The sequence below is a fragment of the Streptomyces sp. NBC_00440 genome, assembly GCF_036014215.1.
Lineage (GTDB): Bacteria > Actinomycetota > Actinomycetes > Streptomycetales > Streptomycetaceae > Streptomyces.
This window is the reverse complement of sequence record NZ_CP107921.1, coordinates 2,122,372-3,020,000: the sequence shown is the minus strand read 5'-3', so window position 1 is coordinate 3,020,000 and position 897,629 is coordinate 2,122,372. Positions and strand designations below refer to the sequence as shown.

769 protein-coding genes, 18 tRNA genes, 2 rRNA genes, 1 other RNA gene, 13 pseudogenes and 1 riboswitch (1 of these 804 running past the window's edge) are annotated in these 897,629 nt (G+C 69.3%); of the genes and pseudogenes, 481 read left to right on the top strand and 322 right to left on the bottom strand.

From position 1 onward, the window contains the following. Positions 1–1,123, top strand: a 23S ribosomal RNA gene (locus OHB13_RS13495); it begins 2,001 nt to the left of the window's first position. A 78-nt stretch (positions 1,124–1,201) separates the two neighbouring features. Then, positions 1,202–1,318: ribosomal RNA gene (gene rrf, locus OHB13_RS13490) — 5S ribosomal RNA — on the top strand. 394 nt (positions 1,319–1,712) lie between these two features. On the opposite strand, the gene OHB13_RS13485 is transcribed toward rrf, so the two are convergent. Continuing rightward, complete coding sequence (locus tag OHB13_RS13485; protein WP_328377254.1) at positions 1,713–2,960, bottom strand: hypothetical protein; 1,248 nt, start codon at positions 2,958–2,960, stop codon at positions 1,713–1,715. Positions 2,961–3,117: 157 nt separating this feature from the next. On the opposite strand from OHB13_RS13485, the gene mtnA reads away from it, so the two are divergent. The 7 genes from mtnA (at position 3,118) to OHB13_RS13450 (ending at position 11,830) form a co-directional block, all read left to right on the top strand. After that, positions 3,118–4,236 (top strand): S-methyl-5-thioribose-1-phosphate isomerase, encoded by a 1,119-nt coding sequence (gene mtnA, locus OHB13_RS13480; protein ID WP_328377253.1) that lies wholly within the window; start codon positions 3,118–3,120, stop codon positions 4,234–4,236. A 15-nt stretch (positions 4,237–4,251) separates the two neighbouring features. Next, positions 4,252–4,929, top strand: a complete 678-nt coding sequence (gene mtrA, locus OHB13_RS13475) for a two-component system response regulator MtrA (protein WP_005486885.1) — start codon at positions 4,252–4,254, stop codon at positions 4,927–4,929. Between the two features lies 1 nt (position 4,930). Beyond that, positions 4,931–6,952 (top strand): MtrAB system histidine kinase MtrB, encoded by a 2,022-nt coding sequence (gene mtrB / locus OHB13_RS13470; RefSeq protein ID WP_328377252.1) that lies wholly within the window; start codon positions 4,931–4,933, stop codon positions 6,950–6,952. A gap of 85 nt (positions 6,953–7,037) precedes the next feature. After that, complete coding sequence (locus OHB13_RS13465) at positions 7,038–8,849, top strand: LpqB family beta-propeller domain-containing protein (protein WP_328380284.1); 1,812 nt, start codon at positions 7,038–7,040, stop codon at positions 8,847–8,849. A 251-nt stretch (positions 8,850–9,100) separates the two neighbouring features. Further along, positions 9,101–9,823 (top strand): ComF family protein, encoded by a 723-nt coding sequence (locus OHB13_RS13460; protein WP_328377251.1) that lies wholly within the window; start codon positions 9,101–9,103, stop codon positions 9,821–9,823. 349 nt (positions 9,824–10,172) lie between these two features. After that, entirely contained in the window at positions 10,173–10,862 is a 690-nt protein-coding gene (hpf, locus tag OHB13_RS13455; RefSeq protein ID WP_266856429.1) for a ribosome hibernation-promoting factor, HPF/YfiA family, read from the top strand. Positions 10,863–11,083: 221 nt separating this feature from the next. Continuing rightward, positions 11,084–11,830 carry a response regulator transcription factor gene (locus tag OHB13_RS13450; protein ID WP_328377250.1) on the top strand — a complete coding sequence of 249 codons (747 nt, stop codon included), beginning with the start codon at positions 11,084–11,086 and terminating at the stop codon, positions 11,828–11,830. 59 nt (positions 11,831–11,889) lie between these two features. Here OHB13_RS13450 and OHB13_RS13445 read toward each other — a convergent pair whose 3' ends face one another. Further along, positions 11,890–13,074 (bottom strand): winged helix-turn-helix domain-containing protein, encoded by a 1,185-nt coding sequence (locus tag OHB13_RS13445; RefSeq protein WP_328377249.1) that lies wholly within the window; start codon positions 13,072–13,074, stop codon positions 11,890–11,892. Positions 13,075–13,246: 172 nt separating this feature from the next. Continuing rightward, positions 13,247–13,822: a GNAT family N-acetyltransferase gene (locus tag OHB13_RS13440; protein WP_328377248.1), complete on the bottom strand. Its 576-nt coding sequence runs from the start codon at positions 13,820–13,822 to the stop codon at positions 13,247–13,249. Positions 13,823–14,102: 280 nt separating this feature from the next. Here OHB13_RS13440 and secA point away from each other — a divergent pair, with 280 nt between their 5' ends. Beyond that, complete coding sequence (gene secA / locus OHB13_RS13435) at positions 14,103–16,916, top strand: preprotein translocase subunit SecA (RefSeq protein WP_266856438.1); 2,814 nt, start codon at positions 14,103–14,105, stop codon at positions 16,914–16,916. Positions 16,917–17,006: 90 nt separating this feature from the next. On the opposite strand, the gene OHB13_RS13430 is transcribed toward secA, so the two are convergent. After that, positions 17,007–17,405 carry an Rv3235 family protein gene (locus OHB13_RS13430; RefSeq protein ID WP_328377247.1) on the bottom strand — a complete coding sequence of 133 codons (399 nt, stop codon included), beginning with the start codon at positions 17,403–17,405 and terminating at the stop codon, positions 17,007–17,009. Positions 17,406–17,754: 349 nt separating this feature from the next. Between OHB13_RS13430 and OHB13_RS13425 the strand changes: the two genes are divergently transcribed. The 4 genes from OHB13_RS13425 (at position 17,755) to OHB13_RS13410 (ending at position 24,860) form a co-directional block, all read left to right on the top strand. Then, the gene (locus OHB13_RS13425; RefSeq protein ID WP_328377246.1) at positions 17,755–18,261 is read left to right on the top strand and encodes a DUF6912 family protein; all 507 of its coding nucleotides are present in this window, start codon (positions 17,755–17,757) and stop codon (positions 18,259–18,261) included. Positions 18,262–18,419: 158 nt separating this feature from the next. After that, the gene (locus tag OHB13_RS13420; protein WP_328380283.1) at positions 18,420–19,112 is read left to right on the top strand and encodes an HAD family hydrolase; all 693 of its coding nucleotides are present in this window, start codon (positions 18,420–18,422) and stop codon (positions 19,110–19,112) included. 344 nt (positions 19,113–19,456) lie between these two features. Further along, the gene (locus tag OHB13_RS13415; protein WP_328377245.1) at positions 19,457–24,439 is read left to right on the top strand and encodes an NAD-glutamate dehydrogenase; all 4,983 of its coding nucleotides are present in this window, start codon (positions 19,457–19,459) and stop codon (positions 24,437–24,439) included. 265 nt (positions 24,440–24,704) lie between these two features. Then, positions 24,705–24,860, top strand: a complete 156-nt coding sequence (locus OHB13_RS13410) for a hypothetical protein (RefSeq protein WP_328377244.1) — start codon at positions 24,705–24,707, stop codon at positions 24,858–24,860. A gap of 75 nt (positions 24,861–24,935) precedes the next feature. On the opposite strand, the gene OHB13_RS13405 is transcribed toward OHB13_RS13410, so the two are convergent. Next, positions 24,936–25,751: an ABC transporter ATP-binding protein gene (locus tag OHB13_RS13405; RefSeq protein ID WP_328380282.1), complete on the bottom strand. Its 816-nt coding sequence runs from the start codon at positions 25,749–25,751 to the stop codon at positions 24,936–24,938. A 52-nt stretch (positions 25,752–25,803) separates the two neighbouring features. After that, on the bottom strand, positions 25,804–26,697 hold the full coding sequence (locus OHB13_RS13400) for an ABC transporter permease (protein ID WP_266861032.1): 894 nt from the start codon (positions 26,695–26,697) through the stop codon (positions 25,804–25,806). 220 nt (positions 26,698–26,917) lie between these two features. On the opposite strand from OHB13_RS13400, the gene OHB13_RS13395 reads away from it, so the two are divergent. Further along, on the top strand, positions 26,918–27,541 hold the full coding sequence (locus OHB13_RS13395) for a TetR/AcrR family transcriptional regulator (protein WP_328377243.1): 624 nt from the start codon (positions 26,918–26,920) through the stop codon (positions 27,539–27,541). A gap of 146 nt (positions 27,542–27,687) precedes the next feature. Next, positions 27,688–29,688 (top strand): glycosyltransferase family 2 protein, encoded by a 2,001-nt coding sequence (locus tag OHB13_RS13390; RefSeq protein ID WP_328377242.1) that lies wholly within the window; start codon positions 27,688–27,690, stop codon positions 29,686–29,688. A gap of 110 nt (positions 29,689–29,798) precedes the next feature. Here the strand turns inward: OHB13_RS13390 and OHB13_RS13385 are convergent, their stop codons facing one another. The 5 genes from OHB13_RS13385 to OHB13_RS13365 all read right to left on the bottom strand — a co-directional run bounded on the left by OHB13_RS13385 (position 29,799) and on the right by OHB13_RS13365 (position 38,203). After that, positions 29,799–30,596 carry a class I SAM-dependent methyltransferase gene (locus OHB13_RS13385; RefSeq protein WP_328377241.1) on the bottom strand — a complete coding sequence of 266 codons (798 nt, stop codon included), beginning with the start codon at positions 30,594–30,596 and terminating at the stop codon, positions 29,799–29,801. 316 nt (positions 30,597–30,912) lie between these two features. Continuing rightward, positions 30,913–31,716 (bottom strand): carbohydrate ABC transporter permease, encoded by an 804-nt coding sequence (locus OHB13_RS13380; RefSeq protein ID WP_405755901.1) that lies wholly within the window; start codon positions 31,714–31,716, stop codon positions 30,913–30,915. 119 nt (positions 31,717–31,835) lie between these two features. Further along, positions 31,836–33,185: a carbohydrate ABC transporter permease gene (locus tag OHB13_RS13375; RefSeq protein WP_328377239.1), complete on the bottom strand. Its 1,350-nt coding sequence runs from the start codon at positions 33,183–33,185 to the stop codon at positions 31,836–31,838. Positions 33,186–33,192: 7 nt separating this feature from the next. Further along, the gene (locus tag OHB13_RS13370; protein WP_266856459.1) at positions 33,193–34,569 is read right to left on the bottom strand and encodes an ABC transporter substrate-binding protein; all 1,377 of its coding nucleotides are present in this window, start codon (positions 34,567–34,569) and stop codon (positions 33,193–33,195) included. A 154-nt stretch (positions 34,570–34,723) separates the two neighbouring features. Continuing rightward, positions 34,724–38,203, bottom strand: a complete 3,480-nt coding sequence (locus OHB13_RS13365; protein ID WP_328377238.1) for an FtsK/SpoIIIE domain-containing protein — start codon at positions 38,201–38,203, stop codon at positions 34,724–34,726. A 527-nt stretch (positions 38,204–38,730) separates the two neighbouring features. Between OHB13_RS13365 and OHB13_RS13360 the strand changes: the two genes are divergently transcribed. The 4 genes from OHB13_RS13360 (at position 38,731) to OHB13_RS13345 (ending at position 44,418) form a co-directional block, all read left to right on the top strand. Beyond that, a complete protein-coding gene (locus OHB13_RS13360; protein ID WP_328377237.1) occupies positions 38,731–40,452 on the top strand; it encodes a serine/threonine-protein kinase in 1,722 nt (573 codons plus the stop codon). Between the two features lie 266 nt (positions 40,453–40,718). Beyond that, positions 40,719–41,999 carry a serine/threonine-protein kinase gene (locus OHB13_RS13355; RefSeq protein WP_266856464.1) on the top strand — a complete coding sequence of 427 codons (1,281 nt, stop codon included), beginning with the start codon at positions 40,719–40,721 and terminating at the stop codon, positions 41,997–41,999. Between the two features lie 99 nt (positions 42,000–42,098). Beyond that, positions 42,099–43,205, top strand: coding sequence for a peptide chain release factor 2 (gene prfB / locus OHB13_RS13350; protein ID WP_266856466.1), 1,107 nt, complete (start codon positions 42,099–42,101; stop codon positions 43,203–43,205). Positions 43,206–43,509: 304 nt separating this feature from the next. Further along, a complete protein-coding gene (locus OHB13_RS13345) occupies positions 43,510–44,418 on the top strand; it encodes a hypothetical protein (RefSeq protein ID WP_328377236.1) in 909 nt (302 codons plus the stop codon). Positions 44,419–44,532: 114 nt separating this feature from the next. Here the strand turns inward: OHB13_RS13345 and OHB13_RS13340 are convergent, their stop codons facing one another. Beyond that, positions 44,533–44,727: a hypothetical protein gene (locus OHB13_RS13340; protein ID WP_266856470.1), complete on the bottom strand. Its 195-nt coding sequence runs from the start codon at positions 44,725–44,727 to the stop codon at positions 44,533–44,535. A 246-nt stretch (positions 44,728–44,973) separates the two neighbouring features. Between OHB13_RS13340 and ftsE the strand changes: the two genes are divergently transcribed. From ftsE to OHB13_RS13295, 9 genes are all read left to right on the top strand, one after another. Beyond that, on the top strand, positions 44,974–45,663 hold the full coding sequence (gene ftsE / locus OHB13_RS13335) for a cell division ATP-binding protein FtsE (RefSeq protein WP_164266073.1): 690 nt from the start codon (positions 44,974–44,976) through the stop codon (positions 45,661–45,663). Positions 45,664–45,672: 9 nt separating this feature from the next. Then, positions 45,673–46,593 (top strand): permease-like cell division protein FtsX, encoded by a 921-nt coding sequence (ftsX, locus tag OHB13_RS13330; protein WP_266856473.1) that lies wholly within the window; start codon positions 45,673–45,675, stop codon positions 46,591–46,593. A 68-nt stretch (positions 46,594–46,661) separates the two neighbouring features. After that, positions 46,662–47,831, top strand: coding sequence for a S41 family peptidase (locus tag OHB13_RS13325; RefSeq protein ID WP_328377235.1), 1,170 nt, complete (start codon positions 46,662–46,664; stop codon positions 47,829–47,831). 18 nt (positions 47,832–47,849) lie between these two features. Continuing rightward, a complete protein-coding gene (smpB, locus tag OHB13_RS13320; RefSeq protein ID WP_266856477.1) occupies positions 47,850–48,329 on the top strand; it encodes an SsrA-binding protein SmpB in 480 nt (159 codons plus the stop codon). 117 nt (positions 48,330–48,446) lie between these two features. Then, positions 48,447–48,835: a transfer-messenger RNA gene (ssrA, locus tag OHB13_RS13315) on the top strand. Between the two features lie 645 nt (positions 48,836–49,480). Continuing rightward, positions 49,481–50,122, top strand: a complete 642-nt coding sequence (locus tag OHB13_RS13310; protein WP_328377234.1) for a hypothetical protein — start codon at positions 49,481–49,483, stop codon at positions 50,120–50,122. A 32-nt stretch (positions 50,123–50,154) separates the two neighbouring features. Further along, positions 50,155–51,150: a hypothetical protein gene (locus tag OHB13_RS13305; RefSeq protein ID WP_328377233.1), complete on the top strand. Its 996-nt coding sequence runs from the start codon at positions 50,155–50,157 to the stop codon at positions 51,148–51,150. A 645-nt stretch (positions 51,151–51,795) separates the two neighbouring features. After that, on the top strand, positions 51,796–52,113 hold the full coding sequence (locus OHB13_RS13300; RefSeq protein ID WP_328377232.1) for a hypothetical protein: 318 nt from the start codon (positions 51,796–51,798) through the stop codon (positions 52,111–52,113). 22 nt (positions 52,114–52,135) lie between these two features. Continuing rightward, the gene (locus tag OHB13_RS13295; RefSeq protein ID WP_328377231.1) at positions 52,136–54,250 is read left to right on the top strand and encodes a hypothetical protein; all 2,115 of its coding nucleotides are present in this window, start codon (positions 52,136–52,138) and stop codon (positions 54,248–54,250) included. Positions 54,251–54,283: 33 nt separating this feature from the next. Here OHB13_RS13295 and OHB13_RS13290 read toward each other — a convergent pair whose 3' ends face one another. The 4 genes from OHB13_RS13290 to OHB13_RS13275 all read right to left on the bottom strand — a co-directional run bounded on the left by OHB13_RS13290 (position 54,284) and on the right by OHB13_RS13275 (position 56,207). After that, the gene (locus OHB13_RS13290) at positions 54,284–54,571 is read right to left on the bottom strand and encodes a hypothetical protein (protein WP_328377230.1); all 288 of its coding nucleotides are present in this window, start codon (positions 54,569–54,571) and stop codon (positions 54,284–54,286) included. A gap of 691 nt (positions 54,572–55,262) precedes the next feature. After that, a complete protein-coding gene (locus tag OHB13_RS13285; protein WP_328377229.1) occupies positions 55,263–55,685 on the bottom strand; it encodes a hypothetical protein in 423 nt (140 codons plus the stop codon). A gap of 151 nt (positions 55,686–55,836) precedes the next feature. Beyond that, positions 55,837–55,983 (bottom strand): hypothetical protein, encoded by a 147-nt coding sequence (locus OHB13_RS13280; RefSeq protein ID WP_328377228.1) that lies wholly within the window; start codon positions 55,981–55,983, stop codon positions 55,837–55,839. Beyond that, positions 55,980–56,207, bottom strand: a complete 228-nt coding sequence (locus OHB13_RS13275; protein WP_266856485.1) for a hypothetical protein — start codon at positions 56,205–56,207, stop codon at positions 55,980–55,982. The genes OHB13_RS13280 and OHB13_RS13275 overlap by 4 nt, the downstream gene beginning before the upstream one ends. Positions 56,208–56,320: 113 nt before the next feature. Between OHB13_RS13275 and OHB13_RS13270 the strand changes: the two genes are divergently transcribed. From OHB13_RS13270 to OHB13_RS13245, 7 genes and pseudogenes are all read left to right on the top strand, one after another. Continuing rightward, positions 56,321–57,145 (top strand): helix-turn-helix domain-containing protein, encoded by an 825-nt coding sequence (locus tag OHB13_RS13270; protein WP_328377227.1) that lies wholly within the window; start codon positions 56,321–56,323, stop codon positions 57,143–57,145. Continuing rightward, complete coding sequence (locus OHB13_RS13265; RefSeq protein WP_328377226.1) at positions 57,145–57,348, top strand: DUF397 domain-containing protein; 204 nt, start codon at positions 57,145–57,147, stop codon at positions 57,346–57,348. Before OHB13_RS13270 ends, OHB13_RS13265 begins: the two co-directional genes overlap by 1 nt. Before the next feature lie 331 nt (positions 57,349–57,679). Then, positions 57,680–58,576 (top strand): helix-turn-helix domain-containing protein, encoded by an 897-nt coding sequence (locus OHB13_RS13260; RefSeq protein ID WP_328377225.1) that lies wholly within the window; start codon positions 57,680–57,682, stop codon positions 58,574–58,576. A 56-nt stretch (positions 58,577–58,632) separates the two neighbouring features. After that, positions 58,633–59,235, top strand: coding sequence for a Uma2 family endonuclease (locus OHB13_RS13255; protein WP_328377224.1), 603 nt, complete (start codon positions 58,633–58,635; stop codon positions 59,233–59,235). 68 nt (positions 59,236–59,303) lie between these two features. Next, a pseudogene (locus OHB13_RS38765) lies at positions 59,304–59,554 on the top strand (IS982 family transposase); the annotation flags it as partial. A gap of 22 nt (positions 59,555–59,576) precedes the next feature. Beyond that, positions 59,577–60,071 carry a DinB family protein gene (locus tag OHB13_RS13250; RefSeq protein ID WP_405755897.1) on the top strand — a complete coding sequence of 165 codons (495 nt, stop codon included), beginning with the start codon at positions 59,577–59,579 and terminating at the stop codon, positions 60,069–60,071. 179 nt (positions 60,072–60,250) lie between these two features. Then, the gene (locus tag OHB13_RS13245) at positions 60,251–61,276 is read left to right on the top strand and encodes a phosphotransferase family protein (RefSeq protein ID WP_328377222.1); all 1,026 of its coding nucleotides are present in this window, start codon (positions 60,251–60,253) and stop codon (positions 61,274–61,276) included. A gap of 66 nt (positions 61,277–61,342) precedes the next feature. Here OHB13_RS13245 and OHB13_RS13240 read toward each other — a convergent pair whose 3' ends face one another. Next, entirely contained in the window at positions 61,343–62,476 is a 1,134-nt protein-coding gene (locus tag OHB13_RS13240; RefSeq protein ID WP_328377221.1) for an FAD-dependent oxidoreductase, read from the bottom strand. A 250-nt stretch (positions 62,477–62,726) separates the two neighbouring features. Next, on the bottom strand, positions 62,727–64,091 hold the full coding sequence (locus OHB13_RS13235) for an MFS transporter (RefSeq protein ID WP_328377220.1): 1,365 nt from the start codon (positions 64,089–64,091) through the stop codon (positions 62,727–62,729). A gap of 84 nt (positions 64,092–64,175) precedes the next feature. Between OHB13_RS13235 and OHB13_RS13230 the strand changes: the two genes are divergently transcribed. From OHB13_RS13230 to OHB13_RS13185, 10 genes are all read left to right on the top strand, one after another. Continuing rightward, entirely contained in the window at positions 64,176–65,168 is a 993-nt protein-coding gene (locus OHB13_RS13230; protein ID WP_328377219.1) for a LysR family transcriptional regulator, read from the top strand. Positions 65,169–65,571: 403 nt separating this feature from the next. Next, positions 65,572–66,234, top strand: a complete 663-nt coding sequence (locus OHB13_RS13225) for a hypothetical protein (RefSeq protein ID WP_328377218.1) — start codon at positions 65,572–65,574, stop codon at positions 66,232–66,234. A 159-nt stretch (positions 66,235–66,393) separates the two neighbouring features. After that, positions 66,394–68,586, top strand: coding sequence for a bifunctional polysaccharide deacetylase/glycosyltransferase family 2 protein (locus tag OHB13_RS13220; protein WP_328377217.1), 2,193 nt, complete (start codon positions 66,394–66,396; stop codon positions 68,584–68,586). Next, complete coding sequence (locus OHB13_RS13215) at positions 68,583–69,848, top strand: acyltransferase family protein (protein WP_328377216.1); 1,266 nt, start codon at positions 68,583–68,585, stop codon at positions 69,846–69,848. Before OHB13_RS13220 ends, OHB13_RS13215 begins: the two co-directional genes overlap by 4 nt. A 166-nt stretch (positions 69,849–70,014) precedes the next feature. Next, positions 70,015–71,172, top strand: coding sequence for a uroporphyrinogen-III synthase (locus tag OHB13_RS13210; RefSeq protein ID WP_328377215.1), 1,158 nt, complete (start codon positions 70,015–70,017; stop codon positions 71,170–71,172). Between the two features lie 90 nt (positions 71,173–71,262). Beyond that, entirely contained in the window at positions 71,263–71,802 is a 540-nt protein-coding gene (locus OHB13_RS13205) for a GNAT family N-acetyltransferase (RefSeq protein WP_328377214.1), read from the top strand. Positions 71,803–71,900: 98 nt separating this feature from the next. Then, entirely contained in the window at positions 71,901–72,482 is a 582-nt protein-coding gene (locus OHB13_RS13200) for a CGNR zinc finger domain-containing protein (RefSeq protein WP_328377213.1), read from the top strand. A gap of 108 nt (positions 72,483–72,590) precedes the next feature. Further along, entirely contained in the window at positions 72,591–75,029 is a 2,439-nt protein-coding gene (locus OHB13_RS13195) for a HelD family protein (protein WP_328377212.1), read from the top strand. Between the two features lie 504 nt (positions 75,030–75,533). Continuing rightward, on the top strand, positions 75,534–76,967 hold the full coding sequence (locus OHB13_RS13190) for an NAD-dependent malic enzyme (RefSeq protein ID WP_266856509.1): 1,434 nt from the start codon (positions 75,534–75,536) through the stop codon (positions 76,965–76,967). 301 nt (positions 76,968–77,268) lie between these two features. Next, a complete protein-coding gene (locus tag OHB13_RS13185; protein ID WP_003968811.1) occupies positions 77,269–77,550 on the top strand; it encodes an HU family DNA-binding protein in 282 nt (93 codons plus the stop codon). 118 nt (positions 77,551–77,668) lie between these two features. On the opposite strand, the gene OHB13_RS13180 is transcribed toward OHB13_RS13185, so the two are convergent. Together OHB13_RS13180 and OHB13_RS13175 are read right to left on the bottom strand one after the other, a co-directional pair. Further along, positions 77,669–78,328 carry an HAD family hydrolase gene (locus OHB13_RS13180; protein WP_266856511.1) on the bottom strand — a complete coding sequence of 220 codons (660 nt, stop codon included), beginning with the start codon at positions 78,326–78,328 and terminating at the stop codon, positions 77,669–77,671. After that, positions 78,325–79,083, bottom strand: coding sequence for a GntR family transcriptional regulator (locus OHB13_RS13175; RefSeq protein WP_266856513.1), 759 nt, complete (start codon positions 79,081–79,083; stop codon positions 78,325–78,327). The genes OHB13_RS13180 and OHB13_RS13175 overlap by 4 nt, the downstream gene beginning before the upstream one ends. A 278-nt stretch (positions 79,084–79,361) precedes the next feature. Here OHB13_RS13175 and OHB13_RS13170 point away from each other — a divergent pair, with 278 nt between their 5' ends. Genes OHB13_RS13170 through OHB13_RS13155 form a run of 4 tightly spaced genes read left to right on the top strand, consistent with a single transcriptional unit; the run spans position 79,362 to position 83,264 of the window. Then, positions 79,362–80,504: an ABC transporter substrate-binding protein gene (locus OHB13_RS13170; RefSeq protein WP_401609149.1), complete on the top strand. Its 1,143-nt coding sequence runs from the start codon at positions 79,362–79,364 to the stop codon at positions 80,502–80,504. 2 nt (positions 80,505–80,506) lie between these two features. Continuing rightward, positions 80,507–81,403, top strand: coding sequence for an ABC transporter permease (locus OHB13_RS13165; protein WP_266856515.1), 897 nt, complete (start codon positions 80,507–80,509; stop codon positions 81,401–81,403). Continuing rightward, a complete protein-coding gene (locus OHB13_RS13160) occupies positions 81,391–82,218 on the top strand; it encodes an ABC transporter permease (RefSeq protein ID WP_401609152.1) in 828 nt (275 codons plus the stop codon). Before OHB13_RS13165 ends, OHB13_RS13160 begins: the two co-directional genes overlap by 13 nt. Continuing rightward, complete coding sequence (locus OHB13_RS13155) at positions 82,215–83,264, top strand: ABC transporter ATP-binding protein (RefSeq protein ID WP_328377211.1); 1,050 nt, start codon at positions 82,215–82,217, stop codon at positions 83,262–83,264. The genes OHB13_RS13160 and OHB13_RS13155 overlap by 4 nt, the downstream gene beginning before the upstream one ends. 114 nt (positions 83,265–83,378) lie before the next feature. Here OHB13_RS13155 and murA read toward each other — a convergent pair whose 3' ends face one another. Next, positions 83,379–84,725: a UDP-N-acetylglucosamine 1-carboxyvinyltransferase gene (murA, locus tag OHB13_RS13150; protein ID WP_164266016.1), complete on the bottom strand. Its 1,347-nt coding sequence runs from the start codon at positions 84,723–84,725 to the stop codon at positions 83,379–83,381. Positions 84,726–85,007: 282 nt separating this feature from the next. Here murA and OHB13_RS13145 point away from each other — a divergent pair, with 282 nt between their 5' ends. The 8 genes from OHB13_RS13145 (at position 85,008) to OHB13_RS13110 (ending at position 96,494) form a co-directional block, all read left to right on the top strand. Next, entirely contained in the window at positions 85,008–85,676 is a 669-nt protein-coding gene (locus tag OHB13_RS13145) for a YqgE/AlgH family protein (RefSeq protein ID WP_401609157.1), read from the top strand. Between the two features lie 30 nt (positions 85,677–85,706). Continuing rightward, entirely contained in the window at positions 85,707–86,000 is a 294-nt protein-coding gene (locus OHB13_RS13140; RefSeq protein WP_164266014.1) for a DUF3039 domain-containing protein, read from the top strand. A gap of 162 nt (positions 86,001–86,162) precedes the next feature. Continuing rightward, positions 86,163–87,911, top strand: coding sequence for a beta-N-acetylhexosaminidase (locus OHB13_RS13135; RefSeq protein ID WP_328377209.1), 1,749 nt, complete (start codon positions 86,163–86,165; stop codon positions 87,909–87,911). A 288-nt stretch (positions 87,912–88,199) separates the two neighbouring features. Then, on the top strand, positions 88,200–89,096 hold the full coding sequence (locus OHB13_RS13130) for an FAD binding domain-containing protein (RefSeq protein ID WP_328377208.1): 897 nt from the start codon (positions 88,200–88,202) through the stop codon (positions 89,094–89,096). Then, a complete protein-coding gene (locus OHB13_RS13125) occupies positions 89,093–90,883 on the top strand; it encodes a (2Fe-2S)-binding protein (protein WP_328377207.1) in 1,791 nt (596 codons plus the stop codon). The genes OHB13_RS13130 and OHB13_RS13125 overlap by 4 nt, the downstream gene beginning before the upstream one ends. Further along, positions 90,880–93,195: a xanthine dehydrogenase family protein molybdopterin-binding subunit gene (locus OHB13_RS13120; RefSeq protein WP_328377206.1), complete on the top strand. Its 2,316-nt coding sequence runs from the start codon at positions 90,880–90,882 to the stop codon at positions 93,193–93,195. Before OHB13_RS13125 ends, OHB13_RS13120 begins: the two co-directional genes overlap by 4 nt. Before the next feature lie 309 nt (positions 93,196–93,504). After that, positions 93,505–95,706 (top strand): terpene synthase family protein, encoded by a 2,202-nt coding sequence (locus tag OHB13_RS13115; protein ID WP_328377205.1) that lies wholly within the window; start codon positions 93,505–93,507, stop codon positions 95,704–95,706. 203 nt (positions 95,707–95,909) lie between these two features. After that, positions 95,910–96,494, top strand: a complete 585-nt coding sequence (locus OHB13_RS13110; RefSeq protein ID WP_266856536.1) for a DUF1269 domain-containing protein — start codon at positions 95,910–95,912, stop codon at positions 96,492–96,494. Positions 96,495–96,657: 163 nt separating this feature from the next. Here the strand turns inward: OHB13_RS13110 and OHB13_RS13105 are convergent. Next, a tRNA-Cys gene (locus OHB13_RS13105) sits at positions 96,658–96,729 on the bottom strand. A 201-nt stretch (positions 96,730–96,930) separates the two neighbouring features. Here OHB13_RS13105 and OHB13_RS13100 point away from each other — a divergent pair. The 4 genes from OHB13_RS13100 to OHB13_RS13085 all read left to right on the top strand — a co-directional run bounded on the left by OHB13_RS13100 (position 96,931) and on the right by OHB13_RS13085 (position 100,920). Further along, entirely contained in the window at positions 96,931–98,382 is a 1,452-nt protein-coding gene (locus OHB13_RS13100) for an MFS transporter (RefSeq protein WP_328377204.1), read from the top strand. Positions 98,383–98,421: 39 nt separating this feature from the next. Further along, on the top strand, positions 98,422–98,622 hold the full coding sequence (locus OHB13_RS13095) for a ribbon-helix-helix protein, CopG family (protein ID WP_328377203.1): 201 nt from the start codon (positions 98,422–98,424) through the stop codon (positions 98,620–98,622). Beyond that, entirely contained in the window at positions 98,619–98,999 is a 381-nt protein-coding gene (locus OHB13_RS13090) for a type II toxin-antitoxin system death-on-curing family toxin (RefSeq protein WP_328377202.1), read from the top strand. The genes OHB13_RS13095 and OHB13_RS13090 overlap by 4 nt, the downstream gene beginning before the upstream one ends. Before the next feature lie 139 nt (positions 99,000–99,138). Next, entirely contained in the window at positions 99,139–100,920 is a 1,782-nt protein-coding gene (locus OHB13_RS13085) for a DEAD/DEAH box helicase (RefSeq protein ID WP_266856543.1), read from the top strand. Positions 100,921–100,968: 48 nt separating this feature from the next. On the opposite strand, the gene OHB13_RS13080 is transcribed toward OHB13_RS13085, so the two are convergent. The 5 genes from OHB13_RS13080 to OHB13_RS13060 all read right to left on the bottom strand — a co-directional run bounded on the left by OHB13_RS13080 (position 100,969) and on the right by OHB13_RS13060 (position 104,421). Continuing rightward, positions 100,969–101,730 (bottom strand): contact-dependent growth inhibition system immunity protein, encoded by a 762-nt coding sequence (locus tag OHB13_RS13080; RefSeq protein ID WP_328377201.1) that lies wholly within the window; start codon positions 101,728–101,730, stop codon positions 100,969–100,971. A 43-nt stretch (positions 101,731–101,773) separates the two neighbouring features. Continuing rightward, positions 101,774–102,937, bottom strand: coding sequence for an RNase A-like domain-containing protein (locus OHB13_RS13075; protein ID WP_328377200.1), 1,164 nt, complete (start codon positions 102,935–102,937; stop codon positions 101,774–101,776). Beyond that, a complete protein-coding gene (locus tag OHB13_RS13070) occupies positions 102,937–103,260 on the bottom strand; it encodes a hypothetical protein (RefSeq protein ID WP_328377199.1) in 324 nt (107 codons plus the stop codon). The genes OHB13_RS13075 and OHB13_RS13070 overlap by 1 nt, the downstream gene beginning before the upstream one ends. A gap of 155 nt (positions 103,261–103,415) precedes the next feature. After that, positions 103,416–103,544 (bottom strand): DUF397 domain-containing protein, encoded by a 129-nt coding sequence (locus OHB13_RS13065; protein WP_328380281.1) that lies wholly within the window; start codon positions 103,542–103,544, stop codon positions 103,416–103,418. After that, positions 103,507–104,421 (bottom strand): helix-turn-helix domain-containing protein, encoded by a 915-nt coding sequence (locus tag OHB13_RS13060; protein WP_328377198.1) that lies wholly within the window; start codon positions 104,419–104,421, stop codon positions 103,507–103,509. The genes OHB13_RS13065 and OHB13_RS13060 overlap by 38 nt, the downstream gene beginning before the upstream one ends. Positions 104,422–104,598: 177 nt before the next feature. Between OHB13_RS13060 and OHB13_RS13055 the strand changes: the two genes are divergently transcribed. The 3 genes from OHB13_RS13055 (at position 104,599) to OHB13_RS13045 (ending at position 106,999) form a co-directional block, all read left to right on the top strand. After that, positions 104,599–105,108 (top strand): ATP-binding protein, encoded by a 510-nt coding sequence (locus OHB13_RS13055; RefSeq protein WP_443062997.1) that lies wholly within the window; start codon positions 104,599–104,601, stop codon positions 105,106–105,108. 302 nt (positions 105,109–105,410) lie between these two features. Continuing rightward, positions 105,411–106,052: an IclR family transcriptional regulator gene (locus OHB13_RS13050; RefSeq protein ID WP_266856555.1), complete on the top strand. Its 642-nt coding sequence runs from the start codon at positions 105,411–105,413 to the stop codon at positions 106,050–106,052. Between the two features lie 158 nt (positions 106,053–106,210). Continuing rightward, on the top strand, positions 106,211–106,999 hold the full coding sequence (locus OHB13_RS13045) for a S16 family serine protease (protein ID WP_266856557.1): 789 nt from the start codon (positions 106,211–106,213) through the stop codon (positions 106,997–106,999). A gap of 82 nt (positions 107,000–107,081) precedes the next feature. Here the strand turns inward: OHB13_RS13045 and OHB13_RS13040 are convergent. Beyond that, a pseudogene (locus OHB13_RS13040) lies at positions 107,082–107,249 on the bottom strand (glycine betaine ABC transporter substrate-binding protein); the annotation flags it as partial. A gap of 68 nt (positions 107,250–107,317) precedes the next feature. Then, positions 107,318–107,800 carry an Lrp/AsnC family transcriptional regulator gene (locus OHB13_RS13035; protein WP_266856559.1) on the bottom strand — a complete coding sequence of 161 codons (483 nt, stop codon included), beginning with the start codon at positions 107,798–107,800 and terminating at the stop codon, positions 107,318–107,320. 214 nt (positions 107,801–108,014) lie between these two features. Here OHB13_RS13035 and hppD point away from each other — a divergent pair, with 214 nt between their 5' ends. Continuing rightward, entirely contained in the window at positions 108,015–109,160 is a 1,146-nt protein-coding gene (gene hppD / locus OHB13_RS13030; protein WP_328377197.1) for a 4-hydroxyphenylpyruvate dioxygenase, read from the top strand. 83 nt (positions 109,161–109,243) lie between these two features. Here hppD and OHB13_RS13025 read toward each other — a convergent pair whose 3' ends face one another. From OHB13_RS13025 to OHB13_RS13015, 3 genes are all read right to left on the bottom strand, one after another. Beyond that, complete coding sequence (locus tag OHB13_RS13025) at positions 109,244–110,233, bottom strand: SRPBCC family protein (protein WP_328377196.1); 990 nt, start codon at positions 110,231–110,233, stop codon at positions 109,244–109,246. Positions 110,234–110,238: 5 nt separating this feature from the next. Then, the gene (locus tag OHB13_RS13020) at positions 110,239–110,853 is read right to left on the bottom strand and encodes a hypothetical protein (RefSeq protein ID WP_328377195.1); all 615 of its coding nucleotides are present in this window, start codon (positions 110,851–110,853) and stop codon (positions 110,239–110,241) included. A gap of 158 nt (positions 110,854–111,011) precedes the next feature. Next, positions 111,012–111,467 carry an Asp23/Gls24 family envelope stress response protein gene (locus tag OHB13_RS13015; protein WP_266856566.1) on the bottom strand — a complete coding sequence of 152 codons (456 nt, stop codon included), beginning with the start codon at positions 111,465–111,467 and terminating at the stop codon, positions 111,012–111,014. A 241-nt stretch (positions 111,468–111,708) separates the two neighbouring features. Here OHB13_RS13015 and OHB13_RS13010 point away from each other — a divergent pair, with 241 nt between their 5' ends. The 9 genes and pseudogenes from OHB13_RS13010 (at position 111,709) to OHB13_RS12970 (ending at position 116,883) form a co-directional block, all read left to right on the top strand. Then, entirely contained in the window at positions 111,709–112,032 is a 324-nt protein-coding gene (locus OHB13_RS13010) for a gas vesicle protein GvpO (RefSeq protein WP_328377194.1), read from the top strand. Positions 112,033–112,078: 46 nt separating this feature from the next. Further along, complete coding sequence (gene gvpJ / locus OHB13_RS13005; protein WP_328377193.1) at positions 112,079–112,531, top strand: gas vesicle protein GvpJ; 453 nt, start codon at positions 112,079–112,081, stop codon at positions 112,529–112,531. A gap of 3 nt (positions 112,532–112,534) precedes the next feature. Beyond that, positions 112,535–113,275 (top strand): GvpL/GvpF family gas vesicle protein, encoded by a 741-nt coding sequence (locus tag OHB13_RS13000; protein WP_266856570.1) that lies wholly within the window; start codon positions 112,535–112,537, stop codon positions 113,273–113,275. Position 113,276: 1 nt separating this feature from the next. After that, a pseudogene (locus tag OHB13_RS12995) lies at positions 113,277–113,483 on the top strand (gas vesicle protein GvpG); the annotation flags it as partial. Positions 113,484–113,698: 215 nt separating this feature from the next. Beyond that, positions 113,699–114,055: a gas vesicle protein gene (locus OHB13_RS12990; RefSeq protein ID WP_266856572.1), complete on the top strand. Its 357-nt coding sequence runs from the start codon at positions 113,699–113,701 to the stop codon at positions 114,053–114,055. Then, the gene (locus OHB13_RS12985; protein WP_328377192.1) at positions 114,052–114,936 is read left to right on the top strand and encodes a GvpL/GvpF family gas vesicle protein; all 885 of its coding nucleotides are present in this window, start codon (positions 114,052–114,054) and stop codon (positions 114,934–114,936) included. Before OHB13_RS12990 ends, OHB13_RS12985 begins: the two co-directional genes overlap by 4 nt. Beyond that, positions 114,920–115,150, top strand: a complete 231-nt coding sequence (locus OHB13_RS12980) for a gas vesicle protein (protein ID WP_266856576.1) — start codon at positions 114,920–114,922, stop codon at positions 115,148–115,150. Before OHB13_RS12985 ends, OHB13_RS12980 begins: the two co-directional genes overlap by 17 nt. Next, positions 115,147–115,431, top strand: a complete 285-nt coding sequence (locus tag OHB13_RS12975; protein WP_266856578.1) for a gas vesicle protein K — start codon at positions 115,147–115,149, stop codon at positions 115,429–115,431. Before OHB13_RS12980 ends, OHB13_RS12975 begins: the two co-directional genes overlap by 4 nt. Positions 115,432–115,515: 84 nt before the next feature. Beyond that, the gene (locus OHB13_RS12970) at positions 115,516–116,883 is read left to right on the top strand and encodes an FAD-binding oxidoreductase (RefSeq protein WP_266856580.1); all 1,368 of its coding nucleotides are present in this window, start codon (positions 115,516–115,518) and stop codon (positions 116,881–116,883) included. Positions 116,884–116,926: 43 nt separating this feature from the next. On the opposite strand, the gene OHB13_RS12965 is transcribed toward OHB13_RS12970, so the two are convergent. Then, positions 116,927–117,403: an SsgA family sporulation/cell division regulator gene (locus OHB13_RS12965; RefSeq protein WP_266856582.1), complete on the bottom strand. Its 477-nt coding sequence runs from the start codon at positions 117,401–117,403 to the stop codon at positions 116,927–116,929. A gap of 210 nt (positions 117,404–117,613) precedes the next feature. Here OHB13_RS12965 and OHB13_RS12960 point away from each other — a divergent pair, with 210 nt between their 5' ends. Together OHB13_RS12960 and OHB13_RS12955 are read left to right on the top strand one after the other, a co-directional pair. After that, the gene (locus OHB13_RS12960; protein WP_328377191.1) at positions 117,614–119,143 is read left to right on the top strand and encodes an RDD family protein; all 1,530 of its coding nucleotides are present in this window, start codon (positions 117,614–117,616) and stop codon (positions 119,141–119,143) included. A gap of 64 nt (positions 119,144–119,207) precedes the next feature. After that, the gene (locus OHB13_RS12955; RefSeq protein WP_328377190.1) at positions 119,208–119,879 is read left to right on the top strand and encodes an RDD family protein; all 672 of its coding nucleotides are present in this window, start codon (positions 119,208–119,210) and stop codon (positions 119,877–119,879) included. 23 nt (positions 119,880–119,902) lie between these two features. Here OHB13_RS12955 and OHB13_RS12950 read toward each other — a convergent pair whose 3' ends face one another. After that, complete coding sequence (locus OHB13_RS12950) at positions 119,903–120,232, bottom strand: hypothetical protein (protein WP_266856588.1); 330 nt, start codon at positions 120,230–120,232, stop codon at positions 119,903–119,905. Positions 120,233–120,658: 426 nt separating this feature from the next. Here OHB13_RS12950 and OHB13_RS12945 point away from each other — a divergent pair, with 426 nt between their 5' ends. Together OHB13_RS12945 and OHB13_RS12940 are read left to right on the top strand one after the other, a co-directional pair. Beyond that, the gene (locus OHB13_RS12945) at positions 120,659–123,073 is read left to right on the top strand and encodes an immune inhibitor A domain-containing protein (RefSeq protein WP_328377189.1); all 2,415 of its coding nucleotides are present in this window, start codon (positions 120,659–120,661) and stop codon (positions 123,071–123,073) included. Positions 123,074–123,196: 123 nt separating this feature from the next. Next, positions 123,197–123,502, top strand: a complete 306-nt coding sequence (locus OHB13_RS12940; RefSeq protein WP_266856592.1) for a hypothetical protein — start codon at positions 123,197–123,199, stop codon at positions 123,500–123,502. Between the two features lie 46 nt (positions 123,503–123,548). Here the strand turns inward: OHB13_RS12940 and OHB13_RS12935 are convergent, their stop codons facing one another. Then, the gene (locus OHB13_RS12935; RefSeq protein ID WP_266856594.1) at positions 123,549–124,133 is read right to left on the bottom strand and encodes an isochorismatase family protein; all 585 of its coding nucleotides are present in this window, start codon (positions 124,131–124,133) and stop codon (positions 123,549–123,551) included. A 209-nt stretch (positions 124,134–124,342) separates the two neighbouring features. Continuing rightward, positions 124,343–125,671, bottom strand: coding sequence for a nicotinate phosphoribosyltransferase (locus OHB13_RS12930; protein WP_266856595.1), 1,329 nt, complete (start codon positions 125,669–125,671; stop codon positions 124,343–124,345). A 165-nt stretch (positions 125,672–125,836) separates the two neighbouring features. Between OHB13_RS12930 and clpS the strand changes: the two genes are divergently transcribed. The 7 genes from clpS to OHB13_RS12900 all read left to right on the top strand — a co-directional run bounded on the left by clpS (position 125,837) and on the right by OHB13_RS12900 (position 130,732). Continuing rightward, positions 125,837–126,151: an ATP-dependent Clp protease adapter ClpS gene (clpS, locus tag OHB13_RS12925; protein ID WP_266856596.1), complete on the top strand. Its 315-nt coding sequence runs from the start codon at positions 125,837–125,839 to the stop codon at positions 126,149–126,151. Beyond that, positions 126,151–126,828, top strand: a complete 678-nt coding sequence (locus OHB13_RS12920; protein WP_328377188.1) for a DUF2017 domain-containing protein — start codon at positions 126,151–126,153, stop codon at positions 126,826–126,828. The genes clpS and OHB13_RS12920 overlap by 1 nt, the downstream gene beginning before the upstream one ends. 332 nt (positions 126,829–127,160) lie before the next feature. Continuing rightward, positions 127,161–128,597 carry an amino acid permease gene (locus tag OHB13_RS12915; protein ID WP_266856599.1) on the top strand — a complete coding sequence of 479 codons (1,437 nt, stop codon included), beginning with the start codon at positions 127,161–127,163 and terminating at the stop codon, positions 128,595–128,597. A 123-nt stretch (positions 128,598–128,720) separates the two neighbouring features. Continuing rightward, the gene (locus OHB13_RS12910) at positions 128,721–129,137 is read left to right on the top strand and encodes a M67 family metallopeptidase (protein ID WP_328377187.1); all 417 of its coding nucleotides are present in this window, start codon (positions 128,721–128,723) and stop codon (positions 129,135–129,137) included. 94 nt (positions 129,138–129,231) lie between these two features. Then, positions 129,232–129,396, top strand: a complete 165-nt coding sequence (locus OHB13_RS38760) for a hypothetical protein (RefSeq protein WP_328326990.1) — start codon at positions 129,232–129,234, stop codon at positions 129,394–129,396. Positions 129,397–129,494: 98 nt separating this feature from the next. Then, positions 129,495–129,773, top strand: a complete 279-nt coding sequence (locus tag OHB13_RS12905; RefSeq protein WP_266856602.1) for a MoaD/ThiS family protein — start codon at positions 129,495–129,497, stop codon at positions 129,771–129,773. 8 nt (positions 129,774–129,781) lie between these two features. Next, entirely contained in the window at positions 129,782–130,732 is a 951-nt protein-coding gene (locus OHB13_RS12900; RefSeq protein WP_328377186.1) for a PLP-dependent cysteine synthase family protein, read from the top strand. 116 nt (positions 130,733–130,848) lie between these two features. Here the strand turns inward: OHB13_RS12900 and OHB13_RS12895 are convergent, their stop codons facing one another. Further along, entirely contained in the window at positions 130,849–131,346 is a 498-nt protein-coding gene (locus tag OHB13_RS12895) for a type II toxin-antitoxin system PemK/MazF family toxin (protein WP_328377185.1), read from the bottom strand. A 221-nt stretch (positions 131,347–131,567) separates the two neighbouring features. Between OHB13_RS12895 and OHB13_RS12890 the strand changes: the two genes are divergently transcribed. Continuing rightward, positions 131,568–132,320: an MBL fold metallo-hydrolase gene (locus OHB13_RS12890; RefSeq protein ID WP_328377184.1), complete on the top strand. Its 753-nt coding sequence runs from the start codon at positions 131,568–131,570 to the stop codon at positions 132,318–132,320. 86 nt (positions 132,321–132,406) lie between these two features. Here OHB13_RS12890 and OHB13_RS12885 read toward each other — a convergent pair whose 3' ends face one another. After that, complete coding sequence (locus OHB13_RS12885; protein ID WP_266856609.1) at positions 132,407–133,669, bottom strand: PTS transporter subunit EIIC; 1,263 nt, start codon at positions 133,667–133,669, stop codon at positions 132,407–132,409. A 187-nt stretch (positions 133,670–133,856) separates the two neighbouring features. Between OHB13_RS12885 and OHB13_RS12880 the strand changes: the two are divergent. The 3 genes and pseudogenes from OHB13_RS12880 to rdgB all read left to right on the top strand — a co-directional run. After that, positions 133,857–134,132: pseudogene (locus OHB13_RS12880) on the top strand (glucose PTS transporter subunit EIIB); the annotation flags it as partial. 269 nt (positions 134,133–134,401) lie between these two features. Next, positions 134,402–135,127, top strand: coding sequence for a ribonuclease PH (rph, locus tag OHB13_RS12875; protein WP_266856610.1), 726 nt, complete (start codon positions 134,402–134,404; stop codon positions 135,125–135,127). A 92-nt stretch (positions 135,128–135,219) separates the two neighbouring features. After that, positions 135,220–135,822, top strand: coding sequence for an RdgB/HAM1 family non-canonical purine NTP pyrophosphatase (rdgB, locus tag OHB13_RS12870; protein ID WP_266856611.1), 603 nt, complete (start codon positions 135,220–135,222; stop codon positions 135,820–135,822). 68 nt (positions 135,823–135,890) lie between these two features. On the opposite strand, the gene OHB13_RS12865 is transcribed toward rdgB, so the two are convergent. From OHB13_RS12865 to bcp, 4 genes are all read right to left on the bottom strand, one after another. After that, positions 135,891–135,976: transfer RNA gene (locus OHB13_RS12865), tRNA-Leu, on the bottom strand. A 59-nt stretch (positions 135,977–136,035) separates the two neighbouring features. Next, positions 136,036–137,040 (bottom strand): HNH endonuclease signature motif containing protein, encoded by a 1,005-nt coding sequence (locus tag OHB13_RS12860; protein WP_328377183.1) that lies wholly within the window; start codon positions 137,038–137,040, stop codon positions 136,036–136,038. Positions 137,041–137,195: 155 nt separating this feature from the next. Further along, on the bottom strand, positions 137,196–138,692 hold the full coding sequence (gene proP, locus OHB13_RS12855; RefSeq protein WP_266856615.1) for a glycine betaine/L-proline transporter ProP: 1,497 nt from the start codon (positions 138,690–138,692) through the stop codon (positions 137,196–137,198). Between the two features lie 159 nt (positions 138,693–138,851). Continuing rightward, positions 138,852–139,319, bottom strand: a complete 468-nt coding sequence (gene bcp / locus OHB13_RS12850) for a thioredoxin-dependent thiol peroxidase (protein ID WP_266856617.1) — start codon at positions 139,317–139,319, stop codon at positions 138,852–138,854. A 138-nt stretch (positions 139,320–139,457) separates the two neighbouring features. Here bcp and OHB13_RS12845 point away from each other — a divergent pair, with 138 nt between their 5' ends. The 3 genes from OHB13_RS12845 (at position 139,458) to OHB13_RS12835 (ending at position 140,675) form a co-directional block, all read left to right on the top strand. Beyond that, complete coding sequence (locus OHB13_RS12845) at positions 139,458–139,787, top strand: DUF3618 domain-containing protein (RefSeq protein ID WP_266856619.1); 330 nt, start codon at positions 139,458–139,460, stop codon at positions 139,785–139,787. Positions 139,788–139,876: 89 nt separating this feature from the next. After that, a complete protein-coding gene (locus OHB13_RS12840) occupies positions 139,877–140,212 on the top strand; it encodes a GroES family chaperonin (protein WP_266856621.1) in 336 nt (111 codons plus the stop codon). A 45-nt stretch (positions 140,213–140,257) separates the two neighbouring features. Further along, a riboswitch (guanidine-III (ykkC-III) riboswitch) is annotated at positions 140,258–140,325 on the top strand. 29 nt (positions 140,326–140,354) lie between these two features. Further along, entirely contained in the window at positions 140,355–140,675 is a 321-nt protein-coding gene (locus tag OHB13_RS12835) for a DMT family transporter (protein WP_266856623.1), read from the top strand. A gap of 87 nt (positions 140,676–140,762) precedes the next feature. On the opposite strand, the gene OHB13_RS12830 is transcribed toward OHB13_RS12835, so the two are convergent. Together OHB13_RS12830 and OHB13_RS12825 are read right to left on the bottom strand one after the other, a co-directional pair. Next, a complete protein-coding gene (locus tag OHB13_RS12830; protein ID WP_328377182.1) occupies positions 140,763–141,971 on the bottom strand; it encodes a GDSL-type esterase/lipase family protein in 1,209 nt (402 codons plus the stop codon). Between the two features lie 139 nt (positions 141,972–142,110). Beyond that, on the bottom strand, positions 142,111–144,321 hold the full coding sequence (locus OHB13_RS12825; protein WP_328377181.1) for a transglycosylase domain-containing protein: 2,211 nt from the start codon (positions 144,319–144,321) through the stop codon (positions 142,111–142,113). 273 nt (positions 144,322–144,594) lie between these two features. On the opposite strand from OHB13_RS12825, the gene OHB13_RS12820 reads away from it, so the two are divergent. Next, positions 144,595–145,395, top strand: a complete 801-nt coding sequence (locus tag OHB13_RS12820) for an ABC transporter permease (RefSeq protein WP_266856627.1) — start codon at positions 144,595–144,597, stop codon at positions 145,393–145,395. Next, the gene (locus tag OHB13_RS12815) at positions 145,388–146,191 is read left to right on the top strand and encodes an ABC transporter permease (RefSeq protein ID WP_266856629.1); all 804 of its coding nucleotides are present in this window, start codon (positions 145,388–145,390) and stop codon (positions 146,189–146,191) included. Before OHB13_RS12820 ends, OHB13_RS12815 begins: the two co-directional genes overlap by 8 nt. 144 nt (positions 146,192–146,335) lie before the next feature. On the opposite strand, the gene OHB13_RS12810 is transcribed toward OHB13_RS12815, so the two are convergent. Both OHB13_RS12810 and OHB13_RS12805 read right to left on the bottom strand, forming a co-directional pair. Then, a complete protein-coding gene (locus OHB13_RS12810; RefSeq protein ID WP_328377180.1) occupies positions 146,336–147,937 on the bottom strand; it encodes a hypothetical protein in 1,602 nt (533 codons plus the stop codon). Positions 147,938–148,169: 232 nt separating this feature from the next. Further along, positions 148,170–148,910: a class I SAM-dependent DNA methyltransferase gene (locus OHB13_RS12805; RefSeq protein ID WP_328377179.1), complete on the bottom strand. Its 741-nt coding sequence runs from the start codon at positions 148,908–148,910 to the stop codon at positions 148,170–148,172. Between the two features lie 237 nt (positions 148,911–149,147). On the opposite strand from OHB13_RS12805, the gene OHB13_RS12800 reads away from it, so the two are divergent. Further along, a complete protein-coding gene (locus tag OHB13_RS12800; RefSeq protein ID WP_328377178.1) occupies positions 149,148–149,909 on the top strand; it encodes a hypothetical protein in 762 nt (253 codons plus the stop codon). A 149-nt stretch (positions 149,910–150,058) separates the two neighbouring features. Beyond that, a complete protein-coding gene (locus OHB13_RS12795) occupies positions 150,059–151,024 on the top strand; it encodes an ABC transporter ATP-binding protein (RefSeq protein WP_266856637.1) in 966 nt (321 codons plus the stop codon). 80 nt (positions 151,025–151,104) lie between these two features. Here OHB13_RS12795 and OHB13_RS12790 read toward each other — a convergent pair whose 3' ends face one another. After that, positions 151,105–152,322, bottom strand: a complete 1,218-nt coding sequence (locus tag OHB13_RS12790; protein ID WP_328377176.1) for an SGNH/GDSL hydrolase family protein — start codon at positions 152,320–152,322, stop codon at positions 151,105–151,107. Between the two features lie 124 nt (positions 152,323–152,446). Here OHB13_RS12790 and OHB13_RS12785 point away from each other — a divergent pair, with 124 nt between their 5' ends. After that, complete coding sequence (locus OHB13_RS12785) at positions 152,447–153,787, top strand: DUF445 domain-containing protein (protein WP_328377175.1); 1,341 nt, start codon at positions 152,447–152,449, stop codon at positions 153,785–153,787. Between the two features lie 28 nt (positions 153,788–153,815). Here the strand turns inward: OHB13_RS12785 and OHB13_RS12780 are convergent, their stop codons facing one another. Further along, positions 153,816–154,115: a hypothetical protein gene (locus OHB13_RS12780; protein ID WP_266856642.1), complete on the bottom strand. Its 300-nt coding sequence runs from the start codon at positions 154,113–154,115 to the stop codon at positions 153,816–153,818. A 311-nt stretch (positions 154,116–154,426) separates the two neighbouring features. Here OHB13_RS12780 and OHB13_RS12775 point away from each other — a divergent pair, with 311 nt between their 5' ends. Continuing rightward, complete coding sequence (locus OHB13_RS12775; RefSeq protein WP_328377174.1) at positions 154,427–155,131, top strand: DUF4232 domain-containing protein; 705 nt, start codon at positions 154,427–154,429, stop codon at positions 155,129–155,131. Between the two features lie 68 nt (positions 155,132–155,199). On the opposite strand, the gene OHB13_RS12770 is transcribed toward OHB13_RS12775, so the two are convergent. Both OHB13_RS12770 and OHB13_RS12765 read right to left on the bottom strand, forming a co-directional pair. Continuing rightward, complete coding sequence (locus tag OHB13_RS12770) at positions 155,200–155,667, bottom strand: nuclear transport factor 2 family protein (protein WP_328377173.1); 468 nt, start codon at positions 155,665–155,667, stop codon at positions 155,200–155,202. A gap of 230 nt (positions 155,668–155,897) precedes the next feature. Further along, complete coding sequence (locus tag OHB13_RS12765) at positions 155,898–156,524, bottom strand: GNAT family N-acetyltransferase (protein ID WP_328377172.1); 627 nt, start codon at positions 156,522–156,524, stop codon at positions 155,898–155,900. Positions 156,525–157,067: 543 nt separating this feature from the next. Here OHB13_RS12765 and OHB13_RS12760 point away from each other — a divergent pair. Continuing rightward, complete coding sequence (locus OHB13_RS12760) at positions 157,068–158,351, top strand: lanthionine synthetase LanC family protein (protein WP_328377171.1); 1,284 nt, start codon at positions 157,068–157,070, stop codon at positions 158,349–158,351. A 45-nt stretch (positions 158,352–158,396) separates the two neighbouring features. Here the strand turns inward: OHB13_RS12760 and OHB13_RS12755 are convergent, their stop codons facing one another. Together OHB13_RS12755 and OHB13_RS12750 are read right to left on the bottom strand one after the other, a co-directional pair. Next, positions 158,397–158,594 (bottom strand): DUF397 domain-containing protein, encoded by a 198-nt coding sequence (locus OHB13_RS12755; protein ID WP_328377170.1) that lies wholly within the window; start codon positions 158,592–158,594, stop codon positions 158,397–158,399. After that, positions 158,594–159,439, bottom strand: a complete 846-nt coding sequence (locus OHB13_RS12750; RefSeq protein WP_328377169.1) for a helix-turn-helix domain-containing protein — start codon at positions 159,437–159,439, stop codon at positions 158,594–158,596. The genes OHB13_RS12755 and OHB13_RS12750 overlap by 1 nt, the downstream gene beginning before the upstream one ends. A gap of 202 nt (positions 159,440–159,641) precedes the next feature. Between OHB13_RS12750 and OHB13_RS12745 the strand changes: the two genes are divergently transcribed. Both OHB13_RS12745 and OHB13_RS12740 read left to right on the top strand, forming a co-directional pair. Continuing rightward, positions 159,642–160,304: an ATP-binding protein gene (locus OHB13_RS12745; RefSeq protein WP_328377168.1), complete on the top strand. Its 663-nt coding sequence runs from the start codon at positions 159,642–159,644 to the stop codon at positions 160,302–160,304. A gap of 109 nt (positions 160,305–160,413) precedes the next feature. Beyond that, positions 160,414–161,421, top strand: a complete 1,008-nt coding sequence (locus tag OHB13_RS12740; RefSeq protein WP_328377167.1) for a YDG/SRA domain-containing protein — start codon at positions 160,414–160,416, stop codon at positions 161,419–161,421. A 1-nt stretch (position 161,422) separates the two neighbouring features. Here OHB13_RS12740 and OHB13_RS12735 read toward each other — a convergent pair whose 3' ends face one another. Further along, positions 161,423–164,554 carry a DUF3427 domain-containing protein gene (locus OHB13_RS12735; protein ID WP_328377166.1) on the bottom strand — a complete coding sequence of 1,044 codons (3,132 nt, stop codon included), beginning with the start codon at positions 164,552–164,554 and terminating at the stop codon, positions 161,423–161,425. 554 nt (positions 164,555–165,108) lie between these two features. Here OHB13_RS12735 and OHB13_RS12730 point away from each other — a divergent pair. Next, positions 165,109–166,710, top strand: coding sequence for an APC family permease (locus tag OHB13_RS12730; protein ID WP_328377165.1), 1,602 nt, complete (start codon positions 165,109–165,111; stop codon positions 166,708–166,710). A gap of 138 nt (positions 166,711–166,848) precedes the next feature. After that, positions 166,849–167,151 carry a YrhK family protein gene (locus OHB13_RS12725; RefSeq protein ID WP_328377164.1) on the top strand — a complete coding sequence of 101 codons (303 nt, stop codon included), beginning with the start codon at positions 166,849–166,851 and terminating at the stop codon, positions 167,149–167,151. Between the two features lie 150 nt (positions 167,152–167,301). Here the strand turns inward: OHB13_RS12725 and OHB13_RS12720 are convergent, their stop codons facing one another. After that, positions 167,302–168,297, bottom strand: coding sequence for an SEC-C domain-containing protein (locus tag OHB13_RS12720; protein ID WP_266856669.1), 996 nt, complete (start codon positions 168,295–168,297; stop codon positions 167,302–167,304). A 77-nt stretch (positions 168,298–168,374) separates the two neighbouring features. Between OHB13_RS12720 and OHB13_RS12715 the strand changes: the two genes are divergently transcribed. Genes OHB13_RS12715 through OHB13_RS38755 form a run of 4 tightly spaced genes read left to right on the top strand, consistent with a single transcriptional unit; the run spans position 168,375 to position 171,146 of the window. After that, entirely contained in the window at positions 168,375–169,184 is an 810-nt protein-coding gene (locus OHB13_RS12715; protein ID WP_328380280.1) for a class E sortase, read from the top strand. 56 nt (positions 169,185–169,240) lie between these two features. Beyond that, positions 169,241–169,489, top strand: a complete 249-nt coding sequence (locus tag OHB13_RS12710) for a DUF3311 domain-containing protein (RefSeq protein ID WP_328377163.1) — start codon at positions 169,241–169,243, stop codon at positions 169,487–169,489. Next, positions 169,486–171,036, top strand: a complete 1,551-nt coding sequence (locus OHB13_RS12705; protein WP_328377162.1) for a sodium:solute symporter family protein — start codon at positions 169,486–169,488, stop codon at positions 171,034–171,036. Before OHB13_RS12710 ends, OHB13_RS12705 begins: the two co-directional genes overlap by 4 nt. After that, a complete protein-coding gene (locus OHB13_RS38755) occupies positions 171,033–171,146 on the top strand; it encodes a pentapeptide repeat-containing protein (RefSeq protein WP_443062996.1) in 114 nt (37 codons plus the stop codon). The genes OHB13_RS12705 and OHB13_RS38755 overlap by 4 nt, the downstream gene beginning before the upstream one ends. Here OHB13_RS38755 and OHB13_RS12700 read toward each other — a convergent pair. Further along, positions 171,115–172,569: an MFS transporter gene (locus OHB13_RS12700; RefSeq protein WP_328377161.1), complete on the bottom strand. Its 1,455-nt coding sequence runs from the start codon at positions 172,567–172,569 to the stop codon at positions 171,115–171,117. The genes OHB13_RS38755 and OHB13_RS12700 overlap by 32 nt on opposite strands. Before the next feature lie 91 nt (positions 172,570–172,660). On the opposite strand from OHB13_RS12700, the gene OHB13_RS12695 reads away from it, so the two are divergent. The 4 genes from OHB13_RS12695 to OHB13_RS12680 all read left to right on the top strand — a co-directional run bounded on the left by OHB13_RS12695 (position 172,661) and on the right by OHB13_RS12680 (position 175,545). Then, positions 172,661–173,191 (top strand): winged helix-turn-helix transcriptional regulator, encoded by a 531-nt coding sequence (locus OHB13_RS12695; RefSeq protein WP_266856674.1) that lies wholly within the window; start codon positions 172,661–172,663, stop codon positions 173,189–173,191. Between the two features lie 98 nt (positions 173,192–173,289). Then, entirely contained in the window at positions 173,290–173,604 is a 315-nt protein-coding gene (locus OHB13_RS12690; protein ID WP_266856676.1) for a DUF6412 domain-containing protein, read from the top strand. Positions 173,605–173,707: 103 nt separating this feature from the next. Further along, the gene (locus OHB13_RS12685) at positions 173,708–174,472 is read left to right on the top strand and encodes a YidC/Oxa1 family membrane protein insertase (protein ID WP_266856678.1); all 765 of its coding nucleotides are present in this window, start codon (positions 173,708–173,710) and stop codon (positions 174,470–174,472) included. Between the two features lie 215 nt (positions 174,473–174,687). After that, positions 174,688–175,545: a fumarylacetoacetate hydrolase family protein gene (locus OHB13_RS12680; RefSeq protein WP_266856680.1), complete on the top strand. Its 858-nt coding sequence runs from the start codon at positions 174,688–174,690 to the stop codon at positions 175,543–175,545. A gap of 182 nt (positions 175,546–175,727) precedes the next feature. Here the strand turns inward: OHB13_RS12680 and OHB13_RS12675 are convergent, their stop codons facing one another. Next, positions 175,728–177,188 (bottom strand): DHA2 family efflux MFS transporter permease subunit, encoded by a 1,461-nt coding sequence (locus OHB13_RS12675; RefSeq protein ID WP_328377160.1) that lies wholly within the window; start codon positions 177,186–177,188, stop codon positions 175,728–175,730. A gap of 11 nt (positions 177,189–177,199) precedes the next feature. After that, the gene (locus OHB13_RS12670; protein WP_328377159.1) at positions 177,200–177,904 is read right to left on the bottom strand and encodes an NADPH-dependent FMN reductase; all 705 of its coding nucleotides are present in this window, start codon (positions 177,902–177,904) and stop codon (positions 177,200–177,202) included. A gap of 127 nt (positions 177,905–178,031) precedes the next feature. Between OHB13_RS12670 and OHB13_RS12665 the strand changes: the two genes are divergently transcribed. After that, complete coding sequence (locus tag OHB13_RS12665) at positions 178,032–178,709, top strand: TetR/AcrR family transcriptional regulator (protein WP_328377158.1); 678 nt, start codon at positions 178,032–178,034, stop codon at positions 178,707–178,709. A 140-nt stretch (positions 178,710–178,849) separates the two neighbouring features. Here the strand turns inward: OHB13_RS12665 and OHB13_RS12660 are convergent, their stop codons facing one another. Beyond that, positions 178,850–179,935, bottom strand: coding sequence for a Gfo/Idh/MocA family protein (locus tag OHB13_RS12660; RefSeq protein ID WP_328377157.1), 1,086 nt, complete (start codon positions 179,933–179,935; stop codon positions 178,850–178,852). A gap of 68 nt (positions 179,936–180,003) precedes the next feature. On the opposite strand from OHB13_RS12660, the gene OHB13_RS12655 reads away from it, so the two are divergent. The 10 genes from OHB13_RS12655 to OHB13_RS12610 all read left to right on the top strand — a co-directional run bounded on the left by OHB13_RS12655 (position 180,004) and on the right by OHB13_RS12610 (position 190,925). Further along, complete coding sequence (locus OHB13_RS12655; protein WP_328377156.1) at positions 180,004–181,203, top strand: ROK family transcriptional regulator; 1,200 nt, start codon at positions 180,004–180,006, stop codon at positions 181,201–181,203. Between the two features lie 130 nt (positions 181,204–181,333). Next, a complete protein-coding gene (locus OHB13_RS12650; protein ID WP_328377155.1) occupies positions 181,334–182,344 on the top strand; it encodes a hypothetical protein in 1,011 nt (336 codons plus the stop codon). Positions 182,345–182,452: 108 nt separating this feature from the next. Continuing rightward, positions 182,453–183,214, top strand: a complete 762-nt coding sequence (locus OHB13_RS12645; protein WP_328377154.1) for a GntR family transcriptional regulator — start codon at positions 182,453–182,455, stop codon at positions 183,212–183,214. A 143-nt stretch (positions 183,215–183,357) separates the two neighbouring features. Beyond that, on the top strand, positions 183,358–184,479 hold the full coding sequence (locus OHB13_RS12640; RefSeq protein ID WP_328377153.1) for a TIGR03364 family FAD-dependent oxidoreductase: 1,122 nt from the start codon (positions 183,358–183,360) through the stop codon (positions 184,477–184,479). 11 nt (positions 184,480–184,490) lie between these two features. Next, entirely contained in the window at positions 184,491–185,180 is a 690-nt protein-coding gene (locus tag OHB13_RS12635; RefSeq protein WP_328377152.1) for a phosphonatase-like hydrolase, read from the top strand. Next, on the top strand, positions 185,177–186,451 hold the full coding sequence (locus tag OHB13_RS12630; RefSeq protein WP_328377151.1) for an ABC transporter ATP-binding protein: 1,275 nt from the start codon (positions 185,177–185,179) through the stop codon (positions 186,449–186,451). The genes OHB13_RS12635 and OHB13_RS12630 overlap by 4 nt, the downstream gene beginning before the upstream one ends. Further along, the gene (locus OHB13_RS12625) at positions 186,444–187,319 is read left to right on the top strand and encodes a 2-aminoethylphosphonate ABC transporter permease subunit (protein WP_328377150.1); all 876 of its coding nucleotides are present in this window, start codon (positions 186,444–186,446) and stop codon (positions 187,317–187,319) included. The genes OHB13_RS12630 and OHB13_RS12625 overlap by 8 nt, the downstream gene beginning before the upstream one ends. Continuing rightward, entirely contained in the window at positions 187,306–188,103 is a 798-nt protein-coding gene (locus OHB13_RS12620; RefSeq protein ID WP_328377149.1) for an ABC transporter permease, read from the top strand. The genes OHB13_RS12625 and OHB13_RS12620 overlap by 14 nt, the downstream gene beginning before the upstream one ends. A gap of 81 nt (positions 188,104–188,184) precedes the next feature. Beyond that, entirely contained in the window at positions 188,185–189,246 is a 1,062-nt protein-coding gene (locus OHB13_RS12615; RefSeq protein WP_328377148.1) for a 2-aminoethylphosphonate ABC transporter substrate-binding protein, read from the top strand. A 185-nt stretch (positions 189,247–189,431) separates the two neighbouring features. Continuing rightward, entirely contained in the window at positions 189,432–190,925 is a 1,494-nt protein-coding gene (locus OHB13_RS12610) for an alkaline phosphatase family protein (RefSeq protein WP_266856705.1), read from the top strand. An 89-nt stretch (positions 190,926–191,014) separates the two neighbouring features. Here the strand turns inward: OHB13_RS12610 and OHB13_RS12605 are convergent, their stop codons facing one another. Beyond that, positions 191,015–191,794, bottom strand: a complete 780-nt coding sequence (locus OHB13_RS12605; RefSeq protein WP_328377147.1) for an HAD-IIA family hydrolase — start codon at positions 191,792–191,794, stop codon at positions 191,015–191,017. Positions 191,795–192,011: 217 nt separating this feature from the next. On the opposite strand from OHB13_RS12605, the gene OHB13_RS12600 reads away from it, so the two are divergent. Both OHB13_RS12600 and OHB13_RS12595 read left to right on the top strand, forming a co-directional pair. Continuing rightward, a complete protein-coding gene (locus tag OHB13_RS12600; RefSeq protein ID WP_266856727.1) occupies positions 192,012–192,554 on the top strand; it encodes a hypothetical protein in 543 nt (180 codons plus the stop codon). A 1-nt stretch (position 192,555) separates the two neighbouring features. Next, a complete protein-coding gene (locus OHB13_RS12595; RefSeq protein ID WP_328377146.1) occupies positions 192,556–193,224 on the top strand; it encodes a class F sortase in 669 nt (222 codons plus the stop codon). A 368-nt stretch (positions 193,225–193,592) separates the two neighbouring features. On the opposite strand, the gene OHB13_RS12590 is transcribed toward OHB13_RS12595, so the two are convergent. Beyond that, positions 193,593–193,666 (bottom strand) — tRNA-Lys (locus OHB13_RS12590). 176 nt (positions 193,667–193,842) lie between these two features. Between OHB13_RS12590 and OHB13_RS12585 the strand changes: the two genes are divergently transcribed. The 4 genes and pseudogenes from OHB13_RS12585 to OHB13_RS12570 all read left to right on the top strand — a co-directional run bounded on the left by OHB13_RS12585 (position 193,843) and on the right by OHB13_RS12570 (position 199,317). Beyond that, positions 193,843–195,411, top strand: coding sequence for a peptidoglycan-binding protein (locus OHB13_RS12585; RefSeq protein ID WP_328377145.1), 1,569 nt, complete (start codon positions 193,843–193,845; stop codon positions 195,409–195,411). A gap of 44 nt (positions 195,412–195,455) precedes the next feature. Then, a pseudogene (locus OHB13_RS12580) lies at positions 195,456–196,748 on the top strand (SPFH domain-containing protein); the annotation flags it as partial. Between the two features lie 231 nt (positions 196,749–196,979). Further along, positions 196,980–197,579, top strand: coding sequence for a lytic polysaccharide monooxygenase auxiliary activity family 9 protein (locus OHB13_RS12575; protein WP_266856733.1), 600 nt, complete (start codon positions 196,980–196,982; stop codon positions 197,577–197,579). Between the two features lie 79 nt (positions 197,580–197,658). After that, positions 197,659–199,317 carry an AMP-binding protein gene (locus OHB13_RS12570; protein WP_328377144.1) on the top strand — a complete coding sequence of 553 codons (1,659 nt, stop codon included), beginning with the start codon at positions 197,659–197,661 and terminating at the stop codon, positions 199,315–199,317. A gap of 104 nt (positions 199,318–199,421) precedes the next feature. Here OHB13_RS12570 and OHB13_RS12565 read toward each other — a convergent pair whose 3' ends face one another. The 7 genes from OHB13_RS12565 to ehuB form a co-directional block, all read right to left on the bottom strand. After that, a complete protein-coding gene (locus OHB13_RS12565) occupies positions 199,422–200,966 on the bottom strand; it encodes an MFS transporter (RefSeq protein WP_328377143.1) in 1,545 nt (514 codons plus the stop codon). Between the two features lie 246 nt (positions 200,967–201,212). After that, positions 201,213–201,286: transfer RNA gene (locus tag OHB13_RS12560), tRNA-Lys, on the bottom strand. 73 nt (positions 201,287–201,359) lie between these two features. Continuing rightward, complete coding sequence (locus OHB13_RS12555; RefSeq protein WP_266856739.1) at positions 201,360–202,118, bottom strand: IclR family transcriptional regulator; 759 nt, start codon at positions 202,116–202,118, stop codon at positions 201,360–201,362. A gap of 164 nt (positions 202,119–202,282) precedes the next feature. Further along, entirely contained in the window at positions 202,283–203,050 is a 768-nt protein-coding gene (gene ehuA / locus OHB13_RS12550) for an ectoine/hydroxyectoine ABC transporter ATP-binding protein EhuA (RefSeq protein ID WP_266861043.1), read from the bottom strand. 115 nt (positions 203,051–203,165) lie between these two features. Continuing rightward, on the bottom strand, positions 203,166–203,819 hold the full coding sequence (ehuD, locus tag OHB13_RS12545; protein WP_266856741.1) for an ectoine/hydroxyectoine ABC transporter permease subunit EhuD: 654 nt from the start codon (positions 203,817–203,819) through the stop codon (positions 203,166–203,168). Then, positions 203,816–204,487, bottom strand: coding sequence for an ectoine/hydroxyectoine ABC transporter permease subunit EhuC (gene ehuC / locus OHB13_RS12540; RefSeq protein WP_164264788.1), 672 nt, complete (start codon positions 204,485–204,487; stop codon positions 203,816–203,818). The genes ehuD and ehuC overlap by 4 nt, the downstream gene beginning before the upstream one ends. Further along, positions 204,484–205,314 (bottom strand): ectoine/hydroxyectoine ABC transporter substrate-binding protein EhuB, encoded by an 831-nt coding sequence (ehuB, locus tag OHB13_RS12535; protein WP_266861045.1) that lies wholly within the window; start codon positions 205,312–205,314, stop codon positions 204,484–204,486. Before ehuB ends, ehuC begins: the two co-directional genes overlap by 4 nt. Positions 205,315–205,514: 200 nt before the next feature. On the opposite strand from ehuB, the gene OHB13_RS12530 reads away from it, so the two are divergent. After that, entirely contained in the window at positions 205,515–206,015 is a 501-nt protein-coding gene (locus OHB13_RS12530) for a DUF3830 family protein (RefSeq protein ID WP_328377142.1), read from the top strand. A gap of 20 nt (positions 206,016–206,035) precedes the next feature. Here the strand turns inward: OHB13_RS12530 and OHB13_RS12525 are convergent, their stop codons facing one another. Next, on the bottom strand, positions 206,036–207,433 hold the full coding sequence (locus OHB13_RS12525) for an amidase (protein WP_328377141.1): 1,398 nt from the start codon (positions 207,431–207,433) through the stop codon (positions 206,036–206,038). After that, positions 207,426–208,397 carry a D-2-hydroxyacid dehydrogenase gene (locus tag OHB13_RS12520; protein ID WP_328377140.1) on the bottom strand — a complete coding sequence of 324 codons (972 nt, stop codon included), beginning with the start codon at positions 208,395–208,397 and terminating at the stop codon, positions 207,426–207,428. Before OHB13_RS12520 ends, OHB13_RS12525 begins: the two co-directional genes overlap by 8 nt. A gap of 151 nt (positions 208,398–208,548) precedes the next feature. Between OHB13_RS12520 and OHB13_RS12515 the strand changes: the two genes are divergently transcribed. The 3 genes from OHB13_RS12515 (at position 208,549) to OHB13_RS12505 (ending at position 211,336) form a co-directional block, all read left to right on the top strand. Further along, positions 208,549–209,385: a decarboxylase gene (locus OHB13_RS12515; protein ID WP_266856749.1), complete on the top strand. Its 837-nt coding sequence runs from the start codon at positions 208,549–208,551 to the stop codon at positions 209,383–209,385. Next, a complete protein-coding gene (locus OHB13_RS12510; RefSeq protein ID WP_328377139.1) occupies positions 209,382–210,107 on the top strand; it encodes a maleate cis-trans isomerase family protein in 726 nt (241 codons plus the stop codon). The genes OHB13_RS12515 and OHB13_RS12510 overlap by 4 nt, the downstream gene beginning before the upstream one ends. Positions 210,108–210,268: 161 nt before the next feature. Next, positions 210,269–211,336: an LLM class flavin-dependent oxidoreductase gene (locus tag OHB13_RS12505; RefSeq protein ID WP_328377138.1), complete on the top strand. Its 1,068-nt coding sequence runs from the start codon at positions 210,269–210,271 to the stop codon at positions 211,334–211,336. A gap of 95 nt (positions 211,337–211,431) precedes the next feature. Here the strand turns inward: OHB13_RS12505 and OHB13_RS12500 are convergent, their stop codons facing one another. Then, positions 211,432–213,213, bottom strand: coding sequence for a putative bifunctional diguanylate cyclase/phosphodiesterase (locus OHB13_RS12500; RefSeq protein WP_328377137.1), 1,782 nt, complete (start codon positions 213,211–213,213; stop codon positions 211,432–211,434). Between the two features lie 405 nt (positions 213,214–213,618). Between OHB13_RS12500 and OHB13_RS12495 the strand changes: the two genes are divergently transcribed. Next, positions 213,619–214,842, top strand: coding sequence for a M6 family metalloprotease domain-containing protein (locus tag OHB13_RS12495; protein ID WP_443062995.1), 1,224 nt, complete (start codon positions 213,619–213,621; stop codon positions 214,840–214,842). A 109-nt stretch (positions 214,843–214,951) separates the two neighbouring features. Here OHB13_RS12495 and OHB13_RS12490 read toward each other — a convergent pair. The 7 genes and pseudogenes from OHB13_RS12490 to OHB13_RS12460 all read right to left on the bottom strand — a co-directional run bounded on the left by OHB13_RS12490 (position 214,952) and on the right by OHB13_RS12460 (position 221,806). Further along, positions 214,952–215,025: transfer RNA gene (locus OHB13_RS12490), tRNA-Lys, on the bottom strand. Continuing rightward, a complete protein-coding gene (locus tag OHB13_RS12485; RefSeq protein ID WP_266861047.1) occupies positions 215,016–215,603 on the bottom strand; it encodes a bifunctional DNA primase/polymerase in 588 nt (195 codons plus the stop codon). The genes OHB13_RS12490 and OHB13_RS12485 overlap by 10 nt, the downstream gene beginning before the upstream one ends. Positions 215,604–216,068: 465 nt before the next feature. Next, positions 216,069–216,407, bottom strand: coding sequence for a hypothetical protein (locus OHB13_RS12480; protein ID WP_328377135.1), 339 nt, complete (start codon positions 216,405–216,407; stop codon positions 216,069–216,071). Positions 216,408–216,632: 225 nt separating this feature from the next. Then, on the bottom strand, positions 216,633–217,964 hold the full coding sequence (locus OHB13_RS12475) for an AAA family ATPase (protein WP_328377134.1): 1,332 nt from the start codon (positions 217,962–217,964) through the stop codon (positions 216,633–216,635). Further along, positions 217,961–219,646 carry a hypothetical protein gene (locus tag OHB13_RS12470; RefSeq protein ID WP_405751394.1) on the bottom strand — a complete coding sequence of 562 codons (1,686 nt, stop codon included), beginning with the start codon at positions 219,644–219,646 and terminating at the stop codon, positions 217,961–217,963. Before OHB13_RS12470 ends, OHB13_RS12475 begins: the two co-directional genes overlap by 4 nt. 161 nt (positions 219,647–219,807) lie before the next feature. Further along, positions 219,808–220,998 (bottom strand): annotated as a pseudogene (locus OHB13_RS12465) (hypothetical protein); the annotation flags it as partial. Next, positions 220,907–221,806: a phosphatase PAP2 family protein gene (locus OHB13_RS12460; RefSeq protein WP_401599739.1), complete on the bottom strand. Its 900-nt coding sequence runs from the start codon at positions 221,804–221,806 to the stop codon at positions 220,907–220,909. The pseudogene OHB13_RS12465 and the gene OHB13_RS12460, both read right to left, overlap by 92 nt. 196 nt (positions 221,807–222,002) lie before the next feature. Here OHB13_RS12460 and OHB13_RS12455 point away from each other — a divergent pair, with 196 nt between their 5' ends. Beyond that, entirely contained in the window at positions 222,003–222,599 is a 597-nt protein-coding gene (locus OHB13_RS12455; protein WP_328377132.1) for a histidine phosphatase family protein, read from the top strand. 169 nt (positions 222,600–222,768) lie between these two features. Here OHB13_RS12455 and OHB13_RS12450 read toward each other — a convergent pair whose 3' ends face one another. After that, positions 222,769–224,118: a hypothetical protein gene (locus OHB13_RS12450; RefSeq protein WP_328377131.1), complete on the bottom strand. Its 1,350-nt coding sequence runs from the start codon at positions 224,116–224,118 to the stop codon at positions 222,769–222,771. Positions 224,119–224,353: 235 nt separating this feature from the next. Here OHB13_RS12450 and OHB13_RS12445 point away from each other — a divergent pair, with 235 nt between their 5' ends. Both OHB13_RS12445 and OHB13_RS12440 read left to right on the top strand, forming a co-directional pair. Further along, a complete protein-coding gene (locus tag OHB13_RS12445) occupies positions 224,354–224,770 on the top strand; it encodes a hypothetical protein (RefSeq protein WP_266861049.1) in 417 nt (138 codons plus the stop codon). Between the two features lie 54 nt (positions 224,771–224,824). Continuing rightward, positions 224,825–225,688, top strand: a complete 864-nt coding sequence (locus OHB13_RS12440; RefSeq protein ID WP_328377130.1) for a spermidine synthase — start codon at positions 224,825–224,827, stop codon at positions 225,686–225,688. 41 nt (positions 225,689–225,729) lie between these two features. On the opposite strand, the gene OHB13_RS12435 is transcribed toward OHB13_RS12440, so the two are convergent. Continuing rightward, the gene (locus OHB13_RS12435; RefSeq protein ID WP_328377129.1) at positions 225,730–226,299 is read right to left on the bottom strand and encodes a hypothetical protein; all 570 of its coding nucleotides are present in this window, start codon (positions 226,297–226,299) and stop codon (positions 225,730–225,732) included. Between the two features lie 87 nt (positions 226,300–226,386). Here OHB13_RS12435 and OHB13_RS12430 point away from each other — a divergent pair, with 87 nt between their 5' ends. The 8 genes from OHB13_RS12430 to OHB13_RS12395 all read left to right on the top strand — a co-directional run bounded on the left by OHB13_RS12430 (position 226,387) and on the right by OHB13_RS12395 (position 237,122). Next, the gene (locus tag OHB13_RS12430; RefSeq protein ID WP_266856773.1) at positions 226,387–227,076 is read left to right on the top strand and encodes a response regulator transcription factor; all 690 of its coding nucleotides are present in this window, start codon (positions 226,387–226,389) and stop codon (positions 227,074–227,076) included. Then, positions 227,073–228,467 (top strand): HAMP domain-containing sensor histidine kinase, encoded by a 1,395-nt coding sequence (locus OHB13_RS12425; RefSeq protein ID WP_328377128.1) that lies wholly within the window; start codon positions 227,073–227,075, stop codon positions 228,465–228,467. Before OHB13_RS12430 ends, OHB13_RS12425 begins: the two co-directional genes overlap by 4 nt. 211 nt (positions 228,468–228,678) lie before the next feature. After that, positions 228,679–230,187: a glycoside hydrolase family 18 protein gene (locus tag OHB13_RS12420; protein ID WP_266856777.1), complete on the top strand. Its 1,509-nt coding sequence runs from the start codon at positions 228,679–228,681 to the stop codon at positions 230,185–230,187. Positions 230,188–230,780: 593 nt separating this feature from the next. Then, a complete protein-coding gene (locus OHB13_RS12415; protein WP_266856779.1) occupies positions 230,781–232,106 on the top strand; it encodes an ABC transporter substrate-binding protein in 1,326 nt (441 codons plus the stop codon). Between the two features lie 188 nt (positions 232,107–232,294). Continuing rightward, positions 232,295–233,287 (top strand): carbohydrate ABC transporter permease, encoded by a 993-nt coding sequence (locus OHB13_RS12410; protein ID WP_266856781.1) that lies wholly within the window; start codon positions 232,295–232,297, stop codon positions 233,285–233,287. A gap of 15 nt (positions 233,288–233,302) precedes the next feature. Continuing rightward, positions 233,303–234,217, top strand: coding sequence for a carbohydrate ABC transporter permease (locus OHB13_RS12405; protein ID WP_328377127.1), 915 nt, complete (start codon positions 233,303–233,305; stop codon positions 234,215–234,217). Positions 234,218–234,345: 128 nt separating this feature from the next. Next, a complete protein-coding gene (locus tag OHB13_RS12400; protein WP_328377126.1) occupies positions 234,346–235,803 on the top strand; it encodes a GH1 family beta-glucosidase in 1,458 nt (485 codons plus the stop codon). Positions 235,804–236,072: 269 nt separating this feature from the next. After that, entirely contained in the window at positions 236,073–237,122 is a 1,050-nt protein-coding gene (locus OHB13_RS12395; RefSeq protein WP_328377125.1) for a LacI family DNA-binding transcriptional regulator, read from the top strand. A 181-nt stretch (positions 237,123–237,303) separates the two neighbouring features. Here OHB13_RS12395 and OHB13_RS12390 read toward each other — a convergent pair. The 3 genes from OHB13_RS12390 to OHB13_RS12380 all read right to left on the bottom strand — a co-directional run bounded on the left by OHB13_RS12390 (position 237,304) and on the right by OHB13_RS12380 (position 239,402). Beyond that, a tRNA-His gene (locus tag OHB13_RS12390) sits at positions 237,304–237,376 on the bottom strand. Between the two features lie 113 nt (positions 237,377–237,489). Beyond that, positions 237,490–238,092 carry an oligoribonuclease gene (gene orn, locus OHB13_RS12385; RefSeq protein ID WP_266856788.1) on the bottom strand — a complete coding sequence of 201 codons (603 nt, stop codon included), beginning with the start codon at positions 238,090–238,092 and terminating at the stop codon, positions 237,490–237,492. A 95-nt stretch (positions 238,093–238,187) separates the two neighbouring features. Continuing rightward, the gene (locus tag OHB13_RS12380) at positions 238,188–239,402 is read right to left on the bottom strand and encodes a GlxA family transcriptional regulator (RefSeq protein ID WP_266856789.1); all 1,215 of its coding nucleotides are present in this window, start codon (positions 239,400–239,402) and stop codon (positions 238,188–238,190) included. Positions 239,403–240,256: 854 nt separating this feature from the next. Here OHB13_RS12380 and OHB13_RS12375 point away from each other — a divergent pair. Beyond that, positions 240,257–240,778, top strand: coding sequence for a universal stress protein (locus tag OHB13_RS12375; RefSeq protein ID WP_266856791.1), 522 nt, complete (start codon positions 240,257–240,259; stop codon positions 240,776–240,778). Positions 240,779–240,910: 132 nt separating this feature from the next. Here the strand turns inward: OHB13_RS12375 and glmS are convergent, their stop codons facing one another. Next, the gene (gene glmS, locus OHB13_RS12370; RefSeq protein WP_328377124.1) at positions 240,911–242,728 is read right to left on the bottom strand and encodes a glutamine--fructose-6-phosphate transaminase (isomerizing); all 1,818 of its coding nucleotides are present in this window, start codon (positions 242,726–242,728) and stop codon (positions 240,911–240,913) included. Positions 242,729–242,743: 15 nt separating this feature from the next. Further along, positions 242,744–243,022 carry a hypothetical protein gene (locus tag OHB13_RS12365; RefSeq protein WP_266856795.1) on the bottom strand — a complete coding sequence of 93 codons (279 nt, stop codon included), beginning with the start codon at positions 243,020–243,022 and terminating at the stop codon, positions 242,744–242,746. Between the two features lie 217 nt (positions 243,023–243,239). Here OHB13_RS12365 and OHB13_RS12360 point away from each other — a divergent pair, with 217 nt between their 5' ends. Continuing rightward, positions 243,240–244,874, top strand: a complete 1,635-nt coding sequence (locus OHB13_RS12360) for a beta-N-acetylhexosaminidase (protein WP_328377123.1) — start codon at positions 243,240–243,242, stop codon at positions 244,872–244,874. Positions 244,875–244,987: 113 nt separating this feature from the next. Here OHB13_RS12360 and OHB13_RS12355 read toward each other — a convergent pair whose 3' ends face one another. The 14 genes from OHB13_RS12355 to OHB13_RS12290 form a co-directional block, all read right to left on the bottom strand. Continuing rightward, positions 244,988–246,820 (bottom strand): IucA/IucC family protein, encoded by a 1,833-nt coding sequence (locus OHB13_RS12355; protein ID WP_328377122.1) that lies wholly within the window; start codon positions 246,818–246,820, stop codon positions 244,988–244,990. Then, positions 246,817–247,341 carry a GNAT family N-acetyltransferase gene (locus OHB13_RS12350; protein ID WP_328377121.1) on the bottom strand — a complete coding sequence of 175 codons (525 nt, stop codon included), beginning with the start codon at positions 247,339–247,341 and terminating at the stop codon, positions 246,817–246,819. Before OHB13_RS12350 ends, OHB13_RS12355 begins: the two co-directional genes overlap by 4 nt. Next, positions 247,338–248,618, bottom strand: a complete 1,281-nt coding sequence (locus tag OHB13_RS12345; protein ID WP_266856801.1) for a lysine N(6)-hydroxylase/L-ornithine N(5)-oxygenase family protein — start codon at positions 248,616–248,618, stop codon at positions 247,338–247,340. The genes OHB13_RS12350 and OHB13_RS12345 overlap by 4 nt, the downstream gene beginning before the upstream one ends. Beyond that, the gene (locus tag OHB13_RS12340) at positions 248,602–250,041 is read right to left on the bottom strand and encodes a pyridoxal phosphate-dependent decarboxylase family protein (protein ID WP_328377120.1); all 1,440 of its coding nucleotides are present in this window, start codon (positions 250,039–250,041) and stop codon (positions 248,602–248,604) included. Before OHB13_RS12340 ends, OHB13_RS12345 begins: the two co-directional genes overlap by 17 nt. 136 nt (positions 250,042–250,177) lie before the next feature. Continuing rightward, positions 250,178–251,026 carry a siderophore-interacting protein gene (locus OHB13_RS12335; protein ID WP_328377119.1) on the bottom strand — a complete coding sequence of 283 codons (849 nt, stop codon included), beginning with the start codon at positions 251,024–251,026 and terminating at the stop codon, positions 250,178–250,180. A gap of 3 nt (positions 251,027–251,029) precedes the next feature. Next, the gene (locus tag OHB13_RS12330) at positions 251,030–252,058 is read right to left on the bottom strand and encodes an ABC transporter substrate-binding protein (RefSeq protein WP_328377118.1); all 1,029 of its coding nucleotides are present in this window, start codon (positions 252,056–252,058) and stop codon (positions 251,030–251,032) included. Between the two features lie 174 nt (positions 252,059–252,232). Continuing rightward, entirely contained in the window at positions 252,233–252,931 is a 699-nt protein-coding gene (locus OHB13_RS12325) for a response regulator transcription factor (RefSeq protein ID WP_328377117.1), read from the bottom strand. A gap of 49 nt (positions 252,932–252,980) precedes the next feature. Beyond that, positions 252,981–254,180 carry a sensor histidine kinase gene (locus OHB13_RS12320; RefSeq protein WP_328377116.1) on the bottom strand — a complete coding sequence of 400 codons (1,200 nt, stop codon included), beginning with the start codon at positions 254,178–254,180 and terminating at the stop codon, positions 252,981–252,983. 37 nt (positions 254,181–254,217) lie between these two features. Beyond that, entirely contained in the window at positions 254,218–254,769 is a 552-nt protein-coding gene (locus OHB13_RS12315) for a hypothetical protein (RefSeq protein ID WP_328377115.1), read from the bottom strand. A gap of 174 nt (positions 254,770–254,943) precedes the next feature. Then, on the bottom strand, positions 254,944–255,675 hold the full coding sequence (locus OHB13_RS12310) for an amino acid ABC transporter ATP-binding protein (RefSeq protein WP_266856815.1): 732 nt from the start codon (positions 255,673–255,675) through the stop codon (positions 254,944–254,946). Next, positions 255,675–257,171 carry an ABC transporter substrate-binding protein/permease gene (locus OHB13_RS12305; RefSeq protein ID WP_328377114.1) on the bottom strand — a complete coding sequence of 499 codons (1,497 nt, stop codon included), beginning with the start codon at positions 257,169–257,171 and terminating at the stop codon, positions 255,675–255,677. Before OHB13_RS12305 ends, OHB13_RS12310 begins: the two co-directional genes overlap by 1 nt. Positions 257,172–257,307: 136 nt before the next feature. Beyond that, positions 257,308–258,054, bottom strand: a complete 747-nt coding sequence (locus OHB13_RS12300) for an IclR family transcriptional regulator (protein WP_328377113.1) — start codon at positions 258,052–258,054, stop codon at positions 257,308–257,310. A 346-nt stretch (positions 258,055–258,400) separates the two neighbouring features. After that, positions 258,401–258,871, bottom strand: a complete 471-nt coding sequence (gene aac(6') / locus OHB13_RS12295; protein WP_266856820.1) for an aminoglycoside 6'-N-acetyltransferase — start codon at positions 258,869–258,871, stop codon at positions 258,401–258,403. Between the two features lie 8 nt (positions 258,872–258,879). Then, positions 258,880–259,215: an MFS transporter gene (locus tag OHB13_RS12290; protein WP_328377112.1), complete on the bottom strand. Its 336-nt coding sequence runs from the start codon at positions 259,213–259,215 to the stop codon at positions 258,880–258,882. A 113-nt stretch (positions 259,216–259,328) separates the two neighbouring features. On the opposite strand from OHB13_RS12290, the gene OHB13_RS12285 reads away from it, so the two are divergent. The 7 genes from OHB13_RS12285 (at position 259,329) to OHB13_RS12255 (ending at position 267,693) form a co-directional block, all read left to right on the top strand. After that, on the top strand, positions 259,329–259,550 hold the full coding sequence (locus OHB13_RS12285) for a hypothetical protein (RefSeq protein WP_266856824.1): 222 nt from the start codon (positions 259,329–259,331) through the stop codon (positions 259,548–259,550). A 324-nt stretch (positions 259,551–259,874) separates the two neighbouring features. Continuing rightward, positions 259,875–261,173, top strand: a complete 1,299-nt coding sequence (locus OHB13_RS12280) for an MFS transporter (protein ID WP_328380279.1) — start codon at positions 259,875–259,877, stop codon at positions 261,171–261,173. Positions 261,174–261,301: 128 nt separating this feature from the next. After that, positions 261,302–262,318 (top strand): LacI family DNA-binding transcriptional regulator, encoded by a 1,017-nt coding sequence (locus OHB13_RS12275; protein ID WP_328377111.1) that lies wholly within the window; start codon positions 261,302–261,304, stop codon positions 262,316–262,318. 338 nt (positions 262,319–262,656) lie between these two features. Beyond that, positions 262,657–263,853, top strand: a complete 1,197-nt coding sequence (locus OHB13_RS12270; RefSeq protein WP_328377110.1) for a hypothetical protein — start codon at positions 262,657–262,659, stop codon at positions 263,851–263,853. 70 nt (positions 263,854–263,923) lie between these two features. Then, entirely contained in the window at positions 263,924–265,648 is a 1,725-nt protein-coding gene (locus OHB13_RS12265) for a class I adenylate-forming enzyme family protein (RefSeq protein WP_328377109.1), read from the top strand. Positions 265,649–265,651: 3 nt separating this feature from the next. Continuing rightward, entirely contained in the window at positions 265,652–266,818 is a 1,167-nt protein-coding gene (locus OHB13_RS12260) for a CaiB/BaiF CoA transferase family protein (RefSeq protein ID WP_328377108.1), read from the top strand. Next, positions 266,815–267,693 (top strand): enoyl-CoA hydratase/isomerase family protein, encoded by an 879-nt coding sequence (locus OHB13_RS12255; RefSeq protein WP_328377107.1) that lies wholly within the window; start codon positions 266,815–266,817, stop codon positions 267,691–267,693. Before OHB13_RS12260 ends, OHB13_RS12255 begins: the two co-directional genes overlap by 4 nt. A gap of 93 nt (positions 267,694–267,786) precedes the next feature. Here the strand turns inward: OHB13_RS12255 and OHB13_RS12250 are convergent, their stop codons facing one another. Genes OHB13_RS12250 through OHB13_RS12235 form a run of 4 tightly spaced genes read right to left on the bottom strand, consistent with a single transcriptional unit; the run spans position 267,787 to position 273,597 of the window. Beyond that, a complete protein-coding gene (locus OHB13_RS12250; protein ID WP_266856837.1) occupies positions 267,787–268,944 on the bottom strand; it encodes an acyl-CoA dehydrogenase family protein in 1,158 nt (385 codons plus the stop codon). Between the two features lie 2 nt (positions 268,945–268,946). Next, complete coding sequence (locus OHB13_RS12245) at positions 268,947–269,888, bottom strand: hydroxymethylglutaryl-CoA lyase (RefSeq protein ID WP_266856839.1); 942 nt, start codon at positions 269,886–269,888, stop codon at positions 268,947–268,949. Then, a complete protein-coding gene (locus OHB13_RS12240; RefSeq protein ID WP_328377106.1) occupies positions 269,885–271,963 on the bottom strand; it encodes an acetyl/propionyl/methylcrotonyl-CoA carboxylase subunit alpha in 2,079 nt (692 codons plus the stop codon). Before OHB13_RS12240 ends, OHB13_RS12245 begins: the two co-directional genes overlap by 4 nt. Positions 271,964–271,974: 11 nt before the next feature. Continuing rightward, positions 271,975–273,597, bottom strand: a complete 1,623-nt coding sequence (locus OHB13_RS12235) for a carboxyl transferase domain-containing protein (RefSeq protein ID WP_266856842.1) — start codon at positions 273,595–273,597, stop codon at positions 271,975–271,977. A 165-nt stretch (positions 273,598–273,762) separates the two neighbouring features. Between OHB13_RS12235 and OHB13_RS12230 the strand changes: the two genes are divergently transcribed. The 3 genes from OHB13_RS12230 (at position 273,763) to OHB13_RS12220 (ending at position 277,570) form a co-directional block, all read left to right on the top strand. Next, complete coding sequence (locus OHB13_RS12230; RefSeq protein WP_328377105.1) at positions 273,763–274,413, top strand: SACE_7040 family transcriptional regulator; 651 nt, start codon at positions 273,763–273,765, stop codon at positions 274,411–274,413. Positions 274,414–274,472: 59 nt separating this feature from the next. After that, complete coding sequence (locus OHB13_RS12225) at positions 274,473–275,252, top strand: phosphatase (protein ID WP_328377104.1); 780 nt, start codon at positions 274,473–274,475, stop codon at positions 275,250–275,252. A 314-nt stretch (positions 275,253–275,566) separates the two neighbouring features. Beyond that, positions 275,567–277,570, top strand: a complete 2,004-nt coding sequence (locus OHB13_RS12220) for a NucA/NucB deoxyribonuclease domain-containing protein (RefSeq protein WP_328377103.1) — start codon at positions 275,567–275,569, stop codon at positions 277,568–277,570. Positions 277,571–277,680: 110 nt separating this feature from the next. Here OHB13_RS12220 and OHB13_RS12215 read toward each other — a convergent pair whose 3' ends face one another. Both OHB13_RS12215 and OHB13_RS12210 read right to left on the bottom strand, forming a co-directional pair. Continuing rightward, positions 277,681–278,553, bottom strand: a complete 873-nt coding sequence (locus OHB13_RS12215; protein WP_266856850.1) for an acyl-CoA thioesterase — start codon at positions 278,551–278,553, stop codon at positions 277,681–277,683. A 40-nt stretch (positions 278,554–278,593) separates the two neighbouring features. Next, positions 278,594–279,751 carry an acyl-CoA dehydrogenase family protein gene (locus OHB13_RS12210; protein ID WP_328377102.1) on the bottom strand — a complete coding sequence of 386 codons (1,158 nt, stop codon included), beginning with the start codon at positions 279,749–279,751 and terminating at the stop codon, positions 278,594–278,596. A gap of 631 nt (positions 279,752–280,382) precedes the next feature. On the opposite strand from OHB13_RS12210, the gene OHB13_RS12205 reads away from it, so the two are divergent. Together OHB13_RS12205 and OHB13_RS12200 are read left to right on the top strand one after the other, a co-directional pair. Further along, the gene (locus OHB13_RS12205; protein ID WP_328377101.1) at positions 280,383–282,527 is read left to right on the top strand and encodes an ATP-binding protein; all 2,145 of its coding nucleotides are present in this window, start codon (positions 280,383–280,385) and stop codon (positions 282,525–282,527) included. 221 nt (positions 282,528–282,748) lie between these two features. Continuing rightward, on the top strand, positions 282,749–283,831 hold the full coding sequence (locus OHB13_RS12200) for a hypothetical protein (RefSeq protein ID WP_328377100.1): 1,083 nt from the start codon (positions 282,749–282,751) through the stop codon (positions 283,829–283,831). A 252-nt stretch (positions 283,832–284,083) separates the two neighbouring features. On the opposite strand, the gene OHB13_RS12195 is transcribed toward OHB13_RS12200, so the two are convergent. Then, positions 284,084–285,586 carry a PucR family transcriptional regulator gene (locus tag OHB13_RS12195; RefSeq protein ID WP_328377099.1) on the bottom strand — a complete coding sequence of 501 codons (1,503 nt, stop codon included), beginning with the start codon at positions 285,584–285,586 and terminating at the stop codon, positions 284,084–284,086. Positions 285,587–285,731: 145 nt separating this feature from the next. Here OHB13_RS12195 and OHB13_RS12190 point away from each other — a divergent pair, with 145 nt between their 5' ends. The 3 genes from OHB13_RS12190 to OHB13_RS12180 all read left to right on the top strand — a co-directional run bounded on the left by OHB13_RS12190 (position 285,732) and on the right by OHB13_RS12180 (position 289,950). Further along, positions 285,732–287,237 carry a sodium:solute symporter gene (locus OHB13_RS12190; protein ID WP_328377098.1) on the top strand — a complete coding sequence of 502 codons (1,506 nt, stop codon included), beginning with the start codon at positions 285,732–285,734 and terminating at the stop codon, positions 287,235–287,237. A 71-nt stretch (positions 287,238–287,308) separates the two neighbouring features. Further along, complete coding sequence (speB, locus tag OHB13_RS12185; protein WP_328377097.1) at positions 287,309–288,277, top strand: agmatinase; 969 nt, start codon at positions 287,309–287,311, stop codon at positions 288,275–288,277. Continuing rightward, complete coding sequence (locus OHB13_RS12180; RefSeq protein ID WP_328377096.1) at positions 288,274–289,950, top strand: thiamine pyrophosphate-binding protein; 1,677 nt, start codon at positions 288,274–288,276, stop codon at positions 289,948–289,950. The genes speB and OHB13_RS12180 overlap by 4 nt, the downstream gene beginning before the upstream one ends. Before the next feature lie 75 nt (positions 289,951–290,025). Here OHB13_RS12180 and xdhC read toward each other — a convergent pair whose 3' ends face one another. Genes xdhC through OHB13_RS12165 form a run of 3 tightly spaced genes read right to left on the bottom strand, consistent with a single transcriptional unit; the run spans position 290,026 to position 294,843 of the window. After that, complete coding sequence (xdhC, locus tag OHB13_RS12175; protein ID WP_328380278.1) at positions 290,026–290,853, bottom strand: xanthine dehydrogenase accessory protein XdhC; 828 nt, start codon at positions 290,851–290,853, stop codon at positions 290,026–290,028. A 1-nt stretch (position 290,854) separates the two neighbouring features. Beyond that, positions 290,855–293,350 (bottom strand): xanthine dehydrogenase molybdopterin binding subunit, encoded by a 2,496-nt coding sequence (gene xdhB, locus OHB13_RS12170; RefSeq protein ID WP_328377095.1) that lies wholly within the window; start codon positions 293,348–293,350, stop codon positions 290,855–290,857. Continuing rightward, a complete protein-coding gene (locus tag OHB13_RS12165) occupies positions 293,347–294,843 on the bottom strand; it encodes a xanthine dehydrogenase small subunit (protein ID WP_328377094.1) in 1,497 nt (498 codons plus the stop codon). The genes xdhB and OHB13_RS12165 overlap by 4 nt, the downstream gene beginning before the upstream one ends. A gap of 636 nt (positions 294,844–295,479) precedes the next feature. Here OHB13_RS12165 and OHB13_RS12160 point away from each other — a divergent pair. The 5 genes from OHB13_RS12160 to OHB13_RS12140 all read left to right on the top strand — a co-directional run bounded on the left by OHB13_RS12160 (position 295,480) and on the right by OHB13_RS12140 (position 304,212). After that, the gene (locus tag OHB13_RS12160) at positions 295,480–296,589 is read left to right on the top strand and encodes a trypsin-like serine peptidase (protein ID WP_328377093.1); all 1,110 of its coding nucleotides are present in this window, start codon (positions 295,480–295,482) and stop codon (positions 296,587–296,589) included. Between the two features lie 316 nt (positions 296,590–296,905). Next, on the top strand, positions 296,906–300,625 hold the full coding sequence (locus OHB13_RS12155; RefSeq protein WP_328380277.1) for an ABC transporter ATP-binding protein: 3,720 nt from the start codon (positions 296,906–296,908) through the stop codon (positions 300,623–300,625). 230 nt (positions 300,626–300,855) lie between these two features. Next, the gene (locus OHB13_RS12150) at positions 300,856–301,995 is read left to right on the top strand and encodes a hypothetical protein (RefSeq protein ID WP_328380276.1); all 1,140 of its coding nucleotides are present in this window, start codon (positions 300,856–300,858) and stop codon (positions 301,993–301,995) included. Between the two features lie 202 nt (positions 301,996–302,197). Beyond that, positions 302,198–302,680 carry a hypothetical protein gene (locus OHB13_RS12145; protein ID WP_323183826.1) on the top strand — a complete coding sequence of 161 codons (483 nt, stop codon included), beginning with the start codon at positions 302,198–302,200 and terminating at the stop codon, positions 302,678–302,680. A gap of 98 nt (positions 302,681–302,778) precedes the next feature. Continuing rightward, positions 302,779–304,212 (top strand): S28 family serine protease, encoded by a 1,434-nt coding sequence (locus OHB13_RS12140; RefSeq protein ID WP_328377092.1) that lies wholly within the window; start codon positions 302,779–302,781, stop codon positions 304,210–304,212. A 166-nt stretch (positions 304,213–304,378) separates the two neighbouring features. Here OHB13_RS12140 and OHB13_RS12135 read toward each other — a convergent pair whose 3' ends face one another. The 3 genes from OHB13_RS12135 to OHB13_RS12125 form a co-directional block, all read right to left on the bottom strand. After that, the gene (locus OHB13_RS12135) at positions 304,379–306,229 is read right to left on the bottom strand and encodes a glycoside hydrolase family 3 protein (RefSeq protein WP_328377091.1); all 1,851 of its coding nucleotides are present in this window, start codon (positions 306,227–306,229) and stop codon (positions 304,379–304,381) included. A 322-nt stretch (positions 306,230–306,551) separates the two neighbouring features. After that, on the bottom strand, positions 306,552–307,346 hold the full coding sequence (locus tag OHB13_RS12130; RefSeq protein WP_328377090.1) for a sugar phosphate isomerase/epimerase family protein: 795 nt from the start codon (positions 307,344–307,346) through the stop codon (positions 306,552–306,554). A gap of 150 nt (positions 307,347–307,496) precedes the next feature. Beyond that, complete coding sequence (locus OHB13_RS12125; protein WP_266856874.1) at positions 307,497–308,558, bottom strand: LacI family DNA-binding transcriptional regulator; 1,062 nt, start codon at positions 308,556–308,558, stop codon at positions 307,497–307,499. Between the two features lie 185 nt (positions 308,559–308,743). On the opposite strand from OHB13_RS12125, the gene OHB13_RS12120 reads away from it, so the two are divergent. The 6 genes and pseudogenes from OHB13_RS12120 to OHB13_RS12095 all read left to right on the top strand — a co-directional run bounded on the left by OHB13_RS12120 (position 308,744) and on the right by OHB13_RS12095 (position 315,782). Further along, on the top strand, positions 308,744–309,895 hold the full coding sequence (locus tag OHB13_RS12120) for a Gfo/Idh/MocA family protein (RefSeq protein WP_266856875.1): 1,152 nt from the start codon (positions 308,744–308,746) through the stop codon (positions 309,893–309,895). Further along, the gene (locus tag OHB13_RS12115; protein ID WP_405751277.1) at positions 309,892–311,085 is read left to right on the top strand and encodes a dihydrodipicolinate synthase family protein; all 1,194 of its coding nucleotides are present in this window, start codon (positions 309,892–309,894) and stop codon (positions 311,083–311,085) included. Before OHB13_RS12120 ends, OHB13_RS12115 begins: the two co-directional genes overlap by 4 nt. A 32-nt stretch (positions 311,086–311,117) precedes the next feature. Then, on the top strand, positions 311,118–311,915 hold the full coding sequence (locus OHB13_RS12110; protein WP_266861061.1) for a sugar phosphate isomerase/epimerase family protein: 798 nt from the start codon (positions 311,118–311,120) through the stop codon (positions 311,913–311,915). Between the two features lie 358 nt (positions 311,916–312,273). After that, complete coding sequence (locus OHB13_RS12105; RefSeq protein WP_266856877.1) at positions 312,274–313,683, top strand: family 2B encapsulin nanocompartment shell protein; 1,410 nt, start codon at positions 312,274–312,276, stop codon at positions 313,681–313,683. Positions 313,684–313,793: 110 nt separating this feature from the next. After that, positions 313,794–314,888: pseudogene (locus OHB13_RS12100) on the top strand (family 2 encapsulin nanocompartment cargo protein terpene cyclase); the annotation flags it as partial. A 15-nt stretch (positions 314,889–314,903) separates the two neighbouring features. Then, positions 314,904–315,782 carry a geranyl diphosphate 2-C-methyltransferase gene (locus OHB13_RS12095; protein ID WP_328377089.1) on the top strand — a complete coding sequence of 293 codons (879 nt, stop codon included), beginning with the start codon at positions 314,904–314,906 and terminating at the stop codon, positions 315,780–315,782. A 250-nt stretch (positions 315,783–316,032) separates the two neighbouring features. Here the strand turns inward: OHB13_RS12095 and rbsD are convergent, their stop codons facing one another. The 5 genes from rbsD to OHB13_RS12070 all read right to left on the bottom strand — a co-directional run bounded on the left by rbsD (position 316,033) and on the right by OHB13_RS12070 (position 322,061). Continuing rightward, complete coding sequence (rbsD, locus tag OHB13_RS12090) at positions 316,033–316,422, bottom strand: D-ribose pyranase (RefSeq protein ID WP_328377088.1); 390 nt, start codon at positions 316,420–316,422, stop codon at positions 316,033–316,035. After that, positions 316,419–317,324 carry a ribokinase gene (locus OHB13_RS12085; protein ID WP_328377087.1) on the bottom strand — a complete coding sequence of 302 codons (906 nt, stop codon included), beginning with the start codon at positions 317,322–317,324 and terminating at the stop codon, positions 316,419–316,421. The genes rbsD and OHB13_RS12085 overlap by 4 nt, the downstream gene beginning before the upstream one ends. A 75-nt stretch (positions 317,325–317,399) precedes the next feature. After that, positions 317,400–319,376, bottom strand: a complete 1,977-nt coding sequence (locus OHB13_RS12080; RefSeq protein WP_328377086.1) for an ABC transporter permease/substrate-binding protein — start codon at positions 319,374–319,376, stop codon at positions 317,400–317,402. After that, a complete protein-coding gene (locus tag OHB13_RS12075; protein ID WP_328377085.1) occupies positions 319,366–320,916 on the bottom strand; it encodes a sugar ABC transporter ATP-binding protein in 1,551 nt (516 codons plus the stop codon). Before OHB13_RS12075 ends, OHB13_RS12080 begins: the two co-directional genes overlap by 11 nt. After that, positions 320,913–322,061 carry a LacI family DNA-binding transcriptional regulator gene (locus tag OHB13_RS12070; protein WP_328377084.1) on the bottom strand — a complete coding sequence of 383 codons (1,149 nt, stop codon included), beginning with the start codon at positions 322,059–322,061 and terminating at the stop codon, positions 320,913–320,915. The genes OHB13_RS12075 and OHB13_RS12070 overlap by 4 nt, the downstream gene beginning before the upstream one ends. 291 nt (positions 322,062–322,352) lie before the next feature. On the opposite strand from OHB13_RS12070, the gene OHB13_RS12065 reads away from it, so the two are divergent. The 3 genes from OHB13_RS12065 to OHB13_RS12055 all read left to right on the top strand — a co-directional run bounded on the left by OHB13_RS12065 (position 322,353) and on the right by OHB13_RS12055 (position 325,829). After that, positions 322,353–323,900, top strand: coding sequence for a recombinase family protein (locus OHB13_RS12065; protein WP_328377083.1), 1,548 nt, complete (start codon positions 322,353–322,355; stop codon positions 323,898–323,900). A 219-nt stretch (positions 323,901–324,119) separates the two neighbouring features. After that, a complete protein-coding gene (locus OHB13_RS12060) occupies positions 324,120–325,043 on the top strand; it encodes a hypothetical protein (protein ID WP_328377082.1) in 924 nt (307 codons plus the stop codon). A gap of 33 nt (positions 325,044–325,076) precedes the next feature. Continuing rightward, entirely contained in the window at positions 325,077–325,829 is a 753-nt protein-coding gene (locus tag OHB13_RS12055) for a hypothetical protein (protein ID WP_328377081.1), read from the top strand. 61 nt (positions 325,830–325,890) lie between these two features. On the opposite strand, the gene OHB13_RS12050 is transcribed toward OHB13_RS12055, so the two are convergent. The 5 genes from OHB13_RS12050 to OHB13_RS12030 all read right to left on the bottom strand — a co-directional run bounded on the left by OHB13_RS12050 (position 325,891) and on the right by OHB13_RS12030 (position 329,970). Then, positions 325,891–326,724, bottom strand: a complete 834-nt coding sequence (locus OHB13_RS12050; RefSeq protein WP_328377080.1) for a hypothetical protein — start codon at positions 326,722–326,724, stop codon at positions 325,891–325,893. Then, the gene (locus OHB13_RS12045; protein WP_328377079.1) at positions 326,708–327,604 is read right to left on the bottom strand and encodes an aldo/keto reductase; all 897 of its coding nucleotides are present in this window, start codon (positions 327,602–327,604) and stop codon (positions 326,708–326,710) included. Before OHB13_RS12045 ends, OHB13_RS12050 begins: the two co-directional genes overlap by 17 nt. After that, positions 327,601–328,785 carry a JmjC domain-containing protein gene (locus OHB13_RS12040; protein ID WP_328377078.1) on the bottom strand — a complete coding sequence of 395 codons (1,185 nt, stop codon included), beginning with the start codon at positions 328,783–328,785 and terminating at the stop codon, positions 327,601–327,603. The genes OHB13_RS12045 and OHB13_RS12040 overlap by 4 nt, the downstream gene beginning before the upstream one ends. 15 nt (positions 328,786–328,800) lie before the next feature. After that, complete coding sequence (locus tag OHB13_RS12035; protein WP_328377077.1) at positions 328,801–328,938, bottom strand: hypothetical protein; 138 nt, start codon at positions 328,936–328,938, stop codon at positions 328,801–328,803. Positions 328,939–329,547: 609 nt separating this feature from the next. Next, positions 329,548–329,970, bottom strand: coding sequence for an ATP-binding protein (locus tag OHB13_RS12030; protein WP_328377076.1), 423 nt, complete (start codon positions 329,968–329,970; stop codon positions 329,548–329,550). 234 nt (positions 329,971–330,204) lie between these two features. Here OHB13_RS12030 and OHB13_RS12025 point away from each other — a divergent pair, with 234 nt between their 5' ends. The 25 genes from OHB13_RS12025 to OHB13_RS11905 all read left to right on the top strand — a co-directional run bounded on the left by OHB13_RS12025 (position 330,205) and on the right by OHB13_RS11905 (position 344,841). After that, positions 330,205–331,068, top strand: coding sequence for a helix-turn-helix domain-containing protein (locus tag OHB13_RS12025; RefSeq protein ID WP_328377075.1), 864 nt, complete (start codon positions 330,205–330,207; stop codon positions 331,066–331,068). A gap of 2 nt (positions 331,069–331,070) precedes the next feature. Continuing rightward, the gene (locus tag OHB13_RS12020; RefSeq protein WP_328377074.1) at positions 331,071–331,292 is read left to right on the top strand and encodes a DUF397 domain-containing protein; all 222 of its coding nucleotides are present in this window, start codon (positions 331,071–331,073) and stop codon (positions 331,290–331,292) included. A gap of 75 nt (positions 331,293–331,367) precedes the next feature. Further along, complete coding sequence (locus OHB13_RS12015; protein ID WP_328377073.1) at positions 331,368–331,724, top strand: histone-like nucleoid-structuring protein Lsr2; 357 nt, start codon at positions 331,368–331,370, stop codon at positions 331,722–331,724. A 1,545-nt stretch (positions 331,725–333,269) separates the two neighbouring features. Further along, positions 333,270–333,662: a hypothetical protein gene (locus tag OHB13_RS12010; protein ID WP_328377072.1), complete on the top strand. Its 393-nt coding sequence runs from the start codon at positions 333,270–333,272 to the stop codon at positions 333,660–333,662. Between the two features lie 53 nt (positions 333,663–333,715). Continuing rightward, positions 333,716–333,916 carry a hypothetical protein gene (locus OHB13_RS12005; protein WP_328377071.1) on the top strand — a complete coding sequence of 67 codons (201 nt, stop codon included), beginning with the start codon at positions 333,716–333,718 and terminating at the stop codon, positions 333,914–333,916. A gap of 719 nt (positions 333,917–334,635) precedes the next feature. Continuing rightward, positions 334,636–334,926, top strand: a complete 291-nt coding sequence (locus OHB13_RS12000; RefSeq protein ID WP_328377070.1) for a hypothetical protein — start codon at positions 334,636–334,638, stop codon at positions 334,924–334,926. Between the two features lie 282 nt (positions 334,927–335,208). Continuing rightward, the gene (locus tag OHB13_RS11995) at positions 335,209–335,445 is read left to right on the top strand and encodes a hypothetical protein (RefSeq protein ID WP_328377069.1); all 237 of its coding nucleotides are present in this window, start codon (positions 335,209–335,211) and stop codon (positions 335,443–335,445) included. Positions 335,446–335,462: 17 nt separating this feature from the next. Then, a complete protein-coding gene (locus tag OHB13_RS11990; protein ID WP_328377068.1) occupies positions 335,463–335,687 on the top strand; it encodes a hypothetical protein in 225 nt (74 codons plus the stop codon). A 9-nt stretch (positions 335,688–335,696) separates the two neighbouring features. Beyond that, a complete protein-coding gene (locus OHB13_RS11985) occupies positions 335,697–336,071 on the top strand; it encodes a hypothetical protein (protein ID WP_328377067.1) in 375 nt (124 codons plus the stop codon). Continuing rightward, a complete protein-coding gene (locus OHB13_RS11980) occupies positions 336,068–336,301 on the top strand; it encodes a hypothetical protein (RefSeq protein WP_328377066.1) in 234 nt (77 codons plus the stop codon). Before OHB13_RS11985 ends, OHB13_RS11980 begins: the two co-directional genes overlap by 4 nt. Positions 336,302–336,515: 214 nt before the next feature. Then, positions 336,516–336,968, top strand: a complete 453-nt coding sequence (locus tag OHB13_RS11975) for a hypothetical protein (RefSeq protein WP_328377065.1) — start codon at positions 336,516–336,518, stop codon at positions 336,966–336,968. A gap of 90 nt (positions 336,969–337,058) precedes the next feature. Further along, entirely contained in the window at positions 337,059–337,409 is a 351-nt protein-coding gene (locus OHB13_RS11970; protein WP_328377064.1) for a hypothetical protein, read from the top strand. A 77-nt stretch (positions 337,410–337,486) separates the two neighbouring features. Further along, positions 337,487–337,759: a hypothetical protein gene (locus OHB13_RS11965; RefSeq protein ID WP_328377063.1), complete on the top strand. Its 273-nt coding sequence runs from the start codon at positions 337,487–337,489 to the stop codon at positions 337,757–337,759. 2 nt (positions 337,760–337,761) lie between these two features. Next, a complete protein-coding gene (locus OHB13_RS11960) occupies positions 337,762–338,256 on the top strand; it encodes a hypothetical protein (RefSeq protein ID WP_328377062.1) in 495 nt (164 codons plus the stop codon). Then, the gene (locus OHB13_RS11955; protein ID WP_328377061.1) at positions 338,253–338,477 is read left to right on the top strand and encodes a hypothetical protein; all 225 of its coding nucleotides are present in this window, start codon (positions 338,253–338,255) and stop codon (positions 338,475–338,477) included. Before OHB13_RS11960 ends, OHB13_RS11955 begins: the two co-directional genes overlap by 4 nt. Continuing rightward, positions 338,474–338,857 carry a hypothetical protein gene (locus OHB13_RS11950; RefSeq protein ID WP_328377060.1) on the top strand — a complete coding sequence of 128 codons (384 nt, stop codon included), beginning with the start codon at positions 338,474–338,476 and terminating at the stop codon, positions 338,855–338,857. Before OHB13_RS11955 ends, OHB13_RS11950 begins: the two co-directional genes overlap by 4 nt. Positions 338,858–339,147: 290 nt before the next feature. Beyond that, complete coding sequence (locus OHB13_RS11945; protein ID WP_328377059.1) at positions 339,148–339,654, top strand: Lsr2 family DNA-binding protein; 507 nt, start codon at positions 339,148–339,150, stop codon at positions 339,652–339,654. After that, positions 339,651–339,989 (top strand): hypothetical protein, encoded by a 339-nt coding sequence (locus tag OHB13_RS11940; protein WP_328377058.1) that lies wholly within the window; start codon positions 339,651–339,653, stop codon positions 339,987–339,989. The genes OHB13_RS11945 and OHB13_RS11940 overlap by 4 nt, the downstream gene beginning before the upstream one ends. Continuing rightward, complete coding sequence (locus tag OHB13_RS11935) at positions 339,986–340,225, top strand: hypothetical protein (RefSeq protein WP_328377057.1); 240 nt, start codon at positions 339,986–339,988, stop codon at positions 340,223–340,225. The genes OHB13_RS11940 and OHB13_RS11935 overlap by 4 nt, the downstream gene beginning before the upstream one ends. 48 nt (positions 340,226–340,273) lie before the next feature. Next, on the top strand, positions 340,274–340,555 hold the full coding sequence (locus OHB13_RS11930) for a hypothetical protein (protein WP_328377056.1): 282 nt from the start codon (positions 340,274–340,276) through the stop codon (positions 340,553–340,555). A gap of 118 nt (positions 340,556–340,673) precedes the next feature. Continuing rightward, the gene (locus OHB13_RS11925) at positions 340,674–340,862 is read left to right on the top strand and encodes a hypothetical protein (RefSeq protein ID WP_328377055.1); all 189 of its coding nucleotides are present in this window, start codon (positions 340,674–340,676) and stop codon (positions 340,860–340,862) included. Positions 340,863–340,884: 22 nt separating this feature from the next. Beyond that, complete coding sequence (locus OHB13_RS11920; protein WP_328377054.1) at positions 340,885–342,201, top strand: DUF3987 domain-containing protein; 1,317 nt, start codon at positions 340,885–340,887, stop codon at positions 342,199–342,201. A gap of 251 nt (positions 342,202–342,452) precedes the next feature. Next, positions 342,453–344,027, top strand: coding sequence for a DUF6884 domain-containing protein (locus tag OHB13_RS11915; protein ID WP_328377053.1), 1,575 nt, complete (start codon positions 342,453–342,455; stop codon positions 344,025–344,027). Positions 344,028–344,353: 326 nt separating this feature from the next. Next, positions 344,354–344,518, top strand: coding sequence for a hypothetical protein (locus tag OHB13_RS11910; protein ID WP_328377052.1), 165 nt, complete (start codon positions 344,354–344,356; stop codon positions 344,516–344,518). A gap of 50 nt (positions 344,519–344,568) precedes the next feature. After that, the gene (locus tag OHB13_RS11905; RefSeq protein WP_328377051.1) at positions 344,569–344,841 is read left to right on the top strand and encodes a hypothetical protein; all 273 of its coding nucleotides are present in this window, start codon (positions 344,569–344,571) and stop codon (positions 344,839–344,841) included. A gap of 68 nt (positions 344,842–344,909) precedes the next feature. Here OHB13_RS11905 and OHB13_RS11900 read toward each other — a convergent pair whose 3' ends face one another. The 25 genes from OHB13_RS11900 to OHB13_RS38745 form a co-directional block, all read right to left on the bottom strand. Continuing rightward, positions 344,910–345,131: a hypothetical protein gene (locus OHB13_RS11900; protein ID WP_328377050.1), complete on the bottom strand. Its 222-nt coding sequence runs from the start codon at positions 345,129–345,131 to the stop codon at positions 344,910–344,912. Positions 345,132–345,141: 10 nt separating this feature from the next. After that, positions 345,142–345,957 carry a peptidoglycan-binding protein gene (locus tag OHB13_RS38750; protein WP_443062944.1) on the bottom strand — a complete coding sequence of 272 codons (816 nt, stop codon included), beginning with the start codon at positions 345,955–345,957 and terminating at the stop codon, positions 345,142–345,144. A gap of 364 nt (positions 345,958–346,321) precedes the next feature. Continuing rightward, entirely contained in the window at positions 346,322–347,875 is a 1,554-nt protein-coding gene (locus tag OHB13_RS11885) for a GDSL-type esterase/lipase family protein (protein WP_328377049.1), read from the bottom strand. 9 nt (positions 347,876–347,884) lie between these two features. Beyond that, a complete protein-coding gene (locus OHB13_RS11880) occupies positions 347,885–348,973 on the bottom strand; it encodes a hypothetical protein (protein WP_328377048.1) in 1,089 nt (362 codons plus the stop codon). Between the two features lie 3 nt (positions 348,974–348,976). Further along, complete coding sequence (locus tag OHB13_RS11875) at positions 348,977–350,209, bottom strand: siphovirus ReqiPepy6 Gp37-like family protein (RefSeq protein ID WP_328377047.1); 1,233 nt, start codon at positions 350,207–350,209, stop codon at positions 348,977–348,979. 12 nt (positions 350,210–350,221) lie between these two features. After that, positions 350,222–351,208: a phage tail domain-containing protein gene (locus tag OHB13_RS11870; RefSeq protein ID WP_328377046.1), complete on the bottom strand. Its 987-nt coding sequence runs from the start codon at positions 351,206–351,208 to the stop codon at positions 350,222–350,224. A 30-nt stretch (positions 351,209–351,238) separates the two neighbouring features. Then, a complete protein-coding gene (locus tag OHB13_RS11865) occupies positions 351,239–356,959 on the bottom strand; it encodes a transglycosylase SLT domain-containing protein (RefSeq protein WP_328377045.1) in 5,721 nt (1,906 codons plus the stop codon). Positions 356,960–356,968: 9 nt separating this feature from the next. Next, positions 356,969–357,331 (bottom strand): hypothetical protein, encoded by a 363-nt coding sequence (locus tag OHB13_RS11860; protein WP_328377044.1) that lies wholly within the window; start codon positions 357,329–357,331, stop codon positions 356,969–356,971. A gap of 50 nt (positions 357,332–357,381) precedes the next feature. Beyond that, positions 357,382–357,714 (bottom strand): hypothetical protein, encoded by a 333-nt coding sequence (locus OHB13_RS11855; RefSeq protein ID WP_328377043.1) that lies wholly within the window; start codon positions 357,712–357,714, stop codon positions 357,382–357,384. A 117-nt stretch (positions 357,715–357,831) separates the two neighbouring features. Next, positions 357,832–358,419, bottom strand: coding sequence for a phage tail tube protein (locus OHB13_RS11850; protein WP_328377042.1), 588 nt, complete (start codon positions 358,417–358,419; stop codon positions 357,832–357,834). Between the two features lie 67 nt (positions 358,420–358,486). After that, on the bottom strand, positions 358,487–358,780 hold the full coding sequence (locus OHB13_RS11845; protein ID WP_328377041.1) for a hypothetical protein: 294 nt from the start codon (positions 358,778–358,780) through the stop codon (positions 358,487–358,489). A 92-nt stretch (positions 358,781–358,872) separates the two neighbouring features. Then, positions 358,873–359,262 (bottom strand): hypothetical protein, encoded by a 390-nt coding sequence (locus OHB13_RS11840; RefSeq protein WP_328377040.1) that lies wholly within the window; start codon positions 359,260–359,262, stop codon positions 358,873–358,875. Further along, positions 359,262–359,591, bottom strand: a complete 330-nt coding sequence (locus OHB13_RS11835) for a hypothetical protein (protein ID WP_328377039.1) — start codon at positions 359,589–359,591, stop codon at positions 359,262–359,264. The genes OHB13_RS11840 and OHB13_RS11835 overlap by 1 nt, the downstream gene beginning before the upstream one ends. Next, complete coding sequence (locus tag OHB13_RS11830; RefSeq protein WP_328377038.1) at positions 359,578–359,964, bottom strand: hypothetical protein; 387 nt, start codon at positions 359,962–359,964, stop codon at positions 359,578–359,580. The genes OHB13_RS11835 and OHB13_RS11830 overlap by 14 nt, the downstream gene beginning before the upstream one ends. Positions 359,965–359,990: 26 nt before the next feature. Then, the gene (locus tag OHB13_RS11825) at positions 359,991–361,082 is read right to left on the bottom strand and encodes a hypothetical protein (protein ID WP_328377037.1); all 1,092 of its coding nucleotides are present in this window, start codon (positions 361,080–361,082) and stop codon (positions 359,991–359,993) included. A 69-nt stretch (positions 361,083–361,151) separates the two neighbouring features. Beyond that, positions 361,152–361,676, bottom strand: a complete 525-nt coding sequence (locus OHB13_RS11820; protein WP_328377036.1) for a hypothetical protein — start codon at positions 361,674–361,676, stop codon at positions 361,152–361,154. Positions 361,677–361,716: 40 nt separating this feature from the next. Continuing rightward, positions 361,717–363,153: a phage portal protein gene (locus tag OHB13_RS11815; RefSeq protein ID WP_328377035.1), complete on the bottom strand. Its 1,437-nt coding sequence runs from the start codon at positions 363,151–363,153 to the stop codon at positions 361,717–361,719. 14 nt (positions 363,154–363,167) lie between these two features. Further along, positions 363,168–364,181, bottom strand: coding sequence for a terminase TerL endonuclease subunit (locus OHB13_RS11810; protein WP_328377034.1), 1,014 nt, complete (start codon positions 364,179–364,181; stop codon positions 363,168–363,170). A 37-nt stretch (positions 364,182–364,218) separates the two neighbouring features. After that, entirely contained in the window at positions 364,219–364,782 is a 564-nt protein-coding gene (locus tag OHB13_RS11805) for a hypothetical protein (protein ID WP_328377033.1), read from the bottom strand. Positions 364,783–364,798: 16 nt separating this feature from the next. Further along, positions 364,799–365,221 (bottom strand): phage terminase small subunit, encoded by a 423-nt coding sequence (locus tag OHB13_RS11800; protein ID WP_328377032.1) that lies wholly within the window; start codon positions 365,219–365,221, stop codon positions 364,799–364,801. Continuing rightward, positions 365,218–365,391, bottom strand: coding sequence for a hypothetical protein (locus OHB13_RS11795; RefSeq protein WP_328377031.1), 174 nt, complete (start codon positions 365,389–365,391; stop codon positions 365,218–365,220). Before OHB13_RS11795 ends, OHB13_RS11800 begins: the two co-directional genes overlap by 4 nt. Before the next feature lie 76 nt (positions 365,392–365,467). Beyond that, positions 365,468–365,540: transfer RNA gene (locus OHB13_RS11790), tRNA-Lys, on the bottom strand. Between the two features lie 88 nt (positions 365,541–365,628). After that, a tRNA-Gly gene (locus tag OHB13_RS11785) sits at positions 365,629–365,701 on the bottom strand. 55 nt (positions 365,702–365,756) lie between these two features. Further along, positions 365,757–365,832, bottom strand: a tRNA-Trp gene (locus tag OHB13_RS11780). Between the two features lie 37 nt (positions 365,833–365,869). Beyond that, a complete protein-coding gene (locus OHB13_RS38745; RefSeq protein WP_443062943.1) occupies positions 365,870–366,190 on the bottom strand; it encodes an HNH endonuclease in 321 nt (106 codons plus the stop codon). A gap of 490 nt (positions 366,191–366,680) precedes the next feature. On the opposite strand from OHB13_RS38745, the gene OHB13_RS11775 reads away from it, so the two are divergent. The 23 genes from OHB13_RS11775 to OHB13_RS11675 all read left to right on the top strand — a co-directional run bounded on the left by OHB13_RS11775 (position 366,681) and on the right by OHB13_RS11675 (position 384,318). After that, a complete protein-coding gene (locus OHB13_RS11775) occupies positions 366,681–367,190 on the top strand; it encodes a hypothetical protein (protein ID WP_328377030.1) in 510 nt (169 codons plus the stop codon). A gap of 549 nt (positions 367,191–367,739) precedes the next feature. After that, the gene (locus tag OHB13_RS11770; RefSeq protein ID WP_328377029.1) at positions 367,740–368,531 is read left to right on the top strand and encodes a PD-(D/E)XK nuclease family protein; all 792 of its coding nucleotides are present in this window, start codon (positions 367,740–367,742) and stop codon (positions 368,529–368,531) included. 43 nt (positions 368,532–368,574) lie between these two features. Then, the gene (locus OHB13_RS11765; protein WP_328377028.1) at positions 368,575–369,399 is read left to right on the top strand and encodes an AAA family ATPase; all 825 of its coding nucleotides are present in this window, start codon (positions 368,575–368,577) and stop codon (positions 369,397–369,399) included. An 89-nt stretch (positions 369,400–369,488) separates the two neighbouring features. Then, positions 369,489–369,836: a hypothetical protein gene (locus OHB13_RS11760; protein ID WP_328377027.1), complete on the top strand. Its 348-nt coding sequence runs from the start codon at positions 369,489–369,491 to the stop codon at positions 369,834–369,836. Continuing rightward, complete coding sequence (locus OHB13_RS11755; protein WP_328377026.1) at positions 369,772–370,263, top strand: endonuclease VII domain-containing protein; 492 nt, start codon at positions 369,772–369,774, stop codon at positions 370,261–370,263. The genes OHB13_RS11760 and OHB13_RS11755 overlap by 65 nt, the downstream gene beginning before the upstream one ends. After that, complete coding sequence (locus OHB13_RS11750; protein ID WP_328377025.1) at positions 370,256–370,393, top strand: hypothetical protein; 138 nt, start codon at positions 370,256–370,258, stop codon at positions 370,391–370,393. Before OHB13_RS11755 ends, OHB13_RS11750 begins: the two co-directional genes overlap by 8 nt. Further along, positions 370,365–370,766, top strand: a complete 402-nt coding sequence (locus OHB13_RS38740) for a CHC2 zinc finger domain-containing protein (RefSeq protein WP_443062942.1) — start codon at positions 370,365–370,367, stop codon at positions 370,764–370,766. The genes OHB13_RS11750 and OHB13_RS38740 overlap by 29 nt, the downstream gene beginning before the upstream one ends. Beyond that, complete coding sequence (locus OHB13_RS11745) at positions 370,690–371,292, top strand: toprim domain-containing protein (RefSeq protein WP_443062994.1); 603 nt, start codon at positions 370,690–370,692, stop codon at positions 371,290–371,292. Before OHB13_RS38740 ends, OHB13_RS11745 begins: the two co-directional genes overlap by 77 nt. Then, a complete protein-coding gene (locus OHB13_RS11740; RefSeq protein WP_328377023.1) occupies positions 371,289–371,489 on the top strand; it encodes a hypothetical protein in 201 nt (66 codons plus the stop codon). The genes OHB13_RS11745 and OHB13_RS11740 overlap by 4 nt, the downstream gene beginning before the upstream one ends. Then, a complete protein-coding gene (locus OHB13_RS11735; protein ID WP_328377022.1) occupies positions 371,486–371,947 on the top strand; it encodes a DUF3310 domain-containing protein in 462 nt (153 codons plus the stop codon). The genes OHB13_RS11740 and OHB13_RS11735 overlap by 4 nt, the downstream gene beginning before the upstream one ends. Continuing rightward, positions 371,944–372,216 (top strand): hypothetical protein, encoded by a 273-nt coding sequence (locus OHB13_RS11730; protein WP_328377021.1) that lies wholly within the window; start codon positions 371,944–371,946, stop codon positions 372,214–372,216. The genes OHB13_RS11735 and OHB13_RS11730 overlap by 4 nt, the downstream gene beginning before the upstream one ends. After that, on the top strand, positions 372,213–373,022 hold the full coding sequence (locus OHB13_RS11725) for a metallophosphoesterase (protein WP_328377020.1): 810 nt from the start codon (positions 372,213–372,215) through the stop codon (positions 373,020–373,022). The genes OHB13_RS11730 and OHB13_RS11725 overlap by 4 nt, the downstream gene beginning before the upstream one ends. Then, a complete protein-coding gene (locus OHB13_RS11720) occupies positions 373,019–373,573 on the top strand; it encodes a hypothetical protein (protein WP_328377019.1) in 555 nt (184 codons plus the stop codon). The genes OHB13_RS11725 and OHB13_RS11720 overlap by 4 nt, the downstream gene beginning before the upstream one ends. A 36-nt stretch (positions 373,574–373,609) precedes the next feature. After that, positions 373,610–375,634 (top strand): ribonucleoside-triphosphate reductase, adenosylcobalamin-dependent, encoded by a 2,025-nt coding sequence (gene nrdJ / locus OHB13_RS11715; protein ID WP_328377018.1) that lies wholly within the window; start codon positions 373,610–373,612, stop codon positions 375,632–375,634. Positions 375,635–375,807: 173 nt separating this feature from the next. Beyond that, positions 375,808–376,254: a hypothetical protein gene (locus OHB13_RS11710; protein ID WP_328377017.1), complete on the top strand. Its 447-nt coding sequence runs from the start codon at positions 375,808–375,810 to the stop codon at positions 376,252–376,254. 77 nt (positions 376,255–376,331) lie between these two features. Continuing rightward, positions 376,332–377,018: an FAD-dependent thymidylate synthase gene (gene thyX / locus OHB13_RS11705; protein WP_328377016.1), complete on the top strand. Its 687-nt coding sequence runs from the start codon at positions 376,332–376,334 to the stop codon at positions 377,016–377,018. 285 nt (positions 377,019–377,303) lie between these two features. Then, positions 377,304–377,495, top strand: coding sequence for a hypothetical protein (locus OHB13_RS11700; RefSeq protein WP_328377015.1), 192 nt, complete (start codon positions 377,304–377,306; stop codon positions 377,493–377,495). An 8-nt stretch (positions 377,496–377,503) separates the two neighbouring features. Continuing rightward, complete coding sequence (locus OHB13_RS11695) at positions 377,504–379,330, top strand: DNA polymerase (RefSeq protein ID WP_328377014.1); 1,827 nt, start codon at positions 377,504–377,506, stop codon at positions 379,328–379,330. A 216-nt stretch (positions 379,331–379,546) separates the two neighbouring features. After that, positions 379,547–379,708: a hypothetical protein gene (locus OHB13_RS11690; protein WP_328377013.1), complete on the top strand. Its 162-nt coding sequence runs from the start codon at positions 379,547–379,549 to the stop codon at positions 379,706–379,708. Further along, on the top strand, positions 379,705–379,965 hold the full coding sequence (locus OHB13_RS11685) for a hypothetical protein (RefSeq protein ID WP_328377012.1): 261 nt from the start codon (positions 379,705–379,707) through the stop codon (positions 379,963–379,965). The genes OHB13_RS11690 and OHB13_RS11685 overlap by 4 nt, the downstream gene beginning before the upstream one ends. 26 nt (positions 379,966–379,991) lie before the next feature. Beyond that, complete coding sequence (locus OHB13_RS38735; RefSeq protein ID WP_443062941.1) at positions 379,992–380,408, top strand: deoxycytidylate deaminase; 417 nt, start codon at positions 379,992–379,994, stop codon at positions 380,406–380,408. Positions 380,409–380,633: 225 nt separating this feature from the next. Beyond that, positions 380,634–382,886 carry an SF1B family DNA helicase RecD2 gene (gene recD2, locus OHB13_RS11680; protein ID WP_328377011.1) on the top strand — a complete coding sequence of 751 codons (2,253 nt, stop codon included), beginning with the start codon at positions 380,634–380,636 and terminating at the stop codon, positions 382,884–382,886. Between the two features lie 133 nt (positions 382,887–383,019). Continuing rightward, positions 383,020–384,318: a citrate synthase gene (locus tag OHB13_RS11675; RefSeq protein WP_266856891.1), complete on the top strand. Its 1,299-nt coding sequence runs from the start codon at positions 383,020–383,022 to the stop codon at positions 384,316–384,318. A 630-nt stretch (positions 384,319–384,948) separates the two neighbouring features. On the opposite strand, the gene OHB13_RS11670 is transcribed toward OHB13_RS11675, so the two are convergent. The 3 genes from OHB13_RS11670 to OHB13_RS11660 form a co-directional block, all read right to left on the bottom strand. After that, entirely contained in the window at positions 384,949–385,290 is a 342-nt protein-coding gene (locus OHB13_RS11670; protein WP_328377010.1) for a heavy-metal-associated domain-containing protein, read from the bottom strand. A 136-nt stretch (positions 385,291–385,426) separates the two neighbouring features. Next, complete coding sequence (locus OHB13_RS11665; protein ID WP_266856895.1) at positions 385,427–385,618, bottom strand: helix-turn-helix transcriptional regulator; 192 nt, start codon at positions 385,616–385,618, stop codon at positions 385,427–385,429. A gap of 258 nt (positions 385,619–385,876) precedes the next feature. Beyond that, on the bottom strand, positions 385,877–386,767 hold the full coding sequence (locus OHB13_RS11660; RefSeq protein WP_328377009.1) for a sugar phosphate isomerase/epimerase family protein: 891 nt from the start codon (positions 386,765–386,767) through the stop codon (positions 385,877–385,879). 168 nt (positions 386,768–386,935) lie between these two features. Between OHB13_RS11660 and iolC the strand changes: the two genes are divergently transcribed. From iolC to OHB13_RS11620, 8 genes are all read left to right on the top strand, one after another. Continuing rightward, positions 386,936–387,910 carry a 5-dehydro-2-deoxygluconokinase gene (iolC, locus tag OHB13_RS11655; protein ID WP_443062940.1) on the top strand — a complete coding sequence of 325 codons (975 nt, stop codon included), beginning with the start codon at positions 386,936–386,938 and terminating at the stop codon, positions 387,908–387,910. Beyond that, positions 387,907–388,818 (top strand): Cgl0159 family (beta/alpha)8-fold protein, encoded by a 912-nt coding sequence (locus OHB13_RS11650; RefSeq protein ID WP_328377008.1) that lies wholly within the window; start codon positions 387,907–387,909, stop codon positions 388,816–388,818. Before iolC ends, OHB13_RS11650 begins: the two co-directional genes overlap by 4 nt. After that, positions 388,815–389,738: a 5-deoxy-glucuronate isomerase gene (iolB, locus tag OHB13_RS11645; RefSeq protein ID WP_328377007.1), complete on the top strand. Its 924-nt coding sequence runs from the start codon at positions 388,815–388,817 to the stop codon at positions 389,736–389,738. Before OHB13_RS11650 ends, iolB begins: the two co-directional genes overlap by 4 nt. Further along, complete coding sequence (gene iolD, locus OHB13_RS11640; RefSeq protein WP_328377006.1) at positions 389,735–391,657, top strand: 3D-(3,5/4)-trihydroxycyclohexane-1,2-dione acylhydrolase (decyclizing); 1,923 nt, start codon at positions 389,735–389,737, stop codon at positions 391,655–391,657. The genes iolB and iolD overlap by 4 nt, the downstream gene beginning before the upstream one ends. Positions 391,658–391,676: 19 nt before the next feature. Beyond that, positions 391,677–393,176, top strand: coding sequence for a CoA-acylating methylmalonate-semialdehyde dehydrogenase (locus OHB13_RS11635; protein ID WP_266856905.1), 1,500 nt, complete (start codon positions 391,677–391,679; stop codon positions 393,174–393,176). Between the two features lie 174 nt (positions 393,177–393,350). Continuing rightward, a complete protein-coding gene (locus tag OHB13_RS11630; RefSeq protein WP_443062939.1) occupies positions 393,351–394,601 on the top strand; it encodes an EfeM/EfeO family lipoprotein in 1,251 nt (416 codons plus the stop codon). A 163-nt stretch (positions 394,602–394,764) separates the two neighbouring features. After that, positions 394,765–396,057: an iron uptake transporter deferrochelatase/peroxidase subunit gene (gene efeB, locus OHB13_RS11625; protein WP_328377005.1), complete on the top strand. Its 1,293-nt coding sequence runs from the start codon at positions 394,765–394,767 to the stop codon at positions 396,055–396,057. Between the two features lie 221 nt (positions 396,058–396,278). Further along, a complete protein-coding gene (locus OHB13_RS11620; protein WP_328377004.1) occupies positions 396,279–398,168 on the top strand; it encodes a phospholipase C in 1,890 nt (629 codons plus the stop codon). Between the two features lie 62 nt (positions 398,169–398,230). Here OHB13_RS11620 and OHB13_RS11615 read toward each other — a convergent pair whose 3' ends face one another. After that, entirely contained in the window at positions 398,231–399,130 is a 900-nt protein-coding gene (locus tag OHB13_RS11615; RefSeq protein ID WP_266856910.1) for a hypothetical protein, read from the bottom strand. Between the two features lie 145 nt (positions 399,131–399,275). On the opposite strand from OHB13_RS11615, the gene OHB13_RS11610 reads away from it, so the two are divergent. The 4 genes from OHB13_RS11610 (at position 399,276) to OHB13_RS11595 (ending at position 405,135) form a co-directional block, all read left to right on the top strand. After that, the gene (locus OHB13_RS11610; RefSeq protein ID WP_328377003.1) at positions 399,276–400,145 is read left to right on the top strand and encodes an aminoglycoside phosphotransferase family protein; all 870 of its coding nucleotides are present in this window, start codon (positions 399,276–399,278) and stop codon (positions 400,143–400,145) included. Between the two features lie 157 nt (positions 400,146–400,302). After that, a complete protein-coding gene (locus OHB13_RS11605) occupies positions 400,303–402,918 on the top strand; it encodes an alpha/beta fold hydrolase (protein WP_328377002.1) in 2,616 nt (871 codons plus the stop codon). Continuing rightward, positions 402,915–403,817 carry an ABC transporter permease gene (locus tag OHB13_RS11600; RefSeq protein ID WP_328377001.1) on the top strand — a complete coding sequence of 301 codons (903 nt, stop codon included), beginning with the start codon at positions 402,915–402,917 and terminating at the stop codon, positions 403,815–403,817. The genes OHB13_RS11605 and OHB13_RS11600 overlap by 4 nt, the downstream gene beginning before the upstream one ends. 253 nt (positions 403,818–404,070) lie before the next feature. Then, positions 404,071–405,135 (top strand): DMT family transporter, encoded by a 1,065-nt coding sequence (locus OHB13_RS11595; protein ID WP_328377000.1) that lies wholly within the window; start codon positions 404,071–404,073, stop codon positions 405,133–405,135. A 27-nt stretch (positions 405,136–405,162) separates the two neighbouring features. Here the strand turns inward: OHB13_RS11595 and OHB13_RS11590 are convergent, their stop codons facing one another. Beyond that, on the bottom strand, positions 405,163–406,545 hold the full coding sequence (locus OHB13_RS11590; protein WP_266856919.1) for an STM4012 family radical SAM protein: 1,383 nt from the start codon (positions 406,543–406,545) through the stop codon (positions 405,163–405,165). 247 nt (positions 406,546–406,792) lie between these two features. Between OHB13_RS11590 and OHB13_RS11585 the strand changes: the two genes are divergently transcribed. Then, positions 406,793–407,935 carry a DUF1152 domain-containing protein gene (locus tag OHB13_RS11585; protein ID WP_328376999.1) on the top strand — a complete coding sequence of 381 codons (1,143 nt, stop codon included), beginning with the start codon at positions 406,793–406,795 and terminating at the stop codon, positions 407,933–407,935. Positions 407,936–408,033: 98 nt separating this feature from the next. On the opposite strand, the gene OHB13_RS11580 is transcribed toward OHB13_RS11585, so the two are convergent. Both OHB13_RS11580 and OHB13_RS11575 read right to left on the bottom strand, forming a co-directional pair. After that, positions 408,034–408,489 (bottom strand): tellurite resistance TerB family protein, encoded by a 456-nt coding sequence (locus OHB13_RS11580; RefSeq protein WP_266856923.1) that lies wholly within the window; start codon positions 408,487–408,489, stop codon positions 408,034–408,036. Between the two features lie 91 nt (positions 408,490–408,580). Beyond that, positions 408,581–409,225, bottom strand: a complete 645-nt coding sequence (locus tag OHB13_RS11575; RefSeq protein WP_401599862.1) for an HAD family hydrolase — start codon at positions 409,223–409,225, stop codon at positions 408,581–408,583. Between the two features lie 91 nt (positions 409,226–409,316). Between OHB13_RS11575 and OHB13_RS11570 the strand changes: the two genes are divergently transcribed. The 4 genes from OHB13_RS11570 to OHB13_RS11555 all read left to right on the top strand — a co-directional run bounded on the left by OHB13_RS11570 (position 409,317) and on the right by OHB13_RS11555 (position 415,598). Next, positions 409,317–410,219 (top strand): Lrp/AsnC family transcriptional regulator, encoded by a 903-nt coding sequence (locus tag OHB13_RS11570; protein ID WP_328376998.1) that lies wholly within the window; start codon positions 409,317–409,319, stop codon positions 410,217–410,219. Between the two features lie 399 nt (positions 410,220–410,618). Further along, a complete protein-coding gene (locus OHB13_RS11565) occupies positions 410,619–412,277 on the top strand; it encodes an amidohydrolase (protein ID WP_328376997.1) in 1,659 nt (552 codons plus the stop codon). Positions 412,278–412,421: 144 nt separating this feature from the next. Further along, the gene (locus OHB13_RS11560) at positions 412,422–413,891 is read left to right on the top strand and encodes a purine-cytosine permease family protein (RefSeq protein ID WP_266856928.1); all 1,470 of its coding nucleotides are present in this window, start codon (positions 412,422–412,424) and stop codon (positions 413,889–413,891) included. Positions 413,892–414,146: 255 nt separating this feature from the next. Further along, positions 414,147–415,598: an MFS transporter gene (locus OHB13_RS11555; RefSeq protein WP_328380271.1), complete on the top strand. Its 1,452-nt coding sequence runs from the start codon at positions 414,147–414,149 to the stop codon at positions 415,596–415,598. 27 nt (positions 415,599–415,625) lie between these two features. Here OHB13_RS11555 and lgt read toward each other — a convergent pair whose 3' ends face one another. Further along, positions 415,626–416,600, bottom strand: a complete 975-nt coding sequence (gene lgt / locus OHB13_RS11550; protein ID WP_328376996.1) for a prolipoprotein diacylglyceryl transferase — start codon at positions 416,598–416,600, stop codon at positions 415,626–415,628. A 240-nt stretch (positions 416,601–416,840) separates the two neighbouring features. Here lgt and OHB13_RS11545 point away from each other — a divergent pair, with 240 nt between their 5' ends. Further along, a complete protein-coding gene (locus OHB13_RS11545; protein WP_266856932.1) occupies positions 416,841–417,329 on the top strand; it encodes a MarR family winged helix-turn-helix transcriptional regulator in 489 nt (162 codons plus the stop codon). Between the two features lie 22 nt (positions 417,330–417,351). On the opposite strand, the gene OHB13_RS11540 is transcribed toward OHB13_RS11545, so the two are convergent. The 6 genes from OHB13_RS11540 to OHB13_RS11515 all read right to left on the bottom strand — a co-directional run bounded on the left by OHB13_RS11540 (position 417,352) and on the right by OHB13_RS11515 (position 424,914). Beyond that, positions 417,352–417,639, bottom strand: coding sequence for a hypothetical protein (locus OHB13_RS11540; protein WP_328376995.1), 288 nt, complete (start codon positions 417,637–417,639; stop codon positions 417,352–417,354). A gap of 811 nt (positions 417,640–418,450) precedes the next feature. Beyond that, positions 418,451–418,591: a hypothetical protein gene (locus OHB13_RS11535; RefSeq protein WP_328376994.1), complete on the bottom strand. Its 141-nt coding sequence runs from the start codon at positions 418,589–418,591 to the stop codon at positions 418,451–418,453. A 1,026-nt stretch (positions 418,592–419,617) separates the two neighbouring features. Then, positions 419,618–420,367: a PaeR7I family type II restriction endonuclease gene (locus OHB13_RS11530; protein ID WP_328376993.1), complete on the bottom strand. Its 750-nt coding sequence runs from the start codon at positions 420,365–420,367 to the stop codon at positions 419,618–419,620. Between the two features lie 13 nt (positions 420,368–420,380). Beyond that, positions 420,381–422,048, bottom strand: coding sequence for an Eco57I restriction-modification methylase domain-containing protein (locus OHB13_RS11525; RefSeq protein WP_328376992.1), 1,668 nt, complete (start codon positions 422,046–422,048; stop codon positions 420,381–420,383). A gap of 2,010 nt (positions 422,049–424,058) precedes the next feature. Next, positions 424,059–424,391, bottom strand: coding sequence for a hypothetical protein (locus tag OHB13_RS11520; RefSeq protein ID WP_405944608.1), 333 nt, complete (start codon positions 424,389–424,391; stop codon positions 424,059–424,061). Positions 424,392–424,779: 388 nt separating this feature from the next. Next, positions 424,780–424,914: a hypothetical protein gene (locus tag OHB13_RS11515; protein WP_328376991.1), complete on the bottom strand. Its 135-nt coding sequence runs from the start codon at positions 424,912–424,914 to the stop codon at positions 424,780–424,782. A 280-nt stretch (positions 424,915–425,194) separates the two neighbouring features. Here OHB13_RS11515 and OHB13_RS11510 point away from each other — a divergent pair, with 280 nt between their 5' ends. From OHB13_RS11510 to OHB13_RS11495, 4 genes are read left to right on the top strand one after another with little or no spacing between them, the layout of a single operon-like run. After that, positions 425,195–425,671, top strand: a complete 477-nt coding sequence (locus OHB13_RS11510) for a helix-turn-helix domain-containing protein (protein ID WP_328376990.1) — start codon at positions 425,195–425,197, stop codon at positions 425,669–425,671. Next, positions 425,634–426,002: a hypothetical protein gene (locus OHB13_RS11505; RefSeq protein WP_328376989.1), complete on the top strand. Its 369-nt coding sequence runs from the start codon at positions 425,634–425,636 to the stop codon at positions 426,000–426,002. The genes OHB13_RS11510 and OHB13_RS11505 overlap by 38 nt, the downstream gene beginning before the upstream one ends. Then, positions 426,002–426,232, top strand: a complete 231-nt coding sequence (locus OHB13_RS11500; RefSeq protein WP_328376988.1) for a hypothetical protein — start codon at positions 426,002–426,004, stop codon at positions 426,230–426,232. The genes OHB13_RS11505 and OHB13_RS11500 overlap by 1 nt, the downstream gene beginning before the upstream one ends. A 12-nt stretch (positions 426,233–426,244) precedes the next feature. After that, positions 426,245–426,826 (top strand): HD domain-containing protein, encoded by a 582-nt coding sequence (locus OHB13_RS11495; RefSeq protein WP_328376987.1) that lies wholly within the window; start codon positions 426,245–426,247, stop codon positions 426,824–426,826. Positions 426,827–427,355: 529 nt separating this feature from the next. Here the strand turns inward: OHB13_RS11495 and OHB13_RS11490 are convergent. Next, positions 427,356–427,428 (bottom strand) — tRNA-Arg (locus OHB13_RS11490). 337 nt (positions 427,429–427,765) lie between these two features. On the opposite strand from OHB13_RS11490, the gene OHB13_RS11485 reads away from it, so the two are divergent. The 5 genes from OHB13_RS11485 (at position 427,766) to OHB13_RS11465 (ending at position 434,771) form a co-directional block, all read left to right on the top strand. Further along, the gene (locus tag OHB13_RS11485; protein WP_328380270.1) at positions 427,766–429,367 is read left to right on the top strand and encodes a dynamin family protein; all 1,602 of its coding nucleotides are present in this window, start codon (positions 427,766–427,768) and stop codon (positions 429,365–429,367) included. A gap of 506 nt (positions 429,368–429,873) precedes the next feature. Next, the gene (locus OHB13_RS11480; protein WP_328376986.1) at positions 429,874–431,625 is read left to right on the top strand and encodes a GTPase; all 1,752 of its coding nucleotides are present in this window, start codon (positions 429,874–429,876) and stop codon (positions 431,623–431,625) included. A 162-nt stretch (positions 431,626–431,787) separates the two neighbouring features. After that, positions 431,788–432,189: a single-stranded DNA-binding protein gene (locus OHB13_RS11475; RefSeq protein WP_266856937.1), complete on the top strand. Its 402-nt coding sequence runs from the start codon at positions 431,788–431,790 to the stop codon at positions 432,187–432,189. Positions 432,190–432,571: 382 nt separating this feature from the next. After that, positions 432,572–433,876, top strand: a complete 1,305-nt coding sequence (locus OHB13_RS11470) for a Cys-Gln thioester bond-forming surface protein (RefSeq protein WP_266856938.1) — start codon at positions 432,572–432,574, stop codon at positions 433,874–433,876. 316 nt (positions 433,877–434,192) lie between these two features. Beyond that, positions 434,193–434,771 carry a Type-2Aa cytolytic delta-endotoxin gene (locus OHB13_RS11465; protein ID WP_328376985.1) on the top strand — a complete coding sequence of 193 codons (579 nt, stop codon included), beginning with the start codon at positions 434,193–434,195 and terminating at the stop codon, positions 434,769–434,771. Positions 434,772–435,039: 268 nt separating this feature from the next. On the opposite strand, the gene OHB13_RS11460 is transcribed toward OHB13_RS11465, so the two are convergent. After that, positions 435,040–435,573, bottom strand: coding sequence for a MarR family winged helix-turn-helix transcriptional regulator (locus tag OHB13_RS11460; RefSeq protein WP_328376984.1), 534 nt, complete (start codon positions 435,571–435,573; stop codon positions 435,040–435,042). A gap of 52 nt (positions 435,574–435,625) precedes the next feature. On the opposite strand from OHB13_RS11460, the gene OHB13_RS11455 reads away from it, so the two are divergent. The 4 genes from OHB13_RS11455 to OHB13_RS11440 all read left to right on the top strand — a co-directional run bounded on the left by OHB13_RS11455 (position 435,626) and on the right by OHB13_RS11440 (position 439,250). Continuing rightward, complete coding sequence (locus OHB13_RS11455) at positions 435,626–436,258, top strand: TIGR03086 family metal-binding protein (protein WP_328376983.1); 633 nt, start codon at positions 435,626–435,628, stop codon at positions 436,256–436,258. 177 nt (positions 436,259–436,435) lie between these two features. Next, entirely contained in the window at positions 436,436–438,100 is a 1,665-nt protein-coding gene (gene ettA / locus OHB13_RS11450; RefSeq protein ID WP_328376982.1) for an energy-dependent translational throttle protein EttA, read from the top strand. A 2-nt stretch (positions 438,101–438,102) separates the two neighbouring features. Further along, positions 438,103–438,525 (top strand): acyl-CoA thioesterase, encoded by a 423-nt coding sequence (locus OHB13_RS11445; protein WP_266856946.1) that lies wholly within the window; start codon positions 438,103–438,105, stop codon positions 438,523–438,525. Continuing rightward, positions 438,522–439,250: a hypothetical protein gene (locus OHB13_RS11440; RefSeq protein WP_328376981.1), complete on the top strand. Its 729-nt coding sequence runs from the start codon at positions 438,522–438,524 to the stop codon at positions 439,248–439,250. Before OHB13_RS11445 ends, OHB13_RS11440 begins: the two co-directional genes overlap by 4 nt. 63 nt (positions 439,251–439,313) lie before the next feature. Here the strand turns inward: OHB13_RS11440 and OHB13_RS11435 are convergent, their stop codons facing one another. Then, the gene (locus OHB13_RS11435) at positions 439,314–439,718 is read right to left on the bottom strand and encodes a globin (protein ID WP_328376980.1); all 405 of its coding nucleotides are present in this window, start codon (positions 439,716–439,718) and stop codon (positions 439,314–439,316) included. Between the two features lie 497 nt (positions 439,719–440,215). Here OHB13_RS11435 and OHB13_RS11430 point away from each other — a divergent pair, with 497 nt between their 5' ends. Together OHB13_RS11430 and OHB13_RS11425 are read left to right on the top strand one after the other, a co-directional pair. Next, positions 440,216–441,661 (top strand): hypothetical protein, encoded by a 1,446-nt coding sequence (locus OHB13_RS11430; protein WP_443062993.1) that lies wholly within the window; start codon positions 440,216–440,218, stop codon positions 441,659–441,661. 120 nt (positions 441,662–441,781) lie between these two features. Further along, complete coding sequence (locus OHB13_RS11425; protein WP_328376979.1) at positions 441,782–442,768, top strand: methyltransferase domain-containing protein; 987 nt, start codon at positions 441,782–441,784, stop codon at positions 442,766–442,768. Here the strand turns inward: OHB13_RS11425 and OHB13_RS11420 are convergent. The 14 genes from OHB13_RS11420 to OHB13_RS11355 form a co-directional block, all read right to left on the bottom strand. Next, positions 442,746–444,053 (bottom strand): FHA domain-containing protein, encoded by a 1,308-nt coding sequence (locus tag OHB13_RS11420; RefSeq protein WP_328376978.1) that lies wholly within the window; start codon positions 444,051–444,053, stop codon positions 442,746–442,748. The two genes, OHB13_RS11425 and OHB13_RS11420, sit on opposite strands and share 23 nt — an antisense overlap. Before the next feature lie 76 nt (positions 444,054–444,129). Continuing rightward, entirely contained in the window at positions 444,130–445,503 is a 1,374-nt protein-coding gene (locus OHB13_RS11415; RefSeq protein WP_266856954.1) for a vWA domain-containing protein, read from the bottom strand. Positions 445,504–445,578: 75 nt separating this feature from the next. Then, positions 445,579–446,946, bottom strand: coding sequence for a PP2C family serine/threonine-protein phosphatase (locus tag OHB13_RS11410; protein ID WP_328376977.1), 1,368 nt, complete (start codon positions 446,944–446,946; stop codon positions 445,579–445,581). Positions 446,947–446,950: 4 nt separating this feature from the next. Continuing rightward, complete coding sequence (locus tag OHB13_RS11405; RefSeq protein WP_328376976.1) at positions 446,951–449,656, bottom strand: serine/threonine-protein kinase; 2,706 nt, start codon at positions 449,654–449,656, stop codon at positions 446,951–446,953. A gap of 10 nt (positions 449,657–449,666) precedes the next feature. Further along, positions 449,667–451,004: a hypothetical protein gene (locus tag OHB13_RS11400; protein ID WP_328376975.1), complete on the bottom strand. Its 1,338-nt coding sequence runs from the start codon at positions 451,002–451,004 to the stop codon at positions 449,667–449,669. A gap of 207 nt (positions 451,005–451,211) precedes the next feature. Then, on the bottom strand, positions 451,212–452,183 hold the full coding sequence (locus OHB13_RS11395; RefSeq protein ID WP_328380268.1) for a glutamate ABC transporter substrate-binding protein: 972 nt from the start codon (positions 452,181–452,183) through the stop codon (positions 451,212–451,214). A 152-nt stretch (positions 452,184–452,335) separates the two neighbouring features. Further along, positions 452,336–453,760: a hypothetical protein gene (locus OHB13_RS11390; RefSeq protein WP_328376974.1), complete on the bottom strand. Its 1,425-nt coding sequence runs from the start codon at positions 453,758–453,760 to the stop codon at positions 452,336–452,338. Between the two features lie 514 nt (positions 453,761–454,274). Then, on the bottom strand, positions 454,275–455,402 hold the full coding sequence (locus OHB13_RS11385) for an N-acetylglucosamine kinase (protein WP_328376973.1): 1,128 nt from the start codon (positions 455,400–455,402) through the stop codon (positions 454,275–454,277). Beyond that, positions 455,393–456,658 (bottom strand): 6-phospho-beta-glucosidase, encoded by a 1,266-nt coding sequence (locus tag OHB13_RS11380; RefSeq protein WP_328376972.1) that lies wholly within the window; start codon positions 456,656–456,658, stop codon positions 455,393–455,395. Before OHB13_RS11380 ends, OHB13_RS11385 begins: the two co-directional genes overlap by 10 nt. A 5-nt stretch (positions 456,659–456,663) precedes the next feature. Beyond that, positions 456,664–457,575 carry a carbohydrate ABC transporter permease gene (locus OHB13_RS11375; RefSeq protein ID WP_328376971.1) on the bottom strand — a complete coding sequence of 304 codons (912 nt, stop codon included), beginning with the start codon at positions 457,573–457,575 and terminating at the stop codon, positions 456,664–456,666. Positions 457,576–457,580: 5 nt separating this feature from the next. Then, the gene (locus OHB13_RS11370) at positions 457,581–458,522 is read right to left on the bottom strand and encodes a carbohydrate ABC transporter permease (protein WP_266856970.1); all 942 of its coding nucleotides are present in this window, start codon (positions 458,520–458,522) and stop codon (positions 457,581–457,583) included. A 7-nt stretch (positions 458,523–458,529) separates the two neighbouring features. Next, positions 458,530–459,864: an ABC transporter substrate-binding protein gene (locus OHB13_RS11365; RefSeq protein ID WP_328376970.1), complete on the bottom strand. Its 1,335-nt coding sequence runs from the start codon at positions 459,862–459,864 to the stop codon at positions 458,530–458,532. 123 nt (positions 459,865–459,987) lie between these two features. Beyond that, the gene (locus OHB13_RS11360; protein ID WP_266856974.1) at positions 459,988–461,196 is read right to left on the bottom strand and encodes an ROK family transcriptional regulator; all 1,209 of its coding nucleotides are present in this window, start codon (positions 461,194–461,196) and stop codon (positions 459,988–459,990) included. A 311-nt stretch (positions 461,197–461,507) separates the two neighbouring features. Next, positions 461,508–462,572 (bottom strand): mechanosensitive ion channel family protein, encoded by a 1,065-nt coding sequence (locus OHB13_RS11355; protein ID WP_328376969.1) that lies wholly within the window; start codon positions 462,570–462,572, stop codon positions 461,508–461,510. A 327-nt stretch (positions 462,573–462,899) separates the two neighbouring features. On the opposite strand from OHB13_RS11355, the gene OHB13_RS11350 reads away from it, so the two are divergent. Then, positions 462,900–463,436 (top strand): HNH endonuclease, encoded by a 537-nt coding sequence (locus OHB13_RS11350; RefSeq protein WP_266856976.1) that lies wholly within the window; start codon positions 462,900–462,902, stop codon positions 463,434–463,436. A 58-nt stretch (positions 463,437–463,494) separates the two neighbouring features. Here OHB13_RS11350 and OHB13_RS11345 read toward each other — a convergent pair whose 3' ends face one another. From OHB13_RS11345 to OHB13_RS11325, 5 genes are read right to left on the bottom strand one after another with little or no spacing between them, the layout of a single operon-like run. Beyond that, the gene (locus tag OHB13_RS11345; RefSeq protein ID WP_328376968.1) at positions 463,495–464,118 is read right to left on the bottom strand and encodes a hypothetical protein; all 624 of its coding nucleotides are present in this window, start codon (positions 464,116–464,118) and stop codon (positions 463,495–463,497) included. Next, complete coding sequence (locus OHB13_RS11340; protein ID WP_328376967.1) at positions 464,115–465,473, bottom strand: hypothetical protein; 1,359 nt, start codon at positions 465,471–465,473, stop codon at positions 464,115–464,117. Before OHB13_RS11340 ends, OHB13_RS11345 begins: the two co-directional genes overlap by 4 nt. Before the next feature lie 14 nt (positions 465,474–465,487). Next, a complete protein-coding gene (locus OHB13_RS11335) occupies positions 465,488–466,333 on the bottom strand; it encodes an ABC transporter ATP-binding protein (RefSeq protein ID WP_328376966.1) in 846 nt (281 codons plus the stop codon). After that, positions 466,330–467,259 carry a zf-HC2 domain-containing protein gene (locus OHB13_RS11330; protein WP_328376965.1) on the bottom strand — a complete coding sequence of 310 codons (930 nt, stop codon included), beginning with the start codon at positions 467,257–467,259 and terminating at the stop codon, positions 466,330–466,332. Before OHB13_RS11330 ends, OHB13_RS11335 begins: the two co-directional genes overlap by 4 nt. Then, entirely contained in the window at positions 467,256–467,867 is a 612-nt protein-coding gene (locus OHB13_RS11325; protein WP_328376964.1) for an RNA polymerase sigma factor, read from the bottom strand. The genes OHB13_RS11330 and OHB13_RS11325 overlap by 4 nt, the downstream gene beginning before the upstream one ends. A gap of 387 nt (positions 467,868–468,254) precedes the next feature. Here OHB13_RS11325 and OHB13_RS11320 point away from each other — a divergent pair, with 387 nt between their 5' ends. The 5 genes from OHB13_RS11320 to alc all read left to right on the top strand — a co-directional run bounded on the left by OHB13_RS11320 (position 468,255) and on the right by alc (position 473,120). After that, complete coding sequence (locus OHB13_RS11320; RefSeq protein ID WP_164265240.1) at positions 468,255–468,494, top strand: hypothetical protein; 240 nt, start codon at positions 468,255–468,257, stop codon at positions 468,492–468,494. Between the two features lie 24 nt (positions 468,495–468,518). After that, positions 468,519–470,564, top strand: a complete 2,046-nt coding sequence (gene malQ, locus OHB13_RS11315) for a 4-alpha-glucanotransferase (RefSeq protein ID WP_328376963.1) — start codon at positions 468,519–468,521, stop codon at positions 470,562–470,564. Between the two features lie 20 nt (positions 470,565–470,584). Next, entirely contained in the window at positions 470,585–470,815 is a 231-nt protein-coding gene (locus OHB13_RS11310; protein ID WP_266856982.1) for a hypothetical protein, read from the top strand. Positions 470,816–470,993: 178 nt separating this feature from the next. Continuing rightward, complete coding sequence (locus OHB13_RS11305) at positions 470,994–471,911, top strand: LysR family transcriptional regulator (protein WP_328376962.1); 918 nt, start codon at positions 470,994–470,996, stop codon at positions 471,909–471,911. A 78-nt stretch (positions 471,912–471,989) separates the two neighbouring features. Next, positions 471,990–473,120, top strand: coding sequence for an allantoicase (gene alc, locus OHB13_RS11300; RefSeq protein ID WP_266856986.1), 1,131 nt, complete (start codon positions 471,990–471,992; stop codon positions 473,118–473,120). Between the two features lie 198 nt (positions 473,121–473,318). On the opposite strand, the gene pepN (OHB13_RS11295) is transcribed toward alc, so the two are convergent. The 3 genes from pepN (OHB13_RS11295) to OHB13_RS11285 form a co-directional block, all read right to left on the bottom strand. Further along, on the bottom strand, positions 473,319–475,895 hold the full coding sequence (pepN, locus tag OHB13_RS11295; protein WP_328376961.1) for an aminopeptidase N: 2,577 nt from the start codon (positions 475,893–475,895) through the stop codon (positions 473,319–473,321). Between the two features lie 204 nt (positions 475,896–476,099). Beyond that, the gene (locus OHB13_RS11290; protein ID WP_266856990.1) at positions 476,100–477,128 is read right to left on the bottom strand and encodes an aspartate-semialdehyde dehydrogenase; all 1,029 of its coding nucleotides are present in this window, start codon (positions 477,126–477,128) and stop codon (positions 476,100–476,102) included. A 212-nt stretch (positions 477,129–477,340) separates the two neighbouring features. Continuing rightward, a complete protein-coding gene (locus tag OHB13_RS11285; protein ID WP_328376960.1) occupies positions 477,341–480,667 on the bottom strand; it encodes a S8 family serine peptidase in 3,327 nt (1,108 codons plus the stop codon). 402 nt (positions 480,668–481,069) lie between these two features. Between OHB13_RS11285 and OHB13_RS11280 the strand changes: the two genes are divergently transcribed. Further along, positions 481,070–482,815 carry a TIGR03767 family metallophosphoesterase gene (locus OHB13_RS11280; RefSeq protein WP_328376959.1) on the top strand — a complete coding sequence of 582 codons (1,746 nt, stop codon included), beginning with the start codon at positions 481,070–481,072 and terminating at the stop codon, positions 482,813–482,815. Positions 482,816–482,859: 44 nt separating this feature from the next. Here the strand turns inward: OHB13_RS11280 and OHB13_RS11275 are convergent, their stop codons facing one another. Continuing rightward, positions 482,860–484,017, bottom strand: coding sequence for a hypothetical protein (locus tag OHB13_RS11275; RefSeq protein WP_328376958.1), 1,158 nt, complete (start codon positions 484,015–484,017; stop codon positions 482,860–482,862). Between the two features lie 182 nt (positions 484,018–484,199). Next, positions 484,200–486,791, bottom strand: a complete 2,592-nt coding sequence (pepN, locus tag OHB13_RS11270; protein WP_328376957.1) for an aminopeptidase N — start codon at positions 486,789–486,791, stop codon at positions 484,200–484,202. A gap of 153 nt (positions 486,792–486,944) precedes the next feature. Between pepN (OHB13_RS11270) and OHB13_RS11265 the strand changes: the two genes are divergently transcribed. Next, complete coding sequence (locus OHB13_RS11265) at positions 486,945–487,583, top strand: mycothiol-dependent nitroreductase Rv2466c family protein (RefSeq protein WP_266856999.1); 639 nt, start codon at positions 486,945–486,947, stop codon at positions 487,581–487,583. Positions 487,584–487,777: 194 nt separating this feature from the next. Here OHB13_RS11265 and OHB13_RS11260 read toward each other — a convergent pair whose 3' ends face one another. Both OHB13_RS11260 and OHB13_RS11255 read right to left on the bottom strand, forming a co-directional pair. Beyond that, positions 487,778–488,419: a superoxide dismutase gene (locus OHB13_RS11260; protein WP_266857001.1), complete on the bottom strand. Its 642-nt coding sequence runs from the start codon at positions 488,417–488,419 to the stop codon at positions 487,778–487,780. A gap of 204 nt (positions 488,420–488,623) precedes the next feature. Further along, a complete protein-coding gene (locus OHB13_RS11255; RefSeq protein ID WP_328376956.1) occupies positions 488,624–490,018 on the bottom strand; it encodes an amino acid permease in 1,395 nt (464 codons plus the stop codon). Positions 490,019–490,313: 295 nt separating this feature from the next. Here OHB13_RS11255 and OHB13_RS11250 point away from each other — a divergent pair, with 295 nt between their 5' ends. Then, complete coding sequence (locus OHB13_RS11250) at positions 490,314–490,898, top strand: biotin transporter BioY (RefSeq protein WP_328376955.1); 585 nt, start codon at positions 490,314–490,316, stop codon at positions 490,896–490,898. Between the two features lie 90 nt (positions 490,899–490,988). Here OHB13_RS11250 and OHB13_RS11245 read toward each other — a convergent pair whose 3' ends face one another. Continuing rightward, on the bottom strand, positions 490,989–492,422 hold the full coding sequence (locus OHB13_RS11245) for an amino acid permease (protein ID WP_328376954.1): 1,434 nt from the start codon (positions 492,420–492,422) through the stop codon (positions 490,989–490,991). 86 nt (positions 492,423–492,508) lie between these two features. On the opposite strand from OHB13_RS11245, the gene OHB13_RS11240 reads away from it, so the two are divergent. Together OHB13_RS11240 and OHB13_RS11235 are read left to right on the top strand one after the other, a co-directional pair. After that, positions 492,509–492,997, top strand: coding sequence for a ribose-5-phosphate isomerase (locus tag OHB13_RS11240; RefSeq protein ID WP_328376953.1), 489 nt, complete (start codon positions 492,509–492,511; stop codon positions 492,995–492,997). Between the two features lie 7 nt (positions 492,998–493,004). Further along, the gene (locus tag OHB13_RS11235; RefSeq protein ID WP_328376952.1) at positions 493,005–493,814 is read left to right on the top strand and encodes an Fpg/Nei family DNA glycosylase; all 810 of its coding nucleotides are present in this window, start codon (positions 493,005–493,007) and stop codon (positions 493,812–493,814) included. Positions 493,815–493,830: 16 nt separating this feature from the next. Here the strand turns inward: OHB13_RS11235 and OHB13_RS11230 are convergent, their stop codons facing one another. After that, a complete protein-coding gene (locus tag OHB13_RS11230) occupies positions 493,831–495,060 on the bottom strand; it encodes a GNAT family N-acetyltransferase (protein WP_328376951.1) in 1,230 nt (409 codons plus the stop codon). Between the two features lie 104 nt (positions 495,061–495,164). On the opposite strand from OHB13_RS11230, the gene OHB13_RS11225 reads away from it, so the two are divergent. Beyond that, entirely contained in the window at positions 495,165–496,328 is a 1,164-nt protein-coding gene (locus OHB13_RS11225) for a PP2C family protein-serine/threonine phosphatase (protein WP_328376950.1), read from the top strand. Between the two features lie 201 nt (positions 496,329–496,529). Here OHB13_RS11225 and OHB13_RS11220 read toward each other — a convergent pair whose 3' ends face one another. Continuing rightward, positions 496,530–497,717 (bottom strand): acyltransferase family protein, encoded by a 1,188-nt coding sequence (locus OHB13_RS11220; RefSeq protein WP_328376949.1) that lies wholly within the window; start codon positions 497,715–497,717, stop codon positions 496,530–496,532. Between the two features lie 498 nt (positions 497,718–498,215). Here OHB13_RS11220 and OHB13_RS11215 point away from each other — a divergent pair, with 498 nt between their 5' ends. Beyond that, positions 498,216–498,410, top strand: a complete 195-nt coding sequence (locus OHB13_RS11215) for a hypothetical protein (RefSeq protein WP_164261160.1) — start codon at positions 498,216–498,218, stop codon at positions 498,408–498,410. A gap of 175 nt (positions 498,411–498,585) precedes the next feature. On the opposite strand, the gene OHB13_RS11210 is transcribed toward OHB13_RS11215, so the two are convergent. Continuing rightward, positions 498,586–498,659, bottom strand: a tRNA-Gly gene (locus tag OHB13_RS11210). A gap of 163 nt (positions 498,660–498,822) precedes the next feature. Between OHB13_RS11210 and OHB13_RS11205 the strand changes: the two genes are divergently transcribed. The 5 genes from OHB13_RS11205 to clpX all read left to right on the top strand — a co-directional run bounded on the left by OHB13_RS11205 (position 498,823) and on the right by clpX (position 503,504). Continuing rightward, positions 498,823–498,899 (top strand) — tRNA-Pro (locus OHB13_RS11205). Positions 498,900–499,015: 116 nt separating this feature from the next. After that, complete coding sequence (tig, locus tag OHB13_RS11200; RefSeq protein ID WP_328376948.1) at positions 499,016–500,419, top strand: trigger factor; 1,404 nt, start codon at positions 499,016–499,018, stop codon at positions 500,417–500,419. Between the two features lie 282 nt (positions 500,420–500,701). Continuing rightward, complete coding sequence (locus tag OHB13_RS11195) at positions 500,702–501,319, top strand: ATP-dependent Clp protease proteolytic subunit (protein WP_323183829.1); 618 nt, start codon at positions 500,702–500,704, stop codon at positions 501,317–501,319. Positions 501,320–501,371: 52 nt separating this feature from the next. Continuing rightward, positions 501,372–502,055, top strand: coding sequence for an ATP-dependent Clp protease proteolytic subunit (locus OHB13_RS11190; protein WP_164261167.1), 684 nt, complete (start codon positions 501,372–501,374; stop codon positions 502,053–502,055). A 156-nt stretch (positions 502,056–502,211) separates the two neighbouring features. Next, the gene (clpX, locus tag OHB13_RS11185) at positions 502,212–503,504 is read left to right on the top strand and encodes an ATP-dependent Clp protease ATP-binding subunit ClpX (protein WP_266857025.1); all 1,293 of its coding nucleotides are present in this window, start codon (positions 502,212–502,214) and stop codon (positions 503,502–503,504) included. 120 nt (positions 503,505–503,624) lie between these two features. Here the strand turns inward: clpX and OHB13_RS11180 are convergent, their stop codons facing one another. Continuing rightward, positions 503,625–504,662: a hypothetical protein gene (locus tag OHB13_RS11180; RefSeq protein WP_266857027.1), complete on the bottom strand. Its 1,038-nt coding sequence runs from the start codon at positions 504,660–504,662 to the stop codon at positions 503,625–503,627. Positions 504,663–504,800: 138 nt separating this feature from the next. On the opposite strand from OHB13_RS11180, the gene OHB13_RS11175 reads away from it, so the two are divergent. Then, the gene (locus OHB13_RS11175; protein WP_328376947.1) at positions 504,801–507,422 is read left to right on the top strand and encodes a valine--tRNA ligase; all 2,622 of its coding nucleotides are present in this window, start codon (positions 504,801–504,803) and stop codon (positions 507,420–507,422) included. A 66-nt stretch (positions 507,423–507,488) separates the two neighbouring features. Here the strand turns inward: OHB13_RS11175 and OHB13_RS11170 are convergent, their stop codons facing one another. After that, entirely contained in the window at positions 507,489–508,502 is a 1,014-nt protein-coding gene (locus tag OHB13_RS11170; protein WP_328376946.1) for a rod shape-determining protein, read from the bottom strand. Positions 508,503–508,623: 121 nt separating this feature from the next. On the opposite strand from OHB13_RS11170, the gene folC reads away from it, so the two are divergent. The 22 genes from folC to OHB13_RS11060 all read left to right on the top strand — a co-directional run bounded on the left by folC (position 508,624) and on the right by OHB13_RS11060 (position 539,734). Next, complete coding sequence (folC, locus tag OHB13_RS11165; RefSeq protein WP_328376945.1) at positions 508,624–510,153, top strand: bifunctional tetrahydrofolate synthase/dihydrofolate synthase; 1,530 nt, start codon at positions 508,624–508,626, stop codon at positions 510,151–510,153. A gap of 3 nt (positions 510,154–510,156) precedes the next feature. Continuing rightward, positions 510,157–510,507, top strand: a complete 351-nt coding sequence (locus OHB13_RS11160) for a DUF4233 domain-containing protein (protein ID WP_266857034.1) — start codon at positions 510,157–510,159, stop codon at positions 510,505–510,507. A 79-nt stretch (positions 510,508–510,586) separates the two neighbouring features. After that, the gene (ndk, locus tag OHB13_RS11155) at positions 510,587–511,000 is read left to right on the top strand and encodes a nucleoside-diphosphate kinase (RefSeq protein ID WP_328326533.1); all 414 of its coding nucleotides are present in this window, start codon (positions 510,587–510,589) and stop codon (positions 510,998–511,000) included. A 287-nt stretch (positions 511,001–511,287) separates the two neighbouring features. Continuing rightward, on the top strand, positions 511,288–512,307 hold the full coding sequence (locus tag OHB13_RS11150; protein WP_164261203.1) for a rod shape-determining protein: 1,020 nt from the start codon (positions 511,288–511,290) through the stop codon (positions 512,305–512,307). Positions 512,308–512,521: 214 nt separating this feature from the next. Then, positions 512,522–513,472, top strand: a complete 951-nt coding sequence (gene mreC, locus OHB13_RS11145) for a rod shape-determining protein MreC (protein ID WP_328376944.1) — start codon at positions 512,522–512,524, stop codon at positions 513,470–513,472. A gap of 12 nt (positions 513,473–513,484) precedes the next feature. Then, positions 513,485–514,159: a rod shape-determining protein MreD gene (gene mreD / locus OHB13_RS11140; protein ID WP_266857040.1), complete on the top strand. Its 675-nt coding sequence runs from the start codon at positions 513,485–513,487 to the stop codon at positions 514,157–514,159. A 61-nt stretch (positions 514,160–514,220) separates the two neighbouring features. Continuing rightward, on the top strand, positions 514,221–516,401 hold the full coding sequence (gene mrdA / locus OHB13_RS11135; RefSeq protein ID WP_328376943.1) for a penicillin-binding protein 2: 2,181 nt from the start codon (positions 514,221–514,223) through the stop codon (positions 516,399–516,401). A gap of 3 nt (positions 516,402–516,404) precedes the next feature. Beyond that, positions 516,405–517,595 (top strand): rod shape-determining protein RodA, encoded by a 1,191-nt coding sequence (gene rodA, locus OHB13_RS11130; RefSeq protein ID WP_266857044.1) that lies wholly within the window; start codon positions 516,405–516,407, stop codon positions 517,593–517,595. Between the two features lie 88 nt (positions 517,596–517,683). Next, on the top strand, positions 517,684–519,621 hold the full coding sequence (locus OHB13_RS11125; RefSeq protein WP_266857046.1) for a TIGR03960 family B12-binding radical SAM protein: 1,938 nt from the start codon (positions 517,684–517,686) through the stop codon (positions 519,619–519,621). Between the two features lie 320 nt (positions 519,622–519,941). Then, positions 519,942–520,775 carry a TIGR03936 family radical SAM-associated protein gene (locus tag OHB13_RS11120; RefSeq protein ID WP_328376942.1) on the top strand — a complete coding sequence of 278 codons (834 nt, stop codon included), beginning with the start codon at positions 519,942–519,944 and terminating at the stop codon, positions 520,773–520,775. 282 nt (positions 520,776–521,057) lie between these two features. Beyond that, the gene (locus OHB13_RS11115; RefSeq protein ID WP_328376941.1) at positions 521,058–525,329 is read left to right on the top strand and encodes an Rne/Rng family ribonuclease; all 4,272 of its coding nucleotides are present in this window, start codon (positions 521,058–521,060) and stop codon (positions 525,327–525,329) included. A gap of 281 nt (positions 525,330–525,610) precedes the next feature. Next, positions 525,611–525,931 (top strand): 50S ribosomal protein L21, encoded by a 321-nt coding sequence (gene rplU, locus OHB13_RS11110; RefSeq protein ID WP_164265538.1) that lies wholly within the window; start codon positions 525,611–525,613, stop codon positions 525,929–525,931. Positions 525,932–525,942: 11 nt separating this feature from the next. Further along, on the top strand, positions 525,943–526,197 hold the full coding sequence (gene rpmA / locus OHB13_RS11105; protein WP_164265539.1) for a 50S ribosomal protein L27: 255 nt from the start codon (positions 525,943–525,945) through the stop codon (positions 526,195–526,197). A gap of 123 nt (positions 526,198–526,320) precedes the next feature. Further along, positions 526,321–527,760 carry a GTPase ObgE gene (gene obgE / locus OHB13_RS11100; protein WP_266857053.1) on the top strand — a complete coding sequence of 480 codons (1,440 nt, stop codon included), beginning with the start codon at positions 526,321–526,323 and terminating at the stop codon, positions 527,758–527,760. 270 nt (positions 527,761–528,030) lie between these two features. Beyond that, positions 528,031–530,076 carry a glycosyltransferase family 4 protein gene (locus tag OHB13_RS11095; protein ID WP_328376940.1) on the top strand — a complete coding sequence of 682 codons (2,046 nt, stop codon included), beginning with the start codon at positions 528,031–528,033 and terminating at the stop codon, positions 530,074–530,076. A gap of 184 nt (positions 530,077–530,260) precedes the next feature. Beyond that, positions 530,261–531,766 carry a bifunctional cytidylyltransferase/SDR family oxidoreductase gene (locus OHB13_RS11090; protein WP_266857057.1) on the top strand — a complete coding sequence of 502 codons (1,506 nt, stop codon included), beginning with the start codon at positions 530,261–530,263 and terminating at the stop codon, positions 531,764–531,766. A 202-nt stretch (positions 531,767–531,968) separates the two neighbouring features. Further along, positions 531,969–534,071 carry a hypothetical protein gene (locus tag OHB13_RS11085; protein WP_328376939.1) on the top strand — a complete coding sequence of 701 codons (2,103 nt, stop codon included), beginning with the start codon at positions 531,969–531,971 and terminating at the stop codon, positions 534,069–534,071. Positions 534,072–534,235: 164 nt separating this feature from the next. Further along, positions 534,236–535,303 (top strand): glucose-1-phosphate thymidylyltransferase, encoded by a 1,068-nt coding sequence (locus OHB13_RS11080; protein WP_328376938.1) that lies wholly within the window; start codon positions 534,236–534,238, stop codon positions 535,301–535,303. After that, complete coding sequence (rfbB, locus tag OHB13_RS11075) at positions 535,300–536,289, top strand: dTDP-glucose 4,6-dehydratase (RefSeq protein WP_328376937.1); 990 nt, start codon at positions 535,300–535,302, stop codon at positions 536,287–536,289. Before OHB13_RS11080 ends, rfbB begins: the two co-directional genes overlap by 4 nt. Before the next feature lie 125 nt (positions 536,290–536,414). Further along, complete coding sequence (locus OHB13_RS11070; protein WP_328376936.1) at positions 536,415–537,821, top strand: FG-GAP-like repeat-containing protein; 1,407 nt, start codon at positions 536,415–536,417, stop codon at positions 537,819–537,821. 52 nt (positions 537,822–537,873) lie between these two features. Then, positions 537,874–538,758, top strand: coding sequence for a dTDP-4-dehydrorhamnose reductase (gene rfbD / locus OHB13_RS11065; protein ID WP_328376935.1), 885 nt, complete (start codon positions 537,874–537,876; stop codon positions 538,756–538,758). A 181-nt stretch (positions 538,759–538,939) separates the two neighbouring features. Further along, complete coding sequence (locus tag OHB13_RS11060; RefSeq protein WP_266857063.1) at positions 538,940–539,734, top strand: class I SAM-dependent methyltransferase; 795 nt, start codon at positions 538,940–538,942, stop codon at positions 539,732–539,734. A 61-nt stretch (positions 539,735–539,795) separates the two neighbouring features. On the opposite strand, the gene rfbC is transcribed toward OHB13_RS11060, so the two are convergent. Further along, positions 539,796–540,389 (bottom strand): dTDP-4-dehydrorhamnose 3,5-epimerase, encoded by a 594-nt coding sequence (gene rfbC, locus OHB13_RS11055; protein WP_266857065.1) that lies wholly within the window; start codon positions 540,387–540,389, stop codon positions 539,796–539,798. Between the two features lie 376 nt (positions 540,390–540,765). On the opposite strand from rfbC, the gene OHB13_RS11050 reads away from it, so the two are divergent. The 6 genes from OHB13_RS11050 (at position 540,766) to OHB13_RS11025 (ending at position 547,115) form a co-directional block, all read left to right on the top strand. Continuing rightward, positions 540,766–541,977: a glycosyltransferase family 2 protein gene (locus OHB13_RS11050; protein ID WP_328376934.1), complete on the top strand. Its 1,212-nt coding sequence runs from the start codon at positions 540,766–540,768 to the stop codon at positions 541,975–541,977. A gap of 15 nt (positions 541,978–541,992) precedes the next feature. Next, positions 541,993–543,120 carry a glutamate 5-kinase gene (gene proB / locus OHB13_RS11045; protein WP_328376933.1) on the top strand — a complete coding sequence of 376 codons (1,128 nt, stop codon included), beginning with the start codon at positions 541,993–541,995 and terminating at the stop codon, positions 543,118–543,120. Between the two features lie 155 nt (positions 543,121–543,275). Further along, the gene (locus OHB13_RS11040; RefSeq protein ID WP_328376932.1) at positions 543,276–543,764 is read left to right on the top strand and encodes a hypothetical protein; all 489 of its coding nucleotides are present in this window, start codon (positions 543,276–543,278) and stop codon (positions 543,762–543,764) included. 131 nt (positions 543,765–543,895) lie between these two features. Further along, positions 543,896–545,179, top strand: coding sequence for a glutamate-5-semialdehyde dehydrogenase (locus OHB13_RS11035; protein ID WP_266857073.1), 1,284 nt, complete (start codon positions 543,896–543,898; stop codon positions 545,177–545,179). Between the two features lie 65 nt (positions 545,180–545,244). After that, the gene (locus OHB13_RS11030; RefSeq protein WP_266857075.1) at positions 545,245–545,895 is read left to right on the top strand and encodes an SCO2584 family spore wall biosynthesis protein; all 651 of its coding nucleotides are present in this window, start codon (positions 545,245–545,247) and stop codon (positions 545,893–545,895) included. A gap of 134 nt (positions 545,896–546,029) precedes the next feature. Beyond that, a complete protein-coding gene (locus OHB13_RS11025; protein WP_266857077.1) occupies positions 546,030–547,115 on the top strand; it encodes an SCO2583 family membrane protein in 1,086 nt (361 codons plus the stop codon). A 66-nt stretch (positions 547,116–547,181) separates the two neighbouring features. Here OHB13_RS11025 and OHB13_RS11020 read toward each other — a convergent pair whose 3' ends face one another. Then, complete coding sequence (locus OHB13_RS11020) at positions 547,182–548,318, bottom strand: M48 family metallopeptidase (RefSeq protein WP_266857079.1); 1,137 nt, start codon at positions 548,316–548,318, stop codon at positions 547,182–547,184. Positions 548,319–548,433: 115 nt separating this feature from the next. On the opposite strand from OHB13_RS11020, the gene OHB13_RS11015 reads away from it, so the two are divergent. From OHB13_RS11015 to OHB13_RS10945, 15 genes are all read left to right on the top strand, one after another. Next, positions 548,434–548,577 (top strand): hypothetical protein, encoded by a 144-nt coding sequence (locus tag OHB13_RS11015; protein WP_266857081.1) that lies wholly within the window; start codon positions 548,434–548,436, stop codon positions 548,575–548,577. Between the two features lie 81 nt (positions 548,578–548,658). Beyond that, entirely contained in the window at positions 548,659–548,820 is a 162-nt protein-coding gene (locus OHB13_RS11010) for a hypothetical protein (protein ID WP_266857083.1), read from the top strand. A 46-nt stretch (positions 548,821–548,866) separates the two neighbouring features. Then, the gene (gene nadD / locus OHB13_RS11005) at positions 548,867–549,463 is read left to right on the top strand and encodes a nicotinate-nucleotide adenylyltransferase (protein WP_266857085.1); all 597 of its coding nucleotides are present in this window, start codon (positions 548,867–548,869) and stop codon (positions 549,461–549,463) included. Positions 549,464–549,481: 18 nt separating this feature from the next. Next, the gene (locus tag OHB13_RS11000) at positions 549,482–551,242 is read left to right on the top strand and encodes a LytR C-terminal domain-containing protein (RefSeq protein ID WP_328376931.1); all 1,761 of its coding nucleotides are present in this window, start codon (positions 549,482–549,484) and stop codon (positions 551,240–551,242) included. A 113-nt stretch (positions 551,243–551,355) separates the two neighbouring features. Further along, complete coding sequence (gene rsfS / locus OHB13_RS10995) at positions 551,356–551,817, top strand: ribosome silencing factor (RefSeq protein ID WP_266857087.1); 462 nt, start codon at positions 551,356–551,358, stop codon at positions 551,815–551,817. Beyond that, on the top strand, positions 551,814–552,467 hold the full coding sequence (locus tag OHB13_RS10990) for a histidine phosphatase family protein (RefSeq protein ID WP_266861078.1): 654 nt from the start codon (positions 551,814–551,816) through the stop codon (positions 552,465–552,467). Before rsfS ends, OHB13_RS10990 begins: the two co-directional genes overlap by 4 nt. Before the next feature lie 111 nt (positions 552,468–552,578). After that, a tRNA-Ala gene (locus OHB13_RS10985) sits at positions 552,579–552,651 on the top strand. Positions 552,652–552,831: 180 nt separating this feature from the next. Beyond that, positions 552,832–552,984 carry a hypothetical protein gene (locus OHB13_RS10980; RefSeq protein ID WP_328376930.1) on the top strand — a complete coding sequence of 51 codons (153 nt, stop codon included), beginning with the start codon at positions 552,832–552,834 and terminating at the stop codon, positions 552,982–552,984. A 3-nt stretch (positions 552,985–552,987) separates the two neighbouring features. Then, positions 552,988–553,221, top strand: coding sequence for a hypothetical protein (locus tag OHB13_RS10975; protein ID WP_018103228.1), 234 nt, complete (start codon positions 552,988–552,990; stop codon positions 553,219–553,221). Positions 553,222–553,306: 85 nt separating this feature from the next. Then, positions 553,307–553,379: transfer RNA gene (locus OHB13_RS10970), tRNA-Ala, on the top strand. Positions 553,380–553,717: 338 nt separating this feature from the next. After that, positions 553,718–556,633: a leucine--tRNA ligase gene (gene leuS, locus OHB13_RS10965; protein WP_328376929.1), complete on the top strand. Its 2,916-nt coding sequence runs from the start codon at positions 553,718–553,720 to the stop codon at positions 556,631–556,633. A 257-nt stretch (positions 556,634–556,890) separates the two neighbouring features. Beyond that, a complete protein-coding gene (locus OHB13_RS10960; protein ID WP_328376928.1) occupies positions 556,891–557,658 on the top strand; it encodes a hypothetical protein in 768 nt (255 codons plus the stop codon). A gap of 195 nt (positions 557,659–557,853) precedes the next feature. Then, positions 557,854–558,699, top strand: coding sequence for a DegV family protein (locus OHB13_RS10955; protein ID WP_266857096.1), 846 nt, complete (start codon positions 557,854–557,856; stop codon positions 558,697–558,699). Between the two features lie 575 nt (positions 558,700–559,274). Further along, entirely contained in the window at positions 559,275–560,114 is an 840-nt protein-coding gene (locus tag OHB13_RS10950; RefSeq protein ID WP_443062938.1) for a helix-hairpin-helix domain-containing protein, read from the top strand. Then, positions 560,111–562,603, top strand: coding sequence for a ComEC/Rec2 family competence protein (locus OHB13_RS10945; RefSeq protein WP_328376926.1), 2,493 nt, complete (start codon positions 560,111–560,113; stop codon positions 562,601–562,603). Before OHB13_RS10950 ends, OHB13_RS10945 begins: the two co-directional genes overlap by 4 nt. A 138-nt stretch (positions 562,604–562,741) precedes the next feature. On the opposite strand, the gene OHB13_RS10940 is transcribed toward OHB13_RS10945, so the two are convergent. Further along, a complete protein-coding gene (locus OHB13_RS10940) occupies positions 562,742–563,194 on the bottom strand; it encodes a pyridoxamine 5'-phosphate oxidase family protein (protein WP_328376925.1) in 453 nt (150 codons plus the stop codon). Positions 563,195–563,365: 171 nt separating this feature from the next. On the opposite strand from OHB13_RS10940, the gene OHB13_RS10935 reads away from it, so the two are divergent. Both OHB13_RS10935 and OHB13_RS10930 read left to right on the top strand, forming a co-directional pair. Further along, entirely contained in the window at positions 563,366–564,277 is a 912-nt protein-coding gene (locus OHB13_RS10935; RefSeq protein ID WP_328376924.1) for an arylamine N-acetyltransferase family protein, read from the top strand. 167 nt (positions 564,278–564,444) lie between these two features. After that, a complete protein-coding gene (locus OHB13_RS10930; RefSeq protein WP_328376923.1) occupies positions 564,445–565,338 on the top strand; it encodes a YceI family protein in 894 nt (297 codons plus the stop codon). 26 nt (positions 565,339–565,364) lie between these two features. Here OHB13_RS10930 and OHB13_RS10925 read toward each other — a convergent pair whose 3' ends face one another. Continuing rightward, entirely contained in the window at positions 565,365–565,610 is a 246-nt protein-coding gene (locus OHB13_RS10925) for a hypothetical protein (RefSeq protein WP_328376922.1), read from the bottom strand. A gap of 59 nt (positions 565,611–565,669) precedes the next feature. On the opposite strand from OHB13_RS10925, the gene holA reads away from it, so the two are divergent. Next, the gene (holA, locus tag OHB13_RS10920; RefSeq protein WP_266857111.1) at positions 565,670–566,665 is read left to right on the top strand and encodes a DNA polymerase III subunit delta; all 996 of its coding nucleotides are present in this window, start codon (positions 565,670–565,672) and stop codon (positions 566,663–566,665) included. Positions 566,666–566,997: 332 nt separating this feature from the next. On the opposite strand, the gene rpsT is transcribed toward holA, so the two are convergent. Next, complete coding sequence (gene rpsT / locus OHB13_RS10915) at positions 566,998–567,264, bottom strand: 30S ribosomal protein S20 (protein ID WP_266857113.1); 267 nt, start codon at positions 567,262–567,264, stop codon at positions 566,998–567,000. A gap of 241 nt (positions 567,265–567,505) precedes the next feature. Here rpsT and lepA point away from each other — a divergent pair, with 241 nt between their 5' ends. From lepA to hemW, 4 genes are all read left to right on the top strand, one after another. Beyond that, on the top strand, positions 567,506–569,374 hold the full coding sequence (gene lepA / locus OHB13_RS10910) for a translation elongation factor 4 (RefSeq protein WP_266857115.1): 1,869 nt from the start codon (positions 567,506–567,508) through the stop codon (positions 569,372–569,374). Positions 569,375–569,623: 249 nt separating this feature from the next. Then, positions 569,624–571,513 carry an AMP-dependent synthetase/ligase gene (locus OHB13_RS10905; RefSeq protein WP_328376921.1) on the top strand — a complete coding sequence of 630 codons (1,890 nt, stop codon included), beginning with the start codon at positions 569,624–569,626 and terminating at the stop codon, positions 571,511–571,513. A gap of 267 nt (positions 571,514–571,780) precedes the next feature. Next, a complete protein-coding gene (locus OHB13_RS10900) occupies positions 571,781–573,706 on the top strand; it encodes a SpoIIE family protein phosphatase (protein ID WP_405912242.1) in 1,926 nt (641 codons plus the stop codon). Between the two features lie 56 nt (positions 573,707–573,762). Beyond that, entirely contained in the window at positions 573,763–574,965 is a 1,203-nt protein-coding gene (gene hemW, locus OHB13_RS10895; protein ID WP_328380266.1) for a radical SAM family heme chaperone HemW, read from the top strand. A 292-nt stretch (positions 574,966–575,257) separates the two neighbouring features. Here hemW and OHB13_RS10890 read toward each other — a convergent pair whose 3' ends face one another. Together OHB13_RS10890 and OHB13_RS10885 are read right to left on the bottom strand one after the other, a co-directional pair. Further along, entirely contained in the window at positions 575,258–576,088 is an 831-nt protein-coding gene (locus OHB13_RS10890; RefSeq protein WP_266857119.1) for a DUF3097 domain-containing protein, read from the bottom strand. 10 nt (positions 576,089–576,098) lie between these two features. Continuing rightward, on the bottom strand, positions 576,099–576,884 hold the full coding sequence (locus OHB13_RS10885) for an MBL fold metallo-hydrolase (protein ID WP_328376920.1): 786 nt from the start codon (positions 576,882–576,884) through the stop codon (positions 576,099–576,101). A 157-nt stretch (positions 576,885–577,041) separates the two neighbouring features. Between OHB13_RS10885 and hrcA the strand changes: the two genes are divergently transcribed. The 10 genes from hrcA (at position 577,042) to OHB13_RS10835 (ending at position 588,920) form a co-directional block, all read left to right on the top strand. Further along, positions 577,042–578,052, top strand: a complete 1,011-nt coding sequence (gene hrcA, locus OHB13_RS10880; RefSeq protein ID WP_164267318.1) for a heat-inducible transcriptional repressor HrcA — start codon at positions 577,042–577,044, stop codon at positions 578,050–578,052. Beyond that, entirely contained in the window at positions 578,053–579,189 is a 1,137-nt protein-coding gene (gene dnaJ, locus OHB13_RS10875) for a molecular chaperone DnaJ (RefSeq protein ID WP_266857124.1), read from the top strand. A gap of 170 nt (positions 579,190–579,359) precedes the next feature. Continuing rightward, positions 579,360–580,433: a nitronate monooxygenase gene (locus OHB13_RS10870; protein WP_266857126.1), complete on the top strand. Its 1,074-nt coding sequence runs from the start codon at positions 579,360–579,362 to the stop codon at positions 580,431–580,433. Beyond that, the gene (locus tag OHB13_RS10865; protein ID WP_328376919.1) at positions 580,430–581,191 is read left to right on the top strand and encodes a 16S rRNA (uracil(1498)-N(3))-methyltransferase; all 762 of its coding nucleotides are present in this window, start codon (positions 580,430–580,432) and stop codon (positions 581,189–581,191) included. Before OHB13_RS10870 ends, OHB13_RS10865 begins: the two co-directional genes overlap by 4 nt. A gap of 165 nt (positions 581,192–581,356) precedes the next feature. Further along, positions 581,357–581,908, top strand: a complete 552-nt coding sequence (locus OHB13_RS10860) for a hypothetical protein (protein ID WP_328376918.1) — start codon at positions 581,357–581,359, stop codon at positions 581,906–581,908. 152 nt (positions 581,909–582,060) lie between these two features. Then, positions 582,061–583,011, top strand: a complete 951-nt coding sequence (locus OHB13_RS10855) for an ATP-binding protein (protein ID WP_328376917.1) — start codon at positions 582,061–582,063, stop codon at positions 583,009–583,011. Between the two features lie 50 nt (positions 583,012–583,061). Further along, on the top strand, positions 583,062–586,226 hold the full coding sequence (locus OHB13_RS10850; RefSeq protein ID WP_405755869.1) for a S41 family peptidase: 3,165 nt from the start codon (positions 583,062–583,064) through the stop codon (positions 586,224–586,226). A gap of 327 nt (positions 586,227–586,553) precedes the next feature. Beyond that, on the top strand, positions 586,554–586,913 hold the full coding sequence (locus OHB13_RS10845) for a histidine triad nucleotide-binding protein (protein ID WP_266857135.1): 360 nt from the start codon (positions 586,554–586,556) through the stop codon (positions 586,911–586,913). 5 nt (positions 586,914–586,918) lie between these two features. Further along, positions 586,919–587,836, top strand: coding sequence for a ribonuclease Z (locus tag OHB13_RS10840; RefSeq protein ID WP_328376915.1), 918 nt, complete (start codon positions 586,919–586,921; stop codon positions 587,834–587,836). A gap of 70 nt (positions 587,837–587,906) precedes the next feature. Beyond that, positions 587,907–588,920 (top strand): adenosine deaminase, encoded by a 1,014-nt coding sequence (locus OHB13_RS10835; protein WP_328376914.1) that lies wholly within the window; start codon positions 587,907–587,909, stop codon positions 588,918–588,920. Here OHB13_RS10835 and OHB13_RS10830 read toward each other — a convergent pair. Then, positions 588,866–590,227 (bottom strand): MFS transporter, encoded by a 1,362-nt coding sequence (locus tag OHB13_RS10830; protein WP_266857141.1) that lies wholly within the window; start codon positions 590,225–590,227, stop codon positions 588,866–588,868. The two genes, OHB13_RS10835 and OHB13_RS10830, sit on opposite strands and share 55 nt — an antisense overlap. Positions 590,228–590,417: 190 nt before the next feature. Beyond that, the gene (locus OHB13_RS10825; protein ID WP_266857143.1) at positions 590,418–591,209 is read right to left on the bottom strand and encodes an IclR family transcriptional regulator; all 792 of its coding nucleotides are present in this window, start codon (positions 591,207–591,209) and stop codon (positions 590,418–590,420) included. Between the two features lie 241 nt (positions 591,210–591,450). Between OHB13_RS10825 and OHB13_RS10820 the strand changes: the two genes are divergently transcribed. From OHB13_RS10820 to OHB13_RS10790, 7 genes are all read left to right on the top strand, one after another. Further along, positions 591,451–592,347: a 5-dehydro-4-deoxyglucarate dehydratase gene (locus OHB13_RS10820; RefSeq protein WP_266857145.1), complete on the top strand. Its 897-nt coding sequence runs from the start codon at positions 591,451–591,453 to the stop codon at positions 592,345–592,347. Continuing rightward, entirely contained in the window at positions 592,344–593,654 is a 1,311-nt protein-coding gene (locus OHB13_RS10815) for a glucarate dehydratase family protein (RefSeq protein ID WP_266857147.1), read from the top strand. Before OHB13_RS10820 ends, OHB13_RS10815 begins: the two co-directional genes overlap by 4 nt. Positions 593,655–593,843: 189 nt before the next feature. Then, positions 593,844–594,929 (top strand): carbohydrate kinase family protein, encoded by a 1,086-nt coding sequence (locus OHB13_RS10810; RefSeq protein WP_266861084.1) that lies wholly within the window; start codon positions 593,844–593,846, stop codon positions 594,927–594,929. 105 nt (positions 594,930–595,034) lie between these two features. Continuing rightward, positions 595,035–596,102: a PhoH family protein gene (locus tag OHB13_RS10805; protein WP_266857149.1), complete on the top strand. Its 1,068-nt coding sequence runs from the start codon at positions 595,035–595,037 to the stop codon at positions 596,100–596,102. Between the two features lie 28 nt (positions 596,103–596,130). Further along, complete coding sequence (gene ybeY, locus OHB13_RS10800; protein WP_266857151.1) at positions 596,131–596,628, top strand: rRNA maturation RNase YbeY; 498 nt, start codon at positions 596,131–596,133, stop codon at positions 596,626–596,628. Beyond that, positions 596,625–597,917 carry a hemolysin family protein gene (locus OHB13_RS10795; RefSeq protein WP_266857153.1) on the top strand — a complete coding sequence of 431 codons (1,293 nt, stop codon included), beginning with the start codon at positions 596,625–596,627 and terminating at the stop codon, positions 597,915–597,917. Before ybeY ends, OHB13_RS10795 begins: the two co-directional genes overlap by 4 nt. Then, positions 597,914–598,267 (top strand): MmcQ/YjbR family DNA-binding protein, encoded by a 354-nt coding sequence (locus tag OHB13_RS10790; protein WP_266857155.1) that lies wholly within the window; start codon positions 597,914–597,916, stop codon positions 598,265–598,267. Before OHB13_RS10795 ends, OHB13_RS10790 begins: the two co-directional genes overlap by 4 nt. A gap of 13 nt (positions 598,268–598,280) precedes the next feature. Here the strand turns inward: OHB13_RS10790 and OHB13_RS10785 are convergent, their stop codons facing one another. After that, positions 598,281–599,711 (bottom strand): MFS transporter, encoded by a 1,431-nt coding sequence (locus tag OHB13_RS10785; protein WP_328376913.1) that lies wholly within the window; start codon positions 599,709–599,711, stop codon positions 598,281–598,283. A gap of 175 nt (positions 599,712–599,886) precedes the next feature. Between OHB13_RS10785 and OHB13_RS10780 the strand changes: the two genes are divergently transcribed. Both OHB13_RS10780 and OHB13_RS10775 read left to right on the top strand, forming a co-directional pair. Next, on the top strand, positions 599,887–600,708 hold the full coding sequence (locus OHB13_RS10780; protein WP_266861086.1) for a helix-turn-helix transcriptional regulator: 822 nt from the start codon (positions 599,887–599,889) through the stop codon (positions 600,706–600,708). Positions 600,709–600,735: 27 nt separating this feature from the next. Continuing rightward, on the top strand, positions 600,736–601,149 hold the full coding sequence (locus OHB13_RS10775; protein WP_328376912.1) for a cytidine deaminase: 414 nt from the start codon (positions 600,736–600,738) through the stop codon (positions 601,147–601,149). Between the two features lie 112 nt (positions 601,150–601,261). Here OHB13_RS10775 and OHB13_RS10770 read toward each other — a convergent pair whose 3' ends face one another. Together OHB13_RS10770 and OHB13_RS10765 are read right to left on the bottom strand one after the other, a co-directional pair. After that, complete coding sequence (locus tag OHB13_RS10770; RefSeq protein ID WP_266857161.1) at positions 601,262–601,600, bottom strand: P-II family nitrogen regulator; 339 nt, start codon at positions 601,598–601,600, stop codon at positions 601,262–601,264. Further along, complete coding sequence (locus OHB13_RS10765; RefSeq protein ID WP_406068495.1) at positions 601,597–602,928, bottom strand: ammonium transporter; 1,332 nt, start codon at positions 602,926–602,928, stop codon at positions 601,597–601,599. The genes OHB13_RS10770 and OHB13_RS10765 overlap by 4 nt, the downstream gene beginning before the upstream one ends. A gap of 158 nt (positions 602,929–603,086) precedes the next feature. On the opposite strand from OHB13_RS10765, the gene era reads away from it, so the two are divergent. Continuing rightward, positions 603,087–604,037 (top strand): GTPase Era, encoded by a 951-nt coding sequence (gene era, locus OHB13_RS10760; RefSeq protein WP_401599987.1) that lies wholly within the window; start codon positions 603,087–603,089, stop codon positions 604,035–604,037. Between the two features lie 61 nt (positions 604,038–604,098). On the opposite strand, the gene OHB13_RS10755 is transcribed toward era, so the two are convergent. Together OHB13_RS10755 and OHB13_RS10750 are read right to left on the bottom strand one after the other, a co-directional pair. Next, complete coding sequence (locus OHB13_RS10755) at positions 604,099–604,365, bottom strand: protealysin inhibitor emfourin (RefSeq protein ID WP_266857166.1); 267 nt, start codon at positions 604,363–604,365, stop codon at positions 604,099–604,101. A gap of 59 nt (positions 604,366–604,424) precedes the next feature. Further along, positions 604,425–605,522 carry a M4 family metallopeptidase gene (locus OHB13_RS10750; RefSeq protein ID WP_328376911.1) on the bottom strand — a complete coding sequence of 366 codons (1,098 nt, stop codon included), beginning with the start codon at positions 605,520–605,522 and terminating at the stop codon, positions 604,425–604,427. Between the two features lie 313 nt (positions 605,523–605,835). Between OHB13_RS10750 and leuA the strand changes: the two genes are divergently transcribed. Both leuA and OHB13_RS10740 read left to right on the top strand, forming a co-directional pair. Further along, positions 605,836–607,593: a 2-isopropylmalate synthase gene (gene leuA, locus OHB13_RS10745; protein WP_328376910.1), complete on the top strand. Its 1,758-nt coding sequence runs from the start codon at positions 605,836–605,838 to the stop codon at positions 607,591–607,593. Positions 607,594–607,918: 325 nt separating this feature from the next. Beyond that, entirely contained in the window at positions 607,919–608,614 is a 696-nt protein-coding gene (locus tag OHB13_RS10740) for a TerB family tellurite resistance protein (RefSeq protein ID WP_266857171.1), read from the top strand. Positions 608,615–608,657: 43 nt separating this feature from the next. Here the strand turns inward: OHB13_RS10740 and OHB13_RS10735 are convergent, their stop codons facing one another. Continuing rightward, a complete protein-coding gene (locus OHB13_RS10735; protein WP_328376909.1) occupies positions 608,658–609,521 on the bottom strand; it encodes an NmrA family NAD(P)-binding protein in 864 nt (287 codons plus the stop codon). Further along, positions 609,521–609,964 carry a nuclear transport factor 2 family protein gene (locus OHB13_RS10730; protein ID WP_328376908.1) on the bottom strand — a complete coding sequence of 148 codons (444 nt, stop codon included), beginning with the start codon at positions 609,962–609,964 and terminating at the stop codon, positions 609,521–609,523. The genes OHB13_RS10735 and OHB13_RS10730 overlap by 1 nt, the downstream gene beginning before the upstream one ends. An 87-nt stretch (positions 609,965–610,051) precedes the next feature. Here OHB13_RS10730 and OHB13_RS10725 point away from each other — a divergent pair, with 87 nt between their 5' ends. The 9 genes from OHB13_RS10725 (at position 610,052) to OHB13_RS10685 (ending at position 617,129) form a co-directional block, all read left to right on the top strand. Next, positions 610,052–610,645 (top strand): TetR/AcrR family transcriptional regulator, encoded by a 594-nt coding sequence (locus OHB13_RS10725; RefSeq protein WP_328376907.1) that lies wholly within the window; start codon positions 610,052–610,054, stop codon positions 610,643–610,645. 169 nt (positions 610,646–610,814) lie between these two features. Then, on the top strand, positions 610,815–611,117 hold the full coding sequence (locus OHB13_RS10720; RefSeq protein ID WP_328376906.1) for an urease subunit gamma: 303 nt from the start codon (positions 610,815–610,817) through the stop codon (positions 611,115–611,117). After that, positions 611,114–611,509 carry an urease subunit beta gene (gene ureB / locus OHB13_RS10715; RefSeq protein WP_328376905.1) on the top strand — a complete coding sequence of 132 codons (396 nt, stop codon included), beginning with the start codon at positions 611,114–611,116 and terminating at the stop codon, positions 611,507–611,509. The genes OHB13_RS10720 and ureB overlap by 4 nt, the downstream gene beginning before the upstream one ends. Position 611,510: 1 nt before the next feature. Further along, positions 611,511–613,214 (top strand): urease subunit alpha, encoded by a 1,704-nt coding sequence (locus tag OHB13_RS10710; protein ID WP_266857183.1) that lies wholly within the window; start codon positions 611,511–611,513, stop codon positions 613,212–613,214. Continuing rightward, a complete protein-coding gene (locus OHB13_RS10705) occupies positions 613,214–613,894 on the top strand; it encodes an urease accessory protein UreF (RefSeq protein WP_328376904.1) in 681 nt (226 codons plus the stop codon). Before OHB13_RS10710 ends, OHB13_RS10705 begins: the two co-directional genes overlap by 1 nt. Positions 613,895–613,979: 85 nt before the next feature. Continuing rightward, positions 613,980–614,672 carry an urease accessory protein UreG gene (gene ureG / locus OHB13_RS10700; RefSeq protein ID WP_266861090.1) on the top strand — a complete coding sequence of 231 codons (693 nt, stop codon included), beginning with the start codon at positions 613,980–613,982 and terminating at the stop codon, positions 614,670–614,672. A gap of 113 nt (positions 614,673–614,785) precedes the next feature. Beyond that, positions 614,786–615,451 carry an urease accessory protein UreD gene (locus OHB13_RS10695; protein WP_266861091.1) on the top strand — a complete coding sequence of 222 codons (666 nt, stop codon included), beginning with the start codon at positions 614,786–614,788 and terminating at the stop codon, positions 615,449–615,451. Positions 615,452–615,542: 91 nt separating this feature from the next. Beyond that, the gene (gene recO / locus OHB13_RS10690) at positions 615,543–616,289 is read left to right on the top strand and encodes a DNA repair protein RecO (protein ID WP_266857187.1); all 747 of its coding nucleotides are present in this window, start codon (positions 615,543–615,545) and stop codon (positions 616,287–616,289) included. A gap of 18 nt (positions 616,290–616,307) precedes the next feature. Beyond that, complete coding sequence (locus OHB13_RS10685) at positions 616,308–617,129, top strand: isoprenyl transferase (protein ID WP_328376903.1); 822 nt, start codon at positions 616,308–616,310, stop codon at positions 617,127–617,129. Between the two features lie 105 nt (positions 617,130–617,234). On the opposite strand, the gene OHB13_RS10680 is transcribed toward OHB13_RS10685, so the two are convergent. The 4 genes from OHB13_RS10680 to OHB13_RS10665 all read right to left on the bottom strand — a co-directional run bounded on the left by OHB13_RS10680 (position 617,235) and on the right by OHB13_RS10665 (position 620,460). Then, entirely contained in the window at positions 617,235–617,654 is a 420-nt protein-coding gene (locus tag OHB13_RS10680) for a Fur family transcriptional regulator (protein ID WP_266857190.1), read from the bottom strand. A gap of 57 nt (positions 617,655–617,711) precedes the next feature. Next, positions 617,712–618,605 (bottom strand): metal ABC transporter permease, encoded by an 894-nt coding sequence (locus OHB13_RS10675; RefSeq protein ID WP_405751043.1) that lies wholly within the window; start codon positions 618,603–618,605, stop codon positions 617,712–617,714. 2 nt (positions 618,606–618,607) lie between these two features. Continuing rightward, the gene (locus tag OHB13_RS10670; RefSeq protein WP_328380263.1) at positions 618,608–619,405 is read right to left on the bottom strand and encodes a metal ABC transporter ATP-binding protein; all 798 of its coding nucleotides are present in this window, start codon (positions 619,403–619,405) and stop codon (positions 618,608–618,610) included. Positions 619,406–619,494: 89 nt separating this feature from the next. After that, entirely contained in the window at positions 619,495–620,460 is a 966-nt protein-coding gene (locus OHB13_RS10665; RefSeq protein ID WP_328376902.1) for a metal ABC transporter substrate-binding protein, read from the bottom strand. Positions 620,461–620,694: 234 nt separating this feature from the next. Here OHB13_RS10665 and OHB13_RS10660 point away from each other — a divergent pair, with 234 nt between their 5' ends. The 3 genes from OHB13_RS10660 (at position 620,695) to OHB13_RS10650 (ending at position 623,578) form a co-directional block, all read left to right on the top strand. Further along, entirely contained in the window at positions 620,695–622,077 is a 1,383-nt protein-coding gene (locus tag OHB13_RS10660) for a glycine--tRNA ligase (RefSeq protein ID WP_266857194.1), read from the top strand. A gap of 259 nt (positions 622,078–622,336) precedes the next feature. Further along, on the top strand, positions 622,337–623,152 hold the full coding sequence (locus OHB13_RS10655) for a DUF899 domain-containing protein (RefSeq protein WP_328376901.1): 816 nt from the start codon (positions 622,337–622,339) through the stop codon (positions 623,150–623,152). A gap of 99 nt (positions 623,153–623,251) precedes the next feature. Next, positions 623,252–623,578 carry a DUF3040 domain-containing protein gene (locus tag OHB13_RS10650; RefSeq protein ID WP_328376900.1) on the top strand — a complete coding sequence of 109 codons (327 nt, stop codon included), beginning with the start codon at positions 623,252–623,254 and terminating at the stop codon, positions 623,576–623,578. A 39-nt stretch (positions 623,579–623,617) separates the two neighbouring features. On the opposite strand, the gene OHB13_RS10645 is transcribed toward OHB13_RS10650, so the two are convergent. The 4 genes from OHB13_RS10645 to OHB13_RS10630 all read right to left on the bottom strand — a co-directional run bounded on the left by OHB13_RS10645 (position 623,618) and on the right by OHB13_RS10630 (position 627,764). Beyond that, on the bottom strand, positions 623,618–624,133 hold the full coding sequence (locus tag OHB13_RS10645; protein ID WP_328376899.1) for a GNAT family N-acetyltransferase: 516 nt from the start codon (positions 624,131–624,133) through the stop codon (positions 623,618–623,620). A 14-nt stretch (positions 624,134–624,147) separates the two neighbouring features. Beyond that, complete coding sequence (locus tag OHB13_RS10640) at positions 624,148–624,954, bottom strand: alpha/beta hydrolase family protein (RefSeq protein WP_328376898.1); 807 nt, start codon at positions 624,952–624,954, stop codon at positions 624,148–624,150. 145 nt (positions 624,955–625,099) lie between these two features. After that, positions 625,100–626,644 (bottom strand): FMN-binding glutamate synthase family protein, encoded by a 1,545-nt coding sequence (locus OHB13_RS10635; RefSeq protein WP_328376897.1) that lies wholly within the window; start codon positions 626,642–626,644, stop codon positions 625,100–625,102. 265 nt (positions 626,645–626,909) lie between these two features. Continuing rightward, the gene (locus OHB13_RS10630; RefSeq protein ID WP_328376896.1) at positions 626,910–627,764 is read right to left on the bottom strand and encodes an AraC family transcriptional regulator; all 855 of its coding nucleotides are present in this window, start codon (positions 627,762–627,764) and stop codon (positions 626,910–626,912) included. 112 nt (positions 627,765–627,876) lie between these two features. Between OHB13_RS10630 and OHB13_RS10625 the strand changes: the two genes are divergently transcribed. Further along, positions 627,877–628,671 (top strand): alpha/beta fold hydrolase, encoded by a 795-nt coding sequence (locus OHB13_RS10625; protein WP_328376895.1) that lies wholly within the window; start codon positions 627,877–627,879, stop codon positions 628,669–628,671. 11 nt (positions 628,672–628,682) lie between these two features. On the opposite strand, the gene sigJ is transcribed toward OHB13_RS10625, so the two are convergent. Next, positions 628,683–629,621 carry an RNA polymerase sigma factor SigJ gene (sigJ, locus tag OHB13_RS10620; protein WP_328376894.1) on the bottom strand — a complete coding sequence of 313 codons (939 nt, stop codon included), beginning with the start codon at positions 629,619–629,621 and terminating at the stop codon, positions 628,683–628,685. A 108-nt stretch (positions 629,622–629,729) separates the two neighbouring features. Here sigJ and OHB13_RS10615 point away from each other — a divergent pair, with 108 nt between their 5' ends. Beyond that, positions 629,730–630,092: a hypothetical protein gene (locus OHB13_RS10615; protein ID WP_266857207.1), complete on the top strand. Its 363-nt coding sequence runs from the start codon at positions 629,730–629,732 to the stop codon at positions 630,090–630,092. Positions 630,093–630,153: 61 nt separating this feature from the next. On the opposite strand, the gene OHB13_RS10610 is transcribed toward OHB13_RS10615, so the two are convergent. From OHB13_RS10610 to OHB13_RS10595, 4 genes are all read right to left on the bottom strand, one after another. Further along, positions 630,154–631,467, bottom strand: a complete 1,314-nt coding sequence (locus tag OHB13_RS10610) for an MFS transporter (RefSeq protein WP_266857209.1) — start codon at positions 631,465–631,467, stop codon at positions 630,154–630,156. Positions 631,468–631,582: 115 nt separating this feature from the next. Continuing rightward, positions 631,583–632,164 (bottom strand): ArsR/SmtB family transcription factor, encoded by a 582-nt coding sequence (locus tag OHB13_RS10605; protein ID WP_266857211.1) that lies wholly within the window; start codon positions 632,162–632,164, stop codon positions 631,583–631,585. Between the two features lie 92 nt (positions 632,165–632,256). Continuing rightward, a complete protein-coding gene (locus OHB13_RS10600; protein ID WP_328376893.1) occupies positions 632,257–633,744 on the bottom strand; it encodes a long-chain-fatty-acid--CoA ligase in 1,488 nt (495 codons plus the stop codon). Beyond that, a complete protein-coding gene (locus OHB13_RS10595) occupies positions 633,741–634,805 on the bottom strand; it encodes a TauD/TfdA family dioxygenase (RefSeq protein WP_328376892.1) in 1,065 nt (354 codons plus the stop codon). Before OHB13_RS10595 ends, OHB13_RS10600 begins: the two co-directional genes overlap by 4 nt. 153 nt (positions 634,806–634,958) lie before the next feature. Here OHB13_RS10595 and OHB13_RS10590 point away from each other — a divergent pair, with 153 nt between their 5' ends. From OHB13_RS10590 to OHB13_RS10560, 7 genes are all read left to right on the top strand, one after another. Continuing rightward, on the top strand, positions 634,959–635,966 hold the full coding sequence (locus tag OHB13_RS10590; protein WP_328376891.1) for an AraC family transcriptional regulator ligand-binding domain-containing protein: 1,008 nt from the start codon (positions 634,959–634,961) through the stop codon (positions 635,964–635,966). A gap of 100 nt (positions 635,967–636,066) precedes the next feature. Next, positions 636,067–637,125 (top strand): 3-keto-5-aminohexanoate cleavage protein, encoded by a 1,059-nt coding sequence (locus tag OHB13_RS10585; RefSeq protein ID WP_266857219.1) that lies wholly within the window; start codon positions 636,067–636,069, stop codon positions 637,123–637,125. A gap of 180 nt (positions 637,126–637,305) precedes the next feature. Next, positions 637,306–638,277 (top strand): quinone oxidoreductase family protein, encoded by a 972-nt coding sequence (locus OHB13_RS10580; RefSeq protein WP_328376890.1) that lies wholly within the window; start codon positions 637,306–637,308, stop codon positions 638,275–638,277. A gap of 15 nt (positions 638,278–638,292) precedes the next feature. Next, complete coding sequence (locus OHB13_RS10575; protein WP_266857222.1) at positions 638,293–639,165, top strand: TauD/TfdA dioxygenase family protein; 873 nt, start codon at positions 638,293–638,295, stop codon at positions 639,163–639,165. An 84-nt stretch (positions 639,166–639,249) separates the two neighbouring features. Next, a complete protein-coding gene (locus tag OHB13_RS10570; RefSeq protein ID WP_328376889.1) occupies positions 639,250–640,599 on the top strand; it encodes an MFS transporter in 1,350 nt (449 codons plus the stop codon). Further along, on the top strand, positions 640,596–641,171 hold the full coding sequence (locus OHB13_RS10565; RefSeq protein ID WP_328376888.1) for an RBBP9/YdeN family alpha/beta hydrolase: 576 nt from the start codon (positions 640,596–640,598) through the stop codon (positions 641,169–641,171). The genes OHB13_RS10570 and OHB13_RS10565 overlap by 4 nt, the downstream gene beginning before the upstream one ends. Further along, positions 641,168–643,150, top strand: a complete 1,983-nt coding sequence (locus OHB13_RS10560; RefSeq protein WP_328376887.1) for an acetoacetate--CoA ligase — start codon at positions 641,168–641,170, stop codon at positions 643,148–643,150. The genes OHB13_RS10565 and OHB13_RS10560 overlap by 4 nt, the downstream gene beginning before the upstream one ends. Before the next feature lie 18 nt (positions 643,151–643,168). Here OHB13_RS10560 and OHB13_RS10555 read toward each other — a convergent pair whose 3' ends face one another. From OHB13_RS10555 to OHB13_RS10540, 4 genes are all read right to left on the bottom strand, one after another. After that, positions 643,169–643,762, bottom strand: coding sequence for a TetR/AcrR family transcriptional regulator (locus OHB13_RS10555; RefSeq protein ID WP_266857228.1), 594 nt, complete (start codon positions 643,760–643,762; stop codon positions 643,169–643,171). A gap of 107 nt (positions 643,763–643,869) precedes the next feature. Next, entirely contained in the window at positions 643,870–644,889 is a 1,020-nt protein-coding gene (locus OHB13_RS10550; protein WP_328376886.1) for an aldo/keto reductase, read from the bottom strand. 188 nt (positions 644,890–645,077) lie between these two features. Beyond that, complete coding sequence (locus OHB13_RS10545) at positions 645,078–645,533, bottom strand: Lrp/AsnC family transcriptional regulator (RefSeq protein WP_266857232.1); 456 nt, start codon at positions 645,531–645,533, stop codon at positions 645,078–645,080. A 10-nt stretch (positions 645,534–645,543) separates the two neighbouring features. After that, the gene (locus OHB13_RS10540; protein ID WP_266861098.1) at positions 645,544–647,022 is read right to left on the bottom strand and encodes an amino acid permease; all 1,479 of its coding nucleotides are present in this window, start codon (positions 647,020–647,022) and stop codon (positions 645,544–645,546) included. Positions 647,023–647,352: 330 nt separating this feature from the next. Here OHB13_RS10540 and OHB13_RS10535 point away from each other — a divergent pair, with 330 nt between their 5' ends. Further along, entirely contained in the window at positions 647,353–647,550 is a 198-nt protein-coding gene (locus OHB13_RS10535; RefSeq protein WP_328376885.1) for a DUF6243 family protein, read from the top strand. Positions 647,551–647,674: 124 nt separating this feature from the next. Here the strand turns inward: OHB13_RS10535 and OHB13_RS10530 are convergent, their stop codons facing one another. Next, positions 647,675–649,153, bottom strand: coding sequence for an MFS transporter (locus OHB13_RS10530; protein ID WP_443062937.1), 1,479 nt, complete (start codon positions 649,151–649,153; stop codon positions 647,675–647,677). 101 nt (positions 649,154–649,254) lie between these two features. Here OHB13_RS10530 and OHB13_RS10525 point away from each other — a divergent pair, with 101 nt between their 5' ends. Further along, positions 649,255–650,109 (top strand): helix-turn-helix transcriptional regulator, encoded by an 855-nt coding sequence (locus OHB13_RS10525; protein WP_328376884.1) that lies wholly within the window; start codon positions 649,255–649,257, stop codon positions 650,107–650,109. A 34-nt stretch (positions 650,110–650,143) separates the two neighbouring features. Here the strand turns inward: OHB13_RS10525 and OHB13_RS10520 are convergent, their stop codons facing one another. Further along, on the bottom strand, positions 650,144–651,598 hold the full coding sequence (locus tag OHB13_RS10520) for an MFS transporter (protein WP_328376883.1): 1,455 nt from the start codon (positions 651,596–651,598) through the stop codon (positions 650,144–650,146). A gap of 106 nt (positions 651,599–651,704) precedes the next feature. Between OHB13_RS10520 and dusB the strand changes: the two genes are divergently transcribed. Together dusB and ppdK are read left to right on the top strand one after the other, a co-directional pair. Then, a complete protein-coding gene (dusB, locus tag OHB13_RS10515) occupies positions 651,705–652,832 on the top strand; it encodes a tRNA dihydrouridine synthase DusB (RefSeq protein WP_266857240.1) in 1,128 nt (375 codons plus the stop codon). A 574-nt stretch (positions 652,833–653,406) separates the two neighbouring features. Next, complete coding sequence (gene ppdK / locus OHB13_RS10510) at positions 653,407–656,151, top strand: pyruvate, phosphate dikinase (protein ID WP_266857242.1); 2,745 nt, start codon at positions 653,407–653,409, stop codon at positions 656,149–656,151. 136 nt (positions 656,152–656,287) lie between these two features. Here ppdK and OHB13_RS10505 read toward each other — a convergent pair whose 3' ends face one another. The 6 genes from OHB13_RS10505 to OHB13_RS10480 form a co-directional block, all read right to left on the bottom strand. Continuing rightward, positions 656,288–656,521, bottom strand: a complete 234-nt coding sequence (locus tag OHB13_RS10505; RefSeq protein WP_328376882.1) for a hypothetical protein — start codon at positions 656,519–656,521, stop codon at positions 656,288–656,290. Between the two features lie 244 nt (positions 656,522–656,765). After that, the gene (locus tag OHB13_RS10500; protein ID WP_266857246.1) at positions 656,766–657,503 is read right to left on the bottom strand and encodes a GntR family transcriptional regulator; all 738 of its coding nucleotides are present in this window, start codon (positions 657,501–657,503) and stop codon (positions 656,766–656,768) included. A gap of 127 nt (positions 657,504–657,630) precedes the next feature. Then, positions 657,631–658,548 (bottom strand): alpha/beta fold hydrolase, encoded by a 918-nt coding sequence (locus OHB13_RS10495; RefSeq protein ID WP_266857248.1) that lies wholly within the window; start codon positions 658,546–658,548, stop codon positions 657,631–657,633. Between the two features lie 192 nt (positions 658,549–658,740). Beyond that, complete coding sequence (locus OHB13_RS10490) at positions 658,741–659,604, bottom strand: carbohydrate ABC transporter permease (RefSeq protein ID WP_266857249.1); 864 nt, start codon at positions 659,602–659,604, stop codon at positions 658,741–658,743. A 1-nt stretch (position 659,605) separates the two neighbouring features. Further along, a complete protein-coding gene (locus tag OHB13_RS10485) occupies positions 659,606–660,541 on the bottom strand; it encodes a carbohydrate ABC transporter permease (RefSeq protein WP_266857251.1) in 936 nt (311 codons plus the stop codon). Then, on the bottom strand, positions 660,507–661,778 hold the full coding sequence (locus tag OHB13_RS10480) for an ABC transporter substrate-binding protein (protein ID WP_266857253.1): 1,272 nt from the start codon (positions 661,776–661,778) through the stop codon (positions 660,507–660,509). Before OHB13_RS10480 ends, OHB13_RS10485 begins: the two co-directional genes overlap by 35 nt. A gap of 233 nt (positions 661,779–662,011) precedes the next feature. Here OHB13_RS10480 and OHB13_RS10475 point away from each other — a divergent pair, with 233 nt between their 5' ends. Beyond that, on the top strand, positions 662,012–662,416 hold the full coding sequence (locus OHB13_RS10475) for a VOC family protein (RefSeq protein ID WP_266857255.1): 405 nt from the start codon (positions 662,012–662,014) through the stop codon (positions 662,414–662,416). Positions 662,417–662,485: 69 nt separating this feature from the next. Here OHB13_RS10475 and OHB13_RS10470 read toward each other — a convergent pair whose 3' ends face one another. Together OHB13_RS10470 and OHB13_RS10465 are read right to left on the bottom strand one after the other, a co-directional pair. Beyond that, positions 662,486–663,442 carry an oxidoreductase gene (locus OHB13_RS10470; protein WP_328376881.1) on the bottom strand — a complete coding sequence of 319 codons (957 nt, stop codon included), beginning with the start codon at positions 663,440–663,442 and terminating at the stop codon, positions 662,486–662,488. A 121-nt stretch (positions 663,443–663,563) separates the two neighbouring features. After that, positions 663,564–664,382: an aminotransferase class IV gene (locus OHB13_RS10465; protein ID WP_328376880.1), complete on the bottom strand. Its 819-nt coding sequence runs from the start codon at positions 664,380–664,382 to the stop codon at positions 663,564–663,566. 180 nt (positions 664,383–664,562) lie between these two features. Between OHB13_RS10465 and OHB13_RS10460 the strand changes: the two genes are divergently transcribed. Then, the gene (locus OHB13_RS10460; RefSeq protein ID WP_266857261.1) at positions 664,563–665,162 is read left to right on the top strand and encodes an NADPH-dependent FMN reductase; all 600 of its coding nucleotides are present in this window, start codon (positions 664,563–664,565) and stop codon (positions 665,160–665,162) included. 57 nt (positions 665,163–665,219) lie between these two features. On the opposite strand, the gene OHB13_RS10455 is transcribed toward OHB13_RS10460, so the two are convergent. After that, the gene (locus OHB13_RS10455) at positions 665,220–665,909 is read right to left on the bottom strand and encodes a SanA/YdcF family protein (RefSeq protein WP_328380261.1); all 690 of its coding nucleotides are present in this window, start codon (positions 665,907–665,909) and stop codon (positions 665,220–665,222) included. A gap of 214 nt (positions 665,910–666,123) precedes the next feature. After that, the gene (locus OHB13_RS10450) at positions 666,124–666,711 is read right to left on the bottom strand and encodes a dihydrofolate reductase family protein (protein WP_266857262.1); all 588 of its coding nucleotides are present in this window, start codon (positions 666,709–666,711) and stop codon (positions 666,124–666,126) included. Positions 666,712–666,827: 116 nt separating this feature from the next. Between OHB13_RS10450 and OHB13_RS10445 the strand changes: the two genes are divergently transcribed. The 4 genes from OHB13_RS10445 (at position 666,828) to OHB13_RS10430 (ending at position 672,916) form a co-directional block, all read left to right on the top strand. Then, the gene (locus tag OHB13_RS10445) at positions 666,828–668,147 is read left to right on the top strand and encodes a deoxyguanosinetriphosphate triphosphohydrolase (RefSeq protein ID WP_328376879.1); all 1,320 of its coding nucleotides are present in this window, start codon (positions 666,828–666,830) and stop codon (positions 668,145–668,147) included. 155 nt (positions 668,148–668,302) lie between these two features. Next, the gene (locus OHB13_RS10440) at positions 668,303–669,565 is read left to right on the top strand and encodes an NAD(P)/FAD-dependent oxidoreductase (RefSeq protein ID WP_266857266.1); all 1,263 of its coding nucleotides are present in this window, start codon (positions 668,303–668,305) and stop codon (positions 669,563–669,565) included. A 46-nt stretch (positions 669,566–669,611) separates the two neighbouring features. Then, positions 669,612–671,516 carry a DNA primase gene (gene dnaG, locus OHB13_RS10435; RefSeq protein WP_328376878.1) on the top strand — a complete coding sequence of 635 codons (1,905 nt, stop codon included), beginning with the start codon at positions 669,612–669,614 and terminating at the stop codon, positions 671,514–671,516. Between the two features lie 179 nt (positions 671,517–671,695). Beyond that, positions 671,696–672,916 carry an RNA polymerase sigma factor gene (locus OHB13_RS10430; RefSeq protein ID WP_405750975.1) on the top strand — a complete coding sequence of 407 codons (1,221 nt, stop codon included), beginning with the start codon at positions 671,696–671,698 and terminating at the stop codon, positions 672,914–672,916. A 142-nt stretch (positions 672,917–673,058) separates the two neighbouring features. Here OHB13_RS10430 and OHB13_RS10425 read toward each other — a convergent pair whose 3' ends face one another. The 4 genes from OHB13_RS10425 to OHB13_RS10410 form a co-directional block, all read right to left on the bottom strand. Then, complete coding sequence (locus tag OHB13_RS10425; protein ID WP_328376877.1) at positions 673,059–675,056, bottom strand: ABC transporter ATP-binding protein; 1,998 nt, start codon at positions 675,054–675,056, stop codon at positions 673,059–673,061. Next, complete coding sequence (locus OHB13_RS10420; protein ID WP_328376876.1) at positions 675,056–676,789, bottom strand: ABC transporter ATP-binding protein; 1,734 nt, start codon at positions 676,787–676,789, stop codon at positions 675,056–675,058. Before OHB13_RS10420 ends, OHB13_RS10425 begins: the two co-directional genes overlap by 1 nt. A 170-nt stretch (positions 676,790–676,959) precedes the next feature. Continuing rightward, entirely contained in the window at positions 676,960–678,441 is a 1,482-nt protein-coding gene (locus OHB13_RS10415) for an FGGY family carbohydrate kinase (RefSeq protein WP_328376875.1), read from the bottom strand. 29 nt (positions 678,442–678,470) lie between these two features. Further along, positions 678,471–678,770, bottom strand: coding sequence for a YtxH domain-containing protein (locus OHB13_RS10410; protein ID WP_328376874.1), 300 nt, complete (start codon positions 678,768–678,770; stop codon positions 678,471–678,473). Positions 678,771–678,937: 167 nt separating this feature from the next. Here OHB13_RS10410 and OHB13_RS10405 point away from each other — a divergent pair. From OHB13_RS10405 to OHB13_RS10375, 7 genes and pseudogenes are all read left to right on the top strand, one after another. Beyond that, positions 678,938–679,010, top strand: a tRNA-Asn gene (locus OHB13_RS10405). 5 nt (positions 679,011–679,015) lie between these two features. Further along, positions 679,016–679,088, top strand: a tRNA-Asn gene (locus OHB13_RS10400). 190 nt (positions 679,089–679,278) lie between these two features. Next, positions 679,279–679,352, top strand: a tRNA-Ile gene (locus OHB13_RS10395). Positions 679,353–679,753: 401 nt separating this feature from the next. After that, positions 679,754–679,927: pseudogene (locus tag OHB13_RS10390) on the top strand (IS5 family transposase); the annotation flags it as partial. Between the two features lie 31 nt (positions 679,928–679,958). After that, positions 679,959–680,342: a major capsid protein gene (locus OHB13_RS10385; protein WP_328376873.1), complete on the top strand. Its 384-nt coding sequence runs from the start codon at positions 679,959–679,961 to the stop codon at positions 680,340–680,342. Then, complete coding sequence (locus OHB13_RS10380; RefSeq protein WP_328376872.1) at positions 680,342–680,626, top strand: hypothetical protein; 285 nt, start codon at positions 680,342–680,344, stop codon at positions 680,624–680,626. Before OHB13_RS10385 ends, OHB13_RS10380 begins: the two co-directional genes overlap by 1 nt. A 72-nt stretch (positions 680,627–680,698) precedes the next feature. Beyond that, positions 680,699–681,028 carry a hypothetical protein gene (locus tag OHB13_RS10375; protein WP_328376871.1) on the top strand — a complete coding sequence of 110 codons (330 nt, stop codon included), beginning with the start codon at positions 680,699–680,701 and terminating at the stop codon, positions 681,026–681,028. Positions 681,029–681,916: 888 nt separating this feature from the next. Here OHB13_RS10375 and OHB13_RS10370 read toward each other — a convergent pair. Next, entirely contained in the window at positions 681,917–682,564 is a 648-nt protein-coding gene (locus OHB13_RS10370; RefSeq protein ID WP_328376870.1) for a hypothetical protein, read from the bottom strand. A 194-nt stretch (positions 682,565–682,758) separates the two neighbouring features. Here OHB13_RS10370 and OHB13_RS10365 point away from each other — a divergent pair, with 194 nt between their 5' ends. After that, a complete protein-coding gene (locus OHB13_RS10365; RefSeq protein WP_328380496.1) occupies positions 682,759–683,361 on the top strand; it encodes a hypothetical protein in 603 nt (200 codons plus the stop codon). Between the two features lie 56 nt (positions 683,362–683,417). Here the strand turns inward: OHB13_RS10365 and OHB13_RS10360 are convergent. Both OHB13_RS10360 and OHB13_RS10355 read right to left on the bottom strand, forming a co-directional pair. Next, positions 683,418–683,714 (bottom strand): annotated as a pseudogene (locus OHB13_RS10360) (HIT domain-containing protein); the annotation flags it as partial. A 239-nt stretch (positions 683,715–683,953) separates the two neighbouring features. Further along, positions 683,954–684,307 carry a GNAT family N-acetyltransferase gene (locus OHB13_RS10355; RefSeq protein WP_328376869.1) on the bottom strand — a complete coding sequence of 118 codons (354 nt, stop codon included), beginning with the start codon at positions 684,305–684,307 and terminating at the stop codon, positions 683,954–683,956. 258 nt (positions 684,308–684,565) lie between these two features. On the opposite strand from OHB13_RS10355, the gene OHB13_RS10350 reads away from it, so the two are divergent. Beyond that, the gene (locus tag OHB13_RS10350) at positions 684,566–685,279 is read left to right on the top strand and encodes a DUF4145 domain-containing protein (protein ID WP_328376868.1); all 714 of its coding nucleotides are present in this window, start codon (positions 684,566–684,568) and stop codon (positions 685,277–685,279) included. Positions 685,280–686,071: 792 nt separating this feature from the next. On the opposite strand, the gene OHB13_RS10345 is transcribed toward OHB13_RS10350, so the two are convergent. After that, the gene (locus tag OHB13_RS10345; protein ID WP_328376867.1) at positions 686,072–686,611 is read right to left on the bottom strand and encodes a VUT family protein; all 540 of its coding nucleotides are present in this window, start codon (positions 686,609–686,611) and stop codon (positions 686,072–686,074) included. Positions 686,612–687,174: 563 nt separating this feature from the next. Between OHB13_RS10345 and dpdE the strand changes: the two genes are divergently transcribed. Genes dpdE through dpdD form a run of 8 tightly spaced genes read left to right on the top strand, consistent with a single transcriptional unit; the run spans position 687,175 to position 704,799 of the window. Then, complete coding sequence (gene dpdE / locus OHB13_RS10340) at positions 687,175–690,453, top strand: protein DpdE (protein WP_328376866.1); 3,279 nt, start codon at positions 687,175–687,177, stop codon at positions 690,451–690,453. Beyond that, positions 690,443–693,043, top strand: a complete 2,601-nt coding sequence (dpdF, locus tag OHB13_RS10335; RefSeq protein WP_328376865.1) for a protein DpdF — start codon at positions 690,443–690,445, stop codon at positions 693,041–693,043. Before dpdE ends, dpdF begins: the two co-directional genes overlap by 11 nt. Next, complete coding sequence (dpdG, locus tag OHB13_RS10330; RefSeq protein ID WP_328376864.1) at positions 693,043–693,975, top strand: protein DpdG; 933 nt, start codon at positions 693,043–693,045, stop codon at positions 693,973–693,975. The genes dpdF and dpdG overlap by 1 nt, the downstream gene beginning before the upstream one ends. Continuing rightward, the gene (gene dpdH, locus OHB13_RS10325) at positions 693,968–697,069 is read left to right on the top strand and encodes a protein DpdH (protein WP_328376863.1); all 3,102 of its coding nucleotides are present in this window, start codon (positions 693,968–693,970) and stop codon (positions 697,067–697,069) included. The genes dpdG and dpdH overlap by 8 nt, the downstream gene beginning before the upstream one ends. After that, positions 697,066–697,752, top strand: coding sequence for a hypothetical protein (locus tag OHB13_RS10320; RefSeq protein ID WP_328376862.1), 687 nt, complete (start codon positions 697,066–697,068; stop codon positions 697,750–697,752). Before dpdH ends, OHB13_RS10320 begins: the two co-directional genes overlap by 4 nt. Beyond that, positions 697,749–702,251: a protein DpdJ gene (gene dpdJ, locus OHB13_RS10315; RefSeq protein ID WP_328376861.1), complete on the top strand. Its 4,503-nt coding sequence runs from the start codon at positions 697,749–697,751 to the stop codon at positions 702,249–702,251. Before OHB13_RS10320 ends, dpdJ begins: the two co-directional genes overlap by 4 nt. Next, positions 702,248–702,766 (top strand): phospholipase D-like domain-containing protein DpdK, encoded by a 519-nt coding sequence (gene dpdK / locus OHB13_RS10310; protein ID WP_328376860.1) that lies wholly within the window; start codon positions 702,248–702,250, stop codon positions 702,764–702,766. Before dpdJ ends, dpdK begins: the two co-directional genes overlap by 4 nt. Continuing rightward, on the top strand, positions 702,763–704,799 hold the full coding sequence (gene dpdD, locus OHB13_RS10305) for a protein DpdD (RefSeq protein ID WP_328376859.1): 2,037 nt from the start codon (positions 702,763–702,765) through the stop codon (positions 704,797–704,799). Before dpdK ends, dpdD begins: the two co-directional genes overlap by 4 nt. A gap of 61 nt (positions 704,800–704,860) precedes the next feature. On the opposite strand, the gene dbpB (OHB13_RS10300) is transcribed toward dpdD, so the two are convergent. The 4 genes from dbpB (OHB13_RS10300) to OHB13_RS10285 are packed head-to-tail and all read right to left on the bottom strand — an operon-like array spanning position 704,861 to position 709,181. Then, positions 704,861–705,955: a DGQHR domain-containing protein DpdB gene (gene dbpB / locus OHB13_RS10300; protein WP_328376858.1), complete on the bottom strand. Its 1,095-nt coding sequence runs from the start codon at positions 705,953–705,955 to the stop codon at positions 704,861–704,863. A 48-nt stretch (positions 705,956–706,003) separates the two neighbouring features. Continuing rightward, positions 706,004–707,248 carry a tRNA-guanine transglycosylase DpdA gene (gene dpdA / locus OHB13_RS10295; protein WP_328376857.1) on the bottom strand — a complete coding sequence of 415 codons (1,245 nt, stop codon included), beginning with the start codon at positions 707,246–707,248 and terminating at the stop codon, positions 706,004–706,006. Further along, the gene (gene dbpB, locus OHB13_RS10290) at positions 707,245–708,387 is read right to left on the bottom strand and encodes a DGQHR domain-containing protein DpdB (RefSeq protein ID WP_328376856.1); all 1,143 of its coding nucleotides are present in this window, start codon (positions 708,385–708,387) and stop codon (positions 707,245–707,247) included. The genes dpdA and dbpB (OHB13_RS10290) overlap by 4 nt, the downstream gene beginning before the upstream one ends. Next, positions 708,384–709,181 carry a hypothetical protein gene (locus OHB13_RS10285; RefSeq protein WP_328376855.1) on the bottom strand — a complete coding sequence of 266 codons (798 nt, stop codon included), beginning with the start codon at positions 709,179–709,181 and terminating at the stop codon, positions 708,384–708,386. Before OHB13_RS10285 ends, dbpB (OHB13_RS10290) begins: the two co-directional genes overlap by 4 nt. 202 nt (positions 709,182–709,383) lie before the next feature. On the opposite strand from OHB13_RS10285, the gene queC (OHB13_RS10280) reads away from it, so the two are divergent. The 4 genes from queC (OHB13_RS10280) to OHB13_RS10265 are packed head-to-tail and all read left to right on the top strand — an operon-like array spanning position 709,384 to position 711,855. Then, positions 709,384–710,091: a 7-cyano-7-deazaguanine synthase QueC gene (queC, locus tag OHB13_RS10280; protein WP_124282445.1), complete on the top strand. Its 708-nt coding sequence runs from the start codon at positions 709,384–709,386 to the stop codon at positions 710,089–710,091. A gap of 2 nt (positions 710,092–710,093) precedes the next feature. Next, positions 710,094–710,729 (top strand): 7-carboxy-7-deazaguanine synthase, encoded by a 636-nt coding sequence (gene queE / locus OHB13_RS10275; RefSeq protein ID WP_328376854.1) that lies wholly within the window; start codon positions 710,094–710,096, stop codon positions 710,727–710,729. Then, complete coding sequence (gene queD, locus OHB13_RS10270; protein ID WP_328376853.1) at positions 710,729–711,085, top strand: 6-carboxytetrahydropterin synthase QueD; 357 nt, start codon at positions 710,729–710,731, stop codon at positions 711,083–711,085. Before queE ends, queD begins: the two co-directional genes overlap by 1 nt. 2 nt (positions 711,086–711,087) lie before the next feature. Further along, on the top strand, positions 711,088–711,855 hold the full coding sequence (locus OHB13_RS10265; RefSeq protein WP_328376852.1) for a GTP cyclohydrolase I FolE2: 768 nt from the start codon (positions 711,088–711,090) through the stop codon (positions 711,853–711,855). A 478-nt stretch (positions 711,856–712,333) separates the two neighbouring features. On the opposite strand, the gene OHB13_RS10255 is transcribed toward OHB13_RS10265, so the two are convergent. From OHB13_RS10255 to OHB13_RS10240, 4 genes and pseudogenes are all read right to left on the bottom strand, one after another. Next, the gene (locus OHB13_RS10255; protein WP_328376850.1) at positions 712,334–712,546 is read right to left on the bottom strand and encodes a hypothetical protein; all 213 of its coding nucleotides are present in this window, start codon (positions 712,544–712,546) and stop codon (positions 712,334–712,336) included. A 792-nt stretch (positions 712,547–713,338) separates the two neighbouring features. Then, positions 713,339–714,449: pseudogene (locus OHB13_RS10250) on the bottom strand (IS630 family transposase). A 101-nt stretch (positions 714,450–714,550) separates the two neighbouring features. Continuing rightward, a complete protein-coding gene (locus OHB13_RS10245; protein WP_328376849.1) occupies positions 714,551–715,672 on the bottom strand; it encodes an IS630 family transposase in 1,122 nt (373 codons plus the stop codon). A gap of 34 nt (positions 715,673–715,706) precedes the next feature. Next, positions 715,707–715,970 (bottom strand): hypothetical protein, encoded by a 264-nt coding sequence (locus tag OHB13_RS10240; RefSeq protein WP_328376848.1) that lies wholly within the window; start codon positions 715,968–715,970, stop codon positions 715,707–715,709. Between the two features lie 913 nt (positions 715,971–716,883). Between OHB13_RS10240 and OHB13_RS10235 the strand changes: the two genes are divergently transcribed. The 3 genes and pseudogenes from OHB13_RS10235 (at position 716,884) to OHB13_RS10225 (ending at position 718,893) form a co-directional block, all read left to right on the top strand. Next, the gene (locus OHB13_RS10235; RefSeq protein WP_328376847.1) at positions 716,884–717,390 is read left to right on the top strand and encodes a GNAT family N-acetyltransferase; all 507 of its coding nucleotides are present in this window, start codon (positions 716,884–716,886) and stop codon (positions 717,388–717,390) included. A 517-nt stretch (positions 717,391–717,907) separates the two neighbouring features. Next, positions 717,908–718,255: pseudogene (locus OHB13_RS10230) on the top strand (RNHCP domain-containing protein); the annotation flags it as partial. A gap of 116 nt (positions 718,256–718,371) precedes the next feature. Next, positions 718,372–718,893 carry an FBP domain-containing protein gene (locus OHB13_RS10225; RefSeq protein ID WP_328376846.1) on the top strand — a complete coding sequence of 174 codons (522 nt, stop codon included), beginning with the start codon at positions 718,372–718,374 and terminating at the stop codon, positions 718,891–718,893. Positions 718,894–719,415: 522 nt separating this feature from the next. On the opposite strand, the gene OHB13_RS10220 is transcribed toward OHB13_RS10225, so the two are convergent. The 7 genes from OHB13_RS10220 to OHB13_RS10190 form a co-directional block, all read right to left on the bottom strand. After that, positions 719,416–719,616: a hypothetical protein gene (locus OHB13_RS10220; protein WP_328376845.1), complete on the bottom strand. Its 201-nt coding sequence runs from the start codon at positions 719,614–719,616 to the stop codon at positions 719,416–719,418. Continuing rightward, positions 719,616–720,374: an SRPBCC domain-containing protein gene (locus OHB13_RS10215; RefSeq protein ID WP_328376844.1), complete on the bottom strand. Its 759-nt coding sequence runs from the start codon at positions 720,372–720,374 to the stop codon at positions 719,616–719,618. Before OHB13_RS10215 ends, OHB13_RS10220 begins: the two co-directional genes overlap by 1 nt. Before the next feature lie 27 nt (positions 720,375–720,401). After that, positions 720,402–721,649 (bottom strand): cytochrome P450, encoded by a 1,248-nt coding sequence (locus OHB13_RS10210; RefSeq protein ID WP_328376843.1) that lies wholly within the window; start codon positions 721,647–721,649, stop codon positions 720,402–720,404. A gap of 10 nt (positions 721,650–721,659) precedes the next feature. Beyond that, positions 721,660–721,875, bottom strand: coding sequence for an MbtH family protein (locus OHB13_RS10205; RefSeq protein WP_328376842.1), 216 nt, complete (start codon positions 721,873–721,875; stop codon positions 721,660–721,662). Positions 721,876–721,878: 3 nt separating this feature from the next. Further along, positions 721,879–745,848, bottom strand: coding sequence for a non-ribosomal peptide synthase/polyketide synthase (locus tag OHB13_RS10200; RefSeq protein WP_328376841.1), 23,970 nt, complete (start codon positions 745,846–745,848; stop codon positions 721,879–721,881). Positions 745,849–745,953: 105 nt separating this feature from the next. Continuing rightward, positions 745,954–748,251, bottom strand: a complete 2,298-nt coding sequence (locus OHB13_RS10195; RefSeq protein ID WP_328376840.1) for an ABC transporter ATP-binding protein/permease — start codon at positions 748,249–748,251, stop codon at positions 745,954–745,956. 191 nt (positions 748,252–748,442) lie between these two features. Then, positions 748,443–748,766 carry a DUF5132 domain-containing protein gene (locus OHB13_RS10190; RefSeq protein ID WP_328376839.1) on the bottom strand — a complete coding sequence of 108 codons (324 nt, stop codon included), beginning with the start codon at positions 748,764–748,766 and terminating at the stop codon, positions 748,443–748,445. A gap of 525 nt (positions 748,767–749,291) precedes the next feature. Here OHB13_RS10190 and OHB13_RS10185 point away from each other — a divergent pair. From OHB13_RS10185 to OHB13_RS10170, 4 genes are read left to right on the top strand one after another with little or no spacing between them, the layout of a single operon-like run. Continuing rightward, on the top strand, positions 749,292–750,875 hold the full coding sequence (locus OHB13_RS10185) for an ABC transporter substrate-binding protein (RefSeq protein WP_328376838.1): 1,584 nt from the start codon (positions 749,292–749,294) through the stop codon (positions 750,873–750,875). A 29-nt stretch (positions 750,876–750,904) separates the two neighbouring features. After that, positions 750,905–751,873, top strand: a complete 969-nt coding sequence (locus tag OHB13_RS10180) for an ABC transporter permease (protein ID WP_328376837.1) — start codon at positions 750,905–750,907, stop codon at positions 751,871–751,873. Between the two features lie 2 nt (positions 751,874–751,875). Beyond that, a complete protein-coding gene (locus OHB13_RS10175) occupies positions 751,876–753,744 on the top strand; it encodes a dipeptide/oligopeptide/nickel ABC transporter permease/ATP-binding protein (protein ID WP_328376836.1) in 1,869 nt (622 codons plus the stop codon). Further along, positions 753,741–754,574 carry an ABC transporter ATP-binding protein gene (locus OHB13_RS10170; RefSeq protein ID WP_328376835.1) on the top strand — a complete coding sequence of 278 codons (834 nt, stop codon included), beginning with the start codon at positions 753,741–753,743 and terminating at the stop codon, positions 754,572–754,574. Before OHB13_RS10175 ends, OHB13_RS10170 begins: the two co-directional genes overlap by 4 nt. Positions 754,575–754,680: 106 nt before the next feature. Here the strand turns inward: OHB13_RS10170 and OHB13_RS10165 are convergent, their stop codons facing one another. Further along, positions 754,681–755,745: an alpha/beta fold hydrolase gene (locus OHB13_RS10165; protein ID WP_328376834.1), complete on the bottom strand. Its 1,065-nt coding sequence runs from the start codon at positions 755,743–755,745 to the stop codon at positions 754,681–754,683. 329 nt (positions 755,746–756,074) lie between these two features. Here OHB13_RS10165 and OHB13_RS10160 point away from each other — a divergent pair, with 329 nt between their 5' ends. Both OHB13_RS10160 and OHB13_RS10155 read left to right on the top strand, forming a co-directional pair. Further along, positions 756,075–757,109 (top strand): 3-oxoacyl-ACP synthase III family protein, encoded by a 1,035-nt coding sequence (locus OHB13_RS10160; protein WP_328376833.1) that lies wholly within the window; start codon positions 756,075–756,077, stop codon positions 757,107–757,109. Between the two features lie 228 nt (positions 757,110–757,337). Then, a complete protein-coding gene (locus tag OHB13_RS10155) occupies positions 757,338–758,678 on the top strand; it encodes a glutamine synthetase family protein (protein ID WP_328376832.1) in 1,341 nt (446 codons plus the stop codon). 149 nt (positions 758,679–758,827) lie between these two features. On the opposite strand, the gene OHB13_RS10150 is transcribed toward OHB13_RS10155, so the two are convergent. The 5 genes and pseudogenes from OHB13_RS10150 to OHB13_RS10130 all read right to left on the bottom strand — a co-directional run bounded on the left by OHB13_RS10150 (position 758,828) and on the right by OHB13_RS10130 (position 764,051). Beyond that, positions 758,828–759,475: a GNAT family N-acetyltransferase gene (locus tag OHB13_RS10150; protein ID WP_328376831.1), complete on the bottom strand. Its 648-nt coding sequence runs from the start codon at positions 759,473–759,475 to the stop codon at positions 758,828–758,830. After that, the gene (locus tag OHB13_RS10145; RefSeq protein WP_328380259.1) at positions 759,472–760,641 is read right to left on the bottom strand and encodes a type III PLP-dependent enzyme; all 1,170 of its coding nucleotides are present in this window, start codon (positions 760,639–760,641) and stop codon (positions 759,472–759,474) included. The genes OHB13_RS10150 and OHB13_RS10145 overlap by 4 nt, the downstream gene beginning before the upstream one ends. A 1,349-nt stretch (positions 760,642–761,990) precedes the next feature. Then, the gene (locus OHB13_RS10140) at positions 761,991–762,728 is read right to left on the bottom strand and encodes a maleylpyruvate isomerase family mycothiol-dependent enzyme (protein WP_328376830.1); all 738 of its coding nucleotides are present in this window, start codon (positions 762,726–762,728) and stop codon (positions 761,991–761,993) included. After that, positions 762,725–762,862: pseudogene (locus OHB13_RS10135) on the bottom strand (IS256 family transposase); the annotation flags it as partial. The gene OHB13_RS10140 and the pseudogene OHB13_RS10135, both read right to left, overlap by 4 nt. A gap of 346 nt (positions 762,863–763,208) precedes the next feature. Next, positions 763,209–764,051: a helix-turn-helix transcriptional regulator gene (locus OHB13_RS10130; RefSeq protein ID WP_328376828.1), complete on the bottom strand. Its 843-nt coding sequence runs from the start codon at positions 764,049–764,051 to the stop codon at positions 763,209–763,211. A 173-nt stretch (positions 764,052–764,224) separates the two neighbouring features. On the opposite strand from OHB13_RS10130, the gene OHB13_RS10125 reads away from it, so the two are divergent. The 5 genes from OHB13_RS10125 to OHB13_RS10105 all read left to right on the top strand — a co-directional run bounded on the left by OHB13_RS10125 (position 764,225) and on the right by OHB13_RS10105 (position 770,665). Then, positions 764,225–765,127, top strand: a complete 903-nt coding sequence (locus OHB13_RS10125) for an oxidoreductase (protein WP_328376827.1) — start codon at positions 764,225–764,227, stop codon at positions 765,125–765,127. A gap of 75 nt (positions 765,128–765,202) precedes the next feature. Beyond that, on the top strand, positions 765,203–765,892 hold the full coding sequence (locus tag OHB13_RS10120; RefSeq protein WP_328376826.1) for a hypothetical protein: 690 nt from the start codon (positions 765,203–765,205) through the stop codon (positions 765,890–765,892). Between the two features lie 334 nt (positions 765,893–766,226). After that, the gene (locus tag OHB13_RS10115) at positions 766,227–767,615 is read left to right on the top strand and encodes a lipase family protein (protein WP_328376825.1); all 1,389 of its coding nucleotides are present in this window, start codon (positions 766,227–766,229) and stop codon (positions 767,613–767,615) included. Positions 767,616–767,879: 264 nt separating this feature from the next. Next, the gene (locus OHB13_RS10110; RefSeq protein ID WP_328376824.1) at positions 767,880–769,994 is read left to right on the top strand and encodes an alkaline phosphatase family protein; all 2,115 of its coding nucleotides are present in this window, start codon (positions 767,880–767,882) and stop codon (positions 769,992–769,994) included. Positions 769,995–770,338: 344 nt separating this feature from the next. Then, positions 770,339–770,665 (top strand): plasmid stabilization protein, encoded by a 327-nt coding sequence (locus OHB13_RS10105; protein WP_266857290.1) that lies wholly within the window; start codon positions 770,339–770,341, stop codon positions 770,663–770,665. A 90-nt stretch (positions 770,666–770,755) separates the two neighbouring features. On the opposite strand, the gene OHB13_RS10100 is transcribed toward OHB13_RS10105, so the two are convergent. Further along, entirely contained in the window at positions 770,756–770,884 is a 129-nt protein-coding gene (locus tag OHB13_RS10100; protein WP_266857292.1) for an LPFR motif small protein, read from the bottom strand. Between the two features lie 499 nt (positions 770,885–771,383). On the opposite strand from OHB13_RS10100, the gene OHB13_RS10095 reads away from it, so the two are divergent. The 10 genes from OHB13_RS10095 (at position 771,384) to OHB13_RS10050 (ending at position 776,881) form a co-directional block, all read left to right on the top strand. Then, the gene (locus OHB13_RS10095; protein WP_266857293.1) at positions 771,384–771,677 is read left to right on the top strand and encodes a gas vesicle protein GvpO; all 294 of its coding nucleotides are present in this window, start codon (positions 771,384–771,386) and stop codon (positions 771,675–771,677) included. Positions 771,678–771,740: 63 nt separating this feature from the next. Then, positions 771,741–772,190, top strand: a complete 450-nt coding sequence (locus OHB13_RS10090; RefSeq protein ID WP_328376823.1) for a gas vesicle structural protein GvpA — start codon at positions 771,741–771,743, stop codon at positions 772,188–772,190. Positions 772,191–772,193: 3 nt separating this feature from the next. Beyond that, the gene (locus tag OHB13_RS10085; RefSeq protein ID WP_328376822.1) at positions 772,194–772,907 is read left to right on the top strand and encodes a GvpL/GvpF family gas vesicle protein; all 714 of its coding nucleotides are present in this window, start codon (positions 772,194–772,196) and stop codon (positions 772,905–772,907) included. Between the two features lie 37 nt (positions 772,908–772,944). Continuing rightward, positions 772,945–773,202 carry a gas vesicle protein GvpG gene (locus OHB13_RS10080; RefSeq protein ID WP_266857299.1) on the top strand — a complete coding sequence of 86 codons (258 nt, stop codon included), beginning with the start codon at positions 772,945–772,947 and terminating at the stop codon, positions 773,200–773,202. Between the two features lie 27 nt (positions 773,203–773,229). Further along, the gene (locus OHB13_RS10075) at positions 773,230–773,799 is read left to right on the top strand and encodes a hypothetical protein (protein WP_328376821.1); all 570 of its coding nucleotides are present in this window, start codon (positions 773,230–773,232) and stop codon (positions 773,797–773,799) included. After that, positions 773,792–774,970 carry an SRPBCC family protein gene (locus tag OHB13_RS10070; protein ID WP_328376820.1) on the top strand — a complete coding sequence of 393 codons (1,179 nt, stop codon included), beginning with the start codon at positions 773,792–773,794 and terminating at the stop codon, positions 774,968–774,970. The genes OHB13_RS10075 and OHB13_RS10070 overlap by 8 nt, the downstream gene beginning before the upstream one ends. A 27-nt stretch (positions 774,971–774,997) precedes the next feature. Next, on the top strand, positions 774,998–775,441 hold the full coding sequence (locus OHB13_RS10065; RefSeq protein ID WP_328376819.1) for a gas vesicle protein: 444 nt from the start codon (positions 774,998–775,000) through the stop codon (positions 775,439–775,441). Further along, entirely contained in the window at positions 775,438–776,241 is an 804-nt protein-coding gene (locus OHB13_RS10060; RefSeq protein WP_328376818.1) for a GvpL/GvpF family gas vesicle protein, read from the top strand. Before OHB13_RS10065 ends, OHB13_RS10060 begins: the two co-directional genes overlap by 4 nt. Then, on the top strand, positions 776,238–776,447 hold the full coding sequence (locus OHB13_RS10055) for a gas vesicle protein (RefSeq protein ID WP_266857307.1): 210 nt from the start codon (positions 776,238–776,240) through the stop codon (positions 776,445–776,447). The genes OHB13_RS10060 and OHB13_RS10055 overlap by 4 nt, the downstream gene beginning before the upstream one ends. 8 nt (positions 776,448–776,455) lie before the next feature. Next, complete coding sequence (locus tag OHB13_RS10050) at positions 776,456–776,881, top strand: gas vesicle protein K (RefSeq protein ID WP_266857309.1); 426 nt, start codon at positions 776,456–776,458, stop codon at positions 776,879–776,881. Positions 776,882–777,011: 130 nt separating this feature from the next. Here OHB13_RS10050 and OHB13_RS10045 read toward each other — a convergent pair whose 3' ends face one another. Further along, a complete protein-coding gene (locus OHB13_RS10045) occupies positions 777,012–777,374 on the bottom strand; it encodes a DUF6479 family protein (RefSeq protein WP_266857311.1) in 363 nt (120 codons plus the stop codon). A gap of 213 nt (positions 777,375–777,587) precedes the next feature. Between OHB13_RS10045 and OHB13_RS10040 the strand changes: the two genes are divergently transcribed. Further along, positions 777,588–778,301 (top strand): DUF6333 family protein, encoded by a 714-nt coding sequence (locus OHB13_RS10040; RefSeq protein ID WP_328376817.1) that lies wholly within the window; start codon positions 777,588–777,590, stop codon positions 778,299–778,301. Positions 778,302–778,464: 163 nt separating this feature from the next. Next, complete coding sequence (locus OHB13_RS10035; RefSeq protein WP_328376816.1) at positions 778,465–780,897, top strand: hypothetical protein; 2,433 nt, start codon at positions 778,465–778,467, stop codon at positions 780,895–780,897. A gap of 75 nt (positions 780,898–780,972) precedes the next feature. Here OHB13_RS10035 and OHB13_RS10030 read toward each other — a convergent pair whose 3' ends face one another. The 4 genes from OHB13_RS10030 to OHB13_RS10015 form a co-directional block, all read right to left on the bottom strand. Beyond that, positions 780,973–782,127, bottom strand: a complete 1,155-nt coding sequence (locus OHB13_RS10030) for a permease (RefSeq protein WP_266857317.1) — start codon at positions 782,125–782,127, stop codon at positions 780,973–780,975. A gap of 289 nt (positions 782,128–782,416) precedes the next feature. Continuing rightward, positions 782,417–785,002 (bottom strand): MFS transporter, encoded by a 2,586-nt coding sequence (locus OHB13_RS10025; protein ID WP_328376815.1) that lies wholly within the window; start codon positions 785,000–785,002, stop codon positions 782,417–782,419. Continuing rightward, a complete protein-coding gene (locus OHB13_RS10020) occupies positions 784,999–785,550 on the bottom strand; it encodes a MarR family winged helix-turn-helix transcriptional regulator (RefSeq protein WP_328376814.1) in 552 nt (183 codons plus the stop codon). Before OHB13_RS10020 ends, OHB13_RS10025 begins: the two co-directional genes overlap by 4 nt. 191 nt (positions 785,551–785,741) lie before the next feature. Further along, on the bottom strand, positions 785,742–789,260 hold the full coding sequence (locus tag OHB13_RS10015; protein ID WP_328376813.1) for a glycoside hydrolase family 2 protein: 3,519 nt from the start codon (positions 789,258–789,260) through the stop codon (positions 785,742–785,744). A gap of 194 nt (positions 789,261–789,454) precedes the next feature. Between OHB13_RS10015 and OHB13_RS10010 the strand changes: the two genes are divergently transcribed. The 3 genes from OHB13_RS10010 to OHB13_RS10000 all read left to right on the top strand — a co-directional run bounded on the left by OHB13_RS10010 (position 789,455) and on the right by OHB13_RS10000 (position 791,387). Continuing rightward, entirely contained in the window at positions 789,455–790,114 is a 660-nt protein-coding gene (locus tag OHB13_RS10010; protein ID WP_328376812.1) for an HAD family hydrolase, read from the top strand. Between the two features lie 135 nt (positions 790,115–790,249). Continuing rightward, positions 790,250–790,882, top strand: a complete 633-nt coding sequence (locus OHB13_RS10005) for a TetR/AcrR family transcriptional regulator (protein ID WP_328376811.1) — start codon at positions 790,250–790,252, stop codon at positions 790,880–790,882. Between the two features lie 76 nt (positions 790,883–790,958). Continuing rightward, a complete protein-coding gene (locus tag OHB13_RS10000; RefSeq protein WP_328376810.1) occupies positions 790,959–791,387 on the top strand; it encodes a hypothetical protein in 429 nt (142 codons plus the stop codon). Between the two features lie 79 nt (positions 791,388–791,466). On the opposite strand, the gene OHB13_RS09995 is transcribed toward OHB13_RS10000, so the two are convergent. Then, positions 791,467–792,288 (bottom strand): class I SAM-dependent methyltransferase, encoded by an 822-nt coding sequence (locus OHB13_RS09995; RefSeq protein WP_328376809.1) that lies wholly within the window; start codon positions 792,286–792,288, stop codon positions 791,467–791,469. Positions 792,289–792,367: 79 nt separating this feature from the next. Beyond that, positions 792,368–795,190 carry an AAA family ATPase gene (locus OHB13_RS09990; RefSeq protein WP_328376808.1) on the bottom strand — a complete coding sequence of 941 codons (2,823 nt, stop codon included), beginning with the start codon at positions 795,188–795,190 and terminating at the stop codon, positions 792,368–792,370. Between the two features lie 207 nt (positions 795,191–795,397). On the opposite strand from OHB13_RS09990, the gene OHB13_RS09985 reads away from it, so the two are divergent. Together OHB13_RS09985 and OHB13_RS09980 are read left to right on the top strand one after the other, a co-directional pair. Beyond that, the gene (locus OHB13_RS09985) at positions 795,398–796,216 is read left to right on the top strand and encodes a papain-like cysteine protease family protein (protein ID WP_328376807.1); all 819 of its coding nucleotides are present in this window, start codon (positions 795,398–795,400) and stop codon (positions 796,214–796,216) included. 8 nt (positions 796,217–796,224) lie between these two features. Next, positions 796,225–797,115: a hypothetical protein gene (locus OHB13_RS09980; protein WP_328376806.1), complete on the top strand. Its 891-nt coding sequence runs from the start codon at positions 796,225–796,227 to the stop codon at positions 797,113–797,115. 66 nt (positions 797,116–797,181) lie between these two features. Here OHB13_RS09980 and OHB13_RS09975 read toward each other — a convergent pair whose 3' ends face one another. Together OHB13_RS09975 and OHB13_RS09970 are read right to left on the bottom strand one after the other, a co-directional pair. Then, entirely contained in the window at positions 797,182–798,054 is an 873-nt protein-coding gene (locus OHB13_RS09975) for a class I SAM-dependent methyltransferase (RefSeq protein ID WP_266857338.1), read from the bottom strand. 175 nt (positions 798,055–798,229) lie between these two features. Continuing rightward, the gene (locus OHB13_RS09970) at positions 798,230–798,835 is read right to left on the bottom strand and encodes a helix-turn-helix domain-containing protein (protein ID WP_266857340.1); all 606 of its coding nucleotides are present in this window, start codon (positions 798,833–798,835) and stop codon (positions 798,230–798,232) included. 160 nt (positions 798,836–798,995) lie between these two features. Here OHB13_RS09970 and OHB13_RS09965 point away from each other — a divergent pair, with 160 nt between their 5' ends. Continuing rightward, entirely contained in the window at positions 798,996–799,391 is a 396-nt protein-coding gene (locus OHB13_RS09965) for a TOBE domain-containing protein (RefSeq protein ID WP_266857342.1), read from the top strand. A gap of 17 nt (positions 799,392–799,408) precedes the next feature. Next, positions 799,409–799,537 carry a hypothetical protein gene (locus tag OHB13_RS09960; protein WP_266857344.1) on the top strand — a complete coding sequence of 43 codons (129 nt, stop codon included), beginning with the start codon at positions 799,409–799,411 and terminating at the stop codon, positions 799,535–799,537. A 50-nt stretch (positions 799,538–799,587) separates the two neighbouring features. Here OHB13_RS09960 and OHB13_RS09955 read toward each other — a convergent pair whose 3' ends face one another. Further along, on the bottom strand, positions 799,588–801,147 hold the full coding sequence (locus tag OHB13_RS09955; RefSeq protein ID WP_328376805.1) for a PucR family transcriptional regulator: 1,560 nt from the start codon (positions 801,145–801,147) through the stop codon (positions 799,588–799,590). A gap of 362 nt (positions 801,148–801,509) precedes the next feature. On the opposite strand from OHB13_RS09955, the gene OHB13_RS09950 reads away from it, so the two are divergent. From OHB13_RS09950 to OHB13_RS09940, 3 genes are all read left to right on the top strand, one after another. After that, a complete protein-coding gene (locus OHB13_RS09950; protein ID WP_328376804.1) occupies positions 801,510–802,334 on the top strand; it encodes an FAD binding domain-containing protein in 825 nt (274 codons plus the stop codon). After that, the gene (locus OHB13_RS09945) at positions 802,331–805,336 is read left to right on the top strand and encodes a molybdopterin-dependent oxidoreductase (RefSeq protein ID WP_328376803.1); all 3,006 of its coding nucleotides are present in this window, start codon (positions 802,331–802,333) and stop codon (positions 805,334–805,336) included. The genes OHB13_RS09950 and OHB13_RS09945 overlap by 4 nt, the downstream gene beginning before the upstream one ends. Positions 805,337–805,509: 173 nt before the next feature. Next, positions 805,510–806,004: a molybdopterin-dependent oxidoreductase gene (locus OHB13_RS09940; RefSeq protein WP_328376802.1), complete on the top strand. Its 495-nt coding sequence runs from the start codon at positions 805,510–805,512 to the stop codon at positions 806,002–806,004. A gap of 120 nt (positions 806,005–806,124) precedes the next feature. Here OHB13_RS09940 and OHB13_RS09935 read toward each other — a convergent pair whose 3' ends face one another. After that, complete coding sequence (locus tag OHB13_RS09935) at positions 806,125–806,544, bottom strand: TOBE domain-containing protein (protein WP_328376801.1); 420 nt, start codon at positions 806,542–806,544, stop codon at positions 806,125–806,127. A 191-nt stretch (positions 806,545–806,735) separates the two neighbouring features. On the opposite strand from OHB13_RS09935, the gene OHB13_RS09930 reads away from it, so the two are divergent. The 3 genes from OHB13_RS09930 (at position 806,736) to OHB13_RS09920 (ending at position 810,307) form a co-directional block, all read left to right on the top strand. After that, a complete protein-coding gene (locus tag OHB13_RS09930; protein ID WP_266857355.1) occupies positions 806,736–807,131 on the top strand; it encodes a TOBE domain-containing protein in 396 nt (131 codons plus the stop codon). 173 nt (positions 807,132–807,304) lie between these two features. Then, complete coding sequence (gene modA / locus OHB13_RS09925; protein ID WP_266857357.1) at positions 807,305–808,108, top strand: molybdate ABC transporter substrate-binding protein; 804 nt, start codon at positions 807,305–807,307, stop codon at positions 808,106–808,108. A 195-nt stretch (positions 808,109–808,303) separates the two neighbouring features. Further along, positions 808,304–810,307 carry an ABC transporter permease gene (locus OHB13_RS09920; RefSeq protein ID WP_328376800.1) on the top strand — a complete coding sequence of 668 codons (2,004 nt, stop codon included), beginning with the start codon at positions 808,304–808,306 and terminating at the stop codon, positions 810,305–810,307. Here the strand turns inward: OHB13_RS09920 and OHB13_RS09915 are convergent. Continuing rightward, positions 810,304–811,257, bottom strand: a complete 954-nt coding sequence (locus OHB13_RS09915) for an IS481 family transposase (RefSeq protein WP_328374625.1) — start codon at positions 811,255–811,257, stop codon at positions 810,304–810,306. The two genes, OHB13_RS09920 and OHB13_RS09915, sit on opposite strands and share 4 nt — an antisense overlap. Positions 811,258–811,765: 508 nt before the next feature. Between OHB13_RS09915 and OHB13_RS09910 the strand changes: the two genes are divergently transcribed. The 4 genes from OHB13_RS09910 (at position 811,766) to OHB13_RS09895 (ending at position 815,652) form a co-directional block, all read left to right on the top strand. Beyond that, on the top strand, positions 811,766–812,152 hold the full coding sequence (locus OHB13_RS09910) for a hypothetical protein (RefSeq protein WP_328376799.1): 387 nt from the start codon (positions 811,766–811,768) through the stop codon (positions 812,150–812,152). Between the two features lie 55 nt (positions 812,153–812,207). Further along, positions 812,208–812,852: a TetR/AcrR family transcriptional regulator gene (locus OHB13_RS09905; RefSeq protein WP_328376798.1), complete on the top strand. Its 645-nt coding sequence runs from the start codon at positions 812,208–812,210 to the stop codon at positions 812,850–812,852. A gap of 158 nt (positions 812,853–813,010) precedes the next feature. Continuing rightward, entirely contained in the window at positions 813,011–814,294 is a 1,284-nt protein-coding gene (locus OHB13_RS09900) for a hypothetical protein (protein ID WP_328376797.1), read from the top strand. A gap of 89 nt (positions 814,295–814,383) precedes the next feature. Then, positions 814,384–815,652: an MFS transporter gene (locus tag OHB13_RS09895; protein ID WP_328376796.1), complete on the top strand. Its 1,269-nt coding sequence runs from the start codon at positions 814,384–814,386 to the stop codon at positions 815,650–815,652. 33 nt (positions 815,653–815,685) lie between these two features. On the opposite strand, the gene OHB13_RS09890 is transcribed toward OHB13_RS09895, so the two are convergent. The 4 genes from OHB13_RS09890 to OHB13_RS09875 all read right to left on the bottom strand — a co-directional run bounded on the left by OHB13_RS09890 (position 815,686) and on the right by OHB13_RS09875 (position 819,491). After that, positions 815,686–817,092 (bottom strand): sensor histidine kinase, encoded by a 1,407-nt coding sequence (locus OHB13_RS09890; protein ID WP_328376795.1) that lies wholly within the window; start codon positions 817,090–817,092, stop codon positions 815,686–815,688. 78 nt (positions 817,093–817,170) lie between these two features. Next, positions 817,171–818,208, bottom strand: coding sequence for a rod shape-determining protein (locus tag OHB13_RS09885; RefSeq protein WP_328376794.1), 1,038 nt, complete (start codon positions 818,206–818,208; stop codon positions 817,171–817,173). Positions 818,209–818,359: 151 nt separating this feature from the next. Beyond that, on the bottom strand, positions 818,360–818,935 hold the full coding sequence (locus OHB13_RS09880) for a hypothetical protein (protein ID WP_328376793.1): 576 nt from the start codon (positions 818,933–818,935) through the stop codon (positions 818,360–818,362). Between the two features lie 124 nt (positions 818,936–819,059). Next, positions 819,060–819,491: a MarR family winged helix-turn-helix transcriptional regulator gene (locus OHB13_RS09875; protein ID WP_266857373.1), complete on the bottom strand. Its 432-nt coding sequence runs from the start codon at positions 819,489–819,491 to the stop codon at positions 819,060–819,062. Between the two features lie 108 nt (positions 819,492–819,599). On the opposite strand from OHB13_RS09875, the gene OHB13_RS09870 reads away from it, so the two are divergent. From OHB13_RS09870 to OHB13_RS09855, 4 genes are all read left to right on the top strand, one after another. Beyond that, positions 819,600–820,619, top strand: coding sequence for an NADP-dependent oxidoreductase (locus OHB13_RS09870; protein WP_266857375.1), 1,020 nt, complete (start codon positions 819,600–819,602; stop codon positions 820,617–820,619). Between the two features lie 64 nt (positions 820,620–820,683). Next, entirely contained in the window at positions 820,684–821,112 is a 429-nt protein-coding gene (locus OHB13_RS09865) for an organic hydroperoxide resistance protein (RefSeq protein ID WP_266857377.1), read from the top strand. A gap of 282 nt (positions 821,113–821,394) precedes the next feature. Further along, positions 821,395–822,165, top strand: a complete 771-nt coding sequence (locus OHB13_RS09860) for an IclR family transcriptional regulator (RefSeq protein WP_328376792.1) — start codon at positions 821,395–821,397, stop codon at positions 822,163–822,165. Next, positions 822,162–823,010 (top strand): SMP-30/gluconolactonase/LRE family protein, encoded by an 849-nt coding sequence (locus OHB13_RS09855; RefSeq protein ID WP_328376791.1) that lies wholly within the window; start codon positions 822,162–822,164, stop codon positions 823,008–823,010. Before OHB13_RS09860 ends, OHB13_RS09855 begins: the two co-directional genes overlap by 4 nt. A gap of 16 nt (positions 823,011–823,026) precedes the next feature. Here the strand turns inward: OHB13_RS09855 and mmsB are convergent, their stop codons facing one another. The 6 genes from mmsB to OHB13_RS09825 all read right to left on the bottom strand — a co-directional run bounded on the left by mmsB (position 823,027) and on the right by OHB13_RS09825 (position 830,347). Beyond that, positions 823,027–824,262 (bottom strand): multiple monosaccharide ABC transporter permease, encoded by a 1,236-nt coding sequence (gene mmsB / locus OHB13_RS09850; protein ID WP_328376790.1) that lies wholly within the window; start codon positions 824,260–824,262, stop codon positions 823,027–823,029. A 5-nt stretch (positions 824,263–824,267) separates the two neighbouring features. After that, positions 824,268–825,788, bottom strand: coding sequence for a multiple monosaccharide ABC transporter ATP-binding protein (gene mmsA / locus OHB13_RS09845; RefSeq protein ID WP_443062992.1), 1,521 nt, complete (start codon positions 825,786–825,788; stop codon positions 824,268–824,270). A gap of 86 nt (positions 825,789–825,874) precedes the next feature. Next, on the bottom strand, positions 825,875–826,990 hold the full coding sequence (gene chvE, locus OHB13_RS09840) for a multiple monosaccharide ABC transporter substrate-binding protein (RefSeq protein ID WP_405750850.1): 1,116 nt from the start codon (positions 826,988–826,990) through the stop codon (positions 825,875–825,877). Then, complete coding sequence (locus OHB13_RS09835; RefSeq protein WP_266857382.1) at positions 826,990–828,036, bottom strand: hypothetical protein; 1,047 nt, start codon at positions 828,034–828,036, stop codon at positions 826,990–826,992. Before OHB13_RS09835 ends, chvE begins: the two co-directional genes overlap by 1 nt. Before the next feature lie 137 nt (positions 828,037–828,173). Continuing rightward, positions 828,174–829,193 (bottom strand): zinc-dependent alcohol dehydrogenase, encoded by a 1,020-nt coding sequence (locus OHB13_RS09830; protein WP_328376788.1) that lies wholly within the window; start codon positions 829,191–829,193, stop codon positions 828,174–828,176. Beyond that, the gene (locus OHB13_RS09825) at positions 829,190–830,347 is read right to left on the bottom strand and encodes a mandelate racemase/muconate lactonizing enzyme family protein (protein WP_266857385.1); all 1,158 of its coding nucleotides are present in this window, start codon (positions 830,345–830,347) and stop codon (positions 829,190–829,192) included. The genes OHB13_RS09830 and OHB13_RS09825 overlap by 4 nt, the downstream gene beginning before the upstream one ends. A gap of 177 nt (positions 830,348–830,524) precedes the next feature. Between OHB13_RS09825 and OHB13_RS09820 the strand changes: the two genes are divergently transcribed. Then, positions 830,525–831,418, top strand: a complete 894-nt coding sequence (locus tag OHB13_RS09820; RefSeq protein ID WP_328376787.1) for an EI24 domain-containing protein — start codon at positions 830,525–830,527, stop codon at positions 831,416–831,418. A gap of 24 nt (positions 831,419–831,442) precedes the next feature. Here OHB13_RS09820 and OHB13_RS09815 read toward each other — a convergent pair whose 3' ends face one another. Next, positions 831,443–832,018 carry a TetR/AcrR family transcriptional regulator gene (locus OHB13_RS09815; RefSeq protein ID WP_266857389.1) on the bottom strand — a complete coding sequence of 192 codons (576 nt, stop codon included), beginning with the start codon at positions 832,016–832,018 and terminating at the stop codon, positions 831,443–831,445. Between the two features lie 228 nt (positions 832,019–832,246). Here OHB13_RS09815 and OHB13_RS09810 point away from each other — a divergent pair, with 228 nt between their 5' ends. Next, on the top strand, positions 832,247–834,700 hold the full coding sequence (locus OHB13_RS09810; RefSeq protein WP_328376786.1) for a glycoside hydrolase family 3 protein: 2,454 nt from the start codon (positions 832,247–832,249) through the stop codon (positions 834,698–834,700). A gap of 45 nt (positions 834,701–834,745) precedes the next feature. On the opposite strand, the gene OHB13_RS09805 is transcribed toward OHB13_RS09810, so the two are convergent. Both OHB13_RS09805 and OHB13_RS09800 read right to left on the bottom strand, forming a co-directional pair. Further along, on the bottom strand, positions 834,746–835,720 hold the full coding sequence (locus OHB13_RS09805; protein ID WP_328376785.1) for an aldose epimerase family protein: 975 nt from the start codon (positions 835,718–835,720) through the stop codon (positions 834,746–834,748). 9 nt (positions 835,721–835,729) lie between these two features. Further along, positions 835,730–836,629, bottom strand: coding sequence for an SGNH/GDSL hydrolase family protein (locus OHB13_RS09800; protein WP_328376784.1), 900 nt, complete (start codon positions 836,627–836,629; stop codon positions 835,730–835,732). 288 nt (positions 836,630–836,917) lie between these two features. Between OHB13_RS09800 and OHB13_RS09795 the strand changes: the two genes are divergently transcribed. Together OHB13_RS09795 and OHB13_RS09790 are read left to right on the top strand one after the other, a co-directional pair. Further along, positions 836,918–837,412, top strand: coding sequence for a DUF3145 domain-containing protein (locus OHB13_RS09795; protein ID WP_164260465.1), 495 nt, complete (start codon positions 836,918–836,920; stop codon positions 837,410–837,412). A 45-nt stretch (positions 837,413–837,457) separates the two neighbouring features. Then, positions 837,458–838,333 carry an NAD(P)-dependent oxidoreductase gene (locus OHB13_RS09790; RefSeq protein ID WP_328376783.1) on the top strand — a complete coding sequence of 292 codons (876 nt, stop codon included), beginning with the start codon at positions 837,458–837,460 and terminating at the stop codon, positions 838,331–838,333. A gap of 103 nt (positions 838,334–838,436) precedes the next feature. On the opposite strand, the gene fabF is transcribed toward OHB13_RS09790, so the two are convergent. The 5 genes from fabF to OHB13_RS09765 all read right to left on the bottom strand — a co-directional run bounded on the left by fabF (position 838,437) and on the right by OHB13_RS09765 (position 843,352). Continuing rightward, positions 838,437–839,699 (bottom strand): beta-ketoacyl-ACP synthase II, encoded by a 1,263-nt coding sequence (fabF, locus tag OHB13_RS09785; RefSeq protein ID WP_328376782.1) that lies wholly within the window; start codon positions 839,697–839,699, stop codon positions 838,437–838,439. A gap of 75 nt (positions 839,700–839,774) precedes the next feature. After that, positions 839,775–840,023: an acyl carrier protein gene (locus OHB13_RS09780; protein ID WP_266857402.1), complete on the bottom strand. Its 249-nt coding sequence runs from the start codon at positions 840,021–840,023 to the stop codon at positions 839,775–839,777. A gap of 81 nt (positions 840,024–840,104) precedes the next feature. Then, complete coding sequence (locus OHB13_RS09775) at positions 840,105–841,109, bottom strand: ketoacyl-ACP synthase III (protein WP_266857404.1); 1,005 nt, start codon at positions 841,107–841,109, stop codon at positions 840,105–840,107. A 15-nt stretch (positions 841,110–841,124) separates the two neighbouring features. After that, the gene (locus OHB13_RS09770) at positions 841,125–842,063 is read right to left on the bottom strand and encodes an ACP S-malonyltransferase (RefSeq protein WP_266857406.1); all 939 of its coding nucleotides are present in this window, start codon (positions 842,061–842,063) and stop codon (positions 841,125–841,127) included. Positions 842,064–842,152: 89 nt separating this feature from the next. Further along, positions 842,153–843,352, bottom strand: a complete 1,200-nt coding sequence (locus tag OHB13_RS09765) for a PucR family transcriptional regulator (RefSeq protein ID WP_266857408.1) — start codon at positions 843,350–843,352, stop codon at positions 842,153–842,155. Between the two features lie 62 nt (positions 843,353–843,414). Here OHB13_RS09765 and OHB13_RS09760 point away from each other — a divergent pair, with 62 nt between their 5' ends. Next, positions 843,415–844,071 carry a pirin family protein gene (locus OHB13_RS09760; protein WP_328380257.1) on the top strand — a complete coding sequence of 219 codons (657 nt, stop codon included), beginning with the start codon at positions 843,415–843,417 and terminating at the stop codon, positions 844,069–844,071. A gap of 73 nt (positions 844,072–844,144) precedes the next feature. Here the strand turns inward: OHB13_RS09760 and OHB13_RS09755 are convergent. Next, positions 844,145–844,552 (bottom strand): annotated as a pseudogene (locus OHB13_RS09755) (GNAT family N-acetyltransferase); the annotation flags it as partial. A 562-nt stretch (positions 844,553–845,114) separates the two neighbouring features. Between OHB13_RS09755 and OHB13_RS09750 the strand changes: the two are divergent. The 5 genes from OHB13_RS09750 to queC (OHB13_RS09725) all read left to right on the top strand — a co-directional run bounded on the left by OHB13_RS09750 (position 845,115) and on the right by queC (OHB13_RS09725) (position 849,619). Beyond that, positions 845,115–845,786, top strand: a complete 672-nt coding sequence (locus OHB13_RS09750) for an HAD family hydrolase (RefSeq protein ID WP_266857414.1) — start codon at positions 845,115–845,117, stop codon at positions 845,784–845,786. 55 nt (positions 845,787–845,841) lie between these two features. Next, complete coding sequence (locus tag OHB13_RS09745; protein WP_406348735.1) at positions 845,842–846,057, top strand: ATP-binding protein; 216 nt, start codon at positions 845,842–845,844, stop codon at positions 846,055–846,057. A 758-nt stretch (positions 846,058–846,815) separates the two neighbouring features. Further along, positions 846,816–847,709, top strand: a complete 894-nt coding sequence (locus OHB13_RS09735) for a class I SAM-dependent methyltransferase (protein ID WP_328376781.1) — start codon at positions 846,816–846,818, stop codon at positions 847,707–847,709. Continuing rightward, positions 847,706–848,815 carry a glycosyltransferase family 4 protein gene (locus tag OHB13_RS09730; RefSeq protein ID WP_266857418.1) on the top strand — a complete coding sequence of 370 codons (1,110 nt, stop codon included), beginning with the start codon at positions 847,706–847,708 and terminating at the stop codon, positions 848,813–848,815. The genes OHB13_RS09735 and OHB13_RS09730 overlap by 4 nt, the downstream gene beginning before the upstream one ends. Before the next feature lie 81 nt (positions 848,816–848,896). Beyond that, complete coding sequence (gene queC / locus OHB13_RS09725) at positions 848,897–849,619, top strand: 7-cyano-7-deazaguanine synthase QueC (RefSeq protein ID WP_328376780.1); 723 nt, start codon at positions 848,897–848,899, stop codon at positions 849,617–849,619. A 20-nt stretch (positions 849,620–849,639) separates the two neighbouring features. Here the strand turns inward: queC (OHB13_RS09725) and OHB13_RS09720 are convergent, their stop codons facing one another. Beyond that, on the bottom strand, positions 849,640–850,461 hold the full coding sequence (locus tag OHB13_RS09720) for a serine hydrolase domain-containing protein (protein ID WP_328376779.1): 822 nt from the start codon (positions 850,459–850,461) through the stop codon (positions 849,640–849,642). A gap of 15 nt (positions 850,462–850,476) precedes the next feature. Beyond that, positions 850,477–850,944 carry a GNAT family N-acetyltransferase gene (locus tag OHB13_RS09715; RefSeq protein ID WP_266857424.1) on the bottom strand — a complete coding sequence of 156 codons (468 nt, stop codon included), beginning with the start codon at positions 850,942–850,944 and terminating at the stop codon, positions 850,477–850,479. A 114-nt stretch (positions 850,945–851,058) separates the two neighbouring features. Between OHB13_RS09715 and OHB13_RS09710 the strand changes: the two genes are divergently transcribed. Both OHB13_RS09710 and OHB13_RS09705 read left to right on the top strand, forming a co-directional pair. After that, the gene (locus OHB13_RS09710) at positions 851,059–851,520 is read left to right on the top strand and encodes a MerR family transcriptional regulator (protein ID WP_328376778.1); all 462 of its coding nucleotides are present in this window, start codon (positions 851,059–851,061) and stop codon (positions 851,518–851,520) included. Between the two features lie 5 nt (positions 851,521–851,525). Continuing rightward, the gene (locus tag OHB13_RS09705; protein WP_328376777.1) at positions 851,526–852,545 is read left to right on the top strand and encodes an aldo/keto reductase; all 1,020 of its coding nucleotides are present in this window, start codon (positions 851,526–851,528) and stop codon (positions 852,543–852,545) included. A gap of 88 nt (positions 852,546–852,633) precedes the next feature. On the opposite strand, the gene OHB13_RS09700 is transcribed toward OHB13_RS09705, so the two are convergent. The 3 genes from OHB13_RS09700 to OHB13_RS09690 form a co-directional block, all read right to left on the bottom strand. Next, complete coding sequence (locus OHB13_RS09700; protein ID WP_328376776.1) at positions 852,634–853,491, bottom strand: DUF4429 domain-containing protein; 858 nt, start codon at positions 853,489–853,491, stop codon at positions 852,634–852,636. A 129-nt stretch (positions 853,492–853,620) separates the two neighbouring features. Further along, the gene (locus OHB13_RS09695; protein WP_266857431.1) at positions 853,621–854,808 is read right to left on the bottom strand and encodes an alpha/beta hydrolase; all 1,188 of its coding nucleotides are present in this window, start codon (positions 854,806–854,808) and stop codon (positions 853,621–853,623) included. Positions 854,809–854,893: 85 nt separating this feature from the next. After that, the gene (locus OHB13_RS09690) at positions 854,894–855,568 is read right to left on the bottom strand and encodes a TetR/AcrR family transcriptional regulator (protein WP_328380256.1); all 675 of its coding nucleotides are present in this window, start codon (positions 855,566–855,568) and stop codon (positions 854,894–854,896) included. Between the two features lie 210 nt (positions 855,569–855,778). On the opposite strand from OHB13_RS09690, the gene OHB13_RS09685 reads away from it, so the two are divergent. Both OHB13_RS09685 and OHB13_RS09680 read left to right on the top strand, forming a co-directional pair. Continuing rightward, the gene (locus OHB13_RS09685) at positions 855,779–857,377 is read left to right on the top strand and encodes an MFS transporter (RefSeq protein WP_266857432.1); all 1,599 of its coding nucleotides are present in this window, start codon (positions 855,779–855,781) and stop codon (positions 857,375–857,377) included. 180 nt (positions 857,378–857,557) lie between these two features. Beyond that, positions 857,558–858,028, top strand: a complete 471-nt coding sequence (locus OHB13_RS09680) for a peptidase inhibitor family I36 protein (RefSeq protein ID WP_328376775.1) — start codon at positions 857,558–857,560, stop codon at positions 858,026–858,028. A gap of 82 nt (positions 858,029–858,110) precedes the next feature. Here OHB13_RS09680 and aceE read toward each other — a convergent pair whose 3' ends face one another. Continuing rightward, a complete protein-coding gene (gene aceE, locus OHB13_RS09675; RefSeq protein ID WP_328376774.1) occupies positions 858,111–860,858 on the bottom strand; it encodes a pyruvate dehydrogenase (acetyl-transferring), homodimeric type in 2,748 nt (915 codons plus the stop codon). Between the two features lie 440 nt (positions 860,859–861,298). Here aceE and OHB13_RS09670 point away from each other — a divergent pair, with 440 nt between their 5' ends. The 6 genes from OHB13_RS09670 (at position 861,299) to OHB13_RS09645 (ending at position 865,953) form a co-directional block, all read left to right on the top strand. Further along, complete coding sequence (locus OHB13_RS09670; protein ID WP_164260513.1) at positions 861,299–861,739, top strand: DUF3052 domain-containing protein; 441 nt, start codon at positions 861,299–861,301, stop codon at positions 861,737–861,739. Positions 861,740–861,914: 175 nt separating this feature from the next. Further along, positions 861,915–862,373, top strand: a complete 459-nt coding sequence (locus tag OHB13_RS09665) for a peroxiredoxin (RefSeq protein WP_266857437.1) — start codon at positions 861,915–861,917, stop codon at positions 862,371–862,373. 124 nt (positions 862,374–862,497) lie between these two features. After that, a complete protein-coding gene (locus OHB13_RS09660) occupies positions 862,498–863,073 on the top strand; it encodes a TerD family protein (protein ID WP_266857439.1) in 576 nt (191 codons plus the stop codon). Between the two features lie 107 nt (positions 863,074–863,180). Next, positions 863,181–863,756, top strand: a complete 576-nt coding sequence (locus tag OHB13_RS09655) for a TerD family protein (protein ID WP_266857441.1) — start codon at positions 863,181–863,183, stop codon at positions 863,754–863,756. A 150-nt stretch (positions 863,757–863,906) separates the two neighbouring features. Then, on the top strand, positions 863,907–865,049 hold the full coding sequence (locus tag OHB13_RS09650; RefSeq protein ID WP_266857443.1) for a DUF475 domain-containing protein: 1,143 nt from the start codon (positions 863,907–863,909) through the stop codon (positions 865,047–865,049). A gap of 166 nt (positions 865,050–865,215) precedes the next feature. Further along, positions 865,216–865,953, top strand: a complete 738-nt coding sequence (locus OHB13_RS09645; protein ID WP_266857445.1) for a TerD family protein — start codon at positions 865,216–865,218, stop codon at positions 865,951–865,953. Between the two features lie 50 nt (positions 865,954–866,003). On the opposite strand, the gene OHB13_RS09640 is transcribed toward OHB13_RS09645, so the two are convergent. Continuing rightward, positions 866,004–866,909: a TerD family protein gene (locus tag OHB13_RS09640; protein ID WP_328376773.1), complete on the bottom strand. Its 906-nt coding sequence runs from the start codon at positions 866,907–866,909 to the stop codon at positions 866,004–866,006. A gap of 193 nt (positions 866,910–867,102) precedes the next feature. On the opposite strand from OHB13_RS09640, the gene OHB13_RS09635 reads away from it, so the two are divergent. Genes OHB13_RS09635 through OHB13_RS09625 form a run of 3 tightly spaced genes read left to right on the top strand, consistent with a single transcriptional unit; the run spans position 867,103 to position 871,723 of the window. Continuing rightward, a complete protein-coding gene (locus OHB13_RS09635) occupies positions 867,103–868,287 on the top strand; it encodes an HpcH/HpaI aldolase/citrate lyase family protein (RefSeq protein WP_328376772.1) in 1,185 nt (394 codons plus the stop codon). Next, the gene (locus tag OHB13_RS09630) at positions 868,287–870,905 is read left to right on the top strand and encodes a phosphoribosyltransferase (protein WP_328376771.1); all 2,619 of its coding nucleotides are present in this window, start codon (positions 868,287–868,289) and stop codon (positions 870,903–870,905) included. Before OHB13_RS09635 ends, OHB13_RS09630 begins: the two co-directional genes overlap by 1 nt. After that, positions 870,902–871,723, top strand: a complete 822-nt coding sequence (locus OHB13_RS09625; RefSeq protein ID WP_328376770.1) for an HAD family hydrolase — start codon at positions 870,902–870,904, stop codon at positions 871,721–871,723. The genes OHB13_RS09630 and OHB13_RS09625 overlap by 4 nt, the downstream gene beginning before the upstream one ends. A gap of 81 nt (positions 871,724–871,804) precedes the next feature. Here the strand turns inward: OHB13_RS09625 and OHB13_RS09620 are convergent, their stop codons facing one another. The 5 genes from OHB13_RS09620 to OHB13_RS09600 form a co-directional block, all read right to left on the bottom strand. Continuing rightward, the gene (locus OHB13_RS09620; protein WP_266857455.1) at positions 871,805–872,026 is read right to left on the bottom strand and encodes an FmdB family zinc ribbon protein; all 222 of its coding nucleotides are present in this window, start codon (positions 872,024–872,026) and stop codon (positions 871,805–871,807) included. Between the two features lie 41 nt (positions 872,027–872,067). After that, positions 872,068–873,087, bottom strand: coding sequence for a sugar kinase (locus OHB13_RS09615; RefSeq protein WP_328376769.1), 1,020 nt, complete (start codon positions 873,085–873,087; stop codon positions 872,068–872,070). Further along, positions 873,084–873,752 carry a bifunctional 4-hydroxy-2-oxoglutarate aldolase/2-dehydro-3-deoxy-phosphogluconate aldolase gene (locus OHB13_RS09610; protein ID WP_328376768.1) on the bottom strand — a complete coding sequence of 223 codons (669 nt, stop codon included), beginning with the start codon at positions 873,750–873,752 and terminating at the stop codon, positions 873,084–873,086. Before OHB13_RS09610 ends, OHB13_RS09615 begins: the two co-directional genes overlap by 4 nt. A 168-nt stretch (positions 873,753–873,920) precedes the next feature. After that, positions 873,921–875,276 carry a hypothetical protein gene (locus OHB13_RS09605; RefSeq protein ID WP_266857460.1) on the bottom strand — a complete coding sequence of 452 codons (1,356 nt, stop codon included), beginning with the start codon at positions 875,274–875,276 and terminating at the stop codon, positions 873,921–873,923. A 71-nt stretch (positions 875,277–875,347) separates the two neighbouring features. Next, positions 875,348–876,121, bottom strand: coding sequence for a DUF4097 family beta strand repeat-containing protein (locus tag OHB13_RS09600; protein WP_266857462.1), 774 nt, complete (start codon positions 876,119–876,121; stop codon positions 875,348–875,350). A 217-nt stretch (positions 876,122–876,338) separates the two neighbouring features. Here OHB13_RS09600 and OHB13_RS09595 point away from each other — a divergent pair. Further along, a tRNA-Val gene (locus OHB13_RS09595) sits at positions 876,339–876,413 on the top strand. A gap of 149 nt (positions 876,414–876,562) precedes the next feature. On the opposite strand, the gene OHB13_RS09590 is transcribed toward OHB13_RS09595, so the two are convergent. Next, on the bottom strand, positions 876,563–877,186 hold the full coding sequence (locus OHB13_RS09590) for a hypothetical protein (RefSeq protein ID WP_328376767.1): 624 nt from the start codon (positions 877,184–877,186) through the stop codon (positions 876,563–876,565). Between the two features lie 72 nt (positions 877,187–877,258). After that, positions 877,259–877,816 carry a flavoprotein gene (locus tag OHB13_RS09585; RefSeq protein WP_328376766.1) on the bottom strand — a complete coding sequence of 186 codons (558 nt, stop codon included), beginning with the start codon at positions 877,814–877,816 and terminating at the stop codon, positions 877,259–877,261. Positions 877,817–877,933: 117 nt separating this feature from the next. Between OHB13_RS09585 and OHB13_RS09580 the strand changes: the two genes are divergently transcribed. Both OHB13_RS09580 and OHB13_RS09575 read left to right on the top strand, forming a co-directional pair. Next, entirely contained in the window at positions 877,934–879,100 is a 1,167-nt protein-coding gene (locus OHB13_RS09580) for a helix-turn-helix domain-containing protein (protein WP_328376765.1), read from the top strand. Positions 879,101–879,818: 718 nt separating this feature from the next. Then, complete coding sequence (locus OHB13_RS09575; RefSeq protein WP_328376764.1) at positions 879,819–880,091, top strand: DUF3303 family protein; 273 nt, start codon at positions 879,819–879,821, stop codon at positions 880,089–880,091. Positions 880,092–880,280: 189 nt separating this feature from the next. Here the strand turns inward: OHB13_RS09575 and OHB13_RS09570 are convergent, their stop codons facing one another. Together OHB13_RS09570 and OHB13_RS09565 are read right to left on the bottom strand one after the other, a co-directional pair. Continuing rightward, positions 880,281–881,399: a HoxN/HupN/NixA family nickel/cobalt transporter gene (locus OHB13_RS09570; RefSeq protein WP_405755842.1), complete on the bottom strand. Its 1,119-nt coding sequence runs from the start codon at positions 881,397–881,399 to the stop codon at positions 880,281–880,283. A gap of 178 nt (positions 881,400–881,577) precedes the next feature. Beyond that, positions 881,578–882,612, bottom strand: a complete 1,035-nt coding sequence (locus tag OHB13_RS09565) for a PP2C family protein-serine/threonine phosphatase (RefSeq protein ID WP_266861108.1) — start codon at positions 882,610–882,612, stop codon at positions 881,578–881,580. A 476-nt stretch (positions 882,613–883,088) separates the two neighbouring features. On the opposite strand from OHB13_RS09565, the gene OHB13_RS09560 reads away from it, so the two are divergent. The 3 genes from OHB13_RS09560 (at position 883,089) to OHB13_RS09550 (ending at position 887,354) form a co-directional block, all read left to right on the top strand. Then, positions 883,089–884,999 (top strand): NAD-binding protein, encoded by a 1,911-nt coding sequence (locus OHB13_RS09560; protein ID WP_266857478.1) that lies wholly within the window; start codon positions 883,089–883,091, stop codon positions 884,997–884,999. Between the two features lie 412 nt (positions 885,000–885,411). Further along, positions 885,412–886,965: a DUF1254 domain-containing protein gene (locus tag OHB13_RS09555; RefSeq protein WP_328376762.1), complete on the top strand. Its 1,554-nt coding sequence runs from the start codon at positions 885,412–885,414 to the stop codon at positions 886,963–886,965. 137 nt (positions 886,966–887,102) lie between these two features. Then, positions 887,103–887,354 carry a DUF2277 domain-containing protein gene (locus OHB13_RS09550; protein ID WP_266857480.1) on the top strand — a complete coding sequence of 84 codons (252 nt, stop codon included), beginning with the start codon at positions 887,103–887,105 and terminating at the stop codon, positions 887,352–887,354. A 19-nt stretch (positions 887,355–887,373) separates the two neighbouring features. Here the strand turns inward: OHB13_RS09550 and OHB13_RS09545 are convergent, their stop codons facing one another. Next, positions 887,374–888,003 (bottom strand): DedA family protein, encoded by a 630-nt coding sequence (locus OHB13_RS09545; RefSeq protein WP_266857482.1) that lies wholly within the window; start codon positions 888,001–888,003, stop codon positions 887,374–887,376. 246 nt (positions 888,004–888,249) lie between these two features. On the opposite strand from OHB13_RS09545, the gene OHB13_RS09540 reads away from it, so the two are divergent. Then, entirely contained in the window at positions 888,250–888,870 is a 621-nt protein-coding gene (locus OHB13_RS09540; RefSeq protein ID WP_328376761.1) for a superoxide dismutase family protein, read from the top strand. A 37-nt stretch (positions 888,871–888,907) separates the two neighbouring features. Here the strand turns inward: OHB13_RS09540 and OHB13_RS09535 are convergent, their stop codons facing one another. Both OHB13_RS09535 and OHB13_RS09530 read right to left on the bottom strand, forming a co-directional pair. Continuing rightward, positions 888,908–889,378, bottom strand: a complete 471-nt coding sequence (locus OHB13_RS09535) for a DoxX family protein (RefSeq protein WP_266857485.1) — start codon at positions 889,376–889,378, stop codon at positions 888,908–888,910. 262 nt (positions 889,379–889,640) lie between these two features. Continuing rightward, positions 889,641–890,282 carry an HNH endonuclease family protein gene (locus OHB13_RS09530; RefSeq protein ID WP_328380255.1) on the bottom strand — a complete coding sequence of 214 codons (642 nt, stop codon included), beginning with the start codon at positions 890,280–890,282 and terminating at the stop codon, positions 889,641–889,643. A 773-nt stretch (positions 890,283–891,055) separates the two neighbouring features. Between OHB13_RS09530 and OHB13_RS09525 the strand changes: the two genes are divergently transcribed. Beyond that, positions 891,056–891,637: a TMEM165/GDT1 family protein gene (locus OHB13_RS09525; protein ID WP_266857486.1), complete on the top strand. Its 582-nt coding sequence runs from the start codon at positions 891,056–891,058 to the stop codon at positions 891,635–891,637. Between the two features lie 294 nt (positions 891,638–891,931). On the opposite strand, the gene OHB13_RS09520 is transcribed toward OHB13_RS09525, so the two are convergent. Then, positions 891,932–892,606, bottom strand: a complete 675-nt coding sequence (locus tag OHB13_RS09520) for an HAD-IA family hydrolase (RefSeq protein WP_401600182.1) — start codon at positions 892,604–892,606, stop codon at positions 891,932–891,934. Positions 892,607–892,914: 308 nt separating this feature from the next. Here OHB13_RS09520 and OHB13_RS09515 point away from each other — a divergent pair, with 308 nt between their 5' ends. Further along, positions 892,915–894,276 (top strand): MFS transporter, encoded by a 1,362-nt coding sequence (locus OHB13_RS09515; RefSeq protein WP_266857488.1) that lies wholly within the window; start codon positions 892,915–892,917, stop codon positions 894,274–894,276. Between the two features lie 419 nt (positions 894,277–894,695). Further along, positions 894,696–896,735: an MDR family MFS transporter gene (locus tag OHB13_RS09510; protein WP_328376760.1), complete on the top strand. Its 2,040-nt coding sequence runs from the start codon at positions 894,696–894,698 to the stop codon at positions 896,733–896,735. A gap of 19 nt (positions 896,736–896,754) precedes the next feature. Here OHB13_RS09510 and OHB13_RS09505 read toward each other — a convergent pair whose 3' ends face one another. Then, a complete protein-coding gene (locus OHB13_RS09505) occupies positions 896,755–897,240 on the bottom strand; it encodes a GNAT family N-acetyltransferase (RefSeq protein ID WP_328376759.1) in 486 nt (161 codons plus the stop codon). 111 nt (positions 897,241–897,351) lie between these two features. On the opposite strand from OHB13_RS09505, the gene OHB13_RS09500 reads away from it, so the two are divergent. After that, positions 897,352–897,624, top strand: a complete 273-nt coding sequence (locus OHB13_RS09500) for a hypothetical protein (RefSeq protein WP_328376758.1) — start codon at positions 897,352–897,354, stop codon at positions 897,622–897,624. Positions 897,625–897,629 lie beyond the last annotated feature (5 nt).

Sequence of the window (897,629 nt, the reverse complement as noted above, 5' to 3'; positions counted from 1 at the left end):
CACAGGTCCGTGCGAAGCCGTAAGGCGATGTATACGGACTGACGCCTGCCCGGTGCTGGAACGTTAAGGGGACCGGTTAGTGACCTTTCGGGGTTGCGAAGCTGAGAACTTAAGCGCCAGTAAACGGCGGTGGTAACTATAACCATCCTAAGGTAGCGAAATTCCTTGTCGGGTAAGTTCCGACCTGCACGAATGGCGTAACGACTTCTCGACTGTCTCAACCATAGGCCCGGTGAAATTGCACTACGAGTAAAGATGCTCGTTTCGCGCAGAAGGACGGAAAGACCCCGGGACCTTTACTACAGTTTGATATTGGTGTTCGGTTCGGCTTGTGTAGGATAGGTGGGAGACTTTGAAGCGGCCACGCCAGTGGTTGTGGAGTCGTCGTTGAAATACCACTCTGGTCGTGCTGGATGTCTAACCTCGGTCCGTGATCCGGATCAGGGACAGTGTCTGATGGGTAGTTTAACTGGGGCGGTTGCCTCCTAAAGAGTAACGGAGGCGCCCAAAGGTTCCCTCAGCCTGGTTGGCAATCAGGTGTTGAGTGTAAGTGCACAAGGGAGCTTGACTGTGAGACCGACGGGTCGAGCAGGGACGAAAGTCGGGACTAGTGATCCGGCAGTGGCTTGTGGAAGCGCTGTCGCTCAACGGATAAAAGGTACCCCGGGGATAACAGGCTGATCTTCCCCAAGAGTCCATATCGACGGGATGGTTTGGCACCTCGATGTCGGCTCGTCGCATCCTGGGGCTGGAGTCGGTCCCAAGGGTTGGGCTGTTCGCCCATTAAAGCGGTACGCGAGCTGGGTTTAGAACGTCGTGAGACAGTTCGGTCCCTATCCTCTGCGCGCGTAGGAATATTGAGAAGGGCTGTCCCTAGTACGAGAGGACCGGGACGGACGAACCTCTGGTGTGCCAGTTGTCCTGCCAAGGGCATGGCTGGTTGGCTACGTTCGGAAAGGATAACCGCTGAAAGCATCTAAGCGGGAAGCCTGCTTCGAGATGAGTATTCCCACCCCCTTTGAGGGGTTAAGGCTCCCAGTAGACGACTGGGTTGATAGGCCAGATGTGGAAGCCCGGTAACGGGTGGAGCTGACTGGTACTAATAGGCCGAGGGCTTGTCCTCAGTTGCTCGCGTCCACTGTGTTAGTTCTGAAATAACGAACGACCGTGTTGTATCCGGTGTTGGTTAATTTCATAGTGTTTCGGTGGTCATTGCGTTAGGGAAACGCCCGGTTACATTCCGAACCCGGAAGCTAAGCCTTTCAGCGCCGATGGTACTGCAGGGGGGACCCTGTGGGAGAGTAGGACGCCGCCGAACAATTTTTAGCCTCAACCCCGAGCTGTAATGGCTCGGGGTTGAGGCATTTTTGCGTCCACGTGCAGTTCACTCCCAGACAGCCGGTACCTTGCCGCTGGCCTTCCCCCTTTCTGGAGTCGGTCTGCTGAGCTCTTCTGCCATGCGGTCGGGCTTAACTCCTTCCTGGGCCCTGTGCGCCGGCCTGGAACTCTCGTACCTCGGACCTCGTACACAGCGTCCAAGGTGCCCGAGCGTGCCGCCCCGTCCGGCTCGCTGAGGTGCAGGTGTGCCTGGTCGTCGGCGATGCGGCCGCCGTATGGAACGTCTCGTCGAGGCTCGACGACGAGAGCCCCAGCGCGCCCTCTGGGGGCTTGCTGGGGCTCTTCGAAGAGGAGTGCCGGTACCGCGGGGCGGGTCAGCTCCCGGAGGTTTCGTAGCCGGGTACGCCCGCGGATCGTGCGAGGTCGATGTCGAGTGCCTCGCGGCGGATGCGCTGGTCGACGTAGAGGAGCACCGTCACGCCGGCGGTGAAGGGGTAGGTGAGCGCCGCGGTGAGCATCGCGCCGATGCCGCTGATGATCAGGTACGGCCAGCCGAACTCCGGAGTCCTGCTGGAGACAAGGTCGCTGACGCTCTTGCCGTCGGCCATCGTGGCGGCCGCGTTGAACGGCAGATCGATGAGTCCCGAGACGAGGGCGGTCAGCAGCAGAGTCAGCAGGGTGATCCCGAAGATGCGCCACCAGACGCCCTTCACCAGCTTCGCCGAGCGGCGCAGCGCCGCCGCGATGCCCTGTCGCTCCAGCATCAGCGCGGGTCCGGCCAGGCTGAAGCAGATCCACAGCCAGACGACCACGACGACCGCGGCGAGCCCGCCGAGGGCGGCGAGTCCGGCACCCTCGGAGCCACCGACCAGGAGGCCGGGAAGAAGACCGACCGTCATCACCGCGGCGTAGGCGACGGGCAGCAGCAGGCTCAGCCCCACCAACCGGGAGAGCTGGGGCCTGGCCTCGCGCCAGGCGTCGGCGAGCGTCACCGGGCGGCCCAGCACGGAGCGGCTGACGACCATGGTCAGCACCGCGGTGGTGAAGATCGTCCCGATCAGCGTGATCGCGTACAGCGGTCCCAGGCCGATCAGGGTCGTCCGCAGCGAATCCACGCTCTGGTGCAGCTGCTCGGTGGGGCCGGCCCCGCTGTCGATCTGGGTGGGCTCGGGGAGCAGGTAGTGCTGGACGAGGATCGAGCAGAGCTGGACGGCGGCTGCCACGCCGATCGTGAGGCCGAGTGCCGTGCGCCAGTGGGCGCGCATCGTCGACACCGCGCCGTCGAGGATCTCTCCCACGCCGAGCGGCCTGAGCGGGATGATGCCCGGCTTGGCCACGACCGGCTGCTGATATCCCCAGCCGTCCTGCGGCGGTCCGCCCCAGCCGGTGTTCTGCCGGCCGCCGCCGTTACCGGACTGCGCGCGCGGGCCCCGGCGGGACGTCTGCTGCGGTGGTACGGGAGGCGGGCTCGGCGGGGTCCACTGCGCGGCAGGCGGCTGATTGCTGGACCACTTCGGAGCGGATTCTCCCTGGCCGGTCGGCTCGGCGGGGCGGGGGACGCCCGGCTCCTGTCCGTCGGAGGGGGCGGATCCGGGCGAGGCCCAGCCCGGAGAGTCGTTCATTGTCGCTCCTTCATCATGCCTGTCCGCCGCATGCCCGTCCGTGCGTCGAGGCAGCAGGTCGGCAGCCATCGTGTCATGCGGGGGTGTGGCAGCGGAGCCGCTGCTGTATCTCCTTTGCACCTTCAATTGTCGGTGCCACACGGGGCAGACTGTGCGGATGGCTGATCAGGACGAGCAAACCCCGCTGGGCGCGGGGCCGCCCATGCTTCCTTCGCTTCTCTGGGACGAGCCGCCCGAGGGGCCGGAGGGGCCGGTCGTCGTGCTGCTCGACCAGACTCGATTGCCCGGTGAAGAGGTCGAGCTGGTGTGCACGGATGTTCCCGCGCTGGTCCGGGCGATCCGGACACTCGCTGTCCGGGGGGCGCCGCTGCTCGGGGTCGCCGGGGGGTACGGGGTCGCGCTCGCTGCCGTACGGGGATACGACGTGGAGGAGGCAGCGGCGCTCCTCGCGGGTGCGCGGCCCACCGCGGTGAACCTCGGGTACGGGGTGCACCGGGTGGCCGAGGTGTACCGGGCAGCTGTCCGGGGCGGTGCGGACACCGGTGCGGCAGCGGCGGCGGCGCTCGCCGAAGCCAGGGCGCTGCACCAGGAGGACGTCGAGGCCAGCCGGCAGATGGCGGTCCGGGGCCTGGAGCTCCTCGATGAGCTGCTGCCGGGCGGCGGGCACCGGATTCTGACACACTGCAACACCGGGGCGCTGGTCTCGGCCGGTGAGGGCACCGCCTTCGCCGTGGCGCTGGCGGCGCACCGCGCGGGCAGTCTGCGGCGGCTGTGGGTGGACGAGACGCGGCCACTGCTGCAGGGGGCACGTCTGACGGCGTACGAGGCGGCCCGCAACGGGATGGCGTACACCCTGCTCACCGACAACGCGGCTGGTTCGCTCTTCGCGGCGGGCGAGGTGGATGCCGTGCTGATCGGTGCCGACCGGATCGCCGCTGACGGCTCCGTGGCCAACAAGGTGGGCAGCTATCCGCTGGCCGTGCTGGCCAAGTACCACCATGTGCCGTTCGTGGTCGTCGCTCCGACGACCACGGTCGATCTGTCCACGCCGGACGGTGCGTCCATCGAGGTGGAGCAGCGTGGGGGCGGGGAGGTCACCGAGTGCGGCGGGGTGCCGGTGGCGCCGTTGGGGACGCAGGCGTACAACCCCGCGTTCGATGTCACACCCCCCGAGCTCGTGACGGCCGTCGTCACGGAATCGGGGATCGCATCCCCTGTCACCAGGGACGCACTCACCGCATTGTGTGACAGGTCACGCCAGGTAACGATTAGCTAATGGGATGATGTCGGTATGAAGGGACGCGTCCTTGTCGTCGATGACGACACCGCACTGGCCGAGATGCTCGGCATTGTGCTGCGTGGTGAAGGTTTTGAGCCGTCATTTGTAGCGGACGGCGACAAGGCACTGGCTGCATTCCGTGAGGCCAAGCCGGACCTGGTGCTGCTCGATCTCATGCTGCCCGGACGGGACGGCATCGAGGTCTGCAGGCTGATCAGGGCCGAGTCAGGTGTGCCGATCGTGATGCTCACGGCGAAGAGCGACACAGTCGATGTGGTGGTGGGGCTCGAATCCGGGGCCGACGACTACATCGTCAAGCCGTTCAAGCCCAAGGAACTCGTCGCCCGTATCAGGGCGAGGCTGAGGAGGTCGGAGGAGCCCGCGCCGGAACAGCTGGCGATCGGTGATCTGGTCATCGATGTGGCCGGTCACTCCGTGAAGCGGGAGGGGCAGTCGATCGCGCTGACCCCGCTGGAGTTCGATCTGCTGGTCGCGCTGGCCCGTAAGCCCTGGCAGGTGTTCACCCGCGAGGTGCTGCTGGAGCAGGTGTGGGGGTACCGCCATGCTGCGGACACCCGGCTGGTCAACGTGCACGTACAGCGGTTGCGCTCGAAGGTCGAGAAGGACCCCGAGCGGCCGGAGATCGTGGTGACCGTCCGCGGTGTCGGATACAAGGCCGGACCGAGCTGACATGGCCCGCAGCAGCGCCGCTCCGGCGCCCGGGGAGCCGGGAGCACGGCCGGAGCGGGCTGCCGGAGCCGCGGTGAACGCGCCCCGGCTCACCGCACCGCCCGCGTCGTCAGGTCCGTCCGGCGGCCGGGCGGCCGTGCTGCGCAGGTTCGGCGACCGTTTTCTGCGGGGTGGCCGGCTGCTCCAGGACGGAGCGCCCGGTGGTCATGTGCTGCGGCTCTTCGCGCGCTGGGTGCGCCGTCCGCTGCTTCCCGCTGTGCGCCTCTGGCGGCGGAACATCCAGCTCAGGGTGGTCGCGGGCACACTGCTGATGTCGCTGGGCGTGGTCCTGGTGCTCGGATTCGTCGTCATCGGCCAGGTGCGCAACGGTCTGCTGGACGCCAAGGGGAAGGCCGCGGTCAGTCAGGCCGCGGGTGGTTTCACGGTCGCCAAGGACAAGGCCAACGCGTCGACGGTGTCCGACAGTGACTCCGCCGACACCGGGGCGGCCAGCAACTCCCGCCAGTGGCGTACCGACCTCGTGGCCCAGCTCGCCAGCGGCGGTCAGGGTGCGTACAACGTGGTCACCCTCGCCCCGGCCTCCGAGGAGACGGGCGCGGGCAACGGCGGGGAGCGTACGTCCGGCCAGGTGAGCCCCGACAGCGTCTCCGAGAAGCTGCGCATGAGCGTCGACCAGGGCACCGCGCCGTACAAGACGTACACGGACATCAAGTACGTCGACGGGCGGGCGCCGGAGCCCGGTCTGGTCGTGGGGCAGCGTCTTGAGGACATCGACCACAAGCCGTACCAGCTCTACTACCTCTTCCCGCTCTCGCAGGAGGAGAAGACCCTCAGCCTGGTGAAGCGCACCCTGGCCACCGCCGGGCTGTTCGTGGTGGTGCTGCTCGGGGCGATCGCCTGGTTCCTGGTGCGTCAGGTGGTCACGCCCGTGCGGATGGCCGCCGGGATCGCCGAACGGCTCTCTGCCGGGCGTCTCCAGGAGCGGATGAAGGTCACGGGCGAGGACGATATCGCCCGGCTCGGCGAAGCCTTCAACAAGATGGCGCAGAGCCTTCAGTTGAAGATCCAGCAGCTGGAGGAGCTGTCCCGGATGCAGCGCCGCTTCGTCTCCGATGTGTCGCACGAGCTGCGCACCCCGTTGACGACCGTACGGATGGCCGCCGACGTCATCCATGACGCGCGCAGCGACTTCGACCCGGTGACCGCTCGCTCGGCAGAGCTGCTCGGCGATCAGCTCGACCGTTTCGAGTCGCTGCTCGCGGATCTGCTGGAGATCAGCCGGTTCGACGCGGGCGCCGCTGCGCTGGAGGCGGAGCCGATCGATCTGCGGGAGACCGTGCGCCGGGTGATATCGGGTGCCGAGCCGCTCGCGGAGCGCAAGGGCAGCCGGATCCGCGTCGTCGGTGACGAGCAGCCCGTGGTCGCCGAGGTGGACGCGCGGCGGATCGAGCGCGTGCTGCGCAACCTCGTCGTCAATGCCGTGGAGCACGGCGAGGGCAACGATGTGGTGGTCCGCTTCGGTGTCGCGGGGGGCGCCGTCGCGATCGTCGTGCGCGACTACGGTGTGGGGCTGAAGCCGGGCGAGGCGACCCGGGTCTTCAGCCGTTTCTGGCGGGCCGACCCGGCGCGGGCCCGTACGACCGGCGGTACCGGGCTCGGTCTGTCCATCGCCGTCGAGGACGCGCGGCTGCACGGTGGCTGGCTCCAGGCGTGGGGCGAGCCGGGTGGGGGTTCACAGTTCCGGCTGACCCTGCCGCGTACTGCGGACGAACCGCTGCGCGGCTCCCCGATACCGCTGGAGCCCGACGACTCGCGCCGCGCCCGCGCCACGCAGGCCGAGGCGGGGCGGCTGGTCGCGGTGCCGGCCCAGTCCGGTGCGGACCGTTCGCCGCTGCCGCCGCTGCCCCGTGCGATACCGGCCGACCCGACGGCACTGCCGGGCAGCGGTGCCCGGGTGGTGCCGAGGGCCGGTGACTCTGCAACGCAAGCTTCGGACCGGGAGGACACCGCCCGTGGGCGATGATCGTGGGGGCAGCCGCGGCGTACGGGGACTTCGGGCGTACGCCTGGCTCGGCTGCGGTGGCGTGCTGCTGGCGGGCTGTGCGTCGATGCCGAACAGCGGGGACATCGAAGCCGTCGATCCTTCGCAGCGCAGCGACTCACAGGTCAAGGTGTATGCGGTGCCGCCGCGCGAGGGGGCCGCGCCGGCCGAGATCGTGGACGGTTTCCTGGAGGCGATGACCAGCGATGATCTGCAGTTCGCCACGGCCAGGAAGTATCTGACGAAGGAAGCGTCGCACAAGTGGGATCCGGGCGCGCGGACCACGGTGCTCGCCGACGGGCCCACGCGCCGGGCGAATCCGGCCAACGACCGGGACGCTCCGCAGGTCTCCTCCACCTTCGAACTGAGCGGCACGGAAGTCGCCGTGGTCGACAAGCAGCACGCGTACCAGCCCGACAAGGGCACGTACCGCAACTCCATCCATCTGGTGCATCAGAACGGCGGGTGGCGTATCGACGATCTGCCCGCCGGTCTGCTGCTCAGCCTCTCCGACTTCCAGCGCAACTATCACTCCGTCAACAAGTACTACTTCGCATCGGTGCCGTCCGGGACGTCCGGGGGGTCGGGAGCGTCCGGTTCGCCCGGCGGCTCGTCCGGCCGGAACTGGCTTGTCGCCGACCCGGTCTATCTCCGCCAGGGCATCGACCCCGAGACGAGGATGGATCCACTGACGCAGACGGTCGCCTCTCTGCTGGACGGGCCGACCAACTGGCTGCGTCCTGTGGCGAATTCGCGTTTCCCGGCCGGAACGGCGCTCAAGAAGGGTGTCCGGGCCCTGACGCTCGACGACCGTAACGGCCTCAAAGTGCCGCTCAACGAGAAGGCGTCGGGCGTCGGGCAGGGGCAGTGCCGGCAGATGGCGGCTCAACTGCTCTTCACGCTGCGCGATGTGACGTCCATGCGGGTCGAGCAGGTGGAGCTGGAGCGTACGGACGGCTCGCAGCTGTGTGTGCTCAGCGCGGACCAGTCGCAGGAGTACGCGCCCGACCACACATCGGGCAGTCCGGCCGGCGAGTACTTCGTGGATGCCAAGGGCCGGCTCGTACGGATGCAGGCCATCGGCGGTGACAGCTCGGGGAAGGCGGATCCCGAGCCTGTCGAGGGTCCGCTCGGCACGGGCGCCAAGCCGCTGAGCACGGTTGCGGTGGCGCGCGACGAACGCCGCGCGGCGGGTGTGTCGAAGGACAGCAGCACGCTGTCCACTTCGTCGATCGTCTCCGGCGACGAAACGGCCGAGCAGCTGTACACCAGCCATGCGAAGCAGGAGAAGAACCGTCTGTCGGCCCCGAGTTGGGACGGATGCGGAGATCTCTGGGTGGCTGACCGGAACCCGGCGAATCCGCAGCTGCTGCGGTTCCCCGGCGGTTCGGGCGAGCCGCAGTCCGTCCCGGTACTGGGGCTGGACGGCGCGCATATCGCCGGGCTGCGGATGTCGTCCGACGGGGTACGGATCGCGCTGCTGCTGACGAAGGACGGGCATACGACGCTGAAGGTGGGCCGGGTGGTCCGGCAGGGCAGCGCCGACAGCCCGACGGTCTCGGTCGTGGACGAACTGCGCCCGGCCGCACCGCAGATGGCGGATGTGACGGCGGTGTCCTGGGCGGGGCGCAGCCGGCTCGTGGTGGTCGGCAAGGAGGCCGGCGGGGTGCAGCAGGTGCGCTATATGCAGGCGGACGGTTCGGTCTCCGGCGTGAACCCGCTGCCGGGCGCCAACCGGATCACCGCCGTCGCCGCTTCGGACGACGACAGGCTGCCGCTGATGGCGCTCTCGGACGAGGACGGAATTGTGCGTCTTCCCCCGCGTGCGAATTGGAAAACCGTGGTGGAGGAAGGGAAGTCGCCGGTCTATCCCGGATAGGCGGCTGTCCGGGACGGACCGGCTATCCGGAGGCGGCTTCCGGATAGCCGGATAGCTTCCGGAAGGCTTCGGAAGGGCTTCGGGTGGCTTCGGCATTGTTGCTGGACCGCTGCCGGATGATCGCCGGATGGCGCTGGACAGTTGTATCCGGATGGCCGCTGGACAGTTGTATGCGGCAGGTGTCCGTGGCCGTCCGCCCCGGTTATCCACAGGGGTGGCCGGAAGCTCCGTTGCTTGGCAGAGTAGAGGCCATGAGGGGGTGGTGGCAGGAAATCTCCGAAGTGGTGCTGCCGAGCGCATGCGGAGGCTGCGGAAGATCTCGTACGGCGCTCTGCGCGGAATGCGCCGAGGCTCTCTGCGGCGGTCCGGTGCGCAGGGCCAGACCGGATCCCGAGCCGCCGGGGCTGCCGGCGGTGTGGGGTGCCGCGGCGTACGAGGACGCGGTGCGGGCGGTGCTGCTCGCGCACAAGGAGCGGGGCGCGCTGGGGCTGGCCGGGGCGCTCGGCCGTGCGCTCGCCACGGCGGTGCGGGCCGCGGCAGGGCGGAGCGCGGGTGAGGGGACGCTGCTGCTCGTCCCGGTGCCCTCGTCGCGCGGTGCGGTGCGGGCCCGGGGGCATGACGCGGGCCGCCGGATCGCCTGTGCCGCCTCGGCCGAGCTGCGCAGGAGCGGTACACCGGCGCGGATGCTGGGGGCGCTCAGACAGCGGCGTGCGGTGGCCGACCAGGCGGGTCTGGATGCCCCGCAGAGGCTGGCGAATCTCTCGGGTGCACTCGAAGTGGTGCCTGGGGGCGTAGGGCTGCTGGACGGGGGCAGGGTGGTGTTGGTGGACGATCTCATGACGACCGGTGCATCACTCGTGGAGGCCGCGCGTGCTGTACGGGCAGTGCCCGGCCGGGAATTCGCCGGGGCCATGGAACCGGTGGCCGCGGTCGTCGCCGCACCCCCGTTGTCTTTCGAAATAAACCGGAACTGATAGCTAACTTGCATCGTTGCAGGTAGCGAGGGAGAAAAACCACCTGAACGGGGGTACGCGTGAGTAGCAGGTGCCGATACCCGTCCCAGCGAGCTATGTTCGGTTGTGAGGAATGGCGAAAGCTGTGGCTCACTTGAATACACGGACGTGCATGGCACTTTCCGGTTTCTGCTGGTTCCGTGGAAACCCGGATGCTTGCGAGGCCGGAGGTTGGTGTGGGTGGGGATCTTCCCGACGGGGGAGGAGGAGGTGAAAGTCACCAAGTCCGAGACTCCGGTGCTCACCGGGGTCTGGTGCAAGAGGGAGCTGCTCCGCCGCTGAGCGGAGCGATCCGGGAACGGAGTTCTGCGTGGACATCGTCGTCAAGGGCCGCAAGACCGAGGTACCCGAGCGGTTCCGCAAGCACGTCGCCGAGAAGCTGAAGATTGAGAAGATCCAGAAGCTGGACGCCAAGGTGATCAGCCTTGACGTCGAGGTGTCCAAGGAGCCCAATCCGAGGCAGGCCGACCGTTCGGACCGTGTGGAAATCACGCTGCACTCCCGAGGCCCGGTGATCCGGGCGGAGGCAGCGGCAGGCGACCCGTACGCAGCGCTGGATCTGGCCACAGGCAAGTTGGAGGCGCGGCTGCGGAAGCAGAACGAGAAGCGCCACAACAGGAGGGGTGCGGGCCGCATTTCGGCGGCCGAAGTCGTCGACGCGGTGCCGGACACGGCGCCGATCAACGGCAACGGTGAGTTCACCGCCGACCTGGCGACCCAGACCATTCCGACCACCAGGATGGGTTCGCTCGAAGTCCAGGGCGAAGGACCGCTGGTGGTACGCGAGAAGACGCATATCGCAGCAGCGATGTCGCTCGACCAGGCGCTCTACGAGATGGAGCTGGTGGGGCACGACTTCTACCTGTTCGTCGACGCGGAGACAAAGGAGCCCAGTGTCGTCTACCGGCGGCACGCCTACGACTACGGTGTCATCCACCTGACGACCGACCCGCTCGCCGACATGGAGGCGGCCGGCGCCGGCGGTGCGCTCGGCGGATGACTCCATTACCCGTCGCGGTGCCCCTGGACGTGTATATGCGCGCCGGGGGCTCCGCCGTGCGGTAGGGATCGGTGCGGGGGATCGGGGCTGGGGACCACCGTTCCGTCGTTCCGGCATGAAATCATGGGCGCACGCGCCAACCGGGCTTCTGTGAGCTGCGGTTGGTGTCGTAGGTGAACGTCGTACATGAACTTCGGGCCCATGCTTCAGGGGGAGGAACGATGGCGGACCGCTTCGGTCCCGCACACGACCGGGACGAGGACCCCATGGACCATGGTGCGGCGGACCATGGTGGGGCTTCGTGCAAGGAGCCGATCCGGGTCCTGGTGGTGGACGACCACGCGCTCTTCCGGCGCGGTCTGGAGATCGTTCTCGCGGCTGAGGAGGACATCCAGGTCGTGGGCGAGGCGGGTGACGGCGCTGAAGCGGTGGACAAGGCCGCCGATCTGCTGCCCGACATCGTGCTGATGGACGTACGGATGCCCAAGCGCGGTGGCATCGAGGCCTGTACCTCCATCAAGGAGGTGGCACCCAGCGCGAAGATCATCATGTTGACGATCAGCGATGAGGAGGCCGACCTCTACGAGGCGATCAAGGCCGGGGCCACCGGCTATCTCCTGAAGGAGATCTCGACCGACGAAGTGGCGACGGCTATCCGGGCGGTGGCCGACGGGCAGTCCCAGATCAGCCCCTCCATGGCGTCGAAGCTGCTCACCGAGTTCAAGTCGATGATCCAGCGCACCGACGAGCGCAGGCTCGTACCGGCGCCGCGGCTCACCGAGCGTGAGCTGGAGGTGCTGAAGCTGGTGGCCACCGGGATGAACAACCGGGACATCGCCAAGGAGTTGTTCATCTCCGAGAACACCGTGAAGAACCACGTCCGCAACATCCTGGAGAAACTGCAGCTGCACTCCAGGATGGAAGCCGTGGTCTACGCGATGCGCGAGAAGATCCTCGAAATCCGCTGAGGCACCCGCTGAAGGCACCCGCTGAGCGCATCCGCTGGGGGAGTGGATGGCCGGGGTCGCTACCGGGCCGCGTCCAGTGTCCCGGTCAGGGCCGTTGCCAGCGGGGCCCGCAGCTCCGGTTCGTTGATGCGCTCCACCCGCACGTCCGTGCACCCCACCCAGCCCGCGGCTTCGGCCAGCGCCTCGGCCATCGGCCGCACCGTCTTCCGGTCGGCCAGGGAGATCTGCCTGGCCACCAGGGTGGTGCCCTCCCGCGCGGGGTCGACCCGCCCCACCAGCTTCCCGCCGGCCAGCAGCGGCATGGAGAAGTAGCCGTGGATCCGCTTGGGCTTCGGCACGTACGCCTCCAGCCGGTGGGTGAAGCCGAAGATCCGCTCCGTACGGGAGCGTTCCCAGACCAGTGAGTCGAACGGCGAGAGCAGCGTCGTACGGTGGCGGCCGCGCAGCGGGGACGACAGCGCCTCCGGATCCGCCCAGGCCGGTTTGGACCAGCCCTCGACCTTGACCGGGACCAGGCCCGAGTCCGCGACGACCGCGTCGAACTGCTCGGCCTTGAGGCGGTGGTAGTCCGCGATGTCCGTACGGGTCCCCACCCCCAGGGACTTACCCGCGAGCGCGACCAGCCGCCGGACACACTCCAGGTCGTCCAGCTCGTCATGGAGCAGCGGGCCGGGGATCGCGCGCTCGGCCAGGTCGTACACCCGCTTCCAGCCGCGCCGCTCGGTGCACACCACCTCTCCGTACATCAGGGCCCGCTCGACCGCGACCTTCGACGCCGACCAGTCCCACCACTCGCCGCCGTTCTTCGCGCCGCCCAGTTCGGTGGCCGTCAACGGCCCCTCCGCGCGCAGCTGCTTGATCACGGTCTCGTAGGCCGACTCGGGCAGCTCGTGATTCCAGTGCGGGCGGTCGCGGTAGGCGCGGCGGCGGAAGGCGAAGTGAGGCCACTCCTCGATGGGCAGGATGCAGGCCGCGTGCGACCAGTACTCGAAGGAGCGGCCCCCCGACCAGTACGCGTCCTCGACGGTCCTGCGCCCGACGGCGCCCAGCCTGGCGTAAGGGATGAGCTCGTGCGAGCGCGCCAGGACCGAGATGGTGTCCAGCTGCACCGCGCCGAGATGGCGCAGCACCCCGCGGACCCCGCCCCGCCGGTCGGGCGCGTCCAGGAATCCCTGGGCTCGCAGCGCTGTCCGGCGGGCTTCGTCGGCGGAGAGTTCGACGGCTGGGGGCGGCACAGGAGTCATGCCCCGAACGATAGGGGGCAGCACTGACAGTCGGGGGCGGGCCGGTGGATCCGGATCAGGAGCGGTGGACCTGGTCAGGACCGGCGGATCCGGATCAGTGGAGCAGGCGGATCGCGGTGCGGGGGCCCGGGCGTGCAGGGGGCGGATGCGGTCCGCGTGCAGGCGGCGCGGTTCACGGCCCTGCCGGAAGGTACACGTGTTCCGTGGGCAGCCCCAGGTCGGAGGGGAGTATCGCGCCCAGCCAGGCGTCTCGGCGGGTGCCCTTGTTGAGGAGGTCCGCGCGCAGCACCCCCTCGACGCGGAACCCGGCCTTCTCCGCCACCGCCCGCGACCCCGTGTTGCCGACCTCGGCCCGCCACTCCAGCCGCTCCGCGCCCAGCTTGGTCAGCGACCAGTGCGTGAGTACGGTCACGGCCTCGGCCATGTATCCGTTGCCCCGGTGCTCCTTCGCCATCCAGAAGCCGATCTCCCAGGTGCCTGCCTGTCCGCGCTGGAACACGGAGATCGCACCGATCAGCCGGACGTCCGCGCGGGTCAGTACGGCGAAGGCCAGACTGGTGCCCGCCCGCCAGCCGTCCGGGACCATCCGTACGGTGAAACTCTCCGCGTCCTCGCGCCGGTAGGGGGACGGGACGATCGTCCAGCGCTGGATGTCGGGGTCCTGACAGGCCTGGAACACGGCCTCGGTGTCAGCGGCGGTGAAGGGGCGCAGCAGCAGCCGCTCCGATGTCAGTGTTATAGGGTCCATCGGCTGATTCTGCTGCCCGTGCGGAGCAGGTGCCATGGCTTTTTCGGGGTTCTCCCGGCACCTTCCGTACGCCCCGACCGTTGTCCTGAGCGGCAGGCCTCCCGGCGCGGCGGGGTCCTCGCTTACGATGGCCGTTGCTCTACCCCGGTTTGCCGCGTGAAAGTAAGCCGGGCTCCCTGGTCGGTCTGTTTCTCCGGCCCGGGTCCGGGGGTAGCACCCCGGGAGGTTCAGACCATGAACTCGACCGCGCCAGGCCCGACCGGCAAGGAGACCAACCCCCGTGTCCGTCTTCAACAAGCTCATGCGTGCAGGCGAAGGAAAGATCCTGCGCAAGCTGCACCGCATTGCGGACCAGGTCAACTCCATCGAAGAGGATTTCATCAACCTCTCCGACGCCGAGCTGCGGGCCCTCACCGACGAGTACAAGGCGCGGTTCGCCGACGGCGAAAGCCTCGACGACCTGCTGCCCGAGGCCTTCGCGACGGTCCGTGAGGCCGCCAAGCGCGTCCTCGGCCAGCGCCACTACGACGTACAGCTGCTGGGCGGTGCTGCCCTGCACCTCGGCTATGTGGCCGAGATGAAGACCGGCGAGGGCAAGACCCTGGTCGGCACGCTCCCCGCCTATCTGAACGCGCTGTCCGGCAAGGGCGTCCACCTGATCACGGTGAACGACTACCTGGCCGAGCGCGACTCGGAGATGATGGGCCGGGTCCACAAGTTCCTGGGGCTCGAAGTCGGCTGCATCATCGCCAACATGACCCCGGCGCAGCGCCGTGAGCAGTACGCCTGCGACATCACGTACGGCACGAACAACGAGTTCGGCTTCGACTACCTCCGCGACAACATGGCGTGGGCCCAGGACGAGCTCGTCCAGCGCGGCCACAACTACGCCATCGTCGACGAGGTCGACTCGATCCTGGTCGACGAGGCGCGTACGCCGCTGATCATCTCCGGCCCGGCCGACCAGGCCACCAAGTGGTACGGCGACTTCGCGAAGCTCGTCACGCGGCTGACCAAGGGCGAGGCGGGCAACCAGCTCAAGGGCATCGAGGAGACCGGCGACTACGAGGTCGACGAGAAGAAGCGCACGGTCGCCATCCATGAGCCCGGTGTCGCCAAGGTCGAGGACTGGCTCGGCATCGAGAACCTCTACGAGTCGGTGAACACCCCGCTCGTCGGTTACCTCAACAACGCGATCAAGGCCAAGGAGCTCTTCAAGAACGACAAGGACTACGTCGTCATCGACGGCGAAGTCATGATCGTCGACGAGCACACCGGCCGTATCCTCGCCGGCCGACGCTACAACGAGGGCATGCACCAGGCCATCGAGGCGAAGGAAGGGGTGGACATCAAGGACGAGAACCAGACGCTCGCCACGATCACCCTGCAGAACTTCTTCCGTCTGTACGGCAAGCTCTCCGGCATGACCGGTACGGCCATGACCGAGGCCGCCGAGTTCCACCAGATCTACAAGCTCGGTGTCGTGCCGATCCCGACGAACCGGCCGATGGTCCGCATGGACCAGTCCGACCTGATCTACCGCACCGAGGTCGCCAAGTTCGACGCGGTCGTCGAGGACATCGCGGAGAAGCACGAGAAGGGCCAGCCGATCCTGGTCGGCACCACCTCGGTCGAGAAGTCCGAGTACCTCTCGCAGCAGCTCTCCAAGCGCGGCGTGCAGCACGAGGTGCTCAACGCGAAGCAGCACGACCGGGAGGCGCCGATCATCGCGCAGGCCGGCCGCAAGGGCGCCGTCACCGTCGCGACGAACATGGCCGGACGAGGTACCGACATCAAGCTCGGCGGCAATCCGGACGACCTCGCCGAGGCGGAGCTGCGCCAGCGCGGCCTGGACCCCGACGAGAACGTCGAGGAGTGGGCCGCGGCCCTGCCCGCCGCACTGGAGAAGGCCGAGCACGCGGTCAAGGCCGAGCACGACGAGGTCAAGGACCTCGGCGGGCTGTACGTGCTGGGCACCGAGCGCCACGAGTCGCGCCGTATCGACAACCAGCTGCGCGGCCGTTCCGGACGACAGGGCGACCCGGGCGAGTCCCGGTTCTACCTCTCGCTCGGTGACGACCTGATGCGGCTGTTCAAGGCCCAGATGGTCGAGCGCGTCATGGCGATGGCCAATGTGCCCGACGACGTGCCCATCGAGAACAAGATGGTGACGCGGGCCATCGCTTCGGCGCAGTCGCAGGTCGAGCAGCAGAACTTCGAGACGCGTAAGAACGTCCTGAAGTACGACGAGGTGCTGAACCGCCAGCGTGAGGTCATTTACGGCGAGCGCCGCCGGGTCCTGGAGGGCGAGGACCTGCACGAGCAGGTGCAGCACTTCATGGACGACACCATCGACGCGTACATCCAGGCGGAGACGGTCGAAGGGTTCGCCGAGGAGTGGGACCTGGACCGCCTGTGGAACGCGTTCAAGCAGCTCTACCCGGTGAAGGTCACGGTCGAGGAGCTGGAGGACGCGGCGGGCGACCGGGCCGGCATCACCGCCGAGTTCATCGGTGAGTCGATCAAGGACGACATTCACGAGCAGTACGCGGGCCGCGAGGAGCAGCTCGGCTCCGAGATCATGCGTGAGCTGGAGCGCCGCGTGGTCCTGTCGGTGCTGGACCGCAAGTGGCGTGAGCACCTCTACGAGATGGACTATCTCCAGGAGGGCATCGGCCTCCGTGCCATGGCGCAGAAGGACCCGCTGGTCGAGTACCAGCGCGAGGGCTTCGACATGTTCAACGCCATGATGGAGGGCATCAAGGAGGAGTCCGTCGGCTATCTGTTCAACCTGGAGGTCCAGGTCGAGCAGCAGGTCGAGGAGGTTCCGGTCCAGGACGCGGCGGAGAAGCCCTCCCTGGAGAAGGACGCGGTGCCCGCGGGTGCGCGTCCGGAGATCCGGGCCAAGGGCCTGGAGGCCCCGCAGCGGCCCGACAGGCTGCATTTCTCGGCCCCGACCGTGGACGGTGAGGGCGGTGTCGTCGAGGGCGACTTCGAGAACGAGGACGGCCCGTCCCGCTCCGAGGCGGACGGGATGACGCGCGCCGAGCGCCGCAAGGCACAGAAGGGCGGCGGCCGGCGCCGCAAGAAGTAGCGGCGGCAGCGGCGCGAGCCGCATGTCGTAGGGGCCGGGCCGGACACCGCAGAAACTGCGGTGTCCGGCCCGGCCCCTTCCGTCTTCGGGTCATACGCCGACGCGTTCGCCGCCCAGCTCCACCGCTGCGCACCGCCAGCGCAGATCGGCGCCCTGTTCGAGCCGGAACGCCATCGCCTGTACGTGCTCGCCCGAGCCGATCCTGGCGAACGCCTCGATCACGCCGGGCGCCGGGACGAACTCGCCGCAGTGGCGTACGACGGGCCGCACCCCGGGCCCCCGCAGCGGTGTGCCGGGTGCCAGCAGCACGAGCTGGTCGTAGGCCTCGCCGATGGTGTGTCCGAGCATCCAGTGGACGGGCCGCTGCCCGCTGAGCACGGCGAGGAGCCGCTCGGCGAACCAGTAGTGCGGCTTGAGCCGACGGCGCTGGATCGGGGTGGTGCCTGGCCTGTGCTGGTCGTGCCGGCCCGCCGGCCTGGTCCGCTGCATGAAGTGAGTGCCCCCGCTCTGCCGGGCCCGGTTTCGATACCGGGCGGTAGCTTCTGCTGAGCCTCTTGTACGGGGGGCGGCGAAGCTGTGGCAAGGGAGCGGGCGGTGTGCGGACGGTGCTGTTCGGGATCACCTATCCGGGTGACGGGGCCGGTGCCACGGGCGGATGCGGCGTGCTCCCGGACGTCGCCGGGTGGACGCCGTACCGGGCTGCTCCCGGCGCCACGAAGGGGGACCCGGTACGTATCCTGGGACCCTCTTCATCAGGCATCACCGGGCTCTGCCGGGCCGCCTTCCGGTCCTCCGGACGGAGCCCGGGGCGCCCATCCGACGACGAAAGCGGCCGGCCATGCGTGTGTACGTCCCACTGACCCTCCCCGGTCTCGCAGCGGCGCACGCGGCGGGCGAACTGGGCCCAGGACCGCTGACCGCCTACGCCGTGACGCCCGGCCTGCGGGAGTGGTACGTCTCCGACGACATCGAAGAGCTGGAGTACGCGGCGCTCAACCGGGCCGCATCGGCCTCGCTGCGGCTGCTGGCCGGGGCCCCGGGCATCGCCCGCCGCCGGGTGGTCGTCGCTGTCGACGTGCCGGACCAGGACGCGGTGGCCGACCCGGACCGCGGTCTCGACGCGAGTTCGCTCGGTGAGGTGCGGATCGCTTCCGCCGTGCCGCTGTCGAAGGCCGCAGCCGTCCACGCCGACGCGGACGACGCCGAGCCGGACGTCGCGGCCGCGGCTGCCGCACTGGGCGCCGCCGACCACGGTGACGACGACGCACAGTTCACGGTGGACGGCGCCGAGGACCACGAACTGCTCTGGTTCGGTGTGCAGGAGATCCCGCATCTGATCGCCTGATCCCCTGCCCGGTCACGGTCTGCGGGGTCCGTTGTCAGACCCCCCGCGTACCGTTGTCGAAGTGGGGAAAGCGGGGCACGGGCGGTGCCCCGCATGGTCCGGGAGAGGTTCGAACGGGGGGGCTGGACATGAGCGGGCTGGACATGAGCGGGCTGGACATGAGCGCGGACGTGGACACCGGGTCGGGTGCCGCACCGGCGGGGACGCACATCGTCTGGGACTGGAACGGGACGCTGTTCCACGACATCGACGCGGTGATCGGGGCGACGAACGCCTCGTTCGGCGAGGTCGGTATGGCGCCGATCACGCTGGAGCGCTACCGGGACCTGTACTGCGTGCCCGTTCCGCGGTTCTACGAGCGGCTGATGGGCCGGCTGCCGACGGACGCCGAGTGGGCCGTCATGGACGAGGCCTTCCACCGGCACTACTGGGCGCTGGCCGAAGGGGCGGGGCTCGCTCCGGGGGCGGAGCAGCTGCTCAGGGACTGGCAGGCGTCCGGGCTCACCCAGTCGCTCTGTTCGCTGGCGCCGCACGACCAACTGATACCGATCGTGCGGACGCACGGGATCGAGCGGCGCTTCCTGCGCGTGGACGGCAGGACCGGCCCGTCGAACCGGGGGAAGGCGGAGCACATGGTGCGGCACCTGGCCGGGCTCGGCGGTGTCGTTCCCGAGCGCGTCGTGGTGATCGGTGACGCGGTCGACGACGCGGTGGCGGCCGCGCACGCCGGGGCACGGGCCGTGCTGTACACGGGCGGATCGCACAGCCGGGCCAGCCTGGAGACCGCCGGGGTGCCGGTGGTGGACTCGCTGGCGGAGGCGGTCAGTACCGCACGCGACTGGGCACTCTGACCGGTTCCCGCACCTGGCCGAAGTGTCGAAGTGCGGGATGCCGACTTGTACAGATGCGGCCGGTGACGTCCACCGGTCCGGGGGCGATAGCCTAGGTCCCGTGATCAGCGCGATATCTCGCGGGGGCATTGACGCCTCTGCCCTGCGCCCGGAGCACTACGGTGTCCGGGTCATCGCTGGCACCCCTCACCCGGACCGGCCTTCGAAAATGGCCAATAACGTCGCGGGTATCTCTCAATGCGGCATAACGTCGACTTCGACCGGATACCTCGCGTCGTGGTCGTGGCGTTGCACCGCTTCTTTCACCTACGTCACGCAACGGCGCGCGACAGGAGCCAGAGGACATGCAGACCAAGCTGGACGAACCCAAGGCAGAACTGCTCGCACGCGCGGCCCAGGTGGCTGAGAACAGCCCGACCGGGGGGCAACTTCCGGGTGGGTCCACGAGCGGGGGGAGTCCGGACCGGGACACTGTCCTTGCGTACCTTGAGCGCTACTACCTGCATACCGCTCCGGAGGACATCGAGAACCGCGACCCCGAGGACGCGTTCGGAGCGGCGCTCTCGCACTACCGGCTGGCCGAGAAGCGCCCGCAGGGCACCGCGAACGTCCGGGTGCACACCCCGAGCGTCGAGGAGAACGGCTGGACCTGCAGCCACACGGTCGTCGAGGTCGTCACCGACGACATGCCGTTCCTGGTCGACTCGGTCACCAACGAGCTGACCCGCCAGGGCCGCGGCATCCACGTCGTGATCCACCCGCAGCTCCTGGTACGCCGTGACGTGACCGGCAAGCTCATCGAGGTGCTCGGCAAGGACGAGACCGGCGAGGGCCTCCACGACGCCCTGGTCGAGTCCTGGATCCATGTGGAGATCGACCGCGAGACCGAGCGCGCCGATCTGAAGCAGATCAGCACGGACCTCCTGCGGGTCCTCTCCGACGTACGGGAAACCGTCGAGGACTGGGACAAGATGCGTGACGCCGCCGTCCGCATCGCCGAGGAGCTGCCCACCGAGCCGACCGCGGCCGATCTGCCGGTACGCGAGGTCGAGGAGTCCCGCGAGCTGCTGCGCTGGCTCGCCGCCGACCACTTCACCTTCCTCGGCTACCGCGAGTATCAGCTGACGGACGAGGACTCACTGACCGCGGTGCCCGGCACCGGGCTCGGTATCCTCCGCTCCGACCCGCACCACAGCGTCGACGAGGAACACCCGGTCTCGCCGTCGTTCGGCAGGCTGCCCGCCGACGCCCGCGCCAAGGCCCGTGAGCACAAGATCCTCGTGCTCACCAAGGCCAACAGCCGCTCGACGGTGCACCGCCCCAGCTACCTCGACTACGTCGGCGTGAAGAAGTTCGACGCCGAGGGCAACGTCATCGGCGAGCGGCGCTTCCTCGGGCTGTTCTCCTCCGCCGCGTACACCGAGTCCGTACGCCGGGTCCCCGTCATCCGCCGCAAGGTCGCCGAGGTCCTCGAAGGCGCGGGCTTCACGCCCAACAGCCACGACGGCCGCGACCTGATGCAGATCCTGGAGACGTACCCGCGCGACGAGCTGTTCCAGACGCCCGTCGACCAGCTGCGCTCCATCGTCACCAGCGTGCTCTACCTCCAGGAGCGGCGCAGGCTCCGGCTCTACCTGCGCCAGGACGAGTACGGGCGCTACTACTCGGCGCTCATCTACCTGCCGCGCGACCGGTACACGACCGGGGTGCGGCTGCGCCTCATCGACATCCTCAAGGAGGAACTCGGCGGCACCAGCGTCGACTTCACCGCACGCAACACCGAGTCCATCCTCTCCCGGCTGCACTTCGTCGTGCGGGTCCCCGCGGGCACCGAGCTGACCGAGCTCACCGACGCCGACGCGGACCGGATCGAGGCCAGGCTCGTCGAGGCCGCCCGTTCCTGGGCCGACGGGTTCAGCGAGGCCCTGACCGCCGAGTGCGGTGAGGAGCGCGCCGCCGAACTGCTGCGCCGCTACGGCCAGTCCTTCCCCGAGGGCTACAAGGCGGACCACTCGCCGCGTGCCGCCGTCGCCGACCTCGGCCACCTCGAACACCTCCAGCCGGGCGAGAAGGACTTCGCGCTCTCGCTGTACGAGCCGGTGGGCGCGGCTCCCGGCGAGCGCCGCTTCAAGATCTACCGGATCGGCTCGCAGGTCTCCCTCTCCGCGGTGCTCCCGGTGCTCCAGAAGCTGGGTGTGGAAGTCACCGACGAGCGCCCGTACGAGCTGCGCTGCGCCGACCGTACACATGCCTGGATCTACGACTTCGGGCTGCGGATCCCGCAGATCGAGGGCGTGGGCGGCGACCACCTCGCCGACGACGCGAGGGAGCGCGTCCAGGACGCGTTCGCCGCTTCCTGGACGGGCGAGGCGGAGAACGACGGTTTCAACGCCCTGGTGCTCGGCGCCGGGCTGACCTGGCGGCAGGCGATGGTGCTGCGCGCGTACGCCAAGTACCTGCGCCAGGCCGGATCGACCTTCAGCCAGGACTACATGGAGGACACCCTCCGCAACAACGTCCACACCACCCGGCTGCTCGTCTCGCTCTTCGAGGCCCGGATGTCGCCGGGCCGCCAGCGGGCCGGCACCGAGCTGACCGACGGGCTGCTCGAAGAGCTCGACGGTGCGCTCGACCAGGTGGCGAGCCTGGACGAGGACCGCATCCTGCGCTCCTTCCTCACCGTCATCAAGGCGACGCTCAGGACCAACTTCTTCCAGAGCGCCGACGAGAGCGGCGACCGCAAGGGCCGGGGCACCGAGCAGGGCACGTACCACCCGTACGTCTCCATGAAGTTCGACCCGCAGGCCATCCCCGACCTGCCCGCGCCGCGCCCGGCGTACGAGATCTGGGTGTACTCGCCGCGCGTCGAGGGCGTGCACCTGCGGTTCGGGAAGGTCGCCCGAGGCGGGCTGCGCTGGTCCGACCGGCGTGAGGACTTCCGTACGGAGGTGCTCGGCCTGGTCAAGGCGCAGATGGTCAAGAACACGGTGATCGTGCCGGTCGGCGCCAAGGGCGGCTTCGTCGCCAAGCAGCTGCCCGACCCGTCCGTGGACCGGGACGCCTGGATGGCCGAGGGCATCGCGGCGTACAAGACCTTCATCTCCGCGCTGCTCGACATCACCGACAACCTGGTGGCAGGCGAGGTCGTGCCGCCCACCGGTGTCGTACGCCACGACGAGGACGACACCTACCTCGTCGTCGCCGCCGACAAGGGCACCGCGACCTTCTCCGACATCGCCAACGCGGTCGCCGAGTCGTACGACTTCTGGCTCGGGGACGCCTTCGCGTCCGGCGGCTCCGCCGGCTACGACCACAAGGGCATGGGCATCACGGCCCGCGGCGCCTGGGAGTCCGTCGAACGGCACTTCCGGGAGCTCGGCCACGACACCCAGACCGAGGACTTCACCACGGTCGGCGTCGGCGACATGTCCGGCGACGTCTTCGGCAACGGCATGCTGCTCTCCGAGCACATCCGCCTGGTCGCCGCCTTCGACCACCGGCACATCTTCATCGACCCGACCCCGGACGCGGCGACGTCCTACGCCGAGCGGCGCAGGCTGTTCGAGATGCCGCGCTCCTCGTGGGCCGAGTACAACACCGCCCTGCTCTCGCCCGGCGGCGGCATCCACCCGCGCAGCGCCAAGTCGATCCCGCTCAACGCACATGTCCGTGAGGCGCTCGGCATCGAGTCGGGCGTGGCCAAGATGACCCCGGCCGACCTGATGAGGGCGATCCTCAAGGCCCCGGTCGACCTGGTGTGGAACGGCGGCATCGGGACGTACGTGAAGTCCTCCGCCGAGTCCAACGCGGACGTCGGCGACAAGGCCAACGACGCCATCCGGGTCAACGGCGAGGACCTGCGCGCCAAGGTCGTCGGCGAGGGCGGCAACCTGGGTCTGACCCAGCTCGGTCGTATCGAGTACGCCAGGTCGGGCGGCGACGGCACGGGCGGCAAGATCAACACCGACGCGATCGACAACAGCGCGGGCGTGGACACCTCCGACCACGAGGTGAACATCAAGATCCTGCTCAACGGGATGGTCACCGAGGGCGATCTGACCGTCAAGCAGCGCAACAAGATCCTCGCGTCGATGACCGACGAGGTCGGCGCCCTGGTCCTGCGCAACAACTACGCGCAGAACACCGCACTCGCCAACGCCGAGTCCCAGGCGCCGTCGCTCCTCCACGCCCACCAGCGCTTCATGCGCAGGCTGGTCCGCGACGGACATCTGAACCGGGCGCTGGAGTTCCTGCCGACCGACCGCCAGGTCCGTGAACTGCTCAACGCGGGCAAGGGGCTGAGCCAGCCCGAGCTGGCCGTGCTCCTCGCGTACACCAAGATCACCGCCGCTCAGGAGCTGATCACCACCGATCTGCCGGACGACCCGTACCTGCAGAAGCTGGTGCACGCGTACTTCCCCAAGCCGCTGCGTGAGCGCTACCCCGAAGCGATCGCGGGGCACGCCCTGCGTCGCGAGATCATCACGACGGTCCTGGTCAACGACACGGTGAACACCGGTGGTTCGACCTTCCTGCACCGGCTCCGGGAGGAGACGGGCGCCTCGATCGAGGAGATCGTACGGGCGCAGGCCGCGGCCCGTGAGATCTTCGGCCTGGCCGAGGTGTGGGACGCCGTCGAGGAGCTGGACAACAAGGTCGCGGCCGATGTCCAGACCCGTATCAGGCTGCACTCGCGCCGGCTCGTGGAGCGTGGTGCGCGCTGGCTGCTCGGCAACCGTCCGCAGCCGCTCGACCTGAGCGAGACCATCACCTTCTTCACCGAGGGTGTGTCGAAGGTCTGGGGCGAGCTGCCGAACCTGCTCAAGGGCGACGACCTGGAGTGGTACCGGGGCATCCTGGACGAGCTGACCGCCGCGGGCGTGCCGGAGGAACTGGCCGGCCGGGTGGCCGGGTTCTCGGGGGCCTTCCCCGCGCTGGACATCGTGGCGATCGCCGACCGTACGCACAAGGACCCGATGGCCGTCGCCGAGGTGTACTACGACCTCGGCGACCGGCTGGCGATCTCCCAGCTGATGGACCGGATCATCGAGCTGCCGCGGGCCGACCGCTGGCAGTCCATGGCCCGCGCCTCCATCCGTGCGGACCTGTACGCGGCGCACGCCGGGCTCACCCTCGACGTGCTCTCGGCGGGGAACGGCGCATCGAAGCCGGAGGAGCGCTTCGAGGCCTGGGAGGAGAAGAACGCGTCGATCCTGGGCCGTGCGCGCACCACGCTCGACGAGATCCAGTCCTCGGACGCCTTCGACCTGGCGAACCTGTCGGTCGCGATGCGGACGATGCGCTCGCTCCTGCGGACGCACGTCTGAGGCGCTGAGGCGCCTGAGGCGTCGGAGCATGATGCGGGGGCCCGCCGCGTGCGTGCCCGCGTGGCTCTCGGCGGGCACGCCGTGTGCGTGCCCGCCCGCGTAACCCAGGGGGCACGCGCCGTGCGTGTGCCCCCGTCGCGGCCCTGGCCCCGGCCCGTCTGTTGTCAGTACAGGCGGGCCGGGGCCGCTGCGTCTCCCCGTAGCGGTAGCGGATCGCGATGGCGATTGCGGCGCCGGGCCGTGGTCTGCTGCCGGGGAGCTGCTGATGCTGCCGGGGCCCGCGCCCGTGCTGTACCGGCTGATCACCGGGAACGGTCTGCCCGCGGGCTGCCGGCCGGGTGCGGCCGCGATGCCGGCGGGCGGGGAACGACCGGACCGGGTGCTGCTCCGGCTCCGGAGCAGCACCCGGCGGGGCGGCTGAGTACGACGGGCATGGGTGGGCCGACCCGGCGGGGCGGCCGAGCGCAATGGGCTGGGGCCCGGGTGCCCGCAGGTGTTACTTCTTGGAGGTGAACTCCTCGTAGGCGGCGACGACTTCCTCCGCAGGGCCGTCCATCCTCATCGTCCCCGACTCCAGCCAGATGGCTCGCTCGCAGGTCTCCAGGATCGACTTGTTGCTGTGGCTGACCAGGAAGACGGTGCCCGCCGATTCGCGCAGTTCGGCGATCCGGTCCTGGCTGCGGCGCTGGAACTTCGCGTCGCCGGTGGAGAGCGCCTCGTCGATCATCAGCACGTCGTGGCTCTTGGCCGCGGCGATGGAGAAGCGCAGCCGTGCGCCCATGCCCGAGGAGTACGTCCGCATCGGCAGCGAGATGAAGTCGCCCTTCTCGTTGATGCCGGAGAAGTCCACGATCTCCTCGTAGCGGTCGCGGACCTCTTCGCGGGTCATCCCCATGGCCAGACCGCCGAGGATCACATTGCGCTCGCCGGTCAGATCGCTCATCAGGGCGGCGTTGACGCCGAGCAGCGACGGCTGGCCCTGGGTGTAGACCCGGCCCGACGCGGCGGGCAGCAGCCCGGCGACGGCCTTCAGCAGGGTCGACTTGCCGGACCCGTTGGAGCCGATCAGGCCGATGGCCTCGCCCTTGTGCGCGACGAAGGTCACCCCCCGGACGGCGTGCACCTCGCGGGTGCCGGGCCGGGGTTTGCGGGAGACGATCCGGTTGAGGGCGGAGGTCGCGCTGCCCTTGCCGGATCCGGTGCCCTGGATCTTGTAGACGATGTGGAGGTCGTCGGCGATGACGGTGGGGGCACCGAGGACCACCGGTGCCGGGGCCTGGGCCTGGGCCTGGGGCACGGTGAAGGGCGTCATGGTCGGCGTCAAGGTGTCCGTCGGGGTCGGGTTCAGGGTGTTCACCGGGTTCTCAGCCACGTCCGTACTGCTCCTCTGCCTTCCAGAAGTAGATGAAGCCGCCCACGCCTGCCACGACCGCCCAGCCGATGGCCAGCGCCCAGACGTGCGGCGGGAGCTGGTTGGCGTGGTAGCTGTCGATGAGCGCGTAACGCATCAGGCCGATGTAGACCGCGGCCGGGTTGGACTGGAGCCCCAGCAGGACGAGGTGCGGCAGGTTGTCGTGCGCCAGCACCTTCTTGATGCTCCACATCACACCCGAGACGTACATCCAGGTGCGCAGGATGAACGGCATCAGCTGTGAGACGTCCGGGGTCTTGGCCGCGAGCCTGGCCATGACCATCGAGATCCCGGTGTTGAACAGCGCCTGGAGGGCCAGTGCGGGGATCGCGAGCAGCCAGCTGATCTTCGGGTACTCGCCGAAGCAGACCAGGATGACGACCAGCGCGCCCATCGAGAACAGCAGCTGCTGGAGCTGCTGGACGGCGTACGCGATCGGGAGCGAGGCCCGCGGGAAGTGCAGGGCCCGCACCAGGCCCAGGCTGCCGCTGATGGCGCGGGTGCCCGTCTGGATCGAGTTGCTGGTGAACGTCCAGATGAAGACGCCGGTCACCAGGAACGGGATGAAGTCGGGGACGCCGTGGCTGGTGCCGAGCAGGACGCCGAAGATGAAGTAGTAGACGGCCGCGTTCAGCAGCGGCGTCATGATCTGCCAGACCTGCCCCAGCTTCGCCTGGCTGTACTGCGCGGTCAGCCGGGCGGTGGCGAAGGCGGTGATGAAGTGCCGGCGCCCCCAGGTCCTGCGGATGTACGTGAACAGCGGGGGGCGGGCACCGCTGATGGTCAGGCCGTGCTCGGCGGCCAGCGCGGCCAGATCCTGCGGGGGCTGCGGGGAGACCCTCGGAATCGCCGCCTCCGTGGCGGGCGCGTTCCGGGCTGTCGTGGGGATCACAGCATTCGCTTTCGACGGAGTTCGACGGGATTCACGGGATTCACAGGGAAGGGCGGCTATGAGCGCGCCCCCGACATACGTCGCAACGGATCCGTATCGTCGTAACGCCGAGGTTAGGACGGATCGACGTCGAAACGCAACCGTCTCGTCGCGACGAATAGGTAAACTTCTCCCCATGGCATCCCCTGATCCCCGTACGACTGAGCCCCGTACGCCCCGCCGGGCCCCCGCCGGGGCCGCCGTGCTCCGCGAGGACGTGACGGAGGCGATCCGTGCCGCCGTCTTCGCGGAGCTGGCGTCCGTCGGGTACGCGCGGATGTCCATCGAGGCCATCGCCCGCCGGGCCGGCGTCGGCAAGACCGCGGTCTACCGCCGCTGGAAGTCGAAGCTGTATCTGGTCCTCGACCTGGTCACCGCGTTCGCGGCGCAGGGCCTGCCCGCACCCGCGACCGGCTCGCTGTACGGCGATGTGCGCGCCCTGCTCGCCGTGGCGTCGACGGCGCTGCGGCACCCGGTCGCTTCCCAGGTCATCCCCGATCTGCTGGTCGAGGCCGCACGCCAGCCGGAGATCGCGGACGCGATCAAGGCGGCGCTGCTCGACAACCAGAAGGGTGTCGCCGCCGCGGTGGTCCGCGACGCGGTGGCCCGTGGCGAGCTCCCTGCCGACGCCGACCCCGCGCGGGCGCTCGAACTGATCGTGGGGCCGCTCTACTGGCGGCTCGCGGTGGTCAGGGACGACCTGCCCAAGGGCTATCTGGACGGACTCGCGGCGGCCGCGGTGGCGGCGCTCAAGGCGTGAGGGCGGCCGCTGAGCAACGGTGAAACGAGGCGGATCGGCCCTGTACACGACAGGGCCACCCGGCGGGCCGGATGTTCCCGGCGATAGTACTGTGCACCCGCAACGAGAGATCGCCGGCGCAGAGCAGTGGGAAACGAGTGCACAGCATGACGGTCAAAGTCAGCGTGATCATTCCGGTCTACAACCCGGGGCCCTACATCGAGGACTGCATCGCATCGCTGCTGAGACAGTCGCTGCCTGACGACGCATACGAAGCGATCTTCGTGGACGACGGTTCCACGGACGGCACCGGCGAGCGGCTGGACCGGCTCGCCGAGGCACACCCGCTGGTACACGTCGTCCACCAGGAGAACTCCGGCTGGTCGGGCAAGCCGCGCAACGTCGGGATCGACGCCGCACAGGGCGAGTTCGTGATGTTCGTCGACAACGACGACTGGCTGGGCGACGAAGCGCTGGAGCGGATGTACGACTACGGCGTCAAGCACGGCGCCGACGTCGTCGTGGGCAAGATGGCCGGCAAGGGGCGGCCCGTGCCGCGCGAACTCTTCCGCGTCAACCGGCCACGCGCCACGGTCAGGAACGCCCCGCTGATCGACAGCCTCACCCCGCACAAGATGTTCCGCAGGTCCTTCCTGGACGAGACGGGGCTGCGCTTCCTCGAAGGGCGCCGCCGCCTGGAGGACCACGTCTTCGTCACGGAGGCGTATCTGCGGGCGAAGAGCGTCGCCGTGGTCAGCGACTACGTCTGCTATTACCACGTCAAGCGGGACGACGCATCGAACGCGGGCTTCCGGCGCATCGAGCCGGTGGGCTACTTCCACAACCTCGGCGAGGCGCTCGACGTCGTGGAGAAGTACACCGAACCGGGGCCGCTGCGCGACAAGTTGCACCGCCGCTGGTTCCGCAACGAGATGATCGAGCGGATGCGCGGCGCCCGGCTGCTGGCCACGCCCGACGACGGCTACCGGCAGGACATGTTCCAGGAGATGCACAAGCTCGCCGTGGAGCGGTTCGGCCCGGGGGTCGGCGCGTCCCTGCTGCCCACCCAGCAGCTCGTCGGCGCGCTCATCAGGGCCGACCGCTACCAGGACGTCGAGCACTTCGCCCGCTGGGAGAGCGGCATCGCCGCGCACGCCGAACTCACCGGGCTCGCCTGGGAGGACGGCACGCTGAAGCTGGCGTTCACCGCAGGACTCAAGGCGGGGGACGAGCCGGTCCACTACGTCAGGGAGGGCGGCGACGAGCTGATCGGCCTGCCCGAGGGGCTGGACAGCCCCGAGGCGCTCGCACAGCTCGGGGTGAAGCCCCTGGCGGCCGCCGACCGGGCCAAGGCCGAACTGGTGGTACGGGAGCGGTCGAGCGCCGCCGAGTTCTACCAGCCCGTCGAGTTCACCAGGGAGCGGGTGGACGGCCCGCGGGCCGGCGAGTTCCGGCTGGTGCTGCGGGGGACGGCGGCGGTCACCCCCGGCACGGCGGCCGGCGGCGCACCGCTGGGCGCCGGTGTCTGGGACGTCCTGGTCCGTGTCCACCAGAGCGGCTGGAACAAGAACGTCAGGCTCGGCTCGGTACGGACCGAGGCGGTCACGGCCGGGCGGGAGCCGGCCGTGGTGGGCGAGCCCGCCCAGGTCGTCGTGCCGTACTGGACGGCGCACGGCAACCTCTCGCTCGACGTCGGCGCGACGACCGGCAGCCTCCGCAGGGAGTACCGGAAGCTCGGCGTGCGGGAGGTCCGGGTGATGGACGAACCGCTGCTCCTCGAAACGCTGCTGCCGCTGCACACCGAGGCCGCCGACGCAGTACCCGCCGAGCTCCACCTCACGGACCGGAAGGGCTCGGGCGACACCGTACGGGTGGCGGCGACGCTGACCACGTCCAAGGGGCGCGCGGGAACGGTTCTGTGCGCCGAGCGGCCGGCCGGGGAACTGCCCGCAGGTACCTGGGAGATGGCGGTCAGCGTCGGCGGCGAGGACGCGGAGCGCACGCCGTTGCCGCTGGTGCTCGTCGCTTCCGGGGCCTCCGGCGCGCTGACGGTCCGGCGCCCGCGCGAGAGCCTGGCGCACCGGCGGGCCCGGCTGATGCGGACGCTCCGGCGCAGTGCGCTGGGGCGCGTGGTGCGCAAGGTGCGGCGGAGGGCTGCGACGCGCTAGCGACGTGGTGTCGGGCGCGAAGCGCACGAAGGGGCGCGGAGGTCATCCTCCGCGCCCCTTCGTACGGTGCGGCCGCCGCGGCTCGTACGGTGTGGCCGCCGCGGTGCGGTTCAGTAGCCGCGCAGGGCCGCCAGCTCCTGGCGTACCGTCCGCAGGCCGGCGGTCCGGCCCCGCCTGCGGGCCAGTGCCGGCCAGATCCGGGAGCCGAGCAGGGCCTCGGGCTCGACGGCCTCCACCCGTTCGAGCAGCGCCTCCGGGACCTTCTGCGGGTCCGGCGTCAGCCACTCCTGGATGATCCCGTCGTACCCGTCCTTGAGGGTGGTGTTCGAGCGGTCCATGCCGAACACCAGGAAGACACCGGTCGGCTGGGTGTCGACCTGGACGGTGATCAGATCCGGCCGGTGCTTGGCCACCACCGGGATGAACTTGTAGACGTCCCCGGTCCAGGGGCCGGACGGCGCGACCCGGTCGCGGACGGCCTCCGCGTTGTTGCGCGGCAGCATGTCGTCCAGGACCACCACGCTCGACCAGCCGGTGAACCGCTCGGTGTTGATGAAGTCGCGCAGCGCGTACTCGAAGAGATGCATCCCGTCGATGAACGCCAGGTCGACCTGGTTGGCGCCGGTGTACGCGCCGAGCAGCGGACGGCCCTTGCGCATGTTGCGCAGCGGATTGCGACAGCTCATCAGATGACCCATCGGGTGCCGGCCGGCGAAGAAGGTGTCGCTGGTGGCCGTGATCAGCTGGAGGTCGCAGTGCAGCCGCGTCCGGATCTTCGGGGCCGGGTCGACCGCGATGCTGGGGACGCGGGAGAGGGCGAGGCTCCGCCCGTCGTTGGTCCCGATCTCCAGATAGGTGCGCGGCTTCAGCACCGCGTGCAGCCGCTGCAGGAATTCGTGCCTGTGCATGGGGGCTCTCTCACGTGGGGGGGGGATGGCACATCGTGATCAAAAGGCCATGTCGGGCTTAACGAAGGCGCCATGACGCGGTTGCGCCGGAGCACATCCCGGCCGCCCGAACCACCCTTTCGGGCACACGCCGGCCCCCGGGCCGGTACGTAACGCCGCCCCGCCCCGCCCCGGTACGCAGCAGACGGGCGGGGCCGCCCCCGTACATCCGGGAACGGGCCCGCCCGTCTGCTGCCTGACTCCGCTGCTGCCCGGCTGCTCTGCTTACCCGGCTGCTCTGCTTACCCGACTGGCAACGTCCCACCTCGACGGTGGCCTACTTCACCGCGCCCGCCATGACGCCGCTGACGAACTGCCGCTGGAACGCGAAGAACACCGCCAGCGGGATCACCATCGAGATGAAGGCGCCGGGTGCCAGCACGTCGATGTTGTTGCCGAACTGCCTGACCTGCTCCTGGAGCGCGACCGTGATCGGCGGGTGCTTGGAGTCCGCGAAGATCAGGGCGACCAGCATGTCGTTCCACACCCAGAGGAACTGGAAGATCCCCAGCGAGGCGATGGCCGGACCGCCGAGCGGCAGCACGACCCGGGTGAACAGCCGGAGCTCCCCGGCCCCGTCCAGCCGCGCGGCCTCCAGGAGTTCCCTCGGGATCTCCGCGAAGAAGTTGCGCAGCAGGAAGACCGCGAACGGCAGCCCGAACGCCACATGGAAGAGGACCACCCCCGCCGTGGTCTCGAAGAGCCCGATCTCGCCGAAGAGTTTCGAGACCGGGATCAGGGCCACCTGGACCGGCACGACCAGCAGGCCGACCACGACCAGGAACCACCAGTCGCGGCCGGGGAAGTCCATCCACGCGAAGGCGTACGCGGCCAGCGAGCCGATGACCACCACCAGGAGGGTCGCCGGGACGGTGATCATGACCGTGCTGAGCAGGGAGTCGGTGATGACCTTGTTGTCGAGGATCTTGGAGTAGTTGTCGAAGGTCAGCTGCGAGGGCGCGGTGAAGACCTTCCACCAGCCGGACGCCGCGATGTCGGACGAGCCGCGCAGCGAGGAGAGCAGCAGCCCGATCGTCGGCATCAGCCAGAACAGGCCGACCAGGACGAGGAAGACCCGCATCACGCTGCCGCCCGCGCGGGCCGCGATCCGGGAGGCCAGCGGCTCCTTCGGCTTCGCCGCCGGGACCGCGGGCAGCCGGTCGTCGGGGGCCCGTGGCGCGGGCACCTGGGCTTCGGTGGTCATCGGCGCCCCTCCTTCCGCATCCTGCGGATGTTGACGAGCATGATCGGGACGACCAGGAGCAGCAGCAGTACGGCGATGGCGCTGCCGGTGCCCAGATCCGCGTCCGTACCGAACGACGAGCGGTAGAGCTGGAGCGCCAGGACGTTCGCGTCGTCCTGCGAGGAGCCGGGCGCCACGATGAAGACCAGGTCGAAGATCTTCAGGACGTTGATCATCAGCGTGACCAGCACCACCGCGAGGACCGGAGCGAGCAGCGGGATGGTGATCCGGCGGAAGACCTGCCACTCACTGGCCCCGTCCACCCGGGCCTGTTCGAGGAGTTCACGCGGGAGTCCGGCCAGGCCCGCCGCGATGAGGACCATGGCGAAGCCGGCCCACATCCAGACGTAACTGCCGATGATCGACGGGGTGACCAGGGTCGGACCCAGCCAGTTGACGCCGTTGTACGGCTCGCGGAAGTTCGAGTCGGGGAGCCGGAGCAGCGCCCCGTCCGCCTTCGCGGGCAGCGTGAACGTACCGTCGGACGCCGCCTTGGCGCTCGCCACCACCGTGCCGCCCTTGACCGCCTCGACCGTGACGCCCTTGAGCCCCAGCTCCTTGGGGTCGATGACGTTCGGTTTGCCGCCGCCGCCCAGGGTGAAGTCCAGCCAGGCCGTGCCGGTCACCGAACCGGCCGCGGCCTTCGGGGTTCTGGCGGGCTTCGCCGACGACGGCATCTTCGTGGGCAGTACGCCGACGAGCGGCAGCCGGACCGGGGTGCCCGCGTGCACCGGCTGCCTGGTGAGGAACGAGCCACCGCCGCCGGACTTGAGCGGGGCCACCGGCAGCGGGTGCGCCCCCGGGTACCCCGCCGACTCGGCGAACGTGTCGTGCACGCCCACCCAGACGGCGTTGGCCACCCCGCGCCCCGGATCCTGCTCGTACACCAGCCGGAAGATGATGCCGGCCGCGAGCATCGAGATGGCCATCGGCATGAAGACGACCAGCTTGAACGCCGTTCCCCAGCGCACCCGTTCGGTGAGTACGGCGAAGATCAGACCGAGCACGGTGGCGACGGTCGGGGCGACCACGACCCAGATCGCGGTGTTCTTGATCGCGGTGCGGATCGCGTCGTCGGTGAAGAGGGTCTTGTAGTTGTCGATACCGATGAAGCTGGAGCCTGCCTGGTCGAAGAAGGACCGGTAGACCGAGTACCCGATCGGGTAGACCACGAGCGCGCCGAGCAGCACCAGGGCGGGCAGCAGGAAGGCGGCCGCCAGGACTTTACGTGTGCCTGTCACGCTCTTGTGCGGCTTTCCGGCGGGGGGCGCCCCGTTGAGGACGTCCCCCGCGACAGCGGAGGTCATCGCGGCGTCAGTTCTTGTACGCCTTGGCCGCGTCGGACTCCAGCTTCTGCTGGGTCCCCGCGATGTCCTTCGGGTTCTTCAGGAAGTCCTGGAGGTCCTTCCACTCGCCCTTGCCCGGTGTGCCGCCGAAGGACTGCGGTGCCTGGTCCGACATGTCGAAGCGGATGTCGTCGCCCGCCGCGACCAGTGCCTTGGCGATGGTGCGCTGCACGTCATTGGGGTAGGCCGACAGGTCCAGGCCCTTGTTGGGCGAGACGAAGCCGCCCGACCCCGCGGCGATCTTCGCCGCGTCCGTGGAGGCCAGCCAGGTCAGCAGCGCCTGCGCGCCCTTGGAGTCCTTGAGGATCACCGCGGCGTCGCCGCCGGTCACCACCGGCGCCTTGGCGCCCACCGCGGGGAACGGGAAGACCTTCGCGTCGGTGCCCACCTTCGCCTTGGTCTGCGCGATGTTGGTCTGCGCGAAGTCACCCTCGAAGACCATCGCGCCCTTGGGCTGGTCACCACCGGTGAAGGTCTGGGTGACCGACGTCGGGAACTCGGTCTGGAGCGCACCGTCCGCACCGCCCGAGATGAGCGACGGCTTGCCGAAGAGCTGCGCGAGCGTGGTCAGTGCGGCCTTGACCGACGGATCCGTCCACTTGATCTTGTGCTGGGCCAGCTGGTCGTACTTGTCCGGGCCCGCCTGGGAGAGATAGACGTTCTCGAACCAGTCGGTCAGGGTCCAGCCGTCCGCGCCGCCGACCGAGACCGGGGTGACACCCGAAGCCGACACGGTCTCCGCGGTCTTGAGGAACGCCGGCCAGGTCTTGGGTACGGTCGCCCCCGCGTTCTGCATCGCCTTGGTGTTGTACCAGACCAGGGACTTGTTGGCGGCCTTGAAGTACACGCCGTACTGCTTGCCGCCGACCGTGCCGAGGTCCTTCCAGACCTGCGAGTAGTTCTTGTCCAACTGCGCCTGCGCGGCCGGGCCAACCGGCTTGGCCCACTTCTTGGCCACCGCCTGGGTGATCGCGCCCACCTGCGGCATCATCGCCACGTCCGGCGGGGCGCCGCCGGCGATCTTCGTACCGAGGAAATTGACGATCGGGTCCTGCGCGGGCACGAAGGTGACCGACGCTCCGGTCCGCTTCTCGAACTCCTTCAGCACCTTGACGAAGTTCGCCTGCTCGGGGCCGGTCCAGACCGCGGCCACTTCGAGCTTCGTACCGCTCAGCTTGGGAAGCTCGACCCCGGACGCACTGCTCTTCCCCGCGGGCTTGCCGCTCCCGCTGTCCTTCTTGTTGTCGCTACCGCTGCCGCATCCCGCGGCCAGGACCAGCGAGCCCGCGGCCACCACCGCCAGAACGGTCCTGCGTGAACGTAGAGCTGTGCCTGTTGTGCGCATTTGCCCCGACCTCTCCCATGCGCGTGCGGTCGGCGCGCCCATGACATCGGCGACGCCGTTGTCCCGTGAGCACAGTCCTACGCCGGGTGACTCCAGCGCCGCAATACCGGGCCTTGGTCCAACTATTCGATTGTGATGGGCCTGTGACGTTACGTCAGGCATTCAGGGAGGGTATGGACATCGCGTCGACGGACCTGGCGGCCCGTTCCAGGGCGCTGGCCAGCAGGGCCAAGTCCGTTGGCCCGTTGCCGAGTTCGCGGACGGGGCGGCGGTCGGGCGGGTCGCCCATCCGCTCCCACTCCAGGGGTACGACGGTGGGGCGCAGCGTCGCCGTACGCGGAATGCGGCCGGTCACCCTGCCGCCCTGGAACGGTGTCACCCCGCCGTCGGGGCGGCCCAGCCTGCCCCGGCCCGGTGCCGGGGCGTCCGGCGCCGGGGAGGCCGGCGGGGCGTCGAGCACCACCCGCAGCCTGCTGACCCTGGCCAGCTCGGTGTCGGCCGTACGGTCCGGCCGGGCCGAAGCGGCTATCAGATGGACGCCGAGCCGCTCACCGTCCCTGGCCACCGCATCCAGCGCCCGGACGACCGAGCCCGCGGTGGGGCGTCCGGGGCTGCCGAGCGCCGGTGCGACCAGTGCGTCGAAGTCGTCGACGATCACCACCAGCCGGGGGAGCGGGGTGGGTCCCGGCATCGGGTCCGTACGCGCTCCGGCCGGGCGCAGCCGCAGGGTGCCGCTGGTCGGCGACTCGATGTCGCCGCTCTGCTCGGCCTGCCCCGGCTGCCGCCGGCCGACCAGCCGCTCCGCCACCTCTCGGGTCCGGTGCCACTCGGCGAAGCTCCCGGCGCCCAGCAGCTCGGCCCGGCGCTTCAGCTCGCCGCCGAGCGCCTGCGCGAACTCCCGCATCCGGACCGGGTCGGACGCCATCAGATAGGTCGAGGTGTGCGGCAGCTCCGTGCAGGCCCGCAGGCCCTCGCCGCGCTCACCGCCCGCGCCGTCGACGAGGATCAGCCCGAGCCGGTCCGGCCGGGCGGCCGCCGCCAGCGAGGCCGCCGCTGCGCGCAGCAGCTCCGTACGGCCGCTGCCCGCCGGGCCCTCGACCAGCAGATGCGGACCCTCGGTCGCCAGGTCCATGGTGACCGGGCCGCGGGGGCCCGCGCCGAGCACGGCGGTCGTCTCGGCCGCCGCCGCCCAGCGGGCCATCAGCGAAGCGGGGGTGGCACGGGCGAGCCCCAGCTCGTCGAGCAGCCGGGACGACGCGGGCAGCGCCGCGGCCTGCCGGGCGGGGGTGCCGGCCGCCGACACGTCGGCCCGCAGTGGTGCGAGCGCCCGGCCGAACCGCTCGGCCCAGGCCGACGACACCGCGTCGACCACGGCGAACGTGCCGCGGCTCGCGGACTGCCCGCCGGCCGCCGGATGGATCCCGCGCGCGGTGCGCAGCAGCCGCAGCGAGGTGGCCACATCGCCGCTCAGCAGGGCGGCGGCGCCGCACTCACGGAAGGCGAGCGAGGCTGCGCAGGCCGCCTCGTAGGTCGTTTCGAGCGGAGAGGCGGGGGAGGCCGCCGCCGTCTCGGCGAGACAGAGGACATGGACGCCGCAGGCGGAACCTGCCGACGCCAGCCGTGCGGTGGTCTCGCGCAGGGCGGCCGAGCCGGGGTCGCCGTCCACGATCAGCAGGGTGCAGGGGCCGTCGTACCGCCCGGCCGCCGCCGAGACCGCCGCCGGATCGGCCGAGGCCCAGCCGGTGCCGAGCGGACTGTCGTCCAGCCGGCGCACCAGCTCGGCGGTGCGGGCGGCCGCCTGGTCCCTGTCGTACGCCAGCAGGAGCCGGCAGTCCTGGCCGTGGGCGGGCCGCACATGTGGCAGCCAGCCGAGCCAGCCCCAGTCGGATCTGCGGGCCTCCAGCGGGCGGGCCCGGTCCGTGCTGACCAGCACGATCTCCAGATCGGTGGGCGGATGCAGCGCGGCGAGCTGGGCGACCGCCGAACGGGCCAGCCCGGCCAGCCGCTCACGGGGACCCGCGAGCCCGAGCGAACCGGCCTCGCGCAGCGAGACCGTCACCGGCACCGCGGGCACCACGCCGACCCCGCCGGGCCCGGTCCGGTCGGCGGTGCCGAGCCGGATGACGAGCGCCTCCCGGTGGTCGGGGGTGCGCTCCCAGAGCCGGGGCCCCGGTCCCAGCGCGGTGAGCAGCAGCGCGGCCGGGTCGGGCCAGGTGTCCGCGCCGGGGATTCCGGCGGCCGGGTCCGGTGGCGGGTCGGACGGATCGGCGGACCGCTCCGCCGGACTGTCGCGTAGGGCGTCGGGCCGGCTGCCCGCGAGCCGCCTCGCCCAGGCCCCTATACCGCCGCGTCTGCGGGCGCTGTCGTCCGTGTCGGAGGCGGCATCGGTGCTGTAGCGAGCGCCGTTGCCCCGTGTGCCGGTGTCATCCGCGGCGCCGCCGCTGCCGTCGGCGGGTGCGGCGCCGCGGGTGCGGCCGCTACCGAAGCCGTCCGGTGTCCGCTCGTGGGTCTCCGCACCCCGGTCTGACCGGAGTTTGGTGCCGCGCGGGGGAGTGCCCTGGCGGCCCCGGGAGGTGAACCCGGGGTCCTGGGCGTAGGCCGCCGCCGCCTCGTCGTACAGATTGCTGTAGGGGTCGTGCGGCTGCTGCGCCCCGACCGCGCTGACGCGCCGCGAGCTCGGTCCGCCGCTCGGTCCGCCGCCCGGTCCGGCGTCAGGGGAGCCGCCCTGCTCGGGTATCCGGGCCTCGGCGGGGACGGCTGGGGCCTGGCGCGCTCCGGGAACGGCGCCGGCCGGGCGGGCGCCGGTGGCCCCGGTGGCCTGAGCGGGCACGGAGGCGTAGCGGGGCTCGCCCGCCCCGTGACCGGATCCACCGGAGCCCGGACCCGCCGCGGCACCCGCCTGCGTACCACCGGGGACGCCGGAACCGGTGCTGGAACGGGAAGCGGCGCCGGACCCGGAACCCTGAGCGCCGTCCGGGCCCGTGTCCTCGCGGGCGACCCGCAGATGGCCCTCGCCGTCCGGGACAGCCGCAAGCACTCCGCCGGTCGCCGTGGTGATCCGCAGCGCCGACTCGCCGACCCGGAGCAGGGAACCCGGTGTCATACGGACCGGGGCGTCGCCGACCCCCGAACCGTCCAGCGTCGTGCCGTTCGTCGAGCCGAGATCGGCGACGGTCACCCGGCCGTCCTGCTCCACCGTCACCGTGCAGTGCATCCGTGAGACGTCCGGGTCGTCCAGTGGGACGTCCGCGTCGGCGGAGCGGCCGACACGGATCCGGCCGCCGTGCAGCAGATGGACACCGCCCGCGTCCGGCCCGGCGACCACATGGAGCTGGGTGGCCGATCCGTCGCCCCGGTCGTCCTCCTCGGCGGGGACCTGGAGCGAGAGCACCGCTCCGTCCACCAGCGGGGGCTCACCCAGCGCGGAGCGTTGCAGGTCGAGGCGGTGCCCGCCCGCGTACAGCACCACGCTCCCGGACCCTGTGCCCTCCGGACCGGCGGCCGCCGTGGCGAGGCCGGACGCGACCGTGGCCAGCGCGGCCCCGGCGGGGGCGGTGACGAGCACGTCGCAGGTGCGCGCCTCGGACGCGGAGCGGCCGCTGCGCGGCGCGAGGACGGTCAGCCGGATCTGCATAGCCGTCAGCGGTCCCTTCTGCGGAGGGTGCCTGGCAGGAGCCGCCCTGTGATCTCCCCCACCCGGCAGGTCGGCACGGCTTCACAGGACTCCCGACCCCATAACTCCGTGCTGGAGGCATCCTCGCATCTGCCACTGACAACACGCCCGGGGGTCACCGCTAAGTGATCTTGAATGGTCGGCTCTGGACGTAAAAGTGCCTGGTTGGGATCGCACCTGACCTGCCAGGAGGTGCCGCCGGGCGTCCCGGGGCAACCAAGGGGACAGTCTTCGCGTCTTCCTTTCGAACACGGCTGGAACACAGCTGGAACACGACTGGCGCCTGGCCGGAACACGGCCGGCGGCCGGCTGGAACCGGCTCCGGAATCCGATCCCGGACACCGGCCGTCACATCGGCCGCACACAGGGAAAGCCGCTCCGGAAGATCGTCGGCCAGTGCCCCCGCGGGCGGCACTAGAGTGGGGCGGACATCCGGGCGGGGGGCCGGTGGACCAGGCAAGGGACGACGATCACAGGGAGCGCATGACGTGCGGCCCGTAGGCAGCAAGTACCTGCTCGAGGAGCCGCTGGGACGCGGCGCCACGGGCACCGTCTGGCGTGCCAGCGTGGGGGCACCCCCTGGCGCGGAGCCCGTCGGAGCCCCTCGGGGGCGGGAGACCGCGGGCGCCGAGGCGGCCGTCGCCGGTCAGCCCGGCGAGACCGTGGCGATCAAGGTCCTCAAGGAGGAGCTCGCCGAAGACCCGGACGTGGTGATGCGGTTCCTGCGGGAGCGCTCCGTCCTGCTGCGGCTGACCCACCCCAACATCGTGCGGACCCGGGACCTCGTCGTCGAGGGCGATCTTCTCGCGCTCGTCATGGACCTGATCGACGGCCCGGACCTGCACCACTACCTCCGGGACAACGGCCCGTTCAGCCCGGTCGCCGCCGCGCTGCTCACCGCCCAGATCGCCGACGCACTCGCCGCCAGCCATGCGGACGGCGTCGTCCACCGCGACCTGAAGCCGGCGAACGTACTGGTCAAGCACGACGCCGACGGCCAGATGCACCCGATGCTCACCGACTTCGGCATCGCCCGCCTCGCGGACTCGCCGGGCCTGACCCGTACCCACGAGTTCGTCGGCACGCCCGCCTATGTCGCACCGGAGTCCGCCGAGGGCCGCCCGCAGACCTCCGCGGTCGACATCTACGGCGCGGGCATCCTGCTGTACGAACTGGTCACCGGGCGGCCCCCGTTCGCGGGCGGCACGGCCCTGGAAGTCCTCCAGCGGCACCTCAGCGAGGACCCGCGCAGGCCCACCACCGTCCCCGAAGCGCTCTGGACGGTCATAGAGCGTTGCCTCAGCAAGGACCCGGGCCGCCGCCCCAGCGCCGAGAACCTGGCCCGCGGGCTGCGGACCGCAGCCGAGGGGATCGGCGTGCACGCCACGCCCGCGCAGGTCGCAGCCGCTCTCGGGGTGGCCGCGCTGCTGGCACCGGACCCCGAGCCCGCCGAGGTCCCCGGGACGCCCGGAGCCGCCGACCCCACCCAGGTCCTGCCGAACAACGCGGGGGCCTACGACCCCGCGGCGCGCACCAGCGTGCTGCCGAGCACGGGCGCTCCGGGTCCGGACGGCCGCCCCGGCCCCGGCGCCGCGGACCCGACCGCCGTGCTGCCGCCCGTGCCCGGCCGGGCACCGGACCAGCCCGAGCAGCCGCACCCCTGGCAGAACCAGCTCAGCGCGGCCCGCGACCGCAACGAGCAGACCCAGGTGCAGTATCTGGCCCCGGAGCAGGACCCCCTGCGCCACCGGCCGCAGCGGCCCCAGCAGCAGCGGCAGTACCCGCCGCAGCAGTACCCGCAGCAGCAGTACCCGCAGCAGCAGCCGCAGCAGTACGCGCCGCAGCAGCAGCCCCAACAGCCCCAGCAGTACGCCCCGCAGCGCCAGCCCCAGCAGCGCCCGCAGCAGCAGTACGCGCCCCCGCAGCAACCCCAGGCGCCCGCCCCGCGCGAGCCCCGGGAGCCGAGGCGGCGCAGCGCCAACCCGGTGAAGATCCCCGGCCTCGGCTGCCTCAAGGGCTGCCTCGTCATGGTCGTGATCCTCTTCGTGGGTTCCTGGCTGATCTGGGAGCTGACCCCGCTGCAGGAGTGGATCGGTACCTCCAAGAGCTTCATCTCGGAGATCTCCGACGGCTTCAACTCGGTCAAGGACTTCGTGCAGGGCCTGGGCGGATCCAGCGGGTCGGGCGGATCCGGCGGAACCGGAAACTGACGGCCCGCGCGGGCCGGCCGGGGCGGACAGCGCGCCATGCCCCGGCCCCCGTCCCGAGTTCCAGTCCCAGCCCCGGTAGCCGGTCTGTATACATGTCGACTTCTGCGCAATGAATTACCCCCGCAGAAGTGAGGGTTCCTGCCATCCGGGGCACTGAACACCCCGATGCCCGCGTATTTTGGGAGCCGGGGACCGCCCGGAACCCGGCGCCTGTCCAGGGACGCACCCCCGGGCACGGCACAGCGCCAGCCGCTGAGGGAGCAGTCTTGGCACGGAAGATCGGCAGCCGGTACACCGCGCACCAGATCCTGGGTCGCGGGAGCGCCGGCACGGTGTGGCTGGGCGAGGGGCCCTCGGGGCCCGTCGCCGTCAAGCTGCTGCGTGAGGACCTCGCGGCCGACCAGGAGCTCGTCGGCCGCTTCGTACAGGAGCGCACCGCGCTGCTCGGCCTCGACCACCCGCATGTCGTCTCCGTACGCGACCTCGTCGTGGACGGCAACGACCTCGCCCTTGTGATGGACCTGGTCCGCGGCACCGATCTGCGCACCCGGCTCGACCGCGAGCGCCGCCTCAGCCCCGAGGCCGCCGTCGCCATCGTCGCGGACATCGCGGACGGACTCGCCGCCGCGCACTCCGCGGGCGTCGTGCACCGCGACGTCAAGCCCGAGAACATCCTGCTGGACATGCAGGGCCCGCTCGGCCCGGGCGGCTCCCACCCGGCGCTGCTCACGGACTTCGGCGTCGCCAAGCTCATCGACGCCCCGCGCCGGGCGCTGCCCGCGGGCCCGGCCGGACCGGGCCGCCCGCAGGCGTCGAAGATCATCGGTACGCCCGACTACCTCGCCCCCGAGATCATCGAGGGCCTGCCGCCGCGCGCGTCCGTCGACATCTACGCCCTGGCGACGGTCCTCTACGAGCTCCTCGCGGGCTTCACGCCCTTCGGCGGCGGACACCCCGGCGCGGTCCTGCGCCGCCATGTCACCGAGACCGTCGTGCCGCTCCCCGGCATCCCCGACGACCTCTGGCAGCTGCTGGTCCAGTGCCTGGCGAAGGCCCCCGCGTCCCGGCTGCGTGCGTCGGAGCTCGGCGAGCGGCTGCGCGAACAGCTCCCGCACCTCGCGGGCATCCCCCCGCTCGACGTGGACGAGCCCGACGAGTCGGAGCCGGGGGAGCAGCCGTACGAGGAGACCTCGTACGAACCGGCCACGCCCACCGAGACCCGCCGCCGCGGCGCGGTCCCGCTCGTCCCCGGCTCCTCCGCCGACTCCAACCGCGACACCCATACGAGCATGCGCGTCCCGGCCCCCGACGAGCTGGCGGGCGGCCCGCTGGGCACGGCCCGCGCCCCCCGCTCCCCGAGCAGGCCGGGCTCAGCACGCCACCGCTCCACGGCCGAGGCGGTGCGCAGACGCCGTATCAAACTGGGCGCAGCCGCGCTGGTCGTCGCCGCCGCGGTGGGCGTCGGCGGCTGGCTGGCCACGTCGTCGGGCGACGGCGGCGGACCGGCCCCGCAGGACAGCCACCAGTCGGCGCCGTCCGGACCGTAAGGGCCTGCCCGGCCCGCCCGGCACCGCACCGGGCCCCGTCCCCCGGTCCGATCGGAAGGGCCGGGGACTGCCCCCGCTCCAAGCCGTTACGCTGGTGGCGTGGCAGTCGTCGATGTATCCGAAGAGCTGAAGTCCCTCTCCTCGACCATGGGGTCGATCGAGGCCGTCCTGGACCTCGACAAGCTGAGGGCCGATATCGCCGTGCTTGAGGACCAGGCCGCGGCGCCGTCCCTGTGGGACGACCCGGAAGAGGCCCAGAAGATCACCAGCAAGCTGTCGCACCTGCAGGCCGAGGTGCGCAAGACGGCGACGCTGCGCGGGCGGATCGACGACCTGGGGGTGCTCTTCGAGCTCGCCGAGGCCGAGGACGACGCCGACACCCTCGCCGAGGCCGAGTCGGAGCTGCTCGCCGTGCGCAAGGCGCTCGAAGAGATGGAGGTCCGTACCCTCCTCTCCGGCGAGTACGACGCCCGTGAGGCGCTCGTCAACATCCGCGCGGAGGCCGGCGGCGTCGACGCCGCGGACTTCGCCGAACAGCTCCAGCGCATGTACCTCCGCTGGTCCGAGCGGCACGGCTACGGCACCGAGGTCTACGAGACGTCGTACGCGGAGGAGGCCGGCATCAAGTCGACCACCTTCGTCGTGAAGGTGCCGTACGCGTACGGCACGCTCTCCGTCGAGCAGGGCACCCACCGGCTGGTCCGGATCTCGCCCTTCGACAACCAGGGGCGCCGCCAGACCTCCTTCGCGGGTGTCGAGGTGCTCCCGGTGGTGGAGAAGACCGACCACATCGAGATCGACGAGACCGAGCTGCGCGTGGACGTCTACCGTGCATCGGGCCCCGGCGGCCAGGGCGTCAACACCACGGACTCGGCGGTCCGGCTGACACACATCCCCACCGGCATCGTCGTCTCCTGCCAGAACGAGCGCTCGCAGATCCAGAACAAGGCCAGCGCGATGAACGTCCTCCAGGCGAAGCTCCTTGAGCGCCGCCGCCAGGAGGAGCAGGCGCTGATGGACTCGCTCAAGGGCGACGGCGGCAACTCCTGGGGAAACCAGATGCGTTCGTACGTCCTGCACCCGTACCAGATGGTCAAGGACCTGCGTACGGAGTACGAGGTCGGAAACCCGCAGGCGGTGCTCGACGGCGAGATCGACGGCTTCCTGGAAGCCGGAATTCGCTGGCGCAAGCAGCAGGAGAAGTAGACCGCCTTTCCGGCGCCGTCGAACCAGCGCTTTATCGACATAGTCAGTAGAGGAACTACCGTCCTGGAGACGGCAGTTCCTCTACTGCGTCACAGTCGTATTCCCGTACGCCGGGCAAGTCATTGCATTTCAGGCATCGCGCCCGCAACGGCCTTGACGCGGTTCTTAAAAGTGGGAAAAGTGACACGCGGCATGCGTAATTCTGGGGCGCGTGTGATCGGGGGGACGGAAACACATGATCCCTACGGCCTGCCTGCCCCGTGCGCTGCACCATTGACAATGAGCTACTGGGGGTAGCAGCCAGATGACCAAGAAGACGCGGATTCGCGTAGCGCGCATAGCTGCGGGCGCAGTGATCGCCGCAGGCGCCTCGCTGACCGCCGCGGGCGCGGCACAGGCCGCAGATATTCATGTCCCGCTTCTCGGCACCGACATCTCGATCACGTCGGGCGACGACGGCGGCGCGGACGGTGGCAGCACCGACGGCGGAACCAACCCGATCGGTGGCGTCGACGGCGGTTCGTCGGACCAGGGTCAGGACGGCGGTTCGTCGGACCAGGGTCAGGACGGCGGTTCGTCCGACCAGGGTCAGGACGGCGGTTCGTCCGACCAGGGCCAGACCGGTGGTTCGTCGGACCAGGGTCAGGACGGCGGTTCGTCCGACCAGGGTCAGACGGGCGGTTCGTCGGACCAGGGCCAGGACGGCGGTTCGTCCGACCAGGGCCAGACCGGTGGTTCGAGTGACCAGGGCCAGGACGGCGGTTCGTCCGACCAGGGCCAGACCGGTGGTTCGAGTGACCAGGGCCAGACCGGTGGATCGTCCGACCAGGGCCAGGACGGCGGTTCGACCACGAGCGGTTCCACCAGCGGCTCGACGAGCGGTTCGACGAGCGGCTCCACCGGCGGTTCGACCACCAGCGGTTCGACCACCGGTGGTTCGGGCGACAACGGGGGCACCTCCGGTTCCACCGGCGGCTCCCACTCGTCCACCACGGGCGGTTCGTCCACGACCGGCGGTTCTTCCAGCACCGGCACCCAGCCCGACAACCTCGGCTCCCAGCCGGTCGAGCAGGGCAAGCCCAAGCAGGAGCTCGCCGAGACCGGTGCGGGTGACACCACGTTCCTGATCATCGGTGCCGCGACGATGATCGCCGGTGGCATCGGCTTCCGTATGCTGCCGCGTCTCGCCGGCCGCGGCGGGAACCTCGCCTGAGGGTGAGGGTTCAGCACGTACGAGGAAGGGCCCCGGGTTCCAGTCGGAACCCGGGGCCCTTCCCCATGTCATGTGAGCGGACGGCGCCGTTCAGATCTCGTTCAGATGTCTCGTTCAGATGGTCTGGTGTGCCAGCAGGGCCAGCGCGGCCACCAGCACTATCAGCGCGCTCACCAGAACCAGCGGGCTCAGCCCGCCGAAGGAACCCTCCTCCTGCTGAAGGCGCTCTCTGCTGGCCCGGCAGACCCGGCAGCGGCCCTCACTGACAGGGGACGCGCAATTGGCGCACACCAATCGGTCGTAGGTCATGCGCACTCCTCCCATGCGGCGGAGCCGTTCCACGCGCTGTCACTCCCGACAACGCCCGGCGAACCGCAACTGTTCCCCTTACCACTGTGCCAGCTCCCGCGCGTTTCGGCGCGCCCCGCCGGATTCCACCCGGTCCGTACCCGGGCTCAACGCGGACATACCACGCATCGACGGATGCTGCATGCGGGCGCACTGCGGCTTCGCGTAATGTCACGCTCACCTATTCCCGGCCGACGTGGTGCACTCGTGATCCGATTCGACAACGTCTCCAAGACCTACCCCAAGCAGAACCGCCCCGCCCTGCGGGATGTCTCCCTTGAGATCGAGAAGGGGGAGTTCGTCTTCCTGGTGGGTTCCTCCGGTTCGGGCAAGTCGACCTTTCTGCGGCTCGTCCTGCGTGAGGAGCGCACCAGCCACGGCATGGTGCACGTCCTCGGCAAGGACCTCGCGCGCCTGTCGAACTGGAAGGTGCCGCAGATGCGCCGCCAGCTCGGCACGGTCTTCCAGGACTTCCGCCTGCTGCCCAACAAGACCGTCGCGGAGAACGTCGCGTTCGCGCAGGAGGTCATCGGCAAGCCGCGCGGTGAGATCCGCAAGGCCGTGCCCCAGGTCCTCGACCTGGTCGGCCTCGGCGGCAAGGAGGACCGGATGCCCGGTGAGCTCTCCGGTGGTGAGCAGCAGCGCGTCGCCATCGCGCGGGCCTTCGTCAACCGCCCCATGCTGCTGATCGCGGACGAGCCGACCGGCAACCTCGACCCGCAGACCTCCGTCGGCATCATGAAGCTGCTGGACCGGATCAACAGGACCGGAACCACTGTGGTGATGGCCACCCACGACCAGCAGATCGTCGACCAGATGCGCAAGCGCGTCATTGAACTTGAGAAGGGCCGTCTCGTACGCGACCAGTCGCGCGGCGTCTACGGCTACCAGCACTGAAAGGACGCCATGCGCGCCCAGTTCGTCCTGTCGGAGATCGGCGTGGGTCTCCGCCGCAATCTCACGATGACCTTCGCGGTCATCGTCTCCGTCGCCTTGTCCCTCGCCCTGTTCGGTGGCTCGCTGCTCATGCGCGACCAGGTGAACACGATGAAGGGCTACTGGTACGACAAGGTCAACGTCTCGATCTTCCTCTGCTCCAAGGGTGATGTGGATTCCACCCCGAAGTGCGCCAAGGGTCCGGTGACCGAGGAGCAGAAGAAGTCGATCGAGACCGATCTGAACAAGATGACCGACCTTGTCCAGAAGGTGAGTTACGAGAGCACAGACGAGGCGTACAAGCACTACCAGCAGGAGTTCAAGGGCGCCCCGATGACGGGCTCCATCACGCCGGACCAGCTCCAGTCCTCGTTCCGCGTCAAGCTCAAGGACCCCACCAAGTACAAGGTGATCGCCACCGCGTTCGCCGGCCGGGACGGTGTCATGACCGTCCAGGACCAGCGCGGCATCCTGGAGAACCTCTTCGCGCTCCTCAACGGGATGAACGTCGCCGCGCTCTGTGTGATGGCCCTGATGCTGGTGATCGCGCTGATGCTGATCGTGAACACCGTGCGTGTATCGGCGTTCAGCCGCAGACGCGAGACCGGGATCATGCGCCTGGTGGGCGCGTCCAGCTTCTACATCCAGATGCCGTTCATCATGGAGGCGGCGTTCGCCGGTCTGCTGGGCGGACTTGTGGCCTGCGGGATGCTGCTCGTCGGCCGCTACTTCCTGATCGACCACGGACTCGCCCTGCACGAGAAGCTGAACCTGATCGACTTCATCGGCTGGGACGCCGTCCTGTCGAAACTGCCGCTGGTACTGGCGATTGGGCTGCTGATGCCCGCGCTTGCCGCTCTCTTCGCATTGCGCAAGTACCTGAAGGTGTGAGACACGCCCCGGGCGCCGTGGGGTGAACGCCCCCTACGGCGCACGGGCGTCGGTCTACAGTGGTCGCCATGTCAGGCCCGGAATTCGTTTCGCCGCCCCGCAGCCTTCGCCGCGGGGCGGCTCTGACTTTGGTCTTTGTGAGCGTTCTCGCCACGGCGGCGGCCACCAACTCCCTGCCGGGAGACGAGCGGACGCCCCGTCCGGCGCGAACACGCAGCGCCGCGTCCACCGTCGACCGCGCCGAACTCGTCAGGGCGACATCGGACGCGGTCGCCGACGGCAAGTCCGGTACGAAGGCGGCCGAGGACGTCGTCGGCCGCAGCGGTGACCGCTGGGGCGCCGTCTACGACCGGACCGACTACGAGCAGTTCGAGGACGCGCTCGACGGCGAGTACACCGGCGTCGGGCTGTGGGCCAGGCGCGTCCGCGACGGCCGGATCGAAGTGGCCCGGGTCCAGCCGGGCGGCCCGGCGGCGCGGGCCGGTCTCCGGGCCGGCGACCTGCTCCGTACGATCGACGGCCGCCAGGTCGGCACCCGGCCGGTGACCGACGTCGTCTCGCAGCTGCGCGGCGGCGACACCGCGTCCGTCCCGGGTACCCCGGTGGTCGTCGGCGTACGGCGCGGTGGCGACACCGTGACGAGGACCCTGCGCAGAGCCAGGCTCACCACCGACCCGGTCACCGTGACGCGGCTGCCCGGCCGGGCGACGCTGATCAAGGTCACCGCCTTCACCAAGGGCTCGGGCGCCCGGGTGGACAAGGCCGTCCGGGCCGCTCCCGCGGGCGGCGGCATCCTGCTGGACCTCCGGGGCAACAGCGGCGGCCTGGTCACCGAGGCCACCACGGCGGCCTCCGCGTTGCTGGACGGCGGCCTGGTCGCCACGTACGACGTGCACGGCGCGCAGCGCGCCCTCTACGCGCGCCGGGGCGGCGACACGGACCGCCCGCTGGTCGTCCTGATCGACGGCGGCACGATGAGCGCGGCGGAGCTGCTCACGGGGGCCCTCCAGGACCGTGGCCGGGCGGTCACCGTCGGTTCCCGCACCTTCGGCAAGGGCTCGGTGCAGATGCCGAGCGCGCTGCCGGGCGGATCCGTGGCGGAGCTCACCGTCGGCCACTACCGCACGCCAGGGGGCCACAGCGTCGACGGGCGGGGCATCACACCGGACGTGACGGCGGGTGATCGGGCCGAGTCGAGAGCCGAGACAGTATTGAGTGGCCTCGGGGGAGGGGCTTAGTGCGAAAATGGACGCACTATGGCTAAGGAAACCGGGCGAAAAATGATCGCCCAGCACAAAAAGGCACGGCACGACTACCTCATCCTCGACACGTACGAGTGCGGGCTTGTCCTGACCGGGACCGAGGTGAAGTCGCTGAGGATGGGCCGGGCGTCCCTGGTCGACGGCTTCGTCCAGATCGACAACCACGAGGCGTGGCTGCACAACGTCCACGTACCCGAGTACACCCAGGGCACCTGGACCAACCACAGCGCGCGCCGGAAGCGCAAGCTGCTGATGCACCGCATGGAGATCGACAAGCTGGAGTCGAAGGCACAGGAGTCGGGCCACACGATCGTGCCCCTGGCGCTCTACTTCAAGGACGGCCGGGCCAAGGTCGAGATCGCGCTGGCGAAGGGCAAGAAGGAGTACGACAAGCGCCAGACCCTGCGCGAGAAGCAGGACCGCCGCGAGACGGACCGGGCGGTCTCGGCGGTCCGCAGGAAGCAGCGCGCCTGACGGGACGGGCCGGCGTGACGGGCGACCTGCGGGGAATACAGTGGCACCGTCGTGCGTTGGTCACGTACGATGGCACTGCACCCCACGGGGCGCGGTACCACCTTGAAAAAACAACATGGGGATGATCGGTTTCGACAGCGGCTGTTGAAGCAGGTGAAGCGAGCCGAGGAAGCGGCAATGATCTCGTAAACCATATGTCGCAAAAAATAATCGCCAATTCTAAGCGCGATTCCCAGTCCTTCGCCCTCGCTGCCTAATAAGCAGTGACTGAAGGACCCTAAATGGGTGTCAGCCCGGGGAAGTTCCCGACCCGGATCCTGGCATAAGCTAGGGAACTAAACCACCGGTCCCGGTCACGGGGATCGGTGGGAAATCAAACAGTGACTGGGCCTGTCGGAGACTTGTTCGCGAGATCTCCGGGGCCGAGAAAATCGCAGCGAACTGCGCTCGGAGAAGCCCTGGTTCTGCACCGTTGGACGCGGGTTCGATTCCCGCCATCTCCACCACCCCATGTGTGGCTCATGCCCTGCCGGAATTTTCCGGTGGGGCATGAGCCTTTTTTGTGGTCGGGCGCGACCAGTAAATATCATCCCCGGGCGGCAGACCCGCATCACGTTCGCAATTTCGGCCCCCAGGGCGCGGCGCCTTTCCGATCACGTGAGGGCAGGCTGGGGCGAACTTGGGTTGCGGAAGATCTCAAGAAGCTTTTTCGTAATTCTCGTCCGTGAGGTCGATCTCAACACCGGCTCCATCAACAAGAATGCTGTGCGTGGAGATCCCCGCCGACTCTTCTCTGTCAGGTCGTCCACATATGTCGTAATCACCTTCTGGCCATGTGAAAGACCATCCCGCTACTTGAATCTCGAACATTCGCTCGTCGCCAGGTCGGTCGCATGGTCGCGTCAGCGCCTGGCCTACGCCCCCCACTGCTGCGCTTTGGCGGAGATCGATTGGTCCTGAGCTGCAGCAGCAAATCGGAATTACCGGAAGCAATGGCCACGATCCGGTTCCCGAAGTGAACAGGCCGGTTGCGATTGGCTGGCCCGGTAGCGAATCGAGCCCAACTCGCCTCTAGAGTGGGAGCTGTTGGTAACGGAGATATCGCCGCAGAGTGATGTGGCGGTGCAGGGCAACGAGGAGCGGGGGCGGGCGTGACGCGAGGCAAGGTGCGCACCGGTGCGTTTGCGACGGCAGGAATTTTCCTGCTTGTTGGCTGTAGCGGAAACGGCGGAAGCGACAACTCGAACAAGATCAAGGGCGCGGAGGCGGCTCCTCACTCCGCGTCCCCGAGCGCTTCGGCGTCGCCTGGGGTGCAGCGGCCGAAGATCACGCTGCCGAGCTCGACGAAGAATGTCTTCGAGGGGCAGCACACGGGCGATCCGAAGAAGGACGCGGTTCTGGCGGACAACGCACGGATGGTGAACTCTGAAGACGACGCTATCTCCCGCGGTAAGACGGATACTCCCGCTCTGGATTTCTACAGCACAGGCGCAGCTATTGGGTCTGCGCAGGTATATATCAAGGGATGGGTGGCAGATGGCGCCACCTGGATCGGGACTACCCGCTACTTCGACCGCAAGGTGAGCTTTCGTAGTGACGGAGCAGCGGTGGTCATCTACTGCTCGGACGAAAGCAAGGCGTTCATCAAGGACAAGACTGGGAAGGTCGACCGTTCACCCGCGACGAGTGACGCGTATGTCTTGTACAATACCCGGCTTACCAAGTCGGGTCAGGGCGTATGGCGCACCGTAGACGTGGACTCGAAGAGGGGGGCGGCAGAATGCCAGCCGTAGGGGGCACGCTGAGGAAGCTCTTCCTCGTATCGGTGGCCGCAGTGGTGACTCTTGCGCCGAGTGTCGCGTATGCCGCGAGGGGCAAATACGGTAACCAGGTTTCCGCAGGGCGCGCGGATGTTTCTAACGGGAAGGCTTCCGCGACCGCCGGCGGCGATCTCTTCCAGTTCGATCACAGCAAGAACCCCAGAAAGGGTGGTGCCGGGCCGCTGACGCCGATCGGTAATTGGTCGCCACCGGCGTGCTGGTATGCGCCGAAATGGACGGCGGAGAGTGCCGCGCAGACGCGCTTGGGGGGCAGCGTCGACTTCAGCCCGAATCACGACGCGCTGACTGCGAAGGCGAACAGAGAGAAGTACCTCGACGGGAAGTACGGGAACTTCAACGTTAAGAAGCAGGGCAAGGGCTACTGGTGGGGCGCGTACAAGTCCGACCGCCTCGACGACGCTTCCGCTTCCGACTGCACCAAGTCTCCCTTCTGGGTGGACACAGGCCACCAGCCGCCCGCCGACGTTCCCGAGGTGGTCAGCCCGGAGATTCTGGCGCAGTTGGCCTACGGAGAGGTCCGTATCCCGCAAGGCAAGGCCAGCATGGCGCCGGCTGACGGCAATCAGGTCGTGAATCTGCCCACCTGGGTGTGGCTGAAGAACGCGGACTTCCATCCGGTGTCCGTTACAGCCCGCGTCGACGTGCTGAACATCCAGGCCACCACTACGGCCACGCCGGTGAGCATGCACATCGACGCGGGCACCGCAGACGCCCAGGTATACCCGGCCAGCGGTGACTGCCCGATTCACAACGGCAAGATCGGCACGGAACGGACCCCGGGCGACAAGGGTGATCCCCCCTGCGGAGTGGAGTATCTGCGCTCGACGGCGAGCTCCGGGTCGTACCAGTTCAAGGCCACCGTCACGTGGAAGATCAGCTGGATAGGCACGGGCCATCCCAAGCCCACCGAGTTGCCGGCCGGTAGTTACGGAACCCCGCAAGACGTCACCGTCAAGGAAATCCAGAGCATCGTCCGCTGACGGAAAACACTCTGAAGGGGGAGGTTACCCGTGGGGTCGCGAGTGGTGACCAGGTTCTCCCCGAGAGGGAGGGGCGGCGACAGAGTGGCCCCGGGGCAGTGCCCGATGGCCTTGCCCCGCCAGGACGTGCGCCTCTGGCAACGGAGGGGGGCTGAAGTTCCAGCGACACGCCCAAGTACCCTCGCCCCATCTCGCGAAGGTCATCGGCCTACCCGGCCTCCCCTGCTGGCCAGAGTAATTGTGGCTGATCGTCCACCAGGAACGCCCGCGCCCCGGTGCCCAGTTGCGCTTTAACCGATATCGATCGAGGGGCAGCGGCTGACCTTCACGAACAACGCTGAGGACGGGCCTGCTTGCCGACCTGGAACTGCGCCAGGGAAGGCGGCGCGCACCGAGGCCGGAATCCAATGAGCCTGCAACACCGACCTACGCAACCTCCCCTGCATGACACAGCCCAGGACCAGATCTGACCGGGGAGCCTCCAGATCGCACTGAACCTTGTTTGGATGCGGTCCTGGGCCTGCCTCAACCCCCGGTAAATCTGCACCACTCAGACACGGAGCCCCGCCCGCGAACTGCCGAGGACTTATGAACGATCGAGGCTAAGGTGCAGAGAAGGAACGTCCAAGCGGGGAGGGGAACGACATGACCGATGCAAATCCGAAAGTGGACAATCCATACCGGGCCCGACTGGTCTCTCTGAAGCGGGAGTTGCTTCTTGAGGTCGACGATCTCAAGAAGCTTCTGAAGAAGCCGGCAGGGGACGTCGGTGGCAAGCACGCACCCTCCTGGGTTGGTAAGAACGCTCGGAAGTGGCATACGGACATCGAAGGTCACCGCACACATCTGCAGAAGCTCGTCAGTGATCTCGTACCGGCGGTGCAAGCCGAGATCGATCGGTCTCCTGAGAAGGTGAGCCCGGCGGAAGCCAAGATGATGCGAATGGATCTGCAGGACTACTGAGAATGGGCGGAGGGGGATCGCAGTGGGCGGGCCCGATGAAGGCGGAAACAGCGGGGACTTCTCAGGGATCAACCCGGAGAGGCTGAAGGAGACAATCAGCGCACTTGAGAGGGACCAGAAGACGCTGCATTCCAGGGCGTCGTACTACAAGCAGCAGTTCGAGCGATACGGTATCCCGACAGCCAGTCCGAACGGGCTGATGAAGATCGCTGGTTGGGCCGACGGCGAACTGCCCATGCTGCGCAGGCGCCATCACTTGGCGCTGAACATGGAAGTGGGCTTCCCTGGCTTCAAGGGAATGACCCAGATCAATGAGAACGACGTGAGCAAGTCCGCCGTGACAAAGGCGAGAAAAGATGGCAAAGCTCTCGGCGAGGAGTTCAAGAAGGCTCTGAAGGACGGAGACGTGGCCTCCGAAGACCTCTTCCATGCCCTCGACGCTCACTCGAACGACGCCGACTACCTAGCGTCTTTCTACAAGGCGCTGGGCCCCGGCCAGGTGGCCTGGTTGGCCAACAAACTCGCCGACGATCATCCGTACGACAACCGATACGCCGATCACCCGGATCAGCGCGGCTTCGACCGCGGCGTCTTGGCCGCGACGCTGGGCAGCTTCACTCAGGTCGCAACCGAAGGCATGACATCGAAGCAGAAGCAGAACTACTGGAACCAGTGGTTCGACAAGTTCGCCCTCGATCCGGACCACCAGGGTTTCCGCCCTGACCGGTTGATACCCCTCCTTGAAGGTGGCACTCCCGACAAGGACTTTCTGGTAGCACTGGGCGACAGGGTCTTCAACGAGAAGTCCCGGACGCATGAGAACCAGTTCATGAACGGATCTGACCAAGGTCCATGGAACAACGACCATTTCTCGCAGCTCTTCACCGCCCTATTGAAGAATCCGGCAGCAGCGGGAGAGTGGATGGAACACAATCCCAAGGTTGTGGACGACGGGATCTACCCGGGCGGGATAGCGCACAGCAATCCAGTGCGGGAGAAGGCATTCTTCAAGGTCCTGCAGGCCGGCACCATCGGGCTCGGAAAGGCGGCCCCTGCGCTTGCCGAGAAAAATACGGCAATGCTCGTCATAAATAACTTCCATCACCAGAAAGACGACAACCTCAAGGGGCTTCACGCACTTCCAGGTGCTCAGGTGCTGTACTCCGAGCTCATGGCGAATAATTGGGACGCCATGGAGGGTGCCATCACGTCTCCAGCTCAGGATGGATACTGGGATTCGGATAAGTGGGACTACAAGGCGTTCAGTAAGAGCCAGAACCCTGACACGCCCGGAATCGAGGTATCGCCCGACATCTGGCAGGCCTTTATGCAGGAGTCGATCCGTGAGCCACATGCGGCGGGGGCGATGAGTGCACTGTTTGATTCGAACCAGAAGAAGTATACGCACCTGACAACGCTCACGAAGACGTCGGACGATGAGGCCAAGTCCTTCAACGCCTTCAAGCAAGGACTGATGGGCAACTTCTATGCCACCGCCTACGACGCTACGGACAAGGCGCTCGGCGATGACGCGCAGGCGTGGGCTGACGGCGTCAATGGCTTCAGGAGCGCACTGATCGATGGTGCGCTTACCGTTGGTGGGGGTGCGGCGGGCGGTGCAGGTCTGGCTGGCTCCGCGGCTGCAGCAACTGGCATCGGACAGGGCCTCGCGACAGGCCTGTTGACCGACTGGGTGAAATTCGAAATCGCAGTGAAGCCGAGTGATGCTCCGAAGGATCTGCTCGGCGCCATCAAGGCTTTGAAGGAGAACAAACCGAAGAACAGCTGGCAGAGTGCATTTAGTAGCAAGGTAGAGGTCATGGCCGAAGAGGACTTCGATCCACATAAGATTCCAGAATTCGGACCGGTGAGCTACCGCGAACCCCATGAGAAACGAAACATCTACCCTGTAAATCCACGGCACATCTACACTGGAAATCCTTGGGGGGACCCGAAGTACATAACGTCACCGAAGAATGATTTCGTCAAGGCAATCAAGGACAACGGCGGCGAAGTCGACGTCAGCAAGATGACGCCTCAGCAGCGGGAGTCGTACAGCCGCTGGCTCGCGGACCCCGCGGTCGTAGCCAAGTTCGGGCACGACAAGGTCTGGTTGCAGGTGCTGGGCCAGAGGTAGGGACTGCTGAGTTCGGTCTGTGCGGAGGGGCCCTCAGCCCTGGTAGTCCCTCTGCACGACCTGCCAAGCGACGAAGCCGTCAGCGTGTGACGGGCGGACCTGAAAATAGAAATTGTCACCGCCGGTAAAGCCGAACGAATTCGGCCTGCGATCGCAAGCAATGTCGCTGTCCCCGTTTGCCCCGGTGCTCTCCGCCTTGAAGTGCATCACGGCCGTACCCGCCCCGGCGCAGACGATCTCCAGGACGTACCGCTCGCCCCACCGCAGCTTTGTTGCCTTACGGCGTGTCACGCCGTCCTTCGCCAGCGCACCGCCATGCATTGCGGCCTTCCCCTTTGGAAGCGCAGCCTCGGCCTGCTTGCGGAGTTGTGTAGCGCTCAGGGTCGTCGACGGTGACGGAGTACTGGACACGGGAGGTGAGGAAGCTCCGCTCTTCGGCTCAGTACCACTGGACGTGCAGGCGGCAGTTGTCAGGGCCAGGATGACGGTGGCCCCGAGAGCAGGCGCGGTTATCCGAAGCTTCCGGTTCAGCATGCTGTGCATCACTGCGGTAACTTTCCTCGTGGACGTCGACGTCGGGCGATGGTGCAGATCGCTGGAGCGACCAGAGTGATGGTGGCATGGGGGCGCTTCTCCTGCAGGTCGCGTCGGCGACCCGACCCCACGTCATCCCAGTACCCGTCCGAGATTGTTTCACGCCCTGGCAGCGGCCGTTACGGTCCGCGACAACGCATCCAGTCTTCCTTTTGGCCCGGTACTCTCCTGCCGATCGACCACCGGCAGCCTTGCCCCCCGTTGGACATTGAGGTCATATTGACGAGGATTTTCGGGTTCGGGATGTGAACGCAGCCCAGGCTGTCCTACGAGCACGAACTAGCCTACAAGTCGGCCATATCCAGGCCCTGAAACGCTGCGCGAGGCGATGGGGAACCAGTTCGGTCTCAGCCTGTACGAGAATCCCTGGGAGGCCAAAGCCCCGTGCTCGCGAGGCGGGAGCCCGTTCCGGGCGCCATCATGCGGCCGGTCGGTAGCCCGTCAGCATTTCCAGGAGCTGGTCCATTTCCGGGCGCCAGATGCGGTGCACGTTCATCTTCGTGGGCTTGGGCTGACCCGGCAGCTGGAGGCGGAACGAGCTCCACAGTCCGCCGCGCCTGATGTTGCTGACCGCGCTCATCGCCTCGGCCGGCTGGAGGGCGTGGACGATCCCTTGTGGGCGGTTGTTGAGGCGGCTGGCCTTGTGTACCAGCACGGCCTGGTCGGTCACGGTGACGAAGTAGTACGTGAGGAACGCCTGGCCGATGATGCTCAGGAAGCTCATCAGTACCGGGTTTGGCCCTGCGATGGCCTGGATGGAGACGCGCGGGCGGTCGCTCGGGTTGGCCTGAGCGATGGCCGCGTTTATCTGCTCTTGGACGGTCGCCTTACGCATGGCCATGAGGTCCTCCCTCTGTGGTGATGAACGATGCAGAGTAGCGGGGGAGATCGCGGATCTTCCGGGCCGGGTGGCAGGGGTACGCCTTTCTGCGAACCCCCTTGCTCGTCTTTATGGTTGGCTGCGCTGAATGGCCGTGTTGTCCATCGTCGGGCTATCGGGGGCGGAAGCGGCTCTGCTTGTTCGCCTCACGGACCCTGGCGAGCAGTTCCTCGCGGCGGCGCTGCACGGCGGATTCCTCCTTCTTCTCCTTCTCTTCCTTCCGTAACTCCTCTTCCTGTTGCTCGGGCACGCTGGTCATGTGGCACGCCGCCGCAGGACTTCCGCCAGACGCCGGGCCACATCGGGGTTGCACCGTCCGAGTTCCACGAGAGGTGGCAGATAGTCGCTGGCGAGCGAGACCGGGTCGAGCCCCAGCGATGGCAGGAGGACGTCCGCCGCCGTCAGCGCTTCGCGCAGTTCGTCCCGGGCCGACTCCGCGTCGCGTAGCTGTGCAACTGCCTTGCTGTGATGCGCCGTTCCCATGACCGTCGTGCCTTTCCCTCTGCCTGTACCTTTCACTCAAAGCATCGGTGTGTAGAGCTTCGGTCACCAGGGGTAGCGGTTTTCGGAGCGCTGGAACGAAAACGGGAGCGACTGTGCCTGCGCCGAAGGAACTCGACCCGTCCGCATCACTCGCCGCGTTGTACGGCACAAAGCTGCGCAAGCTCCGTACGCGTGCCGGTTGGACGCAGCGGGAACTCGGCGACAGGATTCCCATCGCGCACAGCCGGATCGCGCAGTTCGAGCTGGGTAACGAAACCCCGCCGGAGGACGTCAACAGGAAGCTGGACGCGTTGCTGGGCGCGGACGGCGATCTCGTGGACTTGTGGATTCACGCCAGACGAACTCCTTTCCCGGACTGGGTTCAGACGTTTGTGACCTACGAGGCCAAGGCGATCAAGATGCTCAAGTACATGGCGCATGCTGTGCCGGGCCTGCTTCAGACCGAGGCGTACGCGCGTGCCCTGTTGCGTATCAGTCGGCCGCGTGACACTGATGCCCAGATCGAGGGGCTGGTCGCTGCTCGAACGGAACGGCAGGCCATCCTCGGGGGCGGTGCTCCCCCTCTGCTGTGGTGCATTCTGGATGAGTCGGTGATCCGCCGTCCCGTGGGTGGTCGACCGGGCATGCGTAAGCAGTTGGCCCACCTGCTCCACATGGCCAGGACGCCGCACGTGGTGCTTCAGGTGCTTCCCTTCAGCCAGGGAGAACACCCGGTCATGGGTGGGTCATTGACCCTGTTGAGTTTTGACCGCGGCCCGGATGTGGCCTACACCGAGAGTTCGCACTCCGGGGAACTGCTGGAGGCTCCGGAGGAGGTGGCCGAATATGCCTTGGCCTACGATCTGCTGCAGGCCAAGGCGCTGCCCCCGGATGAGTCCCTGGTCGTCATCCGTTCAGTGATGGAGGAGTACAGCTGATGCGCGCTGCACGAATCGACCTGGCCGACGCCCGGTGGCGCAAGAGCACGTACAGCAACGGCCAGGGCGGCGATTGCCTGGAGGTCGCCGATGGCATATCGGGTGTTGTCCCCGTCCGGGACAGCAAGAACCCCACCGGCCGTTCGTTGGTCTTTCCGGGGGCTGCCTGGACCGCGTTCATAGACGGCGTACGTCGGGATTGAGTAGCAGGTTGCGACTAGCCAAGTCCGTTGCTGTAAGCCCGCGTTCACGCAGGTCGGCGCCGGGGCCCGGGATTCCGCGTCCCGGTCGGGCGCGCTCCTCTTTAAAGCAACCGGAGAGAACCAACTACCCAACCCAACCGCCCAACTGCCCCCGTCACACGTACGGGTGATGGCGCAGTCGGTTGTCGGATCGGTGCGGTACGGTCGGCCGCAGCAGTGGCATTTCGTACGCACCACCGCGTACTCACCACCACAACCGAAAACAGACGGCCCCCGACAGGACGGCAATCCTGGCCGAGGGCCTGACCACCCAGGAAGAAAGAGCTTCCCGATGGCTGATCCGCAGTTTAGCGCTGGCATGTCCGCGCTCCCCGAGGGCGTTCCGCGTGCCGGAGTCCTCCACGTACGTCACCGTCACACCGACCGGTTCACGGTGATCGGCAACCACCTCGCCCAGCATCCGCGTCTCTCCGCGACCGCGATGGGTCTTGCCCTGCACATCCTGTCGCTCCCCGATGGCGCCTCCGTCACCGCCAAGGCGCTGACCTTGCGCTTCCCGGAGGGCGAGACGACCATCCGTAGAGCGCTCAACGAGCTTGAGGCTGCTGGTTACTTGGAGCGCCGACGGGTCCCGTTGGGTGGTGGGCGGGTGGCTACTCGTACCTTCGCCTATGACAAGCCGGGGTGCGCATCTGAGCCGGACCCGCACCCGGCTCAGGACCTTGCCCCGTCGGTCGTCGCGCGGGCCGGTCGTCCGCTGCCCCCCACCGGTTCGGTGCGGCGTCCCGTGGCCCCCGTACAGCCCCGGCCGCCGTCGCCCTCCCCGCCGTCACTTCCGCCGCCGCCCGCGACCGGCCCCGCCGCCGATCTTCTGGCCCGGCTTCGGGTTGCCGACCCCAGGCTCCTTCTCTCCGCCCGTGACATCCAGCGCCTCGCCCCGGCCGTTGAGGACTGGTTCGCCCGCGATGCCGCGCCCGCCCAGGTCACGCGCACTCTTACCGCGAACCTGCCACGCGAGCCCGAGCCCATCCGGCACCCGGCCCGATTCCTGGAACACCGCCTCGCCACGCTTCTCCCACCACCGCTTCCGGCCGGCCCCGCGCGGCACACCCTCGCCCCGCTCCACACCTGCGACGGCTGCGAACGCGCACACCGCACCCATGACCCGGCCGAGCTGTGCGCCGACTGCCGTCCGGCAGCCCGTGCGACAACTCGTGCCGCGGCCTGACGGCTGCCCTAAAGCGAGGAATACCGCATGAGCTCCGCATGCAAGGAGGAGACACCTTGGCAGGTCAGGTCCACCCCTCCATCCCCGTTCGCCGGGGGCATCTGCGTGAGGCCGCCGAGAGCATCGAGCAGGCCACAGGCATGCGAGTCGAGATCATCGGGGGGACTCTCGTGATGCCCCCGAGCCCCAGCGGCAAGCGCGCGGGGATCGTCATCGATCTTCGGGACGCGATCAGGCCCGGTCTGGCCGCCGTGAATGAAGCGTTCGAGAATGTGTCTGTTCCGATGAATGTGTCTGTTCCAATGGCCGATGACCCCGACGACTACGCGACGCCGGATCTGACCATCGGCCCGCGCGCGTTCAAGGACGCCGACGAGTGGCTGCTGGACGCGGACGCTGTCGAGCTGGCGGTGGAGGTCGTCTCCCCGAGTGAACGGCTCAAGGGCATCAACGAGAAGACCGCGTGGTACGCCGCCGCAGGTGTCGCGCGGTTGCTGCAGATCGATCCGCGTACGGGGACGTGGTCGCTGTTCACCCGGCCCCGTGCGGACACGTACCAGGGGGTCGTCCATGGTCTGTACGGCGAGCCGGTACCGCTGCCCGCAGAGCTCGGCGGAGATCTCGGTACCGGTGGGCTCTCCCGGTACGGCCCCCGCTAGATGATCGATTCCAATGGTTGGCTGCGCGTGAGACGCGGGAGCCCACAGCCAGGTTTGTGACGCCAGACATGGACTCCCTCGCGACCGCGCTCTACGCCACGGCTGACGACTTGCTGAAGGGGTCGCCGCAGCTCGCCCCGTGGCGGCCGGTGGTCGGCATAGCGTCGCAGCTCAGCGATGCCGAATTGGTGCCGCTGCCGATGATGCAGGCAATGCTCGGCTACACCTTCGAAGCTCGGTGGCGCGGCATGCCCGAGCGTATCTGCGACACCTGTTCCCGTACCTGCCGAAGCAGCCCGGCTACAAGAAGAGGCTGCAGCTACGGTTCCGCCATGACAACTATGAAGCCCCGCACCGATCTTCGGCCCCCCGGCCTGAACGTCGACGAGAAGACCACCCTGCTGACCTTCCTGGACTACCTGCGCGAGTCCGTGCTCGTGAAGGCGGCCGGTGTCCCGGAGCCGGCGGTCCGCACGGCCGGCGTCCCTTCCGGGACCAGCCTGCTCCAACTGCTCAAGCACCTGACGGCCGTTGAGCTCAACTGGTTCGTCTGGGCCTACGCCGGCGCCGACCGCGAGCAATGGGAGGACGAGGGTACGGTGTCCGCCGACGACACCGCATCCGACGTGGCAGACGCCTATCGCGAGGCGGTCGCCCGGGCCAACGAGGTCGCCCTCGCCTGCACCGACTTGGACCGCCCCGGTGCCCGCTCGCTGCGCGAGACTGCGCCGCCGTCGATGCGCTGGGTGCTGGTCCACATGATCGAGGAGACCGCCCGGCACGCCGGTCACGCGGACATCCTGCGCGAGCAGATCGACGGTTCGGTCGGGCGGTGATGCGGGTGCGGTAAATCAGGTGCGATCGCACCGGCCAATCGGTCATCCGAGCCCTGACCGCCTATGACCACCAAACCCCTTGGAATCGATCATCCAGAGACCGGTTCCAAGAACACGCGGGCGAGCCGGGCACGCTGTCAGAGTGGGTCTGTGCGGGCGAAGAGAGGGGTACGCAGGTCGTGGACGTAACACGCAAGGTGGTCACGCGTGATCACCTGGAAGGGGCCGCGCGCGCGGCTCTGGGGGACGGACGCCGCCTCGCCGGCGTGGCACGGCTCCGCGGTGGCAGCAAGAAGGGCGTGTACCGCCTCACCTTCGACGACGACTTCACTGCGATCGTCTATATCTGGGACGACGCCGAGAACTTCTGGCCCACCACGGATCCCGGTGACGCCGACGGCCACACTGCCGACGACCATACGGACCCGTTTTCGCACGCCTCCGGCATCGATCTGTTCCAGGCTGCCAACAGGCGTCTCGACGCCCTCGGGATCCGCACGCCCAGGATTCTTCTGGCGGATCGGAGCAGGAGCCACTATCCGGCGGACATCGCGGTCGTCGAGGACGTTCCAGGTGAGAACCTTGAGGCGCTCCTACGCCGCGAACCGCAGCGTATGGAGGCGACCTTGGCGGCGCTCGCCGAGACGCTCGGCGTGATGCGGCGGCACACAGGGCCGGGGTTCGGCAAGGTCGCCCTGATCGACGGCGGCGGCGTTTCCCGGGGCCGGTCGTGTGAGCAGGGCGTCCTCGACCGCGCGCTCGACGACCTCGCCGAGGCCGCCTCGCGCGACAGCCGGATCGGACGCGTCCGCCGGCGCCTGGAGGAAGAGGTTCGCGGGCTGGCCGCCGCCGTGCGTCCACGCTCGGAGTACGGGCTCATCCATGGCGAACTCGGACCTGACCACGTGCTCGTGGACCGGCTCGGGCAGCCCGTCCTCATCGACATCGAGGGCCTGATGTTCTTCGACGTCGAATGGGAGCACGCGTTCCTGCGCATCCGATTCCGGGAGCACTACCGATGGTTCGACAGCCGGGGTCTCGATGAACAGCGGCTTGCCTTCTACACATTGGCGATGCGACTGTCACTCGTCGCCGGACCTCTGCGGCTCCTGGACGGAGACTTCCCCGACCGCGACGCGATGATGGGTATCGCCGAGCACAATCTTCAGCAGGCGCTTGCCTTCCTGCCCTCGGGTGACTGCTGAACTTTGCTGTCTGGATGCCTTGTTGCCTGCGAGTCGAGTCCGGGGACGTACGACGGCGGAGTCTGCTCAGTGGTCCTGCTGGTGTTCGGGGTCCAGAGCGAGAAGGCTTTCAGCGACGCCGTCGCCGAACATTTCCTCAAGGTGCAGGGACGTCTCCTCGTCGGCCTGGCTCATGCGGGTGAACATGGCCTGCTCGTATTCGGCGAGGCCGGCCTCTACGTCGTCCGGGTTGGCCGCGAGTGCCTTGGCGAGTTCGGCGCCGTCGTACATGGCCCTGTTGGCCCCTTCGCCGTCGGGAGCCAGCAGGTGGGCTGCGTCGCCGACCAGAGTCACTCCGGGCGTCCGGTCCCACTGGTGCCTGTCGGGCAGGGCGTAGTGCGGGCGCAGGACCGGCGGGGTGTCCGTGTCGGTGATCAGTGCGGTGAGCTGGGGCGCCCAGCCGTCGAACTCCGCCGCGACGCGGGTGGCGGCCGCGGCCGGATCGGCGAAGTCGATGCCGTCGAACCACTCCAGCGGCCTGGTCAGCTCCACATAGGCGTGCAGGGTGTCGCCGCGTTCGCGGTGGGCGTGGATCACCTTCCCCGGGGCGGGGGCGAACATCGCGCCACCGCCGACCGCCTCCGCGACGGCCGGGTGCCGCCTGTCGGCGTCGTACAGGTAGGTCTCGACGAACGACGTGCCGGCGTACTCGGGCATCGACTCCGACAGCAGCGGGCGGACCCGCGACCAGGCGCCGTCCGCGCCGACCAGCAGACTCGTGGTGACGGTGCTCCCGTCGGCGAAGGTCACCTCGTGGCGGCCGCCGCCGAGGTTCCCCGCGCCGGTGACCTTGCGGCCCCACCGGACGGTGCCTTCCGGGAGCGCGTCGAGCAGCATCCGCCGCAGGTCCGCGCGCTGGGCTTCCGGTCGGCCGCCCGTGCCGTCGTCGGCCTTCTCGAACAGGACGGCGCCGTCCTGGCCCAGAGCACGTATCGCCTGGCGGCCCTCCAGGACGATGGCGCGGAACTCCTCCATCAGACCGGCCGCTTCGAGGGCGAGCTGCCCGTTGTAGTCGTGGATGTCGAGCATCCCGCCCTGCGCCCGTGCCTCCGGCGAGGCCTCTGCCTCGTAGACCTCGACCGGGATGTCGTGGGTGTGCAGGACGCGGGCCAGCGTGAGGCCGCCAAGTCCGGCGCCGATGATCGTGACGGGGGTGCGCATGGTGGCTCCTTCGGATCGGGCCGCCCGGTGACCTCCGGCCGGCTGTCTCTGGAACAGTGCCGGACCCCACCGACACGCTTCCGACATCCGGCCGACAGCCCTCGATGCCGCCTGACAGATGGCCGACAGGCCTCGACCTCGACAGGCCTCGACCTCGACAGGCCTCGACCTCGACAGGCCTCGACAGGCCCGGCATGTTCCGACAGCGCAGGTCAGTGCCGGTTCCCGGCGCCCGGGTCGCCTTCTTCAGCTACTCGCCCCCGGATTCCGCGGTCCGGGTCCCGCCCCGGTGCGTGGCCGCGCACAGCAGCAGGGCGATGGCTGCCGCCGATGTGGGGACCGTGTAGCCGGTGGTGGGGCTCAGGTGTTCCACTACCCAGCCCGCCGTTGCCGAGCCCGTTGCTATGCCGCCCAGCAGTGCCGTGACGGTCAGGGTCATTCCTTCGTTCAACTGGCCCTGCGGGGTGCTGCGTTGCACCACCGCCATACCGGTGACCATCGTCGGTGCGGTGGCCGCGCCCGCCAGGAGCAGGGCGGCCGACAGGGCGAGCAGCGAGCCGGTCGCCGATGCCGCGATGAGCGGGCCCGTCATCAGTACGGTCATGGCGGCCAGGCAGCCGAGCAGACGCCGCCGTACGTTGCGTGCCGGGCGCGCCGATCCGTACAGCAGGCCCGCGATGCATGAGCCGGCTGCCTGGAGTGCGAGGACCGCGCCCGCCGCCGAACGGTGGCCCTGCGCGTCGGCGAAGGCGATCGTGGTCACCTCCATCGCGCCGAAGACCGCGCCGGTCGCGAGGAAGACCGCGATCAGGGACGGGAATCCGGGGGCGCGGAGCGGTGAGCGCGTCGCGGTCGTACGGGGTGCCGGGGGCGGTTCCGTGGCGCGTTGGGCGGCGAAGATCAGTACGCCGGTGACCAGGAGTACCGCTCCCACCAGGGTGCCCGCCTCCGGGAAGAGCGACGAGCAGAGGAACGCCGCCACCATGGGGCCGAGCATGAAGCAGAGCTCGTCCACCGCCTGTTCGAAGGAGTTGGCGGTGTGCAGGGTGTCCGGGTCGCCGCGGTGCAGATGCGACCAGCGGGCCCGGGACATCCCGCCGGTGTTGGGGGTGGTGGCGGTGGCCGCGTAGGCGGCGAACAGCGTCCAGTCGGGGGCCTCGTACCGTACGCAGAGCAGCAGGGCCAGCGAGCCGAGCGCCGCGAGCAGCGTGGCGGGTACGGCGATCCTGGCCTGGCCGTAACGGTCGACCAGACGCGCCGTCCACGGGCCGACGACCGCTGTGGCGGCGAGACCGGTGGCGGTGACGGACCCGGCGAGCCCGTACGAGCCGCGCGACCCGGCGATCATGATCACGGCGCTGACGCTGAACATCCCCATGGGGAGCCGGGCGAGCAGATTGCCCGCAGTGAAGGCGCGGGCGTCGGGGGTGGCCAGCAGTCGGCGGTACGGGGCGAGGGCTCCGCCGCCCGCGGTACGGGGGGTGGGGGGAGGCTCCGTGGTGGGGCTGGTGCTGGTGGTGCTGGTGGTGCTGGTGGTGCTCGTGGTGCTCTTGGTGGGGTTGGTGGGGTTGGGGTTGGCCGTTCGGGGTTCTGTGCGGGTGTGTTCCGGCTCCATGCGTGTCAGGTTCTCGGGCTCGCCCTGATGTGGTCCAACACCTGTTCGGGGCCGATTGACGCAGTTCCGTTGTAAGTTCGGCGGATGCCTCAGCGCCTCCCGGATATCGACCCCCGTCTGCTGCGTGCCTTTGTCGCCGTCGCGGAGGATCTGCATTTCACCCGCGCTGCCGCCCGTCTCTATGTGGCGCAGCAGGCGCTGAGCCGGGATGTGCGGCGGGTGGAGCGGGAGTTGGGGGCCGAGCTGTTCGTACGGACCACCCGGCAGGTCTCGCTCACGGCTGACGGTGTGCGGCTGCTGCCGTACGCCCGGCGGGTGCTCGCCGCGTACGACGAGCTGGCGGCGGCCTGGACGCATGACGAGCGCCCCCTGCTGGTGGATGTGGGATCCCCGGTCAGCACGGCCTCGCGGTTGCTGGCGCGGGCCCGGGAGATCGCGCCCGATGTCGAGTTCGTGGCGCGGTTCCACAGTGGTCTGACGGGGGGAGCGGCGGAGATCGTGGCGGGCCGCCTCGATGTCTCGGCCGGCCGGATCGCCGGGCTCGCTCCGGAGGTGCTCGATCTGCTCGGCCATCGACCGGTCCGGTTCGAACGGATGGCCGTCCTGCTGCCCGAAGAGCACCGTCTCGCCGGCCTCGACGAGGTTCCGCTGGACGCGCTGGCAGGGGAGACGCTCTATGCCGCGGCGGGAAATCCAGCCACCGCGGAGTGGACCGATCTGGCGGCACGGCTGTTCGCCGGGCGGGGGATCGCGCTGGCGGAGTCCTTCCCGGAGATCGACGGGGAGGAGGAGTTTGCGCGTGTGATTCGCAAACGCCGCTGGTCGGTGCTGGCGAGCACGGTGTTCATCGGGGTCCCCGGCATGGTGCTGCGTCCTCTGGTCGAGCCCGTACCGCTGTCACCGATCTCGCTCGTATGGCGAAAATTCTTGCGACACCCGGGACTCAGTGCACTTCATCAGGCGATCGACGAGGGTGTGGCCTCTCATGGCTGGCTGGACATGCCTGCTGGGGCCTGGCTCCCTGCCGTGGACATGGCGATGTGCGGGCAGATCAGGGGTCGATATGAGCAACTGTGAACAAGCGTCCTGAAGTGGCTTGAAGCTGCGCTAGATTCGCCCACCGGACGAGCAGCGTAGGGGGCGCTCGGGCCTGGGTGGGGACTCGGCCCGGCGGTATCCGTCCGGTCAATGACGCGCAGTGAATCGACCTTGGGGGGATGTGTGGACAGCGGTGGAAAAATGGCGAGAAGGCGCCCGTTTCGGGCGGATGCATGAACCGCATGATGTGACGGTTCAACTCGATGGGCTGGGGCGGGAGTTGCCCGGACCCGGACCCGGACCTGGACCCGGCGCCGGTCCCGGACCCGGCGCCGGTGACCGCAGCTCGGGCTCCGGGCCCGGCGCCGACCTCGTCCCCGTCCCCGTTCCTGGTCCGCCGACCCGCGTCGGTCAGGGGCGTGAGGTGCGCGAGGTGCGCCAGATGCCTGGGACGGGCGGAGTGCCTGAAGCGGGCGAGGTGCGTGCGGTGCCGGACGGTGGGGACGTGCCCTCGGTCACCGACAGTCCCGTCTTCGTGGACGCCAGTGGCCGCCGGGGCCGTAAGTACCGCCGTATCGGCTGGTTTCTCGCCTTCGCCTGCGCCTCCTACGCGGTGCTGCTGGTGTTCGCCGTCGTCGGCGGGGATTCCGCCGCCCCCTGGCTGCTGATCCCCGGGCCCTCCGCCGGGAAGAAGGCGGACACCGTCAGGATCCCGGCCGGATCTGTGGCGTCCCCGGCGCCGGGGCAGGGCGGTCCGGGTGTGACGCCCGCACCCGTACCGGTGGACGTGGCGTCCACCGGGGCGCCAAAACCGGTCACCGTCGTCGCCCACGGGGTACGGGTCACGCCCACGCCCCCCGGTGCCCGAAGCGCCCCGCCCAGCAAGGCCGCCAAGTCAGGAAAGTCGGGTAAGTCAGGCAAGTCCGGCAAACCTGCGCCGCCCGTCCGGGGCCCCGGGGGCGGCTCCACGGGGCCGGCGCCCGTGGTGTCCGGTCCGCCGTCCGGTGGCGGCCACACGTCGTCGCCGTCCGCACCGGCCCCTTCGGGCAGCGCGACCGCGCCGACCGGATCCGAGCAGTCCGCATCCCCAGAGAGCGCACCGTAAGCAATGAGAACAGCCCGAGGACCGAGGGCCGTACAAGCCAAGAGGCCCACCCGGCCGACGAAGCCAGCCCCCGTCTCCGCCCCCGCCTCCGTCTCCACCCCCGCTCCCGCTTCCGTCTCCACCCCCGCCAAGCGGACCGTCCGCCGGCGCAGGCCGCCCATGCGGTACCTCCTGCCGCTGCTCCTGCTCGTCGCGCTCTTCGGCATGCTCGTGATGCGCGGCTACGTCCACAGCGAGATCGTCGCCGACCACCGGGTCCGGCCACCGGCGCCGACCGGCGACGTCCCCGACCACATCCTCAACGGCGGCCCGGTCATCGACGCCCGGGGCAAGGGCGAGCCCACCAGCCTGCGCATCCCCGACCACCGGATCGTCCTGACCTTCGACGACGGGCCCGACCCGGAGTGGACCCCGAAGGTCCTCGACGAGCTGAAGAAGTACCACGCGCACGCCGTCTTCTTCGTCACCGGCACCATGGCCTCCCGCTACCCCGCCCTGGTCAGGCGCATGGTCGACGAGGGCCACGAGGTCGGCGTGCACACCTTCAACCACCCCGACCTCTCGTACCAGTCGAAGAGCCGTATCGACCGGGAGCTCTCACAGACCCAGCTGGCCCTCGCCGGCGCCGCCGGTATCCGGTCCTCGCTCTTCCGGCCGCCCTACTCGTCGTTCGCCGACGCGCTGGACGACAAGAACTGGCCGGTCGTGAAGTACATCGGCAGCCGCGGCTACATCACCGTGCTCGACTCCATCGACAGCGAGGACTGGCAGCGTCCCGGCGTCCCCACCATCCTGCGCAACGCCACCCCCGAGGGCGGCCGGGGCGCGATCGTCCTCATGCACGACTCGGGCGGCAACAGGGCCCAGACCGTCGCCGCGCTCGGCCGCTATCTGCCCGAACTCCAGCGCAAGGGCTACCAGTTCGCCAGCCTCACCGACGCGCTGGGCGCGCCATCCGCGCAGACCCCGGTGAGCGGGGCCGAACTGTGGCGCGGCAAGGCGTTCGTCTTCGCGGTCGGGCTCTCCGACGATGTCTCCGGCGTACTGATCGGCTGCCTCGCCGTCGTGGGTGTGCTGGTGTTCGCCCGCTTCGGACTGATGCTGGTGCTCTCGTTCGTCCACGCCCGCAAGGTCCGCGCACCGGACTTCCGCTGGGGGCCACCGGTCACCGAACCCGTATCGGTGCTGGTCCCCGCGTACAACGAACGTGCCTGCATCGTCAGTACGGTCCGCTCGCTCGCCGAGAGCGACCACCCCGTCGAGGTCGTCGTCATCGACGACGGCTCGTCGGACGGTACGGCGGACCTCGTGGAAGCGCTGCGGCTGCCCGGCGTCCGGGTCGTGCGCCAGCGCAACGCGGGCAAGGCCACAGCCCTCAACAACGGCATCGCGCACGCCCGGCACGACCTCGTCGTGATGATGGACGGCGACACCGTCTTCGAAGCGGCCACCGTGCGCGAACTGGTGCAGCCGTTCGGTGACCCGGCGGTCGGCGCGGTCGCCGGGAACGCCAAGGTCGGCAACAGGGACAGCCTCATCGGCGCCTGGCAGCACATCGAGTACGTGATGGGCTTCAACCTGGACCGCCGGATGTACGACGTCCTGGGCTGTATGCCCACCATCCCCGGAGCCGTCGGCGCCTTCCGCCGCACCGCCCTGGACCGCGTCGGCGGGTTGAGCGAGGACACCCTCGCCGAGGACACCGACATCACCATGGCCCTGCACCGCGACGGCTGGCGCGTGGTCTACGCGGAGAACGCCCGCGCCTGGACCGAGGCCCCCGAGAGCGTCCAGCAGCTCTGGTCGCAGCGCTACCGCTGGTCGTACGGCACCATGCAGGCGATCTGGAAGCACCGCCGCGCCCTGGTCGGGCGCGGGCCTTCCGGGCGGTTCGGCCGGGTCGGCCTGCCGCTGGTCGCGCTCTTCATGGTGCTGGCACCGCTGCTGGCCCCGCTCATCGACGTCTTCCTGCTGTACGGGCTGATCTTCGGCCCGACGGAGAAGACGGTGCTCGCGTGGCTCGCCGTGCTCTCCGTCCAGGCCGTGTGCGCCGCGTACGCGTTCCGGCTCGACCGCGAACGGATGCGCCATCTCGTCTCGCTGCCGCTCCAGCAGATCCTGTACCGGCAGTTGATGTACGTGGTGCTGCTCCAGTCATGGATCACTGCTCTCACCGGCGGCCGGCTGCGGTGGCAGAAGCTGCGCCGTACGGGAGTGGTCGCGGCGAGCACCAGCAGTGACAGCCGCCCGAGTGACAGCCGCTCCAGCGAGAACCACCCAAGTGAGCACCGTCCCAGCGAGAACCACCCCAGCGGGAACCACCCGAGCGAGAACCCGAGGCCTGTCGTATGAGCGCCACCACACCGGCGTCCGTCCCCGCTGCTGCCGGCCCCGGTCCCGTCCCCGCTGCTGCCGGTCCCGTACAGGCCTTTCAGCCGGCCGGTCGGGCCCCTGGATCCGCACCCGGCTCCGGCTCCGGTCCTCACCCCGGCCTTCCCTCCTCGGGCCGCGACCGCTACCTCGATCTGCTCCGGACCACCGCCCTGGTCCGTGTCGTCTTCTACCACCTGTTCGGCTGGGCCTGGCTGTCGATCGTCTTCCCCTCCATGGGCGTCATGTTCGCCCTCGCGGGCTCCCTGATGGCACGCTCACTGAGCCGCCCCGCCCTGGGAGTGATCCGCGGCCGGGTCCGCCGGCTGCTGCCGCCGATGTGGGCGTTCGGCGCGCTGATGGTCGGGATGATGGCGTACGCCGGGTGGCGGCCCTCCGTCACCAAGGTGCTGCTCTACCTCGTGCCGGTCGGAGCCCCGCCCTACCCCGACTCGCTCGGCTCCGCGTCCGGCTGGCTGGACCTGGACTGGCCCGACCAGGCGGTGGGTCCGCTCTGGTATCTGCGGGCCTACCTCTGGTTCGTGCTGCTGTCGCCGCTGCTGCTGAGGGCCTTTCGCAGGCTGCCCTGGCCGACGCTGCTCGCGCCGCTCGCGCTGACCGCGGTCGTCGGCACCGGACTGGTGACCGTGCCCGGTGAACCGGGCCTCGCCCTCACCGACTTCGCTGTCTACGGCTCCTGCTGGATCCTGGGCTTCGCCCACCAGGACGGGCTGCTCAAGAAGGTGCCGCGCTACTTCCTGGTGTCCTGCGCCGTCCCCGTCATGGCGTTCGGCCTCTGGTGGGCGCACGGCCACCTCGGGCCCGACGGCTGGGACCTCAACGACATCCCGCTCGCCCAGGCCACCTGGTCGTTCGGGGCCTGCGCGCTGCTCCTCGCGTACGCGCCGTCCTGGCGCCAACTGCCGCCCCGGCTGGCCCGGTTCGACAAGGTGATCACGCTCACCAACAACCGTGCGGTGACCATCTACCTCTGGCACAACGCGCTCATCATGGCCACCGTGCCGGTCGTCGACCAGCTGTACAACGTGCCGTTCATCGAGGGCCGGTTCGACTCCGCGCTGACCGCTACGTACAACGTGTGGATGTTCCTCGCGGTGTGGCCGCTGATCGGGCTGACCGTGCTGGCCGTCGGCTGGATCGAGGACCTGGCGGCCGGCCGCGGCCCGCGGCTCTGGCCGGACGGCGCGCGGCGCGCACGCGCTCGGGAGCAGCCGGCCGGCTGAACTGCCCCCCTGCCCCCCTGCCCCCCCTGCCCCCCCCTGCCCCCCCTGCCCGCCTGCCTGTCTGGTCTGGCCCCACGCCTCGGGCTGCTGCGTCGCTTGTTCCGACGTGGCCCCGGCGGTATACCGTCGCCGGGCCCGTCACGCGCTCCTGGGAGGCCCACGCACCATGCACGACACCGCACCGCCCGAGCAGGGCCCACTCGCCGGGTTCACCGTCGGCGTCACCGCCGCCCGGCGCGCGGAGGAGTTCATCGCGCTGCTCCAGCGGCGTGGTGCCCTGGTCCTGCACGCGCCCGCCCTGCGCATCGTGCCGCTCGCCGACGACAGTGAACTCCGCTCCGCCACGGACGAGTTGATCGGCGTCGCGCCGGACATCGTGATCGCGACCACCGCGGTCGGCTTCCGTGGCTGGGTCGAGGCCGCTGACGGCTGGGGCCTCGGCGAGGCGCTGGCCGGGCGGCTGCGCGGAGCGGAGATCCTCGCGCGCGGGCCCAAGGTCAAGGGCGCGATCCGGGCAGCCGGACTGCGCGAGGACTGGTCGCCCGCCTCCGAGTCGATGGCCGAAGTGCTCGACCGGCTGCTCGCGCAGGGTGTCGCGGGCCGCCGGATCGCGGTGCAGCTGCACGGCGACCCGCTGACCGGCTTTGTGGAGGCGCTGCGGGGTGCGGGCGCGGAGGTGGTCGGCGTACCGGTGTACCGGTGGATGCCGCCCGAGGACATCGCCCCGCTCGACCGGCTGCTCGACGCGACGCTCGCCGGGGCGGTCGACGCCCTGACCTTCACCAGTGCGCCCGCAGCCACCTCGCTGCTGGCCCGCGCGGAGGCACGCGGGCTGCGGGCCGACCTGCTCGCCGCGCTCGGCCACGACGTGCCGGCGGTCTGCGTCGGTCCGGTCACGGCGCTGCCCCTCCAGGCGCAGGGCATCGACACGCTCCAGCCGGAACGCTTCCGGCTCGGGCCGCTGGTCCAGGTCCTCTGCGAGGAACTTCCCGCCCGGGCGGCCAAGTTGTCCGTCGCGGGCCACCGGATCGAGGTCCGGGGCCAGGCGGTCCTGGTGGACGGTGCGCTGCACCCCGTACCCCCGGAGGGGATGGCGCTGCTGCGCGCGCTCGCGAGCGACCCCGGCTCGGTGGTGTCCCGCGCGGACCTGCTGGCGGCGCTCCCGGGCGCGGACCGCGACGAGCATGCCGTGGAGGCGGCGATGGGCCCGCTGCGGACGGCACTGGGACCGGCGGATCCGATCCGGACCGTGGCCGAGCGCGGCTACCGCCTGGCCATCGACCCGGCGGCGGACATGACGTACGGCGATGGCGACGGCGGCTGAGGGGCGGCAGGGCGTGGTCCGGGGCCACGGGGTGCCCCCCGGGGCCGACCCGGCGGCCGTGCGGAGGGCCCTCGGCGTTACCGTGCCGGAATGATGACCGAAGGAATCCGGCTGCGCCCGGTCGAGCTCTCCGATGCCGAAGCCCTCGCCACCGTCCTCAACCGCAACCGTGAGCACATGCGCCCCTGGGACCCGGCCAGGCCCGAGTCCTTCTACACCGCCGACGGACAGCTGGAGCGCCTCCGGGTCTCGCTGGCCGACCGCGACGCCGGGCGGGCGATGCCGTGGGTGCTGGAGGAGACCGGCACCGGGAACATCGTGGGGAGCATCACCCTCAACAGCATCATCATGGGACCGCTCTGCAGCGGGGTCGTCGGCTACTGGGTCGACGCCGGCTGGACCGGCCGGGGCGTGGCGTCCGGCGCGGTCGAGGAGGTCTGCCGGATCGCCCGCGACGAGCTCGGGCTGCACCGCGTCGAGGCCGGGACGGTGCTCGACAACGTTGCCTCGCAACGGGTGCTCGTCAAGTGCGGCTTCGAGACCTACGGGGTGGTGCCCCGCTATCTGCACATCAACGGCGAGTGGCGCGACCACCGGCTCTTCCAGCGCATCCTGCACGACCGGAACTGAAGCCGGTCCCCGGCCAGGCGTATCCGATCAGGAGTACGCGTCAAGCGCGCCGGCGGCGGGGGTTACGGGGCGGCACGTCGCCGGGCACTGTAAGAGGTATGGGTTCGCACGCGTACGAGCTGCGGTTCGACTCCGGGCGCATCTGCCTGGACCTGGTGGCGACAGGGACGGATTCCGTTGAACAACTCGACTGCGGGCGGCGGCTCGCCGCCTGGCTGACCGGCGCCGGGCTCGTCCCGGCCGGCACCCCGCTCCCGGCACTCGGTGCCGACTGGCTGCACGCCTTCACCGAACTCCGTTCGTACCTGACCGAGTTGATAAGGGCCGAGGTCGCGGGCCGCCCGGCGGAACGGGCACTGGGCGAGGTCAACGCCCGGGCGGCAGGCCCGCCTCCGGGACTGCGGGCGGTACGCGATGAGGGCGGCCGGCTCGTCAGGGAGCTGGCGGCCGCCCCCGAGCGCGACGCCCTGCTCGCCGTCGTCGCCCGCGACGCCGTCGAACTGCTCACCGACCCCGGGGCCCGCGCGCTGCTGCGCCAGTGCGCGGGCGACAACTGCCGGCGGCTGTATCTCGACACCTCCCGTGGGCACCGCCGCCGCTGGTGCTCCAGCGAGGTCTGCGGCAACCGCGAGCGGGTCGCCAGGCACCGCCGCAGAGCGGCCGTCGCGGCCCGCACCTGAGGGAAAGCCACAGCACGCCCCGGGAACGCCGACGGAACGGCGCCTGACATACGCTCCCCGTTCGCATAAGGTTGACGGTCGCCCAATGCATGCAAGAAGGGGGCCTCAGTGGCCGCGCAGGACGCCGCTGTCGACTCGGTCAGAGACCGCGAGATCGCGACCGAGCAGGAGCACCTCGATCAGGTGTACCGACGCCTTGAGGAGAAGATCCACGAGGCTGAATTCCTCATGAACGACGCCGCCCAGCGCGGCCAGGTCGGCACGCCCGGCGCACTCGCCGAGCGGGACGCCCAGGTCTTCCGGGCCGGAATCCACCTCAACCGCCTCAACAACGAGTTCGAGGACTTCCTCTTCGGACGTATCGACCTGCTCCAGGGCAAGGACGGCAAGAAGGGCCCGGACGGCGCGTACACTGCCGTCGAGCCGGCCGACGACGCCGTACGCCCCGACGACACCGCCGATGTCGCCGAGACCCTGCACATCGGCCGGATCGGGGTCCTGGACTCCGACTACTCGCCGCTTGTCATCGACTGGCGGGCGCCGGCTGCGGCACCCTTCTACCGCTCGACCCCGGTCGACCCCGGCCGGGTCGTACGCCGCCGGGTCATCCGCTCCAAGGGCCGCAAGGTTCTCGGGGTCGAGGACGACCTGATGCGTCCCGAGCTGACCGCGGCGCTGGACGGCGCCCCGCTGGCCGTCGTCGGGGACGGCGCGCTGATGGCCGCGCTCGGGCAGGCCCGCAGTCACACCATGCGCGACATCGTCTCGTCCATCCAGGCCGAGCAGGACCTCGTGATCCGGGCACCGGCCGCATCCGTCACCGAGGTCGCGGGCGGCCCCGGCACCGGCAAGACAGCTGTGGCGCTGCACCGTGCCGCGTACCTGCTCTACCAGGACCGCCGCAAGTACGCGGGCGGCATCCTGATCGTCTCGCCGACGCCGCTGCTCGTGGCGTACACCGAGGGCGTGCTGCCCTCGCTCGGCGAGGAGGGCCAGGTCGCGATCCGCGCGGTCGGCTCGCTGGTGGACGGCGCGGAGGCGACGGCGTACGACGATCCGGCCGTCGCCCGCATCAAGGGCTCGTCGCGGATGCTCCAGGTGCTGCGCAAGGCGGCGCGCGGGGCGCTGGAGAACCCGGCACAGCGTCCGGGACGGCAGCGGACCCGGGGCGGTTCCGGCGGCCAGGGGGGAGACGGGCAGCTGTCCTTCGGCGACGCGGAAGGGCCGGAGGAGCCGGGCCGGACCCCGGACCGGAAGGACACGGAGACGGCATCGGCTCCCGTCACTCCGGACCGGCTGCGGGTGGTCGCCTTCGGCGGCCGGCTCGAACTCGAATCCGACGAGCTCCAGCGCATCCGCCACAACGTCCTCGGCGGCACCGCGCCCGTCAACCTGCTGCGCCCGCGCGCCCGGCGGCTGCTGCTCGACGCGCTGTGGGCCAAGTCGGGCGGCCGGGCCAGGGGTGCGTCCTCGTACCAGGGTGACCCGGAACTGGCCGCCGAGTTGCGTTCGTCCTTCGACGACGACGTGTCGAACGAGGACAGCTTCACCGACTTCCTGGACGCCTGGTGGCCCGAGCTGACCCCGCGCGGGGTGCTCTCCGCGATGGCCGACGAGCGCAGGCTCGGCCGCTGGGCCCGCCGGGTGCTCAACCAGGGCGAGGTGCGCAAGCTGGCGCGGTCGCTCCGGCGCGAGACGCTGTCGGTGCACGACGTGGCGCTCCTGGACGAGCTCCAGGCGCTGCTGGGCGCCCCGCACCGGCCCAGGAAGAAGCGCGAGTACGACCCGCTGGACCAGCTCACCGGTCTGGAGGAGCTGATGCCGCACCGCGAGGAGACCCAGTGGGAACGGGCCGAGCGGCTGGCCCAGGAGCGCACCGAGTACGCCCATGTCATCGTCGACGAGGCGCAGGACCTGACGCCCATGCAGTGGCGGATGGTCGGCCGCCGCGGCCGCCAGGCGACATGGACGGTCGTGGGCGACGCGGCCCAGTCGTCGTGGTCGGCCCCGGACGAGGCGGCCGAGGCTCGCGACGAGGCGCTCGGCGCCCGCCCGCGCCGCCGTTTCACCCTGACCGTCAACTACCGGAACCCGGCGGAGATCGCCCAGCTGGCGGCGAAGGTTCTCGCACTGGCCATGCCGGGCATGGAGTCGCCGTCAGCGGTCCGCTCCACCGGGGTCGAGCCGCGCTTCGCGGTCGTGCCGGACGGGGACCTGGCGGGCACGGTGCGGGAGGAGGCACGGCTGCTGCTGGACCGGGTCGACGGCACGGTCGGTGTGGTGGTCGCCATGAACCGGCGTGACCAGGCCAGGAAGTGGCTGGCCGGCCTCGGGGACCGGGTGGTGGCGCTGGGCAGCCTGGAGGCGAAGGGGCTTGAGTACGACGCGACGGTCGTGGTGTCGCCCGCGGAGATCGCGGACGAGTCACCGGCCGGGTTGCGGGTGCTGTACGTGGCGCTGACCCGTGCCACCCAGCAGCTCACCGTGGTCTCGGCGGCGGGCGACGCGCCCGACGCCGACGGCGTACCGGATCTGCTGCGGGACTGATTTCCCCGCCCTTGCCTGCTGCTTCCTTGCTCCTTCCCTGCTCCGTGCGGGGCCCTGCGACAGGTCAGGAGTCAATGTGTCGCAGGGGAATCACTTTCCCGGGTGGTTTGTTAACCTGGTCGTGACACCGGCTCGATCCAAGCCCCCGGGCCCAACCTTCGTCGCTTCGAGCGACCACTTGCCGCGAGGCGAGCATGGCGGGCCGGTGTCACTCAGTTGAAGAAGGTCCGTACCGCCCCCGGGTGGTGCGGACCTTTTCTGTTGGGTGATCCGTACGGTCCGGAGATATGACGCGCCGTGACCACCTGATGTGACGCTTCGTGATCACCCCGGATGCATCTTTCCGCGAACGAGGGTCCTCCGGGGCTTCCCCGACCAGGTGCTTTCTCGTATGGTGGAAAACACTTTCCGAATCGGAGGTCCCATTACCAGCTACTGGCTGGTAGGTGCGACCATCGGATGCGTTTTACTGAACAGCCAGGGAAAAAGCAAAGGAAGTCGGCCATGGCAACGGCGCCCAGCGTCTCGTACTCGATCACGGCGCGTCTGGAGGTTCCCGCGAGCGGGACCGCGGTCAGCCAGCTCACCACGGCCGTCGAGTCCTCCGGTGGCTCGGTCACCGGTCTCGACGTCACCGCTTCCGGCCACGAGAAGCTGCGGATCGACGTCACCATCGCCGCCTCCTCCACCGACCACGCCGACCAGATCGTGCAGCAGCTCAAGGGCATCGAGGGGGTCGAGCTCGGGAAGGTCTCCGACCGTACCTTCCTGATGCACCTCGGCGGCAAGATCGAGATGGCGTCCAAGCACCCCATCCGCAACCGTGACGACCTGTCGATGATCTACACCCCGGGTGTGGCCCGCGTCTGCATGGCGATCGCGGACAACCCCGAGGACGCCCGCCGGCTCACCATCAAGCGCAACTCCGTTGCAGTGGTGACGGACGGGTCCGCGGTGCTGGGGCTCGGCAACATCGGCCCGATGGCCGCGCTGCCGGTCATGGAGGGCAAGGCGGCCCTCTTCAAGCGCTTCGCCGGGATCGACGCCTGGCCGATCTGCCTCGACACCCAGGACTCCGACGCGATCGTGGAGATCGTCAAAGCCATCGCGCCCGGCTTCGCCGGCATCAACCTGGAGGACATCTCGGCGCCCCGCTGCTTCGAGATCGAGGCCCGGCTGCGCGAGGCCCTGGACATCCCGGTCTTCCACGACGACCAGCACGGCACCGCCATCGTCGTGCTCGCCGCGCTGACCAACGCGCTGCGCGTGGTGGACAAGGAGTTCAGTGAGGTCCGGGTGGTCATGTCCGGCGCCGGAGCGGCCGGTACGGCCATTCTGAAGCTGCTCCTGGCCGCGGGCGTCAAGCACGCCGTCGTCGCCGACATCCACGGTGTGGTGCACGCCGGCCGCACGGACCTGGTCGACGCCAAGCCCGAGTCGCCGCTGCGCTGGATCGCCGACAACACCAACCCCGAAGGCGTGACGGGCACGTTGAAGGAGGCCGTGGTCGGCGCCGACATCTTCATCGGCGTCTCGGCCCCGGACGTGCTGGACGGCGACGACGTCGCGGCCATGGCGGACGGCGCGATCGTGTTCGCGCTCGCGAACCCCGACCCCGAGGTCGACCCGGCGATCGCCCGTCAGACGGCGGCAGTTGTGGCCACCGGCCGGTCGGACTTCCCGAACCAGATCAACAACGTGCTGGTCTTCCCGGGTGTCTTCCGCGGTCTGCTGGACGCCCAGTCCCGTACGGTCAACACCGAGATGATGCTGGCCGCCGCGGGCGCGCTCGCGGACGTCGTCGGCGCGGACGAGCTGAACGCGAACTACATCATCCCCTCCGTCTTCAACGACAAGGTCGCCGGGGCTGTCGCGGACGCGGTCAGGTCGGCCGCGAAGTCGGCCGCTGTGACTGTGTCGGGGCCCACGTCCGCCTGACGCTCGGCGCGTCGCGGGACTCGCGGCCCCAAACGCCCCTCTAGGGTGGCGGGAAATGAGCCCCTGGGCGCCCACAGCCGGGTTTCACGGAGTCGACGGAGCGTCACCATCCCGGAACAGTGACGCGTTCGTGTGACTCCGGTGAGTGCCGGATTGGCTTTCCCGCCGTTGGTGGGGGCAGGATGCATATTCGGGCGCGAGGGTCTGACGTCAGACCCGGGTCCGGGGACTGTCCTAGGGCCCTGGCAGCATCGGCTTCGATCTCACGCCTTACAGGCAAGAAGAACACGGGAGTAACAACATGAACCGCAGTGAGCTGGTGGCCGCCCTGGCCGATCGTGCCGAGGTGACTCGTAAGGACGCCGACGCCGTTCTGGCCGCTCTCGCCGAGACGGTCGGCGAGATCGTCGCCAAGGGCGACGAGAAGGTCACCATCCCCGGCTTCCTGACCTTCGAGCGCACCCACCGTGCCGCTCGCACCGCGCGTAACCCGCAGACCGGCGACCCGATCAACATCCCCGCCGGCTACAGCGTGAAGGTCTCCGCGGGCTCGAAGCTCAAGGAAGCCGCCAAGGGCAAGTAGTCCCCAAGCGCAGAGCACAGAACGGAGGGCGGCCACCCGGCAGGGTGGGCCGCCCTCCGGCATGTCCGGACCGCGCCGGCAGCCTGTCCGCAGCTCTGTCGGCCGCGTCGGCAGCCTCTCAGCAGCTCTGGCCGCCGTCCTCGCGGAACGCCAGCAGGTCCACGGCCGTCAGGGACGCGACGAGGGTGGTGCGCGGCCCCTCGGCGATGCCCGGGACCGTGGGGACCGCCAGCAGGCGGCACCCGGCGGCCAGCGCCGCCGCTGCCCCCGTCGGGGTGTCCTCCACGGCCAGACACCGGGCCGGATCCGCGCCCAGCGCTGCCGCCGCCGTCAGATACGGGTCCGGATGGGGCTTTCCGCGCGCCGATTCGCCCGAGGCCACGGACGTCGCGAACCGGTGCGCGCCCAGCGCTTCCAGCACCATGTCCGCCACATGCCGCTCCGAAGCGGTGACCAGGGCCACCGCGATGCCCAGCGCCGCCGCCTGGTCGAGCAGCCGCAGCGCGCCCGGCTGGACGGTGACACCGGAGGCCACACCGGCCGTGAAGTCCCGGTCGAGGCGGGCGGCGGCGTCGGCCACGGTCAGCCCGATGCCGTGCTCGTGGACCGCGCGTTCCGCGGCGTCGGCCACCGCGGCGCCCGCATAAGCGGCCAGGACCCCGGGCCCGGCGGGCACACCCTGCGCGCTGAGCAGCCGGGCGACGGTCTGCAACCAGGCGTGCTCGGTGTCGACCAGGGTGCCGTCCATGTCGCACAGCAGCGCCGCGGGGAGCGTCATGAGGGCTCGCTTTTCTGTTCCGGTGCGGTACGGGCCAGGGGGTTGGCCTGTGTGGAGTTGCGTACGGTGAAGACGACCGAGCCGGGGCGATAGCGGTCGTCCGAGGTCTCGACGGGCCGCCCGTCGGCGGTGAGCGTGGTGCGCCGCACCCGCAGCAGCGGGCTGCCGCGGCGTACCCGCAGTTCACGGGCGTCGACGGTGCCCGCAGCGACGGCGTCCAGATGGTGCTCGCCGTGCGCGAAGACCAGCCCGGTGTCGTCGAGCAGCCGCTGGGTGACGGACTCGCAGTCGGCGGGCAGGGCTTCGACGGCGTCGGCAGTCCAGCCCGCGTAGACCGTCCGCTCCAGCAGGACCGGGGCGCCGTCCAGGGTGCGCAGCCGCAGCACCCGCAGCACGCCGTCGCCCGGTGCCAGTTGGAGCAGCGCGGCCTCCTCGGCGCTCGCACCGCCGCGTACGGAGTCCAGGACGAGCCCGCCGGGGAGGTGCCCGCCGGCCCGCGCCCACTGCGCGAAACTGCGCAGTTCGCTGAAACTCTGACTGGGTGTGGTGCTCAGCACAGTGTGGCGCGTGCCCTGCCGGGAGCCGAGCAGCCCTTCGGCGAGCAGCGTCGACAGGGCCTGCCGTACGGTGCCGCGCGAAACGCCGTGCACCGCGGCCAGTTCGGTCTCCGACGGCAGCGCGGAACCGACCGGAAACCGGCCTTCCGCGAGGTCACGGCGGAGAGTGTCGGCGATCTCCTGATGCCGTCGGGTCACGTCACTCCTCCTGGTGGGCCCGGGGTTCCGGGGCGGCGGCTGATCATGTCATCTGTACACACCGTCAGGCATTCCACGGAGGTTCGAGGTATGTGTCTCACCGATCCGAGCCATCTTAAACCAAAACTTATATAACGCTTCTGACCTGCACTTTTTGGGGTCGTTCGGGCTTGTTCGACGGCCTTCTTGCTGTTAGCTTGCCCAGGCTTACTGACTGATGGCTTGTCCAGACAAGTGGCTGGCCTAGAACCACAGGCCTTGAATCGCAGGAGTACAACGTGAACCCATCCCGACCGGCCCGCATCGCATCCCTCGCGGCAGCCGTGCTCGCGACCGCGACGGTGGTCAGCGGCTGTGGGGCCGCCCCCACCGCCGACGCCGCCGACAGCAAGGCGGCGAAGGCGGAATCGGCAGCGGACCTCGGCGGGATGGCGGCCCTCGCCAAGGCGGCCAAGAAGGAAGGCACGCTGAACGTCTACGCGCTCGCCCCCGACTGGGCGAACTACGGCGAGATGATCTCGGCCTTCGAGAAGAAGTACGGCATCAAGGTCAACAACGAGAACCCCGGCGGCAGCAGCCAGCAGGCCCTCAACGCGGCGGCCAAGCGCAAGGGCCAGGACCGGGCCGTCGACGCGCTGGACCTCGGCACCGCGTACATGCAGCAGGCCAAGGCGCAGAAGCTGCTCGCCCCGTACAAGGTCACCGGCTGGAACGGCATACCCGCCGCCCAGAAGCAGGCCGACGGCTCGTATCTGAACAACTACGGCGGTTACATCTCGATCGGCTGCGATGCCAAGGCCGTCACGCACTGCCCGAAGACGTTCAAGGACCTGCTGAAGCCCGAGTACAAGGACAAGGTCGCCCTCAACGGCAACCCGGGCGAGTCCAGTTCGGCGCTGGCCGCGGTCTTCGCCGCCTCGCTGGCCAACGGCGGCTCCCTCGACGACGTACAGCCCGGCCTCGACTTCTTCAAGGAGCTGAAGAAGAAGGGCAACTACGTCCCCGCCGAGTCGACCCTCGCCACCATCCAGAAGGGCGAGACGCCCATCTCGATCGACTGGGACTACCTCAACCTCGGGTACGCCGCGAAGCTGAAGGCCAAGGGCGTCGACTGGAAGGTCACGGCCCCGGCCGATGGCGAGTACTCCAACTACTACAACCAGGGCGTCAACAAGTACGCCCCGCACCCGGCGGCCGCCCGGCTGTGGATGGAGTTCCTCTACAGCACCGAGGGCCAGAACATCTGGCTGCGCGGCTTCTCCCGGCCCGCCCTGCTCGACGTGATGGAGAAGAACGGCACCGCCGACAAGGCCGCCAAGGCGCTTCCGCACGTGGAGGGCACCGCGAAGACCGCGAGCCCCGCCCAGGAGGCCAAGGCCAAGGAGGCCATCGTGCAGGGCTGGGCCAAGGCGGTCAGCTGACGATGGCCGACCAAGCCGTTGACGCGGCCGTCGTCGCCGAAGCGAAACCGGCCGTACGCCGCCGGGGCCGCCACCGCTGGCCCGTCGTCCTCCCGTACTTCGTCTTCCTCGCCCTCTGCTTCGGGCTGCCCGCGGGGACCATGGCGTACAACGCCTTCATGGTCACCGACCCGAGCGGCGCCGCCCGGTTCGGCACCGACAACGTCAGCAACTCGCTCTCGGGTGCGTACGCGACAGGGCTCACCGGAAGCGTCGAACTCTCCGTCGTCAGCGCCCTGCTGGCCACCCTCTTCGGTGCGCTGATCGCTCAGGCCGTCGCCTCGTCGGGACGCCCCGCGCTCCGCAAGGCGGTGGTCGCGGCCTCCGGGGTCTTCGCCAACTTCAGCGGAGCGCCGCTCGCCTTCGCCTTCATCGCCACCCTCGGCACCACCGGCACGCTCACCAAGCTGCTGTCGCTGCACTCCACCGGTTTCAGCCTCTACAGCTTCACCGGTCTGGTGCTCGCCTACCTCTACTTCATGATCCCGCTGATGGTGGTGACCGTACTGCCCGCGCTCGACGGGCTGCGCACCCAGTGGCAGGAGGCCGCCGCGTCCTGCGGAGCCACCCGACGGCAGTTCTGGCTGCACATCGGCATCCCGGTGCTCACGCCCTCGCTGCTCGGCGGCGCGGTCCTGATGTTCGGCACCGCCTTCGCCTCGCAGGCCACCGCGGCGGTGATGACGGGGAGTTCGGTGCCGCTGATCACCCTCCAGATCTCCAACGCCCTCAACGGCAACGTGCTGGCCGGCCAGGAGAACCTGGCGCTCGCCATGAGCCTCAACATGGTCGTGATCGCGCTGCTCGTGATGGCCGTACAGATCCCGCTGCAGCGACGGAGTGCCCGATGGCTCGGATGACGACAGCAGGCACGGCCGGGCGTACCCGCGTCCCGGTGCTCGTGCTGGCCGCGCTCTACTTCCTGGTGCCGGTCCTGGCCTCGCTCTGGTTCACGGTCGACAACGCCGACGGGATCAGCTTCGACCCGTACACCAAGGGCCTGGGCTCCGACGGGATGACCAGCAGTCTGCTGCTCTCGCTGGGGCTCGGACTCGCCACCGTCGTCCTCGGACTCGCCCTGATGGTGCCGACGACGGTCGCGGTCGCCCTGTACTTCCCCGGGCTCCGGCGCACGGTCGAGATCCTCTCCATGATGCCGCTGGTGGTGCCCCCGATCGCCCTGGTCGCGGGCGTCAGCACCGTCCTGTCCTGGCAGCAGGACCTCGCCACGACCCCGCTCTACGGGACCTTCCAGGCCCTGCAGAACAAGGACTTCCCGCTGATCCTCGTCCTGGTCTACACGGTGATGTCGCTGCCGTTCCTGTACCGCTCGCTGGACGCGGGACTGCGCGCCGTCGACCTCCGTACGCTCGTCGAGGCGTCCCGGAGCCTGGGCGCCTCGCGCACCCAGACCCTGCTGCGGGTCGTCGTACCGAACCTGCGCTCCGCGGTGATCGGCGGGGCCGTGCTCAGCCTGGCCATGGTGCTCGGCGAGTACACCGTCGCCTCCGTGCTCGGCTTCGCACCGTTCGCCGTGTGGATGGTGCAGGTCGGCGACAGTGAGGCCCAACTCTCCGTAGCCGCCGCGATGTTGAGTCTTCTGATCAGCTGGGGGCTGCTGCTCCTGCTCACCACCCTGGCCGGCGGCCGCAACCGAAGGAAGGCCACACGATGAGTGTTCCCGTACAACTCAGGAACCTGCGGAGGGACTTCGGTCCCACGGTGGCACTCGCCGGTCTCGACCTGGACATCGGCCCCGGCGAACTGGTGGCCCTGCTCGGGCCCTCCGGCTGCGGGAAGACCACCGCGCTGCGCATCATCGCGGGCTTCGAGTCCGCGGACAGCGGCGAGCTGCTGATGGACGGGCGCGACGTCACCTCCGTCCCCGCCCACCGGCGCGACATCGGCATGGTGTTCCAGTCGTACAGCCTCTTCCCGAACATGACCGCCGCCGAGAACGTGGCGTACGGGCTGCGGGTGCGCGGGAAGGCCGCCGCCGAGCGGCGTACGCGCTCCGCCGAACTCCTCGAACTGGTCGGCCTCCCCGGCCGCGGGGACCACTACCCGCACCAGCTCTCCGGCGGCCAGCAGCAGCGCGTGGCACTGGCCCGCGCGCTCGCCGTCCAGCCGAAGGTGCTGCTCCTCGACGAGCCGCTGTCCGCGCTGGACGCCAAGGTGCGGCTCACGCTGCGCGAGGAGATCCGCCGCATCCAGCTGGAGCTGGCGATCACCACGGTCTTCGTCACGCACGACCAGGAGGAGGCGCTGTCCATGGCGGACCGCGTCGCCGTGATGAAGGACGGCAGGCTTGAGCAGTGCGCGGCCCCGTCCGAGCTGTACGAACGCCCGGCGACGCCGTTCGTGGCCGAGTTCGTGGGCACGATGAACCGGCTGCCCGGCACGGTGCGGGACGGGGGAGTGGTGGAGCTCTTCGGCCGCCGGCTCCCCATCCACGGGGCCGCGCCGGCCACCGGCCAGGAGGTCGACGTCCTGCTGCGGCCGGAAGGGCTCGCGGTCGGCGCGGCGGACGCGGACGGGGGGACCGGGGCGACCGTACGGGTGGCGACCTTCCTGGGGCCCACCACTCGGCTGCACCTCACCACGGATGGTGGGGTCGCGCTCAAGGCCGATCTGCCGAGCTGGGAGGCGGGGAAGCTGACGGTGGGGGCCCGGTGCACGCTTTTGCCGCACGAGAATCCGGTGCTTGTGGCTGAGCGGTGACGGGTGGAGCGGCGCCGAAGGGTGCGGGTGTATCGCGCAGCCTTCGGCGCGCTCGTCCTCAAGCTCCCCCGGCTACCGCTGGGAGGTGCCCCCAGGACGGGCTTGTTTTGCCCGTCAGACCAGTGCCGCGCCCGGCAGTTCCACCTTTGCGCCCAGTTCGATCAGCTTGTCGAGGAAGTTCTCGTAGCCGCGGTTGATCAGGTCGATGCCGTGCACCCGTGACGTGCCCTGGGCCGCCAGTGCGGCGATCAGGTACGAGAAGCCGCCGCGCAGGTCGGGGATGACCAGGTCGGCGCCCTGCAGCTTGGTGGGGCCGCTGACGACCGCCGAGTGCAGGAAGTTGCGCTGGCCGAAGCGGCAGTCCGAACCGCCCAGGCACTCGCGGTAGAGCTGGATGTGCGCGCCCATCTGGTTCAGCGCGGACGTGAAGCCGAGCCGGGACTCGTACACCGTCTCGTGGACGATGGAGAGGCCGCTCGCCTGGGTCAGCGCCACCACCAGCGGCTGCTGCCAGTCGGTCTGGAAACCGGGGTGGACGTCGGTCTCCAGCGCGATGGCGTTGAGCGGGCCGCCCGGGTGCCAGAAGCGGATGCCCTCGTCGTCGATCTCGAAGGCGCCGCCGACCCGGCGGAACGTGTTGAGGAACGTCATCATCGAGCGCTGCTGGGCGCCGCGTACATAGATGTTGCCCTCGGTCGCCAGCGCGGCCGACGCCCAGGACGCGGCCTCCAGACGGTCCGGCAGCGCCCGGTGGTTGTAGCCGCCGAGCTGGTCGACACCGGTGATCCGGATCGTCCGGTCGGTGTCCATCGAGATGATCGCGCCCATCTTCTGCAGCACGCAGATGAGGTCCTCGATCTCCGGCTCCACGGCGGCGTTCGACAGCTCGGTGACGCCCTCGGCGAGCACCGCCGTCAGCAGCACCTGCTCGGTCGAGCCGACCGACGGGTAGGGCAGCCGGATCTTGCAGCCGCGCAGCCGCTGCGGGGCCTCCAGGTACTGGCCGTCCGCCCGCTTCTCGATCGTCGCGCCGAACTGGCGCAGCACCTCGAAGTGGAAGTCGATCGGCCGGCCGCCGATGTCGCAGCCGCCGAGACCGGGGATGAACGCGTGACCCAGCCGGTGCAGCAGCGGGCCGCAGAAGAGGATCGGGATGCGGGAGGAGCCCGCGTGGGCGTCGATGTCCGCGACGTTGGCGCTCTCGACGTGCGACGGGTCGAGGATCAGCTCGCCCGGTTCCTCACCGGGGCGGACGGTCACACCGTGCAGCTGGAGCAGCCCGCGCACGACGCGTACGTCCCGGATGTCGGGCACATTGCGCAGTCTGCTCGGACCGCTGCCGAGCAGCGCGGCGACCATCGCCTTGGGCACGAGGTTCTTCGCGCCGCGAACGCGGATCTCGCCCTCAAGCGGGTTACCGCCGTGGACGAGCAGGACATCGTCGGTGCCAGTGCCGGTCATGAATCTCGCGTTCCGGTGGAGGAGGGGTGGACAGAGGGGCAGTCTCACAGAGTAAGGGGCGAAGACCCCCCTTCCATAAGGCAACGGGGGGCTGTCGTGCGTCATGACTTCGCTACAACACGTTCCGTACGGAATCGGTCACGGCGTGCCGCCGCGCGTCACTCCGTACGGAGGCGCCCCGGCTGCCCGCGTGGCCGAGCTTCTTCCGCGCTGAGCTGCGGCCGGGTAAGTGTTCCCGGCCCCGGGCCCCACGGAGCGCGATTGTGCGGGATCATGTGTGCCATGACGGAGGTGTCCTCGCTCACAGGGCGGCTGCTCGTGGCCACTCCCGCCCTGGCGGACCCGAATTTCGACCGTGCCGTGGTGCTCGTCCTCGACCATGACGGGGAGGGCTCGCTCGGGGTGGTCCTGAACCGCCCGACCCCGGTCGGTGTCGGTGACATCCTGGCGGGCTGGGAGCAGCTCACCGGGGAGCCCGGCGTCGTCTTCCAGGGCGGCCCGGTCTCGCTGGACTCGGCGCTGGGCATCGCGGTGATCCCGGGCGGCGCGAGGAGCGGGGGCGGTGCGTTCGAGTTTCCGGGCATCGACGAGCCCACCCCCCGGCGCAGGCCGTGGGGCGACGCGGCCACGGGGCTGCGGCGCCGCGCCGACCGGGACGACCCCATCGGCTGGCGGCGGGTGTACGGCGCGATCGGCCTGGTCGATCTGGAGACCCCGCCCGAACTGCTCGCGGCGGCGCTCGGCTCGCTGCGGATCTTCGCCGGATACGCGGGCTGGGGCCCGGGACAGCTGGCCGCGGAGGTGACGGAGGGGGCCTGGTACGTGGTGGATTCGGAGCCCGGCGACGTGTCGTCACCCGACCCGGACGGGCTGTGGCGGTCGGTGCTGAGGCGCCAGCGGAGCGGACTGGCGATGATCGCCACCTATCCGGAGGACCCTTCGCTGAACTGAAGGCGGAATGAGTCAGTACCCTTGGCCCCCATGAGCACTCTTGAGCCCGAGCGCGGGGCAGGTACGGGGACCCTCGTAGAGCCGACACCCCAGGTGTCGAACGGCGACGGCGACCACGAGCGCTTCGCCCACTATGTCCAGAAGGACAAGATCATGGCGAGCGCGCTGGAAGGCACGCCTGTTGTCGCACTCTGCGGCAAGGTCTGGGTGCCGGGCCGCGACCCGAAGAAGTATCCGGTCTGCCCCATGTGCAAGGAGATCTACGAGTCCATGGGCGCCGGCGGCGACAAGGACAAGGGCGGCAAGGACGGCGGCAAGAAGTAGCGCCCCGTTCCACCCGTCCCGCTCCACCCCGGCCCGCTCCTCCGCAGGCGCACGGACCGGCCGCGGCCTCCTCCGGGAGGCCGGCCGGCGGTGCGCCTGTACGTCTGTGCTGCCCGGTGAATTGGTCTATGCCACTTGCCGTGGGTCCGGCAGGATGGGCGCATGGATCTGATTCCCGCGCCCCTCGGCGCACAGGAGACGCAGGACGGCGGCGCGTTCACCCTGGACGCCGGCACGGTCATCGATGCCGGACCCGGCACCGAGGGGGTCGCCCGGTGGCTGCGGCAGGTGCTCGGCGACGCGACCGGACTGCCCCTGGGCGCCGGTCCCGTGAGCGGTCCACATTCTGATTCGAGTTCTGATTCGGGTCCGAGTTCTGATTCCGGTTCGGGTTCCGGTTCCGGTTCTGATTCCGGTTCCGCGGAGGGAGCGGGCTCCGCCGGCGGGACCGTCCGGCTGCGGATCGCCCCCGTACCCGGCGCAGGCCCCGAGGCGTACACGCTGTCCGTCGGCAGCGACGGCGTCCGTCTGGACGGCGGCAGCGCGGCAGGTGTCTTCTGGGGAGCGCAGACACTCCGTCAGCTGCTCGGTCCCGGCGCCTTCCGGCGGGCGCCGCTGCGGCCCGGCGCCCCGTGGCGGATCCCCGCCTGCGCCATCGAGGACAGCCCCCGGTTCGCCTGGCGCGGCATGATGCTCGACGTGGCACGGCACTTCATGCCCAAGGACGGTGTCCTGCGCTATCTCGACCTCCTCGCCGCCCACAAGCTGAACGTCTTCCACTTCCACCTCACGGACGACCAGGGCTGGCGCATCGAGATCAAGCGCTACCCGCGGCTGACCGAGGTCGGCGCCTGGCGCTCCCGTACGAAGTGGGGCCACCGCGCGTCACCGCTCTGGGACGAGAAGCCGCACGGCGGTTACTACACCCAGGACGACATCCGCGAGATCGTCGCGTACGCCGCCGAGCGGCACATCACCGTCGTCCCCGAGATCGACGTCCCGGGCCACTCGCAGGCCGCCATCGCCGCCTATCCGGAGCTCGGCAACACCGACGTCATCGACACGGCCGCCCTCACCGTCTGGGACACCTGGGGCGTCAACCCCAATGTGCTCGCCCCGGCGGAGAGTTCGCTGCGCTTCTACGAAGGCGTACTGGAGGAGGTCCTCGCCCTCTTCCCCTCCACCTTCATCCACCTCGGCGGCGACGAGTGCCCCAAGGAGCAGTGGAAGGAGTCGGCGGCCGCCCAGGCGAAGATCGAGGAGCTGGGCCTCGGCGACGAGGACGAGCTCCAGTCGTGGTTCATCCTGCACTTCGACCGCTGGCTCGCCGACCGCGGCCGCCGTCTCATCGGCTGGGACGAGATCCTGGAGGGCGGTCTCGCACCCGGTGCGGCCGTCTCGTCCTGGCGCGGTTACGCGGGCGGGATCGCCGCGGCCGAGGCGGGGCACGACGTTGTCATGTGCCCCGAGCAGCAGGTGTATCTGAACTTCCGGGAGGACGGCGGCGAGGACGAGCCGATGCCCATCGGGTACGTCCGCACCCTGGAGGACGTCTACCGCTTCGAGCCCGTACCGCCCCAGCTGAGCCCCGAGGCCGCCGCACACGTCCTCGGCACCCAGGCCAACGTCTGGACCGAGGTGACGGAGAACCAGAGCCGGGTGGACTACCAGGTGTTCCCGAGGCTCGCGGCCTTCGCGGAGGTCGCCTGGTCGGAGCTGCCGGAACCGGCGGCCCGCGACTTCGCGGACTTCGGCCGGCGGATGGCCGCGCACTACGCCCGACTTGACGCGCTCGGTGTCCAGTACCGCCCGCCGGGCGGCCCGTTGCCCTCGCAGCGGCGGCCCGCCCCCGAGGGGATGACGTCCGCGGCTCTCGGACGCCCGATCGAGGGGGCGCCCCCAAACGTGTGAGCGTGCGGGCAAGGTGTGTACGGGGTTCTCGCCTCTCCGCCACCATGTACCGCCGGGCCGAACAACTCAGGCAACAAGTGCAGAAGAGCGGTAATCGGCACTTCGCGGCAATCATGTGTGAATGCGGACGTTCAGTCTGGGAAGGGATGGATCTGCCCTTCGCGGACCCTCCCGTCGGGCAGTCCGGAAGATGTGCCAGAGTTGCCACGTCCGGGCTATGAGCACGTACCGTACGGCGCAACAGGCGGGACAGCCGGGACACCGGGACACCGGGAAGGGGCAGCTGGGTTGACCACGCACGCACCGCAGGCGGCGCAGTCCGTGACGCTGCCGACGTCGCTCGACGAGGCTGTGGCGGCACTGACGGCCATGCCTGCCGCCGTCCCCGTCGCGGGTGGCACCGATCTGATGGCGGCCGTGAACTCGGGGCTGCTGCGGCCCACGGGACTTGTCGGACTCGGCAGGATCAGCGAGATCCGCGGCTGGCACTACCAGGACGGCCACGCACTGCTCGGCGCCGGCCTCACGCACGCCCGGATGGGACGGCCCGACTTCGCCGCGCTCATCCCCGCGCTGGCCGCCGCCGCGCGCGCCGCGGGGCCGCCGCAGATCCGTAACGCGGGCACGCTCGGCGGCAACATCGTCACCGCGGCACCGACCGGCGACGCGCTGCCCGTGCTGGCCGCGCTGGAGGCCACGCTCGTCATCGCGGGGCCGGGCGGCTCACGCCGCGAGACCCCGGTCTCGCATCTGCTCGCGGGCCGGGACATGCTCCAGCCCGCCGAACTCGTGGGCTTCGTACGGGTACCGCTGCTGCACGCGCCCCAGGTCTTCCTCAAGGCCACCGGGCGTACCGGCCCCGGCCGCGCCACCGCTTCGGTCGCGGTGGTCCTCGACCCGGCCAGGCGCGGCGTGCGCTGCGCGGTGGGAGCCGTCGCCCCGATGCCGCTGCGGCCGATGGAGGCCGAGCAGTGGATCGCCTCGCTCATCGACTGGGACGGAGAACGCGGGCTGGCGCAGGAGGCGCTCACCGCCTTCGGCGAGTACGTCGCCGCCGCCTGCATCCCCGACGCGGCACCGCCCCCCGAAGGGGGAGAGGCGCAGCCGCTGCCCCCGGCCGTACTGCACTTGCGGCGGACCGTAGCCGCACTGGCCCGGCGAGCACTGGGGAGGGCACTGTCGTGACCACCAACGACGACCGGGGCGGCTGGCAGCCGGTCCCGCAGGGCGGCGAGTACGACGCCGAGGCCACGGCGTTCGTACAGCTCCCGGAGGGCATGGACCCGTCCGGCGCCCCGCTGGCCGCGCCCGGCCACGGGTACGTGCCGCCGATGATCCTGCCGCTGACCCCGGCAGCGGGCACGGACCCGGCCGCCACCGGACAGTGGACGGTGCCGCAGGCGGACCCGTCTCATCACCAGCCGTATCAGACGCACCAGTCCGACCAGCCCTACCCGTCGGACCAGTCCCACCAGCCCTATCCGTCCGACCAGTCCCAGCCCTACCCTTCCGGCCAGTCCCACCAGACCTATCCGTCCCCGCACGCGCCGGAGACGCCGTACTGGCCGGAGCCCGCGCAGGATCCGCACTCCGGTCCGGGGTACCCGCAGGCGCCGATGGCCACCGGCCAGTGGACGTTCGGGGACGCGCAGGACTCACCCGTCCCCGAACAGCCGCACCAGCAGCATCAGCACGGCGGGGACCTCACCGGACAGTGGACGATCCCGGTCGCTGAGGGAGACGTCCCCGAGGAGTCCGGTGAGTACGCCGCCTCCTCGCTGGCACGCCCGGCCACGCTGCCCGGTGGTGCGCGCGCGCCGTGGGCCGTACCGGCGGAGCCCGAACCGGACCACGGGATTCCGGCCGATGGCGCCCCCGTACCGCAGGACGAGCACGAGACGGGCGCCGAGCCGCCCGCCGGGGACGGACACGGAACGGCGGCCGACGAGGCGGACGTTCCGGCGGCCGGTTACGGAACCGGCCCCGATCCGGACCCCGACCCGGATCCCGATCCCGACCATGCCGGATCTGCCGTACCCGGCGGTGAGCGTGACGCGCACGACCCGCGGGAGCCGCACGACACCGCCCAGACCCCGCGTCCCGTACCGGACGCGCATGGCGTTCCGGCCCCCCGCGCGGCCGAGTTCGACGCGGCGTCCGGGGCGGCAGGCACGGAGACCGCTCATCCCGCAGCCGGTCCCGCCGGCACGCACCCCGATGCGGCGCACTCCGACCCGGTGCACCCCGAGCCCGCCCCCTCCGGTGCCGGGCACCCCGGCACCGGCGCGGAAGACCCCGGTGCCGAAGACCCCCGCGCGGAGCTCCCCGGTGCGGAAGTCCCCGGTGCACAGCCCGCGTCCGACGACGCGGCCCCCGCCGTCGCCTGGAGCGAGCACACACCCGCCTCGTACGTCCTGCGGGTGAACGGCACCGACCGCCCCGTCACCGACGCCTGGATCGGCGAGTCGCTGCTCTACGTACTGCGCGAGCGCCTCGGTCTCGCGGGCGCCAAGGACGGCTGCTCGCAGGGCGAGTGCGGCGCCTGCAACGTTCAGGTGGACGGCCGGCTCGTCGCCTCCTGCCTGGTCCCCGCTGCCACCGCGGCCGGCTCCGAGGTACGTACGGTCGAGGGCCTCGCCGTCAACGGCGAACCCTCCGACGTGCAGCGCGCGCTCGCCGAGTGCGGAGCCGTCCAGTGCGGTTTCTGCATCCCGGGCATGGCCATGACGGTCCATGACCTCCTGGAGGGCAACCACGCCCCCACCGAACTCGAAACCAGACAGGCCCTGTGCGGCAACCTCTGCCGCTGCTCCGGCTACCGGGGTGTGCTGGACGCGGTCAGCGAGGTGGTCGCCGGTCGCGCGGAGGCGGGCGCCGCGTCCGAAGAGGCCCGTATCCCGCACCAGGCAGCACCCGGCTCCGGCAGCATGCAGCCGGACAACCCGCAGCAGCATGACGGAGGCATGGCGTGAGCAGCGACGCGGCCACCGCGGCCACCGCGAAGTCCCCTGAGGCGGACGGCCCGGAGGAGGAGCCGCCCGCGCACGGGCTCGGCGCGTCCCTCCCGCCGGCCGACACCCGCGCGAAGACCGAGGGCACCTTCCCCTACGCGTCCGACCTGTGGGCCGAGGGCCTCCTCTGGGCCGCCGTGCTGCGCTCCGCGCACCCGCACGCGCGGATCCTCTCCATCGACACCTCGGAAGCGTCCGCGATGCCCGGCGTCCGCGCGGTGGTCACGCACGCCGACATCCCCGGCGACGCCGCACACGGCCGCGCGGTCGCCGACCGTCCGGTCTTCGCGTCCGAACTGGTCCGCCACCACGGCGAGGCCATCGCCGCGGTCGCCGCCGACCACCCGGACACCGCCCGGCTCGCCGTGGCCGCCATCGCGGTCGAGTACGAGGTGCTGGAGCCGGTCACCGACCCGGAGAAGGCCTTCGAGGCCGAACCGCTGCACCCCGACGGCAATCTGATCCGCCACATCCCGCTGCGGTTCGGCGACCCGGACATCACCGGCGAGGTCATCGTCGAGGGCCTCTACCGGATCGGCCGCCAGGACCCGGCACCCATCGGCGCCGAGGCCGGGCTCGCCGTGCCCCGGCCCGACGGCGGTGTCGAGATCTACACCGCGTCCACCGACCCGCACACCGACCGCGACCTGGCCGCCGCCTGCTTCGGCCTGGAGCCCGACCGGGTCAAGGTCGTGGTGACCGGAGTGCCCGGTGCCACCGGCGACCGCGAGGACACCAGCTTCCAGCTCCCGCTTGGCCTGCTCGCGCTGAAGACCGGCTGCCCGGTCAAGCTGGCCGCGACCCGCGAGGAGTCCTTCCTCGGCCACGCCCACCGCCACCCGACCCTGCTGCGCTACCGCCACCACGCGGACGCCGAAGGGCGTCTGGTGAAGGTCGAGGCGCAGATCCTGCTGGACGCGGGCGCGTACGCCGACGCCTCGTCCGAATCGCTGGCGGCGGCCGTCTCGTTCGCCTGCGGCCCCTATGTCGTCCCGCACGCCTTCATCGAGGGCTGGGCGGTCCGTACGAACAACCCGCCGTCCGGCCATGTCCGCGGCGAGGGCGCGCTCCAGGTCTGCGCCGCGTACGAGGGCCAGATGGACAAGCTCGCGGCCAGGCTCTCCATGGATCCGGCCGAACTGCGGCTGCGCAACGTCCTGGCCACCGGCGATCTGCTGCCCACCGGACAGTCCATCACCTGCCCGGCGCCGGTCGCCGAACTCCTGCGCTCCGTCAAGGACTTCCCGCTGCCCGCGCTGCCCAAGGACACCCCCGAGGGCGACTGGCTGCTGCCCGGCGGGCCGGAGGGCGCGGGCGAGCCGGGCGCGGTGCGCCGCGGGGTCGGCTACGCGCTGGGCATGGTCCACATGCTCGGCGCCGAGGGCGCCGACGAGGTCTCCACGGCCACGGTCAAGGTCCACGACGGGGTCGCCACGGTCATCTGCGCCGCCGTCGAGACCGGCCAGGGCTTCTCCACGCTGGCCCGGCAGATCGTGCAGGACACCCTCGGTATCGAGGAGGTCCATGTCGCATCGGTCGACACCGACCAGCCCCCGGCCGGTCCCGCCACGCACGGCAGGCACACCTGGGTGTCCGGCGGAGCCGTGGAGCGGGCGGCGAAGATGGTCCGCACCCAGCTCCTCCAGCCGCTGGCCCACCAGTTCGGGATGTCCACCGAGCTGCTCCAGATCGCCGACGGCAAGATCACGTCGTACGACGGGGTGCTCTCCACGACGGTCACCGAGGCCATGGACGGCAAGGAGCTCTGGGCGACGGCCCAGTGCCGTCCGCATCCGACCGAGCCGCTCGACGAGTCGGGGCAGGGCGATGCCTTCGTCGGGCTCGCCTTCTGCGCGATCCGCGCGGTGGTGGACGTCGACATCGAACTGGGCTCGGTCCGGGTCGTGGAGATGGCCGTCGCCCAGGACGTCGGCCGGGTCCTCAACCCGCGGCTGCTGACCTCCCGTATCGAGGCGGGCGTCACCCAGGGCGTCGGCGCGGCCCTCACCGAGAACCTCCGTACGACGCGGGGCGTGGTCCGCCACCCGGACCTGACCGGTTACGCGCTCCCCACGTCCCTGGACACGCCGGACATCCGCATCGTGAAGCTCATCGAGGAGCGCGACGTGGTGGCCCCGTTCGGCGCGAAGGCGGCGAGCGCGGTGCCGGTGGTCACTTCGCCGGCCGCGGTGGCGGCGGCGGTACGGGCGGCGACCGGCCGGCCGGTGAGCCGGCTCCCGATCAGGCCGCAGGCCGCGGTGGTCACTGGCTGAGCAGGACCAAGCCCTCTAAGGCGGTTGAGGGCGGGCGGCTTCGCAGGTGGTTGCGGGCGGGCGGTTTCGCAGGTGGTTGCGGGCGGGCGGCTTCGCAGGTAGTTACGGAGGGGCGGCTTCGTCAGCAGTTGCGGACGGGCAGCTGTTCAGGCAGTTGAGCTGCCCTCCGCAGCACATCTGCCCCCGTCCCGCTCCCGGTTCGCGCCCGCGTCACACATATGGGCATAGTGGCATCTCCCGGAGGATGCCGTTCCCGTGCAGGGGTAGTGCTGCTCTGATCAGCGACCTCATGGGAAAGGCCGAACGTCAGTGTCAAAGCCTTTTGAATTGCCGGAGTTCTACCTGCCGCATCCGGCCAGGCTGAATCCCCATCTCGAAGAGGCCAGAGCCCACACCAAACAGTGGGCCAGGGACATGGGCATGCTGGAGGGATCGGGGGTCTGGGACGAGCACGACCTCGACTCCCACGACTACGCCCTCCTCTGCGCCTACACCCACCCGGACTGCGGCGGACCCGAACTGTCGCTCGTGACCGACTGGTATGTGTGGGTGTTCTTCTTCGACGACCACTTCCTGGAGTTGTTCAAGCGGTCGCAGGATCGGCAGGGCGGCAAGGCGTATCTGGACCGGCTGCCCGCCTTCATGCCGATGGATCTGGCCGACGGGTTCCCCGAGCCGCAGAACCAGGTGGAAGCGGGCCTGGCCGACCTCTGGGCGCGCACCGTCCCAGGGATGTCCATGGAGTGGCGGGAACGTTTCGCCGTGAGCACCGAGAATCTGCTCAACGAATCCCTCTGGGAACTCTCCAACATCAACGCGGGACGCGTCTCCAACCCCGTCGAGTACATCGAGATGCGGCGCAAGGTCGGCGGAGCGCCCTGGTCGGCCGGGCTCATCGAGTACGCGACGGGTGCGGAGGTGCCCGCGGTCATCGCGGGATCGCGTCCGCTGCGCGTACTGAAGGACACGTTCTCCGACGGGGTGCATCTGCGCAACGACCTCTTCTCGTACGAGCGGGAGATCCAGGAGGAGGGCGAACTCAGCAACGGCGTCCTGGTCCTTGAGACCTTCCTCGGCTGCACCACCCAGGAGGCGGCGGAGGCGGTCAACGATCTGCTCACCGCGCGGCTCCATCAGTTCGAGAACACCTTCTTCACCGAACTCGGCCCGCTATTCGCGGAGTTCGGTGTGGATCCGAAGGGCGTGGCCGACACGCTCACCTATGTGAAGGGGCTCCAGGACTGGCAGTCCGGCGGCCATGAGTGGCACCTGCGCTCCAGCCGCTATATGAACGACGGCGGTGTGGTGGCGGAATCGGCACCGGGACTTCCGCTCGCGCCGCGGGGGCTCGGTACGTCCGCCGCGGACATCAAGCAGCTCATGGGGAGGACGGGCGCGGCCCGGCTGCGCAACCATTTGCACGTGCCGCACCAGCACGTCGGACCGTCCCGGCTCCCGGACTTCGACATGCCGTTCGAGCTCTCGCTCTCGCCGCATCTGGAGACCGCACGGCGCCATCTCGTCGCGTGGGCGTACCGGATGCGGATGCTCGACGACATCTGGGACGAGCGGCTGCTCACCGGGTACGACTTCCCGGTCTGCGCGGCGGGCATCGACCCGGACGCCACCGCGGACGAACTGGACCTTTCCTCGGGCTGGTTGGCCTGGGGGACGTACGCCGACGACTACTTCCCCATGGTGTACGGGCGGACCCGCGACCTCGCGGGCGCGAAGGCGCAGAACGAGCGGTTCTCGCTCTTCATGCCGCTGGAGGGGGAGGCGCCCCCGCCGTTGAACGCCATGGAGCGTGCGCTGGCCGATCTGTGGGCGCGCACGGCGGCCCCGATGGACGGCGCCGCGCGCCGCACTTTCCGTACGGCGGTCGAGAACATGACGGCCAGCTGGCTCTGGGAACTCGCCAACCAGGCGCAGCACCGCATCCCGGAACCGGTCGACTACATCGAGATGCGCCGGATGACCTTCGGCTCCGATCTGACGATGGCGCTGGCCAGGCTCGGCCACGGGCACCGGATCCCGGACGAGGTCTTCCGCAGCGGTCCGGTGAAGTCCCTGGAGAGTTCGGCCGCGGACTACGCGTGCCTGATGAACGACGTCTTCTCGTACCAGAAGGAGATCGAGTTCGAGGGGGAGGTGCACAACGCCGTCCTGGTCGTCCAGGCCTTCTTCAACATCGACTACCCGACCGCGCTGGCCATGGTCGATGACCTGATGGTGTCGCGTATGCGGCAGTTCCGGCATGTGGCCGAGCACGAGATCCCGGTCGTCTGCGAGGACTTCGGGCTCGACGACGCGACCCGCGAGGCGCTGGGGGCCTATGTACGGGAGCTGGAGGACTGGATGGCGGCCATCCTGAACTGGCACCGCAAGACCCGCAGGTACGCGGAGGCCGACCTGCTCGCGGGCGGACCGGGCTCCCGCTTTCTGCCGCGTGCCCGGTCGGGGTTCGGTATGGCGGCGCTGGGGCTGGCGGAGCTGGTCAACCGGGGGTGAGGGGGCTGGGCCCCGGGGCGGCTCGGCGTCCGGGGCGGGTGTCCGGAGGGGGTGGGTCCCGGTGGGTGCCCGCAGGGGGGGCTACCGGTGGCTACCCCTCCGGGCCTGCCCGGTACTTCCCCGGACGCCACTGCCATATGTCGCCTTTGCGGCATATTTCCTATAGTGGGCTGAGTCCTGCACCCCGATGAGGAGTCAGCCGCATGAGCAATCTGTTTGTCATCGCCTACGACGACGTGGCCACCGCCAACCAGGTCCGCGACAAGGTCGTGACGCTGAGCCGTCAGCACCTCATCGACCTGGAGGACGTGGTCGTGGTCGAGCGCCGCGAGGCCGACGGCAAGATCAAGCTGCACCAGGCCGTCAACCTCACCGCGGCAGGAGCGACCGGGGGTGCGCTCTGGGGCGGGGTCATCGGGCTGCTGTTCCTTGCGCCACTGCTCGGCGCGGCCGTCGGAGCCGCGGCGGGCGCGGCAGGCGGAGCGGCCAGGGACGTCGGGGTGAACGACGACTTCATGCGCGAGGTCAGCTCGAACCTCCGCCCGGGGGCCGCGGCGCTCTTCGCCCTGGCCAAGTCGGAGGCGGTCGACAAGGTCGTGGCCGAGCTGGCGCCGTTCGGCGGCCAGTTGGTCCAGACGTCGCTCTCGTCGGAGGACGAGGAACACTTGAAGGCGATGGTCCAGGCGGCCAGGGCCGGCGAAAAGGAGCAGCCGACGACGAGGCCGGAGGCATCCGGGGCACGGCCCGGGGGCACGGAGCAGCAGCCGACGACGAGGCCGGACTCCTGAGGGGGCTTACGTTGGGGGCGCCCCCCGGGCCCCGACCGGGAGCAGCAGGGCGGAGGGCTTCCGCGTAGGGGGTGACCCCGGTGCCCCCGGCCCGGAGAACGGGGGGGCGACCCCTGTGCCCCCGGCCCGAACGACGGGGGCACGGGGGCGTCCTCGTACACAGAGGCCGTGGCGGGAATCGAACCCACGTAACTCGCTTTGCAGGCGAGCCCCTAAACCACTCGGGCACACGGCCAAGCCACCGGAACCGCTCCGTTCGTGCGTTCGGAACCGATCCAGTACGCCGACCGTAGGTCCCCCGCGCCCCCGCCTCAAGACCGCGGGCCGTCCCGCAACGTGACTGCCACACCCCGTTCATGGTCGTACGACCAACGGACCAGTCCGGCCCGTCCCTCCGACAGGGTTCATCCGGCCGTTCGCCCCTTACTGTGGTCTCATGACCGCCCTGGAATCCCGCGACGCCGAGGTCGCATCCCCCGACCTGCCCGACGGCACTTCCGCCCCCGTGACCGGCGGGATTCTCGGCAGCGCGCACCGGGCGCTCAGTATCGGCATCGTCACCGTCGTCCTGCTCATCGCCTTCGAGGCGACCGCCGTCGGCACCGCGATGCCCGTCGCCGCGCGGGAGCTGCACGGCGTCGCGCTCTACGCCTTCGCGTTCTCCGCGTACTTCACCACCTCGCTCTTCGCGATGGTCCTCTCCGGCCAGTGGGCCGACCGGAACGGGCCGTTGCGGCCCCTGGCCACCGGGATCGCCGCCTTCGCGGCCGGACTGCTGCTCTCCGGTACCGCGTCCTCGATGTGGATCTTCGTGGCCGGGCGCGCGGTGCAGGGGCTCGGCGGCGGGCTCGTCATCGTCGCGCTGTACGTCGTCGTCAGCCGCGCCTACTCCGAGCGGCTGCGGCCCTCGATCATGGCCGCCTTCGCCGCGAGCTGGGTGATCCCCTCCGTCGTCGGACCCCTCGCGGCCGGCACGGTCACCGAACACCTCGGCTGGCGCTGGGTCTTCATCGCCATCCCGGTCCTGGTGGTGCCGCCGCTCGCCCTCGCGCTGCCCGCGATCCGCCGGACGGCCGCGGGCCCGGCCGACCCCTCCGTACCGCCGCCCGGCTTCGACCGGCGGCGCATCCGCCTCGCGCTCGGGATCTCGGTGGGGGCCGGTCTGCTCCAGTACGCGGGCGAGGACCTGCGGTGGCTTTCGCTGATCCCCGCGGTGGCGGGCGCGGCGCTGCTGGTCCCCGCGGTGCTCGGACTGCTGCCGCGCGGCACCTGCCGGGCTGCGCGCGGGCTGCCTTCCGTGGTGCTGCTGCGCGGGATCGCCGCGGGGTCGTTCATCGCGGCCGAGAGTTTCGTACCGCTGATGCTGGTCACCCAGCGGGGGCTCTCGCCGACGCTGGCAGGACTCTCGCTGGCGGCCGGCGGCGGCACCTGGGCGCTCGGCTCGTTCGTACAGTCACGGCCGCGCATGGAGCCGTACCGGCAGCGGCTGATCGTCATCGGGATGATCCTCGTGGCGGCGGCCATCCTGACCGCGCCGAGTGTCCTGATCCACTCCGTCCCGGCCTGGACGGTCGCGGTGGCGTGGGCGTTCGGCTGCTACGGCATGGGCACGGTCATCGCGTCGACGAGCGTGATGATGCTGAAGCTGTCGGCCCCGGAGGAGGCGGGCGCGAACTCTGCCGCCCTGCAGATGTCCGACGGTCTCTCGAACGTCCTGATGCTGGCGGCGGGCGGCGCGGCCTTCGCGGCGCTGGGCGGGGGAGCGGTCGGCGCCCTGCACGACGGGGCCTCCGCCCCGCACCCGGCGGCGTTCGCGGCGGTGTTCCTGCCGATGGCGGCGGTGGCGCTGGCGGGGGCTTGGGTGGCGACGCGGCTGCGGGCCGACTGAGTGGTACCGGATTGACCCCACCGTTGGTACCGTTTTGGTATGGCTACCAACCTGCGTCTCCGCGACGATCAGACCGAAGCGCTCAAGAAGCGTGCCGAGCAGGAGGGCGTCAGCATGCACGCCCTCCTGCTCCGGGCTGTGGACGACTACCTGGCCAGGACCGCCCATGAGGCCATCGTGCGCGAAACGGCCAAAGAGCAGGTCGCCAAGTGGTCCGAGCTGTTGGAGCGGCTCAAGTGAGTCACGTATACCTGTCGACCGAAGACGGCCTGGCCATCGCGGCCCACGCCGTCGATGACCAGGACGTCGTCCTGCGGGATGCCGGGCTTCTGGATTCGGCCGTGCACCGCCCTTCGGCGTCGATGTTCGGTCAGGAGGCGTACCCCGACCTGTTCGACAAGGCGGGTTCGCTGCTCCAGTCGCTGGCCATCAACCACCCCTTCATCGACGGGAACAAGCGCACGGCCTGGGTCTCCTGTGCCGTCTTCCTGGCCATGAACGGCGTGCAGCTACGGCCCGACATCGACGCGGCCGAGCGACTCGTGGTCGCGGTGGCCGCCGGGCGTACGGAAGAAGTCAAGGAGATCTCCCGGGAGCTGCGCGCCCTGGCGGAGTGAGCCCGGTTCCGTAGGAGCGTGAGCCGGGTCTCATCGTGCACGGGCGGCGCCGTTCGCGCCGGGGCCCAACCCGGCCACAGGTAGGGTGGCCCGGTTGTCGTACCGCCGCCCCGTGCACCTCTGAGAACCGACGGAGACCGTGACTACTACCGCCTCCCACCACCTCTCACCCGCCTTCCCCGGCCGCGCCCCCTGGGGCACCGCGAGCAAGCTGCGTGCCTGGCAGGAAGGCGCCCTGGAGCGCTACCTCCATGAGCAGCCCCGTGACTTCCTCGCGGTCGCGACCCCCGGCGCCGGGAAGACCACCTTCGCGCTGACCCTCGCGTCCTGGCTGCTGCACCACCACGTCGTGCAGCAGATCACTGTCGTCGCGCCGACGGAGCATCTGAAGAAGCAGTGGGCGGAGGCCGCGGCCCGGATAGGGATCAAGCTCGACCCGGACTACAGCGCGGGCCCCCTGAGCAAGGACTACGACGGCGTCGCCGTCACCTACGCCGGTGTCGGCGTGCGCCCGATGCTGCACCGCAACCGCTGCGAGCAGCGCAAGACCCTCGTGATCCTGGACGAGATCCACCACGCGGGCGACAGCAAGTCCTGGGGCGAGGCGTGCCAGGAGGCGTTCGACCCGGCGACCCGGCGGCTCGCGCTGACCGGTACGCCGTTCCGCTCGGACACCAACCCGATCCCCTTCGTCACGTACGAGGAGGGCAACGACGGTATCCGGCGCTCCTCCGCCGACTACACGTACGGCTACGGCAATGCGCTTGCCGACGGCGTCGTCCGCCCCGTGATCTTCCTCAGCTACAGCGGCAACATGCGCTGGCGCACCAAGGCCGGCGACGAGATCGCCGCCCGGCTCGGCGAACCGATGACCAAGGACGCGATCGGCCAGGCCTGGCGCACCGCGCTCGCGCCGACCGGTGAGTGGATCCCGAACGTGCTGCGCGCCGCCGACCAGCGGCTCACCGAGGTCCGCAAGGGCATCCCGGACGCCGGCGGTCTGGTCATCGCCTCCGACCAGGACACCGCCCGCGAGTACGCCAAGATCCTCCGGAAGATCACCGGTGACCGGCCCGCCGTCGTGCTCTCCGACGAGAAGGCTGCGTCGAAGAAGATCGACCAGTTCGCCGCCGACGAGTCCCGGTGGATGGTCGCGGTCCGGATGGTGTCGGAGGGCGTCGACGTACCGCGCCTCGCCGTCGGCGTGTACGCCACCACCATCTCGACACCGCTCTTCTTCGCCCAGGCCGTGGGCCGTTTCGTACGCTCCCGCAGGCGCGGCGAGACCGCGTCCGTCTTCGTGCCGACGATCCCGATGCTCCTCGACTTCGCGAACGAGATGGAGGTCGAACGGGACCACGTACTCGACAAGCCCAAGAAGGGCAGTGACGAGGAGAACCCGTTCGCGGAGGAGGACAAGCTCCTCGCCGACGCGGAGAAGCTGGAGGACGAGGAGACCGAGGAGCAACTGCCCTTCGAGGCACTCGAATCCGACGCGGTCTTCGACCGGGTGCTGTACGACGGCGCCGAATTCGGGATGCAGGCCCACCCGGGCAGCGAGGAGGAGCAGGACTACCTCGGCATCCCCGGCCTGCTGGAACCGGACCAGGTCCAGCTGCTCCTCCAGAAGCGGCAGACCCGGCAGATCGCACACAGCCGCCAGAAGCCGGCCGAGGAGGCCGACCTGCTGGAGAAGGCCGCCGAAGCGCGCCCGGTCGTCACGCACAAGCAACTGCTCGAACTGCGCAAGCAGCTCAACACGATGGTCTCGGCCTACACCCACCAGAGCGGCAAACCGCACGGCGTGATCCACACGGAGCTGCGCCGCACCTGCGGGGGCCCACCGAGCGCGGAGGCGACCGCAGGCCAGCTGAAGGAGCGCATCGCGAAGGTCCAGGAGTGGGCGACGCGGATGCGGTGAGGGCCGGGCGCGCCGAGACTCCGCTCTTGTGCGCCCCGCATCCGTCGCCTATTGGTGGATGGCTGCGCGTTTGTCGTGTGGTGGGTATGCCGGGTTCAGGCCTACTGGGGGTTGGTAATTCACTTCCTTCAGATGGTTGTTGAGCCTCTCGGCCATGTGTTCCATCCACTGTGTGTAGGTCTGGCCCTCAGGTGGCATGAGGTCGCAACCGAGGGCCTCAACTGCCGCTTCCACGGTGTCCTCGTCGGGGCAGATGGTGAGCAGCTCGGCGATCTCATGGGCGGCCGCCGCAGTCTCATGATCGCCTTCGCTGCTTCCTGCATTGGCGTATTCGTCGAGTACAACATCGTATGGATCCTCGATATCCCGGTGAAAGGATCCGCCAAGGAGGCTGGAGAGGTTCGGCAGACGCTGTCGCCACTCCCAGTTCGTTTCGGGGACTGCGGGCTCTGCTACTTCGCCGCCTTCGGTGAAGGCTGCCAGGTGCGGAAGCATGGCGATGAGGCACTCTTCGCGGGTGCGGCCGGGCGGGGTGATCATGGGTGGCATGGAAGCCAGATTGGATGCCACATCGGCCTCGTCGAGGCCGTACTTGAGTACGTCCAGGATCTCGCGGGATACCCGGAATGCTCGGCCGGGGTAGTACGTGGCCATCCGTAGATAGCTTCGCATCGCCTTTGACGGGGCTTCATCGGTATCTGTGTAGGCGTTTTCGTATCTCACGGACGAGTACGCAAAAAGAATGAGCCGCAGTTCTGGCAGCCACTCTGCCCACGGTGCGTCATCATCGAAAATATCGGGTTGAGTCATTGAGCTTTCCCATCAGTTGCCGCTGCTCTGCATGGATGCCCGGTCAGGGTATGGGGAAGGTGGTGAGGATGTAATATCCACCGGGCGCACTCGGATCGGCCTTCAGGACGACACGTGCGCTGCGAACCTCTCTGGACCCCTTGCCATCCTGCCAGTCCTTGCGGGACAGTGACCGGCCGGTTACCTCGCCAGTGTCCTCGACATCGAAATGCTCCGGTTTTGTTATCTTATCCTTCTTCAGCCAATTGCTGATTTCTTGTTTGTTGGAATCGATAGCCCGCTGAGCGAACCTTTGTGCATCGGCGGTGTTTTTGTACGTCGAAACACTCTTGATCTTCTTCTTTTCCTCTCCGAATCGATCTCGCATTTGCTTTTCGCTGCGACCTACATGCTTGGTGACCCCATGGCCCCCGTACCCTTCGTCCTCAAGTGGGTCGGCTTCCCGGGGCTGGGGTGGCTTTGGCCCCTTGCGGCTGGCGCGATTCCAGGCGTTGTAGTCACCCTCGGACATCGCCGTGATGAAGTCGTCGAAGCCCTTGTAGGTCAGAGCGCCGCCGCCCGTGATGGCTGCGCCGCTGACGACATTCACCGGGACACCGGCAAGAGCGCCTACGCCGGTGGCATCGAGGGCTGCGCCACCGAACTCCCCGCCAACGCCAACAGACATCAACCAGATGCCGGTTGCAGTTTCGAAGACGCCGGTGAGGGAATCAGGGCTGAAGGCCACCTGCATGACGTTGGCGACTTCGGTGCCGGTGTCTTCGAGAGGGTCGACCACCCACTTCTTCCACCAGGAGCGCTTCTTCGGCTTCGGTTCCGGCTTGGCGCGCGTGGTGATTCCGTTGAAGGCGTCAACCGGGGAAATTCCGTCGCCGAAGCCGTGGGGGCCTTTTGCTTCGTCGAACATGCGCAGGCGCAGCTTGATCTCTGCGGACATGATGTGCAGCTCCGCGCCGAGTGAGCCGGGCAAGCCCGCGAAAGTCGAGACCGGTGCGGTCGGTAGGAGTACCCCGCTGCCGGCAGAGGTCTCTTGTACGCGCTGCAGATTCGGGTTGTGAGTAGCCTGTTGTCCGGGGTCGAGCGCTTCCTGCGCGTCGGTCAGAATCGAGCCGATGCTGCGGTGCAGCGAACCCGCACCGGCACTCGCCTTCTCCAGATCCGCCGCGAGCTTCGCTACTTTTCCCTCATCGAACCCTCTGAATCCCATCAGTGGCCGCTCTTGTGCTTTGCGGCGTGATTGGCGCGCTCGTCGAGATTTCGTGCTTCGCTGTCCCAGCGCCGGGCGTCTGCGACGAGGTCACTCGCCATGGTGTGGAGCGTGCGACTGTGAGCTTGCAGCTTCGCAGTGGTGGATTCCGCGTAGGGTCCTTTCCATATCGTTATTCGGTCCTTTCCGCTGCCTGCAGCCTGCTTCACCTCGTTGTCGAGATAGCTGCCAAGGCCATGTGCGGCGGTACGCGCACGCCGTGCTGCTGAACGGAGTGTCTCGGCGCGCTTCTTCAACTCGGCTGCCGTTTCTGATTCCCCCATGCCGTCTCCCTGCGTATCAGCGGGTCCGTATCGCGTGCGATCTTGAAGGCTCAATCTCGGGACATTGCCCCTTGAACAAGTCGTGCGCGGCAGAGACTTTTTGCTGTCTCTGCCGCGCACGGGTGTTGCGTTGGCTGGTGCGGCGGGCCGGGTCGCTAGCGGTGGTTGTTCGTCTTCAGGCCGGTTATGAATGCGGTCCAGGAGGTGGTGGGGAATGCCATGGCGGGGCCGTCCGGGTTCTTGCTGTCACGGACGGGGACGACGCCGGGGAATCCGTCCGCCACTTCCACGCAGTTGCCGCCCTCCTGATTGCTGTAGCTGCTCCTGCGCCAGGCGGCGACGGTCAGATCGAGACGGGACACTCGCTTCACGGTGGTTGCCCTCCATGACGGATCGGATCATGTCCAGTGACATGAGCGGGGGCAGCGCCACTGCCCGCAGTTGATCGTAGGTCAACGCGAAACGCCTGGCTTCTTCCGGTTCCTCGATCAGCTGGCCGTAATGCGCGCCTTCTGTGTACGCGGCTTCGGCGCCGTCCGGCAGACCGAGAACGGTGAGGGAGCCGCCCATCACGTCATGCTCGCCCTGGCTGAACGGCAGTACCTGCACGGTGATATGAGGTTCTGCGGCCGCCTCCAGCAAGCGGTTCAACTGCGCCCGCATGACAGCCGGGCCACCGACAGGACGCCGTAGGACCGCCTCGTCAAGAATCGCCCACAGCTCGGGGGCATCGGGCGCAGCCAGGCGCTCCTGCCGCTCCATTCGGGCCGCGAGCCGTTCCTCCAGGTGTTCCTCGTTCTTGAGAGAGCGGCCGACGCTCAGAAGTGCTCGGGCGTATTCCCGGGTCTGCAACAGGCCCGGCACCGCGTGCGATGCGTACTCGCGGATCGAAGCCGCACGTGCCGCGTGCCCCATGAATGCCCGCGACCAGTTGGGAAACGCCTCCCGGTACACGTACGGCCACAAGTCGATCAGCAAGTTGTCCGCCACCAGGGCGGTGTCCAGTGCTTGTGTCAGTTCCCATGCGGGTTTCGCACCGGACGCGCGCTCGATCTGGGTGATGCGGGTGCTGACCACGTGCGTCATATCGCCCAGTTCGACTTGAGTCAGTCCCGCCGCCGTACGGAGCTTGCGTACCCGTGAGCCGAAGAGTGCGGCCATCGACGTCTGGGGGTCAATTGGTCTGGCCAAGACGGGACTTCCGTTCTTTACGACCTGGAAGGTAAGGCTTCGTCACCTTTCGAGCGTAGGGCCAACGGCCGATTCTTGAGTACGGAACGTCACGACTCCCGCACTCTGCGGGACGTGCAGGGAATCGACCGTCTGGAGAGCCGCACCATGCTGAAAGCAGTGACCGTGCCGGAGGAGGGCCCGAAGAGGGGGACGGAAGGGGCCGCGCAGTCGCACGGACCGGATTCGGCTGCCCCGGATCCTGAACTGCGGGTGCTCTCCATGCAGTTCACGTCGTCGCCCCGAGGTGCCCGGCTTGCCCGGCGGGCCGCCGTGAGGCGTCTGGGCGAGTGGGGGTTCCCGCCGATGTCGGATGCGTCGTGCACCGTCGCCCTGCTGGTCGCGGAGCTTGCCGCGAACGCCGTACAGCACGGCCGGGTGCCCGGCCGCGACTTCCATCTGCTCGTCGCTTTTGACGGGCGGGCGAGCCGGTTCCGTATCGAGGTTTCGGACGCATGCGCGGATCGGTCGCCGGTCCACCCTGTCGCCCCTGCGGCTGAGGAGGAATCGGGCCGCGGTCTGCTCCTTGTCGATGTCCTCGCCGTCCGCTGGGGCTGGGTGCCTCGCGTACCCGTCGGGAAGACCGTGTGGGCGGACGTGGTGGCGGCCGGGAGTTGAAGGTAAAAGGTCGGCATAAAGAGATTGAAGGTAAAGGAAGGTGATCCGGTCGCGAACTGCGACCCTTTCGTCATAAACGGGGCAAACCGTGCACCGACTGCCCGGATTCTGGACTTACCCTTCCGCTGAGCGGACCAGCTCGCTACTGTCCCGGCAACGCATACGCCCCGTGGCAGAGCCGCCGCGGAGCGCAGCCGGTGCCCTGGCCTGCCGGCGGCCGCTGCGCGCGCGTCGCCGAACGGGAACCGGCGTCGTGACGTTCGTGGGGAGCCGCCGCGACTACCACGTAAGGAGTGGGCGTCGTGACCGCCGAGACTTCTCAGACGCTCGACAGGGGACTCCGCGTCCTCAAACTGCTTGCAGACACCGACCACGGCCTGACCGTCACCGAATTGTCCAACAAACTCGGGGTCAACCGGACCGTGGTCTACCGACTGCTCGCCACATTGGAACAGCACACCCTGGTCCGCCGCGACCTGGGGGGCCGTGCCCGGGTCGGGCTCGGTGTGCTGCGCCTGGGCCGCCAGGTGCACCCCCTCGTCAGGGAAGCGGCGCTGCCCGCGCTCCGCTCGCTCGCCGAGGACATCGGCGCGACGGCGCACCTCACCCTGGTCGACGGTTCGGACGCGCTCGCCGTCGCGGTGGTCGAACCGACGTGGACGGATTACCACGTGGCGTACCGGGCGGGCTTCCGCCACCCGCTGGACCGGGGCGCGGCCGGGCGCGCGATCCTCGCGTCCCGGCAGGGGCTGCCCGACGGGCCCGGCTACACGCTCACCCACGGCGAACTGGAGGCGGGCGCGAGTGGCGCCGCCGCGCCGCTGGTCGGAGTGACCGGGGTGGAGGGGAGCGTGGGTGTGGTGATGCTCGCCGACTCCATACCGGAGCGGGTGGGACCGCGCGTGGTCGACGCGGCACGGGAGGTCGCAGAAGCGCTGCGGTGACGTGGGCGGCGCGGGAGGTCGCGGAAGCGCTGCGGTGGCGTGGGCGGCGCGGGAGGTCGCGGAAGCGCTGCGGTGGCGTGGGCGGCGCGGTGCAGCTGTGGGCGGTGCGGTGAGGTGGCAGGGCGGGTCCGGTTTGCCGCGCCCGATAGATTGGCTCCGTGCTCCTCCGTAACCCGCGCTCCCGTGTCCTCGCCGTCTGTGCCGTTCTGGTGCTTGCCCTCCTCGGTACGGCCGCCTTCGCGCCGCTGCCGTTCTCGGTGGCGCAGCCGGGGCTGACCGCCAATGTGCTGGGTGACAACAAGGGGCAGCCCGTGATCAGCATCACAGGCGCGGCCGTACGGAAGACGTCCGGCCAGTTGCGGATGGTGACCATCGAGGCGACCGGGCCGTCCACCGACGTGGATCTGGGGCAGGCGATCGACGGCTGGTTCCGTACCGACCGGGCGGTCATGCCGCGCGACGCCGTCTACCCGGGCGGCGGCAGCGACGCCCAGATCGAGAAGCACAACCTCGCCGAGATGAAGGGCTCGCAGGACGACGCGACCGAGGCCGCGCTGAACTACCTCGGCGACAGCTCCGACAAGGTCAAGGTGACCCTGCACCTCGCGGACGTCGGCGGCCCCAGCGCCGGGCTGCTCTTCTCGCTCGGCATCGTCGACAAGCTGGACGGCGACGGTGCGGGCGCCGACCTCACCGGCGGCCGGACCATCGCCGGTACGGGGACGATCGACGCCTCGGGGAAGGTCGGCGCGGTCGGGGGAGTGGCGCTGAAGACGCAGTCCGCCGCCCGGGACGGGGCCAGCGTCTTCCTCGTACCGAAGGCCGAGTGCTCCGACGCCAAGTCCGGGCTTCCGCACGGGCTGCGACTGATCCCGGTCACCACGCTCAAGGGCACGGTGGCGGTCCTGCAGACGCTGAAGAAGGGCGGCTCGGTCCCCAGCTGCTGACCGGCCCGGGTTCTGATGCGTCCCGGCCCCGGACCCCGGCCCCGGACCCCGGCCCCGGCCCGGCCCGGACCCCGGCCCCGCTTCACCCGTTCTTGATGAAGCCCTCCTTGATCAGCCACTCCTTCGCCACCTCGTGCGGGTCCTGACCCGCCACGTCCACCTTCGCGTTCAGCTGCTGCGCGATCTGCGTCGTCAGCCTCTTCGCGATCGGGGTACGGCGGTTGAGCACGTCCGCCATGGCCAGGTGCTTGGTGCTCCCCAGCCGGCCCGCGTCCGCCAGTAACTGCTGGTAGCGGTTGCCGAGGTAATCCCGGAAATTCATCCCTCGGGGCCCTTTCCTCGGCTCGCCTGCTCCACCAAGGGGATGATCCGCAGAGGAACGGGGTTTTCCATGACGATCGCCGTGGAGGCGCGCACGATGCCATCGAAACCCACCACCAGGTCGATCACCCGTTGGAGATCCGCGTTCGACCGGGCCACCAGACGGCACAGCATGTCGCCGTGGCCGGTCGTGGTGTGCAGTTCGAGCACCTCGGGCACGCCGTTCAAGTGCGCTCGTACATCGGCCCCTTGGCCCTGTTTGATCTCCAGCGTCGCGAAGGCGGTCACCGGGTAGCCGAGGGCGGCCGGGTCGACATCGGGGCCGAATCCCCGGATTACTCCATGCGACTGGAGCCGGTCGAGCCGGGCCTGTACGGTCCCGCGCGCCACGCCGAGCCGCCGTGACGCCTCCAGCACCCCGATCCGGGGCTCACGGGCCAGCAGCACGATCAGCCGGCCGTCCAGTGCGTCGATACCCACGCTTCACTCCCGCCGCTCACGGATGTCACCGCTCGGATGCCACCGCTCTGACCCCACCGTTCCGGGCTCATCCTGCTGTGGTCGTCCTTCTGTGGTCATTTTTCTGTGGTCACCCTGTACAGATGGACTGCCCATCCTGGTCCCGTACTGCGCAGATTGCCCAGTGAAACCGCAAACTATTGCGCACCTTGCGATACGGCGGGACGCTTCCCCCATGACTGAGACCACCCAGCACACCCCGGACACCGCGCGTGAGGCCGACCCCTTCCCGGTGAAGGGAATGGACGCGGTCGTCTTCGCCGTCGGCAACGCCAAGCAGGCCGCGCACTACTACGCGACCGCCTTCGGCATGAAGCTCGTCGCCTACTCCGGACCGGAGAACGGCAGCCGCGAGACCGCCAGTTACGTCCTGACGAACGGCTCCGCCCGCTTCGTGTTCACCTCCGTCATCAAGCCCGCGACCGACCACGGCCGCTTCCTCGCCGGCCATGTCGCCGAACACGGCGACGGCGTCGTGGACCTCGCCATCGAGGTGCCGGACGTCCGCGCCGCGTACGCCTACGCGACCACGCACGGCGCCACCGGCCTCCAGGAGCCGTACGAGGTCAAGGACGACCACGGAACGGTGGTCCTGGCGGCCATCGCCACGTACGGCACCACCCGCCACACCCTGGTCGAGCGCACCGGGTACGACGGCCCGTACCTGCCCGGGTACGCCGCCGCCGACCCGATCGTCGAGCCGCCTGCCCGGCGCACGTTCCAGGCCATCGACCACTGCGTCGGCAACGTCGAACTCGGCAAGATGAACGAGTGGGTCGCCTTCTACAACAAGGTCATGGGCTTCACCAACATGAAGGAGTTCGTGGGCGACGACATCGCCACCGAGTACTCCGCCCTGATGTCGAAGGTCGTCGCCGACGGCACGCTGAAGGTGAAGTTCCCGATCAACGAGCCCGCGGTCGCGAAGAAGAAGTCGCAGATCGACGAGTACCTGGAGTTCTACGGCGGCGCGGGCGTCCAGCACATCGCGCTCGCGACGAACGACATCGTCGGCTCGGTCCGCGCCATGCGGGCGGCGGGCGTGCAGTTCCTGGACACGCCCGACTCGTACTACGACACGCTGGGGGAGTGGGCGGGCGAGACCCGCGTCCCCGTCGAGACCCTCCGCCAGGAGAAGATCCTCGTCGACCGCGACGAGGACGGCTATCTGCTGCAGATCTTCACGAAGCCGGTCCAGGACCGGCCGACGGTCTTCTTCGAGATGATCGAGCGGCACGGATCGATGGGCTTCGGCAAGGGGAACTTCAAGGCGCTGTTCGAGGCGATCGAGCGGGAGCAGGAGCGGCGCGGGAACCTGTAGGCGTCGTGTAGGGGTGCGGGCGCGGAAATCTGAAGGGCGGTGGGCGGGAACAGCGGCGCTGTTCCCGCCCACCGCCGGCCGCGTCAACGATCGTCTTCGTCTTCGTCCTCGTCCTCTTCTTCCTCGGCGTCTTCGTATCCCTCTTCTTCGCCCTCCTCGCCGTCTTCGTCCTCGTACTCCTCGTCGCCCTCCTCCTCGTCCTCTTCCTCGTCTTCTTCTTCGTCCGTGCCGTCGCCCTGGTCCTCGTCGTCCTCCAGGCCTTCTTCGTGGCTGCGGACGACCTCCCCTTCGCGGATCTCACCGCGCCAGCCTTCTACTTCATCGTCGTCCCCGGTGAGGGTCACGTACCGCTGGAAGTGCTTGAGGTCCAGCCGCAGCCGGCGTCCCTGGGCGCGCCAGATGTTGCCCGTCTTCTCGAAGAAGCCGGAGGGCGTGTACTCGACGACAGCGACGATGCGGGTCAGGCGCGGAGCCAGTTCATGGAAGGTGATGGAACCGCGGGTCGTCCCCCTGGCACCCTCGGATGTCCAGACGATGCGCTCGTCGGGCACCTGCTCCTGCACGGTGGCCTTCCAGCTCCGGTTGGAGAAGGCGACTTTGAGCTTCCAGTCGCTCTCGATTTCGTCCGACTGCTTCACGCTGGTGACGCCCTTGGTGAATGAGCTGAATTCCTCGATCTCGGTCCATCGGTCATAGACGGTGCGCAGTGGCTTTCCGACGTCGATCATCTCGATGATGTTCGTTGCCTTCTGACTCCCGGCCTTGCTGCCGCCGTCACCGCCCCCGAAGGCGTTCTTGACCGAGTCCACCGCCTTGTCCTTCACGGATCCGGCCTTCTCGCCCACGAATGCCTTGACGGGGTTCTCGCCGCCCATGACGCGTTTCCCGACGTCGAGGAGGCCGCCGCCATCGCCATCGGAATCCCCCAGGCCCTCGGCCAGATCCGAGATCTTGCCCGAGGCGGAATCCACCAACCGCTGCCCCTGGGCGCCGATATAGGCGGACAGCTCGTCCTTGACCTTGTCGAGGGCGGACATTCCCTTGTCCGCAGATGTGTCCTCCTGCTTGGCCATGAGAGCTACCTCCTCCGGCTGTTACGGCTCGAAGCCTTCTTGGCGGCAGCCTTCTTCGGCGCTGTCTTCTTGGCAGCTGATTTCTTGGCCGCTGTCTTCTTCGGTGCTGCCTTTTTGGCAGGCTTCTTCTTGGCAGGGGACGCGGTCTTCTTGGCCGCAGGACGCTTCGCGGGACGACGACGCGGTGGCTCTTCCTCCTCGCCCTCGTCCACCTCGTCGTCCTCCTCCTCAGGCTCGTCCTCGTCCTCGTCCTCTTCCGCTGCGTATTCCTCTTCCTCTTCTCCGTCCTCGTCCTCTTCGCCCGGGGGTTCCAGCAGGGCACTTGTCCGCTGCTGGAGGGCGTCGGCGACGGATTCGAGGCGCCGGTTCGCCTGCGCCGACAGGGCGGTACGTCCGGCCGTCAGCACCTCACCCCGTACCTGCTCGATCAAGGGAGCGACCTGAGGGTTCTCCGCCAGTTTGCGGGCGGCCATGCTGATCATGTCCCGTGGACTGAGCGGCAGTTGCTGGCCGACCACCAGGGAAGCGAGGCCGATGGCCAGCTTCCCCTTCTTCGTCCGGCCGAGGACATAGCCCGCTGCCACAGCGGCTGCGAGGGAAACCTTCGTGCTGTCTTCCATGAGTGCCCCTATCGATCAGAGCTGGATCACCTGGGCTCCCGGGCATGGCACCGTGGCGTGGAGGCGGAGCGAGGTGCAGAGAGGCGCCCACCGGGTGGGCCTGCCTCGCCGCCTCTCTCCGCACCCCCGTCGGCTGCCTGGAGACGGGAGGTCTTCCTCTACCGGACCCGCCCGCTCGGCTCGCTGTCCTCGTCCTCGTCGTCGTCCGGTCCTGCCAGGTGCACGTCGGACACCTTGATGTTGATCTCGACGACTTCGAGGCCCGTCATCGTCTCGACCGCGTCCGTCACCCGGTTACGGATCTCCTTCGCGGCGTCCGCGATGGGCTCGCCGTACTCCACGATGACGTCCACGTCGATGGCGGCCTGGGTCTCGCCGACCTCGACCTTGATGCCCCTGCTGGGGGTGGGGGTCTTCGAGACCCTGTCGCGGACCGACCCGATGGCCCGGGAGGCGCTGCCGCCCACGGCGTACACACCGTCGGTCTCGCGGACCGCGATACCCGCGATGGTCGCGACGACCGTGTCCGCGATGGTGGTCGTACCCCGGGTGCCACCGCTGTCGCCGCCCAGAGTGGTCGAGTGGGTGCTGCCTGTGGTGTCGTTACTGGCCATGGGAAATCCTCCAGCGTGAAGAGAGCCGGGCGTCTGGGAGGGCGACGGAATGCGCCCGGCCCAAGCCGGCCCACATCGCCGTGCGCGCCTCTCCTTCCAATGTCCTCTGGCCTTCGGTAAGCCGCCATTCGTGTAGATCCTGATTGAGCGTGCCGAAGACTGGTAAAAGGCGCAGAACCGCTTCCAGCCTTTCGGTCCACCCCGCATGCGGGGTGCCGGAGCGGTCCACAGAATGACGGACATGGCAGAACAGCGTGCCCGTAAATCCGGGACCTCCCGATCCGCATCCTCCGCCGCGGACAGAAAGCACGTGAAGGGCGCGGAGGAGGCGGCCGAACGCGCATGCCTGAGTCTGAAGAAGCTGATCAGTCACAGGACCGAGGGCGTCTCCGCCGTATCGCGGACCGATGACGGCTGGCACGTGGACGTGGATGTGCTGGAACTCCCCCGCATTCCCGATACGACCAGCCTGCTGGCCACCTACGAAGTGGACCTCGACGAACAGGGCTCACTTCTGGAGTACCGCAGGGTCCGGCGCTACCGCCGTGGCCAGGCGGACGAATGAGCCCCGACGCCCGAGACCAGCGCCAATCCGGAAAGAGGGTTCTCCCTTGAGCACATACAGCGAGGAGGTTGTCCGCGTTCCCCGCGCCGGCAGCCTCTACGACGTCCTGGAACTCATCCTCGACCGCGGCATGGTCATCGACATCTTCATCCGGGTGTCGCTGGTCGGCATCGAGATCCTGAAGATCGACGCGCGCATAGTCGTGGCCAGCGTCGACACCTACCTGCGGTTCGCCGAAGCCTGCAACCGGCTCGATCTGGAAAACGATTCGACGAGCAGGACCGTGCCCGAGCTCTTCGGCGGCGGTATGGCCAAGAGCGCCGGGAAGGCCGGTGCGAAGAAGGCCGCGCACTCCGTGGGCGACAAGGTCAGGAAGGCCGTCGGAGCCGGCGGCGACGACGATGACGACGAGCGGGAGGAAGCCCGCCCGCGCCGGAGCAAGTCGTCGCATTCCCGGAGCAGTGGCGGACGTACCCGCCGTCATGAGGAGGAGAGCTGACCGATGGCCGCATCAGGCATCTATGTGTACGGCATCGTGGGCGGCTCCCGCCAACTCCCCGTCGGTGCCAGGGGCGTCGGTGAACCGCCCGCCGATATCCGGCTCCTGCCGGCAGGCGACCTGGCCGTCGTGATCAGCGCGGCACCACCGGGGCTCAGGGCGCGGCGCCGCGACCTCATGGCGCACCAGGGTCTGCTGCTGACGCTGGCCGAAGCGGGGCCGGTGCTGCCGATGCGCTTCGGGGTGGTCGCACCGGACGAGGCCACGGTGCTGGGCGATGTCGCCGCGCGCCGCAGCGAGCACGCCGCGGTCCTGGAACGGCTCGACGGCCATGCCGAGATGAACGTCAAGGTCATGCCTGTGCAGGACGACCTGGAAGGACTGATCCGGGAGGACCCCGTGGTCCGCAGGATCCGTGAGGAGACCCGCCGCAGGCCCGGTTACGAGGCCAACATCCGGCTGGGAGAGGCGGTGGCGGCCGGTCTCCGGCGCAGAGCCGCGGTGGCCGCGGCCCGGCTGCCGGTCGAGTTCGCGGAGATCGCCGGTGAAATGCGGCCGGGCCCTGACGTCGAGGGCTGTGTGCTGAACGCTTCGTTCCTCGTCCCACGGGGCAGCGAAGCACTCTTCCGCGACGTCGCCGAGCAATGGGCCGCGCACCACCGGGACCGGCTGGAACTGCGGCTGACCGGACCGCTGCCCTGCTACAGCTTCGTAGCCCCGGAATCCGCCCCGGCCAGGGTCTGACGTGGGGCTGATCTCCGGCGTCCTGCTCCTTCCGCTGGCACCGGTACGCGGCGTGATCTGGATCTCCGACCGGCTCATCGACGCGGCGGAGCAGGAACTCCACGACCCCGGGGTGATCCGGGCCCGGCTCGCCGAGCTGAACCGTTCCCTGGACGACGGTGAGATCGGCCTGGCGCAGTTCGAACGCGAGGAGGAGCGGTTGCTCGACCTGCTCGACCGGAGACCGCCGAAACCGGAACCTCTCCGCGGTACGCACGGAACCCGCGGTACGCACGGAACCCGCGCTGCGCAGCACGGTACGCACGGAACCCGCGCTGCGCAGCACGGTACGCACGGAGCCAGCGGTACGCAGGGGGCCCGCAGTACGCACAGGCAGGCCACCGAACAGCCGCCGCGGACGGCATCGAGACCTGGGAGCACCCCGTGACAGAAGTGGACAGCTGGGACTCCGCGCCCACGACGCACGCCCCCAGTACGGCCAACCTGGCCGAGATCCTGGAGCGTGTCCTGGACAAGGGCATCGTCATCGCGGGCGACATCAAGATCGACCTGCTCGACATCGAACTCCTGACCATCCGGCTGCGCCTGTTCATCTCGTCCGTGGAGACGGCGAAGAAGGCCGGCATCGACTGGTGGGAGACCGACCCCGCCCTCTCCTCCCGCGCCGCGCACGACGCCCTGGCCGAGGAGAACAAGCAACTGCGTGAACGCCTCGAAGTGCTGGAGGGCGACGACGACGGGCAGCAGTCCGGGCGGCCGAGGGAGGTGCGCCGCCGATGACGGTGACTCCGCAGTACCAGCCCGGCCCGGCCGACCGCACCGGCGCCCCGGCCACGTACGTCTTCGCTGTCTGCGGGCCGGACCGCCCCGCGCGGATGGACCCCGCCCACGGACATCCCGGGGGCGGGCCGCTGCGCTTCCTGGCCGTGGGCCCGCTGCGGGCCGTGGTCCAGGACGTACCGGCGGAAGCCTTCTCGGAAGCCGCCCTGCGCGAGCGGCTCACCGATCCCGCCGAACTCGAACGCTGCGCGCGGACCCACCACGACGTCGTCACCGCCGCCGCCACCGGAGGTCCCACGGTGCCGCTTCCCCTGGCGACGCTCTATCTCGGGGACGAACGCGCCGCCGCCGCACTCGGCGCCGAGCAGGAACGCTTCCGGGCGGCGCTCGACCGCATCGCGGGGCGGGCCGAATGGGCCGTCAAGGTCTATCTGACCCAGCCCGGGACCGGGAACGGGAACGGGAACGGGGCGCCCGGCAACGGGGCGGCACCGTCCGAGACGCTCCCGCCGGACGCGCCGTCCGGGACGGGACAGGGCGCGGGCCGTGCGTATCTGAACCGGCTGCGTGGCGCCCGGCAGCAGCGGGAGCAGTGTCAGGAGCGGGCACTGGCCGCAGCCGAGCAGGTGGACAGCGCCGTACGCGAACTGGCCGCGGGCTCGGTCAGGCGCCGTCCGCACGGCCCCGAGGCCACGGGCCAGGGCCGCACACAGGTCATGAACGCGGCCTATCTGATCGCCGAGGAGAGAGGCGGCCAGCTGGCGAGGACGGTCGGGCGGCTCCGCTCCACCCCGGGTTTCGACGGCATCGAGATCGAGGTCTCGGGGCCGTGGGCCCCCTACTCGTTCACGGACGGAGGCGTTCATGCAGGACACCCGTAATCCCGTCCCCTGGCAGGGCCCGGAGGCCGTGGCCCCCATCGGGGTCCCTCTGGTCGATCTCCTCGACCGAGTGCTCGGCACCGGCGTCGTCATCAGCGGAGACCTGGTGATCGCCATCGCGGACGTCCCGCTGGTCAGGCTCTCCCTGCACGCGCTGCTGGCATCCGTCAGTGAACGGGTTCCCGCGCCGTGGGCCGACAGCGGGCCGCTGTGACCGACACCCGCGTGGACATCGACCCGCACAGCGCGGGCCGCGATCTGGCGTCGCTCGTCCTCACCGTGGTCGAACTGCTCAGACAGCTCATGGAGCGGCAGGCGATCCGCCGGTTCGACAGCGGAGAGCTCACCGAGGAGCAGGAAGAACGGGTGGGGACCACACTGATGCTCCTCGACGAGCGGATGACGGAACTCTGCGCACAACACGGTCTGCGCCGCGAGGACCTCAACCTGGACCTCGGCCCGCTCGGCACCCTGCTCTCCCACGAGTCCCGTTGACCGGTCACCCCCGGCGCGGCCCTCTCCGCACCCGCTGAGGTCCGCCCCTTCCCAGCAGCCGTCCGCCGGTGCCAGGGTGGGATCATGAATGATCTGCTCGAACGCCTGCGCACCGGACTCCCGGCAGAAGCCCTGATCAGCGACCCGGACGTGATGGCCTCGTACGCCAGGGACACCGCCGGTTTCTGCGACGCCGGGGCCCCCGCCGCCGTCGTCCTGCCGCGCACCACCGAGCAGGTCCAGCACGTCATGCGCACGGCGACAGCCCTCCGTACGCCCGTCGTCCCGCAGGGCGCTCGCACCGGCCTCTCCGGCGCGGCCAACGCCGTCGACGGCTGCATCGTGCTGTCCCTCACCAAGATGGACCGGATCCTGGAGATCAGCCCCGTCGACCGGATCGCCGTCGTCGAACCGGGCGTCGTCAACGCCGTGCTCTCCCGGGCCGCCGCCGACCAGGGCCTGTACTACCCGCCGGACCCCTCCAGCTGGGAGACCTGCACCATCGGCGGGAACATCGGCACGGCCGCGGGCGGCCTGTGCTGTGTGAAGTACGGGGTGACCGCCGAGTACGTACTCGGCCTGGAGGTCGTCCTCGCCGACGGGCGGCTCCTGACCACCGGACGCCGCACCGCCAAGGGCGTCGCCGGATACGACCTGACCCGGCTCTTCGTCGGCTCCGAAGGCAGCCTCGGGGTGGTCGTGAAAGCCGTTCTCGCACTGAAGCCCGCCCCGCCGCGCCAGCTCGCCCTGGCCGCCGAGTTCTCATCGGCCGCTGCCGCCTGCGACGCGATCTGCGCGATCATGGAGCGCGGTCACACACCCTCACTCCTCGAACTCATGGACCGTACAACGATCCGCGCGGTCAACTCGATGGCGCAGATGGGCCTCCCGGAAACCACGGAGGCCCTGCTGCTCGCCGCGTTCGACACCGCGGACCCCGCGGCCGACCTGGCCGCCGTCGGCGAGCTCTGTGCAGCTGCCGGTGCCACCGAGATCGTGCCCGCCGAGGACGAGGCCGAGTCCGAACTGCTCCTCCAGGCCCGCAGGCTGTCCCTCACCGCGCTGGAGACCGTCAAGCCCGCGACGATGATCGACGATGTGTGCGTACCGCGTTCGAAGCTCGGCGCCATGCTCGAAGGCACCGCGGTCATCGCCGAGAAGCACGACCTCACCATCGGCGTCTGCGCCCACGCCGGCGACGGCAACACGCACCCCGTCGTCTGCTTCGACCACGCCGACCCCGATGAGTCGCGGCGGGCGCGTGAGTCTTTCGACGAGATCATGGCGCTCGGCCTTGAGCTGGGCGGCACGATCACCGGCGAACACGGCGTGGGCGTACTGAAGAAGGAGTGGCTGGCGCGCGAACTGGGGCCGGTGGGCGTCGAGATGCAGCGCGGAGTCAAGCAGGCTTTCGACCCGTTGGGCCTGCTCAACCCGGGCAAACTCTTCTGAGATCCTCCCGCCCCGGTACGCCCTGTGGGCGCCGTCGTCGCGGTCACCGGCCGTCGTCGTCGGACTCGTCCCCGGGCCACGGGTCGCGCATCCACAGATCGTCCGCGGGCAGCGGGGTGAGCAGCGCGGCCAGGCCGTCGTCGATGCCCAGATGCGTGCTCTCCGAGCCGGGCGGCACGGCCCGCAGGGTCCGCTCCAGCCAGGCGGAGACCTGAGCGGTCGGCGCCTCCAGGAGGGCGTTCCCGTCGGGCGAGGAGAGCGCGATACAGACGACGCTCTTCGAGTTCACCTTGGTGGGCCAGATCCGTACGTCGCCGTGGCCGCAGGGCCTGAACACCCCCTCGACCATCAGTTCACGGGCGAACGACCAGTTCACGGGGGTGTCCGAGCAGATGTGGAAGCTGACGTGCACGGCATAGGGGTCGGCCGTGCTGTAGGAAAGCCTGGCAGGGACAGGGATGCTGCGCTCGGGCGACAGCACCAGCTTGAGCTCCAGTTCACGTTCCACCACGGTGTTCATGGCGAGCGGTTCCTCTCCTTGTACGTACGCCCAACGGCGGGCCGTACAGGGTGAGAGCACCCTGCCCGGCATTCATTACGCGGGTTTCGAGGATGATTTGGCGATGACCGGAAAGTGGTCGATGCGACAGGACCGGTCCGTGGGCCCACGGCGGTCTGATAGATGTGGAGCCTTGAATTGCGGCTCTCAAGGAGATACGGGACCACGGTGATGAGCGCCCCAACCCCGGCAACCGGCGACGGCAGCCCCACGCCTGGCTACTACCCAGATCCATCGATTCCCGGATATGTGCGGTATTGGAACGGTGCTTCGTGGGTACCGGGCACGAGCCGCCCGGCCCCCGCCGACGGCAGCCAGGCCCTGCCGGTACCTCCGGGCGGTGCGGCAGCCTCGCCCGCCGCACCGCTGCCCGCCGTGCGCAGACCGGCCGAGGCGTCCGATGTGCCGCAGGCCGAGGAGACCGGGCCGGTCTTCTTCGACGAGGAGCCGGAGTACGACACCCGGCAGGAACCCGCCTCCGTCTGGCAGGCCGACACCTCCCGTCAGGGCGGCTTCGGCGGCGAGCGCGACCGCCGGGTCTCCTGGGGCGGCCCGGACCCCCGTACGCCGGCCGAGGCCCCGGCCCGGCCCGCCGACGCCGCGCAGCCCGAGCCCGGCCCGCCGGTCCCCGAGCCGCGCCGCGCCGAGCTGCCCGCAGGGCAGGAGGCCTCCCGGCCCGCCCTCCCTGCCGGGCGCCGGACCCCGCCGCAGGACGGCACGGTCACCCTGCGCGCACTGCGCCCCGGAAACGGCACGGGAAGTGGTCCCGGCGCCGATGCGGGCACTGGTGCGGGTGGCAGCGCGGGCGGCGACGCGGCCCGTACGAGCAGGACGGACGGCACCATGTCCATCCGCGCCGTTCGCCCGCAGCCGCAGCAGTCCGCACCGCCGCAACAGCCGGTGCAGCCTCAGCAGTTGCAGCAGCCCGTACCGCCGCAACAGCCGGTTCAGCCCCAGCAGCCCCAGCCGCAGTTCCAGCCCCCGCCACACGTCCCGCACCAGGACCAGCCCGTACCGTCGCAACAGCCGGTTCAGCCCCAGCAGCCCCACCCGCACCAGCCGTACCCGGCGGAAGCGGGTAGTCCGCAGGCGCCTTCCTGGCCGCAGCAGGTGCAGCAGCTCGCCCGGTCCGGCGAAGGGGCCGACCAGGAGCGGCTGCCGCCGTGGAAGCCTCCGGTCGAGGACCCGTTCCAGGCTGCCGCCCGCGCCCAGGCATCCGCCCGTCCGGCGGCCATCGGCAAGCGGTTCGCCGCCCGGCTGATCGACACCGTCGTGCTGGGCGCGGTGGCCGGCGCGGTCGCCGCGCCGTTCCTGACGAAGGCCGTCGACCACATCAACAGCAAGATCGACGAGGCCAAGCTCTCCGGGACCACCGTCACGGTCTGGCTGCTCGACGGGACCACGGCCGGCTGTCTGGCCGCCGCCATCGGGGCGTTCCTGGTCCTGGGGCTGCTGTACGAGGCCCTGCCGACCGCCAAGTGGGGCCGCACCCTCGGCAAGAAGCTCTGCCGGGTCCAGGTCCGCGACATGGAGTCCTACGAGCCGCCGTCCTTCCGCGGTGCGGCTGTCCGCTGGCTGCTGTACGGGGTCCTCGGGATGCTGGTCGTGGGCGTCGTCAACGTCCTCTGGTGTCTCTTCGACCGGCCCTGGCGGCAGTGTCTGCACGACAAGGCCGCACGGACGTTCGTGGCAGCGGGCTGACAGGGCCTCACTCGTACGGTCCTGACCGGATGCGGGGCCCCGCCGGGCGCGGTCGACTCGGGCCATGAGCACCGATCAGCCGCCGCCCGGACAGCCCCCCGAGGACGATCCCTTCCTCAAGAAGCCGCAGGGCGGCGGCAGCCCGTACGACAGCGCGCCGCCCCCGCCGCCACCCCCGCCCCCGGGTGGCGGCGATCCGTACGGTGGCAGCACACCACCCCCGCCGTACGATCCGAACGCCTATGGCAGCGGCAGCGCGTACGGCGGTGACCAGCCGCTCGCCGGGATGCCGCCCCTCGCGCCCAGCGGGAAGCGGGTGCTGGCCCGCATCATCGACATCCTGATCGTCGCCGTGGTCGTCTGGCTGGTCTCACTGATCTTCGGCGGGCTGAGATACAACACGGACCACATGAACTACGGCCGGTCGCTCGGGCAGAGCGTGATCGCGGCGATCCTCTACATCGGCTACGACACGCTCATGACGGTCAAGCGCAACGGGCAGACCGTGGGCAAGGGGCTGTTCCGGCTGCGGGCCGCCAATCTGAACGACGGCACCACGCCGACCACGCAGGCGGCTCTCGTCCGGGCGGCCGTGCTGTGGCTGCCCGCGGTGTTCTGCTGCGCCTGTGTGTGGACCGCGATCTGCGGCGGCTGGAGCTTCTTCGACAGGCCGTACAAGCAGGGGCTGCACGACAAGGCGGCGAAGACCGTGGTGGTGGTCGTCACGACCCCGTAGACCGGTGGTGGCCGCGAGACCGCTCAGCCGCGCAGTGAGTGGCCGCCGACCCGTTCGGCAGTGGCGGCCGGGGTGTGCGGAGCGGATGCCCGCAGGTCCGGTGGGGTGGCCGTGGCGTCGGTGGCGGCGGTACGGGCCGCACCGGATTCCTCGGCTCCGGTCAGGCCGGCCCGGCGGGCCGATTTCGGCATGGGGACGGTCACCGCGACCAGGAGACCGAGGACCAGCGCCGCCACGACGATGACCGCGACTCCGACACCCGATGAGGTGCGCGAGAGCAGCAGCATCGCGAGGGTCGAGAAGACGACGGTGGCCGAACCATACGAGAGCTGTGCGGCAGTCGGACGCGTCATGGCGATATCCGTCCTAGGGACAGCGGTGGGTGGCCGACTCGGCGGAGCATGCCGGTACATACGTCGAGCGGCACGTACGTCGAGCGCGACTCTAATCCGACGGATGCCCGAGCGGAACCATTAGTAAGCGTCGCCTAACCCACAGTGCCGGTGCATGGGGGGCGCACGGAGTCACGCCCGCAACCCGTCGGCCGGGCCGACGCGCCCGCTGACCCTCCGTGAGGTCCTCCGGAGGGCATCCGTCGGACATCCGGCTCGACCGGGCGGACGCCGGGCGGCTGCTGTGCGGACGCTGTGAGCCGTCCGCATACCGGAAACGGTGCTCTGCATAATGCAATTGGTGTGTTCAAGTCAAGATCTGTCTTTTCTGCCGCACCTCCGGTCGAATGTCGTCACTTGCGACGCGTTCGGGGAGGACAGCACCAAGTGAATATCAAGAGACGGGCAACGACCCGGGTGGCCGCAGTGCTCGTGGCCATCGCCGCGACCACCGCCACCGCTTCGGCGTACGCCACCGCCCAGGCCGACACCAAGGCCCCTGCGGGCAGCGCGACTTCGAAGAAGATCGACCGCCGTGACCCGGCGACGCAGCTCAAGGGCCAGAAACACAATCTGGACGGCCCGTTCAGCAAGCAGCAGAACAAGGAACGCCAGTCGGCGCTGCAACAGGTCATATCCGGCCACAAGAAGGTGCAGTCGCACGGCGGTTCCAAGGTGGTGCGCCTCGACGACAAGAAGTACGTCGAGCTCGGCCGCGAGAAGACCGACAAGATATTCACGATCCTGGTGCAGTTCGGCGACACGGTCGACAACACCACCATGTACGACCCGGACGGCCCCGACGGGCCGAAGCCGCCCGTGAAGAAGTACGGCGGCACGCCCGGTCCGGCGCACAACAAGATCGCTCAGCCGGACCGCAAGAAGGACAACAGCACCGCCTGGCAGGCGGACTACAACCGCCAGCACTTCCAGGACCTCTACTTCGGTACCGGCAAGGGCAAGGACTCGCTCAAGTCGTACTACGAGAAGACCTCGTCCGGCCGCTACTCCGTCGACGGCGAGGTCGCCGACTGGGTCACCGTCCCCTACAACGAGGCCCGTTACGGCTCCAACTACTGCGGCTCCAGTATCTGTGCCAACGCCGGTGACCTGGTCCGCGACGGCGTCACCGCATGGGCCCAGGCCCAGAAGGCGGCCGGGAAGACCGACGCCGAGATCAAGGCGACCCTGGCCAGTTACGACCAGTGGGACCGCTACGACTACGACGGCGACGGCAACTTCAACGAGCCCGACGGCTACATCGACCACTTCCAGATCGTGCACGCCGGCGAGGACGAGTCCGCCGGCGGCGGCGCCGAGGGCGCCGACGCGCTCTGGGCGCACCGCTCCTACGTGTACGGCACGGACACCGGCAAGACGGGCCCGGCCGACAACAAGTCCGGTGGCACGCCGATCGGCGACACCGGCATCTGGGTCGGCGACTACACCATGCAGCCCGAGAACGGCGGCCTCGGTGTCTTCGCCCACGAGTACGCCCACGACCTGGGGCTGCCGGACGAGTACGACACCACCAACACCGCTGAGAACGGCGTGGGTTTCTGGTCGCTGATGTCGGCGGGCTCCTGGCTGAGTACCGGTGACAACGCCATCGGCAACAAGCCGGGGGACATGTCCGCGTGGGACAAGCTCCAACTGGGCTGGCTGGACTACGACACGGCCAAGGCCGCGAAGAAGTCGACCCACAAGCTCGGCGTCTCGGAGTACAACACCAAGAACAAGCAGGCGCTGGTCGTCTCACTGCCGGACAAGCCCGTCACCACGACGATCGCCAAGCCGGCCGAGGGCAGCAAGCAGTGGTGGAGCGGGATGGGTGACAACCTCTCCAACACCCTGACCCGCACGGTCGACCTGACCGGCAAGTCCAAGGCCTCGCTGGACCTTTCGGGCTGGTGGGACATCGAGAAGGACTACGACTTCCTCTACGCCGAGGTCTCGACGGACGGCGGCGCCAACTGGACCGCCATCGACGGCAAGGCCGACGGCGCGCAGATCCCGCGCGACGGCGGCGACAAGCCCGCGCTGACCGGGTCGTCCACCGCGTACAAGACCCTCTCGTACCCGCTGGACGCCTACGCGGGCAAGAAGATCGACCTCCGCTTCCGTTACTCGTCCGACGGCGGTGTCTCGGGCAAGGGCTTCGCGGCCGACAAGATCTCGGTGAACGCCGACGGCGCCCCGCTCTTCACGGACAACGCCGAGACGGACGACGCGGGTTGGACCGCGAAGGGCTTCTCGCGCATCGGTGAGTCCTTCACCAAGAATTACCCGCAGTACTACATCGCGGAGAACCGCCAGTACGTGTCGTACGACCAGACGTTGAAGACGGGCCCGTACAACTTCGGCTTCTCGAAGACCCGTCCGGACTGGGTGGAGTACTACCCGTACCAGCGCGGCCTGATGATCTGGCAGTGGGACACCTCGCAGCCGGACAACAACGTCAGCGCGCACCCGGGCCAGGGTCTGATCCTGCCGGTCGACTCGCACGCCAAGCCGTTGAAGTGGGCGGACGGCACGGTCATGCGGAACAAGATCCAGCCCTTCGACGCGCCGTTCAGCTGGTACCCGACGGCCGGGTTCACGCTGCACAGCGCGGATGTCGCCCAGCGGGTCCAGCCGCAGCTCGGCCGGCCGGTTTTCGATGATCACCAGGGTACGTACTGGTACAAGGACAATGAGACCGGAAGCGTCAAGGTAACTGACACCAACACCCGGATCTCGATCCTCAAGCAGCCCCTGGATGGCTCGACGATCACGGTCCAGGTCGGCGCCTCGCACCGCTGAGTCACATCACCGCAGGTCAGAGCGTGATCGGCCGTCGCCCTCTAGCGGGCGGCGGCCGATCGTGTTTAGGTGCCTCTTGCACGGCTCTTATTGACACAACGTCTCACGGGGGAGATGAACGGTATGCCTGGTGGCGGATTCAGCAGACTTCCGAACGGCAGCGTGGTGGTGGCTCTCACCCTGCCGAGCCCGGACCGGATGACCCATGTCCGGATCCTCGTCCACGCCGCGAACCGGCCGCGCGCCCTGACCCGGGTGCGGAATCTGGGGATGCGGGCGGTGTATCTGCGCGGTAACACGCAGCCACCGACGCCGGACGAGATCACGGCCGTCCTGCACCATCCGGACGGACTGCTGTGGCGCGCGGCGCCGCAGGAGGAGGCGGAGCTCTGGCATCCGATCAGAGCGCTGCTCGGCGAAGGCGTCTGACGCGGGGGATGCAGGCGGTGCGGGGGACGCAGGCGGTGCGGGGGCCTTACGCCCCCGGCTTGCCGGTCAGCTCGACGCCGGCCGCCCGCATCTCCTCCAGCGCCCGGTCCGTCGTCGCCTCGGCCACCCCGGCCGTCAGGTCCAGCAGCACATGCGTCCCGAACCCGGCACGCACCGCGTCGAGCGCCGTCGCCCGTACGCAGTGGTCCGTGGCGATGCCGACCACATCGACCGCTTCGACCTCGCGGGCCCGCAGCCAGTCGGCCAGCGGTACGCCGTTCTCGTCGGCGCCCTCGAAACCGCTGTACGCCGCCGCGTAAGCACCCTTGTCGAAGACGGCACTGATCGCACCGGATGCCACGGCAGGTGCGAAGTTCGGGTGGAACCCCACCCCCTCCGTACCGGCGACGCAGTGCGGCGGCCAGGAGTGGACGAAGTCCGGGTTCCGGGAGAAGTGGTTGCCCGGGTTCACATGGTGGTCACGGGTGGCCACCACGTGCCGGTAGCAGGCGGTGGACTGGCCGATCAGGTCGGTGACGGCGGCGGCGACATCGGCGCCCCCTGCGACGGCGAGGCTTCCGCCTTCGCAGAAGTCGTTCTGCACATCGACGACGATCAGGGCGCGGTGCATGGCGGGATCCTTGTCCTGGGGGGAGAAGGGGTGGCGGAAGGGCGGCGTGCGCCGGTGCGCGAGGGCGTGCCGGCAGCCGTTGCATTCCCGCTCACCTGTGGTTCATGCGTACGGGGCGGGTTCGTGCGTACGAGGCGCGTCCGTGCGTACGGGCCGGGTCCGCGCGTACGGGACGGCCCGTACCGGCCTGCTCACATGTGCCCGGCGGCTCACATGTACTCGGTGGGGATGACCGGCTCGCCCCGGGAGAGCTGGAAGGCCGACATGGGCAGAGTGGCACGGACGGCGAGATGGCGCTCGCGCACCGTGTCCAGCGATTCACGCTCGACGACCTCGCCGCCCTTGATCAGCTTCACCAGCAGCTCCCGGCCCCGGAGCTCCGGCGGCACCTGGCCGGTGCCGATCACCTCGGCCTCGGCGATCCCGTCGGCGTCGGTCCTGCGCGCCGCCCACTTGCGGCCGCCGCGCGAGGTCTTGGCGCCCATCGACTTCTTCGCCACCGGCTGGAGCGGGGCCTGCGGGTCGGCGGACGTGGCGCGGGCCACCAGCTTGTAGACCATGGAGCAGGTGGGGTGCCCGCTGCCGGTGACGAGCTGGGTGCCGACCCCGTACGCGTCGACGGGCGCCGCCGCCAGCGAGGCGATGGCGTACTCGTCCAGGTCGGACGTGACCACGATCTTGGTCTGGGTGGCGCCCATGGCGTCCAGCTGCTGGCGGACCTTGTGCGCGACGAGGAGCAGGTCCCCGGAGTCGATGCGGACCGCGCCCAGCTCGGGCCCGGCCACCTCCACGGCGGTACGGACCGCCTCCGCCACGTCGTAGGTGTCGACCAGCAGGGTGGTGCCCCCGCCCAGCGAGGCGACCTGGGCGGTGAACGCCTGCCGCTCGTCGTCGTGGAGCAGGGTGAAGGCGTGGGCGCTGGTGCCGACGGTGGGGATGCCGTACCGGAATCCGGCCGCCAGGTCCGACGTGGTGGCGAAACCGCCGACGTACGCGGCGCGGGCCGACGCGACGGCCGCCAGCTCGTGGGTGCGCCGGGCGCCCATCTCGATCAGCGGCCGGCCGCCGGCCGCCGCGTTCATCCGGGAGGCCGCCGCGGCGATGGCCGAGTCGTGGTTGAGGATCGAAAGGATCACGGTCTCCAGGAGCACGCACTCCGCGAAGGAGCCCTCGACCCGCAGGACGGGGGAGCCCGGGAAGTACACCTCGCCCTCCGGATAGCCCCAGATGTCGCCGCTGAAGCGGTAGGAGGCGAGCCATTCGGCGGTGGGCCCGTCGACGATCTTCTGCTCGCGCAGGAACCGGAGCTGGTCCTCGTCGAAGCGGAAGTTCTCGACGGCGTCGAGGACGCGCCCGGTGCCCGCCACGACGCCGTACCGGCGCCCCTCGGGCAGCCGCCGGGTGAAGACCTCGAAGACCGACCTGCGGTCGGCGGTGCCCGCCTTCAGGGCGGCCTGGAGCATGGTGAGCTCGTACTGGTCCGTGAAGAGCGCTGTCGACGGCACATGTACCGGCAGGCCAAGGTCCGCAACGTTCACAACGGTCAACCTCGCACTTTCGTCCGGGCCGGTCCGGCTCCGCCGGCCGGGTCTCCCGGGGCTGTCCCCCGTTCGATGGGGCGTGCGAATGATGCTACCCCCTATTTCGTCAGAGTGACGAGATCTATGGGCCGGTGTGTGCGCCGCCACTCCGCGGGTGGCAGCATGGGTGGCGTGAGTGTCGCCCCTGTAGAGATCGAACGTCCCGAATCGGCCGAGGAGACCTTCGCGGTCCCCGAGCCCGACGTGCCGTGGGTGACGCTCGTCCACAACGACCCGGTCAATCTGATGAGCTATGTCGCCTATGTCTTCCAGAGCTACTTCGGCTACTCGAAGGCGAAGGCGCACAAGCTGATGCTCGATGTGCACCAGAAGGGGCGGGCCGTGGTCTCCAGCGGCAGCCGCGAGGAAATGGAACGCGACGTGCAGGCGATGCATGGTTACGGCCTGTGGGCCACCCTCACCCAGGACCGCAACTGATGGCCGGACAGTTCGAGGCGGTCCCTGGCGGTGGCGCCACCGTCGCACTCGACGAGGTCGAGATGTCCATCCTGCGCTCGCTCGCCGTACAGCTCCTGGAGCTGGTCGGTCCCGGTGAGGAGCCGGTCGACGGCGAGGATCCGCTGGCCTCGCTGTTCTCCGAGGGGCCGAGCAAGCCGCCGGACGACCCGGCACTGGCCCGCCTCTTCCCCGACGCGTACGGGGACGAGGAGCCCGACTTCTCGTCGGAGTTCCGCCGTTTCACCGAGAACGACCTGCGCGCCCGCAAGCGCGAGGACGCGCTGGCGCTCGTACGGACCCTCGATCAAGTGGGTGCGGCGGGCGGGGCGGGCGCCGACGGTGCCCACGACGAGCCCGGCGCACCCGGTGAGTCCCGCGGGGGCACGCGCAGGGGCCGCCGCAAGCGCGCCCTTCCCGAGGGCGCCGTGCAGCTCACGCTCTCGGCCGACGACTCGCGCCACTGGCTGGGTGCGCTCAACGACCTCCGGCTGACCATCGGCACGCGCCTCGATGTTTCTGATGAGGGCGGGCCCGATGACGACGCTGTCGGCGGGCTGTACCGGCTCCCGGACGACGACCCCCGCAAGCCGATGGTGATGGCCTACCTCTGGCTCGGCGCCCTCCAGGAAACCCTCGTCGAGACCCTGATGCCGTAAGGCGCCTTCGCCGGGCTCCGACCGGATCACCGTCCGCTCAAAGGACGCTCAAATCCGGATAACGATGACGTCACCGTGGCGGGCTATTTTGCTCCGCCCGGTGTTTTTCGTCCGGTTCTTCCAGTGGCGTGAGTCACATTTGGCCGGGATGATCTCTGATGCCGCCGTGATAAATCTTCACGACCGCCCGGGAACACCACCCCCGTTCCCGGGGCCGCCAGTCAGGCCGACCGCCGACAGCACTCCACCATCCGCGGGTTCTGCCCTCCAGGATCGTCACAGTCGATCCGAGCCTCGTCAGGCCGGATCGGCATGGAGAAAGGCGCAACACCATGACCTCAGTGCAGGTCGACAAGGAATACGACGGCAGTGAGGCCGAGGACTCCGAATCGGGCGAGGGATACAAGCGAGGCCTGGGAGCCCGCCAGATCCAGATGATCGCGATCGGCGGCGCCATCGGCACCGGTCTCTTCCTCGGCGCGGGCAAGGCCATCTCGAAGGCCGGACCGAGCCTCATACTCGCCTACGCCATCGCGGGCCTGGTCATCTTCTTCATCATGCGGGCCCTGGGCGAGCTGCTCATGTACCGCCCGGTCTCCGGCTCCTTCTCCGAATACGCGCGAGAATTCATCGGCCCCTTCGCCGGCTATGTCACCGGCTGGACGTACTGGCTCTTCTGGGTCGTCACCGGAATTACCGAAGTCACCGCAGCAGCCACCTATATGACCTACTGGTGGAACATCCCGCAATGGCTCTCCGCGCTGATCTTCACGATCATCCTCTACGGCGTGAACCTGATCTCCGTGAAGCTCTTCGGTGAGCTGGAGTTCTGGTTCTCGACGGTGAAGGTCACCGCGATCATCGGCATGATCCTGATCTGCGCCGGAATCCTCACCCTCGGCTTCTCCGACGCCGGCGACACCGCGAGCGTCACCCACCTCTGGGACCAGGGCGGCTTCTTCCCCAAGGGGATCACCGGCACCCTGATGACCCTGCAGATCGTGATGTTCGCCTTCCTCGCCGTGGAACTGGTCGGCGTCACCGCGGGGGAGTCCAAGAACCCCAGGAAGGTCCTGCCCAAGGCGATCAACACCGTGCCCTGGCGCATCGCGGTCTTCTACATCGGCGCGCTGATCATGATCCTCTCGGTCGTCCCGTGGACCGAGTTCCACCCCGGCATCAGCCCCTTCGTCGCCGCCTTCCAGAAGATGGGCCTGGGCGTCGGCGCGGGCATCGTCAACTTCGTCGTGCTGACCGCGGCCCTTTCCTCCTGCAACTCCGGCATGTACTCCACCGGCCGGATGCTGCGCGACCTGGCTCTCAACGGCCAGGGCCCGAAGGCGTTCACCTCCCTGACGAAGAACGGCACCCCGCTGCTGGGTACCACGGTCTCCGCCGCACTGATGCTCGTCGGTGTCTGGATCAACTACCAGTGGCCGGGCCAGGCGTTCAACTACGTCGTCTCCTTCGCCACCATCTCCGGTATGTGGGCCTGGATCGTGATCCTCATCTGCCAGATCCGCTACCGCGCCAAGTCGGACCGCGGCGAGCTCCCGGAGTCCACCTTCCGGGCCCCCGGCGCCCCCTGGACCAGCTGGTTCTCGCTCGCCTTCATAGCCCTGGTCATCGTGATGATGGGCATCGACAAGGACACCCGCGTCTCGCTGTACGCGGCCCCCTTCTGGGCCGCGCTCCTCGGCGTCACGTACCTGGTGCTGAGGGCCCGTAACCCGGAAGGTGCGGCCTTCGCCAAGCGGAACAAGAGCTGAGCAAGGCTCCGCCAAGCGCTGATCCGGGAGCGATCCCCGCGGATTCCCGGTGCATTCTCAGCATGTGGGCCGGCCCGTACCGCACTCCGGTACGGACCGGCCCCTCTGCTTATCCTGAACGGCATGCTGACCCTTACCCAGGCCCTGTACGACCAGATCGTGGCGCACGCCCGCGCCGACCACCCCGACGAGGCGTGCGGCATGGTCGCGGGCCCGGAGGGCTCCGGCCGCCCCGAGCGGTTCATCCCGATGCTCAACGCCGCGCGCTCGCCCACGTTCTACGAGTTCGACTCGGCGGACCTGCTGAAGCTCTACCGGGACCTGGACGACCGCGACGAGGAACCGGTGATCGTCTACCACTCGCACACCGCGACCGAGGCGTACCCGTCGCGTACGGACATCACCTATGCGAACGAGCCCGGCGCGCACTACGTCCTCGTCTCCACCGCCGACACCGACGAGGCTGGACCCTTCCAGTTCCGCTCGTACCGCATCGCCGACGGCGTGGTCACCGAGGAGGAAGTGACCGTCGTTCCGTAGCCGGCCCACCCGGCTGTCCGGCAGTCGGACACATTGATCCCGGATACCGAGACTGCCCCTCGGTTCGCGGGGTGGGAATCGATACGATGAGCCCATGGTTTCCCATGACGTGAGCGAAAAGACGCCGGGCGCGACGCCCGTCACGCTGCGCTCCGCGTCCACGCTCTTGCTGGGAGCCTTTGGATGTGGAGCCGCCCGGCTGCACGTCGACCTGTGCCGCCTCGACAGCGCAATCTGTCCGCGCCGCGCTGCCGTCTGAGCCGCGGCCCCGCGTAAGCACCCCGCACCACCACCGGCATTACCGGCACCACGCGCGCTGCCGCGCCCTCCGCCTCACCATCCGACAGGAGCCCAGCCATGGCCATCGAGGTCCGCATCCCGACCATCCTCCGCACCTACACCGACGGCGCCAAGGCCGTCGAAGGCAGCGGTGACACCCTCGCCGCCCTGCTCGCCGACCTCGAAACCCGGCACAACGGCATCCGCGAGCGCATCGTCGACGGCGAGCAGCTCCGCCGCTTCGTCAACGTCTACCTCAACGACGAGGACGTCCGCTTCCTCGACGGCATCTCCACCAAGCTGGCCGACGGCGACAGCGTCACGATCCTTCCGGCCGTGGCCGGCGGCATGGTCTGAGCCCCCTGATGCGATACGACTCCCCGCTCGCGGCGGTGGGCAACACCCCGCTCGTACGGCTCCCGCGCCTGTCCCCGTCGGACGACGTCCGGATCTGGGCCAAGCTGGAGGACCGCAACCCGACCGGATCGATCAAGGACCGCCCCGCGCTCCACATGGTCGAACAGGCCGAGAAGGACGGCCGGTTGACCCCCGGCTGCACCATCCTGGAGCCCACGTCCGGCAACACCGGCATCTCGCTCGCCATGGCGGCCAGGCTCAAGGGCTACCGCATCGTCTGCGTCATGCCGGAGAACACCTCGCAGGAACGCCGTGACCTGCTCACCATGTGGGGCGCGGAGATCATCTCCTCACCGGCGGCCGGCGGATCCAACACGGCGGTACGCGTCGCCAAGGAGCTCGCAGGCGAGCACCCCGACTGGGTGATGCTCTACCAGTACGGAAACCCGGACAACGCGGGCGCGCACTACGCGACCACCGGCCCGGAGATCCTCGCCGACCTGCCGTCCATCACCCACTTCGTGGCAGGCCTCGGCACCACCGGCACCCTCATGGGCGTCGGCCGCTATCTGCGCGAGAACGTCCAGGACATCAGCATCGTCGCCGCCGAACCGCGCTACGACGACCTGGTCTACGGCCTGCGGAACCTGGACGAGGGCTTCGTCCCCGAGCTGTACGACGCGACAGTGCTCACCACCCGCTTCTCGGTGGGCAGCGCGGACGCGGTGACCCGCACCCGTGAACTGCTCCAGCAGGAGGGCATCTTCGCGGGCGTCTCGACCGGCGCGGCGCTCCACGCGGCGATCGGCGTCGGGAAGAAGGCCGTCAAGGCGGGAACCCCGGCGGACATCGTCTTCGTCGTGGCGGACGGCGGCTGGAAGTACCTGTCGACCGGCGTCTACACCGCCCCCACGACGGAAGCGGCCATCGAAACGCTCCAGGGCCAGCTCTGGGCGTAGCAACAGACCGGCTCCGGGCGTAGCACCAGGGCCGGCTCCCGGCGCAGGAGACACGAGGGCGGCGGCCCGGACCGGGAAGGTCCGGGCCGCCGCCCGCCGCTCACTGTCCACCACGCCTACCTCGCCAGATGCCGCACCCGGTCCCACACCGCCGGGTCCACATCGCCCGCCCACCGGCGGAACTCCCGCACCCGGACATCCCGCAGCTCGTCCGTCTCCAGAAAGCTCTGCCGGTCCCGCGCGTCGCCCACAGCCCCCGCCGGCAGCGCGATCACCCCGGGCCGCTCCTCATGGTGCTTACTGGTGATCTTGGCGACGACAGCCGCGTCACCCCGTACCGAGAGCACCAGACACGGCCGGTCCTTGCCGCCCGGCCCGTCCTCGTACGGCACCAGCGCCCACCAGATCTCGCCCGCCCGCGGCACCCGCCCGGGCCGCCCGGCCCGCTTCCGCGGCCGCCCCGCCGGCGCCCGCGGCTCCCGGCCCCCGGCCCGCCCCGGCGGACGCTGCCGCCCCCGCTGCCGGCGCCCGCCGCGCGCCCGCCCGTCGACGACCGAGGCGACCAGGGCAATCAGCACCACAGCTATCAGCGCCAGCAACCACGTCGTATCCATACCCAGGACCGTACCGGTGCGGCCCCGAGCCCCCTGCGCCCCGCCGCAGCAGGCCCGCAGAGCCGCCCCGCCCACCCGAACCGGTGACAGCACAGGTGAGTTCCCCCACAACGGCGTCCTGTGAAGGAGCGGCCACCGCTCCCGCGCCTTAGGCTCGACGGACCGCTTCGGCGTCCTGCCGGGCGTGCGGGGCCCGGCCCGTCCACGGAGGTTCCCACTCCATGAAGCTCACCGTCGTCGGCTGCTCGGGGTCGTTCCCATCCGCGGAATCGGCCTGTTCGAGCTACCTCGTAGAGGCCGACGGCTTCCGGCTGCTCCTCGACATGGGCAATGGCGCCCTCGGCGAGCTGCAGCACTACTGCGGCCTCTACGACCTCGACGCCGTCTTCCTCAGCCATCTCCACTCGGACCACTGCATCGACATGTGCGCGTACTTCGTCGCGCGCTACTACCGGCACGACGGCGGGCGCTGCCCCGCGATCCCGGTGTACGCGCCCGAGGGCGCGGCGGAACGCCTGACCACGGCGTACGCGGACACACCGTCCTCCTCGTCGATGGGCGAGGTCTTCGACTTCCGCACCCTGAAATCCGCCTCGTTCGACATCGGCCCGTTCTCGGTGCGCACCGAGAAGGTCTGCCACCCGGTCGAGTCCTATGCCATCCGGCTCGAACACGGCGGCGGCTCCCTCACCTACTCCGGGGACACGGGCGTCTGCGACCCGCTGCACGAACTGGCCGTGGGCGCCGACCTGTTCCTCTGCGAGGCGTCCTTCACGCACGGCAAGGAGGACGTCGCCGACGTCCACCTCGACGGCCGCGAGGCCGGCGCACACGCGGCACGCGCCGGGGTGGGCCGCATGGTGCTGACCCACATCCCGCCGTGGACGGACGCCAAACGCAATCTGGCGGACGCGCAGGCGGTGTACGACGGGCCGGTGGAGCTGGCCAGGCCCGGTGCGGTGTACGAGATCTGACCCGCGGCGGGCACCCGGAGCGGGGCCCGGAAGGGGAGCTGGGCCCAGAACCGGGGCTTTTCCGGGGCTCGCGGGCGTCCCGCGGGTCACGCCTTGGTGACGTCGTCGACGTCCTCTTCCGGCTCGCGCCCCGGCGTCATCACATTGAACTTGGTGATCACGAACCGGAAGACCACGTAGTACACCACCGCGAAGCACAGGCCGATCGGGATGATCAGCCAGGGCTTCGTATCGAGGTGCCAGTTGATGACGTAGTCGATCAGTCCGGCCGAGAAGCTGAACCCCGCATGGACCCCCAGGGCCCAGGTGATGCCCATCGACGCACCGGTCAGCAGCGCGTGCAGCCCGTACAGCAGCGGCGCGGCGAACATGAACGAGAACTCCAGCGGCTCGGTCACCCCGGTCACGAACGACGTCAGCGCGACCGAGATCATCAGGCCCATGACCTGCTTGCGCCGCTCCGGGCGCGCGCAGTGCGCGATGGCCAGGGCCGCCGCGGGCAGACCGAACATCATGATCGGGAAGAAGCCCGACATGAACTGCCCGGCGGACGGGTCGCCCGCGAAGAAGCGGGTCAGGTCGCCCTGCACCCCGGTGCCGTCGGGCTTGGTGTAACTGCCCGCCTGGAACCAGAAGAACGTGTTCAGGAACTGGTGCATACCGATCGGGATGAGCAGCCGGTTCGCCACACCGAAGATCGCCGCACCCCAGGCGCCCAGATCGATCAGATGCTTGGCGAACCAGGTCAGCGCGTCACCGACCGGCTGCCAGAGCAGCCCGAACACCACACCCAGCACGGCACAGATGAAGGCCATCAGGATCGGTACGAGGCGCCGGCCGTTGAAGAAGCCCAGCCAGTCGACCAGCCGGGTGCGGTGGAACCGCTGCCAGACGATCGCGGTCAGCAGCCCGATGAGGATGCCGCCGAGGACCCCCGGATTCTGTGGCATCCCGGCCGGAAGCGCCTTCGTCACCGTTCCGCCGATCGGGAACGCGCCCAGGACACCGTGGTAGACGAGGAAACCGGCGACCGCGGCCAGCGCCGTCGAGCCGTCCGACTTCTTCGCGAAGCCGATCGCGACACCGATACAGAAAAGGAGCGGCAGACCGAACGCACCGTCAAGGATCGCATTGCCGCCCGCGAGGAAGACCTTGGCCGTCTTGTCCCAGAAGGCGCCGTGCAGATACGCGGTGAAGAGGTTGCCGAGGCTGACGAGCAGACCAGCCGCGGGCAGCACCGCGACGGGCAGCTGCAGACTGCGGCCGACCTTCTGCAGGCCCTGGAAAAGGCCGTTCCACCACTTCTTCGCCGGTGGTGTCTGTGGCACGGCCGCGCTGCTGGTGCTCATTCGGCGTCCTCCTGGCGTCGGCCCTGCTGGTGGTCGCCGTATATGGCTGCGGACCAGCTACGGCGCGATCAGATGCTGTGCCCCGGGCGCTGCACCAGTGATCGCCATCTTCCGAGGCGGCGCGGTGGCACGCCCGTATAAGGGGGCCAATCGTGCGTTACCTTGACGAAACGGACCGGAGCGCCGGGCCGCCAGGAACACTGCCGCCAAGAACACTCAGGAGTCAGGCATGGCCACTAAGGCTGAGAAGATCGTCGCGGGGCTCGGCGGCCTCGACAACATCGAAGAGATCGAAGGCTGCATCACCCGGCTGCGCACCGAGGTGAAGGACGCCTCCCTCGTGGACGAAGCCGCGCTCAAGGCCGCAGGCGCCCACGGCGTGGTCAAGATGGGCACCGCGATCCAGGTCGTCATCGGCACGGACGCCGACCCCATCGCGGCGGACATCGAGGACATGATGTGAACGGCTGAGACGCCGACGCCCGGGGCCGGCAACGGGCCCCGCCTTCAACATCCGGCCCCGGGCAATCCTCCCCACCACCCGTCCCGGGTCTCCTCCCCGCCACCGGCCCTGGGCCCCCTCCCCGCCACCGGTCCCGGCCCCTCGCCCCATCACCGGCCCCCGCCCCACCACCGGCCCCGGGCTCTCTCCCTGCCACCGGCCCCCGGGCCTCCCCCCCCACCGGTCCCGGGCGGGCGTCCCTCCCCACCGTGGCCGATAGGCTCGGCCCCATGTCTCGTATCGACGGCCGCACCCCCGAAGAACTCCGCCCGGTCACCATTGAGCGCGCCTGGAGCAAACACGCCGAGGGCTCCGTCCTCATCTCCTTCGGCGACACCAAAGTCTTCTGCACCGCCTCCTTCACCGAAGGCGTACCGCGCTGGCGCAAGGGCAGCGGGGAGGGCTGGGTCACCGCCGAGTACTCGATGCTCCCCCGCTCCACCAACACCCGGGGCGACCGGGAGTCCGTCCGCGGCAAGATCGGCGGCCGTACGCACGAGATCTCCCGCCTCATCGGCCGCTCGCTGCGCGCGGTCATCGACTACAAGGCGCTCGGCGAGAACACGATCGTGCTCGACTGCGACGTCCTCCAGGCCGACGGTGGCACCCGCACCGCCGCCATCACCGGCGCATACGTCGCCCTGGCCGACGCGGTCACCTGGGCCCAGTCCAAGAAGCTCATCAGGTCCGGTCGCAAGCCCCTCACCGACACGGTCTCCGCGATCAGCGTCGGCATCGTCGACGGAACGCCGCTCCTCGACCTCCGCTACGAGGAGGACGTGCGCGCCGAGACCGACATGAACGTCGTCTGCACCGGCGACGGCCGTTTCGTCGAGGTCCAGGGGACGGCCGAGGCCGAGCCCTTCGACCGCAAGGAGCTCAACGCGCTGCTCGACCTGGCCACCGGCGGCTGCGCCGACCTCACCGCGCTCCAGACCGAGGCGCTCGGCAAGTAGCGGCACGCGCCCCGGCACGGCGCCACCGGCGCGACGAGGGGACGGACGGGGCGGGCGGTCCGCCGCCCTGTCCGCCCCCTGATACTGGACGTATGACCCGTCTGATCCTCGCCACCCGCAACGCCGGGAAAATCACCGAACTCGAAGCGATCCTCGCCGACGCGGGCCTGCCCCACGAACTGGTCGGCACGGACGCGTACCCCGAAGTCCCGGACGTCAAGGAAACGGGTGTCACCTTCGCGGAGAACGCCCTGCTGAAGGCCCACGCCATGGCACAGGCCACCGGCCTGCCCGCGGTGGCCGACGACTCGGGCCTCTGCGTGGACGTACTGAACGGCGCCCCCGGCATCTTCTCGGCCCGCTGGGCAGGCACCCACGGCGACGACGAGGCCAATCTCCGCCTGCTGCTGGCCCAGCTCTCGGACATCGACGACCCGCACCGGGGCGCCCACTTCGCCTGCGCGGCAGCCCTGGCCCTCCCCGACGGCACGGAACGAGTGGTGGAGGGCCGCCTCCTCGGCACCCTCCGCACCACCCCGGCCGGCAGCGGCGGCTTCGGCTACGACCCGATCCTCCAGCCGTCGGGCGACACCCGCACCTGCGCGGAACTCACGGCATCGGAGAAGAACGCGATCAGCCACCGTGGCCAGGCGTTCCGCGCACTGGTTCCTGCGGTGCGGGAGCTGCTGGGCTGAGCCAGTGAACAGCTGAGCCGGGAACACTGGAGGGGCATCCCGCGGTGCGGAATGCCCCTCCAGCCATGTGCGGCCTGTGGGATTCGAACCCACCTAGTCCAAACGGACAAACCGGACCTAAACCGATCGCGTCAACCAACTGCGCCAAGGCCGCAGGATGTCGCTCATGGTACTCGGCCGACAGTCGCACGGGGTATGCCGAACCCTCCGCGACTACGAGCTCGACGGCTGCTTCCGGCGATTCCGGCACCAGGTGTCAGTCAGTGCATGACAGTTCGGGCACAGATACCGGAGATTCTCCCGGCGGTTGTCGAGCCAGTCGCCATTGATGTGGTCGATGTGGAGCGTGATCGGGCGGCCCAGCCATGCGCCGGGGTTGCCGCAGGATGTGCACCGGTAGGCGACACCCACCTCTTGGAGCGCGCGGTGGAGCCTGGACCGGTTCGCGCGCGACGACCCCTGGGGCAGGACGACGAGGGTCTGCGGCGCGCTCGACCGCGGTTCCGCCGCACGCACCGACCCCCAGGTGCGGCGCTTGAAGTGGCCGGTGTCGAGCGTGAGTTGCAGCACTCTGCGACGAACGCGGCGATGGTTGGTGTCGTTCACCTCAAGGCCGAGCGCGCGCATGACGTCGGCGTAACTGGTGGCGTCCGGCACCGCAGCCCGCAGTGCGCCCTCGCTGATCGCCACTCGCGCGTTGCGGAAATGGGAGGTGTCGATGCCGTGCTTCCTGAGCATCGCCCCCAGCGCTGTGCGCGACTTGCTGTCGCCTTCGGCAAGCCCGAGCAGCCGCGCTGCCCCGCGCACGCTGTCGGCCGATGCGGCGGCCTTCCGCAGTTCCGCGACAGTGAAGGCCAGTCGGGGTTCGTTCGGGCGATTGAGGCCGGGAAGGTGACTGACGTCGATGCCGGCCGCGGCGATGCGCCGCCGGATGTGCGACAGCGTGCCGGTCGCGGGCGGAGCGCCGAGCTTCGTCACGACTTCGCGGAGCGTCGAGGACGTGCTGACCGCAGCGGCTATCGCCTCGTCCGTGTACTTGCGAAAGGGGCTGTGATGTTCGAAGTGACTGGTGTCGATACCGAGGTCGGCGGCTCTCTTCCTGAGGACGCGGTGCCGTCCGCCGCTCTTGCGGAGGCCGAGACTGCGCATCACATCGGTCCAGTTCCTGGACTCGGCCACAGCCCGGGTGAGTGTCTCCCGCTCGTACGGGTCGGTCATGGTGGCTCCCTCCGTCCCCGGTCACGCGTTCGTGACCTCGTACGGAGTAACGAACCGCTCGCCGGCCCGTCACGTGCGGGAAGTGGAGCGGCCCGTACCGGCTGGGGGCCGGTACGGGCCGTCGGGGGGAGCCGGGGTGTGGCTCCGGGGGTGGGTCAGAAGCGGGGTTCCGGGGCCTGGGACTCGACCATCTCCGCCGCCTCCTCCTTCGTCTCCACCGAGGGAGGAGAGCCCTCCAGGGGCTGCTGGGCGGTTTCCTTCATGCAGAGCACCGCGATCACGCCCACCAGCGCGGCCCCCATCGCGTAGAACGCCGGCATCAGGTTCGTGCCGGCCAGGGTGATCAGTGCGGTGATCACGAACGGGGTCGTCCCGCCGAAGAGGGATGTCGAGAGGTTGTAGCCCACCGACAGCGACCCGTACCTGACCTGCGTCGGGAAGAGCGCCGGGAGCGCCGCCGACATCGTGCCCAGCATGCACACCAGCGAGAGGCCCAGCATCGCCATGCCGATGGTGATCGCCGGGATGGAGCCCTGGCGGATCAGCAGGAAGGCCGGGAGCGACAGGACCAGGAAGCCGAGCATGCCCGCCATCAGGAGCGGTTTCCGGCCGAAGCGGTCGTTCAGCCTGCCCACCTGGTTGATGACCAGCATCAGGACGACCATGACGCCCAGCAGGATCAGCAGGCCGTGTGTGTCGCCGTAGCCGAGCTCGTCCGAGAGGTAGGTCGGCATGTACGACAGCAGCATGTAGTCCGTGATGTTGTACGCGCCGACCAGGCAGATGCAGAGGACGAGGGCGCGCCAGTGGTCCGTGAAGATCGCCTTGAGGTCGCCCTTGGCGGTGGTCTCGACGGCGTCGGCCGCCTCCCCGGCGCCCACGTTCTCGCCGGTCAGCCGCTGGAAGGCGGGTGTCTCGTCCAGCCTGAGCCGCAGGTAGAGACCGACCAGGCCGAGGGGGCCCGCGACCAGGAACGGTACGCGCCAGCCCCAGCTGTCCATCCCGCCGGAGCCGACGAGCGTGGTCATCAGGGTGACCAGGCCGGCCGCGCCCACGTATCCCGCGAGCGTGCCGAACTCCAGGAAGCTGCCGAAGTACCCCCGGCGCTTGTCCGGCGCGTACTCCGCGATGAAGGTCGAGGCGCCGCCGTACTCACCGCCGGTGGAGAAGCCCTGCACCAGACGGAAGAAGATCAGCAGAACCGGTGACCAGAAGCCGACCGCCGAGTACGAGGGAAGCACCCCGATCGCAAAGGTCCCGATCGCCATCATGATCATGGTCATGGCGAGGACCTTCTTGCGGCCGATCTTGTCGCCCATCGGGCCGAAGACCATGCCGCCGACCGGCCGGATCAGGAACGCGACCGCGAAGGTGGCGAACGACGCGAGCAGCTGGACCGTGCTGCTTCCCCCGGGGAAGAAGACCCGGCCGATCGTGGCCGCGAGGTAGCTGTAGATGCCGAAGTCGAACCACTCCATGGCATTACCCAGGCTGGCCGCCTTCACCGCCCGCTTGATCGCTGCCTCATCCGTCACCGTGATGTCGGTGCGGCGCAGCCGCGGGTTCCTCCGGCGGTCGATGACGCGGAAGAGATCGCGGTGGCGTTTGACCGCCTCGGGGTCGGCGGCGGGCTGGTGGCCGGTGTCCGCCATGGTTGTCGTCCTCTCTGTGGGCATACAAAAACACGCAGGAGGCTCTTCTGCACAGCGATGGCGATCGCAAACCAGGGCTCCGTAGAAATGGGACCTTGGTCACGTATTTTCAGTGGATACCGGCCACTTCGGCAACTTCTCGGACCTGTTCGAGGCGTCTCAGAGGCCGAGATCCTTGATGATTTTGGCTACGTGGCCGGTCGCCTTGACGTTATAGAAAGCGTGTTCGACCTTCCCGTTCTCGTCGATGACGAGCGTCGACCTGATGACCCCGGTCACCGTTTTGCCGTAGAGCTTCTTCTCTCCGAACGCGCCGTACGCGGCGAGGGTCTCCTTGGACGGGTCGCCGACCAGCGTGACCTTGAGGGACTCCTTCTCGCGGAATTTCGCGAGTTTCTCCGGCTTGTCCGGCGAGACGCCGATGACGTCGTATCCGGCGCCGGCCAGGAAGTCCAGATTATCCGTGAAGTCGCAGGCCTGCTTGGTGCATCCAGGGGTGAGTGCCGCCGGGTAGAAGTACACGATGACTTTGCGGCCTCGGTGTGCGGCGAGTGAGATCTCGTTGCCGTCCGCGTCGGGCAGGGCGAAGTCGGGGGCGGTGTCGCCGGGCTGCAGTCGCTCGCTCATCAGGCTCTCCTCGGGAGGGTCGGTGACCGTGAGGTACGGATGGGGCAGAGCGTAATAGGGGTGCCGCGGGGTGCGTTCCCGCTGGAGCTGACAGACTGTCGAGCAACGACTACCGGACACGACCACGGAGGCAGCGCAGTGTCGGATGCCACGGATGCCAGGACCCCGGCGCAGATCGAGGCGGACATCGAGACCCGGCGCGCGGATCTCGCGGACACGCTGGACGAGATCGGCGTGCGGCTGCACCCCAGCACGATCGTGGGAGACGCCAGGGCCAAGGTCACATCGGCCGTCGACCAGACCGCGGGGCGCGCGTTCGTCGCGCTGAACCGGGCGGCGAACGGCGTGCGGGCGCAGTTCGTGACGGAGGACGGCGCACCTCGGCTGGAGCGCGTGATTCCGGTGGCGCTGCTCACGGTGGGCGTGGTGGGTCTCTGCGTAACGGCGAAGCGGCGGCGGAGCTGCTGACCCGCCCCGTCCGGCCCGGTGGCCGGCCGGTGGCCCGGGTGCGGACCCTTCGGTGAACACCGCGCCCCGGGCCAGGTAGGTTCGAGCCTGTGAGCGAGAACACCCACGACGACAAGCTGCCCATCCGGATGCTGCACGACCGCGTGCTGGTCAAGTCCGACAGCCCGGAGGGCGAGCGCCGCTCCGGCGGCGGCATCCTGATCCCGGCCACCGCCGCCGTCGGCAAGCGGCTGGCCTGGGCCGAGGTGGTGGCGGTCGGGCAGAACGTCCGGACCGTGGTGCCGGGGGACCGGGTGCTGTACGACCCGGAGGACCGGGCCGAGGTGGAGGTGCGGGGTGTGGCGTACGTCCTGATGCGGGAGCGCGATCTGCACGCGGTGGCTTCGGAGCGGGTGTCCGAGGACTCCACCGGTCTGTATCTGTAGCTCAGCCTGCTGCTCCTGCTGGCTGCTGCCCGCTGGGCACGGTTTTGCTATCGTGGGACGGACCCCGACGAGACGCGCCGTACCGGGCAGATCGACTGTAAAGACGACGCACCCTGCTGATCCGTCTCGCGGAGGTGCCGTCATGGCCTGGATTCTGCTCGTCGTCGCCGGTCTGCTCGAAGTGGCCTGGTCGATCGGGATGAAGTACACCGAAGGTTTTACGAGGCTGTGGCCCAGCCTCTTCACCGGCGCGGGCATTGTCGCGTCCATGCTGCTGCTGTCGCAGGCGGCCAAAACCCTGCCGATCGGTACGGCGTACGGCGTCTGGGTGGGGATCGGCGCGGCCGGTGCGGCGGTGCTCGGCATGGTCGTCCTGGGGGAGCCGGCCACCGCCGCCCGGATCTTCTTCGTCTGCCTGCTGCTGGTCGCGGTCGTCGGCCTGAAGGCGACGTCCGGGCATTAGGCCGTGCATGACGTCCGGGCATGAGGCCGTGCATGAGGTGCGGTCGCGGGCGCCGGACCTGGTTGCGCAGGGCCGGCGCCCGGTGCCTCAAGTGCGGCGGGCCGTGAACGGTCCGCCCGTGCCGAAGGCCAGCGCGGCGAAGCGTTCGCCGATGCGACGGTGGGTCTCGGCGTCCGGGTGGAGCTGGTCGGGCAGCGGCAGTTCGGCGGAGTCCGCCTCGCCGTAGAGCTGGTTGCCGTCGAGGTAGTGCAGGTTGGGGTCGTCGGCCGCCCGCTGCTCCACGATGCGGGAGAGTTCCGCACGGATGATGGTGAGCGTCAGCTTCCCGGCGGCGCGCTCGGCCGGGTCACCGATGGCCCGGAACTCCACCGTCCCCCCGCTGAAGTCCGGGGCGCAGGGGCCCGGGGTGTCCTCATGGATGGGGCAGTGGATCGGCGAGACGACCAGCAACGGTGTGGTGGGGTGTCCCTCGCGGATCGTGTCGAGGAAGCCGTGCACGGCCGGGGCGAAGGCGCGCAGCCGCATCAGGTCGGCGTTGACGATGTTGATGCCGATCTTGACGCTGATCAGGTCCGCCGGGGTGTCCCGCAAGGCGCGGGCCGTGAACGGGTCGAGCAGGGCGCTGCCGCCGAGCCCGATGTTGATGAGCTCCGCGTCGCCGAGCGAGGCGGCCAGCGCCGGCCATGTCGTGGTGGAACTCTCGGCGTTGGAGCCATGGCTGATCGAACTGCCGTGGTGCAGCCACACCTTGCGGCCGCTGTCCGGCACGGGCTCGACGGGGGCGTCGGTGCGCAGCGCGACCAGTTCGGTGACCTCGTTGTACGGCAGCCAGATCTCGATGTCCTTGAGCCCGGCGGCCAGACCGGTGAACCGGACGGTGCCGACCGGGCCGGGCCGGGTCTCCGCGGAACCGGTGGCCAAGTCCACCAGCTGTACGTTGCCGCCCGTCCCGCTCGCCCGGTCGGTCAGGCGGCCGTCGACGAGCAGGTCGTACAGCCCGTCGGGGCGGGGCGGGGCGCCCTGGTAGGCCATCTTGGTGCGGAGCGTGTCCAGTTCGACGGTGGTGGCCCGGGTGCGGATGGCCAGTCGCACGCCGGACGGCTGGGCCTCCGCCATGGCCAGCTGCCCGTCGGAGCACTGAGCGCGGGCCCGGGCGGGCAGTCGGTGCGGCAGGAGGCCGTGCTCGGTGCGTTCCAGGTCGAGGGCGCCCTTCAACAGGTCCGCGGTGATGGGCGTGCTGATCGGGGCGGCGTCGCTGTGCCGGTCGTTGGGCGCGTCGGGGTGCGGGGAGTTCATGATCCCAGCCTGTCAACCGGATTACTGATCCGCACACCCTTTTCAGTGCGCCCTTTTCCGCACACCCTTTTCCGCGCGCCTTTTCAGCCGTCGGTCTGAGCTGCCCGCCGACGGTTCAGCCATCCGTGGTGCCGGTTGTTCAGCCACCGGTGGTGCCGCCCCCTGTGTCGCCGCCGGTGTCCGTGCCTTCGTCCGTCAGCCCGCCGATCACGCCGGGGCTCTCGCTGCTGGGGGTCTCCGACGGCTCCGGGGCCGTCGGAGAGGGCTCGGTGCTCGGCGGTGCGGACGACGGTCCGGTCGGTGCCTCGCTCGGCGATGAGGGCGAAGCCGATGCCGAGGGGGATGCGGAGCTCTTGGCCGGGGTGGGCAGCGGTTCCTGGCGCGCACCCGACTGGAGGTCGAGGTGGAAGGGGGTGCGCGGGGTGCCCGCGAGTGCGGCCCCCGTGTACTGGCCCCAGATCTGCGCGGGTGCGCCGCCGCCGTTGATGCGGGGCAGGCCGAGTGCCCCGTACAGCGGCTTCTGCACCCCGGTGTTCGGGTCCTGGCCCATCACGGAGATGACGGTCGACAGGTCCGGGGTGTATCCGGCGAACCAGGCGGCCTTGTCGTTCTCCGCGGTGCCGGTCTTGCCCGCCGCGGGCCGCCCGGCGGACTTGGCCGCGGTGCCGGTGCCGCTCGCGACGACGCTCTTCAGGATCGATGTGGTGGTGTCCGCGGCCTGGCGGCTGACGCCCTGGACGGTGGTCTTCTTCGGCAGCGCGAGCTTCTCGCCGTTCTTGGTGACCTTCTCGATGAGGGTGTACGTCCCGTGCTTGCCGTGGCCCGCGAGTGTCGCGTACGCCTCGCTCATGTCCAGCACGCTGGCGGTGGCGGGGCCGAGTGCGATGGAGGGGTACGGGTTGAGGTCGGGGGTGTTCTTCGGGATGCCGAGGTCGATCGCGGTCTGCTCGACCTTGGACGGGCCGACGTCCTCGGCCATCTGCGCGTACACCGCGTTGACGGACTTGTCGGTGGCGGTGGAGACGGTGATGCGGCCGTACGACACGTCGTCCTCGTTGCCCGGCGCGTAGCCGGTCGATCCGTTCGGGCCCTGCACCGTGCGGTGGTTGGTGCCGTCGTAGATGGTGCTCGGGGTGATCCTGCGCCCGTCCTGGGTGGTCGAGCGGTTCTCCACGGCCGAGGCGAAAACGTACGGCTTGAAGGTGGAACCGACCTGGTAGTCCCGGCGGGTGGCGTTGTTGACGTACTGCTTCGTGTAGTCGACGCCGCCGTACATCGCGACGACCTTGCCCGTGTCGGGTTCCACCGATGCGCCGCCGACGCGGACGTTGCGGTCGGCGCTGCGGCTCTTGCTGAGCTTGCTGTTCACCTGGTCGTTCACCGCGCTGGTGAGCGCGTGCTGCTTGCTGCGCTGGAGGGTGGTGGTGATGCGGTAGCCGCCGGTGGCGAGCGTGTCCTCGTCGATGATCTTGTTGCTGGTGAGGTCGTCCTTGACGGCCTGGACGAGGTACCCGCGCTGTCCGGAGAGGCCGGACGAGGGCCTGACCTTTCCGGGCACCGGGAACTTCTCCTTGGCGCGAGCCCCGGGGCTGAGCCACTTCTTCTTGACCATGCCGTCGAGTACGTAGTTCCAGCGGGCCTCGGCCCGGCCCTTGTTCCCGGGGTGCACCACGACGTCGTACGCGCTGGGGGCATTGAGCAGGGACGCGAGGTAGGCGCCCTGGGCGATGTCGATGTCCTGGATGTTCTTGCCGTAGTACGCCTGGGCGGCGGCCTGGATGCCGTAGGCGTTGCGCCCGAAGTAACTGGTGTTGAGATAGCCCGCGAGGATGTCGTTCTTGCTCTCCTCGCGGTCGAGCTTGATCGAGATGAAGAACTCCTTGACCTTGCGGCTGATGGTCTGTTCCTGGCCGAGGTAGTAGTTCTTGACGTACTGCTGGGTGATGGTCGAGCCGCCCTGGGTGCCCTTGCCGGTCACGGTGTTCCAGGCGGCGCGGACCATCGCCTCGGGGTCGATGGCGCTCTCGGAGTAGAAGTTGCGGTCCTCGGCGGAGAGCGCGGCGTGCTGGACGCCGATGGGGATCTGGGAGAGCTGCACGCTCTCGCGGTTGACCTGGCCGTCGCGGGCCAGTTCGGTGCCGTCGGAGTAGAGATAGACGTTGCTCTGCGCGGTGGCTGCGGTGTTGGCGGTGGGGATGTCGACGAGGTTGTAGCCGGCGATGAGCCCCCCGATGATCAGTACGAGGATCACCAGGACGGTGCCCAGGACCATCCGCCAGGTGGGGATCAGCCGCCGCCAGCCCTTGCGTTGGGGGCGCTTGCGCTTCTTGGCCGCTTGCTCGTCGCTCACTGTCTCTCCAGCGTCCGGCACAAAGGTGTCGTCAGGGGCGTCATGGGGGCGTCATGGGGGATGTCGCGAAAGGGGTCGTAAACGGTGCTGTATGGGGTGAATCGTGTTGTACGCCCATAAAACACTGTTGGGGCGCCCGGTTCGAACTGGACGGATTATTCGGTCGCGGCGTGTGCTCCCCCTGGACTATGCTCGTGCGCTTTGGTGCTTGCACGGGGGGAGCGGCCCGGGGCGGGCCGGACAGGGCGGAACAAACCGGGGGAGGAGGCTCGTATGCGGCTGTACGCGGTCGTGGCCGCAGGGGGGTTCCGGCGCTTCGCCACCTACCGGGTGGCCACGGCGGCGGGGGTGTTCACCAACACCGTCTTCGGCTTCATCATGGCGTACACATACATCGCGCTCTGGGACGAACGCCCGCACCTGGGCGGCTACGACCAGCCGCAGGCCCTCACCTATGTGTGGCTCGGCCAGGCGATGCTGACGACGATGGCGTTCATGGGCGGCGGCCTGGAGGACGAGCTCATCGAGCGTATCCGCACGGGCGACATCGCGATCGACCTCTACCGCCCCGCCGACCTGCAACTCTGGTGGATGGCAAGCGACTTGGGGCGGGCCGGGTTCCAGCTCATCGGGCGCGGGGTGGCGCCCATGGCGCTGGGGGCGCTCGCGTTCCACCTCGCGCTGCCGGCCGACCCTTTCGTGTGGCTCGCGTTCCTGGTCGCGCTCCTCTTCGGGGTGATTGTCAGCTTCGCGATCCGCTATCTCGTGGCGCTCTCCGCGTTCTGGCTGATGGACGGGGCGGGCGTCGCCCAGATCGCGGGGATCGCCGGGATGTTCTTCTCCGGGATGCTGCTGCCGCTGAACCTCTTCCCCGGGGTGCTGGGCGAGGTGGCCCGGCTGCTGCCCTGGTCGGTGCTGCTCCAGGTGCCGGCCGACATCATCCTGGGCCGGCGGACCGGCTGGGACCTGGTGTCGGCGTACGCCTTCCAGCTCGGCTGGGCCGTGGTGCTGCTCGGCGCCGGGCGGCTGCTCCAGTCCGCCGCGACGCGGAGGGTGGTGGTGCAGGGTGGCTGAGGGGCTGCGCGCGTACTGGCTGATCGCCGGGATGTGGATCCGCTCGACGATGGCGTACCGGGCGTCGTTCGTGATGACGGCTCTCGGCAACTTCGCGGCGACCGGGCTCGACTTCGCCGCGATCCTGCTGATGTTCTCGCACGTCAACCGGCTCGGCGGCTACTCGCTGGGCGAGATCGCCTTTCTGTACGGGACCGCTTCGAGCGCGTTCGGCTTCTCCGACCTGGTGATGGGCTCGATGGACCGGCTGGGCCGCCGGGTGCGCGACGGGACGCTGGACACCCTCCTGGTGCGCCCCGTCCCGGTGATCGCCCAGATCGCCGCGGACCGCTTCGCCCTGCGCAGGCTGGGCCGGATCACCCAGGGGCTGCTGGTTCTCGGGTACGCCCTGGCGGTCGTCGACGTCCACTGGACGCCGCTGAAGGTCCTGATGGTGCCAGTGATGGTGATCAGCGGCGCGGTGGTCTTCTCCGCGGTGTTCGTGACGGGGGCGGCGTTCCAGTTCTGGGCGCAGGACGCGTCGGAGGTGCAGAACTCCTTCACCTACGGAGGGGCGACGCTGCTTCAGTACCCGCCGACGGTCTTCGCGAAGGACCTGCTGCGCGGGGTGACCTTCGTCATCCCGCTGGCCTTCGTCAACTGGCTGCCCGCGCTGTATGTGCTGGGGCGGCCGTACCCGCTGGACCTGCCGGAGTGGCTGGCGTTCCTGCCGCCGCTGGTGGCGGGGGTGTGCTGTGCGGCGGCAGGAGTGGCGTGGCGGGCGGGGCTCAGGTCGTACCGGAGTACGGGGAGTTAGAACTTCTCGGAGCTTGCCGGTCATCAACGCGTCGTCGTGATCCTGTTGTTGGCCCCGTCCGGAATCGCGTACCACAACGGCGAGCCCTGGAACGGAGAGCAACAGCTTGATTCCCGGCAAGCCCTCGCATGCCCTCGCAAGCCGTCAGCTCGACGCGAGCTGGTTGGCGATCTCCTTCTGCCACTTCTCGGCATCGGCGGAGTCGTTCAGGGACTGCGTCCACTGCTCCGTCGTCATGTGCAGGTTTGCGGGGCCTGCCTTCAGCGCGACGAGCAGTTCCCGGGCCGAGGCACGATACTCCGGCGAGGTCTGCCGACCGGCGGAGGTCTCGGGGCCCGCGGCGAGACCGTAGAGGGTGCGCGCCATGGCATCGCGCTTGCTGTGCTCGGCCTTCTTCCAGAACTTCAGCGCTTCCTTGAGCGCGTCCTGGCGGGAGGCGGGCTCGGAGGCGGCCGGGCCACCCTCTTCCGTGGGCGGGGCCCAGCGGTCGGGGTGACGGGCGCCCTCGTAGCGCTTCTTGCCGGCGCGCCCGGCCTTGTACGCGGTGACCGAGAGCAGCAGCCCTGCCGCTGTTGCGGCCAGGCCCCAGCCGGCCGGGTTGGTCGCCAGCGCCCCCGTGGCAGCCGCTGCGATCGTCACCGCGCCGCCTGCCGACCTCGCGCCGTCTCCGACCGCGCCGACGCCCTGCTTCCAGAGCTTGTTGCGCTGCTTCGCCAGGGCGTAGTCCCGGGTGGTGTTGAGGACGTTGGTGTCCTCCGCGTTCTTGAGGTCCCCGGCGGCCTTCTCGATGGTCGAGAAGGCGCCACTGGCACGGTCCAGGGCGGCGCCCAGCCGGTCCGAGAGGCCGTCCTCGTCGCCGTCGTGGGCGCGCTCCAACGCGACATAGGCCTGCGCGAGCGCCCAGTGGCTCTCCACCTCCGCCTCGCGGAGCCGGTTGAGCTCGGGGTCGTCCACCTTCGGGGGCACCTCGATCTTCTTGACGGCCCGGTACTTGCGTGTCGTCAGCCCGAACCGACGCGTCGCACGGACGCTCTTGACGCCCGCGACGGCGCCGATCACCCCGCCACCGGCCTCAGCGACACCCGCTGCCGTCACGACGGCCTCCGCGGCCAGGGAGTTCTTGGCGACGCCGATGACGTCGGAGCTGTAAGTAGCCAGGTTCTGGATCGCGTCGAGCGTCTTGGAGCGGAACTTCTTGTGTGGGGCGTGGGAGGAGGCGCCCGCCGGGTTCTCCTTGGATTCCTTGTGCGCCTTGCGTGCGTCGATGACGTTGTTGACCGCCGTGACGCCGTCGGTGACGCCCATCTCGGCGCCGGCCGCGGCCGAGGACGCGCCGACCTGCTCCGACAGATGCGTGTCGGCGGCCTGGGACGCGTGCAGGTTCATCTCCGCGTTGGCCGGGACCAGACCGCGCAGGACGAAGGTGTCGAGGACGTCGAGGTGCTTGTTGGCCCGCTCCAGCGCACTGGCGATCCGCTCCCGGATGTTCAGCCCGGTACGGGACGTCTTCGCCTGCGGCTTGCCCGTCGTCCCGTCACCGGAGGCCTTCGCCGCGTTGTCCTCCGCGAGACGCTGGACAACGGCGGACGCGGCCCTGTTGCCGGCGAGCGCCTGTATCGACCCCATCATCGGTCCGACGCCGTGGAGGTGGGGCGCCCCCGCCAGGTTCTCCGGGCCGCGTGAGACAGGCCGGGGCCGTCGAACGGCCGACTGCCGGGTGCGGTAGTCGAAAGCAGTGTTACCCACCGGTATCCTTCCGTGCTCGTGCTGTCGCCGGGTGCGTGGCAAGACGTGGCAAGACGGGGCCTCCGGCGGGTCCTTGCTTTCTTCACAGTATTGACTGCCTGCCGACTCCCGCGGAAGGGTTTCTCGTCTCACATCGGTTCTATACGCCGGTTCGTGGCCGTCGGACCGCCGATCAGGCCGTGTGGCGCTGGTGCTGGTGCCGGCACGTCGGTGGTGGCAGCGTCATCCGCCCTCAGGCCGGCTTGCGCCACACGGAGATGTGCTTCGTGGAGTCCTGGGTGAACGGCGCCCCGTCCCAGTCCGTGACGCGACGATCCAGTTCGAGCCCGGCGATCCGTGCCATCAGGTCGAGCTCGGCCGGCCACGCGTACCGGTGCCGGGAGTTGCCGCGACGGTAGCGGCCGTCGTCGCCGTCCCGGGTGAAGTGGTGTGAGACGAGCATCTGTTGGACCAGGTCGAAGGTGTCGAAGCCGAGATGCCGCTCAGAGACGTCGAACGGCACCGCGACCTGGCCGGGCGGCAGGAACCGCAGCGGTGGTACGCCCAGCTCGATGACGAACCGGCCGCCGGGCGCCAGATGACGTGCGGCGTTACGGAAGCACTCGACCTGCTCGTCCTGCGTGAGCAGGTTCGTGATGGTGTTGTAGACGAGATAGACCAGAGTGAACTCGCCGGGGACGACGGTGGTAGCCATGTCCCCGATCGTTACGGGGAGGGTGTTCCCGTCGATCTTGCGCCGGAGCACCGCTGCCATGTGCTCGGACAGTTCGATGCCCACTACCGGCACGCCGCGTTCCCGGAGCGGGACGCCCACTCGTCCGGTCCCGATGGCGAACTCCAGGGCCCGGCCATCTCCGGCGAGTTCGGCGAGGAAGGCGAGAGCCGGTCCGAGAACGGCGGCCGAAGACGTCTCGTTCTCCTGGGCGTCGTAGCGGTCGGCGGTCGCGCGGGTCCACAGTTCGCTGCTCGTCACGGGCGGCCACTTTGCCGGGTGCTGAGGGCGCTGTCGACGTATTTACCCCCATGCATTTACCTTCGCGTATTTACCTTCCACCGGCTCCGGCCACACAGTTCAGGGCGGGCCGGTCGGGACGTTCCGGGGGCACTCTCTGGAGCACCACACCCTGACGTGGGGTCAGGCGCGCCTCAGGGTAAGGCGGGGGGCTTCCCCCATGGTGGCCCGGCGGGACGCGACGGCAGGCTGGGAAACATGCAGACCACAGTGAAGCGCCCCTCGACCGTCCGCCGCGGGGCCGCCGGGCTCGCCTTCGCCGCCGCCCTCGCGGCCATGGCCACCGGTGCGGCGAGCGCCCCCGCCGTCGCTGCCGACGCGCCTCCCGCCCCCGCGTACGACTTCAGCGACTGCCCGGACATCCCGGCGGGTGTCGAAGCGGCCGACTGGAAGTGCGAAGTCCTCACCGCCACCGGCTCGTTGACCCTCGGTAGTCGCAGCATTCCGGAGCTGGCTCCGATGACCATCACCCATGCCGAGGGCCCGCTGCCCGACGGGAGTGACGGGCAGGTCTGGGGTGCCCTGCGCAGCGCCCCGTCCGCTGTCCCCGGCGGGCTTTCCGGCCACGCCTCCAGCCGTAACCCGCTGCTCTCGCTGTCCCTCCGACCGGAGTACGGCGGCCGGTCCGACTTCTACTCCGTCGGGAACAGCCTGGGCCTGTTCACCCTGCGCTTCCGCGTCCTCAGCCCCCTGCTGGCGCACAGCTGCGTCATCGGCGCCGACAACCCCGTCGAACTGCACCTGAAGCGAGCAGGTGACTCCCAGTGGGTCTCGAAGAACCCTCCGGTCATCACGTTCGACGCGTACGACGACGCCTTCACCGTCCCTGCCGCCGACGGCTGCGGGCCGCTGGGCAGGCTCGTCAACGACCGGCTGGGCCTCTCGGCGGCGTCCGGGAACGCGATCACCTTGTCCGCGCAGTACACCTTCAAGACGTACGACCAGCTTCCGCCGCGCTGACGCCACCCGTTCCCGGCCGGGCGGCGCCCGGCGATATCCGCTCGCTGCGCGAGGGCGGCCGTTGGTACGCTCGCCGACTCATGGAATGGAAGTGAACGCAATGCGGTGCCGAAGCCACCTGACCTCCGGACCAGGGGAGTCGGCCTGCCATGGATGATGACTTCATCGAACTCGAAGCCCTGGAAAAGGTCTTCGACGTACGCCGCAAGTCCGGCTTCCTGCGCAGGGAGAAACACCAGGTCCGCGCCGTCGACGGCATCAGCTTCCGGGTACCCCGGGGCGAGATGGTCGGCTACATCGGTCCGAACGGCGCGGGCAAGTCCACCACCATCAAGATGCTCACCGGCATCCTCACCCCCAGCGCCGGACGCATCCGCGTCGCCGGCCTCGACCCCTCCCGCGAGCGGACGAAGCTCGCGCAGCGCATCGGCGTGGTCTTCGGCCAGCGCACCACCCTCTGGTGGGACCTGCCGCTGCGCGACTCGTACCGGCTGGCCCACCGGATGTACCGCATCCCCGACGACCGGTTCCGCGAGAACATGGACCGCTGTGTCGAACTGCTCGACCTCGCGGAGCTGCTGGAGGTCCCGGTACGACAGCTCTCGCTCGGCCAGCGGATGCGCGGCGACATCGCGGCGGCCCTGCTGCACGATCCGGAGGTCCTCTATCTGGACGAGCCGACGATCGGCCTCGATGTCATATCCAAGGCCAAGGTCCGCGGCTTCCTGCGGGACCTGAACGCCGAGCTCGGCACCACCGTCCTGCTCACCACGCACGACCTGACCGACATCGAGCAGCTCTGCAAGCGGGTGATGGTGATCGACCACGGCCGGCTGATGTACGACGGTGCGCTGGCGGGGCTGCACGAGGTGGGCGAGAGCGAGCGGACCCTGGTGGTGGATCTGGAGCAGGAGCTGCCGCCGATCGACATTCCGTCGGCCCGCACTGTCCGGGTGGAGGGGCCCCGGCAGTGGCTGGCGTTCCCGGCGTCGGCCTCGGCCGCCCCGCTCGTCGCGGCCGTCGCCGCCGCGTACCCGCTGGTCGACCTCGCGGTACGGGAGCCGGACATCGAGGCCGTCATCGCGAAGATGTACGCGGACCGGGACTTCCGGTAGCCGCCCGCCGGAAGGAGGCGCCCGCGGTGGGTGCTTTCGGTGGGGCGCTTCCGGAGAGTGCTCCGGCAGGGGGCAGACCCTCAGGCGCTGGCAGGCGCCGACGTGGTCAGGGTGTTCAGGTCCACGGTCATCGCCATCCTGCGGTACCCGGCGTCGCTCGGGTGCAGGTGGTCGCCGGAGTCGTAGCCGGGCCGGAGCCTGCTCGGGGCGTACGGGTCGCGCAGGGCCCTGTCGAAGTCGACCACCGAGTCGTAGACACCGCCCGCCCTGATGGTCGCGTTGACCTGCTGGCGTACGGCCTCCAGCCGCGGAGTCACCCCGAGGTGGCCGCCGAACGGCATCAGCGTCGCTCCGACCACGTGCAGCCCCCGCGCCCGCGCTTCCTGGGCCAGCTTGCGCAGCCCGTCGGTGATCTGCCGTGCGGTCACGTTGTGCGGCAGCCGCAGGACGTCGTTGATGCCGAGTTCGAAGACGACCGACTTCACACCGGAGCGCCCGAGCACATCACGGTCGAAGCGGTCGAGGCCGCTCTGCCCCTTGCCGGCGAGCAGGACGCGGTTGCCGCTGATGCCCTCGTTCAGTACCCCGTAGTGGCCGGCGAGCCGGGTGGCGAGTACGTCCGTCCAGCGCTGGTTGGTGTCCGCGGTGGAGGTGATGCCGTCGGTGATCGAGTCGCCGAAGACCACGACCGAGCCGCGGGCCTCGTGGGTGAGGACGTCCACGGCGGTGAGGTAGCGCCAGTAGGGCGTCTCGACGGTGTGGCCGCCGAGGCTGGCGTACGAGATCTGCCGGGCGTGCGGGTGGTACGTGACCGGGCCGCTCGGCGCCGGGGTGGTGAAGGAGACCGTCACATTGCCGTTGCTCGGGATCTGGATGCGGGCCGCGTCGCTGATGGTCTGCCCGCCGGCCGGGATCGTGACGTAGTGGCGCCCGTCGAACGTCACCGCCTGGATCGAGCCGTCGGCCGAGACGGATGCCTCGGTGATCTTCAGCGGCTGGGTGCCGAAGAGGTTGGAGAGGGTGATCCGGGTCAGCGAGCCGCCGATGCTGGTGTGCACGACGTTACGGATGGTGCTCCCGGGGAGGCCGTTCGGTGTACCGGGCTCGGGCCCGACGGGCGCCGCGGACCAGGTGCCCGTCCAGTTGCCGGACGCGGGCACCCCCGACGAGACCCGCGACGGGGTTCCGGCGGAGACCGTGGTGGCCGGGGATTTCACCATGGCGAAGATGCCAACGGAAACGAGCGTCACCACTGCCGCAAGCGTGGCGAGCAGGGCGTAACCACGGCTCCTGGTCATGAGCGGTCGGTCTCCTCGGGAACTCGGCGTGCGTCCCAGGAGTAGCTGAGGCAGGGACAATACGCACGGGGCGGTACAGGTGCAGGAACGGAAACGGGCGGAACGGGCGGAGCAGGCGGAGCTGATGGAACGTACTGGCAGGGAAACGGAAGTCGGAGCCGGACCTGGGACGGAAGGCGTCACAGGCACCGCGCCACTGGGCTCCGTTGCCTACAGCGCGGCCGATGAGGAGAAGCGCCGTGGGGTCCGCCGTATGAAGACGACGGCCACCGGACTTCTCCTTCTGGTCGCTCTCATTTTCGTACTCGCCACTTGGGCTTCGCACACCGGGGCAGGGTCGTGGGCCGGGTATGTCGCCGCGGCGGCTGAGGCGGGCATGGTGGGTGCGCTGGCCGACTGGTTCGCCGTGACGGCACTGTTCCGCCGGCCACTTGGCCTCCCCATCCCTCATACCGCAATCATCCCCAACAAGAAAGACCAGCTTGGGGAGTCACTTGGTTCCTTCGTTGGGGAAAATTTTCTGTCGGAATCTGTCGTACGGGCAAGATTGCGGGCCGTCGGCATCGGCGGACGGCTCGGATCCTGGCTCGCTGAACCGGAACACGCCGACCGGGTGACGGCGGAGCTGTCGACGGCGCTGCGCGGCGCGCTGACCGTGCTGCGCGACTCGGACGTCCAGGCGGTGGTCGGTGAGGCGATCACCCGCCGTGCGGAGGCCGCCGAGGTCGCACCCGGTCTCGGGAAGATGCTGGAGAAGGTCGTCGCAGACGGGGGCCACCGGCGGGTCGTCGACCTGGTCTGCATGCGGGCCCACGACTGGCTCACCGTCCACTCCGATTCGGTGATGGACGCGGTGCAGGGCGGGGCGCCGGGGTGGACGCCGCGGTTCGTCGACAAGAAGATCGGCGACCGCGTCTACAAGGAGCTGCTGCGCTTCATCACCGAGATGCGCGACATGCCCGAGCATCCGGCGCGTGGCGCCCTCGACCGCTTCCTGGCGGACTTCGCGTCCGACCTCCAGTCCGACACCGACACCCGGGCGCGGGTGGAGCGCCTCAAGTCGGAGCTGGTGGGCCGCTCGGAGGTGCAGGACGTCATCGCCTCGGCGTGGGCCTCGGTACGCACCATGATCATCTCGGCGGCGGAGGACGAGCAGAGCGAACTGCGGCTGCGGGCCCGCGCCTCGCTGCTGTCTCTGGGCGCCCGGCTGGCGACCGACGCCCGCCTCCAGCAGAAGCTGGAGGGGTGGCTGGAGGACGCGGCGGTGTACGTGGTGACGACGTACCGCGGCGAGATCACGTCCCTGATCTCGGACACGGTGGCGGGCTGGGACGGCGAGCAGACGTCCCGCAAGATCGAGGCACACATCGGCCGTGACCTGCAGTTCATCAGGATCAACGGCACGGTCGTCGGTGCGCTGGCCGGCCTGGCGATCTACGCGGTGTCGCACGCCCTGGGGGCGTAGCCCATCGGCCTGCCCCAGACGCCAGACGCTAGGCGCGGCGGGCGACCACCGTCGAGGCCACGGCGACAGCACCGGCCACCGAGAACACGGCGGGCCAGGCGCCGATCTTCTTCGCGAGCGGGTGGGACCCGCCGAACGCGGCGAGGTAGACACCGGTGAGGGCGGCGGCCTTGGCCGTACCGGCCTCCTGCTGCCACTGCCGGGCGGCGACCGCACCGGCGGCGGCGAGCGCCACGCCCCCGAGGGGACGCTTCCTGGTCCAGCGGGCCACGGCGAAACCGCCGACGAGACCGGTGGCTGCTACGGCTGCTGCGGGAATCTTTGCCATGAGGACGAGGCTAATGGCGCGGATTCGGAGGCCGGTGGCGGGGTGGGGATCGGGGGTCGAGAGCCGAGAGCCGAGGGGAGGAGGGAGGGGGGAGGGGGCGGGCACGGTCGGCGTACGTGTGGGTGCAGAAAGGGGGCGAGGGCAGGCGGCCGGTCGAGCTGCGGCGGTGGGTGGATGGCTGTTACAGCTTCCGGACAATTTCCGTCCCGGGCTCCGTGAACTCCCCCTGGAGGGCACACATCTCACTTCCCGTAAGGCGCACTGGACACGGGGAGCGCCGGACGGAGATCCGGCGCCGGAGAAGAGGAACCATGACCGCCAAGCTCACTCGCGCAGTCCGTTGCACCGCCGCCGTGCTGGCGGTCATCGCGGTCGGCGCGGGCGCCACCGCGTGCGACTCGTCATCCGGGTCGACCTCTTCCAAGGCCGGCGGGTGGTCCGGCCTCCAGGGTGGGTCGCAGGAGAAGGCGCAGGCGGCCGGGGACAGCATGAAGAACGTGAAGAAGATGGCCGAGAAGGGCTCACGCACCGACGCGGTGAACCTCGCCTCCACCGCCTCCACCACGGGCGCGGAGAGCAAGCGCTGCCACACCGGCGAACTGACCTTCAATTGGGGCGGCCCGCACGGAGGAGCCCCGGACATGCAGGCCGACTACCAGCAGATGGCCACGGTCCGGCTCGCCAACAGCGGCAACCGCACCTGCACCCTGCACGGCTTCCCCGGTGTCCGCCTGATCAGCACGACCGGCGAGACCTGGGACCTGCCCCGCTCCTCGGACAAGTCCAGCACCATGACCCTGAGCCCCGGCGACGACACCTCCATGGTCTCCATGAACATCCTGCCGCTCCCCAACGCCATGAAGGGCCCCAAGCCGTTCAAGGTGAGCCAGGTCCTGATCACGCCGCCCGACGAGACCACCCACGTCACCCTCAAGTGGCCCTACGGCGGTGCCGTCCTGGACCAGTCCGGAGCCACTCGCCCCGGCACCTTCGTCAACCCGATCGGCATCGGCTGAACGCACGGCGCCATCACGCCACCGCGGCGGGGCGAGGCCTCAAGCTGTGCACTGACAGGCGGGCAGGGTCAGTTGGCCCGCGCCGCCGCCCACCCGCATGTCTCCGCGATGGCCGCCGTGTCCCAGTAGAACGGCCGGACCTCGCTGATCCGACCGCCCCGTACCGCGACCGTCTGAAGGATCGGAAAGGCGATCTCCCGGCCGGTGGCGCGGGAGCGCGCCTCGATGCGGTGGAGCACCACGAGGGTCTCGCCGGTGGCGAGGATCTCCTGCCCGGCCATCCGGAAGGACTCCCAAGTCCGGCTCATCGCACGGAAGAAGCGGGCCATGCCGTCGTGTCCGTGCCAGGTCCCGCCGTACGGAAGCCCGGCCGCCTGATGCAGTACGACATCGGGGGCGAAGAACGGCGCCAGGATGTCGAAGCCGACCGCGTCCGGGCCGCCGGCGGCGAGATAGCGGGCCTCGGCCGCGTACATGCTCTGGAGCACGGCCAGCGGTTCACGTGCGGCTGCTGTCGCTGATGGGGTCTCTGTCATGCACCCGAGCCTGGCGGCGGCGGGCGCGCGGTGCTGGCGGCCATCGGACGTCACGTCGGCCGGATGGCGATCATCCAGTTGCCGGGGCCGCACCGGCCTCGTTGCTGCTGAACTCGAAGCGATCGAGGCGGGGGCGCTGCCGCAGGGGGTGGAGCGCCGGCTGGCGCGGTTGTGGCCGGACCGGTAGGAGCTACCGGGGAGTTTCCCGGGTGGTTTCTGCCGGTCCGGAGTTACCGGGGCGCGTCCCGGGCCGGCGCGGCGACGGCACTGTACGTACGCCCACCCGCGACGAAGTCACCGAGCGGACACATGCCGAAACCGTCCACGTGGACGCGCCACGACGCCTGGTTCTCGGCCTCGATGAAGGCGACCACGGCATCGGCCCGGCCCCCGGCAGCCTCGACCGCCAGCTCGAACAGCCCCCTGGCCACGCCGCGCCCCCGGAAGGCGGCGTCGACCACGACCGGCCCGTACATCAGCCAGCGCGACGCGCTCAGCGGCTGACCCTGCCAGCGCAGGGAGTCCTGGGCGTCGAGCAGCGCGCGTACGGGCGGCGGCGGGCTGGACAGCCGCTCGGCCGAGGACAGAGCAAGAAGCCCCACTACGCGGCCGGCGCGACCGCGAGCATCCGGGCCACCCGTGCTGTCCTGGCCGTCCGCGCCACCTTGTTCACCTGCGTCATCAGCGACGAGGAGACTTCCGTCCCGGACCATCGCACGCAGGGCGGCAGCGTCAAAGTTGCCCTGCACGAATCCCTGCTCGGAGCGTTGCTGCTCGGTGAGGGCATCGCGACGGTTGGCGGCGAAGAGCTCCGCCATGGCGGGCACATCGGCCTCAGTGGCATACCGGTACTGCATGGTGCCGATGCTCCCACGGCCGGAACCGCGACGAGAAAGAGGCGGCGACGTTTCACTGACGCGTCGGCCCGCCCCAGCACACTCAGCCGTTCGGTTGTTCCGGCGGCTCCGGCTGAGGCGCGGTCTGCGGATACGGGACGAACATGCTCAGGCGATAGGTGGTCGGCGGCTCCGCACGACCGGGACCGGGACCGGGATCGGGGTCGGAGTTGGGACCGGGACCGGGACCGGGATCGGGACCGGGGTCGGGACCAGAGTTGGGACCCGGGTTGGGACCGCGCAGCGTGTCCACGCGCAGCATCGACGCATCAGTCAGCCCGAGCTCACTCCGGATCCGCGGCACCGAACTCTGCCATTCCGCCGCGTCCTGGGTCTCGAAAACGACTTCCCACCGCCCCGCTCCGGCACCCCGCAACGGGCCGCCCCGCTGCTGATTCCTCCGCTTACGCTGCTGTCCTGGCACGGGGCCAGCATGTCCTCCGGCCCGCCCGGCAGGCAAGAAAGCTCATTGTCGGCCCGGTACGGCCGTGGGACGCTGGGCCGATGATCACAGAGCCCACCGAGCGAGATCTGCCGGCTGCCGCCGAGGCCCTGGGCAGGGGAGGTCTGGACTGGCTCGTCGGCTCGGCGCGGGACACCGGAAACGGCCTGGCCTGGACGGAGACCACGACCGACGAGGAACTGGACCCCACCCTCTACAGCGGGACTGCCGGGATCGTGCTGGCGCTGCTCGAAGGCCGGGAGCACTTCGGCGACGACCGGTACGGCGATGCCGCAGCGCGGGGCGCACTGACCCTCGCGGCCGCCGCGGAGGAGTGGGACGTCAGCTCCCTGTACACGGGCCTGACCGGAATGGCCGTAGCCCTGCGCGCGGTGCACGGACTGCTGGGGGACACGGCCGCAGGCGCGGCCGCGGACCGGGCGATGGAGCGGGTGCGGTCCCGGTTCGACGGAACGCGCTGGGACGACAGATGGTTCGACCTGCTGATCGGCAACGCGGGCATCGCTCTGGGCGCACTGGCCGTGGGAGAAGACGAGTTGGCCGTACGCGCGGTGACGCCCTACCTCCGTACCGCGGAACGGACAGCGGGCGGCGTGCAGTGGGAGTCGCTGTCCGGGGCACCGGCCCGATTCCACCATCTCTCGCACGGCACACTGGGCATCGCGTACGCACTGGCCGCCGTGGGCCGGCAGGCCGGACGCCCCGACCTGACCGAACTGGCAGTGGCCGGCGCCTCGGACGTGGCCGCCCGCAACGAGGCGGGCCCGGCGGGCTTCCTGGTCCCGCACTCCGACCCGCAGCACGTCCCGGACCGCATCGAGCGCTACAGCTACGGCTGGTGCCACGGCCCGACGGGCGACGCCCAGGCGTTCCGGCTGCTGGCGGCGGCCCTCCAGGACCCGTCCTGGTCGGCACTGGCGGACGGGTGCTGGCACACGGTCACCCACTCCGGCCTCCCACAGCGGCTGCGCCCCGGCTTCTGGGACAACAACGGCCGGTGCTGCGGGACGGCAGGGGTACTGGCGCTGGCGTGCGACCGGTACGTCGAACACGGCGATGGCCTGGACTTCGCGAACATCCTCGTCACGGACCTCGCCTCCCGGTCGATCGAGGACGCGGCGGGAGTGTGCTGGTCGAACCTCGAACACCGAGCCACCCCGAGCGAACTCACACCCCACACAGGCTGGGGCATGGGCAACGCCGGCATCGTCCGCGAACTGCTCCGCTATGCCCGGCTGGGCACGGGACGGGATGCTGCGTACGCGGTCGACTGGCCTGATCACCCGGGGGCGGGTGCTGACTTGGGCGGGTTCAAGCTGTCGTGAGGGGGAGTGCTCGTACTGCTCCGTCCGGTCGTGACCCGAGGGGCTTCAGCCGAATTGACCTGCTCGCACAGCTCCTATGAACCCTGCCCAGGCGGGTCCACTCACAGTAAGCCGGGCGGCGTTCGGCTGCTTCGAATCGCGCACCAGCGTTCCGTCACATGCCGGTGCGCACTCGACGCACTCTGTGCCGCTACCCCCGCTGAAGGTGGATTTGAACCAGCGAGGTTCCGGCCCCTTGGTCATTAACTCTCCTTGGCCACGCTTCGGATGAGGTCGGCGGAGGCGTCGATGTCGAGTGCCTGCGCACGGAGGTACTGGAAGGCCAATCTATAGCGTTCGATTTCTTTCGGCTTCTCCATGAACAGGCCGCCCCCGATGATGTCCACGTACACGACATCCAGGTGAGCTGTCTGGCCGCCAAGGATGGTGAAGCTACCTACGGCGGCAGCGTGTGCTCCGGTGCTGAACGGCAGGATCTGGACAGTGACGTCGGGGCAATCGGACACCGTCAACAGGTGCAGGAGCTGATCCCGCATAGTGTTGCGACCGCCAACCCTGCGACGGATGGCTGCTTCGTCGATGACCGCCCAAATATGGGGCGGCTGCTCACGTTTGAGAAGTTCCTGCCTCTTCATCCGGATATCGACCATGTGTTGCACCTCCTTCTCGGTGCAACGCATTTCGGAGGCGCGGTGGACGGCTTCGGCGTAGGCCCGAGTTTGGAGAAGCCCCGGTACGTACATGCAGGCGAAGTGATCCTCGCTGAGCACCTCATCTTCCAGCGTGAGCATGAGATTCATGGACTCGGGGATGGGGTCGGCCAGCGAGCGCCACCATCCCTGGATCTTGGCGCCCTTGGCCAGCTCGACGAGGGCCTCACGTTCTCCGTCGCTGACGTCGTATTGGCGGCAGAGCGCGTCCACGGTGGGCCATTTGACCGAGCCCTCCTTGGTCTCATATCGGCTCAGCGTCGCCTTGGAGATCCCCACTCCCGCGCCCGCCTCTTCGAGGGTGAGGCCCTTACGTTCCCGGAGGCGTCGGAGATCCGAGCCCAGTTGACGCCTACGTGTGGTGGGACCAACGGCCATGTTTCCAGCCCTTCATGTCGAACTCCCGCTGAGACTGCCGCTGTGTAGCTAAGGCGGCAAGGCGGCGTACGCCGGGGGCGCATGGCGCCGCCCAATGCTTCACGAAGCAACTGTATGAGAGTTCCATTTCGAGAGTTCCACTGCCACTCTAAGTGAGGGAACCATTGCGTGAAGCTAACAAGCCTTCAGTATCTAGGGGTTGATGTACATGAACGACTGTCGCTGTGAGGTTCAGCGCAAGAGTTGGGAGCTGGCCTTCCTGGCCGAACCGGAGGAGGTGGCCGGTCTCCGTAACGTGATGCGGTTGCACCTGTGCCAGTGGGGCCTCCAGGGTCAGATTGAGGCAGCTCAGCTGTGTGTCAGTGAGCTGACAGCCAACGTCATCAGGCATGTCGGACCCGGCACGCCGGTCACGCTCGCCGTATCGATGAACGGCACGTACCTGCGTATTGAGGTTCACGACCCTGACACCCGCGCTTTGCCCACATTGATTTCTGCAAGTGAGGACTCCGAGGCTGGCAGAGGCATGACGCTCGTCGATGCGATGGCGGACCGTTGGGGCGTCCAACTGCGCGCGGATCGAAAGGTCACTTGGTGCGAGCTGGCAACGGGGCTCACTGCGCCGAACGGCCACAGCGGAGGCGCTGGGGTGGCGAGGGCCGAAGCGATGCTCGCTCTGTACGGAGCGACGAGGCTGCCTCGCTCGATGCCCTCGACGGTGCTGAGCGTGGCGGTGGCGGAGGTGACCGCGATCGAGGTAATCGCTGACTTCCTCCACTGGCTTCGGGCTCATGGGTGCGACCCAGACGAGGTATTGGATCGTGCGCAGAGGCGCTTTGAGGCTGAGCTGCGAGAGGCGGTATAGGTCGACCGGTGGCAGGACTCATCGAAGCGGACGGACGGTTTGGTGCGGATGGGGGGCCCTCAGGAGTTTCGCGTCTGACAGACGCGAACAGGTCATCAAACGCTCGAAATTGGCCAAGATTCGACCAGGCGGCCGTTCGGTCGACCTGTTTCGCCAATATGTTCGGATGTCGTCCTCGAACGGTTCACCTAAGAAGATCTACTTTGGCCCTCCTCCTGGTGTTGTGGAGGGGCAGACGTTCGCTTCGCACAACGAGTTGTATGCCAAGAACGTGCATCGCCAGCGGGGCGCGGGGATCTCGGGGACGGCCGCTGAGGGTGTGGACTCCATCGTCGCCAGCGGAGGCTACGCCGCTGACGAGGATCATGGCGACATCATCATCTACACCGCCCGAGGCGGAGATCGCGACAAGTCGGGCCACATCACCAAAGACCAGGAGCTGACTGGGTCCAACGCGGGGCTGGTCCTGAACTTCAGAGAAGGGCTACCCATTCGGTTTGTCCGAGGCTTGGGCATAGTAAGTGGCAAGGCGCGCAAGGGGTATGAGTACGCAGGCCTCTATCACGTGGACGACTACTGGGGTGTTCGTACAGCTCGGGGTCATCTGATGTGGCAGTACAGGTTGGTCAAGGATGACATCGAAGATCCCTTGCAGGCTGCTACCGGAGTATGCGCGGATCCTGACACCGACGATTCGACTGAGCTTGAGCGCTCGGTTGCGAAGTACATCAGCACGCAGCGCAGGGTGCGCAACACGAAGCATGTGCGCGCCATAAAAGCGCTTTATGGGAATGCATGCCAGATGTGCAGGACGACCCTCGCCGTCGGGTTGGATGGTGCTACGTACAGCGAGGGCGCGCATATACACGCCTTGGGGGCACCTCACCTTGGGCCGGATGAGCCGGATAACATCCTGAGTCTGTGCCCAAATTGCCACGTCCTCTTTGACAACGGGGCTCGGCTGATCACCGATCGTTTCGAGATTGTCGATGGTCTGACGCAACAGATAATCGGCGATCTCTATGTGAAGCACGATGTGCACAAGGTGAAGCGGAAGTATCTTCGGGCTCATCGGCGTCGCTGGGCCGACCGGAGTGGTGATCTGGGCGATCTGTAGGTCAGCCTGCCGTGAGTGCTGAGTACGACCAGACATCAGCGGGAAGGTCGCGGTCGAGGTTCCACGTGATCGCCATCGGTTTGTTGCCTTGGTGTTTGAGGTATTGGGCCGAGCCCAACAACATCCAAGGGTGTGCTTTGCCGATGTCGGTGTCCTTGTACCGGCGGAGGAACAGAAGGACATGGCTTCCTTCGGCGACGTGGTTCCTGTAGCGGCGTCCAGTGGGGGAGTCTTCCCGGGTGCTGTTCTGTGACTCCCAGTGGAATTGCGACGGGTTGACCGCAAAGTCCTTGTACCGGACCGTCGGAGAGAAGTCTTTCTCGTCCTTTTCTAGAGTGATCAGTAGTGCGTCAGACTGGAGTTCCTCGCTCCATGTGACGCCCTGAGCGAATACTCCAGGCATCTGACCACCGAACTTGGCGATATTCATAGCAGCCAGGATCTCGGAACGGTTGTACCAGCTGTGTACCCGCAGAGGTAGGTGGCTCTGCGGAGCAGGGAGTCGGGTGGCGACGTGATCTGCCTGGTCCAGCCCGTGCGCCAGGATTTGCCTGAGCTCTCGGCGCAGATAGGGCTGGCCGCGCAAGGAGTCGAGTCCTTCGCTGTAGGTCGTAAAGCCGCCAGCTTTGTCCCACAGCGTAAAGAACAACATGCGGGCGAAGGCTTGATTCTCTGAATTAAGGTCCTTGTAGTTGGGGACGTCGTCACTGAGGAGCTGAGAGTACGCGCGTACGCGGTCGGGGTCGTCGACGTGGAGGAAAGCGTGTGCGCGCCTCAGGAGCTCTGACTCTCCATCTGGGGCGGTACCTTCAAGGAGCCTCGCGTGCCGGAGGATTCGAGTCCATGAGTTCTTTCCCTTGTAGAGCTCCCTGATATCGCGGCGACTCTCGCGGAGATAATCAACCAAGTCGTACTGGGCGTATTCGCGCACCTCTTTGGCGAGAGCGCTGATATCGAGCTTCAATTGCTTGCGGATATTGTTGAGAATCAGGTCTTTTGCCTGCGGCTCCAGGATGATTTGGCAGCCTGATGGAAGTTGCGGAAAGTCGTGCTCGATGTGCTCGACGAGTCGACTCCTCGTAAAGTTGGTCAGGGCCCTGAACTGGTCCTCGAAGCGGAACTCTGCCCGATGTTGGCCGATGAAGTCCAGGACCGTTAGTACCGGCTTCGACGCAGTACGTCGAAGCCCGCGACCCAACTGTTGAAGGAAAACAGTTGCACTACCTGTTGGCCTCAGCAGTAGAAGGGTGTCGACATCTGGTACATCAAGGCCTTCGTTGAAGAGGTCAACCGAGAAGATGACTTGGATGTTTCCAGCTTTGAGAGCGCCAAGAGCTGTTTCTCTCTGTTCGCTCGATGAATCACTATCGAGTGCCACGGCGGCAAAGTTGGCCCTACGGAAGAAGTCGGCCATGAAGTGGGCGTGCGCCTTGGACACACAGAACCCCAAGGCGCGCATGGTGCCCGGGTTGGCAAGCTTTTCGTGAATGGCTTTGACGACGAGCCGTGCGCGAGCGTGGTTGCCTGTGTAGACATTGCTCAGCGCGCCCTGGTCGTAGGATCCGCCCTTCCACGTGACGCTGGTGAGGTCGATTCCATCGGGAACTCCGAAGTAGTGGAAAGGCGACAGGAGGTCATTTTCCAACGCTTCCCACAGCCGTAGTTCTGCCGCGATGCGGCCGTCGAAGAACTCGTCCTGAACATTCTTGCCGTCCATGCGTTCTGGAGTTGCGGTAAGTCCCAACAGCTCCCTCGGCTGGAAGTGTTCGATGATACGTCGGTAAGTGTTGGACGTGGCGTGATGGAACTCGTCGATCACCACTACGTCGAAGTGATGGGCTTCCAACTCGTCTAGGCGAGCGGGGGTGAGGGACTGGACACTGGCGAAGACGTGCTTCCATTCCCTTGGCTGCTGACCCTGATAGAGGAGCTCGCCGAACGATGGATCGTCAAGCGCCTCTCGGTAGGTGCGCAGGGACTGCTTGAGGATCTCCTTGCGGTGCGCGACAAAGAGTAGACGCAGGTTTTTCTCTTCCGCCTGATGGAGGAGGTGTTTGTAGTCCAACGCCGCCATGACGGTCTTACCTGTGCCCGTGGCAGCGACGAGCAGGTTTTTATGACGGTCGTGAACCTCGCGCTCCACACGGAGCCGCTCCAGCATGTCCTTCTGGTGGGCGAACGGGTGCATCTCAAGTCCGGACAGGCTGATCTTGAGATCGTCTCCGCTCCGTTGCCCGCCTGCCTGAGCTAGGGCTTCATCGAGCCGCTGCCAGTCGGTCTCGGGCTTGTACAACTCGAACGCGCTGTCATTCCAGTAGGAGTCGAAGGTGCCCTCGAACTTGTCCAGTACGGGACGCGTGGCGACGGCAGACAGTCGGACATTCCACTCCAGCCCGTCGAGTAGCGCAGCTCGGGACAGATTGGAGCTGCCTACGTAGGCGGTGTCGAATCCCGTGTCGCGATGGAAGAGCCACGCCTTGGCATGAAGGCGAGTGGACCTGGTCTCGTAGTTGATCTTTACTTCTGCGCCGAAGTCCCGGACCAACCTGTCGAGCGCGTGGCGATCCGTGGCGCCCATGTAGGTGGTGGTCACGACGCGGAGGGGGACTCCACGATCCCTCGCCGATCTGAGCGAGTCTTCTAGAACCCGCAGGCCGTACCACTTGACGAAGGCGCACAGCAGATCGACTCGGTCAGCTGTGGCGAGCTCAGCGCGTAGTTCCGTACCCAGGCTCGGATCTTCAGGGGCGTTGGTGAGGAGAGCGGTCTCGGAGAGCGGCGTGAGCGGCCTGATGGCGTAAACACCCTTGCTCTCCTGCTTTGCCAGCGCCATTAGTTGGCGGGGACCCTCTGCGATGACTTCCGCTTCGGTATCGGAGTCGGTGGGAAGCGACTGCATGATGCGGTTGGCAGCGATAATTCGGTCCTTGTGCGGCAACCCGCGGAGGGCCCGCTGCACGGCTTCACCTACATATTGAGCCAACACATGTGGGGAAGACGCGTCGCTCACGTCGGAGGTGATCGCAGCCCAACCGTCAGTAGCGAGTTGGTCGACTTCGTCTTGGAGCCGATCGGTGACCAGCCGTTCGTACACACCGGCTACTGGCTGTGCGCGGTCCCCCGTGTTGGTCACGTACGTTCCCTTCGTGAGCGTGGCACGTCGTGCCCTCAGTCTTAACACTCACTACTGACAACGCCGCGATCTTCGGCGAGGAAGCTGCGGTCCTGGCACCCCGTCTGTGCTCTGATGCCCGACACGGCTGATGTGACGACGGGGTAGTCCCTCGCTCCGGCCTCGGATCGTGATCTTGCTGGTTGTCAGGGTCGGTGCGGGGACAGTACGGCCATGTTGATCATCGTGAGTTGTGCGGACTGACCAGGAGGCGGTGGTCGCAGGTCACAGCATGGTTGCGTGCGCGATCGGCCGGGCTTGCGCGCCGCTTTCTGGGTAGGCGCGCGGCACAGAACACCGATCTCTCTCGGTGAGTGGCGTGCGGAGCTGATGCAGGGCCTCCCGTCGCGTTGCCCCCCGGAGGGCAGTCCCCGGCCCGGCCAAGTGGCTTGTGCGGAAGAAGTCTTGGACCGACGGCCTGGCTGAGCCGGGGCGCAGGGACAAGGGGATGTCGTATGGCCGATATATCCAACTCTCCGAGTGGATCCTCGGAGAAACCAAGGCTACGGCGAGACATGGGCCGGATCAGTCTGTTGTTCGCCGGCGTGGGGTCGATCATCGGCTCGGGCTGGCTCTTCGGTGCGCTCAATGCGGCCAAGCTGGCTGGGCCGGCCTCGATCTTCTCCTGGGCGATCGCCGCCGTGATGATCCTGCTCATCGGGCTGTGTTTCGCCGAGCTGGGGACCATGTTTCCGGTATCCGGTGGAGTGGTGCGTTTTCCGCATATCTCCTTCGGGTCGTTCGCCAGTTACACCACGGGATGGATCAACTGGATCGCCGCGGCGACCGTAGCTCCCATTGAGGTGGAAGGTGCCCTTCAATACGCCACTAAATGGGCAGATTTCACCCAGTTCCATCCGGATAGTGGGGCGCACACCCTGACGTCACTCGGTTATGTGGTCGCGGTCATCGCGATGGCGTTCTTCGTGGCGTTGAACTACTTCGGTATCCGCTGGTTCGCGCGGGTCAACAACGCGCTGGTGTGGTGGAAGCTGGCAGTCATCATCCTGGTGGTCGTCGCCTTCGCCGTCACAGCGTTCCATGGCCGGAACTTCACCGCTGCGGAGTACGGCGGGTTCGCACCGGGCGGGATGAAGGGCATTTTCACGGCCATCTCGACCGCCGGCATCACCTTCTCCTTCCTCGGTTTCCGCCAAGGCGTCGAGCTGGCGGGTGAGACGGACAACCCCAAGCGCAACGTCCCGTTCGCGGTCATCGGTTCGGTGCTGGTCACCGGAGTGATCTACATCCTGCTGGAGATCGCCTTCATCGCCTCGGTCCCGGGGCACGATCTGAAGGCCTCCGGCGGCTGGCTCAGCCTGACGTTCGCCAACGACTTCGGCCCGCTGGCGGCGATCTCCAGTGCCATTGGGCTTGGCTGGCTGGCGTACATCCTGTACGTCGACGCGGTGCTCTCTCCCGCGGACACCGGACTGGTCTACACGACGGTCACGGCTCGTATCTCGTATGCCATGGGACGGAACGGGAACGCGCCGGAGGCGCTGACGAAGACGACCTCGCGGGGAGCGCCGATGATCAGTCTGATCGTCACGTTCGTGCTGGGGCTGATCGTCTTCCTGCCCTTCCCGAGCTGGCAGCAGCTGGTCGGATTCATTACTTCTGCGACGGTGCTGTCCTTCGGTTCCGGTCCGCTCGTGCTGGCTGCGATGCGGCGCCAGATTCCGGACTGGGACCGGCCGTTCCGGGTGCCCGGCGGTGATGTGATTCCGTTCCTCGGGCTGTACTCGGCGAACCTGATCGTCTACTGGGCAGGCTGGAACACCAACTGGAAGCTGTTCGCGACCATCGGCATCGGCTTCGTTCTCCTGGCCATCTTCGAGGTCACCGACAAGGGCCGAGCCCCGAAGCTGGACTGGCGGGCGGGTCTGCCGTGGCTGGCGCCGTGGCTGGTGGGCCTGGCCATCGTCAGCTGGATGGGCGATTACGACGGGGGCCAGGGGTACATCGGGCTCGGCTGGGGCTTCCTGGTCAACCTCGTTCTCGCCGCGGTCGTCTATCTGCTGGCGCTGAGGTTCAGGCTTCCGGCGGCACGGGTGGAGCGTCATATCGAGGAGGCCCGTGCCGAGGCCAGGGTCGAAGAAGAGGAACTGGGCTGACGGAGTAGCGGGCGTCCGTCCTGCGGTGGTGAGCGGCGCCGGCCCCGGCGTCGCTCGCACCACCCCGCCCGGCGGCGAACCTGTCGCTCGCCCGGGGGAGGCCCGCGGAGGCGGGGGCGCTCCGCGTAGCGTGGCTGTATGAGTACAGGCACGACCCCCGGCACGCTGACGCTGCACATCGGGCACGAGGAAGTGGCCATCCGGCGGCGCTACGAGGTTGCCAGCATCCTCAATGACATCCTTGTCGCCGTGTGGTTCATCGTCGGCAGCGTGATGTTCTTCTCCGACGACTGGACCGTGACGGGGACGTGGTGTTTCCTCATCGGCAGCATCGAACTGCTGATCCGCCCGGTCATCCGCCTCTTTCGGCACCTGCACATCCAGCGTGTCCGTTCCTCCTCCGAGAACGGGGAGGTCACTGACTCCGCGCAGGATTTTTAGCTGGATTATCAGCGCTGGATTACGAGGGCTGGACCATGAGGGCCGTGACCCCAGGGGCTGTCCGGCGGATCCGGTCGGAGGACAGCCCCTGGGGTCACGGCCCGCCGCGTCGACCCACCCGTAGCGCTATGAGGAACGTCCAGCGGCGCCCTAGGCCCCGTGGCACTCCCGGTAGGCGCTCCCCGACCCGCACCAGCACCCCGCGTTGCGGGCCGGTGGCCACGGTACGGCCCGGCCGCGGGCTGCCAGTGTGGTGGCGTACAGGGGGAGCAGTTCCGTCTCCGACGGGGACGCCGACTCCGAGGCCGCGAAGGCCTCGTACGACGGGATGCTTCCCGTCACGATGCCCAGGTTGGTCGTGCCCGCCGCGGACAGTTCCCGCAGTGCCGCTTCGATTTCGATCAGGTGCGTCGCGTGGGAGGGGTACTCCGACTCCAGGGCCGGGTACGCCGCCAGGAGTTCGGCGAGTTCCTGGGCCTGCCAGTGCAGGACCGCCACCGGGAACGGGCGGGACAGCGCTGCCCGGTAGGTGCCCAACTCCGACTGGAGACGGGCGATTTCCGCGCGCAGGACCGCCGGGTCGTTCGAGCCGAGGGCCCACAGGCGGTTCGGGTCGTGGAGTTCGTCCAGGCTGATGTCGCCGGTGTGCAGGGAGTCCGCCAGGGCGTCCCAGGCATCGTGCTCGTTGCCCAGGGCCCTGCTCACGCGGTGCCGGCCCGTGAGAAGAGCCTGGGCGGCGTACGGGACCTCTTCCGCCGGGTCGACCAGCAGGGTCAGGGCTTTGGTGAAGGTGGCGTGGGCGGCGTCCGGTTCGTCGTGGGCCTCCAGGGTCTCCGCGACGATCGCCCACGGAGCCGGGTCCTGCGGCGTGGAGGCGCGGATGCCGTCGATCATGGCGCGGGCTTCCGCCTCGTGCCCGTACTCCCACAGGTTGGCCGCCTGCAGGGCCTTGATCAGGGCGAGGTTCTCGGCCGGGCCTGTCAGCAGCCGGTCGTAGAGCGTCGTGGCGCGGGCGCGGTCGCCGGCCAGTTCCAGGTGGGCCGCGGCCTGGAGCAGCAGCGGCTCCTGGTCCTCCGGGTACTGCTCTGCGGTGCGCAGCAGCCGCTCGGCTTCGGCGTGGTGATCAGCGGGAGTGTCGGGGCGCATGCTGCACACCGTACTGCCGTACGGGACTCTGGAGACTTCTGGATCCAGCGCTTATGGTGCCGCCCGTGCAGCAGCCGATGCGGGACGCGATTCCGGTAGTGGTGCGGCGGGCGGCCTCACGGCGCCGTACCGTCCTCGCGCGCGGGCTGTGGACCGGCGCCGAAGTGACCGTGACACTGGGGTTGATCGTGCTGCTGTTCGTCGTGCAGCAGCTGTGGTGGACCAACCGCGAGGCCCGGCAGGGCGCCACCCGTCAGGTGCAGGCGCTGGAGCGGCAGTGGGACAGCGGCTCGGGGCGCGGAAGTGGTGCGGGCGACGGGGATGTGACTCCTGCCACTCCGTCGCCCCGTCCGGACGGCAGTCCCGCGGCGGGTTCCGGTGGCCGGTCGCGGCCCACGTCGGGAGGCGGCCAACGCGCGGCCCGTGCGCCCGTCTACGACAAGGCGTACGCGGTGATCCGGATCCCGCGCATCGGGATCACCGCGCCGATCGCCCAGGGGGTCAGCAAGCAGAACATTCTCAACAAGGGATATGTGGGGCATTACGTGCAGACCGCCGGGCCCGGCCAGGCGGGGAACTTCGCGCTCGCCGGACACCGCAACACCCATGGCGAACCCTTCCGTTACATCAACCGGCTGCGGCACGGCGACACCGTCACCATCGAGACCGGCAGCGCCGTGTACACGTACGTCGTCGACAAGGGGATCCCGCAGACCTCCGCGCGCGACAGCGGGGTGATCGCCGCCGTGCCGCGCAGCACCGTCAGGCCGCAGTACGGCTACAGCGCGCCCGGCTACTACCTGACCCTGACCACCTGCACCCCCGAGTACACCTCACGCTACCGGCTCGCCATCTGGGCCACCCTGCGGTCCATGCGGCCTCGCTGAGCACACCGGAGCCGGGACACCGCCCCCCAATTGCCGGTGGCGCTAAGGTCATTTACGTGCTCAGACGTCGTCCTCAGTTGTTGTGGCTGCTTGTGCCCTTTGTGCTGTTCCTGGGGGCGGTGCCGTTGGTCAATCGCGTGCGGCCCGTTCTCCTCGTACTGCCCTTTCTCTTCCTCTGGATGATCGCGGCGACGCTCCTCACGCCGCTCGCCGTCTGGCTCACCCACCGCGCGGACCGGCGTGCGGACCGGGGCGCGGACGGGAGCGCGGACCGGGGCGCGGACCAGCGGGGTGGTCGTCGGTGAACGCGGCCATCGCCACGTCGATCTTCGCGGTGTTCATGGTCGCGACCGTCGTCCTCGGACTGGTCGCCGTCCGCGGCGGCCGGACCGGCGGGCTCGCCGAGTGGTCCGTCGGCGGGCGCAGCCTCGGCCCGGTCTTCATCTGGGTCCTGATGGCCGGCGAGGGTTACACCAGCTTCAGCTATCTCGGCGCGGCCGGCTGGGGCTACAACTTCGGGGCCCCGGTCCTCTACGTGGTCGCGTACATGTCCTGCGGATACGCCCTCGGCTACGTCGTCGGGCCGACGCTCTGGGCGTACGCCGGACGGCACGGCCTCGTCTCGATCACCGACATGATCGCGCACCGCTACGGCAGGCCCTGGCTCGGCGCGGCCGTCGCCGTCCTCGCGACCGTCTTCCTGCTGCCGTACATCCAGCTCCAGATCACCGGCATGGGTGTCGTCGTCTCGACCATCTCGTACGGGGCCATCAGCCTCAACTGGGCCTATTTCGTGGCCTTCGCCGTCACCACCGGCTTCGTCGTGATCAGCGGACTTCGGGGGAGCGCCTGGGTCTCCGTCCTCAAGGACGCGCTCGTCATCGGCACCCTCGCCTTCCTCGCGCTCTATGTGCCGTTGCACTACTTCGACGGGTACGGCGACTTCCTGCACCGCGTCGTCACCGAGAAGAGCGACTGGCTGACCTTCCCCGGCCACGGCGGCTCCGGGCCGGGCGGCAGCGGTCTCGGGCAGGCCTGGTACGTGACGACCTCACTGCTCAACTCGCTGACCGTGGTGATCTTCCCGACCACCGTCGCCGGATACCTCGGGGCGCGCAGCGCCGACGTACTGCGCAAGAACGCGGTCTGGCTGCCCGCGTACAACATCCTGCTCTTCGTCCCGATGTTCCTCGGCCTGGCCGCCCTGTTCGTGGTGCCGCACCTGACCGGCGCCGACTCCAATCTGGCGCTCTTCAAGCTGGTGGTGGACTCGCTGCCCGCCTGGGCCGTCGGCGTCATCGGGGTCGCGGCGGCGCTCTCCTCGATCGTGCCGATGGCCATCTTCATGCTGGTGATCGGCACGATGTGGGGACGCAGCGTGCTCTCGCTCGTACCGCGCTGGCAGGAGCGGCAGAAGGGCGCGTCGCAGTGCGTGGTGGTCGTCGCGGGCACGCTGGCGCTGGTGCTGACGTACGCCGCGCCCAACACGCTGGTACGCCTGTCCCTCATCTCGTACGAGGGGATGGCGCAGCTCCTGCCGATGCTGCTGCTCGGTCTGGTGTGGCGCCGGCTGACGTTGCTCGGCGCGGGCAGCGGACTGGTGGTCGGGGTGGGGGTGGTCTGTGCCTTCGTGTTCAGCGACCACGATCCGGTGTGGGGTGTGAACGCGGGGATCGTCGCGCTCGGCGCCAACCTCGTGGTCGCGCTGGCCGTGACCTACGCGGGGCCGCGGGACCGTGACCCGCGGCCGGACGGGGAACTGCTCGCCCGCGACCCGATCGGGGCCGCGGGCGGTGGCGGTGGCGGTGGCGATGACGGTGGCGGCGCGGGCGGAGCTGATGTCCTCGCCTGAAGCGGCCATGCGGCTTCGCGCGGGCGGGGCGCCTCAGCGGTGCGTGTCTCAGCGGCGCGTGTCTCAGCGGCGCGTGTCTCAGCGGCGCGGGCGGAGCAGCAGCATGCTGAGCACGCCCAGCGCCGTCAGACCTGCCGAGACCAGCAGCGGGGCGTTGCTGCCCGCCGGGGCCACCGCGATGACCAGCGCCACCCCGATCGACGAACCGATGTAGCGCGCCGTGTTGTTGGCGCCCGAGCCCATCGCCGCGCGCTCGGGCGGGACGGACCCGACGGCGACGCGCGGCAGGGCGGCGTTCAGCAGCCCGCTGCCCACCCCGGCGATGAACAGCCCCGGCAGCAGCCGTACCAGCGAGCCGGCACCCACCGCGCCGAGCATCGTCAGCACACCCACCGCGTGCAGGGCGAAGCCGATGGCCAGCTGATGCCGGGCCTGCACCCGGTCCGCGAGACGCCGGGCCTGGAGCGCGACCAGGAAACCTGTGCCCGACCAGAGCACGAAGAGCCAGGCACCGGTCAGCGGGGAGATGCCGAGCGCCTGCTGGAGCAGTGCGGGCAGAAAGCTGAACAGCCCGATCACCGCGAGCCCCGTGAACAGCGCCCCCGCCGTCGACGCCAGGAACTCCGGGCGGCGCAGCAGCCGCAGATCGATCAGCGGTGTCGCGGTGCGCCGCTCCACGGCGACGAACACCGCCGCGAGCACGACCGCCGCGAGCAGCAGCAGGCCGACAGGGGCGCGCAGCCAGCCGTCCCTGCCGAGCGTCAGCGCGCTGACCAGCGAAGTGAAGGCGAGGCCGAGTGCGGCGGCGCCGGCCAGATCGGGGCGGCCGCCGCGCGGGGCCCGCGACTCGGTGAGCGTGCGGGCGGCGACGACCGCGCCGGCCAGGGTGGCCGCCGCGAGCACGCCGTACGTCAGCCGCCAGCCGTACGGAGCGAGCAGGCCCGCAAGCAGCGGGCCCACCGCGATACCGGCGCTGACGAACGCGCCCCACACACCGGTGGCCCGGATCCGGGCGGAACCGGCGGGGAAGGCATGGACCAGCAGGCCGAGACTGCTCGCCAGGACCGCCGCGGTCGCCGCGCCCTGGGCGGCGCGGGCGAGCGTGAAGGTGAGCGTGGTCGGGGCCATGGCGCCCAGCGCGATCGTGAGGGCCAGTCCGAACGTGCCGATCAGGAAGAGCCTGCGCCTGCCGTAGTCGTCGGCGAGGCTGCCCGCCACCAGCAGCAGCGCGGCCAGGCCGAGCGGGGTGCCGTTGATCAGCCAGGCCTGGGCGCCGACCGGGGTGGAGAAGGAGGCGGTCAGGCCGGGGATCGTGAGCATGGGGGCCGTGTAGTTCATCAGCGCCACAGCGGTGACGGCGCTGGTGACGGCGAGCGTCGCACCCGAGCCTGCCGCTCTCCCGGCGGCCGGTGCGGTCTGCGCCGTGGGTGCGGTCTGCGTCGCCGGTGCCGCTGCCGGCCGTGCTGTCTGTGTTGCGTCTGCTGTCTGTGCCGACCGTGCTGCCGGTGTTGTCCGTGCCGCTTGCTGAGCCATGATTCCCGCCAGGTGATGTCATAGGTTCAGTGAATGAACTCACGCTATCACGGTCGGTTCATTCACTGAACCTGTGGAGTAGGGTGGGCGTATGGCACTGGGTAAGGACTACGCGGCACAGCAGTGCTCCATCGCACGGGCGCTGGAGGTCATCGGCGAGCGCTGGACACTCCTCGTCGTGCGCGACGCCTTCTACGGCGTGCGCCGGTACAACGACTTCCTCGCCCACCTCGGGATGCCGCGGGCCGTCCTGGCCGCCCGCCTCCAGGCGCTCATCGAGGCCGGTGTCCTGGAGAAGCGCCGCTACCAGGAGTCCCCGCCGCGCGACGAGTACGTACTGACCGAGGACGGTGTCGCCCTCTGGCCCGTCCTGCGCTCCCTGGGGGTGTGGGGGCGCGACCACGTCCCGGGCACGCTCCCCATGCGCACCTTTCACCACGCCGCCTGCGGTACCGAGCTCGGCGCGTACGGCGAATGCCCGGCCTGCGCCCTGGCCGTACCGCCGGGCGATGTGGAGATGCGCCCGGCCGCGGGGCTTGATCCGGAGCCGGGCAACCCGGTCGGTCGTGCGCTCCTTGAGCCCCGGAGGCTGCTGGAGCCGATCGAAGCGAGTCGTGTATAACGGCTGGAGATACGTTTTCAGCATCAGCAAGCATTCAGAGTGCAGTGATCAGCGCATTCAGCCGCTGCGCGGACCGGAACAGGAAGGGGGTGGGAGACATGGCCGCTCGGCTCATGCGTCTGTCCCGCCCCGCCATGGCGCTGTTCTTCTTCCTCCTCGCCGAAGCACTGCTCGCCGAGAGCGGCACGCTCACCTCCGCCGTCGCACTGGCCGCCACCGCCGCGGTCGGTTCCGCGGTCGCCGCCTTCGCGCTCATCGCCTCGCGCACCGCGCCCGCCGTGCCGCGCACCCGGATCCGTACGGCCATCCGCGACCGTGAACGGCGTACGGCCTTCCTGCCGCAACGCGATCCCGACGCCTCGGGCAGGCCCAGGCCCCGAGCACCCGGCCGTCCCGTCCCGACGGCCGCGTAGGACACCCCTCCGCCCCACGTACCACCCCAGTTTCCGCTGCGGTCCGTCACGCCGACATGTCTTCCTGTCCGGCCCGCGACGAGACCCCTCGGAGGGTTTTCCCGTGTTCTCTTCCGTCTTCGCAGCGTTCGCCAGCCTGGTCACGCACCTCGCCGACCTGCTCCAGCCGCTCTTCCACGGGTCGGCGACCGCCGCCGCGATCATTCTGTTCACCGTCTGCGTACGGCTCGCCGTGCACCCCCTCTCGCGGGCCACGGCCCGGGGCCAGAAAGCCCGCACCAAACTCGCCCCGCGCGTGGCCGAACTGCGCAAGAAGCACGCCAAGGACCCGCAGAAGATGCAGAAGGCCATCATGGAGCTGCATGCCGAGGAGAAGATCTCCCCGCTCAGCGGCTGCCTGCCGAGCCTTCTCCAGATGCCCGCCTTCTTCGTGACGTACCACCTGTTCTCCAGTCCGCAGATCGGCGGCTCGTCCAACTCCCTGCTCGGTCACACCCTCATGGGCAGCCCCCTCGGCGGCCGGCTGCGGGACGCGATCGGGCACGGCGGGCTCCTCGGCGAACAAGGCGTCATCTACCTGGTGCTCTTCGCGATCGTCACCGCCGTGGCCACCTTCAACTACGGCCGTACCAAGCGGATGATGGCCGCCTCTCCGACCCCCGCCGCCGAGGGGCCCGGAGCCGGTGTGATGGGCGCGATGAGCAAGGTGATGCCGCTGATGTCGTTCATGACGCTGCTCACGGTGTCCTACGTGCCGCTCGCGGCCGCGCTGTACGTCGTCACCAGCACCACCTGGACCGCCGTCGAGCGCGCCTTCCTCTACCGGGACACGATGCCCGCCGCGGCAGCCGTCGCCAGCCCGATGTAGCGGTCCCGCCGATCCCCGTGCAGGGGGCCGTCCGACCGGGCGGCCCGGCCTCCGCACCGGCCTGAGCTGCGGCTCGGCCGGGCGCCATCGCGGAGCCCGGCGGTCCACCTTGTGAACGGGGTCTTGCGGCCTGGACCTCGAACTTGGAGGATCAGCCAATCCCCCGATGGCCGCAACCCATCGGCCGGACCGGTCCAATCGTTGGGAGACTGACCATGAAGCTGCTGCGTGTCGGAACGGCCGGGGCCGAGCGCCCCGCACTGCTCGACGCCGACGGAACCCTCCGTGACCTCTCCGCGCTGGTTACGGACATCGACGGAGGGCTGCTCGCCGACCAGGCGGCGCTCGACCGGATAAGGGCCGCCGCCGCGGCCCGTGTGCTGCCCGCCATCGAAGGCGACGCGCCGCGGATCGGGCCGCCGGTCGGCCGGATCGGCAAGGTCGTCTGTATCGGGCTGAACTACCACGACCATGCGACGGAGACGGGTGCGGCCATCCCCGCCGAACCGATCGTCTTCATGAAGGCGCCGGACACCGTGGTCGGCCCCGACGACACCGTGCTCGTACCGCGCGGCAGCGAGAAGACCGACTGGGAGGTCGAGCTGGCCGTCGTCATCGGGCGTACGGCCCGTTACCTCGGGTCGGCGGAGGAGGCGCTCGGCCATGTCGCCGGGTACACGATCGCGCACGACGTATCGGAGCGGGCCTTCCAGATCGAGCGCGGCGGCCAGTGGGACAAGGGCAAGAACTGCGAGACGTTCAATCCGCTCGGCCCGTGGCTGGTGACCGCCGACGAGGTGGCCGACCCGCAGGCGCTCCCGCTGAAGCTGTGGGTGAACGGCGAGCTGAAGCAGGACGGCACGACCGCCGACCAGATCTTCCCGGTCGGTGAAGTGGTGCGGTACCTGAGCCACTTCATGACGCTGTACCCGGGCGATGTCATCAACACCGGTACGCCTGCCGGGGTGGCGATGGGGCAGCCCGAACCCAAGCCCTATCTGCGGGCCGGGGACGTCGTGGAGCTGGAGATCGAAGGGCTCGGACGGCAGCGGCAGCCGCTCAAGGACGCGTAGCGGCAGGTCCGGCCGCCTGCGGGCCGTCTGCGGGGGCTCGGGCCTGTTACTGGATGGCTGCGGGCGGTCCGGTCTGCTGCTCCGGACCGGCTGCGGGCCGGTGGGCGGCCACCGGCCCGCGGGCCGCCCCCGCTGGGCGTCGGGCCCCCGGTTGCACGCCCCCGGTCGTCACCCCGCCCGGCTCAGGCCGGGGTCCTCCGGTCCGGGACCGGCCGGCGGAGCGGTTCCGCCGGACCCTCCGCGGGGGCGCGGCGGCCCTTCGGCAGCAGCAGTGCCGGTACGGCTGCCAGGGCCAGCAGCCCGACCGCCCACCAGTAGGTGAACTGGAAGGCGTCCGCCCGTCCCGCGCCGCCCGGCGGACCGGACGGGCGGGACGCCAGCAGGACCGAGACCAGCGCCGTACCGGCCGATGTGCCGACCTGCGAGACGATGTTCAGCACCGTGCTCCCCGACGGCACGTCGTCGGGGGCCAGCCCGCGGGTCGCCACCGTGTTGACGGGCATCATCACCATGCCGACGCCCGACCCCATCACCAGCATCGCCGCGCACAGCCGCCAGTACGGCGTGTCAGGACCGACCTGCACGGCGAAGAGCGACAGGCCGAGAGCGGCCACCGCGGTGCCGGAGACCACGATCAGCCGCGGGGACACGCGGTCGGTCCGCCGGGTCGCGATCTGCATCGAGATACCGACGGCGACCGCGAGCGGGATGCCGAGCAGCCCGGCCCGGGTGGCGCTCAGGCCGCGCGCCGTCTGGTAGTACATCGGCGTGAGCAGCATCGAGCCGAAGTAACCGCAGGGGAACAGGAGCATTGTGGCGATCCCCGCGGCGAACGTACGGTCGCGGAACAGCCGCAGCTTCAGCAGCGGATACCGGGCGGTCAGCCCGCGTACCACGAACCCCGCGGTCAGCAGCAGCCCCGCGACGGCCGGCAGCAGCGCCCCCGGTGAGGTGAGGCCGGCGTGCGCGCCGCCGGTGGAGAGGCCGTAGATCAGCAGGGCGAGACCCGGCGAGAGCATCAGCAGTCCGGGTACGTCCAGCGGCTGCGACGGCTGCGGCTCGTCGCGGCGCAGCAGCCGCGCCGCGAGCACCAGGGCCACCGCGCCGATCGGCAGGTTGACCAGGAAGATCCAGTGCCAGGACGCGGCGTCGATCAGCCAGCCGCCGAGTACCGGACCGCTCACCGGCCCGATCAGTACGGGGATGCCGAGCAGCGCCATCGGGCGGCCCATCCGTTCGCGGTCGGCGGCGCGGACGACCATCGCCATACCGACCGGCATCAGCAGACCGCCGCCGAGCCCCTGGACCACCCGGAAGAGCACCAGCGTTTCGATGTTCCAGGAGAGCGCGGCCAGCCCGGAGCCGAAGGCGAAGAGGGCGATGGCGGTGAGATAGGTGCGTTTGGCGCCGAAGCGGCGCATGGCCCAGGCCGCGAGCGGGATGACGGCGGTGAGCGCCAGCGTGTAGCCGGTCGACACCCACTGGACGGTGCTGACCGGGGCCCCGAACGCGACGGCGAGCGGGTGCAGGGCGACGTTGACGATGGTCACGTCCAGCACGGCCATGACCGAGCCGACGATGACGACGGTGAGGATGCCGGTCAGTCCGGGAGCCGCTCCGGCGCGGAGGTCTGCGGTAGGCATGGCAGGCCCGGTCAGCTGCCGTACGGGTGGTCGGCGCGGGCGGTGCGCAGCGCGCGGCCCCACCAGACCAGCTGGTCGACCATGCCCTTGGCGGCGCCCGCGCAGACCGCCTCGTCGAGCGGCTTGCCGTCCGCGCCGAGCCCGGACCACGGCCCGTGCAGGCTGACGGAGTCCCGCACGGTCATCGCGTGCAGCTCGGCGAAGACCTGCCGCAATTGCTCGACCGCGCGCAGCCCGCCGCCGAGCCCGCCGTACGAGACGAAGCCGACCGGCTTGGCCTGCCACTGGCTGTAGTGCCAGTCGATGAGGTTCTTGAGCGAGGCCGGGAAGCTGTGGTTGTACTCGGGCGTGACGACGACGAACGCGTCCGCCCCGGCCAGCCTCGGGCTGACGTCGCCCAGCGCCGCCCGGGTCTCCGCAGAGGTGGCGGGCAGGCCGTCCCAGCCGGGCATGTGCACCGGGAGTTCCAGCTCCGCGACGTCGACGACGTCCAGCTCGATGTCCGTACGGTCGCTGACGGCGCCGGTGAACCAGTCGGTGACCGTCGGCCCCAGACGGCCGCCCCGGACGCTCCCGACGATGACGGCGACCCGGAGGGCGGAGTCCCGGCGGACGCCGCCACCGGCGGGAGCGGACCCGGGAGCAGTCCCGGCGGCGGCCCCGGCGGCGGCCCCGGTCCGGGAAGCGTTCGCAGTCTCTATGTCGGTCTCGGGCATGGGAGTCCCCCTGGGCGTCGTGTGATGGGGCCGCGTTCTGCGGCCACATCCAGTAAGCTACAACGCGCGTTGTGGAAATTGCAACGCACGTTGTAGATATGGTGATGCCCATGATGAAGGAGCGCCGATGACCAGCACGGGTACCGGAGGGAAGGCGGTGGCCGCGCCGCGCCGCGCCAGGACGAACAAGGCGGCGTCGATCTCGCACGCCGCCTGCGAGGTGTTCGGGCGGGACGGTTACTCGCGCGCGAGCATCGACACGATCGCCGCCGAGGCCGGCGCCTCCACTCGTACCCTGTACAACCACTTCCCCGGCGGGAAGGAAGAGCTCTTCCGTACGGTGGTGCAGTGGAGTTCGGGCCAGGTGCGGGATGCTCAACTGGCCCTGCTGAAAAGGTATCTGGACGTGGACCGGCTGCCGCGCGCGGCGGATCTGGAGCGGGACCTGCTGGCTCTCGCCCGTGCCTGGGTCGGCCTGATGGCGGAGTTCCGCAACCACTTCTCGCTGGTGCGGCACATCTACGCGGAGGCCGGACACGTCCCGGCCGAGGTCCTGGACGCCTGGCAGGAGGCCGGGCCGCGTGCGGTGGTGCGGCAGTTTGCCGTCGCGATGGCCGCGCTGGACGCGGCGGAGCTGGTCGATGTGCGCGGCGACCCCGCACAGGCCGCCGCGCACTTCATGACGCTGACGTCGACCGACATCGTGCACCGGTCGTACTGGGGCATCAGCCCGCTGCCCCCGGAGGAGACCGACCGGATCACGGCAGTCGGGGTGCAGGTCTTCCTGCGGGCGTACGGCCGCTGATCCGGTCCGGGCCGTACGAGTGCGTCCCGGCCGGAGAGTGCGTCCGGGCCGGGGCGCATCCTGTCCAGCGAGCGCGAACAGCCGTTCCGGAAACGGGCGTTGGCCATTGCCCCCCGTACGGCCGGGTGGTCAGGCGGCGCTCACAGCTCCACCGTGACGCCGTCGCGCGCGGAGGTCCGCGCGGCCTCGATGACGTCCAGCGTCGCCGCCGCCTCGGCCGCCGTGACCGGCGGCAGGCCGCCGTCGCGCAGGGCCTTCGCGACACCCGCGTAGTACGCCGGGTAGTCGCCGGGCAGGGTCGGTACGGGCGAACCGCCGCCCGTCAGCGGGGACTCGCCCGCACCGATGCGGCCCCACAGCGACTCGGGCTCCACGCCCCAGTGCGCCGTGGTCGCGGGGCGCGCGCCCTCGCGCAGCGCCGCCTCCTGGGGGTCGAGCCCGTGCTTCACATAGCCGGCTGCCGAGCCGAGCACCCGGAAGCGCGGGCCGAGCTGGGCGGTGGTGGCGGAGGCGTACAGATGGGAACGGACGCCGTTCGCATGGGTGAGGGCGATGAAGGTGTCGTCGTCGGCGCGTGCGCCGGGGCGGCGGACGTCCGACTCCGCGTACACCCGGACCGCCGGGCCGAAGAGGGCCAGCGCCTGGTCGACGATGTGACTGCCCAGGTCGTAGAGGAGCCCGCCGATATCCGACGGGTCGCCGGACTCGCGCCAGCCGCCCTTGAGCTGCGGGCGCCACCGCTCGAAGCGGGACTCGAAACGCTGGACCTCGCCCAGCCGGCCGTCGGCGATCAGCTCCCGCAGGGTCAGGAAGTCGTTGTCCCAGCGGCGGTTCTGGAAGACGGAGAGCAGCAGGCCGCGTTCATCGGCGAGCGCGGCCAGCTCGCGGGCCTCGGCGGCCGAGCCCGCGAGCGGCTTGTCCACGACGACCGGCAGCCCGGCCTGGATCGCGGCGGTCGCGAGCGGTACATGCGTCCGGTTCGGGGACGCGATCACGACCAGATCCAGCTCGTCCGCGTACGGCCAGAGCTCGTCCGGGGAGCCGGCGAACCGGACGCCGGGGAACTCGGCGCGCGCCTGCTCCCTGCGCTCCTCGTTCGAGGTGACGACGGTGTCGAGAACCAGGCCGTCGGTGGCCGAGATCAGCGGTGCGTGGAAGACGGAACCCGCGAGGCCGTAGCCGACGAGTCCGACGCGGAGCGGGTCCGCAGTCGTGCGAGCGGTCATGCGAGCAGTCATGCCAACCACTTAAGCAACGGTGTTGCCAAAGTGCAAGTGTGCCGCACAATGGGGGCGTGAACAGGAGCGAAACCGCCGGGTCCGGCGCCAATTTGCCCGCGCTGCGCAGCCACAACGCGGCGCTCGTGCTCGAACTGCTGCGTACGGCGGGGGAGGCCGGCATCAGCCGCCTCGAACTCGCCGAACGGACCGGCCTCACCCCGCAGGCCGTCAGCAAGATCACCGCGCGGCTGCGGGCGGACGGTTTCGCGGCGGAAGCGGGCCACCGGGCCTCCACGGGAGGCAAGCCGCGCACGGTGCTGCGGCTGGTGCCGGGCGCCGCGTACGCGGTCGGGCTGCATCTGGACCGGGACCGGGTGAGCGCGGTGCTGGTGGACCTGGCGGGGGCGGTCGTCGCCGACCGGAGCACGGAGCTGGACTTCGGGGCGGGCGCCGACGCGGTGGCCGGGGCCGCGGCCGATGCGGTGTCCCGGGTGGTGGCCGATGGAGTGTCCCGGGTGCGGGCGGGCGAGGTGCCACGAGTGGCGGCGGGCACGGGCGGGACGGATGCCGTCGGCGGCCGGCCCGCGGTCCTGGGCGTCGGGGTCGCCGCCCCCGGTCCCCTCGACCACGACACCGGGGTGCTGCGCCGGGTCACCGGATTCCCGCAGTGGAACGGCTATCCGCTGCGCGACGCGCTCGCGGAACGCCTCGGCCTGCCTGTCGTCCTCGACAAGGACACCAACGCGGCCGCCCTCGGCCTGGCGCTGCGTGGACCGGGCGACTCGTTCGCCTATCTGCATCTCGGGACCGGGCTCGGCGCCGGTCTGGTGCTCGGGGGCGCGCTCTACCGGGGGCCGCGTACCGGCGCCGGGGAGTTCGGGCACCAGACCGTGCAGCTCGACGGCCCGCTGTGCGGCTGCGGCGGCCGGGGCTGCGTCGAGGCGCTCTGCCTGGCCGCCGTCGCCGGGGGCGACCACGCGGCCGCCGCGCGCTTCCTCGGTGTCGGCGCGGCCAATCTCGTACGGCTGCTCGACGTCGACCGGGTGCTGCTCGGTGGCCGTACGGTGGACGCCGCCCCGGATGTCTTCGTACGGGGCGTGGGCGCCGTACTCGCCGAGCGGGCCCGGCACGCGGGCGGCGCGGAGGCGGTCCCGGTGGCGGCGGCGGGTGGTGGGCGACGGCTCGTCGCCGAGGGGGCGGCACAGCTGGCGCTCGCCCCGGTGTTCGGGCACTTCGGGCGGGCGGCGGTGCCGTTCAACGCCCGTAGGACTTGATGGCAATGGGCTGATCAGGTGGGAAGGTCCGGGGCATTCGGCGGTACGTGGTCGTGGCGGGCCCGGCGGGGCGGCGTAGTGCGGTTCGGTGTACGGAGCCCGGACCTACGCGATCAGCAAAGGCGTCCCCATGCGACTGCGCAGTGCCCTCCCCACCGGAGCGGCCCCGGCCGCCGCCACCTCTGCTCTGGCCGCCCTGCTGCTGCTTGCGGCCGCGCCACCGGCCATCGCGCAGGACGTCACCGCGCGGAACGCCGCTGTCCGGGACGGAAGCGACTCCGCGCCCCTCTGTGCCGACCGGGACGGCTCCGCCTTCCCGGTCGAGGCCAGGATCCACGGCGGTCCGACCTCGTACGTGCCCGGCGGCGCGTACGACACCTGGTCGCTCGAACTGACCAACACCTCCGACGGCGCCTGCCAGGACATCCACCCGGTCGTTGTCCTCGTCGACCGGGGCAGGGAACTGAAGGACAGCCAGATCCAGTTGGAGTTCAACGACCCCGCCGCGCACCGCTGGCGGCCCGTGCCCTTCACGACCACCGACGAGGACGAGCACATCGGCCCGTTCGGGGACGGGACCGATGGGACCGATGGGACCGATGGGACCGATGGGACCGATAGGGCGGGCAAGGCGGGCAAGGCCGACGGGGCTGCCGGGACCGACAAGACTGCCGGGGTCGGCGGGTTCGACATTCCGGCGGGGCGGACCGTCTCCGTCCCGGTCCGGCTCGCGTTCGCCGATGGCACCACCCCGGACGACGTCACCGCCAACGCCGCGGTCGTCCGGCGGCACGGCGACGACGGTGACTGGGTCGGAGAATCCGACGACTACCGCTTCGCCATCAACGGCGCCCCGCCCGCCGACCCCACCAGGACGGACGTCCCCGGCGAGCGCGTACCCGGGGAACGCATTCCCGGCCGGGAACACAACGGGGACATCGGCGGCCGGATCGGTGTGGGGCCCGAGGTCGGCCCCCGTATCGGCGCCCACCGTTTCGCCGGTGAGCTCGCCAGGACCGGTTCGCACCGGCTGCGCACGCTGGGCACCATCGCCTGCACCAGCGTCCTGCTCGGCGCGGCTCTGGTCGTGGGATCACGGCGCCCGAGAATCCAGCGCCGCCGGCAGCAGCACATCCAGTAGCGGCAGATCCAGCAGCAGCGCAGCCCGTCGCGGTGCAGCCCGTCGGAGTACAACAGCGGCACCACCGCCGTGGCATGCCCGTTCACCCGGGTCTGGGACCATCGCCCCGTGGACTACCCGCACAGCCAGGCACCTGGCGCACCGATCCGCTCCGGCATCCCGGAGCACGGCCGCATCCCCAAGTACTACGCGGTCAAGGCTCATGTCTCGCTGCTCATGGAGGAGTTGGGCGAGGGCGAGGCGTTGCCCACCGAGCGCGATCTGGCCGTACGGTACGAGGTGTCCCGCGAGACCGTACGGCAGGCGCTGCGCGAACTGGTCCTGGAGGGGCGGCTGCGGCGGCAGGGGCGGGGGACCGTCGTCGCGGGCCCCAAGCTCGAACAGCCGCTGTCGCTGGCGAGTTACACCGAGGGAGTGCGCCGCCAGGGCCGCACCCCCGGGCGCCATCTCATCTCGCTGGACCGTTTCCCCTGCCCTGAAGCGCTCGCCGCCGAGACCGGGCTCGGCCGGGGCGAGCCGGTCTGGCATCTGGAGCGGGTGCTGCTCGCGGACGACGAACGGGTCGGCCTGGAGAGCACCTATGTCGCGGTGGCCCGAGTCCCCTCCCTGGACAGCGAGTTCGACCCCGACTCCTCCTTCTACGGCTTCCTCCGCGACCGGCAGGGCATCGCCTTCGGTGACGCCGACGAGCGGATCGAGACGGTCCTGGCCACCCCGCGCGAGGCGCTGCTCATCGGAACGCCGCCCGCGCTGCCGATGCTGCTGATCCACCGGGTCTCCCGTGACACGGAGGGGCTGCCCCTGGAGCGTGTACGGACGCTCTACCGGGGTGACCGGTTCAGCTTCACCACCCACCTCGCGCCGGGCTGATCCGGGACGCCCGCACCGCGCCCGTACCCGGGCCACTCCGGTAACAGAAACGTAACGGGTCTAGTCCAGACTTGTGGGGCTGTTCACCGTGCCGTTGCCCTGGGGTCGGTACCGGGACACCCGCTCCCAGCAGCGTTGCCGTCGTGAGAGTCATCGTCGTAGGAGCCGGCGTGGTGGGAACCATGCACGCCTGGCACGCAGTGGAACGCGGCCACGAGGTCGTACAGATCGAGCGCGAGACCGAGGCGCGGGGCGCCTCGCTCCGTAACTTCGGGCAGGTGTGGGTCAGCGGGCGGGCAGGCGGGGAGGAGCTGGCGACCGCGCTGCGCGCCCGGGAGCTCTGGGAGGAGATCGGGACGCGGGTGCCGGGCATCGGCTTCCGCGCCACCGGGTCGCTCACCCCCGTACGGAACTCCCTGGAACGGGACGTCGCGGAGGCCGCGTCGAAGCGGGACGACGCGGCGGCGCGCGGGTACCGGCTGCTGACCGCGCAGGAGGCGCGCGAGATCAACCCGGCCCTCCGGGGTGAGTTCGAGGCGGCCCTGTGGTGCGGGCAGGACGCGGCCGTGGAGCCGCGCACCGCCCAACTGGAGCTGAAGAAGGCCCTGCTGGCATCCGGGAGATACACCTACATCGGCGGGCGTGAGGTCCGTGCCGTCGTCGGCCCCGGCTCGGTGCGCGACGACCACGGTGATGTGCACACCGGCGACGTCGTCGTCCTCTGCACCGGGGCCTGGCTCGGCGGCCTGGTGCGCGAACTCGCCCCCGAGCTGCCGGTCCGGCGGGTCCGCCTCCAGATGATGCAGACCGAACCGCTCGGCGAGCGCCTCACCACGTCCGTGGCCGACGCCGACTCCTTCCGCTACTACCCGGCGTACGCCTCTGGGGCCCTCGACGCGCTCAACGCGCAGCAGGCCCAGGACCCGGTGGCCGCCGCACACCGGATGCAGCTGCTGATGGTGCAGCGTGCGGACGGCGGGCTGACCATCGGCGATACCCATGAGTACGAGCACCCCTTCGCCTTCGATGTGCGCGAAGAGCCGTACGAGCACGTCGCCCGCGTCGCCGAGTCCTTCCTCGGGCGCCCGCTGCCGAAGATCCGCCACCGCTGGGCCGGGGTGTACGCGCAGTGCACCGACACCGCCCGCGTCATCCACCGCGAGCAGGTGCGCGACGGCGTGTGGCTGGTCACCGGGCCCGGCGGACGCGGCATGACCTGTTCCCCGGCGATAGCCGAAAAGACCGCGAACGACCTCGGATGGTGAGTGAGTTGACCGTGAACAAGCCGATCAATCTGGTGGTGCTCGACATGGCGGGCACCACCGTCGCCGACGGGGGTCTCGTCGAGCGGGCCTTCGCCGCCGCGGCCCGGCGGATGGGCGCCGAACCGGACTCGATGCTCGACCATGTCCGCGCCACCATGGGCGAGTCCAAGATCTCCGTCTTCCGGCACCTCTTCGGCGATGAGGAGAAGGCCCGGCAGGCCAACACCGCCTTCGAGGAGGCGTACGGCGAGCAGGTCGGCGCCGGACACATCGCTCCCGTCCCCGGCGCACGCGAAGCCATCGAGCGGATGCAGGGCGAGGGCCGGACCGTGGTCCTGAGCACCGGTTTCGCCCGGGCCACCCAGGACGCGATCCTCGCCGCGCTCGGCTGGCAGGACCTGGTCGAGCTGACGCTCTGCCCGGCCGACGCGGGCGGTCGCGGACGGCCCTACCCGGACATGGTGCTCGCGGCGTTCCTGCGGACCGGGGCTGTGGACGGGGTGGAGCAGCTCGCGGTCGCGGGCGACACCTCGTACGACATGCTCAGCGGCGTACGGTCCGGGGCCCGTGTGGTGGCCGGTGTCCTCACCGGCGCCCACGACCGCGGTCAGCTGGAGCAGCACGGCGCCACCCATGTCCTGGGCTCGGTCGCCGAACTGCCCGATCTGCTGGCACGGTTGGCCCCGCCGGTGCAGATATGACCAGCAGCACCAGCACCACCAGCGGCATCCGCTTCGACGGGGTCTCGGTCGCGTACGGCGCCAAGGGCAGGAGCGGCGGGACCACCGTTCTGGACTCGCTGGATCTGACCGTCGAGCCCGGTGAGGTGATGGCCCTGCTCGGCCCCTCGGGATCGGGCAAGACCACCGCCCTGCGCGCCGTCGCCGGCTTCGTCCAGCCCGTCGCCGGGCGGGTCCTCATCGGTGGCCGCGACGTGACACAACTGCCCCCGCACCGGCGGGGCGTCGGCATGGTCGTCCAGCAGTACGCGCTCTTCCCGCACATGCGCGTCGAGGACAACGTCGCCTTCGGCCTGCGGGCGCAGAAGGTGTCCAGGGGCGAGATCCCGGAGCGCGTCGCCGAAGCGCTCGGGATGACGGGCATGGCCTCCTACGCCAAGCGCTACCCGCGCGAACTCTCCGGCGGCCAGCAGCAGCGCGTCGCCATCGCGCGGGCCCTGGCCATCCGGCCCGGGGTACTGCTTCTCGATGAGCCGCTCTCCGCACTCGACGCCCAGCTGAGGTCCGGGATGCTGGCCGAACTGGCCCGGCTGCACCGTGAGTTGCCCGAGGTGTCGATCCTCTACGTCACACACGACCAGGTCGAGGCGCTCACCCTGGCTGACCGTATCGCTGTGATGGACCGTGCCCGGCTCCAGGACTGCGGGACCCCGCAGGAGCTGTACCGCCGCCCCCGCAGCGAGTTCACCGCCTCCTTCGTCGGCAACGCCAATCTCCTGCCGGTCACGGTACGGAGCGCGCCAGCGGGCGCCGACGGCGGCGCCGTGGTCTCCTTCGCCGGTACGGAGCTGACGGTGACCGGTACGGACGGCGCCGCCGCAGGCGCCACGGCCACCCTGTGCGTACGCCCGCATCTGGTCGGGCTCGGCGAAGGCCCGAACGCCCTGCGCGGCAGGATCGCCGAGGTCCAGTGGCGCGGCTCCACCCACCGGCTGCTCGTCGACCTGGACGGTCACCGGGTCAAGGCCGATGTGCGCGAACTGCGCGAGACCCCGGCGCTGGGCGACGCGGCGACGCTGCACTTCGCCGCCGAGGACGCGGTGCTGCTCACAGCAGGCGTGACAGCGGGGGAGACACCGGACGGGACACCGGGCGGGTCACCGGGCGGGTCACCGGTCGGGACGGCAGCGGTTACCGCCACACCGGACCCGACGACACCCGGCGGTATCGCCGACAGGGCCGCAGGGGCATCAACACCGGCGAACGCGGGCGCGGGAGCGTCCGATGGCTAGCGCCACAGCGGTCGCGGCGACCGCCCGGACCGCCCCCGCCGCGCCCCGTTCACTGCCCCGCTGGATCTGGGCGCTGCCGCCCGTCACCGTGCTGGCGCTGGTCTTCCTCTACCCGCTGGCGCTCGTCGTCCAGCAGTCCTTCACCCCCGACACGGGCGGCGTGTCCGTCGCCCCGTACACCGAGGTCTTCGCATCCGACGCCTTCCGCCAGGCGCTGACGACGACCGTCTGGCTGGCCGTCGGCTCCACCGTCGGCTGTCTCGTCCTCGGCTTCGCGCTCGCCGTGGTGATCGCTTTCGTCCCCTTCCCCGGTGGGAAGGCGGTCGCCCGGTTCATCGACGTCTTCCTCTCCTTCCCGTCCTTCCTGATCACGCTCGCGCTGCTCTTCGTCTACGGCTCGGTCGGCATGGCCAACGGCGCCTGGACGGACATGACCGGCGCGCACCAGGGGCCGTTCCAGTTCCTCACCACGCCGTGGGGCGTACTCCTCGCGGAGATCACCTACTTCACGCCGTTCGTGATGAGGCCACTGCTCGCGGCCTTCTCCCAGCTCGACACCGCGCAGCTGGAGGTGGCCTCGTCGCTGGGCGCCGGCCCGGCCCGGATCGTGCGGCGGATCATCCTGCCCGAGGCGCTGCCCGCGCTCGCCGCCGGCGGCAGCCTGGTGCTGGTGATGTGCCTCAACGAGTTCGGCATCGTGCTCTTCACCGGAGCCAAGGGCGTGACGACCCTGCCGATGCTCGTGTACAGCAAGGCGATCCTCGAATCCGACTACCCGGCCGCGTGCGTGGTCGCCGTCGTCAACGTGGCGATCTCCGTCGGGCTCTACTCCCTCTACCGGATGGTGGCGCGCCGTGCTGGTGCATAGCCGTACGGGCAAGTGGACCACCTGGGTCCTCTTCTTCGCCCTCTTCCTGCCCCTGTTCGCCCTGCCGCTCCTGGTGATCCTGCTGGCCTCGTTCGCCACCAACTGGTCGGGGGCCCTCCCGTCGGGCGCGACCGTGAGCCATTACGCGGCCGCCACCAGCGGGGACTCCCTTCACGCCCTGACCACCAGCCTGGTCACCGCCGTGTGCGCGAGCGTGCTCGCGCTGACCATCGGGACCTGGGCGGCGCTCGCCGGGGCCGCACTGAAGAGGCGCGGACGGCGTTTCATGGACGCCCTGTTCATGCTGCCGGTCGCGGTGCCCTCGGTGGTCGTGGGCCTCGCCGTGCTGGTGGCGTTCAGCAAGCCGCCGGTCCTGCTCAACGGCACCTCCACGATCGTGATCCTGGCGCACACCATTCTTGTCACGGCGTTCGCCCACCAGTCGGTCTCGGCTGCCATCCTGCGTCTCGACCCGGTGTACGAGCAGGCCGCGGCCTCGCTGGGGGCCCGTCCCTCGTACGTGCTGTGGCGGGTCAGACTGCCGCTGCTGCTGCCGTCCCTGACAGCGGCGGCCGGGCTCTGCTTCGCCCTGTCCATGGGGGAGTTGAGCGCCACGATGATGCTCTACCCGCCCGACTGGACTCCGCTTCCCGTCCAGATCTTCGCGACCACCGACCGGGGCTCGCTCTTCACGGGCGCGGCGGTCGCCGTGGTCCTCATGGCGGCCACGCTGCTGGTCCTGTCCGGGGTCTCCCGCATCCGGACCAGGGCGTCCTACCGCTGAACCTGCCCCGCCGGCACCCGACTTCACCTGACTCCAGCACCCAGCACTCAGACCCCAGAACCCCAGGAGACACGAAACGTTATGCGCCACTCCATCAAGCCGCTCGCCGCCGTAGCCGGGGCCCTGGTCCTCGCGGGTTCCCTCTCCGCCTGCGGTGGTTCCTCTTCGGCGTCCGACGCCAAGGTCGTCACCGTCTACAGTGCCGACGGCCTCAAGGGCGAGAACAACGACGGCTGGTACGACCGGGTCTTCAAGGACTTCCAGAAGCAGACGGGCATCAAGGTCAATTACGTGGAGGGCGGTTCGGGCGAGGTCGTGCAGCGGGCGGTCCGCGAGAAGTCCAACACCCAGGCCGACGTCCTCGTCACCCTCCCGCCGTTCATCCAGCAGGCCGACGCCAAGGGGCTGCTCCAGAAGTACGCGCCCAAGGGCTCGGGCCAGGTCGCCCCGGCCGACAAGGGGACCGACGGGACCTGGACCTCGGTCGTCAACAACTACTTCGGCTTCGTCTACAACAAGAAGGAGCTCAAGACCGCCCCCACCACCTGGGACGAACTGCTCAGCGGTAAGTACAAGAACAAGCTCCAGTACTCCACACCGGGTGTCGCGGGCGACGGCACCGCCGTACTCATCAAGGCGATGCACGACTTCGGCTCCAAGAAGGCGGCCATGACGTTCCTGGGCAAGCTCCAGGCGAACAACGTCGGCCCGTCCGCCTCGACCGGCAAGCTCGCGCCCAAGGTGGACAAGGGCGAGATCCTGGCCGCCAACGGCGATGTCCAGATGAGCTACGCGCAGTCGAAGACCATGCCGAACCTGGGCATCTGGTTCCCGGCGAAGTCGGGCGGCGGCAGCCCGACCACCTTCGCGCTGCCGTACGCGGCCGGTCTGGTCAGCAAGGCGCCGCACTCGGCGAACGGCAAGAAGCTGCTGGACTTCATGCTCGCCGAGCAGGCCCAGAAGGAGGTCAGCGAGATCGGCGGCGGTTTCTCGTCCCGCCAGGAGGTCAAGGCCACCGACGCCAACGCGACCGCGCTGAGTGCACTGATGAAGGGCGTCGACGTCTTCGCACCCGACTGGAACGACATCTCCAAGAACCTCACGTCGTACGTCGGGGACTGGCAGTCCGCCACCCACAGCTGATCACTGTGGCCACTGAACAACCGCCCGGGAACCGGGTGTTGGTGAGAACTTCACCGCACGCGTCTGGCCGTCAGCGATCTATTGCGAAAAGATAACGGGTCTAGTCCTTTGCTCAACGCCCCTGTCCTGACAGGGCCGTTGGGCTGCCCGCACCCTCAGCACCCCACCCCTCACCGGAGGATCACGTGTCTTCGCAGCTGTCGCGCCGCTCCCTCCTCATCGGCGCCGCCTCCCTCGCCGTCGCGGCGGGCCCCCTCGCCCAGGTCGCCCGCGCCGCGGACAGAAAGCCCAAGGTCCTGGTGATCGGCCTGGACGGCACCCTGCTCAGCAAGATCGAAGTGGCCGACGCACCGCACCTCAAGGCGCTGCGGGCCGCAGGTCTGACCGCGGCATCCCCGCTGTACGCCGCGCCCTTCGCCCCCACGCTCTCCGGGCCCGGCTGGTCGACGATCATCACCGGCGTCTGGCCCGACAAGCACAAGGTGATGGACAACACCTTCGCCGGCCAGAACTTCGCTCAGTACCCGGACTTCCTGACCCGCGTCGAGAACGCCCGGCCGGCCCTCGGCACCTACGCCATCGCGTCCTGGAACCCGATCACCACCACGGTCTTCTCCTCGAAGGTGGACACCCGCGTCAACACCCCGAGCGCCGAGTACGACACCGGGACCACCTCGCGGCTGGTGAGCCAACTCGCCACCGGCAACTCCGACGCGCACTTCGTCCAGCTCGACGGCGTGGACGAGGCGGGCCACGAACACGGCGCCGCCAGCCAGGAGTACCTCGACGCGATCCACGCCGTGGACACCTCGGTCGGGCAGTTCGTCGCCGCGATCGAGGCCCGTAAGACGTACGCGTCGGAGAACTGGCTGATCATGGTCACCGCGGACCACGGCCACACCGACCCCGGCGGCCACGGCGGCTCCAGCTGGCAGGAGCGCCAGACCTTCCTGATAGCGCGGGGCGCCGGGATCGGCGCGGGTTCGACGCGGTACGACATCCGGATGCCGGATGTCGCCGCCTCCGCCCTCGCCCACCTCGGTATCGCCATCGACCCCGCCTGGGGCCTCGACGGCAGGCCGCTCCAGCAGCCGGGAGACGACGCCTTCGACGCGCTCCGCCCCCGGCTGACCGGACCGGTCGACGAGAGCGGCATCGGGGCTGGCGTCATCGGCTTCACCCACACCCCGCCGCCCGGCTGGTCGGTCGACAACTCCGCGATGGGCACCGGCGGGGTCACCGAGTGGCGCGGCTGGTCCTTCACCACCGACGAGTTCTGGACGAAGGCCGAACCGGACCAGCAGCGCGAGTCCAACGTCCGGGCGCGCGGCGTCTTCGCGGTCGCCGACGGGGACGAATGGTCGGACAAGTCCTTCACGGGGACCTTCGACTCGACCCTGATCAGCCCGGCCTACCGGGTGCGGGGCGGGCACCCGGCGACCCTCACGTACACGACGTACTACCGCCAGGAGGCCCCGCAGCGCGGCGAGGTGCTGGTCAGCTACGACGGCGCGGCCCCGGTGAGCGTGCGGACGTACACCGCGGACACCTCGTCCCGCGTCGAGAACCTCACGCTCCAGGTCCCGGCCGGGGCCACCAGCGCGCAGGTGCGGTTCCGCTACACCGGGGGCAACAACTGGTTCTGGACGGTCGACGGGGTCGGGGTCACCGCAGGGTGACGAGCCGGGGCGCCGGTCTCACTGAAGCGGTGAGACCGGCGCCCCCGGGTTGGCCGTCCGATCGGATACGGATACGGGGCGGTGTCCGGTCAGATGAGGTCGACCAGGTCGGCGATGGAGTCCACGACCGTGGTCGGCCGGTACGGGTAGCGGCCGATGTCGTCCTTGCCGGTCAGCCCGGTGAGTACCAGGAAGGTCTCCATCCCGGCCTCAAGTCCTGCCAGCACGTCGGTGTCCATCCGGTCACCGATCATGGCGGAGCTCTCCGAGTGGGCGCCGATCGCGTTGAGTCCGGTGCGCATCATCAGCGGGTTGGGCTTACCGACGAAATACGGGTCCTTGCCGGTCGCCTTGGTGATGAGGGCGGCCACGGAACCCGTCGCGGGCAGGGCGCCCTCCGGCGAGGGGCCGGTGTTGTCGGGGTTGGTGGCGATGAAGCGCGCACCGTTGTTGATCAGGCGGATCGCCCTCGTCAGCGCCTCGAACGAGTAGGTCCGGGTTTCCCCCAGGATCACGAAGTCGGGGTCCGCGTCGGTGAGGATGTACCCGGCGTCGTGCAGGGCGGTGGTCAGCCCGGCCTCGCCGATGACGTACGCGGTGCCGCCCGGGTGCTGGTTGTCCAGGAACTTCGCGGTCGCGAGGGCGGAGGTCCAGATGTTCTCCACCGGCACTTCCAGGCCGATCCGCTGCAGCCGCGCGTGCAGGTCACGCGGGGTGTAGATCGAGTTGTTGGTGAGCACGAGGAACGGCTTGCCGGTGTCCCGCAGCTTCTTGATGAAGGCATCGGCTCCCGGCACGGGGACGCCCTCGTGCATCAGTACGCCATCCATGTCCGTGAGCCACGATTCGATGGGCTTGCGCTCTGTCATGCGGGCTGGCTCCTGGCGGCTCGGCGGGATGGTCACCGGAGATCCGAAAGGTACGGGGGCTCCGAGCGGCCATCCTATTCACGCCGGTCCGGTGGCCGGAACGGGGGCGAACCGCTTCGGCGACATCGGCTGCGGGCGCCCCGATCGGACGTATGTGCGGCATTCCGGGATGCGCGATGGCTTCCCAGGCAGCAACCTTCGTAACAGGAGGTTCACTATGCGTCTGATACCCATCACTCTCTGTGCCGCAACGGCGGCCGCGGCTGCCCTGTTCCCCGCAGCCGCGATCGCGGCTCCGGCCGAAGGGTCCTCGGGGACGGTCACGGTCAGTCCGTCCGTCATCGCCCCCGGTGAGGAGGTGGACCTCAGAGTGAGCTGCAGGAGCGGCAAGCCGTTCGGCAGGTCCGACGCCTTCGACTCGCAGGCCCAGTTCTCGCCCGCCGCCGACCGGGGCTCCATGTACGCCGCCGCGCGAATCCGCGCCGACGCGGAGTCCAAGGACTACACGGTCCAGGTCAAGTGCGGGCGCACCGTTGTGACCGGCACGATCACCGTCGTCCGGGAGGGCGGCGACCATCACCGTCCCATGCCGCTGCGCACCCCGATCGCTCCCGTCCACGCGGGTGGCGGGGCCACCGCCACGGTCGCGGCCCAGGAAGCGGCTCCGGGCACCGGGCACACCGTCGTCGGCCTGGTGCTCGCAGGGATCGCCGCCGTGGCAGTGGCCGGGCGCAGCGTCCGGCGCCGGCGCAGCAGCTGACATGTCGTCCGAAGGCTCGTCATCGGGAAGCGGCCGGCTGCTGACCGGGGTCGCCTGGGCCGTACTGCTGCTCGGGCTGTGGCTGTGGGGCCGCCAGATCACCGAAGGCCCCGAGGGGAGTTCGGGGCCGAAGACCGGCGATGTGGCCGCGGTGGGCCGCCCGCTCGGCGTCTCGCTGCCACCGGCCCATGACCCGCTCGCGGGAGAACGGCCGCGGCGGGTGCAGATCCCCTCGGTCGGGATCAACGCCCCGATCGTGCCGCGGGGGCTCGACGCACACGGTGCGGTCGACCCGCCGCCGTTCGGGGCTCCGGGCGAGGTCGGCTGGTTCGGTGCCGGCACCCGTCCCGGCGCCGTGGGGGCCGCGCTGCTGGTCGGCCATGTCGATACGAACACCAGGAAAGCGGTCTTCTACGGCCTGAGTGCGGTCCGTCCTGGCGAGAAGGTGCGGGTGACGGGCTCTGACGGCTCGGTCAGCGAGTTCACCATCGACGATGTCCAGGTCTTCCAGCGCAGCCACTTCAACGCGAAGAAGGTGTACGGGGAGCGGGTGCACGGCCGTGCGGAGCTGAGGCTGATCACCTGCGGCGGCTCGTTCGACCGTACGACGCGGGCATACAGCGCGAATGTGGTGGTCTCGGCCTACCTCACGGGTGTGCCGAAGAAGTGAGCGGCCGGAGAAGGAGGGGCTGGGGTGAGCGGCCGGGTGGGTGGCGGGCTATTTTGGCCAGGATTCGCCCGGTCTGTTCGGTATCTGCCCGGTCTCTGTGACCTGTTTGATCTACTCGGCCGAATTTGTTTCGCTCGATCCACTGAGATCCACCGTGGGGCACACCAGAGGGGCGTCCGACCGGGCGCCCCTCTGGTGTGCCGTGTGCGCCGGGCCGACGCGGGGTACGTGGGTGTGCCCCGATCGGGCCTCAACTCCCTTGTGGTGCAGGTGAGATGAAGTGGACCGGAGCCCCCGCGTCCGGGTGGCTGGGGGAGGGGAGAACGACCGAAGCCCCCCACCGTGAGGTGGGGGGCTTCGGTATCGCGTGCGCCGCCAGGGACTCGAACCCCGGACCCGCTGATTAAGAGTCAGCTGCTCTAACCAACTGAGCTAGCGGCGCCTGCTGACCTGGAGAACTTTACCGGACCGGCGGAGGTGCTCCGGACCTCACGACAGGTCATATGTTCCTTTTCTCCCCATTCAATCCGTCAAAATGCGATTCGTCCGCATAGTTGAGAAGCTGACGACCGTGCAGATGCGTCATTGCGGAACTTCACCAACGCGGAGGGGACACGTATGACGGTTCCGGTCTTCGAGGAGTACGAACCTGCGAGCGACTGCGGCTGTGCGGGGTGCGTCGAGTGGCGCCGCTCGGCCTTCCACGCCCTCTCGCTGAGAGAGGGCGGCCACCCGGCGGCCCACGGCGCGCGGCGCGCGCTCGTCCTGGCGACCGCCGCCGGAGTGGTACTCGGCGGGGGGACGGCGGCGGCTGCCTCCCCCGGCCCGGGCGGCCAGGGCCAGGAGCCGGCCGCGGCGCCCGCCGAGCCCACGAAGCTGCCCGCCACCACCAGGTCGGCGATCATCAGCCGCGCCGCGAAGTGGGTGGCGGCCAAGGTCCCGTACCGCATGGACAAGAACTGGAAGGACGGGTACCGGCAGGACTGCTCCGGCTTCGTCTCGATGGCCTGGGGGCTGAGCGGGAGCGAATGGACGGGAAACCTGGCCCAGTACGGGGTGCGGATAGACAAGAACAATCTCCGGCCCGGCGACATCCTGCTGTTCCACAACCCGGCGAACCCCAACAAGGGCTCGCACGTCACCATCTTCGGTGGCTGGACCAACTCCGCCCACACCTCCTACCTGGCGTACGAGCAGACGCGGCCGCACACCCGCGCGCAGTCGACCCCGTATGCCTACTGGTCCCACTCCAGCCGCTATGTGCCCTACCGCTACAAGGGGCTCAAGGCCGGCAGCGGCGGTTCCCGGCCGGCCGTCGCCCACCCCGGGGCGAAGTCCTTCGGGAAGGGCGCGAAGAACGGCAACGTCACCCGGCTCGGCCGGATGCTCGTCGCGCGCGGTGGCGGCCGTTTCTACCTGCAGGGCCCCGGCCCGAGGTGGGGTGGGGCCGACCGCCGGGCCACCCAGGCGTTCCAGCGAGCCCAGGGGTGGACCGGCTCCGACGCGGACGGGATGCCCGGCCCCGTCACCTGGAACCTGCTGGTGAAGGGCGGCGGCAAGAACATCCCGCCCGCCGGCAGGAAGACCTCACCCACCGGCAAGGACACCCGGCCCGCAGGGAAGGGCCGTACCGCAGGGAAGGGCCGTACCGAGGGCAAGGGCACCACCGGCAGCAGTAGTGCGGGGAGTCCCATCAGCATCAGCAAGCCCACGCACATCAGCAAGCCCACGCACACCAGCAAACCTGTCCCCACCATCAAGCCCGTCCCCACCACCAAGCTCACCAGCACCAACAAGCCCACCAGCACCGGTAATCCGCCCACCGCGAGCAGCCCCGGCAGCCCTGTCGGCACCAGCACCCCCACCGGTCCGGCCACCCCTGCCGGTCCGGCCACCCCCACCCCCGCCCGTACCAAAACCCCCGCCCGTACCAGCAGCGCGGCGAGCGACAAGGCCTTTCCCGGTGCCTCGTTCTTCAAGCCGGGGCAGTCCGGTCCCCACGTGGAGCAGCTCGGCAAGCAGCTGGTGAAGAAGGGCTTCGGCAAGTACTACAAGGCCGGTCCCGGGCCCCGGTGGTCCGAAGCGGACCGGCGCAATGTTCAGGCGTTCCAGCGGGCCCAGGGATGGACCGGCGCGGCGGCCAACGGATATCCCGGCCCCGAGACATGGAGGCGACTCTTCGCATGACCGAGACGACAGCAGCAGCCGGTGGACACGCCGGGCTCGGCGGGCAGGCCGAACCTGTGGGGCCAACGGACTGGCCCACAGGGCCGATTGAGCGGGTCGATCCCCTGGAGCAGGCCGGGCAGGCCGGGCAGGCCGGGCAGGCCGAGTGGGCCGAACAGATCGAGTCCGCCGAACCGGTCGAGCCGAGGCGGTTCGAGGAGCCGGCCGGGGGTCGGCCGGCGATGCGCAGGGCCTCGGTCATCATGAACGAGTCCACGACGGAGATCCCCGTTCACCTGCTGTTCCGTGACGATGCCCCCGGGTCCGTGGCGACGGCCGTACGGACAGTCGGGCGGCCCGCGGGTCGTCCGGGGGTTCCCACCGGACCGAAGCGGCAGCCGGCCCGGACGGACGCCCGCGTCCAGGGCTCCGTCCGGCCCGCACCGTCCGTCGACCCCCGGCTTGCCGAGCGCCCCGGGGCCTCGCTGCCCGGGGCCCTCGCGCTGCTCGGCGGCGCCGTCGCGCTCGTCGGTTTCGCGGTGGTGCTGTGGAGGGCCGGGGCGGTTCCGGCCCCGTTGGCCGCACTGCTGCGGCTGGACACGGTGCCGTACGACGGGATCGGGCCCGAGGCGGGTGCGGTGCTCGCCGTGCTCGGTGCGCTGGCGCTCCTCGCGTTCGGCGGGCTCGGGCGCGGGCGGGTCGGCCACGCGTGGGTCCTCTCACTCTTCGGCGACTACCGGGGGAGCGTGCGGCGGACCGGGCTGGTGTGGATGAGCCCGCTGGTGCTGCGCCGCCGGGTCGACGTACGGCTGCGTCACTGGCGCAGCGAGCCGCTGCCCGTCGTCGACGCCGACGGCACGGCCCTGAGCGTCGTCGTCCTGGTGGTGTGGCGGATCAAGGACACGGCCAGGGCCGCGTACGCGGTGGGGGACCACGAGGCGTATCTGTGCGAGCAGGTGGAGGCGGCGATGGCCCGGGTGCTCTCGCAGCTGCCGGCCGACGCCTTCCACGAGGACGGTCCGACGCTGCGCGACAGCGAGGCGGTCGGTGACGCGCTGACCCGGATGGTGAGGGCGGAGACGTTCCCGGTCGGCATCGAGGTGTTCTCGGCGCAGCCGACCCGGATCGAGTACGCCCCGGAGGTCGCGGGCGCGATGCAGCGGAGCCGGGTCGCCGCGATCGACGCCCGGCACCGGGACACCGTGCTGACCTCGGTGGTGGACGCGGTGGACGACACGGTGACCCGGCTGACCGCGCGCGGACTCGTCGAGCTGGACGGCTATGAGCGCAACGCGCTCGTCAGGGATCTGACGGTCGCCTTCTACTCGGGGCGCAGCGGCATTCCCTATCCCTCCTGAGCCCTCTCCAGGGGCCGACCCGCAGTCCTTGCGCTTCCCCACACTCCTTGTCCGCCCCCGCGCTTCCCCGCACTCCCCGTCATCCCCCCCCCGCGCTTCTCCTGCCCGTCCCTCGGAATTGGTGCAGACCTGTGTTTGATATGGACACGGCGAACTGGTGTCCATACCCTGAGCCTTGGTCTAGACCGCAGCTCGGCACATCGAACTCCCCCACGTTCCGAGGAGTGCAGTATGCGCAAGAAACTGGGTGCGGCCGTGGTCGGCCTTGCCGTGGCGGGCGTCTCCCTGCTCGCCACTGGCAGCGCCAGCAGCCACGGGTACACCGACCAGCCCATCAGCCGTCAGAAGCTGTGTGCCAACGGCACCGTCACCAACTGCGGTGCCATCCAGTACGAACCGCAGAGCGTCGAGGCGCCCAAGGGCTTCCCCGGCGCCGGGCCCGCCGACGGCAAGATCTGCTCCGGTGCGCACGACGACTTCGCCCAGCTCGACGGGGCGAAGGCGCCGGACGGCGGCGCCTGGCCCACCACCAAGCTGACGGGTGGCCAGGCGTACACGTTCCGCTGGCAGTTCACCGCCCGGCACGCCACGACCGACTTCGAGTACTTCATCACCAAGAACGGCTGGGACGACACCAAGCCGCTCACCAGGGCCGACCTCGAACCGCAGCCGTTCATGACGGTCCCGTACGGCGGTCAGCAGCCGCCCGGAACCGTCTCGCAGCAGGGCACCATCCCCACCCAGAAGACCGGCCACCACATGATCCTCTCCGTGTGGAACATCGCCGACACGGGCAACGCGTTCTATGCCTGCTCGGACGTCAGCTTCTGACGGGCGGTGCGCTTCCGGCCGTTCAAATCCCTGACGGATGCGTTCAGTTCTGACGGGTAGTCAGTTATCCTGCGGCGCCATGAGGAGCGCAGACACCTTCGCGGAGCTCGTACAGCGTCAATGGGGCGACCAGCGGCCCGGCCTGAAATCCGGTCAGCTGATCCTGAGCCACCATCAAGTCGCCTCGGGCGCTGCCGCACGGGCCGCGCTACTCGTGGATCTGCTCCCGGCCGGAGCCGAGCCCCACATCGGGGTGCTGCTCCACAACACCCCGGAATTCCCGCTCTGGCTGAGCGCGGCGGCCCTCGCGGGGGCCGCCGTCGCCGGGATCAACCCGACGCGGCGCGGGGCCGAACTGGCCCGCGACATCGTGCACACCGACTGCCGGGTACTGATCACCTCGCGGGAGCTGCTGCCGCTGCTCGACGGCCTGGAACTGCCGGGCGTACGCATGCTGGTCACCGACTCCGACGCCTATCGCGAGCTGCTCGCCCCGTACGCGGACGCCGTCCCCGGCGAAGCGGTCGTGGCGCCGGTGTCCCCGTCCGCACGGATGCTCCTCTACTTCACCTCGGGCTCCACGGGCGCCCCCAAGGCCGCGATCTGCACCCAGGGACGGCTGGCGGCGGCCGGACAGTCCCTGGTCACGCACTTCGGGACCGGCGGGGACGACGTCCACTACATCTGTATGCCGCTGTTCCACGGCAACGCGGTGATCGCCAACTGGGCCCCCGCCGTGGCGGCGGGCGCCGCCGTCGCGCTGCGCCCCCGCTTCTCGGCCTCCCGCTTCCTGGATGACGTACGGGCCCACGGCGCCACGTACTTCACCTATGTCGGCCGGGCCGTGCAGTACCTGCTGGCCACACCCGAGCGCCCCGATGACCGTGCGCACCCGCTGCGGACCGGCTTCGGCACGGAGGCGGGGGCGGTGGACGCGGCGCGTTTCGCCGAACGGTTCGGCGTGCGGCTGATCGAGGGGTACGGATCGTCCGAGGGCGGCGCGGCCGTCCAGCACACCGCAGGCACACCCCCGGGCGCGATCGGCCGGGCTGCGCCGGGTGACGACCTGGCGGTGGTCGACCCGGACACCCTCGACGAGCGGCCCCGTGCCGTCTTCGACGAGCGCGGCCGCCTCACCAACGGCACTGAAGCGATAGGTGAGTTGGTCAACCGGGGGCCCAACCCGTTCGAGGGGTACTGGCGCAACGAGACCGCCGACGCGGACCGCAGACGCAGTGGCTGGTACTGGACCGGTGACCTCTTCTACCGCGACGCCGATGGCTTCCTCTACTTCGCGGGCCGTACGGACGACCGGCTGCGCGTCGACAGCGAGAACCTGGCCGCCGCCATGATCGAGAACATCCTCGCCCGCTGGAAGGACGCGGTGGCGGTCGCGGTGTACGCGGTACCCGACCCGGTGGCCGGCGACCAGGTGATGGCGGCGCTCGCCCTGCGCGAGGGCGCCGCCTTCGATCCGGTGGCCTTCGCGGACTTCCTGCGCGAACAGCCCGACCTGGGAACGAAGATGGCGCCCGCCTACGTACGCATCGTCCCCGCGATGCCGGTCACGGCGACGAACAAGGTGCACCGGGTGGGGCTGCGCCGTGAGGGCTTCCGCTGCGGGGATCCGGTGTGGCGGGCGGTGGACGGAGGCTACGGGCAGCTGACTGCGGAGGACGTGGAACGGCTGGTGGCGGAGTACGGGGCGCGGGGGCGCGCCGAGCTGCTGACCCGATAGCGGTTCCGGCCCCGCCGCGCCAGGGGACGGGCGGGGCACTGCGCCTCCTCCGTCCCGCCCACCCCGCCGGCCTGCCACCCTCATTCGCCCCGGCCCCGCCCGGACTACGCCGCCAGCTCCGCCGGAGCGCCGGCCGCCTCATGCCTCACCGCGTTCTTCCGCCCCCGCAGCAGCACCACGGCCAGGACCGCCCCCGCCAGCAGCAGCACCGCGCCGCCCGCCGCCGCGAAGTGCATCCCGTGCACGAACGCCTCCTGCGCCAGATGCACCATGCCCGGGTCGCCCACGGCCCGTGCGCCGCCCAGCGTCTCCCGTGCCTGGTGGGGCGCCGACGCCGGAATGTCGGCGCGGTAGACCGCCGTGCCGATCGAGCCGAGTACCGCCATTCCCATCGCCCCGCCGAACTCCTGCCCGGTCTCCAGGAGCGACGCTGCGGAACCCGCCTTCTCCGCGGGGGCCGACCCGAGTGCCAGGTCGGCGACCAGCGCCATCACGGTCACGATGCCGGAGCTGCTGACGGCGGCACCGGCCAGCAGCAGCCAGAGCGAGTGCGTACCGGTGAGGTTCAGTACGACGAACCCGGCCGCCGCGATGACGAACCCGGCGGCGACCACCGATGACCGCTGCACCCGCTGGGCGACGGCGGTGGCGGTCGGCGCGGCGATCCCCACCGAGACCGACGGGGCCAGGGACCAGAGCGCGGCCTCCATCGTGCTCATCCCGAGCACCGACTGGAGGTACTGCGTGGTGAAGTACGAGGACCCCATCATCGCGAACGCGGCCAGCGCGTTGAGCGTGATCCCGGCGCCGAACTCGCGTTTCCGGAACAGCGCGCGGCTGATCATCGTGGAGCGGCCCGAGCGCTGCCGCTGTACGAAGACCGCGCCCACGGCCAGTCCCGCCAGGACGCACAGCAGCATCGGGACGCTGAAGCCGTGCGCGGCCATCTCCTTGATGCCGTAGATCACCGGAAGCACGGACCCCATCGACAGCGGCACGCTCAGCAGATCGAACCTGCCGGGCTCCGGGTCCTTGAACTCCGGCACCAGGACGGGGACCAGGACCAGCAGCAGCACCATCGCGGGCACATTGATCAAGAAGACCGAGCCCCACCAGAAGTGCTCCAGCATGATGCCGCTCATCACGGAACCGAGGGCGATCCCGCCGGCCATGGCGCCCGACCAGATACCGACCGCCTTCGTGCGCTGCTTCGTGTCGGTGAACATGTTGCGGATCAGCGCCATGGTGGAGGGCATCAGCGTCGCCCCGCCGACCCCGAGCACGGCCCGTGCGGCGATGAGCATCTCGGCGCTCTGCGCGTACGCGGCCCCGACGGATGCCACACCGAAGGCCGCGGCCCCGAACAGCAGCAGCTTCCGGCGGCCGATCCGGTCGCCCAGCGAGCCCATCGTGATGAGCAGCCCGGCCAGGGCGAAGGCGTAGATGTCGAAGATCCAGAGCTGCTGGGTGCTGCTCGGGTCGAGCTCCCGGGTGATGGACGGGATGGCGAAGAACAGGACGGACACGTCCATCGAAACCAGCAGAAGTGGCAGGAGCAGGACAACGAAGGCGGTCCACTCCTTGCGGCCGGCGCGTGCTGTTGTCGGGTTTGGGTTCGTCGAACTCGTGTCGTTCGTCGGCTGACTCATGACGGCGACTGTACGAGCGTCATAGACGCTTGTCTAGTACGCGTGTGTAATACGACTGTATGGATCTCGGGATGTGCGGAACTGGGCTTGCGGGGAACTGGGCTTGCGCGGATCTGGGCATGTGCGGATCTGGACATGTGTGGGTCTGGACATGTGTGGGTCTGGACATGTGTGGGTCCGGGGTTCGAGTCCCTGGCCCCGAACACGAAGAAGCCCCCCGCTTTCGCGAGGGGCTTCTTCCGTCTGTGCGCCGCCAGGGACTCGAACCCCGGACCCGCTGATTAAGAGTCAGCTGCTCTAACCAACTGAGCTAGCGGCGCCTGCTGACTCGGAAATAGTAGCTGGTCCGGCGGGGTGCTCCAAACCAGGTCGGGATCGCCCCCGGAACCGGCCTCAGATGGTGAGCGAGAGCACTACGGGGGCGGCCTGCCGGTTCAGCGAGTCCGCCGCCGCGCGCAGCCGGTGGGCGTGCTCGATCGGCAGCGAAAGGGCCAGGCATCCGACAGTGGAGCCCGCCGTGAGCGGCACCGCGGCGCAGACCGTGCCCACCGCGTACTCCTGGATGTCCAGCACCGGGACCGTGGCCGGCTGAGCGTCCAGCTTGGAGAAGAGGACCCGCTCGTTGGTGATCGTCTTCGAGGTGAGCCGGGCGATCTTGTGGCGCGAGATGTGGTCCCGGCGGGCGTTCTGGTCGAGCTGGTTCAGCAGGCACTTGCCGGCCGCGCTGGCGTGCGCCGACGAGCGGAAGTCCACCCACTCCTGGACCGCGGGCGTCAGTGGCCCGTCGGCGACCTGGGTGATCTTCATTTCGCCGTCGATGTACCGGCTGATGTAGACGGCGGCACCGACCGAGTCCCGCAGCTGGTCCAGAGTGTTCTGGAGCTTGGCCTGAAGTGCTGCCTCGCGGGTGGTGCCGGAGCCGAGAAGGACGAGTGAGTCGCCGGTGATGTAGGCGCCGTCGCTGACCTGCTCGACGTACCCCTCGCGGCGCAGCATCAGCAGCAGGGAGGAGAGGTGGAAGGTGGGCAGGCCGGTCTCACGCGCGATGTCGGAATCGGTCACGCCCCCGCCGTACCTGGAGACGGTCTCCAGTACGCGGAGCGCGTACTGCACCGAATGGAACGGCGCGGTCGGCTCGGGCTTCAGCGCCACGGTTCCCCCTACAGGTTGTGACCGCTTGCTCGCGTACCACGATAGCCGCCAAGGGGCCGTTGTGGGGGGCCTGTTGATGACTTGCTGGCGCGCCCCGTGCCGTCAAGCTGGGGCGCGCCACCATGGCATATGCCAGAGTCCTGGTTCCGTCCGGGAGTCTCAGGTCAGAGCACTGCGCTGAGGAACTCGCGCGTACGTTCGTGCTCCGGGTCGCTGAAGATTTTTTCCGGAGAACCGGACTCGATCACCTTGCCGGAGTCGAACATCAGCACGTCGTCGGAGATGTCCCTGGCGAAGTTCATCTCGTGGGTGACGCACAACATGGTGATGTCGGTCGTACGGGCGATGTCGCGCAGCACGTCGAGCACCCCGGCCACCAGCTCCGGGTCGAGCGCCGATGTGACCTCGTCGAGCAGCAGCACCTGTGGACGCATCGCCAGTGCGCGGGCGATGGCGACGCGCTGCTGCTGGCCGCCGGAGAGCTGGTTCGGCTTGGCGTCCGCGCGGTCGCCGAGTCCGACCAGGTCGAGCAGGCCCTTGGCCCGTTCGGATGCCTCGTCCTTGGACATGCCGAGGACCCGGACCGGGGCCTCGGTGATGTTGCGCAGCACCGACATGTTCGGGAACAGGTTGAACTGCTGGAACACCATGCCGATGTTCTTGCGCACCTCCCGTATCTGCTTCTCGCCCTTCGACGGGAAGAGCTGATCACCGTTGACGGTGATCACCCCCTCGTCCGGCTTGAGCAAGGTCATCAGAAGTCTGAGAATCGTCGTCTTCCCGGAACCGGAAGGTCCGATCAGGGTGACGTGCTTGCCCGGCTGGACCGAGAAGCAGAGGTTGTCGAGGACGGTGTTCTCGCCGAACCGCTTCGTGACGTTGTCGAAGCGGATCAGCTCGTTCGCGGTGACCGGCTTCGTCGGGGTCTTGATGACCTCGGCCGCCGTGGTGGCCGAGGTGGTCCCGGCCTTCTCGGTGGTCTCGGTGGTCTCTGCGGTGCCGGTGGTCTCGGCGTTGTCGGCGTTGTCGGGGGTGTTGGCGTTCGCGTCAGCGGACAAGGCGGCGCTCCAGGGCTCGTACAAGAAGAGATGCCGGGTAGGCGATGACGATGAAGGCGACGCCGACGACGGTGAGCGCCTCGTTGTACTGGAAGGTCATGCCGCCCTGCAGGCGGGCCTGACCCAGCAGGTCCAGCACGCTGATCGCGACGACCAGAGGGGTGTCCTTCAGCATCGCGATGACGTAGTTGCCGAGCGCGGGAAGCACCCGGCGGATCGCCTGCGGCAGTATCACCGCGGTCCAGGTGCGGCTGCGGGGCAGGGAGAGCGCGGTGGCCGCCTCCCACTGCCCGACCGGCACCGCGTCGATGCCGGCCCGGTAGACCTGGGCGGTGTACGTCGAGTAGTGCACGCCGATCGCGACCGTGCCGGTGGTCAGCGCGGAGAACTGGATGCCCCACTCGGGAAGCACGAAGAAGAGGAAGAACAGCTGCACCAGCAGGGGGGTGTTGCGGATGAACTCGGTGATGAAGTTCACCGGCCACCGTACGAAGCGTGTCTTCACGCGGTAGCAGAGCGCCCAGACCAGACCCAGCGCGAAGGAGAGCACCGAGCCGAGCACCAGAATCCGGAGGGTGGTGAGCAGCCCGTCCCAGAAACGTGGCATGAAGTCCGCGACGGCGGACCAGTCCCAGCTGTTCATCGGGCACCTCCGGTGGCCGTGAGGCCGAGATTGGCCCGGGTCTTGCGCTCAAGTGCCCGCATCCCACGGGTGAGTACGAACGCGATGACGAAGTAGATGACCAGGACCACGGAGTAGATCTTGGAGCTCTCCTGGGTGGCGAGCCGCACCAGGTAGGCGGCGAACGACACGTCCCCGACACCCAGCAGCGAGACCAGCGCCGTGCCCTTGAGCAGCTCGATCAGCAGGTTCGAGAACGGCGGCATCATCTCGGGTATCGCCTGCGGCAGCAGGATCAGCCGCATCCGCTGCCACGGGGTGAAGTTGAGCGCGACACCCGCCTCGCGCTGAGCGGGCGCGACCGCGTTCAGCCCGCCGCGGACGATCTCGGCGCCGTATGCCCCGTACGAGAGGCCCAGGGCCAGCACCGCGGCCCACATCGGCACCAGCGCCCAGCCGAACAGGTTCGGCAGCACGAAGAAGATCCAGAACATCAGCACGAGCGAGGAGGTGCCGCGGAAGATCTCGGTGTAGAAGCCGGCCAGGAAGCGCACCACGCGGGAGCGGTGGGACCGCGCCATGCCGATGCCGAAGGCCACCACGACGGCCAGAGCGGCGCTGTATATGGTGAGTTGGATGGTGATCCAGATGCCCGGAAGCACCCAGTGCTGCCACAGTCCGGACGTCATGATGCGCACAGCTCCTTGGCCGTCAGCGTGGTCATCTCGTCCTTGGTGAAGCCGAACGGCCGCAGCACCCGGAAGAGTTCGCCGCTCTTCTTCATCTTGTGGATCTCGACGTTGAAGGCGTCACGGAGTGAGGTGTCGGTGCGGCGGAAGGTGAACCCGCCGCCGTCGATCTTCTTCTTGCCGTCGATCGTGGTCGCGAAGGCCTTGGTGGACTCGGCCTTGTGACTCTTCTTCACCACCTCGCGGACGGTCAGCGCGGTACCGGCGAAGACATCGACCCGGCCGGACTCGACGGCGTTCAGACCTGCCACCTGGTCCTGGAGAATGACGATGTCCTTCTCCTTGTAACCGGCTGCGACGGCGTAGGCGATCTCGGCGTACGCGGTGCCGGTGGCGAACTTCGCCTTGGCCTTCACGCAGTCCTGGTAGGTGTGGAGGTTCTTCGGGTTGCCCTTGCGGACGATGAAGGCATCCAGCATCTGGTACTCGGGATCGGCGAAGATCACCTGCTGGCAGCGGTCCTTGTTGATGTACATACCGGCCGAAACGCAGTCGAACTGCTGCGAGTTGAGCCCGGGTATGAGAGAGGCGAAGTCCGTTGCCACTGGTTGAACATGGCCGACACCGAGCCGTTTGAAGATGATCTTCGCGAGTTCCACGGCCTCGCCGGTGAAGTCCCCCTGCTCATTGATGTACCCGTACGGCACCTCACCCGCGATGCCGAGCCTGACCGTGCCCTGCGACTTGAGCCTGGCGAGGGTGTCTCCGGTCGGTACCCGGGCGCAGCCGGCTGCCCCGAGCGCCCCCGCGGCGCCCAGACCCGCCATGCCGAGCAGCAGTGAACGGCGGCGTATGGTCTCGATGGGGCGAATGAGGCGTCTTGTGGTGCTTCCTGAGTCGTTCCCTGGTGGTGAAGCCATGGGCGCGCGGCTACCCGCCCCAAGCCGAGGTATGCCGGTCAATTTCAGCCCCTCGTACGGAGAGGCGGCCTTGACCGCGTGGGGGCCCAGGGGGAAACCATGGGGGGATGAGCGATCGATTCGTGGAACTGTCCCTCGACAAGCGCGGTGTGAGCTGCACGGCGAAGCTCCTCGACGACAAGGCGCCGGTGACCTGTGCGGCGGTGTGGGACGCGCTCCCGCTGGGCGGGGACGTCTATCACGCGAAGTACGCGCGCAACGAGATCTACACCCTGGTCCCCGGCTTCGCGCCGCAGGAGCCACCACTGGAGAACCCGACGGTCACCCCCATTCCGGGGGATCTGTGCTACTTCACCTTCTCCGAGACGGTGTTGGGGACGGATTCGTACGGATACGAGACGGCGGCCGACCACCGCGGGCGTACCACGGTGGTCGACCTGGCCCTGTTCTACGAGCGGAACAATCTGCTCATCAACGGGGACACCGGCTGGGTGCCGGGGATCGTGTGGGGCACGGTGGTGGACGGGCTCGACCGGATGGCGGACGCGTGCCAGGACCTCTGGCGGTCCGGCGCGACGGGCGAAACGCTCAACTTCCGCCGGGCGTAGGTCCCTTCCGGGGGCGTGCGTTACGGAGCGGCCACCCCTGCGGCCACCCCCGCCTCGTACAGCGTGTGAGCGGCCCGCAGTACCACCGCGTCCGCGTGGCGTGCGCCCACCAGCTGCACCCCGACCGGCAGTCCCGCCGCGTCCGTCCCGCAGGGCACCGTGGCCGCGGGCTGCTGGGTCAGGTTGAACGGGTACGTGAACGGGGTCCACCCCGTCCAGCGCCGGTGCCCCGAGTCCCGGGGGGCCTCAAGCCCCGCCTCGAAGGCGGTGATCGGCAGGGTCGGGGTGACCAGCAGGTCGTACTGCTGGTGGAAGAGGCCCATGCGCCGGCCCAGCTCCATCCGTACGTCCACGGCCGCCAGATAGTCCAGCGCCGAGTACCGCTCGCCCTCCGCGACGACCTCCCGCAGACCCGGGTCCAGCAGCTCGCGCTGCTCGCGGTTCAGATGCTCCGCCACCCGGGCAGCCCCGCTGAACCACAGGGTGTGGAAGGCGGCGACCGGATCGGTGAGGTCGGGATCGGTCTCCTCGACGTACGCCCCCAGCTCGGCGAGGCGGCTCACGGCGTGCCGGACCGCCGACGCCACCGCGGGGTCGACCGCGACCTGGCCGCCGAAGGCCGGCGAGTACGCGATCCGCAGCCCCTTCACCCCGCCGTCGAGAGCGGCGCGCAGGCTGCCGTCGGGCGGGGCCAGCTGCGACCAGTCGCGCGGGTCGGGGCCGCTGATCACATCCATCATCAGTGCCGCGTCCGCCGCGTCCCGGGTCATCGGCCCGACATGCGCGAGCGTCCCGAAGGCGCTCGCCGGATAGAGGGGGACCCGTCCGTACGTCGGCTTCAGACCGAAGATCCCGCAGAACGACGCCGGGATGCGGACCGAGCCCCCGCCGTCCGTCCCCAGACCCATCGGCCCTGCCCCGAGCGCCACCGCCGCCGCCGTCCCGCCGCTCGATCCGCCCGATGTGCGGGTGGTGTCGTACGGATTGCGGGTCACCCCGTGCTGCGGCGAGTCGGTGACGCCCTTCCAGCCGAACTCGGGCGTCGTCGTCTTGCCGACGAAGACCGCGCCGTGCTCCCGCAGCCGGGCCACCGACGGCGCGTCCTCGTCCCAGCTCCCGTCCGGCCGTACGGTCCTCGACCCGCGCAGCGTCGGCTCCCCGCGCAGCAGCAGGATGTCCTTGACCGTGACCGGCACACCGTCCAGCAGCCCCTGCGGCTCTCCCGCGCGCCAGCGCGCCGCCGACGCCGCGGCCTGTTCCAGGGCGGCGGCCGAGTCGATCCGGACGAAGGCGTTCACTTCGGGCTGGACCACCTCGGCCCTCTGCAGCACGGCGCGGGCCACGTCGACCGGGGTGAAGCTGCTCTTCCGGTAACCGGCCAGGAGTTGTCGGGCGGTGAGGTCGCAGAGCTCAGTCATGGCTGTGGACGTACCCACGTTTCTTATCGACCACGTTCGGCAGGGGCTCCCCGTTCGCCCACTTGTCGTACAGATCGAGGAACTGCTCGCCGAGGTCGTCGCGCCAGCCCACGGTGTCGCCGCTCATGTGCGGCGAGATCACCAGGTCGGGGACGTCCCAGAGCGGGCTGCCGGAGGGCAGCGGCTCCTCCGCGAAGACATCGAGCGCCGCGCCGGCCAGCCAGCGCTTCCCGAGCGCCTCGGCCAGGTCGTCCTCGACGACGAGCGCTCCGCGCCCCACGTTGATGAAGTGCGCGGACGGCTGCATGGTGCCGAAGGCGTGCGCGTCGAACATGCCGCGGGTGGCGTCGGTGAGCGGCGCGGCGCAGACCACCCAGTCGGCGCGGGGCAGCAGCAGATCGAGCTCGTCCTGGCCGTGCACCTGACCGCGCGCGGTCCGTCCGACCAGCGCCACCCGCACCCCGAGCGCCTTCAGCGTGGTGGTGATCGCCCGGCCGATGGGCCCCGACCCGACCACCACCGCCCGCGTCCCGGCGACGCGACGGGTCTCACGGTGCTGCCAGCGCCGCCGGCGCTGGAGCTCCAGCGTGCCGGGGAGGTCCTTGGCGAAGGCGAGGACGAGGCCCGCGACATACTCCGCGATCGGCTGGTCGAAGATCCCGCGGGCATTGGTGACCACGGTGTCCGAAGCGGCCAGTTCGGGGGAGATGAGGTGGTCCACCCCGGCGCTCGCGGTATGCACCCAGCGGGGGCGCGGACCCTCGCCCGGCCACGCTCTGCGGACCGCGTCGGAGAGGAAGTCCCAGACCAGCAATACGTCCGCGTAGGGGAGTTGGTCGCCGAGGGTGTGGGCGTCGGCGTGCACGATGTTCGCCCGGCCGGCAAGTTTCCCGAGGCGCGGAGGGGGGTCGGCGTCCAGCACGAGAAGGGTCGGTTCAGCGCTCTGTGCAGCGGGTTCGGGCATCTGCGCGGTCCTTCGACAGGAGGCGGTCGGGTTTCGTCGGAGTAAGCACATTGCAACGTCTGACATGTACGGATTGACCGGGCTCGCACCGTGACCCTACCGTCGACAGCAGAAGCACAGCGGCCTCACCCACATCACTTGGGGGGCAGTAATGGACATCTCCTTCCTCGGCGGACCACAGCCACAACGCGGTGTGGGTGTCGTCGCCCCTTTTGACTTCGCTCTCGACAGGGAGCTGTGGCGGTGGGTGCCGGACGACGTCTCGCTCCACCTGACGCGTACCCCCTTCGTACCGGTCGAAGTCTCCCTGGATCTCGCCCGGCTGGTCAGTGAACACGAGACGCTCCGCGAGGCGGTCCGTGCACTGGGCGCGGTCGCCCCGCAGGTCGTGGCGTACGCCTGCACCAGCGGCAGCTTCGTCGGCGGAGTAGCCGGAGAACGGGCCATGTGCACCGCGATGACGGCGGCGAGCGATCTGCCGTCGATCACCACGTCGGGCGCTCTCCTGGAGGCTTTCCGGGAGCTCGGGGTCCGGCGGATCGCGCTGGTCACGCCCTACACTGAATCTGTGACGTCCTCCCTGGAGGAATACCTCGGCGAAGCGGGGACAGTCGTCACCGGGCGGGCCTTTCTCGGTCTCACCAGACACATCTGGAAGGTCCCGTACCGCGATGTGGTGGACATGGCTCGACAGGCGGTGATCGGTTCGGCGGACGCACTCTTCATCAGCTGTACCAACCTTCCGACGTACGACGTGATCCCGCAGCTCGAAGCGGAGCTGCGGATGCCGGTGCTTTCGGCGAACCAGGTCACGATGTGGGCGGCGCTGCGCTGTATCGGTGCCCACGCCGTCGGTCCGTACCAGCGGCTGCTGATCGAGTCCGCGCCCACGCCCGTACCCGAGCCGGCACCGGCACCCCTGTCCGCGCCGGAGCCCGCCAGCGCAGTGGCAGAAGATCCGCCCGAAGAGCAGGGAGGCTGGACATGACAGCGGTCGGGTTCCTTTACCCGGGGCATTCCGCGGAGGACGACTACGAGCGCATCGAGCAGCTCCTGGCGTCCGACGTGAGACTGTCCGTCGTCCACACCGACATCGGCGAGGACGCGCACCGGGTGGACGCGCTCATCGAGATGGGCGCGGCGGACCGGCTCGCGGCAGGCGTCGAGGAGCTGCGGCTCGCCGGGGCCGAGGCAGTGGTGTGGGCATGTACGAGTGGCAGCTTCGTCTACGGCTGGGACGGGGCGCAGAAACAGGTCAGGGACCTGGCACGGGCGGCCGGAATGCCCGCGTCCAGTACGTCCTTCGCCTTCGCGCACGCGATCCAGTACCTCGGTGTGAAGAAGGTCGCCATCGCCGCGACGTACCCGGAGGACGTCGCGGCCTACTTCGCCGCCTTCCTGAAGGGTGCGGGTGTGGAGGTCACGGCGACCCGCGGCAGCGGCATCATCACCGCGGCCGAGGTCGGCACCTGGGGCCGGGACGAGGTCATCGAACTGGCGCTGTCCGGGGACCATCCCTCCGCGGAGGTGCTGCTGCTGCCCGACACCGCGCTGCACACGGCGGCGTATGTGCAGGAGCTGGAGCAGGTCCTGGGCAAGCCGGTGCTCACCGCGAACCAGGTGTCCGTGTGGGAGGGGCTGCGGCTGGCCGACCGGAAGGTCCCCGGGGAGCGGCTCGGGAAGCTCTTCGCCCGGACGGACCGGACGTGAACCGGTAGACATGACTCCGGTGGACATGACTCCGGCGGACGTGAACCGGGCGGGTGGGGCCCCGGCGGTCATGGCCCGCCCGGTAGCGGTGCGGGAATAACCGGAGACCGTCCCCTGTTGCTGCGGCTGTACCTGGCCGACAACCAGAAAGGCCCAGCGCGGTGGACCCGATTCAAGGCAAGGCGGCCGGAACCGCTCCCGTACCCCTGTCCGTACTGGACCTGGTGACCGTGGGGGAGGGGCGCACCGCCACCCAGGCCATCCGTACCGGAGTGGAGATCGCGCAGCTCGCCGAGCGGCGCGGTTTCCACCGGTACTGGGTGGCCGAGCACCACTCCATGCCCGGGGTCGCCTCCTCGTCGCCCGCCGTACTGCTCGCGCACCTCGCCGCCCACACCGACCGCATCCGGCTCGGCTCCGGCGGTGTGATGCTGCCCAACCACGCGCCCCTGGTCATCGCCGAGCAGTTCGGCACGCTGGAGGCGATGGCTCCGGGCCGGGTCGACCTGGGCCTAGGCAGGGCCCCCGGCACCGACGGGGCCACGGCGGCCGCGCTCCGCCGCTCGGACCGGCTGCACGAGGGCGCCGACGAATTCCCGCAGCAGCTGGCCGAGTTGATCCGGTTCCTGGACGACAGCTTCCCGGACGGCCACCGGTACGCCCGGATCCACGCCGTGCCGGGACCGGTCCAGGGCCCGGCGGGCCGGCCGCCGGTGTGGCTGCTCGGCTCGTCCGGCTTCAGCGCGCGGCTCGCGGGCACGCTCGGGCTGCCGTTCGCCTTCGCGCACCACTTCTCGGCGCAGAACACCATCCCGGCCCTCGACCTCTACCGCGAGTCCTTCCGGCCGTCGGCGGTGCTGGACAGCCCGTACGCCCTGATCGGTGTCGCCGCCCTCGCGGCCGACGACGCGAAGGAGGCCCACCGGCAGATCCTCACCGGCGCACTGTCGATGCTCCGGCTGCGCACCGGGCGGCCGGGGCTCGTGCCGACGCCCGAAGAGGCCGCGGCATACGAATTCAGCCCGGCGGAGCGGGAGTTCGTGGACGGCTGGCTCGGCAACATCATCACCGGGACCGCCGACGAGGTCCGCTCCGGTCTCGACGATCTCCAGAAGCGCACGGGCGCCGACGAGCTGATGATCACGGCCAACGCGCACGGCGGCGAGGCGCGGCTGCGCTCGTACGAGCTGATCGCCGACGCTTACGGGCTGCCCGGGCTGCCCGGGTAGAGCGGCCCAGCGCGGGAGAGGGCGGGTGGCGGCCGGGCCGGTCACCACCCGCCCTCTGTTGCCGGGCAGTTGTGGGCAGTTGCCGGTGGCGGCCGTCAGCCTCGCCGCGCGGACGCACCCGCCACCAGGGCGCCGATTTCCTCCGGGGCCACCGCCCGTGAGTACAGATAGCCCTGCCCGGTGTCGCAGCCGATCCTGCGCAGCCGCGTCGCCTGCCCCGCGGTCTCCACGCACTCCGCCGTGACCGTGAGCCCCAGCCGGTGCGCGAGCTGGACCAGCGCCTCGACGATCATCTCGTCGGCCGGGTTCGGGTGCGCTCCCGCGTCGTAGCGGAATCCGCGTACGAACGACCCGTCCAGCTTCAGTACGGACACCGGCAGCCGGCTCAGATACGCGAGGTTCGAGTAGCCGGTGCCGAAGTCGTCGATCGCGATCTGCACGCCCATGTCGCTGAGGTCCTGGAGCGCCTGGAGGGGGCGTCCCGCGGAACCCATCACCGCCGACTCGGTCAGTTCCAGCTGGAGCAGGTCGGGCGCGAGACCGGTCTCGGCGAGAATCCCGGCGACGTCGGCCACCAGATCCGAGTCCCACACCTGCCGTACGGCGATGTTGACGCTCACGAACAGCGGTGGTCGGGTGGGGTGTTCGAGCTGCCAGGCCCTCGCCTGCCGGCAGGCGGTGCGCAGCACCCACGCGCCGAGCTGGACGATCGAGCCGTCCTCCTCGGCCAGCCCGATGAACCGGTTCGGCGTCAGCCGGCCGAACTGCGGGTGGTCCCAGCGCACCAGCGCCTCCACCCCTTTGAGCTCCCCGTCCGCCAGATCCACCAGCGGCTGGTACTCCAGCACGAATTCACCGTCGTCCACTGCGGGCCGCAGGGTGGACGAGAGCGCCTGCCGGGTCATCCGGTGGGCGTTGCGCTCCGGGTCGAAGAGCGTCCAGCGTCCCTTGCCGTCCGCCTTCGCCCAGTACAGCGTGGTGTCGGCGTCCTGCATCAGGCCGGTGGCGGTGGTGCCGTCGGTGAGCCGCTCCACCACTCCGATCGACGCGGACACCGAGAGCCGCTGGCCGCCGAGGTCGAACGGCTCCTGGAGCGCGGCCAGTACGGACGCCGCCAGATCGGTGAGCTGGTCCGTACCGGTGGAGTCCTCGACGAGGAGGGCGAATTCGTCGCCGCCGAGTCTGGCGACCAGATGGCCGGTGCCGCCTCCGTAGCCGGACTGGTCGGCGCAGTGGGTCAGCCGGGCGGCGACGACACCGAGCAGCCGGTCGCCGAAGCGGTGGCCGAGTGTGTCGTTGACGGCCTTGAAGCCGTCGAGGTCCAGGTAGCAGAGCCCGATCCGGCCGGTGCCCGGCTGGTCGCACGCCGATGGGTCGAGCGCCGCGGACAGCCGCTCGAAGAACAGGGTGCGGTTGGGCAGCCGGGTCACCGGGTCGTGCATCTGGAGGTGGCGCAGCCTGGCCCGCAGTTCACGCCGGTCGCTGACGTCGGCGACCGAGAGCAGCACCTGGGAGCTGTCGGGGAAGGGGGCGACACTGACCTCCGCCCAGAGCGAGTGGCCGTCGGCGTGCTTGAGGCGGCGGGTGCAGCGGAAACTGGAGCGGCGGCCCCGGAGGACCTCGCGGTACGCGTACCAGGTGCGGGTGTCCGCCGCGAGGTCCACGAGGCAGGCCGCGGCCTGCCTGGCCAGCGCGGCGGGCTCGGTGCCGAGCAGTCCGCCGAGCGCGGCATTGGCGGAGACGACCAGTCCCTCGCGGTCGACGACGGCCATACCGAGCCGTGCGGTGTTGAAGGCGGCGCGGTAGTCGTGCAGCTCGGCTGCGGTACGGCCGACGGTCTGACGCTCCGTGACCGGTGGCCGGACGGATCCCGGCACCGGAGACGGTCCTTCAGGGGTTCCGTTCACGGCTGGCTCCCGCGGTGCAGTCGTCTCGAACAGGTGGGGTCGGGGTTCGTCGGCCGGGCGGTGGAGGACCGCCGGATGCGCGCGTCCACATGGGAAAGTGTGCCGATCATAGAGGTTGAAGCAAGGACCGTTCCAGCCTCGTTGGCGCACGGTGATCCTTCCCGCGCCCAAGGGTGATCGTTTCTGCGCGGCTGTGGTCCGGGGTCTTTCTGACGTGATCGGTTGTGACTTTCCGTAAAGGTCCGGGGTGTCGGGTCGATCACTCGCCTGGGGCAACTGGACAGGACATAAACATATAAACCGCCCAGGGTGGTGGGGTGTCCCGCATCCCGAACCCGGAGGTTCCACGTGCAGCGTCCGCAGGCACCCGGGCGAGTGGACCGGCGCCGTCTGCGGCAGACCGCCGCCATCCTGGTCTCGTTCATGGCGTTCACCGCGACGTCCCTGGTCGCGGGGCCTGCGGTCGCCACCGTGGGCGGCGAGGGGCCGTGCGCGCTGCCGCGCACCGACGTCCACCACTCGGTCGGGCTCGACAGCTGGAACTCCGCCTACCCCCGGCCGGTCGGGGCACTCGACGCGGTCATGATCTTCCTGTCCTTCCCGGGGGCCCCGCCCGACACCACCCCGCAGGAGCTGACGGCCGACTACTTCCCCTCGACCACCACCTTCTTCCGGCAGGCCTCGTACGGGAAGTTCACGCTGCGGCCGCATCCGCTGCGGCGGTGGACCATGATGCCGAAGCCGGCCTCCGCGTACGCGATACGGCGTGACTGGAGTGCGGACGAGCGCGACGAGTATCTGCGGGACGCGGTGGCCGCGGCCGATCCGACGGTGGACTTCAGCAAGTACGACCTCGTCTATCTGATCGCCGACCCGGATGCGCCGGGTGTCGACTCGGACGCCACGAAGGTGGTCAATCTGGATACCCCGCTGCACGCCGACGGTACGGAGATCCGGCGTTTCGTCACCGGCTTCGAGCGGCATCCGCCGGACCGCGATGTGCTGGCCCATGAGACCGGGCACGTCTTCGACCTGCCGGATCTCTACCACCGCCCGTCGGACGACAAGGGCGACTGGGACACGTATGTGGGCGACTGGGACGTCATGGGCAGCCAGTTCGGGCTCGCCCCCGACTTCTTCGGCTGGCAGAAGTGGAAGCTGGGCTGGCTGGACCGGCGGCAGATCGGCTGTGTGCGCGGCACCCGGGCCCAGATGTTCACGCTGGAGCCACTGGAGGAGGTCGCGGCGCCCGGCAGCGACACGGCCGGGACCCGGCTCATCGTCCTGCGGACCGGGCTGGAGAGCGCCCTCGCCATCGAGGCGCGCACGGCGGCCGGCAATGACGCTTCGACCTGCTCGGAGGGCGTCCTCATCTACCGGGTGAGGGCGGAGCAGGCCTCCGGCGACGGCCCGTTCCGGGTGGTCGACACCCATCCGCACAGCTCGGGCTGCTGGGGGCAGTCGGTCTACCCGCCGCTGGCCGACGCGCCGCTCGGGGTCGGGGAGACGTTCACGGTTCCCGGCAACGGGACGAAGGTGGAGGTGACGGACCGTACGCCGTCGGGAGCCTGGACCGTCGAGATCACGCCGGTGGTGTGAGGTGCCCCGTGGTGTGAGGCGCCCGTGGTGTGAGGCGCGTTGTGAGGTGCTGGGGGGGGGGGGCACAACGAAGAAGCCCCCCGCTTCCGCGAGGGGCTTCTTCCGTCTGTGCGCCGCCAGGGACTCGAACCCCGGACCCGCTGATTAAGAGTCAGCTGCTCTAACCAACTGAGCTAGCGGCGCCTGCTGACGTCGTAGACCTTAGCACCCTGATCGGCGCGGGGAAAAATCGATAAGCCGTCCGTTCTCGTGGCCGGGGCCGCCGCCGCACGCGCCGCGCGGACACAGGCCCAGAGCATGACCTCGGGCCCCGGCAGCCAGGGATGGCGGGTGTCGGGAGCCACCAGCCAGCGCGGGCCCGATCGGGGAACGGAGGAGGTCAGAGACGGTACGGTCACCGCGTCACCGGTGCCGTGGCAGAGCATCGGCGGCACCGCGTCGCCCCACTCCTCCCAGTGCAGCAGGGATGGCAGCCGCTGGGCCGTGCCGGGGGCGGCGAAGAGCAGCATCCGGCCCCGGTGACCGGCGACCGGGCCCGATCCTGGGCCCTCCGACCACAGGGTGTCCAGCATCCGGCGGCCGAAGATCGCGGGCACGTTGACCACGTCGAAGACCGAGCCGCAGTCCAGCACGGTGGGGGCGGTGGGCCGGGACTCCCAGAGCGAGAGCGCACTGCGCGGGTACGGGGCGGCGGACGCGAGCCATCCCGCGCCGGCCGGGGTGACCGCTGTGGCGTGCTGCCCGTCCTGCTCGTCGAGGATCCGGCTGAGCCCGGCGGAGGAACGGCCGCCCGGGACGTGGACGGTGGCTGAGCTCTGGATGCCGGGGCTGCTGATGCCTGAGCCGCTGATGCCTGAGCCCCGGGTGCCGGAGTTGCTGATCCCCGGGCCTCGGGTACCTGAGCTGCTGATCCCCGAGCTGCTGATGCCGGAGCCCTGGATGCCCGAGCTCCGGAGATCGGAGCCGCTGCCGGAGAGGATTCCTGCGCTGTCGTCGTCTCGCTGCCATGCGCCCATGCCGACCAGGTCTACCCGGAGTGAGGGGGCCACTCCGCTGAGTTGGCCGAAACCGGGACAGGCAGGGGCGGGGAGGCGTATCTTTCCCACCGGTCTTGCCGACGGGCCCCGCCCAACGGCATATGCCCGAAGGGCTGGACGGGCTGGACGGGCTGGACGGGCTGGGCGGGCTGGGCGGTCCGCGTAGGGCGGCAGGAGTTCGCCCGCCCGTCAGGTCGGCAAGCCGCGCAGCAGGTCCCGGCCGAACTCGACCATCTTCTTGGCGTAGTCCTCGGTCCACTGCGCGCGCTCGGCGATGTCCGCCACCGTCAGCCGGTCGAAGCGGCGAGGGTCGGCGAGCTGCGCGGCGGCGACCGCCTGGTACTCGACCGCCCGGTCGGTCGCCGCGCGGAAGGCCAGCGTCAGCTCGGTGGCACGGGCGAGCAGCACCGCAGGGTCGTCGATCGACTCCAGGTCGAAGAAGTGCTCGGGGTCGGTGGTGGCAGCGGAAGGCTCGAAGAGCAGCGGCGCAGGCCGCAGCTTCCGCTCGCGCTGTTCGGGCTCCGCCATGTGTGCCTCCTGCTGTGCCGTGCTGTGTGTGCCGTGCTGCCTGTGTCTTGCGGTGCTGCGTCCCCCCGGAGGTCCGGCGGAGCCGGTCTCCGGGGGGTGTGCGGTGCTCGGGCCTCCGCCGTGGGATTCCGGCCACCGTCCATTGTCCCGCCCCGCGCAAGAGGACGTCCCGGGCAGCAGCAGGCACCCGTCACAGTGGCCGGTATCGCGGTCGTCGGCACCGCGTCACCGTGGCCGGTACGGCACCCGGTGTTCCGCGAGATGCGCCAGGACCGCATGGTTCGCCTCCCAGCCGTCCGGGAACTTCACTGTCACTCCCAGCTGCACCGGCTCGGTCGACGGGTGCTCGTCGAGCAGCCCGGCCACCCCCTCCCGGCACACCACGATGCAGGCGTGCCGGTGCCGCGACGCCAGGACGCAGAGCCTGCCCGTCTCCAGATGGAACGCTGTCGCGTCCGGGCGGCCGGACAGCGGATGCAGCACCACCGTGACGTCGAACTCCCGCCCCTGGAGGCGGTTGGCCGTGTCGACCGCGACGCCCGTCACCCCGAGCTCCGTGAGCGCCGACCGGACCGCGGCGGCCTGATCGCGGTGGGCCGTGCCGACCGCGATGCGGTCCGCCGTCAGCGGCACCGGATCCGGCGACTGCTCACTCACCGCCGCGCCACCGCGGTCCAGCAGCCGCCGGACCACCAGGGCCACCGCCCGTACCGCCTCCGGGTCCGTACGCGGTGTGTGCCGGGCGGGCAGTTCCAGCAGGGCCCAGCCCGTCTCCGCCGCCTCGTCCAGCACCCGGTCGGGGCCCGAACCGTCCGACGCCACCCCGAAGGTCAGCCGCCGGTCACCGTGGTCCGTACCGCTGCGGAACGGTGTGTACGGGTAGAACGCGTCCGAGACCAGCGGCGCCGCCGACGCCGGCAGCCGCCAGGAGACCGGCAGCCGGTGCTGCGGCAGCTCCGGATTGTGCGCGAGCAGGGTCGAGACCGCGCTGGACGACGGGTCGTACGCCAGCCCCGCCCACTGCTCGGCGCCGACCACGCTGAACGGGTCGAGCTGGCCGGGATCGCCCACGAACAACGCCCGTTCGAACAGCCCGGCCACGGCCAGCAGAGCGTCCGAGCGCATCTGGTACGCCTCGTCCACGATCGCGTGCCGCCAGGGCTCGACGCCCTTCACATGCGCCCACTTCGCCGCCGTCGAGATCACCACGTCGAGCCCGGCGAGATCCGCGACCTTGGCGGACTTGCGAACGTTCGGCAGGTCGTCCAGCGCCTTGTCGTACGGGTCGGGGTCGCTGCTGTGCAGCCGGCCGACCGGCAGCTCGGGGTCCTTCCCGGCAAGGCGGGTGACCAGGTCGTCCACCTGGGCGTTGGTCTGCGCGACCACCATCAGCGGTCGTCCGGCGGCGGCCAGCTCACGGGCCGCGCGCACTACGAGCGTCGATTTGCCCGCGCCCGGCGGGGAGTCGACCACCACTCCGCGGGCGGTGCCGTGCAGCGTGTCATCGAGGATGGCCCGCGTCGCGCGGGCGGCCTCCGCGCCGGGATCGAAGGTCACAGCAGGTCCTCGGGGGTGACGGGGTCGGGGCTCGTCCCGGAGCCGGGAGCAGCGGATGCGGAGGATGCGGCAGTTCCGTCGGACATGGCAGTTCTGTCGGACATGGTGGACGAGCCGTCCGACGGGCCGGTGATGCCCGGCGGGCCGCCGTGTGTCCAGGGGGTGTCCTCCTGCGCGGGCAGCTCGGGTCCGCCCCGCGAGCTGTGCTCGAACAGCGTCCAGCACAGCCGGTCGCCCTTCTCCGGCACGGTCCCCGGGGCCGGATCCTTGGCGCGGCCCATGCCGTTGGTCAGCCGCAGCACCAGTGAGCCGTCCGTCTCGTACCGTACGAACTCGGCCGTCTGCGCCTTCGGCGGGTCGCCCGGGAGCGCGCGGTGGACCTTGGCCCGCTCCTCGATGTGCGGTGTGTCATCGGTCCGCAGCGTCACCAGGGGGCGAGGGCTCGGGCGCTTCGACTCGCTCCACGCCATCACCACATCCGTCACCTCACCGGTGAACGCCTCGCCCGCGAGCCGCCGCCCCGCCATCACCAGCGGGTCGTCCAGGGCCTCCTGTGCCTCCAGCTGTGTCTGCGCGGTCTCGCGGGTGGCGAGCTTCTGCGCCGCCGTCACCGCGTCGTCCCGGCGCGGCTGCGGCGGCTCGCCCGCCCGCACCCGGTCCCGGTGGCCGGTGAACGACCAGCGGTCCCGGGTCCACCGCTCGCTCGCCCTGGCCCCTTCGGGCAGCTCGCGCAGCAGCCCGATTCCGTGCCACACCGCGTCCCAGGTGGGCCGCAGCTGTCCGGCCAGCAGCCTGCGGATCTCCCGCTCGGCGGCCGTCAGCTCACCGAGCCGGTCGTCGGCCGCCGGACCGTCCTCGGCGGCGGCCAGCGCCGAACGCGCCGCGTCGTACCGCTCCACCGCCGGGGCCAGCAGCCTGTTGTCGAAGGCCGGATCGGTGGCGGGCCCGGCGGGCGGGCAGAGCAGCTGCCCGTCCCGGTCGCGTCCCAGCTCGGCCCGGAGAGCGGTCTCGGCGCCGGACGTCCCGTCGGCCGGGTCGATCCAGGCGAGCAGCGCGCCGAGGTGCTGGTCCTCCAGATTGCTCTGGCCGGTGGCCCAGTGACGGTTCAGCAGATCGGTCGCGGCGAGCAGTAGCGAGGACCCCGGGACCCGGGCGCGCTCACCGTAGTGCGTCAGCCAGCGGCCGAGCAGCGGGACGCGGGGCGGCGCCGGGTAGGGCGTCTCCGGATCCTCATCGGCCGTACGCCGGAAGCGCATCGACCGCCCGAGGAGCCGGACGAAGTCGATGCCCGCCCGGCCCGGCACGATCAGCTGCGGGGCGTCCGCGCACAGCTCGGTCTCGACCTTGACCTTCTTCTTGGTCTCCGGGTCGGTCTCGGAGCGCTCGGCGGCCTCGACGTCGTCGGCGTACCCGTCGATGTACGGCAGCACGGCCTCGGCCAGTTCGGACAGGAACGCGAATCGCAGATCCCGGTCGCGCGGCTGGGCGACGACCAGCAGCCTCGGCGCGGCGGGGTCCGTCCCGACGAGCGCCCCGAGCGGGGCGCCGGCCTCGCCAGCGGTGGTGAGGGGGACGAACACGAGCGGGCGGGCGGAGAGGTGGCGGTGCCGGACGGTCGCGGTGGGCTCCGCACGTCCTGACCGCACGGCTTCCAGCCGGGCGAGCGTGCTGATCAGCGACATACCGGCGAGCCTTCCTGCTGGAGACTCGATGGCCGGAGACCTGATTGCTGGAGCCCCGACTCCCGTGGATCCGACTCCCGCGGATCCGACTGCTGGACATCCGACTCCCGGAGCGCCGACTGACGGCCAGCCGACTCCCGGCCGGCCGGCTGCGGTGCCTCGGCCAGCGCCTCCGCCCGCAGCGCCGCGGCCCTGCGCAGCGCGGCCACCGTCGGATCCGACGGATCGCCCTCCTCGCCGTGCGCCGCGGCCAGCACCGCGTCGACCGTCGTCAGCCCGCCCAGCTCGCCGCGGACCCCCCGGCCCAGCGCCTCCACCGCGCCCGCGCCACGGGCCCGGTCGCGGCAGTGGAAGGCCAGCTCGCACGCGGCCAGGCACTCCGGTGCATACGCCGCGCGGACCGATTCGACCGCCGCCGTGAGCTCGGCGGGCGGCAGACCGGGGTCGAAGGTGGTGCCTTCGGGCAGGGCCGCCGCGATGTCCTCGATACGGGTCAGCCGGGTCAGCTGACGCCGGGTCACCGAGAGCTGCTTGCGTACGTCGACGGCCGAGGCCGTCGGCAGGTTGGAGAAGTCCTTCGGGCAGACCAGCAGGATCCGGTCGTGCACCGAAGCGCCGGCCGCGCCGCCCGCGCCGCCTGGGCTTTCTGTGCTGTCTGTGCCGCCCGCGCTGTTGATATGGGCCGCGATCCGCTCCAGTGCCAGCACGTACACCGCGGACTGGCGGGCGGCCGCCCCCACCTTCGCCGCGTCCGCCGACGCGTCGATCATCGGGAACGACTTGATCTCGATCACCGTCCAGCGCCCGGCCGGATCCACCACCACCGCGTCCGGCTCCAGATACGCGGGCGAGCCCGCCACCTCCAGCGCCAGCATCGGGTGGTCGAACAGGGCCCACCCGCCGGCCTCCGTGGCCTCACGCAGGGCCAGTGCCGTGCGGGCCGCGCGGCCTTCGGGGCCCGCCGCCGTGAGATCGGGGACCGTCACGTCCACCGGCTCGGCCGTGCCCATGTGCTCCGCGAGGAGCCGCATCAGTTCGGCGCCGCCGTCGGCCTTGACCCTCGCCTCGAAGGCGTTGCCCCGCATGAAGGCGAACTGGGACTGGCCGAAGGCCGAGGGGGAGCCGAGGGCCTGTGCGAGAACCGTCTTGTTCACCCCGGCGCCGTCGAGGAGCGCGCGCCGCTCGCAGCCCGGGTTGGCCGCGAGGGCAGCCAGCGCGCGGGCGTCCAGCGGCTGCGGCGCGACGGACGGGCCCCGCAGCTCAGCGAGCCGCTGTCTGAGTGCCGTCGTCGGCTGTGTCGCCTGCTGACGCGGAAGAGGCGGAGGAGGTCCGCTGCCCGGGGAATCGCTCACCCGGGGAAGTCTTGCACCCGGCACCGACAATCGGGGACGGACTGTCGGCCGTACGGGAGGAGAACCGGGCCCGTACCCGGTCGGCCAGCCGCACCGCGGGCCGGGCGAGCAGCAGCCCCACACCCATCACCGCGACCCCCGCGATCGCGTCGAGCAGATAGTGGTTGGCCGTGCCCAGCACCACGAAAGTGATGGTCAACGGGTAGAGCACCCCGAGTATTCGGGCCAGCGGCGTACGGCCGTGGCGCCACAGCATCACCCCGCACCACAGCGCCCACCCCACATGCAGGCTCGGCATCGCGGCGAACTGATTGGTCATCCCGCCGAGTCCCCGCGGTGCGCTCGCGTCGTCGCCCCACCAGCCGTACGAGCTGTACTGCGCCATCGTGTCGACAAAACCCTCGGCATGGGCGAGCAGCCGCGGCGGACAGGTGGGGGTCAGCGTGAAGCCGATCAGACCGAGCAGGGTGGAGACCATCAGCCAGGTGCGCGCCAGGCGGTACTGGGCGGGACGGCGGCGGAAGAGCCATATCAGGATGCCCGGGGTCACCAGGTAGTGCAGCGACGCATAGGCGAAGTCGGCGGGTATCCCTATGGCAGGGGTGTGCGTGAACAGCCTGTTCAACGGGTGTTCGATGTTGATGTGCAGGAACTTCTCGGCGCGCAGCAGCGAAAGGCCGTGGTGGACCGCGTCCTCGGTGCTGCCGCGTGCCAGCAGCCGCCCCGACGAGTACGCGGTGTAGACGACAGCGATCACAAGGAGCTCTGTCCACCAGCGGGGCCGGTCACGGTTCGCGGTGTACGGCATCCGAATGCTCTCCATCGTCTGTTCAAACGGGGCCTGTCACCCGGCGTACCACCATAGGGCGTATCGAATGACAAGTTCATTGCGGCCCCTCTGTGCGGGGCACGGTAGGAGGGACGCCGGAGGCGTCCGCCGGGTTGCTCCCGGAACCCGTGCGCGATGATGGGAGAAGCATCACCGCACGGGAAGAGAGAGCGTCATGGCACCCCGAATGCTGCTGGTCCGGCATGGGCAGACCGCGTGGTCGCTGTCCGGGAAACACACCGGCAGGACGGACATCCCACTGCTCGACGAGGGACGCGAGGGGGCCGAACTGCTCGGTGAGCGGCTGCACCGGGCGCCGTGGGACGCGGTGCCGGACGCCAGGGTGTTCACCAGCAGACTGCTACGGGCGAGCGAGACGTGCGCACTTGCCGGGTTCGCCGACCGCGCCGAGGAGTGGGACGCGCTCCTGGAGTGGAACTACGGGGCGTACGAAGGACTCACCCCGGCCGAGATCCAGGCGGTCAGGCCCGGCTGGTTCATCTGGCGCGACGGCGTTCCCGACGGTGAGTCCGTGGCCGATGTCACGGCACGCGCCGACGCGGCGATCGACCGGATCCGTACGGGCGGCCGCGACGTCCTGGTCTTTGCGCACGGCCATATCCTGCGGGCGCTCGCCGCACGCTGGCTCGGCTACGACCTGACCTTCGGCGCCCGCATCCGGCTGGCCCCGGCGTCGCTCTCGGTGCTGGGCTGGGCGTACGACGCCCCCGCGGTCGAGCGGTGGAACGACACCGGGCACCTGGAGCCGTAACAACCCGGCCCGGGGCCGGAACACGTCGGTCCGGGACCCCGGTCAGCCCGGGACACCCATCAGCCGGTCACCGGCCACTCCCGGACAGGCCACTCCGGGACAGAACCACTCCGGGCCGGAACCACTCCGGGCCGGAACCATTCCGACCGGGCGTCCGGGCCGACTCCGTTCAGACCAGCCGCGGGGTCGACGCGTGCCGCTCCAGGAAGGCCGGCACCCCGGCTGCCCGGCGCTCCGGGAGCAGCCTGCGGGCCGTGCCCGCGAGCATCGCCTGGATACGGGAAGACTGGACCTGGTCGAGCAGGTCGAGCACCTGGTGCCCGGCCGCCGCCGCCCGGTCGGGAGCGCCCGCCCTGACCAGGTCGTCGGCGAGCTGCGCACGGTAGAGCGCCAGATTGCGGGCGAAGTGCGGGTCCTGGAGCTCCGCCGCGCGCTCGGCATGCTGGGCCGCGCGAGGCCAGTCGCTCAGCGCGGACCAGCACTGCGCCTCCAGCATCTCCAGCTCCGCCTCGACGAAGAAGCTCATCCACTCCGGGTCGGCGTCCGACGTGCCCTGCCCGAAGAGGGACTTGGCCCGTACCAGCGTCTCCGAACAGGCCGTACGGTCGCCAAGCCCCGCCCAGCCGCCCGCCTCCCGCAGGGTCAGCAGCGACAGCAGCCGGGGCGACGACAGCTGCTTCGCCGCGCGCTCACCGGCCTGCGCGGCCCGCACGGCCTCGCGCGGGCGCCCCGCGTCCCGCGCGAGGAACGCGGTGTTGCAGAAGGCATGGGCCTCCAGCGCGGGATCGCCGGACACCCGTGCGGTCGCCAGGGCCTCCGCGTAGTGGGACCGTGCGTCGTCGAAGCGGCCCGAATCGTGCGCCAGCCAACCCACGGAGATGGCCAGTTCACCGGCGCCCGCGTGCAGCCGGTCGGCCGCGGACCGGCGGGCGGTTCCCGCGTCGAGCAGGGCGTACGCGGCCTCCAGCGGCTGCGCCGCCCGCTGGTAGAGACCGGCCGCGCCATGCCGGTCGTCGAGCAGCCGGATCTGCCGTACGGCTGCTTCGACGGCGTTGACCTCCGCCTCGCCGACACGGCGCCGGGACGGTACGGGGGCCGGGCCGAAGCCCAGTGAGACGGCGGCCAGAGCGGCGGAACCGCCGGCCATGAATGCGCGACGCAGCACGTCGCTCTCCTCGTTGTTCTGGCTGGTGTGGGGCTGGGGACGGGACTCGGACTGGAACTGTCCAGGCGGCTCGGCGCCGGGACACATGCCCCGGCCGCGTACCGCCCCCCGGTCGGAGAACCCCAGGTCCTTCAGGGTCGAACCGGGGAACATATGCAGGAACACCCGCTCGTACGCATAGTTGGGACAGCGGATCTCGCCGGCCTCGACGCGCCCGATGTACCTCGCGTCACAGGCGACTTGCTCGCCGATCTCGCGCGCGGCCCGGCGGATCGCCGCCGCGAACTCACCGGGTGAGCGCTGTCCACGCAACTGCCGGAAAGCCGGGTTGCGTACCTCCCGTGACATCGCCATGGCCGAGCCCTCTCTGGCGGATGGTGCTGCCGGTCCGGACCGCTCCGGCGCGCAAAACGTACCGTCTGTGATGAGACGCACACGCCCGGTATAGCTACAAAACGGATATCTCACCCGCGATTTGCCATGAACTGCCATCCTTTACGGCGGTGCTGCGCCGTAGCCCTTGACGTCCGCAGGCGTTGAACCTTGCGGAGAACGAGGAGGGGTTGCCTTGTTGGAGACCGGTATCGAGATGAGCGGTTCGAGAACGACCGCCCGGCACACACCCAGTCAGGAGTTCAGCGCACCACCCGACGGTGTGGCCGAACCGTGCGATCTGGTAACGGTCCCTGCGAGGCAGGGGCTTGAGGCGGTGGACATCCTGCGCAGGGGAGCGGACTCGGCCGACGTCGGCCCCGTCCTGCACGACGGAGCCTGCGACACCCTCGGCTTCCTGGTGCCGCCCGGCACGGCCGACGGCTGGGACCTGCCGGGCAGCGCGTGTACGCAGACCAACGGACGCGGGCTGCGGATCCCCGAGGAGCCACCGGTCCGGGGCACCGGCTGGCTACTGCCGCCCGAGACGGCGCCGGTCACCGATCCTTCGGTGCTCAGGGCGGCGCTCGGCGAGGCGGCACGTCTGATCGAGGCAGCGGACAACCGCCGGTGAGCAGCCCGTACCGCTGAACGCCGCCGCGGTACGGGAGGACGCGATACTGGGGGAGTGGCGAAGAACAAGCGGCAGGGCCGTTCCGCACCGGAGTCCGTCGTCGAGCAGGTGGACGGCGGGATCGCCGAACTCAGGCCCGACCGCGACCGTCCGCGCGCCTGGACCCTGCTGATCGACGGCGCCCCGCAGTCCCATGTGGACCTCGACGACCCCGCGTACCTCGACTTCGAGTACCAGCGCAGGCTCGGTCATGTCATCGACCTCGCGGGCCCGCCCAGACAGCCGCTGCACGTCGTGCATCTGGGCGGCGGGGCGTTCACCCTGGCCCGTTACGTCGCGGCGACCCGCCCCCGCTCCACGCAGCAGATCGCCGAGGTCGACGGCCCGCTGGTGCAGCTGGTGCGCAGGGTGCTGCCGCTGGACCCCGGCGCCCGGATCCGCGTCCGCTCCACCGACGCCCGCGCCGCACTCGCGAAGATCCCCGACGGCTGGGCCGACCTGATCGTCGCCGACGTCTTCAGCGGTGCGCGCACCCCCGCCCATCTCACCAGTGCGGAATTCCTCACCGAAGTCCGCAGAGCGCTGAAGCCGGAGGGCTGGTACGCGGCGAACCTCACGGACGGCCCGCCGCTGACCTATCTGCGCGGCCAGATCGCGACCGCGGCCGAGACCTTCCCCGAACTGGCCCTGGCGGCCGAGCCGGCGGTACTGCGCGGCCGGAGGTTCGGGAACGCGGTACTGGTGGGTTCGGCGCTTCCGCTGCCCATCGCCGAACTGACCCGCAGGGTGGCGGGGGACGGGCACGCGGGGCGGCTGGAGCACGGCCGGGGCCTCACGGACTTCACGGGCGGGGCGAGGCCGGTACGGGACGCGGATGCGCAGCCGTCACCTCCGCCGCCGCCCGCGGTCTTCGGATAGCCGGCCGCGGGCTCGGGGCGCGGCCACCGCACCGCGCTCCCTCAGCTGTCGTCCACCTCGACCGTCGGCTTGTGTCCGTTCCAGGTGCAGAACACCGACACCGACCGCTGCCCCTTCGTGAACGTCACCCGGATCCACTCCGGCTGCTTCCAGACCCGCATCTGCCAGCCGTCCGCAGGCGCCGCCGACACCAGCTCCGCCGAGGTGGCCCCCAGATCGAAGACGACCCGGCCGCCGGATGACGTATAGCTCCGTACGTCACCGGATGAACCGGATGAAACTGAAGAACCTGACGAACCTGATGAAGGCCGCGAAGCAGGTGCCGACGCCGACGGCGAGGGGGACGGCGAGGACGGCGGGGAAGCACTCCCGGACGCGTGTGCGGGGGAGGGGGAGCCCGGTGACTGCCCCGCCCCCGGGGACCCGGGATCCGGCTCCTCGGGCCGCTGGGTGGCCGACGAGAGCAGCTCCGGACTCCCCGCTGCCGGAAGCGCCCGGGGCAGGTCATAGGCCGTGCCCGCCATCACCGAATGCACCCCCCACCAGGTCAGCGTCGTCGCCGCACCGGTGGCGAGCGACCATGCCAGGGCCTGTGTCAGTCGCCGGATCATCGCGCCATACTGCCCCACCGGCCCCAGCGATGTCGCGACACGGTGAGACGCATACCCGGCTCCCCCGAATGGCGTACGGTGCCGCCCATGGCAAGTGTGCTCGTGGTCGAGGACGACCAGTTCGTACGCTCCGCCCTCATCCGGCACCTCACCGAGGCCTCCCACACCGTACGGAGCGTCGGCACGGCCCTGGAGGCGCTGCGTGAGGTGGCCCATTTCGGCTTTGACCTGGTCATTCTCGATCTTGGTCTGCCCGATCTCGACGGGGCGGAAGCGCTGAAGATGCTGCGCGGCATCACCGACGTACCGGTGATCATCGCCACCGCACGGGACGACGAGGCGGAGATCGTACGGCTGCTGAACGACGGCGCCGACGACTACCTCACCAAGCCCTTCTCCGTGGAGCATCTGTCGGCCCGGATGGCGGCCGTACTGCGACGCGCCCGCAGCAGCTCCGGCGCCGAACCGCCGCCGCGGCTCATCCGCGTCGGCGGGCTCTGCGTCGATCCGCTGCGCAGGCAGGCGGAACTGGACGGGGTACGGCTCGATCTGACCCGGCGGGAGTTCGACCTGCTGACCTTCCTCGCCGGACGGCCCGGTGTGGTCGTACCGCGCAAGGAGCTGCTCGCCGAGGTGTGGCAGCAGTCGTACGGCGACGACCAGACCATCGACGTGCACCTCTCCTGGCTGCGCAGGAAACTCGGCGAGACCGCCGCGAGCCCGCGCTATCTGCACACGCTCCGGGGTGTCGGGGTGAAGCTGGAGCCGCCCCTATGAGGTGGGCGCTGGTCAAAGTGGCGCTGGCCGCCACCGCCATGGTCGTGGTGGCCTTCGCCATTCCGCTCGGTCTGGTCATCAAGGAGATGGCCAGCGACCGGGCGTTCGCCGGCGCCGAGCGGAACGCGTCGGCCCTCGCGCCCACCCTCTCCATCACCACCGACCGCCTCGCGCTGGAGAAGGCGGTCGCCTCCACCCCGGCGGGCGCCGCAGGACGCGTCGCCATCCATGTGCCCGCGTCGGGCGAACCGGGCAGCCGGCCCACCGAGACCGGCCACCGGCGGGCAGCACCGAAGGACATCGAGGCGGCCCGCCGCCAGGCCATGATCACCGCGGTGCCCGGCGGCTCCGCGCTCCTCCAGCCGACCGCGCTGCCCACCGGAAGGATCGCGGTCGTCGAGGTGTACGTACCGCAGGGCGAGGTCTCCAACGGCGTCGGCACCGCCTGGCTGGTCCTCGCGGGCGTGGGCATCGCGCTGGTCGTCGGCTCGGTCGCGGTCGCCGACCGGCTGGGCGTACGGATGGTGCGCCCCGCGCAGCGGCTCGCGCGGGCGGCGCACGACCTGGGCGAGGGCAGGCTGTCCGTACGGGTCGTCGAGGAAGGACCGACCGAACTGCGCTCGGCCGCCGTGGCGTTCAACTCGATGGCCGACCAGGTCGTCCAACTCCTCGACAACGAACGCGAACTGGCCGCCGACCTCTCGCACCGGCTGCGCACCCCGCTCACGGTCCTGCGGCTCAACGCGGCCTCGCTGGGCGACGGTCCGGCCGCCGAGCAGACCCGCGCGGCCGTCGAGAAGCTGGAGCGGGAGGTCGACACGATCATCCGCACGGCCCGCGAACAGCGCCCGCGACCCCAGGGGCTGCAACCGGCGGCCGCGGGCTGCGACGCCTCCGAGGTGATCCGCGAACGGATGGCCTTCTGGTCGGCGCTGGCGGAGGACGAGGGCCGTACGGTACGGCTGGCGGGTGTGGGCCGAGCGGCACGCATCCCGGTCATACGCTCCGAACTGGCCGCCGCACTCGACGCGTTGCTCGGCAACGTCTTCCGCCACACGCCCGAGGGCACCCCCTTCTCGGTGGACGTGCACCACGCGGAGGACGCCGTCATCGTGCTCGTGTCGGACGCGGGTGAGGGCATCGCCGACCCGGCGGCCGCCCTGACGCGCGGCAACAGCGGCGGGCGGACCGGCTCCACGGGGCTCGGCCTCGACATCGTGCGCCGGGTCGCCGAGTCGACCGGCGGCGATGTGCGGATCGGGCGCTCGGTCCTCGGCGGCACCGAGGTCCGGCTGTGGATCGCCCTCGACGGTGGCCGTGCGCTGCCTGCCCGCGGCCACCGCGTACGGGGCCGCAGGCGCGGGACGCTCCGGGGGCCGGTACCGGGCTGATCCGGGACATCGGCACGCGGCACCCTCCCCGGCAAGCCGCAAGCAAGCCGCAAGCAAGCCCCAACAAGCCCCGGTATTAACCGCTCCCTTTGTCTTCCTTAAGCCCACCCTAAGATCCTCGGCTTCCCTCCTGAACTGCCCAATTGTCCGGTTCGGACTCGCTAGCGTGCTGCCACACCCCCCACTTCCGTAACGCAGAGGCAGGCACGCCATGAGTACGACGACCCACCGGCGCAAGGTGAGCGGCAAGACCAAGGCGATGGGCGCGGTGGTCGCCGCAGCCGTCGCAGGGGGCGGCGCGTTCGCACTGACCGGCACGGCGCACGCCGCCGACGTGGGCGCCGCCTACACCAAGACCAGTGACTGGCAGGGCGGTTACACCGGCCAGTACGTCGTCAGCAACGACGCCGGGAAGGCGCTGACCGACTGGAAGCTGGAGTTCGACCTGCCCGCGGGCACCAAGCTCAGCTCGCTGTGGAACGCCGAGTCCACGGTCGACGGGCAGCACGTCACGGTGCGGCCTTCGAAGTGGGACAAGACGGGGATCGCCGCGGGCAAGTCCCTCACCATCGGCTTCGTCACGTCGTCGGGCGCCACCGCGGGCGACCCCACCGGCTGTGTCATCGACGGCGCCAAGTGCTCGGTCGACACCGGTGGTGCGCCCGCGCCGAGCGGCCGGCCCACCAAGCCGTCCCAGCCGTCCGATCCGTCGAAGGCACCGCAGCCGTCGGGCAAGCCCACCGCAACCGCGTCACCGACCGGGAGCGCACCGTCGAAGCCCGCGCCCACGCCCACCAAGACGACCGGCGCCGGAACAGGCACCTCGTCCGGTGCGGGCTTCGCCCCGTACGTCGACACCTCGCTCTACCCCGCGTACGACCTGCTGGACACCGCGACCAAGACCGGCGTGAAGGAGTTCAACCTGGCCTTCATCACCTCCGGCGGCAGCTGCGCCCCGCTCTGGGGAGGTGCCACGGGCCTCGGAGACGACAAGGTGGCCTCGCAGATCAGCGGGTTGCGGGCCAAGGGCGGTGACGTCCGGGTGTCCTTCGGCGGGGCCTCCGGTACCGAGCTGGGCGCGGCCTGTACGTCGGCCGACGCACTGGCTGCCGCGTACGGCAAGGTCATCGACACCTACAAGCTCACCAAGGTCGACTTCGACATCGAGGGCGGTGCGCTGCCGGACACCGCGGCCAACACCCGTCGCGCGCAGGCCATCGCGCAGCTCCAGAAGTCCCACCCGGGGCTCGACGTCTCGTTCACGCTGCCGGTGATGCCCGAGGGGCTGACCCAGCCCGGCGTGGACCTCGTCGCCAACGCGAAGAAGAACGGCGTCGACATCTCCGCGGTCAACATCATGGCGATGGACTACGGGGCTTCGTACAGCGGTGACATGGGCGACTACGCCACCCAGGCGGCGACCGCCACACAGGCCCAGATCAAGGGTGTGCTCGGGCTCTCGGACGCCGCTGCCTGGAAGGCCGTCGCGGTCACTCCGATGATCGGCGTCAACGACGTCAACACCGAGAAGTTCACGGTGGACGACGCGAAGAAGCTGGCCGAGTTCGCCAAGGCGAAGGGGCTGGGGCGGCTCTCGATGTGGTCCGCCGCACGGGACAAGGAGTGCGCCGGCGGCGCGAAGAACTCGGCCGACCCGACGTGTTCGTCGATCGTCCAGGACGATCTGGCGTTCACCAAGGCGTTCGCCGCGAACAGCTGACGCCGCCTCCTGACGGACGCCCCGGCCGGTTCACCCCCCACCCGGCCGGGGCGTTTGCTGTGTCCGGATACGGAGAACGGCCCGCTGCCCGCCCCGCCTCCGTAACTCAGCGCATCTCGGGCGGAGTTCGGTAAAAAAACGCGCAGCCCGTCCAGAAACGGGTTCCCCTGCCAAGCCTCGTTCACTTTCTGTGTACGCCCGCGATCCCGGTTCCGGCACGGCCCCTGTCGGCCCGCGGCCGGGTTCTCTGCGTTCATCACCCCTCCGGCCTGCGGTGATTGAACCCGTCTCGACGGTGGGCCGAAGCTCTCCGGGCCGTGGCAAGAGCCGTGCGGGACACGTTCGCGTGACGTGCGGGACACGCTCGGGCAACGGAACCGTCTTCAACTCTTGACACCCGCCCCTCCGAGGCAGCAACCTTCCGGCATCAGCGCGCATGGGAGCGCTCCCATCTCGCTCCCGCACCGCACAGGTTTTCTCCGTACGGACAGAACGGCCCGTGTCTCCCCCCTCGCACTTCCCGGCACCCGTACTCACCAGCGCGTATGCCGCGCAGTAAGAACGCCAGTCCCCCTGGACCAAGGAGTAGTGGAATGCGCATCACCCGCACCGCCGGCGGTCGCCGCCGCAGAGCCGCGGTCATCGCCACCACGGGCCTGACGGCCACCGCCCTGTTGCTGGCCGGCTGTAGCAGCGACTCGTCGGACTCGGGCAAGTCCGACGCCAACGGGCCGATCACACTGACCGTTTCGGACTACGGGCAATTCGGCTACAAGGAGGCAGGGCTCTTCGCGCAGTATCACAAGCTGCACCCGAACATCACGGTCAAGGAAGACACCACCGCCGATGAGAAGGTCTACTACCCCAAGCTGCTCCAGGAGCTGAACTCCGGCAGTGGCCTCTCCGATGTTCAGGGCATCGAGGTCGGCCGGATCAAGGAAGTGGTCGACACCAAGGCGAACAATTTCGCCGACCTCAGCAAGGTGATCAACGTCGACGACTGGGTGTCCTGGAAGGAGAAGCAGGCCACCACGTCGGGCGGACAGGTGATCGGCGCGGGTACCGACATCGGCCCGATGTCGCTCTGCTACAACACCGACCTCTTCAAGAAGGCCGGCCTGCCGACCGACCGGGACAAGGTCGCCCAGAAGGTCGCCGGCGGATGGAGCGACTACCTCGCGCTGGGTGAGGAGTACAAGAAGCACGCGCCTGCGGGCACCTACTTCATGGACTCGGCGAGTGCCATGTTCAACGCGGTGGTGAGCTCCAACACGCAGCAGTACTACGACTCCAGCGGCCAGCCGGTCTACAAGACCAGCTCCAGCGTCAAGGACGGCTGGAAGCTGGCGTCCCAGGCGGCCTCCGAGGGACTCTCGCACGGTCTCGCGCAGTTCGACCCGCCCACCTGGCCGCCGGCGCTGCGCAAGAACAGCGTCGCCACCGTCGTCTGTCCCGCATGGATGGCCGGTCAGATCTCGACCAACGCGGGCCCGGCCAACAAGGACCACTGGGACATCACCACAGCCCCCGGCTCGTCCTCGGCCAACTGGGGCGGCTCGTTCCTGGGCGTTCCCAAGAACGGTAAGCACGTGGCCGAGGCCAGCGCACTGGTCAAGTGGCTGACCTCGCCGGCGCAGCAGGCCGCCGTCTTCAAGGCAATCGGCGCCTTCCCGTCCAACAAGAAGGCGTACACCCTTCCCGAAGTGAAGAACGCCAAGCTTCCCTACTTCAACAACGCTCCGGTCGGCAAGATCTACGCACAGGAGGCCAGCACCATCCCGGCTGCCGTGCTCGGCCCGAAGGACGCCGACATCAAGGACGCGTTCTCCACGCAGATCACCAACATGGAGCAGCGTCACACCAGTTCCGCGAAGGCCTGGAACGACGCGATCAACAACATCGACAAGACGGTCGGCTGATCAGCACCGGTGCGGGCGGCCACCGGGCCGCCGGCGCCGGGTACCGACGCGGGCGGCGCCCTGCCGATCAGGCCGGACGCCGCCCGGACGGTACGCACATGGACCAGCGCTCCGACACCGCCACACCGGGCCGGACGGGTCCGCTCATCGCGCCGGGTCGGCGCATCCCAGGGAAAGGACTCCCGCCTGTGGCAACCTCGACCCCCACCCGGGATACTTACGCCCCGCCTCCCCGCGGTTCCACGCAGACGTCGGCCCGCCGGCAGAAGTGGCGGAGCCGGCTGTGGCGGTTCGACGACAAAGCATCCCCGTACGCCTACATCGCCCCCTTCTTCCTGGTCTTCGGCGCCTTCGGTCTCTATCCGCTGATCTACACCGGCTGGATCGCCATGCACCGGGTGGAGATGACCGGCCTCGACCAGATGCAGTGGGTCGGCTGGGACAACTTCTCCAAGATCCTCCAGGACTCCGAGTTCTGGACGGCGGTCAGCAACACCTTCCTGATCGGAGTGATGTCGACGGTCCCGCAGCTGCTGGTGGCGCTGGGCCTCGCGCATCTGCTGAACTACAAGCTGCGGGCCAGTACCTTCTGGCGGACGATCATCCTCACCCCGTACGCCACATCGGTGGCCTCCGCAGCCCTGGTCTTCGCCCTGGTCTTCCGGGCCGACGGCGGCCTGCTGAACTGGGTGCTGCACTTCATCGGCCTCGGCCACACCAACTGGGTCAACGGGCACTGGACCTCCAAGATCGCGATCTCGGTGATCGTGATCTGGCGCTGGACCGGGTACAACACCCTGATCTACCTGGCCGCGATGCAGGCGGTGCCCACCGATCTGTACGAGGCCGCATCGATCGACGGTGCTTCGCGCTGGCAGCAGTTCCGCAAGGTGACCATCCCCTCGCTGCGGCCCACGATCCTCTTCACGATCGTCATCTCCACCATCGGCTCCATGCAGCTGTTCGGTGAGCCGCTGCTGCTGGAAGGCGGCAGGCTCGGAGCGATCGGCGGCAACGAGAACCAGTACGAGACGCTCAGCATTTATCTCTACAACTACGGCTGGAATCTGGGGCATCTCGGACCGGCCGCCGCGGTGGCCTGGGCGATGCTCGTCCTGCTGCTGCTCATCGCCGCGATCAACTGGCTCATCAGCCGCTTCGTACGCACATCCGCGGCCTGACCGGGAGCGATATCCATGACCATGACCAGCCCCGCCCACGCGCCCGGTCGCACCACCCCGCCGGCCGCCGCCCCTTCCGCGCCCCGCCGCCGTTTCAGGCCCGGCGCGGGCCAGCAGCTGAAGGGCGGCCCCTTCTCCTACGCCGCGCTGATCGTCGTCGGCATCGGCTCGATCCTGCCGCTGTACTGGACCCTGGTGGCGGCCTCCCACACCCAGGACGAAGTACTCAACACCACACCGCCGTTCCTGCCCGGCGGGCGGCTCCTCCACAACCTCGACTCGGCCTGGAACCAGGCCCACCTGGGCAAGGCGATCGTCAACTCCGTCATCGTCTCCGGCTGCATCACCGCGGCGACGCTCTTCTTCTGCACACTGGCCGGGTACGCCTTCGCCAAGATGCGGTTCCGGGGCCGCGGCGGGCTGATGACCGCGGTCATCGCCACCCTGACCATCCCCCCGCAGCTCAGCGTCGTGCCGCTCTTCATGATGATGTCCAAGATCGGCTGGGGCGGGAACCTGGAGTCGGTGATCTTCCCGACCCTGGTGAGCGCGTTCGGTGTCTTCTTCATGCGGCAGTACCTGCTGGAGGCGCTGCCGTACGAACTCATCGAGGCGGCCAAGCTCGACGGCGCCAACAACCTCCGCATCGTGCGCAGCGTGGTCCTCCCGGCGGCCCGCCCCGCGATGATGGTGCTGGGGATGCTCACCTTCGTCCAGGCGTGGAACGACTTCTTCTGGCCCTACCTCGCCCTGAACCAGCAGAACCCCACCCTGCAGGTGGCGCTCGGCCAGCTGAGCGCCTCGTACACGCCCGACCAGAGCATCGTGATGGCGGGCGCGCTGATCAGCACGCTGCCCCTGCTCGTGGTGTTCGTGATCTTCGGCAAGAAGATCGTCGGAGGCATCATGTCCGGCGCCGTCAAGGGGTGACGCCCGCGTCCCCCGCCCACCCCGGTGCGTCCCGTACGGCCCGTGCCCGACCGCAGGCCGTACGGGACACCTGAACCCCTTCTCCTCCCCAACTGCCCCTCTCCGCCCACCCCTGGGAGCGCTCCCGCATGACCGCCGTACGATCCGAGACCACCACCCGTGAGCAGGCACCCGAGACGACGGACTTCCCCGTGGGCTTCGTCTGGGGCGCGGCCACCGCCGCCTACCAGGTGGAGGGTGCCGCCGCCACCGACGGCCGCACCGCGTCCATCTGGGACACCTTCAGCCACACCCCGGGCAAGATCCGCAACGGTGACACCGGCGACATCGCCGCCGACCACTACCACCGCTACCGCGACGACGTGGCGCTGATGAAGGAGCTGGGCCTCAAGGCGTACCGCTTCTCCGTCTCCTGGTCGCGGGTGCAGCCCACCGGCCGTGGCCCGGCCGTGGAACGCGGCCTCGACTTCTACCGCAGACTCGCCGACGAACTGCTCGAAGCGGGCATCACGCCGGTCGCCACGCTCTACCACTGGGACCTGCCACAGGAGTTGGAGGACGCGGGCGGCTGGCCCCACCGGGCGACCGCCGACCGCTTCACCGACTACGCGGCGATCATGGCCGGCGCCCTCGGCGACCGCGTCGGCATGTGGACCACGCTCAACGAGCCGTGGTGCTCCGCCTTCCTCGGATACGGCTCAGGGGTGCACGCCCCGGGCCGCACCGAACCGGCCGCGACCCTGCGGGCGGCCCACCATCTCAACCTCGCCCATGGCCGGGCGACCGAGGTGCTGCGCGGTCAACTCCCCGCCACCGCACAGATCTCGGTCACCCTCAATCTCCACCAGGTCCGCCCGCTGACCGGCAGCGCGGCCGACGCGGACGCCGCGCGCCGGATCGACGCGGTCGGCAACCGGATCTTCACCGGCCCGATCCTGGACGGCGGCTACCCCGAGGACCTGCTCGCCGACACCGCGCACCTGGTGGACTGGCAGGCGCTGGTACGGGACGGCGACCAGGCCACCATCGAGGCCCCCATCGACGTGCTGGGCGTCAACTACTACACGCCGACGCTGGTTTCGGCACCGGCGACCGGCACCGGGGACACCCGCGACGACGGCCACGGCAGCAGCGACCACTCGCCCTGGACCGGCTCCGAGCACGTCGCCTTCCACCTCGCCGAAGGCAAGAAGCGCACCGCGATGAACTGGGCGATCGACCCCGATGGGCTGTACAGCCTGCTGACGGACGTCAGCCGGGACCACCCGGGACTGCCGCTGATGGTCACCGAGAACGGTGCGGCCTTCGACGACTACGTATCGCCCGAGGGCCGGGTCGCCGACCCCGAGCGGATCGACTATCTGCGCGGCCATCTCGACGCCGTACGGCGGGCGGTGGCCGACGGCGTCGATGTGCGCGGCTACTTCCTCTGGTCCCTGATGGACAACTTCGAGTGGGGTTACGGGTACTCCAAGCGGTTCGGCGCGGTCTACGTCGACTACGCGTCCCAGCGCCGGATCCCGAAGGCGAGCGCCCACTGGTACGCCGACGTGATCCGCCGCCACGCGCTGCCGCCGGTGGACTGACCCCCGCAGCCCCGGCCCGTCGGACGGCCGGGGCCCGGCCCCTGGGCCCGGTCCGGTCCTCCGTTATGCCCTCCCGTATATCCGTATGCCCTCATGTCCTCCTGCCTTCCGTTTTCCGGCGGTCGTGCCCGCCCCGTAGAGTGGGAGCGCTCCCATCAGTGGCGCTCGCGTACGGGACGGGCCCACCCCCGAGCGTGTCGAGGAGCCGGTGACCGGACTTGGTCCGGTTATCCGACATGTGAGAAATTGACCGCGAACGGGAGGCAGCCATGGCGGCAGCGCGAGTACGGAGCGGCGGGCGGCCCACGCTCGAAGAGGTCGCGGCACGGGCCGGGGTCGGACGCGGCACCGCCTCCCGGGTCATCAATGGCTCTCCCCGGGTCAGCAGCCGCACCCGCGAAGCCGTCGAAGCCGCGGTCGCCGAGCTGGGGTACGTGCCCAACCGGGCGGCCCGCGCGCTTGCCGGGAACCGTACGGACGCCATCGCCCTTGTCGTCCCGGAGCCGGAGACCCGCTTCTTCGCCGAGCCGTACTTCTCGGACATCGTCCGGGGCGTCGGCGCCGCTCTCGCCGACACCGAGATGCAACTGCTGCTCACGCTGGTCGGCAGCGACCGTGAACGCGACCGGCTCGCCCAGTATCTGGCGGCGCACCGGGTGGACGGGGTACTGCTCGTCTCCGTACACGCCGACGACCCGCTGCCCGACCTGCTCCAGCAGCTCGACATCCCGGCCGTGGTGAGCGGTCGGCGCTCCGGCCACGAGACGCTTCCCTCGGTCGACTCGGACAACTACCAGGGTGCGCGCGGCGCCGTCGGACACCTGGTCGCGCGGGGGCGGCGCAGGATCGCGACGATCACCGGGCCGTTCGACATATACGCCGCGCAGTGCCGCCTCGACGGCTACCGCAAGGCCGTCGCCGCGGCGGGCACCGACGGCGACGAAGCGCTCGTCGCGCAGGGCGACTTCTCCGAGGAGAGCGGCCGCCGGGCGATGGAGCTGCTGCTCGACCGCCGCCCCGACCTGGACGCGGTCTTCGCCGCGTCCGACGTGATGGCGGCCGGCGCCCGCCAGGTGCTGCGTGAGCGCGGTCTGCGGGTGCCCGACGACGTGGCCCTGGTCGGCTTCGACGACTCGGTGATCGCCCGTCATATGGACCCGCCGCTGACGAGCGTGCGACAGCCGATCGAGGAGATGGGCCGCGCCATGGCCCGGCTGCTGCTCTCGGAGATCGAGGTGCACCGGTCGCCGGGGACGGCCGCCGCGGAGCAGACCCAACTGGTGCTCCCGACGGACCTGGTGCCACGGCTCAGCTCGTAGCGGGGTTTACCTTCACCTCGCGGTCGCAGTCGCGGTCACCGCACAGCCCCCGTGCTCAGAATGCTCAGAATGAAGATCCCGCCGTGTCCGGCCACGGTCCGGCCTGCCACGGTTCAGCCGGATTCAGGAACGAAAGGAGCCCCTGATCAGCGTTTCCGCAGATCAGGGGCTTCCTGGAGAGGGTGAGTAACGGGACTCGAACCCGCGACATCCTGGACCACAACCAGGTGCTCTACCGTCTGAGCTATACCCACCACGACCTTGTCGTTTCCGACCGGCCGAGAAAAAGTGTACAGGGTCCGGGAGGGTGCTCGCTCCCGCCTTTCGGGCGGGTCTCCGGCAGTCCTCCCGGATCGCCCCCAGCGGTCTAATCCGCAGGCAGGACGTACTTGGCCGCGATCTTCTTCGCGGTGTCCGAGTCCGGACCGGGCTGCGGTACGAAGACGGCCTCCCGGTAGTAGCGCAGCTCCGCGATCGACTCACGGATGTCCGCCAGCGCCCGGTGGTTGCCGTTCTTCTCCGGGCTGTTGAAGTAGGCGCGCGGATACCAGCGGCGGGACAGCTCCTTGATCGACGAGACGTCCACGATCCGGTAGTGGAGGTAGCCCTCAAGGTCCTTCATGTCGCGCAGCAGGAAGCCCCGGTCGGTGCCGACCGAATTCCCGCAGAGCGGTGCCTTGCCCGGCTCCTTCACGTGCTCGCGTACGTACGCCAGCACCTGTTCCTCGGCGTCGGCCAGCGTGGTGCCGCCGTCCAGTTCGTCGAGCAGGCCGGATGAGGTGTGCATCTTCCGCACCACGTCGGGCATGGTCTCCAGTGCCTCGGCGGGCGGGCGGATCACGATGTCCACGCCTTCGCCGAGCACGTTCAGCTCCGAGTCGGTGACCAGTGCGGCCACCTCAATGAGTGCGTCGTCCGTCAACGAGAGCCCGGTCATCTCGCAGTCGATCCACACCATGCGATCGTTCATACGCCCTACCTTAGACCGGTCGGCGGGACCGGTCGGCGCTCGCGCCTGACGGAGCCGGGGGGCCGGGCCCTGAGACCCGGCCCCCGCAGGCATTCCTACGTCGCGCTCCGCTGCCCGGGGACCGTCGGGCGGCCCGGGGCGTACGTGTCCGAGCCCGGCTTTCCCGGTTCGGACAGGGCGGGGGAGCCCTGCGGCGGTGCCGGGGGCTGGGTGCCGCCCGGTGCCGGGGTGCGGCGGGACTGCGGGACGCCGTCCGCCGCCGGGGCGGCCGGTACGGGCTCGGCCCCCTGCGGCCTGCGGGCCCGGTACGCCGTCCGGTACGCGGCAGGCGACGAGCCCAGCTGGCGCCGGAAGTGGCCGCGCAGCGCGACCGGCGAACGGAAGCCGCAGCGGCCCGCGACCTCGTCCACCGAGTAGTCCGATGTCTCCAGGAGGCGCTGCGCCTGGAGCACCCGCTGCGTGATCAGCCACTGGAGCGGCGCGCTGCCGGTCAGTGAGCGGAACCGGCGGTCGAACGTCCGGCGGCTCATGTACGCGCGGGCCGCCAGGGTCTCCACGTCGAACTGCTCATGGAGGTGCTCCAGCGCCCAGGCGACGACCTCCGCGAGGGGATCGGAGCCGATTTCCTCCGGTAAAGACCTGTCGAGGTAGCGCTCCTGGCCGCCGCTTCTGCGCGGGGGGACCACCAGCCGCCTGGCCAGCGCTCCCGCCGCGTCCGCGCCGTGGTCCGTCCGCACGATGTGCAGGCACAGATCGATTCCCGCGGCGGTCCCGGCCGACGTCAGGACATCGCCGTCGTCGACGAAGAGCTCACGCGGGTCCACATGGACCGACGGATAGCGCTTCGCGAGCGTCGGCGCGTACATCCAGTGTGTGGTCGCGGGCCTGCCGTCCAGCAGTCCTGCGGCGGCCAGCACGAAGGCGCCGGTGCACAGCCCGACGATGCGTGCGCCCTCCTCATGGGCCCGGCGCAGCGCGTCCAGCGCCTCGGGCGGCGGCGGCGAGGTGATCGACCGCCACGCCGGGACGACGACGGTGCCGGCCCTGCTGATGGCCTCCAGGCCGTACGGCGCCGTGAGTTCCAGCCCGCCCGTGGTGCGCAGCGGGCCTTCCTCGCCTGCGCTCACCAGCAGCCGGTAGCGGGGCACTCCGGCGTCCTGCCGGTCGATGCCGAAGACGGAGAGCGGAATCGAGCTCTCGAATATGGGCCCGCCGCTGAAGAGCAGTACCGAGACGATCTCCTTGCGGCGGCGCCCGGAGAGCTTTCTTGCGGTCTCCGCCACGGTGGTGGAGTCCTGGCCCTGACTCATGGTGCTAAGCCCCCCTCGGTGCTCACGGCTCCCTGATCCTGTCGGGACTGTCGCTCCTGCAAACTGCTTTTAATCGTCACAGCCCCTCGGTCCAGCACGAGATCCCCCCGCCCTCTTACCCAAGATCGAATCTACTGTGTCCCGTGCTGCCGGCGTGACAAGTTCGACTGACGGCGTTATGTCGACATGGCAACTTGGCGCGAAGCATTCGATCAGGAAGCGTTTCACTCAGGAAGCCCCCAGGGAAGTGGGCAGCCCACGCATGGCCCGTCCCAGTAGGGTGCGTGAGCCGCTGTTGGTCCTTTCTTCCCTGGTGGCACGGGGGTTGACGTATCGTTCCGCCAAGGTCGGGGTAGGTCACATAAGTTGGCTGAAAACGATCGGGCGCGCGGGTGGGATTCAGTCAGTGGACCGGCGTGCGCTTCTCAGACTGCCACCGCATCCTGTGCGCTCCCGGTACGCCGGGCCCGCGCGGCGGGCGAACGGCGGACGGGCGGCGGCCGTACGCCCCCCCCGCCTGCGTGACGGGTGGCGGGCGGGTGACGGGCCGGTGTCCGGGAGGTGTGCCGACCGCGCGGAGGAGTTGCGGACGGAATGCGTCCGGCGGTCGGTTCCCGATGCAGGGGCCCGGGCGGGAAGCTGTAGATACCACCAGGCATTGCCATTTACCGGCCTGCTCGGGCATGCTCCGTGGAACGCCGGACTGGATCGGCGGGCAGTGGGCAGGAGAGGAGTGTCGCCGTACTCTGGAGGGTATGGGCTTGGGAAGATGATTCCCGGACACAGCTCCGCCGGACACGCTCCACCGTCAACTGCCGTTCCCTCCCAAGAGGAACTTCTTCGCCGAGACACCGATGGCCGGTTACGAATTTTCCGAACCCGCGGACCGCAGGCAGATCGCCGATCCATCGGCCGAACTCCATGCGGCGGATCAACCACGTCACGCATGTGATCCCGCTTTCAGACACGGGGTGGTCGTCGGCTTCGACGGCTCGACCTCCAGTGAGCGGGCGCTCGCCTATGCCATCGGCATGGCCGTACGACTGGGCTCAGGCCTGATCATCGTCCATGTCGCCAACCGGCTGCCGACCACGGTCTGGGCGGGCTGCGAGCCCCCTGTCTTCGTGGACGTGCCGGACCACAGGACCGAAGTGCTCGGCCTCGAACTGGCCTGCGCTGACTATCTCGCCGACGTGCCCTGGATCCTCGTGGAGCGCGGCGGCGACATCTGCTACGAGCTGGAGGAGGTCGGACGGGAGTACTCGGCGAACGCGATCGTCGTCGGCTCGACGCACGGCATCGTCGGGCGGATCTTCGGCTCGGTGGCCGGGCGCCTCGCACGGCGCGCCCAGCGGCCCGTCATCGTCATCCCGTAACCCGGCCCGTCATCCCGTAACCCTCGCCCGGCTGCCCGCCCGGTCATCGGGGCCACATCGGCGCCGAGCAACACCGGCTGCCCCCGGGGCGCTTGCCACCGGGAGCAGCCGGGACGGCCGTGGTGCGGGCGGCTACTCGACCGTGACGGACTTCGCCAGGTTGCGCGGCTTGTCGATGTCCCGGCCCAGGGACAACGCCGTGTGGTAGGCGAGCAGTTGCAGCGGGATGCCCATCAGGATCGGGTCCAGCTCGTCCTCGTTCTTGGGTACCACGATCGTGTGGTCGGCCTTCGGCTGCTCCTGGTGCGCGACCGCGAGGATGCGCCCGTCGCGCGCCTTGATCTCCTCCAGCGCCGCCCGGTTCTTCTCCAGCAGATCGTCGTCGGGCACGATCGCGACCGTCGGCATCGCGGGCTCGATCAGCGCGAGCGGCCCGTGCTTCAGTTCCGACGCCGGATACGCCTCGGCGTGGATGTACGAGACCTCCTTGAGCTTCAGGGAGGCCTCCCGTGCCACCGGATAGCCGCGCACCCGCCCGATGAACATCATCGACCTGGCGTCCGCGTACTCGACGGCCAGCTTCTCGATCTCGGCCTCCCGGTCCAGGATCTCGGCGATCTGGCCGGGCAGCTTCCGCAGCCCCGCGATGATCCGCTTGCCGTCGGAGACCGACAGGTCGCGGATCCGGCCCAGATGGAGCGCGAGCAGCGCGAACGAGACCACCGTGTTGGTGAAGCACTTGGTCGAGACGACGCAGACCTCCGGGCCCGCGTGCACATAGACCCCGCCGTCGGTCTCGCGCGCGATGGCCGAGCCGACGACGTTCACCACGCCCAGCACCCGCGCGCCCTTGCGCTTGAGTTCCTGCACGGCTGCCAGCACGTCGTACGTCTCACCGGACTGCGACACGGCGACATACAGGGTGTCGGGGTCCACCACCGGATTGCGGTAGCGGAACTCCGACGCGGGCTCGGCGTCCGCGGGGATGCGGGCCAGCTCCTCGATCAGCTGGGCACCCATCTGGCCCGCGTGGTACGAGGTGCCGCAGCCCAGGATCTTCACCCGGCGCACGCCCCGCGCGTCCCGGGCGTCCAGGTTCAGGCCGCCCAGGTGCACGGTGGAGAAGCGGTCGTCGATCCGGCCGCGCAGCACCCGGTCCACCGCCTCGGCCTGCTCGGAGATCTCCTTGTGCATATACGTGTCGTGGCCGCCCATGTCGTACGACTCGGCCTCCCACTCCACGGTGGTCGGCGTCGACGAGGTGGTGGAGCCCTCGGTCGTGTACGTACGGAAGTCGTCGGCCTTGAGGGTGGCCATCTCGCCGTCGTCCAGCGTGACGACCTGGCGGGTGTGCGAGACGAGGGCCGCCACGTCGGACGCGACGAACATCTCCTTCTCGCCGATGCCCAGGACGACGGGCGAACCGTTGCGGGCGACGACGATGCGGTCCGGGAAGTCCGCGTGCATGACGGCGACACCGTACGTGCCCTCGATCAGCCGCAGGGCCTCGCGGACCTTCTCCTCCAGCGTCGCGGCCGGCGAGCGGGCGATGAGGTGGGTGAGGACCTCGGTGTCGGTCTCGGAGAGGAACTCCACACCGTCGGCGTTGAGCCGGGTGCGCAGGTCGGACGCGTTGTCGATGATGCCGTTGTGGACGACGGCGACCTTGTTCCCCGCGTCCAGGTGCGGGTGGGCGTTCAGGTCGCTGGGGGCGCCGTGGGTGGCCCAGCGGGTGTGGGCGATACCGGTGGTGCCCGCGAACCGCTTGGGTACCCGGGCCTCCAGCTCGCGGACGCGGCCCTTCGCCTTGACCATCTTCAGCGCGGCGGACTTGGGCGAGGAGATGACGATGCCCGAGGAGTCGTACCCCCGGTACTCCAGCCGCTGCAGCCCTTCCAGCAGCAGCGGGGCCACGTCACGCCTGCCGATGTACCCGACGATTCCGCACATATCGCTCCTTGGTTCCTAGCCGTAGATCATGCGGCGCAGCTGCCGCAGGGAGAGCTCGGGCGGTGCCACTGCACGATGAGGCAGCTCGTCCGAGATCTGTTGAAAAATATCCGGGTTTGTCTGTCCGCGGGCCTGTAGCTCGCGGTGGCGCCTGCGGACGAACTCCTCCGTCGTCTCGTCGAAGTAGGCCAGCACATCGAGGACCACCCGGGCTGCTTCGCCGCGCTGGAGGGCAGAGCTGCGCACCAGGTGGTCGATGAGGTCGTCGTACGACGGGCGGGATGATGCGGCCATCCGTTGATATTGGAGTGATGCGAGGTCGTACGCAATATTTCTGCCCGTTTTCGGGCAGATGGGGGCGACTGGGCTGCTTCGGATTCCGTCGTTCCGGTCGCGAGGGAGATCCGGAGTGGTCTATACCCTTGACCCTTCCGGGGGGCCCGCGATACCCATGGGGCACGTTCGGCTGCCCAGCACCACAGTTGCGAGCCCCTCCGGAGGGAATCCGCTTGTGAGACTGCACAGAACACTCGAATCCAGGTCCCTGCCCCGGCTTCTCGGTACGTTCCTCCTCGTCGCGGCCGCCGGATTCGCCGGCACCGGCGCGGCCCCGGCCGCCACCCCCGCCGCGTCCGCCGCCCCCACCGTCCGCCCACTCGGCGCGATCATCCCCGCGCCCTCCTCCGTCCACGCCGGCGGAGCCCCGTACGCGATCACCGGCAGGACGCACATCCGGGCGGACTCCGCAGCCGCGCGCCAGGTCGGCTCGTATCTGGCGGGGCTGCTCAGGCCCTCCACCGGATACCCGCTGCCGGTCACCGGCGGCTCGCACGGCGGCCGGGGCGCCATCACGCTGACGCTCAGCCCCCGTGAACACGGCCTCGGCGACGAGGGATACCGGCTGGTCAGTTCCGCGGACGGGGTCACGATCACAGCGGAGAAGGCCGCCGGACTCTTCCACGGCGTCCAGACGCTGCGCCAGCAGCTGCCCGCCGCTGTCGAGGCACACCGGCGGCAGCCCGGCCCGTGGCAGGTCGCGGGCGGCACCGTCACCGATGTGCCCCGGTACGCCTACCGGGGCGCCATGCTCGATGTCTCGCGGCACTTCTTCACCGTCCAGCAGGTCGAGCGGTACATCGATGAGCTGGCGCTCTACAAGATCAACAAACTGCATCTGCATCTGAGCGACGACCAGGGCTGGCGCATCGCCATCTCCTCCTGGCCGAAACTGGCCACGTACGGCGGCTCGACCGAGGTCGGCGGCGGCAAGGGCGGCTACTACACCCAGGCGGACTACCGGGAGATCGTGCGCTACGCGGCCTCGCGCCACCAGGAGGTCATCCCCGAGATCGATCTGCCCTCGCACACCAACGCGGCCCTGGCCTCCTACCCCGAGCTGAACTGCGACGGCGTCGCGCCCCCGCTCTACACGGGCACCGACGTCGGCTTCAGTTCGCTGTGCGTGCCCAAGCCGGTGACGTACGACTTCGTGGACGATGTGGTGCGCGAGCTGGCCGCGCTCACCCCCGGCCAGTATCTGCACATCGGCGGCGACGAGGCGCACTCCACGAGCCAGGCCGACTACGACGCCTTCATGGACAAGGCGAAGGCCATCGTCGGCAAGCACGGCAAGAAGGTCGAGGGCTGGCACCAGATCACCGCGGCCGCCCCGGTGAAGGGCGAGGTCGCCCAGTACTGGGGGTACGACGGCACCGGTGCCGCCGAGCGGGCGCAGGTCGTGGACGCGGCGAAGAAGGGCACGAAGCTGGTCATCTCACCGGCCGACCGCGCGTACCTCGACATGAAGTACACGGCGGACACCAAGCTCGGCCTGTCCTGGGCCGGTCTGGTCGAGGTGCAGCGTTCGTACGACTGGAATCCGGCGACCTATCTGGCGGGCGCGCCGGCCGGTTCGGTCATCGGGGTCGAGGCGCCGCTCTGGTCGGAGACGCTGACCACCAGCGAGGACATCGACTACATGGCGTTCCCGAGGCTCCCCGGGATCGCCGAGCTGGGCTGGTCGCCGCAGTCCACCCATGACTGGGGCGCGTACCGGACCCGGCTCGCCGCGCAGGCACCCCGGTGGGACGCGCTGGGCATCGACTACTACCGGTCGCCCCAGGTGGACTGGCCCGCGCAGCAGTAGCGGCACGAAGTGCGCCCGGCGTACGGAGAGGACGGTCTCCGCACGCCGGGCTGTTCTCTGCACGCCGGGCGGTTCTCTCCACGACCGCCGTGGACCAGGACGACCGCCGTGGATCAGGCGATCGGGTTCTTCAGGGTCCCGGAGAGCTGGAGCGCACCCGCCGGGTCCTGAAGGTCCACCATCTGCTGGTTGTTGCGCAGCTGGAGCCGGTTGAGGCAGGACAGTGCGAACTCCGGCGCGAACAGGTCGTACTGGCGGAACTTGTCGGCCAGTTGGGGCACCGAGCTCTGGTAGTCCCGTACGCAGGTGCCGACGGTCTGCCAGAACTCGTCCTCGCCGAGCACGCCATCGGTCGCCAGCGTCGCGCCGAGGAAGCGGAAGAAGCAGTCGAAGACATCGGTGAACAGCGACAGGAGTTTCATGTCGTCCGGTACGTCGGCGCGGACGCGCTCGACGTCCGGCGGCAGCACCGCGTCGGGGTCCATCACCGCGATCTCCTCGGCGATGTCCTTGTAGACCGCCCGCCGCACCACGCCGTCCTCGATGACCAGGATCACGTTCTCGCCGTGCGGCATGTAGACGAGGTCGTAGGCGTAGAAGCTGTGCAGCAGCGGGGTGAAGTACGCGTCGAGGTAGCGGCGCAGCCAGACGGCCGGTTCGAGACCCGACTCGGCGATGAGCGCACCCGCGAACGAGGCGCCGTCCCGGTCGGTGTGCAGCAGCGACGCCATGGTGGCGAGGCGCTCGCCCGGTTCGAGGGAGGGCACCGGGCTCTCCCGCCAGAGCGCGGCCAGCATCTTGCGGTACGGCGAGCCCTTCACGGTCGCCTGCTCGTACTGCCGGTGGTGGTAGCCGATCGAGGCGCGCTCACGGATGATCGTCAGGCCGGTGGCCTTCAGCAGTGGGTCGCTCTCGATGAGCTGCCCGAGCCAGTCGTTGATCGCGGGCGTGGCCTCCATGTACGCGGCGGAGAGCCCCCGCATGAAGCCCATGTTGAGCACCGACAGCGCTGTTTTGACGTAGTGCTTCGCCGGGTCGCTGGTGTTGAAGAAGGTACGGATGGACTGCTGCGCGAGGTACGAGTCGTCGCCGTGCCCCAGTAGCACGAGCCGCTGCTTGGCCACCTCGGCGGCGAAGGTGACGGAGAGTTTGTTCCGCCACTGCCAGGGGTGCACAGGGATCAGGAAGTACGCGTCGAGATCCAGGCCGAGCCCGGTCATGGTCGCGGCGAACCGCTCCAGGGTCTCCGCGCCCAGTTCGGCCCGGATCAGTGACTCGTAGTCGAGTCCTGCGCCCGCGCTGAAGGTGGCGTGGTCGCGCCGGGCGGCCAGCCAGATCAGCCGGACCGGGCTCGCCGCCTCCGGCGCGTAGCTGAGGTACTCGTCCGAACCGAATCCCAGGCGGCCGTTGTTGGCGACGAAACAGGGGTGGCCCTCGGTCATCCCGGTCTCGATGTCCTGGAAGCCGGACGCGGCCAGCTGGGCGGCGGAGACGGGGTGTTCGGCCTGCCGGGCCAGTTTGTACGCCGTGCTGGACAGCGTGGAGGAGATCTCCTCCAGATAGACCGGCAGGATCGCGTCGCTCAGCCCCAGCACCTCCCGCAGCTCGATGAAGAACTCCAGTGCGTCCAGCGGGAGTTCTTCGGTGCCGCGGTGGCGGGTGATGGAATCGGCCGGGATGTGCCAGTGGTCGAGGGCGAGGATCCGGGCTCGGAACCGGTACTCGGTCCCGCCGTCGTCACTGCGTACGGAGAACTCGCCGTGTGCGGAGGACTCACTGGGTACGGAGGACGGGGTTTCCCCTGTTCCGGCGGGACCGAGAGGGGCGGGCCCGTCGCCGAACGGCTGAGGGGACAGCAGCCGCTCGTGCGAGAACTCCGCCAGCGCCTTGCGGATCAACTGCCGCTCGGCCTCGGCCCAGAGTACGGGGGTCAGATGGCTGCTCATCGGCGGGCTCCCTCGAACGCGGCGCGGGTGCAGACGCTCAGCAGCGCGGTCTTCTCGGGCTTCGCCAGTTCGCGCACCGCCTCGAAGCCGACGGCCTTGTTGAGCGCGTGGACCGCCGTGTTGCGTATGTCGGGCTCCACCACGACCCGGCGCGTCGCCGGGTCCGCGAACAGCTCGGTCATCACAGCCGTGATCACCGCCCGGGTGAAGCCGTGCACGGGGTTGTCGGTGGGCGCGACCAGGAAGTGCATGCCGACATCGCCGGGTTCGGGTTCGTAGAGGCCCTTGAGCTCGACGTGGGCGGGGTCGTACCGCTCCATCAGGAACGCAGGTGTGGAGCCGTGCAGTCCTATGAAGGCGTCGTGGTGCTCCGCCGCCGCTATCGCCATGTACTCGCGCTCGACTTCGGTGAGGTTCAAGTCCTGCATCATCCAGTAGACGGACTTGGGGTGGGTGACCCAGCCGTGCACCAGCTCGGCGTCGGTACGGAGGTCCAGCGGGCGGATGGTGAAGCGGTTCATGCGGTGAACTCCTGGAAAGCGATGGTCTTTTCGACCGGGTAGTACTCCTGGCCGCCGAGCAGCTCGCGGATGATGCACGAGTTGCGGTACGCGGCCATCCCGAGGTCGGGTGCGACGAAGCCGTGGGTGTGCAGTTCGGCGTTCTGTACGTAGATCGTCCGGTCCGGGTCGATGCTGTAGTTGCGGTGGACGTCGAAACGACCCTGCTCGTCCCAGTTGATCCGGTCGTGCACCGGGGCGAGGAATTCGGGCACCCGGTACTTGTAGCCGGTGGCCAGGACGAGCCCCTGGGTGGCGAGGGTGAAGTCCTTCTCCTGTTCCTGCTGGCGCAGCCCCAGCGTGTAGGTGCCGTGGTCGTAACCAGCCGTCTCCAGCGAGGTGTTGGTCATCAGCCGGGTCGCCACCGGGCCGCGCCGGTTCTTCGCGTACAGCAGGTCGAAGATGGCGTCGATCAGCTCGGAGTTGATCCCCTTGTAGAGGTTCTTCTGCGACACGTTGAGCCGGTCGCGGGTCCGGGACGGCAGCCCGTGGAAGTAGTCCACGTACTCGGGCGACGTCATCTCCAGCGTGAGTTTCGTGTACTCCAGCGGGAAGAAGCGGGGAGAGCGGGTCACCCAGTTCAGCGCGTACCCGTGCTGGTCGATGTCCTGGAGCAGGTCGTAGTAGATCTCGGCGGCGCTCTGCCCGCTGCCGACGACGGTGACCGACTCCTTGGCCTGGAGGGTCTCCTTCGCCTCCAGGTAGCGGGAGTTGTGGATCAGGTCGCCGCCGAGGTCACGGCAGGGTTCCGGGAGGTACGCGGGGGTTCCGGTGCCGAGGACGAGTCTGCGTCCCCGGTACACGGCGCCGCCCGCGGTGCGCACTGCGTAGACCGCGTCCCGCTCCTCGTACGTCACCTCGGTCACCGACTCGCCGAAGCGGATCGCGGGTATCTTCGCGGCGGCCCACCGGCAGTAGTCGTTGAACTCCTCGCGCAGCGGATAGAAGCTCTCGCGGATGTAGAAGGAGTACAGCCGCCCGGATTCCTTCAGGTAGTTGAGGAAGGAGTACGGCGATGTGGGGTCGGCCAGGGTGACCAGGTCGGACATGAAGGGCGTCTGGAGCGTGGAGCCCTCCAGGAACATCCCGCTGTGCCAGTCGAAGTCCGGCTTGGACTCCAGGAAGAGGCCGTTCAGTTCGTCGACCGGGTCGGCCAGGCAGGCGAGCCCCAGATTGAACGGTCCGAGCCCGACCGCGATGAAGTCGTAAGGCGCGTGGGGCTCAAGAGGCGTGGACAAGGGTTTCTCCCAGGTACTGGCCGGCGTGCTCGGCGAGGAGTTCGAGGACGGCCGCGATGTCGGCGAGGGTGGTCTGCGGGTTGAGCAGGGTGAATTTCAGATAGGCGCGGCCGCTGACCGTCGTACCGGCGACGACGGCGTCGCCCGACGCGAACAGGGCTTTGCGCGCATACCGGTTGGCCCGGTCGATCAGCGCGGGGCTGATGACATCGCCGGGGATGTAGCGGAAGACGAGGGTGGAGAGCTGAGGTTCGACGGCCACATCGAAGCGCGGGTCGGCGGCGAGGAGCTTCCACCCCTCTTCGGCGAGGTCGACCACCTCGTCGAAGAGCCCGCCCACGGCGTCGGCGCCCATCACGCGCAGCGTCATCCACAGCTTGAGGGCGTCGAAGCGCCGGGTGGTCTGGAGGGACTTGTCGACCTGGTTCGGGATGCGGGACTCGGCGGCGGAGCGCGGGTTGAGGTAGTCCGCGTGGTACGTGGCGTGCCGCAGGGTGACCCCGTCCCGTACCACCAGCGCGCTCGAACTCACCGGCTGGAAGAAGGACTTGTGGTAGTCGACGGTGACCGAGTCGGCGTGCTCGATGCCTTCGAGACGGGCGCGCCTGCGGGAGACGAGCAGCCCGCAGCCGTACGCGGCGTCGACGTGCATCCAGGTGCCGTACCGGGCGCAGAGCTCGGCGATCTCGGGCAGCGGGTCGATGGAGCCGAAGTCGGTGGTCCCGGCGGTGGCGACGACGGCCATCGGGACGGCGCCGTCGGCGCGGCAGCGCTCCAGCTCACGGGCGAGCGCCAGGGTCTGCATGCGCTTGTCCTGGTCGCAGGGGATGGAGACGACCGCTTCGGGGCCGAGACCGAGCAGTTTCGCGGACTTCTGGACGCTGAAGTGGCTGCATTCGGAGGCGAACACTCGCAGCAGGGAGGCATCGGTGGTCTTCGCCTCCTCGCGGGCCAAAAGCAGCGCCTGGAGGTTGGACTGCGATCCGCCGCTGGTGAAGACGCCGTCGGCGCCCGGACCGTAGCCGATCCGGCCGGCCGTCCAGTCGATGAGGCGCTGCTCGATCAGGGTGCCGCCCGCGCTCTGGTCCCAGGTGTCCAGCGAGGAGTTGACGGCGGAGAGCACGGCCTCGGCGACCACCGCGGGGATGACGACCGGGCAGTTCAGATGGGCCAGATAGCGGGGGTGGTGGAAGTAGACGGCGTCCCGCAGGTAGACGGTGCCGAGTTCGTCCAGGGCGGCTTCCGCGGTGCCCAGCGGCTTGTCCAGGTCGACGGAGTCCAGGACGGGGGCGAGTTCCTGGTGCGAGATTCCGGTGAACGGCTTTTTGGTGGAGGCGAGTTGGGCCGCCACCCGCTCGACTGCTGCGGTGGCAGTGAGGCGGTACTGCTCCGCTGTCGTGTCGTTGAGCAGGTGTGAGCGCATGAACGGTCCTCCGGGGAAGGGAGAAGGGGGGCGAGGGCACTGCGACGTCGTAGCCGGGTAGCCTTAGTTAGGTAAGCCTAACCTAACTAATCCGGGCGTCGCAATGAGGCCTCACCCCCCCTGGGGGATGTACCGGTCAGGCGGCGCGCGCCGCGGTCTCCCTCAGCTGTTCCTCGCTGAGCCCACGGCGCCAGTAGCCGACGAACGTGACCTGTCTGCGGTCGACTTGGCGCTCCCGTACGAGATGGCGGCGCAGCTCCTTGACGCAACCGGACTCGCCCGCGATCCAGGCGTACGGGTGCGCGCCGGGCAGCTCGGCCGCGCGTACGGCGTCGATGGCGGCCGGGGCGCCCTCGTCCCGCACGAGCCAGGTGACCCGCGCGTTCGCCTCGGTCCGCAGCGGCTGCCGGTCGGCGGCGTGCTGGACCTCAAGCCAGACCTGGGCCCTGGTGCCGGCCGGCAGCCACTCCAGGATGGCCGAGGCGGCGGGCAGCGCGGTCTCGTCCGCCCAGATCAGCACCGAGTCGGTGCCGGTGGGCGGCTGGAAGCGGACGGCCGTGTTGTGCTCGACGGCGGGCCCCAGGACGCGGACCCGCTGTCCTGGCGTGGCCTGCCGGGCCCACCGGGAGGCGGGGCCGCTCGCCGCGTCCGCGGCCGAGGCCGCCGCGCCGTGCAGCGCGAAGTCGATGTCGACCTCGTCGGGGTCGCGGCGCTGCTCGCGCACGGTGTACGAGCGCAGCACGGCCCGTACGTCGTCGGGCAGCGCCCGCCACTCGGCGAACCAGTTCTCGCCGGCGGGCAGTCGGGGCTCCTGCTGCCCCGGGTGGGGCAGGAAGAGGGAGAGGCTCTGGTCACGGCCCCCGGCGGCGAAGTCCCTGAGGTCCTCGCCGCCGAACGTGATGCGGACCATCGACGGGCCGAGCCGCCGGGTCCGTACGACATGCAGGCCGAAGAAACGGAAGGGGGCGATGGCGGCCGTCGTCATGGGTCAGCTGACCTTCTTCGCGGTCTCTATCGCCTTGGCCAGCGCCTCCAGGGCCGGGGCGCACTTGTCGTAGGAGAAGATCGGGTCCGTCGTGGAGCGCGGGATGACCTGTCCGGCCTTGACCGCGGGCAGCTCGCCCCAGGTCGGCTTGGACTTCAGCGCGGACGGCTGGATGGCGGAGCTCCGGTTGTCCATCATGATGATGTCGGCCGGGTACTTGTCGGCGTTCTCCCAGCTCAGGCTCTCGAACCAGCCGTCCTTGTCGACCTTGTCCGGTACGACGATGTTGACGCCGAGCTCCTTGAAGTACCGCAGGTCGGCGGAGGGTTCGGGGGTCGAGATGTAGAGCAGATCGGCGCTGGCCGAGCCGATGAGCACCTTGATCTTCGGGTTGGCCTTCGCGGCGGAGCGCAGCCGGGCCGCGGCCTTCTCGAAGCGGGCCTTGGCGTCGGTGACCTTCTTGGCCTTCAGGTCGGCGCCCAGGGACTCGGCCAGTTCGGCGTGGCGCTGGAGCGCGGCGGGCATCGAGGTGCGGGCGACCATCAGGGCGACGCTCGGGGCCAGCTTGAGGATCTTGGACTTCGACTCGTCGGGGACGTACCAGAGGGCGCCCTTGTCGTACATGCCGGTGATCAGCAGCTGGGGGCTGAGTGCCGCGTACTTCTCGACGTTGAACTCGCCCCAGACGTTGCCGAGTATCTCGACCTTGCTGATGTCGAGATCGCCGGCCTGCACATCGGCTTTGCCGTCCTTGGTCCTGGTCGGCCCGAAGACCCCGGTGACCTCGACGCCGTAGTCGTGCAGCGCCGCGGCGGTCCCGGTGAAGGCGACGATCTTCGTGGGGGTTGCGTCGGCCTTGGCGGTGATGCCACGGTCGTCCTTGAAGGACCAGGGGCCGGAGTCCGATTTCGCAGAGCCCGAGCTCTTGGAGTCGCTGCCGCCGCAGGCAGTGAGGGCGGCACCGATACCGATGACGCCGCCCGCGGCGAGGATGCCGCGACGGGAGATGTGAGAGGCGCGGGCGTTGGGCATGGCTGGACTCTGCTTTCCGTACGTGCCGGGACGGCCACTGGGCAATTCCTGGTCAGGTTAGCCTAACCTGACCTCTTGTCCAGGGGGTGGGGGACCGTCGCCGGGTACGGGGGAACCGCTGCGGGTTCCCAGCGTTGTGTCGCTACGGGCTCCGGCTTACGGGTTCCTTCTGGCCTACGGGGTCCTGTCGGCCAGTCCGTACCGCCAGGCCCAGGCGATCAGCGCACCGCGGTCGTCCAGGGCCAGCTTGGCCAGCACATGGTTGAGGTGCGTCTTGACCGTCGCCTGGCTGACGACCATCTCCTTGGCCACCTGCCGGTTGTTGAGCCCCTGCGCCACCAGTCGCACGACGTCGATCTCCCGCCGGGTGAGGCCCTCGGCCTCGGCCGGAACCCCGGGTGAGGCCGCGACCACGGGGGCGGGTCCGGGCGCCGGAGCGGTGGAGTCCGGTTCGCTGACGACCAGTTCGACCAGGCGGCGCTGGACCGCGGGGTCCAGAACGGTGTGCCCAGCCGCCACATCGCGGACCGCGGCGAGCACCGCCTCACCGGTGGCGTCCTTGGTCAGATAGCCGGACGCGCCCGCCCGCAGAGCCGGCATCACCGCGTCGTCGTCCGCGTACGTGGTCAGGATGAGCACCCGGACCCCGATGTCCGCGGTGACGACCCGGGCCGTCACCTCGGCGCCGGTCAGCCCCGGCATCCGCAGGTCGACGAGGGCCACATCGGGCCGCGACTCCGTGGCCAGCCGAACGGCCTCGTGCCCGTCGCCCGCCTCGCCGACCACCTCCATGTCGTCGGCCGATGACAGCAGCAGCACGACCCCGTCCCGTACCACTGCCTGATCGTCCGCCACCAGTACCCGAATCGTCACGCGTCCGCCTCCCCGCCCGTGTGCGGCGCCCGGACGCCGGCTGATGTGTTCACGACCCCATCTTCCCAGCCGGGCCCGCGCCACCCCCGGCCCCCGCGACCGGTACGCGCATCTCGATCCGCCAGCCCGCCCCGCCGGGGACCGGCCCGGCGGACAGCGTCCCGCCGACGGCCTCGATCCGCTCGGCCATGCTCCGCAGACCGGTGCCGCTCCCCTTCACGCCCGAGGGTCCGCGGCCGGCCGGCAGCCCGTGGTCGCGGACGTCGACCAGCAACTCCCGCTCCGACCACGCCACATCCACCTCGATGACGCTCCCGGTCGCATACCGCGCCGCGTTCGTCAGGGCCTCCTGCACCGCCCGGTACACCGCGTGGCCCGCCTCGGGGCCGAGCGGGCAGGGCCTGCCGGTGACCCGCAGGCGCGCATCGCCGGGGAAACCGCCGACCAGACCCTTGAGGTCGTCCACGCCCCGCAGCGGCGCGTGCCGCAGCGCACCGACCGCGGCGCGCGCCTCCTGGACGCCGTCCCGCGCGAGGTCCGCCGCGCGGTCGATGGGGCCGGTCAGCGACGCGGGCGCGCCCTCCCGGCCGGCGATCGCCCGTACCGCCTGCAACTGCACGGACAGACCGGCCAGGCTGTGCGCCAGGACGTCGTGCATCTCCCTGGCGATACGGCTGCGTTCCTCGACGGCCGCCGCCTCCTGCAGGGCCTGCCGGGACGCCTCGACCTCGGCCAGCAGCGCCACGGCCCGGTCCCGCTCCGCCTGGAGCGCGGTGTGCTCCACGGAGCGGTCGGCGAGGAGCCAGGCGCCCACCGCGGCCAGCAGTCCGGCCAGACTGCCGGTGACCACCATGATCGCGATCCCGAACGCGGCCGACATCACCGCGACGGCGGTCGTCCGCACGGGCCCCGCGGGCAGGCGCAGCGGGAGGACGGAGACGCCCGCGAGCACCGGGAAGGAGCCGAGTCCGGTCGGCACCAGGAGCGAGATCGCGAGGCCGGAACCCATGGCGATCGTCGCGCCCAGGGCGCCCAGGACGGACGGCAGGGTCCGCCGGCCGAGCAGCATCCCCAGCGCCGCGAGGACTCCGAGCGCACCGATGACGATCCTGAGGGGCGTCCCGTGGGCCTGGAGCACGGTGACCGTCATACAGGCCACCATGGCCGTCGCGCCCCGGAAAGTGCCCCGGTCCAGCGCTTTCCAGCCCGGTGCTTCCCAGACCGGCGTGCTCCACCAGCGCCCGTTCATCTCCGCACTCCGTTCTCCGCCGGCTGCTCCGCCCCGGTCAGACGTAGGTGCCGGGGCGCGGCGCCGGGGCGGCGGACACCGACGGGGTGCGCTTGGCGCGCGCGGTGAGGAGCCCCCCGCGGACGACGATCGTACCCAGCCGGACGACGACCTCACCGAATGCCATCAGGACGAGAGCCACCACCCACGCCTGGCCGCTGGTGATGTCATGGGCGACGGAGAAGTGCGCGAGATGGGCCTCGCCGGAGGGGTGGCTGGACCAGATGGCGAAACCCAGCCGGAAGCCCATGCAGATCACCCAGAGCGCCGCGGCGCTCACGGTGGCCTTGATGCGTACGTGCCCTTCCGCGTAGCGGACGCGGGTCAGCAGGCCGGAGACGAGGCCGAAGACGATTCCCACACCCGCGAACACCGCGATCAGTGGCAGGTCGTTCCCCGCGGTGGGGAAGGCGTCCAGGTAGTTGAAGCCCGTCCAGGCGATGATGCCCAGCGGCAGGAGGATGGTGCGGGCGGTGAGCCGTTCCTCCCGCAGCTGGCGGAGGACGATGAGGAGAAGCGCGATGTCGATGATCCAGTCGGTGAGCGTCATGGCTTCGACTATTCGCTCCGGCGCCCCGGATTCCTTCAACCCACGGGTGGAAGGGGGGTGGAACGGGGGTGGAACCCGGGTGCAGCCGGGCCTCCACCCGGGGCAGGACCCCAGGGGGGAGGGGCCCGGGTGGAGGCCGGGACGGAGGTCCGGAACGGAGGTCCGGGTGGAGACTTACAGCACCTTCGCCAGGAAGGTCCGGACCCGTTCGTTGTCGTTCCCCTCGGCGAAGAACTCCTCGGGCGGCAGATCAGCGGCGATCCGGCCGCCGTCGATGAAGACGACCCGGTCGGCCACCTTGCGGGCGAAGCCCATCTCGTGCGTCACCACGACCATGGTCATGCCCTCCTTGGCCAGGCCGGTCATGACTTCCAGGACGTCCTGGACCACCTCCGGGTCCAGTGCGGACGTCGGCTCGTCGAACAGCATCAGCTCGGGGTCCATGGCCACGGCCCGTGCGATGGCGACCCGCTGCTTCTGCCCGCCGGACAGCCGGTTCGGGTAGATGTCGGCCCGCCCGAGCATCCCCACCCGGTCCAGCAGGGCGCGCCCCCTGGCCTCCGCGTCCTGGCGGGTCCGGCCCAGCACGTTCATCTGCGGCAGGACCACATTGCGCAGCGCCGTCATGTGCGGGAACAGGTTGAACTGCTGGAAGACCATGCCCATACGGGCCCGCAGCTGGTCCAGGTTCGACTCGGTGGCGCTGAGCTCGTCACCCGAGAACACGACGCGCCCCGAGGTCGGCGTCTCCAGCAGGTTGAGGCAGCGCAGGAACGTCGACTTGCCGCCGCCACTGGGGCCGATGACGGCCACGACCTGCCCCGGCTCGATGGTGAAGTCGATGCCGCGCAGCACCTCGTGATCGCCGAACGCCTTGGTGATGCCCTGGGTTTCGAGGAGTGCCATCAGACGTACACCGCCATCTTCTTCTCTATTGCATGGGTCGCGAAGCCGATGATGTTGGTGAGGATGTAGTAGAGAAGGCCGATGAAGAGATAGACGGTCAGGGCGTCGAACGTCCTGGATATGACCACCTGGCCCACCAGGAACAGCTCGCTGATCGTGACGAACGAGACCAGCGTGGAGTTCTTCGTCAGCGACACGAACTCGTTCCCCAGCGGCGGAAGCATCCGCAGGAACGCCTGCGGGACGACGACATGGCGCATGGCCGACGCGTGGGACATACCGCAGGACCTGGCGGCCTCGATCTGGCCCCGGTCCACCGACTGCACGGCCCCGCGGAAGATCTCCGTGACGTACGAGCCGCTGTACAGGCCGAGCGAGAGCACACCCGCGACCATGGGCGGCAGTTGCAGCCCGAGCTGGGGGAGACCGAAGTAGATCAGGAACAGCTGGACGACGAACGGCGTGCCGCGGATCACGGAGACATAGGCGTTGCCCAGCCAGCGCACCGGCGCGATGCGGCTCAGCTTGGCGAACCCGCCCGTCATGCCGAACAGGAGACTCAGGCACAGCGACATGAGGATCACTTCGATGCTCACCACCAGGCCGTGCCAGATCTGGCCCCAGGAGTCGATGATCGTCTGCGGATTGATGAGTGCGTGCTTCTTCGCCTTGGCCGCGCTGCCGGAGCCGAACCACTTGTGGGTCAGCTTGCCGTAGGAGCCGTCGCTCTTCATGGACTTCAGCGCGCTGTTGAACGCGGTGGTCACCGCCGCGTCCGTCTTCGGGAAGGCATAGCCGTAGTCCTCGCCCGTCAGACGTTTGCCGACCTGCTTGAGGCCGCCCTGCTGGGCGATGAAGTACTGGCCTGCCGGGGCTCCGGTGACGACTGCCGCGGCCTGGCCCAGCTTCACGGACGAGAACATCTGCTGGTTGGTCTGCACCGTGACCACCTTGGCCCGGGGCTGGTTCTCCTTGACCCACTCGACGGACTTGGTGCCGACCTGCACCGCGACCCGCTTGCCCGCCAGATCGTCCAGGGAGTGGATCGTGTTGTCCTTGTCGGCGGTGAACATCGCGAGCCCGCCGGGGTAGTACACGTCCGAGAAGTCGATGACCTTGGACCGCTCCTTGTTGATGTAGATCCCCGAGGCGCCCATGTCGATCTGATGGGCCTGCAACGCCGGGACGATGTTCCCGAACGGCATCTGCGTGAAGGTGACCTTCTTGATGCCCGCGCGCTTGGCGAGTGCCCTGACCAGCTCGATGTCGAAGCCGACCCGGACGCCCTTGGCGTCGGTGAACTCGAAGGGCGGGAACGTCGCGTCGGTGCCCACGCGCAGCGTGGCCTTGCCCGAGCGCAGCTGCTGGAGCTTCTGAGCCCCCTTGTCCGCCTGCGGCGCTGCGGCGGCGGGCGAGGCTCCCGCCAGCAGAAGGAAGGACGAGAGGAGGCCGGCCAGAACGGCTGCGGCCCTTCGTCCCACGGGTGCTCTTACCATGTTCCACTCCATTCGGACCTTGGGTGATGCACGAGTTCAGGTGACGGGGCCGCGGTGCGTAACACCGGGCGCCCGGCGCACCCCCTCGTCACCGGCGGCTCCTCGTCACCGGCGGCCCGTGGGCTGTCCCGGGCCGTCATGGCAGCGGCTCGTCGAGACGGCCGATGTCCTGTGCCGCGGCATGGGTGAGGGTGAGCAGCGCCTGGTGATTGCGGCGGCCCCGGAACTCCGGGGCCATGGTGCTGACGGTTCCGGTGAGTTGCCCCTGCCGGTTGAGGACGGGGACGCTGACCCCCCACACGCCCTCGTCGACAGCTCCGGTGCTCATGGCGTACCCCCGGTCGCGGATGCGGGGGAGGTCGGCGGTGAGCGCCTCGGCCTCACGGGGGCCGATCCGGTGCGCAGCACAGACCTCGGCCACGCGGGCGGCCGGAAGATGGGCGAGGATCGCCTGGGCGCTCGCCCCGAAGGTCAGCGGCTGGCTCAGCCCCGGCGAGAAGCTGCACTTGATCACCCGCGACCCCTCGGCGGCCTCGACGCACAGGACGTGCTGACCGCTGGGGATCAGAAAGGCCGCCAGCTCCTCGGTGTCGGACGCGAGCCGGTCCAGACGGCGCTTCACGCCCCCGCCGCTGAGCATCTCGCGCCGGTAGTTCACCGCCATCTGCACCGCGAGCGACCCCGCGCAGTACCGGCCACGCGTCCGCGTCTGGCTGACCAGACCCAGCTGAGTCAGATCGCCCAGGTGGCGATAGACGGCGCTGACCGGAATGCCGGTGCGGCGGGAGAGGTCCTGAGCGGTCACAGAAGTCTGCTCGGCGAGCACGGCCAGGATGGCACCGGTTCTGTGGGCGGGACCCGGAGCGGTCTTTCCGGTAATCACTCGGCAGACCTTAGGGAACAAATCCAGCCACGACGAGACCGTTGTCTCACCCACTGGGAACTTGCCTATCAACCAGTGGGAGATGTGCGATGTGACGGAGTTGTCGACCGCTCGTGTGAATTGTCCCTCACTGTACGGATATTCCCGGGTGTGAGGCAGCTGGGGGTGCGGTCGATCAGCTGGAGAGGTGGCCGGTCAGGCGCTGGAACGTGGTGTTCCGGGGCAGCCTCGACAGCACTTTTCCGGCCATCCGGTCCGTCCGAGTGGTCACGGCCGTCACTGTTGGCCACGGAGGCCACGGAGGTTATGGAGGTCACGAGGGCAGGGGCCGACCGGCCCGTCCCCGTCAGGTCAGCTCGTCGGCCAGCAGATCCATCAGCAGCCCGTCCTGCCGGACTCCCGCCCGGTCGAGCCCGTACTGCCGCATGATCCCCACCGGCTTGAACCCGACCTTGCCGTAACTGCGGATCGCCGCCGTGTTGGCCGCTGCTGGGTCGATGGTCAGCCGGTGGTGGCCGCGCTCCCGCACCAGCCACCGGGCCAGCGCGCGTACGGCATCGGTCCCGAGCCCCTCCCCGTGCCTGCGTGCCGTCAGGAAGATGTCGATGCCCGCACGGCGGAACTCCGGGTGGGTCTCCTCCGCGAACTGGACGGCGCCGATGACCTCGCCGTCGAGGAGTACGGCGAGCATCCCCTCGTAACCGGCCGGGGGCGCCCACCACTTGGCGACTTCCGGCTCCCGCACGATCCGGTCCAGCTCCGCGCCCTCACCGTCCGCCACGGGCCGCAGTACGACCCGGTCTCCGTGAATCTCCATGCCCCGCATTATCGAGCGCGCACGTCAGGTGGCGCGCCGTCCCGGCTGTCGTCCTGGTCGTCGGGGGAGTCCCGTTCGTCGGAGGAACCCCGTACGAGCAGGGCGGCGACAACCGCAGCCGTGAGGAATCCTGCGGCGCCGACCGACACCGCGGTGTGCAGACCGCGCAGGAAGTCTCCCGCGACCAGCGTGCCGAAGACCGCGACGCCGATGGCGCTGCCGATCTGGCGCGCGGCGTTGAAGGCGGCGGCCGCGGCCCCGCCGCGGCCGGCGGGGACGGCCTCCATCACCGCCGCGGTGGAGGCCGGCATGGTGAACGCGGTGCCGAATCCCGCGGCGGACATCGGGGCGATCACTCGCCGTCGAGGAGACACGGAGCGGAGACGGCTCCACGGACGTCACCACCTATCTGCTCACGCCCCGGGGCCGACAGGAACTCGGCACCTTCGGCGTCGACGTGGATGCCCTGCCACGCCGGCGTGTCACGGTCCGCTACTGCGTCGACTGGTCCGAACAGCGCCACCACCTCGCCGGAGCGCTCGGCGCCGCGATCACTGACCGGATGTTCGCCCTGGAGTGGCTCCGCCACGGAAAGTACCGCCGCGTCATTCGTCTCACGGACACGGGCCGGGAGGAGCTGCGGACGGTGTTCGGCGTACGGGGTGACCTGATCGTGTGACGGGCTGCGCCAACAGCCCTCGGGGCAGGGCCTGTTGACCCTGGTCTGATGATCCTGGCCTGCTGACCGGGGCGACACCACTGCTTGACGCCGTATCGCCTGGCCCTTAACTTGACTGGTAAAACGTCATACCAGGCCGTTGAGACGGCACGCCGTTAAACACCATGCGTGAAATGACCATGCCGTTAAAACGTCATACCAGATCGCTCACCGGCTCGGTTTCGAGTGGCAGCAGGTGTGCACCTGTGCGAGCCGGCCGCCTGTCCGGCTGTGACTGTGACTGTCGAAGGAGACCCAGTGGAGACAGGAGACCCAGTGGAGACAATGGGGCCCGGCAAGGCCAAGATCGTCGTAGCCGCCGCTGCCGGAAACTTCGTGGAATGGTACGACTTTGCCATCTACGGGTACTTCTCTCCCGTTCTCGCCAAGGTGTTCTTCCCCGACTCGGACGGGCTGAACGGCTTGCTCGCGACGCTGGCCATCTTCGGTGCGGCGTTCGTGCTGCGCCCGGTCGGCGCGGTCATCTTCGGGCACCTCGGCGACAGGAGGGGGCGGCGATGGGTGTTGTCCTTCGTCATCCTCACCATGGCCGGTGCGACGACACTGATCGGACTGCTGCCGTCCTACGCCTCGGCCGGAGTCCTCGCGCCGGTCGCCCTCACCGTGCTGCGTCTCGTCCAGGGACTCTCGGCCGGCGGTGAGTTCGGCGGAGCCGCGTCGCTGCTCTTCGAGCACGCGCCCTCCCGCAAGCGCGGTGTCTTCGGATCCGCCCAGGCCGCGAGCATCGCCGTCGCGCTCGCTGTGTCGGCGGGCCTCGGTACCGCCCTCACGGCGTGGATGAGCGATGCGTTCCTCCACTCGCAGGGGTGGCGCATACCGTTCCTCCTCGGTCTTCCTCTCGGTGTCGGCGGCTGGTACATCCGCAGGAACATCGACGAGACGCCCTCCTTCACGGCCATGCAGGAGCAGGGGCAGGTCGCTGACAGCCCGGTGAAGGAGGTCTTCCGTGGCCACTGGCGCATGATCATCGCGGGAACGGGGGCGATCGTGTCATGGACGGCCGGGGGATACGTCACGCTTCAGTTCCTCCCGGCCTTCTTCGAAGGCGTTCTCGACAGGAAACTGTCCGAGGGACTCACCGCCTCACTCTGCGGGCTGACCGCGTACGCCGGATTCATCGTCCTCGGCGGGTGGCTCTCCGACCGGGTGGCGCGGTGGAAGGTGATGATGGGCGGCGCGATCGGTCTGGCCGTGGTCGCCGTCCCCTGCTACCAACTCCTCATCCACGGGGGAGCCTTCAGCATCGGAGTCGCGGTCATTCTCTTCGCCGGCTTCCTCGGGCTCACCGCGGGGCCGACGCCCGCGATGCTGTCCGAGCTCGCCCCCGACAACGTGCGCAACTCGTATCTCTCGATCGTCTACTCCGTCGCCAACGCCGCGTTCGGTGGGTTCGCGCCGTACATCGTCACCGCCCTCGTCTCGTCGAGCGGCAATCTGCTCTCGCCGGCGTTCTATCTGATCGGCCTGGAGGCGCTGGCGGTCGCCGGGCTCGTCGGAATCTCCGTGCACATGCGCCATCGCGCGCTTCTCCCCGACGCGAGGCCGGCCGGCGCCCGGGTGTGAGACGGCCGGTCGGCGATGGCGGGCGCTGAAGGCCGGTCCCTGGTGGCCGGTCCCTGAACGCCGGTCCCGGAAGGTCAGGGCTTGGATCAAGCTAGTGTGTGTGTCAGCCCCGGGGAGGAACACACGCAATGGCCACTCTCGTCGACGTAGCGAAGCGGGCCGGCGTATCGGTCGGCGTCGTGTCCCGACTGCTGAACGGTGACGAGACCCTCCGCGTACGGGACGAGACCAAGCGGCGGGTCAGGGAAGCGGCCGCCGAACTGGAATACACGCCGAACTACGCCGCCAGGGCGCTGCGCAAGGCCAAGGTCGGTGTGATCGGCCTGGCAGTGCACGACGCGAGCAACCCCGTCTACAGCGAGATCATCGCGGGCGCCCAGGCCGAGGCGACGAAGGCCGGTTACGCCCTCATGCTGTCGGACGTGGACGCTCTCGCCACGGACGACGTGATGTTCAAGCGTGTGGTCTCCAGCGGTGCGATCGACGGGCTGCTCCTGCAGCGGGCCGGTACCGCTTCCGACGCACTGGTGTCGAAGATCGCGTCCGGCCAGGTGCCGACCGTACTGCTCAACGACCGCACCCGAGGGGCCATCGGCAGCGTGGCCGTCGATGACTACGCGGCGGCGCACCTGGCGGTCTCGCATCTGATCGGCCTGGGCCACCGGCGGATCGGCCTGCTGCAGGTCGACGGCCCCCAGAGCCGTGCGCTCCGCAGGCGCAAGGGCTGGGCCGACGCTCTCGCCGCCGCCGGGCTCGACGCACCGCGCTCCCGCGTCTTCCCCGGCGGCCACACCGCCGAACACGGTTACCGCGGTATGACCGAGCTGCTCTCCGCGCGAAACCGGCCGACCGCTGTGTTCGTCGCCAACGTTCTCTCCGCGGTCGGCGCTCTCAGCGCCGCCCATGACATGGGCGTCTCCGTACCGGACGGCATCTCACTTGTCGGCCTCCATGACGTCTTCGTCGCGAATTTCCTCCAGCCTCGGCTCACTGTTGTCCGGCTGCCGCTGTTCGAGCTCGGCGCCAGAGCGGTCACACTTCTCCTCAAGCAGCTGGAGAACGAACCGGCCCGGCACGAGAGCATCGAGGACCCCGCGCCCGTCATGGTGATCCGGGAATCCAGCGCTCCGCCTGCGGCGGACTGACCCCAACACCCGCCCTCTGAGCGGGAGTTCGCCTCCCGGTTCGCCCCGCGATCCGCCTGTGGATTCGCCCGCGGGCCAGCGCGCGGCGCCGTGTGTTCCTGACCGGCGCCCTCCTCGTGCGTGGCGCCCCTGTCGAGCCCTGACCGGTGCCCCTTCGTGCCCGGAATCCGGCGGCCCTGGTCTGTGTCCCGTACGGGTTCGGCGTCTGCCCTTTGCTCGCGCCGGCGGAAAAAGCTACATTGGTAATGCGTTTTACCAACCACGTTTTACCAACCATCGGCCGCAGTGCGCAGCCGACCCGGCGGATGGCACCTGACGAGCCGGACGAGGAGCTCTTGATGCGAAGCACGACCCGGCTTCGAGGCATGACCTGGGACCACCCACGCGGCATTGACGCCCTCCGGGCCGGCAGCGATGAGTTCGAACGGCTGACGGGGGTCGCGATCGACTGGACCGCGCGCCCGCTCCGCGAGTTCGAGGACACGTCGGTGGTCGAGCTGGCCGCGAGATACGACCTGGTGGCACTCGACCACCCCTTCATCGGCGACGCGGTGGCCGCCGGTGCCCTGATGCCTCTCGATACGGTCCTGCTCCCCGCCGAGCTGGCCGAACGGGCCGATGACTCCGCCGGTCCGAGCAACTCCAGCTACCACTGGAAGGGCCGTCAGTGGGGCGGTGCGGTGGATGCCGCCTGCATGGTCAGCGCCCATCGCGCAGGGGCGGTCGACCCGGCGGGGATACCCGGCCGATGGGACGCCGTGGCCGCGTTCGCACGGCGCTGCGGACGGGAGTCCGTGCTGCTGGCGGCGAATCCGACCCATCTGTGGGGCACGGTCCTGTCGCTGTGCGAGGCCGTCTCCAACACCGCGGTCGGCCCGCGTGACGGCTGGCGCCGGAGTGGTGACGGTCGCCCGGACTGGTGGGGTGACGGCGGTATCGAACCCGCGGTGCTGGACGAAGCCGTCGACAGGGCGCTCCGTCTGCTGCCGCTGTGTGCCCCCGAGTCGCTGCGGAGCGATCCGATCACCGTGCTCGAACGCCTGGCCAGGTCCGGCGATCCGGCCATGTACACACCGTTGGTGTTCGGCTACATCACCTACGCCCGGCCCGGTGCGCGCGGTGAGCTCGTGGCGTTCAGTGACGCACCGCGCGTGGGTGATGACCCTGTCGGCACTCTGACGGGCGGGGTGGGTCTCGCCGTCTCGGCACATGCGGACTCCGGCCGGGAGGCCGCCGCCTTCGTACGTTTCGTGACGTCGGCGAAGGTGCAGGGCGGACTCTCGCGCGACGCCGGAGGGCAGGCGGGCCGCCGGTCGGTCTGGACGGACGAGGACGTCAACGCCCAGGTCACGCACTTCTACCGCGACACCCTCGCCACCATGGACCGCTCCTTCCTGCGCCCCCGGTCGCCCGGATACCCCTCCTATCAGCGGGCAGCGGCGGACGCGCTGCACCGTGGCGTCCTGAACGGTGTGGGGCGACGCGAGATCGTGGCCGAACTCGGAAAGCTGTGGCGCGTGCATGTCCAGGCCTGAATTCGACCTTACGGATCCTGCTGCCCCTGCTGCCCCTGCTGCCCCTTCGGACCACACGGACCCGACTGATGTGACGTTCCATCAATCGTCCACAGTTGCAGAGCAGTTCGCGCTGGCCGAGTCCGCCTACGGCGACCGTCCGGCCCTGCGGTCGGCCCCGACCGGGCCGGGCCGGCCGTGCGACTGGCTGACGTTCTCGGAGGTCGCCGAACTCGCGGGGGCTGCCATTGCTCACCTGGTCGAGCACGGTGCCGCCTTCGGCGACCGGGTCGTGCTCGCCCTGCCGAACAGCATGGTGCTCCGGATCCTCGACCGGGCCGTGCTCGGGTCCGGGCTCGTCCGGGTCGCGCTCTCCCCGCGCCTGCACGCACGGGAGATCGCCGACATCGCGCTCGACTGCGGTGCCCGTGCGGTGTGTTGCTCCCCCGGGGCGGCGGAGGAGATCGGTGCGGCTCTCACCGCTGTGGAGTCCGCCGCGGTCGTGATCGGCTGCGCGGACGGAACGCCGCATCCCGGCCTGCCGCCCGCGACGCTCACTCCGGCCTCGTTGGCGGCCTCGCCCCCGTCGCCTCCCGTAACCCCGCGGCCCACAGCCTCACGTGCCGGCGCACCCTGGCCTGCGCCGGCCCCCTCCGACATCGCGATGCTGATGTACAGCTCGGGGACCACGGGCCGGCCCAAGGGCGCCGTCGTGACACACCGGACCTGGGTGGCGCAGACCCGCCGGGCGCTTCGTGCGCTGCCGTTGGCCGGACCTGGCGACGTCGTCCTGGCGGTCGCCCCGATGAGTCACTTCGGCGGATCGATCGGCCTCGACTGCGCTGTGAACGGGGCGGCCACGGTGACGATGTCCCGGTTCGAACCCCGTGCGGTCCTTGAGGCCGTCGAGAGGTACGGAGTGACGGTCCTGCCACTCGCGCCGATCATGCTCGAACGGCTGGCACATGCCGCCGTCGGAGTGGCCGGCCCGCTGCGCGGCGTCCGGGTCGTTCCGTACGGCGGCTCGCCCATCAGCGCCGAATCGCTCGCGCTGGCCGAGAAGCTCTTTCCCGGTGCTCTCACCCAGTTCTACGGGCTGGCCGAAGCGCTGGCGCCGCTCACGGTGCTGTCGCCGGCCGACCACGCCACGGGGGTCCCCGGGCGGCTGGCTTCCGCGGGCCGGGTCTCCACCGGAGTCGAACTGCGCCTCGTAGACGGAGAGATCGTGGTCCGGAGCGACACGGTGATGACCGGTTACTGGAACAGGCCGGAGCTGACCGCCGCGGTGCTCTCCGACGGCTGGTTCAGGACCGGCGATCTGGCGCACCTGGACCCGGACGGCTATGTGCACCTCAACGGCCGCTCCAGCGACATGATCGTGACCGGGGGGTTCAACGTCCACCCCGCCGAGGTCGAGCGAGTGATCGCCGGGGTCCCCGGGATCCGTGACGTCGCGGTGGTGGGGATGCCCCACCCGGTGTGGGGCGAGGGCGTCACCGCTGCGGTGGTACTCGACGGCGACCGATGGGGCGCCGCTGACGACGTAGCCGACCGGGACGTGATCCTCGCGGGCATCAACCGCGCCTGCAGATCGGCCATCGCGGGCTACAAGAAGCCCGTAGCGGTGCACCGGATCCCGGAAATTCCCCGCAACGCCGCCGGAAAGACCGACCGCAAGGCGTTGCGACACCTGCTGTCCGGCCTGTCCGGCCTGTCCGGCCTGTCCGGCCTGTCCGGCCTGTCCGGCCTGTCCGGCCCGTACGACCCAACCGACCCGTACGGCACGCCCGCCCCGCCCGACCGAGAGGAACACTGAGACATGCAAGCGCTTGACGCCATCCGCGTTCTCGATTTCACACAGATGATGCTCGGCCCCTTCGCCACCCAGCTCCTGGCCGACCTCGGCGCCGACGTCATCAAGGTCGAGCGGCCGGAAGGGGAATGGGAGCGGGACCTCGCCATGATGGGCGAGTACGTCGACGGGGAGTCGGCGGCGTTCCTCGCGATGAACCGCAACAAGCGTTCCGTGGCCCTCGACCTCAAGGATCCCCGGGCCAAGGACGCGTTGCTGAAGCTCGCCGCGACCTGCGACGTGGTCGTCGAGAACTTCCGCCCCGGTGTGATGGACCGGCTCGGCCTCGGTTACGCGGACTTCAAGGCAGTCAGGGACGACATCATCTACTGCTCGGGCTCCGGCTGGGGCCAGGACACCAGCTTCGCCAGGGAGGGCAGGCCCGGCCAGGACCTGCTCATCCAGTCGATGTCGGGCCTTGCCGCATCGACGGGACGCGACATCGATCCGCCGACCCCGGCCGGTACGGCCATCGTCGATCACGCCACCGCGCTCACCCTCGCCAACGGCATCATGGCCGCCATCATCGCCCGCAGCACCCACGGCATCGGCCAGCGGGTGGAAGTGGATCTGTACTCGACGGCCATCGCGATGCAGTGCCAGGAGATCTCGGCATTCGTGAACCAGGGCGCCGAGTACCGGCGGTCGGGCTCCGGCATCGGACAGTCGTGGTTGTCCGCCCCGTTCGGAATCTACGAGACCAGCGACGGCTGGATGGCGATCGCGATGGCACCCCTGGAGACGGTCGCCTCGGCCGTCGGGGTCGCCGGCATCGCCGACTTCGACGCCTGGACCGAGCGCGACGGGGCCAAGAACGCACTTGAGGCGATCATCCGGACGAACACCGCTCAGCACTGGCTCGACGTGCTGCTCCCGGCCGGGGTCTGGGCGGCAAGGGTGCGCAGTACCAAGGAAGCCGTGGACGAACTGCGGGAACAGGGGTCGGATCTGCTGGTGACCGTCGACGGTCCGGCCGGCACCCCGATCGAGCTCGTCGGCTGCCCGGTCTCGCTCAGTGGTACGCCGTGGCGGCAGCGCCTCGCGCCGCCACGGATCGGTGAGCACACCGCCGCTGTCTTCGGTGAGGTGCTCGACGACGTGAGCCTGGCGAACCTGGTCGGTGACGCCCGATGAGTGCTCAGCAGGAGCCACCCACGGTGACGGCAGGGCCGGTTGGGTATCCCCACCCGAATCTCGCAGTCCAGGATCACGCAGTCCAGGACCACACAGTCGCCGGCGCGGGCGCCGTGCGCGTGCTGCGGATCGACCGGGAGGACAAGCTGGGTGCGCTGTCGGGTGGGCTCGTCGTGGCGCTCGGCGAGCAGGTCGCCCGGATCCGGCAGGACCCGGGGATCCGTTCCGTTGTCCTCACCGGCACCGGCCGCGGGTTCATCGCGGGCGCTGACGTGGGCGAGTACTTCGAGGTGAGCACCGAAGCCTTCATGGCGTACCAGCGGACATCGCGCGAGGTGTTCGACGCCCTCGAAGGACTGCCGCAGCCGACCGTCGCCGCCGTGAACGGTTACGCCTTCGGCGGTGGGTTCGAGGTGGCGCTCTGCTGCGACTTCATCATGGCATCGGAGCGGGCCCGATTCGCCCTGCCGGAGGTCACGCTGGGCCTGATACCGGGAGGCGGCGGCACCCAGCGGCTGGCGCGAGCGGCCGGGACACGTCTCACCAAGGAACTCGTGATGACCGGTCGCCGTATGCGCCCGGACGAGGCCTTCCGGCACGGCCTGCTGACCGGGATCACCGAGCCGGGAGCCTTGCAGTCACGCGCCGTCGAGTTCGCCGCTTCCCTCGCGGTCAGGGCCCCTCTCGCGGTCCGCGAAGCCAAGCGGATCATCGACGGCGGGGTGGCGCAGGAGCTGAGCGCGGCCCTCTCGGCCGAACAGTCCGCTCTGGGACGGCTCTTCGACTCCGCCGACGGACAGGAGGGAATCCGCGCGTTCCTTGAGAAGCGCGCGCCTTCCTTCACCGGCCTCTCCTCCACCGGCCTCGCCCCATGAGGACGGCTGCGTCACCACGGTCGGCCGGGCGGGCCGTACGGACTCTTCAGCACCGTACGGCCCCCCGGCACACACAAGACCCCAGGGCGGACCTCACCCCGTAGGCAGCCCCAACTCCCGTGCGATCAGCATCCGCTGGACCTCGCTCGTGCCCTCGCCGATCTCCAGGATCTTGGAGTCGCGCCACATCCTGGCCACCGGGTACTCGTTCATGAAGCCGTACCCGCCGTGGATCTGTGTCGCCTCGCGGGCGTTGTCCACCGCCACCGTCGAGGAGTACAGCTTCGCCAGCGCCGCCTCCTTCTTGAACGGGTCGCCGCTCACCAGCCGTGACGCCGCGTCCCGCCACGAGACACGCGCCGTGTGGGCCTTCATCTCCATGTCCGCGATCTTGAACTGGATGGCCTGGTTGTCGCCGATCGGGCGGCCGAACGCGTGGCGCTGCTTCGCGTACGCCAGGGACTCGTCCACACAGCCCTGCGCCAGGCCCGTCGCCAGGGCGGAGATCGCCACCCGGCCCTCGTCGAGGATGCGCAGGAACTGGGCGTAACCGCGGCCCTCTTCGCCGAGCAGGTTCGCCGCGGGGACCCGGACGTCCGAGAACGACAGCTCGCGGGTGTCCGACGCGTTCCAGCCGACCTTCGAGTACGGCGCCGCCACCGTGAAGCCGGGGGTACCCGAGGGGACGATGATCGCGGAGATGTGCGGGCGGCCGTCCGGCTTGCGGCCGGTGACCGCGGTGACCGTGACCAGGCCCGTGATGTCCGTACCGGAGTTGGTGATGAAGCACTTGGAGCCGTTGATCACCCAGTCGTCACCGTCGCGCACCGCAGTGGTGCGGGTGCCGCCCGCGTCCGAGCCGCACTCCGGCTCTGTCAGGCCGAACGCGCCCAGGATCTCGCCCGAGCACATCCGGGGCAGCCACTCACGCTTCTGCTCCTCCGTGCCGAAGCGGAAGACCGGCATCGCGCCCAGCGAGACGCCCGCCTCCAGGGTGATCGCCACCGACGAGTCGACGCGGGCCAGCTCCTCCAGGGCGATGCCCAGGGCGAAGTAGTCGCCGCCCATCCCGCCGTACTCCTCCGGGAACGGCAGCCCGAACAGGCCCATCCGGCCCATCTCGCGGATGATCTCGTACGGGAACTCATGGCGCTCGTAGAAGTCGCCGATCTTCGGGGCGACCACATCGTGTGCGAACGCCTCGACCGTGCGGCGGAGTTCTTCGAGTTCGGTGCTCAGACGGTGGTCCATCGTTACTGCTCCTGGTGGGAGAGGGCGCGTACGGTGCGGGACGGGCTGGGTCGGCCCAGTTGTCCGGCCATCCACACACTGGTGTCGGTGAGGCGGCCGAGGTCGACGCCGGTCTCGATGCCGAGTCCTTCGAGCATCCAGACGAGGTCTTCGGTGGCGAGATTGCCGGTGGCGGACTTCGCGTACGGGCAGCCGCCGAGCCCGCCCGCCGACGCGTCCACCGTGGTCACGCCGTGCTGGAGTGCGGCCAGGGTGTTGGAGAGCGCCTGGCCGTACGTGTCGTGGAAGTGGACGCCGAGCGAATCGGTGCCGACGCCGGCTTCGTTGAGGCCGGTGAGCAGGGCCTGTACGTGGCCGGGCGTCGCCGTCCCGATGGTGTCGCCGAGGCTCAGCTCGTCGCAGCCGAGGTCCAGCAGGCGCCGGGCGACCCCGACCACCCGGTCGACCGGGACCGGCCCCTCCCACGGGTCGCCGAAGCACATCGAGAGATAGCCGCGCACGTGCAGTCCCGCCGCGCGGGCCTTCGCGACGACCGGCGTGAACATGGCGAGCGACTCGTCCACGGTGCGGTTCAGATTGGCCTTGGCGAACGACTCCGTCACGCTGCCGAAGACCGCGATCCGGCGGGCCCCGAGCTCCAGTGCGCGGTCGAGGCCGCGGCTGTTCGGCACCAGGACCGGCAGGTCCACGCCCCGTAGATCCGCGAGCTGCGGGAACAGCTGCTCGGCGTCGGCCAGTTGGGGCACCCACTCGGGGCGCACGAAGCTGGTCGCCTCGATGGTCGTCAGCCCCGCGTCGGCCAGGCGGTGGATGAACTCCGCCTTCACCTCGGTCGGTACGACCGTCTTCTCGTTCTGCAGCCCGTCGCGGGCGCCGACCTCGTGGATACGGACCCGGGCCGGAAGCCCCTCCGCCGGTACGGACATGGGCAGGCCGTTGGTCATGACTCCTCCTGCGGGATTCCGGCCGGGTCGCCGATCGGGATGCTGCCCGGGAGGACGTCGGCCGGGATTCCGGCCGGGATGTCGTCCGGGACGTCGGCGGGGGTCCCGTTCGGGACGTCTGCCGGGGTGCCGGCCGGGACATCCAGGGCGTCGGCCGGGGTGACGACCGCCAGCACCTGGTCCATCGCGACCGTCGTGCCGGGGGCGACGTCCAGTTCGGTGACGGTGCCCGCGTGCGGGGCGGTGATCACGTGCTCCATCTTCATCGCCTCGACCACCAACAGGCCCTGACCGGCGACCACTTGGTCCCCGGTGGCGACCTTGACCACGGTGACCGTGCCCGGCATCGGCGCGGTGAGCGAACCGGCGCCGCCGCGGCCCGCCGCCGCGTCCAGCGTGGTCTGTACGGGGTCGTGGTCCTGGACGTGCCAGGCGTCGCCGTCCCGGCCGAGCCAGTCCCCGGCGTGGTGGAAGGTGTGCACGGTCCCGTCGACCGTGACCGTCACCGTGTCCGGTGTGACCCGGCCCGCGCCCCCGGTCAGTACTGCCTCGTGCCCGGTGATCTGAAGCCACCGGGTCACCGGCAGGGCGGGGCCGCCCAGCCGCCAGCCGCTCGGCGCCGAGAACGGGTCGGTCCAGCCGCCGGCGTCCGGTTCCGGAGCCGCCCCGGCCGCCCGTACCGCGGCCGCCGCCGTGTACACCTCGGGCGGCACCGTGTCCGGCACCAGGCCGTCCGCCTCCCGCTCCACCAGACCGGTGTCCAGCTCGCCCGCGACCACCGCCGGATGGGCCAGCAGTCGCCGCAGGAAGCCCGCGTTGGTCGGGACGCCCAGGGTGACCGTGCCGGCCAGCGCCGCCCGCAGCTTGCGCAGCGCCGTCGCGCGGTCCGGGCCGTACGCGATGACCTTCGACAGCATCGGGTCGTAGCGACTGCCGACCTCCACGCCCTCGCTGAGGCCCGAGTCGGTCCGTACGCCGTGCCCCTGCGGTTCGCGCAGCGCCAGCACCGTGCCGCCCGACGGCAGGAAGCCGCGCGACGGGTCCTCCGCGCAGACCCGCGCCTCGATGGCGTGCCCGGTGAGCACGATGTCCTTCTGCTCGTACGGCAGTCGCTCTCCCGCGGCGACCCGCAGCTGCCACTCCACCAGGTCGAGGCCGGTGATCAGCTCGGTCACCGGGTGCTCCACCTGGAGGCGGGTGTTCATCTCCATGAAGTAGTACGAGGACGGGTCGCCGCCCGGGACGATGAACTCCACCGTGCCCGCGCCCGTGTATCCGCAGCTGCGCGCGGCCTGGACCGCGGCCTCACCCATCGCGGCCCGCGTCGCCTCGTCCAGCAGGACCGACGGCGCCTCCTCGATGATCTTCTGGTGGCGGCGCTGGAGGGAGCACTCGCGTTCACCCAGGTGCACCACGTTCCCGTGGGCGTCCGCGAGGACCTGGATCTCGATGTGGCGCGGGCGGTCGATCCACCGCTCCACCAGCAGGGTGTCGTCGCCGAACGAGGACCGCGCCTCGCGCCGGGCCGATGCGATCTCGTCGGCCAGCAGCGCTTCGTCGCGGACCAGGTGCATCCCCTTGCCGCCGCCGCCCGCCGACGGCTTCAGCAGGACGGGCATCCCGATCTCCCGTGCGGACGCGGCCAGTTCGGCGTCGGTGAGCCCGCTGCCCGACGATCCGGGCACCACCGGGACGCCCGCGGCCCGCACCGTCGCCTTGGCGCGGATCTTGTCGCCCATCAGGGCGATCGCCGATGCGGGCGGCCCGATGAAGACCAGGCCCGCGTCGGCGCACGCCTGCGCGAACTCCGCGTTCTCGGCGAGGAACCCGTACCCGGGATGGACCGCCTGCGCGCCGGAGCGCGCCGCCGCGTCCAGCAGCCGTTCCACCGACAGATAGCTCTCGGCGGCGGGCGCGGGACCGAGCCGGACCGCGGTGTCGGCCTCCCGTACGTGCCGGGCGTCCGCGTCCGCGTCGCTGTAGACGGCGACCGAGCGGATGCCCAGCTCCCGCAGCGTACGGATGACGCGCACGGCGATCTCGCCCCGGTTGGCGATCAGAACGCTGTCGAACATTTCCACCCTCATCACATCCGGAAGACGCCGTAGCCGGGCGTTGCCCGGTCCTTCTGGGCCAGCGGGGCATTGGCGCAGGCGGTCAGCGCGAGGCCGACGACCTGGCGGGTCTCCAGCGGGTCGATCACGCCGTCGTCCCAGAGCCTGGCCGTCGCGTAGTAGGCGTTGCCCTGCTCCTCGTACTGCGCGCGGACCGGGGCCTTGAACGCCTCTTCGTCCTCGGCGCTCCAGTCGTCGCCCAGCTGGTCGCGCTTGACCGTGGCCAGCACGGAGGCGGCCTGCTCGCCGCCCATCACGGAGATCTTGGCGTTCGGCCACATCCACAGGAAGCGCGGCGAGTAGGCCCGGCCGCACATCGAGTAGTTCCCCGCGCCGTACGAGCCGCCGACGACCACGGTCAGCTTCGGCACCCGGGTGCAGGCCACCGCCGTCACCATCTTGGCGCCGTGCTTGGCGATCCCTCCCGCCTCGTAGTCCCGGCCGACCATGAAGCCGGAGATGTTCTGGAGGAAGAGCAGCGGAATGCCGCGCTGGTCGCACAGTTCGATGAAGTGCGCGCCCTTCTGGGCGGATTCGGAGAAGAGAATGCCGTTGTTGGCGACGATGCCGACCGGATGGCCGTGGATCCGGGCGAAGCCGGTGATCAGCGTCGTCCCGAACTCCGCCTTGAACTCGGCGAACCGCGAGCCGTCCGTGATGCGCGCGATCACCTCCCGTACGTCATAGGGCGTACGGGAGTCGACCGGCACCGCGCCGTACAGCCCGGCCGGGTCCACCTTCGGCTCCGCCACGGGCTCCACGGACCAGGGGAGCGGGGTGCGCTCCGGCAGCGTGGAGACGATGGTCCGGACGATACGCAGGGCGTGTGCGTCGTCCTCCGCGAGATGGTCGGTGACCCCGGAGGTCCGCGCGTGCACCTCGCCGCCGCCCAGCTCCTCGGCCGTGACGACCTCGCCGGTCGCGGCCTTCACCAGCGGCGGGCCGCCCAGGAAGATCGTGCCCTGGTTGCGGACGATCACCGCTTCGTCGCTCATCGCCGGGACGTACGCACCGCCCGCCGTGCAGGAGCCGAGCACGGCGGCGATCTGCGGGATGCCCAGGCCCGACATCCGGGCCTGGTTGTAGAAGATCCGGCCGAAGTGCTCGCGGTCCGGGAAGACCTCGTCCTGCATCGGCAGGAAGGCACCGCCCGAGTCGACCAGGTACACGCAGGGCAGCCGGTTCTCCAGGGCCACCTCCTGGGCGCGCAGATGCTTCTTCACGGTCATCGGGTAGTACGTGCCGCCCTTGACCGTGGCGTCATTGGCGACCACGACCACCTCGCGCCCGCTGACCCGGCCGATCCCGGCGATGACCCCGGCGGCGGGCGCCGACCCGCCGTACATGCCGTCGGCGGCCAGCGGCGCCAGCTCCAGGAACGGCGAGCCCGGGTCCAGGAGGGTGTCGACGCGGTCGCGCGGCAGCAGCTTCCCGCGCGCCACATGGCGGGCCCGCGACTTCTCGCCGCCGCCGAGACGCGCGGCTGCCAGCCGGGTCCGCAGCTCGGTGACGAGCGCTCCGTGCGCCGCCTCGTTGGCCCGCCAGGCCTCCGAAGCGGGATCGGCCGCGCTCGTCAGAACTGGTGCCTGCTGCATCGGTCGGGCCCCCTCTGCTCTGTGTGCTTTTCTGCTCTGCGCTGATGGCTTCTGGTCTGCGCCGATTGCTTCCGATCACCATCCCTACCCGGTCGGGGCGGTTAGTGATCGTTAACACCTGCGGCCAGGTTAACGCTCGCTAACCCCGCTGTCTAGAATGGAGCCATGAGCACCAGGACGGACGCCCCGACGCGGCGCGAGCAGATCCTCAAGGAGGCGGCACGCCTCTTCGCCGAGCGTGGCTTCCACGGCGTCGGCGTCGACGAGATAGGCGCAGCGGTGGGCATCAGCGGTCCCGGCCTCTACCGCCACTTCGCGGGCAAGGACGCGATGCTCGCGGAACTGCTCGTCGGGATCAGTGAGCGGCTGCTCGACGGCGGCCGGACGCGGGCGGAGCGGGCCGTGGGCGGCCCGGCGGCGGTACTCGCCTCACTGATCGACGGGCACATCGACTTCGCGCTCGACGACCGCCCGCTGATCACCGTCCACGACCGGGAGCTGGACCGGCTGCGCGACAGCGACCGCAAGGCGGTCCGCAGGCTCCAGCGGCAGTACGTCGAGCTGTGGGTCACCGTCGTACGCGAGCTGTACCCGCACACCCCGGAGCAGGAGGCCCGCGCGGCCGTGCACGCCGTCTTCGGCCTGCTGAACTCCACCCCGCACCTGGGCACCGGCGGCCTGCCCGGCCGGGCCGCCACCGGCGCGCTGCTGCGCCGCCTCGCGCACGGCGCCTTCGAGGCACTGGACGGGGCACCGGCACCGGCACCGGCATCAGTGCCGGAGCGGATGCCGGGCGGGGCGCCGGCGGCGGGCTGAGCCCCGTCTCCGCCGATACCGGACTGACGGGGACAGGGCCTGGCGTCCACAATGGGCTCATGCCGATACCCAGCCGTGCCGAACTCGTCGACCACCTCGTCCGCACCCGGATCGCCGGGAACGTCGCCACGCCCCGCGACAACAACCTCTCCCACTACCGCAAGCTCTCCAACGGCGACCGGCACTTCTGGCTGGGGCTCGAACTCGGTGACCGCTGGGCGGACGAGCAGGACGTACTCGCCGTGATGGCGGAGCGCTGCGGCGTCAACGACGACCCCGGGCACCGGCACGGCCAGGACACCATCGACCCGGAGCTGACGGTCGACGCCCTGGACCGGATGGCCGCCCGGCTGCGGAAGGCCGCCGAAGGCAGGGAGAGCGTGCTCTTCGCCACCGGCCACCCCGGCGGCCTGCTGGACGTGCACCGGGCCACCGCGGACGCGCTGCGTACGGCGGGCTGCGAGATCGTACGGATTCCGGGAGGGCTCACCGCCGACGAGGGCATGGTCTTCCAGTTCGCCGACGTCGCCGTGCTGGAGCGCGGGGCGACCCTCTGGCACACCCACTCGCCCGAGCCGATGCGGGCCGTCCTCGACGGCCTGGAGCGCGCGGGCAGGCCCCTGCCCGACCTGGTCGTCGCCGACCACGGCTGGGCGGGCTGCGCGGGCCAGCGGGGCCTCGACTCGATCGGATACGCGGACTGCAACGACCCCGCACTCTTCCTGGGCGAGGCCGAGGGCACGCTCCAGGTCACGGTCCCACTGGACGACCACGTCACGGACCCGCGCTTCTACGACCCGATGACGGCGTACCTGCTGGACGCGGCGGGGCTGGGCTGACGGCCGCCGGAAGATTCGCCAGGACTTCAGCAGCGCCATGCCCCGTTCCCTGCATTCAGCGAATCTCTGTCGTGGCCGAAGTCCATCCCGGAAGGATCGGCCTATTTCCGTAGCGTCGTTTCTCGGTGGTTGCGCTGTACTGGCTGGCACGGCGGGCGATACGCGCGCCGACGGCGGCGGGGGGCAGCGTGTTGGCGAGACGTCTCTTCATGGTCATGGCCATGATGGTCGCGTTGACAGGCGGCGCCACCGCCGCTCATGCGGCGCCCGGCTCCTGGCATTGGCGCCCGACGGCAACGCCGAAAAGCCATGTTGTGGCCGGCGAGATGCGCTCGGACAAGGAATCCGTACCCGGCGGATACAGCAAGGCTGATGCCGACAAGGCCGAGACCATGGAGGCGGGAGAGGGCGTCACCGCCGACTGCCAGGTGTACTGGCCTGCGCCCTACGAGGTCTGCGGGGCCATCAAGGACAAGTACAACGAGCTCGGTGGCCCGAACAGCTTCCTGCTGCTGCCCAAGTCCAACGAGCTGACCAACCCTGACGGGTACGGCAAACGCACCGAATTCGTCAACGGTCCGATCTACTGGTCGCCGCAGGGCGGGGCGCATCCGGTGGTCAACCATTTCTTCGCCGCGTGGGCCCGCAACGGCTACGAGGCAGGTGCTCTGGGCTACCCCACCAGCGACGAGCTGGTGAATGCCGACAACGTCGGGCGGCGCCAGCAGTTCGAGCACGGTGACATCTACTGGAAGCTCAACGAGGCCTACGCCGTGCACGGCGCGATCCTGGACAAGTGGAATGAGGCCGGCCGGGACGGTGGCTACCTCGGCTACCCGATCGGAGACGAGTTCACCACACCCGACGGCATCGGGCGGGCCAGCCGCTTCGAACACGGAATGATCTACTGGACCGAAGCCTATGGTGCGCACCCGGTCAGCGGCGGTCTGCTGACCAAGTGGGAGATGTCCGGGTTCGAGGCCGGACCGTACGGCTATCCGACCGCTGACCAACAGCCGCGAGGGTCATCCTTCGACCAGGAGTTCCAGTTCGGCACCATGGGGTTCCCCACCGACCCTGTGTCGGCGGCCGATCCCGATGACGGGGACGCTGAACCAACTGTGGGCGAAGCGCGGCCGGTGACCTGGTTCGACTTCGCGGCCGACGCCCGCACGGGCAACCAGACCCCGGTCAAACAGGGCCCCATCGGCGACCTGCAGCCGTGCCAGGAGGGCGTTTCCTGCATCGAGGGCGGGGAGCCGGGCCCGCCGGGCACGGACCCGGAGGACCCTGTCATCGACGGTCCCGATACCCAGGGGTCGTTCATTCCGGGCTGGTGCACCACAGAGGCGTGGGACGGACGGTGGCGGGCGAGCCGCAAGAACGCCTGCGCCATCTGGGACAACCTTGCCCTGAAGGTCCACAACTCCAAGGGCGCCGAGATCGGCAGCATGCCCTTCCTCGTGAAAACAGGCATCTTGAGCTCCCACAAATCCGGTGAGATCCAGCAAGAGGTCCGCATCACGTTCGGCCCCTTGGTCGGCGATGTGGGTACGCCGACCTGGCGCTACGAGCCGGACTACAACGGCCACGACAGCGATGCCTACAGCGTGGAGGGGCCCAAGAGCGGGTCCGTGATCAAACCCAACTCCACCAAGTCGATCGTCATCAAGTGGAAAGAACAGGCCATGGCGGACAACGCCATCGCATTTCCGGGCCTGAATTTCACGTACAGCTTCGGCAACCTCGGAGACGTGACTCCCAGCAACGACGGCGTGATCCGCAACAACATGTTCCGGTGCGACTCGACCATGAAAACCTCCAGCGGCAAGTACCGGCAGGGCTGTGTAGATGCCGGCAGGCCCCCGGAGTTCGAGTTGACCTCCGTCGATCCCGAACAGACCTGGCACGTCGAGGAAGCCATCAAGTCAGGTCTTCCGGGTGCGGCGGGGAGCCCGCTGCACAGGCTGGCCGACAAGAAGATGCGGGACATCAACCGACAGACCTCGTGCCCCAAGGCCGGCAAGGTACGTGATGGCCGGACGCTGGCAGGCAGGTCGTGCGACGAGTATCCATTCGCCTCGACCAAGGAGGGCGCGGCCTCGACGAAGAACGGCCGCACCATCAACGAGAACTGCCATGTCCCGGACCTGACACCCGCTACGGGACCGAACGGGTACAGCGTCTGCATGATCGACGCGAAACAGAACTCCCACAGCGGCAGTCTGCTCGGGTCCTTCTACGGCACTGAGCGGGTCATCGACGGGGACGAGTTCACCGTCACGACGTCCGGTGGCTCAGCGCCGCCCAAGCCCTGATCGACAGGTTGCACGTTGAATGCGAGGCCGTTCCACCCTGGAGAGGCAACGCTGAAAAATGGACGCCATGATCTGCGGGGTGCTGCTCACCGTGGCTGCCCGCCCCCCCGTCACCGGGGAACCCGGATCACGCCCTCCTGGATCACCGTGACCGCCAACTGCCCGTCCTGTGTGTAGATCCGGGCCTGGCCGAGGCCGCGTCCGCCGGACGAGGACGGGGACTCCTGGTCGTACAGCAGCCACTCGTCGGCCCGGAAGGGGCGGTGGAACCACATCGCGTGGTCCAGGCTGGCGCCGACCACGTCGCCGACCGCCCAGCCGCCGCGCCCGTGTGCGAGCAGCACCGAGTCGAGCAGTGTCATGTCGGAGACGTACGTCGCGAGGCAGACGTGCAGCAGCGGGTCGTCCGCCAGCTTGCCGTTCGTACGGAACCAGACCTGCGAGCGCGGCTCGCGCGGGGTGCCGACGCTGCCGAACGGCGGGGCGTCCACGTACCGCAGATCGACCGCCGCACGCGCCTCGATCAGCCGGTCCACGACCCCCGGCTCCAGGAAGTGGTCCGCGTACCGGGGCAACATCTCGGCCGCCGTCGGCAGCGTCTCCGGGTCCGGGGCCGGCGGCATGGCGGTCTGGTGGTCGAGCCCTTCCTCGTACGTCTGGAACGACGCCGAGAGATGGAAGATCGGCTGCCCGTGCTGGACCGCGACGACCCGGCGCGTGGTGAAGGAGCGGCCGTCGCGGATGCGGTCGACCGTGTACACGATCGGCGCGCCCGGGTCGCCGGGGCGCAGGAAGTACGCGTGCAGCGAGTGGGCCGTCCGGTCGGCGGGCACGGTGCGCCCGGCGGCGACCAGGGCCTGTGCGGCGACCTGGCCGCCGAAGACGCGCGGCACGACGGCGGAGCGGCTCAGACCGCGGAAGATGTCCTGCTCGATCCGCTCCAGGTCGAGCAGATCGAGCAGGGACTCAAGTGCCTGGTTCATGAGGCCATTTCTACAAGATGTTTCTGCGGTGTATCTCTGCCTACAGACCCATGCTCTTGGCGATGATCATCTTCATGACCTCGCTGGTGCCGCCGTAGATCCGGTTGACCCGGTTGTCCGCGTACAGGCGGGCGATCGGGTACTCGTTCATGTAGCCGTAACCGCCGTGCAGCTGGAGGCACTTGTCGATCACGCGGTGCGCGACCTCGGTGGTGAAGAGCTTCGCGGACGCGGACTCGGCCGCCGTCAGCTCGCCCAGGTCGTGGGCCTCCAGCGCGCGGTCGCAGACCGCCTCGGACGCGTCCACCTCGGCCTTGCAGGCGGCCAGCTCGAACTTGGTGTTCTGGAAGGACGCGACGGTCTTGCCGAAGACCGTGCGGTCCTGGACGTATGCCTGCGCGAACCGGACGGCGGCGGCAGCCTGCGCGTACGCGCCCACCGCGATGCCGAGGCGCTCCTGCGGGAGGTTCTGCCCGAGGTAGGAGAAGCCCTTGTGCTCCTCGCCGAGCAGGTCGCCGGCCGGCACCTTCACGTCGGTGAAGGAGAGCTCGGCGGTGTCGGAGGTCTTCAGCCCGAGCTTGTCGAGCTTGCGGCCGACCGCGTACCCCTCGGACTTCGTGTCGACGACGAGCAGCGATATGCCGTGCCGGCGGTCCTCGGGGGTCGGAGCGGCGGTGCGCGCGCAGACGATCACGCGGTCGGCGTGCACACCGCCGGTGATGAAGGTCTTGGCGCCGTTGAGCACGTAGTGCGTGCCGTCGTCCGACAGCTTGGCGGTGGTCTTCATGCCGGCCAGGTCGGAACCGGTGCCCGGCTCGGTCATGGCGATGGCGAACATCGAGGCGCCGCTGACGAAGTCGGGGAGCCAGCGCTTCTTCTGCTCATCGGTGGCGTACGCCTTCAGGTACGGCAGGCAGAGCGCTACATGCACCGAGGAACCGCCGAAGGAGACACCGGCGCGGGCGCACTCCTCCGAGATGATGGCCTGGAACTTGAAGGACTCCTCGCCGGCGCCGCCGAACTCCTCGGGCACCTCGATGCCGAAGATCCCCAGCTCACCGAGCTTGTGGTAGAACTCGCGCGGCACCTGGCCCGCCGCCAGCCACTCGTCGTACACGGGCACGACCTCGGCCTCGATGAAGGCCCGGATGGTGTCCCGGAACGCCTCGTGGTCCTCGTTGTAAACGGTACGGCGCACGGAAGGCTCCTCTGCGGTTCTGGCGTGCCCCCGGGGTCCGATCGGCCCGGCCGGCCACTCCTGCTAAGCGCTTGCTCAGTCGAAGTTACCGGGAGGTCACCGCGACTGTCCAGGGTGAGCCTGCGCACGCTTGAGCACGTGACGGTGCGGGCCGGGGAGGGCAGCGGTGAGCAGATCCACCCGGGGCCGGTTCCGTGCCGGTGGTGAGGGACGGTCCGACGGGGCTTGCGCCCAGAACCCGGCCACGGTGAGGGGCACGGGCCTTTGCCCTCGTGTGCGGGCCGACACCTCGCCACGGCCTGTCCGACGGAGCCCTCCCGGAGCGCCGGCTGCCGCGGTTGCCTGTCCGAACAGGCAGATCAAGGGATCGACCGGGCAGAGTCGGGTGCCCGGGTATCGTCCCCGAAGCCCTTGCGGCGCGGTCGACCCCCGCGAAAGGATGCGGCTCACGCAGCACCAGCACTCGCTGCTACAGAACCAGCCGGAAAGAGCGCAGCGTAGTAATGATCCGCGAAGTGGACGAGAGCCTCAGAATCGCACTCGACGGCGACTCGCCGGCGACATCCGGCCTCCGGGTGCCGCCCGTCTGCGCTCCCGCTCCGGGCCGGGCAGCCCGGCGTCCGGACGCGCGATGACAGCCCCGCAAGGCGGCGAGTCGGCCGACACCGGCACCGCGTCCGATGCCGAGGACGGCGCCGCCGTGCACGGCGCTTCCGACCACAATCCCGCCCGTCCTCTGCGCGACCGGCTCGCCGCCCAGCGTGAGCGGGTCGCCGCCCTGGTCCGGGAGCGGTCCGCCGATGACCCCACGGCCGACGACCCGCTGCGCGGGCTGTATCTGTCAAAGGACGCCGTACAGCACCTTCTGGAGAAGTCCGGCCCCGAACGGGAGGATCCCGCGCAGCGCGTCGTCGTCGCCGGGCGCGCGCCGCTCGGTCCCGCCGACCGGCTCGCCGGCCTGGCCGCGCGGATGGGGCTGACCGATCTGGAAACCACGACCCTGCTCCTTGCCCTCGCCCCGGATCTCGACCGCGATTTCGAGCAGCTGTACGGCTACCTCAACAACGACGTCAGCCGTCGGCGGGCGACCGTCGGGCTGGTGCTCGACGTGTGCGGCCTGCCCGCCCTGGACGCCACAGCCCGCGACCTCTTCCATCCGACCGCGCCGCTCTCCTGGTTCGGTCTGTTGCGGGTCGAGGAACCGGACGCTCCCTTCCTCGGCCGCACGCTGCGCGTACCCGACCGGCTGGCCGCCCACCTGATCGGCAACGACACCCCCGACGCCGCGCTGGAGGGGCATGTCCGCGCCTTGCGGGCCTCTCCCGCCGGAGCGGGCGATCCGCTGACGGACAAGTTGGCCAAGCCCCTCGCCCAACCCGACCCTCCTGTGATCTACCTGCGCGAGCGTCGGGAAGGCGACGGTCTGGCCTGCGCGGCCGCGGCCCTCACCGCCGCGGGCCGACCCGCGCTGCACCTCACCACCGCGGCGGAGACACGCTCACGGGAGACCGGCGAGCAACGCGACAGCGGCGACGAACGGTCCGGCGGTACGCACGCCCACAGTCCGCTGCCGCAACTGCTGCTTGAGGCCCGGCTGCGCGGCTGCGCGATCGTGGTGTACCCGCTGCCGGAGCAGCCGGCCGACCTGATCCGCTCGCTCGACACAGGCGACGTGCCGATGATCCTCATCGGAGCGGCGCCGTACGACCCTCAGTGGTGCGATCCCGACCCGCTCGTCCTGGACGCACCCGGTTCGACGTCGGACAGGGTGGGGCTCTGGGCCGCCGCCCTCGGAGTGGAGTCGGCGCAGGACCTGGGCTTCGATCTGGCCGGGACGGTCGCCACCTACCGACTGGACGGCGACCGGATTCGCCGGGCCGCCCACTCGGCGCTGGATCTCGCCGCTCTGGACGACACCGATGTGACGGCCGAGCACCTGCGACTGGCCGCCCGACAGCAGTCCGCGTCGGGGCTGGAACGGCACGCCCGCCGGATCATGCCGGCCGTCGGCTGGCATGACCTGGTCCTGCCGAAGGCTCCGCTGGAACATCTGCACGAGTTGGCCCAGCGCGCCCGGCACCGCGAACGGGTGCTCGGGGACTGGCAGCTGAGCGCCGGGGGAGGCCGGGGCCGGGGCGTCCTCGCGATGTTCGCCGGGGAGTCCGGTACCGGGAAGACGCTCTCCGCGGAAGTGATCGCCGCCGACCTCGGCCTGGACCTCTACGTCGTGCAGCTGTCGTCCGTGGTGGACAAATACGTCGGTGAAACGGAGAAGAACCTGGAGCGGATCTTCAGCGAGGCCGACCGCACCGACGCCGTGCTCCTCTTCGACGAGGCCGACGCCGTGTTCGGGAAGCGCTCCGACGTGAAGGACGCCCACGACCGGTACGCCAACCTCGAAAGCGCCTACCTGCTGCAACGCCTGGAGTCGTTCAGCGGCATCGCCGTGCTCACCACCAACCTGCGCGCCAACATCGACGACGCCTTCACCCGCAGGCTGGATCTGGTGGTCGACTTCCCCTTCCCCGATGAGGACCAGCGGCTGGCCCTGTGGCGGCACAGCCTGGCCCACGTTCCGTGCGCGGACGACATCGACCCGGCACTGTGCGCCCGGGACTTCGAGTTGGCCGGTGGCTCGATCCGCAGCGCCGTGGTGACCGCCGCCTACGCCGCGGCCACCCGCGGCGGTTCTGTCACCTCGGACGACCTGCTGGCCGGTGCGCAGAGGGAATACCGCAAGGCCGGACGCCTGGTCGTGGGCGACACCGGCTGGTGAGCGGACGGGCCCGTCGGGCCGCTTGTGCAGCCGGCCGGTATCGGCCGGCTCGTCGGTCAACTTCGCTTCACCGTAAGCCCGTAGGCCCGCCGATCCCGGTGCGCCGGGGCGTAACCAGCGAGCCCTGGAAAGGAATCCTGACGCCGCTGTACGGCTCTCAAGTGAGCGAAGTACGCTGCCAGGACTGATCGTTCGAAATCCCCCATCGCAGAGGCCACTCCATGCACTCTCATGTAGGCCCGGCAGGGGATGCCGACTGGACCAAGGCCAAAGGGCCAGTACGGCGTCCCTCGCAGGCGTTCTCTCCCCCCACCCATGCCAATGACGCGGCACAGGCCGCCGCGAGCCTGGCGCACCCCACCGCCGCGTCGATGGGCGTCCTCCAGCGCAGTGTCGGCAACGCCGGTCTCACCGCTGCTCTGAGCAGGGGGCGAGGCGGCACCACCGGCACGACGGGTGGCAACGCCCCGACGGTGCAGCGGGCCGGTAGCAGCCGGAGGAGCAGTCGCTACTCCGATGAGTACGATGAGTACTACGGTGAGTCACCCTTGTACGACCGCACGGAATCGAGCTACATCGACCGTGATTACCTGGGGCGCCAGCCCACCCGGAGGCACCCCTCCCAGAACAGTGTGATGAACAATCGCTCGGCGGCCCGTCACATGCGGGACGCCGGCGTACACCCCGGCGGCCCGGTGTCCCACCTGCACCTCGCGGCCGCCTACAGCCACGGTGACCCGGTGTACGGCACACCTCAGCGGTCATCGAACCTGGCCCCCGGCACCGATGGCACGAACCTCTCGCATCGCCGCTACGAGTACGCCAACTCGGGGCACCAGATGCCCATGGTGGATGTCCGTGGAAGCGTCCCGCGATACCAGAGTTCGCGGGTCCCGCAGTATGCCTCCCCGGTCGATATGCACGGAATTCCGATCACGCAGGCCGGTATGAGCCGACGGGTCGGCCGAAGCAGCATCTACCGCGACCTGGAATATTCCATGAGGTCGCCCCATGAGCCCCTGGGCAGCGAACCGTTCTCAACCAGGCTCGATCCCTTCGACACCCGAACGGCCGCAGAGCGCGAACGGCGGGGAGATCTCCCGCACACCAACGAAATCCGCAGGCAGGCGCAGTACGCCGCGGCGCGTCAGGTGGTGTCGGGGCTGGACGCCGGTGTGGTTCCGGAGTACGACGACTGGGAGCAGGATCGTTTGAGGCGGGCGAGTTCGCGCAGTTCGCGCAGCCCTTCCCTGAGTCCGGCCCGCCGACCGCGGTACCGGCGCCGGGACAGTGACGACTGGTAGAGCCCGTCACACCCCGGCCGGTCCGCTCGCGGCCCTACGACTGCGCGCGGACCGGCCCGAACCGCCGCCTTCCCCCCGGCGCCAGGGTGACAGCTGATCCCGCACCGCTGGTTGCTCGATGCGGCCGCCACCTTCGACGTTGCCGTACGACGACCTGCGCCGGCCGTTCACCGAGGCGGAGTCCGGAATAGCCTGGTCGGTCATGCTGTCCCAGCGGCACAGGGACGCGGCGGGAATCGCCTGCGGTTCGGTTCACCCCTGCCGCAGCGCGAACCACAGCTCCGTCCGTACGTCCATGTCGTCCAGGTCGGAGCCGAGCAGTGTCGCGCAGCGGCCGATGCGCTGGCGGACCGTGTTGCGGTGGATGGCCAGGGCCACCGCCGTACGGTCCCAACTGCCGTGCAGTGCGAGCCAGGTGCGCAGCGTCTCCAGCAGTGCGGGCGGTGGCGGGTCGCCGAGCGGGGCGAGGAGAGTGCGAGCGTGGGCCGCTGCCTCCGTCGGGTCGAGGAGGGCGGCGAGGCCCGTCGTGCCGTGCCGGGACAGCGGGGTGCGGGTCGCCTTCGCGTGGCGCAGGGCCCGGCCGGCCTGGGCGTCGGCCGCCGGGAGGTCCCGTAGCGCGGCCGGGGCGCTCAGCCCGAGCGTCCAGCCGGGGTGGCGGGCGACCTCGCGGTCGGCGGGCAGCAGGATGCGCACGGTGTCGGCCGACGTGTCCACCAGCGGGCTGCCGAGTGCGGGCGGGGCCCCCGTGCCATGGGCGTGCACCACCGTCCAGGGGCCCTCGCCCAGCAGTGGCGACACGTCGGCGGGTGCGGCGCCGAGCAGCAGCCGGACCAGCGCGGACGAGCGCGCCGCCTCATCGGCGCCCTGCCGGGGGGCGGTGAGCAGCGAGAGCAGGACGACTGCGACCCCGGCGATGGTGTGGTCGCCCGGTTCGCGTGAGGTGGTGGCCACGCCGAGCACCAGTCCCTCACCGCCCGCCACCGCGTACGCCGCGAGGTGCGCGGAGCCCGCCGTGTCGGTGGCGGACGTGGGGGCGGGGCGCGGGCCGGCCGGACCGGCCCCGGGCGCCGGGGAAGGGGGCGGCTGCGCCCCCGGCGTGCCCGCCCCTGGCGCACCTGCCCCCGGCCGTACGACCCGGGCGAGTGCCGCCAGTGCCTCGCGCGCCCCGGGCTCCGGCTCGCGTCCCGCCGCCTGGAGCGCCGTACCGTCCGGGGCGAGCAGTACCGCCCGGCCGCCGAGCCGGGTGGCCAGCTGGCGCAGTACCGCCGGTACCGGGTCCGGGCGGGCCGCCGCCGCTGCCAGGCCCTGCTGGGCCTGGGACACCCGGCGCAGCTCGTGGTGGCGGGCCTCCGCCATCAGGCCCCACACCGCGCGGGCCACCGCCGTGAAGGGGGTCCTGGTCGGCACCTCCACCAGTGGCAGGCCATGGCGGTCGCACGCGGCGCCCAGCGCATCCGGCACCGTGTCGTACACCGGCGCGAGCCCGAAGCCGAGCGCCGCTCCGCCCGCCGCGACGATGCGGGCCGCGTACCGGTCCGGGTCGTCGGCGAGCTGCACCCCGGCGGTCAGCAGCAGCTCACCGCCGAGCAGATACGGATACGGGTCGGCCATCTCACTGGTGTGCACCCAGTGCACCGCAGCACCGCCGCCTTCCCCGGCCGGAGGGCCCGCGACCTGGCGCAGTCCGAGGTCCCGCCGGGCGAGCAGGGCCGACAGCTGGACGGGGGCGGTGGGGGGAGCGGCGAGGTCCGGCATGGACGTTCCATCCATCGGTGGAGAGGTTCAGTGGATGGAACGTACACTTCAACGTCGCTTTCAGGCCACCTAGGGTCAACGTTCGAAAGCAGTCCGGCGCAGGTGGCAGAGGTGTTACGGCCCCCCGCGATGAGAGGGAGCGCGCATGGCAGTCGACTACGCGGTGATCGTGGCCTACCTGGCCGGAATGCTCGCCATGGGCTGGTGGGGCATGCGCCGCGCCAAGTCCAAGTCCGAGTTCCTGGTGGCGGGCCGCAGGCTCGGACCCGCCATGTACTCCGGCACCATGGCCGCGATCGTGCTCGGTGGCGCCTCCACCATCGGCGGTGTGGGCCTCGGGTACCAGTACGGCCTCTCCGGCGCCTGGATGGTCTTCACCATCGGCCTGGGGCTCCTCGCGCTCAGCATCTTCTTCTCCGGGCGCATCGCCCGGCTGAAGGTCTACACCGTCTCCGAGATGCTCGACCTGCGCTACGGCGGCCGGGCCGGGATCATCTCCGGCGTCGTCATGTGGGCGTACACGCTGATGCTCGCGGTCACCTCGACCATCGCCTACGCCACGATCTTCGACGTCCTCTTCGACATGAACCGGACCGTGGCGATCATCCTCGGCGGTGCGATCGTTGTCGCGTACTCGACGCTCGGCGGCATGTGGTCGATCACCCTCACCGACATGGTGCAGTTCGTCGTCAAGACGATCGGCGTGCTCCTCCTGCTGCTGCCGATCGCGATCGTCAAGGCCGGCGGCTTCTCGGAGATGAAGGCCAAGCTGCCCACCTCGTACTTCGACCCGCTGGGCATCGGCGCCGAGACGATCTTCACGTATGTCCTGATCTACACCTTCGGCATGCTGATCGGGCAGGACATCTGGCAGCGGGTCTTCACCGCGCGCAGCGACAAGGTCGCCCGGCTCGGCGGCACGGTCGCCGGTACGTACTGCCTGGTGTACGCGGTCGCCGGCGCCGTCATCGGGACGGCCGCCAAGGTCATGTACCCGAAGCTGCCGAGCTCCGACGCGGCCTTCGCGACCATCGTGAAGGACGAACTGCCCATCGGCGTAAGGGGACTGGTGCTCGCCGCCGCGCTGGCCGCGGTGATGTCCACCTCGTCCGGTGCCCTGATCGCCTGCGCCACCGTCGCCAACAACGACATCTGGTCGCGGCTGCGCGGGATACGGGGCGGCGGGGGCAAGAAGGGCGAGGACCACGACGAGGTACGCGGCAACAGGGCCTTCATCCTCGCCATGGGTGTCCTGGTCATCTGTATCGCCATCGCGCTGAACAACGTCGTCGAGGCGCTCACCGTCGCGTACAACCTGCTGGTCGGCGGGTTGCTGGTGCCGATTCTCGGCGGTCTGCTGTGGAAGCGCGGCACCGTGCAGGGAGCGCTGGCGTCCGTCACGGTGGGCGGGCTCGTCGTCCTCGGCCTGATGGTGAAGTACGGAGCCCTCGCCAACGAGCCGATCTACTACGGGCTGCTCAGCTCCCTGGTCGTGTACGTCGTCGTCTCACTGGCCACCAGGCCGACGGACGCGGCGGTACTCGCGGCCTGGCGGGAGCGGCTGGCCGGGCGGGACGGATCCGGCGCGTCCGGCGCTGAAGAAGCCAACGGGCCCGGCTCCGCCTCCGATTCCGTACCGGCCCACAGCTAAAGTTCCCACGGGCCCAAAAAGCACCGAACACGCGTCAAAAGCGCAGAAATAAAGAGAAGAAGGGCACACCCATGAGCAGCACCGAACAGCCGCGCGGCCCCGTCGATTCGTCCCGCGTCCCCCGGTACGCCGGCCCCGCGACCTTCGCCAGGCTGCCCCGGCTCGACGAGGTCGGCACCGCCGATGTGGCCGTTGTCGGTGTGCCCTTCGACTCCGGCGTCTCCTACCGGCCCGGCGCCCGCTTCGGCGGCAACGCCATCCGCGAGGCGTCCCGGCTGCTGCGCCCGTACAACCCGGCGCAGGACGCGTCGCCGTTCGCGCTGGCGCAGGTCGCCGACGCGGGCGACATCGCGGCCAACCCGTTCAACATCAACGAGGCCGTCGACACCATCGAGGCCGCCGCCGACGACCTGCTCTCCACCGGCGCCCGGCTGATGACGCTCGGCGGCGACCACACGATCGCGCTGCCGCTGCTGCGCTCGGTCGCCAAGCAGCACGGCCCGGTCGCGCTGCTCCACTTCGACGCACACCTGGACACCTGGGACACCTACTTCGGCGCCGAGTACACCCACGGCACGCCGTTCCGCCGGGCCGTCGAGGAGGGCATCCTCGACACCTCCGCGCTCTCGCACGTCGGCACGCGCGGCCCGCTCTACGGCAAGAAGGACCTGGACGACGACGCGAAGATGGGCTTCGGCATCGTCTCGTCGGCCGATGTCATGCGGCGCGGGGTGGACGAGATCACCGACCAGCTGCGCCAGCGCATCGGCAGCCGGCCGCTGTACATCTCCATCGACATCGACGTACTGGACCCGGCACACGCGCCCGGCACCGGCACCCCCGAGGCCGGCGGGCTGACCTCCCGCGAACTCCTGGAGATCGTCCGCGGGCTCTCCTCCTGCCACCTGGTCTCCGCCGACCTGGTCGAGGTCGCCCCGGCGTACGACCACGCCGAGATCACCTCCGTCGCCGCCTCCCACACGGCGTACGAACTCACCACGATCATGTCGCGCCAGATTGCCGAGGCCCGAGCCAAGTGACGCACGACCACCACCACGAGACCCCACGGCTCACCGCGGAGCAGACCGCCGCCGCGCTCAACCCTCCGGCGGGGCGCAACGGCGGCGACCTGGTCGTCGAGACCCTCCAAGGGCTGGGCGCCACCACGGTCTTCGGCCTCCCCGGCCAGCACGCGCTCGGCATGTTCGACGCGCTGCGCCGCTCGGCGCTCTCGTACGTGGGGCTGCGCGTCGAGAACAACGCGGGCTTCGCAGCCGACGCGTACGGCCGGATCACCGGCGAGGTCGCCCCGCTGCTGCTCTCCACCGGCCCCGGCGCACTGACCTCGCTCGCCGCGCTCCAGGAGGCGGCGGCGGCCAGCGCGCCCGTGCTCGCGATCTCCAGCCAGGTCCCGACGGCCGGGCTCGGCGGCGGACGCCATGGGTACCTGCATGAACTCCGCGACCAGAAGGCGTCGTTCCGCGACATCGTGAAGTCCGTGCACACCGTGCGCACCGCGTCCCAGATCCCCTCCGCCATCGCGGCGGCCTGGGAGTCCGCGCTGACCGCCCCGCACGGCCCCGTCTGGGTGGAGATCCCGCAGGACGTGCTGCTCGCGGAGACGACCCTCCCGCCCGTCACCGCGATGGACGCGACCCCGCGCGAGCTGGAGCCGCGCCCCGAACTGACCGCGGTGGCAGCGCACCTGCTCTCGCACGCCGAGCGCCCGGTGATCATCGCGGGCGGCGGTGTCGTACGGTCCGACGCGGCCGGAAAGCTGCTCGCGCTCGCCGAACGCCTCGACGCCCCGGTCGTCTGCACGGTCGGCGGCAAGGGCGCGTTCCCGTGGGAGCACCCGCTCTCGCTCCAGTCCTGGATGGAGGACCGGCACACCACGGACTTCCTGGAGGCGGCGGACGTCCTGCTGGTCGTCGGCTCCGGGCTCGGCGAACTCTCCTCGAACTACCACACGTTCAAGCCACGCGGCCGGGTCGTCCAGATCGAGGCCGACCTCGGCAAGCTGGAGTCCAACCACCCGGCGCTCGGCATCCACGCGGACGCCCGGATCGCGCTGTCCGCCCTGCTCGATACGGTGGAGGAGCGCACCGACCCGGGCGCTGCCGACGCCGTACGCACCGTCCTCGCCAAGGTCGCGGAGCGGATCGCGGGCCAGGACCTGGACGGGGAACAGCAGATCCTGGCCTCGGTCAGGGCCGCGCTGCCCGCCACGTCGCCCAGCTTCTGGGACATGACGATCCTCGCCTACTGGGCCTGGTCCGCCTGGCCCGGCGCCCTGCACTCCGCCCAGGGCGCGGGCGGCCTCGGCTACGGCTTCCCGGCCGCGCTGGGGGCAGCGGTCGCCGACCCCACCACACCGGTCCTCGCGGTGTCGGGCGACGGCGGCGCGATGTACTCGATCGCGGAGCTGGCCACGGCCCGCCAGTACGGTCTGCCGGTCACCTGGCTGATCGTGGACGACGGCGGCTACGGCATCCTGCGCGAGTACATGGAGGACGCCTTCGGCGAGGCCACCGCCACGGAACTCACCCGCCCGGACTTCGTGGCCCTGGCGGAGTCCTTCGGGGTCCCGGCACTGCGTACGACTCCGGAGACCCTGACCGAGGATCTGGCCAAGGCGTTCGCGGAGCCGGGCCCTTCGGTGGTCGTGCTGCCGGCGGTGCTGAAGATGTTCGCGCCCACGCATCTGGGTTGAGGCGCGGCCGTGGGGACACGGCACAGGGCCTTTCGTTCGGGTCAGGCCGGGCCGGCCTGACCCGAACGGCCGGCCTCACCCTCGTACGAGCGATGAGGCCTCCTGGGCTTCGAAGGTGCGCAGCACATCGGCCGCGATGCTCACGGCAATGGTCGCGGGTTCCTTGCCGGTGATGTCGGCCAGCCCGATCGGGGTCTTGATCCGGTTGATGGCGGCCTCGTCATGACCGCCCTCGGTGGCAAGGCGTTTGCGGAACCGTGCCCACTTGGCCGCCGACCCGATCAACCCGATGGAACCGAGATGGGGCGTGCGCAGGGCGGCGTCGCACAGCGCGGCGTCCTCGGCGTGGTCATGGGTCATGATCAGGACCTGGGTGCCGGGTGGCAATGTCTCCAGCACCTCCTCGGGCAGCAGCGGTGTGTGATGGACGTGCACGTCCGCCACCGCGTCCGCGAGCACGCCGAGCCGCTGCTCGGTGAGGATGTCGGAACGGGTGTCGATCAGATGGAGGTCGAGATCCTGACGCGCCAGGATGCGCACCAGTTCCAGCCCTACGTGCCCGACCCCGAAGACCGCCACCGCCCGTACCACCGGCAGCGGTTCGAGCAGCACCGAGACCGTGCCGCCGCAGCACTGCACGCCATGCCGGTTGGTCACCTTGTCGTTCAGGGCGAAATCAATCAGCTCCGGCTCCGGCTTGGACGTGGTGATCATTTCCCGGGCCCGGTCGATGGTGACGGCCTCGACGTTGCCGCCACCGATCGAGCCCCACGCCTCGGTCCGACCCACGACGAGTTTCGCACCGGCGTCGCGCGGCGCATGGCCGCGCACGGTCGCGACGGTCGCCAGCACGCCGGGCTCCCTGCGTGTTCGCAACCGTGCGACCGCGGCGACCCATGTCATGTCAGGCACCGCTCAAGGCTTCTGCGTCGGTTCGGACCTTGCCGTTCGCGGTCTGCCTGTTCGCGGCTTGCCCGTTGGCGGCCGGGCCGTTGGTGGTCTGCCCGTTCGCGGCCCGCCCGTTGGTGGTGAACCCGTTGGGCGCGTGGCCGTTCTGCCGGCCGGTGTCGCTCTGCCGAGCCGCCTGGATCGCCCAGTACATCGCCTCCGGCGTCGCGGGCGAGGCCAGCTCGACGCTGGTCCCGCCCGGCCCGAACGCGGCAGCGGCCTGCCGCAGCGCCTCCCGTACCGAGAACGCCAGCATCAGCGGAGGCTCACCCACCGCCTTGGACCCGAACACCGCGCCCTCTTCGGTGGCGTTCTCCATCAGCGTGATGTTGAACTCCTCGGGCATCTCCGAGAAACTCGGCAGCTTGTAGGTGCTCGCGGCCTGGGTCAGCAGTCGGCCCCGGTTCGGCCCGTCGCCGGTGTCCCAGCGCAGGTCCTCAAGCGTCAGCCAGCCCGCGCCCTGTACGAACCCGCCCTCGACCTGACCGATGTCGATCATCGGGGACAGGCTGTCGCCGACATCGTGCACGATGTCCACCCGCCGGATGCGGTACGCGCCGGTGAAGCCGTCGACCTCCACCTCCGTCGCGGCGGCGCCGTGGGCGAAGTACTTGAACGGCGATCCCCTGAAGCTCTTCGCGTCCCAGTGCAGTCCCTCGGTCCGGTAGAAACCGGACGCCGACAACTGGACCCGCTGGAAGTACGCGGTGTGCACCAGGTCGTCCCAGGCCAGCTCCTGGTCGTTGCCGAGCGCCCGCGCGACGCCCTCGACGATGCGTACGTCCGAGGCGTTCGCACCCAGCCGGGAGGCCGCCACCTGAAGGAGCCGCTCGCGCAACTGCTCACAGGCGTTCTTGACCGCCCCGCCGTTCAGGTCCGCCCCGGAACTGGCGGCGGTGGCAGAGGTGTTGGGCACCTTGTCGGTACGCGTCGGGGCCAGCCGGACCTTGTGCAGCGGGATCCCGAGCGTGGTCGCGGCCACCTGCAGCATCTTGGTGTGCAGGCCCTGGCCCATCTCGGTGCCGCCGTGGTTGATCAGGACCGAACCGTCCTTGTAGATCAGCACCAGCGCGCCGCCCTGGTTGAAGGCGGTGAGGTTGAACGAGATGCCGAACTTGATGCCGGTGATCGCGAGAGCCCGCTTGGTGTGCGGGTGCGCGGCGTTGAACGCGGCGATCTCGCGCTTGCGGTCGGCGATACCGGCGTTCTCCTGAACCTGCTGCCAGATGGCGGAGATCCGCTCGGCCTGCGTGACCGGCTGCCCGTACGGCGTCGTCTGGCCCTGCCCCGGCCGGTAGAAGTTGCGCTCCCGCAACTCCATGGGATCGAGGTCGAGCAGTGGTGCGCAGCGGCCCAGGATGTCCTCGATCACCAGCATGCCCTGCGGTCCGCCGAAGCCGCGGAACGCGGTGTTGGAGACCGTGTTGGTCTTGGCGATACGCCCGGCGACGCGCGCGTTGGGAATCCAGTAGGTGTTGTCGATGTGGCAGAGCGCACGGGCCAGCACCGGCTCGGACAGGTCCAGGCTCCAGCCGCCGTCCGCGGTCAGCGTCGCGTCCAGGGCCTGGATGCGGCCGTCCGCGTCGAAGCCGATCCGCCACTCGGCATGGAACCCGTGCCGCTTGCCCGACATGGTCAGGTCCTGAGTCCGGTTGAGCCGGAACCGGACCGGCCGGCCGGTCAGCTTGGCGCCGAGCGCGGCGACGGCCGCGAACCCGTGCGGCTGCATCTCCTTGCCACCGAAGCCGCCGCCCATCCGCAGGCACTGGACCGTCACCTCGTGGCTGGGCAGACCGAGCACGTGCGCGACGATCTCCTGGGTCTCCGAAGGGTGCTGGGTGCTGCTCTGGATGAACACCTGCCCGTTCTCGTCGACCTGCGCCAGCGCCGCATGCGTTTCCAGATAGAAGTGCTCCTGGCCGGCGAACTCGAACTCGCCGCTGAACACGTGCGCGGACTCGGCGAAGCCCGCGTCGGTGTCTCCTGCCACCATCACCGGCTTGGCACCGTGATAGCTGCCGGCCGCGATCGCGTCCTGCAACGTGATCAGGGAGGGCTGTTCGTCGATTTCCACCTCGACGGCGGCCGCTCCGATCCGGGCCGCCTCCAGGGTCTCGGCGAGCACCCAGGCGACCGCGTGGCCGTGGAACATGACCTCGTCGGGGAACAGCGGCTCGTCGTGCTTCATGCCGGCGTCGTTGACGCCGGGTACGTCAGCACCGGTCAGGACGTGCACCACACCGGGCACGGTCAGCGCGGGCCCGGTGCGCAGCGCGGTGATCAGGCCGCGGGCCTTCATGACCTGGACCGGGTACGCGTGCAGGACGTCCTTGGTGCGCTGGACCAGGTCGTCGGTGTAGAGAGCGGTACCGGTGACGTGCAGGAAGGCGCTCTCGTGCGGCATCGAAACGCCGACGACCGGCTTCTCGGGGATCTCGGACAAATGGCTCATGACGGCACCGCCTCAGTGGTTTGCGCGTACAGCTTCAGCAGGCTCTGGCCGAGCATCGCGGAGCGGTAGTCGGCGCTGGCGCGGTGATCGTTCATCGGTGTTCCCTCGGCCCGCAGTACGGGGGCCGCGGCCTCGACGGTCTCCGCCGTCCACGGCTTGCCCTCCAGGGCCGCCTCGGTGGCCAGGGAGCGGATCGGGGTGGCGGCCACGCCGCCCAGACCGATGCGTGCCGTACGGACGACCCCTCCCCGGATGTCCAGCGCGAAGGCGACGGCCACGCTGGAGATGTCGTCGAAACGCCGCTTGGCGATCTTGTGGAAGGCCACGACCGGCGACAGGGGCAGCGGGACGCGCACCGCGCGGATCAGCTCGCCGGGACGGCGCACGCTCTGCCGGTAGCCGGTGAAGTAGTCCGCCAGCGGGACCTCGCGCTCACCGTCGGCGTCGGCCAGCACCACCGACGCGTCCAGCGCGAGCAGCACGGGCGGGCTGTCACCGATGGGCGAGCCGGTACCCAGATTGCCGCCGAGGGTCGCCCCGTTGCGGATGAGCCGGGACGCGAATTGCGGAAACAGCTCTGCCAGCAGCGGGACGCTGCCATCGAGGCGGCGTTCGATCTCGGTGAGCGTCAGTGCCGCCCCGATTTCGATGTGGTCGGATGCGACCCGCAGCTCCCGCATCTCGGACAGCCGGTCGACGGCGACCACGCAATCCGCCCGGCGGGAACGGATGTTCACCTCGACGCCGAAGTCCGTGGAGCCGGCGACCACCACCGCGTCGGGCCGCTCGCGCAGCAGTTGCAGTGTCTCGGCCAGCGTGCTCTTGCGCAGGAACGAGCTGCCGTCCCGGGTGTATTCGGTGGCAACCGGTGCGGGCGGCGACTGCTCGCGACGCTGCGCCAGCGGGTCCTCGTCGGCAGGCGTACCGACGGCGAACGCGGCATCGCGGATCGGGCGGTAACCGGTGCAACGGCACAGGTTCCCGCTCAGCGCGTGCAGATCGAATCCGTTCGGACCGTGCTCGGCGTCGGTGTCGGCATCGACGTCCGTGTCGGTGCCGCCCGCCGAGCCGGCCGGTTCCGCGTGCGCGCAGCGGTTGGGGCGGTAGTACTCGGCTGCCATGCTGCAGATGAACCCCGGTGTGCAGTAACCGCACTGGGAGCCGCCGCGGACCGCCATCTCCTCCTGAACCGGGTGCAGTTCGGGTGGTGTTCCGGGTTTGCCGGGGGTGGCGAGACCTTCGGAGGTGATGACCTCCTGGCCGTCCAGTGCCGCGGCCGGGACCAGGCAGGCGTTGACCGCCACCCAGTCGGTGGGCTTGTTCACGCCGGGCCGGGCCACCAGGACCGAACAGGCGCCGCACTCGCCCTCCGCGCAGCCCTCCTTGGTGCCGGTGAGGCCACGCTCGCGCAGGAAGTCCAGCACCGTGGTGTGGGGTGCGGTCGGTGCGAGCGCTGCTTCCTTCCCGTTCACCGTGATGCGCGCCCCTATCATGACGGGCCTTCAATTCGCTGCGGGGCAGGATTTCGCTGCAGGGCAGGTCGATTCATCATGTTCGCCAATTTCGGGCAGCTTTCTATGCTCGGACGCGCCACGTCAGGGGCGGGCGCACATCGGCACGCGTCAGCGCTGTGCCGGGAATGGTGAGGGGGAAATCAAAGAAACGTGCCACGGAAGGCGGCACATCAGAACGGCGTGCTCAGCAGCCGTGTGCGACCTGACCCGGGGCCCAGACCGTGAGGCGGGCGAGGCGAGCGACATCAGAGCAGGTGTACATCTGCTGGTCGCCTCCTTCAGTGATTACAGGTCTACTTCATCGAAAAGTAGTGGTTGAAGCCACCGAGGTCAAGAGAAGTTGATCTTGCTTTTTGGTGGACCGACCAGATTTTACGGGATGTGGAGACCCTCGGGGAGGCCGTCTGCTCGTGCAGGACCAGCGGGCGCCGGCCGGCGCGTGAGTATCCTGGCGGGTCCCGAACTGCTCGCGGCGCCCGCGCAGCAGCTTCGCGAGATGCTCGGCCACCATCCCGCCGTCCGGCAAGACGCGCCGACGCGCCGACCCGCCGTGCTGACACCGCCTGCACGCTTCTCTGACCGCTTCCTGACATCGCGTGACTACTGTCCCGGCGCATGCACATTCCATCTCATCGCCCCTGCGGTCAGCAGGGCAGCACCCGCAGGACCCTCCGCCGCGCGATCGGGGCCACCGTCACGGTGTCGGCGGCCGTCGTCGCACTGGTCACGCCGGCCGCGGCCGCCAACGCCGTACCGCACAACCCCTCGTCCAGCAGCGGCGGCGCGGCAGGACCGGACACCACCACCACCCACGCCGGCGCCACGACCGCACAGGAGCGCAACCGGACAGACGCCTACTGGACCCCTGAGCGGCTGAAGCTGGCGAGCGCTGTCGTCCCCGAGATCACCCCCGTACCCAAGGACGACGACACGCCGGACGACCCGCGGCCGCTTCCCGCGAACACGCCGGACTCCGGGTCCGTGTGGACTCACGGCGGGGCGGTGGTGAAGAACGTCGGCCGCCTGTTCTTCACCTTCTCCGACGGCTACGACGGCAGTTGCACCGCGACGGTCGTCACGAGCGCCAACCGCAGTACCGTCGTCACGGCATCACACTGTCTGAGAGGCGTCGGTTCGCCTTCCGGCGACGACACCTGGAACCACAACTTCTACTTCGTTCCCGGCTATCGCAACGGAACGAAACCGCTCGGTGGCTTCAGCATCAGGACCATGGCCACCTCTTCCCGCTGGAACGCCGACCCGGACACCACGCAATCGTCGGACATCGCTGCCGCCGGTTACGACACGGGACTCCTCGTGGCGAACCCGGCTGCCGGGGGACAACCGATCGCGGACATCACCGGAAGCCAGCACATCGGGTTCGGTCAGCCCGTCGAGGGCGAGTTCATCCATACCTTCGGATACCCGAGCAACGGACTCAACGATCCCAAGGACAAGTACGTCGGCTCCCGCATGATCCACTGCGCGGGCACGAGCCACCCCGGTCCCAAGGTGCCCCTGTTGTGGGGTGAGACCTGCGACATGTCGGCCGGATCGAGCGGTGGACCTCACCTGGCCCACTTCGACACCCGCACCGGCACCGGCACCGTCGTGGGCATCACCACCACCAGCGAGGAACTCGCGGGCGGGCCGACCCCCACGCTCTACGCCACGCGCTTCGGTGACAGCGCCCACCGCCTCTACGACTGGGCGCAGTCGCGCTAGCACCGTCCGTCTGGATCAGGCCGCGAGCCCGGCAGGATCCAAACGAAAGACCTAGGTCCGCAGACCTGTCCCCGTACGTCCTTCGGACGGACCCGTACCCCGGAATGTTGCAGCGGGATGAAATCCCCAGGTCGCCGCGTTGGATCCTTCCGGTGGTATGAGACAACGGGAGGCACCAGTGGCGGACGCCGCGCAACAGGACGCCGCGCAACAGGACAGCGCGCAACAGGACAGTGCGCAGCAGGGCGGCGCGCAGCAGGACAAGGCCCAGGTCGCCGCGGCCGGGGGAGCGCGGCGGCAGGGCTGGGCTCGGCGGATCGTCGGGTACGCCTGGCGGTACCGGCGCAATGTGCTGCTGGCCCTCGGGTCGTCGCTCGCCGGGATGGCCGTCATGGCGCTCGTCCCGCTGGTCACCAAGGTGATCATCGATGACGTCATCGGCAACGGCACCCGGTCCCTCGCCGTCTGGACGGGGCTGCTGATCGGCGCCGCCGTCGTCGTCTACGTCCTCACCTACGTCAGGCGCTACTACGGCGGACGCCTCGCGCTCGACGTCCAGCACGACCTCCGTACCGAGATGTACGGAACGATCATGAAGCTGGACGGGCGCCGGCAGGACGAGCTGTCCACCGGGCAGGTCATCGGCCGCGCCACCAGCGACCTCCAGCTCATCCAGGGTCTGCTCTTCATGCTGCCGATGACCCTCGGCAACGTGCTGCTGTTCGTGATCTCGCTGGTCATCATGGCCTGGCTCTCCCCGCTGCTCACGCTGATCGCCGTGGCCGTGGCGCCCGCCCTGTGGATCATCGCCAAACGCAGCAGGACCCGGCTCTTCCCCGCCACCTGGTACGCCCAGGGGCAGGCCGCCGCCGTCGCCGGCGTCGTCGACGGAGCCGTCACCGGGGTCCGCGTGGTGAAGGGGTTCGGCCAGGAGGACCAGGAGACCGGCAAGATCCGCACGGTCAGCCGCAGGCTCTTCGCCGGGCGGCTGCGCACCATCAAGCTGAACTCCCGCTACACCCCGGCCCTCCAGGCCGTCCCCGCCCTCGGGCAGGTCGCGATGCTGGCGCTCGGCGGCTGGCTGGCCACCCGCGGCGAGATCACCCTCGGGACGTTCGTCGCCTTCTCCTCCTACCTGGCGCAGCTCGTCGGCCCGGTCCGGATGCTCGCCATGGTGCTCACCGTCGGCCAGCAGGCCCGCGCGGGTGTCGAGCGCGTCCTTGAGCTGATCGACACCGAGCCGTCCATCGAGGACGGTACGAAGACGCTCCCGGCGGACGCCGAGGCCACCGTCGAGTTCGACGGCGTCTCCTTCGGGTACACCGACGACCGGCCCGTGCTCGACGGCTTCTCCCTGACCATCGCGCCGGGCGAGACCGTCGCCGTCGTCGGCTCGTCCGGCAGCGGCAAGTCCACCGTCTCGCTGCTCCTGCCGCGCTTCTACGACGTCTCGCAGGGCGCGGTCCTCATCGGCGGCCACGACGTACGCGAACTGACCCTGGAGTCGCTGCGGTCCGCCATCGGCCTCGTGCCCGAGGACAGCTTCCTGTTCTCCGACACCGTCCGCGCCAACATCGCCTACGGCTTCCCCGACGCCACCGACGAGCAGATCCGCACTGCCGCGCGCGCCGCCCAGGCCGACCGCTTCATCGCCGAGCTGCCCGCCGGATACGACACCACCGTCGGCGAGCACGGCCTCACCCTCTCCGGCGGCCAGCGCCAGCGCGTCGCGCTCGCCCGCGCCATCCTCACCGACCCCAGGCTGCTCCTCCTGGACGACGCCACATCCGCCGTGGACGCCCGCGTCGAGCACGAGATCCACGAGGCGCTGCGCGGGGTGATGGCGGGCCGGACCACCCTGCTCATCGCGCACCGCCGCTCCACCCTCAACCTCGCCGACCGGATCGCGGTCATCGATGGGGGCCGGCTCGCCGACGTCGGCACGCACGCGGAGCTGGAGGAGCGCTCGGCGCTCTACCGGCGGCTGCTCACCGACCCGGACGAGCTGGGCGGTGTCTCGCCCGGCCACACCGGGCCCGTGGCGGACGAGCCGGAGGACACCTCCGTACGCGCGGAGCTGGACGCCGAGTTCGACGTCGAGCGGGGCATCACCCCGCCGCTCTGGGTACGCAACGAGACCCCCGGCACCGGCACGGACGCCGCCCCCGCCCCCGGCGGGATGCCCGCGACGCCCGAACTCCTCGCCCAGGTAGCCGCGTTGCCGCCCGCCACGGACACCCCGGACGTGGACGAGGCGCACGCCGTCGCCGCCGAGACCTCGTACGGGCTGCGCCGGCTGCTGCGCGGCTTCGGGCCCGTCCTGCTCATCAGCCTGTTCCTGGTCGCGGTCGACGCGGGCATGGGGCTGCTGCTGCCCGTACTGATCCGGCACGGCATCGACCAGGGCGTCACCAAGCTCGCCACCGGCGCGGTGTGGACGGCGGCCGGGCTCGGCCTGGTCACCGTGGCCGTCCAGTGGCTGGCGCAGACCGGGGAGACCCGGATGACCGGACGCACCGGCGAGCGGGTCCTCTACACGCTGCGCCTCAAGATCTTCGCGCAGCTCCAGCGGCTCGGCCTCGACTACTACGAGCGTGAGCTGACCGGCCGGATCATGACCCGGATGACCACGGACGTGGACGCGCTCTCCACCTTCCTGCAGACCGGTCTGGTCACCGCGTTCGTCTCGGTCGTCACCTTCTTCGGCATCCTCGTGGTGCTGTTCGTGATCGATGTCCAGCTGGCCCTTGTCGTCTTCGTGACGCTGCCGTTCCTGGCCGTCGCCACGTACGTCTTCCGCAAGAAGAGCGTCCAGGCGTACGAGCTGGCGCGCGAGCGGATCTCCGTCGTCAACGCCGACCTCCAGGAGTCCGTCTCCGGGCTGCGGATCGTGCAGGCGTTCCGCCGCGAGTCCACCGGCGCGGGCCGCTTCGCCGGCCGCAGCGACCACTACCGGCAGGCGCGGGTGCGCGGCCAGTGGCTGATCTCCGTCTACTTCCCGTTCGTGCAGCTGCTGTCGTCGGTGGCCGCGGCCGCCGTGCTGATCGTCGGTTCGCACCGGATCGAGGCCGGCACCCTCACCACGGGCGCCCTGGTCGCGTACCTCCTGTACATCGACTTGTTCTTCGCCCCCGTGCAGCAGCTGTCCCAGGTCTTCGACGGCTACCAGCAGGCCACCGTCTCGCTCAAGCGCATCCAGGAGCTGCTCACCGAGCCCACGTCGACCGAGGCGAGCACGGTGCCGCTGGATGTCACCGCGCTGCGCGGCGACATCGCCTTCGAGGGCGTCTCGTTCGCGTACGGGGCGGCCGACGGGACCGATGGAGCCGATGTGGCCGAGGCGGCGCTGAGCGGCATCGATCTGCGGATCCCGGCCGGGCAGACGGTCGCCTTCGTCGGGGAGACAGGCGCGGGCAAGTCCACGCTGGTCAAGCTGGTCGCACGGTTCTACGACCCGACAGCCGGCCGGGTCACCGCCGACGGCACCGATCTGCGGGACATGGACATGACGGCCTACCGCCACCGGCTCGGGGTCGTCCCGCAGGAGGCGTACCTCTTCGCGGGTACGGTCCGCGACGCCATCGCGTACGGGCGGGCGGACGCGACCGACGCCGAGGTCGAGGCGGCGGCGCGGGCGGTCGGCGCACACCACATGATCGCGACCCTGGAGGGCGGCTACCTCCACGAGGTGGCCGAGCGCGGCCGCAACCTCTCGGCGGGTCAGCGCCAGCTGATCGCGCTGGCCCGCGCCGAACTGGTCGACCCGGACATCCTGCTGCTCGACGAGGCGACGGCCGCGCTCGACCTGGCGTCCGAGGCCCAGGTCAACCAGGCCACGGACCGGATCGCCGGCCGGCGGACCACGCTGGTGGTCGCCCACCGGCTGACCACCGCGGCACGGGCGGACCGGGTGGTGGTGATGGACCACGGCCGGGTGGTCGAGGACGGCACGCACGAGGAGCTGCTGGCCCTGGACGGCAGCTACGCACGGCTGTGGCGGACCTTCGTCGGGGAGCCCGCGGAGGTGGTGGCGTAGGGCATTTCGTCTGGATCAGGCCGGCCCCTCCCCTTCCTCGGAGAGGGGAGGGGCCGGGGCCCTCGTGAAGGTGCTGTGAGTGCGGGATGAGAGCGTTACCGGGGCCGCACGTCCGCCGCCGGGACAACTTTTCCTCCCGTTCGGCCCTCTTCCATACCGGGATGTGCAGCCCCGACAGCGCACACACCGGAAGCGGGAGCTGAGATACGGTGCCGACGATCAGCCAGCGGATGCACTTGGTGCTGCTCACCGCCTGGACGGTGCTGTGGTTCGCCGTGGTGGAGCCGCACGGCGGCTTCTCCTGGCACTATCTGCGCGCCGGCGGCGAGCTGCTCTACCAGGGTTCCGGCTCCGGCGGTCTCAACCTCTACGCCCACCATCCCGAGCTCCAGATGGGCCCGGTCAGCTTCCTCGTCGCCGGACTGTTCAACCCGTTCCCGGAAGCCACCGGCCAGTTCCTCGCCGCCGCGCTGATGTCCCTGCTCGGCCTGGTCATCGTCGTTCTGGCCGGGCGCAGCGCCGCACACCATCTGCTGGGCACCGGCACCAACCACCAGCGGCTGCGCCAGCGGGTACTGATCGCCGGGCTCGCCTTCATCCCGATGTGGATCGAGGTCGCGGTCCGCTTCGGGCACCTGGACGACGTACTCGCGCTGTTCTTCACCGCGCTCGCGGTCCGGGCCGTCACCCGGGGCACCCCGGCCGCCACCGGCGCGTTCCTCGCCCTGGCGATGGACTCCAAACCCACCGCGCTGGCCTTCCTCCCGCTGCTGCTGGCCCTTCCCCGGCGGCACTGGCTGCGGGCCGCCCTGTGGTGCGCGGGCCTGGTGGCGGTCGCCTGGCTGCCGTTCTTCGTCGGCGACCCGCAGTCCTTCGCCGCGGCCAAGTTCGCCATCCCCAACCATCCCGCGTCGGCCCTGCGCTGGCTCGGGGTCGGCGATCCGGAGACGCCCGGCTGGGACCGCCCCGCGCAGGCAGCCCTCGGCCTGGTGCTCGGCACGGTGGCGGTCTGGCGGGGCCGCTGGCCCGCGGTGGTCCTGCTCGGTGCCAACGCCCGGATCGTGCTCGACCCGAGCGTCTACACGTACTACACGGCGTCGGTGCTGCTCGGCACGCTGCTGTGGGACGTCATCGGGCAGCGCCGGCTGGTGCCGTGGTGGAGCTGGCTGGCGCTGCTGACGCTGTACGGCAGTGTCTTCGTCGTTCCGGACGACGCCCTGCGCGGTCTGCTGCGGCTGGCGTTCGTAGCGGTGTCCACGGCGTATGTGCTGCTGTGGCCGGTCCGCGAGCGGGGCGGCCGGGGCGGGGTCCGGGGCCGTCGCAGGCCACGCGCCCGTGCGGGGGTTCCGCTGGCGGAACCGGGCCGGTGACGGTTTCGCGGCGACGGTTCGGCGGTTCGTGACGGTTCCGCCGGTGCACGGGGGGTCCGGTCTGCCGGCGCACGGGCAGGTGGCAGGGCGGATGGCATGGGTTGCACCGAACCTGTCATCATCTGTCCGCTTCTGCGGCGCAACCAGCGGACTGTCCCTTGCGTCCGTACACACATACGCTCGCGCGGCCGAAGGGGAAGAAGTGTTCGAGTTGTGGCGAAAGCCGGAGAGCGGGCCGGAGCACGGGGTGGGGCCCGCACCGGTGCGTCCGCCGGTGCGCGAGTCCGTGCGGGCACCCGCCCGCGGCCCGGGAGCCGGCCGCTGGGCCGCGGGCCTGACGGCGGCGGCCGCGGTGGCGCTCGCCCTGGTGGTGCCGGGCGCTCACCCGGCGAGCGCCGCGTCCGGGTGCCCCGGCCACGAGGTCAGGTCCGTGGGCTTCGCCACCGGTCGGCTCCAGGTCTTCCGGAGCGGCCAGTACGTCTGCGCCGTCACCCTCGCCAAGAAGCCGGGCGCCAGGAGGCAGATGTCGGTCCAGCTCCAGGTGCGCGGCGGTCTGCCGGTCTCCGACAGCGGGCGGTTCACCCGTCTGGCGGGGCCGGTGAGGGTCCGTGCGGCGAACCGCTGCGTCCGGGCTGTGGGCGCGGTCTCCGGCAAGAAGGGGGCGTCGGGCTGGTTCCTGTGCTGAGCGGGTGATCGCTCCCGATGGTCAACTGGGTCTGGCGTGCCTGGTGTTACCCCGGCTAGGTTCGCGGCTACTCGTTGTGATCCCCAGGGGAGGGCTGAATGCGCAAGTCGCTCAGATGGCTGCTCGCGTTCGTGGTGCTCATAGGCACCTTGAGTGCGGCGGGGGCATCAGCCGGTGCGGCCACCGCCGCGGGACCGGACACCACGGACATCAAGGCCCGGATCCTCGCGATTCCCGGCATGAGCCTCATCGATGAGAAGCCCTACCCGGGCTACCGCTTCTTCGTTCTCCAGTACACCCAGCCCATCGACCACCGGCACCCGTCGGACGGCACCTTCAACCAGCGCTTCACGCTGCTGCACAAGGACACCAGCCGGCCGACCGTGTTCTACACCGGCGGGTACAACGTCTCCACCACGCCCAGCCGCACCGAGCCGACCCGGATCGTCGACGGCAACCAGGTGTCACTGGAGTACCGCTACTTCACGCCGTCCAGGCCGCAGCCCGCCGACTGGTCCAAGCTGGACATCTGGCAGGCCGCCAGCGACCAGCACCGGCTGTTCACGGCGCTCAAGAAGATCTACACCCGGAACTGGCTGACCACCGGTGGTTCCAAGGGCGGCATGACAGCCACCTACTACGAGCGCTACTACCCGAAGGACATGGACGGGGTCGTGGCGTACGTCGCGCCCGACGATGTCGTCAACAACGAGGACTCGGCGTACGACCGGTTCCTCAGCACCGTCGGCACCAAGGAGTGCCGCGACCGGCTGGAGGGCGTCCAGCGCGAGGCGCTCATCCGGCGCGGGCCGCTGGAGAAGACGTACGCCCAGTACGCCAAGGACAACGGCTACACCTTCAGCACCGTCGGGTCACTCGACAAGGCGTACGAGGCCGTGGTGCTCGACTACATCTGGGGCTTCTGGCAGTACAGCCTGCTCTCCGACTGCGACACCGTCCCCGCCGACGCCCCGCACGCCACCGACCAGGAGATCTGGGACTCCGTCGACACGATCTCCGGGTTCTCCTTCTACACCGACCAGGGACTCGACGCGTACACGCCGTACTACTACCAGGCGGGTACCCAGCTCGGCTCGCCGGACATCAAGCAGCCCTGGCTCGGCAAGCTGAGCCGCTACGGCTACCAGCCGCCGCGGCACTTCGTACCCAGCTCCATCCCGATGCGCTTCCAGCCCGGTGTGATGGCCGACGTGGACAACTGGGTGAAGCACCACGCCGACCACATGCTGTACGTGTACGGGCAGAACGACCCCTGGGGCGCCGAGCGCTTCAGCGTCGGGAAGCACCCGCACGACAGCTACGTCTTCACCGCGCCCGGGATGAACCACGGCGCGAACGTCGACGGCCTCGCCCCCGCCGAGAGGGCGAAGGCAACCGCGCGCATCCTGGCCTGGGCCGGGGTGGCCCCGGCAGCGGTGCAGGCCGACCCGCTGCGGGCCAAGCCGCTCGCCCCGTACGACGCGACACTCGACCGCAAGAGCATGGAGCGCGAACCGTCCCTGCGTCCGTGACCCCGGTCCCCGCCCCGGCCCCGGAGGGTAATTGGCCCTTCAGGGAAGAGGATTGAGCTGTGCCCGCCGCGAAGTCCCGCGGCGGGCACAGCCTTTGCCGGTGAGCCCAGTCGTTGCCGGTGGGCCAGTCCTTCCGATGGGCCCAGTCTTTCCGGTGGGCGGCGGATCAGTACGTCAGGCCGTGCCCCACCGGATACAGCACCTTCGTGGGATCGTCCGCGCGCTGGACAGGGACCGGCAGCACACCGCGCGGCGAGACCCGGCCGGCGATCACCCGTGCCGCCGCCCGGAGTTCGACGTCCGTCCAGCTGTAGGTGGCGAGCGCGGCCCGGACTCCGGAGAGCTGCGCGATGTCGTACGGATTGCGGATCGCGATCTGCACCACCGGGACCTTGGTGGCGACCAGCGCCGCCACCAGCTTGGACTGCGCGTCGCCCACGGCCACGTCGTAGGTCCCGACGATCACGGCGCTCTTGCCCGCCGCCGCGGCCACCGCGTCGGCGATCAGGGCGGCGGTGGGTGCGCTGCCGGTCGGGAGCACCGTGGTGGTGAAGCCGAGACCGGTCAGCTCCTTGCCGAGCACGGTTGTCGGCGGGCCCGTCGTCCCCGAGGGCGACGCCGGGTCCGGGCCGACGATCAGCAGGCTCCGGGCGCTGCGCCGGGAGAGCGGCAGCAGCCGGTCCTGGTTCACCAGGAGGGTGGTGGTCCGCTCGGCGATCCGGTCGGCCGTCGCGAGATGGGAGGGGATGCCGACCGTCTTGTCGATCCGGACCTCGGCCACGTACGGGCTGCTGAAGAGCGCGCGCCGGTCCTTGAGCCGCAGGATCCGCAGGATCGATTCGTCCAGCCGCTCCTCGGTGAGCTCCCCGCTCTTCACGGCGTTGAGCACCGCGTGCCAGGCGGTGTCGAGGTCCGGCGGGTTCAGCAGCTGGTCGACACCGGCCTTGAGCGCGAGGACCGGCACCCGGTCGTCGCCGTACTTGTCCCGTACGCCCTGCATACCCAGCGAGTCGGTGACGACGACGCCGTCGTACCCCAGCTCCTGGCGGAGGATGCCGGTGAGGATCGGCTGCGACAGGGTGGCCGGATCGTTGCTCGGGTCCAGTGCGGGGAACTGGATGTGCGCCGTCATGATCGCGTCGATCCCGGCGGCGACGGCGGCCTTGAAGGGCGGGGCGTCGATGCTCTCCCACTGTGCGCGGGTGTGGGTGATGACCGGGATCCCGGTGTGGCTGTCGACCGCCGTGTCGCCGTGGCCGGGGAAGTGCTTGGCGGTGGCGGCGACCTGCGAGCTCTGGTACCCCTGCACCTCTGCGGCGACCAGCCGGGCCACGGCGGCCGGTTCGGAGCCGAAGGAGCGGACGCCGATGACCGGGTTGGCGGGGTTGACGTTGACGTCGGCGTCCGTCGAGTAGTCCTGCCGGATGCCGATCGCCCGCAGCTCGGCCCCGGAGATCCGGCCGACCGTACGGACGTCATCGCGCGAGCGCCCGGCGCCGAGCGCCATCGCGCCCGGGAAGAGAGCGGCCGGGTAGCCCACCCGGCAGACGATGCCGTGCTCCTGGTCGGTGGCGATCAGCAGCGGTACGGGGGTGCGCTGGGCGAGACCGGCGCGCTGGATGCCGTTGGAGAGGGCGGCGATCTGGTGCGGGTCGCGGGTGTTGTGCGCCCAGCTGAAGTAGATGATGCCGCCGACGTGGTACTTCGCGATCAGCTCGGCGGCGGTGCGGACGCCGATCTCTTTCAGGTTGGCGTCGATGTCGGCCTGGTCGGGCGCGGTGGCGGAGTGTCCGTACACCCGCATCACGAAGAGCTGGCCGACCTTCTCCTCGATGCTCATGCGGCCGATGAGCTGCTTGAGCTGCCGGTCGTGACCGCTGGGGCCAGGACCGGGGCGGTGGGGATCGGGGCGGCGGGGATCGGCGTGTGCTGTGGCGCCGGTGGCGCCCGTGGCTGCTGCGGCGACCGCGACGGCGGTGGCGGTGAGCAGAGAGCGTCTGGAGGTGCGGTACTGCACTGGTGCCCCTTCCGGCCATGCTGCGCAAGGAAACTGAAGGAAACTTCCAAGCAGCACCGATATCCGGAAAGTAACTGTCAGGTCAAGGGTGCGGGCCGGATCGGGGCGGCATTGGCCCGTTTGGCAGCAAGCCGGCCCGGCCCGGCCCGGCCCGGACGCGGACCGTCCGCCACGGCGGGTGGCGGACGGTCCGGGCCCCGGCCGGTTCGTGGTGCTGGTGGCCGTCGTGGCCGTCGTGGCCGTCGTGGCCGTCGTGACCGTCGTGGCCGTCGTGACCGCCGTGCCCGTCGGCCAGGTCACCTGGTGCCACGGCAGGGGACAGTCAGGCCGCGGTCCCGCCCGCCAGCCGTTCCAGATGCTCCCGACCCGCCGTCAGCAGGCCTGGCAGCTCGGCCGCCTGCGGATACCAGCGCTTCTCGTACTCCCAGCAGAGCCACCCCTGGCCCGGGGCGAGCAACTCCACGCACTCGGCGAGCGGCAGCACCCCGGCGCCGAGCGGCAGCGGGGTGGTGTCCTCGGCCGACGCGATGTCCTTGACCTGTGCGTAGCCGAGGTGCGGCGCGAGGACGGCATGGCTGGCCGCCGGGGACTCGCCGCCCAGCCAGGTGTGCATCACGTCCCAGAGCGCACCGACGTTCCGGTGGCCGACCGGTCCGAGCACCCGGGCGGCGTCGGCACCCGTGCGGTGCGAGTCATGGGTTTCGAGGAGGATCCGTACGCCCTTGTCCGCCGCGACTTCGGCGGCCGCTCCCAGCCTGCGGGCGGCGGCGGCGTCGGCCTCGGCCGGATCCTGGCCGCCACCACCGGGGAAGACGCGGACGAACGGGGCGCCGAGGTCGGCGGCGAGGAAGACCAGCTCGGCGAGGTCGCCCTCGATCTCCTTGTCGTCGCCGGGCGCGGCCACCCGTACGTATCCGGCCACCCCGAGGATCTCGACGCCGCCGCCGGCGAACTCCTCGACCGCCGCGGCCCGTTCCCGCAGTCCGGTGCCGGGGTGCAGCGCCTCCTCGGCGTGGGCGCGCAGTTCGACCCCCTGGTAGCCGCTGTCCGCTGCGAGCCGCACCACGTCCGGGACGGTCATTCCTGGCACTCCGAGGGTGGAGAACGCGAATTTCAACGCACTGTTCCTTCCTGAAGGCTGAGAGGTGCTGGTGCTGATGCCAGCACATCATTGGTACACGTGACGTGTTCCCGGTAGCCCGCCTCGCGGGCAGGTCCGCTCACCGCCCCGGCCGGCGCACGGCCGGACCCGTCACCGCATGCCCCGTCACCGTCCGGGCGGAGCCGTCGACGCCCGGGTGACCAGTTCGCCGCGTACCACCGCGACCCCACCCTTCGGCACCGCCTCGCGGCCCATCGCCAGCCGTCCGGCCCGCGCCCCCGCCTCGTACAGCGGCAGTCGCACCGTCGTCAGCGCCGGTACGGCGTCCACCGAGAACGGCAGATCGTCGAAACCGGCCACCGAGACGTCCTGAGGAATCCGCAGCCCCTTCTCCCGCAGCGCCGCGCACGCCCCCAGTGCCACCGTGTCGTTCGCCGCCACGATCGCGGTCAACCCCGGCTCTCTGCCCAGCAGTTCGAGGGTGGCGTGGTAGCCGGAGCGGCGGTCGTAGGGGCCGTGGACCGTGAGCGCCGCCCGGCCGTCGGGCAGGCCGGCCGCCGCCATGGCCAGCCGGTGGCCCGCCAGGCGGTCGCGGGTCGTCGTCCGTTCTGCGGGGCCGGCCACGTAACCGATCCGCCGGTGCCCCAGGGTCAGCAGATGCTCGGTGAGCCGCTGTCCGCCGCCCCGGTTGTCGAAGGGCAGCGCGGTCACCGTGGACTCGCTGCCGGGGATCGACGGGCGCCCGCAGAGCACCACACGCGTTCCCGCGCCGGTGAGTTTCGCGAGCTTCGCGGAGACCGCCGCGGTGTGCTCCGGGTCCTCGATGGCGCCGCCGGTCAGCACGACCGCGGCGGCGCGCTGGCGCTGGAGGAGCGTGAGGTAGGTGAGTTCGCGCTCCGGGGAGCCGCCGGTGTTGCAGACGACCGCCAGCTTCTCGCCGCCCGCGCGCCCGCTGCCCTCCTGGCCGCTGATCTCCGACTGGGCGGCGCCCGCCATGATGCCGAAGAACGGGTCGGCGATGTCGTTGACGAGGATGCCGACCAGGTCGGACGTGGCGGCGGCGAGTGAGCTCGCCGGGCCGTTCAGTACGTAGTCCAGCTCGTTCACGGCCGCCAGCACGCGCTCCCGGGTGGCCGCCGCCACCGGGTAGTTGCCGTTGAGCACCCGGGACACCGTCGCCGGGGACACCCGTGCGCGGGCCGCGACATCCGAGAGGGTCGCCGTCATCTCTGCCTCCGTGTCACTCGCCCGCGTCTCCTGTCATGTGGTCGCGGCCCGTGCGCCTGTCCGCGCCTCTTGCCCGCGCCCCTTGTGCGTGCCGCTTGCCCGTGCCTCTTGTCGGGGCCGGTGTGCGCAGGTTAGCTTCTTACCGCGTAGAAAGCGCTTGCTATGACCGTGTGGAGGGACCTTTCGTGACACGTAAGACAGTGCGGATCGCCATGAACGGCGTGACCGGCCGGATGGGCTACCGCCAGCACCTGGTGCGCTCCCTCCTCGCGATCCGCGAGGAAGGCGGCCTGGACCTCGGCGACGGCACGGTGCTCTGGCCCGAGATCGTCCTGATCGGCCGGCGTGAGCACGCCCTCCGGGCGATGGCCGAGAAGCACGGGCTCGACCACTGGTCCACCGACCTCGACGCCGTCCTGGCCGACCCGGCCGTCGACATCTACTTCGACGCCCAGGTCACCTCCGCCCGTGAAGAGGCACTGCGGAAGGCCATCGCCGCCGGGAAGCACATCTACACGGAGAAGCCGACCGCCACCGGCCTCGACGGCGCGCTGGAGCTGGCGCGGCTGGCCGGGGCCGCCGGGATCAAGCACGGCGTGGTCCAGGACAAGCTGTTCCTGCCGGGCCTGCTGAAGCTCAAGCGGCTCATCGACGGCGGCTTCTTCGGCAAGATCCTCTCCGTCCGGGGCGAGTTCGGCTACTGGGTCTTCGAGGGCGACTGGCAGGAGGCGCAGCGCCCCTCGTGGAACTACCGGGCGGAGGACGGCGGCGGCATCGTCGTGGACATGTTCCCGCACTGGGAGTACGTCCTGCACGAGCTGTTCGGCCGCGTCACCTCCGTACAGGCGCTCGCCACCACGCACATCCCGCAGCGCTGGGACGAGCGGTCCGAGCCGTACGAGGCGACCGCCGACGACTCCGCGTACGGCATCTTCCAGCTGGAGAGCGGTGCGGTCGCCCAGATCAACTCCTCCTGGGCGGTGCGGGTCAACCGCGACGAGCTGGTCGAGTTCCAGGTCGACGGCACGGAGGGCTCGGCCGTGGCGGGACTGCGCAACTGCCGTGTACAGCACCGCAGTTCCACTCCGAAGCCGGTCTGGAACCCGGATCTGCCCGCCACTCACGCGTTCCGCGACCAGTGGCAGGAGGTCCCGGACAACGGCGACTTCGGCAACGGCTTCAAGGTCCAGTGGGAACTCTTCCTGCGCCACATCGCACTCGACGAGCCCTACCACTGGGACCTGCTGGCCGGTGCGCGCGGTGTGCAGCTCGCCGAGCTGGGGCTGAAGTCCTCCGCCGAGGGCCGCCGTCTCGACGTTCCGGAGATCACGCTGTGACCATCCTGCTTCCGGGCACGGGCACGGGCACGGGCGCGGGCGCGGGCGGGGACGCCGGCGGTACGTACGCCTACACGCCCCGCACCGAACCCGCCGCGTTCACCGTGGGCGGCGCGCCGCTCGCCTCCCGTACCGTCTTCTCCGCCGCCCACGTCGTCGCCGACCCGTGCGCCGATGTCTCGCCCGACGGTCCGCCCGCCGTCGACTGGGACGCCACCCTCGCCTTCCGCCGCCACCTCTGGTCCCACGGACTCGGCGTCGCGGAGGCCATGGACACCGCGCAGCGCGGCATGGGCCTGGACTGGCCGGTCGCGGCGGAGCTGATCCGCCGGTCGGCGGCCGAGGCCAGGTCGGCGGGCGGTGCCATCGCCTGCGGCGTCGGCACCGACCAGCTCCCGCCCGGCGAAGTGACGCTGAAGCAGGTCGCCGAGGCGTACGAGGAACAGCTCAGCGTTGTCGAGGAGACCGGCGCGCAGGCGATCCTGATGGCCTCGCGCGGGCTCGCTGCCGCCGCGAAGAGCCCCGACGACTACCTGGAGATCTACGGGCAGTTGCTGCGCCAGTGTGCCGAACCGGTCATCCTGCACTGGCTCGGCCCGATGTTCGACCCGGCGCTCGACGGCTACTGGGGTTCACCGGACCTGGATGCGGCGACCGACACGTTCCTGGAGGTCATCGCGGCCCACCCGGACAAGGTGGACGGCATCAAGGTGTCGCTGCTCGACGCCCGACGCGAGGTGGAGCTGCGCCGCAGGCTCCCCGACGGGGTCCGCTGCTACACCGGGGACGACTTCAACTACCCCGAGCTGATCGCGGGCGACGAGCGCGGCTTCAGCCATGCCCTGCTCGGCATCTTCGACCCGCTCGGCCCGCTGGCCGCCGAGGCGGTCCGCGTCCTGGACACCGGGGACAGCCAGGGTTTCCGCGACATCCTGGACCCCACGGTCGAGCTGTCGCGACACCTCTTCCAGACCCCGACCCGCTTCTACAAGACGGGCGTGGTCCTCCTCGCCTGGCTGGCCGGACATCAGTCGCACTTCACGATGGTGGGCGGCCTCCAGTCGGCGCGCTCACTGCCGCACCTGGCGCGGGCGTACGAACTGGCCGACCGCCTCGGCCTCTTCCCCGACCCGGCGCTCGCGGAGAGCCGGATGAAGTCCTTGCTCAGTGTGTACGGAGTCGCCCAGTGACCGCGGACCTCGCCCGCTTCAGCATCAACCAGATGACCGTGAAGCAGCTCAGCCTGCCCGAACTCGTCACCGCCTGCACCGACTTGGGCGTTCCGGGGATCGGGCTCTGGCGCGAACCGGTCCAGCAGTACGGAGTGGAGGCGGCAGCCGCACTCGTACGGGATGCCGGCCTGAGCGTCACGACGCTCTGCCGGGGCGGGTTCCTCACCGCGACCGATCCGGCCGGGCGGGCGGCGGCGCTGGCGGACAACCGTACGGCGGTCGACGAGGCGGCGGCGCTGGGCACGGACACCCTGGTGCTGGTCTCGGGCGGCCTGCCGGCGGGCTCGAAGGATCTGCACGGGGCACGCGAGCGGATCGCGGACGCGCTGGCCGAACTGGGCCCGTACGCGGCCGAGCGTGGTGTGCGTCTCGCGATCGAGCCGCTGCACCCGATGTTCGCCGCGGACCGCTGCGTGGTCTCGACCCTGACCCAGGCCCTGGACCTGGCAGAACGCTTCCCGGCCGACCAGGTGGGCGTCGCCGTGGACACCTACCACATCTGGTGGGACGACCAGGCGCCGGCGCAGGTGGCCCGTGCGGGCGCCGGCGGCCGCATCTGCACGTTCCAGCTGGCGGACTGGACCACCCCGTTGCCGGCGGGCGTCCTGAACGGCCGCGGCCAGATCGGCGACGGGTCGGTCGACATGCGGGAGTGGCGGGAGCGGGTGGACGCGGCCGGGTACACGGGACCGGTCGAAGTGGAGCTGTTCAACGAGGAGCTGTGGGCGCGGGACGGCGTGGAACTGCTGCGGGAGACCGCTGAGCGGTTCGTGCGGTACGCGCTGTAGCCGACCGCGGACCGGCGCCGCAGCAGGCCAGAAATACAGCGAGGGGGCACAGCAAGAAGGGCGACCAGCCGGCTGGTCGCCCTTCTTGCTGTGCCCCCTCGCTGTGACCCCCTTCCGCTGTGCCCCTCCCTCACATTGCTCGTACTGTCCGAATTTCGTCGGTCACCCGATAAACCTGATGCGGAGCGAGATCGCTGCATCGAAGTAACTCGGCTGTCTCTCCGGGCGGGTTGGGCGAAGAGGCCGTTACCGTTCTCGTGGATCTGGACGGATTACCTGCGATTCGCCCCCTTCGTTCCTCTTCCAGCGTTCGGCGCGCGTGCGCCGAACGACGCCGTCGCAAAGGAGAGCTCGCCTGATGACCGTTGAGACCGGCCCGGAAGCACAGCTGGAGCCATCCCCGCAGTCCAGTCTGAGCACGGCGGCTGCCCGCAACCTCGCCACCACGACCAAGTCCGCCCCGCAGATGCAGGAGATCACCTCGCGGTGGCTGCTGCGGATGCTCCCCTGGGTGGAGACCAAGGGCGGCACCTACCGGGTGAACCGTCGTCTGACCTACACCGTCGGTGACGGACTCATCGAGTTCGTCCAGGACGGTGCCGGAGTCCGGGTGATCCCCCGCGAGCTGGGCGAACTGGCCCTGCTGCGCGGCTTCGACGATGTCGGCGTGCTGACCGCGATCGCCGACCGGTGCGTCCAGCGCGACTTCCGCGCGGGCGAGGTGCTGGCCGAGCGGGGGAACCTCGCCGAGCAGATCCACCTGGTCGCCCATGGCCGGATCAAGCAGACCTCCGCGGGCAAGTACGGCGACGAGGTCTCCGTGGCCCTGCTCGCCGACGGCGACCGGTTCGGGGAGAACGCCCTTCTGGACACCGACGCGAGGTGGGACTACACGGCCACTGCCGAGACCTCCGGCACCCTCCTCACCCTGTCCCGCGCGGACTTCGACGCCGTGGTGTCCGGCGCGCCGGGTCTCCAGGCCCACCTGGAGCAGTTCGGCTCGCTCGCTCTCCGGCCGCAGACCCGGCACGGCGAGGCCGAGATCGCGATGTCGGCCGGCCACACCGGCGAAGCCGTGCTGCCGGGTGCCTTCGTCGACTACGACCTCAACCCGCGCGAGTACGAACTCTCCGTCGCGCAGACCGTTCTGCGCGTCCACACCAGGGTCGCCGACCTCTTCAACGGGCCGATGAACCAGACCGAGGAGCAACTCAGGCTCACCGTCGAGGCGTTGCGGGAGCGCCAGGAGCACGAGCTGATCAACAACCGGGAGTTCGGTCTGCTCCACAACGCCTCCTTCAAGCAGCGGATTCAGACCCAGTCGGGACCGCCCACCCCCGACGACCTCGACGAGCTGCTCTGCCGCCGCCGCGGCACCAAGCTCTTCCTCGCCCACCCCCGGACGATCGCGGCGATCGGGCGCGGGTTCAACGCCTGCGGGCTCTACCCGGACCACGTCGACCTCGGCGGCCAGCAGGTCCCGGCCTGGCGCGGGGTTCCGATCCTGCCCTGCAACAAGATCCCCATCAGCAAGGACAACACCAGCTCGATCCTTGCCATGCGTACCGGCGAGGACGACCAGGGCGTCATCGGGCTGCATCAGACCGGCCTGCCGGAGGAGTACGAGCCGGGCCTTTCGGTGCGCTTCATGGGCATGAACGAGCAGGCGATCATCTCGTACCTGGTCACCACCTACTACTCCGCCGCCGTCCTGCTGCCCGACGCGCTCGGCGTGCTGGAGAACGTACAGATCGCCCGCAGGCCCTAGGGGCTGTCCGGCCCCCAGTCCCGGGACAGTCCACCCACCTGACCAAGGAGCTACGGATGCCCGATCCTGGGCCATCACTTCTGCAGCCGAGCGCTGCTCTGCAACGGATCCTGTGCGGCCCCAGCGGTCTGGGTACGGCGAGCCTGCACCTGGGACGGCGCGCGGAACTGCCGGCTCCTGCCGAGCCCGGGACCCAGCCCGGGACCGAGGCCGAGGCGCCGGTGGAGGGCACCCCGATCCCGGGCCTCTACTACCACCCGGTGCCGCCCCCCGACCCGGCGCGGGTGGAGGAGGTCAGCCGGCGCATCAAGGTGTGGGCGGTGGACGAGGTCCAGGCGTACCCCCCGGAGTGGGAGGACCAGTTCGACGGTTTCTCCGTCGGCCGCTACATGGTCGCCTGCCACCCGGACGCGCCCACCGTCGACCATCTGATGGTCGCCACCCGGCTGATGGTCGCCGAGAACGCGGTCGACGACTGCTACTGCGAGGACCACGGCGGCTCACCCGTCGGACTCGGCAGCCGGCTCCTGCTGGCACACACGGCTCTGGACCCTCTGCACACGACGGGGGAGTACGCGCCGGAGTGGGCGGACTCGCTCCAGTCGGACGCGCCCCGGCGGGCCTACCGCTCGGCCATGGAGTACCTCTGCCGGCAGGCCACCCCCTCGCAGGCCGACCGGTTCCGGCACGACATGGCCCGTCTGCATCTGGGGTATCTGGCCGAGGCCGCGTGGGCCGAGACGGATCACGTTCCCGAGGTGTGGGAGTACCTGGCGATGCGCCAGTTCAACAACTTCCGCCCCTGCCCCACCATCACCGACACCGTCGGCGGCTACGAACTGCCCGCCGACCTGCACGCCCAGCCGGCCATGCAGCGGGTCATCGCGCTCGCGGGCAACGCCACCACGATCGTCAACGACCTTTATTCGTACACCAAGGAACTCAACAGCCCCGGCAGACACCTGAACCTGCCCGTGGTGATCGCCGAACGTGAGGGCGTCTCCGACCGTGACGCCTATCTCAAGGCGGTCGAGGTCCACAACGACCTCATGCACGGCTTCGAAAGCGAAGCGGCCGCGCTGGCGGCCGAGTGCCCCGTCCCGAGCGTGCTGCGTTTCCTCCGGGGAGTGGCCGCGTGGGTCGACGGCAATCACTACTGGCACCAGACCAACACCTACCGATACAGCCTGCCCGATTTCTGGTAAGGAGCGGACTTCACCATGACCAGCACCGAGCTCACCACTGACGCCCCCGTTTACATCCCGGGCCCGGCGTCGCCGTACCAGGGTGACATCGCCCGATACTGGGACCGTGAGGCCAGGCCCGTGAACCTGCGTCTCGGCGACGTCGACGGGCTCTACCACCACCACTACGGCATCGGCGACGTCGACCACGCCGCACTCGGGGACGCTCGCGACAGCGAGTACGAGAAGAGGCTGATCGCCGAGTTGCACCGCCTGGAGTCGGCACAGGCCGAAGTCCTCCTGGACCACCTCGGCCCCATCGGGCGTGACGACATGCTCATGGACGCCGGCTGTGGCCGGGGCGGTTCGATGGTGATGGCGCACCAACGGTTCGGATGCAAGGTCGAGGGCGTCACCCTGTCGGCCAAGCAGGCCGAGTTCGGCAACCGGCGTGCGCATGAACTCGGCATCGACGACCACGTCCACGCCCGGGTGTGCAACATGCTCGACACGCCCTTCGAGACGGGGCAGGCAGCGGGCTCGTGGAACAACGAGTCGAGCATGTACGTCGACCTGGACGACCTCATGGCCGAGCACTCCCGTGTCCTCGGGGTCGGCGGCCGCTATGTGACCATCACCGGCTGCTGGAACCCGCGTTACGGCCAGCCCTCGAAGTGGGTCTCGCAGATCAACGCGCACTTCGAGTGCAACATCCACTCCCGCCGGGAGTACCTGAAGGCCATGGCCGACAACCGTCTCGTACCGCAGGCCATCGTCGACCTGACGGCGGCGACGCTGCCCTACTGGGAGCTGCGGGCCACGTCCTCGCTGGTCACCGGCATCGAGGAGGCGTTCATCAACTCGTACAAGGACGGCTCGTTCCAGTACCTCCTGATCGCGGCCGACCGCGTCTGACCGGTCCACCGCCCGGAGAGCAGCCGATCCGGACAGCCGGAAAAATAACTCCCCGCATCCGTACAACCCTTGCCCCGTAACGGAAGTCGTAGGTGGCATCAGGGCTTCAGGGGGACGGATCCGGGGGGAAACGGGAAGCTCTGGTGTCAGGGGAGGGGAATGCGGAGGGGGCCCGGTCCGGTGGACCGGGCCCCCTCCGCACGTTCTGTTCAGACCGGCACGTCCTGAACAGACCGGCACAGGCTGCTGCTCAGAAGAAGACCCCGCACCGCAGCAGCACATTCGCGTACGGGCGTGCCTCCCCCGTGCGGACCACCAGGCGGGTGCCCGCCGACAGGTCCTTGAGGTCGTCGTGCGGGACCAGCCGCAGGTCCGGGAAGCGGGCGTCCAGCAGGTCCGCCGTCGCCGGGTTCGCCTCCCGTACCTCGTGGGCGGCTGTCGCACCCTCCACGACCAGTTCCGCAAGCAGCCCGTCGAGCACCTCCGCGAACGACGGGACCCCGGCCCGGAACGCCAGATCCACCAGGCGGGGCCCGTCCGGGACCGGCATCCCCACATCGCAGATCAGCACACCGTCGCCGTGGCCCAACTCGGCCAGGGCGCCCGCGAGATGGCGGTTGAGGATTCCGGACTTCTTCATTCCGGCCGCACCTCGTCGGCGGTCGGATAGGACTCCTGCGCGCCGGGCTTGGTGACGGCGGTCGCGCCCACCCGGGCGGCGAACGCGGCGGCCTGCGCCAGGTCCTCGCCCTGTCCCAGGCGCCAGGCCAGCGCGGCCGTGAAGGCGTCGCCCGCACCGGTGGTGTCCACCGCGTCGACCTTGAGGCTCGGTACGTGCGCGCTCGTCCCCGTACGGCCGTCGGCGACCAGTGCGCCCGCCGCGCCGAGGGTGATTACCACGGAGCGCGGCCCGAGTGCGAGCAGCGCCCGCGCCCAGTCCTCGGGGGAGTCGCCCGCCGCGTCGCCCAGCACCGTCCTGGCCTCGTGCTCATTGACCACCAGCGGGTCACAGGCCGCGAGGATCTCGTCGGGCAGCGGCTGCGGCGGGGACGGGTTCAGTACGAACCGGGTCCCGTCGGGCAGTACCCGTACCAGCTCGGTGACCGTCTCCAGCGGGATCTCCAGCTGCGTCGACACCACCCTGGCCGCCTCGAACAGGCTGCCCGCCGCGCGGATGTCGGCCGGGGTGAGCCGGGCGTTGGCACCGGGGGAGACCACGATGCTGTTGTCGCCCGACGGGTCCACCGTGATCAGGGCGACACCGGTGGGCGCGCCGCCGACGAGGACGCCGACGGTGTCGACGCCCGCCGCGCGCTGGGACTCCAGCAGCAGCCGCCCGTTGGCGTCGTCCCCGACCCGGGCCAGCAGGGCGCTGCGGGCGCCGAGCCGGGCCGCGGCCACCGCCTGGTTGGCGCCCTTGCCGCCCGGGTGGATGACGAGGTCGGAGCCGAGCACGGTCTCGCCGGGCGCGGGGCGGCGTTCGACGCCGATCACCAGGTCGGCGTTGGCCGACCCTACGACCAGCAGGTCGTAGTCGTTCATATCAGTCCTGCTTTCGGAGTGGGCGGTCTTTCAGCGGCTCTCACCGGCGGCGGTGACAGGGCCGGTGGTGGCCTGTCAGGAGAAGTCGGCGGCGTTCTTCTTGGTGACGACCTTGACCGGCACCTTCACCATGCTGCCGACCTTCTTGCCGTGCGAGGCCCTGACCGCGTTCTGCACCGCGAGCTTGCCCAGCTCAGCGGGCTGCTGCGCGACCGTGGCGTACAGGGTGCCCGCCTTGACGGCCTTGAGCCCGTCGGGCGTTCCGTCGAAGCTGACCACCGGGATCGACGTGCCCGCCTTGGAGCCGAGCGCCTTGATGGCGCCGAGGCCCATCTCGTCGTTCTCGGCGAAGACCCCGGTGAGCCCGTGGTTCGCCTGGAGCAGATTGGTCATGACGTCCAGGCCCTTGGTGCGGTCGAAGTCCGCGGGCTGCCGGGCGACGATCTTGATCCCGGGGTACGCCTTCATGCCCTCTTCGAAGCCCTGGCCGCGCTCACGGCTGGCCGAGGTGCCAGCGGTGCCCTGGAGGACGACGATCCGGCCCTTGCCGCCGAGCTTGGCCGCCAGGGTCTTCGCGGCGAGCTTGCCGCCCGCGATGTTGTCGGATGCGACGAGGGTCGCCGTGTCCGCCTTGTTGACGCCGCGGTCGGCCGCGACCACCGGGATGCCCGCCTTGTCGGCCGCGCGTACGGAGGGGGCCGCTGCGTCCGAGTCCACCGGGTTGATGATCATGGCCTTGACGCCGGCACTGGTGAAGTTCTCGATCTGGTTGGCCTGCTGGGAGGCGTCGTTCTGCGCGTCGGTGACGGTCAGGTCGACGTTCTCGGCCTTGGCCTCCTGCTGGGCGCCCGCCTTCATCTGGACGAAGAACGGGTTGTTCATGGTGGAGAGGGAGAGCCCGACCTTGGTCCGGCCGCCCGACGACGAACCGGAGTTGAACCAGGTCACGGCGCCGACGACGGCCGCCACACAGACGACGGCGATGCCCGCCTGTGCCGCTTGCCTGCCCTTGCCGCCCGGGCCGCCGGCACCGGCACCCGCACCGGCCTGACCGGCACCGGAGCCCGCACCGGACCCGGCACGGCGGCGCAGCGTGTCCAGCAGGACGGCGAGCGCGATGACCACGCCGATCACGACCTGCTGCCAGAACGCCGACACCGAGAGGAGGTTGAGGCCGTTGCGGAGCACGGCCAGGATCAGCGCGCCGATCAGGGTGCCGGACGCCTTGCCGACACCGCCCGCCAGGCTGGCCCCGCCGATGACGACGGCGGCGATGGCGTCCAGCTCGTACCCGTCGGCGGCCTGCGGCTGCGCGGAGGAGAGCCGCGACGCGAGGACGATGCCCGCGGCGGCGGCGAAGAGCCCGGAGAGCGCGTAGATGGCGAGCTTCTGCCGCTTGACCCGCAGCCCGGAGAGCCTGGCGGCCTCCTCGTTGCCGCCGATGGCGTACATGGAGCGGCCGATGTACGTACGGGCCAGGATCAGCGCGGTGATCAGCCCCATCACGATCATCACGATGACCGGGACCGGCAGCCAGCCGCCGAGCGTGTCACCGAGCGAGGAGACCGAGCCGGGGAAGGCGATCGGGCTGCCCTGCGAGATGACCAGCGAGAGACCGCGGCCGATGGAGAGCATGGCCAGCGTCGCGATGAACGGCGGGAGTTTGCCGTACGAGATCAGTACGCCGTTGACCAGGCCGCAGGCGATGCCGGTGGCCACGGCGAGTATCACCGCGATCCAGACCGGTATCCCTTCGGAGGTCGCCGTCCACGCCAGCACGGTCGCGGAGAGCGCGGCGACCGAGCCGACCGAGAGGTCGATGCCCGCCGAGACGATGACGAAGGTGACACCGAACGCGAGGATCGCGGTCACGGCGGCCTGTACACCGACGTTGAGCAGGTTCTGAGTGGTCAGGAAGTCGCCGGAGAGCAGCGACATCGCCACCACCAGGACGACCAGGGCGCTGAGCGCGCCGTTGTCGAGCAGGATGCGGCGGACGACCGCAGAGGCGCCACTCGCGCCCGTATTGCTCTTGAGCGTGTCAGTGGTCACGGGAACCCTCTGCTTCCTTCACTTCGTTGTGGGAGGTTGCCGCGCTGACGGCGAGTGCCATCACCGCGTCCTGGGTCGCTTCGTGCGCGGGGAGTTCACCGGCGATCCGGCCCTGCGCCATCACCAGCACCCGGTCGCTCATACCGAGCACCTCGGGCAGATCGCTGGAGATCATCAGGACCGCGTGGCCCGATGCCGTCAGCTCGTTGATGAGCTGGTAGATCTCGACCTTGGCGCCGACGTCGATACCGCGCGTCGGCTCGTCCAGGATCAGGATCTTCGTGTCGGCGAGCAGCCACTTGCCGATGACGACCTTCTGCTGGTTGCCGCCGGAGAGCGTGCGCACATGCTGGCCGAGCCCGGCCATCCGTACGCCGAGCTGTCCGGCGACCCGGGCCGCGGCGGCCTGCTGGCCCTTGATGTCGACGAGGCCCGCGCGGGTGGCGGAGCGCAGCGTGACCAGGCCGAGGTTTTCCTCGACCGAGGCGTCGAGCAACAGGCCCTGGCCCTTGCGGTCCTCGGGGACCAGACCGATCCCGGCGCCCATCGCCGCGTTCACGTCGTGCCGGGGAAGCCGTCTGCCGATGACGTCGACGGTGCCCCTGTCGTACGGGTCGGCGCCGAAGACCGCGCGGGCGACCTCGGTCCGGCCGGCCCCGACGAGTCCGGCGATGCCGACCACCTCACCGGCCCGCACCTCGAAGCTGACGTCGTGGAAGACGCCGTCCCGGCCCAGACCGTGTACGGAGAGCAGCGGGGCCTCGGTGCCGGGGTCCGCGGCGGCCGGACGCTCCCGGGGGTACTGCTGCTCGATGCTGCGGCCCACCACCAGCCGGACCAGTTCGTCCTCGGGGGTGTCGGCGGGCACCTGGTCGATGCTGCGGCCGTCGCGGATCACCGTGACGCGGTCGCCGAGCGCGGCGATCTCTTCGAGGTGGTGGGTGATGAAGACGATGCCGACGCCGTCGTCGCGCAGCGCGCGGACGAGCCCGAACAACTTCTCCACCTCGCCGGATGTGAGCACCGCGGTGGGTTCGTCCATGATCAGGACGCGGGCCTCCAGGCTCAGCGCCTTCGCGATCTCCACCATCTGGAGCCGGGCGATGCCCAGTTCGCGGACCTTGGTGCGGGGCGCGATGTCGAGGCCGACCCGGGCCAGCAGCCCGGCGGCGTCCTGCTCCATCCGGGCCCGGTCGATCATCCCGAAGCGGCGCGGCTGGCGGCCGAGGAAGATGTTCTCGGCGACCGTCAGATCGGGGACCAGGTTGAACTCCTGGTAGATCGTGGCGATCCCGAGCCGCTCGGCGTCCTGCGCGCCGTGGATCCGGACCTCGCGGCCCTCGGCGAAGATCTTGCCGCTGTCGGGTCGGTAGGCGCCGGAGAGCATCTTGATGAGGGTGCTCTTGCCCGCGCCGTTCTCGCCGAGGAGGACATGGACCTCGCCACGGCGCAGGTCGAAGTCGACGCTGTCGAGCGCGACCACTCCGGGGAAGGTCTTGCGTATGCCTTCGATACGCAGCAACTCGTCGGGGACGCTCACCGGTTGCTCCTGTTCGGCGTGGGGGCGGGGGACGGGGGTGCGGGGGGTGTCGTGGAGCCGGGTGCCGCGGCGGGGGGCATGGTCACGGGCGTCGCACGGACGCCGGTCGTGGGCGCGGGAGTTGCGCCGGCGGGGGCCGTGGTCACGGGGGCCGGCGGCTCGCCGCACGAGCGGCGGACCACCAGCCGGGCGGGGAGGATCGCGGAGTGCGGCTCGCGGCCATCGAGACGGTCGATCAGCGCGCGTACGGCGGCCCGGCCGAGTTCGCCGGTCGGCTGGGCGATGGCGGTGATCGGCGGGTCGGTGTGCACGAACCACGGGATGTCGTCGAAGGCGGCCAGCGCGATGTCCTGCGGGATGCGCAGACCGTGGGCGCGGATCGCGTCCATCGCGCCCAGCGCCATCAGGTTGTCGGCGGCGAAGATCACGTCGGGGGGCTCGGCGAGTGCCAGCAGCCGGGTCGCCTCGCGGTGCCCGCTGCCCGCCTGGAAGTCGCCGTGCCCGATCCGGGCGTCGGGCAGCGGCAGTCCGTGCTCGCGCAGCGCCTCCCGGAAGGCGTCCACCCGCTCGCTGCCGGTGGTGGTCGTGGCCGGGCCCGCGATGATGGCGAGTCTGCGGTGGCCCAGCGCGTACAGGTGGGCGACCAGGTCGCGGACGGCTTCGCGCCCGTCCGCCCGTACGACGGGGACGTCCACGCCCGGGATCCAGCGGTCCACGAAGACCATCGGCACGCCTGCCCTGACCGCGTCGAGCATCAGCGGTGAGCCGCCGTCGGTGGGGCTGACCAGCAGACCGTCGATCCGGCGGTCGACGAGGGTGCGGATGTGGTGGTCCTGGAGGGCGGGCTGCTCGTCGGCGTTGCCGATGATCACGCTGTAGCCGTGCGCCCGCGCCTCGTCCTCGACGGAGCGGGCCAGCTCGGTGAAGTACGGGTTCAGCACATCGCTGATGACCAGGCCGAGAGTGCGGGTCTGCTGGGTGCGCAGCGACCTGGCGACCGCGTTCGGCCGGTAACCGAGGGCCTCCACGGCGGCCATCACCCGGGTGCGGGTGTCGGGCCTGACCGACGGATGACCGTTGAGTACCCGGGACACCGTGGCGACGGAGACCTCCGCGCCGGCTGCGACGTCCTTGATGCTCGCCATCGCTGGACCACCTCCTTGTGGGCCGCATGGAATCGATTACACGGGAGATTGGAATCGATTACATGGGTGGCGGTCAAGAGGAGTCCGGCATTCCGTAATCCGATCGTGACGGTGCGGCCGGGGCGCCCGGACGGTCACGCCCACCGGCCGGTGCCGCTTCCCCGTACCGGGCTGTCGGACCCCGGCGGTAACGTCGCACCATGTCCAACATGGCAGTGCTGGAAGGGGTCCTGGAGCGGATCCCAGTGCTTTGACAAACGCATAAGTGCAGGTCAAAGTAAGGAAGTGACCGTGAGACGTGTGCTACTGGCTGAACGGATCTCCTACAGCCGGGACGAGAAGAGTGAGTCGATCGAGGCTCAAGACGCCAGACTGAAGACGCGGGCCGCCGAAGAGGCGGCCCGCGTTGTTGGCATCACGGCGGACGTGTCCGTGTCCGGCGATGTGGACATGTTCGACAGGCCAGCTCTCGGTGAGTGGCTGGCCGTAGACAGGCGTGAAGAGTGGGATGAGCTGTGGGTTACGAATCAGGACAGGCTCAGCCGCAGTGAGCCGCACTTCATGTCATTTGTGTTCAAAATGCTCGAATGGGGCAAGGAGATACATGTCCTAGATGACCCCTCGTTCACGGAGCAGATGAAGACCCCTGAAGGTCGCGCGATTCTGCACGTGAAGAGTCTCGGTCCGCATAAGGAGCTGGAGCGCATCAAGCAGCGCATCCAGGACTCACACGACCGCCGGCGCTTCACGAACCGCTGGCCGGGAGGCATTGCCCCGTTCGGGTACCGCATTGTTCACCGCTACGTGGACGGTAAACAAGTCGCCTTCATCGAGCTGGACGAAGAGATGGTGGTCTGGCTTCATCGGATGCGTGAGTGGGCCGTAGCCAACGAACCTCACTCGGGCATTGAGGCCAAGCTCAATGGCGGTGACGTTCTTACCGCACGGGACCGTGCGCGGGTCGCCCGCGGTAAGGCGACCAAGAGCAAGTCGGCGCTGCGGAAGAGCCAGGAGGGGAGCCGGGAGCTGTGGTCGAACGGCTCGGTAAAGGCGCTGCTGACGAACCAGGCGCTACTTGGCTATAAGAAGTACCGAGGCAAGGTGCTCAGGGATGACAACGGCGACCCCGTCCGGATCGCCGATCCCGTGTTCACGACGGAGGAGTGGGAGACGCTTCAGGCGGCGGTAAGGGCGCGCAGCGTGACCACGGCTCGCCGCGTGAACATGACGAGCCCTGCATACGGAGTCGCGATCTGTTCGGGGTGCGGTAGTAACGGCAACCACAAGGTCTCGCGAGGCCACGCTAACGGCCTGGAGTACCGGTATTACGTGTGCGGTAACTGGCCCAACGCCAAGCGATGTAAGGGCATCAGCTGTCGGGCCGAGATCGTGGAAGAGATGATGGAAGTGCTGTTCCTTCAGCTTCACGGCCACGAGCGCGTGACCAAGCGCGTGTGGGTTGCTGGCTCCGACAGCGCTCGGGAGCTGGATCAGGTGGAGGCCAAGATCCGGCGCCTGATGCGTCAGGACGAGGAAGGTGACTGGGAAGACGACCGCGCTGAGTACCGGCAGCGGATGAACCGTCTCAAGGGGCGCCGGACCGAACTGAAGGCCATGCCCGTGATCAAGTCTGGGTGGGTTGAGATCGATCAAGGCATGACCTATGCAGAGCTGTGGGCCACGCTGGACCTCGAAGGCCAACGGAAGCGACTCCTGGAGTCCAACTTCCGGATGATGATCGGCAAGGGCACCGCTTGGCCGGAGAAGGTGGCCATGGAGAGTCCGTTGATCATCGAGGGTGAAGTTGTGAAGTCGGTCCAGGTCTCCGCCGTCGGGTGACCACCCAGGCCGGGAAAAGGAGGGCCCCCAGCGGGGGCCCTCCTGCTCGTAGCGCCAGCGCGAGGTTCTGCCCCCCTGCTCCATGGGGCTGTGTTCAAGAGGCTTGACCGGACATAGAGCGATCATGCTACGGTCGTCACGGATTCAAGTTCTGATCACGTAATGACCCCCGCGAGGCTGCAACCTCCGGGGGCCCGACACCGAAGAGGTTGATCTTCGATGCGCATCAAGCGTACCCAACAACGGTCCGGGTTCACCATCGTCCCGAACGCCATCCTCCAGCACCGCAAGCTCAGCCTCACGGCTCGCGGTCTCCTGAGCCTGCTCATCTCACAGCCCGAGTACACAGCCGCCACGGTCAGAGAGCTGACCGAGGACGTAGCCGAGGGCCAGAAGCGCGTCACCAACGCCATGAAGGAGCTCCAGGCGGGTGGCTACGTCATATGCACCCGCGTGCAGAACGAGCGTGGCCACTGGGCGACACACGTTGAGGTCTTCGACCTGCCCCAGTCGGAATCGAAGCCGGAGCCCGAAACTCCGAAGCCCGGCCACCCGAAGCCTCGGGTCTCCGGGATCAACCCCTTCGGGGAAAGAACCCAGGGAAAGAACCCCCCTACCCCTCGAACGCCTTCGGTTGCAGACGAAGGTAGGCGCGAGGACAGGGGGGAGGATGCTCCGCAGTCACACGACATTGGCCGCGCTGCGGCTCTCCTCGGGCGCTTGGGCGCCGCTGTGCCCCCGCTGACCCTCTCGACCAGTGACGTCATGAAGCTCGCTCCAGTGGCCGCCGAGTGGCTAGCCCGTGGAGTGTCGGAACTCCAGCTTCGCAACGAGCTGATCGAAGGTCTTCCGGCCACTGTGAAGAGCCCTCGGGCTCTTCTGGCCGACAGGCTCAACCGGAAGATGCCGCCCGTACCGGTCGTGGTCGAAAAGCTCGTGGAGTGCCCCCGGTGTGGCGGCTACATGCCACGTGGCCAGAAGGCCGGCATCTGTGGCCGGTGTGCCGGCGTCCAGCCGACCACCAGTGAACCCACTCTCATTGGCCAGTCCGCTGAGGCTGCCTTCCTGGTGGACGCTATCCGCCAGCGCCGCTCTTCCGGGGCCATCAAGGGCTCCTCCCGGCGCGCGTTCGCCACCGTCTGACAAACCCCAACTGCTCAAACGAAGGGGACAGTTGTGTCCACTGTCAGTATCGACCTGCCTCCGTACGCGAAGGTCGTGTTCAAATACGGCCGCCCTGTGGTCCTTCTGACCGCACTCCTCATGTCCATCCCCGGAGAAGTCCACCTGGCCAAAGTGGCCGGATGGGACTCCGTGAACCTGCTTGGCCTCTGGACGTTCAATGTGGCCTGGCTCATGCCAGTCTGTGTATCCGTCTATGCGGCCTGCTCTGCGGTCATCGCGGATGTGGCCAAGCGTCTCTGCCTGCCTAATCAGAGGTCCGCTGTGGCGGGTGCCGTGGCCGCTCTGCTTCTGGCCCTGACGGCTCAGGATGTGTCCCACCTGATCCAGCAGGACTACATGAACACGTCCTGGCTCCTGGTCGGCGCCGTGTCGGCCATTCCGCCGCTGGTCGCCTTCCACATGCTTCACATGGCCGCGGCTCCCGAGTCCACCGCATCTGAGGTCGAAATCGAGGAGCTGGAGGACACATTCGAAGATGATGACGACGCGGCCGAGACACCTTGCCGGAAGGGCAAGCCTGGCCGCCCCGGTCTGTCCGAGGACGAAGTCAATAAGGCCATTGCCAACCTGGAAGCGGCCGGGAGGGACGTGACCCCCGAGACCCTGGGGGAGGTTCTTGGCCGGGCTCCCCGTACGGCCCGCCGCTACATGGCCCAGATGAAGAGGGCCGAACTGAAGGCTGTGAAGGTGGCCGAGCATGAGGCAGAGCAGTCAGCGGGGGAGATGCTTCCCCTGACGATCTGACCAGCGAATGACAGAGGCCCGGACAGGAGAAGTGTCCGGGCCTCTAATTCATTCATTCACGTCACAGCAGCCTGGCTACCAGGTTGCGGATGGGAGGTTCGAGCAGCAGATTGTTCCCGCGCTCGAATCCCTGGATGAACTCACTGGCCGCGTAGAGCTGGGCGAAGCGGCCTGACGGTGAGGACAGCAGTTCGCCGAAACGATCCCGGACCTGACGCGCCACATCCGGGGCTGCAAGGCTGGACACGTACAGGACGGCAGCGTCGTAGCCCTCCGGAGCCTGCCCCCACCGTTCCCAGTCGATGATTTCCAGAGTGGGGCCGGACAGGTTGGACCATTGAATGTCCCCGTGTGCAGTGGTCCAGTTCGGTGGCTCCGCGGGGGCATCGTCGCCGAGGAAGCGTGGCATGGCCCAAGTCAGCCGTTCTGCGCGGACCGTGACGCGCGACGTCGAGACGCGGGAGATGGCGGTCAGGGCATCTGATAGTCGGTCCCACCAGTCGGCCGTGGGCCGCAGTCCCTCGGGCGGAAGTGCGGTTTTTGAAAGTGGACGACCGCGCAGGTGGGCATGAAGATCTGCGTAGTAGGAGAACTCTGCAAGGTCCCATCGACGCGCCCCCGCGAACCGAGGCCGCGGCACCTTGCGGGGGATGTGCAACGCGGCGGCCTCGGGGCCGTCCCAGGCCGACGAGGGGCCCTTGCCGCGAGGCATCTCGGCAACTCGAAGCCAGTACTGGCGGCCCTCGAACATGACCGGGGCGGACAACGATCGCCCGCCCCAGCCCCACGTTTCTGTGCCGCCCACTTCCCGCTTGCACCCGAAGGTGTCAGCGGCGTGATCGAGTTGCGCGCACATGCGCGCAACGATCTTGCTGTCATCAGGGAGCGAAGGCACTCGCGATTTCCTTCATGTGCTTGTCGGGGAGTGGTACCTCGATGGCTTCCGCGGCTTCCGCCCAGTGTTGCGCAGAGGAGGCGGAGAGGAGCAGACGCTTCACACCTTGCACCGACGCGGGAAAGCCGAGGGCTACGCGTAGCGGGCCTGACCCCGGAGCCAGCTCTTCAGCAACGGGCTCGGGGATCATTCCCAGGAGTTCGCCTCCGTGCAGGGGTGCGGAGGCGAAGATGTCGATGCCGTGAACTTGAGCACTGGGCAGTGCGCCGTACCCGTTCATGGCGTCTGCCAGAGGGCCGATCTGGATGATGGAAAGTGGCAGTTGGATCCCCCTGAGTCGGGATTTGCCTCGTCCCGCTTGCCAGGCAATCTCGGCGACGCGGTTGATCGAGGTGAGACCTTCGTGCACCGCTCCCCAGGTGGCGACGCCGTAGCCCTTGGTGAGGCCACGGTCTACGCACTTCTCCAGCGCGACGAAAGCCTCATACAGCCGTGGTTCCAACTCGCGGCGGGTGTGGAGTCCGCGCTCCGGGTTGTGCACGAAGGTGATGTCAGGGACGCGTCCCAGCGCGGCGCGGCTCTGCTGAGCCTGCCAGAGAACAGCGCGCGGGCTGAGGCAGTGGCCGGCCTCCGCTTCCTCCTTGGTCAGGACGCCGGCCGCGAGAGCCCGCCGCGCCTGTTCGGGGGTGAAGAAGCCCACCTTCGTGGAGACGGGGACCAGCGGATAGGCGGCGAGAACGGGCTTGAGCTGTTGCTCCGCCTGCCCGTGCAGGTAGTTGGGGGCCGTGTCGATCCAGTCGGCTCCGTGGGCCACTGCGGCCTTCGCCGCTTCGGGAAGGCTGCGCAGTCGGTAGGTTCCGAGGCCGAGACTTGCGGTCATCGGGCACCATCTACTGTGACGATCTGCACCTTTACCAGCTCCCACGCCACCCCGGCGACCTGTTCAACTGTGAGTTCGGCGGCAGAGGCGAGATCCCCGAGCCGGTGAGGCTGCCGGTCGGCCAGGGCCAGCAGCAGGGGGTGAGCGGCCCCGGCAAGAGTCAGCGTCTCCCCACCTGCCGTGAGAACTGCGTTCCCTTCGGCAGTGAGCCGTAGGTCGTGGCGTGTGGTGAGGAGGCGGGCCACCAGGTCCGGGTCGGCTGGTAGGCCGGAGACATACGGGAGACTCGGGCGGAACCTCACCCGCTCGTCCGCATCCTTGAGCGTGAAGTACCGGCCGATCACTTCCGGATCGCTCAGCTCGGCGACGAGAAGGTCCCGCAGTGCCGACGCGGTCTCGGATCGCTCCTTGTCGGTACCGAAGCGTGGCAGGTCCGCCCTCACGATCTCGTGCTCACGCAGGATCTCCGATAGCCACACGATGAGGTCGGCACCTGTAGCCACGCTCAGCCCACACGTCAGGTGAAGGGACCGCTCGCCCTCGGACGCGGAGACGGCGTGCCACCAGCCGCGCGGGAGATAGAGCACGTCGCCGGGGGTGAGAACGAACTCCGCTACGGGCTCCTCGGGCGGTTGTTCAGGCTCTGCCATGTCCAAATGCATGGGCGCCGACCTGGTGGGGCCGTAGAGCTTCCAGCGCTTCGAGCCGTCGACCTGCACCACGACCACATCGTGGTCGTCCCAATGCACTCCGAAGCCCTCGCGGCCCGTCCAGGACGCGTACAAGTTGACCTGGACCTTGGATCGGAACGCGGTCTCCAGCTCGGAGGCGAGGGTTTCGACACCGGGGAACAACTCATCGACAGCGTCAACGACCAGCGTGGCCCCGTTGGCTAGCTGCTCGTGCAGCGCGGCCGGGTGGGTCCGATGGAAGACCGTACGACGCTTGGCCACCTCGGGAACCGTGTAGGCGTCGAGCGGGAGGGCCACCCCCTCGGCCGAGAGCCTCAACCGGGGTGGTTCCATGCGGTGCCGGGCTAAGACCTCGTTGATATCGGCCCAAGTAATGATGTCGGCGACAGACGCGGCATCGCCGCGAGACAGGCGGTAGCTGCGGCCGAACGCCTCGGCGAGGAAGTCCTCACCGAGGCGCGCGACGACCGCAGAATCAAGCGCGGTCATGTGTGGTCCGTTCCGTTAGTCGTTGCCGTCGGACTTGCCGGCGGTGTTGTCGGACGGGACGAACATCCGGGCCCGCGCCGCGGTGACCTGCTCGCGGGAGATCAGCAGATCGCTGCTCTCGGGCGTGGGCTGGGCTGAGGTTGCCTGTTCCATTGGAACGTCCTCTCTCTCCGGTCGGCTCAGGGAGATTCCCTGAGCCGTCGTACACCCGCCCGACTGCCGCTGATGAGGCAATTGGGCGGGAGCTTGGAACCGCTCTGGTCACGGGGCGGGGGAGCCCGGTGTCGTCCCCGACCACCAGGTGGGCCGAGGGTGAAAGACAGCACGTGACCAGAGCGGGGCATTAGGCGACCGCGCAGTGAACAGGTCTTGGGTCGCGTAACTCCGTCCCGAAGGCCACTGAAGCTGGCCTGGCAGAGAGGGAGTAGTAGGCAGATTGGTCGTAAACGGTGAGTGAGTACGGCTGTCCTCTGTTGAGTACACGCATCACCGCATCGTGCTCCCAGGCATCGGCAACCCAGACCCGCAGAGCCTCCGCAGGGTCAGGGGCGTGGAAGGACGTGTCCACCTGGTGCAGCGGAGCGTTGGCGACCCACCAGTCAGACGGGTCAGGATCAAGGGCTCGAACTACCCGTTGGGCCTGTCCTCTCATCCACCGAAGCGCAAGGCGTCGGTTTCTCACCGGAGAGCAGCCAAGGACGATCGCTGCGGAATGGTCGGCGGGGCCGGCCGATAACTGGCACCAGTACGATTCGCGGCCCATCAGGCGTCACCACTGACGTGGAGTTCAGCCCATACAACTTTCCCCCACCGCCGAACATCTGTGTCCCAGCGGTCAGCCAGCTCGTCAATCAGCATCAGGCCGCGGCCAGTCACGGACTCCTCACCGGCTTCCTGCACCTTCGGCAGAGCTAATGACCGGTCTGAGACGGACAGACGTACACGTCCGGGGCTCAGCAAGACGACACTGGCCCGCAGGAGGCGGCATCTGCTGTGCTGCACGGCATTGCCCACCAGCTCAGAAGCAATCAACACTCCGTCGTCAACGAGTACATCGAGCTTCCAGGTATATAAGGCCGCGCGGACCAAGCTGCGGGCACGACTGGCGGTCTCCGGCTCGCAGGGCCAGGTCTCGCTATAGCCGGGGGCACCAATGGCATTGGGCCGGGTCGCAGTCGTAGGCACGGGTCATCCCTCCGAGAAGGCTTGAGTGGGCTGCCCCTGAAGGGGGGACAGGGCACAGCCCACTCCTGAGAGCAACTACCGTCTGTCGCCACACGGTTGCTCTGCCATGTGCAACGATGGCCTATGAGAAACGTTGCTAGCAACCCCGAATCACAGAAACGTTGCTCGAATCAGAAGTTGGCATATGACCCCTCAGCGGCCCGCGATACGCTGCGGGCCCGAGGGAGGTTGGTCATGGCGGAAGCGCGACCTAACGTGCACAGGCGTCGACTCGGATCGGCGCTGCGGTCCATCCGCATAGCCGCGGGCTTCAGCATGGAGGACGCCGCAGAACACCTTGGGCTGTCCGGCAAGCCAGCCCTAAGCAAGATCGAAAATGGCAAACAGCGAGTGTCGGGCCTCGGCCTGACCGCCTTCTTCCAGGTCTACGGCGTGGAGCCGGAAGACACCAGGACTCGGATCAAAGCTATGGCCGCCCTGGCTGCTTCGGGCAAGCGGACCAACCTGCTCGACGAGTACAAAGAGGCGATCCAAACTCATGGGTTCGAGGACTACCTCCACCTTGAAGGGATGGCATCCAAGTCTGAGTCATTTCTCCAAGTCGTTCCGGGGCTGCTCCAGACGAGGGAGTACGCAGTCTCGATCGTTGAGCGCAGTCAGGTGTGGTCCTCGAAGCGAGAGGTCAACCGGTTCGTAGACTTGCGATTGGCTCGGCAGGATGCCCTGACCCGTGACCAGCCGCTCAACCTGTGGTGCATTCTGGACGAGGCGGCGCTGCGTCGCGTCGTGGGTAGCCCCGAGGTCATGAAGGGCCAGCTTGAATGGCTACTCAAAGTGACAGACGAGTACAGTCATGTAGCTATACAGGTCCTCCCCTTCGATGCAGGCGCTCACGCAGGGATCGACGGGCCGTTCCAGCTCCTACACTTCCAGGTGGGGCCGCCGGTTGCTCTCGTTGAGACGAAGACAACCTCCGTGTACCTGGAGGAAGATGGAGACGTGGACCGGTACGGGACTGCCCTCGATACTCTCCGTACACAAGCCCTCGACGCCCAAGCGACCCGTCGCTTCATCCATGAACTGATCAAGGACTGCTAGACATGAACAAGAAGGTCGACCTGGCCAACGCCGTCTGGGCCAAGAGCGAAATGTCCAATGGTGGCAACAACTGCCTGGAGGTCGCGTTCGTGGACGGAGTCGTGGCACTGCGCGACTCCGTGGACGTGGGGGATCCGGACGCCCAGGTTCTGATCGTCTCCCGCGAGGATTACAACCTGTTCACCAAGAGCGTCAGGGCAGGGCAGTCCAACCTCCTGCCTTGATCACGCTCCCGAGGTAAACGCCGGCCCCCGCTCCCTGAGTGGGGGCTTAGGTTTTGCTCGGCCTAGAATACGACCATGGCTCAAAGAGTAATTCGCACCCTAGTTGATGACGTTACTGGCGAGGAGTCGGAGGAGATCGGCACGCACACCATCCTCATCGATGGTGCGGGAGTTGAGATTGACCTCACTCCGGGCAGCCACGACCAGCTCATGGACGCTCTCCGTCCGTTCCTCCACGCCGATGGTGCTCGACGGGTCCGCGGTGGCTCCGCTACCCCGGCGGGCAAGGGCAAAAGCCGTCCCATTGCTACAGGCGCCAGGCGGGATGCTGCTCAGATCCGTGAATGGGCTAAGGAGAATGGCTTCGAGGTGAACGACCGGGGCCGCGTACCGGCACCAGTTCGCGAAGCGTATGACAAGGCACGTGGTTAAAGGATCAGATTGCACCATCAGGGCCCCCTCTCTCGGGAGGGGGCCCTCCTGTTTCCCTGAGATTAGCGATCAGGTGGGGGCATAAACCCCCACCATAAAAGATGTCGGTGTCAATCTCCCGATCTTGATACACGAACCCCTTCAAGTGAGATCCACTTCACTCCCTGAGGGGGTTAATTCATTCCTTCCGGGCCCGCGCGTAGGGGTACGCATGACCCAAGGGGTTCACTGGCGGGTGCAGACTGGGTTCGGAGGGTAATCAAATGGGCGTAGTGGCACTTTTTAAACCCGTACACGATGGCAGGAAGGTACCCCCGGTGGGTCCAGTTCAATTGAATTAAAGTATTACCCCCATATGCATGCACGTTATCGTGTTGAGATACGCATTCGAAATGGGGAATAGTTTCTCTGCTTACGTGAAATTGAATACGTGAATACATCCATGCGCAGTAATGCAGCTGTCACTCTCTGAATTCATTCCCCCCGTCACGGTGTGCAAGAAAAGGCGCCCCTGCGGTCACTCACAGTTTTAACCATGTGACCTGGGTCACGCCCATATTGGGGCATAATAGGTCATCAAAAAAGGGCATTACGGGCATAATGGTATGCAGCAAAACTTGAATCCGTGACGCACTGGTATTGTTTGTCTTGTCGGAAAGGGAAAGGCACAAACTCCCCCCAGGGCCACCCGCTAAGCGGGGTAAGGCGCGGAGGTAGAGGCCAGACCTACCGAATGTGAAACAAAGCGGGCCTATGTGGCTCTAATAGGCATGCCCTCATGTCAATGTGAATCAGGGCTATGCGTGACCCTACGCGGGACACACCCCTTATAGGGGTAGTGCCGTAAGCCGGGCTCGGTATAGGTATTCCGCCTATATGATCGGTGCCCATTTGATAACTGAACAGTGTGTTTTGTGTTCCGCTAGAAAGCGGAGGAGATAGCAGCTAGCGCGCGTGGATTGCGCGTGAAAGCGTTCTATGGTGCATCCGGCCTTGAGTCGTAGCCTAAGGGTGTTGCTGTGAGGTACATACGTCGGCCGTAGAAAGCCGGGCGGAACACATGATGCACTGTCTATAAAGGCCCGTTTAAGCGTCGCGTACTACTAAGCGATGCGTACGCGCGGGCAAGCTTGTTCAGTAGCGCCACGGTCGGTAGGCCGTGGCGGTGCTGAATTAATTCCTACCCATTGCAGTGTGGGCACTCACTGTAGGGCGACGGTTGGTCAAACGGCCGTCGCTCACTGCCCAAGGTTCAACACTCCGTACCGCAAAGGAGAAATCATGTCCGGTGAATGGAAGCTCAAGCCGCTGCCCGTCATGGGTAAGCACGCACGGAAGCGAGCTGCTGTAAGTCAGGCACCTAAGCGTGAGGCCCGCCCGTACCCGTCCGCTCCGGTGACTGCGCGCCCCGGTAGCCGCATCGCGGCAACGTCCCTTCGAGGGTACGTGGAGCACATCCCACATCTGCCCTATCGACGCATCGGCGCTGAGCGGGAAGTGGGCCGACGCCTGAGTAAGGCGGAGCAGGCGAACCACCTGCCGTTCGTGCCTGAATTCCAGGCGGAGGGGCAGCCGTTCCCGCGCATCTCGCGGGACCAGGACGGGAACGTGATGCCACGCGTCCGCACGGACAACGGCATGACCAAGCAGCTCCAGGGGCGCGGTATCGGTCGCAGAGCGGACGGCAAGGCCACATGGACCAAGCGCCAGTTGACCGAGCGTGAGGCGGAGACGAAGCGTGAGTTCGACGCGAGGGTGGAGGTCGTACGTCTGCGTGACATCGCGGAGACGCAAGAGCGCCTGCGTGAGGAAGCGAAGCGTGGACTGCGGTACTTCATCGGAGTCGAGCGCGAGGCCCTGGCGAGAGGCGATGCGGACGTGGCCGAGCATGCTCGGGAGAGCATCCGGCAGTACCGCAAGGCCGCGCGCTACAGATAGCCATGCCAAAAAACTTGAATCCGTGATACATCTTGAATCCGTGAAGAGAGACCATGCAGAACCTTCGCCGTGCCCTCGTGTCCGCAATCACCGCCACTGTCGCGCTCGTCGGATGCTCCATCCACGGGCACAAGCCCGAGGCCAAACCCACGTCCGTCGTAGCTCCGTTCAACGACGGCTTCGCGGACTCGAAGCAGGACGACTGCGAGCAGGGCTTCCAGCCCGCTTGCGTCTGGCTGTCCCGGAACCGCTGAACCTTCCCGCACCTTCTGGCCATCGTCCGGCCCTCTCAGGGTCCTATCGCGCCCTTCGGGGTGCGGTGGAATCCGGCAAGCGTCCATGCGGAGCCGGTGACTGGAAGGAACGACGTGGCGCACGTGACCGCGGTGGTGGTGCGAGGACATCTCGACGCTAAGACCACGCAAGAACTCTGTGACGACTTCGAGCATCTGAAGCAGTGCGCACGGCCGATGCCGTGGGCTGAACAGGCAATCTCTGATGCCTTGTTCCACCGGAACGAAGTCGCATGGTTCGAGTGGCAATTCTCCTCACACGCTTTCGGCGTCCCCATGCCTCACAGGTACTTCGGACTGATCTAGCACATCCATAAAGAACGGCCCGGACAGGAGAAGTGTCCGGGCCGTTTGTGTCAGCGGACAGAAGGGTTCGACCATGCCCGTGTACTTTCTGCCGTCCACTCGTGAGGAAGACGAGTTGGCGGCGTTCCTCATGAGGGACAAGAAGGAGCCCTGTTGGCTATGCAAACGCGAGTCCCGCAAGACGACCTACGGATACATGTGTTGGGAGTGCCAGGAGAAGCGGCCCATCTGGGAAGCGCACTTGACCACGATCGTGAGAGCCGAATACGAGCGCAAGGCGCGGGCCTACAGGGGGCTCTGCCAGACGTGTGCGGGACGCCAAGCTGAATCGGACTTCGAGTGTGGCCCGTGTCGCCAGGAGTGGGAGATCTGACGTGCTCGACCTCGACACGAACAAGCTCATCCTGAGCAAGCCGGTTCGCCGTAAGACATTCGTCCTGGGTAAGTCCGTGGCTCTCCTGAGTACGACGGTCGCAGTCATGGACGACGGTGCCATTCGCGTCATGACTGAACGGCGACCGGAGTACTGGGATGGCCTCGCCCCACTGTCCGTTTGCTTCAAGGTGCGACCGTCATCCGACGGGGACAACTTCGCGCAGACGGTTCAGCGTGTCCGCGAGTTCGAAGCATGTTTCATCACGGCGGAACTCCCTGAGCTGGACTGAGTACGTCTGGATTGGGGGAAGCACCTCGGCCGGCGTCGAGGTGCTTCCCCTTGTCTGCACGTCCGCAGACCGTCTCTCGGAAGGAATATTCATGCGCGCACGCGCCTTCACGCACCCCAGCAGGAACGTGGGGGTGGCCCCGGCGATCCGCAGCTGGGGGCGGCCTCGAATTCCCGGCCGGTACCGAGTGGCTGAGGCCATCGGTGGAACCGTCACGCCGGGCCGCACGCTCTCCCGAGCTGGAGCCATCCATGTCTTTCAGCACTTCGCGAAGGGCTTCTGATGTCAACGAAGTTCCAGACCGAAGAGGCGAAGACCCTGTACTACCTCGCCCCTGAGGACGAGGCCGGTGACAGCACCGAAGGGCCTGCTTGGTACGGCCTCTATCAGCTCGAAGCGATCATCCTCACGGAGGACTCTCGCGGATTCGTTTGGTTGCACAAGTACGAGACCACCGCCGAGCTGAATGAGGCGTGGGAACTGATCATCGAGAACACCTACCCGAAGGAGGAGAAGTGAGCCTGCGGATCGATGCTTTGGGGACAGTTCGATCCGGCAAGAAGCCGAGCCAGGAGTACACACTCATCTGGCGGAACATCAGGACAGGCGAGACCGCGAGTGAGACTCATACGGAAAAGCTCAGCACGTTGAAGAACTACATCTTCAAGAGGGGCATGGACTACAACTTCTCCGGCGCTGGACACGTGCTGGATGCCGAGATCTGGCGTACGTACAAGAACCTGTCCAAGCGTGTGCACTAAGGAGAGATCATGTCTCGACCGTACATCGTCCTGAACTCCCTGCCTCCTGAGGAATTCCTGAAGCCCGAGAACTTCGCTACGGAGTTCGACGCTCGAAACGCAGATGCCGCAGAGAGGCAGTACAGGTACGGCCTGAAGCTATCGACCGACTACGGCCGCATCATCATCCGTGCGAACAGCACGTGGGCGGCTGAAGACGGCCCAGTGGATCCGATCACGCGTGCTCGCACCCTCGGAAGCTACTCGTATGAAGGCATCGGCTACCACGCCCACACGGCCGCGCTGCTGCGTGGATTCCTTGACGGTCCCGCGCCCGTGGACGTGGAGCGTCGGCAGGGGGATTACTCGGTGAAGACAACGCGGATCAAGGAGGCCAGCAAGTGAGTGACGTGAAGACCTACACCGAGTCGCGGGTGAGCGAGGCCGCGAATGCGGCCAGGGATCTGATCATTCAGGAAATCGAGTGCGACATCGACTCTGAAGACCTGCTTTCGCTCTTGGTCAACGCAACCATTTCCGTCCTCACGTCGGGAATGAGCGCCGACCTCGATGAGGTCGTACGAGAGAACTATGGGGAATCGCTCGACGAGTACAAGGCTGAGAGAGGTTTCTGATGGCCCGTTGGGTTCGAAGCACCGACCCTCACCACCCCGGTTGGTTTCTGAGGGCGAACGGAAAGCAGGTCGGCCGCGTACTCCGCGCAGAGTTCACCCTTACCTCCTCGTGCTTCGTGGGCGAGCCGGGAGGGGAGACCTGGCTCGGCTGCAAGGTCAAGGAGGCCGACGCGAAGCAACTGGTCCTGAGAATGCACAACGAGAGGAATGAAAAGTGACCGAATGGCACAACAGGATTGGATACCCGCAGCTCGGCCGGGAGGGAACACCGGACTACCGCGGGTACGTGGTGCGGGTCCAGGGCACCGTTGGCGGACACCCTGAGAAGTGGTTCACCTACGCCTTCGATCAGGGAGACCAGCACACCTACTGGATCGGGGTGACAGACAGCGAGCCGGAGGCGAAGGGCGTCCTGGAACGGCTCATCAAGTTCGGCTGGGTCTGCGAGGTCTACGTGAGCGTGGGCATGGGCCACTGTGCCGGCGAGGCCGCCATGGTCAGGCATACGTATCGCGAGGGAGAACCGAAGGGCCTGCGCGTGCGCGTGCTGCTGTGTGAGCGCCACGGTCACGTCTTCTCTGACTGGGAGCGAATGACCATCCCCGAGTACATCCGGACGTACAACGGCCTGGAGCAGGACGCGGCGCTGATCGGCGCCCGCAAGTAGTCACAGAGGAGCGTCACCGAGAGGCCCGGACGGGAGAAGCGTCCGGGCCTCTCCCATGGGCACTCATCCCGCCAAATTGAAGGGCTCACCATGCGCATCCCGTTCCTTACCAACCACCGTGCTCGACGTCAGATGTCCGACACGCCCCTTACCACTCTTGCGAAGTCGAACTCTCAGCTCCATGACGAGGTGTGGGAGTTGAACAAGCGGGTGCAGGAGCTGACCAAGCTGAGCCAGCGCAACCAGCACCTGGTGATTGCAGCCATGGATGCAGCTCACACGCTCGATGACCCGTGGCTCGCGTCTGGTGCTTCACCTCACTTCACCGACACGGAGCTTGCTCCCCTGCTGAGGCTGCTCCAGGCGGCCCGACTGTTTACGGCCGCAGAGATGTGGGAGCGCGCGAACTCCACCGAGGATGCCGAGCCCGTGAGCGCCTGACTCTGACGGTTCCTGTTTGGTGGCGGCCGGGAAATCCCGGCCGTTCGCCACGGGCAACCGACCGAGAGGAATATTGCATGTTGAGGAAGTTCACCAAGCGAATGAAGCGCAAGCGCGCCAAGCAACTGGAGTTGCTGGAAAAGCTCGTCAAGGCCCACGACGGGTGGGCGACGGGCCGAGAGGAATCGTTCCGAGAGATTCCATCGTATGACCCCGTCGACGGAGAACAGCCCTGCACTGACAGGGACATGGGCGACTACGACGAGCGCGACTTCGAATACGCGATAGATGCGCGTGACACGTTCGCTGACTTTGCGGCCCAGGCCCGCAAGATCCTGGAAGAGGTCTGATCATGTCCCGCAAGTACCCTAAGAAGGTCCGTAAGGAATTCGCTCGCAAGCTCGCTGCTGCTGATGCCTTCGTGGACGCGTGGACGACTTCAGGAATGGCGTCCACGTTGATCCCGGATTACGACTGCCCGCTTGGTTGCAGTGATGCCATGACGTTCGCAGCACTTCTCCGAGCCTTCGGCTACGTGAACACGGCCGAAGAAATTCTCGCCGACCACGGCGAGGATTGCGACTACCCGCACTACCACGTGGGCCGCGGAGTTTGGACGTTCACCCTTCAGCCGGGGGGTTATGACGCCGAGTCGGAGGGTGAGTACACCGTAGTTGCCGATGGCGAGAGCGGTGCACATGCCGAGTTCCAGGCGACGGAATTCCTCCGGAGGAAGTTGAAGGAGAGGTACAAGACTCCCGTCTGGATCCGGGTCGAAGAAGTGGAGAGCGGTGTTCCCGCTTCTACGGCCCTTTACGCCTGGACCGACCTTCGAAAGGCCGCATGATGGAATCTTCCATCCGTGAACTGGTCGAGAAGTACCGGGGCAGGCTGAAAGCCAGGGACGACGAACTCAACTGCTACCGCAACGAGGTGCGCGAGGTAAGCGAGGAAAACATCCCCGCTTACGACGAGGACCGCAGCGATAACGCCTACGAATCAGAGATTGATCTGTTCGTGCTTCTGGAGGAGCTGGAAGCCCTAATCCCGCCGAGTGAGGGCAAATGAAGACGCACGAGATCCCCGACGTTGAGAACATCCCGGTCGAGGTTCATCGGACGGGCCGGGGGTGGTTCCCGGACGAGCCGGCCGTGACCATCACGCCGACCAGGGCCACGCACGCCCCCTTCGTGCGGTGCCGCATCAATCGGTTCATGGCAGCCGGCCACGCGGCCACGGGAGGGTTCTCCGGTACGGAGTATGTGAACGCTGCTGTCCGTCTCTCGTTCAACCTACCCGATGGCTTTGATCCGTGGGTGTTCACCGATATCGAGCTGAACATGATGAGAATCGTCCTGAAGTGGGGACTGTACGACAACTACCTCCCCGAGAATCTAGCAATGCGCGAGGCGATATTTACCGCGCATCGAGGACGCTTCAGGAACTAACTCGCTAGTCGCCTTGCCGAGAGGCCCGGACGGTATCTCCGTCCGGGCCTCTCCCATGGCCACTGGAGAAAGGAATGCCATGCCCTACCCGAAGAACTACAGCGGAAACTGCTCCTCGAACTGTGGGCGACCTGCAACGAGATGGGTCGACTACGAGAAATTCGGCGAGAAGCGTTTCGCGTCATTCCCGTACTGCGACGTGTGCGGGACCTCTTACAGGGGTGCGGGCGTAACCACTCGCCCGCTCAAGAGGCTGTCGTGAGTTACGCAGATCTGGGAGGCGTGAATTGATGTACCTCACCAATGAGTGGTATGTCGAGGCCGCAGCCGACGCCAAGCGTCGAAACAGCGAGAGCACAGTGTTCCTGGAGATTCTTACAAGCAGACTCCATGCCAACATGCATTATTCGGCGGCCCGGATGCTTGCCGAATCCAAAGTGGACCGATACATCAAGACGATTGGGCCGCCAGAGTGCCCGGACCTTGTCCGAGAGCACTTGATTGCCTGGGGAGTCAGGGAAGAGGGAAATAAGTCGCCACTTCTCCCTCCGGAAGCCCGCCTGTTCAAGGATCGATACCCATCCCACCTTGCTGAGATAGAACGCAAGAAGGGAGAGCGCGAGAAATGGGAACGGATAGCGAATGAGAGCCGAGCTGCCGCAGAGCGCACGGCACATCAGACGTGGCTCATGAAGGACATGCGGGAATGGGGCCGAGAGAACGGCTATGTCGTCGGCACTCGGGGCCGTATCCCAAGCGAGGTAATCAACGCATACAGGGAGGCGAAGGGGCTGTGAAGCACACGCATATGGCGGTTGGGTCCGTGCCGGAGGGGCTGGCCAACGTCACAGTTGTTGTCGAGTTCACCCCCGGTGAGCAGAGATTCGGCATCAAGATCTATAAGGGTGATGAAGTGCTCGACGGGCAGGTCTGGAACACCTGGTCCTCCGAGCCGTTCGATATCGCCCCCCGGCCCCACGCGATCGAAGAGCGTGTCTTTTGGGCACTCTCACACTCCCACGATTTCACTGCCCGGTTCATCAGGGGCCTGGCCGGCGCGGGGCACTTCGAGTGGGACAGCCCAGCGTGCATGTCCCGCGCGGACCGAGCACGGTTCGAGGCGGACGCATGAGCTTGATGGCGCTTCTGGACGTCGACCTCACCGAGCTGGGCACGCAGGCCGCCCACGCGGCCCTCTTGGACAACTCCGCGGATCGACTCAACGCCCTCACTGCCGTGTTCGAGGAGTGCGGGAAGCGGGCGAACGCCTACTACTGCCCGGACCTGGCCACTAGGGACTTGGTCCGGTGGGTGGCCCTGGACTTCCAGATAGCCCGTAGGGGCCTTCTGGGGTCCCAGTACATCTGAAAAAAGTATCCCAAAATATGACCAGTTGGCCGAGAGCGGAGCAAACAAATGTGGGACAACTTCTGGAAGCTGATCGACGCCCAGCTCAAGGAGCTTGAGTCTGCCAAGGGCGCGGACGACGTCATGCGCATCTTGGGGAAGGACGAACCCAGCGCGGGGGAGGCGTTCTTCGCGGGATCGGGTGGGGACGACGCCGTGAGCGAGTCCCTAATCACGGCAGGTTGGTCCTACGTGTGGGCCGAGTGGGAGCAGCACTACGCGATGAAGGCGCCTGACGGCTCGGGGATCACCTACGTCGAGGGCGACGTCTACCGAGGTACCGAACGCTAGTTGACCGCTTGAGACCCCATGGTGGAGGCCGGGTTATGCCCGGTCTCTCGCCATGGCCTCTTAATTGAGTCCGTGACGAGCATTTCTTGAACGTATGATGCCCAGGAGAGGATCACTGATGGCCCGCAAGGTGATTGAGTCTGTGACGTGCGACGCCTGCTCGAAGAAGGGGCTGGAGGTTCCCGGAACCGTGAACCTGACGGTCATGGGGGACCGCTACGACCTGTGCGACGAGCACGGAGCGCGGTTCAGGGACCAGCTCGCTGCCGCCCTGGCCCCGGCCGTTGACGCCGCACTGAGCGCCTGATCGAGAAAGCAGAGATCACCTCATGACCACGTTTGACCTGATGTCCTATGGCCCGCTGGGCGAGGCCGTGAAGTCCGCCATGCCAACGTCTGAGGCCGATCCCATCGGCGTCTGGGCGGCAAGTCTCTCCCTGTACTCGGCTGCGATCAGCCGACGGGTTCGGCTCGACAACCGGAGGCCGGTCGTGGTCTGGACCGTTCTCGCCGGCCGGAGTGCGATCGGGCGCAAGGGATATGCGCTCGGTACGGCCTCCGCTCTGCTCGGCAAGCCGATCGGGGGCTTCATCCACTCCCGTAAGCGATCTGGTGTATCGAGTGGCCCTTCCCTGGTTGACATGCTCTCCGGGCTGGAGCTGGACACGATGGGTGCGGACGGAGGCATCGATGGCCGGTGTGTGCTCCTCGAAGAGGAGTGGGCCTCAGTGCTGAAGGATCAGAAGAAGTGCTCGAAATTCAGCACGTTCTTCCGTACAGCTTGGGACGGTAAGCCCATATCCAACCGGACCAAGAAGGACGGGCTCCAGAGCGTGGCTCGGCCCCTCCTCGGTTTCCACGCTCACATCACGCCGGGGGAGTGGGGCAAATATGTCTCTTCGAGTGAGGCACTGGGCGGATCGTACAACCGGCTCCTCCCTGTGCTGGTCGAGCGCTCGAAGATGCTCCCGTACGACAACCAGCCCCAGGTACCGGACACTTCCGCGCTCAAGGAAGCCTACGAGTGGGCCGAGGAAGAGGACCGGGTGATGCGCTTCAGCGTCGAGGCCGGCGAGCGTTTCGATGAGATCCGAGCCATCGTGGAGGACCGCATGGCCGAGCTCCCCGAGTTGCTGGCCTCGTACATGGAGCGATCCGCTGAGCAGGTTCAGCGCGTCTCCGCAGTGCTCAGTGCCACGGAGATGAAGGAAGAAGTATGCCGCGACGCGGTAGAGGCTGCCTGGGCGTTCGTCTCTTTCAGTATGGCCAGCGTCGAGAAGCTGGTGAAGGACGCTGCCAGCAACAGCGGCGGTGCCAAACCGATGACGACGCCCGAGGACCTGATCAGGGGCGTGCTGAAGAGGTGTGGGGGCGAAGCGAAGGCTTCTGACCTGCTCCGCCCCTTGTGGGGGCGGCTTAACGCGGCGGCCATCAAGGAGGCCGTAGAGGGCATGGACGACGTGGAGATGTGGACGGAGAAGACCTCAGGCCGCGGGGCGCCCAAGCTCATGTACCGGCTGATCGAGGCGAGCGAGGAGCCCTCGCAGGCCAACGCGAAGGTGATTGACATTGACCAATTGAGGGGCAAGGCAAAGCCAATCCAGACACCTCCGGTCGCCAGCAATATATTTGAGGGGCTTATCTAGCAATGTCAAATGGAAATAAAGGTGGCACTCTCGTCCGTCCTGCAAAGCGGGTCGAGGAGTGGGAGACCGTTGACGACATTGAGACCGCGAGAGTTCGCGTCACCTACTGGGCCGAGTACTTCACGGAGAAGGGCTTCGGCCGACGTTTTGGTTTCTCGTACGAGCCGAGCCCGGCAGGCTACAAGGTGCTGGTCCTGGATCGCTCAATTCCCGAAGACAAGTAATTCAAGATCAAGTAAATAGGGGTCCTTATGCCGAAGATCGTCACTATCCCCGTGCCTGGCCAGATCCGTAGACACGTGCTCAAGAACGTGAAGCCGAAGACCCAGGGGGAGGGGGATCTCCTGGACGCTTGCCGTGAAGGCGCCGAGGAGCTGGAGGCGAAGGGGATGAACTCTCTGAACACCATTGACCTCCACCTGACCAACGATGCAGTGGGATCCGCGCTCGACATCGCTCGTGGCTGGCTCGACAGCGATAACGGCAACAACGTCATGGCGGGCAAGTCGATGCTCAAGTACGAGCTGGAGTACGAGCCGGACGACCCTCGGGAGATCCGGCATGCGGTCAAGATGCCCAAGAGCCTGTCGGGGCACTTCTCTGGTCAGTACGGGTTCGACTCCAAGCAGCACGCACGTGAGAGCAAAACTGTCCGCTCCGATCTGGGCAACATGAGTTGGACGGCCAACGGCGCATCCGGCCGCGTCCGCGCTGAGACTCTGGGCTGGTTCCTCGGGAAGATGGACAGACTGAAGGAGAACGCCCATCCGGCCACGGCCAGGGCCGCGAAGAAGTTCATAGCCACCTACACCGAGCCGTACCAGCAGACTCAGAGGCTCATCAACGGGTACCTGGTGGTGGATGAGGGCGAGGACCAGGCGCCCGACTTCATGGAAGCAATTCACGGCCGGGACGAAGCCGAGCAGCCCAAGCGCCTGGTGGTCATCGCCTGCGGCGGAAAGAAGTCGGAACGGCCAGGGAGGATCCCCGCCGATGAGCGCTACACCGGGAACTACTTCACCGCCTGCCGGCTTGCCTCAGACGTCATGGACGGCGCAACGATGGTCCTCAGCGCGAAGTACGGGCTCATCCCTCTGAGTGAGGAGATCGAGAACTACGACGTGAAGATCGGCGACAAGGGATCCGTACGACTCGGGCGTGTGCGTGAGCAGGCCAAGAAGCTGGGCCTGGAGGGCGCGAAGGTCACCGTCCTTGGTGGAGAGAGGTACGTGAGGGCAGCTCGACAAATCTGGCCGGATGCGGAAGCACCACTGAAGGGCGGCATCGGGCAGCAGCTCCAGCAGCTCGCCGGCATATACGGGGGCGAGGCGCTGAAGGACGACGAGGACCTGGGCCAGGAGCCCGATCAGGAGCGCCCGGAGCGGGTCTACCAGACCAAGCTTCAAGAGATTGGATACCTCCCTCACCGCAATACGCCGAAGCCGCGGCTGATCTGGTTCGGTGGAAAGGCAGGAAGGTTTAACCCGGAGCCAGGCCGGTGGACGAGGGCCGAGGTGGTCTACACCGGAGAGGGGAGATACGTCATCAACCAACTGGCCACCGGTGATGAGTTGCTTTCGTGTTCTCTGCGGAGCCTGCTCCACTGGGGTCCTCTGGATAGCCCAGACCCTGGGCAGAAGCCCGCACCGGCACCCGTCGAGAACGGGGACCAGGAGCGCCGCGAGCCCGAGGTGAAGTCCGTGGCCGCGGCCCAGACGTACGAGGTGCCTGAGAACTGGCTTGAGTTGGCTGAAGAGGGCAACACCCCGCAGGCACGGGCCTACTGGACCCGCCGCTGCGAGGAGTACAGAAGGACTGGCAGGTGAGCCCCAGCGTCGCAGGCCGGGACGGCAGCAGAGCAAGTAACTGAGGACAGAGAGGGCCCCGGACAGGAGAAGTGTCCGGGGCCTCTTTCGTGAGCTTACATCGGACTGTCAGACCCGAGAGATACGGTGTGGGCGTCTGACCCGCCGGGGGGCGGGCGCCCAGTCATAGGAGAGATGAAGATGGCTGAGAAGAAGCGTTGTGCGGACTGCGGGGGCGGGCTGCCTGAGAACAGCGGACACACCGAGTGCCGACATTGTCGTAAGTGCGTCGACTTCGCTTGTACGTGGGGTCATGGCGGGGGACGCCGGACGGAGGCGGAGGGCTCGTGAAGAACTTCCGACTGAAGTGGGTCAAGGCCGGGAAGCCGCATATTTCGGTCGTGGCCTACGACATGCCGAGCGCAGAAAGACGCAAGCAGAAGCTTGAAGAGCCAGACCAGGGCGTGACCGATGTTGAGATCGTCTCTGTGAAGCTGGGGGAAGACCTGTGAGTGGAGACGTCATTGGCACCCTGGCCGCTGCCGTACGGGGCGGAGGCGAGGTGATTGACCTCAAGGCCAAGGGAGTCAAGTGCGAGTCCGACTGGGCCTCAATCTCCCGCGCCGACTTCGGAAGGGTCCTGGGTCTCTTCGAAGAAGGGGACGCAGAGGCTGACAAGGATGAAACCGACGACCAAGTTGTGTATGACGCTTGGGCATACCTCTCGACACACCGTTATGTCATCCGTGAAGCGCTCCGGGCCCGTGCTGCACAGGGTGGAGATCCGGAGGCGACTTTCGCGCTGAAGGAACTCGACCACGTTATGGGGACGTGAAACAAGACAAGGCCCCCGGCTGAAGCCGGGGGCCTTGTCTGCTTCTCTCAACCCAGGTGCACTCTCGCCTAGTTGGTGGCGGTCTCGCCTCTATCGGTCGAGGCAGCAATCGCTCTGAACGTCTTGGTGTCCTCGTGTGTGGCCGCTGCCACGCCGACACCCAGAAGTCCCGCAGAGGCAGTCATCAGGGCTTCCCATGGGATCTTGGGGCAGATAATCAGGAGCGCTGGCACCAGTGCCGCGAGCACGGAGTAGATCCGAACACCGTGGATGGAAATAAACTTGATCATGGGTGTCTCCTTAGCTGAAAAGACGCTTCCAGGTCTCCGGGCCGGGGTAGCCGTCCGCGTCGGAGCCGGTCCACCCCTGGGCACGCTGGAACGCCTGAACGGCCTTGCGGTCCGACTCTGACCACTTGGGGCCGGGCCCGACGGAGTAGAACTTTCCGTAGCCCTTCTTCACCAGCTGCTTGCCGAGCTGGGTGACGAAGGCGTTGTTCGCGCCGGCCTTGAAGTACTTGACGCCGGGGAACGCGGCCGGCTTCGGGGTCGAGCCGCTGGAGCTGCCGCCCACGGGAGTGGTAGCGGTTGCCTTGTAGTGGAAGCCGGTCTTGCCCTTCTTCGAGGGATCCGCGGTGGTGATGCCCTCTGGGAACTTCGGCAGACCGTATCCGTGAACGTATGCATCCCGGCGGGCCCGCTTGCGACTCATCACCTGGTTACCGTTGGCGTTGTTGGTCAGCGACGTGTTGCCCTCGTAGGTGTAGATGTACGTGGAGTCGTACGCGTAGACGAGGCCCGTGTGAGTGCTGCCGCTAGTGCCGTAGATGACCTGGCTCCCGATCGCGGGGTACTCGCTCCACCGACCGGCGTCCTTGAACCACTGCATGGCGGTGAAGACACTCGCGGTGCGCGGGTAAAGGCTGGCCGCGCCCGCCTCCATTGCCACCCAGCTCACCCAGGTTGCGCACCAGGGCTGATAGTTGGACCACTCCAGGCCGGGAATCTGGCCGCTGTACTTCTGGTGGCCAGACGGGCGCTCACCGGGGGCCCTCGTGGCCTGGTAGCCGACCTCTCCCTTGGCGATGTTCAGAACCTTCTCAAGCTGGGTACTCATGTCGTCTCCTTTTGGGCACGCAAAAGGGGCCCACCATTTGATGGGCCCCTCACTTAAAACGTATGGCGAGTTAGATTCGCAGAGCGCGAAGCCGTTCCGGATCTAGGGCAGTCAGCAGCTCGATGAGTCGCTGGTTCTCTGCTTCAATCCGGGTAAGTCGTTCCTTGATCTCTTCCATATCTCGCTGAAGGCGATCAGCCCGAGTCTTCTGAGCCTCAGCCTCGGCACGCCAAACCTGGGCTGTATTCGTCTTGAACGAGGCGAAGAGCACGGCTGAGGCTGAGATGATTACGGCACCAGTGCCGGCGTAGCTAAAAATTTCATTTGGAGTCACTAAGGGCCCCTCTCTGCGACCTCTCCGGGGTTAGTCCGCCAGAAGGGGAGTAATGGTGTCTGCGATGAACTGAGCGCCTGCGTCGGACAAGTGAACGACATCGGTACCGCTAGTGCCAGGATTTGCCGAGTTGCCCCAATAGCCCCCAGCGGCCTGAAAGGCGTAACTGTTGCGACCGAGAGGCCACAGGTTCACAAGGGCCGCACCGTAGGTCTCCGCCATACCGTGAGCCCTCCGGGAATACTCGGAGTAGTACTGAGTCGTCTGTGCGAAGTTTCCCTGGTGCTGGAGAACTATCAGGATGTCGGTCTTCCCCAGGTTGACAGCCTTAATGGCCTGCAAGTGCTTAGTAACATTCGTAGTCCAAGCATCGGGAGTCACGCCCTGGTCCGCGTCATTCAGGCCCAGCGAGTAAATCACCAGATCAGCCGGATAGCTGGTACCGCCGTTCCAAACAACGTTGCTGGCCGTAGTATCCGTGAAATGGTCCGTCCGGGCCCCGGAGCGGCCGAGGTTGTCCACCACAATGCCAGTACTGTTCTCGGCTCCTACGCCGATGAGGCAGAACCTCTGTGTTGAGGCAGTTCCATTCCATGCCACGGTGACAGTGTGGTCTCCTTCAGCGAGGCCAGTAACCTCAAGGCTTTCAACCGTGGGAGAAGTGGCCGCACTTGCAGGAACGGTAACCACTGGCCCCGCATCCACCTTGTAGGTGTATGCGGCGTTCGTAGCAGTGCCTGCCAGCGTGTAAATCTTTAGAGAGGTACCGCGGACTCTCAGTGAAGCCGAAGCAGCAGAATTCGCGTAGATGTGGGAAATGCCAGGCCCGTGGAACGTAGCTCCGCGACTCCATGTGCCGGTCTGGGTCATAATGGAATTGTTGGCCGCCCATGCAGTTGTCGCCTCAGGCTTGCCAGTGATGATGGTGGCAGAGCGGGAAGCAGTGAACATCCCGGACCCGCCATCGCCGTACTTGGCCTGAAGTGCTGTCCGCACGCGCCCTGCCCATGAAGTATTGGCTAGGTCGCTGACGTAATACCCGAATGTGACGCTGTCCCCCACGAAGGCAACGCGGGCCTTGTTGCCGGCGAAAGGTGCTGCGTCCCGCTTGGCCCGCCAGTACTGGCCCCAGCCTTCAGGGACGTAACCGCCAACCGGACAGAGACTCAGTTGGCTTCGGGTGACCTTCCCCTTGGAGTCCAAGGTCGCGATGCCACCGGGAGCGCCAAGACGAGACTCCAGATTTCCCTGTGCAGCTGCCCTGTCCCCGTGGGGGTCGAAGGCGGCCACGTGCGCGGTGAGGCGGTCACCGATGTCCGTTGCCAGCAGGGCTACCCGACCGGCGCCAAAATCGACGTAGACCCGTCCGGGGCCGCCCTCCGGCCCGTAGAACGGGGGGAGCATCCCATTACTGGTGGCCGTGAGGGACACGATGGGTGCCCCGCTCTCGTCCATCAGATCTGTCAGGGGGGCGGCCCCTGCCGAGGGTCCGTCCCAGACCGTTCCTACGGCTCCGGGTATGCGGGCACCTGAGATGTCCTCAGCCACATCAGCTGCCGTGCCGCCGAATAGATTACGTGTCATAGCGGCTCCTTAGAGTTGTGTGGCCTCGTACACGCCAGAGATTGTGATGCTGGCCCGTGCGGGAAGAATCTGATGCCCGTCCAGGCCGTTTTTGAGGTTATTGGTATTAGCCGACATGAGGGCAACGGTCGATGTGTCCCCTCCCTGCATGATCCATCCAGTCAGAGATGTCAGGTTTGGGTAGGAAGTGTTCGGCATTGCTGAAGTGTTGTTGTCCAAAATTCCGTGGAATACCTGCCCGATGACGCCCTTAGCGGGCGAAGGGAGGGACACCCCCAGGTACCATGCACCACTAACCGCCGACACGTCGTGAAGCAGGTTGTTCTTGATCTGCGCGGAGAACCAGACCGTGTTGGGCGCAATCCATTTCCAGTGGCCCGTTCTCACAATGTTCGGTAGCTCAATGGCGGGGACGGCCCCGTTGATCAGTGCAGGTGTGTAACTGCGGGAGACTCCGAGAGTTCGAGTAATCATGGTCCCATCGGCACCATTGAAATACTCGTGCTGTAGGCCGTCATTGTTGCTGTCCAGGTCGTAGCCGAAAGTCCCGGCCGGTAGCTGGTCTACGGAAAGGGCGGCATTCCACGGAAAGCTGACGGCGGCGGGCATGTCATATGGTGCCCGAGACGAGTAGCCGATGGTCCCCCCGTTGGCGGGGACGGTAATGGCGTAGAGGGGAAGTTCCCACATGCCACCAGCCTGCCGAACAGGCTTGGGCTCGACTGGTGTGGCTGCGTTGACGCCCTTCCGAACCGCAAGGTTCACCGAAGGCTTCGCCATGTCAGCACGCAACACAATGAGGTCAATGCGGTCCGTACTGGCCGAGTTAGCTGAAATGGCAACGTTCTGGTTAGCGGTTAGCTCGTAGTAGAAACCCCCGACCCAGGCTTTGCCAGGACCAATCTGAACAGAGGTAACGCTGAGGATCTTCGGAGTGAAAGGCAGAGTAACCGACGAATAGGTGGCGGCCGTCAACCGGAAATCAACCTTATCCCCTCCCCATAGGTGGGCCATCGATTGCCACTGGGCTACCGAGACAGCTTTCGCGGCGCCCGTAGTCGCATTATCCGCAGGGAAGGGGTAAGAGATTTCAGCCATACGTCACATCCTCGCCTCTAGTTTGCGCAGCTTCTCGCGCATGTCGAAAACAGTCTTGTAAAGATTGAGCGGATTGCCTGATCCCTGTTCACCGATGGTCGGAGTGATGCTCTCTGTGTCCCCGCCCTGGTCCACGGTGATGGAGACCTCGCGGACGATGTCTGTGTACTCGACTCCGTCAATTGATATTGTGACGATGTCTCCGACGAAGTAATCCCGCCCGAACTGAATCTGTTCGGTATCGACGGGGTAAATCTGGAAGTTTCCCTGCTTGGCGCCCGTATTAAGGGCCTCCGTGGCAGCGTCCAAAACAGCCTGTTTGGCAGTGGTGAACTGCTCGTCAGTCACCGAGAGATCAGCCTTGATCGGGAGCCCCGTCGTCGGGTCAGCCTTGAGAGGTAGGTCCCGGCGATCAAGAAATGCCTCGATCTGAAGGCCCCACTCCGCCTCGCTCTCACTGTCGATCTGCTGGTACAGGTATCGGCCCTTACCAGTTCCCTGGCAGGCCACAATGACCCGTGTGACGGTCGGAGCCGTCAAGGACCAGGTGAACTCTCGGAGGTTTCCAAGGTCCTTGCTGAACCTGACCGCGGTGGACCGGTCCCGAGGAGCGAAGAGGTTCAGGTTGATCCTCTTCGTGTTGGGGTCGTACAGGAACCGGTAACCGGTCGTCGTGGTGTCGATCCACGATTCGAGCTTTGTGCCGATGACGTCCCACTGGAGGTTGTCAGAGACCGCTTTGCCGAGTGAGGAATCGGCCCCGAGGATGACCCCGGCCGCTCGGCGGCTGGCCAGAGCGCCGGCGCCCAGTGCTTTGTTGAGCTCGTCCCAGACGAGGTGACCTGCGGGGCCGGAAACGGCTCGGCCGTTGTCGTCGGCCTGCCACTGCTGGGTAGCTTCCTTTGTGGGGTCAGGGAACGCCAGGCGGTTGTAAGCGAGCTTGTTGTCACATTTGCCCCCGAAGTACAGCGAACCAAGGGACGTGTGCTGAGCACTCGTCCAGTAGTGCTGGAAGCTCTCGATCTGCCCAGTAAGGATGGGCAGATCGACGCCATCCTGATAGATGGCGACGCCGCCACCCTTCTGGAGAAGGTCAGCCTGGGGGGTTCCCGCGGCGACGAGCATTTGCCACGTGCCTTGCTGGCAGTACCGAACCACAAGGTCCATCGAGATCCATGTATCAATCATTCCTATTCGGTTCAGTGCAGCGTCGCGCACCTCCACCTGGTATCCCATGTGCACCTCATGTCAGTAGGTTGAATATCGTGGATAGAGTGTCATCTTCACCGCGGCTGGAGCGCTGCCGGCGAGGAGATCGGCTTGTGCGGTCGAGGTGCCGGGAGGTACCGACCAGAGCGAGGGATTGGCAGACAGCAGAGGGAAATAAATCTTCCCCTTGTCATCCGACAGTGTCTTGTATCCGGGGCGGCAATCAACCGTCAGGATCCGGCCCGCTGCGAGGGCATCCATGCCGGCCGGTTGGTCAGGGATACCGAAGCTCGTACCGTCCGGGCCGGTGAACCGGAACCGTTTGAGAGGCCCTGTGATTTCCCATACGGGCCAGGCTTCAATGTCTCCGGGGTTGTTGATGGTGAGTGCCCCTTGAGAGGTGGTGCCCATGGAGAGGGTCAGAGGGAGGAACGGATCGCCGAGGAACGGCTGATCTGTGCCGAAAGACCAGTTGGCGGCAACCGCTGTGTCCCCGTAGAAATACGGGTCTGCGGCTGTGAGTTGGATCCCGTAGGAAGTCCATGTGAAGCCCGCCGTACCTACGGCCTCGTTGCCCTCCATACCTCCGATGTAGTAGCACTTCAGCCGCCGAGGCTCCCCGTCCTGTTCGATGAAGGTCAGGACGGCGTAGCCCAGCTTCGGGTTCAGGGCTTGGGCCAGCTTCGCCTTGAACTGTCTCAGGGTCTTGCGGTCGATCCCGTAGACGAAGAGGGGCAGCAGGACCTGCCGGGCCACTGCCCTGGATCCGCGAACGATAGAGCCGTCGAGGTTCGGTGAATCGTCCATGTAGACCGTGTACGGGGGCAGATCCAGTCCGGTAGCTCCGGGCTGGAGAACCATGGCAGGCCACGCACGAGACTGGATGCCGGTGAGGGGGATTTCCTCCCCCTCACCGTTCCTGCCTCTTATTGACACGTAAGTGCGCTGCCATCGCTCAGGGACTGGGTAGTCGACCTTGGAGGTTAGAGAGTCCTCCTGGGTTATCGAGCGTGAGGCGATCGGCATTTAACACTCCTTCAATTAGCGCTCCTAGCGTCAGAGGGCAGCCATGGTTTCCGCGTACTTCAACGCCCTGAGGACGGACTGAGTAGTGTCCTCGGACTTGGCCTCGTGGATGTGTATCTCGTATCGGGGTCCCATCATGGCGGCTGTTTCCTGGTCGTTGTAGACGCGTTCTCCACCCTTGAAATTGATCAGCTCTGGGCCCTTTTCGCCAACGAGCGCGATACCGGTAGCGGCGGACCTTGTACCGGTCGCGTAGCCCTTGATCTTGCTCGTACGAGTAGAGGTGGTGGTCTTACCGCCGACGGTCCGCTTAGTGACCGCGGTGGTAGTTCCCTTAGCTGGGTCAGTCGTGGTCGTGGTGACCGTCGTGACCTTTCGCCCCTTAGAATCCGTCGAATAGGATGTGGTGGTCTTAGTCGTCTTCTTCTTCGAGGTGCTTCCTCCGCCCTTGACCGCCTGGCCCTGGCCGGTAAGCCAGGTCAGGAGACTCGCCAAGGAGGAATCAACCGGCGTCTTGGAGCTGATCTTCAGCTTGCTCTTGAGCGTCTTCTCGATTATGGAAGCCAACTTCTCGATGCCCTTTTTGAGCTTCTTGTCGTCGGCTGTCAGGCCATCAACGAGAGCTTGAGCGGCCTTCTTCCCGGTGGCGTAGTAGGTGCTGGCCACGGACTTTCCGAGGGACGACGAAGCGGTGCCGATCGCTGCATAATTTTCGTTGAACTCCTTGACCTGAGACTTGGTGGCGTTCAGCAACTCCTTTGCCATGGCGCCGCCTTGCTCGGGGCCGGCGTTGGCGATTTCCGCGATGATGTCCTTCGAGAACCCGGCCGTGCTCAGTTTGGCTATGTTCGTCTGGAAGGACTTGATCGCAGCCAGGCGTTCCTTGAGGCCGGAGATAGCCGAGGTGACAGACACTCCATCGGTGTTGAAGATGGAGGTGAGGGAGCGTTGCTGTGTGGCCTGGTCCGTGATGGACGTGGCCATTTCGCTCTCTTGGGCCTTGATATCTGCCAGCTTGGTATTAGCGGCCTTGAGCTTGGTCGCGAGAGTAGTGCGGTCAGCCACGAGCTTCTGAAGTGACTTGTTCTGCTTGTCCAGCCACTTGTTCAGACTGTTCGCGGTCCCAGAGCCAATGCGGTTTGAGGTGAACGCCTTGGTGATGATCTGGTACAGCTTGTTCACCGCGGTGTTGAGCGTCGAAACACCCTTCTCGGCATCCGCCGCGAGGCCCGTGGTCCTGGTGCTCGATGTGCCCGAGGCGTAGCCCCGCTTCACGCTGGCCGCAGCCAACATGCTGTCTCCGTGCGTCAGGACGGTTTCGCCGCCGCTGAAGTTGACCAGTTCCGGGCCCTCTTCACCGACCCACGCCCAACCCTGAGTGGCGCCGTCGGTACCAGTGGCATAGCCCTTGGTACCCGAAAGGGCCTTTCGCCATCCAGATCCGTAGCGGTGAACGGCGTAGTTGAGCCCGGCGTAGATAGACGCCATTGCATCAGTTATGCCCCGTGACTTGTACGGTCCGGCGTACGCCGCGAAAGTCTGAGGGATCGTCTGCATGAGGCCCTGGGACGGGTAACCTGATTTCGCGTTCGAGTCCCAGTTGTTGATCGCCGTCGGGTTACCACCGGACTCGACCTTGATGCGCTGTAGCACCAATGCCAAGTCGGAAGCAGGCAGGCCGAGCTGTGCCAGTGCGGTCCGAACCTGAGGTGTCCAGCGGGACACGGAATTGCCTACGCCGGGAACACTGACCTGCTTCTCTACCAGGCCCTTGATATCCGGCTTCTTGGACGAGAGACCGTTGCCGCTGAAGTCGAACAGGCCATCAAGGTTGGGAAGATTCTCCTTCGCTGTCGAGTAGGTGTCCTTGGCCACCTGGGAGGCGTAGTCCAGCGGCGAGTCCCAGACCTCTCGGAGAGACTGCACCATGTCAACTACGCCGTTGAACTCGGACTTTGTGAGTTCCCAGATACCGTTTACCCCGTCAGAGACAAATCCGACCGGGTCAGTCAGGAGGCCAGTCGCGCCATGCCACAGGCCCTTGAGCGTGTCCCAGACGCCGCCGAAGAGGTTTGAAACAACCGACTTCAGAGTCTTCGGTGAGAAGAGGTCGCTGACGTAGTCAGAACCTCGTTCGAGGATATTTCCCTTACCCTTCCAGACGTCATCCCAGAAGTACTGACCGGTGATGGGTGACATTACGCCGCCAATCATTCCGAGGAGCTGGGAATAGCCGTCAGGAATGGGGAGCTTCTTCAGGATGTCCCAGGAATCCCGTGTCATGAAGTCGTACATTCCCTTGAACTTCTCGCCGAAGTCCGACCCGATGAAATGCGAGCCATCCGTACCGGCGCCTACTACCCCCTTCTGCACATCTCCACCGATGGCACGGGACGAGCTGTCCATCGTCATGGCGGCGAGTGCCCCGCGGGCGTCACTGGCGACGTTGAAGGTCTTCGAAGCGTCAACAAGCTGGTCGAGGCCCAGCTTGCCGAGAACCCCGCCTCCGGCGAACTTCATAGCCTGGCGAACACCACCAGTGCCCTGAGTGCGCGCGATGTAGTTGAGCCGGGTTACCTCATTGGCTCCCATCGCGGCTGTCCACTCAGGCCGCATGACCGACTCACCTCCGGAGAGGTGGAGCTCGCCGGCCGTAGGGCTGGAGAAGACATGGACGTCCCGACCGGGCGTGTAGCCAGGAAGGACACCACCGAGAGCCTTCTTTTTCTTCTTCGAGCTGCCGCCGCTGCCGCTGCCGGGCGAGTGGTTCGAGATGTCGTTCAGCCGCGAGTTCAGCGTCTTGGCCTTACCCGAAGCATCGTCCAGTGCATCCTTCAGGTTCTTGAGCTGCTTGACGACCGAACCCGTGCTCATCTCATTGAGCTGACCTATTCGGCCGACCAGGGTGGACTTGCCGGAGCCGACCTTGCCGCGTGCGTCGTCCGCAGCGTCCTTGACGTGGTTGAGCTGTCCCTTGAGCTTGCTCAACGACCGGTCGTTGAGATTCCCGGCCTGCTTGGCTGCTGCCTTGAGGCCGGAGTCCAGTGTCTTGGACTTGCCCTTGGTTTCGGACAGCTCGGCGCCCAGGTGCCCGAGCCCCTTGCCGTTAAGGCCCGAGACGCTGGATTCAGCCTTCTTGACCTGGCTTCTGAGGGAGCTGGTCTTCTCCGTGACCTGGTTGAACTGACCTTCGAGTGCCTGGAGTTTGAGGCCCTTGAGGTTGCTCGTAGCAGTGTCAGCCTCACGGACAGCCTTGGCAGCCTTCTCCGCAGCGGACCTGACACTGTGATCCGCACCGGACAGGTGGTCAGCGAGCTCGTTGAAGTTCTCGCCCTGGAAGTTCCTGATCTTGGTGCGCAGGCCCTCGATCTCGGTATCGAGCTCGTTGATCGCCCGCTTGGCTTTGTCAGTGTCAACCTGGATCTCGTCGACCTGGCTGTTGTTGCCCGTTACGCGATCCCTGGCCCTCTGGCCCAGGCTTCGGTTGTCCCCGCCGTTAGCCGCGGTACGGGCGTTCTGGTACCGCTCCCTGAAGGTGTCGCCCTCAGTGGATCCGCGAGCGGCCTTAACCACCTGGGAGACGGTCTTGTATGTGCCCTTCCCGAGCTTGCCGAGCCCTCGGGCCAAGCCGACCACCGGTGAGAAGACCTTGGTCAGCAGGCCGAACATCTTGATCACAGCGCCGAGGGCGATCGAGGCGACGCCGACCATGGCGGCGAACTTGCCGATCTTGATGACCGTGTCAGTGATCCCAGGGTTGTCCTTGAGAACCCCCACGGCCGTCTTCACCCACCCGCCCAGGACAGTTAGGTCCTTGAACAGCTCAGCGATGAGCTTGCCGGAGGGCCCCTTCAGGTCTGAGCCGAGACCGGACAGCGTGTTGAGGAGTCCGCCCTTGTACTCGTAGTGGTCAACGACCTTGTTGCCTTGCTTGTCGAGCTTGTAGTCCCCGCCCTTGTCCTTCTTGTAGACGGCGGTCCGCTTGCCCATGAGGGCCGTGCCGGCGCGGGCGTACTCGTACTCACCGGTCTTGGGATTCTGCTGGATGAACATGTCGCTCAAGCCGTACTTGGCCTGCTCCCACATGTTCGCCATGCGGGCGGAGACTGTAGCTGTACCCAGGCGCTTGGCCGGTGCGTCGTCCGTGCCGGTACCGATCTTCTTGCCCTTGCCAAGGATGGCTTCCACGATGCTTTCACCGGGGACGCCGCCCGTGTTCATAGCATCCTGCATCCACGCCATCATCTGAGAGGCGGCAGTGGACTTCGTGGGCGACTTCCAGTTAGCGCCCTTCTCCTTCTTCATCTTCTCTGTCTTGGCGATTTCGTCTTTGGTGAGGCCCCTGTCCTTGAAGCCGAGAAGGTTAGCGAGTTCTTGAACGGTCAGACCGGCATTCTGAGCGAGCGACTTCACGTTACGTAGGCTCGAACGGTCAGCCTCCTGGATGGTGGCAACGGCCTGGTATGCACGCTTTACCATCTCGGGGTCGGTGATTCCGGAGTAAGCCGCTAGGTCACCAATCGACATGACAAGATCGGTGGCACGCTTAGTCGACTTCTTGGAACTGAGTCCATGAGACTGTGCGGCACGCGTGTACAGCGTGCCGTACTGGAACATGTCCTCCACTGCGTACGGTGTCTGAGTTCCGTAGTCCTTGAGAACATTGATCTGCTTGGAGGCGTCCTTAGAGGTAACGCCCATCTTCTCAAGGGCACTCTGGGACTGCATGATTGAGTCGGCGGCTTTGACACCGAGGTACGACATGGCGGCAGCCGCTGCGGCCAGGGGCGTAACCATGTTTCGGGTGACGTTCCGGCCGAACTCGCTCACAGATGAGCCGACAGAGTTGATCTTCTGACCCATGCTGTACGTGGCCTTAGTCCAGGACTTTCCCACCTTGTTGGCGTTGTCCTGGAGAGACCTGACGCTTGCGTCGTTCGCCTTGACCGTCTGCTGAGCCGCCCTCTTGGCGGCTTGAGCCGCCGCAACTTGTCCCTGGGCCGCTGCAATGCTCGCGGCCTTGAGGTTGTTCATCTCCGAGAGGATCTGAGTCCTGCGGGTGGCGTACGCAGACGTATAGGCAGCCTGCGCCGTACGAGCGCCCTTGACTGCCTCGGTAGCTTCGAGCTGGGCCTGGCGGATGACGAGAGCCGACAGAGTCTTGACCTGGGCCTTACGAGCCTCGGTCTGCCGCAGGTTTTCCGCAGCAACGCTGCGCTGTTCGGTGATCTCTGCTGCGGACCACTGCTTGGCCTCGTTGATGCGAACAAGGGAAAGCCCCTTGTTCTCCTTCATCATGGCTTCCACGTCCTTGCGGTACGCGGTGGCCACCTCACTGCCGTAACGCACTTCAAGGTTCCGGGCGTTGAGGGAAATCCGCTCGCGCTGACGAGACGCCCTCTCCTTGGCTGCGGTCCTCGCCTGCTCAGCCTTAGCGCTCGCCTCCGTGACCGCCGTGAACGCCTTCAGGAGGCCGGCCGTCTCGGTCTTGTTGTACTCGCCCCGCTTTGCGGCGGCGGCCTGTTCCAGCTTCACACGTTTGGCGGCCTCTTCGCCGTAGCGTGCGGTTACGTACTCTTCGAGCTTGGCCCGAAGATTCGCGCTCTGCCGTGCAAGCGTTTCCGACTTCCCGCTGAACGCGGCGATTTCCTTTTCGGCGCGGTCAAGCTGTGCCTTCAGCTGAGAATGGTCCAGCTCGGGAGTGATCTTGATCCAGGCGTTTCCGACCTTGATGCTTCCAGCTTCGGGCATCGGCCCCCCTTAGAGGTTGTTCATTCGACTGAAGAAATTCACCACCTCGTCCGTTGAGGCATAGGCCGGCGCTTCAGGTACAAGGACTTCGTCCTCTTCGCCAGGCCGGAGCATGGGAGTGGGAGCGGGAACGCCCTCCCCTTCCTCGCCTGAGTTGGCCTGGTAGAAGAGCCAGTTGGAAAGCTCAAGGGCGTCAGAGACCCGAGCAAGCAGGTGGTCTGAGTTCGACCACTCGGCGGATTCATCAATGACCGCTGCCAGGGACGAACGCCCCGGCTGATTTAGCAGTGATCCGATCAGGATGTTGATTCGTCGGAGGGAGAGCTGTCCACGCCACAGGTCCAGAAAGTCAACCCCGAAGAACTGAAGCAAGTCCGCTTCCAGCTCTCCGGGAAACTTCTGGATGACGTAGACAGCTCTACTCAGTTTCCCGAAGCCTCGTTGATCTTTGTGTTGAACTCCTGGAAGTCACGGATGGTCGGCTTGGACTTCCGGTACTCCTGCCACTGGTCCTCGCCCAGGACGATGCGGACGGCCTCGAAGTCGTTGTCTGCGAAGACAACGTCAACCGGGTAGTCCAGAGGGGACGGAAGGACATAGACCTTGCCGTTGTGCTCGACGGTGACGCCGGCACCCTTCGCCTCAGCCTCCGCGGCACCCAGTTCGGCGCCAGCGTCGGGAAGCTCGACCTCGACGCTGACCTCATCGGCCGGCGCGGCAGTCTTCTTCGAGGCAGTCTTCTTGGCAGCAGTCATGGGGACTCCAAAGATGGGGGTAGCAACAGATGCCCACGAGGGGCTTGAACCGGGGGTGGGAGAGACCGGGGACTATGAGCCCTCCCCGGCAAGGGGGCGTGAATTAATTCCCTTGGCTCACGGCGCGGCAGGCGCCATGTTCTGGTTCGTCAGGACGTAGCCGAGGACGCCATCGGAGTCGAGGGCGTCAATGGTGAGCTGGTACTCCTGGGCAGCGTTGCGGACGAGGGTGATTGCGCCTCGGTCCTGGATCATCGACCGCGGGACGACGACTCGGTTGAGCGCGGCGCCCTGGCCCCAGTCCACGACGAGGGAAATCTCCTGAAGGTCCGGGGTGCTGGACAGGTCCAGGCGCCAGGTGTCGGCAGTGCCACCACCCTCAGGTGTGACGGCAACCCATGAGGCGCCCCAGAACAGCTCAGTGGTGTTGATGTTGGTCTCTATGAAGGTCGCTGCCACGGTGAACGTCGCAGCTGACACGTTGAAGAGGACCGGAACGGCCGACTGCCAGGCGTTCACCGGGTCAGCGGTCACCGTGGGGGTGATTACACACCCCGCGTCTGACAGATAGCCGAGTGACTTGTAGCCAACCGGGGGAGTCTTGCCGTCACCCACCACAGTGGGCAGCGTCGCGCCGACAGCAGGTGCGATGTAAAGAGCGCCATTCGGCGCGAAGCGGATCTTCGAGGCATCGTTATTGGCCATCTGGCTCCTTTGGGGAAACAAAAAGGCGGCCCCAAAGGGACCGCTCAGGCTGTGGAGTTGCGGGGGGTTAGTCGTCAGCTACGAGGTACACAGAGACCTCGCCCGAGTAAGCGGGCTCAAGTGACTGCATGTCCGGGTGCCAGCTGGGGGCGTCCTCTTCGTGGACATCGAGCACCAGGGCCCCGTTGAGGCTCTGACCGGGAAGCTGCTCAAGTAGGACTTCACGGACGGTGTAGGCCAGCTCTCCGGCCTCAGCCGGGCTCTCGCCGTACACGTCGTAGACGACGTACATGCGGTCGGCCCGGTCCCGCTTGATGCGGTAGCCCCCGGACTGCATGAGGTAGATGGTCGTCTCTCCCACGGACCGGCCCACGAGGGTGCCAGTCACCGCCCCTGTGGGAATCTCCGGGAGCGACCTGAGGTAGCTAATCAGCAGAGGCAGCGGGTCTGATCTCATTCAACCCGCTCACTCAGGAGTACGGCTCGCAAGTAGAAGCGACCTGCGTGCCGGCGCCCTGCAAGGTCGCGGTAACCACGTTCCTGGAGCATTGCGTGCCTCGCGCGCTCGTTCTCCTCGACGACGACGTATCCGACCCACTCATCCCCAACACGTTCGACATAGGGGTGAATGTTCTTCTTGATCGAGTAGGCGTCAGTCGTCACGTGCGGGCCGCGGGGGGCGGCCTTGATCATGTCGCCCGCCATCTCACCCGTCTTGGCGACGACCAGAGCTCTGACCTCTCCGGACTTCAAAAGCTTGGTCTCAAAGCCCATATCAGTCTCGAACGTGAAGTCTGCTGTCCCGTATCGGGTGTGCTGCTTGCCGCGCTTCGGAGTGGCCATCACTTAGTCACCCCCCGGACGTCGATCATGGTGTATTGGCGAGAGCCCAACTTCCACTTCCATGGCTCGCCTTCAGGCGTCCAGAGCTTCGACTGAAACAGAATTTGGTCGGACGAGTCCACCTCCAAGTTTCCGGGAAGGTAGATCGTCGCCTTGTTTGTGGTGGTCTCTCGGACGGGAGTCTCCGCCTTGTGCGTACGCAGGTAGGGGACGCCGGCACCGAGCCCGGACCAGACAACCGTGTACGTGTCCCAGTCGCGGTGATGGCCGTAGGCGTCCTCTACCAGGGGGGCCCGGCGGACCTCGATGATGTCGTTAAAGAGTGCCAAGGGGTTTCTCCTGCCAGTCTCGTGTCAAGGAGATCGACCCCATGCGCTTCCTGTACTTGGTCAGCATCGACTTTGCGGCCTCCGACAGACCCGAGTTGTACGCGGTCTGCGCGTACTCCACTTGCAGGTCGCCGGTCTTCTCCATGACCGTGCCAGGAGAGACGGAGAGCCATCGGATCACCTCGGAACAGACAGCGGCCTTCACTGCGCCAGGCACTGCTTCCCATGTCGGCTGCTGGAAATCTGTCCCGCAGTAATCGCACACAAGGGCAGTAGCGTCTTCGATGAAGGCCGCCGTCTTGGTGGCCTCTGCATCATCTGAGAAGGGCCGCCCGAGGCGGGCAAGCACATCGTCAGTGGTTGCTATTGGCATTCAACCTCCCGTAGTAGTTGGGGAGATCAGCCAGCCGGGGGCGCAGTCTCCGTGATCGAAATCTTGAGACCACGAACGAACTTCTCGCCGATGACGGTGCCTCGGACGCTATAGGCCGGATCTTCCTTGATAGTTGCCAGGCCATACATGGTGTCGAGGCCAATCGTGTCGTGCTTCTGGTTGTAGTCGTAGTCGACCAGCATCCGGGTAGCGATGCCGTTTACATTCTGAATGGAGCCGGTGACGGCGCCCATCGGAAGAGACGGGCAGGCAGAAGCAATGAGCATCGCCGACTTATGGAAGAGGTACATCTCCAGGCCGAATGCGTTGTGAATGACGATGTCGAAACCATAGATTCGACCAACAGTCGCCCGGCGAAGCGCGTTGGTGTCACCGGAGTAGTCCACCGCGACGAATTCGGGGTCTTTCAGAAGGATCGCCTCGACCTCGGGGCCGGCAATGAGATACCGCTCAGAGGTGGGGACCAGGGCCAGGTTCATGTTCATGCGGGCGTCCACCAGGGCCGCACGGATGGCAAGGGCGCGCTGGGTCATGTTGGTGCCGGTACCGTCAGCCTGCGGGATGGAGACGGTGACGTCACCACCAACAGCCTTGGTCTGCGCAGCAGTCAGGCCCGAGCGGGAGATGTTCGCCTTGATGAACGCGGCAACCGTGTCATCGAAGTACTCGGCGAACCCCCTGGTGAGCTTGGAGAGGACCTGAGAGCCGAACTGCTTGAGATCGAAGGCGACCTGCTCCATGCCGATGGCAGTAGCGTTCTGCGCGAGGGTGGTGAGCTGGACCGGGAACCGGGTCTCGGTGACGAAGCCGTTCGGGGCTCGTCGGTCCGCTGCCGGGAGCGGCCGGTCGGTCGCCGCAGCGAAGATGTTGTTGTCTCCGGTGATCGGGTTCTTGATCGGCGCAGAGATGCCCGACTCCTGGACCGGGATGCCGCGGGACTCGCGGTTCACGTTGATCACGTCACCGATCCCACCGGTGAAATTCAGCTCCGAGTATCGGGCCGGGATGCCCCCGAGGGTCAGCTGACGGTCAAGGATTCCGAGAGCCGCGATCGTGACCTGGACCGGATCGAGATTGAAGTGATGCTGAGTAGCCATTAAGCCTCCATGAGGGCATGAAAAAAGCCCCCCAGGCGGAGGGCTGAATGAAGGGAAAGGGGGGCAGGCTTAGAGGAAAGCCCCGCCCGCGATGTAGTCCGCCAGATCGTTGGGATTGATGCTGGTGAACTCGCTGTTGCCGCCCCGGTTGTGGCCGGCGCCTGCAATGTGTGGGAAGCCCGCTCCGGAATTTCCCTGCTTGGGCAGGGACTCGATGAACGACTTGACGGCCTCCCCGTCTGGGCGAGAGTCGTCGCCCGTGAACCGGTTGAGGTCGAGGAACGAGAGGTCGGGGAGGTCAGCACCGGCACCCGCGGCCTGGATCCGCAGTTCCGCAGTCACCAGCTCCGTGGATACCTCGCCCAGAGCGGACGTCCGGCCCTCGGTACGCGCGGCCTCGATAGCGGTCTGCTGGTCGGCCTGGAGCTGATGGAGCTCGGTGCGGGACGAGTTGTAGTTGGTCTCGTTCTGTCGGGAGAGGGCCTTCCAACGGTCGCGGTCGGCAGCAACCTCTTCCAGCGTCGGGCCAGCCGGAGGGGGCGGAGGGTTTCCCTCGTTGCCCAGCTGTCCGGCGGTGTCGTCCTGAGTAGTCATACGTGATTCCATTTCGGAAGGGACTCACCATTTCGGCGGGTCAGGGCTTAGCCTCGTGGAGCTTCCGGTTTGCGTTGCCGGAGTTCCCTTGCGGAGGCTTGTTGGCATGGGGTTGCTGCCCTTGGGGCTGTCCCTGAGGCTGAGGCATGAGCTTCTGTATCTCGGCCTGAGCCTTGGCGTCCTGCTTCCGCATTTCGCGGAAGTCGGCAACCTGAGCGGCGGAGAACCCGGCCTCGAACCAGAGAAATTCCAAAGGCACATCAAGCTGCTTCAGCTTGAGCAGGGCATCAACGTGCTGGGCTTCTGTGCGGTATTCGGGGTCCTGCCAACGCGTCTCCATTTCGAACGCGTCCTTGCGCTTGTCATTCTTGACAGCGAAGCAAAGTCGAATGACTCGCTCCCATGCTTCACCGAAGTGGAGCATCCGCTCCCGCACCTTGGCGACGAGACCGGCTTCCGCCGAGATGATCGCCTCGCCAGAAGGGGCGTTGGTCGTGTTGACCAGGAAGTAATGGCTGGGAACCCTCGCAACAGTGGCGAGGTGCTGGACCAGCATGTCCACCAGGGTCACGTAATTCGAGAGGTCAGCGGCAGCGAAGGAGCCGAACTTGGCAGCTGGGTCCTCAGCCTGAAGAAGCTTGTCCTGGCCGACGTTGTACGGCTCGACAGGGTTGCCGTTGGCGTCTTCCTGGATCTCCAGGCCGGTGACGAAGCGCTGAGGGAAGGCCGCAAACTCAGACGCCGTCAGCGCATCCATGGTCGTCTTGTTGATCGCATCCTGAATGGGGATGCAGTTGACCAGCTCCGAGACCGGATCCATGCCGAGTCGAGAGCGGTTCTCGAAGGGCACTACGGGGACGGCACCGAGCGGGTTGGGCTTGGTGACGCCCTGGTCCCACTCGGTGGTTCCGTAGGCGACCTCGTATACATAGCTCTCGGTCCAGAGCGTGATCTGCTGTCGGCCCCAGGAGTCCATCTCGAAGCGCGCCGCGGCCTCCAGTTCCCACAGGGAGCCGGCCTTGTATGAGACAGCCATACGGGCGCCAGGGACCGGGGTGATGGTCGGCTCGCCCTGGGCGTCCGCCCAGACAACAACGTAGGCGGTACCCGTGATTAGGGACTCAAGGTGAACCGAGGACGAGTAGGCGTCCATGCTGGACCGTTGCCAGAACTCGCGTGCCTCCTTGCCGTCGTCCTCTCCGGAGATCCGGAAGGAATCAACGTGCAGCCGCTCGTTCGTGGAGTCCACGATGGTGCCGCAGAAGTTGTCTCGCCACTCACCGAAGACGGAGGCGAAGGCCGCCTTGTACTTCATCTGTGAGAACGCGAGCTTCTGTTGCTCGCCCTCGTAGTACTTCGAGTAGAGGTGGGATTCGTGAAGTGGGCCCGGAACTTTTCCGTACAAGTACATGAGCCACTGGTCAGGGGATTCCGGCTTACCTATGAATGCGGTGTGGCTTCCAGGGGGGACGATCATAGGTGGGCCTCTTTCTAGAAGCCCACGACACGTGACCTTCTCAGTTTCATTCGTCCGTCGGCGATGGCATCTGCTCTGGCCTCCATGGCGATCACGGCGCACACAGCTAGGTCGATCTTCCTTTTGGATCGGGGGGAGTCTTTTTGGATGAGAAGGCCCTGAGGGACTTCCCTGGTAACTGCGTTGAGGACATGCCGAGTAAGGCGGACGTCCCCGTCGTGCTTGAGATCGCCCACCATTACGGCGGTACGGAAGCGCTCAATGGCCTGAACCATCCGAGTGGGCTTGTTGGTCCAGAACTCGAATACGGTGTCGTCGCCATGCGTGATGGACCAGCGGCCAATGGCTTCCTGCCAGTAAGGCGGGTCCGCGTACATCCACGCGACTCGGTATGTCTCGAAGGCTCTGTGCACAGCAGCCTCTACTGACAGGACATCGACTTCCCAGTCATCAGGGGCATGTTCTGGGCGTTCCCAGACACCGATGACAAACAGCTTGGCGTCTCGCAGGCGGACTCCGCAGATCCCTGTTGCATCTCCGCGGATACTTCCATCAAATCCAATTGCTATCTGATCGCCGGGCTTGATGGGGTCCTGGTCGTCCTCGCGGGCGTCCCACTCGGTCTTGGACATCCACCCGTCCGAAGACTCTGCGATGCGGTTGCAGAAGAAGCGCAGGTAGGTGGAGTCAGGAGTAGTGCGGTCGTAGAGGATCGTGCGAGTCAGGCCGTCAATGTCGGCCCATGTAGCGTCGCCGTACGCCTCGATGAGGGCCTGGCGGACCTTGGTTTCGTCTCGCATCTCGTCGGGCTCGATGGAGCCCTCGATGCAGTCGTACAGCCAGAAGCCTTGGCTGATCATGTCGCTCTCGTGGATGAGCTGAGCGACGCTGTCTTCGTTGGGGTTGTACGCATTGGTTGTGGTGACCCAGCGAGAGCCTGACGCAGCCAACTTCTCGACGTTGCGCTTGAGGGTCTGGTAGAACTCCGGGCCCCCGTTGCTGCCCACCCAGTGGTGGACCTCGTCCATGAGTACGAATCACACATCGCCTGGACCCCGGCAGGACTTAACCCACCGGGGCCCAGACAAAGGTCGGGCGATTCCCCTCGTTCGTCCGGCCGGCGGTCGCCTTCGGCCTGATCGAGCCGGGCTTGCCGCTCTTGAACTGGATGACGGCCTTGCCGATGTCGAGGCTGTATTCCTTCTCGGCGGGGGACTCGGACAGACAGCCCCGGATGAACTCCATGGTCTGTTCGGTCTGCTCGTACGCCGTGGCGCCGACCTGCACAGTGGGCAGAGCGACCGCCTTCGCCACCGGTATCCCGAAGGCGTTGAAGTGGGAGAAGCGGCAAGGGCCGATGAACTCAACGATGGCAAGGGTCGCCAACAGAGGCGTCTTGCCCCACCCCTTAGCCCTGCGCAGGGTGGCAGCACTGTAGCGCCAGGTCCCGTCAGGGTTGATTGCGTAGAGCCAAAGGACAAACCTCAGCTGCTCCTTGCTGAAGCGCCAGGGTTCCCCCGCACGTTCGCCGTCAGGCTGGACGATGTACTTGCTGCACCAGCGGATGACCTCGTACCCCAGCGTCTCCTTGGGGGAGGGAACGCCTTCAGGCAGGTTGCCTGTCTGCAAGCGCGGTCACCTCTATTCAGTCACTCAGGAGTCGGAACAGCTCTTCGTCCAGGTCGGATGTGGTGGGTTCGGTGGAGTCGGGCTCGTCGCCTTGGTCCTCGGGGGCCTCAAGGGACATGCGCAATCTCGCTCTGTCCTCCGTGGTCGCGCCCCACTTGGCTACGCGTTGGCGGATCTCACCTGCCAGCTTCACGTCGCCCTGGTAGAAGGCGTCCACGATCTTCACCGTGATCTCCAGCTCAGCCCAGTCGGTCTCAGCCCACGCAGCCGCCTGCGGTGAAGTCGCCCAGGTTCGCCAGAAGCGGCGGGCACCAGCCGTCTTGATCCCCAGACCGGGCGGCAGGGCTCGGCCTTCGGTGGTCGAGCTGCTGAGGGTCTGGGCGTGCTCGTGTTTGTTGCGCCGGACCGCGTTGTCCTTCGGCTTCGGTCCTCTGGTCACAGCTTCACTGCCTCGGGATCGACGCCGTAGAGGTCGCCCAGGTCCTCAAGCTCGAAGAGGGCGGCCTGCCTCCACGACCGTTCTGCGGCCTTGCTCGGCCGGCGCCGCGGTGCCTCAGGCCCGCAGACGTCATAGGGACAGTCGAGACAGCGACCGTTACACGCGGACATGAGGGCACCTCCGAGGTGGATGAGTAGTAAGGAATGAAGAAGCCGCCCGGTCCTTGAGGACGGGCGGCAAGGGGGGTAGGTCCACAGGGACTCGAACCCTGGACACGTGGGTTAAGAACCCGCTGCTCTGCCAACTGAGCTATGGACCTTGGCCGGGTGCAGGTGGGGGACTCGAACCCCTGGTGGCCAACCACGTTGAACGCTGCCGGTACCCACCGGCCCTCACCATTCCCCTTGTGTGCCTGACCGGATTCGAACCGGCGTCGCCGCCCGGAAGGGGAGGAGTCCTATGCCGCTAGACGACAGGCACCACGCTTCCATCCCCTGATCAGGGGGAGTTTCGGCGTCTACGGGAGCTACCCGTATGGCGGGATGGGCAGGACTTGAACCTGCAACGCACGGCTTTGGAGACCGTTGCTCTCCCAGTTGAGCTACCAACCCGATGCGGCCTCATGAGGACCGCTGCCCAGAGGGCGCTTTATGTGCCTTCGCTGTATGTCTTGCGCTTGTGGCACGGTTTGCAGAGGACCCAGAGGTTGTCCGGTTCCCAGGAACCACCACGGGCTACCGGAACAATGTGGTCCACCTCCAGATCCTTATGGGAACCACACTGCTGGCACGTGAAGCGATCTCGTACAAGCACGCGAGAGCGCCGCCGGTGCCAATCTCTCGGCCTGGAGGCATTTCGAATAGATGTTCTATTCCAGCCTTTCCGGGTCTGATGGTCGCCGCAGCGGCCGTCTCGGACGGTTGGAGTGAGACACCCTTGGCGCAAACAGATGCTCCTTGCCCTGGGCATGCCCCCTCCCTTCGCTTATGCCCGCACTGGCGGTACTAGGTCTGAGGCCCCGGCCGGATGCTGGTCTGGCGGCCGGGGCCATGTCCCTGGATGCCTGGTCAGGAGCCTGGCCGGGGGCCTGAGCTCAACCGACAGATCAACAGGGAAGTCTCGCTTTGTAGTTGACACTTACGCTTGTCTAGAAACGACAGAATCTGACAGTTCCTCAGTTGGTTGTACGCAGGTGGCCACTTGGTTAAGAAATCGCTTAGATACTCACTAATCCTTCACAAATCGCTCCAACCAGGTCGTTCGCTAGCTCGTTTCCGCTTGCTCTCTCACTAAGGATGTCGGTGTCAAAGCCGTCGGTCTGGGACGCGGTCACTTTAAGTGAGACCCAGGTCACAGCGTCACAGGGTCAAGTGCTGGCAGCTTCATCCACTGAAGTAACTTGATTTCGTGACAGCAGCTCTGTACCTTGAGGTAACCGAGAGAGGAGGGGCCTCCCGACATGAGCAAACTGCCTGACAATGACACCTTGAGGCGCTTTTACCGCGAAGGTTTGTCTGATAAAGAAATTGCCCAGGCTTATGGCTGCTCTGTTCAGGCGGTTAACGCCCGGTATACGGCAATAGGAATTGAGCGTAAGCCGTACAGCAATATCGCTGCCGCCATCCTTGAAGCTGCTTGGCCGCGTGAAGAGTTCGATCGGGGGAAGTTCACTCGATTCAACCGCGCCCGAGATCTCTCCACGTATATACGCTGGCGCCTCGGAGACCAAGCGTTGACGCAGAGGCAGTTCCAGAGGGCGGCGGCTTTCCTGGCGCACCTTGAGCGGAACAACCTTGTGCTGTCGATTGATTGGAGCAAAGACAATCCTTGGGTGTTCCTGCCCAGGGAGCCGTCAGACGGCCGGCGCGTCATCCGCTGGCCCGAGGGTAGGGAGATGCCCAAGGGGCCTCACCTGGAGGCCATCTCGCTTCCCCTTGCTCCTGTCGAGCCGGAGATCGCCCCGAGTTAACTATTTCATTTCGTCCCAAAGCGGACACGATTGAGCCCTTCACGCGGCAGCGTGGGGGGCTCGCTGCGTTCTTTTGCCATCTCTTTACTTCATTTACTACAACCATTTTGCGCTTTGCGGGCGGGAAAAAAATCTGTATTGCTGTCACACGATCAACCTGTATTGTTAAAGCAGGAGGGCGGGGCTCGGTGAACACAATGAACGAAACGCGCACATGGCTGGATGAGATTAAGACGGGGGTAGAGGGCAGTCAGGGCTGCCACTGTACTTGGAATTCTCAGACAGTCGAGATGCGTGTTGATCATGACACCTTGGGGGTACTGGTCCTCTACGTTCGGGGCGTAGTGGCTGAATGGGTGGATTTGATCATCTCGGACCTGGCCCTCGAATCACTCACCGCGCGTAGAGTCCTCGACCTCGAATGCGAGCTTGGGGCGCGAGTTTCCGCGTTGGAGATTGCGCGGAGCACTTATGCCCGCGGCCACGCCGAGATCCCCGGAAGTAGCACGTTTACCGTCATCAGATTGAGCGGTCTAGGAGCCAAACACATTGAGTGTCGAAAGTCAGCCGAGGTCGGTCTCGCAGACGGAGCAGTATGAGAAGTGTGCGTGGCGCTGGTATCTCCAGCGGGTAGAGCGTGTACGACCGAGACCGGCCGCATGGTCTTTCCACGGGACGGCCTTTCACTCCGCCGCAGAGGCATGGGAAAGGTCGTCCCGTACGTTGGGGGCCGACGAGGTCACAGAGCTCTTCCACGACCAGTACACGGGCATGGTCGATGAGGCCCTGGCCGAGGAGCCCGATACAGACAGGTGGCTAGCTGCGGGTCGCTACACGGGTGGAGAGGACATCGAGCGCCGCTACGTCCTAGGGATGGAGCAGACAGCGGCCTACGTCGAGTGGAGCAAGGCCAACAAGCCCGCCCTCTGGACGGAGCCGAACGAGGGGGTGCCGGCACTTGAGCTCTCCTTCATGGTCGAGCTGGGAGGTATCAAGGTGCGCGGCTTCATCGACCAGGCCCTCACTGAGGGCGACGGCAGGGTCAGGGTGCGGGACCTGAAGACCGGGACCATGAAGTCCAAGTTCCAACTTCAGACCTACGCCGTGGCGATGCGTCAGCAGTGGGGCGTAGAGGTGGAACGGGCTGACTGGTACCTCGCCAGGGATGGGCGTCTTTCCCGGCCTGTGAAGGTCGCGGAGGTGTCGGAGGACGAGATTGGTCAGAGGTTCGCTGACATGGACGCTGGCGTGAAGCGTGGCCATTTCCCGGCGAACCCTGGGTTCGACTGCAACTTCTGCGACGTCTCGCACGGGTGCATATTTTTTTCTCCCAGAACTTGAATCCGTGACGTAGTTGATCTAGCTTTGGGCTAGAGGAAAGGGAGTGACCATTTACAGCCTCGCGCAATCAGTGTTGGTCAAGGGAGAGGCAGGGGAACCGCTCCCCTCGCCTTACAGGGGCCTGGCATATCATGAGGTCGAGTTCCGGCGTGGTGAGTTCTCGCTCGTCGCAGCCGGCCCCGGCACCGGCAAGAGCCTGTTCGCCCTGAACCTGGCGCTGTCCGGCAGCATCCCGGTCATGTACTTCAGTGCGGATTCCAACGCGTCAACACAGCTCACTAGGGCAACGGCCATACTCACGGGCGACAACGTGAGGGATGTGAAGCGCAAGCTCCTGGCGGACGAGTTCGATGAGTATCTGAGCTACCTGGGCAAGCGTTGGTGGATCCGGTTCGACTACGACGCCAGGCCCAGCCTGCCCGACATCGAGTTGAGTCTCCGGGCGTACTTCGAAGTGTTCGGTATGTTCCCCCACCTGATCGTGGTGGACAACATCACGAATGTGGTGGGGGACTCCCCGGCGGGCGACGCGGAATCCTTCACGTTCGGCCTGGAAGCCATGTGTGAGTACATGTCAGATATGGCTCGGAAGACGGGAGCTCATGTCCTGACCCTGCACCACGTCACGGGTGAGCATAGCGACGGGCTTAACCCCATCCCGCTCAGTGGCGTAAAGGGGAAGATCGGCCGAGTCCCGAACGTCATCCTGACAGTCCACAAGGAGATCGATGGCATGGACGGCAGGATCCTGCACGTCTCGCCAGTGAAGAACCGAGACGGTTTCGAGGACTCAAGCGGGCAGACGTTCAGCTCGTACGAGTTCAACTCCACGAACATGCGGCTCACGGACATACCCAACACCCTTTAGGTGAGATAGGTCACAGGTTCACAGGATTTAAAAACTTGAATCCGTGACAAGGGCGGGCCTATATTGAGGATCGGAAAAGGGGCGGGGAAATGAACAGAACTTGCGGGTATAGCCTTCAGAGGGAAATCGTGGATGTTCTTCTGAATGAGAACCCCGAAATCTCAGACAATGAGATTCGAAATGCTGGTGGGGGTGTTGTTGCCCTAGTTCTCTCGGTCGAGAACCCGATGCGAATGCGCCTGTTCCGTCTGGCTAAGGAACTGAAGTTCCATACTCGGCACAGTGCCGCTCGGGTAGTCGCGGTGACGATGCCCACGGCGGACGGGCCGACATGGGAAGTTCTGCCCGTCTCCTTCCTTCAGAGTCTCGCCGATGAGGCAATCGACCTCAAGGACCAGTACCGGCTTGAGGCGGCTCTCAGGCCCCGTGTCCACTGAGCCCCGAGCCGGGTACCGGAAGTGCACACGCTGCGGAAAGAACAGAGCCATCAGGTTCTTCACGCCCAAGGGGCGTGTGTGCGCAACCTGTAGGAAGAGAACTCGTAGAGCCGCTTCGCACGAGGCTCGGGTTACCACCACCTATGGGCTCGAACCTGGCGAATTTCAGGCCCTCATGGACTACCAGGGTGGCGGCTGCGCTATCTGTGGACAACCAAGGCGCTACCGGCTCGACGTAGACCACGACCACAAAACCGGCATGGTCCGAGGGCTCACCTGCCGCTTGTGCAATCGGCGAATCCTGCCGGGCGCCAAGGACAACCCCGAGACGCTGCGATCCGCAGCTGACTATCTGGATGACCCGCCTGCGGTCCGATTCCTTGGACCGCGCTTTCACGTGGATACGCGAGGAGTAAACGATGAGTGAGGGATTCATCAAGCTCGACTACCGCAAGTGGCGTGGCGAGAAAGAGTATCTGGGCGCCGCCAATCGTCAATACACCTTCCCCGTCCACGTGAGGCGGATCGGTGAACCTGCCCCGCAGCTCGGTAATTAAGCCACCGATAGCTGAGGTTCTGAAGCACTACTACTCAATAGACGTGAAACAGCGGGCAGGGTGGAGCAAGATCCCCTGCCCGCTTCACGTGGACGAGAACCCCAGCGCCTCGGTCAACACCGAGAAGGACCGATGGAACTGCTTCGTCTGTCAGGTCTCCGAGGACTCAATCGACATCGTAATGCGAGAGGAGAACATTGGCTTCCGAGAAGCCCAGGCATGGGCACATGCCCGGTTCAGTGGAAGCGGCGAGAACCTACTTCCAGCAGTTCAGGGAGAGCCCGGCCGAGGAGTACATCAAGGCTCGCGGCCTGGAGGACATAGCCGAGAGGTTCACCCTCGGATACGTCGGTTCGGCGCTGACTGGTCATGAACAGAGGCTGGGAAGCCTGGTACTCCCGTATCTGCGCCCCGCAGGTGGGCCTCATGCAGTGGCAACCATTCGATTCCGCTGCATAGACGACAAGTGCGTACGGGACGAAACTGGCAGCTTCCTGGCCCCAGTCCGCAAAGAGAATCACCGCGGACACGGAAAGTATTTGACTCTGCCCGGTGACATGCCGCGGCTCTTCAACACCCGCTCCCTGATTGCCAGTAGCCCGTTCGTCGTCATCACCGAGGGCGAGTTCGACGCAATGGTGTGGGAGTCGGTTGGAGCGCCGGCCATCGCCTACCAGGGCACATCGAGTTGGCGCGACCATTTCATACCCCCGCTGCTCGGCTTCGGGACGGTCTTCATCATCGCTGACGGAGACAAGCCAGGCATTGAAGCCGCCGAGAAGTTGGCTGCTCAGCTACCGAGCGCCAAGGTCATCGTCCTTGGCGAGGGCCACGATTCAAATTCATACCTTCACGAATACGGGGCTGCTGCCCTACGGGAGAGGATCGGTTTGTCATGAAGTCGATTTGGGAGCCTGGCACACGAGTCCGAGTGAGGGCATCCGTCACGGACGGGACTGCCGGCCTGACTGGTGTGGTCGAGAAGGTCAACTACGCACAGAAGGAGGCCGCTACCTCAGTTCAGCTTGATGACATCGACGAGGTGACGAATTTCCTTGGTGCCTTCTTCTACGACAACGAGTTGGAGGCGGAGTGATTTACAAGATTGGCGACGAGGTCGTCATCGCGGCCCCTTCCACTCCATACGTCCAGCAGTACGCAGGTGAGCACGGAACAATCACGGACATCTCTGAGGGTGAAGACGCCCCGTACCCCTACGAAGTAGAAATAAAAGGCCGTTCTTCCTCGCTTGGCTTCGCCGAACACGAGTTGGCACGTGCTGACCTCGTAGAGGTGCTGGACGACATCATCGAAGCCTGCTGGGCCAAGGCAATGGGGCCTGTTGAGGACGCGGTGAACAACCCCTCTCACTACACATGGCTCCCGAACGGTGTCGAGGTCATCGACATCACGGAGCACCTGAATTTCAACCTCGGATGCGTCGTGAAGTACGTCCTTCGCGCGAGCCACAAGCACGACGAGCCGCTTACAGACCTTCGTAAGGCCGCTTGGTACATAAACCGCGAGATCGGGCGTCTGGAGGCCGCACAGTGACCTCTGAGAAGCGAATCGAAGAGTTGGTTACCAAGTGGCTCACCCGGCACCGTGACATTAAGGCCGTATCTGCTCGGATCGACGAAGACGATTGGGAATTGCGTCCCGCTTCCACTGGGCGCTGCGATACATGCGCTTCGTCCACCACCTACATGGAGCTCACCATCTGGTACACGCTCAGGGATGGCTACGGCGGTTACGTGGAAGTCCAGACGGATCCCCTCAGCTTCCTCGTGGAACTGCTGAATCTGGAAGACGAGGAACATTGAAGAGAGTTGTAGTCGTCTCTGACGTTCAGGCGCCATACGAGGACAAGCGTGCGCTGAAAAACGTCATCCAGTTCATCGGCGAGTTCCAGCCCGACGAGGTCATCCAGATCGGTGACCTCGTGGACTACCCCGCCCCATCCCGTTGGTCCACGGGGACCAGGGCGGAGTTCGAGGGCAACGTCATCCGAGATTCCGAGTACACCAAGGCGAACTTCCTTGAGCCTCTGCGTGCCGTCTACAGCGGCCCCCTGGGAGTCATGGAAGGGAACCATGACGAGCGCCCTCAGAAGTACCTCGCCAGCCGAGCACCGGCTCTTGCCGCTGAAGACACCTACTACCGCCTTGAGAACCTGCTCGACTTTGCGGCCTTCGACGTTCAGAAGCTCATGCCCTACTACGACTTCGCTCCGGGATGGGTGGCCATCCACGGACACGAGTCTCCCGGACTGAATCAAGTAGCGGGCCGCACGGCGGCGAGCAAGGCGAAGAAGGCTGGCGTCTCTGTCGTCATGGGGCACACCCACCGCCTTGCCATCTCCCCAGAGTCCACAGGCTATGGAGGGAAGCTCAAGACGATTTACGGCTTCGAGGTCGGCCACCTCATGGACGTACGTAAGGCCGGCTACCTGAAAAACGGCCCTGCGAACTGGCAGAAGGGCTTCGGCCTGTTCTACGTCGGCAAGTACAACGCAACCCCTCATGCCATCCCGGTTGAGGACGACGGCTCGTTCGTTGTCGAGGGGCAGCGGTACGGGAAGATCAAGCGAGGGCCGAAGGGTCAGTTCGCGCAGAAGGAAGTGCGATGACTACGGAAATCGACTGGGACGCCCTTGAGCCCCTGGCCGAGAAGGTCTCTCGTGAGATCGCAGGTAAGTGGCGGATCGTAGAGGCAGATGATGTGAAGCAGGAGATCCTGCTTCACGCCTACCAGGAAAAGCATCTGATCGCCCAGTACCAAGGCAATGCGGAAATCCTCCGGAAGGTCTTCTGGAACGCCGGGCGGAGGTACGCCGCCAAAGAGCGGGCCCACCTCGATCTCATGGACGACCAGTATTTCTACATACCGGATGAAGTTCGGGGAGTGATGCGCTCGTTCATCTATACCGATGCCGAGGTTTCTGAGCAGATAGGTAAGAAGGACGACCTGACGCGCTGCGTCATCACAGACAACATCGCCTCTGCCAGACTGGACGCTGAGAAGGGCATTAAGCGCCTGAATCTTGAATACCAAGAGGTGATCATGCGGCTGTTTGTCTACGGAATGTCACCGGCAGACGATGCAGACCGTAAGCGCGGATACCGGGCCATCGATGCCCTCACCGCAGAAATGAACCGAAGCATCCGGACGGGACGGTAGCCCTCCACCCTGTCGACCGACAACTGAGCGGACTGAATGACTGACTGGAAGACACCCACTGCAAAGACCGTCTACGAGCGGACCTACCGACGCGAAAAGCCGAATGGTGAGCTAGAGATATGGCCCGAGACCGTGCGGCGGGTGGTGGACGGGAACCTCGCACTGGTGGCGGACCGATACATCGAGCTGGGTGAACGTGAGGCCCTTATCGACCTCATCGAGTCGTGGCACGAGATGCCCGCAGGGCGACACATCAAGTCCGTAGGCGTCAACGATTTCGCGTTGAACAACTGCTGGGCTGCCGGCTGGATTCCCACACAGCCCGAAGAGCACTTCACCTTCACGCTGTTGAGGCTGGCTGAGGGCGGGGGCGTCGGCTCCAACTATTCGAACAGCTACCTGGCCGACTTCCCGGCCGTCGTGGCACCGGTCAAGGTGCACGTCGTATGCGACCCAGACCATCCTGACTACCTGGACATGGTGGAGGCCGGACTCATCTCTACCGAGTACGCCTACACCTGGGCCGGGGCCTACGGTGTTGAGGACTCCCGTGAGGGCTGGGCGGATGCTCTGGGCGACCTGATCCGTACGGCACACAACCCTGACACTCAGCACCAGGACCGCGTCTACGACGTGAGCCGTGTCAGGTCTAAGGGTGCGAGCTTGCGTTCGTTCGGCGGCACGGCCTCAGGGCCTGAGCCCTTCGCCGAGATGATGGTGGGCGTCGGCAAGATCCTCACGGCCTGCGTATTCGGCCCCATCGAATACGCCCCCCTCGATGGCATGTCCGCTATGGAGATCGATCACGAGATCGCGCGCTGCATAGTCAGCGGTGGCGTACGTAGGTCGGCCCGCATGTCGATCATGCATTGGGACGACCCGCAGGTGGGCGAGTTCCTGACAGCAAAGACTGACCAGATGAAGCACTGGACTACGAACCTGTCGATCGAGGTAGACGACGAGTTCATGGCGGAGGTCGACAGTGGCCACGCGGGCGCTCAGCTCGTACTCAGCAGCCTTGCTGAAGGCGCACTGAAGACCGGAGAGCCGGGCTTCTGGAACTCATCCCTGACAGCCATGGGAGAGGTCGACGGCACCTTCACGACCAACCCTTGCGGGGAGGCAACTCTCAACCAGTGGGAGCCCTGCAACCTCGGGTCGGTCAACCTGGGCGCGTTCGTGGACCAGGACGGGTATGTGGATGTGTCCGGGCTGAAGCTGGCCCACCGGCTCATCACCCGCTACCTGATCCGGGCCACCTGTGCCCCCGTCTCTGACCCGAAGTCCGCTGCTGCCATTGCTCGTTACAGACGTATCGGCGTCGGCCACCTAGGCTTCGCTGACTACCTGGCCAAGCAGGGCATTCGCTACTCCGAGGCTCCGAGCCTGCCCTATGTGCGGGAAGCATTGGTGGAGCTGGCTGCCGTCGTGGACGAGGCCGCGGCCGAGTACGCAAACGAGCTGAGGATCCCGGTCCCGATCAAGTCACGAGTCCTGGCACCCACAGGGACTATCTCGAAGGTGGCCGGCGTCTCCGGGGAGGCGGCTCACGCCCCCTTTGCGGACTACTTCAACCGCCGTATCCGATTCTCCATGGTTGAGCCGGAAGAGATTCGACAGGTGGAGGAGTACCGAGCAGCTGGATACTCCGTCGAACCGTGCATGTATGCAGCGAACACGGCAGTGGTGACCATCCCGACCAAAGACCCCCTGGTCTCTCAGGTCATGGATCCGTCCGTGATCGAGCACGCTGGGATGCTGTCCCTTGAGGACATGTTGGGGGTCCAGGCCCTCTATCAGGAGGCGTGGGCCGACCAAGCCGTGTCGTACACGGCCAACGTGGATCCGGCGAAGTACACGGTGGATGACGTAGTCGCCATCCTGCTGGCATTCATGCCGCGTCTGAAGGGCAGCACCATCTTCCCGGAGATGTCCCGAGCCCAGGCACCGTATGAGCGGATCACACGCGAGGAGTACATCGAGGCGGCCACCCGTCTTGGCATCGAGACCGAGGACACAGGTTTCGATGAGGTCTGCTCCTCGGGCGCCTGTGGCATCTGAGTAAACCAAGTGACCGGTGCTGCGACGACACCTAAATCTTGAGTGTGTGACACCCGTATCGCATTGAAACACCAAGGAAGGGAATCCGAGTGAGCTATCCGGATCCGTTCGATGAGCGTTCACCCTGGGATGAGACTCCCGAGACCACGACCCCTACGAAAGAGGAACTGCCTGTGACGACTAATGCCCCTAACGGCTCTGCACCCTTCGAAATCGGCTTCACCCTCAAGGCCGGCAAGGACTTCGATGCCGAGTGGCTGACCCCACGAGTCAGCGGCCAGGACGCCGAGGAGACCGCACGGCGGGGTGCCGAGCTGCTGACCGCCCTCAAGACCGAGGGCCTAATCGACCTCACGTCGAAGGCCGCTGACTACACCCGTAGCCAGTTCAAGGGAGGCGGCAATCCAGGCGGAGGCTCCGCCCCTAAGCGGTTCAACAACGGCCGAGTCGAGAACACCGACCCCACCCCCACGAGCGTGGTCGGCGACGCCTGCCCGCACGGCCGACAGCTCGTCAAGAAGCCGAACTGGACTGCGATGTTCTGCGATGGCCCCGACGGCGACAAGTGTGAACCGCTGTGGCAGGACAAGAAGACCGGCCAGTTCAAGGCCAACAAGTAAGACCGCACATCGGTGGGGGAGCCAGGGAAGTCCTGGCTCCCCTTTTGCATGGGAGAAACATGGAGTTCCGGTCGGACATGACTGTCCACCTGATCAAGCACGCCGCGGAAGACGCTGATGTCACATTCGCCGCTCGGGTCTCGACCCTTGGCGGTCAGACCCGCTTCAACGAGGTCTCCGACAAAGACTCCGGCCTCATCAACTACTTGATGCGCGACCGGCACGGCTCGCCGTTCGAGCACGCCAGCTTCACCTTCTACATCGAGGCCCCCATTTTCGTGGCCCGCGAGTTCTTCCGGCATAGGGCCGGCTGGTCCTACAACGAGGAATCGGGCCGCTACAAGGAGCTGGCCCCCACCTTCTACGTGCCGGCCGACGGCAGGCCCCTGCGGCAGGTGGGTAAGCCAGGCGCCTACCGCTTCAAGTTGGGCACCTACAAGCAATCCATGGCTGTGAGTGGGGACCTCCGCCGCATCAGCACCGAGGCATACGGGACGTACAAGCGGCTCCTGGACCTCGAAGTTGCCCGTGAAGTGGCCCGCATGGTGCTGCCGGTAAACCTCTACACGTCGTTCTACGCCACATGCAACGCCCGGTCACTGATGCACTTTCTGAGTCTGCGCACACAGGACGAGACCTCGAAATTCCCGAGCTTCCCCCAGCGAGAAATTGAGATGGTCGCCGCGCGCATGGAGGATTTCCTGCATTTCAATATGCCGGAAACCTGGCAGGCATTCCAGAGCAACGGAAGGGTCGCTCCTTAAGTGGCCAACCAAAGTGACGTCCTGGTGTACGGCTGGGACAACGGAGGGGTCGAAATCACCTGTCTCCTGTGTTGTGAATGCATCGCTTCGGGAGGATGTGTCTGCTGCGAGGACAACCAAGTTCTTCTGCTGGACCTAGTTTCGGCTACCCGAGACCACATTTGTAAGGAGTCCTCGAATGTATAACTCGGCCGACCTGTTCGGAATTTTCCTGCTGGGTGTCATCTTTGGTGCGCTCGGGCTACTCGCTGTACTGATCCATGCCGGTAGAAAGGTCAATCGATAATGCCAGAGAAGATTCGTGTGACTGTCGTTGTTGAGTACACCCCTGATCTGGATCACTATCCGGTCGAAACGGTGGATGACGCTGCAAGGTTTGATGAGCTGAAGAATCCGTTCATGGAATTCCCTGAAGTCTACCTAGATGACCCGAGTGAACTCGTGTCAGTTACTTATGAGGTTGTGTCCGCTGCTTAGGAGAATGAGTGAAGGTCCTACGTTACAAAATTAAGCGTCAGACGGTCAGGATCAATGTCTGCGAGACGCCCTGGGACCTTGATCGCTTCATCGACTTTGTAGAAGCCAACCCGGTAATGGGCTTCGATACGGAGACGACCGGGCTCAACTGGTGGGATACGGACCGCGGGTTCCGCCTACGGCTTGCACAGTTCGGAAATGCCGCAGAGAGTTGGGTCCTACCAGTTGAGATCCACCCGGAATTCGGGGAAGCGGTTCGGTGGGCTGTGCGGAAAGCCTCGCGACTGATAGCTCACAATGGCACGTTCGACCAGCACGTTGCAGAGGGCTGCCTAGGTGTCACGCTCGAAGAGCTGGCCCCGAAGATGCTGGACACGAAGATCATTAGCCATTTGGTTGATCCCCGCCAGGTCAAGGAGTTCGGCCCCGGTCTCAAGCTCGAAGAACTGACCGGCTATTACATCGACAAGGGCTTGGCTACTGAAGTCAAGGGCTCGATGACTCAAATAGCCAAGAGATACAAGGTCAAGAAGAAAGAAATCTGGCACATTGTCCGCACATTCGATCCAGAATACTTGCTTTATGCGGGCATGGATCCGATTCTCGCTTATCGCCTGTTCCACATCGTGTTTCCGAAGGTCCCGGCTCGTTCCCTCAGAAAGGGCTTGATCGGCTGGGAACACCGCTTGGCCCACATCACGGCCCTGATGGAACGTACCGGCTACCTCGTGGACGTCGCATACGTCAAGGCCCGTATAGCGGAGCTGAAGGCCGAAGAGGAGAAGTGGCTACGAGAAGTCCACATGTGGGGCGTCGAGAATGTCAACTCGGACGCACAGCTTATCGAGGCTTTCCGAGGGTTCGGCTTCAAGCTGACCAAGAAAACCCCAAAGGGCAACCTGTCGATGGATTCCGAAGTTCTGGACTCCATCGATCACCCGCTAGCCGAGGCAGTCAAGAAGGCCACCAAGGCCGCTAAGTGGCGGAAGACGTGGTTCGAAGCTGCCCTCAACGGCATGGACTCTCAGGGGCGCGTACATGCGGGAATCAATGCACTTCAGGCACGCACGGCGAGGATGAGCATCACGGGAGCTATCCCGGCGCAGACATTCCCTGCTGGTGATGGGTACGTGCGCTCGGCGTTCCTCGCTGAAGAGGGGCATGTATCCGTATCCATCGACTTCGGAAATATGGAACTCCGGGTCATGGCCGCGGCTTCCGAGGATCCGGTCATGATGAAGGCGTTCCTCGCTGACGAGGACTTGCACAACATCACGGCGATAGCAGCGTTCGGGCCGATGAAGCTGGGTCAGAAGAAGCACGAGAAGCGATCGGCGGGCAAAGGGACTAACTTCGCCATCGGATTTGGTGGAACGTGGCGTGCCGTCACTGAGGGGTTTGGGGTCCCCGAGGATGACGCAAAGAGGGCTGTAGACGCGTTTTGGGCAACGTACCTGGGCGTCGGGAGATTCGGCGAAAAGCTCAAGGGAGAAGCCCGCAGGACTGGTTACATATTCACAGCCACGGGCAGGCGCCTGCCTGTAGACCGCCGACGCTTGTATTCCGCCCTCAACTACTACATCCAATCCACGGCGCGTGACATTACCGCTCGGGCGATCATCAATCTCCATGCGGCCGGATTCACTCCCTGGATTCGGCTCCCGGTGCATGACGAACTGGTCTTCTCCTTCCCGAAGGGAAGAGCGAAGGAACTCACCGAGCAGGCGGCTCGGATCATGGAATTCACCTTCAGAGGACTTCTGATTCCGGCTGAGGGAGAGATCGGCGAGCGCTCATGGGGATCCATTCTCGACCTTGAAGACAGCAAGCACTAAGGGGGGTCATGTCGAACTATTTGTATGAGCGCTGGAGGGCGCAACCGGACGACCTGATAGGTGGATGGTGCGTAACTCTCGAAGCCGACAGGCGAACGCCTGCCGAAGGTGCGTACACGCTGTCTGACTTCTGTCACCCCGGAGTGTCTGAGCATGTAGCCACTCTTCACAACGAATGGCTTTCTACGAGGAGCGTGAATGAGGCGGAGTGAACTTATGTCCGACACTGAGGAGGTCCTGCGTGAGGAACTTGACGTCATCGAAGATTGTGAATGGTGCCAGAGGTATGAAGCCGTGGGGCTTTTCAACCTGGACGAGGTGGAAACCGGCCTGTGTGCCGGATGCGCTGAAGACAATGAGGCGGAGAACTGCGAATGACTGAGAAATTTGAGGACGCCAACTCCATCATTTCGGACCTCGAAAGTCAGTTGGCTCTCGCCAACCTGATCAAGCGGGGTGAGTACGCCGCCTGCATTGCTGTCTTGTCCGGGGACATCATGAAGTCCGCTCTGGCGGTAGGAATCTCCCATGCCATGGCAGAGGAGATGGCTGCCGACTTCTGGAAGGCCGAGATGCTGGCGGACACTGTTGCCGGTCTTCTTCGCAACGTTGACCTGGAAGAGAGCGAGGATTGAGTTGCGGCATCCTCTACGAATGCACTGTGTTGCATGAGGAGAGGCGCCCCTGCTGGGACTGCTACTTCCTCGGGATCGCGGAGGCCGCGAAAGGTCGTGGGGACTGCATCCGTAAGCAAGTCGGCTCGGCTCTGGTCCGCCCGGACCATCGGGTGGTCATCACGGGGTACAACGGCTCCGAGGTGGGCGGACCGAGCTGTCTCGAAGGTGAGTGTCCGAGGTGCCTGAGCAGTGTGCCAGCCGGGACGAGATACGAAGGATGCATCGAGTATCACGCCGAAGCCAATGCCATCATGTGGAGTCGTCCCGAGGACCGCATCGGGGCAACGCTGTATGTGACGTGGGAGCCTTGCAGAGACTGCCGCAAGCTTGTCCGCGGGGTTGGCATCGCCCACATGGTGTGGCTCGACCACGGGACCAAGCTCCGTCGCTGGACGGTCTGAAGGAATGAATTGAAAGTGCCCCCTGCCCTCGCCGGCAGGGGGCACTTCACCGTTCTGGCTTTGGAGGTAGGGGGTCCGCATAGGGACCCCCTCGGAAGATCACGGTCCGCCTGTCGGCGCCTGGCGGTAGCCTCCGAGGGTCGTTGTCGTAGGGAATGCAGGTGAGAGTCCGTGTCAGGTAGGGGAGTTGACTCCGGGCAGGGCAACCGCCAGGGTGTTTGTGAAGTGACTGGTGTCCTGGAGCGGATCACCTACGCCAATGAGGAGAACGGCTACACGGTCGCCCGCGTCGACACCGGCCGCAGCTCCGACCTGCTGACCGTCGTCGGCTCGCTGCTCGGCGCCCAGCCCGGCGAGTCACTGCGCATGGAGGGCCACTGGGGCTCCCACTCCCAGTACGGCAAGCAGTTCACGGTGGAGAACTACACGACGGTCCTGCCGGCCACCATCCAGGGCATCCGGCGCTATCTCGGCTCCGGGCTGATCAAGGGCATCGGCCCGGTGATGGCCGACCGGATCACCACCCACTTCGGCCTGGACACCCTCGACGTCATCGAGCAGGAGCCCAAGCGCCTCATCGAGGTGCCGGGGCTCGGCCCCAAGCGGACGAAGATGATCGGCGCCGCCTGGGAGGAGCAGAAGGCGATCAAGGAAGTGATGATCTTCCTCCAGGGGGTCGGGGTCTCCACCTCCATCGCCGTCCGGATCTACAAGAAGTACGGCGACGCCTCGATCTCCGTCGTGAAGAACGAGCCCTACCGGCTGGCGGCCGACGTCTGGGGCATCGGCTTTCTGACCGCCGACCGCATCGCCCAGGCGGTCGGCATCCCGCACGACTCGCCGGAGCGCGTCAAGGCCGGACTCCAGTACGCGCTCTCCCAGTCCACCGACCAGGGGCACTGCTTCCTCCCCGAGGAGCAGCTGATCTCCGACGCGGTCAAGCTGCTCCAGGTCGACACCGGCCTGGTCATCGACTGCCTGGCCGAACTGGCCGCTGAGGAGGGCGTCGTACGGGAGCGGGTGCCGGGGCCCGAAGGCGGCGAGGAGCAGGTCACCGCGGTCTATCTGGTCCCCTTCCACCGGGCGGAGATCTCGCTCGCGTCCCAGGTGGTCAGGCTGCTGCGCACCGAGCAGGACCGGATGCCCGCTTTCCGGGACGTCGACTGGGAAAAGGCGCTGCACTGGCTGGCCGGGCGCACCGGCGCCGAGCTGGCGCCCGAACAGCAGGCGGCGGTCCGCCTCGCGCTCACCGAGAAGGTCGCGGTCCTCACCGGAGGTCCCGGCTGCGGCAAGTCCTTCACGGTCCGTTCCGTGGTCGAGCTGGCCCGCGCCAAGCAGGCCAAGGTGGTCCTCGCGGCGCCCACCGGCCGCGCGGCCAAGCGGCTCGCCGAGCTGACCGGGGCCGAGGCGTCCACCGTGCACCGGCTCCTGGAGCTGAAGCCGGGCGGCGACGCGGCGTACGACAGGGACCGCCCGCTCGACGCGGACCTGGTCGTCGTGGACGAGGCGTCGATGCTCGATCTGCTCCTCGCCAACAAGCTGGTCAAGGCGGTCGCGCCGGGCGCGCATCTGCTGCTCGTGGGCGATGTGGACCAGCTGCCGTCCGTCGGCGCGGGCGAGGTGCTGCGCGATCTGCTGTCGGCCACCAGCCCGGCGCCGAACGTCCGGCTGACCCGGATCTTCCGCCAGGCCCAGCAGTCCGGGGTGGTCACCAACGCCCACCGGATCAACTCCGGGGTGCACCCCATCACTCAGGGCCTGCCCGACTTCTTCCTCTTCGTGGAGGACGAGACCGAGGAGGCCGGGAAGCTCACGGTCGATGTGGCGGCCCGCCGCATCCCGCAGAAGTTCGGGCTGAACCCACGCCGTGACATCCAGGTGCTGGCCCCCATGCACCGAGGCCCGGCCGGCGCGGGCACGCTCAACGGGCTGCTCCAGCAGGCGATCACCCCGGCCAGGCCCGGCCTGCCCGAGAAGCGGTTCGGCGGCCGGGTCTTCCGGGTAGGTGACAAGGTCACCCAGATCAGAAACAACTACGACAAGGGTGCCAACGGAGTCTTCAACGGCACGGTGGGCGTGGTCACTTCGCTCGATCCGGAGGACCAGAAGCTGACCGTGCTCACCGACGAGGACGAGGAGGTGGAGTACGAGTTCGACGAGCTGGACGAGCTGGCGCACGCGTACGCGGTGACGATCCACCGCTCGCAGGGCAGCGAGTACCCCGCCGTGGTGATTCCGGTCACCACGGGTGCCTGGATGATGCTCCAGCGCAATCTGCTCTACACGGCCGTCACCCGGGCGAAGAAGCTGGTCGTCCTGGTCGGCTCCCGGAAGGCGATCGGCCAGGCTGTCCGCACCGTCTCCGCGGGCAGGCGGTTTACCGCGCTGGACCACAGACTGGCGGGAGGCGGCGCGGACGGCGGACCGTGGGAATCGTCACCCCGGGGTTCCGGAACCAGGGCGAACAGGGCAGGATAAGCAGGTTGGCGGCACTGAGTGCCGCCAAATAGCCCAACGGGCGACCCCGAGTGCACTCTGCTGAGCCAAGTGGGGGATGGTAGAGACAGTCAGGGCACCTCGAAGAAGAGGCACTACGTCGGTGAGGGATGACGTGAGCGAGAACGCTAACAAGGCTGTAGTACTGCGGTACGGCGATGACGAGCACACCTACCCGGTGATCGACAGCACCGTCGGCGACCAGGGCTTCGATATCGGGAAGCTCCGAGCCCAGACCGGGCTGGTCACACTGGACAGCGGATACGGCAACACGGCCGCCTATAAATCCGCGATCACCTACCTCGACGGCGAGCAGGGCATCCTGCGCTATCGCGGGTACCCGATCGAGCAGGTGGCCGAGCAGTCGACCTTCCTTGAGACGGCCTACCTGCTGATCAACGGCGAGCTTCCCAAGGTCGACGAGCTGGCGACCTTCAAGAACGAGATCACCCAGCACACGCTGCTGCACGAGGACGTCAAGCGCTTCTTCGACGGCTTCCCGCGTGACGCGCACCCGATGGCGATGCTGTCGTCGGTGGTCAGCGCCCTGTCCACGTTCTACCAGGACAGCCACAACCCCTTCGACGAGCAGCAGCGGCACCTTTCGACGATCCGCCTGCTCGCCAAGCTTCCGACCATCGCGGCGTACGCGTACAAGAAGTCGATCGGCCACCCGTTCGTCTACCCGCGCAACGACCTCGGGTACGTGGAGAACTTCCTGCGGATGACCTTCTCGGTCCCCTCGCAGGAGTACGTGCCGGACCCGGTCGTCGTCTCCGCGCTGGACAAGCTCCTCATCCTGCACGCGGACCACGAGCAGAACTGTTCGACCTCCACCGTGCGTCTGGTCGGCTCCTCGCAGGCGAACATGTTCGCCTCGATCTCCGCCGGCATCAGCGCGCTGTGGGGCCCGCTGCACGGTGGCGCCAACCAGTCGGTGCTGGAGATGCTCGAAGGCATCAAGCAGTCCGGCGGCGACGTCGACACCTTCATCCGCAAGGTGAAGAACAAGGAAGACGGCGTGAAGCTCATGGGCTTCGGGCACCGCGTCTACAAGAACTTCGACCCCCGGGCGAAGATCATCAAGGCGGCGGCGCACGATGTCCTCTCGGCCCTCGGCAAGGATGACGAGCTGCTCGACATCGCGCTGAAGCTGGAGGAGCACGCGCTGGCCGACGAGTACTTCGTCGAGCGGAAGCTCTACCCGAACGTGGACTTCTACACGGGTCTGATCTACCGCGCCATGGGCTTCCCGACCGAGATGTTCACCGTGCTGTTCGCGATCGGCCGGCTGCCCGGCTGGATCGCCCAGTGGCACGAGATGATCAAGGAGCCCGGCAGCCGCATCGGCCGCCCGCGCCAGATCTACACCGGTGAGGTCCTGCGCGACTTCACGCCGGTCGAAGGCCGCTGACGCCGTCAGGCCCTGACACTGGTGGACGCTGACACCGGCAGGCCGCTGATCCCGATGGATCACTGACCCCGGTCGTCAGCACAGCAATCGAAAAGCGCCCCGCCGCCGATCCCCCCACGGGTCGACGATACGGGGCGCTTCCCGTTTCCCCGGGCGGATTCCCCCCACGGGATCCGGTCCGGGCGTCTGTTGGGCGCGGATGCCACTCCGCGTACTGCTGCTGCCACGGCACGCGATCTGCCGGGGTACGTACTCGACGGGTGGGCCGCTCAAGCTCCCCGTAGCACGTGCCCCGGCCAACGCTTGCCCGGAACATCCCCCAAGATGTTCCGCCGGACGTCCCCCAAGACATCCTTGGCATCGTTCACTTAGACACTCGGGGCCCCCGAATGGTTACCCCCAAAATCCTGTGATCTAAGTCTCGTTGTGAACGTCCTGTGAAGGTACGCAATTACGGGCCGTTTGTCACTACGAACAGCGAAGAGTTGGCCATGGCAATACCTGCCGACAAGGCATCGGGTGGCCCGGTCACCAGAAGATCTCCACGTACGGGCGTGGATCGGGCCCGGTCGTCGGCGATCAAGGTCATCAGTGAACAGGGCCGTCACCGGCGATCGGCGGCGTCAGGGATCAGGCCCGGCCCACGACTTCGTATCCCGCCTCGCTCAGCACCGAGCGCACCGTCTGCTCGTCCAGCGGGGCGAGTGAGACCACGGTCACCTGTCCGGTGGCGGCGACGGCCGTGACGCCCGTGACGCCGGAGAGTTCGGCGAGTTCGAGCGAGACGGCGCCCTCGCAGTGCTCGGATGCCATCCCGCTCACCTGGTAGACGGCGGTGACCGCCCCCGCCTGCACGTCGCCGCCACCACCGCAGCACCCGCCGCCGCAGCAACCGGATTCGGGAGCGGCCTCGGTGGGCGGGCCGGACTGGGGGAGTCCGAGGTAGGCGGTGTTCTCTCGCTCAGCGGTCATGCTGCTCTCCTCTGGTGTACGGGTGCGCGTGTACCCATCCATGGTGCGCCTGGGACTCCTGACGGCCACCGGGACCCGGGTGTCGCCGGTGTCCGGGCCCCGGTGGCCGTCAGGAGCGTCGGCCTCTCCCGGGGAGTCAGCGGCCTCTGTTGCTGGGCCTGCGCGACACCCAGAGCCGGACGGTCTCCGCGTACCAGTAGGGCTTTCCGTTCTGCACCTCATCGGGCGGCGGGAGCAGTCCGTGTTTCCGGTACGAACGGACGGTGTCCGGCTGCACCCGGATGTGTGCGGCGATCTCCTTGTAGGACCAGAGCTTTCGGTCGGTCATGTCCAGCACCTCCCTGCCTGCCGCGCGACGCCGGCCGGAAGGCCGTCGGGGGAGTCGCGGAGCTGCGCATTGGTGATCAATTCACCCTCTCCCCGGACAACGGCGTCCGAAGAGGGCAGGGCTGGGGCTGTTGATCTCCTGTGACCGAAAGGCCGTGTAACACGGACATGCGTGACGGGAGGGTAACTCCTGTGACTCAAGCGGCACATGAGGCACATACGGATAGAGCGGTGTGGTCCCGGGGCGGCTGCCGGTGCGTCAGGCCCCGCAGGAGCGGAGGAACGCGCGGGTGCGGCGGGCGATCGGCAGCGGCCGGTCCGGCGGGCAGGGATACATGTCCTGCTCGACGACCGCGAACAGATCGGCCTCCAGCTTCCGTGCCGCGTCGAGCACCGGCTCCAGCGCCGGGATGCCGCCCGGCGGCTCGCACATCACCCCGCGTGCCACTGCGGGCCCGAACGGCAGCCGCTCCGCCCGCACCTGCGCCAGCACCTCGGGATCCACCTGCTTCAGATGCAGATAGCCGATCCGCTCCCCGTACGTCTCGATGAGCCGCACGCTGTCCCCGCCGCAGTACGCGTAGTGCCCGGTGTCCAGGCAGAGCGAGACCAGTTCCGGGTTGGTCGCGTCCAGGAAGCGGGCGACGTTCTCCGCGGTGTCGATATGGGTGTCCGCATGGGGATGCACCACGATCCGCAGCCCGAACCGCTCCCGCACCTCGTGGCCCAGACGCTCGGTCAGCTCGGTGAGCTGCCGCCACTGGCCGGCGTCGAGGGTGTCGGGCTCCTTGACCTCGCCCGTCTTGTCGTCGCGCCAGAACGACGGGATGACGACCAGATGCCCGGCCCCGGCCGCCTGCGTGAGCGCGGCGACATCGGCGACATGCGCCCAGGTCGCGTCCCAGACGCCGGGTCCGTGGTGCAGCCCGGTGAAGACCGTCCCGGCCGACACTCGCAGGCCGCGCCGGGCGGTCTCGTCGGCGAGGCGGACCGGATCCGTGGGCAGATAGCCGTACGGACCCAGCTCGATCCACTCGTAGCCGGACGCGGCGACCTCGTCGAGGAAGCGGGTCCAGGGGACCTGGAGCGGGTCCTCGGGGAACCACACCCCCCAGGAGTCGGGTGCGGAGCCGATCCGGATCTGCGTCATGGAACAAGGCTTCCGCCCGTCCGGGAAAGCTGTCAAGCGTTCGTCCGAATGTCAGGACAATGCGTTGACAGGGGTCCGAGGGGGGAGTTAGACCTGAGGGCCCGTTACCCGGCCCCCGTCACCCGGCCGCAGGGCCGGGGCCGCTCACCGATGGAGAGGACGTGCACGGTGTACGACCTGATCACGATGGGCCGGATCGGGGTGGACCTCTACCCCCTGCAGGCCGGTGTGCCACTGGCGCAGGTCGACACCTTCGGCAAGTTCCTGGGCGGCTCGGCGGCGAACGTCGCGGTCGCTGCGGCGCGGCTCGGGCGGCGGGCCGCCGTCATCACCCGGACGGGCGCCGACCCGTTCGGTGAGTATCTGCACCAGGAACTGCGGACGTTCGGCGTCGACGACCGCTGGGTGACCCCCGTGCCCGGCCTGCCCACCCCGGTGACCTTCTGCGAGATGTTCCCGCCGGACGACTTCCCGCTGTACTTCTACCGGCAGCCGAAGGCGCCCGATCTGGAGATGTACGGGGAGGAGCTGGACCTGGGCGAGATCCGGGCCGCGCGGGTGTTCTGGGTGACCGGGACGGGGCTCTGCGCGGAGCCCAGCCGTACGGCGACCCTCGACGCTCTGGCGGCCCGGACCGCCGCCTCCAGGGAGTCCCCGGCCGCAGCCCTCCCGGGAGCCCGCGCCACCGTCTTCGACCTGGACTGGCGCCCCATGTTCTGGACCGGCGACCCGAAGCCGCACTACATCAGCGCGCTGCGCCACGCCACCGTGGCCGTCGGCAACATCGACGAGGTAGAGATCGCCACCGGCGAACGCGAACCCCGCGCGGCGGCCGACGCGCTGCTCGCCCGGGGACCGGAGCTGGCCGTCGTCAAACAGGGCCCGGGCGGCGTCCTCGCCGTCCACCGCGACGGCCGCACCGCCGAGGTGCCGCCCGTGCCGGTGGAGGTCGTCAACGGCCTCGGCGCGGGCGACGCGTTCGGCGGGGCGCTCTGCCACGGCCTGCTCGCCGGGTGGGAGCTGGAGCGCACCATGCGGTACGCCAACGCGGCGGGCGCCATCGTCGCCTCCCGGCTGGCCTGCTCGTCCGCGATGCCGTACGCGTCCGAGGTCGACGCGGCCCTCCAGGAAGTGTGTCCGTGACCGGCGCCGCCGCGGTCTCCGTCGGCGATCTGGTGGCCACCAGGACCCGCCACCCGGAAGCGATCGCCGAGGCCGCGGTCCGCCGCACCCGCAGACCGCTGCTCGGCGACGGCAGCCGGCTGATGATCGTGGCCGCCGACCACCCGGCCCGCGGATCGCTCGCCGTCGGCGGGCGGGAGCTGGCCATGGCCAACCGTCACGACCTGCTGGAGCGGCTCTGCCTCGCCCTGTCCCGGCCGGGCGTCGACGGTGTGCTCGCCACCGCCGACATCCTGGAGGACCTGCTGCTCCTGGGCGCCCTGGAGGGCCGGGTCGTGATGGGCTCGATGAACCGCGGAGGCCTCGCCGGGGCCTCCTTCGAGTTGGACGACCGCTTCACCGGCCACCGCGCCCGGGACCTGGCCCGCCTCCGCTTCGACGCCGGCAAGCTGTTGCTCCGCATCGACTACGCGGACCCCGGCTCACCGGCCACCCTGCACTCCGCCGCCCGCGCCATCGACGAGATGGCCGCCCGCGCGCTGCCGGTCTTCGTCGAGCCGTTCATCTGCCACCGGGTGGACGGGCGGCTCCGCAACGACCTCACGGCCGACGCTGTCACCCGTTCCCTCGCCATCGCGTCCGGGCTGGCCGGCACCTCCGCGTACACCTGGCTCAAAGTGCCCGTCACCGCCGACCCCGACGACATGGCGCGGGTGATGGAGACCACCACACTGCCCGCCGTGCTGCTCGGCGGCGAACCGGGCGGTGACCAGGACGCGACCTACGAGAAGTGGCGCACCGCGCTCCGGCTGCCCACGGTGCAGGGGCTGGTGGCCGGGCGCTCGCTGCTCTATCCGGCGGACGGGGACGTGGCGGGCGCCGTGGACATCGCGGTGGGCCTGCTCCGGCCGCCCGGGAGGGACGTATGAACGACAGCCGTCCGGACAACGGAGCCCTGGTGGTACGGGCGGGCAGCGCGGCCCGTGGCCCGTACGCCCTGGACATCGGCCCCGAGCGGGCCGGCTGGGACCGCTCCGCGCTGCGGATCCTGGAACTCGCCCCCGGAGCTTCACACGCCCTTTCCACGGAGGACAGCGAATGGATCGTGCTGCCGCTCGCCGGGGCCTGTACGGTCCTTGTTGACGGAGAGCGCTTCGAACTGCGGGGCAGGGCAGGGGTATTCGCGGGAGTCACCGACTTCGCCTACCTGCCGCGTGACGCCCGCGCGCAGATCTCCTCCGGTGCGGGAGGCCGCTTCGCCCTGGCAGGAGCGAGGTGCGGGCGACGTCTCCCCGCCCGCTACGGCCCCGCGCCGGAGGTACCCGTCGAACTGCGCGGCAGCGGCAGCTGCTCGCGCCAGGTCAACAACTTCGCCGCAGCCGACACCTTCGAGTGCGACCGGCTCATCGCGGTCGAGGTGCTCACTCCCGGCGGCAACTGGTCGTCGTTCCCGCCGCACAAGCACGACGAGTACCGGCCGGGCGAGGAGTCGGTCCTGGAGGAGATCTACTACTTCGAGATCGCGGACGGCGGCCCCGGCTACCACCGGGTCTCCCCGTCCAGGCCCGGCGGCACCGACCTGCTCGCCGAAGTCCGCAGCGGGGACACGGTGCTGATCCCGGACGGCTGGCACGGTCCTTCGATGGCCACCCCGGGCCACCACATGTACTACCTCAACGTGATGGCGGGGCCCGGCGCGGAACGCGAGTGGCTGATCAGCGACCACCCCGACCACGGCTGGATCCGGCAGACCTGGGACGCGCAGCCCGTCGACCCGAGGCTCCCGCTGTACGGCAACGGAGCAGACGGAGCCGACGGAGCCGACGGAGCGCAGGAGGACCGATCATGACCACCCGTCAGCCAGGCAGGGGCCAGGATGCCAGCGGTGGCCCCGGCGCCACCCGCCGGCTCACCACCGCCCAGGCGCTGGTCGCCTTCCTGGCGCGCCAGTGCACCGAGCGCGACGGCCGCAGGCAGCGGCTGATCGCCGCCACCTGGGGCATCTTCGGCCACGGCAACGTCGCCGGGATCGGCCAGGCGCTCATCGAGTCCGGCCAGGACGCGATGCCGTACCACCAGGGCCGCAACGAGCAGGCGATGGTGCACGCGGCCGTCGGATACGCCCGGCAGTCCGGCCGGCTCTCCGCGCACGCCGTTACCACCTCCATCGGCCCCGGTGCCACCAACCTGGTCACCGGCGCCGCCCTCGCGAGCGTGAACCACCTGCCGGTGCTGCTGCTCCCCGGCGACACCTTCGCGGCCCGCCCGGCCGACCCGGTGCTCCAGCAGCTCGAAGTCCCGTACGCGGGCGATGTCTCGGTCAACGACTGTCTGCGGCCGGTCTCGAAGTACTTCGACCGGATCACCCGTCCCGAGGCGCTGATCCCGGCCGCGCTCGCCGCGATGCGGGTCCTGGCCGATCCGGAGCTGACCGGCGCGGTGACGCTCGCGCTGCCGCAGGACGTGCAGGCCGAGGCGTACGACTGGCCGGCCGAGTTCTTCGCCGAGCGGGTCTGGCGGGTGCCCGTACGGCGGCCGGACGCCACCGAGTTCGCCGACGCGGTCGCCGCGATCCGCGCCGCGCACCGCCCGCTGATCGTCGCGGGCGGCGGCGTCCGCCACAGCGGCGCCCAGGACGCCCTGCGCGCCTTCGCCGACGCGACCGGCATCCCGGTGGCCGCCACCCAGGCGGGCAAGGGCGCGCTGCCGTACGACCACCCGGCAGACGTCGGAGGCATCGGCCACACCGGCACCGCCACCGCCGACGGGCTGGCCCGCGCCGCCGACCTGGTGATCGGCATCGGCACCCGCTACACCGACTTCACCACCGCTTCGGGGACGCTCTTCCAGCACCCCGGGGTCCGCTTCGTCAACATCAACATCGCCGGGTCCGACGCGCACAAGCTGTCCGCGCTCCCGCTCGTCGCGGACGCCCGCGCCACCCTTGAGCGGCTGACCGGCGCGCTCACCGGCCACCGGGTCACGCCCGCGTACGAGGGCGCGTACCGGGCGGCGAAGGAGGAGTGGGAGGTACGGGTCACCGCCGCCTACACGGGCAGCGAGGACGCCGCGCCCACTCAGGCGCAGGTGCTCGGGGCGCTCGACGCGCTCGTGACCGGCGACGACATCGTCATCAACGCGGCGGGCTCGCTCCCCGGCGATCTGCACCAGCTGTGGCGGACCCGCTCCGCCGACCAGTACCACGTCGAGTACGGCTACTCCTGTATGGGGTACGAGATCCCGGCCGCGATCGGCGTCCAGCTGGCGGCTCCCGGCCGGCCCGTCTGGGCGCTGGTCGGTGACGGAACGTATCTGATGAATCCCACCGAGATCGTCACCGCGGTCCAGGAGCGGCTCCCGGTCAATGTCGTCGTCCTGCAGAACCACGGGTACGCCTCGATCGGCGGCCTCTCGGAGTCGGTGGGCGCCGAGCGCTTCGGCACGGCATACCGCTTCCGGGCGCCCGACGGCACGTACACGGGCGACCCGCTGCCGGTCGATCTGGCGGCCAACGCGGCCAGCCTCGGGCTGACGGTCCTGCGCGCCAAGACCCTGCGTGACCTGCGGGAAGCCCTGGCCACGGCGCGCGCGTCCGACCTCCCCACATGTGTCTACGTGGAGACCGAAACGGCAGACACAGTGTCGGGGCCGCCTCCGCCGCAGGCGTGGTGGGATGTTCCTGTGGCCGAGACCGCCACTCGCCCCTCGGCGGTCGGGGCCCGGGAGGAGTACGACCGGCAGGTCGCAGCCCGACGCCGTCATCTCTAAGGCTTTAGGAGCGTTCACCATGAAGACCGTCAACCACTGGATCGGTGGCAGGGCCGTCGACGGCACGTCGGGCAACTGGGGCCCGGTGACCGACCCGGCGACCGGCGAAGTCACCACACAGGTCGCGCTGGCCTCCGCCGCCGAGGTGGACGCCGCGGTCGCCTCCGCGAAGGCCGCCTACGCGACCTGGGGGACCTCCTCGCTCTCCACGCGCACCACGGTCCTCTTCCGCTACCGGGCGCTCCTCGACGCCCACCGCGACGAGATCGCCGCGCTGATCACCGCCGAGCACGGCAAGGTGCACTCCGACGCGCTCGGCGAGGTCGCCCGCGGACTGGAGATCGTGGAGCTGGCGTGCGGGATCACCACCCAGCTCAAGGGCGAGCTGTCCACCCAGGTCTCCAGCCGGGTCGACGTCTCCTCGATCCGGCAGTCGATCGGTGTCGTCGCGGGCATCACGCCCTTCAACTTCCCGGCCATGGTGCCGATGTGGATGTTCCCGCTGGCCATCGCCTGCGGCAACACCTTCGTACTGAAGCCCAGCGAGAAGGACCCGTCGGCCGCGAACCTGCTGGCCGAGCTGGCCACCGAGGCCGGTCTGCCGGACGGTGTGCTGAACGTCCTGCACGGTGACAGGGTCGCCGTGGAGGGCCTGCTGAGCCACCCGGACGTCGCCGCCGTCTCCTTCGTCGGCTCCACCCCGATCGCCCGCCACATCCACGCCACCGCCACCGCCAACGGCAAGCGCGTCCAGGCGCTCGGCGGCGCCAAGAACCACATGCTGGTGCTGCCCGACGCCGACCTGGACGCCGCGGCCGACGCCGCCGTCTCCGCCGCGTACGGCTCCGCCGGTGAGCGCTGCATGGCGATCTCCGCCGTCGTCGCTGTCTCCTCCATCGCCGACGAGCTGGTCCAGAAGATCCGCGAGCGCGCCGAGAAGATCACCATCGGTCCCGGCAACGACCCGTCGTCCGAGATGGGCCCGCTGATCACCAGGGCGCACCGCGACAAGGTCGCCTCGTATGTGACGGGCGCGGCCGCCCAGGGCGCCGAAGTCGTCCTGGACGGCACCGGGTTCACGGTCGAGGGCCGCGAGGACGGCCACTGGATCGGCCTCTCGCTGCTCGACCGGGTGTCCACGGAATCGGACGCGTACAAGGACGAGATCTTCGGCCCGGTGCTCTGCGTGCTGCGCGTCGACACGTACGAGGACGGCGTGGCGCTGATGAACGCCTCGCCGTTCGGCAACGGCACCGCGATCTTCACCCGGGACGGCGGCGCGGCCCGCCGCTTCCAGCTGGAGGTCGAGGCCGGCATGGTCGGTGTCAACGTGCCGATCCCGGTCCCGGTCGGCTACCACTCCTTCGGCGGCTGGAAGGACTCGCTCTTCGGCGACCACCACATCTACGGCAACGACGGGGTGCACTTCTACACCCGCGGCAAGGTCGTCACCACCCGCTGGCCCGACCCGGCGGACGCCCCGGCGGGCGTCGACCTCGGGTTCCCGAGCAACCACTGAGCCAGTACTGATTCCTGAGCCCGTTCGCCGCTGACGACCGTATGGCGCGGTGGTGAACTTCCGGGGAACTCCCACCGGGACGGCGCCCGTACGGCAGGTCGGGGGCGGAACGGATGCCTAGCATGACGGCATCCGACCGCCCCCGTCTGCATGCCGTACGAACGGAGCCAACCTGTGCCCACCAGCGCTGCCGGTACTGGTACCGGCTCCGGTGAGGGGCCCGCCGTCGGCCGCCGCATATGGGTGGCGGTGGCCGTCACCGCCACGGCCACCGCGGTCGCCCTCGGCGCGCTGCTGACCGCCGAGGGGCCCGGCGCGGCGGCCGGACACCCCGCGGCCACCGCCTCCGACGGGCTGCGCCACACCGCCGTCGAGGTCTCGCCCGGCTCCTGCGGCCGTGGCTGGACCCGGCCGCACCCGGGGACCCAGGTCTTCGATCTGACCAACACCTCCAACGGCCCGGCCGAGGTGGACCTCACCGATCCGCGCACCGGCGCCGTCTACGCGGAGACCGAGGGACTCGCGCCCGGTACGACCCGCGCGATGCGGGTGGTCCTCGGCGGCGGTTCGTACTCCTTCACCTGTCTGCCCGACGACGCGGACGCGGTGCACGGCCCGACCGTGCACATCGCGGGCGCCGCGCGGGGGAGCGGCCCGCACGCGGTGCCGGTGACCGAGCACGATCTGGTCCCGCCGACCCTCGCCTACCAGAAGTGGATCGGCACCAGGGCCTCCGAACTCGCCCGGAAGACCGGCGTACTCAGGAAGGCCGTCGACCGCGGCGACCTGGCCGCGGCCCGTGCGGCGTGGCTGCCCGCACATCTGGTGTACGAGCGGATGGGCGCGGCCTACGGCACCTTCGGAGACGCGGACGCCGCCATCAACGGCACCGGTGCGGGACTGCCCGGCGGCTCCCGCGACCCGGACTTCCAGGGCTTCCACCGGGTCGAGTACGGGCTGTGGCACGGTGAGTCCGCCGCCTCCCTGCGCGGCCCCGCCGACCGGCTGGACGCGGCGGTCCGCGCACTGCGCGACGGCTGGCCGCAGCAGCGCATGGACCCGGCGGACCTGGGGCTGCGCGCCCATGAAGTCCTGGAGAACACCGTCCAGTTCGAGCTGACCGGACGCACCGACCGCGGCAGCGGCACCAGTCTGGCCACCGCCCGCGCCAACCTCGACGGCACCCGCGAACTCCTCTCCGTGCTGCGGCCGTTGCTCACCTCACGCGATCCGGGGCTGCCGCACCTGGACTCCTGGCTCGACCGCACCCAGCGCACGCTGGACGGATTCCGCCACGACGGCAGGTGGACCCCGGTGGACCGGCTGAAGACCGCCGACCGGGAGCGGCTCAACGCCGACGTCAGCCAGGCGACCGAACTGCTGTCACAGGTGGCAGCCCTCTGCGACCTGCGCAGAACGTCATGAGCGGCAATGGCATGAGCAACAACGGCACGAGGAACCGCATGGGCATGGGCATGGGCATGGGCAGGGGCATGGGCAATGGCAATGTCTTGCGGGACGCCGTGCGTGACGAAACCATGCGGAACTGCGGTATGCGGCACGGCAGGGGAACAGCAGGAGGCACGGTATGAGCGGGAACGGCGCGAACGGCGCGAACGGCGGGAACAGCGCGAACGGCGGGAACGGCGGGAACGACGTGCGCAGGCGCGGATTCCTGCGGAGTGCGGCGATGGGCGTCGGGTCCGTGGCAGCGGGGGCCGCCCTGGTGGGCGCGGACCGGCCCGCCGCACCGTCGTCAGGTACCACGGCCGCCCCGGCCGTCTCCCGTACGGACTTCCACGGCGCCCACCAGGCCGGAATCCTCGGGGCGCCGCAGCGCGCCACCGTGTTCGCGGCCTTCGACGTCACCGCCGACGGCCGCAGGGAACTCACCGAACTGCTGCGCACCCTCACCGCGCGGGCCCGGTTCCTGACCACGGGAGGCACCCCGCCCCCGCTCGGTATCACCGCCCCGCCCAGCGACTCCGGTGTGCTCGGGCCGCAGGTCCCCGCAGGTGGGCTGACCGTCACGGCCGGTGTCGGCGCGTCCCTCTTCGACGGCCGCTTCGGGCTGCACAGCCGCAAGCCGCTGCGGCTCACCGCCATGCCGTCGTTCCCCGACGACGACCTCGACCAGGCCCAGTGCCACGGCGATCTCAGCGTGCAGCTCAGCGCCGAAAGCCCCGATGTGGTGCTGCACGCGCTGCGGGACATCGCCCGGCACACCCGGGGCGCGATGCAGGTGCGCTGGCGGATGGACGGCTTCAGCAGCCCCGCCCGGCCCAGCGGAACACCCCGCAACCTCCTGGGGTTCAAGGACGGTACGGCCAACCCCGACGCACACGACGCCGCGGCGATGGACCGGCTGGTCTGGGTGGGCGCAGGCGCCGAGCCCGGCTGGACGGCCGGGGGCAGCTACCAGGTGGTGCGGCTGATCCGGATGCTGGTGGAGTTCTGGGACCGGGTCTCGCTGACCGAGCAGGAGCGGATGTTCGGCCGGGGCCGCGACACCGGGGCCCCGCTCGACGGGAACCATGAATTCGACTCCCCGCGGTACGCGCAGGACCCGAAGGGCGATGTGATCCCGCTGGACAGCCATATCCGGATGGCCAATCCGCGGACTCCGAAGACCGAGGGGCAGCGGCTGCTGCGCCGGGCGTACAACTACGACCGGGGCATGGACTCCAACGGCAACCTCGACATGGGGCTGCTCTTCTGCTGCTACCAGCAGGACCTGGCCCGGCAGTTCGAAACCGTGCAGAAGCGGCTCGCAGGTGAGCCGCTGGTGGACTACATCAAGCCGTTCGGCGGGGGCTACTTCTTCGCCCTGCCCGGCGTACGCGACCGTACGGACTGGCTGGGCAGGGCGCTTCTCGCCTGAGCCCCGCCCCTCTCCCTGTACCTCCGCGTACTCCCCCTCCCTGCACCTCTGCGTACCTCCCCGCACCTCCGCGTACCAAGGAACGGTCAAGTCTTCCCCCGGACTTCGTGACTGGCTGTTCACCCCGGCGACACGGACGCGCAGTCACCCGGTCGTGGCGGGCGCGCAGCATCCTCCGCGTAAGCACGATCACGGCAGCCGACAGCGGAGGCACGGAGAGCATGGTCAGCACAGGGAGAACGGCGGGGCCCGGGCGGCGGGCGATACGGTGGGGCGCCTTCGCCGGAGCTGCGGCGCTCACCGTCCTCGGGGGCCAGGCCCCCGCGTTCGCGAGCCCGCACGGGCCCGGCCACGGTCAGCACGGCGGCAGCCACGCGACCGCCACCCCGGTCAAGCACCTGGTGGTGATCTTCCAGGAGAACGTCTCCTTCGACCACTACTTCGGTACGTACCCGAAGGCGGCCAACACCGACGGTACGAAGTTCACCGCGGACCGGCACACCCCGAGGAACATCAACACCCTGAGCAATGCGGGGCTGCTGAAGAACAACCCGAACCAGTACGCGCCCCGCCGGCTCTCCTCGTCACAGGCGCTGACCTGCGACCAGAACCACAACTACGGGCCCGAGCAGTACGCGGCCAACGGCGGCAAAGCCGACCAGTACGTCCAGAACACCGACTCCGGCAAGTGCTCGGGCAACCTCTTCGGCGAGCCCGGCCTGGTCATGGACTACTACGACGGCAACACGGTCACCGGACTGTGGAACTACGCCCAGCACTACTCGCTCGGCGACAACTCGTACAGCTCCAACTACGGCCCCTCGACGCCCGGAGCGCTCAACCTGATCTCCGGCCAGACGCACGGCGTGACCTCCGTCGACCCGGCGTCCGGCACCGAGCACCCGAAGCAGACGGCGAAGCCCGACGCGTACACGGTCGTCTCACCGGACGCCAAGGGCGTCGGCACGGTCACCAACGACCCCGACCCGGCGTACGACGACTGCTCGAACAGCGACCACACCAGCAAGAACGCGCTCGCCGTGATGCACGGCAGCAACATCGGTGACCTGCTGAACAAGAAGAACGTCAGCTGGGGCTGGTTCCAGGGCGGCTTCCGGCCCAGCACCGCCTGGAGCGGCAAGCAGGGCGACTACGCGAAGTGCGCGGGGAGCACCCGCACCAACGTGGGCGGCGCCGCGTCCGTCGACTACAGCCCGCACCACTCGCCCTTCCAGTACTACAGCTCGACGTCCAACCCGCACCACCTGGCCCCGAAGAACGTCAGCGAGATCGGGCACAGCGGGCGCGCGAACCACAACTACGACCTGACCGACTTCGACGCGGCCCTGAAGGCGGACCAGCTGCCCGCGGTGAGCTTCCTGAAGGCGTCGGAGTTCCAGGACGGCCACGCGGGATACTCGGACCCGACCGACGAGCAGCACTTCCTCGTCGGGCAGATCAACAAGCTCCAGAAGTCCCCGGAGTGGAAGGACACGGCCGTCGTCGTCGCCTATGACGACTCGGACGGCTGGTACGACCACGCGTACGCCAAGCCCCAGAACGGCTCGAAGGACACCACGACCGGCTCCAACGGGAGGGCCACCGACAGCCCGGCCTGCCAGGCCGGTCCCCGGTCGGCCGGCGGCTACGCCGACCGCTGCGGCCCCGGCACCCGGCAGCCGCTGCTGGTCATCTCCCCGTACAGCAAGGTGAATTCGGTCGACCACACCCGCACCGAGCAGGCGTCGATCACCAAGTTCATCGAGGACAACTGGCACACGGGCCGTATCGGCGATGCGTCCTTCGACGCCCGCGCCGGTTCCCTGACGTCGGCCTTCGACTTCAGGCACCCGAACAACAAGCAGGTGCTGCTCAACACGGACGGATCGGTGCAGTCGGTGCGGCACATCCCCGCGCAGCCGTCGCGCCCGCACGGCGCGGCGGCCGCGACGGCGGCCCGGTCCGCGACCCGCTCCGACCTCGCGTCCAGTGATGTCGCGGCGAGCGCCCCGTCGTCAGCCGTCCTGCCGGCCGGTATCGCGGCGGTACTGGTGGCGGCGGGAGGCGCGGCCTTCGTGGTGCGGCGCCGGAGGGGCCGTACGGAGGGCTGAGCCCGGACGGCGCGCACCCGCCCGTCCGTCGCGGACGGGCGGGTGCGCGCCTGTTCAGCGCATCAGCCTGCCGTCTGTCCCGACGGGTCCGCCTTCGTCCGCATCTGCCGGAATGTGTCGCTCAGGTCCGCGGTGTCCGAGGCCGACGGCGTCTGCACAGGCTTCGCGGGACCGAACTTCTTGAAGTCGACCGACACCTTCATGGCGTCGAGGTCCTCCTTCATCCTGACCGGCACGTCCTGGTTGTCGACCCAGACATCGAAGGTGATCGAGTCCACCGAGCCGGGGAACTGCTGGAGCAGCCGCTTCTTGTCATCGGACCCGAGCGTGGATCCGGCCGCTCCGAGATCGTCCTTGGACAGCGTGGTGTGGTAGTGGGTCGTTTCCCTGCCGAGCACGGTCTCCTTTCCGACTTGCCTGACATTCCGGGTGTACTTCAGGGACTTGATCCCCTGCGTCGGATCGGCACTGCCACCGGTCAGCTCGGCCGCACCGGATTCGCCCACGATGGCCGACAAATCGACCCGCACCCAGTGCTTGCCCTTCAACCGGCCACTCGCCTGCGGAACGACGTGGTAGTAGTACGCGCCGTTCACCAGCAGCATGTTGACGCTCTTGCCGGACGTCAGCCCGTCCATTCCGGCGGACTTCGCGTCCGTCTGCACATCGAAGGAGAGGCCGTCGCCCCAGGAGTACGTCCCCTCCATCGTGATCGGCTCATTCTTGGAGGACGATCCCACTATCGTCGAGTGCGCGGGGAACGATGTGGTCATGCGCACCTCGGCCGAGCCGTACTTCTCCGTGCTGTCCGTCGCGCGCTGAAGAGCGGCCAGCGGCTGGACGGCGACCTTCGCCGCCCCCTCGGCCGTCTTCTTCGCCGTGTGGGCGGAGCAGCCGGTCATCCCCACGACCGTCGCAACCGCCGCCGCGCACAGCGCGACTCTGCTCACCTTCGTACTCATGTCTATGTCCCCACCCCTTGAATTCGCTTGTGACCGGAGGAGTTTAGACCGCAGGTAATCGGGAGGTGGGCGCCCGGGCCAACCAGGTACGTTGACGTGACCGACCGCGTGACACAGGGCGGACGGCAGACGTCGGGGGAGCGAGATGGCGGCAGCGGGACCAGGGCAGCACCCCGGCAACCGGGCCCGTCTGATCGCGCGCTTCGGCCCCATGGCCGGTCCCTGGCACGACGCGCTCCCCACGCTCGTGGACGGCCTCGCCCGCCGGTGGGGTCTCGACGTCGGCGAGGCCGGCGGCGGTGGCACCTCCCGGGTGTACCGCTGCCGGCGCGACGGGGATCACGAGGGGGTGGCCGCCGCTGTGTGGCTGAAGCTGACGCCCGATCCGGTCGTCGCCACCCAGGAGGCCGAGGCGCTGAGCGCCTGGTCCGCCACCCCGTCCGTCGTCCGGCTGCTCGACAGCGATCTCCGCGTCGGGGCGCTGCTGCTGGCCGGGGTCGAACCGGGCACCCGCGTACGGGAGAGCGGCTGGCGGACCGCGGACGTCGCCCGGCTCCTGGCGGACCTGCGTACGGCGCCGCGTACCCGTACACCACTGCTCCCGCCGCTCGGTGAACGGATCACGTTCATGTACGACATGGCCGCCCGGCGCGGCACCCACGACCCGGAGGTACTGGCGCACGGGCGCGCCGCCGCGCTCGGTCTCGCGGGAACCGGCCCGGCCGACGGGCTGGTGCACGGCGATCTGCACCCGGGCAACGTCCTGGTCGGCCCGGGGTACCGGCTCGTCGCCATCGATCCCCGCCCGACCTTCGGCGACCCGGACTTCGACGCGGTCGACTGGGCCATCGACGGAGCGACGGACGAGGTCGCGCTGCGGCGCCGGATCGCCGAACTGGCCGCGCTCGTGCCCGGCATGTCGGCGGCCCGGGTTCTCGCCTGGTGCCGGGCCACCGCACCCCTCACCACGGGCGCGCCGGCGTTCCTCGTCACCCCGGCGGGTCTGAGGGGCTGAACGCCGCACCGTTAAGGGACGCCCCGGTTCGCGATCCGGCCCGCGCCCGGCTACTCCCGCCGCGGTACGGACCCCCGGCCGGCTACTCCGCCGGTACACCCGGCAGTTCCACCCCGTGGCCCGCCGCGCTGTCCGAGCAGGCGCTTAGGGTTCAGGCATGAAGCTACGCAAACCCCGTGGCCGGGTGCTCGCCTGCGCGGCCGCCGCGCTCGCCGTCCTCGCCGGGGCCGGTACGTGGACGGCCGTCGCGTCCGACGGGCCCGCGCCGGTGCACCGTGAGGACCGGCTGATGGCGGTGGACGGGGTGCGTATCGACACGTCGTACTTCACGGCGGGCGGCTCCGGGCGGCGGCCCGCCGTGCTGCTCGGGCACGGCTTCGGCGGCAGCAAGGACGAGGTGAAGTCCCAGGCGCAGCAGTTGGCCCGGGACGGGTTCGCGGTGCTGACCTGGTCGGCACGGGGCTTCGGGAAGTCGACCGGTGACATCGGGCTCAACGACCCCGGCCATGAGGTCAAGGACGTGTCACGGCTGATCGACTGGCTGGCGACCCGCCCGGAAGTCCAGCTGGACAAGCCCGGTGACCCGCGCGTCGGCGTCACGGGCGCCTCGTACGGCGGTGCGATCTCGCTGCTCGCCGCCGGGTACGACCACCGCGTCGACGCCATCGCGCCGCAGATCACCTACTGGAACCTGGCCGACTCGCTCTTCCCCGACGGGGTGTTCAAGAAGCTCTGGGCCGGGATCTTCATCAACTCCGGTGGTGGCTGCGCCCGTTTCGAGAAGCAGCTCTGCGCGATGTACGACCGGGTCGCCGAGAGCGGCAAGCCGGACGCCGCCGCCCGCAAGATGCTCGACGAGCGGAGCCCGTCCGCGGTGGGCGGCCGGATCAAGGTGCCCTCGCTGATCGTCCAGGGCCAGACGGACTCCCTCTTCCCGCTGGGCCAGGCCGATGCCGCGGCGAAGCGGATCAAGGCCAACGGCGCGCCCGTCTCGGTCGACTGGATCGCCGGCGGACACGACGGCGGAGACGGGGAGAGCGGCCGGATCAACGGGCGGATCGCCTCCTGGTTCGACCGCTATCTCAAGGACGACAAGGGCGCCGACACCGGCCCTGCCTTCCGCGTCACCCGGACCGGCGGGGTCGATTCGACCGATGGCGCCGCCCAGTTGAGGGGTGCGAGCAGCAGCCGCTATCCCGGCCTGGAGAGCGGTGGGCACCCGCTCGCGCTCACCGGCCGCGAGCAGACCGTGGAGAATCCGGCGGGCGGCGCCCCGCCCTCGATCTCCGCCGTACCGGGCGTCGCCGCGCTCTCCCAGCTCTCCGGGCTCGGGGTGGGGCTCTCGCTGGACCTGCCCGGCCAGTACGCGCGCTTCGACTCCGCACCGCTGACCACCGCACTCACCATCACCGGCGCACCGAGGGCCAGGATCAGGGTCACGTCGTCCTCACCGGACGCGGTGCTCTTCGCCAAGGTGTACGACGTGCCGCCGGACGGCAAGCAGCAGCTGCTGCCGCACCAGCTCGTCGCCCCGGTCCGGATCACCGGGGCGAAGGCGGGCCGGACGGTCGAGCTGACCCTGCCGGCCATCGACCACAAGGTCGAGGCCGGACACCGGCTGCGGCTGGTCCTCGCCTCGACCGACCTCGGCTACGCGTCCCCGGCGTCCCCCGCCACGTACACCGTCGCGCAGGCCGGACCACTGACCGTCCCCACCGTGCTGGCGCTGCGCACCGCGAGTGCCGGATTCCCCTGGTGGGTGTGGGGACTTCCCGCGCTGGGCGCGCTGATCGCGGCCGTGCTGCTGGTGCCGCGGCGGGCCAGGTCCGTCCCCGCACCCGACCCGGAGCTGGCGCAGCTGCCGCTGCGGATCACCGGGCTGACCAAGAAGTACGCCAGGTCCGCCGACCGGTACGCGGTCCGCGACCTGTCCTTCGAGGTCGGAAAGGGCCAGGTGCTCGGTCTGCTCGGGCCCAACGGCGCGGGCAAGACCACCACCCTGCGGATGCTGATGGGACTCATCACACCGGACGGCGGCGAGATCCGGGTGTTCGGCCACGCCATCCGGCCGGGTGCGCCCGTCCTCTCGCGGGTCGGCGCCTTCGTCGAGGGGGCCGGGTTCCTGCCGCACCTCTCCGGGCGGGCCAACCTCGATCTGTACTGGCAGGCCACCGGCCGCCCCACCGAGGACTCGCACGTCGCCGAGGCGCTGGAGATCGCCGGGCTGGGCGACGCACTGGACCGCGCGGTCCGTACGTACTCGCAGGGGATGCGGCAGCGGCTCGCCATCGCCCAGGCCATGCTCGGCCTGCCCGACCTGCTGATCCTGGACGAGCCGACGAACGGACTCGACCCGCCGCAGATCCGCGAGATGCGGGACGTGATGATCCGGTACGCGGCCGAGGGCCGGACCGTGATCGTCTCCAGCCATCTGCTGGCGGAGGTTGAGCAGTCCTGCACGCATCTGGTCGTCATGGACCACGGACAGCTCATACAGGCCGGACCCGTCGCCGAGATCACCGGCAGCGGGGACACCCTCCTCGTCACCGCCGCCGATGAGATCACCGAGGCGCTGGCCGGAAAGGTGGCCGCACTGCCCGGCATCGGGTCCGCCGTACGGACCGACGACGGACTGCTCGTACGGCTGGACGGCGCCACCCCGGCCGCCCTCATCTCGGAACTGCTGCGCCTGGACGTGCCGTTGACCGGCGTGGGAGCGCACCGCCGCCTGGAGGACGCGTTCCTCACCCTGATCGGAGGCCAACCCGCATGAGCACGACCGCCCTCCCGGACCCCCGACCGGGCCCCGCCCCACGCGACTCCGCGACAGCCACCGCGCCCGGATACCGCGCACGGCACACGCTGCCGCTGCTGGTCGAGGCGAAACGGCAGTTCAGGCGGCGGCGCACGCTGGCGATGGGCGCGGTGCTCGTCGCGCTGCCGTTCGTCCTGGTCGCGGCGTTCGCGGTCGGCGGCGCCCCCAGCGGCAGCGGCCGGAACGGGCCGACGCTCCTCGACACCGCGACGGCCTCCGGTGCGAACTTCTCGGCGACCTGCCTGTTCGTGTCGGCGGGCTTCCTGCTGGTGGTGCCGGTCGCGCTGTTCTGCGGCGACACGGTGGCATCGGAGGCCGGCTGGTCCTCGCTGCGCTATCTGCTCGCCGCGCCGGTGCCGCGCGCCCGGCTGCTGTGGAGCAAGCTCGCGGTGGCCCTGGTCTTCAGCCTGGCGGCGATGGTGGTGCTGCCGGTGGTGGCGCTCGCGGTGGGCACGGTCGCGTACGGCTGGGGGCCGCTGGAGCTGCCCACCGGGGGCTCGCTCGCAGCGGGGGACACGGTGCCGCGGCTCGTGCTCGTGGTGGCGTTCATCTCGGTGTCCCAACTGGTCACGGCAGCACTCGCGTTCTGGCTCTCCACCAGGACGGACGCGCCGCTGGGTGCGGTCGGCGGCGCGGTCGGTCTGACGATCGTCGGGAACGTCCTGGACGCGGTGACCGCGCTCGGCTCCTGGCGCGACTTCCTGCCCGCGCACTGGCAGTTCGCCTGGGCGGACGCACTCCAGCCCCAGCTCGAATGGGGCGGCATGGTCAAGGGCGCGGCCGTCTCGGTGGCGTACGCGCTCGTGCTCTTCGCGCTGGCCTTCAGGGGGTTCGCCCGGAAGGACATCGTGTCGTAGCGGAGGCGGCCGGGCGGCGGTCCGGCGGCAGCCGTGCGGGGCCCCATGGCGCGCGATTGTGCGAAGCGCCGGAAGGAGAGCGCCCGCCGGGTGCCGAGTTGGTGGGTTCTCCCTATGGGGCCGGAGCGCGGGAACCCCCTAGCGTCGGGGCCAGGAAACGTCGGGTGTGCCGCCGAGGCGTGCTGAGTGCAATGTGTGCTGTGCGATATGTGCTGTGCCACGGACCCTGCCCGGCTCTGCGGAATGAGAGTGCGTGACAAGCACAGCGGGCAAGCTCGGGCGTGCGGTGCGCGACGGCGGAGTGCCGCCGGTACTGGCTGCCGCTTTCCTCTGGGGCACGGTCGGCCCCGCCGAGATCCTGGCCGGAACCAGCGCGTCGCCGGTGGCGATCGGCGCCTGCCGGATGCTCGTCGGGGGTTTCGTCCTGGGGCTGTTCACCGCGCGGTGGGCGGGAGTCCGGACGCTGTGGCACCGGCAGGCCCGTTGGTGGATGCTGGTGAGCGTCCTGGTCACCGCCGCCTTCCAGGCGTGCTTCCTGGAGGCGGTGGACCGCAGCGGCGCCGCCCTGGCGACCGCCGTGACCTTCGGTACGGTCCCGGTCGTGACGGGGATCTGCGGGCGGGTCCTGAACGGTGAGCGGCTGAGCGGGCGGTGGGCCTGCGGCACCGTCTGCGCGATCAGCGGCATCGCGCTGCTGCTCGTACCGGCCGGTGGCGGGCCGGGCGGCGGCGGCCCGGCCGACAGTACGGGCGGCGTGCTGCTCGGGCTGATCGCCGGAGCCAGCTTCGGGGTCTACATCTCGGCGACCAAACGGCTCGGCGACCGGGGCGCGGACACCACCGCCGCTGCCCCGGCGAGTGTGCTGTGCGCGGGAATCCTGGTCTCGCCCTGGGTCTTCGCCCACCCGGACGGGCTTGCCGAACCGCGGACGCTGATCCTGGTCGGCTGGCTGGCGCTCGCCACGACCGCCCTGGGCTATCTGCTGTTCACCAGGGGCGTGGTCCGGATCAGCGGGGCCACGACCGGCACGCTCAGCCTGGCCGAACCGCTGGTCGCCACGGTGCTGGGGATCGCGCTGCTCGGCGAGCGGCTGAGCAGGTCCGGGATGGCGGGCGCGGTGCTCCTGCTGGGCGGACTGGTCCTGGTCTCCGCCCCGGCCCGCCGCAGCGGCCGTCCGGCCGGTGACCGGGACGAGGCGGTCGCGGCAGGTCTCCCGGGGGACGCCGGGGAACACGGCGAGAGCCACGCCTCCCGTACGGGGCGCGAAGAGGGCCACGCCTCCCGCGCCGCCCGGACGGGAGCGCGCGAGGAGACGTAGCCGGACAGAGGGACCGCCGGATACGGCTCAGCGGTCCTGGTAGGACGACATGGCGTCGTTCACCCGGGGGGAGAAGAACAGCGGGCCGATCGCGTCCGCCCAGGCCATCCCCTCCGGGGTCAGCCGCAGCACTCCGCCGTCCCGGGTGAGCCAGCCCCGCTCGGTGACCAGGGCGAACTGGGCGGGGAAGTCTTCCTGCGGAAGGGTGCCGAACTGCGACCGGTAGCGCTCGACGTTCATCCCGTCGGCCTCCAGCAGCATGTGCAGGATGAGCATGCGGCGCCGCTCGTCGTCGTCCATGCGGAACGACCACTGCGCGCGCCGGAATTCCTCGGTCGGCGTCGCTATGTAGTCGTCAATGATGCGCCTGACCTCCGGCACGGCGACCGCGTAGTCCGTCGTGTAGTGCAGATCGGTCGTGAACGACCGTGCGCCGACACCCAGTCCGACCATCCCGGCCTGCTGGTTGTACTCACTGATGTTGCTGTCGTCCGCGCTGTCGACGGCCGCGGTGCCGATACGGCTGAAGACCCGCATGGACGTCTGCCGGTAGCCGGCGGCGAGCAGATACTCCCTCCCGTACCGGTAGAGCCGCAGCCGCTGTTCGTCCCAGAGCTCGCCGCTCTTGTCGTGCCGGGCCATGAGGCCGGTCAACGGGCGGACGTACAGCGGGTAGAGGTAGATCTCCTCGGGTTCCCAGCTCAGCGCCGCGTCCAACGACACCTTGAAGCTCTGTTCCGTCTGGCCGTCGATGCCGTAGATGAGGTCGATGTTGAGGATGGGGAAAGCGGCCTCCTTCAGCCGTCCCAGCGCCGCTTCCACCTCCGACCGCTTCTGCGGCCGTACGGCTGCCCGCGCCTCCTCGTCGATGAAGCTCTGCACGCCGATGCTCAGCCGGGTGGCGCCGCGCTCCGCGAGGACCGCGATGCGGTCGGCTGTGGCGGTGGCCGGCGAGGTCTCGACCGACCACGGCACCGCCCTGAGGTCCGCGCCCATCACGTTCTCGCAGATGTCGCAGAGCTGCACCAGCTCGTCCGCGGTGAGGTACGTCGGGGTGCCGCCGCCGAATGCCGCGAGGGTGAACCCGGGTGCACCGTTGGCCTCCAGGGCCTCACGGGTGACGCGTGCCTGCCGTTCCAGGGTGCCGAGGAAGTCGCGGGTGACCTCCTCGGGTGCGCCGGTGCGGGTGAAGAGATTGCAGAAGCCGCAGCGCATTTCGCAGAAGGGGATGTGGACGTAGAGGGAGAGCGAGTCGAGGCGCTCCCCGGCCCATAAATCGGTGAGGAGCGGCCGCTCGGTCCCGAGCCGGTAGGCCTTCTGATGCGGGTAGGCGTACACGTACTGCTTGTACGGCGTGGTCGGTTCGTCGGGAACGGAACGGGAGATGTGGACCGGTACAGAGGATGTCACTTCCGTGATGCTTCCTTCCGGGGTCGATCGGGTCCCACAGACAGTCGCGCCACGTGTCAGCATGATCGACTCAGCGTCACGGATGGCATGGGCTGAAATGCCGAACTCTTTGGCTTTCCCTTTGCCAAATTTGGAGGCTTCTGTGACTTGCCGAGATTCCGTGCCTCTGGGATGGAAGCGCCTGCGGGCTCTCCGGGAAGGGGAGTTGGGCTGAAACTCCGGCCCCACTGCGATAACCATGGCGTCCATGAAGCGACTACTCATAGCGGCCGGCGGTGGCGGCGACGCCATCGCGACGGCGATGGTGCACGCCGCTCTGCACGGGCCCGACGAGCCCGCACTCGTTCTGACGTACGCCTGGGAGCGGCTGGTGGTCGACCCGGTGCCGGGGCCGCGCCGGCCGTCCGACTTCACCGGAACCGTCACGGCCGGCCCCACCCTGCGGCTGGTCACCCCCCGTTCCGCACCCCGGCCGCCGGCCGGATCACTCCTGCCCCGCCTCTCGGCCGACCTGCGGCCCGCGCTCGGTCTGCTCGATCCCTACGCGGGGGCGTCGGGGCTCGCGCGGCAGATCGAGGAGGCCGCCGCGTACTGCGAGGCCGGGCATGTCGACGTCGTCGATGTCGGCGGCGACATCCTGGCCGACGGCACCGAGCCCACCCTGCGCAGCCCGCTCGGGGACGCGCTGGTCCTCGCCGCCTGCGCACGCACCGGGATCCCCACCTCGGTGCATGTCGCGGGCCCCGGTCTCGACTCCGAGGTGCCCGAGGCCGCCCTGCTGCCGCTGCTCGGCGACCCGCTGCACACCCTGACCCACGCGGACACGCTGTCCGTCCAGGCCGTGTTCGACTGGCACCCGTCGGAGGCAGGCGCGCTGCTGGTCGCAGCCGCCCGGGGGATACGCGGGGTCTGCGGCACCCGGGACGCCCCGCACCCCGTCACACTCGGCGACGCCAGCCCCCACGTCTACCGGCTCACCCTGGCACGGGCTCTCGAAATCAATCCGCTGGCCAGGGCGTTGGCGGAGAGCGCGAGTCTCGCGGACGCGGAGCGGGCGAGCGAACGGGTCTGCGGCTTCTCCGAGATCGCCAGGGAACGCGCCCGCGCGGCCCAACTGGCCCAGGAGGCGGGCGAGTCATCCGGGGGCGGCACCGCGCCCGGTGAGCCACGACCCCTGCCACGACCCCTTCCGCGACCCCTGCCCGAGCGCTTCGCCGAGTGGGAACGCCGGACCGCGGACAGCGGCATCGCCTATGTCACCACGCGCCGCATCGCGGAGGAGCTCGCCCTGTCGCCGGCCCAACTGACGGCGCTGCGCCGCCACCTCAGTACGGCGACCCCGGCACGGCACACCCCGCCGCTGTGGCGGCTGGCGGCGGTGGAGGCGTAGCCGGGGGCGGTCCGGAAGGCCGCACAGCGCGGCGGCGAAGCGGCGCTGTGCGGCGGACCGCGCGGGCGTCGGTACCGCGCGGTGCGGGCGCTGCCGCCTTACAGGTCGAACTCCGTAGGGGCGATCCCCAGCGCGAAGCACGCCTCGCGGACCACGGCCTGCTCGGACTTGTCGAAGTTTCCGTCGGCGCCGCCGATCACGATGCCGATCTGGATGACGGCGCGTGCCTCGGTGGGCTTCTTGCTGACCTTGCCGATGGTCTGCAGGACGCTGACCTTGCCGAAGTCGAAGTCGGCGGTGAGCTTCTGGCAGTAGTCGTTGAAGCGCGTCTGCAGGTCGTCCGCAGTGAAGTTCTGCAGGACGTCATTGGTGGCGATCAGCGAGGCGACGCGCTGGCGCTCCGCGGGGTCGATCGAGCCGTCGGCCGCGGCGACCAGCGCGCACATGGCCATGCTGGCATCCCGGAATCCGCCGCTCTTGAGGTCGTTCTTCTTCGCGTCGAGCTGCGTCTGCATCGTCTTCGCAGAGTCCTTCAAGCGGTCCCACAGGGCCATCAGCCGTCTCCTCGTTCACCACGTGACCATTTTGATCACTCTTTACGGTAGGGACAACGGCCGGGCCCGTCAGTAAGTGCCCGCCGCGGTGTCACTCGGCGAGGGCCGCCGCGAGCCGGGTCAGGCTGTTGACCCGCCAGTCCGCCGCAGCGACGACTTCGGGGTCGTCGGCCCACATGTGGCCCCACGGTCCGCGCCGCAGATGCGCGGTGCGCAGTCCGGCCGCACGGGCGGGAAAGATGTCGTTCTGCGGATGGTCGCCCACGTACACGGTGGCGTCCGGAGCGGCGCCCGACGCCGCGATGACCCGCTCGAAGAAGGCCGGGTCGGGCTTGCCGACGCCCCACTCGTCCGATGTGACGACGAGATCGGCGGGCAGATCGAGACCACGCAGCAACTCACCCGCCTTCACTGTCTGGTTACCGGCGACGACGACCCGGAAGCCGAGCCCGCGCAGCGCCGAGAGAGCGGGGCGTACGTCGGGGTAGAGGTCGCTCTCGTCGAGGTGTTCGCCACGGCCCGCGACCTCCCGTGCCCGGTACGCCTCGGCGATGTCCATGCCGGGTTTGAGCAGCCGCAGGGCGTCGGTGTTGTCACGTCCTTGGGCGGTGACCGCGCCGACGAGCGCGGACACGGTGTGGGAGGGGATTCCGAGCCAGTCCGCCCAGGAACGCCAGTACCGGTCGTCCCGGGTGAGGGTCTCGCCGACGTCGAACACGATCGTCTCAATCACCATGCGCACAGTACGGTGCGCGGGAGCCGCCGACGGGCTGCCGCGATGAACACGCGGGCGGCGGTTCCGGTGCGCGTGGCAGACTGGCTGTCCGATGAACCTCGACTCCACCGACCTCGCGCTCGTCCACCTCCTCCAGGAGGACGGCCGCACGTCCTACGAGACGCTCGCCGCACGCGTCGGCCTCTCCCGCGCAGCCGCCCGGGCACGGGCGCTGCGGCTGACCGAGGACGGGATCCTGCGGATCGTCGGTGTCATCCACCCCGCGGTGCTCGGGCGCACGGTCAGTGCCCATGTGGCCATCGATGTCGTCGGGCCCGCCGACCCCGTCGCGCGGACCGTGGCCGGGCTCTCCGAAGCGGTCTTCGTGACGCTGACCGCAGGCCGGCGCCCGGTCATCGCGGAGCTGCGGACATCTGATTTCGACGCGCTGAGCGCCCTGGTGGCGGGCGTCGCGCGGCTGCCCGGCGTACGGGGCGTCGACACGACCCCGTACACGCGCGTGCTCAAGGACCCCTATCTGCCGGTGACTTCGCCCGACGTGGTGAGCCTCGACGAGACGGATCACGCGATCCTGCGGGCGCTCCAGACCGACGGGCGCATGTCCTACGCCGAGTTGGCCGACCGGATCGCCATGTCGGCCGCCGCCGCGCGGGCCCGCTCGCTGCGCCTGCTGGATGCGGGCGTCTTCCGGGTCGCGGCCCTGGTGCGCCCGGGAACCCTCGGCATGGGCCACCTCGCGGGTTTCTCGATGCGCCGCTCCGGTGATGTGCACGGCGCGGCGGGGGTGGGCGGTCTGCTGGCAACCGAGCAGGTGCAGTTCGCGGCGGAGTGCGTGGGCCGCGCGGACGTCATCGGCACGGTGGGCGGCGAGACGCTCGCCGACGTGCTGGCCTCGCTGGAGAAACTGCGTGCGCTGGACGGTGTGCACGGTCTGGAGAGCTGGCTCCATCTGGAGCTCGTCAAGGAGCGCTACGACTCGCTGACGACGAGCTGACCGCGGCCCCTCTCCTTCTTCCCCTTCTTCCCCTTCTTCCCCTTCTTCTGCTTCTTCTGCTTCTTTCTCCACCGCCTCTCATCTCTCTCCCCTCTTCCTTCCTCTTCCTTCCCGACGTTTCCCCTGCGCCCCGACCCGGCCGCACGCGGTTCGCTCGTACACGCTCTCCATCACAAGTGAAAAGTTCTTCATTCACCCCTCTGGATAATCTTTCGCTTGCGTCGTACTGTCGCAGTCAGCGGATCGCTCGCAGACGCTTGTCTCAGGCGTCGATTCGCTTCCCGTGGCGCTGGGTCGCCCGGCGCCTGCGAACCGCAGACGCCGACGCCCGACCCCGGCAGCAGCGCCCGCCCACCGGGAGACCGCGCACGCCCCTCCCCGTACTACCGGAGCACCCACATGGCCACCACGCCCGCAGCACACTCGGACCGCACCCTTCTCGTCACCGGCGGCACCGTCCACACCCTCACCCCGGCGGGCCGCGCCGAGGCCCTCGCGGTGCGCGGTGAGCGCATCGTGCACGCGGGCACGGCCGAGGAGTGCAGGGCCGCACTGGACGGCCGCGTGGACGAGCGGCTGGACCTCGGTGGACGCCAACTGATGCCCGGTTTCGTCGACGCGCACTGCCACCCGGTGATGTACGGACAGAACCTCGCCTGGGCCGACGTACGGCCCGAGACCGTCGCGGACATCGACGGGCTGGTCGCCGCGCTCCGCCGGCACGCGGAAGGGCTCCGGCCGGACGCCGCCCTGCGCGGCTTCGGCTACGAGCACCGCAGGCTGGCCGAGGGCCGCCACCCCACCTGCCAGGATCTCGACCGGGTCGCCACCGACCGCGAGGTCTACGTGATGAACGCGTCCGGCCACGGCGGTGTCGTGAACACCTACACCCTGCGCAAGTACGGCATCACCGCAGGCACCCCCGACCCGCTCGGCGGCCGCATCGGCCGTACGGCATCCGGTGAGCCCAACGGCGAGCTGTGGGACGGCGCCTGCGATCTGCTGACGGGACCCGACGGTGTGAAGATCACCAACCACGGCCCGAACTTCCACCTCGACGACCCGGCCGACGTCATGCGCGGCCATCTGCTCCGCGCCCAGCAGACCTTCCTCGCCGCCGGCGTCACCACCATCGGCGACGCCCAGGCGTCCCGCCGCGAACTCTCCACGTATCTGCGCGCCCGCGACGCAGGCGACCTGCGGATGCGCACCTCCGTCTATCTGACATCGGCGCTGCTCGACACCGCCCTCGACCTCGGTCTCGGCAGCGAGCTCGGCGACGACCAGCTGCGGATCCAGGGCGTCAAGCTCTACGCGGACGGCACGCTGGGCGGCTGGACCGCGTACTTCCCCGAGGGCTACGCGGCCGACTGCTGCAACCACGGGCAGCTCTACCACGACCCCGCCGAGTACGCGGACCTGGTGCTGCGCGCCCACCGGGCCGGCTTCCAGACGGCGACCCACGCCCAGTCCCCGTACGCCATCGGCATGGTCCTGGACGCCGTCGAGAAGGCGCTCGCCGACACGCCCCGCGCGGACGCCCGGCACCGTGTCGAGCACTGCGGGCTGCCCACCGACGCCGAGATCGCCCGGATGCGGGAGCTGGGTGTGCACGGCGTGCTCCAGCCCCAGCACCACCTCCGTACCGGCGACGGCACGCTCACCGCGATCGGCGAGATGGGCCACCGCTACAACCCGGCGGGCCTGCTCCAGTCGGCGGGCACGGAGTTCGCGTTCAGCTCGGACGCGCCCGTCGCGCCGCCCCGGCCGTTCGAGGCGGTCGCCGCCGCCGCGAGCCGGGAGACCGTGCTCGGCACCCGGCTCGGCACCCCGGAGATGCGGCTCGCCGTCGCGGACGGCATCCGCGCGCACACGCTCGGCGGAGCGCGGGCGCTGCACCGCGAGAACGAGGTGGGCAGCCTGCGGGCCGGAGCGTTCGCCGACTTCGTCATCACGGCCGCCGACCCGTACGCGACCGACGACCTCGCCCAGCTCGCCACAGCGGGCGTCGACGAGACCTGGATCGGCGCCCGCCAGGTCTGGTCCGCAACCGCCTGACCGGTCCGACCGGTCCGACCGGTCTGACCTGCCGGACATCCGTACGTCCGCCGATCCGAAGCCCACTGAACCCAGGCTGTTCACCGATTACGGCACACCGCGCCCGTCCGCACCGGCGGCCGCCACCGTGAAGGAGCACCACCGATGAGCACCACCGCACAGCCGGACCGGCCGGGGACCGGCACGGCCGAACGCGCCGGAGGCGGCCCCGCAGCGGGCGCGGTCGAACAGCACGGCTACGACTTCATCCCCGAGTCCGAGCGCTATATGACCCCGCGCCAACTGGGCTTCTTCTGGGCCGGGATCAACTCCTACCAGTTCTTCTTCGTGCTCGGCGCGGGCGCCATCGCCCTCGGCCTCTCCCTCGTCCAGGCCCTGGTCGCGGTGGTGGTGGGCAACGCGCTGTTCGGCCTCGTCGCCTACAGCTCGATCGCAGGCCCGCGCGCCGGACTGCCCGCGCTCACGCTGAGCCGGGCGCCGTTCGGCGTGTTCGGGAACCGCATCAACGCGCTGTTCACCTGGGCCATGTCCCTGGGCTTCAAGACGGTCAACGGCCTCCTCGGGGTCTTCGCCGTACTCGCCCTCTTCGACCGGCTCGGCTGGCACCACTCCGGCGCGCCCGGCAAGGTCCTGGCGACCCTGCTCGTGCTGGGTGTGGCCATCGTCATCGCGGTCACCGGGCACCGGCTGCTGGTGAAGGTCCAGCCGTACTTCGCCGTGGCGGTGGCCGTGGTCTTCGCGCTGCTGCTCTGCTACACCATCGGCGGGGTGAACTGGAACTGGCAGCCGCCGCACCCCGCGTCGGGCGGCCACTGGCTCGCGCTGATCGTCTCCGCCGCCGCGCTGATCGCGTCCGGTTCGCTGTCGTACCTGGTGGTCTCGCCGGACTACGCCCGCTACCTGCCCTCGGACACCCCGGTCCGCAAGGTCTTCCCGCGGGTGCTGGGCGGCGGCGCCGGAATGGCCGTCTACCTGGGCATCGCGGGCGTCCTGGTCGCGACCCGTACGGACCTCACCGACCCGGTGGCGGGCGTCCAGCCGCTGGTGCCCGGCTGGCTGTACGTCCTCTACATCGCCGCCTGCTTCCTGGGCTCGATCTCCAACAACGCCTCGGTGTTCTACTCGTCGGGCCTGGCCATCCAGGCCATCGGCATCCCGCTCAAGCGCTGGCTCGCCACGGCTCTGGACGCCACCCTGGCCCTCGCGGCGGTGCTGCTGATCCTCTTCGTGTACGACTTCGAGACCGCGCTGAACGAGTTCCTCTCCCTCGTCAACGTCTGGGCCGGTCCGTTCGCCGCCGTCTGGATCGTGGACGGCATCCTGCGCCGCTGGCACTACGACCACCACGACATCCACACCAGCGACCGCAGCAGCCGCTACTGGGGTGTCGGCGGTGTCAACGTCCAGGGCTTGATCGCACTCGCCTGCGGTATGGCCACCGGTCTGCTCACCATCAACTCGCCCCTTCTGCACAGCTGGCTGAGCGGCCGGCTGGGCGGCGCCGACCTCTCCTGGTTCCTGCCGATCGTGGTCTCGGGGGCGGCCTATCTGCTGCTGGCGGGGCGGCGGGTGCGCGGGGAGCGGGAGAAGGACGTGCAGGTGAGCCGCCCGTAACGGATGGCCGCAGACAGCGGTGGCGGTGACCGTGGCTCCGGCCCCGGGACGGCGGGCGACGCCCCGTGTCCCGGGGCTCACGCGTATCGGCGACGCGTCGGCGATGCACCGGCGAACGCATCGGCGACAAAGTATTTCGGTATCCGATGTAATCTTCTCCTGTGGGACGAACCCCGTCGACGGCTCCTGCCGTCGTGCTCGCGGGGACGCGGCCCCGGCACCCGGCGTGCGAGTGGAGGAGACGTGAGCAGGCGCATGGCGCTTTCCGGCGAACGGCACCTTTCGTGGAGGGACGTCCTCCTGCGGGAACGTCCCCGGCCGGAGCGGATCCGGCTGCGGCCCGGCGCCTGGTGGCTCGCGGTGAGCACGGTGTGCTTCGGGGCCTTCATGGGGCAGCTGGATGCCAGCATCGTGACGTTGACGTACGGCAGTGTGCGTACGGAGTTCCACGCGTCGCTGGCGGCCGTCGAGTGGGTGTCCCTCGCGTACCTGCTCACGCTGGTGGCCCTGCTGGTTCCGATCGGCCGGCTGTCGGACGCGTACGGGCGCAAACTGTTCTATCTCTACGGCTTCGTGGTCTTCACCGCGGCCTCGGCGGCCTGCGGTCTCGCACCGTCACTGGCGACGCTGGTGGCCTTCCGGGTGGTGCAGGCGGCGGGTGCGGCGATGATGCAGGCCAACAGCGTGGCGCTGGTGGCCACCAGCGCGCCGCGGGAGCGGATGCGGACCGCGCTGGGCGTGCAGGCTGCCGCCCAGGCACTCGGCCTCGCGCTGGGGCCGACGGTCGGGGGCGCCCTGGTGGCGACGCTCGGCTGGCGCTGGGTCTTCGGCATCAACGTGCCGATCGGGCTGGTCGCGCTGGTCGCCGGCCACTATCTGCTGCCGAGGACGCGCAGCAGGCAGCAGTCGGACGGCTTCGACTGGGCGGGCCTGGCGCTGCTGGTCGTGGCGACGACCAGCGGGCTGCTCGGGGTCTCGGCCGCGTCCGGACTGCCGGTACCCGGCTGGGGTGTCGCCGGGCTGTTCGTCCTGGCCGCCGGGGCCGGCTGGGCGTTCGCGGTGCGGCAGCGGGTGGCCGCCGTGCCGCTGCTCGATCTGGCGCTGCTGCGGGTGCGGGCGGTGTCGTCCGGGCTGATCGGCGCGCTCTGCGGCTATCTGGTGCTCTTCGGGCCCCTGGTGCTGGTCCCGATCGTGCTCACGGGCGGCGGCTCGTCGGAGCTGACGGCGGGTCTTGTGCTGACCGCGCTGCCGGTCGGCTTCGCAGTGGCCGCTACGGCTGCCGACAGGGCTCTGCCCGCGGCGCTGGGCGACCGGGGCCGCTGTGTCCTGGGCGCGCTGATCTGCGTGGCCGCTCTGGTGGCGATGGTCCTGGCTCCGCTGACTCCCGGGCCGCTGGTGCTGCTCCTCGCGGTGCTCGGACTGGGCCTGGGTATCTTCACCCCGGCCAACAACACGCTGATCATGGGGGCGATCCCGGCGCGTTCGTCGGGTACCGGCGGCGGACTGGTCAACATGGCCCGCGGCCTGGGCACGGCCCTGGGTGTCGCGCTGGTGACCCTGGCCCTGCATCTCGCCCCGCCGCACGGGGTGCCGGACGGCCCGCGCTGGGCCGTACTCGTCCTGCTCATGGCGGCGCTGGTGGCGGTGTACGCGGCGCGTTCGGGGCCCCGGGCGGGGGCTCGGGCGGGAGCTCGGTCGCGTACGTAGGTGTGGGTACGGCTGGTGGTGTGCGCGTCACTTGTCCGTCGGGTCACGGTCGGGAGGAGAAGCGCCCTGCGGGCCGTCGCCGGCGGAGCCGGGCCCGGCAGCTGAGCCGGAGCCGGAGCTGGAGCCGGAGCCGGAGCCGGAAGTGGTGTCCGTACTGACGTCAGTACCGGCGTCGGTATCGGTGTCGGTGTCGGTGTCGGTACCGACGTCGGCGGGACGGCGGGTGGCGATGAGGTAGACCAGCGCCCCGGCGAACAGCGCAGCCGACACCCAGTCGTTCAGCCGCAGGCCCAGAAAGTGGTTGGCGTGGTCGATCCGCAGGGCTTCGATCCAGGACCGCCCGGCGGTGTACGCCAGCACATAGCACGCGAACAGCCGTCCCCTGCGCGGCCGGTAGCGCCGGTCGAGCCAGAGGAGCAGGGCCATCACGCCGAGATCCCACAGGGACTCGTAGAGAAAAGTCGGGTGGTAGAGAGCGACGGTCGGGCTGTCCGCGGGCCGGTGCGCGGGATCGATCAGCAGGGCCCAGGGCAGATGCGTGGGACCGCCGAAGAGCTCCTGGTTGAAGTAGTTCCCCCACCGGCCGATCGCCTGGGCCAGCACCAGGCCGGGAGCTGCGGCATCCGCGAAGTCCGCCAGCCTGATGCCCCGGCGCCTGCACCCCAGCCACGCGCCCACAGCGCCGAGGGCGACGGCGCCGGGGATGCCGAGCCCGCCGTCCCAGATGTACAGCGCCCGGATGGGCTGCTTGCCGGCGGCGAAGTACAGCTCGGGGTCGGTGATGACGTGGTAGAGCCGCCCGCCCAGTACACCGAACGGCACTGCCCACAGCGCGATGTCGGCGATGTGGTCGCGGTTGCCGCCGCGGGCCGCCCAGCGGCGGCCGGTCAGCCACACCCCGGCGAAGATCCCGGCGATGATGCACAGCGCGTACGCCCGGATCGGGAAGGGCCCGAGATGCCAGACACCCTGGGAAGGGCTCGGAATGTACGCCAGGTTCATCGGCGGGACCGCTCTCGACGTGAGGTTGCCGACCGGGGCCGGAGGAACCCGAACGAGATTACATCGGACCCCGAACCTTTCGCCTGTGACCCCTGCGGCTCCTGCGGCTCGTGCGGCCCACGAGCCTGCGACCCCTGTGGCTCCTGTGACCCACGAGCCCGCGCCCCTGTGCCCCTGTGCCCCTGAGCGAGTGACCCCCGACCCTGTGGCCTCCGTGCTGGAGGTCAGTAAAGTTCGCGTATGCCGCCCCAGCCCCGATCCGGGACCCGTAAGCCGCCGAAGGACCACACGTCCGACGCGCGACTGCTCACCGAGGCCGTCACGCGCCTGCGCCGTTCCTTGCGGGCGTCGATCCGCACCGACTACCCGTGGGAGACCCTGCCCATGGCCCAGGTCGAACTGCTCCAGGTCCTCGCGGAACACTCCCCGGCCCGCATCAGCGACCTGGCCACCCGCCAGCATCTGGCGGCCAGCACGGTATCGGGCCTGATCGGGCAGATGATCACGGCGGGTCTGGTGACCCGCGATGTCGACTCAGCCGACCGGCGGGCCTCCGTCGTCGTTCTCACCGACGCGGGCCGCGCCCAGCTCACCGCATGGGCCCAGGCCCATGAACGCCGCCTGGGTGCCGCTCTCGCCGCCCTGGGCGACGCGGACCGCGACACGGTCCGGGCGGCACTGCCCGCCCTGCTCCGTATCGCGGAACACCTGGACGACACCGGGGACTGACCGGGCGCCCTTGAAAGCGGGCTCAGTTGGAGTTCGCGCTCTTGGCGGGACGGCCGTCGATGTAGGCCGTGACCCGGTAGAGGTAGCCGCCAGGGGTGAGGTAGAGCGTGTGATTGGTCGCCCCGCGAGGGTCCCCGGGAGGCACCTCCACCCAGCCGATGAGGACGGATCGGGGGATCGGCACCCTGACCTCGGCGAGCTCCGCTATCACCTTGGGGTCGAGTGCCACGGGGCGCAGTTCGAGCAGCCCCCCGCTGTTCCACAGTTCGCCGGACTCCGTCTGCGAACACGTCGCCGTTGCGCTGCTCATGACTTCTCCTGTCGATCAGTCGAATCCGTGCTGTGACCTTAAGTGCACTCAGCGTGAGCGGGCCGCCAGGAGGGCTGGAATGGCTCATTCCCCGTGCTGACGTGGCGCTGCACGATGGTTCCTGCTCGTAGGCCTTCCGGCACGGTGTGTGCCGATGGGTTCCACCCTGCCGGAGGCATCCTGAAGCTGACCTGAAGCACCCTGAAGCCGCCTTCAGGTTCGGCCTGTTGGTTACGCGGGCGCGGCTGCCGGCGGTGGGGCGGAGTGGGGCTTCCTCGCCGACGCGGGCCGCGCCCGGCTCGCGGCGTGCGGTCGATGTCCGCAGATCCCGCGCCTCCCGGTTCAGGGCCGCCCGGGGTCCTTACGCCGTCACTACGTCGTTCTCGCTACGTTCCCCAGACCTGAAAAAAGGCCCTCCCGGTGGGAGGGCCCGGCCGCGGTGCGGCGAGAGTGCCCCCGGCAGGACTCGACGACAAGGGCTGGTCGTTCCGGGCCGCTTGTGACTTGCGGAGATTCGTTGGGCGTGGCGGTTTCGACGCATCTGTCGAAGACTCGAATGGTCTGACGTACGGTCACCAGAACGGCGAGTCGCCGAACATCTGACTGATGGCCGGCGGCTCGCTGATGGTAAGGGCCTGCTACCAGGCGCTGGCAGCGGGTTCCTCTGTGCGCGGGGAGAGGATGCGATCGTCCGTGTGTAGATCGTCGTCACGCCATGTAGTGAATGGCAGTGATCCCTCGTGATGCTCGCCGTGAGCGTCCGTTGCCCAGCGGGACAGACCTCAACATCCGTTGTCAACTGATTAGGTGACTACAGACTCTGCAGCCACCAGACGGTCGCCGTCACCATGACAGCGCCTGCGGTGTACGCCGCCCCACGGACGGATGCGAACAGCGCGGTACGGATCAACCGCTTGAAGGTGGCCTTCTCGGAAGTGGATTTCTTCGGCATGCTTTCGAGGTCCTCCGGGTCGTGCACCCTTGGCTGGGCGCCCTGTACCTACAGTCGCCCCTCCCTGACGGGTCAGGATGTGTGAGGCCGCTTTTCGACACATCGGGGCGCCCGCGCACATGTTTGGACATCGTGCGAGTATTGCTGGACGTTTCTGGACGGTGCCGGACGGTCGGGGGTATGTCGTGGCGAGGGCCTTGCAGAAGCCGGGGCTCCCCCCGGGCGCTCTCAGGGAACTTAACGAAGCTCTACACGAGCTGCACTTGCTGGCTGGGTGGCCAAGTTGTCCGCAGATGGCGGAACCGCCAGCCACCTATTCCAAGAGCACCATCCATGCCGCCTTCCGTAGGCCGGACCTGCCCACGTCGGAACTCGTTGACCAGCTAGCACACCAACTTGCCAGCCTGGCTGGCCGGAACCCGGAAGAAGAGGTTCCTCGGTTCCACGAGTTGTGGGTTTCTGCTGCCCGGGAAGATTCCGTTGTGGGGGGCGGTGAAGAGCAGCCATTTGAGGCAACGCCCGGGGTCGTACCACCGGGAGCGCGGGGGCCTCATGACGGGGACGGTTCATGGGCGCTTCTGCATCGCAGGGGTAGCCCGCAGGTTGACTCTGAAACAGTGACGGCTGCCTCAGAGCTCGACAGTACAGTTTGGCTGAATATAATAGAGTTGGCAATATCTGCTGCGCTTTTGTCCCTTTTTCCCGTAAAGACCAAGGCTTACGAGTTCTTGCACAGCGCGAAGCTGCCCGAAGAGATTTATGTCGCAGGTGCCCCAGAATCGATTGGCTACTGGGTTGGAATAGTGGAGCATGTTCGCAGCGATTCCTCCCTGGAGGGCCTAATAGGGCTGATCAAATCAGCGGAGGCGGTCTGCGGTGGAGGTCCGCGCGAGCTGCAAGTACTCCTCGGTGCACTCAGTGATGCTCCGAGCGGCTGAGGTCAGCACTCGTCGAATCGGACTGTTGGTTTCCGGCATGCTGACGGAAGCGTATCGCGGCGCCAAATCTAGTGGCGCCGCGATGCTGTTACATCGGCAGCTTTCCTTGATCAGGGCCAGGTAGTCCTAGATCCTCTAGGTACCTGATGCGAGCGTTAATCGCCGCTGAGAAGTGGCGCCAGTCCAGGCTTGTGACAAGCTCGCTTGGCTTCGTTTCATCCTTCGTGGACGTGATGTAGCAGACAGAGTCGTAAAGCCCCTCATCCATTAGGCGCTCGCAGAAAATGGCGAACCTATCTTGGTAGGACTTCCCTAGCCAGATCCGCTCGACTGGAAAGGGGCCTTTCCGGACCGATACTGGACTGCGAGACTTGGGGTGATCTTCCATTATGAAAAAATACCCGAGCCACGGCTTCTCGCCAGGGAAGGCATCGGCGAGTGCAGCACGGCGCAGGTCCACGGCGCTGCCAAGTGCTTCCTCCACCCGGTTGTTGTAGTTGTTTCCGAATGAAGGCCCACCCAGGGCTTTGAGCTCGAAGGCGGCAACCAAGGTGTTGCCGCGGGTTACTACGAGATCCCACTGCTTTTGGGGTCGGTAGTACCCAGGAAGCTCCAGCCCCTGCTGCTTGTTTACCCGAATGTCCTCCGGTGCGTAGCCGGCGTCGAGGAAGAACTTGGCGAGCAGCGCAACAATATGGTCGAAATGCTTACCTCCTCGCACTGAGCCAGCCGTTCCCGCCCCCACGGCGTCCTTGATGACGGAGAGCTCACGCTGAGTGTTTTTGGCATCCCAGTACGCAGCTATGGCGTCCTCGAAGTCTTGGCGGGTGACCGTCAAGATCCGTTCCTTTCTAGTCGGGCAGTTCGGCGAGCCCATAGACACGTAGAGCTGCTTCCGTGGCAACCTGCACATCGCGTTTGTCGAAGGCTTCCCTGAGTGCGACCTGGTCGCTCTCGCTGATCGCCTGCGGATCGGGCACGCGGATCTTGCGGAGGTACTGCGCCTGGAAGCGGATCGTTCCCCCTCGCATCTTGACCGCGTAAGCCTCTACGAAAGCCTCGGCAACTTTCGACAGCAACAGACCGCCGAGAACGCGCATGTCCCAGGCGTCCGAGACGATGAAGTACAGGTTGTGGTGAGGGTACAGTCCGCCCTCATCGAGGACCGGATGGATCGTCAGCTTCATGTCCGGCAACAGCAGCTTCGGCCGACCAATCAGGCAGTGATCGACCTTGTCGATCGTCTTGTACCAGCGATCAGGCTGTTTGGTCGCGATGTAGCGCTTCCGCAGCGCGGTTCCATGTTCCTCGAAGTACGAGGCGAGGCGGGGATACACGGCAAGATCGACGAGGCGGCCCTCGGCTGCCCATGGGTTGACCAGATATGTGCCGTGCCAGTCGAGGGCACCGCTGGTCGTATCGCGGACCATGGCCATGGGGAGGAGTCGATCGCTCTCGACGAGCCCCTTGTCTTCCGTGAGGAAGACCTTGTCGGCGCCGGTGGCAATGCCGATGCCGACCCGAGTGCCTGTCTTGTCGTCTTCCAGCAGCCGGAAGCGTTCTGTGAGTTCCTCGAGTACCGCCAGTCTGGCGGGGGAGGCGGCTGGCCAGGAATCCTCATCCGGGAACCAGTTAGGCATGCGGGCTGCTTGGAATGCCGTTGTGGTGATCGACTCCGAGGAGTCCTGTGCGCACCAGGACACAAAGTCTCGGGCCTGCGCGCTGCGGAACTCCCGGGTGGTGTCTGCTGCCACTGCGCGGCCTTGAGCCTGGTTGGAGATGATCGTGATGGCCGGATAGGCCGAAACCTGATCCTCGAAGGCGTCTACGTCATGCATGACAAGCGTCACGTCCATGCTGAAGCGGCTGCGCACCATCTGCCGGAGGCGACGACCGTACTGGTTCCGCATCCAGCGGTCCGCACAGATGAAGCCGAGCCGTCCCTCTGGAGTGAGGCTCTGTAGCGCTACTTCGTAGAAGCCGACGTAGATATCTGCTCGGCCACCCATTGTGGTACAGGCTTGACGGTATGCAGTCATCCGGGCATCGGGAACGTCTTCGAGGCGGATGTATGGAGGGTTGCCGACTACGTAGTCAGCTCGATGGCCAGCGTCGGCTTGCAGTAGGTAGTCACCTTGCTCGACCCAGGCTGCAGCCACCTTCCTCGACTCCCCTGCCGGCCATCCCTCAGCCAACAGCTGCGCCTCGACAGTCGCGCGGCTCCGCAGCACGTTGCGGTCCAACAGGTCCAGGGCGCGAACTGCGGAGAGTGAATCCGTGATGGGGCGGTTGTGCGCGCGGCAGGACGAACTGATCCTCGAAGCGATCGCGACCAGGAACGCACCAGCACCACAGGCGGGCTCGACAAGCCTCACCTCGGTGAGGTCCTTGTCCGCGGTGTAACCGAGGAGATCGAGGGCAAGGTCGACCACCCAGCGTCGCGTGAAGACCTCACCGTGTTCCACGGCCTCCATAGGGAGGTTATGTAGGTCTGTGTCGAGGAACAGAGGAGTAGCCACGTTCCGACCTTACTAGGGAGGATTCTGGCCACAGATCCTGTCACGGCAGCTGTACGTCGTGAGCTTCGTGGTGGGACACGTTCTTTCGGAGTGCAGAGCGGCGTTCGCCCTCAGCCGGCACCATCGCCGGGTGCGCGGGGCGGCCACCGCGGGATCGGTAGTCGGCTGGTGCGGGCTGCGGGTGGGTCTCTGCCGACAGCTGATCCAGGACCTGAGCCTCAACCAGAGCAGCCTGACGGACGTTCTTGGGGCGTCCACGACGGCCCGGAAGAACCGCGAGTCTGAAGGCCGGTGACCGTTGAAGTGCAGGGAGATCGAAGCTCACGAATATCCTGACAGAGCGCAACTTGCTCAGTACTCACGGTGTTCAGCTGAAAGTTGGGGGATGCGTGGATGCTGAAGTTGCCCGTTTGGTGGAGAGTGGAGCGACGGCCTTGGGCGGGCTACTGGCAACGGACGCGTACGAACGTGCTCTGCGTCCGCGGCTGGCGGGCCTGCTCCGGCACGGACGGCCGGGTTGGCAGTTGCCGGACATCGAGCACTTCGACCGGATGCGCAATGACCTCTCGGTTGCTGGGGCCCGTGGGGACGAGAGGGTGCAGCGAGTTATTGCCCGCGAGCTGAGGGGCTACGTGCGGAGCATGATCGATGCCGATCCAGTTGCTGTTGCGGACCCCCTCGCGTCAGTGCGGGAGGAGCCGGAAGGGGGGTCGGGAGATGGCGTGGCCACCGTCTCACTCCTCAACAACACGATCATTGGGGCCGTGCAAGGGTCGGGCTTACAGCACAACTCGTTTCAAAGGTAGGTGCGTTGAGCGATCGGAACGAGTCCAACAGTGTGTACAACAGCACCATCCATGGCCCTGTCCAGGTGTCAGGGGAGCAGGTCAATAGCTTCATTGGTGTTCAGATTCTGCAGCCCTCGGCGCATTATTTGCTTCGTAATCGAGAGCGCATTGCGCGGGCCACGCACTGGCAGATCAAGCGGGAGTTCCTTCTTCGGGCCTGGGCTGTTTGCTTGAATTGAGTACTGGAGGCCTCGGGCTTCTTGGAATCGTCATGGCCGTTCGAGGCAGAGGGCTGTTCGCCGATCTGCTTCGGGGGTTTTGTCATAGCTTGTCGTCGCGGCACTTGTTGGCTGGCTGAGTGACGCCTTGTTCTTCTGGGCCCGGCATCGACTGGGGTCTCGGGAAAACCCATTGCCTACTTGTGGCGGCCCGGTCTTTCTGCGTGATGTCCTACCAAGGGGCGTGATCGTGTTCGTCGCCGCTCTTCTGTTCGTCCTGCTCCCTCGTTTCTCCCCATGAACCTCCGCCATTGTCTGCGAGCTCCGAAGCCTTTAAAAATGTCCTGGCCGACTCAGAAGCCGGTGACAGCTTGCCCCGTGAGGCGTTGGGCGACCTGCCAGAGCTTGCCTGAGCGTGATGCCTTCACGATGACCTTGTCGCCGGGGCGGAGGATGGAAGTCGTTTCCTGCCCCGTGAATCTTGCGGAAGCGCATGGCGAAGCTCCTTGCGCGGTGAGTGACAGCTGGGAGGTGGAAGCAGCTGATGGCGGGCCGCCGGGATCAGCGGTCGAGATGCCAATTGCGCCCCGCCGAGGGGAGGAAGCCGATTGGGGCTGGCTTCCCCTGGCAGGTATGCCGATCAGGAAGCCGTTACCGACAATGAAGCACGTGTCTCGTACAGCAATCAGATGGCGCGGGCCGCTCTGGTGAACGACGGGTTGTGGGTCTACGCCAGTGGATGCCCCGGCCGCCCGCACGGGGGCGACGGACGGTCGGGGCGGCTCAGGCGGCGTTGGGCCTGCAAAAACGGGCTGTCCGCTACTCGGGCTGGATGCTCAGTCCTTCGTGGCGTCCGGGGCGGGCGGGTAGAAGAACGCCCGCGCGGGCCGGGGTTCCGGGTCTCTTGAGTCCGGTTGCTGTGTGGCTTCCCACGCTGCTACCAGTTCCGCGTACCGGGGATCGGTCCATTCCATGTGGCTTCCCTTCTTCTCGCAGGCTACCGATCAGCCCTTGGGCTTGGGCTGCACAACGATCGTGCAGTCCGGTGAGTGCTGGCACTTCGCGGATACGGACACCAGCAGTTCATCGGTCGGTGGGCTCCAGAGCTCCGGGTCCACCGTGTACCCGAGGCCGGCGATGGCCTCGTGGGTCCGGTCCAAGATCTTCGGGTCGTAATTCGTCGGGTCGTACCCCGGGAAGTGGTGGACGAATGCGCCGCCGAGTGTCGCGCACAGTTCTGCGTACAGGGCGGTGTGCAGGATCAGGGCGTGCCATCCCTCGTCCACGATCCGCGACGGCGCCAGGCTGACGCCGGGGCGCCGGGAGCACGCGGCCATGAACTTCAGGGCCTCTTCCGGCCGTGTCCTGGGCCATGGCCCGGTTGGCGTCCATGACGGTCTGGCGGCAACTGGTGAACAGCGCGTCGGTGATGAGTGCGCGGGCGATGACGGGGATCGGGGACGGGTCGGGGCCGGGGGTTGGGGGTACGCTCACGGCTGATCTCCTCTGGTGAGTCCGGATGGGGATTGGGCCCGCCCCGGCCGGTGGCTCCGCCAAGAGATCTGGCCGGGGCGGGAATTCATGGGCAGTAGCGGCGCACCGGCAGGACGCGAACCGGGCACACGACGTGCAGGCGGACCGCCGCGACCGCGCCAGTGCCGCTGCTGATCTCGTACTCCTGAGCCGGCTCGCCTGGCAGGATCGGCCGGTCGCAACTCGCGCAGATCACGAGAGCGCCTCGTTCTTCGAGTCACGCCACGCGTGCTGCAGCCCGATGGCCGTCACGCAGTTCACGCCGATCCGGCACGAGCCGGGGCAGCTCTGGGCGTGGCCGAGGAACTCCTGGTATGCGGCGTCCACGCGCCCCGCTCCCGTGTCGATCACAGCCTGAATGCGGCCGGGCCCACCCGTTGACGCTCCGATATCCACTATGACACCCCTTCTACTACGCTGAGTTGCCTGCTCATTACTGCGCTCATCACGGTAGGGAGCAGAGATCATCGGCTGAAGTGACCGCGGGTACGGGTATTCACTCGCGGGCTACGGGCAATGGGGGCACCATGCCGAGCAGACCACCAACTACCCCGACCGCCGGTCGGGGTTCCGCCCCGCGCCCCGCGGAGGTGTCGTCTCCGGGTACGTGTTCCGCCTCATCCGCGAACAGCTCGGACTCACCCAGGACGAACTCGCAGACCGATTCGTGATCTCTGCCGACACCATCGCGGGATGGGAGTCCGGCAGACGGGCACTTACCGCGATCCCGGGTGGCCAGATGCTCGTCCACCGCCACGGCTTCATGCGGCTCGGCGCGCCTCCTGCCCTCCTCCTCACGCTGGAGCGGGCCATAGAGGCTGATGTCCTCCTCGCCGGCGTCCTTGAGGACAGCGCCTCGACCGGCGCGAGCCCCCTCGGCGCATGGGTCATGCAACGCGACCTCGTCGAGGTCCTCGCCTGGCCCCCTCAACAACGTGCCACCGACACCTCTACGCCGCCTGCCTCTGCCGCCACGACGCCGACACGGGCCTGTCCCCGCCGGCCCGGAACTTTCAGCCGGCGAACGGCAACGGTTCTTCTTGCAGATGCGCACCACAGCAGAGCAGGCCCGCGGGCCTGGTGATTTCCTGCTCCGCAGGCAGGCCCTCTATCTCGCCGGATACGATGCGGATCCCGACACTCCGGAATGGCTCGCTCGCCAGCAGCGCACCGAGCGCCCCAGCGACTGGCTGACGTCCTGGCTCAATTCCCGCTCCGCGGCCGCCGTCGCGGCACGCCAGGGTGACCGGGACCGTATGGGCCACTTCATCAAGAACACCCTGACCGACGACGACGCCGGCGAAACCGCCAACCTGAATTACTGGCGTACTGGATCGGCGAGTCCCAGCACATTCACCTGTCCGACGACTTCATCGGCGCGCCCACGCCTGGCCCTTGGCATGGCGACCGACTGATGGAGCACCTGATCCGTGGGCTGACACCCGAGCATGGGTTCTTTGACCTCAACGTTCACACCTTGTGGGCGCTGCTCGCGGCCCGGCCTGCCCTGCTGCGCTCCGGATCGGCATCGGTACGTAGCCTGCGCGCGCAGCTGCCCGTGATGTTGGATACGCAGGAGCTGACAGCGCGGACGCGCGGGGAGCTGGACGGCATTCGGTATGCGATGCGCCTCGCAGAGGCATAAGAGGAGCCAGACGTGGCTGACGATCTGTCCGCGGTAGCGCACTTCCTGTACGAGACGGGGACTCTGAAGCAGGCCCGGCGTACAGGGTGGTGGATGGCCGGCGTACGTGACCCGGAAAGCGTCGCTGATCACTCCTGGCGCACGTCGCTCATTGCCTCGGTCATCGCGAAGCTGGAGGGCACTGATCCTGCGCGGGCGGCGTTCCTTGCGGTGTGGCACGACTCGCAGGAGTCCCGCACGGGGGACGTCAACCACCTCGGGAAGAAATACTCCTCCGGTGCGGACCCGCGGGAGGTGACCGCAGACCAGACCGCCGGTATGCCCGAGGTGCTGGCCGAGACCGTCCGCGAACTGGTCGGGGAGTACGAGGCGAAGGAGACCGCCGAGGCGATCTGTGCCAGGGATGCGGACAAGCTGGAGTGCATGCTCCAGGGCATCGAGTACCGCGCGCAGGGCTATGAGAACGCACAGCGGTGGATCGACAACAGCCGCGGTCGGCTGGTAACGGAGACGGCCTGCCGCCTGGCGGATGAACTGCTCAGTCAGGGGCCGTTGGATTGGCTGCGTAAGGCCCTTGGTGAGGCGAAGGGCTGACCGGCCCCGGACGCACGAAATTACCCCTGCCCGGCTGTGAGGCCAGACAAGGGCGGTCACGCTGTCAGGAGCGCCGGTGCTCGGCAGGCAGCACGACCGGACTCGCGCTCGGGCCGGTGATGGTTGATCGTGTGCCGGGGCCGGCGCTGTCCTCGCGGCAGGTCAAGGTGTCGGGATCGTAGGCCTGGGATTGCAGGGTTCACGGGCTGTGCCCATCGGGGCCCCTGTTCGCCCGTCCCGGCGTCCGTGCCATCGGTTCCGGCCGCCCGCTCGCCGCGAGGCCCCGCCGGGACAAGCGCGGGGGTGACCCGTGACGTCGAGCCCGCCGACCCGGTGGGCCTCCGCCGTCGTCCTCGCCGACGCGGGCCGCGCCCGGCTCGCGGCGTGCGGTCGATGTCCGCAGATCCCGCGCCTCCCGGTTCAGGGCCGCCCGGGGTCCTTACGCCGTCACTACGTCGTTCTCGCTACGTTCCCCAGACCTGAAAAAAGGCCCTCCCGGTGGGAGGGCCCGGCCGCGGTGCGGCGAGAGTGCCCCCGGCAGGACTCGAACCTGCGGCCAAGCGCTTAGAAGGCGCCTGCTCTATCCACTGAGCTACGGGGGCCGGATCGTGGCCTCGGCGGCCTGGAGCCCCGGTTGTACGGGTGCGTGACCTTGCCAGGGACCAGGATAGGGCTCCATTCACCTGCTCCCCGTTGCTTCACCTCCGTGGCACGATGTGGAGGTTCAGTGAAGCGAACTGATAATCGCAGGCGGGTGCGGATCGCGCACCGCTTTTGGCTCCTCGGATCCCGGGTGTTGTGCAGTCGTTATGCCTGCGTCCCACTCGTCCCGAGTGGTCCGGGTGTCCGAACGGCCCTGATCGCCCCCTATTGGCGCGCACAAGTGGCTATACGCTTCAAAAAGCCAATGAAATTGGGCATTCTTCGCATGTGGTGACCTTGGATGTACGGCCTCAGCTGATCGACGCACTCTCCGCCCTGCGTGACCGAGTCGGCGCCGTGCGCCTTCCGCTCCCGTTGCCAGGCGCACCGCGCGCCCGCCGGACGCGGACCGAATTGCTCGCGCAGCTCGACGACTACCTGGTGCCCCGGCTCAGAGCTCCGGATGCACCCCTGCTCGCCGTGATCGGCGGGTCGACCGGTGCGGGGAAGTCCACGCTCGTCAATTCGCTGGTCGGACGCCGGGTCAGCGAGGCCGGAGTGCTGCGGCCCACCACACGGACACCGGTCCTGGTCTGCCACCCCGACGACCATCACTGGTTCTCGGGGCTGCGCGTGCTGCCGCGCCTCACCCGCGTATGGCTTCCGCAGCAGGACGACACCGGCGACGACGGGCCCCCGGAGCCGCACGCGGCCACCAGCGGTGCGCTGCGGGTCGAAGTGGCGGCGAACCTGCCGCGCGGGCTCGCCCTGCTCGACGCCCCCGACATCGACTCGCTCGTCGCGGGCAACCGGGCGCTGGCCGCCGAGTTGATCTGCGCCGCCGACGTGTGGGTCATGGTGACCACCGCGTCCCGGTACGCGGACGCCGTGCCCTGGCATCTGCTGCGTACCGCGAAGGAGTACAACGCGACACTCGTCACCGTCCTCGACCGGGTGCCCCACCAGGTCGTCGGAGAGGTGTCACGGCAGTACGGCGCGCTGCTCACCCGGGCCGGGCTCGGGGACGCGCCGCGCTTCACGATCCCCGAACTGCCCGAGTCGGCGGGCGGCGGCAGCGGACTGCTGCCCACCACCGCCGTCGCACCGCTGCGCGCATGGCTGACCCAGCACGCGCAGGACCCGGCGGCCCGACAGCAGTCCCTCGACCGCACGGCGACCGGGGTGATCGATTCGCTGGGTGCGCGGATGCCCGAACTGGCTGCCGCCGTCGCCATGCAGTACTCCGCAGCGGTACGGCTCACCGGCACCGTCGAGGAGGCGTACGCGGGTGAGGGCAAGCGCGTACGAGCACGCCTCAAGGCGGGCGCCGTGCTGGCCGGAGACGCCAGGACCCGGTGGCGCGGCTATCCGTTGGACAGTTCGTCGGGCGAACTGCTCGACGCGCTCTCGGAGAGCCTGGCGGTACTGCTCCAGTGCGCGGTGGCCGCCGCAGACGAACGGGTCCGCGAGAGCTGGGGGCGCGAGCCCGCGGCAGCCGGTCTTGAGACGGAGGCGGCGGAGGCCGGCGAGCGGGTCGGCCTCGCCGTGCGGCGCTGGCGGCGGGTCCTGGAGGAGCTGGCCGAGGAAGAGGTGGGCGGGCTGGAGCGCTCGGCCGCGCCGGAACCCGAGGCGGTCGCCGCGCTGCTGGCCGCCGCGCTGCTGGGCGGGCGCCGGACGCGCAAGGCGGGGGAGCGGCTGGCCGAACGGATCGGCGCGCAGAGGGCGCTGAGGCTGCGCGACAAGGGCGCCGAGCTGGTCAGCACGTACATCGACGACGTGCTCGGCGCGGAGCGCGACCGCCGGCTCGCACCGCTGGACGCCCTCGACGTGGGCCCCGAGTCGCAGGCCGAACTGATCGCCGCGCTGTCCGTACTGCAGAAGGAGAAGTGCCCGCGATGACCGAGGCGACCGAGACGACACACGTGACCGGGGTGACCGGAGCGGCGGAGGTGGATGCGGTGGCGGACGGGGCTGAGGCCAGCACATCGGCAGTCGGTACGCATGCGGCTGGTGTGGCTGGTGGGGTTGAGAGGGCCGCTGGGGGCGCTGGGGCTGCTGGGGTGTGTGCGGCTTCTGCTGCGCCGGGTTCGGATGCGGGGCCCGAGCGGCCGGGGGCCGGGGAGTGCCAAGGGCCGGAGGGGGCGCGGGAGTCGTACGCAGTTCCCGCTCCTGGGGTCTTCGGCGCGGCGCAGGGGGCGGCCCCGGCGATGGCGTCCAGCGACTCGGACACAGCCTCCGATGCGGATTCCGGCGCGGCCTCGGGGACCGCCCTGGATGCCGCCGCCGGTCCGTTCGGTCTGCCGAGTCCATCCGGTCCGTCCGATCAGTCGGATCGGTCCGGGGCCTCCGAGCTGTCAGGGCTGTCTGAGCTTTCAGGGCCCTCAGGGGCAGCCGGTCAGGCCAAAATGCCCGGGCAGGCCGGTCACCGATGGGACGACGGGTTCATCGCCCGACGCGCCGCCGACCGCGGCGACAGCGCGCCGGGCAGCGCGCGCGAACTCAATCTGGGCCCCCTGCCGGCGTCGTACGAGGACTTTCCGCGTTCCATGTCGTACGGCGCCGAACTGCGCGCCCGGCTGGACGCCTTGCGGGAACTGGTCGGTCTCTCCCGTACGCGCCTCGACGGCCCGACGCTGGCCGAGGCCGGACGGGTGCTGGACGAGGCGTCGGCCCGGCAGCGGCTCTCCTCGCAGCACACCGTCGTCGCCATCGCGGGCGCGACCGGCAGTGGCAAGTCGACCCTCTTCAACGCCCTTGCCGGGGTGGCGATCTCCGAGACCGGGGTGCGCAGGCCCACCACCTCCGCGCCCCTCGCCTGCAGTTGGACCGACGGCGCCGCCGGACTGCTCGACCGGCTCGCGATCCCGGGGCGGCTGCGCCGCAGGCCCTGGATGAGTGCGGGACCCGGCGACGAGCTGCACGGGCTGGTCCTCATCGACCTGCCGGACCACGACTCGGCCGTGACCGCGCACCGCGACCAGGTGGACCGCGCGATGGAACTGGTCGACGCGGTGATCTGGGTGGTCGACCCGGAGAAGTACGCGGACGCCGCACTCCACGACCGCTATCTCAAGCCGCTCGCGGGCCACGCCGAGATCACCTTTGTGGTGCTCAACCAGATCGACCGGCTGCCGGGCGAGGCCGCCGACCAGGTGCTCGACGACCTGCGGAGGCTGCTCGACGAGGACGGCATGGCACTGGGCGAGCACGGCGAGCCGGGGGCGACGGTGCTCGCACTGTCCGCGCTCACCGGTGAAGGGGTGGGCGAACTGCGGGAACTGATCGGCCGGTTCGTCCGCGAACGGGGCGCCCCGGCGCGGCGGCTGTCCGCCGATGTGGACGCTGCGGCGGACGAACTGCGTTCGGTCTACGTGGCCGAGGGCCACGCCGGGCTCGGAGAGCTGTCGCGTGAGGAGTTCGGTGACCGGCTCGGCAACGCGGTCGGCGCCCTGGCCGCGGGCGAGGCCGCGGAGCGCGAGTGGAGCCGGAACGCGATGAAGGCGTGCGGCACGCCGTGGCTGCGGCTCTGGCGCTGGTACGAGTCCACACGTGTGCCCGGCGGCCCGGAGCCGGTGCCGGCGGAGCCCGGCCCGGAGCCCGCGGGCACCGAGGCGACTGCCCGGCAGGAGGTGGAGCAGGCTGTGCGTACGGTCGCCGACGAGGCGGCCGACGGGCTTCCCGCGCCCTGGGCGCAAGCGGTGCGCGAGGCCGCCGCACGCGGAGCCGATGGGCTGCCCGAGGCCCTGGACGAGCTGGCAGTGACCACCGTCGCGCAGGAGCCGGGGGGCCGCTCGGGGCGGCCCGCATGGTGGCCGGCGGCCGTACTGGCCCAGGTGATGACGACCGTGCACCAGATTCTGGGTGTGCTCTGGCTGCTGGGGGTGGTGGTGGGCGTGCTCGATGTCGCCCCGCTGACGCCCGTCCTGGTGATGCTGGCCGGAACCGTGGGCGGCCCGCTCGTGGAGTGGGCGTGCGGGATGGCCGTACGGGGGCCCGCGCACCGGTACGGGCAGGAGGCGGAGCGCAGGCTGCGGGAGGCGGCCGCCGCGTGCGGCAGGGCAAAGGTGCTCGATCCGGTCGCGGCCGAGCTGGTGCGCTACCGAGAGGTGCGGGAGCAGTACGTGACGGTGAACGGGTTGTCCACAACCGGCAAGTAGTCCACAGGCGCGAGCGGAACCTGCCTCGCCGGGCCAGCATGGGAACCGGATCGGTAACCGGACCAGCAACCGGATCGGTATCCGGTGGCAGCCGGGTGCATCCGGCGGGGTTGTCACGGGGCGGCCCCGCAGACCATGGCGGGACGAGGGAAGGAAGGGCTCATGAACGACACCTTGGTGACATTGGTGGGAAATGTGGCGACGCAGCCTGAATACCGGGATTCGGTGACCGGGGGAATGGCGCGATTTCGCTTCGCGGTCACCGCACGCCGCTGGGACCGGCAGAAACAGGTCTGGACCGACGGGCCGACCAGCTTCTACACCGTGTGGTCCTGGCGGTCGCTGGCCGCGAATCTGGCCGGATCCGTGTCCCTGGGCGAACCACTTGTCGTGCACGGCAGGTTGAAGGTGCGCGAAGAGGACAAGGACGGACAGCGCAGATTCTCGGCGGACATCGAGGCGCTGGCCGTGGGGCACGACATGACGCGCGGGACCAGCGCGTTCAAGCGTGTGGCCAGGGCCGACGCGGCTCTGACGGAGCGCCCCAAGGACCTGGTGGCCTGAGCGGGGCCGGTGTGGCGCCGAGGCGCCACCGGCCCCTGGGAGGCGGCGATTTGTCGATATGGTCGGGTCGCGGAGGGGATTCAGGGTAACGATTCTGATTCGGAATGGTTATCAGACGCCTTGTGTGGAGACTGTGTTGCTCCTGCGTCCTTAGGATTCCCAGATACTCACGGGGCATTTGAGTCTGCCGGCGAGGAACTTCCCCCACGCGCGCCATGAGGCGCATCGCGCGAAGAGTCCTTGCCCGAAGGGGAATTCTGTGTTTTCTGCGGTTTCTGCGTTTTCTGCGTTTTCTGTGGGGTCTGGTTCTCGCATACGGCGGCTGGGCACCTCCCGGCTGGCCGCCGCGGCCCTGACTGCGGGTCTGGTCGCCGGTGGTGCGATGGCAACTGCCGCGCCTGCTTTTGCCGATGACGCTCCCACCAACTCCTCCGGCGTCACCGCCACCCTGGACAACCCCGGGGTGTCGGTCGGGGACAAGGTCGTGATCGACGGTGCCGACGAGACGGCCGGGCTCTTCGAGCTCAAGGTCGACGGCGGCGGGTCCATCAAGACGTACTGCATCGACCTGCACAACCACACTCAGGCCAACACCTCCTACCGCGAGGTCACTTGGGCCGAGTCCTCGCTCGCGCACAACAACGACGCGGGCAAGATCCGCTGGATCCTTGAGCACTCCTTCCCGCAGGTGACGCCCGCGTCCCTCGGTGCGAACCTCAATGTGACGCTGACCGACGCCACAGCCGCCGCCGCGACCCAGGCCGCGATCTGGCACTTCTCGGACCACGTCGACGCGGTCCCGAAGGACGCGGCCGGCCGGAAGCTGACCGAATACCTGGAGAAGACCGCGGCCAACGTCGCCGAGCCGGCCGCGTCGCTCTCGCTCGGCCCCGCCGACGTGGCGGGCCACCCCGGTGAGTCGCTCGGCCCCGTGACGGTCTCCACCAACGCCGCCAAGGCCGAGGTCTCCCTCGCCCCGGACGCGCCGCAGGGTGTCACCGTCGTCGGCAAGGACGGCAAGCCCGTCACCAGCGCGGTCAACGGCACGCAGCTGTTCTTCAAGGTCCCGGCCGGCACACAGCCCGGCTCGGCCAAGCTGAACGTCACCGCGCAGACCGCGGTGCCGATCGGCCGTGCCTTTGTCAGCGACTCCAAGAGCCAGACGCAGATCCTCGCGGGCACCAGCACCGCTTCGGTCAGCGCGGTCGCCTCGGCCAACTGGGCCAGCAAGGGCCCCGTCCCGGCCCTCTCCGCCACGAAGGACTGCGCCAAGGGTGGCGTGGACGTCACCGCCAGCAACAAGGGCGATGAGGCGTTCACCTTCGAGCTGGCGGGCCAGAAGCACACGATCGAGGCCGGCAAGTCGCAGACGGTGACCGTGCCGGTCGCCGAGGACCAGGCCTACGACTTCACGATCAAGGGCCCGAACGGCTTCGAGAAGCGCTTCCAGGGCGTCCTCGACTGCAAGACGGCCGGCAGCACGCCCACCCACAGCGGCACGCCTTCCCCGGTGCCCAGCGCGGCCTCGGCCGGCGGCAGCACCTCGGGCACCCACGGCGGTGGCCTGGCCGAGACCGGCAGCTCCAGCTCCACCCCGGTGATCGCCGGTATCGCGATCGCCCTCGTGGTGCTCGGTGGCGGCGCGGTCTTCATGCTCCGCAGGAAGAACGGCACCGCGGGTCAGTGACCCCCGGACCGGTCACCGGAGAGCGTTACTCCGGTGACCGGACCGTGAGCGGCCCGACCGCGAGCGGTGAAGTGAGTGAATGAGTGGCCACCGGACAGGGCCGGCCACAGCGGTACAGCGGCTCCGGTGCGCCTCGGCGTACCGGAGCCGTCTGCGTACGGTTCTGCGTACCGTCGGCGGCCGGTGGGGCAGCGCATGGGGGATGCAGTCCTCGGCGTCCGGCGTCCGTCGTCCGCACCCCGGGACGCCGCCGCATCGCGTGAAGTCCGCTCGGCATACTGCCCTCGCCAGATCACCGCGATACGCAGGAGGAGTTATGGCCGGCACTTTCAAGACCGTCATCGACGTGGGCTCGGACCATCTCGACCAGGCCCGAGCCATCGACCGCGTGTTCCAGGAGGCGATCGCCCCGGCGACCGTCAACTTCGACTTCGACAACATCAGGGAGGCCGCCGCCGCCATACCCGACGGCGCCATCGTCAAGATGGTCCGCGGCTGGGGCCTCCAGGAGCACGCCGAGATAGGGGTGATCGTGCTCTCCCTGAAGGAGGCCGTGCGCCAGGCCCTGCCGGATGCGCTCGCCGACGCTGCCTTCTGGGCCACGATCGAGGAGGAGCTGGTGCGCGCCTTCACCGGGCTGGCCGCACAGGAAGGCGAGTCCGGGCTCTCGTACTACGAGGAAGGCATGGACCGCACCAGCTTCTACCGGGACCTGTTCTTCGCCCTCCAGGATGAGCAGACCGGGGCAGGGGTGTACGCCGTTGCCTTCTGCGTGGATGCGACCATCGGCCTCGACAAGGCTCGTGTCGGTGCCCTGAAGATCTCGGATGTCGCCCCGTTCGCGGTTCGGCTCAACGCGATCGTGGTGCGTCAGGAACTGCAGCCGGTTGCCTGACTGCCTTCTTCCCGACTGCCTTCCTGGCGGGCAGTGGTCCCGCCCTTCTGACGGGCAGTAGTCCCGTCCGTCCGGCCCGCCGTCCCGGGCCGGCTGGTCCGCCGGCGCTGCTCGCCGGCGTATTCGGCGCATTCGGCGCCCCGTGAACCTTCACGATGAACTTTCACGATGACCTTTCGCGCTGGGCTCAGGCCCCGGCAGTTCTCCCACGAATTCGGCCGCATCCGGCCGCATCCGGCCCGATGGCCCCGACGGCCTGCCGGACCCGCTACGGCTTCTTCGGTGTCGGCTCCGAGAGGGCCGGTAGGGACGGAAGGGCCGAGAGGGTCTGGAGAGCTCGGACGAACGCGTGACGATCCGCGGCCGGCAGCAGCGCCAGGAACTCCTCCTCACGCCGCTGGATGGCCGATTGCGTGGCATCGCGCAGCTGTTGCCCCTCGGTGGTGAGCGACAGCAGCCGTGCCCGCCGGTCGCGGGGGTCCGGCCGGCGGTGGATCAGCCCACGGGTCTCCAGACCGTCGAGGACGCCGATGATGCGGGTCTTGTCCGCCCCGATCGACTCGGCCAGCGCGCTCTGGGTGCGGATCGGTTCTTCGTCGAGCTGCAGCAGTACCGCATAGGCCCACATGGTCAGGCCGTGCGCGTCGAGAATCGGCTGTTCCGCGGCCACCATGGCGCGGCCCAACGGCACGACCATCGCCGCCAGATCGGGGCGGCTCGGCCGCTCTCCGGACGGGGTGCCGTGGTCGGCAGCGTTCTCGGCTGCACTCCCGGCTGCCTTCTTGGCTTCGTTCTCGGCCATGCACAAGAAAATACGCCTTGACAGATCATGTGCACACGCAGATCGTAAGCGTATGCCTACTAAATTCGGAAACTGGGAAAACCTCAGGAAGCTCCATGTGCGGGCAGTGCGGGACAGCGTGTCGTTGGTGGACCGGGTGTCCCCCGGGGATCTGGCCCGGTCCACGCCCTGCTCGGAGTGGTCGCTGGCTGATCTGCTCGTCCACATGACGGCCCAGCACCGAGGGTTCGCGGCAGCAGCGCTCGGGCGCGGCCAGGACCGGGCGAACTGGTCGCACCACCCGCTTGGCGAAGACTTCGCGGCTGACTACCGCCATGCCTCGGAGGAGGTCATCGCGGCCTTCGCGGCCGTGGACCGGCCCGACCGCGCGTGTGTGCTCCCTGACGTCACGGAAGCGGATACGTTCCCCGCAGTCCAGGTGCTCGGCTTCCATCTCATCGACTACGTCGTCCATGGCTGGGACGTCGCCCGGACACTGGACCTGCCGTTCCGCCCAGGCCCCGACGTGCTGCGAGCCGCGCTCCCGATCGCCGAGGCCGTGCCGCAGGGCGACCACCGTCTCGCCCCCGGCAGCGCCTTCCGTCCGTCACTGGCCACGGGAGGCGATGCGAGCACACTGGACCGGATCCTGACGGCGCTGGGCCGTTCCCCGGCCTGGGTTGCCACCTCGCCACGGTCACGCTGATGCCCCCGGACCCGCTGATGTCCCCCCCCGGGCCCGCTGACGTACACGGCCCCTACCACGGGCCTCACAGTGAAATCCCAGGTCAGAGCCAACCGGTGATACGGGTTTCCGCCCAGCGGTGGCCGTCAGGCAAGATGGGGTGTATCTGCCCACACATCTAATGCCGGACGGTTTCTCTTGGCTGAGTTCATCTACACCATGCGCAAGACGCGCAAGGCGCACGGCGACAAGGTGATTCTCGACGACGTCACCCTGAACTTCCTGCCCGGCGCGAAGATCGGTGTCGTGGGCCCCAACGGTGCCGGTAAGTCCACGGTTCTGAAGATCATGGCGGGCCTTGAGCAGCCCTCCAACGGCGAGGCGTACATCTCGCCCGGATTCAGCGTCGGCATCCTCATGCAGGAGCCGGAGCTGGACGAGTCGAAGACCGTCCTGGAGAACGTGCAGGACGGCGCCGCCGAGATCATGGGCAAGCTCAAGCGCTTCAACGAGGTCGCGGAGCTGATGGCGACCGACTACACCGACGCGCTCATGGACGAGATGGGCAAGCTCCAGGAGGACCTGGACCACGCCAACGCCTGGGACCTCGACGCCCAGTTGGAGCAGGCCATGGACGCCCTGGGCTGCCCGCCCGGCGACTGGCCCGTGGTGAACCTCTCCGGCGGTGAGAAGCGCCGCGTCGCGCTCTGCAAGCTGCTGATCGAGGCGCCCGACCTGCTGCTCCTCGACGAGCCCACCAACCACCTGGACGCCGAGTCGGTGAACTGGCTGGAGCAGCACCTCTCGAAGTACCCGGGTGCCGTGGTGGCCGTTACTCACGACCGGTACTTCCTGAACAACGTCGCCGAGTGGATCCTTGAGCTCGACCGCGGCCGCGCGCTGCCCTACGAGGGCAACTACTCCACGTACCTCGACAAGAAGGCCGCCCGCCTCAAGGTCGAGGGCCGCAAGGACGAGAAGCGCGCCAAGCGGCTCAGGGAAGAGCTGGAGTGGGTCCGCTCCAACGCCAAGGGCCGCCAGACCAAGTCCAAGGCCCGCCTCGCCCGTTACGAGGAGATGGCTGCCGAGGCGGACAAGATGCGGAAGCTGGACTTCGAGGAGATCCAGATCCCGCCGGGCCCGCGGCTCGGTTCCATCGTCGTCGAGGTCGAGAACCTCTCGAAGGCCTTCGGCGACAAGGTCCTCATCGACGACCTGTCCTTCACGCTGCCGCGCAACGGCATCGTCGGTGTCATCGGCCCCAACGGCGCAGGCAAGACCACGCTGTTCAAGATGATCCAGGGCCTGGAGACGCCGGACACCGGCGCCATCAAGGTCGGCGACACGGTCAAGATCTCCTACGTCGACCAGAGCCGCGCCAACATCGACCCCAAGAAGACCCTCTGGGCGGTCGTGTCGGACGAGCTGGACTACATCAACGTCGGCCAGGTCGAGATGCCTTCGCGGGCGTACGTCTCCGCGTTCGGCTTCAAGGGCCCGGACCAGCAGAAGCCGGCCGGTGTCCTCTCCGGTGGTGAGCGCAACCGCCTCAACCTGGCGCTGACGCTCAAGGAGGGCGGCAACCTGCTTCTCCTCGACGAGCCCACCAACGACCTGGACGTCGAGACGCTCTCCTCGCTGGAGAACGCGCTGCTCGAATTCCCCGGTGCGGCCGTGGTCATCTCCCACGACCGCTGGTTCCTCGACCGCGTCGCCACGCACATCCTGGCGTACGAGGGCGACTCCCGGTGGTACTGGTTCGAGGGCAACTTCGAGTCGTACGAGAAGAACAAGATCGAGCGCCTGGGTGCCGATGCGGCCCGCCCGCACCGTGCCACGTACAAGAAGCTGACGCGAGGCTGACCGTGCGGCACATCTACTCCTGCCCCCTGCGCTGGTCGGACATGGACGCCTTCGGGCACGTCAACAACGTGGTCTTCCTGCGGTATCTGGAAGAGGCGCGGATCGACTTCATGTTCCGGCTGGCGCCGGGGGACGGTTCGCCGTCGTTCTCCGGCGGGTCCGTCGTGGCCCGGCACGAGATCGACTACGTGCGCCCGCTGGTGCACCGGCACGCGCCGGTCACCGTCGAGTCCTGGGTGACGAAGATCAGCGCCGCGTCGCTGACCATCGCCTACGAGGTGAAGGACGAGGACCAGGTGTACGTACGGGCCTCGACGGTCGTCGTCCCGTACGACCTGGAGGCGCAGCGGCCGCGGCGGATCACCGCCGAGGAGAAGTCCTTCCTCCAGGAGTATCTGGACCAGCCGGGAGTGCTCGCCGCATGACGGGGCTCCCGGTCCGGCCGGCCTTCGCCGACGCCGGGGAGGCGGCCGATCTCGCCGCCTTCCTGGCCCGGCTGATCCACTACGACCGCGCGGCGGCGGTGCGGTTGCAGGCACGCGCCGACGGCGGTACGGAACAGAGCCTGGCCGTCTTCGGGCGGCCGCCCTCGTTCGAGGTGCTGGCCGTCCGGTCGGCGCGGCTGGCCGCCCCGGTCGAACTGGACATCACCGTCTCCGCGGGTGAACTGCTCGAATCCATCGACGAGCAGGGCGCCACTGCCACCGTCCCCGCCGCTGTCACCGGCCCGCCGTGGGCCGGTCTGCTGCCGCCCCGCAGCGGCTGGCGGCAGCTGCCGGGGCTGCCGTCGCCCGAGGCCCTGCACTCCGCGGTCGCGGCTGTCGTCGCCGAATTCCGGGCACGCACCGAGGAGTTGCCGGCCGACCGGCGCACCCGTGCCGAACTCGACCGGATCGGGCGGGAGATCTGGACCCGGCCGGTCGGCGACACCGCCCTCCCGGTCCGCGCGGCACACGCCGCCCAGTCGCTCGGCTTCCTGCGCCCGGTCCGGGTGACCGTCCCCGACCTTTCCGACGGCACCGGAGCCGGCCACCCCGGCCCGTACACGCTGCTCGGCGCCGGCTCCTGGCTCCGGCTGCGCACCCCGTACGGCTCGACCGTCGTTCGTGCGGCATCCGCATTGGGCGGGCTGAGCGTCACCCCCGCCTAGGGGCTTTTCGTTACGGACAGGCCCTGGGTGTGGCTCCCGCGGCGCCCGAGGGCTGAGGCCACGTCAGCCGTCGGTGTTCACCATGGACGCCGCCGCGTAGGTCAGGTACTTCCAGAGCTGCTGCTCGTGCTCCTCGGCCAGACCCAGTTCGTCGACCGCCGCCCGCATGTGCTTCAGCCAGGCGTCATGGGCGGCACGGTCCACCTGGAAAGGGGAGTGCCGCATCCGCAGCCGGGGGTGGCCGCGGTTGTCGCTGTAGGTGCGGGGGCCGCCCCAGTACTGCATCAGGAAGAGGGCGAGCCGCTCCTCGGCGGGGCCGAGGTCCTCCTCCGGATACATCGGCCGCAGCAGGGGATCTCCCGCGACGCCCTGGTAGAAGTGGTGGACCAGTCGCCGGAAGGTCTCCTCGCCGCCGACCTGCTCGTAGAAGGTCTGCTCCTGAAGCGTGCCGCGCGGGATCTCTGTCACCCCTCCATGGTCGCAGACGGGGCGGCGGAGGTCTGCGGTCCTAGGACTCTTTCCGTCAGAGGCCGTGGAGCAGCCATCGACGGCCATCAGCGGGCGTCAGCGACCGGGCTCCGTCGACGCGCCCCGTAAAGCGCTGGTGATCCGGCCACGCGTCGGGCCGGAAGCGGGCCGGAAGCCCCCTTGTCACCGCTGTCACACGTTCTTCATCCTCTGTGCATGGTCCGCCGACCGGACCCCGCACGATGATGGCAGCACCTCGGGGAGAGGCCACCGCCCGTCCCGCAGGGCTCTCGGAATCAGCACGCCCAGGCCGGACCGGTCTGCCGCCGACGACTCCGCTTCGCGGACACCTCCTCCGCCACTGCCTTCCGCGCGCCCTGCCGGGGTCAGCTGCCGTCGGGGCCGACCGAATGGAGTCACCCGTGCCCTTGACCCGTTGGCGTTCCCGCTGGCGTTCCCGCGCGAGACGCTCCGGCGTCCGGCGTCTCGCGCCCCCCATCGCTCTGCTCGCCGCAGCCCTGCTGGTGGCCGGTCTCGGGGCACCGGCCGCGGCAGGCACCGTGGCAGGTACCGCAGCCCCGGGGGCTCCCTACACACCCGTACCTCCGGCCAACCCGTACGCGGGGCCGCCCGGGACCGCCACGATGCATGGCGACACCGGATCCTCCGACACCACCCCGCTCGCCGGTCCCGGGGCCGGAAAGCTCTCCAGCAAGCGGAACGGGCTGCTGTCCGCCTGCCCCACCGTCCTGGTCGGGTCCGACGGCTACCCCGTGGCGCTGTGCACACCCATCCTGGGCCAGGTGCCCACCGTCCATCTCCTCGATCCGCACACCGGCGCCTCCCTCACCTCGCTCAGACTCACCAAGGGCTCATTGCTCGGCGGCGTGTACGCCTACATCGACCACTGGAACCGGCTCGTCGTCGTCGACGGCAGCCGCTCGCTGCTGCGCATCGGCCACCACCGTGACGCCGCCGGCGCATGGCGGCTGACCATCGACAAGAGCCTCTCGCTCGCCTCGGCCGTGCCCGCGGACGACGCCGTCACCGGGCTCTCGCCGGACTGGCAGGGGCGCGTCTGGTTCGCCACCGGTGACGGTGTGGTCGGCGCTGCGGACGACACCACCGCGACCGTGCGGTCCATGAAGCTCCCCGCCGGCGAGCGGATCGCCAACAGCATCTCGACCGCGCCGCAGGGCACCGCCGTGACCAGCACCCACGCCACCTACCTGCTCACCGCAGCCGCCGACGGCACCCCGCGGGTCGCCTGGCGCCAGGCGTACGACCGGGGGCAGGCGCGCAAGCCCGGCATGCTGAGCTGGGGCAGCGGCTCCACCCCCACCTTCTTCGGGCCCACCGACGGTACGGACTACGTGACGATCGTCGACAACGCGGACTCATCGGTGGCCCTGAAGGTCTACCGCACATCGACCGGCGAGAGCATCTGCTCGGTCCCCGTGCTGCTCGCCTCCCACGGGCCCGGCAGCGAGAACTCCCCGATCGGGGCGGGCCGGAGCGTCTTCGTCGCGGGCACCTACGGCTACCCCTACCCCGCCGTGCCCGAAGGCGCGGGCGACAGCGTGCCCGCCTCCGCACCCTTCGCCGGCGGACTCAGCCGGGTGGACGTCCGGCCCGACGGCTCGGGCTGCGACCTGGTCTGGGACAACACGGTGCGCTCGGCAGCCGTACCGAAACTCTCCACAGCGGACGGGAGACTGCACACGGTGCTGCGCGACCCGGTCATTCCCGGTACCACGGGGACCAGCCTGCTCGACCCCTACCGGTACGCGGAGATCGACCCGTCCACCGGAAGGATCCTCCGCAGCAAGCTGGTGGGTATCGGCGCCCTGTACGACACCCTGCAAATGGCCGGCACCGTGGCTCCGGACGGCGCCTATCTGCAGGGCACCGTCACCGGCATCCTCCGGATCACCGCGGGCTGAGGACCGTGTCCGCCGTCCCGGGGCGGCGGACGCGGGCCGGACGTGGGCCGGAACGTGGGCCATTGTCCGGTCGGCCGTGTCGCGTTCGCCCCGGGACGGCGGACGCAGCAGAGTGGAGATATGGGCGCAGACCAGGCATTGCGGGCGGCGCTGGTGCGGGAGATCGCGGAGAGCGGCGCACTGGCGGATCCGGCCTGGCGTGACGCGTTCGCCGAGGTGCCGAGGCATCTCTTTGTGCCCTACTACTTCGTGGACGGGGTGGGGCGGCGTGCGCGGCTGTGGGGCGAGGACCCGGACCTCGTGCGGCGCAGGCGCTGGCTGGAGGGCGTCTACACCGACCAGCCGCTGGCCACCCGGATCCGGGACGGCGAGCTGATCTCGTCCAGCAGCCAGCCGTCGCTGATGGCGCGGATGCTGGATGGTCTCGGACTGCGGGACGGTGACGCCGTACTGGAGATCGGGGCGGGCAGCGGGTACAACGCGGCTCTGCTGGCCCACCGGCTGGGCGACTCCCTGGTCACGACCGTCGACATCGACCCGGAGATCACCGAGTCGGCGCGCAGCCATCTGTCGGCCGCCGGTTACGCCCCCGCCGTCGTCACCGGGGACGGCGCGCTGGGCTGCCCCGCGCGGGCGCCCTTCGACGCGATCATCGTGACGTGTGCGCTCCCCTCCGTACCGCGGGCCTGGCTCGCGCAGTGCCGGCCGGGGGCGCGGATCCTCGCCCCGCTCGCGACCGGGCTGATCGTGCTGCGGGTGCGGGACGAGCGACATGCGCAGGGGCGGTTCCTGGAGACGCCCGCCTACTTCGTACCGCTGCGTGGTGCGGAGGGGGCCGAACCGGTGCTGCGCAGCGGCGGGCTGCCGCCCAGCGTGCTGAACGACGCGCTGTTCCGCTTCGTGCTCACCCTGACGAGCGGCAGCCTCGATCCGGTCGAGGCGTACTCCCTGTGGGAGCGCGAGGGGCGTCCGCAGCGGGAACGGTTCGGGGTGACGGTGAGCGGGGAGCACGAGTGGGCCTGGCTGGACGACCCCGAAGGGCCGTACGCATGGCCGCTCGTTCCCCCGGCTCACCGTCCGGTGGCTACTGCCCCCGGTGGATCCTGATGGTCGTCCAGGCGCCGACGTGCACCCGGTCGCCCTCTTCGAGCGGGATCGGCACGTAGGGCTGGATCGGGTCCTCGCCGCCGTTGACGGTGGTGCCGTTGGTCGAGTTCTGGTCGACCACCGCCCAGGATCCGTCGGGCTGCTGGACCAGGACCGCGTGCTGGTGCGACACCCCCGGGTCCTCGGGCGGCACCGACAGGTCGATGTCGGGTGACTCGCCCGTGGAGTGTCTGCGGCGGCCGATGGTGATCTGGTTCCCGGTGAGCGGAAGGCGCTGCTCGGGGGAGTAGGCAGGCAGATTGAGCCCGGTGGCCTCGGGGCCGCTGCGCTGCATCATCGCCATGAAGTACTCACGGTCGGGGCCGATCGTGGCCGACCAGCCCGCCGGGGCCTGGGCCTCCGGGGCCTGCTGACCGGGCTGACCCGGGTGACTCGGCCGGCCGGGCGCCTGCTGGCCTGGTCCCTGCTGCTGCTGGTGGTGCGGCTGCGGGGGCTGGGACTGAGGCGGTTGGGACTGAGGCGGTTGGGACTGGGGCGGTTGGGACTGCTGCGGAGGCTGGGAATGGGGCGGCTGAAACTGCTGCGGCGGCTGGTGCTGCGGGGGCGCCTGCCGGCCGGGGCCCTGCTGGCCCGGTCCTTGCCCGCCCGGTCCTTGTGGCTGTCCGGAGTCGGGCCGGCCCGGTCCCTGCGGCTGGGCCTGGGACGGCGGCGGGAGCAGCCAGTCGTCCGCGTTCGGCTGCTCGGCAGGCTGCGGGGCCTGCGGGGCTCTCGGCGGCTGCGCGAACGAGGGCGGCGGCGGAGCGGACTGCTGCTGGTACGCCGGGGGCGGCGGCGGAGGCGGCGGGACCGGCCGGCCGCTCGGGGAGTTCGACAGCGGCTCGGCGGGACGGTTGATCTGCGAGGGCCGAGAGCTCTGGTAGTCGAACGCGTCCGGCGGCCTGGGCGGCTGCTGCTGGGACTGGAGTCCCGGCGGCAGATTCGGGGCCACCGGCGTGTACGAGGTCGCGGTGTTGGTGAGGAAGTTCCAGCGGCACTCCTCGCAGAACGGCGCCCCGGCCTCGCGCGGTGTACGGCACTGCGGGCAGATCTCCGCCTGGGCGGTGGCCTCCGGCGGGTAGCCGTAACCGGCCGCCGGGTTGCGGCCCGGCGGGGGCTGCTGGGGCGCGCCGCCGCCTGCGTACGGCGGGGGCGGCGGGGGAGGCGGCGGCACGGCGCCCATGCGATGGCCGCAGACCTCGCACCAGTCGTCGGATCCCGACTGGTGTCCGTTCGGGCAGGTCGGCATGGAGTCGTTTCCCCCTCTCCTCATCCGGCCCGAAGGCCGCAAAACGTCACTTCTGCTGCTTATGGTGCTTTTTCTATTACTTCTTGACGCGAACTGTCTTGGTGGAGCGGGTTTCGAGGGTCATCTCGTCCGCCTCCGCCACCTTTGCCTTCAGTCGCACAGTACCGGTCGCTTCGTCGACGACGTCCACCACCTTCGCGAGCAGTTTCGCAGTGTCCGCGTTCCCCGACGCCGCCGCAAGCTGGACAGCGCGGCCGAGCTTCGCCGTCGCTCCGTCCAGATTGCCCGACTTGCGGGCATCCAGGCCTTGTTGGATGACCTGTGCCAGTTCGGCCTGGCCCGTGTAGTGCGCGACCTGCGGGTTGATCGAGGTCGAGGCGGTCATGTCGTCCGTCCACACCGCGCGCACCAGGCCCTGTGAAAGCGTCTGCGGCGCACCCCCCGAGGGGTCGGGCAGGACGAGCGAGACCCGGGCGGCGAGCATCTCCTGTCCGATACCCGCCTGCGGTACCTGGACGCACACGTGGTAGTCGCGCGACTCGTCCCCCCACGAGCCGGTCGGGTAGTCCCCTGCGCGTGGGCCGACTTCGGTACGACGATCCGTCAACTGCTCGACGCTGGGCGCCACTTGCTTGACGTACTTGATCTCCACGCCGACCGGCGTCCAGAGCCGCAGCGCGACGTCGGCGACCTCCTTGCCCATCGCGTTCTCCATCATCTGGGTGAAGTCCGCTGAAAGACCTGAGGGGTCGGCCACGATGTCGGCCGTGCCGAGCAGCGCCGACGCGATACCGGTGACCTCCTTGACCTCCCAGTCCGTACCGACCCCGCGCGCGTCACAGGTGAACCGGCCCGCCGCGGCATCCAGCGAAGCCCGCAGATCCTCCGGCGCCTCATGTTCGTTGCGGCCGTCGGTCAGCAGGATGCCGTGCCGGATCTGCGGTACGCCGCCGCCCGCCTCGTCCGCGGTGTTGAGCAGCCGGTCGGCGAGGCGCAGCCAGGTGCCGATCGCCGTACCCCCGCCGGCGCTCAGCTTGCGCAGCGCCTCCCTGGCCTGGGCGCGCGTCGCCGGGTCGGCGATGGCGAGCCGGCCGTTGCCCGGGTAGATGTCCTTCGCCACATGGGTGCCCGCCACCACGGAGAACGCGGTGCCGTCCCGCAGTGCGCCGATCGCCGCCGCCGTCGCCTCCCGTGCGTTGCGCATCTTCGTCGGCGGGTAGTCCATCGAACCCGAGCAGTCCACCATGATCACCACTGCGGCAGCCGGCGCCTGTCCCGGCAGCGGTGCAGGTCCGGAGCTCGCACCGGTGAGTGCGGAGCCGCTGGTTCCGCCCCCGGTCGAGGTGACCGTGACGATCGCGTTCACCTCGCGCCCGCCCTCCGGCAGGAACTCGTTCTGGTACACGTCGACGGAGAATTGCGGCACGTTGGACTTGGAGAAGTTGGCCATCTGACGGGCTCCTTGACGACAACGCGGCAATGTCAACAAAGTTAACGAGAACGGGAACGAGTGGCCTTCATGCCTTCACGCCTTCTCGTGGCCGGATCCTGCCCTCTGCGGTGGCATGGGGAACGGCACGACAGCCACTGTTACGTTGTCGTGGCCCCCGCCGTCGAGCGCGTGTCCGACGAGCACCTGCGCGCTGTGCAGGGCCCGGGTGGCCGCGTCCGGCGGGACGATCCGCGCCATCTGCTCGGCCGACTCCGCGTAGTTCCACAGGCCGTCGGAGCAGACCACGACCACACCCGGCCGGTCCGGTTCGAAGGACGCCGTGTGCGGCTCCAGTTCGTACGCGTCCGCGCCGAGCCAGCCCGTGATGGCGTGGGCCCGTTCGTCCGCGTACGCCTGTGCCTCGCCCATCAGGCCGTTGGCTACCATCTGCGCCGCCCACGAGTCGTCCTCGGTGAGCCGGGACGGATGGGCGGTGCGGTCGTCGGGCACCCAGTACACCCGGCTGTCGCCCACCCAGCCGACGACGAGCAGGGCGCCCACCGTGATGGAGGCGACCAGGGTGCAGGCCGGGGCGTTCTGATGGCGGTGCCGGTCGTGCTCCATGGCTCCGGCCGGCTCGTTGGCCAGGGCGTTGACCGCCTCCGACGCGGCGATGATCGCCTCGTGCAGGGCCTGTTGAGGGTGGGTGCCCGCCGGCAGGGAGGTCAGCAGCGCCTCGTTGGCCGCCGCTGCCGCAGCGGCTGATGCCTCGTCGGGGCGGGTCGCCGACGACACCCCGTCGCAGACGATCGCCACGGTGGCGGCCGAACCGTCCGGCAGGCCCACCGAGGACACCGCGAACGCGTCCTCGTTGCGGTGGTGGCGCAATCCGCGGTCGCTCACCGCGGCCACCGCGTCCAGCTCCTGTTCCATGTGGTCACGTTCGCGCGGCTGGGCGTGGCCGCAGTTCTCGCAGTAGCCGTCGCCGTCGATCCGGCCGGTACGGCAGGCGACGCAGACCTTCGCTGCGGCGTGCGCTGTGCCTTCCGCTGTGCCCTGGGCTGCTACCTGTGCTGCTCCTTCGGCTGTGCCCTCCGCCGGGGCGGGCGGCACAGCGGCCGCGGCCCGGGGGTCCGGGGCCGGCAGCGCGTACTCCTCGGGCGCCGGCGGGCCGTCGAACCGCACGCCCGCGGGCAGTTCACCGCCGTCCGACGTGATACCCGGCAGATCGGACCCGGCCTGGACGGGCGCGGGGCTGCCGGAGCTGTCCTGGTCGGCGGCGGCAGGCCAGGTGGCGTGCGGGGCACCCGTCGGACTCGCGCCGCCGTCGGCGTTCGCCGGGTGACCGGCCTGCGGCTCGGGCGCCGCCGACAGGTCGTACCCGCACGCGCCGCAGAACAAGTCGCCGGGCTCCAGCGGCTCCTGGCAGCTGGGGCACGTGGCCAGATTCGTCTGGGACATCAATTCACACCCACGTCCGGGGGCGGAAACGGTTGGCCCGCTCCACCAGGTCGATCCTCTCCTCGCCGCGCTGGGCGAGCCGGGCGAGTACCCGGTACGAACGTTCGAGTCCGAAGCGCAGGCCACGCTCGTCGAGTGGACTGCCGAGCAGGGTGGTGGACTGCACCACCTGGCCGCCCCGGCCTCCGGAGAGTACCCAGTCCAGGGCGGTGCCCAGTACTTCGGTGGTGAGCTGCTCCCGCCGCACGGCGTCGAGGCCGAACTGCTGGAGCGCCGCCACCTGGTCCGCGGCCGACCGCAGATCGTCCACCAGGGGGTCGGTCGGGACACGGCGGCGCAGCCGGGCGCGCACCGCGGCGACGCGCGCCGCCGTGTAGTGGATCGACGCCTCGGGGACCGACTCCAGGGTGTGCACGGCCGCGGTGCGGTCACCGGCCGCGAGCTGCACCCGGGCGAGGCCGAACGCCGCGCTGACATAGCTGGGGTCGGTCGTCCACACGAGGCGGTAGTACTCCGCCGCGTTGTCCAGCTGGCCGAGCACCTCCGCGCAGACACCGAGCGCCAGCTTCGGGGCGGGCTCACCCGGGAACGCGTCGTAGATCGCGTCGAAGGAGAGCGCGGCCGTCTCCCGGTCGCCGGTGACGAGCGAGGCCAGTCCGCGGTACCAGACGACCCGCCAGTCGTGGGGGTACTCGGTCTCCAGGTCCGTGATCATCTCGACCGCGGGGTACGCGTCCCGGCTGTCGAGGAGGGCCCGCGCCTGGCGGAGACTGCGCTCCAGCGACGGGGTGGGCGCGGATTCCAGCGCGGTGATCAGCTCGCCGGGCGCCGCGGCCATCAGGCCCGCCAGGAGACCGGCGTTCGGGTCGTGCGGGTCGATGCGCGGCACGGGCAACGCCAGTGCGGTGGCGCCTGCTTCGAACTCGGCGAGGTACCGGCCGGACGCGACCGCCGCCGGTCCGGCGGCCAACGGCGCGGCCGGCTCCGCCTGGCGCTGTGCGGGGAAGCCTGCCTGGGCGGGCTCATACGCGACGGCGGTGACGGCCCCGGCCCCGGTCCCGGCTTCGGGCGCGGAGCCATGGCCGCCGGATACGGAGACCTGGTTGCTGCCCCCGTTGCTCGGGCTGCTCCGGTTGCTCCGGATGGACTTTGCTCCGCGGCGGCCGACGGGAAGTTCGCGTGCGCCGAGCAGGGACGCGTCCCCGGTCAGCTCGGCGAAGAGCGCGGTGTCGGTGACCCGCACCTCGGGCCCGAACAGCGTCGACAGCGAAGGCCGCGGCCGTCCCGTCTGGATGGCGACGACCTCCCGCAGCACACCGGTGAGCTGCTCCGCCATCTCCGCCGCCGATGCGAACCTGCGAGCAGGGTCCGGGTCCGTGGCCCGTACGAGCAGCCGGTAGAACGACTCGTACCGCCGGAACACCTCGATGTTGTCCGGGTCGGGGAGGCTGTCCGCGAACACGTTCGTGTAGCCCTGGAAGTCGAAGGTCAGCACCGCGAGGGTGCGCGCCACGGTGTACAGGTCGGAGGCGACCGACGGCCCGGCCTCGGCGACCTCGGGCGCCTGGTAGCCGACCGTGCCGTAGATGGCCGACTCGTCGTCGTCCATCCTGCGCACCGCGCCCATGTCGATGAGCTTCAGCTGATCCTGCTGCTGTATCGCGTTGTCGACCTTGAAGTCGCAGTACAGCAGTGCCCGGCTGTGCAGATGGCCGAGCGCCTCCAGGGCCTCGATCCCGTACGCACAGGCCTGTTCCACCGGCAGCGGGTCGCGCCTGCCGGACGGCCCGCGCCGCTCGTTGGCGATCTCCTTGAGCGACTTGCCGCCGACGTACTCCATGACGATGTAGCCGTCCATGGAGCCGGTCCGCTGGTCGAGGTGCTCCACGAAGTTGTAGATGCGCACGATGTTGGAGTGCTCGATCTCGGCGAGGAAGCGCCGCTCCGAGATCGCCGCGGCCATCGCGTCCTGGTCCCCTGTGTCCAGCAGGCCCTTGAGTACCACCCAGCGGTCGGAGACGGCGCGGTCGACGGCGAGATAGACCCAGCCCAGACCGCCGTGGGCCAGACAGCCCATCACCTCGTACTGTCCGTGCACGACGTCGCCGGTGTTCAGTTTCGGTACGAACGAGTAGGGGTGGCCGCACTTGGTGCAGAACCCCTCCGTGCGTCCGGCCCGCGCACCGCGCGAACGGCCCACCTGGGCACCGCAGTCGGAACGCGAGCAGAACCGCTTCCGCTCCGGTACCTCGGGGTTGGCCATCACCGCGGACTGCGGATCGGGACGCGGCACATCGGGGATCGACACGAGACCGGCGCCCAGCCGGTTGCGGCCCGACGAACTCGCCGAAGTCCCGGAGCTGCGCACCGAGACGGAACGCCCCGAACCCAGTCCCGACACGGAGCGCGAGAGCCGCCCGGAGACCGACCTGCGCGAGGTCGAAGAACGGGATGACGACCGGGCAGAAGGGGACGACGACCGGGCAGAACGGGACGACGAACCGGAGCCGCCGCGCACCGAAGCGCTGGCGGAGCGCGCGCTGTTGCTCCCGCGGCCGGCACCGGCGATCCCGGTCGGCGGTGAACTCACCAGGCCGGTGGGCGACACCACCGGCGCCAGACCGCAGGTGCCGCAGTACAGCTCGCCGCCGCCCATGTCCTCATAGCTGCCCTCGCACCCGGGCCGCTGGCACGCCTGCTGTTCGCTCATCCCGCATCCCTCACGCGTTCCCCCTGTGGTCGGCGGGCCCGCCCTGTCTCGGGACGAGGACCTCCGCCGTGGCCTGCTGATAGCGGAGCACCGCCTGTTCGGCGACGCGCAGATCGCACGGCGCGCTCCACAGCATTCTGCGGGCCGCGTCGTACCGCTCGATCAGCAGGGGATCCTCCGCCATTCCGTGCCGGGCGACCTTCGCCCGGTACGCGTCCAGCCGGCCCCGCAGCTCCGCGCGGACGGCGAGCGGCGCGGTCACCGCGGACAGCGAGTCGCGGGCGCGCCGCAGTTCGTCATCGGCTTCCCGTTCCAGGGATTCCAGGAGCGGGGAGAGCCGGTGCCACTGGGCGTGCCTGCGGTACTCGGCGGCGGCCCGCAGCTGCTCCTGGAGCACCGTCGAAGGGCCGCTCACCGCGGGCACCTCGGACGCGGCGATCTTCGCCAGCACCTCACCGCGCGCCGATCGGGCCTCGGTGAGTGTGCGGTCCGCGCGCGTCAGTACGTCCCGCAGCCGCAGCAGCCGCTGCTCGGCGTCCTGGCGGACGGTGAGTACCGCGTCGATCTCGCGGCGGATCTCCTCCAGGGCGCGGGCCGCACGGTCGTAGCGCCCGGTGTCGGCCCGTCCGCCGCCCGGGGCCGAACTGCCCTGTGTGGGAAGCCAGTAGGCCAGCGGGTCGGATATCGCCTCGGCACGCAGCGCGGCCAGCTCCTGGGTGATCGACTCCAGGTCGTCGCCCGCCGGGTGCTCACCGGGGCGCACGCCGACCGAGTGCGCCAGCGAACGGGTGCGCGCCAGCTCCGCCGAGAGCAGGTCGATCCGGGCGGGCAGCGCGGACCACACCGAGTCCGATGCCACGATCATGTCCAGCGACTGCGCGTACAGCCCGTTCATCCGGGTCACCAGCTCTTCGAGCGAGAAGCGCTCGGTGAGTCCTGCGGGCCCGGTGAGGGCGGCCGGGAGCTGGGCGGCGGTACTCGCCAGGGTGATGCCCCGGCCGCGCAGCACACCGGTGAGCTCGGCCAGGTCCTCCTGGCCGGGCCAGCGCCGCCGGGACCGCAGCGTACGGGCCTCCTCCAGCGCCTTCGCGTACGCGTCGAAGTACGACCAGAGCACGGTGATCGACTGCTCGGTGGCGGCCCAGCGGTCCTTGGTGACCCCCGTCAGCTCGGCGCCTTCGAGGAGCCGGCGCCCGGCGTGGTCCTGCAGGGCGAGGAGCGAGGTCTCGATGGCCTCGTGCTCCGCGCCGAGCCGCGCCAGCGCACGGTCCACCTCGTCCCGGTCCATCACCGGCCCGGGGGCGCTCCCCGGCCTGCCGGGGCTGGGGGCGGAACCCGCGACGCCCATCGATCACCTCTCCGCTCCGCTGCCCTGTGCCGCGTGTGTCGTGTGCTGCCTGTGTCGTGTGGTGCCTGTGTCGTGTGCTGCTGCCTACAGTGTCAAGTTCTGCCCATGACCGCTCGGTTCTACCGGTACTCGGCCCACCGGTCGTTGTTCGCCGGTCGCTGTCCACCGGTCCTGTTCACCAGTACCCGGCCCAACGATCCCCGACCGCTACCGGTACTTCGGTGCGGGAGGTGCTTCGATTCCCTTCAGATCCGCCGAGAGCCACTTCCTGTACGCCTTCATCCAGGGGCTTTGGTCGCCGCCCGCGCGGTAGTCGACGAGCACCTGGTTGATCCGGCGCACCAGATCGTCGTTGCCCAGCTTCGTCGCCACGCCGTAGTACTCGGTGGTGAACGGCTGGCCCTTGAGGTCGACGGCCGGGTCCTGTGCCGCCTGGCCGGCCGCCAGGGCGTTGTCGGTGACCACCGCGTCGACCAGGCCCAGTTGGAGCTTGACCAGGCAGTCCAGCTGGTTGGGCACGGTCCGCTGCTCGGTCGGTGTGTCGGCGAAGACCGCACCGTACGACTTGGCCTTCAGGGCGTCGTACGCCGTCGAGCCGGTCGCCGTGCAGACCCGCTTGCCCTGGAGCGACGTGTTGTACCCGCTGATCGTCGACCCCTTGGGCGCCAGGACCTGCTGGCCGGCCTGGAAGTACGCGGTGGAGAAGGCGACTTGCTTCGCCCGCTCGCAGTTGATCGTCATCGTCCGCACCACGATGTCGACCTTGCCGTCCTGTAGGGCCTCGACCCGCTCGTTGGTGGGGATGGCGCGGTAGGTGACCTTGTCCTCGCTGCCCAGGATGTTCTTCGCTATGGCCCGGACGAGAGCGATGTCGAAGCCGTCCAGTCTGCGGGTGGCCGGGTCGCGGTATCCCCAGCGGTAGCTGTTCTGGTCGACACCGACGACGAGGTGGCCGGCCTTCTTGATCCGGTCGATGGTGGGGCCGTCGGCGCCGGACGGTGTGAGGCTCGCCTCCGGGTCGGTGCAGGTATCGGCCTTCGCGGGCGAGGCCTGCGCCACTCTCTGGCCGCCCGGCTGCGCACGGTCGCCGGACCCCGCACCGTTGCCTGAGCCGCTGCCCAGGACGAGCGGGAGCACGGTCGCGGCCGCGGCTGCGGTCAGCGCACATGCCGCGGCCATCGCCGTGACCCCGCCCCAGCCGTGGAGCCTGCCGGTCCTCGGATTCCGCACGCTGCGCCTCCTCTCCTGGCCGTCGCTCTCCTGGCCGTCGGTCGCCCGGCCGTAATTCTGCTGGCCCCTGCCTGCCTGGCCCCTGCTCACCTGGCCCCTGCTCACCTGTACTCCGAAAGCCTGCGGCTGATGCCCAGCCCCGCGGCCGCGGCGCCCAGCACGGCCAGCACCGCCGCGCCCACCGGAAGCCCGGCCAGCGCGCCCCGGCCGTCCGACGCGGCCCGGGTGAACTCCTGCTGCTCATGGCCGAGCGCCTGGTCCAGCGCCGCGTCCACCTGGTCGAAGGACTGGCCGGTCGAGCCCGTCCTGCCGATGACCTGCGTGAGCGCGTGGTCGTAGTCGCCACTGTCGTCCGTGCGGCGTGCTGCGGCATGACGGGCCTTCCAGGTGGCCACGTCGTCCGTCGCGGCCTTCACGGGCGCGCTGCCCGCCTTGTCGTTGGCCAGGCTTTTCGCCTTGTCGAGCCCGCTGACCAGGGCGGCCATGTCCTTGGTGTAGTCGGACTCGTACTGGTCGTGCTTGCCGTCCTTGGTCAGGACGGAACCGCGCGAGACCAGCGTGAGGTTCTCGTTGGAGCGGGCCTTCAGCGAGCTGATGCGCGCGTCGTTGAGCACCTTCAGCGACTCCTGGCCGTGCGTCCGCGACGTGTCCAGGTCGGCGGCCGCGACCAGGTGTCCGGCCACCAGCCACAGCAGCACCACGACGGAGGCGGCCGACGCGGCGACCAGGCCGTGGTTGAACACCCGGTTCGTCCGCAGGTAGTTGCGCCGCTGGACATAGAGCAGGCCGCCCAGGGCCAGCAGCCCCACCACGGTGCCGAAGTACGGCCAGAGCGCGGCCGAGTCGTAGTCGTCGTACAGCCGGCCCGTCTCGGCTTCGTAGAGCTTCTCCGCGGCAGGCAGCAGCACCGTGCTCATCTGCTGGTTGGCGTACCGCAAGTAGGCGCCGCCGAGCGGCAGTCCCTGCCGGTTGTTGGCGCGGGCGCGCTCCACCAGACCGGTGTAGCGCGGGAGCTGCTCGTTGAGCTGGGCGATCTGGCGCCCCGACTCGGTGGAACTGTCCGTGTGGGAAGCGGCTTTCGCCAGCAGCCGGGACGCCGTCGTGATGTCGCTGTCGTACCGCGCGTGAACATCGGCCGGCTCCACGGAGCCCGCCAGGAAGCCGCTCGCCGCCGCGGTGTCCGCGTCCGCCAGCGAGCGGTAGATGTTCGCCGCGTCGGCGCTGAGCGGCTGGCTGCGGCTGACCACGTCATCGGCGGAGGCCGCCCGGTCGGAGATCTCGAAGGCGGTCACCGCTCCGAAGGCCACGACCAGCGCGGCCACCAGCGTCCCCATGATCCACAGCCGGCCCGGCTCGGTGGTCGCGGCGGCGCGCAGCCGGTCCCGGGACCCTGCCCAGGCGCTGCGTCGCGCGGGCGGCACGGGGGCCTGCGCGGGCGGCGCGGGCACGCGCACGGGTGACGTGGGCGGAGGCGGCTGCGCGGGCGGTGGACCCTGCACTGTGCCCCCGCTCGGCGGGTGTACCACTCGACCTCCCCCTGTCTACGTCCAAACGATCGGTCTTCGGACCGGTCTTTCGCGAGCGGTCTTCCACGATCCGGCGCGGCTGTCCTTGGCGCTTCCCACGAACTTCCCCATTCACGAACGCCCTGACTGTTCATGAACTCAGGGGCACGCGAAGACAAGTGCCCGGCCAGCAGTATGGCCGCAGCGGCCCGGTCCGCACACCCGGATGGGCCGGATCTTGATCGAATCGATCCGTCTCCTGCCCTCCGCCAGGAGCCTCCCAAGCCTTTCCCCGCTGCTGTCCCGCCTGTCCCGCCTGTGCCGCGCCCGCTCCGCGACGTCCTCACCTTGAATACGCCTCCCGGACCGATTCGGTTCCCGTTCCAGCCCCGCCGCTCGGGTGGCACCGGCGTGCCGTCCGGGCGGAACGCGCACATCAGGGGCGTACGGAAAGGGGGTTGTGCCCCGCTCCACGCGGATCACAACCCCTCCGCGCCATCGGGACACAACCCCCTCCGCCCATCGGGCCGCGCCCTCAGGCGTATTGCTCCCGGATCCGCGCGTAGGACGCCGCCGGGGCCGCGATCCGGTCAAGACCCAGCAGAGCGGCGCCGAGCACCGGTGAGGCCGACACCACCCGGGGGACGGCTTTCGGCGCACGGTCGGCCAGCAGCTGCCGTATGCGGTCGTCCAACTGCGGGTGCCGTGCGGCCAGTACGCTCCCGCCCAGCAGCACCGGAGTCTCCTCGTCGAGCAGGCCGAGCCGGCCCAGCGCCACCGCGGCGAGCGAGACGACCTCCTCCGCCTGCCGCTCGACGACCGAGCGGGCGACCGGGTCACCGGCCGCCGCGGTCGCGAAGAGGACCGGTGCCAGTTCGTGCTTGCGCTCCACCGGGATGCGGCCGAGGTGCAGCGCCTCGATCACCGCGTACATCGTCGGCAGCCCGAAGTGCGCGGGCACCGTCCGTATCAGCTCGGTGGCCCCGCCGCGCCCGTCCTCGGCGCGCGCCGCATGGAACAGCGCTTCCTCGGCCAGACCGCCGCCGCCTCCCCAGTCGCCGGAGATGCGGCCGATCGCGGGGAAGCGGGCGGTGCGTCCGTCGGGTGTCATCCCGACACAGTTGATGCCGGCCCCGCACACGACGGCCACCCCGCGTGGTTCGTCCACGCCCGCGCGCAGGATCGCGAAGGTGTCGTTGCGCACCTCGACCGCCGGGCCCCAGCCGCGTGCCTGGATGGCGGCGGCCAGGTCCCGTTCCTCGACCGGGAGATCGGCATTGGCCAGACAGGCGGAGACGAACGAGGCGTACGGCGGAAGAACAACACCACCAGCCGCACCGCCCTCACGCGCGCCACTGACCCCCATCCCACCAGCCGCACCGCCCTCACCCGCGCCACCGCTCCCACCAGCTGCGACGCCCCTGCTTCCCCCCGGCACGGCGCAAGCCCCCGCGTGTGCCGCAGCCGCCCCCGCGACCGCCTGAGCCACCGCTGCCTCGACCGCGACGGCCAGCACGTCCAGCGCCGCCTCGATCCCCACCAAAGGCGGCTGGAAGCCGCCGGAGCGGCCCCGGCCCAGGACGGTGCCGTCCGCCGCGATGACGGCAGCGTCCGTCTTGCTGTTGCCGGCGTCGATCGCCAGCACACTTGCTGTCAGGCCCACGCGAAGTGCTCCCGGTTGTGCGCGATGAGCTTGTCCGTCAACTCGTCGGCGTACGCGTACTGCCCGATCAGCGGGTGCGCGAGCAGCGCCCGGAACACCCGGTCCCGGCCGCCGCGCAGCGCGGCTTCCAGGGCGAGGTCCTCGTACGCCGTGACGTTCGCGACCAGACCGGCGTACAGCGGGTCCAGCGCGGGCACGGCCAGCGGTGTCGCGCCACTGCCGTCCACCGTCGCCTGCACCTCGATCACGGCGTCGTCGGGGAGGAACGGCAGCGTCCCGTTGTTGTACGTGTTGACCACCTGGTACGTGGATCCTCCCGACCCCAGCAGCGATGACGCCAGGTCGACGGCCGCCTCCGAGTAGAAGGCGCCGCCCCGCTTGGCGAGCAGCGCGGGCTTCTCGTCCAGCTTCGGGTCGCCGTACATGGTGAGCAGTTCCTTCTCCATCGCTGCGACCTCGGCGGCCCGCGACGGCTTGCTGCCCAGCTCCCTGACGACCGCGTCGTGCGCGTAGAAGTAGCGCAGGTAGTACGAGGGCACCACCCCGAGCCGGTCCAGGACCGAGCGCGGCAGCCGCAGGTCGTCGGCCATCGCGTCGCCGTGCTCGCCGAGCAGCTTCGGCAGGACGTCCTCGCCGTCGGGGCCGCCCAGGCGGACACCCAGCTCCCAGGTGAGGTGGTTGAGCCCCACGTGGTTGAGGAACACGTCGGACGGCGCCACATCGAGGTGCGCGGCGAACTTCCGCTGGAAGCCGATGGCCACGTTGCAGAGCCCGACGGCCTTGTGCCCGGCCTGGAGCAGCGCCCGGGTGACGATGCCCACCGGGTTGGTGAAGTCGATGATCCAGGCATCGGGGTTGGTGCGGCGTACGCGCTCGGCGATGTCCAGCACCACCGGTACCGTGCGCATCGCCTTGGCGAGGCCGCCCGCGCCCGTCGTCTCCTGCCCGACGCAGCCGCACTCCAGCGGCCAGGTCTCGTCCTGCTGCCGGGCGGCCTGGCCGCCGACGCGCAGCTGGAGCAGGACCGCGTCGGCGTCGGCGACACCCGCGTCGAGGTCCGACGTCGTCGTGATGACCCCGGGGTGCCCCTGCTTGGCGAAGATCCGCCGGGCGAGGCCGCCCACCAGTTCAAGACGGTCGGCCGCGGGGTCGACGAGCACCAGCTCACTGATCGGCAGCGTGTCCCGCAACCGCGCGAAGCCGTCGATGAGTTCGGGCGTATAGGTGGATCCGCCCCCCACTACTGCGAGCTTCATTTCAGCTAACCCTTCACTCCGGTCAGTGTGACGCCCTCGACGAATGCCTTCTGTGCGAAGAAGAAGACGAGGATCACAGGGGCCATGACCAGGACGGTCGCGGCCATGGTCAGATTCCAGTCGGTATGGTGTGCGCCCTTGAAGGACTCCAGGCCGTAGGAGAGCGTCCAGGCGGCCGAGTTCTCCGAGGTGTAGATCTGCGGGCCGAAGTAGTCGTTCCAGGCGTAGAAGAACTGGAAGAGCGCGACGGCCGCGATGCCCGGTCTGGCCATCGGGACGATGACCTTCAGCAGCGTGCGGAACTCGCCGCAGCCGTCGACCCTGGCCGCGTCGATGTACTCGTTGGGGATGGTCAGCAGGAACTGCCGCAGCAGGAAGATGGAGAACGCGTCACCGAACGCCATCGGGATGATCAGCGGCCAGAGCGTGCCCGACAGGTCCAGCTGCTTCGCCCAGAACAGGTACATCGGGATGATGACGACCTGCGGCGGCAGCATCATCATCGAGATGACGAGCATCAGCGACAGATGCCGGCCGCGGAAGCGGAACTTGGCGAGCGCGTACGCCACGGGCAGCGACGACACCACGGTCAGTACGGTGCCGAGGCCCGCGTACAGCAGGGTGTTCCGCCACCAGGACAGGAAGCCCGGAGTGTCGAACACTTTGCGGTAGTTGGACCACTCGAAGGTGTGCGGCCACAGGTCACGGGTGAGTGCCTGCTGGTCGCTCATCAGCGAGGTGAGGATCACGAAGATGAACGGCAGCACGAAGAAGAGCGCCGCCGCCACGCCCAGGGCGTGCACGGCGATCCAGTGCAGCAGGGTCTTGCGGCGGGCGGTCCGCAGGGCGGAGTCATCGGCGTCGTCTTCCCGGCCCCGGACCGGGGGGTTCTCTGCGACCTGGGTGAGCTGTGTCATGACGGTCAGTCACCTGCCTGTACGAGCCCGCTGCGGCGCCGCATCAGCAGTGCGGTGAATGCCATGGCCAGGGCGAAGAGGACGAGCGCGACCACGCACGCGGAGCCGTAGTCGAAGCGCTGGAAGCCGAGCGTGTAGACGAGCTGCGGCAGGGTCAGCGTGGACTTGTCGGGGAAACCGGGCTGGAACTGCTGCCCGGAGCCGCCGATGATGCCCGAAGCGACCTTCCCGGCCACCAGTGGCTGGGTGTAGTACTGCATCGCCTGGATGATCCCGGTGACCACGGCGAACATGATGATCGGCGAGATGTTCGGCAGCGTCACGAACCGGAAGCGCTGCACCGCCGACGCGCCGTCCAGCTCCGCCGCCTCGTACTGCTCCTTCGGTACGTCGAGGAGTGCGGCCATGAAGATCACCATCAGGTCGCCGATGCCCCACACCGCGAGCATGGTGAGCGCGGGCTTCGACCAGGTGGCGTCGGTGAACCAGCCGGGTGTCGGCAGCCCGATGTCGCCGAGGATCGAATTGACCGGCCCCGTCCCCGGGTTGAGCAGGAAGACGAAGGCCAGCGTCGCCGCGACCGGCGGCGCGAGATACGGCAGATAGAAGAGGGTCCGGAAGATCCCGGCGCCCGTCTTGATCTTCGTGATCAGCATTCCGATGCCGAGCCCGAACACCACCCGGCAGGCGACCATCACGACCACCAGCCAGAGCGTGTTGCGCATCGCGGGCCAGAAGTCCGGGTACTCGGTGAAGACGTACGTCCAGTTCGTCAGGCCGTTGAAGGACGGGGCCCTGAAGCCGTCGTACTTCGTGAAGGAGAAGTAGACGGTCGAGACCAGCGGGTACACGAAGAAGACGCTGAACCCGATGAGCCAGGGCGACATGAAGGCCGCCGTCCGCACTGCCGCGCGGCGGCGCTTCGAACGCGGGGTGTACGTGGTCATGGCGAGGCTACTTCGCCTTCTCGTTGTCCTTGTCGATCTGCGACGCGGTCTTCCGCAGACCGGCCTTCAGATCCTTCGCCCTGCCGGACTCGAAGTCGTATCCGAAGTCCTGGAGGGTCACCTGGTAGGTGCCGCCGTTGACCGACGGGGGAGTGGTGTTGGAGGCCGGGTTCTGCGCGATGTCCAGGAACGTCTTCAGCCGCGGGTCGAACTTCAGCTTCGGCGACTTGAGCGCGGCCAGCGTGGACGGGATGTTGTGGATGTCGTTGGCGAAGTCCACGACCGCGTCGGTGTCGGTGGTGATGTACTTCACGAACTCCCAGGAGGCGTTCTGCTTCTTGCTGGTCGACGCGATACCGGCGATCGTGCCGGTGATGTAGCCCTTGCCGTACGAGGCGGCCTGGTCGTCGGGGACCGGCAGCGGCGCGATGCCGATGTCCACCTTCGACTTGGCGTCCTGGGCCATCCCGAGCCGCCATTCGCCGTCGACCTGCATGGCGACCTGGCCGGTCTGGAAGGGGTGCTTGGCGCCCCACTCGTCACCGAACGTGGCCCGGTACTTCTCCAGCTTGGTGAAGCCACCCAGCTTCTTCACCAGGTTCTGCTGCCAGGTGAACATGTTCGCGAAGGCGGGGTCCTTGGCGACATTGGACTTGCCGTCCTTGCCGACGTAGGTGGGGCTCCACTGCGCCACCATGTGGCTCGGTGTCGACTCATAGCCGTGGAAGTCCGGCATGAAGCCGAGCTGCTGGTACGAGTCGCCCTTGGACTTCGTCAGCTTGACGGCGTCCTGGTCGAACTCGGTCCAGGTCTTCGGCGGCGCGGTGATCCCGGCGTCCTTGAACTCGGCCTTGTTGTAGTAGAGCGCGTACGCGTCGCTGAGCAGCGGCAGGGTGCAGCGCACGCCGTCGAACTGCGTGTAGTCCTGGAGCGGCTTGGAGAAGGTCTTGTCGAGGTCGATCTTCGACTTGGCGAGGAAGGGCTTCAGATCCGCGAAGGCACCGGACGAGCAGAACTTGCCGACGTTGTCGGTGGTGAAGGAGGAGACGACGTCGGGGGCGTCCGAACCGCCGCCGCGCAGCGCCTGGTTGATCTTGTCGTCGGTCATGTTGCCGACGACCTTCACCTTGATGTTCGGGTGGATCTTCTCGAACCGGTCGACGTCCGCCTGTATCGCCTTGACCTCGCTCGCGGCGCTCCAGCCGTGCCAGAAGGTGATGGTGGTCTTCGCGTTCACGTCGTCGGTCGCGCCGCCCGAACTCTGACCCGTACAGGCCGAGGCGAGCAGGGACATGGATGCGGCAGCGACGACGGCCGCGGCCAGTCGGCGGTTTCTGGGCATGACGGAATCTCCCTCTGGCAGATCTGGGGCTGTACGGGGGTACTGACTCGCGGAGCTGGTGCTGTACGGGGCGGTGCTTGCGGAGCTGCTCGCGGGCGCTCGGGGAAGCGGAACCTGCGGGGGTCAGTGGGCCGAGGTGTCGAACACCTCGTCGCGGGTGGTGGCGAGTGCGCTCTCCAGCGCCCCGCGCAGGACGGGCTGTTCGCGTACGGAGCCGAGGACGAGCCGGGGCCGGGACGCGGCCAGTTCGGCCAGCTCGCCCTGGACGAGTTCACGCAGCGGTTCGCCGCCCGCGACGATCAGATCGCCGGAGAGCACCAGGAGTTCGGGGTCGAGCACCGCCACCAGCGAGGCGAGACCGGTGGCCACCGCGGTGGCGAAGACCTCCAGAAGGCGGCGGTACGGTCCCCCGTCGGCCCGCGCGGCCTCGGAGATCAGCGCGCTCGCCACCTCGATGTGCGAACCGCTGCCGATCTCCTCGATGCCCAGCTCCCGGGCCAGCCTGGCCAGCGCCTGGGAGCCGGCGAGCTCCTGGAAGCCCCCTGCGTTGACCTTGGTCACCTGGCGTACGAGCGGAGCGCCGGGCACCGGCATGAAGCCGACCTCGCCGGCGCCGCCGGTGAAGCCGCGGTGCAGCCGGCCGCCGAGGACGACGGCGGCGCCGACGCCCTCCTCGTTCCAGAGCAGTACGAAGTCCTCGTGACCGCGGGCGGCTCCCAGCCGCTGTTCGGCGACGGCGGCCAGATTGACGTCGTTCTCGTACTCGACGGGCATCGGCAGCGCGGCCGCCAACTCGTCGAGCAGGGTGGGGGAGTGCCAGCCGGGCAGATGGGAGGCGTACCGCAGCCGGCCGGTGTTCGGGTCGAAGGCGCCGGGGGTGCCCACCACCACGCGCCGCAGATCGGCCCGCACCAGTCCGGCGGCCTTCGTGGCGCCGTCCAGGGCGTCGGTCACCTGCCGGACCACGCCGGTGCCGCGTCTGCCGGGGGTCGCGAGGCGGAACTCGCCGACGGTGCGTCCGGTGATGTCCGCGACGGCGGCCCGGATGCGCTGCGGGTTCACATCGATCCCGGCGGCGTGGCCGGCCGCGGCGTTGACCGCGTAGAGCTGCGCGCTCGGTCCGGGTCGCCCCTCGCTGGTGCCGGTGGCCACCACAAGACCGGCGGCCTCCAGCCGCGCCAGCAGTTGGGAGGCGGTCGGCTTGGAGAGCCCGGTCAGCTTGCCGATCTTCGTGCGGGAGAGCGGTCCGTGTTCGAGCAGCAGGTCGAGGGCGGCGCGGTCGTTCATCGCCCGCAGCACGCGGGGGGTTCCTGGAGTCGTGCCACCGGCCATGTCGTACGTACCTGCCCCTCGCGCCGCTGTCAGGAGTGCACTGTCGGGAGTGCACGCCGGGAATGCGCTGCCGGAGCGCACTGCCGGGAACGGGAATGCACTGCCGGGAAGCACTGTTAGGAAAGTTTCCAATTCGTTGGAAGGAACGTAGGCCGCAGGTCAGCCGGGCGTCAATGGTCTGTCCCGGTCCGGCAACCAAAGCGTTACCTCGGCACACGAAATGAGCGCCCCGCGTGTCCTGCGGGGCGCTCATGCGTACGGAGAGTGAACAGCGGTGTGCGGGCTCCGGAAGCCGCCGCCGCTCGGGGCCGCTACTTCGAGAGGTTCTGCGGAGGGATCGGCGACGCGGCGAGCGACTGCGGCGACGTCGGGCTGGCCAGCGCGGACGGGGCCGACACCGAGGCCGACGAGTCGGCCGGCGGCTCCTCCGTGTCGACGGTGACGGGGCCGCCCACGACCAGGATGCCCGCCTCCTCCAGTGCGATCTTGAGCCGCCAGCGCAGCTCCCGCTCCACGCCGAGGGCCTTGCCCGGCATGGTCTTGGCGGAGATCCGGATGACCATCGAGTCCAGGAGCACGGAGTCCAGGCCGAGGATCTCGACCGGGCCCCAGAGCTGTTCGTTCCACGGTTCGGACTTGGCCAGGTCCTGCCCGGCCGCGCTGATCACCTCGCGCAGCCGCTCCAGGTTCTCGGTCGGCTTGACCTGGACGTCCACGGCCGCCGTCGCCCAGCCCTGGCTGAGGTTGCCGATCCGCTTGATCTCTCCGTTGCGTACGTACCAGATCGCGCCGTTGTCACCGCGCAGCTTGGTCACCCGCAGTCCGACCTCGATCACCTCGCCGGTCGCGACTCCCGCGTCGATGCTGTCCCCGACGCCGTACTGGTCCTCCATGATCATGAAGACGCCGGAGAGGAAGTCGGTGACCAGATTGCGCGCACCGAATCCGATCGCGACCCCGGCGACCCCGGCGGACGCGAGCAGCGGAGCCAGGTCGATCTTGAGCGTGGAGAGCACCATCAGGGCCGCGGTGCCGAGGATCACGAAGGACGCCACCGAGCGCAGCACCGAACCGATGGCCTCGGACCGCTGGCGACGGCGCTCCTGGTTCACCAGGAGACCGCCGAGAGCGGTGCCTTCGACAGCCGTCGCGCTGCGGTTCATGTGCTCTATCAGCCGGGTCAGCGCCCGCCGGACGAGAGCGCGCAGCACGGTGGCGATGACCAGGATCAGGATGATCCGCAGCCCGATCGAGAGCCAGGTGGACCAGTTCTGCTGCACCCAGTCGGCGGCATTCGTCGCGGACTTCTGAGCGTCGTCCAGGGAGTCGGCCGTACCGGGCCGAGAGCTGTCACCCGTCGCTAGTGACCAGGTCACGGCATGCACGGCGTTCACAGCGGAAACCTCCAGGGGAAGCGGGCAGAACCTCCACACTAACGGCGCATCACCGCTACTTCCGACGACCTGTTCGGCGGAGAGACGTATCCCACGCGGGGAACCGGCAGGAACGGCCGGGAACCGCTGACAACCCCTGAAAACCGCCGGGAACGGCGCGCGAACGGTCAGGAACGGCCAGGTGTGGACGAAAACACTCCGAGCCCGTTACCTGACGTTGGTGGCGCTTCCACCAGGCATGAGGAGAGACTGAGGACAGATCGTCCCGGCGCGAGCCACGCGCCGCCGGCGTACAAGGAGGCATCCACCGTGCCGCACGTCCTGGTCCTCAACGCGTCGTACGAGCCACTCGGCGTCGTACCGCTCCGTCGCGCGCTCGTCCTCGTCCTGGAGAACAAGGCAGTCTCCCTGGAGGAATCCGGCGCCTTCATGCACAGTGCCACCCGCATCGTCCCCGCGCCCAGCGTCGTACGGCTGAAGCGATTCGTACGCGTCCCCTACCGGGGGCCCGTCCCGCTCACCCGCCGGGCACTGTTCGCGCGTGACGGCGGCCGCTGTATGTACTGCGGTGGCGTCGCAACCAGCGTCGACCATGTCATTCCGCGCAGCCGCGGCGGACAGCACCGCTGGGACAACGTGGTGGCCGCGTGCCGCCGCTGCAACCACGTCAAGGCCGACCGGCACCTGCTGGAACTGGGCTGGCGCCTGCGCCACCAGCCCGCCCCGCCGAGCGGCCTGGCCTGGCGCATCATCGGAACCGGACACCGGGACCCGCGCTGGCTGCCGTACCTGCAGCCGTTCGGCGCGGACGACGCCATGGCACGGATCGACGGCGTCTCGGCCTGACGGCCCGCGTCACTGGGGGCCCGCCGGGGGCCGCCGGCGGCTGCCGGGGCGGGTCGTGTCAGCCGACGGTGTCCTCCCCGCGGGCGCCGCGCACCGTGTACAGCGCGGCGCCGCCGAGGAAGAGCAGCGAGGCCGTCACCCAGGCGCCGGGGTGCGCCCCCGGCTGCACCGGCCAGTCCCACACCAGGGCCGCCCGAGTCGCGCGGCCGCCGCCTGCCAGGTACGCCGAGCTGAGGAAGGCGATCACGGGCAGCCAGCTGAGCCGGGCGCCGATCATGGCGGCGCCCGCCGCCGCGATGCCCTCGGCGCCCAGGAGGTTGCGGACGATGGCCGCGGCGCCGAACTCCTGCGTGCCTCCCGGCACGGCGAGCGCCAGCGAGCCCGCCGCGAGCGCGGTCAGGGCCAGCAGGACAGCCAGTCGCCGCGGCCACCAGGGGCGCACGGCCGTGCGGTTCAGCTCGGCGGAGTGCTCGTGCAGCCCGGTGCCGATCGCGGCGGCAGCCAGCATAGGCGCCAGCGCCACGACGGGCACCAGACGGCCGGGACCGAGGTAGGCGTGCAGCGCGTGGGCGGCCCAGGCGGCGAGCACGGCCGTCCCGGCGAGGGTGTACGCGGTGAGCGGCAGCCCGCGGGAACGGGCGTACAGGGCGTGCGGGCCGAGATCGTGCGAGGTGCCGCTCACAGCGCGGGTACCTCGTTCCGGTGGCAGGTCCCCCGGACGGCCGCGAAGTAGCGGCCGAGCCAGGCGCGCCGTGCCCCGGGCTCCATGGCCGTCAGACGGTCGAGGGCCGCGCGGTCCTTCTTGTTCCGGGCGACATCGGCCGCCCTGCCCTGCCGGCGTGAGACAGATTCCCAGGCAGCCCGGCGCCGTTCGCTGAGACTGCTGGAGATCAGCCAGTCCTGTACGGCGCTGCCGGTACGGAGGAGACGGTCGTCGCCGTCGCCGATTTCGCAGGATCCGTAGGCCAGCTTCGCCCCGACCTCCCAGGCGAACTGTTCCGGGTCGGCGAGCCGGCCCCGTACGACACTCTGGCCGAGGAAGAACTCCGGCAGGGTCCTGTCGTCGGGCCGGGCCGGACCGGCCAGGTCATCGAGCCGGGCCGGAGCGTTCGGCACTTCCTCAAGACGCCCGGCGATGCCGCCGAGAGCCGCGGTCACCTGCGGCAGCAGGTCACGGTGTACGGCGGTGACACAGATCCGGAGCGCCGTTCCCGCGCAGGTTTCCCGGCGGGCGGCCGGATCCTCGCGCCACATCGATGAACCCGACTGCACGATCAGCACGGCGGCGGCGCACGCGGCGGCCAGGGGCAGCAGGGCCAGCCGGCGGGCCCGGCGGCTGGCCGTGCACAGCAGCACCACCGTAGCGGCGAGCCCGCAGATCCAGAGAGTCATCGCGTACGGCTGCCACCACACGGGCAGGTCGTCGCCGGTGCCGTACTGGAGCGCGGGGTCGAGGAAGCGGGCCTGCGCTTCCTCCTGGTAGGAAGGCGCGCCGAGGACGACGAGCGCGCAGACGGCGACCAGCGGTGCCGCCAGCCGCCAGCGCACCGCCCGCCCGGCGGTGTGGCCCACAAGAGCCAGCGCCACCAGGCACAGCGCGTCCGCCAGATTGACGGAGAGCTGAGGGCCGCCCGCCGATGTGTACGGCCAACTGGCCAGCAGCGCCGCGGCGGAGGCGGCCAGAGAGCCCGCCGCCGGGCCGGCCGCCACCGGCAGCGACGCCGTCAGGAACTGGGCGAGCGGGCTTCGGGAGGCCGATGCGCGCAGCTCGGCCGTGCCGCGCCTGTGCTCCCTGCCGCCCTGCCAGCAGCCGGCGGCGGCCGCCAGCGGGCCGCCGAGCAGCATGGTGACGGTGTGCAGTTCGTACTCCGTCTGCGCCCAACTTCCCTGCCAGAAAGCGGCTTTGCCGGCCAGCGGCACCAGCAGGGTGAGGAAGGTGGCCACGGCCGCCCAGGGGGCGAGCCCGCGGCGCAGTTCGGCGGCCCAGGGGCGGGGAGCGCGGCACGGAACTGCCGCCGTGCTTGCGGGTGACTGCATGCGGACGGCCGTGCTCATCCGGCGGACCGGGCCGTGAGTGGGGCGCCGGCGCGGTGGGCACGCAGTGCGGTGGTGTAGCCGCGCTCGATGGCATTGCCGTCGTGGCCACGGCCCGCGGCGCTCTCGCCGAGGGCGGTGAGCGAGGCAGGCGTACCGCGGTAGGCGATCCTGCCCGCCTCGATGAGCGTCACATCCGTGCAGGCTGCGGCGACGTCCTCCACCAGATGGGTGGAGACGACGACGGTGGAGTCCTCGCCCAACTCGCGGAGCAGCGCCCTGAACTCGACCCGCTGCTCCGGATCGAGACCGGCGGTCGGCTCGTCAAGGAGCAGGACGTCCGGCTCGTTCACGACGGCCTGGGCTATCCCGACGCGCCGCACCATGCCGCCCGAGAGCGTCCTGACCTTCGTGTCGATGCGGTCGCCGAGACCGACCCGGTCCACAGCGCGCTCCACGGCCTGCGCCGCACCGGCCCGGGGCATCTCCTTCAGCCACGCCACGTAGGCCACGAACTCGCGCACCGTGAAGCCCGGGTAGTAGCCGAACTCCTGCGGCAGATAGCCGAGTCCGCGCCGCACCTCCGTCCGTCCCCGGTGCTCGCCGATGTCCTCGCCCAGCATCTCGATCCGCCCGGACGTCGGGGCCGCGACGGTGGCGAGTACCCGGATCAGCGACGTCTTGCCCGCGCCGTTCGGGCCGAGCAGCCCGTGTACGCCGGGGGCGAAGTCGAGGTCGACGGAGTCCAGAGCGGTGGTCCTGCGGTGCCTGACGGTCAGCCCGGAGAGCCGGACGGCCGCCCGGCCGCTGTGGCTGTCACCCGGTCCTCCGCGCGGATCTTCCGTACCCGTGGTGGTGCTCATGCCTTCTCCATCCGGTCGAACGAGTGGCGGCGCAGGGCCAGCAGCCCGGCGCAGAGTGTGGCCGCGACGGCCCAGCCGCTCTGGGCGGAAGAGCCGGAGACGATGTGCGAGAGCTGCTCGGACAGGGCGCCGAACAGGTACGTCGCACCGGGCGGCCCCGCGGCAGCCACCGGAAGCAGAACCGCGCAGGCCCAGCCGGTCCCCAGCACGGTGGCGGCGGTCCGGCAGCCCACGTACGAGCCGAGCGCCAGTGAGCCCAGGGTCAGCGCGAGACCGGGCAGCAGCCAGGTGGCCGCTCCAGGAACGCCGTCACCGGCCGGCAGCAGCGCCTCGGCACCGGTGAGCACCGGAACACCCGCCATCAGCACGGCGGTGGTCCGGATCAGGAGCAGCCGCAGCCCGCCGGTCGGGGTCGAGGTGACGATCTCGTGCATCGGGTCGGCGTGCCGCCCGTGCGACAGGGCGACCCCGGCGACCGGCGCCACCGGGGCCAGAGCCAGCAGGAGGGCGCGGGCTCCGGTGAGACCGGCCCAGTGAGCCAGTCCGGCGGCCCCCAGCACGACCAGCACCACCGCCACCACCCATGGCCCGCGCAGCGCAGGACCCGCCGCCCAGAGGGCCCGTGCCGTGGGTCGGCCACGGGCCCGCCATGAGCCGTGCGGCGCACTCCGGATGGCCCCGGGCCGCCCCCCGGCGGCCCGGGAGGCGCGAGCCTGCCCGAGCACGGCGGCCCGGACCTCCGTCAGCGCTGGGCCCGCCGCCGATGCCCGTACGGCGGCCGACACCCGGGCCGCACAGGGCCGGCACGCCTCGACGTGCTTCTCCAGCGACCAGGCGTCCTTCTCGGCGGCCTTGCCCGACGCGTAGCGGGCCGCGAGAGACCCGCCGACGTGCCAGGCGTACGGCGAGGTGTCCTTGCTGCTCATGCCGTCCCTCTCACGGGGCCTGCGCCGGGTGCCACGTCGGGCGCCAGCCGGGCCAGCGCGGCGCGCAGTTCACGGCGGGCCCGCATCGCTCGCGTCTTGACCGTCCCCTCCGGTATGCCGAGCAGCTGCGCGGTCTCGCGGGTGGTCAGCCCGTCGATGACCGTGGCGCGCAGCACGTCGCTCAGCTCCGGCGAGATGCGGTCGAGCGCGGTGCCGACATCCCCGTACTCGATCCCCGCCAGGACCCGGTCCTCGGCCGACGGCGCCACCGGGGCCGCCTCGTGCGCCGCGCTCTCCGTGCGGGCCGCGCGGGTCAGCGCCCGCTGCGCGTCGACCAGCCGCCGGCCCGCGATCACCCACAGCCAGCCACCGGCCTCGTCGCCCCGGAACGAGCCCGCGGACCGCCACACGGTGACAAAGGTGTCCTGCAGCACTTCCCGTACGACGTCGGGGTCGGCGCACCGTCGGGTGAGCCGGGCGTGCAGCCACCCGGCGTGGCGGTCGTAGAGCGCGGCCAGCGCGGCCGGATCGCCCTTGGCCACGGCTCGCAGCAGCGCCGCGTCCCCGGCGTCGTCGTGGTCTCCCCCCAGGGAGCGGAACAGTCTCACGCTCTCCCTATCGCCGCCGCACAGGTCATCGGTTCATCGCGTCATCGATTGATGCGCCCACCGGTTCATCGCCTCACCGGTTCATCGCGTCAACGGTTGATCGCGTCAACTTTTTATCGCCTCACCGGTTCATTGCTTCATCGGGTGATCGCCTCATCGCTCTACCCGTCCGCGCTCAGTCGCCGCACGGGCAGAGCGGGTTTCCGGGTGCGCGCCAGAGCGGTCGGGTGGTGTGCCGAATTGCCCGATCCGGTGGAGGTGTGGACAATTTCGTCTGCGGGGAACGGAATGTGACCCGGCGCACGTTGGTGAGACGAATACGGATGGGGCCGCTCCCGCTGGGTAGGGCTTGAGTCCAACCTCGTCGCCGACCTTACGGAGATTCTCGTGGCCGCTTCAGCGCAGCTTCTGCTCTCGGCCCTGTCCAAACCCGTCCCGGAGACCGTTCCGGAGCTCGTGCCGGACCTGATGCCCGACCCCGACGCGAGCACCAGCTCCATGGAGCTGCCGCTGACGAGCGAGCCCCCGCTCTCCGATGTCGCACCCCTCACCAGCGAACCGCCGCTCGCTGACTTCACCCCGTTGACCAGTGAGCCCACCGCATACGGAACGGCTGCCGGGATCTGACCGCAGCCTGAACGGGGAGTCCGCATGAGCCTTGCCAGGCTCGCCGCGCTGCATGGAGTCGCCACCAGCTACGCACCGTCCGAGGACGTCACCGTCCCGGTCTCCGACACCACCGTCATCGCTGTCCTCGCCGCGCTCGACATCGACGCGTCGACACCGGAGGCGGTCAGTGCGGCGCTCGCCCGGCACGAGGCGGCCCTGGCGGACCGGCTGCTGCCGCCGACCGTGGTGGCCAGACCCGGTGAGCGTCCCCCGGCCGTAAGCGACCTCCCGCCGGGCACCCGGCTGCGGATCGAGACCGAGCAGGGCGGCACCCTCGACAAGTGGCAGGAACTGCCGCTCGGCGTGCACCGATTGCATGCCCAGGCGGCCGACGGGCGCAGTGTGCGGGCCGCACTCGTGGTCGCGCCGGAACGCGTGCCGCAGCCGCCGGGCCACAGCCACGGCTTCCTGGTGCAGCTCTACTCCCTGCTGTCCGCACGCTCCTGGGGCATGGGCGACCTCGGCGACCTGGCCGATCTCGCCGCCTGGTCCGGGCGGGTGCACGGCGCCGGATTCGTCCAGGTCAATCCGCTCCATGCGGCAGCGCCCGGAGCGCCCACCGACCCCTCGCCCTACCGGCCGTCGTCGCGGCGCTTCCCGGACCCCGTCCACCTGCGGGTCGAGGCGGTTCCCGAGTACGCGTACGTCGAGGACCGCAGTCACCTCCGCCGGGCCGCCGTGCTGCGGGAGGCGGTGCTCGACCGGGGCGCGCTGATCGACCGCGACGCGGTGTGGGCGCTGAAGAAGGAGGCTCTGGAGCTGGTCTACGAGGTGCCGCTCGGCCCCGGCAGACGCGCCGCCTACGCCGACTACCTCGCCGACCAGGGCCGCCCGCTGGAGGACTATGCCACCTGGTGCGCGCTGGCGGAGGGGCACGGACCCGACTGGCACACCTGGCCCGCGCCGCTCCGCGACCCCCGCTCGCACGGGACGGCCCGCGCCCGCGCGGCGCTCCAGCACCGCGTCGACTTCCATATGTGGCTCGCCTGGCTGACCGACGCCCAGCTCGCCGATGCCCAGCGCGCCGCCCGCGAGGCGGGCATGGAGACCGGCCTGGTCCACGACCTCGCCGTCGGGGTGCATCCCGACGGCGCGGACGCCTGGGCCCAGCAGTCCACCTTCGCCGCGGGGATGTCCGTCGGCGCCCCGCCGGACGCCTTCAACGCCCGCGGCCAGGACTGGGGTCTGCCGCCCTGGCGCCCCGACTCGCTCGCAGCAACCGGCTACGCGCCCTACCGAGGGCTGCTCAGAGGCATCCTGCGGAACGCGGGCGCGCTCCGGATCGACCATGTGATGGGGCTCTTCCGGCTCTGGTGGGTACCCGCGGGCGGCGACCCCACCACCGGAACGTATGTCCGTTATGACGCCGACGCGATGCTGGCCGTACTCGCGCTGGAGGCCCACCGCGCCGGCGCGGCCGTCATCGGCGAGGACCTCGGCACGGTCGAGCCGGGCGTCCGCGAATCACTCTCGCGCCGCGGTGTGCTGGGCACTTCGGTGCTCTGGTTCGAGCGCGACTGGAGCGGCACGGGCCGGCCGCTGCCGCCGGAGGAGTGGCGCGAGGAGTGTGTGGCGACGGCCACCACCCACGATCTGCCGTCCACCGCGGCCCGGCTGACCGGTGAACATGTCGAACTCCGCCACCGCCTGGGCCTGCTGACCCGCCCGCTGGGCCAGGAACAGGCCGAGGACAAGGCCGAACTCGCCGAGTGGCTCGGCTTCCTCTCCCGGCTCGGGCTGCTGCCCGAGGGCTCGGGCGACGAGGAGGGGGAGGTCCGCGCGGTCCACCGCTTCCTGCTGCGCACCCCGGCCCGGATGACGGGCATCTGGCTGCCGGACGCGGTGGGGGACCGCAGGCCGCAGAATCTCCCCGGCACCTGGGACGAGTATCCCAACTGGCGGCTGCCGGTCGCCGGGCCGCAGGGCAGGCCCATGACCCTGGAGGAAGTGGCCGCTTCACCCCGTCTGCACCGCCTGATGGCTGAGTTCCGGCCGCGTACGGCACCCCCGGGCGCGCAGACCACTTAGCCGTTCGCTACGTTTGGTCCGTGGACAAGAAGAACGCCCTGCGCGCCGGAGCCGTAGCAGCCGGTACGACGCTGATGATGCTGCTCATGTCGTCCCCCGCGCTCGCGCTGACCCGCGACGACGGCGACGACCCCGGTCCGGGCCTGAGTGTCTTCGACACGATCGGCCTCTTTGTGATCACACCTCTCGTGCTGTTCGGGATCATTGCCGGACTGGTGATGGTCCTCGACAAGTCCCGTAAGAAGGCCTGAACAAGAAGGGGCCTGAAGCCAGAAGGCCTGAACAAGAAGATCTGAGCAAGAAGGCCTCACACCCGCCCTCTTGACCCGATGTGCCGCGGAGCCGCCCGACCGGTCCCGCGGCACCTCTGCGTTCCGCCCCGGATCTTCCGGGCCCGGTGAGGTGACCCGCGGGGGATAGGTTGCGGGCATGACCGAGTGGGACATCCGGAAGCTCCAGATCCTCCGCACCCTGAGCGAGCGCGGCACCGTCACGGCCACCGCCGAGGTGCTCAGGATGACCCCGTCGGCCGTCTCCCAGCAGCTCTCCAACCTGGCGAAGCAGCTCGGCGTACCACTGCTCGTGGCGCACGGCAGACGGGTCAGGCTCACCGACGCCGCCCATCTGGTGCTCCGGCACGCCGAGGCGGTCTTCGCCCAGCTGGAGCGCGCGGACGCCGAGTTGGCCGGCTACCTCCAGGGGGAGGCGGGCGAGGTCCGGGTGGGCGCCTTCTCCACCGCGGTTCCCGCCCTGGTGGTCCCCGCGGTGGCCGCGCTGCGCCGCAGCCACCCCGCCGTCGAGGTCCGCATCCGGGAGGCGGAGGCGGCCGAGGCGTACGAGCTGCTCTCGGGCGGCGACGTCGACCTGGCGATCTCTCTCGCGGCCCACGCCCCGACCGCCCGCGACCCGCGCTTCACGCGGGTACCGCTGCTCGCCGACCCGCTCGATGTGGCGCTGCCCGCCGGGCACCCGCTGGCCTCGGCCGAGGGCCTGCGGCTCGCGGACCTCTCCGGTGAGGCGTGGATCTTCGGCGGCAGCGGCCCCTGGTCGGAGATCACCACGGCGGCCTGCGAGGCCGCCGGATTCGTCCCCGAGCAGGCGCACAGCGCGGCCGGCTGGACGGCGATCCTGGCCATGGTGGAGGCGGAGATGGGGGTCGCGCTGGTGCCCAGGATGGCGGTGGGCGGCGAGCGCCGCAGCGGGGTGGTGACCCGGGTGCTCAGCGCCGACCAGCCGCAGCGCCATGTGATCGCCGCGGTGCGGCGCGGGGCCGAGGAGGGTGCTGCGGTCGGCCGGGTGCTGGACGCGCTGCGCGAGGTCGCGGACGGGCAGGGCGGCCACCCGTAGCATTGTTCAGATCCACTGAATGGATTCTGTGGAAACTTTCGATGGACGTGATCGTTGGTTCTGGGCGACAGTCGGAGCATGACTTCCACCGATGCAGCGAGCTCCCAGGACCCCCACGCCAACGACGCGGCCCCCTACGGCGGCGGCGACCCGTACGCCGACTACCGCTCGGGGGACCACGCCTTCACCGAGCTGGTCGACCTGGCTGACCGCCGCCTCGGTGCGGGTGTCGTCGCCGCCAACGACGAGTTCTTCGCCGAGCGCGAGAACCTGCTCGTCCGCGAGCGCGCCGTCTTCGACCCCGAGCACTTCGGTCACAAGGGCAAGATCATGGACGGCTGGGAGACCCGCCGCCGGCGCGGTGCGTCCGCCGAGACGCCCTTCCCGACCCCGGACGACCACGACTGGGCGCTCGTCCGCCTCGGCGCCCCCGGCGTCATCCGCGGGATCATCGTCGACACCGCCCACTTCCGCGGCAACTACCCGCAGCAGATATCGATCCAGGGCGCCACGGTGGAAGGCTCCCCGAGCCCCGATGAGCTGCTCGCCGACGACGTGAAGTGGGAGGAGATCGTCCCGCGCTCCCCCGTGCTCGGCCACGCGGCCAACGCCTTCGAGATCACCGGCGAGCGCGTCTACACCCACGTCCGGCTCTGCCAGCACCCCGACGGCGGTGTCGCCCGCCTCCGCGTGCACGGCGAGGTCGTGCCCGACCCCGAGTGGCTCGACCTGCTCTCCACGGTCGACCTGGTCTCGGTGCTCAACGGCGCCGCCTACGAGGACGCGTCGGACCGTTTCTACTCCTCGCCGACCCAGATCATCCTGCCCGGCACCTCCCGCAAGATGGACGACGGCTGGGAGAACCGCCGTCGCCGCGTCCGCGACACCAACGACTGGGTACGGTTCCGGCTGGCCGCCCAGGGTGCCGTACGTGCCGTGGAGATCGACACCGCCTACCTCAAGGGCAACGCCGCCGGCTGGATCGCGCTGAGCGGCCGCGACGGCGAGTCGGGCGAGTGGTTCGAGATCATCCCGCGGACCAAGCTGCAGCCCGACACCCTGCACCGCTTCAAGCTGCCGTCCGAGGCGGTCGTCACCCACGTACGCCTGGACACCTTCCCGGACGGCGGGGTGGCGCGGATGCGCCTGCACGGCACCTTCACCGAGGCGGGCACTGCGGAGCTGCGCCGCCGCTACAACGCGTCCTGACCCTCGCGCACCGCTGACACCTCTGTCCGGAGGCCGGGGGGAAACCCGCACAGAGGAAGGGGCGGGTGGCTGAGGTCCTGCCGGACCCCGACCACCCGCCCCGCACTCATTCCCGGGCGCGCGCCACGGCTCTACGCGCGCCCCACAGCCCTATGCGCACACAGCCCTATGCGCACACAGCGTTATGCGCACACAGCCTTACGCGCGCGCCGCGGCCGCGTCCGCCGCCTGGGCCCGCAGGGCCCGCTCCACGCCCGAGCGCGACTCGGACACCAGCCGGCGCAGCGCGGCGTTCGGCCCGGCGGACTCCAGCCAGGCGTCCGTCGCGTCCAGCGTCTCCTGCGACACCTGGAGCGCCGGGTAGAGCCCGATCGCGACCTGCTGGGCCATCTCGTGGCTGCGGGACTCCCAGACGTCCTTGACCGCCGCGAAGTACTTCTCCGTGTACGGAGCGAGCACCTCGCGCTGGTCGGTCTGGACGAAGCCGCCGATGACCGCCTCCTGGACGGCGTTGGGGAGCTGGTCGGACTCCACGACCGACGCCCACGCCTCGGCCTTGGCGGCCTCCGTCGGACGCGCGGCACGGGCGCTCGCCGCGTGCCGCTCACCCGCGGACGTCCGGTCGCGCTGCAGCTCGGCCGCGATCTCCTCCTCGTCGAACCGGCCGACCGCGGCCAGCCGGTGCACGAACGCCCAGCGCAGCTCGGTGTCGACGGCCAGACCCTCGATCGTCTCCTCGCCTTCGAGCAGCCCGTTCAGCAGATCGAGCTGGAGCGGCGTACGGGCCGTCGTGGCGAACGCACGGGCCCACGCCAGCTGGTGGTCGCTGCCCGCGCCGGCGGAACGCAGATGTGCCAGCGTCGCGTCCGTCCACTGGGTCAGACCGGCCTCGCGCCAGGCGGGGTCCGCGTACATGTCGAGTGCCAGCTTCACCTGGCGGTGCAGCGACTGGACGACGCCGATGTCCGACTCCTTGGAGATCCCGGACAGGACGAGCGCCAGGTAGTCGCGGGTGGCCAGCTCGCCGTCGCGGGTCATGTCCCAGGCGGACGCCCAGGACAGGGCGCGCGGCAGCGACTCGGCGAAGTCGCCCAGGTGCTCGGTGACGACGCGCAGCGACTCCTCGTCGAGGCGCACCTTCGCGTACGACAGGTCGTCGTCGTTGAGCAGGATCACCGCGGGGCGCGGGGTGTCCTGCGGGAACGGCACATCGGTGCGCTCGCCCTCGACGTCCAGCTCGATCCGGTTCGTACGGACGAGCTTGCCGTCCTCGTCCAGGTCGTAGCAGCCGATGGCGATGCGGTGCGGGCGCAGCGTCGGCTCGCCCTTGGCGCCCGCGGGCAGCTCGGGCGCCTCCTGCCGTACGGCGAAGGAGGTGATGTGGCCGGCGCCGTCGACCTCGATCTCCGGGCGCAGGATGTTGATCCCGGCGGTCTCCAGCCACGCCGTCGACCAGGCCTTCAGATCGCGCCCCGAGGTCTTCTCCAGCGCGCCGAGCAGGTCCGCGAGGCGGGTGTTGCCGAAGGCGTGCTCCTTGAAGTACGCCTGCACGCCCTGGAAGAACTCGTCCATGCCGACATAGGCGACGAGCTGCTTGAGCACCGATGCGCCCTTGGCGTACGTGATCCCGTCGAAGTTGACGAGCACGTCGTCCAGGTCGGTGATGTCGGCCATGATCGGGTGCGTGGACGGCAGCTGGTCCTGGCGGTAGGCCCAGGTCTTCATGGAGTTGGCGAACGTCGTCCACGACTGCGGCCACTGGGAACCGTCCGCGTACGCCTGGCACGCGATCGATGTGTACGTGGCGAACGACTCGTTCAGCCAGAGGTCGTTCCACCACTCCATCGTGACCAGGTCGCCGAACCACATGTGCGCCAGCTCGTGCAGGATGGTCTCGGCGCGCGTCTCGTACGCGGCGTCGGTGACCTTGGAGCGGAAGACGTACTGGTCGCGAATGGTCACCGCGCCCGCGTTCTCCATGGCGCCCGCGTTGAACTCCGGCACGAAGAGCTGGTCGTACTTGGCGAACGGGTACGCGTAGTCGAACTTCTCCTGGAACCAGTCGAAGCCCTGCCGGGTGACGTCGAAGATCGCGTCCGAGTCGAGGAACTCGGCCAGCGAGGGACGGCAGTAGATCCCGAGCGGGACGGACACGCCGTCCTTCTCGTAGCTGCTGTGCACCGAGTGGTACGGGCCGACGATGAGCGCCGTGATGTACGTCGAGATGCGCGGCGTCGCCTCGAACTCCCAGACGTGGTCACGCGGTTCGGGCGTCGGCGAGTTGGAGATCACGGTCCAGCCCTCGGGGGCCTTCACGGTGAACTGGAAGGTCGCCTTCAGGTCCGGCTGCTCGAAGTTGGGGAAGACCCGCCGTGCGTCGGCGACCTCGAACTGGGTGTACAGGTACGCCTGGTCGTCGACCGGGTCGACGAAGCGGTGAAGGCCCTCACCGGTGTTGGTGTACGCGCAGTCAGCGACGACCCGCAGCTCGTTCTCGCCGGCGAGCAGCCCGGAGAGCGCGATGCGCGAGTCCTTGAAGACGGCGGCGGTGTCCAGCGGCGTGCCGTTCAGGACGGCCTCGTGCACGGTCGGCGCGATGAGGTCGATGAAGGTCTCGGCCCCGGCCTCGGCGCTCCGGAAGCGCACGGTGGTCACGGACCGGTAGGTGCCTCCCTCCTGAGCGCCGCTGAGGTCGAGGTCGATCCCGTACGAGTCAACGGTGAGGAGGCTCGCGCGCTGCCGTGCCTCTTCGCGGGTCAGATTTGTGCCGGGCACCCGGGTCATCTCCTCGGTATGTGACGTTTCCGCTCATCCTTCCACGCCTTCCGCCATCCGAGTGGGCCGGAGGGGACGGGCCCGGTCCCGCGAGGCCGCGGAAGGGACGGCGGAGGGGCGGAACAGCGGAGCGCACAGCCCCGGCCGTGGGGCTGTGCGCTCCGCTGTGGGGCTTGTGCCGCCCCGAAAAGTGCTGCGGTGGGCTCAGGCGCTGAGCTCCGCCGCCACCAGCTCGGCGATCTGGACGGCGTTCAGCGCGGCGCCCTTGCGGAGGTTGTCGTTCGAGACGAAGAGGGCCAGGCCGTTCTCCACGGTCTCGTCGTTGCGGATGCGGCCCACGTACGACGGGTCCGTACCGGCGGCCTGGAGGGGGGTCGGGATCTCGGAGATCTCCACGCCCGGCGCCGCCTTCAGCAGCTCGTAGGCGCGCTCCACCGTGAGGGGGCGGGCGAAGCGGGCGTTGATCTGGAGGGAGTGGCCGGAGAAGACCGGGACCCGGACGCAGGTGCCGGAGACCTTCAGCCCGGGGATCTCCAGGATCTTGCGGGACTCGTTGCGGAGCTTCTGCTCCTCGTCCGTCTCGTACGAGCCGTCGTCGACGATCGAGCCGGCCAGCGGCAGCACGTTGAAGGCGATCGGGCGCTTGTAGACGCCGGGCTCCGGGAAGTCCACCGCGCCGCCGTCGTGGGTCAGCCGGTCGGCGTCGGGGACGACCTTGGCCGCCTGGTCGTGCAGCTCGGCGACACCGGCCACACCCGAGCCGGAGACGGCCTGGTAGGTGGCGACGATCAGCGCTTCGAGACCGGCCTCGTCGTGCAGCGGGCGCAGCACCGGCATCGCGGCCATCGTCGTGCAGTTCGGGTTGGCGATGATGCCCTTGGGGCGGTCGGCGATGGCGTGCGGGTTGACCTCGGAGACCACCAGCGGGACCTCGGGGTCGCCGCGCCAGGCGGAGGAGTTGTCGATCACGACGGGCCCCTGCGCGGCGACCTTCTCCGCGAGCGCCCTGGAGGTGGCGCCGCCGGCCGAGAAGAGCACGATGTCCAGGCCGGAGTAGTCGGCCGTGGCCGCGTCCTCGACGGTGACGCCCTTGCTCTGCCAGGCGAGGGTGGTGCCCGCGGAGCGCACGGAGGCGAACAGCCGCAGCTCGTCGACCGGGAACTCCCGCTCAGCGAGGATCTTGCGCATGACTGTGCCGACCTGACCGGTGGCTCCGACGATTCCGACCCTCACGGTGACTCCTCCGTACTCACTGCGCACCTGCTGCGCTTCGTTGCTGGCCATGGTGCGGCCACGGCTGGCCGCACCATCATGCGTACGACTGGCGGCGCCTTGTCCAATCCATTGTCCGGGGAACGGACAGCGGGGCGGGCGCCGATTCTGGCGCCTGCCCCGCTCCCCTGTTGTTCACACCTTATTCCGCACGGTTACGGCGTTTCACACAGTTACGGTGTGACCTTCGCGATCCGGACGCTGCCGGTGCCCGCGACCGTGCCACGGGCGTTCAGCAGCTGCACCTGGCCGAAGAGCTCACGTCCGGCGGGCGCAGGTCCCGCGGCGACGATCCGGGCACCGAGCTTCGCCGATGCCCCGGTGGCGAGCTTCACAGCCTTCGACGCGTCGACCTCGACCGAGCCGAGCGACGGCGCGAAGTACACATCGCGGTAGCCGTACGTCGTCGACCCGGCAGGCACCGCGTAGGCGTCCACCTCGACGGTGTACGTACCGGCGGCCGGCTTCACCAGGCTGACCGACTCGTCGGAGCCGCCGGTCGCTGACGAGCCGACCTGGGTGGCGCCCCGGTAGACGTAGAGATCCAGGTCGGCCCCGGTGTCCGAGGTCCCGCCGATGGACACGTCGAACCGGTCGACGCCCTCGGGGACGGTGACCGTGGTGGTCTTGCTCTCACCCTCCTCGATCGTCGGCGTCGCATCGAAGGACGAGCCGAGCGGGCCGCCCTTCAGCGTGCCGTCGATGGCGGCGAAGCCGTTGCGGACCGTCCAGTCGACCGGAGCCGCAGTGCCCGCCTCGGCCTCGGGGAGGGTCTGCACGGCCGGGTCGAAGGCGGCGCCGAGCAGCGCCACATCCAGCTTGTACGGGTTGTCGAGGTAGGGCGAGGTACGGCGGGCCTCGACCTCGATCTCCCAGACGCCCGGTGCCGGGTCCGGGTAGGAGCGCAGCTCCGGACGGCAGGTGTTGGCCGGGTTGTCGTAGTTCGGGTAGCAGCTGGGCGTCCCGGTGTCGTCCACCGGGACCCCGTACGGGTGGATCGAGATGAACCGGGTCTGGCTGCCCGACCGCAGCGCGCTCATCCCGACCTCAAGGGCCTTGGCGCCCTCCGGCACCGTCAGGAAGTACGACGTGGTGCTGTTGCGCTGCACCGAGCCGGAGTGCTTGACGGTGTACGAGGGCTTGGCGAGCGGCTCCGAGACGACCACGGTGGCCATGATCTGCTGGTCGGTGCCCACCGTCCTCGGGTCGTCGAGCTGGAGGATGGCGCTGTGCACCCCGGCCGAGGCCGGCTTCGCCCGGACGGTCACGGTCACCGCCCTGCCCAGCGGCAGGGACACCTGTGCCGGTCCTGCGAGCGAGAAGGTGCCGTCGTTGTTCCGGAAGGTCAGCCGGTGCGTGACGGGCCGGTCGGGCCCGGTGGTCCGCACGACCGTCACCTTGTACGTCTTCTGCTGCCCGGCCTTCAGACCGCCCTCGCGGTCGTAGATGCCGGTGCCGCGGCCGGGGGTCTTCAGGGCGTCGTCGATCGCGGTGTCGACCGGAGCCTGGACCGTGTACTCGTGCGCGGCGCCCTGCTTCGAGTCCGCGCCCTTCCTGATGGTCTTCCAGGCCCCGACGATGTTGATCAGGCCCGCGCCCTCGGCGTGCGCGGGGACGCCCTTGATGTGGGTGGCGGTGCTGGTGAGGGCGGTGCGCAGATCGGCCGGGGGCAGCTCGATGTGCTGCTGCTTCGCGGCCGAGAGGAGCAGTGCGCTCGCGCCGGCGGCCTGCGGGGCCGCCATCGAGGTGCCCTGGAGCATCGAGTACCCGGCGGGCAGCGAGTAGCCCGCCTCCTTCACCGGAGCGCCGGGCAGCCAGGTCTGGGTGGAGTTGATTGCGGCGCCGGGCGCGGAGAGCGTCGGAGTGAAGCCGCCGTCCTCACGCGGGCCGCGTGAGGAGAACGGCATCATGTCGTTCTTCTTCGTCACGCCGGACCCGTAGTCGGCGGCCCAGGTCTCCTTGGAGATGGTCGCGCCGACGGAGATCACGTGGTCGGCCAGGCCGGGGTCGCCGATGGTGTTGAGGCCGGGGCCCTCGTTGCCCGCCGAGATGACGAGCTGGACGCCGTAGGTGTCGATGAGGCGCTTGTAGAGCTCGTCCCGTGCGTTGTTGCCGTCGTTGAGCGGAGGCAGCCCGCCGATCGACATGTTCACGATGTCCACGCCGCGGTTGACGACGAGGTCCATCATCCCTTCGGTGAGGGCGACGTTGGTGCAGCCGCCGCTCCAGGTGCAGGCACGCGACGAGACGATCCTGGCGCCCGGCGCCGCACCGTTCATCGCGCCGCCGAACAGGCCGTTCGCCGCGGTGATGCCCGCGACATGGGTGGCGTGCTCGCCCTGGATGACACCGATGTTGACGTAGTCGGACGTGTCGCCCGCCGCGTTGTAGACGACGTCCTTCCGGTCCTCGACCACGAAGGGGACCCGCTCGGCGACCTCCGTCCTCGGGTCGTCCTTGCCGAAGTAGCCGATCTGGAACTTGTCCTTGTACGGCTTCATCGCGACGTCGTCGGTGAAGTCACCGTTACCGTTCAGATCCACCCGTACGGTCCCGGCGGCCGGGTCGTACAACACGCCCCACACATCGGTGGTGTCGCCGTCCCGGTTGAGGTCGCCCGCCTCGTCGCCGCCGGTCGTGACCTTCTCGGCGAAGGTCTGGAAGCGGTACGAACCGGCCGGGGCCCGCCAGGTGCGGCCCGCCGCGGTGAAGGCCGGGCCCGTCACGGCGCTGTTCATCCGCAGCCAGGTGCCGTCGCCGTCGGACACCGGGTCCGTCGCGGTCACCCAGTCGACGATCTTCCGCTCGCCGGTGCTGGTCTTCCGCAGCGCCGGGTGGCCCAGGTCGACACCGGAGTCGAGGATGCCGATGGTCACGCCCCGGCCGTCGGACTTCGGGTGCTGTTTCACGAAGTCCACGGCGCCCGTCTCGAAGGACGGGTTGTACGGGTTCCTGGCCGGGGTCTTCCGGCCCGGAGCGGAGTACGGTCCGGCCGACGCACTGGACTTGGCGCCCTTCGCGGTGTCCCCGGCCGGGGTCGGGTCGTCCAGCTGGATCTCCTGCTTGAGGTCGATCCCGTGGACGGATGAGAGCTTCCCGGCCGCCGCGATGGCCGAACCCGCCCTGGGCGTCGGCAGGGTGGCCCTCACGTACCCCAGCTTGTCGTCGGTCCTGCCGACGACCGCGCCGGGAACGGCGTCGAACTGCTTGCGGACCTGGGCGGTCGCGCCCGGGGCGGTGGCCACCATGACGGTCACGGACTTCGTACCGTCCTGCTCGGCCCGGCCGAGCAGCTGTGCGTCGGACGCGCCGAGCTTGGCGGAGGCCGGCCCGGCGGGCTTCGCGGCCTTCACGCCGGCGGGCGCGGGACCGTCCTGACCCGCGGCGGCGACCGCGGGTGCGACTCCGGCCGCGGCGAGGGCGAGGACCACGCCCGCGGCGGCGGCGACCCGGGCCGTGCGTCTCGCCCGGGTTATGGAGCTGGGGAATTCGAGGCTCATCTACATCCCTGTATGTGGAAGAAAAGGTCCGGAATCCGGAGCTTGATGACCGGATCTTTACCTAAATGACCCTCTCTTGGGGAGAGTTGTCCGCCGGGTGGCCACTCCTTGGCGGTCTTCCGCCATACGCCACCCCGGTCAAAGCGGGATGAGACAGGGCAACTCCGGCCCACCGGGGCGCGAGGCGGCCCTGGCGGACAGGTGCAGGCCGGGACCGCCGGGCCGATGTGCCCCGATGGCGGGCGCTCCGACGGCAGCGGGTGATCCCTGTGCGGTGATCGGTGTTGCCTGTTGCGGCCTCGTTCACGCACAGGTCATGCCCGCTGCCAACCATCCGTAGGAGCGGGGAAATTCCAGCCCCGCCGCTGTTGGAGACGCGTCCGCACCCGGGGAGACCGAGTCATGTCACGTATGCGTTCCGCCGCCCGCGCGCTCGACCGCCGCGCCTTTCTCGCCGTCGCCGGGGCCGCAGCCGTATCGGCCGGCGTCGGCACGGCCATCGGGAGCGGGAGCGGCGCTTCCGCCGCCCCCGCACCGGCCGTGCCCGGCGCCGCCGTACCCGCCGCACTCCGCTCCGTACCCACCATGCCCGCCGCGCCGTCACCGGCCGGCACCACCCTGCTCACATCGGCGGCCCCCCGCACCGGCCATCCCGGCAGCGGCTACCGGCGGCTGGGCGACGGCCCCGGCTGGGACCGGGTCGTACGGGACGGGCTCGCCGCCGCGGGCGCCGGGCGCGCCACCCGGCGCACCACGCTCGCCGCCTTCGTCCAGCTCACCGACCTGCACCTCACCGACGTCCAGCACCCGGTGCGCGGCGAGTTCCTGCGCCCCGCGGACATCGCAGCCTGGCGCCCCCAGGAAGCGCTCACGGTGCCCGGCGCGGTGTCCCTGGTCGAGCGCGTCAACGCGCTGCGCGCGGGCCCCGCCACCGGGGCGCCGCTCTCCTTCGTGATGACCACGGGGGACAACACCGACAACAACTCCCACGCCGAACTCGGCTGGTTCCTCAAGGTGATGAGCGGGGGCCGTATCACCCCCAACACCGGTGACCCGCACCGCTACGAAGGGGTCCAGGACTCCGGCATCAAGCACTTCTGGCACCCGGACACGGCCCTGCGCGACACGGACAAGCAGCGCGGCTTCCCGCGCATCGAGGGCTTCCTCGCTGCGGCCGTCCGCTCCGTGAACAGCCCGGGGCTGCGTATGCCCTGGTACTCGACCGTCGGCAACCACGACTCGCTCACCAGCGGATCCATGGCGGCCCGGGGCCACTTCCTGGCCGACTTCGCGGCCGGCGGGCGGAAGCTGTACGAGATCCCGGCCGCCGAGGCGCGGACCCAGCTGGCCACGGACCAGCGGAACGGGGACTTCGACGGCAGCCACTTCGCCGCCCTGGTCCGCAGACACGGCAAGGACCTGCGCCACATCACCCCGGACCCGGCCCGCGCCCCCTTCACCCCGCGCGAGTACCTCACCGCCCACCTCGACCCCGCACACGCGGGCGCCGGGCCGGTGGGACACGGCTACACCCGGGCCAACCTCGACAGCGACACCCTCTACTACACCTTCCGGGTCGCACCCGGCGTCCTCGGGATCAGCCTCGACACCACCGGCAGGGGCGGCCACTTCACCGGCACGGTCGGCACCGCGCAGCTGAACTGGCTGGAGCGGACGCTCAAGGCCCATGCGGACGAACACGTCCTGGTCTTCAGCCACCACAACAGCTGGACCATCACCAACACCCACCCCGACCCGGCCCGTCCCGGCGAGCGGAACCACTCGGGCGACGAGATCGTCGCCCTGCTGGGCAAGCACCGCAACGCGGTCGCCTGGATCAACGGCCACAGCCACCGCAACAAGATCCAGCCGCACGGCTCCTTCTGGGAGGTCACCACCGCTTCGCACATCGACTTCCCGCAGCTCGCCCGGGTCTTCGAGCTGGTCGACAACAAGGACGGCACGCTCTCGCTCTTCACCACCCTGGTCGAGTCGGCTGCCCCGCACCGCACGGACTTCACCGACCTCTCCCAGACCGGCCTCGCCGCGCTGTACCGGGAGCTTTCCTTCAACGCGCCCGGCGCCCGTACGGACCTCTCGGGCACGGCAGGCGACCGCAACACCGAACTGGTCCTCAAGAAGCGCTGATCCGCGCCCCGGGGCGCCGCCGTTCGCGGCGCCCGACCGTCGGGTCAGCGGGGCAGGATCACCACACGGGCGGCGGGCGCGCGGTCCTCGGCGGCCATCAGGGCGGTGCGCACCACCGTCGCCTGCTGCGCCGGTGCGTCACGCAGCTTGGCCGGCGTCAGATGCACGACCGTGATGCCGAGCCGCTCCAGATGGTCGCGCTTGCGGGCGTACGGCGAACCGAGCACGTCCGCATCGTCTCCGGCCGCAACTGCCGCCCCGTGACCGGAACGCGCACGGGGCACCGGCCGGGTGTCCAGCTCCACGGCCACCGCCTCGTCGGGCCAGTAGGCGTCCACACCGCCGAGCGAGGGCCCGCCGGGCAGCCGCAATTCCACGTTCCACAGCGGATCGGGCAGCGCGTGGTCGCGCACCAGACCGTAGAGCCGGTCCTCGGCGAGCGAACGCCCCTCCGCGAGCAGCGAGTCCACCGCGTCCGACACCTGCTCGCGCGAGAGCAGCCGGGCCAGGGTCAGTTCCCGGACCAGGGTGGCCGGTTCACAGTGCCCGCCGCGTACGGCCTCGGTGAGGAGCCGGCGTACCGCGTCCGCGTCCGAGAGCTCGGCGACCGCGTCGGCCAGGGCCCGTTCCACCGGCGCCACCGGCACCCCGGCGATCTGCTGGGCCCCCGGCAGGGTGTGCGCCCGGACGATCCGGGCGCAGCCCGTGGAGCGGAGCCTGCGGGTGCGCGGCACCAGCACATCGATCCGGTCGACGGAGATCAGCGGGGGAGCGGCCGAGAAGCGGTGCAGCGCGAGCGCCGCGAGGCCGGTGACCATCGTGTTGCCGTACGGGACAGGACCGGCCGCGGGACTGCCCTGGACCGAAGGGGCGTGCGCCGGAGCCGCCTGCCCCACCCCGCGGCGCGGCTGGGACGGCACCTTCCCGGAGCGTTCCGCCGGGGGCCGCCCGGCGTACAGCAGCGCGGCGTGCAGCCGTTCCTCGCCGGTCGGCGGGCCCGGGTGCAGCACGAAGACCCCCGGCAGCAGCTGCTGCCAGGGGCCTCCGGGCCGGCACTGGGCGGCCGCGCGGGCCGCCGTCACTCCGTGAGCGCGCAGCTGCGGCGCCGAGAGCACCCTGCTGTGGACGCCGGCGGAGTGACCGGGGGAACGGGGGGAGAGCGGGGACGAGGTCTCCCCGCAGAGGCAGGTATCGCGGTTCATGCACCGGAGATGCCCATGGTCCCGCCGCCCGCTAACCCCTGTTACACAACTGTCGGCAAAACCGGACAACACCGTCCTAAAGTAAGCGCGTTCGATGGCCGAGCAGGCCGTCGCCCGATTGGCCCAGGGCGACGGCCCGCTCATGGAGCAGCCGACTGCTTTTCAGACCGCGGTGCGGCCTCTCAGACGGCCGCGGCCGCGGACCCCGCGCCGGCGTCGCACTCCTGGCCGCGCAGCGCACGCGCCAGGTCGTCCCGTGCCTCCAGGACGAGCCGGCGCAGCGCGGGCGCCGCGTCCTGGTGCCCCTCCAGCCAGGCGTCCGTCGCGTCCAGCGTCGACCGGTTGTCCTGCAGCCCGGGGAAGAGGCCCCGCACGACGAGCATCCCGATCTGGATCGAACGCTCGGTCCAGATGCGCTCGATGACCTCGAAGTACTTCGCCGCGTACGGGGCGGTCAGCTCACGCTGCGACGCCTGCCCGAACCCGCCGATCGTCGCCTCCACCAGCGCGTTGGAGAGCGTGTCGGACTCCACGAGCGCCCGCCAGGCCTCGGCCTTGACCTCCGCCGATGGGCGCGATGCCAGCGCGCGCACCTCGTGCCGCTTGCCGGACGCCGTGTCGTCGCGGGCCAGCTCCGCCGCGATGCCCTGCTCGTCGGCGACACCGTGCGAGGCGAGCGGGGCCAGCAGCTCCCAGCGCAGCTCCTGGTCCACATCGAGCCCGTCGACCTTCGCCGTGCCGTCGAGCAGCCCCTGGATCAGCTGGAAGTCGGTGCCCGTCGTCGCGGTGGCCGCGAAGAACCGTGCCCAGGTCAGCTGGGCCTCGCTGCCTGGCTCGGCCAGCCGCAGTTCGCGCAGCGCGCCCTCGGCGAGCAGCTGCCCGCCCTCCTCGCGCCAGTCGGGCGCCGCGTAGTGCAGCAGCGCGCTCCGCGCCCAGGCGTGCAGCATCTGGAGCACACCGATGTCCGACTCGCGGCCCGCGAACCGCAGCACCAGCGCGATGAAGTCCCGGGCCGGCATCAGCGCGTCCCGGGTCAGGTTCCACAGCGCCGACCAGCAGAGCGCCCGCGCGAGCGGATCGGTGATGTCGCCGAGATGCTCGCGGAGCGTGTCCAGGGAGCCCTCGTCGAAGCGGATCTTGCAGTACGTGAGGTCGTCGTCGTTGACCAGCACCAGATCGGGCCGCTCGGCACCGGCCAGTTCGGCCACGACCGTACGCGGGCCCGACACGTCGGCCTCGGCGCGCGCGTACCGCACCAGCGCCCCGTCCTCGATCCGGTACAGCCCGACAGCGACCCGGTGGGGCCGGAGTTCGGGGTGCGAGTCGGCCGCGTCCTGCAGCACGGCCAGCTCCGTGATGCGGCACTCCGCGTCGTGGACGATGGCGGGCGTCAGCGAGTTGACCCCGGCCGTCTGGAGCCAGGAGCGCGACCAGGACACCATGTCCCGGCCGCTGGTCTCCTCCAGTACGGACAGCAGATCGCCGAGGCGGGTGTTCCCGTACGCGTTCCGCTTGAAGTAGCGGCGGGCGCCCTCCAGGAAGGCGTCCTGCCCGACGTAGGCGACCAGCTGCTTGAGCACCGACGCGCCCTTGGCGTAGGTGATCCCGTCGAAGTTGAGCTTGGCGTCCTCCAGGTCACGGATGTCGGCCGTGACCGGATGGGTGGACGGCAGCTGGTCGGCGCGGTACGCCCAGGCCTTGCGGTTGTTGGCGAAGGTGATCCAGCCGTCGGTGAAACGGGTGGCGTTCACCATCGAGAAGGAGCCCATGAAGTCCGCGAAGGACTCCTTCAGCCACAGGTCGTCCCACCAGACCATGGTGACGAGATCGCCGAACCACATGTGGGCCATCTCGTGCAGGATGACGTTGGCCCTGCGCTCGTACGCGGCACGCGTCACCTTGCCCCGGTAGATGTACTCCTCGCGGAACGTCACCAGACCCGGGTTCTCCATCGCTCCGAGGTTGTACTCGGGCACGAAGGCCTGGTCGTACTTGCCGAAGGGGTACGGGTAGTCGAAGTGGTCGTGGAAGAAGTCGAGACCCTGCTTGGTCACCAGGAAGATGTCATCGGCGTCGAAGTGCCTGGCAAGGCCCTTGCGGCAGAGCGCGCCGAGCGGGATCTCCAGCTCGGTCCCGTCCTCCAGGGTCCGGCGGTAGACATCCGTCATGTGGTGGTACGGGCCGGCGACGACCGCGGTGATGTACGTGGAGATCGGTTTGGTCTCGGCGAAGCTCCACACCCCGTCGGTCTGCTCGCCGACGCCGTTGCTCCACACCGTCCAGCCGTCGGGCGCGGTCACCTCGAACTCGTAGGGCGCCTTCAGGTCGGGCTGTTCGAAGTTGGCGAAGACCCGGCGCGAGTCGGCGGGCTCGTACTGCGTGTACAGATAGACCTCGCCGTCCTCCGGGTCGACGAAGCGGTGCAGGCCCTCGCCGGTCCTGCTGTACGCGCACTGCGCGTCCACGACCAGGACGTTCTCGGTGGCGATCCCGTCGAGCGCGATCCGGGACCCGTCGAAGACGGCGGCCGGGTCCAGCTCCCGCCCGTTCAGCTTCACCGACGTCACCGACGGAGCGATCAGATCGGCGAAGGTGGAGACGCCCGCCTCGGCCGAGCGGAACCGCACGGTCGTCACCGAGCGGAAGGTGCGCGGCTCGTCGCCCGGGCCGTCCCCGACCGCCGAGCGCAGATCGAGGGCGACCGCGTACCCGTCGACAGAGAGGAGCTCGGCCCGCCTCCGGGCTTCGTCGCGGGACAGATTCTCACCGGGCACGGGCACTCCTTCGTGTATACGATCCGTTGTCCGAATCCTCCCACGCGCCGCTCGGGGGAGGCAGCCGGGAATGGCGGGGCCGACCGGGGGTGTTGCAGCAGAAGAGTTGCCGCAGTGGAGAAGTGTCGAGAAGTGCGCATCCCGAGGAGAGACATGTCCGAGAAGACCCCCGTCGACTTCTGGTTCGATCCGCTGTGCCCCTGGGCGTGGATGACGTCCCGCTGGATGCTTGAGGTCGAGAAGGTCCGGGATGTCGAGGTCCGCTGGCACGTGATGAGCCTGGCCGTCCTCAACGAGGACCGGCTCGACGAGCTGTCCGACGAGTACCGCGAGATGCTGGCCGTCAGGGCCTGGGCGCCGGTGCGGGTCGTCATCGCCGCCCAGCAGAAGCACGGCGATGAGATCGTCGGCAAGCTGTACACCGCGCTCGGCACCCGTTTCCACAACGAGGGCCAGGGCCCGACCCGGGAGGCCATCGCGGCCGCGCTGGACGAGGTGGGGCTGCCCGCCGAACTGCTCGATTACGCGGACCAGAGCCCCTTCGACTACGAGGCGGAGCTGCGCGCCTCCCACCACGAGGGCATCGACATGGTCGGCCAGGAGGTCGGCACCCCGGTCATCGCGGTCCCCGGCGCCGACGGCGAGCAGATCGCGTTCTTCGGCCCCGTCGTCACCCCGGCGCCCAAGGGCGACGAGGCGGCGAAGCTCTGGGACGGCACCCTGATGGTCGCCTCGATCCCCGGCTTCTACGAGATCAAGCGGACCCGTACCCAGGGCCCGATCTTCGACTGAGCCTTCTTCGGCCTTCTTCAGGCCTGTTGAGTCTTCTTGCGCCTTCTTGAGCCTTCGGCCGGAGTCCTGGGCCGACCGACGCCGACAGCCGGCCTCCGCGAGTCATGTCCTCGCGGAGGCCGGCTGCTTTTCATCCGCCCGCAGGTGAAGGTTGAGAAGACGATCACGAGCAGGACGTCATGAGCACCGCGCCGTCACGGTGCGAGCAGCAGCACGTCGGCGCGCTCCTTGGCCGCGGCGTAACGCTTCGCCACGTCCTGCCAGTTGACGACCTTCCACATCGCCTCGATGAAGTCCACCTTCTGGTTCTTGTACTGCAGATAGAAGGCGTGCTCCCAGGCGTCGAAGACGAGCACAGGCACCGAACCCTGGCCGACGTTGCCCTGGTGGTCATAGATCTGCTCGACGATGAGCCGCCCGCTGACCGGCTCGTACGCGAGGACGCCCCAGCCCGAACCCTGGGTGGTCGCCGCGGCCTTGGTCAGCTGGGCCTTGAACTTGGCGAAGGAGCCGAACGACTCGGCGATCGCACCGGCCAGCTCGCCGGTGCCGTCCTTGTCGAGGGGCTCGCCGCCGCCGTCACCGGTCATGTTGTGCCAGTAGATGCTGTGCAGGATGTGGCCGGAGAGATGGAACGCGAGGTTCTTCTCCAGCCCGTTCACCGCACCCCACTGGTCCTTGTCGCGCGCCTCGGCCAGCTGCTCCAGCGTGTCGTTCGCGCCCTTCACATACGCCGCGTGGTGCTTGTCGTGGTGCAGCTCGATGATCTGGGGATTGATCACCGGTTCCAGCGCCGCGTAGTCGTACGGAAGTTCAGGAAGTGTGTAAGTCGCCATGTCGTCCGAGCCCTCCGACTGCTTATTGCAACCTCTATGCAAGTGCAGGCTAGCAGCAGGTGCATGATTTATGCGGGATGGGCCGTCGTACGGCCACGCGGGCGCACTGCCATGCGCGGACAGCCGAGTGTGGACAGCCGTGCGCGGACAGCCGGAAGGGCGGGCGCCCTGTGCGGCGCCCGCCCTTCCGGTCCCTCTGTCGCGTCAGCTGCCGGCGACGCCCGCCGGTGCACTCCCGCGCCGCCGTGCGCTCAACTCCCGTACGCCCGCCGCCACCAGCACCACGGCCGTCGCGCCCAGCGACCACAGCAGCTGCGGACGCGCCGTGGCATCGGTCAGCATCAGGACGAAGACGGCGGCCAGACCGGCCAGCGTCACCCAGGTCAGCCAGGGGAAGCCCCACATCCTCAGCTGCAGCAGCTCCGGGGTGTCCCGCTCGATCATGCGGCGCAGCCGCAGCTGGGAGGCCGCGATCAGGGCCCAGACGAACAGCAGCACCGCGCCGACCGCGTTGAGCATGTAGAGGAAGACCGAGTCGGGCCACTTCAGATTGAGCAGGACCGACACGAAGCCGAAGGTGACGGAGGCGAGGACCGCCCGGCGCGGCACGCTGCCGGTGACCTTGAGCAGCCCGCGCGGCGCCTCGCCCCGCTCGGCCAGCGAGAAGATCATCCGCGATGAGCCGTACAGGTTGGCGTTCAGCGCGGAGAGCATCGCCACGAACACGACGATGTTCATGATGGTTCCCGCGGACGGCACGCCGATCGAGTCGAGCACCGTCACATAGGGGGAGAGCCCCGCCTTCTGCGCGCTCCAGGGCAGCACCGTCACGATGACCAGCATCGACCCCACGTAGAAGAAGAGGATCCGGAACACCGCGCTGCGCACCGCCCGGCCGACCGCGCGCACCGGGTTCTCCGTCTCCGCCGCGGCGATCGTCACGACCTCAAGACCGCCGAAGGCGAAGACGACCGCGAGCACGCCGGAGATGACGCCGTGCCAGCCGTGCGGCAGGAAGCCGCCCTGCCGGGTGAGGTTGGTCAGCCCGACCGGGTCGGTGTCCGGGAGCACGCCGAAGACCGCCAGCAGTCCGAGCGCCAGGAAGAGGACGATCGCGCCGATCTTCAGCGCCGCGAACCAGAACTCGAACTCGCCGAAGTTCCGCACGGCCGCGAGGTTGGCGACGGTGAAGACCACCATGAAGACCAGTACCCAGGTCCACTGCGGTATGCCGGGCACCCAGCCGTTGGCGATCTGGGCCGCGGCCGTCGCCTCCACCGCGAGGACGACCACCAGCAGGAACCAGTACAGCCACCCGACCGTGAACCCGGCCCAGCGCCCCAGTGCCCGCTCCGCGTGCACTGAGAAGGAGCCGGAAGCGGGGAGCGCCGACGACATCTCGCCGAGCATCCGCATCACCAGCATCGCGAGTGTGCCCGCGATCAGATAGGAGACGACGATGCCGGGGCCCGCCACGGCGATGCCCGCGCCCGAACCCACGAAGAGCCCGGCGCCGATCACCCCGCCCAGGCCGAGCATGGTCAGGTGGCGCTGCTTCAGCCCGACGGAGAGAGGTTCCGCCTGGAGTGGTTCGGACATGTCAATGCTCGCGATGCTCTGGATGATGGCGCTGGACGTTTTGGCCAGCTGATCTGGCCGACCGTTTTGGTGAGATCCCACAGTGTCCCCAAGTGGCCACCCGTTCCGCAACGGAGATGCACCTGCCCCGGACCTTCAGTGACGAGCATCACGCGGGAAGATGGTTGAACCACTCGCTTTGTATGAAACCAACCAAAGCCCCAACCTCCGCTTTGTGGGCCGCTGATGGTGATCCGGGCCGGGCCGCCGCGCTAACGTCAGCCTGTCCCCACCTGCCCTCACCCGCGGAGTCCCGATGAGTACTGCTGCCGCCACCACCCGCCCCGGAGCGGTTCTCGCCGACCTGCTGCCTGCCACCCGTACGCGCGACATCGCGCTCGTGCTCGGCGGCGCCGCGCTCACCGGCATCGCGGCGCAGATCGCCGTGCCGATCCCCGGCTCCCCGGTCCCGGTCACCGGACAGACCTTCGCGGTGCTCCTGGTGGGCGCCGCGCTCGGCGCGCGCCGCGGCTTCCTCTCCCTCGCGCTGTACACGCTGGTGGGCATGGCGGGTATGCCGTGGTTCGCCGGCGGCACGTCGGGCACCGGCAGCGCCTCGTTCGGCTACGTCCTGGGGATGCTGCTCGCATCGGCCGCGGTCGGCGCGCTGGCCCGGCGCGGCGGCGACCGGTCCGTGCTGCGCACCGCGGGGACCATGGTGCTCGGCTCGGCGATCATCTACGCGGTCGGCGTCCCGTACCTGGCGCTGACCACCGGCCTTTCGGCCTCCGCGGCCATCGCCGCCGGTCTCGTCCCGTTCCTCATCGGTGACGCGCTGAAGGCGGCCCTCGCGATGGGCGTGCTGCCGAGCGCCTGGAAGCTGGCGGGCCGCCGCGGCTGATCCCCGCGACCGACGGACAGAAATGCGGGAGGGGCCGCACCCGGTTCGCCGGGTGCGGCCCCTCCCGCATGGGTTGCGGACGTGTACGGATCAGCCGTCGGCCGCGGCCGGGGCAGCCGCCGCGACGGTCTTCCGCCGCCGGTCCCGCACCACCGCGACCACCAGCACCAGCGCGCCCACCAGCACCGAGAGCAGCATCTGCTTGCGCCCGTCGGTGTCGTACAGCATGTAGCCGACCACGAAGAGGATCAGGGCGATCGTCGCCCAGGTCAGATACGGGTACAGCCACATCCGTACGGTCAGCAGCTCCGGGTTCTCCCGCTCGATCCTGCGGCGCATCCGCAGCTGCGAGAAGCAGATGACCAGCCAGACGAAGAGGGCCACCGCGCCCGACGAGTTCAGCAGGAACTGGAAGACGGTGTCCTGGGCGATGTAGTTGAAGAACACCGCCACAAAGCCGAACGCGACGGACGCCCAGATCGCGACGGCGGGTACGCCGCCCCGGTTGACCGTGGCGAACGCCTTCGGGGCGTCACCGCGCTGACCGAGCGAGAAGGCCATCCTGGAGGCCGTGTACAGACCGGAGTTGAGACAGGAGAGCACCGCGGTCAGCACCACGATGTCCATGATCGTGCCGGCGCCGGGGATGTCCAGCGAGTCGAGCACGGCCACGTACGGACTGGCCGTGACCGCCTTGGAGTCCCACGGCAGCAGCGTGACGATGACGAAGATCGAGCCGATGTAGAACAGCGCGATCCGCCAGATCACGCTGTTGACCGCCTTGCGGACGGCCTGCACCGGGTTGGGCGACTCGGCGGCGGCCAGCGTCACGATCTCCGAGCCCATGAAGGAGAAGACGACCAGCAGCATCCCGGAGAGGATCGCGCCCGGCCCGTTCGGCAGGAATCCGCCGTGCCCGGTCAGATTGCTCATCCCGGCCGGGTCGCCGCCCGGCGGCAGGCCGAACACGGCGAGCAGCCCGATCACGATGAAGGCAATGATCGAGACGACCTTGATCCCGGCGAACCAGAATTCGAATTCGCCGAAGGAGCCGACCGAGACCAGGTTGGTGCCGGTCAGCACCAGCATCACCAGGAGCGCCCACGCCCACTGCGGTATCGCGGGCACCCACCCGGTGAGGATGGAAGCGGCCGCGGTCGCTTCCACGGCGAGGACCACGGCCCAGAAGAACCAGTAGAGCCAGCCGATGGTGAACCCGGCCCACCGGCCGAGCGCCCGGTCCGCGTATGTGGAGAAGGAACCGGAGACCGGATCCGCCGCGGCCATCTCGCCCAGCATCCGCATCACCAGGACGACGAGCAGCCCGGTCAGCGCGTACGAGAGCAGAATGCCGGGGCCCGCGGCGTTGATCCCGGCCCCGGAGCCCACGAACAGCCCCGCGCCGATCACACCGCCGATGGCGATCATCGAGAGATGACGGTTCTTCAGGCCGGCCTGAAGTCCGTCGGGAGAATCGCCACCGGGCGATCTGTCAGCGACCCGCGAAGGAGGTGCAGCACTCATGCTCTCTGTCCTTAATTGTCGCGAACGGGTCACGCATACGTGCCCCGACCAGGCGTCCCACCTACCCGGCGTGCCACACTCGAAGCATGCGCGTGTACCTCGGTTCCGATCATGCCGGTTACGAACTCAAGAACCACCTCGTCGAGTGGCTCACCGCCCACGGCCATGAGCCCGTGGACTGCGGTCCCCACATCTACGACGCCGTGGACGACTACCCGCCGTTCTGCCTCCGGGCCGCCGTGAAGACGGCCGCGGACCCCGACAGCCTCGGCGTCGTCATCGGTGGCTCCGGCAATGGTGAGCAGATCGCGGCCAACAAGGTCAAGGGGGTACGGGCGGTGCTCGCTTGGAGTGAGCAGACCGCAGCTCTCGGTCGTGAGCACAACAACGCCAACGTCATCTCCGTCGGCGGCCGGATGCACACGCAGGAGGAGGCGCTGAAGTTCGTGGAGATCTTCCTCAACACCCCGTACTCCGGCGAGGAGCGCCACCAGCGCCGCATCGACATGCTCACCGCATACGAGGCGACCGGCGAACTGCCGCCCGTCCCGGCCCACCACCCGCAGAAGGACTAACTTCTCAGTGCCCGAGGGCCACACCATCCACCGACTGGCCGCCGACCACTTCGAGAGGTTCGGCGGCCGGCCTGTGCGTGCCTCCAGTCCGCAGGGCAAGTTCTCCGGCAGTGCGGCGCTCATCGACCGCCGCACCCTGGAGACCGCCGAGGCGCACGGGAAGCATCTGTTCCTGGGTTTCGGCGCGGGCGGCTGGGTCCATATCCACCTCGGTCTGTTCGGAAAGCTGGGCTTCGGCACCGCGCCCGCCGCGCCGCCCACCGACACCGTCCGGCTGCGCCTGGTCAACGACGACGCGTACGCCGACCTGCGCGGCCCGACCACCTGCGCGCTGATCACGGACGGCGAGAAGCAGGCGATACACGACCGGCTCGGCCCCGACCCGCTCCGCCCCGAGGACTCCGGCGACCGCGCCTGGTCCCGCATCTCCCGCTCCCGTACGACCGTGGCCGCCCTGCTCATGGACCAGAAGGTGATCGCGGGCGTCGGCAACGTCTACCGCGCCGAGGTCCTCTTCCGGCACGGCATCGACCCGTACCGCGCGGGCAAGGACCTGACCCGCGCCGAGTGGGACGCTGTCTGGGCCGACCTCGTGGACCTGATGCGGGAGGGCGTACGGAACAACCGCATCGACACCGTCCGCCCCGAGCACATGCCCGAGGCGACCGGCCGGGCGCCGAGGGTCGACGACCACGGCGGTGAGGTGTACGTCTACCGCCGGGCCGCGATGCCCTGCCACCTCTGCGGCGCCGAGATCCGCACCGCACCGCTGGCCGCCCGCAACCTCTTCTGGTGCCCGGACTGCCAGCAGCGCTAGCGGACCGCCCGCACGCTCAGAACCCGTGCGGCAGCCAGGGCGCCTTGTCCGAACCGAAGGCGAGCGATGCCCCGGCCAGCGTGCCGGGCCGCAGCTCCCGCACCAGACCGGCATCCGCCAGCGCCGTGAGCGGCGTACCGCCCAGATAGGCGGCGCCCAGCTCCTGTACGGACAGTTCGAGGTCGGCCGGGTCGTCGGTCCGCACACAGGACGCGCCCCGGGCGTCCCCGGTCAGCCGCCAACGCCCGCTGTTCCAGGGGCAGAAGGCGTCCTCGACGCCGAACACCGCATCCACCGGGGCCCGGTAGGTACGGCCTTCGAGCGCCGCCCCCACATCCACCAGCCGCAGATGCAGCACATCGCGCACCTGGACCCGGCACCGGCGGATGTCCGACACCAGATACTGCCAGGGGTCGTCGAGCGGGCGGTTGTGGACGCGCACCGTCGACGTCAGGTCGATGCCGAACAGGAACCGCCACAGAGCCGCGGATGCCGCGGGGTCCACCGCGTCGATGTGCCGCAGGGTGACGGAGCCATCGGGGCCCGCCGCGTCGGAGTCGATCTTCGTACGGAAACGGACGTACCCCACCATCTCGCCGTCCCGCTCGGCGACCACGCACTGCAGCGGCGACGCACCCCCACGCTCGGAGGGCGGGTCGAGCAGCGGCATCCGCTCCCATCCCGGCGTCCGCTGGAGCATTCCGGGGCGCGAACCGATGGAGCGCACATACAGTGCCTCGCACTGCGCGGCCACCTCATCGACCGGCGCGTACCGCAGCCGTACGGCGTCGGTCCCGGGCGGCGCCGCGAGCGTCACCCGCGCCGTGTCGATCTCGGCCGCCAACTGCCGGGAGGCGATGCCGTATCCGAAGCGTCCGTAGATCGCCGGCTCCGAAGCGGTCAGTACGGCCAGCGGTTCTCCGAGCGCCCGTACGTCGTCCAACTGCCGCCGCATCATGGATGTCAGGATCCCGCGCCGCCGGTGCGTCGCCGCCACGCTGACCATGGTCACGCCCGCCGCCGGTACGTAAGCGCCCCCCGGTACCGAGAGCTTGAAGCTGAACGCCCCCGCCGTACCCACACACAGGTCACCGTCCCAGGCGCCGATCGAGCGCTCGAACTCGGTGAGATCCTCCCAGAGCGCGCGCTCATCGGGCGATTCGTCGAACCCGCCGAAGGCCCGCATCAACCCCCGGTACCAGGTGTCCATGGTGTCGCGGCGCAGTACCTTCAGTTCGGTATCCATGAACCATCCCTACCAGCGGGGCCCATGCCGGGCGAGTCAATTTCGAACGCGATGTCACAGGGTCCCCCTGCGCGGGACCCGCACGGGTGGATAAGGTCCGGGCAATGGCCGGTCGCGTCGGAGAAGAAGCGTTCACGGCCCGGATGCGGAAGTCGGTGCACCGGGCCAGGACCGTGCTGCGCCGGTCCGGTGTCGACTACTTCCGCGGCGACGGCTCCGAAGGGCTCGCCCTCGCCACGCTCCTGCTGACCGTCCCCGCGCTGGCCTGGGCGACCATCCTCACCCCGGTCTGGTGCTCGCCCTCGACGCTGGTGCTGCCCATCGTGGCCGGCGGACTGCTGCTGCGCCCGGCGAGCCTGCTGGGCCTCTACGCCGCGGCGGCCGCCGCCCTCATCGTCGAGTCGGTCAAGCTCGGTCCGTACACCGACGGGGCCACGCCGGTCACCCCCGGCACGGTCCTCACGGTGGCCGCCTGCGGGCTCTTCGGCCTGCTCATCGCGCAGTTCCGCAGCCGGGTCGGGGTGCCGTGGCGGCGCGGCGGGACCATGCTCTTCGACCTGCGTGAACGGATCCGCGTCCAGAGCAAACTCCCGCGGCTGCCCCAGGGCTGGCACCGCGAGATGGCGCTGCGGCCCGCCGGCGGTCAGTCCTTCTCGGGCGACTTCGTGGTCGCCGGGCGCACCTGTGGGGGCCGCACCCTGGAAGTCGTCCTCACGGACGTCTCCGGCAAGGGGATGGACGCGGGCTCCCGGGCCCTGCTGCTCTCGGGTGCCTTCGGCGGTCTGCTCGGCTCGCTCCCGCCCCATGACTTCCTGCCGGCCGCCAACGGCTATCTGCTGCGCCAGGACTGGGACGAGGGGTTCGCCACCTCGATCCATCTGGTCCTCGACCTGGACACGGGCGACTACGAACTCCTCTCGGCCGGCCACCTCCCGGCGCTCCAACTGCACGCGGGCAGCGGTCTGTGGGAGGAGAAGTCGGGCGAAGGCCCGCTCCTCGGTGTCTACGACGGCGCCGAGTTCGACGCGGCCAAGGGGTCACTCGGCCCCGGCGACGTCCTGATGCTCTTCACGGACGGGCTGGTCGAGGCGCCCGACCGCGACATCAGCGAGGGGATCGACCGGCTGACGGGGGAGGCCGACCGCTATGTCGCCAGCACCTTCGAGGGCGCGGCGTGGCATCTCATCGAGGCGGTGGCCAAGGACGTCAACGACGACAGGGCGCTGCTGCTGATCTGCCGGGACAGCGACGCGGGGCCCATGCTGTAACCGGCTCCGGTCGCGCGTTCGCTCTGTTACGCAGTTGCCCTATTACGCAGTTGCCCTATTACGCAGTTGCCCTGTGACGCGATTGCTCTGCTGCGCAGTTGAGCCCCGTCCAACGGTTCTCCGTCGGACGGGGCTCAACTGCGGGCGGTGTGCTGCTGGTTCAGCTCCGGAGGCCGGGCCCGGGGCTGGGTTCCGTTCGGATCAGGCCGGAACCTTCTCGCGCTCGCGCTCCCGATTCCGTGCGTTCTCCACCGGGTCGGACCGGAACGCCCACTTCATCTCGGGTTCCGTCGCGAAGCGCATCACGCGCCGCACCGGCGGGGTGCAGAACAGCGTGACGGCGGCCGCCATGAAGAGCGTTGCGAAGATCTCGCCCAGCGGGCTCTTCAGCCAGCTGTAGTCGTCGATCAGACCCGCGTACTCGATGGTCTTGATGAGCAGACCGTGCAGCAGATAGCCGCAGAGCGTGCCGGCGCCGAGCGCGGTGAACCAGGTCTTGCGGCGCGGCACGAGGGCCAGGAAGCACGCGGTCAGCACCAGCCCGCAGACGGTGAGGCCGAGCGTCATCACGACGCCCTCCCACCAGTCGACGCCGAGCTGCTGGGCGCTGGTGCCCCGGTAGAACCAGTTGAGCGTCATTCTGGGCGCCGCCCAGTAGGCGAACACCACCGTGACCAGCATGATCGCGACGGCCACCGGCCGCGCACCCCGGCGCTGCACCCACTGGAAGTGCTCGGGCTTGAGCTTCAGACCCAGCACGAAGAACGGCAGGAACTGGAGGACCCGCTGCAGATCGAGGTCGTCGCCGATGTTGGGGGTGATCGACGCGAGGATCGCGATGACGAGCGAGATGGTCATCGGATAGCGCAGATTGAGCCAGATTGGCGTGGTGAGCCGCCAGATGAAGAGGGCGATCAGGAACCACGTCAGGAAGTACGGGTCGAGCAGGCTGATCTGGTGACCGGGGTCGTTGTTGCCCCACTTCTCGTAGAGCGAGTAAGTGGTCTCGAAGATCACATAAGGAACGACGACACCCGTCACCAGCCGACGCAGCCGGTCGGGTCGCATGTCGAAACTGCGGGAGAAATATCCCGAGATAATGATGAATGCAGGCATATGGAACGTGTAGACGAACATGTACAGCGCCCGCGTGGTGCGGCTGCCGTCCATGATCGGCTCCCACGCGTGCGCCATGGCCACGAGCACGATGGCCAGGAACTTCGCGTTGTCGAAGAGAGCGTTGCGCTCCTTCTTGGCGCCGGGGGCAGGCGCCTGTACATGCGCTGTGTCCGGTCTGGGCGGCGCCTGTGAGGCTGTGGAGGTTTCGGGTTCCGTCTCCCGCGCCAGGGGGAGTGGGGCCCGCTGATATCCGTGTGGAGCATGAACCATTCGAGGAACCCTAGCGTCGCGTGAGGGAATCCGTAAAACCCTCTCCGGTGTCTGTGATATTCGCAGTACGTCTGCCCCCGCGGCTTACCTTTACTACCCTGATCTTATGTATGCATATGGGGTAACTCATCCCACTTAAATGGCGCATAACGACGCCCTTCGGGACCCGCTTCAGAGGCCGTCCGGTGGCTGCTCGGGCTTATCGCAATCGCCTGTGAACAAAATGTGTGGACAGTGAAACGATCGATTCGGATTTATCCCCGCGAGTGGCGGACCGCACAGTCCGGAAATTGCCGTCGCGCACCCCGGCGGCGCCCGCGCGCCGGGCACCGGGGCGGGACGCGCGGGGAGCGCGGGATGGCGCGATCCGATCGGCGCCGTTTCGTCACCGGGCAACAACCACAGGCCTGTTGGTGGCACCATGGACCAGCGGAAGAAGTGCTGGAGCGGCATCGTTCCCGGCCGGCAAGGCGGACCGACCAAGGGTTGTGATCAGTTGTGGCCATTTCACTGTCAGTGGTGCTGCTGTTGGCGATCGTCCTTGTGGTGTTGATCCGTGGTGGATCCATCAAGGCCGGTCCCGCGATCGTCGCCATGCTCTTCGGCTTCTTCCTGGCGTCGACGGGCATGGCTCCGTCGATCAACAGGTTCCTCAACTCGATAGCTGACACGATCAATCAGATCAAGTTCTAGCGCCGGAGCCCCGGCTCCAGACGTCCCGGCCGGCACCGGCGAACGGTGCCGGCCGCGGCGTGCGCGGCGGCCCTGCCGGTGAGGGAATCGGCGGGCGGCGGAACCGGTGATCGGTGGCTGAAACAGCAGTCGGCCCGGCCGGTGAAGGTGCTCACCGGCCGGGCCGACTGCTGTGTGGAGCGGGCGACGGGAATCGAACCCGCGTAGCTAGTTTGGAAGACTAGGGCTCTACCATTGAGCTACGCCCGCATGAGCCGCCGGTCGGAGCGACCGCGGCACGAGAAGCATCGTAGCGGGTCGGACCCGGTCCGCGCACACCCGTTCCGTGCTGCGTGGATCCGCGGGAACGCCATGCCCCCGATAACACTGCCACGGTGCGGCGGGCGGCCATGTACCCTACGTCTCGCACCGACGGGGTGTGGCGCAGCTTGGTAGCGCGTCCGCTTTGGGAGCGGAAGGTCGTCGGTTCGAATCCGGCCACCCCGACCAGCAGCAAGATCGCATTGTGGGTCTCCTCCTGCTTGCCGTTACTATGCAAGCTGTGTGCCCGCGTGTCTCTAAAACCGGGCAGAGATTCTGAAGTCAGCCCCCAAGGAGACCGAACCGTGAAGAGCGCCGTGGAGACCCTGAACCCGACTCGGGTTCGGCTCAGCATCGAGGTGCCCTTCGAGGAGCTCAAGGACAGCCTCGACGCGGCGTACAAGAAGATCAACGAGCAGGTCACGGTGAAGGGCTTCCGTAAGGGCAAGATCCCGAACCGCGTGATCGACCAGCGCTTCGGCCGCGGTGCGGTGCTGGAGGAGGCCGTCAACGACGCCCTCCCGAAGTTCTACACCGAGGCCGTCAACGAGGGTGAGCTGAATGTCCTCGGCCAGCCCGAGGTCGACATCACGGAGCTCAAGGACGGCGAGCTGCTCTCCTTCACCGCCGAGGTCGACGTCCGGCCCGAGATCGAGATCCCGGACTACTCCGGCATCGAGGTCGAGGTCGACGCGGTCGACGTCAGCGACGAGGACGTCGACAAGGCCGTCGAGGAGCTGCGTGGCCGCTTCGCGTCCACCAACCCCGTCGAGCGCGCCGCCGCCGAGGGTGACGTCGTCACCATCGACCTGGAGGCCAAGGTCGACGGCGAGGTCCTGGAGGACGGCGTGGCCGAGGGTGTCTCGTACACCATCGGCTCCGGTGAGCTGCTCGACGGGATCGACGAGGCCGTGACCGGTCTGGAGGCCGGTGGCGAGGCCACCTTCACCTCCGAGCTCAAGGGCGGCTCCGCCGAGGGCAAGCCCGCCGAGGTCACCGTCAAGGTCACCGCGGTCGCCGCTCGTGAACTTCCCGGCCTGGACGATGACTTCGCGCAGCTGGCGAGCGAGTTCGACACGCTGGACGAGCTCAAGGCCGACAGCCGCAAGCGCCTCGAAAGCACCAAGCAGTACGAGCAGGCCACCCAGGCCCAGGAGCGCGTCCTCGACGAGCTGCTGAGGCTGGCGGAGGTCCCGATCCCCGAGAAGCTTCTTGAGGACGAGATCAACACCCGCAAGCACAACCTGGAGCACCACCAGCTCGGCCAGATGGGCCTCGACCTCGCCAAGTACCTGGAGATCCAGGGCAAGACCGAGGAAGAGTTCACGGCCGAGACCAAGGAGCAGGCCGAGAAGGGCATCAAGACCCAGTTCATTCTCGACGAGCTGGTCAACAAGGAGAAGCTGAACGTCAACCAGGAGGAGCTCACCGAGCACCTCATGCGGCGCGCCCAGTCCTCCGGCATGAGCCCCGACCAGTTCGCCCAGGCGGTCGTCGAGGGTGGCCAGGTCCCGATGCTCGTCGGCGAGGTGGCCCGCGGAAAGGCCCTCGCGGTCGTCGTCGAGGCCGTCAAGGTCAAGGACACGAACGGTGAGGTCGTCGACCTGAGCGACGACGAGGACGAGGCTGACGAGGCCGCCGAGGACGCAGCGGTCACCGAGACCGCCGAGGCGTCCGCGGACGAGACCGAGGCCAAGCCGGAGGCCTGAGCCTCCACCGGTCTCGGCCGGGCCGGTCTCCGATCCGGCCGGTTCTGATCTCGATCAAAGCGAAGGGTCCGGGCGTGCCGCACGTCCGGACCCTTCGTCGTACGCACGCGCCGGGCCTACCTTGCGCTCCCAGCGAACAGTTCGGGAAGCGGGATGGCGTTGTCCTACCTGCGCGTTAGGGTCCATGAAGAGGAGAGCCCGGGAGTAGGAAACCACCCCCGGACTCCTGCTGTACGAAGACGCTGAGACGGCCGGAGCCGTCAGAGACGAGCAGGTGGATACGTGACGAATCTGATGCCTTACGCCGCCGGCGAGCCCAACATCGGTGGCGGCCTCGGCGACCAGGTCTACAACCGACTGCTCGGTGAGCGGATCATCTTCCTCGGCCAGCAGGTCGACGACGAGATCGCCAACAAGATCACCGCGCAGCTGCTCCTCCTTGCCGCCGATCCGGAAAAGGACATCTTCCTTTACATCAACAGCCCCGGCGGCTCGGTGACGGCAGGCATGGCGGTCTACGACACCATGCAGTACATCCCGAACGACGTGGTCACCATCGGTATGGGCCTCGCGGCCTCGATGGGCCAGTTCCTGCTGACCGGTGGCACCGCCGGCAAGCGCTTCGCGCTCCCCAACACCGACATCCTGATGCACCAGGGCTCGGCCGGTCTCGGCGGCACCGCATCGGACATCAAGATCCAGGCCCAGCAGCTGCTCCGTACGAAGAAGCGCATGGCCGAGATCACCGCCCGGCACTCCGGCCAGACCGTCGATGCGATCATCCGCGACGGTGACCGCGACCGCTGGTACACGGCGGATGAGGCCAAGGAGTACGGCCTCATCGACGAGATCATCTCCTCCGCCTCGGGCGTTCCGGGCGGCGGCGGCACCGGGGCATGACGCCCCGCATCCCTGCCTCCGACCCCCGACCGACCACTTGAACGCCACCAGGATGGTGAACACCAGCATGAACGACTACTCCGCCTCCGCCAGCGGCCTCTACACCGGTCCGCAGGTCGACAACCGCTACATCGTTCCGCGCTTCGTCGAGCGCACCTCGCAGGGCGTGCGCGAGTACGACCCGTACGCGAAGCTCTTCGAGGAGCGCGTGATCTTCCTCGGTGTGCAGATCGACGACGCCTCCGCCAACGACGTCATGGCGCAGCTGCTCTGCCTGGAGTCGATGGACCCGGACCGGGACATCTCCATCTACATCAACAGCCCCGGTGGCTCGTTCACCGCGCTGACCGCGATCTACGACACCATGCAGTTCGTGAAGCCGGACATCCAGACGGTCTGCATGGGCCAGGCGGCCTCCGCCGCCGCGGTCTTGCTGGCGGCCGGCACCCCCGGAAAGCGCATGGCGCTCCCGAACGCCCGTGTGCTGATCCACCAGCCGTCCTCGCAGACCGGCCGTGAGCAGCTCTCCGACCTGGAGATCGCGGCCAACGAAATCCTGCGTATGCGGACCCAGTTGGAAGACCTGCTGGCCAAGCACTCGACGACGCCGGTGGAGAAGATCCGCGACGACATCGAGCGCGACAAGATCCTCACGGCCGAGGACGCCCTCGCCTACGGCCTGGTCGACCAGATCGTTTCGACCCGTAAGGGCTCCGTGGGAATGATGACCACCTGATGGCCATTTGATTTACCTTCCGTCCCCTGGCACGGTGCACGTCAAAGTGAACCGTGCCAAGGGGGGCCCGAACGAGGGGCCCGGCAAGGTACCGTCGAATATGAGGCACCAGGAGACGCTGAACGTGGCGCCTCCCAGGCGAAGGGGAAGCACCTCGTGGCACGCATCGGTGATGGCGGCGACCTGCTCAAGTGCTCGTTCTGCGGGAAGAGCCAGAAGCAGGTGAAGAAGCTCATCGCAGGCCCCGGGGTGTACATCTGCGACGAGTGCATTGATCTCTGCAACGAGATCATTGAGGAAGAGCTCGCGGAGACCTCCGAAGTGCGGTGGGAGGAACTGCCCAAACCGCGCGAGATCTATGAGTTCCTTGAGGGATACGTCGTCGGGCAGGAGCCCGCGAAGAAGGCCCTCTCGGTAGCGGTCTACAACCACTACAAGCGCGTCCAGGCCGGTGAGAACGGCGGCGGCGCCAGCCGCGAGGACGCGATCGAACTCGCCAAGTCCAACATCCTGCTGCTGGGCCCCACCGGCTCCGGCAAGACGCTGCTCGCCCAGACGCTGGCCCGGATGCTCAACGTCCCGTTCGCCATCGCGGACGCGACAGCGCTGACGGAGGCCGGCTATGTCGGCGAGGACGTCGAGAACATCCTGCTCAAGCTGATCCAGGCCGCCGACTACGACGTCAAGAAGGCCGAGACCGGCATCATCTACATCGACGAGATCGACAAGGTCGCCCGCAAGAGCGAGAACCCGTCGATCACCCGTGATGTTTCCGGCGAGGGCGTCCAGCAGGCCCTGCTGAAGATCCTGGAGGGCACCACCGCGTCGGTGCCGCCGCAGGGCGGCCGCAAGCACCCGCACCAGGAGTTCATCCAGATCGACACCACGAACGTGCTGTTCATCGTGGGCGGCGCGTTCTCCGGTCTGGAGCGGATCATCGAGTCCCGGGCGGGCGCGAAGGGCATCGGCTTCGGCGCCACCATCCGCTCCAAGCGGGAGATCGAGGCCAGCGACCAGTTCCAGGAGGTCATGCCGGAGGACCTGGTGAAGTTCGGGATGATCCCCGAGTTCATCGGCCGCCTCCCGGTCCTGACCTCGGTGCACAACCTGGACCGCGAGGCGCTGCTGCAGATCCTGGTCGAGCCGCGCAACGCACTGGTGAAGCAGTACCAGCGCCTCTTCGAACTCGACGGTGTGGAGCTGGACTTCGACCGTCCCGCGCTGGAGGCCATCGCCGACCAGGCGATCCTGCGCGGCACCGGGGCGCGCGGCCTGCGCGCCATCATGGAGGAGGTCCTCCAGTCGGTGATGTACGAGGTGCCGTCCCGCAAGGACGTCGCCCGGGTCGTCATCACGGCGGACGTCGTCCGGGACAACGTGAACCCGACGCTGGTCCCGCGCGAGCCGCGGATCGTCGGCAACGACGGACGGCACGAGAAGTCCGCGTAACCGCGGCTGTGTTGAGTGCGTACGCGATGAGCGCGCAGATGAGCTGAGTACGAACGGCGAAGGGGCGCCGGCCGGTCCATACGGACCCGGCCGGCGCCCCTTCGGTCTGAGCGCGAGCGGCTACTGCTTGACGCGGGACGTGTTGTACACCTTGGCCGTGAGGGCCGCGGCGTCGTCCAGCGAGAGCGACTGATGGGTCATGATCAGCGACACATCGGTGTTCTGCACGATCCCGAGGGTGCTGTAGTCCGCCCAGACACAGATGGGCAGTACGAAGGTCTTCGGCACCTGCGATGTGGGATCACTGCTGTCGCCGGTGCTGCTGGCAGTGTTCGTGACCTTGGCGTTCTGACACTTCATGAGAGCGCCGCTGAAGCCGGCCGGTGTGACCGTCTTGGGGCTGTCCTGGAGCTCGACCTTGAGGCCGCCGGACGCGGTCTTGGCGATATTGGCCTTGGAGAGCGCGAACGCCCCGTCCAGGGCCTGCTCCGGGTCGTCGATCGTGCCCCAGAGACCGGAGAGGTTGAGGTCCTTCTCGGTCAGGTTCGAACCGGTCTTGTAGGCGGCGCCCATCTTCGAGGGGTTCTTGATGCCCAGGGCCTCGGCCTTCTCCTTGCCGCCCGCGGCCCACGCCGACTGGTCGGCGCCCTGCTGCTTCTGGTACTCGTCGATCGAAGCGGGGGCCACGAGCTTGTACCCCTTGGTGGCGGCCGAGACATCGCTGTTGCCGCCGCCCTGCGAGGTCAGCAGATAGACCCCGCCGCCGATCACCGCGACCGCCACGATCACCGCGCCGACGATCAGGCCCGTCTTCTTCTTCGGGGCCTGCGGGGGCGGCGGCACCTGGCCGTACGCGGGCTGCTGTCCGTACGGCGGCTGCTGGGGCTGCTGGCTGTACGGGTTCGGCTGGCCCGGCTGCTGCTGCGGGTATCCGTACCCCTGCGGCGGGACGCCCTGCGGCGGGACGCCCTGCGGGGGCTGCTGCGGGTAGCCGTAGCCGGGCTGCGGCTGGCCGGCGGGCTGGCCGTACGGGTTGCCGGGCTGCTGCTGGGGCTGCTGCGGCTGTCCGTACGGTCCGGGCTGCTGAGGCGGCTGCTGTCCGTACGGACCTGGCTGCTGAGGCTGTTGTCCGTACGGTCCCGGCTGGTTGTAGCTCATGGACTGTGGTCCCCCTCTGGATTCTTACGTGATGCGAACATCCTGACGGACGCCCGTACGCGCCGGGGAGACGGGGGCCACAGTCTCACCAAAGATTCCCGTTTCAGTACGGGACCGTGACGCCCTTAAACTGAACCCGTGACCGAGAACTCATCGCAGACTCCAGCGCCCATCACCGAACTGCCGACCCAGTACGCGCCGGCCGAGGTAGAGGGGAAGCTGTACGAGCGCTGGGTGGAGCGCGGTTACTTCGAGGCCGACGCCAAGAGCGACAAGCCCCCGTTCACCATCGTCATCCCGCCGCCGAACGTCACGGGCGCCCTGCACCTGGGCCATGCCTTCCAGCACACGCTGATGGACGCCCTCACCCGCCGCAAGCGCATGCAGGGCTATGAGGCCCTGTGGCTGCCCGGTATGGACCACGCCGGTATCGCCACCCAGAACAAGGTCGAGCAGCAGCTCGCCGAGGAGGGCAAGTCCCGCCAGGACCTGGGGCGCGAGGAGTTCACCGCGCGCGTCTGGCAGTGGAAGGAGCAGTACGGCGGCAAGATCCTCGGGCAGATGCGCCGTCTCGGGGACGGGGTCGACTGGTCCCGTGAGCGGTTCACCATGGACGAGGGGCTGTCCCAGGCCGTCCAGACCATCTTCAAGAAGCTCTACGACGACGAGCTGATCTACCGCGCCGAGCGCATCATCAACTGGTGCCCGCGCTGTCTCACCGCGATCTCCGACATCGAGGTCGACTACCAGGACGACGACGGCGAGCTGGTCTCGCTCAAGTACGGCGAGGGCGACGAGACCCTGGTCGTCGCGACCACCCGGGTCGAGACGATGCTCGGTGACACCGGGATCGCCGTCCACCCCGACGACGCCCGGTACGCGCACCTCATCGGCAAGCGGATCAAGCTGCCGCTGACCGACCGGACCATCCCGGTCGTCGCGGACACGCACGTCGACCCGGAGTTCGGCACCGGCGCCGTCAAGGTGACGCCCGCCCATGACCCGAACGACTTCGCCATCGGCCAGCGGCACGGCCTGGAGTCCATGACGATCATGGACGAGCGCGGAGTCATCACGGTCCCCGGCCCGTTCCACGGGCTCGACCGGTTCGAGGCGCGCTCCACGATCGTCGAGGCCATGCGGGAGCAGGGCCGTATCGTCGCCGAGAAGCGCCCGTACACGCACTCCGTCGGCCACTGCTCGCGCTGCAAGACGACCGTCGAGCCCCGGCTCTCCCTCCAGTGGTGGGTCAAGGTCGAGACGCTCGCCAAGGACGCGGGCGACGCGGTCCGCGACGGCCGCGTCACGATCCACCCGAAGGAGATGGAGAAGCGCTACTTCGACTGGGTCGACAACCTCAACGACTGGTGCATCTCACGCCAGTTGTGGTGGGGCCACCGGATCCCCGTCTGGTACGGCCCGGAGGGCGAGGTCGTCTGCGTCGGACCGGACGACGAAGTGCCCACCGGTGAGGGCTGGCGCCAGGACGAGGACGTCCTCGACACCTGGTTCTCCTCCGGCCTGTGGCCGTTCTCCACGCTCGGCTGGCCGGAGCGGACCCCGGACCTGGAGAAGTTCTACCCGACCGACGTCCTGGTCACCGGCCACGACATCATCTTCTTCTGGGTCGCCCGGATGATGATGTTCGGTCTCTACGCGATGGACGGCGTCGCACCGTTCCACACGATCGCGCTGACCGGTCTCGTCCGTGACGAGAACGGCAAGAAGATGTCCAAGTCCTTCGGCAACGTGGTCGACCCGCTGGAGTGGATGGACGAGTACGGCTCCGACGCCGTCCGCTTCACCCTCGCCAACGGCGCCAACCCCGGTGCGGACGTGCCGATCGGCGAGGACTGGGTCAAGGCGTCGCGGAACTTCGCCAACAAGATCTGGAACGCGACCCGCTTCGCGCTGATGAACGGCGCCACCGTCGAGGGCGAACTGCCGCCCGTCGAGAAGCAGTCGGCCAACGACCGGTGGATCCTGTCGCGGCTGAACGCGGTCGTCGCCGAGGCGGACGCGTACTACGACGACTACCAGTTCGCCAAACTCGCCGACACCCTCTACCACTTCGCGTGGGACGAGGTCTTCGACTGGTACGTCGAGCTGTCGAAGACGACGTTCTTCGCGGGCGGCGAGCCCGCCAAGGTCTCGGCGCGGGTCCTCGGCGAGGTCCTCGACGTGATGCTGCGACTGCTCCACCCGATCGTCCCGTTCGTCACCGAGACGCTGTGGACCACGCTCACCGGCAAGGAGTCGGTCGTCGTGGCCGACTGGCCGAAGGACTCCGGCTTCCGGGACAGCGCGGCCGAGCAGGAGATCCTGCTGGTCCAGCAGGTCATCACCGAGGTCCGCCGCTTCCGCTCCGACCAGGGGCTGCAGCCGGGCCAGAAGGTCCCGGCCCAGCTCGACCTGACGGGCACGGCGCTGGCGCCCCACGAGGCGTCCATCCGCCAGGTGCTGCGGCTCCAGCCGGCGGGGGAGGGCTTCCAGGCCACCGCATCGCTGCCGGTCGCGGGTGCCAAGGTCGCACTGGACCTGTCGGGGACCATCGACGTGGCGGCCGAGCGCAAGCGGCTGACCAAGGACCTCGGCGCCGCCGAGAAGGAGAAGGCGCAGGCGCTCGGGAAGCTCGGCAACGAGGCGTTCCTGGCGAAGGCACCGGACAACGTGGTCGACAAGATCCGTACGCGCCTCGCCAAGGCCGAGACGGACATGGAGCGGATCCAGGCCCAGCTGGACGGGCTGCCGCAGGCGTAGCGCAGGCGGGCACGCACAGGACGAAGACCCCCGGTTCCGCCGGGGGTCTTCGCCGTACGGAGTGCGTCACGTGGCGGGTGTCAGCACCTTGGTGCTCACCGAGTCGAACTCCTCGACGCACTTGCCCGTCCCCAGCGCCACACACTCCAGCGGTGTCCCGGCCACGGTCACGCCGATGCCGGTGGCTGACGCGATCCGCTGATCCAGACCCGGCAGCAGCGAGCCGCCGCCCGTCAGGACGATCCCGTGCTTCATCACGTCGGCCGCCAGCTCGGGCGGGCACTCGGCCAGGGTCGACTGCACCGTGGCGACGATCGCCTCGATCGGCTCGTGCATCGCCTCGCGGATCTCGGCCGCGGTGAGGATGAGCGCGGTCGGCACCCCGTTGATCTTCTCGCGCCCCCGGACCGTGCAGGTCCGGCTCTCCAGCGCCTGGTCGTCCGGGACCGGCCAGGCCGAGCCGATCTCCAGCTTGACCTCCTCGGCGGTCCGCTCGCCGATCAGCAGGCTGCGCTCCTCGCGGATGTGCTCGGTGATCGCCGTGTTCATCCGGTCGCCCGCGAGCCGCAGCGACCGCGAGGTGACGATGCCGCCCATGGAGATCACGGCGACCTCGGTCGTACCGCCGCCGATGTCGACGACCATGGAGCCGCGCGGTTCGTCGACCGGCAGCCCGGCGCCCATCGCCGCCGCCATCGACTCGTCGAGCAGATGGACGGTGCGGCCGCCCGCCTCCTGTGCGGCCTGCACGATCGCCCGCAGCTCCACCGGGGTCACCCCGGTCGGCATGCAGACCACCATCCGGGTGCGCGTCCGCCTGCCTTTGAGGGCCTTGCGCACGAAGTATCTGATCATTTCTCTGGCGGCCTCGTAGTCGCCGATCACGCCCTCCCGCATCGGGCGGAGCGCCGAGACCGAGTCCGGGGTGCGTCCGAGGCTCTCGCGCGCCTCGTCACCGATGGCCGGGGCTCCGCGGCCGCCGTCGCGCACCGCCACCACGGAGGGTTCGTTGAGCACGATGCCCTTGCCGCGGACGTAGAGGAGCGTGTTCGCCGTACCGAGATCAATACCTATGTCCATATTTGGTAAGTCTGGCCTGACAAGGGGGTGTTCCGCGCGCCGGAGTGCTCCGAACCGGGGGTCCTGGCCCGGACGGGACGGGCGAGGTCCGGGCGCGCCGGGACCTCCGTAGACTGGTCCTGTGAGCGAGTCCGACCCTTTCGACGAAATCGTCGACGCAGCGACCGACCTTCCCCCAGCCGACGGCGCGGAATCAGCGGGGGAGATCCCGTCGTCCCCCGACCAGGCGGTGATCGAGGCCGGCAGCCGCACCCTGCGTACCCACGGCGGACCTCCGCCGGGCGACACAGTGCCGGCCAGGCCCGCCGACCCGGAGGTGGACAGGGCGCTGCGCGCGGTGGAGCAGGAGCTCATCGGCCGCTGGCCCGAGACCAGGCTCGACCCCTCCCTCGTACGGATGGAGGCGCTGCTCGACGTCCTGGGCGATCCGCACCGCGCGTACCCCTCGATCCACATCACCGGCACCAACGGCAAGACATCGACGGCCCGCATGGTCGAGGCGCTGCTCGGCGCGCTGGACCTGCGTACCGGGCGGTACACCTCGCCGCACGTCCAGTCGATCACCGAGCGCATCAGCCTCAACGGTGAGCCGATCGAGGCCGAGCGGTTCATCGAGACGTACGAGGAGATCAAGCCGTTCGTCGGCATGGTCGACGGGCAGCAGGAGCACCGGCTCTCCTTCTTCGAGGTGCTCACCGGAATGGCGTACGCGGCCTTCGCCGACGCGCCGGTGGACGTCGCCGTCGTCGAGGTCGGGATGGGCGGCAGCTGGGACGCGACGAACGTCATCGAGGCCCCTGTCGCCGTCGTCACCCCGATCTCCCTGGACCACACGGACCGCCTCGGCAACACGCCCGCCGAGATCGCCGGTGAGAAGGCCGGGATCATCAAGCAGGGCGCGACGGTCATTCTGGCGCAGCAGCCGGTCGACGCCGCCCAGGTGATGCTGAAGAAGGCCGTCGGGATGGACGCCACGGTCGCCCGCGAGGGCATGGAGTTCGGCGTCGGCACCAGGGAGATCGCCGTCGGCGGCCAGCTGCTGACGCTGCGCGGCCTCGGCGGTGACTACGAGGACGTCTTCCTCCCGCTGTACGGCGCCCACCAGGCGCACAACGCGGCGGTGGCCCTCGCCGCGGTCGAGGCGTTCTTCGGGGTCGGTGCCCAGCAGGCGCAGCGGCTCGACATCGACGTGGTCCGCAAGGCCTTCGCGTCGGTCTCGTCGCCGGGCCGCCTGGAGGTCGTACGCAGCTCCCCGACGGTCGTCCTGGACGCGGCGCACAACCCGGGGGGCGCGCTGGCGGCCGCCGCGGGTGTCACCGAGGCCTTCAGCTTCTCGCGGCTGATCGGAGTGGTCGGGGCGAGCGGCGACAAGGACGTGCGCGGACTGCTCGAAGCGTTCGAGCCGATCTTCGCGGAGGTCGTGGTCACCGAGAACTCCACGCCCCGGGCGATGAGGGCGGACGACCTGGCCGCGATCGCCGTCGAGGTGTTCGGCGACGAACGCGTGGTCGTGGAGCCCCGGCTCGACGACGCTCTGGAGGCGGCGATCACGCTCGCCGAGGAAGAGGACGAGTACGCCGGAGCGGGTGTTCTCGTCACCGGTTCCGTGATCACGGTCGGCGAGGCCCGGCTGCTTCTGGGAAGGCGCTGACCTATGCGCACGCTCTGCGCGTCCACCTTGATCGGTGAGTTCTTCGTGATCGGTTTCGCCGGTCTGGTCGCCATGAAGGGCGATCTGTCGGAGACCACGGTCTGGACGGTATGCGGTATCGGGATGCTCCTCTCCGTGCTGCTGTGCGGAATGCTGAGCCGTCCGGGTGCTGTCCAGATCGGCTGGGCGCTCCAGATCGCGCTGATCGCCAGCGGTTTCTTCGTACCGGTGATGTTCATCCTCGGGGTGGCGTTCGCCGGACTGTGGTGGGCGTCCGTCCACTACGGGCGGATCGTCGACGAGGCGAAGGCCCGCTGGGCGGAGCAGGCCTCCGCAGGGCCTGACGCTGCGTAATAGGCGCACGACAGGCCCTGTAGCCTGAGGGCTCGTTACCCCTGTATCCCGTACCGCCCGTACTGAAGGAGTCCGTACAGTGAGCCAGCGCACGCTCGTTCTGCTCAAGCCCGACACCGTACGCCGCCGGCTTGTCGGCGAGGTCGTCGGCCGCATCGAGCGCAAGGCGAACTGGACCATCACGGCGATGGAGCTGCGGACGCTCGACCAGGACACGCTGGAGCAGCACTACGGCGAGCACAAGGGCAAGCCCTTCTACGAGCCGCTGGTCGAATTCATGGCCTCGGGTCCGGTCGTCGCGCTGGTCGTCGAGGGTGAGCGGGTCATCGAGGGCGTACGCGCCCTGGCGGGTCCGACTGACCCGATTGCCGCAGCGCCCGGCTCCATTCGTGGCGATTTCGGCACCATCGTCCGGGAGAATCTCATCCACGCCTCGGACTCGGAGGAGTCCGCAGAGCGAGAATTGAAGATTTTTTTCCCGGGCGTATCCTGACGTCGTGTCAGCCGAATAGCGCTCCCGGCCTCGGGCGACCGAATTAATTCGGTCGCCCTTCGGCATATGCCGGGCGATTTCGGGAACGCATCGCACCGACATGACGTCACCATGACTGAGGCGGCCACAACTTCCGCCCACATGGCGGAGGACCCTCGCGCGCTGTCCGGGCAGGCGGCATTACGATGGAAGCCTTCACACCCACAGCGCTCACTTCGCCTACCAAAAAGCCAATCGCTCCACTTGGGAAGGCCCGACGCATCCTCATGGGGAACAAGGGGAACTCAATGTCGTTCATCGGCCGTGACATGGCTATCGACCTCGGGACTGCCAACACGCTGGTGTACGTCAGGGGTCGAGGAATCGTCCTCAACGAACCCTCCGTCGTCGCCATCAACACCAACACCGGCGGGATCCTCGCCGTAGGCGCCGAGGCGAAAAAGATGATCGGCCGTACGCCGGGCAACATCGTTGCCGTACGGCCGCTGAAGGACGGCGTGATCGCCGACTTCGAAATCACCGAGCGGATGCTCCGCTACTTCATCCTGAAGATCCACAAGCGCCGCTACCTGGCCCGGCCGCGCGTCGTCGTCTGTGTTCCCTCGGGCATCACAGGGGTCGAGCGCCGCGCCGTCATCGAGGCGTCGACCCAGGCGGGCGCCCGCCAGGTGCACATCATCGAAGAGCCCATGGCGGCCGCCATCGGCTCGGGGCTGCCCGTCCACGAGGCCACCGGCAACATGGTGGTCGACATCGGCGGCGGCACCACCGAGGTCGCGGTGATCTCGCTCGGAGGAATCGTCACGGCGCAGTCGATCCGGGTCGCGGGCGACGAGCTGGACAACGCGATCATCCAGCACATCAAGAAGGAGTACTCCCTCCTCCTCGGTGAGCGCACCGCCGAACAGATCAAGATCACGATCGGCTCCGCGTTCGATCTGGAGAAGGACGAGCACACCGAGATCCGCGGCCGCGATCTCGTGTCCGGGCTGCCCAAGACGGTGGTGATCTCCGCCGCCGAGGTCCGCAAGGCCATCGAGGAGCCGGTCAACGCCATTGTCGACGCGGTCAAGACGACGCTCGACAAGTGCCCGCCCGAGCTCTCCGGCGACGTCATGGACCGCGGCATCGTCCTCACCGGCGGCGGGGCGCTGCTCCGCGGTCTGGACGAGCGGCTGCGCCACGAGACGGGCATGCCCATCCACATCGCCGAGGACCCGCTCGACTCCGTCGCCCTCGGATCGGGCAAGTGCGTCGAGGAGTTCGAGGCACTCCAGCAGGTCCTGGACGCCCAGCCCCGCCGGTGACGATCCCCGTCCTTGAGCCGTACGGGGCATGTCCGCCCCGTACGGCGGATCGTTGAAGCAAAGAGTCCGTCCGTATCCGGGCCGGCCTCCGCAAGCGAATAGTCCGACCGACGCAGAGCTTCATGGACGTAGAGCTCCACAGACACGGAGCTCCACAAACGCAGAACTCCACAAACGCATATGAATTCCGACGAGGAAGGCACGGCCTCCGCACGTGAGGGACACACGAGAGAGCCGGCTGCTCCTGGTGCTGCTGATCGCCATCGCGTTCGCGCTGATCACGGTGGACATCCGCGGCGGTGAGGCGTCTCCGGTGGATGGCGCCCGGCACGCCGCCGCCACCGTGTTCGGACCGGTCGAGAGCGGTGTCGCGGACGCCGTGAACCCGGTCGGCAACGCCATCGGTGCAGTACGGGACTCCGGCGACCGGCACAACCGCATCAGCGCGCTGCAGCGTGAGAACACCGCTCTGAAGCAGCAGCTCGGCAGCAGCGCCCGCAACCGCAGCCGCGTACGCCAGCTCGACAGCATGCTCAAGACCGCCGGCGCGGGCCAGTACGGGATCAAGGGTGCCCAGGTCATCGCCATAGGAGCGGCCCAGGGGTTCTCCTGGACGGTCACCATCGACGCCGGAACCGCCGACGGCATCAAGCGGGACATGACCGTGCTCAACGGGGACGGACTCGTCGGCCGGGTCACCACCGTCGGCCCCAACACCGCCACCGTGCTGCTCGCCAACGACCCCGACTTCACCGTCGGCACCCGGATGGAGAAGACCGACGAGGTCGGCTTCGCCACCGGCCGCGGCGACCGCCCGCTCTCGGTCCAGTTCCTGAACGGCAAGGCCGAGGTCAAGAAGGGCGACCGGCTGGTCACCTTCGGCTCCAGCAACGACAAGCCCTTCGTGCCCGGGGTGCCGGTCGGCCAGGTCGTCCGCGTGGACCCGTCCGGCGGCGACCTCACCCGTACGGTCTACGTCCGCCCGTACGTCAGCTTCACCAAGCTCGACCTGGTCGGCGTCGTCGTGGAGCCGCCGCGCAGCAACCCGCGCGACACGGTCCTCCCCGCCAAGCCCGCCAAGCCGAAGCCCGCCCCCACCGTCACGGTCACCGCCACGCCTTCCGGCGCCGGGGCCAACACCGACCCCAACGCCCCCCAGCAGTAGGAGCTGATCAGTATGCGTCTCAACCGGATGCTGCTCTCGGCCACGCTGGTGGTGGTCGCCCTGGTGATCCAGGTGAGCGTGCTCGCCCGACTCCAACTCCCCGGCGCCGTGCCGGACCTGCTGCTGCTCACGGTGGTGGGCCTCGCCCTGGTGTACGGCCATGTGGGCGGCGCCCTGATCGGCTTCGGCGCCGGCCTGCTGGCCGACCTGGCCCCGCCCGCCGACCACGCCGCCGGGCGGTACGCGCTGGTGCTGTGCGTGATCGGGTACGCGGCCGGGCTCGCCAAGCCGGAGAACGGCCGGATCAGGTCCGTCACCGTACCGATGCTCGTGGTGGTCGCCGCCGCGATCGGCTCCACGCTGCTCTACGCCGGGGTGGGCTCCCTCGTCGGTGACACGGCAGCCCGCCATGTGGGCCTGCTCGGGCTGCTGTTCAGCGCCGCGATCTACGACCTGCTGCTCGCACCGTTCACCGTGCCGCTCATCATGGCGCTGGCGAGACGCGCCGAGAACGACCCGCTCGCCGAAGGCCGCGACACCGGCGGAGTGACGAGCGACGTCGCCACCGGCTGGCTGGCGACGGGCACCGGACTGAAGATCGGCAGCCAGCGTGGCGGCCTGCGCATGAAGGCGGCCAAGTCACGCGCGGCGAAGGCCGGACGCATCAAGGGGGTCAAGAGGCTGTGACACTGCGACACGCGGGGGCACGGCCGTCGGATCCCGGCCGGACAATCAGTGGGGCACGGCTGTGAGCAATATTCCCGAGACCGGACGGACCTCGCGGGTCCGGATCCGGCTCGTCGTCATTCAGGTCCTGGTCTTCTCCCTCCTCCTCACCCTCGGCGGCCGGCTCTGGTACCTCCAGATCCGCAACGGCCAGGAGTACAGCGCGGAGGCCAGGAACAACCACGTCCAGCAGGTCGTACAGCCCGCCGTGCGAGGCTCCATCTTCGACGCGCGCGGGGTGCCGATCGCCGACAACGAGACCAAGCTCGTCGTCTCCGCCAACCGCACCGACCTGTTGCGGATGAGCGACGACGGCAAGGCCGTCCTCACCCGGCTGGCCGGCGTGCTCGGGATGAAGCCCAAGGACGTCATCGCGAAGGTCAGGCTCTGCGACGCCAAGACACCGAAGCCGTGCTGGAACGGCTCGCCGTACCAGCCGATCCCCGTCACCGAGACCGCCACCACCCAGCAGGCGCTCCAGATCCGCGAGCGCACCGAGGACTTCCCCGGCATCACCGCCGGGCCCACCGCGGTCCGCAGCTACCCGGGCACCGGGGGACTCAACGCCGCCCAGGTCCTCGGCTACCTCGGCCCGGTCACCGACCAGGAAGTCGCCAAGTCGAACAAGACGAACAACCCGCTGCTCCGCTCCGACCAGGTCGGCCGTGCCGGTCTTGAGTCCACGTACGACCAGCAGCTGCGCGGCAAGTCCGGTGTCACCCGCTACGAGGTGGACAACCTCGGCCGGGTCATCGGCAAGGCCGGGCAGACGGCGTCGCAGCCCGGCAGTTCCCTGGTCACCAGCATCGACTCCCGGGTGCAGGCGCTCACCGAGAAGGAACTGGACGCGACCATGAAGGCCCTCCGGAAAACCTATGACTCGGTCACCCACACCAACTACAAGGCCGACTCGGGCGCGGCCGTGGTGATGGACGTCCACACCGGGCAGGTCATCGCGATGGCCAGCGCCCCGACGTACAACCCCAACGTCTGGGGCGGCGGCATCTCGGCCAAGAACTACAGCAAGCTCACCAAGGCGTCCTCCAACTACCCCCTGCTGAACCGCGCCATCCAGGGGCAGTCGGCGCCCGGCTCGACCTTCAAGGTCATCTCCACCAGCGCCGCCATCAACGCCGGGTACGCGCCCGACGGCGGCTACCCCTGCACCTCGTCGATGACCATCGGCAACCGCGAGTTCAAGAACTTCGAGGGCGAGAACTACGGGGACATCAGCCTGGGCAAGGCCCTGGAGGTCTCCTGCGACACGGTCTTCTACCACGTGGCCTACGACCAGTGGAAGAAGGACGGCGGCAACAACCCCAAGCACCCGAAGGACTGGTTCTTCAAGACCGCCCACGAGTTCGGGCTCGGCAAGAAGACCGGTATCGACCTGCCCGACGAGCTGGCCGGCCGGGTCCCGGACCGCGAGTGGAAGAAGGCCTACTGGGAGGCCAACAAGGACGTCTGGTGCAAGCAGGGCAAGAAGAACGGCACCTACGTCGAGCAGATCGAGTACGAGAACTGCACCGACGGCAAGCAGGTCCGCGCCGGTGACTCCGTCAACTACGCCATCGGCCAGGGCGACACGCTCCTCACCCCGGTCCAGGAGGCGATGATCTACTCGGCCCTCGCCAACGGCGGCACGATGTACCAGCCGAGCGTCGGCAAGGCGATCGTCAGCGCCGACGGCAAGACGGTGCAACCGATCAAGCCGAAGCGCGTCGGCAGGCTCCCCGACAGCAAGTCGACCGTCTCGTACATCAACAAGGCCCTGGAGGGCGTGGTCACCAGCGGTACGGCGGCCTGGCAGTTCGGCGGCTGGCCGCAGAACAAGATCCCCCTGCACGCCAAGACCGGCACCGCGGAGGTCGCGGGCAAGCAGACCACGGGGTGGCTGTCCACGTACACCAAGGACTACGCGATCGTGATGACGATCTCCCAGGGCGGTACCGGATCCGGCGCCGCCGGACCCGCGGTCCGCAAGATCTACGAGGCCATGTACGGCATCGGCAAGGACGGCAAGCAGGACCCCAAGAAGGCGCTCCTGCCCCATCCGCAGACGAGCCTGCCGAAGATCAACAAGGACGGTGCGATCATCTCGCCCAAGATCACGCCGGCCAAGCCCGATCCGTCGCCGCCGGCGCCCTCGCCGTCGTCATCGGGCGGACAGCAGATCGCGGCCGGACCGGGCAGGAGGGACTAGGACATGGGCGGTTTCTCCGTAGCGCGGTACGCCCCGGAACAGGGCACCTGGTCCAAGCTGACCGCTCGCGACTCGCTGATGCGCAGGCTGGACTGGCCGCTGCTGATGTCGTCGCTCGCGCTGTCGTTCATCGGCATGCTGCTGGTGTACTCGGCCACCCGCGGGCGCACCTCCCTCACCCACGGCGACCCGTACTACTTCCTGCTGCGCCACGCCATGAACACCGGCATCGGCGTCGGCCTGATGATCGGCACCATCTGGCTCGGCCACCGGACCCTGCGCGGCGCGGTCCCGATCCTGTTCGGCATCTCCGTACTCATGATCCTCGCGGTCCTCTCGCCGCTCGGGCAGACCGTGAACGGCGCGCACGCCTGGATCGTCATCGGCGGCGGATTCTCGCTCCAGCCGTCCGAGTTCACCAAGATCACGATCATTCTGGGGATGGCGATGATCCTCGCCTCCCGGGTGGACGCGGGTGACCAGGACCATCCCGACCACCGCACGGTCGCCAAGGCGCTCGGGGTGGCCGCCATCCCGATCTTCATCATCATGCTGATGCCGGACCTCGGCTCGGTCATGGTGATCGCGATGATCGTCCTCGGCATCCTGCTGGCCTCCGGCGCCTCCAACCGCTGGGTGGTCGGGCTCATCGGCACCGGAGTGGTCGGCGCCATCGGGGTCTGGAAGGCCGGGCTGCTCGACGAATACCAGATCGCCCGCTTCGCCGCCTTCGCCAACCCCGCGCTCGACCCGGCGGGCGTCGGCTACAACACCAACCAGGCGCGGATCGCGATCGGTTCGGGCGGCCTGCACGGAACCGGCCTCTTCCACGGCTCCCAGACCACCGGGCAGTTCGTCCCCGAGCAGCAGACCGACTTCGTCTTCACCGTCGCCGGTGAGGAACTCGGCTTCGTGGGCGCCGGACTGATCCTGGTCCTGCTCGGCATCGTGCTCTGGCGCGCCTGCCGGATCGCCCGGGAGACGACCGAGCTGTACGGCACGATCGTCGCGGCCGGGATCATCGCCTGGTTCGCCTTCCAGGCGTTCGAGAACATCGGGATGACGCTCGGCATCATGCCGGTGGCAGGGCTTCCGCTGCCGTTCGTCTCGTACGGGGGGTCCTCGATGTTCGCCGTGTGGGTCGCGATCGGGCTGCTCCAGTCGATCCGGGTGCAGCGGCCCATGTCGGCCTGACCCCCGGCGGATTCCCGGGCGGGCGGCGGAGGCCGGCCGCCGGGGTACGCTGGATGGTCATCCCTGCCCGCTCATGAGAGACACCACCATGCCTGTCGAGTCGGTCGAGTCGGTCTTCCCGCGACTGGAAGCGCTTCTCCCGCACGTCCAGAAGCCCATCCAGTACGTGGGCGGAGAGCTGAACTCCACCGTCAAGCCGTGGGAGAGCTGCGACGTCCGCTGGGCGCTGATGTACCCGGACGCATACGAGGTCGGACTGCCCAACCAGGGCGTCATGATCCTCTACGAGGTGCTCAACGAGCGCGAGGGTGTGCTCGCCGAGCGCACCTACAGCGTCTGGCCGGACCTCGAAGAGCTGATGCGCGAGCACAAGGTGCCGCAGTTCACGGTCGACGCGCACCGCCCGGTGAAGGCGTTCGACGTCTTCGGGCTGAGCTTCTCCACCGAGCTCGGCTACACCAACATGCTCACCGCCCTGGATCTCGCGGACATCCCGCTGGACGCCAAGGACCGGACCCTCGACGACCCGATCGTGCTCGCGGGCGGCCATGCGGCGTTCAACCCCGAGCCGATCGCCGACTTCATCGACTGCGCGGTCATCGGCGACGGTGAGCAGGCGGTCCTGGAGATCACCGAGATCGTCCGCGCCTGGAAGGCCGAAGGGCGTCCCGGCGGCCGCGACGAGGTGCTCTTCCGGCTCTCGAAGACCGGCGGTGTCTACGTCCCGCGCTTCTACGACGTCGAGTACCTGCCCGACGGGCGTATCGGCCGTGTCGTTCCCAACAAGTCGGGCGTGCCGTGGCGGGTCTCCAAGCACACCGTCATGGACCTCGACGAGTGGCCCTACCCGAAGCAGCCGCTCGTCCCGCTCGCCGAGACCGTCCACGAGCGGATGTCCGTCGAGATCTTCCGCGGCTGCACCCGCGGCTGCCGTTTCTGCCAGGCCGGCATGATCACGCGCCCCGTGCGGGAGCGAAGCATCACCGGCATCGGCGACATGGTGGAGAAGGGTCTCAAGGCGACCGGCTTCGAGGAGGTCGGCCTCCTGTCGCTGTCGTCCGCGGACCACAGCGAGATCGGTGACATCGCCAAGGGCCTCGCCGACCGCTACACCGAGGACAAGGTCGGCCTCTCGCTGCCGTCGACCCGGGTGGACGCGTTCAACATCGACCTGGCCAACGAGCTCACCAGGAACGGCCGCAGGTCCGGCCTGACCTTCGCCCCCGAGGGCGGCTCCGAGCGCATCCGCAAGGTCATCAACAAGATGGTCTCGGAGGAGGACCTGATCCGTACGGTCTCCACCGCGTACGGCAACGGCTGGCGCCAGGTGAAGCTGTACTTCATGTGCGGCCTGCCCACCGAGACGGACGAGGACGTCCTCCAGATCGGCGACATGGCGGTCAACGTCATCGCCGAGGGGCGCCGCGTCTCCGGCCAGAACGACATCCGCTGCACCGTCTCCATCGGCGGTTTCGTGCCCAAGCCGCACACCCCGTTCCAGTGGGCGCCGCAGCTCTCCGCCGAGGACACCGACGCCCGGCTCACCAAGCTGCGCGACAAGATCCGCGGCGACAAGAAGTACGGCCGCTCGATCGGCTTCCGCTACCACGACGGCAAGCCCGGCATCGTCGAGGGCCTGCTCTCGCGCGGTGACCGCCGGGTCGGCTCGGTCATCCGCGCGGTGTACGAGGGCGGCGGCCGGTTCGACGGCTGGCGCGAGTACTTCAGCTACGACCGCTGGATGAAGGCGGCCGAGCAGACGCTCCCCGGCTTCGGCGTGGACGTCGACTGGTACACGACCCGTGAGCGCACGTACGAGGAGGTCCTGCCCTGGGACCACCTGGACTCCGGTCTCGACAAGGACTGGCTCTGGGAGGACTGGCAGGACTCGCTCGACGAGACCGAGGTCGAGGACTGCCGCTGGACGCCGTGCTTCGACTGCGGGGTGTGCCCCCAGCTCGACCTCGACATCCAGATCGGGCCGACCGGCAAGAAACTCCTGCCGCTGACCGTCGTCAACAAATAGCCCGTGCGTGTGTGTGGAGGCCCTGCCCCGAGGCAGGGCCTCCACTGCGTTCCGGGGCTGCTTCCGCGGCATCGGGCCGATGTCCGGGAACCTGTCGTGCTCCGTGCGCGTACTCTGGGTGGTAGTACATCGACTGTCCCCGAAGCGGCAGCCGGACCAGAGATCTCCCAGCACGGCGCATACTCCGCCGGACTGGGGTGAGCCGGCCGGATGCCCCGGGAACCCCGCCGTAGGGCGGCGCGCCCCCCGCGCCAGCCCCGCACCGAGGAGAAGAACCACTGGGCAAGCGACAGCCCGAAGGCCCGCCGCCCGCACCGGCAGTGCAGCGCATCCGACTGCGCTACACCAAGCGCGGCCGCCTCCGGTTCACCAGCCACCGTGACTTCCAGCGTGCCTTCGAGCGTGCGCTGCGCAGAGCCGAGGTGCCGATGGCGTACTCGGCGGGCTTCACGCCGCATCCGAAGGTGTCGTACGCCAATGCCGCACCCACCGGCACCGGCAGCGAGGCCGAGTTCCTGGAGATCGCCCTCACCGAGGCGCGTGACCCCGGGACGCTGCGGAAGCTGCTCGACGAGTCCCTCCCGGACGGGCTCGACATCACCGACGCGGTCGAGGCCCACACCTCGGGCCTCGCCGACCGGCTGACCGCCTCCGTATGGGAACTGCGCCTGGACGGCGTGGAGTTCGAGGAGGCGGAGCGGGCCGTGGCCGCGTTCAACGCCGCCGGGGAGGTCGAGGTCCAGCGCCGCACCAAGAACGGCGTACGGACCTTCGACGCCCGCAGCGCCGTGGCCGGTCTGGAGGCCGTCCGCCACGAGCCCGGCACGGACGCCGCAGCCGGCGGAGCCGACGGCACCGAGCCGGTCAATAGGCCGGGAGGTGAGCGCTGTGCGATACTGCGGCTGGTTGTTCGGCACGTGACACCTGCTGTGCGACCCGACGACGTCCTGTCCGGTCTCCGCGTTGTGGCCGACCTCGCGCCGCCGGTCCCCGCAGCGGTGACCAGGCTGGCGCAGGGGCTCTTCGACGAGGAGTCCGGCACGGTGACCGACCCGCTTTCGCCCGACCGCGAGGCAGCCCCGGCCGCTCCACCCACGGCCGCCGGAACCGCCACCCACCGGCTTCCCGCCGACGGGACACCCGCGACGGTGTGAGACGGACCTCTCGGGCCCCCGGGCCCCGGAGGCGGTCCCGCCGCGTAAGGACCAGTCGTTGTAGCGCAGCCCTCGTATCCGGGAGCCACCTGGGTCGGGCAGCGCACTGACCAGAAGACTTTCGCCAGGCCGTACGTACATCGCGTAGGGAACCGGCGAGCCAGACATCAGCTCCCGTGCGGCGCCCGCGCCCCGGACGAGCGGGACCGTGCATCTGACGCGGACCGTGCCGGACCGGACACAGACGCGGCGCCCGGGAGCGTGACGGGAGAACCGCCCGCAATGCTTGAGTCGAACGATTCCGGTACCACCGGAGCGAACGAAGAGACCAGTCCCAGCGACACGCTGCCCCCGCGCCGTCGGCGCAGGGCCGCGTCGCGCCCCGCAGGCCCCCCGGCCGGCGCGCAGAACGGCGCCGCCGAAGAGGCCGCAGTGGTGACGCCGGCCATACCGGCCGCGGAGGCCACCGAGGCCGACTCCGGCGCAGGTGAGACAGCGGCGCCGCCCGCCCGCCGCCGCGCCACCCGTAAGGCGACCGTTGCCCGAGCTCTCGACGACGCTCGACCAGGGGAGACCCCCATCGCGGGTCCCGCCACGGACGCCGCGCCCGCCGAAGCGGTGAGCGAGGAGCCCGCCGCCGAAGCGCCGCGCGGCCGTGCCCGCCGCCGTGCCTCCGCCCCTGCGGGCGCACCGCAGCCCGGTTCGGACGGTGCCACCGCAGTATCCGCCGTGGAAGCCGCAGAAACGTCAGGGCCGTCCGAAACGGCGGCGCCCACGAGGTCCCGCCGCCGCGCCACCCGGTCCACCGGCGCGCCCGTGGACGAGCCGCAGACCACCCAGGCCGTCGTGGCCGCTGCTGAGCCGGAGCCCGTTGTGGCCGATGAGACTGTGCGGAACACCGAGTCGTCCGAGTCCGCCGAGGCGCAGGACGCCGCCCCGGCGCGTACCCGCCGCCGTGCCACCCGTAAGGCCACCGCGCCCGCCGGCGCACCGAAGAGCTCCGAGGCCGCGGACCGGGCGAGCACCACGACTGAGACCGCCGGTGCGGCGGAGACCGCCCCGTCCGCCGGTTCCGATGAGCCGGCCGAGTCCGCCGTGACGCAGGACGCCGCTCCGGCGCGTACCCGCCGCCGTGCCACCCGTAAGGCCACCGCGCCCGCCGCGGCCGAGCAGCCCGCGACCGAGCAGGCCGCCGCGCCCGCAGCGCCCGCCGCCGAGGCCCCGGCCGCCGAAGCGCCGCGCGGCCGCAGCCGCCGCCGTGCCACCTCGCCCGCCGCCAGCCCGCAGTCCGGTCGGCAGTCCGATGCCGGCCAGCCCGAGGCCGCAGGCGAGAGCCTGCCCGAGGCCGTGGCCGAGGCGCTCGCCGAGGAGACCGAGGCCGCGCCGCGCGGACGCAAGCGCCGCAGGGCCGAGTCCCCGCAGTTCACCGCTGTCGGCGAGAAGGAGAAGGCGCAGCGCCCCGCGGAGCCCGCCGAGGCCGCGGAGCCCGGTCGCGGCTCGCGCCGCCGTGCGCAGCGCCCCGCCGTGGCCGTCTTCCAGGCCCCTGTCTTCGCCGAGCCGATGTTCCAGACGCCGGAGACCGCTGCCGCCGCTGCCGCCGCCCGGCCCGCCCAGTCCGCGGAAGAGGCCGAGGAGGACGAGGCAGCGGTCGAGGAGACCGTCAAGGCGTCCGAGCCCGCCGAGTCCGCGCCGCAGGGCGGCACGCGCGGCCGTCGCCGCCGTCGCCGTGGCGAGCCCGCGGAAGCCGAAAAGGCTCCGGAGCCGGTGGCCGCGCCCGCCGCGGCCGAGCAGCCCGCGGCCGATGAGGCCGAGGCCGACGAGCAGTCCGCCGATGACGCGCAGCACGGCGACGAGTCCGACGAGTACGGTGACCGGCCCTCGCGCCGCCGTCGCCGGGGTGGCCGCCGCCGCCGTCGTGGCGAGTCCGGAGACACGGACGACAACGACAGCAACGACCGTGACGACCGCAGCGACCGCAGCGACCGCCGCGACTCCAGCGACACCGAGGCGGAGGGTCCGGACGAGGAGGAGGACGGCCACGCGGCCTCCGCCACGGGCACGGACGAGGAGGACGACGACCACGCGGCCTCCGGGTCCAGCAGCAGCCGGCGTCGCCGTCGCCGTCGCCGTCGCAGCGGTGACACCGGCACCGACGCCGACGCCGTGGCCGACGACCCGGAGCGCACGGTCGTCAAGGTCCGTGAGCCGCGCAAGAAGGAAGCAGCCGAGCGCGAGCCCGGCACCGGCTTCGACGAGGTCCAGTCCATCAAGGGCTCGACCCGGATGGAGGCGAAGAAGCAGCGCCGCCGCGAGGGGCGCGAGCAGGGCCGCCGTCGCGTCCCGATCATCACGGAGGCCGAGTTCCTGGCCCGCCGTGAGGCCGTCGAGCGGGTGATGGTCGTCCGCCAGCACGGCGAGCGCACCCAGATCGGTGTCCTTGAGGACAACGTGCTGGTCGAGCACTACGTCAACAAGGAGCAGGCCACCAGCTACGTCGGCAACGTCTACCTGGGCAAGGTCCAGAACGTGCTGCCGTCGATGGAGGCCGCGTTCGTCGACATCGGCAAGGGCCGCAACGCCGTCCTGTACGCCGGTGAGGTCAACTTCGAGGCGCTCGGCATGGCCCACGGGCCGCGCCGTATCGAGACCGCGCTCAAGTCGGGCCAGTCGGTCCTGGTCCAGGTGACCAAGGACCCGATCGGCCACAAGGGCGCTCGCCTGACCAGCCAGGTCTCGCTGCCCGGCCGCTACCTGGTCTACGTGCCCGAGGGCTCGATGACCGGCATCAGCCGCAAGCTGCCCGACACCGAGCGCTCCCGGCTGAAGACCATCCTCAAGAAGATCGTTCCCGAGGACGCGGGCGTCATCGTGCGTACCGCTGCCGAGGGCGCCAGCGAGGACGAGCTGCGCCGTGACGTCGAGCGGCTCCAGGCGCAGTGGGAGGACATCGAGAAGAAGGCGAAGAGCGGCGGCAGCAGCAATGCCCCGACGCTGCTCTACGGCGAGCCGGACATGACCGTCCGGGTCGTCCGCGACATCTTCAACGAGGACTTCTCGAAGGTCATCGTCAGCGGCAACGAAGCCTGGGACACGATCCACGGTTACGTCGCCCATGTCGCCCCCGACCTGGCCGACCGGCTCTCGCGCTGGACGTCCGAGGTCGACGTCTTCGCGACGTACCGCATCGACGAGCAGCTGATGAAGGCGCTGGACCGCAAGGTCTATCTGCCCAGCGGCGGGTCGCTGGTGATCGACAAGACCGAGGCGATGGTCGTGGTCGACGTCAACACCGGCAAGTTCACCGGCCAGGGCGGCAACCTCGAAGAGACGGTGACCAAGAACAACCTGGAGGCGGCCGAGGAGATCGTCCGCCAGCTGCGGCTGCGCGACCTCGGCGGCATCGTCGTCGTGGACTTCATCGACATGGTGCTGGAGTCCAACCGGGACCTGGTGCTGCGGCGTCTGCTGGAGTGCCTGGGCCGGGACCGTACGAAGCACCAGGTCGCCGAGGTCACCTCGCTCGGCCTGGTCCAGATGACCCGTAAGCGGGTCGGCCAGGGCCTCCTTGAGTCCTTCTCCGAGACCTGCGTCCACTGCAACGGGCGCGGCGTGATCGTGCACATGGAGCAGCCGACGTCGGCCGGTGGCGGCGGTGGCAAGCGCTCCAAGAAGCGCGGCCGCGGCGCGGGCGGCGACCACGAGCACACGGCCGACCACGAGCACACGTCGGACCAGGGTCACGACGAGGCACACGACCACGAGGCGGACACCGAGTACGTCGATGTGGTCCCCGTGGCGGACGAGCCGGAGAGCTTCGTACCGGACGAGGAGCTGTACAGCAGCCCCGCCGAGGCGGAGGCGGCCGCCACGCGCAGCCGCGGCCGCCGCAGGGCGACCCGCAAGGTGTCGGCCCCGGCCGGCGCCCCGAAGGGTACGCAGCCCGAGCCCGAGCCGGTTGTCTCCGAACCGGCCGTCTCCGAGCCCGTGAGCGAGCAGCCCGCCGCTCCCGAGCCGGTCGCCGAGCAGCCCGCCGCCCAGCAGCCGGCCGCCGAGCCGGTCGCCGAGCCCGAGCCCGCCCAGGAGGCCGCTCCGGCCCGTGGGCGCCGTCGGGCGACCCGTAAGGCCACGGCCCCGGCCGGTGCGCCCAAGGCAGCCGACGAGACCGCGGAGATCGTGGTCGAGGAGGCCCCGGCCCCCGTGGCCGAGGAGCCGCAGGCCTCCGCCGAGCCGGCCGCCGAAGCCGCACCGCCGCGGGCTCGCCGCCGGGCGACCCGTAAGGCCACCGCCCCCGCGGGCGCGGCCGATGCGTCTGTCGTCGTGGTCGAGTCCCCGTCGGACGAGGCCCCCGCGGCTGCGGAGACCGAGGCACCGGCCAAGAAGACGGCCGCGCGCAAGACGGCCAAGAAGGCGCCCGCGAAGAAGGCGGCCGCCAAGAAGACCGCGGCGAAGAAGACCACCGCGGCCAAGAAGACGACGGCCAAGAAGGCGACCAAGAAGACGGTCGCCGCCGAGGAGCAGTCGGCGCCCGGAGTCACGGCCTCCACCGAGGACTGACCCGCGCCGGCCCGTCAGACGAAAGGTGCGGCCCTCCTCCGGGAGGGCCGCACCTGGCTGTCCGGCCGTCCTGCCCGGACCCCGTCAGGGGCCGGTTTGACCCCCCGGACCCCGCCCCGTAGCCTTACCCCTCGGCGTGTTTCCTTGCGCCACACCTCTGAGCAACTCCCTCCTGGCTCCGCCGGGAGAGGCCGCTCGTCCATTCCGGATCGTCGCGGGTCCCCGGACCCGTGTGAGCGGCTGGCATCAGAGGGCCGATTCCGAGCGAAAGAGAGATCCGCGTGTACGCCATCGTGCGCAGCGGTGGTCGTCAGCACAAGGTTGCTGTCGACGACATCGTTGAGGTTGACAAGATTCCCACCGCCAAGGTTGGCGACACGGTCGAGCTCTCGACCCTGCTCGTGGTCGACGGTGACGCGGTCACCAGCGACCCGTGGGTGCTTGCCGGTATCAAGGTCCAGGCCGAGGTCGTGGATCACCACAAGGGCGCGAAGATCGACATCCTTCGCTACAAGAACAAGACCGGCTACCGCCGTCGCCAGGGTCACCGCCAGCAGTACACGGCGATCAAGGTCACCGGTATCCCCGCGGCTGCGAAGTAAGGGACTGAGACATGGCACACAAGAAGGGCGCATCGTCCACTCGGAACGGGCGCGATTCCAATGCTCAGCGGCTCGGCGTGAAGCGCTTCGGCGGTCAGGTCGTCAACGCCGGTGAGATCCTGGTCCGCCAGCGCGGCACCCACTTCCACCCGGGCACCGGCGTCGGCCGTGGCGGCGACGACACGCTGTTCGCGCTGAACCCCGGTTCGGTCGAGTTCGGCACGCACCGCGGCCGCAAGGTCGTGAACATCGTTCCGGTCGCCTGATCCCTAGGCTGCCGTAGAGCGATCTGTCGAGGGCGGACCAGGTTTCCCGTTGCTTACGGGAAGCCGGTCCGCCTTTCGCGTGTTACAGGTAAGACAATTCCGTACGTTTCTGGAGGCACACCCATGACCACCTTCGTGGACCGCGTCGAGCTGCATGCCGCCGCGGGTAGCGGGGGCCACGGCTGCGCCTCCGTACACCGTGAGAAGTTCAAGCCGCTCGGCGGACCCGACGGCGGCAACGGCGGGCGGGGCGGCGACGTCATCCTCGTCGTGGAGCAGGCCGTGACCACACTGCTCGACTACCACCACAGCCCGCACCGCAAGGCCACCAACGGCCAGCCCGGCGCCGGTGACAACCGCTCCGGCAAGGACGGGCACGACCTCGTGCTGCCCGTGCCGGACGGCACCGTCGTGCTGGACAAGGACGGGAACGTCCTGGCCGACCTGGTCGGCCAGGGCACCACCTTCGTCGCGGGCCAGGGCGGCCGCGGTGGCCTCGGGAACCACGCGCTGGCCTCGGCCCGCCGCAAGGCGCCCGGGTTCGCGCTCCTCGGCGAGCCGGGGGAGTCCCGGGACATCGTCCTGGAGCTCAAGACCGTCGCCGACGTGGCGCTCGTCGGCTACCCGAGCGCAGGCAAGTCCTCGCTGATCTCGGTGCTGAGCGCGGCCAAGCCGAAGATCGCGGACTACCCGTTCACCACGCTCGTCCCCAACCTCGGTGTGGTGACGGCCGGTTCGACCGTCTACACCATCGCGGACGTCCCCGGTCTCATCCCCGGCGCCAGCCAGGGCAAGGGCCTCGGCCTGGAGTTCCTGCGACACGTCGAGCGCTGCTCGGTGCTCGTGCACGTGCTGGACACGGCGACGCTGGAGTCCGACCGTGACCCGGTCTCCGACCTCGACATGATCGAGGAGGAGCTCAAGCTGTACGGCGGCCTGGAGAACCGGCCCCGTATCGTCGCCCTCAACAAGGTCGACATCCCCGACGGCCAGGACCTCGCCGACATGATCCGCCCGGATCTGGAGGCGCGCGGCTACCAGGTCTTCGAGGTCTCCGCCGTGGCCCATCTGGGGCTGAAGGAGCTGTCCTTCGCGCTGGCCGGCATCATCGCCGAGGCGCGCGCGGCGAAGCCGGCCGAGGAGGCCACCCGGGTCGTCATCCGCCCGAAGGCCGTCGACGACGCGGGCTTCACGGTCAGCTTCGAGGAGGAGGAAGGCGTCTACCGCGTCCGCGGCGAGAAGCCCGAACGCTGGGTCCGCCAGACCGACTTCAGCAACGACGAGGCCGTCGGCTACCTCGCCGACCGGCTCAGCCGCCTCGGTGTCGAGGACCAGCTGATGAAGGCCGGTGCCCGTGCGGGTGACGGCGTGGCCATCGGCGCCGAGGACAACGCCGTGGTCTTCGACTGGGAGCCGACGATGATGGCGGGCGCCGAGATGCTCGGCCGCCGTGGCGAGGACCACCGCCTCGAAGCGCCCCGGCCCGCCGAGCAGAAGCGCCGGGACCGCCAGGCCGAACGGGACGAGTCGGACAAGGAGTACGACGAGTTCAAGCCGTTCTAGCAGAACCGCACACGTTCTGACGGAACCACCCAGCAGCCCGGAGGCCCGGGAACGCCGACGCGTTCCCGGGCCTCCGGGCTGTTGCGCCGACTGTTCCGGGCCATCGCGCAGTCCGTTCCCGCGGCCGCTTCACAGAAATGCACAACCGATGGTTGCCAACAGGTGTCTTGTAAGCGGGTGGATGACCAACCACCCGTGAACGCGGGCCTGCGATGTCATGGCGGGGGTTGTGCACCGGCCCGGAGTAGCGGAAGCGGAGTTACGGGGCAGATGAAGATCTCCTTCCTCATCCACACGGTCTACGGGATCGGCGGCACGATCAAGACCACACTGAACCTGGCCGAAGAGCTCGCCGACCGGCACGAGGTCGAGATCGTCTCGGTCTTCCGGCACCGGGAGATCCCGCTGTTCCGGATCGACCCCCGGATCACCGTCGTACCCCTGGTCGACACCGATCCCGCCTCGATGGCCAATGAACTGGAGCATCCGCTCCAGCGGCAGCCCTCGCAGTGCCTGCCGGCGGCCGAGGCGCGTTTCAAGGAGTACAGCAAGCTCTCCGACCAGCGGGTGCGCAAGCACTACGCCGCATCGGACGCGGACGTCGTCATCGGTACCCGGCCCGGTCTGGTGGCGTACGTCGCCCAGTTCGCCCCGGCCGGTGCGGTGCTCATCGGCCAGGAGCACATGACGCACAACCACCACAAGCAGGCCCTGCGCTCCCAGCTGTACGAGCACCTGGCCGCACTCGACGCCTTCGTGACCGTCTCCGAGGGCGACGCCGCGGTGTACCGCGAGAAGATGCCGCTGCCCGCGACCCGGGTGCTCGCGATCCCCAACAGCGTTCCCGAACCGCCCGTCGCGCCGTCCGACGGCAGCGGCACCACCGTGGTCGCCGCCGGGCGGCTGGCGCCCGAGAAGCAGTACCAGGTACTGGTCGACGCCTTCGCGGAGGTGGCCGCCGAACGCCCGGACTGGACCCTGCGGATCTACGGCGGGGGTTCCGAACGCCCGAAACTCCGGGAGCGCATCGAGACCAGGGGCCTGCACAACCGGGTCCATCTCATGGGCCCCCACTCGCCCATCGAGCCCGAGTGGGCCAAGGGCGCCATCGCCGTGTCCACCTCCCGCCACGAGTCCTTCGGCATGACGCTGGTCGAGGCGATGCGCTGCGGGCTGCCGGTCGTCTCCACGGACTGCGACTACGGCCCCCGCGAGATCATCGAGGACGGCGTGGACGGACTGCTCGTGCCCGTCGGCGACAGCGCCGCGGTCGCCGCCGCGCTCCTGAAGCTCATCGACGACGAGGAACTGCGGCGCCGGATGAGTTCGGCGGCGCTCGCCAACGCCCGCCGCTTCGACCCCAGTCAGGTCACCGAGCAGTACGAGAAGCTCTTCACCGCACTGCGCCCACAGGCCGCGAGCCGCGCCGGCCGGCCGGCGTTCGCACCGGAGGCGGACTGTGTGGTGCGTCCGGACGGCGAGCTGACCGTCACCCTCGTACCGGGCCCCGAGGGCCCCGAGGGCTCCGATGCCGCGGACCCGTCGGCGCACGACGGGCAGCGGCTGCTCTGCTCGCGCGCCGACGACCGGACCGACCAGCGCTCGTACCCCTTCGACGCGGACGGTGTCGCGGTCGTCCCGGCCGGCGAGGAGTTCGCCGAGGGGGTCTGGGACTTCTACGCCGAGGCGGCCGGCTCCGGACGGCGGGTACGGATCGCCGCCCGCTCCGTCGACCAGCGCGGCCCGCTGCGCGCCGCGCGGAACGACGGGGTGCGCAACCAGGTCGCCCACCGGCTCAAGGACAAGGGCTTCCTGACCATGCGCAGCTGGAACAGACCCGTGCACGCCGAAGCCGGGGACATCGGCGTCGACGGGACTCAACTCACCGTGTCGGGAACCCTGTTGGGGGCGGCCGCGCTCGCCGGGGACCCGGTCCTGCTGCTGCGCCGCCGCGGCGGTACGAGCGAGGAACTGGCCTTCCCCGGCAGCCGCGAGGGCACGGACGGCTTCCGGGTCACCTTCCCCGCGGCCGGCCCGGCCGCCCGTCTGCTCACCGGCAACGACTACTGGGACATATGGCTGCGGTACGCACCGCAGACGCGGCCGGTGAAGATCGGCCGCATCCTCGACGACGTGGTGGACAAGAAGACCGTCTACTCCTGTCCGCCGGCCCTGGTGCGCAAGAAGCGCCCCTGGGGGGCGCTGCGCAAGGCCGTACGGAAGGTCCGCGGCAGGCCGCAGCAGTGGGTCAGGGTGCGTCCGTACTACACCGTCAGCAACGACCTGGCCCTCACCGTGGCCGACGTCAAGCCATGAGTTACCCTCGCACCCTGTGGTGTCGGTCACTCACAGTGGCTGGGGGGATCCAAGTCACTTTCCTGCCCTTAGGGTGAACACGCGGTATCGCAAGGGTTGTGGAGGCTTGGCGTCCACCTTGCGAGACGGTCACGGAGAGTGCGACCATCACACCGTTCCCTCGTCATCGCAAGGTAGGTCGTCTGTGTCTGTGCAGCACAAAGCAACCAAGCCCCGGACTACAGCAGTCGTTCTCGCCGGTGGTACCGGCCAGCGCGTGGGTCTGTCGATCCCCAAGCAACTGCTGAAGATCGCCGGGAAGGCTGTGATCGAGCACACCCTGACGATTTTCCAGCAGGCCGATTCCATCGACGACGTGATCGTGCTGATGGCCCCGGGCTACGTACCGGACATCGAGAAGATCGTCGCCAAGTCCGGTCTCACCAAGGTCACCCGGATCATCGAGGGCGGTTCCACCCGCAACGAGACCACCGAGCGCGCCATCGCCGCACTCGGCGAAGGGCTGGCCGAGGGTGAGGACCGCAACGTCCTCTTCCACGACGCCGTGCGCCCGCTGCTCTCGCAGCGCGTGATCAAGGACTGTGTGGACGCGCTGGAGCGCTACCAGGCCGTCGACGTCGCCATCCCGTCCGCGGACACGATCATCGTGACCCGCACCCACGGCGAGGACGGCGAGTTCATCACCGAGGTCCCGGACCGCTCCCGGCTGCGCCGCGGGCAGACCCCGCAGGCCTTCAAGCTCTCCACGATCCGTCGGGCGTACGACGTCGCAGCGGGCGACCCGAACTTCCAGGCCACCGACGACTGCTCGGTCGTGCTCAAGTACCTGCCCGACGTGCCGATCTACGTGGTCGCGGGCGACGAGTACAACATGAAGGTCACCCAGCCCGTCGATGTCTTCATCACCGACAAGCTGTTCCAGCTGGCCTCCACCGCGGCCCCGCGCCAGGCCGACGAGGCCGCCTACCGCGAGCTGCTGACCGACAAGACCCTGGTGGTCTTCGGCGGTTCGTACGGCATCGGCGCCGACATCGCCGCCATCGCCGAGTCCTACGGTGCGAAGGTGTACGCGCTGGGCCGCTCCACCACCGGTACGCACGTCGAGAACCCGGAGCACGTCGACGACGCGCTCTCCAAGGCGTACTCGGAGACGGGCCGGATCGACTACGTCATCAACACCGCGGGCGTGCTGCGCATCGGCAAGCTGGCCGAGACGGACAACACCACCATTCAGGAAGCGCTGAACGTCAACTACCTGGCGCCGGTGCAGATCGCGCGCGCCTCGTACAAGTACCTGGCGGAGACCAAGGGCCAGCTGCTGCTCTACACCTCCAGCAGCTACACGCGGGGTCGCGCCGAATACAGCCTGTACTCGTCCACCAAGGCGGCCATGGTGAATCTCACCCAGGCCCTCTCGGACGAGTGGGCCGGTGACGGTGTCCGGGTCAACTGCGTCAACCCGGAGCGCACGGCGACCCCGATGCGCACCAAGGCGTTCGGCCAGGAGCCCGAGGGCAGCCTGCTCTCTTCGGAGGCCGTGGCCCGTACCTCGCTGGACGTTCTGCTCTCCGAGCTGACCGGCCACGTCATCGACGTACGCCAGCAGGACCCGACGCGCGACGCCAGCGCGGAGGCGTCAGGGTTCGAGCAGGCGCTGGCCTCAGTACTGGACCGTCAGGAAGATGTGTAATACTTCCCCGGTATAAGTAGACGTTTCTTTTCGGGCCTCTGTGATCGCGTCGCGCGAATCGCAGAGGCCCGAATGCGTGAAGCCTCGCCTTCACATTTTCCCCAAATAAAGTATCCGGAGAAATCCCGCGAAATCCCCGGATCGCACCCGATCGAATCAATCCCCCCAGAATAAAACCGGCACCCCCTGGAGCAGGTTCTTCGTGATTTCGACCGCCATTCGACTGGCGCGCGTAGGCAGCCGGTCCGAGCTGATCGCCGCAGCCTTCATGGGGCTCAGCTACCCGTGCGTGATGATCGCAGCGCTGATCCCCAATATCTGGTTCTTCGCCGCTGCCACCCTCGTGACCTATGTGTCCGACTGGTTCCTGCACCAGCGCCGCAGCTATCTCATCAACCGGCTGGCCAAGGTCCGCGCCGGCCTGTCGATCCGTTTCCTCCTGCGCGAACTGCTGCTTATTCTGCTGCTCGCCCGCCTTCAGCTCGCCGAGCAGCGGGTCTACTACGCCGCCGTCGCCTGTTTCCTGCTCTTCTACGGTCTCCAGGCCGCGCACGGCACGCTGACCACCCTCATCCGGCTGCGCCGCGTCATGCCGGTGGTCACCCGCAACGTCGACCTCGGCGCCATCCCGATCCCCGGGCCCCCGCCGCGCCGGCTGCTGAACCGTGCCGCCGAGAAGATGCTCCACCTGGACGTCTTCGCGATGGTCGGCCTGGTGATCGCGGCCAAGACCGGCACCGACGACTACGGCTACTTCGGCATCTTCATCACGCTGGGCCTCGCCGTCCTCTACATCGCCGCGCTGGTCCCGTACATCCTCAAGGGCCGCCGCGTCCCCTCCGCCGCCACGGTGCTCGCAGGGCTCGACGACTGGCTGCGCGAGTACCGGCCGACCGTCGCCCTCTACTTCTCGGGCTCCAGGGACTCCGCCTATCAGGTGAACATGTGGCTGGAGACGATGGCCCAGGCCGAGGGGCGCCCGCTGATCATCCTGCGTGAGCGCGCCATCGTGTCCCAGCTCGCATCGACCACGGTGCCCGTGGTGTGCGTGCCCGGTGGTGTGCACCTGATGAACATGGACCTCTCCACCGTGCGCGTCGCGCTGTACGCGGCGAACGTCGGCAAGAACATCCACATGCTCCGCGTCCCGACCATCAAGCACGTCTTCATCGGGCACGGCGACAGCGACAAGCTCGCCAGCGTCAACCCGTACAGCAAGGCGTACGACGAGGTGTGGACCGCGGGCCGAGCCGGCCGGGACCGTTACGCGCTGGCCGACGTCGGCGTGCGCGACGAGGACATCGTCGAGGTGGGCCGCCCCCAGCTGGCCCCCATCGAGAGCTGGACCGGCACCCCGAAGCAGCAGATCCCGACCGTGCTGTACGCCCCCACCTGGGAGGGCTGGGACGACAACCCGGGCAACACCTCGCTGCTGCTGGCCGGGGAGAACATCGTCAAGCGGCTGCTCGGCGCCAAGCAGCCGGTCCGGGTGCTCTACAAGCCGCACCCCTTCACCGGCACCCGCAGCGCGAAGGCCAAGGCGGCCCACCTGCGGATCACGGCTATGGTCGAGAAGGCCGCAGCCGACCGCGCGGCCGAGCCCCGCTGGACCGAGCAGGCCGCGGCCGGTGCCGCCGACCGGGCCGCAGCGCAGGCGGAGCTGACCCGCATCGAGGCCAGGCTGGACGAGCTGGCGCAGGGCGGCCCGGCGGACGCCGACGAGTCCGAGGAGTCGCGGGCCTCGCTGGCCGACCCGGCGCGCGAGGACGAGACGACCACCCTGCGCTCCCAGTGGAACCGCACCTACTGGCGGACCTTCGGATACTGGGAGCACCGCGTCATCACCGGCGGCCAGCCGCACCTGTACGACTGCTTCAACGAGTCGGACGGAATGGTCTCGGACATCTCCAGCGTCGTCTCGGACTTCATCGCGAGCGGCAAGCCCTACGCCGTCACCGACTCGGCCGAACTGGGCGCGGAGGAATTCAAGCGGCAGAACACCGCAGTACGTGCTGCCGTGATCCTCTCCAACTCCGCCAAGGAGATCGACCGGCTGCTCACGGCGATCACCGAGTCCTCGGCCGACCCGCTGGCCGACGACCGCCGGGAGCTGAAGGAGTATCTGCTCGGCCCCGACGAGCCCACCTCGATGGAGCAGTTCAACGCTGCTGTACGGGCGCTCACGGCCAAGGCCGACGCCCGCAACGCGGCCGTCGCGCAGCGCACGGGCGCCGCCGAACCGGAGGGCGCACCCGGCCTGAACGACTCGGACGCCACCCCCGTCGACTCGGCGGTCGGCGACTGACAGCGGCTCGGTCCGATCCCTTCGTACCGAACCTTTCGTACGGCCGTTCGCGCACCTCGCGCGGCGGCCGTACTGCATTTGTACTTACGGCTTCGCGACATGAGGATGGATAAAATCCCACAGGACGGATCAAGCCAGACCGACTGCTCGCAAGGGACCACAACGTGAAGGCTCTCGTCCTTTCCGGCGGTGCGGGCACGCGCCTGCGCCCCATCACACACACCTCCGCGAAACAGCTCGTGCCGGTCGCCAACAAGCCGGTGCTGTTCTACGGGCTCGAAGCGATCGCCGACGCGGGCATCACCGACGTCGGCATCGTCGTGGGTGACACCGCCGAGGAGATCCGCGCGGCCGTCGGGGACGGATCCCGCTTCGGCATCGAGGTCACCTACATCCCGCAGGAGGCACCGCGTGGCCTGGCCCACGCCGTGCTCATCTCCCGCGACTTCCTCGGCGACGAGGACTTCGTCATGTACCTCGGTGACAACTTCATCGTCGGGGGCATCACCGGCCTGGTCGACGGCTTCCGGGCCGCCCGCCCCGACGCCCAGATCCTGCTCACCAAGGTCCCCGATCCGACGGCGTTCGGCGTGGCCGAACTCGACGGTGAGGGCCGCGTCGTCGCGCTGGAGGAGAAGCCGGAGGTCCCCAAGAGCGATCTCGCGCTCGTCGGCGTCTATCTCTTCACCCCGGCCGTGCACGAGGCGGTCCGCGCCATCGGGCCCTCCCGGCGCGGCGAGCTGGAGATCACGCACGCCATCCAGTGGCTGATCGACCAGCAGCAGGACGTGCACTCCACGACGATCTCCGGCTACTGGAAGGACACCGGCAACGTCACCGACATGCTGGAGGTCAACCGCGCGGTCCTGGAGACCGTCGAGCCCTGCGAGGACGGCACGGCCGACGAGGCCAGCGAGATCATCGGACGCGTCAGGATCGAGAAGGGCGCCCAGGTCACCCGCAGCCGTATCGTGGGGCCCGCGATCATCGGCGCGTCCACGGTGATCAGCGACGCGTACATCGGTCCGTACACCTCGGTCTCCGAGGGGTGCCGGATCGAGGACAGCGAGATCGAGTACTCCATCGTCCTGCGCGACTCGTCGATCACCGGGGTCCGCAGGATCGCGGCCTCGCTGATCGGCCGGGGCGTCGAGGTGACACCCTCGCCCCGCAGCCCAGCAGCCCACCGACTCGTCCTCGGCGACCACAGCAAGGTGCAGATCTCTTCATGACGAACAGGATTCTGGTGACCGGCGGCGCCGGCTTCATCGGCTCGCACTACGTCCGCACGGTCCTCGGCCCCCAGGGCCCGGGCGACATCACGGTCACCGTGCTCGACAAGCTCACCTACGCGGGCAACCCTGCCAACCTCGACGAGGTCCGGGACCACCCCGGATTCTCCTTCGTACAGGGCGACATCTGCGATCCCGCGCTGGCCGGCAAGCTGATGGCGGAGCACGACCAGGTGGTGCACTTCGCCGCCGAGTCCCATGTCGACCGGTCGATCGACGGCGGCGCCGAATTCGTGCGGACCAATGTGCTCGGCACCCACACCCTGGTCGACGCGGCGCACCGGGCCGGCATCGGCACGTTCGTGCACATCTCGACCGACGAGGTGTACGGCTCGATCGACGAGGGCTCCTGGCCCGAGACCCACCCGCTCGAACCCAACTCGCCCTACTCGTCGGCCAAGGCGTCCAGCGATCTGATCGCGCTCTCCTACCACCGCACCCACGGCCTGGACGTGCGGGTGACCCGCTGCTCCAACAACTACGGGCACCACCACTTCCCGGAGAAGGTCATCCCGCTCTTCATCACCAACCTGCTGGACGGCAAGTCCGTCCCGCTGTACGGCGACGGGGCCAACGTTCGCGACTGGCTGCACATCGACGACCATGTGCAGGGCATCGAGCTGGTCCGTACGAAGGGCCGCGCGGGCGAGGTGTACAACATCGGCGGCGGCACCGAGCTCTCCAACAAGGAACTCACCGGGCTGCTGCTCAAGGCCTGCGGGGCCGACTGGGACACCAGCGTCGAGTACGTCGCCGACCGCAAGGGCCACGACCGGCGGTACTCGGTGGACTGCGCCAAGATCCGTACGGAACTCGGGTACCGGCCGCGCAAGGACTTCGCGGACGGGCTCGCGGAGACCGTGCAGTGGTACCGCGACAACCGCGCCTGGTGGGAGCCGCTGAAGGAGCGCGCGGCACTCGCCTGACGCGGGCCGTCGGTCGTACGGCGGCCGGGGCGGCTGCCTCTGCGTACCACCGCGCGTACAACCAACTGCCCCTCCCGCCGGTCATGGTGAGCAACCATGGGAAAGCCGTCGGAAGGCTGCTCGCGATGAACGCACCCCGTCTGCGCTCCATACTCCTGACCGTGCCGGGGATCGCCGCCGCGCTGGCCGTCGGAGCTCCGGCCGGTCCTCCCGCGGCGGTGGCCGCGGCCCCGGCCACCGCCGCACACCAGGACTTCAACGGCGACGGCTACCAGGACCTGGTGGTCGGCGCGCCGGGCGGCACGGTCGGCGGCCGGGCCGGGGCCGGGTACATCACTGTCCTGTACGGCTCCGCGCACGGCGTCTCGGCCGCGTCCCACCTCACGGTCAGCCGCGCCACCGCCGGCGTCCCGGGCGACGCCACCGCGGGTCAGGGCTTCGGCGCCGACACCGCGGCGGCCGACCTGGACGGCGACGGCTACACGGACCTGGTCGCCGGCGGACCGCACAACGCCGACGCGGTCATCGTCTGGGGCGGCCCGGCCGGCCTGACCGGCGGCACCCCGGTCCCCGGCCACGGCAATCTGGTGCAGACCGGGGACTACAACGGTGACGGCCACCCCGACCTGGTGGCGCTCCGCACCGGAATCCCGGCCGGCGACGACCCGTCCGGCTCCGAGGGGCTGGTCTGGAACGGCCCGGTCAGCCGCACCGGGGTGCCGGCCACCACCTCGCTCTTCACCGGTGAGCAGTACCACGACCTGTACGGGGCGGCGTCCGGCGATGTGAACGGGGACGGGCGCGACGACCTCGCGTTCACCGAGTACACCGGCGACGGCGGGTTCGGCACCGCGCTGTTCCTCGGCGGCGCGGGCGGGCCGGGGGACCGGGGCACCCCGGTGAAGGCGGCAGCCGACTCGCACGCGGCCGTCACCATCGGCGACGTCAACGGCGACGGCCTGGGCGACCTCGTCCTCGGGAACACCGGCGGCGACGCGGGTGAGGTGACGGTCGCCTACGGCGCGCACACCGGGCTCAGCCCGGAGGCGGACTGGACCACGATCACCCAGGACACCCCGGGCGTTCCGGGCAGCGCCGAGCCGGGCGACGGTTTCGGTGCGGCCCTGTCGGCCGGGGACGTGGACGGTGACGGCATCGACGACATCGCGGTCGGCGCCCCGTACGAGGACCTGGGCAGCGTCCGGGACGCCGGTTACGTCACCCTGCTGCGCGGCAGCGCCGCAGGCCTGACCGGGAGTGGTGCGCAGGCCTTCAGCCAGGACACCGCGAACGTCCCCGGCACGGCCGAGGCTGACGACCGGTTCAGCAGCGCGGTCCGGCTGCTCGACATCAACGGCAACGGCTACGCCGACCTGGCGTCCGCCGCCGTGAACGAGGACGGCGGGAACGGCGCGGTCTGGGTGCTGCGGGGCCGCCCCGACGGCCTGGTCACGGACGCCGCGGTGGTGGCCGGACCGATCGGCGCCGGAGCACCGGCTGCGAAGGCCGCGTTCGGGCAGCACCTCGGGTAGCGTCGGCCGGGATCGGAAAGACGACGCGCCGGACGCAGAGAACAGGTGAGACATGAGCGGCAGTTGGCTGGTCACCGGAGCCGGCGGGATGCTCGCCCGGGACCTCCTCGCACGACTGGCGGACGACGGCACCCCGGCGGCCGGCCTGGACCGTGCGGCGCTCGACATCACCGACCCGGGGGCCGTACGCGGCGCGCTGGCGGAGCACCGCCCGGCGGTCGTCGTCAACTGCGCGGCCTGGACCGCGGTCGACGACGCCGAGGCGAAGGAGGACCAGGCGCTCGCCGTCAACGGCACGGGCCCCCGGGTCCTGGCCGAGGCGTGCCGGGAGACCGGCGCCGTGCTGCTCCAGATCTCCACGGACTACGTGTTCGCCGGTGACGGCACCCGGCCGTACGCCGAGGACGCCCCGGTGGCCCCGCGCAGCGCGTACGGCCGCACCAAGCTGGCCGGGGAGCAGGCCGTGCTGAGCGTGCTGCCCGAGCGCGGGTACGTGGTGCGCACGGCCTGGCTGTACGGGGCGGGGGGCGGCAACTTCGTCCGGACGATGGTCCGGCTTGAGGGCGTCAAGGACACCCTGGACGTGGTGGACGACCAGCGCGGCCAGCCCACCTGGACCGCCGATCTGGCGGATCTGCTGGTGCGGCTCGGCACGGGCGCCCTCGCCGGTACCGCGCCCGCGGGCGTCTACCACGGCACCAGCGCCGGTGCGACGACCTGGTTCGGGCTCACCCGGGAGATCTTCCGGCTGCTGGACGCCGACCCGGCGCGGGTGCTGCCCACGACCAGCGAGGCCTTCGTGCGGCCCGCGCCGCGCCCCGCGTACAGCGTGCTCGGGCACGACCGCTGGGCGGCCGCCGGCATCGAACCGCTCCGTGACTGGCGGCTCGCGCTGGCCGACGCGTTCCCCGCGGTGGTCGCCGCCGAGCGCTCCTGATCCGCCGGCTCGGCCCGGCAGGAGGAGAGCGTGCGGAGATTCCGTAGATATTCTGCCGCCTTCCGGGGTGACCCGGTCGGTGGATGTTTACATCAGCGCCGGCGCTTTCACGGCCCGGCACTCATGATGTAGCTTCGCCGGGGATCGGACCAGTCGTTATTTTCGACGAAGGGCGCTCCCCGTGAACCGTCATGAATTCCTGCGCGGAATCCATCGCATATACCGTCCCCGCACGTATCTGGAGATCGGCGTCAATGACGGGCGCAGTCTGGCGCTTTCCCGGGTGCCTTCCATCGCTGTCGACCCCGCATTCAAGGTCGTGACATCGATCAGCTGCGACGTGCATCTGGTCAAGCAGACGAGCGACGCGTTCTTCGCCCGCAAGGACCCGCTGCTGCACCTGCGGCCCGGACGCAACCCCTTCCGGGCCCTCGCCCGGCGGGACCCGCTGGGGCTCCTGGGCGCCGACCCCCGCCTGGAGCTGTCGTTCATCGACGGCATGCACCTCTTCGAGTTCGCCCTGCGCGACTTCATGAACGTCGAGAAGCACGCCCGCTGGAACAGCGTGATCGTGCTGGACGACATGCTGCCGCGCAACGTCGACGAGGCGGCCCGCGACCGGCACACCGGGGCGTGGACGGGCGATGTCTACAAGGTCGCCGAAGTGCTGCGCCGGTTCCGCCCCGACCTGCTGGTGGTCGAGGTGGACACCAAGCCGACCGGAGTGGTCGCCGTCTTCGGCGCCGACCCGTCGAGCACCGTACTGAAGGACAACTACGACGCCATCCTCGCGGAGTACATCACCGAGGACCCGCAGGACGTCCCGGAGGCGGTGCTGAGCCGCAAGCGCGCGGTGGCCCCCGAGGCACTGCTCGGCGCGGGGTTCTGGCCCGGTCTCATCCGCGCCCGCAACCTCAACCGCCCGCGCTCGGCCTTCACCGGTCTGCGCAGGCAGATCGAGCGCGTCACCGGCTGACCACGCGGGATCGGACGGCCGCGCACCCCGTCAGGGGCGTGGCCGCCGTCCCGCGCCGGGTTCAGCCGCGCAGCTTCTCGGCGTACGCGACGCAGTCCGCGTACGAGGGCAGCAGCCCCTGGGCCTCGGCCTCGGCGAGCGTGGGAGCCGCCGCGTCCTTGTCGGAGAGCAGCGGGGTGACGTCCGCCGGCCAGTCGATGGCCAGGTCCGGGTCGAGCGGGTGGATGCCGTGCTCGCGCTGCGGGGCGTACCCGGTGGAGCAGAGGTAGACCACGGTGGCGTCGTCCGTCAGCGCCAGCAGCGCGTGGCCGAGCCCTTCGGAGAGGTAGACGGAGTGGTGGTCCACGTCGTCGAGCCGTACGGCCTCCCACTTCCGGTACGTGGGTGAGCCGACCCGGATGTCCACGACGACGTCGAGAATGGCGCCGCGCACGCACTTGACGTACTTGGCCTGGCTCGGCGGCACGTCGGCGAAGTGGATCCCGCGCAGCGTGCCCTTGCGGGACACCGAGCAGTTGGCCTGGGCCAGCCGCAGGCTGTGGCCTGCCGCCTCGGACAGATCGGGCTCCTTGAACCACTCGTGGAAGCTGCCGCGGCTGTCCGGGAAGACCTTCGGCTCATGGACCCAGGCTCCCTCGATGGCGAGCTGCCGCATCAGATCACGTCCTTGTCTGCAATTTCCGCTGCCGGGACATCAGGAATCTGTGGGGGGTTTCCACAGTGACCGGACGGGGGGGGAATTCCCACGGGACCGTAATTCGCCGCCCGCCTCTCGCCGTGCCCCTCGGCGCGCTTCGTGCCGTGCCGCTTCGTGCTGTTGGAGAGCCGTCCGCCGGGCGGTGACTATATCGGGTGCGGAGTGGTTCCCTCCGGCTGCCCCCGCCGTATGGGGAATGTAAAATTCCGGAAGTGAGGGTGGGGGTACCGCCGCCGATGGGGTGTGATATCGCCACACGCGGCTCGAACCTTGGCGAATATCAGTACGGCCTGTGAGGCAACCATGTGCCGTATCCACCGGTCTTGCTGTTGTGATGAGCACAAGTGAGCCCGATGTGACCGTTGTCGTCGGTGCCTATGAAGCAATGCCGTACCTCGTGAAGTGCCTTGAGTCCGTGGAGGCCCAGTCCCTGGGCGCGGACCGGATCGAGATCGTCGCCGTCGACGACGGATCGACGGACGGCACGGGGGAGTACCTGGAGGAGTTCGCCGCCCGATCGAAGATACGCACCACCGTGGTGCGGCAGAAGAACTCCGGGGGCCCCAGCGGACCGCGCAACGTCGGTCTCGGACTCGCTCGCGGCCGCTATGTGTTCTTCCTCGACGCGGACGACTACTTCGGCGATGAGGCCCTCGAACGCATGGTCGCGATGGGCGACCGCGCAGGTACGGACGTGGTGCTCGGGAAGGTCGTCGGCGTCAACCGCGGCGCCCCCAAGTCCATGTGGAGGGAGACCGTCGAGCGCGCGGACGTCTTCGACTCGCAGATCAAGTTCACCCTGAGCGCCCAGAAACTTTTCCGGCGCGCACTGCTCGAACGCCTCGGGATCACCTTCGACGAGGGCCTCAAGACGGGCGAGGACGCTCTCTTCACCCTGGAGACCTATCTGCGCGGCGACGGGGTGTCCGTCATCTCCGACTACACCTGCTACTACCTGGTCGGACGCGACGACGGCAAACACGTGACGAAGAGCGGCAGTTACCTGCTGCGGTTCGACTCGGCGCGGGCCCTGATGGGGCTGATAGCCGAGTGCGTACCGCCGGGCACACAGCGCGACAAGCTCATGGTGCGTCCCTTCGTGGTCACCCTGCTCCCGCAGTTCGCCGCCGGCTTCCTCAAGCAGTCCGCCGCTGTGCAGCAGAAGCGCATGGAACTCGCGGCGCCGCTGATGGCCGCGTACTGGAACCCGGGCGTGGCCAGGAGACTCAAGCCGGCCGAGAGACTGCGGCTGCACTGCGTCGCGCTCGGCCGGACCGACCTCCTCACCGGTGTGCTCACCCAGCTCCAGCAGAACAAGCAGCCCGAGCGCGTCGGCCGGGGCCTCAACGGCACGTACTACCTCGACCTCCCGTACTTCAGGGACCCCTCCGCCGGAATTCCGGACCACATCTACGCCATGCCCTGCCCCCCGGTCTGGCGCCGGCTGCCCGCGGCCGGGCGGACCCGGCTGCGCAGGCTCCGCAAGTGGGCCGCCGCCAACCCTGTCCAGCGCGTGGAATCCCCGCGCACCGGCGAACAGGGCTGACGTAGATTCGGCCGTGTGACACAGGCAAGGCAACTCGTAACGGAAGCCCGCAGGATCGTCGTGAAGGTCGGATCCTCCTCCCTCACGACCGCGGCCGGCGGCCTCGACGCGGACCGGGTGGACGCCCTGGTCGACGTACTGGCCAAGGTCAGGAGCGGCGGCGAGAAGGAGATCGTGCTCGTCTCCAGCGGCGCCATCGCCGCGGGACTCGCGCCGCTGGGCCTGGCCCGCCGGCCCAAGGACCTGGCCAGGCAGCAGGCCGCCGCCAGTGTCGGCCAGGGGCTGCTCGTCGCCCGGTACACCGCGTCGTTCGCGCGCTACGGCGTCCGGGTCGGCCAGGTGCTGCTGACCTCCGACGACACCAGCCGCCGGGCGCACTACCGCAACGCCTACCGGACCCTGGACCAGCTCCTGACCATGGGCGCCCTGCCGGTCGTCAACGAGAACGACACGGTGGCCACGGACGAGATCCGCTTCGGTGACAACGACCGTCTTGCCGCTCTCGTGGCCCATCTCGTCCGGGCCGACCTGCTCGTCCTGCTCTCGGACGTCGACGGCCTGTACGACGGGGACCCGGCCACGCCGGGTGCCCGCCGGATCGCGGAGGTGGCGGGGCCCGGAGACATCGCGCACGTCTCCATCGGCTCGGCGGGCAAGGCCGGCGTGGGCACCGGCGGCATGGTCACCAAGGTCGAGGCGGCCAGGATCGCCGCCGCGGCCTCCGTCCCGGTGGTGCTGACCTCGGCATCGCGCGCCGCCGACGCCCTCGCTGGCCGGGACACCGGTACGTACTTCCACAGCACCGGCCGCCGTTCGGCCGACCGACTGCTCTGGCTCCAGCACGCGTCGACCCCACGCGGTGCGCTCACCCTGGACGACGGCGCGGTACGGGCGGTCGTGGAGCGGAACTCCTCGCTGCTGCCCGCCGGAATCGCCGCCGTCGAGGGCGAGTTCAGCGCCGGGGACCCGGTGGAGCTGCGGGACACCGAGGGCCGCACCGTCGCCCGCGGTCTGGTGAACTTCGACGCCAAGGAGCTCCCCCAGCTGCTCGGCCGCTCCACCCGGGACCTGGCCCGGGAACTCGGTCCTGCCTACGAGCGGGAAGTCGTACACAGGGACGATCTCGTTGTCATGGCCCCCTGAAACGGCTGAAACACCAGCCTTTCAGCAGGGACCTTCCGGAAAACCGTCACGCGCCGGGCGCCGGGCTGGTCAACTTTGTCCCGGGAGCCCGCTCCCGACCGCTGCCCGGCCCGTCGCCGCGGGGCAGACGCCGCAACGCACACAGGAGGCCGCCGGTGAGACGAGCCCGTCCCGGGGCACCGCCCCGAGGAACCGGGGAGCGGACCCTGACGAGTGTCGGCGCGGGGGCCGGCTTCGAGGAACGCCCGGAAGCGGACGCGGACGGGGAACAGCGGCCCCAGCAGCCCCCGGAGGAAGCCGCACTGTCCAAGCTGTGGCACATCACCCTGAGCGTGTCGGGCCGTCCCGCCCCGCTCAAGGAGGTCAGACGCGGTCTCGAACAGCTCGCGCACGACCACCCCTTCCTGCTGACCAGCCGGTACGCCGACGACCACGCCGAGATCCGCTACTGGGAGGAGGCGCGGGACCTGCACGACGCCGCCGCGGTGGCCCTGCGGCTCTGGGGCGAGCACCGCTCGACGTCGCAGCTGCCGCCGTGGGAGATCGTGGGCCTGGAGGTCATCGACCGCGAGACCTACCACCTGCGGATAGCCGAGGGATACGGCCCGCCGCCCGCGGCGCCCGTCGGGGTGCACCCGTACTGACCACCCCCTGCCGGCACACCCCCTGCCGGCACACCCCCGGGGAGCGGCCCGTACGGTCCCCGCCGGTCCCCGCTGTCTCGGAGCGTGGGATAGCGGACGGACGCCCGCAGACCGCGCATTAGTCTGCGGGCATGACCTCGCTCTCCCCGCTCTCCGACCAGTCCCCGGTCATCCAGGCCGCCTACCGGTCCCGCGCCGCCGCGGCCGACCTCGCGCCACTGCCGCGCGCGGCCAAGGACGACGCGCTGCTGGCCATCGCCGACGCGCTCGAAGTGCGTTCGTCCGAGATCGTCGAGGCCAACGCCGAGGACGTCGCGAAGGCCAGGGCCGCCGGTACCGCCGAGACGGTCATCGACCGCCTCACCCTCACCCCCGAGCGCATCCGCGCGATCGCCGGTGATGTACGGGACGTCGCGGCGCTGCCCGACCCGGTCGGCGAGGTCGTACGGGGCTCGACGCTGCCCAACGGAATCGACCTGCGCCAGGTGCGGGTGCCGCTCGGCGTCGTCGGGATCATCTACGAGGCCAGGCCCAATGTGACGGTGGACGCCGCCGCGCTCTGCCTGAAGTCGGGCAACGCGGTGCTGCTGCGCGGCTCGGCCTCCGCGTACGCCTCCAACACCGCGCTCGTACGGGTGCTGCGCGACGCCGTCGGGGGCTCCGGGCTGCCGGCCGACGCCATCCAGCTCGTGCCGGGGGAGTCCCGCGAGTCCGTACGGGAGCTGATGCGCGCCCGCGGCATGGTCGACGTGCTGATCCCGCGCGGCGGCGCGTCCCTGATCCGTACCGTCGTCGAGCAGTCCACCGTGCCGGTCATCGAGACCGGCACCGGCAACTGCCATGTGTACGTGGACGCGCAGGCCGACATCGACATGGCCGTCGCCATCCTCGTCAACTCCAAGGCCCAGCGGCCCTCCGTCTGCAACGCGGCCGAGACGCTCCTGGTCCACCGGGACATCGCGGACGCGTTCCTGCCGAAGGCGCTCGACGCGCTCGGCGAGGCGGGCGTGACCGTGCACGGCGACGAGCGGGTGCTCGGGTACGCCGACGGGACGAAGGCGACCGTCGTCGAGGCGACCGCGGACGACTGGGAGGCCGAGTACCTCTCGTACGACATCGCGGCCGCCGTCGTCGACTCGCTGGACGCGGCCGTCGCGCACATCAGGCTGTGGACATCCGGCCACACCGAGGCGATCGTCACCACCTCGCAGGCCGCGGCCCGCCGTTTCACCCAGCTGGTCGATTCCACGACGGTGGCTGTCAACGCGTCCACCCGGTTCACCGACGGAGGTCAGTTCGGATTCGGCGCCGAGATCGGCATCTCCACCCAGAAGCTGCACGCCCGGGGGCCGATGGGGCTGCCCGAGCTGACCTCGACCAAGTACATCGTGACGGGAGACGGTCACATTCGGTGACCCGCTGACCGGTCGACTTCGCACTCTCCCTGCCCAAATCCACCCACCGGGTCTACTCTGATTCCGTGCCGGACGACGTGGGGGGCAGGCCGTTCCAGGACGGCTGGGAGCCTGACGACGACCGCGGAGGAGCGGACGAGGAATTCGCCTCCGTGGTCTTCGGCGAGGACTTCGTCAGGGCCGCCACCATCCACGAACCGACCGCCGTCGAACGGCTGCTGGCCGCCGCGGAGGCGCGCGCGGAGGCCGAGGCCGCCAGAGCGCGCGCGGGCGGCTCCGGCGGCGATGACTTCGACGAGTACGACGAGTTCCTCCGCGAGAACGCCGCGGACTACGGCCTGCTGTACGGGCCGGGCGACGCCGGGGAGTACGGCGTGGGCCCCGACGGCGCCGAGAGCGGCCCCTACGGGCCGCACGGCGGTGTGCTGCGCCCGTACCGCGGCCGGGCGCGCTGGCACCGGCCGGTGGCCTGGCTGCTGGCCCTCGTCATGGGGATCGGCATGGTGGCCCTGGCCTTCGCCGCGGTCTACCGGGGAGCGTCGGCCAGCCGGCAGGACCAGGTGCCCGCGCCGGTGACGACCGGGGTCGGCGCCGTGCCGGGCGGCACGGGCGTCACCGGGCCGTCCCCGGCGGAATCGGTTCCGGCGGGCCACGCGGCCGGCCGCTCGCTCGGCCATTCGGCCCCACCGGCCGCCGCGCTTCCGCGCACGCCCTGACCGCGGCAGCCGACCGCCCGGACCCGCCCCGGCCATGGCTGCCGCGCCGCCACGCGCGGACGGTGTGCCGGCGGCTCGGAAGTTGGCCCGTACCGGGGCGTTTACGCAGCCCCGCCGCGACCTACTCTCAAGGTATGGCGGGGCGCGATGAGCCACCCGAGGGGTCACCCGAGGGCCTGCCCAGCGGTGGCGAGGACGAGTACCGGTCCGTCGTCTTCGACGAATCGTTCATCAAGGCTGCCCGGCTCCAGGAGTTCTCCGCGCAGGAGCGGATGGGCCGGCACGCCCGGGCCGTCCGCAGCCGCTCCGGATGGCCCGGCAGAGGCCCTGTGCGCCTGCTCGTCGCACTGGCGCTGCTGGTGCTGGCCTTCGGCACCGCGGTCTTCATGGGCATCCACCACCCGTACCGGCCGCCGCAGGTCAGCCGCGCCGAACCGCTGCACACCACGGTGATTCCGCTCGCGCCGCGAGGCGCGGTGCCGGGCGGGACACCCGCTGAGCTCTTCGCGCACAGTCCGGCCGCCGAGTTCCGTACCGGCATCTCCGGAGTGAACCCGCCCGGGGCCCGGAGCACCGCGCACTTCGCGTACAGCGACGTACTGGCAGCACTGAAGATCGCCAAGGAGTACGTCGTGGAGTCCTCGCTGGACCCCACGGTGCTGATGGGCGGCTCTGCTGAGAAGGTCAGGGACCTGATCGCCCCGGACCAGTACCCGCAGTTCGACCAGAGCCTGACAGCGCCATCGGCGGACGGCCGTCACGCCGCGACCGGCTGGCTGGTTCGCTTCGACCCCGCACAGGTGGCGCTGGCCGGCTCCGATGTGCGGGTGGCGGGCGTCCTGCGGTACGCGGAGGCCACGGACCGGACGCTGGAGGTGACCGCGGACCACACCTTCGTCTACGCGCTCAGGCCGGCCGCCCCCCGGGGCACGAAGGCCGGGCCCGCGAAGCCGGACGGCGCCTCGCTGTTCACCGTCCGCCGCGAGGTGCACTTCCGCTTCGGCGCGGAGGACCTGCGGCTGCACCAGGCGCAGGTGACCTTCGCCGATGTGCAGGCCGGGCCGCAGAGCTGCACGGCCGACGCGGCGAACCGGCTGCGCCCGCTGCTCGCCGGGCAGCACGCGGCCGACGGCGGCCCGGCCGGGACCGATCCGTACGCCACCGGCCCGGCCACCGCACTGTGCGGGACGCTCGCGGCCAAGGCCCTGGGATCGGATTAGGCCAGATCCCAGGGGCCCGGCACGATCCGGACGAGCGGCCCCGGGCCCGGACCCGGTGCCGCGGCTCTAGTCCGCAAGCGGTCCTTCCGTACCGGTGGCAGGGCCGTCGTCGGTGCTGCCGTCCGTGCCGCGCCCGCCCTTCCCGGCGTCGCCCCTGGCGCCGCCCGCTCCGCCACCGGTGAACTTCCCGCGCAGCTTCCCGCCCAGGTCGCCCGCACCGCCCGCGATATCGCCCACCAGCTTCATCAGCGGGTCCTTGCTGGTACGCACCGTGTCGGCGTAGTGCGATGCGGACTCCCGGAAGGACTCGCCGACCGACGCGTCCTTGTCCTCGTCGCGCCGGGGGTAGTGCCCGTCCATGATCCGCTGGAAGTCCCGGCTCTCCGCCCACTTCTTCAGCTCGGCTGCGCGCACGGTGGTGAACGGGTGGCTGCGCGGCAGCACGTTCATGATCTTGAGCACCGAGTCGCGCAGGTCGCCGCCCGCCTCGTACTCCTCGGCCTGCTCCAGGAACGCGTCCACGTTCATCTCGTGCAGATGGTTGCCACCGGCGATCTTCATCAGACCGCGCATCGACGCCCGGAGGTCCTGGCCCACGAGCAGCCCCGCCCGGTCCGCGGACAGCTCCGACTTGCGGAACCACTCGCGCAGCCCCGTCACCAGCGCCATGATCGCCACATTGCCCAGCGGGATCCAGGCGACCTTCAGCGCGATGCTCGTGAGGAAGAGCAGGATCGTGCGGTACACCGCGTGGCCGGAGAGCGCGTGGCCCGTCTCATGGCCGACGACGGCGCGCATCTCCTCCTCGTCGAGGAGCTCGACCAGCCCCGTGGTGACCACGATGATCGGCTCGTCCAGACCGATGCACATGGCGTTGGGCTGGGGATTCTGCGTGACGTACATGGCGGGGACCTTCTCCAGGTCCAGGATGTAGCAGGCGTCGCGCAGCATGACGTGGAGGTGCGCGAACTGGGCGTCGCTCACCCGCACCGAGTCGGAGAGGAAGAGCAGGCGCAGGCTCCGCTCGGGCAGCAGCCCGCTGAGCGCCTTGAGGACGGTGTCGAAACCGGTGAGCTTGCGCAGCGCCACCAGGGCCGACCGGTCCGCCGGATGCTCGTACGCCCGTGAGGAGATCCCCTCGAAGCGCCGGCGTTTCCTTCCCGGCACGTTCTCGTGACTGTTCTCGTGACCGCTGTCTGTCATGAATGTCCCCCTGCCTTCTGTCTTCGAGCCCTGCTCGTCCCCCTGGCGGGCCCCAGCGTATGCGGTGGGGCTACCGTGTGGCGGGGGTCCTACACCGAGAAGGAGCGCACCCGTCATGCCGGACGCGACCACACTGCTCGCCGCTGCCTCGAACCAGCAGGGGCCGGGCGACACCTTGCGGGTCCTGCTGGTCGTCCTGCTTGTCGGGGCTGTCCTGCTCGCCTGGTTTCTCCTGCGCGGATATCGCGACAACGACTGAGTCGGCGTGAGCGTGCCCAGCGGGCCCGCATACGATGTCCGCGAAGCCCCCGCTCCGACTCCCGGATAGGTCCTGCTGACCATGAGCCTCCACAGCACCGCTGCCAGCCTCGCCACTCTCGCCTCCGAGAGCGGACACGGCGGTAACCACCCCAGCCTCAGCCCCTACCTCACCGGTGGCGGTGCGTTCGTCGCGCTCCTGCTGCTGCTGTGGATCACCACCCGCTTCAACCGCGACCGCTGACCCGGGGCGCAGACGGGTAGGTGGCGGCCCAGTAGGGTCTGCACGCATGGGAGAGCAGAAGAGGCGTCTCGGCGTGATGGGCGGGACATTCGACCCGATCCATCATGGACACCTGGTGGCCGCCAGTGAGGTGGCCTCTCAGTTCCAGCTGGACGAGGTCGTGTTCGTGCCGACCGGGCAGCCGTGGCAGAAGAGCCACAAGGTCGTCTCCCCGGCCGAGGACCGCTACCTGATGACGGTCATCGCGACCGCGTCGAACCCGCAGTTCTCGGTCAGCCGCATCGACATCGACCGCGGCGGGCCGACGTACACCATCGACACCCTGCGGGATCTGCGCGGCCTCAACACCGATGCGGATCTCTTCTTCATCACCGGGGCCGACGCGCTCTCCCAGATCCTCACCTGGCGGAACGCCGAAGAGCTGTTCGCGCTCTCCCACTTCATCGGCGTGACCAGGCCGGGCCATGTCCTGACGGACGACGGCCTGCCGGAGGGCGGTGTCTCCCTGGTGGAGGTGCCCGCCCTGGCGATCTCGTCGACCGACTGCCGCGCCCGGGTCGAGCAGGGGGACCCGGTCTGGTATCTGGTTCCGGACGGTGTGGTGCGCTACATCGACAAGCGCCAGCTGTACCGCGGCGAATGAGCCGTGAGAGGGGCACCGTTGAACGACCGACAGAACCCGTACGTTCAGTACGACCAGTACGGGCAGCCGATGCAGCTCGTCGGGTACGACGAATACGGGCAGCCGGTGTACCAGCAGGTGCAGCCGCAGCAGCAGGATCAGCAGCAACACCAGCCTCAGCAGCAGTACGACCCGTACGGCCGGCAGCACGAGCAGGCTCCGGGGTACGGATACGACCCGTACGCGCAGCAGCAGCCCCCGCCCGCGCCGTACCAGGGTCAGGGGCAGAGTCAGGGGCAGAGCCAGGGCTACGACTACGACACCGGGCAGGCCGGGCAGACCGGGCAGCAGCCCGCGGTGGACACGGCCCAGCAGTGGATCCCGCAGCAGAGCCAGGCACCGCAGGCGCAGCCCCCTCGGACACAGCCCCCGCAGGCGGCCCAGCCCCATCAGCCGCAGCCCTCCGAGACCCAGGCGCCGCGGCAGCCCGAGCAGCCGCAGCGGGCCGTTCCCGGCCAGCGCCGGCCCGCCGCTCCGGGTGACGACGAGTACAAGACCGAGCAGTTCTCCTTCATCGAGGAGCCCGACGAGGACTCCGAAGACGTCATCGACTGGCTGAAGTTCACCGAGAGCCGCACCGAGCGGCGCGAGGAGGCGAGGCGCCGGGGACGTACCCGCGTCGTTTCGCTGGTCGTCGTGCTGGCGCTCGTCGTCGCGGGCGGTGTCGGCTATCTCTGGTACGCGGGCAAGCTGCCCGGGATCTCCGGAGCGGGCGACGGCAGCGCCACGGCCTCCGGCGCGCAGCAGCGCAACGCGATCGTGGTCCATCTGCACAACACGAAGAGCGGCGGCACATCGACCGCGCTGCTCGTCGACAACGTCACCACCGGCAAGGGCACCACGCTCCTGCTGCCCAACTCCCTTGCCGTGTCGAACGATGACGGCACGGCGACCACGCTCGGCAAGTCCGTGGACGACGACGGCTCGGACGGCACCAGGGACGCGCTGGACACCCTCCTCGGAGCCAAGATCGGCGGCACCTGGCGGCTCGACACCCCGTATCTGGAGAACCTGGTCGAGATGGTCGGCAATATCGACATCGACACCGACGTCGACGTGCCGGACACCAAGAAGGGCGCCGAGCCGCTGGTGCACCGGGGCAAGGACCAGACGCTCAGCGGTCAGATGGCGGTCGCGTACTCCACCTACCGCGCGCCCGGCGAGCCCGAGGCGAAGCAGCTGGAGCGGTTCGGGCAGGTCATGCAGGGCGTCCTGAAGAAGATCTCGGACGATCCGCAGGCCGCGACGGCCACCGTGAAGAACCTGGCGCAGATCCTGGACCCGTCCCTGACCGACAAGGACCTGGGCGCGTCCCTGGCCAAACTCGCCGCACACGCGAAGAAGGGCGACTACAGCACGCAGCTGCTGTCCGTACGGAGCGACGGCACGATCAGCCCGCAGGCGAGCGCCAGTGTGGTCAAGAACGTACTCGGCGGTTCGGTGAAGGCGCCCGACCAGGGCGATGCGGTGAGCGTGGCGATCAGCAACGCCAGCGGCCGGACGGCCGCGACGGAGAGCGCCAGGATCGCCCTCGTCAACGGCGGCTACTCGGTCGCGGTCGGCGGAACCGCAAGCGCCACGGCGTCGTCGCAGGTCAGCTATGGCGACCCGGCGCAGAAGGCCAAGGCGGAGGAAGTGGCGAAGACGCTGGGGCTGCCGGCCGGATCGGTCCACAAGGGCAAGGCCGCCGCGAATGCGGACGTCACCGTGGTGCTGGGGCAGGATTACAAGGTCACCTGAGTGCTGGGGGCCGTCCGGAGGCTGCCGGCCGCCGGGCGGTCATAAGAATTGCAGGACCGTCGGCGGTCCGTGAGACCCTTGGGTACTCCACGACCGCCGACGAAAGCCTGCCAGTGACCGCCACGGACCGTTCCATCGAGCTCATCAACGCCGCCGCTCAGGCGGCCGCCGACCGGCTCGCGCACGACATCACCGCGTACGACGTCAGCGATGTGCTGTCGATCACCGACGCCTTCCTGCTCGCATCGGCGCCCAACGACCGCCAGGTCAAGTCGATCGTCGACGAGATCGAGGAGCGGCTGAACAAGCAGCTCGGCGCCAAGCCGGTGCGCCGGGAGGGCGACCGCGACGCCCGCTGGATCCTCCTCGACTACGTCGACATCGTCGTCCACGTCCAGCACAGCGAGGAGCGGGTCTACTACGCGCTGGAGCGCCTCTGGAAGGACTGCCCCGAGATCGCCCTGCCCGAGGACGCCGTCAAGACCCGCGGCAAGGCCGAGGAGCACGCCAGGCTCAACGGCATCGAGGGCCCCGACGCCGACCTGGACGCCGACCTGGACGGTGAGCTGCACTGAACGGCACCAAGGGCGGCCGTGGCCGCCGCATCGTTCTCTGGCGGCACGGCCAGACCGCCTGGAACCTGGAGCGCCGCTTCCAGGGCTCCACGGACATCGAGCTGACCGAGACCGGTATCGGCCAGGCGCGCCGGGCGGCCCGGCTGCTCGCCTCGATGAAGCCCGACGCGATCGTGGCGTCCGACCTCAGCCGGGCGGCGACCACCGCCCGTGAGCTCGGGGCCGTGACCGGCCAGGACATCACGTACGACGCCGCCCTGCGCGAGACGTACGCGGGCAGCTGGCAGGGGCTCACGCACGACGAGATCATGGCGAGCTTCGGCGAGCAGTACGCGGCGTGGAAGCGCGGCGAGCCCGTGCGGCGCGGCGGCGGCGAACTGGAGTCCGAGGTCGCCGACCGGGCCGCCCCGGTGGTCCTCGCCCATGCCGACGCGCTGCCCGACGACGGGACGCTCGTCGTCGTCAGCCACGGCGGCACCATCCGCACCACCATCGGCCGGCTCCTCGGTCTGGAGTCGCGCCACTGGGAGAGCCTGGGCGGGCTCTCCAACTGCTGCTGGTCGGTACTGGGCGAGGGCGCCCGCGGCTGGCGGCTGCTTGAGCACAACGCCGGGACCCTCCCCGAGCCGGTGCTCGGCGACGACGACTGAGCACCCCGTGAGGGACGTCCGGGCGGATTTCACTTTCCGGCTGGTCGCAGGCTAAAGTTCTTCTTGTTCGCGCCGCAGGACGCAGAGAATGCAGCGAGCGAAGCGAACAGCGGGGCTATAGCTCAGTTGGTAGAGCGCCTGCATGGCATGCAGGAGGTCAGGAGTTCAATTCTCCTTAGCTCCACAGTCGGAAGCTCCGGATTCGGAGCAAGGAGAAATCCCGTCCCCATCAGGGGGCGGGATTTTTCGTCCGCCCGTCCGCCCCCGGCTTGTCCGTCCGCCCGAACGCCGCTGCCCCTCTTGCGGGGCCATGGCAGAATCGGAGCGCCGGAGGGACGCCGGCCCGGAGGGAGGGGAGAGCGCGATGCCCGCGAGCATGCTCGATCGCGTTCACGCCCTGGCCAACGAGGCGAAGACCCGCACTCGCCCCCGCCACCGGGACCCGCTCAACTGCCCCTCGCTGTCCGTCCGTCCGGCCTTTCCCGACCGCCCGCCCCGCGGCCACAGCTGGAGCTGACTGATGGGTGCACACAGGAGGAAATGCGACTGGTGCGGCAGTGGTACGCCCATCGTCAGGGACATGGATCCGGTCAACGCGGACTACCAGTACTGGTGCGAGGAGTGCGCGCGGGCGCTGATCATAAAGGGCGACCCGATCGAGACCTACCGTGAGCTGGAGGGGGAGCCGATCTACGGCCGGCTCCTGGAGGAGCACTGCACGCTCAAGCGGTTCTACTCCTTCGCCACCGCCTGACCGCGGAACGGATTTGGCGGAGCAACGGGGGACCGGTAATGTTGGCGGAGCCGAGGGGGTAACCCCGCAGAACGGCCGACAGTACGGGGCTATAGCTCAGTTGGTAGAGCGCCTGCATGGCATGCAGGAGGTCAGGAGTTCAATTCTCCTTAGCTCCACAGTGAGACCTCAGGTGAGGTCGACAGAAGCGGGTCATCCGAATCGGATGGCCCGCTTCTGTGTGTGCGGCCACCTTCCGCGTGTGCGCGGCCCGCTCCGTGCCGCCGCCGCAGCCAGGTGTCCGCGCGGGCCGTACGGTGCCTGCGGTACCCTGACGCCATGCGTGCCGTACGCCTCCTGCTTAGTGAGCCGCGCTGATCAGTCCCGACCGATGAAGTGTCCCCGGTCGGCATCAGCGCGGCGTCCCCTCCTGTGCGAGGGGCTTTTTCGTTTGGTGCCACAGGCACCACAGCCATGAGGATCGCGGGCAGAGACGACCGATGGAGCTTTGAGGATCATGACCGAGACGAATTCTTCCCCCGCTGCCGCAAGCGCGGGAGGGCCCTCATCCGAGGTGGCCGCAGCGCACCGTTACACCGCTGCCATGGCCGCCGACATCGAGGCACGCTGGCAGGACTTCTGGGACGCCGACGGCACGTACGACGCACCGAACCCGACGGGTGAGCTGGCGGACGACCCGGTCATGGCGGCCAGGCCCAAGAAGTTCATCATGGACATGTTCCCGTACCCCTCCGGCACCGGCCTGCACGTCGGCCACCCGCTGGGCTACATCGCCACGGACGTCTACGCCAGGCACCAGCGCATGACCGGCCACAACGTCCTGCACACCCTGGGCTTCGACGCCTTCGGCCTGCCGGCCGAGCAGTTCGCCGTACAGACCGGCACCCATCCGCGGGCCTCCACCGAGGCCAACATGGAGAACATGAAGTCCCAGCTGCGCAGGCTGGGACTGGGCCACGACAAGCGCAGGTCGTTCGCGACGATCGACCCCGAGTACTACAAGTGGACCCAGTGGATCTTCCTGCAGATCTTCAACTCCTGGTACGACCAGGACGCGCAGCAGGCCCGCCCGATCGCCGAACTGGCCGCCCAGTTCGAGAGCGGTGAGCGCCCTGTCCCCGGCGGCCGTGAGTGGAGCGCGCTGGACGCGGTGGCCCGTGCCGACCTGCTGAGTGAGTACCGGCTGGCGTACGCGTCGGACGCCCCGGTCAACTGGTGTCCCGGCCTGGGCACCGTCCTGGCGAACGAGGAAGTGACCGCCGACGGCCGCTCCGAGCGCGGCAACTTCCCCGTCTTCAAGGCGAAGCTGCGCCAGTGGAACATGCGCATCACCGCGTACGCGGACCGGCTGCTGTCCGACCTGGACGCGCTGGACTGGCCCGAAGCGATCAAGCTGCAGCAGCGGAACTGGATCGGCCGCTCCGAGGGCGCCCGCGTGGACTTCGCGGTCGGCGGGGACTCCCGTCCGATCACGGTCTTCACCACCCGCCAGGACACGCTGTTCGGCGCGACCTACATGGTGCTGGCGCCCGAGCACGAGCTGATCTCCGGCGACAAGCCGATCGTCCCGGACGCCTGGCCCGAGGGCACGCACGACGTGTGGACCGGCGGCCACGCGACCCCCGGCGAGGCCGTCGCCGCCTACCGGGCCTTCGCCGCGTCGAAGTCCGACGTCGAGCGGCAGGCCGACGCGAAGGAGAAGACCGGCGTCTTCACCGGTGTGTACGCGGTCAACCCGGTCAGCGGCGACCAGGTTCCCGTCTTCATCGCCGACTACGTCCTGATGGGGTACGGCACCGGCGCGATCATGGCTGTCCCGGCGCACGACAGCCGTGACTTCGCTTTTGCGCGCGCCTTCGAGCTGCCGATGCGCTGTGTCGTCGAACCGTCCGACGACCGCGGCACCGACCCCTCCACCTGGGACGACGCCTTCGCCTCGTACGACGCGAAGCTGGTCAACTCCACCCACGACGGCATCTCCCTGGACGGCCTGGGCGTCGCCGATGCCAAGGAGCGGATCACCGAGTGGCTGGCCGCGCGCGGCGCCGGTGAGGGCACGGTCAACTTCCGGCTGCGCGACTGGCTGTTCAGCCGCCAGCGCTACTGGGGCGAGCCCTTCCCGATCGTCTACGACGAGGACGGCATCGCGCACCCGCTGCCCGAGTCGATGCTGCCGCTGGAACTGCCCGAGGTGGACGACTACTCGCCGCGCACCTTCGAGCCGGACGATGCGGACACCTCTCCCGAGACCCCGCTGTCCCGCAACGAGGACTGGGTCAACGTCGAGCTGGACCTGGGTCTGGGCGACGGTGTCAGGAAGTACCGCCGCGAGACCAACACCATGCCGAACTGGGCCGGTTCCTGCTGGTACGAGCTGCGCTATCTGGACCCGCACAACAGCGAGAAGCTGGTCGACCCGGCCATCGAGCAGTACTGGATGGGCCCGCGCGACGGCCAGCCGCACGGTGGCGTCGACCTGTACGTCGGCGGCGCCGAGCACGCCGTACTGCACCTGCTGTACGCGCGGTTCTGGTCCAAGGTGCTGTTCGACCTGGGGCACATCTCGTCGGTCGAGCCGTTCCACAAGCTGTACAACCAGGGCATGATCCAGGCGTTCGTCTACCGCGACAGCCGTGGGATCGCGGTGCCCGCCGCCGAGGTCGAGGAGCGGGACGGCGCGTTCTGGTTCGAGGGCGAGAAGGTCAGCCGCGTCCTGGGCAAGATGGGCAAGTCCCTGAAGAACGCGGTCACTCCGGACGAGATCTGCGCGGAGTACGGCGCGGACACCCTGCGCCTGTACGAGATGGCCATGGGCCCGCTGGACGTGTCACGGCCGTGGGACACCCGCGCGGTGGTCGGCCAGTACCGGCTGCTGCAGCGGCTGTGGCGCAACGTCGTGGACGAGGAGACCGGCGAGGCCGGTGTCACCGACAGCGAGCCCGGTGAGGAGACGCTGCGCGCGCTGCACAAGGCGATCGACGGCGTCGGCCACGACATGGCGGGGCTGCGGTTCAACACCGCCATCGCCAAGGTCACCGAGCTGAACAACTACCTGACCAAGGCGGGCGGCCCGGTGCCGCGCACGGTGGCCGAGCAGCTGGTCCTGCTGGTCGCGCCGCTGGCGCCGCACATCGCCGAGGAGCTGTGGCGCAGGCTGGGGCACACCGAGTCCGTGGTGCACCAGGACTTCCCGGTGGCGGACCCGGCGTATGTCGTGGACGAGACCGTGACGTGTGTCGTCCAGGTCAAGGGCAAGGTGAAGGCGCGGCTGGAGATCTCCCCGTCGATCTCGGACGAGGACCTGGAGAAGCTGGCGCTGACCGACCCGGGTGTGGTCGCGGCGCTGGGCGGGGCCGGGATCCGCAAGGTGATCGTGCGGGCGCCGAAGCTGGTGAACATCGTTCCGGCCTGATCGGAGCTGATCCGGGCTGGTCCGGGCTGATCTGGGCTGATCTGGCTTGTTGTCGGTCCGATCAGGCCTGCCGGTCTGATCGGGGCTGGTCTGGTCTGATCAAGGCTGGTCCAGTCTGATCGGGGCTGGTCCGGCCTGATCGGCGCGGGAAGCCCCGGGGTTTCCCCTACGGGCAGGTTGGGGGTTCTGATGGAACCCTCAGCCTGCCCTTTCCGTTTACCGTGGAGGTATCGAGTCCGACAACCGAGGGACGCTCCATGGAAGCCGTGATCCTGATCCTGGTGCTGCTGTTCCTCGTCTTCGTCGGCGTGGGGGCGTACGCGGCGGTCAAGGTGGTGGGAGCCGCGAGGCGGAGCGTGGACCGGACGATTTCGCAGGCCCGGCGCACCGTCGAGGACACCACGCTGCGGGCGAAGAGCTACGGCCAGCCGGGCGCCGCGGGAGAGGTGGCGCAGCTGAGGCTCTCGCTGCGCACGTCGATGCGGGCCACTCAGGACGCCCTGCACGCGGGCGTGGCCGAGGACGAGTCGCTGCGCGAGACGCTGGGCCTCTTCGAGCGGCTCAGCGCGCACGGCCTGGAGCTGGATGCTGAGCTGCGGCGGCTGGAGCGGGAACCGGACAAGACCGGGCTCAGGCAGCGGCTGCCGGCCCTCCGGGAACGCACGGAGCAGATCACGCACTCGGCGGATGCGCTGCGCTGGGCGGCCCGGGACCGGGCGCGGAAGTTCGCCGACGACGATCTGATCGCGCTGAACGAGCAGATCGATGTGGAGGCGGGGGCGCTGCGGCACTGGACGACACCGGCGGCCGACGGGCATCCGCAGGGGCAGGCAAAGAGTGCCGGTTCCGGTTCCGATTCCGGTTCGCCGGCCGACTCGGGGTCCTGGTCCTCGGCCGGTGAAGGGGCCGCCGATGCGAGCGACGCCGGACACCGGGCCGCGCCCGACGCGATCACCGGCAGGGACCCGAACCGGCAGCAGCGCTACCCGTGGCAGAAGGCTGCGCGCCCGGAGAGCACCACCTGAGTGACCGTCGAAAGCACCTCAGGCGCGGGGACAGGCGCGGGTACGGGCACCGGTGCGGGCGCGGGTACGAGTACCGGCACAGGCACGGATTCCGCCGGCTCTTCCGGTTCCGCTGGTTCCGCTGACGAGTCCGCCGGTTCCGCTGACGAGGGGTCGCACTGCCGGGCCGCCGCACCTGCGGGTAATCTCCGGCTCATGTCCCGCCATGTCGCGATCGTGACCGATTCCACGGCCTACCTGCCGCAGCAGACCCTGGCGCGGCACAACATCACAGCGGTGCCGCTGACGGTGGTCCTCGGCGACCGGGCCCTGGAGGACGGTACGGAGACCTCGGCCCGCGCCCTGGCGCTGGCCCTGCAGAAGCGGCGTTCGGTGACCACGTCCCGGCCCGGCCCTGAGGTGTTCGCCGCCACCTACCGGGCGGCAGCCGACGCGGGTGCGAGCGGAATCGTCTCGCTCCATCTGTCGTCCGAGTTCTCCGGTACGTACGACGCCGCGGTGCTGGCGGCGCGGGACGCCCCCGTCCCGGTCCGCGTGGTCGACACCGGCATGGTCGCCATGGCCCTCGGCTTCTGCGCGCTCTCCGCGGCCGGGACGGCCGGGTCGGGCGGTTCGCTGGACGAGGCGGTGGCGGCCGCGGAGAAGTGCGCCGGGGGGATGTCCGCGTACTTCTACGTGGACACGCTGGACTATCTGCGCCGCGGAGGCCGGATCGGCGCCGCACAGGCACTGCTCGGCTCGGCTCTCGCGGTGAAGCCGCTGCTGCAACTCGACGGTGGCCGTATCGAGATGCTGGAGAAGGTACGGACGGCCTCGAAGGCGATTGCCCGGCTGGAGGAGATTGCCGCCGACCGGGCGGGGGACGGCCAGGTGGACATCGCGGTGCACCATCTGGCGGCACCCGAGAGGGCGGCCGCACTCGCGGAGCGACTGCGGGAACGGGTGCCGGGGCTTGTGGACCTGCACGTCAGCGAGGTCGGCGCGGTCATCGGCGCGCATACGGGCCCTGGGCTGCTCGGGGTTGTGGTCTCGCCCCGCTGAGTGGATCTCTCGGCCGGATCCGCTGAGTTGATCTGCTGTGTTGATCTGGCTGGGTTGATCTATTGGGCGGATCTGCTGAGTGGATCTGCGAGTTGATCTGCTGGGCGGACCGGAGGCGCTCGTTCGGGTGGCCGTGTTATCCACAAGTTCCGGTGTTTCCACCGTAATTGACCTTGATCAGCAAGGTTGTGCCGACCTCTCTACTGTCTCGTGGCATGACTTCCCGCACGCTCACGTCACGTTCCGCGACCAGCGGTCCCGGCCGGGCTCCGGCATCGGACGGCCGCACCCGTCACACCGGCTCGCGCCGCCGTATCCGGCTCAGGTATGCGCGGTCGGTGCCGGACGCGGCGCTGCGCCTCCGCGCGGATGCGCTCCTTCCCGCGCGATCGGCTGCTTCGGTCGCTCCGGTGGATGTGACGGCCCGAGCCAGTAGGCCAGTTGCAGCGGATCAGGTGGGCGAGGCCGGCCGACCGGGTGGTGGGGTGCCTGGTGGTGACGAGCGGGATCGTGGGGTGCCGGGTGGTGGCGTGCCTGGTGGTGATGAGCCGGATCGTGGGGTGCCTGGTGATGGTGTGCCGAATGGTGATGTGCCGCTTGGTGGTGCGCCCGGCGGTGGTGCCCCGGCTCCCGGCCGTATGGGCGCGGCGGTGGCCCGGGTGGGGGAGGCCCTGCGGGAGCGGCTGCCGCTCTGGGTACAGGCGCGCTGCGGGCTGACGGCCCGGACGCTCGCCGCTCTCGCGGTCGTGCTCGTCGTGGCAGCGGCTCTCGCCGCCCAGCACTTCTGGGCCGGGCGCCCACGTTCCGTTCCGGCGCCCGCCGTGGTCAGCGCGGGTCTGCCCGCCGCCGGACCACGGCCCGCCGGGGAGCAGCCGCCGTCCGGGCCGCACCCGTCCCCGGAACCGCCGCCGTCCGGACCGCTGCCGCCCGGGACGGGGCCCACGCACCCCGGGGCGGCGGCCGCGCGGATCGTCGTCGATGTGAGCGGCAAGGTCCGGCGCCCGGGAATCCAGCGGCTGCCCGCCGGATCGCGGGTGACCGACGCGTTACGGGCGGCGGGCGGGGTGAAGGACGGTACGGACACGTCGGGGCTCAACCAGGCCCGGGTGCTCACGGACGGCGAACAGGTGGTGGTCGGCGGCCCGCCCGTTCCGTCGGACACGGCAGCGGGAGGCACCGGCAGCGGTGCGGGTGGCCCAGGTGTCCCCGCCGCGTCCACCACGGGACCGGTCAGCCTCAGCAGCGCCACCGTCGAGCAGCTGGACACCCTGCCCGGTGTCGGCCCGGTACTGGCGCAGCACATCATCGACTACCGCGCGGAGCACGGCGGGTTCACATCCGTCGATGAGCTCCGGCAGGTCACCGGCATCGGCGACCGGCGTTACTCCGACCTCCAGCCCCTCGTACGGCCATGACGCGCGCGGCTGTTCACGCGGCATCCGGCCATCGGCTCGGTGCGGCCGATCCCCGGCAGGAGGGCCCTGCCGACCTGCGGCTGGTGGCGCCCGCCCTGGCCGCCTGGGCCGCGGCGGCCCTGTCCCTCGCGGTACCGGGACGGTGGTCCCTCTGCGCCACTGCGGTCTGTCTCTGCGCAGCGGCGGCGCTGATGGCAGTGGCATCGGCGCGGGGGCGCGGGGGTGGTGTCGACGGAGGGGTTGCCGGCCGGCCGGGGCGGCGGCTGAACGCGACAGCGGTGGCCGCCGCCCTGCTGTGCGGCGCAGCCGGGGCCGCGTCCGGCGGGCTGTACGCAGCCGACGTCCGGCGCGGGCCCGTGCCCGAGCTGGCGCGTGAATCGGCCCGGGTCACGGTGGAGTTGACCGTCACATCAGATCCCCGTCCGACGCGCCCCCGGATCCGTGGCGATCACGCGACCCGCGCATCCGTCGTCCTCGACGCCGATGTGACCCGGGTGCGGGCCCCGGACGGTACGACGTCCACGGTCCGCACGCCGGTCCTGGTGATCGCCCACACGCCCGAGTGGCAACAGCTGCTGCCGACCACCCGGCTGCGGTTGAGTGCCCGTCCGCAACCGCCGCTCCCCGGCGACCACCGCATCGCGGCCGTGCTCAGCGCGGAAGGCAGCCGGCCGCCCCAGATCATCGGTGCGCCGACCGGAGTGCAGCGTCTGGCGGGGCACCTGCGTGCCGGACTGCGCGAAGCAAGCGAAGGGCTCGCCCCGGACGCACGGGCGCTGCTCCCCGGGCTGGTGGTGGGCGACACCTCCCGGATCACGCCCGATCTCTCCGACGCCTTCAGGACCACCGATCTCACCCACCTGCTCGCGGTGTCCGGCAGCAACCTCACCCTGGTCCTTGCTCTGCTCATCGGCCCGCCGGGCACCGCACTGCGGGCGGAGAGGGGCGGACTCGCGCCACGGCTCGGGATCCCGCTGCGGACGACGGCCGTGCTGGGCGGGGCTCTCACTCTGGCCTTCGTGATCGTGTGCCGACCGGACCCGAGCGTGCTGCGTGCTGCCGCCTGCGGGCTGGTCACCCTGCTCGCGATCGGCACCGGCCGCCGGAGATCGCTGGTCCCCGCACTGGCCGCCGCGGTCCTGCTGCTGGTGCTCTACGACCCCTGGCTGGCCCGCAGTTACGGCTTTCTGCTCTCCGTCCTCGCCACCGGCGCCCTGCTCACGGTCGGCCCGCGCTGGAGCGCCGCACTGCGGCGGCGTGGAATGCCGCCGAGGCTCGCCGAGGTCGTCGCTGCCGCAGCCGCCGCGCAGGCGATGTGCGCGCCCGCGATCGTCCTGCTGGCGTCCCGTGTCGGGCTGGTGGCCATCCCCTGCAACCTCCTCGCCGAGCTAGCGGTGGGACCCGCGACGGTTCTCGGCTTCGCCGCCCTCGTCGTGGCTCCACTGTGGGGCGCGGCCGCCACCGTGCTGGCCCACTGCGCCGGGTGGCCGGCCGGCTGGATCGCGGCCGTCGCCCGACGGGGCGCCGCACTGCCCGGTGCGGAGATCGACTGGCCCGGCGGATGGCCCGGAGCGCTGCTGCTCGCAGCGGTCACCGTCGTCCTCGCAGTGGCTGCCCGCGGAGTGCGGCGCCACCCATGGGTCAGCGCGGTCTGCGTCCTCCTGCTGCTGCTCGCGGTCGTCCGGCCCGCTCCGCTCACCCGGGTCGTCACGGGCTGGCCGCCGCCCGGATGGAAGTACGCGATGTGTGACGTGGGACAGGGCGACGCGACGGTGCTCTCCACCGGTGCGGGGACGGCCGTCGTGATCGACACGGGCCCCGACCCCCGCCTCGTCGACCGCTGCCTCCGGGCCCTCGGAGTGACCCGCGTCCCGCTGCTCCTCCTCACCCACTTCCATGCCGATCACGTAGCCGGTCTGCCCGGTGTGCTGCGCGGCCGGACGGTCGGTGCGATCGAGACGACGAACCTCCAGGACCCACCGGACCAGAGCGCGTCCGTACGACGGGAGGCAGCGGCGGCGCGGATCCCTCTCGTCCGGGCGGGACCGGGGGAGCAGCGCCGTGTCGGGCAGCTGAGCTGGCAGGTGCTGTGGCCGCCCGCGGCACCGGCGCCCGTCGCCGACGGGCCGAACGACGCCAGTGTCACCCTGCTGGTCCGCACCGCGGGCCTGACCCTGCTGCTGCCGGGCGATCTCGAACCGCCCGCCCAGCAGGCGCTGTTGCGGGCCTACCCGGCGCTCCCGCCGGTGGACGTGCTCAAGGTGGCGCACCACGGCTCGGCCTACCAGGACCCGGCACTGCTGCGTGCGCTGCGCCCCCGGCTCGCCCTGATCTCCTGCGGCGAGGACAACCCGTACGGCCATCCGGCACCGCGTACGGTCGCGTCGCTCCGGGCGGGCGGTGCCACGGTGCTGCGCACGGACACGGACGGCTCCATCGCGGTGACGGGGACGGGGCCCGCGCTGCGGGCGATACCGGCGGGCCGGTGACACCGGGCCCACCGCCGTGCCCAGGACGGCGTGGGCACGGGGTCCGTGCTCAGGACGGCGTGGGCGCGCGGGGCTCGTTCGCTGGACGGCGTGGACGCCCGTTCCGCCGTTCAGGGCAGCTCGGGGCGGGTGTGGTGTTCAGTCGAGCCAGGTGCCGTCGCGCATCAGGTCGCGCCCGGCGATCTCGTTCACCTCGCGCCAGGCCTGGACCACCCTCGGGGTGATGCGCAGATACACGTACCCCTTCTCGGCGCGCGGGTCCCAGGTGAGCTTCGCGGCGAAGGCGTCGGCCGCCGTGGTGCGGTTGTCGTCCGTCAGCAGTTCGCCCTCGCCCTCGATGAGCACCACGTCCCTGGTGCTGCCGAGCGTGACCCTGACGCGTCCGTCGCGCACCAGGTTGGCCCCGGTCGGGTTGGTGCGCCGGGTGCAGACCACCACGCCGTCCTCGTGCCACACGAACGACAGGGGTACGAGGCATGGTTCACCGTCCGCGGCGGCCGTGGCCACCCAGCAGTCGACGTCCTGTTCCAGCCGGCCGAGGGTGTCCTGCCGTCGTTGCTGCCGGCTGCGCGCCGGTTGCGTGTTGGTCATGGCCGACCACGCTAGTGGTGACCGGCCGCCGGGGGATCGTGCTGCGGTCCTAGGCGTCAGGGCCTAGGCCGTCTCAGGTCTCGGGGAGGGCTCGGGGTAGCTCTCCGGGCAGGCCTCCGGTCGGCTCTGCTTGCTTTGGCGCGAGTCCGTACACGGAGCGAGACTGCCTCCATGGACCGACAGCTGGAGACCCCGCGGGAGGAGCCGCCCGGGACTCCTCCCGGGGCCCTGCCCGGGACTCCATCCGGGACTCCTCCCGGGACCCTGCCCGGGGCCTCGCCGGAGCCCGCCTGGGTGGCCGCGTACCTCCGGCGCATCGGGTGCCGCCGTCCGGCGGTGCCGGACTCGGCGGCGCTCCGTGAGTTGCAGCTGCGGCATCTGCGGACAGTGCCGTTCGAGAACCTCTCCATCCACATCGGCGAGGCCATCGTGCTCGCCGACACCCGGCTCATCGACAAGATCGTCGGTGCCCGGCGCGGTGGTATCTGCTACGAACTCAACGGCGCCTTCGCGGCGTTGCTGCGGGCTCTGGGCTTCCAGGTGACGCTGCTCCAGGCCCGGGTGCACAGTGCCGACGGCGGTTTCGGCATCCCGTACGACCATCTCGCCCTGCGGGTCGGGACGGCCGACGGTACCGGGCCCTGGCTCGCCGACGTCGGGTTCGGCGATCACAGCCACCACCCCCTGGTGTTCGGTGCGCGGAGCGGCCAGCGGGACCCCGGAGGCACGTTCCGGATCGCGGGCGCGGCGGGCGGCGACCTCGATGTCGTACGCGACGGAAAGCCGCAGTACCGGCTGGAGCAGCGCCCCCGCGAGCTGGCCGACTTCGAGGCGGGAGCCTGGTACCACCAGACGTCGCCCGCCTCCCACTTCACCCGGTCGCTCGTCTGCACGCGGCTCAGCGACCACGGCCGGATCACGCTCAGCGGCAGCAAGCTCATCACCACCGTGCACGGCGAGCGGCACGAGCAGAACCTGGGAAGCGACCCCGCCGTTCTTGCCGCCTACCGCGACCACTTCGGGCTGGAATTCGACCAGGTGCCGACAGTAAAGGACCTTACTAAGGACATTACTTCGGAGTAAGTACAACTCGTGACACCTGCTCGCCAACCCCCACGACCAGCGCCGTTTGCCCAGAACGTGTCAACAGTGATCGAATGCATATTCGTCAGCGGGTCGCCGCCCCGACAATGACGTCCGAGCGTGCGTGCGACCGAAGGCCGGCGTGATGCGCGGGGGGTTCTGCAGAAGTGTTCAGACGTTGGTTCGGTAACCGGTCGAAGGCCGGAGCAGGACGCAGTGGCGGCCCCCTCGGCGGACTGACACTGCCGGCTCATGCGGGAGTGCTGAGCTGCCGGGTGCTCGACCCCGTCAACGGGCCCGTCCAGCAGGCGGAGTTCGTCCTCACGGACACCATGGGCCGCAGAACCGTCGGTGGCGAGACCGATCCGTACGGCTCCGTCTTCGCCACTGTCCCGCCGGGCGAGTACCGACTGGCCGTCACCGCCGAGGGTTTCACCCCTTTCCACGGCAGTGCCACCGTCACCGAGGGCGGTCACTCCGGTCTGGGAGACGTCACGCTCCAGGTCGCCCAGCCCCCCTCCCTGCCGGAACCGGGCGAGTGGGAGATCGAGCCGATGCACTCGCAGATCAGCTTCACCGCCCGCCATATCGGACTGGCCCGTATCCACGGCCGGTTCAACACCTTCGCCGGTGCGGTCAGGATCGCGGACCACATGGAGAATTCCGCGATGCACGTCATCATCGACGCTGCGTCCATCGACACCAATGTCCAGATGCGCGACGACCATCTGCGCTCGGGGGACTTCCTCGATGTGGCGCGCTTCCCGGTCATGGAGTTCTACAGCGAGCGCTTCGTGCACCGCGGCGGCAGCCGCTGGGGCGTGACCGGCGCGCTCACCCTGCACGGCGTCAGCCGCACCGTCACGCTCGACACGCAGTACCTGGGCATCGGCAACGGCATGGAGGGCGAGGTGCGCGCCGCCTGCCGCGCCACCACCGAACTGCACCGTGACGACTTCACCATGCGCTGGCAGACCATGCTGGCCCGCGGTATCGCGGCGGTCGGCAACAGCATCACCATCGACCTGGACGTCCAGATCGTGAAGAAGCAGGACGGCTGAGCAGGGCCCGACTTGGGGGCCAGAACCTATGGCGCCTCCAGCCACCCGCCGTACTCGGCGGCGAACGCGTCCAGCGCCCCGGGATCCAGCCGCTCCTGCGGGTCCTCGACGACGACCAGCCACTGCGCGTCCTCGGCGTCGTCCTCCCCGGCCAGCGCGTCCCGGACGAGCTGGGGCTCATCGGCCACCCCGAAACGGTCGGCGATCTCTCCGGCCACCTCATCGGCGGCATCGCGGTCGGGCAGCACCAGTACGTGTCTCACATCGCTCACCCGGCCATTCTCCGGCACCGCCCCGGGGCTGTCAGTGCCGCGTGGGATGCTGGACCGCGATGATCCGGAAACAGAGTCAGCAGAACTCCGCAGACAACCCTCTCGTGCCGCTCACCCTCGCCGTGGGGCAGGAGGATCTGCTGCTCGACCGTGCCGTCCAGCAGGTGGTCGCCGCCGCCCGCGCGGCCGACGCCGACACCGACGTCCGCGATCTCACGTCCGACCAGCTCCAGCCGGGCACTCTCGCCGAGCTGACCAGCCCCTCGCTCTTCGCGGAGCGCAAGGTCGTCATCGTGCGGAACGCACAGGACCTCTCCGCCGACACGATCAAGGACGTCAAGAGCTACCTCGGCACCCCGGCCGACGAGATCACCCTGGTGCTCCTCCACGCCGGAGGCGCCAAGGGCAAGGGGCTGCTGGACGCCGCGCGCAAGGCCGGCGCCCGCGAGGTCGCCTGCCCGAAGACGACCAAACCGGCCGAGCGGCTCTCCTTCGTACGGTCGGAGTTCCGGGCCCTGGGCCGTTCCGCGACCCCCGAGGCGTGCCAGGCGCTGGTCGACTCCATCGGCAGCGATCTGCGGGAGCTCGCGAGTGCGGTCTCCCAGCTCGTCGCGGACGTCGAGGGCACGATCGACGAAGCGATCGTCGGGCGGTACTACACGGGACGCGCCGAGGCCTCCAGCTTCACCATCGCCGACCGTGCCGTCGAAGGCCGCGCGGCCGACGCGCTGGAGGCGCTGCGCTGGTCGCTGTCGACCGGGGTCGCCCCCGTACTGATCACCAGCGCCCTGGCGCAGGGCGTCCGGGCCATCGGCAAGCTCTCGTCGGCCCGCGGCGGGCGCCCCGCCGATCTCGCCCGTGAGCTGGGTATGCCGCCGTGGAAGATCGACCGGGTACGGCAGCAGATGCGCGGCTGGACACCGGACGGGGTGGCGGTCGCGCTGCGCGCCGTCGCGGAGGCGGACGCCGGGGTCAAGGGGGGCGGCGACGACCCGGAGTACGAGCTGGAGCGCGCCGTGGTCACGGTGGCACGGGCGGCCCGGATGCGCCGCTGACGGCTGTTCCGCCGGTCCGCACTCCCGACGTAACGGGTCCCGACCCCTACCCCCACGCGCCCACATGGGCGACCCCGGACATGCCGAAGGCCCCGCCTCCGTCCTGGGGAAGGACAGGGGCAGGGCCTCGGCTCAAGCGTTGGTGCGCCGCACCCGCGTGGCGAACGCAGGCCGTGTGCGGCGCGGGGTGTCGTACCGGAGCGGTAGAGGGGCCGCTGGGCCCGGGACGACGGGGTGGGGCTGGGGCTCGCGGAGAGCCCCGTAGGTCGAAGTCACGCGAAAGAAGTCACGCGAATGCGGTCAGCCGCGAGGGCGGACCGGTTCGGTCAGCTTCAGGCGGAGAGACCGGCGACGCGCTTGGCGATCGCCGACTTCTTGTTGGCCGCGGAGTTCTTGTGGATGACGCCCTTGCTGACAGCCTTGTCGAGCTGCTGCGAGGCCAGCCGAGCGGCCGCGGTGGCCTTCTCGACGTCGCCCGCGGCAACGGCCTCACGGGACTTGCGGATCGCGGTCTTGAGCGACGACTTGACGGCCTTGTTGCGCAGGCGCGCCTTCTCGTTGGTCTTGTTCCGCTTGATCTGGGACTTGATGTTCGCCACGAAAGAGCCTTTTCAGGTTCGATGAATTCGAAATTTCCATGAGTGCCACCGCACCGACCGTCATGAACCGTGTGGAGCGTTCATCCGGAAGGCCCAGGAGGCACAGCTGACCACGGTACCAGCCCGCCATCCACCGGCCCAAAACGGGATCGGCCCCCCGGTCATGGGACCATGGAGCCTACGTATCGATCCGCCATCGCCCGAGACGAGACGCCCGGCGTCTCAAGAATCAGGACCCTGCGTGCCCGCGACTCCTACCAACGTGCCCGAGCCGAGCCGTACCGACCCGGCGCTGATCCGCAATTTCTGCATCATCGCGCACATCGACCACGGCAAGTCGACCCTTGCCGACCGGATGCTCCAGCTGACCGGAGTGGTCGACCAGCGGCAGATGCGCGCTCAGTACCTCGACCGGATGGACATCGAGCGCGAGCGCGGCATCACGATCAAGTCCCAGGCGGTCCGGCTGCCCTGGGCGCCCACCACGGGCGGGGACCTGGGCACCACCCATGTCCTGAACATGATCGACACCCCTGGTCACGTGGACTTCACCTACGAGGTCTCGCGTTCCCTCGCCGCCTGTGAGGGCACGATCCTGCTGGTCGACGCGGCCCAGGGCATCGAGGCACAGACCCTCGCCAACCTGTATCTGGCGATGGAGAACGACCTCACGATCGTTCCGGTCCTCAACAAGATCGACCTGCCGGCCGCGCAGCCCGAGAAGTTCTCCGAGGAGCTGGCGAACCTCATCGGCTGCCAGCCCGAGGACGTGCTCAAGGTCTCGGCGAAGACCGGCGTCGGCGTGGACGTGCTCCTCGACCGGGTGGTCAAGGACGTGCCCGCCCCGGTGGGCCAGGCCGACGCCCCCGCCCGCGCGATGATCTTCGACTCGGTCTACGACTCGTACCGGGGCGTCGTGACGTACGTCCGTGTCATCGACGGCCAGCTCAACAAGCGTGAGCGCATCCGGATGATGTCCACCAACGCCACCCACGAGCTGCTGGAGATCGGGGTCTCGTCCCCGGAGATGACCCCGGCCGACGGCATCGGCGTCGGCGAGGTCGGCTACATCATCACCGGTGTGAAGGACGTCAGGCAGTCGAAGGTCGGTGACACGATCACCTCGCTGCACAAGGGCGCCACCGAGGCCCTGGGCGGCTACAAGGACCCCAAGCCGATGGTGTTCTCCGGGCTCTACCCGCTGGACGGCTCGGACTACCCGGACCTCCGTGAGGCCCTGGAGAAGCTCCAGCTCAACGACGCCGCCCTGGTGTACGAGCCGGAGACGTCGGCGGCTCTCGGCTTCGGCTTCCGGGTCGGCTTCCTCGGCCTGCTCCACCTCGACGTGGTCCGGGAGCGGCTGGAGCGCGAGTTCAATCTGGAGCTCATCGCCACCGCGCCCAACGTGGTCTACCGCGTGGACATGGAGGACGGCACCGAGCACATCGTCACCAACCCGAGCGAGTTCCCCGAGGGGAAGATCGACAAGGTGCACGAGCCGGTCGTCCGCGCCACGGTGCTGGCCCCCAGCGAGTTCATCGGCGCGATCATGGAGCTCTGCCAGAACCGCCGCGGCACGCTGCTCGGGATGGACTACCTCTCCGAGGACCGGGTCGAGATCCGCTACACCCTGCCGCTCGCCGAGATCGTCTTCGACTTCTTCGACCAGCTGAAGTCGAAGACCCGCGGCTACGCCTCGCTCGACTACGAGCCCACCGGCGAGCAGGCGGCCCAGCTCGTCAAGGTCGACATCCTGCTGCACGGCGACAAGGTCGACGCGTTCTCCGCCGTCACGCACAAGGACAAGGCGTACGCGTACGGGGTGCGGCTCGTCGCCAAGCTGCAGAAGCTGATCCCGCGGCAGAACTTCGAGGTGCCGATCCAGGCGGCCATCGGAGCCCGGGTCATCGCCCGTGAGACCGTCCGCGCCATCCGCAAGGACGTCCTCGCCAAGTGTTACGGCGGTGACATCTCCCGTAAGCGGAAGCTGCTGGAGAAGCAGAAGGAAGGCAAGAAGCGGATGAAGATGGTCGGCAACGTGGAGGTCCCGCAGGAGGCCTTCATCGCGGTGCTCTCGACCGACGAGTCCGGCGAGAGCAAGAAGAAGTAGCCGGAGCAGTCGGTCCGAGAGGCAGAGGTGACCTGCGCGAACCGGCGGTAACCGGCGAGAACCGGAACGAGATTCGACAGACGGGCCCCCGCGCTGCGGCATGGGGGCCCGTTCGTTATGAAGCGCACGGCCGTTCCCTCTTACGTGGCGGACACAGGCGCTCTACTCTGATCACTAGTTACTCGCCAGTTTAAATAACAGCCACCAGCCAGTCGCGCAGAGCTGCCCGCAGGCCCGGAGGACGACGTCGTGAGCGACACACAGACCTTGATCGAGACCCGGCCGCCCTCCGTGGCGACCCTTTTCACCCAGCGGGTGGCCGAGACGCCCGATGCCGAGGCGTACCGCTATCCGGTACCCGCGGCCTCCGGCGACGGACCTGACGAGTGGAAGTCCCTGAGCTGGGGCCAGGCGGCCGAGCGGGTGTACGCCATCGCCGCCGGCCTCATCGACCTCGGCGTGCGGCCCGAGGAGCGCGTCGCGCTCGCCTCGTCGACCCGGGTCGAATGGATTCTGGCCGACCTCGGCGTGATGTGCGCGGGAGCCGCGACGACGACGATCTACCCGTCGACCAACACCGAGGAGTCCGCGTACATCCTCTCCGACTCCGAGAGCCGGGTGCTGATCGCGGAGGACGCCGGCCAGCTCGCCAAGGCCCGGGAGCGGCGGGCCGAGCTGCCGGATCTCCACCATGTGGTGGTGATCGACAGCGCGGGCCTGGAGCCCGACCCGGCCGACGAGGCCGGCTGGGTCCTCTCGCTGGCCGATCTGGAGGCCCGCGGAGCCGCGTACCTGGCGGCGAACCCCGGTGCCGTCAAGGAACGGATCGGCGCCATCACCTCCGATCAGCTCGCCACGCTGATCTACACCTCGGGCACCACGGGCAGGCCCAAGGGCGTGCGGCTGCCGCACGACAACTGGTCGTACATGGCCAGGGCCACGGTCTCCACCGGGCTGATCACCAAGGACGACGTCCAGTACCTCTGGCTGCCGCTCGCGCACGTCTTCGGCAAGGTGCTGACCTCCGGCCAGATCGAGGTCGGCCATGTCACCGCGGTGGACGGCCGGGTCGACAAGATCATCGAGAACCTTCCGGTGGTCCAGCCGACCTATATGGCAGCCGTCCCGAGGATTTTCGAGAAGGTCTACAACGGGGTCGCGGCCAAGGCGCGGGCCGGCGGCGGCGCCAAGTACAAGATTTTCCAGTGGGCCGCCGAAGTGGCACGCGAGTACGCGAAGGTCACCCAGGACAACTTCCGGCACACCGGCTCCGCTTCGGCGCCGTTCGCGCTCTCGGCCAAGCACAAGGTCGCCGACGCGCTGGTGTACGCCAAGATCCGCGAGGCATTCGGCGGGCGGCTGCGCGCCTGTGTCTCGGGCTCGGCCGCCCTTGCCCCCGACATCGGGCTGTTCTTCGCCGGCGCGGGCATCCACATCCTGGAGGGGTACGGCCTCACCGAGTCCAGCGCCGCCTCCTTCGTCAACCCCGGCGAGGCCTACCGCACCGGCACCGTCGGCAAGCCGCTGCCCGGCACCGAGGTCCGGATCGCCGACGACGGCGAGATCATGCTCCGCGGCCCCGGCATCATGGCCGGCTACCACCGGCTGCCGGACAAGACAGCCGAAGTGCTGGAGTCCGACGGCTGGTTCCACACCGGCGACATCGGCGAGCTGTCGTCCGACGGCTATCTGCGGATCACCGACCGCAAGAAGGACCTGATCAAGACGTCGGGCGGCAAGTACATCGCACCGGCCGAGGTCGAGGGCCAGTTCAAGGCGGTGTGCCCGTTCGTCTCCAACATCCTGGTGCACGGCGCGGACCGTAACTTCTGTACGGCCCTGATCTCCCTCGACGAGCCGACCATCCTGGGCTGGGCCGAGGAGAACGGCCTGGGCGGCCGGTCGTACGCCGACGTGGTGGCCTCCAAGGAGGTCGAGTCGCTGATCGACGGCTACGTGAAGCGGCTCAACGAGGGCCTCCAGCGCTGGCAGACGGTCAAGAAGTTCCGGCTGCTGCCGCGCGACCTGGACATCGAGCACGGTGAGCTGACCCCCAGCCTCAAGCTGAAGCGGCCGGTCGTCGAGCGGGAGTACAAGGCGCTCATCGACGACATGTACGCGGGCTCACGCGAGGCGTAGCCGAGGTCCGGGCGCGGGAGCGGAGCGGGACCGGCGGCGGGATCCGCCGCCGGTCCCCACCCGCAGCCACACCCGCCGTCACCCCCGATGGGCGGCTCCGCAGGACCGGATCCGTACCGGATTCATGTCTCCGCCACCGCGCCCACCAGTGGTTTCTCTTTCCGACACGGCCCATTTGAGTAACTCGACGCATATGGGCGGGCTCAGTCTGTCACTCTGTCGGTGTCGTCATCGGCGCAACGTCAGATCTGGTCAGGGAGCCACCGAGTGGGGTCCATTCCCGGGTCCATTCCCGTACAGAGGGAGACCGCGGTCCATACCGTGCGCCCCTCCGGGCCACCGGCAGGCGTGCCGTCGGTGGTCCGCACCAGCCTGCCCGGCAACCCGCTGTCCCCGTCCGCCGCGCGCCGGTTCGTCCGGGCCGCGCTCGCCGACTGGACCGCGCTCGGCCTGCCGGCCACCGGATTCACCGACCAGCTCGCCGACGACTCCGCCCTGATCGCCAGTGAACTCGTCACCAACGCCGTCGTGCACGCGGGCACCACGGTCGAGGTGCTCGTACGGCTGGAGGGCGCGGCGGGCGACGAGCCGCCCGCGCTGGTGATCGAGGTCTCCGACCACCACCCGTCGCGGGAGGTGCGCAACGACCCGGACGACCACCAGGACGGCCTGCCGGAGTACGGCCGCGGGCTGCGGCTCGTCTCGTCCCTGGCCGAGGCCTGGGGCATCACCTACCGCACCGGACTCAAGACGGTCTGGACCCGGCTGCCGCTCGACGGGGGCGACCCGCAGCCCGCCGCAGGCGGCGACCGCCGCCTGCGCCGCGGGCTGCGCGCCGCCGAGATCCTGGCCCCCGCGCCCCGGCACAGACAGGGCGCGGAGCGGGAGTGGAGCAGCAGCGGCGCGCTCAGCTTCCTCGCCGAGGCATCCGAACTCCTCGCCGGGCAGTTCGACGAGGACATGATCGCCGCACTGGCCGCGCAGCTCCTGGTGCCCCGGCTCGGCGACTGGTGCGCCGTCTGGCTGGACCCGGAGGCCGGCGGCCCGGGACGCAGACCGAGGCTGTCGCGGGTCTGGCACGCCCACGAGAGCCGGGTCGACGAGCTGCGGGCCGTACTGGAGAAGGAGCCGCCGCACCTGCCCGAGTCCGCGCGGGGCGGCGCCGTGGCCCTGGAGTGGCCCTTCGCCGACGGGACGGCGGGCGCCGACGGCAGAGCGGGCGCCGACGGCACGGTGCTCGGCTACCGGCTGCTCGCGGCGGGCCGCCCGCTGGGCACCCTGCTGCTCGGCCGGGCCGCCGGGCGGCGAGCCCACGAGGAAGTCACCGCCCTGGTGGGTGACTTCGCACGCCGGGTCGCGCTGGCGATCGGCGCCGCGCGCCAGTACACCCGGCAGGCCACCATCAGCAGGGTCCTCCAGCGCGGCCTGCTGCCCAGCAGCGTCGCCGAGATCCCCGGCATGGACAGCGCCCTCGTCTACGAGCCGCGCGGCGAGGGCGTCGCGGGCGGCGACTTCTACGACGTCTTCCCCGGCGACAGCGCGGGCGGCCGCTGGTGCTTCGCACTCGGCGACGTCCAGGGCAGCGGCCCGGAGGCGGCCGTCGTCACCGGACTCGCCCGCCCCTGGCTGCGGCTGCTCGCCCGCGAGGGCTACCAGGTCTCCGAGGTGCTCGACCGGCTCAACAAGCTGCTGCTCGACGACGCGATGGAGACCGCCGAGGCGGCCGCCCGGATGGTCGCGATGGCCGGCGGCCAGGAACTGCACGAGGACCCCCAGTCCCGGTTCCTCTCGCTGCTCTACGGCGAGCTGGTGCCGCTGCCCGACGGCGCGGGAGTCCGGTGCACCCTGGCCAGCGCGGGCCACCCGCTGCCGCTGCTGCTGAGCCCCGACGGCGCCGTACGGGCCGCCGCCGCGCCCCAGATGCTGCTCGGCGTGATCGAGGGGGTCGCGTACGAGAGCGAGACGTTCGACCTGGTGCCCGGCGACACACTGCTCTGCGTCACCGACGGCGTCACCGAGCGGCGGGCCGGCCCGCGCATGTTCGACGACGGCGACGGTCTCTCGGCCGAGTTGGCGGGCTGTACGGGCCTGACCGCGCAGGGCGTCGCCGAGCGGATCAAGCAGGCGGTCTACGCGTTCGGCGTGGAGCCGCTGGACGATGACATGGCGCTCCTGGTGCTGCGGGCGGAGTAGTCCCCGGACCGGGGGACAATGGGGGCATGCCTTCCGTACTGCCCGATGGTGAGCCCATGCCCGATGACGGGGCGCTGCCCGGTCATGCCCTGGAGGGCGCGGGTGAGCGGCCGCTCGGGTTCTATCTGCACGTGCCCTACTGCGCGACGCGCTGCGGGTACTGCGACTTCAACACCTACACCGCGACCGAGCTGCGCGGCTCGGGCGGTGTGCTGGCCTCGCAGGACAACTACGCGTCGACCCTCACCGAGGAGATCCGGCTGGCCCGCAAGGTGCTCGGCGACGACCCGCGCCGGGTGAGCACCGTCTTCGTCGGCGGCGGCACGCCGACCCTGCTCGACGCGGCGGACCTGGTGCGCATGCTCGCGGCGGTCCGGGACGAGTTCGGCCTCGCCGACGGCGCCGAGATCACCACCGAGGCCAACCCGGAGTCCGTCGGCCCGGAGTATCTGGCGACGCTGCGGGCCGGAGGCTTCAACCGGATCTCGTTCGGGATGCAGAGCGCGCGGCAGCACGTCCTGAAGATCCTCGACCGGACCCACACCCCGGGCAGGCCCGAGGCGTGCGTCGCGGAGGCGCGCGCCGCGGGCTTCGAGCACGTCAATCTGGACCTGATCTACGGCACGCCCGGCGAGTCCGACGACGACTGGCGGGCCTCGCTCTCGGCGGCGGTCGGCGCCGGACCCGATCACATCTCCGCGTACGCGCTCATCGTCGAGGAGGGCACCCAGCTGGCCCGCCGGATCCGGCGCGGCGAGGTGCCGATGACGGACGACGACGAGCACGCGGACCGCTATCTGATCGCGGACTCGGTCCTGGCCGACGCGGGGTTCTCCTGGTACGAGGTCTCCAACTGGTCCACCACCGACGCGGGCCGCTGCCTGCACAACGAGCTGTACTGGCGCGGCGCGGACTGGTGGGGCGCGGGCCCCGGCGCGCACAGCCACATCGGCGGCGTGCGCTGGTGGAACGTGAAGCACCCCGGCGCGTACGCGGCGGCCCTGGCGGCCGGCAAGTCACCCGGCGCGGGCCGGGAGATCCTGCCCGCCGAGGACCGCCGGGTGGAGCGCATCCTGCTGGAACTGCGCCTCCGCGACGGCTGCCCGCTCGCCATCCTGGCCCCGGCGGGCCTGGCCGCGTCCCGGCGGGCCCTGGCGGACGGACTGCTTGAGGCGGTGGCCTATGAGGCGGGGCGGGCGGTGCTCACCCTGCGGGGGCGGTTGCTGGCCGATGCGGTGGTGCGGGACCTGGTGGACTGAGGCTGCCGCCGGCCGCGCAGGGTGCTGGTTGCTGCGGCCTGCACGGGGCTCCGCCCCGGACCCCGCTCCTCAATCTCTCCCGGCTACCGCTGGGAGGTGCCCCCAGGAGGGGCTTGAATTCTCCGGCGCTCGGTGGGCTGGAAATTCCGGCGCTCGGCGGGGCTGGGGATGTCCTGCGCCGAGCAGGTAGGGGCAATCCGTCGCCACGAGGAGTCGGGGAAAGGGCATTTCGGCAACGCCGCGAGCGTGCGTGCCAGACGCCGCGCGGCAGGCGGCACTTTGACGACAGGCCCTAGGCGACGCTTGTATCCTCCGGCGCCGTCACGAAGTCGATCAGCTCCTCCACGCGCCCCAGCAGCGCGGGCTCCAGGTCCCGGTAGGAGCGCACCCCCGACAGGATCCGCTGCCACGCGGCCCCGGTGTTCTCCGGCCAGCCCAGCGCCCGGCACACACCCGTCTTCCAGTCCTGCCCGCGCGGTACGGCCGGCCACCCCGCGATGCCCACCGACGACGGCTTCACCGCCTCCCAGACGTCGATGTAGGGGTGCCCCACCACCAGTGCGTGGTCGCTGGAGACCTCCGCCGCGATACGGGACTCCTTCGAGCCCGGGACCAGATGGTCGACCAGCACCCCGAGCCGCGCGTCCGCCGCCGGGCCGAACTCCGCGACGATCGCGGGCAGATCGTCGATGCCGCCCAGATACTCGACGACGACGCCCTCGATCCGCAGGTCGTCGCCCCACACCCGCTCGACCAGCTCCGCGTCGTGCCGCCCCTCGACGTAGATCCGCCCGGCCCGCGCGACCCGTGCCCGCGCGCCGGGCACCGCCAGCGAACCGGACGCCGTCAGGTGGGTGCGCTGCTGCGCCGCTGTGGGACGTACGAGAGTGACCGGGCGCCCCTCAAGCAGGAAGGCGCGCGGCCCCATCGGGAACACCCGGTGCTTGCCGAAGCGGTCCTCCAGGGTGACCGTCGGCCCCTCGGCCGTCTTCTCACAACGGATCACCGCACCGCAGAACCCGGTGGCGATCTCCTCGACCACCAGATCGGGCTCGGCCGCGACCTCGCGGGCGGGCGTCTGCTTCTTCCACGGCGGCGTGAAGTCCGGGCTGTAGCTGCGCATTCCGCAGACGCTACGACACCCTGGAGCGTGCTGCCAGCACATCACGTTGAGCGCGGACGAACGCGGCGTCGACCACGGCCCCGTGCCCCGGTACGTACAGCGCGTCCTCGCCGCCCAGCGCCAGCAGCCGGTCCAGCGCCGCGGGCCACTGGGCGGGCATCGCGTCCGGGCCCGCCTGCGGCTCGCCCGACTCCTCGACCAGGTCGCCGCAGAAGACGACGTCGCGGCCGTCCGCGCCGTTCCCGGGGGCGGCTCCCTGTCCGCCCGGGACGAGCAGAGCCAGATCGTGGCCGGTGTGCCCGGGGCCGCAGTTCACCAGGGTGACCCGGAGGCCGCCCAGGTCCAGGGTCAGTTCCCCGGACACCTGATGGTGCGGAGCGACCAGATGGGCCACCGCCTCGGCGGCCTCCGCCGCCGCGACGCCGTGGCGCACCGCGTCCTGGCGCAGCTCCTCGGCGCCGCGCGAGCCCCGGGTGAGCAGCGCCTCCGTGCCCACCGCTCCGTAGACCTGGACACCCGCGAACACGGCGGTGCCCAGCACATGGTCGAAGTGCGGGTGGCTCAGCGCGATGTGCGTCACCCGGCGGCCGAGCACCGCCTCCGCGCGCATCCGGAGCTCCCGGCCCTCGCGCAGCGTCGCCCCCGTGTCGAAGAGCAGCGCACCGTACCGGCCCGCCACGAGCCCGGCTGTCGCGTCCCAGCGGGGGAGACGGCACCGGCCCACCCCCGTCGCCAGACGTTCCCAGCCATAGTCTTCCCAGGTGGAGTCTTCCCAAGTGGCGTCAGTGGCGTCCATACCCTGACGCTATCCCCGGTCGGCGGACAACGGCGCGATCGTGCGACGGGCCGCCCTTGCCAGCGGTGAACCTCTCCGCCGTACACTGGGACGCTGCTGGCACTCGAACATTCCGAGTGCCAGGAAGGCCCGGATCGACAGCTGGAGGTGTGCGCGGGTGCTCAGCGAACGCAGACTCGAAGTGTTGCGCGCCATCGTCCAGGACTATGTGGGCACCGAGGAGCCGGTCGGCTCCAAGGCGCTCACCGAGCGGCACCGGCTCGGTGTCTCACCGGCCACCGTCCGCAACGACATGGCGGCCCTGGAGGACGAGGGGTTCATCGCCCAGCCGCACACGAGCGCGGGCCGCATCCCCACGGACAAGGGGTACCGGCTGTTCGTCGACCGGCTCGCGGGCGTCAAGCCCCTCTCGTCGCCCGAGCGGCGCGCCATCCAGAACTTCATGGACGGCGCCGTCGACCTCGACGACGTGGTGGGCCGCACCGTGCGGCTCCTCGCCCAGCTCACCCGGCAGGTCGCCGTGGTGCAGTACCCGTCGCTGACCCGTTCCACGGTGCGGCACGTGGAACTGCTGGCGCTGGCCCCGGCCCGGCTGATGCTCGTGCTGATCACGGACACCGGACGGGTCGAGCAGCGCATGATCGACTGTCCGGCGCCGTTCGGTGAGACTTCTCTCGCCGACCTCCGTGCCCGGCTCAACAGCCGGGTGGTGGGGCGCCGCTTCGCGGACGTACCACAATTGGTGCAGGACCTTCCCGAGTCCTTCGAGCAGGAGGACCGGGGTACGGTTTCCACGGTGCTCGCGACCTTGCTGGAAACGCTGGTCGAGGAGACCGAGGAACGGCTGATGATCGGCGGAACCGCCAATCTGACGCGATTCGGACATGACTTCCCACTGACCATCAGGCCGGTGCTGGAAGCGCTTGAGGAGCAGGTCGTGCTCCTCAAGCTGCTCGGTGAGGACTCGGGCATGACCGTACGCATCGGGCATGAGAATGCCCACGAGGGCCTGACGTCCACATCGGTCGTCGCCGTCGGCTACGGTTCGGGCGACGAGGCAGTCGCCAAACTCGGCGTGGTCGGACCGACCCGCATGGACTACCCCGGAACGATGGGAGCGGTACGCGCAGTGGCACGTTACGTCGGACAGATCCTGGCGGAGTCGTAAGTGGCCACGGACTATTACGCCGTTCTCGGCGTGCGCCGCGACGCTTCCCAGGACGAGATCAAGAAGGCATTCCGGCGATTGGCGCGCGAGCTCCACCCGGACGTCAACCCCGATCCCAAGACGCAGGAACGCTTCAAGGAGATCAACGCCGCCTACGAGGTGTTGTCGGACCCGCAGAAGAAGCAGGTCTACGACCTCGGGGGCGACCCGCTCTCGCAGGCGGGCGGCGGCGGAGCCGGCGGCTTCGGCCAGGGCGGCTTCGGCAACTTCTCGGACATCATGGACGCCTTCTTCGGTACGGCGTCCCAGCGCGGGCCGAGGTCGCGTACGCGGCGCGGCCAGGACGCGATGATCCGGCTGGAGATCGACCTCAACGAGTCGGCCTTCGGCACCACGAAGGACATCCAGGTCGACACCGCTGTGGTCTGCACGACCTGCAGCGGCGAGGGCGCGGCCCCCGGCACCTCGGCCCAGACCTGCGACATGTGCCGCGGCCGCGGTGAGGTCTCGCAGGTCACCCGGTCCTTCCTGGGCCAGGTCATGACCTCGCGGCCGTGCCCGCAGTGTCAGGGCTTCGGTACGGTCGTGCCGACCCCGTGCCCCGAGTGCGCGGGCGACGGGCGCATCCGCTCCCGCCGCACGCTGACGGTGAAGATCCCGGCCGGTGTCGACAACGGCACCCGCATCCAGCTCGCGGGCGAGGGCGAGGTCGGCCCCGGCGGCGGCCCCGCCGGTGACCTGTACGTGGAGATCCACGAGCTGCCGCACGCGGTCTTCCAGCGGCGCGGCGACGATCTGCACTGCACGGTGACGGTCCCGATGACGGCGGCCGCGCTCGGCACGAAGGTGCCGCTGGAGACGCTGGACGCGCTGGAGGAGGTCGACATCCGGCCGGGCACGCAGTCTGGCCAGTCGATCCCGATGCACCAGCGCGGCATCACGCATCTGCGCGGCGGCGGCCGCGGCGACCTGATCGTGCATGTCGAGGTGCTCACCCCGACAAAGATGGACGCCGAACAGGAGCGCCTGCTGCGGGAGTTCTCCAAACTGCGCGGCGAGGAACGGCCCACCGGCCAGTTCCAGCCGGGGCAGCAGGGGTTGTTCTCGCGGCTGAAGGATGCGTTCAACGGTCGGTAGCGGGGTTGTTCTTTCTGCCGGGGGTCCGGGGGTCGTCCCCCGGGGGATGCAGTCGGCCGGGGGACGAGGGGTTGTTCTCCCGGCTGAAGGATGCGTTCAACGGGCGGTAGCCCCCGGCGTACTCGCGCCACCGATTCGGTGCGGTGCGGAGGACGTGGCACGATGCGGTCATGTCCTCCGTACTCGCCGATCTCTGCCGATATCCGATCGTGCAGGCCCCCATGGCGGGCGGTGCTTCAGGCCCGCAGCTCGCCGCAGCCGTCTCCGAGGCCGGTGGTCTCGGGTTCCTCGCCGCCGGGTACAAGACCGCGGACGGCATGTACGAGGAGATCAAGCAGCTGCGCGGGCTGACCTCCCTGCCCTTCGGTGTGAACCTGTTCATGCCGCAGTCCGAGCACCCCGATCCGGCAGCCGTCGAGGTCTACAGCCACCAGCTCGCCGGTGAGTCGACCTGGTACGAGACGCCCCTCGGCGACGTCCACGGCAGCTCGGACGACGGGTACGAGGCCAAACTCGCCGTCCTGCTCGACGACCCCGTCCCGGTGGTCTCCTTCACCTTCGGCTGTCCCTCCCGCGATGTGCTCGACGCCTTCGACCGGGTCGACACCTTCACCATCGTCACCGTCACCACCGCCGAGGAAGCGCAGACCGCCCAGTGGTGCGGCGCCGACGCGGTCTGTGTGCAGGGCATCGAGGCGGGCGGCCACCAGGGCACACACCGCGACGACCCGCAGAACGACGGCACGGGCATCGGCGTGCTGTCGCTCATCACGCAGGTACGGGAGACCGTGCAGCTGCCGGTCATCGCGGCCGGCGGGCTGATGCGCGGCGCGCAGATCGCGGCGGTGCTCGCGGCGGGCGCGGAGGCGGCGCAGCTCGGTACGGCCTTCCTGATCTGCCCGGAGTCCGGGGCGAACAGCCTGCACAAGCAGGCCCTGACCAACCCGCTCTTCGTCCGCACGGACCTCACCCGCGCGTTCAGCGGGCGCCCGGCGCGCGGTCTCGTCAACCGGTTCATGCGCGAGCACGGACCGTATGCCCCCGCCGCCTATCCGCAGGTGCACCACCTCACGGCCGGACTGCGCAAGGCCGCGGCCGGGGTGGGCGACGCCCAGGGCATGGCGCTCTGGGCCGGCCAGGGCCACCGGCTCGCCCGTGAGCTGCCCGCCGGTCAGCTGGTCGAGGTGCTGGTGGCCGAACTGGACGCGGCCCGCGCGCTGTTGGCCGAGGACGGTACGTCATGACCGCCCCGGTCTTCGTCGTCGACGCGGCCCACGGCCTGGACGCGGCGGCCCCCGGCGGCAGATTCGTCCTGGACGGTCCCGAGGGCCGGCACGCGGTGTCCGTGAAGCGGCTGCGGGCGGGCGAGGACGTCGTACTGACCGACGGCGCCGGCCGCTGGGCGCGGTGTGTGGTCCTGGCGGCCGAGGGCAAGGACCGCCTGGAGGTCCGGGTGGACGCGTGCACCGACGATCCGCCGCCCGTGCCCAGGATCACCGTCGTACAGGCGCTGCCCAAGGGCGACCGCGGCGAGGTCGCCGTCGAGACCATGACGGAGACCGGCGTCGATGTGATCGTGCCGTGGCAGGCGTCGCGCTGTATCACCCAGTGGCGCGGCGACCGGGGCGCCAAGTCCCTGGCCAAGTGGCGCAGTACGGCACGCGAGTCGGGCAAGCAGTCCCGGCGCACCCGCTTCCCCGAGATCACCGATGCGCTGAGCACCAAGCAGGTCGCCGCACTCCTCGCGGACGCGGACCTGGCCGGGGTGCTGCACGAGGACCAGGAGTACGGCAGCGAGCCACTGGCAGCGGCCGAACTCCCCACGCGGGGCGACATCGTGCTGGTCGTCGGCCCCGAAGGGGGAGTGTCGCCGGAGGAGCTCGCGGCGTTCACGGCCGCCGGAGCCGGGGTGTACCGGCTGGGGCGCAGTGTGCTGCGTACCTCCACGGCGGGGACGGCCGCGGGAGCGCTGCTGCTGGCCCGGACAGGACGCTGGGGCTGACCAGGCCCGCACCACAACCGCCCCACCGCACCCCACAACCGCCCCACTCCACCCCCCGCCGGTCCACGCCCAAGCCACCCGACCGCGTACGCACCGCCACCCGCGAGAGTGAAGTGGGCGCGAAGAGGCTGCACATCGGCCCCTTTCAGTGGGAACCTGCCCTGTATGGGGGCATTGAGACGTGTATCGAGGCACGCACGGTACCGGTCGGTTCTCGCGACGATCGGCGCTGTCTGCGCGGCAGTTGCGGGTCTCGCGGCCTGTGACCCGATCGACGGGGTCAACACCGGGTCCGTCGCCTACACCACCGACCGCACCGCCACCAGCGCCCTGGAGCACCACGGCGTCGGCGTCGACTGGCTGACCTGCACGGCAGACGCCGCGCCCGGTGCCTCGCCCGCGCCCGCCGCCACGCGCGACGTGGCGCAGGTCGACTGCCAGGGCAGGACCAAGGACAAGCAGGACATCACTGTCAAGGGCAGGGTGACCAGGACCGTCGACGGACGCTGTGTACGGGGCAGCCTGACGAGCACGGTCGGCGGGGAACTGGCCTTCAGGGCCACGCTGCTGGGCAACTGCGCGGCCCCGCCCCCGGACGACACCACCACCGCCCCCGCACCGGGCCGGGGCGGATACAGCGGCGGATACAGCGGCGGCGCGCAGCCGACGGCGACCGTCACGGTGACCGCCACCGTGACGCAGTACCCGGGCAAGTAGCGAACGCGCGAACCGGCAGGCAGCCCGGCCTGATCCGAACGGAAGACCACAACTAGGTATATCCCGCTTAGGTATCCCATCCACGGATTTAGGTGTACGGATCTTCGCCCCGGGCCCGCGCGCGGCGGCCCGTCGCCGGTCAGAGTGGGTCCATGGCTGCCCTTCCCGAACCGGACGTCCTTCCCGAGCCGGACCTCGGCGCGCTCGCCGAACGCCTTGCCGCCACCCGCCTCGTGACCCTCACCGGCCCCGGCGGCATCGGCAAGTCACGGCTGGCCGCCAGACTCAGCGAGGCGACTTCGCGCACCGGCACGCCCGTGCACCGGGTCGACCTCTCCGGCTGTCCGGACGCGGCGCTCGTCCCGTACATGGTGGCCACGGCGCTGCACACCGCACCCGCACCCGGCACCGACCCGGTACGCGCGGTGCTCGACCTGCTCACCCACAGCCGGGGGCTGCTCGTCCTGGACACCTGCGAACATGTGCTGACCGGCTGCGCCTACCTCGTCGGCCGGGTGCACGACAGCTGTCCCGGGCTCCGGATCCTGACCACCAGCCGCAAACCGCTCGACGTACCGGGCGAACAGCTGGTGGAGGTCCCGCCGTTGCCCCGCCGGCGGACCGCCGGGCTGCTCCAGAAGCACGCCGCCTCGTACGGCGTCGAGCTGCCCGACTACTGGGCCGGGCAACTGGCCGATCGGCTGGACGGGGATCCACTCTCCACCCTGCTCGCCGCCCGGAGCCTGCGGCTGATGACCGCGCAGCAGTTGCACGGGTCGCTCTGCGCGCCCGGTGGGCGGTTCACCGTCCTCACCGACGGCCCCGGCGACCCCGCCAGACACCGCACGCTCCTTGAGGCCGTCGAGTGGAGCCACGAGCTGTGCAGCAGGGCCGAACGGCTGCTCTGGGCCCGGCTGTCGGCGTTCACCGGTGAGTTCACCGCGGAGCAGGTCCGTACGGTCTTTCCCGACGGGTCCTCGCTCGTGTCCCTGGTGAGCTCGTCGGTGGTGCTCGCCCGGAGCGACGGGACCTACCGGCTGCCGCTGGCGCACAGGGAGTACGGACAACTCAGGCTCGCCGGGCTGGGCGACGCCCTAGGGTGATCCTTGTGAAGCAGCCTTCCTATCTCCGGTTTCCGCATGTCCAGGGCGATCTGATCGCCTTCACCGCTGAGGACGACGTCTGGATGGCCCCGCTCGACGGCGGCCGTGCCTGGCGGGTCAGCGCCGACAACAGCCCCGTCAGCCATCCCCGGATATCTCCCGACGGCCGCTGGGTCGCCTGGACCTCCACCAGGGACGGGGCGCCCGAAGTCCATCTCGCCCCGGCCGAAGGGGGCCCCGCCAGGCGTCTGACGTACTGGGGCGACGCACGGACGTCCGTCCGGGGCTGGACCCCGGACGGTGAGGTGCTCGCCATCAGCACCCACGGCCAGATCTCGCTGCGGCGCAGCTGGGCGCGGGCCGTTCCGGTCGACGGCGGCCCGGCGCGGACCCTGCCGTACGGACCGGTGGGCTCCCTCGCGTACGGGCCGGACCAGCGGGTGCTGCTCCTCTCGGCGACGATGGGCCGCGAGGCCGCCAGCTGGAAGCGGTATCGGGGTGGCACCGCGGGCAAGCTGTGGACCGGTGAGACCGGCGGCGACTTCGTACGGCTCCACGCCGACCTCGACGGGAACATCGAGTGCCCGCTGTGGGTGGGCGGCCGGGTGGCCTTCCTCTCCGACCACGAAGGCGTCGGGGCGCTCTACTCCTCGCTCCCGGACGGCTCCGAGCTGCGCAGGCACACCGCGACCGACGGGTTCTACGCGCGCCAGGCCGCCACCGACGGCACCCGTGTCGTCTGCATGGCGGCCGGCGAACTGTGGATCGTCGACGACCTCGAAGGCGCCGAGCCCCGCCGGATCGACGTCCGGCTCGGCGGCCAGCGCGCCGACCTCCAGCCCCACTCGGTGCGCGCCGGGCACCACATCGGCACGGTGTCCCCGGACCGTACCGGCCGCGGCAGCGCCGTCGAGTCGCGCGGCGCCGTGCACTGGGTCACCCACCGGGAGGGCCCGGTCCGCGCGCTGGCCGCCGAGCCGGGTGTACGGGCGAGGCTGCCCCGCACCTTCCGGGCCGACGGCGCCGAGCAGGTCGTCTGGGTCACCGACGCGGAGGGCGAGGACGCCCTGGAGTGCGCGCCCGCGACCGGCGCCGCCCCCGCCGCCGCCCCGCGCCGCCTCGCTCAGGGCCGTATCGGCCGGGTGCTCGGGCTCGCCGCTGCCCCGGACGGCAGCCGGTTCGCCGTCGCCGCGCACGACGGGCGGGTGCTGGTCGTCGAGCGCGAGTCCGGCGATGTGCACGAGGTGGACCGCAGCGAGGACGGTGACGCCTCGGGCCTGGTCTTCTCGCCCGACTCCTCCTGGCTGGCCTGGTCGCACCCCGGCCCCGAACCGCTGCGCCAGCTCAAGCTCGCGCACCTCGCCGACCTCTCCGTCGCAGAGGCGACCCCGCTGCGCTTCCGGGACTTCGACCCGGCCTTCACCACCGACGGCAAACACCTCGCCTTCCTCTCCGAGCGCGCCTTCGACCCGATCTACGACGCGCACGTCTTCGACCTGGCGTTCATCGGCAGCTGCCGTCCGCATCTGCTGACACTCGCCGCGGCCACCCCGTCCCCGTTCGGTCCGCAGCGGCACGGCCGCGCGACCGAGCGGGACAAGGACGCCGACGAGCACGACGCACCCACCGCGCTGCCCGTGACCCGTATCGACCTCGAAGGTCTCGCCGACCGGATCGTGCCGCTGCCCGTCGAGGCCGGCAGCTACTCGACGCTGCGCGCCGCCAGGGACGGGCTGCTCTGGCTCCGCCACCCGCTGCGCGGGGTCCTCGGCACGACCAGGGCCACCCCCGACGCGCCCTGGCCGCACACCGTCCTTGAGCGGTACGACCTGGAGAAGCTGCGCGACGAGGAAATCGCCCCGGACGTCGACCACTTCGAGGTCAGCGGCGACGGCAAGCGGCTCGTGCTGCACACGGACGGCAAGCTGCGCGTCGTCCCCTCGGACAGCCGGGTGGCCAAATCCGACGGGGACGAGGACAGCGACCGCAACGTCTCCGTCGACCTCTCCCGCATCCGCCGGATCCTCGACCCGGCCGCCGAGTGGCGGCAGATGTACGACGAGGCCGGACGCATCATGCGGGACCACTTCTGGCGCCCCGACATGTCGGGCGTCGACTGGGACGGGGTCCTGGACCGCTACCGGCCGGTGCTCGCCCGGGTCGCCACCCACGACGACCTGGTCGACCTGCTCTGGGAGGTGCAGGGCGAGCTGGGCACCTCGCACGCCTATGTGACACCGCCGGGCGGCTGGCGCGACGACACCACCCGGCAGGGGCTGCTCGGTGCCGACATCTCCCGTACGGAAGAGGGCAGTTGGCGCATCGACCGGGTGCTGCCTTCGGAGACGTCCGACCCCGCGGCGCGCTCCCCGCTCGCCGCACCGGGTGTGGCCGTCCGTGCCGGTGACACCGTCCTGGCCGTCGACGGCCAGGCGGTCGACCCGCTCACCGGCCCCGCGCCGCTGCTCACCGGCTCGGCGGGCAAGCCCGTCGAGCTCACCGTCTCACCCGCGGACGGGGGCGATCCGCGCCATGTCGTGGTCGTACCGACCGGTGACGAGGAGGCGCTGCGCTACCACGCGTGGGTGGCCGACCGCCGGAGCTATGTCCACGAGCGGTCCGGCGGCCGGCTCGGCTATCTGCATGTTCCCGACATGGTCGGCTCGGGCTGGGCGCAGCTCCACCGCGATCTGCGGGTCGAGGTGGCCAGGGAGGGTCTGGTCGTGGACGTACGGGAGAACCGCGGCGGCCACACCTCGCAGCTGGTGGTGGAGAAGCTGGCCCGCCGCATCGTGGGCTGGGACCTGCCGCGGGGGATGCGGCCCTACAGCTACCCGCAGGACGCCCCGCGCGGTCCCGTGGTGTCCGTCGCCAACGAGTTCTCCGGCTCGGACGGCGACATCGTGAACGCGGCGATCAAGGCGCTGGGGATCGGGCCCGTGGTCGGCACCCGCACCTGGGGCGGAGTCATCGGCATCGACAGCAGGTACCGGCTGGTCGACGGCACCCTGGTGACCCAGCCCAAGTACGCCTTCTGGCTGGAGGGTTACGGCTGGGGCGTGGAGAACCACGGGGTCGACCCGGACGTCGAGGTGGTCCAGACGCCGCAGGACCACGCGGCGGGCCGGGACCCGCAGCTGGACGAGGCGATCAGGATCGCGCTCGCCGCGCTGGAGGAGAACCCGGCGAAGACCCCGCCGGGCCTGCCGGACTGATGGCCGCGCCCCGCCCGCGACCGGGCGGGGGCGCATGGCCGGGGGCGGAGCGCAGGCGCGCCGGCGCCCCCGGCTAGTGCCGCGGCAGGCAAGGTTTGCCCGTCAAGGAGCGGGTTCGGTGCGTGCTCTCGGCGTGCCGGCCGGAAGCCCCCGTACTGGACGTACTTGGGCTTTCGGCCGGTGCGGCGAGAGTGTGTGCCGGGCGTCGCGACGGGGCAAACGTTGCCTGCCGTGGCACTAGCATGGCGGCGTACACGATGATCATCGACCGACACCCTGACCGGCCGGCACAGCGACCGGCCGGCACCGTGACCGAGGAGTGAGCGCATGGCGGGAGAGCCGCAGACCGACTGCCTGTTCTGCAAGATCGTCTCGGGGGACATTCCGGCGACCGTCGTCCGGGAGACCGACACCACTGTCGCCTTCCGTGACATAAACCCGCAGGCACCCACGCACGTTCTGGTGATCCCCAAGGTGCACTACCCGGACGCGGCCTCCCTCGCGGCGGCCGAACCGCAGATCGCCGCGGACGTGCTGCGCGAGGCGGCCGAGGTCGCAGCGGAGGACAAGGTCGACGGGACCGGGTACCGGATCGTCTTCAACACCGGGTCGGGCGCCGGCCAGACCGTCTTCCACGCGCACGCCCACGTCCTGGGCGGCCGCGGGCTCAACTGGCCTCCCGGATAGTTCCGTTGTCCGTACGAGAACTCGTGGTGCTCGGCACCGCCAGCCAGGTCCCCACCCGCCGCCGCAACCACAACGGCTATCTGCTGCGCTGGGACGGCCAGGGCATCCTCTTCGACCCCGGCGAGGGCACCCAGCGCCAGATGCTGCATGCCGGGGTGGCCGCGCACGACATCGACCGGATCTGCGTCACGCACTTCCACGGGGACCACTCGCTGGGCCTGGCCGGGGTGATCCAGAGGATCAACCTGGACCAGGTCCCGCACCCGGTCACCGCGCACTACCCGGCGAGCGGGCAGCACTTCTTCGACCGGCTGCGGTACTCCACCGCCTACCGCGAGTCCGTCGCCCTGGTGCAGTCCCCGGCAACCGGGGACGGAGGCGTCCTGGCGCGGACACCCGCGTACGAGCTGGAGGGGGTCAGGCTCTCGCACCCCGTCGAGTCGTACGGCTACCGGCTGACCGAGCCCGACGGGCGCCGGATGCTCCCGGAGAAGCTCGCCGAGCACGGGGTGTCAGGACCCGGCGTCGGACGGCTCCAGCGGGAGGGCGTACTCGACGGAGTCACCCTCGACCAGGTCAGCGAGGTACGGCGCGGCCAGCGCTTCGCCTTCGTCATGGACACCCGGCTCTGCGACGGCGTCCACCGGCTCGCGGACGGCTGCGACCTGCTGGTCATCGAGTCGACCTTCCTCGACGAGGACGCGAAGCTGGCGGCCGACCACGGCCATCTGACCGCCGGACAGGCGGGCCGTGTCGCACGCGACGCGGGCGTACGGCACCTCGTCCTGACGCACTTCTCGCAGCGGTACACCGACCCCGCGGAGTTCGGCAGACAGGCGCGCGCCGCGGGCTTCGACGGTGAACTCACCGTCGCCGACGACCTGATGCGCGTTCCGGTCCCCACCCGGCACACCACCACCTGACCGCCGTACCGCCCGGCCCGCAAAAAAGAGCCCCCATCCCACCCACACCACCGACCTGAGCGAGACCCCGATGCACCACCTTCCCAAGGCCGAACTCCACCTGCACATCGAAGGCACCCTCGAACCGGAGCTGGCCTTCGCGCTCGCCGCGCGCAACGGCATCGAGCTGCCGTACGCGGACACCGAAGCGCTGCGCAAGGCCTATCTCTTCAGCGATCTCCAGTCGTTCCTCGACCTGTACTACGGGCTGATGGCCGTGCTGCGCACCGAGGAGGACTTCGAGGAGCTCACCGAGGCGTACCTCGCGCGCGCCGCAGCGCAGGGCGTGCGCCATGCCGAGATCTTCTTCGACCCGCAGGCGCACTCCGCGCGCGGCGTGCCGATCGGCACCGTCATCGAGGGCATCTCGCGGGCGCTCGGGCGCAGCGAGGAGCGGCACGGCATCTCCACCCAGCTCATCATGTGCTTCCTGCGCGACGAGTCGGCCGACTCGGCGATCCGCACGCTGGAGGCGGCCAAGCCCCATCTGCACCGGATCGCGGCGGTCGGCCTCGACTCGGCCGAGGTCGGGAACCCGCCGTCGAAGTTCCGCGAGGTGTACGCGGCGGCCGGCGAACTGGGGCTGCGCAAGGTCGCGCACGCGGGCGAGGAGGGCCCCGCCGCCTATGTGCGCGAGGCCCTGGACATCCTCGGGGTGGAGCGGATCGACCACGGGCTGCGCTCGATGGAGGACCCGGAGCTGGTGGAGCGGCTGGTCAGGGACCGGGTGCCGCTGACGCTCTGCCCGCTGTCGAACGTACGGCTGCGGGCCGTGGACACCCTGGAGCAGCACCCGCTGCCGCAGATGATGGCCGCCGGGCTGCTCTGCACCGTCAACTCCGACGACCCCGCGTACTTCGGGGGCTACGCCGGCGACACCTTCCACGCCGTGCACGAGGCGCTCGGCCTCGGGCACGAGGAGCTGCGGACACTGGCCCGCAACTCCTTCCTCGCCGCCTTCCTGGACCACGACGAGGAGCGCAGGGCGCGCTACTTGGCCGAGGTGGACGCGTACGACTTCGACGCGGACCTCGATCTGGGCTGAACGCCCCCGGTGAGCCGGTACTTGCGGCGGGGTACCGGCTCCGGCTCCTCCAGGGCGATCTCGGTGACGGTGAGTTCGGGCGCGCCGAGCTGGGGGACCGTGGACGCCACCGCGCCCAGGGTGCCCGCGACGACGGCCGCGGGGGCGCCGCCCCTGCGGCGTACCGAACCGGGCAGCAGCGGGCGGCCCGAGGTGTGCAGCGCCACCGCGGTCAGCGGGACCGCCAGCAGCAGAAGCAGTGCGCACAGCACCGCTCCCATCAGCGGGAAGCCGGTCCGCGCGGAGAGCAGACTGCCCGCGACCGGGCCGCAGGCCACGCCGAGCGAGGACGCCGAGCCGACCAGGACGGCCCAGCGGCCGCGCGGATCCAACGAGGCGGCCAGACCGATCAGATACGACAGGACCACCGGGTAGAAGGTGTTCCAGAGGATCTCGCCCGACGCGAACGAGCCGAGGCCGCTCGCCGATGAACTCAGCGCGATACACGCCGAGATGATCACCGTGCCGCCGCCGATCGGCAGCGCCCTGCCGAGCCGCGAGCCGAGCGCCCCGGCCCCGGCGACGCCGATCAGTCCGGCGCCGAGCGACACCGCGAAGATCGCGCCGACCGCCACTTCGGAGAGCCCGGCCTGGTCCTGGCCGATCCGGCTGCTGACGCCCCAGAGCGAGTTCTGGGCCATGGCCCAGCAGACCATCGCACCGGCCAGCACCGAGCCCGAGCGCAGATGAGGGATCCGGCCGCGTCCGGTCCCGGTGGCGGGCACGTGCGGGCGGGTCCGGCCGAGCCGGCCGGTCGCGGGCCAGACGAGAGCGGCGACCAGGGCGATGGCGGCGAACGGCGCCCGGTGACCGCCACCGATCTGCGGCAGGACGAGGTAGAGGGCGCCGGCTGTCGCCGAGACCGTGAGCAGCCCGGTGGAGGAGGCCCGGTGGGGGTCGGGCAGGCCCGCGATGCCGCCCGCGGCCACCGCGGTCGCCGTACCGGAGCCCACGCCGCCGATGGCGGCCCCCGCGATGACGAGCGGGAGGTACGCGGTGGTGGCGGCGGCGCCGTAGCCGGCGAGGGTGAGCAGCAGCCCGGCGCGGGCGACCCGCTGCGGGCCGATGCGCTCGACGTGCGAGGCCAGGACGAGACCGGCCCCCGCCGAGCAGAGAAGGAGGACCGAGCCGGCGACGCCGGCTTCGGCGGGAGAGAGACCGAGACCGGAGCCGAGGCGTCCGACGATGGTCGGGAGGAGGTACGAGGCGAGGTAACCAGCGGTGAACACGGCAATGAGAGGCCATGTGGCGCGTGAGCGCGAAGACACGGGCGTTCCTGACAGAGACATGCCTGTGACCAGGCAGAAGAGTGGGGGGAAGTGGGCGTCGTGTCATTGACAGGAGCGCGCGGCCAATGTGTATCAACCACGCGGAGCCAACGAAAAGCTGCCACTCTGTGATCTATAGCACTTTCGGTTTATAGTCACGCAGGCGCGGTCAACAGTGAGGTTTTTTCCCTCAGATCCAGTCAGGTGCACCGGGCAGAGCGTGCGCCGCGGCCTCGATCTCCGCCCGTACCTCGCGCATCGTCGCGACGATCCGGCGCTCGCGCTCAGCGGTCAGCCGGGTCACCGGAACCGAGCAGCTGACGGCGTCCACCGCGGGCGTGTCGTACCGCAGCGCGAAGCCGAAACCGACGATGCCGGTGACGCCCTCCTCGCGGTCGACCGCGTAGCCCCGCTCGCGCACCAGCGCCAGATCGGCGTCGAGGGCGGCCCGGTCGGCCAGGGTGTTCGGGGTGAGCCGTTCCAGCTCGCCGACGGGCAGCCCGTCCGGCCCGTCAGCGGCTCGCTCGGCGAGCAGCGCCTTGCCCAGCGCGCTGACATGGGCGGGCAGCCTGCGGCCGACGCGGCTGAGGGTGCGCAGATACTCGTGCGACTCGCGGGTGGCGAGATAGACGACGTCACCGCGGTCGAACCGCCCCAGGTGGACGGTCTCGCCCAGTGCGGTGGACGCCTTGTCGAGATACGGCTTCACCGCGCGCACCCGGGGGTCCGTGTCGAGATAGCTGGTGCCGGTGAGCAGGGCGCGGATCCCGATGCCGTACAGCGATCCCGTGGCGTCGGTGCGGACCCAGCCGCGGTCGGTCAGCGTCTGTAGTAGGGCGTACATGGAGCTGCGGGGGACGCCGAGCTCATCGGCGAGTTCCCGCAACCGGGCGGGCCGGTCGCCACGCGCGGCGAGGACCTCCAGCAGTTCGACGGTGCGGCCCGCCGACTTCACCTCGCGTACGCCCCCGGTCTCCGGCATGTCCAGAGCTTAGAGCCTCCCGTTCGGACCCCACGGAGCGGCGGGGTCGTGCGGGGTCGGTCGGCACCCTTGACGCCTCCCGTTCATGTACCTACTGTCCATTCCCATGCATGGACGCCATCTACATACGGAGACATGAATGGACACGGGGACCAACACGGGGACCGGCCCAGGGACGGATACGGGTGCCGGTCCGCGATCGGCTGAAGCGGCCGGGGCAGTGGCGCGGCTCCGGGAAGGCATGGCCCGCGGGGTCCTCTCCTTCCCGCTGACCCCCTTCACCGACGGCGGAGAGCTCGACATCGACGGGTACCGGGCCTACCTGGAAACCCAGTTGGCCGCCGCCCCTGGCGCGGTCTTCCCGGCCTGCGGCACCGGAGAGTTCTTCTCGCTGGACGAGGACGAGTACCGCAGCGTCGTCACCGCGACCGTCGAGGCGGCCGCCGGGCGGACACCCGTCGTCGCGGGCATCGGATACGGCTGGGCGCAGGCCGTCAGATTCGCCCGGATCGCAGAGGAGGCGGGCGCCGACGCGGCACTCGTCCTCCCGCACTACCTCGTGGCGGCCCCGCAGGACGGACTCGTCGCACAGCTGGAGCAGATCGCCGCCCGCACCCGGCTGCCCCTCATCGCCTACCAGCGCGGCCAAGTCGCCTTCACCGCCGATTCGCTGCGCCGCATCGCCGCCGTACCCGGCGTCATCGGGCTCAAGGACGGCCACAGCGACCTCGACCGGCTCCAGCGGCTGACCCTCGCCGCACCGGACGGCTTCCTCTTCTTCAACGGCGCGTCCACCGCCGAGATGCAGGCCCGCGCCTACGCCACCGTGGGCGTCCCCGCCTACTCCTCCGCCGTCCACGCCTTCGCCCCCGAGATCGCCGGAGCCTTCTTCACCGCCCTGCGCACGGACGACCAGGCACGCCTGGACGCGCTGCTGCGCGGCTTCTACGTCCCGCTGGTCGAGCTCCGCGACCGGGTCCCCGGCTACGCCGTCTCCCTGGTCAAGGCCGCCGCCCGGCTGCGTGGCCACCGGGTCGGCCCGGTGCGCGCACCCCTGACCGACCCGGGCCCCGACGACCTCGCGGCCCTGGACACCCTGCTGACCGCCGGACTCGACCTCGTAGGAGCGACACGATGACACCGAACACCCCGCGCGACCTGACGATCGCCGAGGTACGGCTCACCCCGGTACTGATCTCCGACCCGCCACTGCTCAATGTGCAGGGCGTGCACCAGCCCTACACCCCGCGGCTCGTCGTCGAGATCGTCACGGCGGACGGGGTCAGCGGTGTCGGCGAGACCTACGGCGACACCAGGTATCTGGACATAGCCCGGCCCTACGCCGAACTGCTGCCGGGCCGGTCCATCGCCGACCTCAACGGCCTCGCCGCACTCGCCCAGCACGTGGGCATCGGCGGCGCACGGGTGGACGACTCGGTCGACGTGGGCGGGCTCCGCGGCGTCCAGACCGCGGACAAACTGCGGCTCTCGGTCTTCTCCGCCTTCGAGGTGGCCTGCCTCGACGCACTGGGCAAGGTCCAGGGCCTGCCGGTGCACGCGCTGCTCGGCGGGAAGGTGCGCGACGCGGTCGAGTACAGCGCGTACCTCTTCTACCGCTGGGCCGAACACCCGGACGGTGCGGGGGAGTCCGACACCTGGGGCGAGGCCGTGGACCCGGCGGGCATCGTCGCGCAGGCACGGCGGTTCGTGGACGACTACGGCTTCACCTCCTTCAAGCTCAAGGGCGGCGTCTTCCCGCCGGACCAGGAGATCGCCGCGGTGAAGGCCCTGGCCGAGGCATTCCCGGGCCACCCGCTGCGGCTCGACCCCAACGGCGGCTGGACCCCGCAGACCTCGCTGAAGGTCGCCGCCGAGCTCGCCGGCGTACTGGAATACCTGGAGGACCCGGCCCCCGGCACCGCCGCCATGGCGGAGGTCTCCGCGGGCACCGACGTGCCGCTCGCCACCAACATGTGCGTGACCACGGTCCCGGAGATCCGTGCGGCCTTCCTGACCGACGCGGTCCAGGTGGTCCTCTCCGACCACCACTACTGGGGCGGACTGCACGCCACCCGTGAACTTGCCGCGATCTGCCGCACGTTCGGCGTCGGGCTCTCCATGCACTCCAACACCCACATGGGCATCAGCCTCGCCGCGATGACCCATGTCGCGGCCACCGTGCCCAACCTGGACTACGCCTGCGACAGCCACTACCCGTGGCAGACCGACGACGTGATCACCAACCGCCATGTCTTCACCGACGGTTGCCTCCCGGTCTCCGAGGCCCCCGGTCTCGGTGTCGAACTCGACCGGGACAAGCTCGCCGCGCTGCACCGGCGCTGGGCCGATGACGACGGCACCATGCGTGATCGTGACGACGTCACCGCGATGCGCAAGGCGAAGGGTTACGAGGACTGGACGTCCCCGGTGCTGCCCCGCTGGTGAACCACCGGGGGCGGCGGGCGCAACGACAAGGTCAGGGCGGCACGCCCGCGGCAGCCTGAGCGGGCGGGCACGGCCACCGTCGGACGCCGCAGCCCGGGGCATGTCCGCGCTCCTGCCGAACCCGTGGTGCAGACTGGTCTCCAACCGCACCGTTGGCCAGTTCGCGACCCGTTGGAGCATACGGTGGCCATTCCTGCCGAGCCCGCCCTTGACCCGCTGAAGGAGACCCGCCGTCCCGACGATCCGCCCTGTGACGTCTATCTGACCGGCACGGTCTTCCTGGACATCATCTTCACCGGCCTCGACAGCGCACCGGTGCGCGGCACCGAGTCCTGGGCGCGCGGCATGGGTTCGAGCCCCGGCGGGGTGGCCAACATGGCCACCGCGCTGGCCCGGCTCGGGCTGCACACCTCGCTCGCCGCGGCCTTCGGCGACGACCACTACGGCGAGTACTGCTGGGACGCCCTGGAACAGGGCGAGCAGATCGACCTGTCGCGCTCCCACACCGTGCCCGGCTGGCACTCCCCGGTCACCGTCTCCATGGCGTACGAGGGCGAGCGCACCATGGTCTCGCACGGCCACGAGGCACCACCCCCCTTCAGCAGCTACCCCAGCTGCCCGCCGCGCGCCCGCGCCGCCATCGCCTCACTGGGGCCCGGCAGCCGCGAGGAGTGGGTGCTGCACGCCGCCGACCGCGGTACGAAGGTCTTCGCCGACGTCGGCTGGGACGAGACCGGACGCTGGGACCTGGGGTGCCTCGCCGACCTGGAGCACTGCGAGGCGTTCCTGCCCAACGCCGAGGAGGCGATGCGCTACACCCGCACCGACTGCCCGCGCGCCGCGGCCCACGCCCTCGCCGAGAAGGTCCCGCTGGCCGTCGTCACACTGGGTGCAGAGGGGGCGTACGCGGTGGACGGATCCACCGGCGAGGCCGCTTCGGTGCCCGCCATCGAGGTCGAGGCACTCGACCCGACGGGCGCGGGCGACGTCTTCGTCGCGGGCTTCGTCACCGGGACGCTGGCGGACTGGCCGCTCGCCGACCGGCTGGCCTTCGCGGGGCTCACGGCGGCGCTCTCGGTCCAGGAGTTCGGCGGCTCGCTCTCGGCACCCGGCTGGGCCGAGGTCGCCGCCTGGTGGCAGCAGGTGCGGACCTGCGCGGGCCAGGACCGGGCCGCGCTGCGCCGGTACGCCTTCCTGGAGGAACTGCTGCCCGCGGCGGCCCGTTCCTGGCCGTTGCGCCGGGCCGTGCCGACGATCGGCTTCCGCACGCCGTAAAAACCCTGGCGTTGTCAGTGCGGCGTCGTAGGCTTGGAGATCCAGAGGTTGTCGAGCAGCGAGAACCCTGCAACGGGAGGTATGCGCAGGCCCGAGGGCCGGCCCATGACTCAGACACCTACACAGCCGCAGGCGCGTGCCCACATCACGGTCCCGGCCGCACACCCCATGGTGATGCTGCTCGGCTCGGGCGACTCGCTGTTGCGCGTGATCGAAACGGCGTTCCCGGCGGCCGATATCCATGTCCGGGGCAATGAGATCAGTGCCACAGGAGCGGCGGCCGATGTCGCCCTGATCCAGCGCCTGTTCGACGAGATGATGCTGGTGCTCCGCACCGGGCAGCCGATGACGGAGGACGCTGTGGAACGCTCGATCGCCATGCTCCGGGCCAGCGAGAACGGCGAGGGCGAGCCGGGAGGCGAGACCCCCGCCGAGGTCCTGACCCAGAACATCCTGTCCAGCCGCGGCCGCACGATCCGCCCCAAGACGCTCAACCAGAAGCGGTACGTCGACGCCATCGACAAGAACACCATCGTCTTCGGCATCGGCCCGGCGGGCACCGGCAAGACGTACCTCGCGATGGCCAAGGCGGTCCAGGCCCTGCAGTCCAAGCAGGTCAGCCGGATCATCCTGACCCGCCCGGCCGTCGAGGCGGGGGAGCGGCTCGGCTTCCTCCCCGGCACGCTCTTCGACAAGATCGACCCGTATCTGCGCCCGCTGTACGACGCGCTCCACGACATGCTGGACCCGGACTCGATCCCCCGGCTGATGGCGGCGGGGACGATCGAGGTGGCGCCGCTGGCCTATATGAGGGGCCGCACTCTGAATGACGCCTTCATCATCCTCGACGAGGCGCAGAACACCAGCGCCGAGCAGATGAAGATGTTTCTCACCCGCCTCGGCTTCGACTCGAAGATCGTCGTCACCGGTGACGTCACCCAGGTCGACCTGCCGAGCGGCACGAAGAGCGGCCTGCGTCAGGTGCAGGACATCCTGGAGGGCATCGACGACGTGCACTTCTCCCGGCTCACCACGGAGGATGTCGTCCGGCACAAGCTCGTCGGCCGTATCGTCGACGCGTACGAGAAGCACGACAACCAGAAGCAGGACAGCGAGAAACACGGCGGCGAGAAGCGCGCCGGCGAGAAGCGCGACAGCCGGAAACGGCTGTAGGCACAGACCGAAAGAGTCAGCAGGCCCCATGTCGATCGACGTCAACAACGAGTCCGGAACCGAGGTCGACGAGCAGGCGATCCTCGACATCGCCCGCTACGCCCTCACCCGGATGCGGATCCACCCGCTCTCCGAGCTGTCCGTGATCGTCGTGGACACCGAGGCCATGGAGCAACTGCACATCCAGTGGATGGACCTGCCGGGTCCCACGGATGTCATGTCCTTCCCGATGGACGAGCTGCGTCCGCCGGCCAAGGACGACGAGGAGCCTCCGCAGGGGCTCCTCGGTGACATCGTGCTCTGCCCCGAGGTCGCCAAGCAGCAGGGCGAGGAAGCCCCGACGCAGCACTCCATGGACGAGGAGCTCCAGCTCCTGACCGTCCACGGGGTGCTGCACCTGCTGGGCTACGACCACGAGGAGCCCGACGAGAAGGCCGAGATGTTCGGCCTCCAGGCCGCGATCGTCGACGGCTGGCGGACGGAGAAGGGACACACCGGCCCCTCACCGGCGCCGACCGTCTCATGACCGCGCAGCTGATCGTCGGTGCGGTCGCGCTGGTCGTGGTCGCCTGGCTGGCGGCCTGCGCCGAGACGGGTATCGCCCGTACATCGAGCTTCCGGGCCGCCGAGGCCGTACGGTCGGGGCGGCGCGGCAGCGAGAAGCTGGCGCAGATCGCCACCGACCCGACCCGGTATCTCAATGTGGCGCTCCTCGTGCGGGTCGCCTGCGAGATGGCGTCCGGGGTCCTCGTCACCTATGTCTGCCTCCAGGAGCTGTCCGAGACCTGGCAGGCGCTGGCGCTGGCCATCGCCCTGATGGTGCTGGTGAGTTATGTGGCCGTCGGCGTCTCGCCGCGCACCATCGGCCGCCAGCACCCGCTGAACACGGCGACCGCTGCCGCCTATGTGCTGCTGCCGCTCGCCCGCGTGATGGGCCCGGTCCCGCAGCTGCTGATCCTCATCGGTAACGCGCTGACTCCCGGAAAGGGCTTCCGCAAGGGCCCGTTCGCGTCCGAGGCCGAGCTGCGCGCCATGGTCGACCTCGCCGAGCAGGAGTCGCTGATCGAGGACGACGAGCGCCGGATGGTGCACTCCGTCTTCGAGCTGGGCGACACCCTGGTCCGTGAGGTGATGGTCCCGCGCACCGACCTGGTCTGCATCGAGCGCTCCAAGACGATCCGTCAGGCCACCACGCTGGCGCTGCGCTCGGGCTTCTCGCGGATCCCGGTGACCGGGGAGAACGAGGACGACATCGTCGGCGTCGTCTACCTCAAGGACCTGGTCAGGAAGACCCACATCAGCCGGGACGCGGAGACCGACCTCGTCTCCACTGCGATGCGCCCCGCCGTCTTCGTGCCCGACACCAAGAACGCCGGTGATCTCCTGCGCGAGATGCAGCAGGACCGCAACCATGTCGCCGTCGTCATCGACGAGTACGGCGGCACGGCGGGCATCGTCACCATCGAGGACATCCTCGAAGAGATCGTCGGCGAGATCACCGACGAGTACGACCGTGAGCTGCCGCAGGTGGAGGACGTGGGCGAGGGCCGCTTCCGGGTCACCGCCCGCCTGGACATCGAGGATCTGGGCGAGCTGTACGGCCTGGACGAGTACGACGACGAAGACGTGGAGACCGTCGGCGGTCTGCTGGCCAAGGCTCTCGGCCGGGTGCCGATCGCGGGAGCGTCCGCGACCGTCGACCTGCCGGACGGCAGGCGGCTGCGGCTCACCGCCGAGTCCCCCGCGGGCCGCCGGAACAAGATCGTGACCGTGCTGGCCGAGCCGGTCGCCGATGTGGAGGAGGCAGCGGGATGACACCGCAGCAGCTCAGGGCGTTCTGCCTGGAATTCAACGCCGCGGCCGAGGAGTTCCCGTTCGGTCCGGAGACCTCGGTGTTCAAGGTGTGCGGCAAGGTCTTCGCCCTGAGCCACCTCGACGGTGACCCGCTGCAGATCTCGCTCAAGTGCGACCCGGACGAAGCGGTCCGGCTGCGCGCCGAGTACGAGGCGGTCGTCCCCGGCTGGCATCTCAACAAGCGCCACTGGAACACGGTGACGGTCGGGCCGCTGCCCGACCGTCTGGTCCGTGAGCTCATCGAGGATTCGTACGACCTGGTGGTGGCCGGTCTGCCGAAGGCGGAGCGCCTGCGGCTCGACCGCGCCTGACCCCCAAGGCCTCTCAAGCGGTGCGGCCGCGGTCACGGCTGCGCCGGCTGAGCCCCGCCGCCACCAGCACCGCGGTCCCGACGAGGATCGCCGCCGCGATGCCCAGCACGGTCCGCACCCCGTCGAAGAGGTCGGTCCGGGTGGTGGCCAGGACCCCCAGCAGCGGGATGCCGATGGTGATGCCGACCTGCTGGGTGGTGGTGACGAGCCCGGTGGCCAGGCCCTGTTCGGCGTCCGGCACACCCGAGGTGACGGTCAGCCCGTACGAGATGATCGCGCCCAGGTGGGCCATGCTGGCCACCGAGACGGCGACCGTGGCCAGCCAGACCCCCGAGTGGGCGCCGAGTCCCACCATCGTGGCGATGAACAGGCCCTGGGCGAGCAGCGAACCGACCAGCACCCGGCGGGCACCGAACCGTCCGATGACCTTCGGGGCGGCCATTCCGGCGGCCACCGATGCCAGGCCCTGGACACCGAAGACCAGCCCCGTCCGGAAGCTGGACAGGTGCAGGACCTCCTGGAGGTACAGGGTCAGGACGAAGACCACCGTCGACATCATCGAGAAGGTGATGAGCCCGCCCAGGTTGCCCCAGGCCACGGTGCGCCGCTTCAGCATCGGCAGGGACACCAGCGGGGCGTCGGCGCGGGATTCGACGACCACGAAGCCGGCCAGCAGGGCGATGCCCAGTACCAGCGACACCAGGACCTCGGCGTGGCCGAAGCCGCGCTGGGCCGCCGTCGACAGTGCGTAGATCATCGCGAGCAGCCCGCCGGTGACGGTCACCGCTCCGGGGATGTCGAGCCGCGGCCGCTCGGAGTGGCGCGACTCGGTGAGCAGCCGGGGAGCCAGGGCGAGCACGATCACCGCTGCGGCGCCCAGCAGGCCCATGGTCGAGCGCCAGCCCAGTGTGTCCGTCAGGACGCCGCCCAGCACCATGCCGACGGTGAAGCCGAGCGAGAGCAGGGTGCCGCTGATGCCCAGCGCCCGGTCGCGCTGCGGGCCTTCGGGGAACGTGGTGGTCAGCAGGGACATCCCGGTCGGCACGATGACCGCGGCGCCCAGACCCTGGAGGGCCCGGCCGGTGAGGAAGACCTCCTGGTTCCAGGCGAAGGTCGCGACCAGCGAGGCCGTGCCGAAGACGGCGAGACCCGTGAGGAACAGCTTGCGCCGGCCGAAGAGGTCGGCGATCCGGCCGAAGAGCAGCAGGAAGCCGCCGGAGGGCAGTGCGAAGGCGGTGACGGCCCACTGGAGCCCGGCCCGGGTCATGCCCAGGTCCTGGCCGAGCACCGGGAGCGCCACGTTGAGTACGGAGAAGTCGAGCGCCACCATGAACTGGGCCGCGCACAGGACGAGCAGGACGAGCCTGGCCCGGCCGGTGAGCCGGTCGTCGGCTGCTGGTGGGGCGGGAGTCGGGGTGAGTGCGGGTGAGGTATCGATCGCCATGTCCCGAGCTTCGGGCTCCGGGAACAATCGTGGGGAGCGGGTACTTATGCTGGTGGCCGCACCACCAGGCAGCCGTACAGGGGGAGATGTAGTGGCGAGTCCGATCGAGAGCGGGGCGGAAGGGCCCAGGCCCGGCACCAAGGCACACCGGCTCAGTGAGCTGCGGGAGTTCCTGATGAGCCGGCGGGCCAGGATCACTCCGGCCGAGGCGGGGCTGCCCGACGGCGGCGGCCGGCGGCGTACACCGGGGCTGCGGCGCGAGGAGGTCGCCGTCCTCGCGGGGGTGGGCGTCTCCTGGTACCAGTGGCTTGAGCAGGGCCGGGACATCACGGTGTCGCCGCAGGTCCTGGACTCGGTGGGCCGGGTGCTGAAACTGAGCAGCGCCGAGCGCCGCCATCTCTATGTGCTGGCCGGGCTGAACCCGCCGCCGCAGGAGGTCGATCCGGCCAACGTCGACATGTGCGACGGGCTGAAGCGGCTGATCGACGCGTGGATGCCGTTCCCGGCGCACATCATGGACCAGTACTGGAACACGATCATGTACAACGACGCTGCGGCGATGACGCTGGCCATGCGCCCCGGCCTCGTGCAGAACTGTCTGATCGCGTTCTTCACCGACCCCGTCTACCGGGCCCGCGCCAAGGGCTGGGAGTCCATCGCGCACCAGGTGGTCGCGCAGTTCCGGGCCGCCTGCTCGGAGTGCCCCGACGACGACGGGTTCCAGGCGGTCGTCACCGAGGCGAAGGAGCGCAGCGCCGAGTTCGCCGAGCTGTGGGAGCGCCGGGACATCGCGCCGGGCGGGCAGGTCCGCAAGGAGCTGGAGCATCCGGTGGTCGGGACGCTGTTCGTCGAGTCCACCCAGCTGAGGGTCCCGGCCCGGCCCGATCTGGCGATCGTGCTGCACACCCCGCTGCCCGACACGGGGACGGAGGCCAAGCTCCAGTGGCTGGCGTCGCCCGAGGGCCGCAGGGGCTCGATGTACCCGGTCGCCAACTGACCGGTGCGGGCTCTTTATGCTCTGCCCATGAGCGACGACGCAGCGAACAGCGCAGACAGCGGTACGGGCAGCGGTACGGGCGGTCCGGCGGCCGGGGCTCAGGTCCCGGACGCCGAGGACCGCAAGATCATCACGCTGGCGCGCAGCGCCCGGGCCCGTAACGGGGTGCCCGAGGGGGCCGCAGTACGGGACGAGACCGGGCGTACGTATGTCGCGGGCAGCGTCGAGCTCGACTCGCTGAAGCTCTCGGCGCTGCGGACCGCCGTCGCGATGGCGGTGGCGAGCGGGGCGCAGTCGCTGGAGGCCGCCGCCGTGGTCAGCGCCGCCGGCGAGGTGCCCGACGAGGACCGTGCCGCGGTGAAGGACCTGGGCGGAGCCGGTACCCCGGTGCTGCTGGCGGGCCCCGACGGCACCCTGCGGACGACGGTCACGGCGGGCTGAACCGCTTCGACTTTCTCCCGGGTGCCGCCGGCCGCGGTGGCGGGTCATGTCCGGAGTGCGGCGGCCATGTTCGGAGCGCGGTGGTCATGTCTCGGTGTGCGGCGGTCGTGTCTCAGAGCGCGTCGGGGCCGCGCTCGTCCGTCCTGACGCGTACGACCGTCTCCACCGGCACGGCCCAGACCTTGCCGTCACCGATCTTGCCGGTGTGGGCGGCCCGTACCACCGCGTCGATGACCGCCTCGCTCTCCTCGTCGCCGACGACCACCTCGATCCGGACCTTCGGGACGAGATCGACGCGGTACTCGGCGCCGCGGTAGACCTCGGTGTGCCCGCGCTGCCTGCCGTATCCGCTCGCCTCGGTGACCGTCAGGCCGTTGACCCCGAGTTCCTGGAGGGCGGTCTTGACGTCGTCGAGCTTGTGCGGCTTGACGACCGCGGTGACCAGCTTCATGGCTTGACCTTCTGCAGCACGGAGGCGGAGAGCGGGGCTCCGTGGCCCAGCACGCCGTGATCGTAGGCGCTCTCGGCGTGCACCGTCAGGTCGAGGCCCTGCTGTTCGTGTTCCTCGTCGGCCCGGAAGCCGGTCAGCCGGTCGATTCCCTTGCCGATGCCGTACGTCACGGCGAACGCGTACACCGCGACCGCGAGCACGCCGGCGCTCTGCCGGCCCAGCTGGCCGAGCCCGCCGCCGTACAGCAGCCCCCGCGCGCCGCCCGTCATTCCCGCGGTCGCGAACAGCCCGATCAGCAGCGTCCCGACGACCCCGCCCACCAGGTGCACCCCGACGACATCCAGGGAGTCGTCGTAGTTCAGCCGGAACTTCCAGCCGACCGCGTACGAGCAGAGCACCCCGGCCGCGAGCCCGACGACCAGCGCCCCGACCAGCCCGACCGCACCGCAGGACGGGGTGATCGCGACCAGCCCGGCCACCGCGCCGGACGCGGCGCCCAGCGTGGTCGGGTGGCCGTCCCGCTTCTGTTCGACGAAGAGCCAGCCGAGGAGGCCGGTGCAGCCGGCGGCGAGGGTGTTCAGGAAGGCGGCCGCCGCCAGCCCGTTGGCGCCGAGCGCCGAGCCCGCGTTGAAGCCGAACCAGCCGAACCAGAGCAGCCCCGCGCCCATCACCACCATCGGCAGGTTGTGCGGGCGCATCGAGTCCTTCTTGAAGCCGAGCCGCGGCCCGAGCACCAGACAGAGCGCGAGCCCCGAAGCGCCCGAGACGATCTCGACCGGCATACCGCCCGCGAAGTCCAGTGCCTTCAGATCGCTGAGGATCCAGCCGCCGGGCCCCCAGACCCAGTGCGCCACGGGGACGTATACGAGCAGCGTCCACACGGGGACGAAGACCAGCCACGCGCCGAACTTCGCCCGGTCCGCGATGGCCCCGCTGATCAGCGCGGCCGTGACGATCGCGAAGGTGAGCTGGAAGGTGGCGAAGAGCAGCGTCGGCACGGAGCCGTGCACACTGCCCGGGCCGATACCGGCCATCCCGGCATGGCCGAGCCCGCCGATCAGGCCGCCGAACGCGTCGGGGCCGTAGACCAGCGAGTAGCCCGCAAGCAGCCAGACCACGGTGACGAGCGCGATCGACACGAAGCTCATCATCAGCATGTTCAGCACGCTCTTGGTGCGGACCATCCCGCCGTAGAAGAGTGCGAGGCCGGGCGTCATCAGCAGCACCATCGCGGTCGCGGCGAGCAGCCAGGCGGTGTCGCCGCTGTCGATACCGGCGGCCAGGGTGGTCAGCGGTGGCAGGGGTGTCGCAGGCGTCGCATGCGTCACAGGGGGGTCACCTCTCCGGTTACGTTGCGGTAGAGGTTCCCGCTTTCGCGTTTCCACACGGCTGCACCCGTGTTTCGTCCGTATTTCGTGTCGCGGGACGGTTACCGGGAACTCACCGCGGGGCCACCTGGTCGGCGTCCACCGGACGATCGGGGAGAATGGGCGCCATGAGCGTTCACACCCAGTCATCCGAAGCAGCCCACCGGGCCGGTTTCGCCTGCTTCGTCGGCCGCCCCAACGCGGGCAAGTCCACTCTCACGAACGCTCTCGTCGGCAAGAAGGTGGCGATCACCTCCAGCCGGCCGCAGACCACCCGCCACACGGTGCGCGGCATCGTGCACCGCCCCGACGCCCAGCTGATCCTGGTGGACACCCCCGGCCTCCACAAGCCGCGCACGCTGCTGGGCGAGCGGCTCAACGACGTCGTACGGACCACCTGGGCCGAGGTCGACGTCATCGGCTTCTGCGTCCCCGCCGACCAGAAGCTCGGCCCCGGCGACAAGTTCATCGCCAAGGAACTGGCCGGGATCAAGAAGACCCCGAAGATCGCCGTGGTCACCAAGACCGACCTGGTCGACGGCAAGCAGCTCGCCGAGCAGCTCATCGCCATCGACCAGCTCGCCACGGAACTCGGCTTCGAATGGGCCGAGATCATCCCGGTCTCCGCCGTCGGTGACCAGCAGGTCTCGCTCCTCGCCGACCTCATCGCCCCGCTGCTGCCGCTGAGCCCCCCGCTCTACCCGGAGGGCGACCTCACGGACGAGCCCGAGATGGTGATGGTCGCGGAGCTGATCCGGGAGGCCGCGCTGGAGGGCGTACGGGACGAGCTGCCGCACTCCATCGCCGTCGTCGTCGAGGAGATGCTGCCCCGCGAGAACCGGCCCGCGGAGAAGCCGCTGCTCGACATCCACGCGAACGTATACATCGAGCGGCCGAGCCAGAAGGGCATCATCATCGGCCCCAAGGGCGCCCGTCTGAAGGACGTCGGCATGAAGTCCCGCAAGCAGATCGAGGCGCTGCTCGGCACACCGGTCTTCCTTGACCTGCACGTGAAGGTGGCGAAGGACTGGCAGCGGGACCCGAAGCAGCTGCGGAAGCTCGGGTTCTGAACCGCTGATTCCGGCGCGGACGGACCCCGCCCGCTACGCCCCGCCCACTACGACCGGCCCGCTACGCACCCTCTTTCAGCACCCGCGAGATCAGCGACCGCTGCGCCTCGCTGAGCCGCGGGTCCGTGCAGTACACCGTCCGGTCGTCCACCGTGATCCGGTAGTTGAACCCGTCGGGCACCCCCTGGGGCGGTGCGTCGTGGCCCGCCGCCACCGCCTCTTCGGCCAGCTCGTGCCACTCGCCGGCATCGGGCCGGGCCGAGGTGTCCACCTCGGCCCGGCGCTCGATACCGGCGAAGCCTCCCGTGCGCCTTACCTGGATACGCATGGGACCTGTCTACCCACGATCTGCCTCTTACGCGATCGGTCCGTTACGCGATCGGCCTCCTACGAGCCGGTCGGGACGCCGACCGTGGACCACGCCTTGGTCACCGCCTCCTGCTCGTCGCCGCTGCCGAAGCGTGCCTGGGCGGCCTTGACCGTCAGCCGGGCGAAGTCCGCGAAGCTCGCGTCGGCCGGCAGGTCGCCGCCGGTCAGGGTGTCGTACCAGATCTGCCCGGCCCGCTCCCAGGCCTTGCCGCCCAGGGCGTCCGCCAGCAGGTAGAAGGCGTGGTTGGGGATACCGGAGTTGACGTGGACCCCGCCGTTGTCGTCGGTGGTCCTGACGAACCCCTTCATCGTCCCGGGCTGCGGGTCCTTGCCGAGGACATCGTCGTCGTACGCGGTGCCGGGCGCCTTCATCGAGCGCAGCGCGACCCCCGAGACGCGCGGCGCCAGGAGGCCGGCGCCGATCAGCCAGTCGGCCCGGTCGGCGGTCTGGCCCAGGGCGTACTGCTTGATGAGCGAGCCGAAGACGTCCGAGACCGACTCGTTGAGCGCACCGGACTGGCCGGAGTAGGCCAGGTTCGCGGTGTACTGCGTGACGCCGTGGGTGAGTTCGTGGCCGATGACGTCCACCGGGATGGTGAAGTCGAGGAAGATCTGCCCGTCACCGTCGCCGAAGACCATCTGGCTGCCGTCCCAGAAGGCGTTGTTGTACTTCCGGTCGTAGTGGACGCTCGCGTCGAGCGCCAGCCCCTTGCCGTCGATCGAATACCGCCCGTACGCCTTGAGGTACAGCTCGAAGGTGGCGCCGAGGCCCGCGTACGCTCGGTTGACCGTCGCGTCCTTGCCCGGCTGCGCGCCCTCCGCGCGGACCTTGGTGCCGGGCAGCTGGGTGCCGTGCCCGGCGTCGTAGATGGTCCGCTTCGGTGTCCTGGGCGCCGGGTCGGCCGGTCCCGATACGCCGCCGGTGTCGCGCACGGTGGCGGCCACAGCCGTCCGGCGCCGGCTGCGGTGCGAGTCGTCCGCCTCAAGGGTGCGGCGGGCCGGACCGGAGAGCTCCGGGTCCTCGGCTTCGGCGAGCTTGCTGAGGATGTGCGGCGGAATGATCGAGCAGAAGACGGAACGAGTGGTCGGGCCGGTCGGGCCAGTGGTGCCAGTCATCTCAGGAGTGTCAGTCATGTCTCCGAATGTGGCACTGCGTAAGGAAGTTGTCACTGGTTGCGACGGTGATTGACGAGAAAGAGTGACCCGGCACCGCGCCGACGGTGACTGCCGGGTGTCCCGCATACTGATACGGGAGCGGCGTTCCAGGTGCCGCTGGGCTAGGCTGCGGAACATCATGCGTTTCGGGCTGCTTCTCCTTAGCTGCCGCGGCGAGGGCCTGTAGTCGTAGGTCGACCCCCTCCCCGCGGAGTCTGGTGCTGTAGCGGCACAGTCGGCCTTCCCCCGCTGGATCCCGAGGAGCCCTACGCAGATGTCGCACCCCACGCCGATCACCAACGCCACCCGGATGCAGAAGCCCTCCGGAATGCCGGTGCACAAGTACGGCCAGTACGAAGCCGTCGAGATCCCCGACCGCAGCTGGCCCGACAACCGGATCACCCAGGCCCCCCGCTGGCTGTCCACCGATCTGCGCGACGGCAACCAGGCCCTGATCGACCCCATGTCGCCGGCCCGCAAGCGCGAGATGTTCGACCTGCTGGTGAAGATGGGCTACAAGGAGATCGAGGTCGGCTTCCCGGCCTCCGGCGAGACCGACTTCAACTTCGTACGCTCGATCATCGAGGAAGAGGGCGCGATCCCCGAGGACGTGACCATCTCCGTCCTGACCCAGGCCCGTGAGGACCTGATCGAGCGCACCGTCGAGTCGCTGCGCGGCGCGCACCGCGCGACCGTGCACCTCTACAACGCGACCGCGCCGACCTTCCGCCGGGTCGTCTTCCGTGGCTCCAAGGACGACATCAAGCAGATCGCCGTGGACGGCACCCGTCTGGTGATGGAGTACGCCGAGAAGATCCTGGGCCCCGAGACGAGCTTCGGCTACCAGTACAGCCCGGAGATCTTCACGGACACCGAGCTGGACTTCGCCCTGGAGGTCTGCGAGGCGGTCATGGACGTCTGGCAGCCCGAGGCGGGACGCGAGATCATCCTCAATCTGCCCGCCACCGTGGAGCGTTCGACGCCGTCCACGCACGCGGACCGCTTCGAGTGGATGTCGCGCAATCTGTCGCGCCGCGAGTTCGTCTGCCTGTCCGTCCACCCGCACAACGACCGCGGCACCGCCGTCGCCGCCGCCGAACTGGCCATCATGGCGGGCGCCGACCGTATCGAGGGCTGTCTGTTCGGGCAGGGCGAGCGCACCGGCAACGTCGACCTGGTGACGCTGGGCATGAACCTGTTCAGCCAGGGCGTCGACCCGCAGATCGACTTCTCGCAGATCGACGAGGTGCGCCGCACCGCCGAGTACTGCAACCAGATGGAGATCCACCCCCGCCACCCCTACGCGGGCGACCTGGTCTACACGTCCTTCTCCGGCTCCCACCAGGACGCCATCAAGAAGGGCTTCGACGCGATGGAGGCCGACGCGGCCGCCCAGGGCAAGACGGTCGACGACATCGAGTGGGCCGTCCCGTACCTGCCGATCGACCCCAAGGACGTCGGCCGCTCGTACGAGGCCGTGATCCGGGTCAACTCGCAGTCCGGCAAGGGCGGTATCGCGTACGTCCTGAAGAACGAGCACAAGCTGGACCTGCCGCGCCGGATGCAGATCGAGTTCTCGAAGATCATCCAGACGAAGACCGACGCCGAGGGCGGCGAGGTCACGCCGAAGGACATCTGGGCGATCTTCCAGGACGAGTACCTGCCCAGCTCCGTCGACGGCGACACCCGCTGGGGCCGGATCCAGCTGCGTTCCGGCCAGACCACGACGGACACCGACGGCAGGGACACCCTGACTGTCGAGGCCGTTGTGGACGGGGTCGAGACGGCGCTGTCGGGCACCGGCAACGGTCCGATCTCGGCCTTCTTCGCCGCGCTGTCCGAGACCGGTGTGGACGCCCGGCTGCTGGACTACCAGGAGCACACGATGAGCGAGGGCGCGAGCGCGCTGGCCGCCTCGTACATCGAGTGCGCGATCGACGGCAAGGTCATGTGGGGCATCGGCATCGACGCCAACACCACACGTGCCTCGCTGAAGGCGGTCGTCTCCGCGGTGAACAGGGCCGCCCGCTGACCCCTGGGCCCCGCCGCCCACTCCCGCACCACGCTCCGCCCGACCGGGGCCGTCCCGCAGATTCTTCTTACGGGTACGGCCCCGCCGTCGGTTTTTCGGCGGCCCCGGCCGTGCGGAACGCTTCTGACCTCTCCCTTCCCGGGTCCCCGTCGCTCTCGGCGATGGTCGGGACCAAGCCATCTCCTGTCAGGGTGCTGACGCCGCATCATCGATGTGGCTAACATCACGTCCACATGGCGGCCCCGTGTCCAACGGAACAACCGGGGGACACGGGCGTGGTGGAGCGCAGCGCAACGGAGCGTTGCCGGTGTTACGGAGGTGAGCCGTGCTGTCAGTCCGTGGACGAAGCGGCAAGAAGTCGATCATCTGGGCCGTCCGTACCTCCTGGGACACGGTCGGCGACGGCGAGTTCTTCTGTGCGGACTGCGGGGGAGACCGCAACTACCGCCGCCTGACAGGCCGCCGCAGGCTCACCGTGCTCGGCCTGCCACTCCTCTCGCGCGGCCGGACCGGCCCGGTGGTCGAATGCGCCGCCTGCTGGACGCAGTTCTCCACCGACACCCTCGACCGCCCGACCACGACGCGCTTCTCGGCGATGCTGCGCGACGCCGTCCACACCGTGACGCTCGCCGTCCTCACCGCGGGTGGCACCGGCTCCCACGCGGTGGTCGAGACCGCTGTCTCCACGGTCCGGGCCGCCGGATTCGACGAGTGCACCGAGGAGCAGCTCACCGCCCTGGTCGAGGCGCTCGCCGCGGACACCGGCCGGTTCGTCACGGACACCGAGCCGTGCGGGGCGGCGCTCACCATCGAGCTGCACGAGTCGCTGCAGCCGCTGGCGCCGCATCTCGCCCCGGTGGGCCGGGAGTCGATCCTGCTCCAGGGCGCCCGGATCGCCCTCGCCGACGGCCCGTACAGCCCGGCGGAGCGCGAGGTGCTCGCGACGGTCGGCGGCGCACTCCAGCTCTGCACGGAGGACACGGCCCGGCTGCTGGCGGCAGCGGCGCGGACACCTTCCTGAGGCGGCGCGCACACCTTACTGAGGACGCGCCCGTACCCGCGCGTCACGCCAACTCGTGCTCCGCGCACGTGCGGAAGGCCGTACGGAAGAACGTACGGAAGTCGCGCGGTGGGCGGCCGGTGAGCCGCTGGACGGTTTCGGTGGTGCGGTCCTCGGCTCCCTCGGCGATGGCCCGGTCCAGGCCGGCGAGCAGTTCGGCGAAGCCGGCAGGGACGACGGCGGTCAGCCGTTCCCGCAGCTGCTCGTGGCTCAGCTGCCGGTGGGTGACGCTCCGGCCGGTGATCTCTGTGATCAGGTCGGCGATCTCCCGGTGGCTCAGCGTCTCGGGCCCGGTGATGACCAGATCGGTGTTGGGGGCCTGGGCGTCGGTCAGCGCGTGTACGGCGACGGCGGCGATGTCGTCCGCGTCCACGAACGCGACGCGGCCGTCGCCGGTCGCCGTCTCGATGGTCCCGCGGTCCCGGATGCTCTGTGCGTGGAGGTGGTCGCCGGTGAAGTTCTGCATGAACCAGGAGGGCCGCAGCACGGCCCATTCACCGAACAGTTCCGGCAGCGCCTGGTGCACCTGCCCGACGGCCGGGCCGCCGGCCGGGATCGCCGAAGAGCTGAGCAGCACCGCGCGGCGCACACCTGCCGTACGGGCCTGCCGCAGGAAGGGCAGCATCACGGCGGCCGGATCGGGCGAGCCGGGCGGTGGGACCAGATAGACGCGGTCGGCGCCGGTCAGGGCTGCGCCGAAGGTCGCAGGGGAGTCCCAGTCGAAGCGGACGGCCTCGGCGCCGTCCACGGGGGTGGCGCGACGGCCGGCCGCCCTGACCCGGTGTCCGCCGGCCACGAGCCGGGCGGTGACACGGCTGCCGGTGGTGCCGGTCGCGCCGATGACGAGGGTGGTGCCGGATGTGGCCATCAGTTGCTCCCGGTGAAGACGGTCGTCGGGTCCTGGAGGACGGTGAGTGGGTTCCAGTAGTCGCGGTAGTGGGTGATGAGCCCGTCGGCGACGGTCACCACGGCGATATAGGTCATGTCGAAGGGGCTGCCGGTCTGCACCAGCCGGCCCACCCCGCGCATTTCGACCACGATGGTCTGCGGGACGGTGGTCCGGTGGATCTCGACGGACGGGAAGTCGTGGAGGTCGATGTGGTCGGGGTAGCCGCGCATGTAGTCGGCGACCGCGGCCTTTCCCTCCAGCCGCTTGGGCCAGCCGTCCGGCGCGAACGGGAACTCGAAGATCCCGTTCTCGTCCCAGAGGCCGACCCAGCCGTCGATGTCCTTGTCCAGCAGCAGTCGAAGGCCGTGGCGGTACAGGTCCGCCGGTGCCGGTGCCGGTGCCGGTGTCGTGTCCGTGGTCATGGGTGCTCCGTCCCGTACGATACGGACCCTGGGTCCGTTTCATCGGACGATACGGACCGCGGGTCCGCTTTGCAACTGGAGGAACCGATGTCCGAGCGCAAGCCACGCAAGGACGCGGCCCGCAACCGGGCGGCCGTCTTCGCCGCGGCCGACGACCTTTTCGCCCACTGTGAAAGCCCCGAGACCGTCACGATGGCCGACATCGCGGCGGCGGCCGGTGTGGGCAAGGCGACGCTCTTCCGGGCCTTCGGTGACCGCAACGGCCTGATCCGCGCGCTGTACGAAGCCCGGCTCGCGCCGGTCAGGAGCGCGGCCGAAGAGGGGCCTGCGCCCCTGGGGCCCGCCGCTCCGCCGCTGGTGCGCGTACCGGCCCTGCTCGACGCCCTGCTCTGCTTCAAGCTCGACAACCGCCACCTCGCGCTGGCTCTGGAAGGTGCGGGCTCGGCCAGTCCGTACCTGGCGGAGCACTACGAGCGGTGGCACGGCCTGCTGCGAAGTGCGCTGGAGGAGATCCCCGGCCCTGCCGGCAGTGGCTACACCGCGCACGCGCTGCTCGCCGCCATCCGCGCCGACCTCGTGGAACACCTCGTCGGCCAGGAGCGGATGAGCCGTGAACAGGTACGGGCGCATCTGGCGGACTTCACCGCAGGGGTGCTCGGATCCGGTGCGTCGCAGGGCTGAATGGCGCAGAGATTTCGGGCGGTTTGCCCGTATTTAGTGGGTCATAACCCCAGAAGGGGATTTTTTATGGTGCGCTGAAAGTTGCCACAGCGCCGTCGGTGGGTTTATAAGAGGGATGTGGCTGTGGCGATTCCGGGAATTCCGGAGAGTGCCGCCATGGAGGTTTCCCATGCTTCTCACTCCGTCCGACACGGAGAAATTGCTGCTGAGCGTAGCCGGAATGGTCGCCCGTGACCGGCGTGAACGCGGCGTACGTCTGAACTATCCCGAGACAGTGGCGCTGCTTGCCTGCTGGGCGATGGAACGGGCCCGCGAAGGTGCCCGTGTCGTGGACCTCATGACGGCGGGCAGGAACGTATTGACCCGCGCTGACGTGCTCGAAGGTGTGCCGGAGATGCTGCACGACGTTCAGGTCGAAGCGACCTTCCCCGACGGGCGCAAGCTCGTCACGATCACCTCGCCGATCCCGTGATCCCCGGGGAGATCCGCACCGGATCAGGCGTACTCGAAATCAATGAAACCCTCATGCAATTGCGGCTCGACGTGGTGAATGACGGTGACCGGCCGATTCAGATCGGCTCGCATTTTCATTTCTCCGATGTAAATCCCGCCCTTTCCTTCGACCGAGCCGCGGCCGAAGGATTCAGGCTCGATATTCCGTCCGGCACCTCGCTGCGCTTCGAACCCGGGGTCGGTGCCGAGGTGACGCTGGTGGAGCTCGGCGGGCGGCGGACGGTCCCCGGCCTCGCCCTGCCCGGAAGCCCCGCCCGCACAGCACCCACGGACCGCACAGCGCCGGCAGAACCAACAGCACCCGCAGAACCAACAGGACCAACGGCACCGGCACGGACGGAGGAAGGCTGAGATGGCCCGGATGACCCGCGCCGCCTACGCGGCGCTCTACGGACCCACCACCGGTGACCGGATCCGCCTCGCCGACACCGACCTCTGGATCGAGGTCGAGGAGGACCGCTGCTTCGGCGGCGACGAAGCCGTATTCGGCGGCGGCAAGTCCATCCGCGAGTCCATGGCCCAGGCCACCGACTCCCGTGCCGAGGGCGCTCTCGACCTGGTCATCACCAATGTCGTGGTCCTTGATCACTGGGGCGTCGTGAAGACCGACGTCGGAATCCGTGAGGGCCGGATCGTCGCACTCGGCCGCTCCGGCAACCCCGATATGAGCGACGGTGTCCACCCCGGCCTGGTGATCGGCCCCGGTACCGATGTGGTGTCCGGCGAGGGGCGCATCCTGACCGCCGGGGCCATCGACACCCATGTCCACTTCCTGATGCCGGAGACGCTGCACGAGGCGCTCGCCACCGGCACCACCACCGTGATCGGCGGCGGCACCGGCGCCAGTGAGGGGTCCAAGGCGACCACCGTCACGCCCGGCGCCTGGAACCTCGCGATGATGCACCGCTCCCTGGACCGGATCCCGCTCAACATCATGCTGTTCGGCAAGGGCTCCACCGTCAGCGAGGAATCCCTGCGCGAGGCCGCGCTCGGCGGCGCCGGTGGCTACAAGGTCCACGAGGACTGGGGCGCCACGCCCGCCGCCATCGACGCCGCACTGCGCGCGGCCGACACCTACGGACTCCAGGTCGCGCTGCACGGCGACAGCCTCAACGAGGCCGGTTACGTCGAGGGCACCCTGGACGCCATCGCCGGGCGCGGCATCCACGTCTTCCACGCCGAGGGCGCGGGCGGCGGCCACGCCCCCGACATCATCACGGTCGCCTCGCACCCCAATGTGCTGCCGGCCTCCACCAATCCGACGCTGCCGCACACCGTGAACACCGTCGCCGAGCACCTCGACATGCTGATGGTCTGCCACCATCTCAACCCCCGGGTGCCCGAGGACCTGGCCTTCGCGGAATCCCGTATCCGCGCCACCACCATCGCCGCCGAGGACGTCCTGCACGACATCGGCGCCCTCTCCATCACCTCGTCCGACGCCCAGGCCATGGGCCGTATCGGTGAGGTCATCTGCCGTACCTGGCAGGTCGCGCACGCCATGAAGCAGCGGTTCGGAGACCGCGGCACGGAGCTGCCCGCGGACAACGAACGCGCCCGCCGCTATGTCGCCAAGTACACGATCTGCCCGGCGGTCGCCCATGGCATCGACCATGTCATCGGCTCTGTCGAGCCCGGCAAACTCGCCGACCTGGTGCTCTGGGACCCCGCGTTCTTCGGCATCAGGCCCGCCGCGGTGCTCAAGGGCGGCATGGTGGTGAGCGCGGCGCTCGGCGATGCCAACGCCGCGATCCCCACCACCCAGCCGGTCCTGCTCCGGCACACCGCGGCGGCCGACGCGGCCCCGCACCTCTCGGTCAGCTTCGTCGCTCCGGCGGCCCTGGAGGACGGTCTCGCCGAACGGCTGGGTCTGGTACGGGAGTTGGTCGCTGTACGGCCGACCCGTCACCTCACCAAGGCGGATCTGCCCAACAACACGGCGCTCCCGGCGATCGACGTCGACCCCGAGACCTTCGCCATCCGTATCGACGGGGAGCTCGTGGAGCCCGCCCCGGCCACCGAACTGCCGCTCGCCCAGCGGTACAGCCTGTTCTGATGCGTACCTCCGGGCTCGCGCCCCTGCTGCTCGCGGACGGGCGCCTGCCGGTCGGCGCGTACACCTACAGCGCCGGGCTCGAACCTGCCGTGGCGGCCGGGCTCACCCGCGACCGGATCCCCGCACTGCTGCGGGCCAGGCTGCACACCACCACCGTCACCGAGGCGGCCGCCGCGGTGCTCGCACTGCGGGCCGCGCGACGGGACCCGGTGGACTACGCCCCCGTACAGCGGGCGCTCGCGGCCAGGACGCCGGTGGCGCCGATGCGTGCGGCGTCGGCGACGCTCGGCAGGGGCGTGCACCGGCTCGCTCGCAGGCTCGCCCCCGGCCACCCGGCGGTCACGGCGCTCAGCACCGCGCACACGCCGTCCCTGCGCCCCCTGCGGCCCATCACGCTGGGCGCGCTCGGCGCGGTGCTCGACGTGTCGGACGAGGAACTGGCGTACGGCGTCGTCTACGACGAGCTCCAGACGGTCGCCGCCGCCGCGCTGAAGCTGCTGCCGGGCGACCCGCTCGACTCGGTGGCATGGATCCTCGCCGCCGAACCGGACGCGGCTGCCGCGGTGGCGGAAGCCCTCGCCGTACGGACACCCGACGGACTGCCCGCCAGGGCGGGCCTGCTCACCGAGGGGTGGGCCCTCGAACACGACCGACGAGAACGGAGACTCTTCCTTGCCTGAGAACGACCCCCGGACCGAGAACCGGCTTCCCCCGAACCGGCTCCCCCCGACCCAGCAGCGCCCGCACCCGCACTTCAACGAACCCCTGAACCAGCCGCGTGCCCTGCGCCTCGGTGTCGCGGGGCCGGTCGGCACCGGCAAGAGCTCGATCCTGGCGACCCTCTGCCGGGCGCTCGCCGGTGAACTTTCCATGGCTGTCGTCACCAACGACATCTACACCGACGAGGACGCCCGTTTCCTGCGTTCGGCGGGCGTCCTGCCCACCGAACGCATCCGTGCCGTGGAGACCGGCGCCTGCCCGCACACCGCGATCCGCGACGACGTCAGCGCCAACCTCGACGCGGTCGAGGACCTGGAAGAGGCGTACGGGCCGCTCGACCTGGTACTCATCGAGAGCGGGGGCGACAACCTCACCGCCACTTTCAGCCCGGCGCTCGCCGACGCCCAGCTCTTCTGCATCGATGTGGCGGGCGGCGGCGACGTGGCACGCAAGGGCGGGCCCGGCATCACCGGGGCCGACCTTCTCGTCATCAACAAGACCGACCTCGCACCCTATGTGGAGGTCGACGTCCCGGCGATGGTCGCCGACGCGGAGGCGGCCCGCGACGGGCTCCGGGTGCTCGCCCTGTCCAAGCACGATGCGGCATCGGTGGCTGAACTCACCGACTGGGTACGGGCGTTGCTCGTACGCCACCGCTCCGGTACCCATGTGCCCACCGACCCGGGCCCGATGGCCCCGCACAGCCATGGTGACGGCCAGGGCCACAGCCACCCGTGACCGGGCCCGACAACGGCGACACCGCGCCCGTCACCGCGCCCGTCACCGGGCCCGACGACGGCGCCGCCGACCCCACGGTCGTCGCCGTCGAGCGCGACGCGGCCGGCCGCCACCTGGCCCGCGAACTGAGCCCCGGCGCCTTCCTGGCGCCCCGCCCGCTGCGGCCGGGACCCGACGGGCTGCACATCGCCCTGGTCGGGACCCGCGCCGGACTCCTGGCGGGCGACACGCTGACCCTGCGCCTCACCGTGGGCCCCGGCGCCCGGCTGCACCTCGTCGAACCGGCCGGCCTCGTCGCGTACGACCACCGCGGCTCCACATCGGCCTGGCACGCCCGCGTAGACATCGCCGAGGGCGGCGAACTCACCTGGGACGCCAAGCCGTTCGTGGTCTCGTCCGGTGCGGACGTCCGGCGCACGATGGACATCACGCTGGCCGCCGGGGCCCGGATGCTCTGGCGCGACACCCTGGTCCTCGGGCGCTCCGGCGAACGGGGCGGCAGCGTACGGGCGACGACCCGTGCCACGTACGACGGCCAGGACCTGCTGGTCGAGGACCTGGACCTGCGCGCCCCGGACATCCGGGAGCTGCCCGGCATCCTCGGCGCCCACCGCGTCATCGGCTCGGTCACCGCACTCGGCGCCACCCCCGGCGGCCCGCCCCACCCGTACCGCACGGACCTGGCGGGCCCGGGAGCGCAGGTGCGGCTGCTGGACACGGTGGTTCCGGCGGTCGACGCGGAGCTCACGGGCGTGTGGGAGGAGTGGCGCCGGGCCTGAGCGGGAGCAGGCCCGGGCCCCGGAGCGCGAGCGGGCCCGGATCCGGGGCTCCCTGCGCAGGGGACCCGGCGCGTACGGGACAATGGATCCCATGAGTCTTTTCCGTGACGACGGGGTCGTCCTGCGGACTCAGAAGCTGGGTGAGGCCGACCGCATCATCACGCTGCTGACCCGGGGCCACGGGCGGGTGCGCGCCGTCGCGCGGGGCGTGCGGCGTACGAAGTCCAAATTCGGGGCGCGGCTCGAACCGTTCTCCCATGTCGACGTGCAGTTCTTCGCGCGCGGCAGCGAGCTGATCGGGCGCGGGCTCCCGCTGTGCACCCAGAGTGAGACCATCGCTCCGTACGGTGGCGGGATCGTCAGTGACTACGCCCGCTACACGGCGGGCACGGCCATGCTGGAGACGGCGGAGCGCTTCACCGACCACGAGGGCGAGCCGTCCGTCCAGCAGTATCTGCTGCTCATCGGCGGGCTGCGCACCCTCGCCCGTGGTGAGCACGCCCCGAATCTGATCCTCGACGCGTTCCTGCTGCGCTCGCTCGCCGTCAACGGCTACGCGCCCAGCTTCGAGGACTGCGCGAAGTGCGGCCTGGAGGGACCGAACCGGTTCTTCTCCGTGGCGGGCGGCGGGGCGGTGTGCGGCGACTGCCGGGTGCCCGGCAGCGTCGTACCCTCTGCGGAGGCCGTCGGGCTGCTCAGCGCACTGCTGACGGGGGACTGGACGACGGCCGACGCGGCCGAGCCGCGGCACGTCAGGGAGGGCAGCGGGCTCGTATCGGCCTATCTGCACTGGCACTTGGAGCGCGGGCTGCGCTCGTTGCGGTACGTAGAGAAGTAGTGAGAGGGAGACGAGCACATGGCACGACGCGGGATTCTGGGGCGTAACCGGGGCGAGGACCGCGAGTACAAGGTCCCCGAGGTGCACCCGTCGGGCGCCCGGCCGCCGAAGATCCCCGGCGAACTGGTGCCGAACCATGTGGCGATCGTCATGGACGGCAACGGCCGCTGGGCCAAGGACCGCGGACTGCCGCGCACCGAGGGCCACAAGGTCGGCGAGTCCACCGTCCTCGAAGTGCTCAACGGCTGCATCGAGATGGGCGTCAAGAACCTCTCGCTGTACGCCTTCTCGACCGAGAACTGGAAGCGCTCGCCCGACGAGGTGCGCTTCCTGATGAACTTCAACCGCGATGTCATCAGGCGGCGCCGGGACCAGATGGACGAGCTGGGGATCAGGATCCGCTGGGTGGGCCGGATGCCCAAGCTGTGGAAGTCGGTCGTCGAGGAACTCCAGGTCGCGCAGGAGCAGACCAAGGACAACGACAAGATGACGCTGTACTTCTGCGTCAACTACGGCGGGCGCGCGGAGATCGCCGACGCGGCGCAGGCCATCGCCCGCGATGTGGCGGCGGGCAAGCTGGACCCGGCGAAGGTCAATGAGAAGACCTTCGCGAAGTACATCTACTACCCGGACATGCCGGATGTGGACCTCTTCCTGCGTCCCAGCGGCGAGCAGCGCACGTCCAACTACCTGATCTGGCAGAGCGCGTACGCCGAGATGGTCTTCCAGGACGTCCTCTGGCCCGACTTCGACCGCCGCGACCTGTGGCGCGCCTGCCTCGAATTCGCCCAGCGGGACCGGCGGTTCGGCGGCGCGATCGAGGAGACGACGACTTCCTGAGACGGCTCAGGCACGCACCGGGGTCCGCCCCGGCGAACCGAGAGCGGGATGGTCCGGCCCCGGACCATCCCGCTCTCGTCTCTCCGGGGCAGACCCCGGACCGTCTCAGCTCTCCGTCGCGGACCCCGCGCACTCCGCGCAGGTCCCGAAGACCTCCATCGTGTGCGCGACGTTCACATACCCGTGCTGCGCCGCGATCGACTCCGCCCACTTCTCGACCGCGGGCCCCTCCACCTCGACGGCCTTGCCGCAGGTGCGGCAGACCAGATGGTGGTGGTGCTCACCGGTCGAGCACCGCCGGTACACCGACTCGCCGTCGCCCGTGCGCAGCACGTCGACCTCGCCGGCGTCGGCCAGCGACTGGAGTGTGCGGTAGACCGTGGTCAACCCGACCGAGTCGCCCCGGTGCTTGAGCACATCGTGCAGCTCCTGGGCACTGCGGAACTCGTCCACCTCGTCGAGTGCCGCGGCCACCGCGGCCCGCTGCCGGGTCGACCTGCCTCGTACTGGTGCTCCCGCAGTCACAGGTGCCTCCTCGCCGTGCGTCGCCCGCCCATGTGTCGGGCCATTGTGCCAGCTCCGTCAGGTCCCGGCCGATTCCACCGGCCGCCGCGTCGCCGGGACCCCGGGCCCGCCCCCGTCCTCCGCCGCCCGGGCGGCCCGTGCACGCCGTCTTGCGAGCGGTGCGGCGAGCGCGGTCAGTGCGACGAAGACCACGATGGCCAGCAGCACAATTGTCGCTCCCGGCGGGACGTCCTGGTAGTACGAGGTGATGGTGCCGGAGAGCGTCACCGCCGTGCCGATCACCACGGCCAGTACGAAGGTGACCGCGAACGACTTCGTCAGCTGCTGCGCCGCCGCCACCGGGACCACCATCAGGGCGCTCACAAGCAGCAGCCCGACCACCCGCATGGCGACGGTGACGGTGACGGCCGCCGTGACCGCGATGAGCAGGTTGAGCACCCGTACCGGCAGCCCGGTGACCCGCGCGAACTCCTCGTCCTGGCTGACCGCGAAGAGCTGCCTGCGCAGCCCGAGCGTCACCAGGATCACGAACGCGGCCAGCACGCAGATCGCGGTGACATCGCTCTGCGAGACGGTCGCGAGGGAGCCGAAGAGATACGACGAGAGGTTGGCGTTCGAGCCGGTCGGGGAGAGGTTGATCAGCAGTACCCCGCCCGACATACCGCCGTAGAAGAGCATCGCCAGCGCGACGTCCCCGCGCATCCGGCCGTAACTGCGGATCAGCTCCATCGAGACGGCGCCGACGACCGAGACCAGCGTCGCCATCCACACCGGACTGGAGTTGAGCAGAAAGCCGAGACCGACCCCGGTCATGGCGATATGGCCGATGCCGTCGCCCATCAGGGCCTGGCGGCGCTGGACGAGGTAGATGCCGATGGCGGGGGCGGTGATGCCGACCAGGACGGCGGCGAGCAAGGCGCGTTGCATCAGGGGGCTCTGGAGAAGTTCCATGATCAGCTCAGCAGTCCTGTCCTGGCCGGCCCGGCCGGCACGTGCGGGTGTACGTGGTCGTGGCCCGGCATGGGGGAGTGCCGGTCCAGGGCGTCGCCCATGGAGGGTGGGGGTCCGTCGTGCGTGACGCAGCCGTCGCGCAGGACGACGGCGCGGTCGATCAGCGGTTCCAGCGCCCCCAGCTCGTGCAGGACCAGCAGCACGGTCGTCCGGGCGGCCACCTGTTCGCGCAGCGTCGAGGCGAGGATCTCCTGGCTGGCCAGGTCGACCCCGGCCATCGGCTCGTCCATGATCAGCAGATCGGGCTCGGACGCCAGCGCCCGCGCGATCAGCACCCGCTGGTGCTGGCCGCCGGAGAGCGCGCCCACGGAGTCGCCCGCGCGGTCGCTGAGCCCCACCAGCTCGATAGCGCGTGAGACGGCCGCGCGGTCGGCCCTGGACGGCCACCGCAGCTTCGTACGGGCGAGCCGGCCGGACGAGACGATCTCGCGCACTGTCGCGGGCACCCCGCCGGCGGCGGTGGTGCGCTGCGGCACGTAACCGATGCGCGCCCACTGCCTGAACCGCCTCAGCGGGCTGCCGAAGAGTTCTATCGAGCCGCCGGTGAGCGGGACCTGGCCGATCACCGCGCGTACGGCGGTCGACTTGCCGGACCCGTTGGCGCCGAGCAGGGCGACGACCTCGCCGCGGTGCACGGTGAGATCGATACCGCGCAGCACCGGGCGCGAGCCGAGCGCGGCGGTGGCGCCGCGTACCGAGATGACGGGGTCGGAGATGACGGGTTCCTGTTCGGTGTCCATGGCGCGTGCCTCCGGTGCGGTCTCGGGTGCGGTGCTGGATGCGGTGCTGGGTGCGGTGTTGGGTGCTGGCGGACGGGCGTTCTGCGGGGTCACTCGGCGCCGAGCGCCTTCTGGAGCGCGACGAGGTTGGACTGCATGACCTGCAGGTAGTCGCGGCCCTTGGACTTGTCCGTGATCCCCTCCAGCGGGTCCAGCACGCCGGTCTTCACGCGCAGGTCGCCTGCGAGCGTCCTGGCGGTGTCGGGGTTCGCGATGGTCTCGAAGAAGACCGTGTTGACGTGGTGCTTCGCGGCGAGTGCGTGCAGGTCCTTCATGCGCGAGACGCTGGGCTCGCTCTCCGGGTCGATCCCGCTGATGGCCTCCTCGGTGAGGCCGTAGCGCTCGGCGAGGTAGCCGAAGGCGGCGTGCGTGGTGACGAAGGTGTCGGACGTGCGGTTCTTCAGCCCGTTCACGTACTGCTTGTTGAGGGCGTCGAGCTTCCTCACCAGCGCGTCGGTGTTCTTCCGGTAGTCGGCCTTGTGCTTCGGGTCCGCCGCGGCGAGTGTCTTGTCCACACCCTTGGCGACCTGGGCGAACCGCACCGGGTCGAGCCAGATGTGCGGGTCGAGCCCGGCTTCGCTCTCCGAGTGGGAGTCGTTGTCACCGGTCGTGTGGTGGTGGCCGTCGACCTCGGTGCCGTGCTTTTCGAGCGTGGTCATCGAGGCGGCGTCCGCGGTGTACTTCACACCGGACTGCTTGATCGCCTCGTCGACGGCGGGCTGGAGGCCCTTGAGATAGACGATCGCGTCCACGCTGGAGAGGGCGACGGTCTGCTTCGGGCTGAGTTCGAGGTCGTGCGGCTCGACGCCCGGCTTCGTCAGGTTGGTGACGGAGACATGATCGCCGCCTATCTCCTGCGTCAGGTACTGGAGCGGATAGAACGACGCCACGACGTGCAGCTTGCCGTCCTTGTGGTCCGCGGCGGCGGAGGAACCGGAGCAGGCCGAGAGGCCGACCAGTCCGGCGGCGACCGCCGCGGAGACGGCTGTGACGGGTACGAGGCGTCGTATGTTCATGACAGTCATTTTCAACAAAAGTGGAAACGATTGTCAACAAGGGGTTCGGGGCGGGCCGGCGCCCGACTGCTCCGCGGGCGATCGGCGACTGTCGCGGGGGCGATCGGCGATCGCTTCGGGGTGGATCTGCGGACGATCCCGGCAGGAACCGGGAACCGATTTGATCCGGGGGGTGCAGCCGCCGGTAACCTGAGGTATTCCGCTGTTCGCAATCGTCGTAATGAAGAGAGCACCGTGGCCGCCGACAAGATCGACACCATCGTCAGCCTGAGCAAGCGCCGTGGCTTCGTCTACCCCTCCAGTGAGATCTACGGTGGTCAGCGTGCCGCCTGGGACTACGGGCCGCTGGGTGTCGAGCTGAAGGAGAACCTCAAGCGCCAGTGGTGGCGTTACATGGTCACCGCGCGCGAGGACGTGGTCGGTCTCGACTCGTCGGTCATTCTGGCCTCCGAGACCTGGGAGGCGTCGGGCCACGTCGCGACCTTCTCCGACCCGCTGACCGAATGCACCTCCTGTCACAAGCGCTTCCGCGCCGACCACCTGGAGGAGGCGTACGAGGAGAAGCACGGCCACGCGCCCGCGAACGGCCTCGCCGACCTCAACTGCCCCAACTGCGGCAACAAGGGCACCTTCACCGAGCCCAAGAACTTCTCCGGTCTGCTCTCCACCCACCTCGGCCCGACCCAGGACAGCGGCTCCGTCGCCTACCTGCGCCCCGAGACGGCGCAGGGCATCTTCACCAACTTCGGCCAGGTGCAGCAGACTTCGCGCAAGAAGCCGCCGTTCGGCATCGCGCAGATGGGCAAGTCCTTCCGGAACGAGATCACTCCGGGCAACTTCATCTTCCGCACCCGCGAGTTCGAGCAGATGGAGATGGAGTTCTTCGTCAAGCCGGGCGAGGACGAGCAGTGGCAGGAATACTGGATGGAGCAGCGCTGGAACTGGTACCGCGACCTCGGTATGCGCGAGGAGAACATGCGGTGGTTCGAGCACCCGAAGGAGAAGCTCTCCCACTACTCGAAGCGCACCGCTGACATCGAGTACCGCTTCCGCTTCGGCGGCAGTGAGTGGGGCGAGCTGGAGGGCGTCGCCAACCGCACGGACTACGACCTCGGCGCGCACTCCAAGGCGTCGGGCACCGACCTCTCCTACTTCGACCAGGAGAAGGGCGAGCGCTGGACGCCGTACGTCATCGAGCCCGCGGCGGGCGTCGGCCGGGCGATGCTGGCCTTCATGCTCGACGCGTACATCGAGGACGAGGCGCCCAACGCCAAGGGCGTCATGGAGAAGCGCACCGTGATGCGCCTCGACCCGCGCCTGGCGCCGGTCAAGGTCGCGGTCCTGCCGCTCTCCCGCAACCCGCAGCTCTCGCCGAAGGCCAAGGGCCTGGCGACCGACCTGCGCCGCAACTGGAACATCGAGTTCGACGACGCGGGCGCCATCGGCCGCCGCTACCGTCGCCAGGACGAGATCGGTACGCCGTTCTGCGTCACGGTCGACTTCGACACGCTCGACGACAACGCGGTGACGGTGCGCGAGCGCGACACGATGAAGCAGGAGCGGGTGTCGCTGGACCAGATCCAGTCGTACCTCGGCGGCCGCCTGCTGGGCTGCTGACCAGGCGCGAGTCCTGTGTGACTCGCGCGTTGGCCCGTGTGTGACGTGCGCGCGGACCGTGCATGACTGAGGGCCCCGGTCCCGCTTCGGCGGGGGCGGGGCCCTCAGCTGTGGGGAGGCGGGGCGGACCGGGGCGGAAGGTCATGCCCCTGCCACCGATGAGTTCCGGCCGGTTCGCGAGTCTGCCCGGGTGAGCGTCCGGAGGGCGGTAGAACGTCGTACGACGCCGCCCCGGCACGAGACCACCACGGAGGACACCATGACGACCACGCCGAACGAACCGTCCGCCTCACTGCCCGGCCGCCCGCCCGTGGTCGGCCAGGCCGCCTGGCAGGCCGCCCGTGACGAGCTCCTGGTCCGCGAGAAGGCCCATACGCACGAGGGCGACGCCATCGCCGCGGCCCGCCGCCGGCTGCCGATGGTGGAGCTCGACGGGACGGCCGAGGTCGTCGGACCCGACGGCCCGGTCCCGTTCATCGACCTTTTCCAGGGTCGCGACGAGCTCGTGACCTACCAGCACATGTGGTACGACGGCACGCCGCACCAGGGGCAGTGCGAGGGCTGCACCATGATGGCCTGGCATCTGAAGGACGCCGTCTATCTCAACGCCCGCGGCGTCTCGTTCGCCATCCTGACCACCGGGTCGTGGGACGAGGTGGCGCCCTATATCGAGTTCATGGGGTACACCCAGCCCTGGTACTCGGTGCGGGACACGGCGGAGCCGATCGGCGGCGGAATGGGGCACACCTCCAGCTTCCTGCGCGACGGCGACCGCGTGTTCCTCACCTACTCCACGACGGGACGCGGCAACGAGCAGATCAACGGATCCTTCGGCCTGCTCGACATGACGCCCTACGGCCGCGGAGAGGCCTGGGAGGACGGTGCCGAGGGCCGGCCCGTGATCGGCGAGGTCCGTGAGGAGCGCCTGCCCGGGGGCAATCACCCCTGCTGGTACTGGCGCTCGGACGCCGACGGCGTCGCCACCTGGGGGGCGACCAGCCGCCCCGTGCCGCAGTGGACCCGCCCCGGAGCGCCCCCCGTGGAGACCCTCGGGCGGCACGGGGGCCCGCACTGACCTACAGAAACCGGCCTAAAATGGATGTGATGGCCCGGGGGACAGGTGCCGAAGAGGTACCGGAGACGAGGTATCCAACAGCCTGCCCAGGTGTGGGAGGTGGCTGTGGTGGACGGCCCACCGCTGTCGAAGGACGAACAGCAGACCCTCTCCGAAATCGAGGCAACACTGGCACAGGACCCGGAACTTGACCGTCGGCTGTCCGCCGCTGAGCTGCGACCGCTGGCCGGACGTCGAAAGCCGCGCCGGTCGGACATCTGGCTCATGGTCGTTCTGGGAGTGGCCTGGGTCTGTCTGCTGGCCGCATCGCTCCGTACCGGCTCACTGGCGGTCCTCGGCGCCTGCGCGTGCACGGGGACGGCCGCCGTGGCTGTGACGACCCACGTAGCCGCCAGGACGTGGCGCCGCCCTTCGGACCAGGACTGACACCGGGCGTGAGGCCAGGTGGCCCGAAGGGCGGCGGGATCAGCGGCCTGCTGGCCCCGCGGTCCCGGCCGCCCAGGCGATCTCGTAGTACTTCACCCGCTCGTCCTGCCCGACCAGCGTCATTCCCACAGCGGTCATGACGCGGTGGGACGCCGCGTTCTCGTGGTCGGCGTCGCCCTTCACCCGGGCGAAACCCCGTTCGCGTGCGGAGACGAGCAGGGCACGGACGGCCTCCGACGCGTACCCCTTGCCCTGCGAGGCCGGGACCAGCCCATAACCGATGGTGACGCTGCCCTGCTCGTCGGGCGGACCGTGGAAGTCCACGCCCCCGATCGCGTTGCCGTCCTCGCGCCGCCGGATCTCGTACGAGCCGGGGTGCGCGGCACCGCCTTCCGCGCAGGCCCTGAGGAGCCGCCGGGCTGCGGAAACGTCCCCCTCCATGGGGTAACCGGGCGCCCACCGGTCGCCCACGCCCGGCCGGCCCGCCACCAGCCGCTCGGATTCGTCGACGGTCAGCGGATGGAGTACGAGCCGCGCTGTCACAAGGTCACCCATGACATCGCTGAATATCACGCCGGCAGGCTGGAGGGCACCTGGGACGTCTTGTCCGCGGGCCGTGACCCGTGGATGTACTGGTCGGCCCAGGCGCTGATGATGTGGGCGGCACGCTGCGCCTGTCCCCGTGCGGTCAGGAGATGGTCCGCTCCTTCGAGCGAGACGAAGCTTCGCGGGTGTCGTGCCTCGCGGAAGATCTCCCCGGCGTTGTCGATGTCGACGGTGGAGTCGGTAGGCGAGTGCAGGACGACGAGTGGCAGGTTCAACTCGCCTATCCGGTCGCGCAGATGAGCATGGTGGACGTCTTCGACGAAGGCGCGCTTGAGGACCAGGGTCCTCCCGCCGACGAACCACTCGTGCGCCCCCTCGCTGAGGACGCGGTCCATGACCGCGTCGTACTGCCGCTCGACATGGCTGGGGTCGATGGGCGCGCCGATGGTGGCGATCGCGCGGACGCCGGTTATCTCGGCCGCTGCGGCCAGAACGGCGGCGCCTCCCCATGAGTGCCCCACCAGCAGGTCCACCGGAGTCCCTCGCTCCGCCATCAGGGCTGCCGCACGGACCGTGTCCTGGACCTTGATGGTGAAGGAACCGTCGCCCCAGTCGCCGTCGGAGTCCCCGATCCCGAGGTTGTCGTAGCGCAGCATTCCGATCCCTTCGCGTGCCAGCTGCTTGCTGACGCGCGAGGCGGCCGGTGAGTCCTTGCCGAGGGTGAATCCGTGTACGAAGAGTCCCCAGCCCCGGATCTCGCCCTCCGGCAGGTCGATCGATCCGGCCAGTTCGGGGCCGACGGTGCTCCGGAATCTCACTTTTTCGGGCATGTTGTGATCACCTAAGCGTGGACTGTTCGTGGACTGTTCGTGGGCATGCGCAGGGCAGAGGAGACGAGGGCGGTACCGGCCGGTGCCACGCGCGTGCTCCGGGCAGGGAGAGCGGCGAGCGCGGTGCTCGTCGCCCTCCTGAGTGTCAGACGCCCGGCTTCGGCTCGGGGGCCGAATCGGTGGCGACCAGCGCGGTGATCTCATTGACGAGGTGCGGGCCGAGCTCGCCCCAGCCGTCCTTGTAGCCGTAGACGCCGGCCAGGGTGCGGGCGTCGTAATCGCCGTTCATGATCTCGATATCGTTGGCTGTGATGAGCGCCGGGTGGGCGACGCCGACGGCCCCCGAGATCTTCATCAGCTCCCTGCGCAGGGTGCGCAGGTAGACGGCGGCCCGGGTGGACTTCGACGTCGGGTCGATGCCGCGGGCCAGCCGCGGGTTCTGGGTGGCGATACCGGTGGGGCACTTGTCGGTGTGGCACTTCTGCGACTGGATGCAGCCGATCGACAGCATCGCCTCACGCGCCACATTGATCATGTCGGCACCCAGAGCGAAGGCGACCGCGGCGTTCTCGGGCAGGCCGAGCTTGCCGGAGGCGATGAAGGTCAGGTCGTCGGTCAGCCCCAGCTCGGCGAAGGTGCCGTAGACCCGGGAGAAGCCCATCCTGAACGGCAGCGACACCGAGTCGCTGAAGGTCAGCGGCGCCGCCCCGGTGCCGCCCTCGCCGCCGTCGATGGTCACGAAGTCGACACCGCGGTCACCCCGCGCCATCAGCGTGGCCAGCTCCTGCCAGAAGTCCATCTCGCCGACCGCGCTCTTGACCCCGACCGGCAGGCCGGTCTCGGTGGCGAGCAGTTCGACGAAGTCGAGCATCGAGTCGACGTCGCTGAACGCGGTGTGCCGCGACGGGGACGCGCAGTCCTTGCCGAGCGGGATGCCGCGAATGTCGGCGATCTCCGGGGTCACCTTCGCGGCCGGCAGCATCCCGCCAAGACCGGGCTTGGCGCCCTGGGAGAGCTTGATCTCTATCGCCTTGACCGGGGCGCCGGCGACGACGTCCTTGAGCTTGTCGATGCTGAAGCTGCCGTCCTCGTTGCGGCAGCCGAAGTAAGCCGTACCGATCTGAAGGATGAGGTCGCCGCCATTGCGGTGGTACGGCGAGAGGCCGCCCTCGCCCGTGTTCTGCAGCGTGCCCGCCAGCGCCGCTCCCTTGTTGAGCGCCGTGATCGCCGCGCCGGAGAGCGATCCGAAGCTCATCGCCGAGATGTTCACCACGCTCGCCGGCCGGAACGCCTTGGCGCGCCCGCGCGGCCCGCCCAGCACCTTGGCCGAGGGCAGCGGGGCCTGCGGGTCGTGCGCGTCGGGCAGCGGGCCGGCGAACGTGCGCTGCTTCAGGTATGCGTGGCCCTGCATGTGCTCGACGTCATTGTCGGTTCCGAACCCGAAGTAGTTGTTCTCCTCCTTCGCCGACGCGTAGATCCAGGTGCGCTGATCACGGCTGAAGGGGCGCTCCTCGTCGTTGGAGGTCACGATGTACTGCCGCAGCTCCGGCCCGATCGTCTCCAGCAGGTAGCGGGCGTGCCCGATCACCGGGAAGTTCCGGAGCAATGCGTGCTTCTTCTGGACGAGGTCGCGGGCTGCCACCAGCGCCAGTGCTGTTGCGGTGGCCGTAGCGATACTCCGGGCGCGCATGAACGTTCCTCTCCTCGGTGCTCGACTCCATCGCCGTGCGATGGGGTCGTCGTGTCGGGCGTTGGGCGGCGGGCACGACCAAGCGGTGTCGGCGTCCGTCGGAGAACACGAGAGTAAATATTAGGAGTCCGCGAGGGCGGCCAGTGACCAGGGTCGTCGGGTGGGGCGGCAGCCCAGCGGTGGGCGGGCCGTGCCGACAGCACGGGCACAGAGCTACCTGGCGATCACGGGGCGTCGCAGCTCTGTGATCGTCGAGTGACCGTTCTCAAGAACGCCGCGCAGGGTGAGGCGAACGCCGCGCCATCTCCGTTGTCTGCCATGCGCCCGGGCGCATGCCTGTCGCCTTCTGGAAGAACACCGAGAAGTTGGAGGCGTCGGGGAAGCCGAGTGTGCCGGCGCAGTGGGCCGCCGTGAGGCGGTCGTGCGCGAGGAGCCGTCTGGCTTCCAGGGCGATCCGGTCGGTGAGGTATGCCTTCGCGGTGCGGCCGGTGACCTGCTGCACCGCTCTGGAGAGGGTGCGGGGCGCGTATCCCAGGGCCCGGGCGTAGTAGCCGGCGTCATGGTGTTCCCGGAAGTGTGCTTCGACGCTGGACCGGAACAGCCGGAACACCGGATTCGACGGCTGTACTTCGCCGTGCGGTGGCCGGAGCCGGGCGATGAGCGCGGAGAGCAGGATCTCGGGCAGCTCCGTCGGTGTGTCTCCGGGCGGGGCGGACGCTTCGAGGAGGAGATGGTTCCGTGCGGTGTCGACGAACGGCCAGTCGGCGTCGGGAATGCTCCACTGTGCGACCAGGTCCGGGGACGCGACGAGCTCCCGGGTGGCCAGGGTGACCGGTGCGGTCGGGACGAACAGTACGACGTGCCCTGCCACGCGGGCGATGTCGTCCCATCGGTGCACCGCGCCAGGAGTGACCCAGACCGCGGACCGCTCCCTGAGCGGGTGCCGGAGGAAGTCCACCGTGACGGACCCGTGTCCGGCGTCGACGACGGCGAGGACGTGGAAGTCGGCACGTTGCGTGCCGCCGTCGTTCAGCTCGCGAAGGCGGCCGAACGTCATCGTCTCGACAGCGGCGGCACCGTGCCCGACGGGCTGATAGGTCATCTGCCGGATCGCGGTCATGTGTCCAGTTTCCACCATCGGGCGACCAGTCGTGCCGATGCCCTCGAAGAGTCACGGGCCTTCAATGGGTACGCGGTAGTTCCGCCGCAGAACACTGATCGAGGGAATGGCGATGAACGCGACACAGCAGCCACAGCTGCCCGCTTACGACCACCGGCCGGGGACCGGACCGACCCTGGTGTTCCTGCACTACTGGGGTGGTTCCGCCCGCACCTGGGACCTGGTCGTCGACCGCCTCGCGGGTCGTGACGTACTGACTGCCGACTTCCGCGGGTGGAGCCGCTCAAGCAGCCTGCCCGGCCCCTGCACCCTCCGCCGGCTCGCGGACGACACGCTCGACGTGATCGCGGACGCCGGTGTCACCGACTATGTCCTCGTCGGACATTCCATGGGTGGCAAGGTCGCGCAGCTGATCGCGGCGACCCGGCCCACCGGCCTCCGCGGGATCATCCTCGTCGGCTCCGGTCCGGCGAAGCCCGCCGCGGAGATCACTCCCGACTACCGGGAGGGTCTGTCCCACGCCTACGATTCCGACGAGTCCGTCGCCGGTGCACGGGACACCGTTCTCACCGCGACCGAGCTGCCCGAATCGGTCAAGGCGCAGATTGCGGCCGATTCGCGTGCCGGCACCGATGCCGCCCGCATGGAGTGGCCGCTGCGCGGCATCGCGGAGGACATCACCGGGTATACCCGCATGATCAGCGTCCCCGCGCTCGTCGTCGCCGGAGAGAACGACCACGTCGAGCCCGTCGACGTGCTCCGTGACAACCTGGTGCCCTACCTCTCCGGAGCCGACTTCACGGTGATCCCGGACTCGGGTCACCTGATCCCGCTGGAAGCTCCGGCCGAGCTCGTCGAGGCCATCACCACCTTCGCACCGGTGGGAGGCGCGAGGCCAGTTCGGTGACCGGACAGGGCCTAGCTCTCCCGCGCCCAGGGCCGTAGCTTCTCCGGATTGCGGACCGCCCAGATCCGGGTGACCTGGCCGTCGGCGACATCGAACGAGGCCACGGTCAGGACGACGCCGGCACGCCGGGCCACCAGGCCCGGCGTGCCGTTGACCGACCGCTCCAGGAGTTCGAGCCCCGGAGCCCTGTCGGCGATGGCCACCATGTACTGGGCGATGCGCGCGCCGCCTTCGACCGGGCGCAGGGCCGCACCGGCCATGCCGCCGCCGTCGGCGGTCATCACGGCGGCCGGGTCGAGGAGGTCGACGAGGGCCGGGATGTTCTTCGTCTCCCAGGCCTCTTTGACGCGCCGCACCGCGTCGGCCTGTCCGGGCTCCGTCACCGGAGCGCGTGCGGTGCGCGTCCGCCGCCGGGCGGACGCCGCCAGCTGCTTGCAGGCCGCGGGGGTCCGGCCGAGGACGCCGGCGATCTCGGCGAACGGGTAACGGAAGACATCGTGCAGGACCAGCGCCACGCGCTCGGCGGGCGTCATCGACTCCAGTACGACGAGGAAGGCCATGGTCACCGATTCGTCCAGGACCATCAGGTCGGCGGGGTCGGCGGGGTCCGTGCCATGGCCCCGGTCCCACCCGGCGGGGTCGGGCAGTGGCTCGGGCAGCCACGCGCCGACGTAGCGTTCACGCCGGGCCCGCGCCGAGCCGAGCACGTCCAGGCAGATGCGGCCGGTCACCGTCGTCAGCCAGGCGCCGGGGGACACGATCTCCTCCCGCCCGCTCCGTGACAGCGCGTACCAGCGCGTGTAGGCCTCCTGCACGGCGTCCTCGGCCTCGGCCAGTGAGCCGAGCAACCGGTAGGCGACATTGATCAGTTGGCGCCGCTCACCAGCTGCCTCACCGGCTGCCTCACCAGCTGTCTCACCGGCGGTCCCCTCGGTGCTCGTCCCCGCCATCCCCACGCCCCCGGCCGGCTGCTCGCCTTACCTTTCGCAGGCCCGCGTCGTCGGGCTGGTGAGACCTTATCGATCCACCGCCCCCGGGCGGAACAGGAGGACCGTGACATGGCCACCCAGGCGACGGCACCGCGCAGCTTCTCGTTTCTGCAGATCGCGATCGCCCTGCAGACCCTCACCATCTTCCTTCAAGCGGTCACCGCCGGGCTGCTGTTGACCTCGTCCTATGGCGAGACGCTGCACAGTGTCGGAGCCCGGGTGATGTACGGGGCGTCGATGCTGTACGTCCTCGCGGCGGTGCTGGCGTGGAAGCCGGGCGGCGGCTCGCCCCGGCCCGTTCTGCACGCGACCGGCTTCCTTGTCCTCGCCTCGGTCCAGGTGGTGCTCGGCATCGCGCACATACCGTCGGTCCATCTGCCCCTGGGAGTCCTGATGTTCGGGCTGAGCGTGCTGGCGCTGGCCCGGCGCTGAAGACTCCAGCGCTGAACCCTCCAGCGCTGGAGTCTCCGGTGCGCAGGGCCCGCCGCCCGCTTCAGAGCGCGGGCTCCGCCTCCGGCCGGGGGGCCGGAGTGGTGGCCGGAGGCCCGGTCGGCAGATCGCGGGTGCGCCGGATCGGGGAGAACCAGAGGAGCGACGCGGCGACGGGCAGCCCGGCGATGGTGATCCACAGTGCGGTGCGGGTCCCCAGCGCCTCGCCGAGCGCGCCGCCGAGGACCGCTCCGAGCGGGATGGTGCCGTAGTTGAGGAACGCGGCCGAAGCAGAGATCCGGCCCAGCATGTCCTTGGGGCAGTACTGCTGACGGAAGGTCGAGGCGATGATGTTCGCCGCGATCACCCCGATGGACACCGAGGTGTAGCCGATCACGAAGAGCACCAGGCCGAACCCCGGCGTCGTCAGCGGGATGAGGAGCGCCAGCGAGGGCACGGCCAGTTGGAAGAAGATCAGGGCACGGGCGCTGCCGATCCGGGCGGCGACCCGGCGGGCGGCGAAGGCGCCGACGATGCCGCCGATGCCGCCTGCGGTCATCAGGGCGCCGATGGTCCCCGACGCGAGGTGGACCTCGCGGACCAGGAAGACCACCAGGATCGACTGGTACGCCATCAGCGCCAGGTTGGACGCACCGCCCGTTACGGCCATGGCGCGCAGATACGGGTCGCCGAAGGTCAGCCGCAGCCCGGTGCGGATCTCCCGGCCGAGCGCTCCCCGCGAACGCGTGACCTCCGGGCCGCGCGGCTCGCGGTGCTTGATGCGCAGGACGCAGAGGAAGGACACCGCGAACGTCGCCGCGTTCACGAACAGCCCGTTCGCCGCGCCGACCGCCTGGACCAGGAAGCCGCCCGAACCGAACCCGGCGAGCTGGGCCGCCGACTCGCTGCCGTGCAGCTTGGAGTTGCCCTCCGCCTGGTCCGCCGAGGCGACGAGATGGGGGAGCAGCGCGGTGTACGCGGTCTGGAAGAAGACGGTCGCCGTGCCGGCCAGTACCGCCGTGGCCAGCAGATAGCCGATCGAGAGCAGCCCCGTCCAGGCGGCGACGGGTATCCCGGCGAAGAGCAGTAGTGCGGCGGCGTCGGCGGTGAGCATGACCGGGCGGCGCGGCAGCCGGTCCACCCAGGCTCCGGCGGGCAGCCCGATGAGCAGCCAGGGCAGCCAGGTCGCGGCGGTGAGCAGGCCCACCTGGAGGGTGGAGGCGTGCAGCAGAGTGACCGCGACCAGGGGCAGGGCGACGGAAGTGACCGACGCGCCGTACTTCCCGGTGGTCGAGCCCGTCCAGAGGAGGCGGAAATCGCGGTTGCGCAGCAGGAGGCTGCGGGGGGTGGAGCGCGCTGGCGTACCCGAAGTCGGCATACGTATGAAGGTAGCTTGCAGAGGACTCTCTGCAAAGTGGTTTGCAGAGAGTCCTCTGCAATATTTTCCGGGGCGGGGGTCTCTCGGATCCGGTGTCTCGGATCCGGCTTCTGCTCTAGCTCCTGCCCTCATAGCGCGCGAACGACTGGAGCTGGATGCTGATCGGCAGCGATCCGGGTGCGGGTGCTTCGCCCGCCGCCGGGTAGTACTTGTCGACCACGGCCATCAGCTCGTCGTTCAGCTCCCGCAGCCGTGCCGGTGTCAGCCGCAGATCGTCCCAGTTGGCGATGGTGCCCGCGCTCTCCCACTCGGCCGGCCACTCCTGGGCGGCATACGCGGACGCCCGCTGGAAGTAGAGCTGGAGGAGCTCCTGGACATACGCGTCCACGGCGACACGCGCCGAAGGATCCTCCTTGCTCAACTCCCCTGTGTGCAGCACCTGTCGGTCCTCCACCGCCCGCCACCAGCGCTCCCGCCTGGTGCCGCGCTCCACGTCCTCCTCGATGAAGCGGTGCTCGGCGAGCTGCCGCAGATGCCAGCTCACCGTGCCGGTGCTCTCGCCGAACTCCTCGGCCAGCGTGGTGGACGTCGCCGGTCCGTCGCGGCGCAGCGACTCCATGATGCGTACCCGCAGCGGGTGCGCGAGGGCGCGCAGGCTGCGGGCGTCGATGGTACGTACGGGCTTCTGGCTGGCCATACCGGCAGCGTAACCGGGCCGGGGGAGCGGCCCGCCGTCACCTTCCTGGTCGCCCACGAGCTGCACCCGTCCTCCCGGTCACGGTCGAGCCGCTACCCGATCACGATCTCCCGCTTGAGGATCTTGCCGGTCGCGCCCTTGGGCAGGCTCTCCGCGAGCGTGACGATACGGGGGTATTTGTACGGGGCCACCCGCTCCCGCACATAGGCGCGCAGTTCCTCGGCCGTGGCGCGGACGCCCGGACGGAGCGTGACCGCCGCGGCCACCTCCTGTCCGTGCAGCTCGTGCGGTACGCCGACCACGGCGGCTTCGGCGACGGCCGGGTGCTCGTAGAGAACCTCCTCGATCTCGCGCGGGTAGACGTTGTAGCCGCCGCGGATGATGAGGTCCTTCTTCCGGTCGACGATGAAGTAGTAACCCTCCTCGTCGACCCGCGCCAGGTCTCCGCTCGCGAACCACCCGTCGCGGATGGCTTCCGCGGTCGCCTCGGGGCGGTTCCAGTAGCCCTTCATCACGTCGTCCCCGCGGATCGCGATCTCGCCGACCTCACCGGGGCCCGCGACGGTGCCGTCCCCGGTCACGAGCTTCATCTCGACCCCGCGGATCGGACGGCCGATCGACCCGGGCTTGCGCGGCCGGTCCACGGGGTTGAAGGAGACCACCGGCGAGGTCTCCGACAGCCCGTAACCCTCCAGTACGGGGACGTCGAACTCGCGCTCGAATCCGTGCAGCACCTCGACGGGCAGTGAGGCGCCGCCGGACACCGCCAGGCGCAGCGCGGGGAGCGCGGTGGCGGCCGGCGTCCCGGTGCGGAGCAGCGAGGTGTACATCGTGGGTACACCGAGGAAGACGGTGACGGCGTCCCGGCGCAGGATGTCCAGCGCTCGCTGCGGCTCGAAGCGCGGGAGCAGCGTCAGGGATGCTCCGGAGGCGACGGCGGTGTTGAGCGCACAGGTCTGCCCGAAGGCATGGAACAGCGGGAGGCCCCCGAACAGCACGTCGTCCGGGCCTAGTTGGAGTACGGTCTCGGTCGCCGTGGCCGCGTTGGTCATCAGGTTGCGGTGCGTCAGTTCCGCGCCCTTGGGGGTCCCGGTCGTGCCGGAGGTGTAGAGGATGACCGCGGTGTCGCTCTCCGACCGCTCGACGGTCTCCGGGCGGGGCTCGACGGCCCGCAACCGGGCGGCGCCCGCGTCCGAGTCCATGACCAGGCATTCGACCCCGGTCTGCGCCGCGGCCGCGGCGGCCTCTTCGGCTGCCTGCGAATGCGCCAGCACCATCGAAGCGCCCGAGTCGCGCAGGGCGAAGGCCGCTTCGCGCGCCTTCAGCAGGGGATTGAGCGGCACCACGACACCGCCGGCGCGCAGGACTCCGTAGTAGGCGACCGGGAAGTCGGGGGTGTTGGGCAGACAGAGCGCGACGCGGTCACCCGGTCCCACCCCGGCGGTGCGCAGCAGCGCGGCCACCCGGGCACAGGCCGCGTCGAGCTGCGCATAGCTGAGCACGGTGTCGTCCTGGCGCACGGCCGGGCGGTCGCCGTAGGTGTGGGCCGAGGCCGCCAGCAGGGTGGCGAGGTTGGTCATGCGGATATCCCTTTCGCTCTCGCGATCACGTCGCGGGGTGCGACCCCGCCACGGCCGCGACGGTCGCAGGCATCGTGCGGGTCGCCCCAGAAGTCCGCCGGCAGGTCGCGTTTCTGCCACGGGGTCAGCCAGAGCCGAAGCAGGTGGCGCTGCTCCTCGGGCACGTCGCCGTCCTCGAACTCGGTGCGGGCGTGCAGCGCCGCGTGGTTGTTGACCAGGAGCAGATCGCCGGCCCGGAGATCGAGGTCCAGCCGGAGGTCCTGGGCAGCTGTCAGCTCGTCCAGCAGGTCGAACAGCTCCCGGTCGGCCCGCGTCAGCCGCGGTACGTCGGGGAAGCGCTGCGCCGATTCGAGGTAGCAGCGGTGGTAACGCAGGCTGAGCCTGCCCTGGTGCCAGGACGCCAGCGGCGCCCGGTAGTAAGGGAGTTCACCGGCACTCTGCTCCTCCCGGCGGTCGAAGCAGTACCGGCGGTACAGGCGTTCGACCAGGTCGGGCCGCCGCGCCAGCACGCGATTGTGGACCGCTGCCGAGGAGACCAGGGACAGCTGGGCCCCGGAGCGGGCCGGGCGCAGGCACAGCAGTGCCAGCACATCGGCCGTGTCGGTGTGGAACGGCAGGCGCCCCCGGGTCTGATAGCCGCGCGTCGCGGGATCGGCCAGGGTGCGGCCGGTGTCGCGGACGTGGCCGAGCATCTGGCCTGCGGCGTTCTGCGAGACGGGGATGCCCAGATGCTGCCCGAGACCCCACAGGACAGTGCTCGCCGCCGCCTCGCCGTACTGTGCGACCGGCAGTCCGGAGATGAGCGCGAAACCTCGCCCGTGCTCCAGTACGTCGTTGATTGCGGCCAGTTCCCCCGCCAGGGACGGCAGGGGGAAGTCGGCGGCACGCAGTTTGAGGAGCGGGGTGCCTCGTGCGCGCGCGGCCCGCAGAGCCTCGTCGATCTCACGGAGCTGCGGCACCGAGAGACGCAGCCCCCACTGCGAGGTGTTGTGGAGATCCGGACCGTTCCATGCGGCCGGCCCGCTGAGGGGCCGGCGCAGCACACTGCTCACGCCGGTCATGACGGCCTCTCTGGCATCACGGTGGAGGGCTCCTCCACGGTCGAATCGGTGCCGCCACGCTAGGTCATGTTCTGCACAGAGTCTTGACCTGAAGTGACGATGGACTTATCACTTGGGGACATCGCTCAGAGGAGTGCACGAGGGAGTGCGTCTGTGAAGCCGCTGGTCCGCTACGCGTCATTGAGCAGCTACGCCGAGCTGTGCCGTTCGCTCAACATCGATCCACGGGCCCTGATGCGGAGCATGGGGCTGGACATCAGCGGCCTCGCGGTCCAGGACCGGTGGGCCCCGGGCGCTGCGGTGGTCCGGCTGCTCGAACTGTCGGCGGAGGCGTCCGGCCGGGAGGACTTCGGCCTGCGCCTGGCCGAGCGCCGCCGGTTCTCCAACCTCGGCCCGATCGGCCTGGTGGCCCGCGAGGAGCCGACTGCCCGGAGCGCGCTGGAGCTGCTCATCCGCTACGAGCGCATGTACAACGAAGCGCTGCACACCCGGCTGGCCGAGGCCGAGGGACTGGCCACGCTCAAGGTGGATCTGGACCTGGGAGAACCGCTGCCCTGCCGCCAGTCCACCGAGCTCGCCGTCGGCACGTACCACCATGTGCTCCGGCACTTCCTCGGCGACCGCTGGCAGCCGTTGGCGGTGTGCTTCACCCATCAGCCTCCCGCGGACCTCGCCGCGCACCGGCGCTTCTTCGGCCCCGCCGTCGAGTTCGACCGCGAGTTCAACGGAATCCTCTGCTACTCCGGAGACCTGGACACCGCCAATCCGGAGCCCGACCCGCAGTTGCGAAGCTACGCGCGGCAGTACTTCGACTCGGTCGCGGTCTCCCGGGACACCTCCGTGCAGGACCGGGTGGTGGGCGTGATCGAGGTGCTGCTGCCCACCGGCCGCTGTTCGATCGAGCAGGTGGCGCACAGCCTCAGCGTCGACCGCAGGACGGTGCACCGGCATCTGGCGGAATCCGGGGAATCGTTCTCCTCCCTGCTCAACGCGGTGCGCGCCCGCCTGGCGGAGCAGTTCGTGGCGAATCCGCGCCGCTCCTTCACGGAGATCTCCGATCTCCTGGGGTTCTCCGCGCCGAGCGCCTTCTCGCGCTGGTTCCGCGAGCGATTCGGATGCAGTCCCCGGGAGTGGCGGTCCAGGTCCCGAATGGGCAAGTGAATAGTCCCGCACGGTTAAGAATCGGGCGCTGCCGGGTCCTAGCGTGGCACTACCGCAAGGCCAGAGACCCACGGCTCCACCCGATGAAAGAGGGCCCACCGTGCACTTCCATGACGATTCCCTGCTGCCGGAGAACCAGGAGAAACTGGTGATCCAGGTCGCCCCCTACGGGCCCGAGTGGCTGCCGGGCGACGCGGACGACCTCCCGCTCACCATGGACGAGCATGTCCAGGCGGCTGTCGACTGCTACAACGCCGGCGCGACCGTGCTGCACATCCACGTCCGCGAGCTGAACGGCCACGGATCCAAGCGCATGTCCATGTTCAACGAGCTGCTCTCCCGGCTCCGCGAAGCCGTCCCGGACATGGTCCTCCAGATCGGCGGGTCGATCTCCTTCGCCCCCGAGGACGAGGGCGCCGACGCCAAGTGGCTCAGCTACGACACCCGCCACATGCTGGCCGATCTCACCCCCGCACCGGACCAGGTGACGATCGCGATCAACACCAGCCAGATGAACATCGTCGAGATCATGTCCGACGACGACCTCGAAGGCACCTCCATCGCCAAGCCCGACTTCTACCGGGCCTACCGCGACATGGTCGTCGAGGCCGGCCCGGACTTCTACCTCGAACACCTCAAGCGGCTGCACGCCAGCGGCATCCAGCCGCACTTCCAGCTCGCCACCCTGGCCCAGCTGGAGACGGTGGAACGGCTCATCCGCTCGGGTGTGTACACCGGCCCGATGGTCCTCAACTACGTTGCCATCGGCGGCGGTTTCGCCGGACGCCACCCCGCCGACCTGGTCGAATTCATCCGCCGCGTCCCGGACGGCGCCGTCCTCACCATCGAGAGCTCCATGCGCGCGGTGGCACCGATGAACGCCGTCGCGATCGCGCTGGGCGTGCACGTACGCGTCGGGAACGAGGACAACCTCTGGCGGCGCAAGGGCGAACGGATGAGCTCCGTCGAGCAGGTCGAGCAGATGGTCCGCATCGCCGACTCCGTGGGCCGCGACGTCGCCTCCGGCCCGGAGGCCAAGCAGATCTACCAGATCGGCAAGCACTACAGCAGCACCGAAGAAACCCTGGACCGGCTCGGCATGGTCCCCAACCGCCGCCCCGGACAGCGCGGCTTCATGCTGCGCAACACCCAGGCCTGAGCAACACCCAGGCCTGAGCAACACCCAGGCCTGAGCAACACCCAGGCCTGAGCAGAACCCAGGCCTGAGCAGAACCCAGATCTGAGCGGAGCCGGTCCCGAAGGCGGCGGTCGCGGGACCGGTCGCTCACCTCACGACCGCCGCAGTCCACACCGACACACCAGCACACGGAGCTCATTCATGGCACAGGCCATTCGCTTCCACGAAATCGGCGGCCCCGACGTCCTGCGATGGGAGGAGACCACCGTCGGCGACCCGGGCCCCGGCGAGGTCCGGATCCGGCACGAAGCCATCGGCCTCAACTTCGCCGACGTCTACTGGCGTACGGGTCTCTACCCCGCCCAGCGGCCCAGTGGGCTGGGCGTCGAGGCGTCAGGCGTGGTGGAGGCGGTGGGCGAGGGTGTCACACACGTCGCGGGGGGCGACCGGGTGACCTACACCGGCAGTCCGCTGGGGGCGTACAGCACCGAGCGGGTGATGCCCGCGGACACGCTGATCAAGCTGCCGGACGAGATCAGCTGCGAGACCGCCGCCGCGATGACCATGCGGGGTCTCACCGCCTCCTACCTCCTGCGCCGGATCTACCCGCTCAAGGCGGGCGACACCGTACTGCTGCACGCGGCCGCGGGCGGCGTCGGCCTGATCTTCTGCCAGTGGGCGAAGCTGCTCGGCGTCACCGTGATCGGCACCGTATCCAGCGAGGAGAAGGGCGAGATCGCCCGCGCCAACGGCTGCGACCACATCATCTACTACCGCCGGGAGAACGTGGCCGAGCGGGTACGCGAGATCACCGGCGGCGCCGGGGTGCCGGTCGTCTACGACAGCGTCGGCAAGGACACCGTCGCCGGGTCCATGGCCTCGCTCGCCCGCCGCGGCCTGCTGGTCTGCTTCGGCACCACCTCCGGGGTGCCGCCGCTGGACGCCATGCAACTCGCCCTGCACGGCTCGCTGTTCGCGACCCGGCCGGCGCTCGCCGACTACATCGCCGACCCCGCCGAGCGGGATGCCCTGGCCGGCGAACTGTTCGGGCATGTGGCGGCCGGCCGCATCAAGATCCAGATCAACCAGCGCTACGCGTTGAAGGACGCGGCGCAGGCGCACCGCGACCTGGAGGACGGGAAGACCACCGGGTCGTCCGTATTCACTGTCTGAGAAGGAGATCGCACCATGCTGCAAACGGTCCGCACAGCCATCCAAGTCGAGCCACTGACCTGCACCATCGGTGCCGAGCTGAGCGGGGTGCAGCTCGGTGACGCGGCGCAGGACGGCGAACTGTTCGCCCAGATCAGGGAATTGCTCCTCAAGTACAAGGTCCTGTTCCTGCGCGACCAGGAGATGACCCGCTCCGAACACGTCGCCTTCGCCTCGCGCTTCGGCCCGCTGGAGGACCACCCGGTGGTCGTCGCCGACCCCGACCACCCTGGGCTGGCCCGGATCTACAAGGACCTGGACAGCAAGCCCGAGCACTACGAGAACGCGCTGCACTGCGACGCGACCTGGCGCGAGTGCCCGCCCATGGGCGCGGTGCTGCGCGCCGTCGAGACGCCGCCGGTGGGCGGCGACACGATCTGGGTCGACATGGGCGAGGCCTACCGCCGGCTGCCCGAGCACATCAAGACACAGATCGCCGGTCTGCGTGCGCGGCACAGCATCGAAGCGACCTTCGGTGCGGCCATGCCGGCCGAGAAACGCCTCGCACTGAAGGAGCGCTACCCGGACGCGGAGCACCCGGTGGTGCGCACCCACCCGGAGACCGGCGAACAGATCCTCTTCGTCAACTCCTTCACCACTCACTTCGTCAACTACCACACCCCCGAGAACGTGCGCTTCGGGCAGGACTACGCACCCGGCGCGGCCAACCTCCTGAGCTACCTGATGAGCCAGGCCGCCGTGCCCGAGTACCAGGTGCGCTGGCGCTGGCAGAAGAACAGCGTGGCCATCTGGGACAACCGCTCCACCCAGCACTACGCCGTCCAGGACTACTGGCCCGCCGTCCGGAAGATGGAACGCGCCGGGATCGTCGGCGACAAGCCGTTCTAGAGCCTGACCCGGACGAAAGGTCCTGGGTCGTGTGTGAGAAGTAGCCCCGACCCCCCGGGAGCCCCAAAGGAGAGGTGACCCCACATGGGACTGCATACCGCCGGTCCGGCCGCACTGGACAGATCTCCGGTCCCACCGCGGCCCGCCGCCTCCCGCCGTTACGCCTGGGTGATCTTCGCCCTGAGCTTCGGGCTGCTGCTGTCGGACTACATGTCACGACAGGTGCTCAATGTGGTCTTCCCCGACCTCAAGGCCCAATGGCTGCTGTCCGACGGCCAGTTGGGCTCGCTCAGCGGCATCGTGGCCCTGATGGTCGGAGTGCTCACCTTCCCGCTGTCGCTGCTGGCGGACCGCTGGGGGCGCAGCCGGTGTCTGGTAGCAGCCGCGGCGGTGTGGAGCCTGGCGACCCTGGGCTGCGCGATCTCGGCGAGCTACGGGGAGATGTTCGTGGCGCGGTTCTTCGTCGGTGCCGGGGAAGCGGCGTACGGCAGCGTGGGTATCGCGTTGGTGCTGAGCATCTTCCCCGCGCGCCTGCGGGCCACGCTCTCCGGGGCGTTCATGGGGGGCGGGGCGTTCGGGACCGTCCTGGGTGTGTCGGTCGGCGGTGTGCTGGCCCAGCATCTCGGCTGGCGCTGGGCCTTCGCCGTGATGGGGCTCTTCGGGCTGGCCCTGGCGGCGGTCTACGCGTTCGTGGTCACCGAGAGGAGACTCGCGGCGCAGGTGGCGATGGTCTCGGACGCCGGCCGGGGAGGGGCCGACGAACGGGCGCCGTTGCGCACGATGCTGCCGCGGCTGTTCTCCTCGGTCTCGGTGGTCTGCGCCTACATCGGCAGCGGGCTGCAGATGTTCATCGCGATGGCCCTGCTCGCCTGGATGCCCACCTTCCTCAACCGCTCCTACGGTATGCCGTCCGCCAAGGCGGGCCTGGTGGCCGGAGCATTCGCCCTGTTCACCGGCGTCGGCACGATCGTCGGCGGGATGGTGTCGGACAGGCTCAGCCGGACCGCGCCGATCCGGAAGTGGACGGTGTCGATCACCTGCAGTGTGGGCACCTTCGCCCTGCTGCTGTGCGGATTCGGCCTGCACGCCGGGCCGCTGCAGCTCACCCTGGTCGCGGCCGGAGCCCTGCTGTCCAACGCCACTGCCGGGCCGGCCGCCGCCATGGTGGCCAATCTGACCCCGGCCGCCGTCGCCGCCACCGCCATGGCCACACTCACCCTGGCCAACAGCCTGCTCGGCCTGGCCCCCGGCCCGACGGTGACCGGCATGCTCGCCGACCACGTCGGTCTGCTCGGCGCGCTGCGCCTCATCCCGCTGGTCGCGGTAGTGGCGTGCGCCGCCTTCGCGATCGGCCGACACTACTACCCACGAGACCTGCGCCGCCTGGGTTTGCTGCCCGAGGCCGCGCCGGCAGGACTGGAGTCCCAGCCATGAGCACCGTCGCACCGCCACCGGCCCTCCTGATCGTTCCCGGTCTGCGTGACCACGTACCGGAGCACTGGCAGACCGTCCTCGGCAACAAGCTGCCCGGCGCCCGTACCGTCGCACCGGTGACGACCGACCGGCTCAGCTGCGACGTGCAGGTCGCAGCCCTGGACGAGGCGCTGTCCGAGATCTCGGGTCCGGTCGTCCTGGTCGCGCACAGCGTCGGGGTGATCACGGTCGCGCACTGGGCGCAGCGCCACACGCGCCCGATCCAGGGTGCTCTGCTGGCCACCCCGCCGGATCTCGAAACACCCATGCCCGAAGGACATCCCAGCCGCGACGACCTGGGCGCCAACGGCTGGCTGCCGGTGCCGCGCGCCCCGCTGCCCTTCCCGAGCATCGTCGCGGCCAGCACCGACGACCCCCTGGCCGGCTTCGCACCGGTCGCCGCGCTCGCCCGGGCGTGGGGGAGCCGGCTGGTCGACCTCGGGCCGGTCGGACACCTCAACCCGGCGGCCGGGTACGGCGAGTGGCCCCAGGCCGAGCAGTACGTCCGCGAGCTCAGCGGGGAGGGCCGATGAGCACCGCCACCGACGTGTTGTGGTCCCCCGGTCCCAGCCAGACCGAGGGCTCCAACGTCGCCGCCTTCCTGCGCTGGCTGGACCGGACCAGAGGTCTGTCCTTCCCCGGCTACCCGGAGCTGTGGGAGTGGAGCACCACCGATCTGCCCGGATTCTGGTCCGCGGTCTGGGAGTTCTACGGGCTGGACGCCGTGACCGGCTACGACGAGGTGCTCGGCGACCCGTCGATGCCCGGGGCCACCTGGTTCCGCGGAGCACGCCTCAACTTCGCCGAACGCTGCTTCGCACAGGCCACCGACGCACGCCCCGCCCTGATCAGCGTGTCGGAGGGCGGGACACCGGCCGAGACCTCCTGGGAGCAACTGCGTCACGACACGGCGGCCCTCGCCGCAGCCCTCAGGGACATGGGGGTGCGCCCCGGAGACCGGGTGGCCGGCTATCTGCCGAACACGCCGCACGCCGTGGTCGCTCTGCTGGCCACCGCCGCCATCGGCGCGGTGTGGACGGTGTGTTCGCCGGACTTCGGCACACCGAGCGTGCTCGCCCGCCTGCGCCAGGCGCGCCCGACGGTGCTGCTGGCGGCGGACGGCTACCACCACGGCGGGAAGGAGTTCGACCGCCGTGCGGCGGTCTCCGAGATCGTGGACGGGCTGCCCACCCTCCGGCACCTGGTGGCGGTCGGCCACCTCCATCCGTCATCGGCCGCAGCGCCGTGGTCGCAGCGGCCCGAGGTGACACAGCACGTCTGGCCCGATCTGCTCGCACGGCCGGGAGCCCAACTCGACTTCGCCGACGTCCCGTTCGACCACCCGCTGTGGATCCTGTGGTCCTCGGGCACCACGGGTGTGCCGAAGGGCATCGTGCAGGGGCACGGCGGCATCGTCGTCGAACTGCTCAAGGCCCTCGGCCTGGGCTCCGACCTGCGCGCCGACGACCGCTACTTCTTCCATACCTCCACCAGCTGGATGGTCTGGAACCTCATGGTCGCCGGCCTGCTGCACGGGTCCACCATCGTGCTGTACGACGGCAGCCCCGGCTACCCGGACATCAACGGGGTCTGGCGGGTCGCCGAGCAGACCGGCGCGACGATGGTCGGAGTCGGCGCGGCCTATCTGGCTGCCGCGGAGGCGGCGGGAGCGCATCCGGCGGCGGAGACCGACCTCAGCGCCGTGCGCTCGGTCCTGCAGACCGGCTCGGCGCTGCCGGTCAGCACCTGGCACTGGGCCGCCGAGCGCCTCGTCCCCGGCGCCTGGGTGCAGTCGATCTGCGGCGGGACCGACATCTGCTCGGTGCTCGCCGGCGGCAGCCCGCTGCTGCCGGTGCGCGCCGGACGTATCCAGTGCCCCGCGCTCGGGGTCGCGCTCGCCTCCTGGGACCCGGCAGGACAGCCGCTCGTCGGAGAACAGGGCGAGCTGGTGGTCACCGCCCCGCTGCCGTCCATGCCTCTGCACTTCGTGGACGACCCCGGCGGGGAGCGCTACCGCGCCAGCTACTTCGACGTGTATCCGGGGGTGTGGCGGCACGGGGACTGGGCCGTCCTCGACTCCGACCTCACGGTGGTGGTGGCCGGCCGGTCGGACTCGACGCTCAACCGGATGGGTGTGCGGATGGGTTCGGGCGATATCTACGAGGTCGTCGAACCGCTGCCGCAGATCGCCGACAGTCTTGTCGTCGGCGCCGAGCTGTCCGACGGGCGGTACAGCATGCCGCTGTTCGTCGTCCTCGCCGACGGCGCCCGGCTCGACGACGCCCTGCGGAAGGAGATCACCACCGCGATCCGCAACCGGCTGTCGCCGCGTCATGTACCGGACCGGATCGAGCAGGTGGCGGCGGTGCCGCGCACCCTGACCGGCAAGAAGCTGGAGGTCCCGGTGAAGCGCATCCTCCAGGGCGCCCGCGTCTGCGATGTGTCCGCGGAAGGCGCCGTCGCCCACCCCGAAATGCTGGAGTGGTTCGCGGAGTTCGCCGCCCAGCTCTGAGGGCCGCCGGTGAGGGTGTCAGCGGGCCCGGAGGCCGCCCAGCAGCAGATTCTGGACGGCGGTGAAGTCACCGTCGATGCCTGGGCGGCTCCACTCCGCCGCGTACACCGGGTCATGGAAGCGGCCGGTCGCATCGAAGACCGCACGGGCCGTCGTCGGGAAGTCCACCTCGACCGGGGCGAACTCGCCCTGGGCGCAGCCGTCCTCGATGATCCGGGCGAGCTGCCCGACGAGCGCCCCGATATGGCTCTCCACCACTCCGCTGCTCTCCCCGGTCAGTACCCCGAAGGTGGCGAACAGCTCGGGGTCGCCGCCCGCCTTGCGGCGCTTGGCCGCGAAGAGGGCCGTGAGCCAGTTCGTCAGCCGGGCGGTCGCGGAGCCTTCCCGGTCGTCGGCGAACCGGGCCAGCTCGGCCTCCGACCTGTGCAGCCAGCGCTCGGTGACAGCCTCGCGCAGCGCCGCCTTGGTGCGGAAGTGGCGGTAGACGCTGCCGTGGCTGACCCCGAGCACCCGTGCCACGTCGACCACCGTGGCCTTGGCCGGGCCGTAGCGGCGCAGCACGTCCTCGGTCGCCTCAAGAATGCGCTCGGGTGTCAGGGCTTCGGGCGTCATCGCGTCTGCGCTGCCTTTCGGTGCCGCGCTGTCTTCCGGAGGACGCGCTGCCGTGCGGGGAGTGGGGGCCGGGGCGGGGGTGGAGCGCTACCGACCGTACCGGGGACTCAGCGCTCGCTGTCCAGGTGGGCCATCTGGGCGGCCGGGTAGCGGTCGCCCGCCGCGGATCCGGCCGGGACGGCCTCCTCGATGGCGGCGATGTCCGCGGCGTCGAGCGTGACATCGAGGGAGCCCAGGGCCTCGGTCAGCCGGTCGCGGGTCCGGGCGCCGATCAGCGGGACGATGTCCTCGCCGCGTGCCGAGACCCAGGCGATGGCGGTCTGAGCGACGGAAACGCCCTTCTGGTCGGCGATCTTCCGCAACGCGTCGACCAGACCGAGATTGTGCCGGAGGTTCTCGCCCTGGAAGCGGGGGCTCATGCTCCGGAAGTCTCCGGGGGCCAGCTCGCGGTCATGGGTGAAGTGGCCGCTGATCAGACCGCGGGAGAGCACCCCGTACGCGGTGATGCCGATGCCCAGCTCGCGGGTGGTGGGCAGGATCTCCGCCTCGATGCCCCGGGAGATCAGTGAGTACTCGATCTGGAGATCCGTGATCGGCGCGGTGGCGGCGGCCCTGCGGATGGTGTCGGCGCCCACTTCGGAGAGGCCCACATACCGCACATGGCCCGCTTCGATCAGCTCGGCGATGGCGCCGACGGTCTCCTCGATCGGCACGTCCGGGTCGACGCGGGCGATCCGGTAGATGTCGATGTGGTCGGTGCCGAGCCGCTGGAGCGAGTACGCGGCGAAGTTCTTGACGGCGTTCGGGCGGCCGTCGTAGCCGGTGAAGCCCCCTTCGACGGTCCGCAGAGCGCCGAACTTGACGCTGGTGAGGGCCTGTTCGCGGTGGGCCGCGGGGGCGCTGCGCAGGGCTTCGCCGATCAGCAGTTCGTTGTGACCCATGCCGTAGAAGTCGCCGGTGTCGAGCAGGGTGACCCCGGCGTCGAGGGCGGCGTGGATGGTCGCGATCGACTCGGCGCGGTCGGCGGTGCCGTACAGCGCGGACATGCCCATGCAGCCGAGGCCGAGGGCGGAGGTCAGCGGTCCTGCCGTGCCCAGGGTGCGGGCGGGGACGGGAGTGGTGGCCATGAGGGTGCTCCTTCGCCGGAACAGAAGCTGACAGAAGTTCGGTGCACGGCGACTATGGCATGACGACTGACAGTTTTCAACATCTGTCAGTCGTCATGCCATGGTCGCCGTGTCCTGCTCGCCTGTCATGGCCCCGGGGAGACGGCATGGCCCGGGGAGTCCGGGGAGACGCGACGGCAGCTGCGGCGCTACGCGGGTGAGCCCGAGGTGAACCGGCGTACGAGCGGGGAGAGCACGAGCACGGACTTGGTGCGTTCGACGAACGGCTCGCCCGCGATGCGCTCCAGTACCCGCTCGAAGTGGCGTACGTCCTCGGCGTAGATCTGGATGACCGCGTCCGCGTCACCGGTGACGGTCGACGCGGACGCCACCTCCGGGTACCGCGCCATACCGCGCCGGATGTCCTCAGGGGAGGTGTTGTGCCGGCAGTGGATCTCGACGAACGCCTCCGTCTCCCAGCCCAGCGCCGCGGGGTCCACCCGCACGGTGAAGCCGGTGATGGCGCCGGATGCGAGCAGCCGGTCGACTCTGCGTTTGACGGCGGGCGCGGACAGGCCGACCCGGGTGCCGATGTCGGCGTAGGAGCGGCGGGCGTCCTCCGCGAGGGCGTGGACGATGCGTTCGTCAAGATCGTTCAGTCGCAAGGCGGGTGGATCACACTTCTTCTCGGGCGGTCACTTCTTCGCGGGCGAGCTGGGAGCGGCGCATCCCGTAGCCGAAGTACAGCACGAGCCCGGCGGCCATCCAGATACCGAACCACACCCACGTACTGGCGCCGAGGCTGGTCATCATCCACAGACACAGCGCGAAACCGATGGCAGGCGTCACCGGCGAGAACGCCACCCGGAAGTTCCGCGGCATGTCGGGCCTGGTCCGGCGGAGCACGATGACCGCCACGTTGACCAGCGCGAAGGCGAAGAGAGTCCCGATGCTGGTGGCGTTGGCCAGCTCGCCGAGCGGGACGACCGCCGCGAGGATGCCGCAGAACAGCGAGACGATCACCGTGTTGGCGACGGGGGCGCCGGTCCGCGGGCCGACCTTGGCGAACACCTTGGGCACCAGGCCGTCGCGGGCCATGGAGAACAGGATGCGGGTCTGCCCGTAGAGCACGGTCAGCACCACGCTGGCGATGGCGATGACCGCCCCGGCGGCGAGGAGTACGGCCCAGAAGCTCTGGCCGGTGACGTCCCGCATGATCTGGGCGAGGGCGGCGTCAGCGTTGTGGAAGTGCTGCCACGGCATGGCACCGACGGCCATCAGGGCCACCAGGCAGTACAGCGCGGTGACGATCAGCAGCGAGAGCATGATCGCGCGCGGCATGTCGCGCTTGGGGTTGCGGGCCTCCTCGCCGGCCGTGGAGGCGGCGTCGAAGCCGATGTACGAGAAGAAGAGGCTGGCGCCGGCCGCGCTGACACCGGTCATGCCGAGCGGCATGAAGGGCTTGTAGTTGCCCGCCTTGATGCCCGACGCGGCCACCACGCAGAACAGGATCAGCGAGGCGATCTTCACGACCACCATGATCGTGTTGGCGCGGGCGCTCTCCTTGGCGCCGCCCAGCAGGAAGGCCATGGCCAGCAGGACGACGAGCAGTGCGGGGATGTTGACGATGCCGCCGTCCCCGGGCGGTGCGGACAGGGCGGTGGGGATCGTCACCCCGATCGTGCCGTCCAGGAACTCGTTGAGGTACTGGCCCCAGCCGACGGCCACGGCCGCCACGGACACGCCGTACTCCAGCATCAGGCACCAGCCGCAGATCCAGGCGATGAACTCGCCCATCGTGGCGTAGGTGTACGAGTACGAGGAGCCGGCGACCGGGATGGTGCCCGCCAGTTCCGCGTACGAGAGCGCGGAGAAGAGGGCGGTGAGTCCGGCGATCACGAAGGAGATCACAACGGCGGGCCCGGCCTTGGGGACCGCCTCGCCGAGTACCACGAAGATGCCGGTGCCGAGGGTGGCCCCGATGCTGATCATGGTCAGCTGCCACATGCCCAGCGAGCGCCTGAGCTGCCCGCCCTCACCCTGCCCGCCCTCGGCGATCAGCCGCTCGACGGGCTTGCGGCGCATCAGCCCGGAGCCGATGCCACCACCGCCGGACCTGGGACCGGGGCCCGGACCTGCCCGGTCCCGGGTGATCGGCGCTGCGTCAGGTCGTGCCACGGTGAGGCTCCTTCATCGCTGCCTGCTCCGGAGGCGGGAACCCGCGCGGACGGCGCCGCCCACGGGTGCGCGTCCCGGCGCACAGCAGGAGGGGACCGCCGAGCCGGGGGTCTCCACCGCTCCACGTACAGGGCAGAACACTACGAGGCGTGCGTAGTGGCCCGTAATGCAGGTTCCTTGTGCATCTGCGGCGATTCATTGCGCGCATCCCCGGGGAACGGTTGATCGTGTACGCCTCAGCCTGAGTTCGCCTCCGGCCGGAAAACCGGTGCACCCCCCTGGGGAGTGCCCGGTACTGTGACCGGCATGGCAAAGAGTCGCAACAACCTTCTTGGCGTCGGCGGGCAGCGCAAGAAGATGCCCCGCTCCGGGGCACAGAGCTCGGCCGCCGCAGGCGCCGAGGACCGCAGGTCAGCCGCTGACCAGAAGCAGGAACTGCTCCAGAAGATGCGCGAGCGGGCCGAGGGGGCCGGAGCTGACGGAACCCCCGACGCCGAGAGCTGACCCACCGGGGCGCCACAGCGCAGTACAACCCGGCAGGGCAACAACTCACAGCACAGCACGGTGGGCCCGGATCGTCTCGACGACCCGGGCCCACCGTCATGTCCGCACCGGCCACCGCCCCCGGCTACCGCACCGTGCGTGGCAGCCGCAGGCTGAGCAGCGCCGTCACGGCGACCGTGGCCAGTTGCAGCAGCAGCGTCACCGCCAGCGCCTCCCGCATCCCCAGCGACGTGCTCAGCGACAGGAAGAGCGTGCCGAGCGTGGCCACCCCCAGCGCGAGCGACGCCTGCTGCGTCGTGGTCATCATGCCGCCGCCGACCCCGGCCCGCTCCGCCGGTACGTCGGAGAGCACGATGCGGAACAGCACCGGCAGCTGGAGTCCCTGGCCGAACCCGGCCAGCGCCATACCGGGCGCCAGGGCCGCGATGCCGAGCCCGGACCAGTCCCACCACACGGTCGCCGCGATCACCGTGACGCCGACGGCCTGGATCACGGCGCCGGCCGTCACGACCCGGCTCGCGTACCTGCCGACCAGCCGGGGGCCCGCAAGCGACGCGGCGAAGAACGCCGCCGCCAGCGGTACGAGCGTGAATCCCGCCGTGACCGGACCCATCCGCAGCCCCTGCTGGAGCGCGACCGCGATGACGAACATGAATCCGCCGAAACCGATCGAGAACGGCACCACCAGCGTGAGCCCGCGCCGCAGCGAGTCGAGCCGCAGCAGGCTCGGCGGCACCAGCGGCACCTCGCCCCTGCGGTCGGCCGCCCGCTCGGTCAGGTAGAACGCCGCCGCCGCGAACGGGAAGACCCCCAGCGAGATCCAGGTCCACAGCGGCCACCCGGCGGCCCGGCCCTCGGTCAGGGGAGCGAGGAGCGTCACCAGCGAGAGCGCGAGCAGCAGGGTGCCGGGTATGTCGACGGGCGCGGGCTTCTCCGACCGGGTCTCCGGCACGGAGCGGACCGCCAGCACCAGGCCGAGGAGTGCCACCGGCACGTTGACGAGGAAGATCGACCGCCAGCCGGTGCCCGCCACGTCGGCGGCCACCAGGACACCGCCGAGGATCTGCCCGGCGACCATCGAGAGCCCGGCCGTGGCTCCGTAGAGCCCCATCGCCTTCGCCCGCCGCGGCCCCGCCGTGGTCGCCTGGATGGTGGCGAGCACCTGCGGGAGCATCAGCGCCGAGGAGGCGCCCTGCGCCACCCGCGCGCCGACCAGCGTCCAGGCGTTGGGCGAGAGACCGCAGGCCAGCGAGGTGAGACCGAACGCGGCCATACCGAGCAGGAAGAGCCTGCGCCGCCCTGCCACGTCCCCGAGCCGGCCGCCGAGCACGAGCAGCACCGCGTAGGCGACGCCGTATCCGGCGACGACCAGTTCCAGCATCGCGGGGCCCGCGGCCAGGTCGTGGTCGATGGTCGGCAGGGCGACATTGACGATGAAGAAGTCGATCAGCGGCAGCGCCGCCCCGATCAGGACCGTGAACAGCCCCAGCGTGCCGAGCACCGGGGTGGGGTGGTCGTGCCGCTGGACGGCGCCGGGGACGGTGGATGGAGTCCGTACTGTCTGGCCTGTTGTCTTGACTGTCGTGCCTGTCGAATTGCTCACGGAGACGAGAATGCTCCGCCGCTCAGCCTGGTACCAGAGTCTCCTTATCCTGGTACAAGGAGTACCTGGCAATGGGCTGCCGGGTGCTGCACTCTGGTTCCATGACCACAGTCGCGCCGGAGACCGACGTACGCAGGCACGAACTCGCCGACTTCCTGCGCAGCCGCCGTGAGCGCATCACGCCCGAGCAGGCGGGCCTGCCGCGCGGCGCCCGGCGCCGGACACCGGGGCTGCGCCGCGAGGAGGTGGCCCAGCTCTCCGCAGTGGGCGTCACCTGGTACACGTGGCTGGAGCAGGCGCGCGACATCACGGTCTCCCCGCAGGTCCTGGACGCCATCGCCCGCACGCTCCTTCTCGACCTGCACGAACGCGCGCACCTCTTCTCGCTGGCCGGTGCGGTCGACCCGTCGCCCGGCGCGGTCTGCCCCTCGATCACGCCGGCGCTCTCGGCGCTGATCGAGCAGCTGGACCCGGTCCCGGCCTGCATCCAGAACAGCCGTTACGACATCCTCGCGTACAACCGCACGTACGGTCGGCTGCTCTGCGACCTCGACGCCGTAGCCCCCGAGGACCGCAACTGCATGCTGCTCTCGTACACGAACGAGGACTGGCGGTCGTCGGTCGTCGACCTCGACGCCATGTGCCGGGTGATGGCCGCCAAGTTCCGTGCGTCGATGGCCGGGCATCTGGCGGAGCCCGCCTGGAAGGCGCTGCTCAAGCGGCTGGAGACGGCTTCGCCGGAGTTCCGCGAGATCTGGGCCCGGCATGAGATCATCGGCCCCGGCAGCAGGACCAAGCGTTTCCACAACCGGCACGTCGGGCCGCTGCTCGTGGACCACACCGACCTCTGGCTCGGCCCCGCGGCCGGTCCACGCATGGTGACCTACGTACCGGCCAACGCCGAGTCCCGCGAACGGCTGGAGCGGCTCTACGCGTTGGCGTCCGCGACCGTCTGAGGCAGCCCGTTCCTGTGACCGACCGGAGCGCGCGCTACGCGTTGGCGTCCGCGACCGTCTGAGCCGTCTCGGGCGCGTTCAGCCGCTCCGCGGTCCGCCGGGCCGAACGCTGCGCCCACTTCCCGCTGGTCAGCAGCCCGAAGACCAGGACGGCGAGACCGCACGCGGTGATGATCCACCAGGCGGTGCGGCTGGCTCCGGCGAAGCCCTCGGTGTGCGCCGCGCCGCTCACGCCCGAGGCCAGCACGGCCCCGATCACGGCGACACCCAGCGTCGATCCGATCTGCCGGCTGGTCGACGCGACGGCCGCCGCCACCCCGGCCTGCGCACGGGGCATCCCGGAGACCGCGGTGTTGGTGATCGGAGCGTTCACCATGCCGAAGCCGATCCCGAACAGTACGTAGCCGGTGAAGAGCAGCGCCGTGTTCGTCTCGGCGTCGAGAACCGCGAAGACCAGTCCGCTCAGCGCCATCGTCACCCCGGCGATCAGCAGCGAGAGCCGTGGCCCGCGGTTGCCCACCAGCCGTCCCGACAGCGGCGCGCAGACCAGGGTCAGCACCGCCATCGGCAGCATGTAGAGGCCGGCGTGCAGGGCGGAGAGGCCGCGGACGTCCTGGAGATAGAGCGTGTTCAGGAAGAGGAAGCCACCGAGCGCGGCGAAGCCGCAGACCGCGATGACGGTGGCCCCGCTGAACGGCGCGCTGCGGAAGAAGCGCAGGTCGATCAGTGGTTCGGGGCGCCTCGGCTCGTACAGCACCAGTCCCACCAGGGCCAGCAGGGCCACCCCCGTGAAGGACAGGATCAGCGGTGACGTCCACCCGGCCGACGGCGCCTCGATGATCGCGTACGTCACCGAGCCCAGCAGCGCGATGACGAACAGCTGGCCCACCGGGTCCGGCCTGCGGCCCTTCGGAGCCCGCGACTCCGGTACGTAACGCCAGGTGAGCAGCAGAGCGGCCAGTCCCACCGGCAGATTGATCCAGAAGATCGAGCGCCAGCCCACCGAATCCACCAGCAGGCCCCCGACGATCGGGCCGGCCGCCATCGAGATCCCGACGACGCCACCCCAGACGCCGATGGCGCGGGCGCGTTCGCGCGGCTCGGTGAAGGTGTTGGTGATGATCGACATCGCGACCGGGTTGAGCATCGAGCCGCCGACCGCCTGCATCATCCGGAAGACGACCAGCGACTCCAGGTTGGGGGCGACCGAGCAGAGCGCCGAGCCGAGGGTGAAGATCACCAGGCCCGCCTTGAAGACTCTGCGGCGGCCTATCCGGTCGGCCGTCGAGCCCGCGAGCATCAGCAGTGAGGCCAGGACCAGGGTGTATGCGTCGATCGTCCACTGGAGTCCGGAGACCGATGCGTGCAGCTCCTTCTGCATCGAGGGGAGGGCGACGTTCAGGACGGTGTTGTCGAGGCTGACGATCAGCAGGCTCATGCAGCAGATCGCGAGCACCAGCATCCGCCGGCGGTGGTTGAGCTCGGGCATGTATGAATAGTACGGCTAACTAACGACTTCGGTGTACGTGGCAGGCAGATGTGTCACGGTGTACACGTCAAGCTGTACACGACAAGCGGTACGCGACAATGGGTGCATGACCACGCTCTCCATCGGCCCGCACTCGGTGCAGCCGCCCGTCGTTCTCGCCCCCATGGCGGGTATCACCAACGCCCCCTTCCGCACGCTCTGCCGTGAATTCAGCGGCGGGAAGGGCCTGTTCGTCAGCGAGATGATCACGACGCGGGCGCTGGTGGAGCGCAACGCCAAGACCATGCAGCTGATCCATTTCGACAAGACCGAGACGCCGCGCTCGATCCAGCTGTACGGAGTGGATCCGGTCACGGTCGGCAAGGCCGTCCGCATGATCGTGGACGAGGACCTGGCGGACCACATCGACCTGAACTTCGGCTGCCCGGTCCCCAAGGTCACCCGCAAGGGCGGCGGCTCGGCGCTCCCGTTCAAGCGCCCCCTGCTGCGCGCGATCCTGAACGAGGCGGTCTCCAACGCGGGTGCCGTCCCGGTCACCATCAAGATGCGCAAGGGCATCAACGACGACCACCTCACCTATCTCGACGCGGGCCGGATCGCGGTCGACGAGGGCGTCACGGCCGTCGCCTTGCACGGCAGGACCGCCGCCCAGCACTACGGCGGCACCGCCGACTGGGACGCCATCGCCCGGCTCAAGGAGCACGTCCCGGAGATCCCCGTGCTCGGTAACGGCGACATCTGGTGCGCGGACGACGCGCTGCGCATGATGCGCGAGACCGGCTGCGACGGCGTGGTCGTGGGGCGCGGCTGCCTGGGCCGGCCCTGGCTCTTCGCCGACCTGGTGAGCGGCTTCGAGGGAACGCCGACCCGGCAGGCGCCGACCCTGCGCGAGGTTGCGGCGGTCATGCTGCGGCACGCGACGCTGCTGGGGGAGTGGATCGGCGACGAGACCCGTGGCGTGATCGACTTCCGCAAGCACGTGGCCTGGTACCTGAAGGGGTTCTCGGTCGGCTCGGAGATGCGCAAGCGGCTCGCGGTCACCTCGTCGCTGGACGAGCTGGGCAGCCAGCTGCACGAGCTGAACCTGGACCAGCCGTGGCCGGACGGCGCGGACGGGCCGCGCGGGCGGACGTCGGGCAACAACCGGGTCGTCCTCCCCGACGGCTGGCTGAAGGACCCGTACGACTGCTCGGGCGTGAGCGCGGAGGCCGAACTCGACACGTCGGGCGGCTGAGAACGGCCCGAAACGTATCGCCCTCCCGCCGCCGCCTTTTCCGCCCCTCGCCCTCCGCTCATAAGAGCAGGGGCGGGGGGCGGAGGCTTTTCCGCAGGAGAGAGGGCGAATCCGGGGCCACCCGCCCCGCACGGACGCGGCACTGAGTGCACGCTGCACCGCTATGCGCAGATGTCTGTCCGGCTGGCGAACCACAAAGGTCCGAATAGTGGCCTCCGCGCCAGACGGATGGCGTGATTCTCGCCACCTCTGATCGCAGGGTTGCTCAGATGAGCGATTAAACCTGGGCTGTACTTCTCAAAGGCTGGCACTGGGTGCCAGTCGCCAACCGTTCCTGCTGTGAACCCGATATCGCCAAGTGTGGTCAAAATTGCAATCGCCCCGTCACATACAGCTGCGATGCCTACAAGAGTTGAACGAATAGGGTAATGGACCCCGCTCTCCCGATCGCTTTCGATCTGCTGGCAGACGAGTGGTTACGGCCGTACGACGACCAGGTGGACGTACCCAGGAGCCTTCGATCTGGGTATGTTCCTCGCCGTCAGGGCAGCCAGTCCGCGAGGAGTCGAGTCCCGTGCCGGAATCGAAGAACGCAGAACCCCACGTAACTCAGGCGCAAGCGCCGCAGAAGTTCGTTTATGACTTCACCGAAGGCAACCGTAACCTCAAGGACCTGCTCGGCGGGAAGGGTGCGAACCTCGCCGAGATGACCAACCTCGGTCTGCCCGTCCCTCCGGGCTTCACCATCACCACCGAGGCGTGCAAGACCTACCTCGGCAGCGGCGACGAGCCCGTCGAACTCCGCGACGAGGTCAGTGCGCACCTCGCCGCTCTGGAGAAGACGATGGGCAAGAAGCTCGGCCAGGCCGACAACCCGCTTCTTGTCTCGGTCCGTTCGGGCGCCAAGTTCTCCATGCCGGGCATGATGGACACCGTTCTGAACATCGGCCTCTCGGACAAGTCCGTGGTCGGTCTCACGAAGCAGTCCGGCGACGAGCGCTTCGCCTGGGACTCCTACCGCCGCCTCATCCAGATGTTCGGCAAGACCGTCCTCGATGTCGACGGCGAACTCTTCGAGGAGGCCCTGGAGGCCGCGAAGAAGGCCAAGAAGGTCAGTGTCGACACTGACCTCGAAGCGGCCGACCTGAAGAAGCTGGTCACCCGCTTCAAGAAGATCGTCAAGCACGCCGCGGGGCGGGACTTCCCGCAGGACCCGCGCGAGCAGATGGACCTCGCCATAAGGGCCGTCTTCGAGTCGTGGAACACCGACCGGGCCAAGCTCTACCGGCGCCAGGAACGCATCCCCGGCGACCTCGGCACCGCGGTCAACATCTGCTCGATGGTCTTCGGCAACCTCGGCCCCGACTCCGGTACGGGTGTCGCCTTCACCCGCGACCCGGCCAGCGGGCACCAGGGAGTCTACGGCGACTACCTGCAGAACGCGCAGGGCGAGGACGTCGTCGCGGGTATCCGCAACACCGTGGCCCTCGCCGATCTGGAGAAGATCGACAAGAAGTCGTACGACCAGCTCATGCAGATCATGGAGACTCTGGAGACCCACTACAAGGATCTCTGCGACATCGAATTCACCATTGAGCGCGGCCAGTTGTGGATGCTCCAGACCCGCGTCGGCAAGCGCACCGCCGGCGCCGCGTTCCGGATCGCCACCCAGCTCGTCGACCAGGGGCTCATCGATGAGGCCGAGGCGCTCCAGCGGGTGAACGGCGCGCAGCTCGCGCAGCTGATGTTCCCGCGCTTCGACGACACCGCGAAGGTCGACAGGATCGGGCGGGGCATCGCGGCATCGCCGGGCGCGGCGGTCGGCAAGGCGGTCTTCGACTCGTACACCGCGATCAAGTGGTCGCGTTCGGGCGAGAAGGTCATCCTGATCCGCCGCGAGACCAACCCGGACGACCTCGACGGCATGATCGCCGCCGAGGGCATCCTCACCTCGCGCGGCGGCAAGACCTCGCACGCGGCCGTCGTGGCACGCGGCATGGGCAAGACCTGTGTCTGCGGCGCCGAGGAGATCGAGGTCGACACCAAGCGCCGCCGGCTGACCGCGCCGAACGGCGTGGTCATCGAGGAGGGCGACGTCGTCTCGATCGACGGCTCGTCCGGCAAGGTGTACGCGGGCGAGGTGCCGGTCGTACCGTCGCCGGTCGTCGAGTACTTCGAGGGCCGGATGCACGCGGGCGCCGACGACGCGGACGAACTGGTCGAGGCCGTCCACCGGATCATGGCGTACGCGGACCGGCGCCGCCGGCTGCGGGTGCGGGCCAACGCGGACAACGCCGAGGACGCCCTGCGCGCCCGGCGGTTCGGCGCCCAGGGCATCGGGCTCTGCCGTACCGAGCACATGTTCCTCGGCGAGCGCCGCGAGCTGGTCGAGCGGCTGATCCTGGCCGACACGGACGACGAGCGCGAGAAGGCGCTCGGTGCGCTGCTGCCGCTCCAGAAGAAGGACTTCATCGAGCTGTTCGAGGCGATGGACGGACTCCCCGTCACGGTCCGCCTGCTGGACCCGCCGCTGCACGAGTTCCTCCCGGACATCACCGAACTCTCGGTGCGCGTCGCACTCGCCGAGTCCCGCAAGGACTCCAACGAGAACGACCTGCGCCTCCTCCAGGCGGTGCACAAGCTCCACGAGCAGAACCCGATGCTGGGGCTGCGCGGGGTGCGTCTCGGACTGGTCATCCCGGGCCTGTTCGCCATGCAGGTACGGGCCATCGCCGAGGCGGCGGCAGCCCGCAAGGCCGCCAAGGGCGACCCGCGCGCGGAGATCATGATCCCGCTGGTGGGCACCGTCCAGGAACTGGAGATCGTCCGCGAGGAGGCCGACCGCGTCATCGCGGAGGTGGAGGCCGCCACGGGCACGGAGCTGATACTGACCATCGGCACCATGATCGAACTGCCGCGTGCCGCGCTGACGGCGGGCCAGATCGCCGAGGCCGCGCAGTTCTTCTCGTTCGGCACGAACGACCTCACCCAGACGGTCTGGGGCTTCTCCCGCGACGACGTGGAGGCCTCGTTCTTCACCGCGTACCTGGAGAAGGGCATCTTCGGGGTCTCCCCGTTCGAGACGATCGACCGGGACGGGGTCGGCTCCCTGGTCCGCAGCGCCTGCGAAGCGGGCCGCGCGACCCGCCCCGACCTCAAACTGGGCGTCTGCGGCGAACACGGCGGCGACCCGGAGTCGGTGCACTTCTTCCACCAGGTGGGCCTGGACTACGTCTCGTGCTCCCCGTTCCGCATCCCGGTGGCCAGGCTCGAAGCCGGCCGGGCAGCAGCCCAGTCGGACGGCAGCGACAGCCGCTGACAGACCCCCGGAGCCGCCGTCGGGTTCACCCCGACCCTCACCGACCCCGCCGGCGGCTCCGGTGCACCGGACGGAGGGGCGGCACCCGTGCGGGGATGCCGTCCCTCCTGGCGTGCGAGGGCGGGGTGGGTGCGTCTCAGAGGTCGTCGCAGTCGGCCTCGGCGGCCTCCTCTCCGCAGGCGCGGAGCCTCCGGCCCCGGCTCTCCGCGACTCGGAGAACATCGCGGAGCGATTCGGTCAGCCGGGCGGCCAGGTAGCGGAACTCGTCGGCGGACACGCCCTGTTCGGCGACAAGAGAACGTGCGTGGCCGAGGAGTTGAGTGCCCATGCCCAGCTGGACCGCCTCCATGTTGTCGGCGAGCCGGGCCACAGGTCCTCTTCCGTCGGTCGACAGATAGCACGGCCTTCCTTCCGGGCCTGCCCAGGGAGCAGCCGGAGGCTGGAAGCCCGGGCGGCGTCGAGAGGGGTTTCTGACATGCGGAGTTCTCCCTGCGTCGGGACGAAGAGAGACGTGTGTCTCCCTAGGGAGATTTCACCCCGGAATTCCCTAGGGAGGACGGGATTTCTCCGTGATGGCCCGCAGGGGGTGGGGTTCGGTCGGCTCTGTGTGCGATTCAGCTGTCGAAGTCGTACTGGAGCACGTACGACCCGGCGTCCAGTAGCATCCGGTTCAGTTCCACCGGCCGGCGGGCGGCGTCCCGGGCGGTGCGGCAGATGTCGACGACCGGTGTGCCGGTGAGCAGCGCCAGTTGCTCGGCTTCCTCCGGGCTGGGCATTCGTGCACGCAGTTCCTCGGTGAACCCGGCGGGCGCCGCCCCGAGCTCGGCCAGCCGGGCGTACGTTCCGCCGGGGCCGGGGTCCGGTTGCGCGATCCGGGTCTCCCTTACGAGCTCGGCCGGAAGGTAGGACGTGGCGAGCTGGACGGGCTTCTCGTCCACGAAATACCGGCGGCTGCGCACCAGCACCGCCGTGTCGTCGGCCAGGTCCAGGGCCTGGGAGACCCATCGCGGCGCGCGAGTCTCGTACACCTCGATGTCGCGGACCTCTGCCGTGCGACCGGCCGTCTCGGCCGCCCAGACCGACTGCCCCGAGGTCCAGCCGGGGCGGGACAGCCTCTGGTCCGCGATGCGGCGGATCGGCTGGAAGTCCCTTACGTAGGTACCGGATCCGGGGCGCGCGTAGGCGATGCCCTCGCTGATCAGCAGCTTCAGCGCTCCGCCGGCGGTCATCTTGGCCACACCGTACTGCTGGACAAGCGCAGGCTCACCGGGCAGCCGGGCGCCGGCCCCGAACTCCCCGGAGCTGATGCGTGCCCGCAGGTCGTCAGCGATCTGGCGGGCTGTCTGGGGCATCGCGCGTTCTCCGGTATCTCCCTGGGGTGTCTACGCCCAGACACCCTAACTTCCGGCCCGCTACTCCGGCCGCCGCCTCCGCACCCCACGGTGAAAAGGTGTGATCGGCCGACGGGACGGAGCGATGTCAGCCGTGCGCCTTCGCCATGGCTGCGACCGCCTTGATGACGACGTCCGGACGGTCAGCCGGAATGTCGTGCGAGCTTCCCTTCGCGACGACAAGGCTCCGGTTGGACGCGGCCTTCGCGAACCGGGTCTGGGCGTCCCGCCACAGCTGTGCGTCCGCGGGGGTGTCGAAGGGCGTCTTCGCTGACGCGATCACCGTCGCGGGGACACTCTGCGGCCAGGAGATCTGGTGGTAAGCGTGGTGCATCGGGCCGTAGTTGTCCGCCGTGGCCAGCAGCTGGCGGATTTCCTTCGTCGAGACCTGGCCGTCGAGTTGCGCCACCTGTGCCTGGTTCGCGGCCTCGATCCTCGCTGTTTCGCTGTCCGTGTAGAAATTCGGCAGGCTGGCGTCGACGAGGACGGCGCCCGAGACCCATTTCGGGTGCTTCTTCGCGAAGTACGTGGCGACCTCGCCCGCCTGGGAGTGCGAGACGAGAACCACGTCATGGGTGGCGCCCAGCTTGGTGAGGCCGGCCTCCAGGTCGGAAGCGGCGTTCTGCGGGTTCCAGGCGCCGACGACCTCGTCACTCTGCCCGATTCCGGAGCGGTCATAGGTGATGATCTCGGATCCGGTCTTCTTGGCCAGGGCAGGAGCGATCTTCTGCCACTGCGACGAGTCCAGGCCCCCGCCTGCGTCCAGGACGATGGCCGGAAGGTGGCCGGGCGTGACATGGAAGGCCAGCTTGTGGCCGTTGTTCGAAATCATGTGGAGTGAAGAACCCGCGGTAGCGGTGGCCGACGGCCGGCTCGACCTGGCCGGTGCGTCAGCGGCGGAAGCGGTGGAGTTCCCGCAGGCCACGAGGGCCCCCGTCACGACCGTGGCCAGGGCCGCTGTCGCGAACACTGCCGTACGGCGACGCGGTGTCGTGCGTGCACTCATGAGCTGGCTCCTGAAGGGTAAGTACCGTGCGCCGACCGGCTTGTTACCGGCTTTCGGCGGGTTCTGGTGAACGCCTTCAGTCTTGTCGGACGCCGGCCGTTGAACGATGGGGCTGCCGGGTGAGTACGGGTGTACCTGAACCCGAACCGTGGGTGGTGCTGCCCCCCCCGGCGGAGGGGGCAGGACCGCCCCTCAGTCGTCGATCCCCGACCGCTCCACCCCCGCCACGATGTGCCGTTGCAGCAGCAGGAACACCACCAGTAGCGGCACGATCGACACCGCCGCCGCGATGAAAAGCTCGTGGATGTTGACCACTTGGCCCGTCGTGAAGGTCGAAAGGGCCACCTGCACCGTCCACGCGTTCTTGTCCTGGCCGATCACCAGCGGCCACAGGAAGGCGTTCCACGCGCCGATGAAGACGATCGTGCCGACCGCCGCGAAGACCGGTGCGGAGTTCGGGACCACGATGCGCCAGTACGTACGCCAGTAGCCGAGGCCGTCGACCTTCGCCGCGTCCTCCAGTTCCTGCGGAAAGCCAAGGAAGTACTGACGGAAGATGAAGCACGCGAACGCCGAGAACAGCGTCGGGATGATCAGGCCGCGCAGCGTGGAGATCCAGCCGAGCGTGGAGACCAGCACGAAGCTCGGTACGAACGTCACCGCCGCCGGGACCATCAGGGTGCCCAGGATCGCGTAGAACACCTTGTTCGCGTGGCGGTACGGGATGCGGGCCAGCCCGTACCCCGCGAGTGACGCCAGCAGGACCGTGCCGAGTGTGGTGGCCACCGCGATCAGCGTCGAGTTCAGCAGCGAGCGGGCCATCGGGACCGCCGGGTCGTCGAACAGTTCGCGGAGGTTCGACCACTGGAGGTGGGCGGGGAAGAACGTCCACGCAGGTGAGGTGATGTCCTGCTCGGTGGACAGCCCGTTCCGCAGCAGCAGATAGAACGGGATGAGGAAGAGCGCCGCCAGCGCGATCAGCAGGACGGTGCGCAGTGCGCGCCCGGCCCGTACCAGGGCGTCGTCACGGCGGGGTGCGCCGGTGCCGCGTGGCATGTCAGTCCTCCCTCCTGCCGAGCCCGAACCAGCGGGCCTGGACGATCGTCACCACCGCGATGATCAGGGCGAGAATGACCGCCCCCGCACTGCCCAGACCGAGGTTCTGCCCCTGTCCGAGGGCCGTGTAGTAGAGGTACACGAGCGGTGGCCGCGCGTACGGCGGATAGCCACGGGAGTCGCTCAGCAGGTTGTAGAACTCGTCGAACGCCTGGAACGCGTTGATCACCAGCAGCAGGACCACGGCGACCGAGGTCGCCCGCAGCTGCGGGAACGTGATGTGCCGGAAGACCTGCCAGCCGGGGCGCGCACCGTCGACGGCCGCCGCCTCGTACAGCTGCGGCGCGATCCGCTGGAGCCCGGCGAGGAACAGCACCATGTAGAACCCCGCCTGGAGCCAGAGCCGCAGGGTCACGATCACCAGCCAGTACCAGGGCGGGTGGGTCGTCGAGAGCCATGCGGTCTGGTCCGCGCCGAACCAGCCCAGCACGGTGTTCGCCAGCCCGAACCGGACCCCGTTGAAGACCGAGAGCTTCCAGATCATCGAGGCCACCACATAGGAGCAGGCCGCCGGGAGGAAGAAGACCGACCGGAAGAAGGACTGCGCGAACCGCAGCCGGTTCACCATCAGCGCCAGCGCGAGCGAGAGCACATAGGTCGCCGGGACGATGAACAGCGAGAAGACCGCGAACGTCCACAGGCTGGAGGTGAACGCGCCGTCGCTCAGCATCGACGTGTAGTTGCCGAGGCCGACGAAGTGCGTCGGGGAGACCGTGTTGTGGGCGTCGAAGAAGCTCAGATACAGACTCCACAGCAGCGGTACGTAGGTGAAGAGCGCGAGGCCGGCGGCGAAGGGCCCGACGAAGACCCAGAACCAGAGCGTGCGGTTTCTCACCGGTCCCTCACGACTTCTTCTTCTGTACCCGCTGGAGCTCACCGTTGGTCTTGCGGACGACCGCCTTGACCTCGGTCTCCGGGTTGGCGCCGTCCTTGATGATCCGGTTGAGGGCGTCCTGGTACGCGACCTGGCAGGCGGGTGTCCACAGCAGCGGCTGGGCCCACCCGCTGTCGGTGGCGTACCGGACCGCGTCCGCCGCCGCCCCCTCCCGCAGCTTCGCCGCCTTCTTCGCGAGGGAGATCCGGGCCGGGATGTGGAAGCCGTAGGAGAGGGCGAAGTCCTCCTGGTACGCGGTCCGGTCGATCCACAGCCACTTGGCGAACGCCTTGGCCTCGACGCGGTGCTTGCTGCGTGCGCTGACCGCCGAGCTGTACGCGCCGACCGGCACCGAAGGCTTTCCGGCGGCGCCGTCCTCGGGGAAGGGCAGAACGCCGAAGTCGTCGCCCAGCGCCTTCTTGACCGCCGGAAGGGCCCACAGGCCGCACCACTGCATGGCGGTGAGCCCCTGGACGAACGCCGACGGGTCGGACCAGTCGGCCGGGGCGCCGAGCAGCAGCGACTTGTCGGCGTACAGCCGGTGGAACTTGGCCAGGGTGCGGGCCGCCGCCGGATCGTCGAAGCCCGCCTTCCCGTCCTCGGTGACGAGGCTGAGCCCGGCCGCGTAGAGCGGAGTGCCACCGAGGACGCCCGCTCCGCCGTCGTTGCCGAGGAATAGACCCTTGACCTTCTTGTCCGTCAACGCCTTTGCCGTGTCCACGAGTTCGTCGAGCGTCCGGGGCGGCTGGACGTTCGCGTCCTTGAGCAGGCTCTTGCGGTAGTAGAGGAGCTGGGTGTCGACGGTCTGCGGAACGCCCCAGATCTTCCCGCCGTAGGTCTTCGGCGCGAGAACCGCCTGGTTGAAGTCGTCCTTCACCCCGTCGAAGAGGTCGGTCAGATCCGTGACCTGGCCGCCCTGGATCTGGTCCAGGGTCGGGCCGTTCACCTCGAAGACATCGGGGCCCGACGAGGTCAGCAGCGCGGCGGCGGTCTGCTGGTCGTAATTGCCGGGCCGCCACTGGATCTTGACGGTCGCCTTGCGGTAGGCGGCCGCGTACCGCCGCACGGCCTGCTCGGTCCCGGCCTCGCCGTACTGGTGGTACCACTGCTGGAGCGTGGGTCCACCGCCACCCGAAGTGTCGTCGCCCCGGCCGGTGTTGGACCCGCACGCGGCGGCGAGTGCCCCGGTCAGTGCGAGGCTGCCACTGGTGGCGAGCAGTCGCCTGCGGCTGATGGTCATGGTGCGTCCCCCTGGCTCCGGCTGGTGTGGTCCTCAGTCTCTGGTGTTGTTGTACGCCCTAACGATCAACCATGGTGCGGAATTGCGACAGGGGGGTTGCGCGGGGATGTCGGCCCGGCCCGGTTCGGACGGGTTTCCGTACGACCGATGAGTTTCCGGGCGGCCGGACGTCTGTATCTCCGAAGGGCGCGCCGCTGGGCGGGCCACCAGGCCGAGATGAGAGAAGTCCCGCAATGCCTCAGATGATCTTCGTCAATCTGCCGGTCAAGGACCTTGAGGTCTCCAAGGCCTTCTTCACCGCGCTGGGGTACACGATCAACCCGCAGTTCACCGATGAGAACGCGGCCTGCGTCGTGATCAGCGACACGATCTACACGATGCTGATCACGGAACCGTTCTTCAAGCAGTTCACCAAGAAGGAGATCGCCGACGCGACCAGAACCACCGAGGTGCTGGTCTGTCTCAGCGCGGAGAGCAGGGAAGACGTCGACCGACTGGTCGACACCGCGCTGGCCTCCGGTGGCTCACCCGCGAACGAGCCCCAGGAGCAGGGGCCGATGTACGGGCGCTCCTTCCAGGACCCGGACGGCCACATCTGGGAGGTCATGTGGATGGACCCCGCCGCGGTCCAGGGCTGACCCGTTCCACCGATTCACGGCTGACCCCGGCAGGTGAGGTTCGGGGTCAGCCCTGAACGACCGGTCACATCAGGCTGTGCCGCGCTCCGGGGCGCCCAGGGTGTCCAGGCCCTGGTACGTCACCCCGGTGAGCTGCTCGGACGCTGTCCAGAGCCGCTCGCTCGCCACGTCGTTCGTCGTCCACTTCATCCGCAGGGACGGCCCGGGGGCGCCGCGCCAGCCCAGGAATTTCGGACCGGTGAAGGAATCGGGCAGGACGCAGGGTGCGGTGGCCGCGTAGAGCGTGGGCAGCGCGCCGGCCTCGGCCGGCTGGGCGAACACGCGGTTGCCGAGCTCCACCCACCGCTCGGCGCGCTTGCGGCCCTCCATCTTCACCCCGGCCGTCTGGAGGTTGGTCTCCGCGTAACCGGGATGCGCGGCGGCCACGACGAGGCCGGACCCGACGGCGGCCAGGCGCCGCGCCAGCTCGTGGACGAAGAGCAGATTCGCCGTCTTGGATCGGCCGTAGGCGAGCCAACGGCGGTAGTTCCGCTCGCTGTTGAGGTCGTTGATATCGACGTTGCCGAGGACATGGAGCCCGCTGGACACCGTCACCACGCGGGCTTCCGGTGTGGCCATCAGTTTCGGGATGAGCAGCCCGGTGAGGGCGAAGTGCCCGAGGTGGTTCACACCGAACTGTGTCTCGAACCCGTCGGTGGTCGTGCCGTACGGCAGGGCCATGACGCCCGCGTTGTTGATGAGCAGATCGAGGCGCTCGGCCCGGACGGCGGACGCGAACTCCCTTACGGACGCCAGGTCCGCGAGATCCAGTGGTACGAACTCGGCATCCGCGCCGGGGATTTCGTCGCGGATCAGGGCTTCCGCCTCCTTGCCGCGCGTCTCGCTGCGGCAGGCGAGGATCACGCGCGCGCCCCGCCTGGCCAGCTCACGTGCGGTCACGAGACCGAGGCCGCTGTTGGCCCCGGTGACCACCGCCGTGCGCCCGCTCTGATCGGGGATGTCGCCCGCGTTCCAGCCCTTGGTCATGATTCCAGCGTACGACCGGGCGCGCGGTCGGGCAGCCGCGCGCCCCGCCTTCCGCCGACCACCAGGTCAGCCCCGGCCGACCACCAGGTCAGTCCCGGCCTGCCGCCCGTACGGTCGTCGGCTAGGGCGCCGCCGCCGGGATCTCGTCCCAGGGGGCTGACGCGTAGACCTCCGCCACCCGCCGCATCAGCTCTTCGTCCACCGCGAACTCCGTGGAGTCGATCCGGCGCACCGGGCTGATGCCCCGCGAGTTGGTCACGAAGGCCGACCGGTACGCGTCCAGGCCGTCCAGGGTCACCCGGCGGCGTACCGACGGCAGCCCCGGCTCGATCAGTGCCATGGTGATCCCGGTCAGCGCGGGCGCGTCCGGCCAGACCGCCGAAGTGCCGTCCCAGAAGGCGATGTTGGTGACGTCTCCCTCCGCGATCACCCCGCCGGGACCGGTCAGCAGCGCGGCGTCGAAGCCCGCGCGGACAGCGGCCCTGCCGTAGTGGATCTGGCCGAAACCGCCGAGGTGCTTGATGTGGGGGACCGGCCGTTGGTACGGGACGGACATCAGGCTCTGTGGTTCACCTGACGGCGCGGCGGGCGGACGCACGGTGACCATCACGGTGGCGGCGTCGTCCCCGTCGGGCCAGTGCACGTACACCCGCGTCGACGCGTCCCGCACGCCCGCAGCGTCGAGCGCGTGCCGGATCAGCCGGCAGACGTGCCCGCCGTCGAGCCCCGCGCCGAACAGTTCGCGGGTCGCCGAGTCCAGCCTGGCGAGATGCAGTGCGAGGCCGCGTACCCGGCAGTCGCTGACCTGCATGGCGGTGAAATGGCCGTAGTTGAGGAAGGCGGGGGTGCTGAGCGAGGTGTCGGTGACGGGCCGGCCGTCGACCTCGATGTGCAGGGGCTCTTTCCGGGTGGCCTCCGTCTGCGGGGGCTCTGTCTGCATGTGCTCTGCCTGCGTGTGCTCTGCCTGCGTGTGCGTGGGCGCTGTCCGCGTGGGGTCTGTCCGCATAGGGGTCACGGTACGGAGGAGGGCCGGGTGCGCGGACCGGTTCTCCCGGACGGATGCGCGTCATCCACCAACCGTGCTTGACCTCAACAATGGTTGATGTATGACGCTGCGGTCATGGACATCACCACGCAGCCCACGCATCCCCTGAAGCTGGCCGTCGTCATCGCCAGCAACCGCACCGGCCGTTTCGGCCCCACCGTCGCCGACTGGTTCCTCTCCCGCGCCAGGCTCCGCGGCGACCTCACTGTCGAGGTGATCGACCTCGCCGACGTCGAACTGCCCACCGCGCTCTCCTACGACCCGTCGCCCGCAGTGCGCGAGGTGCTCGGCCAGGTCACCCCGAGGCTTGAGTCGGCCGACGCCTTCGTTGTCCTGACCCCCGAGTACAACCACTCCTTCCCCGCCTCCCTCAAGAACCTCATCGACTGGCACTACAGCCAGTGGCAGGCCAAACCGGTCGCGTTCGTCTCGTACGGCGGGATCTCCGGCGGGCTGCGCGCGGTCGAGCAGCTGCGGCAGGTCTTCGCCGAACTGCACGCGGTCACTGTCCGGGACACGGTGAGCTTCCACCACGCGCAGGGCCACTTCGACGAGGACGGCACCCACAAGGACCCCGAAGCCCCCGACGGGGCGGCCAAGGTCATGCTCGACCAGCTCGCCTGGTGGGGGCTGGCCCTGCGGGACGCGAAGGAGGTCCGCCCGTACGGAAGCTGACGGGCGCCGGTCCTCTGCGGGCGCGGGTGTTCTCGACGGGCGCGGGATACCCGGCCGTCAGTGGTCGCCCAGCGCTCGCGCGACGCCCTTCTCGCGGGGGCCGAGGAAGTGCGGGTCGGGCTTGAAGGCGGCGTCGAGCGCCGCCTTCCCCGCCGCCAGGATCTCGCGGGTACTGCCGTAGTACCAGGTCACGTCATGCGCGTCGGACGTGCCGATGCCGTACGACTCGATACCGGCCGACCGGCACAGCGCGATGGCCCTGCGGATGTGGAACCCCTGGCTGACCAGGACGGCCCGGTGGACCCCGAACACCTTCCTGGCCCGCACACACGAGTCCCAGGTGTCGAACCCCGCGTAGTCGCTGACCACCTTCGCGCCCGGCACCCCGTGCCGTACGAGATAGGCCCGCATCGCGTCCGGCTCGTCGTAGTCGGTCCGGCTGTTATCACCGGTGACCAGCACCACCTTCACCGTGCCCGCCCGGTACAGACCCGCGGCGGCGTCGAGCCGGTGCGCGAGGTACGGCGACGGCCGGCCCTGCCACAGACCCGCGCCGAAGACCACGGCGACATCGGCCGGGGGCACGTCGGCGGCCGTCCGCACCCGGTCGCTCGCGACGGCGAACATCCAGGTGGCAGGGGCGAGCGCCAGCACACAGCCGAGCATGACGGCCTGCACGGCGCGGCGCCGGCCGCGCCTGGCCCTCGGCAGCCGCAGACCGGGAACGCGCAGACCGGGAACGCGCAGACCGGGAACGCGCAGACCGGGGACGCGCAGCCCGGACAGCCGCAGGTTCTTCGGCAGGCTCGGCCGCAGCCGTCGTATGCGGGACAACGCGGGTCTGCGCATGGGTGGGTGGCCTTCCGACGCCGGACGTGTCGGAAGGTCGGACGCGCAATGGGGGACGTCCGGTTCGCTCAGCCGGGCGACTGGTCCGGTTCGCTCGGGCCGCCCACCGGCGTCACCTCAGGGTGTACGTCAGATGCGTCACGCCGTTCCCCTCGACCACCGTGGGCCCCTCCAGCGCGCGCGGCGCCTCCCGCAGGTTGTCGAGGAAACGCACGCCCGAACCGAGCAGCAGCGGCACCAGGTCGACATCCAGCTCGTCCAGCAGCCCGGCGTTGATGCACTGCTGGGTGAGGTCGGCGCTGCCGATGACGACTTTCTTTCCGCCCGCTGTCGCCCTGGCCTGCGCGATGGCGCTCTCGACGCCGTCGGTGACGAAGGTCAGCGGGGTGTCCGCACGGGGCCAGCCGTCCGGGATGCTGTGGCTGACGACGATCACCGGCCTGCCCAGGGGATGCCCGCCGATCCAGCCGCCCGCGTCGTCGAACGTACGCCTCCCGTAGACGAGCACACCGATCTCCGAAAGACCGCGGTTCAGCCGCTGGGCACTGGCCTCCGACACCTGGAAGGTCATGTTCGGGTCAGCGGTCCTGACCGTGACGTCCCCGTTCCCGTACCACCGGAACAGCTGATCGACCCCGTCGGACGGGTGTGAGACGAACCCGTCCAGCGACATGGACATGTTCGCGGTCACCTTGGCCATCGGTTCTCTCCGCTCTGGTCGGCCTCTCCCGTTCCACGTTCCTCCGATACGGACGGTCCGGCGACCCGGCGACCCGGAGGCCGCGTCCAGGGCCCGGGACTCAGTACTGTCGGAGCATGGAAGGCACCGCGTACACCCCGACCGACTGCGAACGCTGGGACACCGAGCCGGACAAGAGGCCGGGCCGCACCGCCTTCCAGCGCGATCGCGCGCGCGTGCTGCACTCCGGTGCGCTGCGCCGGCTCGCGGGCAAGACCCAGGTGGTCACACCGGGCTCGCTCCCGCAGGCGGGCGGCGCCGTCCGGGCGGGGGAGACCGCGTTCCAGATCTGGGACTCCAGCCCGCGCACCCGCCTCACGCACTCCCTGGAATGCGCCCAGGTCGGCCGGGAACTCGGCGCCGCGCTCGGCTGCGACCCCGATCTCGTCGAGACCGCCTGCCTCGCCCACGACCTGGGCCACCCGCCGTTCGGCCACAACGGCGAACTGGCGCTCAACGACTTCGCCGGGGACTGCGGCGGCTTCGAGGGCAACGCCCAGTCGCTGCGCCTGCTCACCCGTATCGAACCCAAGCGTTTCGTCCCGTCGGACGCCACCGGCGAGCCGGTCAGCGTCGGACTGAACCTCACCCGGGCCGCGCTCGACGCGGCCACCAAGTACCCATGGCCGCGCGGCGGACACCCCACCGAGCCCGGCTCGGTGAAATTCGGGGTGTACGAGGACGACCTGCCCGTCTTCGACTGGGCCAGGCGCGGCGCCCCGGCCGACCGCAAGTGCTTCGAGGCCCAGGTCATGGACTGGTCCGACGACGTCGCGTACTCCGTGCACGATGTCGAGGACGGGCTGCACGCCGGGCACATCGACCCCGGCTGTCTGACCTCCGGACCCGAGCGGGACGCCATCATGGCGGTCGCCATCGGCCGTTACGTACCCGGCGACACCGATCCGGCCGAGCTCACCGACGCACTCGACGGCCTCCTCGCCCAGGAGTGGTGGCCGCACGGCTACGACGGGACCGCCGTCGCGCAGGCCCGGCTGAAGGACGCCACCAGCCAGCTCATCGGCCGGTTCTGCCTGGCCGCCGAGAGCGCGACCCGGGAGTCGTACGGCGCGGGGCCGCTCACCAGATACGCGGCGGAACTGGTCGTTCCACGCCGGGCGCGACTGGAGTGCGCCGTCCTCAAGGCCGTCGCCGACCTCTATGTGATGCAGCGGGCGGAGCAGGAGCGGCTCCGCATCGACCAGCGCGAAGTGCTTGCCGAGCTGGCCGAAGCGCTCACGGCACGCGCGCCCGAAGGGCTCGACCCGCAGTTCCGGGCGCTGTTCGAAGCGGCACCCGCCGCACGTGACCGCAAACGTGTGATCGTCGACCAGATCGCCTCACTCACGGACACCTCGGCCCGCTCGCTGCACGCGCGGCTGACCGTCCGTCACTGAGGATGACCGCCCGCGGTACGGCTGTCCCGCGCCGCCATGCCATCATGACCGGCCATTCCTGACCGTGCGTGAGCCTCAACACCTCACACCTCTTCCCCCATCACACTCCGTGCGGGACGCTCACAAGTGGCGCCAGCACTCCAAGGAGGCATCAAGTGGTCGACGCACATCTGACGTTCGTCATCATCGGCGGCGGGCTCGCGGGGGCGAAGGCCGCCGAAACCCTCCGCACCGAAGGGTTCGCGGGCCGCGTGATTCTCATCGGTGATGAACGCGACCACCCCTACGAACGCCCGCCCCTCTCCAAGGGCTTCCTGTCGGGGAAGGAGGAGCGCGACAGCGTCTTCGTCCACGAGACCGCCTGGTACGCGCAGGCCGACATCGAGCTGCATCTCGGCCAGACCGTCGTCTCCATCGACCGCGCCGTCAAGGTCGTACGCCTCGGTGACGACACGGCCATCCACTACGACAAGCTGCTGCTGGCGACCGGCGCCGAGCCGCGCCGCCTGGACATCCCCGGCACCGGGCTCGCGGGCGTGCACCATCTGCGCCGGCTCGCCCACGCCGACCGGCTGCGGAACGTCCTGGCCTCGCTCGGCCGGGACAACGGCCACCTGGTGATCGCGGGAGGGGGCTGGATCGGCCTGGAGGTCGCGGCTGCCGCGCGCGGCTACGGGGCCGAGGTCACCGTCGTCGAACCGCACCAGACCCCGCTGCACGCGGTGCTGGGCCCCGAGGTCGGCCAGATCTTCACCGACCTGCACGCCGAGCACGGTGTCCGCTTCCACTTCGGCGCGCGCCTCACCGAGATCACCGGCCAGGACGGCATGGTCCTGGCCGTCCAGACCGACGACGGCGAGGAGCACCCGGCCCACGACGTGCTCGCCGCGATCGGCGCGGCCCCCCGCGTCTCGCTGGCCGAGGCCGCAGGCCTTGAACTGGTGGACCGGGCGGACGGCGGCGGCATCGCCGTCGACTCCTCGCTGCGCACCTCCGACCCGGACATCTACGCGGCGGGCGACGTCGCGGCCGCCCAGCATCCGGTGCTCGGCACCCGGCTGCGCGTCGAGCACTGGGCGAACGCGCTCAACGGCGGCCCGGCGGCGGCCCGCGCGATGCTCGGCCAGGGCGTGGCGTACGACCGGATCCCGTACTTCTTCTCCGACCAGTACGACCTGGGACTTGAGTACTCGGGGTGGGCGCCGCCCGGCTCGTACGACCAGGTACTCATCCGGGGCGACGCGGGGAAGCGGCAGTTCATCGCCTTCTGGATGAAGGAAGGGCGGCTGCTGGCCGGGATGAACGTCAATGTGTGGGACGTCACCGAACAGCTCCAGCGGCTGATCCGCTCCGGCGCGACCCTGGACCCCGAGGCCCTCGCGGACCCGTCGGTGGACCTGGCCACGCTGGGCACCTGAGGGCTGTCCCGTACGGAGTGTCCGAGCCGGACCGTAGACTTCACCCGTGGCAGGCAGGATCAACGATGACGACGTGAAGGCGGTCCGGGACGCGGTCCCGATCGACGCCGTCGTTTCCGAGTACCTCCAGCTGCGGAACGCGGGCGGCGGGAACCTGAAGGGGCTCTGCCCCTTCCACGACGAGAAGTCCCCTTCCTTCCAGGTGAGCCCGGCCAAGGGCCTCTTCCACTGCTTCGGCTGCCAGGAGGGCGGGGACACTCTCGCCTTCATCATGAAGATCGACCACCTCTCGTTCTCGGAGGCGGTCGAGCGGCTCGCGGGCACGGCCGGCATCACCCTCCGGTACGAGGAGGGCGGCTACACCCCCAACAGCCAGCGCGGCGAGCGCATCCGGCTGGTCGAGGCGCACAAGGTGGCCGCGCAGTTCTATGTCGAGCAGCTCGACAGCGCCGAGGCCGAGATCGGCCGGAAGTTCCTCGCCGAGCGCGGTTTCGACCAGGCGGCGGCCACCCATTTCAGCGTCGGCTACAGCCCGGCGGGCTGGGACCATCTGACCCGCTACCTGCGCGGCAAGGGCTTCTCCGACAAGGAGCTCATCACCTCCGGCCTCTCCCAGGAGGCCCGCGGCGGCAAGCCCATCGACCGCTTCCGCGGCCGGCTGATGTGGCCGATCCGCGACATCAGCGGCGAGGTCGTCGGCTTCGGCGCGCGCAAGCTCCGCGACGACGACAACGGGCCGAAGTACCTCAACACCCCCGAGACATCGATCTACAAGAAGTCCCAGGTCCTCTACGGGATCGACCTGGCCAAGAAGGAGATCGCCAAGTCCAGCAGGGCCGTCGTCGTCGAGGGGTACACGGATGTCATGGCCTGCCATCTGGCCGGCGTGACCACCGCCGTCGCCACCTGCGGCACGGCCTTCGGCACCGATCACATCAAGATCCTCCGCCGGCTGCTGATGGACAACGGCAGCGCCCGCGTGATCTTCACCTTCGACGGGGACGCGGCCGGACAGAAGGCGGCCCTGCGCGCCTTCGAGGACGACCAGAAGTTCGCCGCCGAGACCTATATCGCCATCGCCCCCGACGGGATGGACCCCTGCGATCTGCGGCTCGCGCAGGGCGACGAGTCGGTGCGCAGCCTGGCCGAACCCCGTACCCCGCTCTTCGAGTTCGCGCTCCGCCAGATCATCGCGCGGTACGACCTGGAGACCCCGGCGGGCCGGGCGACGGCCCTCGACGAGGCCGCGCCCGTGGTGGCCCGGATCAAGAACAGCGCCTCGCAGCACGAGGTCGCCGTACAGCTGGCCGGCATGGTCGGCATCCTCGACACCCAGTTCGTGGTCAAGCGCATCAGCCAGCTCGCACAGTGGGCCCGCGGCCGGGGCAACGCACCGGCGCCTTCGCGCGGTGGCCGCCCCCCACAGCAGCAGACCGAGGCGCCGCGCCCCCCGTCGAGCGGCCCCGCGCTCCACCTCCGCAGCCCCGCGCACCGCACCGAGCGTGAGCTGCTGAAGCTGGCACTGCAACGCCCCGAGCTGGTCTCACCGGCCTTCGACGCCTACGGGGCCGACGAGTTCACCGCCCCGCCGTACGCCGCCGTGCGCGAGGCGATCATGGAGGCGGGCGGCGCGGAGGCGGGCATCACCGACTCCTTCGAGTACCTCACCCGGGTCCGCGCGGCGGCGCCGAACGACACGGTCCGGGCCGTGGTCACCGAGCTGGCCGTGGAGGCGATCATGCGCCGTACGGTCGACGAGCTGTACGCGGGCGAGCAGCTGGTCCACGTCCGGCTGCGCGCGGTCGACCGGCGGATCACGGACGTCCAGGGCACCCTGGCCCGGGCCTCCACGCAGGGCGACGCCGAGCAGTACGCGGCGGTCCAGAGCGAGTTGTGGACCCTCCAGCAGTACGGGCAGTCCCTGCGCAACCACGGCGCCGAAGCGCTCTGACCGAAGCGCTCTGACGGACGCTGACGGAGCCGGACCGGAGCGCTCTGAGCCGGACCGGAGCGGACCGAGCCCGGACCGGAGCGGACTGAGCCGAGGCCGTGCGGTGGCGTTCCCATAACCGCCGGGTCACGAACCGGACTCAGAAAGTCACCGCACACCCCTCGTGGCCGCGCTGTGTCGTGCCCCACACTGGGCAGCGGCGCCTGAGACCGGCCGGCACATGGGGGACGGAAGGCAGCTCGGCCGCCGCTGTCCCGCTGCCGCACGCCCCCGATCCGGCAGTCATCCTGGAGGCCGCCCCCGTGCAGACCCGGACCCCGACCGAAACCGACGTGGCCCCGGCAGTCCCTCAGCAGGGCCCGGCCGCAGGTCACCCCGAGACCGTCCCCGGCCCGGCGAGGCCCGCACCCGCGGCCGTCCCCGAGGTCGTGGCCGAGGACCCGGACGAAGCGCCCGCACTCGCGCGTACCGGCGCCGCGGACACCGGCGGCCCCTCATCCGACCTCTTCCGCCAGTACTTACGGGAGATCGGCCGTATCCCGCTGCTCACGGCGGCCGACGAGGTGGAACTCGCACGCTGTGTCGAGGCGGGCCTCTTCGCCGAGGAACGGCTGGGGAGTTCGGCCGATCTCGACTCCCGCCTCGCCATGGACCTGGACCGCCTGGTGGTGCTCGGCCGGATGGCCAAACGGCGGCTGATCGAGGCCAACCTCCGCCTCGTGGTCTCCGTCGCCAAGCGGTACGTGGGCCGCGGGCTGACCATGCTCGACCTGGTCCAGGAGGGAAACCTCGGCCTGATCCGGGCGGTGGAGAAGTTCGACTACGCCCGCGGCTACAAGTTCTCCACGTACGCGACCTGGTGGATCCGCCAGGCGATGTCCCGGGCCCTGGCCGACCAGGCCCGGACGATACGGGTCCCGGTCCACGTGGTCGAGCTGATCAACCGGGTGGTGCGGGTCCAGCGCCGGATGGTCCAGGAACGCGGGTACGAACCGACGCCGGACGAGGTCGCGGCCCAGCTCGAACTCACCCCGGAACGCGTAGGGGAGGTGCTGCGGCTCGCCCAGGAACCGGTGTCCCTGCACGCCCCGGTGGGGGAGGAGGACGAGGTGGCGCTGGGCGACCTGATCGAGGACGGGGACGCGGCGTCCCCGGTGGAGTCGGCGGCGTTCCTGCTGCTGCGGCAGCACCTGGAGGCAGTGCTCTCCACGCTCGGCGAACGCGAGCGCAAGGTCGTCCAGCTCCGCTACGGCCTGGCGGACGGCAGGCCCCGCACGCTGGAGGAGATCGGACGGATCTTCGGGGTGACGCGGGAGCGGATCCGCCAGATCGAGTCCAAGACCCTGAACAAACTGCGGGACCACGCATTCGCGGACCAGCTGCGGGGCTACCTGGACTGAGCGCAACCCCGCAGCGACATACCCCGACCGCTGATCCCGACCCGCTGGCCCGGACCTGCTGATCCAGCCCCGCTGGCCCGGACCGACAGCCCCGGACCCGCTGATCCAGCGCCACTGGTCCGGACCGACAGCCCCGGACCCGCTAATCCACCTCCACCACCGCCTGCGCGAACTGCGCCGCATAGAGCCGCGCATACGCCCCGCCCGCAGCCAGCAACTCCTCGTGCGAGCCCTGCTCCACGATCGCCCCGTTCTCCATCACCAGAATCACATCCGCGTCCCGGATCGTGGAGAGCCGGTGCGCGATGACGAAGCTGGTGCGGCCGTGCGACAGCCGGGCCATCGCCTGCTGGATCAGCACCTCGGTACGGGTGTCGACGGAGCTCGTCGCCTCGTCGAGCACCAGGATCACCGGATCGGAGAGGAAGGCCCGCGCGATCGTGATCAGCTGCTTCTCGCCCGCGCTCACCCCCGTACCCTCGTCGTCGATGACCGTGTCGTACCCCTCGGGAAGGGTGCGGATGAACCGGTCGGCGTGGGCCGCCCGGGCCGCCTCCTCGACCTCCTCGCGGGTGACGGCGCGCGACGAGCCGTACGCGATGTTCTCCGCGATCGTGCCGCCGAACAGCCAGGTGTCCTGGAGCACCATGCCTATCCCGGAGCGCAGCTCCTCACGCGTCATTCTGGCGACGTCGGTCCCGTCGAGCGTGATCCGCCCGCCGGTCACCTCGTAGAACCGCATGAGCAGATTGACCAGGGTCGTCTTGCCCGCGCCGGTCGGTCCGACGATCGCGACCGTGTGCCCCGGTTCGACCGAGAGCGACAGATCGTCGATGAGCGGCTTGTCGGCCTCGTACCGGAACGAGACCTTCTCCAGCGAGATGTTGCCGCGCACCGCCACCGGACGGTCGGCAATACGGGCACCGGGCACCGCGTCGGACACCGCGCCCGCTACCGCGTCGGATCCCGCAATGGATTCCGTCCCGGAGGAGTCCGTGTCGGGCGTCTGCTCCTCCGCGTCGAGCAGCTCGAAGATCCGCTCGGCGGACGCCACACCCGACTGCACCAGGTTCGCCATCGAGGCGACCTGGGTCAGCGGCTGCGAGAACTGCCGCGAGTACTGGATGAAGGCCTGCACATCACCGATCGACAGCGACCCGGAAGCGACCCGCAGCCCGCCGATGACCGCCACCAGCACGTAGTTGAGGTTGGAGACGAACATCATCAGCGGCTGCATGATGCCGCTGTTGAACTGGGCCTTGAACCCCGCCTCGTACAGCGCGTCGTTCTGCTCGCGGAAGGCCTCGGCCGACTCCTCCTGCCGCCCGAAGATCTTGACCAGGGCGTGCCCGGTGTACATCTCCTCGATATGGGCGTTGAGCTTGCCGGTGACCTTCCACTGCTGCACGAACTGCGGCTGGGACCGCTTGCCGACGCGCGTGGCCACCAGCACCGAGAGCGGCACGGTGACCAGCGCGACCAGCGCCAGGATCCAGGAGATCCAGAACATCATCGCCAGTACGCCGATGATGGTGAGCAGCGAGTTCATGAGCTGGCCCATGGTCTGCTGCATCGTCTGGCCGATGTTGTCGACGTCGTTGGTCGTCCGGCTGAGCACCTCACCGCGCTTCGCCCTGTCGAAGTACGACAGCGGCAGCCGCGAGAGCTTCGCCTGGATCTCCTCGCGCATCCGGTACATGGCCTCATTGATGATCCGGGCCGCGAGCCGGGTGGTGACGAGCATCAGCAGACCCGCGCAGGCGAAGGCCGCCAGCGCGAGCAGCAGGATCTCTCCCACCTGGGTGAAGTCGATGCCCTTGCCCGGCGTGAAGTCCACACCGGAGAGCATGTCGGCCATCGCGCCCTGACCCCTGGCGTGCAGGCCCTTCAAGGCCTGCGCCTTGGTCGTGCCCGCGGGCAGCTGCCGGCCGATGATCCCGGCGAAGATCAGGTCGGTCGCCCGGCCGAGGATCTTCGGCCCGACGACCGAGAGCGCGACGCTGCCGACGACGGCCAGCAGCATCGTGAACAGAGCGGCACGGTCCTGCGCCAGCTGCCGCAGCAGCCGCTTGCCCGATCCCTTGAAGTCCATGGACTTCTGGGTCGGTCCTGCCATCATGCGTCCACCAGGACCGGCCATCAGGCTGCCTCCGCCTCGGTCAGCTGGGAGAGCACGATCTCCCGGTATGTCTCATTGCCGTCCATCAGCTCGTGGTGCCGGCCGGTCCCGACGACCTGGCCCTCGTCCATGACGACGATCCGGTCCGCGTCGCGGATGGTCGAGACGCGCTGGGCGACGATCACCACGGTCGACTCCGCCGTCTCGCGCCGCAGCGCGGTCCGCAGCGCCGCGTCGGTCGCGTAGTCCAGCGCCGAGAACGAGTCGTCGAAGAGATAGATCTCCGGCCGCTGGACCAGCGTCCTGGCGATCGCCAGCCGCTGGCGCTGCCCGCCGGAGACATTGGTGCCGCCCTGGGCGATCGGCGCGTTCAGCCCGCCTTCGAGCGCCTCGACGAACCCCTTGGCCTGCGCCACATCCAGCGCGTGCCACAGCTCATCGTCGGTCGCGTCCGGGTTCCCGTACCGCAGGTTCGTCGCGACGGTCCCGGAGAACAGATACGGCTTCTGCGGCACCAGGGACACGGTCTTCGCCAGCAGGACCGGGTCGAGTTCCCGTACGTCAGTGCCGTCCACCAGCACCGCGCCGCCCGTGGCGTCGAACAGCCGGGGTACGAGACCGAGCAGCGTCGACTTCCCGCTGCCGGTCGACCCGATCACCGCGGTCGTCTCACCGGGCAGCGCCTCCAGGGCGACCTCCCGCAGCACCGACGCCTCGGCGCCCGGGTACTTGAACCCGGCCCCGCGGATCTCCAGATGGCCGTGCCTGGCCAGCTCGGTGACGGGATTCATCGGCGGCACCACGCTGGAGTCGGTGGAGAGGACCTCCTGGATCCGCTCGGCGCAGACCTCCGCGCGCGGCACCATCATGAACATGAAGGTGGCCATCATCACGGACATCACGATCTGCATCAGATAGGAGAGGAACGCGGTGAGCGCCCCGATCTGCATCGCGCCGCTGTCGATCCGGTGCGCGCCGAACCAGACCACCGCGATCGACGACACATTCACCACGGTCATCACCGTCGGGAACATCAGGGCCATCAGCCGCGCGGTCCCCAGCGAGACGTCGGTCAGTTCGGCGTTGGCGCCCTTGAAGCGCTCCTTCTCGTACGCGTCCTTCACGAAGGCGCGGATGACCCGGTTGCCGGTGATCTGCTCACGCAGCACCCGGTTCACCGTGTCGAGCCGGACCTGCATCTTCCGGAAGAGCGGCCGCATCCGCCGGACGATCAGCGAGACCAGTACGAGCATGACCGGGACGACCGCGATCAGGACCAGCGAGAGCGGGACGTCCTGGCCGAGCGCCAGCACGATGGCGCCCACGCACATGATCGGCGCCGAGGCCATCAGGGTGAACGACATCAGGACCAGCATCTGGATCTGCTGGACGTCATTGGTCGTCCGGGTGATGAGGGACGGGGCGCCGAAGTGCCCGACCTCGCGGGCCGAGAAGGACTGCACCCGGTCGAAGACACCGGCACGGATGTCCCGGCCGAGCGCGGACGCGGTCCGGGCGCCGAAGTAGACGGCACCCCCGTTGCAGATCACCTGAACCACGCTGATGGCGATCATGAGACCGCCGTAGCTCAGGATGTAACCCGAGTCACCCTTCACGACACCGTTGTCGATGATGTCCGCGTTGAGCGTCGGCAGATAGAGGGTGGCGCAGGTCTGGAGCAGCTGAAGCAGCGCCAGCAGGGCCATGGGTTTCTTGTACGGACGCAAATGGGTCCGCAGGAGCGATATGAGCACGTGCGTCTCTCGGGTCGGCGGTCCGGCGGGGCTTCCGGCAGGGCAGGTGAAGGCAGGGACGGTGTCCGGCCGTCCCAGTTTCCGGTACCGCGCAACCTGATACGAACCGTTTTCCTCAAACAGGGGTCAAGAAGGGGAAGGGGGTCAGGAGCGAGGTCGGGACACAGCCGTCAGGACGGCGTGCCGAACGCTCCGGGATGGATCTGGTCACGCGTCGCCGCGTACTGCTTACGCACGGCCTGCCCCACCGCGAGCCCGTCGCCCGGTTCGAGTACCTGCGCCGCCGCGCCCTGCCAGGCGGGCGGGGTCTGCGGATCCAGCGTGCCCTCGGAAACACCGAGTGCCCAGGCCGCCTGCCGGGCGGCACCGACCGCCGCGTAGTCGGCGGGCTGCGGGACGACGACCTGTGCCCCGAAGATGCCGGGGGCGGCGGCCTGGACGGCGGGCAGTTCGGCGGCGGCGCCCAGCAGGAACACCCGGCGCACCTCGACGCCGCGGTCCCGCAGTACGTCCATGGCGTCCGCCAGCGAGCAGAGCATTCCTTCGAAGGCCGCCCGCGCCACATGCTCGCGCTTCATCGATTCGCGGCGCAGCCCGGACAGGGTGCCCGCGGTGTGCGGCAGCTGCGGGGTGCGCTCGCCCTCCAGATACGGCAGGAGCACCACCCCGGACGCGCCCGGGGTGGAGGTCAGCGCGAGTGCCGACAGGGCCTCAAGATCCTCGGCGCCGAGGAGCTCGGCGGTGCCGCGCAGCGCCCGTACGGCGTTGAGCGTGTGTACCACCGGCAGATGCATCCCGGTGGCGTCGGCGAACGAGGTGATCATCCCGGACGGGTCGGACAGCGCCTCGTGGTGCACGGCCATCACCGAACCCGACGCACCGAGCGACACGACCACGTCGCCGGCGGAGACCCCCAGTCCGAAGGCGGCGGCCATCGTCTCGCCGGTGCCGGCCGAGATCAGCAGCCCCTCGGGGGTGGTCCCCGCGGAGTCGGACGGGCCGAGCACCTCCGGCAGCGCGGCCGGGTGCCCGAGGGCCAGCTCCACCAGATCGGGGCGGTAGGCGCCGGTCGCAGCCGACCAGTAGCCGGTGCCCGACGCGGCGCCCCGGTCGGTGATCCGCCGGGCGGGCCGCCCGAGCAGCTGCCACACGAGCCAGTCGTGCGGCTGGAGCAGCGCGGCGATCTTCGCGGCCGCCTCCGGCTCCTGCCGCGCCAGCCAGCGCAGCTTCGACACCGGCTGCGCGGCCTGCGGTACGGAGCCGACCGCCTCGGCCCACGCGGACCGGCCGCCGAGCGAATCGATCAGATCCGCCGCGGCGACCTGCGCCCGCTTGTCGTTGCCGATCAGCGCGGGCCGTACGAGATTGCCCTGCCGGTCCAGCGGCACCAGGCCGTGCTGCTGGGCGGACACGCCGATGGCCTGCACGCCTTCCAGCAGCCCGCCGGACGCGGCCTCACCGAGCGAGAGCAGCCAGCTCTGCGGATCGGCTTCGTGCTTGCCGGCCGCATTGGCGCTGTTGGTGCTCTCACCCGCCTCGTCCGTCTGTGGATGGGGCGCATACCCCTGGCGCAGCACGGCACCTGTGTCCGTGTCGCACACGACGATGCGCGTGAAGGCGGCTGAGCTGTCAAGACCGGCGACTATCCCCATACGGCCCGATTGTGCCGCACGCCGGAACGTCAGGTGTTGCTGGTGCCCCAGTCGTCCTCGACAGCCCCGTTCCGCTCCCGCAGTGAACGGACCCGGTGGGCCATCGCGTCGGGCATCCTGTCGCCCATCTTCGCGCTCACGGTGTGGAGCGCCTTGCCCGCGACATCCCGCCCGTTCTGCGCGGCGGCCTCGGCCGCGTTGCGTACGGCCGGGTTCTCCGCGACCTGGCGGGCGGACTTCTTCAACTGCTCGTAACGCTCCCGACCGGCACGTGTGCCGATCACATAACCGAGAGCGAGTCCCACGACGAACGTCAGCTTGTACCGCATGGCTGCCTTCCCTTGTGCCGGTGCTGCCCGCCTACCCGGCCGGCACGTGATCACCCGGGGCGGAACCGATTGGCGGAGCACCCCCCTGCTTGCGCTAATGTATGTGTCGCAGCGAGCACACGCCCCCCGGGAACGATTCGGTGGGTACGTTCGGTGCACAGCAGCAATCCCCTGTAGCTCAATTGGCAGAGCAGCCGGCTGTTAACCGGCAGGTTACTGGTTCGAGTCCAGTCGGGGGAGCGCGGTCCCCTGTAGCTCAATTGGCAGAGCATTCGGCTGTTAACCGGAGGGTTACTGGTTCGAGTCCAGTCGGGGGAGCATGACGGAAGAGGGCCCCTCAGGGGGCCCTTTTTCATGCTGTTTTCTTGCTGTTTTCCGCCGGGGTGGAACCGCCCCGTCCACGGCGCAGTCCTCATGGTCAGCGAAGCCGACCATCCGAGGCAGGAGATCGTATGAGCGGCTATGCTGCGGCAGACGGCGCGTACACGTGTACGCGCCACGCCGTAATGGGGCGGTAGCTCAGCCGGTTAGAGCAGCGGACTCATAATCCGTCGGCCGTGGGTTCGAGTCCCACCCGCCCCACACAGAAGAAACGTCGTGACCTGCGGATACGCTTCGCCAAGCGTACCGCGGTCAAGGCGTTCGCCACACAAACGCCACACCGAAGCCCCGTACGATTTCTTCCATGGCTTCGATCAAGACCAACTCCCGGCTGTCCGGAGACCCTTCTTATACCGTCGTATGGCGGGCCGGTGGCTCCCGGACGGGGGGCTGGTGCCGTGAGACCTTCGACGATGAGGACCAGGCGAAACGTTTCCGCGACCTGGTCAACGGTCACGGACAGCAATGGCCCCCGGGGTGGGTCAAGGGGGAGGGGTTTGTCGAGCCGAGTGAGCCGGACGTGAGTGACGCGGAAATGTTCCCGCTGTTCGCGCACAACTACGTGGGGCTGCTGACCGACATATCGGACCACACGAGAATCAACTCACGGCGGGCGGCCGCCCAAGTTCGACAAAACCGACTACCGCGAGCGCCACGCGGTGGAGTGCGGGATCAACCGACTCAAGCGCCACCGCGCGGTGGCCACCAGATACGACAAACTCGCCGTCCGCTACGAAGCCACAGTCACTATCGCCGTCATCAACGAGTGGCTGTGACCAGCACTTTCAAAACACGCCCTACGGCAGCGTGAACCCGTCGACCACACCGACGGCGACGCTCACCCCGCAGCAGATCAACGTGGTGCGCGGCAACTACTCGCTGCCGCCGATCACGTTCTACAAGGCGCAGGTGCGGGTGGACGGTAAGCCGCGCAAGGTGCTGCCGGAGGACCTGTGGATTCTGGTGCCGCCGGATCGCGAGAAGTGGGCGCAGACGCAGCTCGGTGTGACGGCCGAGGCCCTGGTTCTTTCGCGCGGCACGAACCCGGAGATTATCCGGGAGGATGCCCCGGGCATCATCATCACCCGCGGTGTCCAGGATGACCCGGTGCAGATCTGGACTAAGGGTGCCGCTGTGGGGATGCCGGTGATGCATACGCCGGACGCGCACATCGTGGCGAAGGTGCTGTGATGCCGCGCCTTGTTGCTGCCGTGTACGTGCAGGACCCGTCGACGCGGGAGGAGCTGATCCTCCTGCCCGGCGAGTGCCCGGAACCGGAGGTTGCCGCGCTGGTGACGAACCCGGATGCCTGGGACGAGCCACCCGAGGTCTGCGAGCCGGAGCCGGAGCCGATCGCGGTGGGGGAGCCCGATCCCACCGCAGGGAACGGCGAGCAGGAGTCGGAACAGGCGGAGGCCGGCGGGCGTGGCGGCGCGAAGAAGTCGCCCCCGCGGCGGGCTCGCTCGTCGTCGTGATCGTCCGTACGGCCCGGAACCAGGGACGCTCCCCGGTGCCGGGCCGTACCTCGTGTGGAGAAGGAGGACCTGGTGGACGAGTTCCAGCGGTCGTGGCTGCTGGCGCAGCTCGGGCCGGACACTGACCCGGCCGACCTGGAGCGCCGGTTCCTCCGGCTGCGGTCGGTGAGGGCGGTCGCCCTGGAGGTGCTGGGCGAGCGGCGCGCGAAGCTCCTCGCCGACCCGCTGAAGGTCACCGTTGACGGCGTTGTAATCATGGACATGCAGGAGAACCTGCGCGGCATCGAGCGGCAGATCGAAGTCGTACGACAGGTGCCTGCGCCGGCCGATGCACAGGACGAAGGCGAGGCGAGCGAGGCACTGGCGGCGACGTGGCTAGTGCCGACCCGCTGCTACAGATAGTGCCCGGCGTGGGGCCATTTCGCGCAACGCACCGAGAACATGCTGAGGCTGCCCGCGGTGTTGTCGGCCACCGCCAAGCCCAGCATTCGCTTGAGCGCCGAGCCAATCGCTCGCGCGCCTTCGGGACTGGAAGGAGGAGGAGTTGCTGCCGCTGTGCAGCCAGCCGCCGAGCGGCTGGCTGCACTTGCCCGGTTGTGGGCAGCCGAGTGATTCCTCGGCGACCTACGGACCAACGGCACGGCACACCGGTCTGTACCGTCCAGCCACCATTCCACGGCCGCGAGGGCAGTCGCCCCCGCGGCCGGTCTCTGCTCAGGCTCCCACTACCAAGGCCAATAGCCCCAGCCCACCAGTCCGAACAGGAGAGATACACCCGCCGCGATCACCGGCGAGACGTACACCGCCAAGACAGTGCGCCCGCCGATCTGAACGTGCACGCCCTCACGCGGCACGACCGAGGCCGGAACGTCCGGGATCAGACTAATGGCAGCCGGAATCCCGGGGGATGACTCCCCACTAGAAGGTGTGCCATGGTAGGCAGTCACGAGATGTCCCTTCTTCGAAGCGCAGCCACCGTCTCCCCGGCCTAGGAACCTGAAGACGGCGGCGCGCGACACTCGAGTCCCCCCGGGTCCGGGAGGATGCAAAAGGGCCCCACCATTGGCATGGTGGGGCCCTCATTGCTGCAACGACGCTATCGGAGGTGGAGGGAAAGAGCAAGTTCGGCTTCCGGGTATGTAGATCCGTCACATCGCGGCGCTGAACGGAGGGTTGGCCCCAGCAAGGATCACCCGGGGATCCAACTGGCGTCACCAAAGGGCATTTTGGCTCGCATGCGATGCCGGCACCATGTCCAGTGAGAGCCGACCATGGAGCAGAAACCACCGATCAACCGTCATATCCGTCGTCCGTGACCTGCCTGCGATGCCGGTCCGGATCGTAGATCGCGGTGAGGAACGGAGTGATACCGAGTGCGTAGAAGCCATACTCGAGCTGCTGATACCACGGCCGTTCATCCTCAAGTTCCCTGGACACCTGGGCGGTGACACTGCCGTTCTGCTTCTCCGTGGTCGCCATGACAACGAACGACCTGCCCTGGTCCGCCGTGTCGGATGGGCGACTGATCACGGTGAAGTCCCAGGTCTCAGCGCCTGGCACATCCGCCCCAGAAGCGAGTCGTTGCAGCACGAACGTTGGCTGCCGCAGGAGCACCGTGGACTGCGCACGAATCGCCATGTCCTTGCGTCCGCCCACGATCCGCCACGGCGGCTCAGGGCGAGTGTGGTGGATATCCGAGAGGAGCTGTTCCCGGAGCTCGGAATATTCAGCGGCCGTCTGGGCCAGCAACCGGGTGTCCTCGGCCAGTTGGCGTCTGGTGTCGCAGCTGTCGAGCAGGTAGCGGAGCGAGTCGAGCCTGCTCCGAATCCACGGCTTGAGGAACCTGTCGAGCGCACCCAAGCGATAAGCATCCTCGGCTGACTCCGCGACGAGCAGTGCACCTTGATACAAGGCTCCGTGCTTCGCAACGAGATCCATTCGTCCCCCATCTGTCGACGCCACTTCGTTGTCTTGCCCAGTCTCGCAAGGCGTTGCGAGCGATCACCTAGGCTCGATGGTGGACGCGAGGATGGAGCCCCGTGTCCACTGCCGTCCCCCGTATACCGGCCTCGCTCGCGGACTGGCCGTCCCGGTCGCCGGTCTGTCCCCGTACCACCGCAACCCGCGTACCGGTGATCTCGACGCGATCGCAGAGCCTGTCCGTCAATGGGCAGTACCGGCTGATCGTCGTCAACCGCGGCACGCTGACCGGGCGGCCGAACGAGATCCTGGCCGGCAACCAACCACACCTTCAAGGCGGCCAAGCAGCTTGGGGGACCGACGTCGCGGTCACCTTCCTCGACGTGGACGATGACGCTGCGGCGAAGATCGTCATCGTCGACAACCGCACGAGCGATCTGGCCGGGTACGCAACGGTGCTCCTCGCGGACATCCTCACCGAACTCCCGGACCTCGATGGCACCGGCTACGACCAGGACCGGCTCGACCTGCTCCTGGACGAGACCGCGCTCCCGGCGCCGATCGAGCTGCCCTCGGATGGCGCCGACACCGGGGCCGCGGCGAAGGTGCACCGCACCTGCAGAAACTGGCAGTTCGCGTGGTGGCTACGAACCAATCGAGATGCACCTGACGCGCGACCCCTTGGACGTCAGCGAGACCGACGAGGGCGGACCGGACCAGCTGACACTCGCATGACTTCCTGGTCCAACGCGCGGCCGCTGAAGGGATCAGCGGCCTGGGCAAGTCGTTCGATGGGGTCGCCGACAAAGCGGTGATTGGAGCACTCGGACGGCCAGGTAGAGAAGCCGTCGTCAGGCCATCGGGGAACGAGGTGAAAGTGCAGATGCGGCACCGACTGTTCCGACCCGGGGCCGCTGGCATTGAGGATGTCGACGCCGCTGACGCCCAGCGAGGTGCGCATGGTGATGGCGAGGTTCTGGACCAGTTCCATGGTGGCGGCCAACACGACGGCAGGCGTGTCGAAGATCCCCTCATGGTGGGCGATCGGAATCACGACGGCATGCCCTGGCGCGATGGGATCCAACGGCGCGAACGCAACGGCCGCTGGCGCGCGGGCCACCCAGCGAGCATCCCCTCGGCGAAGCAGACCGCAGAAAGTGCACTCCATGGAGATCGAGCCTGCCAGCCGCGACGAGCACGTTCCAGTGCTTTCCGTGAACCTATGGCTGGGGGCTCCGGAGGTGGCTCCGCGGGAGGGAATCGGCCCCCCGCCCTCGGCCGCCGCGATTGGTATGTGCGGATGGCGCTCCGTGAGCAGCCTGTCTCCGTCCTGCGAGGCAGTCCGGAAGGTCGGTGTTCTCCCACGTGCTAACCGCGCGCAGGTTCCTCGCGTGGAGTAGCCCGTGATCAACCTCGCCCCTGCAGCAGATACGCCATCAGTGCGCCAGCCGCATCGGGGCCGAAGCCGTGGCCGCGCGCGTCGGGGATGAGAAGAACGTCGATGCCGCCATCCCTCCCACCCTCGCACGAGTACTGCGCGTACCCCACTGGTCCGCTGGCGGCCAGCACAAGGAACGACTCCACCTCAGGCCGGAGGCGCCCCACGTACTTGGCGGCTACTTCCTCACGGGCCAATGGCGCACCGCCCCAGTGCTTAACGAAGGCGGAGTCGGCGAACCAGTCCGCCAGCAGGTCGAGGTCCTGCTCGCCCACGGGGATAAGGCGTGTCAGCTCCCCTTCGATTGACATCGCGGTGGGCATCCGGCGACTCCTGGTTTCGGGAACACGATGGGACCTCCCCACCGTAGGCGCCTCAGCGGTCGCTGTCCTCTGACAGGCGATCTTGACTGTTTGCCAAGTGAGTTTGACCGCCCAGCTCAGATTGCGGGTTCGATCCGGATCTCGCTGTCGTGGAGGGAAGGATAACGGTGATCATCCTTCCTCCTTTCCGCCCGGCCGAGTGAACCGGGACGGGAAAACCCGCTGCCGGATACCCCGGCGATCCGCTATCCCTGGACCATGACCAGCCTCACCGTTGACCAGAACGGCCTCGTCCCCCCGGGCCTGTGCCCGAACTGCCACCTCCACACCGGCTTCTCGGTCCGAGACTCCGGCCTCAGCACCTACATCTGGCCGCATCCTCAGACCGAGCACCCGTCTGTCGAGCATCAGCTCAAATACGGGATGCGCACCTGGCTGCGGCAGATTCCCGCCATCTGCGGGCACTGCCGCAAGACCGTGGTCCTGCACCAGCTGATCCGCTTCCACGAAGACGGGAAGACCGGCGATGTGCTCCGGGTGATCCAGGTCTGGCCGGAGCGGCAGCCGCGCGAGTTGCACACCTCCGTCCCGAACGCGGTGCGCGACCTGTTCGCGGAGGGCGCGCGGGCGGAGGCCGCCGAGGCATACCGCGCGGCGGGGGCGATGTATCGGGCTGCCGTCGAGGTACTCTGCAAGGATCTCGGCGCCGAGGGCAGCAACCTCGCCAGCAAGATCAATGACCTGGTCAACTGGGGCGTCACCCACGAGATCGTGGAGGACCTCCACGAGGCCCGCTTCCTCGGCAACTGGAGCCTGCACGACGGCCTGGAGTTCTCCGCCGAGGAGGTCGCCGACGTCGCCGGCCTGATCGCCGAGGCCGTCCACATCCTGTACGTGCAGCCCGAGGAGCGACGGGCGATGCGCGACGCCCGCAAGGCGCGGCGCGACGCCTTCGCTGCTGGGAACCCGTAGCCGATCGGGCCCGAGGTGCGGGGAGAGAGGGAAATGATCTTTATCCTTCCCCTTTCCGACGCCGTCTCGGGGTGCCGGAGCCAAATCCGGGGACTCCCGGCCCCAGCCGGTGAGCACGCCAGGCGGGCGCTCACTCGGACCGGTCGCGCAGGCCGGCCTCCGCGACCGCATCCCGGGCATCGGCTCCCTCGCGACGGAGCAGAGCCCGGGCGCTCCTGCCCGGTGCCGGTCCGGGTCCCGGAATGACAGCCCTGGCACGGCCGTCTCAGGCGCGGAGGAACACTGTGATCTTTTGCGCCCCCCCCCACACCGGTCAAGATCAAGTGGCAGAAACCTGGCACCGGTCAAGATCACTTGGCAAACGGTCAAGATCGCATGTCAGAGGACCGTCGCGACCTCCGTTAGGAGGTCCTTAGCCGAGGATCATCCCCTACTATCGAACACGCGTTCCCCTGGGGTCGCCCGCTCGCCACCCTGTCATCGCTCCAGTCGAGGTTCCGCCTCGCGCCGAGCACGAAACCATCGGCGTACGGACCGACGTGTACCCGGACAGGCACGAGCCAACGGCATGGATCTGGGTCGACTCCACGTGGACCTGGCGACCATTCGCGCGCAGTACCGATACCCGAACGGTGTCCTCGAACTCCAGGTGCGCCTGCCCAACGACATTCCCGCTCGTAAGCGCACCTACAGGTGGGGGGCCTGGCGTACTCCTCGCCTATCCTGGCCATCGAGCCGCCCGGCTGCCCGGCCCTACTGCAGCCGAGGAGGTGCACCGGGTCCTGTCTAGGGTCAGCGACGCCCAGCTTCCGGAAGCCCGGCCGTAGCGCGCTTTCGGCGACGGAGAAGTGTCAGGGCTGCTACCGCTGCGAGGGTCATCCACGCCTTGCCGAGGATCTGTCCCGGCAGGTACTCGAAGGAGTCGAATGCGAGCTTGAGGAACAGCAAGCTGTCCGAGAGCAAGCCGACCGCGTTTGAGGCGAGCATTGCGATCAGCAGGCCGCGTTCCCGCAGAGGCTCATAGACGGCGAAGTCCATGCTTTCGGCGACCACGAAGGCCGCGGCTGACGCCATCGCGAGCGCGGGGTCAGCAAGGAAGTACGACAAGACGGTGCCGATGGCTATCGCCGCGAGGACCGCCCTGCGGCCGGCCGCCTCCCGTGCAAGGTCACGGAGGACGAGGGCTAGCCCGACCATGTAGACCCCGGCCGGGGCCGCGTAGCCGAAGCCCACTGGGACGGCTCCGAAGTGTGTAACAGCAAGATTGGCCGCGGGAATGGTCGCGACGTAGGCGACCAGCGTCGCGATACCGGCAGGAGCGGGGACGTTCACGATCTTCTCTCTGTCTGGTGAAGCACGAGTTGCGCCAAATCCCTCCGTGAGCGGACGGCGGGGTAGGCGCCCAGACAGTACAACCCACGCCACTGACATCAGGTGTGTGTCCCGCCCTCAGAACTCTGGCCTGGAATCGCTCCCACGCCGAGGGTGCACACAGACCGCGCGGGCCACTGGGTCGGCATCCTGGAACAGACGGACCGCGGCAAGACGGATGAATCGCTGCAGTTCATCTGGCTCTCACTCTCTCGCTGCGGCGAGCGGCTGGAGCGGCCGCCGGAATCTGACGACCTTCTGTACCTGGCTCGCCCAGACCTCTCGAAGGTGTTCTTTCGGCCGTCTTCGATCGCCGCCTAGGACTTCAGACGAGATCAAGCACGCTTCATTTGCCTGGCATTGGCCCTATATGTCACGCGAGGGGCACCCGGAAGACGCCTCCCCCCTCACTCCATTTCGAATATGCATGCGAATTTCTATACTTATCCGTTGACCTTGTTGTCAGAGCCTGCGCATAGGCTCAGCCCTGTTAGTAAACGAGCAGGTGGGGGGCGAGAAGAAGGATGTCTTCGGGCTTCGCAGTCGGACACCTCGTTGCATTCCGGGGGGCTCCTGGAATAGGACGGGTCGGCGCGGTAACCGGCGGCTCGCTGCGCGTGGACTTCTTCGAGTCCACGGCCGAGCCCGAGATCGAGTCACAGACCGTCCCGGTAGTCGCTTGCGAGCGCGTGCGACTCAAGCCGGAGACCCGCGTATTCCGGCGCAACCCCAGCACCGGAGAGTGGCTGGCCGGGCGGGTGAGGGACCACGCAGGCGGCCAGTACTACATCCGGTTTCCCAACACCGACTTCGACATGCCGCTACCCGAGTCCGAACTCCGCGTGCGGTGGAACAGGCCGGTACGCGACCCTCTCCAGGTCCTGGTGTTTGGAGGCAATGAGTCCGGACACCTCTACAACGCGCGCATCCCAATGCTGCACAACCTGGTCACCCAGCGCGCAGCCAGCGCCAGCACCCCGGCCCTCCTGGCGGCCGCTGTCGAGACCTATCCTCACCAGGTTCGCGCCGCGCTGACCGTGCTGTCCGACCCTGTCCAGCGGTATCTCCTCGCAGACGAAGTCGGACTCGGCAAGACCATCGAGGCCGGGTACGTGATTCTGCAGACCTTGATCGACGATCCGCAGGCGCGCGTGGTCATCCTCACCCCTGACTCGCTGCGCCGACAGTGGGGAACCGAGCTGCGCACGAAGTTCTTCACCGATGACTTCCCGAGGCGCGTACGGATCACCTCGCACGAATCCCCCGAGAAGTGGGAGCAGTACCAAGAGAGTGCTCTTGTCGTGGTCGATGAAGCTCATCTACTGGTGCAAGACCGTGACGACACGGACCCCACATATCGGGCACTGCGCGATCTCGCGCACTCAGCGTCGAAGCTCTTGCTGCTGTCCGCCACGCCGGTCACTTCCAGCCACACCACGCACCTGGGCCTCCTGCATCTGCTTGATCCCGACGTGTACAAGTGGAGCGAGCGGGAGGCGTTCGAGCAGCGGTACAGCCACCGGGCCGAGTTGGCCGACCACGTCCTCAGCCTGGACGCAGACTTCCACCCACTGCTGCCGTCCACGATCGACATCACCAAGGCGCTGTTGCCCCCGGAAGACACCCGCTTCGAGCACCTGGCGGGCCAGGTGCTCGACCTCCTCGATGCGGAGGGAAGCCTCCTCGATGAGACGGGGATGCCGGAGCTCTCGGCGCGCGTCACCGCGCTTCGGGCGCACATCAGTGAGACGTACCGACTGCACCGCCGCGTGATCAGGCACCGCAGGTCGAACGTACTGCGCCAAAACGACGACTCGGCGGCCGTCCCTTACGAGGTGCGCGGTCGTGCCGAGCCGGCAAAGCTGACGGCCGAGTCATACTCCCCGGCCGCGGACAGCCTCCTGGAGTGGCAGACTCAACTGTGGGGCCATCTCCTCGATGAGGGGCTTGAGAGTAAGCGCAACGACTACGCGCTTGCCCTGGCCGTGCTCGCGTCCCGTCTCGGTGGCGCGTCTGCTGACTATCTCGACGCCCTTCGATGGCGGGTCCGCGGTGACGAAGGCGCCGCTGAGCGTGCCGGCCTGAGTGCCCGCGAGCGGAACCACGTCTCCAACGTGCCAGTGGCGCCCCACGAGGCAAAGAACCTGGCGAGTCTCGAATCAGAGATCGCGGACGAGGATCGCGCTTCTGAAGTCGACGCTCTGATCAACGCCCTTCTCCCTGCGCTGCGTAAGGGAGGACACATCATCGTCTTCTGTGGCCCAGGCTCACTCGCTTCGGCACTCGCCACACGCCTGCGCGCACGCTTCTCCGAGGTCGGCTTCTTTGAGCACACCCGCAGCGCGGGCCCTCACGCGTCTGAGTTGGCCACTGCTGCATGGCGGAAGCCCAGCGAAAAGGCTGCCGTTCTCATCGCGGACGACACTGCAGAGGACGGACTGAATCTCCAGGCCGCCCAGACCGTAATCCACGTGCGGTTGCCGTGGTCACCCAACCAACTTGAGCAGCGCCTCGGCCGCACCGACCGCTACGTCGAGTCCCACCGGCAGCGCCAGGCACCACGCCAGTTCGTGCTCACGGACATCGAAGCACACACCGAAGCGTGGCTGTCCCTGCTCACCGATGGGTACCACATCTTCGACGGGTCGGTGTCCACGCTCCAGGATGCCATCGCGGAAGGTCTCGCTGATGTCTGGGCGGAGGCGCTCGAGCATGGGCCGGAAGGCTTGCCCGGTTTCGCCGAGACTGTTCACGAGAAACTCGCCAAAGCCCGCCGTGAGATCGACAGCATGGACACCCTTGAGTCGATCTTCGACACATCCCCTCACGACATCGACTTCGCCGAGCGGCTGGCGACGTTCGAGGCCAGCTGGGGCGCCGCCCGTAAAGACATGCTCGGATACACCGGACGAGACGGCTCGGACGGGATCAAACTCCGCCACACCGAGCGCAAGATCAATGGCGTGATGTGCGAGGTCTTCGACCTAAAGTCGCGCACGCTCATCTCCCCTCACCTCTATGACCGCAAGAACCTCACGGAGGAGATGGCCAAGGGCACGTTCAGTCGGTCTGAGGCGCTCAAAACCCCCGGCACACGTCTATTCCGTATCGGGAGTCCGCTCGTCGACACACTCGCCAACGTTGTTTGGTTCGACGACCGCGGCCAGGCCACGGCCTTCTGGCGCGCTGATGTGAATCACCGGGGGGAGCCGGAGCCCTACTTCGGCTTCGACTACCTCGTCGAAGCCGACATCTCCTCGGCGCTCACGCTGGCGCTGGCGCTCGTGCAAGAGCCCCGCGACGCGGAAGCAGCTTTGAGGCGCCAGGCTGAGCAACTCCTCCCACCGTTCACGCTGAAGGTATGGGTGCCGGCCGGAGCTGCCGAGGCCCTGGCCAACGGAGACACCCAGAAGTGGCTGGATGCCCGCTACAGGGCCACGGACCACAACTACAACTCCGGAAACATCCACGAGTTGATGGACCTGTTCGACGGGCAGCCCGGATACGAAGCATCTGCACGTGGTGCTGAAACAGTCGCCCGAGCGGAACTCAAGCGAGTGACCAACCTGGCCGACAAGTGCGATCTGGCCCAGCAACAGGGACGGGCACGCCTCACGGTCACGAGGGCACAGGCGGAAGCCCGCCAGGCAGCTGGTCGACTCTTGGGAGGCGAAGAGAGCTACCTGCTAGATGTCGACATCACCGACGCGCTGGTGCAGGGACTGAGCGAACCGAATGTTCGGCTCGTTTCTGCGACGTGCTTGGTGAAGACGGGGCTCAGGAGGATCCGTCGTGGCGACTGACAATTGGACCGGCGCCAAGACGCTCTTTAACCACCTGTCGGAGCACCGGGACCTCCAGCACCTCCCAGAACTTCCCGAGGCGAAGGGGACGCTGCGCAGGCTCCGTGATGCTCTGGCCAGTGAGTCCAGCGGGTGGAAAGACGTTGCCTCGCTGACTCGGCAGATCTTGCTCGAAGCTCAAGCACGAGAGAACACAACGGGGTTCACGGTTCCTCTCCTCCCACGGCTGCCTACCCGTGAGCAGTGGGAGGAAATGCGCTGCCAAACTGGGATGCGCGATGGCGGCGCCAACTTGTGGGTAAGCGCGCTGCCGTGGCATCCGCCCGTCCCCGACGACGTTTCCCGCCATGCGGCTCAAGAGGATCTTCGCCAGGTCCATCTCGGCGAGGACTCGCCACACCGTCGCAGGCTGGAGTCGTATCCGGCCGACCCGTTCTTCGCAACCGCCCTCGGTGATGATCACAGTCACTATGTGTCAACCGGTCAGCGACAAGCCGCCAGGGCTATCGCGCTTGCCGAACCGGGGAGCACCACGGTCATCTGTCTCCCCACGGGACATGGGAAGACCGCAGTTGCAGTGGCCCCCGCGCTTCTGGCAAGCACGAGCAGCGGCGTGTCGGTAGTCGTCGTGCCTACGAGCGTTCTCGCAGCAGACCTGGAACGGCGTGCCTTCAAGATCCTTGAACGGTACGGGCAGCACAGCCCCACACGCCGGTACGCGTACACCAGCGGCCTGTCTCCCGAAGACAAACAACAGATGCGGGACGACATCGCCGCAGGCCGCCAACGGCTCGTGTTCACTTCGCCTGAAGCTCTCGTGCGGAGCCTGAAGGGACCTCTAGAGGACGCCGCTGAGGCCGGGTTGTTCAACTACTTCGTGATTGACGAAGCACACCTGGTCGAGCAGTGGGGCAACAGCTTCCGTACCGAGTTCCAGACCATGTCGAGCCACCGTCGCATCTGGCTCAGCAAGGCCCCGGCAGGCCGGCAACCAGTCACCGTCGCGATGAGCGCGACACTCACTGGGCAACAGGTGGAGACACTCGACACACTGTTTGCCTCGCCACAACGGGCGAGGATCGTCTGGGCTTCCCAACTTCGCCACGAGCCGAGCTACTACATCGACGCCTTTGAGAGCGAGACCGACCGGCAGACCGCAGTCCTTGATGCCGTCTCGTACTTGCCGAAGCCGATGATCCTCTACACGACCAAGGTCGAACATGCGCAGGAGTGGGCGGGCCGTCTTCACGGCCACGGGCTTCGCCGCGTAGCGAGCGTCACCGGTGACTCCACCGATGCCGAGCGTCGCGACGCCTTGGAGGGATGGGGCGGTAAGACAGCCGAAGACGACGTGGAGACACGCTTCGACATCGTGGTTGGTACCTCTGCCTTCGGCCTGGGCGTCGACCTCGACGACGTTAAGACGATCGTGCACGCATGCCTGCCAGAGACGGTGGACCGCTACTACCAAGAAGTCGGCCGAGCAGGACGCAACGGAAGCCCTTCAATCGCGTATATGGCCACCACGCGCAATGACGAAGAGATCGCCAACTACATGAGCGACGAGGTGGTCATCGGCGCCCCGCGCGCGTGGCAGCGGTGGGAGGCAATGTTCCACAGCAGGACTACGATCCAAGATCGTCACCGCGTCAGTCTTGATTCCTACCCCCCTGACATGAACGAGGGCTTTCAACGGAACCGGCAATGGAACATCCGGATCCTCAACCTCATGGTGCGATCAGGGATTGTGGCCGTCCACCCACCACAGCCACCCGGAAGGGATGAAGGTGAGTCGGATGTCGTCTGGAAGGCACGACTTGACCAGTTCTACGCGACAGCTGATGGCTACGCAGACGTGGAACTCCTCGACTCCGACGCAAGAAACAGCGAGCACTTCCATGCTCGCTTTGAAACTGAGCGCCAAAAACTGCTACGCGGTCGCGCTTCGGCCCTGCGAGAACTGAAAGTAGCTCTGCGAGGCAATCAATGCATCGGCGAAGTGCTGGGGTCGTACTACCGGGTCCCGCATGGCGAGGGCTTTCGCCGCACAGGTATCACCTGCCGTGGATGCCCTCACTGCAGGGCCACTGCCAAGCTTCTGCCTGCAGGCTTCTACCGGCTCGCTGGGGAGCCGCGCCCTCTGCTACCCACATCCGAGAACCATGGGCATCTCCCCCTGATGCCGTACTTCGGGGACCATCAGTGCCTGAGCCTGTGGTGGCAAGACGCCGACGACCGGGCCTTGGCGGCACGTCTGGTAGAAAGCCTTGTCCGTCGCAGGATCGCCGTGGTCGGGGGGCCGGGCATGGATACCCACCTCAGAAGCCAACTGCAGACAACAGCGCGGACCCGCACCGTGATCGTTGACGATGACGGTGCTCTCCTGTCGGACTGGCATGGCCCTGTTATCTGGATGGCGGACCCGAACGCAGTGTCACCCGGGCCTGAGATTGCGACGCGATTCGCCTGGAATGCACCGACCTACCTGATCCATCCACGGACCATGCACCACCCCGAGCGCCGAGATACGCCACTCGTCGATGTCCACCCGGCGAACTTGTCGATCCGCCGTGCCTTGGAGGAACTCTGATGACTCTCCTGAACGTAGACGCAGCCATTCCCTCCCAGACATGGGCTGTGGTCCGCCTCCTCGCCTACTTGGGGAAGAGCATCGCCTTGGACGAGGCGCGGGCGCTGGTCAGTCCTCCTTCTTTGCGCTCAGAGGACACGTCGACCAAGCCGCCCTTCGACTGTGCTATCAGTTCCCTCCAGGTCCTGGGGTTGGTGCACGTCGATGACGACCGGCAGGAACTCTCGCTGGCCGGCCCAGCCAAGGCTCTTGCCCGCAGCGACGATCTCGACACATACTCCCGCATCCTGCGTCACGCAGTCCTCGAAGCGGACTACAACAAGGAGTTGGGCGCCAACAACGATGCGGCAGGCCCCCGAGACCTCACTCGCGCGCTCGCTTGGTTCCTCATGCACGACCCGATGGAGCAACCAATCGACAGCGTCGCCGCGGAGAAACTCCTGGACTACAAGGACAGCAAGGACCGTAAGGTGTTGCGGCTCGAAGTGCTTCCCATCTTCGCTAACCCCACCCGCTGGCTCCGCTTCGGCTACTGGGCGCCCACTCTCGGCCTTGCCGCAGCCCCGCTCTTCCGCGGTGAAGGCCGCGGCCCACTAGTCCCGGACTGCACCCTGGCCGTCAAGCAAACAGTGCTTCAGTTGTGGCAACCAGCCCAGCGAATCAATGCGGTTGAGGCACTACAAGTTCTGCGGGAGCACCTACCGGTGTTGCCTGGCGGCGCACACTCGCTCGCGGTGGGGATCCCCAGTCCCGGCGAGAGTGTGGCCGGTGCCGCCCTCTCGTTTGCTCTCCTGCGTGGCCACGATGAGAAGTGGCTTCATCTGGAGCACGACGACGATGCTCGGAAGATTCTTCTCCTGCACGACCCTGAAAGGCCCGCCAGCCCACGCCCCGTTAGCGACATCACGATCCTGGAGCCCACCGATGGCTGACTTCCGCAGGATGCTCTGCTGGGAACCAGCTGTGGCAGCCTCCACCATCAATACTGAGGCGATCAGCCCCTCGCGTTCGGTCTTCTTGGCCACTCATGCACCGTTGCGGATCAAGCGCGCGCGGCTCATGGACGGGAAAGAGCTCGTCATCGGAGGCGACCCGATCGGTGAGAGGGCGGTCCTCGAAGACTTCCTGGCGCTCCGAGCGGACAGCGGGACCTTGCTCATGCCGGTCGTGGGTGAGTCTGGCTCAGGTAAGTCGCATCTTGTCCGATGGGTTCGAGAGCAACTGGCTGGCATGGAAGAGGGAGCGGACCAGAGAGAAGTCATCTACCTCGAGAAGTCCAAGACCAGCCTCAAGGCCGTCGTCAGCACGCTCATCGCGCAGGTGGAAAGCAACGACCTGGCTCAACTCAAAGATGACATCAACAGGTTCACTGAGGACGTCAACGAGGAGTCCCTGGCAAGGCGCATCCTCAATGAACTGAGCGAGGCGCTCGAGGCCACGTCCCCGAACTCAGAGTCACGCCCTTTGGCTCGGATGCTTGTTGGCCCCGGCAAGCTGGCTGCGGTGCTCCTTGACCCCCATGTCCGTGCGGAGTTGCTCGCGCCTGGGAGGTTCGTCCCTGAACTGGCCCATCAGCTGATTCACAATCGCCGGGATGGGCAGGCGGACCGCCCCGAGGGCTTCAGCATCAGCGACCTGCCGCTCGACATTCGCGACATCCAATCCGCGTCGGGAATGGCGCAGAAGCTACTCGGCACGATCAGCACACGCGGTGACCTGCAGGGAATTGCGGTAGACCTACTCAACAGGCACCTCGAAGCCGCAATCAAGAGCGCCGCCAACCTTGGGGCAGGCCGGCTACTCGATGCAATGAAACAGGTACGAGAGGAGTACCACCGGCAGGGCAAGGAGATCGTCCTGCTCATCGAGGACTTCGCTCTCATCCAAGGTGTCCAGCGAGACCTCCTAGATGCCGTGGTAGAAGCAGCAAACCGTGAGGGCAAGACGACTCTCGCCCCCATCCGCACACTCATGGCCGTGACGACGGGCTACTTCCAATCCTTGGAGGAGACAGTCCTAACCCGTATCCAGGCCGCCACGGGCTACGTCTACCACCTGGACGTTCCCTTCAGCCCGGAAGAGACGGGACGTACAGAGATTGCCTCGTTCGTCGGCCGTTACCTGAATGCTGGGCGTTTGGGCCGCGACGAACTCGAGCGTGCAAGCAACGACGACGTTCCCAACAAGTGCGCGACCTGCCCACTGCGAACGGAGTGCCACGAGGCTTTCGGAGCAACCGCCGACGGCTATGGCTTGTACCCGTTCAACGAGTCGTCTCTCGTACGCGCCGTCCACTCAACGGCAGACCAGACCAAGCCTTGGTCCTTCAACCCCCGTGCCGTGCTGGGAAGCGTCGTACGACCGGTCTTGGTTGAACACGCCACCGCCATGCAGCAGGGCGAGTTCCCCGACCCCATGTTCCGGCAACGGTTCCGGCCGACCAAACTCGACAGGCCCGTCAACCGCGACGTACTCGGCTTCGTAGCAGCGAATGATCACGACCCGGCCTCAGCGGAGCGACGTAACCTGGCGCTCGAGTTTTGGGGAGACGCCCCCGAGCACGCCAACAGCCTCCACCCCACCATCTTGGAGGCATTCTCCCTAGAACCGCTGGGCAGCGAAGGAGGGCAAAGCCATCAGCCTGCATCTGTAGCGGTGCCGGGGCAGCCCAACGCCGAAGAGGCAAAGTCCGAGACAGGAGCCAGTGGCAAAGATGACGAGCTCCCCAGGGAACTTCAGCGAATGCTGGAGACCGTGGACGAGTGGCTCACCCGCGAGGGTGGCCTAGATACCGCCACCGCGACTCGGATCCGCGGTGTCGTCTCCACCGCGGTCGTCCAGCGATACCAGTGGAACTCACCTCTGATGCGGGCAGTGGTCAGTACCGAACTACGAAGGGTTGCCTGGCCAAGCAAGGCGACCATCGTGTCCATCGAGGGCGCGAAGGAGAACTTGCTCGGCGTCGAGAATGCCCCCATCACCTTCTCTCGTCGTCCGAAGGACAGTTGGTTCTTCGACAGCCTGCTGAAAGCTGAGCGGGACCTTCCAGCACGAGCCGAAGACATCCGACGCCTGGCGTTCTTGGCCGAGAGGCACGGCCAAGACCTCACTGCACGGCTGCAGCAGTACATGGAGTTCACCGATGATCACCTCGTCGCGGGATTCCGTGCATCGCTGATCGGAGCGGCACTCGCCGGCCGGGCATGGCCCGGAATGCCCACTTCGCAACTCGTCGCCGCGGCGCTTGATGACGGGCAAGAGTGGCGTCGCGAGGACGGTGGGATCCGCGCGGAAAAGTGGATGGACATGCTCCGTGGGCACCTCAGAGCGCGTCCTGAACTCGTGAAGCAACTCCGTTACGCCGTAGGTATCGCCCAGGGCATCGGTGCGGTGAACATGGTTGATGCCGCACGCGTTCTTCCTCTGCTCGACAGGGCCGCGTCATCGTGGAGTTGGGATGCCGAGACGCTGGACATCCCTAAATGGGTGAAGCCGGCCGTCACTGGGTTCGCGTCCTGGACAACCATCCTCGAGGACCAACTCAACCGCCACGAAGAACTACTCAACTCGATTCGAAGCCGTCAGCCTCGGGGCACCACTGGCGTACAGACCATGGCTGCAATCCGCGACGTTCTCGGTGCTGCGCGAGAAGTGGGACTGCCGCTGACGGCCGAACAGACACGTCAATTCGATGCCCTGCTTCAGGCTGCCCAGAACGCGGACTGGAAGGCCATCTCTGCACTCGAAGACGACCTGGTCAAGGCGGGCGACGACAGCCGCGATTCCTCAACTCGTCATCACGCCCAACTGGTTGCCGCTGTCAAGGACCGCGGTGACTCGCTCAAGCTGATTCAACAACTGCTAATTGCCAGTAACGACTGGCTGGACGCTGCTCTTGCCAGCGCCGAGTCACGGTCTAGTGGCTCCGCAGGTGACAGTGCCGCGGAAGACGTGGGGCAAATCTGTGTGGAGTGGCAGGCGCTCACCGCTGTCCCGTCCGCCGAAGACGACGGGGAGGACTGGTGACCAGCTTGTCTGTGTACGACAAGGCCGTACAGCTGCAAAACCGTGCCCGCCAGATCGCTGCAGGCGCCGTCGGGGAGAAGGAGGCCGCTCGGGTTCTGAGCCGCTCGAAGGAACTCCGCGCGGGGCTGGCCGAACTCAGAACCCAAGTTGGGCTAAGCCATACGCTTGCGGCCTTGGGGGCAGCGCACAAGCCCGACCTATCAGGCATCGACACCGCCCGCACAGCCTTCGAGCGGAAAGCCCTCAACGGGTTGCCCAGTGACGCGGTCTTCAACACGGCCAGGAAGAAGGTTCAGGAACTCGCGGGCAAGCTCAAGGGTGATAGCAGCGCGGCATGGGTCACCTGGGCAACGGCACAGGTCGCCGCCCTTCCCCTGGCCCGGATCCCCATGCTCTCGCGCGACGAGCGCGAGGCCGCACGCAACCGGGAGAGGGAACTCCGTCAGGCGGTGGCAACCAAGAACCTGTCCAAGGCGGATGTCACGCTCTTCACCAGCACGTACGCCCTCCTCGCGGAGTCCCTGCACGACAAGAGTGATCCCCCCAGTGAGCTATTGAGACTCCTGGAAGTGCTTGAGAAGCGCCCCAGCCCCACGCTCCGCGACGTCACAGACGACGACATTGCGCTGCTGCGTCAGTTCGAGATGGACATCCACATCACCTTGCAGAGGACGGGCGCGTGACAGAGCACCTCGACGTTCGCTTCGCGAACGAACTCCTGAACCACTTGGAAGACCGTGAACTGCCACTGCTGGCCTGGGGCGTCACGGAGGCTGCCCTCTCTAAGGCCGAGGTGATAGAGACCATCGACAGTCTCTTGCACAGTCACGAGGCTGCCCCGGCCGACATGTCCGTCGACGCTGTGCTGGAGGAGTTCCTGCTCCGTGCCTTGCTGTTCGAGGTGCCAGTGCCTGTGACGTCGCCACCGCGGTATCGCACCCGCTTGGCGGAGTCACTCAGGCTCACAACTGGTCTTCGGCAGCTCTTTGCCCGAGGTGGCTGGGCGCAGGAGGAGCGGCCTGGCTGGTGGCAGCATCAGCGGCGCCTCGTCGCTGACTACCGACTGCACGTAGCGCCGCGACGCTACCCACATCGAGATATTCCGGCATCCGACGCTCTCCGCGAGCTCGCGCAGCTACCCCAATGGGGGGAGGTGCAAGAGCGCGTGGCGGCAGCCCAGTTGCGGGGCCGCGAACTGGCTCGCTTCCAACTGGATGCCACCTGTTCCGTGTTCACCTCGCTCAGCTCTCAGCGGTCCAAGGGAATCATCGTCGGCGCTGGCACGGGTAGCGGCAAGACACTCTCGTTCTACTTGCCGGCCTTCGCAGCGATGGCGGAACACGCGCACCCTGGTAGGGCAAAGCGCGTTCACACGCTGGCGCTCTACCCCCGCAAGGAACTCCTGCGCGACCAGCTTCGAGAGTCGATCCGCTCTGTTGACGACGTCGAGGAGGCGCTGCACGAGAGCAGGCGACGTCCTATCCGCGTCGGCGCGCTCTACGGTGACACCCCATGGAATGCCCAGGACCGGAGGGTGGAACCGAACTCAGGGCTCGCCACTGCCTGGAAGCGCACTCCCCAGGGCGTTGTGTGCCCGTTTCTGCCCTGCCCCGCCCAGGACTGCGGCACTGGGGAACTCCAGTGGACAGACGAGGACCGAAGGCAAGGCCGGGAGCGGCTGACCTGTACCAGGTGCGGCTACACCTTGAAGGACGGGCGCCTGGCGCTCACCCGGGAGTCCCTCAAGAAGAACCCGCCGGATCTGCTATTCACCACTACTGAGATGCTGAACCGCTGTAGCGGTGACAGCTATCTGGAGTGGCTGCTCGGGTGGTGCGGCAGCAATTCCGCTCCCTCCCTCGTGCTGCTCGATGAGGTCCACACCTATAGCGGTCTTCACGGCGCGCAGGTGGCACTACTGTTGCGACGCTGGCGTGAGGCAGCACACCGCCCCATGACGTTCGTCGGTCTCTCTGCGACCCTTCGTGACGCGGATAAGTTCTTCGCTCAACTTGTCGGCCTTCGTCCGAGCGATGTCGACCCAATTGAACCGGCCGACGAGGCCATGAAGTCCGAGGGCCGTGAGTACGCCCTGGCGCTGCGCGGCGACCCGGTGTCCGGAACAAGCCTGCTGTCTACGTCGATCCAAACGGCCATGCTCCACGGCCGCATGCTCGACCTGGATAAGAAGCAATACCTCTACGGCTCCACGGGCTTCCTCTTCACGGATGACCTGGACGTCACCAACCGCTTCTACAACGACTTGCGCGATGCGGAAGGCGGCCAGAACCGGGCAGGCCGCCGCAACGGCCGCAGGCCAGTACTTGCGGGCCTGCGTTCTTCGGAACGTAACGAGCATGCTGCGCGCTACGTGGACGGTCAGTCCTGGGACATCGCCGAAAAGATAGGGCATGACCTCGACCCGACTCTGCAACTCCACCACCTGCATGTCGGCCGTACGTCCTCTCAGGACGTCGGGGTCGACCACGACGCGAACCTGACCGTAGCGACGGCCGCCCTCGAAGTCGGCTTCAACGACCCACGCGTGGGCCTGGTACTCCAGCACAAGGCACCCCGTGATGCAGCCGCGTTCATCCAGCGCCGTGGCCGCGCAGGCCGAGAGCGCGGCACAAGGCCGATCACTGTGGTCACGCTCTCGGACTACGGCCGGGACCGACTCGCATACCAGGCGTACGAGACCCTCTTCGCACCTCAGGTACCTGCACGAAGCCTGCCGATCGGCAACCGTTTCGTACTCAAGATCCAAGCCACCCAGGCCCTGTTGGACTGGGCGAGCCGCAAGCTACGTTCCAAGAAACTGTGGGCCGACCCCCGAAAGATCCTCAAAGCCCCCATCGGCCATGCCGTGCGTAATGAGGACCGGCCAGGTCACGACATGCTGACATCGCTGCTGCAGGCGATCCTCGACAAGCCTGATCTGCAGGACGAACTTGCCCAACACCTGGGGAGGGCTCTGCAGATCAACGCAGACGAGGTCCAGGCCCTGCTGTGGGAGCAACCTCGATCGCTGCTGCTGTCTGTCGTTCCCACCGCGCTGCGGCGGCTGCGCAGCGACTGGTCGTTCCAGCGCATTGATCCGGGCGCGAAGGAAGGCTCCCTCCTCCCCGAGTTCATCACGCGCTCACTCTTCGAGCCGCTGAACCTGCCCGAGGTTGAACTGCTCTTGCCGTTCAATACGAACGACACGTTGGAACAGTTGCCGATCGCCAGGGCGCTACGTGAGGCCGTACCAGGACGCGTCAGCCGACGATTCGGGCACCGCCGTGATGAGCACCGCACATGGTTGCCCGTTCCACCGGTCGGCAGCAGCACTCTGCCGCTGACCCAGATCGTGCAACATGCCGATCCTGAAGGAACCTGGCACCCCGATGGTTACGCATCAGAGGGACTTCAGGTCTTCCGGCCCACGCAGTTGAAGCTGGAGCAGCCAGGCCAGGAGATCTCCGACCGGTCGCAGGGGCTCCCCATATGGGGTAGTCAGATCGTTGTGTCCGAGGAGGCGCCACCGGCCCCGGCGGACATTCCGAACCCGTCTCTCTGGCATGAGCGCGTGCAGGCCGTCCGCTTCGCCACGCACGCTGCCGGCAACCCCATCGAGATGCGGCGCATGACCATCGGCGCCGATTGCCAAGTGGCGCTCGAGCGCGGAGAAGTCGAGACACGCAAGGTCTACTATGAACTGCACGGCAAGCCAGTTGCTCTTGGCTTCAGACTTGGCGTCGACGCTGTGCAGGTCCTGCTCAGGCCCCTGAACACCTCGGAACCTGCGGTCAGGGAGTACCTGTCGTCTCCGCAGTGGCGGTCACTTGCGTTCTCGTACACCTTCGCCGAGGACCCTGCTCTCGAGGAAGTCGCGAACAAGTTCCAGCGTGCGTGGCTTGGCCAGGTCTATCTCACAGCCTTTGCGCTCGAAGGCATCAAGCAATCTCGCACCGCCGTGGAGATCCGAGCATCACTCGCTAACGGAGCGTGGACTGGGGAACTGTCACGCATCCTGAGCGTCCTCTACCGCGACAACAGCGACCCCGACCAGGCTGTCGAGAATGCACGGCTGATCGACGGGCTCACGGAGTTGCTGCGAGACGCACGGGTGCTCACCGCTGTTGACCGGGCGGCGGAACACCTCGTTGATCCGAATATTGCTGTCCGGACTGAGGACCTGGCTCAGCGCACCTATCGCGACACGGTGGCCGCGGCGATCCTCTCCGCTGCGCAGAGAGCCTGCCCCGACTCGCAGGACGGGGACCTGATCGTCGACGTGGCGCCCGGTGCCACCAGCAGCGCGCCCACTGTCGTGTGGCTCAGCGAGACCTCCGTAGGCGGTCTGGGGGTTGTAGAGAGCCTGGTGCGCTTCTACGGGGAAGACCCTCGCCGTTTCTGGGGACTTGTCACCAGTGCGTTGGCCCCAAGCGACTACGAGTACGTAGACGCCACACTCACCCAGTTGCTCCGTCACCTGGCCGACGAGCCTGGGGGGGATGCCGCAGAAGCCATGCGCGCATTGAGAGGAGCCGAGGATGCCGAAGCGGCCGAGGAGGCCCTGAACTCTCTCCTGGCCGCGTGGGAACAGTTGGACGGCCCTCCCCGTCGCACTGCGGTTTCAGCGTTGTCGACCCGCCTTCTCCGGCCGGGGGCCGGACCCGACACTGACGCGCAGGCTCTCGCCATGGTCGATGCGTGGGCCGGACTGGAGCAGAGGCTCGGTGTAGAGGTCGACGCGAACGTCATTGCCTTCGCGGTCGGCGACAACCGACTGAACGTCGGCGGGGGCAAGCGGCTGACAGCCGACCAGGCCTTCAGCATGCTCTGGCCTCGCGGACGACAAGCTCGCACGCAGGATCTCCAGCACTACCAGCCCTATGCGGACGCCCCGGTACTGGATCGACTGCTTGTGCGCGAGGCTCACAACGACCGGCTGCCTGAGGTGGACGTCACGGCGAGCGATTGGGTCCTGGCCTACCAGAAGGCCATGACCGACAGTGGCGCCGCGGACCTCATCTGTCCCGCAGGCGAGTCGCAAGCCCTGGCGGAAGCCCTAGTTCGCGTGCCGGCGCTGCCGGTGGACCGGGATGTCCTGCGCGTCCATGGCGAGGTTCGTAGCTACGCCAGGCATCGAGACGAGCTCCGTGTGCGGGTGGAGCTGCGGGAGGCAACCCAGTGAAGGATCTGACCAGAACCGTGCGCACAGGTGCTCGTACAGGGCTGCGCATCGACTCGATACTGTCCGCTGCGCTGATGGCAGAGATGCTCAACCCGAGCAGTGACTTGTGGTTGGTCTCGCCATGGATCACTGATGTCCAGGTCATCGACAACAGCCACGGCACCTATGACGCATTCTTTGGTGACGTCCCGCCCAGCGGATGGCGGCTGTCAGACACGCTCCTGCGCATCGCTGGAGCCGGGGCCCGTGTCCACGTGGTCACGCGCCCTGACGCGCACAATGATGCGTTCCTGCGTCGGATCGAGGCCCCAGAACTGGACGGCGTGCATGTCCAGCGCGACCCCGACATCCACGAGAAGACGTTGTGTGGGCAGGAGTGGATTCTCACCGGGTCGATGAACTACACGGTGCGCGGCATGGCGAAGAACGATGAGTTGGTCACCTACAAGGTGGGCGGGCCGGATGCTGGCCAAGCGCGGCTGGACCTGACACAGCGGTGGAGGAGTGGCTCGTGACGCAGCCCCAGAATCAGCAGCGAGAAGCCCTCGAAGGGTTCTTGCACCGGTTCTTCGGTCCAGGAAACGGCGTCTGGCCGGGCCTCGATCCGGACTACCGCTACAAGGACCGCACGCTGCCGTTCGTCGAGGCTATTCGACGCGGCGACGACGCGCCTGTGGTCCTTCCACGCGTGTATACGGACCGTGATCGATTCGTCGTGTACGTCATTGCCCGGGAGCCTGGTGAGCGAGCAAAGACGGCTGAGTTGATCCGCGCTTTCGCTGGCCCGACGTACATCGCGTATGACGAGCAGGTCGGTATCCAGCCCGCCTGGCTGGACCCCGATGATCCCATCGAGCAGGCTATCCGCGACTTTGCTGGTGATCGGACCACTTTCCGTCTGGAGACGGGACGCACTCTCGAGCATCGCCGGAACCTGGCCGGGGCGCTGGAGCTGATGCAGAGGACCGAGGCTCGCCGTCCTCCCAGGATGTGGCGGGTGGCCAAGCCGATCGGCCGGCTCCTTGCAGAGTTCGACGCATCTCTATCCGCGGGCGCCGAGGCCGCATCGAGCGTGGTTTTTGACCATCTGGCAGCGGCTGGTGGTGTTACCGCAGCCAACCTTGCAAGCTTGAGGATCAAGCGGCTTGATCGTCTCGGCCGCAGCGAGGCGATCCTTCAGCTCCCTGAACTGCCGGACGCTATCCGGCAGGATCCTCCCCTCCCGGTCAAGGAAGCGATCTTGAACGCCGTGTTCGCGGCGTTGGAGGAACCTCTCGCGGTGGGCGATCTCTCAGCGGCACGGGCGAGGCTCGAAGAGCAGGGGCGGTTCGTCCCTGCCTTGCTGGATGCCGATGCGCGCAAGCTCGGCACGCAGGCCGTCACCGTTCTTCTGATGGCGGCCACCGTCCTTGAGGATCTGCCTGCTCTGCGTCGTCTCGTGGACGCCGTGCAGAGCGGGGCCCGCATAGGCGAACTGCCCTCACTGATCTGGGAGGACGCCCAACGCTTCCTGGCCGAAAGCGATGACGCGGCAGAACCTCGTGTCGTCGCAGAGCCTGTGCCACAGATCGCTGGAAGCGACGCGTCGGAAGCGTTTGCGACCATCGACTCCTGGCCGACCTTCCTCGCTGCGGTAGCCGCGGGCAGCAGCGAGGGCCAGTCGGCTGTTGAGGAGCGCAGTTGGACTGCGTGGTCTCCGCCGGCAGCTCACGATGCGGCCCTCGCCGGGTTCCTGGACGGGCTGGAGAATCAAGCTGCTGAAGAGGCCTGGCGGGCGGTTGGGGCGTTCATCGATGCTGTCGGATATGCAGCTCCGGCGGGTCTGACCGCCCATGCGTTCATCCGGAATGCGGTCGCCTTCGACCGGTTCGGTCCAGGTGACCTCGCCGTGCTCCAGGCGCTCGCGGAGATCGCACTCCGAGCTGGCCCGTCAGCGGAAACCTACGCCGAACTTCTCGATGAGATCGGCGCCTATCGCAGCCGATGGGTCTCCCCTGAGCGGGCATCAATTGCGTTGGACTTCGTTGATCGACTGTTCTTGGTCGCATGCCCTGACGCGGAGGCTCGCAGCAAGCTCGCATACGACCTGCTTGAGCCGCTCTGGCGGCATCAAGGTCGGCTCAACGAAGCTGACTTGGCGTTCGCCAAGCGTCTCTCAAGGGAACTCGGTGTCGACTTCCCTTGGCAGGACCGGGCCGGCTCTGATAGCGAGCGTGAGTTGTCGCTCTCGGACCTGCCGCCCATGAGAGTGCTGCTGTACTCCCTGGACGAAGCTGTGCTCGTGCGCTGCGCCGAGGAGATCAAGCAGTTTGCCCCCGCAGTGGACGCCGCCATGGCCAGTGATCACGTCGGTAGTGCTCAACTCCGGCAGAAGGCTCGTTCCGCTGATCTGGTCGTCATTGCAACTCGCTGCGCGAAGCACGCTGCAACCGGCTTCATTACGCAGCACACCCGCACCAAGTACATCCACTATGCAGACGGCAGCGGTTCAGCATCCATGCTGCGAGCAGCAGTGAACGGTCTTCGCTCCGTTGCAGCTAACCGCTAACGCACTGGTGGTCTCCCCGATCTGTTCAGGGAGACCACCAGATGATGCCGCAGAGCTTTGACTACTTGCTGACTAGGGCCTGCAGGTGGGTGCTGAGGAGCCGCACGTCGTTGGCCGTGTTCTGGAGACCGTTCCAGCTACGTTCCTGACCATCCGAGAACTTCCACGTGCCGGAAGTCCAGGCCACGTGCTTCTCGAGTCGGCGCAGGGTGATGCGGATCTTGTCCCAGTTGACCTTGTCGAACGGGACGTCTGTGGTGAGTCGGTCCATGACATAGCCCATGGCCTGGATGCCCACACCATGGGTCAACCTCGACTCCTTGGGAGGCTTGTTCCACGCATCCTCGAACAGGTTCTCCACTGCCGTCCAGAAGGACAGAAGGTGCGCCAGCATCGCTTCCTCGTCCCCGGTACCGTCCTCAGCGTTCCGGTACTGGTACAAGGAGCCCTCGTAGATGCTGTGCTCCAGCATCCTCAGAATGCTGTTGTCCTTGATGTTGCCGGTAGGCGATGTGGGGCTGCTGATCCTTCCGCAGAAAGGACCGTCCCCCATATTCAGAAGGACCATGATCTTCGCAGCGAGTTGACGGCGCGCGTACGAGCGCGGCAACTTGGCGGTGGTCTCCGGCAGGAGTTCATACACGAGCCCCTTGGGCAGTGGCTTGGTCGAGTTGACCAAGATGAACTGCGACCGCTGCTCTTCCTGAGACGCAATGAAGCCCACTGCTGCGACGGGGAACTCTGCAAGGTCAGCGTCCCTGATGGCCGCGCTGCGCTGCTGACCGTCCACGAGCCAGGCCGGCTTCTCTTCATCAGCCAGTGATTCGTCGACCGGGATGATCAGCTCGCCGGGGATGGAGTAGCTCACACTGCCGCCGCGCACCGCGGGTTCGAACGTGACGCGATCATCGAAACCGAGAACCACGGCGTTGGGAAGCATCGCCCCCTCGGACTCAAGGTAGCGACGGATCGAGCGGATGTGGCTTTGGACCTCGGGCCGCTGGTACCCCTGCAGCTTCTTCTGGCTGTCGCGGCGGATGCGCGAGACGGCGGCAAAGTCTTCCAACTTCTTGCCGTCGACAGCGAAGCAGTAGATCTCCTTGTCGCCTTGGAGCACCTTGAGGGCGGGAACCTTCAGTACGTAGCGGTCGGCCACATCATCTCCTGTTTAAGTTACTTTGAGTGCTTTGCGCGGTTTAGACGATTATGTGAGTGGAAGCTTGCGCATCTTGGCTTCGAGTACCGTCATGTTATGGAACCCGCGGCGCTTATTTCGCTCTGTTCCACGGAAGATGACCATGTCGATCTTGTGTTTCTTGCAGAGTTCACATCGGCAGTGATTCCAAGGGCGGTCGACAAGAGTGTCCCTGTAGTCATCAACCTTCTTCAGCTTCTTGGCGTCACTGATGAGAGATTGATAGGCGTACAAGGCATCGATGACCTCCTGCACTTCAAAGTTCTCGTCGGCTTCATACTGGCGTAGCAATTTGAGACATTCCCGTTCGGCCTTAATGGCTGCCGACTGCGACACCACGCCCGCCAAGATCAGCTTCTTTAGGGTGGGGTTCCCGTCAACCTGGGGAACTCTGATTGCTAGGTATGAGCGGTCGGCGGTGTGGTAGTTATTTCGCTCGTCCATGAAAGCTTGCCGGAATGCTGACGTACTGTCGAAGCTGGTGACATGATATTTGGCGAAGCGTTCCATGCTGGCGATACGGGTGATTCCGAGTAGATGGAACCCGACCCCACTCTTGCGAACCTCAGAGATCCCTTCCAAGCAAGCCAGTATTTCCGGCGTCTTCAGTGGAACCATGCCACCCAGGGCGATTCGCCTGTAGCCCATTTTCTGAAGTTGGACGACGCTGTCCGCGTAGCTGGCCGGGCTCCACCCCTGCGCCGCGCCAATCGGTTCCAGATGCTGCTTCCTGCCAGTGACTAGGCGATTGTGACTCTCGGTAGCTTTGATGAACTTTTCTGCCAAGTCGAGCGAAATCTCACGACGCTTTACCCACGCCGGATCAACGTCCTTGTCAGGGGCATCAGGTCGATAACCGAAGATCACATGGTCGATACTGATTCCCGAGTTGAATCGGCACTCCGTGTAGTAATGGAGAACGTCCTCAACTCTGTACGGGGGGTACTCTTCATTGATGTAGTTGAAGGCTCCGCAGTCACCGAGACTTTCCATCGGGTCGGGTAGCCCGAAAAAGGTCTTCACGCCGTCGCGGTAGAGACGGTCCCGCTGAGGGGCGCTGTACTTCCCGGCTCCCTTGACCGATCCGTCTACGATGGCCTTGCTGACCAGTATCCCATCGTAGGGCGCGGGCTTTACTGCCTGATGGGCGTACAGGTCATCCCTCTGGCGGACTCGCTCGTCTGGGTACTCATCATTGATGAAGTCGTACCTGGGGTAGATCTGATCTTGGCTATCTGGGAAGTAGAACTTCACGAAGCACCCATCCTCGAATCGCGATAGACGCGAATCAGATAGTTTGACAGGATACTGATATGGCGGGGAGTGTTCTGCAACTCGTTCCAAGGGGTGTTGATTTCAGGCCATCGCCCCTTGGTCCAATGGCAGTGCGGCTTAATGAGCGCCAGTTCAGTCATGACTCTGTCTCTAATATCCGGCGAGTCGATATCGGCATCAAACAGGACTCGCTCCATAACCCGATCCATGAGGCGGCCCAGCGACCTGATTCCGACACCATGCATAAGGCGGCTCTTGGCGGGAGGCAGTCCCCAAGCTTCAGGGAAGGTGTCCTTCACTGCCGTCCAGTAGACAATTAGAATCTTCCGAATGCTCGCAGTGTCGGTGGTTCCGTTGGCTAGGTTTTTGTATGAGAAAAGGACGCCGGAGGGTGACAATGATTCCGTGATCGCAGTGATGAGGCTGTTGTCTTTGACGACAGTGTCTGACTTCTTATCGGGGGTCGTTGACGCCTGCTTAACGAGCCCCTTGAAAGGTGAGTCGTTGTCCTGGTTTAGTGCGTTAACGAGGATCGCGGGAAGCTTTCGAGCGGACAGCCTGGTCGGAAGTTGGGTGTTCACTTCTGGGAGGAGTTCTGATACCAAATTGCTCGGAAGCGGAGACACCGTGTTGACGCGCAGGAACTGATCGCGCTGGATGTCAAGATCTTCGGCCACAAATCCTGCCACTGTGACCGGAAGGGTGGTTCGCCGAGTGAGTGCAAGCGCGCGGCTTCGCTGCTGACCATCGACGATCAGAGCCGGACGAGGCGCGTCCCGCGACTCCGGTAGCGGAATCTCAAGGGTTCCGATGGTTGCCAGTCCGTCGCCCGGATTGGGGCCGCGACTGCCTTTAAACCGCACCGTGGTGGGCAGGGCGAGGATGAGCCCATTTGGGAACAGCACATCTTCACCGTCGAGGTACTCCAGAATTTGCTTAACGTGCTGCTTCTTTTCGGGACGTTGATAGCCGAAGAGCTTGCCGGCCTCATCCCGGGAGATCCGTGCAACATCGGCTACGAGATCGATTTCTCGCGCTTCCAGGGCAAACAGGTATAGGGGAATATTCGGGTTCTGCTCAATGCGCAGGGCTCTGCGCTTGATGACGTTCTCTGTCACCGTTCCCCCATAGCTCGGATGTACAAGTTGGCGAACCTACTCTGCTCGCATGCCTGGTTTCCGTCACGTAGAGCACGCAGAAGTCGCGACCGCGAGATGCCAGGATGCGACGCGTTCTCACGCTTGATGAATGCCATGACGTCCTCGTCGGATATGGGCGTCCGGTTGTACCGCTCAGGCTCAGCTACGTCTGAAGTCCACCGCTGCCACGAGTCACTGGTAGCAGTCGAGGTCAGCCTGCCGTCCTCACAGTGTTCAAGCCATGAGGCGGCCATGCGAACGTTCAGGCTCGTCAGAGTGCCGCCGAGTGTGCGTCGCAGGCCCGCGTTAGAGGCGACTCTCTGGATGCCGGGGATCTCCTCGACACCTCCCACTAGCAGGACTTCGCCTCCAACGCTGGCCAGCGCGTGGATCTCGGCCTTCATGGCATTTGCGTACACCTCGGACAGGACCATGAGAACCGGGCCCTGTCGTCCGAGTTCCTCTAGGGTCTTGCGGCCAGTTCCTTCTTGAAGGTGCCCCCACCACTGGGCACTGTCAGCCGTAGAAGCGGTGACGGAGTCTGCGTGTCGAGTACTGAAGGTCGCCGCGTAGGCAGGTGCCGACGCCGATACTGGCTGGAGGCCGAGGCCGGCCGACGCCACCCACAGTTCCGCTTCAAATCTGGCCTTCGCGGCCGCGGCAGTTAGCCGACGGGCCTGTGTCCAGTGATCGCCCCGGTAGAGCTCGCTTAGGAGCTTCGTGTTCGAGGCCTTCTCAACGCGCTCTCTCCACGCTGCGGAGCGGTCCTTCACGCTGCCGACCGGTAGTGATCTCGCATGGAGCGTGGCCTCCGGCACAGCGGCCTTACGGTCCGTGCAAGTGACCACCAACGATAGTTGCCTCACGCAGTCCCACTCCCGACGGCCTTAACTAGTAACTTGTTGCGGTTACTCTACCCGTCAGTTTTGACGCTAGGGTGCACCAGTACACACAGAGCTAACTAGGGAGCAAGGCATGGGACGTCCCGCGATCGTTCTACTGAGCGGCGGCCTGGACTCGACGACAGTTCTGGCCATCGCCAAGGACCAGGGCTACACGCCGTACGCGCTCAGCTTCCGGTACGGCCAGCGGCACAGTGTTGAACTGGAAGCCGCCAAGCGCGTGGCAGAGACTCAGGGCGTAGCCCGCCACGTCATCGCAGACATCGACCTGCGAGTTTTCGGTGGCTCCGCTCTTACTGCTGATATCGACGTCCCGAAGCACGACTCGCTGGACGACGCCAGCAACAGTGACGCAGGAAGCAGCGTGCCCATCACCTACGTGCCGGCACGTAACACGATCTTCCTGTCGTTCGCCCTGGCCTACGCGGAGACCGTTGGCGCGAGCGACATCTTCACCGGCGTGACCGCCGTCGACTACAGCGGCTACCCCGACTGCCGTCCTGAGTACATGGACGCGTACGCCAAGATGGCGAACCTTGCGACCAGGGCTGGCCTTGAGGGAACTCAGGAGCTCAAGCTCCATTCCCCCCTCATTGCGATGTCCAAGGCCGACATCGTTCGAGAGGGCCTGCGCCTGGGTGTCGACTACTCCCAGACGTCCAGCTGCTATGACCCGGATGAGCAAGGTCGGGCCTGTGGCCGTTGCGAGACCTGCCTGCTCCGCCTAAAGGGGTTCGCTGAGGCTGGTACCACTGACCCCGTGCAGTACCAGGGCGTCTGAGAATGACCTATCTGGTCAAAGAGATCTTTTACACCTTGCAAGGCGAAGGGAGCCATGCGGGCCGACCCGCTGTCTTCTGCCGTTTCTCGCGCTGCAATCTCTGGACAGGTCTTGAGAAGGATCGGCATCGGGCGATTTGCCAGTTCTGCGATACCGATTTCGTTGGAACCGACGGCGAAGGTGGTGGCCGATTCGCGTCCCCTGATGACCTCGCCCAAGCAGTCGAGCAGGCGTGGCCTTCAACTGCCGTGGAATACCGCTTTGTGGTGTGCACCGGGGGTGAGCCGCTTCTGCAGCTTGACGAGGCAGCCATCGAAGCTCTGCACGCCAGGGGTTTCGAGGTTGCGGTGGAGACGAACGGCACCCGCGTGCCGCCGCCGGGAATCGACTGGCTCTGTGTCAGTCCGAAGATCGGGTCTGACGTGGTCGTCACAAGCGGCGACGAGTTGAAGCTTGTCTATCCGCAGTTGGGCGGAGACCCGGGCCAATTCGAGAACCTCGACTTCCAATTCTTCCGTCTCCAGCCCATGGACGGACCCGACGTAGAAGCTAACACCCGGGACACTGTCGACTACTGCATGAAGAACCCGCGCTGGATCCTCTCTCTCCAGACGCACAAGTATCTGGGAATTCAGTAATGGAAATCTTTCGCGAGTTCACGTTCGAAGCGGCGCACCGCCTACCCAAGGTTCCAGAGGGCCACAAGTGTGCGCGCCTGCATGGCCACTCTTACAAGGTCATCGTTCACGTAGAAGCCCCCGTCGACCCCGAGGCTGGTTGGGTCATGGACTTTGGTGACGTTAAGCGAGCCTTCAAGCCACTCGAAGCTCAACTGGATCACTACTACCTCAATGAGATCGAGGGCCTAGAGAACCCGACTAGCGAGGTTCTCGCCCGCTGGATCTGGGAGCGCCTGCAGCCGATCCTGCCCGCGCTCTCAGCGCTCACCGTCCGCGAGACGTGCACATCCGGTTGCACCTATCGGGGCGAGTGAGCATGCACGACATTCAGAATGAGACTGACTCTCGCGGCATCGAGATCAACGAGGTCGGCATCAGTGGCCTTCGGTATCCCGTGTATTTCGAGGATGGCTGCCTCCGTCAGGACGGCATTGCGGATATCGCGATCACCGTGCGGCTCCAACACGACCGCCGAGGTACGCACATGAGCCGCATGGTCGCTCTCGCGCACGACCACCTTCAGAGATTCGACCCCCGGCAGTTGCCGCAGGTCCTCAAGGCTGGAGCGGAACTGCTGGATGCGCCCGCGGTTACTGTGACGATGGCCATGCCTATCAGCACGACCGTCGTAGCGCCGGCCAGCGGCTGTGAGTCGAAACAGGTTCACGACGTCTGTATCGAAGGGCGCTGGAACAACGGCGACGTGACAGTAGCAACGGCAGTGACCAGCGAGGTCACCAGCCTCTGTCCATGTTCGAAGGCAATCTCCGACTACGGTGCGCACAATCAGCGCAGCCGGATTACGCTCAACGTGACGGGCCAGGGAGACACCCCGTACCCCCTGCCGGTGCAGAGCGCCGTGAGGTTGTTGACGTCTTCCGCTTCGGCGCCCGTAGTGCCTTTGATCAAGCGCGTAGACGAGCGTGTCCTCACCATGCAGGCGTACGACCACCCTGTATTCGTCGAGGACATGGCCCGCGACGTCAGCCTTGCGTGCCGGGATCGAGGCCTTCGCCACTCAGTGCGCATCCGCAACCTCGAAAGCATCCATAGCCACGATGCTGTCGCATACGTCGCTGGATAAGACCGGCAGTAACCTTTGGAGCTTGACCTTGTCGGGGATCTTGGTCAGGGTCAGGTGCCGAGGGTGCGCCAGGACTTTGGCCGAGGCAGCCCCTGCTGGTCCAGGAAGGTCTGAAAGCGGTCGGCGGTCTCAGTGAGAAGGCGTTCTCGGTCGCTGGCCGACTGCTGAGTGCGATGGTCACGGCGATCGCTGTGAGTACGTGTTGTAGGTGGGCTTTTGGTTGTCCACGGTAGCGGCACCGGCGCATGCCGTGTCCGTGGGCGAAGATGTTGGTGGTGTCCTCGACCCGCGCCCGGACCGTCTAGTGGGCCTTCCAGTCGGGTGTCTGCTATTCAGCACGGACTCGGAGTTGTAGGTCGCGGAGTTCGCGTGGCGGACAGCCCACGGTTCGGGCGCTGTCCGCAGTGGTGGTGCAGTGGGTGCGTAAAGTTTTCCCGTGATCATGGAAACATTCTTGCTATGCCGCGAGGGTCTGTCCCTACTGGTAGCGCAGGCGTGTCTCGTGGGGTGTGAGGTAATCCCAGTTGATGTGCTTGCGGAGCCTGCGGCGGTTGTAGAAGGTCTCGACGAACGCGAAGATCTCGGCGCGGGCAGTGCCGACGGGCCCGGCGCGTCCGCCTTGGTCGGCCCGCGCCGCGGCGGCGCGGTACGCGGCAACGGCTCGCTGCCGCAACTCGGGCGGGTACTTCATCTAAGCATCCATGGCAGAGGCCCTCTTCTCATGGCCCATCAGGCCATCTCCGGCAACCTTCCGCACTTCGGGGGAACCTCAGCCGCGTTCCGCGGGGAGTTCGGTGACAGTCGCGCGGACTCGATGCTAGCGACCGAACCCCTCTGACGAATCGAGGTCAAGCCATAACTTCAGCGATCCACAGATCTTGACAATTACTCCGACCGTCCATGCAGCGCACAGGCCACGGCAGTCTCCACGGAGGTCTTCCCGGCGCGGAAGTCACTGCCAACGAACATCTCCGGAGAGCCCGGCACGCAGTCATAGAACTTGCTCATGAAGGCGTGCGCCTGCTGCTCGGCGCTCTTGGTCGTGGCCTTGTCGGGCAGAGCGTCGGAGAAATGGGCCTGGATCAGCGTGTGTTGCCAGCGATTTGACTTCCCCGATGTGCCGGGCGAGGCGCTCCCATGGAGCGCTGCTGTACCCGATCTTGATGCGGGGTGTGTGTCCGGCGATCTCCAGGACGTAGAGCCGATGTTCACGGTACCCGTGCTCGCGAAGGAAGTCATTGGCGGTAGCGCGGGCGCGGTCCTGGATGCGCAGGGCAAAAACGGGCAGCGGCACGCTGCCGGCCTCCTGCATGAGCCGTCGGGCCAGGCTGCGGGGCTTCTTAATGATGACGCTCCGCTGCGACGGCGGAGGCGGGGGGATCGGTGCCAGCATGCAGAGATTATCGCCCAACATCCCTGCACGGTAAGCGTGTTCGCTGGAACTGTGCGCGAAAGCGTCTACTCGCCGCCTGAAGACGCCCGCCTAGTGAGCTGGTTCGGAGATGCGTGAGCAGTAGCGGCAGATCCGGTCGAGGATCTGGTCGGCGGTCTTGGTCCATTTGAAGGGCCGGGCCTCGTTGTTCCAGACCTTAATCCACTCTTTGAGTGCGGTCTTGAGGTCGTCGAGGGAGCGGGACACGCCTCGTTCGAGGCAGCGCCGTTCCATCTCGGCGAACCACCGCTCGACCTGGTTGATCCACGACGAGTACGTGGGGGTGAAATGGAGTTGGAAGCGGGGATGCGCGACCAGCCACTTGTGCACCGCGGGCGCCTTGCGGGCGGAGGGGTTGTCGCAGATCATGTGGACTGCCAGGCCAGGCCAGGCCAGGCCAGGCCAGGCCAGGCCGGGTCTGGCGGTCGATCTCGTCGAGGAAGTCACGGAAGTCCACGGCCCGGTGCTGCGCGGAGAGCTTGGTGATCACCTTGCCGGTCGCGGTGTTCAGGGCGGCGAACAGGTCGACGGTGCCGTGCCGGACATAGTCGAAGCTCCGCCGCTCGGGGACGCCAGGCAGCATCGGCAGCACGGGCGCGGTCCGCTCCAGCGCCTGGATCCGCGGCTTCTCGTCCACCGCGAAGACCACCGCGTTCGCCGGCGGGGCGAGATACAGACCGACGACATCGCGGATCTTGTCGATCAGGAACGGGTCGGGGGAGATCTTGAACGTCTCGGTCCGCCACGGCTGCAGACCGAAGGCATTCCAGATTCTCAGCACGCTGGCGGGCGAGACGCCCACGGCCTTCGCCAGTTCCCTCTTCGACCAGTACGTCCCGCCCGGAGGTGTCTCCTCCAGGGTGCGGACCACCACCTCTTCCACCTGGGCATCGGTGATGCTTCGCGGCGCCCCGGGACGCGGCTCGTCCGCGAGCCCGTCCAGCCGGTCCCGCAGGAACCGGGACCGCCACTTGGCGACGGTGCCCCGGTTCACGCCCAGCCGGGCGGCCACCGACAGGTTCGACCCGCCTTCCGCACACGCCAGCACGATCCGCGCCCGCAGAGCGAGGCCCTGCGCAGTCATGCGGCGCTTCACCCAGTTGCTCAACACCTGCCGCTCGGTCTCAGTCAAGACCAGCGGCTCCAGCCTGCTGTCACCCACAACCCACAGCAGACCGAAGCCAGTCGGCACCCGTCAGCCGAACCCCTGAAGTGGTACCCAAAGCAACTCACGTGGTGCCGAACAAACTCACAACCAGCTCACTAGTGTCCTGCGCCAGAGATCCGTTGGCAGAAGCGAGCGAGTGAGTCGAGGATCTCTTCGGCTGTTTTGGTCCAGGTGAACGGGGTCGGGTTTTCGTTCGATTCCTTGACCCACGCACGGATGTCAGCCTCCAGGGAACGCACGCTTTTGTGGGCGCCACGACGGATTTTCTGGTCGGCGAGGAAGCCGAACCACCGCTCCACCTGGTTGATCCAGGAGGAGCCGGTGGGCGTGAAGTGCAGGTGGAATCGGGGGTGTTTGGCCAGCCAGGCCTTGATGGCCGGGGTCTTGTGGGTGCCGTAGTTGTCCACGATGAGGTGGACCTGGAGGTTCCCGGGGACCTCTTTCTCGATCTTGACGAGGAACTTCTTGAACTCCGCTGCCCGGTGCCGACGATGAAGACTGGTGATGACTTCACCAGTGGCGACGTCGAAAGCCGCGAACAAGGTGGTCAGACCGTTGCGGACATAGTCATGGGTACGGCGCTCTGGCATGCCCGGCATCATCGGCAGCACCGGCTGGGAGCGGTCCAGAGCCTGAATCTGGGACTTCTCGTCCACCGAAAGCACCACCGCACCTTCGGGCGGGTTGAAGTACAGCCCCACCACGTCGTAGACCTTTTCCACGAACAACGGATCCGTTGACAGCTTGAAAGTGTCGCTCAGGTGCGGCTTGAGCTGGAACTTCCGCCAGATCCGGCCCACGGTCGACTTCGACAGCCCGCTGCGGTCGGCCATCGAGGCACGCGACCAATGAGTGGCATTCTTCGGGATCTCCTCCAATGTACTGACCACGACCGCCTCTACCTGATCGACACTGATACTGGGCGGCCGGCCCGGCCGCGGCTCGTCCACCAACCCATCCAGCCGGCCGGCCAGGAACCGGCGACGCCACTTACGGACCGTGTCCGCCGCAATCTGTAACTCCCGCGCCACCACGACAATCGGCGGAACATCAGCGCCGTGACAGGCCAGCACGATTCGGGCTCGCAGGGCCACTGCCTGCGCAGACGAAGCCCGCCGGGCCCAACGCTCCAACACCACACGCTCATCGGCAGACAACAACAACGGTTCCAGCTTCGGTCCACGACGTGGCACCGGCACATCCCCAGAGGCAGTCATACATGAACTAACGACGGATCTCTGGCGCAGGACACTAGTCGTCGTTCGGCAGGTACCACCCGTGCTCGCGATGCCTGGGCTCTGGTGGGTTCGGGTTCTCGCGGGCATAGGCCTCGTTTGCACGGCGAATCATCTCTGCGTCGTAGCGGTGCAGCTCGTCGTACAGTTTATCCGCTTCGTTGACATCCCCAGCGGATACGTAACGCTCTCGCAGCGCCTCGCGTTCGTCTGCGAGTTCCGCGTCGGACAGCGGGCGGAGGCTACCGAGGCCACGCGCGATGGAGTTGATGATGCCCATGCGTTGATGTTGTCACGCTGGGGACTACCGCCGTGCTGTTGCCCGCCAATACCGCCTCGAAGGTGCGCGAAAACGCCCGGCGCGCGGCTGCTGAGATCACCCCGTCGAAAGGTTCCCTCCACAGCTCTTGACTATTGCTCGTCGGGCTGCGTCGCCATCTACTGGGGGGCTTCACCGCACTGGCGACCCGTTACAGAGCGTGAGTGGCTGTAGTGGGTCGACGGCAAAGGCAGAGCTGCCCGTCGAACCCCGGGGTGGCTTGGAGATACTGAAACGCGAGAGTTTCCTCAGCCTCACGGGAGGTTCCAGAGAGTCCGTGCGGCGGCGGACGAAGTGGTGTGGCGAACGCCTAACCGATCCCCATTCGAGCGGGATCGAGGGGGATACAGCCGGATGGAAACGGGTGGCTATGTCCGTTGTTTCGGCATCGTCGCAGGTGAGAGGCGTCACTCCTATGGGTTCGAGTCCCACCCGCCCCACACAGGGTTCGTCTAGGAGAACCGTTTCTAGCTGGGCGAACGTGTGAAGGGGGGTCACCACGCCAGCGTGGTGACCCCCCTTCACACGTCCGGACCAAGATCCAGGGGACACACAGGGGACGCGGGGACGGTTCAGGCGACAGAAGCGCCTCACACCGCTTTGCGACGCCCGTTCGGAGCCCTGCGGGTGGTGCGGGATGTTGCCGGAGGCGGGCCGGTCGGTAGCGCCCAGCCGTCCACGCTCGGGGACTTGGGCTGTGGTCTTTCCTGAGAGTGGGACGTCCCACCGTGTTTCTGTCCTGCTGAATCCCGCTCGATCGGTCTCTGGCGGTTCCCGTGTGGAACGTTCCGCACGGTGGGAGAGCGGTTCGGGGCGGGTAGGAGGGGGCATGCCCGGCGGGGCTCGGTTGGCGGCGAGATCTATGCTCGAATGCATGATCGAGACTGAGCGGCTACTCCTGCGGCCTCTGTATGTGTCCGACGCCGACGATTTCGTAGCGCTCCATGCCGACCCGCAGGTCAACCGCTTCGTCGGGTCCTACTCGCGTCAACAAGCACGGGAACGCCTCACTGCGATCGAGCGGCAGTGGGCTGAGCGAAGCCATGGCCTGTGCGCGATCGAGCTGAAGTCGAACGGGGAGTTCATCGGTCGAAGCGGTCTGCAGTACTGGGAACAGTTCGACGAGGTGGAGCTGGGGTGGACCCTTCGGGCGGAGCACTGGGGACACGGGTATGCGACCGAGGCTGCTCAAGCGTGTCTGGACTGGGGGTTTGCCACCCTTGATGACGACTACTTTACGGCTCTCATGCGGCCGGGTAACGAGGCATCAGTGAAGGTGGCCGAGCGTCTGGGGTTCGCGCCACGTCGAGAGGATCATCTGCACGGCCGCCCAGTCACGGTGTATGCCGTGGACCGTCCGACCAGCCTGCCCGCTTGTTGATGTTCCGCCTGAGTCACGGCAGCAGAACTCTCTTCCTCAACAAGGCGAAGCCGGCCCGGCCGAGCATCTGACGCCTGGTCATCTTGATCCGGTCCCAACGCGTACGACCCGAAGCTGGACGTCGGCTTCACTCCGCTGCGCGAGCAGGCTCGGAGTACCGGAGACACGCCGTTGCTGCTCACGGGGGTGGAGCGGTGCCCGATAACCTGTTGGCCCTCCGCGGAGCTGTGGCTACTCTGGCAGAGTTCTTTCGATCCGCTCTGGGCTGCTGTGCCCTGGAAAAGAGATTTTGTGTTCCGGCCCGCGCCGCGCGCGCCTCGCTGCACCGTCTAGCCAGTAGTCCGTCTGTCTGCTGCCGTCCCTCTCGGACGGGCACCGGACGCGACTCTCCGGTGCGCTGAATCCGCCCCTGCCTCCGCCTGCACGCATGTCGCGTCGCATGGGGTGTGTGCCTTCGTCGAGGCCGCTCGGCCTGCTCTTGCTGTCATCACAGACTTCCCAGCAAGGAGCACCCCGGGTGTCCAGCACCAACAGAACTCTCTCAAGCAATCCACATACCATCCTGACCGGCACCTTTGCCTGCGCGTGGTGCGGCCTGACCGTGTCCGCCGTCGCCGGCGACCGCACACGACGTAACCACTGCCGGTCGTGCCTGCACTCCCAGCACGTCCTCGACCATGCCGAGGGCGGCTCCAGTGACTGCCAGGGCCGGATGTCGCCGATCGCCATCGCCGTGCTGCGCACCGGCGACTGGATGGTCATCCACCAGTGCCTGTCCTGCGGTGAGTTCAGCGCCAACCGCATCGCCGGTGACGACAACGCACTGGCCCTGGTGCGCCTGGCGCTCAAACCGCTGCGGGACCCCAGCGTCGCCCATCGCATGCAGCTCGCACTGCGGTCCGGCCGCCACTCGCGACGTCGGGTCCGTCAGCCCCTTTCCCGATACACGTTGCACCTGTGTGCAACTCGCCAGGAGAAGCCATGCGCCCCATGAGCAGGGAAGAGGTGCGCGGCGCGATCGTGAACCTGGACCCAGCCGAGAAGAAGGTCCGCCTGCCGGCCTGGTTCGACGATGTCCGGTGGCACCGGATCGACTACCTCGGGTGGCGGGATCTGCGTGCCCCGAAGCGCGCCTACCTTGTCACCGAGGCCGACGACCAGGCGCTGGGAGTGCTGCTGCGGCAGGCTCCGAACGACGCGGCGCACGGTTCGCGCGCGATGATGTGCGACCTGTGCCGGTTCGCCCGCCGGTTCAACGAGGTTTCGCTGTTCACCGCTCAACTCCCCTCACGTGACAAACGCGAACGTCTGAACTCAGTCGGTCTGCTCCTGTGCACCGATCTCGACTGCGTGGTGAAGGTGCACAGCAAGCCGGTCCGTGAAGCCTTCGATCGCCCGGTCGACGACATCATCAGGTCACGCCGCGAAGGTTTGCGCTCGCGCACGATCACCTTCATTCGTTCGGTCTCCGACACAGAACGAACTACCAGACACAGAAGGTGATGTGATCGCGAGGTGGATCCCCCCCGGTAGGTCCATTGCAGCGAAGACGGGCCGCGGAAGCACCAGGGGGCCGGTCTCGCGGTGGAGGTCGGCCCGCTGGTGTTGTTCGCCGTGGCGGGTCGCCCGCCACGGCCGGGCCGGTGACTTCGGTATTCGGCGGCTGTTTTGAAGTGGCGCCGGTCGTTGCTGGCTCTTATCCGTAGCGTTCGCACACTGCTCGCCTCTCATGAGCAGGACGCATTCTTCCAGTCCTGATGACCGGCTGAAACGATGGAGACAAAAGAGGCCTGTGGCGTGCGGTATTTCGTCGTGCGTCGCTCGGTGGGCTCCCCCTTCCGCGCCTCTCTGATTACGTTTGGGCCGCCGTGACCTGCGGTTTCGTTCCGCTTGTGGCATGGGAGCGCCGGTCCCGGTCCCACGACCGCTGAGTGGGCTCCATGCCCTCTGCCTAGCTAGCGGTAGTTTCGGGCTGACGCCGATGGCTGGCCGTCGAGGTGAGACCGTCTTCCAGTGAGGCCCGCGCTACCAACGGCGGCGCGGCTGCACTGGATGGAGCTTGGCGGTGAGCGCCGAGAGGAAGGTCGGGAGCTTGTCGACCATGGCTTTGGGGACCGGGGTGGACTGGACGGTACCCCGCCTCACGTCCTGGACGACGAGGGCGAAGGTGCCGTTCTCCTCAACGAGTTCAGCGGCGAAGAGCAGTGTCTGCGCAGAGGTTTCCATCAGAGCTCCTGGGCATGGGTTTCGTCGAGCCAGGCGGTCCACTCCTTGGTGGCCTGCTGCTCATCGGTCTCCCCGGCGAACAGGTGGTGTCCGAGCCAGATCGGCACGTTCCAGGTGCTGCCGTTGAAGAACCGGTACAGGGCGTCCGGGCCTCGCAGTCCGACGAAGTCGGTGCTGAGCCAGTCGACGACCACCTCCACGGTTTCACGCTCCGGGCCGGGGGCCAGGAGCGTGAAACGGTCGCCGACGGCCGCGTCGTCGGCAAGGCCGAGGCGTCGGCGCAGGGCGGCGAAGTCGGCCGGGTCGGCGGTGGGTTCGGGGCGCTGGGACCTGATGTAGACGGCGGGCCGGCCGGCGAAGTGCCGGAGATACTCGGCGAGGGCGTGCTGGTGGAAGTCGACGTACTTCTCGGCCACGTCCGTCTTGGCGTCCCAGTTCCAGGCATCGTCGACGACACCCGTGTGCACCCAGTGGATTCCCGTACGCAGATGGCTCGTGACGCCGTCGGACGACTCGATGCGGTAGCTGAGCGTATTGGAGAACCCGCCTTCCTGGGTTGCCCGGACAGCGAAGTGGTGCGGTGGCTCCCACGCCACGACGATGGCATCTCCCCGGGTGACCTTTCCGCCGACGCGCGGCTCGATCTCCATCGGATAGAGCCAGCCGAGGTTGCCGGGGCCGGTGGCAACGGCGTTCCAGACCTGGTCGGGCGGGACGGGCAGGTACTGCTCCCGGCAGACCTCGAACTCTCGGGCCATGGTCGGTACTCCTTCGTCGTTCAGGTGTCAGTAGGTGAGCGGGAGAGCGGTCAGCCGCCGCTGCAGCGGGTTGTCCCGCCAGTCCAGGGCCGACGCGTCGGCCAGCCGCAGCTCGGGGAGCCTGCGCACCAGCGTGCCGACGGCTACCTCCGTCTGGAGCTTGGCCAGGGGGCCGCCGAGGCAGAAGTGCGGGCCGTGGCCGAAGCTCAGGTGCCGGTTGCCCGGGCGGGACAGATCGAGCCGGTCGGGGTCCTCGAAGCGTTCGGGATCGCGGTTGGTCGCGCCGAGGAACAGGTAGACCAACTCGCCCTCCCGCAGCGTCCGTCCGCCGATCTCCAGGTCCTGCGCCACCACCCGGACGATCGCCTGCGTCACCGTGTCGTAGCGGGCCAGTTCCTCGACGGCGCCGCGGATCAGGTCCGGGTCCGCGCGCAGCCGGGCCAGTTGGTCCGGGTGGCGCAGCAGCGCCAGCACGCCGTTGCCGATCAGGTGGGTGGTGGTCTCGTCGCCGGCGGTGATCAGGACGAAGCAGGTGGACAGCAGTTCGGAGTCGGTGAGCCGGTCGTCCTGCGCCTGGGTGGCGACCAGGGCGCTGATCAGGTCGTCGCCCGGTGCACGCCTGCGCTGCCGGATGAGCCCGGACAGGTACTCCTCGTACTGGTCGATCGCCGCCTCGGACCTGTCGATGTCCTCGCTGAGCCGGCCGAAGCGGCGGAACCAGCTCTTGACCTGCGGTTGGTCCTCTTCCGGAATGCCGAAGAGTTCGCAGACCACGGACATCGGCAGCGGGGAGGCGACGGCCTCGATCAGGTCCATGGCCGGCCCGGCCGCGACCGCTTCGTCGATGAGCCGGTCGACGATCCGCCGGACGCCGTCGCGCAGCGCCTCCACCCGCCGGGCGGTGAAAGCTCTGTTGGCCAGTTTGCGCAGCCGGGCGTGGTCCGGCGGGTCGGTGTTGGTCATCACCCGGCCGAGTCGGTCGGTGAGCCTGCTGAGGGCTTTGAGGTCGCCGCCGAGCGCGCTGTACGCGCGGGTCATCCGGTCCCGGTCGTTGGACAGCCGCAGGTCGCCCAGCGCTGCCTCGACGTCCGCGTACCGGGTGAGGTACCAGATGCCCTGGGGGCTTCGATGGACCGGGTCCTCGCTCCGCATGCGGGCGTAGAGCGGGTACGGGTCCCGCCGGGCCCCGGAGGTGAGCAGGGCCGCGGCGAGGTCGTCGGGCCGGGCGGGGCCCGCGGTTTCGCGGGCCCCGCCCAGTGTGTCGGTGGAGGTCACGTCGGCCGTGCTACCGCTGGGCGTTCATGGCGTCGGCGAGGCTCTTCGGCCGCATGTCGGTCCAGGACCGCTCGACGTGTTCCAGGCAGGCGGCGTGGGAGTCGGGACCGTGGACAACGGTCCAGCCGGCCGGGACGTCTGCGAACTGCGGCCAGAGCGAGTGCTGGTTCTCGTCGTTGACGAGGACGAGGAAGGTGCCGTCCTGGTCGTCGAAGGGGTTGGTCATGGGTCAGTCCTCCTGAAGGGAATGGGTGGTGTCACCGGCATCACCGGTGGTCTCGGCGATCCTGGCGGCCAGGATCGGCCCGATCTGGGCCAGCGATCCCGCCTGGGTCATCTGGTCGTGCCGGGTGGTGATCTCGTGGGACTCGATCCGGCCCGTGATGTACGGGCGCCAGACCTCCGGACCGGCGTCGTCGTCGCCCCGGTCGATCGTGGAGTTGAACAGCAGCAGATCCCCGTCGTACTTGCCGGGGACGAAGTCGACCGCAAGCTTCGCGTTGTTGATCATGATCTGGACGATCACCTCGACCTGCCGCTCGTTCAGACCGGCCAGTGCGCTGCCCCGTCGGTTCAGTACCTCGGCGACCTCGGCGTAGGTGATCTCCTGGTCGTCCAGCTCGTCCGGGTCGACGTCGAGCACCCCGACGAGCACGTCCCGCACGGTGGGCACCGGCTCCTCCTCGAACCGCACGTCCTTCACCGGGTAGGCGTCGAGGATCGACAGCAGTGCGGTCCGCTCGCCGCGGGCCTGCAGTTCGCAGGCCAGCGCATGGGCGATCAGTCCGCCCGCGGACCAGCCGAGCAGCAGGTACGGGCCCTCCGGCTGGATCTTCTGGACATGGTCGGCGTAGTCCGCCGCCATCTCCTCGTAGGACGTCGGAAGGGGCTCGGGGCGGCCGAGGCCGCGCGCCTGGATCGCGTACACCGGGTGCTGCGGACCGAGGTGGTTCAGCAGCCCGCTGTAGGACCAGCTGATGCCGCCGCCGGGGTGGACGCAGAACAGCGGAGTGCCCGTCCCGGTCGAACGCAGCGGCAACAGCACGTCCAGCGCGTCGTCCGGACCGTTCATGCCCAGGCGTTCGGTGAGCCCGGCCACGGTCGGCGCCTCGAACAGCAGGCGAAGCCCCAGCTCCAGGCCGAGGGTCTCGCGAATCCGGGAGGCCAGCCGGGCGGCCAGCAGTGAGTGCCCGCCCAGATCGAAGAAGCCGTCGTCGATGCCCACCTGCTCCCGGCCGAGGACCTCGGCGAACAGACCGCACAGCAGTTGTTCCTGCGGCGTCCGGGGGCCGCGCCCGGCGTCCGATGCCCCGTAGTCGGGGGCGGGCAGCGCGGCTCGGTCGAGCTTGCCGTTGGCGGTCAGCGGCAGCGTGTCCACGGTGACGAAGGCCGCCGGCACCATGTAGTCGGGCAGTTCGCGGCGCAGCCGGGCGGCCAGCTCGGCCGTCCCGGGCGCACCCTCGGGCGTGGGCACCAGGTAGGCGACCAGCCGCTTGTCTCCCGGCCGGTCCTCACGGGCGACCACAGCGGCCTGGGCGATGCCCGGGCAGCCTGTCAGTGCCGCCTCGATCTCCCCGGGCTCGATCCGCTGACCGCGCAGCTTGACCTGGTGGTCGACGCGTCCGGCGAACTCCAGAGTTCCACCCCCGGCCTCCGTCCGTGGGTGCCCGTCCGGGCGCCACCAGGCGAGGTCGCCGGTCCGGTACATCCGGCTTCCGGCCGGCCCGTACGGGTCGGCGGTGAAGCGCTCAGCCGTCAAGCCGGGGCGGCCGAAGTAGCCGCGCGCCACGCCCGTCCCCGCGAGGTACAGCTCACCGACCATGCCTGTCGGCATCGGCCGCAGCCGGTCGTCGAGCACGTAGGCGCGCATGTTCGCCATCGGCCCGCCGATCGGTACGGTCGCGGCGATCTCGGGGAGGTCGCGCACAGGGTGACAGGTGGCCAGGGTGGTGGCCTCGGTGGGTCCGTAGCCGTTGACCACCTCGATGCCGGGGCAGGCCGCGAGCACCCGCGCGGCGGCAGCGGGGGAGACCACATCGCCGCCGGTCCACACCTCGCGGACCCCGGCGAGCACGCCCGGTCGCTCCTCGGCGACCAGACGGAACAGACCGGCGGTCAGCCACAGTCCGGTCACCCCGTGCGTGGTGATCGTGTGCTGCAGCAGGTCGAGGTCGAGCTGCTCGGGCGGTGCGACCACGACACGGCCACCGTTGAGCAGCGGAACCCAGAGCTCGTAGGTCGAGAGGTCGAAGGCCGTCGGGGAGTGCATCAGCACCCGCTCATGCCCGCCACCACGCCATTCGGGCGTCAGCGCCAGGCCCGCCACGTCCCCGTGGGTCACGGCCACGCCCTTCGGCCGTCCGGTCGAGCCGGAGGTGTACATGATGTACGCCACCTGCCCCGGTTCGCAGGCGACGTCGACGTCGTACGGGTCCGGGTCGGCGGCCGCGGACCGCATGAGTGCGGCGAGCACCTCCGGGGTGAGGACCAGTGCGGCCCCGCTCTCCCGCATGATCAGGTCGATCCGGGAGGACGGGAAGCGGGAGTCCAGCGGTACGTAGGCGCCACCCGCCTTGACGATCGCCAGGATCGCCACGACCAGCTCCGCCGAGCGGTCCATCAGGACCGCCACCGGAGTCTCCGGCCGTACTCCCTGGCGGATCAGCGCCCTCGCCAGGAGGCCGGTCCGCAGGCCGAGCTCCGCGTAGGTCAGCTCGGTGCCGCCCGCCACGACCGCGACCGCGTCCGCGTTGGCCCGCACCTGACGGGCGAACAGCTCCGGCACCGAGGCCGACGGCAACTCCGCGGCCGTGTCGTTGAAGCCGTACAGCAGCCGGTGGCGTTCGGCGTCGGACATGAGGTCGATCCGGCTGATCGGCCAGCCGGGGTCGGCGACCGCCGCGCGCAGCAGGCGGGCCCAGCGCTCGAACAGCAGCTCCACGGTGGACGCGTCGAACAGGTCGGTGGCGTACTCCACCGCGCCGACCAGACCGTCGGCACCTCCGTCCGGGCGGAACTGCTCGGCGAGGCTGAAAGTCAGGTCGACCCGGGAGGTCCCGGTCGGCGCCTCCAGGTGGCCCGTCTCCAGCCCTGACAGGGCGAACTCGCCGAGCGGCGCGTTCTGCAGCGCCAGCATGATCTGGAACAGCGGATGATGGGCCAGCGACCGCACCGGGTTGGCCACCTCGACCAGGTACTCGAAGGGCACGTCCTGGTGGTCGTACGCGGTGAGCGCCTTCTGCCTCACCCGGCCGAGCAGTTCGCTGAAGCCGGGGTCGCCGCTGGTGTCGGTGCGCAGCACCAGCGTGTTGACGAAGAAGCCGACGAGCTCGTCCAGTGCCTGGTCGGTACGGCCGGCGATCGGGCTGCCGATCGGGATGTCCGTACCGGCACCGAGCCGGTTGAGGAGAGCTGCGAGACCGGCCTGGAGCACCATGAACATGCTGGCCCCGCGCTCCGTGGCCAAATCCCGCAGTGCCTGGTGCAGTTCGGGGTCCAGCCGGACCACGACCCGGTCGCCCTGCTGGGAGGCCACCGGCGGCCGGGGCCGGTCGGCGGGCAGCCGCACCTGCTGCGGAATTCCCGCCAGCTCGCCCTTCCAGTAGGCCAGTTGCCGGGCGAACAGGCTGTCGGGATCGTCGGCGTCACCGAGCAGGTCGCGTTGCCAGCGGGTGTAGTCGGCGTACTGCACCGGCAACGGGGACCACTGCGGCTGCTCGCGCCGGCAGCGCGCCGCGTAGGCCGTCGCGAGGTCGCCGGAGAGCGGTCCCATCGACCAGCCGTCGGCAGCGATGTGGTGCACCACGACCAGCAGCACGTGCCGGTCGGGGGCGAGCGCGTACAGCTCCGCCCGGATCGGCGGCTCCGCGGCCAGGTCGAAGCCGCGCCGGGCCGTGTTCGCCAGGCGCTCGGCCAGTTGGCTCTCGTCGAGTTCCACCACCGGCAGCGCCGGGTGTGCCTGCGCGGTGCTCAGCACGATCTGGTACGGAACGCCGTCGGTCTCGCGGAAGGCCGTCCGCAGGCTCTCGTGCCGGGCGATCACGTCCCCGAGTGCGGCGTGCAGGGCCGACCGGTCCAGGCTGCCGGTCAGGCTCAGCGCGAGCGGCATGTTGTAGGTGGCGCTCGGCCCGTCCATCCGGTGCAGGAACCACAAGCGGCGCTGAGCGAAGGACAGTTCCAGGCGCTTCGGACGGGGACGGGCGGTCAGCGCGGGCCGCGCTGCTCCGGAACCGTCCAGGTGGGCCGCCAGCCCGGCCACGGTCGGGGTCTCGAACAGGGTCCGGACCTCCAGCTCCGCACCGAGGGTCGCCCGGACCCTGGAGGCCAGGCGGGTCGCCAGCAGCGAGTGTCCGCCGAGGTCGAAGAAGCTGTCGTCGACCCCGACCTGTGCAAGCCCGAGTACCTCGGCGAACAGCTCCGCCAGGACCTGCTCCTGCGGGGTGCGCGGCGCCCGTCCGACAGCGGCCGTGCCGAGGTCGGGGGCGGGCAGTGCGCGGCGGTCGAGCTTGCCGCTGGCCGTCAGTGGCAGCGCGTCCATCGCGACGAACGCCGACGGGACCAGGTAGTCGGGCAGCCGCCCGCGCAGCCAGTCCCGGAGTTCGCCGAGGAGGGCGCCGGTGCCACGGCTGCCGGCCGGGCGGTTGGTCAGCGAGGACAGCGGCCGGCCGGAGGCCCCGGCCGGCCGGCACGGCTCGAACGTCGAGCCGTGGAGCGCCCCGGCGAGGACGACGTCCACGGCGTCGGCCGCGGCGGCTGACCAGGTGACGGCCACCGTGCGGCCGAACTCCCTGCCGAGGGTGTGGAAGTCCTCCGGGTCGGGGAGGCCGCTCTCCTCCGGGGCGTGCAACCGCTCCAGCAGTTCCGCGAGCGGTCCTTCCTCGTCCTGTACCGCGCGGGCAAGGGCGGCTTCTCCCACCACACGGCGGTTCGGCACCCCGGTGATCCGCAGCACCTCGGCGGGCGGCTGGGCGAGCAGCTCGCGCAGCCCGGCCGTCCCGATCTGCCGCCCCCAGGCCAGGTCGACGGAGGCGGTCGGGCTCTCCGGGGCGACGAGCGGCTTGTGCAGCGTCACGTCGTAGCGGTAGCGGGTCAGTTCGTTGTGGTGGCGGCCGCGCTTGACCTCCACGGCCATCGTGCCGATGTCCGTGCCCTGCTCGCGCAGGACGGTGAAGAAGTCCGGATCGACCAGGAGTTCCTTCTCCACCCTGAGAGCCTGCTCCACCGCGCGGCGCACGGCCGCGCGGTCGGCGCCGTCGCCGGCCCGGTGCAGCTCGGCGGCGGTGGCCAGCGGGCGCAGCAGCCGCAGGTTGCGGACGTCGCCGACGAAGAGCGCGCCCCCGGGGGCGAGCAGCCTCATCAGTTTCCCGATCACGTCCGCGAGGTAGTCGGCGGACGGGAAGTACTGCACCACCGAATTGATCACGATGGTGTCGAACTCATCGGCCGGCAGCCCGTCGGTGTCGTGCGCCGGACGGGTCTGCAGCACCACGCGCCCGGTCAGCCCCTCCTCCTTCGCGACCTGAGCGGTCAGGGCGTCGATCGCGGTGGCGGAGAAGTCGGTCGCCCAGTAGGTCTCGCACCCGGGGGCGATCTGTGAGAGCAGCAGACCGGTGCCGACTCCGATCTCCAGCACCCGGCGCGGGTTCAGGGCCAGGATGCGGGTCACGGTCGCGTCCCGCCATTCCCGCATCTGCTCGACGGGGATCGGGCCGCCGTCGTAACTGCTCTTCCAGCCGACGAAGTTGTGGCCGAAGGCCGCTTCGTCGGGGGCGATGGGCAGGGCGTCGTAGACGTCCTGCCACTCGCCCACGTGGTCCGCTTCCAGGCCGCTGTCCCGGACCGTGTCCTGGCGGGGGACGACGTAGCCGACGAGCGAGTCGCCCTGGGCCGCGACGGCGGCCTGGGCGAGGGCGGGGTGCTCGGCCAGGACGGCCTCGACCTCGCCGGGCTCGACGCGGAAGCCGCGGACCTTCACCTGGTCGTCGGCGCGACCGACGTATTCCAGCTGGCCGTCGCCCAGCCGGCGCACCAGGTCGCCGGTGCGGTACATGCGCTCACCGGATCCGAACGGGCAGGCGACGAACCTCCCCGCCGTCAGGCCCGGCCGGTGAAGGTATCCGCGCGCCAGGCCCGCGCCCGCGACGTACAGCTCCCCCCTCACGCCCGGCGGCACCGGCCGCAGGCGGTCGTCGAGCACGTACACACGGGCGTTGGCGATCGGCCGGCCGATGGGCGGCACGCCGGTCCCGGGGGACAGCGGGTCGCTCATGGTCGCGCACACCGTGGTTTCGGTCGGGCCGTACGCGTTGATCATCCGGCGCCCGGGCGCCCAGCGCTGCACCAGCTCCGGTGGGCACGCCTCACCCGCCACCACCAGCGTCGACACGGTCACCGTGCCGTCCGGCACAGCGGCGAGGACGGACGGGGGCACCGTCACGTGGGTGACGCCGAGGCCCGGATCGATCAGGGCGGCTACCGGATCGGCGGCGGGGGGCAGCATCAGGGCGGCGCCGCCCAGCAGGGCGGTGAAGATCTCCGACACCGAGGCGTCGAAGCTGGGCGAGGCGAACTGGAGCACCCGGCTGCCGGGTTCGATCGCGAAGCGCTCGATCTGTCCTGCGACCAGACTCGCGACACCCCCGTGGCTCACGACGACGCCCTTGGGGCGGCCGGTCGAGCCCGATGTGTAGATCACGTAGGCCGGGTGCCGGGTGTCGGGTGTGATGTGCGGGTCGGTGTAGGGCCAGTCGCCTTCGGTCACCGTGGCGGGGTTGTCGATCACTACGGCCGGGCGGGCGTCGTCCAGCATGAACGCGATTCGTGACTGTGGGTAGGCCGGGTCCACGGGCAGGTAGGCGGCCCCGGCTTTGAGTACGCCCAGGACGGCTACCACTGATTCCATCGAACGCGGCAGGGAAACCGCTACTACCTGTTCCGGGCCGACACCCCGGGCGATCAGTGCGTGCGCGAACCGGTTGGCCCTGGCGTTGAGTTGGCGGTATGTCAGTTCGACGTCACCGCAGACCAGCGCGACCGCGTCCGGTGCAGCCGCCACCCGCGCCGCGAAGGCCTGCGGCAGCGGGACGGCTCCCACGTCCCGGGCGGTGGCGTTGTCACCTTCCAGCAGCCGGTGCCGCTCGTCGGCGCCGAGGAGGTCGATCTCCCCGATCGGCAGCTCGGGGTCGGCGGTGACGGCCTCCAGCAGGAGCGTCCAACGCCGGACCAGGGCGGCCACCGTCGAGTGGTCGAACAGGTCGGTGACGTACTCGACCGCGCCGGCGATTCCGGCCGGGCTCCCGTCGGGACCGAACTGTTCGGCCATGCTCACGCCGAGGTCGAACTTGGCGGTACCGGTCGCGACCGCGTAGGTGGTGACGTCCAGGCCGGGCAGCGAGAACCGGCCCATCGGCGCGTTCTGCACGGCAAGGATGGTCTGGAACAGTGGGTGGTGGGACAGTGAGCGGGACGGGTTCAGTGCTTCCACGAGGTGCTCGAACGGCACGTCCTGGTGCGCGTACGCCGACAGTGCCGTCTCCCTCACCCGGCCCAGCAGCTCCGCGAAACTCGGATCACCGCTCGTGTCGGTGCGCAGCACCAGCGTGTTGACGAAGAACCCGACCAGATCGTCCAGGGCCTCGTCCGTGCGCCCCGCGACCGGACTCCCGATCGCGATGTCCGTACCCGCACCCAGCCGCGTGTACAGCGCAGCCAACGCCGCCTGCAGCACCATGAACAGACTCGTCCCGGTGCTCCGCGCCAACTCCGCCAGTGCGGCGTGCAGTTCGGGGCCGAGTTCCAGACCGACGTGGTCCCCGTGCCGGCCTGCGACGGCCGGGCGTGGCCGGTCGGCGGGCAGGGGGAGCAGCTCGGGCAGGTCGGACAGCTGTCGCTTCCAGTAGTCGAGCTGTTCGGCGAACCGGCTCTGCGGGTCGGCGGCGTCGCCGAGCAGCTCGCGCTGCCACAACGTGTAGTCGGAGTACTGCACGGGCAAGGCCGGCCGGCTGCTCGTCCGGCCCTCGCAACGGGCCGCGTACGCCTCGGCCAGGTCGCGGGCCAGTGGCCCGGTGGACCAGCCGTCAGCGGCGATGTGGTGCATGACCAGCAGCAGCACATGTTCGTCCGGCGCGAGAGCGAACAGCTCGGCGCGCAGCGGCGGCTCTGTCGCGAGCTCGAAGGGCTGCCGGGCGGACTCGGCGAGCCGCTCCGGCAGTTCGCCCGGTGTCACCTCGGTCGGCCGGGCCCGGAGGCGGACCGCTGCCGGATCCAGCACGCGCTGGCAGGGTACGCCGGAAACTTCCGGGAACACCGTCCGCAGGCTCTCGTGCCGGGCCACCACGTCGGCCAGCGCTTGATCCAGTGCGGGGCGGTCGAGTGTGCCGGCCAGCCGCAACGCCAGAGGGATGTGGTACGTCGCGGCGGCGGCATCCATACGGTGCAGGAACCAGAGCCGGCGCTGGGCGAAGGAAAGCGGCGCTGCCCCGGGCCGCTCGTACGGGGTCAGCGCCGGGCGGGCGCGGCCGGCCTCGGCCAGCGCCTCGGCCAGGCCCACGACGGTGGGCGCCTGGAAAAGCGCACGCAGCCCGAGTTCGACGCCGAGCACCGAGCGCACCCGGGCGGCCAGCCGGGTGGCGAGCAGGGAGTGCCCGCCCAACTCGAAGAAGTCGTCGTCGACCGAGACCCGCTCCACGCCGAGCACCTCCGCGAACAACTCCGCGAGAATCTGCTCCTGCGGCGTGCGCGGCACCCGCCCGCTCCCCGCCTGAGTGGCTTCGGGCATGGGCAGCGCCGCCCGGTCCAGCTTCCCGTTGGGCGTCAGCGGCAACGCGTCCAACACCATGAAGACGGCCGGCACCAGGTAGTCGGGCAGCCGCTCGCGCAGGTACGCCGCCAACTCCGCAGGACGGGCGGCCAGGCCGGGGCGGGCCACCACGTATCCGACGAGCCGGTCGTCCTGGGCCGCGACGGCGGTCCGGGCGACGGCGGGGTGCTCGGCCAGCGCGGCCTCGACCTCGCCGAGTTCGACGCGGAAGCCGCGGACCTTCACCTGCTGGTCGGCCCGGCCGACGTACTCCAGCTCGCCGTCGGCACGCCGCCGCACCAGGTCGCCGGTGCGGTACATCCGCGCGCCCGCCGGCCCGAACGGGCACGCCGTGAACCGTCCCGCGGTCAGACCCGGCCGGTCCAGATAGCCGCGGGCCAGACCCGCACCGGAGACGTACAACTCCCCGGGCACGCCCGGCGGTACGAGGCGCAGCCGCTCGTCCAGTACATACGTCCGGAAGCCGGCGACCGGTCGCCCGATGGGCGGCACGCCGGTCCCGGGGGACAGCGGGTCGCTCATGGTCGCGCACACCGTGGTTTCGGTCGGGCCGTACGCGTTGATCATCCGGCGCCCGGGCGCCCAGCGCTGCACCAGCTCCGGCGGGCACGCCTCTCCCGCCACGACAAGGGTGGTCGCCGTGAGTTCGGCGCCGTCCAGCGCAGCCAGGGCGGAGGGCGGCAGCGTCACATGAGTGACGGAGCACCGGCGGTCGGTCAGGGCCTCCAGTGGAGCCTCGGCCGGGGCCAGTACGAGGGCGGCACCGGTGAGCAGCGCGCCGCACAGGTCCCAGAAGGACGCGTCGAAGCTGGGCGAGGCGAACTGGAGCACCCGGCTGCCCTGCGCCAGGCCGAGCCGGTCGGCCTGCGCCGCCACCAGGCCCGATACACCCCCGTGGCTCACGACGACGCCCTTGGGGCGGCCGGTCGAGCCCGATGTGTAGATCACGTAGGCCGGGTGCCGGGTGTCGGGTGTGATGTGCGGGTCGGTGTGTGGCCAGTCGCCTTCGGTCACCGTGGCGGGGTTGTCGATCACTACGGCCGGGCGGGCGTCGTCCAGCATGAACGCGATTCGTGACTGTGGGTAGGCCGGGTCCACGGGCAGGTAGGCGGCCCCGGCTTTGAGTACGCCCAGGACGGCTACCACTGATTCCATCGAACGCGGCAGGGAAACCGCTACCACCTGTTCCGGGCCGACACCCCGGGCGATCAGTGCGTGCGCGAACCGGTTTGCTCTGGCGTCGAGTTGGCGGTATGTCAGCTCGGTGTCGTCGCAGACCAGCGCGACCGCGTCCGGTGCAGCCGCCACCCGCGCCGCGAACAGCTCGGGCAGGCTCTCCCCGGCCGCTTCCTCCTCGACTGCGGGCAGCAGCTCGCCGCGCTCCTCTGCGGACAGCAGATCGATCCCGCCGATCGGCCGGGCGGGTGCGGCGGCGACCGCGGCCAGCAGCCTGGTCCACCTGGCGGCAAGGATCTCGACCGTCGCACGGTCGAACAGGTCGGTGCTGTACTCGACCGTGCCGCTGAGTCCGGCCGGCTCGCCGTCGGGGCCGTACTCCTCCGCGAACCCGAAGGTCAGGTCGAGCCGCGCGGTCCCGGTGAGCACGGCCATCCCGGAGACCTGGAGGCCCGGCAGTTCGAAGGCGCCGCCCGGCGCGTTCTGTACGACCAGACCGGTCTGGAACAGTGGGTGGTGGGACAGTGAGCGGGACGGGTTCAGTGCTTCCACGAGGTGCTCGAACGGCACGTCCTGGTGCGCGTACGCCGACAGTGCCGTCTCCCTCACCCGGCCCAGCAGCTCCGCGAAACTCGGATCACCGCTCGTGTCGGTGCGCAGCACCAGCGTGTTGACGAAGAACCCGACCAGATCGTCCAGGGCCTCGTCCGTGCGCCCCGCGACCGGACTCCCGATCGCGATGTCCGTACCCGCACCCAGCCGCGTGTACAGCGCAGCCAACGCCGCCTGCAGCACCATGAACAGGGTCGTCCCCGATCGTCGTGCCAACTCGACCAGCGCCGCGTGCAGTTCGGCATCGATCCGAAGTTCCAGTACGTCACCGCTGTACGACATGGCGGCCGGGCGCGGCCGGTCGGCAGGCAGCTGCAGCTGCTCGGGCAAACCGGCCAGCGTCTGCGTCCAGTAGGCCACCTGGCGGGCGAACAGGCTGTCGGCATCGTCCTCGTCGCCCAGGATCTCGTGCTGCCACAAGGTGTAGTCGCCGTACGTCACGGGCAGCGGCGGCCATGCCGGTGCGCCGCCGGCCTGCCGGGTGGTGTAGGCGGCGGCCAGGTCACGGGCGAGCGGGCCCATGGACCAGCCGTCCCCGACGATGTGGTGCATGACCAGCAGCAGCACATGCTCGTCCGGCGCGACCGCGAACAGCTCCGCCCGAAGCGGCACTTCCGAGGCCAGGTCGAAGCCGCGCACCGCCGCCTCGCGCAGCAGTGCGGACACCTCCCTTTCGCCGGCCGTGCGCACGGACAACGGGACGGCGACCTCGGCAGTGTCGAGCACCCGCTGGTACGGAATTCCGCCGGTGTGCGGGAAGACCGTGCGCAGGGTCTCGTGCCGGGCCACCACGTCCACGAGTGCGGCGCCGAGTGCGGCCCGGTCGAGGTCTCCGGACAGCCGCAGGGCCAGCGGCATGTGATAGGTGGCGCTCGGCGCCCCGAACTGCTGGAGGAACCAGAGCCGGCGCTGGGCGAACGACAGCGGCATCAGTTCGCGGCGGGGCCGGGGCACCAGAGCCCGCCGCGCGGTTCCGGCGCCGTGCAGCCCGGCCGCCAGTCCGGCGGCGGTCGGGGTCCGGAACAGAGTGCGCAGCTCCAGTTCGACCCCGAGAGCCGCCCGGACCCGTGAGACCAGCCGGGTGGCGAGCAAGGAGTGCCCGCCCAGCTCGAAGAAGTTCTCGTCGACACCGACCTGAGGCAGACCCAGCACCTCGGCGAACACCTCGCACAGGATCTGCTCCTGCGGCGTGCGCGGCGCCCGGCGGCCGGCGGCCGGGCCCGGCTCCGGCGCGGGCAGCGCCGCCCGGTCGAGCTTGCCGTTCGGCGTCAGCGGCAGCGCGTCGAGCAACACGAACGCGGACGGAACCAGGTACTCCGGCACCTGGTCGCGCAGGAACAACGTCAGCGCCGACGCGGTCACCCCGCTCGCGTCCGAGGGGACGACGTACGCGATGATCCGGTCCTCCCGGGCGAGCACCGCGACCTGGGACACGCCCGGGTGCGCGGTCAGCTCGGCCTCGATCTCACCCGGCTCGATCCGGAACCCGCGAACCTTGACCTGATGGTCGACCCGGCCGGCGAACTCCAGCTCGCCATCGGCACGCCAGCGCACCAAGTCGCCGGTGCGGTACATGCGCGCGCCCGCCGGACCGTACGGATTGGCGACGAAGCGCCCGGCGCTGAGTCCGGGCTGGTTCCGGTAGCCGCGCGCCAGCCCCGCTCCGGCCAGGTACAGCTCGCCCAGCACACCGGGGGCCACCGGTCGCAGCGCCGAATCCAGCACATACGCCTGGCAGTTGGCGATGGGGCGGCCGATCGGCACCGGCAGCGGGCAGTCGGCCGGGTCGGCCGGAAGCGGGTAGGCGGTGATCACATGGGTTTCGGCGGGCCCGTAGTGGTTGTGCAGCACCCGGCCCGGCCGGCGGGCCTGGAAGCGGCGCATGGCGCCACCCAGCCGCATGGCCTCTCCGGCCTGGGCGACCAGCCGCAGGTGCGGCAGGTCCAGCCCGGCCTCCTCGGCGGCCTCGGCCAGCGCCTCGACCACCAGATTCGGCGCGAACAGCTCCTCGACCCGGTGCCGGTCCAGCCAGTGGGCGAGCAGCTCCGCGCTGCGGCGCTGCTCCTCGGTCGGCACCACCAGGGTCTTGCCGTACAACAGCGCGGACAGCACCTCCTGCACCGAGACGTCGAAGCTGATCGCGGTGAACTGCGCCGTGCGCGTGCCGGGTTCGCCACCGACGGTCCGGTGGTGCCACTCCAGCAGATTCAGCAGACCGGCGGCGGGCATCTCGATGGCCTTGGGCCGGCCGGTGGAACCGGAGGTGTAGATGACGTAGGCCGGGTGCCGGGCGTCCGCGGGGACGGCCGCATCATGCTCCGGCAGCTCGCCGGCCGGTGTGACGGCCGCGAGATCGTCGAGCACGACGGCCGGGCGGGCGTCCTCCAGCATGTACGTGATGCGGGCGGCCGGGTAGTCCGGGTCGACCGGCAGGTACGCCGCGCCCGTCTTGAGCACCGCGAGCACGGCGACCACCAGTTCGGCCGAACGCGGCAGTCGCAGGGCGACGACCTGCTCCGGGCCCACTCCTCGGGCGATCAGCGCGTGGGCCAGGCGATTGGCCCGGCGGTTCAGCTCGCGGTAGGTCAGTACGGTGTTCTCGAACACCACGGCCGGGGCCTCCGGCGTCGCCCGGGTTCGCGCCTCGAAGAGCGCGGGCAGGGTGGCGTCAGGCGCCGGGCAGGCCGTGTCGTTGCGGGCGACCAATAGCTCGCTCCGCTCCTCGGCGGTGAGGACGTCGACCCGGCTCAGCGGACGCTCCGGGTCGGCGACCACCGCCGCCAGCAGCCGCAGCCACCGGGCGACCAGTGCTTCCACCGTGGCGGCGTCGAACAGGTCGGTGCTGTACTCGACCCGCCCGATGATGCCCTCGGTCTGCCCGCCGGTGCCGCCGCGCTCCAGCAGGTGGAAGCCGAGGTCGAACATCGCCGTCGGCGTGCGAACCAGCACGATCTCGGTGGCCAGACCGCTCAGTTCGAACTCGGTGCGGGGCACGTTCTGCAGCGCGAGCAGTACCTGGAACAGCGGCTGCCGGGTGAGCGACCGGGACGGATTGAGGGCCTCGACGACATGTTCGAACGGCAGGTCCTGGTGTGCGTATGCGCCGAGAGCCTCCTCCCGGACCCGGACCAGCAGCTCGGCGAAGGACGGGTCGCCGCTGGTGTCCGTGCGGAGCACCAGGGTGTTGACGAAGAACCCGATGAGGTCGTCCAGCGCTTGGTCGGTCCGGCCGGCGATCAGACTGCCGACCGGGATGTCCGTACCGGCACCGAGCTTGTCCAGCAGCGACGCCAGGCCGGCCTGCAGCACCATGTACACGCTGGCGCCGTTCTCCCGGCCCAGCTGGACCAAGCCGGCGTGGAGTTCCGCGTCCAGCTCGATTGCCAGGTGGCCGCCGGAGCAGGAAGGTGTCGCGGGGCGGTGACGGTCGGCGGGGAGCCGGATCTGCTCCGGCAGGTCCGCGAGCGTCCGCGTCCAATAGTCGGTCTGGCGGGCGAACAGGCTGTCCTGGTCGGCCGCATCGCCGAGCAGCCGGTGCTGCCACAGGGTGTAGTCGGCGTACTGCACGGTCAGTGACGCCCACTGCGGCGCCCCGCCCTGGCGGCGTGCCGCGTACGCGGTGGCCAGGTCGGCGGCCAGCGGGCCCAGCGACCAGCCGTCACCGGCGATGTGGTGCATCACCAGGAGCAGTACGTGCTCGTCCGCCGAGACCTCGAAGACCTCGGCGCGCAGCGGTGGTTCGGTGGCGAGGTCGAAGCCGCGCGCAGCGGCCGCTGCCAGCAGTTCCGGCAGGGCCGGCTCGTCGGCCGGGGTGACCGAGAGCTTCGGGCATGCCTCCTCCGGGGCGAGTACTCGCTGGTGGGGCACGCCGTCCGTGGCGGGGAAGAGCGTGCGCAGGGTTTCGTGCCGACCGGTGAGGTCGCTGAGCGCCGCCTCAAGAGCCGCCAGGTCCAGCGGTCCGGAGAGCCGCCACGCGAGCGGCATGTTGTAGACCGACTCGGCGCCCTCCAGCTGCCGCAGGAACCAGAGCCTGCGCTGAGCGGACGAAAGGGGCACCAGCTCGGGCCGCTCTGCCCGCCCGAGGGCCGGCCGGGCCCGGTCCGCGTCACCCAGCCCGGCGGCCAGTCCGGCCACGGTCGGGGTTCGGAACAGGGCGGACAGGGCCAGCTCCACACCCAGCGTCGCACGGACGCGTGCCACCAGCCGCGTAGCGAGCAGGGAGTGCCCGCCGAGATCGAAGAAGTCGTCGTCGACACCGACCTGAGGCAGGCCCAGCACCTCGGCGAACAGGCCGGCCAGCACGTGTTCGTGGGTAGAGTGCGGTGCCCGGCCGGCCGGAGCCGGGGTGGACTCGGGCTCGGGCAGGGCGCGCCGGTCCAGCTTGCCGTTCGGTGTCAGCGGCAGGGCGTCGAGGGAGACGAACGCGGCCGGCACCATGTACTCCGGCAGCCGCGCGCGCAGGTGCGCCCGCAGGTCCTCCGGCCGAAGCTCCGCCCCGGTGGCGGCCTGCAGGTAGGCGATCAGACGGGGGCCCTGTGCCCGGTCCTGCCGGACGATCACGGCGGCCCGCGCGATGCCCGGGTGCTCGGCGAGTACCGCCTCGACTTCGCCGAGTTCGATGCGGAAGCCGCGGATCTTGACCTGGTCGTCGGTGCGGCCGAGGAATTCCAGGTTTCCGTCCGGGTTCCATCGCGCCAGGTCGCCCGTGCGGTACATCCGCGAGCCGTCCGGACCGAACGGGTCCGCCACGAATCGCCCCGAGGTCAGGCCCGGCCGGTTCAGATAGCCGCGTGCCAGGCCCGCACCCGCGATGTACAGCTCACCCGGCACACCCGCGGGCGCCAGCCGCAACGCGGCGTCGAGCACATGCAGCCGGACACCCCCGAAGGGCCGGCCGATCACCTGGTGCGGACTCGACTCCAGCGGCGCGACGACCGAGTCCACCGTGCACTCGGACGGCCCGTAGTAGTTCAGGGAGAACACTCCGTCGGCCGCCCGCAGCCGCTCCCACATCTGCTCCGGCACGACCTCGCCGCCCAGCGCGACCACCGAAGGACGCCACCGTGGGTCGTCCAGCAGACCGTGCTCGATCAGGACCTGCAGGTAGGAAGGGGTGCCGCCGACCGTGTCCAGGCCTGCTCGCACGGCGTACTCGAGGTAGGTCTCCGGGTCCGACCACGTCGCCTCGTCCAGGACATGCAGCTCGTGGCCTGCGAACAGGGCGAACAACTGGTCGCAGGAGCCGTCGAACGACACAGAGGTGGTCAGCCCCATCCGCACCCGCTCGCCGGCCCTGGAGATCAGCGGCCGCTGGTTGGCGAACAGGTTGACCAGGCCGCCGTGCGTCGCCACCACACCCTTGGGCCTGCCGGTGGAACCGGAGGTGTAGATCACGTAGACCGGGTGACCCGGGTCGACGGTCACCATCGGATCGGCCGTTGGGAAGCTCGCCACCAGGGCGGCCGTCTCCGGCTCGTCGAGCACCAGCCGGCCGGCAGCACCGTCCGGCAGTCGGCCCAGGGTGCGGGCATCGGTCACCGTCAGGACGGGGCGCGCGTCGTCGAGCAGGTACGCGACCCGGGCGGCCGGATACTCGGGATCGACCGGAACGTACGCGGCTCCGGTCTTCAGCACCGCCAGAATCGCCACCACGAGCTCGGTCGACCTCGGCAGTGACACCGCCACCAACCGCTCCGGCCCGGCGCCCCGCGCGTTCAGCGCGTGCGCCAGGCGGTTCGCCCGCGCGTCCAACTCCGCGTACGTCAACGACGCTTCCGGTCCCACCACCGCGAGGGCGTCAGGAATCGCACGCACCTGAGCCCGGAACAGTTCCAGCACGCTCTCGGCCGGCGCCGCGGCCACCACGGGCCCGGTACCCAGCTCCGTCAGTTCACGGCGCTCCTCGGCGGCGAGCAGGTCGAACCCGCTGAGCCGCTGTCGCGGATCGGCGACCGCGGCGCGGAGCAGCCGCTCCCACCGCTCGGTCATCGTCTCGACGGTGGCTGGGTCGTACAGGTCGCAGGCGTACTCGACGGACCCGTCGATCCCCTCCGGGGAGCCGTCCTCCGCGTGCCGCTCGGACATGGTGAAGATCAGGTCGAGCTTGGCCGAGGTGGATGTCGACGGCATGTCGTCGACGCGCAGCCCGGGCGGCGCGAATTCGGCCCGGGGCGCGTTCTGCAGCACCAGCATCACCTGGAACAACGGGTGGTGCGCCAGCGACCGGGACGGGTTCAGGACCTCGACCAGGTGCTCGAACGGAAGGTCCTGATGGGCGTACCCGGCCAGTGCGGTGTCCCGGACCTGGCTCAGCACCTCGGCGAACGTCGGATCGCCCGAGGTGTCGGTACGGAACACGAGGGTGTTGACGAAGTAGCCGACCAGCTCGTCCTGCGCCTGATCGGTCCGGCCGGCGACCGGGCTGCCGACCGGAATGTCGTCGCCCGCGCCGAGCTTGCTCAGCAGCGCGGCCAGCCCTGCCTGGAGCACCATGAACAGACTGGTTCCGTGCGCCCGGGCCAGCTCGCGAAGACCGCGGTGCAGTTCGGCGTCAAGACCGGCGAGTACGGCACCGCCGCGGTGTGAGGCGACCGCCGGGCGGGACCGGTCGGTGGGCAGCTGGATCAGTTCCGGGAGACCGGCCAGCTGCCGGGTCCAGTAGTCCGCCTGGCCGGCGAGCAGGCTGTCCCCGCCGGTGGAGTCGCCGAGCAGTTCGTGCTGCCACAGTGTGTAGTCGGCGTACTGGACCGGCAGCGGCGACCACTGCGGTTCCTCGCCGCGGTGGCGCGCCGCGTAGGCGGCGGTCAGGCCCTGCACGAGCGGGCCCAGCGACCAGCCGTCACCCGCGATGTGGTGGAGCACCATCTGGAAGACGTGCTCGTCCGGCGCCAGCTCGAACAGCTCGACCCGCAGTGGCACATCGACCGCCAGGTCGAACAGGCGGCCCTTGGCCGCCGCCATCAGCGCGGGCAGGTCAGCCTCGATGGTCCCGCTCACGAGCAGCCTCGGGCGGGCTGCCTCCGCCTCCAGCACCTGCTGGTGCGGCACGCCGTCCACCGCCGGGAAGACGGTGCGCAGGCTCTCGTGCCGGGCCACCACGTCCGCCACGGCGGCCTCCAGGGCCCGCCGGTCCAGCTCCCCGGACAGCCGCCATGCCAGGGAGATGTGGTAGTTCGCGCCGGCGCCCTCCAACTGGTGGAGGAACCACAGCCGTCGCTGCGCGAACGACAGCGGGATCACGTCGGGGCGCTCGCGGCGGACAAGGGCGGCCTGCGCGGGCCCGGCCGCCGCCAGGGCGGCGGCCAGGCCCGCCGGGGTCGGCGCCTCGAACAGGGTGCGCAGCGGCATCTCCACGCCGAGCGTCGCGCGGATCCGGGCGGCGAGCCGGGTGGCCAGCAGCGAGTGCCCGCCCAGCTCGAAGAACCCGTCATCGACGCCGGCCGACGCCACCCCCAGGACCTCCGCGAACAGCTCGCAGAGGATCTGCTCGTGCGGAGTACGTGGCGCTCGGGCAGTGGCCGCCGGGGTGAGGTCGGGAGCGGGCAGGGCCCGATGGTCCAGCTTGCCGTTGACGGTCAGCGGCAGCGCGTCCAGCACGACGAACGCCGACGGCACCATGTACTCCGGCAACCGCTCGCGCAGGTGCTCCCGCAGGCCGGCGGAGCTCGGTGCGGCGCCCGCGGCCGGCACCAGGTACGCGGTCAGCCGGGTGTCGTCGGCCCGGTCCTGCCGGGCCAGTACGGCGGCCTGGGCAATCTCCGGATACACGGCCAGCGCTGCTTCGATCTCGCCGAGCTCGATCCGGAAGCCGCGCACCTTCACCTGCTGGTCGGCCCGGCCGACGTAGCGCAGGCTGCCGTCCGCCGCGCGGCGCACCACGTCACCGCTGCGGTACATCCGCGACCCCGGCGGTCCGAACGGGTCCGCCACGAAACGCCCGGCGGACAGGCCTGGCCGGTTCAGGTAGCCGCGCGCCAGGCCCGCGCCCGCGACGTACAACTCGCCGGGCACGCCCGGGGCCACCGGCCGCAGGCCGTCGTCGAACACGTACGTCCGCAGGTCCGGGAGGGCAGCGCCGACCTGGCCGGCGCTGGTGCCGGACCCGTCGAGTGCCGTGTACGTGACGTGCACCGTGGTCTCGGTGATGCCGTACATGTTGACCAGCCGTGGCGCGTCCTCCGGATGCCTGTCGTACCAGCTCGCCAGCCGGGCGTGCTCCAACGCCTCACCGCCGAACACCACTGTGCGCAGGGCGAGTCGGCAGCCGGTCTCCGGGGCCTCCGCGTCCGCCTGCATCAGCTGGTAGAAGGCGGACGGCGTCTGGTTGAGCACCGTCACCCGCTCGCGGGCGAGCAGTTCCAGGAACCGGCCGGGCGAGCGGCTGGTGTCGTGGTCCACGACCACCAGGCGGCCGCCGTGCAGCAGCGGGCCCCACAGCTCCCACACCGAGAAGTCGAAGGCGTAGGAGTGGAAGAGGGTCCACACGTCCTTGGCGGAGAAGTCGAACAGGTCCCGCGTGGTGTCGAACAGGCGCACCACGTTGCGGTGCGGGACCACCACGCCCTTGGGGTTGCCGGTGGAACCGGAGGTGTGGATGACGTAGGCGGCCTGGCCCGGGTCGACGGCGACCCCCGGGTCCGTGTCCGGCAGCCCGTCCAGGTCGGCGGTGTCCAGCAGCAGCCGGTCCACGTGCTCCGCCCCCGGCAGTTCTCCGATCCGGCTCGTTGTCACGAGCAGCGAGGGCTGGGTGTCCTGGAGCAGATAGGCGATTCGGGCGGCCGGGTACTCCGGGTCCACCGGTACGTACGCGGCGCCGGCCTTGAGGACCGCGAGCACCGAGACGACCAGCTCCGCCGAACGCGGCAGGGCCAGGGCCACCAAGTCCTCCGGCCGCACCCCGCGCTCGATCAGGACGTGCGCCAGCCGGTTGGCGCGGGCGTTCACCTGGCCGTACGTCAGTGTGGCTTCGCCGTCCGTCAGGGCGGTCGCGTCCGGGTCTGCCCGCACCTGCCGCTCGAACAGCATGGGCAGGCTGTTCTCCGGCAGCTCCCCGCCCTGGTCGGCGCCGGCTGGCAGCAGTGCCCGGAGCTCGTCGGCCGACAGCACGTCCACCTGGCCGATCCTTCGGCCGGGGTCGGCGACGACGGCGCGCAGCAGCCGCAGCCACCGTTCGACGATTTCGGTGACGGTGGCCGCGTCGAACAGGTCGGTGCTGTACTCCACCACGCCCGACAACCCGTCCTTGCCGGGCTGTTCGGCCAGGACGAAGGTCAGGTCACACTTGGCCGTCCCGGTGTGGACCAGGTCGGCCGCCACCCGCAGCCGCGGCAGGTCGAAGGTGCCGGACGGTGCGTTCTGCAGGGTGAGCATGGTCTGGAACAGGGGGTGGTGCGCAAGCGTCCGGGTCGGATTCAACGCCTCCACGAGGTGCTCGAACGGCACCTCCTGGTGTGCGTACGCGGCCAGCGCGTCTGAGCGCACCCGGCCCAGCAGATCCGCGAACGACGGGTCGCCGGACAGATCGGTGCGCAGTACCAGGGTGTTGACGAAGAAGCCGACCAGGTCGTCCAGGGACTCGTCGGTGCGACCCGCGATCGGCGTGCCGATCGGGATGTCGGTACCGGCGCCGAGCTTGCCCAGCAGAGCGGCCAGACCGGCCTGGAGCACCATGAAGAGGCTGGCTCCGCCGTCGCGGCCGACTTCGCGCAGCTCCCGGTGCAGCTCGGCGTCGATCCGGACCGGCAGGTGGGCGCCCCGGTAGGACATCGCTGCGGGCCGGGGCCTGTCGAAGGGCAGTTCGACCTGGTCGGGCAGGTTCGCCAACTTTTCTCGCCAGTAAGCAAGTTGGCTGCTGAGCAGGCTGTCGGGGTCAGTGCCGTCGCCCAGCAGCTCCTGCTGCCAGAGGGCGTAGTCGGCGTACTGGACCGGCAGCGGCGACCACTCCGGCTTCGCCTTCTCGCTACGGGCCGCGTAGGCGGTTGCCAAGTCCCGCGAGAGGGGCCCCGTCGACCAGCCGTCACCGGCGATGTGGTGCACCACCAGGAGCAGCACGTGCTCCTCGGTGCCGAGCCGGAACAGTTCGGCGCGCAAAGGCGGCTCCTCGGAGAGCTCGAAGCCGTACCGCGCCGCCTCCGCCAGCCGGTCCGGCAGGTCGCGCTCGCCGAGCTCGGTCACCCGCAACAGCGGCCGTGCCGCGTCGAGGTCGAGCACCCGCTGGCACGGCACGCCGTCGACCACCGGAAAGACGGTGCGCAGGCTCTCGTGTCGCTCGACCACGTCCGACAGGGCGGCTTGCAGGGCGCGCTGGTCCAGGCTTCCGGACAGCCGCAGCGTCAGCGGGATGTTGTAGGTGGCACTCGGGCCCTCCATGCGGTGCAGGAACCACAGCCGGCGCTGCGCGAAGGACAGCGGGACCGTCTCAGGCCGCTCGCACCGCCCCAGAGCCGGGCGCGCCCGGCCCGCGATGTCCACCGCGGCCGCCAGCTCCGCCACCGTAGGTGCGTCGAACAGGTCGTGCAGTCTCAGCTCCACGCCCAGCACGGACCGTGCCCTGGCGATCAGCCGGGTGGCCAGCAGGGAGTGCCCGCCGAGAGCGAAGAAGTCGTCGTCGGCACCGACCTGCGGCAAGCCCAGCACCTCGGCGAACAGCCCGGAGAGCAGGTGCTCGACCGCGGTGCGCGGAGCTCGGCCGGGTGCGACGGACTGCCGCCCGGGCGCAGGAAGGGCGCGCCGGTCGAGCTTGCCGTTCGGGGTCAGCGGCAGCGCGTCCAGCACCACGAACGCCGACGGCATCATGTGCTCGGGCAGGCGCTCACGCAGCCGGGCCCGCAGCGCGTCCGCCCGTACGTCCTGTCCCGCGGCGGGGACGACGTAGGCGACCAACAGGGGTTCCTCGTCGGTGCGCACCATGACGGCGGCCCGCGCGACCTGCGGTTGCTCGGCGAGTACCGCCTCGATCTCGCCGAGTTCGATGCGGAAGCCGCGGATCTTGACCTGGTCGTCGGTGCGGCCGAGGAATTCCAGGTTTCCGTCCGGGTTCCATCGCGCCAGGTCGCCCGTGCGGTACATCCGCGAGCCGTCCGGACCGAACGGGTCCGCCACGAATCGCCCCGAGGTCAGGCCCGGCCGGTTCAGATAGCCGCGTGCCAGGCCCGCACCCGCGATGTACAGCTCACCCGGCACACCCGCGGGCGCCAACCGCAACGCGGCGTCGAGCACGTACATCCGGGCGTTGGTGACGGGCCGGCCGATGACCGGGCGCGGGCTGGATGCCGTGGGAGCAGCCACCGAGTTGACGGTGCACTCCGAGGGTCCGTACAGGTTGAGGCAGGAGGGTCCGTCGGCGGCCCGCAACCGATTCCAGAGTTGCTCGGGGACGGCCTCGCCGCCCGCGGCGACCAGCGCTGGGCGGCCCTGCGGATGGTCCAGCAGCCCATGGGCGACAAGGACGTGGAGGTAGGAAGGGGTGGCCTCGACGTAGTCCAGCCCGTGGCACGCCGCGTAGTTCACGAAGGCTTCAGGGTCGGTCCAGGTCGCATGGTCCAGGACGTGCAGCTCGTGGCCGGCGAAGAGGGCCATCAGCTGGTTCCAGGAAGCGTCGAAGGACACCGAGGTGGTCAGCGCCACTCGCAGCCGCCGTCGGTCCTCCAGCAGAGGTGCGAACTGCACCAACCGGTGGTCGGTGAGCACGTCGAGCAGGCCGCCGTGCGTCGCCACCACCCCCTTGGGCCTGCCGGTGGAGCCGGAGGTGTAGATCACGTAGACCGGGTGGCTCGGGTCGACGGTCACCATCGGATCGGCCGTCGGGAAGCTCGCCACCAGGGCGGCCGTCTCGGGCTCGTCGAGCACCAGTCGGTCGACCGTGCCCCCGTGGGGCACACACTCACCGCTGCGGGCGTCGGTCACCACCAGAGCCGGGCCGGCGTCGTCGAGCAGGTACGCGACCCGGGCGGCCGGATACTCGGGGTCGACCGGGACGTACGCCGCCCCGGTCTTCAGCACCGCGAGGATCGCCACCACGAGCTCGGCCGACCTCGGCAGTGACACCGCCACCAGCCGCTCGGGCCCCGCGCCCCGCGCGATCAGTGCGTGCGCCAACCGATTCGCCCGCGCGTCCAATTCCGCATACGTCAGTGAGACGTCGCCGCACACCAGCGCGACGAGGTCCGGAGTCGCCCGGACGTGCCCCTGGAACAGCTCCGGCAGGCTCTCGGTCGAAACCGCTGCCGTCGGCCCGGTGCCGAGGGCCGCTACCTCGCGGTGCTCCTCGGCTGTGAGCAGGTCGATCCGGCCGATCGTCTCGGCCGGGTCGCAGCCGGCGATGGCGTCGAGCAGGGCGAGCAGCCGCTGCTGGTGCGCGGCGAGGTCGTCGTCGCCGTACGCCTCCGGGGCGCCGTGCAGCCGGAGAAGCGGGGGGTTGCCGTCCCGGTAGTCGAAGACCCAGACGGCCAGGTCGGTGGTTGACCCCGACACGAAGTGGTGAACAGAGGCGGGATGCCCGGCGAAACTCGGCCTGGCGTTGAAGGCCATGATGTTGACGATCAGCGGGAACGCGGTTCCGATGCTGCCGGGCGCGCCGAGGTCGCGCAGCAGGTCCTCGCTGCGGTAGCGCTCGTGCGCGACGGCCGACTCGACCTCCCGGGCCGCCTGGGCGACGAGATCGCCCCACGGCATGTCCGGTCGCACGGTCAGGCGCAGGGGCACCACGTTGGACAGGGTGCCGGGTACTGACATCAGCTCGGGGCCGGAGCCCCGACGGGCGGTGACGGGGAGGGCGAGCACCACGTCCTGGGCGCCGCTCAGCCGGTGGGCGTAGAGCGCTGTCGCCGCGACCACCATCCGGGACCACCGGACACCGGCCCGGCCCGCTGCGGCTCGCAGTGCCTCGGGGCTCCGCAGCTCCAGCTCCCCGGCCACGCGGAGAGCCCGGTGCGGGTCGGTCGCGGACGTGTCTGTGAGCCGGGTCGGGGAGGGCAGGCCGGCGAAACGTTCGGTCCAGTAGGAGCGGTCGGCGGTGAAGTCGGCGGACGAGCGGTAGGCGGCGTCGCTGTCGACGAGATCCCGCAGCGACCCGAACGGGCAGGCCGGGACAGCACCGTCCTCGGCCAGTGCCGAGTACACGTCGCCGACCCGCTGCCGGACCATGGAGCTGCTGATCGCGTCCAGCACCACGTGGTGGTAGTTCAGGTACCAGAGGAACTCCGTCGGCGCCAGCCGGATCAGGGCATGGCCGAACAGCGGATCACGGCCGAGGTCCAGTGGACGGGCCAGGTCCCGCTCCATCCAGTCCATGGCGGCCGCCCGGGGATCCGGCTCGGTGCCGAGGTCGAGGTGGACGGGCGCCCAGTCCCAGGTCTCGCGGAGGATCTGGCGCGGGCCTTCACCGTCGTCGACGAAGGTCACGTGCAGGGCGTCGACCTCGTCGACCACCCGGCGCAGCGCGGCTTCGAACAACTCCGGGTCGACCGGCCCGTGGATCTCCAGGCATTCACCGACGCGGTAGCCCGGGATCGGCGTCCGGGAGCTCTGTTCGGCGAGCCAGATCTCCCGCTGGGCCGCGGTCAGGGGAAGGACGTCTCCGTCGCGACGGGACATGGGGGTACCTCCAGAAGTGTGGGCGGGCATGCGCGCAGGGCGTGCCGGGCCGCGCCGAGTGCGGTGGTGCCACGCGATCGGCGGGCGGGGCGACTTTTTCTGCGGTCAGGCGGCGAGTTCGCCGGCCTGTAGCTGCCAGAGAGATGCGTAGAGACCGTGCTGGGCGAGGAGTTCGTTGTGGGTGCCCTGTTCGGCGACGATGCCGCCCTTGTCCATGACGTAGATGCGGTCGGCGTGGCGGACCGTGGAGAGGCGGTGGGCGATGACGACCATCGTGCGGTCGGCCGCGAAGCCGCGCAGTGTGCGCTGGATGGCGGCCTCGGTCTCGTTGTCGACGGCGGAGGTGGCTTCGTCGAGGATCACGACCGGCGAGTCCTTGAGGATCGCGCGAGCCAGGGCGATCCGCTGCCGCTGGCCGCCGGAGAGAGCGGCACCGCGTTCACCGATCAGGGTGGCGTAGCCGTCCGGCAGGGTCGCGATGAAGGTGTGGGCCTCGGCCATGGCGGCGGCCTGGAGCACTGCCTCGTCGGAGGCTCCGAAGCTGCCGTAGCGGATGTTGTCGGCGATGCTGCCGTCGAAGAGGAACGGATCCTGGGCGACGAAGCCGATGGCGTGCCGCAGGTTGTGGCGCCGCAGGTCCCGAATGTCCTGTCCGTCGATCAGTACCCTTCCGGACTGGGCGTCCTGGAATCGCATCAGCAGTCTGGCGATCGTCGTCTTGCCGGATCCGGTGGCGCCCACCAGGGCGGTCACCTGCCCGGCCGGGATGGTCAGCGAGAGGTCCTGCAGTGCCGTCGCCCGACCGGGGTAGGCGAAGGTGACCCTGTCGAGGACGATTTCGCCCTGCACCTCGGCGAGGTCGACCGTCTCGTCGCCGCCGTCGGCCTCGACGGGCAGGGCGCGCAGCCGCTGGACCCGGTTGTATGAGGCGAGGGTGCGCTGGTACTGGTCGGCGATGCCGCCGAGCCGGCTCATCCGCATCAGCAGCATCTGAGGCAGCCCGATCAGTGGGCTGAACACCTCGAAGCGCAGGGTGCCGTTGAGTACCGAACGTCCGCCGATCAGCAGGGTTGCCGCCATCGATGCGGTGGTGCAGGACCGGACGGTCTCGGCGTGGCGGCTCGTGCTCCGGTCGGTCTGCCGGCTGCTCTCCTGGACCGACTCGCTCAGCTCGTCGATGCGTTCGGCTTCGTAGTCCTCGGTGCAGAAGCCCTTGACGGTCGCACCGGCTTCGAGCGAGTTGATCACCTGGCTGCCCAGCCTGGACCGGCACTCACCGGTGACGGCGTAGTCTGCCGCGGCCTTCTCCTGGTGGTGCAGCGACAGCCAGGCGATGACCGGGATCGGCAGGAATGCGATCCAGGCGATCTGGGGTGCCAGCAGGAGGAACGCCGGCACCAGGACGGCCAGGCTGGTGCCGAGTTGCAACACGTCGTTGGCCGGGCCGGCGAAGAATGCGCCCAACTGGCCGACGTCGTTGGTGAGTGCGCCGGCAACCCTGCTGGTCCGCTCACCCTCCAAGTGACCCAGTTCGAGGTGCTGCACGTGTCGGTACGTGCGGCTCCGCCACTCGTGCTCGATGTCCTGGCCGAGTCGTCGCCACTGGAGGTTCGAGGCGTAAGAGAGGCCCGCCACCGCGGCACAGGCGACAGCCACCAGCCCCGCCAAGCCCCAGAGTTGAGCGGAGGCCGTGGTCAGGCCGAGGCTCACCAGCGGAGCTGCCTCACCCTTGATGAGGACCAGTCCGGTCCATCCGAGGAAGGTGCCGAGCGCCATCTCCGCAGCCTGGCAGGCGACGGACAGGGCAGCAGCCTGGTAGAGACGGCGCCGGTGCGGACCGACGATCTCCAGCAAGGGGTGACGCTCGGCACCGCGCCCGGTCGCGTCCCGGGACGTGTCGACAGTTCCGCGCCAGGCCTTCCGCAGGACGACCGCGGTCGCTGCTGCAACCCCGCCCGCGGCCACCAGCTGCTTGCTCAGCGCCGAGCCCTTGATCAGCGCGACCCCGGCCGCGACCCCGCCGCCGACGGCGAGCACAGGGCGCACGACCAGGCCGGGATCCACCCGAGGCGTCGGCGCAGCGCCGGGGCCGGCCGGGGCCGGACGCCCCACTCCGGTCGGGACTTCCGCGACCCGGGTGACGGCCCTGCGGACGATACGGCCGATGTCCGTGGCACGCAGCCGCGCATCATGCCGGACGAGCACCCCGCCGGTGACGGGGTTGGCCTGGGCCTCGGTGATCCCGGGAATGTGGCGCAGCGCAGCGGCGAGGATCTCGGCCGCCCGGGGGCGTCCGAGGACCAGCTTGACGTCCCAGCGCTGACGGCCCGGTGTGACCGAGCGCGGGCTCGCACCCAATTCCACGGAGCGGAATTCGGTGGCGGCACCCAGTAGCGATGGCATGTGTACGATCACCTGTTTGCGGAGGTCGCGGAAATCCGCCACGGACAGGGCAGATTACGGCTACGGAGCGGGAAATGGTGGGCGGCAGATCTCGATGAGTGAACGGCCTGTCAACGGCCGCCGCCCGCGCGCATTCCGTCGAAATCGATCGGCATGCGCGCCTGGCGGCGGCCGTGATCCCTTACGGGCCGTCAGTGCGCCTTTCCGGCGGCGCTGCCGGTCGTGCGGATCTTAGGGGTCCTCGGTTCCCCCTTGGCGCCCTGCCCGGTGGCGTGCTGGCCGTCGCCGGAGTGGCTTTCGGTCTCACCGGCGGCGATCTGGGCGGCCACCACGTCGGCGGCCACTTCGGCTGCGAGGTCATGGATGTTCTCCCCGGCCTCCTGAGCTGCCTTCTTCACCTCCATCGCGATGCCGACGGACGCTTTGACGACTCCACCCACCAGGGGCTTGAGCAGACGTTTGGCCAGTGGCGCGACGATGAGGCCGAACAGGAAGGGCGGTACTACAGGCGGCATGATGCTCCATCCTCTCTACGTACGTATGACAGGGAACCCGGGAGCGGCGAACACCGAACAGTGCACAGCCGGGCGTATATGAAGCATTCCATCTCGAAATCCGGGACTCATCTGACGAATCGAATTCCCGGACATCAGAATGCGCCGTCCGATCCCGTGATCACGGTAGTCGAGCCACGCCCGCCTCAGCCAAATGACCCACTACAAGTTCACTCATGTGGGTGGTGATGGCCTCTCCGCGTAACCTGAATTGCGGCGCGCCCGAACACCCTCCAGAACTATTAACTGATTACTGTCTCGAAGGAGTGCCATGTCTGACCGACACCCGCCGCCCCAGCCCCGGGGATGGGGCGGCGGGTGACACGGCGGGCGCGGCACCCCTCGTAGGGGTGAATCAAGAATCGCCGCCACAGTCGTCTCCGAAGGCTCCCGGCCAAGCCGCCTGGCGATCCGGGATGTTCGAACATGCCTTCCGTACAGGTCAGTTGAGTCACCTTGGCCAAGCCCCGGTGCGACCATGACGCCATGCTCCGACGCACTCCGCCGGTCGCCCTGGCGGCCGCTCTCATGGCCTCGGCCGTCGCGCTGGGCGGCTGTGGCGGCGTCGCCACCTCCTCGACGAGCACCTCCCTGGTGGACCAAGGCACCGTCCGGATCGCTGAGTCCAGTGAGACATCGAGCTTCGACCCGTACTCCGCCTTCGGCGCCGCCCAGGCCCGCTACGCCTACGACTCCCTGGTCAACCTCGCCCCCGACGGCACTCTGGTCACCGGCCTGGCCTCCTCCTGGAAGGCCACCACCACCACGGCCACCTTCACCCTCCGCCCAGGCGTCACCTGCTCCGACGGAACTCTCCTCACCGCCTCGGCGGTGGCCCGGGCACTCACCTACGCGGGGAACCTGGCCAACCAGCTCGCCGGCGCCCGGACCGTCCTCCCGAACGTCCCGTACACCGCGAGCGCCGACGACGGGACCGGCAGGGTGTCGGTGGCCGCCGCCTCCCCCTTCCCCTTCCTCACCCGCACCATCGGTCTGCTGCCGATCGTCTGCCCCGCCGGCCTCGACCGGCCCGGTTCGCTGGACCGCGCCACCCAGGGAACCGGCCCCTACGTACTGACCCACTACACCCCTGGCGGACCGTACGAGTTCACTGTCCGCGACGGCTACTCCTGGGGACCCGCAGGGGCGACGACCACGCCCCCTGGCCTCCCCGCGCACATCATCATCATGGTGGTGCCGCAGTCCTCCACGGTGGCGAACCTGCTGCTCACCGGAGGCGTCGACATCGCGAGCGTGAGCGGGCCGGACCGCGCCCGGCTCACCGGCCACGGCCTGGCCACCGCCGACGTGGCGACCGTGGTCGGGCTCACGTTCTTCAACCAGCGCCCAGACCGGGTACTCGCGGACCGGGAGCTGCGCCGCGCCCTGGTCTCCGCCCTCGACCGCCGGGGCCTGGCCAACGTCGCCGTCGGCGGCACCGGCAGGCCAGCCACCGACTTCGGCGCCGAGGGCGCCGTCTGCCACGCTGACCTCGCCGATGCCAATCTGCCCGCGCGGAATGCCGTCGGGGCCCTGCGTGACGCCGGGTGGACCCGCTCCGCCGACGGCCCGCTGACCAAGGACGGCCGGGTGCTCCGGCTTCGCCTGATCACCAGCCCCGACCTCGGCCCGACCTTGGCCTCCGTCGCCGAGCTGATGGCCCGGGAGTGGACGGAGCTCGGCGCCGAGGTCGACCTGGTGACCGAGAGCCTGCCCGCCCTCGTCAATGCCATGTACCGCAGCGCCGACTTCGACGTGGTGGTCGGCAGCACCCCCGGTTTCGCCCTGCCGGCCGGCTTCACCCCCTTCTTCTCCGGCTCGACCCCTGCCCAGGGCCTCAATTTCGCGGGGGTGACCAATCCCGAGTACGACGCCCTGGTCGCCCAGGCGCTCCGCGAGACCGACACCACCGGATGCGCCACCTGGAACCGGGCAGCCGCCGCGCTCTTCCGCTCGGCCGACGCGCTGCCGATCGCCGAAGGCCGGAGCAGTGCGTACGGCTACCGCACCACCTTCGCCACAACCTTCGGCGGCCAGCTCGTTCCCACCAGCATCCGGCTCCACCAGTGACCTCCCACCTCAGTGACCGAGGGCCCACCATGTCCGTACCCCAGTTGCTGCGGCACCCCTGGACGGTGTTCCTCGGCCGCCGCATCCTCCGGCTGCTCCTCTCCCTCGGGTTCGTGCTCACCGCGTCCTTCGCGATGATCCGTCTCGTCCCGGGCGATCCGGTCCGGGCCGCGCTCGGCGTCGACGCCGCCCCCGACCTGGTGCTCGCACGCAGGCACGCCCTCGGGCTCGACACACCCTTCCCGTCCCAGTACTGGCACTACCTCGGTGGCCTCCTGCACGGGGACCTGGGCACCTCTCTGGTCACCGGCACACCGGTCGCGGAGATAATCCGCACTCGGCTGCCGGCCACTCTGGAGATCGCCGGCCTCGCCTTCGTGGTCACCCTTGTCGTCGCCCTGCCCGGCGGTCTGCTCGCCGCCGTCCGCACCCTTGACGGCCGCCGCCCGCGCACCGAGCTGGCGTTCACTGCGGTCACCGCCGGTCTGGCCGGAGTGCCGGACTTCGTCCTGGCCGCCGGACTCACCGCGCTGCTGGCCGTCGGCCTCCAACTGCTTCCGGTGGCCGGCGCGGCGGGCGTCGGGTCCTTCGTCCTGCCCGTCCTCGCGCTCTCCCTCGCCCCCACCGCTGTCCTGCTCCGCATCGTCCGGGTGGAGGCGCTGAAGGTGCTGAACGAGGACTACCTGCGTACCGCCCGGAGCAAACGGCTGTCTCCCGCGCGCCGGTACCTCCGGCACGCCGCACCGAACACGGCCACAGCCGCACTCACGGTCGCCGGCAGTCTGCTGCCCGCCCTGATCGCAGGCACCGTGCTGGTCGAGAAGGTCTTCGCCTGGCCCGGCATCGGCTCCGCCATGGCCCAGTCCGCGGTCGCACAGGACTACCCGGTGGTCCAGGCGATGGTGCTGGTGCTGGGCACCACCGTGCTGCTCGCCGGCCTCCTCGTCGATGTTCTGCTCGCCGTGCTCGATCCCCGTTCGGCCATCCGGGAGATGTGACCATGTGCCTTCCATCCGGCTTCCGGCGCTCACTCATCGCCTGGGTCACCGCGTTCATGCTGGCGTCACTCGTCGCGCTCGCCCTGGTCGGTCCGATGGTCTGGGGCGTGGCGGCCGACCGCCCGGACCCCTCGGCCGTGCTCCGGGGCCCCTCCGCTGCCCACCCTTTCGGAACAGACGGCCTCGGCCGGGACCTGCTCGCCCGGGTCCTGACGGCCACCCGGCCCTCCCTTCTGCTCGCGCTGGCGGCGGTCCTGCTCGGCGCGGGCTCGGGAATTGCTGTCGGGGCCTGTACCGCAGTCCTCGGCCGGCGCGGCCGCCGGCTGACCGCCGGGCTGATCAACCTCCTGCTCGCCTTCCCGGCACTCCTCGTCGCGATGTTCCTCGCGGTCGTATTCGGCGCGGGCACCGCCGGGGCGGTGCTGGCCCTCGCAGCGGCGGGCGTCCCCGGATTCGCCCGGCTCGCCCAGACCCTCGCCGCAGGGGTCGCGGGCACCGACCACCTGGCCGCGGCCCGTGTCCTCGGCCTGCGCCGCCACCGGCTGCTGTGGCGGCACGTCCTGCCCAACATCGCGGAGCCGCTGCTCCTGAGCACCACCACGGCGGCGGGTACCACTCTGGTCGCACTCTCCGGGCTGAGCTTCCTCGGCCTGGGCGTCCAACCGCCCGGTTACGACTGGGGACTGCTGCTCAGTCAGGGACTCGACCGGATCTACGCCGAGCCGCTGCCCGCGTTGGCCCCGGGCTTGGCTGTCCTCTACGCGGCCCTGACCTTCCAACTGCTCGGTGAGGCCCTGGCCGGGAGCGTCGCCCGCCGCGGCCTGGCACCGCGCGCCCCCGCACCGACGCCCGCACCGAGTGGCCCCGCCGTGGACGGGCTGGTCCTCCAGGTCGAGGACCTCACCGTCGAACTCCCCACCCCGGGCGGCACGATCCAGCCGGTGCGCGGTGTGAGCCTCTCGCTGCGGCCGGGCGAGGCCGTCGGGCTGGTCGGCGAGTCGGGGTCTGGCAAGTCGCTCACCGCGCTCGCCGTCGCCGACCTGCTCCCTTACGGTGCCCGGGTGTCCCGGCGCACCCTGCGCCTGCTCGGAGCCGACCTCGCCGCCCTGACGCCGAAGGAGCGGGACCGGCACCTCGCGACGGGCCTGTCGGTGATCTTCCAGAACCCGGCCTCGGCGCTCAACCCGTCTCTGCGGATCAGCACCCAGCTCACCGAGGCCGTCCGGGCCCACCGCGGTACGAGCCGTGCACAGGCCGCCGCGGAGGCTGCCGACGCCCTGCGCCGGGTCGCTCTGCCCCCGGCACTGCTGCGATCACGTCCGTACCAGCTCTCCGGCGGCCAGCGCCAGCGCGTGATGATCGCAGCCGGGCTGATGACGCGACCGGGGCTGATCATCGCTGACGAACCGACCACCGCACTCGACGTCACTGTGCAGCGGCAGATCACCCGGCTGCTCACCGACATCCGGCGGGACACTTCCGCCGCGATCCTGTTCATCAGTCACGACATCGCACTCGTGGGGGAGTTCTGCGAACGAGTCCTGGTGATGTACGCGGGCACCATCGTCGAGGCCGTGCCCGCCGACCGCCTCGCCGACGGCGGCGCCCGGCACCCCTACACCCGGGCCTTGGTCGCCTCGGTGCCGGACCTCGCTGCCGACCGCGGCCGACCACTGCCGACGATCGATGGCGCACCGCCCGACCCGCTCGTGCCTGCACCGGGATGCCCGTTCGAGCCCCGCTGTCCGCGCCGCCAGGACCGCTGCGCCGAGGAGGCTCCATCGCTGCAGGACCTCGATGCCACCCACCGGGTCGCCTGCTGGCATCCGGCACCGGTGACGGCGGGCCTGAAGACGGTGGCCGCCTCATGACCAACCTTCAGGTGACCGACCTCACCGTCCGCCACCCCGGTCCCCGCCTCTCCCCCGCCGCTGTGGAGGGTGTCTCGTTGGAGATCCCGTCCGGCACCACGCTCGGGCTCGTGGGCGAGTCCGGTTCCGGAAAGTCCAGCCTGGCCGGCGCGATCGTCGGCCTCGTCCCCGTGCACAGCGGCCGGGTCCTGATCGACGGCAGGGAGGTACACACCCGTACCACCCGCGAACGGCGTCGGCTCGGCTGCCTCGTCCAGGTCGTCCTCCAGGATCCTGACACCGCGCTCGACCCCCGGATGACGGTCCGCCAGACGCTCGTCGAAGCTGCCACCGTCTTCCGCCGACTCGACCGGGCCGCCCGCGCCGAGCGCGTCACCGAACTGCTCGGCCTCGTCGGCCTGGACCCACGGCTCGCCGACCGCCTGCCGCGGCAGCTGTCCGGCGGCCAGCGCCAGCGGGTTTCCCTCGCCCGTGCCCTGGCCGTCGATCCCGGCCTGCTGATCGCCGACGAGATCACCTCGGCGCTCGACGTCTCGGTGCAGGCCTCCGTCCTCAACACCATCCGCGAACTTCAGCGACGGCTCGGACTGTCCGTGCTCTTCATCGGTCACAATCTGCCGGCGGTCTGCCACGTCTCCGACGTCGTGGCAGTCATGAGGCACGGCCGGATCGTCGAGACCGCCCCCACCGAGACGATCCTGCGCACACCGCGACACCCCTACACCCGAATGCTGCTCGCCTCCGTGCCGTCCCTGGGCATGACCCCGTCCGAGGAACGGACGTCACGACCGGTAGGGCGCCCGGACACGGTTCCCGGCGGAGCCGGGTGATCGGCACCGCCGTTGCTCTCGGCAGCCGCTGCGCACACGTCGGCACCGTCATGAGCCTGGGCTTCTCCTCCCGCCGGCGCCGGTCGGGACCGACTTCGCGCGAGAGTCAGGGGCCGGTTGTACGAAGCTCCCGCACCAGGTCCTCGACCACACCGACCACGAACGAGGGAACCTCGTGCGGAAAGTCGTGTCCCGTGCCCTCCGGCGTGTGCACCAGTCGTGACGACGTCGACGTCGACAGATACCGAACCCTGGTCCGGAGGTAGAAGCGGCTGATCCGCTCGGCCTCGGCAGCGTCCCGGGCGCCGGCCAACACTGCCTCACCGCCGATGAGATCTCGGGGTATCACCAGTACCAGAGGCAGATCCCTGAGATCCCCGTCGTACACCACAGTCTCCCAGCCGACTCTCGCCAGCCCGGACGGCGACAGTTCGGCGAAGACCGACGCTGCTGCGCAACTGTGACCCGCCCGGCCCCCCGGGCCGCGGTGGGCACCGAACAGCTGCCGCACCGCCGTCAGCAGGAGACCACGACGCATCCGCGCGAGCTGACGGCTGCGCGGTGCGAAGGCGACAACCTCTGGGGGTGTCGGATCGAGCAGCACGAGACCGGCCACCAGATCGGGCCGACGCCTCGCCGCGTTCGCGACCAGCAACCCTCCGAAGGAATGACCGACGAGCACGAAGGGTGGTTGCTCCCCTGCTCCCTCCAGCGCCGCCCAAAGTTCCTTCGCCTCGCCCGCCGTCGTTCTCGGGAAGGTCCCGACATCGCTCCAGCCCGAACCGAACCGGTCTACCAGCACCGACCGGGCTCGGGCCGACAGCATGGTGTGCAGTTCCCGGAAGTCCTCACCGGGGGCGTGCCCGCCGGCCATCCAGACCACCGTCGGCCCGTTCCCGGCCTTTCCCTCGGCGAGGACATGCATCCGGCGGCCGCCCACACCGACCAGCCGCCCCGGCGGGGGGTTGTCCCGCCGCTCGTGGGCCATCAGGACCAAGTGGCGAACGGCTCCCACTGCCAGCAGCACACCGACAGCCATCGCCAGGGCGCCGAGCGCCGTCGCCCAAACCATCCCCGCCCCGGCCAGCCCCGCGCCCGCTCCGGCTACCAGCACCGCGACGGGCACCCCGATCCAGTCCCGGCTCAACAGGGCGAGCAAGGAATCCGCCACTCGTCCGTCCCGCCGGTCCCGTCGCATCGACCCCTCCGTAAAGATATTCGAAAATCGATCACCGCCAGTATCCGCCCCCTGAGCGCTCACAGCACGACAAAGGCTTTCCGGTTATACGAAGTCAAGCGGTCGAATCTTTTATCACCCTCATTGATTAAAGCGAACTTCAGGTCAGATTTCCGTGAGATGATGCGACGGCGTTGTAATGCGACAGGGCTTTGAAGTGTGGGAATTTGTGAACTGTGGGAATTCGTGAACCTTTATTGAAAGGAATGGAATATGGGAATTCTTCGAGGGGCACCGAACGCGCCCGAACGGAGGGCCGCGGAGTGACCGTCGCCCTGGACCAGACCCTGTTCCACCAGACCGGTGTCGGCCTGTCCGTGCCGTTCGCCATCACCGGAACCGGGATGCACTTGCCACCGACGGTCGTCAGCAATCAGGAGCTCACCCGCACCCTGGACACCAGCGACGAGTGGATCGCCAGTCGTACCGGTATCCGCGAACGCCGCCGTCTGGATCCGCGTCTGGCGACCTCCGACATGTGCGTCGCCGCCGCCCACCCGGCTCTGGAAGCCGCCGGCATCGAGCCTGCGCAACTGGACGCGGTCATCGTCGCCACTTACACCTGGGACCAGCCGCTCCTGTCGACCGCGCTGATCGTCAAAGACGCCCTCGGCGCCCACCGGGCTCTGTCCCTGGACGTCACCCAAGCCGCCTGCGCCTCCGGAATCCAGGCCATACTGATCGCCGCCCACCTCCTGCAGAACCCCTCCATCACCACCATCCTGCTCCTCGCGGCCGACTGCGCTTCCAGGATCACCGATCCCACCGACCGCACCACTGGTGTCTTCTTCGGCGACGCCGCGGCAGCCGTGGTCCTCACCCGTACCGACACCCCTGGAGCGGGCCTGCTCTCCTACAACTTGGGCTCCCGGCTTTCCTACGATGTCCAGATCCCTGCCGGAGGCTCCCGGCTGCCCGCCAGCGCCGCCACCGTCGCCGCCGGAGAGCACTACCTGTCCATGGACGGTCGCGCCGTCTGGAACGCTGCGACCACACGCCTGCCCGAGAGCATCACCAGCGCCGCCGACTGCGCCGGAGTGCCGATCGACCAGGTCCGCCACTTCTTCCTGCACCAGGCCAACTTGAACATCCTTACGGAGGCCATGGCCGCCCTGGGCGTTCCCCGTGAGCGTGCGCCCATCACCATCGACCGGCTGGGCAACACCGGATCAGCCGGCCTGTTCACCGCACTGCACACCACCGTCACCGAGGGCTCCCTCCTCCCGGGAGACACCTACGTGCTGTCCGGGATCGGTGCAGGCTTCCAGTGGGGAACCCTCTGCCTCCGGCACGCCTGACCGACGCACAGAACCGAGATGCCTCGGCGGGTTGTCGAACCCGTCGTTCCCGCACGACATGAGCGTCGGTAACCTGAACGCGAACACCCGGGTCCAATAAAGGCTTCGTGTTCCACGGGTTGTTGTCCGTCGTCCTGTCCCGCGTTTCCCTGCTCCGTCCATTCACGGACGAGTGAACTCGCAGCAATTCCTGGTGCACCCGCTGCCGCGAGCACCAGCATGGGCGGCATGGCCACCACACGCTCCGGGGCTGAACGGGCCGCCCAGGCCCGGACAGTCGAAGCCCAGCTCACTGCCGACGGACTCGACGGGGTGGTGTTCGGCTGGGTCGACAACGCCGGGCTCACCCGGGTGAAATCCGTCCCGCTCGCCCAACTCGAACACGCCGCCCAGTACGGTGTCGGCGCTCTGCCCTGCTTCGATGTCTCCCTGGTGGACGACTCCTTCACCACCACGCCTTCGAGTACCGGCCCGATGGGCGACCTGCGGCTCGTCCCCGACCTCGACCGGCTCACCCCGCTCGCCGCACAGCCCGGCTGGGCCTGGGCCCCGGCCGACCGGTACACCCAGGACGGCACCCCGCACCCCGGCTGCCAGCGCGGCTTCGCCCGCCGCGCTACCGAGGCCGTCGAGCGGCGCGGGCTCTCGGTGCGAGCCGGGGTCGAGATCGAGTGGGTGGTGGCCGACGCCGCCGGAGACCCCGCAACGGTCGGGCCCGGGTACGGGATGACCCGCTTCATCGAGCACTCCGACTACCTGCGGGAGGTGCTGCGCGCCCTCACCAGGCAAGGACTGGACGTGCTGCAGCTCCATCCCGAGTACGCCGCCGGACAGTTCGAGGTCTCGGTCGCCGCCGAGGGGCCGGTGGAGGCAGCCGACACCACGATGTTGGTGCGTCACACCATCCGGGCCGTATCCGCCCGGCACGGTCTGCGTGTCTCATATGCGCCCGTCTTCACCGAGGGCGAGATCGGCAACGGCGGCCACCTGCACCTCAGCCTCTGGAGACAGGGCCGAAACCTCGGGTACGGCGGCCCTGGCCGCCACGGGCTGCACCCCGACGCCGACTACTTCTTCGCGGGCGTACTGGCCGAGTTGCCCGCCCTGCTCGCCCTCGGCGCGCCCAGCGTTGCGTCCTACCTGCGCCTGGTCCCCTCCCGCTTTGCCGGGGCATACCGCTGCTGGGGCCTGGAGAACCGTGAGGCGGCGCTGCGCCTGATCGCCGGCTCCACCGCCGGGCAGGCCAACGCGGAGTTCAAGTGCTTCGACGCCACCGCCAACCCGTATCTGGAGATCGGCGGCGTGCTGGCCGCCGGACTCGCCGGTCTCGACGCCGGCCTGTCCCTGCCTCCCGAGACCCTGGGCGACCCCGCCGCCCTCGACAGCGTCGAACGCCTCCCGGCGAGCCTGTCGGAGACGACCGACGCATACGAGAAGTCCGCTCTTCTCCGACGGGCACTCGGCGCCGAACTGTACGAAGCCGTGCTTGCCGTCCGGCGGGCGGAGGCAGAGCTGTTCGCGACGCATACCGACGCGGACGTCATCAAGGCGGTCCGCTGGCGGTATTGAGGCGCGAGTTACGCAACGGCTGGGGGCCCGACGGCTCGGCAGATGACCCCCCAGTCGCGCCGGGCCTGCCGCAGCTCAGTTCCGCTTCGGACCGACAGGTGGCCGGGCGCACCCGGTTTCCCATGGGGCGCCCAGTGTGTTCGCGACGGTTACCCCGAAGCCCCGGTGGCGTGCGGGAATCCGAAGAGGAAGGACAGCGCCCCGGTGGCCGGTCGGGAACGGCGGAACGCGCTCGGGACGGAAACATCCGCGTCAGCCCGCTTCGCCTCTGGAAGAGGACCCGGGAGTCGGCGCGTGACAGCGATTTCCAGGGGCTTCACCATGTAGACAGCCTCGGCGCCGTAACTCTCGGGGAGCCCGATCCCGGGCCTGGCGCGGTAGCCCAGCCTGGTCCACAGCACTTGCGAGCCGTGCACTGCGACCAGGGAGAGTGTCTGGTAGGAAGCCGCCCGTCCGGTCTCCTCCAAGTGCTGTTGTATCCGGTGAGCCAGGCCCCGACCGCGTGCGGGCTCGGCGATCACCAGGTCGTGGAGGTGCAGGTTGCTCCCCTGTACTGCGCCTTCCTCGGTCAGGCTCAGGTCGGGGCAGCGGAAGAGCGGGTACGGCAGTGCGAGCAGGTAGCCACCGAAGCGGCCCGCGTGCTCCAACACGAAGCAGGTCGAGGGGGAGGCACGGTGCCGGGAGCGCAGAGCCGCCTCTCCCTCGGACAGGCCGCTCGCCACGTAGGCGCGTTCCTCCAACGTCACCAACTCGTTCCAGTCGCCCTCCTGGAGCAGCCGGATTCGGGTGTCGGTCATGCGCCGCCTCCTTCCGGAGCCGGGCCGCCGACGCAGGTGTACGGCAGCGGCGAGAAGCCGTTGAACCCCTGGGTGGCGTAGGCGGCGGCGTAGGCACCGCAGGAGTGGACCCAGACAGGGTCGCCGGACGTGGTCGTGCTCGGGACCCGCACTATGCCGTCCTGTGCGTACGAGTCGTCGCTGTCGCAGGTCGGGCCGGCCACCACGGCGTTGACGAACTGCCCGTCATGGCGGGTCGGGAACTCCAGCCGGTACTGCAACTGGTCCACCTCGTAGAGCCCGTTGAACTTACCGCAGCTGAGGTAGAGCCAGTCCTCACGGGTGCCGTCGAGCCGATGGCGGGAGGTGAGCCGGGCGACGTGGGCACGGATCGAGCCGTGGTCGGCGACCAGGTGGCGGCCGGGCTCCAGCAGAAAGGTCAGCGGAGCCGCGTTGACGGCGCGCAGCCGTTCCATGCCTTCGCGGATCACCGTGAACATCTTGTCCATCGGCGGTTCCAGTGGCCGGCCGCGCCGGTCGAGGACACCGAGGGCGGGCAGCCCGCCACCGAGGTTGACCCGGTCCGGAACGATGCCGTGCTGGTTGAGCCTGTCCAGCAGGGCGGCCAGTGTCTTGATCGCCTCGCCCCAGGCCTCGGCTGTCATCTGCTGGGAGCCAACGTGCACAGACAGACCAGAGGGCACCAGCCCGGCGGCCCGGGCTGCACCGAGCACCCGCAGGGCATCCTCGGGTGAACAGCCGAACTTATGGCTCAGGCCCCACAACGCGCCATCGCCGGTCGTCGCGATCCGGCAGAACACCCGCGATTCAGGGGCGTTTTCGGCGATCGCGGCGACGTCCTCCGCGCTGTCGGTGGCGAAGTCGCGCACGCCCAGCCGGTAGGCCTCGGCGATGTTGCGGTCGGACTTGACGGTGTTGCCGTAGTGGATCGATTCGGGGGACGCCCCGGTGCGCAGCGCCATGACGATCTCCTGCGGGCTGGCCGCATCGAAGCCGGAACCGAGGCGGGCAAGGTGGTCGAGTACCTCGCCCACGGGGCAGGCTTTCATCGCGAACCGGATGGCGGCATCGGGCAGTTCGGCGCACAGGGCGGTGTACTGGCGACCGACGCCGTCCAGGTCGTAGATGATGGCGTCTTCGGTTGCGGCGGCGAGGGCGGCCCGCAGTGCAGGACGGTCGTGCTGTCCGAGGCGGCCGTACTGGCCGGGGTGGCAGCCGGTGGACGCGTGCACGGCGGCCGACGCGGTCAGGGTGCGGTGGCCGGTGTTGCTATGGTCTGCCGTCCGGCGCTGCTCGGCGATATGACGCGTGTCGGTGGCCTGAGGCCTCACGTGTGAACTTCCAATCCAACCGGATGATCGATGCCGAGGACTTGCTGGCATCCATAGGGGAAACGAGGCGGGCGAAGGTCGGTTATGACGCCTGACCGGGCTTTTCTCCTCGCGCAGCGTGTCGGCAGCTCGTCACAGCGTCGGGGTCCGCAGCGGCCGTCGATGCCGCGTGCGCAGCACTGGCAGACGCTGCGGCGTGCTTTGGCCCAGGCGCGAACGTCCGGGCAACGCGGCTGAAAAGGAAGGGCCGTCGCTGCGGCCGGACGCCGCCTATACAGAGCGTGAACGAGCCGCTCACCGTCGATCCCGCGCCTGCGGGGATGGACCGCATGGGACGCTTGGGACCACCAGCGGCTCCACGTTGACCCCGCGCCTGCGGGGATACTCGGTGCATGGGCACGTTATTTCTGTCCAGTTTTCGTCGCCCCCAGGGGCGTGGTGCTGGTCCGGCATATGGCGGAGGCTCAGACCGGTGCGTACGGCCGGCTCCGTCCGGCGCTTCCGTTGGACGATCTTCCGCTACGCAGGGTCACCGCGCCCGCCGCGAGTAATGGTGCGGAAAGAGGCTCGCGAATAATGCCGTTGCGGCGCAGAGGTGATCTGTGGCCCTGGCTCCGAGCCTGCCTTACCGCTCGGGGGCAGCGGTCGTGCTGGGCGGAGAGAAACTGGTGTGGCGAACGCCTAACCGATCCCGATCGAGTGGGATCGAGGAGGTTGTAGCCGGATGGAAGTGGGTGTTTATGTCCGTTCCTTCGGCATCTTCGCAGGTGAGACGCGTCACCACGCCAGCGTGGTGACCCCCCTTCACACGTCCGGACCAAGATCCAGGGGACACACAGGGGACGCGGGGACGGTTCAGGCGACAGAAGCGCCTCACACCGCTTTGCGACGCCCGTTCGGAGCCCTGCGGGTGGTGCGGGATGTTGCCGGAGGCGGGCCGGTCGGTAGCACTGCCCGGTTCACCATCGACGTCGTCGCCGTGGACCCCAAAGATCCCGAACCTGCCGACAGAGAATCGGGCGACCTCCGGCCCACCCGCCCCTGCGCCGCACGTGTCCTCCGAGGTGCTGGGCGTAGCGCCGGAGGCTGGGCAGATCGGTAGTGCAGGTGGCCGCTTCGATCAGGTCGGAGCAATTGTCACGAGTCGTGGATCAACCGATCTGCGGTGGGGTACGTGGGCGTGATCAATAGAGGAAGGGTGGGCTGGGTAGTGCCCTGCAGTCCTCCACGGCGAGGTCGTTGCCCGGGGAGCGTCCCATCAGCCAGCTCAGGAGCGAGCTTTCTGCACCGTGGATCTCTGGTGCTGGCTGATCATCGCTGATGCGATACCAGGTGTCGGTGTCCGTGGCGTGCAACCGCATGGCAGGGGCATTCTCACGTGCGCTGAACGACTTGACTACCCGGTCCAGCATGTCGTGGACGAAGTGGGATGGCCACTGCACAGGGGTGTAGCCGGCGTTCAAGTCGACGTGGTGGACCAACACCTCGCACAGCCTGGAATCAGCGGCCCGTGCCGCAGGTAGTTCCTGACCTCGAGTCCAGCGGACCTTTCGATTCCACGCCTCGGTCGTCATCCGCCGATACTGTGCGGCGAACTGGGCGGCGCTGTCACGCAGGTCCGCCACGAGCGCATCGGCGCTGCGGCCCGCCCCATTCTCGATCTCCTCGTCCCTGGCGGTCAGGCTCGGATACTCCGATGTCTCCACGCCGGTCCGAGCCCACATGAGCAGTCGATGGCCGCCGTCGGCGTTGCGGGCAAGGTGGGTCAAGACGTGTCCGCGGGACCAGTTCGGCAGCAGCGACGGCGCGCGTACGTCGCTTTCGGCGAACCGGGATGCTGTTTGCAGCAGATGCTCGGTGGCGGCATCGATCTGTTCCAGGACGGCAACGGGGTCGAAGTCGGCGGGGGTATCGGTTGTCACGCTGCCACCTCCTGGGGCTGATCGACCAGGATTCCTCGTTCGAAGCGGGCGCCGGCGTGGACGAGAGGCACAAGGCGGGCTCCGCTGACGGCCCGCCAGCGGGTCTGGGCGGACTCGACGAGTTTGCTGAGCATGAGCACGCCTTCCCAACCGACGGTGCAACGTCGGTCTACTCGGTGACCTATCGATCACTCGGGAAGGTACGCCCTTTCACGTCCCAGCCCAAGGCCGATCCACGGGTCTTGAGCCTTGCTCATCAGGTCGGCAACTGGTCGCCCGGAGGTGAGCGACCGTGTGTCCGAAGGCATGCACACGGCCGGAGAGTGCCGTCGGTTCGGGGCAGTTGGCCAGAGCCCCCGATCCGTACGCGAGGGCGTCATCCCCTCCTCTGCACTCGCACTCGCACTCCCGCCGGAACCCGTTCTCCACTGGCCGACTGATCGGCTCCCGCCAAGAGCTGACTTCGCGTCAGGTACGGAACTACCGTTCTCCGGCGGACTGCCCGCGGCGAGTGGCGTGCAGGCTTCCGAGCAGGGTGAGCGCCCGGGCGTCGGCGCTTCCCGGTTCGGCGTGGTAGACGACCAGCAGTTGTCCCGGCGCTCCGCGGACATCGAAGGACTGGTAGGTGAGCGAGAGGGGCCCTACGTCGGGATGGTGGAGTTCCTGGGCGTCCTGAGTCTTTCCGTAGACGGTGTGTGATGCCCAGAGCGCGGCGAAGTCCTCGCTCGCCCTGGTCAGGGAGCCGATCAGCTCGTACAGACGCGGATAGTGGGGGCTGAGGCCCGTGGCGTGGCGCAGCCCGGCGACAACCGCCTCGGCCGATCTGTCCCAGGGTGTGAAGAATCCCCGTGCCGCTGGGTCGAGGAACGTCATGCGGGCGAGGTTGTCCACGGCTTCGAACGGGGAGAACAGCGCTTCGGCCAGGGCGTTGGCCGCCAGGAAGTCCTTCGCCGGGTTCAGGACGAACGCAGGGGCGTTCGTGTAGCCGTCGAGCAGTTGTCTCAGGGGTGTACCGACCGCTTCCCCCGGCAGGTCCCGGTTGTCGTCCCGTACCGCGCCTGCCAGCCGGTAGAGGTGCTCGCGCGCCGTGTCGTCCATGCGCAGGGCGCCGCTGATCGCGTCGAGGATCTGCGGGGAGGGGCTGCGCTCGCGGCCCTGTTCCAGCCGGGCGTAGTAGTCGCTGTTCATTCCGGCCAGGACGGCGACCTCCTCCCGTCGCAGCCCCGCCACCCGGCGCGGGCCGTAGGAGGCGAGGCCGACGTCACCGGGTTGCAGGCGTGCACGGTGGGCGCGCAGGAAATCTCCGAGATCGTTGCTGGTCACCAGCCCAGGCTAAGCCGCCCCCTGGTGGCGTGCCTGGGTACGCCGTACCCCGGCACAGCCTGTCCTGGCTCCCGCTTCCGCCGCGGCACAGGCTTGCCCGAAGACACCTGCGAAATGAATGAAGGGGAGCGCGGCGTCCATCAGCACCTCGCCCTGCACAAGGAGGACCAGGCATGACATACACAGCCAAGACCTTGCTGATCACCGGCGTCAGCGGCGGCCTCGGCCGCGCGTTCGCCGGCGCCGCCCTGGAGGCCGGCCACACTGTCGTCGGCACCGTCCGCAGCGGCACCGACGCGTCGGCCTTCACCGCGCTTCACCCGGAACGCGCGCACGCCCGCATCCTCGACGTGACCGACGGCGAAGCCGTGTTCGCCGTGACGGGCGAGGTGGAGGAGGCAATCGGCCCCGTCGACGTACTGATCGCCAACGCCGGCTACGGCCTGGAAGGGACCTTCGAGGAAACCTCCCTGGACGACCTGCGCGCCCAGTTCGACGTCAACGTCTTCGGCGCCGCGGCCACCATCCAGGCCGTCCTGCCCTTCATGCGCCAACGGCGCCGCGGGCACATCCTGGCCGTCACCTCCATGGGCGGCCTGGCCGGCTTCCCCGGTGTCTCCGCCTACTGCGGCAGCAAATACGCACTCGAAGGCATCCTCGAATCCATCGGCAAGGAAGTCGCCGCCTTCGGCATCCACGTCACCGCCGTCGAGCCGGGCTCCTTCCGTACCGACTGGGCCGGACGCTCGATGATCCGCGCACCGCGCACCATCCCCGATTACGACGAACTCTTCGAACCCATCCGCGCCGCCCGCCAGAAGGCCGACGGACGACAACTCGGCAACCCGGCCCGCGCCGCCGACGCGCTCCTGCGTGTCCTCGACACACCCGATCCGCCCGCTCACCTGGTCCTCGGCTCCGACGCCCTGCGCCTGGTCCGCGCTGGACGTGAAGCTGTCGACCACGACCTCGACACCTGGGAAGACCTCACTCTCTCCACCGACTTCCCGCAGAGCGACGAGATGGGACAGCAGAGCTCCGTACCGCTACGGAAACCGGCTGCCTGCCGTGGGTAGAGCTGGGGGACTGCCCCTCGCTGCCGAGCCGAGGTCAGTAGCGTGTGCGCGAAGGTCGAGGGAGGGGGTGTCACAGTGACGGACAACGGCTTGGCGTGGATCGGCGAGCACTGGTGCAGCGGGGCGATCGTCAACGACGGGATGCTCGCGGACATCAGCCTCACGGCGGTGCGTGGCGTGGACCCGGTGGACTTTGTGGTGCGCCTCGGCGCCGACCGCGGTAGGGCCGAACGGCCGCCACAGTTCAAGGACTTCGATAGGCTGAGGGTGAGCCCGGGCGACAGTGTGGCGATGTTCGGCCGGAGCGGCGAGTGGACGTATGTCCTGGAGGTCGAGCGGTCCACCTGGCACCTCGTCTTCCTCGACCGGCTGGGCCAGGACACCTTGGTGGAGCCGGGTGACGAACTCGTCTGCCTGGACCGGTTCCTGCACGAGTCCCCGTGGGTGTGCTACGTCGACGCAGCCGGCGAAGTGAGTTCCGGCGAGCCCGGTGACAGTCTGCTGGAGACGGCGGTCCCGCCCGGGGACCGGTTCGGGACGTTCGCCGCGCTGGACGCGGCCATGCGCCGGGCCGGGGCGGTGCGGGACACCTTCCCCGGCTGCGAGAACCCCGAGGACGAGGGCGAGGACGAGGGCGAGGGCGTGGAGGAGGAGTTGGCGAAGCGGCTGTTCGCGGCGGTGGGCGGGCATCTCGGGCTGTCGCTGCCGCGTCGGGAGATCGAGCTGGGGCTGCTGCCCGCGGTGCACCTGCCCTCGCCGGTGTGAACCGGTAGCAGCCGGGAGGCGCCGCGCCCTCCCGGCTCCGCGCCCCCTGGAACGTCCGGAGTCCCTCAGGTGGTTCGAGATTCGAGACGACGCGGGATCGCAGGCGGCTGGCCTTGTCGAGATAGCGCGGTCGCGTGCGGCATCGCTCTGGCCGGCCGGCCCGAGGGAGGGAGTCGGGCCTCGGGCGGCGCCCACCAGGCGTATGTCCCTGCGCCGGAAGGTCGTGCCGCAACTCTGTTCAAGTCCCCTACCGGATGGTAATTTCCGACGCTGTTACCGCTAGGTAACACGCGTTTGCCATCCCTGTGATCCATGAGACGAATCCGAGGGGACCATGCACCGCATCGCTATCCGGAAGCTGGCAACCGCAGTTGTCGCTGCTCTGACCGTCGCGGTCGTTCCAGCGGCCACGGCTGTGGCCACTCCTTCCGCCTCGTCGACAGCCACGGCGGAAGACTCGTTCTACACCTACGACGGCAGTAAGCCCCTGTCCTCGTACGCACCGGGCGCCGTGCTCAAGACGCGGACGCTGCAGTACCACGTCCTCGGTATCCCGACGCCGGTCAAAGCGATCCAGCTGCTGTTCCGCACAGTCGATGCCCAGGGGCGCCCGTCCGCCGGGGTGACCTCGATCGTACGCAGCCCCAACGGCGATGGCGCCAAGGCCGTGTCGTACCAGTCGTTCTACGACTCCCTGAACCCCGCGGACTCACCGTCCCGGGCGATCGCTGGTGACGTCTCACTCGGTGGCCTGATCGCGAACGGAGAGTCCCTCCTCATGGCGCCCCTGCTGCTGGCGGGCTACAACGTCGTCATTCCGGACACTGAGGGGCAGACCGCCGACTTCGCAGCCGGGCCGGAGTACGGAACGAACACGCTGGATTCGATCCGGGCCGCGAGCCGGTCCCCGGAGACCGGTCTGAACTCCCGCACCCGGGTTGGTCTGGCCGGCTACTCGGGCGGAGCCATCGCCACCCACTGGGCGGCCGCGCTCGCGCCGAGCTATGCGCCGGACGTCGACAAGAGGCTGGTGGGCTTCGCCGAAGGCGGTCTGCTCGTCGACCCGGCACACAACCTCAAGTACATCAGCGGCAGTTCCGTCTGGGCCGGCGTCGCGCCCATGGCGGTCATCGGAGCCGCGCGCTCCTACGACATCGACTTCACGCCCTACCTGAACAGCTACGGCACGCAGGTGTTCAAGAAGCTCGAACACGGGTCGATCACCAACGCGCTGGGCCAGTACCCGGGGCTGACGTGGAAGAAGATGGTGAAGCCGGAGTACGCGGACCCGAATTCGGTGCCCCCCTTCATCAAGGCGGTGAACAAGCTCAACCTCGGCTCGGCCGGCACCCCCGACATCCCCGGGTTCATCGTGCAGGGCGGCGGGGGTGTCCTGGAGGGCACTCTCAGTAACCTCCCGGGCATCGGAAGGGGCGACGGGGTGATGGTCGCAGGAGATGTGCGCGCGCTGGCCCGGCAGTACTGCGACAAGGGCAACACATCGATCAAGTACCAGCAGTACGACCTGCTCAGCCATGTCGGCGCCGCCGTACCGTGGGCGCCCGCCGCTCTGGGCTGGCTCAATGACAGGTTCGCCGGCAAGACGGCCCCGTCGGACTGCGGCCGGATCCCCGCGGGCAACTCACTCGCGCCGGAGATACCGACAACGACGGCACCGACAACGGCGGCACCGAAAACGACGGCACTGGGAACCGCTGGCTGACGCCCTGTGGGCGAGGTCTCCAGGGCGCACAGACCAAACCACCCCCGGCCCGGGCGCAGGCCCAGGCCGGGCGGGCGGCCGCTCGCACTCGGCGTTGTCGCCGCGGGCTGCCGCTTCAGTCCCTCGTCCCACCGTGTGGTGACCATTTCCGTTGGCCACCGCTCGCTCGACAGGTGTTCACGCGCAGTTGATATCCAGTGGCTTCGATGAGCACGCTACGGCGTGCACCCCCCGACTGTCCGTGCCCCTGCGTGAGGAGCTTCCATGGCCCCCGATCCGGTCATCCCGACCGATCCGATCAACCCGACGCCCGAGTCCCAGCTCGGCGACAGACCCGATACCGCGACCGGCGCCACCCGCCGCCGTTTCCTCCAGGGAACGGGAGTTGCCGCGGGGACGCTGGTGCTCGGCTCGACCGCCGGGGCGGGCGCCGCGTACGCCGCTCCGAGCCCGAGGCACGCCCTGCCGAAGGGCTTCAAGGGCACCATCGCCGACCTGAAGCATGTCGTGATCCTGATGCAGGAGAACCGGTCCTTCGACCACTACTTCGGCTCGTTCCCCGGCGTGCGCGGCTTCAACGACAAGCAGGCGCTGCGGTTCCAGGACGGAACCACCGTCTTCCAGCAGAAGGACGCCAACGGCACCGTCGTCACCCCGCAGGTCGACGACGGCGCCTGGGGCAACGACCACGGTGCCTGGGGTGACGTCGACCACCGCAAGTGGGATCTGTGGGTGCAGCACAGCGGCACCAGTTGCATGAATTACCACAGCGACGCGTACATGAGCTTCTTCCACTCGGTCGCCGCCCAGTACACGATCGCCGACCAGACCTTCTGTTCCGAGTTCGGGCCGACCGACCCCAACCGGAAGTACCTGTGGAGCGGTACCGCCAACACCGAGACGGGCAATACGGACGAGTCCAACTACTCCCGTCCCTGGACCACGGTGCCCGAGCAGCTCCAGCAGGCCGGCATCGACTGGCGTCTCTACTCCGACAACAGCGGCGACGGGCGGCAGGGTTACATCAGCAGCTGGGTCGGCGACTACGGCGACAACGAGCTGAAGTACTTCAAGGGGTTCGACCCGGAGGGGCTGAGCGCCGACGACCCGAAGCTGCGGCCCGGCACCGGGCTGATCTGGCGCGGCAACGCCATGTACTACTCGGGTACGACCTCACCCGAGGACGACTCCGAGGCCAACCTCGACGCGGTCCTCAAGAACCTCCAGGACGCCTGCCGGCCCGGCGCGGAGCACCCGCTGCCGGCGGTCTCCTGGATCGTGGCGCCGTACAACTGGTGCGAGCACCCGGGTGCGGACACCCTGCACGGCGAGCGCTACGTCAAGAAGGTCCTCGACATCCTGCAGGGCAACCCGGACATCTGGGACCACACCCTCTTCATTCTCAACTACGACGAGAACGACGGGAAGTTCGACCATGTGCTGCCGCCGTGGCCCGAGCCGGGCACGGCGCGCGAGTACGCCGGCGACTATCCTCTCGGTTTCGGTCCGCGGGTGCCGATGCTGCTGGTCTCGCCATGGAGCCGTGGCGGGTACGTCGCATCGGAGGTCTTCGACCACACGTCGACGATCAAGTTCCTGGAGACCTGGGCGGCCCATCTCGGCAAGCCGTTCCGCTGCCCCAACATCAGCGACTGGCGGCGCTCGATCGCGGGTGACCTGACCAGTGCCCTGGACTTCACCCACCCGCAACCGGGGCCCGCCACCTTCACGGCCCCGCTCGCCGAGCAGCCGGTGTCCATGGCCGCCGACCAGATGAAGCCGCGTCCGCTCAGCTTCCACCCGCACGCGGTGATCTCCGAGGACCCCGCATCGGGGACGGTCACCGCCACGATGACCCTGACCGGCGGCCCGGAGGACAAGGCCCTGAGCTTCCAGGTCTTCCCCGACAAGTACCAGGCGTTCTCCAACACACCGTTCACCGTCACGGCACGCAAGCCGCGCGAGTACACCTGGGACACCAAGGCCACCGACGGCAAGTACGCGTTCTCGATCTACTCCAACGACGGGTTCGTACGCTCCTTCGCCGGCCAGCTCGCGCCCGCCGGAGAGACGGCCGGCGGCCTCCCGCGAGTGGAGGCCGACCTGTTGAAGGGGGAGGGCGCCAGGCACGAGGCCCGGGTGAAGCTCACGTTGCACAACAGGGGCGGCGGCAGCAAGCCGGTGCATTACACGCTCGCCGCCCATGACTACCTCGGCCGCACCCAGAAGGTCACGGTGGCCCCCGGCAGGACGAAGGTCGTCATGTGGCCGACCCAGGAGGGCTACTACGACGTGGTCGTCACCGCCGACACCGACAGCACCTGGACGCAGCGCTACGCCGGCCGGCTCGCCACCACTGAAATAGCCCGCCACCACTGAAATGAACTGACCGGGCAAGAACTCCTTCGGCGCCGACGGCCGTTCCGGCCGTCGGCGCCGTGCTGCTCGCCATCACGTACGTACTTCCCGGGAGCGGACGCTCAGGGGCCCTTCGACTGAGACGCGCGGCGCCCCGGTCAGACGCGCGGTCCCCGGTCCTGCGATCGCATCGGACGACTGTGGCCACGGTGCGGGGTGCTGCCCCGCTGACGCACCGGCGCTTCGTTCGAATGCCGCCCGGCGGCTCTCCGATTGCAGCGGTGCGCTCCTGGACCGAGTGTGTGAGGTGCGCCGCAAATGCGGGCAGGCGGAGAGCAGAGCACGCATGGATAAGGAGAAATGTCATGCCGGCAGGATCCAGTCGCAAGCGCGAGCGCCAGTACGAGCACGTCAAGGAAAGCGCCGAAAAACGCGGTACGTCGGAGAGCCGGGCCGAGGAGATCGCCGCGCGCACCGTCAACAAGGAACGGGCACGGGCGGGCGAGGCCAAGTCGCCCGGCAAGGTTTCGACAAGGGACCCGAAATCGGCATCCCAGCGCGGCGGCGAGCGCTCACACAGCGGCTCGCAGGGCCCGACCAGGGACCAGCTCTACGAAGAGGCGAAGAAGAAGAACGTCGAAGGCCGCTCGACAATGAACAAGCAGCAGCTGCGCAAAGCTGTCGGACGCTGACACACCGCCCCGACGCACCGCCCCTCCCGGAACAGCTCCGGGAGGGGCGGTGCGTCATTCCGGGATTGCAGGGCGGAGCCGGCCGGAAGGTCAGTGATGGCCGTGGGCGCTGTCCGCGGCGCCGCCGAAGAGTCGCGCCACAGCCCTGAAAGGAAGGGTCACGACGGTGGCAATCGCCCCGCCGATCGACCTCAGAACATCTGCGATTGCAGTCAGCATGGGTAAATCCCCTTTCTCCGCAACCGGAGGAGCGGAACCTATGATGAATTCTACCTAATATTCGTTGGCCGAGTCCGAAAGGGTGGTTTGCTGCCCTGCTCGACGGGCCCGCTCGGCAATGCTGGATTCCGTGATCGGGATCGGCGTCGATCGTCTGCCGTGTCCTGCCACGCTGTCCCGCCGCGCTGTCCCGTACCGCCTGCCCGTCCCTTGTCCGGGCATGCATGCCGTCTGCTGTCGTGATCACCGCCGTATCGGCAGTCCGGCATGACGCGGCTCAACGCCCCCCGCTGTGACCTGCACGCGGACTGGATCCGCAATTTCGATCTTCGCTTGTACGCGACAGCTACGGGACGGTTACGCGACGGTACGGAAATGGGTGCCTCAGGGGAGAGGCATACGTTCCGTACTCAGGGGCACGCGCTCTACAACCGCACAAGCGGTCACCGGACTTCTATTCGGGGTCGGTGAAGTCTTTCAGTGCGCGACAGGCGGGATGATGGCTACGACGGACAGTAAGGACAGTGAAAGCCGCGAGCGTCTCGATGTTCCTACCGCGATGCGGCGAGCCGCAGGTCAGCTCGGTGAATTGCTGCAGTGTGAGCCCAGTTCGGTCTCCGCCCTGAAGGCGGTGGACGACGGCTGGTCCGCGGACATTGAGGTCGTGGAGCTCGAAAAGGTTCCTGACACCGCCAGCGTGATGGCCACGTACCGGGTTTCCCTCGACCTGCAAGGGCAACTCGTGGGCTACGAACGAATTCGCCGTTACGCAAAGGGGCAGATCGACCGCTGAGGTCGGATCGGGCCCGGCCAAGAGACCGCTGTGTCACAGCAGTTCACTTGGAGGGAGTTCAGCATGAGTGTTGTACAGCAATCAAATGCAAGTACCAGGTCATCGAGCGGGGGTGGCTCGGGGAATCTCTACGATGTCCTGGAGCTCATCCTGGACCGGGGACTCGTCATCGATGCCTTTGTCCGGGTATCTCTCGTCGGAATTGAGATACTCAAGATCGATGTGCGGGTGGTCGTCGCGAGTGTCGACACCTATCTGCGGTTCGCCGAGGCGTGCAACCGGTTGGATCTGGAATCCGGCCGCAAGGCACCCAGCCAGCTCACCGACCTGGTGGGTGACATGACCGAGAAGGGCGCCAAGGGCAAGTCCAAGGGCGCCCTGTCAGGAGCGGTAGAGGCGTTCAGTGAGTCGCTTCAGGGCGGCCACGACGACTCGGAGGAGAAGCAGGAGCGCCCGGCGCGCAAGTCTGCTTCCAGCAGCAGCCGCCGCAGTTCGAGCCGACGGGAGGAGTAGCCCGTGTCCACGTACATCTACGCCATCACCAGTGCGGCGCATCCCTTGCGCCTGGACAACATGGTCGGTGTCGGTCAGCCGCCGTCGGAGTTGCGCGTCGTCGGCACGGACGACCTGAGCGCGGTCGTGAGTGACGCGCCGGCGGATCTGCGGGCCAAGCGCCGTGACTTGGTCGCGCACCAGACGGTGCTGACGAGCCTTCTGGAGGACGGTGCCGCCCTGCCGATGCGGTTCGGCGTGCTGGGGCCCGACGACGATCAGGTGATCACGGCACTGGAGCAGCAGCATGACGACTACAGCGCCCGGCTCAAGGAACTCAACGGGTGCCTTGAGTACAACCTGAAGGTCGCCCGTGACGAACAGGATCTGCTGCGGCAGATCGTCAATGAGTCCGGTGCGGTGCGTGAGTTGCGTGAACGGACTCGCCAGAACCCGGGGGACCACGACGCGATGCTCGCCCTCGGAGAGCTGATCTCCCATGAGGTCCAGGCCCACGAACAGCAGGACCGGGAGGAGATCACTTCCAGGCTGGAGCGTTCCGCGGTACGCGTCGTGAACGGTGAGCCCACCAAGACGCACTTCCTGAACGTGTCCTTCCTCGTCGAGCGCGACCGGGCGGCCGCCTTCACGCAGTCCGTGCACGAAGAGGCCGAACGCTGGGGTGACGCGTTCACGCACTCTCTGAACGGGCCGCTGCCGCCCTACAGCTTCGTCTGAGTCCGCGAACCGATCCCGGTCGAACGGAGGGCCCGGCATGGGCCTCATCACCGACATCCTGACTCTGCCCCTGGCACCGTTGCGCGGCACCGCATGGGTCGTCGACCAGGTGCTGGTGACGGCGGAGCGGGAGTACTACGACCCGGAGCCCGTACGCGCCGAACTGGTGGCGCTCGAACAGGAGTTGCTGAGTGGCCGTATCGAAGAGGACGAGTTCGATCGTCGCGAGGACGAGCTGCTGGACCGGCTGGAATGGCTCGAAGCCAACCAGCGGCGACTGCGGGCTCATTCCTGACAACAGGGAGAACGAGGTACACGACAGATGACAGGCAACGGCAAGATAGGCGTCGCCCTGGTGGGTGGCTACCTGCTGGGACGCACCAAGAAGGCGAAGCTGGCGATCGGCCTGGGCATGTTCCTGGCCGGCAAGAAGATGAGTCTGGATCCGGCGCAGCTGGGCAAGATGGTGGCCGGCTCTCCGGTGCTCTCCAGTCTCAACAGCCAGGTACGCAAGGAGCTGGTAGAGGCCACGAAGTCGGCGGCCACGTCCGCGCTGACGAAGCGCGCCAGTGGTCTGGCGGACTCTCTTCACGAGAGGGCGCTGGGGCTCGACGAGCAGTCCGGCCGCGGGAGCGACGACGAGGAGCCCGCGGAGGACGACGGCCGGGAGCGCGCCGCTGAGAGCGAAGAGAGCGAAGAGGACGCGCCGGACGAGCCTGCACCTCGTAAGCGGGCCGCCAAGTCCACATCGGCCAAGACATCCTCCGCCGCGCGCGGCAAGGCGTCGCAGGGCGCTCGCAAGACGTCATCGCCGGCCCGCCGGGCTGCATCCGGAACCCGCAGGACGGCATCGCGGACGCACGCCAAGAACGGGGGTGGCCGCAGTGAGTGACTCCGCTTTCAGCAAGCTGAAGGACGAGGTGGTGCGGAATCCGGCCACCGACAGGCTCAAGGACGAACTCCAGAACTACCTGCATGCCCGGGCCGAACACGCGGTCACCCAGCTCGGACACAAGCTGGGCGAGGGCGTCAGCAAGCTGGCCGAGCCCGGCGAGGGCGGTCTGGCGGGCAGCCTGGCCAAGGGCGGGCAAGCCCTCAAGGAGGGCAAGTCTCCGGCCCAGGCCGCACTCTCCGCGGGCAGCGCCCAGCTCAAGGACACGCTCAAGGAGAAGGTCAAGGGCCTGTTCGGCAAGGGCCGCAAGGGCGGCGGGGGCAAGTCCAAGAGCGTGACGATCGTCGAGGACATCGACGTGGGCGTACCCGTCCGCGAGGCGTACGACCAGTGGACGCAGTTCCAGGAGTTCAGCACGTTCGCCAAGGGCGTCGTCAGCGTCGAGAAGGCCGATGACACCAGCAGTAACTGGAAGGTGAAGGTCGCCAAGTCCACGCGCAGTTGGAAGGCGAACGTCACCGAGCAGGTACCGGACGAACGGATCACCTGGACCACGGAGGGGGCGAAGGGCACCGTCAGGGGCGTTGTGACGTTCCACCCCATCACGAGCGACCTCACCCGTGTGCTGCTGGTCCTTGAGTACTTCCCCAAGGGGCTGTTCGAGAAGACCGGCAACATGTGGCGTGCTCAGGGCCGGCGCGCCCGGCTGGACCTCAAGCTCTACCGCAAGTTCATCATGATGCGCGGCGAGGCCACGGACGGCTGGCGCGGCGAGATCCGGGACGGCGAGGTCGTCGTGGAGCACGACGACGCCGTGGCGGAGGAGCAGGCGGACCCCGATAGGGAAGCGCAGGACGGCGGGCCGGCCGACTCGGCTGATCAGGACGGCGAGGACGGCGAGGACGACCGGCGCGACTCGCTCGACGAGGACGAGGACGAGGACGAGTACGACGAGGAAGTCGACGACGAGGAGCTCCCCGATGAGGGCGAGCCCGACGCCGCGTACGACGACGAAGGCCTCGAAGCCCCCGAGGACGATGAAGCCCTCGAAGGAGAAGCGGAGATCGAGGACGGCCCCGGAACCGAGCCCGACTTCGCCGACGACGACGAGGAAGAAGAACACCGGCCGGCCCGCCGCTCCCGCCGCCGTACCGCCGCAGCCCGTTCCTGACCCGAGCGACATCACAGACAGGGGCTGATGAAGGTGCCCGACTCACTGGCCGGCCGTATGGGGGCTCCCTCCGGGGGGTCCCCATACGGCCAGCAAGGTTCCTCTGCCAATCTGGCCGACATTCTTGAACGTGTCCTGGACAAGGGCATCGTCATCGCAGGTGATATCCAGATCAACCTGCTGGACATCGAGCTGCTGACGATCAAGCTCAGGCTGCTGGTCGCCTCCGTGGACAAGGCCAAGGAGATGGGCATCGACTGGTGGGAGCACGACCCCTCCCTGTCCTCCCGGGCTCGTCCACCTCAGCAGACGGAGAAGCTGCACCCCTCTGCCACGAACGACCCATTGGCTCAGAAGAACGCCCGCCTCAAGGCTGAACTGGCCGAGCTGAGGCAGGCCGCAGGTCTCCCCGCAGGGGCTGCGCAGGAGGCGGAGACCAGCGGGAACGCGGGCAGGAGGGACGAGCAGTGAACACCGGAATCTCCTATGTCTACGCCGTGAGCCGGACCGGCACACTCAGTGACGTGACCTCCGGCGCCGTATCCGGCCTGGACGGAGGCGTGCTGCGGACGGTGAGTGCCGACGGCCTTGAAGCCTTGGTCTCTTCCGTACCGGATGAGGCCTTCAGCTCGGAGGGCATGAAGGCACAGATGGAGGACCTGAAGAGGCTGGAGGAGATCGCCCGCGGCCACCACGCAGTGGTGGAAGCCGCCTACGGGGCCACGACGATCCTCCCCCTGCGACTGGCGACGGTCTGTCTCAGCGACGAGCGCGTGGCCGCCATGGTCCACGAACGGCACGGGGAATTCGCCGAGTTGCTCTCCTGGCTCGACGGCCACGTCGAACTCGGCGTGAAGGTGTACGCGGACCCGCACCGCCCGGCGGAGGCCCAGCCCTCGAAGGCCCCGGGCTCCGCCGCTCCGGCCAGTCCGGGGCGGGCGTACCTGCAACAGCGCAGGGCACAGCGCCGTAACCAGCAGGACGCCTACCGGGCCGCGGGGGATCTGGCCGCCGAGGTCCCCGGCCGGGTGGCCGACGTGGCACGCGCCAGGGCCCCTCACCGGCCGCAGCAGGGCGAACTGGCTTCCTCGCCGGGCGAGAACATCGCCAATGACGCCTACCTGGTCCCGGCAGCCCGGGTCGGGGAATTCCGGCGGGCGCTGGACACGCTGGCCGGCGATACGCCCGGTGTGCGGATCGAGGTCACCGGGCCCTGGGCCCCCTACTCCTTTGCCACGCCGCCCGCCGTGGCGCAGGGCGGCTCACAGTGAGCGGTGCGCCGGGCAATGCCGATACGGACATCGAGTCCCTGGCCGGGCGGCAGGTAGCACTCATCGATCTGCTGGACCGCCTGCTCAATGGCGGGGCGGTCCTCACCGGTGATCTTGTCCTCTCGATCGCCGATGTGGACCTGGTGCACATCAATTTGCGTGCCGTCATCCGCTCGATCACTTCCGACGAACCGGCACCGTGGTGAGGAGCCCCATGACGGCCGATAACCTCAGCAGCCCTTCGGAGAAGGGGAATTTCGGCGAGATCGGAAAGGCCGCTGCGCGCGCCTTCGATCTCCTTCCGGCAGGCCCGGAGGAGACGCGCCCTCACCGGGGCAGCGCGCGGCGCCTGGAAACGGACCCGGAATCCGTGGAGCGCGATCTCATCAAATTGGTGCTCACTATTGTGGAGTTGCTGCGCCAGCTCATGGAACGCACGGCGCTGCACCGCGTGGATCAGGGCGACCTCAGCGAGGACCAGGAAGAGCGAATAGGGCTCACGCTGATGATTCTGCAGGACCGGATGACCGAACTCTGTGACCGGTACGGCCTCACCATGGACGATCTCAACCTGGATCTGGGGCCGTTGGGATCGCTGTTGCCTCAGTCCGGCTCCGGCTCCGGCTCCGTGCCGGAGTGAGTGTGTTCACCGTCAGAGTGAGTGTGTTCACCGCCAAGGAGAGGCGACCGGGCCGATACGCAGACGAGGGCCGGTGACCGAAGAACGACCGGAGAGGCGGGGCCGTCGCCCCGCCTCTCCGGTACAGGCCTCAGCTCCCGAGGCCCCCGCTGCCGAAACTGCTGCCATCACCGAAGCCATCGGCGTCGTCGTCCGCCGGCGGCTTCTGCGAAGCGCTGCGGTGCGTGCTGGAACCCTTGAGTTCGTGCGGCAGCAGGCGTGAGCCGTCGTGGGGCATTTCCTCCGGCTCCCGGTATTCCCGGGTTTCGTGAACCGCGCCTTCCTTCGGAAGATGAGGCTGCTCGTTCGGCTTTGGTGGCGGGAGTTCCCGGGCGCGGATACGCCGCCCCCAGGCGAAAGCAGCCAGCAGCACGGCAACCACCACGATTCCGGTGAGGAGCATGAACAGGGCTGTGTTGGATGAGACGGCGAGCTGAAATTTCGAGGCGTCCATTCGACGTCCGTACCCGCATACCAGGATTCCGTACCGCTCGATAAGGGGCTGACCCTGCCGCAGGGGTGAGGAAGTCACCCTTGGGTGCAGTCGAGGGTTTATAGATCCGGCTGAACGGGAATTAGGCCCTCTTCTGGGTGCTGTCTCTTCGGGCGGTCTGTTGTCCTTTCCGCTGGTTCCCCCGGTGAGTCGCAGGCCGCTACGGTGACCGCCATGACCGCCAATGACTTCTGGACCTCACCGGCCGATCGCATAGTGCGCGGCTCCATGGGTCACTGCAACCTGACTGTTCTTGAGCCTCGCCCCGGCCCTGGTGCGCTGCCTGTCAACGAAGCGGCGCGGGCAGCAGAGTTCGCCTCCTCGATCAGCACCGTCGAGGAGATCCTCGAAGACGCCGGGCCGTGCGCCGCGCTTCACACGCCCGAACCGGGCACCCGCGCCGAACTGGACATCATCCAGGCCGGCGCGTGGGGCCCCGCCCTCGGTGTCAGTGATCCGGCGTTCGCCGGCAACGGCAACGACACGCCGCTCCTGTACGAGGCCGGGGCCTTGCGGGAGCGGTTCCCCGGTGCGCGGATCGTCGGCCGGGTGCACTTCCACGGAGGCGCCGACCACACCGAGGACATCGTGTGGCTGCCGGACGGTGCCATGTTCCACGCCAGTGGATGGCCCGGTGACGAACCGTTCGTCATCACCGGCGATCCGGAAGCGGTGATCGCTTCCCTGGGGCTGACGGCCGAGATGCTGGAAGACGCCGGGATCGACCTGGAAGAGGACGAGCCGGGAGATACCGAGTGGGCGGCTCTGGCTGCTCTGGCTCTCGGTCACGCCGACCCTTGGAGCCGCGCCGGTATCGAGGCCACGGCGTTCCGTGTCCGGCACACCGAGGACGCTGTCGGCACGATGGAAGACCTCTACTTCATCTGATCAACTCCTGTACACCGTGGTGGAGTTGACACGCCGACACTCGATTGCCTCTTCTTTGCTCGGTGGCCTCGGGCGCTAGGGTTTGCCGAGCGGCGCGTACATGTCACGGGGGCTTCGCGCGCCGCCCGGTACCCCTTGCCCCCGCCGAGGGAAGACACCCACGTTGAATCGCATACTCGGACTGTCCCGCAGATGGCGGGTCTTACGTCTGGCAGCAGCGGCCGGTCTGGCCGCCGCGGTCACCCTGACCGGTCTGCCGTCCATCGACACCGCCCAGGCTGCGGGCGGGCCGCCGGTCGTGGCCAGGCCCAAGCCCGGCACCGGCAAACGCTGCGATGTCCGTAACGGGCTACCGCCCGCCAAGAGCACTCCGGCGAACTCCGGATTCCCCGACGACCCGAGCGGGCTGATCCACAAGTCCACCGACTTGCCGAAGAACTTCGACTACGACCTCCCCGGCCAGGCGTATGACGGGCTGAAGGCCCCCACGGCGGCCGAGAAGCAGAAGGCCCTGTCCAAGGTTCCGGGGGACCCGACGAAGAACGTCGCCGCCTGGGCCAGGCAGGCCAACAGCTCCGGGGCTCCGGCGGACCGGGCCATGGAGATCTACGCCCGGTTCCTCGCCAACAAGGAGAACCTGGCCTTCGACCACTGGTTCAAGTACCGCTACATCCGCAACCAGACCAACAACAGCAAGGGTTCCGGGTACGAACGGCAGCTCGTCAAGGACTACAACCTCATCGGCCCCGACTGGCTGTGCGAGTACTACGTCGAACTCTTCGACAAGGACGGCGACAAGGTCGGCGAGCGCCGCTACGACGCCTACAACCAGCGGACCAAGGAGTTCAACGAGTTCAAGTCCAACAGCCGGCTGGAGAACGCTCAGCTCGCCAAGGACCGAGTGGTCGCCAAGTCGATGTCCGACCACACCTTCCGCTACTCCGGCGCGAAGAGCTTCACCAAGGGGCAGGCGAAGAAGATCAGCGACCTGAACGAGGAGGTCGTCGCGGACCGGCCGGGCAAGACGAACCAGGTGCGCGGCAACCAGCGCCTCTACAACCCGGTCGCCAAGACCACCCCGGTCCCCGGCTACTCCCGTCAGGACCGGGCGTTCGCGCCCGGCTGCCAGAGCGCCGGTGCGCAGCTCGCCTCGGCCACCACGTCCAACTGCGGTGGCAGCCGTGGCCCGCTGAACGAGCGCATCAACGACTCCGGACGCACTCCGGCCGAGGCCAGGCGTATCCAGGCCGAGTCCCGGCGCCTGGACAGCCGTGGCACTCTTCCCCGGGGCGGCCCGGGCGGCGTGGACTTCACCACCCTGGAGCTGCGCTATGTCGGCGGCCTCGGAAAGGGCAAGGGCATGCAGTACAGCATGCGCGCCGACCAGATGCCCGACCCGGACAAGAACCCGGGATACGGCGGCCAGGCCAAGATGCAGCTGGCATCCGACGCCCTGTTCACCTGGCTGGCCCTGACACCGGACAAGTTCTGGGTGAACCTGAACCCGGACCAGCCGGACCGGGTCATGGACGACAAGTTCGCCTCCACCGACGCCGGGCGGGTGCTGCTGGAGGCCGACCTCCAGATGAAGCACGACTTCTTCCGGACGATGGACCCCAAGACCGACCTCGGCCGCCGGTTCTGGGCCGCCCTCCCGAAGGTGGACGGGCGTCCCTGCTTCACCGGCATCCGTAACTGGATCGAGCCCAAGCCCGCCACGGTCCGCGAGCAGGACGGCGGCATCTACATCCTCGACGCCCCGCTCAGACTGAAGTCCACCGAGCAGGACACCATCACCCAGCCCGGCGGAGGCGAGGGCGTCTGCCACCCCACTAAGGCCCAGCGCGACCAGGCTCAGGGGGTCATCGACCGGATGATCGTCCCCGCGGTGGAGAAGACCATCAACACCACTCCCCAGTACGCCGACCTGCGCCGCGTCTACACCTCCCGCGTCGCAGCCGAGTACATCCGGCGGGAGGACGCCAAGAAGCCCACCGACTTCCACAAGTTCATCAACAGCAACGACGTGAAGGCGTGGCCGCTGCGCGCCCCGAACCAGAACTGGGACAAGGACAAGCTGTTCCAGGAGTACCGGAAGATCTTCATCAACGGCGAGTTCAAGTACAACGTGGACACCGCCAAGGGCGTCATGGTGTACATCGTCGGCGGCGTCGACTTCTCCAAGGCGCCGAAGCGGAACATCACCAAGGTCCGCTTCAACGTGGAGAACCGGGACCTGGACCACACCACCAGTAACTCCCTGCAGTCCGACGACACCTCCTACCGCGACACCGACACCCTCTACCTCGGTGGGGGACCGGTCACCGGCGGAGGCGGAAAGCCCACTCCGACACCCACCCCCACGCCCACCGGAAAGCCGTCCGCGCCGCCCAGCCACACACCGGGCCCCGGGACGAGCACCCCGCCGGCCGGCGGCGGAGGGCCGGGCCACCCGCCGACCAGTCCCGGCGGGGACCTCGCCCACACCGGATCCGACACCCCCATCGGCCTGATCTCCGGCATCGCCGCCGCGGTCATCGTCGTCGGTGGCGCACTGGTCTGGTGGATGCGCCGGCGCCGCACCGCGCAGGACTAGGGGCTCCCGCCCGACGCAGCGGACGGCTCTCTCCGGCCCCGCACCATCCGGTGCGGGGCCTCTCCCGTTCGGGTCCTATTCGGGCAGCTGCCCGTTGTCGCTTTCCCGGCCGCCCATCATGCGGAGCATCTCCCTGCCGCCGGTCCGGAAGAACCGCACCAGGAGCGCGGCGCCGAGGACCAGGAAGGCGATGTTGAGCCAGGTCGTGTAGTTCCAGCTGACTCCGCCCATCGGGACTCTCGCGTCGGCCCGGTCGGGGACGATTCCCAGGCCGCCGAAGGCGAACTCGACGACGTATCCGGCGACGACCATGGACACATAGAAGGTGACGAGCAGGAAGGCCGTCATCCGCGCCCCGTAGTACTTCCGGTAGATGTTGAGGATCGGCAGGATCAGCAGGTCCGCGAAGATGAAGGCCAGCACGCCGCCGAAGCTGATGCCGCCCTTCCACAGCACGACCGCGAGCGGCACGTTCCCGATGGAGCAGACGAACGAGGCCATGGCCACCAGCGGGCCGATCACCGGGCCCCACAGCCGGGACGCCAGGGGGTGGCCGTCGAAGAAGAAGGTGCGCCAGAAGGAGTCCGGGACCCAGGCGGCGATCGCTCCGGCGACGAGCAGACCGATCACCAGATCGCGCAGGATGGCCGCCCACTCCATGACGAAGACGTGCGAGGTCGCGGTGAAGCCGTCCCGGGAGAACAGCCGCCGTGCGAAGGAGCCCTCCCGCCGGACGGACATGTCCATCGCCGCATGGCCCTCCATGGAACCGGCCAGACCCCGCTCCGCCTGGTCACGCGCCTGGCGCAGCAGCCCGTCCCGCAGGAGCAGCCGGAACAGCAGGGCCAGCACGACGATCATGAGGGGGCCACCGGCGAACTCCGCCGCGGTGAACTGCCAGCCCATCAACAGGGCCAGGATCACGCCGAGTTCGACCACCATGTTGGTCGAGGCGATCTCGAAGGCCATCGCCGCGGTGAAGTCCGCTCCCTTGCGGAACAGCGAGCGCGCGAGGGCCACCGCGGCGTAGGAGCACGAGGACGAGGCCATGCCGAGGCCGGTCGCCACGGCGAGGGTACGGGGGCGGTCGTCGCCGAGCAGGGAGATGACGGTGGACTTGCGGACCACCGCCTGGACGACAGCGGACAGCGCGAAGCCGAGAATCAGGGCCCAGGTGATCTCCCAGGTCATGGAACCGGCGATCGACAGTGCGTGCAGTACGGCGTGCATCCGTGCAGCCTTCCTCCTGCTGCGCGTTCCGGGCCGTGGACACGCGGGGCCGGCCGGGCAGGCAGCCGGCGGGTGCCCGGCGGGGGATGCGCGGCACTGCGGACGCCCTCTCGGCCGAGGGGCCCGGGGCCCTTCCGGCTTCCCGACGCCGTAAACGCACCGGAGGCCGTGGTGCGACACCTTCGTGTCGTACCACGGCCTCCGGCAGAGCCGCCTCCGCCGCCCCGACGCACCACGCTCAGGGCGGAGTTACGGTCGGCTCCCGCCTCGTCTCAGTGCCCGGGCCGTCTCAGTGGCTCAGGTCCAGGTCGAGGTCCTGACCGCCCTTGCGGTCCACCAGCAGCGAGTGGGCGCTGGGCGCGTATCCGCTGGCCACCACCGTGTAGTCGCCGGTGTCGAGGTCGTTGAACGTGTACACACCGTCCGTACCCGTGATGGTCGACCCCACCGTGTTCCCCGCGGCGTCGAGCAGCGTCACCCGGGCGTCGTCCAGTGGCTCGCCCGCGCTGTTGCGGATGGTGCCCTGGACCCGGGCACCCGGGTCGAGCCGGACCTCGTAGCGGTTGGCGGAGCCACTGACGACCTCCACCGGCACGGCCGTCGGCCGGTGCCCGCCGGCGCTCACCGCGAGGGTGTAGTTGCCGGGCACCAGGTCGCCGAAGCCGAAGTCGCCGGAGCCGTCGGCGGTGCCGGAGGCGACGACATCGCCGCGCACGTCGGTGGCGATGACCAGCGCGCCGGGCAGCGGCCGGTTGCCCGGCGCAGCCAGGACCGTACCGGCGAGCCCGGCGGCACCGCTGAGCATCAGGTCGAAGTCGACGGGGCCGTCGGCGACCGCCACCGTCGTCGCCTGGGGCTGCCGTGCGCCCCCGGAGCCGATCAGGACGTACGTCCCGCCGGCGGGCGCCGCGACGAAGTACCGGCCGTCGGAGCCCGTCGTCGTACGGCCGAGCTGTCGCCCGCCCAGGTCGATCAGGGTGACCACGGCCTGCGGCACGGGGGTGCCGTCGCTGTCGCGGATGTATCCCCTGACGCCTGCGCCCGACGCGTCCGTCATCGCGGTGTCGACTGCGTCGGACACCTCTTGCCGGGGCACCGCCGCGTGGCGTCCCGTGGCGGAGGCCGGCAGCGGCTCGGGGGCGGCCGTGACGGCGGCCTCGGCCTCGATGGCGGCGGTCGCCGCGCCGTCCTCCTCGGCTGCGCGGGCCTGCAGGCCCGACACGTTCCGCAGCGGAACCTCCTTGGTCCACAGGACCATCAGGAAGCCGAGCGCGACCACACCTGCGGCGATCAGGAAGACCAGGTGCATGGAGTCGGCGAAGCCCTGCTTGAAGGGCTCCGCCAGCCGCGGGTCGAGCTGCTGGATGAACGAGGAGTCGCTCAGCACGCTCGAACCGCCGCCCGCGCCGGGGTTCTTGACCATGTCGAGCACCGGCTTGTTGGCCGGGTTCGAGAGCACGTGCGGATCGTGCAGCGCGGCCTGGAACTGCGGGGTCTGCGCGGCCGACTTGAACGCCGAGGCGATCTTGCCCCCGACATTGCTGAACAGCACCGACAGGAAGATCGCGGTACCGGCGGTGGCGCCCATCTGACGGAAGAAGGTGGACGACGCGGTCGCCACACCCATGTCCTGCGGCGGCACCGCGTTCTGCACGGCGAGGACCAGCGTCTGCATACAGCCGCCGAGCCCGAGGCCGAAGATCAGCATGAAGACCATGGACTCCCACAGGGGGGTGTCCCACTGGATCTTGAAGTGGAACAGCAGCAGCGCCACGACCATCAGGGCGGTGCCGATGATCGGGAAGATCTTGTAGCGGCCGGTCTTCGCGGTGAGCTGGCCCGCCACGATCGACGCGATGATCATGCCGAGCATCAGCGGCAGCATCTCAAGGCCCGACCGGGTGGGGCTGGCGCCCTTCACGATCTGCAGGTACTGCGGGATCATCAGCATCCCGCCGAACATGCCCGCACCGATGAGCACGGACAGCAGACTGGTCTTGCTGAAGATCGAGTTGCGGAACAGCCGCATCGGGATCAGCGCGTCGTCGCCCATCCGGCGCTCCACGAAGATCCAGGCGATGATGCCCACCACGCCGATGCCGTAGCAGACCAGCGAGTTCGTGGAGCCCCAGCCCCACTCACGGCCCTGCTCGGCGACGAGCAGCAGGGGCACCACGCCGACCGCGATGGTGACCGCGCCCCACCAGTCGATCCGGCGGTGCCGGCGGACGTGCGGGATGTTGAGGACCTTCGCGACGACGAACAGCGCGATGATGCCGATCGGGACGTTCACCAGGAACACCCAGCGCCAGCCGGTGACGCCCAGGATGCTGCTCTGGCCGGCCAGGAAGCCGCCGATCAGCGGTCCGGCGACACTGGAGGTGGCAAAGGTCGCCAGCATGTAGCCCTGGTAGCGGGCACGCTCACGGGGCGGCACGATGTCGCCGATGATCGCCAGGGCCAGCGACATCAGACCACCGGCGCCGATGCCCTGCAGGGCACGGAAGGACGCCAGCTCGGTCATCGAGGTCGAGAAGGTGCAGAGCACCGAACCGACGATGAAGACACTGATCGCGGTCAGGAAGTACGGCTTGCGGCCATGAAGGTCGGACAGCTTGCCGTACAGCGGTGTGGCGATGGTCGAAGTGATCAGGTAGGCCGTCGTCGCCCACGCCTGCTGGCTCAGGCCGTGCAGGTCGTCCGCGATGGTGCGGATCGAGGTGGAGACGATGGTCTGGTCGAGCGCGGCCAGGAACATGCCCAGCATGAGGCCGCTCAGGATGGTCAGGATCTGCCGGTGGCTCAGGCCGCCCGGGCTGGTGGGTATCGCTTTGGTCTGGGTGTCTCCGCGTGGCGCGGACACGGCCTCACTCATGCTTGTTTTGCTCCCTGCTTCGCCGCTGCTTCGGAGTGGTTTCCCGAGCAGTGACGTGCGTGTTCATGCTCTGCCAGGTCGTCGTTGAGGCGTGCCATCAGCCGGATGAGCTGGTACCGGTCCTCCGGTGGCCATGGCCTGAGGAGATCCGCCAGCTCTGCGTCGCGCTGCCGCCGGTACGCCTCGAACGCCGCTTGCCCGGCCTCGGTCGCGTGCAGCAACGCACCTCGCCGGTCCTCCGGGTCCGGGCGCCGCTCGATCAGGCCTCGCTCCACCATCGACCGCACCTGCCGACTGACTGTCGACAGGTCCAGGAAGGTGTCCGTGGCCAGGTCCGTGGCTCGCTGTTCGCCGTCGAGCACCAGCCGGGCCAGGAGCACGCGCTCGCCGGCTCCCTGCTCGATCTTGGTCCGGCGCCGGTGGGCTGTGAGCAGCCGGGAGAACCGTACGAGCTGGCTCCCGAGTCCGGCTGCGGCTTTCTCGGCACTGGCTTCACCGGTGACCGGGACCGCCTCTGTTGGGCGGTCATGGACCGTCCCCTTATCCATGCCTCCCGCCTCTCTATTCTTTTGTTGCTTGTATCGAGCAAGTTATTGTAGCCGCCCCGGAGCCGTGCTGGAACACAGTCCTCGCGCCGAGTGCGCAGGCTCACACCGCGTACCGCTCGTTCTTCGGCCGGCCCGCGGTGCCGGTCACCCTTGAGGCGTCCGCCTGCGCCGGTCCGGCCACGTCGGTCCGGTTACGCCGGCGTCCCGTAGAGGGTCAGCTCGGCGATGCCGGCGATGGTCTGGCCGCCGCCTCCGGTGACCCCGGTGATGACGGCGCGTACGGCGCGTATCCCGGTGGCGGTGAACGTCTCGGGGAGCGTGGTCTGGCCGCTGCGGGTGAGCTGCTTCAGGACCGTGGTCCAGGAACTGCCGTCCTGGGAGACCTGGAGGTCGTAGGTGTAGGTGCTGCTGTCCTTGCCCCAGTGGACTCGGACGCCCGCCAGGGTGAAGGGGGCGGCGAGCCCGGCGGTGAGGGTCTGCGGGGTGGAGGGATCGGCAGCGCTCCACCCGGTGCCGAAGGTGGTGTCGCCGTCGAATGCCTTCTCCGGTTCGAAGCCGGTGGCGTGGCTGGAGGCGGTCACGGTCGTGATCCGGTCGCGGGCGATCTCGGGGCCCGGTGCGACCGGCGGCGCACCGCCTGTGGTGCCCGGGGGTATCGCGCGGAACTCCCGGATGCCGGGCGGGTGTCCGGCCGCGGAGCGGATGTCGACGCGGACGTGGCGGGTCGTGGTGTGCACGGCGTGGGTGACCGTGGTGCCCTTGGTGGTGTTGGCGGACTCGTCGACCGTGGTGGTCCAGGTCTTCGCGTCGTCGGAGGTGAGGATCGCGTACTGGCAGGCGGTCTGCTCCGTGGCCCAGACGATCTGGAAGCCGTCGAGCGGGAACCGCTGGTCGAGGTCGACCTGCCACCATGCGGCGCCGGTCGTGCCGGCGACCCAGTGGGTGGTCTCGTCGTCGTCCACGGCATGGCCGGGCACGCTGCCCGTGCCGGGTGCCGTACTCGACGCGGTGGTCTTCTTGAACAGCGCCGGGTTCTGCGTTCCCTGGTCTTCCAGGGTGGCGATGTCCTTCCACACGCGGTGGCGTCCGTCGGCGACGGATGGTGCCGTACCTGGCCGGGACTCCAGCGTGCGGTGGGCGGCGCCCAGCCCGTCCGCGGTGGCGGTGATGGTGAACGGGCCGCTGCGGGTACCGGTGGCGATCAGCGCGTAGCCGATGCCGGCCCGCACTTTCCGGGTCTCCACCGCGATCCGCGGGATGCCCGCGCCCACCAGGGTGCCGTGGCCGGTGACGCCGACGGTGACGGCGTGCGCGGAATCCGGGACCACGGTGCCGTGTCGGTCGACGACCTTGAGAAAGACCGGGACCAGGTCATGGCCGTCGGCCACCGGCTGGATACGGGACAGCGCCACGGCGTGGGCGCGCAGCGTTCGCGCCCAGGCGTCCGGCAGCGGGCTGCCGCGGAGGGCTCCCAAGTGGCGTATCAGAGACGGTAGTTGGCCGGTGCTGATCCGGCCGAGCAGCGGGGCGATGTCGTGGGACCGGGCCGCACCTTCCAGGCAGCGGGTCAGCAGTTCGGTCAGAGCGTCGCGTATCCCAGCGTCGTCGGGTTCGATCTCGATGTGGTGGGGAGCGCCGGGGGTGCGCACCGTGTGGGTGGCGACCCGCTTGCCGTGGAGGTACGCGTCGGCGGTGAGTTCACCGGCCCGGAAGGGCGGCAGGTCGAAGACGTAGTAGGGGCTGCCGCCCTTGGCGGCGATGTGCGGAGCGGTCGCGGCGTTCTGGGTCCGGGTCCTGGTCGCGAGCAGTTCGCCGTCCCGGTGGAGCCGGACGGTGTCGGCGTTGCTGAAGACCATGACCTGCCGGCTGGACGACGCGGTGTACGCGCAGGCGATGTGGACCATGGGCCCGAGGCCGGTGGTGTCATCGGCCGGGCGCATCGACTTGAGCCAGTGGTAGCAATACTTGGGGTAGCGGTCGATGTCGACCGCACCGGACTTCTGGTAGACGTCGTTGGTTCCGTAGTCCTCGAAGACCCACAGGAAGTAGCCGCCGATGCGGTCGTTGGTGTCCAGACCGCCCCAGTCCCAGTATCCGTCGCCGTTGAGGTAGCGCTGCCGGATCTTCACCTGCTCGACGAGGGCGCTCTCACCGTCGTCCCGGTCGGCTCGGGACGGGTCCTCCCAGTCGCCCCACTCGCGGGTCAGGAACGGTTTGGTGGGGGCCGGGTCGGAGCCGTCGGGATTGACGACCTTGTAGTTCACGTCGTAGTACTGCCGGCCCCACTCACCGAAGTCGGCGGCGGTGAACATCTGGTCGGACGGCATCTCCGCGTGCGCGATGGCAGTGGCCTGCCGGGCCCAGGACTCCGGCACCGCGGTCTCGTTGAGCGCGGTCTCCCACAGGATGACCGAGGGGTGGTTGCGGTCGCGGCGGATCATACGGGCGATGTCCGCGTGCGTGCGCTCGGTGAACGTCTTGTCGTCGTTCCAGAACTGCCAGCCGGGCTCGCAGGCCACCACCAGCAGGCCGAGTTCGTCCGCCGCGTCGAGGAACGCGGGGTCGTGCGGATAGTGCGCCGCCCGTACCGCGTTGAAGCCGCCCAGCTTGAGCCGCAGGGCCTCGCGGTACTGGAGCGACGCCGGTGCCGCGTCACCGATATAGGCATAGTTCTGGTGGCAGTTGGCGCCGCGCAGATAGAGCCGTTCGCCGTTGATCCAGAAGCCGTCCGCCCGGTAGTCGATACGGCGGATGCCGGTCATCGTGGTCAGGGAGTCGACGGGCTCGCCCTCGCAGGAGACCCGGCTGTCCAGCCGGTAGAGGTGCGGGTGGTCGGGGTGCCACAGCTCGGGCCTGCGGACGGTGAGTTGGTGGACGAAGTCGTGTCCCTGGCCCGTTGCGGTGCTCGCCGTCGTGGTGGCGTCGGCCACGGCCGTACCGTCCGGCGCGAACAGAGTGGAGGTCAGGGTCACATCGCGGACGGCGCCGGAGTCGTTGCGTATGTGTGTCTTCACCTCCAGCCGTGCCGAGTCGGCGCTCGCCGCCAGACAGGTGACGAACACGCCGCCACCCGCGACCCGGTCCTCCTGCAGCGGGTCGGTGATCCGGACCTGGTCGGTCACCCGCAGTGTGACGTCCCGGTAGATCCCGCCGTAGGTGAGGAACCCCAGTTCGTCGCGGGGCTTGCCCGGCGGGGTCAGCGGATCGTCGGCGTTCGACACGCGCACCGCGAGGACGTTGTCCCGGTCGAAGAGGGCGCACTGGCCGATGTCCACGCCGAAACCGAGGTAGCCGCCATGGTTCTCGGCGAGTCTCACCCCGTTGAGGTAGACCTCGCAGTCGGTCTGCACGCCGTCGAACCACAAGGTCAGCCGCCGGCCCCGGTCGCGCGGATCGAGCCGGAAGTACCTCCGGTACCAGCCGACGCCGGCGAACATGCCGTACACGGAAGGGCGTTCGCTTTCCAGCCGCATCGTGTGCGGGACCGACACCGCCGCCCACCGGGAGTCGTCGAACCCGGCGGCCTGGGCTCCCTCCGCGTCCTCGCGCCAGAAGGCCCAGTCGGTGTTGAGGCTGAGCTCGCGGCGCTCCGGGGAAGGGGAACGGCCGACGGCGCCGGCCGGACCGCCGGACATCAGGGCCACGCCGATGCCGGCCAGGCCGCCGAGGAGTGCGTGCCGCCGGGTGATGTCGAGTGGATCTCTGTTCATGATGTCGCCGCTCTCCGTCTGTGCGTCGAGGGTTTCCGGAGCAGGCCAGGGCAGGATTCAGCACCACTGGGCGGGTACCGACGGTGCAATCGGCGCGAGCGATCCTGTTCGATACTGGCCAGCATCGCGCAGATTCGCGCAAATTTTGACGGACTGTCAAGGGAATCGACACAGAAACCTCTACGCTGCCGGGCATGACAGACAACCCCGTGGACCTGGTGATTTTCGACTGTGACGGTGTGCTCGTGGACAGCGAGCGCATATGTATCAAAGTGGACGCGATGATCATGGCCGACCTGGGATGCGACTTCACCGAGGCGGAGATCATCGAGCGATTCGTGGGCTCGTCCACGGAGGTCTACACGGCTGCGGTGGAGGAGCGGCTCGGGCGGCGGATGGAGAAGGACTGGCAGCTGCGGTACGAGCATCTTTACGAGGCGGCCTTCGCGGCCGAACTGACGGCCGTGGACGGCATTGCGGAAGTCCTGGACGGCCTCACCACACCCCGGTGCGTCGCCTCCAACGGTGATCACGACGGCATCCGGCGCAACCTGGAGACCGTCGCGCTGACCGACCACTTCAAGGGGTGCGTCTTCAGCGCCGACGATGTCCCCAGGGGTAAGCCCGCCCCCGACCTCTTCCTGTACGCGGCCCGCTCCATGGGGGTGGACCCCGTGCGGTGCGTGGTGATCGAGGACAGCGCGTACGGAGTCCAGGCCGCCCGCGCCGCCGGAATGCGGTCGTTCGGCTACTGCGGCGGTCTGACGCCGGCCTCCCGGCTGGCGGGGCCGGGCACGGTCGTGTTCGACGACATGCGCGGACTGCCGGAGCTGCTGACGGCCGCCGCCCGGTAGGAATCGCCCCGCCCGGCAGAATGGCCCGCCCGGCAGGAATGGCCTGCTCGGCAGGGATCGCCGACCCGGCAGGAATCGCCAGGCTTCCGACCAGGAGAAATGGTGCCTCTCATCCACCCGTGCTACTTTTAGACCATGCGGTCGAAAAAGAGTGTGGACGGTCAGGGCGAAGGCACGTTCGTAAACCGTGCCCGCCGGCGCCAGTTCGTCGAGTGCGCGATCGAGGGCCTCGTCGAGCTGGGGTACGCGGCGACCACGATCGCTGAGGTCGCCCGGCGGGCCGGGGTGTCGAAGAGCGTGGTGCTCTACCACTTCACCTCCCGCTCCGAGCTGATGGAGGCCGTGATGGAGCAGGTGTACGCCGATGCCGTGCCCCCGCTGCGGGCGGCGCGGGCGGCGGCGTCCACCGAGCGCGAGCGCGTACAGATCTATGTGCGCTCATCCGTGAACTTCACCTGGACCCATCAGAAAGAAGCGCAGGCCGTGCTGGAGATCAGCCGGAATCTGCGCGGCGACGACGGCACGCTGCGATACACCAGCCAGGGCAACGACGGCCTGATCGCCGTCGCCCAGCAGCTGCTGGAGGCGGGCCAACAGGCCGGTGAGTTCGGGGAGTTCGACACCTGGACGGCAGCGGTGCTGCTGCGGGCGACCATCGACGCGCTCTCCGAGCAGTTCATGACCAACTCCGACCTGGACGGCCGCGAAGTGGCCGAACACCTGGTGCACCTGGTCGACCGGATGATCCCGGCCGCCCGTACGGAATGAACGCGGTCCCCACCCGGCGGCACCCCGGCCGGGCGAGGGCTGACCGGACCCGGAGACCTCAAGGAGGCCGAGCACGATGAACACACCCAGTTCGCGGAGCCTGGAACAGCCTCGTACCAAGGAGACGTTCCGGAGAATCAAACTGCTGGTCGGCACCTACCTCGGCCTGAGCGTGCTGACGCTCCTGGCGGTCGTGCTGCTGCGCAACGACCACGCGGCGGTGAACTCCGCCGTATGGATCCGCGGTTCGATCGTGGCCGCCAGCTCCGTGCTGCTGTACGCCTTCGCCGCCCGCGCCGCACGAGGCGCCCGGGGAGCCTGGCGCCGTCTGACGGTGATCTCGTCCGTGATGGTCGCGGTCATCGTCGTCATCGTCGCGCTGCCCGGGGGCTTCCCCGAGTGGATGAAGATCGAACAAGGCGTCTGCGGACTCCTGCTCATCGGAGTCGTGGGCTACGCCACCACCCTGCGCTCGGTGTTCACGCGCAGCCAGAGCCAGGCCTGACACACCACCGGCGCGACCGACCCGACGGCACGAGGACCCAACGGCCCGACGGCACGAGGACCCAACGGCACGAGCCCCTCTAACGCAGCCGCGCCGTCGCGACATTGACCGTGAAGACGCACGGAACCTGCCCGTCCGGCGTCGTCATCTCCCTCACCTCGGCGAAGAAGGCCGCCCGCAGACGCTCCACGGTGGCCCGGTCGAGGGGGCCGAGGTCGTAGAGACCGGACACGGAGCCCCACACCTGCTCCACCGGACCACTCAGATCGATGGGAACGCTCTCCCAGTCCACCGCTGTGAAGCCCGCCGGCCCGAGGATCTCGTCGAGCCCGTCACGACTGCGGGTCCGCCGGTCTCCCAGCGGTGGAACGCGCCGCGATGCGGGCAGCTCCCGCACCGCGGACCGCAGCAGCCCGATGAAGCGCTCGTAGGCTTCGCCGCCCAGAGCGCCCTTCCCCAGCACACAGGCCAGCACCCCGCCCGGAGACAGTACGCGGGCGACCTCGGCCACGACCTCGTCGATCTCGGCCATCAGCATCAGCGCCATATGGGAGACGCAGGCATCGAAGCTGCCGTACCCGAAGGGGAGTTGCTGGGCCCGGCCCTCCTCCAGCCTCGCCCCGGACAGTGACGGCCGGCGCCGTGCCAGCGCCAGTGACTGCGGGGACAGGTCCACCCCGGCGAGCTCTCTCCCGCCGGTCCTGGCCAGGAGTTCCAGCAGCGGGCCATCGCCACAGCCGAGGTCCAGTACGCGCCTGCTTCCGGCCACCCGGTCGCACAGGATCTGGTAACTGGACCGGCCGTCCGGAGCCCGGCCGCCGCCGAACGCCTCTGCGGTCACTGCCGGGTGCTCGGCGTGGAAGGACTGGAGGAACGCTTCCTGCGATGCGGTGGTCGTCACCCGCCCACCCAACCACGGCGCCGTCGTAACGCCGCCCCTACGACGGTCCTCGGCGCAGGAGGTGAGGGCCGCCCGGCGCTCAGCGTGGCAGTCCCGGCGGAGTTCTCAGCAGGACGCCCAGTTCCGTGCGGGACCGGACGCCCAGTTTGCGGTAGATCCTGGTGAGGCTCGACTCCACTGTCTTCACCGCCAGGAACAGACCCGTGGCCACCTCCCGGTTGGTCGAGCCCGCGGCGACCATGGTGGCGATCCGGTGCTCGATGCCCGTCAGCGTGCGGGCGGGGTCGCCCTCCGTGCCACCGTGAGGGCCGGCCGTGGGGCGTCCGGTCCTGGACAGTTCGGCCGCCGCCTGACGCAGCCAGGGGTGTGCGGCGCACTCCCGGAAGACGGTGGCCGCCCGGCGCCATGCGGTGGCCGCTGCCGTCGTGTGCCGCTGGCGCCATTCGACCGTGCCCAGTGCCAGCAGGTCACGGCCGTATTCGATCAGCAGCCCGGCGTCCCGGTGGCAGTCGGCCGCCCGGTGGAGTTCGGTCACCGCCTCGCGGGCCGCCGCACGGTCCGTACTCGCTGCCCGGCACAGCGCTCTCGCGCGGTGCAGCGACGCCGACACCCCGTGCCGCGACAGCCGGTCCGCCGTCAGGAGTGCCTCACCGGCCACGGATTCGGCCCGCTCGTGGTCCCCGACGGCGACCAGCGCCTCGGTGAGGTCGACGGCCCACGGGACGGCCAACGGGTCGACGATTCCCCGCCGTTCGGCTATGTCCCGCGCCTGGCCCAGGGTCTCGACTGCGCCTGCGGGGTCCTGGGAGCGCGCCTGCACATGACCCAGGGCGCAGAGCGCCAGCGGCAGGAAGATCTGGTCGTGCCGGGAGCGGGCGACCGCCACCCCCTCGCGGGCCAGCGCGGCCGCCCGGGACAGCTCGCCGCCCGCCGCCTCGGCGAGCGCCAGGCTGTGCGGCACCGGGCCGAGCCGGACCCCGATCTCCCGGCTCAGCCGGGACACCTCACCGGCCGACGCCAGAGCCGCCGCACTCCGTCCGGCCCGCAGATCGACGTCGATCGACGCGCAGAGCAGGAAGATCACGTCCTCCACCGTGCCGCTGTCCCTGGCCCGCTGGAGCAGCAGCGTGAGTGCACCGGCGGCCTCCTGATGGCGGTCGGCGAACAGGTCGAGCCTCGCCTTGATCGCTCTGGGACCGTTGTGACCGCCCGAGAGGCCGCTGTCCTGCGGGGTCGACAGCGCCCGTGCCAGCGGCTCGGCCGCGTCGGCCCTGCCCAGCACCGCTGCCGTGAACGCCTCAAGGGACAGCGCCATCAGCTCGGTCGTACGGTCGGTGGCCCGGCGGGCCAGCGCCGCCGCCCGCGCCGCCTCGACCCGGGCCAGCGCCGTCTCACCGTCCGTGATGTGCGCCCGCAGCGCCCGCGCGTAGTGCAGTTGGGCATGCAGCCCCAGGTCGTCGCCGACGCTCACCAGCATCTCGTCGAAGACCTCCGCCGCCTCGTGCAGCGCCTGGTTGGAGGCGTGGATGACGAGCAGACACGCCTGGACGCGCTGAGCGGGTGACGCCGCGCTCCGCAGCGCGGAACGCGCCAGCTCGCGGGTCAGCTCGTAGTCGGCCGCGTCGTACGCCAGTTGGGCTCCGGCGAGGGCCCGCTCGACGAGTACTGCGCCCTGCGTGGCGGGAGTCCGCAGGAGCGCCAGCCGCCCGAGCTGCGCCGCGGTCTCCTTGGCCCCCCGGCGGCGCGCCTGTTCCGCGCCCGCGGCCAGCGCGTCTGCCAGCGCCCCGTCCGGGCCCGTGGCGGCCAGCGCGAGATGGCGTACGCGTTCGAGCGGATCGGTCACGGCCCCGCCGAGGCAGGCGTGCGCGGCACGGAGGTCGGCGGCGGAGCAGGTCCGCAGCGCGGCGGCGAGCATCGGATGGGCGAACCGGAGCACATCCCCGTCCCCGGTGAGGAGCCCGGCCCGGCACGCCCCGGAGACGACCGGATCGACGTCCGCGGCGGACAGCCGGGGCCCCGGTGTCACGGGGTCGGTGACGGCCCGGCGCAGCAGACCGGGCGTCGGCTCCGTCGCGAGCGCCGCCAGCAGCAGGACCCACCGGTCGTCCGGTCCCGGATCGCCCAGCCGCCGCCCCAGCAGCACACGCAACCGCTCCGTCAGCGGCAGCGGATCGTCCCTGGCCGGCGGCTCCGGCAGGGCGGTGGCGGCGCGGATCAGCTCCAGCGCGAACAGCGGGTTGCCCGCGCTCGTTCCGTACACCTCGCGCAGCAGCCAGTGGGGGAGTCCGTGGTTCCCGGGCCATCCGGACAGTTCCGTGAGGGACAGCGGCGGCAGTACGAACTCCCGCGCCGTCCGCGGACACAGCGCGGGCCCGGCGGCGGGAGCGGCGCCGGGTGCGGTGGTCTCGGTGACCAGCGTCCGCACCCGTGCCGGGTCCGTCCTGCGGGCGGCGAAGGCCAGGAGCTGCGCGCTGGCCGCGTCGACCAGCTGCGCCGCGTCGATCACCAGAAGCACCGGGCGGCCCGCGCCGAGCGAGACCAGCAGCGTCACCACGGCCAGGCGCAGCGCCACGGGATCGGGCCCCTCCGGAGCTGCCGGCTCACGGCGCAGCACGCCGCGCAGGGCCGAGCGCTGCGGGGCGGGGAGTGCGTGCAGCTGACCGTCGTTCAGCGTACGGAAGAGATCGGCGACCGCCGAGTACGGCAGCAGCCGCTCGGCCTCCTCGGGGCCCGTGAGAAGAACCAGGTCACCACGGGTCCTGCCGCGGTCGGCGAGCGCGTGGGCCACGAAGGTCTTGCCGATGCCGGCGGGGCCGTGCAGCAGAACGCCACCGTGGGCGGCGAGTTCACTGTCGAGCCGGTCGATGATCTCCCGGCGCTCCCCCTGCACGGTGTTGGGCATGGGCTTCCTCGTCGTCGCCGGCCGGGTTCGGCTCGTCCCAGGACCGGTGGGGAGCATGGTGGCCCTCGCCCTTACGGGCGTCAAGAGGTGCGGGCAAGCACCGGTCCCGCCCCGTGACCGGCCGCCGGACGGCTCCCGGCCCGATCCGGACGGAAGGCCCCAGGGGTCGGTGGGTACGGGGGAACCCCTTGCTCTCGGTCAGCAGGGGTGCTGCGCGGGGCCGGCCGCTCCTATGGTCCAGACGTTCCTCACCCGCACCGTCCTCAATACCCGCACCTCCCTCAATCCCCCCACTCGAAGCGCCTGCTCCCCGGGCGTCGAGTTGACCGAGTCAGGAGTGACGATGACCCTCCGGAAACGCGGTACCCCACCGGACCGAGCCGCTTCCCCCCCCCCCCCGCGGCGCAGTTGTCCGGTCGCCGTACGCGGAACCTGCTCCTGGCGGCCCTCGCCGCCGTCGGGCTGCTCATACCCTGCGCGGCGTCCGCCTCCGCAGCCTCCTCCGGTTCCGCCCAGGCCGCCGGGCGCGGCACGTCGTACGGCGCGTCCGGGCAGCTCGACTTCACCGAGCAGACCCAGCAGCAGGACGAGTGGTGCTGGGATGCCACCGGCCTGTCCATCGCGCAGTTCCTCGGCCACGGCAGCGGCGTCAGCCAGAACACGTTCTGCGACTACGCCCGCGGCCTTCCGGCCGGTACCCCCTGCCCCAACCAGCCCGGTGAACTGACCGATGTGCAGAACGCCTGGGCCGGAACCGGGATGACGAGCGTCGGCCAGGTCACCGGCGCCGCGTCCTTCAGCACCGTCGCCCGGTCCATCGACGCCGGTTCGCCCGTGGAGGCCGGCATCTACTGGACCGCGGGCGGCGGGCACGCGAACGTCCTGTACGGGTACGACGCGAGCAGTCAGACCCTCCTGTACGCCGACCCGTGGCCGTCCAACCCCCGCTACGGGCAGATGAATTACAGCAGCTACGTCAGCAACTCCCAGTTCCAGTGGGGCCAGTCCCTGTACGGGGAGAGGTGAGGCGCGCGATGACCACCACCGAATCGAACTCCCGTGTACGGTCGCGGCTGCTCGCCGCGCCACTGGCCGTGATCGCTCTGGCGCTGGCCTCCGGGACGGCGTTCGCGGCGCCCGCTCCGGCCGGGCCCGCAGCTCCGTCCCCGGCCGAGCTGGCCGGTGCCGCTTCGGCGGCGTCGACCGGTCCTGCGGTCAGCGGTCTCGCCACGTTCTTCGCCCAGCTCGACGCGCGGACCGCGGGCGACAAGGGCCTGGTACCGCACGCCGAGAAGGCGCTCGCCGCTGCCGCCGCCAAGGAGAACCCCCGGGTCTCCCGTACGGCTCAGGCGGTGTACGTCCTCAACCCGGCCTTCGTCAAGGGTGGTTCGGCGTCCGTGCCGGTCGCCCGGTTCGCCTTCGCGGCCGTCGGGGCGACCTCGGCCAAGGGCGTGCCGGCGAGCGTCTGGATCGGCCGGGACCAGCACTCGGGCCACTGGTCCGTCATCAACACGATCTCCGGCTCGGACGAGGTCTCGTACCCCGGCCGGGCCCACGGCGACCTGGTCTTCTCCGAGCCGCAGACCACGGCCTGGTACCGGGTCCACAGCGGCGACGTCCTGCCGCTGAACGGCCCGGCCCGCGCCGAAGTCGGCAAGGCGGGCGTGCCGCTCGCCACGTACCGGAAGCTCGTCCACAGCCGGTACGCCGACAAGCTCCCCGGCTCCGGCTACCGGAAGGCGGGCATGATCGGCGGCTTCCCGACGGGTGCCTCGGCTTCTTCGGCGGGCCCGGGCCACCGCACATCGGCGACGGCGAGCACATCCGCGAGCACACCGGCCGCGCTCGCGGGCGGCGGTCTGGCCGCGGCCGTCGCCTGCTGCGGAGCCTGGCTGATCCGCCGAAGGTACCGGTCGTCCGTCTGATCCGGTCGGTTCCCATCGCCCCGCTCCCTCTCCGCGGTCTGCCGGAGGGGGAGCGGGGCGCGGTGCTCAGGGGCGGCGGGCGGCCCACACCGTGCGTTCGGTGCGTACCGTCAGGTCGTCGCGGCGCAGGATGCTGTGGGGGCTCTCGGTGTCGAGCAGTCGGTCGAGAGCGGCGAGGTCTTCGGCCGGCAGCGTCTCGGCGACGCCGCCGCGTATGCGGGTCAGGCTGCCGAGTGCGTAGCGGCCGACGGCCTCGGTGTGGGGTGGTCCGATGTTGACGGTGACGACGCGTTCGCCCTCGACGGTGAAGCCCGCGGCGGTCAGCTTCGGCCCCCAGTCGGCGCCGCGGTGGGGCACCTGCTCGGCATGGTGGCGGTCGAGTGCGGTGTGGCAGCGTTCTTCGAGTCCGGGACGGTCTGCCGGGGCGTTCTCGGGCAGGAAGCGCGGGAAGCCTGCCAGTTCGACGACGGCGAACAGCCCGTTGGGGGCGAGTGTGTCGTGGACCCGGCGCAGGGTGCGGTCGGGGTCGGCCATGTGGTGCATGGAGGCTGATGCCCACACCAGTTCGGGCGTGCCGAGCTCTGGCCAGGCCCTGTCGAGGTCGGCCTCCACGGTGTGCACCCGGTCGGCGAGGCCCGCTGCCCCGGCCTTGTGCCGCAGGCGTTGCAGGTGGTCGGCCGAGGTGTCGACCGCGGTCACAACGGCCCGGGGAAAGCGCTTGAGCAGTGCGAGGGTGCCGGCTCCCGTTCCGCAGCCCAGATCCACGATGTGGCGGGGGTCGGCTGCGACGGGCAGCCATGCGGTGATGGAGGCGGTGTGTTCGGCGAGCACCTCGGCGTCCAGGTCGAGAAGCTCCGCCTGGCCGTCGGTGTCGTGCTCCGGTGCGTGGGCCGGGTGGGCGCCGTGGTCGTGCGCCGCGTGCGGGGAGGGGTGTGTCATGGCGCCCACGCTACGAGGATCACGTGGGTGCGGCCCGGTCGCTTCCCGGAAGAGCAAGAGGGTGGACGCTTTCCGTGCCGGCCGCGCAAGCAGCCGGCACGGAATGGGCTACGGAATGAGCTAGGGAGGCGCCGCGGCGAGGAGTCGCCGGGGGCCGCAGGGGGGGCGGCCGGGATCAACGCGACGGGCTGTCCGGGTCCCCGGTGCTGTCGTCGTCGCGCTGGTGGCCGCGGCGGGCGTCGCGGTCGAAGATGCCGAGGACCTCGCACGGCCCGCCTGCGGCACCGATGGCGTGCGGGACCATCGTGGGGAACTCGGCGGCCTGGTTGGTCTCCACCCGCAAGCGCCGGTCGCCCAGGAGCAGCACGGCAGTGCCGGAGAGGACGACGAACCATTCGCGCCCCGGGTGGGCGCGCATACGTGACGGGCTGTCGGGCGGTGGGTTCGTCATGCGCCGGCGTACGACGCTCATGCCCGGGTCCGCCCGGACGGGCCAGCGCATCAGCTGGTGGGCGGAGTCGATCACCGGGCTGGAGATGACGTCGTCCGTGGCCGTCTCGATCAGTTGGTCGAGCGTGGTGTCCAGCGCGCGGGCGAGGGTGAAGAGCTGGTCCAGAGCGAGGCGGCGCTGACCGTTCTCGATCCGGCTGAGCGTGGAGGGGCTGAGCCGGGCGCGGGTGGCCAGCTCGTCCAGAGACCAGCCCTGCGCCACGCGCAGCGCGCGGATCCGTTGGCGTACGAGGCGGTCGAACTCCCCATCGTCTTGCGGCACGGGCAACATGCTATGCCGGATACGCAAGCCCTGCCCGGTGCGGCCGGTGCGGCCGCACCGCCGACACCGGTGCCGCCCTCGTCGCCGCGCGCACAGCGGAACGTGCCGACACCACCCGCACCATGACGCCGTCGTCCGCCATCGGGACGGGAGGCTCTAGGGTGCTGGAATGCCGTCGTACAGCATTGGCCAGGCAGCGGGACTGCTCGGTGTGAGTCCTGAGACCGTCCGCCGCTGGGCCGACGGGGGGCAGATCGCCATGGACCGGGACGGTTCGGGGAACCGCGTCATCGACGGGGTGAGCCTCGCCGCCTTCGCCAAGGGGCGGGCCGAGGGCCTGCATCCGGTGCCGGGGGAGGTCCACACCTCCGTACGGAACTCCTTCGCGGGGATCGTCACCCGGGTCGTCGTTGACGACGTGGTCGCCCAGGTCGAGATCCAGTCCGGGCCGCACCGGCTGGTCTCCCTGGTGAGCCGGGAGGCCGTCGATGAGCTGGGGCTCGTCGTCGGGGTGACCGCGACGGCGCGCGTGAAGTCGACCAACGTTCATATCGACAGGCAGTAGCCGGTAGCCGGTAGCCGGTGGATCAGTGGGCGGCACGGGCCGAACGCCAGACCCGCACCCTGGCGCAGTTCCCGCCCGCCGAACGCACCCGGCTCGCTCGCCAGTTGCACCGCCTGGCCGATGCCATCACCGCCCTGGACGCCTGAGAGACCGCAGGCCGTGAGAGTCGGCGACGGAGGGCGTCAGCGGCGGTCCGTCAGCGGCACTTCAGTGCGGCGTGCAGATCGAGTTTGTCGTCCAGGTTGGAGAGCCCGCGGCCGGTCAGGGCCTCCACGCGCTGGATGCGGTAGTGCACCGTGTTGACGTGCAGATGCAGGGCCTCCGCGGTGCGGGTCCAGGAGCAGTTGTGGTCGAGGAAGGCCTCCAGTGTCTCCAGCAGCACCCGGTGCGAGCTGCTGGAGCTGTCGGACAGGGGGCCCAGGGCGTTGGCGCTGAAGGCCGTGCGTACGTCGGTGGGGATGCCCGCCAGCAGTGCGTCCAGTGAGGTGAGGTCGTCGACCGCGGTGACCCGGTCGGCTCCGGCGTCGGCGGTGGCGGCCGCCGCCAGGGCGTAACGCGCCTGCCCGAGAGCGGAGTTGAGGCCGCTGGGCCCCGGGGTGCTGTCGCTGATGCCGGCGTGCAGCGGTGTCTCCGGGGCGCAGGCGTGCAGCAGCGACCACGCCTGGTCGACCGCGGGCCGCCCGGCGGTGCGGCGGTCGCCGTCCTGGCCGGTGTGCAGGACGGCCACCGCCGCGCCGCCCGGCCGCAGCCCCACGGCGAACGGGCCGGCCGCGGCATGGCTCAGCGCCTCGGTGAGCGCGGCCCGCGCGCCGGTCCCCTCGTTCTGCTGCGATCCGTAGGCACCCAGCGTGGCGACGATCACGCGGTAGTGGCCGTGCGCCGGGAGCCCGCAGGCGGTCAGCGCGGAGTCCAGCGCCGTCGCGTCGGCCACCGGGGAGTCGACCAGGGCCAGCAGTTCGTCGGCCGTCCGCTGCTCCGCCGCCCGGTGGCGGTCGAGGGCGTGGCGGTACTGGGCCATCACGTCGGCGATCTCGTGGAGTACGCGCGGCGGGGCCTCCGCCGGGTCGGGGAGGTAGAGGTGCCAGGTGTCGTAGGGGCCCGAGTCCGCCTCGATGCGCAGGGCGACCCGGGTGGTGTCCCGGGCGGTGTCCCGCAGCAGCGCGGCGGCCCGCCGTACGGGCAGCTCGGGGGCGGACGGCGTACGGCCGAGGGTGCGGCCCCCGGCCGCGAGCAGGTAGCAGGGCAGCCGGCCGAGGTGGGCGAAGGCGCGGTCCAGGAGTTCGTCGGGGCCCGCACCGTCCGCGAGCAGCCTGGCCAGCTCCGTCCGGACGTTCTCGGGCAGCGCGTAGTGGTGGGCCGGGCGGCGGCTGAGGTCGCCCCACTGGCGCAGATAGACCGCCTCGGTGATGGCGCGGAAGCTCGTCTGGGCCGGTACGGAGAGCAGCGGGACGCCGTGTTCGCGGCAGGAGTCGACCAGGACGCCGGGGACGGTGCCGTGGGTCTCCTCGCCCGCGAGGAGCGCTGTCGCCCCGGCCGAGCGGAGCGCCGAGACGAAGTGGTCGGTCTTCGCCGGGCTGTCGCCGGGGCTCCACCAGACCAGCCCGCTCAGCACGATCTCGCCCTGCTGGAGGAAGCGTGCCGGGTCCTCCAGGTCCGTCGCGGTGACACCGCTGATTTCCCGGGTGAGGAGCGGGCGCTCCCCCCAGAGCAGGGCCAGATCGAGCGATTCGAGCTGGAGAAGTTGTTCGACGTGCATGCTCTGGCTCCTTGTACGGCGCCCGACCTGAAGATCCGGCATCTCACATTCACTAGGCGAGTGCGAGTGGAGCCATCGTAAATGCTAGGGAGCCGTGCCGGAATGCCTCTTGGTTGATCATCCAACCATCGCGCTGGGGACCTGGCGGATTTCCGTGGCTGAAACCAGTCGTGCCGGACCGTGGCGCGTTGCTTCACTGACGGAGTACGTGCCAACGGTGCGGGCGCCGGACACAGTCCAGGCGGCCCGCGGAGCGCCGCCCGAAGCGGCGGCGGCCCGAGAAGCGGAAACCCCGAGCAGCACGAACCGGGAGCACGAGCCGGGAGCGCGAAGAGCCCGGAGAAGGAAAAAGGGGGAGCGGTATGGACCTCAACACAGTGGCCGACGTGTGCGACGCGCGCACCAAGCCGGTATGGCGGCCCGGCGACTACTGGCTGGGCGGCGGCACCTACCTCTTCTCCGAGCCCCAGCCCCGGCTGCGGCGGCTGATCGACCTCAGCCGGATGGGCTGGGAGCCGCTGAAGGAGCTGCCGAACGGCGATCTGGAGATCGCGGCGACCTGCACGATCGCGCAGCTCTCCCGGTTCGGGAAGTCCTGGCAGGCCCCCGCGGCGCCACTCGTCGAGCAGTGCTGCCGGGCCTTCCTCGCCTCGTTCAAGATCTGGAACATGGCGACCCTCGGCGGGAACCTCTGCAACGGTCTGCCGGCCGGCCCGATGATCTCGCTCACCGCCGGGCTCGACGGAGTCTGCCTGCTCCGCGCGCAGGACGGATCCCTGCGCCGCCTGCCGGTCACCGACTTCATCATCGGTGCCGGGGTCAAGAACCTGGGCCAGGGGGAGTTGCTCCGCTCGGTCACCCTGCCCGCCCGCGCACTCGCCTCCCGTACGGCGTTCCGGCAGGCGTCGCTCTACGGGCTCGGCCGCTCCGGTTCGCTGATCGTCGGTGCGCTCGACCCGCTGGACGGCTCGCTGGCCATCACCGTCACGGCCTCGACCGTACGGCCGTTCCGGTTCTGGTTTCCGCTGCCGCCGACAGCGGCCGAACTGCGCGCGGCGATCCTGCGGAAGATCCAGGACGACGACTGGTTCGACGACATTCACGGGCTCCCCGAGTGGCGCCGCCACATGGCGCTGCGCCTCGCCGAGGAGATCCGTTCCGAACTCACCGAGGGCGGTGCGCGATGACCTACGAGATCGAAGTGAACAAGAAGCGGTTCGATGCCGAGCCCCGCCCCGGACAGTGTCTGCGGACCTATCTGCGGGACCGCGGCTGGTTCGGTGTGAAGAAGGGGTGCGACGCGGGGGACTGCGGGGCGTGCACGGTGCATGTGGACGGTGAGCCCGTGCACAGCTGCCTCTACCCCGCCGTACGCGCCGAAGGCCGTTCGGTCACCACCGTGGAGGGGCTGGCGGAGGACGGTGAACTCCACCCCGTACAGCAGAAGTTCCTCGACGCGCAGGGCTTCCAGTGCGGGTTCTGCACCGCCGGGTTCCTGATGACCACCGCGGCGCTCGACGAGGACCAGCTGACCGACCTGCCCAGGGCGCTCAAGGGAAACCTGTGCCGCTGCACCGGCTACCGGGCGATCGAGGACTCCATCCGCGGGGTCAAGCACGCGGAGGCGCCCTGCGCGGGCAAGGCCGTCGGCCGCAGCCTGCCCGCCCCGGCGGGACCGCAGGTGGTCACCGGTACCGCGCGCTACACCTTCGACATCGAGGTGCCGGGACTGCTGCACATGAAGCTGCTGCGTTCCCCGCACGCGCACGCCCGCATCGTCTCCATCGACACCTCGGCCGCACTGCGGGTGCCCGGCGTGCACACCGTCCTGACCCACTACGACGCGCCGGAGCGGCTGTACTCCACCGCCCGCCACGAACACCCCGAGGAGGACCCGGACGACACCCGGCTGCTCGACGACACCGTGCGTTATGTCGGCCAGCGCGTCGCCGCGGTCGTCGCCGACAGCGAGGGGGCCGCCGAGGAGGGGTGCCGCCGGATCGAGGTCGTCTACGAGGTGCTGCCCGCCGTGTTCGACCCGGAGGAGGCGATGCTGCCGGGCGCCCCCGTCGTACACGCCAAGGACGCGAAGAAGGCCCGTATCTCCCGTCCGCAGGACAACGTCGTCGGTGAGGCGCACGGGGAGATCGGCGATGTCGAGGCCGGGTTCGCCGAGGCCGATGTGGTGTACGAGCAGGACTTCCGCACCCAGCGGGTGCAGCACGCCAGCCTGGAGACGCATGGGGCGGTCGCCTGGTTCGAGCCCATGAACGAGGGCCCGGGCGGCGAGGTGGGCTCCGCCGTGGGGGTCGACAGGATCAGCAGGGCAGGCGAAACGGACGAGGCCGGCCGCGCCGACAGCGCCGACAGCGCCGAGGGGAAGCAGCCCGAGGCGGAAGAGTCCGAGAGGGAAGAGGAGGAAGGGTCCACCGGCCGCACGGCCGGGATTCCCGCTCCGCCCGAAGGACAGCGGCTGATGGTACGGACGAGCAGCCAGACCCCGTTCCTGACCCGGCGCGCCCTCTGCGTCCTCTTCGAACTGCCGCTGGAGAAGGTGCGCGTGGTCGCGGGCCGGGTCGGCGGCGGGTTCGGCGGCAAGCAGGAGATGATCGTCGAGGACATCGTCGCGCTCGCCGCGATGCGGACGGGCCGCCCGGTCAAGCTGGAGTACACCCGGGCAGAGCAGTTCTACGGCGCCACCACCCGCCATCCGTTCCGTATCCGCATCAAGGCCGGGGCCCGGCGCGACGGCACGCTCACCGCGCTCCAGCTGCGGGTGGTCTCCAACACGGGGGCGTACGGGAACCACGGCCCGGCCGTGATGTTCCACGCCTGCGGCGAGTCCCTGTCGGTGTACCGCTGTCCCAACAAGAAGGCGGACGGTTACTCGGTCTACACCCATGCCGTTCCGGCGGGCGCGTTCCGGGGGTACGGGCTCGGGCAGGTCGTCTTCGGTATGGAGTCCGTGCTCGACGAGCTGGCCAGGCAGCTGGACATGGACCCGATGGAGCTGAAGGCGCGCAACATCATCAAGGCGGGCGAGCCGATGATCACCGCCGACGGTGAGGAGGAGGACCTGCACATCGCGAGCTACGGGCTCGACCAGTGCCTGGGTATCGTCCGCGCGGCACAGGAGCAGGAGCAGGAGAAGGAGCAGGAGCAGGAGCAGGAGAAGGAGAAGGAGAAGGGGCAGACGGAGGACCCGCAGGCCTCGCCGCCGGGCGGTTCCGTGCCCGACGGATGGCTCGTCGGCGAGGGCTCGGCCCTCTCGATGATCGCCACCGGACCGCCCGGCGGCCACATCGCCGACGCGCGCGTCACCCTGCTCGCCGACGGCACCTTCGACCTCGCCGTCGGTACGGCCGAGTTCGGCAACGGCACCACCACCGTGCACCGGCAGGTCGCCGCGGGCGAACTCGGCACGACCGTCGAGCAGATCACCATCCGCCAGTCGGACACGGATGTGGTGCGCCACGACACGGGCGCTTTCGGCTCGACCGGCACCGTGGTGGCGGGCAAGGCGACACTGCGGGCATCACAGGCGCTCGCGGCGTCGCTGCTGTCCTTCGCCGCTGCCCATCTCGGGGTGGCCAAGGAGGACTGCCGGCTGGTCGAGGAAGCCGTGGAGTGCGGTGAACGCCGCCTGCTGCTCAAGGAGTTGTACGCGGCAGCGCAGGCCGCGGGCCAGGAACTCGCCGAGGACGGCCACTTCGGCGGCACGCCCCGCTCGGTGGCGTTCAACGCCCAGTGGTTCAAGATCGCCGTCGATCCGGGCAGCGGAGAGATCCGCATCCTGCGCAGTGTGCACGCGGCGGACGCGGGCAAGGTGATGAACCCGATGCAGTGCCGCGGCCAGGTCGAAGGAGGTGTGGCCCAGGCGCTGGGTGCCACGCTCTTCGAGAACGTACGGCTCGGAGACCGCGGCCAGGTCACCACGCCCGCCTTCCGTATGTACCGGCTGCCCGCCTACGCCGATGTGCCCCGTACCGAGGTGCACTTCATGGAGACCGACGACGCGATCGGCCCGCTGGGCGCGAAGTCCATGAGCGAGAGCCCGTTCAACCCGGTCGCCCCGGCCCTGGCGAACGCGCTGCGGGACGCCACCGGCATCCGCTTCACCGAGCTTCCGGTCACCCGCGACCGCGTATGGCTTGCCATGGACCGGCGGGCGCGGGGCCTGGATGAGTAGCACCACCCCGCCAGGAATCTCGCGTATGCCGCCTTTCAGGGCTCTCTTCACTCCTATCAGCGAGCCTGATGAGCCGAATCGTCCCGCATATGTGGTTCAGGGGCTGGCGCGGTGGGCATCATGGGCTCCAGGCAAGGGCGGACGCCGAGTGGCCCGCCTGGAGGGGGAACCCCATGAGTGGAATCAGCGCACCGTCTCGCTCCGTCCGTGCTGCCCCGCTGGCGCCCAAGAGCTTTGTGCTCAAAGGCGAGTTGATCCGGCCCATAGCGCTGACGGTGGCGGATCTGCGGGCCCGGTGGGGGCAGCACCGGGCGGATGTGGTCTTCGACTGCGCCAAGAACGGCCCGCAGCACCACACCTTCGAAGGGCCGCTGCTGCGCGACGTCGTCGGCGACGCCCGGCCGGCCTTCGATCCGGCGCGGCGCAAGGACCGCTCCCGCTTCCTGCTGGCCGTCACCGGCGGGGACGGGCACCGTACGGTGCTGTCCTGGGCGGAGATCGACGCGGACTTCGCCGACTCGCCGATCCTGCTGGCGACCGCCCTGGACGGGCGCGGCCTGGACATGGCGGGCAGTCAGCTGGTGGTCCCGTCCGACCGCTGCGGCGCGCGCTACATCAGCGCGATCACGAGTGTCTGGGTCGGCAGCTGCGCCTTTGCCGACCTGTAGCCGTACCCGTACCCGTACCCGTACCCGTACCCGTACCCGTACCCGTACCCGTACTCGTGCCCGTTCCCGCCGCAACTGCTCCCGCCGGGGCCGCCGTCGCAGTGGCGGGAGCGGAGGCCGTCACACCGTGGCGAGGGAGACCTCGGTGGACTTGATGAGTGCGACGACGGACGAGCCCGGCGCGAGACCGAGCTCGGCGGCCGACTCCTTGGTGATGGCCGCCGTCAGCTCGGCTCCTTCGACGGAGACCTTGACGCTCGCCATGGCTCCGCCCGTCGTGACGTCGGTGACCGTGCCCGGAAGCCGGTTGCGGATGCTCAGCCCGGTGACCGTGCCGGTCGCCAGGGAGATCTCGGTGGACTTGATCAGGGCCTGTACGGCGACCCCCTCGGCGATCCCCAGCTCCCGCGCGGCCTCCAGGGTGATCGCTGCGGTGACCTCCTGGCCGCCGCCGAGGTGCACCTTGACGGTCGCCATGACCGCTCCGTCGGTGACGCCGGTGACGGTGCCGGGGAGCTGGTTGCGGATGCTCAGAGACATGGAGGAACCTCGCAGGCAGAGTGGGATGTCGGATTTGCGATGCTACGTCCCCCTCCTTCCGCTCGCGCTCCCACGCGCCCTCCCTGTCCCCGAACGGTACTTCGGGTCTTCCTCCAAGGGCTGCGGCATCTGCCATATAGCTTCGCCTGATGAATTGCAAATGCGAGCCAACTGGGCATATCTTTCCGCATATGCAGTCCTACACGATCGGTCAGGCGGCTCGTCTGCTCGGCGTCAGCCCCGACACCGCTCGTCGTTGGGCGGATGCCGGCAGAGTCGCGACCCACCGCGATGAAGCCGGCCGCCGGCTCATCGACGGACGCGATCTGGCCGCCTTCTCGATCGAGATCGGACAGAACGCCGCAGGCGAGGACGGTGCGTCCTACACCTCGGCGCGCAACGCCTTCCCGGGCATCGTCACCGCCGTGAAACTCGGCGATGTGGCAGCCCAGGTGGAAATCCAGGCCGGCCCTCACCGGATGGTCTCCCTCCTCACCAGGGAGGCCGTCGAGGAACTCGGCCTGGAGGTCGGCATGCAGGCCACCGCCCGCGTCAAGTCGACCAGTGTGCACATCGACAGGACCTGAGCCCCGTGCCGGCTCAGGTGCCCGCTCCCGCAATCAGCTCCCCAACACAGCGGCGTCGCCCTTCCCCGAATCCTCGGAGCAACCCGAGCCGGGAGGCCCCCATTCGGCGTGGCTCATCCCCATCCGCTCGGGCAGCAGCCCCTGCCGCCCGTCCCTCAAGGAGTTCCACCCTCATGTCTCGCATCTTCACCCGCCGCCGTACCGCCACCGCGATCGTCACGGCAGCCCTGCTGCTGCCGCTGGCCGCCTGTGGCGGCAAGGACGACAGCAAGAAGGACACCGGCGCGAAGGCCGCTGCCTCCGGTACGCCGAAGGCCGATCTGACCGTCCTCGCAGCCTCCTCGCTGACCGATGTGTTCGGCACCGCGAAGAAGGTGTACGAGAAGGAGCACCCCGGCACGACGATCAAGTACTCCTTCGCCGGCTCCCAGGACCTCGCCACCCAGGTGAAGCAGGGTGACCCGGCCGACGCTCTGGTCACGGCGGACACCAAGACCATGGACGGTCTCAAGTCCGAGGTCGGCAAGCCGGAGATCATCGCCAAGAACCGTCTGGTCATCGTCACCCGCAAGGGCAACCCGGACAAGGTCCACAGCCTGAAGGACCTCTCCAACAGCAAGCTGAAGGTCGTCCTCGCCGCACCTCAGGTGCCGGTGGGCAACTACAGCCAGAAGGTGCTGGACGCGCAGAAGATCAAGGTGAAGCCGGTCTCGCAGGAGGTGAACGTCCGCGCCGTCCTGTCCAAGGTCGAGCTGGGCGAGGCCGACGCGGGCATCGTCTACAAGACGGACGCCGCCACGGCGCCCGGCAAGGTCGACACGGTCACCATCCCCGACGCGCAGAACGCCGTCGCCTCCTACCCGGCGGCGACCGTCAAGGGATCGAAGAACTCGGCCGCGGCCGCCGCGTTCGTCACCTGGCTCGACAGCCCCGAGGCGCAGAAGATCCTCCAGGGCGCGGGCTTCCAGAAGCCGTAGTACGCGCGCTGCCTCCAACACGGCCGTACGGGGCTGTCCTTGTCGCACGGACGGTGGACAGCCCCGTACGGATTCGCCTTGTATGGACCCCGCCTTGTACGGAGCCGCCTTGTACGGACTCGCGGCCGCGGCTCCGGCGCTCCGTCCGTCGGCATCCGGCATCCGACATCCGGCATCCCGATCACAGGAACCCCGATGAGAAGCATCCGCACCCGCGTCCGTACACCGCGCACCGGCTCTCCCATAGCCCTCGCGGTGCCCGCGCTGATCGGGGTCGGTTTCCTGCTGATGCCGCTGATCGGCATTCTGGCGCGCACCTCATGGGGTGAGCTCGGTGCCAATCTGACCAGCCCGGACACGACGCAGGCGCTGCGGCTGTCGCTGGAGGTCTCCTTCTGGGCCCTGGGCGTCTCGCTGCTCCTGGGGGTGCCGCTGGCCTGGGTGCTCGCGCGGGTCGACTTTCCCGGCAAGGCACTCGTACGCTCTCTCGTCCTGCTGCCGATGGTGCTGCCGCCGACCGTCGGGGGAGTGGCGCTGCTGCTCGGGTTCGGCCGCCGGGGTGTGCTCGGCCCCTGGCTGGAGAACACCTTCGGCATCACGCTGCCCTTCCATACCTCGGGCGCGGTGGTCGCGGCGACGTTCGTGGCGATGCCGTTCCTCGTCATCAGCCTGGAGGGCACGCTCGCCGGGCTGCGGCCCCGTTACGAGGAGACCGCGGCCTCGCTCGGTGCCTCGCCGGTCCGGGTGTTCTTCACCGTCACCCTGCCCATGGTCGCGCCGGGGCTGGCCGCGGGCGCCGCGCTGACCTGGGCGCGGGCGCTCGGTGAGTTCGGGGCGACCATCACCTTCGCCGGGAACCTGCCCGGTGCCACCCAGACGCTGCCGTTGCAGGTATATCTGCTGCTGCAGGACTCACCCACGGCCGCAACCTCCGTATCGCTGCTGCTACTTGTCATCGCGATGGCGGTCCTGGTGGCCCTGCGCGGGCGCTGGACCGGCGGGACGTCCGCGCGTTCCGGGAAAGCCGTACGCCCGGCCGACGACACGGACGACACCGACCGGCCGCTCCCCGGCTTCGGACCGGCCGACACCACGGCGGGCGGCGCACCGGGCGCGGACGGGGCCGGCCCGAACGCCGGGAGCAAGTCCCCGGCCCCGCAGGAACGCTGGCCTCTGCACGCGGTGGTCACCGGCTTCAACGAGCTGACGCTCGACGCGGAGCCGGGCACCACCATCGCGGTGGTCGGCCCCAACGGCGCGGGCAAGACCACCCTGCTGCGCGCCCTCCTCGGCCTGACCCCGCGCGCCCGCGCGGAGCTGCGGCTCGGCGACATCGACGTCAGCCCGCTGCCGCCGCACCGCCGGGGGGTGGCCTGGGTTCCGCAGGACGGCGCGCTCTTCCCGCATCTGAGCGCGCTCACCAACACCGCGTACGGCCTGCGTTCGCGCCGGGTGCCGCGCGCCGAGGCGCGCCGGGAGGCCGGCCAGTGGCTGGACCGGCTCGGCGTCGGCCATCTCGCCGCCCGCAAGCCCTCCCAGCTCTCCGGTGGCCAGGCCCAGCGCGTCGCGCTCGCCAGGGCGCTCGCCGCCCGCCCCCGGCTGCTGCTGCTCGACGAGCCCCTCGCGGCGCTCGACCAGACCACCCGGGCCCATGTGCGGCACACCCTGCGTACGCATCTCAGCGGCTTCGCCGGGGTCTGCCTGATCGTCACCCACGACCCGGTGGAGGCGGTCTCGCTGGCCGACCGGGTCCTCGTACTGGACGACGGCCGTACGCTCCAGGACGCCCCGCCCACCGAAGTGACCCTGCACCCGCGGTCGCCCTGGGTGGCCCGGATGCTCGGCCGCAACGCCTGGACCGGCACCGGCTCCGCGGACGGTCTGACTCTCACCGGCGGCGGACGGCTCGTCGTCGCCGACGGGCTCGACGAGGGCGTCAGGGCGCTGGCGATCATCGCGCCCGAAGCCGTCTCCGTCCACCGGGACAGGCCGTCGGGCAGCCCGCGCAACGTCTGGCCCGGCACCGTACGGGAGATCACCTCGGCCGGCAGCAGGCTCCGCGTTCTCATCACATCGGCCGAGGCGCCCGACCTGGTAGCGGAGATCACTCCGCAGGCCGCACTCGAACTCGGCCTCGCGGACGGCGTACCGGTGTGGACCAGCGTCAAGGCCACCGAGATCACTCTGGTCGAGGTCTAGGTGTATTCACCCGTGAGGTTGGGGACGCGGCTGGCGGGTGGTTGGCCCTTAAGCGCGGTGTGTCCGCGGTGGTGATTGTAGGAGTGCAGCCAGCGGGGGAATGCGTCACGTCGTTCCTGCTCTGAGCGGTAGGGCTTTGCGTAGGCCCACTCGTCGAGCAGGGTGCGGTTGAGTCGTTCGACCTTGCCGTTGGTCTGCGGTCGGTAGGGCCGGGTGCGCTTGTGGGTGATCCCGGCCTTTGCCAGGGTCTCGCGCCAGAGGTAGGACTTGTAGCACGCCCCGTTGTCGGTCAGGACCCGTTCGACGGTGATCCCGCAGTGGGTGAAGAAGGTCTGGGCCCGCTGCCAGAACGCGGTGGCGGTCTCTTTCTTCTCGTCCGTGTGGATCTCGCTGTAAGCCAGACGGGAGTGGTCGTCGACGGCGGTATGGATATAGCTGTAACCGGCCCCGGAGCGGGTCTTGCGGCCTGCCTGGCGGCCCAGGGCCTTGTGACCGCCCCCGTCGGGAATGTTGCCAAGCTTCTTGATGTCCACGTGCACGAGTTCGCCGGGCCGGTCGCGTTCGTAGCGGCGTATGACACGGCCGGTGACCCGATCGAGATGGCTGAGCCGGGCCAAGCCAAAGCGAACCAGCACCCGGTGCACGGTGGATGGCACCAGGCCCAGCAGGTGTGCGATGCGGGCCGGTCCCCACCGCCTCGCGAGGCGGACTTTGATGATCCGGCGTTCGGTCCGGGTCGGCGTGCGTCGAGGGCTGTGGTGGGGGCGGCTGGAACGGTCGCTCATCCCCGCTTCGCCGAGCCGGCGATAGCGCCCGGCCCACCGCTGGGCTGTGGTCGGTGATACCTGGAACCGCTCCGCTGCCCGGCGCAGAGGCCATCCGTCATCAACCACACAGCGGGCCAGCCGCAGGCGTCCGGTCTCGGTCAGAGGTGCATTACGGTGAGGCATGAGGGCCTTTCGGGCTGGTGTAGACGTCGCAATCCACACCGAACCCGGAAGGCCCTCACTCGTTCAAGATCCCCAGACGGTGATCACTGTCACCGCACCCAACCTCCGTGGACAGAACATCTAGGGCCTGTCGTCAAAGTGCCGCCTGCCGCGCGGCGTCTGGCACGCACGCTCGCGGCGTTGTCGAAATGCCCTAGTAGCTCCGCTACGAGAACATTCCGGCGCCTTGCGATCGCACGCACCAGACGCCGCGCGGCCGCCCTTCGGGCAACGACGGCACTTTGACGACAGGCCCTGGGACCCTCTCCCGGCGGACCGGAGCCCCGCGCCGCCGGCGTCTCTCCCCTTCCCCAACCCCCTGGTGATCCGTTCGACCAGGGGGACACAGCCATGCCTGGGCCCCCTGTGCCCGCAGCGGCTCAGCAGCACCTCCACCGCACCGCATCCGGATCCACATCCGGGCTTCAGCGATTGACATAGGACTCACTATCCGAATAGCGTTGGCTATATGAAGTCCTCATCGAAAGTCATCCGCTACGTGCTCGGCGGCCTGCTGATCGGCGGGTTCTGGTACCTGAACCGCGGCAGGCCGGTGTGGGAGGAGGCGCTGCGCACCATCGCCGTCTTCGCCGTGGTGATGTTCCTGCTCAGGTCCCGGCTGAAGCGCAGGTCCATCGAGGTGCACCTGGTCCCGCTGGTCGCGTCGAAGGCCGTCCTGGTGTTGATCGCGGCCGTGGTCGAGTACGAGTTCAGGGATTCCGTCAGCAGCCCCTCGCTGGTCGTCGCGGGCGGACTCGGGCTCGCCGTCATGCTGCTCGGCCCGCTGGGCGACAGGCACTTCTTCACCCCACTGGCGCCGCCCGCGCCCGCGAGGCTCACTCCTCATGTCCGGTAGCGCGACCCCGCCGGTCAATTGACGTAATTAGCGCTATTTCGATAATGTTCGCTATATGACAGACGACGAGGCCCGTCCGCGACGCCTGACCCGGGCGCAGACCAAGGCACGCACCCGGGCCCTTCTCCTGGAGGCCGCCGCCCAGGTGTTCGCCCGCAAGGGCTTCGCGGGAGCATCGGTCGACGACATCGCGGAGAGTGCCGGCTTCTCCACCGGCGCTCTGTACTCGAACTTCGCCAGCAAGGACGAGCTGTTCGTCGAGCTCCTCTCGAACCGGAGCGGCAGCCGTCTCGCCGAGGCCGCCGCGATCGTGTCCGATCAGAGCGGCAGCGTCGAGGACGCGCAGGCGCTGCTGTCCCGCTTGCTGGTCGACGTCGCGGGCGAGGACATGGATCTGGCCCCGCTCCAGGCGGAGTTCTGGCTGTACGCGATCCGCCGCCCCGAGTTCCAGGAGCGCATGGCCTCGCAGTTCCGCGCCAACCGGGACGCGTTGACCACGGTGCTCGCCGACCGGGCCAAGGACCGGGGGCAGTCCGGCGACGTTCCGTTCGACGGTGTGGCCACGGTCGTGATGGCCCTGTTCCAAGGACTTGTCCAGCTCCGCCGGATGGACCCGGAGCTGGTTCCCGAGAACCTCTACGGCGACGCCGTCCACTGGCTGTTCAGCGGGATCAGCGCATCGCACCGGGCGAAGGAGTGACGCCGGTCCTGGTGTGAGCGACTCGCGGCCGGCCGGGGCGGACACCGCCCGCGTCAGCTGTCGCAGATCACCAGGAGGAACACGCAGTGCATCGCATACCCGCAGCGACGGTCCGCAACGGCCGTCGACCCGGCCGTCGTTCCCGCCCTCGAATCCGGTTGGCAGCCGCACTTGTCGCCGCCGTCGGCCTGTCCACCCTCGGATGCACCTCGTCCGGCACATCGCCCGGCGCCTCGTCCAGCACATTGTCCGGTGGTACGCCGTCACACCCGTCCCCCACTGCGGACAGCGGCATCCGGCCGCTGACGGACCCCGGGTCGAAGGACCCCGGTGTCTATTACTCCGACCCCTATCCCATCCACCGCGCCGCGCGGTATCGCGGTACCGGCAGCCAGTACTTCTCCGGCACCACCAAGTCGCTTCTCGACTGTCCGGCCGGGACCGCCGCCCACTGCACGGCGGGGGAGAAGGTCAAGGTCACCGCGGGGCCCGCCCTGATCCAGGCCGCGAAACGGTACGGATCCCGGACGACGGTCGTCGACAACTGCAACATCTACCAGTCGGATTCAGGCACTTGGAACATGGCGGCGACCATGTACGTGAAGAACCCGGCCCACCCCCATGCCGCCCCGTGGACCGTGGTGGTCCACGCGCACGCTCCGCACGCGTCACCGTCCACCGTTCCGGCGAAGTGGGTCGCCGACGCCCTGCTGGCCGGGTCCTTCAAGCATCCCGAGAAGGCCAACTACGACGGGAAGTACTTCGAGGACGGCGGCAAGCTGTATCTCATCTACAGCAAGATGCTCACCGCGTCGCCCGTCGAGGACGGGATCGTGGCGCAGGAGATGGCGTCCCCCTCCCGCCCCGCGAAATCCGGCCCGGCACTGCTCCTCGGGCCGCAGAACGCGGACGGCGGCTACAACTCGGAATACTTCTTCGGCCTCCACCAGCCCAAGAAGTTCAAGCTGATCGAGACGGGCAACATCACCAGGATCGACGGGAAGTACGTGATGGCCTACTCGACCGGTGCGTTCAACGAGCGCGACTACAAATCGGGGCTGGCGTGGTCCGACACCCTGATACCGCCCCACGGCTCCTCGTACCGAAGGATCCTCCGCAAGGACACGGCCGGAGTGTGGGGGAAGCCGGGTGGCACGGAGGTGGACTATCTCCTGCAATCCCAGGAGAAGGCGTGGCCGCACTACGCGGCGGACCGTGTCGTCGCACCGGGCGTGCCCTCCGTCGTCGACAACGGAGGGAAGTGGAATCTCTACTTCGCCGGATACCTGCCGACGGACGCCCCGGTCCTGCCCGACGGCCATTTCGATGCGAGCCACCGACGCCCGTACGTCATGCCGCTGAAGGTGGACATTCCGGGCAGCGCCAGCGTGCGCAAGGCGTCCGACGCGGAGCTGGCCCGCTGGGTGACGGAGGCTCCCTGACCTGCCGGCAGCCGGCGCCGGCCGGGCCCCGCCCGTCCCCCCGCCCGACCAGGAGCGGGGGGCGAAGGCGCGGCCGGTTAGCATCCCCTGTGACCCCGATACCCGCACCCAAGGAGACGCCGATACGTCGGCGCATACTCGCCGACCTCACCCCGCTGCGCACATCCCCCGACTTCCGGCGGCTCTGGTTCGGCAACACCGTCTCCTGGGTCGGGCAGGGCATGACCGCCCTGGCGATCTCGCTCCAGGTCTACGACCTCACCCGCTCCAGCTTCTCCGTCGGCCTCGTCGGCCTCTTCTCACTGGTGCCGCTGGTCGCGTTCGGCCTGTACGGCGGGGCCGTCGCCGACACCCTCGACCGCCGCAAACTCGGGCTCTACAGCGCGCTCGGGTCCGCCGTCCTCTCGGTCGGGCTCTCGTCGGCCGCGTTCACCGGCTTCCACCATGTCTGGTTCCTGTACGGCATCGTGGCCCTCCAGTCCGTCTGCGCCGCGCTCAACGCCCCGGCCAGATCCGCGATGATCCCCCGGCTGCTGCCCGGCGACCAACTGCCCGCGGCCAACGCCCTGTCCTCGATGACCAGTACCTTCGGGACGCTGATCGGACCGATGCTCGGCGGCCTCATCGTCGGCTTCTGGGGCTACCAGGCCGCGTATCTGATCGACGCCGTCTCCTTCGTCGCAGCCCTGTACGCGATGTGGCGGCTGCCCTCGATGCTCCCCGACCGGGCCGCCGGGTCGAAGAACCGCGCCTCGGTCCTGGACGGGCTGCGCTTCCTGGCCACCCGCCCCAACCTCCGGATGACGTTCTTCTCCGACTTCTGCGCCATGATCCTGGCCCAGCCGCGAGCGCTGTTCCCCGCGGTGGCCATCCTCTGGTACGGAGGCGACGCCCGCACCACGGGGCTGCTGGTCGCGGCGCCCGCAGTGGGCGCGCTGCTCGGCGGGGTCTTCTCCGGCTGGCTCGGCGGCATCCACCGGCACGGCCTCGCGATCGTGCTGGCGGTCGCCGGATGGGGGCTCGCCATCGCGGTGTTCGGCCTCACCAGGAACCTCTGGCTCGGCCTGGTCTTCCTCGCGCTGGCGGGTGCGGCGGACACCGTGTCCATGGTCTTCCGCAACACGATGATGCAGGTCGCGGCGCCCGACGAGATGCGCGGCAGGCTCCAGGGGGTCTTCATCGTGGTCGTGGCGGGCGGCCCGCGCCTGGGCGACTTCCTCGCGGGCTCGGCGGGCGACCTGGCCACCCCGACCGCGGCCGTGGTCGGCGGCGGCCTCGCCTGCGTCGTCGCGGTCACCCTGCTCGGCCTGACCCGGCGCGGCTTCCTCCGCTACGACGCACGGTCACCGGTCCCGTAGGCCCTGTCGCCCGGATCAGAGGGGGGCGGCCCGCTACGGCGCCTCCCACACCACCGTGTTCCCGTCCTCGCCCTCCGGTGTCCCGTCGTGCGTGACGGTCAGCCGTACCGGGTCCTCCCGCGCGTCGACCACCACCGCGACCTGTGAGACGTCCGGCAGCCGGTGCGCGCGGGCGAGGGCCCGGCGCAGGGTGGCCAGCAGGTCCTCGCCGTCCTGCTCCGTGATCCGCGAGTCGACCGGGCCGAGGAAGTGCACCGACGGGGCGAAGCCCAGCAGCACCCGTGCGCCGTCCGTCTCCCGCAGCACCTGGCCGCGCAGCGTCGACGGTGCGTCGGCGGGCGGCTGCTGGAGGGCGAAGATCGCGGTGCGGACGTCCTGGATGGTCGAGTCGAGTTCGTCGACCGCCCGGCCGATCAGCTCACCGAGCTCGGTGCCCGCCGCCCGCCGCCGGGTCGACTCCAGCATCATCTCGGTCGCGAAGAGCCGCTGGACGACGAGGTCGTGCAGATCGCGGGCGATCCGGTCGCGGTCCTCGTACACCGCGAGCCGCTCGCTGTTCTGCCGGGCATCGGCCAGTACGAGCGCGAGCGCGGCCTGCGAGGCGAACTGCAGGGCCAGCGTCCGGTCCGCCGCGTTGTAGGGGCGGCCGCTGCGCCGCCTGGGCAGCGCGAGCGTGCCGATCAGCTTGCCGCCGCTCTGCAGCGGCAGCATCATGCTCGGCCCGAAACGGGCCCGTACGTGGGTGGTCATCCGGGGATCGGTCGAGGAGTCCTCGATGTACACCGGGTCCCCGCTGAGCAGCTGGACCAGGACGGGGGAGCCCGGTGCGATCGTGGCGCCGATGAGGTCGCCCGGGTCCTCGAAGGTGGAGGCGGCGACGATCTCCATGCCGCCGCTGCCGGTCGGCAGGAGCACCACACCGGCGACCGCGTCGGCGAGGCTCCTGGCCTGTTCGGCGACCGTGGTCAGCGCGTCGGTCGCGCTCTCGCCGGTGAGCAGCGCGTTGGTGACGGCCGCCGCCCCCTTGATCCAGCGCTCCCGGAGCCTGGCCGTCTCGTACAGCCGGGCGTTGCCGATCGCGATGCCCGCCTGCGCGGCGAGCACCCGCAGCAGGGCCTCGTCGTCCCGGTCGAAGCTGCCCTCGCGCTTGTCCGCCAGATGGAGCGTGCCGAAGACCTGCTGGTGGACCCGGACGGGGAGCCGCAGCAGACCGGGGGTGTCGTCCGGGAGGCCGATCAGCGCGTCGCCGTCGGAGCCCGTCGCGAACAGGTCGCTGAGGCGGTCGCGCTCGGGGTCGACCACCCCGAGCGCTCCGCGCCGCGCGCCCGTCAGCCGGGTCGCCGAGTCCACGATGTGCTGGAGCGTGCCGCGCAGTTCGAGATCCGTACCGATGCTCAGCACCGCTTCGAGGAGCAGCGGCAGCCGCGTGTCACCGGTCATCGTGGTCCCCCCGGTCCGGATCGTCGCAGCCCCGCGGTGCCGCCTGGCCGTTCCCGTGGCCCGCCCGTGAGCGGGCCGTCAGCTGTTCAGCGGGGCCAGCGTCATGGGCGCGATCTTTCCCTCCAGCATGGCGCCGAGTCCGAGTACCGAGCAGACGTCGGGCCGCTCGGCGATGTGCACCGGCATCCCCGTCGCCTTGCGCAGCATCTGTTCCAGACCGGGGAGCAGGGCGCTCCCGCCGACCATCATGATGCCGCGGTCCGACAGATCGGCGACCAGATCCGGCGGGCAGTCGCGCAGCACCCGGCCGATACCGTCGAGTACGGCGGTCAGCGGGGTGTGGATGGCCTCCCGTACGGCCGCGGTGTCGACCCGGACCGAACGGGCCAGACCGGTGGCCACGTCCCTGCCGTGGATCTCGGTGAACTCGGGCCCGTCCAGGGACAGCCCGTTGCCGCTGAGCGCGACTTGCAGCGGCCGTACGGACTGGCTCGGCAGCAGCAGCTCGTGGTGCTGGCGCAGGTGCTGCACGACGGCCCGGTCGATGGCCTCGCCGCCGACCGGGATCCGCTCGGCTGTCACGATCGAGCCGAGCGAGAGGACGGCGATCTGCGTGGTCGCCGCGCCGCAGACCATGATCATGGTGGCGGTCGGCTGCTCGACGGGGAGCCCGCAGCCGACGGCGGCAGCGATGAGGGTGTCGACCAGCTCGACCCTCCGGGCGCCGAGACCGATCAGGGTCTCGACCGTGGCGCGCTGCGCCAGCGGGTCGGACTCGTGCGGGGTGCACGCGGCGGCGCGCAGCATCGGGGTGCGGCGCAGCCTGCGCCGCAGCTTGTCGCCGAGCAGGTGTGCCAGCATCCGCCGGGCCAGGTCGATGTCGACGACGGTGCCGCCGGATACGGGGCGCGCGACCCGGATGTAGCCGGGGGTACGGCCGGTCATCTGCTCGGCGAAGGTGCCGACGGCGATGAGCGCGTCCGTGCGGCTGTTCACCGCGACGACGCTCGGCTCGTCCACGACGAGACCCATGCCCTTGACGAACACCCGGGTCCGAGCGGCCCCGAGGTCGACGGCTACCTGGCAACGGCGCAACTGATCAAGACTGACGGTCACGGCACAATCTCCCGAGAAACGCTGAGGCGGAGCACCGGCGGCAGCCGGTCCTCATCGCATCGTGCGACGGCCGCAACCGCTGCGCGCGCTGGGCTGAGCCGCCCGGGTGATTGCCTGCCCCCGGGGGAGGCCCTCGCCGGAAAGCAAGCTCCTAGGGCCTGTCGGCGGGCTGTACGTCCTGGAGCAGTCCCCAGGTGAATTCGGCGACGGCGGGGTGTCCGCCGGGCAGCGTGAGGGCGAGCCGCCAGCGGGTCGGCGCGGTGCCCTCCATCGGGCGTGCGGGGGCGAAGGCGCGGGCCGCCTCGTCCACCGTGCACGACCAGGGCCGCAGGTCGTCCGCCGTGTGCAGGGGCGGTGCGGCGGCGCCGGGGGCGCGGACCAGCCACTCGTTCCACACCGCGCCGCCGGGCCCGGTCAGCACCTCGAACCGCAGTCCCGGCCAGAGCGGCACCGGCCACTGGAGGGCGTCGCACACCAGGTCGCCGATCTTTCTGCGGGCGGTGGCGGAGGGCACCCCGAGCACCGAGCGGTAGCGCTGCGCGGCTCCGCGGGACCGGGGCGAGCGGACCATCGCCTGCCAGCGCCGGTTCGCCTCGCGCATCTCGGCGAGCGTGACGCCCAGCTCGCGCCGGGCGTCCTCGACGAGGCCCGGCTGATGGTCGGCCATCCGGCGCAGCAGTACCAGCTGGAAGTCGAGCGGTCCGAACGGGCTCCCTGATCGCGGCATACACCCATCCTGCCCGTACGGCACGCGCACCCGGCCCCGCGGGGGCGGACGGCTCCGGGCCCACGTCGGTACGGCTCCTGAAGAAGGCCCCGGTATCCGGACGGCTCCCGACGCTACGAGGCCCCTACTCCTCCGTACGTCCCAGCATCCGCTTCAGCAGGTCCCGCAGTACGGTCCGCTCCCCGGCCGACAGCTCGCCCAGTGGCTCACGCGCGAAGTCCATCGTGGCGCGCAGCTCCCGGGAGGTCCGCCGGCCCGCATCGGTGGCGGCGGCGAGTTTGATCCGGCGGTCGGCGGGGTCGGGGCGGCGCTCGGCCAGGCCGCGGGCTTCGAGACGGTCGACGATCCCCGTGACGTTCGACGGCTCGCACTTGAGATGCCCGGCGAGACGGCGCATGGGCATCGCCTCGATGGACAGCAGTCCCAGTACCCGCGCCTGGGCCCCCGTGAGCGAGTGCACGGCGGCCGCCTCGTCGTACTCCTGGTGGTACCGGGCGACGACGTCACCGATCAGCTCGACGACTTCCAGGGTCAGCGGGTCTGTACGAGTGGCCATGCTCCCCATCGTACCCACATGCTTGACAATCTAAAATATCCAGGAGCATGGTTGTTTCAGGCAGTACATATTTCATGGCATGAAGCTTTGCTCAGGAGGCTGTAACCGATGTCCGCACTCCCCACGACCGGCCGCGAATGGCACCTCACCGCCCGTCCGAACGGCTGGCCCACCCCGGCGGACTTCGCGCTGCGCGAGGTCCCGGTGTCCGAGCCCGCCGAGGGCCGGATCCTGGTCCGCAACCTCTACTTCTCGGTCGACCCGTACATGCGCGGCAGGATGAACGACGTGAAGTCGTACACACCGCCCTTCCAGCTCGACAAGCCGATGGAGGGCGGCGCGGTCGGCGAGGTCATCGCGTCGAACGCCGAGGGCTTCGCGGTGGGCGACCATGTCCTGCACTTCCTCGGCTGGCGTGAGTACGCGCAGGTGCCCGCCCAGCACGCCACCAAGGTGGACCCCTCGGCCGCCCCGCTCTCCGCCTATCTCGGCGTGCTCGGCATGACGGGCCTCACCGCCTACGCCGGTCTCTTCGACGTCGCCTCCTTCAAGGAGGGCGATACGGTCTTCGTCTCCGGCGCCGCGGGTGCCGTCGGCAACCAGGTCGGCCAGATGGCCAGGATCAAGGGCGCCGCACGCGTCATCGGCTCGGCGGGCTCCGACGAGAAGGTCAGGCACCTCGTCGACGACCTCGGCTTCGACGCGGCGTTCAACTACAAGAACGGCCCCGTGGCGGAGCAGCTGCGTGAGGCCGCCCCCGACGGCATCGACGTGTACTTCGACAACGTGGGCGGCGAGCACCTCGAAGCGGCCATCACCTCGTTCAACGTGCACGGCCGCGCCACGATCTGCGGAATGATCTCGCAGTACAACAGCACCGAGGCCACCCCGGCCCCGCGCAACCTCGCACTGGTCATCGGCAAGCGGCTGCGCCTCCAGGGCATGCTCGTCGGCGACCACGCCGCGCTCCAGCCCCAGTTCGTCAAGGACGTCGCCGGCTGGATCGCCTCGGGGGAGCTGAAGTACCAGGAAACGGTCGTCGAAGGCGTCGAGCAGGGCGTCGAGGCGTTTCTCGGTCTGCTCCGCGGTGAGAACACCGGGAAGATGATCGTCGCCGTCAACCAGTAGTCTCGACCCCAGGCCGCCGCGGTCGTGGGCGCGAGACGCGGCGTACACAACAGAAGGAACTCGCATGGCAATCCAGAAGATCGACGTCGCGTACACCGCTGTCGCCACCGCCGAGAACGGCCGTGACGGCCGGGTCGCCTCCAACGACGGCAACCTCGACGTCGTCGTCAACCCGCCGAAGGAGATGGGTGGAAGCGGCGCGGGCACCAACCCGGAGCAGCTCTTCGCCGCCGGCTACAGCGCCTGCTTCCAGGGTGCGCTCGGTGTCGTCGCCCGCCAGGAGAAGGCCGACATCTCCGGCTCGACCGTGACCGCGGCCGTCTCCATCGGCAAGACCGAGCAGGGCGGCTTCGGCCTGGAGGTCACCATCACGGCCGCCATCCCGAACGTCGACGCCGCCACCGCGCAGTCGCTGATCGAGAAGGCGCACCAGGTGTGCCCGTACTCGAACGCCACCCGCGGCAACATCAAGGTCGACCTGGCCGTCGCCTGATCATGACCGGCTGATCCCGGCTCCGGCCGGGACCAGGAAGGGCCGCAACCGCTCCGGCGGGACGCATCACCAGCGTTCCGCTCCAGCGGGGGCGGCCCTTTGTCCGTGTATCAGGGGGTTGCGTCGTCATTCTTCCCTGGGGTACCGCCTTCCTGCCGCCGCCACCGCAGTTGCAGCCATTGCCCGCCGAACTGCGCTGTGCGTACCGTGTGTTCGTGATTCCGGCCATCGGCCGGAGTTTCGAACGCTGGAGCAACGAACAGAAGGGTTGGGTGGACCACCATGGGACGACTGGTCCCGGCGGTGACCAGGGCGCTGGACATCCTTGAGCTCTTCCTCGAAGGGGACGGTTCGCTCTCCGCGCCCGATGTGACCCGCAGGCTTCAGCTGCCGCGCACCACGGTGCACGAACTGCTCACCACCCTCGCGGCGCGTGCCTATCTGGTGCCGGTACCCGAGCAGCCCGGCCACTACCGGCTCGGCGTACGGACGTACCAGCTCGGCAGCCGGTACGCGGAACAGCTCGATCTCGCGGCCGAGGGGCAGCGGGTCGCCCGCGCGGTCGCCGAGACCTGCGACGAGACCGTCCATGTCGCCATCCTGGAGGACACCGACGTCATCTACATCGCGAAGGTCGACTCCACCCACGCGGTCCGGATGGTCTCGGCCGCCGGGCGGCGGCTTCCCGCGCACTGCACGTCCGTCGGCAAGATGCTGCTCGCCTCGCTGCCCGACGCCGAGCTGACCGCGCGGATATCCGGGCGGGAACTCGCCGCGATGACGCCGGACAGCGTGACCGACCCCGCCGCCCTGCGGGAGGCGCTCGCCGTCGTCGGAGAGCGCGGTGTCGCGTCCGAACACCGGGAGTCCAATCCGGATGTGAGCTGTGTGGCGGCTCCGGTGCGCGACGGATCGGGGCGGGTGGTCGCCGCACTCTCCATCTCGGTCCCGATGATCCGCTGGAGCGAGGAGCGCGAGAGCGAGCTGGAACAGCTGGCGCTGGACGGCGCGGCGGAACTCTCCACCCGGCTCGGCCACCGGGGGCGGGCGTGAACCGTCCGGACGTGGCGGTACGGGAGCGGGCCGCGCTCGGCGAGGGCCCCACCTGGGACCCGGCGGCCGGCCGGCTGATCTGGGTGGACATTCTCTCCGCGCGCGTCCACACCTACGACCCGGCGACCGGCCGCCGCACGGTCCAGGTCACCGAACAGCACGTCGGCGCCGCGAAGCCGCGCGCCGGCGGCGGTCTTGTGGTCAACCTCCGGGACGGCGTGGGGCTCTACGCGCCCGGGGGCGGCGCCTTCTCCTGGCTGGTGCACGACCCGGTGCCGGGGAGACGGGCCAACGACGCGGCGGTAGCCCCCGACGGCGCACTCTGGGCCGGGACCATGCGGTACGCGGAAGACGACCCCGGTGGCGGCACACTGAGCCGGATCGCCCCGGACGGCGCCGTCTCCGGCACCCTGGCCGTCGGCGTCTCCAACGGCACCGGCTGGAGCCCGGACGGCTCGCTCATGTACTACGTCGACACGCCCACCCGCCGCATCGACGTCTTCGACTTCGACGGCGAACTGCCCCACAACCGCAGGGTGTTCGCCACCGTCGAGCCCGGCGCCGGTTTCCCGGACGGGCTCACCGTCGACGCGGACGGCTGTGTCTGGGTGGCGCTCTGGGACGGCGCGGCCGTCCGCCGCTACACCCCGGCCGGCGCCCTGGACCGTACCGTCGCCCTGGCCGTACAGCGCCCCACCGCCTGTGCGTTCGGCGGCCGGGAGCTGCGCGACCTCTACATCAGCACGGCCCGCGGCGGACTCACCGCCCCGCACCCGCTCTCCGGCTCACTGCTGGTCGTCCCGGGTGCGGGCCAGGGCCTGCCGCAGCCGCCCTTCGCGGGCTGAGCTGCGGGTAAAGGGGTTACGAACCGACCCGGCGCTTGTTGTAGACATCGAAGCCGACCGCGGCCAGCAGCACCAGGCCCTTGATGACCTGCTGGTAGTCGCTGCCGATGCCCACAAGAGACATGCCGTTGTTGAGCACGCCGAGCACCAGACCGCCGATGACCGCACCGAGAACCGTGCCGACACCGCCGCTCATCGAGGCACCACCGATGAACGACGCGGCGATGGCCTCCAGTTCGAAGTTGATGCCGGCGTTGGGGGTGCCCGCGTTGAGGCGGGCCGCGAAGACGATGCCCGCCAGTGCCGCCAGCAGGCCCATGTTCACGAAGACCAGGAAGGTCACCCGCTTGTCCTTGACGCCGGACAGTTTGGCCGCGGGGCGGTTGCCGCCGAGCGCGTACACATGTCGCCCGATGACCGCGTTGCGCATCACGAAGCCGAGGCCGATGAGCAGGCCGCCCAGCACCAGCAGCACCACCGGCACACCGCGGTAGCTCGCCAGGGTCATGGTGAAGGCCACCACGGCGGCGACCATCGCCACGCACTTGGTGACGAAGAGTCCGCGCGGGAGGATGTCGAGTCCGTACGCCTTCTCACGGCGACGCGAGCGCAGCTCCTGCACCAGCACGACCGCGATCAGCACAAGTCCCAGCAGGAGCGTGAGGTTGTGGTAGTTCGTGTCCGGTCCCACCGCGGGCAGATAGCCGGTGGCGATCTTCTGGAACCCCTCGGGAAACGGGCTGAGCGACTGCGAGCCGAGCAGGATCTGGGTCGCGCCCCGGAAGATCAGCATCCCGGCGAGCGTGACGATGAAGGACGGTATCCCCACGTACGCGATCCAGAAGCCCTGCCAGGCCCCCGCGACCACGCCGATGAGAAGGGCGACGACCAGCGCGAGCACCCAGGGGACCTTGTGCTGGACCATCATCACGGCGCCGGCCGCGGAGACGAACGCCGCCAGGGAGCCGACGGACAGATCGATATGGCCCGCGATGATGACGATCATCATGCCGATGGCCAGCACCAGGATGTAGCTGTTCTGGAGGACGAGGTTGGTGACGTTGTTCGGCTTGAGCAGTACGCCGCCGGTCCAGATCTGGAACAGGACGACGATCAGGCCGAGCGCGATCAGCATCCCGTACTGGCGCATGTTGCGGCGTACGGCGTCCATCAGGAGGGCTCCGGTGGCGGAGCGCGGCGGGTTCGGCGCCGGTGGGGCGCCCTTCGGGGTGTCGGTGGTGACCGGGCCCATGGCGGTTACCTCTTGTCCGTGGTCATGTGGCGCATCAGCACTTCCTGGTCCGCTTCCGCCCGCGCGACCTCACCGGTGAGCCGGCCGGCCGCCATCGTGTAGATGCGGTCGCACATGCCCAGCAGTTCGGGGAGTTCGGACGAGATGAAGATGACGGCTCTGCCTTCGGCGGCGAGCTGGTCGATGACGGTGTAGATCTCGTACTTGGCACCGACGTCGATACCGCGCGTCGGCTCGTCGAGGATGAGCACATCAGGACCCGCGAAGATCCACTTGCTCAGGACGACCTTCTGCTGGTTCCCGCCGGACAACCGTCCGACCTGCTCGAAGACGGTCGGAGCCTTGATGTTCATGGACCTGCGGTACGACTCGGCGACCCGGGTCTCCCGGTGCTCGTCGACCACACCGTGGCGGGAGACCTTCGGCAGCGCGCCCATGGTGATGTTGCGGCTGATGGTGTCGATGAGATTGAGCCCGTACTGCTTGCGGTCCTCGGTGACATAGGCGATGCCGTGCCGGACCGCCTCGGGCACGGTCCTGGTACGGATCTCCTTGCCGTCCTTCAGCACGGTCCCGCTGATGCCGCGCCCGTACGACCGCCCGAAGAGGCTCATCGCCAGCTCGGTGCGGCCCGCGCCCATCAGTCCGGCGATGCCGACGATCTCACCCCTGCGCACCTGAAGCGATACGTCGTCGACCACCTTGCGCTGCTGGTCGATGGGGTGGTGCGCGGTCCAACCCCGCACTTCGAGCGCCGGGTGCGCGCCCGGATCGCCCGCGTAGGGGGTGCGCTCGGGGAAGCGGTGGTCGAGGTCGCGGCCGACCATGCCCCGGATGATGCGGTCCTCGGTCATCTCCGGGGCCTTCACATCGAGGGTCTCGATGGTGCGGCCGTCCCGGATGATGGTGACGGAGTCGGCGACCGCGGAGATCTCGTTGAGTTTGTGCGAGATGATGATCGAGGTGATGCCCTGGCTCTTCAACTCCAGTATGAGCCGCAGGAGTTGCGCCGAGTCCTCGTCGTTCAGTGCGGCGGTCGGCTCGTCCAGGATGAGGAGTTCCACCTCTTTGGAGAGCGCCTTGGCGATCTCCACGAGCTGCTGCTTGCCGACCCCGATGTCCGCCACCCGGGTCTGCGGATGCTCATGGAGACCGACCCGCCGCAGCAGCTCCGCCGCGTGTTTCAGCGTCTCGTTCCAGCTGATGACACCGCGGGTGGCGTGCTCGTTGCCCAGGAAGATGTTCTCGGCGATCGAGAGATACGGGATGAGCGCCAGCTCCTGGTGGATGATGACGATGCCTCGCGCCTCGCTGGCCCTGATGTCCTTGAAGGCGCAGCCCTCGCCGCGGAAGAGGATGTCCCCCTCGTAACTCCCGTGCGGATGAACCCCGCTGAGGACCTTCATCAGGGTCGACTTGCCCGCGCCGTTCTCGCCGCAGATGGCGTGCACCTCGCCCTCGGCGACGGTCAGTGAGACGTCGGAGAGGGCTCGGACGCCGGGAAACGTCTTGACGATCGAGCGCATCTCCAGCACCGGGGTGTGTGTCCCGGCCACCACTGCGCCGTTCCCGGGCACCGCTGTGCCTGGCCCGGGCACCTGCCTGCCGCCGGTCACTTCAGATCACTCGCCTTGATGTACCCCGAATCCACCAGCTCGGCGCGGTAGTTGGACCTGTCGACGCTCACCGGCTTGAGGAGGTAGGCAGGGACGACCTTCTTCCCGTTGTTGTAGGTGGTGACGTCGTTCACCTGCGGCTTCTTCTTGTTGAGCATGGCGTCGGCCATCTGCACGGCCTGTTTGGCGAGCGCCCTGGTGTCCTTGTAGACGGTCTGGGTCTGCTGGCCCGCGATGATCGACTTCACCGATGCCACCTCGGCGTCCGACCCGGTGACCACCGGGTACGGCTTGGCGGGTGTCCCGTATCCGTCCGACTTCAGCGAGGACAGGACGCCGATGGATATCCCGTCGTACGGCGAGAGGACCGCGTCGACCCGTGCGGACGAGTACGACTTGGTGAGCAGGTCGTCCATCCGCTTCTGGGCGGTGGCACCGTCCCAGCGCAGGGTGGTCAGCTGGTCGAGCCTGGTCTGTCCGCTCCGCACGACGAGTTGCTTCTTGTCGATGAACGGCTTGAGGGTCTTCATCGAGCCGTCGAAGAAGTAGCGGGTGTTGTTGTCGTCGGGCGAGCCGGCGAACAGCTCGATGTTGAAGGGGCCCTTCTTGCCGTTCCTGAGGCCCAGTTTGTCGATGAGGTAGTTGGCCTGGAGCACGCCCACCTTCTCGTTGTCGAAGGAGGCGTAGTAGTCGACGTTCGGGGTGCCGAGGATCAGCCGGTCGTAGGAGATCACCCTGATGTGCTGGTCGGCGGCCTGCTGGAGGACGTCGGTGAGCGCCTTGCCGTCGATGGCCGCGATCACCAGCACGTCCGCACCCTTGGTGATCATGTTCTCGATCTGTGACACCTGGTGGTCGACGTCGTCCTCGCCGTACTGGAGATCCGTCTTGTAGCCCAGGGCCTTGAACTGCTTGACCATGTTGCTGCCGTCGGCGATCCAGCGCTCGGAGGACTTGGTGGGCATGGCGATACCGATGGTGGAGCCCTTGCCGCCGCTCTTGGTCTCCTTGCTGCCGCCGTCGCTGCTCTGCCCGCAGGCGGTGAGAGCGAGGGCCAGGGATCCGGCGACGAGGGTGAACGCGGCACGGCGGGTGTGGCGCATGGCGGTCATCAGTCCTTCTCGGGGGAGGGATTCGCGGGGGAGGGGTGCTTGGCGGAGGGGTTCTCGGGGGCGGGCGCGGCGGCCGGTGGCGACGGGACCGTGAAGCGGCTGAGGGGCCCCGGCAGTCGCGAGCCGAGCGGCGACATACCGCCGTCGGCGCCGTGCCTGGCGAGCAGATCGAGGGCGAGCCTGCCGCGCCTGACCCGCTCACGGGCGGTGTTGAGGGTGTGGTCGCGCAGCTGGGCGCCGTACGGGTAGATACCGGGTGACTTCGACAGGCCGAACTTCAGATAGATCGGGGCGCCGCGCCGGATCAGCTCGGCCGCCTCGTACATCCGGACGTAGCCGCCCAGGTCGTCGGGTGCCTCGATGTAGAGGTCCATCGGGGCGGCGCAGACCCGCCGGATCTCGGTGAAGTGGGCCAGGGTGAGGTCGGACGGGATGTTGACGGAGTCGGCGCCCAACTGCTCGAACACCGCGTACGAAGCAGGGTTCACCGGGCCGATCAGCGCCGAGACCTTGAAGGTGGTGTCGGCGGGGAGCACACCCGCGGTACGGAGCCTGTGCAGCGACCAGAGCACTCCCTCGTCGGCGACGAGCAGGCATTTCACGCCCAGTTCGGTGGCGCGCACGGCGTCTTCGAGCGACCCGGCGACGGCGTCGTGGCCCCGGGCCCGGAGCCCGGCGCCGCCCGACTCCGTCCGGGTGGCGGCGCCGATGTCCCAGGTGCCGCGCGGCCCGGTGAACAGACACAGCTCGACGGAGCGCTCCGCGCAGGCGGCCACCATCTCGCCGATCTCGGAGTCCGTGAGCATCCAGACGCCGCTGCCCTGGCTGATGCGGTGGACCGGAACACCCAGCCTGGCGGACTCGTCGAGTACGACACCGAGCGCCTCCGGGCCCTCGACGGACGGGACTTCGGTGCGCCAGGAGCCGCCGTCGGGGAAGCGGCGCGGTGAGGCGTCGGCCGGATCGGCCGCGGGTGCGGCGAGGCCGAGCGCGGTGAGCGCCCGTTCGCCGGGGCGGCGGGGGACAGGGGCTGATACGTCGGTCACAGGCGGGTTCCTCGCATACTGGGGGCCGGGTCCGATGGGGGTGGGCACCGGCAGAGTTGGTTCGATATACCGAACGTCGTTCGGATTGCTGGGCGTGGGAAGACCGGGCAGGGTCCGCTGCCGCGGACCGGCTCGGCTCATGGGCGCAGCAGCACCTTCCCGGTCTCCGGGCCGCCGCCTCCGACGAGTGCGACGGCTTCGGCGTACCGTTCCAGCGGGAATTCATGGGTGATCAGCGGCCCCGGATCGAGGATCCCCGCGGTGAACGCCCGTACGGCGAAGGACCAGGCGGCGGACGGCGCGCCGAAGACGCTCCGCACGGTGAGCTGGCTGACCGCCAGATGCACCGGGTCGATTCCGGTGGCGCCCGGGGCGAACATCCCGGTGAGTACCACCCGGCCGCCGCGCCGCGCGAGGAGACAGGAGTCGGCGGCGGTGGTGGGCGCCCCCGCGGTCTCCACCACCAGGTCGTAACTGCCGCGCACGGACACCGATTCGGCCGGGGTGCACACCTCGCTCGCTCCGAGATCCGCTGCCTGGCTGGCCCGTCCGGTGCGCGGGTCGATGACGGTGAGTACGGCGGGGGAGGCCGCGGCGATGAGCTGTACGGCGAGCAGTCCGAGGGTGCCGGCGCCGACGACGGCGATCCGTTCGCCGGGCTCGGGCCGCCCGGCCCGTACCGCAGCGGCCACCACGGCGGCCGGTTCGAGCAGCGCTGCGGCGCGCAGGTCCGCACCGTCCGCGAGCGGATGCAACAGCCGGGCGGGGACGAGGAGATGGTCGGCGAACGCCCCGGGGCAGGTGAAGCCGGTCTCCTCGTACCCGGCGCCGCAGAGCGAGGTCTCGCCGGCCCGGCAGCGTTCGCACGTCCCGCACGCCCGGAAGCCCTCGGCCACCGCGGGGCGCCCGGTGAGGGCGGGGTCCACCCCTTCGCCCACGGCGTCGACGGTCCCCGACCACTCATGGCCTGGCGTGACCGGGTAGCGGACATGGGCCGGGTCGCGCCGGCCGTCGTACACCTCGCGGTCGCTCATGCAGATCCCGGCGGCCGCCACCTGGATCCGGACCTCGCCCGGCCCGGGTTCCGGCCGGTCGCCGCTCACCAGCCGGACCACACCCGGGGCGTCGACCACGACGGCACGGCTGCCGCCGCTCATCCGGCAGCCCCGGGCGAGCGCTTCTCCCAGCCGTCGGCCCACAGGTCGAACCTGGCCTGCTGCTGCGGGAATTCGGCGGCCGCGTCCACATCCAGCTCGACACCCAGGCCGGGCGCGTCCGGCAGTTCGAAGTAGCCGTCCACGACCTGTGGCGCTCCTTTCACGACCGCCTTGATGCCGGCGTCCGCGAAGTCGTTGAAGTGTTCGAGGATCTTGAAGTTCGGTGTGCAGCCCGCCACTTGGAGCGTCGCCGCGGTCAGCACCGAGCCGCCCACGTTGTGCGGGGCGACCAGCACGTAGTGCGTCTCGGCCGTCGCGGCGAGCTTGCGGGTCTCCAGGATCCCGCCGATGTGGCCGACGTCCGGCTGGATGATGTCCGCCGCCTGCGAGGCGAAGAGTTCCCGGAACTCGGTCCGGTCGTGGATGCGTTCGCCGGTCGCGACGGGGATGTCCACCTTCGCCGCGACCTTCTCCAGCGCTCTGAGGTTCTCCGGCGGGACCGGTTCCTCCAGCCACGCGGGCCTGAACGGCGCGAGATCACGGGCGAGCCGGACCGCGGTGGACGGGGAGAACCGCCCGTGCATCTCCAGCATCAGCTCCGTCTCCGGGCCGATCGCGTCCCGCACCGCCTCGATCAGCGACACCGAGTAGTTCGTCTGCGCCTGGTCCAGCTCGTAGTGCCCGGTCCCGAACGGGTCGATCTTCAGGGCGCGGTAGCCCCGCTCCACCACCCCGAGGGCGGCCTCGTGGTAGGCCTCGGGGGTGCGCTCGGTGGTGTACCAGCCGTTCGCGTACGCCTTCACCCGGTCGGTGACCCGGCCGCCGAGCAACTGCCAGACGGGGACGCCCAGCGCCTTGCCCTTGATGTCCCAGCAGGCCATCTCGACGACGGCGATACCGGACATGACGATCTCGCCCGCCCGCCCGTAGTCGCCGTACTTCATCCGCCGGACCAGGTCTTCGAGCGCGAAGGGGTCCGAGCCCTCGATGTGATTGGCCGCCGCCTCCCGCAGATAGCCGACGAGCGCGTCGGTGCGCCCGAGCATCCTGGTCTCGCCGACACCGGTGAGGCCCTCGTCGGTGTGGACCTGCACATAGGTGAGGTTGCGCCAGGGAGTCCCGACGACATGGGTGCTGATTCCGGTGATGCGCACGGCAGTTGCCCCCGACGTGTTCGATATTTCGTCACTCGTTCGAAATCCTGGCGTGACCGTAATGGTGTGACGCGCGCAACGTCAATGGGCCTGCGCCAACAGGTCGGTTCCGGCCTGCCGGAGCGGGGCCGGGCGCTGGGGGACCCGGCCGCCGCGGCCCCCGATAGGCTGCGGCGCATGGGTGATCTCGGGGCGGGTTTCGGATATCTGGTGAAGGGCCAGCGCTGGGTCGGCGGGCGCGGCAGGCAGTACGGATTCGGGCTGCTGCCGGGGCTGATCACGCTCGTCCTGTATGCGGCCGCGCTGGTCGCGCTCGCGTTCTGGGCGGATGACGCCGTCGCCTGGGCGACACCGTTCGCCGACACCTGGAGCACGCCCTGGCCGGCACTCCTCCGGGGCTTTCTGACCGTACTGCTCTGGGCGCTGGCCCTGCTGCTCGCCGTCGTCTCGTTCACGGCCGTGACCCTGCTGGTCGGCCAGCCCTTCTACGAGGCGCTCTCCGAGCGGGTCGACACGTCGGAGGGTGCCGATGTCCCCGGATCCGGCCTCCCGCTCTGGCGCGAACTGTGGATCTCCGCGCGCGACAGCGTCCGCATCCTGGTGCGGGTGGCGTTCTACGGCCTCCTGCTCTTCGCCGCGGGTTTCCTCCCGGTGGTCGGCCAGACCGTCGTCCCGGCGATCGGCTTCTGTGTCTCCGGCTTCTTCCTGGCCGAGGAGCTGACGGCGGTGGCGCTGCAACGCCGCGGTATGGAGTTCCGGGAGCGGCTGGCCCTGCTGAAGAGCCGCCGCCTGCTCACCCTCGGCTTCGGGGTCCCGCTGACGCTCTGCTTCCTGGTGCCGCTGGTCGCGGTCTTCCTCATGCCGGGCGCGGTGGCGGGGGCGACGCTGATGGCACGCGATCTGACGGGGGAGACGGCGCCGGAGCCGGATGCCGTTCGGGAGCCCGATGCCGTGCCGGAGCCGGACGCCGGCGGTGCGGTCGGGTCGGGAGGTGCGCCCGGCGGTGCGGTCGGGCCGGGAGGTGCGCCCGCGCCCGCCACGCCCCCGCACGCCCCTTCCCGTACCTGGTAGCGCCGGGCAGCGGCCCGCGCGGCGTCACTCGGCCGCACCACCGCCGAGCAGCGTCGTGAAGGCCCGGAAGGCGGTGGGCATGTCCACCGATTCCGGGTCGAGCAGCCACTGGTACTGCAGGCCGTCCATCACCGCCACCAGCAGCGGTGCCACTTCCTCCGGTGTCAGCCCGCCCGGCAGCCGGTCCCCGAACTCGCCGCGCAGGGTGGCCGCCATCGACCCCCGCACCTGCACATAGCGGCGGGTGAAGAACTCCCGCGCCGGATGCCCGTCCGTGACGCTCTCGCCCAGCAGTGCGGCGAAGGTCTGCACGATCCCCGGCCGCATCGCGTTGTACTCCACCAGCGAGCCGAGCAGTTCGAGCGGCCAGGCCTCGGCGGAGCGCGCCGAAGCGCCCGGATCCCAGCGGTCGCGCGCTTCCAGTACGGCGACGAGCAGCGCGTCCTTGCTCGGGAAGTAGTGCAGCAGCCCCTGCTGGGTGAGGCCCACGCGCTCGGCGACCGCCCCCAGGGTCGTGCCCCGGTAGCCGCGCTCCGCGATGACCTCAAGGGCCGCACGGAGGATCTCCGCCCGGCGCCCCTCGCCTCTGGCGCTCCCCATCACCGGCTCCTTTCCCCGTACGCGTTCTCCGAGGACCGTACGACATCGCACATCACGAAGAGATAACGAAACCTACCGATCTACCGGTACGAGCGTCAGGATGGACACATCACGCGCCGGCCCGCGGTACTTCAGCACTCCAGCACCTCAGAGCTTCAGGGCTCAGCACGGCAGGGCCCCGGCGCTCCAGGGCTTCGGTACTTCACCACTCAACGCGGAGGTACGACGGTGGCAGCCACCCCCATCAACGACGCGGACCAGGTCCGCGAAGCCGCGGTCGAGGCCGCGCTCGGTGCGCTCGATCTCGACACCAAGGCCCGGCTGCTCTCCGGGCAGGACTTCTGGTCCCTCCCGGCGCTCCCGGAGATCGGACTGCGGTCCCTCGTCATGTCGGACGGCCCGATCGGGGTCCGCGGTGTGCGCTGGACCGCCGACGACCCGTCCATCGCCCTGCCGTCGCCGACCGCCCTCGCCGCCACCTGGGACCCCGAACTCGCCCGCAGGGCCGGGGTGCTCCTCGCCCAGGAAGCGCGGCGCAAGGGGGTGCACGTCCTGCTCGCGCCGACCGTCAACCTGCACCGTTCGCCGCTCGGCGGGCGGCACTTCGAGTGCTACTCCGAAGACCCGTACCTCACCGGCGAGATCGGCACCGGTTACGTCCGCGGCGTGCAGAGCGGCGGTGTCGGCACCACCGTCAAGCACTTCGTCGGCAACGACGCGGAGACCGACCGCTTCACCGTCGACAACCTCATCGCCCCGCGCCCGCTGCGCGAGCTGTACCTGGCGCCGTTCGAGGCCATCGTCAGGAACGCCCACCCCTGGGGCATCATGACCGCCTACAACAGGGTCAACGGCACGACGATGACCGAGCACCGCTACCTCGTCAACGAAGTCCTGCGCGGTGAATGGCACTTCGACGGGTTCAACGTCTCGGACTGGACGGCCGCGCGTTCCACCGCGGGCGACATCCTCGGCGGCCTCGACGTCGCGATGCCGGGCCCTGTCACCCCGTACGGCGAGCCACTGGCCGCCGCCGTCCGGGCCGGCGAGGTCCCCGCGAGCGCGGTCGACGGCGCGGTACGGAACGTCCTGCGGCTCGCCGCCCGGGTCGGCATCCTCGACGGCGCGCCGCCGGTCGTCACCGAGCTTCCGCCGGAGACCGACGGGCGTGAGCTGTCCCGCGAGATCGCCCGCCGCGCCTTCGTCCTCGTACGGAACGAGCGCGGCGCGCTGCCGGTCGACGCGTCGAAGACCCGCAAGGTCGCGCTCATCGGCGCCGCCGCCCGCGACGCCCGCATCCTCGGCGGGGGCTCGGCCACCGTCTTCCCGACCCGGGTGGTCTCCCCGCTCGACGGGCTGACGGCCGCGCTCCCCGAAGGCGCTGTCAGTTACGCGCTGGGCGCCGACCCGAGCGGTCAACTGGCCGACGCGGGGCAGGGGTTCGCCCTGCACGCGGTCTGCCGCGACAAGGCGGGCCGGACCATCGGCACCGCGTCGGTGCCCGGCGGACGCATCCAGTGGGTGGGCAGTGACCTGCCCGACGGAGTGACCCACGAGACGCTGCACACCATCGAGGTCAAGGGCACGTTCACGCCCAGGGAGAGCGGCGAGCACACCTTCGGGAGCCGGGGGCTCGGAGGCTTCCGGCTCACCGTGGACGAGCGGGTCCTCTTCGACGGGCACGAGCTGCCGGGCGACGACCCTGATCCGTTCGCCGCGGTCTTCGGCGCCCCCGCCGAGCGCGGCACCGCCACCCTCACCGCCGGTGAACCGGTCACGATCAGCTTCGAGTACACCGTCTTCAAGAGCCCAGGAGCCCGGCTCCAGGCCATCGGCTTCTCCCTCATGCACCGCGACCCGCAGCGCGACCCCGACGAGCTGATCGCCGAGGCCGTGGCCGCCGCACGCGACGCGGACACCGCCGTCGTGGTCGTCGCCACCACCGAACAGGTCGAGTCCGAGGGCTTCGACCGCAAGGACCTCAGGCTCCCCGGCCGCCAGGACGATCTGGTGCACGCCGTGGCGGCCGCCAACCCGAACACGGTCGTGGTCGTCAACGCGGGCTCCCCGGTGGAACTGCCCTGGCGCGAGGACGTGGCAGCGGTGCTGCTCAGCTGGTTCCCGGGCCAGGAGGGCGGCGCGGCGCTCGCCGACGTACTCCTCGGGACGGCGGAGCCGGGCGGGCGCCTGCCCACCACCTGGCCGGCGGCCCTGGAGGACGCCCCGGTCCGCAGGGTCGAACCGGACGGCGGCGAACTCCACTACGAGGAAGGCGTGTTCATCGGATACCGGGCCTGGGACCGGGCCGGTATCACGCCCGCCTACCCCTTCGGCCACGGCCTGGGCTACACGGAGTGGAGCTACGAGTCCCTCCAGGCGACCACCGCGACCGCCACCGTCCGGATCCGCAACACCGGCACCCGCACCGGCCGCGAAACGGTCCAGGTCTACGCGGCCCCGGCCGACCCCGGAACGGACCGGGCCGCCCGGCAGCTGGCCGGTTTCGCGACCGTGGAAGCGGCGCCGGGGGAGACGGTCGAGGTGGCCGTCGCGCTCTCCCCGAGGGCCTTCGAGACCTGGGACGAGACGGCCGACGCCTGGGCGCGCCGCCCCGGAACGTACGAGATCCGGGCCGGCCGCTCCCTCACGGACACCAGGCTGACCGCCACGGCCACGCACTGACGGACGGACGCGCTCCGCCGCACCGGGGGAGCGCCGTACGCCCGCCTACCGCACCGAGAACGCGTACGCCGTCTCGGAAACGAACACGTCGTCCGGCCGGAGCACCGCACCGGGGAACTCCGGCCGGTTCGGCGTGTCGGGGAAGCGCTGGGTCTCCAGCGCGATCCCGGCGCCCGGCCCGAACGGCCCGTCGTCGATGTGGTCACCGGTGTAGAGTTGCAGCCCCGGCTCGCTGGTCGTGATCGCCAGCACCCGCCCGGACGCCGGGTCGGACAGCTCGGCCGCCTCCGGCCCGTCCAGCACGTAGTTGTGGTCGTAGCCGAGGCCCACCTTCCGGGCCTGCCGGAAGTCGAAGCGCGTCCCGGCCACCGGCGCCAGCTCGCCGGTCGGGATCAGCTCCGCGTCCACGGGCGTCACCCGAGAGGCCCCGATCCGCAGTTCGTGCCCGGCCGCGCTGCCGGAGCCCGCACCGGCCAGGTTCCAGTACGAGTGGTTGGTCAGGCTCACCACGGTCGGCGCGTCCGTCGTCGCCTCGTACGAGATCCGCAGCGCACCGCTCTCCGCCAGGCGGTACGTCACGGAGACGGCCAGCCGGCCCGGGAAGCCCTCCTCGCCGTCCGGGCTCACCCGGGAGAGCCGCACCCCGTGATCGGTCGCCTCGGCGTCCCACACCCGCTTGTCGAAGCCCCGGTCGCCGCCGTGCAGGCTGTGGGGCGGATTGTTGCGGGGCAGCCGGTACGTCCGCCCGTCGAGTTCGAAGACGCCGCCCGCGATGCGGTTCGCGTACCGCCCGACCAGCGCCCCGAAGTACGGCCCGGGGGAGGCCAGATATCCGGCCAGGTCCGGGAAGCCCAGCGCCACACCGGCCACCGCGCCCGCCCGGTCGGGCACCTCGGCGGACTGCACGATCCCGCCGTAGGTGAGCACGCGCACCCGAGTACCGCCACGCTCCAGGGTCCACCGGTGGACTGAGGTGCCGTCAGGGAGACGGCCGAAAGGCTCCGGCTGCGCGCTGCTCATGCCCGGACCCTACGCCGGGGGCCGCGCGGCCGTGACGTTGCGGTACGCGATCTCCGCCAGCCGCTCCTGCCCGTTCCTGCCGGGGTGGAACCAGTCCCAGGGGCTCAGCTGCGCCCCGGTGAACCGGTATCCGAAGACCGCCCCGCCGTCGTAACGGCAGTGCGTGTCCGTGGCGCACACGTCCTTGAGGACCGTGTTGTACGCGACGACCCGCGCCTGCACGGCGTCACGCCGCTTCACCGCCGCCGGGCCCATCGCGTCGGCGTCCCGCAGCATCGAGGCGCAGATCCCCAGCTTCCAGATCTGTTTGCCCAGCGGATTGCCGCGCCCCTGCGACCACAGCCGCTTCAGGTCCGGCACGCTCGACACATAGACCTCGCTCTTGGGCAGCGCCTTGCGCAATCGTTTCAGCGACGTCGTGAACGAGGACCGGAATTCATCCACCGGTGTCATGTGCGAAACCGAGTCCCGGCAAGCGTCATTGGCACCTGCCATGATCGTCACCAGCTCGGGCCGGTGCGCCGCCGCGGCGTCGATCTGGGCCGGCACATCGGCCATCCGGGCCCCGGTCCTGGCGTCGTTCCAGCCCTTCTTCACCCCGAGCCGGGAGACCAGACTGTGCACGCGCGTGTCCGTACCGGTCGCCCAGGAGACCTTGGGACAGTCGGAGAGCACCGAACAGGCGTCGAAGCCACGGGTGATGGAATCGCCCACGGCAGCGACCGAACCGGGCGACCTGTCCCAGGCCGGGGCGGGTGTCGCACCGCGGTGCGCCTGCGCATGTTTCGCGCCACTGTCGGAAGAGTCACAGCCGGCCAGCGCGCCGAGCGGGAGGACGAGCACCGCAGTCAGCGCCGCGACAGCGGTGCGGCCGTGGCGGCTCCGGGCGGATTCCGGCTTCCTCTGCACCCTCTGGACCCTCCAAGTGGCTGACGCACGCGTCCTGCCGAGTGAAAGCTGTGTGTTCAACGGGGCCGGGACCGACCGTACGTCACACGAGGCAGGCCGCCGCGCGGTAGTTTTTCCCCGTCGAGCCAGTGGCAACTTCGCCACCCGCGGCTCCGGTAAATTACATCACGTCACATACTGTCCCATTTCAGGAGATTAACTCCCGATGCTGTTTACTGTTGTACCCCGGGGCAGAACGGGCGAGAGGCCGCTGGGGAAGGCGAACCTCGAACCGCACTGGAGGTCCCGGTGACGACACGTGGAGTTCTGTACCTGCACTCCGCACCGCGCGCGCTGTGCCCGCACGTCGAGTGGGCCGTGGCGGGTGTTCTCGGTGCGCGGGTCAACCTCGACTGGATCAGGCAGCCCGCCTCCCCCGGCACCTGGAGATCCGAGTTCTCCTGGAAGGGCGGCACGGGCACCGCGTCGCAACTCGCCTCCGCGTTGCGTGGCTGGAATCTGCTGCGCTTCGAAGTGACGTCGGAGCCCTGCCCGTCGGCCGAGGGAGAGCGCTACAGCGCCACGCCCGAGCTGGGCATCTTCCACGCCGTCACCGGAATCCACGGCGACATCCTGATCCCCGAGGACCGGCTGCGGGCCGCACTGGCCCGTTCGCTGGGCGGCGAGAGCGATCTGGAGGCCGAGATCGCACGACTGCTAGGCAAGCCGTGGGACGACGAACTGGAGCCCTTCAGATACGCGGGCGAGGGCGCGCCGGTGCGCTGGCTGCACCAGGTCGTGTAGCGCCGGCTCCGGACGGAAGGCCCTGATCCGCTTTACGGTGGGGCCATGGCTGACAACACCTCAGTAGCTGTCCTCGGTACGGGGATCATGGGCGCCGCGATGGCCCGCAACCTCTGCCACGCCGGGCTCGACGTCCGCGTCTGGAACCGGACCCGCTCCAAGGCCGAGCCCCTCGCCGACGTGGGCGCCCGCGTCACCGGCACACCGGGTGAGGCCGTCGAGGGCGCGGACGCGATCATCACCATGGTGTACGACGGCCCGGCGGCCCTCGAAGCGATGACCGCGGCCGGACCCTCGCTGAGCGCCGGGGCGGTCTGGCTGCAGTCCACCACCGCCGGCACCGAGGGGCTCCTCCCGCTCGCCGCGCTGGCCAGGCAGCACGGGCTGGTCTTCGTGGACGCTCCGGTACTCGGCACCAAGGCCCCGGCGGAGAGCGGGCAGCTCACGGTCCTGGTGGCCGGCCCCGACTCCGTACGCGACGATGTGGCACCCGTCCTGGACGCCATCGGCTCCCGTACGGTCTGGGTCGGGAACGACGGCACGACGGGAGCGGCCACCCGCCTCAAACTGGTCTGCAACAGTTGGGTGCTGACCCTCACCCACGGCACGGCCGAAGCACTCGCGCTGGCGGCCGGCCTCGGCGTGGACCCCGCCGGTTTCCTGGCCGCGGTCGGCGGCGGTTCGCTCGACTGCGGCTATCTGCACCTCAAGGCACAGACGATCCTCACCGAGGACTACACCCCGAGCTTCTCGGTCACCACCGCGGCGAAGGACGCCCGGCTGATCGTCGAGGCGGGACGTGCGGCGGGTGTGCGGCTGGACGTGGCCGCCGCGGGCGCCGAACGGTTCCGCAGGGCCGGGGCGCTGGGGCACGGCGACGACGACATGGCCGCGTCGTACTTCGCGAGCTTCGAGGCCTGAGGCGGAGCCCGCACCGCGCAAACCCGCACCACACAGGCCCGCCCCTCCCGGACGGGGGAGGGGCGGGCCTGCGTGGTGTGTGCGGAGTGCTGCGCGCCGGTGATCAGACCGAGCGGAACGCCAGCATCACATTGTGACCGCCGAACCCGAACGAGTTGTTGACCGCGGAGATCGAACCCTGCGGCAGCGTCCGCGGCTTGTCCCGCACGATGTCCGCGTCGACCTCCTCGTCGAGGTCGACGATGTTGATGGTCGGCGGAGCGGTGCGGTGGTACAGCGCGAGCACCGTGGCGACGGTCTCGATACCGCCGGCGCCGCCGAGCAGGTGCCCGGTCATCGACTTCGTCGCGGAGATCGCGACGTGGTCGAGGTCGTCGCCCAGCACCTGGCGGAGCGCCTTGATCTCGGCGACGTCACCCTGGGGGGTCGACGTGGCGTGCGCGTTGACGTGCACGACCTCCGAGGGCTTCAGGTCGGTGGTCTCCAGCATGTGCCGCAGCGCCGCGGCGATACCGCGGCCGGTCGGCTCCGGCTGCGCGATGTGGTGGGCGTCCGACGACAGGCCCTGGCCCACGAGCTCGCAGTAGACCTTGGCGCCGCGCGCGGCGGCGTGCTCGGCCGACTCCAGGACCACGATGCCTGCGCCCTCACCGAGTACGAAGCCGTCACGGCCCTTGTCGTACGGGCGGGAGGCACCCTCGGGGTCGTCGTTGTTCTTGGACATCGCCATCATGTTGGCGAAGGCCGCGATGGGCAGCGGGTGGATGGTCGCCTCGGTGCCACCGGCGACGACGACGTCGGCACGGCCGGAGCGGATCATCTCGGCCGCGTAGCCGACCGCCTCGGCGCCGGACGCGCACGCGCTGACCAGCGCGTGGACACCCGCCTGTGCGCCGAGTTCGAGCCCGACGTTGGCGGACGGGCCGTTCGGCATGAGCATGGGGACGGTGTGCGGGGAGACGCGGCGTACGCCCTTCTCCTTGAGCACGTCGTACTGGTCGAGCAGGGTGGTGATGCCACCGATACCGGAAGCGACGACCGCGCCGAGGCGCTCGGGGCGGATGGCGTCGTCCTCGCCGGCCTTCGCGGTGAAGCCCGCGTCGGACCAGGCCTCACGGGCCGCGATCACCGCGAACTGGGCCGAGCGGTCCAGCTTGCGGGCGAGGGGGCGCGCAAGGACCTCGCTCGGGTCGACAGCCACCGGGGCGGCGATGCGGACCGGGAGCTCGGCGAAGCGCTCGCCGGTGAGCGGCTTGACACCGGAACGGCCTGCGAGCAGACCGTCCCAGGTCGATGCGCTGTCGCCACCCAGCGGTGTGGTTGCGCCGATACCGGTGACGACCACGGTGCGATTGGTCGGGCTCACTGGAATTTCTTCTCCACGTGTAGAGGGATCTGAATCACGGCGCCACCGCCGGGTGGCGTCAGCCGCGGGCCTGGGTCAGGCCTGGTGCTTCGAGATGTAATCGGCAGCGTCGCCGACGGTCTTGAGGTTCTTGACGTCGTCGTCCGGGATCTTCACGTCGAAGCGCTCTTCGGCGGCGACGACGACCTCGACCATGGACAGCGAGTCGACGTCCAGGTCGTCGGTGAAGGACTTGTCCAGCTGGACGTCCTCGACCGGGATACCGGCGATCTCGTTGACGATCTCGGCGAGACCGGTGACGATCTCTTCCTGGGTGGCGGCCATGTTGGCGCTCCTTCGATGTGTAGCGGTGTGTGTCGGGGACTGCTCGGGGTGTTCGAACGAACCGGATTCCTCCGGAAAGCCCTAGGGGAGGGTAACGACAGTCGCGGCGTAGACGAGACCCGCCCCGAAGCCGATGACCAGCGCGGTGTCGCCGCTCTTCGCCTGACCGGTCGCCAGGAGCCGCTCCATCGCGAGCGGAATCGAGGCTGCGGAGGTGTTGCCGGTGGTCTCGACGTCACGGGCGACCATGACGTGCTCCGGCAGCTTGAGGGTCTTCACCATCGAGTCGATGATCCGCATGTTGGCCTGGTGCGGGATGAAGACGTCCAGGTCGGCCGCCTCGATACCGGCCGCGTCCAGGGCCTGCTGAGCGACCTTCGCCATCTCGAACACGGCCCAGCGGAAGACCGCCTGGCCCTCCTGCGTGATCGCGGGGAACTTCGCGCGGCCCTTGCCGTCGCGGTAGTCCGACCACGGCACGGTCTGCTTGATCGTCTCGGACTTGTCGCCCTCCGAGCCCCATACCGTGGGGCCTATGTGCGGCTCCTGGGACGGGCCGACCACGACCGCGCCCGCGCCGTCGCCGAAGAGGAAGGCCGTCGCGCGGTCCTCCAGGTCGGTGAGGTCGCTGAGCCGCTCGACGCCGATGACGAGCACGTACTCGGCGGAACCCTCGACGATCATGCCCTTGGCGAGCGTCAGCCCGTAGCCGAAGCCGGCGCAGCCCGCCGAGATGTCGAAGGCGGGCGCCTTGTCGGTGCCGAGCTTGTGGGCGATCTCGGTCGCGATGGCCGGGGTCTGCGAGAAGTGCGAGACCGTCGACACGACCACGGCGCCGATCCGGTCGGCGGTGATCCCGGCGTCGGCGATGGCCTTGCCGGAGGCCTCGATGGACATCGCGGCCACGGTCTCCTCGTCGGATGCCCAGTGGCGGGTCGCGATGCCGGAGCGGGAGCGGATCCACTCGTCGGAGGAGTCGATCGTCTCCAGGATCACCTCGTTGGGCACGACCCGGGTCGGACGGTAGCCGCCGACGCCCATGATCCGTGCGTACGGGGCGCCCTTGCTGGGCTTGATCTTCGCCATGCTCTCTCGGGCTCCTTAGGCCCCCGCCGCGTCAGCGGCAGGTGATTGGGTCTCGGCGATGAGGGCGCGAGCCGCGTCGAGGTCGTCGGGTGTCTTGAGCGCCAGCGTCCGCACGCCGGGCATGGCGCGCTTGGCGATGCCCACCAGCGTGCCGCCGGGGCAGACCTCGATGAGCGCGGTCGCGCCCAGCCTCTGAGCGGTCTCCATGCACAGATCCCAGCGGACCGGGTTCGAGACCTGGTTGACCAGCCGGGCCACGACGTCGGGGCCGGTCGTGACCACCTCGCCGTCGGCGTTCGAGAGGTACGGGACGACCGGGTCGGCGACGACCAGGTCCTGCGCCGCCTTGCCGAGTCCGGCGACCGCCGGAGCCATGTGGTGCGTGTGGAAGGCACCGGCCACCTTGAGCGGCATGACCCTGCGGACCCCGTCGGGCTTGTCGTCGACGAGCGCCGCGATCTGCTCCGCGGTGCCCGCGGCGACGATCTGTCCGGCGCCGTTCACGTTCGCCGGGGTCAGCCCGAGCTTCTCCAGGTGCGGGAGCACGACGTCCGGGTCGCCACCGAGCAGCGCGGCCATGCCGGTCTCCGTGACGGCCGCGGCCTCGGCCATGGCCAGTCCGCGGGTCCGTACGAAACCGAGGGCCGCGGCGTCGTCGAGGACGCCCGCGAAAGCAGCGGCCGTGATCTCGCCGACGCTGTGTCCTGCGACGGCACCGGGCACGAAGTCGCCCAGCGCGGAAGCGGACAGCAGACCGGCCGCGACCAGCAGCGGCTGGGCCACCGCCGTGTCGCGGATGGCGTCGGCGTCGGCCTTCGTGCCGTAGTGGGCAAGGTCGAGCCCGATGGCGTCCGACCACGCGGCGACGCGGTCGGCGGCACCGGGAAGTTCGAGCCAGGGAGTCAGGAAGCCGGGCGTCTGAGCGCCTTGGCCGGGAGCGACGAGTACGAGCACCCTCACACTCTCTCTTGTGGACGGCTCCGGACGCCCGTGGGGACAGGGACGAAGAACCGTCGGGGTAATTGTTGGTGTCCGACAAAAGTCTAGAGCTGCGTATCCCCGTCGGCCAGGCGCCCCAGGATCAGAGCGATGCGCAGAGTGAATGCGGAGCGCACGTCGGAGGGTGACCAGCCGGTGACGTCGGTCACACGTCGGAGCCGGTAACGAACGGTGTTGGGGTGCACGAAGAGCATCCTGGCCGCGCCTTCCAGGCTGCTCGCCTGTTCCAGGTAGACACTCAGCGTTTCGAGGAGGGCCGAACCCGCCTCCTCCAGAGGTCTGTAGATCTCCTCCACCAACTGCTCACGCGCCGAGGGGTCCGACGCGATGGCGCGTTCCGGCAGCAGATCGTCGGCGAGCACCGGGCGCGGCGCGTCCTGCCAGGCGTAACCGGCCTTGAGCCCGGCGGCCGCGGCCTGCGCGGACCGGGTGGCCGCGAGCAGGTCGGGCACGATCGGCCCGGCGACCACAGGACCCGCCGCGTACGGGCCGATCAGGGCCTTGGCGACCTGGAGCGGATTGTCGTTGCCGCCCGCGATGACGACGAGCCGGTTGCCGAGGACACCGGTCAGCACCTGCACCTTGGCGTGGCGCGCGGCGCGGCGGATCGCCTCGACGGTCAGTTCGCTGTCGCCCTCGGGCGCGGTGCCGAGGATCACACAGACATGGTCGGGCGAGTTCCAGCCGAGCGCGGCGGCGCGGGACACCGCGCCCTCGTCGGCCTCGCCCGACAGCACCGCGTTGACCACCAGGGACTCCAGCCGGGCGTCCCAGGCCCCGCGGGCCTCGGCGGCCTGCGCGTACACCTGGGCGGTCGCGAAGGCGATCTCCCGGGCGTAGACCAGCAGCGCCTCGCGGAGGATCGACTCGTCGCCGGGGGCGGCGACTTCCTCGATCGCGGTCTCCATGACCTCGATCGTGGTGCGCACCATCTCGACCGTCTGCCGCAGCGTGATGGCCCGGGTCAGCTCGCGCGGGGCGGTGCCGAAGACGTCGGTGGAGATCGCCTGGGGGGCCTCGGGGTGCCGGAACCACTCGGTGAACGCCGCGATGCCGGCCTGGGCGACCAGACCGATCCAGGACCGGTTCTCCGGTGGCATCGCCCGGTACCACGGCAACGTCTCGTCCATCCGGGCGATGGCGTTCGCCGAGAGCCGGCCGGAGGCCTGCTCCAGCCGCTTCAGCGTCGCGGCATGAGGATGTGCGGGAGGGGGTCCGGGTTGCGCGGAATCGGGTCGGGGCACGTGGACAAGACTGCCTTATCGGGACCCGGGTGTGGCGTGGCGGGGCTACGGTGGTCGGCGTGATGGATGTACGGCGCTCCGGCGAGCGCTACCGCGGAGGCGACCCGGAGGCCGGTATCGACTCCCGCCACGCCTTCTCGTTCGGCACCTTCTACGACCCGGACAACCTGCGTTTCGGGCCGGTCCTGGCCTGCAACGAGGAGCGGCTCGCGCCAGGCGCGGGCTTCGGTGAACACCCGCACAGCCACACCGAGATCGTCACCTGGGTGGTCGAGGGCGAGCTCACCCACCGCGACTCGACAGGCGGCGCCACGGTCGTAAGGGCCGGGGACGTCCAGCACCTCTCGTCGGCCGGCGGGGTGCGCCACGAGGAGCGCAACGAGGGCGGGGACCCGCTGGTCTTCGTACAGATGTGGCTGGCACCCCTGGAGCCGGGCGGCGAGCCCTCGTACGAGATCGTGCGCGGCATCGCGGACGCCACGCCCTACGCGGTCCCGGCAGCGGGCGGGCTGCTCTCCGTCCGCAGACCGTCCCCCGGCGAGCGCGTGGCGGTGCCGGACGCGCCGGGGGTGTACCTGCATGTCGTACGGGGGGAAGTGCGGCTGGGGGATACGGAGTTGGTGCCGGGAGATTCGGTGCGGATCGCCGGGGAGCGGGGCCTCGACCTGGTGGCGGACACGGCGGCCGAGGTGCTGCTCTGGGAGCTGGAGACGGTCTGAGGGGTGTCCCGTAACGATCTCCGCCTCGTTGCGCGGCAGGTTCGGCGATCAGCGCGGTGGCGACGCGCCGGAAGCCCAGGCGGGCATAGAGCCGGGCGACGTCATCGTCGCCTGCCGACAAGAACACGGTCTCCGCTCCTCGCGATCGGGCGTCGGCCACCAGCGCCGCGGTGACCGCGGCTGCGAGACCACGACGGCGCGCGGTGGGCAGTGTCCCGACACCGACGATCTCGCTGACCGATCCGACTGGCTGGTGCTGACCCGCGCACAACGCCGTGCTGCCTTCCACCGCCGCGGCAACCGAAGTCAGACCCGCGTCGATCCGGGTCACCACGCGTTCCACCGACCCGTCGCCCGCTCGGGCACGCACGGCCTCAGCCAGCTCGGTGACTCCCGCCGAGCCCAGATCGGTTCCGGGCTCCGCGAAAGCAAGATGCGGCACGGCCAGCGCGCTCGCCAGCGCCGGGTCGTCCGGGCCCATGGTCCGCACCCGTATTCCGCCGGACGGCGCGTCCGCGGCGGGCACCGGGGCGCCCGGGTCAAGCACCATCAAGGGGTGCTCGTGAACCACAAGTCCCGAGTCCTCGACCGGGGCCCGCAGCCCGGGTGTGGTCTCGGCGACCCACTCAAAACTCTCCGTGATCCCGAGTTCACGCTGCCGGGCGCGGACCCGATCGACAGCGGCCACGCTCACCGCGCCGGACCATCCCCGAGCCGGACGTGCGTAGAACGGCCACCCCTGACCTTCCCGCACGAACAGAGTCAGCGGCCCGAAGTCCTCGACCCGGGCACCATGACGCGGCACCGCGTCGTAGTACCGCTCAAGTCGGTCCAGCAGTACTCGCTCAGGGCGATCACCAAGCTTCACAGAAGTCACGCGGGGCATCTCAACACCGGGGCACCGGCCACCGCCATCGCATGACAACTCGCCCGCAATTCACCCGCCGTATGGTCGATCATGCACGGAACGGCACAACCGCTTACCAAGTCACTCGGGCTTGTCACGCGAACTGCCTGCTCGGAGCCGGTGGCATGATCGGCGCGTGATCAGTGAACCTGGCCGACCCGGTGCGATGAGGCATGTCCTGTTCGATGTTGATGGCACCTTGATCGATGCCGTGGACAACCAGCGCCTGGTCTGGCGAACGTGGGCGGAGCGCTACGGGCTGGACCCCGATGAGGTCTACCGGGTGGCGCTGCGGACGAGGCCGATGGAGACCTTCGCGCAGGTCGCTCCTGACCAGGATCCTCGGAACTGCCTGGCCGCTCTGCACGAGTTGGAGGACGAGGACGTCCGCTCCGGCACCTATACAGCCTTCGCCGGCGCCTCGGAGGTGCTGACTGCTCTGGCACCCGGCACCTGGGCGTTGGTGACGTCGAACTATGAGCACCGGGTGCGTGGACGTTTTGCACGGACGGGCTTGCCGGTCCCGGAGGTTGTCGTGGATGCGGCCGCTGTGGAGGAAGGCAAGCCGTCGCCGGTGCCGTATCTCCGGGCCGCCGCGCGGCTTGGTGCCCAACCGGAGAACTGTCTGGTCATCGAGGACGCCCCCTCCGGGGTGCAGTCCGGGCTGCGTGCCGGGATGACGGTGTGGGGCGTCAACACCCCCGCGATGGTGGACGGCGTGCACCGTCACTTCGGCAGTCTGCGCGAAGCGGTCCGCGACATCCTCGCCTTCGCGTCCGGTCCTGCCTCCCACGGGCACGGAGGTTGATGCGCCGGCAGATCAGCGTGCGCCGCGAACGCACGTGCCGGGGGCCGCCGGAGGCGTGCGGGTCGAGGTCGCGGACGGATGGCCCCAACTGCCCAGCGCGGCCGTCGGCGATGAACTCGACGAGGGCGGGCGGGGGTTGGTCCTGGTCGACGCCCTCACCGACAGCTGGGGCGTGGAGCCGCGTCGCGACGGGTGTGGCAAGGCGGTGTGGTTCGAGTGCCTGACCGCGAAGGCGGCAGATACGCCGGCGCGGGGGATGGCCAGGGCGTGACGTGTTACCGGGCGGAGTTGACCTCGGAACGGATCTCGTATTCGAAACCCCAGTCGTTCGGGTTCTGGAGGCCGTATCCGGCAGCACGCCCTTGAACCCCGGGTCGACCACCGAGGACACGCCGTCCGGCATCAAACGGCTACGCCGACACCTCGCCGATTGCGCAGGTAAATCGACCGCGGATTTCCCGCTGTCATCCCGCTTCCCGAACAACACCGCAGACATATTCGGTCACCCTGGTTTCTGTGGTGCGCCTTCTGCCCTGCCCATCAATACGTTGAGTTGAATATGACTCCATTCGGCCACCCGGCCGAAAAGTGGTGGCGCTCAAGCTCTGCCCATTGATTCAAGGGGCAGAGGTAATCCGCGGGTCGTGTTTGTCGACCGTGTGCCGGGGAAGATTGCCATAGTCGTCATGAGGTTTGATCTACGTCGCTCCAGGCCGGGCTGGAGACCGAAAACCGTGGCCAGCGCTGCGCTTATCGCCCAATGTTTCCAGGTATTCCGCCAACCCATAACCATGCATGGGTCGAATCCCTGTTTCGAAAAGTGTAAGAAATCGAGGGTGGGTAACTTGATTTCGTGTGGGCGCGGCCAGATTCCACTGATTCCGCTGTCAAGGCGGGAAGGTGAAACCGTGACCGGGTTCAAGCTTAGTAAGCAGCTCCATTTCTCGGCCGTCCACCGTCTCTCCGATCTGCCCGAGGGGCGTCAGTGCGGCCGAATGACCGAGCCGTCAATCTCTCAGTGAGGTTCACTTGCACACACACCACGACACCCGTCCCGATGCGTCCTGCCTGGATGCGTCTCAGGTGATCACCCACCCGTTCTGCGCCCCGGGCGACGGCATGCCGACCGAGTACCGCGGCCCCCACAGCCTCAGCCATCGCGGCTGGCTGGACTTCACCAGGCGGCTGGAGCGGCGCGAGGAGATCGCCGCCGCCTGCGCCGCCGTCGCCGGTAACAAGCGCGTACTCGATGTGGGAGGCGGCACGGGCGATCTCACCCGGGCCGTCGCCCGGCAGCTCGGGCACTGCACGACGGTCGAACCACATCTTCAGCGGGCGGAGACACTGCACGAGCGCACCGGGGCGGACGGCGGCGGGACGATCGAGATCCTGCCCGGAGCCGCCGAGTCCCTCCCGTTCGCCGACGCGTCGTTCGACGCGGTGATCGCCACCTGGGTCCTTCCGTATGTAGAGGATCTTGAACGGTCGGTGCGCGAGATGGCGCGGGTCTGCGACCGTTCCCAACCGGAGGCGAAGATCGTCCTGCTGGGCGGCGCCGCCGACAACGAGCTGGTGAGCATCCTCAACGAGACCTGCGTACCGGTGGCCGGGGAACCGCAGGACCACCAGGGGTACTTGCTGGGCTGTGCCGCCCGGGTGCTCAGCAGGCATGGCTTCGGCTGCTTCTCCCTGGGGCGCACGGAGGCGGCCGTCCATTTCCCCGAGCAGCGCGTCGAGGACCGTGTCGAGGCCGCTGCGGAGACTCTGGTCAACTTCTGGTACGAGGACCATCCGAAGGCCGCCGAGATGCGTGAGGCCGTCGCTCCGGCGATCTACCGGCACTTCACGCACCGGCCGCACGCCATCGGGGACCAGGGCCTTGTGCTCATTGCCCGCCCGAAGTGCCGGGCGGACGCCGAATGAACATCGCTTTCGTCCTCCTGACCCACGAGCCCGACGAACCCGCCGGGATCGAACGGGCTCTGGCGTCACTCGCCGATGGGCTCAGAGAACTCGGCCACCGGGTCCTGTTCGTGGCCGCCGGCCCCCCGTCCGTGTCGGACGGCCCCGACCTCGTGCGCCTGAAGACGCTCACGCTGCCGCGGCCCATGCTCGTCGACCAGGTGCTGTCTCTCCTGCCCAGTCCGCTTCCCGTCCGGCGAGAGGTCGAGAGCGTGCTGCGTGAGCAGGACATCGATCTCGTCTGCTGGGCGGACGCGGTCGCGGGCCTCGGCTGCCTCAGCCCCGCTCCGCCAGAGGTCCGTACAGCGCTGATGGTCCATTTCATGCGGACCGACGATTCGATGAAGCAGAGTCTGGGACACAAGCCCGGGGTCGTCCTGCCGGTGAGCGACTACCTCACCCGCGCCTCGGCTCGCGCCGGTGTGGACACCACCGGCTGGCGGGCCCTCCCGAACGCCGTCCCGGCCCGGAGCGACCCGCCGTCTCCTGACGTACGGGAACAGCTTCGCCGTACCGGCCCGGTGCGAACGCTGGCCAGGGCCGACCCGCAGAAAGGCATCGCCCAACTGCTGGACGCCTTCCCGGAGGAGGGGATCGGCCGACCGGTACAGATCATCCTGGCGACGGCACGGTTCGAGTTCTGGCCGGGCATGCAGGAAGACGTGCTCGATGAGTGCCGACGCCTGGCCGGTCGCCTCCCCGACGTCGAGATCCTTCCTCAGATCCCGTGGCAGGACGTGCAGGGGTTCCTGGCCGAAGCCTCCATCGCGCTGGCGCCGTCCGTCGAGCCGGAGACCTTCGGCAATGTTGCCGCTGAGGCGCTCTCGGTCGGTACGCCGGTCGTGGGATACGCACTGGGCCACCTTCCCGCCCTGGTCGGTGAGGCCGGCCGCATGGTGGACCTGGGCGACGGGCCCGGCCGGTTGTGGGCACAGGTGAGGGACCTGGTCAACGACGCTCCCGCCTACCACGCGCTGTCCCGGCAGGCCGTGTTGCAGGCCGCGGACCTCATGCCCGTTGCCGTCGCAGGAACCTTCCTGGCCCTGACGGCACCGACCGCCCCATGACCGGCCCACAGAGCACCGACACTTCCGCGCACGCCATCGACCTGTCCCGCCGCGGGGCAGAGACACATCGGAGGAACGGACATGAGCCAGACTCCTGCGAGTACCGACCCGTTCACCGCTGTCATCGTCCTGTCGGGAGGCATGGACTCGACGACCCTGACGGCGCACTACGCGGCACTGGGCTACCAGTTGATCGCCGTGACGGCCGACTATGGGCAGCGCCACCGACAGGAGATCGAATCCGCCCGCGCGGTCGCGAACCACTACGGCGCCGACCACCATGTGGTCGATCTGCGCGGCTACGGGGCACTGCTGCACGGGTCGGCTCTCACCGACGCCGACGTGGAAGTGCCTGACGGTCACTACGCCGAGGACTCCATGCGCTCGACGGTGGTGCCCAACCGAAACGCCGTCCTGGCCAACGTCGCCGTAGGAGTGGGTGTGGCCAACAGGGCGGCCACCGTTGCCCTGGGCATGCACGCAGGCGACCACTTCGTCTATCCGGACTGCCGACCGGCCTTCGTCGATGCCTTGCGCAGCCTGGTGGACGTGGCCAACGAAGGGTTCCCGACGCCGCGGGTCGAGGCGCCCTTCCTCGCCTGGTCCAAGGCGGACATCGCAACGCACGGGGCCCGCCTGAACGCGCCGCTGGACCTGAGCTGGTCCTGCTACAAAGGCGGTGAAACACACTGCGGTACGTGCGGCACCTGCTACGAGCGGCGTGAAGCATTCCGCGACGCCGGAGTGGAGGACCCGACCGCATATGTGGACAGCGTGACCGAATTCACGGCGCCACGCTCCTGAGCGCAGCCGGGGGCGACCGGTCACCGCCCGGAGTTGACCTCCGCCAGTACCGCCTCGGTGAACGGCGGCCACGCTTCGATCGCCCACGGTCCGAAGGCCCGGTCGGTCAGTGCCACGCAGGCGGCCCCCGCCTCCGGGTCGACCCAGAGGAACGTACCCGACTGGCCGAAGTGGCCGAAGGTGCGCGGCGACGACGAACTGCCCGTCCAGTGCGGGGACTTGGCGTCCCTGATCTCGAAGCCGAGGCCCCAGTCGTTCGGGTTCTGCAGGCCGTAACCGGGCAGCACGCCCTTGAGCCCCGGGTGGACCACCGCGGTGGCTTCGGCGACGGTGCGCGGGTCGAGCAGCCGGGGCGACTGGAGCTCGGCGGCGAACCTGGCCAGGTCGTCGGCGCTGGACACGGCGTCCTTCGCGGGGGAGCCGTCCAGCGAGGTGGCCGCCATCCCGAGCGGTTCGAGCACCCCCTCGCGGAGGTAATCGGCGAACGGGATGCCGGTGGCCGCGGCGATGTGGTCGCCCAGCGCCTCGAACCCCGCGTTGGAGTAGATGCGGCGCTCACCGGGGGCCGCCATCACCCGGTTCTCGTCGAAGGCGAGACCGCTGGTGTGGGCGAGCAGATGCCGGACCGTGGACCCGGGAGGACCCGCGGGCTCGTCCAGCTCGACCGCACCCTCCTCGTACGCCATGAGTGCGGCGTACGCGGCGAGCGGCTTGGTGACCGAGGCGAGCGGGAAGCGCCGCGCGGTCGGGCCGACGGCACCGGCGACGCTGCCGTCCGCTCGTACGACGGCGGCGGCCACCGTGGGTACCGGCCAGTTCTCGGTCATCGCCAGGCTCTTCATGAGGGACGAGCCTAACTACAGCGTCAGACGCATCGCCGGATCGGGGGTCCTGACGAATCCGAGGGAGGCGTAGAGGGGCTCGCCGTCGGCCGACGCCCGCAGGTCGACCTTGGGCACACCCCGCTCCCGGAACCAGCCGAGCAGCGCCTCCATGCAGGCGCGCGAGTACCCTCGGCGGCGCATGTCCGGATCGGTCGCGACGCTGAAGACGTAACCGCTCGTGCCGTGCGGGTTGCCGGGGCCGCCGAGCCGGTACTCGACCGTGCCGACCACGCAGGCGGCGAGCCCGCCGTCCGGCCGGTCGACGACGAACGCGGTGAGATCGGACTCCGGGTCCTTGAGCTTCCCGCGCAGCGTCTCGACGGCGGCCGGCTGCCAGCTGATGTCCGGGTGCGGTTTCCCGGACATGGAGTCCTGCATCAGCTTGCGCAGGCGTACGAGTTCGACGGCGTCATCGGGAATCGCGCGGCGGGCGGTGCTCATGATCCTGGAGGCTACGGGAGCCGTCTGTGAAGTTCCGCTCGATTTCGCTTGCTTGGAGTGCACTCCAAGGATCTAGCGTTGGTGTTGTCGCGAGGATGAAGGAGCTGGGACCGCATGACTGTGACCGAGACCGTGCCCGCGTCGGAGACCGTGGACCTCTGCGCTGGACCGCCCACCGCGGGCAGGCTGCCCGACGGGAAGGACCAGTACACGATCAGCCAGGTCGTCGCGTTCACCGGTCTCACAGCGCACACTCTGCGCTGGTACGAGAGGATCGGGCTGATGCCGCATGTCGACCGGTCGCACACCGGCCAGCGCCGCTTCTCCAACCGCGACCTGGACTGGCTGGCCTTCGTCGGCAAACTGCGGCTGACCGGGATGCCGGTGGCCAAGATGGTCCGCTACGCCGAACTCGTACGCGAGGGCGTGGACACCTTCGAGGAACGGCAGGAGCTCCTGGAGGAGACCCGCAGAGATGTGCGGCTGCGTATCGCGGAACTCCACGACACGCTCTCCGTACTCGATTTCAAGATCGGCTTTTACGCGGACGCCCGGCGGGCGTCGGAGAGGTTCTGAACCTGATGAGCATCGAAAAGATCGACAGGGTACGGCTGGGACAGGGCGGCCCCGAGGTCGGCGTGCAGGGCTTCGGTGCCATGGGCATCAGCGAGTTCTACGGGGACACCGACGAGGCGGCGGCCAGGGACACCCTGGAGGCCACCGTCGAGGCCGGTGTCACGCTGATCGACACGGCCGACATCTACGGACTGGGCGCCAACGAGAGCTTCCTGGCGCCGTTCGTCGCCGCGTACCGTGACGAGATCACGCTGGCCACCAAGTTCTCCATCGAGCGGCGCGCCGACGACGAGCACTACCGGGGGGTGCGCAACGACGCCCCGTACATCAGGCAGGCCGTCGAGGCGAGCCTGCGCCGGCTGAACGTCGACGTCATCGACCTCTACTACATGCACCGCCGCAACCCCGATGTGCCGCTGGCCGAGTCCGTCGGCGCGATGGGCGAGCTGGTGGCCGCCGGCAAGGTCAAGTACCTGGGGCTGAGCGAGGTGACCGGTGCCGAACTGCGCGAGGCGCACGGCGTGCACCCGATCACCGCCGTGCAGTCCGAGTGGTCGCTGTTCAGCCGCGATGTGGAGCTGAGCCTGATCGGTGCGGCCGCCGATCTCGGGGTGGGCATCGTGCCGTACTCCCCGCTCGGCCGGGGCTTCCTCACCGGCTCCTTCGCGGACGCGTCCAAGGACCTCGAAGGCGGCGACTTCCGGAAGTTCCAGCCCCGCTTCACCGGCGACAACGCCAAGGCCAACGCGGCGCTCCTCGAACCGGTGCACAAGATCGCGGCGGCGCACGGCGCGACGGCCGCGCAGGTGGCCCTCGCCTGGGTGCAGCAGCGGGCCGAAGTGCACGGGCTCCGGGCGGTCGTGCCGATCCCCGGCACCCGTAAGCGCACCCGCCTGCTGGAGAACACCGGCGCCACGCGGTTGCGGCTGACCAGTGACGAACTGGCGCTCCTCGAACCGATCGCGGGCGAGGTCAAGGGCGACCGCTACCCGGACATGTCGTCGACGTCGGCGGCCCGCGAGTAGCCGCATCCGGGGGACATCAATGTGACGCCGGAGGGGGTCCGCCACAGTGCGGGCCCCCTCCGGCATGTCTCTCCGTACGTGCCTGCCGTTACAGCTCCGCCAGCAGTTCGGCCTTCTTCGCGCTGAACTCGTCGTCCGTGACCAGCCCGGACGAGTGCAGCTCGCCCAGGTGCCGTATCCGCTCGGCGATGTCCGCCGGGTCGCGCCGGCCGGTGGCGATGGCGGGCACCGGCACCGGCACCGTCCTGGAGTGGCGGGCCGCCCCCAGGACCGCGGCGGCGAAGGGCAGTGACTCGTGCACCGGTCCGTAACCGAGTCCGAAGACGACAGCCGCGGGGTCCTGGTCCGCCTGCGCCGTGTCCGGCTCGCCCTGCCGCAGCACCCGCAGATAGCCGTCGTACGCCTCGGGGGAGCGCCAGTCCACACCGGTCAGCTCGGCCACCGGGAAGCTCTGGTCGCCGCACTTCCACTTGGCCGACGACGCACCCGTCCAGGACCACCGGAACGAGACCCTCGACCCGTCGAAGGACGCCTTGCCGTCGTACGCCTTGAAGTGGAGCGGCGCCTCGGGCGCCGCCACCAGGAACCGTTCGGCCGGCTCGGCCGCCTCCGGCACCAGCCGCGCCGTCAGCTCGTCCGCGTAGTACTCGGCGAGCGTCCGCTGCGCGGCCGGAAGCACCAGCCGGTACGGATCGCACCCCTCCTTCAGCTGCCCCGAGGCCGCCTCCATCAGCGGGTCGGCGCCCGCGCGCGGTGCCGCGTGCAGCACCACGGTCCCCCGTCTGCCCTCGGTCACCGTCACCGACCCCAGCGCCTCGTGGGGGATACGCCGCTGACGCAGCGCCTGGAAGAGCTTCGGCGTGCGAATCCCCCGTTCGAAGCGGATGAGCACGGAGTCGGTCGCGAACTCCCAGGTGGCTTGAATTCCGGCCAGCACATCACCCATGTGCCACATCGTAGGCGGCGTGCGCCCGCGCGTCGCCCCTCTGCGGCGGACCTGATGTACGGACATCTACGCGCGTGAACCCCCTGAGACCGCCCGGTATTGGGGTGGGCGGCCCGAATCACCGCAAGATCAGCTGCGGCAGGTGTCCCCGCCGTTCGCACATGTCACCGAATCGAACTCGCCGGTGCCGACCGCCGCGAAGTTGTGCAGGCTCTCGGTACCGGGCGCGAAATAGCCGGTGTGGCCCTGTGCCGAGCCCGCCGACACGACGCGGGCGCCGAACTGCGGCGAGACCGGGTCGGCGCCGTGGCCGAGGCCCCCGACGTCCAGATGCGGGACGTCCTGGATCCAGTCGCTGCTGTCCCGCATCGCCCACACCCGGGCGCCCGTGTCCAGTTGCGCGGCGTTCTCGACGCGCATCCCCGGGCTGCCCGCGACCGCGATGTCGCTGACCCGGGACGGGAGGTCGCGGGCGGCGACGCCGCAGAGCACCGAGCCGTAGCTGTGGCAGAACAGCGCGACGGGCGCCCTGCCCGGCAGCGCGTCGACGAGCGCGTGCAGCCGGAGCGAACCCTCGGCGGCGAGTCTGCCGATCGCGGCGTCCACGCCGATACCGACGGGCGAGGTGTAGTCGGCCCAGGCGATGACGGCGGTGTGCGACCCGGGGTCCGCGGAGTGCTCGGCGCTGTACAGCGACGTCGCCATGCCCACCGGCGCGGTGTAGTAGGCCTGCCGGGTCTTCTGGAAGGTCAGCAGGTTGGTGTCGACTCCGGGCACCACGATGGAGATGTGCCGGGCCTGCTGCAGATCGCCCATCACCTGGGCGACCCGGCCGGTGCCGGTCGGGTCGAAGGCGAGGATCTGCCGGCCGGGCTGCGCCAGCGCGTTGTAGCGGTCGTAGGTCTGGCGCGCGTCCTGGTGGCCGAGCTTGTTCAGCGTGGGGTCGGTCAGCCGTTCGCGTTCCTGCCCGGCGGCCTGTTCCAGCGCACGCCGGTTGGCCTGGTAACGCAGGGTCACCGGAGCGCCGTTGAGATTGCCGACCACCAGCGGATAGTCGTCGACGAGCCGGGCGCGGTCGGCCGCGGTGAGCTCGGCGAAGAAACTCGACAGCCGGTGCGGCGACGCGTTGGGCGAGGGGAGGTGGTGGCCGGCGATGGAGCCTCTGCCCCAGGCGGCCAGCGCGGCTTGGCGCGGTCCGGCGGTTCTGTGGTGGTGCACGGCGGTCCAGCCGGTGGTGGCCAGCATGACGAACACCACCGCGAGCGCGAGCAGAGTGCGCCAGACGGTGAGGGTGGGGGAGGAGTCGAAGGAAGTCACTGCCCGCCACCCTAGGAGACGGGGAAGCGTGCTTGCGAAGTCCGTGAGACACATCACGTTTCATCGCGGGAATGTATCCGAATGACTACATGCCGTGTGCGCCTGTCGTACGCCAGTTCCCTGCCAGTGCCGGCCCGATCTGGTCCAGGTGGGTCAGGGTGATCGCCCGCATCGAGGCGATGCTCAGGTCCTGGCCCTTGCCCCAGATCCGGCCGGTGGCCCGCATCACGCCGTCGAACGCCGCGACGGCCACGCGCGGCCGCGGATCGGTGTCCACGTCGAGCCCCTCGCGTGTGGCGATCAGCTGGGCGATCCGGTCCTCCAGCTCGGCCGAGCGGCGCAGATGGATCGCGAGCAGGGCGGGGGAGGACTCGATGATCTGGCAGGTCCGCATGTACAGGTCGACCGGGATCAGGTCCTCGATGGTCAGGCTGATGCTGTCCCAGGAGGCGAGCACGGCGTTGCGCATCGCCTCGAACGGGGTCTCCTGCGGCGGGCGGGCCTCCAGGGCGGTGAAGAACTGTGACTCCACCAGGTCGTGCACCGCGAAGGCGGCCTCCTCCTTGCTGGCGAAGTACCGGAAGAAGGTGCGCTGGGAGACCTCGACGGCGTCGGCGATCTCGTCGACGGTCGTCTGCTCGTACCCCTTTGTCGTGAAGAGTTCGAGTGCGATGCGCAGCAGGGCCTCGCGGGTGCGCTGCTTCTTGCGCTCCCGCAGTCCGGTCGGCGCGTCCGGCGTCGACGGCTCGGTCTGCTCCATCGTCACGTTCTGGTCCTCTTTCGGTGTGGGGGGCGTGGGGGGCGTTGGGGGGGTGTGCGGTGCGCGGTCCGGCTTCGGTTCCGGCCCCGGGGCTGAACTTCTCCCGGTTTCGGGTGCTTTGTCGTTCCAGCGTACCTGTGAGCTATGTGACAGCTACCGACTTGTGGATTGGTTTGTCAAATGTCAGAGGCTGACACTAGTCTGACTCGTATGACTAGTCAGACCACTGTCGACCCGGCGCCGCAGGATATTGCGGCACCGCCGGTCAAGGGGCTCCGCGGCCACCCTTGGCTGACGCTCTTCTCCGTGGCCATCGGCGTGATGATGGTCGCGCTCGACGGCACGATCGTCGCGATCGCCAACCCGGCCATCCAGAAGGATCTCGGGGCCACCTTCGCCCAGATCCAGTGGATCACCAATGGCTACTTCCTCGCCCTCGCCGTGGCGCTGATCACCGCGGGCAAGCTCGGTGACCGATTCGGCCACCGCCAGACCTTCCTCATCGGCGTGGTCGGCTTCGCCGCCGCGTCCGGCGCCATCGGCTTCTCCAACAGCGTCAGCCTGGTCGTGACCTTCCGGGTCCTCCAGGGGCTGTTCGGTGCGCTGCTGATGCCCGCCGCGCTCGGCCTGCTGCGCGCCACCTTCCCGGCCGAGAAGCTCAACATGGCCATCGGCCTCTGGGGCATGGTCATCGGCGCCTCCACCGCGGGCGGCCCGATCATCGGCGGCCTGCTCGTCCAGCACGTCAGCTGGCAGTCGGTCTTCTTCATCAATGTGCCGGTCGGTGTGATCGCGCTCGTCGTGGGTGTGGTGATCCTCAAGGACCACCGGGCCGCGAACGCCCCGAAGTCCTTCGACATCCTGGGCATCCTGCTGCTCTCGGCGGCCATGTTCTGCCTGGTCTGGGCGCTCATCAAGGCCCCGGCGTGGGGCTGGGGCGACGGCAAGGTCTGGATCTTCCTGGCCGTCTCGCTGGTCTGTTTCGCGGCCTTCGCGTTCTGGGAGACGAAGGTCAGGGAGCCGCTCATCCCGATGGCGCTCTTCCGCTCGGTGCCGCTCTCCGCGGGCGTCGTGCTGATGGTGCTCATGGCCATCGCCTTCATGGGCGGCCTCTTCTTCGTCACCTTCTATCTCCAGAACGTGCACGGTATGAGCCCGGTCGACGCCGGACTTCATCTGCTGCCGCTCACCGGCATGATGATCGTCGCCTCCCCGCTCGCGGGCGCGGTGATCACCAAGCTCGGCCCGCGCATCCCGCTCGCCGGCGGCATGGTCTGCACGGCCGTCGCGATGTACGGCATGTCCACGCTGGGGACCGACACCGGCAGCCTCAACATGTCGATCTGGTTCGCGCTGCTCGGCCTGGGGCTCGCCCCGGTCATGGTCGGCGCCACCGAGGTCATCGTCGGCAACGCCCCGATGGAGCTCTCCGGTGTCGCCGGTGGTCTCCAGCAGGCCGCCATGCAGATCGGTGGCAGCCTCGGTACGGCGGTGCTCGGCGCGGTCATGGCCTCCAAGGTCGACAGCACCCTGCCGGTCAAGTGGGCGGACGCCAAACTTCCTCCGTTCGGGTTCGGTCAGCTGGACCAGGCGTCGCAGGCTGTCCAGGTCGGCATGGCCCCGGTGCCGCCGCACGCGCCGGCCGGACTCGCCGCGAAGATCACCGGCGTCGCGCACGACACCTTCATGTCGGGCATGAGCCTGGCCTGCCTGGTCGCCACCGGCGTCGCGGTCGTCGCTGTCTTCGTGGCCCTGCTCACCAAGCGCGGTGACAACCCGGAGGCGGCTTCGGGCGCCGCCCACATCTGACGCCCCCTTCCGACGCCCCGGCGTCAACTCCGCGCACACGACAGCCCCGCCGGACCCCTCCGGCGGGGCTGTCGCCTATCAGGGTGGTACGGGCGGTGCGCTCTTCCGGCGGTACGTGATCACGGGCCAAGCTGCGGTCCGGAAGATCCATACGTACGACGCACCACACGGGGGACCACGATGAACACCGCACTCACCCGGCGCACCGCACCCGCCGCCGACACCGGCCCCGCGGCCGGCATCCGTAGGACCCTGCTCCGCAAGGCCCTGCTCCGTACGACCGTCACGGCCGGGATCGTCACGGCCACCGTGTTCGCCGCGCCCCAGGCACTCGCCCCGCACACCGCGCTGGCCGCATCGCAGCCCCGGATGGGGGAGTGCGCGACCGGCGAACTCTGCCTCTGGGAGAAGGGCGCCTTCAAGGGCGCCCGCCGCACCTACGACCTCACCGGTGCCGGCATCGACAGCTGTACGCCGCTCCCCGCGGGCGCCACCGCCCAGTCCGTCGCCAACCGCACCGGGCGCCCGGTCACCACGTACCAGTCCGCCGAGTGCGCGGAGACGGGCGAGTTCGATACGTACCCGGGAGGCGGCACCTGGCTGCCGAACTCCCCTTACCAGGTACGGGCGTTCAAGATCCGGGAGAGCTGAGCACCCGCTGACCCGCGCCACCTACGCGGAAGGGCGGCGGGACCGCCGTGGTCCCGCCGCCCTCATGCGTGCTCAGTGACGCCTACGCGTCGCCGCCCGCCGCGCCCGGATCGGCCGACGACACGTCCAGGAGCTGGTAGCGGTCGATGGCCTGCTTCAGGGCCGAACGGTCCACCTTGCCCTGCTTCGCCAGCTCGGTGAGGACCGAGACGACGATCGACTGCGCGTCGATGTGGAAGAAGCGGCGCGCCGCGCCCCGGGTGTCCGCGAAGCCGAACCCGTCAGCGCCCAGCGACTGGTATGGCCCCGGCACCCAGCGTGCGATCTGGTCCGGCACCGAGCGCATCCAGTCCGACACGGCCACGAACGGGCCTTCGGAGTCGGAGAGTTTCCGCGTCACATACGGGACGCGCTGCTCCTCCTCGGGGTGGAGCAGATTGTGCCGCTCCACCTCCACGGCCTCGCGGCGCAGCTCGTTCCAGGAGGTCGCGGACCAGACATCGGCCTTCACGTCCCACTCGTCGGCGAGGATCTGCTGGGCCTCGACGGCCCACGGGACGGCCACGCCGGACGCCATGATCTGCGCCGGGATCCGGCCCCGCTCGCCCGGCTTGAAGCGGTGGATGCCCTGGAGGATGCCGTCGACGTCGACGTCCTCGGGCTCCGCCGGATGCTGGATCGGCTCGTTGTAGACGGTGAGGTAGTAGAAGACGTCCTCGCCCGCCCTGCCGTCCGCCGTCTCGCCGTACATCCGGCGCAGACCGTCCTGGACGATGTACGCGATCTCGAAACCGAACGCCGGGTCGTAGGCGACACAGGCCGGGTTGGTCGACGCGAGCAGCTGCGAGTGGCCGTCCGCGTGCTGGAGCCCCTCACCCGTCAGCGTGGTCCGCCCGGCGGTCGCGCCGAGCACGAAGCCGCGCGCCAGCTGGTCGCCCATCTGCCAGAACTGGTCGCCGGTCCGCTGGAATCCGAACATCGAGTAGAAGACGTACACCGGGATCATCGGCTCGCCGTGCGTGGCGTACGCCGAACCGGCCGCGATCAGCGACGCCGTGCAGCCGGCCTCGGAGATGCCGTCGTGCAGCATCTGCCCGGTCGGCGACTCCTTGTACGCGAGCAGCAGTTCGCGGTCCACCGACTCGTACTGCTGGCCGAGCGGGTTGTAGATCTTCGCGCTCGGGAAGAACGCGTCCATACCGAAGGTGCGGTACTCGTCGGGGGCGATCAGCACGAAGCGCTTGCCGATCTCCTTGTCCCGCATGAGGTCCTTCAGGACCCGGACGAACGCCATGGTGGTGGCGATCGACTGGTGGCCCGAACCCTTCTTCGCGATGGCGTACGTCTTGTCCGGGGGCAGCGGCAGCGGCTTGGCGCGGACCACCCTGGTCGGCACGTAACCGCCGCAGGACTTGCGGTGGTCGTGCATGTACTGGATCTCTTCGGAGTCCCGGCCCGGGTGGTAGTACGGCGGGTTGCCGTCCTCCAGGTCCTTGTCCGCGATCGGCAGGTGCAGCCGGTCCCGGAAGCGCTTCAGGTCGTCCGCGGTCAGCTTCTTCATCTGGTGGGTCGCGTTGCGGCCCTCGAAGTTCGGGCCCAGCGTCCAGCCCTTGATGGTCTGGGCGAGGATCACCGTCGGCTGGCCCTTGTGCTCCTTGGCCGCCGTGTAGGCCGCGAACACCTTCCGGTGGTCGTGCCCGCCGCGCCCGAGGTGCAGGATCTGCTCGTCGGACATGTCCTCGACCATCTTGCGCAGCCGCTGGTCGGTGCCGAAGAAGTGCTCACGGATGTAAGCGCCGCTCTCGGTGGCGTACGTCTGGAACTGGCCGTCCGGCGTGGTGTTCATCTTGTTGACCAGGGTGCCGTCGCGGTCCTGGGCCAGCAGCGGGTCCCAGCTCCGGTCCCAGACCAGCTTGATGACGTTCCAGCCGGCGCCGCGGAACTGCGACTCCAGCTCCTGGATGATCTTGCCGTTGCCGCGTACCGGGCCGTCGAGGCGCTGGAGGTTGCAGTTGACGACGAAGGTCAGGTTGTCCAGGCCCTCACGGGCGGCGATGGAGAGCTGGCCGAGCGACTCGGGCTCGTCCATCTCGCCGTCGCCGAGGTAGGCCCAGACATGCGACTTGGAGGTGTCCGCGATCCCGCGCGCCTCCATGTAGCGGTTCATCCGCGCCTGGTAGATCGCGCCGAGCGGGCCGAGGCCCATCGAGACGGTCGGGAACTCCCAGAAGTCCGGCATCAGCCGCGGGTGCGGGTAGCTGGACAGCCCGTAGGGAGCCTTCGACTTCTCCTGGCGGAACCCGTCGAGCTGCTGCTCGGAGAGCCGGTCGAGCAGGAAGGCGCGGGCGTAGATGCCGGGGGACGCGTGCCCCTGGAAGAAGACCTGGTCGCCGCCGAGACCGTCGTCCTTGCCACGGAAGAAGTGGTTGAAGCCCACGTCGTACAGCGAAGCGGAGGAGGCGAAGGTGGCGATGTGGCCGCCGACCCCGATACCGGGGCGCTGGGCGCGCGAGACCATCACGGCCGCGTTCCAGCGGGTGGCGTTCAGGACCTTGCGCTCGATCTCCTCGTTGCCCGGGAAGAACGGCTCGTCCTTGGTGGCGATCGTGTTCACGTAGTCCGTGCTGCGCATCTCGGGCACGGCCACGCGCTTCTCGCGCGCGCGCTCGATGAGGCGGAGCATCAGATAACGCGCACGCTCACGGCCGCGCTCGTCGACGGCGGCATCGAGGGAGGCGAGCCATTCCTGGGTCTCTTCAGGATCGAAGTCCGGGACCTGGCTCGGAAGGCCGCCAATGATGATCGGGTTGCGATCGGATCCGGAAACCACGCTGTTCCTTCGCTGTTCGGTGGTGCGGTATCGGGGCGTACGCCGCCACCATCGTGTACCGCCAGGACGCTGACGTCATCTCTACCGAGGGGTAGGTAACCGTCACGCGGTGAGACATCCCGTCCGGAGGCCGCTGCTGGGTCCGGCGAAATCGCAACCTTACGCCCGACCCGCTCAGACATTCCCAAAGGGATCCGGGGCACAATTGACGTATCCGGATGGAGGGGAACCCTCGCAAATACGGATGAACAGTGTGGGATGGATCACCAGAGACCGTCAGGACCTGCCTGAGGTTGGGGTGAGGTGCCAGGAAACGTCACCGTTTCGGCTGTCTCGACCGCTGGGTACTTGCGCGATCGGTCCCGCCCGTGTGGACTACGGCCAACGCCCCGCGCACGCGCGTGGCTGGTGCATTTCCAAAAACGATCAGGAGGCAAACCGTGAGCGCGACCGCGGACCACGCGGAGGAGCGGACCAATCAGGCAGCACGCCTGGGGTTCGAGCCCGGACAAGTGGTCCAGGAGATCGGCTACGACGACGACGTCGAGCAGGAACTCCGTGAGGGTATTGAGAGCGTCATCGGCCAGGAACTCGTCGACGAGGACTACGACGACGTGGCTGACGCTGTCGTGTTGTGGTTCCGCGACGAGGACGGCGACCTTACGGACGCGCTGGTGGACGCCATCGGTCTGGTCGACGACGGCGGCGCGGTCTGGCTGCTGACCCCCAAGACCGGCCGTGACGGTTACGTCGAGCCGAGCGACATCAACGAGGCATCTCAGACAGCCGGTCTGGCCCAGACCAAGAGCATCAATGCCGGCAAGGACTGGACGGGGAGCCGTCTGGTCACACCGAAGGTGGCAAGGTCCGGCAAGCGCTGAGTCGCCATAAGCCCCGAGAAGCCCCCGCCGGCCGTCCTGCCGGCGGGGGCTTCCCCCTGTTCCGGGGCTCCGCTTCCCCCTGTCCCGATGCGGGGCCGCCCGCCCCCGGTGGGGCCGGCAGCGAGGCCATAGGGTGGGCATCATTCGAATGGCCCCACCGAAGGGAAGCGTTTTCATGGCGATCGAGGTCGGCACCGAGGCCCCGGATTTCGAGCTGAAGGACAACCACGGCCGGACCGTCCGCCTCTCGGACTTCCGCGGCGAGAAGAACGTGGTGCTGCTCTTCTACCCCTTCGCTTTCACCGGCGTGTGCACCGGCGAGCTCTGCGCCCTCCGCGACGAGCTGCCGAAGTTCGTCAACGACGACGTGCAGCTGCTCGCCGTCTCCAACGACTCCATCCACACGCTGCGCGTCTTCGCGGAGCAGGAGGGCCTCGAATACCCGCTGCTCTCCGACTTCTGGCCGCACGGCGAGGCCTCGCGGGCGTACGGCGTCTTCGACGAGGAGAAGGGGTGCGCGGTGCGCGGGACCTTCATCATCGACAAGGAGGGCGTCGTCCGCTGGACCGTCGTCAACGGTCTGCCGGACGCTCGTGACCTGAACGAGTACGCCAAGGCGCTCGACACCCTCTGACCCGGCCGGTGAAGAGCCTGCCGTGTCCGGGAACCGGTCACTAGGATCGGTTCGTTGATCCGATGCCACGTAAAAACGGGGGCAAGGGCCCTCCTCGGCCCCTCGAAACCAATTGGGAGGACTCGTGGGAGTCAGCCTCAGCAAGGGCGGCAACGTCTCGCTGACCAAGGCCGCACCCAATCTGACCGCGGTCATCGTCGGTCTCGGATGGGATGCACGCACCACCACAGGTGGTGACTTCGACCTCGACGCCAGCGCTCTGCTGACGAACGAAGAGGGCAAGGTCGCCAACGACTCGAACTTCGTCTTCTTCAACAACCTCAAGAGCCCCGACGGCTCGGTCGAGCACACCGGTGACAACCTCACCGGTGAGGGCGAGGGCGACGACGAGGTCATCAAGGTGAATCTCGCCGGTGTGCCCGCCGATGTCTCGAAGATCGTGTTCCCGGTCTCGATCTACGAGGCCGAGAGCCGCCAGCAGAGCTTCGGCCAGGTCCGCAACGCGTACATCCGCGTGGTGAACGAGGCGGACAACTCCGAGCTGGCGCGGTACGACCTCAGTGAGGACGCGTCGACGGAGACCGCCATGGTCTTCGGCGAGCTCTACCGCAACGGCGCGGAGTGGAAGTTCCGCGCCATTGGCCAGGGGTACGCCTCCGGGCTGCGCGGTATCGCGCAGGACTTCGGCGTCAACGTCTGAGTTCCGCGTCAACGTCTGAGCAGGATTCACTCCGTCCGGCGCCGCACCTCAGTGCGGCGCCGGACGTGCTAGTCAACCGTTCCACACCTCGGGGAGGATCAGCGATCATGGGCGTTACGCTCGCCAAGGGAGGCAATGTCTCCCTCTCGAAGGCCGCACCCAACCTCACGCAAGTTCTGGTCGGGCTCGGCTGGGACGCACGCTCCACCACCGGAGCGGACTTCGACCTCGACGCCAGCGCGCTGCTGTGCCAGTCGGGCCGGGTGCTCGGCGACGAGTACTTCATCTTCTACAACCAGCTGACCAGCCCGGACGGTTCTGTGGAGCACACCGGCGACAACCTCACCGGTGAGGGCGAGGGCGACGACGAGTCGATCATCGTCGACCTCTCCAAGGTGCCCGCCCACTGCGACAAGATCGTCTTCCCGGTCTCGATCCACGAGGCGGACAGCCGTGGCCAGACCTTCGGCCAGGTCGCCAACGCCTTCATCCGCGTGGTGAACCAGGCCGACGGCCAGGAGCTGGCGCGGTACGACCTGAGCGAGGACGCCTCGACGGAGACCGCGATGATCTTCGGCGAGCTGTACCGGTACGGCGGCGAATGGAAGTTCCGGGCCGTGGGGCAGGGGTACGCGTCAGGGCTGCGGGGCATCGCTCTAGACTTCGGGGTCAATGTTTCCTAAAGCATTCTTCCGGCGTGGTTCAAGTCCGGGAGATCTCCCGGGTTCCGTGCCGGGGGTCCAGGGTTCGCACCCCGGGAGAATGCAGGACTGGGACAACACCTGGGCCGCGCACGGCGCGGGGGAACCCGTACACACACGATGGGGTAGCCAGTGCTTCTGAAAACCTTCGGGTGGTCATTCGTGATCACCGTGGTCGGTCTTGCCGCGGCGGTGATCTACGACGGATGGACCGCCCTGGGCGTTGTGGCGATCCTGGGCGTCCTGGAGATCTCTCTGTCGTTCGACAACGCGGTGATCAACGCCGGAATCCTGAAGAAGATGAGTGCCTTCTGGCAGAAGATCTTCCTCACGGTCGGTGTGCTCATCGCCGTCTTCGGTATGCGACTGGTCTTCCCCGTCGTGATCGTCGCCATCAGCGCCAAGATCAATCCGATCGAAGCGGTGAAGCTGGCAGTCAACGAGAAGGACCACTACCAGCAGCTGGTCACCGACGCCCACCCGTCGATCGCTGCCTTCGGTGGCATGTTCCTGATGATGATCTTCCTCGACTTCATCTTCGAGGACCGTGACATCCAGTGGCTCCGCTGGATCGAGCGCCCGCTGGCCAAGCTCGGCAAGGTCGACATGCTCTCGGTCTGCATCGCGCTCGTGGTGCTGCTGATCTCCTCCTTCACCGTTGCCACCCACGCCCACCAGCACGGCGGCGTGCACGCGGACAAGGCGCAGACGGTCCTCATCTCCGGTATCGCCGGGCTCATCGCCTATCTCGTGGTGGGCGGACTCTCCGGGTACTTCGAGAACCGGCTGGAAGAGGACGAGGAGCGTGAGCAGGAGGCCGAGGAGGAAGCCAGGAAGTCCGGCTCGGCTGTACCTGCGGTCATGATGGCCGGCAAGGCCGCGTTCTTCATGTTCCTCTACCTGGAAGTCCTCGACGCCTCCTTCTCGTTCGACGGGGTCATCGGCGCCTTCGCCATCACCAACGACATCGTGCTGATGACGCTCGGCCTCGGTATCGGCGCCATGTACGTCAGGTCGCTCACCGTCTACCTGGTCCGCCAGGGCACCCTGGACGACTACGTCTTCCTGGAGCACGGCGCCCACTACGCGATCGGCGCGCTCTCGGTGATCCTGCTCGTCACCATCCAGTACGACATCAACGAGATCATCACCGGCCTCGTCGGAGTCGTGCTGATCGGCTTGTCCTTCTGGTCGTCGGTCCGCAGGAACAAGCGGATCGCGGCGGAGGGCGGGGGCGGCTCCGGAGACCGGACAGAAGTGCCGTCCGGGGTGTGACCCGTACCGGATTGCGGAACGCTCTGAACGGGGCGGTCAGGACGCGGAAGCCTCCTGACCGCCCCGTGTGCGTGCCCGTGTGCGCGCATGTGCGTGTCCGTGTGCGTGGGGGAAGAAGTCCGGGGAAGAACCGGGGAAGAGTCACCGAGCAAGCTGGGGGTGGGACATGGCCTTCTGGGACAGTCTTCGACGGGACAAGCCGCCGCACTTCGATTCGGGGAGCTCGGCGTCCAACTCGATCGAGCTGACCAAGCGGCACCCGGCGGTCTCACTGACCAAACAGGGCGCGACCACCGGAAACCTGCGGGTGAACCTGTCCTGGCGGATGCGTTCGTCGGACTTCGGCGGCAGCTCTCGGCAGCGCGGGAGTCTGCTGCGCCATCCGTCCCGGATGTTCCAGCCGGACGTCGTCCAGGCACACACCCAGGGCGTCGTGAACGTCGACCTCGACCTGGGCTGCCTCTACGAGCTGGAGGACGGCACCAAGGGCGTGGTGCAGCCCCTGGGGAACTTCCTCGGCGCGCTCAACGAATCGCCGTTTGTACAGCTCAGCGGTGACGACCGGTTCGGATCGCCGTCCGGCGAGACGCTCTACGTCAACCTCGACCACCGGGACGAGATCAAACGGCTGCTGGTCTTCGTCTACATCTACGACCAGACGCCCGCCTTCGACCGTACGCACGCCGTGGTGACGCTCTACCCCAGCAACGGCCCGCGCATCGAGATCCAGCTGGACGAGCGCCATCCGCAGGCCCGCTCGTGCGCGGTCTTCGCCGTCGAGAAGGTCAAGGGCGACATGGTGGTGCGCCGCGAGGTGAAGTTCGTCTACGGCTTCCAGGCCGAGCTGGACCGGCTGTACGGCTGGGGGCTCCAGTGGGGCCGGGGCTACAAGACCAAGATCTGAACCCGGCAGCTCACCGGCTCACCGGCGCGCTGCGACTACTCCCGCCCCGCTCACCTGGGCAGGAACTGCGGTCCCATCGGGGGCAGCCGGAAGTACGGATCGGGCGCGGGAGCAGCCGCCGCGGCCGGCTGCGGATACCCGCTCCGCTGCGCTCCGCCTCGGCTCCCTTCGCTGTTTCCGGATGCCGAGCGTGCGGGCTGTGCCACCGGCCGGGTCGGGACGGCCTGCGGGTAGCCGTAGCCGGGCGGCGGTGACTGCGGGGGCGGCGGGAAACCGGCGGGCGCCGGGACCGTGGGGCCCGTCGCGCCGATGGGGCCGCGCTGGGCGGGCGGTGCGGACCGGCCGGGCTCCGCCGCCGCGTCTGCCGATGTCCCGTCCGCTCCGGCCGCTTCGGCGTTCTCGTCGACCGAGATGCCGTACGCCGTGGCAAGACCGACCAGACCGGTCGGGTAGCCCTGCCCCACCGCCCGGAACTTCCAGCGGTCCTCGCGGCGGTACAGCTCGCCGCAGATCATCGCCGTCTCCTCGCCGGTCTCCGGCTGTACGTCGAAGACGGCGAGGGCCGGAGTGCCGTCCCCGGCCGGCGCCGCCGCGTCGTACAGCAGGATCCGCAGGTCCCGTACGGCGCGGAAGGACGCATCGTCGGACGACGCGGCCAGCACCACCTGCTCCACCGAGGGGTCCAGGGCGGCCAGGTCGGCCTCGACGGTGTCGGTGAGTCCCTCGGCGTCGCGTTTCTTCGGCAGCCGCCGTACCAGGCCCGACGGATGGCGCGGCTGGTTGTAGAAGACGAAGTCCTCGTCGGAGCGCACACGCCCGCCGTGGCCGAGCAGCAGGGCCGAAGCGTCGATGTCGGGGACGTCGGGGCCCGGGGTCCAGCGCAGGACGGCCCGTACCGCCAAGGCGTCCAGCGGGACGTTCGAACCCTTCATCATCGCGTGCGTCATGCCGGTCATCCTGCCTTCCCGGCGTGGCCCCGGACAATGTGGGGGCGCTTTGGGGCGAGTCCGGTACATCCCGGCGGGACGGGTGGGGCGACTGTTGCAGGACGGTCCGAATTCCCTCCCTGTTGGAACTAGCGCCATGCGCCCATACGTACTATTACCGGCCGCGCGTCATCGGGACGGCATGGCACTACGAGGGGACCTTATGCATCATTTCGGGCATATCTCGCCCCTTGTCCGGTCGGATCTCTTCCATCAGGAGCCGGCCGAATTCACCTCCGGGTCTCCGGCACCCGTACTCGCGGCCGCTCTCGGCGCCACGCTCTACAGCCCGGCCACCCGGCCGCAGCTCGCCGATGACGTGCTGAAACAGGCCGCGCGCGGGGTGGTCTCCATGGTGCTCTGCCTGGAGGACTCCATCGACGACGCCGATGTCGCCGACGGCGAGGCCAATCTGGTCCGCCAGTTCGCCCAGCTGGACGACAGATGCGGCGGGCCCTCCGGGAACGCGGACGGCGTGCCGCTGCTCTTCGTCCGGGTCCGCGAGCCGGAGCAGATACCCGACCTGGTCCACCGGCTGGGCCCGTCGGCGCGGCTGCTGTCCGGATTCGTACTGCCGAAGTTCACCGAGGAGCGCGGCACCGCCTTCCTGGAGGCGCTCACCCGGGCGGAGGCCGCGGGCGGCCGGCGGCTGTTCGCCATGCCTGTCCTCGAATCGCCCGAGCTGCTGCACCTGGAGACCCGTGCGGACTCCCTCGCCGGGATAGCCCGCACGGTCGACAAGTACCGTGACCGGATCCTCGCGCTCCGGCTGGGTGTCACCGACTTCTGCTCGGCGTACGGGCTGCGCAGGACGCCCGACATGACCGCGTACGACGTCCAGATCGTCGCCTCGATCATCGGCGACGTGGTGAACGTCCTGGGCCGCTCGGACGGTACGGGCTTCACGATCACCGGCCCGGTCTGGGAGTACTTCCGCGTCCAGGAGCGGATGTTCAAGCCACAGCTGCGCCGCAGCCCCTTCATGGAGGGCCGCGCCGACCAGCTCCGCACCACCCTGATCGAGCACGATCTGGACGGACTGCTGCGCGAGATCGGGCTCGACCGCGCCAACGGACTGCTCGGGAAGACCTGTATCCACCCCTCACACGTGATGCCGGTGCACGCCCTCTCGGTGGTCAGCCACGAGGAGTTCAGCGACGCCCGCGACATCGTCAGGCCCGACCGGGACGGCGGTGGGGTGCTGCGCTCCGCCTACACGAACAAGATGAACGAGGTGAAGCCGCACCGGGCCTGGGCCGAGCGGACCCTCCTGCGGGCCGAGGTCTTCGGTGTGGCCAGAGAAGACATCGGCTTCGTCGAACTGCTCACGGCCGGGCTCTCCGGCTGATGCGAACCGGAAGAGAAGAGACGGGCGAAGTGGTCTGGTCGGGAACATGGGTCGCGGACCGGCTCGGTGTGCGGCTCGCGGGGGACGACGGCCTCCGCGAACTGCTGGGCCTCGCGCTGCGGCGCAATCCGAAACGCGCCCATCTGCTGGTGTCGAACGTGCTGGGCAAACATGTGCCGCAGCGCCCCTCGACGGTGTACGGCCACGGCCACGGGCTCGGCCGCGCGGTACGGCGGCTGCTCGGCGACGAGGCCGCGAGGAGGGCGGTCGTTCTCGGCTACGCGGAGACCGCGACGGGGCTGGGCCACTCGGTCGCGGACGGGCTGGTCCTCGCGCCGTATCTGCACTCCACCCGGCGCGAGGTCGCGGGGGTGGCGCGGGCGGGCGGCTTCGAGGAGTCGCACTCGCACGCGACCTCGCATCTGCTGCTGCCCGAGGACCCGCAGCTGCTGGCGGGCGACGGTCCGCTCGTCCTCGTCGACGACGAGTTCTCCACCGGCAACACGGTGCTCAACACCATCCGCGATCTGCACGAGCGGTATCCGCGCCAGTGGTACGTGGTCGTCGCGCTGGTCGACATGCGGTCGGCCGCCGACCGGGACCGGCTGGCGGACTTCGGCCGGGACATCGGCGCCCGGGTCGACCTGCTGACGTCGGTGCGCGGCGAGGTGGAACTGCCCGACGGCGTACTGGAGAAGGGGCGCCGCCTGGTCGAGGAGCACGAGGGGCGGAAGCCCCACCTCGCTGTCCCTCGGGGCCCAGGTCCGGCCGTCCGGGTGGACCTGCGCTGGCCGGCCGGGCTGCCGGACGGCGGGCGGCACGGCTTCACCCCCGGCCACCGCACCACCCTGGAGGCCGCGCTGCCGGGGATGGCGGCCCGGCTCGCGGAGGCGCTGGCACGGGGCGAGGGGGACGCTCCGGCCTCGGGCGCGCCCGGCTCGGTCGGTCCCGTCTCAGGCGTGCCCGGCTCGGGTGTGCCTGGTCCGGATGCACATGATGCGGGCCCGCTCCCCGTCGACGCGCCCGTTACGCGCACCCCGCATGTCCTCGTGCTCGGATTCGAGGAGCTGATGTACGCCCCGCTCCGCCTCGGTCTCGCGCTGGAGCAGGCCGGGCACGATGTGCGCTCATCGACCACCACCCGCTCGCCCGTACTCGCCCTGGACGATCCCGGTTACGCGATACGGACCGGACTGGTCTTCCCCGCGCACGACAGCCCCGCCGACGGGCCGGGCGACCGCTACGCGTACAACGTGGCGGGCGGTGGTTTCGACGCGGTGGTCCTCGTCGTCGACTCGGCCGCCGACACCCCCGAACTGCACGCCCCCGACGGCCTTCTGGCCCAACTCGCCGCGCACGTCCCGCAGGTGCTGCTGGCGGTCGTCCCCTCGTACGTCCCCCAACGGCCGTACACCCCCGCACAGTCGTACGTCGTCCCACCGCCGTACGTTCCGGAACAGCAGGAAGCAGCCGCCCCCATGCCCGAGCCGTTGCGCGGCCCCGCCTTCTCGTCCTACGCCGCCGAAGACGTCGGCTGGCTGCTCCAGGATCTCTCCGGCGTGGAGCTGGAGGCGCCCACCGAGGAGCGCGAGGAGGCGATACAGGCGGGCGGCGCCCACTACGCCGAGTCGCTGCCCGTCGAGTACCAGCCCAGCGAGCAGTACCAGGAGCTGTTCAGGGCAGCCCTGGAGACCTCGGCGCCGCGGATCGCGCAGGCCGTCGGCACGGTCACCGAGACCGTGCTCGCCGAGCGGTCCGCACGGCCGGTCCTGGTCTCGCTCGCGCGTGCCGGTACGCCCGTCGGCGTACTGATGCGCCGCTGGGCCCAGCACCGCCACGGCCTGGACCTGCCGCACTACGCGGTGTCCATCGTGCGCGGCCGTGGCATCGACGCCAACGCACTGCGCTGGCTGGCCGCGCACCACGACCCGGCCGATGTCGTCTTCGTCGACGGCTGGACCGGCAAGGGCGCCATCACCCGCGAACTGGCCGATGCGCTCGCGGAGTTCCCCGGCTTCGACCCGGAGATCGCGGTCCTCGCCGACCCCGGCGGCTGCGTCCGTACGTACGGCACCCGGGAGGACTTCCTCATCCCGTCCGCCTGCCTCAACTCCACGGTGTCCGGACTGATTTCGCGTACGGTCCTCCGCGCCGACCTGGTCGGGCCCGGGGACTTCCACGGCGGGAAGTTCTACCGCGAGCTGGCGGACTCCGACGTATCGGCCGACTTCATCGACGCCGTCGCCGCCCGCTTCGACGAGGTGTCCGGTGCGGTGGACGCCGCGGTGAAGGAGCAGCTGGCGGCGGACCGCGCGCCGACCTGGGAGGGGTGGGCGGCCGTCGAGCGGATCAGCGAGGAGTACGGCATCCATGACGTCAACCTCGTCAAGCCGGGGGTCGGCGAGACCACCCGGGTCCTGCTGCGCCGCGTCCCCTGGAAGATTCTCGCCAGGAGCGGTGCGGGCGCCGATCTCGACCACGTACGGCTCCTCGCGGAGCAGCGCGGCGTCCCGGTCGAGGAGGTGGACGGCCTGCCGTACAGCTGCGTCGGCCTGATCCACCCGCGCTTCACCCGTGGCGCGACCGGCGCCGACGGCACCGCGGCGGTGACCGCGTGAACCCGGCAGCGCCCGTACTCGTCGCCAGCGACCTGGACCGCACCCTCATCTACTCGGCGCCCGCGCTCGACCTGACCATGCCGGACGCCGAAGCGCCGAGGCTGCTGTGCGTGGAGGTGTACGAGAGCAGGCCGCTCTCGTACGTGACGGAGACCGCGGCCGGGCTGCTCGGCGCGCTCGCCGCGGAGACCCTCTTCGTACCGACGACCACGAGGACGCGAGAGCAGTACCACCGGATCCGGCTGCCCTGCCCGCCGCCGCGGTTCGCGATCTGCGCCAACGGGGGCCATCTGCTGGTCGACGGGGTGTCCGACCCGGGCTGGCAGTCCGATGTGGCCCGGCGGCTGGCCGCCGAGTGCGCCACCCTGGCCGAGGTACGCGCCCACCTGGTGTCCGCGGCCGATCCGGCCTGGCTGCTCAAGGAACGGGTGGCCGAGGACCTGTTCGCCTATCTGGTCGTCGAACGGGCCCTGCTGCCCGAGGGCTGGGTGGACGAGCTGTCCGCGTGGGCCGGTCCGCGCGGCTGGACGGTCTCGCTCCAGGGCCGCAAGCTCTACGCGGTGCCGGAGCCGCTCACCAAGAGCGCGGCAGTACGCGAAGTGGTCCGCCGCACCGGAGCCGAACTCACCCTGGCAGCAGGCGATTCACTCCTGGACGCGGACCTGCTGCTGGCCGCCGACCGGGGCTGGCGCCCCGCGCACGGCGAGCTGGCGGACGCGGGGTGGAGCGCGCCGCATGTGGAGGTGACCGCCGGGCGCGGGGTCGCGGCCGGCGAGGAGATCCTGCGGGAGTTCACCCGCGCCGCGCGGGGGCGCTGAGCCGAGGCCGGGCCCCTGCGGGAGTTCACCCGCGCCGCGCGGGGGCGCTGAGCCGAGGCCGCGCGGCGCCCCGGTTGTGGCTTACCCGCAGCAGCCTCCGCCGCAGCACCCGCCCCCGGCGCCTCCGCCGCTCCCGCCGGACGGAGCCCCGGCGGCGGACCCGCCGACGGCGACCGCGGACAGCAGCTTGACCGTGTCCTCATGGCCCTCGGGGCAGGTGGCGGGCGCCGATGACTCGGCCATCGGACGGCTGATCTCGAATGTGTCGCCGCAGGAGCGGCAGCGGTACTCGTAACGGGGCATGAGGCCCAGATTAGAGGTGCGGGGGGCCGCCGCGCACCACCTCAGCGCACCACTGTTCCCGGCGCAGCTCCGAGGAGGCCCAGCTCGGTGCGGGTCGGAGCGCCCTCCCAGTCGCCGGCCGCGGCCACCGCGAACGCTCCCGTGGTCACCGCACGGTCCAGCCGCCCCGCCGTGTCCGAGCCGTCGAGCAGCGCCGAGAGATACCCGGCGACGAACGCGTCGCCCGCGCCGACCGGGTCCACGACCGGCACCGTACGGGCAGGTGCGTGCAGTTCGCCCTGCAAGGTGTACGCCGTGGCGCCCGCCGCACCGAGCTTGACCACGACCTCGCCCGCCCCGGCCTCCAGCAGCGCTCCCGCCTGCCGGGCGGGATCATCCGGGGAGCCCGCGGGCAGACAGAGCGGCAACTCGTCGTCGGATGCGATCAGTACGTCGGCGCGCGGTGCCCAGTCCCGCATCACCGCCGACGCCTCATCCGTACTCCACAGCCGGGAGCGGAAGTTGACGTCGAGGCTGATCAACACGTCGTGCTCGGCGGCCAGTTCCATGGCACGCTCGGCTGCGGTGCGGGCTGTGGGGGAGAGGGCGGGGGTGATGCCCGTCAGATGCAGCACGCGGGCGGCGCTGTCCGTGCCGGTGCCGGTGTGGGCATCCCCGCTCGTGGCTGTCCCAGCTCCCGTTCCGGCTTCCAGGAACGCGGCGAAGGCCCGCTCCACGTCGTCGGCCGCGATCCTCGAACCGGCCGACCCCGCGCGGTAGTAGTGCACCCGGGTCACGCCGGGCAGCCGCGGCTCGAAGAGGAGCAGCCCGGTGGGCGCGGCCCCGTCACGCGTGGTGCCCGTGACGCCGACCCCCTCGGCGCGCAGCGTCCGCAGCACCAGTTCACCGGCCTCGTCGGCGCCGACCGCGCCCACCCAGTGCACGGGGTGCCCCAGCCGGGCCAGGCCGATGGCCACGTTCGACTCGGCACCGGCGACCGAGACGGCCATGGTGCCGCCCAGCTTCAGCTGCCCCTCGCCGCGCAGGGCGACCATCGTCTCGCCGAAGGTGAACACGCTCATGACCGGACCGCCGTGGCCGCTGCTCCGGTGGCCCGCGCTGTCTCCACGACGTTCAGGAACGCGGCGGCCCGCTTCCGCAGCGCGTCCTGGTCCCCGCCGTCCGCCGCGTCCCCGATCAGCGGCGACCCGACGCCCACGGCGACCGCACCCAGCGCGAGGTACTCCGCGGCGGCCGCCGCGTCCACCCCGCCCACCGGTACGAACGGAACATCCGGGAAGGGGGCCCGCAGCGCCTTCAGATAGGCGGGGCCGCCCACCGAGGCGGGGAAGAGCTTCAGCGCGGTGGCGCCGGCCGCGACACCGGCGATGACCTCGGTGGGGGTGACGACTCCGGACAGTACGGGAAGCCCCAGCCGTACCGACTCGTCCACGCACGCACCGAGCCCCGGCGTCACGATGAGACCGGCCCCGGCGTCCGCGGCCCGCCGCGCGTCGTCGGCGGTGAGCACGGTGCCCGCGCCCAGCCACGCGCCGTCCCCGAGCGCGGCCCGCGCCCGGCGTATGACCCCGAGCGCGTCCGTGCCGCTGAGCGACACCTCGACCAGGGGTATCCCGCTCTCGACGAGCGTCATGACCGACCTGAAGGACGCCTCGGGGTCCGAGCCGCGGACGATGGCGACCAGCCGCTCATTTCGGAGAGTCGCGGTGAAGTCCGTGCGGTCCATGCTGTTCTCTTCCCATTTCTTGCTGTGCTCTGGTGATTCGATGCCGGTGTGCAAAGGCCCCACGAGCCCTGACAACGGGCCCAAGCTCCGACCGTCTCAATCCACCGCAGCCCGGGTCAATCCAGTTCAATCCGTCCAGTTCAACCCGGTCAATCCGGTCCCAGCGGCTCAGTGGCCGGTGCCGCGCTCCTCGCGGATCTGCTCGACCACGCGCGTGGCGGTCTTCCGTACTTCCTCGGTCTCCGTGAGGAAGTGCCAGTAGTCGGGGTGCCGGCCCTCCAGCCCCGCGACTGCCCGGTCCAGCCGCTCCACTGCCTGGTCCAGCGGACGGGCGTGCCGGGGGTCGGGGGTGTTCCGGCCCGCCATCGCCAGCCGCTGGGCGTCCCGGATCGTGAACCTGGTCCGCTCGATCTCCTGCTGCGGATCCTTCGCCACAGCGTTGAGCCGTTCGAGCCGCGCACCGGCAGCCGAGACCGCCTCGTCGGTGCTGTTGAGCAGCGACCTGACCGTCGTGAGCAGGGACGTCGCGTCGGGCCAGCGCTGCTCCTCGCGCGCCCGGGTCGCCTCCTTGAGCTTCTCCTCCGCCTGCCGCACGGACACGGCGGCCTGCTCGGGCACATGCTGGAGGTCCTGCCAGCACGGCGCGGTGAAGCGCCGGCGCAGCTCGCTGAGGACCGGGGCGACCGTACCGGCCCGGGTGGTGAGGGCCTGGGCGCGGGTACGGAGCGACACCAGGCGGCGGTCGATCTCGGAGGCCCGCTCCGGCAGCCGGGCGGCCTCGGCCCGTACGGCTTCGGCGTCACGCATCACCTTGTCCGCGCGGTCCAGCGTGCCCTGCACACCGTGCTGGCCGGCGCCCTGGTTGAGCTTTGTCAGCTCGGGCCCGAGCTGCGCGAGACGGGTGGCGAGGTCGTCGGCCTTCAGCCCGGATTCCCGTACCGCGTCGAGAGCATTGCTCGCGGAGAGGAGCGCCTGCCGCGCCCGCTCCACGGCGGGCGCGAGCCGGGCGAGCTGCGTCTCGGCCTTGCCGAGCAGCGGCCCCAGCCCCTGCCCGAACCGGTCGAGCTCGCCCTTCACGCGTACGAGATCGTCCTTGGCCCGGGTCAGCTCCGTACGCGCCTGGGACAGGGCGGAGCCCTCCAGACCGTCCCGGTCCAGGTCATGGGCGTCGACCGCAGTGATGTACGAAGTGCTCACCTCGTCGATCCGCTGCCCCAGCGAGGCGAAATCGGAGAGGGCCTTACGGGCCTCCGGCGAGTTGTCCACAGCGGAGATCGTCTCGATCGAGATCCGCAGATCGCGCTGAGCGGTGTCGAGGTCGTAGAAAGCCGCGGCCGCGGCGTCCTTCGCGGCCTGCGCGTCGGCCCGCTGGCTCTCACCCCGCCCGCCGAACCAGCGCCGCGTGCCCCCACCTGCGAAGGCACCGGCCAGACCGGCGAGCAACGGCACCGGGAGGGCCATCAGCGTCAGGACATCCCGGACGGCACTCGATCGCGCATACGGCTGCCCGTGTCTTGCCGTCACATCCCTCTCCCGTGCTGGTCCGCCCTGCCCTGGCCATTCTCCCACCAGGTAGGGACGAACACACGGGCCGGTCAGTTCGCGCTTCGAACAACGATCCTTCCGTTGTCGCTGCGCGCAGCGATGGAGTGGCGGCTGGCGTCGTCCGTGGGCACCCCGACCTGGGTGCTCCCGTTGCTGCTCCGGGTCTCGACCTTGTACGCCAGCCCCGGCTTCTTGGGCAGTGTGATCTCGACCGCCCCGTTGTTGCTGAAGCTCTCCACCCGGTCGGGAACCGCGGTGAGCGACAGCCGTACCGCACCGTTGCTGGAGTCCGCTGTGACCTGCCTGGACGAGACGCCGTCGGCGTTGATGGCCCCGTTGTCGCTGCTCAGGTCGAGGGCTCCGCTGGAGTCCCGGACGGTGACCTTGCCGTTGTTCGAGCGGAGCTTCAGCGAGGTGTCGAAACCGGCGGCGGTCACGGACCCGTTGTTGTCCTTGAGGATCACGGAGACCCCGCGCGGCACCTTGATCTGGTGCCGCGACGCACAGCTGCTGACGAGGGCGCTGCACTTCACCTTCAGGCTGAGCGTGCCGTCCCGCATGGACCAGGAGGCGTCGGGCCCGTTGCCCAGGAAGACCCACCCGTCGACGTGTCGGGTGACCTGCACGGACTTCACATCGGCGGGTACCAGGTCGATGGTGGAGTTGTTGGTGTCGATGGTCAGCGTCTTCCCGCTGAACGCGAAAGCCTTGTGCTCGGCAGGCGCGTCCGAGGGATCCGAGCCGCACCCGGTGAGGGCGACGGCGACAAGAACGGCCCCTCCGGCCGCGACAAGCGTACGAGGACGGAGTGCCACGTAGATCATTCCCCCAGATCGAACCGAACCTGCCGAAGAGCCCCAACGGTACGGACCGCCCCCATCCCCACACGATCCAGCGGCCCACCGGACCGGGGGTGGGGTTATCCCCCGGTCGTACGGGCTGGTGGGCCGCTCCGGGGCTTCTGCCCGGGGGCGTTCCTTGGCTCCTGCAACAGGTTTGCGAACGGGGGCCCGGGGCCATGTACCCTGTTGCTTCATCCACGGGTGCGTAGCTCAGGGGTAGAGCGCTGCTCTTACAAAGCAGATGTCGGCGGTTCGAAACCGTCCGCGCCCACCAGTGAGCAGTACGGCAAAGGCCCAGGCCACCGGTAGCAAGCCGGGAGCCTGGGCCTTGTCCGTTCGTCCTCGACTCAGGCGGCGCGTGGCGTCGTGACACGTACGTGCCAGATGGCACGTACGCCGGACGAGGGCCAACGCGGGATGGAGTCAGCCGTCGAACCAGACGACCAGGCGGACTCCCTCGTCGCCGTGCAACTTCGCCAGCGTGCGCATGACCGACCAGATGGGACCCCATTCGCTGTCAGGCACGGCATGCTTCCGCTGACGGCGGCCGATTCGGAAGAGCCGGTCGCCGTCCGACCACTCGGTGTTCTCGGGACAGACGCTGCCCGCGCGGTAGAGGTGCCGGGCATCAGTGAGGCCGGAGAGTTCGGCAAAGCGGGTGAGGCTGGAGTTCCGGCCGTGCATCTTCCAGCTGCCGTCAGAGCTCCGGCGGTACTCGTGAACACAGTCATCGACCTCGTTTGCGACCTCGTCCCAGTCGGCGGCTGCTAGCTCCGCCCAGGAGATCCAGGACTCACCGTGCAGCTCATCACTCCAGGGCTCGAAGCAAGCGAGGACCTCTTTCGACACGTCATGAGGGAGACCTCGGTGATCGGCGAGTGCACGGTGCGAGGCGGTTTCACGGACACCGAACAGGGCCCCGAAGGCGACGTAGGAGCGCCCGTTGTATAGATGCGAAATGTCGATGACCTGGCTCCACGCGCGATCGTCCTCGTCCAGCCAGCGATCCCAGCGGCACTCGATGAAGCCGTGAATGTCTGTCCCCATGCCCGGCATTGTTCGCCGCCGGCGGGAAACAGGCGACAGTATTTCTGGCTTCTGGCCTGTGCGGCGTCCCACTCAGCCGCGCGGCGCTCCCGGCTCCGAGCTGACAACAGTCTCCACCGCATCAAGAGCAGTCGTCCACGGGAACGGGCGTTTCTCGCCGGGCTCGTTCGGCACGAAGCCGCCCTCCCCGTACAGCACCGTGACCCCGGCACCGGCCAGCGTCTCCACCGACTGAGCGAACGCGGGATGCCGCACGTATGCCGAGTTCACGCACGGCATCGCGACCAGCGGAATCCCCTTGCCGATGCCTTCTGCTGCGACCCCGACGACGAACTTACTGGTCAACCCGAGCGCCCACTCGTTGATCGTGTTGAACGTGGCCGGCGCCACCAGGATCGCGTCCGCCTTCGGCCACACATCCGGCTCACCGGGCAGCTTGTACTCGGAGCGCACCGGGTGTCCGCTCAGCGCCGCCAGACCGTCCAGGCTGTTGTCGAGCCAGAGGGCCGCGCTCGGCGTCAACCCCAGGCACACATCCCAACCGTGGGCCTGAGCATCCTCGATGACACGGGCGATGTCGAACACTGGCGGGGCGGCGGAGCCGAACAGATACAGAGTTCGTGAGGTCATGCCGACCAGTGGATCACAAGCAACCGCCCCGAACCGGCTCGGTTCGGGGACGACGCAGGGTCCAGCACCATGCGGCGCGGGTACCGTCCCACATGACGAGTCAGAACGGAGACCAGGATGCCCACACTGGACGACGACCACACGGGCGCCCGCATCAGAGAGCAGAGGAGACTTGCTCGGCTGACACAACGCGGTCTGTCGGACCGGATCCCGTACTCGTACAGCCTGTTGAACCAGGTCGAGTGCGGCGCCCGCCCGGCGACAGATGACTTCGTGGACGCTGTTGCCCGCGCGCTCAAGGTCGAGGTCACCGTTCTGACGGGACAGCACATGCAGCACGACCGCCTCACCGCGCTGGTACGCCCAATCCGGGAAGCCCTCGACCTGTACGACATTGAACCGACGGCGGCCGCCACCAGGAGCGCAGATGATCTGTCTGCGGAAGCAGATTTCGTTTGTCAGCAAGTGCGGGCCACGCATCTACACAAAGCCGCCACGGCGTTGCCCGGCATCATCACCGAACTCACTTGCCTCGGCTTCACCTCACCGACCACCAGTACATGGCAGGCCCTCGCCTCCAGCTACCGGACCGCCGCGGACATCGCCCTGAAGCTCGGCTATCCCGACCTGTCCACGGTGGCCCTCGACCGTATGAGCTGGGCGGCAGAACGCGCCTCTGATCCCTGCCTCGCCGCGGTGCGCCAGTACAAACGGGCTCTCGCTTACAAGGATGGCGAGCACGACATCGGGAGGCGCCTCATCGCATCAGGTCACGAGATGCTGGCTGGCGAGTCGTCTCGCGAGGCGCTGGTGGTGGCAGGGCAACTACACCTCGGAGCCTCGGCGGTTGCTGCCAGGGCCGGTGACCAGGGTGCGGTCGAGGGGCACATCGCAGCCGCGCGTGAATTTGCCGTGCGTGTGGGTGGGGAAGCCGGCGCGGTGCACTGGCTGTCCTTCGGATTGAAGAACGTGGCACTCCACGAGATGGGCGCCTCAATGTCTCTACGTCAGTACGATCACGCCCTGGTCCAAGCGCGCAAACTGAATCTCCCTCCGTCCACCCTGACCTCTCGACGGGCCCGCTTCCTCGTGGACCGTGCCGTAGTAGAGATGGAGACGGGACACACCGATGCCGCGCTGCGGCATCTGATCGAGGCCCGCCGCGCGGCGCCGGAGCAGACCCGCTACCTCCCGGGGACTCGCGCGGCCGTCACCGGCCTCGTCCACCTGGCCCGCCGAACCCCGGACACCTTGTCGCAGATGGCCTCCTGGGTCGGCATGTAAGTCACGCTCACAACGCTCACAGATTCGTGAGCGTTAAGCCCTCCCCAGCCCGTCACTCTGATCAGAGACCTGATCAACGACATGACGGGGCATCATGAGTGATACGCAGGAAAGAGAGCTGCCATCAGTCGGCACCTTGTCGCAGCGCCAGCTGGCCGGTGCGGACTGCGTGTGGTGCACCACCCCCCTTCGTAATGGCTCTGCAAAGGACCTCGGGCCGCGACGATACGTAGAAGGCGGCCTCAGCCTCACCTGGTTCCCGCGCGCCTGCCCCGGCCATGAGCAGGGGGCCATGTCGACGGGCGGCGCCTCATGAACCCTTCAACCGCGCTCTCAGGCATCCGCCGGGAGCAGGACCGCCGGGTCCAGGTGGCCTACACCCACTATCTGGAGCACATCATCTGGTGTCGCGAATGCACACAGGACGCCTTGTGCGACCGGGGGCGCTTGCTGCAGCACGCGTGGCGGGACGAGAAGTGCGAAGCCGTCTCATGATCTGCGCGAGCTGCGACCGGCCGATCCTGCCCGGGGAGTCGTCGCAGGAGTACGAGCGCCTTGCGTTTCTGTCATCCACGGATGGTGGCTGAGATGTTGCTGCCCCGATTGCCCGGAGCAAGGCTGAGCCCGACGTCACCGAGTCACAGGGAGTGCGGACGGGACCGCGCCGGCCACGGTGGACGGGAGGAGCGGTGCTGTGAGGGTCATGTTGAGGGCGCGTATGGACACCCAGATCACGAACGAAGCCGTCAAGAACGGCACGCTGCAGAAGATCATGCAGTCGATGTCGGAACGGCTCAAGCCGGAGGCGGCCTACTTCGGCCCCATCAAGGGCGGACGGGCCTGCACCTTTGTCTTCGACATGCAGGACAGCTCACTGCTGCCCTCCATCGCGGAGCCGCTCTTCCAGGGGCTCGGCGCGGAGATCGAGATCCAGCCGGTGATGAACACCGACGACATGCTGAAGGGCATGGCCGCGGCGCAGAAGAGCTGACCTCGTCGGCCGCCTGCGGGGGCGGGGCTCGGTCCGGGCCGGGGGGGCTCCGGGCGTAATCCCGCACCGGTGGGCCCTGCGCCGAACTCGTCGCGCCGGGCACGCCCGTGCGTCCGGTGCGCGCGAACTCGTCACCATTGCCGCCGTGTGGAGCCCCGAGGACGGCGTAAGGGCCTTCGATCCGGAGCTCTAGGGACGGCCCGGCGTGCCGGTCTGCCCGGCTTCCTCGTCCATCCCGTTCCGGCCCGGGCCTGCCGGGCTGAGGCCCGCTGTCCACTTCTCCTCGATGCGGCCGAACTTCCATATCGCCATCGCCACCAGCCAGGTCACGAAGAACAGTCCGACGATCACGAAGCCGACGATGTTCAGATCCAGCCCGCCGACCCAGTCCCAGAAGGCGCCGTGCAGGCCGAGCTTCTGGGTGAGCAGGCCGAGCAGTTCGACCGTGCCGATGATGAACGCCACCGCCACCGAGAGGCCGGTGATCGTGAGGTTGTAGTAGACCTTGCGGACGGGCTTCGAGAACGCCCAGCCGTACGCGAAGTTCATGAACGAGCCGTCGATGGTGTCCAGCAGGCACATGCCGGCTGCGAACAGCACCGGCAGGCAGAGGATCGCGTACCAGGGCAGCCCGGAGGCGGCGCCGGAGCCCGCCAGGACGAGCAGGGCGATCTCCGTGGCGGTGTCGAAGCCGAGGCCGAAGAGCAGACCGAGCGGGTACATCTGCCAGGGCTTGGTGATCGACTTCATCACACGCCCCAGAAGCCGGTTCATCAGGCCCCGGTTGTTGAGGTGCTCCTCCAGCGCGGCCTCGTCGAAGTCGCCCGAGCGCATCTTCCGGAAGACCTTCCAGATCCCCACCAGGATGAGGACGTTGATGCCCGCGATCAGATAGAGGAAGAACCCGGAGACGGTCGTGCCGATCAGGCTGGTGACGTTGTGCAGCTGGGAGTTGTCGTCGCGCACCGGGCCCGCGAGGGCCTTCACGCCCAGGGACAGCAGGAACGCCAGGACGAACACGACGCTTGAGTGCCCGAGCGAGAACCAGAAGCCCACCGACAGGGGGCGCTGCTTCTCGTTCATCAGCTTGCGGGTGGTGTTGTCGATCGCCGCGATGTGGTCCGCGTCGAAGGCGTGCCGCATACCCAGGGTGTACGCGGTGACACCGATCCCGATGCCGAACGACTTCGTACCGAGGCTGTAGTGCTCGGGGGCCACGATCGTCACCAGCGTGAGCCACCCGACGACGTGCAGCGCCACGATGAACGCGCCCATGCCACCCAGCCGGGTCCACTCCTGGCGCGTCATCGACATCTGCAGACGTCGGCGTCGCGTCGGAGTCGGGGGTGGAGAGGTGGTCGTGGTGCTCATGGTGCTGCCTTCCGGTTCGATAAGCCGTAGACAGCCAACTGCAAGCACCTCGCAATAGCAATCAAGGTGCAGTAAAGAAAGGCAGGTCAGGGTAGGTTTCGTCGCTCCGGCGCTGCTACCGCGGGGTGTCCCGGGTGCTGCTGACGGCGCCGTCGTCCCGGTAACGGAGCAGCAGCATCGCCGCGTCGTCCTGGAGCGGTCCCGCCGTGTGCTGCACCAGGTCCTTGCGCAGGCACTCCAGCGCACGCTCGGGATCATCGTCTCTCAGGAGCTGATGCCGCTTGCCGAGGGGGTAGAAGGTTCCGTCGCGGTCCCGGGCCTCGGTTACCCCGTCGGTGTAGAGGAGCAGCTGGTCGCCGGGGCCGAAAGCGACCCGGAACGGCTGTGGCCCTTCGGTCCCGTGGACGCCGAGGCCCAGCGGAAGCGCGTACTCCGCAGGCTCGGGGAAGTGCGCCGAGCCGTCCGCCCGTACGAGGAGGGGTGGCGGATGCCCGTAGTTGAGGAACAGCGCGCCCCGGTCCGGGCTGATCTCCGCGATCAGCGCCGTCACGAACTTCTCGCCCTGGAGCGCCCGGTCCACGGACCGTTCGACGCGGGCTCCGACCCCCGCCAGGTCCGGCTCGTCGTGCGCGGCCTCCCGGAAGGCGCCGAGGACCACGGCCGCGGTCTCGACGGCCTCCAGCCCCTTGCCCTGTACGTCCCCGACGATCACCCGCACCCCGTCCGGGGCGGCGACCACCTCGTACAGATCCCCGCCGATGTGCGCCTCCGCCACAGCCGATGTGTACGAGACCGCGGCGCGCAGATGGCCCGCTCTGTGCGGCACCGGGCGCAGCAGCACCCGCTGGGCGACCTCGGCGATGGAGCGCACGCTGGCCAGCTCCGCCTCGCGGCGCTGGCGCATGACCGCGGCCGCCACCCCGGCGATGGTCACGCCGAGCACCGACGACATCGCGGTGTATCCGCGCCTGGCGTGGAACGCCCCGTCGTGCCAGGCGAGCGCGTAGCAGAGCACGAGCGCCAGCACCCCGATGGCCGCCGTGCGCCGCCAGCCGCCGATCAGCCCGGCGAACGCCGGTCCGAGCGAGATCAGCGGCAGGAATCCGACGCTCGAACCCGCTGAGATGTCCACCCCCGCGACCACGGCCATCACCGCGAACGGCAGGACCGACAGCGACTGGACGGACAGCGAGGCGAACGCGGGACTCTTCTCCTCCGGCCTCTTCTCCTCTGGCACAGGGCTCTCCGGTGGTGTGGCGGGCGATTCGCGGGCGGTGGTGTCTGCTCCTCAGCCCTCCATGACTGTCAGACGGACATCTGTGCGGTTCCGTTGCACGTGAGAGCACGTGAGAGCACGCAGACGCGTTCCTGGACGCGTCCCAGGGCGCGTTTCCGGGTGCCACCTTAGATGTTTAGCCTATGCAAAGGTTTCCCTTGCGAAGCATCGGAGTCGCTGCGACGTTATGGAATCGAGGCTTGCTGTACGGACCGGCCGATCGCCGGGGCAACCTCGGGGTCTGGTCCCTTCCCGAACCCGCGTGTGAAACCGAACACCCCCATGGGGCAGTCTCTGTTGACGTGTACTCACTCCCGAATCAGAGCCAACAGAGCTCCCCCGAGGGCCACATGATCGTGTGTGGTGACGACGGTCTGGCCCACCGGCTCGCCGCCGAGCTGCGCGGTGTGTACCGGGAGACGGTGACCCTCGTCGTACCGCCGGCCGGAGCGGCGGGTGTCCCGGCGCACACCCAGCTCACCCCGGTCGGCCGGGCCTCCGCGCTCTTCGGGCGGATGTCGCGCGTCGTCGCGGGCCCGCAGCCCGGCGATCGTGACGCGGTGGCCGACCGGCTGCTCGAAGCGCCGGATCTGGACGACGAGGTGCTGCTGCGCGCCGGGGTGGCAGAGGCGTCCGCGCTGGCGCTCGTCCACCAGGACGACGAGGCGAACATCCGGGGCGCGCTCGCCGCCCGGCGGCTCAACCCCCGGCTGCGGCTGGTGATCCGGCTCTACAACCGCAAGCTCGGCCAGCATCTGGAAGAACTGCTCGACCAGGCGGCAGCCGTCAGCGCGCCGGACATGGACCGGGACGAGGTCGACGCGTCCACGACCGTACTGTCGGACGCCGACACCGCGGCCCCCGCCCTCGCAGCGACCGCCGTGGCCGGTACGAGCAAGGTCGTCCAGGCCGACGGACTGCTGCTGCGTGCCGTGGAGCGGCCGCCGGCCGTCCGGTACGGCCCGGCCACCGACCCCGGCCTGTGCACCCTCGCACTGCTCTCGTCGACCACCGGCGATCCGGGAGGAGCCGACGGTTCGGACAGCAGCGGTGACGCGGGACCCCAGCTCCTCCCCGACGAGGCGTCCGTCCGCGCGGCGTCCGGGCGCGGAACGGTCGTCCTGGAGGCGGTCTCCTATCAGGGCCCCGACCTCTCGCCGAGCAGGCTGGCCGGCCGCGGCGCGCCGCTCGCGCAGGTGTTCTCGCGCCGGCTGCGCTGGTCCCTCTTCGGGATCTTCGCCTCGGTGTTCGGCCTGGCCGTCGCCTCCTGGCTGACCACGAATATGTCGCCGATGCACGCCGCGTACCTGACGATTCTCGACATCTTCGCGATCGACGACCCCGCGATCGGCGAGCCCGCCAGCCGCCAGGTGCTCCAGATGCTGTCCGGGCTGACCGGACTGCTCCTGCTGCCGGTGCTGGTCGCGGCCGTACTGGAAGGGCTCGGGACGTTCCGCACCGCCGCCACGCTGCGCCGCCCGCCGCGCGGGCTCTCCGGGCACGTCGTCCTGCTCGGGCTCGGCAAGGTCGGCTCGCGGGTGCTGGCCCGGCTGCGGGAGCTGGACATCCCCGTCGTGTGCGTGGAGGCCGACCCGGAGGCGCGCGGGGTCGCGCTGGCGCGGCGGCTGCGGGTGCCGATCGTGATCGGCGATGTGACCACGGAGGGCGTGCTGGAAGCCGCCAAGATCGAACGGGCCCGCGCGCTGCTCGCGCTCACCAGCGCCGACATCACCAACCTGGAGGCGGCGCTCTACGCCCGCACGGTGAAGCCCGACCTCCGGGTCGCGATGCGGCTCTTCGACGACGCGTTCGCCTCCGCCGTCTTCCGTACGCTGCGTGCGGCCCACCCGCAGGCCGTCACCCGGAGCCGGAGCGTCTCCACGCTGGCCGCACCCGCCTTCGCCGCGGCGATGATGGGGCGCCAGATCCTCGGTGCCATGCCGGTCGAGCGCCGGGTGCTGCTGTTCGCCGCGGTGGATGTCGCGGGCCACCCCCTGCTGGAGGGCCGTACCCTCGGCGAGGTCTTCCGGGAGGGCGCCTGGCGGATCCTCGCGCTCGATCTCGCGGACCCGGACGAGCGCCGCGCCGATCTGTCCGCGCACCGCTCCTCGTACGGGGAGGACCGCAAGGCCGAGCTGGTCTGGAACCTGCCGCAGAGCTACGTCCTGCGCCCCGAGGACCGGGTCGTCGTCGCCGGGACCCGGCAGGGCCTGGGCGATCTGCTGGGCAGGAGGCAGCCCCGCGTGACGGCGGAGCCGTAGCCGGGCGGGGCCGGTCGGGTCAGGTCTCGTCGGATCCGGTCGGATCCGGTCGGATCCGGTCGGGTCCGGTCGGGTCAGGTCTCGTCGGGTCCGGGCGGGGCCGGGCGGGTCCGGTCTCGCCGGGGCCCGTACGGCCCGGAGATCCGGGGGTCCCCGGCCTCAGCCCTCGCCCCCAGCCCCGCCCCAGCGGCGTCCCCCAGCCCCCGCCCTCAGCTTCACCCGGATGGCCGCGCTCCGCTGGTTGCGCGTCGGGCGCTCGCGGAGGCTCGGAGCTGTCACCGGGAGGGCAGCGGCATCGGGTCCACCAGGGCCGGAAACACCTCACCGGACTGTGGCGGGCGCGTGAATCCGAGGGTTCCCGCAGCCGCCTCCGCGCTCCCGCGCGCCTGTGCGCGGCCGAGAGGAGTCCGAAGTGACCGACCAAGCCGACCGCTCCGATCAGGCAGACCGCCCCGACCGCCCCGACCGCCCTGATCCCGCAGACCGCCCCGATCACGCGGACCGCTCCGACCGCCCGGATCAGGGGGCCCACCCAGCTCCCGCCGGTCCCGGTGACCCGGCCGAGTCCGCCGCACCTTCCGGATCCTACGGACCCGCCGCACCCCCCGCCCCCTCCGATCTCACGGAGCTGGCGACCGAGGCGTACATCTACGGGTATCCGCTGGTCTTCGACCTGTCGATGGTCCAGGCCGCCCTCCACGAGGGGTTCGGTTCGCTGCCGTCCGCATCCTTCAACGAGTTCGCGCACTCCTCGCGGCTCGCCACCCCCGACGCGCACTTCGTGTCCGTGAACAACGACACGGTGTACTCGATCGCGCAGCTCGACCTCTCCGGCGGTCCGCTGCTGCTGCACGTACCCGACACGCTCGGTGCGTACTACGTGCTGCAGTTCATCGACGCGTGGACCAACAATTTCGCCTACGTGGGCCGCCGTGCCACCGGCACGGGCGAGACCAAGTGGCTGATCGTGCCGCCCGGTTGGGCCGGCGAAACCCCCGAGGGGATGACCGGGGTGATCGACGCGCCGACCACGGTCGTCTCGATCGCCGGACGCTTCGCCTGCGAAGGCCCCGCCGACCTGCCGCGTGTGCACGGACTGCAGAAGCGGCTCACGCTCAAGGTCCTCGAAGAGTTCATGCACCACACCTGGCTGCCGGCGACCGACCCCGATGTGCCGGAACCGCTGCACTTCTTCGAGAAGCTGCGGGTCTGGATGGCGGCCTTCCCGCCGTCGGCCGACGACTGCGCCTACCAGGACCGCTTCCAGCCGCTCCAGCTGCTGGAGGAGGGGCCGTCCCCGTACATCCACCCCGCCCCCGAGCTCCTGCACGCGCTCACCGAAGGGCTGAAGCGCGGAGCGGCGCGGGTCGAGAGGGCGAGCCGGACGGGGGCGGACGGCGCCCGGGCCCCCGGTGACTGGGAGATGAACCCGCACCTCTTCGACTACAACCTCGACTGGTTCGGGGTGGGGACCCACGATTCACCGGAGTGGCGCATCGAGGACCGGACGTCGTCCTATCTGACCAGGGCGGTCGCCGCGCGGGTCGGTCTGTGGGGCAACCACGGCTACGAAGCGGTGTACGCGCACACCTCCGAGGACGCGGACGGCCACTGGCTCAACGGTTCCAGGAAGTACACCCTGCGTTTCGACAGCCCGCCGCCTGTGCAGTCGTTCTGGTCCGTGACCATGTACGACTCACCGGACTACTACCTGGTGGCCAACCCCGCGGACCGCTACTCCATCGGCGACCGCACGCCGGGTCTGGTGTACGGCGACGACGGGTCGCTCACGCTGCGCATCCAGAAGGACCGGCCCACCGACCCGGCGGAGGCGGCCAACTGGCTCCCCGCGCCGGAAGGCGACTTCCGGCCGATGCTCCGCCTCTACACGCCGGAGCAGTCCGTCCTGGACGGCAGCTACGAGATCCCGCGCATCACCCCTGAACGGGAGCCGGAGACCGCCTGACGCCCCGGCCCTGGCGTACCCGGCCGGTCCTGGCGTACTCCGGGTCAGGTTCGGTTCAGGTTCGCGCCACGCGAACGTGCGGCAACCGGATCGCCGGATCCGTGCCCGGGACAGCCGGTCCGCGTCAGACTGGAAGTATGTGCCGCAGTATCAAGACTCTCCGTCCGCCCGTACTCCCCGGGGAAGCGACCGAGGAGGACATCAGGGCCGCAGCGCTTCAGTACGTACGGAAGGTCTCCGGCTTCCGGGCCCCCGCCGCGCACAACCGCGCGGTGTTCGACCGGGCCGTCGACGAGATCGCCCGCGCGACGCAGACACTGCTCGCCGACCTGGAGGTCCGAGGGAGCGGGTCAGGAACACCGAAGGGGGATGCGCAGCCCCAGAGGTGAGGCCGGCGGCGGGCCGGGGTTACGAGACCGGTGCGGCCACCGGCGCGGGACGCCGTATCAGCAGTGCGGCCACCGAGCCCGCGCCGAACAGTGCGAAGAGCGAGACCGCCGTGCCCAGCCAGCTCGTGCCCAGCCACTGGCCGCCGAAGTACCCGAGCCCCACGCTGTAACCCGCCCAGGCCACGCCCGCCAGGGCCGACCAGGGCAGGAACTCCTTCGCCCTGCGGTGCGCGGCGCCCGCGCCCAGCGAGACGATCGAGCGGCCCGCCGGTGCGAAGCGCGCTATCACGACGAGCAGACCGCCGCCCCGCGCCAGCGCCGTGCCGAGCCGTTCCTGCGCACGGGTCAGGCGCCGGGAGCGTGCGATGGCCCGGTCGAGGCGTTCGCCGCCGCGCCAGGCCAGCCGGTACGCGATCAGATCGCCCACGATCGAGGCAGCGGCGGCGCAGGCGGTGAGGACCAGCAAGTCCGGGACGTTGTGCGGGACTTCGCCGGCCACCGTGGTCGAACCGGCGGCGGCGCCGGTGGCTGCCGTGATCACCAGGACTCCGCTGGGGAGCAGCGGTACGAAGACGTCGAGGACGACGGAGAGCGCGACCACGGCATAGATCCATGGACTGTCGGTCAACGACCGCAGACTCTCCAGCACCGGACTCCCCGTTCGTGAAAGCGCCGCGGTGTCGCAGGGGAGCGGCAGGTGCGGCTGTACAGCCATACAGCGTACGCGGGGAGGTTCCGCGCCCATCCGCCGGGGCCGGTGATGTTCGAAAGGTCCCGTTCACCCGTACGGCTGCTCCTGTGCGGGGGTTTGGCCGCGCTGCGACCAGGCTGGGGCCGTACGGCTGCGAAGCAGCGGTGAACAGGCAAGTGAGCAAACGAGTACAAGGAGCGGACGATGGTCGTGGCAGGTGTACTGGCCGGAGCGGCGGCGCTGGCGATGCTGACGGGCGGCGGGGCGGCTCCCGCGGGGAGCGCAGCGGCGGGGAGCGCTCCGGCGCGTCACGCGCCCGGGGGGAGCGCGCCCGCGGCCGGTACCAGAACGCCCGCGGGCGTGTACTGGCAGCGCGTTCACGCCCGGTTCGCGCCGCCCACCGCGTTCCTCCCGTCGTCCGCCGTGACGTACGACATGAAGCGGGTGCCCGCGGCCTCCCGTATCGAGGTCGAGCAGTACACGGACCCCTCGGGCACCCGAGTGACGGCGCGGCTGGCGGGGCTGAAGCCCGGGCACGCGTTCGGTATGCGGGTGCACACCAGGCAGTGCGGCAGCACCCCCGGCGCGGCGGGCCCGAGCTATCGGCGCGGCACGGGCAGCCGGACGCCGGGCGCCGACGACGAGGTGCGGCTGGATTTCACGACGGACGCGCAGGGCGCGGCCACGGTGACCGCGCGGCGCGGCTGGAACTTCCGGCCCGGCGGCGCCGGATCGGTGGTCATCGACGGGGTGCGGGGCGGCGCGGCGGACCCCGTCGCGTGTTTCACGGTGCCGTTCGGGCCGTCGGCCGGCCCCGCCGCGTAAGGCCCCGCCACCTGAGAGACGGGGCGGGGCGTGCGCGTCAGGCCGGCACCGGGGCGGCCGGCTCGGTGACGCGCCGACGGGTGATGAGCGCGGAGTCCAGCGCCAGCGCGCCGGGGCCGGTGAACACGAGCAGCAGAAAGGCCCAGCAGAACATCACGGAGGGCTCGCCGCCGTTCTGGATCGGCCACAGGGCGTGGGGCTGGTGCACATGGAAGTACGCGAAGGCCATCGCACCCGACGCGACGAACGCGGCCGGGCGCGTCAGCAGTCCGGCCAGCACCAGTACGCCGCCGACGAGTTCGATGACGGCGGCGTATCCGTCGGGCCAACTGCCCGCCGACACCGTGCCGCCGCCCGGCGCGCCGCCGAGCACACCGAAGAGAGAAGCCGCGCCGTGGCAGGCGAAGAGGAGGCCGACCACGGCGCGGAAGAGAGCCAGGGCGTACGGGCGGGCCAGATCGGCCTGCCGGCCGAGTGAGGACACTGCCGTGGATATCGCTGAAGGCATGACGGTCGAACTCCTTCGGTGGGGGACCGGAGCAGCCCTAGATTAGGTATGCCTGACTAGAACTTGCAAGTTCAACATTTAGTCAGGCGCTCCGGTCCCCACCCGGCCCCTGCCCGGTCCTGAACCCGTCCCGCTTCGTGCCCCGTGCCGTACGGAGCGACGAAGAGTCAGGGACGGGTTCAGGACCGGGCTCCTGCCGGAATCCGCTCGGCAGCCGCTCACCAGGCGTTCAACAGGCATTCAGTGGCTGCCCGGTGGGCGCTCAGCAGCTGTTCAGCACCCCTTGGAGTGCCGTCTTCTCCGCCGAGTCGACCGTGAGCTTGTAGTAGTGCTTCACCTCCACCCAGGCCCGGACATAGGTGCACTTGTAGGCGGCGCGCGGAGGCAGCCACTTGGCCGGGTCCTTGTCGCCCTTGGACTGGTTGACGTTGTCGGTCACCGCGATGAGCTGCGGCCGGGTCAGGTCGTTGGCGTACGCCTGCCGCTGTGCGGTGGTCCAGCTGCTGGCGCCCGAACGCCAGGCCTCGGCGAGCGGGACCATGTGGTCGATGTCCACGTCGGACGACGCGGTCCAGGTCGCGCCGTCGTACTCGGAGTACCAACTGCCGCTGGTGGCGGCGCAGGTGGAGCTCTGGACGACGTTCGTGCCGTCGCGCTTGAGCACGACCTCGCGGGTGTCGCAGGCGCCGGACTGGGTGATCCAGTGCGGGAACTTGTCCCGGCTGTAGCCGTCGGACGACCCTTCGGCCGCGACGGTGAGGGAGCTGAGGTAGGTCCGTGCGGTGGCCGCGCTCACCGGGGTGGGCAGGGCGGCCTGGGCGGAGGGGGCGGTGATGAGACCGGCGAGGGTGATACCGGCGGTCGCGGTGAGTACCGCTATTCGACGCGCGTAGATACTGGAGATACCTGAGACACCTGACATGCGAACTCCCGTGGGGTGGAGGGGCTTTGCCGATCCGGCTCGGCCATCGTGGTGGCGCCGGATTGCCGTGGGGTGGGCGCCGGGTAACAGCCTGGCGACATGAGCACGTCACATCAAGAGGGTTGCCGATGTTTGACGCTCCGGCAGATTTCCCGCACAGCCGTACGGTTGGCCCGCGCCGCCCTCGTCCGCGCCGTCCTCGGGGCCGCGCTCGGGGTACTTCCGCTGGTCGCGGCCTCGCCGGATGCTGATGTCCGGTCCGGCCTCGCCTGTGAAATCCGCGCGGCGAGGCGGCGTGCGGCGGTTCCGGTGCAGGTTGTCGCACTTTTGGCCGCCGTGTCAGCCGTTCGTGGCTTTTGTCCGGGATGTGTGACTGCTGAGGAAGCTGGGGCGGGGGAGCGTGGGGTGTGGTGTCGGGTGCGCCGCTGCGTCCGGTGCGCTGCTCGACATATTCGCGTGGGGTGTGGGGTGTGGTGCGAGTGGCCACGGTCGGCCAGGTGGCAGCTGGGCGGGCGGGCCGCCGGGCCGGTGCCGTATCGTGTACGGAGCAGAAGGGGAGTAGCTCTTCGCCGGAACGTCGACATACTGCCGAACCTCGGTTCGGCCGGCGCCCGGAGGCGGATCTTCTTGGAGACCCGCCAGCGAGACCTTCGGCAGCAGTGTCCTGTTGACGCTGCCGTGCCGAAGCGACCCCTTTTCTCTCCGAGTCAGGTCCTCCCGGTGCGGTCAGCCCGAACCGATTGAGGAAACAAACCGTGATCAGCTTTACGATCCTGGCGATCACTTTCGGCGTGGTCTTTCTCGCCGAACTCCCCGACAAGACCGCTCTCGCCGGTCTGATGCTGGGCACCCGCTACCGGGCCTCGTACGTCTTCGTGGGGGTCGCGGCGGCCTTTGCCGTCCATGTCGCACTCGCCATCGCCGCGGGCAGCGTGCTGACTCTGATTCCGCACCGGCTGCTGCAGGCGATCGTCGGCGCGCTCTTCCTCGCGGGCGCGGCGGTGCTGCTCTTCAAGAAGGACGAGGAGGAGGAAGAGGTGAAGGCCCCCGCCGACCAGTCCTTCTGGAAGGTGGCCGGGGCCGGTTTCATGCTGATTCTCGTCGCCGAGTTCGGTGACCTGACCCAGATCATGACGGCCAACCTGGCGGCCCGCTACGACAGCCCGGTCTCGGTGGGCATCGGCGCGGTGCTGGCGCTCTGGGCGGTGGGCGGTCTGGGGATCCTCGGCGGCCGCAAGCTGATGAAGCACGTACCGCTGAGGCTCATCACGAAGATCGCCGCCGCGCTGATGGTGGCGCTCGCGGGGTTCAGCCTGTACGAGGCCATCGCGGGCTGAAGCCCGGGCGGACGGGGGCGGCCCGGGAGCGGGCGACGCCCCGCGGGCCTGGTTCCGGGGGCCTGGTTCCGGGGGCGAGGGTGCGTTTCCGGGCCGGGGGGCGCGGTTCCAGCCCGCGAGCCTGGTTCCGGCCTACCGGGCGGTTCCGGCCCACGGGGTCGTTCCCGCCTGCGAGGTCGCGCCGTCGGTCCAGGCCGTTCCGGCCCGCGGGGGTGCGACGTCAGTCCGTGACGTGGATCTCCCGCGGGGGCGCGAGGTCAGTCTGTGACGTGGACCTCCCGCGGGGCCGCGAGGTCAGTCCGTGACGTGGACCAGTACGGTGCCGTCGTCCGCCCGCTCGACGCGGATCCGGGTCAGGTCGGGGACCTGTGCGGTGGGCCGGTGGGCGACGGCGCGCGGGCCCACGCCCACGACGCGCATACCTGCCGCCCTGCCCGCGGCGATCCCCGCCTCCGAGTCCTCGAAGACGAGGCACTCGTCGGGGGTGAAGCCCAGCTCGGCGGCGCCCTTGAGGAAGCCCTCCGGGTCCGGCTTGCTGGCGCCGACGCTTTCCGCGGTGACCCGGACCTCCGGCATCGGCAGCCCGGCAGCCGTCATCCGGGCCTGGGCGAGCGCCGCGTCGGCCGAGGTGACCAGGGCGTGCGGCAGACCCGCCAGGGACGCCATGAAGGCCGGTGCGCCGGGGACCGGGACGACGCCTTCGGTGTCGGCGGTCTCCTGGGCGAGCATCGTACGGTTGTCTGCGTAGTTCTCCTCGACGGGGCGGTCCGGGAGCAGGATGGCCATCGTCGCGTACCCCTGGCGGCCGTGCACCACCTTGAGCGCCTCGTGCGGGTCCAGGCCATGGGCGACGGCCCAGCGGTGCCAGATGCGCTCGACGACGGCGTCGGAGTTCACCAGCGTCCCGTCCATGTCGAGGAGTACGCCCTTAAACACACCCAGGAGTCGTTCGTTACTCAAGGCATCCATCCTCTTCGTCGTGCTCTGCGGCTTTTCTGCTGCTGCTCTGCGGTCTGTCGTGATTCTTTGTTCCATCACGATACAAAAGATTTGAGTGCTCTTCATCCGCGTCTTCATCTGTGTGGGCGCGAGGGCTCCGTCCGTGGCCGGCTGCCGTCCGATGTCGCCTCGCCCACGTCCGTCCCGCTCACCCCTTGACATATATCAATTCAGAACTGAGGCTTCATGAAACTATCCATGCAAGCCTGTTGGCGGCCAGCGCTGCCACCAGGCGGGCCGCCCCGAGCAGCCGTGATCGAGGGGACAACCTGAACCCGATGGCAGACGCCGGCACCTCCTCACCGCCCACCGCTTCCGCGATGCCTCCTGCCCCGGCCACGTCGTACTCCTTCGACGACGCGCCTCTCAACCGCTTCCACCTCAAAGTCACCGCGCTGACTTTCGGTGCCAACTTCTCCGACGGGTACCAGCTCGGCGTCATCGGCATCGCCCTCACCCTCATGGCCCCGCAGATGGGTCTGGGCGCCGTCTGGCAGGGAATGCTCGGCGCCTCCGCCCTCATCGGCATCTTCGTCGGCAGCATCGGCCTCGGCTGGCTCGCCGACCGCATGGGCCGGCAGAAGCTCTACACGCTGAACTTCGCCCTCATCACGGTCGCATCGGTGGCCCAGATCTGGGCGAACAGCCCCGAGCTCCTCTTCGCGCTCCGTGTTCTGATCGGCGTGGGCATCGGTGCCGACTACGCCATCGGTCCCACCCTCGTCGCCGAGTTCTGTCCACGACGTCACCGCGGCTTCCTGCTCGCCTCGCTGACCGCGCTGTGGACCATCGGCTACATCTGCTCGTTCTTCCTCGGTCACTACATCACCGGGTTCGGCGGCGACAGCTGGCGCTGGCTGCTGGGTACCGGCGCCATTCCTGCCGCGGTCGTCCTCGTCCTCCGGATCGGCACCCCGGAGTCCCCGCGGTGGCTGGTGAGCAAGGGCCGCATCGAGGAGGCGCGTGCCGTCGTCGCGCGCTACATCGGCCCGAACGTCGACTTCGAATCGGTCCGCAACACCTCGCAGCCCGAGACCTCTTCGTCCGGCTCCTACCGGGACCTGTTCAGCCGCGAGCAGTGGCGTGCCACCACGTTCGGGATCCTGTACTACAACTGCCAGGTCATCCCGTACTTCGCCATCTACACCTTCCTGCCCGTGGTGCTCGCGAAGTTCGCGATCGACGAGAGCGTCACCGTGGACGGCCTGCTCAACGGCTTCCTGTTCCTCGGGAGCGTCATCGGTCTGTGGTGCGTGGCCCGCTTCTCGCGACGCGCCTTCGTCACCGGCTCGTTCATCGTCATGGCCCTCGCGCTCGGCCCGATGGGGCTGTGGCCGGGCGGGCCGAAGCTGCTGCTCTTCGTGCTCTTCCTGGTCTTCACCCTGGTGATGTCGGCGGCCTCCAACCTCGACCAGGTCTATCCGCCCGAGCTGTTCCCGACTCCCCTGCGGGGCTCCGGAGTCGGACTCCTCAACGGGCTCAGCCGGGTGGGCTCCGCCGCCGGTACCTTCCTGCTGCCGCTCTCCATCGACCACCTCGGCTTCGCCACCTCGATGACCATCCTCGCGAGCTTCCTCGTGCTCGGCGCGATCGTCTCGGCGGCCTGGGCGCCGGAGACCGCGGGCGCGGCACTCGACTGATCTGTTCCGGCCGGCGGCGCGGGAGCGGGGGACAAGGTGGCCCCGCCCGCCGGTCAGGGAGACGGGCGGAACCACTTTGTTTCGGTAGAGTACAAAACAAAGCGGGCTGTGCGCCAGCCGTTCCGGCCGTTCCAACCATTCCGGCCGTCCCAGTCGGCTGTCTCAGCCGTCCTGTTCACTCCCCGGCACAGTCCCGGCCCCGTCACCCGCTCGGCGGCGGGCGGGCCTGTCGGGTACGCGGCCCCTGCCCACGTCGTCCGGCGGACCGGCGGGGGATCCGGCAGCCGCACAGCCGCACTGCCGCACATACGGGGCCGTACGCGCAGCGGCCCGAAGCCCGCACGAGGCACCGTTGCCACCCCTGATGAACTCGCGGCCTGAACTCGCGGCGTCCATTCCGCAGCACCAGGATGGGAGGCATGGCTCAGGAAACCCCGGCACCCCCGGCGGCGCCGGTGGCGGCCGACGGGCAACCCCAGCGGTCCGTCCTCGTGGCGATCGGCGCCCTGCTGCTCGGAATGCTCCTCGCCGCCCTCGACCAGACGATCGTCTCCACTGCGCTCCCCACGATCGTGAGCGACCTCGGCGGTATGGAGCATCTGTCCTGGGTGGTCACGGCGTACATGCTGGCCTCGACCGCCGTCACGCCGCTCTGGGGCAAACTCGGCGACCAGTACGGCCGCAAGAAGCTCTTCCAGACGGCCATCGTCATCTTCCTCATCGGATCCGCCCTCTGCGGCGTCGCGCAGAACATGCCGCAGCTCATCGGCTTCCGCGCGCTCCAGGGCCTCGGCGGTGGTGGTCTGATGGTGCTGTCGATGGCGATCGTCGGCGACATCGTCCCGCCCCGCGAACGCGGCAAGTACCAGGGACTGTTCGGCGCCGTCTTCGGCGCGACGAGCGTCCTGGGCCCGCTGCTCGGCGGGCTCTTCACCGAACACCTCACCTGGCGCTGGGTGTTCTACATCAATCTCCCCATCGGCGTGATCGCGCTCGTCGTCATCGCCGCCGTGCTGCACATCCCGGTCCGCTCGACGAAGCACACCATCGACTACCTCGGCACGTTCCTCATCGCGTCCGTGGCCACCTGTCTGGTGCTCGTCGCCTCGCTCGGCGGCTCCACCTGGGCCTGGGCGTCGGCGCCCATCATCGGCCTCGCGGTGCTGGCCGTGGTGCTGCTCGTCGCGTTCATCCACGTCGAACGGGGCGCAGCCGAGCCCGTACTGCCCCTGAAGCTCTTCCGTATCAGGACCTTCGTGCTCTGCTCGGTCATCAGCTTCATCGTCGGTTTCTCGATGTTCGGCGCGATGACCTACCTGCCGACCTTCCTCCAGGTCGTCCAGGGCGTCTCACCGACCATGTCCGGCGTGCACATGCTGCCGATGGTCTTCGGCCTGCTCCTGTCCTCGACCGCATCCGGCCAGATCGTCAGCCGCACCGGCCGCTGGAAGGTCTTCCCGATCGCCGGGACGGGCATCACCGCGATCGGGCTCGCGCTGCTGCACCGGCTGACCGAACACAGCTCCACCTGGTCGATGAGCATCAGCTTCTTCGTCTTCGGCCTGGGCCTCGGCCTGGTCATGCAGGTCCTGGTCCTCGTGGTGCAGAACGCCGTGAGCTACCAGGACCTCGGCGTCGCCACCTCGGGCGCGACCTTCTTCCGCTCCATCGGCGCGTCCTTCGGTGTGGCCATCTTCGGCACCATCTTCACCACCCGGCTGCACGGAAAACTCAGCGACGCCCTCGCAGGCCGCCCGGTGCCACCCGGCGTGAGCGCGGGCAGCCTGCAGGCCGACCCGCGCGCCATCGCGGCGCTCCCGCCGCCGCTGCGCCCGCGGGTGCTGCACGCGTACGCCTCGTCCATCACCGACGTGTTCCTGTACGCGGTCCCGGTGGTGCTTCTCGCCTTCGTCGTCTCCTGGTTCCTCAAGGAGGACAAGCTGCGCGGCTCGGTCACCACCCCGGAAGTCACCGAGACGCTCGCCTCCAACCCGGTCCAGCGGTCGTCGTACGACGAGGTGATGCGGGCCCTCTCGGTGCTCGGCAGCCGGGAGGGGCGCCACGAGATCTACGAGACGATCACCGCGAAGGCCGGCTACGACCTGCTCCCCGCCACGAGCTGGCTGCTGCTGCGCATCAAACGCCACGGCCTGGTCGAACCGGCCCAGCTGGCCGAGATGGCCCCGGTCCCGCTGCGGGCCATCACCGAGGCGGCCCGGCAGGCCGAGGAGCGCGGCCTCGCCGTACGCGAAGGGGTGCAGCTCGCGCTGACCGAGCCGGGCGTGAACGTCGCGGCCCGCCTCTCCAAGGCCCGCGAGGAGTCCCTGGCCGAACTGCTCGGCGACTGGTGGGGCCCCGAACGGCCCACCGATCTGGTCGTCCTGGTCGAGGAGCTGAACGCGGAGCTGTGCGGCTCCGACGCCGAATGGCCGCGGGAGCACGAGCAACGGCCGGTGTGACGCTGCCGGTTCGGTGCGCCTACAGGTCCTTCCCGTACCAGATGTCCATGTACGGGCCGGTCGTGTACGCCGGTATCTCCTGGTAGCCCTGGCGTACGTAGAGGCCGCGCGCCTCGACGAGATCGAGGCGGGTGTTCAGCACCATCCTCGTCGCCCCCAGCCGTCGTGCCGCGTCCTCCAGCAGGGCGAGCAGGATCTTGCCGCCCCCGGTGCCGCGCTGTCCGGGGCGGGTGTACACCCGGGTGAGCTCGGCCGTCGCCGGGTCGAGCAACAGCACCCCGCCACAGGAAGCGGGCTTGCCCTCGTGCCGCCCGACAAGGAACTCCCCGGTGGGGAAAGCCAGTTGCTCGACCCCGTCGCCGGCCAGCCCGTCGTCGATCTCCTGCTCGGTGGCGGCCCGCTGCCAGTAACGGCTGGCCACCTCGTCGTAGTAGGAGCGGCGCAGCGCGTACGCGTCGGGGGTGTCGAAGGGCTCGGGGGCCACGATCCAGGTCACCGGAGCCATTGTGGCGGCGGTGCCGCTGTTTGGCACCCGGATTCCGGGACACTCGAACGGCGTACGAATGGCGCCCGCTGCCGGTGCGGCACCGGGTGAAGCGAAGGGAGAGGCTGCGTCATGACGTACGAACAGAGCAGGCAGGACCAGCAGGACGGGCGGGACCGGCAGGAGCGGTCGGAAGCGGCGCCGGGGCAGACCGGTACCGGTGGCTCGGATGTACGCGTCCCGGACGTACGCGGCGACGGCCTGGAAGCAGGCACGGCCGACGGGCACGACGAGGAGCCGGTGCCGGACTCCGTCGCGGAAGCGGGCGCGGACCCCGCCGCGGACGTACGGGGGACCGGCTTCGAGACCGAGGAAGCGGGCCGCGCACACCACCGGCCGCGGTGAGGCGG

Coding starts and splice junctions, on each gene's coding strand:
- OHB13_RS13485 (WP_328377254.1), bottom strand. CDS start 2,960: ATGAACGACTCTCCGGGCTGGGCCTCGCCCGGATCCGCCCCCTCCGAC.
- mtnA (WP_328377253.1), top strand. CDS start 3,118: ATGGCTGATCAGGACGAGCAAACCCCGCTGGGCGCGGGGCCGCCCATG.
- mtrA (WP_005486885.1), top strand. CDS start 4,252: ATGAAGGGACGCGTCCTTGTCGTCGATGACGACACCGCACTGGCCGAG.
- mtrB (WP_328377252.1), top strand. CDS start 4,931: ATGGCCCGCAGCAGCGCCGCTCCGGCGCCCGGGGAGCCGGGAGCACGG.
- OHB13_RS13465 (WP_328380284.1), top strand. CDS start 7,038: ATGCCGAACAGCGGGGACATCGAAGCCGTCGATCCTTCGCAGCGCAGC.
- OHB13_RS13460 (WP_328377251.1), top strand. CDS start 9,101: ATGAGGGGGTGGTGGCAGGAAATCTCCGAAGTGGTGCTGCCGAGCGCA.
- OHB13_RS13450 (WP_328377250.1), top strand. CDS start 11,084: ATGGCGGACCGCTTCGGTCCCGCACACGACCGGGACGAGGACCCCATG.
- OHB13_RS13445 (WP_328377249.1), bottom strand. CDS start 13,074: ATGACTCCTGTGCCGCCCCCAGCCGTCGAACTCTCCGCCGACGAAGCC.
- OHB13_RS13440 (WP_328377248.1), bottom strand. CDS start 13,822: ATGGACCCTATAACACTGACATCGGAGCGGCTGCTGCTGCGCCCCTTC.
- OHB13_RS13430 (WP_328377247.1), bottom strand. CDS start 17,405: ATGCAGCGGACCAGGCCGGCGGGCCGGCACGACCAGCACAGGCCAGGC.
- OHB13_RS13425 (WP_328377246.1), top strand. CDS start 17,755: ATGCGTGTGTACGTCCCACTGACCCTCCCCGGTCTCGCAGCGGCGCAC.
- OHB13_RS13420 (WP_328380283.1), top strand. CDS start 18,420: ATGAGCGCGGACGTGGACACCGGGTCGGGTGCCGCACCGGCGGGGACG.
- OHB13_RS13415 (WP_328377245.1), top strand. CDS start 19,457: ATGCAGACCAAGCTGGACGAACCCAAGGCAGAACTGCTCGCACGCGCG.
- OHB13_RS13410 (WP_328377244.1), top strand. CDS start 24,705: ATGCTGCCGGGGCCCGCGCCCGTGCTGTACCGGCTGATCACCGGGAAC.
- OHB13_RS13405 (WP_328380282.1), bottom strand. CDS start 25,751: ATGACGCCCTTCACCGTGCCCCAGGCCCAGGCCCAGGCCCCGGCACCG.
- OHB13_RS13395 (WP_328377243.1), top strand. CDS start 26,918: ATGGCATCCCCTGATCCCCGTACGACTGAGCCCCGTACGCCCCGCCGG.
- OHB13_RS13390 (WP_328377242.1), top strand. CDS start 27,688: ATGACGGTCAAAGTCAGCGTGATCATTCCGGTCTACAACCCGGGGCCC.
- OHB13_RS13385 (WP_328377241.1), bottom strand. CDS start 30,596: ATGCACAGGCACGAATTCCTGCAGCGGCTGCACGCGGTGCTGAAGCCG.
- OHB13_RS13380 (WP_405755901.1), bottom strand. CDS start 31,716: ATGCGGGTCTTCCTCGTCCTGGTCGGCCTGTTCTGGCTGATGCCGACG.
- OHB13_RS13375 (WP_328377239.1), bottom strand. CDS start 33,185: ATGACCTCCGCTGTCGCGGGGGACGTCCTCAACGGGGCGCCCCCCGCC.
- OHB13_RS13370 (WP_266856459.1), bottom strand. CDS start 34,569: ATGCGCACAACAGGCACAGCTCTACGTTCACGCAGGACCGTTCTGGCG.
- OHB13_RS13365 (WP_328377238.1), bottom strand. CDS start 38,203: ATGCAGATCCGGCTGACCGTCCTCGCGCCGCGCAGCGGCCGCTCCGCG.
- OHB13_RS13345 (WP_328377236.1), top strand. CDS start 43,510: ATGACCAAGAAGACGCGGATTCGCGTAGCGCGCATAGCTGCGGGCGCA.
- OHB13_RS13340 (WP_266856470.1), bottom strand. CDS start 44,727: ATGACCTACGACCGATTGGTGTGCGCCAATTGCGCGTCCCCTGTCAGT.
- ftsX (WP_266856473.1), top strand. CDS start 45,673: ATGCGCGCCCAGTTCGTCCTGTCGGAGATCGGCGTGGGTCTCCGCCGC.
- OHB13_RS13325 (WP_328377235.1), top strand. CDS start 46,662: ATGTCAGGCCCGGAATTCGTTTCGCCGCCCCGCAGCCTTCGCCGCGGG.
- smpB (WP_266856477.1), top strand. CDS start 47,850: ATGGCTAAGGAAACCGGGCGAAAAATGATCGCCCAGCACAAAAAGGCA.
- OHB13_RS13300 (WP_328377232.1), top strand. CDS start 51,796: ATGACCGATGCAAATCCGAAAGTGGACAATCCATACCGGGCCCGACTG.
- OHB13_RS13290 (WP_328377230.1), bottom strand. CDS start 54,571: ATGCATGGCGGTGCGCTGGCGAAGGACGGCGTGACACGCCGTAAGGCA.
- OHB13_RS13285 (WP_328377229.1), bottom strand. CDS start 55,685: ATGGCCATGCGTAAGGCGACCGTCCAAGAGCAGATAAACGCGGCCATC.
- OHB13_RS13280 (WP_328377228.1), bottom strand. CDS start 55,983: ATGACCAGCGTGCCCGAGCAACAGGAAGAGGAGTTACGGAAGGAAGAG.
- OHB13_RS13275 (WP_266856485.1), bottom strand. CDS start 56,207: ATGGGAACGGCGCATCACAGCAAGGCAGTTGCACAGCTACGCGACGCG.
- OHB13_RS13265 (WP_328377226.1), top strand. CDS start 57,145: ATGCGCGCTGCACGAATCGACCTGGCCGACGCCCGGTGGCGCAAGAGC.
- OHB13_RS13260 (WP_328377225.1), top strand. CDS start 57,680: ATGGCTGATCCGCAGTTTAGCGCTGGCATGTCCGCGCTCCCCGAGGGC.
- OHB13_RS13250 (WP_405755897.1), top strand. CDS start 59,577: ATGAAGCCCCGCACCGATCTTCGGCCCCCCGGCCTGAACGTCGACGAG.
- OHB13_RS13240 (WP_328377221.1), bottom strand. CDS start 62,476: ATGCGCACCCCCGTCACGATCATCGGCGCCGGACTTGGCGGCCTCACG.
- OHB13_RS13235 (WP_328377220.1), bottom strand. CDS start 64,091: ATGGAGCCGGAACACACCCGCACAGAACCCCGAACGGCCAACCCCAAC.
- OHB13_RS13230 (WP_328377219.1), top strand. CDS start 64,176: ATGCCTCAGCGCCTCCCGGATATCGACCCCCGTCTGCTGCGTGCCTTT.
- OHB13_RS13225 (WP_328377218.1), top strand. CDS start 65,572: ATGCCTGGGACGGGCGGAGTGCCTGAAGCGGGCGAGGTGCGTGCGGTG.
- OHB13_RS13220 (WP_328377217.1), top strand. CDS start 66,394: ATGCGGTACCTCCTGCCGCTGCTCCTGCTCGTCGCGCTCTTCGGCATG.
- OHB13_RS13215 (WP_328377216.1), top strand. CDS start 68,583: ATGAGCGCCACCACACCGGCGTCCGTCCCCGCTGCTGCCGGCCCCGGT.
- OHB13_RS13210 (WP_328377215.1), top strand. CDS start 70,015: ATGCACGACACCGCACCGCCCGAGCAGGGCCCACTCGCCGGGTTCACC.
- OHB13_RS13205 (WP_328377214.1), top strand. CDS start 71,263: ATGATGACCGAAGGAATCCGGCTGCGCCCGGTCGAGCTCTCCGATGCC.
- OHB13_RS13200 (WP_328377213.1), top strand. CDS start 71,901: ATGGGTTCGCACGCGTACGAGCTGCGGTTCGACTCCGGGCGCATCTGC.
- OHB13_RS13190 (WP_266856509.1), top strand. CDS start 75,534: ATGGCAACGGCGCCCAGCGTCTCGTACTCGATCACGGCGCGTCTGGAG.
- OHB13_RS13185 (WP_003968811.1), top strand. CDS start 77,269: ATGAACCGCAGTGAGCTGGTGGCCGCCCTGGCCGATCGTGCCGAGGTG.
- OHB13_RS13180 (WP_266856511.1), bottom strand. CDS start 78,328: ATGACGCTCCCCGCGGCGCTGCTGTGCGACATGGACGGCACCCTGGTC.
- OHB13_RS13165 (WP_266856515.1), top strand. CDS start 80,507: ATGGCCGACCAAGCCGTTGACGCGGCCGTCGTCGCCGAAGCGAAACCG.
- OHB13_RS13160 (WP_401609152.1), top strand. CDS start 81,391: ATGGCTCGGATGACGACAGCAGGCACGGCCGGGCGTACCCGCGTCCCG.
- OHB13_RS13155 (WP_328377211.1), top strand. CDS start 82,215: ATGAGTGTTCCCGTACAACTCAGGAACCTGCGGAGGGACTTCGGTCCC.
- murA (WP_164266016.1), bottom strand. CDS start 84,725: ATGACCGGCACTGGCACCGACGATGTCCTGCTCGTCCACGGCGGTAAC.
- OHB13_RS13145 (WP_401609157.1), top strand. CDS start 85,008: ATGACGGAGGTGTCCTCGCTCACAGGGCGGCTGCTCGTGGCCACTCCC.
- OHB13_RS13140 (WP_164266014.1), top strand. CDS start 85,707: ATGAGCACTCTTGAGCCCGAGCGCGGGGCAGGTACGGGGACCCTCGTA.
- OHB13_RS13135 (WP_328377209.1), top strand. CDS start 86,163: ATGGATCTGATTCCCGCGCCCCTCGGCGCACAGGAGACGCAGGACGGC.
- OHB13_RS13110 (WP_266856536.1), top strand. CDS start 95,910: ATGAGCAATCTGTTTGTCATCGCCTACGACGACGTGGCCACCGCCAAC.
- OHB13_RS13100 (WP_328377204.1), top strand. CDS start 96,931: ATGACCGCCCTGGAATCCCGCGACGCCGAGGTCGCATCCCCCGACCTG.
- OHB13_RS13095 (WP_328377203.1), top strand. CDS start 98,422: ATGGCTACCAACCTGCGTCTCCGCGACGATCAGACCGAAGCGCTCAAG.
- OHB13_RS13080 (WP_328377201.1), bottom strand. CDS start 101,730: ATGACTCAACCCGATATTTTCGATGATGACGCACCGTGGGCAGAGTGG.
- OHB13_RS13075 (WP_328377200.1), bottom strand. CDS start 102,937: ATGGGATTCAGAGGGTTCGATGAGGGAAAAGTAGCGAAGCTCGCGGCG.
- OHB13_RS13070 (WP_328377199.1), bottom strand. CDS start 103,260: ATGGGGGAATCAGAAACGGCAGCCGAGTTGAAGAAGCGCGCCGAGACA.
- OHB13_RS13060 (WP_328377198.1), bottom strand. CDS start 104,421: ATGGCCGCACTCTTCGGCTCACGGGTACGCAAGCTCCGTACGGCGGCG.
- OHB13_RS13055 (WP_443062997.1), top strand. CDS start 104,599: ATGCTGAAAGCAGTGACCGTGCCGGAGGAGGGCCCGAAGAGGGGGACG.
- hppD (WP_328377197.1), top strand. CDS start 108,015: ATGACTGAGACCACCCAGCACACCCCGGACACCGCGCGTGAGGCCGAC.
- OHB13_RS13025 (WP_328377196.1), bottom strand. CDS start 110,233: ATGGCCAAGCAGGAGGACACATCTGCGGACAAGGGAATGTCCGCCCTC.
- OHB13_RS13020 (WP_328377195.1), bottom strand. CDS start 110,853: ATGGAAGACAGCACGAAGGTTTCCCTCGCAGCCGCTGTGGCAGCGGGC.
- OHB13_RS13015 (WP_266856566.1), bottom strand. CDS start 111,467: ATGGCCAGTAACGACACCACAGGCAGCACCCACTCGACCACTCTGGGC.
- OHB13_RS13010 (WP_328377194.1), top strand. CDS start 111,709: ATGGCAGAACAGCGTGCCCGTAAATCCGGGACCTCCCGATCCGCATCC.
- OHB13_RS13000 (WP_266856570.1), top strand. CDS start 112,535: ATGGCCGCATCAGGCATCTATGTGTACGGCATCGTGGGCGGCTCCCGC.
- OHB13_RS12985 (WP_328377192.1), top strand. CDS start 114,052: ATGACGGTGACTCCGCAGTACCAGCCCGGCCCGGCCGACCGCACCGGC.
- OHB13_RS12980 (WP_266856576.1), top strand. CDS start 114,920: ATGCAGGACACCCGTAATCCCGTCCCCTGGCAGGGCCCGGAGGCCGTG.
- OHB13_RS12970 (WP_266856580.1), top strand. CDS start 115,516: ATGAATGATCTGCTCGAACGCCTGCGCACCGGACTCCCGGCAGAAGCC.
- OHB13_RS12965 (WP_266856582.1), bottom strand. CDS start 117,403: ATGAACACCGTGGTGGAACGTGAACTGGAGCTCAAGCTGGTGCTGTCG.
- OHB13_RS12960 (WP_328377191.1), top strand. CDS start 117,614: ATGAGCGCCCCAACCCCGGCAACCGGCGACGGCAGCCCCACGCCTGGC.
- OHB13_RS12955 (WP_328377190.1), top strand. CDS start 119,208: ATGAGCACCGATCAGCCGCCGCCCGGACAGCCCCCCGAGGACGATCCC.
- OHB13_RS12950 (WP_266856588.1), bottom strand. CDS start 120,232: ATGACGCGTCCGACTGCCGCACAGCTCTCGTATGGTTCGGCCACCGTC.
- OHB13_RS12940 (WP_266856592.1), top strand. CDS start 123,197: ATGCCTGGTGGCGGATTCAGCAGACTTCCGAACGGCAGCGTGGTGGTG.
- OHB13_RS12935 (WP_266856594.1), bottom strand. CDS start 124,133: ATGCACCGCGCCCTGATCGTCGTCGATGTGCAGAACGACTTCTGCGAA.
- clpS (WP_266856596.1), top strand. CDS start 125,837: ATGGGTGGCGTGAGTGTCGCCCCTGTAGAGATCGAACGTCCCGAATCG.
- OHB13_RS12920 (WP_328377188.1), top strand. CDS start 126,151: ATGGCCGGACAGTTCGAGGCGGTCCCTGGCGGTGGCGCCACCGTCGCA.
- OHB13_RS12915 (WP_266856599.1), top strand. CDS start 127,161: ATGACCTCAGTGCAGGTCGACAAGGAATACGACGGCAGTGAGGCCGAG.
- OHB13_RS12910 (WP_328377187.1), top strand. CDS start 128,721: ATGCTGACCCTTACCCAGGCCCTGTACGACCAGATCGTGGCGCACGCC.
- OHB13_RS38760 (WP_328326990.1), top strand. CDS start 129,232: ATGGTTTCCCATGACGTGAGCGAAAAGACGCCGGGCGCGACGCCCGTC.
- OHB13_RS12905 (WP_266856602.1), top strand. CDS start 129,495: ATGGCCATCGAGGTCCGCATCCCGACCATCCTCCGCACCTACACCGAC.
- OHB13_RS12900 (WP_328377186.1), top strand. CDS start 129,782: ATGCGATACGACTCCCCGCTCGCGGCGGTGGGCAACACCCCGCTCGTA.
- OHB13_RS12895 (WP_328377185.1), bottom strand. CDS start 131,346: ATGGATACGACGTGGTTGCTGGCGCTGATAGCTGTGGTGCTGATTGCC.
- OHB13_RS12890 (WP_328377184.1), top strand. CDS start 131,568: ATGAAGCTCACCGTCGTCGGCTGCTCGGGGTCGTTCCCATCCGCGGAA.
- OHB13_RS12885 (WP_266856609.1), bottom strand. CDS start 133,669: ATGAGCACCAGCAGCGCGGCCGTGCCACAGACACCACCGGCGAAGAAG.
- rph (WP_266856610.1), top strand. CDS start 134,402: ATGTCTCGTATCGACGGCCGCACCCCCGAAGAACTCCGCCCGGTCACC.
- rdgB (WP_266856611.1), top strand. CDS start 135,220: ATGACCCGTCTGATCCTCGCCACCCGCAACGCCGGGAAAATCACCGAA.
- OHB13_RS12860 (WP_328377183.1), bottom strand. CDS start 137,040: ATGACCGACCCGTACGAGCGGGAGACACTCACCCGGGCTGTGGCCGAG.
- proP (WP_266856615.1), bottom strand. CDS start 138,692: ATGGCGGACACCGGCCACCAGCCCGCCGCCGACCCCGAGGCGGTCAAA.
- bcp (WP_266856617.1), bottom strand. CDS start 139,319: ATGAGCGAGCGACTGCAGCCCGGCGACACCGCCCCCGACTTCGCCCTG.
- OHB13_RS12835 (WP_266856623.1), top strand. CDS start 140,355: ATGGCCTGGATTCTGCTCGTCGTCGCCGGTCTGCTCGAAGTGGCCTGG.
- OHB13_RS12830 (WP_328377182.1), bottom strand. CDS start 141,971: ATGAACTCCCCGCACCCCGACGCGCCCAACGACCGGCACAGCGACGCC.
- OHB13_RS12820 (WP_266856627.1), top strand. CDS start 144,595: ATGCGGCTGTACGCGGTCGTGGCCGCAGGGGGGTTCCGGCGCTTCGCC.
- OHB13_RS12800 (WP_328377178.1), top strand. CDS start 149,148: ATGCAGACCACAGTGAAGCGCCCCTCGACCGTCCGCCGCGGGGCCGCC.
- OHB13_RS12795 (WP_266856637.1), top strand. CDS start 150,059: ATGGATGATGACTTCATCGAACTCGAAGCCCTGGAAAAGGTCTTCGAC.
- OHB13_RS12790 (WP_328377176.1), bottom strand. CDS start 152,322: ATGACCAGGAGCCGTGGTTACGCCCTGCTCGCCACGCTTGCGGCAGTG.
- OHB13_RS12785 (WP_328377175.1), top strand. CDS start 152,447: ATGGAACGTACTGGCAGGGAAACGGAAGTCGGAGCCGGACCTGGGACG.
- OHB13_RS12780 (WP_266856642.1), bottom strand. CDS start 154,115: ATGGCAAAGATTCCCGCAGCAGCCGTAGCAGCCACCGGTCTCGTCGGC.
- OHB13_RS12775 (WP_328377174.1), top strand. CDS start 154,427: ATGACCGCCAAGCTCACTCGCGCAGTCCGTTGCACCGCCGCCGTGCTG.
- OHB13_RS12770 (WP_328377173.1), bottom strand. CDS start 155,667: ATGACAGAGACCCCATCAGCGACAGCAGCCGCACGTGAACCGCTGGCC.
- OHB13_RS12765 (WP_328377172.1), bottom strand. CDS start 156,524: ATGCAGTACCGGTATGCCACTGAGGCCGATGTGCCCGCCATGGCGGAG.
- OHB13_RS12760 (WP_328377171.1), top strand. CDS start 157,068: ATGATCACAGAGCCCACCGAGCGAGATCTGCCGGCTGCCGCCGAGGCC.
- OHB13_RS12755 (WP_328377170.1), bottom strand. CDS start 158,594: ATGACCAAGGGGCCGGAACCTCGCTGGTTCAAATCCACCTTCAGCGGG.
- OHB13_RS12750 (WP_328377169.1), bottom strand. CDS start 159,439: ATGGCCGTTGGTCCCACCACACGTAGGCGTCAACTGGGCTCGGATCTC.
- OHB13_RS12745 (WP_328377168.1), top strand. CDS start 159,642: ATGTACATGAACGACTGTCGCTGTGAGGTTCAGCGCAAGAGTTGGGAG.
- OHB13_RS12730 (WP_328377165.1), top strand. CDS start 165,109: ATGGGCCGGATCAGTCTGTTGTTCGCCGGCGTGGGGTCGATCATCGGC.
- OHB13_RS12725 (WP_328377164.1), top strand. CDS start 166,849: ATGAGTACAGGCACGACCCCCGGCACGCTGACGCTGCACATCGGGCAC.
- OHB13_RS12720 (WP_266856669.1), bottom strand. CDS start 168,297: ATGCGCCCCGACACTCCCGCTGATCACCACGCCGAAGCCGAGCGGCTG.
- OHB13_RS12715 (WP_328380280.1), top strand. CDS start 168,375: ATGCGGGACGCGATTCCGGTAGTGGTGCGGCGGGCGGCCTCACGGCGC.
- OHB13_RS12700 (WP_328377161.1), bottom strand. CDS start 172,569: ATGGCTCAGCAAGCGGCACGGACAACACCGGCAGCACGGTCGGCACAG.
- OHB13_RS12695 (WP_266856674.1), top strand. CDS start 172,661: ATGGCACTGGGTAAGGACTACGCGGCACAGCAGTGCTCCATCGCACGG.
- OHB13_RS12690 (WP_266856676.1), top strand. CDS start 173,290: ATGGCCGCTCGGCTCATGCGTCTGTCCCGCCCCGCCATGGCGCTGTTC.
- OHB13_RS12680 (WP_266856680.1), top strand. CDS start 174,688: ATGAAGCTGCTGCGTGTCGGAACGGCCGGGGCCGAGCGCCCCGCACTG.
- OHB13_RS12675 (WP_328377160.1), bottom strand. CDS start 177,188: ATGCCTACCGCAGACCTCCGCGCCGGAGCGGCTCCCGGACTGACCGGC.
- OHB13_RS12670 (WP_328377159.1), bottom strand. CDS start 177,904: ATGCCCGAGACCGACATAGAGACTGCGAACGCTTCCCGGACCGGGGCC.
- OHB13_RS12665 (WP_328377158.1), top strand. CDS start 178,032: ATGACCAGCACGGGTACCGGAGGGAAGGCGGTGGCCGCGCCGCGCCGC.
- OHB13_RS12660 (WP_328377157.1), bottom strand. CDS start 179,935: ATGACCGCTCGCACGACTGCGGACCCGCTCCGCGTCGGACTCGTCGGC.
- OHB13_RS12650 (WP_328377155.1), top strand. CDS start 181,334: ATGCGACTGCGCAGTGCCCTCCCCACCGGAGCGGCCCCGGCCGCCGCC.
- OHB13_RS12630 (WP_328377151.1), top strand. CDS start 185,177: ATGACCAGCAGCACCAGCACCACCAGCGGCATCCGCTTCGACGGGGTC.
- OHB13_RS12625 (WP_328377150.1), top strand. CDS start 186,444: ATGGCTAGCGCCACAGCGGTCGCGGCGACCGCCCGGACCGCCCCCGCC.
- OHB13_RS12615 (WP_328377148.1), top strand. CDS start 188,185: ATGCGCCACTCCATCAAGCCGCTCGCCGCCGTAGCCGGGGCCCTGGTC.
- OHB13_RS12605 (WP_328377147.1), bottom strand. CDS start 191,794: ATGACAGAGCGCAAGCCCATCGAATCGTGGCTCACGGACATGGATGGC.
- OHB13_RS12600 (WP_266856727.1), top strand. CDS start 192,012: ATGCGTCTGATACCCATCACTCTCTGTGCCGCAACGGCGGCCGCGGCT.
- OHB13_RS12595 (WP_328377146.1), top strand. CDS start 192,556: ATGTCGTCCGAAGGCTCGTCATCGGGAAGCGGCCGGCTGCTGACCGGG.
- OHB13_RS12585 (WP_328377145.1), top strand. CDS start 193,843: ATGACGGTTCCGGTCTTCGAGGAGTACGAACCTGCGAGCGACTGCGGC.
- OHB13_RS12575 (WP_266856733.1), top strand. CDS start 196,980: ATGCGCAAGAAACTGGGTGCGGCCGTGGTCGGCCTTGCCGTGGCGGGC.
- OHB13_RS12570 (WP_328377144.1), top strand. CDS start 197,659: ATGAGGAGCGCAGACACCTTCGCGGAGCTCGTACAGCGTCAATGGGGC.
- OHB13_RS12565 (WP_328377143.1), bottom strand. CDS start 200,966: ATGAGTCAGCCGACGAACGACACGAGTTCGACGAACCCAAACCCGACA.
- ehuD (WP_266856741.1), bottom strand. CDS start 203,819: ATGAACAGCTGGGACTGGTCCGCCGTCGCGGACTTCATGCCACGTTTC.
- ehuC (WP_164264788.1), bottom strand. CDS start 204,487: ATGACGTCCGGACTGTGGCAGCACTGGGTGCTTCCGGGCATCTGGATC.
- ehuB (WP_266861045.1), bottom strand. CDS start 205,314: ATGGCGGGTCTGGGCGCCGCGGGGGCGCTCGGGGCAGCCGGCTGCGCC.
- OHB13_RS12530 (WP_328377142.1), top strand. CDS start 205,515: ATGAGCGATCGATTCGTGGAACTGTCCCTCGACAAGCGCGGTGTGAGC.
- OHB13_RS12525 (WP_328377141.1), bottom strand. CDS start 207,433: ATGACTGAGCTCTGCGACCTCACCGCCCGACAACTCCTGGCCGGTTAC.
- OHB13_RS12520 (WP_328377140.1), bottom strand. CDS start 208,397: ATGCCCGAACCCGCTGCACAGAGCGCTGAACCGACCCTTCTCGTGCTG.
- OHB13_RS12515 (WP_266856749.1), top strand. CDS start 208,549: ATGGACATCTCCTTCCTCGGCGGACCACAGCCACAACGCGGTGTGGGT.
- OHB13_RS12510 (WP_328377139.1), top strand. CDS start 209,382: ATGACAGCGGTCGGGTTCCTTTACCCGGGGCATTCCGCGGAGGACGAC.
- OHB13_RS12480 (WP_328377135.1), bottom strand. CDS start 216,407: ATGGCGGAGCCCGAACAGCGCGAGCGGAAGCTGCGGCCTGCGCCGCTG.
- OHB13_RS12470 (WP_405751394.1), bottom strand. CDS start 219,646: ATGTCGCTGATCAGCACGCTCGCCCGGCTGGAAGCCGTGCGGTCAGGA.
- OHB13_RS12460 (WP_401599739.1), bottom strand. CDS start 221,806: ATGCCGTACACCGCGAACCGTGACCGGCCCCGCTGGTGGACAGAGCTC.
- OHB13_RS12455 (WP_328377132.1), top strand. CDS start 222,003: ATGGCACCCCGAATGCTGCTGGTCCGGCATGGGCAGACCGCGTGGTCG.
- OHB13_RS12450 (WP_328377131.1), bottom strand. CDS start 224,118: ATGGCGATGTCACGGGAGGTACGCAACCCGGCTTTCCGGCAGTTGCGT.
- OHB13_RS12445 (WP_266861049.1), top strand. CDS start 224,354: ATGAGCGGTTCGAGAACGACCGCCCGGCACACACCCAGTCAGGAGTTC.
- OHB13_RS12435 (WP_328377129.1), bottom strand. CDS start 226,299: ATGATCCGGCGACTGACACAGGCCCTGGCATGGTCGCTCGCCACCGGT.
- OHB13_RS12430 (WP_266856773.1), top strand. CDS start 226,387: ATGGCAAGTGTGCTCGTGGTCGAGGACGACCAGTTCGTACGCTCCGCC.
- OHB13_RS12425 (WP_328377128.1), top strand. CDS start 227,073: ATGAGGTGGGCGCTGGTCAAAGTGGCGCTGGCCGCCACCGCCATGGTC.
- OHB13_RS12420 (WP_266856777.1), top strand. CDS start 228,679: ATGAGTACGACGACCCACCGGCGCAAGGTGAGCGGCAAGACCAAGGCG.
- OHB13_RS12415 (WP_266856779.1), top strand. CDS start 230,781: ATGCGCATCACCCGCACCGCCGGCGGTCGCCGCCGCAGAGCCGCGGTC.
- OHB13_RS12405 (WP_328377127.1), top strand. CDS start 233,303: ATGACCATGACCAGCCCCGCCCACGCGCCCGGTCGCACCACCCCGCCG.
- OHB13_RS12400 (WP_328377126.1), top strand. CDS start 234,346: ATGACCGCCGTACGATCCGAGACCACCACCCGTGAGCAGGCACCCGAG.
- OHB13_RS12395 (WP_328377125.1), top strand. CDS start 236,073: ATGGCGGCAGCGCGAGTACGGAGCGGCGGGCGGCCCACGCTCGAAGAG.
- orn (WP_266856788.1), bottom strand. CDS start 238,092: ATGAACGATCGCATGGTGTGGATCGACTGCGAGATGACCGGGCTCTCG.
- OHB13_RS12380 (WP_266856789.1), bottom strand. CDS start 239,402: ATGAGTCAGGGCCAGGACTCCACCACCGTGGCGGAGACCGCAAGAAAG.
- OHB13_RS12375 (WP_266856791.1), top strand. CDS start 240,257: ATGGCCGGTTACGAATTTTCCGAACCCGCGGACCGCAGGCAGATCGCC.
- glmS (WP_328377124.1), bottom strand. CDS start 242,728: ATGTGCGGAATCGTCGGGTACATCGGCAGGCGTGACGTGGCCCCGCTG.
- OHB13_RS12365 (WP_266856795.1), bottom strand. CDS start 243,022: ATGGCCGCATCATCCCGCCCGTCGTACGACGACCTCATCGACCACCTG.
- OHB13_RS12355 (WP_328377122.1), bottom strand. CDS start 246,820: ATGAGCAGCCATCTGACCCCCGTACTCTGGGCCGAGGCCGAGCGGCAG.
- OHB13_RS12350 (WP_328377121.1), bottom strand. CDS start 247,341: ATGAACCGCTTCACCATCCGCCCGCTGGACCTCCGTACCGACGCCGAG.
- OHB13_RS12340 (WP_328377120.1), bottom strand. CDS start 250,041: ATGCGCTCACACCTGCTCAACGACACGACAGCGGAGCAGTACCGCCTC.
- OHB13_RS12335 (WP_328377119.1), bottom strand. CDS start 251,026: ATGACGACGGCCGCCATCGCCCCCTTCCGTTTCTTCGGCCTGCATGTC.
- OHB13_RS12330 (WP_328377118.1), bottom strand. CDS start 252,058: ATGCCCAACGCCCGCGCCTCTCACATCTCCCGTCGCGGCATCCTCGCC.
- OHB13_RS12320 (WP_328377116.1), bottom strand. CDS start 254,180: ATGAACGGGCGCTGGTGGAGCACGCCGGTCTGGGAAGCACCGGGCTGG.
- OHB13_RS12315 (WP_328377115.1), bottom strand. CDS start 254,769: ATGACGCTCACCGACTGGATCATCGACATCGCGCTTCTCCTCATCGTC.
- OHB13_RS12310 (WP_266856815.1), bottom strand. CDS start 255,675: ATGGCACTCCTCGAAACCCAGGGCATCACCAAGGCGTTCGGCGATCAC.
- OHB13_RS12305 (WP_328377114.1), bottom strand. CDS start 257,171: ATGGTAAGAGCACCCGTGGGACGAAGGGCCGCAGCCGTTCTGGCCGGC.
- OHB13_RS12290 (WP_328377112.1), bottom strand. CDS start 259,215: ATGTCCGCCGCGGGATTCGGCACCGCGTTCACCATGCCGGCCTCCACC.
- OHB13_RS12280 (WP_328380279.1), top strand. CDS start 259,875: ATGGGGCCCGGCAAGGCCAAGATCGTCGTAGCCGCCGCTGCCGGAAAC.
- OHB13_RS12275 (WP_328377111.1), top strand. CDS start 261,302: ATGGCCACTCTCGTCGACGTAGCGAAGCGGGCCGGCGTATCGGTCGGC.
- OHB13_RS12270 (WP_328377110.1), top strand. CDS start 262,657: ATGCGAAGCACGACCCGGCTTCGAGGCATGACCTGGGACCACCCACGC.
- OHB13_RS12260 (WP_328377108.1), top strand. CDS start 265,652: ATGCAAGCGCTTGACGCCATCCGCGTTCTCGATTTCACACAGATGATG.
- OHB13_RS12255 (WP_328377107.1), top strand. CDS start 266,815: ATGAGTGCTCAGCAGGAGCCACCCACGGTGACGGCAGGGCCGGTTGGG.
- OHB13_RS12250 (WP_266856837.1), bottom strand. CDS start 268,944: ATGGACCACCGTCTGAGCACCGAACTCGAAGAACTCCGCCGCACGGTC.
- OHB13_RS12245 (WP_266856839.1), bottom strand. CDS start 269,888: ATGACCAACGGCCTGCCCATGTCCGTACCGGCGGAGGGGCTTCCGGCC.
- OHB13_RS12240 (WP_328377106.1), bottom strand. CDS start 271,963: ATGTTCGACAGCGTTCTGATCGCCAACCGGGGCGAGATCGCCGTGCGC.
- OHB13_RS12235 (WP_266856842.1), bottom strand. CDS start 273,597: ATGCAGCAGGCACCAGTTCTGACGAGCGCGGCCGATCCCGCTTCGGAG.
- OHB13_RS12230 (WP_328377105.1), top strand. CDS start 273,763: ATGAGCACCAGGACGGACGCCCCGACGCGGCGCGAGCAGATCCTCAAG.
- OHB13_RS12225 (WP_328377104.1), top strand. CDS start 274,473: ATGCCGATACCCAGCCGTGCCGAACTCGTCGACCACCTCGTCCGCACC.
- OHB13_RS12215 (WP_266856850.1), bottom strand. CDS start 278,553: ATGAACCAGGCACTTGAGTCCCTGCTCGATCTGCTCGACCTGGAGCGG.
- OHB13_RS12205 (WP_328377101.1), top strand. CDS start 280,383: ATGACAGCCCCGCAAGGCGGCGAGTCGGCCGACACCGGCACCGCGTCC.
- OHB13_RS12200 (WP_328377100.1), top strand. CDS start 282,749: ATGCACTCTCATGTAGGCCCGGCAGGGGATGCCGACTGGACCAAGGCC.
- OHB13_RS12195 (WP_328377099.1), bottom strand. CDS start 285,586: ATGCCGGACCTCGCCGCTCCCCCCACCGCCCCCGTCCAGCTGTCGGCC.
- OHB13_RS12190 (WP_328377098.1), top strand. CDS start 285,732: ATGGCAGTCGACTACGCGGTGATCGTGGCCTACCTGGCCGGAATGCTC.
- speB (WP_328377097.1), top strand. CDS start 287,309: ATGAGCAGCACCGAACAGCCGCGCGGCCCCGTCGATTCGTCCCGCGTC.
- xdhC (WP_328380278.1), bottom strand. CDS start 290,853: ATGACATGGGTCGCCGCGGTCGCACGGTTGCGAACACGCAGGGAGCCC.
- xdhB (WP_328377095.1), bottom strand. CDS start 293,350: ATGAGCCATTTGTCCGAGATCCCCGAGAAGCCGGTCGTCGGCGTTTCG.
- OHB13_RS12165 (WP_328377094.1), bottom strand. CDS start 294,843: ATGATAGGGGCGCGCATCACGGTGAACGGGAAGGAAGCAGCGCTCGCA.
- OHB13_RS12160 (WP_328377093.1), top strand. CDS start 295,480: ATGCACATTCCATCTCATCGCCCCTGCGGTCAGCAGGGCAGCACCCGC.
- OHB13_RS12150 (WP_328380276.1), top strand. CDS start 300,856: ATGCACTTGGTGCTGCTCACCGCCTGGACGGTGCTGTGGTTCGCCGTG.
- OHB13_RS12140 (WP_328377092.1), top strand. CDS start 302,779: ATGCGCAAGTCGCTCAGATGGCTGCTCGCGTTCGTGGTGCTCATAGGC.
- OHB13_RS12125 (WP_266856874.1), bottom strand. CDS start 308,558: ATGACGGCGACCCTCTCGGATGTCGCGGCCCGCGCACGGGTGTCCCCG.
- OHB13_RS12110 (WP_266861061.1), top strand. CDS start 311,118: ATGACCGTGAAGCAGCTCAGCCTGCCCGAACTCGTCACCGCCTGCACC.
- OHB13_RS12105 (WP_266856877.1), top strand. CDS start 312,274: ATGACCGTTGAGACCGGCCCGGAAGCACAGCTGGAGCCATCCCCGCAG.
- OHB13_RS12095 (WP_328377089.1), top strand. CDS start 314,904: ATGACCAGCACCGAGCTCACCACTGACGCCCCCGTTTACATCCCGGGC.
- rbsD (WP_328377088.1), bottom strand. CDS start 316,422: ATGAAGAAGTCCGGAATCCTCAACCGCCATCTCGCGGGCGCCCTGGCC.
- OHB13_RS12085 (WP_328377087.1), bottom strand. CDS start 317,324: ATGAACGACTACGACCTGCTGGTCGTAGGGTCGGCCAACGCCGACCTG.
- OHB13_RS12070 (WP_328377084.1), bottom strand. CDS start 322,061: ATGGCGAGCATCAAGGACGTCGCAGCCGGCGCGGAGGTCTCCGTCGCC.
- OHB13_RS12060 (WP_328377082.1), top strand. CDS start 324,120: ATGCGCATCAAGCGTACCCAACAACGGTCCGGGTTCACCATCGTCCCG.
- OHB13_RS12045 (WP_328377079.1), bottom strand. CDS start 327,604: ATGACCGCAAGTCTCGGCCTCGGAACCTACCGACTGCGCAGCCTTCCC.
- OHB13_RS12040 (WP_328377078.1), bottom strand. CDS start 328,785: ATGACCGCGCTTGATTCTGCGGTCGTCGCGCGCCTCGGTGAGGACTTC.
- OHB13_RS12035 (WP_328377077.1), bottom strand. CDS start 328,938: ATGGAACAGGCAACCTCAGCCCAGCCCACGCCCGAGAGCAGCGATCTG.
- OHB13_RS12025 (WP_328377075.1), top strand. CDS start 330,205: ATGGCGGAAGCGCGACCTAACGTGCACAGGCGTCGACTCGGATCGGCG.
- OHB13_RS12020 (WP_328377074.1), top strand. CDS start 331,071: ATGAACAAGAAGGTCGACCTGGCCAACGCCGTCTGGGCCAAGAGCGAA.
- OHB13_RS12015 (WP_328377073.1), top strand. CDS start 331,368: ATGGCTCAAAGAGTAATTCGCACCCTAGTTGATGACGTTACTGGCGAG.
- OHB13_RS12005 (WP_328377071.1), top strand. CDS start 333,716: ATGCAGAACCTTCGCCGTGCCCTCGTGTCCGCAATCACCGCCACTGTC.
- OHB13_RS11995 (WP_328377069.1), top strand. CDS start 335,209: ATGTCAACGAAGTTCCAGACCGAAGAGGCGAAGACCCTGTACTACCTC.
- OHB13_RS11985 (WP_328377067.1), top strand. CDS start 335,697: ATGTCTCGACCGTACATCGTCCTGAACTCCCTGCCTCCTGAGGAATTC.
- OHB13_RS11970 (WP_328377064.1), top strand. CDS start 337,059: ATGCGCATCCCGTTCCTTACCAACCACCGTGCTCGACGTCAGATGTCC.
- OHB13_RS11965 (WP_328377063.1), top strand. CDS start 337,487: ATGTTGAGGAAGTTCACCAAGCGAATGAAGCGCAAGCGCGCCAAGCAA.
- OHB13_RS11960 (WP_328377062.1), top strand. CDS start 337,762: ATGTCCCGCAAGTACCCTAAGAAGGTCCGTAAGGAATTCGCTCGCAAG.
- OHB13_RS11955 (WP_328377061.1), top strand. CDS start 338,253: ATGATGGAATCTTCCATCCGTGAACTGGTCGAGAAGTACCGGGGCAGG.
- OHB13_RS11950 (WP_328377060.1), top strand. CDS start 338,474: ATGAAGACGCACGAGATCCCCGACGTTGAGAACATCCCGGTCGAGGTT.
- OHB13_RS11945 (WP_328377059.1), top strand. CDS start 339,148: ATGTACCTCACCAATGAGTGGTATGTCGAGGCCGCAGCCGACGCCAAG.
- OHB13_RS11935 (WP_328377057.1), top strand. CDS start 339,986: ATGAGCTTGATGGCGCTTCTGGACGTCGACCTCACCGAGCTGGGCACG.
- OHB13_RS11930 (WP_328377056.1), top strand. CDS start 340,274: ATGTGGGACAACTTCTGGAAGCTGATCGACGCCCAGCTCAAGGAGCTT.
- OHB13_RS11925 (WP_328377055.1), top strand. CDS start 340,674: ATGGCCCGCAAGGTGATTGAGTCTGTGACGTGCGACGCCTGCTCGAAG.
- OHB13_RS11920 (WP_328377054.1), top strand. CDS start 340,885: ATGACCACGTTTGACCTGATGTCCTATGGCCCGCTGGGCGAGGCCGTG.
- OHB13_RS11915 (WP_328377053.1), top strand. CDS start 342,453: ATGCCGAAGATCGTCACTATCCCCGTGCCTGGCCAGATCCGTAGACAC.
- OHB13_RS11900 (WP_328377050.1), bottom strand. CDS start 345,131: ATGATCAAGTTTATTTCCATCCACGGTGTTCGGATCTACTCCGTGCTC.
- OHB13_RS38750 (WP_443062944.1), bottom strand. CDS start 345,957: ATGAGTACCCAGCTTGAGAAGGTTCTGAACATCGCCAAGGGAGAGGTC.
- OHB13_RS11885 (WP_328377049.1), bottom strand. CDS start 347,875: ATGACACGTAATCTATTCGGCGGCACGGCAGCTGATGTGGCTGAGGAC.
- OHB13_RS11880 (WP_328377048.1), bottom strand. CDS start 348,973: ATGGCTGAAATCTCTTACCCCTTCCCTGCGGATAATGCGACTACGGGC.
- OHB13_RS11875 (WP_328377047.1), bottom strand. CDS start 350,209: ATGGGATACCAGGTGGAGGTGCGCGACGCTGCACTGAACCGAATAGGA.
- OHB13_RS11870 (WP_328377046.1), bottom strand. CDS start 351,208: ATGCCGATCGCCTCACGCTCGATAACCCAGGAGGACTCTCTAACCTCC.
- OHB13_RS11865 (WP_328377045.1), bottom strand. CDS start 356,959: ATGCCCGAAGCTGGAAGCATCAAGGTCGGAAACGCCTGGATCAAGATC.
- OHB13_RS11855 (WP_328377043.1), bottom strand. CDS start 357,714: ATGACTGCTGCCAAGAAGACTGCCTCGAAGAAGACTGCCGCGCCGGCC.
- OHB13_RS11850 (WP_328377042.1), bottom strand. CDS start 358,419: ATGGCCAATAACGATGCCTCGAAGATCCGCTTCGCGCCGAATGGCGCT.
- OHB13_RS11840 (WP_328377040.1), bottom strand. CDS start 359,262: ATGGCCACTCCGAAGCGCGGCAAGCAGCACACCCGATACGGGACAGCA.
- OHB13_RS11830 (WP_328377038.1), bottom strand. CDS start 359,964: ATGCCAATAGCAACCACTGACGATGTGCTTGCCCGCCTCGGGCGGCCC.
- OHB13_RS11825 (WP_328377037.1), bottom strand. CDS start 361,082: ATGGCTACTCAGCATCACTTCAATCTCGATCCGGTCCAGGTCACGATC.
- OHB13_RS11820 (WP_328377036.1), bottom strand. CDS start 361,676: ATGACTACTCAGGACGACACCGCCGGACAGCTGGGCAACGAGGGAAAC.
- OHB13_RS11815 (WP_328377035.1), bottom strand. CDS start 363,153: ATGATCGTCCCCCCTGGAAGCCACACCGCATTCATAGGTAAGCCGGAA.
- OHB13_RS11810 (WP_328377034.1), bottom strand. CDS start 364,181: ATGGACGAGGTCCACCACTGGGTGGGCAGCAACGGGGGCCCGGAGTTC.
- OHB13_RS11795 (WP_328377031.1), bottom strand. CDS start 365,391: ATGTCCGCGTGTAACGGTCGCTGTCTCGACTGTCCCTATGACGTCTGC.
- OHB13_RS38745 (WP_443062943.1), bottom strand. CDS start 366,190: ATGCCCAGGGCAAGGAGCATCTGTTTGCGCCAAGGGTGTCTCACTCCA.
- OHB13_RS11775 (WP_328377030.1), top strand. CDS start 366,681: ATGAGCAAACTGCCTGACAATGACACCTTGAGGCGCTTTTACCGCGAA.
- OHB13_RS11760 (WP_328377027.1), top strand. CDS start 369,489: ATGAACAGAACTTGCGGGTATAGCCTTCAGAGGGAAATCGTGGATGTT.
- OHB13_RS11755 (WP_328377026.1), top strand. CDS start 369,772: ATGAGGCAATCGACCTCAAGGACCAGTACCGGCTTGAGGCGGCTCTCA.
- OHB13_RS11750 (WP_328377025.1), top strand. CDS start 370,256: ATGAGTGAGGGATTCATCAAGCTCGACTACCGCAAGTGGCGTGGCGAG.
- OHB13_RS11740 (WP_328377023.1), top strand. CDS start 371,289: ATGAAGTCGATTTGGGAGCCTGGCACACGAGTCCGAGTGAGGGCATCC.
- OHB13_RS11720 (WP_328377019.1), top strand. CDS start 373,019: ATGACTACGGAAATCGACTGGGACGCCCTTGAGCCCCTGGCCGAGAAG.
- nrdJ (WP_328377018.1), top strand. CDS start 373,610: ATGACTGACTGGAAGACACCCACTGCAAAGACCGTCTACGAGCGGACC.
- thyX (WP_328377016.1), top strand. CDS start 376,332: ATGACTGTCCACCTGATCAAGCACGCCGCGGAAGACGCTGATGTCACA.
- OHB13_RS11700 (WP_328377015.1), top strand. CDS start 377,304: ATGCCAGAGAAGATTCGTGTGACTGTCGTTGTTGAGTACACCCCTGAT.
- OHB13_RS11690 (WP_328377013.1), top strand. CDS start 379,547: ATGTCCGACACTGAGGAGGTCCTGCGTGAGGAACTTGACGTCATCGAA.
- OHB13_RS11685 (WP_328377012.1), top strand. CDS start 379,705: ATGACTGAGAAATTTGAGGACGCCAACTCCATCATTTCGGACCTCGAA.
- OHB13_RS11670 (WP_328377010.1), bottom strand. CDS start 385,290: ATGACCGCTGAGCGAGAGAACACCGCCTACCTCGGACTCCCCCAGTCC.
- OHB13_RS11665 (WP_266856895.1), bottom strand. CDS start 385,618: ATGACCGACCGAAAGCTCTGGTCCTACAAGGAGATCGCCGCACACATC.
- OHB13_RS11660 (WP_328377009.1), bottom strand. CDS start 386,767: ATGACGCAGATCCGGATCGGCTCCGCACCCGACTCCTGGGGGGTGTGG.
- iolB (WP_328377007.1), top strand. CDS start 388,815: ATGAACGACAGCCGTCCGGACAACGGAGCCCTGGTGGTACGGGCGGGC.
- iolD (WP_328377006.1), top strand. CDS start 389,735: ATGACCACCCGTCAGCCAGGCAGGGGCCAGGATGCCAGCGGTGGCCCC.
- OHB13_RS11635 (WP_266856905.1), top strand. CDS start 391,677: ATGAAGACCGTCAACCACTGGATCGGTGGCAGGGCCGTCGACGGCACG.
- efeB (WP_328377005.1), top strand. CDS start 394,765: ATGAGCGGGAACGGCGCGAACGGCGCGAACGGCGGGAACAGCGCGAAC.
- OHB13_RS11620 (WP_328377004.1), top strand. CDS start 396,279: ATGGTCAGCACAGGGAGAACGGCGGGGCCCGGGCGGCGGGCGATACGG.
- OHB13_RS11615 (WP_266856910.1), bottom strand. CDS start 399,130: ATGAGTACGAAGGTGAGCAGAGTCGCGCTGTGCGCGGCGGCGGTTGCG.
- OHB13_RS11610 (WP_328377003.1), top strand. CDS start 399,276: ATGGCGGCAGCGGGACCAGGGCAGCACCCCGGCAACCGGGCCCGTCTG.
- OHB13_RS11605 (WP_328377002.1), top strand. CDS start 400,303: ATGAAGCTACGCAAACCCCGTGGCCGGGTGCTCGCCTGCGCGGCCGCC.
- OHB13_RS11600 (WP_328377001.1), top strand. CDS start 402,915: ATGAGCACGACCGCCCTCCCGGACCCCCGACCGGGCCCCGCCCCACGC.
- OHB13_RS11585 (WP_328376999.1), top strand. CDS start 406,793: ATGAAGCGACTACTCATAGCGGCCGGCGGTGGCGGCGACGCCATCGCG.
- OHB13_RS11580 (WP_266856923.1), bottom strand. CDS start 408,489: ATGGCCCTGTGGGACCGCTTGAAGGACTCTGCGAAGACGATGCAGACG.
- OHB13_RS11575 (WP_401599862.1), bottom strand. CDS start 409,225: ATGGTGATTGAGACGATCGTGTTCGACGTCGGCGAGACCCTCACCCGG.
- OHB13_RS11570 (WP_328376998.1), top strand. CDS start 409,317: ATGAACCTCGACTCCACCGACCTCGCGCTCGTCCACCTCCTCCAGGAG.
- OHB13_RS11565 (WP_328376997.1), top strand. CDS start 410,619: ATGGCCACCACGCCCGCAGCACACTCGGACCGCACCCTTCTCGTCACC.
- OHB13_RS11560 (WP_266856928.1), top strand. CDS start 412,422: ATGAGCACCACCGCACAGCCGGACCGGCCGGGGACCGGCACGGCCGAA.
- OHB13_RS11555 (WP_328380271.1), top strand. CDS start 414,147: ATGGCGCTTTCCGGCGAACGGCACCTTTCGTGGAGGGACGTCCTCCTG.
- lgt (WP_328376996.1), bottom strand. CDS start 416,600: ATGAACCTGGCGTACATTCCGAGCCCTTCCCAGGGTGTCTGGCATCTC.
- OHB13_RS11545 (WP_266856932.1), top strand. CDS start 416,841: ATGCCGCCCCAGCCCCGATCCGGGACCCGTAAGCCGCCGAAGGACCAC.
- OHB13_RS11540 (WP_328376995.1), bottom strand. CDS start 417,639: ATGAGCAGCGCAACGGCGACGTGTTCGCAGACGGAGTCCGGCGAACTG.
- OHB13_RS11535 (WP_328376994.1), bottom strand. CDS start 418,591: ATGCCGAAGAAATCCACTTCCGAGAAGGCCACCTTCAAGCGGTTGATC.
- OHB13_RS11520 (WP_405944608.1), bottom strand. CDS start 424,391: ATGGCCGCGTGCTCCCGGCGCCCCGGCGTCAGCCTGGCGCCGTCGCGG.
- OHB13_RS11505 (WP_328376989.1), top strand. CDS start 425,634: ATGCGCACCACAGCAGAGCAGGCCCGCGGGCCTGGTGATTTCCTGCTC.
- OHB13_RS11500 (WP_328376988.1), top strand. CDS start 426,002: ATGGAGCACCTGATCCGTGGGCTGACACCCGAGCATGGGTTCTTTGAC.
- OHB13_RS11480 (WP_328376986.1), top strand. CDS start 429,874: ATGCCCGGGCAGGCCGGTCACCGATGGGACGACGGGTTCATCGCCCGA.
- OHB13_RS11475 (WP_266856937.1), top strand. CDS start 431,788: ATGAACGACACCTTGGTGACATTGGTGGGAAATGTGGCGACGCAGCCT.
- OHB13_RS11470 (WP_266856938.1), top strand. CDS start 432,572: ATGGCAACTGCCGCGCCTGCTTTTGCCGATGACGCTCCCACCAACTCC.
- OHB13_RS11465 (WP_328376985.1), top strand. CDS start 434,193: ATGGCCGGCACTTTCAAGACCGTCATCGACGTGGGCTCGGACCATCTC.
- OHB13_RS11460 (WP_328376984.1), bottom strand. CDS start 435,573: ATGGCCGAGAACGAAGCCAAGAAGGCAGCCGGGAGTGCAGCCGAGAAC.
- OHB13_RS11455 (WP_328376983.1), top strand. CDS start 435,626: ATGCCTACTAAATTCGGAAACTGGGAAAACCTCAGGAAGCTCCATGTG.
- OHB13_RS11440 (WP_328376981.1), top strand. CDS start 438,522: ATGACGGGGCTCCCGGTCCGGCCGGCCTTCGCCGACGCCGGGGAGGCG.
- OHB13_RS11425 (WP_328376979.1), top strand. CDS start 441,782: ATGGGCGCAGACCAGGCATTGCGGGCGGCGCTGGTGCGGGAGATCGCG.
- OHB13_RS11420 (WP_328376978.1), bottom strand. CDS start 444,053: ATGCCGACCTGCCCGAACGGACACCAGTCGGGATCCGACGACTGGTGC.
- OHB13_RS11415 (WP_266856954.1), bottom strand. CDS start 445,503: ATGGCCAACTTCTCCAAGTCCAACGTGCCGCAATTCTCCGTCGACGTG.
- OHB13_RS11410 (WP_328376977.1), bottom strand. CDS start 446,946: ATGTCCCAGACGAATCTGGCCACGTGCCCCAGCTGCCAGGAGCCGCTG.
- OHB13_RS11405 (WP_328376976.1), bottom strand. CDS start 449,656: ATGAGCGAACAGCAGGCGTGCCAGCGGCCCGGGTGCGAGGGCAGCTAT.
- OHB13_RS11400 (WP_328376975.1), bottom strand. CDS start 451,004: ATGGGCGTCGCGGGTTCCGCCCCCAGCCCCGGCAGGCCGGGGAGCGCC.
- OHB13_RS11395 (WP_328380268.1), bottom strand. CDS start 452,183: ATGGCCGCGGCATGTGCGCTGACCGCAGCCGCGGCCGCGACCGTGCTC.
- OHB13_RS11380 (WP_328376972.1), bottom strand. CDS start 456,658: ATGAAGCTCGCAGTAGTGGGGGGCGGATCCACCTATACGCCCGAACTC.
- OHB13_RS11375 (WP_328376971.1), bottom strand. CDS start 457,575: ATGACACAGCTCACCCAGGTCGCAGAGAACCCCCCGGTCCGGGGCCGG.
- OHB13_RS11370 (WP_266856970.1), bottom strand. CDS start 458,522: ATGACCACGTACACCCCGCGTTCGAAGCGCCGCCGCGCGGCAGTGCGG.
- OHB13_RS11365 (WP_328376970.1), bottom strand. CDS start 459,864: ATGCCCAGAAACCGCCGACTGGCCGCGGCCGTCGTCGCTGCCGCATCC.
- OHB13_RS11360 (WP_266856974.1), bottom strand. CDS start 461,196: ATGGCCGGTGGCACGACTCCAGGAACCCCCCGCGTGCTGCGGGCGATG.
- OHB13_RS11340 (WP_328376967.1), bottom strand. CDS start 465,473: ATGCAGTCACCCGCAAGCACGGCGGCAGTTCCGTGCCGCGCTCCCCGC.
- OHB13_RS11335 (WP_328376966.1), bottom strand. CDS start 466,333: ATGAGCACCACCACGGGTACGGAAGATCCGCGCGGAGGACCGGGTGAC.
- OHB13_RS11330 (WP_328376965.1), bottom strand. CDS start 467,259: ATGAGCAGCAAGGACACCTCGCCGTACGCCTGGCACGTCGGCGGGTCT.
- malQ (WP_328376963.1), top strand. CDS start 468,519: ATGAGCCTTGCCAGGCTCGCCGCGCTGCATGGAGTCGCCACCAGCTAC.
- OHB13_RS11305 (WP_328376962.1), top strand. CDS start 470,994: ATGACCGAGTGGGACATCCGGAAGCTCCAGATCCTCCGCACCCTGAGC.
- alc (WP_266856986.1), top strand. CDS start 471,990: ATGACTTCCACCGATGCAGCGAGCTCCCAGGACCCCCACGCCAACGAC.
- OHB13_RS11285 (WP_328376960.1), bottom strand. CDS start 480,667: ATGAGCCTCGAATTCCCCAGCTCCATAACCCGGGCGAGACGCACGGCC.
- OHB13_RS11280 (WP_328376959.1), top strand. CDS start 481,070: ATGTCACGTATGCGTTCCGCCGCCCGCGCGCTCGACCGCCGCGCCTTT.
- OHB13_RS11275 (WP_328376958.1), bottom strand. CDS start 484,017: ATGAACCGCGATACCTGCCTCTGCGGGGAGACCTCGTCCCCGCTCTCC.
- OHB13_RS11265 (WP_266856999.1), top strand. CDS start 486,945: ATGTCCGAGAAGACCCCCGTCGACTTCTGGTTCGATCCGCTGTGCCCC.
- OHB13_RS11260 (WP_266857001.1), bottom strand. CDS start 488,419: ATGGCGACTTACACACTTCCTGAACTTCCGTACGACTACGCGGCGCTG.
- OHB13_RS11255 (WP_328376956.1), bottom strand. CDS start 490,018: ATGTCCGAACCACTCCAGGCGGAACCTCTCTCCGTCGGGCTGAAGCAG.
- OHB13_RS11250 (WP_328376955.1), top strand. CDS start 490,314: ATGAGTACTGCTGCCGCCACCACCCGCCCCGGAGCGGTTCTCGCCGAC.
- OHB13_RS11245 (WP_328376954.1), bottom strand. CDS start 492,422: ATGAGTGCTGCACCTCCTTCGCGGGTCGCTGACAGATCGCCCGGTGGC.
- OHB13_RS11240 (WP_328376953.1), top strand. CDS start 492,509: ATGCGCGTGTACCTCGGTTCCGATCATGCCGGTTACGAACTCAAGAAC.
- OHB13_RS11230 (WP_328376951.1), bottom strand. CDS start 495,060: ATGGATACCGAACTGAAGGTACTGCGCCGCGACACCATGGACACCTGG.
- OHB13_RS11225 (WP_328376950.1), top strand. CDS start 495,165: ATGGCCGGTCGCGTCGGAGAAGAAGCGTTCACGGCCCGGATGCGGAAG.
- OHB13_RS11220 (WP_328376949.1), bottom strand. CDS start 497,717: ATGGTTCATGCTCCACACGGATATCAGCGGGCCCCACTCCCCCTGGCG.
- OHB13_RS11190 (WP_164261167.1), top strand. CDS start 501,372: ATGGTGAACACCAGCATGAACGACTACTCCGCCTCCGCCAGCGGCCTC.
- OHB13_RS11180 (WP_266857027.1), bottom strand. CDS start 504,662: ATGAGCTACAACCAGCCGGGACCGTACGGACAACAGCCTCAGCAGCCA.
- OHB13_RS11170 (WP_328376946.1), bottom strand. CDS start 508,502: ATGGACATAGGTATTGATCTCGGTACGGCGAACACGCTCCTCTACGTC.
- OHB13_RS11160 (WP_266857034.1), top strand. CDS start 510,157: ATGCGCACGCTCTGCGCGTCCACCTTGATCGGTGAGTTCTTCGTGATC.
- OHB13_RS11150 (WP_164261203.1), top strand. CDS start 511,288: ATGTCGTTCATCGGCCGTGACATGGCTATCGACCTCGGGACTGCCAAC.
- mreD (WP_266857040.1), top strand. CDS start 513,485: ATGCGTCTCAACCGGATGCTGCTCTCGGCCACGCTGGTGGTGGTCGCC.
- rodA (WP_266857044.1), top strand. CDS start 516,405: ATGGGCGGTTTCTCCGTAGCGCGGTACGCCCCGGAACAGGGCACCTGG.
- OHB13_RS11125 (WP_266857046.1), top strand. CDS start 517,684: ATGCCTGTCGAGTCGGTCGAGTCGGTCTTCCCGCGACTGGAAGCGCTT.
- OHB13_RS11115 (WP_328376941.1), top strand. CDS start 521,058: ATGCTTGAGTCGAACGATTCCGGTACCACCGGAGCGAACGAAGAGACC.
- rpmA (WP_164265539.1), top strand. CDS start 525,943: ATGGCACACAAGAAGGGCGCATCGTCCACTCGGAACGGGCGCGATTCC.
- obgE (WP_266857053.1), top strand. CDS start 526,321: ATGACCACCTTCGTGGACCGCGTCGAGCTGCATGCCGCCGCGGGTAGC.
- OHB13_RS11095 (WP_328376940.1), top strand. CDS start 528,031: ATGAAGATCTCCTTCCTCATCCACACGGTCTACGGGATCGGCGGCACG.
- rfbB (WP_328376937.1), top strand. CDS start 535,300: ATGACGAACAGGATTCTGGTGACCGGCGGCGCCGGCTTCATCGGCTCG.
- OHB13_RS11070 (WP_328376936.1), top strand. CDS start 536,415: ATGAACGCACCCCGTCTGCGCTCCATACTCCTGACCGTGCCGGGGATC.
- rfbD (WP_328376935.1), top strand. CDS start 537,874: ATGAGCGGCAGTTGGCTGGTCACCGGAGCCGGCGGGATGCTCGCCCGG.
- rfbC (WP_266857065.1), bottom strand. CDS start 540,389: ATGCGGCAGCTCGCCATCGAGGGAGCCTGGGTCCATGAGCCGAAGGTC.
- OHB13_RS11050 (WP_328376934.1), top strand. CDS start 540,766: ATGAGCACAAGTGAGCCCGATGTGACCGTTGTCGTCGGTGCCTATGAA.
- OHB13_RS11035 (WP_266857073.1), top strand. CDS start 543,896: ATGACCTCGCTCTCCCCGCTCTCCGACCAGTCCCCGGTCATCCAGGCC.
- OHB13_RS11025 (WP_266857077.1), top strand. CDS start 546,030: ATGGCGGGGCGCGATGAGCCACCCGAGGGGTCACCCGAGGGCCTGCCC.
- OHB13_RS11020 (WP_266857079.1), bottom strand. CDS start 548,318: ATGACAGACAGCGGTCACGAGAACAGTCACGAGAACGTGCCGGGAAGG.
- OHB13_RS11015 (WP_266857081.1), top strand. CDS start 548,434: ATGCCGGACGCGACCACACTGCTCGCCGCTGCCTCGAACCAGCAGGGG.
- OHB13_RS11010 (WP_266857083.1), top strand. CDS start 548,659: ATGAGCCTCCACAGCACCGCTGCCAGCCTCGCCACTCTCGCCTCCGAG.
- nadD (WP_266857085.1), top strand. CDS start 548,867: ATGGGAGAGCAGAAGAGGCGTCTCGGCGTGATGGGCGGGACATTCGAC.
- OHB13_RS10980 (WP_328376930.1), top strand. CDS start 552,832: ATGCCCGCGAGCATGCTCGATCGCGTTCACGCCCTGGCCAACGAGGCG.
- OHB13_RS10975 (WP_018103228.1), top strand. CDS start 552,988: ATGGGTGCACACAGGAGGAAATGCGACTGGTGCGGCAGTGGTACGCCC.
- leuS (WP_328376929.1), top strand. CDS start 553,718: ATGACCGAGACGAATTCTTCCCCCGCTGCCGCAAGCGCGGGAGGGCCC.
- OHB13_RS10960 (WP_328376928.1), top strand. CDS start 556,891: ATGGAAGCCGTGATCCTGATCCTGGTGCTGCTGTTCCTCGTCTTCGTC.
- OHB13_RS10955 (WP_266857096.1), top strand. CDS start 557,854: ATGTCCCGCCATGTCGCGATCGTGACCGATTCCACGGCCTACCTGCCG.
- OHB13_RS10945 (WP_328376926.1), top strand. CDS start 560,111: ATGACGCGCGCGGCTGTTCACGCGGCATCCGGCCATCGGCTCGGTGCG.
- OHB13_RS10940 (WP_328376925.1), bottom strand. CDS start 563,194: ATGACCAACACGCAACCGGCGCGCAGCCGGCAGCAACGACGGCAGGAC.
- OHB13_RS10935 (WP_328376924.1), top strand. CDS start 563,366: ATGGACCGACAGCTGGAGACCCCGCGGGAGGAGCCGCCCGGGACTCCT.
- holA (WP_266857111.1), top strand. CDS start 565,670: ATGATCCGGAAACAGAGTCAGCAGAACTCCGCAGACAACCCTCTCGTG.
- hemW (WP_328380266.1), top strand. CDS start 573,763: ATGCCCGATGACGGGGCGCTGCCCGGTCATGCCCTGGAGGGCGCGGGT.
- OHB13_RS10890 (WP_266857119.1), bottom strand. CDS start 576,088: ATGCGCAGCTACAGCCCGGACTTCACGCCGCCGTGGAAGAAGCAGACG.
- OHB13_RS10885 (WP_328376920.1), bottom strand. CDS start 576,884: ATGGACGCCACTGACGCCACTTGGGAAGACTCCACCTGGGAAGACTAT.
- OHB13_RS10870 (WP_266857126.1), top strand. CDS start 579,360: ATGTCCTCCGTACTCGCCGATCTCTGCCGATATCCGATCGTGCAGGCC.
- OHB13_RS10865 (WP_328376919.1), top strand. CDS start 580,430: ATGACCGCCCCGGTCTTCGTCGTCGACGCGGCCCACGGCCTGGACGCG.
- OHB13_RS10860 (WP_328376918.1), top strand. CDS start 581,357: ATGGGGGCATTGAGACGTGTATCGAGGCACGCACGGTACCGGTCGGTT.
- OHB13_RS10855 (WP_328376917.1), top strand. CDS start 582,061: ATGGCTGCCCTTCCCGAACCGGACGTCCTTCCCGAGCCGGACCTCGGC.
- OHB13_RS10845 (WP_266857135.1), top strand. CDS start 586,554: ATGGCGGGAGAGCCGCAGACCGACTGCCTGTTCTGCAAGATCGTCTCG.
- OHB13_RS10835 (WP_328376914.1), top strand. CDS start 587,907: ATGCACCACCTTCCCAAGGCCGAACTCCACCTGCACATCGAAGGCACC.
- OHB13_RS10825 (WP_266857143.1), bottom strand. CDS start 591,209: ATGCCGGAGACCGGGGGCGTACGCGAGGTGAAGTCGGCGGGCCGCACC.
- OHB13_RS10820 (WP_266857145.1), top strand. CDS start 591,451: ATGGCCCGCGGGGTCCTCTCCTTCCCGCTGACCCCCTTCACCGACGGC.
- OHB13_RS10815 (WP_266857147.1), top strand. CDS start 592,344: ATGACACCGAACACCCCGCGCGACCTGACGATCGCCGAGGTACGGCTC.
- OHB13_RS10805 (WP_266857149.1), top strand. CDS start 595,035: ATGACTCAGACACCTACACAGCCGCAGGCGCGTGCCCACATCACGGTC.
- ybeY (WP_266857151.1), top strand. CDS start 596,131: ATGTCGATCGACGTCAACAACGAGTCCGGAACCGAGGTCGACGAGCAG.
- OHB13_RS10795 (WP_266857153.1), top strand. CDS start 596,625: ATGACCGCGCAGCTGATCGTCGGTGCGGTCGCGCTGGTCGTGGTCGCC.
- OHB13_RS10790 (WP_266857155.1), top strand. CDS start 597,914: ATGACACCGCAGCAGCTCAGGGCGTTCTGCCTGGAATTCAACGCCGCG.
- OHB13_RS10785 (WP_328376913.1), bottom strand. CDS start 599,711: ATGGCGATCGATACCTCACCCGCACTCACCCCGACTCCCGCCCCACCA.
- OHB13_RS10780 (WP_266861086.1), top strand. CDS start 599,887: ATGAGCCGGCGGGCCAGGATCACTCCGGCCGAGGCGGGGCTGCCCGAC.
- OHB13_RS10775 (WP_328376912.1), top strand. CDS start 600,736: ATGAGCGACGACGCAGCGAACAGCGCAGACAGCGGTACGGGCAGCGGT.
- OHB13_RS10770 (WP_266857161.1), bottom strand. CDS start 601,600: ATGAAGCTGGTCACCGCGGTCGTCAAGCCGCACAAGCTCGACGACGTC.
- era (WP_401599987.1), top strand. CDS start 603,087: ATGGGCGCCATGAGCGTTCACACCCAGTCATCCGAAGCAGCCCACCGG.
- OHB13_RS10755 (WP_266857166.1), bottom strand. CDS start 604,365: ATGCGTATCCAGGTAAGGCGCACGGGAGGCTTCGCCGGTATCGAGCGC.
- OHB13_RS10750 (WP_328376911.1), bottom strand. CDS start 605,522: ATGACTGGCACCACTGGCCCGACCGGCCCGACCACTCGTTCCGTCTTC.
- leuA (WP_328376910.1), top strand. CDS start 605,836: ATGTCGCACCCCACGCCGATCACCAACGCCACCCGGATGCAGAAGCCC.
- OHB13_RS10735 (WP_328376909.1), bottom strand. CDS start 609,521: ATGGCCACATCCGGCACCACCCTCGTCATCGGCGCGACCGGCACCACC.
- OHB13_RS10730 (WP_328376908.1), bottom strand. CDS start 609,964: ATGACCACGGACACGACACCGGCACCGGCACCGGCACCGGCGGACCTG.
- OHB13_RS10725 (WP_328376907.1), top strand. CDS start 610,052: ATGTCCGAGCGCAAGCCACGCAAGGACGCGGCCCGCAACCGGGCGGCC.
- OHB13_RS10720 (WP_328376906.1), top strand. CDS start 610,815: ATGCTTCTCACTCCGTCCGACACGGAGAAATTGCTGCTGAGCGTAGCC.
- OHB13_RS10710 (WP_266857183.1), top strand. CDS start 611,511: ATGGCCCGGATGACCCGCGCCGCCTACGCGGCGCTCTACGGACCCACC.
- OHB13_RS10705 (WP_328376904.1), top strand. CDS start 613,214: ATGCGTACCTCCGGGCTCGCGCCCCTGCTGCTCGCGGACGGGCGCCTG.
- recO (WP_266857187.1), top strand. CDS start 615,543: ATGAGTCTTTTCCGTGACGACGGGGTCGTCCTGCGGACTCAGAAGCTG.
- OHB13_RS10685 (WP_328376903.1), top strand. CDS start 616,308: ATGGCACGACGCGGGATTCTGGGGCGTAACCGGGGCGAGGACCGCGAG.
- OHB13_RS10675 (WP_405751043.1), bottom strand. CDS start 618,605: ATGGAACTTCTCCAGAGCCCCCTGATGCAACGCGCCTTGCTCGCCGCC.
- OHB13_RS10670 (WP_328380263.1), bottom strand. CDS start 619,405: ATGGACACCGAACAGGAACCCGTCATCTCCGACCCCGTCATCTCGGTA.
- OHB13_RS10665 (WP_328376902.1), bottom strand. CDS start 620,460: ATGAACATACGACGCCTCGTACCCGTCACAGCCGTCTCCGCGGCGGTC.
- OHB13_RS10655 (WP_328376901.1), top strand. CDS start 622,337: ATGACGACCACGCCGAACGAACCGTCCGCCTCACTGCCCGGCCGCCCG.
- OHB13_RS10645 (WP_328376899.1), bottom strand. CDS start 624,133: ATGGGTGACCTTGTGACAGCGCGGCTCGTACTCCATCCGCTGACCGTC.
- OHB13_RS10640 (WP_328376898.1), bottom strand. CDS start 624,954: ATGCCCGAAAAAGTGAGATTCCGGAGCACCGTCGGCCCCGAACTGGCC.
- OHB13_RS10635 (WP_328376897.1), bottom strand. CDS start 626,644: ATGCGCGCCCGGAGTATCGCTACGGCCACCGCAACAGCACTGGCGCTG.
- OHB13_RS10630 (WP_328376896.1), bottom strand. CDS start 627,764: ATGACCGCGATCCGGCAGATGACCTATCAGCCCGTCGGGCACGGTGCC.
- OHB13_RS10625 (WP_328376895.1), top strand. CDS start 627,877: ATGAACGCGACACAGCAGCCACAGCTGCCCGCTTACGACCACCGGCCG.
- sigJ (WP_328376894.1), bottom strand. CDS start 629,621: ATGGCGGGGACGAGCACCGAGGGGACCGCCGGTGAGACAGCTGGTGAG.
- OHB13_RS10615 (WP_266857207.1), top strand. CDS start 629,730: ATGGCCACCCAGGCGACGGCACCGCGCAGCTTCTCGTTTCTGCAGATC.
- OHB13_RS10610 (WP_266857209.1), bottom strand. CDS start 631,467: ATGCCGACTTCGGGTACGCCAGCGCGCTCCACCCCCCGCAGCCTCCTG.
- OHB13_RS10605 (WP_266857211.1), bottom strand. CDS start 632,164: ATGGCCAGCCAGAAGCCCGTACGTACCATCGACGCCCGCAGCCTGCGC.
- OHB13_RS10600 (WP_328376893.1), bottom strand. CDS start 633,744: ATGACCAACCTCGCCACCCTGCTGGCGGCCTCGGCCCACACCTACGGC.
- OHB13_RS10595 (WP_328376892.1), bottom strand. CDS start 634,805: ATGACCGGCGTGAGCAGTGTGCTGCGCCGGCCCCTCAGCGGGCCGGCC.
- OHB13_RS10580 (WP_328376890.1), top strand. CDS start 637,306: ATGGCACAGGCCATTCGCTTCCACGAAATCGGCGGCCCCGACGTCCTG.
- OHB13_RS10575 (WP_266857222.1), top strand. CDS start 638,293: ATGCTGCAAACGGTCCGCACAGCCATCCAAGTCGAGCCACTGACCTGC.
- OHB13_RS10570 (WP_328376889.1), top strand. CDS start 639,250: ATGGGACTGCATACCGCCGGTCCGGCCGCACTGGACAGATCTCCGGTC.
- OHB13_RS10565 (WP_328376888.1), top strand. CDS start 640,596: ATGAGCACCGTCGCACCGCCACCGGCCCTCCTGATCGTTCCCGGTCTG.
- OHB13_RS10560 (WP_328376887.1), top strand. CDS start 641,168: ATGAGCACCGCCACCGACGTGTTGTGGTCCCCCGGTCCCAGCCAGACC.
- OHB13_RS10555 (WP_266857228.1), bottom strand. CDS start 643,762: ATGACGCCCGAAGCCCTGACACCCGAGCGCATTCTTGAGGCGACCGAG.
- OHB13_RS10550 (WP_328376886.1), bottom strand. CDS start 644,889: ATGGCCACCACTCCCGTCCCCGCCCGCACCCTGGGCACGGCAGGACCG.
- OHB13_RS10535 (WP_328376885.1), top strand. CDS start 647,353: ATGGCAAAGAGTCGCAACAACCTTCTTGGCGTCGGCGGGCAGCGCAAG.
- OHB13_RS10525 (WP_328376884.1), top strand. CDS start 649,255: ATGACCACAGTCGCGCCGGAGACCGACGTACGCAGGCACGAACTCGCC.
- OHB13_RS10520 (WP_328376883.1), bottom strand. CDS start 651,598: ATGCCCGAGCTCAACCACCGCCGGCGGATGCTGGTGCTCGCGATCTGC.
- dusB (WP_266857240.1), top strand. CDS start 651,705: ATGACCACGCTCTCCATCGGCCCGCACTCGGTGCAGCCGCCCGTCGTT.
- OHB13_RS10500 (WP_266857246.1), bottom strand. CDS start 657,503: ATGCCCCAGACAGCCCGCCAGATCGCTGACGACCTGCGGGCACGCATC.
- OHB13_RS10495 (WP_266857248.1), bottom strand. CDS start 658,548: ATGAGTGCACGCACGACACCGCGTCGCCGTACGGCAGTGTTCGCGACA.
- OHB13_RS10490 (WP_266857249.1), bottom strand. CDS start 659,604: ATGCCACGCGGCACCGGCGCACCCCGCCGTGACGACGCCCTGGTACGG.
- OHB13_RS10480 (WP_266857253.1), bottom strand. CDS start 661,778: ATGACCATCAGCCGCAGGCGACTGCTCGCCACCAGTGGCAGCCTCGCA.
- OHB13_RS10475 (WP_266857255.1), top strand. CDS start 662,012: ATGCCTCAGATGATCTTCGTCAATCTGCCGGTCAAGGACCTTGAGGTC.
- OHB13_RS10470 (WP_328376881.1), bottom strand. CDS start 663,442: ATGACCAAGGGCTGGAACGCGGGCGACATCCCCGATCAGAGCGGGCGC.
- OHB13_RS10465 (WP_328376880.1), bottom strand. CDS start 664,382: ATGCAGACAGAGCCCCCGCAGACGGAGGCCACCCGGAAAGAGCCCCTG.
- OHB13_RS10460 (WP_266857261.1), top strand. CDS start 664,563: ATGGACATCACCACGCAGCCCACGCATCCCCTGAAGCTGGCCGTCGTC.
- OHB13_RS10450 (WP_266857262.1), bottom strand. CDS start 666,711: ATGGCCAAGGTGACCGCGAACATGTCCATGTCGCTGGACGGGTTCGTC.
- OHB13_RS10445 (WP_328376879.1), top strand. CDS start 666,828: ATGGAAGGCACCGCGTACACCCCGACCGACTGCGAACGCTGGGACACC.
- OHB13_RS10425 (WP_328376877.1), bottom strand. CDS start 675,056: ATGGCCGGTCCTGGTGGACGCATGATGGCAGGACCGACCCAGAAGTCC.
- OHB13_RS10415 (WP_328376875.1), bottom strand. CDS start 678,441: ATGGGGATAGTCGCCGGTCTTGACAGCTCAGCCGCCTTCACGCGCATC.
- OHB13_RS10410 (WP_328376874.1), bottom strand. CDS start 678,770: ATGCGGTACAAGCTGACGTTCGTCGTGGGACTCGCTCTCGGTTATGTG.
- OHB13_RS10380 (WP_328376872.1), top strand. CDS start 680,342: ATGCCGCGCCTTGTTGCTGCCGTGTACGTGCAGGACCCGTCGACGCGG.
- OHB13_RS10370 (WP_328376870.1), bottom strand. CDS start 682,564: ATGGATCTCGTTGCGAAGCACGGAGCCTTGTATCAAGGTGCACTGCTC.
- OHB13_RS10355 (WP_328376869.1), bottom strand. CDS start 684,307: ATGCCCACCGCGATGTCAATCGAAGGGGAGCTGACACGCCTTATCCCC.
- OHB13_RS10350 (WP_328376868.1), top strand. CDS start 684,566: ATGACCAGCCTCACCGTTGACCAGAACGGCCTCGTCCCCCCGGGCCTG.
- dpdE (WP_328376866.1), top strand. CDS start 687,175: ATGTCTTCGGGCTTCGCAGTCGGACACCTCGTTGCATTCCGGGGGGCT.
- dpdG (WP_328376864.1), top strand. CDS start 693,043: ATGACTCTCCTGAACGTAGACGCAGCCATTCCCTCCCAGACATGGGCT.
- dpdH (WP_328376863.1), top strand. CDS start 693,968: ATGGCTGACTTCCGCAGGATGCTCTGCTGGGAACCAGCTGTGGCAGCC.
- queC (WP_124282445.1), top strand. CDS start 709,384: ATGGGACGTCCCGCGATCGTTCTACTGAGCGGCGGCCTGGACTCGACG.
- queE (WP_328376854.1), top strand. CDS start 710,094: ATGACCTATCTGGTCAAAGAGATCTTTTACACCTTGCAAGGCGAAGGG.
- queD (WP_328376853.1), top strand. CDS start 710,729: ATGGAAATCTTTCGCGAGTTCACGTTCGAAGCGGCGCACCGCCTACCC.
- OHB13_RS10265 (WP_328376852.1), top strand. CDS start 711,088: ATGCACGACATTCAGAATGAGACTGACTCTCGCGGCATCGAGATCAAC.
- OHB13_RS10255 (WP_328376850.1), bottom strand. CDS start 712,546: ATGAAGTACCCGCCCGAGTTGCGGCAGCGAGCCGTTGCCGCGTACCGC.
- OHB13_RS10245 (WP_328376849.1), bottom strand. CDS start 715,672: ATGACTGCCTCTGGGGATGTGCCGGTGCCACGTCGTGGACCGAAGCTG.
- OHB13_RS10240 (WP_328376848.1), bottom strand. CDS start 715,970: ATGGGCATCATCAACTCCATCGCGCGTGGCCTCGGTAGCCTCCGCCCG.
- OHB13_RS10235 (WP_328376847.1), top strand. CDS start 716,884: ATGATCGAGACTGAGCGGCTACTCCTGCGGCCTCTGTATGTGTCCGAC.
- OHB13_RS10225 (WP_328376846.1), top strand. CDS start 718,372: ATGCGCCCCATGAGCAGGGAAGAGGTGCGCGGCGCGATCGTGAACCTG.
- OHB13_RS10220 (WP_328376845.1), bottom strand. CDS start 719,616: ATGGAAACCTCTGCGCAGACACTGCTCTTCGCCGCTGAACTCGTTGAG.
- OHB13_RS10215 (WP_328376844.1), bottom strand. CDS start 720,374: ATGGCCCGAGAGTTCGAGGTCTGCCGGGAGCAGTACCTGCCCGTCCCG.
- OHB13_RS10205 (WP_328376842.1), bottom strand. CDS start 721,875: ATGACCAACCCCTTCGACGACCAGGACGGCACCTTCCTCGTCCTCGTC.
- OHB13_RS10200 (WP_328376841.1), bottom strand. CDS start 745,848: ATGTCCCGTCGCGACGGAGACGTCCTTCCCCTGACCGCGGCCCAGCGG.
- OHB13_RS10195 (WP_328376840.1), bottom strand. CDS start 748,251: ATGCCATCGCTACTGGGTGCCGCCACCGAATTCCGCTCCGTGGAATTG.
- OHB13_RS10190 (WP_328376839.1), bottom strand. CDS start 748,766: ATGCCGCCTGTAGTACCGCCCTTCCTGTTCGGCCTCATCGTCGCGCCA.
- OHB13_RS10185 (WP_328376838.1), top strand. CDS start 749,292: ATGCTCCGACGCACTCCGCCGGTCGCCCTGGCGGCCGCTCTCATGGCC.
- OHB13_RS10180 (WP_328376837.1), top strand. CDS start 750,905: ATGTCCGTACCCCAGTTGCTGCGGCACCCCTGGACGGTGTTCCTCGGC.
- OHB13_RS10175 (WP_328376836.1), top strand. CDS start 751,876: ATGTGCCTTCCATCCGGCTTCCGGCGCTCACTCATCGCCTGGGTCACC.
- OHB13_RS10170 (WP_328376835.1), top strand. CDS start 753,741: ATGACCAACCTTCAGGTGACCGACCTCACCGTCCGCCACCCCGGTCCC.
- OHB13_RS10155 (WP_328376832.1), top strand. CDS start 757,338: ATGGCCACCACACGCTCCGGGGCTGAACGGGCCGCCCAGGCCCGGACA.
- OHB13_RS10150 (WP_328376831.1), bottom strand. CDS start 759,475: ATGACCGACACCCGAATCCGGCTGCTCCAGGAGGGCGACTGGAACGAG.
- OHB13_RS10125 (WP_328376827.1), top strand. CDS start 764,225: ATGACATACACAGCCAAGACCTTGCTGATCACCGGCGTCAGCGGCGGC.
- OHB13_RS10115 (WP_328376825.1), top strand. CDS start 766,227: ATGCACCGCATCGCTATCCGGAAGCTGGCAACCGCAGTTGTCGCTGCT.
- OHB13_RS10110 (WP_328376824.1), top strand. CDS start 767,880: ATGGCCCCCGATCCGGTCATCCCGACCGATCCGATCAACCCGACGCCC.
- OHB13_RS10105 (WP_266857290.1), top strand. CDS start 770,339: ATGCCGGCAGGATCCAGTCGCAAGCGCGAGCGCCAGTACGAGCACGTC.
- OHB13_RS10100 (WP_266857292.1), bottom strand. CDS start 770,884: ATGCTGACTGCAATCGCAGATGTTCTGAGGTCGATCGGCGGGGCGATT.
- OHB13_RS10095 (WP_266857293.1), top strand. CDS start 771,384: ATGGCTACGACGGACAGTAAGGACAGTGAAAGCCGCGAGCGTCTCGAT.
- OHB13_RS10090 (WP_328376823.1), top strand. CDS start 771,741: ATGAGTGTTGTACAGCAATCAAATGCAAGTACCAGGTCATCGAGCGGG.
- OHB13_RS10080 (WP_266857299.1), top strand. CDS start 772,945: ATGGGCCTCATCACCGACATCCTGACTCTGCCCCTGGCACCGTTGCGC.
- OHB13_RS10075 (WP_328376821.1), top strand. CDS start 773,230: ATGACAGGCAACGGCAAGATAGGCGTCGCCCTGGTGGGTGGCTACCTG.
- OHB13_RS10065 (WP_328376819.1), top strand. CDS start 774,998: ATGAAGGTGCCCGACTCACTGGCCGGCCGTATGGGGGCTCCCTCCGGG.
- OHB13_RS10050 (WP_266857309.1), top strand. CDS start 776,456: ATGACGGCCGATAACCTCAGCAGCCCTTCGGAGAAGGGGAATTTCGGC.
- OHB13_RS10045 (WP_266857311.1), bottom strand. CDS start 777,374: ATGGACGCCTCGAAATTTCAGCTCGCCGTCTCATCCAACACAGCCCTG.
- OHB13_RS10040 (WP_328376817.1), top strand. CDS start 777,588: ATGACCGCCAATGACTTCTGGACCTCACCGGCCGATCGCATAGTGCGC.
- OHB13_RS10030 (WP_266857317.1), bottom strand. CDS start 782,127: ATGCACGCCGTACTGCACGCACTGTCGATCGCCGGTTCCATGACCTGG.
- OHB13_RS10025 (WP_328376815.1), bottom strand. CDS start 785,002: ATGAGTGAGGCCGTGTCCGCGCCACGCGGAGACACCCAGACCAAAGCG.
- OHB13_RS10020 (WP_328376814.1), bottom strand. CDS start 785,550: ATGGATAAGGGGACGGTCCATGACCGCCCAACAGAGGCGGTCCCGGTC.
- OHB13_RS10015 (WP_328376813.1), bottom strand. CDS start 789,260: ATGAACAGAGATCCACTCGACATCACCCGGCGGCACGCACTCCTCGGC.
- OHB13_RS10010 (WP_328376812.1), top strand. CDS start 789,455: ATGACAGACAACCCCGTGGACCTGGTGATTTTCGACTGTGACGGTGTG.
- OHB13_RS10005 (WP_328376811.1), top strand. CDS start 790,250: ATGCGGTCGAAAAAGAGTGTGGACGGTCAGGGCGAAGGCACGTTCGTA.
- OHB13_RS10000 (WP_328376810.1), top strand. CDS start 790,959: ATGAACACACCCAGTTCGCGGAGCCTGGAACAGCCTCGTACCAAGGAG.
- OHB13_RS09990 (WP_328376808.1), bottom strand. CDS start 795,190: ATGCCCAACACCGTGCAGGGGGAGCGCCGGGAGATCATCGACCGGCTC.
- OHB13_RS09980 (WP_328376806.1), top strand. CDS start 796,225: ATGACCACCACCGAATCGAACTCCCGTGTACGGTCGCGGCTGCTCGCC.
- OHB13_RS09975 (WP_266857338.1), bottom strand. CDS start 798,054: ATGACACACCCCTCCCCGCACGCGGCGCACGACCACGGCGCCCACCCG.
- OHB13_RS09970 (WP_266857340.1), bottom strand. CDS start 798,835: ATGTTGCCCGTGCCGCAAGACGATGGGGAGTTCGACCGCCTCGTACGC.
- OHB13_RS09965 (WP_266857342.1), top strand. CDS start 798,996: ATGCCGTCGTACAGCATTGGCCAGGCAGCGGGACTGCTCGGTGTGAGT.
- OHB13_RS09955 (WP_328376805.1), bottom strand. CDS start 801,147: ATGCACGTCGAACAACTTCTCCAGCTCGAATCGCTCGATCTGGCCCTG.
- OHB13_RS09950 (WP_328376804.1), top strand. CDS start 801,510: ATGGACCTCAACACAGTGGCCGACGTGTGCGACGCGCGCACCAAGCCG.
- OHB13_RS09945 (WP_328376803.1), top strand. CDS start 802,331: ATGACCTACGAGATCGAAGTGAACAAGAAGCGGTTCGATGCCGAGCCC.
- OHB13_RS09940 (WP_328376802.1), top strand. CDS start 805,510: ATGAGTGGAATCAGCGCACCGTCTCGCTCCGTCCGTGCTGCCCCGCTG.
- OHB13_RS09935 (WP_328376801.1), bottom strand. CDS start 806,544: ATGTCTCTGAGCATCCGCAACCAGCTCCCCGGCACCGTCACCGGCGTC.
- OHB13_RS09930 (WP_266857355.1), top strand. CDS start 806,736: ATGCAGTCCTACACGATCGGTCAGGCGGCTCGTCTGCTCGGCGTCAGC.
- modA (WP_266857357.1), top strand. CDS start 807,305: ATGTCTCGCATCTTCACCCGCCGCCGTACCGCCACCGCGATCGTCACG.
- OHB13_RS09920 (WP_328376800.1), top strand. CDS start 808,304: ATGAGAAGCATCCGCACCCGCGTCCGTACACCGCGCACCGGCTCTCCC.
- OHB13_RS09915 (WP_328374625.1), bottom strand. CDS start 811,257: ATGCCTCACCGTAATGCACCTCTGACCGAGACCGGACGCCTGCGGCTG.
- OHB13_RS09910 (WP_328376799.1), top strand. CDS start 811,766: ATGAAGTCCTCATCGAAAGTCATCCGCTACGTGCTCGGCGGCCTGCTG.
- OHB13_RS09905 (WP_328376798.1), top strand. CDS start 812,208: ATGACAGACGACGAGGCCCGTCCGCGACGCCTGACCCGGGCGCAGACC.
- OHB13_RS09890 (WP_328376795.1), bottom strand. CDS start 817,092: ATGACCGGTGACACGCGGCTGCCGCTGCTCCTCGAAGCGGTGCTGAGC.
- OHB13_RS09880 (WP_328376793.1), bottom strand. CDS start 818,935: ATGCCGCGATCAGGGAGCCCGTTCGGACCGCTCGACTTCCAGCTGGTA.
- OHB13_RS09875 (WP_266857373.1), bottom strand. CDS start 819,491: ATGGCCACTCGTACAGACCCGCTGACCCTGGAAGTCGTCGAGCTGATC.
- OHB13_RS09870 (WP_266857375.1), top strand. CDS start 819,600: ATGTCCGCACTCCCCACGACCGGCCGCGAATGGCACCTCACCGCCCGT.
- OHB13_RS09865 (WP_266857377.1), top strand. CDS start 820,684: ATGGCAATCCAGAAGATCGACGTCGCGTACACCGCTGTCGCCACCGCC.
- OHB13_RS09860 (WP_328376792.1), top strand. CDS start 821,395: ATGGGACGACTGGTCCCGGCGGTGACCAGGGCGCTGGACATCCTTGAG.
- mmsB (WP_328376790.1), bottom strand. CDS start 824,262: ATGGGCCCGGTCACCACCGACACCCCGAAGGGCGCCCCACCGGCGCCG.
- mmsA (WP_443062992.1), bottom strand. CDS start 825,788: ATGCGCTCGATCGTCAAGACGTTTCCCGGCGTCCGAGCCCTCTCCGAC.
- chvE (WP_405750850.1), bottom strand. CDS start 826,990: ATGACCGCCATGCGCCACACCCGCCGTGCCGCGTTCACCCTCGTCGCC.
- OHB13_RS09830 (WP_328376788.1), bottom strand. CDS start 829,193: ATGAGCGGCGGCAGCCGTGCCGTCGTGGTCGACGCCCCGGGTGTGGTC.
- OHB13_RS09820 (WP_328376787.1), top strand. CDS start 830,525: ATGGGTGATCTCGGGGCGGGTTTCGGATATCTGGTGAAGGGCCAGCGC.
- OHB13_RS09815 (WP_266857389.1), bottom strand. CDS start 832,018: ATGGGGAGCGCCAGAGGCGAGGGGCGCCGGGCGGAGATCCTCCGTGCG.
- OHB13_RS09805 (WP_328376785.1), bottom strand. CDS start 835,720: ATGAGCAGCGCGCAGCCGGAGCCTTTCGGCCGTCTCCCTGACGGCACC.
- OHB13_RS09790 (WP_328376783.1), top strand. CDS start 837,458: ATGGCTGACAACACCTCAGTAGCTGTCCTCGGTACGGGGATCATGGGC.
- OHB13_RS09780 (WP_266857402.1), bottom strand. CDS start 840,023: ATGGCCGCCACCCAGGAAGAGATCGTCACCGGTCTCGCCGAGATCGTC.
- OHB13_RS09775 (WP_266857404.1), bottom strand. CDS start 841,109: ATGGCGAAGATCAAGCCCAGCAAGGGCGCCCCGTACGCACGGATCATG.
- OHB13_RS09760 (WP_328380257.1), top strand. CDS start 843,415: ATGGATGTACGGCGCTCCGGCGAGCGCTACCGCGGAGGCGACCCGGAG.
- OHB13_RS09730 (WP_266857418.1), top strand. CDS start 847,706: ATGAACATCGCTTTCGTCCTCCTGACCCACGAGCCCGACGAACCCGCC.
- queC (WP_328376780.1), top strand. CDS start 848,897: ATGAGCCAGACTCCTGCGAGTACCGACCCGTTCACCGCTGTCATCGTC.
- OHB13_RS09720 (WP_328376779.1), bottom strand. CDS start 850,461: ATGAAGAGCCTGGCGATGACCGAGAACTGGCCGGTACCCACGGTGGCC.
- OHB13_RS09715 (WP_266857424.1), bottom strand. CDS start 850,944: ATGAGCACCGCCCGCCGCGCGATTCCCGATGACGCCGTCGAACTCGTA.
- OHB13_RS09710 (WP_328376778.1), top strand. CDS start 851,059: ATGACTGTGACCGAGACCGTGCCCGCGTCGGAGACCGTGGACCTCTGC.
- OHB13_RS09705 (WP_328376777.1), top strand. CDS start 851,526: ATGAGCATCGAAAAGATCGACAGGGTACGGCTGGGACAGGGCGGCCCC.
- OHB13_RS09700 (WP_328376776.1), bottom strand. CDS start 853,491: ATGGGTGATGTGCTGGCCGGAATTCAAGCCACCTGGGAGTTCGCGACC.
- OHB13_RS09690 (WP_328380256.1), bottom strand. CDS start 855,568: ATGGAGCAGACCGAGCCGTCGACGCCGGACGCGCCGACCGGACTGCGG.
- OHB13_RS09685 (WP_266857432.1), top strand. CDS start 855,779: ATGACTAGTCAGACCACTGTCGACCCGGCGCCGCAGGATATTGCGGCA.
- OHB13_RS09680 (WP_328376775.1), top strand. CDS start 857,558: ATGAACACCGCACTCACCCGGCGCACCGCACCCGCCGCCGACACCGGC.
- OHB13_RS09665 (WP_266857437.1), top strand. CDS start 861,915: ATGGCGATCGAGGTCGGCACCGAGGCCCCGGATTTCGAGCTGAAGGAC.
- OHB13_RS09655 (WP_266857441.1), top strand. CDS start 863,181: ATGGGCGTTACGCTCGCCAAGGGAGGCAATGTCTCCCTCTCGAAGGCC.
- OHB13_RS09645 (WP_266857445.1), top strand. CDS start 865,216: ATGGCCTTCTGGGACAGTCTTCGACGGGACAAGCCGCCGCACTTCGAT.
- OHB13_RS09640 (WP_328376773.1), bottom strand. CDS start 866,909: ATGACCGGCATGACGCACGCGATGATGAAGGGTTCGAACGTCCCGCTG.
- OHB13_RS09635 (WP_328376772.1), top strand. CDS start 867,103: ATGCATCATTTCGGGCATATCTCGCCCCTTGTCCGGTCGGATCTCTTC.
- OHB13_RS09630 (WP_328376771.1), top strand. CDS start 868,287: ATGCGAACCGGAAGAGAAGAGACGGGCGAAGTGGTCTGGTCGGGAACA.
- OHB13_RS09620 (WP_266857455.1), bottom strand. CDS start 872,026: ATGCCCCGTTACGAGTACCGCTGCCGCTCCTGCGGCGACACATTCGAG.
- OHB13_RS09615 (WP_328376769.1), bottom strand. CDS start 873,087: ATGAGCGTGTTCACCTTCGGCGAGACGATGGTCGCCCTGCGCGGCGAG.
- OHB13_RS09610 (WP_328376768.1), bottom strand. CDS start 873,752: ATGGACCGCACGGACTTCACCGCGACTCTCCGAAATGAGCGGCTGGTC.
- OHB13_RS09600 (WP_266857462.1), bottom strand. CDS start 876,121: ATGATCTACGTGGCACTCCGTCCTCGTACGCTTGTCGCGGCCGGAGGG.
- OHB13_RS09590 (WP_328376767.1), bottom strand. CDS start 877,186: ATGGGGACAGACATTCACGGCTTCATCGAGTGCCGCTGGGATCGCTGG.
- OHB13_RS09585 (WP_328376766.1), bottom strand. CDS start 877,816: ATGACCTCACGAACTCTGTATCTGTTCGGCTCCGCCGCCCCGCCAGTG.
- OHB13_RS09580 (WP_328376765.1), top strand. CDS start 877,934: ATGCCCACACTGGACGACGACCACACGGGCGCCCGCATCAGAGAGCAG.
- OHB13_RS09575 (WP_328376764.1), top strand. CDS start 879,819: ATGGACACCCAGATCACGAACGAAGCCGTCAAGAACGGCACGCTGCAG.
- OHB13_RS09570 (WP_405755842.1), bottom strand. CDS start 881,399: ATGACGCGCCAGGAGTGGACCCGGCTGGGTGGCATGGGCGCGTTCATC.
- OHB13_RS09565 (WP_266861108.1), bottom strand. CDS start 882,612: ATGGCCGTGGTCGCGGGGGTGGACATCTCAGCGGGTTCGAGCGTCGGA.
- OHB13_RS09560 (WP_266857478.1), top strand. CDS start 883,089: ATGATCGTGTGTGGTGACGACGGTCTGGCCCACCGGCTCGCCGCCGAG.
- OHB13_RS09550 (WP_266857480.1), top strand. CDS start 887,103: ATGTGCCGCAGTATCAAGACTCTCCGTCCGCCCGTACTCCCCGGGGAA.
- OHB13_RS09540 (WP_328376761.1), top strand. CDS start 888,250: ATGGTCGTGGCAGGTGTACTGGCCGGAGCGGCGGCGCTGGCGATGCTG.
- OHB13_RS09535 (WP_266857485.1), bottom strand. CDS start 889,378: ATGCCTTCAGCGATATCCACGGCAGTGTCCTCACTCGGCCGGCAGGCC.
- OHB13_RS09520 (WP_401600182.1), bottom strand. CDS start 892,606: ATGGATGCCTTGAGTAACGAACGACTCCTGGGTGTGTTTAAGGGCGTA.
- OHB13_RS09515 (WP_266857488.1), top strand. CDS start 892,915: ATGGCAGACGCCGGCACCTCCTCACCGCCCACCGCTTCCGCGATGCCT.
- OHB13_RS09510 (WP_328376760.1), top strand. CDS start 894,696: ATGGCTCAGGAAACCCCGGCACCCCCGGCGGCGCCGGTGGCGGCCGAC.
- OHB13_RS09505 (WP_328376759.1), bottom strand. CDS start 897,240: ATGGCTCCGGTGACCTGGATCGTGGCCCCCGAGCCCTTCGACACCCCC.
- OHB13_RS09500 (WP_328376758.1), top strand. CDS start 897,352: ATGACGTACGAACAGAGCAGGCAGGACCAGCAGGACGGGCGGGACCGG.